Consider the following 922,746-nt stretch of genomic DNA (forward strand, 5'->3'; position numbering starts at 1 on the left):
TTTTGAGATTATTCAGGTCAAAATTTGATGATTATGTTTGTTAGTTTGGATGAAAATAAAAAATATGTGCCTATTCTTTACTGTTATTCAACTGAATCTAAAAATTGATTTGTTTCCATTATACTAGTTAGGATTTTTATTGTTGAATATTGCCCTAAATTGGCCATTGAATACTACCAAAAATCTTGAAGTATTCTGCTCCTAATTCTTTTTCGACAGAGTAAACAAAGGCAATATTGCCAAAAAGCCAGTCCTTAAAGTTTCGATTTGTAATATTGGATTTTTGCATATGATTCTCAACTCCATTTTTAATACAGTGATGCAAATGGTGTTCTATATCCTTTTTCTTTTTCCTGGGAATTGTAACTTTTTTATTGTTTACTGAGAGGCCCGTTACAAAGAATAGACTTCCTCTTTTAAGGATTTTGGTTTTTCCCATATTTACAAATAATTTTTCGTCCTTTATTATCTTATAAATTGTTTTCTTTACAGAAATTAAAGTTTCATAATCTCCAGAAAAGGTTAGATCATCGGCATAACGGGTATAGCTCAAATTATTTTTGGATGCCAGTAATGTTAAACGATGATCGAGGCTTAGACAGAAAAGATTTGAAAGCTTTGGGCTTGTCGGGGCTCCTTGAGGCAATATGCCACCATCATGTTCTAAAACAACTTTTTTGAGATGCTTTTCATTTTTTTTAAAAGATTTAAAAAACATTTTGTCGGGAACAACCGAGCAGATTTTCGCTAAAGCGAAAGCAACATTTCCATGATAACCCATACCTTTAAATATGCGGTAAATCTGTTTTTCGTTTATAGAATCAAAGAATCTCAGAAAATCAATTTTTAAGATAGCTTCTTTATTCAAGTGACTCTCAGCATTGTTTTTTATGCTGGCTTTTAAATCGAACCCTTTGCAGCACTCGTGTGAAGGCCGGTTTTCAAGGATGTTTTTTAAAATCCATCGCTGTAAATATTTCAGTTCACTGCTGGGAGTCTGAATAACTCGGTAACCTCCTTTTTTTTTCTTCATCTTAAATCTTTTATAAAAACCGTCTCTCGGCATATTGCACAAGTGTATCATGTTATTTATATTAAACTTTGAGATGAGCCCCAAATGATGTACTGAATAAATTACAGGTAGCCCCTGATCAATCAGATGGGCCCGATATTGTGCGATGTCATTAAGGAATTCCGGAGAAGGAGGTGCCGGTATTTCTTTTGGGATGGAATTTTTAATTATTGATGGAATAGTCATAAAGGCAACTCTTTTATTTATTCGGCGTGAGCATTACTGCACAAACCGGAACGTAGTGAGGATATTGTGCAGTAAAGTTTGAAAAGTTACTTCACTAAATTCTTGGATAACTATCCAGGAAATCAAGATTTAAACTTATTTAAATGACTTGAAATTGCTTGCCATTTATGACCTTCCATTAAATTTTTTTGGTATGTAATCAATAACTTTTATTTCAAAATTAATCTTTTCATCCAAATATAGCATTTTTTTATTGCGTTCAATGCATTTTTTAGCGTCCATGTAAAGGCTTAGTCCAAAAGAAGTTAATTTACCGTTAGGTTCAAAAATACCCTTTTCACGCCCGTTTAAAATGTACTGATCATAATCTTTTTGCATAATTCCAAGTTTGTGACAGATGTTGGCAGTAAGGAAACCTTGTCTGGAAAGCTTTATGATACTGTAAATTGAAAAATCAGTACTTGATACAGAAGAAAATTCTTTTTTTCCTTTTTTTATCTTGAAAGAAAAAAAGTTATCCTTAAGATTTTGGGTTCCAAATTCTTTTAAAATAGATAGTTCGTAAGATATATTCTTGCGTAGTTCACGAGAAGTATGCATTTTATCAGGAGAAAATCTTGGAATTAATGGAATCCATCCTGTAGTACTTGCCCAGATAATGGGTAAGGTGTTATTTGGGCTTCCGTAGGCAAATGATACAAGGGCTTGGGAATTGTCATAACCAAGTGCATTGATAAATTTCTCTTTCTTGCCCACTTTGCTTTTTTTCTGACTCAGGGATTTACCATACTTAAATGCCATGTCCCGATAAGGTACGTGTTTGCGATATCCAAAATAACTTGCATCGGGAGCAAAGGCTTTTTTGAAAATATTAGAAGGAGGTATTACGACTTTTGTAAATAGTCCTTTTAAGTTCTTTATCCCATTTCGCATACCTGCGATACCTATAAAGTAAATATTTGCAAAAGCCGTCATATATTCACGGCTTACATAAAAATAATCCTTAACAGAGTCTCCAGTTCCTACAAAATCGTCCAGCATAATCAACGAATAAATGCTGAAATTGTCATACGAAATATCTTTGAGGTTGTTTACGAGTTTTATGGATTTGGCATTTTTTTTATAAAAGGAGGTTTTTTGAAAAAAATAAGCAATCATACTTCCGCTTTTACCAAATTCTCCCACATCATTGACGATCAGCTGATGTCCATCGGGTACATTTTTAGGAAATAAATTCACAAAAGCATCATTTAATATACTTTCAATCTCATATGTTGTATAAACAGTTAAATTGGAAAGTATTTTTTTTGCAAGATCTATTTCATGCTCTTCGAAGTTTCCTAACCATTTTACAATATCAAGAGGACTGACGACATGCTTAAGCCTTCCAGACAAAATTTCTAGTTCTGTATTATCTATGTTAATGTTAAATGACATTATCTCAAAAGAATTTAATTATAAATTATATTAAGGATCATCCTAAAAGGCAGGCAGAGATATTAAAGAGTAGAATGAAAAGTCATAAATATAATTTAGAGCGAGGCTTAAATTTTGCAATTAGAAAATTGCCAATTATAGCCGGATGATCTTTTCTTGCAGCAACAACTGTAGCGGTATCAAATTCACCTAACTCATTACCACTGCCATCCCAATATCTGGCATTGCGACGGATTCCATATAGAATAAATCCGAGCTCAAGTATTTTTTTGATTTCCTGATTCAGATGAATTTCATATTTAGCGGTTTCGGAATACCCCATGTCCGAAAGGATATCGCCATTGTCTTGCAGGTCTTCAAAAAAACTTCCGATAAGTTCTGCTTCATCTTCTGTAAATAAATCGTCATGGTTAAAATCGAAAACATGAGCTCCACGTACTAATTCAAAAAGATGCCTTCCGGAATTTATTCTTTCTAAACTTTTTATATTTAGCCTGTCATTAGCAAATGCTGAGGGATTTTGTTCTAACGTTGTCTTGATCCAGGCTTCATGATTTGACTTTAAAAGCCTTAATTTACTAGTAGGATAGTTTTCTACAAGCCCATCAATTTTTTTGTGATCATTTGGACATAAGAGAATTAAATTTTCATATCCGTCATAATCACCGTTATATTTTTGATCGCTTCTTGGTCCATTTCTTTTTGAAATTATATGGCATTCCATTCCTATAACCAATTTTTCAGAAGTGTTCTCAACATCCTGCACAAGTTCTATTCGACAGAGTGCGCAAAGATTTCCAGATTTTGACCATAAAATTTTCCGTGTTCTATCGCTAATCATAATTGTTACTAATGGATTTCAATTCAATAAGTAAGTTAAGCAATTATAAGAAATTTTAGGGTAATAATCAAGATGTTAAAAGTATAAACAATTTTTATTTTGATAGCACAAAACAATTCGATAAAAACTTCTTTACTTCATCTTCATTTTTACCGCATTTACGCGTTATATGCTAGATGATTATTAGATTTTAATTAATTTATTTAATATTTTTTTTGTTAATTTTTTTTAATTAAATTTCACAAAAAATGAGATTGTACCGATAATTAGAAATAATTATTAATTTCAAAGATCACCAAATTAATGAGTAGAAAATTTCAGGACCAAACCGCCGCAGATAAAAAGGAAATTGGATTTCATTATCAGCATTATTATGCTCTTCTACAATTATTAAAGTTAAATCCTGATGAATCTTTAAGCGTTGAGGAAAAGGACGATATCGTTATAACCAGCAGTAGTGGATTAAAATTACTTCAACTAAAACATACGCTTCAAACTAAAATTGATGGTTCTACTAAAAATTTGACCTCAAAAGATTATTCGCTTTGGCACACTATAGACAACTGGCTGAAATTAATTTGTGACCCTGAAGATGGAAGGGAAGATGACTCAGCCCAGATTGCTTTTATCGCGAGTACATACTTTGGATTGATTACGAACAAGTCTAAAAGCGATGAAAATGTGTTTTTAAACAATCTAGAGGAACTAAAAAAAGCTGCTATTAATATTGAACAATTTAAAGAAAATTTAAGCAATTTAACGGAGCCTAAAAAAAACTCAAAAAGTAAAAAAGTAAAAGATCAATCAATAGAAGAGCCTATTATGAACCAGGTCATAATTGATTTTTTAGAGTTTAAGTATTTAGAACAATTACTTAGCAGAATTGATATTACTGTAAATGAAGACAATCTAATTTGCCAAATTAAAGAATATCTAAGAATAAATTTAGCTGTAGACAATTATGAAGATGCCTTTTTTGAAATTGAAGGTAGATTGAGAACTATTAATTATCTCACAATTAAAGATAATGAGAAAGTGGTTTACAGTAAGGCTGATTTTTCAAAAAAAATTCTGCAGCCGGTACTGGATAAGGTCCGAAATTCGAAATTTTACAAAACTACTGAAGCATATATTGAGAATCCAAAACTGGAAGATAGGATATTTGCAAAACAATTGCTTGACCTAGATATAGATTTGGAGGATATTATTGAGTATAATCATTATATGCAGATATGTCTAGCCAACTTAAAAAAATGGGAAGAGCGAGATAATATTATTTTACCTGAGGAAAGAGAACTTTACTTTAAGCAAGCAGTTAAAACTTGGAAACATCGACATCAGATACGCCATAGGCAAGCTAATAGTGAAGAAAATAACTCGCTTGACTGTTATGATGATTGTATGCTGGAAGTTCTTAAATTAAGCTCAATAGAAATGGATCCAGATATTTCAAATGGAACATTTATCTATTTAAGTGATGAGTTAAGAATAGGTTGGCTAAAAAAATGGAAGGACAAATATGGCAACAAATAAATTTTTATATAATAACGAAGGAATTGCCTTGGTGGCAATCTTAAGTGTAATGTCAAAAATGAAAAGTCTCGAATATTCGAAAGTTTTTTTGATACTTCCATTTTTGTTAAACGATAATCTAACAATATTTCTTAAAAACAAGAATTCAAAGGTAATCGGAATCCAAGATTTGGTTTCACGCAGGATTGGCAGTTTTTTGAATTTCAACGGTTCATTCAAGAATTTTTATGCGTTAACTTTCAATGCGATCTGTATAGCTGAGGAACTAAAATTTATTAAAGTGGAATCGAATTCGATCATCTATCTCGAAAATAATTTCGATTTACAATCCGGCTCTTTAGGATCAAGGGCTAAGAATATAGTGGCAGCTTCTGAAAAATTACAAGCTATTTTAGAGATTGACACCATTGAACTTTATTCATCATTAAAAATACATTTATGAATTTTTACATAAAACAGATCAAATTGTGGTTTAATAACGGTAGCACAAGAGAACTTGATTTACTTCCTAATAAAATAAATGTCATTACAGGAGACAGTACTACTGGGAAATCTTCAATAATCCGAATAATTGATTACTGCTTTTTAGCAAGTTCCACCGATATTTCACCTAAATTCATAGGTGAAAATGTAAAATGGTACGGAATTAATTTTATAATTAACAGTAAAGAATTTACTATTGCTAGAGGTTCCATAAGTAGTTCGGAAACGTCTAATCAATATTATTTTTCAGATATTGGTATTATGCCCGAAACACCTTCCTCCAATATAACAGAAGGGGAGTTAAAGAAAATCCTGAGTAAAGAATTTGGAATTGATGCTGAAACTAATTTTGTAGGATCAAGCAGTGTAAAAGCCAACACTAAGATTTCTTTCAGATATTTTTTATGGCTATTCTGTATACAAAGGCAGGAAACCCTACCAAGTGGGCACTATTTATTTGATAAGCATGAAGAAAGCAGATATAAAGATGCTCTTTCGGTTATGAAGCTCTTAGACTGGGTAATTGGAGCACAGACACCAAAGAATATTTTGCTGCATAGTGAAATTAAAAAAATTGAAGTTGATCTCGCGAAACTTGAAAAACGACAGTCGATAGAGATTTCAAATAAACTAAAATTTAAGGAAATTCTTGGCGGTCTGTATACGAAAACAAAAGAGTTAAATTTAATAAACCACAACATTTATGATGATGGTGAGCTTATAGCAAAATTGAAAAGTCTTATTCATAATGGCATCGGCGACATTGATCCAACACCATCTGAAGTCATCAAATTAAAGAATCAAAAAACAGAAATTCTACTTAAAATTAGAAACCTTACTGGATACGAAAAGCAGAATAAAAAGTATCAGGATTATCTGAAATCAGATATTGACAGTCTAGCACCAATTAGGTATCTAAAAGATAACTTCAGTGATTTTCTAACAACCAAAACGGTTGTGAACCTTATTGATAATTTAGATAATGAGTTCCGCAGCCTGCAGTTGCTGACTAAAAAAATGATAGTCAAAGATTCATTAACCTTGGATGTCAGTTCAGAAATAAAAAAATTAAAATCAGAATTAGACGAAATCAACTCGAAAATACATGAGCATCCAGAATCTCACAGTATTCAAGCAACGGAAAGGGAAAAGTATATCCATCTTGGTTATGTCAAAAGCAAATTAGAAGATTACGAAAATGATTCCAAAACTGAAGATTATAAAAACAAGAAAAAAGAATTAGAAGATAAAATAATTGAAAAATCAGAACAATTAGATGAAGATCCAGAATTAAAAAGAATCGTTTTAAATTTTTTAGGAGAAAGCATAGATGAATCATTAAAAGAGCTTCAAATAGAAAATTATTCTGATTATAAAGCCTTTTACAATGAGTCATCAAATAGATTAGATTTAATTAATTTAAAAACAAATGAAAGAATCAAATGGCAGCAATTGGGAAGTGCGTCAATTTACCTGTATCTGCATTTAGCATTTTTTGGAGGAACGCATAATTACATTAATAGAGATGAGGAAAATATTTATATACCTACATTCTTAATGTTGGATCAGGTAAGTACACCGTATTATGATCAAACAAGAAAAGATAAAAAAATCGAAAAAACAGATAATGTTGACATTAAAGATTTATCGGAAACCGATAGAGAGAAATTAAACAAGGCGCTTAAATACATGAATAATTTTATTAATGGTTTCAAAAAGAAAAAGAAACAATTTCAGATTATTCTATTAGAGCATATTCCAGAAAATGTTTGGGTCGAAGAGAAACTTGAAAATTTCCATCTAGTTGATAAAGAATTTAAAAACGGAAACAAACTTGTAAATCCTGAGAATATCAATTAATATGCTATATGCTGCTTAGCATAAAATTAAAAAACGCATTAGATTATTTAGTATGCTTGTATATTGACAGTTATTTAACGTACATAATTTAATTGTCAGAGTTTGAGGAATTCTAAATCGTGATAAGCAATTATTATGATTTAGAATTTTTTAAAACATCTTGCAGTTGTGTTAGATCTACTGAAGAGAAATCCACATAAAGCATACCCCAAAATTCAGGTAATGTGATATTAAATTTTGAATTTATTAAGCTGCCAATAATATCAAAAATTAAATTTTTTGAATTTTCCAGGCTCATGGGTGAGCTTGGAGGCTGATGACCGGTCCTTCCGTGCCTAGCATAAAAACCAAGAACTTCGTAGTTGTTGGCGGTATGTGTAAAGTCATTTAGAGGAGTTTTATAAGGAGTCAAAAAAGTTTTATCATCAATTGTTTTTAAATAATACCTGATATCATCATAAATTATATAAAGCATTCTATAATCAACTTTATTTGAAAGAAGGAAAAAAAGATTAGTTAGAAAGGGATTTTTGCATATTTGCTCGAATAGAATATAAATCGGATTACTTGGTTTATTTTCATCTGAGTCAACGATCACAGAAAAATCAACATCAATTTTATAAATTTCTGTACTTTGTACTTTTTCAAGAAATCGCTTTGAATCAATATCATAGATATTTCGTATTGTAAAATAATTACTGCCATTCCTATTACGATCTAGTAAAGTATAGATGCCTTGAAAAATTGCAATAATTTGAGAAGCTGTGTATATTATTTCGGTTGACGAAGTCATATCAGAAATCAATGATGATGTAAAAAAAAATTGCCTCCCTCCGTGATCATGATCTTCCATCCAAAAAAAGGAATGGTTGGTATTATTGTTATTTCCTAAAAAATTTTCAATGTGAAATTTAGAATCGACCTCTATGCTGTAACGTATATTTTTTTCCATTTTTCCATTTTTTTTAATTAATGATCGCATCAGATAAATTGATCTTATAACCTTTTTTGGTGATAGGAGGTAAAAATAGAAGTATTGATGAAATTAAAATAACGTATTTATACCCGTATTTTTAAAAGAGAAATAAAGCATTTTTTAATCACTGTTGAGTAACAATTAAGAATCACACATATTTGCGGGGAAGATTTAAGTAATGATGAAATTAAACATCATTTTCTAAATTTGATAGCTTTATTGTGATGAAGAATTTTCTTCATTTTCGTTTAAAAACTTTTTTACTATTGCGTTTGCAATGAATTTTAGAAAATTCAAAATTTCTGTAGCTTCTTCCAAAGTAACATTCATTCCTTCACCATTAAGTATTTTTAGAGCCTCGTGGGGTGTAATTTTTCCTTTAACCTTTTCTTCTTCAGATTCCATAAACTTAAATTATTGTTAATATAAAGATACGGAATTTCTGTAAGTGTAATATTTACAGGGTTTTGAAACGGTTTGAATCAAGTAGGGTTAAATCTACAGATTTACAAACCGCGTACTTTTTCGATGTAAAATATGGTTAAATAGAACCGAAGAGACCAAAAAAAAAGCTAAAACTTTCGTTTTAACTTTTTTTAAGAGTGACCCTTACTGAACAATTTACAAACCATTTTATGAATGATTTGAAGAAATTAGCCTATTTTTCTATTGATTTCTAAGATAATTATTTAAGTTTTTTAATTAGAAGCGGTTTGTATGTTAAGTAAGGGTAAAAACTTAAAATTTGTTAATTCTTGTGATTAAGAACTTTTAGTTGAAGATTTACATCTAAAAATTAATTGTATCTCAAGAAATTTTGAGTGCTAAATTTAATTTGTTTTTATCATATTATTCTAATCAAAATTTAGTGTCAACAATATAATTAATAAATCAAATCTATATTAGACTTCATCATGATCATTTTTGAAACATAATAAAATAAATGTAGATTAGCATTCGATTTGAAACAGATTTTTTTCAATACAGAAATTATTGCAAATGAAATGGATTACCAGAGAAAGACCTAAGATAGACCGAATCGCATGTCCGTGGCTGATTAAGAGATTTGTGGATAAGGATGCAGAATTTATTTATGTTCCGTATAATATTGTTTTGGCGAAAGCCAAAGAACTGAGTGCTATTCCGTTTGATATTCCCGATGTTGAATATACACATTACAATGAGCAATGTACTTTTGATTTTATTATAAAAAAACATAAGATTAACGATCCTGCTATTTCAATTATAGCAGATATTGTTCGTGGGGCTGATACAGACAGACATGATATTGCTAAAGAAGCGGCGGGGCTTTGGGCTGTTTCTGCTGGACTTTCTTATAATATTCAGGATGATCATAAATTATTGGAATCAGGAATGGTAATTTATGACGCTTTATACAGTTGGGCAACGCATTTGTATAAGCAGAATCATCTGCAAAACAGTCCTTTTGAGAATTTACTGCATGAAGTTTATAATAAGTTTTTAAAAGAAAAAAAATCTGCCAATAAAACACCATCCTGGGTTAAGGATTTAAAAGAAATTATTCAGGATCAAATTGACGCTCAGTTTGCTTTTGATTTAAAGAAAATTTCAAACGACCTTGATTTGAATCCGTCTTATCTGTCAAGAGAATTCTCCAAATATTTTGAAGATTTGAATTTTGGAGAATATGTTAGAAAACTCCGTATTGAAAAAGCGATAAATCTGATTGAAAATTCGACTTATTCATTAACAGAAATCGCGTATATGACTGGTTTCTCAGATCAAAGTCATTTTACTAGAATTTTCAAGCTTCATACGGGCAAAAATCCATCCTCTTATCGAAAAAAAATACAGAAAAGTAATTCAGATACAAAAGGTAAATAAGGTTCTATTTTTTGAGAATCAATACTTTTAGTTTTGTTTTTAATTCTAAAAAAAACAAAAAAATGTATTTCAAATTTACTCTTTTATGTGCCTTATTTACATCTGTTTCAGCTGCTTTTTCACAAACTACATATCCGAAAATAACAGGTTATTTTGGTGTAATGCATCCTATAGTTACAATTAGTGGTGATGAAACCAATGTAAATTTCAGAGATTATTATGCCGTTGGATTTCCAACAGGAATCAACATTTGGAAAAGTGAAAAGATCGGATTTTCTTTAGAAATAGTTCCCAATATAAAAGATGATAACGGATCAAGTAAGGTAACAAATCTGACCTTCCATCCAGGAGTTCTGGTGGCTTTGGGTAAAGGATATTCCTTTGCTGGCCGCGTCGCTTTTGAATCGGGTGGAAGATATGGCTTTACACCTGTATTTAACAAAACCATAATCAAAAATAAAACATGCAGCTATTATGCAGCTGTACCGCTTCCGGTTCGATTCGGCAATGATCATACAGCTACTTTTACAGTAGGCTTTCAATTTGGAATAGCTTTTTAAGATGCAAACGAATCCAGTATACAGCTTAAAGCAAATAACCCTATATTTTCTTAAACTTGGTACGACAGGTTTTGGCGGCCCTGTTGCATTAGTAGGTTATATGTATAAAGATTTGGTCGAAAACCGTAAATGGGTTTCAGAAGAAGAATACAAGCAGGGTTTGGCTTTAGCCCAGTTAGCACCCGGTCCGCTCGCAGCGCAATTAGGAATTTATTTGGGTTTTGTTCATTATGGATTTTTAGGCGCAACCTTAGTTGGTTTTGCTTTTATACTTCCATCGTTTATAATGGTAATCTTGTTAGGAATTATTTATAAAATATTTGGAGGTTTATCATGGATACAAGCCGTTTTTTATGGTGTTGGCGCCACAGTTGTTGGTATTATTGCGCTCAGTTCGTATAAGCTTACATTAAAATCGGTAGGTGAGTTCAGCTTTAATTCTCTTAAATCAAAATGGCTGTTGTGGCTATTTTTTATTCTGGCGGTTACAGTAACATTCATAACAGAAAAAGAACATGTACTACTCTTTATCGCTGCCGGACTTTTGTATATGATTATAAAAGCTCCTCCTAATTGGTGGAATTCAAAGACAACAAATTTTATTATAATTTTTCAGATGGTCGTATGGGATTTTGAAGAATCTAATTTATTAAAATTGGGTATTTTCTTTGCCAAAGCAGGGACATTTGTTTTTGGCAGCGGACTGGCAATTGTTCCTTTTCTGCATTCCGGAGTTGTATTGGAAAATCAATGGCTAACCGAGCAACAGTTTTTAGATTCAGTTGCAGTCGCTATGATCACACCGGGGCCAGTTGTAATAACAGTTGGGTTTATTGGATATTTAGTTGATGGTTTTCTAGGAGCAGTTGTTGCGGCTTTAGCAACATTTTTACCTTGCTATTTGTTTACGATTCTTTTGGCACCATATTTTAAAAAAATTGCAGAAAATAAATCAGTCAAGGCATTTGTCGAAGGAATTACTGCTGTAGTTGTGGGTGCATTGGTCGGTTCTGTAATTATTATAGCAAAAAGAAGTATTATAGATGTCCCTTCATCACTAATTGCTGCAATAACTATTTTAGTTTTACTTTTTTACAAAAAAGTCAAGGAGCCTTACCTTATTTTAGCAGCTGGCATTGTGGGGGTAATCATCAAGCTAATATAGGATGCATTTCGACATTAAGCATTTTTTAAACTTTCTTTATGATAATTTCTCCCTTCCACTTATTTTTTAGATAAACTAAAATTATTGTTAATATAAAATAAGATTTTTTTTAATCTTAATGTTTATAGTACTTTAGAACGGTTTGTATCCTGTAGAGTTAACTCTACAAATTTACAAACCGCTTAATTTTTCGATGTAAAATATGGTTAAATAGTACCAAAATGGCCAAAAAAAAAAGCTAAAACTCTCGTTTTAACTTTTTTTAAGAGTGACCCTTACTGAACAATTTACAAACCATTTTATGAATGATTTAAAGAAATTAGCCTATTTTCAAGTTAATTTGTAAGATAATTATTTTGAATTTTTAATCGAGAGCGGTTTGTATGTATCGCAGCGGTTAAATGTTAAAACATGTTAAACAATAAGAATGTTTTAATTTAAAAAATAAATTATACGATAATTAAGTCAGAACAGATAACTTGATATTTAAACGAAGTATCCAACTCAGTTTTTAGTATACTTAAATAATAGCTCTGGGATTATTCATATAAAATACAGAGCTTATAAATTAATGCGGAGCTTTTGCCAATTAATGATTAAATCTAGAATTCATATTTAATGTTGTTATGCTAAAATGAAGTTTGAATTCTCACCGAAAAAATCCTCACACCTTTTTTTTGTCATTCGATAGCTGCGGTCTCCGAAATAGTAGTATTTTAAGCAATCTATCATAGTACTGGAGCCTAGCTTATCATATTCTTTAATCGATCTAGAACGAGTTAAATCTATATTTTGGGATCTCGATGCAGGGCTTCCACCTTTATGTAAAGGTGTAGATTTGTGTACCAGCTCGAAATGGCCAAATTTACCGGTCGGAGGGTGAATAAGGTATTCCACTTCGTATTCTTCATGACTTTCCTTAGGAATTTTAATATTTTTTATCCTTTCATAAATGTATTGAGCTTCCTGTTTAAGAGGTGGCGTTTTAAAAATATTTTTTTCAAAAGACCAAATGAAATAATCCAAATCAGAGAATACAATCTGAGGTAGTGTTTTGCCTGAGTACTTTCCAATATTTGATGAAGTAAATACCATAACCATTTATCTATTTAGAATTTAATTTGTGAATATCATTGGTAAACGAAAATTAATCAACAGGTCTGGATTTCTAACTAGCTTATATTTTGTTTGTCATGAGCGTGTTGGCGAATCTAGAAAAGTTGCTGTTTCATATGCAACGTATTCTACCGTAAATATACTTTTATAAATCAATTACTAATACTTTTTTCATCATTATATCCTTCTGTACCTAGTCATACAATCTAAAAATGTACTTTTAACTTCTACAAAATTAAAATACTTACTCATATTGTCTTCTGTATTTATTCCCTGTCGAAAAGGTTTTCATTGGAGAAATATTTCTTTGCAGTTCAAGCTTTCTAAAACTTGAATACCTTTTTTTTAGAATTTTAAATATGTAATCATGCATTTGCATACTTTTCCAATTCATAAATTTCTGCAGAAACGCTATCTAAAATTATCTTCTTTTTTTGTTCAAAATCACTCGAACTTATGAATGTTCTTCTCAAATAGATTCTTACCATTACGACATTCATATTCATGAACGAAAACTCTTTATTGACATTTTCCCATTTCGATTTAAAATCATATTTGCCGCTACTTTTTTGTGCTATCAAAATACATTTTAGATCCGAATCCTTAAAAGTCTTGTTTTGATAAATATCTGTTGTTGCATATATCTTGTTGGAAACCAGTTGAGTTAGTTTTTTATTAATATTTTCCTTTAAACTTTTTATTTTATCAAAGTCACCGAACTTATCTTTAGTGAGTATGATTTTTACCTGATAGACCCTTTTGAATAATTTTCTCTTCAATAAATCTTCTAAAACTTCTTTTTCGACTTCTTCTACGCTTACCTCTTTTTTAACAGTGTAATTTAAAAAAACTTCATCACTGTTTCTAATATAAAAATCCATTAAAGACTGTATTGTTTTCTTTTTGTCCAAGAGTTTTGTTCCCCTTTTTTTGCTCGAGGTACTTGCATAGGCCAGCATTGAATTAGCTGATCTATTTGTCTTATGAAAATACACCTGATTGTATAAATGAGATCTGGATTGGATAAATCTCAGCATTGAGTCCAATCCACTTTCTTTATAAGCTAAACATACATTTTTGTCAGAATCGATAGTTGCCATGAAGGAGGCGAAAATCCTATTGATATCATAAATACCGTAGGTTACTCCTGAAAAATAACTATCCCTTAAAAGGTAATCCATTCTATCAGCATCAATTGGAAAAGATGTGATTATCCGGGAAAAGAAAGAGGTATAATTATTATCTTTTGAATCTGTAAGCTCTAGTAGATTTTCAAAATCAGGCTCAATCAGTTTTACTATCCTTTCAGCCTTTAAATTCTCAATGATAACCTTAGCTGAAGGTGAAAATTTATCTACATCATTTATGTTTTCATTTTTTAATTCATCAATCAAAATAAAGACAAATGCACATGATATAATTTCATGTTCCACTTTATTATTGTTGGCTATAATAAGCTTTTCGAATCCAATGTAGTAGTTTTGAAGCACTGAAGAGAGATTTACAATCTTTAAAAAAGCATCCTTACTTATTGCAAATTCATCAAAAAGATGGGATAAAGGGCCATGGCCGATATCGTGAAGAAGTGCAGCCAGCCTTAGTTCTTGATAATAGATTTCTTCTCGTTCATCTAAATTATTTAGATTAAAGAAACTAGTTTCGCCTTTTATGGAATATTTTTCTTTTTTCTTCTGTCCCGTGGCAAAATTTTCCTTACAGGAATCAAATATTTTTCCTGCTAAATGCATTACTCCTATGGAGTGTTCAAATCTTGTATGGTTTGCAGAAGGAAATACATAATACAAAAATGTGTTTTGTTTTACTCTTCTTAACCGCGTAAAAATAGGCTGTTTTATTATCCATTTTTCGATTTCTGATAATTTAATATCACCATGCAATGGATCTAGGATGCTTCCGTAATAATTATCTCTGTAATTGTCAATCATAATATTCTTTTTGACTTATAAAACTCAATTATCTAAAAAACTCTACCAAATATACTTTGCATCATTTTTTTGGACTTTCTAGGGTAAAAATATAAACTTTTTTAGGGATGAGAGAGGGGGTTTATACTTGATTTTATATTATTAAAAAAGAAAATGCTAATTCTTATGCGAACCCAACACGGGTTTTAATTTTTTGGCTAGTTCAATTTCAAGAATGCCAATTAGAGTCTTCATTTCTTCTTCGAGAACTATGTAGTTTAATTTTAGATTGCCATACAGTAAGGGGTTGTACCAATATGTCAGCTGTAGGCTTCCAGTCTTGCCATTTACAGAATGCCCTAAATGATTGATAAATCTGTAATGGAATTTATCTTTCACTTTACCCACATAAAGCGTTCCGCTGGATTTTCTTTGAATTTTCGGTATTTCCGCAATTTTTCTTTCTCCAGTATGTCCGCTAATGCTTTCTAGTGCCTGCTGCAATGTGTAATCATTCAATTTTTCCCTTTCGAAGCTGAACCAATATAAGACAGGTTTGTTTTTTGGCAGGCTGTTATATAGGCTTTTTAATTCCGTGCATTTTGAAAACGTCTGGGTCTGCCTGTAGTTTTCAGCAAGGTAAGTGCTATCTATATCGATCGATTTGACCTCCAGGCCATTTTTTTCGATAGCATCAAGATAAGTGCTCAATTTATTAATTTGGTCGCCAATGATCTCTTGTATGGTTTCTTTCATGCTTTTCTTTATGTATTGTTGCTGTATGCTGTTTCCAAAAAAGTATCTAATTTCCTAATGCTATTTTTAATTTTACCCTTTTCCTTGAGTTTCATTTGTAGCTTGTACTATATCGATAAGATGCCTTTTAGAGGGTCTTGTCAAAATTTGAGTAAATCCAAAACCCATTGTACCTTGAATGGACCTTGTCCAGCCTCTTACGAAAATGTCTTCAATTCCATCATCATTGGAAATCAGCTCTAAATTGTTCCAATAATGAGGTATCAAAGCCTTTTATTTTGGACTTTAAATTGCAAGTGTCAGAAGATGTTTAAATAATTCATTTAATTTATAATACTTCCTGCCTTTAAATAATATGAAAGCTATTTTGACTGTTTTGTAAGTTTATAGTGCTCTTTTAACTTAAAAATTCTCTCCAGTAAACTGGCAGCAGATTGGAGCGAAAGTGTCTTGATGATAAATATCCAAGGTAGCTGAAATGGCCGGCAAAGATCGAAAAGTCTTTTTCTTCCCATAATAATGTCTTTTCTTCCAGCATCTCCTCTCGGTATTTTTCAAAATCATCATATAGTTCAATGGAACACTTAGCATGTCCGCTTTTTCGGCTCATATTGTCTGTGAATAGAAAATCTTCTGAAGTGGATTCGGGAAACCAGATCTGCAGATTAATATTTGGATAATTTTCAGTTATTAGTTTTTTTACCAATTCATAAAGTTCAGGCTCTTTTAATATTACTGACCATTCCGCCAGCAGGGGAAGAAGCATTGACGAATTCGCTTCGGATCTGCTATTTCCCAAATGGATGTCTGCCAGTTCTTCGTAATCGGTCCTAAACAATGGAACAAATCCTTTCAGCCTGTAGCTGTCATTAAGTCCAATAACCAGAGTGGCTATCCAATTTTTTGCAAATTCCAGTTCATTTGCCTTTCCAAGGAGTATCAAAGCTAAAGAGATCTCTATCAGATGTTCGTCATATTCCGGGTATTTTGCAGGCGGATTATTAGCAATTAAAGATTTCAATCCTATTGCATATTCATTCACATTTGACTGGCAAACTTTGGCATAGTCTGTATTTTTGATGATCGCATGCATCCGTGCTTCTGTAATTTCCGTCAAAGCAATCGTGCAGAGTATGCCAATCTGTTCCCAAACGGTCAATGAATATTCGAGCTGATTCCTGGAGTATCTGAACAGGGAATGTTTGACATACAAATGTTCCCTGGTCTTAATAAAATACTCGCGTCCGATATTTATTTTTATGGTGTGGATGTTATAAAATTCATCCAAAACATAATCATTTTCCAATAGATCATTTTTACGGATCCAATTCCAGCTCAACAATAAAGTCCTCTCGGAAGCGATAACCGCCTGTTTTAAATTTCCGGCATCTTTTGACCATTTAAAGACCATGCTGAAGCATACCCGTGCAATTCTCAGAACCTTAAGAACATTTTTTTTCTTATCGGCCTTGCTTTCAAACAGTTTTTCCAGTAAGGTGTAGTAATGATGGCAATCATAGTCTGCCAAATCGATGAAGGCAAGAGTCTTGCGCAGCAGTATCTTGAATTCGCTTGGGAAAAGCTGCTCGGCTAGCAGCTGTCCGTCAATATGCGATGCAATAGTATCAATGCCCCAAAAATCAAATTCAATTTTATCTGGCTGCGCGTACTCATCAATATAGCTGTTCCAGTTTAATTGAATCGTCTGTTCCAGTACTCCGTTGGTGGCTACGATAATTTTTTTCGGCAGTGCCCTTTGGCCTTTAGTCAGTATTTTGGGAATGTATACGTCAAGGACCTCATTTAAGGTCTGCCTTATGGAATTCGGGTTGCTGTCCCAAACGTTTCTTGTAATATTGCCTTGTTTGACGGCAAATAAAAATACTTTTTTGATTCCATCGCTATCTAAGCCCATAGCAGAAATATCGACCCCGTACTGCCTTCCCTTCTGCGGTTTGGAAATGGGAACGATATTCATGCTGAAAAGCAGGTCAGATAGCAATGAATCCAATTCCCCGTCTTCCTTCAGAAGCTCCAAATATTCTTTTAGAATGAATTTCATATTTCCCTTTTATAATTTCTGTAAATAGTCCTGATTTTTTCCTGGCCGATTGCATCTATATATTCCCCTCTCGGAAATTCTGCATTGTATTGGAATTTTGCCATTTCTGTTTTTCCCGTGTATTGTCCCCGATATTTGGAAAACATTCCTTTTCCGGTCCTAAGCTGTATGGTTGTGCACATGCTTAGGAAAGAGTTTTTGCCTTCGGACACAGACTTATGTTTGCTTTGGAATTCCTTGTGGTATAAACTGTTATATAGCTTAAGCCTTTTTTCGGACGGATTGAATTCATTTATAAAATCCAGCTGATTTATTTTTTCAAAATAGTTTTTATTGGGTTCTATAATCTCATCTATTGCCTTCTGTACTTTCTTGGAAGAGCTTTTTCTTTCTTCCTCAAGATATTCTACAGTGGAGGGATAGTTGAATAGCACATAGTCGTTGAAAATATGCTTTATAAAAGCAACACATTGATCATCATCTATTCTAGCTTTCAGAATGGAGAAAACCGATGAGCGTATCAGTTCTTTAAAGTATAGGTAACCGACAATTTTCATGACGATAAATTGAATGTCCAGACAACTCAGCTGTGCAAGATAACTTTCGTCCAATTCCATATTTTCAAATTGGTAGTGCGGCAGTTCCATCAGCATTTTGCTGACAGCAGCATGCAATGCCGTTTCATTGCTGTTTAGCCACATGGTAATCATCTTTCGGAAATAGGCCTCATTTTCTTCGTGTAGCTGTTCGATGGTATCGTTAAAACTGATGATCTGCGCATCCCGGCCGCTATCAGCCAGCAGCCATTCTCTCAGGAATTTTTCAATAGCCTCAGGATTGGCCGCAATAAGTTTCGGAAGAACAGAATAGTTTAACTGGTTTATAACTGCATGCTGAGCAGGGGGAACTGATATGAGATTGGATAGGATATCTGCAAATAGGCCAGATTCCGTCTGGTAGTCCAATTCGTAGCTGAGAAGCCGCGTTATCTCAAATCTAACATCCTCTGACTCTGATTTTGACAATAAAATGAAATAGTCCCTTGCCTCAGGTATTATGTCGATAAGTTTCCCCAAGGCCATAACAATATGCAAATGGATTGGCGCTTTATTACTTTCAATATCTGATTTGACCAGACTGATGATGAAGTTCCTAAAATTGCCGCTTTGCTTTATCTCGTCTTTTGTAAGGGTGGACAGAAAAGCATATCCCTGGCTTTTTAGAGGCTGTGAATCGTTCTTTAGCAGAAATTCCGTTTCCCTAAATTTATCGAACGCTATCCCTGACCTGCTTATTCCGGTTAAAGCTGACGGAATCAACTTCTGCAATTGCGGATTTTCATGAATCTTAAGCTTACTGTAAAATTCCAAACCTTTATCTGGCAGAAATTCACAAAGCCTGTTTACCGCATCAAAGATTTGGTAGGACATGGCATTTTTTTCAATTTGTCTAAATATGTCTGGCAGGAGGACTATAAAATGATCCACATCAATATCTTCCTGATGCAGATTACTGCATAACGATCTGTATTCATTCCTAAACCCATTTGTGTTTAATGAGTTTTCCAGACTGGATAATATTTTACTCATAATTTCTTCGTGCTGAATTTAAGTTTTAATGCATTTTGATAAAAATAGTTTTCGATGATAGTTTAGACAGTAAGCTATCACTCGGCATTCGGTTTTTTTAGCCTAGTCGTCTAGCGGTTTATATTCATAATCCCAATCATCAAAATCATCTACGTTTATTTTAAGTAGGGTAGGCCTAAACGAATTCTCGTTTAAATAGTGGTAAAACAGTTTCATAAAAGCGGAATTGCTTTTGATTTTGTCTAACTCAATAATGTTGATGACTGGTTTGGTCATACGTGCGATAAATGGCAAAACGGCGCTTAATGAGCTTAAATTGTCATAATCAAGATTTACAAATTGCAATGCTCTGATATTGTAGGATTGCGTCTGGCCGTCGATTTCAAATTCATATGCATTCAGGTCCTCAGAACCTAGAAGCTCCATGCGAAATTTTGTGTTTCTGAAATTAAGATCGTTTTCATATTTCTCAATGCGTTCCCAAAATTTGGGTGAATTATTTTGAAGTTCTTTGACCAGGCTGCTGCATTTAGAAAGAAAAACTACCTCGCCTGAAATGATTTGAAAACCCGGTCCCTCGGATCCGTCAGAAAATTGGGTATAAGTCTTTGAAAAATAAATCAGACTGCTGAACTTCTTATAAACTGTTTCTTTGAATGTCTCATATAAAGCTATCTTCAACATGGTTTGGATCAGCAATTTCTGAAGATCGTCGGGTAATATTGGAAATAGAACTTCACAGTGCGGTATATTGCGAAACTGTTTTTTAACTGGAAGATTTACAATATTATTTTTCAAGATCATTTTCTCCAGTTTTTCGATTTTTTCAAACAATTGGATATCTCTTTTTTTTGCCGGCTGCAAATGGGGTAAATACCTGTTCCTTACTGAAGGGCAGTACGGCAGCTGATTTTGAATGTCATCCCATGAAAATAATGTCACGTTTATTCCATCAGTTAAGCTGGCATTAATGCATGCCTGCTGCAATGTTATATCTTTTTTCAAGGTTGTTGCAAAAAACAGCTGTTCAATTGGAAATGGAAAATCCTTTATTTGTTCTAAAGTTTCCGCAAGTTCATTTAAGAGCTCATTTACAACGGTCTTTTTATTTCGGTTGATATCTTTTTTTTTGGCCTGGATTCCGATCTTAAGCTTTGGGCTATAAATATCTATGCCATCCTGTTTATTGCCTTTTGAGCCATACTCCTCAAAAGTTTCTGTCGAATAGACTGCGTTAAACAGATCTTTAAGGAATGTTTGGAAGCCGATTTCGTCTCCTATAGGTTCGTATTGAAATTTCATTTTTGCTTTTTTAGTGTTATGGCCTCACATGTTTTCTGAAAGACCGGACAATCTCAAATATTCCTATGCTGATAAATATTCTGGAAAGGAAATCAAACAGCGCTGTCCATTTGCCCAGAGCACTTACTTCAGACATAAAATCAATCCTGTGCAGCGGATTGATAAACTGGGGAAAGAAAGGAAGCAATTCTTTGCAGAAATAGCCCAAGCCATTTAGGCTTGCATCCGCAACTGTCTCTTTAAGGCTAGCTGTAAAAAAAATAAAAAATAGGAAAGCAATGCCTGTGGTTGCCATACAAGCCCTTATCCAATCAGTACCATGGCCGCTGTAAAGCTGCGATACCGCAATTGCAGCACGCGATCCGATGTCGCCATCATTTACTTTTGATGATTGCTTTAGATACTTAGAAAGATAATTCTGCGCGATTTTATAATAATATGTCTTATCCTTGCTGTTGTTCTGGCGTAGTGCGGCCGCATACAAATCATTATAGACGTTGTAATAATTCAGGTAATCGCCCTTCGCCTTAACATCAGGCATTTTTGCATGAAGGAGCTTGACGGCCGAAAGGTCAGAATTTATGATTTCAATCTGGTACTGGTCAAATAGTATGGATTTAAGCTCCAATATTCCAGGCGATGAGTTAAGTATTTGGAACTTTGTCTCAAATGTATCCAAATAAATAAGAAAGTCGGTGCAGTCACGCCTTTCCATAAATTTACGGAAACCGTATAGAGGAAAATTGCCGGTAAGCAGCTGCAAGGCTCCCATTTGAAAAGCCATCTGAGAAATGAACTGCAGCTCGCGCGCATCAGGCTGGGGGGAATTTCGGTATGCCTCGATGTGTGGAGACAGCGAGTTTTCCTTAAAACCTTGGACTCCGACAGGCATTATATTTGAAAAGTATATTTTGCCGCTATTGTTCAATTCGTAGATCGCTATCTTTTTATTTTTGATTCGGGTAAAATCTAATCTGGACGTTAGGTTCAGGTATCCCGTCAAATTGATAATGTTGATGCTGCAACTTTTGGCAAACGTGGTTATTCCGGATTGTGAAATAACGGACAGCGTATGAATAAGAAGAAACATGCCAGTAAAAGAAAAACTTGTTTTTTCGTTTATGGGCTTAATGTCGAGAAGTCTTATCTGTCCGCCTTCAATCATAATTCCATTAATGGCTTCGATTCTATGGAAAATAAGATAATCTATAACGCAGTATTGAATAATATAGGCTTTTTCAAACTGGCAGTTTTCCAAGTTGAAATTGCGGGATTTTATGAAAATGATCCTAAAGTCTTTTGCGAAAGTGCATTGCTTGAATTCAACGGAATCTTCGAAACTCGTTCGGTCTATAATGATATCTTCAAATGTGCAATTTAGGAATGTGACGGTTTCCTTTACATTTATATCAAGTATAATTAAAGTGCCTATTATGTTTTTATGGTCGATCAGCTTTGTCCCATAGACGGTCGTCGAGGAAATTTTCTTCGTATCACTGAGTAATTCTATAATTTCTAAAGCACTAATATTTTCCATTGGCCCCATCTGCTTGTTCTTTTTAAACATTCATTTTGAAACTTATCATAACTTTAATTAATATTTCAAGGCAATTATTTACGATTTTAAAATCACAAAAACTTAATTGAAAAGCTGATTCTTAAATTCTTTTGCAAAGTTTGCGCTGAAAAATATTAACGACTTATTTTCCGTATATAACTTGCATAATCATTTCAGTTTATCATACCACAATTTATGATCTGATGCCGGTACAGCCATTTTTAAAAGAATCTGCGGTCTTGACAAGCCTACATAAACGATTCTAAGCTCCTCAAGATCTTTTGGCTTTAAAATCTTTGGATTCGATTTTATGATAGTGTCATAATTTTTGCCAGCCCTTTTTGCTAACAGCAGCAAAACAGCTTGAAAAGTTTTGCCTTTCACTGAGTGTACGGTGCCAAAATAGAATGGATAAAGCTGATCGCTATTTAAATCTTCACCAAAATAATCGTCAATATTTACATTTCCAAATTGTGCTTCAATTTCAAATTCAATATTAATTGAAGACTTTTTCAACGCATCATTCGCTTCTTTAATCCATAAAGCTATCGTTTTATCCTTTGTTTCTGGAAGAGCGTTTATAAATTTAAAAACTTCATTCCTATGATTTTTAATGCCTGCCACTGAAATTACGTCTGCTAAAAACTGCGAGCTGCAGTAGAAGCGGTTATCATGGGGACGATTAAGTGCCTCGAAATACCCTTTTTCCATCAGTTTATATCCTTTGCTGAATGAGGCGTTTTCGTACATATGTTTTCCTTTAAGTATGTTTTTCACATGATAGTGGTTCATAACCCAAGGCAATGTTGCAAAATCATGAATATCCGAAGTAAGACCCAGATATTTTGAACTAGCAGTTCCTCTGTACAGAACGGCCGTATTTTCTTTGTCAATCGAGATATTATTTGCCTCACATTCCCGAAGGAAGTTTTTTAAAATTTCCTTGAAACTTTCCGCACTTTCCTGAAAAGTAATAATTGTTTTGTCTTTTGCTGTTTTTTTCTTTGGCAAAATATAAATTTCAATGGATGGTTTCAGCACAGAATCTTTGACTTTATCATTTACCGCTTTTATATCTTCGAAAGTAGATAGATTCTTTATGAAATTGCAGATCAGCTGCGAGCTTCTGCGGTTTTCATCCAAAAGTATTTTATCCCATAAGGAATATTTCAAATCAAATAAATCTGGATGGGCATGGTTCCACTCAAATATGGACTGGTCGCGATCTCCGACAAGCATAATATTTCCAGCTCCATTTTGATTTAGCAAATCAATGATTTTCATCTGAACATCATTTGTATCCTGACATTCGTCAATAAGAAAGTGTGAAAATTTTTCAGCAAGATTCTGCGCAATTGCGGGATATTTTTGAAGCACCTTTAGGGAAATGTAATTGGCATCAGATTGGTTGGCATACCCTTTTTTGAATAATGCATTTTTAGACCTTATAATCCCCAAGATGTTTCCGTTTACATTTCCATCCTTTCTGAAATAGCTCCAGATAAAATTAAACGCCTGATGGGGAGCAATCGGAGTAAGCAGATCGTTGGAGTCAAAAGTGGTCTTGTCAAAATACTGGTCGTAATCTCTTTCACCCCTTCTGACACTCCACGCGCCATGAGGTTCGCCAACTAGTTCCGGCCTTGAGTCACAGCCCATAATGAGATGCCCGAATGGCAGAAATATAAAGGTATTTATAAAACTGTCAATTGTACCAAGAAAATGCGGATGTTTTAATGGCACTGGGGTAAAAAAGACCTTAGACAGCTTGTCTTCAATTTCCTGACAGGCAATGTTGGTGAAAGATATGATGCAGAGTCCTCTTTTGTCTTTGCCATTTTCCTTAAGGAGCCGCGATATGCGCGCTGCAATTGAAAATGTTTTTCCGCTTCCTGGGCACGCTTTTACTACTACAGTTCCTTCACCATAATTTAATATCTTTTTCTGCCCTTCAGATAAATTGCTGTACATAATTAAATTTTTTGGTCAATTACCCATCTAACGGCATTTTGGAGATAATTGGGAACGGAAAAATTCCTGCGAGTTGCTGGATCTTCATCTAAGGTGTATGAAAGATTTTCGGCAAGCTCAGACTTATCCTTATTGGATTTAAGCTTTTTAAGAATATCGGCAGCCAACAAAAATTTATCGGATTTTGCATCAACATAATTTGCAGAATGCATGCCATTATAAATAGCAGCAATAAGCGAAGCATTAAAATCAGACTCGGTTATAAGTTCATATTCAAAAGTGTGTTCCGCCAGTTCCACATGAAGATTTTTGCCAGCCAGTTTTTGGGCTTTTAATGCCCGGTCAGAGAATTTGTTGAATTTAGCGGCTAGAACACTTTTTATAAAGGCTTCTTTAGACTCATAACCTGCAATTTTTAAGGAGTCAGCGGGATTATAATTCAAAACTCTATTATTTTGATCTACCAAATTTAGAGTTTTCAGCTCATTTAAAATTGTTTGAGCCTGTGCCTTTGCAATAGTTTCAGCTTTGCTAATGAAATCTCCTGCTTTTATGATGCTTCTGTCATCGTCAGTTATGATAGCGCAGTAAGTGGCCAATCTCTCAATTTCTTTTGTGCTGTTGAAAAGATTTGCAAAAGGTTCAAATGCAACGCCGTTAATGTTGACAATTTCAATACCGTTTTTGTCCAAATCATAATCCGGTCCCATCATTGACGCAAAAACAGGAAGCAGCAGCGCTTCAGAGATTCCTTCGACCAAAATGCAGCCGCTCGCGAAGAAGAGCTGTGATTTGGTTACGTCCAAAAATTTTCTCAGGTACGCCTTATTTGGTTTGGTGAGTTTGGAGTTTTTCGTGCTGAAGAACTCAGTATTATTGGATGTGTTTTTTTGGAGGATCAGTAGATTGTCCAGATCTGATTTAGCCGCTATTGTTGGGGAGTGTGAAGTAATAAATATCTGCACTCCGAGATCTTGAAGCGTATTCAGATAATTGAAAAATGTATTTTGCCTTTGCGGATGCAGATGCGCTTCAGGTTCTTCAATAAGAAGGGCGTAATAATGCTCAATTTTTTGATCTCTACGGCTCTTAAGATCACCCAATACGGCAGAAGCCAGAATGATATTATTGTCTCCCAAACCATTTTGGCTGATATCAAAATATTTCTGAAGATGGATATCCTTTCCAAGTACCGTATCCGAATATACAGGTTTGCGGGTAAGAAATCCCTTTACTATGTTATCATATTTGTACTCTAATAGTTTTAAATGTATTTTCGAACTTTTCTTCTTGATATCGGCTTTGTCCAAATGCTCATTTATAAACTGCTGCCCGGTGTTTATCAACCCTGTCCAGTCATCGTTTTTAAGTACGCTCTCAAGTGCCTGCGAAAGCTCGTTCTTTTTAACTTCGGTTAGCGGAATTTTTTTTGTACCGGCGGGATCAGGTTTATCATAAGAGGTCAAATCTCTGAAAAGCGATGTTACCTTGTTGTTCGCCGCGTAAGGGCGTAACTCCTGTTCCGCATTTCTTAGGGGCTCGAGATAAGAATAATAGATCTGCTGGAGTTCAGATATTTCAACGGTTGCATTGTCGCCGCCAACAACTTTCCATTTCAGTTTATTGTTCCCTAAAGCATCTTTTTCGATTTCGTATCGAAAATGGATTCTTAACTTAATGTCGCTTGCATTTTTAGGATTTTGCCAGAGCAGCGAATGAAATAAAATTCTGTCCTGGGCATCTTCAATTTTAAAATCCATTAAAAACTCGATCGGTTCCAGGACATCAGAAATAATTTTTTTATTGATATAGAAATCCTCGGGGTTTTTTATGCCAATGTCTCTCCATTGCCTGCCCAAGCTTAAACAAATCCGAACAGCATCCATTACAGTGCTCTTGCCTGCATTATTTTCCCCAATAATAATATTTATTCCTTTATTAAATTCAAGATCCAAATGTTCAATAGACCTGAATTTTGTGATTGATAGTCTTTCAATATACATGGTTAGGTGGTTAGTTTTAGGCCTTAAATATATCGAATATTGTTTTTAAGTTGTTACGGTTTTCCGTAAAGTCAATTTTTAATCCACAGCATTCTACATTTTAGATTCTGCCTAGTTCATTATGTTTTTATAAATGATGACAATTAAAATTTGCAAGTAAGTGCTGTTTTCACTTGAAACAGATAAAAATGGTTGAAAGGATAGTGCCAGCCATCTTCTGCATGCGCATAACTGACTCCTTTATCCTTCCAGCATCCCTTCAGAATTTAACGAGATTTTCAAGATGTAAAATAATCAGTAAATGCAGCATTGTAAATGATTGATCATTTTTGCTATAGATGTTTTTCTTTTTTTCACATTTCCCTAAGAATTGGTGAGAATCTGACTTAAGCTTTTAAAGCCAATCTTCAAACTCGGCATTGTTATAGTTATGGTGACTTTAGAACTATAGATTTAAAAATAGAATTAATGTTTGTTACGCTTGCCTAAGTTTAGAAAATAAAATCCATAAACAAAATGCTATTTTTTTAGAAAAATATGCTATTGAATTTAAAGGTGTTGTATATTTTTTTTATTGTTTATGGCGTTTTATTTTATACAACTATTAATAAGCACATATATTAAAAGCATTCAACAGTAAATCAAATAAATACAATAAATTACTATGAAGGCAGCCTATTTATACGTTCGTGTAAGTACGGACGAACAAAAAAGAAAAGGTTACTCTTTGCCGGAGCAGGAGGACAGGTTATTGAAATATTGCAAATATTATGATATCGAGGTCAAAGGAATTTATCGCGAAGATTACTCTGCAAAGAATTTCAATAGACCGGAATGGAATCGATTGTTTTCAGAAATCAAAAAGAAATCCTCAGGAGAAGACAAAAATATATTATTTATCAAATGGGATCGATTCAGTCGTAATGTTGAGTATGCGTACGAAATGATTGGAAAGCTCCGGAAATATAACACAACAGCAAAGGCTATTGATCAGCCAATTGATTTCTCTGTGCCGGAAAGTACAGTTATGCTGGCAGTATATTTAGCTGTTCCTGAAGCAGAAAATACGCGGAGAGCCCAAAACACAGCAAATGGTATGCGACGGGCAAAGCTGATGGGCAGACATCCCAGTAAGGCACCATTAGGATTTATTAATTTGACATTAATAGATGGCAAAAAAGGTATCGCTCCCAAAGAGCCTGAAGCCGAAATTATAAAATGGGCTTTTAATCAAGTTGCCAAGAACGATCATAAAATATCCGAAATAATTAAAATAGTTAATGATAAAGGATTAGTATGCTCAAGGTCACACTTCTTTAGGATTTTACATAATCCTGTATATTGTGGGCTTATACCAGTCACATTAGATTCTGGTGAAGAGCATATGGTGAAAGCATTGCACGAACCATTGATATCTGAGTCTTTGTTTAATCAGATTCAGTCCGTTATTAATACAAGAAGAAAAACTACTTCAAAAAGAGATGATTTACAATCAATGTTTTTTCTTAGAGGTTTTTTAACCTGCCCAGGTTGTAATCGAAAACTTAGCGGAAGTGTGTCACAAGGAAGATCAAAAACGTATCCGTATTATCATTGTCATAGTGGTTGTAAAACAAGGATAAATGCGTTCGTCCTTAATGATTGTTATCAAAATAAGCTTCAACAATTGATACTTTCAAGTAGTGCAATTAAATTATTTAAGGACATTTTAGAAGACCGGAATATAAGGACACAGAAAGCAAGTTATTTATACTCACAAAAAGTATTAGAGCGGAAAATAAATGAGGAGGAGCTGACCCTTTCTCGAGGCAGAAAATTATTTATAGCTGGAATATTAAAAATTGATGACTATAACGAATTAAAAAAAGAGAATCAAGTCAGTACCAAAAATCTTAAGAAGGAAGCACGTGACATTACTGTTAAATTAAAAGCTATTGATAGAAAAAATCAGATAGAAGAAAGAGCATTAGTTGAAATCTTTCAAAGATTTTCTGAATTTGAGACTTCAGATAAAAGACATCTTGTAAATCTTATTCCGCCGACCGATATTGATTTTAAAACAGGAGATCTATCTTTGGATTTAAATCAAGCATTTTTAAAAATACTATCAAAAAAAAAGAAAAAGAAAAACTAATAGGAAAAATGAATTTCATTGAGAAGAATGTTTCAGTAGAAAAAGCCGTTATTACTCTTTCTAAAAACGGTATTCAGGTAGATGAGAAGGAAGCTAAAATTATTTTGGAATTACTATATTTAGTATCAAAAAATCACGAAAAACCAAAAGAAAAAAAAATCCTATATCCTTAACGGGATTTCGAACCATCGTCTAGCTTCGATTAAATCTCTAATAAAGACACTTTAAGCCTGTTTATTTCAAACAGGCTAAGAATTCCTTGTGAAAAATCGAACCACAAATGTTAGGCTGTAAAGGCTTGAAAAGTCTACATGTTTGTGCATAAAAAAAGAGACAACTATATGATAGTTGTCTCCTTAAGTGACCTTACTGAACAATTTACAAACCATTTTATGAATGATTTAAAGAAATTGGCTTACTTTCAAGTGAATTTGTAAGATAATTATTTTGATTTTTTATTTGGAAGCGGTTTGTATGTATTGTAAGGGTTAAAAGTTAAAAAATGTTAAAACATCTATATATTTATATTTATTAAGATATAAAGGTTTAGAAAAAATTTTTGACAATAAAATTTATTACTTCCTGAAGAAAGTGAGCCAGTTTTTAGTAAAATTATATAATAATTCGTAGATTATTCAAATTAAAATTTGGTAAGGATACTAGTGTTTTCATATTGCTTTAATCCAATCAGAAAGTAATTGAATTGGACATTTAATTTGCCTATTTTCTGGACGATAAAAAATATTTAATTAACTCATTAAATGTCGTTCGATTGAGGTTAAAAATTGATTTATTTCTATAAAATACTATACAATTCTACAACTATTATCGAGGATTTTGAAAGAATGTTTTAAGTTAAGGTAAAATTGTCTTTCTATGGCTCTATAAATTACAATCTTGTATTTAAATAAATCTTTTTCATTTTTTTATGGTTTGATAAGTCTTCCCGATATTTTGTGTACATATGTGTAGTTGAATGGTTTGCTGAACTTATTTAATATTCTCATTAACATTTTGTGGCATGATAGTACCAAGTCCAGAGCAAAAATTGCCATGACTTGACATAAGCAAAAACGATACTTGGACGAGAAGCTCTAGTTAATGTTGTTGATTTTTATACTTGTGCATAAAAGTTAATGTATTTTAAAAAAAATATTGTAGCTTTAAACTGTATAATAATTTGAAATTGTTTATTTTTTAGTAGATTATGTAAGGTTTCGGCAATTTCAGATTTTAAGCACGCTAATATTCAGGAACAGATTTTGTATCAACGAGGAATAGAATCTGCCATTTGGTGCATGCTGGCAGTACATTTTCAACTAGCGGTTGATGCTTTTGCTAAAATCAACTGCACCTGAATCCGGCGAATCAAATTGAATTCCAACGGACCCTAAAGGGAAATTTAAAATTTTAGCCCGCTTTTAAGGCCCAACTCCAAAGCTGTATGATCAGAGGTGGAAACTAAATGACGTAGAAAAAATTAAATAAGCTATAGTTATTTTTTAAATTTTAAAAGATGAAAAACAAATTGATTTTAATCATTGTACTTCTTGCAATGACAGCGTGCAATCAGAATAAAAGTGATAAAAATGGAACATTATCTTCTGCAGAAACTGATGCTGATGTTTCAGGCAAATTTTCGGATTCAGTACCGAATGGCCCCGATGTAAATGTAAAGATTACAGAATCTTATGCAAGACAGGTCGCAAGAGATGCCTATTTCTGGGCTTGGCCAATGGAAAACATTTACAACAGACGTCTTGCGTTCAAGCAGTCACCAAAAGTAGGTCTTATGAATGGCGTACTGCCATTTGCGCCATTAAATTCTTTGGCAATGTTGCATGATTATATTAAGCCTGAACAGCGCTGGGTTGCCTGTCCAAATCAGGATGTGGTTTACGGAGCTGCTATTGCCGCTCTTGATGAGACTCCCGTCGTGATACAGGTTCCGGATTTTGGCAAGCGTTTCTGGGTATATCAGGTGGTGGATCTTCGCACAGATGCTTTTGCCCAGCTTGGGAAGATGTATGGTACAAAACCAGGGTTTTACATGCTGGCGGGGCCTAACTGGAAAGGAGAGGTGCCTAAAGGAATCACTAAAGTATTTTACAGCAAAACAGGCACAGCCTTTATTGTACCTAGAGTTTTTCAGGATGATACGCCCTCAGATAAAAATGCAGTCCAGGCCATAATTAATTCTATTGATGTCTATGCTCTGGATAAATTTGACGGAAAAATGAAACAGCAGGACTGGAGTAGGCTTCCATCCTTAGGTTCGCCGACAAAAGATGGCGGATCTGAAGAAACGAAATGGGTCTTTCCAGATACCTTTTTCGATCAGCTTCCTATTGTATTGAAAGATGCTCCTCCATTGCCCGGCGAGGAAGCTCGTTACGCACAGGTACTGTCGGTGATCGAAGCAGCAAAGAAAGATCCTGCATTGAAAAAAGCGATGATTGATGAAGCCCATAAAGCGGACAAAGAACTGGTTGATCCATTACTGCAATTTCGCAACTGGGGAATACCTCTTCCAGGGAACTGGACTACTGCCGATAACTGTGCTGCCTTTGGAACGGATTATTTCACCCGTACAGCCATAGCAAAATCCAATATACTGGTGAATGCAGGTAAAGAAACAAAGTATTTTTATCAGGATCTCGATTCAAAAGGATCTCGACTGAATGGTTCTAAACAGTATACCCTGACATTTGCAAAAGGTAACCTTCCGCCTGTAGACGGCTTCTGGTCTCTTACACTTTATGACGAGCATCACTTTTTCTATCCCAATGTCATAAAACGCTATTCGGTTGGAACCAAAAACCGGGATTTAAAGTACAATGTCGATGGTTCCCTTACATTGTATGTGCAGCATGCGGAGCCGGAAGGGGACAAAAAAGCCAATTGGCTGCCAAGCCCTGCAGATGATTTCTGTTTATATTTCAGATGCTACGGCCCAAAGCAGTCCGTAATTAAAAATCAATGGACGCCTCCGTCTGTAGTAAAAATTTAATTTCAGTCAAAAAGAGAAAGTAAAGGAAAAAATTATTTTAAGTTGATTATATAGTAAAAATAAATAAAAAATGGCGCCAATTGTCTTCAATTGGCGCCATTTGGCGTTGTGACCTCGACAGGACAAATTACAACATCATTTCTGGATGATTTAAAGAAATTAGCTTACTACATGTAGTGCCTGTCTTTCATTGGCTTTATAAATTTGGTTTGGATGTTCTGTTAGGATTGATGTAAAAATTATAGAAACTAAATTGGTTTATGGCAGTAAACTAATATACAATTCTACAAATATTATGTAGGATTCGAGAAGATTATTGTCATTAAGCCAGAATTGTCTTTATTTGGCTCTATTATCGAACAGGACTATCGTTTTGTCAAATAGCTGATAAAAAACGAATTAGGTTTTAAAAGTTTTTAATCTGCAAAAAGAACTCTAAACGGAATTGAAGTTGTGCATATGCTTCGGAAGAATCAGTTGATTAGACCGGGATCTCTATATTTAAAGCATTCTGTACGCTGGCGGGTTAACTTTTATATCCCCTAAATTCTTAGATTTGATTTTGACAGATACGACAGAACCTAAAAGTGTCATTTTAATTGATTTTGTTGCATTTGAAAATGAAATTTTAAAAATCATTAAAAACTGAATACTAATCTCGCTTTATGCCTCAATTTTATTTTTAAAACACCTTGCTATGATTATTATAAGAAAATTACTAGAGTCTTAAATGCTTTGAAGCTTAAAGCATTAGTTTTTTTTTATTGCTAAGCAGTTATGTTAAATATTGTTTCATTTTATAATTTGCAACATGAAATTGTTGTTGCAACAGTTTTTTTTTTATCTATTTGTTTACTTTTGTAAGAAATAACGTTATTGTATAAAAAAAATTTAATAATTGCTTACTTACTTTAATTGTAGCCTTAACTATGTATGATAATGCAAGATATTCCCTAGATGTACTGCCACGTTCTTTAATTCAAAAAATTGCAGCACTGTCATTTAGAAAATTGATTGCGTCGTCTTACATCATATTCTATCTTCTTTCCGCCATCTGAATTTATTCCTATTCGCACTTTTTATTTGCCCGTACTATTAATATGTGCTTTACATGATCTAAGGCTTTATTTTTTTGCAGTTGTGGTACTTATTTTAATGCTATATAATGAATAACTGCCAAGGAAAATGTCTAGTTAAATTTTCATTGCCCAAGCCAGATTCCAAATAATAAAATTAAACAGTGATAAATATAAAGTTTGTCGCAAAATTTAGAGTATTGGAAGGTAAGATATTGCTGATCAGCTAAAAATTTGAATCAGGTTAGATAAGCAGTCTGCTTTTGAAATAGATGATTGCTTTTAAGTCTTCAATGATATTTTGGTAGATTTTTCTTCGCAGTTAGTTGATAATAGCTAGCAAGGAGTGATCAAGTCTGCCCAATATCTGCTTAAAGGATATCCTGATTGCTTGAGTGGTAAAGTTTATAATTTAATATAAAAATAGTTATGAAATCGAAATTTACATTAACTCTAATTTTAATTTTTTTTCTAAGTATTTTTTCCTCTGCACAAACCGTATCGGGCACTCCAGGTACAACCGGCTGTCTGGGCGGAGGTACTATCACGGCCAGTAACAATGCAGGATGGACTTCTCCCCAGTATCAATTGCTTAAAAATAATGTTGTGATTGCACCAATTCCAAATGATCCTGCTCAATTTACGACTAACCCTCTTTTTGAGGCTCTTTCCACCGGAACTTACACGCTTAAAGGGCGCAATACAAGTACAGGAACAATTTTTACCAGCGCAAATATAGCAGTTTCAGACGGTTATACGCCGATGAGCATTGCGACGCCAACTAAAGTTGCCAGCTGTTCTGGAGGATCTGCAGTTTTAACAACTACGGTTACAGGCGGTAAATTACCGATAACCTACAAGATAGCACTGCAGTCTTCTCCTGGTTCAATAATTCAGGATAGCGGTGCCGTAAGCGCTTCTAATTTTGCTTTTAATGCACAGCCTGCAGGCAGTTACATTGTAAGTGCTACAGATGCCTGCGGACAAACTGTCACTGGATCAACAGCTGTCACCAATCCTACCGTAACTGTAAACGATTTTAAACTAGGAATAGGCTATGCGTATCCTAAACACCAGACTTCTGCCTGTTCATCACCGATAATCATAATGGTGGAAGCTGGTTTTCAATATATTTCGAACAGTACTGTTATCTCTGCTGCTGATGCAGCATTGTTTAGCTGGAAAATAAAATTTCAGGGCCAGTTATATGGAATTGGTACAGACGGAAATGCTACCGTAGGAGCGGATGGTATTTCACCGCAGACTATAAGTTTTAAAATGCCGCTCGCAGCTACCCGTGAAGACATATACGCAGACATTAATAATATGAGGGTAGTACTGATGGATCAGTGCGGCAACACAAAAGAATTTCCAATCAGGCACGTATATAATGGAGGAACCATAACTACATCTAATTGTGGAGGAACTGGCTTACTGAGCGTTAGAGCCAATTTGCTGACCTGCCTTCCGATGGATATGGTTTTTACCAATACTGCCGATCCTTCCGATGTAATTACACAGACATTGTCAAGTATTCCTGCGACCTTAAGCGGTTTTACTGCAGGAGCCACTTATAATTTTACCTACATTGATGCAGCGGGAAATACAACCGGAAATTTTTTAGGTAATCCCTCATCTCAAATTAATATTCCCGCTGAGCCTTCATTTACACCTTCACAATTTTTGTCAGCTGTACAGCCTAATTTGAATGTGCTGGGATATGGCTTGCTGATCCTTTCCAATACTCCCTATCAAATAGGGGATGTACTGACTTATACTGTAACAGCATCCAACAATCCTTTGGTGCCATTGGGAACAACTGGCAGCGTGACATTAAATTCGACAGGCAATGCGACACTTCCAAGAGTAAATCCGACAGATCCAGCTGGATATTGGCCAAAAGGAAATTATACGCTGAGTATAACAGGCCCCTGCGGTACAAAATCCATGAATGCTGTTGTACAGGGGTATGTTGCCACTCTTTCAGCCGGCACGATGACACCAGTCTGCGGAGGCTTTAATTATACAATGAAAGGTAATTTTGATGTAGCTAGTGCTTATCAGGTCATTATCGTTTCAGGGCCATCAAATGTGGGGCAGGTAAGAGATTTAGCCAGTACAACAGCATCACTCCCGTTTAATGGCTTGAATTATGGCACCTACGTTTTCGGGCTGCGCATTAAGGGAGGCAATACCAATGTACTGACTGAAACAATTACCTATGACGCAAGCAATACTGTCAAGGTAGACAGAAGCAGTACTGGAGGTTTTGTCTGCAGTGACGGCGCTGCTGACGGAATACTTACAATTACTGCCACTAGTATTTCACCAGTTCCCAATAATGCATTGTCATATGCTTTAAGCAAAGACGGAGGGACGACATATGGAGTTTTTCAAAGCTCAAATCAGTTTACAGCACTAAGCAAAGGAACTTATTATTTCAAAGTACAGGATGGATGCGGAAATGTTGTAACACAGTCAGCACAAATTGGTGTGGCAAGTGCACCGACAGCCTCTGCAAATGGTTTGAACAATCCAAAATTATGCAAATTAAATTCAGGCACCATTCAACTAGATGTTGATATATCTGGCGCAGCTTCCTATTTATGGACTGGTCCAGGTATCAATTCAGGAAATCAAAATTTAAAAAGTCCGGCTGTCAGCTACACTGATCTTAGTGCAGGAGTAAATAATTATACTTGTGCAGTGACTGTTGGAGCGCCTTGCAATACTACCAACACCGCCGGCTTAGTTATAACTTTAAATCCCCTGCCAACACTTGTTATTAATAATCCTGCTGCAGTATGTTCGCCTAGTACAGTAAATCTTACAGATGCAGCTGTAACGGCAGGGAGCACAGCAGGTGTTACATTTACTTATTTTACTGATGCAGCCGGCACAGCCGCTCTTGCCAATTCTGTGGCAGTTGCTGCCAGTGGCACTTATTACATTAAAGCTACGACTGCGGCAGGATGTTCCGCAATCCAGCCTGTAACGGTAACAGTCAATCCGGTGCCAACAGTGGTCACAGCGGCCCCGCCTAAAGTATGTTCTGGAACACCAGTCGACCTGACTGCACCATCAGTAACCGCTGGAAGTACAGCTGGCCTTACCTATACTTATTTTACTGATGCAGCAGGAACATCAGTTCTTGATACGCCAAGTGCAGTAACAGCAGGGGGGACTTATTATATAAAAGGAACAACTGCATCTGGATGTTCGGCAATTAAGGCTGTATTGGTTTCATTTAATCCGAGCCCTACAGTGGTAACAGCGGCTCCGCCAGCAGTGTGTTCAGGTACATCAGTTAACCTTACTGCACCATCAGTAACTGCTGGAAGTACTGCAAATCTAACGTTTACTTACTTTACAGATGCGGCTGCTACAGCAGTTCTCGCTTCGCCAAGCGCAGTGACGGCAAGCGGAACTTATTACATTAAAGGAACAACTGCAGCTGGGTGTTCGGCAATACAGGGTGTGGCTGTAACAATTAACCCGACTCCGACATTAGTTACCAATGCTCCTGCGGCAGTATGTTCGGGGACCTCAGTTGATTTGACTGCTCCGGCAGTAACTGCTGGAAGTACTCCAAACCTGACGTTTGCTTATTTCACAGATGCTGCAGGGACAATTGCACTTGGTGCGCCTGGTGCAGTTACAGCTGGCGGAACCTATTACATAAAAGGAACAACTGCGGCAGGATGTTCCGCAATCAAGGCTGTGACTGTATCTGTTAATCCCATTCCAGTATTAGCAATCACTGACCCTGATCCCGTCTGCGCAGGAACTGCTGTAGATCTTACCTTGCCTGCAGTAACCGCTGGCAGCTCGGCAAATTTGACTTTTACCTATTTTACAGATGCCGCAGGTGCTAACGCATTGGCCAATCCCGCTGCAGTCACAATTCCAGGCACGTATTATATAAAAGGAACAGATACTGTTACAGGATGCGATTCAGCCATAAAAGCGGTGGCAGTAAGCAACTTGGCGCCGGCAGATACAAGTCTGACATATCCTGGCGGTCCCTTCTGCGGATCTGGAACAGTATTGCCAGATCTGATAGTCACATGGTCAGCCCCTCCAGATCCCGTATTGCGCCGCCACAGGCTGACAGGATCCAATCTTCTCGGCGCATCACATGCATTCACATTCACCTCAACAGCCGGTCTGGTTATAAATCCCAATAGCGGTGAGATTGATTTGGCGGTAAGTACTCCAGGTACATATACTGTAAATGTTGTTGCCTCATATTCATTTGCACCGTGTCCGTCTAGCGCTGCAGCAACAATAACTATAAACCCGTTGCCAACTGTTGCAATTACCAATCCGGCACCAGTGTGCTCACCAGGAGCCGTAGATCTTACATCAGCAGCTGTGACTTCAGGAAGCACACCAAGTTTAACTTATTCCTATTTTAGCGATGCAGCAGGGACGCAGCCTTTGGCTGATGCAACTGCAATCACAGCAGGCGGTACTTATTATATCAGGGGAACTGATCCTGCGACGGGCTGTTCTTCAATCAGCCCAGTAGCTGTAGAAGTCAACCTGCAGCCTGATGCTTCATTTACCTATGATGCAATCAATAACATAAATGACGAGTATACCTTTACACCAATCTCTACCGCCGCAGATGTTACTTATAGCTGGGATTTCGGAGACGGAGGAACTTCTTCTGCAGCTGTTCCAACACATCAGTATGATTTACTGGGCACCTATACTATAACGCTTACCGCTGCCAATCTCAATGGCTGCACTGACGTCACAGCTCAAACTATTTCCATAAGCAAAAATCCGAATGTGACAGCAGACATTTCGGTGTTTCCTGCCAATGAGTGCCTTATTGGAAATGCGTTTGAATTTACAAGTGCCTCTATCATAGCATCGGGCTATTCGCTAACAGGTCTCATTTGGGATTTTGGCGATGGCGCACCAGTAAGTACTGCATTGAATCCAATTCATAATTATGCGGCAGCAGGTACTTATGTTGTAAATCTCCAGGCTACGGTCAGTAATGGCGTAAATACTTTTACCGATAATGCCACGAGTTCTGTTCTAGTAATCGCAACACCTGCAGTAACCATTACCAATCCGGCGGCAGTATGTTCAGGCTCTCCTATTGATTTGACAGCACCGGCAATAACCTCGGGAAGCACATCAAACCTTACCTTTGCTTATTTTACAGATGCCACAGGAACGGTGGCCCTCGCCAATCCAGATGCAGTAACAGCAGGAGGTACTTATTATATTCAGGGAACAACTCCCGAGGGATGTTTTGCGATAAGTCCGGTGCAGGTAACTATCAATCCGCTGCCTGTTGTAACAGTTAACAATCCGCCAGCAGTATGCGAGGGCACTACAGTAGATATTACAGCAGCAGCAGTAACTTCTGGTAGTACCGCTAATTTGGCATATAGCTATTTTATTGATCAGGATGGGACGCAAACTTTGGATGGGGCAGATGCCATAACAACAAGCGGCATTTATTACATTAAGGGAACAACGCCTGAGGGATGTTCGTCGATAAGTCCCGTGAAGGTAACCGTAACCCCAACACCGTTTGTAGTTGTCAACAATCCATCGGCAGCCTGTGCGGGTACAGCAGTTGATCTGACAGCGCCGGATATAACAGCAGGCAGCACAGCGGGGCTGTCGTTTGCTTATTTCAGTGATGCGGCTGCCACGCAGCCTTTAGCCAATGCAAACGCTGTGACATCAAGCGGCACTTATTATATTCGTGGAACAACGCCGGGAGGATGCTCTGCGATTACTCCGGTACTGGTAACGATCAACCCAGCGCCGTCTTTAGTGATTGACAACCCGCCAGCGGTTTGTTCGGGCACAGTTGATTTGACGGCTCTGTCCGTCACAGCTGGAAGCACAGCCAATCTGACCTTTACTTATTTTACAGATTCCGCAGGCACAATAGTCCTTGACGATGCAGATGCAGTAATGGCAAGTGGCATTTATTATATAAAAGCGACTACATCAGAAGGATGCTCAGCAATAGAGCCTGTCACTGTAACAATTGATCCGACTCCCACAGTAACAACAACGCCACCGCCAGCAGTATGTTCAGGTGTTTCGGTGGACTTGACTGCAGCGGCAGTAACGGCAGGAAGCACATCGAACCTGACGTTTGCTTATTTTACAGATGCAGCCGGCACTGCAGCTTTTGCTAATGCAGATGCAGTAACAGCTGGCGGCACCTATTACATAAAAGGAACAACACCAGAGGGATGTTCTGCAATCAGTCCTGTTCAGGTAACTATTAACCCAATACCGGTTGTAAGTGTGACTGATCCTGCACCAGTATGCGAGGGCACTATCGTAAATATTACTGCGGCAGAAGTAACTGCAGGAAGCACACCTAATCTGAACTTTACATATTTTACAGATGCCGCAGGCACTGTAGTACTTGACAGTGCAGAAGGAGTAACGACAAGCGGCATTTATTACATAAAAGGAACAACACCAGAAGGATGCTCATCAATCCAGCCTGTAACGGTAACGGTTTATCCGACTCCTATAGTGGTAACATCCGATCCATCAGCAGTATGTTCAGGAACAACAGTAGATTTGACCGCGCCCTCAATAACTGCTGGAAGCACCGCAAATATGACTTTCACTTATTTTACAGACGCTGAAGCTGCAACGGTCCTTGCCAACCCCGAGGCAGTAGCAGAAGGCGGCACTTATTATATAAAAGGGACAACACTAGAAGGATGTTCAGCAATGCAATATGTAGTGGTAACTATTAATCCTATACCGGCTGTAAACATTACTAATCCGCCAGCAGTATGTTCAGGTATTTCAGTTGACTTGACAGAACCGACAGTTACAACGGGAAGTGCATCAAATCTGACCTTTACTTATTTCATTGATGCTGCAGGCAGTATTTTACTTTCTAATCCAGCTTCAGTCACAACAGGGGGTACTTATTATATCAAAGGAACTACACCAGAGGGCTGTTATGCGATCAGTCCGGTGCATATAACCGTCAATCCAATACCTACAGTAGCTGTTACCAACCCGCCAGCAGTATGTTCAGGGACATCGGTTGACCTTACTGCCGCGTCCGTAACAGCGGGAAGCACATCCGGGCTGGCCTTCGCTTATTTTACCGATTCGGCAGCCACCACCTTGCTGTCCAATCCGTCTTCAGTAACCGCAGGAGGCACCTATTACATAAAAGGAACCACTCCGCAGGGATGTTCTGTAATCCAGAACGTAGCGGTGACGGTTAACCCAACACCTGTTGTAGCGGTCACCAACCCGGCAGCAGTTTGTTCAGGAAGATCGGTTGACCTCACATCAGCAGCCGTAACAGCAGGAAGCACATCCGGGCTGGCCTTCAAGTATTTTACCGATCCGGCAGCCACCACTGTGTTGTCCAATCCTTCTTTGGTAACCGCAGGGGGAACCTATTACATAGAAGGAACAACAGCAGAGGGATGTTCGGATACCAAACCAGTGCAGGTAACCATCAATCCAGCACCGGTTTTAGCAATCACCAGCCCTGCAGCAGTGTGTTCTGGCACCTCGGTTGATCTGACCGTACCGGCAATAACCTCTGGAAGCACAGCAAATCTGGTATATTCTTATTTCAGCGATGCGGCAGGTACCCAGCCTCTGGCCAATGCCAATGCCATCACAGCGGCTGGCACTTACTATATAAAGGGAACAACAGCAGAGGGATGTTCAGATGCCAAACCAGTGCAGGTAACCATCAATCCAGCACCGATTGTATCGATCACCAGCCCTGCAGCAGTATGTTCTGGCACCTCGGTTGACCTGACCTTGCCGGCAATAACCTCTGGAAGCACAGCAAATCTGACGTATTCCTATTTCAGCGATGCGGCAGGTACCCAGCCTTTGGCCAATGCTGATGCCATCACAGCAAGTGATACTTATTATATTCAGGGGACTGACCCTGCCACAGGATGTTCTTCAATCAGCTCGGTAAACGTCGTTGTCAATCCCCAGCCGGATGCGTCATTTACCTATGATGCGATCAATAACGCAAATGACCAGTATGTCTTTACACCAATCTCTGCGGTAGCAGGTTTGAGCTATAGCTGGGATTTCGGCGATGGAGGCACTTCTTCAGCAGCTATTCCAACGCACCAGTATGATGTTGAGGGCAGCTATACAGTAGCCCTGACAGTCACTAACGGCTATGGCTGTACGGCAGCCGCAAGTGAGGCCATTTCGATAACCAAAAATCCGAATGTGGCGGCTGACATTTCGGTGTATCCTGCCAATGAGTGCCTTGTAGGAAATGCGTTTGAATTTACCAGCGCCTCTACTATAGCAGCAGGCTATTCCTTGACAGGCCTGATTTGGGATTTCGGTGATGGAACCACGGCAAGCACTGATCTGGCCCCTACACATAGTTATGCGGCGGCAGGCACTTATGTTGTCAGCCTGCAGGCTACCGTGAGCAATGGAGTCAATACTTTTTCTGATAATGCGACAAGCTCTGTTATTGTAACCCCAACACCCGCAGTAGTGATTACCAGCCCGGCGGCAGTATGCTCAGGTACGACAGTAGATCTTACCGCGGCGGCAGTAACCGCTGGAAGCAAGGCAAACCTGAATTTTGCTTATTTTACGGATGCGGCGGGCACTATTGCTCTTGCCAATGCAGATGCAGTAACAACAGGGGGCACATATTACATAAAAGGAACAACTGCAGCGGGATGTTCAGATACCAAGCCAGTGCAGGTAACCATCGACCCAGCACCGGTTGTAGCGGTCACTAACCCTGCAGCAGTATGTTCTGGCACCTCGGTGAACCTGACTCTGCCTGCAGTAACCTCTGGAAGCACAGCAAATCTGGTATATTCTTATTTCAGCGATGCTGCAGGTACCCAGCCTCTGGCCAATGCCAATGCCATCACAGCGCCTGGCACTTATTATATTAAGGGAACAACAGCAGAGGGATGTTCGGATACCAAACCAGTGCAGGTAACCATCAATCCAGCACCGGTTTTAGCAATCACCAACCCTGCAGCAGTGTGTTCTGGCACCTCGGTTGATCTGACCGTGCCAGCAATAACCTCTGGAAGCACAGCAAATCTGGTATATTCTTATTTCAGCGATGCTGCAGGTACCCAGCCTCTGGCCAATGCCAATGCCATCACAGCGGCTGGCACTTACTATATAAAGGGAACAACAGCAGAGGGATGTTCAGATGCCAAACCAGTTCAGGTAACCATCAATCCAGCACCGATTGTATCGATCACCAGCCCTGCAGCAGTATGTTCTGGCACCTCGGTTGACCTGACCTTGCCGGCAATAACCTCTGGAAGCACAGCAAATCTGGTATATTCCTATTTCAGCGATGCGGCAGGTACCCAGCCTTTGGCCAATGCTGATGCCATCACAGCAAGTGATACTTATTATATTCAGGGGACTGACCCTGCCACAGGATGTTCTTCAATCAGCTCGGTAAACGTCGTTGTCAATCCCCAGCCGGATGCGTCATTTACCTATGATGCGATCAATAACGCAAATGACCAGTATGTCTTTACACCAATCTCTGCGGTAGCAGGTTTGAGCTATAGCTGGGATTTCGGCGATGGAGGCACTTCTTCAGCAGCTATTCCAACGCACCAGTATGATGTTGCGGGCAGCTATACAGTAGCTCTGACAGTCACTAACGGCTATGGCTGTACGGCAGCCGCAAGTGAGGCCATTTCGATAACCAAAAATCCGAATGTGGCGGCTGACATTTCGGTGTATCCTGCCAATGAGTGCCTTGTAGGAAATGCGTTTGAATTTACCAGCGCCTCTACTATAGCAGCAGGCTATTCCTTGACAGGCCTGATTTGGGATTTCGGTGATGGAACCACGGCAAGCACTGATCTGGCCCCTACACATAGTTATGCGGCGGCAGGCACTTATGTTGTCAGCCTGCAGGCTACCGTGAGCAATGGAGTCAATACTTTTTCTGATAATGCGACAAGCTCTGTTATTGTAACCCCAACACCCGCAGTAGTGATTACCAGCCCGGCGGCAGTATGCTCAGGTACGACAGTAGATCTTACCGCGGCGGCAGTAACCGCTGGAAGCACGGCAAACCTGAGTTTTGCTTATTTTACGGATGCGGCGGGCACTATTGCTCTTGCCAATGCAGATGCAGTAACAACAGGGGGCACATATTACATAAAAGGAACAACTGCAGCGGGATGTTCAGATACCAAGCCAGTGCAGGTAACCATCGACCCAGCACCGGTTGTAGCGGTCACCAACCCTGCAGCAGTATGTTCTGGCACCTCGGTGAACCTGACTCTGCCTGCAGTAACCTCTGGAAGCACAGCAGATCTGACGTATTCCTATTTCAGCGATGCGGCAGGTACCCAGCCTCTGGCCAATGCCAATGCCATCACAGCGGCTGGCACTTACTATATCAAGGGAACAACAGCAGAGGGATGTTGGGATACCAAACCAGTGCAGGTAAATATCAATCCAGCACCGGTTTTAGCAATCACCAGCCCTGCAGCAGTATGTTCTGGCACCTCGGTTGACCTGACCTTGCCAGCTGTAACCACTGGTAGTACAGCAGGGCTGGCCTTTAGTTATTTCACGGATGCTGCAGCTGCAACAGTTCTTGCCAACGCAAATGCAGTAACCAGCAGCGGCATTTACTATATAAAGGGAACAACAGCAGAGGGATGTTCAGCAGTCAAGGCTGTAGTTGTAACCATAAACGCATTACCAAAAGATCCAATTATCAGCTTATCAGGACAAGCGTCAATATGTGCAGGCAACAGTGCAACAATCAGCGCAGCAGGCACAGGAATTTTTCAGTGGTATAAAGATGGCAGTGCAATCACTGGAGCTGTAAGTTCCTCTTATGTGATAGCAGAGGCATCAGCTTCTGATGCGGGAACTTACAGCGCTGTGGTAAGTAATGGAATATGCACTTCAATGCAAAGCAATTTAATTACATTGAATGTAGATAATTGTCCTGCTGTATTTACCTTAGTGAAAACAGTACTTGATTCAGATCGAGACGGCAAAGCGCAGGCCAATGAAGAGTTAACCTATAGGCTTACCGTTAAAAATACAGGAAGTGCCAAAATCGACGCTGTAACAATTAGAGATGCTGTACCGGCAAATACAACTTATGTAAGCGGGGGGACACTTACAGACGGAATAGTCATTTTTACGGCTACCAATTTGGGAGTTGGCATGATCCAGAGCTTCAGCTTCAAAGTTAAGACAGCGTCCGATCTTAAAGGTATAACAACAATTGCAAACCTTGCCACAGCATCAGCAAATGGGGGGCCGGAGGTGCCTTCTAAACCGGAAGATCCTAATAATCCTGGGAATCCAGATCCTTCATGTACCAATCCTGCAGGCTGTTCGACCGATTTGCCGACAGACAATATCGCTGGCATTTCACTTGCCAAACACGGAACCTATGTGGATGGGAACGGTGACGGAAAAATTGATATCGGCGACAGAATAGAATATTCTTTTACAGTGATAAATATTGGAAGCACAATATTGACCAACATTATCATACTTGATGATAATGCCGCTGTAGCAGGAGGACCTTTGTCTTCATTAGCCCCAGGTGCGGCAGATACCTCGGCATTTACAGCCGTTCATATGGTAACGCAGGCTGATCTTGATAGAGCAGTAGTCTACAACCTTGCAAAAGCAATAGGTAAAGATCCTAAAGGAAATGATGTAACTGCAATATCAACTGATCCGCTGCCATGTACCGCATGTCCGGCAGATCCCCTCTGTCCAACCTGCACCATTACCCCATTGGCCGCAGAATCAGGCATCGCGGTAATCAAGAAAGCTGTTGTAATAGATGAGAACAGCAACGGATTTGCCGAAGAAGGAGAGACAATCAGGTATAATTTTGAGGTTAAAAACACGGGGAATACAACCTTGACAAATGTATTGATAACGGATAATCTGCCTGCAATAGTGCTGTCCGGCAGCCCGATCACTTTAGCGCCGCAAGAGATTAATGCAACAAATTTCAGCGCCGTGTATGTAATTACGCGCGCTGATATCGATGCAGGATCAGTCACTAATCAGGCCTTGGCAGAAGGGACGTCGCCTTCGGGAGCAAAAGTAAATGCCCTTTCTGACGATGAAAATTTTTTAGGTGATAATCCAACAGTGGTTGATGTTGTTAACTGTGTCATAGAAGTGTTTAATGCTGTCTCTCCAAATGGAGACGGAATTAATGACGAATTCCATATACAGGGATTGGAGTGCTATCCAAATAATAGTGTTGAGATTTATAACCGCTGGGGAGTAAAAGTCTTCGAGACCTCGGGTTATGGGTCAAACAGAAACATATTCCAGGGATATTCAGACGGAAGGACAACAATCTCAAGAGGTGACCGCCTGCCGGATGGAACCTATTTCTATACCTTGAAATATCAGAATGAAACGTCAAATAGGACGCAGGAGAAATCGGGTTATTTGTATATAAAAAATTAAATTCCTTACAGGGAGCTTTTATCCCTTTTATAATCTAAAGACATATGAAAACAAAGTTTTTTTCGTTCGTTTTGATTTTGACGGCAATTGCAGGATACTGCCAGCAGGATTCCCAATTTACGCAGTATATGTACAATACGATCAATATCAATCCAGCGTATGCGGGATCACGAGGCGCTTTAAGTATTTTTGGATTATACCGCACCCAGTGGGTTGGCTTAGATGGAGCGCCCCAGACAAGCAGCTTCTCGATCAATACGCCAATCAACAACAGCAATCTAGGGGTAGGGCTGTCGCTTGTAAACGACAAAATCGGACCGACCAACCAGAACGATATATCGGCAGACATATCCTATACTGTTCGGACTTCAGCTGATTTCAAGCTCTCTTTTGGGATAAAAGGAACTGCCAATATATTCAATCTGGATATCAATAAACTAAATCCCGCCGATCAGGGAGACCCGCAGTTTCAAGACCTTCAGAACAAGTTTTCTCCCAATGTGGGAGCAGGGGTTTACTGGCATTCTGACAAGGCTTATATAGGGCTTTCGGTTCCTAATTTTATCGAAACCAACAGGTACGATGATAATGATGTTGCCATTTATAAGGACAAAATCAATTATTATTTAATGGGGGGCTATGTCCTTAATCTTGATAAGTACCAGTATTATAAATTCAAACCTGCTATACTGGCCAAAATGGTAGAAGGAGCGCCGCTTCAGGTTGATATTTCTGCCAATTTTATGTTTATTGACAGATTTGTAGTCGGAGCTGCCTACAGATGGAGCGCCTCATTAAGCGCAATGGCTGGATTTCAGATCACTGACGGATTGTATGTAGGTTATGGATATGATCGTGAAACCACAAAACTGAACAATTATAATTCAGGATCGCACGAGATATTCCTACGTTATGAATTCTTTAAAAATCATGGCAAAATGACAACTCCCCGTTTCTTCTAAAAAAAACAAATGATTATGAAAAATTATATACTTTTCGCCTTAACGATAATCTGTTTTTCATTTGACAGCTATGCCCAGGATTCCAAATTGAAATCGGGGGATAAAAAATACGATGGCTATGCCTATATCGATGCCATAAAAACCTATGAAAGAGTAGCCGACAAGGGATACAAGTCTGAAGATCTGTTTAAGAGGCTCGGAAATTCCTATTATTTCAATTCTGAGTTTGAGGGAGCAGCCAAATGGTACGGAGAGTTATTCGCATTAAACGCTTCGCCCGAGGCCGAATATTATTACAGATACGCACAGTCTTTAAAAGCAGAAGGGCAGGTGGATAAAGCCACTAAAATCATGAATGAATTCAGCGCAAGATACAAAAACGATTCCAGAGCAGGGCGCTATAATGATGATGCCCATTATCTGGATGAAATAAGAGCCAATTCAGGCCGCTACAAGATTGAAGATGCCGGCATCAATTCGAAATATTCGGATTACGGAAGTTTTGTCTACGATAGTAAAATATACTTTGCCTCGGCCAGAGATACAGGGAATTTCTCGCAGCGAAAGCACAAATGGACCGGAGAATACTTCACCAATATCTACAGTGCCGATCTTGATGACCAAAGCGGCGGCGCGTTAAAAGTGAATAAAATCAAATCGGAGATCAACAGTCGTTTTCACGAATCATCTCCTGTTTTTACCAAAGACGGAAAAACGGTTTATTTTACCCGAAACAATTATGCCAACGGCAAAAAAGGCAAAGACGCTGGTAAAATTACGCTGGTAAGGATTTACCAGGCCAGACTTGAAAACGGAAAATGGATAAAAGTAACAGCGCTTCCCTTTACAAGCGATAATTACAGCACGGCACATCCTTCGCTGAGCCCGGATGAAAAAACGCTGTATTTTGCATCCGATATGCCGGGTACTTTTGGGCAGTCGGATATTTACAAAGTCAGCATTAACGGAAACGGCAGTTTTGGGACGCCTATTAATCTAGGGAAAGGCATCAATACTGAAGGAAAAGAAACCTTTCCGTATATAACCAGCGAAAACGAAATCTATTTTGCCTCAGACGGCTATCCCGGACTGGGTGGACTCGATGTATTTGTGGGACAGATTGAAGACAACGGAACCATAAGCGGTATTCGGAACCTTGGCAATGATATCAATTCACCTAAAGATGATTTCGCTTATATCATTGATCCCGTTTCCAGAAAAGGGTATTTCAGTTCCAATAAAGACGGTGGGCAAGGTTCTGATGATATCTATAAATTTCTGGAAACAAGAAGGTTAAAATGCCTGCAGGAATTATATGGCGCCATAACAGATTCAGAAAACGGTGCTGTGCTTCCAGAAACAAAAGTGACTTTATACGAAAATCAAAAAATTATAAACTCAACGGTTTCCAATACATCGGGGCAGTACAGTTTTTCTGCAGAATGCGGCAAAACCTATAATGTAAGAGCCGAAAAACCGGATTACGCAACAAAAGAGTTAAATATAACTATTGGAAAAGCTGCCGGAAAAACCAATCTGCCAATCGCATTAGATAAATCGCTATGCAAAGTTGCAGTAGGGGACGACTTGGGAAAATGTTTTGGAATCAAAATGATTTACTTCGATCTCGATAAGTCTGATATCCGTTCTGATGCATTATTCGATCTTGAAAAAATTCTGGATGTCTTGAATCAGCATCCAACAATGAAACTCGATATTCGCTCCCATACCGACAGCAGGGCGACGGGGTCATATAACTACTCTCTGTCTGACCGAAGAGTGAAATCAACTATAAACTGGCTCATTAAAAATGGAGTGGACAAAAATCGTTTAACAGGAAAAGGATATGGAGAGACCCAGCTTGTCAATAAGTGTGCAGATGGGGTGATATGCGGTGAAGAGGAACATCAGAAAAACAGAAGAAGCCAATTTATAGTAACCGCTCTGTAAACAGCAAAACCAATATGCTTCGACTGGTCAGAAGAAAACAGAAAACACCTATTTTTAAAAAAAATATGATCCCGGCAGAAAGCATCTGGTCCAATTTTCAATGGTTTTGTTGAATTGAAACATTGCGGCATTTTTTAGATTTTCTTTGCGTATGACTAATTGCAAGAGCAAAGCAGGATATGAACTTTACACCTGAAATCGCTGTCGATGATACTTCTACTTATGTATTAAAACCTGCGTTCCGATTCTGAGGAATAAACCTTTTTTTGTCTCAGCAGCACATCAAATTGGACAGTAATATTCTGCAGTTCCGTTCAATTTAATAAGGCAGATAAAAAAATAAAAGGAAAAATAAAAGTTGTAGGAATTTTGTTTATTTTTATGTAATTATTTGATATGTAGTGTTATATGTTATGCATTTAAAGAATTCATAAAGCTTAATATTTTAATTGCCACATCAGAGGGATTTTTTTTAATGGCACTACAAATTATTTAATAGTTTCCTTTTTTATATGAAGGATGTATAACTAAGGAAGAAGATATATAACTGCTAAAATTCGATATATTATGAAAAAAAGTCTTTTTGTCTTTTCATTTGTCCTGCTATTGACGTCATGCAACCAAACACCATCAGCAAATTCCGGTGAGAAAGCCGATATTGAGGGTGCTGTTTCGGCAGAATTCAAACCTGCCAGCATCAAGGAACAGATTGTTTACCAGCGCGCAATCGAAGCTTTAGTATGGGGCATGCCTGCCGTTAATTATGACCTTATGCTTCAGGCAATGCTGGGCAGCACCAAAGGGAAGCAAAATGAGATCATATTTTGGTCAAAACCCGTAGACTGGCATAATCAGACATTAACGCCAAATCCCGACGCGATTTACTTTATGTTTTTTTTCAACACAAAGGATGCCGGACCAATAGTTATAGATGTTCCTGCGGCAAAAAATGGCTCCTTTGCCGCCAATATTGACAATATATGGCAGATGCCCCTTGAAGATGCAGGACCTTACGGAGCCGATAAAGGCGCTGGCGGCAAATATCTGATACTGCCGCCTGACTATAAGGAAAATATTCCTAAAGGATACATTGTACTGAAAGCCGATACCTATGAGGGTTATGGATTATTCCGCTCCAACCTGCCCAGCCACAGTGATGCCGATATAGTGACTGCCGTCAATTACGGCAAACAGCTAAAACTATATCCGCTTGCTAAAGCCAATAATCCCGGCGAAACAAAATATACAGACGTGAAGGATGTGCTTTACAATTCCGTCATCCCCTACAACAGCCGGTTTTTCATCTCTCTTAACCGCATTGTGCAAAGCCAGCCTATGCTGGTGCGCGACAAGGCGATGATTGATAAACTAAAAAGCATAGGCATTGAAAAAGGGAAACCCTATAACCCTGATGCACGAACCACCGAGATTCTGAATGCAGCGGCAAAAGGTGCGCATGACTATTTGGAAGCAATGCTTGAAAAGGGCTTCCCTCCGATAAATCCTGATGCGAAGTGGGCTGTTCCCGCAATGCCGGAACTGGTCAAGGCGGGATCTTCGGGATATGCGGAATCTGATATTTATCCTACAGATGCCCGAGCACTGACCTATTCAATCGGTTATGTAGGCATAAAACGCCTGGGTACAGCGCAAATATATCTTATTGCAGGAAAAGACAAGGAAGGCCGCGCGCTTGATGGCGATAAAACCTATATGCTCCACGTGCCTGCAAATGTACCCACCAAGCAATATTGGTCGGCAACAGTCTACGACCGCACAACACATTGCCTTATCAAAAATCTGCCGCATTCAAGCAGAGCATCGAATGCGACAGAGATCCAAAAGAACACAGATGGCTCGGTCGATATTTTCTTCGGCCCAAAATCTCCTGCAGGCAAGGAATCAAATTGGATCCCAACGGACCCTAAAGGAAAATTTGAAGTATTATTCAGGATTTATGGCCCGGAAAAGCCCTTTTTTGACAGGGTATGGAAACTTGGAGATATAGAAGAGGTTAAATAATCAATTGCTAAACTTATGGAAAAGAAACTCATCTGCGTGATTTTGATTGCAGCCTTGACGGCATGCAGCCAAAATAAAAACAGTGATGCGGAAGCATCAAATTCTAAAGGGATTGACAGCCTAGCGCCAGCCCAGGCAGCACGCGAGCTGCCAACGGGTCCCGACACCAATGTAAAAATTACTCAAGAGTATGCCTCTCTGGCGGCTAAAGAGGCCTATTTTTGGGCATGGCCGTTAGTAAATATGTACAACCGCCGAATGGCTTTCAAGGATGTAAAAGAGCTGGCCCTGTCCGGACCTCTGCTTATGGCTCCGCTGAATCAGTTTACCATGCTTACCGATTATGTGATACCTACGGAACGTGCCATAGCCTGCCCGAACCAGGATGTGGTTTACGGTATTGGATGCCTTGCTTTGGACCAATCGCCCGTTGTGGTGCAAGTGCCTGATTTTGGCAAACGTTTCTGGGTCTACCAGATAGTTGATCTGCGCACCGAAAGTTTCGCAAAATTGGGAAAGATGTACGACAATAAGCCGGGATTTTATTTATTGGCCGGACCGGACTGGAAAGGAGAGGTGCCTAAGGGAATAATAAAAGTTTTCCGCTCGTCAACCAATACTGGACTTGTGGGGCCCCGTGTTTTTCTGGATGACACAAAAGAAGACCGAAAAGCAATTCAGGAGGTACTCAAATCAGTGGTTATGTACCCCTTGTCTGATTATGACGGCAAAATGAAAACCATCGATTGGGCCAATATCAAAAAACTTCCCGGAGGCGAAGGAGGAAAAGAAGAAGCGGTATGGGTGAACCCGCAGACATTCTTTGACGAGCTGCCTGTTGTGCTGGCAGATGCAAAGCCACTGCCGGGCGAAGAGGCGAAATACAAGCAGATACTTGCTGTAGTGGAAGCCGCCAAGAAAGACCCAAAACTGAAACAGGCGATGATCGACGCAGCCGTTGAGACAGAGCGTCAGGTAATAAAACCTTTAATGGAATTCCGCAGCTGGGGGATCCAATTGCCTTTTCACTGGTCAGGGGTAACGAACGGCGCATCTTGGGGCACAGATTATTTTACGCGCACTGCGGTAGCCAAATCCAATATCCTGGTCAATGCCCCTAATGAAACACGCTACTTTTATCAGGATCTGGATTCAGAAGGAGGCCGATTGAACAGCTCGAACAAATATAAAATTACTTTTGCCAAAGGACAGCTGCCTCCTGTTAATGGATTTTGGTCGCTTACGTTATATAACGAGCATCACTTTTTTGAAATCAACAAGCTCAACAGATATTCATTGGGGACAAAGAACAAGACAATGGCATATAATCCGGACGGTTCGCTGACCATTTATATTCAATTAGTTCCGACTGATGCGAAAACCCAAAACAATTGGCTTCCGGCCGTTGAAAAGGGGGATTTTTCGCTTTATCTTCGCACTTACTGGCCAAAAGAGGAAGTAGTAAATGGAAAATGGACTCCGCCGGCAGTAATAAAAGTTGAATGATGCTTTGAGATTGTAGCTTTAAAAGCAGTTTGGGTTTGATATTATATTTATGAATTAAACTTGCCCTGGCTCTTTTTTCTACGTTTTTGTTTTAAGAACAGCATACGCCAACTACTTGCCGCAAATTTAAAACAGATGAAAAATCTGCTGTATGGGTCTTGCAAGGTTTTCACTTTACGGACTCCCATTTTTTTGACGCATCAGCAGATCTGCGTACAATCAAAATCACTAAATTTGAATAGAATATGACATAAAAACCAACAGATCTTTCACAATGGAAAAAGCGATACAACTACAGGTGAGAAAAGATTTGGATGCCCGCCAGCAGCATACGATTCTCAGACTCAAAGGAAGCCTGATTTCAAAAGGATATACCGAGATCATCCATATCCTGGACCAGGACGAGGAGTTCCATATCAATACCTTTGAAACGGCCACCGATAAACGAAATGAAGTCCAGCAGTATATTGCGGCTTTCATAGATCAGGAAAACCTGGTGGATACCATCAGCATCAAATAATAATGGCATCTTGACAATACAGAGCCCGCCGGCAGTCAGGCCGGCGGGCTTTTGAGCATTGTTTTGCTGCATAAAAAAAGCCGATATTTATCGGCTTTGGTCTTTAAGGGACTATTTTCTTCTTCTTTTGCAGGCGCTCCTTAATCCTGTAAAGGTTTTGGGAAAGCAGGCTCAGGATCTGTTTGTGGTGTTTGGACGGCTTGTTCTTGAATCCCCTGCACTGCAGGATTTCCATACGGCTGAGAGAGATTTCTATGGTTTCCACGGACTGCTCTGCAACCTTAGCCGATAAGATAAGCGAATCTTTTTTCTCGTAGTATTCGTTCGTGAAGACACAATGCCCCAAATCGTCGCCCTCCTGCATAAAATCCCGAACGTTTTCAATTACGGAGATACATAGTTCATCCTTTTGAAAAATGAGCCCGAAAAAGCGTTTTTTGTCGCTTGCGTACCTTTTCTGCGCTTTTTCGATTTCAAGGCGCAGGTCTTGGAGCTTTTTCTTTCTGAGCAGTTCCCTTTTCTTTTTCACGAAATGGTCGTGCGCTTCGCCCAAATTAACAGGACATACGTATAGGGCGCAGGAAAGGTCTTTTTTGAAATAGCGGAGCAGTTCCAAATAATCCTCCCATATGGGGACATCGGCAATTTTGTAGCTGTTTCTGATGACGGTCTTGACAGCCTGCCAGTTTCGGCGGATGTTCTGCCGTGATGCGCAGAGATAATACTGCAAAAGGTTCAGCTGACGGGATTTCAAAAGGGTCTCGGCGATGGGGTCGGACAGCATCGATGAAAACAATAGGTGGGGTGCGATATCGTAGACCGAAGTTTTGAAGCCGTTGCGTTTGAGAATCGGAAGGGTTTTCATCTGCGGATAGACCCTGTAGGGATTGATATAGTATTTGGCATTGCGGATGAAATCCTTTGGCTTTATTTCGAGCGGGGAATAGAATTTCCATGCATCGAGGGTAGAGGAAAATACGTTGGTGCTGAGCGCAAGGGTGCGCACCTCGCCTTTGGGACTTATCCAATGCTGCATGACCTCTTTGTGGAAATAAGTCGGGATGAAATTCTTTTTCATGTGCTTGTGGGCACTGACCAAACGCACCACCTGAAACCCTGCATAGGTATCCACCACGGCAAAGTATTCGGTTTCCTTGAAATGCACCTGATTATAGGCCTGCATTTTGAGCTTTCCTGCGCAGGCAGGACAAGTGGTAAACTTGTCGCAGGTGTTCGGGCAGGACGGCTTCCAAACGTGGGCGCATTCCAAGCAGTAAAATTTGGAGCGTGAGAGCACGCTCCATTTGAGAAAGATGTTCCGCTCCGCCCAGTTGAAAACCTCGGGTCTTATGGGTGCAAGCGAGGCGCTGAACGAAGTTAATTGCTTTTCGATGATGGTTTTGGGTATCATAGGTCAAAAAGGGTGAGAGCGGTCTGCACCGCAGGTTTTACGTCTTTTTTTACTGTTGGAACAGGTTCGGTTCTCATGGGCACGGCAGGAATTGCAGGCTGTGAGAACAGGTCGGCGGGTGCAGGGGTCTGCACCACGGCCCTGCACGCAACAGGTGCGGGCGTGCCGATGGAATCATCGGTGTAGTATGTGACTGCCATGTCAAAGATTTCCTGATTGTCAAAGGCGCAGAAACCTGTTTTTTTGACCTCGCCGAAAATGTAGTTCAGACAGCTCTCCAGATTCTTGGAAGCTTTGGCGTAGTGTGGCGCAAAGGCTGTATCGCCCTGCGCCAAAGTGCTTAGATAATTCTCTATGGCTTTTCTAAAATTTTCAGAAGCTTTCATAATGAAGAGATTTAAGATTGAAAATTTTCACTCAAAGAGCCTTGAATAGAGGTCATAGCAGTATTCCTCAAAGCAGAGCCAGCACACAAAAGTGTAGTGCAGGGTCTGAAAACGGTTCTCAATCGGCTCGCCGATGGCTTCCTCCAGTTCGGTACGGATATTTTCAAGGTCATCAATATGTTCGATGTAAAATTCCTTGCAGTCATCGTGATAGATAAATTCGGATATCATCCCGCTGATGCACCCTCCCGTCTGCAGGTCAAGAAAAAAGGATTTCAGCTGTTCTCTGCGCTTGCCGTCATAGGAAGTGATGCTTCGCAGAATGATTTGGTTAAAGGCACCGCTTACACGGTACCCGCAATAAGAAGATTTTTGTAAGGCTTTCATACTATTTCATTTAGGCGTGTATAAAAATTAAAGGGAGATAGGATTTAGAAAGGCAGGTCGTCGGGATCATCCGATTCCTTCTGCTGTTTGGGTGCAGGAACGGCTTTTGGGTTTTCCGCCTGCGCAAATACAAGGATTTTAATATCCGAGGTATGAAAGGTCAGAGAGCCGTGCGCACGGGCGTCATTTCCGATATAGACATTCAGCCCAATGCGCCCGAAGAGCTGTACGAGCGTTCCTTTACGGAGCCACTGCGCCAGTCCTGCGCTGAGCCAATACGAGCAGTCGATATAGGTTACAATCTTTTTGGTTTCTGTGCTTCCTTTGGGCTTGTAGCTGTCGTTGACCGCTATGGAGAAGTTTACCACCTCACGGTTTTCCTTTACTTTAAAAACTGAGGCATCTTTTACAATTCGTCCTGTGATTTCCATGGCATAAAATTTTTAGTGAATACTGGTTTAACCTTTTCTTTCCCCGTAACCCGCAAATGCAATTTTTCAAAAGAAAAAACGGGAAAAAAGAAAGCAAAGAACCAGTGGGCGCAAGGAGCCGGAGTGCTATAAGTCCCGAAGGGCGGCGGGGAGCCGTTATGCGCATGCAGGTGAGGGCGGGCACTACTTTGGCTGCCCTTTTAACCCGTTTGAAATTGGGAAACAGACTTAAAAAAACCGCTGCAGCAGCTGAAAAGAAGCCATAAAAGGAAGGAGCAGGAGAAACTATAGTAATCGAGGCCCTTAAAGTACGAGACAGTCCTGCTGGAGGCAAAGGACCAAAACCGGCAAAGACCTAAAAAAAAACACCATCCTGATCAAAACAAAGAAGCCCGAAACGCGGAGCATTTCGGGCATCAGTGCAAAAAAAAATACGAATAGTAAAATGAAGTGGTATAAAAAGAAATGACTTATAATCAGGTATTGTCAGATCCGAATGGAAAAACCAGCCGCCGCAAATTTCTGCGAACCGCCATGCATAAGGCCTGTTCCTGCAGTAATGTCCAGCTGCACATCGGGGCTTAAAAGAAACAGCAGCGCCGCATCAGCCGTATTCTGGGCATGATGATGGGAAAGGACGGTGCCATAGGCCTCCACAACGAGTTTTATCCTTTTTGTAAGGGCATGATCTGCCGATAAAGTATAAATATACTCAGGCTGCAGGTTTTCGGATACCCACTGCACCCCGGCGTTATAGCCCAGATGCGCCTTGGAGGAGATTTCATGCTGTACCAGCAGACGCACCTCCGGACTGTAATGGTCTTCCTTAAAAGCCTTATCGGCCATCCACGGGATATAAAGACGGCTGAGAACCGCCAGGTCCGGCAAGACGCCTTTATGGTCAAGGACATGATATTTAATCCCTACTGCCGAGGGCTGGATCCCCATCTGCGGCTGTCCGTCCTCCCTTGTGAACTGGAAGGCGGTTTCAAAGCGCAGTTCGGCATTGCGAAAAAGCCCATAACGCATTACAGCCTGCGGCGATTCGACCGTCTGTATGCCATCCTCTTTTTCATAATGGAAACCGCTTTCCAGCTGCAGGTGCCTGTCAGGCACGACAGCGGGGCTTTCGGTCTCATTGGGACGGTCGGTCTGGATCTGCTGCGCTTTCAGGCAGACAGGAAAAACACCAAAAAATATCACTATGGCTAAAAGGAAATATCGTTTCATATGCTGTGACAGTTATTGCTTAATGAGACGCTAAAATAAGACCGCCACGACAAAGAAATTTACATCCAAACAGGGCTGCTGTTACAACATCTTCATGCACGTCCAGACCGCTAAAAAACAGCTGCCTATAAAGCTGTAAGATTGAAAGCGTTTTATGTAAGGCTACAGCCGGATTGACTGCTACCTTTGATAAATAACTTAAAATCAATTATTATGAAAACTGCTGATAAGAAAACGACCACTGCCAAGAAAACTACAGTGGCAAGCAAGACTGCATCCAAAACCGCAACAGCGAAAAACGGAGCCGTTAAGGCAAAGGCATCGGCAGCCGAAGGACTCAGAGAACTGTTTGTCGATTCGCTTAAAGATATCTACTGGGCAGAGAAAGCCCTTACCAAAGCGCTTCCCAAAATGGCCAAGAATGCCACTTCGGAGAACCTTATCAAAGCGATCAACGACCATTTGGCCGTAACGCAGGAACAGACCGCCAGACTGGAGAAGGTCTTTTCGCTTGTCGGGGAGAAGGCGGCCGCCAAAAAGTGCGATGCCATGGAAGGGCTGATCAAGGAAGGGGAGAGCATTATGGAAGAAACCGAAAAAGGGCCGGTGAGGGATGCCGGGATCATTGCCGCCTCGCAGAAAATCGAGCATTATGAAATCGCAACCTACGGCACGATTGCCGCTTTTGCGACCACTTTGGGAGAGGACGATGCGGTACTGCTTTTGGAGAAAACACTAGCAGAGGAAAAAGAAGCGGACACCCTGCTTACGGAAGCTGCCTACAACACCATCAATTTTGATGCGGCAGCGGAAGATCAGGAGTAATCCACATCATAAAAAAGAAAAACCTGTATCTCAGACGATACAGGTTTTTTTTATGTTACTGATAAGCGGAAAGCCTTCAAAGTGATGTCCGTGCGCTGGATGCCACGTTTTTATTGTTTTGTGCTATCATGTCCTTTGGTTTTTTGAAGTGCCTGTCCGCGTAACTGCAGCATCTGAACCAGGATTTGCCAAGATTCAGCACTAAACTTCTGCCAGCCCTGTTCAAAAAAGACTGAAAACCCTTGACTTTACTCATCTGCACTTTCATGTGTCTGCAGCCTATCTGTAATTTCAATCAGCTGTTTGTGGCTGCGCTTCCGGTGCTTCCTGCACCGCCTGAATTATTGTTGCCGCCTTCGTAGCGGTCAGGATCTGTTCCTGCATCATCCCTCTGGTCGTCCCAATCCCCAGTGTTGGCATCCTGCTCTTGAGAAGTGTTATTTTCATCGGCATCGCTGCTTTGTCTTTCGGCCTGCAGCTGTGCATGGTATGGGCATTTTCCATAATCCACGCTGTTGGTGTCTTTATTTTCCATGATTTTATCGCATTTTGATTAGAATGATAAAATTACGGGCAGAGTGCCTGGTTTATTTTACACAAAGAAGCGCCATTCTTATTAAATTTTCATGCGCTCAAAATGGTAAAATATGAAGTAAAGAACGATCCAAAAGATAACCTGAAAAAATAACCCAAAGAAAAACTGAAGAATAAAAGAATAAAAGAATAAAAGAATAAAAGAATAAAAGAATTAAACGAAATTAAGCGTCGTCCCTTTTGCCGTATGCCCGAAGGAATAGGATATTCTGCTTTACGGAGGGATTTTGAGATTCCATGCTATAATTAGTATCTTAGCGGAAAGTAAATAGATAAGTACAGACAGCATACAGCCCAAAAAAAAGTATGGGACCGGAACAGTATATCAGACTCTCACAGCTCAACGACCAGATCCAAGATACGATCAATGCCCGCTTCAAGGGGCAGACGTACTGGGTAGTGGCTGATATCACCAACCATTCATTCAAGGCCGACAAAAAGATCCATTACTTTGAGCTGGTGGAGAAATCAACCAGCAGCAGTGCCATTACAGCCAAGATACTGGGCAAGAGCTGGGGAGCCGGAGCGCTTAAGATCCTTGATTTTGAAATCACAACCGGACAGCGCTTTACCAACAACCTGCATGTGCTGGTGCAGGTGAGTGTGGACTATCATCCCTTGTACGGACTATCGGTAAACCTTCTGGATATCGACAGCAATTTCATGCTCGGCATTCTGGAACAGCAGCGCAATGCCAAGCTGGCAAGACTTGTAAGGGATAATGATTTCATATACAAAGAGGGAGAATTGTATTCCACGCTGAACAGCCGTCTGAAACTTCCTGCTGTGATCCAGAGGGTTGCGGTAATTTCTTCAAGCAGTTCGGCTGGAAACGAGGATTTCCGCCATACGATGCAGCATAACGATTTTAGATATGTATTCCAGATTGATGACTATCATACCGTCGTGCAGGGCGATAATAACGCCAAACTGTTCCTAAACAAGCTTATCGAGGTCTACAACACGGGAATTCCCTACGATGCCGTTGTCATTGCAAGGGGAGGCGGATCGCAGTCGGATTTCCTTATTTTTGACAACTACAATATCGGAAGGGCGGTCGCCAAGTTCCCCATTCCCGTAATCACGGGGATTGGGCACCAGAAAAACGTCAGCATCACCGATCTGATGGCGCATACCCATACCAAAACCCCTACGAAGGCGGCGGAGTTCATCATAGCGCACAACCGCAGTTTTGAGCAGCATATCCTTTCCCTGCAAAGAACCATAGCCATGAAATCGCAGCAGCTTTTCCTCGGATATTACAAAGAGCTCAGCGGACTTAAAAGCATAATCAGCCATAATGCAAGGGAACTGATTGCCGGGCAGAAAGAAGAGCTGCTATTGCAAAAGCAGCATATTTCGCAGGCAAGCCGAAACATGCTGGCAAAAGAAAAGCAAAACCTGCTGCTGAGTGCCCAGAAAACACTGCAGAGGCCGCAGAGCATCATCCAGCAGCAAAAAAGCGACCTGGAATATTTAAAAGGCAGCCTGAAGATCTTTACCAGCCAGTACCTGCGCAGCCGCAGACTGCAATTGGAGGACCACCAGAAAACCATAAAGCTGCTGTCCCCGCAAAATGTACTGAAAAGGGGGTATGCCGTTATACGGAAAAACAGCAAAATTGTGAACGGGGCGGAGAACATACAAGAAGGAGAGGAAATAGAAATATTAGTGAAGGATGCCATACTGAAAAGTACGGTCAATGAAAAAATACAATATGATGGAAAACACACTGACTTATGAGGCTGCGGCCAAGGAACTGGCTTTGATTGCAAAAGAAATGGAAGATGAGAGCATCTCTGTGGACGAGCTGGCGGCCAAAGTGAAAAGGGCATCAGAGCTCATCGAGTTCTGCCAGGCAAAACTAAAATCCACGGAGGCGGAAGTGGCCAAGATCATCAGCGGGATGGAGAACCCAAAGGAGTAAAAACGGCGCTCTGCATACTAAAAAGGCATTTTTCGGCGTTATAGTATAGATATAAGCCGATCAAGCGCCTGCATGAATACCAGACTGCAGGACCGATATAAGCCGAAAAACGTACAAAAGCCCAGTCGCTGATAACAGCACTGGGCTTTTGCATTGATAATGATCAAACAAAAAAAATAAACTAAAAAGCTAAAAATAAACAGAGAAGCTAAAAGATAAACAAAGAAGCTAAAAATAAATAAAAGCCAATCTTAAGGTTTCTTAAAGCTTCCACCACTTTTTTGCATCCTTCTTGTCTTTTTGAGTATTTTCATCCGACTCCGCAATAAAAACAGTATCAGGTGAAAATTCCGGATTGTCCTTCGTTTCCACTGCAGGTTAAAAAGGGTCAGGAGCTGTTTTCAGATGCTCGGCAAGTTCCAGAAGTTCCTTCGACCCTTCAGAATCACCGCTGTCCTCGGAAAAGGTGGTCAGATGCCTGAAGCCGAAATCGATGGGCTTTATTTTTCCAATATCGAAAAAATCCACCAGATATTCCTTTTTCTCCAGATTCACCGTCTGTATTCTTCCCTTGTTCCAGACCGGATGTAGGACCATATCGCCTTCACTGAAGGTGGTGTTTTCCAAAGGCCTTGCAGCGCCAAGACTGTTTTTGCTGTTTTCTATGATCTGCTGGGAAAGCACTCCTTTTCGGACATAGAATTCCTCCTTGATTTCAAAAAGGAACCTTGAAGGGTATTTGTTGAGTCCAGTGGTAAAATTAAAGCCTTCCGAATCGGTCATATAGAATCGTTTTTCAGCGCGGGTGACAGCCACATACATGAGCCTTCTTTCTTCCTCAATGGCGCGTGCTCTTCTTTCCTTGACAGACAGTGCGCTTGGCAGCACGCCTTCGGTGAAGCCGCATAGGAATACATATGGAAATTCAAGTCCTTTGGAAATGTGGATGGTCATCAGTTTGACCTTGTCCTGATTGTCGGTATCGGCATCCAGATCGGTATACAGCGATACTTCCTGCAGGTATTCGATAATGTCCACCGGAGCATTGTTTTCCTTTTCGAGCAGCAGCATTGAATTTACAAGCTCCTTTATGTTCTCCAGCCTGTCCTCGTCGCCGTCTTTGCGGTAGAGTTCGGAAAGCCCGCTTTTGTCGAGTATGATTTTGACCAGGTCCGATATGGATTTTGTCTTGGCTGTCTCACACAGCCCTTCAATCAGCTCCAGAAATTCAACAGCGCCTTTTTTTGCCAGTTCCTTGTCTGTGATATTGTTTTGCAGTGCCTGCAGGAGCGATAGGTTCTGTTCACCTGCCAGAAGGCTGAGCCTTTCAAGGAATTTTTTACCCAAACCCCGTGAAGGATGGTTGTGCATGCGCAGGAAAGAGAAATTGTCCCCCTGAACAATCAGCCTCAAAAGGGAGAGCACGTCCTTGATCTCTTTTCTTTCAAAGAAACGGATGCCCCCAAAAATGGAGTAGGGAATATTGTCCTTGATCAGCGCCTGCTCAATGTTTCTGGAAAGGTGGTTGGAGCGGTACAGTATGGTGATGTCCGAGTACGAAGCCTGCTCGGCCTGCAGTATCTCTTTGATTTCAGCGGCTATCCACCGGCTTTCCTCAAAGTCATTCTTTCCGTGAAAATGCACCACTTCAAAGCCTTCAGGCTTGTCGGTAACCATGTCCTTGTCCACCCTTACCGTATTGTTCTTGATGATGTGGTTTCCTATCTTCAGGATATTGGGCGTGGAGCGGTAATTGCGGTTCATGATGATGGTCCGGATGTCGGGGAACATGGTGTCAAATTCTACCAGATATTCGGGTTTGGCACCGCGCCACTCGTAGATGGTCTGGTCGGGATCCCCGACAAGGAAAAGGTTCTGGTGCAGACGCGAGAGCATTTCCACCAGATGGAACTGGTTCTCTGAGCTGTCCTGCGCCTCATCCACCTGAATGTAATGCAGGTTTTCCTGCCAATTCAAAAGCACATCGGGATTGCTGTCCAGAATAAAAGCCGTGAAATGGATCAGGTCGTCAAAATCCAGGGCATAATTGCGTTTGATCTTGTCCAGATAAATCTGGAAGATGCGGCTGGAGAGCGAATCGCTTTCATCGGGTTCAAAGCCTTTGTTTTCAAGGATGTAGCCCAGATAATTTGAAGTGCTTTTCTGCTTGGATATAAAACGAAGCACCTGTTTGAAGGTCAGGTGTTTGGAATTGATCTGAAGCTCGCTGAAAATATCGCGCAGTATGCTTTTCTGGTCTTCGGCGTCCAGTATGATAAAGTTCTTCGGATAATGTATTTTGTTGATCTCCTCGCGCAGGAACCTTACGCAGAAGCCATGATAGGTGGTGATGAAAGCCAGGTCATAGGTATCGCCTATGAGTGCCTTGACACGTCTTTTCATTTCCTGGGCGGCCTTGTTGGTAAAGGTAACGCAGAGTATGTTGGATGAGTTTATCCCAAGCCTGTCCACAATATAGGCGAAGCGGGAGGTAAGGGCTTTTGTTTTTCCTGATCCCGCACCCGCAATAACACGCACGTATCCTTCTGTGGTCTTCACGGCCTGAAGCTGGCTGGGATTAAGGTTTTTTAGAATCGGGTCGTTCATTTTCTGCAGCAATAATTTTTTTGGTCTTGTTGATTTTAAAACAGGCAGACCAATACCTGTTATGCAAATTTAGGCAATTATTTCCAAGCCGTACCGAAGGCTTAAATAGAATTATGTTTTTGCATAAAACCGACTTATACTCTAATGTAAAATATTTATATAAAGGGTTTTATGCTGTTTTATCTAAACTGTCTGTTTATTATATAATACACAGCAGAATACAGAAAGCGGAATAGAAAAAGGTGAGGCAAAATAAAAATCCTGAAGGGAACCTGCAGCCGATAAGGCCACTAAATTCTCTTCAAGATCTTATTTCACGCTTAAGATTTCCAATCGGTATGATCCTGTTTTCTTAAGCCATTTCCATGCGATTTGCGCTGATTATTTATGATAAGTCTCATTCCTGTTCAAAAAACAGTTTTATATCAGTCACAGGGCGTAAAAGCCCCTTTAGCCTAAACAGCAGTCAAAACTCAAGGAATCAATTATCCTCGTCATCGTCATCCTCAACGGCTTTTTCTTCGTCAAGGGTTCTTCTGTCAGCATCTGGATCACGCTCATCCGGACGTGGATTGGCGTGTTCTGAGGCATCGCTGTGAATTCCGGCGGTATCATTTTCGTGCTGGTTGATGGCCGGATCTTTTTTCTCCAAAAGTTCTGAATTTATGGAATCATCTGCTGCGTGATAGGTACGTTCATCCTGATCGTAGCCATCCTGATTTTCTCTAGACATAATCTTCTTTTTTTTTGTGTTATATAAAAATTTATAAAGTATTCAATGGTTTGACTTGTAATGTTTTAATATATAATTATTCGTTTAAAGCTTTAATGTCGATAATTAAAGAAAAAATGAAACTATAAATCATTGAATACTGCTTTTAAAATTTAAAGCTTTGATAATTTTGAAGGGTCAGTTGCCTCTTCAATGCTTTTCCCTTCGGGATTATAATGGGCATCATCATGCCACGGGCCGTCTTTCATACGTACCGATTCCGATGCGCTTTCCCTTGAAGGGGGATTCTCGCTGATATGTTCCACAACTTCCTCTACCGTTGTGCCGGCAGCCCTTACGGCATCTTTTAAGATCTCTTCAGGCACATTGAGTTTTTCTGCCCATTGCTGTATTTCGTTTTGATCGGAGATATCAATATGGGCATTATCCTCTTGTCCTGTTCTGTTTATATTTTCCATGATTCTTAATTTTAATGGTTTATCCAAAGTTACTGTGGGCAGCCCCAATGCTGTTATATTATAAAACAGGATTATTATAGGATTGCTATGGTTTTCAATGAATTATAATCGTTATATAAACCAATGGATCAATGGCTGTAAAAATGGAAAAATAAGATCGCTGATACATAAAATAATAAAAAAACGTTAGACTTACCTGACCTGACGGAAGGTAAGGTTGATCCTTGGCAGGACAGGGCGGGCGGTCTTGGGCACCTGATGCTCCCAATAGGTATTGGTATGGCCTGCCATGAGCAGAAAGGTCCCGTGGTGCAGCGGGATTTCTATCGGCGCAATATGTTTGAGCGTTTTATGGCGCAGGCGGAACAGGCGCGTCTCCCCGAAAGTCACAGAAGCGATGTTCATGTCCTTGTTGCTCGATGAAGTCTTGTCGCTGTGCCATCCCACGCCGTCAGTGCCGTCCCTGTAGAGGTTCAGCAGCACGGCGTTAAAGTTTATGCGGGTTTCCATTTCCACACGCTCCCTGATCTGGAGCAGCTCAAGGGGCCAGTCGGGATTCGATCTGCGCTCAGGCCTGTTAGTGTCCCCGTACCATGAGATCATGCGCGGAGCCGTGACCACCTTGTCATACATCGGCATTTCATATTCCCTCCACTGGGTGCCATGATACAAAACATTGTAATAATGATCGGATTCGGCCTTGCTGAAAAAATTATCAATCAGCAGCAGGTCGGCATCGGGGACGTCAAATATTCTTCTGCCGCCATTGCCCGATGAAAAAATTTCGGTATCATCAAAAAGCATCATCTTCTTTATTTTTTTTAGTTCATACTAAGGCCGCCGTAAAGCTGGAAGAAGCCTGTTAATTGCCCATTTTGAGCCTTGGAATATTGATTTCATGTTCCTGCGGATACGGCGCACGGTGGGTCATGCTCACATCTTCGCGTATTTTCTGCTGCGTCCTGTATTTCCAGTCGTTCTCATGCTCGTAGCGCGGGTCCGGTATAAAGGGCATCTTGGCCATCTTTGTGACCGTTATGGTCGGAAAATGGTAATCCACCTCAACACTGCCCAGCAGCAGGTAGCATCCGCCTCCCTGAAAAGGGTACGAAGCCAGGCTGTCGGTAAAATGAGCCGTATCAAAAAGCTGCCCTTCAGCATCTATCCAGGTCCCGAAATACATGGCGCCCATCTTTGTGGGCACATGCTTGCGCGAGATCAGATAGGCCAGCATGCGCACCTGTTTTTTATGATGGTCCAATAGGTCATTTGCCATCACATTGCCCCTGAAAGAGGTCTGAAGCAGGTCAAAAGGGGAGCAGGAGACAGGAAAGCCCAGCAGCTCGATCTCATCAAAGGCATCTTCAAAAGCGGAGCGTTCCAGCTCGGGCAATACAAATTCCTTTACAGGCTCCTGAAGCAGCATAGGGGTGCGGTTCTCGGGCTTGAAGTTCACCAGGATCAGACGGGCAATGACCAGCAGCTGGTTTTTTGTTTTTCCCGTGAATCGGAATGCTCCGATGAAAATCAGGATCTGTATGGCCTCAATGCCGATGGGGATGCGGTTGATGAAATCCTCCAGTGACCTGTAAAGCCCGTTTCTTTCCCTTTCCTGCTGGATCAGGAGGGCTGTTTTGGATTCAAGGCTCTGCAGGTGCATGAACCCCAGATATACATCAGACCCGTACAGCGTGGTTTCAAATTCGCTTCTGTTCACGCAGGGATTGTGGATCACGGCACCTGACATTCTGGCCTCATGCACATACACTTCGGTGCGGTAGAAACCGCCCTGATTGTTGATCACCGCCACCATAAATTCGATGGGATAATGCACTTTCAGGTACAGGCTCTGATAGCTTTCCACGGCATAGGAGGCAGAGTGCGCCTTGCAGAAGGAATAGCCGGCAAAGGACTCGATCTGGCGGTATATTTCCTGGCTCAGCGCCATGGGATGCCCCTGGGCCGCACAGGACGCAAAGAAGTTGTCCTTAACCTTCTGCAGTGCCGCTTTGGAACGCCCTTTTCCCGACATGGCACGGCGCAGGATGTCCCCGTCGGCGGCCGGAAGCCCGCCGTAATGCAGGGCAATTTTGATGACATCTTCCTGATATACCATAATGCCGTAGGTTTCCCCGAGCTGCTCTTCGAATACCGGATGGAAATATTCAAACCTGTCGGGATGATTGTGCCTGAAGATGTATTCCTTCATCATTCCCGACTGCGCCACTCCGGGCCGTATGATGGAGGAGGCGGCCACAAGGGTTTTGTAGTTGTCGCATTTCAGGCGTCGCAGCAGCCCGCGCATGGCTGGGCTTTCGATATAAAAACAGCCTATGGTCCTGCCCATTGACAGATAGCTGTTGCAGCTTTTCTCGTCCTTCGAAATCGTGGTGTCACGGATATTGAGCCGTATTCCCTGGTTTTTCTCAATCAGCCTTACGCTGTCGTCGATATGTCCGATTCCGCGCTGGCTCAGGATATCAAACTTTTCAAGCCCGATATCTTCCGCCGTATGCATATCAAAAAGCACTATGGGAAAACCTTTTGGAGGCATCTCCAGCACGGAATAGTTGGTGATGGGCTCCTCGGAAATCAGGATGCCGCAGGAATGCATGCTTCTCTGATTCGGGTATTTCTCGAGCATCATGCCGTACTGCTGCACTTCACGGACCACTTCATTTGCAGGATGCAGTGTCATCGGGTTTTTGGCCAGCGCATCGAGCTCTTCCTTTGGAAGCCCGAAAACCTTGCCCACCTCACGGAATATGGAGCGGTATTTGAATTCCACATTGGTGCCGCAGAAAGCCACATGCTCGCAGCCATAGCGGGAAAAGATATATTCCAGAATCACGTCGCGTTCCTTCCAGCTCCAGTCGATGTCAAAATCGGGAGGGCTTTTGCGGTTCAGATTCAGGAAGCGTTCAAAATACAGATCCAGCTCCAAGGGACAGATATCGGTGATGCCAAGGCAGTAGGCGATAATGCTGTTGGCGCCGCTTCCGCGTCCTATATGCAGAAACCCCTGGGAATTGCTGAAACGTATGATATCCCATGTGATGAGGAAATAGCCGCTGAATTCCAGCTGGTCAATTACCTTGAGCTCCCGGAACATCCTTGATTTTGCTTCTGCGTTGTTTTTTCCATAGCGCCATTCCAGCCCCTGCTGGGCAAGGGTCGTGAGAAGCTGCAAGTCGTCCTTTTTATTGTTGGTATAGTATTTCTTGTTTTTCGGCGTTTTGAAATCAAACTCAAAATTGCACTGCCCAATAATCATTTCCGTATTGGAAATGATCTGAGGATAGTCTTCATAACATTTTAGGATCCTCTCGATATCCACCATAACCTCTGTCTGCCTGCAGTGATCTGATGCAGAAAGGCGTGAAAGGATTACGTTCAGGTCGACAGCCCGCAGTATCTTATGCAGTTTGTATTCCGTTTTGGTGCGGAATGTCACAGGCTGGAGCACCACCATCTTGTCTATTCTGGTCTTCCAGCCGCCAAGCACCAGCGCCTGTCGCTGTTCGGGGCGCAGGCCGATGAATTCATGTTCTTTTAGAACTGCGGGCACATTCTCCAAAGGATAGATTACAAAAACATTCTCAAATTCGGGAGCAGACAAAGGAAGCGGGGCATTCTCAAAATTATGGCGGGTCAGAAAACGGTTCATCTCGGCAAGTCCTGCCGCATTTTTCGCCAGTCCGATAAAGCGCAGCTTATGATCCGAGCGGAATTCCATCCCTACAACAGGCTTGATGCCCGCAGCCTGGCATCCCTTTATGAAATCATAGATCCCTGTCACTGTATTGATATCAGTGAGTGCCATAGCCTTGACTCCCAAAGCAGATGCCTTGGATATCAGGTCCTCAAGCGGTATGGTGCCATAACGCAGGGAGTGGAAGGAATGGCAGTTGAGATACATGATTTATTTTTTGCGTTTTAAGATTTCGTCTTTGTTATTGGGCTTAAAGGAAGCCCCGGCGCACCGCATCACCGCATCAAAGCCGTAGCGGTTTTTCATCCGGTCCATAGCCTGATAGAGCGCCAGCATTTCTTCGGTATCATTGAACAGGTCGATCTGGTAGGTTCCGCGCACCAGTCCGCTGAAACGCACCCCGATAAGGCGCAGCCTCATGCGGCGCTGGTAGAGCTTGTCAAAAAGATCCATTGCGGTTTGTGTCAATATGTGGTCGGCAGAGGTATACTGGACCCTGCACTGCTTGGTTTCGGTATCAAAATTGGCATACCTGATCTTGACCGTTACGGTCGAGGTCAGCCACTGCTCAGAGCGCAGCTGATAGGAAAGCTTCTCGACCATCCCAAGGATAACCCTTCCCAGTTTGTCTATATCAATGGTGTCCTGGGAGAAAGTATGTTCGGTGGAGATCGACTTTCTTTCCGTGTAGGGCTCCACGGGACTGCTGTCGATGCCGTTGGCTTTTTTCCAGAGTTCGATCCCGTTCTGTCCGATCATGCGCTGCAGGGCTTCGGCCGGCATTTCAGAAAGGGTTTTGATGGTGCGTATCCCGATGCGGGATAACAGCTGGAAAGTCTTGTCGCCGACCATCGGTATTTTACGAACCGAGAGCGGGTTCAAAAAAGACTGCACCAGATGCTCGGGGATCTCCAGGTTCTGCTTCTGTTTTCCTTCACCGGTTCCGATCTTGGATACCGTTTTATTGATCGAAAGGGCAAAGGTGAGGGGCAGTCCCGTTTCCTTTGTGATGCGGCGGGCCAGCTCATCGGTCCATTTGTAGCTTCCGTAGAATTTGTCCATTCCGGTAATGTCCAGATAGAACTCATCAATGGAGGCTTTTTCCACCACCGGGGCTTTTTCCTGAATAATTTCGGTAACGTCATGGGAAAGCCTTGAATAGAGTTCCATATCGCCTTTCATGACTTTTGCCTGCGGGCACAGTCGGAGCGCCATCTGGATGGGCATGGCCGAGCGCACCCCGAAACGGCGCGCCTCATAGGAGCAGGATGCCACAACGCCCCTTTCGCCTCCGCCGATAATCAGCGGAATGCCGTTAAGCTCAGAATTGGTAAGCCTTTCGCACGAGACGAAAAAGGTATTCATGTCGATGTGTACAATTGCCCGGTTCATAATCTGATCATTTTATACTCATCAAAATTAGCACAGGTAATAACAATTTTTATAAATTATATGTTCTAAATAATAACAAAATTCAAAAACCCTTATTTTTCAGGGCATACAAAAAACAGCTTTTTGATGCCTAAACCGCTTTATTCAGAATTTTCAGAGTAGGGGATAATCAAAGAATAGCTTGTGCTTATTTGAAGATTATTGCGTGCTAGTTTTGATTCTTATTCAATGGAATCGGCAAATCGTTAAAAAGCTCAGTAATTAGGCATGCAATCGTGTTTTGTTTGAATAAAATTCGTACATTTACAAGCTGTCAACCGCTCCACGGATATAATTCAATCGTTTATTGATTTACAAAGACTTATATTTTTGTATAGACTTTTGCAGATTCTTAGATTCTTGTCTTCTGTACTGCAAAAAAATATAGACCATGTCCAAACTCCATGATCCCCATAAAGTCATATTGATAGCTGATGACGATGAAGACGACAGAATGCTGTTTTTAGATGCTGTCGAGGATTTGAATCTGCCGGCTGCCGTAAAGGCCGCGAGTGACGGGCAGGAACTGCTCCATACACTTGATAAGGATAGAGACCGCCTGCCTGATATGATTTTTCTGGATATCAATATGCCCATCAAAAACGGATTTGACTGTCTTGCGGAAATCCGCAGCAGGGAAGATGCCCTGAAAGAAGTGAAGATCATTATGCTCTCCACCAGCAAGAATGCTGACAATATAGAACTCTGCTATAAACTCGGCGCTGATTTGTACGCTGTGAAACCCAGTAGTTTTCAGGGGCTGAAGGACCTGCTCCAAAAAGTATTTGAAATTGACTGGAGCAGCATCCAAAAAAGCAGCAACAGATTCCTGCTTGCCTAAGCAGTAAATCCGCATTATACTTAGAAAACAAAAACTTTATCATTCGGAAAATCAAAGATCAATCTGAGAATCCAATGCATCAGAAGTTTTTAACCTATTCCGTACTCTTTTTTGATTCAACCAACCGAAACAAAGAAAATAGAGAATTCAAACTTCTCATTAAATTCTGCGATCAGAAAATCATAAGCTCTCCTTAAATGAAATTCGAATTATGATAAATGGAAAGGCAAACCTGTAAATGCTTCTCTGCCTTGCGTAATAATTTTGCGCTTATTCAAATAATTTAAAATATCATATTATGAAAACGCACGAAAAGAAAAGAACAAGTGAAATAGAGAAAGCGCAGGATTCAGTAAAAAGAAAAAGCATGATCATCAATGCAATGGTTTTTTCAATACTTTCTTTTATAGCAGTCCTGCTGATTACACAAATCGTCTAAAGCATTTAACTGACGCTCACAAAACTAAAAAAACAAACTTTATACTTCCGTCTTCTGTTCTTCCGGAGCAGTGCGCTTGATAAGGAGATAAAAATCTTTAAGATGCCACCAGGCGGGGCACATTTCCAAAGGGCCGTTAAAAGTCCTGATCCCTGTATAGCAGCTTTTCAAAAATAGCTGGGAATCGGTAATCTTTGCCCAAGGCTTCCAATCCACCTGTAAAGGAGGCGGCGTATTGTCAAAATATCGTTTAATTTCTTCGGGATTCATGACGCAAAATTAGCCAAAAAGCAGAAGTCTGTCAAGATGTAGACCCTATTATGACTGTAATATCTTTAAAGTTTCAGCGACGATTTTCTACAGCAGACTGAGCGCCACAGAATTGCCGCCATTGAGATAAATGAACTTTTTGAAATTCCACGCAAGATAATTTAAAATGGAGTAAATCATGTCTGAGTTTTTTGTTTTTTTATTATCAGGTGGACTAGAGAGGGATTATGAAACATACGCTGAAGTTCTGAATCTATAAGTTCTGAGATGTCCTGTTTTACCTGAAGGTAATTACGCTCTACCATTGTCCTGTTGATGGTTCTTACAGGAGTGATATCTTCAAAAGAATCCTGTTCTTTTTTAAGCGCTTCATGGTCATTTATGATATCGCAATGAAACGCTTTGAGATCTATCCTGCAGTCCGGATCATCTGCAACAATGCCCACAAATTCTCCAGAGCTTAATGTGGAAATGGTAGAAGCGGGAACTGCGGATTCCAGCTGTTTGGACCTGCTGATGGAAGTATCAGAGCTGTTGATGGAAAGGCTTTCACGATCCTGCATTATTTTGCCAAATCGCTCCGACAGCTGTTTTGCAGTATCACCAGTGACCTGTCCGCTTATGATATTTCCTGTAATGTTCAGTATTACATCTGCCTGCTCTCGCCCGTAATCCTTACGCAGCTGGCTGAAGTCCTGAATGCCCAGGCAAGTGCTTACTTTATTGCTCCTGGCGGTGGCAATAAGACTGTCCATATTATTGAGGTAAATAGTCGGGAATTCGTCGAAAACCAAACTGCTTTTCAATTTTCCTTTCTGGTTAACCTGTTTGATAAGCCTGCTGACAAACAAAGAAAGAACTGCTCCATAGGTCTGTACTTTCTGTGGATTGTTTCCCATGCATACTATTTTGGGTTCCAAAGGATTATTGATATCCAATGTGAAATCATTTCCAGATAGCACATAATACAACTGGGCGGAGGAGAGCCTTGCCATTGAAATCTTTGCAGAAGCTATTTGTCCTTCAAGCTGCTCCATCACATCATTGAGATAGGCGCTGACAAATGGATTGATGAGCACTTCAATTTCCTTTTCAGTACGCAGCAGGGTAAAAAGGCTGTCATAATCCGCCTGCATGAGTTCAATTACATGCGGGAGTGTACAGAATTCACCATCATTATATCTTCGCAGGTACCAGATAACAGCACTAAGGAAATTAATGGGAGATTCCACAAAAAAATCACCCTGCTTTTTGATCCATTCCCTGTTCAGCCCCAATAGAATGGTACGTGCTGATTCGGCGGCATCGGTGATATCGTTCATAGATTTCGGATCAAGGGGATTGCAGCGGTGCGAGCGGCTCAGATCATCAAAATTAATAATGTAGAATTTTGGCTCAATATCATAAAGATGTTTGAATTTCTTCCAGGTATTCCATGCAATAATGGTTAGGTCATCAAACTTAAAATCATACACGAACATACTGAACTTTTTCCTGATATGCTGGGTGATGATATGGCGGATTACAAAGTAGGATTTGCCAGAACCGGGCGTACCCGCAACCAGTATGCTTCTAAAAGGGTTTATTATATTAATCCAGCTTTTGCGAAGCTTGTTCTTCAGATAATATTGGGCAGGAAGATTGATGGAGTATTCATTTTCCAGCAGCCGTTCTTCCTGCGGGAAAGTCTCATTCTCCTTATTAAAAATATCTTTGGAATTGAGCTTTCTCTGTATCAGACGTGATAGGAGCGTGCCGCCTGATAAGATCAGGAGAAATCCTGCTGAAGTGATAATGATATACCAGACAAAATCAGTAAATGCAATTAATATGAAGTAACTGCTAAAGTATAACAGCAAGCCTAAAGCAAGATAGTAAACTGCGCCTCTAAAGGTCAGCTTTTCATTTTTTCTGCCCTTTGCACCTAAAAGCGAGATGAAGAGAAAAATAAGGGAAAGCAGTTTTGAGGTATGAAAGCTGTCAAATAATCCAGTATGAAACACATTTCCCAGCAGTTTGTCGCTGAAGGTAAATGCAAGGTTCCATTCTTTAAAAATGGCATATCCATAATAATAGAAGTGCAGACCTAAAAGCACAATAGCCATAAGTCTTGTCATATCCAGAATCTTTCTCAGCGCCTGTTCATTCTCTCCCGTCTGCATGCTTTCCCACTTTAGAATTATTTAGAAAAACTAAATTAGAAAAGAGCAATAGGGAATCCTAACCTCGTTAAATTTTGAATAGGAACCGCTATCCGATCAATCTGCCGGAACAAAACGCTGCATCCTGAAATTGCTTGGCCTTTGACTGTGATTGCCATTACCATTTCAGGTTCTGCGCCCAGTCATCATCTTCGGATATTTTCTTTTCGGCGCAGCATCTGCAATTGTACCGAATCAGGAAATCTTGTATGGGAAGATTCTCCTCGGAGGCATAATTGAAATAATTCCGCAGTTTTGAAAAGCGTCTAATAAATGTCCGGCATTGTCTGCACAGATTAGCATTATACTGTTCACCAGTAAGACCGCTGATATATTCATCTATGTTTACACCCCTTTCTTTGGCGAATGCAATTTCCCTGGGGGTGAATTTCTCCGGGCCAAATAGGAATTTATCCGCTCCATCCTTCATCAGGGCAACTTTGACTTGGTTATAGCATTTCCAGCATTTTCCGTTGATGATAGACATAATATATTTCTGCTGAAAATTATCGCATACGCTGCATTTTGGATTCAGACAGAATTTTACCAGATGGGGTTCAGACAGCTTTTGCTCAATCTTGTAGATGTCATCATCGGATGTAAGATTGATTTGAATCAAAATTATTTTGTTTTGGATATAATAGTTTAATGCCTGATCATTTGGCTTATGCGATACAACAATCTCGACAGCTGCAAAAATATCATCGTTTTCATCCAAGAGGGCAATGTCGGGCCTGCAATATTTTAAATCATATTCAATCCTTACCGATTTTAGTTTCTTAATGTAATTTCCTTTATGCACTTCTGAGCAATATTCACAAGTCCAATAAAAATTAAATTCGGCACCAGCCTGCAAAAATTGGTTTAATTTTTCTGCCGCTAAGGTTTTAAATCCGTAGTGCAGGGCTGTTTCGGGCTGGCAATTGCGAGTTAGAGATTTATGCGCAAAATGGGGGCGTTTTGTGCGCGGTCCAACTCTGCCGCTTTTTTTGAGGATTAAAATATTATCGCAGTTCACACAATAGTATATTTTCCCCTTTGATGCGGATAATGCTGTGAAAAAGTTTCCTTCTGAGTCTTTTGCAATTGTATATAAAATCTCATCCATTGTAAATGTGTTAAAGGCTTTACCGTTTAAACTTTTTATTTTAAAGCCTTTTCGGGAACATGAAATAATATTCCTATGACAAATTACATTTTATTTATTATAAAATTTATCTTTTTTTTGGAAAATTAAATTATTTGATTCGTATAATGTAATTGAAATAGAGATAGTTGCGCAATGATGTCAGTTAACTTGAATCATTGGAGATTACAAAAATTCATTCATTTAAATGTACTATATCCTTTTTCTATTTCGTCTTTTCTTTTTAAACTGCTTGGGCAAATAATCAATGGCCATTTCAGGTTTTAGTAGTGAGTCTAATAAGTTTATAATGGCAATGGAATCGAAAGTTTTTTTAGACGCGTTTTCAAAAGAGAATGTTTCCAACCGTTTGTTAATCAACTCGCTTTTATCCAGATTGGGTTTATTTTCGAACCGTTCAATAATTCCTTTTGCACTGTATTCTTTGCCTAAACTTGAACCATTAAAAACATTTTTTGTTGTATGGTCAACGTAGGTAATGCCATAAATTAATCCTTCATTGCTTTTTCGAAGAATGATATTTATTCCTTCTTTCTCCAATATTAACGAAATCTGATTTAAATGAGTTATGTTTTCCCTTAAAAAGGCCATGTCAATTACATTTTTCAGTCTTGCTTTATCGGATTCTTTTCTGGGTTTATTGCTTATAAATTTAGACTCCAAAAATTTTAATGTAGGCTTAAAATAAAAATCGCTGGCTTTGATGGGAACACCAGCCGGAATTCCTTTTTCATCTAGTATGCGGTACACTATTCCCTTATTCAAAAACACTTTTGAATTCTCACTGCCACGATCGGCCAATACATTATAAGATTGCAATACAGCATTAAGTTCGGCAAGACTTGAATATCTATAACTGTATAAGACTTGATTGAGAACTGCTGCAAGAGCTTTTTTTGATTCAATTTTTCCATAACAGACTTTTCCCATTGAGATAGGCAGTAAGTTAAACTGTTTATTTTTATTGAGACTTTCAGCTTTAATAAGTCTGAAAGTTTCCTCAATTTCTTTTCTTGCCGGTTCAGATTTTCTTATCCCTAAATGGTGCAGGTCAATCCTTTTTCCGTCCCTTTCAATATTAATGGTTATTACATGGATGTGCGGATGCCCTGCGTCAAAATGCTGATAGACAAGGTAGGGCTGTTTCCCAAAACCTATCTTGTACATGTAGGTATTTGCAATTGCCATCAGTTTTTCTTTTGAATGATTTTCTGATGGGTCAAAATTCAGAGAAATATGTACGCTGTTGCGCTTGGTATTATCATTTAATTGAATCCTTTCAGTAAAGCGGCTCAGCTTCATTGCATCGCTCATTTGAGATATGTCTAAAAGAAAATTTGCTGCCCCGATGCATTCAGCCTTGCCAGTTTTAACTTTGTTTTCATTGTAGTTAAAAATACTTCTTATAGAATTACCTGTTTTGATTATTGAAACCATTGTTCGGAGATTTTTTGAATATGATTATGAATCTCATTTATCTTTTCAAAGAGCTTTCTCTGCTTTAATTCAAAGCCAATTGTCCATTCTTTTGCATCGTAAATCTGACTTAATGTGTGAAGTTTTCTGGTGGTCTGATTTAGGTTGTTTCCTATAGCATTAAGCTCATTTCTAAGGACGATTAGCTCTTCAACAAAATCATCTAATGACCTGTTTCGGTAAGTACTAATAATTGCTTTCCCAAACAATTGTTTGCGCATATATTCACTTAATTTCCGGCAGGTTGTCGTCTTAAATTTTGACTCTAATACTGTATATTCCGAGGGTGTCAAACGAATAGTGATTTTTCGTGTTTTGTTTGAATTTTCTCTTTCCATTCTCGCTGTCATAATTATTCATCAATCTCATTTTCTAATAAGAAATCTGCTGTATTTTTTTTTGTATATGGATTTCATTTTTAAACTTCCAGCAGCTTTCATGTATCTCTGATCCCGAGTTCCGAGGATAGATCAGCCAGATCCGGTTGTCCGACAATCGTTCATCTGGCCGATTGCAGGAACGTGGCAATCCTGAACCCTTTTTAAGAAAAACTAAATTAGAAAAGGCTTTAGCAATAAGCAATCCCCGCTAAATTATGACTGGGCTTAATTCTTTAAAGCTTTTTACATTTACTATTTCTAATTATTAATTAAAAACGTGGAAGTTATGATTACAAAAAATGAAGTGTCCAAGGTTTATGATACGGTATTGAGTATCCCTGGAATGAATGAAATGGTGAAGATTGATTTGAGGATTTCACGAAAAAATGTTTTACTGTTGTGCCGTCTTATAGAGCAAGGACTCTTGGCTGAAAAAGATGCCGCGAGTCTGATAGGTATTCTTTCGAATGAAAGTGTCAATGAGCTTAGAAATTTTTCAGACGACTGCCTGCAGAAATCTGGTCTTGTCGAGCTGAACCAAAAGCTTTTGGAATTAAGTGCCGGCCTCAAAGATTGATTTTAAAAAATAATTTTTTGTGCTTTACAGATCTGCAAGATTTGTAAAGCACATTTTTTTTGCAGGAAATTGGCTTGATTTTGAAAACTTTTGGCTTGATTTTGTCAACAGTTTTTTTTAGTGAACGATTTAAATTTGTGTAAGCATTTTCAGTAAATGAATTACTATACAAAATTTCAATTATGAAACTACAGGAAAATTATAAGAAGCTGATTATTGAATTGATATGTTTTCTATATGCACTTTTGTTTGTCTATGCCGCGGCGAGTAAACTTGTTGATTTTGAAAGGTTTCAGGTACAGTTGGCACAGTCTCCCGTACTTAGTATTTATGCTGAATGGATTTCCTATTTTGTAATTGGTTTTGAGCTGATTATTTCGGGGATGCTTTTATTTTCGGCTACCAGAATCATAGGTTTGTATTTTGCATTTGTTTTAATGAGCATGTTTACCAGTTATATTTTTATAGTGCTTCATTATAGTTCTTTTATACCCTGTTCATGTGGAGGTATCCTGGAGAAAATGAGCTGGAAAACACATTTGATATTTAACTCGCTTTTTGTCATGATGGCAGCTGTTGCAATTATAATTCTTAAAAATAAGCGTCAAGATGATTTTTCAATAACAAAAAACAGCAGTAAAATCTGGACTCTATTGGCTTGTGCTATAATGGCTACAACAGCTGTTGTTATCTTATTCCTTTCCTCAGAGCAGGCTATTCATCATAAAAATCCCTTTGTCAGAAGATATCCAAAAAAAGCAATCGAACTTTATAAGACTATTGATCTAAGATGGAATTCCTATTATTTTGCAGGTTATGAAAAAAATATCCTTTATCTGGCAAATTATACAGATCCCCTGCATCTTCTTTCCATTGATAGCGATGGAAAACAAAAGAGGATAAAACTGTATTTAGATTATCGTAACCAATCTTTTAAATCAATAAAAATTGTAGTTCAAGACGGCTGGTTCTACTTGTTTGATGGTACACTGCCGCGCATATACAGAGGAAATACCAAAGATTGGAAATTAACGGCAGAATTGAAAAGAACCCCAAAATTTAGCCTGGCGCAGCCCATGGACAGCGTTACTATTGCATTTCGGAATAACACTGGTAATGACAGAGCGAATGTAATAGGAATTTTTAGTGCAGAAAAAGATACCGTTTTGTATTCGCAAAACCTTCTTACAAGGCAGATTGACGGAATATTTGATACAGACGGCATACTGCTCTACAACCAGAACAGGAAGCAGATCCATTACATTTATTATTATCGCAATGAGTTTATCACAGCTGACCGAAATGGGGAGCTTATGAGAAGAAGCAATACTATTGATACCAATAAACAGGCTAAAATTAAAGTAGCATATCTCAAAAATAATACAGAAAGGCAGATGGCAGCTCCTCCCTTAAAAGTGAACTCGATCAGTGCAGTTAGAAATAATCTTTTGTTCATCAATTCGAAAGTGCCCGGAAGATTTGAAGACGAGAAATTTTGGAAAAAATCTTCAGTAGTAGATGTTTATAATTTGGATAACAATAGTTATGTCCTTAGTTTTTATGTCCAGGAAATTCCAAACCAGAAAATCCAGAACATTTTTGTAACCGATGATCATCTTTATGTTACAGCAGGTACAAATCTGATGGTTTTTAATCTCGGATATTTGTTAAAAAGTGAAATGAAACGCGAATCAGAGCTTAAAACTGACCGCTGAAAAATATATTGGCCGATATCAGGAATTAGATCGAAAACCTGTAGAAAAAAGTAGATCACGTTTAATTTAAATTTATAGTTATGAATACGATATTTTTAAAAAAAATGATGCCATTTGCCATAGTAATGGTGACTGGTACAGCTGGGGCTTTTTTAACCACTTCCATGCAGAAAACTGCCGGTAGTGCTGCTCCTGAAATTGGATATGTTACAGACGATAACAACATCCCTTGTAACAAAGAAGTGGATTGCAGCACAGACTTTAATTTACAGCTCTGTCGTGTAAGCTATGCCCCTCCAGGACAACAAGCAAAAGGCAAGGATAATAATTGTGATGAAACGCTTTATCGTCCTTCCAATTGAATCATGTTTAACCAGAAAAGCAATGCAGTTCTTGGAACTGCATTGTTTTTTTGAGATATCAATTTTTATCAATCCATTGCTCGGGTGTTTCATCTTTAAGATAAAACCCAAACCACTGTATTATTTTGCGTGTTAAGTCTCTTTGATTTATGGGATTTGTAATAGTGTGTCCTTCATTTGGAAACAACAGCATTGTGTTTTTTTTGCCAAGTCTGCGAATTGCCATATGAAATTCTACTGTCTGATGCCAGTCAACATGATTATCTTCCTTTCCTGCATAGGATAGTAGAGGAGTCGTTATATTTTTAACAAATTCAATAGGAGAATTTAGATTATAAATTTCGGGATTTTCAGATGGAGGCTGTATCATTTTCAACTGCCCGTGTATGAAATAATTCATAGTAGGACGGCCGGTGTCCCAGTCTACTGTATGGTAGTAACTTTTAATGTTTGTAATTGCCGCACCTGCTACCGCCGCCGCAAAAATTTTTGTCTGTGTTATGATATAACAAACCTCAAAACCTCCGAAAGAATGCCCCATCAAAGCAATTTTGTCCGGCTTAACAAGTCCTCTGGCGATGATTTCTTTTGTGGCTGAAATTGTATACTTTAAAGCGGAAGGGCCTTCATTCTGTTTTTCGGATATTATATCGGGACAAAGCACAAAATATCCCTGACTGGTTAATACCACAGGATTGAAGCCTGCTTCATTTTCTAAATCCGGTAAAGAGTATTTGTAAAGATTTTGAGTCTGATTTTCATAGATATTTACAATCATAGGGTATTTTTTATCGGGATTATATGATGCAGGATAGTAAAGCAATGCGCTCATTTTTATTCCATTCTCGTTTTGGAATTGAATTAGTGAGGCGCTTCCCCAATCGTAATCTGCCTGATGCGGACTGCTTTGAAATACAGTACGGGTAACTTTATCCTTTTGGAATATAATTTTTGGAGGTTTGTCAAATCTTTGCTGCTGATAAAACAGTACTTTTCCTTGGTCTGTACTGTGGAGTTTGTCAATATAACAGCTGTCATAGACAAGGGGTATTTCTCCAGTAATTTTTTTCCATTTAAAAAATCCTGTTCTGCCATCCTCGCCAGTAGCTGTAAGCAAAATTGGATTGGAAAAATTAATTGATTTATATCTATAGCCATCATAGCTTTTCTCAATTTCCGAAAATTTCCCCGGTGCATATATTCTGAATTGGATCTGTTTTTCCCTTCCTCTGGTAAGTCTTTTTAGAGTAAAATTCTCAGGTGAAATTGTCCATATATCATAATTATCATATACTACGAGCTTATTGTCGTTTGCAGTCCATCCAACTGGAGTCAGTATAAAGTTTCTGCTGTTTTTTTGATTGGTCAGCGAAAGGTATTGCGAAATAATTCGGCGGGTAATGTTTGTGTATGTTTTTGAAGCTGTATTATAAATCCAGCAGCTATCATTAAGTATGTAATTTATATATTTACCTTCAGGGGAAGAGATAGGAAGTGGTTCAGATGGACTTATTTTTTTATTTTGAAGCAAGAGTTTTTTTTCCCCTGTCAGCAGATTTAAAATATAAAAATCGCGGGGGGCATCATATTCAAACTGAGGCTCATACTTTTTTGGATCAGAAAGGACTGCATATTTTTCATTGCCGCAAAGCATTACTTTGGATAATTCATCAGAGGTGATTTCGGAAAACTTTCCAGTTAGAGGGTACCATAAAGCAAGACTATTTTGCTTTTTAAAACGTAAACTTTTCTGCATAAAAGGGTAGATGTATGTATCGCTGCTTTTCCAAATTTCTGCTTTGGATACGGCATCTTCTGTACTGTTAAAATAATTCTCTTTTTTATGGCTTATTGAAAAAAATACCCGTTGAAGATCATTGCTAATAGTTATAGCATATTCTGCACTTTCATTAATAACTGCTTGAGATGGAAAATTATCTTTCGTCTTTGGATCAAGGACGTAAAGGCTTTTATTCTCCAGTATATAATAATAAAGTTTTTTGTTTTCTGTGCCAGAATTGGGTTCCGTCAAAAAAGATACTGCCCTTTCTTTCTTATCCCATGTCAGCATCTTAAAATTCACAGGTTTTTTCTCATGAATCCATGTGGTTTTAGTTTTTTGCCCTAATTCTAAGACGCCAATCGAACTTAAATTTTGATCTGCAATGGAAAAGAGAATTTTTTTATTGGCAGGCCCCATTCTCATGCTGGTAACGTTTTCAATTGTCGATAAAATCTTTCCATTTTGATCAAACACACTAATGGACTGCTTTTTTGTGAGTTGAGATTTTGTCATTACTACTAATCTCTCAGAGTCTGGCGAAGAAAAATAACCAGTGACATTGGCTATTGTTTTTTTGTTGCCATTCTGAAGATTTAGAATATGAATTCCCTCAGTATCCTGATAAACAAAACTATTATCTCCCAGAAAATCAGGTTTAGTGCCAAGCGGAAAGGAGTACAGTTTATTTTTTAATGTATTTTTTACGTATAAGGTATCTTTTCCGTTTTTATAGAACATTGAAAAACCGACCCAGTTTCCATTGCGCGAAGGTTTATGGAATAGAAAATTACCAAATGAATCATAATCTGATGCTGTAAGGCTTTTTTTTTGCAATGCCTGCCCCCGTAGGGGACAGACTACTAATAGCAAAATAAAAAATAAAAATAAAACTGCAGCAGGTACAGCGGTAAAGCCGCCCCTGTTTTTTAGATATGAAATATTCATGTGATGTATCTTTTAATAGCCTTCATTCTGCGGCAGAAGATTTGGATTGAGTTCCAATTCGGTCTGAGGCAGTGGAAATAAGATGTCGGTTGTGTTCCATCCCGGCTTTTGAGCTGATAGAATGGTGTTTATATCTCCTGAACGTTTAAGGTCAAAAAAGCGATGGGCGTATTCGGTAAAAAGCTCATGTCTGCGCTCTTCGGCTACAGCCTGAAGCAGTTCTTCTTTTGTGGAAATATACGTACTTGTAAGGCCTGCACGATTTCGTATTTTGTTAAGATCTTCTCTGGCACCGATAATATCGCCCTGCTTTGCACGTGCTTCTGCACGGATGAGATATTGTTCAGCCAGACGCATCACAATTGAATACTCGACAGAAGACGCAGTAGTGCTGTTTTTCTTGTACTTATACGCAAAGTACCACTTAGAGGCACCGCTGGAAACTGAACCCATCCAGTGCTTTTTTCGCAGATCATCCGAAGAAAAGGAATTTACCAGAATGTTGTTCAGACAAACTGTTCTTGGAGGACCGCTGGCAAAAATAAATGCCACCGCTTCATCCGTATTTTTTCCTGAAGCTGAAGGCTGCAGCTGCCAGATTGTTTCTTTTGACTCCTTTAAAAATGCACTATCAATATTTTCAAGTGAAAAAGTTCCAGATTCATTGAGCACGGCAGATGCGCTGTCGGCAGCCTCTGCCCATAAACCAGAACAAAGATATACCCGTGAAAGCAAAGCTCTTACAGTAAACTTAGATGGACGTACCCTTGTACTGCTTAATTCAGCTGTATTTAAATTTACAGCAGCGAGCTGAAGATCAGTCTGAATCAATTGGTAAATTTCTTTAACAGGAAGTTTGCTGACAACAGTATTGATTTTATATTCTGTTGTGGTGACGTATGGGATATCCCCATACAGATTGACCAGATAAAAATGCAGCAGTGCCCTAATAAAAAGAGCTTCCCCTTCAAGCTTTTGTTTATTTGCTGTTGACAGGGATACAGAACTCCTGCTGCCTTCAAGCACGGCATTTGCTGCATATATATTGCTATAGGCTGCTTTCCAGTAATCGTTCACAGAGGAAGTGGAAGGCAGCAGATTATTGGTATAAAAATTTTCAGTAGTACTGAGCGGGTTTCCAAACCATGTCAGTTCATCTCCATAACAGCCTAGCTGGAAAGAGATTCCCACTCCAGAACCGGTCAGTATTCCGGTATCCCTCATTTTTGAGTAAATACTGGTCAAAGCGGCATCTGCGGTCTGATTATCTTCAAAAACACTTTCTTTGGTCAGCTGGTTCTCCGGCAAATCAATATCTAAAAAAGAATCGCAGGAAACAATTAGAAATGCCAATGACAGTACCAATTTATTCATGGATATTCTAGAGTCCCTTGTGAATGAGTTTGTGACTATTTTTTTCATGGTCTATTTTTTAAAAAGTTAGCTGTATGCCAAAAGTCATTATTTTTAATGGCGGAAGAAATCCTGTGCTTATGAATTCGGGATCTCCATCTTTGTATTTGGTAAAGGTGAGCAGGTTCTGGCCCTGGGCAAACAGTCTGCACTGAGTCTTAAATCCTGTCAGCGGAAGATCATAGGATAATGAAATATTTTTAAGCCTTATGAAGGAGGCATCACTTACTGCTGCCGTGCTTTCACTAAATCGTGATCCTGCAGTTACCGCGGCTGCGTTATATCCGGCAGTAAAAATCTGGTAAGAAGCTGTATCTCCGGGATTCTGCCAGCTGTCTTTCAGTTTCTCTGGCTGGTTATACATCTGTCCTGCAGGACCTACCGGATAATTGTAGTTTTTCTGGCTAGCAAATTGAAACAAAAAATCAAGTTTTATGCCTTTATAGCTCAGCTGATTCTGAAGCCCGCCGAAATATTCCGGATTCAGGTCACAGATGATTTGTTTGTCACCAGCGGCTGTTATTTTACCGTCGTTATTCAGATCATTGAACTGATAGATGCCCGTCAGGGGATCAATGGCTTTATAGTCGTATAAAAGAACAATGTTCAATGGTTTATTAATGCGGTATCTCTGGCTGTAGGTTGACCCTTCAAGTCCCGGAAAACTAAGCAGTTTGTTTTTTGAAAAGCTGATATTCAGATTTGAAATCCATTGAAAAGCTCCCTTGTTTAGATTTACAGTACGGAGCGTAAATTCTAAACCGGAATTTTCCACTTCGGCATCAAGGTTTGACTGAAGGCTCTGAAAGCCTGTAGTTGAAGCCATTGGTATACCTACCAGCTGATTAGAAGATCGATTTCTGTACCAAGCAGCCGTCAAAAAAAGCTTATCCTGTAGAAAACCAGTTTCAATTGCTGCTTCCAGTTTTCTATTGGTTTCCCATGCAAAATTCGGGTTATAGAGGCTCGTTGGCTGTAAACCTACATTTCCATTGTATAATACTCCTGATACAGAATAAGTATCAAGGAATTTGTAATCACCGATTTGATCGCTGCCGGTTGTTCCGTAGCTGGCTCTTAATTTACCAAATGAGAGCCAATGGAGACCTTTGGCAAAGTTCTCTTTTGAAAAAAGCCAAGCAGCTCCTGCGGCTCCAAAAAAGGCAAACTGATTTCCTGGACCAAAACGGCTGGAACCATCGCGGCGTGCCGTAAGGTTTAAAATATAACGTTCTTTATAGTTATAATTGGCTCTTCCAAAGAATGCCTGATATTTGTAGAGGGTCTCGGTGTCTGCAACTGCACGTACTGTGGTAGCAGAAGAGAGGTTATAAATTAGGCTATTGGATGGGAATCCTGTCCCGGACTGTACAAGCTGATCGGTTGACTGGTCCTGAAAAGTAGCCCCAAGAAGAAGTTCCAGTTTTCCTGCACTGAGATTTGAGTTCCAAGCGACCTGCGGTTCCACAATCCATGAATTCCGGCTGGTATTGTTCAGAAATAGTGTAGAGTACGAACTGTTGTAATTAAGTTTAGGGTCATATATTGTAGAAGGCGAAATCCTGGTTTCGGTATGACGCAGATCGCTGTACCCAAAACTGCTTTTTATTAGAAGCTTCTCTGTTATTTCATAAGTCAGTACCGTATTGGCAAGGAAATCATAGCTTTTGGATTCGAATTTTGCCGGTAGATTAGCGAGCGGGTTCTGCCATGTACTGCCTTCCCAATTGAGGCTTCCATCCTTATTGTACAAAGCAGGAGCGTTTGGAGCCAATGTCTGTGCTACAATAGTAAGATCCGAGGACGGCTGGTCATTATCCTGAACTGTATATCCTGTTGAGAATTGTATTTTGAATTTCTGATTTTCTGACCGGTGGTTCAGACTAAACTGTGAACCGCCTTTTTTATACAGGAAATTACCGGGATAAACGGTAGTTTCAGTATGATAGTTTCCGCTGAGAAGAAAATTGGTATTTTGTGATCCTCCAGAAACTGTACCCTGCAGATCTGTAAAAACAGAAGTGCCTCCAAGGAGCTCTTTCTGCCAGTCCGTATATCGGTTCTGATCCCATTTTCCATTGACATCATAGGCTGAAGCAGGATAGGTGGTTACACCGTCATTGGCATAAGCCTGGCGACGCATTGCTAAATACTGGGAAGTATCCATTAGTTTTATAAATTTGGTAACACTCCCGGCTCCTGTGGTCGCATTTACTGTGAATGTCGTTTTTCCGCTTCTTCCTTTTTTTGTAGTAATCAGCACCACACCATTCGCACCACGTGAACCGTAAATAGAGGTTGCATCGGCATCTTTAAGCACTTCAATGCTCTCGACCTGGTCAGGATTGATTCCGTTAAGAGGGCTGGTCAATGTTGGGAAAAGAGTCGCGGTCTGCCCATGGCCGACAGTGTCAGAGGAATAAGGTACGCCGTCTATAACATACAAGGGGGCATTTCCTTCAGCCCGCAGACTGTTCTGTCCCCTTATCTTAATGTCAAAACCTCCGCCGGGCACTCCTGTAGTCTGGATGATCGAAACTCCCGCCATCCTTCCCTGCATTGTGGCAAGGACATTGGTCACAGGCTGTGTTTCAATATCCTTAGAGGTTATGCGGGCAATGCTTCCCGTACGTTCGCTTTCCTTCACTGAATAATAGCCGGCATTGACACGCACTTCCTGCAGGGTCGTGGTATCATACTCCAATTTAATGTCAATCTTGCTATTGCCTCTCACAGGAACAAGTTTTGTCTTAAAACCGAGAAATGAAACCAAGAGCGTATCGTTGGGCGATACATTTATGGAATACTGCCCGTTGTAATCGGTGATCGCAGCATTATTTCCCCGTCCCTTTACGGCAACGGTGACACCGGGCAGGGGAGCTGTTCCATCGCTGACGGTTCCACGAACCTGATGCTGCTGATAAGAAAAAGTGTAATGCCGTTTCGAATTTCCGGCAATTGATGATGAAAAAGACAGCAATATGCCAGTAAAAAAAAGGCAATAAAGCGCTTTCCCATCTTTGTAAAATGAAAAATAATTCATAATATTGGGATTGGTTAGTTAAATATGATTTGATTAGCTACAGGCTCTCTATGTTAGTTTGGCGACGAGATAGAGGGCTATTTTTATGTGTTAATTATGGTTGCTTACGGACCCATGAAAGAATTAATTCATATTAAAATTTTTAAGATTAAAAATTTTATAAATGAAAACTTAAATAACCTGAAGAATTTTATTGCTGAGAATATTTAAGGAGAGTTTTATCCATAAAAAAGCGTGGAACTCAGCTTAGACGTTTTCAAGGTACTGGTATACCACCGCACGAATAAGTGAGCCCACGCCATAAGACGTGAGCATCTTACTTATCATCTCGTGCGTTTAAAAATTACCAGTTTTTGAAAACGAGATTCAAAGCGAATGCTTCATTATATTTTATTGAAGTTTCGCAAATATAAATATTTCAATACAAATATAATGAAAAATAACAAATATGGACTATAGTCCATTGAAATTTAACAAAAAAAATTGCCCCTTTGTGTAACATGAACAACAACTTATCTGAAATAGAAAATTACATAATTCAACGCGTTAGAACTATTCGTAAAGAAAAAGGTCTAACACAAGAACAATTGTCTCTCAGATTAGATAAGGGCGTTGGTTTTATTGGTGATATAGAATCATCAAAAAAAGCTAAATATAACCTTAAACACTTAAATGATATTGCAAAAATATTTGAGTGCTCTCCTAAGGATTTTTGGCCAGATAAAGCGTTATAAGAACTCAAAAAAATTAATTTGTTCCAATAATGCACATATAAAAAATCTAATTTTTTTAAAATACAAAAAGCGAGAAAATTAACTTTGATAAGTATTTTAAAACAAATTAATAAATAATGTTACACCATATTTATTTTGTTTAAATTGATGGAATAAACTGTATTTTCTTTGAATTACTCTTTTTTGTTAATTTAAAATCGATTGGACTCCACTTTTGAACTGTCGGTTGTAGAAGTTCTTTACTAAAAAATAAGATCTCCTGTCCAATTTTGCTAGAGTGAGCAGAATGGTTAAAAGTATACTCTTTTTTTGCAAAAGGTGAATATAGTTCTCGTATGATAGGATGATTATCATATGAAACAATCCAGTTTATTTTATTTATTTTTTTTATTTTGTTGGCGACTTCTTCGTGATCATTTTTTTGATAATAATTCATATATAAAGATGAAGCTTTAAGATAATAAGGAGGGTCAAAGTAAAAGATTGTATTGGCATTGTTTGATTCTTGCTCCATTTTATCGATAAGATCCAAGGCATCTAAGCAATATAAGGTTATATTACTCTTGCGCGAGGCAATCAACCTTATCTTTCGGATAATTTCGGATTTATTAAAACGACAATCAAGTTTATATGCACCATTTTGATCATTTCCGCCTATCACACCACCTTTTATAATACCATCTCTATTTGTTCTATTAAGAAATAAAGTTGAAAAACCTAACTCTAATAAAGTTGAATTTTCTTTATTGTTTTGAATTCTTTTTAATCTGTTACGATTTTCGATGTTTATCTCAGTCTTTTCAATTAATTCGCAAAGATTGTCTGTTTCAAACAATACGGAATACCAGAAAGCATAAATTGATTGGTCTTTGTCGTTAATTGTTATATTGTCAACAAAGCCTTCAAATAATAAAAATAAAGCCACCGAAGCACCACCGGCGTATGGTTCAACATAGTGTCCACTGATGCCATTATCAATACAAATTTTTGCTACAAATGCAGCTAATTTATTTTTGCCACCTGGATATCGTAGAGGGGAGTAAAACATAATACATTAATATATCGAACAAATCTATTTAATTTTTATTAATATCTTCCCATAAAGTCTTTATAAATGGCTCTAATAAATCCCATTTCGTTTTCAATTCACTACTAGAAGGCTCCAAGGTACTCGAGTGGACATATTGATGAAACTTTTCAATTGATAAATAAGAATGTTGCATTTTTGAAGAACCTACTACAGAAATATTAGCAAATATCTTTTTTGCATGTCCAGCTTCAGTCATTTTATTTACAACCCATATGATTTTTCCAGATATCGTATCATCTTTTTTGAAAAAATGTCCATGTTTCTTTTCCGCGTAATAATCTAGAGATACTTCTATAAAGACTCTAAATAAGACACCGACAGAATTCGGAACTGACTTTATTGAATCATCAAGAATCAGATCGTCTCTTAGTTCTCGATAGATATTATTAATTTTATTTTGATTAATTGTCAGTTTACAATCCTTTGGAATTAGCCTTTTTCGGGCAGTCGACTTTCCTTTTACTTTATTCGATCTTTCAGGGATAATTGCAGCACTCGAACCTTTCGAAGCATCTTTTATGACAGGTGATTCAGGTAATTTTTCAATACTTTTCTCTTCCTTATCGTTTCCTATTTTGTCATCATTTATATATGGATGAAAATCTTCAACATCTACTTTAGTTTCGGAATCTACCGTCGCTTTCTCCTCTTTTATAACAGATGTAAAATTAGTATTTATTGTAATAGATCTTAGATATTCGTCTATACTTTCCGTATCTAATCGTGAGAAAATTTTGCCATTAAACGTCTTTTTTAAAAGTATATCGTATATTATAATTTCAAGTTTATCTAAAAATTGATTGTCTTCAGAAATCAAATTATTATCGTCATCAAATACAAGGTTAAAGTACTTGGCAGAAGTTACTGTATTTAAAATTCTAAATAACGTCGTTACAAAACCTTTTCCTAATATTTTATCTTTATCATCACCTGGGATATTCAGATTTCTAATAATTACTGATAAGTTGCTTTTAAAAATATCAATTTTGTCAGGATTATCAAGCCAACGAACTTTCGCATTGGAATTTTCCATAGATCCCCATGCTACCTCATTATTATTATTAAGATGTTTTCTATTTACATATCTTAAAATTTCTCTTTTATCACTTGAAACTACGCAATCAATTTTAAAGTTCTCATCAATATTTATAGACCTTTTAAGCTGTGCAAAATAACTTCTAATATCTTCATTACTAGTTAAGTTTGGATCTAATAAAAGTTTATATACAGTTAACCTCCTATTTCCTTCGTATACAATATTTTGACCTTCGCCATTAAATATTGCAAGTTTTTCAAATATAGGCATATCGAAGTCTTCAACAACTTCTTTGGCAAATGTCTTAATTTTGTAATAAGGGACCGAAACGATATAATCAATTAACTCATTTTCATTTTTGTGGAAATACTCTTTTGGAAATCTTGGATTATCTGACCAAAGTTTAAGATTTTTTAATGGAATTTTTACTTCTGTGAATCCTAATGTTTCTGCCATAATTTTTAAAGTTGATTTGATAAATTCTTCAGTATTTTGAGTAACTGCAAGCTTAACAAAAATAGCAGATTTTTCGTCTTTTTTTTAAATTTATTTTTTTTAAAATTATTACGCAGATATAAACGTAAAACTTTTTCGATTTTTCTTAAGAGTAAGTTTAATAATTTAATTAGGAATGTTAAAAATAAGTATATTAGTGTTTTTTAATGACTTTCTGAAAATATGATTGTAAACAAGATTGCTATAGAGAAATTTCGTGGTTTTACCAGTGCCGAATTTGAATTAGGAACTAATATAACTGTTATTGCTGGACAAAACGGAACCCAAAAAACAACAGTGTTAGGACTTTTAAGCCAACCATTTACTATAACAGATAAGGAAAATCCCATTTATAAAGAGAAGCCTCTATGTGGAGGAAATTATAAGTCATCTTTTTCTGATAAATTTAAGTTATCTAGTAAATTTGACTTAGCAAAAAATCATACTTGGACCTTAAGTACTATCGATAAAGATAATCCTGAGTTTACTGTAGAAAGCATTCCCCGCGATCATGAAAATGTCAGATTTTGGAAAAAAGGGGATAAATCGAAAGGTTCAGGTTATTTACAGTACCCTGTTATTTATTTAAGTTTACAAAGACTTATGCCACTTGGAGAGGACGCTAATTTGAGTTCTTCAAATGAAATCGAACTAGACAAAGAAGAGCAAATCTTTCTTCAAAAGTTCCACAAACAAATATTAATAATTCCTGACTTAGAAATAAGTAGTATTGACTATTTATCAAGTAAAACCAAAAATACTTTAGGAATCAGTACAGATTTCTATGATTGGAAAATGAACTCTTCAGGGCAAGATAACTTGGGGAAAATTTTGCTTGCAGTACTATCATTTAGAAGATTAAAATTGAAGTACAAAGATTATTATACACATGGTTTATTAGTAATTGATGAAATTGATACCACTTTATATCCGGCATCGCAAATAAGACTTTTTGAAGCCCTACGCAAGTTTTCTTCTCAATTTAATCTCCAAATAATTTTTACTACTCATTCTTTAACCCTTTTGGAAGAAGCATGTAAAATTCAAGACAGTAACAACCTAAAAAATCAAGTAAAAGTTGTTTACTTGCAAAAAGTTGATAGAGAAATAAAGGTAAATCAAAATGTTAAGTATAGTTATATTCAAGATAAATTAAACGTAACATTGTCTGGATTAACTCCTCAAAAAAAAATCACCACTTTTAGTGAAGATAAAGAAACCGAAATTTTTTTAAAAGGACTTTTAAAGACAAAAGCAAGTAGTTTAAAGTTTTTGCAATGCACTTTAGGTTGCAATAATTATATAGCGCTTGTCAAAAAGAAAATAAAGGGTTTTACATTTCCTGAAAGTATTATTTGCTTAGATGGTGATGTTATATTAGATAAAACAATAATGAAGGAGATAGCAAAACAGAAAAACTTTTTAATATTGCCAGGAGGCGATTCACCTGAAAGATTACTAGCAACATATTTGTTTCAGGAACCTGAGTCTTCGGAAATATGGGATACTTTATTTTTGAATTACTCAAAACAGTTTTGCTTTAGCATCTATTCCTATAATGAAATTTTAGATGACCGCAATAAAGCTAAATCATGGTTTAAAAGCCAAGAACAATATTGGGGTAGATCGTGTACCAAAATAATAAACTTATGGGCAAAACAAAATAATTCAATTGTTGATGATTTTATAAAACAATTTGAGTCGTTAATGGCCAAATTTCGCTTACAACAATAAAGTTAGATTACTGTTAAAAAATCAAATAAACTATTTAAGTTGAAAATGCTTTAAATACGACTTACTTGCCATTATTTCAATTTAAAGCATCTTCGTACAATTTAAATGCTTTCAAACTTTACTCTCTAATTTTTAGATCTTTTATTGATTTCCTCTATAAAAAAATTAACTGGCATTTCAGTTCTACTTTTAAAAGCATTTACAAACTGTTGCGTACTATTAAATCCAGCCTCCAAAGCGAGAGCTGTATTAGTATAATTTCGAGCCATTTTATTTTCCTTCAATAACGTAATTATAAAATCAATCTTTAAATCATTGATGTATTCAACAAACCGTTTATTTTTATGATGCGATATAATTTTATACAAATATTTTGAATTCGTATGAAGCATACCAGCTACTGTTGTCAAACGAACATCTTTGGTTAGAAATTTCTTTTCTGATTCAAATTTTTGAAGTTCTTTCAATACAAAGGCAATTGTTTCTTCCGGGATGTCCAAAACTTCTGCTTTTTCTTTTTTTAGTTTGGAGTTTGGTTTATCTAATGAAATAGGACTTAACATTACTTCGTCGAACTTCTTTTTATAAAACTTTTTGTTTTTATGATAACGATAGGTCAGAAACACCGAAAATGTAAAAAGTATTAGAATGATTACGATTAAAATAACATCATAATATTTTTCCTTTTTAAGCTGTTTATGAATTTTTTCCCTCTCAACAAGCAGCTCTTTGGTATCGTATTGTTTATGAATTTTTGTGATTAGATATTTGTTGGTTTCATTTAGTAAAGAGTCTGCTTTTAATAACTGGTCAATATACAAAAGCTGGCTTTTCTGATCATTTTTACTTTTGTAATAATTAATGAGTAGTTCATAAACTTCACGAAGATCAGGACGCATATAATTCTTTTCTATAAAAGTTCTGTCAACTTTTAAAAAATAGGGAAGGGCTTTCTCTTTTTTATTGAGAGCCCAATAACTTTTGCCAATATAGAAATTCCCCACGGCCTCATTTGCAAAATCCTTGTTTTCCCTAATACTGTCAAGAGAAGATTCTATGTTAACTATTGCAGAACCATAATTTTTTTTAAAATATAAATTGATCCCTTCTGAGTGCTTGAAATAAGGAATCATTTCCGAATTTTTTAGTCTTTCGCTCTCAGAAATTCCCTTCTTGTTAATTTCTGAGCATAATCCATAATTTCCAATTTTGTTATTAAGGACGCCTAGTGAATGAAGGCAATTCAAATAGGCTCTTGTATCATCTTTTTTATAATATTCTAAACAATCCTGAAATAGTGAAATTGCCTCATCATAAAAGCCTAGTAAATATTTGACCTGAGCCATATGGTATTTCACCTTATTATGCTGGTATTTATCATCAGTTAGGGAGATGTAACTATTTGCTGTAATGTAATTATCAAAAGCACTTTCATATTTTTTTTGGCCATAAAACACAATCCCTTTTGAAAGGTACGCAGAACCTATTAAAGCATTATCTGTACTTTTTTTTGCTGCGTAAACCATACTATCTGCATAAAAAATTCTGATTTTTTCAGGAGATTGGTGCAAAATGTTCTGGTATGCATAAACGACCTCTTCCCAGTTTTTTTCGTTTAAGGCCTTGTTGAGATAAGTGTTAAGGTATGGTGCTGCCTTGGAGCTGTCTTTTCTAAAGCTGTACATCTTATCATCGAGATAAGTATAACTTTTATTTTTAAGAGAGTCAGGAACTTTGCTGCTGTTTTTCTGACTGAACATACAATTAGAAATGCACAGTAATGACAAGAGGACTAATAATTGTTTCATAGATTAAATATGTAATATGTAGGGGAGACATTTCTTTCTATAAAATTGATCTTGAAAATTAGTGGACGATTCAGGATAATGTCATAAAAAGCAAACTTCAAATATAAACTAAATAATTGAATTGTAGGTAATTATGCACGTTTAAAAGTGGTATGGAATTCATGGAATTCCATACTATAAATTCATGGAAACCCATAGTTGTTGCCTTGTGTGAGGATTTTTATCGAAATAGATTTGCTTCGAATTCACGGGCAAAAATGTTTAGCAGGGTGCTGGATAAAAGTTCTGCCAATCCGGATGAAATGAACTGAGAAACTATTCTCATTTACTTTCAAAACTATTTAATCATGAAAAGTTTATTATTATGCATTGCAATTTCACTTTCAATGTTTTCTTGTACAAATGATCAAGAATCATTACCAAAATTATCCAAAGATTTTAAAGATGAATCTAGTTCTAAAGTAACAGATGCAACAAATCCAAACAACCCATTTGATCAAATTGGATTGGATTATTATAATCATTTTAAAAATTTTGAATTGGAAAACGGGCCCGTAAAAAACCAAGCCCAACTTATTGAACAATTACTTTATTTGAATGATAAAGGAGATATAAAGGGTAAAACAAATAAAAGTGTTATTACGATCACACCTGAAATGATAGCAGTAATACTCGCTGACCCTGAAAACAAGCTAATTGAGCTTATCAATGATGCGTCTTTAAGTATCTCAGTTAAAAACAATTTGACTTATTTCGTTAGTGAGTTAGTCGATAAACAGGATGATGATTACGATGATGTCCATAACTACATTCTAGATTATGAAGGCGGCGTAATTGCAGATTCTGTCCTAATACAGGAAGAAAAAGACACTATTTTAAAGGTTTCTGCCATATCAAGGTATTCGCTGTATGCAGAAGCACGTAAGCGGGACAGAGACTGGGAAACTTCTGTAACCAATAAGCCGTCAAAAGGAATTGATCTTAAAGGAAATGAGATTACAATGGTTAAACTAGCCGTTGTTTTCAATAATCTGTATTAAAGAATTATGCTAAGATCTCTTAATATGAAACTGCAGCTTTTTTTATATTCATGTCTGATCTTAATTAATCTGGCAAGCCTCTATTTCATCATTGATCTTTTTTGGTATGATGAAATAGAAAGCCTGCTTCGATCTGGACAGGAGGGCGCAATTTCTGTCCGCATCCTGGCTTACCTGTTTTTCATTACCTGTCTGCTTAATCTCTATTTACTGTCTTATCTCATGATTAGGATAAGATTTAAGGATTAACGAAAAAGCATCAAACACCTATTAAGATGATAAAAGATCTCATTAATACTGACCTAAAAAAACTTCCTATAGAAGGGCTGGATATCCATATTATTAAAAAGTACGAAAGAATAACTTTAAACGATGAATTGTTTAAAACTGAAAATTTATCAATTTTATTAATTCGATCGGGTAGTTTAAAAATTAAACTTCAGGAAATAACACAAGATTTAATATCTCATGAACTTATTGTAATCCCTAAAGATTCTTACTGCACTTTTTTAGAAGTTCGTGACAACCTACAGCTATATGTAATATTGTTTTCTTCGGATTTTGTACATAAGAACTGCCTTAAAAAAGATTTAGTAGAATCTTTGTACTTTTTTATAACTAAAGAACCTCTCAAGATTGCCTTGGAAGAAAAGGAATATCAGGTTTTGTCACTCATTTACAAGCTTATTTATTTTGTAAATCTAGATGCTACGCGAAATGGGAACGATAGCGATCTGCCTCGGATAAGTTTAAGTTTATTTCTTTACGAACTCAAACTAATTTATTCGAAACATTCAGCAAATTCAATAATCAGTTTTAATAGAAAGGAAAACCTTGTGATGCAGTTTTTAACTATTTTGTCAATACATTATAAAAAACAGCACTATGTAAAGTTTTATGCTGGTGCATTATTTGTTACTGCTGGATATTTAGATAAAGTAGTAAAAGAAATTACCGGAAAAAGCCCTAAAAGTTTAATAATTGATTCCTTAATTAGTGAATCTAAAATCCTGCTGGATGATCCTCATTATACTATTGCTGAAATAACACAGGAAATGGAGTTTAGCAGTATTTCAGTATTTAGTAATTTTTTTAAAAAACATACCTCGACCTCCCCATCTATTTACCGCTCGAAATCTACAGAAGGATTTACTGCTCTATAGTTTTCGTTGTCTGGCCTACATTAAACAAGTGTACTATGAATACTATATATCCTTTAGAATGGTTAGATTATGTTATACTGCAAATACTAAATCCAAATAAATCGAATGTTACCATTTTAACTAAAACAGAAGTAACATTAATTACAGAAAATATTGTAAAAGAAGCGAATCATATTCAGGTTCGCATGAAGAATGAAATTTTTTCATTAGTTAAAAAGAGGCAGATACGATTACAGGTACGTAAGTACCATTCTAATTTAATATATCTTCTTGATAGTGCAGTTGAGAATCAGCAATGCAAGGAACTAAAGAAAAAAGACTTGGCAAAAGTTATAGAACTAACTATAAGCACGCTTGATGAGCTTCTTTCTTTTGTGGAAAATAGATTTTCTAATTTTCTGAGTCTTGATGAAAGAGTACCGATAACTTACCTTGCAGTAACGAGAAAAGAGTTAATTCATAAAATTGCGATGTTAGAAAAGAGGCCATTTGAAACGGAAAAGGAAAGAAGTACAATTGATATTATTAAAGATGCTTTATCTGAATCTGTTCAAATTTCACACAATAAAGCTTCTTTTAGACAAATTTTGTATGAGCGCCAGCTTATGAATCGTCTATTGGAAACATCATATCTAAATCAATCCTTATCTATATTTTCAGCATTAGATAAAATCTTAATTGAAACTAATTTCAACAGCAAGAGATATATTGATTTCCTTATCGACAATTTATCTGAAAATACTAGTCTTATAGAAGATGCAAATGAAAGGCTGAATTTTCTTATGTGTAATTCAAAAGAGTTAAATCAGCTGTATTCTAATGAAAATGTAACTTTTAATCCTGCTACAAAAAACATTAAAAGTATTCTACTGGACTGGTTTAGTTATGAGGCTGCGTATCTTGAGAGTCAGATTAATGCAGAACATTTGGTTTCAGAACAATTAGGCAAATCAAATGATAAAGTTGAATGCATTCTGTCAACTGATCAAATGGCTTTGATTTTACGAGCAAGTGATGAATCCCGGGTTTTAAAAGCAAGATCAATGAACTTGGTTTTTAAAACTATTGTACCTTTTTTATCTACGCCTTTCAAAAAAGATCTTTCGTATCAATCTGTTCGAAGTAAATCTTATAATGCTGAGGACAGGGATAAGGAGATTGCTATCCAAACACTTAAAAAAATTATTGAAAAGATCAAAACATACTGAATAATCAATCTGCGTAACAAAACTGAATATTCACGACAAACTACTAAACATTCTAGATTATGACATTAATAGCAATATTTTTCCCTTCACTTTCCTTTTTCTTAAGGGGTAAGATTTTTACAGCAATCATTTGTCTCATTCTGCAGATTACTCTGATTGGCTGGATACCAGCGGCAATCTGGGCGGTTTTATCGCTTCAGAATTCACGTGCTGATAGACGTAATGCGAAATTATTTAAAGCGATGCGTTCAAAATAAAACGACTAATATCATTTGAAAGGCTTCTGTGGTTATTCTAACTGCAGAAGCCTTTTTTATTTATCAGTGTGAATATATACATATTATCTTCTGGTGACCAACAAACTCAAGGGGTACAAAAGGGTACAAGAAAAGTTGTACTTGTAGAAGCCTGATTCTAGTTGTTCCTTTGACATGTAAAATAAATCATATCTCCTCTAAAGATTTTGATTTGGATAGATAAATGTTGAATGATAAATGAAGAAGACTATGTTTGCAAATGTTTCATGGGGCAGCTACCTAACTGTCATAGGTGTAATCTTAGTGGTATGGTATCTAATAGTACTGCTTAAATTCTATAAAGACGATTTAAAGGAATTTTTCTCCAGCGAAAAAAGAAATGGCCCGTTTAAAAAATCTACAAATTCTACATCTTTGCTGCAAAGAAAAACACATACGGATTTGTCATCATCTTTTTCAGAATCTTTTGACACTTTAGATGATGCAGAAGAACTTTCCGCCAGAATACTCCAAGCTGTAAAGGAAAGTGCCGAGAAAAACTTGTTTAAAGAACAATTCCAAAATTACCTGCGAATGGTTCTTGAAGAATATCCTTATGTGAAGATTTCTTCACTGCGTGAAGATGTAAATCATTTAATAGTCTCCGAAAGCGAAAAGCACCCTCAGTTTTCTTTAACGTTTGCCGAAGCGGATCAACTGTGGGAGGAGACTATTTCTTAAAACTCAGCGGAGGAATAACCCCTGTTCTCTCTGGTGCGGTATGGCTTTGTGTGACAAGATGATAGAGCTGTAACGGCGGTGTTCCTCTGCTTTTTAACTATAAATAATCTTTAAAATGATGTGTGATGAAAAAATGTTGGTGGAAGTTAAAGGAAGTAAATGAAGATAAAGTATTGTCATATGGCATCTTGTTATTATTGTTAGTGTATGAAACTAAAATTTATGCGCAAGACGGTGTAGCTGGAATTAACGAAGCAAATCAGAAAGTAAGAAGCTACTTCGATGCCGGTACGGAACTGATGTATGCAGTAGGCGCAATCCTAGGCCTTATCGGAGCTGTGAAAGTTTACCAAAAGTGGAATGCCGGTGATCCTGATACCGGAAAAGTAGCTGCCGCCTGGTTTGGCAGCTGTGTATTTCTTGTTGTGGTGGCTACTGTTATCAAATCTTTTTTCGGAGTCTAATGAACAGTGTGTATCAGATTAATAAGGGAATCAATCAAAGTATTGAATTTAAGGGGCTCAAAGCGCAATACATCTGGTACCTAGGTGGTGGAGTCGTATGTCTTATGATACTGTTTGCAATTCTCTATATCGTAGGTGTTCCTTCTTTGATATGTGTAGGTATTATTGGAACGGCAGGTGGATTTTTGGTTTTTAAAATCTACAGGATGAGCAATCAATACGGCGAATATGGAATGATGAAAGCTTTCGCAAAAAAACAGATTCCAAAATTTATAAATGTAAAAAGCAGGGAAGTTTTTATAAAGATATAGCTGTAAAACGTTAAACAAAAAAAGGAGAGAGATGGAGAAGAGGATGGAAGATATATTGCCAATTATGGCAGTAGAACATGATTGCATATTATCAAAACAAGGTGATGTAACTGTAGTATTCAAGGCGGAGCTTCCCGAAATTTTTACGCTCTCGGACCAAGAGTATGAAGCCTTTCACCAGTCTTGGATAAAGGCATTGAAATTGCTGCCTAAACACTGCATTTTTCACAAACAGGACTGGTTTCTTGAAAAGAAACATGTGGCGGACTTTTCAAGCGATGACAGCAGTTTTTTGACAAGGAGCAGTGAGCGTTTCTTTAATGAAAGACCTTTTCTAGATCATACCTGTTATATTATGCTGACTAAGAAACCGGCAGGGAGGAGAAATTCCAGTTCTTTATTTTCCAGTCTTTTGAGGAATACATTGGTGCCTCAAGAAACGTTGAACCCTCAAATACTGCAGGATTTCATTGACAGTACGGGACAGTTTCGCAGGGTTATGGAAGACAGCGGATTTATAAAGCTTGAGCGCCTCAAAAATAATTCTCTTAAAAGTGAAAGCAGGAAGATTGGTATTATTGAACGGTATAGTCTTTTATCAGAGAGAGAAGATTCTTTTGTTTTTAACGACATAGTTTTTGATGAAGGGCTGAAGGTTGGCGATAAATACTGCCAGCTGTTTACTTTAGGTGATGCAGCAGATCTGCCTGGTTTATGCGGATCGAGGATTAATTTCGACCGTTATTCGACCGATAAAACAAAATTCAGCATTGGTTTTGCATCTACGCTGGGTCAGCTATTGTCCTGCAATCATATTTATAATCAGTATCTGTTTATTGAGGATGCGCAGAAAACAATCCAGAAACTCGAGAGTAAAAGATTGAGGCTTCAGTCGCTGTCTGCCTACAGCAGGGAGAACGTGATTGCCAGAGATGCAACTAATGATTTTCTTAATGAAGCTATATCCCAGCAGAGACTCCCTGTAAAAGCACATTTTAATGTCCTTGCCTGGAGTGCGGATAAAGAAGAACTAAAAGATATTAAAAACAAGGTTTCATCAGCACTGGCGCAGATGGATTCGGCTGCAAAACAGGAGACTGTAGGTGCACCGCAGATTTATTGGGCAGGAATGCCAGGGAATGCGGCAGATTTCCCGATGAATGATACTTTCGACAGTTTTACAGAGCAGGCGGTATGCTTCCTCAATATGGAAACTGGCTACAGATCGTCTCTTAGCCCTTGCGGTATAAGGCTCGGAGACAGGCTGACGGGAAAACCGGTTCATGTAGATATAAGCGACGAGCCTGTAAAAATGGGAATCTGCACCAATCGGAACAAATTCATTTTAGGACCTTCAGGAAGCGGTAAATCTTTTTTCACCAACCATATGGTAAGAAGTTATTACGAGCAGGGCACACATATTGTTCTGGTAGATGTCGGGCATAGTTATAAGGGGCTTTGCGATATGGTTGGCGGCTATTATTTCACCTACGATGAAAAGAATCCGATTCGTTTTAATCCATTTTACATATCAGAGGGAGATAATCTCGATACTGAAAAAAAAGAAAGCATTAAAACACTGCTGCTGGCTCTTTGGAAGAAAGATGATGAAACTTTTAACCGCAGTGAGTATGTAGCACTTTCTAACGCCCTTCAGCTGTATTATGAGAAGTTAGAAATCAATTCGGATGTTTTTCCGTGCTTTAATAGTTTTTATGAATTCTTAAAAGATGATTTTGTTCCCATTCTGGAAAGCGACAAGGTTAAAGAAAAGGATTTTGATGTCAATAATTTTCTTTACGTACTGCGTCCCTATTATAAAGGAGGTGAGTTTGATTATCTGTTAAATGCCACGGAAAATCTGGAACTTTTAAAAGAGAGGTTTATTGTGTTCGAGCTAGATAACATTAAGGATCATCCAATTTTATTTCCGGTGGTTACCATCATTATTATGGAGGTCTTTATCAGCAAGATGAGAAAGCTGAAAGGGGTGCGTAAAATGATCCTGATTGAGGAAGCCTGGAAAGCTATTGCGAAGGAAGGAATGGCCGAATACATAAAGTATCTTTTCAAGACTGTCCGTAAATTTTTTGGTGAAGCTATAGTAGTCACTCAGGAAGTTGAAGATATAATTTCATCACCTGTAGTAAAACAGGCTATAATCAACAACAGTGACTGTAAAATCCTGTTAGACCAAAGCAAATACCAGAATAAATTTGATCAGATTCAGGAGCTGTTAGGACTGACTGAAAAAGAGAAAGCGCTTGTTCTCTCGGTCAACAAGGCAAACGATCCCAGCAAGAAATATAAGGAAGTGTTTATCTCACTGGGCGGAATGCTGTCAAAAGTGTATAGGACAGAAGTTTCTTTAGAGGAATACTTAGCATATACAACAGAGGAAAGCGAAAAAGTGAAAATGAATGCCTACGCCAAAAAATTCGGCGGGGACATTAAAAAAGGAATTGCCGCAATGGCTCAGGAACTTCGAAGTGGAAATTAAATGAAAAGAGAAAATGAAAACGAAATTAGCGGGTTGTTTTATTTGTCTTCTGCTGGTTGCAACTCCAGTCAGACCAGCTGAAAAAACAGCAGCACTGCCAATACTGGAAATCGTTAAAGCAGTGACAAAGAAAGTAATCAAAGCTATTGATCTTCGGATCCAAAAACTGCAGAACAAAACGATTTGGCTTCAAAATGCCCAAAAGCAGGTCGAAAATGTGCTCTCTAAACTTAAACTCGACGAAATCTCAGAATGGACACAAAAGCAGAAAGACCTTTATAAAGGCTATTATGAAGAGCTCGCGAAAGTGAAATCCATTATCACTTATTATCAGAGGATAAAAGAAATTACTGCGAAGCAGACAAAGCTGGTTCAGGAATACGAAAGAGCATGGAATCTGTTTAGACAGGATAAGCACTTTAAAGAAAGTGAGATTCGGTACATGGAGAAGGTCTATACCGGTATTTTAGAAGAAAGCATGAAGAATATCGATCAGATATTTTTGATACTGGATTCGTTCACTACCCAGATGAGTGATTTGAAAAGACTGGAAATCATTAATAAGGCTGCTGACCAGATTGATGCTAATTATGATGATCTTACTATGTTCAATCAGCAGAATGTTTTAATGAGTCTGCAGAGGGCAAAAACAGAAGCAGATGTAAATCTTGTCAAAGAATTTTACGGAATACCATAATTCAGATAAAAATCATGAAAAAATTATTAATACCCTTGTTTCTAATACTTGTATTTCAGCAGGGACTACAAGCGCAAGCCAAGCAGCGCAAGGAACTGCTTCTGCAGATTGCAGCACTTCATGTGTATATTGATTATGCGAAAAAAAGTTATTCTGCCGTTTCAAAAGGACTCAATTTTATAGGGGATGCCAAAAGAGGGGAAGTAAACCTTCATGGTGATTATTTTGCATCTCTGGCAAAAGTTAATCCAAAAGTCAGAACCTACTACAAAGCAGCAGAAATTATTTCGCTGCAGTTTCAGATATTGAAAATCTGTAAAGAGACTTTAGTCAGTTTAAAAACGCACGATTTATTTCATGGGAGTGAGCTTGACTATGTGGAACGTTCTTTTGTAAGACTGCTTCAAAGCTGCAACGACACACTAGAACAGCTTTTAGTCCTCACAACTGATTCGAAACTGGAGCTAAAAGATGACCAGAGAATTGAACGGATTGATATGCTGCACAAAAAAATGACAGATGATTACAATTTCTGTACTTCATTCAGCAATGATGCAAAACTGCTTTCTCTTTCTAAGAGAGCAGATCTAAATGATTCTAAAAGTATAAGAGCTTCATATGGATTAAATTAAAACTCATGAAAAAGATATTAAAGCTAGGAGTAATCATCATCTTTTTATTTGTACCGGACAAATCAAATGCACAGTCAGCAGAAATCCAGCAGCTGATATTGAATATTGAAAAACTATCACAGTTCAAAAAGATACTAAGCGATATGAAAAAGGGTTACGAACTTCTGTCTAATGGATACAAGACGGTTAAAGATATGTCCGAGGGAAACTTCAGTCTTCATAAGGCTTTTCTAGATGCCCTGATGCAGGTAAGTCCAATGGTAAAGAATTACAAAAGGGTGGGAGATATTGTCAATTACCAGATTTTGCTGGTAAAAGAAAGCAGGAACGCACTGGGCAGATTAACAAAAAGTGAGAATTTTAGCGAGAAGGAAATAATATATTTTGATCAAGTTTATGCCAACCTCCTGAGTGAAAGCCTCACGAATCTTGATGAGCTCACAATGGTTATTACCGCCGATAAGTTGAGAATGTCGGACGACGAGAGATTGGAAGCTATTGATACTATTTATCTGCAGATGCAGGATAAGCTGTTTTTCATGCGAGATTTCAGTTCATCTGCAAACGTATTGCTTCTCCAGAGAGCAAAAGAGAAAAAAGATGTTTATGCCTCCAAAGCAATACAGGAACTTAAAAACTAAGGGTATGAAACTGTCAATTCGAAATAAAATCTTTTCTGTAATTCTGGTGATGATCCCTCTTTTTAGTTCTGCTCAGGGATTGGGAGATGAAATGCAGAGTCTTCATTCCGTTTTAGATAGGCTTTATGATGAAATGATGCCCTTGTGCTCAAATCTTATCGGTGTGGGGCAGGGAATTGCGGGTTTTGGAACCATCTGGTACATAGCTTCAAGGGTTTGGCGACATATCGCCAATGCCGAACCAATAGATTTTTACCCACTGTTCCGACCTTTTGTGATAGGGTTCTGCATTATGATTTTTCCATCTGTACTGGCACTCATCAATGGCGTTATGAAACCGACCGTAACTGCAACGGCTGCCATGGCTGCGGGATCGAATAATGCAATTGCTGTTCTTTTAAAGGAAAAGGAAAAAGCAATTAAAGAATCTGACACATGGAAAATGTATGTCGGCGGGACTGGCAGCGGTGATAGGGACAGATGGTACAAATATACCCACGATGGCGCTGATCCTTCAGATGAGGGTATGCTTGCAGGAATTGGCAACGATGTGAAGTTTGCAATGGAAAAAGCATCTTATGGTTTTAGGAATTCAGTAAAAGAATGGATGAGTGAGGTGCTAAGAGTATTGTTCGAAGCTGCTGCGCTATGTATAGATACCCTAAGAACATTTCAACTGGTAGTTCTTTCAATCTTGGGACCGCTTGTTTTTGGAATAGCAGTCTTTGATGGATTTCAGCACACCCTCACAGTATGGCTGGCAAGATATATCAATATCTACTTATGGCTTCCTGTCGCCAATATTTTTGGAAGTATCATCGGAAAAATACAGGAATTAATGCTGAAACTAGATCTTTCACAGGTACAAGCAACTGGAGATACTTTTTTTAGCAGAACAGATATTGCATACCTGATATTTTTGATAATAGGTATTATTGGCTATTTCACTGTACCCTCAGTGGCTAATTATATAGTGCATGCAGGAGGCGGGGGAGCACTGGCGCAAAAGACCACTAGCTTATTTGGCGGTTCAACCAGTTCGGTTATTTCCAAAGCATCACAAGGAACCGCGATGGTTATGGACAGCATGGGAAATGCGGCAGGGAAGATGTCACAGAGTATGTCCACATCTTCAGCTTCCTCTCCCTATTTTCAAGAGAAGGGAAATTACATGGGTGACAAGCTCAAAGGAAATTCATAATAAACTTAAAAAAACAGATCATGTTTACTAAAATGAAGAATATTGATTCAGCTTTTAAATATGTAAGAAGCTTTACAATGATTGTGATTGCAGGCTGTGTTGTTATCTGTTGTTTTGCACTTTATAAAAGTTTCCAGACTGTAGCCAGAATGCAAGACAAGGTTTACATACTGGCAGCGGGCAAAGCACTCGAAGCGTATGCTTCTGATAGGAAGGATAATATACCAGTGGAAGCCAGAGATCATGTCAAAACATTTCACAAATTTTTCTTTACCCTTGACCCTGATGACAAGGTAATTAAAACAAATGTGACTAAGGCTTTATATCTGGCTGATGAAAGTGCAAAAAGAATTTACGACGACCTTAGGGAAAATGGATTCTATTCAGGGGTCATATCAGGAAATATCAGCCAGACTGTACAAATAGACAGCATAAACATCGACATAAAAGATTATCCATATCGATTTAAATGTTTTGCCAGACAGAACATAATTCGAACTACAAGTATTTTAAAAAGAAGTCTAATCACCGAAGGAAGCCTTCGAAATGTATCAAGAAGTGATAATAATCCTCACGGCTTTTTAATCGAACGTTTCAATACTATTGAAAATAAAGACCTCGGTGTAGAAAACAGAAAGTAGATGAAATCGCTATTTAAAAAAAGAGAAACGCCATTTGTATACAACAGATACTATCTGTTTCTACAGGAAAAATGGGTGCGAAAGATGGAGTTTCTTACGCAAGGATTCTCCAAAAAGCAACTGATTCTTTTCCTGGTATTATTTATTGCATTTAGTTCTGCTTATTTTCTATTTATAGTTTATGAGGCTTTAAACTGAGATATTTTTCAGTCGAGAAAAAGTATGGTAAATACTTCAACTATTCAACAAGAATTGAATTCATTTTAAAAAGTAAAGACATGGAACGAAAAACTATTTCTATAAAAGAAGATAAAAAAAGAAAAATGCTTTTAATGCTGCCTTTGATAATTCTTCCCTTCATATCTATTTTGTTTTACACCTTAGGTGGAGGAAAGATGAGTACAAATACGGCAGGAAATAAAATTAAAAAAGGTTTCAATTTTAGTCTGCCTATTCCAAAGTTTAAGGAAGATTCATCTTTAAATAAAATGAGCTATTATGACAAGGCAGCGGTAGACTCCATTAAACTGCAGGAACAAATTAAAAAAGATCCGAATTACTCTAATAATAAGCTGCTTGAGCAATCTCATAGTCCATTTGCTGAATCGGACATGAGGTTAAAAGATTTCTTAAGTAACGGTCGAGGGCTAAATTCAGAGCCGCTGCAGAACAGGAATGAAAAAAAGATATATGAAAAACTGCATTTGTTGCAGAAAGCGATCAGTCAGCCATCTACAGTAGACAAGTATGGACAGGACATGAGCGAGTTTGAGAAATATGGTTCATCCAACGAAGTTTCTACTCAAATCAAGGACTTAGAAAAAATGATGTCTACTATGGGGGAATCTCAACCAGATCCCGAACTGCAGCAATTGAGCGGTATGCTTGAGAATATACTCGATATCCAACATCCTTCAAGAGTTGCGGAAAAGCTGCTTGAAAATTCAAAAAGCAAGAAAGGAAAAGTTTATAACGTAGATAGCAAAAAAGCGTCAGTTAATATTACTTCACTTCAGGAAAATAAAGCAGAAAACAATTCTCAACAGAGTGCTTTTTATACAGTAGAAGAGGCATCAAATGAAGATTCTCCTCAAAATGCACTGGAAGCATTTGTGCATGAAACCCAAACTATTGTCAACGGATCAGTTATAAAATTAAGACTAGGTGGTGATGCGGCAATTCAGGGTACAGTAATTCCAAAAAATACTTTCCTATATGGTGTTGCCGCTTTGAAAGGGGAAAGACTTGAAATAAAGATAGAAAATCTGCAATACCGAAGCTCAATATTCCCAGTTCAGCTTGCTGTTTATGATATTGATGGAATTGAAGGGATAAATATTCCAGGTGCAATCGGCAGGGATGTAGCGAAGGCTTCTGCAGACCGTTCAATACAGACTTTAGGGTTGACCGGTGTTACAGATTCATGGGGAGCTCAGGCAGCAGGAATGGGTATAGAGGCGGCAAAAAGTCTTTTAAGTAAGAAAGTAAAACTCATCAAAGTAATAGTTAAAGCAGGATATCAGGTACTTCTGTATGATGAAAAACGAAAGAATCTAAAACCTTAAAGTGAAAAAAATGAAAAGAATTAATCATTTATTTAAAATGAGTTTATTGCTGTTTTCTGTTTTAGCCTATCCTCAGTTGAGTGTAAAAGAGATGATAGCCAACGAAGACCAATACAAAAGCGTTCAGATCGGATACTCCAAAACAACAAGTATTGTTTTTTCTTATCCAATCAAGAGCATTGATAAAGGAAGTGATGAGGTACTGGTACAGAAAGCCAAAGGTGTGGAGAACATATTGCTTATTAAGGCGGCTAAACGGCATTTCATTCAGACCAACCTGACTGTTGTCACTTCTGACGCGAGATTATACGTGTTTGTACTGAATTATGATGATGACTGTCCGGATTTGAATGTCAAAGCCGTGAATTCCATTGCTGCCAGTAAAGATGTTTTATTTTCACTTGAGAACGAAAACCAGAAAAAAATAGAACAATGTGCCTCCCTTGCATTATTCAAAAAGAATAAAATCGGCGGTTATAACAAATCTAAGTATCAGATAAGACTGGAGCTAAACGGTATTTTTATTTATCAGGATGTTTTGTATTTGAGGATAGTATTTGAAAATAAGTCAAAGATTAACTATGACATTGATCAGTTCCGATTTTTTATCAGGGATCAAAAAAAATCAAAACGTACTGCATCGCAGGAAATAGAAATTGAGCCGCTTTATCAAACTACGTCATCCGCTGTGATCCCCTATAAGTCTGAAGTAATAAAAGTTTATGCACTAGAAAAGTTTACTATTCCTGAAAACAAATATCTCACACTTCAGCTAATTGAAAAAAGTGGTGGAAGACATCTGGAACTTGATATCAGCAGTGACCTAACTGATAAAGTATTTCCAATCGAGGCATTTAACATGGATAAATTTTAAACTAGATATATCATGACAATAAATGTAGCAGATGCTGAAACGCTGTTATCAAATGCGGAAGAGATGGTTTCTTACGGTTATCAATTTGCAGCATATCCTTTGAAATTAATTACTGACAGTGATACAATTCAGTTTTTTAGAACATCGATGGCTGCAGAGGATTATTGCCTTGTGGGCCCTAATGATGTTGATTATTTTAAAAATATTCCAATAACATCTCTCATCAGTGATTTAAACATAATTCTACAGAGCGGTATTGATACTTCTCGAATAGAGACTGTTAATGTAAATGATTTTATGCGTCTGTATAAAAAGAGAAATGAATTGAATGAAAATAACTTAAATGCAAATACAATGAACGAGAAAAATTTAGAATATCTAAAGGACCAGTTAAAATACACTGGAATGGGGGAAACGTTTGAAACAGAACTTAAAGAGAATATGCAGAAAGGTGATAAGGATTTTAAAATCATCCATAGCGGGATTATGAATAATGGAGTGCCAAACAATGATACTTTGACAGTTGAATTGAATTTCAAGAAATCAGATCAGAGTGACATTTACTTTTTTAATTCTTATCATGTGAATCTGCAGAAAGAAGAGAACAAGCCTGGACTGGAGCAAACATTTTATATAAATAATGATGGCACGAGCATAACTCTTAAGGAGGCTTACAATTTGATGGAAGGCCGTTCTGTGAACAAAGATCTTAAAACCAAGGAAGGGGAATCATACAACGCATGGTTAAAAATGGATTTTAAGGAATCAGAGAGCAATGGCAATTTTAAAATAAACCATTTTCATCAAAATTATGGCTATGACTTAGAGGCCAGTCTCGAAAAACATTCTATCAAAGAGCTTCAGACTCCAAACTACAAAGAAAATCTAATGGGCTCACTTAAGAAAGGAAATCTACAGTCTGTAACTTTTGTTGTCAATGATGTGGAAACTAAAATGTTTGTGGAGGCCAATCCTCAGTTTAAAACATTAAATGTCTATGACGGAAGTCTGCAGAGAATCAATCATAGAGAAAGCAAACAGCAAAAACAGTCGGAATCTAAGGATAAAAATGTCAGCAAGGATAGTGATGGTGAACCAGCACAGAAAGAGCAGAACTCAACAGCTCGCAAAAGAAAAGCGGGTAAATCTGTGTAGGATTAATAATCAAAAGTAAAAATGATGGGTAATCAGTTTCTTACCAATAGACTTGCAATTGAAATAAACGATTGGAATAGTAAAGAGGAAAACCTTAAAAAACTTTTCCGTTCCAGTTCTTCAATTGAAACTTCTCTTTTACAGGAGAAGTTAAAATGGTATGAAAGCGTGCTGGTTAGATATCGTAAGACGAATAGTGTTTATGAAAACCTTACTCTTCAAGTTGTGAAAAGCGAGCACGATAATCTGGTAAACCAGTTATACCCAGAAAAGCTAAGAAGGTTTATTTATAAAAACATAATTCTAAAGATGACTATCAGATTAAAATCTGCTATTTACAGCAAAACTGAAGCGAAATCTAACAATGAGCTTAAGGAAAAATTGGAAAGAACAGGTTTTAAAGATGCTTTTAAAAAAGTCGAGCGATACATGAATCTGGGAGAAACGAAATTTATTGTGCCTGTTTCTTACTATTTAAATGAAAAAGAGAGACTAGATCATTCTCTTAATTTTAAAAAAGATGAGTCCGGCCAATATCAATTCGAAGGATTTAAAACCAGTCTTTATTCACAATCCAAAAATGAAGATAATAGACAGCACTTTTTCGAAGGGGAAGATTTTAATGCAAGACAGTCTTATGAATTACTTTCAGGTCGGGCGGTTTTGATCGATGGAATCTGGAAGCAATTGGATTTAAATGATAAAGATGTATCTGGCAGTTATAGAGTAAAAGAATTTCCTCAAGAGTACGGCTATGATTTAAAGAAGGCTTTGGAAGAATTGCCTATAAATTCTTTGGATCAATTACAGGTTGGGGAAATCTTGAGATCTTTAAAAAATGGAGGCAGAGAGCTGGTTAAATTAGAAAGAAATGGCAGTTCTCAAAATTTTTATGTAGAAGCTAATCCACAAAACAGAGGGCTTTTGATCCACAATGAAGATTTAAAAAAAGTATTGCTTTCGGATCTTTTAAATCAAAATTCCAAAACTTCAAATAAGCAAGCAAAGTATGTAGCGATACAGTCTTCTCAAAGACAACATAGAACAGCTAAAAGTAAAAGTTTATAAATTATTCAAAATGGAAAATTTAAAACCGCTATCGGACTTTTTTACAGCAATTGAAAATGATTTTCGAATAAGCTCGACACATATTGCTATTTACATGTCTCTGCTTCAGTACAGGACGCAGAATCAGTTTGTAAACCCAATACAGGTGTATAGACATGATATAACACCAATAGCAAAGATTTCCTCTCCGCATACTTACCACAGATGCATCCAGGAATTGAGTGATTATGGATATCTTAAATACGAGCCTTCGTTTAAGAAAACACAAGGAAGCAAGATTTACTTTTACGATTGAGCATAGATAAATAACCATGAAAGCCCGTAAAGGGCTTTTATTATTTAATCAAATGATGATGGAAAATGAAGAAGAAAAAATGAGAGGAAAAATAACTCCAGAGAAAGCTATGAAAATGTTAAACTCTGAGGGTATGAATGTTACAATTGAAGAAGCAACTGAAATTTTGCTATTTTTACGAAAATTGGCCCATGCGGTCGTTTCAAAATTTTTAGAATCATGAGTATTATTGCAGATTTATACATTCGTGTAAGCACAGACGAGCAGGCTGAGAAGGGATATTCACAAAGAAATCAGGAAGAAGTCCTACGTAAGTATTGTTCTATAAATTATATTGAAGTTCGTAATGTTATTTATGAAGATCATTCAGCCAAAACCTTTAATAGACCACAATGGAATAAATTACTTCTTAATCTTAAAAGAGAAAAAAACAAATGCGACTTTGTCTTATTTACAAAATGGGACAGGTTTAGTAGAAATGCTGGTGACGCATACCAAATGATAAGTGTTCTACGAAAACTTGGAGTGGAGCCACAAGCAATCGAACAGCCTCTTGATTTATCTATTCCTGAAAATAAGATGATGCTTGCTTTTTATCTCGCTGCCCCAGAAGTGGAGAACGACAGACGGGCTTTGAATACTTTCCATGGAATGCGAAGAGCTAAAAAAGAAGGAAGATATATGGGAACTGCTCCCTTTGGTTATGCAAATAAATCAAAAGAGGACGGAACTAAATATATTGCTCTTGTAGAGCCCGCTGCGTCAGTAATGAGATGGATATTCGAAGAAATTGCAAGAGGAGTGTTTAACACTGAACAAGTTTACCATCTTGCATGCAGAAGAGGTTTTACAAGAACCAAAAGCAATATGTGGGGTTTAATTCGAAATCCAATTTACTATGGTAAAATTTTTGTTCCCCAATATAAAGATGAAGAAAGCATGTTAGTTACAGGACAGCATGAGCCTTTAATCTCGGAAGGTCTTTTTTATAATGTTCAGGATATTTTAGATGGAAAATCACGTATTTACAGACCTAAAATTAAAACAGTTGTAGAATTTCCCCTCAGAGGGTTCTTTAATTGTCCAAAGTGTCAAAAAAAGCTTCAGGGAAGCAAGTGTAAAGGCAGACATAAACATTACTATTATTATCATTGTGAAGCCCAGTGTAAATTTAGAATCAATTCAGAAATAGCCAACAAACTATTTACTGAAAATCTAAAAAAATATCAGCCAATACCGGAAGTTAAAAAATTATACACTTCGGTTATATTTGAAACCCATCGAGAATTGGCTAACAATGCTGGTGAACAGAAAAGAAGACTTTTAGAGCAGATTAAAGATTACGAACTTCGATTAAGTAATGCAAGAGATCTTCTTTTAACATCGAAAATAGATTCCGATGATTATAAATTAATGAAAGATGACTACACTATACGAATTACAAACCTTGAAAGGGAATTATCATCCATAGCAAAAGATAGACACAGCATCGAATCCCTTTTAAATAAAGGTATAGAGAATTTAATTAAAATGAATGAAGCTTACGTAGATATGGATTTATCAGAAGCTCGGAGCCTCATAGGTTTAGTTTACCCTGAAAATTTTACGATTCGTGAAAATAAAATACAAACCGCTAGAGTGAATAAAATTGTAGAGAGTATATATTTGATAAACAAGGAGTTACGGGATAAAAAAAATGGGGCAAAAGATGATTTTTATCTTTTGTCCCATAGAGTGACCTCGACTGGATTCAAACCAGTAACCTTCTGAGCCGTAATCAGATGCGCTATTCAGTTGCGCCACGAGGCCTTTTTGTTATCAATTAGCTAATTTTTTGTAGCTTTGTTGATTGCTTATTGCGGGTGCAAAGATAGGCATAAATGTGAGATAAACAAGCAAAAAATAACAGAAAAATAAAAAAAAATGAAGATTGAAAATTATGTGCGTGATATTCAGGGGTTTCCTAAAGAAGGAATTTTATTTAAAGACATCACTCCGTTACTAATTAACCCCGAAGCGCGAACAAATTGCCTGCAAATCTTGGTTGATTCTTTAAAAGGACAAAAAATTGACAAGGTCGTGGGAGCAGAGTCCCGTGGCTTTTTCTTCGGAATGTTGCTCGCGCAGGAATTAAATGCCGGATTTGTGCCTCTTAGAAAACCTAAAAAACTTCCTTTTGAAACAATTTCAGCTTCTTACGAGCTAGAATATGGTTCTGATAGTTTAGAAATGCATACTGATGCTATTCAAAAAGGAGATCGTGTTTTAATTCACGATGATGTGCTTGCTACAGGCGGTACTGCAAAAGCAGTTTGTGAATTGGTTGAAAAACTAGGTGGAGAAATTGTACAGTGCAATTTTCTAATGGAACTTTCTTTTCTCAATGGAAGAGAAAAAATAAAGAACAATCCTATATTTGCAGCAATAACCTATTAGCCTTTTCGTAAATGAAATTATTTTACTATTTGGTTTTACTTGTTTTATTGTCTTCTTGTAATAACAATGAAGGAACAAAAAAAATACCGCTTAAAACTCCGGCAACAGATAGAATAATTGAAAATAATGTTGTAAAGTCTTCTAATAAAAAATTCAAAAGTAGTCTAAGACCCAGTCAAGATTTAGAATTGCATAAAGTATATATTGATACCGTTCAGTTTATTGAATATAATACCGACTTTGATTATTTTTTTATTGAAGTAAAAAAAGGAAATGATATCGCTGGCTTGAATACCAACAGTGACAACATAAATTTTAATCGAGGAGATATATTAGAAGTAAAATGGAAGATAGATAGTATATTTATTGCTGGAGATGGTGAAACTTTGGATTTTTCGGAGTGGCTTGTCAATGCAAAGAAAATCAAAGATGGTGACTTAAGTTTGTTTAAAAAGAAGTATAAGAAAAAAATAAAGTTTTACACAGACAAAGAGAATATGTCTGATTGGTATAAAGATTTATTGTATAAAAACGTTGAATATTATCTGGCAAACTCTAAAAAAGAACTTGTAAAATTACACATTCAAAATACTTCGCCAGACGAGCAATTGAGTTATTCTATAGAAGATCAGGAACGTGACGGAAAATTGTATACGGTATTAGGATTAGCAAACGATTTTGAAAACCGTACGAGTATAATTCAATGGTTATATTTTGATCAGCAAAGTAAAAAACTTTATGAGTACGATCTGGCAAATGACAAACTAATTGAGTTTCCTTAAAGTTAGTTTACAGATTACACAAAAACAATTTTATGCTTAATGGCATAAAGTACAAGTCCGATTCGGGTTTTTATTTCAAGTTTATCAAAGAGTATTTCTCGGTAACCGTCAATAGTTTTTGGACTCAAACACATCTGTGACGCAATTTCCTTATAAGTCATTTCGGTGCAGGCATGTTTGATAAAGACAATCTCTTTTTCTTTTAAATTGATTTTTCTATTGTCGCTATTGACTTTATTAATAAGCATTCCTGAAACTAATTCTGTGAAATAAAAGCCCTTTTCGACTACACATTCTATTGCTTCCCTAAATATTTCTGGCGAAGTATCTTTTAGTAGATAACCTTTGGCACCATTTGTAATCATTTTGATGATGATTTCCTCGTCGTCATTAACAGATAAAGCAATTACTTTGAGATCTGGTCTATTGTCTTTTAACCATTTCATAGTACTTAATCCATCGAGAACGGGCATATTGACATCGAGCAAAATAAGGTCGATTGCCGCCGAAGTATTCTCTTCAAGATAATCAATAAATACTTTTCCGTTTTCAAAACGGTGAATAACATCATAATCACCAAAACTTTTAATTAACAATTCTAGGGACTGCGAAAAAAGCAGATGATCGTCTACAATTATGATTTTATTTTTTGGGTTAGTTTTCATGGTCTTGCGTTAAAGGATATTCGATAGTTACACTTGTTCCAGTTTTATCAGAATTTATAATTAATACAGCACCAATTAATTTGGCTCTCAATCTCATATTATTAAGACCTAATCCTGAATTTGATTTTTTATTGTCGTATCCAATTCCGAAATCTTTTAATTGTAATTTAAAAACGGAATCAGTAGTTTCGATGTTCACATCAAATAAATCACTTCGAGAGTGTTTTAAACTATTGTGAAGAGCCTCTTGGAAAATTCTGTAAATGATTAATTCATGTTCCTCATTTATGGTCGGAATTGCTCCTATTTGATTAAAATTGTATTTGATTTTTTTAAGTTTCTTAATTCTTTCCAAATCCTGCTGAATAGCTTCAAGAAAGTTGTTCTGAAGCAGATTGTCTTTATTGATAATTCTTGAAAGAATTCTCAGTTCGTCCAAGGCTTTAGCCAAAACAGCTTTCATGTCTTTAAGTTCACTAATCTGAACATTTTTATTGCTGATTGAAATATTAAGCTGCATAATAGCGACAGATATAATCTGGCCGATATTGTCGTGAAGTTCTTTACTAATTTCAGACAAAGTCTGATCTTTTATTTCAATTCTGGTTTTAACCAGCTCTGATTGGAAATACAAGTCGGCCTCCATTTTCTCCACCACAAAGTTGTTTTTCTTCTTTAAAAAATAAAAGAAAATTATAAGTATAACGATAAGAAGGGTAAAGAAAACGATACCCAGAGAAATGACTAATAATTGTATTTCTTTTCGCTCCATATAAAACCTATTATAAAACAACTGTGAGCCAGAAAATTTAAGATAAACAGTACTAAGCTAAATATTGATTCGTCTTGTTTAATTAAGAACCAATTGATAGCCAGCATAAAAGGTGTGAAAGGAACGTGAAACACAAGTATTCCGAAAATATACCAGAAAAAAACAGACTTTTTAAAGTTTAATATTTTTTCTGAATTAAAAATCTCTATTAAATATAAACATGACAATATCAGTACTAATAAAACACCTATCGCAAAACTATATGTAAATGAACGGTTCAGGTCTTCTTTAAAAAATAAAAGATTTAAAAAAAAAGAAACGATAAATAAGACAAGAAATATAGCTGCGCAAACCCGATGATTGATTTTATTTAATAAGGCTCTTAGAAGTAAGATATAGGCAGAAAAACTGGCGAACATGTAAAAATTGTAAACGTAAAAATTCAGCAAACCCGTCCATTGGGTAAAATAATAGCCTACAATTTCGGTTACAATTGAAAACCAGATTAAAAGTACTAAAAATTTAGCTTTATTACCAGGAAGTTTTGGCAGGGAAAACAAGCCGACTATTCCTGATAATAAAGCTAGATAAATGATATAAGATCTTAAAAATTCAAACATAGTTTTAGTATAATAAACTTGGTGGTCTTCCGATGTTTCCGTAATTCATTGGGTCAAGACTTTGAATATCAGAAGAAGAAGCTTCTTGCACTAAAGCAAAACTTTGAATTTTTGCTGTGTTGTTCTCTATCTTCTTTCCTGTGGGAACTAAAAATAAAGTTGTCAGCCCAGCTTTTTCTCCGTGTTTTTCGTCATCTGGATAAATTCCAAAATAAAAGCGGATTCCGTCTACGTTGTAACCATCTTTTGCTCCATTAGTTTTGATGTAGTGAATGTAGTTTTCTAATTCTTCCAAAGAATACCAAATGGCATTTGCATCTTCTTTCTGCGCTTTTTTTGCTGTAAGCGAAGCTCTTTTGTTGTTGTAATTCACATTTAATTGTCTAGCAAATTCTTTTGTAATTAACTGACTTGGTTTTGCAGGAGGATTTTTCATGATTTTTATTGATTATTGGTTAAGGGTTTAGTTAACAGGATTTTGAAGTTCTGCTGGTGACAAAATTATTTGAAACCTAAAAAATGAACAAGGGGAAATACACCCTTTTTTCTACAGGTAAATTTATTCAAAAAAATGGGTTAAAGTACTGTTATGTAATATTTTATAAAAATAGAATTTTACACTATCAGTTTTTCTTTAAAAGCCCAGAAGAAAGACAGAAAGCATCGTAATAATTAACTTTTTAAAATGCTTCAAATGAATTAATAATAACCATTACCATAAATAAAAAATCATGAGAACTATAAAAGCAGGAGCAAAGTCTGCAGAAGTTTATTACTTAAATGAGCTTTTGGCAAAATTAAAATACAGTGTAATTGTTTCCGATTATTTCGGAACAGCAACCGATAAGGCAGTTAAAGATTTTCAATCCAATAATAATTTAGTTGTTGACGGCGTAGTAGGATTAAAAACCTGGTCGGCACTTTTAGAGAAAAGTAAAAATAGTTTTTCGTCTAACAGCAAACTGCTTTCAGAACAAAATTTAATCGATTTTTCAAATCAGTTTAATCTTGAACTGGCAGTTGTAAAAGCGGTAAATGAAGTAGAAAGCAACGGAAAAGGTTTTTTAATTGACGGACGTCCGAAGATTTTGTTTGAAGGCCATATTTTTTGGCGTGAATTAGAGAAAAGAGGAATTAATCCGAGATCTTATTTGAATTCAAATAATCAGGATATTCTATTTGAAAACTACACTAAAAAATATTATGTAGGAGGAACAGCGGAATATACGCGTCTGGAAAAAGCGAGAAACTTGGGTCAAGACAAAAAAATTAAAGATGCAGCCAACAGTTCAGCTTCGTGGGGATTATTTCAGATAATGGGTTTTAATGCGCTATCAATTGGATATAAAAGCGTAGATGAATTTGTAGAAAAAATGAACCAAAACGAAGGCGAGCATTTAAAAGCTTTCGGATTATTCCTCGAAAAAAACAATTTGATATCTCTTCTCAGAAATAAAAATTGGGCGTCTTTCGCTCTAAAATACAATGGACCAGCCTATAAAACCAACAAATATGATGAGAAGTTAATGAGAGCTTATCAGAAATACTTATGAGAATTAAAAATTTAGAATTAGAATTTAGAATTTAGAAATTAAAAATTTAGAATTAAAAATTAAAAATTAGCTCTAAATAAGCCTTTGTGGATCTTAGCGAAAGTTCTTAGCGGTATAATCTATGTTCAAAAACCTGAAACTTGAAACTTGAAACTTGAAACAAAAAAACAAAACCCGACAAGATCTTTAAAATCAGTCGGGTCTTTTATTTTATAATAACAGGAAACTTATCTCAAACTTGCTCCAAGTTCAGTTTCGAACGTTTGTTGTAATTTAGACATGATTTTATCAATCTGAGCATCCGTTAACGTTTTGCTGTTATCTTGAATAGTAAAACTCAAAGCATATGATTTTTTGCCTTCTGGTAATTTATCACCTTGGTAAACATCAAATAAATTAATGTCTTTTAAAAGCGCTTTTTCAGTTTGCTTAGCCAAATTAAAAATGCTTTCGTAAGAAGTATTTTGATCAATTAATAAAGCTAAATCCCTGCGAACTTCGGGATATTTAGGGATTTCACTATACTTAATTTTTCCAGTAATGATTTTTAAAACCAAATCCCAGTTAAAATCAGCATAATAAACATCTTGTTTGATTCCGAAGTGCTTCAAAATAGGTTTTTTAACAACACCCATTTCAACCAAAATATCATTATTATAAGTAATTGCAGTTCCTTCCGAATAAATATCAGATTGAACCGGCGTATTTGAAATCTTTTCAATTCCTAAACGAGATAAAATTGCTTTTACGTATCCTTTCAATAAGAAGAAATCTGTTGTTTTCTGCGGACTTGTCCAGCTTTCTTTGTTTCTGTTTCCAGAAATTAATAAAGAAAGATGTTTATGCTCTTCATATCCGTTTAAATATTTATGATATGTTTTACCGAATTCGAATAATTTTAAATCCGAATTTTTTCTGTTGATATTATAAGAAACCGCTTCTAATCCAGAAAACAATAATGACTGACGAAGTGTTGCTAAATCGCTGCTCAAAGGATTCAGCATCGAAACATTGTGTTCTTCTTTTAAAGAAGTCGATAATTTTGCATAAGCAGCAGTTGTCAATGAATTCGCCATCATTTCATGGAAACCTTGAGAATTCAATTGAGAAGCAATTACGTTTTGTACTTTATAATCTTCAGTTCTTGGTGAATTCGCTACTGTCGCATTAAATTTCTTAGAGAAATTAATGTTATTGTATCCATAAACTCTGAGAATTTCTTCGATTACGTCAATTTCACGCTGAACATCAACGCGGTATGCTGGAATAGTTAAACCTAAACCAGAATCTGAAACGCTGTTTACTTTAATATCTAGAGAAACTAAAATCTTTTTGATAGTATCTTTAGAAATTTCTTGTCCAATAATTTTAGATACATGGCTGAAATTCAATAAAACAGAAAAATCTTCTACTTTTTTAGGATATACTTCTACCACATCAGAAGTGATTTTTCCGCCCGCAACTTCCTGAATCAAAAGTGCAGCACGTTTTAAAGCATATTCTGTAATTGTTGGGTCGATTCCTCTTTCAAATCTAAAAGAAGCATCTGTACTTAATTGATGTCTTTTTGCAGTTTTACGAATACTAACAGGATCAAAATAAGCACTTTCTAAGAAAATAGTTGTTGTTCCTTCAGAAACTCCAGATTTTTTTCCGCCAAAAACACCAGCAATACAAAGAGGTCCTTTTTCGTCACAAATCATTAAATCTTCTTTGTGTAATGTTCTTTCAACATCATCAAGAGTGACAAACTTAGTTCCTTCTTCAACAGTTTTTACAATGATTTTTCCGTTAATTTTCGCAGCGTCAAAAGCATGTAAAGGCTGTCCTAGTTCATGTAGAACATAATTGGTAACGTCAACAATATTATTTTTTGGAGTTAATCCAATAGCTTTTAAACGATCTTGTAACCAGCTTGGAGATTCGTGAACAGAAATTCCAGAAATAGTTACACCACAATATCTCGGTGCTAAATGATTGTCCTCAACATTTACATCAATTTTAAGCGTACGCATGTCAACTCTAAAATTGCTTACAGAAGGTGTAATCAATTCGACGTTTACGCCGCGTTGCAGCATTCCAGCTCTTAAATCACGAGCCGTTCCATAATGACTCATCGCATCAGCACGGTTTGGTGTCAATCCGATTTCAAAAACTTCATCATTTGTAACTTGAAAAACTTCAGATGCAGGAGTTCCTGGAACAAGATCATCAGCAAGAACCATAATTCCATCATGGCTGTTTCCTAAACCTAATTCATCCTCAGCACAAATCATTCCGTGGCTTTCCTGACCTCGGATTTTTCCTTTTTTGATGGTAAATTCTCCACCATCTTTATCGTATAAAATAGTTCCGATTGTAGCAACTGGTACTTTTTGTCCTGCAGCCACGTTCGCAGCACCGCATACAATTTGTATAGGAGCTTCTAAACCAACATTGACTGTAGTAACTTTCAATCTATCTGCATCAGGATGTTTCTCGCAAGTTAGAACATGTCCAACAACAACTCCTTCTAATCCTCCTTTAATTGATTGGTATTTTTCGACAACTTCAACCTCTAAACCTAAATCTGTTAGTAATTCAGAAGTCTGCTCAGATGTCCAATCTGTTTTAATAAATTGTTTTAACCAGTTGTAAGATATTTTCATTTTAGTTCTTTAATTCTTTGTATGAGGTTACAAATATAAGGATTGCGCGTTGCAGTAGGAAAAAATTAAGTAGTTTTTTCGAGTTGTTTTTAAATGAATGAAAAATGCTGGCTAGTAATTATTTATTGTTTGGTGTAAAGAAATTTTGATAAAGAAATTTTATACACAAACTAAAATAAATGAATGTGTAATTTATAATGCAACATGAGTAAAAAGTGCTATTTTGTTTTTTACTAACTTAATTTGAAATAAAAAACAAAAAAAAATAGTGCCATAACCGAGTTGAAAAACTCTGAATTGATGCCAATTACAGCACTCTCTTGTTGCTTTTTTAAATCAGCTCCTCCACGTGTTTTTTAATGTTTTCTGATATTTTTTTGGTCGGAAGATCATTTTCATCATCTCCAAACGGATCTTCAATTTCTTCTGCAATTAGCTCCAAACTAGCTAATACATAAAATATAAAAACAACAACAGGCGCAACCAGGTAGCCTAAACTCACAGAATATCCAAACGGAAGCGTCATCGTATAAAAGAAGATGAATTTTTTTATAAAAGCACTGTAAGAGTAGGGAATAGGTGTATTTTTGATTCTTTCGCAAGCCCCGCATATATCTGTAAAAGCAACCAATTCGTCATTCAAAGTAATAAGCTGATCTCCGGTAATCTTTTTTGCTTCATACAAATCATTGATTTTATGATAAATAATTTTCTTTAATTGATTGGGTTTGTGTTTATGATGATCAATTTCTAAGTCTACATCTTCAAAAAGCTGTTTGCTGGTGTCTTCATCTTTTAAATGTTTGTGTAGAATATCAGCATACATGGGAATATATTTTCTAAAAAATTTCTTGTCGTTTTCGTCTTTTAAAATTGCAGATAGTTTTATGGAAAAGTTACGACTGTTATTTACAAGCTGGCCCCAAAGTTTGCGACCTTCCCACCAGCGGTCATAAGCTGTGTTTGTTCTAAAAACAAGTAAAAGTGAAATTACAAAGCCCAGCATTCCATGCATAATAGGAATGTTGTGGATGTAATCGTTTTTAGAAACTTTGAAATATTCGACTTCTAGATAGCCTATTATAGCAGCATATATTCCAATGGCAATCATAATGGGCAACAGTTTTCGAACCGTATCAGATTTATGAAAATGAAAAATAAAAGTAAACCAGTCCTTGGTATTGTAAGTGATCATTTAAGTTTGTTTTGAAACAAATTTAAATTAAAAATTAACCTGTTTTGACATAATTTTAAAAAAAATATTCTATGAGAAAAAGGCATGATTTAGTTACTATAGTAAGCATTTCACTCCAAAAAAACGCGCCTAATTATGCAGCTTTTTAGAATGAAACGCCCTTTTTAAGTTCTACAAACCTAGGTTTTTTATCTATTGAAATTAATCACAATAAGTTAAAAAGTGATATTTCCTGCTAATTCTTTTAAGGCAATTTCAGATAATTTTGCTTCATATTGTGCGTTGCTGTAGCGCACTTTTGCGTTCACATAATTAAGCTGCGCTGTTCTAAAATCTATTGTTGTAATAGTTCCAATTTTAAACTTATCAAGTGTAATGTCTAAATTTTGTTTCGCGATAGCTTCATTATCTTCTTCTAGCTCAATTAACTCAAGATTGGTCATATAAGTTTGAAAAGCAGTACTCAACTGTGTGTTTAAGATCATGCCTTGCTGTTCGATAGCAATCTGGGTGTTTTCAATCTGCATTTTCGCCACTTTTTCGTTACGATGCTGATTGAAGCCATCAAAAATATTCATCGAAGCATTAAAACCATAATTTAAACCTCTTGAAGAATTCTCGCTGGTAAATCCTAAACTGGACTCGCTTTCAGCGAAATTATAACCTGTTGTTAAACGTAAGACAGGATATCGATCTGCTCTTACTTGTTTGAGCTGCAGTTCGGCAATACGTTTGTTAATTACTTGGGCTTCAAGTGCTGGGTTTTGCTTTTGGGCTAGTTCCATTAAATCGACCAAAACTAATTTATTATCAACGACAACTTCATTTGTCACTTTGAAATCAATTTGTGGATCGCGGGCTAAGTATTGGTTCAACAAGATTTTAGCATTAGCATAAGATTCTTTTTGTCTCAATAAAGCAACTTGATCAGAATTTAAATCAACTTGAGCATTTAAAACTTCTAATTTAGAAGCTTTTCCGATACTGAATCTGTTTTGAGCTAAAGTCAGTCTTTGCTTTGAAATTACAATTGTAGTATCTAAAGCAGCTAATTGGTGCTGCTGCTGTACTAAATCATAATAAGCAGAATTTACCTGACCGATTTTTACTAAAATAGTTCTTTTAAGTTCGGCATCGCCAAGTTTTTGAAGTTCTTTTAACTGATCGTATCTGGCAAACATTTTCATTCCGTCAAATACGGTCCAGCCTAAACTTACTCCATAATTTAAGCTGTTGTTTTTAGCGTTGTCTAAAGTAGTCGATGTACCATCTTGACGTACTTGTGTAGAATTTGTAATATTGTTATTATCAACTATAGAGGCGGTTGCAGTTGGCAGCATTCCTGCATTTCCAACCGTTACGTTAGTTTCGCCAATTTTGGAATTATTTTTTGCAATTTTAATTTCAAAATTATTTTCCAGTGCTATAGTCATAGCCTGTTCAATAGTTAGAACTTCCTGGGCATTCGCCTGAATCACGCACGCGAAAAGAATTAGTAAAGTGCAGTATATATTTTTGATATTCATTTTTTTATTTCTTTTACCGGACAATCAGGAATTTAGGATTGTAAAATTCGTAATTTTTTGGATTCTATTTTATACTTTCTCTTTCGTATTCATCAATATGATCAAACTCCGGATAGTGTTTTCTGGCTCTAGACCACATTAAATAGATCGCAGGAATAACAAAAAGCGTTAAAGCCAATGAAAATATTGTACCTCCTACAATTACAACTCCCATACCAATTCTACTGGTTGACGCAGCACCAAGTGACATTGCAATTGGAAGTGCTCCTAAAGCAATAGCTAAACTGGTCATTAAAATTGGACGTAAACGTGCTTCTGAAGCTTCTAAAATTGCTTCTAATTTCGGTTTTCCTTGTTCTCTTAACTGATTGGCAAATTCGACAATCAAAATACCATTTTTAGTTACCAGACCAATTAACATTACGGTACCAATCTGACTGAAGATATTCCAAGTTTGATTAAATAACCAAAGAGAAAATAAAGCCCCGGCAACTGCCATTGGAACGGTTAAAATGATAATGAATGGATCTATAAAACTTTCAAACTGCGCTGCGAGGATCAAGAAAATTAATAATAATGCTAATCCGAAGGCGAAAGAAGTATTCGAGCTGCTTTCTACGAAATCTCGTGATTCACCGCTTAGATCGGTTGTAAAACTTTCGTCTAAAACTTTAGCTTTAATTCTGTCCATTTCTTGGATACCATCACTAATACTTTTTCCAGGTGCCAGTCCAGCCGATACAGTTGCCGACATATAACGATTGTTATGATACAATTGAGGTGGATTACTTTGTTCGTAAACTTTTACAACGTTATCCATTTGAATTAATTCGCCATTTCGGTTTTTCACAAATATCGAAGTTAAGTCTAAAGGTTTCGATCTGTCTTTTTGATCAAATTGTCCAATTACTTGATATTGTTTTCCGTTTTTGATGAAATATCCAAAACGCTGTCCGCTTAAAGAAAGTTGTAAAGTCTGTGCGATGTCAAGAATCGAAATTCCTAAACTTTCGGCTTTGGCACGGTCAATTGTTACGTTTAGTTCTGGTTTATTGAATTTTAGATTAACATCGGTAGTAGAAAACACATCGCTTTTTCCAACTTCATTCATAAAAACAGGAATTTTTTCTCTTAATTTATCAAATGTTGGAGCTTGAATGATGTACTGAATTGGTAGTCCGCCACGTCTGTTTACCGCAATTGTAGGCTGTTGAATTACAGATGTTTTTGCATCTGGATATTTTTTAGTCCATTTTGACAATTTATCGGCAATTTCTTTTTGAGATCTTTCACGCTCTTCTGGATTCTTTAAAGAAAGTCTGATAAAACCAGAGTTTGCTGCAGAACCTCCTGAACCAGGAGCGGTTATTACAAGACTGACTTTCTTTTCTGGAATTGAATCGTCAACCAATTGAGAGATTTCCTGCATGAATCGATTAGTATATTCATAAGAAGAACCTTCTGGAGTTGTCATACGCATGGTTACAGAACTACGATCATCATAAGGAGCTGTTTCTTTAGGCAGAATAGTGAAAAACAAATAGATAATTCCAAAACAAACAATCAAAATAGGAAAACTAATCCATTTTTTAGCCATAAATTTTGAAAGAGCTTCTGCATAACTGCTATTCATTTTTTCAAAAAACGGTTCTGTTTTAATGTAGAATTTTGATTTTTTCTGTTCGCCGCCTTTCATTAAATAAGCATTCAGCATTGGCGTTAAAGTCAATGACACAAAGGCAGAAATTAATACCGCGGCACCAATTACAACACCAAATTCCCTAAAGAGTCGTCCTACGAAACCTTCTAAGAAAATCACGGGTAAAAATACCGAAGCGAGTGTTACGGAAATAGAGATAACAGCGTAGAAAATTTCGTTTGAACCTTTAATTGCCGCTTCAATAGGCGACATTCCTTCTTCAACTTTTTTAAAGATATTTTCGGTAACAACGATTCCGTCATCAACAACTAAACCTGTTGCCAGAACAATTGCTAAAAGCGTTAATACATTTATAGAAAATCCTAAAAGCCACATTACGAAAAATGTAGCAATTAACGATACGGGAATATCAATTAAAGGCCTGAATGCGATTGCCCAGTCCCTAAAAAACAAATAGATAATTATAATTACTAAAAGTATTGAAATCCCTAAAGTTTCGACAACCTCAAGCACCGATTTTTTTACAAACTGCGTATTGTCCAAAGCAATATTCAGCTTAATATCTTTAGGAAGATCATTTTTTAAAGCTTCGTATTTTTTATAGAATTCAGATGAAATATCTAAGTAATTAGCCCCAGGCATTGGCACAATTGCTAGTCCAATCATTGGCATTCCAGAAGATGTTAATCCAGTCTCGATATTTTCTGGACCTAATTCTGCACCGCCTATATCACTTAAACGAACAATTTTATCGCCGTCTGTACGAATGATGATATTATTAAATTCTTCTGGTCTGGATAAATTTCCAATTGTTTTTACGGTTAATTCAGTATTGTTTCCGGTTAATTTTCCAGAAGGTAATTCTACATTTTGAGCGTTTAAAGCGGTTCGGACTTCTGCCACTGTACAGCCATAAGCGGCAAGTTTTGCAGGATCGATCCATAAACGCATTGCATAACGCTTTTGACCCCAAATTTGAACCGCACTTACTCCAGGAATAGTTTCTAAACGCTGAGAAATCACATTTTCGGCATAATCACTCAGTTCTAAGGAACTTCGAGTATCACTCTGGACAGTCATAGAAATGATAGATTCACTATCGGCATCTGCCTTAGAAACAACTGGTGGTGCATCAATATCCTGTGGTAGATTTCTAATGGCCTGCGAAACTTTATCACGAACGTCGTTCGCAGCTTCTTCTAAATCTTTGTCAAGGTTAAACTCGATCGTGATGTTACTGCTTCCTTGGTTGCTGGAAGAAGTAATGTTTCGAATTCCGTCAATTGCATTTACTGCTTTTTCAAGAGGTTCCGTAATTTGTGATTCAATAATGTCAGAATTGGCACCTGTATAATTGGTACGAATAGAAACCTGTGCAGGGTCGATAGAGGGAAATTCCCTGACTCCTAAAAATGTATAACCAATAAAACCGAATAGTATAATTAATAAATTCAGTACAATGGTTAAAACAGGCCTTTTTATACTTGTAGTTGATAAACTCATTTGTAATTTTAGATTTTAGTCCCGATCCCGAAATCTCGGGACAGGATAGATTTTAGATTTGTTGAGGATTTTAAACTCATAACTTATAATCCAAACCTTATAACTTAAATGTTATTTTTGTACTTTAACTTTAATTGGAGCTTCGTCTTTTAATGACATAACACCGCTTGTTATTAAAGTATCACCAGCTTTTAATCCTGATAAAATCAAAATTGACGAATCAGTTCTTGTCGTGGCATCAACCATAACTTCCTTAGCTTGTCCGTTATTAGCAATAAAGACTTTTTTACCATCTTGAATTGGAATAATAGCTTGTGAAGGAACTACAATTGCATCTTTAATTGTGTTTAAAGGTAATTTTACATCAGCAAAAGTTCCCGGGAAGAGTTTTCCATCTGTGTTGTCTGCTATAGCACGAATTTGAAGTGTACGTGTTGCAACTGCAACTTCAGGTTCGATGGCATAAATTTTAGCATTGTATGTTTTACGTGATCCAGAAACGGTAAAATCAATTACAGAACCTGATCTTACTTCTGATGCATATTTTTCTGGTATCGAGAATGTAATTTTTAATTTTCCTGTGTTTACAAGCTTTGCAACTAAAACTGTTGGAGTAATATATGTTCCTGGGGAAATATTTCGTAAACCGATTTTTCCAGAGAACGGAGCTCTTACAGAAGTTTTCGAAATTTGTGCTCTTATTAACTGGCTCTGCGCTTGTGCTGAGGCAAGGTCGGCCTTAGCAATATCTGCTTCTTCTTGACTGATTGCTTCTTTTTGAAGTAAGAGTTTTGCTCTTCTTTCGTTTTCTGCCGCCAAACCTTCTTTGGTTACTGCTTGTCTTAACTGCGCTTTTAATTCAATATCATTTACTTTAAAAAGTACTTGACCTTTGCTTACAAAACTTCCTTCTGTAAAAAATATTCCTTCTACGATTCCTGAAACCTCACTATGAATTTCAACCTGTTCATTTGCATCAATTGATCCTGAAAGTGATAAATTATTATCAAAAGTGACGGTTTTTATTACAATTCCTTTAACAGTTGTTGGAGAATTTTTGTCATTGGTTTTTTTAGAGTCGTCGTTTTTACTTTTGTTAGATAACACTCTATAGGTTATGAAGCCTCCTATGGCAACTATTAAAATGGTGTAAATGAGGTGTTTTACTTTCATAAAAATTGAAGTGAATATGGTTTTAGGTCTGTGTTTTTAGTAAGTAGCAAATTTAACTTTTTGTTGTGAAATCGGAAGCTGTTAGCTTTTATTTAACACTTGTATGGACAAGGGTTTGCATTTAGACTGCAAGGGGATCAAAAGGTTTAATAAAAGAATAATATTTTTTAAAGCGATTATGAAGATTTGAAAAAATCTAGTAAGGCAAGCGAGCTAAGAATAAAATACTGCTTAAGTCAGATTTTATATAGGTTTATATGAAATTGATGTTTTTTGTCTGATTTTTTTTGCAGTTTAACGATTTTATTTGTAACATTGGTATGTTAAACAAAATGACAGTCTTGTACAGTAATGATACTGTTTAATATGGTTGTTTATGTTAAAATGTATTTGTTTAAAGTTGTTTTTTATGTTTTTTTCAGCTTAAGGCTGAAAATTATATTAACAAATGTTTATTGTTTTGCTGATTTAATTAATATCATATAACATTCATCTATGAAGAAAAAATTACTTCTAACTTTATGGTTTACATTTTTACTTCTTTCAGCAGGTTATCTGTTTTGGCAGAATGAGTTTAAGTACAATCTTCCTACGCCATTACCACAAAATTATAATATGATTGCAATGGGTTCTAAAATTAAACTTGGAGCATGCTGTGCATTCGATAACAAACCTGTTTTTATACATTTCTTTAATCCCGACTGTCCATGTTCACGGTTCAATGTACCGCATGTTAGTGAATTAATTAAAAAATATGGAGATAAGGTGAATTTTAAAATTGTAGTGTTAAACAAAAAAAAGAGTTTTACAATTGATGAAATTCAAAAGAAGTTTGACGCGGCAGTACCTGTCTATTTTGATCATGCAATTGCTGAAAAATGTGGTGTTTTTTCAACTCCGCAAGCAGTGTTACTAGATGCTTCTCACAATTTATATTACAGAGGAAATTACAATAAAACGAGATATTGTACAGATGCTAAAACTAATTACGCACAAATGGCAATTGATTCTCTGCTAAGTAAAAATCATAATCCCGCTTTTGATGCTTTTGCCCTAAGAGCATACGGATGTTCGTTACCAAATTGTACTAAATAAATCTCACCTAAATCAAAAAATTAAACCTATGAAAACAAAAGCTAGTTTAAATGAACAAGATTATCTGCACAGTTTTATGTCAACAATGACACAGAAATCTGATACGATTATTAATTATGTGCTTGCCGTTTATTTTCTTCTCGGAATAGGCTTATCCTTTAAATACGACACTTTCGAAATTGGAGTTGGAGTAGGGACCATCAATCTTTTAGCTTATTATTCGGCTAAGTTTTTTATGAAGAATTCTAAGTTTTACCAGTATGTTTTGTCAGTTGTTCTTGCCATTTTTATGGCTCAATACATTTATCAGATGCATGGGATGTTCGAAATGCATTTTACAGTATTTATTGCCAGCACGATTTTAATCATTTATCAGAATTGGAAACTTCAAATTCCGTTGACGCTTTTGGTGGTGCTTCATCACGCGGGTCTGGCTTACTTGCAGAATTTCATTTATAATGATGCAAACGGACTTCAAGTTTATTTTTCGCAAGTAAATTTTGATTTAGAAACACTTCTTATTCACACTATTCTTGCCGCTGTTGTATTTTTTATGAACGGTTATTGGGCATATTATTTTAAAGAACACAGTGAAAATCATATCTCTAAAATTTCAGATGAATATGAGTTGGAAAATATGAAACTGGCTTCTGCAAAATACAGTTCGATGTCGGCTACAAAAGATTATAATGATTTTATTCACAGGACAACATTAGATTTAAAGCTGCCTGTAAACTCAGTTTTAAAATTAATTGATGTTTCAAAAGGACATACCGATAATGATAAATTGCTTACTTACCTTGAAATGATGAGAGAAAGCGCCAAGAAAATTGATGATTTAGTTAATGATATTCATGTAAAATCTACAAGCAGCAGGAGTTAGAATTCTTAAGAACCAACTTCCAAATATTAATTTTTAAACCTGTTGTAATGTTTAAGCATGATTTGCCAACTGCGGTTCCAACACTGCATAATTTGAAAAAGACTATAGATCATTTTTTGAGTGATAGTATTACACTAAATTCAATCGATAAGATTGGCGCTGCATCTGAATTTGAAGCAGAAGTTAAAGAGATTTTAAAAGGATATAGAAATAATTCTCAAGTTTATAATCTTGATTTTCAATACAAAAAACTAATTCAGATTATTACAGATATTCACAATCTTAATCTGGCGGTGAATAATGAGATTCCAGAGTGGCTTGAAAGCGAATTGGGAGTGGTTTTTCATAAAATCAGAAATATACTGCTTGTTTTGGAAATCGAATTAAATTAAAAATTTTAAAGATTCATTTTAAGAGCTGTTGAATTGTAAATTAATTTAAATGTAAAATTTATGGATACCAGATTTAATCGCCCAACTCCTTCAGATCGAGAAGTAGATTGGAATAAGAATAAAGTACTGCTCAGTAAAACCGACAAAAAGGGAACCATTTTATATGCCAATGAAGACTTTATAGATGTTTCTGGTTATGATGAATTTGAGCTTGTTGGCCAGCCTCATAATATAATCCGCCATCCAGATATGCCAAAAGTGATTTTTAAATTCTTATGGGATAGTATTAAATCGAGCGAAAATATTCATGTTATTATAAAAAACATGGCAAAAACGGGTCGCTATTATTGGGTTGTAACCGATTTTAAAATTATTGCAGATACCGACGGAGAAATTGTAGGTTTCTTTGGAACAAGAAAATCAGTTCCAAATGAAATTATTGTCAAGTTTATTGAGCCTTTATACAAAAAACTATTGCAGATTGAAGAAACCAGCGGTTTACAAGCATCTGAAGAATATTTAGTTGGTTTTCTGGAAGAAAGAAAAAAAACGTATATGGAATATATTGATCATTTAATTGCCACTGGAAAAGATGATAAAAATAAAATAAGCAAAGGTTTATTCAGCGGATTATTTGATAAAAGTCCAAAGAAATAATTACAAAACATAAATATGCTTCATTGTATCAATTTGAATATTCGTTAAAGATTTTTCCCCCAACAAATCCAAATCACCTGAATATTGAAACTTAAAATTTAAGACTGGTACAGTGAAGTATTTTTTTTAAAGGTTCTAAGGTACTGAGGGGCTAAGGGGCTAAGGTTTTTTATATTGTAAGATCTTAGGTTTTTTATTAGTCCTCGACCTCGCTCAGAATGACAATCAAGTAATAAGTTATAGTATAATACCTCAGTATCTCAGTACCTTAGAAACTCAGTCTAGTTCCTAAGGAAATATAATTCCAAATATTTTTCTTTTACGGTTCTAAGGGGTTAAGGTTTTTTTATTAGTCTTCGACTTCGCTCAGAATGACAATGAAGTAATAAGTTATAGTATAATACCTCAGAATCTTAGCACCTCATTACCTCAGTACCTTAGAAGCTTAGTCCCTACGAAATATAATTCCAAATGTTTTTCTTTTTAGTCAATTCTATGAAAATTGCTTTTAGTACAGCATGTTCTGGTTTTTGTAGTGCAGAATCTTCTTTTAAGATTTTCATGGCATAATTTCGAGCCAGAGATAAAATATCTCTATCTTTCACAATATCTGCAATTTGAAGATTTAAAACACCACTTTGCTGTGTTCCCATTAAATCGCCGGGACCGCGAAGTTTAAGGTCAACTTCGGCGATTTCAAAACCATCATTGGTCTGTACCATAGTTTCCATTCTTGTTTTACTGTCAGAACTTAGTTTATGTCCTGTCATTAAAATGCAATAACTTTGTTCTGCGCCTCGACCAACACGCCCGCGGAGCTGGTGCAGCTGCGAAAGCCCAAATCGTTCAGCACTTTCGATAATCATTACACTGGCATTTGGCACATTTACACCAACCTCAATTACCGTTGTAGCCACCATAATATTCGTTTTTCCTTCTGAAAAACGCTTCATTTCAGAATCTTTATCGGCAGGTTTCATTTTTCCGTGTAAAATGGAAATAGAATACTGCGGAAGCGGAAAGTCACGCGAAATACTTTCATAACCGTCCATTAAATCCTTATAATCCATTTTTTCAGATTCTTGAATAAGCGGATAAACAATATAAATTTGTCTTCCCTTTGCGATTTCGTCCCGAAGAAATTTCCACACTTTCAAACGATTGGTATCAAAACGATGTACAGTTTGAATTGGTTTTCTTCCTGGCGGTAATTCGTCGATTACAGAAATATCCAAATCCCCGTATAAACTCATTGCCAAAGTTCTCGGAATAGGCGTTGCAGTCATTACTAAAACGTGCGGCGGAATATTATTTTTCTTCCACAATTTGGAACGCTGTTCCACACCAAAACGATGCTGTTCATCAATTACAGCCAAACCTAAATTTTGGAATTTTACTTTATCTTCTAATAAAGCATGCGTTCCAATTAAAATTTTAAGGCTTCCGTTTTCGAGTTCTTCATGAATAATTTTTCTTTCAGAAGTTTTGGTCGAACCCGTTAAAATCCTGATATTGATGTTTAAAGTATTTGCAAATTCAGACAAACCAATAAAATGCTGATTGGCTAAAATCTCAGTTGGCGCCATTAAGCAGGCTTGAAAACCATTATCAATAGCAAGAAGCATACTCATAAAAGCCACAATTGTTTTTCCAGAACCAACATCACCTTGAAGCAGACGATTCATTTGGGCATTGCTTCCCATGTCTGTCCGGATTTCTTTTATAACTCTTTTTTGAGCGTTTGTCAAATCAAAAGGAAGATGATTTTTATAAAAATCATTAAATAATTCTCCAACTTTATCAAATGGATGTCCTTTTATTTTATGCTTCCGAATAAGATTTTTGGTAATTAATTGAAGCTGTATAAAGAATAATTCCTCAAATTTCAATCTGAATTGCGCTTTCGCTAAAATGTCTGAACTTTTAGGAAAATGAATATTGAATAAGGCTGCTCTTTTCGGAATCAGTTTTAATTCCTCAATCAAATAAGGCGGAAAAGTTTCTGTAAAAAGCGCTTGAGTTTCTAGAAACAATTGCTCCATCAGCTTATTTATCGTACGGTTTGAAATGCCTTTATTGGTTAAAGCTTCCGTAGAAGGATAAACAGGCTGCATGGCAGAGCGTAAACTCCTTTCATGCTCAGTTAGTAATTCAATTTCAGGATGCGCCATACTAAACTGGCTTCCATATAAAGAACATTTTCCAAAAATAACAAGCGGTTCATTCAGCTTTAAAGTTTCGCGAATCCATTTATGACCCTGAAACCAATTTAGGTCAATCTGACCGGTTTCATCAACAAAACTAGCTACGAGACGTTTTTTGTTCTTAGCAAATTCAACTGTTTTTATATTAATTATTTTTCCAATAATCTGAACTTCAGAACCTGTATTTTGTAATTCGTTAATTTTATAATAACGCGTTCTGTCAATATATCGATTTGGAAAAAAATTGACTAAATCTCCATATTTATGAATACCCAATTCCTTACGAAGTAATTGACCGCGGCTTGGACCAACACCTTTCAAGTATTCAATTGGAGTATCTAGGAGATTATTAGACATTAATGTATTTTAGATGGTTGATTTTAAATTAAAAAAAATGGTATTTGTGATTTTCTGATTGGAATTTAATTTGAAAGCGAAGATAAATCTTAATTAGGAAATTTGAAAATGAATTATAGTTTTCAAGTCCAATGTTAACTTATCATTAAATTGCTTAAAGCAAACGCAACCATAGTTATAAAGTAATATCTTATTAATAATTAAACTTTAAAAACTGTAAAATGAAAAAAATTGGACTTTTAATTTTAGTACTTATTTCTCTGGTTTCTTGCTCAAGTGACGAACGTTCTGATGAAAACACAAGATATACTGGAACTGATTATTATGGAAAGTGGATTAATATTGAAAATAATACGCAAGGCTGGAGCGATCACTATGTTTTCAATAGAGATAATACTTTTACAAGAGTGAAAACTGTTAATGGAGTAACTGCAAATCTATCAGGAACTTTTGAAGTAATTATTCGTGAAGAAAAGCCTAATTTTCAATTAACGTATTCTGAACCTTCAAATTTGATCTACAATTGTTCTAATGGCTTCGGAGGAAAGAGCGAGCTTTTGTACATTTTTGATGGTTATTTAGAAAATGCTGCGAGAATGTGTGATTATCAATTAACCTATAGAAAAGACAAATAAAAAACGTAAGTTTGTTTATATATTTAAGAGTATTCAAGCTAGAATTGGATACTTTTTCTTTTTAAATAAATAAAGAATGACTACACATTTAGCTCTTTTACGCGGCATTAATGTTTCAGGACACAACATGATGAAGATGGATGCTTTGAAAACAATGTTGGAAAATATTGGTTTTCAAAATGTCCGCACATATTTACAATCTGGAAATGTTTTTATTGATAGTGAAGAAGATGCATCAAAAGTAGGTTTCATGATTAAACAGGAAATCTTTAAAGTTTTCGGTCATGAAGTTCCAGTTGTTGTAATTTCAAAAGATGATCTTGAATCTTGTTTTTCTAATAATCCGTTTTTAAAAGAGAAAGATGCTGATATCAAAAAGCTGTATGTTGCATTTGTTTCGACAGCTTTAAAAAAAGAAAATATAAATGATTTGAAAATCAGTCAGTTTAAACCGGATGAAGCAAGCATTGATGAAAATAGAATTTTTATAAAATATGCTGTTGGAGCAGGGAAAACTCGTTTTGATCAAAAATATATAGAGAAGAAATTAAACGTAACGGCAACAATAAGAAATTGGAACACAGTTACTAACCTTTTAAATATGTATTCAGAATAATGAAAAAAGTACTAATTATTTTTTGTGTTTTTCTTTTAAGTAATTCATTAACAGCTCAAAAAAAAGCGGTCGTAAAAGAAGAGATTTTCAGCTCCTTTTTAAAGAAATTTAAAGAAAATGAAGAATTTCAATTAAGCAGGGTTAATTTTCCCCTCACAGTTAAAGTGAATAATGATGATTTTGAACTGGTTGATTATGTAATTGCAAAGAAGGATTATAAAATGGTCAAACTAAATGATAAAGGAAGTCAATATCAGCAAAATGAGAATCCTAAAAACAACACCATTATTATCAAGCAGCGCGGCAAGGATAACGGAATTTTTATAGATTATGTTTTTATGAATAAAAAAGGTTTATGGTATTTAAAAACCTGGGTTGACATGTCTACCTAAAGAGATTCCTTACTTTTTAATTAAGTCACAATACCAAAATCCAAAATCAAAAGCTGTTTCATCGTTCGTATCGCAAGCATCATTTGATGAATTCTGATTTGCTGGCTTTTCATATTTTCGGTAAACAATTTCTCCAATTTCAAAATTAATTGGTTGAGAAAATATTGGTCCGTCAAAAGTAAAGGTGTGAAATTCACCATTTTCACCGCATACGTCAACATTCTCAGGAAGATCATTTATGAAATCCTGATCGATAATTCGGCCCACAAAACTTTTGTCTAGATATTTTTCATTCACGCAAACCACAATTGTTTTAAACCCAAGCGATATAAATTCTTGAATCAATTCTGGAGTTGGAATTTTCCAAATTGGAAAAATTCCGGTAAAACCAATTCTGGCCAATTGATTTTCGCGATATTGACGTAAATCTTCCAAAAAAATATCTCCAAAAACAGAATGAGTAATGCCTTTGTTTTTTAATTCTGTTAAAGTCTTATTCATGACATTTTCATAAACTTCCATCGTTGGCATTTCTGGAATTTCCATTATTTTCAAAGGAATACCAATGCTTTCAGCTTGAGCCTGCAATAATTCCACACGAACGCCGTGCATAGAAATGCGCTGATATTGTTTGTTTACGCTTGTTAATAAACATTCAATTTTAAAATCAGGATTTTGAAGAATTTTATACAATGCAAGAGCAGAATCTTTTCCGCTGCTCCAATTAAATAAGGCTTTTTGAGGTACAGACACAATTTGGTATTTTATACTGTAAACTTACAAATTTCATTCTATTTGTTTGTGAAAGGTTTGTAACTTTGGATTTTTACATGCCAAAATGAAAATATTATATAAAGAGGAATTAAAAACTGATTCTAATAGATTGAAAGACTGGGATTATTCAAGTGAAGCAGTTTATTTTATTACTATAGTTACAAAAAATAGAGAATGTATTTTTGGAACTGTTGAAAATGAAAAAATGATTTTGAATGAAAATGGAAAGATAATTGAGAATGAACTTTTTAGATCAATAAATATTCGTAAAAATTGGTTTTTCCATAATTGGATTATTATGCCTAATCATATTCATTTATTAATAGAGATACAAACAAGCAATGTTTCTTCTGTAGAGACGCACAGCAGTGCGTCTACGTCTAGCATATCGAAAACAGATTACAAAATATCTTTGGCGACAAACGTTGCGGAGACGCACTGCAGTGCGCCTCTACAGTACAAATCTGAATCTGAATTAGATTATAAATATGAATCTAATTCTGTAATTTTATCGAATACGCATATCGTAGAGACGCACAGCAGTGCGTCTACGTCCAGCATATCGAAAACAGATTACAACATATCTTTGGCGACAAACTTTGCGGAGACGCACTGCAGTGCGCCTCTACAAAACCAAACTGAACCTAAATTGTCCCGAAAATCAAATTCAATTTCATCTTTTGTCGGGATATTTAAATCAATTACGACAAAACAAATAAATGGTATTGATTCAATTTGGCAAGCAAATTATCACGATCATATTGTTAGGAATTACAAGACTTTCGAAAAGATTTACGATTACATAAAACATAATCCAAGATCTTGGGAGACAGATTCTTTAAAATAAATTTTTCAATGAAATACATTTTTTTATTATTTACTGGTTTTATATTCTCACAGCAAACTCAAAACTTTGATTTTAAATCTGTTTCGGGACAATTGTTGTTGAATTCAAAAGAAAAAATAGTTTCTGGTGCTGTCGATTTCCAGTTTGAGGTCTTGAAAGATTGTGATACTATTTCGCTTGACGCTAAAAACATGGAATTTTCAAATGTGAAAATCAATGATAAAGAAGTCGTTTTCATAAATACTACTAAGCAGTTAAAAATTGTTTTTCCTTTTACAAAAAGTCAGAATCACTTAACTTTTAACTATACGGTAAAACCAAAACAAGCCTTGTATTTTGTTGATACAGAAAACGATGAAGTACAGATCTGGACGCAGGGGCAGGGCAGATACACCAGTAATTGGTTTCCGAGTTTTGACGATGTGAATGAGAAACTAATTTTTAATTTAGGAATTTCTTATGATGCATCCTATCAGGTTGTTTCGAATGGAGTTATAAAACAAAAAACACCAAACGGAAATTTAATTCACTGGCAGTATCAAATGGAAAAACCAATGAGTTCTTACTTATTAATGCTGGCGGTTGGAAAATTTGATAAGAAAGAATTTAAATCTAAAAGTAAAATTCCGTTAGAGTATTATTATGAGCCGAAAGATGCCGATCGTATTGAGCCGACGTATCGCTATTCGCAACGAATTTTTGATTTTCTGGAGAAGGAAATAGGTGTGAAATATCCTTGGCAGATTAACAGACAAATTCCAGTTCGAGATTTCCTGTATGCGGGAATGGAAAATACAACAACGACTTTATTTGCAACTCGTTATGTGGTAGATTCAATTGGTTTTTGCGATCGAAATTACACCAATGTTGACGCTCATGAATTGGCACATCATTGGTTTGGAGATTTAATTACAGCCGAAAGCAGTACACATCATTGGCTTCAAGAAGGATTTGCAACGTATTTTGCTCTTCTGGCAGAAAAAGATATTTATGGAGAAGACTATTTTTATTCAAAATTATACGATACCGCACAGCAGATAAAATTTGCTTCAAGAACAGATACAATTCCGGTTTTAAATGCCAAAGCTAGTTCGCTCACATTTTACGAAAAAGGAGCCTGGACATTATTTGTGCTCCACGAATCGATTGGTGATAAAGCTTTCAAAAAAGCTATAAAAAGTTATCTGAATAAATATGCTTATCAGACTGTAAACACGCAGAACTTCTTTGACGAGATTAAGAAAGTTTCAAATTTCGATCTGGAAAAATTCCAGAAAACTTGGTTAGAATCGACTGCTTTTGATACACCTACTGCAAATGCTTTGTTGAGTAAAAATAAAACGATTCAGAAACGATTGGAAATTGATAAGTTAAAGAAAACACCTTTAGCAGAAAAAATAGATATTTTTAAAAGTACTTTAGAATCAAATGTTTATCATTCGGTAAAAGGAGCAGTTGTTGATCAGTTAGAAAATGAAAAGTATGAGTCTAAAAAACCGCTTTTGCTTTTGGCATTGCAGACCAATAATACTGAAATTCGTCAAAATGTTGCACAAACGCTGACCAAAATTCCTGAAGATTTTAGACTGAATTATGAAACTTTGCTTGATGATAAATCTTATCAAACACAAGAAATAGCACTGTATTGGCTATGGAGAAATTTCCCAGACCATAGAGTAAAATATTTAGATAAATCTAAAAACTGGATTGGTTTTAACGATTATAATCTGCGTACTTTATGGCTTTCGCTAGTATTGTCTACGCCAAATTACAGCAATGATCAAGAATCTCTGATTAATGAACTCATTTCATTTTCATCAACAAAATATGAAGCTACTACACGACAAAATGCTCTAGAAAAACTGCTTGCTTTTAAAATTATTAACGATCAGGTTTTGAGTAATTTAGTTGGGGCAACTACACATCATATGTGGCAATTTTCTAAGTTTGGCAGAGATAATATTCGTATTCTTTTAAAAAATCCAGAAATGCGTGCTTCATTTAATAGAATTTTACCTAATTTGACCCCCGATGAACAGTTTCAATTGAATCGTTTATTGATTGAAAAAAGTTAAAGGTTTTATGTTATAGGTTATGCGTTTTGAAAACCAAAATTTAAGGTGTAAATCATTGATTTATTAGAATATACAATAGAGTAATGAGGTTTAAAGTTGAGAAACTTTTAAATTCCATAACTCATAACACATAACTTTAAAACGCACATGAGAGCATTGGTTATTTCTGGCGGAGGCAGTAAAGGCGCATTTGCCGGCGGTGTTGCCCAGTATTTAATAGAAGAAAAAAGACACGAATACGATTTGTTTTTAGGAACTTCAACAGGAAGTTTGTTAATTCCGCATTTAGCTCTCGGCCACATTAAAAAAATTCACTCAGTTTATACTAATGTGACTATGGCAAGTATTTTTAATATTTGTCCGTTTGTTGTTAAAAATAAAGATGGTGTTGATATTGTGACCATTAATCACTTTAATGTAATACGTCAGTTTTTTAAGGGAAAACGAACTTTTGGCGAAAGTAAAGGTTTGAAAAAATATATTAAGAATAACTTTTCATTGTCCGACTTCAATAATCTTAAAAAACTAAAGACCGATGTTATAGTTACGGTGACCAATTTTACAACAAACGAATCAGAATATAAATCTGTAAAAGATTGTACGTACGAAGAGTTTTGTGAATGGTCTTGGATTTCGAGCAACTATGTTCCGTTTATGAGTTTAGTTGAGAAAAACAATTTTGAATACGGCGATGGCGGATTTTCAAGCTTGGTGCCAATTCGTGAAGCAATTAACAGAGGCGCCACAGAAATAGATGTAATTGTTTTAGAAACCGAGGTCAATACAACTAAAACAGTGATTGGTAAAAATCCTTTTTCTTTAATGATTGATTTGTTCCGAATTGCTCTAGATCAAGTAGAAAAACACGATATTGCTATAGGAAAACTTATGGCAAATAATAAAAATGTAAAACTTAATTTATATTACACCCCAATTAAACTTACGGACAATGCATTGATTTTCAATAAAGATGTGATGAAAGATTGGTGGGAGCAAGGTTACGAATATGCTCAGAATAAGTCTGAGGTTATGAGTGACAATAAATAATTTTAGAATTCAGATTTTAGATTTTAGATTGAGTTTTTCTTTTGTCTAAAATCTGAATTCTAAAATATTTTTACCAAAGATCAGCTACTTCATTTTTAATATAACCCAACGCAGCATTACTTGGCGATTGTTTTTCTAGTAAATCATTCAAAATTACTTCGCGTAATTTATCCGCGTTTTCTACTTTATCTCTCATTGCTGCTTTGCGAATCATTTGAATGGTTGCATTTTTTGCAGTCGTAATGATCGTCCAGCACTCGTCTGACATGTAAATCTGCTGTGTTAGATTATGTTCAAATTCCTGTTCGATTTGTTCGATTACAAAATTTTCATAATCATGTTTATCTTGAGAAATCGGAGAAATCCTGATTAATAATTTATTCAGATTAATGCGTTCTAAAAATAAAGTCATACGCTCATAAGCCTGTAAACGTATTGGCAGAGATTGTTTTTGATATTCTTTATTTAATAAAAAAGCACGCTTTCTATCATTGTTTTTAATGTGCAGTTCAAAAAAACGATAAGCTACAACTCCTGTAACTAATGCCGGCAGAGTATAACTCGCAAGTTCTATAATTTTATTAAAATCCATTTGAATAATTTTTAAGCAAAAATATACTTTTTGAGGAAAAATCCACTTTAAATTTTTGGTAATAAACAAAAAGGAAGCTGTACTTTTGAAACTTGTTTTTTAATTTATCTGAAATATAATTTTTAATGGATTCCTATATCATATTTTTTCTTTGTTTAGCAGCTTTTGCAGCGGGATTTATTGATGCGATTGTTGGCGGCGGCGGATTGATACAAACTCCAATGGGATTAATTTTATTACCCAATTTACCAGTTTCTACAGTTGTAGGTACATTAAAAATCCCAGCTTTCAGCGGAACCGCTTTTGCTGCTTTTCAGTATTTAAAAAAGGTTGTTATTCAATGGAAATTGCTGCTCATTATGATGTGCTTGGCGGTTCCTTCGGCGTTTTTAGGTTCTACGATTTTGACGATGGTGAGCAACGATTTTATGAAACCGCTTTTACTGGTGGTTTTATCTTTACTTTTTATATATACCTACGCAAAGAAAAATTTCGGACAACATGCAGCGAAAGATCATTCTGCTGCAACTCAAATAATTTATGCGGTTGTTATTAGCATAATCGTTGGTTTCTACGACGGATTTATCGGCCCTGGAACAGGAAGTTTCTTTGTGGTAGCATTTATAGCGCTTTTAGGTTTCGATTTTCTTCACGCTTCCGCGAATGCAAAAATGGTCAACTTGGCGACGAATTTTGGTTCGATCTGCTTATTTATGATTAAAGGAAAAATTATCTGGACAATTGCAATTCCGATGGCAGTAAGCAACGGACTTGGAGGCTGGCTGGGTGCAAAACTGGCAATTAATAAAGGAAACGGTTTTATTCGGATTTTCTTTTTAATTGTGGTTGTTGGAACTTTGATTCGCTTTGCTTATGATGTGTTTTTTAAGTAAGTTTTTTTGAGATTCTAAGGTTCTGAGATTCTAAGGTACTGAGGCTTTTAATATTTACTTCTTAATTAATTAAAGGAAAATAAACTTAGCGTCTTAGAATCTTAGCAGCTCAGAACCTTTAGAAAATATTGTTTGAATCTAGCCCCGATTGAGGCGTTATCCTCGTAATGAAATGAAGAGATAAAGCCGAAAGCGGGAAACCATGCCGGAAAATATGCCTTTTGTTTGGCTTCAAAAAAAACTTAGAACCTTAGTATCTCAACATCTTAGAACCTTTGCGCAGCTTCTTAGGAACTTTCTTTTTAAATTCTTAATTTTGCCTAAAAGGAGAAAATTACATGCAGAAATATATTGACCAGCTCAACGAAGCGCAAAGACAGCCCGTTCTTAAAAAAGATGGGCCAATGATTATTATTGCTGGTGCAGGTTCGGGAAAAACCCGAGTTCTAACAATTAGAATTGCTTATTTGATGGCTCAAGGCGTTGATGCCTTCAATATCTTATCGCTGACTTTTACCAATAAAGCGGCCCGAGAAATGAAACACAGGATTTCGGATATTGTTGGGGCGAGCGAGGCAAAGAACCTTTGGATGGGAACGTTTCACTCTATTTTTGCGCGTATCCTGCGTGCAGAATCTGATCATTTAGGTTATCCTTCCAATTTTACCATATATGATTCTCAGGATTCGGCTAGATTAATTTCCTCGATTATTAAAGAAATGCAGCTGGATCGAGATATTTACAAACCAAAACAAATTTTGGGGCGTATATCTAGTTACAAAAATAGCTTGATTACGGTAAAAGCCTATTTTAATAATCCCGAATTGGTTGAAGCAGATGCAATGGCAAAAAGACCAAGATTGGGAGAAATATATCAGCAGTATGTGGAGCGCTGTTTTAAAGCCGGAGCAATGGATTTTGATGATTTATTGTTGAAAACCAATGAATTGCTAACTCGTTTTCCAGAAGTTCTGGCTAAATATCAAGATCGTTTTCGTTATATTTTGGTTGATGAGTACCAAGATACAAATCACTCTCAGTATTTGATTGTTAGGGCTTTGTCTGATAGATTTCAGAATATTTGTGTGGTTGGAGATGATGCGCAGAGTATTTATGCTTTCCGTGGTGCGAATATTAATAACATTTTGAATTTCCAGAAGGATTATGAAGGTGTAGTAATGTTTCGTTTAGAGCAGAATTACCGTTCGACAAGAAATATTGTTGAAGCGGCAAATACTGTAATGGAACATAATAAGACCAAGTTGGATAAAGTAGTTTGGACTGCAAACGAATTTGGTCCTAAAATTAAAGTTCACAGAAGTTTGACAGATGCTGAAGAAGGGCGTTTTGTAGCCAGTACAATTTTTGAGCAGAAAATGCAGAATCAGCTTCATAATGGTGCTTTTGCAATTTTGTATCGTACGAATGCTCAGTCACGTGCGATGGAGGATGCTTTGAGAAAACGTGATATTCCGTATAGAATTTACGGCGGATTGTCGTTCTACCAACGTAAGGAAATTAAGGATGTTTTATGTTATTTACGCTTGGTTCTGAATCCGAAAGATGAAGAGGCTTTGATTCGTGTAATTAATTATCCTGCACGTGGAATTGGAGATACAACGGTAGAAAAATTGACAATTGCAGCCAATCATTACAAACGATCGATTTGGGAAGTAATGGTTAATATTGACAAGATCGATTTAAAACTGAATGCTGGCACAAAAAATAAACTGAAAGATTTTGTAACGATGATTCAGAGTTTTCAGGTTATAGATCAGAATCAAGATGCTTTTTATATTACAGACCACGTTGCAAAGAAAACTGGTTTGGTTCAGGAATTGAAGAAAGATGCTACACCGGAAGGAATGGCGAAAATTCAGAATATAGAAGAGCTTTTAAACGGTATTAAAGATTTTACCGAAGGGCAGAGAGAAATTGATGGAGCAAGAGGCGCGCTTTCTGAATTTATGGAAGATGTGGCTTTGGCAACAGATTTAGATAAAGATACCAACGATGAAGATCGTGTAGCTTTAATGACGATTCACTTAGCAAAAGGACTTGAATTCCCACACGTTTTTGTGGTGGGTATGGAAGAGGATTTGTTCCCGAGTGCTATGAGTATGAGTACGAGAAGTGAATTGGAAGAAGAACGTCGTTTGTTTTACGTAGCTTTAACTCGTGCAGAACATCAGGCGTATTTGACTTATGCGCAATCTCGTTACCGCTGGGGAAAATTGACCGATAGTGAACCATCTCGTTTTATTGAAGAAATTGACGGGCAGTTTTTAGAATATCTAACCCCTGCAGAAACAAATTACCGCTATAAATCACCAATTGATGGAGATATTTTTGGTGACGTTGATAAATCTAAACTTAGATTAGCAAAACCAGTTGGAGGAACGCCTCCAAAACATGTTACAGATAATAATCCGAAACCGGATCTGAATATTAGAAAGTTAAAACCAGTCGGAACCAATCCGAATTCAAGTGCACCCAATTTGTTTGACAGTAAACTGACTGTTGGAAATGTAGTAATGCACGAACGTTTCGGAAAAGGAGAAGTGATTAATTTAGAAGGAGTTGGAGCTGATAAAAAAGCAGAAATCAAATTTGAAGTAGGAGGAATTAAGAAACTCTTGCTAAGATTTGCTAAATTAGATGTGGTTGGATAGTGTGAAAATCTTATTACGTAGTTTTGTCTTTTTGATTTCTTTAAATGTTCTTGGGCAATCTGAAAAATTGGAAAGAAAAAATGATAAAAAGTTAGTCGGATATTGGAAAGGTGCTGAATATGATAAAATCACACTTGTCCCTAAAATATATTGGACTATAAATAGAGATGAGACTGGAAAATACTTTATTGTTTTTACTTCGACAAAAGATTGTGAAGTAAGAGTTTGGAACGAAAGAGGAAGATGGTGGATTGATAAAGGTAAATTTTATAAATTAAATTCACGAACAGGCGATTTGACTGTAATAAATTATAGTTTTACTGGAGTAAATGAGATCTTTTTTTCTGAAAAACCATCTGACGCAAAAATTGAAGAGAACGATGTATTCTATTTTGAAAATTTAATAGATTATTGAAGACTTAATTAGGTAGCATTAAAATTAGGTTTTAAAACAAAACTTGAAACAACTAAAAACTTGAAACAAAAAAATAATGGCTGAGTTCATAAAAATATATTCAGATAAACCTAGTGAAGCTGCAATTGCAAAAGTTGTAAAAGTACTTCAGAATGGTGGATTGGTGATTTATCCAACAGATACTGTTTACGGTTTAGGGTGTGATATAACCAATTCTAGAGCATTAGAGAAAATTGCTAAAATTAAAGGAGTCAAATTGGAGAAAGCTAATTTCTCATTCATTTGCCACGATTTGAGCAATCTGTCAGATTACGTGCGTCAGATTGATACTTCTACTTTTAAAATTTTAAAAAGAGCTTTGCCAGGACCATATACTTTTATTTTACCTGGAAATAATAATCTTCCAAAAGAATTTAAAAAGAAAACTACAGTTGGTATTCGTGTTCCTGACAACAATATTATATTAGAAATTGTACGTCAGTTAGGAAATCCAGTAGTCTCAACTTCTATTCGTGATGAAGATGATGTAATTGAATATACAACAGATCCAGAATTGATTTTTGAGAAATGGCAGAATCTTGTAGACTTAGTTATTGATGGAGGATATGGAGATAATGTTGGTTCAACTATTATAGATTTATCTGAACATGAACCAGTTATTGTAAGAGAAGGAAAAGGCGATATTGATATTTTGTAAATAAATACTTTAATTGTATAAAAGTTTAAAAATAATACCTAACTTTATTAAAGTTAAAATTTAGTTAGTTATTTAAAAATAATGCTATTCTTAATCAGCCAAAATTAAGAATACAAAAAAGCAGGTCAATCGACCTGCTTTTTCTGTTTTTATAGAATGTAAAACAAGAATTATTTAGCTTGTTTTTTCATTTCTTTTTCAATCATATCATAGAATTGATCGATTTTTGGCATAACTACGATACGAGTTCTTCTGTTACGTGCTTTGTTTTCAGCAGAATCATTAGCAACTAATGGTACGTAAGAACTTCTACCTGCAGCAATTAATTTAGCTGGGTTAACACCTAGATCGTTTGTTAATACACGAACGATAGAAGTAGAACGTTTCACACTTAAATCCCAGTTGTCTAAGATAATTCCGTTGCTTTTGTAAGGAACGTTATCTGTGTGTCCTTCAACCATACATTCGAAATCTGGTTTGTCGTTAACTACTTTTGCAACTTTAGCTAATACACCTTTTGCAGCGTCAGTTACTTCATAGCTACCGCTTTTGAATAATAATTTATCAGCGATAGAGATAAATACAACTCCTTTTTCAACATTGATTTCGATATCTGGATCGTTGATTCCAACTGCACCTTTTAAACTTGTAACTAATGCTAAAGTAACACTGTCTTTTTTAGTTAAGGCATCTTGAAGTCTAGAAATTTTTAAATCTTTTTCTTTTAAGCTTTCAAGAGATTTTTCAAGATTTTCAGCACCTTTAGTTGTTAAGATAGTTAAATCTTTAGAGCTGTTGATTAAATCTTGATTATGTTGTTTGTAGCTTTCAGCTGTAGCAGCTAATCCAGCTTTTTCTTCTAAGCACGTATTTAATTTTACAGTACATGAGTTTAACAAATCTTGAGTCTCTTTGTTTTTAGCTTCCAACTCAGCGTATTTCTTTTTAGAAACACATGATGTTAGTGCCATTAATACTGATAGTGCGATAACTATTTTTCTCATAAATTTAATTTTAATTAGACTTGATTACAAATTTAGTTTTTAATATTTTGAATACTGTTAAAGATTTCTTTAAATAGAGTCAGTTTCCTGATATAATAAAGGAAAACGATGCTTTTAACCATATAGTATTGCTGTATCTGAAAATCTTTTCTTTTTCCGATATATTTTAAAGATAAGCAATAAAATGAAAAATGTGCCTTTAAAATCGCAAAAGTATGTCCTACTTTACCTTGTGTAAGAAAACGGATACCTGCAATACCATCTAAAATCATACGAAAGAAAATCACAAAAAATAATCTTCTTCTCGGCAGATTTTTGACCATCATTAATAATGAATTTCTAAAATTCAAATAGGTCTTTTTTGGGTTTCCTTGTTGTAATGTTGCTCCTCCAACATGGTAAACCACTGATTTACAATTGTATTTTATAATATGCCCTTCGTTAGAAGCACGCCAGCATAAATCTATTTCTTCTTGATGCGCAAAAAAGCTTTCATCAAATCCGCCTAATTCCTGAAAAACTTTTTTTCTGATAAAAAAGCAAGCTCCTGATGCCCAGAATATTTCAATATTATCATCAAATTGTCCGTTGTCTTTTTCTATTGTTTCGAAGATTCTGCCACGACAAAAAGGATAACCAAATTTATCGATAAAACCACCCGCTGCTCCCGCATACTCAAAATATTCTTTATTTTTAAAATCCAGAATTTTAGGCTGAATGATAGCGGTTTGATTTTCAGTATCAAAAGTTTCAATAATAGGCTTCAGCCAGTTTTCGGTAACTTCAATATCGGAATTTACCAATGCAAAAATTTCGGCGTCAATATGTTTTAACGCATCGTTATAACCTTTTGCAAAGCCATGATTTTCTGAGTTTTTGACAATCTTTACGGTAGGGAAATTTTCTGTAACAAAGTCAACAGAATTATCTGTAGAGTCGTTATCAGCAACATATATAGATGCTCCTTCTGAAAACTGAATAACAGATGGTAAAAACTGCTCCAGCAATTTTACCCCGTTCCAATTTAAAATGACAACTGCTATTTTATCCAAAAGTATTTTAATTATTTATTTTTAATGGTTTTCTTTATAATCAGGCAGGTTTCTTAAAAACTCATATTTTTCGTTTTCAAAATCCATCTGACAATAAAAATGGTTTAGTCCGTTTGTGACATTCAAAAACCGTGCCTGCATCGTCATATTATAACGGGCAATTTGGTCAAAAGTTGCCTGAGAGATTTTAACTTCTGGTGCTTTACATTCTACTAATATATGTATAGTACCATCTGAGTTGAAAACTACAACATCGTAACGTTTTCGTAATCCGTTGACCGTTAAAACCTTCTCTACATTTATTAGTGATTTGGGATACTTTTTCTCGTACATTAAAAAATGAACAACGTGCTGGCGAACCCATTCTTCTGGCGTGAGAATTATAAATTTTTTCCTGATCTCATCAAAAATAGACACTTTATTTTCGCTATTTTTGAATCGGAAAGTGTAAGCAGGGAAATTAAGTTTTAACATAAAGCAAATATAATTTGAAAATTAATCAATTTGAAAATTAGTTAATTATTTATTTTTGAAACTGAAAACTGAGCCTGAACACTGAAAATTTAATTTAATGGACGAAGTAGTAAAAATTGTTAACGATATAAAAGCCGGAAATATTAAGCCAATTTATTTTTTAATGGGTGAAGAACCTTATTATATAGATAAATTGTCTGAATATATTGAGCAGAATGTTTTGGCTGAAGAAGAAAAAGGCTTTAATCAGACAGTTTTGTACGGAAGAGATGTTTCTATTGATGATATTGTTTCAACAGCAAAACGCTATCCTATGATGGCTGATCGTCAAGTTGTTATTGTGAAAGAAGCTCAGGATTTGTCCCGAACAATTGATAAAATAGAATCTTACGTAGATAATCCGATGGAAACTACAGTGCTGGTTTTTTGTTATAAATATAAAACACTCGATAAACGTAAAAAGGTCACTAAACTTTTAGCACAAAAAGGTGTCGTTTACGAAAGCAAAAAGTTATACGAAAATCAAGTTGGCGATTGGATTAAGCGTGTTTTGGCTGGTAAAAAATATACTATTGATCCTAAGGCTAATGCTATGCTTGTAGAATTTTTAGGTACAGATTTAAGTAAAATTAATAATGAACTTGAAAAACTCCAGATCATTTTACCACAGGGAACTATGATTATGCCCGAGCATATTGAAGAAAATATTGGTTTTAGCAAAGATTATAATGTTTTCGAACTTCGAAAAGCAATTGGTGAACGTAATCAGTTGAAGGCTTATAAAATAGCGGAAAATTTTGCTCATAATCCAAAAGAATATCCTCTAGTAATGACAACAGGATTAGTATTCGGATTTTTTGTGCAGCTTCTAAAATATCACGGTTTAAAAGATAAAAATCCAAAGAATGTTGCTGTAGCAATTGGGGTAAATCCATATTTTTTGAAAGAATATGATTTGGCTGTAAAAAATTATCCAATGCGAAAGGTTAGCCAGATAGTTGGCGCTTTAAGAGATATTGATATTAAAAGTAAAGGTGTGGGGGCCAATGCTTTACCACAATCTGATTTGCTGAAAGAAATGCTGTATAAAATATTTAATTAAGCCAGTAAAATTCACGATATTTGCGTTTCTAAAAATTTTGATACTTAAAAAATAATTACACAATTATGGGAATGAATAAAAATACCGTTTTAGGATGGGGTACTTTTATAATGGTACTTATGGGATTGTTACTTATAGGTCTTGGTATTTTTAGATACAGTGAAGTATCAGGCTGGGGATTTGCTGCAGTGGGAGTTGGATTTTTAGCTAATGCCTGGGTTTTTAATGCTTTAAAAGGCAGGGTTTAAAACCGAATGTAAGTCACAATATCAAAATTATCGAAAAAAATAAATAAAAATTAAAAATAAAATAGAATGTCAGACGATAAGAAAGTAATTTTCTCAATGCAGAAATTGAGTAAAACCTATCAGGGAGCAGACAAACCTGTTCTTAAAAATATTTACTTGAGTTTCTTTTACGGAGCAAAAATTGGTATTTTAGGACTTAACGGTTCTGGGAAATCTTCACTTTTAAAGATTATTGCTGGAGTAGATAAGAACTATCAAGGAGATGTGGTTTTTCAGCCAGGTTATACTGTTGGGTATTTAGAACAAGAACCAATTCTTGATGATTCTAAAACAGTTATCGAAATTGTTCGCGAAGGAGCAGCTGAAACTATGGCAGTTTTAGAAGAGTACAATCAGATAAACGATTTATTCGGTCTTGAAGAGAATTATTCAGATCCAGATAAAATGGATAAATTGATGGACCGTCAAGCAGCATTACAAGATAAAATTGATGCTCTTGGTGCTTGGGAAATCGATACAAAATTAGAAATTGCAATGGATGCATTGCGTACTCCAGAAGGAGATACGCCTATTAAAAACCTTTCAGGAGGTGAGCGCCGTCGTGTGGCTTTATGCCGTTTGTTATTACAGCAGCCAGATGTATTGTTATTAGATGAGCCTACCAACCACCTTGATGCTGAGTCAGTTTTGTGGTTAGAACAACATTTAGCACAATATGCAGGAACTGTTATTGCGGTAACGCACGATAGATATTTCCTTGATAATGTTGCCGGTTGGATTTTAGAGTTGGATAGAGGAGAAGGTATTCCGTGGAAAGGAAATTATTCTTCTTGGTTAGACCAAAAATCAAACCGTATGGCTCAGGAAGAAAAAGTGGCTTCTAAACGTAGAAAAACTTTAGAGCGTGAGTTGGAGTGGGTTCGCCAAGGAGCAAAAGGTCGTCAGACAAAACAAAAAGCTCGTTTACAGAACTACGACAAATTATTAAACGAAGATCAAAAACAACTAGATGAAAATCTAGAAATTTATATCCCGAACGGTCCGCGTTTAGGTACAAATGTTATTGAAGCTAAAAATGTTGCCAAAGCTTTTGGCGATAAATTATTGTATGATAACTTGAACTTTACGCTGCCACAAGCAGGAATTGTTGGTATTATCGGACCAAACGGTGCTGGTAAATCTACAATTTTCAAAATGATTATGGGAGAACAAGCTACGGACAGTGGAGAATTTTCGGTTGGTGAAACTGTAAAAATTGCTTATGTAGATCAGTCTCACTCCAATATCGATCCGAACAAATCGATCTGGGAAAATTTTGCCGATGGTCAGGAATTAGTGATGATGGGAGGAAAGCAGGTTAACTCAAGAGCTTATTTATCTCGTTTCAACTTTGGTGGAGGCGAGCAAAATAAAAAAGTTTCAATGCTTTCAGGTGGAGAGCGTAATCGTTTGCACTTGGCAATGACATTGAAAGAAGAAGGAAACGTACTTTTACTGGATGAGCCTACGAATGACCTAGATGTAAATACGCTTCGAGCACTAGAAGAAGGTTTGGAGAATTTTGCGGGTTGTGCCGTAATTATTTCGCACGACAGATGGTTCTTAGATAGAATTTGTACGCACATCTTAGCTTTCGAAGGAGATTCTGAAGTTTATTTCTTCGAAGGAAGTTTTTCAGATTATGAAGAAAACAAAAAGAAACGTCTTGGTGGTGACTTAACTCCAAAACGTTTGAAATATAGAAAGTTAATTAGATAATTTTTCTAATAAATTCAATAGAAAATCCCAAATTCCAATAATAGTGAATTTGGGATTTTTCTATTTTGTATGTTTTTGCGTTAAGTTTGTTATTTTCGATCCCGAGGCTTGGGGAGAGAGATCTTCGCGAGAAACTCGACAAAGATTGGGTTCTCGTTATAAAATTGGAATTTGCAATTTTTCTATTAGATTTTCTTCTTAAAGAAATTTCGATTTCAGTTCCGGTGTAGGAATCATGCAGCTTTCTTTTTTGCCATACCAATTGTATCGGTTTTTGGCAACATAATCGTAAATGAAATCGCTGATGAAAATTGGAACAATTCTAAAAATTGGAATTAATTTCCAAAAACCTCCAAAGTTTTTTCCTATCTCAATTGCTGCTGAAGATTTATAAAAATAAGCTGTTCCCGGATCGTATAAAATAATACTGTCCATTTTTGAAAAACTAATTCCCAGATGTTTGCAAATCGAAATACCTAATTCTGACTGCAATGCGACAAATCTAAAAATATCTTTTTTGTCTTTTTTTATAATAAATTGTACAGCAGAGTTGCAGAGATTGCAAACTCCGTCAAAAAGGATTATTTTTTTATTCTTTGGAATATCTTCCATTATTGTAAGGTCAAGTTTTTCTACTATTCTAAAACGCATTTTTAAAATTGTAAATTTATGAGTTAATTAGATAATATTTTTAAAATTTATCTATTTTTAAATTTTAATAAATTTTATTTATCAAAAATGGCTTTAATATTTACTTTTAAATTAATTTAAAAAATAAATCAACCTCTTTTGTTGTGTTTTAAAAGATCGTTTGTTAAATAGCTTTATTTTAATTTTACTTAATTTTTAGCATATTTTAAAAACTGAAAACCGCCACTGAGACTGAAAACTATTTTTTCACAGCTTCAACTAACTCCAATTCGTCTAAGCTTACTTTCGATGTAAAAATTCCATAATTTACTGTTGCTTTATTTTTTTCTATTGAATCGATACTTCCAATAGATCTTCCGTCCATCATTCTTACTCGGTCGCCCACTTTTAAAATTGGTCTTGGTTTTTCTATAACAGGTTTTAATTTTTTCTCTTTTTTCTCTTTTCGAATTTCCTCAACTTTTACCTGAACTTCAGCAATAATTTCTTTTTGTTTTTCAACTTTTGCTTTGGTTTCTTTTGGAGTTGCTTTTTTTCGTTTTGAATTTTCAATTTCAACTATTTTTAAAAATTCACCTATTAGTTCTTTTTTATTTTTGTTGTTGAAATATTTTTCGGCGATGTCATCAATTTTTTGTCCAATGTAAATAATCTTTTGGTTACTGTCATATAGTTCTTGATAGCTTTCCAATTTTTGCTGGATTCTAGTATTGATGTTTTCCATCTTTTTACTTTCTTCACGTGCACGAGTTTCTTCTTCTTTTAAATTCAAAGAAGTTTTTTCAAGCTTTGACCTTTCTTTTTGAAGAGTCGCAATGGTTTTATCAAAACGAACTTTTCCAACTTCGATTTTCTTTTTCGCACGATTAATCAATCCAAACGGAATTCCATTTTTTTGGGCAACTTCAAATGTAAACGAACTTCCTGCCTGACCCAACGCCAATTTGTACATTGGTTCTAGAGACTTTTCGTCGAACATCATATTGGCATTTGTGGCATATGGTAATTCGTTTGCCAAAATTTTTAAATTGGAATAGTGCGTTGTTATAATTCCGAAAGCTTCACGATGATAAAATTCTTCTAAAAAAATCTCAGCCAAAGCACCTCCCAATTCAGGATCAGAACCTGTACCAAATTCGTCAATTAAAAACATGGTTTTCTTGTTGCATTTCTTCAAGAAATAATTCATATTTTTTAATCTGTAACTATAAGTACTTAAATGATTTTCAATAGATTGGTTGTCTCCAATGTCAGTTAAGATTCTATCAAATAAGAAAGTTTCGCTTCTTTCGTGTACCGGAATTAAAATTCCAGACTGCAGCATCAATTGTAATAAACCAACGGTTTTTAGAGAAATAGTTTTCCCGCCGGCGTTTGGTCCAGAAATTACGATAATTCTATTTTCCTGTTTTAGCTCAATGGTCTGCGGATGTGTAACTTCATTTTTTTGTTTGTTGTTCAAATACAAAATCGGATGATAGGCTTCTCTAAAAAATAATCTTCTTTCTTCTGTAATTTCGGGCAAGATTCCGTTAATGCGATTGGCGTATTTTGCTTTTCCCGCAACAACATCAATATCACTTAAAAAGTCCTGATATTCAATTAATAAAGGTAAGTAAGGACGAATTACGTTTGACAGATTTTTTAAAATTCTCGTAATTTCTTCCTTCTCTTCATATTCTAAATTTGCTAACTCTCTTGAATATTTTAGAGTAGCTTCTGGTTCAATGTAAGCAATGCTTCCTGTTTTGGAACTTCCTAAAATAGAACCTTTTACTTTACGGCGATACATTGCTAGCACTGCTAAAACCCTGCGGTTTTGTACAAAGCTTTCTTTAATATCATCCAAATATCCTAAACCATTATATTGTGTAAGCGCAACGCCAAAACTTTGATTTACTTTTCCACGTACCAAATTCATATTCTGGCGAATACTTAATAAAGCTGGCGAAGCATTATCCTTAATTTCTCCATATTTATCGACAATTGCATCAATTGCCGTAATAATGTCTTTTGTCAATTCTACCCGAGAAGCTCTTGCATTGAGATTAGGATAATAGTCGTCAAATTTTTTGAGGAAACTCAGTAAGACATTTGTAGTTGCAGAAAGATTGGCAATTTTTCTAAAACTGCCTACTTCCAAGAAACTGTCTTCGATTGCTAAAAATTTAATTTCATGAGTTATAGCATCGAATCCATGATTAGGAATCGCGTTATTATTTTGAAAAGAAGAAACATATTCTGATGTCTGCATTAATGACTGCATCAATTCTTCTTTATCTCTAAATGGTTTTATTTGTAAAGCCTTTTCTTTTCCAATATCGGTGTTGCATCCATCTGAAATGGTTTCGAGTACTGTTGGAAATTGTAAGTCTTGTAATGTTTTTTCGGTAATACTGATCATTTAATCTCTTTATGAAAGTAAAAGCAAAAGTACGAAAACAATAATGAATTGTGAATTATGAATTATGAATTATGAGCTTTTCTTGGCTGTTGGTTTTCAATTTTTTACATTTTTCTTTTTAGTAAATATGATTTTAAGTAATTATTTCTGAAATTCGCATAAAAAAAGTTATGGACGTAAAAATGCATTCTTCTTGGAAACCAGTTTTGAATGAAGAATTCGAAAAACCATATTTCAAAGAATTAATTGAATTCGTAAAATCAGAATATACTACTAAAGTTTGTTATCCAAAAGGCAGTCAGATTTTTTCAGCTTTTGACCATTGTCATTTTGATGAAGTGAAAGTTGTTATAATTGGACAGGATCCTTATCACGGTCCAAACCAAGCAAATGGTTTATGTTTTTCTGTAAATGATGGGATTCCGTTTCCACCATCACTTCAAAATATATTCAAAGAAATTCAAACTGATTTCAATATACCTTTACCTAATACTGGAAATTTGGAGCGCTGGGCAGATCAAGGTGTTTTTCTTTTAAATGCCACATTAACAGTGAGACAATCTGAAGCAGGAAGTCATCAAGGAAAAGGATGGGAAAAATTTACAGATGCTGTAATCAAACAAATTTCTGCAGAAAGAGAAAATGTAGTATTCTTGCTTTGGGGCGGTTATGCTCAGAAGAAAGCTGCATTGATTGACGCTTCCAAACATCATATTTTAAAATCCGGACATCCTTCGCCTTTAAGTGCAAACAGAGGATTTTGGTTTGGAAATAAACATTTTAGCCAGACAAATGATTTTTTGAAATCGAAAGGATTGAAAGAAATCGAGTGGTAGTTAAACACTGATTCCACTAATTATCACTAATTTAAAATATTGTCATTTCGACTGAAAGTAGAAATCACACTAATTAATTCCGCATAGAATATCTTTAATCTTTGTAGAGTTTCTTGTGTGATTTCTCCTTTCAGTCGAAATGACAAATCAGTTCTTAATATTATTTTTTGATGATTTCTTCTAAAACAGCTTTGTTTTCGTAGTTTGTAACTTTTAGAATAATTTCTTGGTTTTTAACTGTTTTTCCTTCAATGATATAAAGTTTACCTTTATTGAACGGAACATTACTTTTGTCGAAATCAACATCTCCGTAAGTCAATGTATTTTTAATGTCTGCAGTGTCAACCCATTTTTCATTTAAAGTCTGAATTGCTTTATCTGAATATTGAAAAGGTTTTGTTCGAAGATTATTAAGAACTCGGGCATTTGGAAAGTAGTTGCAGCGAGTATCTTTTCCACTAAAAACAAGAGCTACAAAAAAACATCCCATAATTAGGCCTATTAGATAATATGCAAAACGGTGTACGAACTTCATGAAATAAAATTTTTGCAAAGGTACATTAAAGTTACCTTAAAATACAAGTAAATTGATATCGTTATCTGGCAAATCAAACCAGTCGCCAATAGCTTTGTTTGTTAGGATTCCGTGATAAAGATAAATACCATTTTTAAGACCTTTATTGCATCTAATAGCACTTTCTATTCCACCATCTTCGGCTATCTGATGTAGGTAAGGTGTTAGAATGTTACTAATTGATAATGAGGCGGTTTTGGAATATCTAGAAGGGATGTTTGGTACACAATAGTGTAAAACATTACTCTTTATAAAGGTTGGTTTTTCGTGGGTAGTAACTTCTGATGTTTCGAAGCAGCCTCCAGTGTCAATGCTTACATCAACAATTACAGCGCCTTTTTTCATGTGTTCTACCATAGTTTCTGTAACCACAATTGGACAGCGTTCTTTTCCGCGCATCGCGCCAATAGCGACATCACAGCGTCTTAATGCTTTTAATAAACCTTTTTGTTGTATAGTAGAAGTGAAAATTCTTTGATTTAAATTGTTTTGTAAACGGCGTAGTTTTGTAATTGAATTGTCAAAAACTTTTACGTTTGCCCCTAATCCAATTGCGGTTTTGGCTGCAAATTCGCCCACGGTCCCAGCTCCAAGAATAACAACTTCGGTAGGAGGGACGCCGGTAATATTTCCAAATAGAAGACCTTTTCCAAATTCATCGGTAATCATTAATTCTGCTGCAATAAGAATTGAAGCTGTTCCTGCAATTTCACTTAAAGATTTTACTGCTGGATACGAGCCGTCCTCATCTTTAATATATTCAAAAGCTAAGGCGGTGATTTTCTTTTGAGCTAAGGCTTCAAAGTATTCTTTCTTTTTGGTTTTGAGTTGAATAGCCGAAATGATTACCGTTTCTGGATTTATCATTTGTATTTCGGCCAAAGTCGGCGGTTCTACTTTTAGTAAAAACGGACAGCCAAAAACTCTTTTGGTATCTTTTGTTATTTCTGCGCCCGCATCGGCATATTCTTTGTCTGTATAACTCGAACTTTCCCCGGCTCCAGATTCAATCATAACACGGTGGCCCGCGTAAGTTAAGGAATTGACGGCATCGGGAGTAAGGCATATACGACGTTCCTGATAGCTTGTTTCCTTAGGAATTCCTATAAAAAGTTCTCTTTTAAAACGACCAACCTCAAGTTTTTCTTCTTGCGGTATTAATTGTTGTTTTGTAAATGGAGTTAACGTGATTGACATGGGTGGTGCAAAAAATTAAGAGTACAAATTACGTAAAAAGATTTAAAATTAGTGCAAAAATTCTGCTAATACTATAAGGTCCGAATGTTAAGAAATTTTTCTTCTAATTTTTTCATTCTATTTAGTAGTTTAAGAATTTCTGTATTATTTTTTTTTGCAAAGGCTTAAAAAGTTTTAAACTAATTTCAGTTCTCTTTTTCCGTCTGAAAGTAATTCAATTGTAATAGTTGAAGTTTCTTCTGGAAGAAGATTTTCAATTTTTTCAGACCATTCAATAAAACACCAATTTCCAGAGTACAAATAATCATCTACCCCCATATCTAGCGCTTCGGTTTCTTTATTTAATCTGTAAAAATCAAAATGATAAACGATCTCATTATTAGCAGTATTATATTCGTTAACTAAAGAAAAGGTTGGACTGCTCGTAGCATCTTCAACACCTAAACTTTTGCATAATTGCTTTATTAAAGTGGTTTTTCCAACCCCCATTTCTCCATTAAAAAGAATGATTTTTTTAGGGTTTGATGCTAAAATCTGCTCTGCGGCTTCTTGAATTTGATCTAATGAAAAAACGATATTCATTGTTATGTCTATTTATTTGGTCTCAGTCTCAGTTCAAAGTCTCAGTTAGAAACTGAAAACTGAGACTGCGACTGAAAACTTTTTTATTTCGGGTTAAATACCAAAAACGGAATAATCATTTCTTCTAAGGAAATTCCGCCGTGCTGATATGTATTTTTGTAATAACTCACATAATGATTGTAGTTGTTTACATAAGCCAAAAAGAAATCATTTTTGGCAAAAATAAACGAACTGCTCATGTTTATAGCTGGTAAACCAATTGTTTTTGGTTCTTTAACTACATAAACATCTTTTTGTTCATAGGTTAAACTACGACCGGTTTTGTAACGCAAATTTAGACTTGTATTTTTATCTCCCACAACTTTAGACGGATTTTTTACATTAATTGTTCCGTGATCTGTGGTTAAAATTAATTTGAATCCTAAAAGCTGTGCCTGCTGAATGATTTCTAATAAAGGAGAATTTTTAAACCAACTTAGTGTTAATGAGCGATATGCCTTATCATCAGAAGCTAATTCTTTTACAACTTCCATTTCTGTTTTAGCATGCGAAAGCATATCTACAAAATTGTAAACAACAGTAACTAAGTCATTACCTTTTAAAGCTTTGAAGTTTTCTGCAAGCTTTTTACCGCCGGCATAATTTGTAATTTTGAAATAATCTTCCTTAATATTTAAGCCTAATCTTTTCAATTGAGCCGATAGAAACTCAGCTTCGTAAAGATTTTTTCCGCCATCTTCAACGTCGTTTTTCCAATATTCAGGAAATTGTTTTTCCATATCCACAGGCATTAAGCCAGAGAAAATAGCATTTCTAGCATATTGAGTGGCTGTTGGAAGAATAGAATAATAAGGAACTTCTTTTTCTAATTTGTAATAATTGGCTATTACAGTTTCAAAAGATTTCCATTGGTCGTAACGAAGGTTGTCGATTACAACAAATAAAACAGGTTTGTCTTTCTTTTTTAACTCTGGAACAACTAATTCTTTAAATAAAGTATGAGATTGTATCGGTTTATCTGCTTTTGGTGCAAACCAATCTTCATAATTTCGTTCAATATATTTTCCAAATTGTGAATTGGCTTCAACTTTTTGAGATTCTAAAATTTCGATCATCGCCTGATCGTTGATGTTTTCAAGCTCTAATTCCCAGAAAAGTAATTTTTTATACAATTCCACCCAGTCTTCATACGAATTCACCATTGCCAATTCCATTGCAATTTTTCTGAATTCCTTTTGGTAATCTAAAGTTGTCTTTTCAGAAATCAATCGAGAATGGTCCAGATTTTTTTTCAAACTCAATAAAATCTGATTCGGATTTACAGGTTTTATCAAGTAATCGGCGATTTTAGAACCTATGGCTTCTTCCATAATGTATTCTTCCTCGCTTTTTGTAATCATAATCATAGGTATAGCTGATTTTTTCTCTTTCATTTCAGAAAGGGTTTCTAAACCGCTCATTCCAGGCATATTTTCATCCAAAAAAACAATATCAAAATTGTCTTCTTCAAACAATGCGATAGCATCAAGTCCGTTATTACAAGTCGTAACTTCGTAATTTTTTTTCTCTAGAAATAATATATGGGGCTTTAAAAGATCGATTTCATCATCGACCCAAAGTATTTTTATCTTATCCATAAACAAATTTTATTTTTACTGCAATTTAAAGTTATAGAACTTAAAAAGTATTAAAAATAGTATAAAATTATCAAAGATAAAAAATGATTTTATGTTGATTTTTTACAATTTTAAATATAGTTATCTGACCATCATTCTAATTTTAATATTTATTTTTAAATAAAAAACTCCAAACTCTTTATTCTTATTTACTTATATTTGTTGACCAAAAAAATAACCCGATTGTGACTCAGATCAACAAATTAAAAATATTCAACGATCCTATTTATGGCTTTATTACGATTCCGAACGAGCTGATTTATGATTTAATCCAACATCCCTATTTTCAGCGCCTTCGCCGTATCTCTCAAATGGGATTGTCGTATTTAGTTTATCCAGGCGCAAATCACACTCGTTTTCATCATGCTTTAGGATGCATGCATTTAATGCAGAAAGCAATTGATACGCTTCGTTTTAAAGATGTTGTGATATCTGCAGAAGAAGAAAATGCATTATTAATTGCTATTTTACTGCATGATATCGGACATGGGCCATTTTCTCACGCAATGGAAAGAAGTATTGTTGAAGATGTGCATCATGAAGCTATTTCATTATTATTTATGAATCAGCTAAATGAGGAGTTTGGCGGGAGATTGAGTTTGGCAATTCAGGTATTTAAAGGAGAATATCATAGGAAATTCATGCTGCAATTGATTTCAAGTCAGTTGGATATGGATCGAATGGATTATCTAAAACGTGACAGTTTTTATACTGGCGTTGCAGAAGGAAATGTCAATTCTGAACGATTGATTCAGATGATGAATGTTGAAAATGATGTTTTGGTTATTGAAGAAAAAGGAATTTATTCTGTAGAGAAGTTCTTGCTTTCCAGAAGGTTAATGTATTGGCAGGCTTATCTGCATAAAACCAGTTTGGTAGCCGAATTAATTTTAATGAAAACATTAAAGAGGGCTAAAGAGTTGACATTGAAAGGAATTAACCTACCTTGCAGTGAACCGCTTTCATATTTCATGCACAACAAAGTTACTTTGGATGATTTTGATGCTGAAAAGTTAGATTTGTTTTCGCAGCTTGATGATTTTGATATTATTAGTGCTTTGAAAGCTTGGCAGAGACAAGATGATTTTGTTTTAAGTACATTAAGCAAGATGATCATTAATAGAGATTTATTAAAAATAAAGTTAAGTGCAGAAAAAATTTCAATGGAAGAATCCCAATCATTGAAAGAACAATTTGCCAATTTGCATCATATTAGCCAATTAGAGGCTGGTTATTTTATTTTTAGAGGAAAAATTAAAAACCAAGCCTACAGTAAAGAAGCCGAACCTATTAGAATTTTGAAAAAAGATAAAACAATTGAAGATGTTGTTGAAGCTTCTGATCAGCTGAATTTGAAATCGTTATCTAAATTGGTAACAAAATATTATATCTGTTTCCCAAAACAACTTATCTAAAATTAACATTTAAAATCTATTTTTTATATTTTTGTCGCGATGAAATTTACAGCAGAACAAATAGCAGGAATTTTAGAAGGAGAAGTTGTTGGGAATCCCAATGCAGAAGTTTCTAAACTTTCTAAAATCGAAGAAGGCGAAGAAGGATCGCTTACTTTTTTGGCTAATCCAAAGTATATCAATTATATATATACAACAAAAGCGACTGTTACAATTGTTAATGACACTTTTGTTCCGGAGCAGGAAATTACGACTACACTAATAAAGGTAGAAGATGCTTATGCGGCATTTTCTAAGCTTTTGCATTTCTATAATCAAGTAAAATTAAATAAAACAGGTATAGAACCTCAGTCATTTATGTCTGAAGGAACTAAATATGGTGAAAATTTATATTTAGGAAGCTTCAGTTATGTAGGGCAAAATGTGGTTTTAGGGAATAATGTAAAAATTTATCCCAACAGTTTTATTGGTGATAACGTTGTTATTGGTGACAATGTATTCATTTTCGCTGGAGCAAAAATTTATTCAGAAACTGTAATTGGTAATAATTGTACCATTCATTCTGGAACTATTATAGGTGCAGATGGTTTTGGTTTTGTTCCAAATGAGGAAGGTATCTATAGTAAAGTACCTCAGATCGGAAACGTTATTATTGAAGATAATGTGGATATTGGCGCCAATACTACGATAGACAGAGCAACTCTTGGTTCTACAATAATTAGAAAAGGAGTTAAATTAGACAATCAGATCCAGATCGCCCATAATGTGGAAATCGGTAAGAACACTGTAATTGCTGCTCAAAGCGGCGTTGCGGGCTCTACTAAAATTGGAGAAAACTGTATGATTGGAGGGCAGGTAGGTATTGCGGGCCACTTAATTATAGGTAATAATGTAAGACTTCAGGCTCAGTCTGGAGTTGCAAGAAACATTAAAGATGATGAAATTCTGCAAGGAACACCATCTCTTGGATACACAGATTTTAATAAATCATATGTTCACTTTAAGAATCTGCCTAAAATTGTGTCCGAAGTTGAAGAATTAAAGAAACAAATAATAAACCCAAAAAATGGAAATAATGGTTAAACAGAAGACCATCAAGAATGAAATTTCGCTAACAGGAGTTGGATTACATACTGGAAAAGAAGTTACAATGACTTTTAAACCTGCTCCCGTTAATAATGGTTTCACTTTTGTAAGAGTAGATTTGCAAGGTCAGCCAGTTATTGAGGCTGATGCAAATTATGTTGTTAACACTCAAAGAGGTACAAATCTAGAGAAACTTGGAGTAAAAATTCAAACACCTGAGCACGTTTTAGCGGCAGTTGTTGGATGCGATTTGGATAATATTATTATTGAATTGAATGCCTCTGAACTTCCAATTATGGATGGTTCATCAAAATATTTTGTTGAAGCAATAGAGAAAGCAGGAATTGAAGAACAAGATGCAAGCCGTAATGTTTATGTTGTAAAAGAGGTGATCTCATTTACAGATGAAGCAACAGGAAGCGAAATTCTTGTTATGCCGAGCGATGAATATCAAGTAACTACAATGGTAGATTTTGGTACAAAAGTTTTAGGTACTCAAAATGCTACACTTAAAAGTCTTTCAGATTTTAAACAAGAAATTGCAAGCTCAAGAACTTTTAGTTTTTTACATGAATTAGAATCATTGTTAGAAAACGGACTTATAAAAGGCGGCGATTTAAATAACGCAATTGTTTATGTAGATAAAGAGATTTCTGAGTCTACAATGGAAAATTTAAAGAAAGCATTTGGTAAGGATGAAATATCTGTAAAACCAAATGGAGTTCTAGATAATCTTACACTGCATTACCCAAATGAAGCAGCAAGACATAAATTGCTTGATGTTATAGGAGATTTGTCTCTTATTGGTGTTCGAATTCAAGGAAAAATTATTGCTAATAAACCGGGTCACTTTGTAAATACTCAATTTGCTAAAAAGCTGGCTAAGATTATTAAAATAGAACAGAGAAATCATGTTCCTACTTATGATTTGCATCAAGAACCATTGATGGATATTCATAAAATTATGGCAATGCTTCCTCACAGACCTCCATTTTTGTTAATTGATAGAATTATCGAAATGTCTGACCGTCACGTGGTTGGATTGAAAAATGTTACTATGAACGAAAATTTCTTCGTAGGGCATTTTCCAGAAGCACCAGTAATGCCAGGGGTTTTAATTGTTGAAGCAATGGCGCAGACAGGGGGTATTTTGGTATTGAGTACAGTTCCAGATCCTGAGAATTATTTAACGTATTTCATGAAAATTGATAATGTTAAATTTAAACACAAAGTGTTGCCGGGAGATACTTTAATTTTTAAATGTGAGTTAATTTCTCCTATCAGAAGAGGGATTTGTCATATGCAGGCAAACGCCTATGCAAATGGTAAATTAGTTACTGAGGCAGAATTAATGGCACAAATAGCAAGAAAACAATAATAAATTATCAAATTTATTGTTTAGGTTTGTTGCCTGAAATTAGAATATTTTAATTAAAAATATAAAACATACAGATGAATCAACCATTAGCATATGTTCATCCTGGCGCGAAAATCGCTAAAAACGTTGTAATAGAGCCATTTACAACAATTCACAATAATGTTGTTATTGGTGATGGTACTTGGATTGGTTCAAATGTGACCATTATGGAAGGAGCTCGAATTGGTAAAAATTGCAATATTTTTCCAGGGGCTGTAATTTCTGCTGTGCCACAAGATTTAAAATTTGGAGGAGAAGATTCTCTTGCCATTATTGGAGATAATTGTACAATTAGAGAATGCGTAACTATAAATAGAGGAACAATTGCATCTGGCCAAACAGTAATTGGAAACAATTGTTTAGTAATGGCTTACGCGCATATTGCCCACGACTGCGAAATTGGAAACAATGCAATTATTGTGAACGGTGTTGCTTTGGCAGGTCACGTAGTGGTTGGTAATCATGCTGTTATTGGAGGTCTAGCGGCAATTCATCAGTTTATTCATATTGGAGATCACGCTATGATTTCTGGAGGATCATTGGTTAGAAAAGATGTTCCGCCGTTTACAAAAGCTGCAAAAGAGCCTTTGTCGTATGTTGGAATTAACTCAGTTGGTTTAAGAAGAAGAGGTTTCAGTACTGAAAAAATTAGAGAAATTCAGGAAATCTATAGAATTTTATACCAAAAGAATTATAATACAACTCAAGCTTTAAGTATTATTGAAGCAGAAATGGAAGCTACTCCCGAAAGAGATGAAATTCTTGATTTTATTAGAAATTCTTCTCGAGGAATTATGAAAGGTTATTCAGGAAACTATTAATTTTAGTTCCGATGGCTATAGGAATAGATTTCTGATTTTAGATTTCTAAACCGTACATTAAAATTGAAAACAGAATTATTACAAATAAATGAATGGAGAATTTATTCTCGATGAGAATCTAAAATCTACATTCTAAAATCTAAAATAAAACAAATGGCGTCTACATCAGATATTAGAAACGGATTGTGTATTAAATTTAATCACGATATCTATAAAATTATTGAATTTCTTCACGTAAAACCTGGGAAAGGTCCAGCTTTCGTAAGAACAAAACTTAAAAGTTTAACAACAGGAAAAGTATTAGATAATACATTTTCTGCTGGACATAAAATAGAAGATGTTCGTGTTGAGACACATACTTTTCAGTTTTTATATGCTGAAGGAGATGAATTCCATTTCATGAATGCTGAAACTTTTGAACAGATTTCATTGAACAAGAATATTTTAGATGCTCCAGCATTGTTGAAAGAAGGAACAAATGTAATGGTTCAGATTAATACTGAAACTGATTTACCTTTGTCTGTTGATATGCCAACATCTGTAATTCTAGAAGTTACTTATGCTGAACCAGGTGTAAAAGGTAACACAGCAACAAATGCAACAAAATCTGCTACAGTAGAAACAGGTGCAAGCATCAACGTTCCTTTGTTTATCAATGAAGGAGATAAAATTAAAATCGATACAGCTTCAGGTTCTTACATGGAGCGTGTAAAAGAGTAGTTTTTTAATTAAGATAATTTGACAATGAGTCAATTAGAAAATTTATGAATCGACATATTTTTTGTATATTCATATTCTAATTGACTCATTTTCTAATTGACAAATTTTCTAATTATAATATATGAAATTTCCAAAGAGTCATTCTTTACAAGAAATTGCAAATTTGCTTAACTGCAAATTTATTGGTGACAAAGACTTTCAAGTTTTAGGCATGAACGAAATACATGTTGTGGAACCTGGTGATATAGTTTTTGTTGACCATCCAAAATATTACGACAAAGCGCTGCAGTCGGCGGCTACTATTGTTTTGATAAACAAAGAAGTAGAATGCCCAGAAGGCAAAGCACTTTTGATTTCTGATGATCCATTTAGAGATTTCAATATTTTAACCAAACACTTTAAACCTTTCCAATTTGCAAATGTTGCGATAGCAGCTTCAGCAGTAATAGGAGAGGGGACTATAATTCAGCCTAATAGTTTTGTTGGTAACCATGTTAAAATTGGTAAAAACTGCCTAATTCATTCTAATGTTTCTATCTACGATCACACTATTATTGGTGATAACGTGATTATTCATGCAGGAACTATTTTAGGTGCTGATGCTTTTTATTACAAAAAACGTCCAGAAGGCTTTGATCAATTAGTTTCTGGCGGAAGAGTAGTTATTGAAGATAATGTTGGTATTGGTGCGCTTTGTACAATCGACAAAGGAGTTACAGGTGACACAACAATTGGTGCTGGAACAAAGCTGGATAATCAAGTACATGTTGGGCATGATACGGTTATCGGAAAAAAATGTCTGATCGCTTCACAAACTGGTATTGCCGGTTGTGTTATTATTGAAGACGAAGTAACACTTTGGGGGCAGGTTGGAACAACAAGCGGTATTACAATTGGTACAAAAGCTGTTGTTATGGGACAGACAGGTGTTACAAAATCAGTTGAAGGCGGAAAATCATATTTTGGTACTCCAATTGAAGAATCGAGAGAAAAATTGAAACAATTAGCCAATATTAAGAAGATTCCTGAAATTTTAAGTAAATTGAAGTAATATGTCTATTAAAGAATTTGTTCAGAAATTTTATAAGTCAGATGCCTTAATTGATAGCGAAATCTTAAAATCATATCTGCATCCCGAGGTTGTATTGGAATGGAACAGCAGTAAAGGTTTTATTCAAATGGATTATGATGAGATACTCGAAATGGCCAATGAGCTAAGTCGCGCGTATGTAAGATCTAAAGTTAGGATTAGTCATATAATTAGCGAAGATGACTTAGTATCAGTGCGTTATTCTCATTTTGTAAAAACAATTGAGAATCCTAGAGAAGAAATGTTATTAGCGCATTTTTCAACAATCTGGCAGATCAAAGATGATAAACTGTATAGAGGTTATCAAATGAGTCAATTTTCTTAATATTTTTTTGACAATAAAAGAGGCAAAATACATTACAAAACCTTATTTTTGCAACACAAATTTAAAAACTACATAAAATATATATCATGAGTGTTTTAGTTAATAAAGATTCCAAAATAATTGTTCAGGGATTTACAGGAAGCGAAGGAACTTTCCACGCTTCTCAAATGATTGAGTATGGTACTAATGTTGTTGGAGGTGTAACTCCAGGAAAAGGTGGTACCAGCCATTTAGAGCGTCCGGTTTTTAATACAGTAAAAGATGCTGTTGATCAAGCTGGTGCTGATACTTCTATCATTTTTGTTCCGCCAGCTTTTGCTGCTGATGCAATTATGGAAGCTGCTGATGCTGGAATTAAAGTAATTATTGCTATTACAGAAGGAATTCCTGTAGCAGATATGATTAAAGCAAATAATTATGTTAAAGAAAGAAATTCTAGATTAATTGGTCCAAACTGTCCAGGTGTAATTACTCCAGGTGAAGCTAAAGTTGGTATTATGCCAGGTTTCGTTTTCAAAAAAGGTACAGTTGGTATTGTATCTAAATCTGGAACTTTAACTTACGAAGCTGCTGACCAAGTTGTAAAACAAGGTTTAGGAATCACTACAGCTATTGGTATTGGTGGAGATCCAATTATTGGAACTACAACTAAAGAAGCTGTAGAATTATTAATGAACGATCCTGAAACTGAAGCAATCATTATGATTGGTGAAATTGGAGGTCAATTAGAAGCTGATGCTGCTAGATGGGTAAAAGCTGATGGTAACCGTAAACCAGTTATTGGTTTTATCGCTGGAGAAACTGCTCCTGCTGGTAGAACAATGGGTCACGCAGGTGCTATTGTTGGTGGTTCTGATGACACTGCTGCTGCTAAAAAACAAATTATGAGAGACAACGGAATTCACGTTGTTGATTCACCAGCTGAAATTGGTAAAAAAGTAAAAGAAGTACTTGGATAATATCCAGTCCCGATCCCGAAATTTTGGGACGTGATAAAATAATAAATTCCAAAAAAGTCTCAATATTTTGTTGAGACTTTTTTACATTTTTAAAATGATTGGAATATAATTTAAAACGCAGCAACTTAGAGACTTAGTTTCTTAGAAGCTTAAAATTAAAAAGATGAGTAAAGGATTAGAAAAATTTAAAGTAAGTAATAGTTTTACTTTTACTGTAAATGATAGTTTAGAAGAAGTTTGCAATGCTCCAGAAGGAAGTGCAGGAATTTTTATCGTTTATGGCGTTGCAGCAGATGAAAAAGAACTAATTATGGTTGGTTCTACTGGAACTGTACAAAATGACGGAACTTTAAAAAGCAAAAATGGCGGACTTTATGATAAAATCGTAAACGGACACCAATTTGCAAAAACAGGAAGAAAATATTCTTGGCCGGCGCAAATGAAATTGGAGAATATAGAATCTCTAGAAGTAGTTTGGTATGAAACATTTAATGCAGATGTAAAAGCAATTCCAACAGCTGTTGAAGGAGAGGTTTTGCAGAACTTTCTAGATCAAAGTGGTAAACTGCCTAGATGGAATGTAGCATTCTAAATCTATTCACAATAAAATAATCAAAGCCTTACTTTAATTTAGTAAGGCTTTTTTTTTGAGATAAATTAAAATCTATAGGAATTAAGATCATATTGAAAAACCAATCGTTAAGCTTTAAGATTAAAGAAAATTCTAAGCCAATTTTTGTATTACAAATTTTATTAAACGCCCAAATACTCTATATTTGTATTTCAAAAAATAAAAACGAATACCTTAATATGAAATTACTAGAAGGAAAAGTTGCAATAATTACTGGTGCAAGCCGTGGAATCGGAAAAGGAATTGCTGAAGTTTTTGCTAAACATGGAGCAAACGTTGCTTTTACATACAGTTCATCTGCAGCTTCTGCAGAAGCTTTAGAAGCTGAACTAAATGGTTTAGGAGTAAAAGCAAAAGGTTACCAATCTAATGCAGCAGATTTTAACGAAGCTCAAACTTTTGTTGATGCTGTTTTAGCAGATTTTGGAACTGTAGATATCTTAATCAACAATGCCGGAATCACAAAAGACAATTTGCTAATGCGTATGTCTGAAGCAGATTTTGACCAAGTAATTGATGTAAACTTGAAATCGGTTTTTAATATGACAAAAGCGATTCAAAAAACTTTCTTGAAACAAAGAGCAGGTTCAATTATCAATATCAGTTCTGTAGTTGGAGTTTCTGGAAACGCTGGACAAACAAACTATGCAGCTTCTAAAGCGGGAGCAATTGGTTTTACTAAATCTGTAGCTCTAGAATTAGGTTCTCGTAACATTCGCTGCAACGCAATCGCTCCTGGTTTTATTGAAACTGAAATGACTGCAAAATTATCTGAAGATGTGGTTAAAGGATGGAGAGAAGGTATTCCGTTGAAACGTGGAGGAACTACAGAAGATGTAGCAAACGCTTGTCTTTTCTTAGCTTCAGACATGAGCGGTTATATCACAGGCCAAGTTCTTAATGTTTGCGGAGGAATGTTAACCTAAGGTACTGAGGTGACAAGTTGCAAAGGTTCAAAGGTTTTAGTATTCAGTTATTCTGATTCTAGATAGGTGAACACTTTAGTCAAACAATTGACTTTTTTAAATCTGACAACCGTAAACTGATACTGAATACTAAATAATTATGACGACAAACACGATTCTTTTATTATTGCTTTCTTTAGTAATCGCTGGTGGTTTATCGTACTTTCAATATTTTTATAAAGCCAAAAGTAAATCCAATGTGGTTATACTTTTGGCTTTTTTACGTTTTTTGGCTATTTTCGGATTATTGGTTTTGCTTATAAATCCGATAATTTCTAAGAGTTCGCTGGAAATAACAAAAACACCTTTGGCAATTGTTGTAGATAATTCTAGTTCTATTGCAGCTTTAAAATCAGATAAAAAAGCGGTTGAACTTTATCAAAAACTTATTTCAAATCCTGCTTTAAAAGAAAAGTTCGAAATTCAATCCTATCAATTTGATAACGATTTTAAAACTTCAGATAAATTTGATTTTAAAGGAAATCAAACCAATTTAGACGAAGCGGCAAAGAACTTAAAAAGCATCAATAAAAATCTGATTTTTCCAACAGTTATAATTACCGACGGAAATCAAACTACAGGAAACGACTACGTTTATAGATTTGATCCTGTCAATAAAGTTTATCCTTTGGTTGTGGGAGATACAACTACATTTTTTGATTTAAAAATCAATCAGCTTAACGTAAACAAATACGCTTTTCATAAAAATAAATTTCCTGTTGAAGTTTTTCTGCAATATGCAGGCACGAAAGCTGTAAATGCAGAATTTGCTATTTCACAAGGAAATACTATTATAGCAAAAGAGAAACTTTCATTTTCTCCCTCAAAAAAAACAGCTTCCTTAAATTTGCTTTTACCAGCAGATAAAGTGGGATTACAGATTTATAAAGCCAGCATTCAATCTTCTGTTAAAGAAAAAAACAGCTATAACAATATTAAAAATTTTGCAGTCGAAATAATAGATCAAAAGTCGACTATTGCGATTGTTTCTGGCATAAATCATCCAGATATTGCAGCTTTAAAACGCTCGATTGAGGTTAATGCACAGCGTAAAGTAATATTGGTTAAGCCAAATCAAATTAATGATTTACAAGATATTTCTGTGTTGGTTTTGTACCAGCCAACTACAGCTTTTAAATCAATTTTTGATAATAAAAAGTTAGCGTCGACAAATACCTTTATTATAACAGGAAACAATACAGATTTTAATTTCTTAAACCAGCAGCAGAACAATCTAATTTTTAAAATGAGTAACCAAAGAGAAGATTTTCTCTGCGAATTCAAATCAGACTTTAACTTATTTGCAATCGATAATATTGGTTTTGAAAATTTCCCGCCTTTACAGAATTTATTCGGAAATATTAGCACAAACGGAAACGTGTCTGTTTTGCTTTCATCAAAAATTAGAAACGTTTCTACAGATGCTCCATTATTGGCTTTTGCCGAAAATCAAGGAAAAAGAACCGCTTTTCTTTTAGGAGAAAACAGCTGGAAATGGCGTTTGCAAAGTCATATTGACAATCAGTCTTTTGAAAAATATGATGTTTTTATTGATAAAATAATTCAATATTTAGCCTCAACAACTTCCAAGAAATCTTTGGTTGTAACGCATGAAAGTTTTTACAATTCTGGAGAAGAGATTATTATAAATGCGCAATATTTCAATAAAAATTATGAGTTTGATGAAAAAGCCAGGCTTACCATTAGTGTTCTAAATGCCGCGACAAAACAAACCAAAAATTATGATTTACTAAAAGGAAGTAATTCTTTTTCAGCTAATTTAGAAGGACTTCCAGCAGGAAAATATAATTTTACGGTAAAAGAATTAAATTCAAATACTTCATACGCAAGTCATTTTGAAATTTTAGACTTTGATATTGAAAAACAATTTGTAAATCCAGATGTTTTGAAATTACAGCAATTAGCACAGCAAACCGGCGGAAAAGCCTTTTTTGAAAATCAAGCTGATAATTTGATTAATACACTTTTGGAAAATAACGAGTATAAATCAATTGAAAAAAAGATTTCTACTAAGACTCCCATTATTGACTGGGTTTGGCTGTTGATTTTGATCGCCGTTTTATTGACTACTGAATGGTTTGTAAGGAAGTATAATGGATTGCTTTAAAATTAAATTGATCGTGTCCTTTAAAAAAGTTTTAATTTTCTTTAGTCTGTTTTTTTGTACTATTTTTTCTTTGATTTATATAAATGCTAGAAAAGAAAATAGAAATGACTATCAATTTGTGATCACTAAAATTAATGAAAATGCAAAAGGTTACATTATTGCAAATGGTGTGAAAAAGAAATTCAAATTTGCTAATTTTAATTCTTACAAAATCGATATTAAAAAAGATGATAGTTTAGTTAAAAAAGCATTTTCAAAAAAAGTTTATATTTATAGAAAAGATAAAAAATTAGATAAATATAATTTAGTTTTATTATTAAACGAATCTGGAACATTTCCAATAGATTGGCAATAATTATTTATCTTTAATTTTTTTGAAATGGACTTCAGGCTAAAAGTTTTCTACACCGTTGCGCTCCGCCTTAATTTTACTAAAGCGGCAACAGAATTGTATATTACACAGCCAGCAGTTTCTAAACATATTCAAGAACTTGAAGAAACTTACAAAACCAAACTTTTCGAACGAAACGGTTCTAAAATAGCCTTAACAGCAGCTGGTAAAATTCTACTAAAATATACTAAAAGTATTTTTGATATATACCGAGAAATAGACTTTGAGATGAGTTCTTTCAATAAAGAACGTCAAGGTTTGTTAAGATTAGGCGCCAGTACAACAATTTCACAATATATCATTTCTCCAGTTTTAGCTCATTTTCATCAAAAGCAAAAAGATATAAAAGTCAATTTGTTAAACGGAAATACGGAACAAATCGAAAACGCCTTAATCAACAAAGAAATTGAAGTTGGAATTGTTGAAGGACAGTCTAAAAATCAATCCATAAAATACATTCCGTTTTTAAAAGACGAATTGGTTTTGGTTTGTAATAGTAAAAATCCGCTGGTAAAACAAAACGAGATTTCTGTAAGCGATTTAAAATCAATGAAATTCATAACGCGTGAACGCGGATCTGGAACACTTGAAGTTATAGAATTTGCCTTAAAAAAAGCAGGTTTGAAATTTTCTGATTTACAAATAGAAATGCAGTTAGGAAGTACAGAAAGTATAAAATCTTATCTTTTAAATTCTGATTGTTTTGCTTTTATGTCTATTCATGCTGTTAGTAAAGAATTGAAAAATAAAGAATTAATTGTTCTAGATGTGGAGAATTTATCAATAGAAAGATTTTTTTACATCATTACTTTGATAGGGAAATCAGATTCGTTATCAGAACTATTCATTCAAAATCTGGCTTCTCATTATAACTTGAAGTTATAGTCGATTGCAAATTACGATTGGTATTTATGGTTTAAAGAACGGAACTTTGCCATATAAATATCAATCACATTATTTTGAAAACACAGCATACAACTTCACAATTATTTAGAATTAATCATTTGTTACAGCAATTACTTTTTGCTGCAGTGATATTGTTGTGTTTATTTTCCATAATTTCTCCGCCAATAGCACTTTTATTAGGAGTTTTAACCGTTAATATTTTTGGAAATCCATTTGTGGAATTTAATCAAAAAGCTATTGCTTTTTTATTGCAGTTTTCGGTCGTTGGCTTAGGCTTCGGAATGAATGCTTATAGTGCGGTATCTGCTGGAAAAGAAGGATTTCTTCTTACTGTATTCTCAATTTTTAGCACTTTGGTTTTTGGTTTTTTAATTGGTAAGTGGCTTAAGACAGAGAAGAAAACATCGCATTTAATTTCTTGCGGAACAGCAATTTGCGGCGGGAGTGCAATTGCTGCTATCGCGCCAGTACTAAAATCAGACGAAAATCAGACTTCAATTGCTTTGGGAGTTATTTTTATTCTAAACTCTATTGCATTGTTTGTTTTTCCGTTTATTGGACATCAGTTGGATTTATCCCAAAAAGATTTCGGACTTTGGTGTGCGATTGCTATTCATGATACCAGTTCGGTTGTTGGCGCTGCAAATAAATATGGAGCAGAAGCTTTACAGGTTGCCACGACGGTGAAATTAGCGAGAGCATTATGGATTATTCCGATATCTATTTTGACCGCTTTTATTTTTAAAAAGCAATCCAGAAGCTTCGGTACAAAAATCAAAATCCCGTATTTTATTGGACTCTTTGTTGTCGCGATGCTTCTGAATACTTATCTTCCAGCTATAAATATTTTTGCATCACAAATTGTTGGAATTGCTAAAGTTGGTCTGACAATTACTTTGTTTTTAATTGGAGCAACTTTAAATTTTACCACATTAAAAACAGTAGGAGTAAGGCCATTGTTCCAAGGAGTTCTTCTTTGGATTTTTATTGCTGTTCTAGCTTTATTATCAATTCTTTACCTAGTTTAGATCTTTATTTTACATTAGAGAATTTCACAGTCGATTTACCAATCATCTTATAAAATTTCCCCTTAAATGAAAAATGTCTTTCGATCTCAAAATCAAATTGATTTTTAGTTTTCGCCATTTCTGCTATTTCTTCAGGCAGGGCCGCTTCAAATTCATCTTCTGCTTTTGCTTCTTTATTATAAGATCCGTTAGTTGTAATAATAAAATCTCTGAAGTGTTTTTTAGCCGAATCCTCTACAACTTTATAAGATCCAGACCATTTTATACTCGCAACATTGGTTAGGTGGTAATTGGGCACTTCCATAATAGGCTGATATTTGCCATCAAAACCAGCCACAAGATAAAGGAAACCTTCATAAGGACCGCCTGCACCGCCATTTATATGAGACAAAGTAAGAGCAAACTGGTCTTCTCCAATCTGAACCAATTTTGGAGTAGGACATTGGGCAAAAGCACCGAAAGCTGCAACTGCCGGCTGAAAAGATTTCATTTCCCAAACCTTACCATTTTTAGCAAATTTGGCTAAACCTAGTAATCCGCCAGAAAATCTTCCTGTCTGCAAGCCGTCTTCATCATGAACAGAATGATTAAAAGCCATTATTTTAAACTTATTTCCCTTTGAATCTTCATAATCAATATTGGCAAGAAGCCTGGTTGCTACACCTTTTTCGTAAGGAAATAATTGATCACCTTCAACGCCATTTACATCCTCAAAAGGAGCAGGTTTGCAGGTTTTACAAATCCAGCTTACAAATGTATTTTTATCTGAAAGATGGTATAATTTCCCAAGAAACAATTTTTGCATAATTCTTTCGCCATTGAAAGGGTCAGAAAATCGGATTGTTCTGGTAGAATTTAAAATAGTGTCGCTTACATTTTTTGGTTTTATTTCGTTCTCCTGCGCCAGGCAAATGGTCGATAAAAAGAAGATTAGATATAGTAAAGTAAAACGCATGTTTTTAAGGTTTAGTCCGTTAACAAATTTACGAAACAAAATCTTTTTTACATGAACTTATGTTAGTTATATGGTGTAAAAATTTCAAAAAATTAAATTTAGATAATCTTAGATAGTTATACTTTGAATTATCCATAAATAAGGTAAATTTGCACCTCTAAATACAAAAACAAAAATGAAAAACTTTAAATCTAAACCAAGATTAATTGCTTTCTGTGCTTTAATTATTGGTTTTTTTACTTTATCCTGGGGAATTGTAGGTCACGAAAGAATCAACAAAGCTGCTGTAATGGCACTACCGCATCCACTTCAGGTTTTCTTTTACAATCACATTGATTTTATTACACAAGAAGCTTCTGTTCCAGACATTCGTAAATATGCATTAAGTTATAAAGATGAAGGTCCAAGACATTATTTCGATATGGAAAACTTTGGTCCAGCTGATAGTTATCCGCAAACTTTAGAAGAAGCAAAGAAAAAATATGATGCTAAATTTTTAAGTGATAACGGAATTTTACCTTGGTATATTGAAGATATGATGGCAAAATTGACTAAAGCTTTTAAAGATAAAAATAGAGCAGAGATTTTGTTTTTGGCGGCAGATTTAGGGCATTACATTGGAGATGCGCACATGCCATTGCATACTTCTGCAAATCACGACGGGCAGTTAAGCGATCAAAAAGGTATTCATTCTCTTTGGGAGAGCAGACTTCCAGAGTTATTTGCGAAGAATTACAAATTAAATGTTCCTTATGCTCATCATTATGATGATGTTCACAAAGCAATTTGGGATATGATAAATGATACACACAGTTTAGCACAGCCTTTATTGGATATCGATAAAAAATTAAGAACAGCTACTCCAGAAAACCAAGTTTTTAAAATGGATGCTGACGGAAAAGTTTTGAAAAGCAAATACAATACAGCTGTTTTCTCTGATGAATATGCTAAAAAACTACACGAGGAATTAAACGGAATGGTTGAAAGCCAGATGAAAAAAGCAATTACTGCAACTGCAAGTTTTTGGTATACTGCCTGGGTAAATGCTGGAAAACCAGACCTTAGTGATCTAGATTCACAAGAAGTGACAAAGAGAAATAGTAAAGCTTTAAAAGAAGATTGGGAACTTTACCAAAAAGGAGATTTATTCGGAATGAGAAATCAAAATGACTAAATTTTTGTTTCAAGTTTAAAGTTCAGTTTGAAACGAAACAAAAAGCCTCAAGTTTTATAACTTGAGGCTTTTTTTATCAGTAAATTTTTGTGTATAATTTAGCGGTCTTCGTGTTAAAGTTCAAAAAGATAATCTGAAAGGAATTGGAATTGCCAAAGAAGATTTAGATTCCATTTTAAATCCGTTTTTTAGATCAGATTCTTTAAATCATGCTGAAATTAAAGGAACTGGTTTAGGTTTATTTATTGTAAAAAGAATGACCAATCAGCTTCAAATTAAATTTAAAATAGAAAGCGAAATCGGCAAAGGAACCACGGTTTTATTGAGTTTTGATGCATATGAAGATTCGTTAAAGTAATTTTAAATTTATTATTTATAAAGCTGTCTAAAACATTTTTTAACAATAAACTGTCGTTACGTTAAAATAAAAATTGCTTTTTAATTAATTTATCTATTATATTTGCAAACGAATCAAAGAAGTAAAACACAAAACAAATCATGATTTCAATTCAATTACATCATCATCATTTACATTATTGCTCTCAAGCGATGTGTTAATGGTATGCATGTAAATCATCATATTTTAAAACCCGTTTGAGTACATCAAACGGGTTTTTTATTTCTAACTCTTTGTACTCAAACTATAAATCAACAAACAACTAAAAAATGAGTACTTTAAAAATTGCAATTCAAAAATCGGGTCGTTTAAACGAAGACAGCATTCAGATTTTAAAAGACTGCGGTATTTCTATCAACAACGGAATAGACCAGTTAAAGGCCGAAGCTTCAAATTTTCCTCTTGAAGTTTTATATCTAAGGAATTCTGATATTCCACAATATCTAATTGATGGAGTAGTAGATCTAGCGATCGTTGGCGACAATCTTCTGGTCGAAAAAGGAAAAGGAATTGAGGTCGTTCAAAAATTAGGATTTTCAAAATGCAAAGTTTCTGTTGCAGTTCCTAAAACCTTAGAATACAATTCTATTCAAGATTTAGCAGGTTTAAGAATTGCTACTTCTTATCCTAATACGGTAAACGAATATTTCAACTCTTTTGGTTTAAGCGTAGATATTCACCAAATTTCCGGTTCTGTTGAAATTGCACCAAACATTGGTCTTGCCGATGCTATTGTAGATATTGTTTCAAGCGGCAGTACTTTATTCAAAAATAACTTAAAAGAAGTTGAAGTTATTTTGAAAAGTGAAGCAGTTTTAGCTGTTTCTCCAAAAGTTTCTCCAGAAATTCAAAAACACATTGATACTTTAAAATTCAGAATTCAAGCGGTTTTAAGAGCTAGAAATTCTAAATATATTTTAATGAACGTTCCAAACGACAAAATTGAAGCTGTTGGAAAGATCCTTCCAGTTCTTAGAAGTTTAACCGTTTTGCCATTGGCGCAGGAAGGCTGGAGCAGTGTCCACTCCGTAATAGATAAAGATACTTTTTGGGATGTAATTGACCAATTAAAGGAAGTGGGAGCGGAAGGAATTCTAGTTTGCCCAATTGAAAAGATGGTTCTTTAATGCGCTTTGCGCGCTTTAGGCAATAAGCTTTAAGCTATACGCCAAGAAAAAACACAAAGTTAATAAAGCCTAAAGCCTATGGCCTAAAGCTTAAAGCATAAAAAAATGAATAAAATAAACAATCCAAAGCCAGAAAGCTGGTCTGAAATATTAAAAAGACCAACGCAGACTATAGATGATATTGAAGTTACTGTGAAAGAAATCTTTAAAGAAGTGCAGAAAAAAGGAGATGAAGCAGTTGCGAAATATACTTCAATTTTCGACGGAATTTCTTTAGATAATTATGAAGTTGATGCGGAAGAAATTACGGAAGCAATTAATTTGATTCCCAGCGAATTAAAAGAAGCTACTAAATTAGCAAAAGACAATATTTATAAATTTCACAAGGCACAAAAAACAAATAGAATTGAACTTGAGACTATCGAAGGCGTAAACTGCTGGCAGGAAAAGAGACCAATTCAGAAAATTGGTTTATACATTCCAGGCGGAACAGCTCCTTTATTTTCGACGGTTTTAATGCTGGCTGTTCCTGCTGAAATTGCGGGCTGTAAAGAAATTGTATTGTGTTCTCCGCCAGATAAAGCAGGAAAAATTAATCCAGCAATTTTATATGCTGCAAATTTATGCGGCGTCACTAAAATTTTAAAAGTCGGCGGTATTCAGGCGATCGCCGGAATGACATTTGGAACACAGTCAATTCCAAAAGTTTATAAAATTTTCGGGCCTGGAAATCAGTTTGTAACCGTAGCTAAACAATTGGCAACTCAATTCGGTGTTGCAATTGACATGCCTGCTGGACCTTCAGAATTATTAATCGTAGCCGATGATACTGCGGTTCCTGCATTTGTAGCATCAGATTTGTTATCTCAGGCAGAACACGGAACTGATAGTCAGGTAATTTTGGTTTCAACTTCAAAGAAATTAATTGATGAAGTAGAAAAGGAAATCCAATCTCAAATAGAAGTTCTTCCAAGAAAAGCAATTGCAGAAAAAGCGATCGAAAATTCGAAATTGATTTATGTAGAAAATGATCAGATTGCTTTAGAATTAATCAACGAATACGGACCGGAGCACTTTATCATCTGCTCTCAATATGATGATTTTTACTGCAACGGAATCATAAATGCAGGTTCTGTTTTTATTGGAAATTATACGCCGGAAAGCGCAGGAGATTATGCTTCAGGAACCAATCATACTTTGCCGACAAATGGATATGCTAAAAATTACAGCGGTGTAAATTTGGATAGTTTTATGAAATCGATGACCTTCCAAAAGATTTCTGAAAAAGGGATTCAAAATATTGGAAAAGCAATTGAGCTTATGGCCGGAGCGGAAGGTTTGCAGGCGCATAAGAATGCTGTTACCCTAAGATTGAAGAGTTTAGAATAAAAAATAGAAGACAGCAGGAAGAAGCAAGAAGCAAGAAAATAGGAAAAGATGTCTTGTATCTTGGCTCTTGATTCTTTCGGCTTTGCCTCTTAAAAAGTGAAACAATGAGTACTTTCGATATAAATACAATTACACGTGAAAACGTAAAATCTTTAAAACCATATTCTTCGGCGAGAGATGAGTTTGAAGATTTTGATACTGCCGATATGATTTTTTTGGATGCAAATGAAAACCCGTTTCAAAATGGAGTAAATCGTTATCCAGATCCACAGCAGAATTCGGTTAAAGCAATTTTAGCCAAAAATAACAATACAAAACAGAGTCAGATTTTGTTAGGAAATGGAAGTGACGAAGTTTTGGATTTGATTTTTAGAGCTTTCTGTGAACCAAAAACAGATAATATTATTACGTTGCCGCCTACATATGGTATGTACAGCGTTCTGGCGAATATAAACGCAGTAGAAAACAGGGAAATTCTGCTTACAAATGATTTTCAGCCTCAAGTAGAAAAAATTTTAGAAGCGGTTGATGACAATACTAAAATCATCTTTTTATGTTCGCCCAATAACCCCACTGGAAATTCTTTTTCAGATGAAAGTATTGTAAAATTACTTCAAAACTTTAAAGGATTAGTTGTAATTGATGAAGCATATATTGACTTTTCAGAAAAAGAAAGCTGGCTTGTGGAAATTGATGAATATCCAAATTTGGTAATTACTCAGACGCTTTCAAAAGCCTATGGTTTAGCTGGAATTCGTTTAGGAATTTGTTATGCATCAGAATCTGTTATTTCAGTTTTAAATAAAATAAAACCGCCTTATAATGTGAACGAATTGACACAGCAAAGAGCTATAGAGCGTTTAAAGGATTATGAAAAGATAAAACAAGAAATAGCTTCTATTATAAAGCAAAGAGAAGAATTACTTAAAGCTTTACTTGAAATAGATTTTGTGGAAAAAATTTATCCTACAGAAGCTAATTTTGTTTTGGTAAAAGTAGATGATGCTAACAAAAGATACGATCAATTAATTGAAAAAGGAATTGTAATTCGTAACAGAACCACTCAGCCTTTATGCGAAAACTGTCTTCGTTTTACTATTGGAACAGAAGAGGAAAATGCAGTTTTAATTAAAGAATTGAAGTTGTTGAGTTAATTTTTGCACAGTTTTTCTCAATCTTGTCATTTCGACGAAGGAGAAATCTTCGCAAGAAATTCCGCAACGGGAGGCACAGCAAACGGAGATTTCTCCTTCGTCGAAATGACAAATAGAAGTCTTAAGCAAAAATAAATGGCTATATCAGCCAAAAAACATAAAACATGAAAAAAGTACTTTTTATCGATCGTGATGGAACGATTGTTTTAGAACCTGAAAATTACCAATTAGACAGCTTAGATAAACTGGAATTTTATCCAAAAGCTTTTCAATATCTAGCAAAAATTTCCAGCGAATTAGATTACGAATTAGCAATGGTAACCAATCAGGACGGATTAGGAACGGATAGTTTTCCTGAGGATACCTTTTGGCCAACACAAAATTTCATTCTAAAAACTTTTGAAAACGAAGGAGTTGTTTTTAATGAAATTTTTGTGGACAGATCTTTTCCAGAAGAAAATGCGCCAACACGCAAGCCAAGAACAGGAATGTTGACAAAATACTTGAATAATCCAGAATATGATTTAGAAAATTCTTTTGTTTTAGGAGATCGTTTAACAGATGTTGAATTGGCTAAAAATCTGGGAGCAAAAGCGATCTACATGAATGATATCGATGGAATTGGCAGTAACGAAATTTCATCAAAACGCGAAGAATTAGACGAAACAATCGTTTTGCAAACCATGGATTGGAAAAAAATCTATGAGTTTTTAAAGTTAGAGGCACGTTCTGCGTCAATAACTCGTAAAACCAATGAAACTGATATTTATATCAATTTAAACTTGGATGGAACCGGAAAAAGTAAAATTGATACTGGAATTGCTTTTTTTGATCACATGTTAGACCAGATTTCGCGTCACGGTCAAATGGATTTAGAAATTCTTGTAAAAGGTGATTTAGAAGTCGATGAACATCACACAATTGAAGATACGGCAATTGCTTTAGGAGAAGTTTTCGCAAAAGCATTGGGAAATAAACTAGGAATCGAGCGTTACGGATTCTGTTTGCCAATGGACGATTGTTTAGCGCAGGCAGCAATTGATTTCGGCGGTAGAAACTGGCTGATTTGGGAAACCGAATTCAAACGTGAAATGGTCGGTAAAATGCCAACAGAAATGTTTTATCATTTCTTCAAATCGTTTACAGACGGCGCAAAAGCCAATTTAAATATCAAAGCAGAAGGAATCAACGAACATCATAAAATCGAAGCAATTTTTAAAGCTTTCGCGAAAGCAATAAAAGTAGCAGTGAAAAGAGATACAGAAAAAATGATTTTGCCTTCGACGAAAGGAATGTTGTAAAACGCTATAAGCAATAGGCTGTAGGCATTAGGCCTATTGCTTATGGCTTAAAGCTTAAAGCTTTTTTAATGAAAATAGTAATCATAAATTACGGAGCAGGAAATATTCAGAGCATTATGTTTGCTATTGAAAGATTGGGATTTAAAGCTGTTTTGAGTAACAATCCTAATGAAATTAAGTCGGCAGATAAAGTGATTTTTCCTGGTGTGGGCGAGGCTAGTTCGGCGATGTTTAAACTTCGCGAAAGCGGTTTGGATAGTTTGATTCCGCAATTGAAGCAACCCGTTTTAGGCATTTGTTTGGGAATGCAGTTAATGTGTAATTCGTCTGAAGAGGGAAATACAAAAGGTTTAGGTATTTTTGATATTGATGTTGTAAAATTCTCAAACAGCGTTAAAGTCCCGCAAATGGGATGGAATCAGATTTATGACTTAAAATCGGATTTATTTAAGGGAATTTCGGAAAATGAGTTCATGTATTTAGTTCATAGTTTTTACGCGCCAAATTGCGATGAAGCCATTGCCACAACGAATTACGATCTGGAATATGCATCGGCTTTGCAAAAAGATAATTTTTACGGAACTCAATTTCATCCAGAGAAAAGCGGGGATGTAGGAGAGAGAATTTTAGAGAATTTTTTGAAGTTAGATTCCAAAGAATAAATCCCAAATTCCAATATCAAAATCAATTTTAATCAAAACATCAATTTTAGAAATTAGTAATTCAGTAATCTTTTTTGAATAATCTAAATTCTAAAATCAACAATCTAAAATAGAAAAATGAGAATAATACCAGCCATAGATATCATTGACGGAAAATGTGTTCGTTTGTCCAAAGGTGATTATGATACCAAGATAATTTACAACGAGAATCCGCTTGAAGTAGCGAAATCATTTGAAGCACACGGAATTGAATACTTGCATTTAGTAGATCTTGATGGCGCAAAATCGAGTAAAATTGTCAATTATAAAATCTTAGAACAAATTGCGACGCAAACAAGTTTAAAGATCGATTTTGGAGGCGGATTAAAATCGGATGACGATTTGAGAATTGCTTTTGAAAGCGGTGCAAATCAAATTACCGGCGGCAGTATTGCGGTGAAAAACAGAGCGATTTTCGAAAAATGGATTTCAGAATACGGTTCAGAAAAAATTATTTTAGGTGCTGATGCTAAAGATGAAAAAATCGCGGTTTCTGGTTGGTTAGAGGAATCAAATGAAGATTTAGTGCCGTTTATTCAGGATTATCAATCAAAAGGAATTCAATATGTTATCTGTACCGATATTGCGAAAGACGGAATGCTTGAAGGTCCAAGTTTTGATTTATACAGCAAAATTTTAGGAGAAGCAAAAGAAATAAAATTAATCGCTTCCGGCGGAATTTCAACCTTCGATGAATTACCCAGATTAGCGGAATTAGGCTGCGAAGGAACGATTATAGGAAAAGCGATTTACGAAGGGAGAATCACTTTGAAACAGTTAGAGGATTTTATAATTAGAAAATGAGAAAATTTGATAATTAGATAATTTATGCGTGACGAAAATAATTATCTAATTGACTAATTTTCTAATTAACACATTAAAGAAATGTTAGCAAAAAGAATAATAACCTGCTTAGATATAAAAAACGGAAGAACCGTAAAAGGTGTTAATTTCGTTGACTTGCGCGATGCTGGCGATCCTGTAGAATTGGCTGAAATTTATTCGAGAGAAGGTGCAGACGAACTAGTTTTTTTGGATATTTCGGCGACAGAAGAAAGACGCAAAACGCTGGTAAATATGGTACGAAGCGTGGCGGAAAAAATCAATATTCCGTTTACCGTTGGCGGCGGGATTTCGTCTGTTGAAGATGTTGAAATTCTGTTGAATAATGGCGCAGATAAAGTTTCGATTAATTCATCGGCAGTAAAAAATCCGCAGTTAATAAATGATTTGGCACAGAAATTTGGAAGTCAATGCGTTGTCGTTGCAATCGACGCCAAACAAATTGACGGACAGTGGATTGTGCATTTAGTGGGTGGAAAAGTGCCAACTGAACTGAATTTATTCGACTGGGCTGTAGAAGTAGCAGAACGTGGCGCCGGCGAAATTTTATTCACTTCGATGGACAATGATGGGACTAAAAATGGGTTTGCAAATGAGGCTTTGGCGAAACTATCAGAATTAGTTAATATTCCGATTATTGCTTCTGGAGGAGCTGGAAACATTCAACATTTCGTTGATTCGTTTAAAGAAGGAAAAGCAGATGCGGCTTTGGCAGCAAGCGTTTTTCACTTTAAAGAAATCGAAATCAAAGCTTTGAAAGAAGAACTAAAGAATAATGGAGTGGAAGTTAGACTTTAAAGAGAATCAAGAAACAAGAAGAAAGATTAGATTTAATCTAAAATAACAAGAATTCAGAGAATCTAAAATCTGAAATCTAAAATCTAAAATTAAAATGGACATCGATATCAAAAGCGCACACGGATTAATTCCGGCTATAATCCAAGATTCAGAAACAAAAAATGTTTTGATGCTGGGTTATATGAACGAAGAATCGCTTCAAAAAACAATAGAAACTCAAAAAGTAACTTTTTTCAGCCGTTCAAAACAAAGACTTTGGACAAAAGGCGAGGAGAGTGGTAACTTTTTGAACTTGGTAAGTATTAAAAATGACTGTGATGGCGATACGCTTTTAATTCAGGCAAAACCTGTCGGGCCAACTTGTCATACAGGAGCTGACACTTGCTGGCAGGAACCAAATGAGGCGAATTACGGCTTCATTTCGCAATTAGAAAGCACAATCAAAACTCGTAGAGAAAATGCCGATTCTGAGAAAAGTTATGTGGCCTCTTTATTTGAAAAAGGAATCAATAAAATGGCTCAAAAAGTGGGTGAAGAAGCTGTAGAAGTTGTTATTGAAGCAAAAGATAATAACGATGATTTATTTCTTAGCGAAAGCGCTGATTTACTTTTTCATTATTTAATCTTATTGCAGGCGAAAGGTTTTCAACTGAATGATGTTGTGGATGTTTTGAAGAAACGTCAGAAGTAAAGTTTTGTTTCAGGTTTCAGGTTTCAAGTTTAGGGTTCTTTGCGATAACTTGAAATCTGAAACCTGAAACAAATAAAACTAATTACTCCACAAACTCAAAAACCGCAAATTCTGCTGGCTGATGAAAACCAAATTTTAAACTCTTATAAGGTTGTAATGCAAGATATTCAATCGCGTTACCGTAATCAATCCTAAAAGTATTTGCTTTCCATTTTGTACCAATTTTCGGTTCTAAAAAATTGCCGTTTTTTATCTTTGTAAGACTTGAAAATGGAATTTTAATTTCCACATTATAGCCATCAGGATTTATTTTGCTGACAGATTCCAATCCAGTAATATTAAAATTCATTGTCGTTTTCCATCCACCGCATTCAGGAGAAATACATTTTAAAAGCAGATCATAATTTGTTGAAAATGCGTTGACTCCAATTTCTACATAATTTGTTCCATCTCCATCAGGATCAAGGAAAATTTCAACCAAATCATCTGTATAAAAAATCTGCGAATCTTTCTTTTGTGCTCTTCCAATGATGTTCGAATCATTGCATTTGTAAGCTATATAAAGATTTTCTTCATTCCACGAAAGTGAAATAAAAGTTTCCTGAGAAGCTTTTTCTCCAGAATTATGAATTAAAAAAGGACCTAAAAATTGGTTTTTCCAATCTGACAAATCTCCATCAATAGTTATTTTTGCAGTAGTTTTATAAATCGGAATGGTCTGAGAATAACCTCCAGCGACATATATAAGAAAAAAGAATATGAGGAAAGTGTAGAATTTCATAAAATGAGCTCTGATTTTATAGTGCTAAAATAGAGAAGAATTATGATTTTCGATATATCATCATTCGAATAGAAATCATAAAATTTTAAAAAACTTAATTCGAATGTTTACATTTGTTGCAGATTAAGTCCCGAAGCTTTGGGATAAATACTTATTATTTTATATTTCTAACTAATGAAAAAATACTTTGGAAGCATTTTAACTGCTTTTTTAATTGGTTTCAGCGCTAATGCTCAAGGACTTTTAAATAAGTCGGAAACAGTTTTTACACATCAAGACACTTTGCGCGGGAGCATTACAAAAGAAAGAGCTTGGTGGGATTTGAAATACTATCATTTGAATGTAAAGGTAAATCCTTCAGAAAAATCAATTTCAGGTTCCAATACTGTTCGCTATAAGGTTTTAACAGAAAACAATCGAATGCAGATTGATTTGCAGGAGCCAATGAATATTACAAAGGTGACTCAAAACGGTAAGGATTTAAAGTTTGAAAGAGATGGAAATGCATTCTTTATTACTTTAACTGAAAAGCAAAAAGTTGGAGACACAAAAGAAATTGTAGTTTCATTTAGTGGAAAACCAAAAGAAGCGGTTAGAGCGCCATGGGATGGCGGTTTTTCTTGGAAAAAAGATAAAAACGGAAAAGATTTTATCGCAACTTCTTGTCAGGGCTTAGGCGCGAGTGTTTGGTGGCCTTGTAAAGACCATATGTATGATGAAGTAGAAAATATGTTAATCAGCGTAAATGTTCCTGGAGATTTAACCGAAGTCTCAAATGGAAGATTGCAAAGTGTTAAAAAAGAGAAGGATGGAACAAAAACATTTAATTGGTATGTTTCAAACCCTATAAACAATTACGGAGTAAATATTAATATTGGTGATTACGTTAATTTTTCTGAAGTATTCAAAGGAGAGAAAGGTGATTTAGATTGTAATTATTATGTTTTAAAAGATAATTTAGCTTTGGCTAAAGAGCATTTTAAAGATGCTCCAAAAATGCTTAAAGCTTTTGAAAGCTGGTTTGGACCTTATCCTTTTTATGAAGACAGTTACAAATTAGTTGAAGTTCCTTATTTAGGAATGGAGCATCAAAGTTCTGTAACTTATGGAAATCAATACAAACAAGGTTATTTAGGACGCGATTTAAGCGGAACGGGCTGGGGATTAAAATTCGATTTTATTATAATTCACGAATCGGGTCACGAATGGTTTGCTAATAATATTACTTACAAGGATATTGCTGACATGTGGATTCATGAAAGTTTTACTAATTATTCGGAAAGTATTTTTATTGAATATTACTATGGAAAAGAAGCTGCGGCAGAATATGTAATTGGGTGCAGAAAAAACATTCAGAATGATACTCCAATTATTGGGCATTATGATGTAAATAATGAAGGATCTGGTGATATGTATCCGAAAGGAGCGAATATGCTTCATACAATGCGTCAAATTATTAATGATGATGCTAAATGGAAATCGATTTTAAGAGGTTTAAATAAGACTTTTTACCATCAAACGGTTACTTCAAAACAGATTCAAGATTATATTAATGAGCAGTCGGGAATTAATTTCAACCGCGTCTTTGCACAATATTTAACGACAACTCAAATTCCTGTTTTGGAATATATGTTTAAAAACGGAACACTGGGCTACCACTGGACAAATTGTGTCTCAAAATTTGATATGCCTGTAAAGGTTAAAATTAATGGAGTGGAAACTTTGTTAAAACCAACCACAGAATGGCAGTCGGTAAAAACAACAAATGAAGACAGAAAGCTTGAAGTAGATAAAAATTTCTATGTAACGACTTCAAATATTGTTGAATAAAGTTTTTTAAAATTTCAAAATAAAAAATCCCAAATTCCAATTAATTGGCGTTTGGGATTTTTTATTTAAGTTTTTTAAATTAAACCCCACAGGTTTTTAAAACCTGTCAGGTTATTGTTTTCGTAACATTTTGTGATTTCTCCCCTCGTTCGAAATGACAAAAAAGGGCTAAAAAAAATCTTGTTTTTCAGCCCTTTTTTTATTGGAATTTGGATTTTTTTTATTGGAATTTAAAAGATTATCTATTATTCAATTTCGCTTTTTCCTTTATGATATCAGCAATTTTTCTGTTTTCAATTTTACTTTCAAGCCAAGAAATAATATCAAGATATAAGAAAGCCCTTTTTTCATAAGTGTTCTTTTCAAGTTCCACAAAACGAGCGTGCATTTTTTTGAATTCCTTCTTAATATCGGCTGGATAAAAGTTATTTAAATTTCTAAGGAATTTGATGATCTCTTTTTGAACTTCATGTAAATCATTCATTTTCAATAAAAACTTATATGTACTCTTAAGGTGATTTTCTAAATAATAATCCTTTCCAAGTTCATAATGCGCAATCAGAGATAATAATCTCGCAAAGCACATTAAATCTTCGCGCATGGTTAAGTTCTTGTTGTTGATTATTTTATCTAAATAATTAATGCATTCATTGTATTTTTCAACACCAAAATAAATAGAAGCAATTTTATAGAAAAACAACATCTCGTGGTGCTCATCAAGATGCTCGCTATGTACTTTAAGTCTGCTTAAAATTTCTGGAATTAAATATTCGCTTTCCGCAAAAGTTCCTTCTAAGATGTGCAGATTCAGTTTGTTATTGTACACATATAAAAATGAAAGCGATGCAATATTGTCATTTACAGGGAATTTGGGATCTGCAATAGTTTCTTCTAAGAGATTCAAGTATTTTTTGAAATTAGATTTGTACTTCAACATATACAGCGATTCCAAGAAATAATGATTTCCCTTTAAGAAAAATACTGGATTAAGATAAATCATATTCGGATTATCGTAGAAAAGCTGTACCCATTTATAGGCATATTTATAGCTGGCCAGAAAATCCTGAACTAGAAAGCTTCGCCACAAGTTAGCATTGTAAAACCAGTATTTTTCGCGAAATCCGAATTTGCTTTCATCCAATTTTGCAATATGCCTATTGAAATAGTCATCTATATATTTGTATTCCGCATCACTTTTTACGTATCCCGTTTTTAGCATGATTCCGTATAACTGAAGCGATAAATTCGATAATTTGCTTGAAATCGTATTGCGGTAGTTTAATTCTTTGGCTTGAACAACCAATTCGTCGGCGCGTCCCTGAATACTTCGGGTAATATATTGGGATTCAATTAGTTTTTCAAATTCAACAATTTCATACGCCATATATTTTTCATCATTCTCCAGCGCTTGTTGTTTGGTCTTATCTAAAATTTTCAAACTCTGTTTATACAATCCTTTATTATAAAGAATTACGGCAAAATCCATTTGTTCGCGCAGCTGGTAACGAATATTTTGGCTGGGAATATTCAATCTTATACTTACTAAGATTTGTTTGTACAAGTATGATTTTAAGTTAGATAGCTGTACTTTTTGGATAATACCACTTTTAAGAATGAGTTTTTCATCATAAACTTCCGATTTATCGAGAATGTTGAATAATTCAATAAATTTTGTATTTGAACTCGTTTCTAATCGGCTTGCAAAAATTTTAAACTGTCTTTTTTCTGATTTCGAAAGTGATTTGATTAAAACAAATAAGAAATCTTTTTGATGGTTAGCCATTGTAAAAAATAATAATGTAACTTATTGATAATAAATTAGTTAATAGGGTATAAATCGTTTTATGAACAGTATAATTTCATTAAAATGAATTTCGTACTGCGATAGTACGATATATATTTGTTATCAAGATGTGAAATTACATTAAATAAATGAATATGAATAGAGAGAAAGTTCAAATTTTTGACACCACTTTGCGAGATGGTGAACAAGTTCCAGGATGTAAGTTAGATACTAAACAAAAATTAGTTATCGCAGAAAGACTTGACAAAATGGGAGTTGATATCATCGAAGCAGGCTTTCCTGTATCAAGTCCAGGCGATTTTTTATCCGTCTCTGAGATTTGTAAAATTGTAGAAAATGCAACTGTCTGCGGACTAACAAGAGCTGTAAAAAACGACATTGATGTTGCGGCAGCTGCTTTGAAGCACGCTAAGAAACCAAGAATCCATACTGGAATCGGAACTTCACAATCTCACATACTCCACAAATTAAATACTACGCCAGAAGATATTATTGCAAGAGCAAAATATGCTGTAGCACACGCAAAATCGTATGTAGAAGATGTTGAATTCTACGCAGAAGATGCAGGTAGAACAGACAACGCTTTCTTGGCTAAAGTTTGTGAGGAAGTTATTAAATCTGGAGCAACAGTACTGAATATTCCTGATACTACTGGATATTGTCTTCCAGAAGAATACGGAGCAAAAATTAAATACTTAAAGGAAAACGTAAAAGGAATCGAAAACGTAATCCTTTCATGTCACTGTCATAATGATTTAGGAATGGCAACTGCAAACTCAATTGCAGGGGCTATAAATGGAGCAAGACAAATAGAATGTACTATTAATGGTATTGGTGAAAGAGCTGGAAATACTGCACTTGAAGAAGTGGTAATGATTTTCAAACAACACCCGTATTTAAATTTAGATACAAACATTAATACTAGAGAATTAAACGAAATGAGCCGTTTGGTTTCTGAAAGTATGGGAATGATTGTACAGCCAAATAAAGCGATTGTAGGAGCAAATGCTTTTGCACACAGTTCTGGTATTCACCAAGATGGTGTAATTAAAAACAGAGCAACTTACGAGATCATGGATCCGCTTGATGTTGGTGTAAACGAATCTTCGATTATTTTAACTGCAAGAAGCGGAAGAGCTGCTTTGGCTTATAGAGCTAAAAAAGTGGGTTACGAGCTTACAAAAACACAATTAGACACTGTTTATGTTGAGTTTTTGAAATTTGCTGATATCAAAAAAGAAGTTTTAGATGCTGATATTCATCAAATCATCGAGGCTTCTAAAATTGAAGGTGAATTAATTAGAAGCTAGTTAAGAAGAGAATAGAAAATAGAGCACAGAAGAAAGAGAAAAATAATATAAGGATTTAAATACATAAAGAACGAGACGTTATGAATTTGAAAATTGCAGTTTTGCCAGGAGATGGAATTGGACCTGAGGTTATTTTACAAGCCAAAAAAGCATTGTATGCTATTGCTGAAGTTTATAATCATGAATTTGTTTTTGAAGATGCGCTCATGGGAGCAGTTGCAATTGATAAAACAGGAAGCCCTTTGCCGGAACAAACACTAAATCTATGTTTAAATACAGATGCAGTTTTGCTTGGTGCAATCGGAGATCCTAAATATGATAATAATCCGAATGCAAAAGTTCGACCTGAACAAGGTTTATTGAAACTTCGTAAAGAATTAGGTTTGTTTGCGAATATTCGTCCGATAAAACCTTACAAAGCGTTAATTGAAGCTTCTCCTTTAAAGAGAGAAATTATTGAAGGAGCTGATTTTACAATTTTCAGAGAATTAACAGGCGGTGCTTATTTCGGAGCTAAAACACTCAATGAAGAAGGAACGCATGCCTCAGATTTATGTGAATATTCAGAAGAAGAAATCACCAGAATTGCACATTTAGCTTTTAAATCGGCACAAAAACGACGCAAAAAGTTAACAATGGTAGACAAAGCTAATGTTTTGGAAACTTCAAGATTGTGGAGAAAAGTAGTTCAGAAAGTGAGCGAAAATTATCCAGATGTTAAGCTTGACTTTTTATTTGTTGACAATGCGGCAATGCAGTTGATTTTAAATCCGAAACAATTTGATGTGATTTTGACTGAGAACTTATTCGGAGATATTTTATCTGATGAAGCCAGCGTAATTACAGGTTCTATTGGTTTACTGCCATCGGTATCTTTAGGAGAAAAAAATGCTTTGTTTGAACCTATTCATGGATCATATCCGCAGGCAAAAGGAAAAAACATTGCCAATCCGATTGCTTCGATTTTAGCCGCAGCGCTTTTGTTAGAGCATTTTGGATTAACTAAAGAAGCCCATGTAGTTTATAAAGCGGTGGAAAAAGCAATTGAATATAAAGTAGTTACAGTTGATTTAAAACCAGATTCAAAATTCGGAACAAATGAAGTAGGGGAGTTCATTTCTAATTTTATTTTCAGTAAAGATGATTTACTGTATTTTAATAATGACAATGTTAGTATTGGACAATCGACGATTGTTTAATATTTTTTGTTAAAAAGTGAATATAATAACAAGAAGTCTTTGAAATGTTGAGATTTTATTTTTTTACTTCCAGAAGTTTACTTACTTTTGTAACACTAAAAAATAAATGATGCAAATCTCAATTATTATTACTTCTGTCGTTGTTGTCAATGTGATTCACACATCTGCATCGGGAATGTTATAAATATAATTGAAAAACTATATTACAAACCTTCCAAATACTGGAAGGTTTTTTTTTGGAATAAAAATTAAAAATAAAATAAAACAATAATGGAATTAAATAAGTACAGCAAGACCATCACTCAAGATCAAACACAGCCTGCGGCGCAAGCAATGTTGTACGGAATTGGTTTAACTGAAGAAGATTTAAAAAAAGCACAAGTTGGAATTGTGAGCATGGGTTACGATGGTAACACTTGTAATATGCACTTGAACGATTTAGCAAAAGATGTTAAAAAAGGTGTTTGGGATGCAGATCTTGTCGGACTTATTTTTAATACCATTGGTGTCAGTGACGGAATTTCTAACGGAACGGAAGGAATGCGTTATTCATTGGTTTCTCGTGATGTAATTGCAGATTCTATAGAAACAGTTGTTGGAGCGCAATGGTACGATGGTGTAATTGCAATTCCAGGCTGTGATAAAAATATGCCGGGAGCTTTAATCGCAATGGGACGTTTAAACCGTCCAGCAATGATGGTTTACGGAGGATCTATTCACTCAGGAAAATGGAAAGGTGAATCTCTTAATATTGTATCAGCTTTTGAAGCTTTAGGTAAAAAAGTTAAAAACGAAATTACTCCAGAAGATTTCAAAGGAGTTATTCAAAATGCTTGTCCAGGTGCTGGTGCGTGCGGAGGGATGTATACAGCAAACACAATGTCTTCGGCAATTGAAGCATTAGGAATGAGCTTACCATACAGTTCATCAAACCCTGCTTTAAGTCAGGAAAAAAGAGACGAATGTGTTGCTGCAGGAGCTGCAATCAAAATTTTATTAGAAAAAGATATTAAGCCAAGGGATATTATGACCCGTAAGGCTTTTGAAAACGCTATTACAATTGTAGCGGTTTTAGGAGGTTCTACAAATGCAGTTATGCACTTAATTGCAATGGCTCACTCTGTTGATATCAAAATTACTTTGGATGATTTTCAAGCAATTAATGACAGAACGCCAGTTCTTGCTGATATGAAGCCAAGTGGTAAATACATGATGGAAGATATTCATGAAGTGGGAGGAATTCCAGCAGTAATGAAATATTTATTGAAAGCAGGACTTATTCACGGAGATTGTTTAACCGTAACAGGAAAAACAGTTGCCGAAAATTTAGCTTCTACTCCAGATTTACAAGACGGACAACAAGTAATTCATGAAATTCAAAAAGCGTTAAAACCAACTGGAAATATTCAGGTTTTATATGGAAATCTTGCTTCTGAAGGTGCTGTAGCAAAAATCAGCGGAAAAGAAGGAGAATATTTTGAAGGTCCAGCTGTAGTATTTGAAGGTGAATTTGAAGTAATTCCAGGTCTTCAAGCCGGAAAAATTAAACCAGGTAATGTAGTCGTCATCAGGTATTGCGGGCCAAAAGGTGGTCCAGGGATGCCTGAAATGCTGAAACCTACATCTGCTATTATTGGTGCTGGATTAGGAAGCAGCTGTGCTCTTATTACAGACGGAAGGTTCTCTGGAGGTTCGCATGGATTCGTGGTAGGACACGTTACACCAGAAGCTTATGATGGTGGTGGTATTGCTCTAGTAAAAGATGGCGATTTAATTGCGATCGATGCCGTGAAAAATACTATTGACCTGAAAATTTCCGACGAAGAATTTGCAGCTAGAAAAGCGGCTTGGGTACAGCCGCCGTTAAAAGTTACAAAAGGAGTTTTACTTAAATACGCAAGATCGGTCTCTAGTGCATCAACAGGCTGTGTTACCGATAATTAATTAATAAAATAACAATATCAAAAATCAATATCAATTACAATTACAATATCAAAAATTAAACAGCAATAAAATAAAAAGATCAACTTAAAATTTATAATTGAGATTGATTTTTGCCATTGAATTTTGAAATTGAAATTGATTTTTGAAAACAAAATATACTATGAAAATATCAGGGGCAGAAGCCGTTATAAGATGTTTATTAGCAGAAGGTGTAGACTTGGTTTATGGTTATCCGGGAGGAGCAATCATGCCGGTTTATGATGAATTATATAAATTTCAAGATCAGTTACACCATGTATTAGTACGCCACGAACAAGGCGCAACACATGCGGCTCAAGGGTATGCAAGAGCTACAGGAAAAGTAGGAGTGGCAATCGCAACATCAGGACCAGGTGCAACAAACCTTGTAACAGGAATTGCAGATGCTCAAATCGATTCAACTCCGTTAGTTTGTATTACAGGACAAGTTGGAAGACATTTATTAGGATCCGATGCTTTTCAGGAAACAGATATTATCGGAATTTCAACTCCGGTTACAAAATGGAATTTTCAGGTAACTGAAGCTTCTCAAATTCCAGAAATTATTGCAAAAGCATTTTATATTGCTCGTTCTGGACGTCCAGGACCTGTATTAATTGATATTACTAAAAATGCTCAATTTGATGAGTTTGATTTTAGTTATGAAAAATGTACTGGAATAAGAAGTTATGTTCCCGTTCCGAAATTAAAATTAGATAAAGTTGCCGAAGCTGCAGCTTTAATTAATAGTGCGCAAAAACCACTTATTGTTTTTGGTCAGGGAATTATTTTAGGTCAAGCCGAAGCTGAATTTAAAGCTTTTGTAGAAAAATCTGGAATTCCTGCAGCTTGGACAATTTTAGGATTATCGGCATTGCCAACAGATCATCCTTTGAATGTGGGAATGCTGGGAATGCACGGGAATTACGCACCAAATTTGCTTACAAACGAATGTGACGTTTTAATTGCATTAGGAATGCGTTTTGATGACCGTGTTACTGGAAATTTAAAAACGTACGCTAAACAAGCAAAAGTAATTCACTTTGAAATTGATCCAGCAGAGGTTGATAAAAATGTAAAAACAGAAGTTGCAGTTTTAGGAGATGTAAAAGAATCTTTAGCAGCTTTACTTCCTTTAATTGATGCAAAATCTCACGACTTGTGGTTCAACCAATTTAGAGAATTAAGAAATATTGAATTTGAATCTGTAATTAAAGAAGAATTAAATCCAACGAATGGCAAAGGAATTTCAATGGGAGAAACTATTGAAATGATCAATAAACATTCAAATGGAGATGCAATTATCGTTTCAGATGTTGGTCAGCACCAGATGTTTGCTTGCCGTTATGCCAAATTTAATTCGACTAAAAGTAATATTACTTCAGGAGGTTTAGGAACTATGGGATTTGCTCTGCCTGCTGCGATTGGGGCAAAAATGGGAAAACCAGAACGTGAAGTAGTTGCGATTATTGGTGATGGAGGCTTCCAGATGACAATTCAAGAGCTTGGAACAATTTTTCAAACCAAAGTTCCTGTGAAAATTGTGATTTTAAACAATGAATTCTTAGGAATGGTACGTCAATGGCAGGAATTGTTCTTTGATAACAGATATGCTTCAACAAAAATGATTAATCCAAATTTCATTGCAATTGCCGAAGGATATTATATCAAATCTAAAAAAGTTACGCAAAGAGAAGATTTAGATGCAGCGGTCGCTGAGATGCTGGCCTCAAAAGATTCTTACTTCTTGGAAGTTATGGTGGAAAAAGAAAATAACGTTTTTCCTATGATTCCAACAGGAGCTTGTGTTTCAGAAATTAGATTAAGTTAAGAAAAGGTTTCAAGTTTTAAGTTTCAAGTTTCACTCCCGATAGCTATCGGGGTTGAAACCTGAAACCTGAAACAAAATAAACTAAAAAACAAATGGAAGATAAAACATTTACCATATCGGTATACTCAGAAAATAACGTGGGTTTATTAAATAGAATATCTGGAATATTCTTAAAGCGTCACATTAATATATTAAGTCTAAATGTTTCTGAATCAGAAATAGAGAATGTTTCGAGATTTATCATTGTAGTAAACACTACAGAAAAATGGGTTCAGAATATTGTTGGACAAATCGAAAAACAAATTGAAGTTATAAAAGCATTCTATCACACAGATGAAGAGACAATTTATCTTGAGAATGCACTGTTCAAAATCGCTTCAAATTTATTGTTTGATGAAAAACAAATTCAAAATATAATCAAAGACAGCCAGTCTACGATTGTTACAGTTTCAAGAGATTTCTTTGTGATTTCAAAATCAGGAAGACGTTCAGAAATTGAAGAATTGTACGAAAAATTCAAACCGTACGGAATTATGCAGTTTGTACGTTCAGGAAGAATTTCGGTTTCTAAAGAAAAAATGGAAATCTCTTCATTATTAGAATCTTATAAATAAAAAACAATTTAGTTACTATAACATTATCATTAAACATTAAAACAAAAATGGCAAATTATTTCAATACATTACCACTGAGATTACAATTAGAACAATTAGGAGTTTGTGAATTTATGGAGCAGTCTGAGTTTGCAGACGGGATTGCAGCATTAGCAGGGAAAAAAGTTGTAATTGTAGGCTGTGGAGCACAAGGTTTGAATCAAGGATTAAATATGAGAGATTCTGGCTTAGATATTTCTTATGCATTACGTGCAGATGCAATAGCTGAAAAAAGAGCTTCTTATAAAAATGCAACTGAAAACGGTTTCACTGTAGGAACTTATGAAGAATTGATTCCAACTGCAGATTTAGTTTGTAACCTTACACCAGACAAACAACATACAGCGGTGGTAAATGCTATTATGCCATTAATGAAAAAAGACTCTACATTGGCTTATTCTCACGGATTCAATATTGTAGAAGAAGGAATGCAGATTCGTGAAGATATCACTGTAATTATGTGTGCTCCAAAATGTCCTGGTTCTGAAGTTCGTGAAGAATACAAAAGAGGTTTTGGTGTTCCAACACTTATCGCAGTTCACCCAGAAAACGATCCAAACGGTCTTGGTTTAGATCAGGCAAAAGCTTACGCTGTAGCAACTGGAGGACACAGAGCTGGAGTTTTAAGATCATCATTCGTTGCTGAAGTAAAATCAGATTTAATGGGTGAGCAGACAATTCTTTGCGGTTTATTGCAAACTGGATCTATTTTATGTTTTGATAAAATGGTTGAAAAAGGAATCGATGCTGCATATGCTTCTAAATTAATTCAATACGGATGGGAAACTATCACCGAAGCTTTGAAGCACGGTGGTATTACAAATATGATGGATCGTTTGTCAAATCCTGCAAAAATTGAAGCATATGAATTGGCTGAAGAATTAAAAGACATTATGCGTCCATTATTCCAAAAGCACCAAGACGATATTATTTCTGGAGAATTCTCAAGAACTATGATGGCTGACTGGGCTAATGATGATGTGAACTTATTAAAATGGAGAGCAGCAACGGGAGAAACTAACTTCGAAAAAACAGCGCCGCAAGAAGCTCCAATTGCTGAGCAGGAATATTTTGATAATGGAGTATTAATGATTGCAATGGTAAAAGCTGGTGTTGAATTAGCTTTTGAAACTATGACTGAAGCAGGAATCATCGAAGAATCTGCTTATTATGAGTCATTACACGAATTACCATTAATTGCAAACACTATCGCAAGAAAGAAATTATTCGAAATGAACCGTGTAATTTCTGATACTGCAGAATACGGTTGTTATTTATTTGATCATGCATGTAAGCCTTTATTGACTGAATTCATGAAAAAAGTGGAAACTAATATTATAGGTAAGCCATTTTCAACTTCAAATGCAGTAGACAACGCAGTACTAATCGCTGTAAATAAAGAAATCCGCCAGCACCCGATCGAAGAAGTAGGAGCATGGTTGAGAGAGTCTATGACAGCAATGAAAAAAATTGGATAATTAAAAAATTGGGAATTCCCGCAAAATTGGATTTTGCGGGATTTGCACTGTATCAATGATTTGTAATATTTTGAATTAGTAAGCACTTATTAAGAAAATAGATATAGATGCATATTGCATTCACTTAACTTTAACGAGATTAAGTTAAGTGAGGCTGATCCCTTATAATGGGGTATATTTTGATAAAATATACTTGTTGAAATTTCTGTTTTAATTAATAAAGATGCTGCTATTTTCAAAATAGAGAAAAGTATTGTAAAGCAGTTTTAAAAAATTAATTGTTATTGAAATTTGTTAAATTAAAAAAGGCATAATATCTATATTATGCCTTTTTTGCCCTTTCTAAATAGGTTTAAAAAGTAAAATTTTAAACCATATGCAAATAATTATCATATTTTATTAAAGAAATGTTTTTTTTTGATAAAATTTATGAATTAAATTGTTTCTAGAATACATTCAGATTTAATACATTTATAAAAAAATTCAACAAACGATGAGCTATTACAAAATTGAAAATTTAGAACAATATTTCAAACATTACAATAAGTCAATAAGGGAGCCAAGAAAATTTTGGGGAAAAATAGCTGAGGAGAATTTCACATGGTACCAACAATGGGAAAAAGTAGTTGATTTTAATATGGCTGAAGCTGAAGTAAAATGGTTTACAGATGCTAAAGTTAACATTACAAAGAATTGCATTGATAGACATTTAAGCAAAAGAGGAGAGAAGACGGCGATTATTTTTGAACCGAACGATCCTTCTGAAGATGCATTACATATAACGTATAACGAATTATACGAGACAGTTTCAAAAATGGCAAACGTTCTGCGTGAACAAGGTGTTCGCAAAGGAGATAGAGTTTGCATTTATTTACCAATGATTCCAGAATTAGCCGTTTCTGTATTAGCTTGTGCTAGAATTGGAGCTATACATTCTGTTGTTTTTGCTGGATTTTCTGCTTCTGCAGTTTCAGCAAGAATTAATGACTGTGAATCTAAAATGGTTATTACATCTGATGGTGGTTACAGAGGCAACAAAACAATTGACTTAAAAGGAATTGTTGATGAAGCTTTAGAAACATGCCCATCTGTAGAAAGAGTTTTAGTAGCAAAAAGAACTAAAACTGATGTAAAAATGAAAGAAGGCCGTGATATTTGGTTAGAGCCCTTATTAGAAGCAGCTTTAGACAATAGCGTTGCCGAAATTATGGATGCCGAAGATCCTTTATTTATTTTATATACTTCAGGATCAACTGGTAAACCAAAAGGTATGGTTCATACTACTGCAGGTTACATGGTTTATACAGCGTATACTTTTAAAAATGTTTTCAGCCACGAAGAAAATGATATTTTCTGGTGTACTGCAGATATCGGATGGATTACAGGACATTCTTATATTCTATACGGACCTTTGTTGAATGGCGGAACAACAGTTATTTTTGAAGGTGTACCTTCGTATCCAGATTTCAGCCGTTTTTGGGAAATTATCGAAAAACATAAAATTACACAATTTTATACAGCACCAACAGCTATTCGTTCGCTTGCAAAAGAAAGCTTAGATTATATTCAAAAATATCCTTTAAAATCTCTTAAAGTTATTGGTTCTGTTGGAGAGCCAATTAACGAAGAAGCTTGGCACTGGTTTAATGACCACGTTGGAGATAAGAGATGTCCGGTTGTAGATACATGGTGGCAGACAGAAACTGGTGGAATCATGATTTCTCCAATCGCTTTTGTTACACCAACTAAACCAACTTATGCTACTTTGCCATTACCAGGAATTCAGCCGGTTTTAATGGATGAAAAACGTAATGAAATTGAAGGAAACCAAGTTGTAGGAAGTTTATGTATTAAATTTCCTTGGCCGGGAATTGCCAGAACAATCTGGAACAATCACGAACGTTACAAAGAAACTTATTTCTCTTCTTTCCCTGGAAAATATTTTACAGGAGACGGAGCATTAAGAGACGAAGTTGGATATTACAGAATTACCGGTAGAGTAGATGATGTCGTAATTGTTTCTGGTCATAATTTAGGTACAGCGCCAATTGAGGATGCAATCAACGAACATCCTGCAGTTGCAGAGTCTGCTATTGTTGGAGTTCCTCATGACATCAAAGGAAATGCTTTGTATGGTTATGTTATTTTAAAAGAAACGGGAGAAGTTCGTAATAAAGAGAATTTGTCTAAAGAGATCAATCAATATATTGCAGACCACATTGGGCCAATTGCCAAATTAGACAAAATTCAGTTTGTTTCTGGATTACCAAAAACACGCTCTGGAAAAATTATGCGTAGAATTTTACGTAAAATAGCTGAAGGAGATTTTTCTAATTTTGGAGATACTTCAACTTTATTAAATCCAGAAGTTGTAGAACAAATTATGAAAGAAAGAATTTCTTAAGTAAAACTATAGAACAATAAAAAATGCCTCTTATAAATTTAAGAGGCATTTTTTTATGTTTAATCTAAAAGAAAAACGGCTTAACAATTTGTCAGACTGAGCGAAGTCGAAGTCCCACAAAGTGATTCTGCAAACTGACTTCGACTTCGCTCACTGTGACAATCGATAATTTTCTTTTATAGAAATTTTAAAAAAGAATTTCACTTTTATTTAATTCCTAAACGAGATTTCAACTTCAAAAATAATAGACCGATTCTGTAAGCATCTTCAGAAGAAGAATTTCGATCACTTTTTGGAATTTTATAAATTTCGCATAAATCATCAAGCGAAAACTGTTTGTCATTTATATCAGTAAGTTTTCTGTACATCACGTCAACATCAAGAGCCTCATTTTTTAATCGGCCGCAATCAAGACGCTCCAAAGCAGCATTAAGCATTTCAACATCAAAATTAATATGGTGTCCAACCAAAACTGAATTCCCGATAAAATTCACCAGAGCTTCAAGTGCATCTGGTTCAGGCATTTTCATCATTTTGCTTTCAATGATAAATTCATTTGAAAGACCATTATCCTGAAGATATTTGTATTGAAGCAAAACAGTTTCAAAACTTTCTTTAATAACAATACTATTATCAATAACTGAGAATGCACCAAGAGACAATATTACATCCTTATCCGGATTTAACCCTGATGTTTCTGTTGATAAAACAACAAATTTATTAGGTTTAGTTTCGAATTTAGTTAAATAATCTTTCCAGAATTCTGGATAATCTTTATTAATATTTTTCAGCCAGTCTAGCATATTTATGAGAATTGTGTCAATTGAAATTTACTCTTAATCAGTTCCTCAAGGTCTTTCATTGGGGTTAAAGCATTTTTTAATTTCTCCTTGTCAGTTTTTGACATTTCTCTCAAATTAATATATTGGCCAGAGTCGTCATTTTTTAATCCTTCAACAGTTCTAAACTTCGAAAGTGTTAAGAAAGCATCTGCACAGCTTAAATAAATTTCGGCATTTTTAGAATCTGTGATTGCTAATTGCTTGAATCTTAGGTAAGTATTTTGGATTCCTTTTATGTTGGCATTTAATATCAGCAAACGTGCACCATCAATTAATGGCATTAGAGCACGAGTTTTTATGTCAAATTTTCCTTTGTGCGGACCTTCTTCTTCAATGATGAATTTTTTGAAGAAGCTTAGAGGAGAATTTCTTTTTAAAGCATCATTTCCTAAAAAGTCAAAAAACAGAGTATTGTTGACCGCATTTTTGAAAATAACATTTTCGATGGCTTCTTCAATTTTTGGTTCACCAAAAACAATTTCGTAATCAAAGAAAATACTACTCAAGTCATTACTGTTTTCACCTGGAGTATTCATCCAGCTGTTGTATTGTTTTGTCCAGTCGCTCAATGACTTACACCAAAGCATATTGCTTCCCATGTGTCCATTAGGGCAATATTCGTAACCTACTTTTTCAAGTATAGAAGTTGTTCTTTTAGCTAATCTCAAGAAATAATCTTTTACTTCTCTGTATTTTTCAGGTGTAACATCTTCAAAAATTAAAATACTGTCTTGGTCTGTAAGTAATAGTTGTTCCTTACGGCCTTGACTTCCAATACTTAACCAAGCAAAACGTGCAGGAGGGGAGCCTAAATCTAAAATAGAAAGCTCAACAGCGCGTTTAATGATTGCCAGATTAATTTCGCTCGCAATATTACTTACATGCGAGATTGGAATATTTTTTTGAATTGAATTTTGAATCAAATCTGATAAACGATCACGAATTTGTTTTAAATCTTTTGGAAGTTGTGAACGTTTAATCTCTTTGATTAAAACACCAGGGTTACTAGCTTGAGCCACAATAAGATCGTGTTCAGAAATAATTCCTTTTACGACAGATTTGCTTGTTCCGTCTTTTGTAACGCATAGGTGTGTCACATTATGTTTCAGCATTAACAATTGCGCCTCTGCCAATGAAACATTTTCTAAAACCGTAACAACCGGCGATGACATAATTTTGTCAATAGTTTCAGTAATAGGATAACGCCCTGTTGCAATCTTCGAAGATAAATCGGCATTGGTAACAATACCAATAGGGTGATTTTTTTCGCAGATTATAATATTATCGACCATCGAATCGGTCATTAAAATCGCAACATCTTTAATAATATGATTGGATTGCGTTGTTAATGGCGAATTATTATAGTTAAGTGACTGAATATATTGCATTTCAGTCTGCTGATCTAAGAAATCAGTATCAGAAATCAATTTGCCATTTGAGCTGACGCTGTCTTTTGTATGTCTTGAATTTACAGCAAAACTCTCTAGCAAAAAGTTTAAAACATCTGAATTATTGGCAACAAAAGGTCTAAACACAGCAATTGGAATAGCATAAATAATACTTTCTTCACGTGCTTTAGCGGTCATCATATAATTATTTTTGGCAAAAAACGGACGTAAACCAAAAATATCACCTTCATGACATTTGTTTATGATCGTTTCTTCAGCATCTGCAATAGTCGTAAGGTTAATTACGCCAGAAGCTACAACATAAAAACTATCATGAAGCGGATCATTATTTTGAAACAATACCGCATGTTTTTCTAAATTGATGACACGAATATTCGTGGCAATATCTGATAATTCCTGAAAAGTTAAATTATCAAATGGTTTGTATTCTTTTAAAAAATCTGCAATATGCTCAGCGACTGTATTCATAATGTTTGATAATTTATTTTTAAAGTATCGAATGTAAAAATAATAAAATAAAGTCTTACAATGAAAGCATCTTGATCAGAATATAATCAATATTAAGGAAATGTTAAACATTACTGATATAAAGGCTTAAAAATGTTTTTTAAATCTTAAATTTTAATCTTTTTGAATTTTTAAAGTGAGATTTAAATTTTTACAAGGAACTAAAAATAAACCAATTGAATATTGACAAAGAGGAGAATACCAGAAAGAAGGCATCGCTAAAATAAAAAGATTAAAATTGTATTATAAGGGGGTTTCTCGAATATTCTATTTTACATAATATAAATTATAGTTCAAATTGAAATGGCTCTGAGAGAAGAGCTATTCATATAATTTATTCAAAATAATTTCTTTAGGAACCAAATCTCCGCCGCCACGTTTTGTGAATTGTAAAACTCCTTCATTTGTTATTAGAACTGCGCTCGAAGAAATTCCGTCTTTATCTTTAAGTTTGATTACAGCTCTGTCGCCAAGCGGATACACATGTCCGGAAACTTCTAAGATTCCAGAATTTAATTCTTTATGTTCGCTTGTAACTTCTGCAGTTCCATAAATTGCATAATTCGACTGTGCAATTGTAATTGTGAAAATATATTCTTTTTTGCAGTTTTTACAATTTTCATTACTCCAGGTTCCAGAAAATCTATTGTGCTGTGAATATGACTTTAGAGAAATTAAAATTGCCAGAAAAAGAAATTTTTTCATTGTAGATTGTTTTATTGAAAATTTGAGCCAAATATAAAACAAAAAAAGCATCATAAATTATGATGCTTTTTATAAGTTATTTTAAAATTATAATTTTTTCAAATAAACTGATTTTCCATTTAGTGAAACTTCAATTTGATTTGTTTTTTCATTGAAAGTTGTTCGCAAAGCATTTCCGTTAAAAATTGTAACGTCGCCGTATACATGACCGGCTTCAGTTGAAACATAATCAAAAACTACTTTTTTATTCCCAGGTTCAATTCCTAGTTTGTAGCTTGAAAATTTTGTTCCTCTCAAATCAAAATCCTGCTGTGTATCAATAACATTTCCATCTGCATAAAAATTTGTTACAGATTTACTTAAGGTAATATCAGGATAATACTGATTCACTTTTTTCAAGAGTTCATATTGAGCTGGACTGGCTTCTTCTTGTTTTGATGTAATAGTTTGAGCAAAAGAAAGAGATGTAAATAAAATGGTTAATAGTAAAATGTACTTTTTCATATTTTTTAAATTAAAGATTAATAAATAGTTACGCCAAAATATTTTGGCAATAACTTTAATTTATTGTTATAAACTCCTTGAAGTTATACTACAAGGTATGAAATCTTTACCTTTGCACGAAATTAAAAGCCTTTTTTTAAGAAAATGACAACAAAAAAATATATTAAGCTGATCCTTATCTTAGGCTCATTAACAGCCTTAGGTCCCTTTTCTATTGATATGTATCTGCCTGGTTTCTCTGGAATTGCAAAAGATTTAAATACAACCGTGGCTAAAGTTTCGATGAGTTTATCCAGTTATTTCATCGGAATATCTGCCGGACAATTACTTTACGGACCTTTATTGGATCGTTTTGGACGAAAAAAACCGCTCCTTATCGGTTTACTTGTTTATATACTGGCTTCTTTAGGCTGTATTTATGTTGCTGATATTGATTCTTTTATTTTACTTCGTTTTGTGCAGGCAGTTGGAAGCTGCGCTGCAACGGTAGCTTCTGTTGCAATGGTTCGTGATTTGTTTCCTGTAAAAGATATTCCTAAAGTATTTTCACTTCTAATGCTTGTGGTAGGACTTTCGCCAATGCTTGCGCCTACAATTGGCGGTTATGTTACAGAAGATTTGGGCTGGCACGCTGTATTTTTTATATTAATGTGTATGGGAATTGTAATTTTAGCAGCGTCTCAAATTGGACTTCCAAATACTTATAAACCAGATACTTCAATTTCATTAAAACCAAAACCGATCATAACTAATTTCTTGGCCGTTTTAAAAGAACCTCAATTTTATACATATGCTTTTACTGGAGCAATAGCTTTCTCTGGATTATTTTCGTATGTAGCCGCGTCTCCTATTGTATTTATGGATATATATAAGGTTGATGCCAAAACTTACGGCTGGATTTTTGCTTTAATGTCTGTGAGTTTTATTGGTTCTAGTCAGTTGAATTCTATGTTGTTAAAGAGATTTTCGAGTGAACAAATGATTTTTGGAGCTTTAATTTCGCAATCAGTAATCAGTATTGTATTCTTGATTTTGGCTCTAAATGATCTTTTAGGGTTATATGAAACGATCGGAATGTTATTTTTATTTTTGGCGTGCTTAGGAATTTCTAATCCAAACACTGCAGGATTAACGCTTGCTCCTTTTGCGAAAAATACAGGAAGTGCATCTGCTTTAATGGGAGCTATTCAGTTGGGAATAGGTGCATTAGCTTCATTTGCAATTGGTGTTTTTGTAAAAGATTCTGTAGCTCCAATGGTGGCGATTATGACAACTACAACGATAACTGCTTTTGTTATTTTAAATATAGGTAAAAGATTTATAAAAAATAAAGTAGAACTTTCTGAGAGTGATGATGTCATGATTGCTCATTAAACTTTTAAAATTCCAATTTTTAAAATTCCAAATTCCAAAAAAAAAATAGGAATCAAAAAAAAGCAGAATCTATATTTTAGATTCTGCTTTTTTTATAAGTTGGAATTTGGAATTTAAATTTTTGGAATTTATAAACTCTAACTTTGTTGTCTTTTTTCTGGTCGAATAATCATTCTAAGTGATTGATCTTTTGCAAAATAAGCCACCATCCAGTTCCAGAATGTATTTAATCTGTTTCTATATGTTATTAAAGAAATCAAGTGGATAAATAACCAGATAACCCAAGCAAAGAATCCTTTAAAATGCCATTTTGGACTTGGTAAATCTACTACAGCTTTATTTTTTCCAATAATAGCCATAGATCCTTTGTCTTTATACATAAAAGGTGTCAATGGTTTATTGTTAGCCAGCGCTTTAAAGTTTTTAGCAAGGTTAAGTCCTTGTTGAATAGCAACTTGTGCAACTTGCGGGTGTCCGTCAGGGAAATTTTTATCTCCGGCCGTAATTGCCGTATCCCCAATAGCATAAATGTTTACTAAACCGTTTACTTTATTGTATTGATCAGTTGCCATACGTCTTCCTCGGCCATAACTTTCTTTCGGAATCCCGTCGAAAATTTTAGCAGAAACTCCAGCCGCCCAGATTAAGTTCTTGGTTTTAATCGTTTCTCCGCCTTCAAAAAACACTGTATCATCTACATAATCAACGACTTTTGTGTTTAGTTTTACTACAACACCTAATTTAGTCAACGCTTCTAAGGTGTCTTTTTGAGATTCTTTACTCATTGGAGACAGCAAAGCATCACCTCCATCAACTAAATAGACATTACTTGCGGATGTATCTAATTCTGGATATTCTTTTAATAGAATATTTTTTCGCATTTCTGCAAACATTCCAGAAACCTCTACTCCTGTTGGTCCTCCTCCAGCAACTACAATTGTCAATAATTTACGTCTTTTACGCATATCTTTACAAATAGCAGCTTTTTCCAGATTTTTTAGTAATGTATTACGCATTTCGATGGCGTCATTTAATGTCTTCATCGGAATGGCATTTTTCATTACGTTTTCCATGCCAAAGTAACTTGTTTCGGCTCCAGTTGCAAAAACCAAATGATCATATGATAATTCTCCATTGTTCAGTACAATTTTCTTTTCGGCCGGAACAACAGATAATAATTCACCTAAACGGAACTGCAGGTTTTTTTTACCTGCAAAAAATTTTCTAAAAGGATAACTAATACTTGAAGGCTCCAAAAAAGCCGTAGCAACTTGATATATAAGTGGTGGGAAAAAGTTATAATTATTCTTGTCTACAAGTGTTACTTGTATTTGAGGATGGTCTACAAGTTCTTTTGCCAGATTGATTCCTGCAAATCCACCTCCAATAATGACTATTTTCATATATGTTGTTAATTTAAGTAGGATTATAAAATAATTCCTTATAAATGTACAACTTTAATATACAATGACAAAAGTCATAATTATTACTTTTTGAATTTTTTAACAGGTTTTTCAACTATATCGATTTTGTTCTGCAAAATATAATTCGCCATCAATTTTTCGATTAGTTCTTCCTTTGCTAAATGATGAAAAACCGTTTTTACTTTTGTTTTTAATGCAGCCGCAATTTCATGATTTGGTTTTGTCTTGAAGATTTGTTTCGCCCACAAAAGCATATTATTTTCTTCGAGACTTGCTGCAGACGGTTTTTTAAATTCTAAAAATTTAATTCCCAATTCTCTTTCAAAATCGGCAATTTCAGCAGTTTCTTCTTGCTGCAAAACTGTTAGAGATAGTCCCTTTGCTCCTGCCCTTGCGGTTCTTCCACTTCTGTGAACATAGTTTTCGTATGTGTCAGGAAGGTGGTAATTAACCACATAAGAAATTTCTTTTACATCTATTCCTCTCGCAGCCAAATCGGTAGCGACTAAAATATTGATATGTCCTTCACGGAATTGCTCCATAATCCTGTCACGAATTCCCTGGCTCAAACTTCCATGAAGTGCTCCAGATGAGAACTTATTTATAGCCAAATTTTTAGCCAGTTTATTAACAGCAGCTTTTGTTTTGCAGAAAATAATACCGCGCTCTCCGTCTTTTGAATTCAAGAAATGCATTAAAACTTCCAATTTTTCGATCGGATCAACCACAATATATTCGTGATCAATTCCTTCGTTTCCAACAGTTTCCATATTGGCACTTACTTGAACTACATTTTTGTTCAAATAATTCTGAATCAGTTGTTTTATTGTTCCAGGAAGCGTTGCGGAAAATAATAATGTGCGATGTTTTTTAGGTAACTCAACGACAATTTCGTCAAGACTTTCTTTAAGAATAGCCACCATTTCATCTGCTTCATCTAGAACTAAATATTCTGTCTGTTTCAGATCGATTGCTTTACGCTGAATCAAATCGATTAGACGTCCGGGAGTTGCTACTACAATTTGTGCACCTTCTTTAAGTCTTTCAATTTGTGGTTTTATCGGAGTTCCTCCGCAGATTGAAGCAATAGATATATTAGGAATATATTTTGAAAAACCTTCTAAGTTTCTAAAAATCTGCTGTCCCAATTCTCTAGTAGGCACTAAAATCACAGCTTGAACCGCAGTTGATTCTGAATTGACCAATTGTAATATTGGTAAACCAAAAGCAGCTGTTTTTCCTGTTCCGGTTTTTGCTAAACCCACAACGTCATGGATTTCAGACAATAAAAGCGGAATTGTTTTTTGTTGAATTTCAGTAGGTTCAACAATGTTTAATTCGCCTAAAGCTTTTAAAATTGGCGCTGAAAGTCCTAATGTTGAGAATTGTTTAGACATAGTTATTTAGTTTTTGTTTCAAGTTTCATGTTTCAAGTTACACAGAAACTTATTAAGTTGTAAAGGAGAAATCACATTTGCTCTGAAATGCTATTTCTCCTTTTGTAAATATATTAATGTTTTAGATTTCAATAACTTGAAACATGAAACCTGAAACAAATAAAACTTAAAAATTATCAATCCGGCTCGTTCATGATTTTCTCACGATATTTTTTACCGATCAATAATGTTAATCTTTGTTTATAATCGTCGACAAGCCATTCGCGGTAGTTTTTACTGCACTGGCTCAAACATTTAGAATAACGCTTGATACGATCTTCGATATCATCATCAAGTTCTTTTGCTAATGATTTTGCTTCCTGTAAAGTTTCTGTATTGTCTACACACATTCCAGCATGCTGCTCAAGTGATTTGTCTAAAACTACTTTTGAACGAAGATTTTGTTTGATAATTAATTTATGTTCTTCATCAACATCAAAAGTAACATCGGCAGTTTTACTGAATTTAGCTCGTAATTCTGGCGGCATACTGTATTTGAAAAATAACTCAATTTCATGATCGTCACGCAGATTTTCCAAATAAAATTCAGGCGATTTAAAAATGTGCTGCCAGTTTACAGGATCACTCCATAAACCAAAACGTGCGGCATTATTTCCTAAATCAATAACTGTAAATTCGTCTTTTCCAGGTAACTTACGAGAACCACGGCCAATCATCTGAAAATAAAGCGTCAGAGATTTTGTTGCTCTATTCAAAATAATAGTTTCTACAGTCGGCTCATCAAAACCAGTTGTCAAAATTCCCACAGAAGTCAAAATCGCATCCGGAGTCTTTTTAAACCATTGCAAAATGTCTTTTCGTTCTTCAGAACTACTTGTATTATCAAGGTGTCTAATATCGTAACCTGCTTCTCTAAATGTTTCGTACACGTATAAAGAAGTATGAATACCGTTATTGAAAATCAATGTTTTCTTGCCTAAAGAACGTTCTGTGTACGCATGAAGCAATTTTTCCTGCATCAAAGTATTCGTATACAAATCATCAGATGATTTTACTGTATAATCACCATTGATACCTACTTTTAATGACGTTAAACCAACATCATAACTATAAGTAGTTGCCCTAGCCAAAAATCCTTTGTCAATTAATGAACCAATTGTATCACCAACAATAAGCTCGTGGTAACTTTGGTGCATTGGTAATTTAATATTAGAACTCAAAGGAGTTGCTGTTACTCCAAGAATAAAAGCATTTTTAAATGAGTTTAATAATTTACGAAATGAATTGTAATGTGCCTCATCAATAATAACCAAACCAATATTATCCAGATGAAGTTTTTCATCATTAATACGGTTTTTTAAAGTTTCAACCATCGCCACAAAACACGAAAAATCATTTTGGTCCGGCAGTTCTTTTACCTTACTATTGATAATTTTATTTGTAACACCAAAACCTGTCAACATCTTTGAAGTTTGTTTACAAAGTTCGATACGGTGCGTTAAAACAACCACCTTTTTATCATTATTAGATAAATAGCGGCGAACGATTTCAGAAAATATTACTGTTTTTCCTCCTCCTGTTGGAAGCTGGTACAGTAAGTGGTGTTTTGGAGGAGCATTGTCTAAACGGTCAAAAATGGCATCAATATCCCCTTTTTGATATGCATACAGTTCTTTTTTCTCTTCTCTTTCTATTTCTAAAGTGTTTTGAGACATTGTTTATTTTTGGATTTTTGCAAAAATACACCGAAAAAACAGTTATTCATCTTATTTTAACCTAAAATAAATGTTTTTTTTAAACTAAGATTTTTTATGAGAGAGGCATTTAATAGTCGATTTTCTCCAAAATGGCTTCAAAATCGTACTTATTTTTCCATTTTTGGTCTAAAGTTTCTTGCTGAATTGCATTAATTCGCAATTTATATTCGTTAAAAATGCCATTTGAAACAATAAAATTGACAGCCTGCTCAAAAGAATTAAAAATACTTTTGTAAAATAATTCTTGTTTTATCAAATTTTGAGAAGAATATGTCTGTGCAATTTCAATATTGTACAACATTATATCTGCAATAACGAACGCATCAACGCCAAGCATAATAAAATGTTTGATAAGCTTTTGAGCAACAGATCTACGCATTTTGGCTCTCGGACGCCATTTGGCACCTGGTTTTTTAATCGGAAAATATTCGTGCGAGATTTTAACTTTGGCATCCTGCAGTAATTTGTCTTCTTTCGGATTAAAAACAAAGTCATAATATACTTTTACGGGACTGAATTTTTCATACAATTCGATCAATTGTTCTTCCAGCTGTTCCTTATTTAATTCGGATAAATATTTTTTTAAATCGCGTTTGCTCATTATCAAAGTTTAAGAATACAAAAGTAAATTACTTTCTTGATACATAACTTAAAAACCAACCATAATACTTAATTTTGCTGCTATAATTTAAAAAATAGTATCAATGCTCAAGATTTTTAAAGTTACAGCCATCCTGGAAGGAATTTCTTATTTAGTTTTATTCGCTAATATGCTTATTATCAAAACGAATAATCCTGAACTTTATCATACCTTATTACGTCCGTTAGGAATGACACATGGTGTTTTATTTATCGGATATATTATTTTGGCTTTTTTATTGAAAAAATCTCAAAATTGGGATTTAAAAACTTTCGGAATCATCCTTATTGCATCTCTTATTCCATTTGGAACTTTCTACGTTGAGAAAAAATACCTAGAAAATGCATAAGCTTTTGGATAAAGTATTCAATTTTTTATATCCTGTTTTTAGAGATTGGGGAATGAGCCGCAACTTTGCGTCTTATATCAGTTTGATCTTTAATATTGTTATTTTAATAGCATTGGCATACGTTATTTACTATGCTGCCAAATTTATTTTAGTGACCCTGACTGCAGTTTTTGCACAGCGTACTAAAACAAAATTTGACGACTATTTAATCCAAAACAAAACCACTAGATATACCGCTTATTTAATTCCGTTTTTCTTTATTTATAAAGCAGTTCCAATTATTTTAGACAAGTACGATTATTGGGAATTATTGTTCGGGAAAATAGTTGGTATTTATATCGTCTTACTTGGCTTATGGATCGTTAGAACCGTTTTTAACAGCTTACGAGATTATTTAAAGCAAAAGCCAGAATACAGCGACAAACCGATCGATAGTTTCGTTCAGGTAATTATGATTGTCCTTTGGATTTTTGGAGTTGCACTTATTATTTCAACTTTATTCGGAATCAAAAAAGGGGAACTTTTAACCATTCTGGGAACGCTTTCGGCAATTATTATCTTGATTTTCAGAGATACCATTCTTGGATTTGTTTCCAGTGTTCAGGTTGCAATCAACGATATGGTTCGTATTGGCGACTGGATTACAATGGATAAATTTGGTGCCGATGGAGATGTTATCGAAATCAATTTAACAACGGTTAAAGTTCGAAACTTCGATAATACCATTACCACAATTCCGACTTATGCCTTAAGTTCAGATTCTTTTCAGAACTGGCGCGGTATGCAGAAATCTGAAGGAAGACGTATTAAAAGACATGTTTTAATAAAAAGCAGTAAGATTCGTTTTCTAAATGACGAAGATTTACAGCAAATGCGGAAGATTCAGCTTGTAACAGCTTATATTGACAGCAGGCAAGCCGAGATTGAAAAATACAACGATTTGAGAGGTGTTGACAAAACGCTTTCGCTAAATGGACGTAATATGACCAATTTAGGTTTGTTCCGAAAATACATCATGCAATATTTGATGGATCATCCAGGATTGAATAAAAACATGCATATTATGTGCAGACAGCTTCAGTCAACCGCGCAGGGAGTTCCATTGGAAATTTATGTTTTTTCAAGTGATAAACGCTGGGCAAACTACGAATATATTATGTCAGATATTTTCGACCACGTTATGGCTTCTGTAGGTTATTTTGATTTGGAAATATTTGAACTTCCTTCTCAGATTGGAAAATTAGAATAGTTTTTTTGTTTCAAGTTTCAGGTTTCAAGTTATCGCAAAGAACCTGAAACCTGAAACCTGAAACCTGAAACAAATCCCCTACTCCTCTATTCTCTCAAAAATAAACTCGGCATTATTGTACTCAATCGGAACTTCGGGTACAAAACAGGGAAGATTGAAGTAGGTTCCGATAACACCTTTCCCTAAGTAAAGTTTGTTATCCTTCTTTAAAAGTGCCAGCGGAACTCTTTTCCAGCTTCCGCCAAAAGAAATGTAATGATAATCGCCGCGGAGGGTATCTCCTTTCAGATCGCCTCTTACATCTCCAGAATCTTTTCCATATCCGTAACGAGAAATTTCATATTGGCCATAAAAACGTTTGTCGTTCATATGAATATCTAAAACCGCAGTATCTTTATTGTTTACAGCACGATAAATGACCTGATTGTATTTGTCTTTATCTTCTTTTGAATTACAGGAAATTACAAGTAGGCTGAGAAATATAAATAATCGCATATTTTTATTTTATAAAAAACAAAAATAGGTTTTTACTGTGGGATTATTTATTTAACTTTAAAGAAAAAACATGGCAGATAGAGACACTTTTTTAAAAGAATTCAGAGGCGAAACTTTAGGAACTATAAGTGCTCAATCTTCTCCAGATGAGATCTTTCAAAATCAAACCATTCGACCTATTTTAAAGCTTCAAAACGACTTATTTGTAGCGGTTTTTATAAATTATGTAAATAAAAACAAACCCGATTTTTATTCGTATTCTGTTGAAAGGAAACTGCAGACAATTGAAAATTCGATTCAAAAAGATATTAAGTTCAGAAATTCTTTAAAAGGGATTGTAATGGCGCTTTTTACCATTCAAGAGTATGATACTTATATTCAGAACTCTTCAAGTTTAAACAAACGAATGATGAATTTGTTGATAGATCGTTTGAAAAATCAAGTGCAGTTGTTTGAGGTGGAAGCTAAATAAAGGTACTAAGAGTCTAAGATTCTAAGTTTTTTTAACTCAGAATCTTAGTGTCTCACTTTATTAATATCTCAAAAGCTCAAGCAAAACTTCTTCAAAACGATTTCTCGGCAAAAACTGATCTTCAAGAGCTTTTGTAAAAGGAATTGGAGAATCTAAACTGGCAACTCTTTTTACGGGAGCATCCAGATATTCGAAACAATTTTCCATAATCAAAGCAGAGATATCACTTGCAATTCCACCAAACATAGTGTCTTCTTGGTAAATTATCGCTTTTCCTGTCTTTTTTACTGATGCAAAAATTGTTTCGGTGTCTAAAGGCTGTAAAGTTCTTAAATCAATTAAATCGGCATCAATTTCTGGGTTTTGTGCTAAAGTTTCTAAAGCCCAGTGTACTGGTGCACCAAAAGTAATTATCGTAACTGCATTTCCTTCTTTTAATACAGCTGCTTTTCCAAACGGAATCGTGTAGTAATCTTTAGGAACATCTTGATAAATACTTCGGTACAATAATTTATGTTCAAAAAACAATACTGGATTCGGATCATTAATAGCTGTGTTTAAAAGTCCTTTTGCATCGTATGGAAATGCTGGATAAACTACCTTTAAACCAGGAGTTTTGGTAAACCACGCTTCATTGGTCTGCGAATGGAAAGGTCCTGCCTGAGTTCCGCCTCCGCAAGGCATACGAACAACAACATCTGCTTTTTCGCCCCAGCGGTAATGTGATTTTGCCAATAAATTCACAATCGGATTAAACCCTGTCGAAACAAAATCGGCAAACTGCATTTCTACAATCGCTTTATAATTATTGATTGATAACCCCATTGCTGTAGACACAACCGCGCTTTCGCAGATTGGTGTATTACGAACGCGGTCTTTTCCAAAAAACTCCACAAAGCCGTCTGTTATTTTAAAAGCACCGCCATATTCTGCAATATCCTGCCCCATAATAACCAGATTTCTATGACGCTGCATAGATTCGTTTAATCCGTTTCGAATGGCGTCAATAAAACGAATATTTTCGTTTTCTGCTTCTGTGCTAACTTCTTCAAATTGATAAGGTTTATAAACATCATCTAATTCTCCGCTGTAAGTTGCTTCGATTTCAGGTTCAGCATTTGCCATTGCCCAATTCTCGTCAATTTCTTGCTTGATTTCGGCGTGAAATTGCTCGTCTAATTCTGAAGTTAGAATACCATTTTCAGTCAAATATTTTCTGTAATTGGTAACTGGATCTCTTTGTTCCCATTGATCCATTAATTCCTGAGGAACATATTTTGTACCACTCGCCTCCTCGTGTCCGCGCATCCTGAAAGTTTTAAATTCTAATAAAACCGGACGCGGATTTTCCTGCATTTCTTTTTTAAGCTGAGACAATTTGTTATAAACTTCAACAATATTATTTCCGTCAATAATCCAGCTTTCGATTCCGTAGCCAATTCCTTTGTCAGCAAGGTTTTCGCAGGCATATTGTTCATTGGTCGGCGTTGAAAGTCCGTAGCCGTTATTTTCAATTATAAACATTACTGGAAGCTTCCAAACGGCAGCAATATTCAAAGCCTCATGAAAATCTCCCTCACTTGTTGCGCCTTCGCCTGTAAAAACGGCTGTAATTTTTTTATTGTTTTGAAGTTTATCCGCTAAAGCGATTCCGTCAGCAATTCCTAACTGCGGGCCGAGATGCGAAATCATTCCAATAATATTATATTCCTGTGTTCCAAAGTGAAAACTTCTATCACGGCCTTTTGTAAAACCGTTTGCTTTTCCCTGCCATTGCGAAAATAAACGATGAAGCGGAATTTCTCTTGTGGTAAAAACACCTAAATTTCGGTGCATTGGAAGTATATATTCTGACTGATCTAAAACAGCCGTAACACCAACAGCAATAGCTTCTTGCCCGATTCCGGAGAACCATTTAGAAACTTTTCCCTGACGAATCAAGATCAGCATCTTTTCTTCGATTAGTCGGGGTTTTAATATTTTTTTATAGAGGTCTAATAATTGAGCGTCAGTAAGGTTTTGTCGGTAAAAAATCATCTAATTTTTTGTTTTTAGGTGTTTCAAATATAACAATTTGCGTTAATTTTATTCAATTCTGAAATATTTTTTTAATCAGGAATCTGCTTTTAATGTCTGAGCTTAAGATTATTTTCTAAAATATTCTATACCTTTGTTAGCGAAAGGTGCTTATGACACCTTTTGTTCTTAAATATAAAATGTAAAGTATGCAAAACATTCCTAGTGTAGACTTACGTGATTTCCTTTCGGACGACCCGAAACGTAAACAAAAATTTGTAAATGAAATCGGCAGTGCATTTGAAAACATTGGCTTCGTAGCCTTAAAAGGTCATTTTCTTGATGATCAATTGGTGAACGAACTTTATGGTGAAATTAGAAACTTTTTCGCCTTGCCAATAGAAACTAAGCATAAATATGAAATTCCTGGAATCGGCGGACAAAGAGGTTATGTTTCTTTTGGAAAAGAACATGCTAAAGGCCGCAAAGAAGGAGATTTAAAAGAATTTTGGCATTTTGGTCAATACGTTGACGCAGATTCAAGATGGGCTTCGGAATATCCAGATAATGTTGAAGTTACTGAATTACCTCGATTTAACGCGGTTGGTAAAGAAGCGTATCAAAAATTAGAAAAGACAGGTGTTTATGTTTTAAGAGCTTTGGCTTTGCATTTAGGTCTTGACGAATTCTATTTTGATAACTATGCAAAAGAAGGAAACTCAATTTTAAGACCAATCCACTACCCTCCAATTACATCTGAGCCAGAAAACGCTATTCGTGCAGCGGCTCACGGTGATATCAATCTTATTACTCTATTAATGGGAGCTCAAGGTAAAGGATTACAAGTTCAAAATCATAACGGTGAATGGATTGATGCAATTGCTGAGGATGACGAATTGGTAATTAATGTTGGTGATATGTTGTCAAGACACACAAACAATAAATTAAAATCTACAATTCACCAAGTGGTAAATCCGCCGAGAGAATTATGGGGAACTTCACGTTATTCAATTCCGTTCTTTATGCATCCTGTAAGCGATATGCGTTTAGATTGTCTTGAAAACTGTATTGATGAAGAAAACCCAAAGAAATTTGAAGATATTTCTGCGGGAGAGTTTTTACACGAACGTTTAGTAGAGTTAGGTTTAATTAAAAAATAAACTTAAATAAATTCCAATATAAAATTCCAAATTCCAATCTTCTGTTGGAGTTTGGAATTTAATTTTTATGAACTATATTTATTGAGATTTATTTTTAGAATAAAAAACTTATGGACTTTAAAGATCAATTAAAGAATTTATTTCCAGATCATGTAGAATCAAATGAACCAGAGCAAGTTGAAGAACAAGAACACGTTCTCTATGTTCAAAAAGAACCTATGATCTGTAAGTTTGAAAAAAGAAAAGGAAAACCAACAACCATTATTGAAGGTTATGAAGGCTCTGACGAAGATTTTAAAATCTTAGCCAAAGAAATCAAAACCAAATTAAGCGTTGGCGGAACTTTTAAAGATGATTCCATTATTATTCAAGGCGATTACCGTGATAAAATTATGGCAATCTTAAAAGAAAAAGGATTTAAAACCAAACGTGTAGGTGGCTAAAAAGTTTCAAGTTTCAGGTTCCAAGTTCTTCAAGGCAACCTGAAACCTGAAACTTGAAACTTGAAACAAAAAAAAACTTAGTACCTCAGAACCTTAGCAACTTAAAAAAAAATGATCCAATCATCAGAATTAATACTAAATCCAGACGGAAGTGTTTATCATTTAAACCTTCGTCCTGAACATATTGCACACGACATTATTTTTGTCGGTGACCAAAATAGAGTTGAAAAAATCACTCAGTTTTTCGATTCAATCGAATATTCCACTCAAAAAAGAGAATTTAAAACCCAAACTGGAATTTACAAAGGAAAAAGAATCTCTGTAATTTCTACCGGTATTGGTCCAGATAATATCGATATCGTCTTAAATGAACTAGATGCCCTAGTTAATATCGATTTAAAGACGCGTGAGCCAAAAGAAACGTTAACTTCACTAAATATTATCAGAATCGGAACTTCTGGTTCTCTTCAGGCAGATATTCCTGTAGACAGCTTTGTAATGTCAAAATTTGGATTAGGTTTAGATAATATGCTCCGCTCCTATTTAATTGACGACGTGTCGATTACCGAAATAGAAGATGCTTTCGTAAAACATACCAATTGGGATCCTAGAAAAGGAAAACCGTATGTAACAAATTGTTCTGAAAAATTAGAAAAATTAATAGAATCTAATAGAATATTTAAAGGAATTACAGCAACTGCAGGAGGATTTTACGGTCCGCAGGGACGAGTTTTACGATTAAATATTCAAGACGAAGAATTAAATAATAAAATGGATAATTTTAGTTTTAATGAAACTAAAATCACTAATTTAGAGATGGAAACAGCAGCAATCTACGGACTTTCTGCGCTTCTTGGGCACAATGCTTTGTCGCTTAATGCTATTATCGCCAATCGTGCTTCGGGAACTTTTAGTGAAGATCCATATAAAGCTGTAGATGAATTAATTGGTTATACATTGAATAAGCTCGCTGGTAACTAATTGGATAATTCGTTAAATTAGGAAATGAGATAATTATAAAAATCCTGAATTATGTTTTTGAGAGTGGCAAGACACACCAATAATCTAGAAAAGATCGAAGATTTTTATGTCAATATTCTTGGTTTCGAACGGTTAGGCGGTTTTGAAAAACATAATAATTATGATGGAATTTTTATAGGAAAACCAGGTTTAGACTGGCATTTTGAATTTACAAAATCTGAATTAGAAGCCAAGCATACTTTTGATGAAGATGATATTATTGTACTTTATCCTAAAACAATGTCAAATTATAACGAGTTAATACATAGCCTTACACGCAGCAATATCGAAGTGATACAAGCGCTTAATCCGTATTGGAATGAAAATGGAAAAATGATTCAGGATCCAGATGGTTATCGCATAGTGGTATCCTCATTAAAAGCCATAATAAACGAAATAGAATAATGTCAGAAACTCATAAAAAAATACTATTTAAATATTACAGCGATTATCTGGACGAAGTAGTTTCTGAAACCATGTGGGCAGAAATCATTGATCTGGAAAAAGGTCTTTTTAAATTGGATAATATTCCTTTTTTTGGACCATTAATTGCAACAGATGATATATTTTATGCAGAGTTTGATGAAACCGAAGAACGTTTCATGCATAGAAAAACAATACAAAACTCAGGAAACTCGATTGTACAGATCGCTATTTTAGAAAAAGGTTTTGATAAAGAAATCATCCGCGAAAAATTAAAGGCAATAAATTGTTTGTCGGAAGGATTGAACGAAACTTTTTTTGCAGCAGAAATTGCGAAAGATGTAGATTATACATTGGTAAGAAGCCTTTTGACTGATTACGAGTCAAAAGAAATTATCGAATATGCAGAACCTTGTCTTTCAGAAAAACACAGAGCAGATTTATTAAAAAACTAAAAAACAAACTTAAGATTACGCATACCAAGCAACTTAACTTAACTTAAACTTAAAATAAATGAAAACTGTCAAAATTGCGGGTGTTCCGGAACACTTCAATTTGCCATGGCATCTATGCATAGAAAATGGCGAATTTGAAGAAGAGAACATCGATTTACAATGGACCAATGTTCCCGAAGGAACTGGGAAAATGTGTCAAATGCTCCGTGATGGAGAAACAGATTTAGCTGTTATTTTGACCGAAGGAATTCTAAAAGATATTGCAGCTGGAAATCCGAGTAAAATTATTCAGGTTTATGTGCAGTCACCTTTAATCTGGGGAATTCACGTTGATGCCAAATCTGATTTTCAAACCCTTAAAGATCTTAAAAACAAAAAAGCGGCCATTTCTAGAATTGGTTCTGGATCGCAGTTAATGGCCTATGTAAATGCAAATGAGCAAGGCTGGCAGGCAGATGATTTGGAATTTGAAATTGTAAACACTATTGACGGTGCTGTTGATGCTTTAACCAGCAAAAAAGCAGATTACTTTATGTGGGAGCGTTTTATGACAAAACCTCTTGTAGACCAAGGTATTTTTAGACGTATTGACGACTGCCCTACTCCTTGGCCTTCATTTATTATTGCGGTACGCGATGAATTCTTAAAAAAGAATCCTAAAATAGTGGAAAAAATTCTTGAAATCATCAATAGAACAACTGTTGATTTTAAAGAAATTCCCGAAATAGACGAGAAATTATCTAAACTTTTTAACCAAAAAGCTGAGGATATTAAAGAGTGGCTGAAACTAACACAGTGGTCACAAAAAAACTTAACAGAAAAGTCTTTTAATAAAATTCAAAATCAGTTATTTGATCTGGGAATTATTGATAAAAAAAGTATTTTTGTAGAAACCGTAAAAGCACTGTAATACTGCTTTTTTGATTCGTATGATGAAATTCCCTAAAATCGACTTTCCGCAGTTAAAATCCAAGTTACAGGTGAAATCACCCTGGGACAGGATTATTATTTCGCTATTGAGTCTTTTAATTACGATTCCGATTTTCATCATACTGCATCAAAATTTAATCGATTTAGAATGGTCATTCAATCTAGACCGTGTATTTATCTTTATTTTTGTTTTCGCAGCCATATTTTTTCTGCTGATGTATCTCAGAACAATAATTATTTTGTGCATTGCAGTTTATTTACTGATGCTGTTTTATGGAACTGTAATTGGAAATTATGGTTTCAGTGAAATCTCAGAAGATTATAATTCAATGATTTACACCATGTCTGATAATCCTTACCCACAGGATATCATTGTGGCAAAACTGCTACCTTTTCCAAACAAAACAAAAATTATCAATGCAATAGAATATCAAAATCCGAGAGTGCGAAATTTTGCTATTATGGCAACAACGAAGCATTTTAAAGGAATTAGAGGTTATTCAGATTATCGTACAATTATTCAATGTTTTGCTGTTTTTAAAGAAATAAACGGCCGATGGAACTATGTTAACGATCCCAAAGAAGGTGATTATATTGCAACCGCCAGCGAATCTTTAGATTATTTCTCTGGCGACTGCGATGATCATTCTATTTTAATGGCGGCTGCTATTCGATCTATTGGCGGAACTCCGAGACTTATACATACCAAGGGACATATTTATCCAGAGATTTTAATTGGTTCAACAATTGATTTGGAAAAAGTTAACTACTTAATTAAAAATGTACTTTTTACTAAAGAAAGCTATGGCAAAAAGCTGCATTATCACATAGACGAACGCGGTCAAGTCTGGATGAACCTTGACTATACGGCAACTTATCCCGGAGGTCCGTTTATGTACGAAGAAATTTTAGGAGCACTGACTCTTAACTAAAACTGCATTTTTTTCCTTCGTTTCTGCAACAGTGTAAAAAATCATTTTTTTATTAGTGAAAAAAAATATTTATAAATATTTGATTACTAATAATTTAATGTTGTTTTTTTTTGTAACTTTTTCCTGTTTAACTTTTAACCTCATAATTATGAAAAACTCTAAATTATTTACCCTCGTAATTGCAATTTCTGTTGTATTAATGGTTTCATGTCATAATAAAAGAGATAAACTGGTGAATTCATGGAAAGTAAGTGCTGTAGAGGCAAAAATCCCTATGACCGATTCTACCAAAAATGCAATTTTAACTAACGGAACACTTACTTTTACAGAAGATGGACACGTTACAGGATATTTACTTCGAGAAATAACAGACGGAACTTATGCCTTAACCAAAAAAGGTACAAGTCTTGTTATTAAAGATGAAGTTGGTACTCCTTATCCTTGTGTAAGTACCATTACAGAGGATAAATTAATTTTAGATGCCAAAGAGGCTAAAATTACACTCGACAAAATTTAGTAAACTTAAAAGTTTTAAAACCTAGATATAAGCCATTCTTTAAACGTAAAGAATGGTTTTTTTATTTTTAAACTAAAATAAATATCTTTGTACCACTTTCAATAAATATAATGATATGTGAAAAATAATTTCTTTCGGAAAATTTAGTGAGTAACTGCAGTCTCTGTGGTACTTGATTTTTTATCTCTAAAAGAAAGGAATTATGCTTATTCTTCAAAATATCTCTTACCAGCATGAGAATAAAGACATGCTGTTTCAAAACATTAGTTTAACTCTAAATAGCCACGATAAAACCGCTTTGGTCGGAAATAATGGCGTTGGAAAATCTACATTATTAAAAATCATCGCTGGTCAGTGGCAGGCATTGTCAGGACAGCTTAATGTTAGTTCTATACCTTATTTTGTGCCGCAGTTATTCGGGCAGTTTAATGATTTAACAATTGCTGAGGCGCTAAAAATCAATGATAAAATAAATTCACTTAAAGAAATACTTAAAGGTAATGTAACCGAAGAAAATTTATTGCTTTTAGATGATGATTGGACCATTGAAGAACGATGCCAAGAAGCTTTTTCGTATTGGAAACTTCAAAATTTAGATTTAAACCAGCAAATGAAAGCTTTAAGCGGCGGACAAAAAACAAAAGTTTTTCTGGCCGGAATTATGATACACGAACCCGATTTGGTTTTGTTAGACGAACCTAGTAATCATCTGGATTTCTTGGGAAGAAACCTGCTTTACGACTTTATTAAATCGACTTCAAGTTCTTTATTAATTGTAAGTCATGACAGAACACTGCTTAATATTCTAAATAAAACTTTAGAAATGAGTAAAAATGGAATTTCGATTTATGGCGGGAATTATGATTTTTACAGCGAACAGAAGAAGATTGAAAATAATGCTTTGGAACAAGATGTTCAAAGCAAAGAAAAAGCTTTACGAAAAGCAAAAGAAAAAGAACGCGAAACAATCGAACGACAGAATAAATTAGATTCAAGAGGAAAAAAGAAGCAGGAAAAGTCGGGTGTTGCGAGGATTATGATGAATACGCTCCGCAATAAAGCCGAAAACAGCAGTTCGAAAATAAAAGATGTCCACGCTGAAAAAATCGGTAGTATTGCTGATGATCTGCGACAGCTGCGCTCTGCACTTCCTGCTATTGACCAGATGAAATTTGGTTTTAACAACACTGCTTTTCATAAAGGAAAAACACTTTTTAAAGCGCATGAAATTAATTACAGTTTTGAAAATGAATTCCTTTGGAAAGAAAATCTAAACTTTGAAATACTTTCTGGAGATCGTTTAGTGTTGAAAGGTTCAAATGGTTCAGGAAAAACTACTTTAATCAAGATTATGTTGGGCGAACTGTCTCCTAAAGTGGGAAATATTACTTTATTAAACAGAAAAGCAATTTACATTGATCAGGATTATTCGCTGCTTGACAGCAGTTTGAATATTTATCAGCAAACACAAACTTTTAACGATTCCAGTCTAGAGGAGCACGAAATTAAAATGAGGCTGAATCGATTTTTATTCGCGCAAAATGATTGGGACAAACCTTGTAAGGCCCTAAGTGGCGGCGAGAGAATGCGCTTAATGCTGTGCTGTCTTACAATTAGTAACGAATCGCCTGAGATTATTATTTTGGATGAACCAACAAATAACTTAGATATTCAAAATATTGAAATTTTAACAGCAGCAATTAATGAATATGAAGGAACGCTGATTGTAGTTTCTCATGACCAGCAATTTTTGGAGCAAATCAATATGGAAAAAGAAATTGTGCTGTAAAATAGTTTTTTGAACCTAATAAATTATTTTTTAAAACTTTTACATTTTGTATTTAACTGATTAGTAATTTATTATATCAAATTTGTAAATTGCAGAGAAAGATTTTCTTTACAAGAAACAGTTCTAAATCTCAAACTTCCTATATATAAATCAAGTTTAATAAAATTGTAAAATCATGAAATCACGAAACAGAATTTGGGCACTTTTACTTGCTTTTTGTTTTATTAGCGAAACTGTAATTCCTTGTACAAGAGTTGTGTACGAAGGTTTAAATGGCACAGTGATAACTGCAAGGTCAATGGATTGGAAAGGAGAAATTCCAGCTAATTTATGGATTTTTCCACGTGGTATTGAGCGATCTGGAGAAGCAGGCACAAACTCTATTAAATGGAAGTCAAAATATGGAAGTGTTATTACAAGTTCTTGGGATATTGCATCTTCTGATGGAATGAATGAAAAAGGGCTTGTAGGAAATCTTTTGTGGCTGGTCGAATCTCAATATCCAAAATTTGAAAAAAATGGAAAGATAAAAGGTCTCGCCGTTTCGTTATGGCTCCAATATGTTTTGGATAATTTCTCGACTGTTTCTGAAGCTGTAAATGCATTGGCAAAAAATGAATTTGTAATTGCCTCATCGCATATTCCTGGAACCGACATTTTTGCTACAGTTCATTTGTCAATTTCTGATTCTAGCGGTGATAATGCTATTTTTGAATATATAAATGGTAAACTGGTGATTCATCATGATAGAAAGTATGTTACAATGACCAACTCGCCTATTTTTGATGAACAATTGGCTATTAATACTTATTGGAAAAGTATTCCAGGGACTATTATGCTTCCTGGTACTAATAGAGCTGCAGATCGTTTTGTGAGAGCTTCTTATTATATTGATGCAATTCCGAAAACGGATGATACAAGAAGAGCATTGGCAAGTGTATTTGGTGTAATTAGAAATTGTTCTGTTCCTTTAGGAATTGCTTCAGAAACCGAACCTAACATCTCCTCTACCCGCTGGAGAACTGTTGCAGATCAAAAAAATCTTGTTTATTATTTTGATAATGTTTTAAATCCGAATGTGATTTGGGTGGAGTTTAGTAAAATCGATTTTAGTGAAAAGGGAAAGATTAAAAAACTGACTTTAGCTAATAATGAAAATTATTCTGGTGAATCACTGTTGAATTTCAAAGAATCTAAGCCTTTTCAATTTGCCGGATTAGATTAATAAAATTCAAAATATGTAAAGCCTTCAAATTTAAATCTTTGAAGGCTTTTAAATTTTAAAAAAAATAATAAATGTTATTGTGCAGTCAAATGACTTCATTATATTTGCAGTCAAATAACTGCATAATGGAAATTAGAAGAGATGTTTTTCAAGCAATAGCCGACCCTACACGAAGAGCTATTTTAGGTTTAGTAGCCATACAAGCAATGACTCCTGGAGCAATTGCGGATAATTTTGATTCGTCTAGACAGACTATTTCAAAACATATCAAGATATTGAATGAATGTGAGTTACTGCATCAAGTACAAAACGGACGAGAAATTTATTATCATTTAAATCCTCAAAAAATGAAAGAGATTGACAACTTTATCGAGCCTTTCAGGCAAATGTGGGATGATCGTTTCAACAAATTAGAATCAATCATGAAAAATCATAAGAAATAAAAAGTCATGGAAAGAAAGACAAAAATAACTGCAGAAGATGGTAAACAAGATCTCATTATTACCAGAGAATTTGATCTGCCTTTAGAATTGTTGTTTAAAGCGCATGTCGATCCAGAAATTGTGGCGCAATGGATGGGAACTAAAGTTTTAAAACTGGAAAACAAAAAACATGGCGGATGGCATTTTGAAACCAGCGATCCTAATGGAAATGTGGTGTTTAACGCCAATGGTGTAATTCACGATTTTGTTTTAAATGAAAAAATTACAAGAACTTTTGAAATGGATAATGTAAACTTTGCACCTCAGTTAGAGTTTTTAGAATTTGAAAAACTAACAAATGAGACTAGTAAATTAACGATGCAGATTATTTACAAATCTATTGAACATAGAGAACAACAGTTAAAATTACCTTTCGCGCAAGGCTTAAATATGGCGCATAACAGATTGGAAGAAATTGTAACTAAACTGTAATACATTATGAGTAAACGAAATAAATTTATTTATTGGATTGCTACGCTTTGGCTGGCATTAGGAATGGCTTCTACTGGAATCGTACAAATCATTCCGTTGAAGGAAGAAACCGAAATGATGAGACATTTGGGATATCCGCTTTATTTTTTAACGCTTTTAGGAGTATGGAAATTATTAGGTGTTGTTGCCATACTTATTCCTAAATTTGGTTTATTGAAAGAATGGGCTTATGCGGGCTTCTTCTTTGCAATGTCTGGTGCGGTAGTTTCGCATTTAGCATGCGGAGATGGTGCAAAAGAACTTTTTGGACCGGTATTGTTAATTGTTTTGACTACTTTTTCGTGGTATTTTAGACCTGCGGAAAGAAAATGTTGTGTAAATTAAAAAGTAAATCAGATGAAAAAAGTATTGACAACCAACGAACAGGATGAGATTTTAAGTACGCTTGAAAAACGTTTTGAGAAAAACAAAAACCGTCATAAAGATTTAGATTGGGCAAAAATTGAAGCCAAACTAAAAGCTAATCCTGAAAAATTATGGTCGCTGGAAGAAATGGAAAAAACGGAGGGCGAACCAGACGTTATTGGTTATGATAAAAAAACAGACCAATATCTTTTTGCTGACTGCTCTGCAGAAAGTCCAAAAGGACGCAGAAGTATTTGTTACGATCATGAAGCACTTGAAAAAAGAAAAGAAAATAAACCACTAAACAGTGCTGTAAACATGGCTGAAGAAATGGGAATTGAGATTTTAAACGAAGAACAATACAAGGAATTACAAAAACTGGAAAAGTTTGACACTAAAACTTCAAGCTGGATTTTGACTCCGCCGGAAATAAGAAAATTAGGAGGTGCTATTTTCTCTGATTTTAGATACAATACCGTTTTTGTATATCATAACGGCGCAGAATCTTACTATGCTGCGCGAGGTTTCCGCGGTTTATTAAGAGTTTAAAAATGCTAAAACCTTCAAAAGATTAATTTTGGAGGTTTTATTTTACTCTCGTAGAATCTTTTCCATCTTTTTTCCTTTTGCCAGTTCGTCTATCAATTTATCCAGATAACGGATTTTCTGCATCAGCGGATCTTCGATTTCTTCGACACGGTATCCGCAGATTACACCGGTAATTTTGGAGACATTGGGATTCAATTTTGGTGCTTCTGCAAAGAAGGTTTCAAAGTCTGCCTTTTTTTCAATTTGTGCTTTAAGTTGTTCATCGCTATATCCTGTCAGCCATTTGATTACAATATCTACCTCTTCTTTCGTTCTTCCCTTTTTTTCTGCCTTTTGAATGTATAAAGGGTAAACACTCGAAAATAGTATTTTATATACTCTATCGTTTTTCATTACGGTCTTTTTTAGATTAGTTAGGTTTACTGTAAATATAATTCAAAACTTAAAAAAATCAAATGCACTAAATTATTTTATACCTTAGATTTAGTTTAAACAACGTCAATTTCAGCAAACTAAAAAACTATTTATATGGAAAACCAAAACCATTCAAACGACAACACGCCAAAAGTGACTGGAATTGGCGGTATTTTCTTTTTTCTAGATAATCCAAAGGAAACTAAAGATTGGTACGCCAAAAACTTAGGATTAGAAATTAATGATTGGGGTTCAGCAAGTTTTGAATCGAGAAATCTTGATAATCCAGAGCAAATCGAATCGACTCAATGGTGCCCTTTTAAAAAAGGAGATGAATATTTTTCTCCATCTAAAAAAGACTTTATGGTTAATTACCGTGTTCAAAATATCGAAGGACTTTTAGAAAAACTCAAACAAAACGGCGTAACTGTCCTAGACGATATTGAAACGTACGATTACGGGAAATTTGTACATATAATGGATACCGAAGGCAATAAAATAGAGCTTTGGGAACCGAATTAATGGTTGATTGTTAATGGTTGATGGTTAAAGGTTGATGGTTAAAGGTTGATGGTTAACGGTTGATTGTTGAAGTTGGTTTTGAAATAAAAAAAGCTCCATTATTTTTAATGGAGCTTGTGTATTTAGTTTTTTTTAATTCCAAATTTCATTCATTTCGGTCAAAATGATTGGTTTGCCTTCTGTCACTACAATTGTATGTTCGTGCTGTGCCATAAAGCCGCCTTTATTTCCTACCATTGTCCAGCCGTCCTGCAAAGTCTCCGCATAAGTTGAAGTTGTTGAAATAAACGTTTCTATGGCAACTACCGAGTTCTTTTTAAATCTTGTCACATTAAAACGATCTCTATAATTGGCTATTTCATGTGGTGCTTCATGCAGGCTTCGCCCTACTCCATGTCCAGTAAGGTTTTTTATGACTTTATAACCTCTTTTTTTAGCTTCGGTTTCGATTAAAAAACCAATATCAGAAATACGAACGCCGCCTTTTATTTTATTAATGGCTTTTTGCAGGATTTGTCTCGAAGCTTCAACCAGTTTTTGATGTTCGTTAACATCAGAACCAATTACAAAAGAGCCTCCGTTATCTGACCAAAAACCGTCTAATTCTGCAGAAACATCAATATTAATTAAATCGCCTTCTTTCAATATTCTAGTTTCTGATGGAATGCCGTGACAAAACTCATTATCAACACTAATGCAAGTCCATCCCGGAAAACCGTAGGTCAAATACGGTGCAGATTTAGCGCCGAGATCATTTAAAATTTTTCCGCCATAATCATCCAATTCTTTCGTTGACATGCCGGGTTTGGCAAATTTTCTCATTTCTTTTAAAGTGAGTGCAACTGCTTCACTTGCTTTTTTCATTCCTGCTAATTCTGCTTCTGTTGTAATTGACATAATTTGTTTTCTTTAGAATTAAATCTGAACCAAAATTACCACTTTTTCTTTTTTTAAAGATCATTATAAAACTAAAACCTCCAAAATCAGCAGACTTTAGAGGTTTTTATTGTCGTTTATTTTACCATGGACTTTCTTCACTTTCTTCTTCAATATCATTACTGAAGAATTTTCCAGTTGGTCCGTTTTCATCTGTCAGCGTATGTTTTATAATAAAACTAGCGGCACTTTCTACACTTCCAGGTCCGCTGTGATGATTAAAATCCGTAGCAGTATAACCTGGGTCAATTGAATTTACTTTTACATTTAAATCCTTTAATTCATGAGCTAAAGTAACTGTAAAGGCATTTAAAGCCGTTTTAGACGACACATAAGAAACCGCTTTTACAGAATAATATTTCCAGCTTGGATCGCTGTGTAAAGTGAGCGAGCCCAAACCAGAAGTGATGTTGCTAATTCTAGGATTTTTTGATTTTTTAAGTAATTCCAAAAAAGTCTGGGTAACTCTGATAACTCCAAAAAAGTTCGTATCAAATGTCTGCTGGATTCTTTCGACAGAAGTTGTTGAAGAATCCTGCGGTACATCTCCTAAAACTCCAGCATTATTAATTAGAATATCTAATTTTCCCTGCTCTTTCTCGATAATTTCTTTTGCACGTAAAACACTATCAGCGTTTGTTACATCAATCTGAATTGCTTTAATATTATTAAAACCTTCTTGAGTTAGTTTGTTTACTACTTCCTCTCCTTTTTGAAGATCGCGGCTTCCTAAATAAACAAACAATCCTTTTTGTGAAAGTTGTTTTGCCGTTTCTAAACCAATGCTTCTATTTGCGCCTGTAATTAATACTGAATCCATTTTTTATATTTTTAAATTATTGATTACAAAGTTGCATCGATAAAAAACAAAAACATTTGCCATTTGGCAAAAAGCAATTTAACGGATATTTTTTCTAATTCTGCTCAAAGAAGATTGCGTTATGCCTAAATAAGAAGCTAAATAAGAAAGCGGAACACGATTAATAACTTGTGGAAACATTTCCATAAAAGATAAATAACGTGTTGTAGCATCTTCTGAAACCAGCGGACTTCTTCTGGCAACTTTCTGAATCAAAGCTTTATTGATGATTTTATGAACTATTTTGTCCCAGCCAATAATTGTATTTAATAGTTCTTCCCAATCTTTTTTAGAAAAAACAATCATTTTACAATCGGTAACAGCTTGAACGTAGGCAGAAGAACAAATGCTGTTTTCGAAACTTTCTAAATCGACCACAAGATTATTTTCATCTATAAAATATTTAGTAATTTCTTCGCCTTTATTATTGTAGTAACAGACTCTCATTATTCCGTCTACGATAAAACCAACTTCCACGGAAATTTTACCAGCTTCAGAAAAATAATTGTCTTTGCTAATTTCTTTTTCTTGCGCCTTACTTAAAATTAAATCAATCTGCTGCTGATTTAAACTGCCAAACTGCAATATATATTCTACTAATTCTTTCATGCACGAAAGTTAGTTATAAGTTTTTAATCGAAATTTGTCATATGGCAAAAAAAATAGTTGGATAAAATTTATTAGGCGCACCTTTATTCTTACTTTGCATTAGAATCTTTTGTGTATAGAAAATGAAAATAATAAAAAGCAGTTTTTTCAGTCCAAAGAAATGTGAGTATGGTAATTTTGAAATAATACCTGATGAGGGCTGGGAATTTTTGCAGACATTCATAGATTACGAATCTAAACTCTTAATAGTATCTCTCAGCATTAAAGACAAAACCAAATGGGAAAATCATGGTTATAATGGTACTATCATTCCAACTAAAGAGTATAAAGTCGACTTAGAAACCTTACGTATTTTAGAATTCGAAGATTGGAAGCATTATTTCAATTACAATAAAATTGAAATAATAAGCGAAGATGGAAAATACAAATTGATTACTCAAAGAGTTTTTAAACCTGAAAACAATAATGATTCAATCATTGAAGAGTTATATGATAATATTTCTGGCAATCTAATAAGTTCGAGCCGTTCGATCGCTTTTAGTAAAGATAAAAATGAAAATTTATTAGAAAGTAAATACCGTTCTGAGAGAGAATTAGAAGATCGAATAAGAATATATAATGCTAAACCAAATTTAGCTGAATTCTATACGATTCAAATTAATCAGTTAAAAGATCAGGATGTTATAATTTACTATTATGATGCTTTTGACACATTCAAACTTACTTTCGTAAATGATACTTTTGTTTTGTTTAATGGAGATGTATTTCCTTCAAAACAAGAAGATTGGCAGTTATTACAATATAATGAGATCACTGTTTATTCTAATATAGAAGAATTTTGGAACGATTTTATTAAAGAGGAAAAATGGTATTTAAAATATAATATTCATTATGGTTTTGACCACAAAATATTGATTTTGGCAAAACATATAACAGAGTATTTGAATGAATTGCGCAGGGAACAAAAATCTTCATTTAAAGAATATGAAAAAATTAATGAGTGGCAGGGAAGCGTTTGGAGTGATGAGTATAAAAAGAAAGAAGTAAAACAATGGTGTGCCAATTGTTCTAAGTCAGTGAGTTATTATGGACGCTATCCTAAGTATATTTGTCAAGAATGTGCTTCTAAAGACATATACGACAAAGACGGAAATATACTTGAGTTTTCTAACCTCGGATTCTCAGGCGGTTTTAAAGCTATTACAAAAAATAAGCAAGGAGAAATTATAAAAGAAAATCGTACCGATCAATTTTGTGATTGTATAATTGATGGAAAATTATTTTTTGCCCAAGAGGCAAGATTTGGAGGAATTGTAATTCAGCTCAAAGAATAGTTATAATTGGTAAGATTACATTCCCGGCCAATACAAAAAATTGAATTTATGTCAGTCACGATCAGCAAATCCGAAAGTATAGCCCTCTTGAAAATTTTCTGCTTCTGAAAATATAGTTCCGACGATTTCTTCACTTTATCGTAACAAAGGTCTACTTCTTCCCTGCTTACATTACTTCTTTTAAAAAAAGTCGTACTATATTCTTTTTAAAAATGCGTTCGACTTTTTTTAATCGGTCGCGTAGGACTAGTTTCTTTTTCAAATTTGTATCGAAATAAATTTCTAACACAAAAAACGATACTATGACAACTTCAGTAAAATTTTTAGCAGTACTTTTAATAATAAATAACATTTCTTTTGGACAAGATTTTACCAAAAAAATTGATTCTATAATAAAGGATAATTATCAAAAAAATCCAAACGTGGGAATTAGTGTTGGTTTTATCAAAGACAACAAAGAATTCTATACTTCCTACGGTAATTTAAATGCAGAAACTCAAACTAAAATAGATAAAAACTCTGTATTTGAAATTGCATCGATCACTAAAATTTTGACTTCTAATTTAATTGCGCAGGCAGTAAATGAGAATAAAATTAAAACAGATGATTATATAGACAATTTTCTTCCTAAAGAATATGTTTTACATCCAAATCTTAAAAATAAAATCAAAATTTCAGATCTCGCATCTCATCAATCTGGTTTAACTGACATAGATTTTGGAAAGCTGATAGAGCTTAATCCACAACAGCCAGTAAGCAGCGTGACACAAGAAACTCTGACTTCTTTGATTAATAATTGTACCGAACTTACAGATTATGGAAAGTATCGCTATTCTACGATCGGCTATACACTGCTTGGTCAAATATTAGAAAAAATTTATAATAAAAGCTATGATGAAATTATCAGAGAAAAAATAATTATGCCCTTGAAGCTGAAAAATACTTTTACGACAGATTTTAATGTAAAGAACATTACAACAAGTCATAATTCTGAAGGAGGTATTCAAGAATTTTTTAAATGGAATATTACAGCACCTGCAGGATTAGTAAAATCATGTACTTCTGATATGATCGCATATTTAAAGGCCGTTTTATATAAAGAAAACAAAGTTGGAAAAGCAGCTTTAATTACAGAAAAAATCTTTTATAAAGACGAAAGAAGAGAAATGGGATTAGGCTTAAATATTATGACAGATGACAAAAATACGATTTATTCTAAATCTGGAGATTCTATGGGACAGTCATCTATTATCTGTTACAACAGAAATCAAAATTGGGGAATTATTATACTTCTGGATCACAGAAAGTCAAAAATGAGACAAGAATTACTGAATCAGATTTATGATACTGTCTTGAAATAGTTTATAAAAAAACAACCTCCAAGTGACTTCATTTTGGAGGTTGTTTTTTTTAGTTAGAAGAACTTAAGAAACGATAATACTCTTTGATTTTAATTTTTAATCTTTCAGCTAAATATTCGTTACCATCTTTTAATTCATCGTGTATAATTTCAGCCTCTTCGATATATCTTAATTTTTTTTCATCATTCCAATAATATGGAGGCTCATACAAATTCGATATTCTATCCGCCATTTTAACGGCCCAGACTTCTATAGGCTGCTGTTTAATTCTGCTCAAACTATCACGCATTTTTTCAAATGAATCTTGAATGTTTTCATTTTTGGTTAATGCCAGAACTCCAGATGCAACTTGGTTTCCAAATAAATCACTTACTTTTTCATAATCAAGTTCGGTATCTTCTATTGTGTCATGCAGCATAGCACATTTCACTGCTAAATCAGAATTCATATTTTCTGTTAGTCGAACAGCATTTAGAACTTCAAAAACAACACTTCCAATATGGTTGATATACTCTACCCTTTCCCCTTCATTAACTCCGCCGTATTTTTGCCCTTCATGAAGTTTTGAAACCAATTGCCAAACATTCTGAATATCGTCTATTGACCAGTCGCTTTGTTGTACCATATTTATTAATGAATTTTTATATCATGTAATTTATTGCTTTTTTTGAAAATTTGCAATAGTTAGACGTGGTTTTAATTCATCGGACTTTAAAGCGTTATTAATTACTTCTTCTATTCTGCTTTATTTCTATCAATAAGATTTACCATATTAGAATTGAATGATGATAAATTTTCATCTAATGAGGCAAAGAAATCGATGTCTGCATTTTCTACGTCAATAATAGCTTTCTGCAAAACAGTTTCTCCCGAATTCGTTAATCGAATTGTTTTTGCTCTTGTATCAGTTTCATGTTCATGTCTTGTAATAAAACCTTTTTCTTGCAGCGTTCGCAATACTTTAGAAACCATCATTCTGTCGGCATTACTTTGATTGGCAATATCAACTTGTGTTACAGAATCGCTTTTTTTTGAAAGCCAGCCTAAAGCTGCTAACAATACAAATTGCGTCTGCGTTAAATCTAACGGATCTAAAACCTTTTTTAGTTTGCGCTGCCAAAGCATTGTAAGCTGTCCAAGCAGATAACCCGGACTGTCTTTTGGACTTTTAAAATGAAAATTAATTTCTTTAGACATAATGATAGTGAAGCAATTGTTTTATTCCAGAATTTATTTCTAAAATTAATAAATATTACTTTTATTTTGTCTCCAAAAAAGTAAGTTTATAACCGTCCAGATCTTTTACATGAAAAGCTCTTCCAAAAGGAGTTTCTATTATCGGCCCAGCAGTAGTTACTTCATTGGCGATGAATTTTTCTTTCAATTCGTCAACATTTTCATTTACTGCAAACCAAAGCGCTACTCCTGTTCCTAATTCTTTTCCTTCAATTGGTTCTAATGGTGTACGAATGGCAAAACTCGCTTTTCCTTCATTGTATTTAAAAATACAAGCCTGCGGATTAGTATCACCGATTTCAAATCCTAGTTTTTTCTCATAGAAGTCTTTAGAAGCTTCTAAATTTTTTACCTGTAACGATGCAAAAGTTAATTCTCTCATTTTTATAATATTTAAATTGTTGTCACAAATATAGTATACGTGACAACAATATCAAAATGAATTTAATTTTTTTTTTTTTTGAGTTGTTATTTTTCTAAAAGAATTTAAAAATAACCATCTTTTTCGCATAAGAAAGATTATAAATCGCAGTAAAACATTTCTTATATTCGCTTGAAGAAGTTAATAAATTGTTGCAGTACAATAAAAATGAAAAAAAATATATTAATATTGATTTTATTAGCTCCTCTACTTTTTTCGTGTAGACAAGGGAAAGAATCCCTGAAAGATAAAGCTGAGGCAGAACCGTTTCATTTGGTAAAAAATGACCCTATTAAAAACGGTTTGAGTACCATTAGTAAAAAAGACATTTATACTAAATATGAGTATAATGATTCCAAAGGCGCAAGCCTAATAATACAAAATAGCCTCCCAAGGGGTGGAATGAAATATAGCGGTCCTAATAACGAAGTCTATAATTATGCTGTTTTTTGGACTAGAATAATAAACGAAACGGATAATATTCTGGAATTGAAAATTGACTTTCCTATAAATTCATATGAAATACCTTCTTTACCAGGTAAATACTTTAAAATATTAATGCCTCCTGATACAATGGTTCCTGAGAAGGCGCCCTTATTTAATTATGGCTTAACAAATTTAGAATCTTTTTTAGATAAGAATATTTATAAAGCAGCTTCCTTAAAAAGAACTATCAACTCGAAAGAATCAACTGGTTTTTATGTTGTGATGCTCTGCGTGATTGAAGGTGCTAAAGGAACTTTACGAACAGGTCTCAGTCTAAACGAAAAAAATCTTACTTATACAATTAATGGTAAAGAAATAAAGTGTGGAAGTATAATCATAAAAAAAACTCCTTAATTTCTTAAGGAGTTTCTCGGTGGGCGATGAGGGGTTCGAACCCCCGACCCCCTCGGTGTAAACGAGGTGCTCTGAACCAGCTGAGCTAATCGCCCTATTTTACTAGGCTGCTATCGTTTGTGATTGCGATTGCAAATATACAGCTAGATTTTGTATTTGCAAGCATAATTAGAAAAAAAATGAAATTATTTTTCATCTTTTTATTTAGCAATCTATATTTCAGCTTATTAAAAAACAAAGTTTTTTTTCTGTTTTCTTATAATTAAGTTAAAAATCAGATTCTGGATCTGTAATTCTTAATATTGCTTTGTATTCATTCGCTATAGTCATACATTTGCATACCTAAAAATAGTATATTCTAATGGCACGATTTAAAGAAAATGATTTACCTAAATCAAAAATAACTGCTACTTCACTCTCCAAAGCAAAAACAATTTTTACATACGCAGGAAATCACAAATGGAAATTCTTCATCGGATTGATTTTTCTGCTTTTAACAGGAGCTACTGCCCTAGCCTTTCCAAAATTAATGGGAATGCTGGTAGACTGTGTAAAAAACAAAGACAATGACCAAGCTAATACAATTGCACTAGGACTAATTGCGATCTTGTTTTTACAATCGTTTTTCTCATTCTTCAGATTATCATTATTTGTCAATTTTACCGAAAATACATTGGCTAATCTGCGTTTGGCTTTATATACTAATTTGGTAAAACTGCCAATGACTTTCTTTTCTCAAAAAAGGGTTGGCGAATTAAACAGCCGTATCAGCGCCGATATTACGCAGATTCAAGATACTTTGACTACCACAATAGCAGAATTTTTACGTCAGTTTATTTTGATTATTGGAGGTGTCATTTTACTGGCAACCGAAAGTTTAAAATTAACTTTATTAATGCTTTCAGTTGTTCCGTTGGTTGCTATTGCTGCAGTAGTCTTTGGAAGATTTATTAGAAAATATTCTAAAAAAGTACAAGATCAGGTTGCAGAAAGTCAGGTTATAGTTGAAGAAACCATGCAGGGAATCAGCATTGTGAAGGCTTTTGCAAATGAATGGTATGAAATTACACGTTATAAAGGCAAAATTAGTGACGTTGTAAAACTGGCTATTAAAGGTGGTAAATATCGCGGTTATTTTGCTTCTTTTATTATCTTCTGTTTATTTGGTGCTATTGTAGCTGTAGTTTGGTTTGGCGTTCGTTTGAGTATTGCCGGAGAAATGAGCGTAGGACAATTAATATCATTTGTTTTATATTCAACTTTTGTGGGAGCTTCATTTGGTGGAATCGCTGAATTATATGCACAGATTCAAAAAGCAATTGGCGCAACAGAAAGAGTTTTCGAATTATTAGATGAAAATCCAGAAAAAATCAATTCTGATTCTAATAAAAATAAAGAAAAAATAAAGGGAGATGTAACTTTCAATAACGTAGCTTTCAGTTACCCGACACGTCAGGAAATCCAGGTGTTGAAAAATGTAAATTTCAAAGCCGAATTTGGACAGAAAATTGCAATTGTTGGACCAAGCGGTGCTGGAAAATCGACTATTTCTTCTCTTCTTCTAAGATTTTATGATATTACTTCTGGAGAAATTACTGTAGATGGAAAAAACATCTACGATTATGATTTAGAAGACCTTCGTGGGAATATGAGTATTGTACCGCAAGATGTTATTTTATTTGGAGGAACAATTAGAGAAAATATTGCCTACGGAAAACCCGACGCTTCTGATGAAGAAATTGTTGTAGCCGCAAAACAAGCAAATGCTTTTAATTTTATTGAAGGTTTTCCAGAAAAATTTGAAACGTTAGTTGGAGAACGCGGTGTTAAATTATCAGGCGGACAACGCCAGCGTATTGCAATTGCAAGAGCACTGCTTAAAAACCCGAGTATTTTAATATTAGATGAAGCAACTTCATCTTTAGACAGCGAAAGTGAGAAACTAGTTCAGGAAGCTCTAGAAGTTTTAATGGAAGGAAGAACAAGTATCATAATTGCTCACAGACTTTCAACGATTAGAAATGCAGATAAAATTCTAGTTTTAGATAATGGAAAAATTTCCGAAGAAGGAACACATCAGGAATTGATTAATTTAGAAAACGGAATTTACAAGAACTTAAGTAATTTACAGTTTAGTAACTCTTAAAACAAAATTTCAATTTAGAAATTCCAAATCCCAATACAAAAAAAAATCCATTTGCAAAGCAAATGGATTTTTTAGTTAAAATCTAAAATCTATCCCGAGGCTTCGGGACTAAAATCTAAAATCTAAAATCGCACTTCTATAGCAAACCCGACACATTTTAAAAACCTGTCGGGTTTAATACTAACGAAAAAGGTTCCAATTGAAAGTGGAACCTTTTCATATGTAAACTGTAAACCGAGACTGAAAAACTGAAAATTATTTCCCTTTTCTACGTTTACGTTCTGCTTTAATCATAGATAACTCACGGCTTGTTTGTCCAGCAACTGAAGTATTTTCTTCTGCACGACGTATCAAGTACGGCATAACATCTTTAACAGGTCCAAAAGGCAGATATTTAGCCACATTGTAACCATTTTCAGCTAAGTTATAACTGATATTATCGCTCATCCCGTATAATTGACCAAACCAGATTCTATTATCGTTTTTAGCAATTCCCTTTTGAGCCATCATTTCCATTAACTTGTACGAACTCAATTCATTATGAGTTCCTGCAAAAATAGCCATAGTATCCAAATGATCTAACATGTAATTTACAGCAGCATCATAATTATCATCTGTAGCTTGTTTAGAAACACAAATTGGAGAAACATATCCTTTTTCTTCGGCACGTTTGTTTTCTTTTTCCATGTAAGCCCCACGAACTAATTTCATTCCGATGTAGAAACCTTCCGCTTTTGCTATATCATGGAGTTTTTTCAAGTAATCTAAACGATCCCAGCGATACATCTGCAAAGTATTAAATACAATAGCTTTTTCTTTATTGTATTTACGCATCATATCTGTAACTAAGTCATCGGCAGCATCCTGCATCCAGCTTTCCTCACCATCAATCAATAGTGCTACATCTTTTTTGTGAGCTTCAGCACAAACTTTGTCAAAACGAGAAACTACTCTGTTCCATTCTTCTTGCTCTGCTGGAGTTAAAGTTTGTTTTTCGCCCAATTTCTCATACAATTCAAAACGTCCTAAACCAGTTGGTTTAAATACTGCAAAAGGAATCGCTAAACGTTCTTTTGCAAATTCAATAGTTTTTAAGGTCATTTCCAAAGCGGCATCAAACTGCTCTTCTTCTTCTTTTCCTTCAACAGAGTAATCTAATACTGAAGAAACACCTTTAGTAAACATCTTATCAACTACAGTTAAGCAGTCATTTTCATTTACACCACCACAAAAATGATCAAAAACAGTTGCACGGATAAGTCCTTCAACAGGAAGATGTGCTTTTATTGCAAAATTGGTTACAGCAGTTCCAATACGTACCAAAGGTTCGCTGTCAATCATTTTAAAAAGAAAATAAGCCCTATCAAGTTCGGTATCACTTTTAAGTGAAAAAGCAACTTGAGTGTTATCGAATATTTTTTCCATTAAGTTTAGTTTTTGTGCAAAGATATAGAGTGTTTTGAATATTATTTACAAAATGGTCTCATATTTTTCAATTTTCTCAATATCAGTAAAGATTGAATTGACTTAAAAAAATCTATTAAAGATATTTTAGTTGCAAAAGTAAGAATTTACTTTATTTTTATAGTTTTGCAAAAAAAAAGAATGTTTTGAATTCACATGCGATTGATAAAATAATTAACGAAACCAAAAGAAGCCAAACAATTTCCAATTTTACAGTTTTGGCATTTATAATTTCATTACTTGTAATTGATTTTTTACCCTACTTTAAAAGTTTGGAAATCATCAATCCGCAATTTCTGTATCTTTCTGCAATTAATTTTGTTTTAGGTACGTACTTTTATTTTAATTCAGATATTACATCTAGTACAATTTTTCCGTTATTAAAACGAAGCTCTATTTTTAGAATTTATCTGGCTTTTATACTCCTTTGCGGAATATCTTTTTTTGCAGCTAGAAATATATCGCTGGTCGCAACAAAATTTACTGAAATAGCAATTATATTTTGTCTGTTCGTAAACCTCACTATACTTCTTAAGGATAAATTACACCTGCTTTATAAGATTATTTTAATTGTGGGAATCAGTGCTTTTCTACAGGCCTGGCAGCAATTATGCAATTTTATAATTATTCCTAAACAAGCCTCTATAATTGATCTTTTGACTGCTATGAAAGGGAATACAGGAAACATTAATATACTTGCGGCAAGTCTTACCATTAAAGTTCCCTTTTTAATGCTAGGAATAACACATTATGCTGGCTATAAAAAATATTTTCTTCTTACAGCATTATTTTCAGTAACTGCAGTTATTTTTCTTACTGGTGCCCGCGCACCTTTAATTAATCTCTTTTTGATCTATTTTTTTTATATTATTTATCTCTTAAAAGAAACTTTTAGCAGATTGAGTTTTATCAAAATAATACATTTAATAGTTCCCATTTTAATAGCAGTATTATTTGCAAATTCAATTTTTGAAAAATCGAAAGCTAAAGGACGTTATGTATCACTAGAAAATAGAGTTAGTGAAATTAACACAAAAGATGCTTCATCCCAGGCAAGATTGGCTTATTGGAAAAATGCATTGAAGATAGCGGAAAAAAATCCGATTTTCGGAATAGGATTAGGGAACTATCAAGTAGAATCTATTCCTTACGAAAGAACTATTTCTGACGATTCTATCGTTTCGTTACATGCTCACAATGACTTTCTTGAAATTTTATCAGAAACTGGAATCTTAAATGGATTAGTTTATTTTTCCCTGTTTGTTTTACTTTTCTTCATTAATTTGAAAAATGTAATAAAATCAACGAATCCTTTACTAAAGTTATTTGCAATTTTGACTTTAATGCTCGTTATAGTTTACGGCGTCGATTCGTTTTTCAACTTTCCTATTTACAGGCCAACGATGGCAATATTCTTTAGCTTATTGCTTGCGTTTACGGTATTAAGTAACTCATATAATATTGATTATAGAAGCAATAGCAAAACAGTTAAAATTATATCTGGAATTTTAGTTTTAGCATCAGCAGCAACGACATATTCTTCATATATAATATACAAGGCTTCAAATCTCGAATATTTAATTACTGGAGATGATATCAATAATAATTCAAAAGGAAAGTTGACTGGAGATGAAGTAATTAGTAGAATGTCTATTTATCCAAATACATTTAGCAGCTCAGAATCATTTTACGAATACGCAGGAATTTATTACATCCGTGAAAAAAAATATGATAAAGCTTTAAAATGCTTTTCTAAAGCAGGTAAGATAAATGGCTACACTGGTCGTATTGAATTCTATAAGCAGGTTATTTCTAGACAAAAAGGTAATACTGATAGTGCTTATGTTTATTCTAAACAAGCTTTTTATTTGCGCCCAAGAAATTATGCCATATATAAGTCTGCATTGAATTTTGCAATATCAAAAAAAGATACTTTAGAAATACTAAGAGAGCATCAAATATTTTCAAAGTACAGGCCAACGTCCGAAACTTGGAATCTTGCGGTTAAAGGACTTAATTATAGCGGTTACAGTTATAAAAATTTAATTGGCTTTATAGCTGAAGGATTAAAAAAATACCCTAAAGATAGTCTTTTGTTAAAGCAAAAAAATCAACTTTTATTGGGCAGCTATCTTTCAGGAGGTCAGAATTTTGAAAATCGTTCCCAATTAAAACAAGCTTTAAAATCTTATGAGCAAGCTTTAAAAATCGATTCTAAAAATATTTATGCTTCACAAAATATTGGTTTTTATTATTTAAAACAAAACCAAAATGAAAAAGCTATAACCCATTTGTTAAATGCTTTAAAACATTCAGGTCTAAATGATGGAAAAACAGAATTTTATCTTGGTATCGCCTATTTAAAATTAAACAACAAAACGAATGCACTGAAGTACTTTACTATATCAAGAGCTAAAAATTATCCGTTGGCCAAATCTGTAATTTCAAATTTTAAAAATACCAGCCTCATTGATAAAAAAATTCTAATTAAAAGAAAAAATGACCTTTTGATTGCAAACTATATTACCGAGGGGCAGAATTTTGAAGAACAGAAAAAAATGGATCAAGCACTTGAATCCTATAAAAAAGCTTTAGAAATAGATTCTAAAAATATTTATGCATTCCAAAATATTGGTTTTTATTACTTAAAATTAGGACAAACTAAAACGGCAATAAATTACCTTTTAAATGCTTTAAAATATCCTGGTTTAAGAGATGGTAAAACAGAATATTTCTTAGCTATCTGCTATTTGAGAGAAGATGATAAAACGAACGCATGTAAATATTTGAATATATCAAAAAGTAAAAGCTATACTGCAGCCCAGCAAATAATCGAAAAGATTTGTAAATAGTTTGTGTTTTAGACTTACAAATTAATTTAGAATGATTAATTATAAAACAAATTAGAGCAAAAGTATGAATATTATTTAGCTAAAAATGCCTTATTTTGCGGTTTAAATTAACCATGGAATTATGCAATCTATTCAAGCCAATAATTATCTCGTACATTTTAACCAGAATGCATACGAAGCTTTAAATAAACATTTAAAAGAAAATAAATATTCTAATATATTTATAATTGTTGACGATCAAACCAACGAATACTGTTTACCGAAATTTATTCCGCTTTTAGAAACAGATCTAACAATTGAAATTATCGAGTTTGAAGCCGGCGAAGCCAATAAAAACATCGAAACCTGTATTGAAATCTGGAATATTCTAACCGAACTTGGAGGTGATAGAAAATCACTTGTTATAAATCTTGGCGGCGGTGTAGTTACCGATCTAGGAGGTTTTGTTGCTTCTACTTTTAAAAGAGGTGTAGATTTTATTAATATTCCTACCACTTTATTATCTATGGTTGATGCTTCTGTTGGAGGAAAAACAGGAGTTGACTTAGGAAATCTTAAAAATCAAATCGGTGTAATTAATGTGCCGCAGATGGTTTTAATTGACACACAATATCTTGAAACTTTATCGCAAAGCGAAATGCGTTCTGGTCTGGCTGAAATGCTTAAACATGGCTTGATTTTCGACGCACCATATTGGAGACAATTCTCGGACTTAAAATCTATTATTTTTGATGATTTGGATGAATTAATTTATCGTTCAGTAGAAATCAAAAATGAAATCGTAATTCAGGATCCAACGGAGAAAAACATTCGTAAAGCCTTAAATTTCGGGCATACCTTAGGACACGCGATAGAAAGCTATTTTCTAGAAAGCGATACTAAAACTACTTTACTGCACGGAGAAGCTATAGCTGTTGGAATGATTTTGGAAAGTTATATTTCACTGCATAAAAATTTAATTTCAGAAGAAGAATACAGAGAAATCAAAACGGTAATTAAAGGTATTTATGATGATGTGATTTTTGAAGAAAATGACATCGATCCTATCTTAGAATTACTGATTCATGACAAAAAAAATGAATACGGTTCTATTCAATTTGCGTTGATTGAAGGAATCGGAAAAATAAAAATTAACCAATCCGTTGAAAATAAATTAATTCTAGACGCGTTTCAAGATTATAAATCTTAAACTTTTTTTAATCAAAAGCATTGCGTTAGGTATATATTATTTTTTACATTTGCCACGATGAAAACAAACAGTAAACAAAGACAATTCAGTTCTTATAGAAACCGTCTCAACAGTTCTTTACTTAGAATGTTGAACCGTTTTTATAATAGTAAAAGCCCGCTTTGTTTTGATGTTTTCCAATGTTCAAAAGCTGAGCACGAAAAACTGCCTATTATATTTGCCAATATTAGAGTTTGAATTTAAGATTTAGTTCTAAAATTATCTAAATTAAAAACAAAAATTACACTCTCTAAAACATTGACATATAAATGAATACAAAATATTCTGATCTAATAAATCAAACATACTACTTCCCACAAGCGGAATTTAAACTAAACAAAGACAACCTTTTATTTCACAATATCGATTTGATGAAATTGGTTGAGCAATATGGCACGCCATTAAAGTTTACTTACCTGCCTCAGATTTCTGAAAATATCAATAAGGCAAAAGCCTGGTTCAGAAAATCTATGGAAAAAAATAAGTACGAAGCAAAATATTACTACTGTTATTGCACAAAAAGTTCTCATTTTGAATACATTATGAATGAAGCTTTTAAGAATAACATTCACATCGAAACATCATCAGCATTTGATGTTAATATTGTGGAGAATTTATTAGAAAACGGAAAAATCAACAAAAGTACTTATGTAATTTGTAATGGTTTTAAGAGAGACGAATACATTTCTAACATTGCGAGATTAATCAATAACGGACATAAAAATACTATTCCGATTATCGATAACTACGAAGAATTAGATTTACTTCAAGCAGAAATTAAAGGAAAATTCAAAATTGGAATTCGTATCGCTGCTGAAGAAGAACCTAAATTTGAGTTTTATACTTCAAGATTAGGAATTGGTTACAAAAACATAGTTTCGTTTTATAAAAAACAAATTCAGGAGAATGATAAATTAGAGCTTAAAATGCTGCATTTTTTCATTAATACTGGAATTAACGATACATCATATTATTGGAATGAGCTTGTAAAATGTATCAAAGTATACATTGCTCTTAAAAAGGAATGCCCTACTCTAGATGGATTAAACATTGGAGGTGGTTTCCCTATCAAGAATTCGCTTGCTTTTGAATATGATTATCAATATATGATTGATGAAATTATCAATCAAATTAAAATTGCTTGTGATGAAGCTGAAGTTGATGTTCCAAATATATTTACGGAATTTGGATCATTCACTGTAGGCGAAAGCGGTGGTGCAATCTATCAGATTTTATATCAAAAACAACAAAATGATAGAGAAAAATGGAATATGATCGACTCATCTTTCATTACCACTTTACCAGATACTTGGGCTATAAACAAACGTTTTATCATGCTGGCTGTAAACCGCTGGAATGATACTTACGAGCGGGTTCTGTTAGGAGGTCTGACTTGTGATAGTGACGACTATTATAATTCTGAACAAAACATGAACGCAATTTATCTTCCTAAGTATAATAAAGAAAAGCCTTTATATATTGGTTTCTTTAATACTGGCGCTTATCAAGAAACAATTGGAGGATACGGTGGTCTTCACCACTGTTTGATTCCGCAGCCAAAACATATTTTAATAGATCGTGATGAAAACGGTATTCTGGCAACAGAAGTTTTTTCAGAACAACAGACTTCAGACGATGTATTGAAGATCTTAGGCTACAAAAAAAAGTTATAAAAAACGTCAGATTAAGTAAGAGAAATATTTAGAAAATTCTTAATTTGCATTAACATCCAAAAAGGTTAAACTTTTTAATTCAAAAAAAAACAAAAAAAAATGAAAGGACCAATCAGTCAGTTTATTGAAAAACATTATTTGCATTTTAATTCTGCTTCATTAGTAGATGCTGCAAAAGCATACGAACAGCAGTTAGCAGATGGTGCAAAAATGCTTGTGAGTATGGCTGGCGCAATGAGTACAGCAGAAATTGGTAAAATTTTTGCAGAAGTAATCAGACAAGACAAAGTACATATTATTTCATGTACAGGTGCAAATCTTGAAGAAGATATCATGAATTTAGTTGCTCATTCTCATTATGAAAGAGTACCAAATTACCGTGATCTTACACCAGAAGACGAATGGGCTTTGCTAGAAAGAGGATTAAATCGTGTTACAGACACTTGTATTCCTGAGCATGAAGCTTTCCGTCGTTTACAAAAACATATTTATAAAATTTGGAAGGATGCAGATGATAAAGGAGAACGTTATTTTCCGCACGAATTCATGTATAAAATGTTGTTATCTGGCGTTTTAGAAGAATATTATGAAATTGATTTAAAAGATAGCTGGATGTATGCGGCAGCAGAGAAAAATTTACCTATTATCGTACCAGGATGGGAAGATAGTACAATGGGTAACATCTTTGCGTCATACGTAATTAAAGGAGATTTGAAAGCATCTACGATGAAATCTGGAATTGAATACATGACTTTCTTAGCAGATTGGTATTCTAAAAACAGCTCTAACGGTATCGGATTCTTCCAAATTGGTGGTGGTATTGCTGGTGACTTCCCTATTTGTGTGGTGCCAATGCTTTATCAAGATATGGAAATGCATGATGTTCCATTCTGGAGCTATTTCTGCCAAATTTCAGATTCAACAACTAGTTATGGTTCTTATTCTGGAGCGGTTCCAAATGAAAAAATCACTTGGGGTAAATTAGATATCAAAACCCCTAAATTTATTATTGAATCGGATGCTACAATTGTTGCTCCGTTAATTTTCGCATATTTATTAGATTTATAAAATAATTTATGAAAAGAGTTATAGTAGACTACGCTAAACTTACCAATGAAATTTTAAACCTTTTGGTTGAGAAATTTCCTGATGGTTATGATGATTCGGATGTAATCCGTTTTAGAAATGCTAAAAACGAATTGGTTGAAGCTGTTGAAGTTCGTACAGAAGACACCATTTATTTAGTAAAAATTAGTACTAAACTTGCTGATAGAATTGAAAACTACGATGAAGATGATGATATTGATGTTGATGTAGATACAATCGTTCCAGTTAAAGGAATGGACCTTGATGATGATATTGACGATGATGATGAAGATGATAATCAAGACAAACCTGATGTAGACGGCGGGGACGACGACGATGAGGATGATGACGACAAAGCAGATACTGATTATGACGAAGATGAAGAAGAAGATGAAGATTAATTCATTTCTTTAAAATAAATAAGAGGAACTCTATTTGAGTTCCTTTTTTTATAAGTACACACGATTAGACAAAATTTATATTTTTGATTTTTGTAAGATTATTTTTATTTTTAATCTTTTATTTAAAAGATTATACGCCCTATGACTTCAGAAATATTACATACCGCATTAAAAGAGAATTTTGGTTTTGAAAAATTCAGGCCCAATCAAGAAACTATTATAAATACCATTTTATCTGGACAAGATGCTTTGGCTATTATGCCCACTGGAGGCGGTAAATCAATATGTTTTCAGCTTCCAGCTTTAATTTTACCTGGAATTACAATTGTAATTTCTCCTCTAATTGCATTAATGAAAGATCAGGTTGATAGTTTGAAAACAAACGGAATTTCAGCCTGTTATATAAATAGTTCTCAATCTGCACAAGAGCAGCAATATTTTATAGACAATTTAAAATCTAATACATTTAAGTTAGTTTACATAGCTCCAGAAAGTCTTTCTTATTTAGAGGTCGCTTTCAATGAGTTAACTATTAGTTTGATAGCCATAGATGAAGCACATTGTATTTCGTCCTGGGGTCATGATTTTAGACCAGCTTACACAAATTTAGGATATTTAAAAAGCCGCTTCCCTTCTACTCCAGTTTTAGCACTGACTGCTACGGCAGATAAAGCAACTCGTACAGATATTACAAAGCAGTTAAATTTAATAAAACCAAAAACTTTTATAGCTTCTTTTGATCGTAAAAATTTGAGTTTAGAAGTTCGTCCCGCGTTAGATCGTGTTAAACAGATTATTGATTTCATTGAAAACAAGCCCAATGAATCTGGAATTATTTATTGCTTAAGCCGTAAGACCACCGAAGAATTAGCAGAAAAATTAAAGAAAAGCGGTATTACAGCAAAAGCATATCATGCTGGTTTGGATAATGAAACTAGAGCCAAAACGCAAGATCAGTTTATAAACGACGATTGTCAGGTAGTGTGTGCGACTATTGCATTCGGGATGGGAATTGATAAATCGAATGTTCGCTGGGTAATTCATTACAATCTCCCAAAAAACATTGAAGGTTATTATCAGGAAATTGGACGTGCGGGCCGTGATGGTCTTCCGGCTGAAACTATCTTATTTGAAAGTTATGCAGATGTAATTCAGCTTCAAAAATTTGCTTCAGACGGACTAAACGCTGATATTCAGCTGGCTAAATTAGATCGTATGAAACAATATGCTGATGCTGTAAGCTGCCGACGAAAAATACTGCTTTCCTATTTTGGAGAATTAGTAACTGAAAATTGCGGCAATTGCGATATCTGTAAAAACCCGCCAACTTTCTTTGATGGAACCGTTTTAGCACAAAAAGCTCTATCAGCAATTACCCGTTTGAAGGAATCTGAGCCTTTAGCCGTAATTGTAGATTTTTTGCGCGGCTCGAGAAACGCGTATATCTACGAAAAAAATTATCAAACGCTTAAAACGTACGGAATTGGCGATGACATTTCTTGGTACGACTGGAATCAGTATTTAATACAGCTTATTAATTTGGGATATTGCGAAATTGCTTTTCATCAACACAATAAAATACTCCTCACCCCTTTTGCAAAGAAAGTTTTGTTTGAAGGCGAAAAAGTAAAATTGACGACTGTTGTTAAAAAAGTTATCGATAAATCTGAAATTAAAGAGACAAAGGTTAAGACAGCTAAAAATTCTCTTTTTGAAACACTTCGAAAATTACGCTACGAAATTGCGCAGGAAGAAGAAGTTCCAGCATATGTCATTTTTAGTGATGCTTCTTTAAGGCAGATGGAAATTTTAAGACCCATGACCGACGAAGACTTTCTTGCTGTTGAAGGTGTCGGTAAAGCTAAACTTGAAAAATATGGTTCAGAATTTATTAAGACTATAATTGAATTTTATAAGAATAAATCTGTTGTCAAAAAAGATAAAAAAGAAAGCACTTATGCTAAAACATTAGAATTATTTCAAAATGGACTTTCTGTCGAAGAAGTTGCAGGGCAACGAAATTTAGGAGAAACTACTATAATTTCTCATTTAGCTAAACTGTATGTTGATGGGAATGACATAGATTTGAGTCAATTCGTTTCAGAAGACGAAATCTTAAAAATTGAAAAAGCTCAGATTGAATTAGAAAAACCTGACACATTAAGACCTTATTACGAATATTTTGAAGAAAAAATGTCTTATGATAAAATTCGTTTTGGATTGGCTTTTTTAGAAAGAAAACAAAATAATCAGATTAGAGATAAATCATATTCCGTTGATGAAATACGCTTAACTCATACTGAAGCTTATAAAAAATGGGATTCTGAAGAAGACTTAAAACTTACAAAATTTTTTAATGAAGGAAAAAAAGTTAGTGAAATAGCAGAGTTGCTAGGAAGAAATACTGGTGCAATTACTTCGAGATTAAAAAAATTAGAATTAAAATAATTCTTAAAATCTCTAAAATTCAAAATAATAAACCCGACAGGTTTTAAAAACTTGTCGGGTTTGCTTTTTAAAAATTATTTAAGGGTTTACAAATACCTTTCTTCAAAAACTTTTTGATGATGTTTTTGATGTCCTATCATTACAAAACCTAATGCACGAACTGAAATTTGATTTCCAGAAGCCGTACCAATTCTTTTAAGTTGTTCTTCAGATAAACTTTTGTAAAACAATAAAGTTGAATGTCTTAGAGCAGAAAATTCTGTTAATAAATCTTGAATGCTTCTACTATTCGAATTGGTATTATTTGCATAATCATCCTCTTCAAAACTAGGCAGAGGCGTTTTATCATTTCTTGAAAATCGCAAAGCGCGATAAGCAAAAATGCGCTCAGTATCCATAACATGCTGAATAATATCTTTTATCGTCCATTTGCCTGGAGCGTAACGATAATCAAATTTATCCATCGGAATATTTTGAACAAATCTGATAAATTCGTGTAGAGAAATTTCTAACTCTTCTATCAATATTCCATCGCCGGCTTGTTTGATATAAGTACCAAAATGTCCTGAATACTCATTTTCTAATATATCGCTTACTTTCATTTTTTTAAAATTATATAAGAAACTCAGTTTTAAGCTGAGTTTCTACTGGCATTAGTGTTTCCAAAAAGAGATCTTGTTACCACTTTTTCGTAAACTTTAATTAACTCTTCATTTGGTGAATCTTCTTTGTTTAACTCATTGATTCTAAGTAAAGCATATTGTTGAATTGTCAATAATGGCAGTACAATACGCTCTCTTATTTGAATTGAAGCAATACCGTCAGGATAATTTTCCATTAAAGTTTTATGATCAGCAATTTTCAATAAAAGTCTTTTCGTTTCCGAGAATTCATCGTAAATAATCTGCCAGAATTCACCAAACTCAGGATCTTTTCTCATATAGGCTGTTAATGGTAAAAATGACTTTGCCAATGACATCATACTATTTTCAAGTAAAGTTTTGAAAAACAATGAATTGTGATACAAATCACTTACTTTATCCCACTGTCCGCTCTCTTCAAAATGTTTTAAAGCTGAACCTACTCCAAAAAATCCAGGAACGTTTTGTTTCAATTGACTCCAAGATCCCACGAACGGAATTGCTCTTAAATCAGCAAAATCTAAAGATTCTGATTTGCTTCTTTTAGATGGACGACTTCCAATATTAGTTTTAGAATAATATTTCAACGTACTCATTTTTTCCAAATATGGAATAAATTTTGGATGATTCTTAAAACTTAAATATTTATGATAACCTAAATTAGCTAACTGCGTCAAAATTTCAGTTTCATCTGCAGTAAGTTCGTTTTTTCCTTTACTAAAAACCTGATTTGTAACACCGGCACTTAATAAGTTCTCAATATTATAACGGCAAGAATCAAGAGTTCCGAAATTAGAGCTAATTGTTTGACCTTGAACTGTAATTTGAATTTCGTTATTTTCAATTTTTGGTCCTAAAGAAGCGTAGAATTTATGCGTTTTTCCACCGCCACGCGCTGGAGGTCCGCCGCGTCCATCAAAGAAAATAACTTTAATACCGTATTTTCTAGAAATTTCAGTCAGCGAAATTTTAGCTTGGTAAATACTCCAGTTAGCCATTAAATAACCACCATCTTTAGTTCCGTCAGAGAAACCAAGCATAATAGTTTGTTTATTTCCTCTAGATTTTAAATGTTTAGAGTATTCAGGATTCGTATATAACTGCTCCATTATAGAATGCGCGTTCTGTAAATCATCAACAGACTCAAAAAGCGGAATAATATCCACCGTTGGATTTTCCCAATTATTCAAACGAATCATTGCGAAAGTTTCCATTACGTTTAATGCGCTTTCGTTGTTACTAATAATGTAGCGATTTGCTCCTTCTTCACCATTTTTTGCTTGAATAGTTTTAATGGCTTGAACAGATTCTAAAGTAGATCTTGTAATTTCATCTTCAAAATCAGCAGGATTTAAATCTCCTTTGATTTTAGATAAAACATCAATTTTTTGCGCTTCTGTTAATTCAAAATAATCCTTAGGAAAAATAGCAGAACCCGAATTCAAATAGTAATTCACAACATCTTTGAATACTACGTTATGAATTTTACTATTCTGACGAATGTCTAAAGTTGCAAAATGGAAACCAAATAAATTGATTTTAACCAAAAATGCTTCTAACTCATCTAAATATAAAGATTGATGATTTTCAATAATTATAGTTCTGATTGTATTTAACTGCGTCAATAATTCGTCTAAAGTAATAAAGATATCGCCTTTAGAATAGAACACAGAACGGTAAAGTTTATCTTCAAGTTCAGCTACCAAAGTATCTACTCCTGAGAAAGTTAACTTGCGTTTTAGATTTCTCATTTCAACGTAATAGCACTTTAGAATTGATGTACGTAAACGATCTGCAACCTTAAGTGTGATTTCTGTTGTGACAAAAGGATTTCCGTCACGATCACCTCCCGGCCAGAAACCAAGTTTGATTAATTGATTGTGAATTGGCTCTCCTTCTTTAATGTTTTTTTGAAGATAGTGCACAATTTCACCAGCTGTAGCATAAAACACATTTTCTAAATACCAGATCAAACTTACTGCTTCGTCATACGGATTTGGTTTTTCATTCTGGATAAAAGGAGTTTTACCTAATTGCGCCAACAATTGTTTAATTTGCAACAAGTCGTTTTGACGAATAGCTTCAGTCAAATCATTTATAATTCCTAGAACCGGCCCTGGATAAAATTGCGTTGGATGCGCCGTTAAAACAGTTCGAACATTAAAGCTTTCGAGAAACTCAATTAATTCATCATCCTTTTCTTTTGCATCTGATTTTTCTTTGATATCACGCAAAGACCCGCGTCCTTCCATATTATTAACTTCTGGAAAAGCAGCGTCTTCAATAGCATCAAATAATACAATTTGGCGTTCGATATATTGAATAAATCGAAACATTAAATCGATTTTCTCAGTCTCTGAAGCATTGTTCAGAAATTTACTAGAGAAAAAGTCAAAGATTTCTTTTGGTGTTTCTTGTTTTTTAAATCCCGTTTCGCAAGTCTCTGTAAATAAAGGAAGTAAAACCCCTGTATTATCTATAGAATCAAATGGTAATGTTATAAAAACACTATTATAGATGTGGTATTTTGAGAGAACGTCTTGATTAAAACGTTCAATTTTTGGCAACGTATACATAATCGTGTTATAGTTGGTTGGTTAATTAGTCATAAAAAAACCCCAAGAATAAACTTGAGGTTATATTTTAATATAGCATTCAAGAAAAGTTCTTACATATTTTTGAAAATAGTATGCATCAAACGCTTCTTATCGTTTATACTTTCTTCTAATGAAATCATTGTTTCTGTTCTGTAAACACCTTCAATATCGTCAATCATAAAGATAACTTCTTTTGCGTGCTTAGTATCTTTTGCTCTAATTTTGCAAAAAATATTAAATTTTCCAGTTGTTACAGAAGCTACGGTAACGAATGGAATTTGATTAATTCGCTCTAATACAAATTTTGTTTGAGACGTATTATTCAGAAATACACCAACATAAGCAATAAATGAATACCCTAATTTATCGTAATCTAAGGCTAAAGAAGACCCCATTATTATACCTGCGTCTTCCATCTTTTTTACTCTAACATGTACTGTTCCAGCAGATATCAATAATTTTTTTGCAATGTCAGTAAACGGAACTCTCGTATTGTCTATTAACATATCTAAAATCTGGTGATCTACTTCATCTAAACGAAATTTACTCATAATTGTTTAATTAATATTACTAATTGCTATTACAAAGTATAAAATTATATATAAAAAACAACAAATTCACATAAAAATTAACTTTTTATTAATCCGTTAACAAATTTAACATTTTTATTTAAATAAAAATTTGCTTCCTGACCCGTTTTTGGAAAATTTGTGAAATCATCCGAATATTCCTGCCCTTTTGCATCATATTCATAATGTCCATAATAATTTTCCAATTCACCTACTTCAACTATGTAAGCGTTAAAATGAATCTTATTTTCGATTAATTCTTCTTTGTATTGTGCGACAAAATTCGTAATAATTTCGATACCATCATAATTTATTTTGACATTTTTATACATAAAATCATAAAAAACCACATTATTTTGTGAAATATTCAAATATTCACCAAATCGATTATCTACTAAATCGTTTTCGGAAATCAACTTGAAGCTCAAAATTAACGAGAAAAATATGTATTTACGTGTAATTTCTCTTTCATAATCGCCCGGATAATGCCCTGCTTCAAATAAAATAGTTGGAACCCCTAAAAACTGAAAAGTGTCTCCAATACAATTAATATTAAACGAATCATCGAAGCGGCCGACTTGTCCCGGTATATATTTTTGAAGTTCTTTATTGATTCCTGCAATAATGTTTATTGCTTTAAGTCTATTCTCATTAACTTCTCTTTCTTCATTATATGATGGTGCCAAAAAAGAAACCGTAGCTGGTTTTCCTGTAGTTCCTGCCCCAAAAATAGTTCGCTGGTCATGAAGGTTAAAGCAATAATGAGGTTTAAAGCTCTCAAAAAACTTTCTCAAAACATTACTTTCCGGCTGTGTTAGGTTTTGAGAATCACGATTAAGGTCAATTTCATTAGCGTTTGCTCTTGTATATAATCTTGCACCGTCTGGATTCAAAATAGGAATACAATAAAAAGTAAAAGTTTCAAGCATTCTTTTTGCAAAATCTGTTTCGTCGTTCAGTAGATTAATGAAATCAAATAATGCTTTTGTTGTAGTGCTTTCGTTTCCGTGCATTTGCGACCATAAATAAACACGAGTAGGTCCAGTACCAATTTGGTAACTATATATAAATTCACCTAAAACAGATTGGCCAATAATTTGTACCTGATTGTTTGTATTTAATTTATCTAAAAGTGGTTTAATATGATCTAAAGTCAAATATCTTCCAGATATAGATTGTTCTTTGTATTGAGTAAAAAGTGCTTCTAAATTCATTGTGTTTTGATTAGTTTACAAAAGTAAACATCTTTATTTTTACAATTGTAAACTATTTAAATAGGCTAAAATTTATAAATGTAAACAGATTTTTGAACTATTTAACCAGCTCTTTTAGATAAAGCGCTGCTACATGCTACAATTCTAAATTTAAAATTGTAACTACTTATTAATTAATAATTTAATTCTAATTATATGAAGTTTTATTTTAATACATTTACAACTAAATATAAGATTTATAGCTGTAAAATTGTTATAGTTATTCTTTTTGTTTACATTTGTAAATAAGCAATTTTAAAATAATAATTTACAATGGTAAACATAGATGATTTCGTAAAAAGGCTTGAGATTGTATTAGATTATTATGGCTTGAATGCCTCTGCATTTGCAGATAAAATTGGTGTGCAGCGTTCCAGTATGTCGCATCTTTTATCTGGCAGAAATAAACCAAGTCTGGATTTTGTAATGAAAATTTTAGAAGTTTTTCCAGATGTTAATTTATATTGGATATTGATCGGGAGGGGAAGTTTTCCTAAAAATGATGAAGTAGTAATTTCTGAAACCAAAGTCCCCTCTCCTATTTTAAATGAAAATTTGGCGCAAGATTTATTTTCAGAAATAAAATTTGACGAAAATGAAAAAGCTAAAACAAAAGTTATTGCAGAATCTAAAACTTCAAATTTTAATTTGGAAGATAACGAAATTGAAAAAATCGTATTTTTTTATAAAAACGGAACTTTTAAAACCTATTCGGCTTAATTTAAAAATTAGCGCATATTTGAACATTGGCACAAATAATTTTCATTTACGCGATTCTCACGCGTTTGGGGAAATTATTTAAAATTTTAAAATTGAACGCCATTTTCAGGAATTTTTCCCAAAACACCTTTATAGTGTTTTTTCAAAATTTCAAAATCAGCTTCGTAATTCCCTGTCGGAAAAAACGGCTTGCCAAAACTCACTTCTTTTTTACCCCAATCAAAAGCTACAGGTACAATTGGCACATTCGCTTTAAGCGCGATATAATAAAAACCAGTTTTAATTTCGTTTACTCCTTTTCGTGTTCCTTCTGGTGCAACTGCCAAACGAAAGATTTCTTTTCTTTCAAAAATTGCAGCAATTGAATCAACTTTATTTAATCCGCCTGTGCGGTCTAAAGGTTCTCCTCCAACATTTCTAAAATAATATCCAAACGGAAATTTAAATAATTCCTTCTTTCCTACCCAATTCATCTGCAGTCCAGATATGCCTCTGGTAAAAATTCCTATATAAAAATCATGATTGCTAGTGTGAGGCATTACCATTAGTACACATTTTTTCACTTCAGCATTTTCCATTCCCACTATTTTCCAGCCCATTAGCTTAAAAAATATGAATTTGTACAATAGTTTTTTCATTAATGACTTATTATTTAGTGCAAAATAAAAGATTTAATACTAAATTTGAGTAAAAGCATTTAAAAATGATTCGAAAAATTTTCAGTTATATAATTCCTATAAAAATCTTTAAAAAGAAATCTGCCAGAAGTAAAATTATTGAAGTTACTTGGGCAAATGGCGAATTAGTACTGGATTCTGAAAACACCAATTATTCGTATGGAAGTCTGCAGCGCATATTACGATACGGACTTAGAAATATTGGCTACGATACGATTCTAAAAATGGATCACATTTTACTGCTTGGAGTTGCGGGCGGAAGTGTCGTAAAAACTTTGGTAGACGAAATTGAATATAAAGACCGAATAACTGGAGTTGAAATAGATCCAGATATGATTCAAGTTGCGAATGAATATTTTAACCTGAATCAAATCAAACAATTGGAACTGGTAATTGATGATGCTTTTGAATTTGTTTTAAAAACAAAAGACAAATATGATCTTATAATTATAGACATTTTTGAAGATACTCACATGCCCAACTTTTTGTTTGAGAAGTTTTTTGTTGACAGAATTTGTACTCTTTTAAATGATGACGGTTATGTTTTGTTTAATACTATGATTCTTGATGAAGCGCACAATGTTCGAAACAGAAAATATATCTCAGAAGTAAATCCAAAATTGTTTATGACTAAAATGCTGCCCCGCATAGAAGTACACAATGAATTAATAATTATAAAAAAAGTTGCTTAATTTTATGAAACCCCTTGCCTCCATTTTAAACGCTTTACCACCTACTAAAGTTATTGACGAATCAATTAAGATTTCAGAGTACACGCCATTGAATTTATCGGTTTCTAATCAAGAATTAGCTGCCGAAAAACTGGATACATCTGAAGATTTTGAAAAATACATTTTAAATTATCTTAAAGAAAATAAAGCTAAAGTAGCATTTGGCGGTTATATTGAAGGACGCTTTTTATATCAGCGAAGCTCAATTTTTTTGAACGAATCTAAGCCGGAACGAAATATACATATCGGTCTGGATTTGTGGGCAGAAGCCGGAACCGCTGTTCTTGCTGCTTTGGACGGAAAAGTTCATAGTTTTAAAAATAATATTGGTTTAGGCGATTACGGACCTACAATCATTTTAGAGCATCAAATAGAAAATGAAAAATTTTATACTTTATATGGACATTTATCGTTAGAAAGTATAGAAAAATTAAATATCGGAGACCAATTTAAAAAAGGTCAAAAGATTGCAGCTTTAGGAAATGCCTCAGTAAATGGTGATTATGCACCACATGTCCATTTTCAAATCATCCATAATATTGAAAATTACTGGGGAGATTATCCTGGTGTATGCAACACAAAAGACCTAAACTTTTATATAGAAAATTGTCCCGATCCTAACTTATTATTAAAAATTACTTAAATAGTTATGAAGAAAGCAGGATTGATTATATGTTTGTTATTATTAATTGGATGTAAATCTAAAACAGCAACAGTTAGCAGGGATACAGAAGATTTAAAAATAAAAAAAGTTTCTGGAGCAGAAGTAAACGCCAATCAGCAGCAAAAAGCTTATGATTTAGGAAAAAGAGTTTTAGAAACTTGTAACACTTCAAAATTTAAACCCTTTAATGAAACCGAAGTAACTAAATCGGTTATGGAAAATACGACAGAAGATCGTTTAACCAAAACCTGTCAGAGATTTAGACAATATTACGGAAGCTTTATTGATTTAAAATTAGATGGAGTTTACAAAACTAAAAATGAAGTTATTTACCGCTACCATGCTTTGTACAGCAAAAAAATTGCCAACAAGGAACTACGAGTTTTTGTAAATGACGAGAATCTTGTTTCAGCTATAAAATCAATGGATTGGGATGAAAAATTTGACGCCAAATTAGCCGATCAATAAACACATAAATTATGAATTTTAAATTACCGTTTTTTCTATTACTATTTGTTTCAACCTTTGCCATCGCACAGCAGAGTATTAGTGTAAAAGGCTCAGCTCCTTTTCCTGCCACACAGGATTATACTTTTATCTGCGAAAAATATGCTTACACGGGCGAAGTAAATATTCAAATAGCAAAAACAGACAAAGGAGGTGTTTTAAAAATTACAGTTGCGACGGCAAATGACAAAGCAAGAATTGCCGGCGGACTTTATGTCGATTTGGCAAACGCTGATGTCATAGCCTGCACAGACAAAAATGTAAAAGAATCTGCGGACGGTAAGACAACTTCGTATTATTATTTTACTCCTGCGGAATGGATAAAACTTAAAAAAAATGACATTTATGCTGTAAGGTTTATTATTTCCGGCGGTCCAACGACTTTTGGAAATCAAACTGGATATTTTACGGCTTATAATAAAATGAATTATTTTTCGACGGCGTTTGACAAATCAAAAAAATCGTACGATACTGCGAAAGAAATTAGCGTTTTATAATGATTTTTTAATCGAATAAATCTTATATTTAACATTAAAAAATCTATCATGAATGCAAATGAAGCCTTAATCACAAAATTCTATACCGCTTTTGCAAATGCAGATGCTAAAACAATGAGTGAATGCTATCATCCAAAAGTACACTTTATTGATCCCGCATTTGGTTTATTAAAAGAAGAACAGGTTTCTAAGATGTGGGAAATGTTACTTTTAAAAAGCAAAGGGAATTTAAAAATTGAGTTCTCAAATGTAAAAGCAGATGATTCAACTGGTTCTGCCAACTGGACTGCAGCATACAATTTCAGTAAGACAAATAGAAAAGTAATTAATAAAATTACAGCCGAATTTGTTTTTAAAGACGGGTTGATCATTAAGCATACCGATAATTTTGATGTCTGGAAATGGTCCAAACAAGCTTTTGGTCCAACAGGTTATTTATTAGGATGGACAGGTTTTTTTCAAAAGAAAATACAGCAGCAGGCTCTATTATCATTACAAAAATTTCAAGGCGTACAATAGTTATTGAAATCAAGAATTCAATCTTCGCTTACAACTGATTATAATTTATTTGTTACTAATTGCTTTGTATTAAAAGTGTTAATTCTAAATACTAATGAAAGAAATCGTACACAAAAAATTAAATCAATTACAGGCAACAGCAATCTGCGGCAATGATATTAGTTCTTCCTGTCTGTACGTTTCAGCTTTAACTATTTTATATGCGGGGCAATATGCATGGATTTCACTTTTAATTGTTGGTGTTGTATTATTTCTATTCCGAAAAATTTACGGAGAAGTCGTTGGAGCAATTCCTTTAAACGGAGGAGCGTATAATGTTTTACTAAACACTTCAACCAAACGTTTAGCATCATTGGCTGCTACTTTAACGGTTTTGTCATACATGGCAACCGCTGTAATTTCTGCATCTGAAGGAATGCACTACTTGCACGGAATCTTTGAAGGCTTGAATGTTACAATTGCAACTGTCATAGTTTTAGTTCTCTTTACGGGATTAGCCATTTTAGGAATTGGAGAATCTGCATTCGTAGCTGTTATCATTTTTATAACTCATATTGCTACTTTAACTTTATTGGTTTTAGCTTCTGTTTGGTTTGTACTAACAAACGGCCTAGAAACCTTTCATGTCAATTGGCAGGCTCCTATTGCATACGACAATATTAAAACAGCACTTTTTCTAGGTTTTTCGGCGGCCATGCTGGGAATTTCTGGTTTCGAAAGTTCTGCCAACTTTGTCGAAGAGCAAGAACACGGAGTTTTTCCAAAGACACTCCGAAACATGTGGGCAATTGTGACCTTCTTCAATCCAGTTATTGCCATATTACTCGTATGTGTAATTCCGTTAACTCAGGTTGGAGAAAATAAAGAATCCCTTTTGGCCCATTTAGGACAAACAACCGGCGGATCGTGGCTGGCATGGTTAATTTCAATCGATGCTGTTATGGTACTTTGCGGCGCTGTTCTAACTTCTTTTGTTGGTGTTTCAGGACTTTTAAACCGAATGACATTAGATAGAATTTTACCTAACTATTTTCTAAAACAAAACAACAGAGGATCACATTACAGAATTGTTATCAGCTTTTTAATTCTTTGTATTTCAGTACTTTTTGCTACAAGTGGACATTTAGAATCACTGGCAGGAGTTTATACATTCTCATTTTTAGCCGTAATGGGTCTGTTCGGAATAGGAAATTTGCTTTTAAAATATAAAAGAAAAAAACTACCAAGACCAGAACGCGCCCGCGGTATTGCAGTCGTCACGGCGGTAACTTTTATTATTGCTGCCTTTCTAGGAAATATGCGCCTCAATATTAATTCGTTTTACACATTTCTGCAATATATGATTCCATCTCTCCTATTTATTGGAATCATGCTTAACCGTGTTAATTTAATTCGGTTATTGATCGAAGCGTTAGAATATTTTTATCAGCCGTTACGAAAAATGGTTGTAGTAAGTAATCGTTATTTACAAAATTTAAGCATAAAAATCAATTCTCAGGAGTTTGTATTTTTTACGAAAGGAGACGATATTACGATTCTAAACAAAGTCCTGCAATATGTAGAAGACAATGAAACCACCAAAAAATTAAAAATCGTTTATGTCAAAAATGACATTTCTAATAACGAGGAATTAAAAAAAGACCTAGAAGTTTTAGACCGTGCCTACGACGGACTTGATATTGAATATATTGAAATTCAAGGCGTTTTCGGTCCCGAAATAATTGACGAGCTTTCTCAAAAATGGAAAATTCCTAAAAACTTTATGTTTATTGGTTCACCAGGTAATAAATTCTCCTACCGAGTTTCAGATCTAGGAGGCGTAAGACTGATTATGTAATTTATTAGGAGCAGAAATATCATTTTTTTCAAGGCCTAAAGTCCCGCTATTCGTTTCAACCTTTTGTGCTTTCCGAAGCCTCGAAACAGCACAAAAGGATTTCCACTTCTATCGGGGCTAACTCAGAAATATCATTTTCACAAGAAAAAATAAACCCGACAAATTTTAAAAACTTGTCGGGTAAAATTATATTAAATGTTTATCTAGACTTAAGATTTAAACCAGCTTGCAACCAATTCATCTTCAAAAGAAGTGGCGTTTTTATGAATAAACTCATTTTTGTCTTTATCATAAGAATAATCCAAAGCCCAAGTTTTATGATTTGCCGCCATTTCTTTTATACTTTGGCATACAAAAGCGATTTCTTCATCGGTAGTAGTTGGGTGAATAGACATTCTGATCCATCCTGGTTTTTTAATTAAATCACCAATTGTAATTTCGTTTACTAATTTGTTAGAAGTTTCCTGATCAACGTGCAGTAAATAGTGACCGTAAGTTCCCGCACAGCTGCATCCGCCTCTAGTTTGAATTCCGAAACGATCATTAAGGATTTTTACTCCTAAATTAAAATGAAGATCATCTATAAAAAATGAAACTACACCAAGACGTTCCTTATGCTGTCCCGCTAAAATTTTTATATTAGAAATTGGTTCCAATTCGCTAAAAACATAATCAACAATTTCATGTTCACGCTGCATGATATTTTCAATACCCATTTCCTCTTTCAGCTCGATTGCAAGAGCTGTTTTTATAACTTGAAGAAAACCTGGAGTTCCACCATCTTCACGATCTTCAATATTATCAATATATTTATGTTCTCCCCAAGGATTTGTCCAGCTTACCGTTCCTCCTCCCGGACAATCAGGAATCATGTTTTTGTATAATTTTTTATTGAAAATTAAAACACCAGAAGTTCCAGGCCCGCCCAAAAATTTGTGAGGTGACATAAAAACAGCATCTAAATATGCTTCTGGATCAGCTGGATGCATATCCACTTCAACATAAGGACCCGAACAAGCAAAATCAACAAAACAAACACCATTATACTGATGCATCAATTTTGCTGCTTCATGAAACGGAGTTCTCAAACCTGTAACATTTGAACAAGCCGTGATAGAAGCAATTTTTATGGTTCTGTCGTTATATTTTTGCAATAAAATTTCTAGGTTCTCTAAATTGAAAAGTCCTTTTTCGCAAGAAGGAATAATCTCAACATCGGCAATAGTTTCCAGCCAAGAAGTTTGATTGGAATGGTGTTCCATATGCGAAATAAAAACTATAGGTTTCTGATCTGCAGGAACGTTAGTGAAACTTTTCAAATTTTCAGGAATTTTCAACCCTAAAATACGTTGAAATTTATTGATAACTCCTGTCATTCCAGTTCCATCGGTTATTAAAACATCATCTGTACTGGCATTGGCATGACGTTTAATAATATGTCTTGCATGATGATATGCTTTTGTCATAGCCGTTCCAGATACAGTAGTTTCAGTATGAGTGTTGGCTACAAAAGGTCCAAAATCGTTTAATAATTTTTCCTCAATTGGGCGGTACAATCTTCCGCTGGCAGTCCAATCCGTATAAATGATCGATTTTCTGCCATAAGGTGACGTAAATTCTTGGTTGATACCGACAATATTTTTTCTAAAATCCTGAAAATAAGTTTCTAGAGTGATGGTACTATTTTTGCTATCCATTAGTTGTGCCTTGTGTTTGACTGCAAATATATCGTTTTTTTACAAAATTGCGAATTTATCAATAGCAAACTTCAAACATTACATTCCTGTTGGATATCTTTAGTCAAAAGATCTTTTTTTTAATAAATTATCACAATATCCTATCGAATTAATAGGCATTCAGCTAATAGAAAGTATTATTTATGGAAAACATATCAATAGCTACCTTTGGAGGCGGTTGTTTTTGGTGTATCGAAGCAGTAATTCAGCGTTTAAAAGGTGTAGAATCAATAAAATCCGGTTTCTCAGGCGGCTTTATCAAAAATCCACCTTATCGAGAAGTTTGTACAGGAAGAACTGGGCATGCGGAAGTTATTCAAGTAACCTTTAATCCTGACATAATTTCATATCATGACTTAATTTATATTTTTATGACAAGTCATGATCCAACAACTTTAAACCGTCAGGGCGGTGACAGCGGTACGCAATATCGATCGATCATCTTGTATCATGATGACGAGCAGAAAGAAACGGCCGAAAAAATATTTAAAGAATTGCAGCCATCTTATCCTGATCCGATTGTTACGCAGTTGGAACCTTTTGAAGTTTTTTATAAAGCGGAAGAGGAGCATCAAAACTATTATAATGAAAATCAAGACGCAAGATACTGTCAAGTAGTGATTGATCCGAAAATTCAAAGACTGCAAAAAATATATGCCAATAAATTAATTGGTTAAATTTTAAAGTTTGCCACAGATTTAAACAAAAAATAAGTATATTAAAAAATCCTTATAATCTGTCTAATCTTTGGCAAAATAAATAAGAAAGAAAATGAAAAATCTAAAAATAAACAATCGATTTACTGCAGAACTGCCAGCAGATCCAGATTTGACAAATGAAATTCGTCAGGTAAAAAACACGCTGTTTTCTTATGTAAACCCGACAAAACCCTCAAATCCAAAATTAATCCACGCATCTGAAGAAGTTGCAGAATTAGTTGGAATTTCTAAGGATGAAATCCAATCAGAAGAATTTTTAAACACTTTTTCTGGAAAAGATATTCTTCCTGGTACGCAGCCATACGCCATGTGTTATGCTGGACATCAATTTGGAAATTGGGCTGGACAATTGGGCGACGGACGTGCAATTAATTTAACTGAAGTCGAAAACAACAATCAATTTTATACGCTGCAATTAAAAGGTGCAGGAAAAACGCCTTATTCCAGAACCGCAGATGGACTAGCTGTGTTGCGTTCGTCCATAAGAGAATATTTATGTGCGGAAGCAATGCATTATTTAGGAGTTCCCTCTACCCGATCGCTTTCGTTGATTCTTTCAGGCGATCAGGTTTTACGAGATATTTTATACAACGGAAATCCTGCTTATGAAAAAGGCGCGGTGGTCTGCCGTGTTGCGCCGTCATTTATTCGTTTTGGAAGTTTTGAAATGCTTACGGCCAGAAATGAACTTAAAAATTTAAAACAGTTTGTTGAGTTTACCATCAAACATTATTTTCCAGAAATTACTGGAGAACCAAAAGAGCAATATTTAAAGTTCTTTAAAAAGGTAGCAGATACGACTCGAGAAATGATTCTGCACTGGCAGCGTGTCGGATTTGTTCACGGTGTTATGAATACCGATAATATGTCTATTCACGGAATTACGATCGATTATGGACCATATGGGTGGTTAGAAAACTATGATCCTAATTGGACTCCAAATACTACAGACAGTCAAAATAGAAGATATCGTTTTGGAAATCAGCCTCAAGTTGCACAGTGGAATTTATACCAATTGGCAAATGCGCTTTATCCGTTAATTAATGAAGCGGAGCCATTAGAAAAAATCCTTGATTCGTTTTTTACTGATTTTGAAAAGGATTATAAAAATATGTTTTTAAACAAATTAGGGGTATTTACTTCAAGTGAAACTGATGATAAAATTATTCAAGGAATTGAAGAAATTTTACAATTGTCAGAAACTGATATGACAATCTTTTTTAGAAATTTAAGTCAAATTAAAAAAGATGATTCTGTAGAACTGGCATTTGAAAAAATTGAATATGCATTTTATCTTCCAGAAGAAATTAAGAGCGAAGTTCTTGATGCGTGGCAAAAATGGCTTTCGGTTTATCTTAAAAGATTAAAAATGGAAGATCTCGCTGACGAAGAGCGTGCTTCAAAAATGAATCTCATAAATCCAAAATATGTATTGCGTAATTATATGGCGCAACTCGCTATTGACGAAGCAGATAAGGGTGATTATTCATTGGTGAATGAATTATTTCAACTTCTAAAAAATCCGTACGACGAACAGCCAGAATCTGAAAAATGGTTCGCAAAACGTCCAGATTGGGCAAGGTCAAAAGTAGGATGTTCAATGTTATCTTGTAGTTCTTAATTTATTTGTGCCTCAGATTAAAAGATTAATACATAAAATCCTTTAATCTGAGGCACAAAATTATTTCGATGTTATATAATCCACAATCATTGTCGCATGTACTCTCGAGTTTTCTATAAACCATTTATGCGTCTGCATTCCGCCGCAAACAACGCCTGCTAGAAATAATCCTTCAACATTCGTTTCCATCGTTTCAGGATTATATACAGGAATTTTTAATTCATCATTAGAAAGCTGAATTCCCATTTTTTCTAAAAAATTAAGATCTGGTTTATATCCTGTTAAAGCCAGGACAAAATCGTTTTCAATTGTAACCTTTCCATTTGGAGTTTCAATTTCAACTTCATTTTCTCTGATTTCTGTAATATTAGATTCGAAATAAGCTTTGATACTTCCCTCTTCAATTCGATTTTCAATATCGGGCTTGACCCAATATTTAACTCGATTATTGATTTCGTTTTTACGGATAACCATTGTAACTTCAGCACCTTTTCGCCAGCATTCTAGAGCGGCATCTACAGAAGAATTATTGGCTCCAACGACCAAAATCTTTCTAAAAGCATATTCGTGCGCTTCTTTATAATAATGACGAACTTTTGGCAGATTTTCTCCAGAAATATTCATCTCGATCGGAATGTCATAAAAACCAGTTGCGATTACCACATTTCGTGCTTCATAGTTTTGTTTATCAGTATTAATTAAAAAAATCCCGCTGCTTTGTTTTTGAACTTCATTTACTCTTTCAAATAAATTAATATTGAATTTAAAGTAACGATGTATATTTCTGTAATATTCTAAAGCTTCCTGTCGTCCAGGTTTTGGCGCTAAGCAATTAAACGGAATATCTCCGATTTCTAATCTTTCTGCAGTAGAAAAAAAAGTCATATAAAGAGGATAATTGAAAATACTATTTACAATTGCTCCTTTTTCTATAATCACATATTTTAGCTTTTTCTTTTCTGCTTCAATTGCACAGGCAAGACCAATTGGCCCTCCTCCTACTATTATAACGTCGTATATGGAATCTGTCATTTTATTTTTGCCAGTCTTTAAAAGGATTTTTACTCAAATAGGCGTTATAGTATCTTTCGTCGTTTGTAACTTCTTCACCAAGCCAATCTGGTTTCTCAAAAACTTCCGTTTCAGAATTTAGTTCAATTTCTGCCATTACTAATCCTTCATTTTCTCCGTAAAACTCATCAACTTCATATATATGAATACCAGATTTGATTTCAAACCGAGTCTTTTCGATTTTACCTTTCTCGCATAATTTTAAAAGTTCAATCGCTTCATCCAGCGGGATTTCATTTTCCCATTCAAAACGAGACATACCACTGCTTTGACTTATTCCCTTTATCGTTATAAACCCTTTGTTTCCTTTAATCCTCACTCGGACAGTTCTTTCAGGAACAGAACTTAAGTAACCTTGGGCAATTTTATTTTGAGTAAAAGCCTGTTTCTTGAAATCATCAGATTTTACAAGAAATTTTCTTTCTATTTCGATCATTTTTAATGTGCATTATTTTTAATGCAAGTTACTCATTTTAATTATGCTGTTGAAAATATAGAAAAGTAATAAAATGTTAATTCTATTTTCTTACGCAAAATTGAAATGGCCAAAATATCTGATTATTAATACATTACGTGTTATTTTTTTCGTTAAATTTGATAGAATCTAAACTTATCATCTATGTCTAAAAAAGCACTTTATCTATTAGGCATTGCAATAACCATTATTTTAGGAACATATTTGTACCTGAAATTTTGCTGCAACTGCTCAGACAAAATACAAACGGATGATACTCCTAAAACCGCTGCAACTGCTGTTCAGGAGCCTAACATTGTTCCGTTCGTATTAAATGGTTCCGGAATTGAATATCGCACAAATGATAATTTCAAGTTCCTTAAAAACAGCGCAATTTTAATAATGCCTGTGAGTGATTCGCTTATAGCTGGAATTCAAAAATTGAAAACATTTTTGACATCAAATCCAAAGCAGCAAATAACGATTACTGGTTACGCTTTATCGGATGAAAAAAACACTACAACTTTTGAGAATCTTGGTCTGGCAAGAGCAAATGATGTAAAAAATTATTTTGTTTCGGAAGGATTATCTGAAAAACAATTTATTACTAAAGGAGAAATAATTGAACAATGGAAAATGAGCGCAGATACGCTTTTAGGACCAGCAGATTATATTTTTAATGCTATTGATTCAACTTCAACAGCAGTGCCAGATGATGAATGGAGCGCTTTAAAAGATAAAATAAACGCAGATCCATTGATCCTTCATTTTAATACAAATCAGTCAAGCCAAACTTTAAGCAGTCTTGAAAAACAAAAAATAACTGATATTATCAAATATCTCGAGCATGTAAAAGATGCCTCTGTATTAGCTGTTGGACATTCTGATAACGTTGGAAATCGTGATTCTAATATTGCTTTAGGACAAAAAAGAGCAGACTTTTCTAAAAGCTATTTGTCTAAAAATGGAATCGATCAGGCTAGGATTGAAACGCAGTCTAAAGGCCCCGACGAACCCATTGGAGACAATAATACTTCAGAAGGAAAAGCTTCGAATAGAAGAACAGTAATTACAATTAAATAATTAATCAAAACATATGATCATGAATATACCTTGTATCTTAATACCTGTGCTAGTGGGATTAATCTGTGGGATTTTAGGTTACCTGCTTGGGAAAATGAACTCAAAAAATGATGATTCTCTAACTTCATCACTTCAAGCTGATTTGGATGCCTGCCAAGCTAATACTAAAAATTTGAATGCACGTATTGCAATACTAGAAGCTGATTTAGAGGCAAAATCTAAAATAACACCTCAGTCATTTACAACAACGGCTTCTTCTTCTATTGCTTTTGATAGTGCGGGAGCAGCAAATTTCCTTGGCAGGAAAATAAAAGAAAACGATTTAAAAATCGTCGAGGGAATTGGTCCTAAAATAGAGGCTTTGTTAAATAATTCCGGAATAAATTCTTGGTATGATTTATCTGAGGCATCAATAGAAAAATTAAAATCTATTTTAGATGCCGGAGGAGAAAATTATGCCATACACAATCCGAGCACTTGGCCAAAGCAGGCGTTATTGGCTTATCAAGGAAAATGGCAAGAATTGAAAGACTGGCAGCAGAATCTTTTAGGCGGGAAAGAGTGAAATTAGGTTTAAAGGTTCAGAGTTACAAAGGTACAAAGGTTTATTTCTTTGTGCCTTTTAACTTTTTTCTATAAAGAAAGAGTGAAATTAGGCTCAAAGGAACAAAGTTGCAAAGGTACAGAGGATGAAAACTTTCCAACTTTGCCGCTTTGAACCTTTCTAAAGATTTTCTAAAAAAGAAGATTGCCATTCTTTAGTGGTATTGTACCACAACTGACCGTTTTTAACTTCAAGCGGACAATCTATATTATTAGTATATAATGCTCCTGTTCCTAAACCTTGCGGCATTTTTGAATTCTGAGTAAATGTCCATTGTGCAATGGCATTAAGTCCAATATTGCTTTCTAACGCCGAAGTAATCCACCAGCCGATATTATATTTATCTGCCAATGAAATCCATTCTTGCGTACCTTTAAATCCGCCGATAAAACTTGGTTTTAAAATAATGTACTGAGGTTTGATTTCTTGCAGTAATTTTTCTTTTTCTTCAAATGAAAATATACCAATAAGTTCCTCATCTAAAGCTATGGGAAACGGCGTTTCTTTGCAGAGCTTTTTCATTTCGACAATGTTACCTTTTTTAATTGGCTGCTCAATACTATGAAGCTGAAATTTTTTTAATTGATTGAGTTTATCTAAAGCTTCTATAGAACTAAAAGCTCCGTTAGCATCAACGCGAATTTCAATTTCTTCAGGAGAAAAATGACTTCTAATAAATTGCAATAATTCTAATTCTTTTTCAAAATCAATTGCTCCTATTTTTAATTTAATGCAATTAAAACCATCGGCTAATTTTTCTTCAATTTGCTGCTTCATAAAAGAAGATTCTCCCATCCAGACTAATCCGTTTATTGTAATAGAACTTTTGTTACGCGTAAAATCTGATGGAAATAAAATGTATGGATTTTCACTTTTTAAGGATTGAAATGCCATTTCTATTCCGAATTGGATAGATGGAAATTCTAGCAATGCTTCCCAAAGTTTATTCTCTCCTAAATGAATATTTTCGCATGCCCATTTCAGTTTTTCTTCATAATCATCACGATCATCAGCACTCAAGCCTCGAAGAATTCCGCACTCACCTATTCCTTTTTTTCCATTTTCTTCCAAAATTATAAACCAGGTTTCTTTTTCGGTCATAATACCTCTCGAAGTTCCTGAAGGTCTTTTAAAATCTAATAAATATTTGTGGTAAGAAGCTTTCAAATGAATTGTATTTATCTTAATTATAAAGTTTTAGCACTTTTTCAAAATCCTTAGACGGCAGTCCGGCTTTTTCAAAAGCAGCAAAATCGAGCTTAGTTTTGGCAACCCAGCTAAGGCTGTCAGTTACATTTTGAGTTTGGTATTTTTTATAAATAGCTTTTGCCTCACTATATTCATTTGTAATTAAGTAAGTGTGTGCCAAGTTTAATTTTACCAATAGTTCTGTGTCGTCCAGCTTTTCACCTTCCTGAAGTGCTTTTAAAGCTTTTGCATATTGTTTGGTCAAAATATAGCAGTAACCTAAAGAACTGTAATCTAATGCAGTTGCCTTTCCTTCGCTGATTATTGTATTTAATTTCGGAATTGCTTCATTATATTTTTGCAGTTTTATTAACGAAGACGCTTGTATTCTTAAATCGTTAAAGACATTTTTAGAAATATCTGCATCTTTATAACATGCACTTCCAAAATCTTTATAAACCTTTGTTTTTTCAACTGCCAATAACTTCTGAAATTCATCATAGCGATATTGTTTCATGATTTTATTCAAAATGCAAACACAAAAATCATCTGAGTTGGCCATTTTTTGCGCTATCGTAGAAGTTTTACACAAACTGATGATTTCGTTTTTATTGTCTTGATTCCAGCCGCGGTTTAATTTGGTATCAACCCAAGGCACAACTTCTAAAACCACTTTCTGACTTAAGATCCAATTTTTGCTTTCGAAACCAAAAAAAATTGCACCTGTATTTTGTTTTAAGCAAGAAGATTTATCTAAAGAAAGTCTTTTGGCATCTTTACTGACTGGCTCTGCTTGAGAATAACACGCTTTGTCTATTTTACCATCGGCAACATATTTTTTTGCGTTTTCATTTGAAGTGAAAATCGAATAAGTACATTCATCATCTCCTGAAATTTTCGACATCAAAAAAACTGCTCCTGCAGATCCTTGGCTTACACCTGTTGGATCTGGAATAGCTTTCAGTAATGAAACTAAGCTATTGGCCATTTCTTGATTTTTGTCTAAAAGTGTAATTCGGTAAACGATTTCTGTGGTTCCAACTGGTAAATCTTCTGTCGCAATAGAAATTCTATCGCGCGCAGGAACCATAATTTCTTTTGTAGTTGCTCGCTCTTTGTCCCAATAGCCTTCTTTCTGAGCGAAAGAATTAAAGGAAACTAGAATGAAAAGCGATAGAATTATTTTTTTGAAAGTTGTATTGCATGATGCTTTAATTGCCACAGATTTCACAGATTAAAATGATTTTTACTTTAAAAAACTTCTCAATATAAATAACATAGATTATGCCAAATAACTTTTTTATGGAAATGAGTGACTTAGCCCTGATATAAGAACTATTTTTTGAGGGTTCCAATTAGTATTAGAACCCTCAAAAGATATAGTGAATTATTATAATTCTATAGATTCACCAATTTGTAAAAGCATTAAATCCTTGCCTTTATCAAAAAACTTGCGAATAGATTCTTCGTGATTGATTTCGATATAACCAAAAGTATCAAAATGATAACCTAAAATTTTATCGCATTCTACAAAATCTGAAGCAATAATCGCATCTTCTACGTCCATTGTAAAGTTGTTTCCGATTGGAAGAATTGCCAAATCTAATTTTGTGCGAAGCGGAATTAATTTCATATCGTAAGTTAATGCAGTATCTCCAGCGATATAAATGTTTTTATGTTCGCCTTCGATAACAAATCCTCCAGGATTTCCTCCGTAAGACCCGTCAGGAAAACTGCTGGAGTGAATAGCGTTTACATATTTCACTTTACCAAAATCGAATTTCCAGTTTCCGCCATGATTCATTGGGTGCGAATTAAAGCCTTTTTTGGCATAATAGCTGGTAATTTCAGCATTTGAAACAATTACTGCATTTGTATTTTTTGCAATAGCTTCTACGTCTAAAACGTGGTCGCCGTGTGCGTGTGTCAGCAAGATATAATCTGCTTTAAGCGTTTTGATATCAATTGCTGCTGCCTGCGGATTTCCTGTAATAAACGGATCCACAATAATATGTTTTCCACCCACTTCTATACCTAAAGAAGCGTGTCCGTAAAATGTAATTTTCATTTTGTTAAGTTTTAAGTTTAACGATTGTTTTTTATCTACCTCCTAGAAACAAGTTTACAATAATGTCTGAGATCAACGAAATCATACAAACTGTAAGCAAAATAGAAAGTAAAAATGTACTTAATGCCAGTTTTTTCAATTCTGGATCTAATAACTTAGGATCTTGATTTTTATAAACTGTAATTAAATGTTTAGTTAATGGAATATATGCCAATAGAAATAAATATTGATCAAAATTGTAACTACTCAAAACAGCAAAAATAACTACTGCAAGCATGGCTGTAATAATCAAAGTATAATGGTAAACTTTTGCCTTTGCAGGTCCCATTTGTACTACAATTGTATTTTTACCAACTTTTTTGTCTGATTCTTGATCACGCATATTATTAAGGTTTAAAACCCCTACGCTCAATAAACCAATTGCTACGGCAGGAAGAATTAAAAGTGGATCGACTTCTTTTGCATACAAAAAGTTTACGCCTAAAGTACTTACCAATCCGAAGAAAATAAATACAAATAGATCTCCAAAACCTCTATATCCGTAAGCAGAATTACCCACAGTGTAGCGAATTGCAGAAGCTATCGCAGCAATACCTAATAATAGAAAGAAAATCGAATATCCAAAATTATCACTTCCGAAAGCGAAATAAATCAATATCACTGCTGATAATAAAGTCAGTAATGATGTAATAATAATGGCTTTTTTCATCGCTTGAGGGGTAATTACACCACTCTGAATAGCGCGCTTCGGTCCAATTCGATCCTCATTATCAGTGCCTTTTACTCCATCACCATAATCATTTGCAAAATTTGATAAAACCTGCAATCCTAGAGTTGTCAAAAGAGCAAAACCGAATACTTTCCAGCTAAAAACTTCTGTTGGAGTATTAATAGTTTCTGTTGGATTTGATAAAGCATAAATACTTCCAACTATTATTCCGGAAACTGATAAAGGTAAGGTGCGCAGTCTTGCGGCTTCAATCCAATGTTTCATTTATTCTTTTAGTTTTATTTTGTTTCACGTTTGAAGTTTCAAGTTATCCACAGAACGTGCATCATGAAACTTGAAACCTTAAACTATTTATTAATTTTATGGTAACCACTTATTTTCACCAAAATTTGGTTTTCTTTTTTCTAAGAATGCATTTCTTCCTTCTTTGGCCTCTTCTGTCATATATGCTAAACGAGTTGCTTCTCCTGCAAAGACTTGCTGTCCGACCATTCCGTCATCAGTTAAGTTCATTGCAAATTTCAGCATTTTAATAGAAGTTGGTGATTTTTGAAGAATTTCCTGAGCCCATTCGTATGCAGTAGCTTCAAGTTCGTCATGCGGAATTACGGCATTAACCATTCCCATTTCAAAAGCTTCTTGAGCAGAGTAATTTCTACCTAAAAAGAAAATTTCACGCGCTTTTTTCTGACCAACCATTTTAGCCAGATATGCTGATCCGTAACCTCCGTCAAAGCTCGTTACGTCTGCATCTGTTTGTTTAAAAATGGCATGTTCTTTACTCGCAAGAGTCATATCGCACACTACGTGCAAACTATGTCCGCCGCCTACAGCCCATCCTGGAACAACAGCAATAACAACTTTTGGCATAAAACGAATTAAACGCTGTACTTCAAGAATATTTAAACGATGCTGGCCGTCTTCTCCCACATATCCTTGGTGTCCGCGCGCATTTTGGTCACCTCCGCTGCAGAAAGAATAAATTCCGTCTTTTGTAGATGGTCCTTCAGCAGAAAGTAAAACAACTCCAATTGAAGTATCTTCCTGTGCATCATAAAAAGCTTGGTATAATTCTGAAGTAGTTTTAGGACGGAAAGCATTTCGAACATTTGGTCTGTTAAAAGCAATCCTCGCTACTCCATTACATTTTTTATAGGTTATATCTTCAAATTCTCTGGCTGTAATCCAATCCATTTTGATTTATTTTATTTAAACAATTATAGGGTAAAAATAAGGCATTTTTACATTTTTACCTACTCAATTCTCTTTAAGTCTTTAACGAAAAACTACTCGGAATGTTAACAATTAGCCTGAGCTTCCAAAAAATAACATTTTTTAACATTAGTTTAGAAAAATAATAATTAATTTTACACCCTAGAAATCAACGAGATACATTTTCTTTCATTGATTTCAGATTGATTTTCTTTCACTGATTTATTAACCTAAAAAATGATTTTTTTGAGAAAATTTAAAAAATTTGTCGCTCATTTTTTTACGGTTTTTAGTAACAGATCCCGAATTAATGAGCAAATGATTTATGTGTTTGTCGAAACTTCAAAAAGAAAAAAGTAACACCTAAGGTTAAATGTTAGAATTGTATCTATAATTAGTATATGAATGATAACGAAAAAGAAGAAAAAAGTACTAATTCACACTTTCTAAAAGTTATTTATAAACCAATGGACTAAGCCGTGAAATTATCTTTTTGCTTTTAAGATTTTTGCATTGATTGTTTAAAAGACATACCATCAATGGGGTAATTTCTAAAATTTTTAAAGCTATTATTCTGAGATGGATTCGAATTATTTTATTTCTGTTTTTTTTTAATTACAATTTTTTTTAAAACGAGAATAAAAAGCGAAAGGCTGCTTGTAATGAGCAGCCTTTCGTGTTATAATAACATTACTTCGTAAATTCCAAAAATAAAAAATTCCAAATTCCAATCTAGTAGATAGATTGGAATTTGGAATTTTAAAATATTGTTTTTTTTTAATAAATTTTAGTTTATCAAGTATATACCGTCTTCTTTAATTTCTATTAATTTCTCTTTGTATAAAGATCCAATGGCTTTTTTAAATGACTTTTTACTCATTTTCAAAACCGTTTTAATGTCTTCTGGGTGAGAATTATCATTTAAGCGAAGGAAACCTCTGCTGGCTCTTAATTCACTTAAAACCTTCTCTGCATTAGGTTCAATACTCTCAACTCCTTGTACTTGAAGCGCCACATCAATTTTATTATCAGGACGAATATTTTTGATATAACCGCGCATTCTATCGCCGGTTCTAATTGAGTCGTCATAAACTTCGTCTTTGTACAAAAGACCTTTATGCTGTTCGTTAATGATTACATTAATTCCCATATCTGTTATGTGAGAAACAATTAAATCAACCTCTTCTCCTTTTTCAACCGTTAATTGGTCATTATTTAAGAATTGATTGGTTTTACTAGATGCCACCAAACGATTGGTTTGTTTGTCCATATATAAATAAACCAAATAACGTTTTCCTTTTTCCATAGGACGGGCTTGTTCTTTAAACGGAACAAGAATATCTTTTTCCATTCCCCAATCCATAAATGCGCCCACATTATTGATATAATTTACTCTCAAAAGCGCAAATTCATTCAATAAAATATAAGGAACTAAAGTTGTTGCGACAGGTCGCTGTTCGTGATCCAAGTAAACAAAAACGATTAATTCTTCCCCAATTTCAAACTCTTTGGGAACATATTTATTTGGAAGTAAAACATCGTGAATTCCTTCTGGATCATTTTCAGGATCACCTAAAAACAAACCAACTTTGGTATCACGTAATATAGTAAGTGTATTGTATTTTCCTATTTCAAGCATTTTTTTAACGTTCTAAGTTGATAAGCAACTAAGTTTATGAGCTGCAAAGGTACGAAGTTTGAAAATGGTAAATAGAAAAATGTTTTGGTTAAGTAGTAAAAACAAAAAGCGCCATATTAATGACGCTTTAATTTATTCCAGAATACTATTTATAAACACTTTCTTTTTTGAAGTGCACCGTTAATAGATAGTAAACAACTGCTCTGTATTTGTGTTTGTTAGACTTACCGTATTTTTCTAATACAGCTTGAATTGCTTCCATTAATTCTGGCCCGTCTTTTAAACCTAATTTTTTAATTAAAAAGTTGTTTTTAACTGTGTCCAATTCAGATTGCTGACTTGCGGCTACTGTTGATGAATCACTATTATAAATAGATGGTCCACATCCAATAGTAACTTTTGTTAGTAAATCCATATTTGGAGTTACGCCGCATTTTTCTTTTAAATCTGAAGCATACTTCACAATTAGTTCTTCTCTTTTGCTCATAATATTATGTATTGGTTATTATTTCTAAAGCCAAAACTAAAAATTATCACCAATAAAAACTAATTTTTAACAAAAATTAACTTACAAAAAATTAGATTAGATTTTTGAAATATTGTTTAAGAATAATATCATTTGCTGTTGTCGGCGTAAAAATCTCTAAAATTGCAGGCGCATCACTTGCCTCATAGAACAACTTTAAACTACTATTCAATGATGTTAAATCACTAGCTGTAAAGTAATTACATTGATACATCTTAGCTAAATGTTCTGCTGTTAATTGATGAGAAGTTTCAAAATAAGTATTAAAAACAGGTTTTTCTTGGTGTCCTGGCAGAATTCTGAAAATTCCTCCTCCTCCATTGTTTACTAGTATTATTTTAAAGTTTTTTGGTATGTAAGAATTCCACAGTGCATTGCTGTCGTATAGAAAACTAATATCTCCAGTAATAAATACTGTTTGCTTAGAATTTCCTACTGATGCTCCAACCGCAGTTGATGTACTGCCGTCGATTCCGCTGGTTCCTCGATTGCAGAAAACTTCTATAGAATCATCAATATCAACTAATTGGGCATAACGAATTGCCGAACTATTACTAATTTGAAGAATACTATTTTTAGGAAGTGTTTCAACAACCTTCTCAAAAACTTTGAAATCTGAAAAATCAATTTGGTTAAGATACTCTTTTCTTTTAACTAGCCGCGTTTTATAAACATCCTCAATATTTTTAAAATAATCACTTTCTACAAAAGATGTTTTTGAAAGTAAATCTTTAAAAAAATCATTTGGCAGCATTTCAAAATGTTTGGTCAATGCACCAAATGTATCGTAAGCACGCAAAGTATCAATGTGCCAGTGATGCTCAGGTTTGTATTTTCGCAAAAATCCTTTGATTCTTTTGGAAACCACCATTCCGCCAAAAGTAACTAAAACTTCCGGGTTAAATTCTTTAAAATCAGAATCATCAAAAGGTGTAATTAAAGTATCAATGCTATTAATAAAACTTGGATCGTGAAGATTCGAAGTTGTTTCTGTTAAAACAACAATCGAAGGATCTGAAGCTAAATTTTCTATTATTTCCTTATCAATAACATTCGCTTCATTTACTCCGACTAAGATTAATTTTCGTTTTGCATTATTCCAAATAGAAACAAATTCATCACTATTTTTTATCGTTTTTGAAGAATTGTCAGACTCAAGATTTGTAATTTTTGGCTGCACTAAAAGTTCTTCAGTAGTTTCATATAAAGGTTCTTCAAAAGGCGCATTGATGTGAACTGGTCCTTTTTGCTGAATTGCCGTTTCTACTGCCAGATTGATTTTTAAATCATTTTCTTCTGATGCGTCTTCGGTCAAATTTGCATTGAAAACAGAATGATTTAGAAACACATTTTCTTGTCGAATAGTTTGTCCGTCTCCAATATCAATTTTATTCTGAGGACGATCTGCAGATATTACAATTAACGGAATCTGGCTGTAGAACGCTTCCGCGAAAGCCGGATAATAGTTTAATAAAGCCGATCCAGAAGTGCAGACCACTGCAGTTGGCTGTTTGGTCTGCTGCGCAATTCCTAAAGCAAAAAAAGCAGCGCAGCGCTCGTCTGCAATACTATAACATTTAAAATTAGGGTTTTGAGCAAATCCAATGGTTAATGGTGCGTTTCTAGATCCTGGAGAAATAATAATATTAATGATGCCTTTGGCAGATAAAATTTCGATAATGCTTTGTGCAAGCGCTATTTTGGGGTAAATCATTCTGATCGCGTATTACTTTTTTTTAAAGAAAATCCTCGATTTGATTTTCTTAATCTTGTTTACAAAGTTACAAACTTCGCACTTGATTTAAATTATAATTAGGAATATATTAAGTCTCTTTCTCGAAAAAGGAAATATATTTGTAAAATCGAATTATTAATATAAGCCAGACCATCTATGCGTTTTCTATATGTACTATTTTTAGCTGTAACTTTTCAAACCGCAATTTCTCAAAATAAATTTGTTCCTGTTGATACTCCTTATAAAACAGCACTGGAAAATGCTAAAAAAGAAGGAAAACCTCTTTTTGTAATGCTTTATGCAGATTGGTGTCCGCACTGTAATTTAATGAAAAGTGAAGTTTTAAGCGATCCGGCAGTTATGGATTTTTTGAATAAAAATTTTGTATGTACGTATAAAAACATTGAAAAAGAAGAAGGAATTGCTTTAAAAAATAAATTCAATACAAAATCTCTTCCTACTTTTTTATTTTTGAATGCTAATGAAACATTGACCTATGCTTTAAAAGGTGAAATGAAAAAGGCGGAATTTCTCAACGAATTGCATTACGCTTTAAATCCGAAAATGCTATTGCCTTATTTAGAAAAGGAATTTCTGGCAGATCCGAGTAATTCAGATAAATATTTTACTTATTTAAATACTTTAAAAAAAGGAAAAGACAGAACTGAGTTATCTCCCGCAACGCATAAATACCTAAGCACACAGTCTGATGCACAATTAATTAGTGAATTGAATTGGAGAGTTATTGCAAACGGCGTTACAGATATCAAATCAAGAGAATTTCAATACGTTTTAAATCATCAAAAAGAATTTGCTGCTGTGGCTTCGCAAAATAGAATTGATCGCAAAATTGAAAGTATTGTAAACGAATTGCTTCGTCCATTAGTAGATAATTTAGACACTATAAACTATCATAAACAGAGAGAAGTTGCCAAATCGATTCGATTACAAAAAACAGATTCTCTGGTTTTTAAATATGATTTAACTTTGGCCGAAAGAACTGAAAAATGGGATTTTTATAAAAACGTTACAATTGAAGACACTCAAAAATTAGTTTGGAATGATGCCAGTTTTTTAAAAGAAATTGGAAATACTTATCTGAAACATATTGATGATGCTGAAAGCTTGAAAAAGGCAATTTTCTGGGTAAATCATTCTTTAGAATTAAATGATTCTTATGATGGTAACTTGCTTCAAGCCAGACTTTATAATAAAATAAAAGATAAAAAGAAAGCTTTAGAATATGCTAAAGAAGCTAAATCTATTTCAAAAGAAATGGGCTGGGATTCTAAGGATACAGACGCTTTGCTAGCAGAACTAAACAAAAAATAAAATAAACATGAACATCGTTTTAAGACCAGCAGCTACAGATGATTTACAAAAGATATTAGAAATTGTAAATCATTCTATTTTACATACAACGGCCAATTACAGCTATGAAATTCAAACTTTAGAAGCTCAAAAGAAATGGTTTGACGATAAAACGGCTAAAAATCTTCCGGTTATTGTAGCCGATTTAGATGGTGAAGTGGTTGGTTTTGGAAGCTACGGACAGTTTCGTGAAAAAATTGGATATCAATTTACCGTCGAGCATTCTGTTTACGTAGTAGATAATGTAATTGGAAAAGGAATTGGTTCTAAACTTTTGACAGAATTAATTCGCTTGGCAAAAGAACAAGGTTATCACGTTATGATTGGCGCAATCGATGCTGATAATGCCGGAAGTATTGCCTTTCATGAAAGATTCGGTTTTGTTGCAACAGGTACAATTCGCGAAGTGGGTTACAAATTTGATCACTGGCTGGATTTGGTTTTTATGCAGTTAATTTTAAAATAATACTATTTGTTGTCAGAACTGAGCGAAGTCGAAGTACAGAAAAGTGATTCAGCAAAGAGGACTTCGACTTCGCTCATTCTGACAAACAAACAAAAATCCGTAAATCTTAAAATTTAAGATTTACGGATTTTTTTTATCACTTTATTTATTAACCTTTTATCCAATTAATAACTTCTGGATCAGTTGGTAAAGTTCTTGGTTTAATTACTTTAACCAATTCTCCTTTTTCATTAATTAAGTATTTTTGGAAATTCCATTCTACTTCAGAATCCTGTAAACCATTTTTAGATTTCTGAGTCAGAAATTTATAAATATCAGCCATATCATTTCCTTTTACTGAAATTTTGTTCATCATTGGGAAAGTTACGCCATAATTCTGCTGGCAGAAAGACTCAATTTCTTTTGCTGTTCCAGGTTCCTGCGAAGCGAAGTTATTTGCTGGAAAACCTACAATTACAAAACCTTTATCTTTATATTCTTTGTAAATTGCCTCTAAATCTTTGTATTGAGGAGTCAAACCGCATTTTGATGCTGTATTGACAATCATGATTTTTTTACCTTTTAAAGATGCAAAGTCAAAAGTATCTCCTGATAAATCTTCAACTTTAAATTGATAAATGTTTTCTTTTGCCATAATTTCTGTTTTAGGTTTATGGCTCGTTTGAGCCTGAACTTGCGATGCAATCATAAATAGTGCACTGCAAACTAAAATTGCTATATTTTTCATCGTATAATTTTTTATAAAATTAGCTAAAATCCGCTTTACTAAAACCCTTTTGTTACATTAAATTGTATTAATCAAAAGTTAAATAAAAAAATGAAGCCTAACGTTAATCAGACGTTAGGCTTCCCCCCATACAAACAAATCAAACCATGAATTAATTATTATGCAATCTTTTATATCGAATATCTTTTATTAAAATTATAGTTGATGACTCGGTTATAGTGAAAATCTTCTTAACCCCCACTGTCAAAACAATCTTTCAAATTTTTAATGGCTTGTATGTTTTAAAACTTAACTTCTTATATAATTTATTTTGACAATTAAAAAAATCTTCGGTTTGGAAGTCCGAGTGCATCAACTATACTATATTTTTAGTTTCTTATTTTTTAGGAATTTAAAAGAACGTCATTCACTTTCCTATTCTTTATAAAGCTTTACAAACACGCAAATAAAAACTACCAGAATAACTATTTTTATAAAATTCATATTCGTTAGTTTTTTAATTTATAATATTGAACAGCTTGTTTTCTAAAATCACTCTTATTAATAACAGTCAATGCTAAAACAGTTGTCAATCCTACTATTAGTATATTTATCATATTTCTGGTTTTCATACTCTAAGTTTTAGAATCTCTTTCATTTTAATATGATCTTTTTCCTACTTCTAAAGTTATTTACGTAAGCAGATTGTTTTTGGTTTTAAAAAAAAGTAAAAAAAATCACTTTTTTTTCTAAACCCTTTATTTTCCTAGGGATCGGAGTACAAAAAAAAATAAAAAAAATCACAAAAAAATAAATTATCTTTATAACTGGTTACCATCAGCTGTCTAACTTTTTATGTTTAAACTTAAAAATCCAAATCTATGAGTCAAGAAGAATTGTTAGTTTTAATTTACAAAAAGGACGAAAAAGCTTTTACACATTTATACGATATGTATTCTAAAAGTTTATTTTCTGTCATTCATGTCCTAATCAAAAATCGCGAAGAAGCAGAAGATGTTTTGCAAGACGTCTTTGTCAAAATCTGGAAGAACATCGATTCTTATAATGAAAGCAAAGGACGATTTTATACTTGGATTCTTAATATTGCCCGCAATACTTCGATCGACAAGCTTCGTTCTAAAAATTATAATAACAGCCAAAAAAACCTTTCTTCAGATAATTTCGTAAATCTGTTAGATGACAGTAATAAATTAGCTAATAAACTTGATGCAATTGGAATTCAGGAGTTCGTAAAGAAGCTTAAACCAAAATGTATCGAAATCATCAATTTGTTGTTCTTTAAAGGATACACGCAGCAAGAAGCTTCGGAAGAATTAGCATTGCCGCTTGGTACCATAAAAACACAAAACAGAAACTGTATTAACGATTTACGTAATTACCTAAAAATATAATGGAAGCACAAGAATATATAGAATCAGGAATTCTAGAGTTGTACGTATATGGCTTATTAAGCGAAAAGGAAAACCTAGAAATAGCTGAACTGGCAAAAAAAAATCCTGAAGTTGATCAGGAAATTATTTCGATAGAAAAGGCAATAATTGCTTTGTCGTCGAGCTTCTCACCTTTCCATTCTGTAGAGAATTTTGAGAAAATAAAAGCCCGTTTAGAGCTTAAACACGGCAAAGTAGTCGACATGAAACCGGCGTCAAACTGGTCGCAGTATGTTGGCTGGGCGGCTGCAGTCTTGTTACTACTCGGGTTAGGGTATCAAACCTTAGAATTAACAAAAACTCAGGAAGCTATTTCAACTGTTGGAAATGAGAAAAATAAGATCCAAAGAGAATATGCTTACTTAAATCAGCAGAATAAAGAGACGGAGAAAAACTTGAGTATTGTTAGAGATATTAAAAATACGGGTGTTACTCTTGGAGGTCAAGCCGTTTCTCCTACATCTTTTGCAAAAGTATATTGGAACAAAGAAACAAAAACAACTTATATTGATGCTGCTGGTCTGCCAGATCCTCCAAAAGGAATGGTTTACCAAGTTTGGTCTTTAAAATTAAGTCCGGTTCTTACGCCTACAAGTATTGGTTTACTGGATAATTTTGAAGGAAATTCACAAAAAATATTTGCTGTAAGCCAAACCGATTCGGCAGAAGCTTTCGGAATTACATTGGAACCTGCGGGCGGAAGTTTAACTCCAACAATGGAACAACTGTATACTTTAGGAAAAGTTTAAAGCTTAGGACTTCATCAAACGAAAAACGCATATTCATTAATATGCGTTTTTTTTGTATTTTTAATCAGATGTAAAACAGTAATTTATAAATATAAATCGCAGTAAATGGAAATTGTATGTAAAAACTGCCATCAGGTTTTTAGTGGTAATTACTGTAATAATTGCGGACAATCTGCAGAAACACATAAAATAAACGGCCATTTTTTATGGCATGATATACAGCATGGGTTATTGCATTTTGACGAAGGAATTCTTTTTTCTTTAAGAGAACTTTTTACAAGACCAGGGCATTCTGTGCGTGAATTTATTGAGGGAAAACGAGTAAGACATTTCAAACCTTTATCATTACTTGTTCTTCTTGCAACTTTTTATGGTTTTCTCTATCATTACTTTAACATTCATTACTTTACCGGCAAATCTTCAGATAATATTGATTACGAAAGTTTAACAGAATGGATTACAACACATTTTTCTTGGGTAACAATTGCGACAATACCTTTTTATACAATTGGAACTTTTATTGTTTTTAGAAATCAAGGTTATAATTTTGTTGAATTTTTTGTACTGAATACTTTTAAAGCTTCACAAAGAATTTCTGTTCAAATTTTGACATTTCCTATCTTGTTTTATTTTAACCAAAAACATGATTTACAGCAGTTTTCACTTGCAACTTACTTAATTGGAACTCTGCTCATTTTTTGGACGAATATTCAGTTTTTTAATAAAATTTCAAAAACGAAAGCATTCTTTTTATCCATTTTAAGTCATCTCATTTTTTTATTCACCTTTTTAATTGCGGTGAGTATAGTCCTCTTGGTTACAGGAAATTTTTAAATAGTTTACAAAATAAAAAAGCTCAGTATAAACTGAGCTTTTCTAAATGAATCAATAATTAATGTAATTATCTATTTTTTTACTTTTTTGCTTTTATAGTATTTTCTATATTTTGGATAAGTAACAGCTCCAATAACACTAATAGAAATCAAAGTGTAATAAACCCAGCTTAATGAATGCGCTTCTCCGCTTGCGTAAGAATGCAAACCAACTAAGTGGAAATTTACTCCGTAATAAGTAAATAGAATTGAAACAAATGCAAACATACTCATTAAGTTGAAAAACCATTTTCCTCTTAAAGCAGGAACAAAACGGGCGTGAATTACAAATGCATAAATCATAATCGAGATTAAAGCCCAAGTTTCTTTTGGATCCCAGCCCCAGTAACGTCCCCAGCTTTCGTTTGCCCATTGTCCGCCTAAGAAGTTTCCAATAGTCAGCATGATCAAACCAATTGTTAAAGCCATTTCGTTGATATATGTAATCTCTTTTAAATTAAGTTCCATTTTGGCTTTATTTTTCTCCGTTGTAAAGAAAATTAACAGTAGTGCAACAAAACCTAGAATAAATCCTAATGCAGTTGGACCATAACTACCTACAATAACTGCAACGTGAATCATTAACCAATACGAGTTTAAAACTGGCTGTAAGTTTGCAATTTCAGGGTCGATCCAGTTCATGTAAGCCGCCATTAAAATCATAGCAGTAACAAAAGCAGATGACGCCACTGTTAATTTTGATTTTCTGTCAAAAGCCAATCCGAAGAACATTGTCGACCAAGCTACGTAAACGATTGATTCGTAAGCATTACTCCACGGTGCGTGGCCAGAAATATACCAGCGTGCAATTAATCCTAATGTATGAATTGCAAATAATAATCCAACTAAAACATGAAAACCATTTATGGTAATACGAAGCCATTTTTTCTCAAAGAAAATGTTCACAATAATAAAAATGAACATAAAACTTGCTACTGTAATATACCAATACGGTAATTTTTGAAAAACGTCGTATTTATTGTAAGCTATCTCAGCGTCAATTTTCTCTTCACTTGGTCTTACTTTAGCGCCAAACTTCTTTTGAAAACCATTAATACTTTCAACTAAATTATCTGCAGTATCAAAGTTTTTGGCAATAGATCCATTGTTTAACGCACTAAAATACAATGGCAGAATTTGATTTACATAAGTAGAATCCATTCCTTTAAAGCCATTATTATTGCGTTCTAAATAAGAAACCCATTTATGATTTGGATCGTTCGGAACTGGAAATATTCTCAATATACTACCGCTTAAAGCAGATTCCATTAAGTTTACTTTTTTATCTGTTTCGATATAATCTTTCTCAAACTGGTTTGGATTTGCAGCTTTGTATGCAGCATCTAAATAAGGAGATAATTTATAATTTCCCTGCTCATCAAAGAATTTTACAAATGGCGCATATTTATCTTTAGAATCAATTCCAATAATTTTTCGGATACTATCATTTCCAGATTTAATATAAATCAAAGGAATTTGAATCCAAACCTGAGCATACTGTGTCATAGACAAGAAAACTTGATCAGAATTCATTCCATTGTATTTGTCATCGTGGCTTACTTTACGAAGTAATTCAGAAGAAAATGTATTGATCGGTTTCATTCTACCGCCGGCATCTTGAATAATCAAACGGCCAAATTTTGCTGCATGTGCTTCTGGAGCTTTATAGATATTTAATAAAGAATCCAATTGTTTTTTGCTTGGCGGTGCAGTAACGTGATTCGCGTGATCATTTGGATCTGCAGTATGTGCGTGATCGTGATCATGAGAATGAACATGCGGAGACTGCTGCGCAAAACCGCTCAAACTCAACATTAAAACTAAAATTGTAATTAGCTTTTCTTTTTTCTTTTTAACCGATTCTAGTTTACGTTTCAAATCACCAAAACGAGAATGTTTTGTAAACATAATTGCCATAAGTCCTATATAAAGTAAAAAATACCCCAAATAAGTAATGTTAGTTCCCCAAAAATCATGGTTTACAGATAAAACAGTTCCTTTTTCATCTGGATCAAATGAAGACTGGAAGAAACGGTATCCTTTGTAATCTAAAACGTGATTCATAAAAATGTCATAATTGAAAGTTTCTGTAGAATCTTGAACAGTAACTTTACTTTTATAAGAAGAATAACTTTTTTCGGTACCAGGATATTTTTCTGCTATAAAATCATTCAATTTTATTTTAAAAGGTAAAATGTAGGCTTTACTTCCATAAAATAAAGAATATTCAATATTACCAATTTTAACCGTTTTAGCTTCACCAATCTGGCCTTTAGAGCCCATCAGCATTACTTCTTTTTCTTGTCCTTCGGCTTTAACTTTTACTACCAAAGCATCTGTATGAGATTTAGCTTTAAAATCATTATTAGATTCATAATCGACTTTTCCTTTCATTGGCGGATCTGGGAACACAATACGAATATCACCGATACTATATAATGAACGCATCATTAAAGGCTGTACATTATCTTTAGTAACTTTTCCTTTAAACTGATCTGCCATTCGCATAAATTCCCCTTCAAAAGGCGTTTGAATGGTGTATTCTTTACCAGTCGTATTAATATTAATTGCTCCGTCAGTTGGTTTATTTAAAGCAAATAAAACATTATGAATGTTCTGAACTTCACCTTCTTTAAGATAATGTTCTTCACGCCCTCCAGAACCAGCTTCGACTAATTTAAGATATAAAGTACCACTTGGATCCGGTTTAACCACTTCCTTGGCTCCCATTATATAATTAGAGTAAGTAACTTCAAACGGAGTTTCATCAAATTTCCCAGAAACACTGAAATCATTATTGGTAACAGGAGATAATAAAAGATTCTTTTCAAAAACCCTTCTTTTCATTTCTCCTTTATATTCACCATCCACAAAAATGGTCAAGAAAGTTTTATCAGAGTAAATTTGATTTTCTGCAGCGCCTTCGCGAATAGGCATCATTCCTTCATAACTAATGTAACGTGTAATAAAAGCTCCTAAAATGATGAAAATAAAAGAAATATGCAGTAAGAAGGTTGCCCACTTTTCTTTTTTAAGCAGTTGATAACGTTTAATGTTTCCGAAGAAATTGATCACAAAAACCAGCATTATCGCCTCAAACCACCAAGTATTGTAAATAAGTATTCTGGCTGTATCGGTATTGTATTTACTTTCGATAAAAGTTCCAACACCCATTGCAATTGCGAATGTTAAAAAAAGAACAGCCATTAATCGTGTAGAAAACAAAAAAGAGAATATTTTTTTATCCATTTTTAAGGAATTACATTGTATAAAAGTGGCACAAAAGTACTTAAAAATGTTGATTTGCAGTATGTGATATTTGTTAATAAAAACCAAATATATGTAATGAAAATTAATCAAATTCTCAATTTTGTACGTTTATTTCTACAATGATAAGCATTAGATTCTCATTGTTTTTTTAAATTTTCATCGGATAGAAATCTTAATTGTAATACTATCAGACTTTAGCTTTGGCTTTTAGAAAATAAAACTATAGTAAAAATGATTTTATTAGATATAATCTAGCGCAAAACTTTTCGTTACAAATTATCTTTATAAAAAATAATACTAATTTTGCTCTTATGATTCAGATAACAATTATTGGTTCGGGAAATGTTGCGCAACATTTGATAAAAGCTTTTGATGCTAGCAAAACTGTAGAAATTAAACAGGTTTTTTCAAGAAATAAAGAAGCTTTAAGTCATTTGGTGGCTTATGAAAAGATTGTTTCTGATTACAGTGAATTACAGACTGCTGACCTGCACATAATTGCAGTTTCAGACAATGCTATTTCTGAAGTCTCAGAACAGCTTCCTTTTAACAATCAATTTGTTGTACATACTTCTGGAACATCTCCAATTGATGTTTTGGATGAAAAAAATCGTCGTGGTGTTTTTTATCCGCTTCAGACTTTTTCTAAAAGTAAAAACGTAGATTATTCTGTTATTCCTTTTTGTCTGGAAGCAGAAAATACAGTCGATTTTAAGCTTTTGGAATCTGTCGCTAAAAGTATTTCCACAGCTGTTTACTTGATAAACTCTGAACAGCGAAAAGCACTTCATGTGGCAGCTGTTTTTGTAAATAATTTTACGAATCATCTTTATCAGATTGGTCAGGAAATTTGCGAAGAAAATCAAGTTCCTTTTGCAATTTTGAGGCCTTTGATTCAGGAAACAGCTGATAAAATTAATACACTAGATCCTAATGAAGCCCAGACAGGTCCTGCAAAACGCGAAGATTCGAATACAATCAATGCGCATTTGGCTTTTTTAGAAGATGAAAACAAAAAAAATATCTATAAAATTCTAACACAATCTATACAAGATAATGGCAAAAAGTTATAAAGAAATAATGAATGACATCACAACTTTTGTTTTTGATGTTGACGGCGTACTTACAGACAGTTCAGTATTTGTAACCAACGAAGGTGAAATGCTGAGAACAATGAATATTCGTGATGGTTTTGCTATGAAAGCAGCAATCGAAAGCGGTTTCAAAGTATGCGTTATTTCTGGCGGAAGCAATGAAGGTGTCCGTATTCGTCTTCAAAATTTAGGTATTACTGATATCCATTTAGGATCTCCTGATAAAGTAAAAACTTTTCAAGAATACACTGAGGCTTATAATATTAAACAGGAAAATGTGTTGTATATGGGAGATGATATTCCTGACTTTCATGTTATGAAATTAGTTGGGCTTCCTACCTGTCCCCAAGATGCAGCTCCAGAAATTAAAAATATCAGCCGTTATATTTCACACGTAAAAGGCGGACGCGGCGCTGTAAGAGATGTTATCGAACAGGTTATGAAAGTGCAGGGAAAATGGATGGAATATTTTAATGGAAAACACGATTAGTTCACAGTCACAGTCGCAGTTTTCAGTTAAAAAAACCTTTGAACCTTTGTTCCTCAGAACCTTTGCAACTTAAAAAAATGAAATACCTAAAACTTATTCGTTATCAAAACTTATTAATGCTTGCTTTTATGCAGCTTATATTTCGTTATGCCTTTTTAAAACAGCAGAATATTCCATTAGCTTTATCAGACTGGCAATACGGATTATTGGTTTTGAGTACTGTTTTACTGGCAGCAGCGGGTTATGTCATTAACAATATTTATGATGTTGGAACAGACAGTATCAATAAACCTAATAATGTTGTGGTTGGCAGAGGAATAACAGAAACAGCTGCTTATAATATTTACATTGGTTTAAATATTTCTGGTGTTGCCATTGGTTTTCTGTTATCGAATATTATTTTGAGGCCGACATTTGCGTCGCTTTTTATACTAATTGCTTCTCTGTTGTATTTTTACGCAACAACTTTAAAACAAATCATGATTCTGGGCAATTTTGTAGTTGCGCTGCTTCTTGCTGTAAGTGTTTTAATGATTGGTGTTTTCGATCTTTTTCCAGCGACTACCAGCGAAAATCAAGCTCAAATGGCGAGTCTTTTTTCCATTTTGACGGATTATGCCCTATTTGCTTTTATGGTTAATTTTATTCGTGAAATTGTTAAAGATATTGAAGATGTAAATGGCGATTACAATCAAGGATTGAATACATTACCTATTGCTATTGGAATTAACAGGGCTGCAAAAATTGCTTTAGGGTTTGCAGTTATTACCTTTATATTGTCAGCACTTTATTGCAATACCTATTTTATGGAAAACAAGCTTTATATTGCTGTTTTGTATTGGTTTGCTGCCGTTTTGGCTCCTTTATTATATTTCATTGTAAAAATATTTACGGCCAAATCTCAAAAAGATTTTCACCATTTGAGTACCATTCTAAAACTTATCTTATTCTTCGGAATTTTATCTATATTGGTTATTGCCTTAAACATCAAATACAATGCTTAGAGAAAAACTAAAAAAATATAAAATCATTTTAGCATCTGGTTCTCCACGTAGACAGCAGTTTTTTAAAGATTTAGATCTTGACTTTGAAATTCGCTTAAAAGATGTTGAAGAAATTTATCCGCCCGAATTAAAAGCTGTTGAAATAACCGATTATCTGGCTGAACTAAAAGCCAAAGCTTTTGAAGGTGAATTGAAAGAAAATGAAATTCTAGTAACCAGCGATACGATTGTCTGGCATCAGAATAAAGCATTAGGGAAACCAAAAAATGCAGAGGAAGCTTTTGCTATGATCAAATCGATGTCAAATACAACGCATGATGTGATTACTTCTGTTTGTTTTAAAACAACTGAATCTTCTACCCTATTACATGATGTTACAAAAGTTACTTTTAATGATTTATCAGATGAAGCAATTTTATATTACATCGAAAATTATAAACCTTACGATAAAGCTGGAGCTTATGGAATTCAGGAATGGTTTGGTTTTATGGCAGTTGCAAAAGTTGAAGGTTCTTACACCAATGTTATGGGACTTCCAACAGCAAAAGTTTACGAATTTTTGACTACATTAGTTTAAAAAAATTATTTATGTTTTCCTTTAAAGAGTATAGCCGCGAAATATTTGTTACCATAATTCTTGTTTTAGTACTAATTGTACTTCGAGTTTTAATTGCCAATTTAATAAGACGTTTTGCTGCTACAAGTCATTTGTTTGAAAACCGCACCAACTTAGTTATTAAGTATATCAATATCTTGATGAATATCTTAATTACAACTAGTTTGATTGTTGTCTGGGGTGTAGAAACGCAGGATATTTTTATTACCATTTCATCAATTGCCACTGTAATTGGAGTTGCCATGTTTGCCCAATGGTCTATTTTAAGCAATGTAACTTCTGGAATGATTTTATTTTTCTCTTTTCCTTTTAGAATTGGAGACACCATAAAAATCCATGATAAAGATTTTCCCATCGAAGCAGAAATCGAAGATATTAATACTTTTCACGTTAGTTTAAAAACCAAGGAAGGAGAAAAGATTATCTTTCCAAATAATTTATTGCTGCAAAAGGGAATTTCAATAATTCCTGCAAAATACGAAGAAAGAGAATTCTTTGATTAAAAGTTCTAATGGGAATTGTATAACGCCGAGAAGAAAAGCTAGAACAGAATAGAGCAAATAAAGTGTAATATTTGTTTTATAAATTCAGCAAAATCTTCAAAAAATGAATCGGCCAATTACTTTACCTTTTTATGCAAAACTTTCCTTTATACTTGTTATTTTAATCTGTTTTGCGTTTATCTTTTGTACCGGAAAAGATATAATTACTCCAGTTTTAATGGCATTTTTATTTGCCGTTTTACTGCTTCCCATTTTTACATTTTTAAATACAAAATTTAAATTTCCAAGACACCTTGCGGCCATAGTCTGCCTTTTGATTTTTTTATCTTTTATTGTCGGAATTTTGGTTTTCATTTCCTATCAGGTCACTTATATGGCCAATGATTTTGGAACAATCAAGAAAAATGCTAATTCTTTTATCATTGAAATTCATAAGTTTATTAGAGAAAATTTTCAAGTAAGTATTGGCGAGCAAAAAAAATATTTGGACACCGTTACCAAAGATTCTGTTAAAAATGGCCAGGCTACGATAATCTCTTCGATAATATCTATCAGCGATGTTCTTTTGGATAGTACTATTATCGTAATTTATACGTTTCTGTTTCTAATATATAAAGAACATTTTAAATTGTTTTTAGCAAAGTTGATAAGTCCGCAGAATCATACTGTTTTAAAAGATATTCTTTCGCAGATAAAAGTTTCTGTAAACAACTATATTGTTAGTTTGATTATTGAAATGCTTGTTGTTTCTGTACTTACAGGTCTAGGTTTATGGATTATAGGCATTAAATATTTTATACTGCTTGGACTGATAACGGGTATTTTAAATCTAATTCCCTACATAGGGATTTTAATTGCCGGAGTTATTACCGTTTTAGCTTCTTTAACCGGTTCAGCAGATACGTCTGTGATTTTAGGAATTCTAATCGTGAATATAATTGTTCAGTTTATTGACAATAACTTACTTGTGCCGTTAATTATTAATTCTAAAGTAGAAATCAATGCATTTGTTTCTATTATGGGAATTATTGTTGGAGGCGCTGCAGCTGGAATCGCGGGCATGTTTTTAGCCATTCCGCTTTTAGCTATTTTAAAAATTATATTTGATCGAATTGAATCCCTTTCGCCTTGGGGTTATTTAATGGGAAATCATGTACCGCGGAAATTTAGATGGAGAACCAGAAAAGCAGCAGTTAATAATTAAATAGAAAATCTATTTATTCCTTATATTCTTAAACACTCAAACTATTAGACGAAAATTACCGAATGTCTTTAAATAAAAAAATACTATTTTTTCTTTTGTTATGCTTTTGCTTGCAAGGCGTAAACGCGCAAGTAGACAATACTCAGAAAGAGAAAAAAAAGGATAAAGACAGCACGGAAATTTATACCAAAATCCGAAATTATTCTAAGAAAAATAAGTTTACGCAGACTATGCATAAAATATTTTTTAGGTCTAAAAAATCAAAGAAAAAGGAAGAACTTTTGGTAAAAATAGATTCAACAAATTATGAGGGAAAAATTATTCGCAGAATAAATATCATCACATTAGATCCTTTTGGATATTCTGTTGCTGACACAGCCCAAATGCCAAAAAACTGGGGAGAAAGAACCGGAAATAGACTTCATTTAAAAACAAAAAAAATAGCAATTTACAACTTATTGCTTTTTAAAAGAAACACACCTTATAATACCTACAAAGTCCTAGAATCTGAGCGTTTGATCCGTGCGCAGCGATATGTAACCGCGGTTCGTATCTCTAATCAAACTGTAGGACAAGCATCAGATTCTGTCGATGTAACTATTCGTGTTTTGGATTCTTGGAGTACTATTCCCCGATTTTCTATTTCGAGTAACCAAGTTTCGCTCGGGTTTAAGGAGAAAGACTTTTTTGGCTCTGGACAACAGCTGGAATATCGTTTTTCCAATCGTTTTGACGATGGACGAAATGGTAATGAGGCAACTTATACAGTTCCAAATATCAAAAACACTTACATCAGCACTATTCTTCATTATAAAATGGATTTAGATAACAATTACATCAAGAGTATTGATGTAGAGCGTGATTTCTATTCTCCTTTGACAAAATGGGCTGGAGGTATTTATGTTGACGAATATTACCGAAGGGATACATTACAAGCTCCTGATCTTTCTTTTGCCTATCAGCCCGTGAAATATAAATCTCAAGATCTTTGGGCTGGACGCGCTTTTAAACTATTTAAAGATAACCACGACGCAGTAACCAACCTTATTACAACAGCAAGATTCCTTAATGTCAATTATACTGAATCTCCAACAGAAGTTTATGATCCTGATAATTTTTATTCGAGTGAAAAATTCATTCTCAGTGGTATTGGTATGAATACGCGAAAATTTATTCAGGACCGCTATATTTTGAGGAATGGACAAACAGAAGACGTCGCTACGGGGAGAATTTATGGCTTAACATTTGGTTATCAATACAAAAATGCCATGTGGAGGCCCTATGTCGGAGCACAATTCTCTTTTGGTAATTATTATCGGTTAGGTTTTTTGAGTATGAATTTTGAAGCGGGAACTTTTTTTCATGATTCTAAAACCTATCGCACTGCTTTCTTATTTGAATCGAATTATTTTACAAAATTGTACAGTATTGGAAACTGGAAATTAAGACAGTTCGTAAATCCGAAATTGGTAATTGGAATAAATCGTGATGATGTTATTGGTGATCAGCTTAATATTAATGAACAAAATGGTGTAGCAGGATTTAATACTGCATTATACGGAACAAGTAAAGCTATATTATCACTGCAGACACAAACATATTCACCGCATGCTTTATGGGGATTTCGTTTAAATCCATTCTTTAATTATTCCATTGCTGTTTTAGGCAGTCCTGAAGTTGCGATGACTAAAAGTAAGGCATATTCAAAAGTTACCTTAGGCTTATTAATAAGTAACGATTATTTGGTTTTTAGTTCATTTCAGCTTTCCCTCTCCTATTATCCAAGTATTCCGCCGCAGGGAGAAAACATAATTAAAACCAATACATTCGAAACTACAGATTATAGAATGCAGAATTTTGAACTGGCAAAACCAAGAGTCGTCGACTATAGATAATTTTTTTTTTACTTTTTTACAAAATTTTAAAAGCACCCAAAATAATTAATTATCAATATTTTAAGCGTGAAAAGCTTGCAGAATCATTCGTTGAAATGCATTTTTATCCGACAAAATACATCCGCTTTATTTTTTTGGCACAATATGTGAATATCCGTAAACAAGATTAACATTTTAAAAATAAAACAAGATGAAAACGATAAAATTAGCAATCGCCGGATTATTTCTACTGGTTGCAAACGCCACGCAAGCCCAAGTTTCAATAAACGTTAATATCGGAAATCCACCAGCTTGGGGACCTGCAGGATACAGCGAAATGGAATATTATTATCTTCCAGACATTGAAGCTTATTATGATGTACGTGCTGCACAATTTATCTATTTCGGAAGAGGTAAATGGGTAAGAACAACTTATTTACCAAGACAATATAGAAACTATGATTTGTACGGAGGTTACAAAGTAGTTCTAACAGATTACCATGGTAGAACACCTTACACTTACTTTGACCGCCATAAAGTAAAATATTACAGAGGATATCACGGAGCGCCTCAAAGACCTTACAAACCAAGACCAGTATACGGTTACAATGATCGTCGCAATGATCGTAGAGATTACAAACATTATGACAAACACGACAAACATCACAATAAACATGACAGACACGATAGACACGATGATCGTCATGATGACCGTGATCACGGACGTGGAAGAAGATAAATGCCAAATATCTAATTTTCAGCACAAGAGAGTATCAAATAATATGATACTCTCTTTTTTTTGCTAATTTAACTTGTATCTTTTGTTAAAATATTGTAATTTGAATATAAATCACTGAAAAACAATAAGTTTTAAAAAATTAACGCTTGTTTAATGTGAATCTGATATATATTTGCAGCGAATTTTAAAAATCCAAAAAGAAATTTTATGAAAAAGAATGTTTATTTGCTTTCATTTTTAGCAATATCTCTATTTATTGCTTGTGACAATAATGATGATAACAAAAACGACAACCAATCGTTGAATAACATTACTATTAATTCGGATCAAAACTCTTTAAGTCAAAGACTTGATTACACCAATTCTGGAGTTATTTCAGTTGAGAATAGTTCGGTAACAGGGAAATCTGCAGAAAGCACTATTACAACTTTTCCTTTAGTTCAAATTGCTGAAGTAAAACCACCAGTAGATGCCAACGGAAGAACTCTTCAAGCAAGTCACGTGAGTGTGAACGGAAATTATGCTTATGTTTCTTATATCACAAGAGGAGATGTGTATTCTGGAGCAATTGATGTGATTGATGTTTCTGACCCTTATAAACCAAAATTGGTAACTTCTGCTTTAATTCCAAATACAGACATTACTTCTATTACTTATGCTAACGGAAACTTGATTATTGGAGCAGCAAAAGATATCGATAAAGATCCTTTACTTGCTAATAATCCTGCGGTAGTTTTTAATATGCCTTTAAGTTCAGGGCTTCTTACTGATAAAGTGACGACTAATTATTTAGAAAGCAGAGTTACAACAGACGTAGCGGCTAATTCTTCTAATTATTTTGCTGTAACTGGTGATAACGGAAGCTTGTTTAAAATGAGCACATCTACAAAAGCAATTACTGGAAAAGCTGCTATGGCAGATTTACGTTCTATTGCTTTAACTTCTGATAAAGTTGTGACTTTGAGCGGCAGCAAAGGTGTAAACATTTACAACCAGTCTACTCTAGCATTACAAAAATCTTTTACAACATCTACAGATATAAGCGGTGCTAAAAGAACAATGGATATCGACGGAACAAAACTTTTGGTTTCTGAAGGTCCAAATGGTCTTGGAGTATATGACATCAACAGCGGTTCTAAATTACAAACTATTGGAATCACTGCAGTTGGTGAAGATAATGTTACCAACGCTGTTTCTGTAAACGACGGCTATGCATTTCTTGCAAATGGCGCTTTAGGACTTAATGTTTATCAATCTGGAACTCAATTAAGTTTATTAGGTTCTGTAGGAATTGCAGGTTCTTCGAACTACGTAAAATCAAGCGGAAACTATATTTATGTTGCCAGCGGAACAGGAGGTTTGAAAATCATTAAAATGGAAAAACCAAATACAACATTTGCAAGTTGTTTATCTTATGGTTTATACAATCAAGGAAGAGATTTAATTTTAAATTCAAATGAAATTAAATCATACCAAGGAGCAACAGCAATTAATTCGGCAATTGTAAATTCTGGTGCTGTACTAACACATTGCGGTGCAATATCTGTTTTAAGTAACTTAACGTTAAATAGCAACGGTACTTTTAATATGAGAGGAAGTTTATCTCAAGGTAAATTTTTACAGTCAACAGAACTTATTATAAATAATAATGCTTTATTACAAATTGAAGGTTCGGTTGTGATCTGGGGAGATTTAAGATTAAACAGCGGTGCTAAAATTAATTTCATCGGAAACGATTCTTCTATTACAATCTACGGAAAAGTTACAAAAGGAAGTAATGTTACCATTACAGGAACTTACAAAGACACAGAAAACAAGTTGAAATAAACAATAGTTAAATTTCAAAACCTAAATATTTAGAAAGCTGTCAGAACTAATCTGGCAGCTTTTTTTGTTTTAACTGCTTTAATTAAGGTACAATTATTGTGCGTTAACATTTCATTTAAATAATCTTCCATAAAATAATTAGTATTTTTGGGACAATTTCAGAAAAACAACTAACTCCGTACCATGCGAAAAATACAGATTCAAGTCTTTCTTCTATTTTTTATAGGTTTTCAAACTTCATTTGCACAACAGCCTCAAAAACCAAATTCGGTTGAAATTTACAATCAAATTAAAAAATTAAACTTTTTAGGTTCTGTTTTATATGTTGCTGCACATCCTGATGACGAAAATACCCGAATGATTTCGTATTTAGCGAATGATATGAATGCCAGAACTGGTTATTTGTCTTTAACCCGCGGTGATGGAGGACAAAACTTAATTGGACCACAATTACGTGAATTATTAGGTGTTATAAGAACCCAAGAATTAATTGAAGCCAGAAAAATAGATGGCGGAGAACAGTTTTTTTCCCGTGCAAATGACTTTGGATTTTCTAAAAATCCAGACGAAACTTTGGATATCTGGGATAAAAACAAAGTACTCGCCGATGTAGTTTGGACAATCAGAAAATTTCAGCCGGATATTATTATCAATAGATTCGATCATCGCTCACCTGGTACGACGCACGGGCATCATACATCTTCAGCAATGTTGAGCGCTGAAAGTTTTAAATTAACGAATGATCCAAAAGTATATCCAGAACAAATGCAATATGTAAAACCTTGGCAGGTTAAAAGACAATTTTTTAATCCGTCCTGGTGGTTTTACGGAAGTCAGGAAAAATTTGACGCCGCTAATAAGTCTAAATTTACCAAATTAGAAACTGGGGTTTATTACACTGGTATTGGAAAATCAAATCAAGAAATTGCAGCTTTAAGCAGAAGCCGCCACCAATCTCAAGGTTTTGGAAGCACAGGAGTTCGTGGTGAAGAAACTGAATATTTGGAACTTATTAATGGTGAAAATCCAAAAGACAGAGATAATTTGTTTGATGGAATTGATACAACTTGGAACCGAGTTAAAAACGGAAAACCAATTGGTGATTTAATTACTTCAATTATTTCGAAATATGATTTTAGTAATCCATCTGCAAGTATACCAGATTTAGTAAAAGCCTATTCTATGATAGAGGCTCTGGAAGATACACATTGGAAAACTATTAAATCTGCTGCTGTAAAAAATATCATTGCATCTTGTTCAGGTTTATATCTTGAAGCGGTTTCAAATGAGCAGGAAGCAACTCCAGGAAGCACAATTAGATTGAGTCTTGAAGCTATTAACAGATGTAGTGTTGATATGCAATTGGCAAGCGTAACAACATTGCCAGACAATAAAACTACAGTTCAAAACAGTATTTTAAAAAACAATAACGATCAGAGAATCAATCTTCAATTACAACTTCCAAAGGCTATTGAATATACACAGCCTTATTGGCTAAAAGAAAAAGCAACAGTTGGAATGTACACAGTTTCTAATCAAGAAAATATTGGAATTCCGGATATTATCAGAAATGTAAAGGTTGTTTTTAATGTAAAAATAAACGGCGTAGAAATTCCGTTTGAACGAACTGTTGTTTACAAATATAATGATGGTGTAAAAGGAGAAATGTATAACTTCCTTGATATAGTGCCAGACGTTACGACATCAGTTTTAGAAAAAGTTTTGATTTTTAGAGACACTAAAAGCAAAATGATTCCTGTAAAAGTGCGTTCAGGAAAAGACGATGTAAAAGGAAATTTACAATTAGAATTGCCAAAAAGCTGGAATGTTTCTCCAAAAGAAATTCCATTTGTACTAGATAAAAAAGGAACGGAACAAATATTTTATTTTGAAGTAACTCCTCCCGTTAATCCAGAAGAAGTTATAGTAAAAAGTATTGCAGTTGTAGACAATAGGCGCTTTGACAAAGATCAAACGATTATAGATTTCAGCCATATTACGAAACAAATGGTTTTAAAGCCAGCCGAATCAAAATGCATTCGAATCGATTTAAAAACTTCTGGAGATGCAATTGCTTACATTATGGGGGCAGGCGACGAAGTTCCAGAAAGTTTAACTCAAATGGGATATAAAGTTTCGATCTTAAAACCAGAAGAAATTACACCAGAAAAGTTAGATTCATTTAGCACCGTTATTACAGGAATTCGCGCTTATAATACAGTAAGTGCATTGGCTAACAAACAAAATATCCTTTTTAATTTTGTAAAAAGCGGTAAAAACATGATTGTTCAATATAATACTAATGGAAAATTAGTAACCGATAAAATCTCTCCTTATCCGTTAAAATTATCAAATGACCGCGTGACTGAAGAAAATGCAAAAATTACTTTTCTTGCACCGAATCATCCTGTTTTAAATACGCCAAATAAAATATCATCAAAAGATTTTGAAGGCTGGACACAAGAGCAGGGTTTATATTATCCAAATGAATATGATGAAGCCTTCACTCCTATTATTTCCTCGCATGACAAAGGCGAATCTGCTAAAAATGGTGCCTTATTAGTCGCTCCCTACGGAAAAGGATATTATATTTACACTGGTTTGAGTTTCTTTAGGGAATTACCAGAAGGTGTTTCTGGAGCTTATCGTTTATTATCGAATATTATTTCTCTAAAACAGCCAATTGAAGCTCCTAAACAAGACATAAAACAATAATTATGGAAGCGAAGAAAACAAAAAAATGGAAAAAAAGCTACACCTATGTTTTGGTCGCTAATGCAATTTATATTGCTATTTTTTTCTTAATCATGCAATTATACTCATAACCTATGCAGCTATTTGACTGGATCGTACTTATTGTAACCTTATTATTTATTGTTGGATATGGTTCGTGGAAAACCAAAGGCAGTAAAAATGTCGAGGATTTCATTTTAGGAAATAACGAAACACCTTGGTATACTGTCGGACTTTCTGTTATGGCAACACAGGCAAGTGCCATTACGTTTTTATCTACTCCGGGACAAGCGTATCACGACGGAATGGGTTTTGTGCAGTTTTATTTTGGTCTGCCAATTGCTATGATTGTCATTTGTTTGACTTTTATTCCCCTTTATCATAAAAGCAAAGTTTACACTGCTTACGAATTTTTAGAAAGAAGATTTGATGTAAAAACCCGTTCACTTGCTGCTATATTATTTTTAGTTCAAAGAGGTCTAGGAACTGGTTTAACAATATACGCACCCGCAATTATTTTATCAGCACTTTTAGGATGGAACTTAACCGTAATGAACATCATTATTGGAGTTCTAGTAATAATATATACATTTTCGGGTGGTACAAAAGCGGTAAACGTTACGCAAAAACAACAGATGTTTGTAATCATGTCTGGAATGTTTATTACATTTTTCTTGATTCTGCATTATCTTCCAAACGATATGACTTTTACCAGCGCGCTTCACATTGCGGGCGCAAATGATAAAATGAATATTGTTGATTTTTCTTTTAATCCAGAAGAAAAATATACTTTTTGGAGCGGTATTACCGGCGGTTTCTTTTTAGCACTCGCCTATTTTGGTACAGATCAATCTCAGGTTGGACGTTATTTATCGGGAAAATCAGTTCGTGAAAGTCAGATGGGATTAATTATGAACGGACTTTTAAAAGTTCCTATGCAGTTTTTTATTCTTTTAACTGGAGTAATGGTTTTTGTGTTTTTTCAGTTCAATCCAGTGCCATTAAACTTTAATCCAAATAACAAAATTGCTATCGAAAAGTCGGCATTTAAAGGAGAATATCAGGCTTTAGAAAAAAAACTAGAAAAACTTTCTGAAGATAAAAAGGTAATCAACTTATTGTATATCGATCAGTTAAACCAAGATTATGACAATCCGATCTTGCGCAAAGAATTAGTCGCTTTATCTAATAAAGAAAAAGATCTTCGCGATAAAGCAAAAGAAATTATTTCGAGAGCCGACAGCAATTCTGAAACCAACGATAAGGATTATGTGTTCTTTCACTTCATCCTGCATTATTTACCAAAAGGACTTATCGGATTGTTATTGGCCGTTATTCTTTCGGCAGCAATGTCGTCTACGGCTTCTGGACTAACAGCATTGGCCTCTACAACAGCAATTGATATCTATAAGCGAAACGTCAGTGAGAAATCGGAAAAACATTATCTGAATGCTACAAAGTTTTTTACACTTTTCTGGGGAGTTGTTGCCATACTTTTCGCCTGTGTTGGAACTTTGTTTGAAAATTTAATTCAGCTCGTAAATATTATCGGATCCATTTTTTACGGAACGGTTTTAGGTATATTCTTAGTCGGTTTCTATTTACGAAAAGTTCAAGCAAAACCAATGTTTATCAGTGCGATTATCAGCCAGCTTACGATTTTTGTAATTTATTATTTTATGATTTACAGTCAGGAAAAACTAGGTTATTTATGGCTTAACTTTATAGGAGCAATTTTGACAATTGTATTAGCATTATTATTGCAGTTTTTGTTTTTTAAAGGGAAAATAGATTCAGAAATATTAGAAAGTTAATTTTTTAATTTATTTTTTATGACAAAGCACGAATTTTTATTTCATTTAAATGGAGCTAGTTTTGTTGCTTTTAAATTTGCTGAAAAGTTTGTCAAAAATAAATTAGTAACTGATTTTAAGTATAATTTAATACTTACAGTGGCAAGTAACATTGATGGCTCAAATAAATTCGACATATTTCCTGAAGATAATGACATAATAAAGTTAGATTTAACTGATAATGAGGTTGTCGATATATTATATAGAAACAACAAAATTCCAGTTTGGATTGACATTAGTGTTTTAAAATCTAGTAGAAAAACCACAACTTTTAATTTATTATGTTCAGGCAAATACACTGATGACAAGAATGAATACTATTATAATGATAATGGCTCTGGTCCATTTGGAGTTAAAGGTCCTAAATTTCCAATAAATTATAAAGAAGGAAAAAAATTTAGATTGTAAAAATTAATCAATCTGCCTAAAAATAATCCTACTGCCTTAACCCTGATGGAAGCGGCATCCTTTTGTGCCGGTCCCTAAGCTTCGGGAAGCAGGAAACAGTTTCTAAATGTTATACTTCACATTCCGTAAATTAGAAAAAACAATTCTTCTATTTTGTAAGTAAAAAGTACTATTTTAGTCCTTTAAAAAATAATCTAATCAAGATTAACCAAAAACGATCTTAAACCAAACCAAAGTTGTAAATGAAAATTTCAGACGATTTAGAAAAGCTATTACCATTTGGTTATCTTTTCCTCATTTTAATGGGAATACTAAAAGATAGTATTTATTATTATCAATTTGGAATTAATATTTTAAGATACTCCACGATTATGGATGTTTTAATTAGTCCGATAGCTGAGTTTACTTCAAATCCAATTATTTTAAGCGCAATTATAATATTATTTATTCTGCATTTTTATCTGCCGTCATTCTTAGCAAAAAATAAAAACGTACCATCTGTAAAAAAGGCTTTTGAATTGAAGTCAACAGATGAATTATCTCCAGAGGAAACTAAAAACTATTACAATGGAATTGCCATAAAATCTCTGGTAATCTTTTTGTTATCATTTTTTGTAGGCTACGGATTTGCCGGAGGTTTTTTCACTAAGAAAAGACTACATGACAACAAGTTAGAATATAAGTACAAGTTAGATTTTAATGAAGATGAATCTAAAGAAATATATTTATTAGGAAATAATAGTCTATACTACTTTTATTTCATTAAAGGAGATAAGAAAGTAAAAATCACACCACTAGCGTCAATAAAAAACTTAGAATTAACTGAAAACAAAATGATTCCTTAAGTACTTAATTTTCAAATAACATCATTATGAAAGACTTAAAAAAATACAGCAATAAAACCAAAGCTGCTTTTGTTCTATTAATAGTGATGCTGATCATTTTATTAGGAAACTTTAATACGCTACGAAATTCTAAAAACGTAAACGATAATATCAATGCGATTTACAAAGACCGACTGGTTGTGGCGCATTATATTTTTCAGTATTCTAAACAGCTTCATTTTATAAAAGCAGAAGCTGAAAAACTAGATCTGAGCGATAATACTAAAAAAAATGAAATCATACATACTTTAGACATCGTACATAACATCGATGATTTGTATGCCAAAACGGTTTTAACCAATAAGGAAAAACAACACTTTGATGCTTTTTTAAGTTCTTGTAAGGAAATTAATAATCAGGTTGAGAATAAAAACTGGGGGAAAATTGCCAATTCTTGTTCCGAAGCATTAAAAACTTTAGAATCTTTATCTCAAATTCAAATTGAAGAAGGAAAATCTAAACTCGCAGCTGCTAATGCGATGTATGGTAAAAATAATAGTTTGGGACAATTACAAATTGCTCTTCTTATCATTTTGGGCGGTATTACTTTTTATCTTCTAATCAAGAAAATAAAGAAAACCATTAAAATTCCAGAACCGCCGAGTATGAATTAATTTAAATTCCTTTTTTTATCCCGAAACTTCGGAACCAATTCCAAAAAAACTGTCTTTTAATGCAATCTTCATAATTAACCGGAAATTTTGCAAGGTTTTGGGCAGACAAAGTTTTAAAAAAAAGAAGCTGTGAATAAACTTTGCGTAAATCTATGTGTGCTTTGCGGCTAAAAACAAAGCAAAAAAAATTCCAAAACCCGAAAGCTTTGGAATTTAGAATTTTATAATTGAGATTTATAATTTGTGAAAATTATTATCTGCTCCACTCAGCGATACTGTCTTTATTTAATTTTACGTAATCGGCATTGTTTGCTGCTTCTGCAGATGCCAAAGAAGCTTTTGCTGTTTCGATAGCTCCTTTTTTATCACCTTGTTTTGCTTGAATCTGCGATTTTAATCTCGTTACATAATATGGTTTTTCTGTACTCAAATCAAGCGCCTTGTCTACATAAGTTCTTGCTGTTTCGACATTTCCGTTTGATTGAAACAAATATTGCGCTGCACCATAATAATCGTTCCAGCTTGGGCCTGCTAAAGTTTTTTCTATACTTGCGATAGCTGTTTTAGCGGTTGGAACTTCAAATTTTAAAGCTACATGAGAATTTTCCCAAGCCATTTCTAAATAACCAAAATTAGGGTCCAATCCATTAATTCCAATTGTAAATGTCTCAACAGGAGTTGGTAAAGCATCTTCTTTTACAGTAGTTTTTAAAGCGACATAAGCCTCACTCCAGCTTTCTGGTAATCCCCAATTATCTGTAGAGAGATAAAAAATAACGTCCCAGCTTTCAATTCTTGGAACTGTATAAATTGCATATTTTCCTTTCTTAAGCGTTTTTCCATCGATAATTACATCGTCGCTGAAGTTAATGATCGTATTTTCGTTTGCACCAGTTCTCCATAGTTTTCCAAATGGAACCAAATTCCCGAAAACTGCTCTCCCTCTTGCCCCTGGTCTTGAATACGTCACTTCAACATCTGTCAAACCAACAGTTTGTTTGATATATCCTTTTGGACTTGCTTGCGGCGTTTTTACTTGTGCTTCTGATGCTAACGGCGCTAAGATCAGGGCTAATGCAATAAGTAGTTTTTTCATTCTTGTGATTTTTTTTGTTTTGTTCAAATTTACAAATTCAATAAGCGAACAAATGTTAAATTTTATATAATTCAGGGTTTTAGCTGTGATATTTTTTCAGAATTTAATTCGTTAAAATGATCTATGACCAAATCTGCTTCTTTTAAATCCTGCAGCTTAGAATGCTCGCTTTTGAATCCTACACAAAATATTCCAGCCGCTTTAGCAGCTTTTACGCCGTTTGTGCTGTCTTCAATTATAATACATTCTTCTTTTGGTGCAATCGAAAGTGAAGCAGCATGAATAAATATCGCTGGATTCGGTTTTGACTGCGGAAAATCTTCACCGCTCACAAGATGTGTAAAATACTGATGCAGGTTGAATCTCGTAAAAACACGATCGATAGTAACTTTTGAAGCCGAAGAAGCTAAAATTAATTGCATTCCGTTATTGTACAAATCTTTAATTAGATCTTCAACTCCATCCAAAAGGTAAAGATCTTCTTTAGTATCAAAAGCATCATTAAAAATATTGCGTTTTCTCTGAATCAAATCTTCCACTTCCTGCTCTACAGATGGAAAATAACTTTTTAAAGTTTGAAATGTATTTCTTGTCGAAAATCCTGTAAATGATGTGTACATCTCCTCAGGCACTTCGATATTTAACTCCGAAAATTGTAGATAATATGCGTAACGGTGAACTGGCTCTGTATCTACAATTACGCCATCCATATCAAAAATTACTGTTTTAATCATTTTTTTTTAAGGTACTAAGGTTCTAAGGAACAAAAGGTTCAAAGGTTTTTGCTTTCATACTGAAAACTGCGACTGCGACTGATTACTTCTTAAGCAAATGTCTAATCACTGTCTCAGCAGCATGTAAACCAAATAACCCTGGCATATAGCTGTTTGTTCCGTAAAAAGACTTTTTAAAGTTTTTTCCGTCGGTTAATTTTAAGCTTCTTTCGTCTTGAATTTCCGAAGAGAAAACTACTTTCAATTTATTGATTTTTGCTTCTTTCAAACGCTTACGAATTGTTTTAGAAAAGTAGCAGTTTATAGTTTTAGAAATATCAGTTACTTTAACCTTAGAAGCCAGCATTTTACCGCCAGCACCCATACTGCTGATGATTTTTACTCTTTTTCTTTTAGCAGCAATAATCAAATTTAATTTTGGAGTAATACTGTCAATGCAGTCCAAAACATAATCAAATTCTGGAGAAACAATTTCAAAAGCACGTTCTGGAGAAAGAAATTCCTGTACACGCGTCAAATTTAGTTCTGGGTTGATATCCATCAATCGATCGCCGACAATTTTAATCTTTGGCTGCCCAACTGTTGAATGCAAAGCCGGTAACTGACGATTGATATTTGTAATATCCACAACATCACCATCTACAATAGTCATGTTTCCTACGCCCGCTCTTGCTAAAAACTCAGCTGCAAAGGATCCAACACCGCCTAATCCTACTACTAATACATTTGAATTCTGTAAATTATTTAATCCTTCTTTTGTAAATAAAAGCTCAGCTCTTTCTGTCCACTCTGCCATATACTCTATTATTGTTATTTTTATGATGTTTGTTTTATTTTGTTTCAGGTTTCAGGTTTCAGGTTTCAGGTTTCAGGTTTCGTGTTTCAAGTCTGTCAGGCTGAGCGAAGTCGAGGCCCAATTTCTTATTGGTATGAACTTAAACTTTTCTCACGGTGAAAAATCACATTTAACTTTTCACATTAACTTTTTACCACTTAGAATTCCCTATCCAAAAACACTTTTATAATTACTTGAAATAATACTTTGTAATTCTTTTAAATTTAAACTTTTATACTCAGAAGCCAATTCATAAACCATTTGAATCGATTCTTCCATTGTATCTGTTTCTAAAAAGAAACGCTCATTTGGAACATTTTGAAAAACAGTTTTTAAATCTGGATTTTTCAATAAATATTTTCCAAAAGAAAGATAAAATCCTGCAGCAATCAATTGGTCAGCAACCTGTTTATTTTTCGAAAATCCGTGAATAATCATTGGAACCGTGATTTTCAACCTTTTCTTAATTTCAACTACTTCCTGAAAAGCTGCGACGCAATGTATTACAACTGGTTTTCTGAATTTTTCTGCTAATTTTAATTGTTTTTCAAAAACTGAAATTTGTAAATCGAGCGGAATATCAATCTTCTTATCTAAGCCGCACTCTCCTACTGCCAGACAATTTTCAGTTTGCAATTTTTCTTCTATAATTGTCAAATCAAAATCTATACGATTTTCTTCAATATACCAAGGATGAATTCCGATAGAATAAAATGCAATTGAAGCATCAAACTCTTTCGGATATTGATTAACCAATTCTAAAACATTGGATTGATTGGTAAATTGATGGGTATGACAATTAAAATATTCCATTAATGAAAGGCTTTCACACCAGCTTTAATTTCAATTTTTAAATCATTTTCTAAAGGTACAAGCGGGCAGGAATATTTGTAATTATATGCGCAATACGGATTATACGCCTGATTAAAATCTATTGCAATTGTGTTTCCTTTTGGAATTTCTAAATCGATGTAACGACCGCCAATGTAGCTTTGCTTACCACTTGTTAAATCCGAAAAAGGTAAAAAAAGATGGTTTTTATATTTTTCCTGTACTATAAGCTCTAAACTTTGATAAACAGCAAGCTGAAAGGCTTTGCCATTTATTTTAAAATGTAAAGTGCCGTATTTAGTATATTTTGGGGTACGAGTTCCAGAGGTTTTCATTTCAAAAACTTTTCCTCCCTTAGCTTTTACTAAAGTCGCATTGACAAAGTAAGTTTCAGAAATTGGAAAAAAATCTAATCTTTTAAATGTTTTTAAATCTTCTGGCAGTAACGGACTTGTCTTAGGATCAGCATATTCTGAATTAATTTTCTTTTGAAATTTTTCAGCATCACTTTTACTAAACTTTTTTTGACCAAAGCCAAAATTAAATACCAACAATAAAGCTAGGACGTTTATAGTTTTCATCTTTGAAATTTTATGCAAAAATAGTTCAAAAGTAACAAAACAACAACCACTTAAAGAGACAAAGTTTCCTAACTTTGTGACGATAATTTATCACACAAAATGCTTAAAACCGCTTTTACCCATTACATCAATAATTTTAGAGGATTTACTAGAGAAATTTGGATTCTTGCCATTATCACTTTTATCAATCGTGCTGGAACAATGGTACTTCCTTTTTTATCTAAATATTTAAAAGAAGATCTTCAATTTACCTACAATCAAGTCGGGTGGATTATGGTGGCGTTTGGTTTTGGTTCCATGCTGGGTTCTTGGCTTGGAGGTAAACTTTCGGATAAAATAGGCTTTTATAAAATCATGATTTTCAGTTTATTTACGAGCGGTGTTTCCCTTTTCTTTGTTCAATATATCACTACTTTTTGGGCGCTCTGCGTTGCCATGTTTTTATTAATGACCATTGCCGATATGTTTAGACCAGCGATGTTTGTTTCTTTAGGAGCTTATGCAAAACCAGAAAATAGAACACGTGCATTAACCTTGGTTCGTCTTGCCGTTAATTTAGGATTTGCTGCGGGACCTGCTCTTGGTGGCTTAATTATTATGGGAATGGGCTATTCTGGCCTTTTTTGGGTCGACGGTGCTTCTTGTATTATTTCGATTTCGATTTTCGCTTTATTAGTTAAAGAAAAGAAAAAAGCCGTTCACGATGATAAAACCGAAAGTGCTTCTGACGTAAAATCTGTTTTTCATGATAAAATTTTCTGGGTTTTCTTGTTTGTAAGTTTCATTACTGCAATGATCTTTTTTCAGCTTTTTACCACTTTACCTTTATATCATAATGAAAAATTTGGACTAAGCGAATTACAAACTGGATTATTAATGACGCTCAACGGACTTTTAATTTTCTCTTTAGAAATGCCTACAGTTGGATTTTTAGAACGAAAAGCTTTTCCTAAAATCAGAATTATCATTGTTGGTTCTTTTATAATGGCTTTGAGTTTCTTCATACTTCTTATTAATTTCTGGGCGGGGATATTGGTCGTGAGTATGGTTTGTATTTCTATAGGAGAAGTTTTGACATTTCCTTTTTCGAATGCCTTCGCTTTGAGCAGGGCACCACGCGGACAAGAAGGACGTTATATGGCACTTTATACCATGAGTTTTAGTCTAGCTCATATCATCAGTTCGAAAGTTGGCTTTGAAATTATCACAAGACTGGGTTATCAAATCAACTGGCTGTTTATGGCTTGTATAGGCGTAATCGCAACTGGATGTTGCATTTGGATTAAAAATGCTTTAATTACCGAGAAAACTTCTTAAAAAATTTAAACACCTTAATTTACTATAATTCAATTAATTAACATTAAATTTGAATTACATTTCTGCGCTCAAAACTCAATTCAAACGTGATTTTTAGTTAAATAACTATTTTTATAGTTGCGTAACTAGAAAAATAGTTGTAAGTTTGAATTAAAATTAGAGATGATGCAGAAGTTAACAAACAAAGAAGAAGAAATTATGATGATTTTATGGAAGCTTAAAAAAGCTTTTGTAAAAGAAATTCAAGCAGAAATTACTGAGGACCAGCCCCACTATAATACTTTATCTACAATTGTTCGCAATCTAGAAGAGAAAGGATATGTTGGGCACAATGCCTTTGGAAATACGCATCAATACTTTCCTGTCGTTGCAATAGAAGATTATAGAAAAGGATTTATGAAAACGGCGATTGATAATTACTTTAATAGCTCTTATAAAAGTATGGTTTCCTTTTTTGCTAAAGAAGAAAAAATTTCAGCAGATGAATTGCGTGAAATTTTATCGATGATTGAAAATAAAAACGAAGAAAAATAATCTTGCTTATGGAAGCTCTTCTTATCTATATAGCCAAATCATGCAGCTTAATGTTGTTCTTTTATTGCGTTTATTATTTTTTATTGCGTAAAGAGACATTCTTCAATAATAATAGATGGTTTTTACTATTCGGTTTAATTGTCTCAGCTGTTTTGCCTTTGTTAAATTATACAAGAGTTATATGGATAGATGCGCCAGCTTTAGGAAATTCTATTCAGTCGTCATTAATGGAAATTCCAGAAAAAGAAGTCTCAACTTTTAATTGGAGTCATACGATACTCCTTTTATATGGAATCGGTTTTTTGGCTTTTATCATAAAATTTGCGATAGATTTTTATAGCCTGAATTCTATTATTAAAGGAAAAAAAATACAACAGCAGGCCGATTTTAAATTTATAGATGTCAGCGAAAATATAGCACCCTTCTCCTACTTCGAATATATTGTTTACAACTCATCATTGTATACCAGTTCTGAATTGGAGAACATTATAGAGCATGAAAAAGTACACAGTGACCAAAATCATACTGTAGATGTATTGATTTCTAGATTATTCAGTATTATTTTCTGGTTTAATCCAATTATCTGGCTGTATAAAAAGGCAATCACGCAAAACCTTGAATTTATTGCAGACAGCGAGGCGGCTAAAAAATTACAAGACAAAAAATCCTATCAATACACACTTTTAAAAATAACAACACACGAAAATTGTGTTGCAATCACCAATCATTTTTATCAATCATTAATCAAAAAACGAATTGTCATGTTAAACAAAAATCAATCAAAAAAGAAAAATTCTTGGAAGTATTACACTGTAATACCAGCTCTTGCAGCATTTGTTTTATTATTTCAAATTGAAGTAATTGCAAAAGAAAAACCTCAGACAATAAAAGAAACTACTGGAGAAACAAAAGCTGTAGATATCTACAAAATCCACAAAGGCTCTACAGATGCAGAATTATCAGAAATTAAAAATAAATTAAAAGAAATTCACAGTGTTAATTTCGAGGTTAGCGATATAAAAAGAGACGCTAAAAACAACCTAACTTCAATAAAAGTTGACGTTACAAGAGGTAAACAGCAAGCTCAATCTATTCAAACTGGAGATCAAACTATAAAAGATTTTGGAGTACTTATTATAACAGATCAAAAAGGAAACAAAACAATTGGGATTCAAACTTTTGAAGATTCAAAAAGTTCTAAAGCAAAAACTGGAGTAAGTAATAACATAACAACTCTAACTTCTGACGATGACTCTAAAAAATCAACAGATTCAAAAATCATAATAACCAACAACAACCAAAACACTAAAATAGAAACCAATGTTAACAGTAATTCTAATACTAGTACAAAAACTAACAGTAATACTAATTCAACTATTAGCACTATTGTAACCACAGACGACAATGACGCAGTTACTAAAATAACTACTTCTAACGGAAAAACAAATGTTGCTTTCTCAAACGGTTCTTCAAAGTTTAGTAACACACAAGAATCTCCGCTTATAATTGTTGACGGTAAAGAAATGCCAAGCACTTTTGACCTTGAAGACTTGAAAGCTCAAGATATTAAATCTATGTCAGTATTTAAAGGAATAAACGCCGTTTCAAAATATGGCGAAAAAGGATCAAACGGTGTAATTGAAATCGAAACCCGCAAATAAACTTTGTAATGCAAAAACTAACCAATAAAGAAGAAGAAATCATGCATATTTTATGGAAGCTGAAAAAAGCTTTTGTAAAAGAAATCCAAGCAGAGATTTTAGAAGATCAGCCGCATTACAACACTTTATCTACCATTGTTCGTAATCTGGAAGAGAAAGGTTATGTTGCACACAATGCTTTTGGAAATACGCATCAATATTACCCAATTGTAAGTATCGAAGATTATCGAAAGGGTTTTATGAGTACTGCAATAGACAATTATTTCAACAGTTCATATAAAAGCATGGTTTCTTTTTTTGCTAAAGAAGAAAAAATTTCTGCAGATGAATTACGAGAAATATTAGACATGATCGAAAATCCAAAAGGAGGTAAATAATCAAATACTATGGAAGCACTTTTCATTTTTATCCTAAAATCGAGCGGGTTACTGGCAATGTTTTATTTTGCTTACATTTTATTACTTCGCAAAGAAACTTTTTTTAACAGCAGCCGCTTTTTTCTAATCGCGGGATTAATAACTTCTGTAATTCTGCCTTTTGTAGTTTACACTAAAGTCATCTGGGTTGAAAAACCGGCAGCCCCGATAGTTTCAGAAAAAGTTATTGAGCATCTTTCTCCTGCTGAGAATAATTACACTGCTGTTTCTTACGAGCCTCAATATACTCCCGCAGCCAAGGCTGAATCAGAGCCGATCGAAGTTAATTGGGATTTAGTTTTAATTGCGGTTTACAGTATCGGATTTGCCATTTTTATAATCAAATTTGGACTTGATTTTTACAGCCTGAACACAGTTTTGAAAGGAAAAGAAATTCAACAGCAGGAAGATTTTAAATTTGTTGATATAAATGAAAATATCGCTCCCTTTTCTTACTTCGATTATATTGTGTATAACTCATCACTATACACTCCAACAGAATTAGAAAGTATTTTAGAACATGAAAAAGTACACAGTGATCAAAATCATACCGTAGATGTTTTGATTTCGAGAATCTTCTGTATTCTATTCTGGTTCAACCCAATAGTGTGGCTCTACAAAAAAGCTATTTTGCAAAATCTTGAATTTATTGCTGACCGCGAAGCTTCAAAAAAAATAAGCGACAAAAAAGCGTATCAATACACACTTTTAAAAATCACAACGCATGAAAACTGTGTTGCAATCACCAATCATTTTTATCAATCATTAATCAAAAAACGAATTGTCATGTTAAACAAAAATCAATCAAACAAAACCAATTATTGGAAGTATTACGCAGTAATTCCTGCTCTTGGTGCTTTTGTTCTTTTATTTCAAATAGAAACAATTGCACAGGAAAAGCAGCAAAATGGAGCTCCAGCCATTGCAAAGGATTCAGTAAGAACAACTGAGGAAACATTTAAAATTACTAAAAATACCAGCGATCAAGAATTAAAAGAATTGCCAGGAAAATTAAAAGCGAGTCATAATCTTGATATTGAAATTTCTAACGTAAAGAGAAATTCTCAAAAAGAATTAACTTCGATACAAATCAAAGTAAAATCAGAATCTGGTAAAAAACAAGCTATTGTTATTGACGGGGATGAAGCAATAAAGGACTGTGAATTTGCAATTGGAGCTGATGAAAACGGACAAAAATCAATTAATATTATTACAGATGGAAGTTTTTCTGTGCCTGTCATGATTAAAAATGAAAAAGTTATCGTTCGCCACAACGGTGACTCAGACATCATTCCTCCTACACCACCTGTACCGCCAGTTTTCCCATCTGGAGCCATGCCACCAGCACCAGCGTTTGATATGTCAAAAATGCCAAAACCTCCTGTTGCTCCAAAAAACATGAACGATAAAGCAGCTGTAAGTAAGTTCGAAAAAGAAATGGAAGCTTTTGAAAAGCAAATGGAAGTTATTCAACCACAATTAGAAGCTTACCAAAGACAAATTGAAATGGTAATGTCTCAAAGAGAAGCCGTTTATGAGAAAGAAATGGCTAAGTATGAAATAGCAATGGAAAAATTCAGCGCTGATATGGAAAAATTTAATTACAACTTTAAGTTTAAATTTGGAAATGATGCAGATTATGGCAATAGTAAAGAATATGAGCAAGACATGAAACAGCTGGAGCTTGATATGAAGCAGCATGAAAAAGATATGAAACAACATGCAAAAGATATGAAGCAACATGAAAAAGATATGAAGCAGCATGAAAGAGATATGAAAGCTTGGGAAAAAGAAAATAAAAAAGCTTAATTAATAAAATTTACAGATTTACATAATTTACACCTCAAAAGACTTTGCTTCAAACCCAAAGTCTTTTTTTATATCTTTGAAAAAACAAATCTACTATGTATAAATTCTTAGCCAAACTCAATAAGATATTACTGCCAAGTTTTACCAAACAAGGCTTAGATATTGCAAAAGCAAAAAAATGGCAAATGGCTATTATTGGTTATCGTGCATATGTAACAAAACGTGCATTGGAGAATTAATATTAGACACCCCTTGTCTATAACACAGAAAAAATACTTTTTTCTGCCTTATCATTTATGAAAAATAAAGAAATAAACCTTCCTCCTGTCCCGGCAGTATTACTAGCAATTATTAGTGTGCAGTGCGGAGCAGCAATTGCAAAAACACTCTTTCCTGCAATTGGCGCGGCAGGTACCGCATCTATACGTATTGGTGTTTCGGCATTAATTTTATTATTAGCCTATCGGCCAAATTTAAGAGCAATTACCTCAGATCAATGGAAAATTGTGGTTCCTTATGGTTTATCTCTAGGAGCCATGAATTTAATCTTTTATTTCGCCATTGAAAGAATTCCCATCGGACTAGCCGTAACTTTAGAATTTGTTGGACCGCTTTTGCTTGCGATAGCAGGCTCAAAACGCTGGGTAGATTATTGCTGGGTCCTGCTTGCTGCAATCGGAATTTTACTGATTGCACCTTGGACAAATGACCGCCTTGACCCTATTGGTATTTTATGCGCACTTTTGGCTGGAGCATTTTGGACAGCATATATTGTATTAGGAGGAAAAATTTCAAAAATAATGAACGGAGGCCAAGCCGTTTCAACAGGAATGCTGTTTGCGGCAATTTTAATTTTACCATTCGGTTTTATAGAAAACGGATTAGCAAATCTAACCCCAAAACTTTTCGGAATGGGGATTGCTCTTGCTCTTTTATCGAGTGCAATTCCGTTTACATTAGAAATGAAAGCTTTGGGTCAGCTTCCTCCGCGTACATTCAGTATTTTAATGAGTTTAGAACCAGCAGCAGCTTCTATTTGTGCTTTTATATTTTTACAGGAAAATTTAAGTTTTTATGAAATTCTTGCAGTGGTTTGTGTTGTAATCGCTTCTGCTGGAAGTACTTTGACTGCTAAAAAATAATTTCAAAAAATCTCAAAAATTAAAAATTCCAAATCCCATTTAAAACTTGGAATTTGGAATTTTAGCAATTAAGAATTTAAATTATATTATTTCTTCGGCAATAATACTGCATCAACTACGTGAATAACACCATTCGACTGATTAACATCAGCAATTGTAACTTTCGACTTATTACCATTCTCATCTGTAATATATAAATCTTTACCTTTCATCCAAGCAGTAAGTGAACCACCGCTAACTGTTTTTAAAGTTGCTTTTCCTTTACCAGCTTTAATTGCTTCCGCAATATCAGATGAATTCATTTTTCCAGATACAACATGATAGGTCAAGATCGTTTGGAGCATTTTTTTATTTTCCGGTTTCAACAATGACTCTACAGTACCTTTTGGCAATTTATCAAAAGCAGCATTTGTTGGGGCAAAAACTGTAAATGGACCTGCACCTTTTAAAGTTTCTACTAAATCAGCAGCTTTAACCGCAGCTACAAGAGTAGTATGATCTTTTGAGTTAACTGCATTCTCGATAATATTTTTGTTAGGATACATTGCTGCCCCGCCAACCATTACTGATTTTTGAGCGAAAGAAGTAAATCCGAATGCTAATGCTAAAATTGCTGTGGCTAAAAATTTTCTAGTTTTCATAATTAATTTTTTTAAGTTATAATCTCATTTACGGGGATATATTTCTTTTGGTTTTACGAAAAATGAAAATAATTCAAAACAACATTGATTTATTCTCAAAATACATTGTAAAACAAGCAATTGATGATAAAAAAATATTTTAATTTTTTTAGTAAACACAGAAGTTCGAATCCTTTTTATTCTTAAATTTAGATTCAAAACCTCTTTTTTATGAAAAATCTACCTCAAAAAGTAAGAAGTAAAAAGCTAAATTCAAGAGTCGATTTAACTGCAATGGTAAGTGTTTCCTTTTTGCTGATTATATTTTTTATGGTAACAATTGAGTTGGCGAAGCCTAAAGTTTTAGAATATGGAATGGCGGGTTGTGATGATTGCGATGAATATTTGGGATGTAGTCATGTAGACGAAAACCGTATATTGACAATATTACTAGATGATCATGACGAAATAATAACTTATTCAGGACTAATAAATTTTCCAATTGCAGCCCCAAAAAAAATCAATTATGGTAAAAAAGGAATTCGAAAAGAATTAATAACAAAAAATATAAGCATACTTGAATATTCTAAAAATTTAGGGAAACCTAAAAATGGATTAATTGTAATTATTAAACCAAGTAAGAAATCAAATTACGGAAATTTAGTTGATGTTTTAGATGAAATGACAATAGCAAAAATTGATACTTATGCCATAGTGAACGATTTTACTCCAGAAGAATCCAAATTATTAGCTGCTAATTAATAAAGTAAAATTTATGAAAAATCTACCCAAAAAAATCAGAAGTAAAAAGCTAAATTCAAGAGTTGATTTAACCGCAATGGTTAGTGTTTCCTTTTTGTTGATTATATTTTTTATGTTGGTTGGTGAATTATCCAAACCAAAAGTTTTAGATTTAAGTGCAGGCAATGAGTGTTGCGACTGTCCAGTTCCTCATTATGGAGAGAACAGAACATTTACAATCATATTAGGGCCAAATGATAAATTGATTTATTACGCAGGAATTTTGGCAATCCCAAAAATAGAACCACAGATAACCCAATATGGAAAAGAAGGCATTCGTAAAAAAATAGAAACTTATAACAATGCCGCTTTAAAATATGCTGAACAACTAGGTAAGACTGGTAGAAGTATTTCAGTTATTATAAAGCCAGCAAAAAAATCCAATTACGGAAATCTTGTAGATATTCTTAATGAGTTAAAAAGGGCTAATATTGATTCCTATGCAATTGTTCCTCAATTTACTCCAGAAGAAACAAAATTGTTAGCTGCCAAATAAATATCTTTTGAAACTATTACATTAGCCCTGATTGAGGTGGAAATCCTTTTTATTTTTTTTAAAATAAAAAGATTGAAGCGGAAAGCAGGAAGTAGCTCCTAAATAAAATACAATTTAAAAATTCCAATAGAAATGCGCTTCTGCCGAACTATCGGCATCACTCAGCGTGACAACCTGAAACCTGAAACCTGAAACAATCAAAACCTGAAACAAAATATAAGCATAAAAAAAAGTCCCACATTGCTGTGGGACTTTCTATTTAGAGGAAACTAAGAATTATTTTTTCTCAGTTTTTTCCATTTTAGCTTTTAAAGCAGCTAATACATCATTGTTATCTCCTAAAGTTGCAGCTGGTGCATTAGTAGTAGAGTTAGATGAAGTATTTTCAGTTGCAGCTTTCACATTTTTCTCTTCTTCTTCGCGGAAGATAGCAGTGTGAGAAGCAACTACTCTTTTGAATTCTTTGTTGAATTCAATTACTTTGAAATCAGCTGTATCACCTTTTTTCAATTTCTTTCCGTCTTCTTTTTCAAGGTGACGAGTTGGAATGAAAGCAACGATATCATCTCCGAATTCTACAGTAGCTCCTTTGTCAACGATTTCAGAAATTTCACCATTGTGGATAGTTCCTACAGCGAAAGAATCTTCGTATTGATCCCAAGGATTAGCAGTAGTTTGTTTGTGACCTAAAGATAATTTACGTCCTTCAACATCTAATTCTAATACAACTACATCAAGTTTTTCACCAACGTTTACAAATTCAGATGGGTGTTTGATTTTCTTAGTCCAAGAAAGGTCAGAAATGTAGATTAATCCATCAATTCCTTCTTCTAATTCTACGAAAATACCAAAGTTTGTAAAGTTTCTAACGATACCTGTATGTTTAGAACCTACTGGGTATTTAGAAGTGATATCAGTCCATGGATCTTGAGTTAATTGTTTGATACCTAATGACATCTTACGATCATCTCTGTCTAAAGTTAAGATAACAGCTTCAACAACATCTCCAACTTTTACGAAATCTTGAGCAGAACGTAAATGAGTTGACCATGACATTTCAGAAACGTGGATTAAACCTTCAACACCTTCAGCAACTTCGATGAAAGCACCGTAATCAGCGATTACAACTACTTTACCTTTAACTTTATCACCAACAGTTAAGTTAGCATCTAAAGCATCCCATGGGTGAGCGTTTAATTGTTTCAATCCTAATTGAATTCTTGTTTTCTCATCATCGAAATCAAGGATTACAACGTTTAATTTCTGGTCTAATTCAAGAACTTCACTTGGGTGGTTGATTCTACTCCAAGAAAGGTCAGTAATGTGAATTAATCCGTCAACACCACCTAAGTCAATGAACACACCATAAGAAGTAATGTTTTTAACAACACCTTCTAATACTTGTCCTTTTTGTAATTGACCGATGATTTCTTTTTTCTGTACTTCAATATCAGCCTCGATAAGAGCTTTATGAGATACAACTACGTTTTTGAATTCGTGGTTGATTTTTACCACTTTGAATTCCATCATTTTGTTTACATATACATCGTAGTCTCTAATTGGCTTAACGTCAATTTGAGATCCTGGTAAGAACGCCTCGATACCGAATACGTCAACAATCATACCTCCTTTAGTTCTACATTTAACAAAACCGTTAACGATTTCTCCAGTTTCATTAGCTGCAATAACTCTATCCCAAGATTTGATAGTACGTGCTTTTCTGTGAGATAATACTAATTGACCTGTTTTATCCTCACGGATGTCAATTAATACTTCTACTTTGTCACCTACTTTTAAATTAGGGTTGTAACGAAATTCGTTTAAAGAAATAACACCTTCAGATTTAGCATTGATATCAACGATAACGTCTCTATCTGTAATTCTAACAACAACTCCTTCAACTACTTCTTCTTGATCTGTAGCGATGAAAGTTTTTGATACTAGTTCTTCAAACTCTTGTAAGTTTTTCTCATCTACTGCATCAATTCCTTCTTGGAAGTTATGCCAGTTAAAATTTGCTAAAAACTCTTCTTGTGATTTTGTTTGTTCAGACATGCTGATAAAAAAATTTGTATTCTGTTTTTCTCGAGTTTCTCTATGCGATAGAAAATACAGAAGTTGTTTTACATAAATGGTTGATTCCTAATAGAAACTCTTCTCTGCCAAAAGGACTGCAAAATTAATACATTTTTCTGAATTAACAAAATAAATCCGATTGATTGTTAGGCAATTATTCAAGAGCAGAAAATTTTGTTTTTTTTCCAGACTTCACACGTTTTTAACCTTAAGAAAATAAATACCAATTATATAAAAGTTCCTTAAGCGTATCAAATACTTCTTTCATGGTGTAAAGAAAATAGATACTTCCTAAAATTAAAAATGGAAGGCGTTTGTTTTTATCTTTTAGTGCAAAAGAAAGAGTGATTGGTACAATTGACCAAAATAACAAACTAGGATAATTAATTGACTTGTAAAACTTATAAAAAACTTCTGAATTAATAAACTCTGCGACAACTTTATATATTAATACATTGATCAATGTAGAAATTAATACGAGCTGAATTATATAATCTGCATTTGAACAATCCTCATCTTTAGATTCAAATTTTGGATTTTCACCGTATTCATTTTTTTGCGAATCACCATTTAAAATCAATAAAATAAATAACCAAATTCCGCCAAAAAAAGGAATTAAACACAATAAAATCATCCAGCCGCTTTTGCCAACATCGTGAAGCCGTCTAACAGTTACAGCAATACTTGGGACAAATGAAGTGACAGCATATAATATGCAAAACCACCCGAAAGGAAAGAAATTTAAACTTAAACGAAAAATCGCATCTATTATAAATAGTATTGTTGCAAAACTAAAATTATAAAGCGAAAACATCCAATATTCACTTCTTCGTGCTCTGCCTTCAATATTGAAGTAGTCCCTAAAAACTTTTAAATACCAGTTCATATAATCTATCTATAAAAATGCAAATATATAGTATTTTTCTTATATTTTTAAATGATTAATATTTAGTAGAAGTAAAAAAAGAACTTAACAAATGGAGAATGATGAATTAAAATAAAATAGCCTATAGTTTTACAATTTATCTATTTACTTGCGCGAAAAAATTATTCCAAAAATTATCAAAAAACAAATTAAAGAAAACAAAACCACCAACAAAGTAGAATAAAAGAAAAGAAGCCTTCTTTTACCATACTGAATCACAAAAGTTTCAGGATCGATAAAATGCTTTATGAAAACAGTAGGAGAAATTTTTAACTCAGGTTTGAAATGTTTAACACCTAGCAGAAAAGTCCGAATTAATTGTATTCTATTATAATAGAATGCATAAAAAATATGATTTCCCTGAAAAATTTCTTTAATCATTACTTCCTCTTTATTAAATAAAATATAGAAACAGAAATATGCACGAATCCCTCTAAGTGGATACTCTATCGTAATGTCATATAGATCATTTCCAAAGCCAGGTGTGTGTGTTTTCTTTTTTACAAAGTTTTTCCAAGCTATAGTTTTAACAACTTTCTTATTAAATTTATTATAATAGTGAATACCTTTTTCATCAATACTTATGGTTGTATATATCCTCTTCCAAACATCAACTGCATGAACTATAATAAAAATAGTAGTTACTAAAAGCAGTATCGTAATACATACTGCTGCTAAAACATTATTCTCATTTAAAAAAATAGATGCAGATGCGACAAGCAACACAAGAGGCAATATAAATAATCCTCCAAAACTATAATTTATTAATGTTAGCGGAATCGATGTTATCGGCTCAAAAGGAGGCAGCTGACATTTCTTATTTTTTTTCATATTATAAGAACAGAAAATTAAGAAGCAAATAGTATTATAAAAAACAAAGCCATTGCTAATATTATCATAATCAGACAAGCCAATACTGCGGCGTCAGTTCTTCTACCATAATCAATTTCAAAAGTTTTTGGATTAATATAATGCAATCCATATGCTAAAGGATGAATTCTAAGATCTGGTCTAAAATGTCTAATTCCTAATAATAAACTTCGAACTAAATCTAATCGATTGGTATAAAAAAAACTAAAAATATGTTTTCCGTGAAATGTTTCTTTGTGAAGTGATACCATTCCATTTTTTCGCACAAACCAGTAAAATAATACTTTGCCTCTGTTTGCCACTTGCGAAGCAACATCATAGTTAAAATAACACGAATCTGTTCTTCGGTTTAAAAAATATGTAGATCCTTCGAATTTATTAATTGATTCAAAATCTTCCCACAATATTTCATTAACCATCTTTTCTTTAAATTTATTGAAGTATTTAATACCTTTAGAATCTATAATTATTGTTGTATAACTTAAGGTATTTTTAATATAGTAGAAGCTTATTAAAAATAAAGGAATACCAATAAAAATATAACCAAAAAGTATTTCTTCATTGATACGAATAAAAAAGATTGGAACAAAAAGTCCTACAGATATAATTAAACCAAATATCATCGTCAAGCCATAACCAAAACTCGTAATTTTTGATGTGACGGAAGTGATGGATTCAAAAGGCGGTAGATATTGCTGCTTTTCCATAAATTAAAATTGTACGAAAATACCTTAGTTTAGTGATTTTCCAAAAAAAAATCCCGTTTTATTTTTATAAAAACGGGACTTAAACTATTTATAGGAATCATTAATGACTCAAATTCTCAATCTCTTTTGGATCGTGTTTATGTTTAAATAAAACAGCAAATGCAATTGCAATTACCAAAGCATAAATTGCAAAGGATAACCAGATTGTATGCCAGTCTTTCATTAAAACTGGATTTGTAAAAGCACCATCGGCAGAAATAGTGTTTCCTTGGCTTTTTACAAATTCAGCCATTTTTTCATTAGCCGGATCAGTTTGTAAAAATCCTGCTAATTCGATTGTACTATTAAATGATTTTGTAAAGAAACGATCGATTGCCCAGCCAGAAGTTAAACTTCCTAAAACAGCTCCTACTCCATTGGTCATCATCATAAATAAACCTTGAGCAGACGAACGAATTTTAGAATCAGTATTGCTTTCTACGAATAACGAACCTGAAATATTAAAGAAATCAAATGCCATTCCGTAAACGATACAAGAAAGAATAATCATCCATAAACCTTGCACAGGATCTCCAAAAGCGAATAATCCGAAACGCAAAACCCATGCCAGCATACTAATAAGCATAACTTGTTTGATTCCGAAACGTCTTAAGAAAAATGGAATTGCTAAGATAAATAGCGTCTCAGATACCTGAGAAATCGACATAATGATCGTTGAATACTGTATTACGAATGAATCTGCATATTTTGGAAAATGTTTAAATTCATCTAAAAACACATCTCCATAAGCATTTGTCAATTGAAGCGCTCCTCCTAAAAACATAGAAAAAACAAAAAACAAAGCCATTTTATAGTTTCCAAATAATTTAAAAGATTCCAAACCAAGAGTCTCAATCCAAGTTGCGTTTTCTTTAATTAAGCGCTGTGGTTCACATTTTGGAAGTGTAAAAGAATAAAAGCCTAAAATCAAAGCCCCGATTCCAGCAATATAAAACTGATATTCAGTTGCTTTGCTTCCGCTTAAATTTGTAATCCACATGGCTACAATAAAACCAATTGTTCCCCAAACACGAATGGGCGGAAAATCTTTTACTATATTTTTATTGTTAAGTTTTAAAGAAGTATATGAAATTGAATTACTTAAAGCGATTGTTGGCATATAGCAGCACATTGCCAAAAGCATTACAGCAATAAAAGTATCTGGAGTAGTTACCTGCGCTATTGCGAATAAAACAACAGCATAAAGAATATGCAGGCCGCCGTATAATTTTTCGGCATTTACCCATCTGTCAGCAATAATACCAGTCAGCGTAGGCATAAAAAGAGATGCAATTCCCATGGTTCCAAAAACTAGCCCAAATTGAGTTCCTTCCCAATTTTTTGTACCAAACCAATAATTTCCAATTGTAATAAGCCAAGCTCCCCAAACAAAAAACTGAAGAAAGCTCATTACGATTAACCTGTTTTTAATTCCCATATACGAAATTGTCTTTAGTAAAAATGAAGCGGTAAAACTACCATTAAAAATAATATCTACAAAAAATTATATCGTTTTAACAACATCATTTACTAATTCTAAAACTGCCGCAAACTGTTCTTCTTTATTTAAGTAAGAATTATCTATTTCTATTGCATCATCTGCAATTACCAAAGGAGAATCTTCACGATGTGTATCAATATGATCTCTTTCGATCACATTCTTTAAAACATCTTCATAAGAGACATTATCACCTTTTTGCTGTAATTCATCAAAACGTCTTTGCGCTCTGGTTTCGGCGCTTGCAGTCATAAATATCTTAAGCTCTGCATTAGGAAAAACAACTGTTCCTATATCTCTTCCATCCATTACAATAGCTTTGTTTGTTCCCATTTCCTTCTGTTGTTCCACCAATTTAGAGCGAACTTCAGAAACTTCGGCTACTTTGCTGACAAAACTTGAAACCTCAATTGTTCTAATTGGTTTTTCAACATTTTCACCATTCAAATACATTTCGGCAAAACCCATTTCTGCATTAAACCTAAATTCTAACTGAATATTTGGCAAAGCATCAATTAAAGCTTTCTTATCAAAAAAATCAGACCCAATCATATTATGCTGCATTGCAAAATAAGCAACAGCACGGTACATAGCACCAGTGTCTACATATACATATTCCAGTTCTTTTGCTAATTGTTTTGCTAAGGTGCTTTTACCTGTAGATGAAAATCCATCGATAGCGATAGTAATTTTTTTCAATTTTTTAATTTTAAATTTTTATTCAATTAAGGGCTAAACATTAGTAATAAATACTCATCAAAATATCCGATTCAGAACTATCAATTATTTTGGCAATTCTTTCAAAATATTTTTTATTTACCATTGGACAGCCATAACTATTGCAAATGTAGCCATCTTTCTCTTGATATGGAACATCATAATAGTAATGAAAAACAATATCTCTTTTAAATGCATTATTATTAGTTGTATCTAATCCGTACAATTTATAAGCTTTTCCAAACTTTCCTATATAATTACTCCCAATTGAATATTTTCCTAATGAAGTTTTTAGTGAATTAGGAACGTTACCAAATCGAAGTTTGCCTTTTATTCCCGTTTCAGAACCAGAACCGTGAGCAACCAATCCCTTATCTATAATTTTATTCGATTTTAAATCATAAACAAAAAAGCGATTTTTACCCGACGGGATTTTCATATCAATAAAAAACGCAATTCTATTGTTATATCTAGAATTCGTTTTTATAAACTTTTTAATTTCTAAAACTTGAGATTCTATTCTTTTTTTATCTAAAGAAGTTAAATTCTCATTTCTTTTATTAGATGCTAAGTAGTATGCGGCAAAAGCCAGAATAATAAAAATGCAGACAAAAATTATTTTTTTTATCATTAAATCTCGCAAAAAAAACTTTTTACTATCGAAAACCATTCGGGTTTTGATAATAAAAAGCTGTATTAAATTGATATCAAAAAGTTTGAGTTAGTAGTAAATATCCATTAAAATATTCGACTTAGAACCATCGATTATTTTTTCTATTCGTTTAAAGAATTGCTCGTTAACCATCGGACATCCGTGGCTGTTGCTAATATAATAATCCTGTTCTTCTAACGGAACTGCAGAATAATGATGAAGTACAATTGCTCTTTTAAAAGCATTGTTATTGGTTTCTTCCAAACCAGCCAATCGATATGCTTTTCCAAAAATACCTCGGTAAGTTTTACCGACTGCATATCTTCCTAATGCGGTACAATTAGAATTTGGCATATTGCTAAACTTAAGCATTCCTTTTATTCCAGTTTCAGATCCAGAACCGTGAGCTACTAAACCTTGATCTATAATTACGTTTTTTTCTAAATCATAAACAAAGAATCGATTTTTTCCTGAAGGGACTTTCATGTCAATTAAAAAAGCGATTTTCTGATTGTAGTTATGATCAACATTAATCATATTTTTTAAATCAATAATTCTGCTGTTAATTCTCTCCATTTCTATAGTAGAAATAGCACTTTCTTCTTTAAAAGACAATTTTGAACCCGTAAAAAAACTTACAGTTACGAACAAAAACAAATAGAATATTTTCATATACCTATTGAAAATTAAGAATTAGACCAAAAAGACTTGTATTAGCTGCCAATGTATATCTCGAATAGGAATAATTAAATTTTAACCTATTCATTTTTAAACCAAAACCTAAAGAAACACCCGAAAAATTACGTTGTTCATCTACTCTTAATTCTTCCCCTCTTCTAAAATTATATCCAACACGAAGATTGAATGCTCGTTTAGGAAAAAGTTCTACACCAAAAGTCACGTGTCTCAGCGCATTATTAAAAAACGAAACTTTCTCCTGACTTGTTGATCCGTCAATATTAGTTTCTCCCCTATTTGGATTTGAAAAAGAAATATTCCACTGCTGTAAATTCTCCAAAGTAAGATGCCAGCGAATGGGTACGTGTTCTAATTCCTGAGAAACTCCTGCTACGATTTCAAAAGGCAGATTTTCTTTTATTCCTGAATATGTGGTAAACTGCGTTCCTAGGTTGCGAAATACCAAGGCAAAATTCAGATCGTTTTTTTCGTCTAAATATAAAAGCCCCAAATCAATCGCACCACCTATAGAATTGTAACTTTCCAGAGAAGAAGTTATTAGTTTCGCATTTGTACCAACATAAAAATTAGTGTAAGGTACGTTGTACGAATATCCCACGGTAAGTGCTCCTTCGCTTCCTGTAAAATTTGATGTTGCCTGTCCATTCTCATCATATCCTTCAAATGATCCGTAGTTTACATAACTCACACCAGCATAAAAAGTCTGCAGATGCCTGTCGTAAGTATAAGCATAGGAAGCCGTGCCGTAAGACGCTTCTCCGTAATAACTTCCGTAGTTCATTGCCAGATGATTGTCCATATCAGCGTTTATAAGTGCTGGATTAGACATGGCTTGATTAACATCTTCATCATATATGGTAATAATATCTCCTCCTAACGCTGCCTGCCTTGGCGAAGTAGTTAAATTTAAAAACTGATAGGTGTAACGCCCTCCAACTTGTCCGAACGAAGCCGAGCAAATCAGTATCATCAAAAATAAAACGATCTGTTTTAACATGTTTTTGGAAACGTTCCTATATGGGAATAACGTAAAGGCAAAGATAAAATTATATAACAGGAAAAATAAAATTAATACGTAAATATATTTTTTAAAAAGAAATTCTAATCTTTAAAATTCCAAATTCCAATTGATGAAGAAATTAATATCTTTAGAAATTCCAATCTTTAAATTCCAAATTCCAATTGATGGAGAAATTCATATCTTTAGAAATTCCAATGTTTTAAATTCCAATCTTTTAAATTCCAAATTCCAATAAATAGGGAGATTTGAAAAATTTAATTCCAAATTTCAATCAAAAATAAGTTATAACTGAATTGATCTCAAAAAAAAATCCAAATTCCAATCTTTAAGTAAAGTTTGGAATTTGGATTTTAAAATATTGAAATTTAATTAAATATCTTATTTGAATGTTTTAGCGTTTTTTACATTTTGATCTGTCAAAGCTAAAGCTAAAACTTCGCTCATTTCTTTTACATAATGAAAAGTAAGTCCTTCTAAATATTCTGCTTTAATTTCATCAATATCACTTTTATTTTCATGACACAGAATTATTTCTTTAATGCCTGCTCTTTTAGCCGCTAAGATTTTTTCTTTAATCCCGCCTACAGGTAGAACTTTTCCACGTAAAGTGATTTCTCCCGTCATAGCAAGGCTTTTCTTTACTTTCTTTTGCGTTAACAAAGAAACTAAAGAAGTTAACATTGCAATACCTGCGCTTGGTCCGTCTTTTGGAGTTGCTCCTTCTGGGACGTGTAGGTGAATATTATATTTTTGAAATAACTCGATTCCTAAACCAAGTTTTTTCGCATTTGCCTTAATATATTCTAGAGCAATAGTTGCAGATTCTTTCATTACAGTTCCTAAATTTCCTGTAATAGTTAACGAACCTTTTCCTTCAGAAATCAAAGATTCGATAAATAAAATATCCCCTCCAACACTTGTCCAAGCCAAACCTGTAACTACTCCGGCAACATCATTATTTTCATATTTATCACGTTCTAATCTTGGAACTCCCAAAATAGAAATAATATCTTCATCAGTAACTTTCTTGTTGTATTCTTCTTCCATCGCTACAGATTTTGCAGCATTTCTGATAACCTGTGCAATTTTAGTTTCTAAATTACGAACTCCAGACTCTCTCGTGTATCCTTCAACAATTTTTTCTAATTGTTTTTTACCAATAGTCAAATCCTTTGCCGTTAAACCATGTGCTTCTAACTGCTTTGGAAAAAGATGTCTTTTCGCTATTTCTACCTTTTCTTCAATGGTATAACCCGACATTTTTATTACTTCCATTCTGTCGCGAAGTGCTGGCTGAATTGCGGCCATATTGTTTGATGTCGCGATGAACATTACTTTAGATAAATCATAACCCATTTCTAGGAAATTATCATAAAAAGCACTGTTTTGCTCTGGATCAAGTACTTCTAATAAAGCAGAAGAAGGATCACCGCTGTTGCCACTTGATAATTTATCAATTTCATCCAAAATAAATACAGGATTAGAAGTTCCTGCTTTTTTCAAGCTTTGAATAATTCTACCTGGCATTGCACCAATATAGGTTTTTCTGTGTCCGCGAATTTCTGCTTCATCACGCAGACCGCCTAATGAAATACGCACGTATTCACGTCCTAAAGCTTCTGCAACCGAACGACCAATTGAAGTTTTACCTACTCCTGGAGGCCCTGTTAAACATATAATTGGAGATTTCATGTCATTTCGCAATTTTAAAACTGCTAAATGCTCAATCATTCTTTTCTTAACTTCTTCTAATCCAAAATGATCTTTATCTAAAACTTTTTGGGCAAATTTCAAATCGAATTTATCCTTAGAATATTCTCCCCAAGGCAGTTCTAAAAACAATTCTAGATAATTTCTTTGAATTCCAAAATCCGGCGACTGCGGGTTCATACGACGCATTTTAGACAATTCTTTTTCGAAATGTTTCTGCGTTTTTTCGTCCCATTTTTTGGTTTTAGCCTTCAACCCCATTTCGTCCATTTCTTCTTCCTGCGAAACGCCTCCCAATTCTTCCTGAATGGTTTTCATCTGCTGGTGAAGAAAATATTCTCTTTGCTGCTGATCTAAATCAAAACGAACTTTTGACTGAATGTCATTCTTCAATTCTAATTTTTGAAGTTCAACATTCATGTATCGTAAAGTTTCTAAAGCACGTTCTTTCAATCCATTTATCGATAAAAGACCTTGTTTTTCTTTTACAGATAAATTCATATTAGAAGAAACAAAATTGATTAAAAACGACTGGCTTTCAATGTTTTTAATAGCAAAAGTAGCTTCAGAAGGAATATTTGGACTTTCCTTAATAATTTGAATTGCTAATTCTTTTACAGAATCTAAAATGGCTGTAAACTCAGAATCATTTTCTTCAGGACGCTCTTCCACAACTTCTTTAATGGTTGCGGTCATGTATGGTTCTTCTAAAACAACTTCGTCAATTTCGAAACGTTTTTTTCCTTGAAGAATAACTGTTACGTTTCCGTCAGGCATTTTTAAAACACGTAAAATACGCGCTACAGTTCCTATTTTATGAATATCGTCTTTTGACGGATCTTCGTCTTCTTCATTAATTTGAGACACAACTCCAATGATTTTGCCGCCGGCATTGGCATCGTTAATCAATTTAATAGATTTGTCTCTACCCGCAGAAATCGGAATTACAACTCCTGGAAACAAAACTGTATTTCGTAAAGGTAAAATTGGCAGAGAAACAGGCAGTTCCTCATTGTTCATTTCCTCTTCGTCCTCTGGAGTTAATAATGGAATTAATTCTGCTTCTGAATCAAATTCTTGAAGTGACAGATTGTCAATAGTAAGTATTTTATGATTTGACATAATAATATATAAGTCGTTTTGTCATTAAAAGTTAAAAACCATCTGTAATTCCTTCCTTAAAAACACTTGTTTCTGCTAAGGGTTTAATTTACAAGACAGGCCATAAAAATAGACAATCATTATGCCAAATGCAAAATAAGTCAGCTTTAAAATAAGTTTTGAATTTTCATTTCATCAAATTTTAAAAAAAATAAAATTAATTTTATCAAAAGTGTAACAATCCAAAAAAAGCACCGTCCTTATTAAAAACCAAAAGCCACGACTTGAGTCAGAACAACCAAAATATCGAAGAATTAATTGCGCTTTGTAAAAACAATAATCAGAAAGCGCAGTTTGAAATCTACAACCGCTATTGCAAGGCGATGTATAATGTGGCTTATCGCATTGTAAAAGACGAACATTTTGCACAAGACGTCATGCAGGAAGGTTTTTTAAAGGCTTTTACAAAAATTAACGACTACAAACAAGAAGTGGCTTTTGGTGCGTGGTTAAAAAAAATAATCATTAATTATAGTATCGATTTTTATAAAAAGAATAATGCTTTTCAAGTAGAAGATTTAAGCAAGCAATTATATAAAGTCGAAGAAAATGATGGAATAATTTCTGAAAATATTGATTTAGACAATCTTAAAGTGAAACAGGTTCTAGATGCTATTTTACAGCTGAAGGATAATTATAGAATGGTTTTAACGCTTTTTTACATTGAAGGTTATGATCAAGAGGAAATCTGCGAAATTTTGAATATTACCTATGCAAATTGCAGAACGACCTTGAGCAGAGCCAAAGATAGTTTAAGAAGAAAATTGGAAGAAATATAAAATGAATTGGAATATGAAAAATGAAAAAGACAGTTTAGACAAATTATTCAGCAGATTGGAAAACCAATGGGATGTTCAGGAATTAAACTCCGATCATCAAGTTGATTTTATGCAAAAATTAAATAAAAAAGAACCAAAGAAAAAATACTGGTTTATGACAGCTATTGCCGCTTCGATTGTATTAATGCTCGGAATTTCTATTTTTTATAAAAATGAAAAACCAAAAGAATTCAAATTTGCCTCTAAAGAAACTAAACGAACCGATTCAATTTTCAATATTCTGATCGATAATGAACTGGTTAAATTAAAGGAAAAAAGTTCGCCTGAAAATGAGCAGATTATTAATGATGCTTTAAAACAAATGAAAACTTTTGATGCAGATTATCAAAAGATCATTAACGAACTGCAAAAAAATGGAGAAAACAAGCAGATTATTTATGCTATGATCAGTAATCTGCAAACGCGTATTTCTTTTTTACAAACCGTTTTACAAAGAATTGAAGACAACGAAAAATTTAAAAACACCTCTAATGAAAAAACACTATAACTTACTAATCTTGTTTATTTTGATTCCTTTTTTAGGATTCTCAAATGATGACGCTTTTATAACAAAACAAAAAAACATTAAAAAAACATACATTGTCAATTCAAACGCTGGGATTGATATTGATAATAAATATGGAAATATTACTGTCTCTACTTGGAATGAAGACAAAATAGATCTTGATATTACAATCAAAGTAAATGGACCAAATGAAAACTGGGTTAATGAACGTTTAAATAGTATTGACGTTGATATTACAGCATTAAAAGGAATGGTGACTGCAATAACAAATCTTGGAAATTCTTCTCTTAAAAGTAAAGGAAGCAATAACAGCTTTGAAATCAATTATGTAATTAAAATTCCTAAAAATGGTTCTGTCAAACTAGTAAACAAATATGGCAATATTTCTACTTTAAGCTTAGAGGCAAATACTGATATCAATTGTAAATATGGCAAGGTTACCTTAGGCAAACTAAATGGATCCAATAATCAAATTGAAATTGCATATTGTCAAAATTCAAGTATAGATTATATCAAAACAGGATCTATTGATGCAAAATATTCTGGTTTAAAAATAAACGATTCTGGCAACTTAAATCTAAGTGCAAATTATACCGATGTGACTCTTAACGAAGCTCAAAACATTAAATATCAATGTAATTATGGTACTTTTAAGTTTCAAAAAATCAACTCTTTAAATGGTTCAGGAAATTATTTAACGATTAATGTGGGAGAAGTTTCAAGCAGTTTCAGCTTCGATACTAATTATAGTAAGATTAATATCGGTACTATGAATGAAAAAGCTGGAAATGTTAGTATTAATTCCGGTTACACCGATATTTCACTTGGCTACGCACCTAATTATGCATTCGATTTTGATGTATCTGCACGATATTCCAACATCAAACATGATAATACTTTAGACATTTCAGTTTCTGAAACTAAAAGTAATAGCAAAAGAATAAGCGGTTTTTATAGAAAAAAAGGCCAAAACAAGGTTAATATTAATTCCAACTACGGAAATATTTCACTTATAAAAAATTAATCATCTAAAATCTAAACAATGAAAAAATCAATTTTACTTTTACTTTTAGCAGTTTTTCTAGTAAACAGCAATGCTAAAGCACAATGGTCTAACAATAAAGTAAATGGAAACGGTAAGATAGTAACCCAAACAAGAACAACTGGAGATTATGACGGAATCAAAATCGCAGGCTCTTTTGATGTTGATTTAGTTGCTGGAAAAGAAGGAAAAATTACAATTAAAGGAGAAGAAAATCTACTGGCAGTAATTAAGGTTGAAGTTGAAGGAAATGAGTTAAAAATTTATGTTGAAAAAGGAACTCAAATTCGCACAAGTACAGGAAAGAAAATTGAAGTTATAGTTCCTTTTGATAAAATTTCGGCTGTTACTTTATCAGGTTCTGGAGATATTAGAACAAAAAATAAAATTTCGAGCGACAACTTATCTGCCAAATTATCTGGATCAGGAAACTTTAATTTAGAAATTGACACCAAAAATCTTGATTTAGCCTTAAGCGGTTCTGGTGACGTGGCTTTAAAAGGCAGAGCCGATTCTTTTACCAGCAAAATATCGGGTTCTGGAAATGTAAATGCTGCTAATTTAAAATCTAAAAATGTAGAAGCTAATGTTTCTGGATCTGGAAACAGCGTTGTAAACTGCGAATCAAGCCTAACTGGGAAAGTTTCAGGATCTGGAAATATTAAATATTTAGGAAATCCTGAGAAAAGAGATGTAAAAGTTTCGGGTTCAGGAAGTATTTCGAAAGGTTAATTATTAAAAAATATCACGAATTACAAAACTATCATCAATCAATAATAATGCAATTCGTGATGTAATATTAGTAAAGACGTTTCATTAATTTGAAACGTCTTTTTTATGTACTCTTCTTAAAAGAAAAATTGCTGTCACAAAGAATATTCCTAGAATTACAATCGCAGCACGAGGACTTCCGGTAATTTGATCTATAATTCCGTAAACGCACATTCCAATTACAATTCCAATTTTTTCTGCCACATCGTAAAAACTAAAAAATGAGGCGGTATCTTCCGTTTCTGGTAATAATTTAGAATATGTTGATCGAGACAAAGCTTGAATTCCTCCCATGACAAAACCTGCAACTGTTGCCATAACATAAAAATGCATGGGTAATGTTATAAAAAACGCAAGTGCACAAAATACCGCCCAGATAATATTAATTACGATTAAAGTTGGAATATTTCCAAACTTAGCAGAAGCTCTGGAAGTTAAAACAGCACCAACAACGGCTACGAGTTGAATTATTAATATACAAATGATAAGCCCAATAGTACTTTCCTCTTTGGATGACCACTGGATTTCCTGCGCTCCAAAATAAGTTGCTACAAGCATAACCGTTTGAACAGCCATACTCGAAACAAAGAAACCTCCCAGATAACGTTTTAGCGGAATGTTTTCCTGCAATAAAGCCCAAACTTTCTTTAATTCTTTAAATCCGTTAAATATTACAGATTTCGTTAATTTCTGACCCGTTTCTTTACTTCCTTTCGGTAAATAGTAATAGGTATATTGACTGAACAAAATCCACCAAACCCCTACCATTATAAACGAATAGCGCATAGCTTTCATTGCTGCTTCTCCATCTGTACCAGTAATTCCGAATAATTTTGGTTTCATAATCATGGCTAAATTGACAATCAGCAAAATGACACTCCCAATGTATCCTAATGAATATCCTTTAGCACTGATTCTATCCTGCTGCTCTTCAAAAGCAATATCTGGAAGATAAGAATTGTAGAAAACTAAACTTCCCCAGTATCCTAATAATCCAAGGAAATAAAATAACAATCCGACATAAATATTGTCCAGATCAAACCAATACAATCCCATACAAGATAATGCTCCTAAATAGCAGAAAAATTTCATGAAAGATTTCTTATTTCCCACATAATCGGCAATTCCTGATAATAATGGAGAAATAAATGAAACTACTAAAAATGCAAAAGCGGTAATAAAACTGATTAACGCTGAATTTTTTAAATGAAGTCCAAAAACATCTATATAATGATCTCTGTCGCTAAATAGTGCTTCGTAAAAAATTGGAAATACAGCAGAGGCAATTGTTAATGTATATACTGAATTAGCCCAATCATAAAATGCCCAGGCATTTAAAAGTTTCTTATCTCCTTTTTGTAGGTTTTTCATAGAAATGGTTTTGTTAATCAGCTACGAATTTATCTATTTTTTATTATAATCAAATAGAAATTATTCAATTCGTTCATTATTAAATCATCAACTTTCCTAAAAACAAAAAAGCTATTCGAAAATGAATAGCTTTTAAAATTATATCTTGGAGAATATAAACTTATTTTATAGTTCCAACTTTAAGCGCAGTTGCTTTAGCTTCTGGAATTAATGATTTAATATTAGCAATCCTCGTAGCATCAGACGGGTGCGTACTCATAAATTCTGGTGTTCCAGCTCCTCCAGATTTTGCAGACATTCTAGTCCAGAATGCAATGGCATCATCTGGATTATAACCAGCAATTGCCATAAGAGTCAAACCGATTTTATCAGCTTCACTTTCATTACTTCTGCTAAATGGCAGCATAACTCCCACTTCCGAACCAAGCCCGTAAGCCTGTGAAAATATTTGTCTTGTAGACTCTGATTTACCGCTTGTTGCGGCATCTAGGGCCACACCTCCAATTTGCTGTAATTGTGCAGCAGACATTCTTTGCGCACCATGATTGGCAAGTGCATGCGAAACTTCGTGCCCCATTACAGTTGCTAAACCAGCTTCGTTTTGGGTTATTGGCAAAATACCAGAATAAACAACGATTTTTCCACCTGGCATACACCATGCGTTAACTTCTTTGTTATCGACTAATTTGTATTCCCAGCGATAATCTTTTAGATATTGAGATTGCCCTAAATACGTTAAATATTTTTCAGCTGCAAGCTTAATTTTATAGCCGACAGTTTCGACAAGTTTAGCATCTGCAGTTCCAGTAACTACTTTATTTTCAGATAAAAACTGACTATATTGCTGGAATGAAGATGGAAACAATTCACTATTAGAAACAAAATTTAAGTTTTGTTTACCAGTAATTGGATTTGTTGCACAAGCCATTGCAAGTGCTCCAAAAATTCCTAAAAAGAAATATTTTTTCATAATTCTACCTAATTTTCTTCCAAAAATACAATTAAAAAAAATATTTTATTTTATACAATTAAGCAAAAAAATATCAGAATTTAACTATTCGCCTACGATATGTAACTCATTAAACTCTTTATCAACAATTAAGAAATTATTTTGTTCGAAATTAATTTTATCAAACTCAATTTTTTCATTGTCAATTTCTATTTCAGAAACTTTAAAAGGCAGACCAATTAAATTGATTTTATACTTGCTATAAGGAGTATCGTATTTACCTTCTTTATGAAGCTGAATAATTAATTCTTTTTCTTTTCCAATAGTTCTTAAAGATAAAAAGCTGTAACGACCTTTTTTGTAATCATATCCATCTTGTGCATCTTCGTACACAACAGATTTCTCTTTTCCATTTTTAAAATAAACATCAAGCGTCAATTCATCAAACTCCAATTCTCCAACATATTGCTGCACCGGATATTTTGGAATAATGGCACCTGCTTTTACAAAAACTGGAATTTCATCAAATTTAATATCAATCCAGATCTCTCTTCCTCCAATAAAAAGTTCATTTGTCCAATAGTTATACCACTCACCTCTTGGAATATACATACGGCGGCCTACAGCATTAGGTTCAAGGATTGGACATACTAAAATTTGATTTCCAAAGATGAATTCATCATTGCGGTAATGTGTCTGCGTGTCATCTTGATCGTAGTAAACCAAAGGTTTTAACATCGGAAGTCCTTCCTCAATGTACTGCCAAAACATCGTATATAAATAAGGTAATAATTGATAACGAAGACTAACAAATTTTCTCGTAATATTAATTACTTCTTCATCAAATGCCCAAGGTTCCTGGTTTCCATGATCTCCAGAAGAGTGTGTTCTACAAAACGGATGAAAAACACCTAATTGAATCCAACGAGCATATAATTCGCCTGTTGGCTGTTCTGCAAAACCTCCAATGTCTGAACCTGTGAATCCCATTCCTGAAATTGACATTCTTTGTACCTGAATATTTGCGATCCATAAATGTTCCCAAGTCGCCACATTATCTCCTGTCCAAGAAGATGTATAACGCTGCGCACCAGAATATGCCGATCTTGTAATAACAAAAGGACGTTTTGGATATGTAAATCTTTTCACGCCATGATAGGTTGCCCTCGCCATCTGCGTTCCATAAATATTATGGGCTTTTCTATGGCTGCACGGATTTCCATCGTAAAAGTGACGCACATCCATTGGAAATGTTTTATTTGGAACCTCCATTACTGCAGGTTCGTTCATATCATTCCAAACTCCTTTTACTCCTATTTCTGAAACTAATTCTTTAAATAACCCAGCCCACCATTCTCTAACTGCGGGATTTGTGTAATCTGGAAAATTACATTCACCAGGCCAGACTTTTCCTTTCATATAAGGCCCATCGGCTCTTTTGCAGAAATAATCTTTTTCTAAGGCTTCTTGATAAACCCAATAATCTTTATCGATTTTGATTCCAGGATCTATAATGACAACCGTTTTAAAACCATCTTCTGCTAATTCAGCGACCATTTTTTTTGGATCTGGAAAATAATTTTTATTCCACGTAAAACATCGAAATCCTTCCATGTAATCAATATCCAGATAAATGGCGTCACAAGGAATTTGAAGTTCCCTAAATTTTGAAGTAATTTCTTTTACTTTACTTTCTGGATAGTAACTCCATTTACACTGATGATATCCCAAAACCCATAATGGTGGTAATTCTGGCTTTCCAGTTAAGTCGGTATAAGATGTTACAACATCCTGCATTTGCGGACCGTAAAAGAAATAATAGTTCATTTCTCCACCCTCTGCCCAGAAACTCGTAACATTTCTCCTTTCTTGACAGAAATCAAAAAAAGTTCTAAAAGTATTATCAAAGAAAATACCGTAAGATTGTTTATTATGAAGTCCTATATAAAATGGAACTACCTTATATAAAGGCTCTTGATCTTTTTGATACGCATATTGGTCTGTGGCAAAATTTTCGACTCTTTTACCTTTAAGGTTCATTTGAGTTGCCTTATCACCAAGACCATAATAACATTCGCCATCTTTAGAAAACTTACTCATTTTTACGATATTACCCCCGTATTCGTAGCTTTCTTCCCAATGAAAACCAAGTTCATCTTCAAGAATCAAAAAGTCATTAAGATCGTAAATAGCCAAACGAAGATCTGCTTTCTGAATTTTACATTTCACTTTGCTGGTTCTTATCTGAAAGAAAGTTTCTTCTTCTGTAAGTTCTAGGAAATTGTAACCGTGAAGCTGTGTTTTATCAATCGCATATGAAAAGTCATTACTAAAATAACCTTTTGTAGTAAAGCGAAATCGAATCAAACTGTCTCTAAGAATAGTGACTTTTAAAATTACTTTATTATCCGTATTGAAAAAAATAGAATCTCCTTCATGCTCGTAAGAAACAATTTTTGATGGATATAAATCGCCTTTGTATTCTAATGATGTGTTTGTAATCATATCGCTAATGAATTAATTATAAAACGCTAATCTCTATTTCAAACATACAAAAAAAGTTAGTAAAGCCCTATGAATAAAAGGTTTATTCACGAAAACGTTTTTTCTGATTAAGTATTGAATTACAGCTCAAAAAATCGAAAAATCGATAATTTACAAAGGATAAAATGATAAAAAAATACTTAAAGAAATGAATGTAAGATTTTGTTTAAACGAAAGAATATACGGTTACACTTAAAGGCGGTAAAATTAATTCAACAGAAAAATCCCTGCCATCATAAGAAATAGATTCTGTCTTTAGTGATTTCCTATTTCCAACACCGCCGCCGCCATAAATTAAAGCATCGCTATTAAAAATCTCCTCTAATTTTCCTTTCTTAGGAATTCCTATTCTGTAATTTTCTCGTATTACTTCTGTAAAATTGCAGACCACAATTACATTTTCATCTGGATTATTCCCTTTTCGAATATACGATAGAACCGCATTTTGATGATCGGAATAATTAATCCATTCAAAACCATCTCCTGTAAATTGCTTTTCATACAATGCAGGATGTGATTTATAAAGCTGATTTAAATCTGTAATTAATCTCTTTATTCCCGAATGAAAATCATACTGCAGCAAATGCCAGTCTAAACTTTGCTCAAAATTCCATTCGCTTGTCTGGCCAAATTCAGCTCCCATAAACAATAATTTAGTTCCTGGATGAGTGAACATATAACCGTACAATAATCTCAAATTGGCAAATCGCTGCCATTCATCGCCCGGCATTTTATAATTAAGAGATTTCTTCCCGTAAACTACTTCATCATGAGAAAAAGGAAGCATGAAATTTTCGGTAAACGCATAGGTCATCGAGAAAGTCAGATCATTTTGATGATATTTTCGATAAACAGTTTCTTTTTGAAAATATTTTAAGGTATCATGCATCCAGCCCATCATCCATTTCATCCCGAAACCTAATCCCCCTGTAAATGTCGGTCTTGATACCATCGGAAAAGAAGTGCTTTCTTCTGCAATAGTTTGAACTCCATTAAAATTAGCATATATTACTTCATTAAATTCTTTAAGAAAACTTATGCTGTCTAAATTTTCTCTTCCTCCAAAAATATTAGCTTCCCACTCGCCTTCTTTTCTAGAATAATCGAGATATAACATAGATGCTACAGCATCAACTCTTAATCCGTCAACATGATAATTTTGAAGCCAAAAAACAGCATTACTGATTAAAAAGGCACGGACTTCATTTCTTCCATAATTAAAAACCAGACTTTTCCAATCAGGATGATATCCTTTTCTTCGATCTGGATGTTCGTATAAATGCGATCCGTCAAAATAACCTAAACCGTGAGCATCATCTGGAAAATGCGATGGAACCCAGTCTAAAATTACACCAATTCCTTCCTGATGCAGTTTATCAACCAAAACCATAAAATCTTGAGGCTTCCCGAAACGTGAAGTTGGCGCAAAATATCCCGTTAGCTGATAACCCCACGAAGGGTCATAAGGATATTCCATAATCGGCATAAATTCTACATGCGTAAAACCGGTTTCTTTTACATATTTAACTAAATCATCTGCAAGTTCTAAATAACTTAAAAAACGATTATGCTCTGCTCTTTTCCAAGAACCTAGATGAACTTCATAAACTGAGTACGGTTTGTCTAAAGCATTAAATTGCTGCCTATTCTGCATCCAGTTTTCATCTTTCCAGCTATAATCTAAATCCCAGACTACAGACGCAGTATGAGGCGGTTTTTCGCAATACAAAGCAAAAGGATCTGCTTTTTCGGTTACAATTCCTCCAATATTCGACTGAATTTTATACTTATAAAGTGCTCCTTTTGAAATATCTGGAATAAATCCTTCCCAAATTCCCGATGAATCCCATCGAACATTCAAATTATGTTCTCCTTGAGTCCAATAATTAAAGTCGCCTACAACTGAAACAGAATGTGCTGTAGGTGCCCAGACTGCAAAGTAAACCCCTTTAACTCCATTGACTTCAATTAAATGCGCTCCTAATTTTTCATATAATTTGAAGTGTTTGCCAGCTTTGAACAAATCAATATCAAAATCTGTAAATAAAGAATGTGTGATTACTTTAGTCATATTTATTTTTTAAGGCAACGATTGAAAATTGGAATTTGATCGTGAAGTTTCGGGATAAAAATTGGAATTTTTAAAATTTATTCAATTCTAAAGTTATCAGATAGAGTAACTCCTTTTTTAATCACAACAATTCCGTCTTTTATGCTGTATAATTCATTAGTAAAATTATCCAAATGTTTTCCGCCGCTTATGTGAACATTATTTCCAATACGCACATTTTTATCGATTAAAGCATTTTTGATAAAACAATTTTCACCAATACCCACATGAATTTTATTGATACCGCTTTCGTAATTTAGTTCATCAAGATCCTGATAGAAATCGTTACCCATTACATAGCAGTTTTCTAAAACAGTACCCTCTTCAATTCTAGAACGAATACCAATTACAGAACTTTTTATTTCTTTTGCATTAATAATACAGCCTTCTGAAATTAAAGATTGATTGATAATGGAATTTCTAAATTTAGAAGGTGGCAGTAATCTTGGTCTAGTGAAGATTTTATTCTCGTTATCGAATAAATTAAATTCTGGAATATCTGCTGTCAAACCAATATTGGCTTCAAAAAACGATTCAATATTTCCAATATCTGTCCAATATCCTTCATATTGATAACTTAATATTTTATGTTTTCCAACGGCCTGCGGAATAATTTCTTTCCCAAAATCTTTAGTTTCCTGATCCCCCATTAACTCCACTAACAATGATTTATTGAAAATATAAATCCCCATTGAAGCTAAATATTTTTTACCTTTTTCCTGCATATGTTCACTCACTTCAGATTCCCATTCAGGCAGCAATGAAGCGTGCGGTTTTTCTATAAAGGCATGAATATTATTCTCATGATCAGTTTTAAGAATTCCAAATTCTGGTGCATCTTTTGCATTTACCGGTAAAGTGGCAATGGAAATTTCAGCATCGGCAGCAATATGTGCTTCCAGCATTTCGTTAAAATCCATTTGATATAATTGATCACCAGAAAGAATCAAAGCATGATCAAAATCGTGTTTTAAAAAATGTGACATACACTGTCTCACAGCATCTGCAGTTCCCTGAAACCAAGTTGGATTATCTGGAGTTTGTTCTGCGGCCAAAATATCTACAAAAGACTGACTGAAAATACTAAAATTAAAAGTGTTTTTAATATGTGCATTTAAAGATGCGGAGTTAAACTGTGTCAAAACAAATATTTTAAAAATATCAGAATTGATACAATTAGAAATTGGAATATCTACCAAACGATATTTTCCTCCAATTGGAACAGCTGGTTTTGATCTCGTTTCTGTCAATGGAAACAAACGTGATCCCTGTCCTCCTCCTAAAATAATAGCAACTACATTTTTCTTTTTAAATTTCATTTTTCTCAATTATTAGGTTGTATATCTCGATGTAATCATGGCAAACACTTTCCCAGGAATGATCTGCTTCCATTCCTCTTTTTAAAACTTTATTGAAACTAATTTTATCATCGTATAATTTCACAGCACGATTTATGGAATAACAAATATCTCCAACCGAAGCCTGATCGTGGCAGATTCCATTACCGTTATCACCAAAATCAATTACAGTATCTCTCAATCCTCCCGTTCTCCTCACAATCGGAATTGTTCCATAACGCATGGCGTACATTTGGTTTAAACCACAAGGTTCAACTCTCGAAGGCATTAAAATATAGTCAGATCCTGCATAAATCAAATGCGCTAATTCTTCATTATAACCAATAAAAACATTGTAATTTCCTTTATAATCATTACGCAATTGGGTTAACTGCGATTCAATTTCTGAATTTCCTGAACCCAGAATTAAAATATTAATATTTTCAAAATTTTCAGATAATGCTAGTGCGGAAGCCTGAGGTAATAAGTCTCCACCTTTCTCTTCAAACAAACGCCCTATAAAACTAAATAAAGGTTTTGACGGATCAAGTTCGAATTGATCACACAATTTTTCTTTATTTTTCTGTTTTCCAATTTCAAAATTCTCTATCGAATAGTTCTCCGAAATCATTTCATCTTTTAGAGGATTCCAGACTTCAATGTCAATCCCGTTTAAAATTCCTTTAGATTTATTTCTAACAGAATTAAATAAACTTTCCAAACCATTTGCTGCGTAATTAATTTCGTCTAAATAACTTGGAGAAACTGTAGTAACAGCTTGAGCACATTTTACTGCAACTGCCAGTGAATTTATTGAATTGTTCCATTCTAAAAATCCAACATGTTTCAAATCAAACTCTGGCAGATAATGTAGTTTATCAAAACCAAACCATCCTTGATACAAACCATTATGAATCGTTATCACCGTTTTTAAATCCTTTAATTTTTCATATTTATAAGCAAACTGAGTTAAAAACGGAATTAGACCTGTATGATGATCATGGCAGTTAATTACATCTGGAACTTCATTTCGAGCAATTATCCAATCTAAAGCAGCAATCTGAAAAGATAAAAACCGTTCGATATCATCCTCATAACCATATACATTTGGACGATCGAATAATTCATTTATTTCTATTAGATATAATTCATAACCTAATATATCAGTACTTTCTTTAAGAACATTAAAAGGAAAATTAAAGCTTCCGAGTTTAACAGATCCCCAATGAACGTAGTCGAATTGATTTTCTTTTTTAAATTTTGTGTCATAAGCAGGAACAACAACTCGTACATTATGACCAGCATTATTTTGATATTTAGGAAGTGCACCAACCACATCGGCCAAACCCCCAACCTTTGCCATTGGATAACATTCTGCACTAATATGAAATATTTCCATTTAGAAATTAATTTGCGATTATTATTTAAGAACAATCAGTAATATGCTACTTTTATGTTTTCTAAATTTAGCAAAAAATAAGCAAAGTTCCACTTCCAAAAAAGTTTTATTGAAATGGCAAAAAAGGCAATCAATCCCACTAAATCATTAAAAATTCCTCAGATAATTATAATATCTGCCAAAATTTGCGCTTTGATCTCCACAAAATTAGTTGCCAAATTTGCTGCAAGAATATTTACAACTCCAATAAAACATAAAGTTCCAAAAAGAGAATTTGAAATGGATCATAAAAGCATTCAACAAACAATTTATATCCCTGCAATCGATAAGAGCGTTGTTACCTATGAATATGGAAATAGTAATCGTAAAATATTATTAGTTCACGGTTGGTCTGGCCGCGGAACACAATTGTTTAAAATCGCAGAGGAACTTTTACAAAATGGTTATTCAACCATTAGTTTTGACGCCCCAGCACATGGAAAATCTAAAGGCAAAACCACAATAATGTCTGAATTTATAGCTGCTATTCTTGAAATTGAAAAGCAATTTGGTCCTTTTGAAATTGCAATTGGACATTCACTTGGAGGAATGTCTGTCTTAAATGCGATTAAAGACGGTCTAAAAGTAAATAAAGCTGTAATAATTGGAAGCGGTGATATTGTACAGGATATTTTAGATGAGTTTATTTTTAAATTAGGATTGAAGAAAGGAATTGGTGATAATTTAAGAGATTTATTTGAAGAGAAATATCAAGTAAAAATGGATGATTTTTCAGCTTATCGCGCAGCTCAGAAAATTAAAATTCCAGTTTTAGTAATACATGATAATGATGATCCAGAAGTTCCAATTAAAGCAGGAATTCACATCCATCAAAATCTTGAACAAGGAAGCCTTTATCTAACAGACGGACTTGGTCACAGAAAAATATTAGGTAATCATAATGTGATAAAAAAAACTTTAGAATTCATTAAAATAAATTAACTTTATATAAGTAACTACTTCTATATCAATTTTTAAAAAACATTACAAATGGATTTATTTGGAGAATCATTAAATTGGGAAACTAAATTAAAACCCATTTTAAAGAAATATAAGGATAAGAAACATCCTTTAGAATACAAAAATACATACCAGCTTTTGATAATAGTTGTCCTGTCTGCACAAGATTCCGATGCTAATATCAATAATGTTGCTCCAGCTTTATTCGAAAAATTTCCAACATTAAATAGTTTATCAAAAACTGATTTAGATACTTTTTTACCTTATATTACTAAAGTTCGAAACCACGGAACAAAAGCAAATTGGCTTTTGGAAATTGCGAAAACAATTAAAAACGATAAAGATATTCCATTAACAATGTCAGGCTTAACCGCTTTAAAAGGTGTTGGGAGGAAGTCGGCCAATGTTATTTTAAGAGAAACTCATCAACCAGCAGAAGGCATCATTGCTGATTTACACGTAATCCGAGTTGCGCCCAGAATTGGAATTGTAAAAGAATCTAAAGACGGAAATAAAATAGAAAAAGACCTGATGCAGGTTTTACCAAAAAATGTCTGGTCAGAAATTGGAATGGCAATTTCCTTTTTAGGAAGAGAAATATGCAGGCCTAAACCAAAATGCGAAGAATGTCTACTAACAGATATCTGTTTGTATTATAATACCAAAGTACTTCATAATTAACTACTTTCTTCTAGTATCAATCAAATAAATGATTTTCCAAATATCTTTTTCTTTAAATAAAGTAAAAGTATTTACACCTGTGTGGCTTAATTTATCATTGATGTAAAACTCATAAGGAGCCCAAACATGAGCCATTGTACCGTCAATTTGGATATTAGAATTTAAAATTTTCTCTTGAAATTTTACATTTAAAGGAATAGAAACGATGGATTTGTAAAATTCCTTAGTAGTTTCATCTGATAATTTATTTCCTTTTGAAAAACTTTCACTAATCGATTGTAAAATCATTTTATCTGCACAAACCGATTTTATTTTAATTGAATCTCTTTCATGAAAGCCCTCAAAAAATATATCGACACTCTTTTGAACTTCTTGTTTTTGTGCATTTGAATAAATACAAAGAAAAAGAAAAAATAGAATAAACTATGTCCTCATATCAAACAGATTAAATTAAACTTCAAACTATATAATTTATGATTTAATTGTTTAGCTAAATATGCCATTATACTTCACTAAAAATAAGAATGTAAAAATATGAAATATTAAGGTGACTGAATTTATAATTTTTGCCATAAAACAAAAAAACTTCAATTAGCAAAGCCAATTGAAGTTTTTAGTACTCAGAGCGGGACTTGAACCCGCACGAACATTGCTGTTCACTGGATTTTAAGTCCAGCGTGTCTACCAATTTCACCATCCGAGCAATTATGTGGTACCTCCAGGGATCGAACCAGGGACACATGGATTTTCAGTCCATTGCTCTACCATCTGAGCTAAGGTACCGTATTTACTTATTAAGTAAATTTTGAATAAAAAACCTCGTTCGTAGAACGAGGTTTTCAAAGAAAGGCGACGACATACTCTCCCACAATACTGCAGTACCATCTGCGCAGGCGGGCTTAACTACTCTGTTCGGGATGGGAAGAGGTGAGCCCCGCCGCAATAACCACCTTAAGGTTTTTAGTAATTAGTGCTTAGTGTATAGTAATTAGTCCTTAGACTCTTTACCAGTTACTTTCACTAATTACTGCTCTGCGTCGAGCAAATATTTTAACATACTGAGATAAAGAAAAGTAAATATATTTTAGAAAGTTTCCTCCTCCCGTCTTTCGGCGGGAGGAAAAGGGTGTACATAAGCTTACGGATTATTAGTACTACTCGACTATGACATTACTGCCTTTACATCTATAGCCTATCAACGTGGTCATCTTCCACGATCCTTAAAAGAAATCTCATCTTGTGGTGGGTTTCGCGCTTATATGCTTTCAGCGCTTATCCCTTCCAAACGTAGCTACTCTGCGGTGCCCCTGGCGGGACAACAGATACACTAGAGGTTTGTCCAATTCGGTCCTCTCGTACTAGAATCAGATCCACTCAAATTTCTAACGCCCGCAGTAGATAGAGACCGAACTGTCTCACGACGTTCTGAACCCAGCTCGCGTGCCACTTTAATGGGCGAACAGCCCAACCCTTGGGACCTTCTCCAGCCCCAGGATGTGACGAGCCGACATCGAGGTGCCAAACCCCCCCGTCGATATGAGCTCTTGGGGGAGATCAGCCTGTTATCCCCGGCGTACCTTTTATCCTTTGAGCGATGGCCCTTCCATGCGGAACCACCGGATCACTATGCTCTACTTTCGTACCTGATCGACCTGTATGTCTCTCAGTCAAGCTCCCTTATGCCATTGCACTCTACGCACGGTTACCAAGCGTACTGAGGGAACCTTTAGAAGCCTCCGTTACTCTTTTGGAGGCGACCACCCCAGTCAAACTACCCACCAAGCAATGTCCCCCGCAAAACGGGGTTAGGCCTCAGATAAACAAAGGGTTGTATTTCAACAATGACTCCACAACGCCTGGCGACGCCGCTTCATAGTCTCCAACCTATCCTACACATCATTTATCCAAGGTCAATACTAAGCTATAGTAAAGGTGCACAGGGTCTTTTCGTCCCACTGCGGGTAAACGGCATCTTCACCGTTACTACAATTTCACCGAGCTCATGGCTGAGACAGTGTCCAGATCGTTACACCATTCGTGCAGGTCGGAACTTACCCGACAAGGAATTTCGCTACCTTAGGACCGTTATAGTTACGGCCGCCGTTTACTGGGGCTTCAATTCAATGCTTCTCCGAAGATAACATCTCCTCTTAACCTTCCAGCACCGGGCAGGTGTCAGGCCCTATACTTCATCTTACGATTTTGCAGAGCCCTGTGTTTTTGATAAACAGTCGCCTGGACCTCTTCACTGCGGCCCCGATTGCTCGGGGCGACCTTTCTCCCGAAGTTACAGGTCTATTTTGCCTAATTCCTTAGCCATGAATCTCTCGAGCACCTTAGGATTCTCTCCTCAACTACCTGTGTCGGTTTACGGTACTGGTTCTTACTGCCTGAAGTTTAGAGGTTTTTCTTGGAAGCCCTTAGGCGCACTATCTCTTTGTCCGAAGACTCCGAGTACTATCGTATTTCACCAAGCTCTACGGATTTGCCTATAGAGCCTATAGCTAGGTACTTTAACGAACTATTCCGTCAGTTCGCGGCGCTTTCATCACTCCGTCACCCCATCACAGCAATAAGAAGTACGGGAATATTAACCCGTTAGCCATCGACTGTCCCTTTCGGGTTCGCCTTAGGACCAGACTAACCCACAGCTGATTAGCATAGCTGTGGAAACCTTAGTTTTTCGGTGTGCGGGTTTCTCGCCCGCATTATCGTTACTTATGCCTACATTTTCTTTTCTGACCGGTCCAGCATACCTTACGATACACCTTCTGCCCTGTCAGAATGCTCCCCTACCACTTACAGTAAACTGTAAATCCATAGCTTCGGTAATATGCTTATGCCCGATTATTATCCATGCTCGTCCGCTCGACTAGTGAGCTGTTACGCACTCTTTAAATGAATGGCTGCTTCCAAGCCAACATCCTAGCTGTCTGGGCAGACAAACCTCGTTCTTTCAACTTAGCATATATTTGGGGACCTTAGCTGATGGTCTGGGTTCTTTCCCTCTCGGACTTGGACCTTAGCACCCAAGCCCTCACTGTTAGTGAACATTATACAGCATTCGGAGTTTGTCAGGAATTGGTAGGCGGTGAAGCCCCCGCATCCAATCAGTAGCTCTACCTCTGTATAACTTTATAACTAACGCTGCACCTAAATGCATTTCGGGGAGTACGAGCTATTTCCGAGTTTGATTGGCCTTTCACCCCTACCCACAGGTCATCCGAAGACTTTTCAACGTCAACCGGTTCGGTCCTCCACTGTGTGTTACCACAGCTTCAACCTGCCCATGGGTAGATCACACGGTTTCGCGTCTAACACTACTGACTAAAGCGCCCTATTCAGACTCGCTTTCGCTGCGGATCCATGTCTTAAACACTTATCCTTGCCAGCAACGTTAACTCGTAGGCTCATTATGCAAAAGGCACGCCGTCACCCCACGAAAGGGCTCCGACCGCTTGTAAGCGTATGGTTTCAGGATCTATTTCACTCCGTTATTCACGGTTCTTTTCACCTTTCCCTCACGGTACTGGTTCACTATCGGTCTCTCAGGAGTATTTAGCCTTAGCGGATGGTCCCGCCAAATTCAGACAGGGTTTCACGTGCCCCGCCCTACTCAGGATACCACTATCTATTATACTTGTTACCCATACGGGGCTCTCACCCTCTATGGCGTTACTTTCCAGCAACTTCCGGTTCCTTGTACATAAAATGTCGTGGTCCTACAACCCCAGCACTGCCGTAACAGCACTGGTTTGGGCTAATCCGCGTTCGCTCGCCACTACTTACGGAATCACTTTTGTTTTCTTCTCCTCCGCCTACTTAGATGTTTCAGTTCAGCGGGTTTGCCCACCTATCGGTGTGTTATGCCTTCAGCATAACGGGTTGCCCCATTCAGGTATCTGCGGATCAATCGGTGTGTGCCCGTCCCCGCAGCTTTTCGCAGCTTATCACGCCTTTCATCGCCTCTGAGAGCCTAGGCATCCCCCATACGCCCTTATTTTGCTTATTGTACCAATCTTGTTTCTTAAAACAAGACCGTTTTTTTTGTTCTTTGTTATTGCTAACAAAAAACGCTTTCTACTTTCTTATTATTTTCTTATCTCAATATGTCAATGAACTTTGTTTCGCTTTAAGCCATAGGCTGTAAGCTGTAAGCTTTCGCTTTTGTGGAGAATAACGGAGTCGAACCGTTGACCTCCTGCGTGCAAGGCAGGCGCTCTAGCCAGCTGAGCTAATCCCCCATTTTAAATCTTAGATTTTAGAATTCAGATTTTAGATTTCTTAATTCTTCTCTAATTTCCTTTGGTGAATCCCAGCTTCCAGAATTTCCTTTAATCAAGCTTACAGTCTTTTTTTTCTGCTTTTGTAATTTACAATTCATAATTTACAAGCATCATTTTAAAAAGTAGTCCCGGGCAGACTCGAACTGCCGACCCCTACATTATCAGTGTAGTACTCTAACCAGCTGAGCTACGAGACTCTGTTTTACTTAATTTTCATTTCTTTTAAATTAACAGCAAGAGTAATACAATCTCCAATTCAGATTCCTTTAAATAAAAACCTTTTTTCCTAAGCGTGTGCAGGCACTAACACTCAGGCTCTAGAAAGGAGGTGTTCCAGCCGCACCTTCCGGTACGGCTACCTTGTTACGACTTAGCCCTAGTTACCAGTTTTACCCTAGGCAGCTCCTTGCGGTCACCGACTTCAGGCACCCCCAGCTTCCATGGCTTGACGGGCGGTGTGTACAAGGCCCGGGAACGTATTCACCGGATCATGGCTGATATCCGATTACTAGCGATTCCAGCTTCACGGAGTCGAGTTGCAGACTCCGATCCGAACTGTGACCGGCTTTGTAGATTCGCTCCTGGTCACCCAGTGGCTGCTCTCTGTACCGGCCATTGTAGCACGTGTGTAGCCCAAGGCGTAAGGGCCGTGATGATTTGACGTCATCCCCACCTTCCTCACAGTTTGCACTGGCAGTCTTGTTAGAGTTCCCGACTTGACTCGCTGGCAACTAACAACAGGGGTTGCGCTCGTTATAGGACTTAACCTGACACCTCACGGCACGAGCTGACGACAACCATGCAGCACCTTGTAAATTGTCTTGCGAAAGTTCTGTTTCCAAAACGGTCAATCTACATTTAAGCCTTGGTAAGGTTCCTCGCGTATCATCGAATTAAACCACATGCTCCACCGCTTGTGCGGGCCCCCGTCAATTCCTTTGAGTTTCATTCTTGCGAACGTACTCCCCAGGTGGGATACTTATCACTTTCGCTTAGCCACTGAGATTGCTCCCAACAGCTAGTATCCATCGTTTACGGCGTGGACTACCAGGGTATCTAATCCTGTTCGCTACCCACGCTTTCGTCCATCAGCGTCAATCCATTAGTAGTAACCTGCCTTCGCAATTGGTATTCCATGTAATCTCTAAGCATTTCACCGCTACACTACATATTCTAGTTACTTCCTAATAATTCAAGTTCAGCAGTATCAATGGCCGTTCCACCGTTGAGCGATGGGCTTTCACCACTGACTTACTAAACCGCCTACGGACCCTTTAAACCCAATGATTCCGGATAACGCTTGGATCCTCCGTATTACCGCGGCTGCTGGCACGGAGTTAGCCGATCCTTATTCTTACGATACCGTCAAGCTCCTATACATAGGAGTGTTTCTTCTCGTACAAAAGCAGTTTACAATCCATAGGACCGTCATCCTGCACGCGGCATGGCTGGATCAGGCTTGCGCCCATTGTCCAATATTCCTCACTGCTGCCTCCCGTAGGAGTCTGGTCCGTGTCTCAGTACCAGTGTGGGGGATCTCCCTCTCAGGACCCCTACCCATCGTTGCCTTGGTAAGCCGTTACCTTACCAACAAGCTAATGGGACGCATGCTCATCTTTCACCGTTGTGACTTTAATTATAACTCGATGCCGAGTCATAATACTATGAGGTATTAATCCAAATTTCTCTGGGCTATCCCTCTGTGAAAGGCAGATTGCATACGCGTTACGCACCCGTGCGCCGGTCTCTATCTCCGAAGAAATATACCCCTCGACTTGCATGTGTTAAGCCTGCCGCTAGCGTTCATCCTGAGCCAGGATCAAACTCTTCATCGTATATTGTAATATTATATATCGGTGAATATCTATCGGTTCTTTTCGAATCTTGCAATTCTATTACTCTTATTCTTTTGTCCTAACATCTCTGTTAAAACGGCTGTCAATTCAATATGTCTACGAACGTGTCTTCTTTTCTCTTTTCGCTTGTTTCTCAAAGCGGGTGCAAAACTAAAAATTATTTTTGTTTCCTGCAAGAAAAAATTAAAAAAATTTGAAACTTTTTTTTCGTCTCTTTTTCTTCATTTTCTCTCTCAGTATCTCAAGGAACATTCCGTGTTTTGCGGGGTGCAAATGTAATATCCGTTTTCCATTCTCACAAGCTTTTTCTAATCTTTTTTGAAAATTTCTTTTCAGCTTTGATTACTTTTCTTGTCAGTCTTTCAGGGAACGTTTATCGCTTCTGCGGGTGCAAAAGTACCACCTTTATTTACATCTGCAAGACTTTCTTTTATATTTTTTCCATCTTTTTAAATGCTTTTTTCTTAACAGACTGATAACTGATTCTTTACGCATGAAAGTTTTTTTGGGTAATGTGAGGTTTTTCCTCTTTCAACTGCTGTTTCCTCAGTTTAGACCAGCTTTCTTCTTTCAATTTTGCAGAGTTTTTAGTTTTCGGCACCCTTTTTTAATGCTTTTATTCAAATGTACTATTGAGAACTACTGCCTCTGCCGCGACAGCAGTGTAAACAGCTTCTTATTTATAACAGAATCCCAATTCTTAAATTCCAAATTTACTGTACAGGGCTTCGACTCCGCTCAGCCTGACAGATGTTTTGCGACCTTTATATTATAGTATAATTTCTCCCTTATATATATGTGTAGAAAAAAACAAACCCGATGGGTTTTAGAAACCTGTCGGATTTTAGTGGAGTATTATTATATAGGTACTATTTATTTTTTAGCTCTTTCGCTCTTTCCTGCCATTTAACAGAAAGGTCGTCGTAGTTTACGGGATTGGCTGATTTTTGATTCACTAATCTGCCTGACTCAAATGCTCGAACTAGGATTGTTTCTATTAAATAATCTTCGTTTACGTCGTACGGTTTATATTCAGTCTTTAAACTAATGTCAAATAAATTTGCTGTTGTATTTGACACAAATGCTTTGAAACCACTTTTTAAGGTCTTAATCAGTTCATAGGTTGTGATTCCGGTTTGGCGATGAATTAGTTTTACAAGAATTTGCCCTTGCTTTCTAGAAAGCTTTTTTAGTCTTTCTTCGAATTCATTATTCAAATAATCTTCAACAATTTTAAAGTACTTTTTCTTTTCACGATTTGTTTTTAAACGAGCCATTCCGCTGTTTAATGCTGTTAATCGTTCTGAAGCCAATTTTGCATAAGGGTAAACCTTATATACTCTGTTCTGCAGGATTTGAAATTGCTTCAATTCTTCTGGATTCATTTTTTCACCTTTAGAAATAATGATCTCAGGTAATTGAATGGTATCATTTAAAATAGAATCTTGCTCTGTTAGTATATATCCCATTTGTTCGTTCTCTTTGGGAGTAACTTGGGCACTAGCTGAAAAGGAAACAAATAGTATAAACAAAATAAAACTGGTAAATCTCATTGAATCATAATTTAAATGTAAAATTATATATTTATACACAACTCTAATACCAAATTTATATTTTAGCGGAAAATTTTTTTTATGAGTACAAATTCTATCTTACAAGATACTTCTATAGCTTTCTTAGAAAGCTACTTAAATAACGCTTCTCCGACTGGTTACGAAAGTCAAGGTCAAAAGCTTTGGATGAATTATTTAAAACCTTACGTTGATACTTTTATTACAGATACTTATGGAACTGCAGTTGGAGTAATTAATCCTGATGCTCCATATAAGGTTGTTATTGAGGGTCATGCTGATGAAATTTCGTGGTATGTAAACTATATAACTGAGGATGGACTATTGTACGTTGTTAGAAATGGAGGTTCAGATCATCAGATTGCTCCTTCCAAGCGCGTTCATATTCATACTAAAAAAGGAATTGTAAATGGTGTTTTCGGTTGGCCGGCGATTCACACTAGATTACGTGATAAGGAAGAAGTTCCTAAAACAAGTAATATTTTTATTGATTTGGGATGTGAAAATAAAGAGCAGGTTGAAGCTCTTGGCGTTCATGTTGGGTGCGTGATCACTTATCCTGATGAATTTATGATTTTGAATGAAAATAAGTTTGTCTGTCGCGCTATCGACAATAGATTGGGAGGTTTTATGATTGCTGAAGTGGCTCGTTTACTTCATGAAAATAACAAGAAACTTCCGTTTGGACTTTATATTGTAAATTCTGTTCAAGAGGAAATTGGTCTTCGAGGTGCAGAAATGATTGCCCACAGAATAAAACCTAATGTTGCTATCGTGACTGACGTCTGCCACGATACAACAACGCCAATGATTGACAAAAAGGTTGAAGGCGATTTGAAAATGGGCAGAGGTCCTGTTATTGCCTACTCGCCTGCTGTACAAAATAATTTACGTGATTTAATTGTCGAAACGGCTCAAGAAAATAAAATTCCATTTCAACGTCACGCTACTTCGAGATCAACAGGCACTGATACTGACGCATTTGCTTACAGCAACGGAGGTGTTCCGTCTGCGTTGATTTCACTTCCTTTGCGCTATATGCATACAACTGTAGAAATGGTTCATAGAGATGATGTAGAAAATGTAATTCAGTTAATCTATGAGTCTCTTTTGAAAATCGAGAACAATGAAACTTTTTCTTATTTTAAATAAGATGTATCTTTAATGTAAATCCGGTGTATTTTTTTTGACCGGGTTTACAAATAATAAATCACATGAAAATATTACTACTCGAAGACGACTTTACTTTATCAAAAGAAATCTCAGCATTCTTTACTTCAAAGGATTTCGAGTGTTTTGCCTTTTATGATGGATCATTATTGTTGAAAAAATACTTTCCGTACGAATATGATCTGATTATTCTTGATATTAATGTTCCTGGTGTAAACGGAATCGACGTTTGTAAAGGTATTCGAGAAGTCGATAAAAAGACACCTATTATTATGCTGACTGCTTTTAGCGAAATTGAAGATAAATTATCCTCTTTTGATAATGGCGCGGATGATTATTTGGTAAAACCTTTTCATTTTGATGAATTATATGCCAGAGTGCAGTCGTTATTAAGACGTAAAGATGTTCCGCAGCAAGTAGAAAACAAATTACATCTTAAAGATCTTGAGATTTTTGAAGATGATATGAAGGTTTTTAGATCTGGTGAAGAAATAAAACTTACTCCAAAGGAGTTTAAATTAATTTTGATTCTGGCTCATGCAAAAGGAAAAGTACTTTCTAAACAATTTATTGCAGATAAACTTTGGGATTATCATATAGAGACCAATCAGAATACTATTGAGGTTTATATTAATTTTTTGAGAAAGAAAATAGATAAAGATCATGATGTAAAACTAATTAGAACCAAAGTTGGATACGGATATTATCTAAGCGATCAAGAATGACATTAAAAAATAGGATATCACTTTTAGTTAGTTTACTGTTTACCATTCTTTTTGGATTGGCATCTACGGTGATATTCATTTTATATTCCAATTATAGAAAAGAGGAATTTCGCGAGCGACTGGAAATTAAAGCTTTATCTAATATAAAGTTATTAGTTAATGTTAAGCAAGTCGATAATCAGCTTTTAAAAATAATTGATCAAAATTCTATTAATAAACTGTATGATGAAAAAACATTAGTTTTTGATTCTAACTATAAATTAATATACAGCAGTATAGATGATGCCAAAATCAATTGGTCTGTTGACGACTTAAAGTATTTAAAAAAGAACAAAACCTTTTTTAAAAAGCAGGGAGATTATGAGGTATACGGTGTATTTTACGACACTAATGACAAAGATTTCTACGCATTAATCTCTGCAACTGATGATTACGGAAACAGAAAACTGCTTTTCTTACGCTATACTTTGGTTATTTCGTACATCTTTTTTACCACTATCTGCTGGCTTCTGACTTCTTTTATGGTTAGGAAAGCTATGAATCCTTTAAATGCTTTTCATCAAAAAATAAAAAATATAAACGAAAACAACCTAGATACTAGAATTGAATCCAAAAGCAGTAAAGATGAAATTGATCTTATTGCTGATGAATTTAATTTTATGATGGATCGTATTGAAATTTCCTATCAAAGACAAAAAGAGTTTACTGCAAATGCTTCGCACGAATTAAGAACACCGCTTTCCAGAATGACATCTCAGATTGAGAATGCCGTTTCCGATCCTGATATTAGGCCTAAAAGTAAATCTTTCTTAAATGCATTATTGACTGATGTTAATCATTTAAGTGAATTGATTAACTCCTTATTAATTCTTTCGAAAATTGACAACAGTGAAGCAGACAACCATGAAGTTCAACGATTGGATGAAATTTTATTTTCGTCTATTGAAAAAATAAACAAGACTTTTCCCGATTTCGTTATTCTTTTTGAAATGGAAGAAAGCGATAATCTTGATACGGCTTTAGAAATCAATGGAAACAAAAATCTACTTGAAATTGCTATTACCAATGTTTTAAAAAACGCTTATATTTATTCGGATAATAAACAAGCTCAAGTTAAAATTAGTACTGAGGATAATCTGCTCCTTTTATCTATTTCAAATTCAGGACGTACCTTAAGCGACTTTGAGCAGCAAAATCTTTTTCAGCCTTTTATGCGCGGCGAAAATGCCAAAGGAATAACTGGTTTTGGACTTGGACTTCGTATTGTAAATAGAATCCTTAGCCTTCATAATTCTAATATAACGTACAGTATTCCAAGTGACAGCGTGAATTTATTCCGCATTACTTTTCATAACTAATTTTTTTTTAAGGTTTTTTTAAGGTAGATTTTAAGGTGTCTTAAAGTCCGCAGATAGCATATTTGTATTAAATAAATTTGATACAATGAAAAAATTATATGCATTCTTACTATTTGCATTCCTTAATCAGGTAGTCATGGCTCAAAAAACAGTTACTCTTCAAGACTGTGAAAGCCAATTCTTAAAAAAGAATCTTTTTTTACTGGCATCGCAATACAACATCGATGCCTCAAAAGCATTAACTATTCAGGCTCGTATCTGGGATAATCCCACAATTTCAGCAGAATTAAATGCCTATAATCCTGAAAGAGATAAGTATTTTGATATTGGTAAAGATGGACAGAAAGTCTTTGCAATCGAACAGCTGATTTATCTTGGAGGTAAAAAAAGAAATGAAGTAAAACTAGCTCAAGCAAATGAAAAGCTGGCAGAACTTCAATTCAATGATTTACTACGCAATTTAAAATTACAGCTTCGCAAAAGTTTTTTTACAGTGTATTACAATACCAAAAATCTCCAAAACACTGATAAGCAAATTGGGCATATCGAAAACTTAATTAATTCGTACTCTGCTCAGGCTCAAAAGGGAAACATTCCATTAAAAGATGTTGTTCGACTGCAATCGTTATATCTTAATTTTAAGAATGAACGAATGGAAGTTGTTAGTGCGAATATCGAAGAGCAGGCCAACTTAAAACTGCTTTTAAATGAAACTGAAAATGTTATTCCAATAGTAAGCAAAGACGATTCTGATAAATATTTAAAAACAATTGAATTCGATCTTAAAGGTTTTGAAGATGAAGCAATAGCTAATCGCCCTGATTATTTAGCTAAGCAAAAAGAAATTGATGCTAATGAACTGAATGTAAGATGGCAAAAATCGCTTTCTGTTCCAGATATTACTTTGGGAGCAAACTATGATCAGCGAAGTGGTGCATTTAATAGAGAAGCCAATGTAAGCGTTGGAATTCCTCTGCCTCTTTGGAATAAAAATAAAGGAAACATTAAGTATGCAGAAACAATTTTGGAGCAATCAAAAATTGAAAAACAAAATTTTGAACTGCAGTTACAAACCGAGATTACTGCTGCTTGGACTAAATGGGATGAATCCAGACAAAATTATATCGTGATAAAACCTACTGTAAATTCTGATTTTGAGGCAGTTTATAACGGTATGCTGACGAACTTTCAAAAACGAAATGTAAGTCTGTTAGAATTTACCGATTTCATGGAAAGCTACAATCAAGCTATTATTCAACTTAACGAATTGAAGAAAAAAGTAGTGATAGCTGGTGAAGAATTAAATAGCACGATCAATAAAGATTTATTTTAAAAATTAAAGAAATGAAACATACATTATTTATAGGAATCGCAATTGTAAGTCTGTCGCTTGCAAGCTGCAAAAAAGAAGTTGAGAACCCAGAAACAAATACCTCATTTGTTTTAAGCAACGACATGCTGAAAACAACTACAACTGCCACTGCCGAAATTCAACCATTAAAAAACGAGCTTAGTTTTTACGGAAAAATTACTGCTGACAATAATAAAATGATAGATGTTTATCCGTTAGTTGGAGGAAACGTTATGAAAGTAAACGTTGAACTTGGTGATTATGTAAAGAAAGGACAAGTGCTTGCAACTATCAAAAGTACTGATGTTGCAGATTTTGAAAAGCAGTCTATAGATGCAAAAAGTGATTTGCTGGTTGCGAAAAACAATTTAAAAGTTGCCCAAGAATTATTTGACGGAAAATTAAATTCTGAAAGTGATGTGCTTCAAGCTAAATCTGAAGTAAATAAAGCACAATCTCAATTGAGCAAAGTTCAGGAAACTTATAAAATTTATAATATAAAACCAGGATCTATTTACGAAGTAACAGCTCCAATAAGTGGTTTTATTATTCAAAAAAGTATAAATCAGGATATGCTTTTACGTAATGACCGTTCTGAAAATATATTTGATATAGCAGAAATTAGTGAAGTTTGGGCCATGGCCAATATCAACGAAATTGATATTAACAAAGTAAAACTGGGAACAAATGCAGCAGTTACTACTTTGAGTTATCCTGATAAAACATTTCAAGGAAAAGTAGATAAAATTTACAATGTTATCGATCCTGAAACCAAAGCAATGCAGGCAAGAATTAAACTAAAAAATACAGATTATCTGCTTAAACCAGATATGAATGCAAACATAAAATTGTCTTTTAACGAAAACCAATCTATGATCGCCGTTCCAAGCAATGCCATTGTATTTGATAAAAGTAAAAACTTTGTTGTGGTATTTAAAGACCGTAACAACATAGAAACAAGACAAGTAGAAGTATATCGAGTTGTTGGAGATACAACTTATATCTCAAGTGGTTTAAAAGAGAACGAAAAAGTAATCACAAACAATCAGCTGTTTATTTATGGTGCTTTAAACAATTAAGACATGAACAAATTCATTAAAAATATTATTGCTTTTTCATTAAAGAATAAAGCATTTACCTTCTTTTGGGTTGGATTATTGGCTGTTGCTGGGTTTATTTCATTTAAAAATATGCCTATTGATGCTTTTCCAGATGTTACCAATACGCAGATTATTATAATTACACAGTGGAATGGAAAAAGTGCTGAAGAAGTAGAGCGCTTTGTTACTTCTCCTATAGAAATTTCAATGAACTCTGTTCAGAAAAAAACGAGTGTTAGAAGTATTACGATGTTTGGATTGTCTGTTATCAAAATTATTTTTGATGATGGCGTAGATGATACTTTTGCTCGTTTTCAAGTAAATAATTTACTTAAGAATGTTTCGCTTCCAGACGATGTAGAGCCAGATGTACAGCCACCTTATGGACCAACAGGGGAAATTTTCAGATATATTGTAAAAAGCGACAGCAGAGATAGTAGAGAATTATTAACCTACCAAAACTGGGTAATAGACAAGCAACTTCGTGCTCTTCCTGGTGTTGCCGATCTAAACGTATTTGGAGGTCAAACTAAAACTTATGAAATTGGTGTAGATCCTATTAAACTTGCTAAATACAATATTACTCCATTACAGGTTTACAATGCTGTTAACTCTGGAAACATCAATGTTGGCGGTGATGTGATTGAAAAAAATGGACAAGCTTTTGTTGTTCGAGGTGTTGGTTTATTAAAATCTAGAGCTGATATTGGAAATATTATCGTAGATGACGCGGCCGGAAATCCGATTTTAGTTAAAAACGTTGCTGATGTATACGAAAGTTCAATGCCAAGAGTAGGACAAACTGGAATTGGAAATAATGATGATGCAGTTGAAGGAATCGTTGTAATGCGAAAAGGAGAAAATCCGCAGGAAACACTGGCCTTGATAAAAGCAAAAATCAAAGATTTAAATGATAATGTTCTTCCAAAAGACATTAAAATTGAGACTTTTTACGATCGTGATAATTTAATGAATTTTACGACCGAAACTGTAATGCACAATTTATTCGAAGGAATTGTACTTGTTACCTGTGTAGTCTTTCTTTTTATGGCCGACTGGCGAACTACTTTTACAGTTTCTATCGTAATTCCGCTTTCCTTATTATTTGCATTTTTATGTCTTAAAATGATGGGAATGAGTGCTAACTTATTGAGTTTAGGTGCAGTCGATTTCGGAATTATCATTGACGGCGCCGTCGTAATGGTCGAAGGATTATTTGTGGTTTTAGACCAACGAGCGCATCAATTGGGAATGGAAAAATTTAATAAAATTGCAAAAGGAAGCTTAATCAAAAAAACAGGAACAGAAATGGGTAAAGCCATTTTCTTCTCCAAATTGATTATTATTACAGCTTTACTTCCAATTTTCTCTTTCCAGAAAGTAGAAGGGAAAATGTTCTCTCCCCTAGCCTTTACTTTAGGTTTTGCATTATTAGGAGCGCTTATTTTCACTTTAACTTTAGTTCCTGTCCTTTCACATATTTTATTAAACAAAAATGTAAAAGAAAAACATAATCCGTTTGTGAATTTTTGGGACAGAATCGTTTCTAAAGGTTTTGCGTGGACATTTAAGCATAAAGTACAAACTCTAATAGCTTCTATTGGGCTATTAGCAGCAGTATTTTTCTCTGCAGGTTTCTTAGGAACAGAATTTTTGCCACAATTAAATGAAGGAGCATTATGGGTTACGGCAGAATTACCAATGAGTACGTCGCTGCCAGAGAGTGTCAAAACAGCTGCAATGATTAGAAAAGACTTAGAAAGTTTTCCAGAAGTCAAAAATGTTTTATCGCAAACAGGACGAAGCAATGACGGTACGGACCCAAATGGTTTTGGATTTATTCAGCTTCAAGTTGATTTGAAACCAAAAGCAGAATGGACTCGAAAAATTTCCATGGATGATCTGATCAACGAAATGGATAATAAATTAAAAGTCCACCAAGGAATTACGTATAATTATTCGCAGCCGGTAATTGATAACGTTGCCGAGTCTGTTGCAGGATTTAAAGCTTCAAACGCGGTTAAAATTTACGGAGATGATTTGAATAAATTAGACCAGCTTGCCAATGAAGTTCTAGCACAAATTAAAGATATTCCAGGTATAAAAGATGCGGGAATTCTACGAAATGTGGGACAGCCTGAAATAAGCGTAATTCTAGATCGTGAAAAAATGGCGGCTTACGGCGTAACATTAAGCGATGCGCAAGCAGTATTGGAGCTAGCTTTTGGAGGAAAAACAGCAACTGAAAAATATGAAGACGAAAAGAAATTTGATGTTCGTGTTCGTTTTTCTAAAGAATATAGAAAAGATGAAAAAGATTTGGAAGAAATTAAAGTTCCAACAATCAGCGGTATCAAAATTCCTTTAAAAGAAATCTGCGATATTAAAACTATAACCGGCCCTGCTTTTATTTATAGAGATAATACAAAACGTTTTATCGGCGTTAAATTCTCTGTTCGTGATCGAGATTTGGGTAGTACAATTGCAGAAGCACAGGCAAAGGTTAATAAATTAAAATTACCTGCAGGTTACACAACTGGATGGACTGGAGAATTTGAAAATCAGGTTCGTGCGAGTGCGCGTCTGGCTCAAGTAGTACCAATCAGTTTAATTGGAATTTTTGTATTACTTTTTATTTTGTTCGGAAACTTTAAAGATTCTCTTCTGGTTTTAGCCAATGTTCCATTTGCCATAATTGGTGGAATTATCGCACTGCACATGACGGGAATGAATTTTGGAATATCAGCTGGAGTTGGTTTTATTGCTCTTTTAGGTATTTGTATTCAAAATGGAGTTATTCTAATATCTGAATTCCATCATAATTTAAAAGCCAAATTTAGTCTGGAAGAATCCATTTTTATGGGAGTTAAAGCCAGAACAAGAGCTGTAGTAATGACTGCATTGATGGCATCTATAGGATTGCTGCCGGCAGCAATTTCTACTGGAATTGGTTCAGAATCGCAAAAACCTCTTGCAATTGTAATTATCGGCGGACTTATGACTGCAACTGTTTTAACTTTATTAGTGTTTCCAATTTTATTCTGGATATTCAACAGAAAAAAACATGTACCCATTGAATAATAATTTTAATAATAGTTTTTTAGTTAAATCAATTTGTTGGATTTAAAAGGGAAAGCACCATTCTTGTAATGGTGCTTTTCTGTTTTATAAAACTAAAGACAAAAAAAATGACCTTTTGCTCAGAAAGGTCATTTTATACTAACTCAAAACTTTAAAAATCTTATTTCAAATCTTTCAGAATTGCGATTGATTCTGCAGCATTTGATAATTGCGCATATTTTAATGCAGTATATCCTTTTTCATTTTTTTCACTAGGACGTGCACCGCTAGCTAATAAAAGTTTTACAATTTCATGTTTATTGTAACGTGCTGCGATCATCAATGGTGTAAGATCGTCATCAGACATTTCATTTACGTCTGCACCGTATTCGATAAACTTTTTAACAGTTTCAATGTCTCCTTTGCTTATTGCAACATTTAATGGGTTTGCTGCATAGCTTCCTAACTCAACTTGATTTTTTACAAATGAAACTCCATTTGAAGCCATAGCTTCATTTCCAAATGTCACTAGGGCTAATCCTAAATAAATAACTGATTTTTTCATAATAATTGATTGTTTGTTAAATTGATTGATGATGATTATAATTTCTATACAAATGTAATTTATTTAATTGTATTATGTATTACAAAGTACTATGTTTTAACCAATTCTTAACATTTACTTAATAAAACCATAATTTAAAGACTCGAACATTAATAAATTCGTGTTTTCATTATAATAGACTACAAAAAACATAAAATGTTACAATAAATCTGAAAAAAAATAATTTTAAATCTCATTCATTTGATTCATAGAGTAAAAGCTGATCAAGTTTTTTACATTTATTTTTAATCAGACAAAAGTCAAATGGGCATCAGTGGTATTATTCCATACCCTGCAAAAATTATGCTTTCGATGATGAGAATGGATCAATGAAAGGTAACGATCTAAAAAAAGGTCTTGAAAATTTGAAACAAAAAATGGAGTAAAATTTCACAGAATTATAAAAATAAATGCCTCGTTTTTGTCAATAAAAACGAGGCATTTTTGAGTTATAAAATTCTTGGGGAAATAAATTAATTTACCTCCCTAAATTATTATTTAGAAGATAAATATTCTAATACGTTTTTATTAATACGCTGATCAATATTATCAATATCAGCCTTTACAAATTTTTCGCCTAAAATATTCTCATACAATTCGATATATCTTTCAGAAACAGATTCGATATATTCATCAGACATATCTGGAATCTGTTGTCCTTCCTGCCCTTGAAAACCATTTTCGATCAACCAGCGGCGAACAAATTCTTTAGACAATTGTTTTTGCTCCTCCCCTTTTTCTTGTCTATCTGCATATCCGTCAGCATAGAAATAACGAGATGAATCTGGTGTATGAATTTCATCAATTAAAACAATAACACCATCTTTTGTTTTTCCGAATTCGTATTTGGTATCCACTAAAATTAATCCACGTGAAGCCGCAATTTCAGTTCCTCTTTGAAATAAAGCACGGGTATATTTTTCTAAAACCAAATAATCTTCTTCAGAAACAATTCCTTTAGCTAAAATATCTTCACGAGAAATATCTTCGTCATGAGAACCATTATCTGCTTTTGTAGTTGGAGTAATAATTGGCTCAGGAAATTTATCATTTTCTTTTAAATCTTCAGCCATAGCAACACCGCAGATTTGTTTTCTTCCTGCTGCATATTCACGAGCGGCATGCCCTGATAAATAACCGCGAATTACCATTTCTACTTTAAAAGGCTCACATAAATGTCCAACAGCAACGTTTGGATCTGGAGTTGCAATTAACCAATTTGGAACAATATCTTGAGTCAATTCCATAAACTTAGTAGCAATCTGATTTAAGATTTGTCCTTTGTATGGAATTCCTTTTGGCAAAACTACATCAAAAGCAGAAAGTCTGTCGGTTGCTACCATTACCAAAAGTTCGTCGTTAATATTATAAACTTCTCTAACTTTTCCGCGGTAAACTGATTTCTGATTCGGGAAATTAAAATTTGTAGTTGTGATTGTATTGCTCATTTTTTGTTGTGTTGTTTTTTTTTATGATTGCAAATTTAAAACTATTTAAAAGAGCAAGCAAGAAATATTCAGTTTTCAGTCACAGATTTCAGTTTTAATACTATCACTGAAAACTATTGTTTTAGAAGTGTCTCATTAAATAAATTTAAGATTCTGCTGTATTCATCTATCCATGAATAAGTTTCTTTAAAACCGTGGGCTTCAACAGGAAACGAAGCGAGAGTCCAATTCTTTTTTTGAAGCTCAATGAAACGCTGTGACAAACGCACAATATCTTTATATTCAACATTATCATCTACCATTCCGTGAAGCATAACAAGATTTCCTTTCAAATTATCGGCATAATAAATGGGTGAACTTTTTTTATAGGCTTCTGGATCAGTTTCAGGGAAGTTCAAAATATTGCCTGTATATCCGTGATTGTAATGCGCCCAGTCAGTTACAGAACGTAAAGCTGCACCCGATTTAAATTCGCCTGGAGTTGTCAGCATTCCCATTAAAGTAATAAAACCTCCGTAAGAGCCGCCATAAATTCCAACTCTGCTAGGATCAATACCGTATTTTTCTACCAAATATTTTTTACCATCTAGATGATCAGATAGATCTTTTCCTCCCATAAAACGATAAATTCCAGTTCTAAAATCACGTCCATAACCATCACTGCCTCGATAATCAATATCCAAAACCGTATATCCTAAATCGGTCAGCAAATTATGAAACATATATTCTCTATAGTAATTACTCCAAAAGTTATGTGCGTTTTGAAGATAGCCCGCGCCGTGCACAAAAATTATTGCCGCCTTATTAGCAATTTCTGTTTTTGGAGTATATAATCTTGCATTTACAGGCGTTCCGTCCTGCGCCTTAAAAGTGATAACTTCAGGTTCTCTCCATTTGTATTTTTTAAAATCTTCTGAAACTGAAGAAGAAATCTGCTGTAAAACGGTATTCTTTTTATTATCACCTATGTAAAAATCCCAAGGAATATTTTTAAACGAATAACGAACCAAAAGCGATTTTTCGTCTGGAGATAAAATTACTTCGTGTGCGCCATTTTTAGTTAAAATTGGCTGTAACGTTCCATCTCCAACAGTAAGTTTATAGAACTCTCTGTTTCCTGCATGTGTGGTATTTGTTGTTAAATAAAAAGTCTTTCTATCTTTAGACAAAATGAGATCACGTACTTCCCAATTTCCTTTTGTAAGCTGTGTTTTCTTTTTAGTTTTTACATTCAGAGTATATAAATGTGAATAACCCGTGGCTTCAGATTGAAAATAAATAGTTTCATTATCAGCTAAAAAACCTAAATTTCCTGAAGAAAAGGAATAAGATGGGATGCCAGGTCCAGCAATCCAAGCTTCATCATGCTGATGTTCAATTTCTTCAAAAATGCCTTTTTCGAGATTTAAACTTACGAGCCATCGGTCTTTATTATCCTGACTTCTGATTTCTACAATTGCAAGTGAACCATCTTCATTATAAATTGGCGCCTGAGGAATTACCAATTTATCTTCTTTAGGTTTGCTCTTTAAATTATTATATAACTCATAATATTTTGGTGTATTTTGAATATGACTTAAAGTCGAAAAATTCACATAATAAACTGAATCTTTTGCCACTGAATAAATTCCGAATTTTGTCTTTACAAAATTCTTAGTCGAAACTTTTTCTTTCGTTTCAGGACTTTGATTATAACCATCAGCCGTTATAAAAACTTCCATTTTTTCTCTTTTGATTTCTGGTTCTTCGACCAAAATAAAAGTGGCAAAATTACCATTAGGATTTACCTGAAGTCCCGCAAATTGATCGTTTCCATAGAAATACTGCCTCGCAAAATCAGATTTTACTGCTTTGCTTTTTTCAAGATTCCACTGTTTTTTCGCCTCTTTATCTCTTATAAACTGAAATAATTCTTTTTGCTGCACAGCTAGAAAAGATTCCGTATCTTCTTTTACCTCTCTTTTTATTCCTTTGCTGAAATTGGTGATTTGTAAAATAGTACCAGCCTTAGTATCATATTTAAAAATATTGTCATTTTGCTCATAAAATAATACTCCAGCTTGCACCTAATTGTAAATTAGATAATTTTGAAGATTGCTGAATTAATTTTTTTATTGTTTTGGATTGAATTGAGTACGAAAACAAACTTCCGTTATCCAAATAATAAACTAAATCTGATCCTGATTTGGTTTTAAAATCGAGTCGAGAAAAAACAGCCTCTTTTGGAGATGCTTTTTCTGGTGTAGACATTCCTTTCTGCCAGTAAAATGTACTTGCTCCTAATTCATCTTTTGGATTCCACTCAAAATACACTTTTTTACCATCTAAAGACCAGCGTCCGTTTGTTGGCTGATTTCCAATAAAAGATTCACCTTTCATTATTTCTTCCAGTTTCAAATTTTGAGAATTTCCAAAATGAGAAAGAAATAGAAAAGTAAGGATAAAGATGTTTTTTGTCATAGTAGATGTTTTTTGAGAAAACAAAAATACACTCTGAAATCTTCTAAAAAAATGTTTTGGTTATTTCCTTGCGAAATTCTTTATATTAAATTTAAGTAATAAAAAAATCCCTGAAGAAAGTCTTCAAGGATTGTGTTTTCTTATTGAAAAGTCTAACTATTTTAAAAAATTAAATTTTCATTTATTATGATTTTAACTTGCCGCAAATTCCTTATCTAATATTTTTGAAGCGATATATTTTGCTACACCATCTTCTGCATTGGTTTTAATAACTTCTAAATCGGGTAAAGTTTCTTTTAAAACTGCTGGAGCATTCCCCATAATTAAACCTTTTCCAGATGCCGATAACATTTGCACATCATTAAATCCGTCTCCAAAAGAAACTGCCTGGTCTAAAGTGTAACCTTCTTTTTCCAAAACTTGCTCAATTGCAACTGCTTTATCTATAGACTTATCCATAAATTCCAAACAGGTTGGCAAACTAAAAGCGTGGTGTAAATGTTCTGAAGAATTGGCCAAAACATCATCTTTTAATTTTACTAATTTTTCATGATCGTCGCATGAAAAGAAAATTTTAATCGCGCCAAAATCTTCAAGATTCTTATAATCCACTAATTCTGGGCGGTATTTTAATTCAGCTTGAAAAGAATTAAGTCTTTCATTCCATTTGTTGGTCTGCCAAACATTTTCTTTAAATAAAACTACTGTAATTGCAGGGTCGATTTCCACATTTAAAGCCGCTTTAACCACGTCGCTGTCTAGGTTAAAAGCAAAAAGTTCTTCTTTATTAGGCGAATGAATTCTAGCTCCGTTTGAACTCACTAAATAAACTGGAACATCAAGTGTTTCAATAATAGCCATTGCATCAAGGTGATGACGGCCAGTTGCTACAACTATAAGGTAATTTTGATTGTGAAGTTCTTGAAAAATAGATTTAGTATAATCTGAAATTCTGTGTTGAGGGTTGAGTAAAGTTCCGTCGAGGTCACTTACTACAACTTTTATATTTTTAAGTTTTGTCATATTATTATCAAATACTGATGTTATGCAAATTTACGTCTTTAAGCTCGGAAGACCAAAGTTTGAAAGTTCTTACGACATCAAATAAGGTAAGTTTATTAATTATTTAACAAATCATTTGATAAACTAAAGAAATATTATAAAATAAAGGTTGCAAATAATACTTTAATCGCGATGGGACAAGGAAGATTATTTACGAATAGTTACGCAAGCGTGAAATAAAGTATTCTAAAAAAAAATATTCGTTTTGTACCTTCGAGATGAAACGTACAAAACGAATATCAATAAATGTTAAACCACAATTCACGATTTACATTTAACATTTTACTAAAATTAAAAATTAGTCGTGATTCTCTATTTGCTTGTAGGCGTCAATTACCTTTTTAACCAATCTATGGCGAACAATATCTTTATCATCAAGATAAATAATTCCGATTCCGTCAATATCTTTTAGAACCAAAATTGCTTCTTTCAGACCAGAAATAGTTCTTCGTGGTAAATCGACCTGACCAGGATCGCCCGTAATCATAAATTTGGCGTTTTTACCCATACGGGTCAAAAACATTTTCATTTGCGAGTGGGTTGTATTCTGGGCTTCATCTAGGATTACAAAGGCATTGTCCAGCGTTCGGCCACGCATAAATGCAAGCGGTGCAATCTGAATAATTCCTTTTAAAATGTAATCTTCGAGTTTTTCGTTGGGAAGCATGTCACGCAGCGCATCGTAAAGCGGCTGCATGTAGGGATCAAGTTTTTCTTTCATATCCCCAGGCAGAAATCCGAGATTTTCACCGGCTTCGACTGCAGGACGAGTCAAAATAATCCTTTTTACTTCTTTATCTTTTAACATTTTAACCGCCATAGCGACACCGGTATACGTTTTTCCAGTTCCAGCAGGACCAATAGCAAAGACCATATCATTTTTCTTAATGGTATCAACCAGCAACTGCTGATTCGGCGTCATCGCTTTGATAATCTTACCGCCAACACCATGAACTAAGATTTTGTCATGATCGTAAGTTCTTTTATCTTCTTGACCATCACTCATGATTACACGTTCAATTACATTATCATCAATATTATTGTATCGTGTGAAATGAAGCATTAATCTTTGAAATCTTTTTTCAAATTCATCTAAAACTTCTTTTTCGCCAAATGCTTTTAAAGTTGTCCCTCGCGCTACGATTTTAAGCTTTGGGTAATACTTTTTAATAATTTCTAGATGGCTGTCCTGTGCGCCCCAAAATTCTTTTGGAGCAATATCTACTAGCTCGATTATTCTTTCGTTCAAATGAAGTAGTTTTAAATTAAAATTCCTTTTTATTATTTCGAGGTTGTCGGGTCTTTTTTATTAGTCTCAGTTTCCAGCTGCTGTTTTCAGTTTTTGTTTTTTAGAAACTTAGACCTGCATTCCTAACAGAGGCTTCTCTAACAGCAAGTTAATTTTTAAAATCACAATTTGTCTTTTCTTTCTTTCAATTTGTGTTTACTATTATTAGCTTTGCATTTCTCAAATTTAATGAAAATTAGATTTAAATACTATCAATAGTTATAAACAAAATGATGTCAATAATTACCCTTACTACAGACTACGGCTTAAAAGATCACTTTGTGGGGTCGCTGAAGGGTAAAATACTTTCTGAAAATCCAGAGGTTCAAATAATTGACATTTCTCACGACATTGATCCCTTTAATACTGCAGAAGCCAGTTATGTAATTGGTGCCTCTTATTTAAGCTTCCCAAAAGGAACTGTACACCTTATTGGGGTCGATATTGAACGGAATAAAGAGAATCAGCATATCGCCATGCAGTGGAATGACCACTATTTTATTTGTGCCGATAATGGAATTCTGAGCATGCTTACGCAGAAGATCGTACCGCAAAAGATTGTTGCGATCAATATTCATGATCGTTTCCCTATAGAATCAACAGATATGGATATTTTTATTCAGGTGGCTTCTCACTTATCAAAAGGCGGTTTATTGAATGTAATTGGCAAAGAAATCACTTCAATAAAAGAAGCAACTGAACTTCAAGCAATTATTGCCGACGACGGAAATTCTATAAAAGGCTATATAATTTATATTGATCATTTCGGAAACGTGGTCACTAATATTTCAAAGAAACAATTCTTGGAAGTTTCACGCGGACGCCAGTATGAAATTGTAATGAAACCTAAAAATATCAAAACGATTTTACCTAATTATTCGGCTATTGCAACTTCTGATAAATATCCGATTAAAACGTATGAAGGAGAAAAACTGGCTATTTTTAATGAAGCTGGTTTTCTTGAAATCGCTATTTTTAGAAGTAATCCATCTAAAGTAGGTTCTGCCAGTAGCTTGTTAGGATTGAATTATCGTGATGTGATTACAATTAAGTTTTCGTAAATAAATTTAGATAGATTTTAGATTAAAGAAACTCTAAAGTTTGGAATTTGGAATTTCTCTTTTGGAATTTTATTTTTTTATAAAAACAACAATCAAATTTGGTACTTTTGCGCACCTGTAAGACTTTAGACAATTTAAAAAATCTATCCCGAGGCTTCGGGACTGAATTATCAATCTAAAATAGCAACATGTTTGTCAGAATAGTAAAAATGAGTTTTCATGAAGAAAAAGTTCCTGATTTTCTGGAGAATTTTGAATCCGTGAAAGAAAAAATAAGAAATGCTGAGGGAAATCGTTTTTTAGAATTGTATCAGGATAAAAATGACAAATGCATCTTTTTTACTTACAGCTATTGGGAAACTGAAGCTGATTTGGAAAATTATAGAAATTCTGAGCTTTTTAATACGGTTTGGAATTTTACAAAAAAGTTATTCAATGCAAAGCCAGAAGCGTGGAGCGTGGATAAATTGGTTAGTTTAAAATAGCTTAAAGTTTCAAGTTAAGCAGACAACTTGAAACCTTAAACATGAAACAATAAAAAACAAAACACGAATGAAATCAATCATTTTAAGAGAAATAAAATCCTTTTTTGGCTCTCCTATCGGCTATTTGGTCATTGCGATTTTTTTAATCAGCAACGGACTATTTTTATGGGTATTTGAAGGAGATTACAATATCCTGAATACAGGTTATGCCGATTTAACTCCGTTTTTCACTTTAGCACCTTGGATTTTAATCTTCTTAATTCCAGCCGTAACTATGAGAAGTTTCTCTGACGAAAAGAAACAAGGTACTTTAGAATTGTTACTGACAAAACCTTTATCCATTTGGGAAATTGTAAACGGAAAATTTTTCGGATCTTTTCTATTAATTATTTTGGCAATTATTCCAACCCTAATTTATGTAAAAGTAATTTCAGATTTAGGTTTTCCAGAAGGGAACATTGATATGGGAAGCACGATTGGTTCTTACTTCGGATTGTTATTTTTAATCGCTTCTTATTCAGCAATCGGGATCTTCACTTCTACCCTTTCAGAAAATCAGATTGTCGCTTTTATTATTGCTGTTTTCTTATGCTTTTTCTTGTATTTTGGTTTTGAAGGTCTAAGTTCTTTAATTCCTGGTTCAAACAATTTTGTTTCAGTTTTAGGAATGCAGAATCATTTTAAAAGCATGAGCCGTGGTGTAATTGATACACGCGATGTTATTTATTTTTTAAGCATTACAATCGCTTTTCTATGTTTTACTGTTTACCAATTAAAATCTTATAAAGCGTAATGAAAGCATCTACAAAGCAAAATTTAAAAACATTAGGCATTACTATATTCGTTTTAGTTGTTTTAAATGTACTTGGAACACTATTTTTCCAGCGTTTTGATTTAACTAAAGACAAACGTTATACGCTGTCTTCAACTTCATTAGGAATTGTAAAACAAGTTGAGAATCCGCTTTCTATAAAAATTTACATGGCTGGCGATCTTCCAGCAGATTTTAAACGTTTGCAGCAGGAAACCAAACAACTACTAGAAGAGTTTCAAGCATATAATAAAAATATCGTTTTCGAATTTGTCGATCCTTTAGAAAATGAAGAAGAAAGCGACGAACTTACAAAATCACTTTTCAAAAAAGGATTAACGCCAGTAAACATAACTGTTGACGATAAAGGAAAACAATCTCAAGCAATGGTTTTTCCTTGGGCAATTGCGGTTTATAACGGAAAAGAAGTTAATATTCCATTATTGAAAAATATAATGGGTGCTTCGACTACGCAAAAAGTAATGGGATCGATTCAGCACTTAGAGTATTCTATTGCAGATGCCATCAATAAAATTACTAAAAACAAGCAGAAAAAAGTTGCAATTATAAGAGGTAACGGCGAATTGAAAGAAATTCATGTCGCTAAAATGCTGCTGCAGATTAGAGAAAGTTATTTCATTGGACCTTTTACATTAGATTCTGTTGCAAAAGATCCAAATGGAACTTTAAATGCATTGAAAAAATATGATTTAGCCATTATCTCAAAACCAACAGAAAAATTTACTGACGAAGAAAAAGAAGTTCTGGATCAGTTTATCATGAACGGCGGAAAAACAATTTGGTTAATTGACCAAGTTGCCGCCGATATGGATAGTTTGTATAATGATATGGGCGCAACTCTGGCATATCCCAGAGATTTAAATCTGAACGATATGTTCTTTAAATACGGGTTCAGAATTAATCCTGATTTGATAAAAGACGAACAAGGAAGTCCAATAAAACTGGCAACCGGCGAACAAGGAAGCGCAACACAATATCAGGATTTTGTATGGAAATTTGCGCCTCAGGTTTACCCAGCAAGCCAGCACCCGATCGTTAAAAATCTTGGAGGTATTAAATTCGATTTTGCAAGTCCGATTGATACTTTAAAAAATGGAATTAAAAAGACCGTTTTACTGCAATCTTCCCAATATTCTAAAACTATCGGTTCGCCTGTAGAAATCAACCTGAATATGGTAACCGAAAAATCTACTCCAGAAGAGTATTTGAATAAAGGAAATTTACCGCTTGCCGTATTATTAGAAGGATCTTTCCATTCTGCTTTTGAAAATAGAGTTTTACCTTTTAAAGACAATTATTTTACCGCAAAAGGAAAACCAAATAAAATGATTGTTATTGCTGATGGAGATTTAGCAAGAAATCAATTAGACAAAAACAGAATGCCTGTCGAATTAGGTTATGATCAAAGAACTGGAAATCTTTACGACAATAAAGACTTTATCATGAATTGCATCAATTATCTGCTGGATGATACTGGACTTATTAACATTAGAAGTAAAGATGTGGAGCTGCCTTTATTGGATAAGGAAAAAGTTTACGAAAGCTACACTATGACGCAATTTATAACTATCGGAGTTCCAATTCTAATTTTATTAGTTTTCGGACTTGTCTTTACATTTATCAGAAAAAGAAGGTACAGTAAGTAGATGTTAATAAAAAAATGTAATACTTTAGATAGTTTAAGATATATTTGTAATCCGTATATTTAGCCCTTTATTTGCTAAATCATCCATCAAAAAATAAAATAAAACAGATGAAATTTATAGTATCGAGTTCGTACTTATTAAAACAATTACAAGTTTTAGGTAGTGTAATCAATAGCAACAATACGTTGCCAATTTTAGACAACTTTTTATTTGAACTAAACAATAATGAGTTAACAGTTTCGGCTTCAGATCTTGAAACGACAATGTCGGCTACATTATCGATCGATTCTACAAGTAAAGGAAGCGTAGCTGTACCAGCTAAACTTTTACTTGAAATTTTAAAAACTTTCCCAGAGCAGCCATTAACTTTTACTGTTGAGGATAACAATACAGTAGAAATTAGTTCAAATTCTGGTAAATATGCATTGGCTTACGCTGCTGGAGAAGAATTTCCTAAAGCGGTAAGTCTAGAAGATCCGTCTGTAACACTTGTTCCTGCAGAAGTTTTGGCAACTGCGGTAAGTAAAACTATTTTTGCTGCTGGAAACGACGATTTACGTCCGGTAATGTCTGGAGTTTTCTTCCAGTTTTCGCCGGAAGGATTAATTTTCGTAGCAACTGATGCGCACAAACTAGTAAAATATGCTCGTACAGATGTAAAAGCGTCTCAAGTAGCAGATTTTATTATGCCAAAGAAACCTTTGAATATCTTAAAAAGTATTTTAGGAACTTCTGATGCTGAAGTAAAAATCGAATACAACGATTCAAATGCGACTTTCTCATTTGACAATTATATCTTAATGTGTCGTTTAATCGACGGAAAATATCCAAACTACGAAGCAGTTATTCCAAAAGAGAATCCAAACAAATTAATGATTGACCGTTCTTTATTTTTAAGTTCAGTTAAGCGTGTTGCGATTTTCTCTAATAAAACTACACACCAAATTCGTTTAAAAATTGCTGGAGCTGAATTGAATGTTTCTGCAGAAGATATTGATTACTCAAACAAAGCAGAAGAAAGATTGACTTGTGATTATCAAGGAGATGATTTACAAATTGGTTTCAACTCTCGTTTTTTAACTGAGATGTTGACAAACCTGCAATCTGACATGATTATGCTTGAAATGTCATTACCAAATAGAGCAGGTATTTTAACACCTGTAGATGGTTTAGAAGAGGGAGAAACAGTTACTATGCTTGTAATGCCTGTAATGTTAAATAGTTAACATTAAAGTTTCTTTCTGTTACAGGGATATTTTTTAGTTTAAGATTAAACATCTATCATTGTAAAAAAAAAAGATATCGCTATTAACCAACCATTTTTTATACCTAGAAACCGCAATTCCTATAAAGAGTTGCGGTTTTTTATTTTAAGGTTTGGTTGGTGTTGTTTCAGGTTTCAGGTTTTAGGTTTCATGTTGATATTCTGTATGTTTTTTTAACCGCAAAGTTCGCTAAGTTTTTTTTCTAAGCTTTATTTCTACAAGCGCAAAAAGTTCGCAAAGCTTTATGATAACTTTGCGACCTTTGCGAAAACCTCTGCGCCCTCTGCGGTTAAACTTTAAACCTGAAACGTGAAACTTGAAAACCTGAAACAAAATTTTTATGTAACTTTGTAAGATGAAAATAGAAATTTGGTCGGACATCATGTGTCCGTTTTGTTATATCGGAAAAAGACAGTTGGAAACAGCGCTTGCTGTGTTCCCAAATAATGATTTTGAAATTGAATGGAAAAGCTTTCAATTAGATCCAACAATTACTTCTCAGCCAGATACGGATGTTTATACATTTCTAGCCGAAAGAAAAGGGATGTCAATCGAACAATCTAAAGAAATGCACAAAGGAGTCGTTGAACGCGCTAAAAGTGTTGGTTTAGAATATAATTTTGACAAAGCCGTTATCTCAAATTCTTTAAACGCACATAGAATCATTCAATTGGCTAAAACTAAAAATATTGGCGATCGTATGGAGGAAATTTTCTTCAAAGCTTATTTCACTGATGGAAAAGATTTAAACAACGGTCCTGCTTTAATTCAATTAGGAATTGAAGCAGGTTTGGAAGAGAATGAAATTAGAGAAGTTTTAGAAAGTGATGATTTATTTCTAAAAGAAGTACAATCAGATATTAAAGAAGCTGGAGAACTTGGGGTTCAAGGAGTTCCGTTTTTTGTCTTCGATCGCAAATATGCTGTCTCTGGAGCACAGCCTGTAGAAACATTTGTAAAAACTATTGAAGAAATTTTAAAATAAAACATAACACTCAAAAAACTTAAAAGCGTGCTGTCTACATTTAAACAGCACGCTTTTATTATTTAGCTTTATCTCAAACTAAAATTAATGACCAGCTCTACCTTTAGAATCTGTTGATTTTGTTGTAGTGCTTTTTCCTCTAGAACCAGTTGTTGATTTTTGAGTTTTTCCAGAATCTTTCATTCCAGATTTCGAATCTTTTCTTGAAGTTTCCATGATATATAATTTTTTAAATTATTGATATACAAAGTTGCAAAACAGGCTATTGATTTTTTTACAGAATTAAATTCTAATCTTATAAAATAAAAAGCAGACAATCATGTAAGATTAAAATTAAATCCTATAATCTTTTTAAACATCTAATTTTCAAATTTGTATACATGTATAAAGTTGAAAATTTATTAATTTAAAATAACAGCTATGAAAACAAATGCCGACAATAGATTCGCTGCAAAAAATCACTTCATATGCAGTAGACCAGATCATGTTGATACCGCTCATGAAAATGAAGCAATGGATGAAGAATTCACAACTGGTCAAAATCAAGATACAACCTATAAAAATTACTGCGATCAGTTTGATGAAGATACTGAGGACACTTATGAAATTATAGAAAGCGGACTAAATCTAGCTGAAGATAATACTCCATTTTCAACATATGATTACTCCAATCCTTACGACAGTTATAATTTGGATCATGAAGATGAAAAATATAATTGTCCTCCTTATAAAAATTATGAAAATTAAAAACTCTTAACACACTATGTCGCCAAAAAACGATCAAGAAATTATGAATGAATACTTGTCTAACGAAAGAACTTTGTTAGCGTGGCTTCGTACTGGAATTGGAATAATGGTTTTTGGTTTTGTAGCAGTAAAATTTTCTCTGTTTTTAAGACAGCTTCCCCCTAAATATCTAGCAGAAACTGTGGCCCCCAACAGTAATTTTACTATCTATTTGGGAATTGGATTATTAATTGCCGGCGCTTTAACGATTCTTCTGTCTTATTTGCGATATACCAAAACTGTTAAATTATTGAAACAGGGAAAATACCAATATTCAACCGCAATGCTGACGTTTATAACAATGATGCTTTTTGTTTTGAGTATTTCTCTTATCGCCTACCTTATTATCGCTGCAAGTGCATAAATTGTAATTTTCTAATTCTCAAATTATCTAATTATAAAAATTATAAAGATGAATCCACCATTATTACAATTTAACGATAAAGGCATTTACTGTCAGCAGGCAGATGTTTATCTTGACCCTTGGCGCCCAGTTAAAAATGCTATTATCACACACGGTCACTCAGATCACTCAAGGTGGGGACATCAAAATTATATAACTCATTATACCAATGTACCGATAATAAAACATCGTCTTGGCGATATTAATGTAACCGGCAAAGACTGGAACGAAACTTTTACTATAAACGGTGTAAAATTCTCTTTTCATCCTGCGGGTCATATCATTGGTTCCGCCCAAATAAGAGTGGAATACAAAGGTGAAATTTGGGTATTTACAGGTGATTACAAAACGGAGGATGACGGAATTTCTGTCCCGTATGAAGTTGTAAAATGCCATTCCTTTATAACCGAATGTACATTTGGACTTCCCGCATTTAAATGGGAACCACAGGCAGATGTAATGACCGATATTAATAATTGGTGGGCCGAAAACCGTGCTGAAGGAAAAACCTCTGTCCTATTTGGTTATTCGTTAGGAAAAGCACAGCGTTTATTAAAAAATCTAGATCCAAATATTGGAAGAATTTACACTCACGGCGCAATCGAGAATATGACCGAAGTTGTTCGTCCGTTAATTGATTTACCTGCAACAATACGAGTAACGCCCGAAACTAAAAAAGAAGATTTATTGGGAAGTATCGTTATCGCACCACCAAGCGCACACGGAAGTACATGGATTAGAAGGATGACTCCATTTGTAACAGGTTCCGCAAGCGGCTGGATGGCATTTCGAGGCGCAAGACGAAGAAGAGCCGTTGACCGCGGATTTGTCTTAAGCGATCATTGCGACTGGACCGGATTATTAGAAAGCATTCAAGCGACAGGCGCAGAAAAGGTAATCTGCACCCACGGATATTCGGATATCTTTTCAAAATATTTAAGAGAATTGGGTTACGACGCCAGAACCGCCCACACACAATACGAAGGAGAAACGAATGACTCTGAAGAAAACTGAAAGGAGTTGTGAATTGTGAGTTGTGAATTGAGAGTTGGGAGTTGTCAATTTATTCAAGATCACACCCTAAACATCAATCACCAATACAGAGCATTAATTAAACATCAATAAACTATAAACTATAAACTATAAACAATAAACAATAAACCATCAACCATCAACTAAAAAACTATGAAAAACTTTGCCGAGCTTATAAAAACCCTGGATAGTTCTAATAAAACATCGGTAAAAGTTGATGCTTTAACGAATTACTTTCAAAAAGCTAGTGATGAAGACAAAGTCTGGACAATAGCTATTCTTTCGCACCGTCGCCCTCCCCGACCTGTTAATACAACTTTATTACGATTGTGGGCAAACGAACTGGCGAATATTCCGCTTTGGTTGTTTGAAGAAAGTTATCATATTGTTGGTGATTTGGCTGAAACTATTGCATTGGTGATTCCGACTACAAAAGAACATTCTGATAAAAGTCTGACGGAATTTCTACAAGAAATTATCGCTTTAAAAAAGAAAACCGATATTGAAAAAAAAGAATATTTACAGATCAATTGGCTTAATTTAAATTATTACGAAAGGTTCGTTTTCACAAAGTTAATTACAGGCAGTTTTAGAATTGGTTTAAGTCAGAAATTAATGACTCGAGCACTTTCTAAATCTGAGAATATTGACGAAGATACTCTTGCATACAAATTAATGGGAGATTGGAATCCGAACACGATTACTTTTCAAGAATTAATTTTAGACGAAAGAAGCAGCGATTATTTATCAAAACCATATCCGTTCTATTTAGCTTATCCAGTTGAAGGAGAACTTTCAAATCTTGGAAATCCAGAAGATTGGAGCGCCGAACATAAATGGGACGGAATTCGATCTCAAACTATTATTAGAGATAATGAAATTTACATTTGGAGCCGAGGCGAAGAATTGGTAACCGATAAATATCCTGAGTTCAATTCGTTCATCGTAAATATTCCAAATGGAACTGTAATTGATGGCGAGATTCTTCCTTTCATAGATAATCAAATTGGAACTTTTAATGATCTGCAGACGAGAATTGGACGAAAAAATGTATCAGCTTCTGTTTTAAAAAATACTCCCGTTATCATCAAAGCTTATGATTTACTAGAATGGCAGGGAAATGATATTCGAAATCTGTCTTATGAAGAACGCCGTACATTATTAGAAGAATTATTTACGACTTTAATCGGAAAAGATATTCCGCTTCAATTATCAGAAAGACTTAATTTTTCAACTTGGGAACAAATAACAGCTGAAAGACTAAAATCGCGCGAAATGCGTAGTGAAGGTTTAATGCTGAAGCGGAAAGATTCTCCCTATTTAGTGGGAAGAAAAAAAGGCGATTGGTGGAAATGGAAAATTGAACCTTTAACAATAGACGCGGTTCTCACCTACGCCATGCGTGGCCACGGCCGAAGATCTAATTTGTTTACCGATTATACTTTTGCCTTATGGCATGAAAATGAAAATAATGAACGTGAACTCGTCACTTTCGCGAAAGCGTATTCTGGTTTAACTGACGCCGAATTTAGAATGGTAGACGATTTTATCAAAAAAAATACTTTAGAAAGATTCGGGCCTGTAAGAAGCGTAACACCAAAATTAGTATTTGAAATTGGTTTTGAAGGAATTGCACTTTCCAAAAGACATAAAAGCGGCGTTGCAACCCGTTTTCCCAGAATTTTAAGATGGCGTCAGGATAAAAAAATCGATGAAGCCAATTCTATAGATGATTTAAAAAATATGATTTCATAAATGAATAGAGAGCAGTTATTTACGATCGCAAGTGATTGGTTTGAAAATCAGGGATGGAAACCTTTTCCGTTTCAGACTCAGACTTGGACTGCTTTTTTGCAGGGAAAAAATGGCTTGCTAAATGCGCCAACTGGAAGCGGAAAAACGTATGCGCTCTGGCTTCCAATTATTTTAAATTATATTAAAGAAAATCCAAACTATAAAACAAAACAAACACCTGGCTTAAAAGCTATTTGGATTACGCCCCTGCGCTCTTTATCAGTCGAAATCAAACAAGCGGCAGAAAGAGTTATAAATGATTTAGATATTAAAATGACGGTTGGAATTCGTTCTGGAGACACTTCTGCAGCGGAACGAGCCAAGCAAAAAGGAAGAATGCCCGATTTATTAATTACAACTCCAGAAAGTCTTCAATTGCTTTTAGCTTCAAAGGGATACGAATCTACTTTTAAAAACTGCAGCTCAATTGTAATTGATGAATGGCACGAATTGCTGGGAACAAAACGCGGTGTACAAGTAGAATTAGGTTTATCTAGACTAAAAACAATCGCTAAAAACATTCGAATTTGGGGAATTTCAGCAACAATTGGCAACCTGCAGCAGGCTCAGGAAGTTTTACTTGGTGTCGATTCTGAGGCTTATCATAATTCTGTTTTAATTAAAGCTGTCATTAATAAAAAAATAAAAGTTGTCTCGATAATTCCAGAGAAAATGGATACTTATCCTTGGCGCGGACACATGGGCTTACATTTAATTGATGAAGCAGCAAAAATTGTAAAAGCCAGTAAAACAACACTTATTTTTACCAATGTTCGTTCGGCATGCGAAATTTGGTACCAGAGATTACTTGAAAAATATCCAGAATTTGCTGGCGAAATGGCAATGCATCACGGAAGCATTGACAGAGAAACCAGACTTTGGGTTGAAAATGCCATTCGAAATGAAGAATTAAAAGTCGTTGTCTGCACTTCTAGTTTAGATTTGGGAGTTGACTTTGCTCCAGTCGAATCTATTATTCAGGTTGGCGGTCCAAAAGGTGTTGCACGATTTATGCAGAGAGCAGGACGAAGCGGTCATCAGCCGGGAAAAGAAAGCGTCATCTATTTTCTTGCCACTCATGCTATTGAACTTATAGAAGCTTCTGCTTTAAAAAAAGCCGTAGAAAACAGCGTAATCGAAGATCGTGTTCCATATTTAAACAGCTGGGATGTTTTGGTTCAGTATCTCAATACTTTAGCGGTTTCTGACGGTTTCTTTCCAGATGAAATTTTTAAAGAAATACAGGGAACATTCAGCTACCAGACCATTACAAAAGAGAATTGGAACTGGATCCTGAATTTCATTACCAACGGAAGTCAGAGCCTTCATGCTTACGACGAATTCAAAAAGGTAGAAATTGAAGAAGACGGCCGTTATAAAATTAACAACCGAATGATTGCAATGCATCATAGAATGCAGATTGGAACAATAGTAGGCGATGCTGTTTTGAATGTAAAATACATGAGCGGCGGCTATATTGGAACTATTGAAGAATGGTTTATTTCGAAATTGAAACCCGGCGATACTTTTATTTTTGCAGGAAAAAAACTGGAATTATTCCGAATTCGAAATATGCAGGTTTTGGTCAAAAAAGCCAGTCCGAAAAAAGAATCGAAAATTGCGAGCTGGATGGGCGGACGCATGGCATTATCAGCACAAATGAGTGAATTGCTTCGTCAGGAACTATATCGAGCTAATACTGATAATCTTTCACCCGAATTAAAAGCGCTTCACCCATTGTTTATTAGACAGCGAAAAGAATCTATTGTTCCTGATAACAATGAATTTTTGATTGAAACTTTTAAAAGCCGGGAAGGTTATCACGCGATATTTTATCCGTTTGAAGGACGTTTTGTACACGAAGCTCTCGCAAGTTTATTGGCTTACAGAATTAGCTTGCTGCAATCGATCAGTTTTTCTCTGGCTTATAATGATTACGGATTTGAATTGCTTTCTGATCAGGAAATTGATATTGAAGCGGTATTGGATAACAATCTATTATCTACAGAATATGTACATCATGATTTGCAGAAAAGTTTGAATTCGACAGAAATGGCAAGGCGAAAATTTCGCGATATTGCAGTAATTGCAGGACTGGTTTTTACAGGTTTTCCTGGGAAAATGGTCAAAACAAAACATTTACAAAGCGGGTCTCAATTGTTATTTGAAGTATTCAGGGATTTTGAGCCTGATAACTTATTATTGCACCAAGCCTACCGTGAAACCTTTGAACATCAGCTGGAAGAAGGACGTTTGATTTTGGCTTTGGAACGAATTGCAAATCAAAAAATAATTTGGAAACAATGTCTTAAACCTACTCCGTTTAGTTTTCCTATAATTTCGGATCGTTTAAGAGAAAAACTTTCAAGTGAAACATTAGCGGAGAGAATTCAGAAAATGACCGCTTCTTACATGAAATAATACTTTATGAAAATTAAAATCAATAACGAAACATTTATACTGCATTGCAGTGGAGCGGTTTTTTGGGAAGAAAAAAATACAATAATTATTTCCGATGTTCATTTGGGAAAAGTGACTCATTTTCGAAAACACGGAATCGCTATTCCGCAAAGTGCAATTTCAGAGAATTTTAGAAAGATTACAGAAGTTTTAGATTATTTTACTCCAGAGAAAATTATCTTTTTAGGCGATTTATTCCACAGCACCAAAAATGCCGAATGGAATTTATTCGAAAACTGGGTTCTAGATAACAATTATGAAACGTATTTGATTACTGGAAACCACGATATCATAGATGAAAATCATTATAAAAATATTGGTGTAATTGTGGTTGAGATATTAGAAATTGATGATTTTTTCTTTACACATCATCCAACTGAAAAAGAAAATTCATTTAATTTCTCTGGGCATATTCATCCTGGAATAATTTTGAGAGGCTTAGGACTTCAAAGTCTAAAATTGCGCTGTTTTTTCAGCAAAAGCAATCAAATGATTTTACCTGCATTTGGTGAATTCACAGGAAAGTATTTAGTAAAGCCAAATTTAGATCATATTATATATGCAATTGCTGGAAATGAAGTTCTACTGATTAATAAAAAATAGGCTATCAATTAAAACAATAAAATGATATTAATTAATTTTATTACAGAACATTATTTGATGTTATTTAAAGTTTTAAATTAAAAAATTAATTTAAAATTTTATTCATTTAGTTACCACATTTACATGAATAATTAATGGATCAAAAAGATAAAATTAAACAGACCTCGTAAAGAAATTGCCACTTTTAAACTATTATCAGTATAATCTTCAAAACATTAACAATTTCAAAACAAATATATTCTTGACATAAATAAATCATATTATTTTTAACTATAAAAAATAATTTTATAGTTTATTAGCATTTTAATAAATCTTTTCCTAAAGTATATTTAATTGTCATATATTTGTTAGAGAAAATCCAAATTTTACAGCAAATGCAAAACAATATCCTAGGTGTCTTAAAGGAGCACGAAAACAAATTATTAACGTTATGGTCACAAATTCTTTCAGAGAGCGGAGCTAGTGATGGCGCGATGGAAGAAGAAGAGTCAAAAGAATTTGCTTCTGTCTTTTTAGCCGCAATATCAAATGAAGATTCTCGCGAGTTAGAAAAAGTAGAAGATCTTATAATTGGAATTTCAACTTCAAGAGGAAAACGTGGTTACTCTCCAAGAGAAAATGCTCAATACTTAACTTCATTAAAAGAAGCTTCTTCTAAAATTCTTTCAGAAGTAATAACAGACCCTTCACAACTTTACCAAGCTAATTTAAAATTGAATTCAGTTTTAGATAATTTAACGATTCTAACTTTCGAAGCTTTTATGCGAGGAAGAGAAGATGTTATCTCTAGACAAGTTGACGAGATAAGTGAAATTTCTACTCCAGTTATTACTGTTTGGGAAGGTATTGTTGCGTTGCCAATTATTGGAACATTAGACAGTTCAAGAACTCAAGTGGTTATGGAAAACCTTTTACAGCAGATTGTAGATACAGGAAGTTCTATTGCAATTCTTGATATTTCAGGTGTTCCTGCGGTAGATTCTCTTGTTGCGCAGCATCTTATAAAAACAGTTAGTGCAACACGTTTAATGGGAGCAGAATGCATCATTAGCGGAATTCGCCCAGAAATAGCTCAAACTGTAGTTCACTTAGGAATTGATCTTACCGGAATCATTACAAAAGCTTCTCTGGCTAGTGCCCTTAAAACAGCATTTGACATGTTACAGCTTTCTGTTGTTAAAAGAAATAAATTGTAGATAAGATTTTATTATTGATATGGAAAGAATTCCTATACTAAAAATGGGGGATTTTTTGCTTGTGACCATACAAGTAGACTTGTACGACCAGCTGGCAGAAAACCTCGAATCAGATTTAATTAATACAATAAGCAAACATAGTTCTAAAGGTGTATTAATTGATATATCTGCAGTTTCTATCATTGACTCATTTATGGGCCGAATTTTAGGAAATATAGCAGTAATGTCTAAAATAATGGATGCACAAACAGTAGTTGTAGGAATGCAGCCTGCCGTTGCCATTACACTTGTTGAATTAGGATTATCTTTAAACGGAGTCATAAGCGCCCTGAACGTTGAAAAAGGGATGGATCTATTACGCTCAAAAATGCAAACCAGCGAAAATGAAGAGCACTTAGATGACAACGATAACGAATAGTAAAGAAGAATCTCTTATTATAAGGGAGCAGGATGTGGTACCATTGCGCAATCGTGTGAAGGAATATGGCGTAAAGATTGGTATGAGCATTTTAAATCAAACTAAATTAATTACTGCCACAAGTGAACTTGTCCGTAATCTGCTAAAATATGGCGGCGGCGGCAAAGTCATCATAGAATCTGTCAGCAATGGCCGTGATCATGGTGTACGTGTAACTTTTATTGACCAAGGACCGGGTATAGCCGATATAGAAATGGCTATGAGAGATGGATACAGCACTGGAAAAAGCCTTGGCTTGGGACTGCCTGGAACTAAAAGACTTGTTAATGAATTTGAAATTAAATCAGAACTGGGAAACGGAACTACCGTTACTATAACAAAATGGAAAAATGGATAATACGTTTTCCACTTATAAAATAGACGATCGAAGTCTTATTGCTTTTATTAAAAGAGAAATACATAATCTGGCCCTTCAATTGGGCTTTACACCCCACCGAGCAGCTGAAACAGATATTATTGTTGCAGAATTAACTTCAAATCTTATCAAATACGCTAACGGAGGGGAATTACTTTACAGATCACATCTAGATAACGGATACAATGAAATTGAAATCTACTGCCTGGATAAAGGCGTTGGATTTGAAAATGTCAGCAAAATAATGAATGACGGATATTCTACTTCTAACACGCTTGGACACGGATTAGGCTCAATTAAAAGATTGAGTAACGAATTTCAAATTTACTCCATGAAAAACTGGGGTTGTGTCCAATATGTAAGAATCTGCGAAAAATCCGAGATAGAATTACCGCCAGTAAAATCTGGTATTAATTATGATGCTATCGCAGTCAATTATCCTGGTGAAAAAGCTTGCGGCGACGGATATCATATAAAACATTCAAACAGAGGTTTTCAAATATTTGTTGGCGACGGATTAGGTCATGGAGAAAGCGCTGCCGAAGCTGTACAAAATGCTATAAAAATCTTTAAACAGTCTGTAGAAACTGAACCTGCTGAAATAATTCGAGATATTCATTCTAGAGTAAAAAAAACCAGAGGACTTGTTGGCACAATAGCTTCTGTAGATTATAAATCAGAAACTTGGAATATCTGCGGCGTGGGCAATATCAACACAAGAATTTATAATGGACTGGAAAATAAGACCTATACACCTTACAACGGAATTATAGGACATAATATTCCGCGTACTTTAAACAGTACAATTGTTCCTTATAGAAAGCATCAAATTATTATTATGCACAGCGATGGATTGCGTACAAGATGGAATCTTAATGATATGAATTCTATTCTTAAACAAAGTTCTTCCATTATTGCATCTGCCATTTACAAAGAAAATGTGAGAGGAACAGACGACGCTACAATACTCGTAGGCAAAATAAATTAAGTACCATGAAAGAGATCATAAAAATCAATCTTGATAATGAAATGGACTTAATATTAGCCCATAAGCGATGCATGAAAATTGCAGAAATGTGCGGTATGGCATCTTCTTTTCAAACAAGATTTGCAACCGCTGTTTCTGAGATTGCCAGATGTTCTATTGCTAAGGGAAAGAACTCTGTGCTCGTTTTAGGCGTGAATATTATCAAAAGCACCCAAAAGGAAGTAGCGGCAATTATTACCGATTCTGTAGATTTAAAAAACTGCAATCCAGAGGCTTTTATTTATGCTTCTAAAATTTCTAACAACATGGAATACAGCTATTCTAATAATCAATCGATTACTAGGATAAGTCAGCCTATTGCCTCTCCTGGACTGCTTTCAGAAACCAAAATAAAAAGTCTTATTGACTATTTTAAATTCGAACCGCCGCTTTCACCTTACGACGAGATTCGAAAGAAGAATATAGAACTTATTGCGCTTTCAGAAAAGCTGACCGAAAGTGAAAATAAGTACAAACAATTAGCTAATACACTCCCAATTCTGATTTGTATTATTAATGAGCGTAATAATGTTTTATTAGTAAATGAATCTTTGGAAAATTTTCTGGCGAAACCACTTCTTAATTTCGATCGAAAATCGCTTCATAGTTTTATTCATCCCGATGATATTGATGTTATTTTAGACGGATGGAGCAAAGCAAAAAGAAATCATACCGTATTTTTTGGCGAAACCAGAATTAAAAATGCATCAGACTATACATGGCATTTGGTTTCAATAACACCAAATAAAGCAGAAGATGGAACTTTTAACAGCTGGCTGGTTTATTTTGTTGATATCAGCGCTCAAAAAATGGTTGTTGAAACGCTTAAAAACAATAGTGAGTTAAAAATGATTCAGCATGAATTGGAAAGTGCAAACTCTAAATTACGTTTCAAAAATAAAGAATTGGAACAGTTTGCCTATATAGCCAGTCATGACCTACAAGAACCCTTGCGTAAAATCATGATTATGCTCTCCCGCGCTGGAGAACATCTTAGTGAAGATCAGAGAAAACAATATTATTTTGATAGAATTACGCTTGCAGCAGGAAGATTATCCAATTTAATTGCTGATGTCCTTAATTACTCGCGAATAGAAAATAAAGAACAATATTTTGAAGAAGTAGATCTTAATAATGTTCTGCTTCAAGTTCAGAGTGATTTAAGCATGGTTATTGAAGAAAAAAATGCGATTATAAATGTTGACCCGCTTCCAAAAGTTTTGGGTCTGGATACACAGTTAGGGCAGTTATTTTACAACTTAATTAATAATGCACTTAAATTTAATAGTACACAGCCTACTGTAACCATTTCTTACGGAGATATCCCAAAAGATGAAACGCTGGTTGTTAATCCCGAGAATTACGAGGTGATTTCTATTGCCGATAACGGAATTGGTATGGATAATAAATATTCTGCCCGTATTTTTGATATGTTTCAACGTTTACATGAGCGCGATCAATATGGCGGTAACGGCATCGGTTTAGCACTCTGCAGAAGAATTATCGAAAACCATAACGGTCTTATAAACTTTAACAGTACACCTGATGAAGGAACTATCTTTTGGATTTATCTTCCAAAAAATAAAGTTTCATCTCCAAAAATTTTAAATTAAAAAAGGCATTTCAACTGTCTTTTTTAGTTTTGAATGAAAGTTACTTAAGACAAACCTTCCAATTGCTGAAACACAGGAATCAGAGCTTTTCCTTTCTCTGTCAAGTCATATTCAATGTGCAAAGGTTTCAACTTTATGGTAGTTTTTTCCAAAAGTCCTTCTTCTTCCAATTCTCTTAAAGCTGTAGCCAAAGATTGTTTGTTTGAACCCTGAATTTGCCGCAATAAAGTATTAAATCGTAACGGCGATTCAACCGCTAGGCGAAAAATCTCAGCTTTCCATTTACCAGATAAAATTTTCAAAAGTCTTTGTGCTGGACAAGTTTCTATTTCTTCCATAATGTATTGGGTAGTCAATAAAATTTGACTTATTGTTTTAGAATAATTTTTAGTCAAAATTTGTGAAAATTTCTACCGTAAAAATATAAAATGAAACTAAAGAAACCTAGCGAAATGACTATCGAAGAGCTAATTAATAAGCAGAAAACTATTCAGTTAGCCATTAACATTCTGCTAATTGTAACCGCATTCCTGCTTTTGATAATTGTTTTTTTATTTTAAGGATATTTTTAAAGACAAAGGTCTCTCCTTTTCAGCTTCGATAGTTAATTTTGAAACTATTTTCAAGATTAAATTTCTGCCATAAAGCCATTTGAAAGCCTCATAATTGCAATCCAAAGATAAAATGCAGGTGAATGTCTAATTTAATTTTTTCTTCACGAAAAGTTTTGCAAAAAAAATTAAATTTGATCTCCCTAAATAAGCCATTCACATTATGATTTTTCAAAAGAAGCCTTTTTATTTTTTCGCTCTATTTTTCTTTTTTGCATTCTCGATGCAAAGTTATTCGCAGGAGCAAAAACCTGTAAAAAAAGAAAGCTCATCTCGATTATTTAACGACACTACAGCCACGGACAGCGATTACTTAATGGCAATAGAAAAAGCTGGAGAAGTATTAGAATCTGCCTACAATGATATTGATTTTGGAGGTGATACATATCATCTTTTCGGCGATATGAACCGTACCGAAAGTAAACTGAACCTTATTTTAGCCAGTCTAAAAGGTGCAAATCCCAATGTGCGTAACCAGCAGATGTACCGCATTGTACTGCAAGAAATTGAGCAGGAATTAGAAGAACAAAATAAAGCTATAAACTCCAGAAACCTTAATCTGGAAAAGATTAAAAACCGTGTAATTGATCTTCGTAAAGACAAAACTTTAATTACATTACTGAGAGATACTATAAAACGTAAGCAATTCAAAAAAGAATTTGCCGACCTTAAAAAAAGATATATTGGTACAGATAGTCTTATGACTGCCAACCAAACTACTTTAAACAATAAAAAAAGATTAACCGTACAACGAAAGATTGCTGTTTCGAGCGCTTTATTAACTGTTGAAAATAAACTCGAAAAATCTGGGATTAGTATTTTTAATAAAGAATACCCTTCCTTATGGCAGATTAGCGATTCTGCCGCTTCTAAAAAAGTAACGCATAATATTAAAGCCAAAATTATAATAGAAGAAAATGTAGCGGCGTATTACTTAAGTTACAAAGCCGGCGGACTTATTACTTTATGTTTCTTCATGGGACTTTTGTTCTGGTATATTTCGCGAAACATCAAATACCTAAAAGCAAATGGCTATTCTGAAAGTCTCTCTCTTTTAAATTTTAAATATTTAAATCGCGGTGTTTTACTACCGGTTTTAGTAATTGCTTTAAACATTGCAGTTGTTAGTAATTTATATGCGCCGGCATTATTTTTAGAAATATTGCAGCTTCTTCTGCTTGGAGTTTTAACGGTTCTTTTTAAGAATCAATGGTCGGGAGTTGCTATGCGAAACTGGCTTTTCCTATTAGGATTATTCTTTGCACTTTGCTTTCTTGATCTATTTATCACGATCGGATTATTGCAGCGTTTCGCTTTTGTGGCCATCAATATTTTAGGAATTCGTTATGGTTTAGTTCAAATTAAAACACTTAAAGAAGAACTTTACATAAAAGGCTTTTTTAAATGGGCAAGTATCATCTTCATCGGATTAAATATCTTGTCAATTCTTTATAATTTATTTGGAAGAGTTTCACTTTCTAATATGTTAAGTCTTACGGCATTTATTTCACTTACTCAAATCGTTGCTTTAAGTGTACTACTAAAGATTATTCTGGAGATTATTTTACTGCAGATCTACACCACTAGAGTAAAAAGAGGAATCGAAAAAATGTTTGATTACGAAAATTTGTCGGATACTTTAAAGAAACCTTTTATAATCGTTATTAGTTATATGTGGCTGGTGGTTATTGCTTCAAATCTTAATATTTGGGAATCGCTTCGAGCTTCTTTTCAAAAGATTTTAAGCCATCCAAACACAATCGGAAGTATCACATTTACACTTGGTAACATTGTTTTATTCTTTATCATTATCTGGGTTGCGCATTTATTGCAAAATTATGTTGCTTATTTCTTTGGTGAAATTGATGACGAAAACGAAGAAAACATCAACAAAAGACAGCATTCAAAATTACTAATTACACGATTAGTAGTTTTAATAAGCGGCTATCTGCTGGCGGTTGCTGCTTCAGGAATGCCTTTAGATAAATTAAGTATTCTTTTAGGGGCATTAGGTGTCGGTGTCGGACTTGGACTTCAAAACATTGTAAACAATTTTGTTTCGGGTATTATCTTGATTTTCGATAAACCAATTCAAATTGGTGATGTTGTAGAAATTAGTTCAGAATCGGGCCGAGTTAAATCTATGGGACTTAGAACTACCAAAATCAATGCGCCAAATGGTGCCGAAATCATTATTCCGAATGGTAATTTATTATCGCAAAATATTACCAACTGGACCTATACCGATAACTTTAAACTAGTTGAAGTTACTTTTGAAATCGTAGGCGAAACCGTTCCTGAAGAAATCAATTTAGTAGTAAACGAAACACTTGCTAATCTGCCAATGGTCAATAATACAAAACCATCGCAAATTTATTACAGTGCAATTTCTGACGGAAAATACAAGCTCCTTATCAAATTCTGGTGCAGTATTTACAGAACCGAAGAAACTATAAGTTTAGCAAGACAAGAATTATATAATAGTTTTAAAAATAAGGGATTAAATTTTTCTAGTTAACTAGAATCAAAATCTTCCTTTTATAAAAAAAAGCTGTAGCTATAAATGCTGCAGCTTTTTTTTTGCTTTGATAAATTCCAAAAATCATAAATCTCCTCCGCTGCAAAAAATAATAAAATAAACATCTAACAATATGATTAGAATCATGTTTTAAAAGAAATGATGATAATACATTTACCTATTCCAATTATATGCTTAAAAGCTTCCAAAATAACTTGGATTAAATTTTAATTAAAGAAGAAAGTTCTGCTCATAGGAATGTCGGCATAGATACCAATAATTTGGATTGTCTCACCGGATACTGCTCTGGTTGGAGTCTGTGTGTGCTTTAAACGAATGATTTAATAGCGTACGCGGCCGTGTCGAGAGCAGAACTCCTTCTCTTTTTAAAAAATCTTTAAAACAAATAGTAGAGTTGTTAGGACTTTTACGAAGTGAATGAAACGTTCCTACACAAAAATATTGAACAGCCTGATTCATAATCCATTAATTGGATTTTGCAGCGTTAAATTATAAAGTCTTCCTCATACCTTTAAAAAGATAACGCGGTCAGGCTTATTTTCTGACTTTGAAAAACGTCTAAAACGTTAATTGAGTTGAATTTATCCATCTCAAAAAAAAAGTTGTTTTAGAAAGTAACAATTTTAAAATGAATAAATTATGACATTGCATCATTTTATATTAATAATTCATCTATTGGCGGCAACAGTTTGGGTTGGCGGTCATTTACTTTTAGCGATCTGCTATCTGCCAACAGCATTAAAGAAAAAAGATCCACACATCATTTTAAATTTTGAAAGGAAATTTGAAGCGCTCGGCATGTCTTCCCTAGCTTTATTAATTGTAACCGGAATCTGGATGGCGTATGATTTTGGCGTTACAGCCGAGACTTGGTTTCATTTTTCAAGCGGATTTGAAAAAGTAGTTTCTATAAAACTGATTTTACTTTTCTGTACTTTTATCTGCGCTGTTATTGCTCAATTTTACGTTATTCCAAATCTTAACGAAAAGAATATAAATAGAATTGCCATAATTATTTTAAGTGTTACTTCAATAGGCATTGCGATGTTGATTTTGGGATCAACGCTTCGTTATGGCGGGCTTTGATTTATATTTTTTACTTTTTATTAAATATTCATCTGCCATTGCTCGTGTTTTTTGATCTAAAAATTTCTCATTAATAGTTAGAATATCATAAACATCAAATGAAGCTCTTTTATAATTATACTTGTTTGACATGATCAATGCATAATAGAGAATTCCTGTCATTTTCTGTTCTCCAATGTAATGTATGCCTTTTAATTCATTGTAAGCCAAAGTGTCACCTTTACTCAGAACAAGATAATTCAAACTATCCATAAGTTTTTTATCATCCAATTTCCTTCTGAAATAACTTGCTGAATTATCTGAGGTTACAATTTTGTCGCTCTCTTTCTTATTACAAGAAATTATCATAAAAATTAAAATAATAAGTTTCCATTTCATAGATCAATATTTTAAAATCTTTCTAAAACTTAATTCTTAAAAGACTCATGTAAAAACTATTTAAACTTCTTATAGTGTCAATTGATAAAAAAACTGAACAACTCTGATTTTTAAGATTGTGCAGCTTTCATATCTATCATCCAAGTTATACCGTCATCTTCATGAAACATTGGACAAAGAATTATTTTTCTCTCGCCTTTCTCATTGATAAGATACCAATCTGTAGTATTAATTAAATCCAGAAATTCTCTTTCTTCTATTTCGGCGCTCTCGGCATTTTCTTCTTCATCTCCTTCTTCTATAAGAATGCTAGACCGTATGGAATGCTTGATAAAATCTGCTAGATGCTTATTTTCAGAAGGTTCTGCTAAATAATCGAACTTATAAGAAATTATTCCAAAATCTCTCATATCAAAATAGGTTTTTACAATAGAACCTATATTTAGGTCTCTCCAGTACAATTCGAATTTATTCATTTATTGAATTGGTTATAATTGGTGATATCATTATTATTTATAGTGAGTGACGTTTATCACTGCGCCAGTTTTAGCATCGAGTATTATTTCAAAACAGCCACCAAATTTTGGAATAAAAGAATATAAAATAGTTTCAAATAAGTTATTATTTATGCTTCCTTCTATGATCCACTTTTTATTATCCACTAATTTAATATTATAAGGTCTTTCTTCAATGATTTTTGATTCTCCATAAATTTTAAACAAAATATCTTCTGCTTTGTTAATTGCTTCTAATTCGGTTTTTATCAAGCAACCATTGCAATTGGTAACAACTTGATTTTTTCCATTATATCTACTATTACCAAAAAGAAAATATAATATGATTAAAACTAAGAATACAAAAATTAAAATCTTTGAAAATCTGTTCATAAACTAGACCTTAGCACTAAATAAAAAAAAACATTGTTAATTCAGATATAAAGCAAATGTAAATAAAACAGTCTTAAAAAAGCATAGTTTTATAAGACAGATTTCTTCCGTCTTTAAAAGAAAATTAAGAAACATACTTTACACTTTTCTAAGTGATTATTCTCTTTCTAATTAAAAATATCAAAAATATTTGCATATATGACCAATCGGTCATATATTTGCATCATCAAATACAACTGCCATGACAAAAGGGGAAGAAACCAAACAATTTATTATAGAAAAAGCTGCTCCTATTTTTAATACAAAGGGAATTGCAGCAACTTCTATGAGCGATATTATGGAGGCGACAAAATTGTCTAAAGGAAGTATGTATGTTCATTTTGAAAATAAAGACGTTTTGGCCTGCGCTGCCGTGGACCACAACATGAAAATATTAAGCACTAAACTTCAGGCGCAATTAAGCCAGGGAAAAAGTGCAAAAGAACAGCTTTTGGCCTATATCGATTTTTTCAGTAATCCGCTTAATCCACCTGTTAGCGGCGGTTGTCCACTATTAAATTTTGGAACAGAAGCTGACGATACTAATCCGATTGTAAAAGAAAAAGTCAATACAGCAATAAAACGAGGACAGCAGCTTTTATCTGCTATTATAGAAAAAGGAATTGCTGACGGCGAATTTAGTCCGAAATGGAATGGATCAGAGTTTGCCACTGTTCTTTTTGCCATGCTTGAGGGCGGTCATTTAATGTCACGTATGTCTGGCAATAATGACAATATGAAAACAATAGAAGAAACACTTAAAAAAATTATATCTGAGAACTCGATATAATTTTTTTTATCATAAAAATGACCGATCAGTCATATTTTTAAATTAATTATAAAAAACAATAACCATGTCAAAAACAATTTTAATTACTGGGGCTTCAAAAGGATTTGGAAGAACTTGGACAGAAGCTTTTTTAGCTAAAGGATACAACGTAGCAGCAACTGCGAGAAATCTAGATACTTTAAACGATTTAAAAGAAAAATACGGGAATGCAGTTCTGCCGTTACAGCTGGATGTAAATAAAAGGGAAGAATCTCTAGAAGTCGTAAAGAAGGTACAACAGCATTTTGGAACAATTGATGTTTTAATTAACAATGCAGGTTACGCACTTACCGGCGCTGTTGAAGAAGCGAGTGAAAAAGAAGCGAGAGAACAATTTGAAACTAACTTTTTTGGAACATTATGGTTAAGTCAAGCCGTTTTACCAATTATGAGAGAGCAAAAAAGCGGTCATATTATTCAGGTTTCCTCTATTTTAGGATTAGCAACATTACCAGCTTCAATGGGACTTTACAGTGCTTCAAAATTTGCTGTTGAAGGATTAAGTGAATCTTTAGCTTCAGAAGTCAAACAATTCGGAATTAATGTAACTATATTAGAACCCAACGGATATGCGTCTAATATCTGGCACACAGGAATTAACAGCGAAAGTTTACCTGTTTATGATGAAATTAAAAAAGCTATGGCGGCAGCAGAAAACATCTTCGGAAAAGTTGAAGCAACAGCTCCCATAATTGTAAAATTAGTTGAAAACGAAAATCCTCCTTTACGATTATTACTTGGAAAAGTGGCACTGCCATTTGTAAAACAGAGCTACGAACAAAGATTGGAAAATTGGGAAAAATGGAACGATGTTTCTGTTGAAGCCCACGGTTAAAAAAAAAAGTTTATAACAAGAAAGACAGTTCGTTTGAACTGTCTTTCTTGTTATATTTCTCTTTTAAATTATGAACTTTACGACATAACGGCTACGGTCTTAATACACTTATGGTATTAGCCAAGTCTTCTTTCATAATAAAATCCTGAATGAATTCCTGCACTTCTCCCCTTGCCTCCATTTTTGTCTCAAATGAATTAATATGAAATTCATCATCCTGATCACTGATATGTATAATTTCAGTGTATCCTTTAGAGATTAAACTCCCTTTTAATTTAATAATATTGAACTGTTGTCTTCCATTCAGCTCTTTACGCACCTGTAATTGTATAGCTTTTCCCATATCTAAAAATTTTCACAGTAATTAGCTGTCATTCAATTATAAATTTATAATAATTAATGAATGGAAATAATATTTTAACACAGTTCACAACCTATTATTTATCAACAGTTTATGAACATGTTTTTTTTAACATTTAAATTTAAATTATTTCATTTTAATTTTATTTTCAAACAGCTGCAATCATTATAATGTTATTCAAAGGGTGCTTTGGTTTGCACAAGCCGTTAATCTTTCTTATTTTTATAAAAATCGGGCAAAATCCAAGTCCAATAATTTACAAAAACAAAATTATAATGATTAACAACAAAAAACTTAAAGCTGTTGCTTTCGGAGAAGTATTGTGGGATATTTTTGGAAATGAAAAAAAAATTGGCGGCGCTCCGCTGAATGTAGCACTTCGCATGAAGGCTCTTGGCGCCGATGTAAATATGATAAGCTGCGTGGGTAACGATCTAGATGGCGAAGAAATTATTGCTGAAGTAAAACGCTTAGGCTTAGAAACAGAAACTATTTTAAAATCAGACGATTTCCCTACAGGATTGGTTAACGTAACTTTAGACGAAAGCAAATCTGCAACTTACGAAATCCTTTATCCATCTGCCTGGGACAAAATTATTCCAAATGAAATTGCTAGAAAAGAAGTTTTAAATGCAGACGTTTTAATTTACGGAAGTTTGGTCTGCAGAGATGAAGTTTCGAGACAAGCCCTCCAAGAATTATTGCACACAAATGCTTATAAAGTTTTTGATGTTAATTTGAGAAAACCACATTACACTTATGAAATTCTGCAGGAATTAATGCAGTCTGCAGATTTCATCAAATTCAATGATGATGAAATAACAGAAATCAGCCAGGCCTTTGATTCTCCTTTTACCACTATCGAAGAAAATATGAATTTTATCTGTTCTTTGACTAATGCAAAAGCTATTTGTGTCACAAAAGGTAAATACGGTGCATTATTACTTTGGGATAAAAATCTTTATTCTAATTCGGGTTATACTGTAAAAGTTGAAGATACTGTAGGCGCTGGAGATTCATTTTTAGGGGCGTTAGTCACATTTCTTTTAACTGGAGAAGATCCACAAAAAGCTTTAAACTTTGCCTGTGCCACTGGTGCATTGGTTGCAGGATCTGCTGGAGCAAATCCGCAGATTGAACTGACAGAAATTGATGAGTTAATAAATAGAAATTAGAAATAATTCGAAGAGCCTGATTAAAAATTGTCAGGCTTTTTTTATAGTTATAACATGAGTAGTTTACATTTATACATGGGAACTATGTAAATAAAAACTGTAATTATTTCTTCCAAATCAATAAGGGCGCAGTAACTTGGGCCCTCAAACAATATTGAAGAATGATGAAAAAATTACGAATTTCACTTATAAACATTCACGGACTTTTAAAAGGTTCTGGTCTTGAGATAGGAAGAGATGCTGATAACGGAGGCCAGACAAAATATATTTACGAATTAGCAGAATTTTTATCACAGCATGAAGATGTAGAACATGTTCATCTTTTTACCCGATTAATAGATGATCCTTCTCTTTCACCAGAATATGCAGTGCCGGTTGAAATTATAAATGATAAATTAGATATTAGACGAATTCCTTTTTTAGGAAAAAAATACAAAGCAAAAGAACAGCTTTGGGAAGGTCTTGATACGTTTGTCAATGGTGTTGTACAACATATTAAGCAGCATAATATTTTTCCAGACTGGATTCATTCTCATTATGCCGATGCTGGGTACGCTGCTGCCGAATTATCAGCAATTTTAAATATTCCTTTCGCCCATACCGGACATTCTTTGGGTTATTATAAAAAGAAAAAGTTACTAGAAAGCGGACAGACTGAAGAAGACTTGGAGAAAAAATTCAAGTTTAAAGCAAGAACTGCTGCAGAAGAAAGAACATTAGAACTTTCTGAATTTATTGTTACTTCTACCGAACAGGAAATCGAAACTTATAAAGTTTACAAAAATTTTGAGCTAGGAAAATACCACGCGATTTCACCTGGAATTGATACTAGAAAATTTATGCCTTACTATTTTCAGGAAACTGATCCTGAAAAAAATATGGAAGAAGTACAAAGAAAATATTGGGTTTCAGAAACCATTTCAAAATTCTTAACCAATCCGCATAAGCCTATTATTCTGGCACTTTCAAGACCTGATCGACACAAAAACTTGAATACCCTAATTGAAGTCTATGGTAAAGATAAAGAACTTCAAAGCATCGCCAATTTAGTAATTTTTGCAGGTATTCGTAAAGACATTGCCAAGATGCCTGAATCTGAAAAAAATGTTCTGACAGATTTATTGCTGCTGATGGACAAATATGATTTGTACGGAAAAATGGCAATTCCTAAAAAGCATGATGTGGAGAATGAGGTTTCAATCATTTATCGATATGCTGCCGAAAAAAGGGGTGTTTTTGTAAATCTGGCTCTGCATGAAAACTTCGGCTTGACCGTTATTGAATCTGCAAGTTCTGGACTTCCGGTGGTTGTTACCAAAAACGGAGGGCCTTCAGAAATTATTCCGGTCTGCCAAAACGGAGAATTAGTAGATCCGCAGGAAGAAAGTCAAATTAAAAAAGCGCTTCGAAATATTTTAACCGATGAAAATCAATGGAAATATTATTCTAATAACGGAGCAATCAATATTCAGAAACATTACAGCTGGGTAAGCCACGTTAATCAATATGTTGAATTGATTAATGAAAATTTATCGCTTTCGTCTGGCGCTGGAATTAAAAAACAACATTATCCAAATATCAATATCAGCCGTTTAAAAAGAAAAATCGATCACTTGTTAGTTTCAGATATCGACGGAACTCTTATTGAACCTAAACTTTCCAATCCTGGTTTAAAAGAATTAAAAGCACATCTTGTCAATCGTACCGAGAAAATGGCTTTTGCAATGGCTTCGGGGCGAAATTTAGATTTGGTCAAAAAAGTAATTGACGAAGAAGAATTTCCGCTGCCAGATTTCATCATCTGCTCTGTTGGAACAGAAATTTATTACACCAACGGCACAGATTATATTCTAGACAAAGGCTGGGCAAAATTTTTATCAGGAAGATGGAAAAGAGACGACATTGTAAGCAGATTGAGTTCTGTTAAATGGATCAAATTACAGGAAGAAAATGCTCAAAACCCATTTAAAATCTCTTATTACTACGAAAAGGAAGACTATGATCACGAAGAATTAATCAGAGTTTTGGGAACAGGCTGGTACAAAGTGAATATAATTCCGAGTCATGGCCAGTTTTTAGATTTTATTCCGAAGAGAGCTTCTAAAGGAAATGCAATCAAATTTTTATGCCGAAAATGGTCTATTCCATTATCCAATGTTATTGCCGCTGGAGACTCTGGAAATGATGTCGATATGTTTAGAGGTCCTGTAAAAGGAATTATTGTTGGTAACAGAAGTGCCGAACTGGCAGATTATGAGACAACAAAAAGCATCTATGTTGCTAAAACCGCTGCATCAGAAGGAATTCTAGAAGGTTTAAAACATTATAAAATCATTAAATAACAAGTTGGTTTTAATTCAAGTAAACATACAGATATGTTTCTGCATGTTTTTAAAAAGTAAACTAACCCATTAAATAAGTAATAAAATGTATTCAGGTTCAGGATTTAGTAATTGGGAAATTGGAGATGTTGATGTATTTATAGATGAAAAAGGAATTCATCATTTATTTCATTTGATAATCCCCAATCACGATTATATTGCGCATGCAGTGTCAAAAGATGGTCTTTCGTGGAAGAGAGTTAAAAATGCCTTATTTGTTGGCGATCCAGGAGAATGGGATGATGATATGTTATGGACAATGCATGTCAGCAAAAAATCGGAAGGCGAAGGTTATGAAATGTACTATACCGGACTTAAACGCCAGGATAAAGGAATCGAACAAAAAGTTGGCCGAGCAGTTTCAGCCGATTTGATTACTTGGAAAAAAGAAAATTTATACGGACTTCCATTTAAAAGTGAAGCACCGCACTATGAAGGAAAAAACAACAATCCTCGAGAATGGATTAGTTTTCGAGATCCTTTTAAATACAAATATAAAGGCGAAGATTATTTATTAATCTGTGCTAGAAGTGCTTCTGGTCCAATATATCGTCGAGGATGCATAGGTGTCGCAAAAAGGGAAAAAGAAGGATATGTGCTGCAAAAACCGCTTCATATTCCTTACGTTTATGATGATGTTGAATGTCCCTGCGTTTTTGAAATCAAAGGAATGCATTACCTTTTAGGATCGATTAGAGAAGATATTAAAGTCCGCTACTGGTCTGCCAATGAATTTAGAGGCGAATATTTTGCCTTTCATAATAATGTACTGCTACCGCAGGGAAATTACGCAGCCAGAGTTGTAAAAGAAGGAAAACACTATTTGGTATACAATTTTTACTTTGCTGATGGAAATGTGAACACGCATCGAGTTATTCCACCGCCAAAAGAACTGGATACAGATAAAAGCGGCAGACTTCTGCTGAAAAGCTATTATTACTGGGAAAAACTTTATCAGAAAACAATTCATCAAAAAGATCTTCCTCATCCCTTACCTATTTTAGGAAATCCAACCGCCGAATTTGTTTCGGAAAATGAAAACAAATGGCGTTTTGGCTGTCGCAGCGGATATGAAATTTATGGTTTCGAAAAACCATCAAGCGATTTTGTCTGGGAGGGAACTCTTTCTGTAGAAGGCATGGGAAAAACCGGATTTGTAATTGAATGTGACAAAGAAGGAACGGGATACTATATTTCGATTGACTTTATGAATGGTTTTGTCCAATTTAGAGCTTGGGGATTTAATGAAAAAGACGTAAAGAACAATTTTATCTTCGAGAATATTCAAACCAATCAATTTGAAATTGGAGAAGAAAAACAAATTTCTTTTAAGATTATTCGTTACGGAAATTATTACGAACTATCAATCAACGACATAGTAAAACTGACATTATTGGATTTTAAATACAACGAAGGAAAAGTAGGTATTTATGTCTGCTCGGCAGTTATTTCTATAAGTGATTCAAAAATTCATGTTATTCCAGAGCCTGAAAATGAATACGCAGCTTCGGATCCTGAAAAGTATAATGAGGATTATAATAGAATTATGCAGTTAGATACACGTACAAATACTAATTAAAATTTTCAGTTATGAATATTCGAATTAATAAAATTATAACGGGCTTACTTTTCTGTCTGGCTTTTAATTTGTTACAAGCACAGCAAAACAATGACAGCCAAAAATGTCGTTATACTAAAACCAATTATGGCTATTTAATGGTCCTTCGCGAAGGCGATAATGTTTTAGCCGAAATTGAAAAACTGGCGAGAGAACAAAAAATTCCATCGGCAAATTTTACAGGAATTGGTTTTGCGCAAGATGCTACTTTTGGTTTTTATGATTTTGGAGAAAAGAAATTTCATCCCAAAACCTTCAATAAAGTAGAAATGGGAAGTATTACAGGTTCAATAGCTTGGAGCGAAAACAAACCGTCGATACACATGCACGGCGTAGCAACCGATGATAAATTTGATGCTTATGGCGGTCATATTTTAGCGCTTAAAGTTGGAACAGGCTCTATGGAAATCTATATTACCGTAAATAAAGACAAACTAGAAAGAAAAATAGAACAGCCGTTAAATGCTAATGTTTTACAACTCCCTTGTTTGAAATAAAAAAAAACAAAATTTGCAATACATAAATTTCAAAAAAAGCGTAAAGTTGTTCACTTTACGCTTTTTTACTTTTTAATTCAATCGTTCCGTACTTTCTATTCTCAAACAGTATTCTGTTCCTAAATAAAGTGGATCTCCGTGTTTTTCTGACCAAAATCCGTCCAGTACATCTTTACTGATACAGCGATAAACAGCAACTCCTTTGTAAGTTTCTTTATCGTCACCTTTATAATTGAAATTAATAACTAAAATATTGTCTTTAAAAAAACCTTTACCTTTTTGTGCTTGAGTATTGTTGATAAGCCAATGTGCATTTATTCGGTTATTCTCATCTACTTTTAAAGTTAGAATACCTTTGTAAGTTATCTCATTAGTTTCATCTTGATTACTTCCAGAGATGGAAAATGTGCCGGCTAAATCTTTTACAGTCATTATTTGATGCGGAAATTAATATTACATGAAGGCTTTCGCCTTTAACGCTGCAAATTAACGCAAAAAAATACGTCCTAAAACAAAATGAATCTGTGATTTTATTTGTTTTTAGGACGTATTATATGTTGAATAAATTTTATGCCTAGTAGTAAACGTTAAGCATGATTTTAGAATTTGAACTTTCAATATATTTTTCAAGTCTTTTAAAAAACACATCACTTACCATTGGGCAGCCGTGGCTGTTGATAATGTAATATTCTTTTTCTTCGTCAGGAACTTCTTTGTAACGGTGCAGAACGATTGCTCTTTTCATTGCATTACTGTTAGTTTCGTCAAGTCCGTTCAGTCTGAAAGCTTTTCCAAAAACTCCATTATAAGACTTTTCTATAGAATAACGACCTAGTGAAGAACAGTTTGAATTTGGTGTATTGCTAAATTGCAGAATATCACCTTTAATTCCTGTTTCAGATCCAGAACCATGTGCAACAAGACCTTGATCTAAAATTTTGTTATTCTCAAGATCATAAACAAAAAATCGATTCTTTCCTGATTTAATTTTCATGTCAACTAGAAAAGCAATTTTACTGTTGTAACCTCGGTTTGAAGTAGTAAAAGTTTTGATCTCGCTTACATGATCTGTAAGTCTTGCAAATTCTACCTCGGTTAATATTTCTTTTTTATCCGTTACATTGTAGGTGGTAAAGGAAGTTAAAGAAAAAAGCAGTGCCATAAAAAATATTCTCATAAGCAGGGCATAATTAAGTTTAAACAGAAGATTTGGGTTTGATCAAAAAAGATGATTCAGCTTTTTGATGTTGCAAAATTATGTACATTTTTTACACAATTCCCATGTTTGACGTGTTAAATATATTATAAATATTTGACATTACGCTATTTATGCAGGTTTTTTTTATTCTGAAGCCGAAAAAATACACTTTTTTGGCAGATTAAAATTGAAATTCGCCTCATTTTAGCTAATGCTTTGAAGATATGCATGTTAATTTGACAACAAAACAACTTATTCTTGTAAAGAAAAACCTGAGACTATAATCTAATTTTAGAATATTAAAAATCAAAAAAAAATATAGTCATGGAAAATACAAATTATAACACCGAAGATCTTCAAAAATGTCCTTATCACGCACAATTGCAAGATAAGGCAGATGACAACAATCCAAAAGAGCACGTAAATACAGGAGATTGGGAAGATGAGCGTGATGAAGATGGCACAGATCCAAATCGTTACGAAGAAGAGGATGGAAATAACAATTCTGGCGGAGCAGGAAGCACAGGAAGCGCCGCTACAAATAGTTAATATTAAAACTTAAATTAAAGCACTATGATCACAGACAACAATAGAAATTATGATCTGAATGAAAATAATTTCCCTCAAGACAATCAAAACGAAGCAAATCAATATTATAAAGAACAAATTGGAGATGAACAAGAGCAGCAGGAACAATTTTTAGATTCTAGCGAAGATCCGTCTGACAATAATTACTTAGATAACGAATTCTCTAATGCATTAGAAAGAGATGATCAGGAAGATTTAGAAGAGGATTTAGACGAAGGTGATCTAGAAGAAGACGACTGGGATGAAGAAGATGAAGAAGATGAGGAACTTGATCCAGACGATCTAGACGATGATCTTGTTGAAGATTATGATGAAAACGATCGCGAAGTTGAGCCTGAAACTTTTACAGACGACGGCTATAAAGTAGACTAAACATTATGAAGCAAAAATATCCCATTTAACGATGGGATTTTTTTTGAACTTTAGTTGTAAATATTAAAATTAAACAATAGTTGTAGAGAATTATATAAAATCTCCCGTTACAATTAATGTACTTTTAAATGTGCCTAAAATGATAAAAATGGGTCATAAAAAATCTATTAATTAAAATTGAATTATATGAAATCCGAAAACTACTTCTACACTAGTGATGAATCTTCAGGAGACATGACATCTTACGAAGAACAACTTCTTTTAAATTATGATGATTATCTAGAAAGCGGTCTTTCAAACTCATTAAAAGCGCAAAATCACTATAATCTGGAACTTGGTGAACTTGAAGAAGATCTTGAAGAAGATTTAGAATCGGAGTATGATGAAAATGACTGGGAAGAAGAAGAGGATGAAAAGGTTGACGAACCAGGAACTTTCCTAATGTAATCTAATTATAAAAGTAAATTGGCTGCTGAACAATCGACAAGTATTTGATAATGAGAAGATGTTTTTTAGTAAATTTGATACTGATCGCATTTACTGATTTTTATGTCTAAACTCTAACAAAATCCTATGAAGATTCTGCCTCTCAACTCAACTTTGCTGGTTATAGACATTCAGGAAAAATTACTTCCTAAAATTTATGATGGAGAAAATGTTCTAAAAGATGTTATATGGTCAGTTGATTTAGCCAAAACTATTGGAATATCAATGATTTTAACGGAGCATTGTCCCGACAAAATTGGAACAACACCTGCAGTATTAAGAGAAAAATTCGATGAAAGCGATATTATTTCGAAATCTTACTTTTCTGCTGTCAGTCAAGGAAATCTGCTAAATTGTATACAGAAGGAAAGAAAACAAATTATTGTAGTGGGAACTGAAGCCCATATCTGCGTACAGCAAACCGTCTTGGATCTATTACAAATTGATTATGAAGTGTTTATTCTTGAGTCCGCCATTGGCACTCGAAATCCTGATGATAAAATGAGGGCAATTGATAGAATGAAGCAAAACGGAGCCGAGATCATTACAAAAGATATGCTGGCCTTTGAGTGGCTGGAAAAAGCAGATACAGCGCTTTTTAAAACTATCCTAAATAATTTCATTAAATAAAAATATACTCTAATAAAAGTAAATAAACCGCAGGGTAAACTTTCTCAAGTGCCCTGCGGTTTTATTTTAAATGCTTTATAAATTCTCTTTTATGATTTTATAAACGCTAAAATATCTGCATTAACAGTATCTGCGTCTGTAGTTGGTATTCCATGACATAAGCCTGGATAAGTAATTAACTTTCCATTTTTCAAAAGTTTAATAGCTCTTAACGCTGTAGGCACATGCGGCACAATTTGATCATCTTCTCCATGTAATATAAGAACTGGAAAATCAACACTTTTCAAATCTTCGGTAAAATCAGTCTCAGAAAATGCTTTTATACAATCATAATGCGCTTTAATTCCGCCCATCATTCCCTGACGCCACCAATTGTCCTGAATCCCTTTTTTAATATTTGCCCCTTCCCTGTTGTATCCATAAAACGGAAATGTTATGTCTTGATAAAACTGCTGTCTATTGTTGGCCGTATTAAATCGAATATCATCAAAAACCGCTAATGGAACACCATCTGGATTATTTTCGTCTACTATCATATATGGTGTTACCGCACTTATAAGCACTACTTTTGCTACTCTGCCTTTTCCATGCTGTGCAGCATATCTTATCGCTTCTCCTCCTCCTGTCGAATGTCCAATATGAACTGCATCTTTTAAATCTAAAAATGAGGTCAGTTCTGCTACATCGGCAGCATACGTATTCATTTCATTTCCTTTATAAGTTTGTGTCGATCTTCCGTGCCCGCGTCTGTCGTATGCAATAACTCTAAAACCCTTCTCTAGAAAAAAATGCATTTGCGTATCCCAGTCATCTGCAGAAAGCGGCCAGCCATGATGAAAGAAAATCGGTTGTCCCGTTCCCCAATCTTTGTAGTAAATCTCAGTTCCGTCTTTTAATGTAATTGTGCTCATTGAAGTTTTTTTTAAATGATTATTAATGATTTCAATTAAAAGTTTACCGCACACTTGCTAACAAGTCTAGCAGTTTTACTATTTTTTTGTAATACTTTATAAATTCTCGTACCAGTCTAAAATATAATCGGCTACACTTTCCCAGCCGTTTTCTCCACAAATAAAATGGCTTTTACCTGGAAAAATTTTCAAATCGACCCTGCTGCCGCTGTCTTTGTATTTGCGGGCCAAAGTCGTTGTAAGTTCGGGCGGAAAAATAGCATCACTGCCGCCGCCAATAAACAAAATGGGCTGATGAGGCTTTTTAAAATCGATGTTAGAAAAAGAATTTAAAACTAATTCACGGCTTACCTTAAAGCTTTCCGGTACTGCGACAGACGCAAAGGCGTTTGCACGTTCACTCAATGGAAGGGTGTTGAAAAAACATTTGTCATACCATTCCCTACTTCCCATGAAATATTTTTTACCAGAAAAGAAACCAAACGCAGGCAGTACCGATTTTAAAGTTTGTATTGGAGGAAAAACATTTTTGGGCGGCGCACCGTCAATACTAACTGCTGCAGAAGCCTTTCCTAGTTCAAGCAGTTTCATTGCTGCCATTCCAGCCATAGAATGTCCAATAATTAAAGGCTTTTCAGGAAGACTGTCAATTAGTTTCACAATGTTATTAACGACATCTATAAATCCAGTTTTCACAAGATCAGGATGGACTCTATTTCTTAAATCGGCAGGATTTCCTTCATGACCTGGATTAGCCGGAGTGTACACGGTATAGCCTTTTTTTTCATAATGGTCTTTCCACTTTGTCCAGCTTAAGTCGTTTACAAAGTTTCCATGTATAAGAATTATGGATTTGGATTTTGTCATAATATTAATATTTAGTGAGTATTTAAATTTTTAAATAATTCATAAACGCTTATTATATTTTGTGCTAAAAACATTGTTGCGGCATAGATCAATTTCAGACTTTAATTTTTAGAACAAATCAAGAATAACTGAGATTATCACTTTAAAATAATCCAGCATATTGGGAAAGACAAGAACTATGCTAAAATAGTAAATTATTGTATATCAAATAAATACACGATAAAATACTTTTATTGTTAGTGATATTTCGCAAATAAGTTGTATACTAGTGATATATAAAAGAAAGACTAATGCGAAGATTTTACAGATAAATTAATAATGAATTATAAAAAAAGGATTTTTATAAAAAGAAAAACTTTGATTCTAAACAGAACGCTGTTTAAAATCAAAGTTTTTAATACTCTCAAATTAGAGATTTTTAAATATTACAAGAAGGTTCCAAACCTTTCAAAATGGCATGTATATCCATTTGGATTCTTTACAAGATAATCTTGGTGACTCTCTTCAGCCGGCCAGAATTTAGTAAACGGTTCAAGTGTAGTAACAACTTTACCATTCCATCTTTCTGAATCGTTTACAATATTAATTACCTGTTCAGCAATATCTTGTTCTTTTTTATCTTGTATAAAGATTGTCGATCTATAACTTGATCCAAGATCATTTCCCTGTCTGTCCAGAGTTGTTGGATCATGCACTCTAAAAAAATAATCCAGCAGTTCCTTGTAAGATGTCTCATTCGAATCATAGGTTATTTCAATTCCTTCTGCATGTCCCGGATGATTTTGATATGTAGGATTATCGTTTTGTCCACCAATATATCCAACTTCAGTGTCCCTAACCCCTTGGCGGACACGAAAGAGATCTTCCATACCCCAAAAACAACCACCAGCTATATAAGCCTTTTTTAAGTCTTCCATAATTTTTATAATTTTAATATTCTAACAGCAAAAATAATACCTTATCATTTTAACTGCCACTAAATAAACAATTCATAAACAACTGATTATACAGACTTTACATATTTTATGTAACTTTACCTAATGTCAGTATAAAAGCCGTAATCTTTCTATCTAAAAAAATGACTGCAGCTTCATTTTCTAAAATTTCAACAAATTTCATCATAATATAACGATATATCGAAAGTTTCTCAGTTCAATAAAATCATAATAAACTGAAAATCATTATTTTAAATACGAGGCAGGTTTTTTGTAAATAACATTTAAGTTACTGTTTTTAAAATTAATAAAAAACTTTTTAAACAGTATTTCGGGAATTTAAAATGGTAACATAATTATTTCAATCAAATACTTTTAAATATGCAAAACGACATTTACCAAATTAAAAGGTTATTAACCTCAAAAAACAGAACCTTTTCGTATTACAGTCTTACCGAGATGGAAAATCAGGGGTTTAATATCAAACAAATGCCTTTCTCGATTCGTATTCTGTTAGAAAATGTACTCCGCAATTATGATGATTTCGCTATTACAAAAGAAAATATTGAAACGGTTCTTAATTGGAAACCCGAAGCCTCGGATAAAGATATTCCTTTTAAGCCGGCACGTGTCTTAATGCAGGATTTTACAGGAGTTCCAGCTGTAGTAGACATTGCGTCACTAAGGGCTGAAGCTGCCAAAAAAGGAAAAAATCCAGATATGATTAATCCTTTGATTCCAGTTGACTTGGTAATCGATCATTCTGTGCAAGTCGATTACTTCGGAACTGAATATTCTTATCTGCGAAATATGGAGGAAGAATACAACCGAAATACAGAACGTTACGAGTTTTTAAAATGGGCACAGCAGTCATTCAGTAACTTCAGCGTTGTTCCTCCGGGAATGGGAATCTGCCATCAAGTTAACTTAGAATATTTATCGAAAGGTGTAATTGAAAGAAACGGAGAAATTTTCCCTGACACGTTGGTAGGTACAGATAGTCACACTCCAATGGTTAACGGAATTGGCGTTATCGCATGGGGTGTGGGCGGAATTGAAGCAGAAGCCGCAATTCTAGGGCAGCCTATTTATTTTATTATGCCAGAAGTGATCGGACTCAGGTTATCTGGTGAAATTCCACTGGGATCAACAGGAACTGATATGGTGCTTACTATTGCCGAACTTCTTAGAAAATATGGCGTTGTGGGTAAATTTGTCGAAGTATTTGGTCCTGGTTTAGACAGTTTAAGCGTGCCCGACCGCGCAACCATCGGAAATATGTCACCTGAGTTTGGCTGTACTGTTACCTACTTCCCTATTGATGAAAAAACCTTAGAATATATGCGTCTAAGTAACCGTTCTGAAGAACAAATTGATCTGGTAGAACAATACTGCAAAGCTAATTTATTATGGCGAACCGGAGATGAAAACATTACTTACACCGATATTCTTGAACTTGATCTTTCTACTATAGAGCCTACAATAGCAGGACCAAAAAGACCACAGGATAAAATTCTGCTAAAGAATTTACAGCCAAAACTTATTGATCTTCTTGACAAAACTTTCGGACGAAAAAATTTTCCGCCAAAACAAGTTTCACGCTGGTCTGGAGAAGGAGGTTCGCAGCCTATACAAGGTGAAGCCGCAGTTCCTGAAAATGCAAAAATTGAAGAAAAAATAGAAAATGGAATTAAAACCGTTGCCGTAACACTTGGTAATGAGCAATTCATGCTTTCAGATGGTGCAGTTGCCATAGCTGCTATTACATCGTGCACCAATACTTCTAATCCTTTTGTAATGATTGGCGCTGGACTTGTTGCCAAAAAAGCCCGAGAACGAGGACTGAATGTAAAACCGTGGGTTAAAACTTCACTTGCACCAGGCTCTAAAGTAGTTACCGATTATTTAGCAAAAGCTGATCTCCTTGGCGATCTTGAGTCTTTAAAATTTCACGTTGTAGGTTACGGCTGTACATCCTGCATAGGTAATTCTGGTCCTCTTCCTGCACATATTGCCAAAGCTGTTGAAGAACATGATTTGGTTTTGGCATCTGTTTTATCTGGAAATAGAAATTTTGAAGCCAGAATTCATCCACAAATTAAAATGAATTTCCTGATGTCGCCTATGCTTGTTGTTGTATTTGCAATTGCCGGACGTGTAGATATAGATTTATTAAATGAACCAATAAGTTATGATTCTAATCAGCTTCCTGTTTATTTAAAAGATGTCTGGCCCTCAAATGATGAAATTAATGAAGTACTCAGCAATGTTTTATCACCTAAACAATTTTCTAAAAGTTACGAAACAATTTTTGATGGAAATGAAACATGGCAGAAACTAAAAATACCAGAGGAAAAAATTTATGCTTGGGATGATAATTCTACATACATAAAAGAAGCGCCATTTTTTAAAGATCTTCCAGAAAATCCAAAACCTTTGCAGGATATTGAAAACGCTCGTACTTTATTAATGCTTGGAGATAGTATTACAACCGATCATATTTCGCCTGCGGGATCTTTCAATGAAAATTCAGCAGCGGGAAAATATTTAGTAAGCCGAGGCGTAGAGAAAGCGGATTTTAACTCTTATGGTTCGCGACGCGGTCATGATGAAGTTATGATACGAGGAACTTTTGCCAATGTCCGTATAAAAAATGCTTTATCTGAAAAGGAAGGCGGTTACACAAAATATCTGCCAACCGGCGAAGAAATGAGTGTATATGATGCTTCGGTACAATATAAAAGTAATGAAACTCCGCTGATCATTCTTGCTGGAAAAGAATACGGCAGCGGTTCTTCAAGAGACTGGGCAGCAAAAGGAACTTTTTTATTGGGAGTGAAAGCTGTTCTTGCAGAAAGTTATGAGCGCATTCATAGAAGCAATTTAGTGGGTATGGGTGTTCTTCCGTTACAATATAAGGAGGGAGAAAATGCGCTAAGTCTTGGTTTAGACGGAAAAGAAACATTTTCAATCACAGGAATAGCTCAAGATATTAAGCCTCTAAAAGAACTGCAGGTAACGGCAGTAAAAGAAAATGGTGATCATTTAAGTTTTACTGTTATTGCCAGACTGGATTCAAAAATTGAAATTGAATATTACAGGAACGACGGAATTTTACAGTATGTTTTAAGACAATTTCTACAAAAAGATTAAAGCACTGTAAATTTTTGTACAGGAATATAAACATGAAAAGCAGATCCTTTACCTGGTTCTGATTCTGCAAACAGGAATCCCTGATGGTTGGCTACAATTCTACGGCATAATGCTAGTCCAATTCCCGAACCCTCATAGGATTCTTGTCCATGCAGCCTTTTAAATATTTCAAAAATCTGGTCTGAATGCTGTGTATCAAAACCGATTCCGTTATCTTTAAAAATAATATGATAGTATTTTTCAAAAGTCATTAGCTGTCCTGTGTGACTGGCAGCTTCAAGACCATCCGCCATTTCCCAATCAATACTTATATGAGGTTTCACACCTTCTGAGGTAAACTTTAATGAATTACTGATCAGATTATAAAAAAGCTGATTGATCTGAATACTAACCGCATGAATTTCTGGCAGCTGACTTATAGAAGCCGTGGCTCCTTTTTCTTCGACAACCAGCTCAAAATCATTCCATACAGAATTGGCAACTGTATTTAGATTTACGGGCTGCATTACAGCTTCTTGCTGCAGCAAACGCGAAAAGTCAAGAAGGTCTGCAATAAGCTGACTCATTCTTTCTGCAGCAAAACTGATTCGGTCAACAGAGCGATTGTAGCTTTCGGAATCTCTTTTTCCATCTTTTAAAAGGCTCGAGAAAAGACGAATTTTTCGTAAAGGCTCCTGAAGATCATGGCTGGCAACATAGGCATATTGCGCAAGTTCTTCGTTAGATCTCGTTAATGCTTTATTAGCATCTTCAAGCTTATTGTTTAATCTCTTAAGTTCTTCTGCTGTGTCTTGCAGCTGTAAGGTACGCACTGCAACTTCGTTTTCCAGTGCAGACTGCAGTTCTCGCTCTATCGTAATATCTCTCGCTGTACCACTTATATTTGTTGGTTTTCCATCTTTGTCAAAATAAGCCTGTCCCTGCGCATGAATAACCTGTCTTCTTCCTGTCGAAGCATTGATGATTCGGTATTCTGCTTCATATTTTCCGTCAGAACCTGGTTTTAGTGCTTTATTAAACAAATCTAGGACGCGTTCAAAATCATCTGTTTCAACAACACTCATCGCATCGTTGCTGCTTAGAACGTGGCGGTGAAATCCAAACATTTCAGCATGACGTTGGGAAAAAACTGTCTCGCCGGTTAAAACATCTAAATTCCATGTTCCAAGTTCAGCAAGCTCCACAGCTCCTCTAAAAATCTGCTCTGCTTCCTCGATTTTTTTTCTCGAAACTACTTCTTCAGTAACATCTGTACTTACACTTAATATAGAATGCACATTTCCTTCGCTGTCAAATAAAGGTGTCAAACTTATATTAAAAAAACCTGGCACTTCTTTATTCTCTACATACGCAACTCCTTGTACGGCATTCGCAGTAAATTCGGTACCGGTATAATATACTTTTTTAAGCGTTTGAATAACCAAATCATTCTCCGCGCTGCCCAGTACAGAAACCAAAGGCTTACCAGCAATAGATTCCCCTTTTCCTAAGAGCGTTATAAAATTGTCATTTGGGTTTTCTATAATAAAATCTTCTCCCACAAAAAGACTTATACCTACTGGTGCCGCTTGGATAACCGCCTTAAGAAGCATTTCGCTTTCTCTCAATGCAAGTTCTACCTGTTTACTTCTTGTTACATCTGTAGCGTGAACTATAATCCCTACTACATTTCCTTCTCTGTCTTTGTGAGGAGTATATATAATATCAAGCCATCTAGGACTTCCCATTTTTGAGGGAGCGTACATTTCGTAACGCTCCTGCATTCCTGAGTATGCAATATCCAGATGAGGTTTTGTTTTTTGATGTGCAATATCGCCCAAAAATTCTTTTACTGATTTCCCTAATGCTTCCGTACTATTCACACCAAACCATTGACAAAACATCTGATTATAGGATTGATAGCGTTGTTCAGAATCCAAATAAAATATCATTGCCGGAACAGTATCGCGAAGCAGCTGAAGTTCTACTGCACTATCGGATTGTAAATTTTGAAACTCTTTGCCTGCAAAATTAGAATAAACCACAGGTGAATTTTGAATACAAGTTCCCAACACGCCGCACACATTTCCTTCTTCACCATAAACAGCACTGTAATTGGCTTCTGGCATTTTTCGAAGTTTTCCTTCAGCATTCACTGGCAGCATTACAAAATGTTCGTCGTCGGGCTCGCTTCCATTTTTAAAGCTCTCAATCAACGGTCGCAATAGATTCCATTCGTCAGCCCATAGCTGAGCTGCTGGTTTTCCTAATGCATCAATTCTTTCTTGTAAATTTTCAAAAATACAAGCGTAACGATCATTAAAAAAACAAAGATTCTCTTCGGTCCAGAAAAGTATCATTGCGACTCTAGAGTTAAGCAGTATACCAATTGAAGTTTTAAGACTCTGAGGCCAATATTCAGGAGTGCCGAGTTTTGTCACAGACCAGTCAAAGTTACGAATATGGCTTCCCATTTCTCCGCCTCCCTTTAAAAAATTAATCTCTCGTTGTTTTGTATCGTCTGCCACTCTTTGATTTCTGAATTTTGAGTCTAATTTAAACTATTTTATTAAAACTGACAATAAGACACATTCGAAAGCTTGTTTCCACAAATATTACCAGTTTGTCTAATTGACTTTGAATCAGTTAAATTAAAGCAGTAAACAAACTTAGAAGAAGACGCAAAAAAAAAGACGCCTAGTAAAGGCGTCTTATAAATTATTAAATACTAAACTTAATAATTAAACTAAACCAAGTCAAATCTATCCAAGTTCATTACTTTATTCCAAACTGTTACAAAATCGCTCACAAACTTATCCTGTGCATCTGTACTTGCATATACTTCTGCAATTGCTCTCAATTCTGAATTTGAACCAAAAACTAGATCTGCACGAGTTCCTATCCATTTTGGCTGGCCTGTAGTACGATCATTTCCAGCATATAATTCTTTATCGTTTGATACAGACTGCCATTGCGTATTCATATCAAGCAGATTTATAAAAAAGTCATTGGTAAGTTTTCCCGGACGATGTGTAAAAACACCATTTTTTGTACCGTCAGCATTGATATCCAATACACGTAAACCGCCTAAAAGAACCGTTAGTTCAGGAGCTGTCAGCGTTAATAAATTAGCTTTATCAATAAGAAGTTCTTCTGTTGAAACATGTGATTTTGTTTTTCTATAATTTCTGAAACCATCTGCTTTTGGTTCCAAGTATTCAAATGATTCAACATCAGTCTGCTCTGCAGATGCGTCCATACGTCCAGGTGTAAATGGAACTGTTACGGCGCTTCCAGCCTCTCTAGCAGCTTTTTCAATTCCTGCGCATCCTGCTAAAACTATTAAGTCGGCTAGTGAAACTTTTTTTCCTTCGTTTTGTGCAGTATCAAAATCTGTACGGATAGTTTCCAGTTTGTCTAAAACCTGTTTAAGCTGTGCTGGATTATTTACCTCCCAATCCTTTTGTGGTGCCAGTTTTATACGCGCGCCATTTGCTCCGCCTCGTTTATCAGATCCTCTAAAAGTAGAAGCTGATGCCCAAGCTGTGGCAACTAATTGAGAAGTGCTCAACCCTGAGTTGATTATTTTTTCTTTTAGTTGAGATACATCGTTCTCTTCTATTAATTTATGGTTTACCTCTGGAATAGGATCCTGCCATAATAGTTCTTCCTGAGGAACTTCTGGCCCTAGATATCTGGCACGCGGTCCCATATCACGATGTGTTAACTTAAACCAAGCTCTTGCAAAAGCATCTGCAAACTGATCTGGATTTTCCAAGAAACGACGTGAAATTTTTTCATATTCTGGATCTAATCTTAAAGATAAATCGGTAGTAAGCATTGTAGGCAGATGTTTTTTACTAGCATCAAAAGCATCTGGAATAATTGCATCTGCATTTTTAGCCACCCATTGATGCGCACCAGCAGGGCTTTTAGTAAGTTCCCATTCAAAGGCAAATAAATTTTCGAAGAAGTTATTACTCCATTGTGTCGGCGTTTTTGTCCATGTTACTTCAAGTCCGCTTGTAATAGCATCTGCGCCTTTACCAGATCCAAAACTATTTTTCCACCCAAAACCTTGAAGTCCCAAATCTGCTGCTTCAGGTTCTTCCGCCACATGATCAGAAGAAGCTGCGCCATGCGTTTTTCCAAAGGTATGTCCACCCGCAATTAATGCTACTGTTTCTTCATCATCCATTGCCATTCGTCCAAAAGTATCTCTAATGTCTCTGGCCGCCGCAATTGGATCAGGATTTCCGTCAGGACCTTCAGGATTTACATATATAAGTCCCATTTGTACTGCTGCAAGTGGTTTTTCCAGATTTCTGCTATGAATTTGACCATCTGCATCATCATCAGAAGATACCACCCCGTGATCTTTTGGCACACCTTCCGAACCATCATTATAACGTTCATCCCCGCCAAGCCAAGTAGTTTCAGAACCCCAGTATACAGATTCGTCTGGTTCCCAAACATCTGCTCTTCCTCCGGCAAAACCAAAGGTTTTAAAACCCATCGATTCTAAAGCAACATTTCCAGTTAAAATCATTAAATCTGCCCAAGAAATTTTTTGACCATATTTTTGTTTGATAGGCCATAAAAGCCTTCTCGCTTTATCAAGACTCACATTATCCGGCCAGCTGTTAAGTGGTGCAAAACGCTGCTGTCCTGCTCCTGCTCCGCCGCGTCCGTCATGTACACGATATGTACCTGCACTATGCCACGCCATTCTGATAAAAAGACCACCATAGTGTCCAAAATCTGCAGGCCACCAATCTTGTGAATCAGTCATAAGTTCATGTAAATCCTTTTTTACCGCTTCAAGGTCAAGCGTTTTAAAAGCTTCTGCATAATTAAAATTCTTATCCAACGGATTTGATAATGATGAATTTTGTCTCAGGATATTCACCTTTAACTGCTTTGGCCACCAGTCACGATTTTTTGTGCCTGTTGCTGCTTCATTATCCCTGCTTCCATTATGAAAAGGGCATTTGCTAATGTCATTAGATTGATTGTCCATAATTGAAATTTTATTTTTAAACTAATTTACAAAGTAAATTAAGAGAAAGCTATTGTGATAAATAATAAATAATTCTTACGTGATAAGAAAAATTTATTATAAAACATTTAATCTACCTCAATTTTTCATTTCTCAGTTAAACCCAATAATAAATTTACGAAATATCGTAAACTAAAAAATTCTCCTTAAAACCTAAAGTCCTTAGTTTAAAGGGATTTTTAGTTGAGGCATATTATTTGGCTATTGTTTGGCATCTAAATAGTAAAGATCTAAAAAATGAAACAGCACTTCAAAATAAAAATCAGATATTTTGTTCGCAGACCGCATTTTTAAAGAAGAAAATACGATAGTTTTTTTTCTTAATCTAGGTTAATCGACAGACTTTCGCACTTGCTCTAAGTTTGTAAAACAAAATAACAACAACTATTCATTTCTAAATTTAATAATCTAAAACCATAAAAAAATGAGCACATTTAAAACACAAGACGGAACAGAAATTTTCTACAAAGATTTTGGGACAGGACAACCAATAGTTTTTCACCACGGATGGCCGTTATCTAGTGATGACTGGGATGCACAAATGATGTTTTTCCTAAAACAAGGATACAGAGTTATTGCACACGACAGACGCGGTCACGGTCGCTCTAGCCAAACTTCAGAAGGAAATAATATGGAAACATATGCATCTGATATTGCTGAATTGACAGCAGCGCTTGATTTAAAAAATGCTATTCACGTAGGGCATTCAACTGGAGGAGGCGAAGTAATTCGCTATGCTGCAAAATACGGTAAAGAAAGAGTTGCAAAAGCAGTTATTATCAGCGCTGTTACACCAATAATGATTCAAAACGAATCAAATCCAGAAGGTGTGCCTTTAGCTGTTTTTGATGAAATCAGACAAGGAACTGGATTTAATAGAGCGCAATACTTTTATGATTTTCCTATCGCATTTTACGGATGGAACCGCGAAGGTCAAACTGTAAAAGAAGGAATTAAACACAATTGGTGGCGTCAGGGAATGGTGGGTTCTGTTTTGGCTCATTATGAAGGAATAAAAGCGTTCTCTGAATCAGATTTTACTGAAGATCTTAAAAGCTTAGATATTCCAGTTTTGGTTTTGCATGGAGAAGATGATCAAATCGTTCCTTACGGTCAGGCGCCTAGAGCGGCAAAACTTTTGAAAAACGGAAAATTAATTTCTTATCCTGGTTTTCCTCATGGTATGCCGACTACAGAGGCAGAAACGATCAATAAAGACATTTTAGAATTTATTAAATCGTAAGCAGATAGTTCTAAAAAGTAATTCAAACAACTGCCTGCAAAATTTTACAGGCAGTTCATTCACTCCCAATTATGAGTTCAATTCAACAACCCGCTTTTGATACGGTGACCGAAGCTTTACAATGGCTTACGCAGCAAGGTTTTACTGAAAATTTTAATCTTGACGAAAATTGTATTCGTTACAATAATAACACTCAGACGATGTCTCCAGAAGAATTCAAAATTGAATATATATTTCGTTTTGAAGGAGATACAGATCCGGGAGATGAAGATATCGTTTACGGAATTATCTCTGAAATCTATAATATAAAAGGAGTTTTAACCAGCGCGTTCGGAATCTACGCTGACTCTGTTTCAACAGAAATGATAAAAAAACTCTCCACTCATTCCCTATAAATTCATAACACGATAATAAAATCACGAAATATCGTAAAACAAATTTATCTTCTCAAAACATAAAAACCAACAAATCAATACATTAAAAATTTGGCATTTTGTTGGCATAACTAAAACTATTAAAAATAAATATCTATGAAACCATCAGCAAACTTATTATCACCAGATAATCACGCATTAGTATTAATTGATTTTGAAGGACAAATGGCATTTGCTACATCAAGCATTGCATTAAGTGAATTGCGTAATAATGTTGCCATTATCTGTGGTGCGTCAAAAATTTTCAATGTTCCAACAATTGTAACAACTGTATTTGAAGAAAGCTTTGCGGGACCTGTTTTCCCAGAAATCGAAGAATTTTATCCAATTGCAACATCTGGATATATCGATCGTACAACAATGAATACTTGGGAAGATGAAAACGCTTATAAAGCTATTACAGGTACAAAAAAACAAAAAATAGTTCTTGCTGGATTATGGACTGGAGTTTGCATCGTTGGACCAGCGCTTTCTGCAATTGAAGAAGGTTACGAAGTGTATATTATCACAGATGCCTGCGGTGACGTTAGCAATGAAGCCCACGAACGTTCTGTCCAAAGAATGATTCAAGCTGGCGCGATACCAGTAACTTCAATTCAATATATACTTGAACTTCAAAGAGACTGGGCACGTCAGGAAACATATGTTCCTGTAACGAATTTAATGAAAAAATATGGTGGATCTTACGGCTTGGGTATTCACTATGCACACAACATGCTGAAACATTAATTCATTTCAACTTGATCCCGAAGCTTCGGGACTGAAACCTTAAACAAATAAAAACCTCTTATGCTTCATTATGTTGGAATCATTAAAATCCATATCGAAAAACAGGTTACTCTTGATGCTTATATTTTCTATTGTTTTTATAGGAAACAACGTATCGGCTCAAAGTTTTAAGCTCTTACGTTACGACGAAAATTATGAGTTTTTAAAAGATTCCAATCGAAACTTTTATGAAAAATTAAAATTCGTTCCCTTAAATCAAAAGAAAGATATTTATATATCGCTTGGCGGCGAAGCTCGATATGAATATGTTGATTTCAACAATGAAGACTGGGGAAGATTAAATATTGGCCACAACAACTTTTTACTACAGCGTTATGATCTCGGTGCCGATATCCATTTAGGAAAAAACTTTAGGATATTTGCTCAATTGAGAAGTGCCCTGCAGGACGGACGAATCAACGGTCCGCGTGGCATTGATGAAGATCAGTTGAATGTTCAGAATCTTTTTTTAGATGTCAATTTATATCAAAAAGAAGATAAAAAATTGACTATTCGTGCCGGAAGACAAGAATTGGATTATGGCTCCGGAAGATTAATTTCGGTTAGAGAAGGTCCAAATGCGAGACTTTATTTTACAGGAGGAAAAATAATATATACTTCTTCCCGATTCTCCATTGACGGATTTGCAATGATGGCTGACACTATTTATACAGGAGCTTTTGATAACAAAATGTCGAAACAGCTGAATCTTTGGGGAGCATATTCTAAAATTATATTTCCAAAAGCAGGAAATCTGGATTTATATTATCTCGGAATCAGGAGAGACGAATCACTTTTTGAAGAAGGAATTGCACCGGAAAGAAGACACACCGTTGGAACAAGACTTTGGAAATACGGCGGTGGATTTATCTACAATTTGGAAGCGGCCTATCAATTTGGAAGTTTTGGATCTGGAAACATAAATGCCTGGACGGGATCAATAGACATTGGCTATTCTTTTGAAAATGTGAAATTTAAGCCCACAATCAACCTTCGAAATGATTATATTTCAGGTGATAAAAAAGAAGGCGACGGAAGTCTGCAAACCTTTAATCCGCTATATCCCAAAGGTGGCTATTTTGGTTTCAGTCCGCAGGTTGGTCCGGTAAACCTTATCGACATTCACCCTTATGCCACAATGGATTTATTGCCACAGCTAAAGATGCAGGTCGATGTGGTTTTTAACTGGAGATATTCGCTGCAGGACGGCGTTTACAGACCAAGCGGTACATTGAATCTTAAAGGAAGTTCATCAGAAGAGCGATATATCGGGACTGCTTATCTTGCCAATTTTACTTACAGCGTAAACAAATATATTTCAGTCGTAAGCGGTATCCAATATTTCAAAACCGGTGCTTTTATAAACGACATCATTCCAAATTCTAAAGACGGCGTTTTCTTTAATGCCAGACTCGGATTTAAATTTTAACAACACAATTAAATTTTAACAACACAATTAAATTTAAACACATACAAACATAGGTGCTACACTCGTAAAAAGGCGTTTCACTAACATTAATAAACATAGCTTTTTTGACGATATATTTTTTGTTCTCGCAGATTTGGCATTTTTTAATCTTTTAATCTTTTAATCTTTTAATCTGTAGCTATAAATTTTAACTCAAAGCTTCTATGTGTGAGAAACTAGTTTCTTTTATATTCTTTTTTATTCATAACAGCATATAAAAACCTATGTCCCTATGTGTTTAAATATTTTTCACAATTAAAACAAAAGCCATGAAAAACATATCCATTTTTTCCAAATACAGACTTAGAAATTCTACTCTAACTCTCTTTATCACAATATTATTTGCAGGTTCACTTGCTAATGCTGCTTTTGCTCAAACCGCTTCACTGGGCTCGACTACAACTTGGGGGAAAGTAGACGGAGTTGCCGTAAACGGATTGGTTCAGGGACCATCTGCAGCGGAAGCAGAATTACAAGTTGCCTGCGTTTTTGAATATACCGAAGGCGACATTTTTAACCCTCCTGCCCTTCCTGCCAACCTAAACGGAATGGTACATTTAGATGATGCCTTAAAAGGGATTATTACAGAATTACGCAAAAGCGGAAAATTTACAGGTCATTCTCTAGAAACTTTATTGATTACGCCTCCAAAAGGCACTTTAGCTTCCAAACAATTATTGCTGATTGGTCTTGGTGATCGTAATAAATTTACACCAGATTTAATGATCAGCGTGGGAAGCACTGCAATGCGTGAAGCTTTACGTTTAGGCGTTTCTAATTATTCTTTTGCTAGTGATATTAAAGATGCCGGAATTGATTCACCAACGGCTTTAGTGGCTGCAAATGTAGTTTTAGGTTCTTTTGAAGCTTACAGAACACAGACCTATTTAAAAGAGAAAAAATTAGCCGATTACAAACCTCTAACGAAAATCATTCTGCTAGCCGGACCTGCTTTTTATACTGTTGCAGGTGAAGGAATTAAAGACGCAATTGCTAAACTTAACGCCAAATAATTATGAAAGCAGATCTAATATTATTCAACGGTAAAATTCATAGTTTCAATGCCGAAACGCCAAATATTACGGCTGTAGCAATCAAAGATGGAAAATTTATTGGAGTTGGAAATGACAGCGACGTAATGGAATTTGCATCTGCAGAAACCAAAATAATTGACCTTCACAATAAAAGAGTGGTTCCTGGAATTAACGATTCTCACATACATCTTATTCGAGGCGGTTTAAATTATAATTTAGAATTGCGCTGGGATGGTGTTCCTTCTTTGGCTGATGCACTTAGAATGCTGAAAGAACAAGTGGATCGTACGCCAAATCCGCAATGGGTTCGTGTGGTTGGAGGCTGGTCTGAGTTTCAATTTGCAGAACGCAGAATGCCGACGTTAGAAGAAATCAATGCGATTGCTCCAGAAACTCCAGTTTTTATTCTGCATTTGTACGACAGAGCAATTATGAACAGAGCGGCATTAAAGGCAGTTGGTTATACCAAAAATACACCCGCGCCTCCCGGAGGACAAATTGAAAGGGATTCTAAAGGCGAACCAACCGGACTTATAATTGCCACGCCTAACGCGATGATTTTGTATTCGACTTTAGCAAAAGGACCAACGCTTTCGTATGAGCATCAAATCAATTCGACGCGTCACTTCATGAAAGAGTTGAACCGTTTTGGGATCACCAGTGTCATCGATGCGGGAGGCGGATTTCAAAATTTTCCAGACGATTATAAAGTCGTTAATGAATTGAATGAGAAAAAACAATTAACGGTTAGAATTGCCTACAATCTTTTTACCCAAAAACCAAAACACGAATTTGAAGACTTTGAAGATTGGATTGATACCGTAAAATTATATCAGGGAGACGATATGTACCGTCATAACGGTGCGGGTGAAATGTTAGTTTTTTCTGCAGCGGATTTTGAAGATTTCCTGCAGCCAAGACCAGATCTTCCTGAAAACATGGAAGCAGAACTGGAAAAAGTTGTCCGACTTTTAGTAGAAAATCGCTGGCCTTTTCGACTTCACGCGACTTATAACGAAAGCATTACAAGATTTTTAAATGTTTTTGAGAAAATCAATCAGGAAATTCCGTTTAACGGACTGCCGTGGATATTTGACCATGCCGAAACGATTGACGAACGCAATATCGAACGCGTAAAAAATTTAGGCGGAGGAATTGCAGTACAAAGCAGAATGGCGTATCAAGGTGAATATTTCACAGATCGATACGGCGCAAAAGCGGCCGAAAGTACACCGCCAATTAAAAAGATGCTCGAGATGGAAGTTCCAGTAGGCGGAGGTTCTGATGCAACCCGAGTAAGCAGTTATAATCCGTGGGTTTCCATGTATTGGATGACAGTTGGAAAAACCGTTGGCGGTCTGCAATTATATAATGAAAGCAGATTAAGCAGAGAAACCGCTTTGGAATTATATACCAGAGGAAGCGCTTGGTTTTCTCAGGAACAAGCTAAAAAAGGAGATATCAGAAAAGGAATGTTTGCTGATTTAGTTGTGCTCGACAGTGATTATTTTACTGTTGCTGATGAAGATATTAAAAAAATCGAAGCTGATTTGACGATTGTCGACGGAAAAATTGTGTACGCAAATGGTGATTTTTCATCCTTTTCTCCGCCGCATATTCCGATTTTACCGGATTGGTCGCCAACGAATATTTACAACGGTTATCCAAGTAAAAGCAATTTCCAGAGTGTGATTGAAAAAAATGCAAAAGCAGATGCAAAACCAAGCCTGACTTCGCAGATACACAGGTGCAGCGGCAGTTGTGATGTTCACGCTCACAGTCACGATATTGCCAGAATGAGCAATGTGCCGGTAAATAATTATAACGCATTTTGGGGCGCTCTTGGGTGTTCTTGCTTTGCTTTTTAAATTTAAAAAAATGATAGAAATTATAAAACAAATCCTTTATTCTGATTTAGGTTCCACTTTCAATAATGCAGCATTTTTAGTATTTAGAGTATTACTTGCGGTAGAGCTTTTTAGAGTTCACGGAATGAAGAAATTCAGAGTTGAGAATGGACAAAGAGAACACGTTCCGAATCCGCTTCATCTGCCGGAAAAATTAAACGAATTAGTGGCCACTTTTTCTGATACTGTAGTTCCTTTTCTTATTATTTTGGGTATCGGAACCCGACTTGTTGTACTGCCTACAATTGGCGTTACAGCCGTAGGATATTTTGTGGTACATAGAAAAGATTCACTAGAAGTACGCGATGTTCCTTATATGTATACTTTATCACTATTATTAATTCTTGCGCTGGGAGCAGGAACATACTCACTTGATTATTATTTATTAACCATTATAAACAATTAATTTAAACACATAGAGACATAGATTTTTAAACGTTTAAAAGGCGTTTCACTTTGTTTAAATAAACATAGATCTATGTGTGAGAAACTAGTTTTCTTCTTGTATCCTTTTTCAAAAGGAAAGAAAATCTATGTTTCTATGTGTTTGATTTATCTATAATTATCACTAACAATTATTTATTAAACCTAATTTAAAATGAAAGCAAACATCGGAATTAAACAAGAAAGCATCTCAAAAGTAGTTGAGGTTTTAACTAAAGTTCTGGCTGACGAATTTGTACTTTATACCAAAACAAAAAAAGCACACTGGAATGTAGAAGGTCCGGATTTTTACAACAAACACCTTTTCTTCGAAAAGCAATACGAAGCGCTTGACGAAATTGTAGATGAAGTTGCAGAAAGAATCAGAACGTTAGGTCATTATGCACCGGGAACTTTAAAAGAGTATTTAGCGCTGACACATCTTACAGAAGAATCAAGAGAGAAAAATGACAGCACAGGATATATAAAAGAATTGCTTTTGGATCATGAAAGCATCTTGATACACTTACGTGAAAACATCAACAATTTTGCTGCAGAACTTCATGATGCTGGAACAAGCGATTATATTACAGGACTTTTAGAAAATCACGAAAAAATGGCGTGGATGCTTCGCGCTCACTTAAAATAAAATTATGGAAATACAAAAAAACATTTGGTACGTTACCCTGCTTCTCACCATAATAGCAGGGTATTGCGATACCGTAACTTTTGTCGCAGCAGATTCTATATTTTCAGCACACGTTACGGGTAACTTTATTGTCTTTGCTTATCAAATCATCAAAGGCTCAGACTTACATGCTTGGGTAAAACTATTGACTTTTCCTGTTTTTATTTTCGCCGTTATTGTTGGGGGAAGAATTGCTCTAAGAGTTACCAATCGGTATACTATTTTATTTTGGGAAGGTATAATATTGCTTTTGAGCGGTATTGCTTCTTACGTTTTTGGCTATTTAGAAATCTTTTCAGAATGGACAATGTACACCGTGGCGATGACAACCGTTTTTGCAATGGGACTTCAAAATGCTTTTGGAAAATTGTATGCCAAAGAAACACACGGGCCGACAACGATGATGACAGGAAATGTAACTCAGGCCTCTCTTGACTTAGGAAGTTTATTAAAAAACGGTTTAAAAGATGTTGAAGCACTGTTAAGTTTTAAAAAACAATTGGTTACTATAATCGGGTTTCTTGTGGGATGTTTTTTAGGAGCCGTTGCCGGAAAATTTTTCGGATTAGGCACTTTAATTTTACCTGGAATTGCCATGATCATATGCTATCTCTATCACCGTGAATAGTTAACAAAACAGATTGTGAAGTTGCGGATTTCTGATAATATATTATCTTTAAAAAATGAATTTTATCCCTTTTATTTCTTCCAAATACCGCCTGTGCACCTTGTGTACAGCGTTATTATTTTTATTGGCGCCCATTCTTGGAAATGCACAATCAAAAGAAAATCCTGATCAATTAAAAAAGAAAATTGCTTCGGCTGAAAATGACAGCAAAAAAGCCGAATTACTTTTGGCTTTAAGCTATTACTATCTGACGAAACAAGGAGAATTTAAAGAAGATCTTGAAACCGCAGACAGTATTAATTTAGAAGCGAAGAAGTTAAGCAGTACTTTAGGATATAAACTTGGAAAAGGAAAAGCATTACTTTTAGAAGCACAGATTTACAGAGAAAAAGGAGATGAAAAAAATGGATTAAAAAAAACGCACGAGGCACTCTCCTATTTTCAAAAAAATAACATGATCACACAGCAGGGAGAAAGCTATAACGAACTTGCTATTTATGAAAAGGATCTGGAGAAAAAAGCAAATCTTAAAGAAACTGCGATACAGCTCTTTAAGAAATCTGGCGCAAAAGAAAAACAGGCAACTTCATTAAAAGAACTTGGTGAATTGTACAGCACCAGTGAAAATCCTGATAAGGCAGATCCTCTTTTACAAGAAGCACTGGCAATTTATAAAAGTATACATTTCAAAGAATTACAAGGCGTTTATAATATACTCTCAGAAGTAAATACTCAAAAAGGAAACTTTTCTGAAGCCTTAAAGTACTCACTCTTGGCAGAAAAAACAGCTTTGGCAATGCATGACAATTCGCTTCAGCTGAGTTCTATTTACAATCATGCCGCGTTAGTTTATTACTATCTGCGTCAAAATGAAAAAACCGAGGAATATTGGAACAAAGCCTTAGAAATTGCGCGATATTACAAAGATACCGAATACGTAAGGACTATTGCAGACAACCTTTCCTCTTTATACATTCGTGAGAAAAAAGAGGATAAAGCTTTAAAACTAATTAAAGAAATGCAGGATCATTACCCCACCTCAAATATTGAGCGAATAATGACCGAAAATTATCTTTTATTTAATATCTACCGAATCAAAAAAAACAATGCTAAAGCCAGAATATATTATAAAATAATGGCTGCTCATTACGGAGAAAACGCAGAGAGAAATGGAAACACATTTGCGGTTCTAAGAAGTTTTTCGGCCTTTCATTATCAGGTTAAAAACTATGAAGCTTTTTATCGAACCATAAAAAAATTAGATTCAGCTGCTATTTCAATGGGGAATAATAATATTCGCTCAGAAAGCCATCTGATATGGTTTAGGGCAGATTCGTCTAGAGGAGATTATCTCAGTGCGATAAAACATTATCAGCTGTATAAAAGCCTTTCAGATTCGGTTTTTAAAGGCGAAAAAAGCAAACAGATCAGCAGTCTCCAAGTAGAATTTGAAAGCGAAAAAAAGGATAAAGATATTGATTTGCTTAGACAGGAAGCAAAATTGCAAAAAATTCAGATTCAAAAAGATAATGTAATTAAATACGTTTTTATAGGAAGTGTCTTGGTTTTAATTCTTATTCTGGCACTTTTATACAATGGTTTTAGAATAAAAAAGAAAAAGAATAAACAACTCGAAATCAAGCGTCAGCAGATTAATGAGCAGAATGAACTGAACAAAAAAATGCTGCTTGAAAAAGAATGGCTTTTAAAGGAAATTCATCATCGTGTAAAAAATAATCTACAGATTGTCATTAGTTTATTAAATACACAATCGGCTTATTTGGATAATGAAGATGCTTTAATGGCGATACAAAACAGCCAGCACAGAATGCATGCCATGTCGCTGATTCATCAAAAATTATATCAGTCTGATAATCTGGCCAATATTGATATGTCGTGGTACATTTATGAGCTCATTAGTTATATGAGAGAATGTTTTGATACCGATAATAAAATCAATTTTGTTCTGGACACAGAAAAAGTGTATCTTGATGTAGCGCAAGCAGTTCCTCTTGGATTAATTATAAATGAAGCCATTAACAATGCCATAAAATATGCATTTCCACTTGACAAAAAAGGAGATGTGCATATTGAACTTAAAAATATCGGAGAAAACAATTATCAATTGGTTATTTCCGACAACGGAGTTGGTCTTCCGGAAAATTTTGAAGATACAGAAAGAAATTCGCTGGGAATGAATTTAATGATGGGATTAACCGATCAGATTGATGGAACTTTTGATATGAAAAACGATAACGGTTTGAGTATCAAAATTACATTTACAAGAAGTACAGAATTTGAAGGATCAACTGAAAATCCTGAAATAATATAACTTATGGTGATGAAGGAGAAAATTCTAATTGTTGAAGATGAATTTATAGTAGCAAATGATCTAAAAATCATGTTGGTAAAGGCTGGTTATGAAATAACCGGAATTGCTTCTTCTGTGGTTCAGGCCCGTAAATTAATCGAGACAAAAAGGCCCGACTGGGTTTTGCTGGATATTATGCTAAAAGGCGATCTTACGGGAATTGACCTCGCGTGGGAACTTCGTGAAATGCAATTGCCGTTTCTCTATATTTCTGCCAATACCAACCAATCGACCTTAGAAGCTGTAAAAGCGACTCATCCTTACGGCTTTATGGTAAAACCGTTTCGAGAGAGAGATTTAATTGTGATGTTGGATATTGCCAAATACAGATTTGGTCAGGAAAACGGAACTTTAGCAGAAACTCCAAATGAAGTTCAAAACCAAGAAATTGATGGAATTATTGGAAAAAGCATTCTTTTACAAGAAGTAATTGAGAAAATAAAAATTGTTGCTCCAGCCGAAACTTCGGTTTTGATTCTCGGCGAAAGCGGTACCGGAAAAGAAAGAGTGGCACATTCTATACACGATCTTTCTACGCACAAAACAAATGCAATTGTAATTGTCAATTGTGCTGCGCTGCCACATTCTTTAATCGAATCAGAATTGTTTGGACATGAAAAAGGTGCTTTTACAGGAGCCAATTCTCAAAGAATCGGAAAGTTTGAGCAGGCCAATGACGGCACTATTTTTCTGGATGAAATTGGAGAACTTCCACTTGATTCTCAAGTGAAATTGTTGCGTGTATTACAGGAAAAAGAAATCCAAAGACTTGGCGGCAATAAAACCATAAAAATCAATGTTCGAATTGTAGCCGCAACCAATAGATCATTGGAAAAAGAAGTTGCAGAAGGCCGTTTTAGATTGGATTTGTATTATCGTTTAAATGTTTTTCCGATTCAGCTTCCAACACTAAAAGAGCGTAAGGAAGATATTGAAGACCTTGCCAATTTCTTTTTAAAAAAATATGCCGCAAGTTCCCGCAAAAATGTCAGCAGTATTAGTAAGTCTGCTTTACAACAATTAATGCAATACGACTGGCCTGGAAATATTCGCGAATTAGAACATTTAATCGAAAGAAATGTACTGTTGGCCAAAACAAACGAAATCGAAAAATTTGATCTTCCAGTAAATAATGCTCCAACTTTGGAAATAAACAGCGGGAAAATGAAATCGATGGAAGAAATGGAAAAAGAGCATATTATGAATGCGCTTCAAATTTGTGACGGAAAAGTTTCTGGTCCGGGCGGCGCGGCAGAACTGCTAAAAATACAGCCACAGACTTTGTATTCAAAAATGAAAAAACTAGGTATAAAACAAGGATATAATTAAAAGATATGGAAACAATAAAATTAGAATTAGACGAAAAAAAACACGGCGCTTTTAATCTTTATGTTGATGATAAAAAGCTTGGCGAAATGACAGTGAGCATAAAAGACGATGTTCTAACTGTTTACCACACAGGAGTTGAACCAGAAGCGGAAGGAAAAGGCTACGCCAAAAAACTTCTCGAAGAAATGGTTTCGTATGTTCGTGCTAATAATATGATGGTTATAGCGCTTTGCCCTTACGTTCACGCGCAGTTCAAAAGACATCCGGATGAATATCAGGATATTTGGAAGAGATAAATTATTCTTTATAAAGTTGGGATTCAAAATTGTCGTCAAAGTTTGTCGTCATAATTTGTCGTCAAAGTTTGTCATTTCGACCGAAGGGAGAAATCACACACGTAGCTCGACAAAGATTAGCGATTTAAATTGCGGAGTTTCTTGTGTCATTTCGACCGAAGGCAAACTCGAGCGATAGCGACTGGCGATGCAAATCACACACGTAGCTCAACAAAGATTGGCGATTTGGATTGCGGAGTTTCGCGTGTGATTTCTCCCTTCGGTCGAAATGACAAGATTGTGGAAATACTTTATTTGACTCCACGAATCACTATAATAACGAACTAAAAAAATCTTCAAAATATCCAAAATCTGCATAAAAAAACAACTACACAACAATTAAAAACATACTTATGAACACAGAAATTATAACAGACGGTATCCCCTTAAATCAAGCCAAAAAAGCCCTAATTATGATTCACGGCCGCGGTGCAGGCGCTCATGATATTCTATCCGTTGCGAAACATCTAAATGTGCAAGATTTTGCATTGGTTGCGCCTCAGGCAGAAAACAGAACTTGGTATCCGTATTCGTTTTTAGTACCGCTTGAAGAGAATGAGCCTTCTTTTTCAAAATCGTTAGAAGCAATTCATCAGGTTGTTGTTGCTATTCAGCAAAACGGAATCGAAAAAGAGAATATTTATTTTCTTGGGTTTTCACAAGGGGCTTGTCTTGCCTTAGAATTTACTGCGAGAAACGCTGCAAAATACGGAGGTGTGGTAGCTTTTACCGGCGGACTTATTGGCGATAAAGTTTACGAAGAACATTACACAGGAAACTTCGAAGGCACTCCAATTTTCATCGGCACAAGCGATCCTGATTTTCATGTTCCTGTTGAAAGGGTAAATGAATCGGAAGCACTTCTTAAAAAATTAGGCGCCAATGTTACCAAAAAAATCTACGAAAATATGGGACATACCATAAGTCAGGACGAAGTAGATTTAGCAAACGAACTTGTTTTTACGAAGAAATAATGATTCGCATTACTAGAGTTTACAGCGATACAAATGGAGAAAGTCATTTTGAAGACTTTGAAGTTCCATTGAAAAACAACGGCGATATCGGATTTCTATCTGATGATGAACCTGTAAAATCAATTGTTTTTAGAGAAGTCTTACCTTCTTACGATTATGATTTTCATAATGCCCCAGACCGACAATATATTGTTTTACTGGAAGGCGGTGTAGAAATCGAAACTTCTTTAGGAGAAAAAAGAAACTTTGAAACTGGATCAATTTTGTTAGTTGAAGACACTACAGGAAAAGGACATAAAACAAAGAATTTGGAGCCGAAACTTCGAAAATCACTATTTATAAAATTATAATTGCATACCGATATAACCGCAAAGCACGCAAAGGTTTTTCTTATTAACCGTTAAGTTTGTCATTTCGACGAAGGAGAAATCACACTTGAGACTCTGCAAAGTATTTCTCCAATCTTTGTCGATTTCCGTATGTGATTTCTCCTTCGTCGAAATGACATAAATAAGAATAGATATAAAAATCCTTGCGCACTTAGCGGTTAAAATAAAAAAAATAAAATGGAAAAAGAAACCGTAAGAATAGAGAATTTCAGTGATGCCGTATTTGCGATTGCAATTACGCTTTTGGTTCTGGATCTTCATGCTCCGAGTGCTGCTACTGTAAAAAACGGAACTGAACTACTATCTTTTCTAAAAGGTGAATGGACAACGTATCTTGCCTTTACGCTTTCGTTTTTCAGCATTTTTATCATGTGGGTGAATCATCACAAGATTTTCAAGCAGATTTACAGCCGTAATACAGCTATAATGTTTGCAAACGGATTGATTCTTTTTCTGGTAACGGCAGTTTCATATCCTACGGCTTTATTAGCTCGTTTTTTTGACGGAGACGCGTCGAATATTGCTGTGGCGATTTATACAGGAATATTTGTGCTAATTAATCTTTCGTATAATTTATTATGGTTTATTGCAAGCCACAACAAAAAACTTTTACGTCCTGAAATCACTAATTCGGCAATAATTAAAATCCGAAATAATTATTTATATGGATTGCCGACTTACTTAATTGCGTTCGGAATTTCATTTCAATTTCCGACAATTGCTTTGGCGATCAGTATGCTTTTATTGGTTTTCTGGGCAGTTTCTTCTGGAAAAATAAAAATGATACACGAGTAAATCAATCTAAAAATGTTTTTTTTTGATCCCTAATTTCTGCATTTTAGAAATTAGTGTGGTTCCGGGTAAGTCCAATAAAACTGCAGCACCTTGCGGACCCGAAATTCTTCCGTTGCATTTTTTAACGACTTTTAAAATGTGCTCCTTCTCTATTTCCTGTAAAGTTTTAATGTAAAATTCATTTTCAGAAGCTGTAGATTCGGTTTTAAAAATCACAGGAAAACTCATTTCTTTGATCGTTTCGTCTTTTGCAAACAAAATACTTCGTTCAACCATATTTTCCAGCTCGCGAACATTTCCCGGCCATGCATTTGCAGTCATGCTGTTCAATACTTTTTTAGAAAAACCTTTTATATTTTTATTGATTTTATTCGAATGTTTTTCCAGGAAAAAATTCCCTAAAACTTCAATATCTTCTGCGCGTTCACGCAAAGGCGGAAGCGGAATCGGAAAAACATTCAATCGGTAATACAAATCACTTCTAAATCGGCCTTCGGCAACTTCTTTTTCTAGTAATCTGTTGGTTGCCGCAATTACTCGAACATTTACTTTTATCGTGTTTTTGCTGCCAATTCTTTCTATTTCTTTTTCTTGGAGCACACGCAGCAATTTTCCCTGCAGTTCTAAGGGCATCTCTCCTATTTCATCTAAAAAAATAGTGCTGTTTTCGGCTTGTTCAAATTTTCCAATTCTGGTTTCTAAGGCGCCGGTAAAAGCTCCTTTTTCATGTCCGAACAATTCACTTTCAATCAGATTCTCCGGAATCGAAGCACAGTTTACTTTTATCATTTTTTTATTCGAAACCAATGATAAATTATGAATGGCACTGGCTACGAGTTCTTTTCCCGTTCCTGTTTCTCCCGAAATCAAAACAGTAGATTGCGAAGAAGCAACCTGCGAGATCAATTCGTAAACATTCCGCATGGCATCGCTGTTTCCCACAATTCCATGAAAACCTTCGTTCTTAATTTTAGGTGCTTCATTTTCTTCTGGTGTATTCATTTTCGATTTTGAAAGTACATCAATTTTACTTTCATATTCCTGAGTCAAAATAATATTTCTCACAGTAATAGAAAGCTGCATCGCAATTCCTCTAATAATTCGGTTAGATTCCCTGCTGAAAGTTTTAGCATTTTTGAAGAAAAGAAAAAGTACATTTCTGTTTCCTTTAATATAAGGAAGACAAATTCCGATTCCGTTTTTAAAACCTTTATTATTTGGTAAAGTAATGGGATCTGGAATTTTTTTTCCGTTTAAAGTATTGAGATCAAAAACAACCGTATCAGCCGAATCCATACATAAATCAAAAAAACCATCATTAATGATTAATCCTTTTAACTTGGAATTTTTCTGCAAAAATTGATAGAAAATATGATATTCGGTTTCATTCTCATCGGTGGAAGCCAGAATAAAATCATCAAAAGAAAATTCGTCTTTTAAAACGCCGCTAACTATATAATCAAATTCTTCTTTTGTTAAAGCCTGAGAGAGAGCGGAGCAGATTGACATAATCAGCAGTTGTTCTCGTTCTCTTTCCTGCAGTCGTTTCATTAAAACTGCAGTTTGATCTATCGGCTTTTCCATAAAAAATAATTCGTGTGGTATTCGGTATCTGGGTAAATTTAAGAAATAGCCCTAACTAAATTGCTATCGATTTTCTAAATAAAACAGGTTGGGATAATAAAATTACGATATATCGTAGTCACAAAGACAAAACTTTAGCATTAAATCATTAACTTACAATACTTTAAGTTAAATGGAATATTATTTGGTTATTGTTTGACTGATAAAAATTTAACGGCTTTTTATTTCTTAATCTAGGTTAATCGACGCAGGACTATAACAGGCGTAAATTTGTAAAAGAAAATCAATAACAATTTAATACATATAAAAACCATGGAAAATAAAATTTTAGGCTTACACCATATTACTGCAATTGCAGGTGACGCTAAACGTAATTTCAACTTTTACTCAAACATATTAGGATTAAGATTCATCAAAAAAACAGTGAATTTTGACGATCCGGGAACGTACCATTTTTACTTTGGAGATGAAGTAGGAAGCGCAGGAACTATCTTAACTTTTTTCCCTTGGGGAGAAGGAATTCAGCAAGGAAGAAAAGGTTCTGGAATGGCAACTGAGATTGGATATTCTGTTCCAAAAGGAAGTTTGGATTTCTGGCAGAAACGTTTCGAACAGTATAATGTAATTTACAATAAACCGGCTGAAAAATTCGGAGAAAAATATTTGACTTTCTTAGATCCAGACGGATTAAAATTAGAGTTAATCGAATCTAAAACAGACGATAACAGAAAACCTTGGGAAACGGATGAAGTAAAAGCAGATGTGGCAACAAGAGGTTTCCATAACATTACTTTGACTTTAAACAGCATAAAAGCAACTGCTGCAATCTTAACCGAAATATTTGGTTATAAATTGATTGACCAAGACGTAAACCGTTATCGTTATGCAACAGATGCTGTAGAAAATGCTGCCATTGTGGACTTAGTAGAATTGGCTGACGAAAAACGCGGTCATGTAGCAAACGGATCTGTTCACCACGTAGCTTTCCGTGTTCAAAATGATGAAATTTTAATGCACTTCCGTGAAAAAATCGAAGCTTACGGATTGTCTATTACGCCTCAGATTGACAGAAATTATTTCCATTCTCTTTATTTCAGAGAACCAGGCGGCGTTTTATTTGAAATCGCTACAGAAAACCCTGGTTTTACAGTTGATGAAAGTTTAGAAGAATTAGGACAAAACCTAAAACTTCCTGCACAATATGAGTCAGACAGAGCTGCGATCGAAGCCCATTTGGTAAAAATCAATTAATACTAATACTAAAATACATAGTCTCGACAGCGATCGGGATTATGTATTTTAAATATAATAATCTAACGTTTTAATATTAATATAAATTATTATGGCAAAAATAGCATTATACGGATTTGGCCGAATTGGGAGACAGTTCCTTCGAGTGGCTTTAAAAAATGATCTTTTTATTCCCGAAGTTATTGCAGATATTCAGGATATAGAATTGTTAGGCGCGCTTTTTAGTGTTGATTCCAATTACGGAAGATGGCACGAAGAAGTAAAAACAGCTGATGAAAACTTTATTATTGGCGACAGAAAAATTCCATACAAAAACTCAAGTAAAGAAATTCCAGACTGGAAATCGCTTGGTGTTGATTTGGTTGTGGATTGTACAGGACGTGCGACTACAAGAGACAATGCTCAGAAACATATTGACAACGGAGCCAAATACGTTTTGGTAAGTGCGCCAAGTAAATCGCTGGCAGACTGCGACGCAGTTCTTTTAAAAGGAATTAATCTCGATGAATTTGATGCTGAAAACCATAAAATTATAAGTATGGGAAGCTGTACCACGAATGCTTTGGCGGCGGTGGTAAAAGTAATTAAAGAAAATTTTGGAATTGAATACGGCCTTTTTTCAACAGTTCACTCTTATACTAATACGCAGTCGTTGACAGATCAGCCAATGAAAGATCGTCGTGATTCCTGGGCTGCCGCTGAAAATATTATTCCGTCTTCATCTGGAGCAGCAAAAGCTTTACAGTTTATCTGGAGTGATTTGAAAATTACAGGAAAAGCATACAGAGTTCCGACCAAAACAGGAAGTATTGCAGAATTAAACTTGGTTACAACCAAAGATTGCTCTGTAGAAGAAGTTAATGATGCTTTTAGAAAAGCTTCAAAAGAAGGCCAGCTTAAAGGTGTTCTGGATGTTTTGGAAGAACAATGGAGTTCTGCCAGAATTGTTGCAGATCCGCATTCTTCTATAATCGATTTGCCACTTACAACAAAACAAGGTAATCTGCTTTCTGTAGCTGCTTGGTATGATAATGAGTGGGGATTTGCGAACAGACTTGCAGAAGTTGCTCAATACTTATCTCAAAAGATTTAAGCTGTAATTGAGATATAATAGATACAAAAGGGACATTAAAATTGTCCCTTTTGTATTTTATGGAGTATTGTTTTAAATTTAAATTCTACAAAAATCGAAGTGCTGTTATATAACATCAAATCTTTGTAGAAAAACTAAATTTGAGAGAATTACAAAATATACTATTATGAAATTTATTATAACTCTCTTTTTATCACTATTTCTTTTTTCATGCCAGCAAAAAGAAAATAAAGAAACACCGCAAACTTCTGTTGATAATGCTGAACCCGTTTTAGCTCCGGAAAACAAAAACGAAGAAGAAACGAAAGAAAACAAACAAATAGAAGATACTATTGTGATGAGTTTTAAGAATGAAAAAGGTTTATATGCAGCAGAAGGCTCTATAGATTCTATCCATTCAAAAGTGTATGTCAAATTTAAAAATGAAGATTTAGGTAAATTGACAGCAAAAATAATTACTACAACCGGCAAAGGAAACATCCGTTTCAATCAAGTTATTTATCCTGATAAATCTTCCGACGGACCATTTGGAATGGATTTAAAAATCGACCTCAACCAAAAAGGAAATCACATACTAGTAATTGGGCATTCCTTAATGGCTGACAATCCTTATTGGGGAAAATTTAAGGTAGAGCTTGAGAATAAATAATTTCTTTTATCGCTTTATTTTCTGAAATTTTTCTAAAATCCCGTTATTTTACCAAACGAATCCCCATAAACTGCCATTGATGGCGGGGATGAAAAAAATTGCGATAGGTTGCACGGCTATGTCCTTTTGGTGTTGCAACAGATGCCCCGCGTAAAACCATTTGGCTGACCATAAATTTACCGTTATATTCTCCAATTGCGCCTGGCGCTTTTTGAAATCCAGGATAAGGCAAATATGCACTGTCTGTCCATTCCCAGCGCTGTCCCCAGTTTAATTGTGGCGAAGCTGTTTCCCATTCTGCTTCGGTTGGCAGACGCATTCCTTTCCAAGATGCAAATGCAGATGCTTCATAAAAATTAACGTGGCAGACTGGTTCATTAAGTTCTATTTCCTTTAAACCTCCTAAAGTATAATTCATCCACTTGTCATCGATATAATGCCAATATAAGGGCGATTTTGCAGCATTTTCTTTTACCCAATCCCAGCCCTCGGAATGCCAGTACTTAAAGTTTGTATAACCTCCGTCTGCAATAAATTCTAGATACTGCGCATTTGTAACAGGGTTTTTAGCTATTTTAAAAGTATCCAGATAAACTTTGTGTCGTCCGAGTTCATTGTCAAAACAAAAATCTTCTCCTCCATATCCAATTTCATAAATACCAGATTCTATTTTTACAAATTTATTGCTTTGAGCTGAATTTTGGTCAAAAATTATATCTGAACTATAAACTGGAAAAAGCGGATTATGACCAAGAATATATTTTATATCACTATATAACAATTCCTGATGCTGCTGTTCATGATTAAGTCCGAGTTCCATTATTGCTGCTAAATCAGGAGAAAGTATTTTATTTTGAAGAAAAGCTTCCATCTGCTCATCAACATACGCACGATATTGATACACATCTGTAACGGAAGGGCGGCTTAAATTACCACGATCTGTGCGTACTACTCTTGCGCCCAAACTTTCGTAATAACTGTTAAACACAAAATCGTACTGATCATTAAATACTTTATAATCCTTGCTATAAGGTTTTAAAATAAAAGTTTCAAAAAACCAAGTGGTATGTCCGAGATGCCATTTGGGCGGACTAACATCTACCACGGGCTGTACCACATAATCTTCTATTTCGAGTGGTTTGCATATATTTTCAGAATGCGATCTTACGCTATTATATTTTTCTATTAAACGCTCTTGATTTATCAGTGTTTGTTTTTCGTACATCTTATTATCTTTTTAATTAAACAACCTGCCACAAGGCATCTACAAACCAAGATTTTGAATCCATAATATGATCTATAGTTTTAAAACCAGATTTAGCAGCCAAATCATCACTTTCTTCCAATGAATATTTTTGTGAAAGTTCCATGTAAACCAATTCATCTTTTTCAAAATTTATTGGCTTCCCGTCTATCGTAATGGTTTGATTTTCTAAACTGATTAGATAACTTCTGCAGGCTCCAGTAATTGGATCGTACGTTTGGTAGTGTTCGAATTTTTCCAGAATAAAATCAGCATTTAATTCGGTATTGATGCGATTGAGCAGATTAAGATTAAATGCTGCCGTAATTCCCGCTTTATCATTATAGGCATCGAGTATAATTTGTGGATTTTTTTTGAGGTCAAATCCCATTAAAACAATATCTCCTTTGGAAAGATAACTATTAAGAGTCTGGCAGAACGCCAAAGCTTCTTCCTTTTCCATATTACCAATGTTGCTGCCTAGAAATAGCACAACTTTTCTTCTTGAAGATAAATGAGCCGCTTTTTCCAGCATCTTAAAATATTCTCCTTCCAGAGAAATAATAGTTAGTTCAGGAAGATCTGTTTTAAGTTTACCTTCCAAAACAGTTAATATATTTGGAGAAATATCAATTGGCATATAATTAAAATCTGCTTTTTGATTTAAAAGATGTTGAAGCAAAAAAGCTGATTTAGTTCCGTCTCCTGCGCCAAGTTCAATCAAATCAAATGGTGTATCATTTTTCAGTATTGTTTTGGCTAGATCTGACGTTTTGTTCTGAAAGATATCCATTTCACAATTGGTCAGATAATATTCCGGCATGGCCATAATCTGCTGGAAAAGACGATCTCCTATTTTATCATAAAAATATTTAGAATGCAGTTTTTTGGGTTTGCTTCCCAGACCTTCAAGCACATCGAACCGAAATTGATCTCCAGTCTTTTCTTTAGTTTGATTGGTCTTATATGTGGTTTTGTAAGATTGCAATATCATAAGATTTTAGTTTTTTAGAAATTCCTTTTTAGGCAGCATAACTATTTTCCGCCGGAATTGTTTTGCATAAAATGATGCGCTTCTGTGGTATCATCTATATTAAAGGTACGTTTTATCGCTGATTTATCATACTATTTTCAATATCCTTAACACATTTTAAAAACATTTTTTTTGAATTAACGTGACATAATGTTCGTGTTGATTAATAATGATTAGAGATTTTGATTATTAAGTGCAAAAAAGGAAAATGTAAGTGACAATTTAACCGTTGGAATATCAAAAAATAAAAATACTCCATAGAAGAGTGGGAAAATTTTCATAATTTAAACCTTTTAAACTTTTTTAATAATTAAATACATAGCAAATGAAAAAATTAAGCGTACTTACATTGGCCGCGATTACTTTATTTTTAACGTCATGCGGCAAAAAAGCTAATGAGACCACTACAACTGAAGAGCAGCAGGTAGCAGAAAAAACGGGTAATGTAGTACCTGTAAATTTAGAAACATCTAAAGTAGACTGGAAAGCTTTTCATAAAGGAGGTTTTGCACCACGCTGGGGAACTCTTTCTCTTGTATCTGGTGAAGTATCAATTGAAGGCGAAGAACTTACATCTGGTGATTTTGTAATCGATATGAAATCTATTAAAGTAGATCCTGCATCGGTAACTGAAAAAGATAAAAAATACTCAGAGTTAGAAGCTCACTTAAAAAGTGCAGACTTTTTTGATGTGGAGAAAAATCCAACTGCAGATTTTAAAATTACAAAAGTTGCCGCATTTGATGCTGCCACTGCTAAAGGAGCAATTGAAGGCGCAAATAAAACTATCAGCGGTAATCTTACCTTAAAAGGAAAAGCACTTAATGTTACTTTCCCTGCAAAAGTTACTATCGCAGATGGAAATGCTTCTATCCAAGCTAAATTTACTGTTAACCGTACAGACTGGGATATTAAATTTGGAACTACTGAAACAGATCCAGCAGAATGGATGATTAGTAAAGATATTGAAATTGGTATTGATGTGAATACTGCTAAAAAGTAATATACTTATTCAAACTAAAAAGCTCCTCTTATTACTAAGCAGGAGCTTTTTTTATGAATTGATTATTTTGTAAAATTAACGCCAGCCTAACTCTGGAGCTACATGTTGTAGAATTGAAGACAGTATGTGTATATTGTAATCAACTCCCAATGTGTTGGGTATTGTGAGTAATACAGTATCGGCTTCTTGGATAGCTTCATCTTGGGCAAGTTCTGCAATGAGTTTATCCGGTTCTGCAGCATAACTCTTTCCAAAAATGGCACGTTTATCTCTTTCAATATTACCAAAACTATCAGAGCCTTTACCTTGATTTCCAAAGTAATATTTATCTTGATCATTGACCAATGCAAAAATAGAACGGCTTACTGAAACTCTTGGTTCATGCTGATGTCCGGCTTTTTTCCAAGCTTCTTTATACAACCTGATTTGTTCGGCCTGCTGAATATGGAAAGGTTTACCATTTTCATCATACTTTAGAGTAGAACTCTGCAGATGCATTCCGTTTTCGGCTGCCCATACAGCAGTAGCGTTAGAAGCTGCTCCCCACCAGATTCGATTTCTTAATCCTTCTGAATGTGGTTCAATACGAAGTAACCCAGGCGGATTTGGAAACATTGGAAACGGGTTTGGCTCTGCAAATCCTTCTCCATTCAGTTTGTCTAAAAATTCTAAAGCTTTATTACGTCCCATATCGGCATCTGTTTCGCCATCTTTCGGTTCGTAGCCAAAATAACGCCAGCCGTCGATAACCTGCTCCGGCGAGCCTCTGCTGATTCCTAATTGTAAACGTCCTCCTGAAATTAAGTCAGCAGCACTGGCATCTTCAACCATATACAACGGATTCTCATACCTCATATCAATCACACCCGTACCAATTTCTATTTGGTTTGTTTTAGCACCAATGGCTGAAAGTAAAGGAAAGGGTGATGCCAGCTGTGCGGCAAAATGATGCACGCGGAAATAAGCACCATCCAAACCAATTTCTTCTGCCGCAATGGCTAAATCGATTGACTGGATAAGTGTATCAGCAGCTGTACGAGTTTGATAGGAAGGATGATTGGCCCAGTGCCCAAACGATAAAAATCCTATTTTCTTCATCGATAGTTTTATTGTAATTTATATTCCCAAATATACGCATCATTTACCGAAGTATAATCTTTATATATTTCCTAATATCTTTTGTCTGCTTAAATTTCTTTTGAAATTTTATAAGATGTGTTCTATCTCTTTTCTTTAAATTTGAGTAAATATTACTACAGCTCTCAATTTTTAAGAATTTAAGCCCGACATAAATGGATGAAACGAAAACACAAAGTCTTGAGGTAACCAAGAAAGTATTACCAATTATTCTGGCAACTTCTATTTTTATGCAGATGCTGGATTCTACTATCCTCAATACTTCTATAACTGCTATTGCCAAGGATTTGCACGAATCGCCTCTGGAAATGCAGAATGCCATTATAAGTTATGTATTGACATTGGCGCTTTTCATGCCGGTCAGCGGTTTTCTTTCGGATAAATTTGGCACAAGAAAGGTTTTTATTGCCGCTTTAGTGTTGTTTAGTCTGGGTTCACTTTTCTGCGCGCTTTCGCAATCTTTAACCCACTTGGTTTTTGCAAGGGTAATCCAAGGTATTGGCGGCAGTTTGATGACACCTGTTGGCAAACTTGCATTGATTAAAACGTTTCCGAAAAGAGAATTATTAAAGGCGATGAATTTTGCCATTATTCCAGCATTAATCGGTCCGGTTTTGGGTCCGTTGGTCGGCGGTTATATGGTAGATTATCTTTCTTGGCACTGGATCTTTTTGATCAATATTCCGTTTGGGATTATTGGTATTGTTTTAAGTTTAAAATACATGCCGGATTATAAATCTCCCATAATTGATTTTGATTTAAAAGGTTTCCTAATTTTTGCAGCAGCATCTCTCCTATTGTCTATTTCATTAGAATTATTTGGAACTACTGTCCGTTTAACTCCTGTGCTGATGCTATTAATGTCAGGATTGCTAATGCTTTATCTGTACTATCGTCATGCCATATCTGATAACAATCCTATATTTCCTTTAAATTTATTTCAGGTTCGAACTTTCCGTGTGGGCATAATTGGTAATCTGGCAACACGTCTGGGTTACAGTTCTATTCCGCTTTTGCTTCCAATGATGATTCAAATTGCTTACGGAAAATCTGCGGTGGTCTCAGGATGGATTGTTGCTCCAATGGCACTTACTGCTATTTTTGGAAAATCTGCTGTTATCAAAATATTAAACACTTTTGGATACCGAAAAACCTTAATGGTAAACACTTTTATAATTGGAATAGTAATTTGTGCACTTGCCATACCTACAATTCATACTTCTATATACTGGTACATACCTATAATTTGTGTTCTCGGTTTCTTTAACTCGATACAATTTACTTCCATGAATTCTATCTCTATTGCAGATTTGAGAAATTATCATACCAGCAGTGGCAATTCGTTAGTTTCTGTAAATCAGCAACTAGCAATTGGTTTTGGAATTGCTTTGGGATTATTAGTGCTTAAAATTTTTCAGGGTGATGTAAAACTTATCCATAACGAAATTCATAATGCTTTTCGCTATACATTTTTGATCGTAGGTTCCTTAACAATCCTTTCTGGTCTGGTTTTTAGAAGACTGCATTTAAAAGACGGAGACAATTTAAAATCTTCTGATTAATCAATTTCAAAATAGGTTTTAGATAGGTATAGGTTCTGTCTCTACTCTTCCAAGTGGTCTTCGCCAAAGTTTAAACAGTAAGATTATTAAAATAGGAAAAAAACAAACTGCCGACATTACAAGGTAAATATCTTTGTAAGCTAATAACATAGCTGCCTGCGCACTTTTGTTGGTAAGACTTTTTTCTGCCATTTTTTGTGCCTGTGCTTCGGACATTCCTTTATACAAAAAGTTTCTCTTAGCGCCTGCTATTTGCTTTTGTGCGTCTTGGTTTACTGCCGAAAACTGCTGTGTAATTCCCATTTTGTGCTGTATGTTTAAACCTGAAACAAACGTTCCTAAAACGGCACTTCCTAATAAACCTGCAAAAACTGCCTGAGCAATAATGCCGCTCATCATTCTGGATGTACTGAGTCTAGGCGGTACTTTCTCTGAAATATACAGCAGCGAAACAGGAAAAAGAAACCCCATTCCCAGTCCTTTAAAAATCAGCGGAAGAAAAAAATCTACGGTATCTATACCTGGATAAAACCTAAAGAAAAGTATGACATGATAAAATCCGTAGCAGGCAAAACCCATTATCCAGATAGTAGCCAGATAAGTTCTTTTGAATAAAAGATAAGTGCACAGGGGTATTGAAACAAACAAACCAATTAACAAAGCGAGATGAGTCTCTGCACCTGTAACCGAATCAAAACCTAAAACATTGGTCATATAACCCGTAACAACACTTCCTGTGCCATTGATGATGCCAATATAAAACATTATAAATGTTCCTATAACTACATTTTTATAACGATAAACATCTGGGTCAATTATAGGATCTGTTGTAAAACGTGTATGCAATACATAAATTCCAAAAAGTATTAATAATATAGCTGATGCGAGTGAGATTTTAGGATCATTAAACCAGTTTCTGCTTTGCCCTTCAGCGCTGAGAAATAAAATAACCATAAAAAATAAAATCATGATCAGCCAGCCTCTCCAGTCAAATTGAAATTTAGTTTTCATGGGCGCTGCATCAACTTTATAAAAATACCAGGCTAAGATAATACAGATTAAAAAATTGATATTCAAAAAATAAATTCCAAATTTCCAATCGTAAATACTGGTAAAATGAGCTCCAAGATACTGGTATAAATGCTGGCTTCCTTTTTGAATAAACTGAAGAATTCCGTACAGCAAAGCCATATTAAAACCGGGATTGTATTTCAATATAATAGGCACCATAGAGGCAAAAATTCCAATTACGGAAACTATTCCTAAGAGTGAACGCCAAAACGTAAACCACTCTATACTATTTGCATACAAAGAAGCTGTATTAAATAAAATAGATAAAAAACTAGCAGACAATATCATCGTTTTTACTTTTATCTGCTTTCCTAATTTTAATCCCAAAGGCATAAAAGCCAGCATCACAAAAATTGGAATATAAATAGAATATGTAAAAACAGTTGTCGATGCGCCAAAATGACCTAGAATTTGAGAATTATCATAAGTCGTAACATTGAGTCCGTTAAAGAAAGGAATAGTCAGAATGTATAATCCGATCAGCGTAAAAAAACTTGCTTTCTTGCCTGCAAACATATTTTATTTTTTTACTTCAACAGTTACATTCATTCCTGGTTTTACTTCGGCTAAATCTGCTGCGGCAGTTTCAAATTCTATTTTAACTGGAATCCTTTGTGTTATTTTTACAAAGTTTCCCGTTGAGTTATCAGGTTCAACCATAGAAAATTTAGCGCCAGTTGCGGGAGAGAAACCTGTAACTTTCCCTTTAAACTGTTTTCCGTCAAGAGCATCAATCGTTATTAAGACCTGCTGGCCTGTTTTAATTTTTCTAATTTGAGTTTCTTTAAAATTAGCAGAAACCCATAATTTTTGATTTAGTACAATCGTAGCAATAACCTGATTAGCATTTATTAATTCACCAATTGATAAATTACGTTCACCAGCAATGCCGTCTGCGGGGGCCGTTATGTGCGTGTACGATAACTGCAGTTTTGCAGCTTCAAGGTCAGCCTCTTTACGCGCAACAGAAGCTCTTGCTGCTTCGAGATTTATACCACTTTGTTTGGTAACAGAATTACCTGCTTCTAAGCTTTTGCTTCCTGCTTTAAAATATGCTTCTTCTGATCTCAGTTTTGATGCCGCCTGATCGTATTGATTTCGGGTCACGGCAGAATCTGCAAACATATTCTTGAATCTCTGATAATCTTTTTGTGCCTTTTCCAGACTCGCCAGATCTCCTGCTAATTTTTCTTTAGCTGCAGATTGATTGGATGATGAAGTAACTATTGTCTGCTGGAGCGAATGCAAATTTCCTTTGGCTATAGCCAGATCAGCTTCAGCCTGCCTTACTTTTATAAGATATTCAGAATCATCCAAAATCACAATCGTATCTCCTTTGTGCAGGAGCTGATTGGTTTCGAAACGAATTTCTTTAATATGTCCCGATGCCCTTGCAGAAACATTATTAATATAAGCTTCGACCTGAGCATTATTCGTGGTTTCATAATTACTGAAGTCAAAAAACAAACTCAAAATCCAAAATCCTCCCGCGGCCAGAAAAATGAATGAAATAATAGTTAGGATCGTATTTCTCTTTTTATCCTTTTGAACTGTTTCAGCGGGTTTATTTTCTTCGCTCATACTATTAGTTTTAAAGTTTACCCATTGCAAACTGCAGGGAATAATACTGAATGATTAAATCTAAATTGGCATTTACAAGTGAAATTTTAGAGTTATTCAACTGCAGTTCAGCATCGACCATATCACTTATTAAGGCAAAATCGTTATCGTATCTGCTTTTTACAATTTTATAATTGCTAAATGAAAGCTCAACATCTTTTTTATAGGTGGTGATATTTCTTTTGCTTTCTTCATATTTGATAAATGCCGTTTTAACCTCGCTTTCGATTTGATTTTTTACCTCATCGAGTGCGACGGTGCTTTTATCAATTTGTAATTTGTCAGCCCTAATACGATGTTTGATTCCGTAAAAACTGGAAACATCCCAGTTTAAAGAAAGACCAGCTGCCCAATAGTTAATAATATTTACATAATTTGGCCACTGCGCGGGATATTCTGTATTCAATATAAGATTGGTATTGATACTCGGAAAAAAACCACTTTTAGAGATATTCAAATTTGATTCTGATAATTCTATTCCTATTGCCGCGCGCTTGATCTCTTCTCTGTAAAGAAACGCCTCCGACAGACTGTATTGAAGTTTTACCTCTTCTAATGGAATCGTATTTTCTTCTACCACAGGTTTTAAAATCGTATTGGTCGGAAGACCGATTAGTATATCTAAATAAGTGCTGACCAACTCGATATCGTTTGTGTTTTTAAAAACTGAAACCTTAAAGTTAGACTGCTGTAATTCTGTCCTAAGCAGATCGCTTTTTAAATTCTGTCCGTTATCAACACGCGATTTTAATTGTTTTAGTCTTAAATCTGTATTTACAATATTCTGTTTTGTAACTTCAATTTGCCTGTATAATTTTTCGAGAGTAAAATAATAAGTTGTAATTGCATTTTTGATTTCTGCCTGGGTCATTCTCACTGCCGATTCTTCCATCTTACTAAGAAGTTTCTGCTGTTCAATTTTCCCTTCGATTATGCCGCCACTGTATAATGGCATAGAAGACACGATATTGGCAAACGCCTGATGATTAAAATAATCTACCGTTATACTGTTTTCGTAAAAACCTTCGTATAATTTTGGGTTTCCTATATACGTGTAACCACCGTTTATTCCAATACGGGGTACTTTCGCCATCTTTGCCTGACTGACATTTTCGTTTGCAATTTTAGCAGCAGTAACAGCCATTTTAAGCTGGCGGTTATTTTCTAAACCCAATAAAAGAGCTTCTTCAAGCCTTATCACTTTTGCGCCGTTAATGCTGTCTTTTTGAGGAAAAGCCTGAAGCGGATTAATGCATAACAAAAACAAATAAAAAAATGCTTTTTTGTTCAACATACAGGTCGTTTATTTTTTAGTTTAACACACTAATTATCAAAAAACTGACTCAATTTTAAAAAATATTCTCGAGAGAAAATAAATGCTTTAGGCGTGGATGGGCTGAATTTAAAGGATTAACATAAAATTTTGTTAAAATATTCTTTTATAAATGTAGTAAATATTTCGATATATTAAAATAAATCACTAATATTGAATAACTTAAAACCTAAAAAATATGTTTATAGAACTTGCTCTAACCGGAAAATTCATTATAGATATTGTTAAAAGATTGAGAAATGACAAGACATTTCGAACTTTAGGATTTTTACTTTTTGTTTTAATTTTAGTCGGGACAATGTTTTTCTGGCTTGTTGAAGATCTTCCATTTCTAAAAGCACTCTCGTACTCTGTAGGCACCCTCTCTATGAACAGTCCTTATGACCGCAGTTTTACATTTTCGACAATTGGTGTTATCTTTAATATTATATACATTTTTATAGGCGTAGGCGTATATTTAATATTTGTCATTGAAGCTGGAAGAACTATTATTGCTGCGCATGAGGAATTTGAACGAAAACAAGCAGAAAAAAAGGCACTTAAAAAAGCGAAAAAAGAAGCTGGAATATAAGTGCAATAAAAATTTATTTTTGTTTTTGAATAGTTATCCAGAACATAAATTCAAATAGTATATTTATGAATGCAGGCTTTTTAGATCAGACTGAGGCATGGGTTATTGCCCTGCTGCTATTTATATTAATGATTGTTTCAAGTTTTATTGGAAAAATTACAGGAAACCATATTCGTAAAAAAACTGATACAGAAGAAAAATTACCAGAAACTTCGGCTTTAATTGCTCTTCTTTTTTTCTTACTTGCATTTACATTCGGCATGAGCGGAGAACGTTATGACTCGCGAAGAAAAGTTGTCGTTGAAGAAGCAAACATCATTGGCACTGCTATACTAAGAAGTGATTTGTATCCTGATTCTACAAGAGCTTTATTTCGAAAGGATTTTAAAGACTATGTAGAAACAAGAATAGCATACTACAAAGTCGGCCCAAATGCACAAGGAATTTTAAAAGCCGACAGTTTGTCCCAGATTATTTCTGCTAAATTATGGAAAAGGGCAGCTTCCCTTTCTAAAGATCCCGTTAATTTGGCCGCTACCCAGCAGATGATTCCTGCCCTTAATGATATGATTGATGTAACCACCAGCCGGCTTACAGGCGAAAAAGCAAAAGTTCCGCCTAGCATTTTAGTGATGTTATTTTTTCTAGCAACGATCATTGCTTTCTATGGCGGTTATTCTGAAGGCCGTAAAGGTAAAGTTGACTGGCTGGTTCAGGTAGGATTCTGTCTTTTAGTTTCTTTGGTGCTTTTGTTTACTCTAGATCTGGATAGACCCCGCAGAGGTTTTGTCAATTTAGACATTCCAAATCAAACCATAATAGATCTACGGAAGAATTTCCAGTAATAACTTATTCAAATTTTATCCTAACTAATCCTGCAAAAGATCCTGAACAATTTGAAGAGAAGCAGCTTCACAAAAATCTAACCCTGAATAATCTGGATTTAAGCCGCCAATGTATGGCACTGCCATAATATAAAGATTTTTATTAAAGGCTCCATATTGGTCAATAACCTGAAAATTGTCATTAATGGCTATACCGGAAACATTCATAAAATATTCGCCAGCTTCATCTTTTTGTACAGTGTCTTTATTTTGCATAAAGGCGGTGTGACCTGCTTCATTAGATTTAAATTTTAAGCGTGCCGGGCTGATCGCTTTTTGATTCACCAGGCTCTTAAAAGGGAAATCATTGTATTGCAGATGCGGCTGTCCGATACAATCTATAAATGTTTTATAATAGACAGACTGTTTTTTATCGCTCTCATCGGTGAAGTGATATAAAATACCTCCCTCAGTCTGAGGTTCAACAGAACTGTCATCGCCTACAGGAATAAGATCCAAAACGCCCGCTTGATGGAGCGCAAGAAGTTCTTCGCATGATTTCTGAGGAACATAAGCAATTACAATCGAAATAAGCGGCTTAAGAACCTTTTGAAGTCGCTGCATATCTTCTGCCGAAAGGTATTTCGCTGGATGATTCATCGCAAAACTTAATACGCCAAGCATTTCTTTCCAATAAATCGATTCTTGTCTTTTGATAGATTTTTCCGCTTGGACATATTCGGCTCTTAGAAGCTGGAACGGATCTAAACGTTCGCGAAGTTCCATCATTTCGTCCACAAATTCTTCTATTGATAAATCTCTTATTTGCTCGTAAAATTTAGAATCCCTTTCGCGGAAAATCTCTTTAAAATTCTTTTCAAAAATAAAATCAAGCGATAAAAAGCCATTGTTATTTTTTCGGTGTTCATCTATCTCTTCTTTCGTAAGCAGGGAATCATTTGATAGATGAGAATCTTCTAAATGAAATCGTACAGCTGGAAGCATGCCGCTTCTGGAATGCATCATAATTTTAAACTCACTGCTTTCAGGAAGTACTTTAAAATGTAAGCCTCCGTTTTCATCAAATTCAAAAGATCCGTTATGTCTCGCCATAGTTCGAACAGCATCTATAGCGGTTAATGAAGAGCCTTTAACTGCTACAGCATGATTAAGGCGCTGAATTAATTTTTGAGGAGGATATGGCGCATCATAATAACCTGGAATTTTTCCTTCATGCGATTTAGGCCAGTTGTGTCCTGTGCAGATAATAGCAAAATCAAACTCTTTGATTTGCCCATCGGTAGTTTCAACCTCAACAGTATTGGATTTCAAATCATATTTAATATCAGCCACTATAGTTTGAAAATGTATTTGCGTATTAATTCCTGCTTTAGAAGCCGTTTTGCAGAGCATATCAAATTGTGCTGCGAGATATTCACCAAAAAGTAATCTTGGAAATACTTTGTAATCATTAAATTTATTGGGATCAATATTGAATCTTTTCAGCAATTCTTCGGGTGCGTGATGTATCCATTCTGACATTGGCGTAACAATATCTGGGACTTCATTTCCAGAAACATTTGTAATATGTTCGTTATTTGCTCCTTCCGTGCTGTAAGGCATTCCAGACCCAAGCTGGGCTTTTCGTTCAAATATTTCTACATCAAAATCGTTCTTCCCTGATTCCACCAGACGCTTGTACATAAAAAGCCCGCTTGGACCACCGCCTAAAATTGCAATTCTCTTTTTACTGTTATTATCCATTACATTCTCTTATTAAGGAATTCAAATATTTATGTTCAAATAAAAACGCCTCAAATTTAGATTGAGACGTCTTTATGCTTTTTTAGTTTTCGGATTGTTAATTCTATTAACTGTGATGCATAAAACATCCATTATTTAAGTTTTAACGATGCCATTTTTAAACAGTTAAATTTAAATCAATTTCCAATTGTGCATTTACATAATTCTGATTAAAAAATTATATGATATCACTTTTCATTGTTAACGCTTTTTCTTTGATCCAGTTAGATTAAATCAACCCTAACTATTAGATTATCAATAAGTCTACTGGGAATTGTGTAACATACTCTTGAAATTAAATACATTGTAAAGTAATCTCATTTGTACCTTTAATAGTAATTTAAAACTATTTTATAATCAAAAAATAATACGTTATGGCAGAAATAAAAATTGAGAAAAAGAAACCAATATGGCCTTGGATTGTAGCACTTTTGATAATCGGAGCGCTTGTATACTATGTGTTCCTGAAAGATCATGAAACTCAAAGTGAAAGTACTATAGAAATTGAAAATACTAGTGCTCAATAATACTTACTACACTGTGAAAACCTCTCATCCATTTTGATGTGATTTTCCAGCAGTTAGAAAGAAAATAATATTTATTAAAAAAAAGAATTTATGGAAAATAAACATAAAAATTTATACAGATTGGATGAACTTTCTGATTATAAGATAGCTTCAAATTATTCAGACGTTAGAGGATGGAAAATAGTAGATGCGGATAACCGCACTATAGGCACAATTGATAACCTATGGGTTAATAAAGATATGCAGCGCGTTGTTTACCTAGATGTAAAAATAGATAAATCACTAGTTGATGATACCCGTAATGAGGTTCATGATGTTTTAGCAAGTGATAATGGAAAGGAATTTATCTATCAGGATGGAGACAGCCACATTATTGTACCAATTGGAACTGTTAGCATAAATAAAGACACCAAAATTGTAATGGCTAATACGATCGGCTATGAAACTTTTAGAAATACAAGCAGATACAGCAGACAGCATAATTTTGATAGAAACTATGAAAGAAGTGTAATGAAATCTTACTACCCTGAAGAAGATTCAACTTTTCTATCAGATAGTGACGATGACACTTTTTACAACCGCAGAGAATTTGACAATAGATAATTATTTACCTATAAGGAATCAAATCATAAAATACACTAAAGGCCAAACGTTTAAATATGTTTGGCCTTTTTTATTGCTGTTAAACAGTAATGATTTTCTCTCTATTAGAATAAAAAAAAACCGCACTAAATAGAAGTGCAGGTTTTATAAAAGTTATCGCTAAAGAAGCTCCGATTATTTTTCATCGGCTGCGTTAGCATCAAAGTTGATTGTGTTGTAAGCTGCTTCTGTAAGCAGTGTATCAGCTTCTTTTTCTTCAGCTAATGTTTTTTCTAACAGTAATACTGCATCATCTTCTCCAAGAGTAGAAGCGAACGCTGCAAGTGTTCCGTAAGTAGCAATTTCGTAATGCTCTATTTTTTGTGAAGCGGCGATAATTCCTGCATCACGTACTGGTCCTTTTTCAGTTTCTTCCATGATACTTTCGCCTTCTTTGATAAGACCTTCCATAGCATCACATTTTTTAGCCGCAGCTTTCTCTCCTACCGACTTAAAAACTTGTTCCAATCTTGTAACTTGTTTTTCTGTAACCGCAAGGTGATCGTTAATAGCTGCAATCAAATTTTCTGATGTTGCATTTTTAGCCATCTTAGGAAGTGCTTTTACTAATGCTTTTTCAGCCCAGTAAATATCTTTCAATGAGTCGTTAAATAATTCTCTCAATCCATCAGCTGCTGACGGTTTTGCTTTTACCGCACCTTTAGAAGCCGCTGTGGTTTTAGCTGCTGTAGTTTTTGATTTCGCTGCTGGAGATGCTCCAGTACTTTTTTTTGCCGTAGCTGTATTTTTTTCTGCAGTTTTCATAATTTTTAATTTTTAGATTATTGTCAAATTTACAATGCTGTTGCTTAATGATTTTACAGCTTTCTTTTAGTTCTTTACAGTATTCAAATCTTTTTAAAATCCTCAAATACTTACAATTAGCAAATTGCTTATAAGTTTAGGATGATTGTTTTTCATCAGCATCAAAAAGCTGCGATTCCATAAATTTTCCTGTCATAATATTTCCCTGTTCATCTTCCCATTGTGTCACAATATTTTCAATTAACTCGGGTTCAAAATCAATAATTTTCATTACCTGGCTGCCAAATTCTTGACGTACCTCCTGTCCTACTTTAAACATGATCTTAGTTTTTTATGATTATAAAATAAGTCGCTGCCGCAACAATTACTTTTAAAATATTTCTTGTATGCATTTAATGATATGCAGGTTAAAATTACTCAGATTCTTTTCTGTGCTCTTATATTATTATAATGCTTTATTATATTTTCTTTAGTTTCCCAAAAAAATGAAAGACTTTGAATTACAAAAGCTTATCTAAGTGAATGGGCAGATCATTTATACGTTTACCTGTGGCATGAAATATAGCATTTGCTATAGCTGGAGGCATTCCAACAACACCAATTTCTCCTACTCCTTTTACACCTAAATCATTCACAAATTGATCTTCTTCCTCCACAAAAATCACGTCGAGATCATGGATATCCGCATGAACAGGGATGTGATATTCTGCTAAATTGGCATTCATATATTTTCCAAATTGATGGTCCAGAATAGTTTCCTCATGGAGCGTTTTGCTGATTCCCCAGATCATGCCGCCCAGAATCTGGCTCTCTGCGGTTTTGGGATTAATAATTTTTCCAGCCGCTACAGCTGTTACTGCTCTTTTTACTTCTATTACTCCTAATTCTTCATCTACTTCAACCTCTACAAAAACAGCACTGTGAACCGCTTTCGCTTTTTTTCCATAAGTAAGCGGATTGGGCATTGAAGTGGAGGTTGTTTGTATTGGTTTTCCTTCATTGTAATTGAAAATTTCATTGATGTTAAATTTCACTTCAGGATTATTTTTTGCTATAATGAATCCGTTACTAAAAGTTACATCTTCAAACTTCACTTCACTCAAAACCGAATTCTCTAAATATTTAGCTTTTTCAAATAATTTCTTATTAAGTGACTTGCAGGCTGCTTTAACAGCTGGGCCTACAGTCGCGGTAGTAAAGGAACCTCCTTGTATTGGCGCAAATGGCATCTTACTATCTGCATATGAAAAAGTAATACCTTCTAAAGGAAGGCCCAATTCATCTGCTGCAATTTGAGTCATAATGGTCATTGTGCCTGTTCCAATATCGGTTACAGCGCTTTTAATTTCAACTTTTCCGTCTTTATTCATTATTGCCTGTACTCTGGCTAGAAGTCTGTTAGAATCCCAAATTCCTGTAGCCATTCCATAACCAACTAATTTACTGCCCCTTTTCATGCTTCGAGGTTCAGGGTTTCTTTTATCCCATCCAAATTTTTCGGCACCTTGCAGGTAACATTTTCGGAGTTCTTTACTCGAATATTCTTTATCTGAACTTTTATCTTTTTCAGAATAATTAATAAGTCTAAATTCAACGGGATCCATGTTTAACTTATAAGCAAGATCATCCATAGTTATTTCGATGGCATGCATTCCTGTACTGCCTCCGGGCGCACGCATGTCAAGAGGAGAATAGACATCCAGCGGTACAAGCTGATGTTCCAGCAGTGTATTATCAGCAGGATACAGCATGTTCGCCCAATTGACTACTATTTCAATATAATCTTCAAACTGGGAAGTTTCTGCTATCGCTTTATGATACATTGCATTTACTCTTCCCTTCTCGTCTGCTCCAAACTTGGTCAATTGAATCGTGGGCGGTCTGTGTCCGAAAGTATACATCTGTGCTCTATCAAGCGTAACCCTTACATTTCTTTTTAGGGCAAGAGAAGCCATAACAGCCATAAACAGCTGATATTGCGGACGAAGTCCCGAACCAAAACCACCACCGACAAAAGGCGCAATAACCTGCACATTTTTCATTTTTAAACCAAAAACATTGGCTACATACATCTGCGAGTTAATCGTTCCCTGAGTTTTGTCGTATATTTTTAGTTTGTTTTTGCCTTCATAAACTACAGTTGTTGCAAACATTTCCATCGGATTATGATGTTCTGTTCCGTGCTTAAATTCTCCTGAACTTTGAACAAAAGAATTTTCATACGCTTCCTGAAAATTTCCAATTGGTTTTGGCGGAGGAGGTTTAAGCATTGAGGCAAGACCTTTCTTAGCGTCTCTCGCTTTATGTAGATTAGCTTCTAAACTTGTTTCAAATTCTTCTTCTTTATAGGCAAACTTAATTTGTGTCGCGGCATACCGTGCCATTTCAAACGTTTCGGCAACTACTAAAGCAATCGGCTGACCGTTATATTTTATTTCATCATCTTTAAATGGCTTAAAAACCGTTCCTGGAGGCGCATCCATATCTGCATATTGAAAATCAAACCATGCTGTCGAAGGCTTATTTTCATGGGTAAAAATTTCAATTACACCCTCTAAGGCTTTTGCATCTGTCGTATCAATAATTGCTATTCTTCCTTTTGTAATAGTACTGTTTACAACATAGCCGTACAATAGATCCGATGTTTCATACTCACCAGCATATTTCGCACTTCCTGTAACTTTCAAACGGCCTTCTAAACGGCTGACCGGTTTTCCTATTGAAGATGATTGTATCATTTTTTTAAATTTAAATTATAGTGATTTACAATGAAGGTTTTGCGCCAGGACGCTGTGAATCTGGCATTAACGCCATAAGGCAATTACGGACAATAGCTCTTTTAGCCAGTTCAATTTTAAAGGAATTATGTTCGTAACCTTTCGCTCCCTCCAAAATAATATGAGCTGCCTGAGAAAAGTTTTCTCTATTTGGTTCTTTATCTTTTAAAAAATCTTCAGCCTCTTTAACTCTCCAGGGTTTGTGGGCTACGCCTCCCAATGCGATTCTAGCTTCCTTAATAATCCCGTTTTGAATATCAAAACCAGACGCAACTGAAACCAGTGCGAAAGAATAGGAACTTCTATCTCTGATTTTTAAATAGGAATAGTTTTTTTCAAAACCTTTTTCTGGAAGATCAATACTTGTAATTATTTCTCCGTGCTTCAGATTATTATCAATATTAGGCGTATCTCCAGGAAGTCTATGAAATTCGGCGAAAGCCAAAACCCGTTCCCCTTCTGGACCGTTTATATTAACCTTAGCATCTAATGCCGCCAAAGCAACGCACATATCAGAAGGAAAAACAGCAATACAATTTTCGCTCTGTCCCAAAATAGCATGAATTCGATTATAACCTTTTATTGCGGAACAGCCAGAACCAGGATCGCGCTTGTTGCAGGGTGTACTGGTATCATAGAAATAATAACATCTTGTACGCTGCATCAGGTTCCCGCCATTGGTGGCCATGTTTCTAATTTGTGCAGATGCTCCAGCCAATATTGCTTTGGACAATAAAGGATAGCGCTCCTCAATTATAGGATCATAAGCTGTTGCTGCATTAGTATGTAAAGCTCCAAGCCGAACACCACCTTCTTCCAGACGAGTAATTGAATTATTTTCTATTATTGGATTGATATCAACGAGTTTATCTGCTTTAGTAATAAAGTACTTTAGCAGATCATTTATATTGGTTCCACCCGCAACAATTTTATTTCGAATATCTCCGTTGATTTCTAAAACTGCCTGATCGGCGGTAGAAACTTTTGTATAAGAAAAATTATTCATAACGCCCTCCTTCCTTCACTTCCATAATTGCATTAATAATTCCTTTACTAGCCCCACATCGGCATAGATTGCCACTCATTAATTCTTGAACTTCTTCTCTCGTTTGTGCTTTTCCTTCTTGCAGCATTCCTACAGCACTACAGATCTGACCTGGTGTACAGTAACCACATTGAAAAGCATCATGATCTATAAAAGCCTGCTGTATTGGGTGCAGCTGTTCTCCATCTGCAATTCCCTCGATTGTAGTTATATTGCTGCCATCTTTCATAACTCCTAATGTGAGGCAGCTTAATATTCTTTTGCCATCTACTAAAACAGTACAGGCGCCGCACTGACCATGGTCACATCCTTTTTTAGTTCCTGTAAGATGAATTTCTTCACGCAGAACATCCAGCAGGGAAACCCAAGGTAAAAGTTTTAAGTTATACGATATTCCATTTACAACCAGCGAGGTAGAATGTGTTTCATTTGTTTTCATAAGAAGATCATTTGAAGTGAGAAGAATTATTGAGATTAAAATTACTTCTATTACGTAACAAAGAATTATACTATTATGACGTCTTATTACAGAACTTCTACTACTTATTTATTCTCTAAATTTCCAATTCTAAAAAGTACAGCATCTTTTTAGAACATATCACAAAACATCCTCATTATAAATACCTTAACCAACATAATAATATAAATCATTATTTTAATTCTGTAATAATTTCTGATTGGCATTTATCAAATTTGTTTAAAATTAAAGTAAAGCACATGAAAAAGTTTTTACGTTATAATGGTCTTTCTATCTGCTTTTTAATCTTATTTTTAGGAGCAATGATAGGTCAGACTATATTTGGCTTTTTGGAACACAATAAGGAGTTGGCAGAATTCGGAATTCCTGCCATAAGTTTATCAGATTATCTTGTTTCAGGCCATTTCATTCAGTCTACTTTTGAAAATTGGGAAAGCGAATTTCTTCAAATGGCGCTTTTTGTTTTACTAACCATTTTTCTAATGCAGAAAGGTTCTTCTGAATCTAAAGATCTGGACAAAGAGGAAGAAGTCGATAAAGAACCTTCACCCGATCGAAAAGGCGCTCCATGGCCTGTAAAAAAAGGCGGATGGATTCTTAAAATTTACAAACATTCGCTGACGATTGCTTTATTCTTACTATTTATATTTTCGTTTGTGGCTCATTTTTATGGAAGTCTTAAAGATGAAAACGAAAAATTATCACTAAAAGGTCGTCCTCTAGAATCTGCAGCACAATATCTTGGAGACTCACGATTTTGGTTTGAATCTTTTCAAAACTGGCAGAGTGAATTTTTATCGGTTTTTGCCATTGTAATTCTTTCCGTTTACTTAAGACAGATCGGCTCTTCGCAATCCAAACCTGTAGATGCACCAAATATGCAGACAGGCGAAAGCTGAAAACTATCAAAGAAATAAAACTTTTATCAATTAAAACTTTTCGTTATGCATACAGTTACAGCATGGAGCACGACGGCTCAGGCAGATATTGAAAATAGTAAAATACTTTTAGAAAAAAATATACTTAATTATACTTATCAATTTTACAATACAGGAGATTCTCTGTGGATTGTTGCCTGTTTACCCAAAAATGGCAGAGTAGCTTTTCGTGCAGCATTTGCAATGAACAGCAGTTTTAATGTAGTAAATATCTTGGATGATCAGGATACTATAACTATTGAACTTAAATGTAAATTAGGAAGTTATGAGGTGCGGATTAATTTTCCAGAGGCATCTTCTCCAATAATGCATTACACAACCACTTTTACAGCAAATGTTCCTTTAATGATTCCGTTTTGGCCTCGAGATATTGTTCCTCTTACTCAAAATGGAAAGATTGAAAACACAAATGGAAAAATACATATGGAACAATTTGGGTCTCGATCTGGACTGCTATTTGTAAGTATTACGAAACCAAAAACAGGATCTCTATTCTATTTTCAGAATCTTACTTCGTTATCTGAATACTGTGAGGCAACTCAAACAGAGTCCAAAAATACAGTTGGGGGAAACTGGCCGGAAATTGGATTTCAATTACCAATTACGGATAAGCTCCCTCTTCCTGCTGATAAATCTTTTATCATTTCCGATGCTTATATAATACTGCAGCCTGAAATAGTTGAGAAGACAGAAGATATATGTGAGCATTATTTAGAAAATCTAGTTACAATATACAAGGTGCTTAAAGAGCCTGAAATTGAATATCATAACTGGCCAGAAATTGCCCAAAATGTTCTGCGTGATTTATATCATAACAAAGGCTCATGGACACAAACTAACGGAATGCCTTATCTCAATGCCTACTTATGCGATTATGAAACACCTGCAGAAAGTATGGTGCAGCTCGCTGTTTTATCTCCTTATAAAGAATATGAGAAATGGAACGGAGATAAACATCCGCTTTACGATGAAATAATCAAAGGACTGCCTGCTTTTTATGATCCAAAGATAAACTGTATCAATAGATGGCTTCCGGCATTGGCAGCTAAACTCGATGGATCTGAAGAGCAAAAAAAGGAAATGGTAATGGATTCCTGGTATCTGCATCATCCTTTAATGAACTTGGCGAGGCTTGCTTTGCATGGAGACACAACAGCAGCAAAACTAGTTTTGGATTCTGTTGATTATGTTATTAAAGCGGCACATCATTTTAAGTACGAATGGCCTGTATTTTATAATATGGAGACCTTTGAAATATTAAAAAAAGAAACAGATCCAGGCGCAGGCGGTGAAAAAGATGTGGCTGGTGCTTATGCGCATTTGATGTTACTTCTTTTTAAACTGACAAAGGAAAAGCGTTATTTACAGGAAGCAGAAAAGGCTGCAAAAAATCTGGAAAAATATGGTCTTAATATTCTCTATCAAGCCAATAATACAGCCTTTGCGGCCGGAGCATTATTGGAATTATACAAAATAACCAAGAAGAAAATCTACCTCAATTTAAGTTATACCTGCCTTACAGGATTATTTAAAAACGTACAGCTTTACGACTGCAGATATGGATTTGGAAAAAATTATACCAATTTCTTCTCCATATTTCCACTTAATGATGCACCATATACCGCAGCTTATGAAGAATTAGAGGTTTATGCTGCTTTATCAGAATATTTTATTCAGGCAAAGGATGTTGATATTCTTCCATCTTTAAAAATACTGCTTCCGGAATTTATTAAATATGCTGTCAATAGAATTGCATATTATTATCCTCCTAAGCTTCCTAAAGAAATGCTTTCGGAAGAAGTCAAAACGGGTGAATTACAGTCGGATTTATGGGTTCCCTTGGAAGATTTATATAATGGATGGGAAAAAAGCGGACAAGTTGGACAGGAAGTTTACGGAGCTGGAATGGCTTTTGGCATTGTACCCAGACAGTACATTAAAATCGACGAAGAATTCTTAATTTTTATTGACTATCCAAATCAATTTACTAAAAGAAGAAAATCTGTGATCCTACAGCTTAATGGAGATAAAGCAATGACCTGTAATTTGAAAATTATCAAAATAAAAACCAAAAAGATTCAAATGAACGTCGAACAGGAAAGTCAAATTCTGAAACCACATCAAAAAAATGCCAACATGCACGAATACAAAGTTTCTGGACAAGGCGCTGTTAAAATTTCTTGGTAATAATAGAAATGACGATATGTCTATTTTGTTTTTCAAATTTTAGAAATTGATCATCAAAAAAGATGTCTATTTTTCCGTCAGTTTATTAATCATTCCGTTGAAAATAAATCCGTGAAAAGGCAGTACAGAATACCAGTATAGTTTACCTAGAATTCCTTTGGGTCTGAAAGTAGCTGCCTGATATAAAGTATTATGTATAATTTTAAACTCCAGCCAAGCCTCTCCTGGAAGTTTCATTTCGGCATACAGCACCAATTTTCCTTCTTTCTTATTGGCATAAACTACCCGCCAAAAATCTAATGCATCACCAGCGTGAATCTCCTTTTTATTTGTTCTTCCTCTTCTGGTGCCTACACCGCCAAAAATTTTGTCAATAAAACCACGCAGATCCCAAAGCCAGTCTGCGTAATACCAGCCTGTTTCTCCGCCTATAGACCAGATTCTAGCAATGGTATATTCTCTATCTTTAATCTCTCTTTTTCGTCGGTCAATAAAACAATTTCTTTTAGGAACTTTAAGATAGCTTGCTACGTTTCCTTTAAATCGTCCGCTTATTTGAGAATCTTTCCAGCTGGAAATTATTGCATCTTCGTTAATTTTTACCAAAGCCCTTTGCAGCGCTTCTTTGTAACTGATTGGCGTAACTCCTAATAAATTATTTATTCGGTTATCATTACATATTACCTCTACTTTCATACTGCTGACCAAAGCAGAGGCAAGTTTAAAAGAAGTAGAAGTAACAAAATACAACCAATAAGAAGATAGTTTTGGAGTCATTACCGGCACCGTAAAAATGTATCTTTTGAGTTTTTTTGCTTTAGCAAATTCCAAAAGCATCTGTTTATAAGTTAATATATCCGGCCCGCCAATATCAAAACTCTTATCGTAAACTATTGGGTTTAAAAGTGATTTTAATAAAAACTCCAAAACATCACTTATTGCGATTGGCTGGCATTTGGTATTGAGCCACTTTGGAGTAATCATAACTGGAAGTTTATCTACCAAATCTCGTATAATTTCAAATGAAGCGCTTCCAGATCCAACAATAATTCCGGCTCTTAAAGTCGTGGCAGGAATAATTCCTGCTTTTAAAATATCCTCTACAGCTTTTCGTGAAGACAAATGTTTAGACAGAGATTTGTCGTTTACAATGCCGCTCAAGTAGATTATCTGCCTGCATTTGGTCTTACTTAATTTCTCAACGAAATAATTAGCGGCAATACTTTCGAGTTCATCATAATTTGCAGCCGAACCTGACATGGAATGAATAAGATAATAGGCCGCATCAATATCGGAAGGAATGTTTTCGAGTGATTTCGGGTCTAGAAAATCTACTTCAATAATCTGAAGTTTATTTTCAAATTCCTCAGGAAAATAAAACCTGTTTTTATCCCTGACACAGCATACAACATCATGTCCTTGACGGACTAGCATTGGCATTAATCTTTTACCAATATAACCTGTTGCACCTGTTAGGAGAATTTTCATGGCATCATTACTTTAGAAAATCAAATTATTTTTGAATCAAACTAATGTACTATATCAAAATGAGATTTTAAGTATTAAAATTTAAATTGCTCAAAGCGTTTTTTCAAAATTTCTTAAAAATTGACAAATATCTTTGTTAAAGATAAGTATTTGTTTAATCTTAATAAATAAACATTAAACAAAATTTTTAAATTTATAATCACTCTAAAAGCTGAAGAATTAATTCACACGATTGCGAACAGGCATAATAAATACTTTTCAACAGGGATATATAAGCAAATTATGCAACAGTTTATCTAATTAATGTAACAAAAAATGTTTAACAAAATCCTAGATTCGCAAAACAAAAAACTAAAAAAATCGCCATGTATCAAAATATGAGGCTCTTAAAAGATATTGTTGATAATACGCCACTGCCAATTGCAGTTTATTCTGGAGAAAATCTCCGAATTGAACTTGCGAATATTGCTATGACTCAAGTTTGGGGAAAAGGTAATGATGTCGTAGGAAAAAATTATCTCGATATTCTTCCCGAAATTAGCACAGATGTTTTTTTTGATCAGGCAGTCAATGTATTGAAAACTGGAATTCCCTTTCACGCCAAAGACAAAAAAGTAGACCTGATTAGTAATGGCATCACAAAATCATATTATTTCAATTACAGCTTCATTCCTCTCACTGATGAACAGGGAGAAATATATGGTGTAATGAATACTGGTGCAGACGTAACCGATCTACATTTGGCAAAACAGCAGGTTCAAAGTGCTGAAGAAAAACTTAGAATTGCCATAGAATCTTCTGGAATGGGGACTTACGAAATAGATCTCGCTACTAATGCCATCAAAACTTCTGGAAATTTTAACTCTATCTGGTCTGTTGGATCTGAAATATCCAATGAAGACCTGATTGCAAAACTGCATCCTGATGATGTAGCTGTACGAGAGAAAGCTCATAAAGAAGCTTTACTGACTGAAAAAATCAATTATGAAGCACGAATTATAAATGATGATCAGTCCTCTAAATGGACTAAAATCAATGGTCAGATTATTAAAGATGAAAATGGCACGCCAACAACTGTAATTGGCATTATTCAGGATATTAATGAGCAGCGAAAATTTGAAGAAGAACTGAAAAAACAAGTAGCACAAAGTACCGAAGAATTAAGAAGGTCTAATGACGATTTACTGCATTTTGCCAGCGTGGTCAGCCATGATTTAAGAGAACCATTAAGAAAAATTAAAATCTTTAATGCACTTTTAAGAGATGAAAAGAACACGGATTTTACTGAAAAAAGTCAAAAATATATTTCTAAAGTAGATCAATCTGCTGAAAGGATGAATAATATAATTGAAGGAATTCTTTCTTACTCTACAGTAGATAAAAACACCCAGACCAAAGAAAAAATTGACCTTAATGAGGTTATAGAAGATATAAAAACTGATCTGGAATTGGTGATAAAAGAGAAAGGCGCTATATTAAACACAGGTAATCTTCCCGTAATAGAAGGAGCTCCTATTTTAATTACACAGCTTTTTTATAACCTGATACAAAATGCCTTGAAATTTTCAAAAGCAGACAGACCACCAAGAGTTATTATTAGATGTTATGAAACAATTCTAAATAATGAAGATGCGGTAAAAATAGTTATTAAAGACAATGGTATTGGTTTAGATGCTGCTTTTGCCGAGAGGATTTTTACTGCATTCGAAAGACTAAATTCTAAAGATCAATACGAAGGAAATGGTCTCGGTCTTGCCCTTTGCAGAAAAATAGCTAAAAGACATCACGGAACTATTACTGCTACAGGTGAAAAGGACAATGGAGCTGAATTTACAGTAATTCTTCCCTTAAAACAATCTGGGGCACAATCTATTTAAAACAACAGCGTTACTAATTAAAGCTTAAGTAATTTTTAATCAAATATTAAATTAAAATGTTAATCTTAGGCACATTTATTGTTTAACTGGTAAGTAGTAATGAATTAAAAATCGAAAATTATGAAAACTTTAAAATATTTATTGATTGGATTATTGTTCTTTTCTTTTAGTCAATCTCAGGCACAAGTAAACGTAAATGTAAATATCGGAACGCCTCCTGCATGGGGTCCTGTAGGTTATACAGATGTTCGCTATTATTATCTTCCCGATCTTGAAACTTACTATGATGTTAACACATCAAATTATGTTTATTTGAATAACGGAGCATGGGTTAGAACAAGATCACTTCCTGCTGCCTATAGAAATTACGATCTTTACAATGAATACAAAGTTGTATTGACCGACTATAGAGGAGATCGTCCTTATGATAATTTTAAAACCCATAAGGTAAAATATGCAAAAGGTTACAAAGGAAAACCACAAAAAACAATAGGTCCAAAACCTGGAAAAGGTAATGGACATCACGATAATGGAAACCATAAGGGAAATGGCAAGGGAAAAGGAAATGGGAAACATTAATGCAAAAGAGGCTTTGGGGGGCCTCTTTTTTTTTGTTCTTATAAATCTACAGCATCAGCACTTCGCTGACTACTATATAAACGCAAAAAAACTCCTTAAAAACTTAAGGAGCTTTTCGGCAGCCGGCGAGTGCCTGAGGTATGCCGTAACTAACTAAATCATTGTCCAGATCCTGCAGACGATCCTCGCCGACCCCCTGTCTTTTTCTTCATTTTCCGGATAAGAATATTATTCGTTGTTAGTACTGCTATAACAAAGTTACTGCAATACAAGGAAAAATTAGTTACAAAATATCCTTACAACATTATACTTTTTAAATGTCATTACAGTAAATACTCAACAGGATTATTTAATAAAACTATTGAATATATTATTTGTATTTAATCTAAATAAATATATATTTGCGGTCAAAATAAATAACCGCCATGAAGTTTATATTCTCACTAATGCTCTTAGGCCTCTTTAATATTGGCCTCGCACAAAATGTCACAATTACCGGAAAAATCACTTCCGAAAATAATGAAGCTGTTTCTTATGCTTCTATCTCAATCAAAACCCTTAAAAAAAACACTGTTTCCGATGACAAGGGAAATTTTGAAATCACAAATCTCGCTCCTGGAAAATACACTGTTTACTTCTCGGCAATGGGATTCACAGTGGAAGAAAGAAATGTAGAACTAATTGAAAGTCAAAATCTTGATCTTTCAATTATTTTAAAGGAAAACGTTAATACTTTACAGACTGTAGAAATTACGGGACGTAAAGAGAAATCATACCGAAACACAAAATCTTTTATAGGAGCAAAAACAGAAATTGCTTTAAAAGATTTGCCGCAAGCAGTATCGTATGCTACCAAAGAATTAATAGCCGATCAGGGTTCCATCCGCGTAGGCGAAGTAGTTAAAAACTTCAGCGGGGTAAGCCAGTTTACTTTTTATGACGATATTTCGATTAGAGGTTTTAGAATAAATGGAGGCAGTAACACTCAGTTGCTGAATGGTATGCGAACCTCTACAGGATTTTGGAAACAACCGCTTGCCAATTATTTGGAACGTGTTGAGGTTCTAAAAGGACCATCTTCTGCTTTGTTTGGAAATGCTTCTCCTGGAGGAGTTATCAACAGAGTAACCAAAAAACCTTTGGATCAGGCTGCCAACAGCGTGAGTTTTTCTACAGGAAGTTTCAATACTTTGAGAGCTTTAGCCGATTTTACAGGTCCTTTAACAGAAGATAAATCACTTTTATACCGATTGAATTTAGGTTATGAAAATGCCAATTCTTTCAGGGATTTACAATTCGATAAAAATATTGTCCTTGCTCCTTCCCTGTCTTTCCTTCCAAATGACAAAACAAGTGTCAATTTTGATTTGATTTATACGAGTTCAAAAAGTATACTAGACCGCGGCCAATCGACATACGAAGACAATTTGTATTCTACTAAAATTTCAAACTCCTTAAATTCTACCAATGATTATTTAAATGAGGAAACATATATTGTAACAACTTCACTAAACCATCAATTTACAGACCGTTTGTCATTTTCTGGATCGTACATCCGTACAGGTTATACAGAAGATCTTTTAGAGCATAGAGGTGCCAATAAATACGCATCTGCCGGTGACGGAACTACAATCCCGACTTCTATAGAAATGCAGGTTTTTATGCGTAAACGTAAACGTTATATCGATAATCTTTCGGCATTCTTTAAATACGAAGCCAAAACTGGACCATTAGACCATAACTTAATCCTGGGTTACGATTATGCGCAGGAACAAGTACCTGCCGGAGGTTCTCAATTGCAGGCAACAGGATATAGAAATGCTGCTAATACAGGATCAATTGCTACCTATAACCCTGCCAATAAAGCTAATTATTTATTGGATGCTAAAGGAAACCCAGTGCCAAACGTGGCTCATTTTGACCTGACAAACCCCTCTGCATCACAGCAGTTAAAAGACATGAGCAAGTATTTTTATGCTGCACGTCCTTTTGATCCAACTTTTTATTCTTTGTATGGAGTTTATCTTCAGGATCATATTAAGTTTGGTGCTTTTCAGGCATTAATTGGAGTGCGCTACGACGAATATACCGATAAGGAAAACTATAAGAAAGCTGCAGAAAAGAAAGTAAAACAACATTCGTTTTTACCGCGTTTTGGACTGACTTATACTCTTAATCCTAACATTAATTTGTACGGAACTTACGTAAAAGGTTACAACCCGCAGACAGCTTCTTCTTTATCAAATCCAAATGCGGGCGGACCTTTTGATCCGTTAGAAAGTAATATGATTGAATTTGGTGGAAAATCTTCATGGTTCAAAGAAAAGCTTTTTGTGACTGTTGCTCTTTTCAAAATTCAACAGAAAAACACGCTTTATCCAGCAAACGATACTGCAAATCCAGATTTAATGCGAGCAATTGGAGAAGAAGAATCGAAAGGTATTGAAATTGATTTGAATGGAAATATCACACGAAACTGGAGTATTTCTGCTGCTTATTCGTATAATGAGGCTGCAATTACTGAAAGTCCGATTGAATCTGAAATTGAAAGACAAAAACCAAACACGCCACGCCAACAGGGTAATTTATGGACACGTTACAATTTTACAGACGGAGCTCTGAAAGATTTTGGACTTGCCTTTGGAACTAATTTTGCCACTACTCGTACATTAAGCCAGACCGACACTCAAACTTTGCCAGGCTACACTTTATTTAATGCGGCATTATATTACAACATTAATAAATTTAAGATTCAGGTAAATGCCAATAATATACTGAATAAAACGTATTGGGTCGGCGGTTACGATTTTATCCGTTTGTTCCCTGGTGCGCCTTCAAACTGGCTTTTAACCTTGGGGTACTCTTTTTAAAAGCTTCATTATATTTGGAAACTATTTCCTTACTCCTACATGAATAAAACATTTAAAAAAAATATTGGATTTTTACATTTATGGCTCGGACTTGCGTCCGGGCTTATTGTATTTATAGTTGCACTTACCGGAAGCATTTTAGTTTTTGAAAAAGAAATTGATGCTTTTGTCAATCCCGAATTTTACGAAGTTTCTAGTATCGGAACAACGAAATTGCCCGTTGACCTTTATGTCGCTGCCATCAGCAAAAAATATGCAATCACAGAATTAGATCGTATTCAGACTTATCAAGATCCCAAAAGAACTGTAATTATTTCTGGAACAGATGCCGATAAAAATGACCAGATTTTTTCTGTTGATCCATACAGTGGAAAAGTTTTGGGCCAAACTGCCGAAAAAAGCAGGTTTTTTTCTGTGGTATTGGATTTACATCGTCATTTAATTTTGGGTGATGCTGGAAAATTTATTACAGGCTGCAGTTGTCTTATTTTTGTTTTTCTACTCATTTCGGGTCTTATTTTATGGTGGCCGAAAAAAATGAAAAACCTAAAGCAAAGACTGACTGTAAAATGGAGCGCTTCTTTTAAAAGAGTCAATTGGGATTTTCATTCCACATTTGGATTCTACAGCTTTTTGTTTCTTCTCACAATATCACTTACTGGACTAACCTGGTCTTTTAAATGGTTTGAATGCGGTATTTATTTATTTGCGGACGGAACCACAAAAAAACCTTCGGCTAAAGTTGAAAACCCAACAAAAGTTGATCCTAAATTGGATAAAACCTATTTCTATCAAAACATATTTTCAAAAACTGACAGTATTTATAAATATACAGGAGACACTCAAATCAGAATCCCTTCTGACACAATAAACAGTATCATGGTCATTAAACTAAATCTTGAAAAATCTATACCGAACATTTCGAGTATGGCTTATTTTGATAAATATACAGGCGAACTCTTAAAAATAAAACCTTATGAAGCGTTTAGTAATGGCGATAAAGTAAGGCGTCTTATTTATCCCATTCATACAGGAAGTATCTATGGTTATCCAACAAAAATTCTAGCTTTTTTGGTCTGTCTTTTTGCGGCGACACTGCCTATTACGGGTTTGTTGATATGGCTTGGAAGGAAGAAGAAAAAGTAACCCTTTTTTTAACTGCTCACTTTTTTAACGCAAAGAACGCTAAGGTTTTTTCTAAAATATAATTAATATTTAAAGGTCGCAAAGCTTATTCAATACAAAACTTTGCGACCTTTATCATTACATAAAACTTTGCAAACCTTACGAAAAACCTTAGCGTTCTTTGCGGTAAAAAAAAACACACTTCTAGCAGTAATTATTTTTTCTGAAAGTAGAGATAATCAGTCGCAGTACCTACATCTCTTAATCGGATCTGAGAATTATTAAACTCAAATAATTTCCAGTTAAAATTCAATTTTCCAAGTAATTCACTTGTAAAATGAAGCTTCAGTTCTCGTACTCCATATTGGATAGTACTTTCCCATTGACCAGTTTCGTAAACGCCTCCTTTACTAGCCACAACAGATTTATCACTTTTAAAAATAAAAGAGTAACCAGTGTAGTTTGAGGTTTTTACGGTATCATCAAAATAATACGGAATTTCCCAAGAACCATTTGTTAGGGTTTGCTCAAAATCTAATGTTACAATATTATTGTCTGGGCAATAATCTATAGCATATTTAATAGCATTTTCGAACTCTAAATTATTGGTAATCGATTTTGTCTGACCGTTATAATCTGCTATCGTAATAGGATATCGTAAAGAAATATACTGACTCTCGTTTAAATTTTTAATAAAATTAAAAAATGCCTGATCACTTATAATCGATTGTGAACTTGCTATCTGACTAGCGCTGTTGTAAATATTAATTGTTATAGGATAATTGATTTTTAATCCATTAATTTTAGATAAAAGATCTGGATAAAGATTCCAGTAATCAATCAAAGAATCAAAATCAGTCTGATTTGGAATCAATTTTTCAATGTAATTATAGTATACCATAGTTACAGGAAAATCAATTTTTACAATATCATCATCATAATTACTGGCATTGATATTATCGACAACCTTTTGATAATCGGCAGTAGTATTAACTGCTATCTGCTCGTTGTTTACAGTAACCGTGTAAGGGAGTTTTATAGTACAATAGCTAGATCCGTCGATAACATTATCCTGAACAGTCTGCACCATTGCAACCCTCTGCAGATATGTGGTAAGCGGGGAAACATTTGTAATTGTTCCCTGTGAATTATTATTTTCTTCATCTGTTTCACTTTGACAGGAAAACAGCAGGAACAGGAAAACTGCGAATGATAAATATTTTTTCAAAAGGAACATATTTATGTTTTTACAAAGGTAATAAATTTTAAGAAACCGTTTTTTTAATAAAGCAACAACAAGAATTTCAGTATGTTCTTCTATACTAAATTATCAAAAGCCGATACCATTTTATTCTTGTATTAAACAATCGGCTTTGCTTTTACCCTACTTCAATTAAAAACAAATACTTTTGCGTCGTACAAACTGAGAACCTACATGCCAGATAAAAACCAATCCAATACTTGTGATGAAATAATTTTTTCGTCTTTCTTCAAAAGTCATATCAAAGCGCTTCGGAATTTTCTTTTATACAAATTTGGCAACGCAGAGCAAGCAGAAGATGCAGCTCAGGAAGCATTCGTAAAACTTTGGCAGAACTGTGCTTCGGTGCCGTTAGAAAAGGCAAAATCATATATTTACACGATTGCGAACAACACTACTCTAAACCAGATTGCACATCAGAAAGTTGTTTTGAAATATGAAAAAAATTTTACGGGTTTAGACAAAACAAATCAAAGTCCAGAATATCTTCTGGAAGAAAAACAGTTTCAAGCCAAACTTTTAAAAGCCATAGAAAACCTAAACGAAAAACAGCGTACTGCTTTTTTGATGCATCGAATCGACGGCAAAAAATACAGTGAAATTGCCTTAGAACTCAATATCAGCGTAAAGGCAGTAGAAAAACGCATTCATTTAGCCCTTTTAAGTTTACGTAAAGAAATTGATATCTAAAAAGTAGGGTAAATTTAGTTCTAATTGTTTTAATTAAATAATACGATAAAATGAAAAAAGATCGCTTATTAGCAAAATGGCTCAACGATGATTTATCTCCGGATGAATTGGCGGAATTTGAGGCGAGCCCTGATTTTGAAAAATACCAAAAGATAAAGAAATATACAGCTCATCTAGAGACAGATGACTTTGATGAAAATACTATGCTGTCTAACATTTTAAGCCAGAAAAAACCAGCTCCAAAAGTTGTTCCGTTATACAGAAAATGGATGTTTCGAGCTGCTGCTATATTTGTCCTCGCATTTGGAGTTACCTTTGCGATGAAAGTTTTTATGTCTGAGACAGAAACTGCAGACTTTGGAAAAAAGACCACTTTTTCACTACCCGATCATTCTGAAGTAGTGTTAAACTCCGGTTCTGAAATAAACTATAAAAAGTGGAACTGGGACAATAACAGACATCTTGAGTTAAAAGGAGAAGCGTATTTCAAGGTTGCAAAAGGAAAACGTTTTGAAGTGGAAACAAACTTGGGAAAAGTAACCGTTTTAGGAACACAGTTTAATGTTAAAAACAGAAAAAACAGGTTTGATGTGGTGTGTTATGAAGGACGTGTAAAAGTAAATTATGCTTCGACTGAAATTCTGTTAACCCACGGTCAAAGCGTGAGTTTTGAAAACGGAAAGCAGGTTAAAATGACTGTAAATTCGTCGAAACCAGAATGGATGAACAATCAAATATGCTTTTATCAGGAAAACATACAAAGCCTTTTGGAAGAGGTTGAAAGACAATACAATATTAAGATCGAGTTAAACGCCAAAGACACGATCTCTTTATTTACAGGAAAGTTACCTGCTAAAGACTTAACTACAGCTTTGCAGATTATCAGTACCACGTATCATCTAAAAGCCAAAAAAGTCTCTGAAAACAAAATAATTTTTGACGAAAAATAAATGCTCCGCCCCAGAAAATTTCATTTTTTGTTTATTCTAATACTCCTTGCCCTGAATCTTTCTGCTCAGGACAAGAGCAAATTAATGCCTTTCAAAAAAATAATTCTTGACATTGAAAAACAACATGATGTCAATTTTAATTACACGGAGGATAACATTGCAGGATTGGAAATCAATCCTCCAAAAAGATCTCTTTCGTTAGAACAAAAACTGGAATATCTGGAAAAAAAAACGGATTTATCTTTTGAAAATATTGGAAACAAATTCATCAATATTTATAAAAAAGATAACGCCCCAGAAATGATCTGCGGTTATGTTATTTCAGACGCTGATAAAAAACCTATTGCAAACGCTAATATTAGTTTGCCTGACAAAACTCAGTTTACCACCGATTCAGAAGGTTATTTTGAATTTATAAAAGAAGACAAAACTACTTTTACAATTAGTCACGTAGGTTTTATATCCAAAAGAATTACGGCCAGCAATTTGGATTCTAAAAATTGTCCACAGATATTTTTGGAACCTGAAATAACAGAACTGCACGAGATAAAAGCCAATTCAATTTTAGCATCAGGAATTTCCAAAAACAACGACGGATCGTTTATAATTAAACCTAAAAAATTTGGTATACTTCCCGGACTTATCGAACCTGATGCTTTACAGACTATGCAGCAGATTCCTGGTGTAAACAGTCTTGACGAAAGTGTTTCCAGCATTAATGTTAGAGGCGGTACACACGACCAGAATTTATTTTTATGGAATGGAATCCGAATGTTTCAAACGGGACATTTTTTTGGTTTAATATCTGTTTTCAATCCCAACTTAGCACATACAATTTCTATCTATAAAAACGGAAGTTCTGCTTTTTATGGCGAAAGTGTATCCAGTGTTGTGGCTATTTCTTCTACTGCCGAAACAGCAGAAAAAAACACCTTTAGTGCAGGAATCAATATGATTAATGCAGATGTCTATGCAAAATACAATCTTTCTAAAAAAAGTTATATTGAAATTTCTGCCCGTAAATCGATTACCGATTTTGTAGAGACTCCTACTTACAAAGAATATTTTAATAAGGTTTTTCAAAACACAACCATCACAGATTTTTCTCAAAATCAAAACGTAAATTATCAAAGCGACAAAAAATTTGGTTTTTACGATGCTACACTCAAATATGCCCAAAAAATAGGATCTAAAGATCAAATAATACTCGATTTAATTACCATAAAAGATAATCTGGAAGTTTTTCAAAGTGCCACTGTCTACAACACCAATAAATCAGAAGATAATGTGCTGCGCCAGCAGAATTATGGAGGAAATTTGTCATGGAGAAGAAACTGGAACAGCTTCAACACTACCAAAATTAATTTCTACAATTCTTCTTATGAACTTCTTGCCAATCAGAAAACGACTTTAGGAGATCAAGTTGTTATTCAGGAAAATACAGTTAACAATAACGGCATTAACTTGGAGAACAATCATATTATTAATTCTAATTTTAGTTTTAATGAGGGGTATCAGTTCAATGAAATTGGTATCACTAATTTGGAACAGGTAACGAATCCAGATTTTTATCGCAGGGTAAAAGATGTACTTCGAACTCATGCTTTAATTGTAGAAGGAAAATATAACGATACCATTTCCAAAATCTATTTTAAAGCTGGAATGCGCCTTAATTATATTGAAAAATTTAAAAAATACATTGCAGAACCTAGAATACAATTGGCATACGGCATCAGTAAAAATCTAAATCTGGAACTTCTGGGTGAGATTAAAAGTCAAAACTCACAGCAGATTATTGATTTACAGAAAGATTATTTTGGAATTGAAAAACGACGCTGGATCATTTCAAACAATACTACAATTCCCATTCAAAAAAGCAGGCAGTTATCTTTAAATTTATTCTATAAAAAGAATGACTGGCTTCTTGACATTGAAAATTTTTATAAAAAAGTAATCGGAATTACCACTTCCAGCCAGGGTTTTCAGAACCAGTTAGAATTTGTTCGAACTACAGGCAATTATGAAGTTTGGGGAACAGAAATGCTTATTCAAAAAAAAATAAATCAGTTTCTAACTTGGTTTAGCTATACGTACAATGAAAACAATTATCATTTCCCCAATTACGAATATCCTACTTTTCCAAATAACTTTGAGCTGACCCATACTTTATCGTGGGCGGGGATTTATGAGAAAAACAATTTCAAAATTGCTTTGGGAACAAAATGGTCTTCGGGCCGTCCAAAAACCTCTCCAGATTTTGCACAAATAGATCCTTCCGATCCTGTTTTGTTTTATAACAGACCCAATAATACCAATCTGCATATTTTCTCGCAAGTTAATATTTCTTCGACTTACAAGTGGGAAACATCAAATGGAATTCAGTACAAAATTGGAATCTCCATCTTAAATATTCTGAACCGTAAAAACGAAATCAGCGAATATTATAGAATAAGTTCCCTAACAAATTCTATAGAAGAAGTTGATACTTTTTCGCTGCAGCGAACTCCAAATGTAAGCTTTAGAGTTTCTTTTTAAATCTCTTTTCCTAAGAGTTTTGAAAACTCTTATTCTTCTTTTTTATTTTTTTTCAAAAAACAACGATTCTTTGGTAGGGTAATTTTTATCAAGGCTGTTTTACTATTAAATCTTATCAAAATAATAAAAAATGAAAAGAAGAAAAACAGCAATAGTAACTGCCGTATTACTAATAATGATTTCAGCAGGTATCTACTTTTACTACGGATTCCTATTTAAAGAAGCCCGGAATATCGAATCAGAAACTCCTGATTACACTATAACTGCCGTAAAACTACTGGAAGATTATAACACGAATCCCAAAAAAGCCGATTCTTTATACCTCAACAAGACTATTGAAATTATAGGCAGAGTAACCAAAGAAACAGATTCTGTGATCACTCTTGAAAATACAGTTTTCTGTCTCTTCAATCAAAAACTAAAAAATAAATCTGCAAATACTATTACTAGAGTTAAAGGTAAATGTATCGGATACGATGAACTTTTTCAAGAAGTCAAATTAGACCAATGCACATTATTAAACAAACAAATCAATTAATCAATTTTATGAAGAAATTTTTAGTTCCAATCTGCTTTTTTCTGACGGCCATGGCATATTCACAAGATGACTTGCTGCAGGGTCTTGATTCTACTCAGGTAGAAGAAAATTACTCAACCGCAACTTTTAAAGCTTTACAGCTGGTAACGCTGCAAACCACAAAAATGCCGGCAAAAAAAGAGTTTTATTTTGTGGTATCACATCGTTTTGGTACCGTTAAAGATGGTTTCGACAGCTTTTTTGGTCTTGATAATGCCACTACAAAACTAGGCGGTATATATGGCGTAACCGACTGGTTATCGGTAAGTCTTTCCAGACATACCTTAAACAAAATGTACGAAACGGGATTAAAATACAGAGTTGCGAGACAAAACGATAATTTTCCTTTGGACATTGTTGGTTACAGTGTTGCAGATATAAACACTTTCTTAGAAAAAGATCAATATCCGGGTTTAGAGTTTAAACATCGCCTTACGTATGTGCAGCAGGTTTTAATATCGAGAAAGGTGAGCGAAAAACTGTCAGTGGAATTAGTCCCATCATTTATCCACAAAAACCTTTACAATCCTGATATCGAAAGAGATAATCAGTTTTCTTTTGGTGGCGGCGGACGCTATAAAATCACCAAAAGATTATCTGTCAATTTAGAATACATGCACAATTTTGACAAACCAGACTTTTACAACAATCCATTGTCTGTAGGTCTTGACGTAGAAACCGGCGGACACGTATTCCAGTTAATCTTTACCAATTCCCAATCTATGAGCGAGAGTGGATACCTCACGAATGCATCTGGAGACTGGGGTAAAGGAGACTTCTTCTTTGGCTTTAACTTATACCGAGTATTTTAATAACTATAAATCAATAAAATCATGAAAAAAACAATCCTACTTACCATTTTACTAGCGGCATTTGCAAGCTGTAGTGACTCAGATACGGTTCAAGAGATCGAAACGCCAACAACTCCGACCACACCGACAAATCCAACAAACCCGACCAATCCAACGAATCCAACAACTTCAATTACTTACAGTAAAGATGTAAAATCTATTATTGATGCCAATTGTATCAGCTGTCATGCTAGTGGAAGATCTGCAGCGTTTAGACCTTTAACTACTTATGCCCAAGTTAAAGCTGCTGTTGAAAATTCTGGTTTATTAAACCGAATTCAATTGCAAAGCGGCCAGCAGGGACTTATGCCTCAAGGTGGAAGAATGGCGCAGGCTAACATTGACTTAATCGTAAAATGGAACACGGACGGATTAAAAGAAAATTAATCATTATGAAAAAATCATTGCTAAATTCCTTCGTTTTGCTGTTGATTTTTGCCGCAGTTACAAATGCTTCTGCACAAAAATTAATTACAAAAACAGGAAACATCAAATTTCAAGCTTCGATGCCTTCTTATGAAGAAGTTGCAGCCGAAAACAAATCTGTGTCTGCAGTTCTCGATCAGTCAACTGGTGATTTTGCTTCTTTAGTTTTAATAAAAGGATTCCGATTTAAAGTTGCTTTAATGGAAGAGCATTTTAATGAAAATTACATGGAATCTGAGAAATTCTCGAAAGCAACTTTCAAAGGAAAAATAGAAGATTTTGATATTTCGAAGATTACCAGCACTCCCAAAAATTTTACTTTAAAGGGCGATCTTACCATTCACGGCAAAACAAAACCTGTCACGGTAATCATAAAAATTTCTAAAGCGGTCAGCGGAGTTAATGCAATTGGTGCTTTTGAAGTAAAACCAGAAGATTTTGATATCGAAATACCAAGTCTTGTGAGAAAGAAAGTTGCCGATAAAATAAAAATCAATTACAATTTTTTATTAGTTAAGTAATCTTTCAAAAGGTGCTTTTTAGTAAAAAAACCACACTTCAAAGATCTGGATCGAATTATTGATTTAGAACCTCATTAAACATGACTAATGTTCTGGGGTCAGTTTTTATATAAGCTGGCCTCTTTTTTTTAACCTCAATCCAAATTAGATGATCTGCAAAAACTACGTTGTTACCGGAGAAGATGTAAATGATTTTATGGTTATGGAAAGTACTTCATACATTTCATACACAGTACGATTATTGTATCATTTTTTATTTTATAATGGATTTTCAAAAGAGAAACTTAACACTCTGAATCTTGATCTGCACGAAGGAAATCATGAATTGATTTGTTATAAAGATCTTATGTTTACCGAGCATTTTTTTGTGGAACTCACACATTTTTATATCGATGATAAAATTAATATTAAAAGCTGTTTTTTCAATTACAAAAATGAATGCTGTGCCGAAGTCACTAAAGAAATCGAATGGTTTGACCCGCTCCGCAGTGAGATTATTGCCACACCAAAACAAATTTTAAAACATTTTAGCACTGGTTATCAAGCTTAAGACTAATATTATACTTCAATTTCTTACCTATTTTTTTTATATTTAGATTATTTCTCTGTCACTTCCAGATGATTTTCATTACATCATAAAAAAGATAAAACCAATGAACCAAAAAAAGAACTCTGATTTATTAAAAGTCATAGGTACTCCGATGGAATATTCAGACGACAAATATCTGGTTTATGTTGAACTTTATAAGACAACAAAGACTCTTAAAAAAATAATTTCAAAGCATTGCGAAATTACATCGGAGATGGAGTTTGGTTACATTTGTGAAGTAACCATGCAGGGGATTCCAGAAATCGTACGTTCATTAGCATTAAAAAATCATGCTGTTTATCAAATCGTCCGACTTAGTAAAGTCTTATAGTAGTGTTAGTAACTCTCAGTTGCTGCAAACTGAAAAAAAGTTTAGCCGCTAGAAGAATCATACAGCAATAAATTCTTAAGCTGCATAATTCTTCTAATTGCTGTTAACTTAATTTCTGATTTTATTTTTTAATGAATTTCTAATGAATTAATGAGTTTGCCCTCAAACTCTAAATTATAGGTAAGAACTAAAGGACTTCCTGGAAAAGTTCCAGATACTTCAGCTTTTAATACGCCTTTTTCAGCATCTCTTTCAAACGTCAAAGGTTTCATTACTGCATTATACTCCTTAGCGCTTTTTGCTATCCAGTTTTTTATTTCTGTTCTACCGCTATAATTTTTCCCTTCATCCACTACTTCTGCTGTTTCTGAAAAACAATTGGCAAAAGCAGCACTGTCAAAATTGTTTTGTGCATTTACTAAATCTTGTATTACTTCTGGTAAGTTCATAATTTATTTATTTAATTGTTACTAATTCTTCTTTGTTGTTAAAAAATGTCAGACGTTCAAAAATCGCTTCGAATCTCTCCTTTTGATTCATTTTTAAATTAAATGGTTGGAATAGTACCGCCATCTATTACATACTCTGTTCCTGTTAGGTAGCTGGCTCTGGGCGAAGCAAGAAAACCAACGAGTTCTGCTACTTCCTCTGGCTTTGCGGGTCTTCCAAAAGGTATGCCTCCCAACGCATCCATTACACTTTTTTCGGCCTCTTCGACAGAGATATTATTACTTTCTGAGATGCGCTCCATCATTCGTATAGATGCCTCAGTCATAATCCATCCTGGCGAAACAGTCAGTACACGGACTCCTTTCGCAGATACCTCTTTAGACAAACCTTTGCTGTAATTAATAAGTCCCGCTTTTGCAGCAGCGTATGGCAGTGTGGAATCGTACAAAGGCAGTTTGCCCTGAATAGAGGCTATGTGAATAATAACACCACTTTTGTTCTCAATCATTTGAGGAAGAAAAGCTCGATCCAGCCGAACCGGAGCTAACAAATTTCCTTGTATCGCATCTTCCCAGTCTTGATTGGTTAATGCTGCAAATCCGCCGCCTGGAGTATCAGAACCTCCAAGATTGTTCACAAGAATATCCAGTTTACCGAATTTCTCCAATACTTCCTTAGCTGCTTTAATCGATCCTTCAGGTTTACTTAAATCTGCCGCAATAAAATGCAAAGCTTCATCTGGTGCTTCCGGCTGGTTTCTTGCAATGATAATTACTTGAGCGCCTGCATTTTTTAGTCGTTCTGCAATGGCTCTTCCTGCTCCTTTTGTTCCTCCTGTAACCAAGGCTGTTTTACCTGATAATTCATTTTGATAATCTATTCTCTGTTCCATATCTATTTGTTTTGTACAAATTTCATAAGTATGCAACTTTCTCACAAGTACGGGGTTACGATTCAGATACGGATAAATTTATCCCCTATTGCACAAATCAGAGCATACTCTTACTTTTACAATATGTACGAAAGAAAAACAATACCAAACTTAAACTGCGGACTTGACCTGATTGGTGAAGTGTTATATGGTAAGTGGAAGATCCGACTGCTGTGGTTTATTAATGAAGGCCACAAGAGACCGAGTGAATTACAGCGTAAGATCCCAGATGCCTCTCGCAGGGTTTTGAATGTCCAACTGAATGAATTAGAAGAACATGAACTCGTTGTTCGGAAAATATATCCTGTTGTTCCTCCTAAGGTGGAATACAGCCTAACCGAATTCGGCCAAAGCCTGATTCCTGTAATAGGTGCATTAGGCCAATGGGGAGATCAAAACCAAGAAAAACTCAGAAAATTAATTATCAAAAGATTTCCAGCTGCTGAGACTGAAGAAAACAAAAACTAAAAAAATGAAAAAAAGCAGATTAATTATCTATACTTATGTATATATCTTCTTGTCGGCAATAATTACTAATGCACAGCAAATCCAAGATCCAAAACTGAGCGAATTGACAATGCGTACTCAGACTTCGCCCGAAAGTATTTTCAAAAAGTTTCAGGACGCAGGAATGAATCCTGTAGATCATAAATTAACCAACATAGAAAAACAGAAACTAAACAATGCATTTTCTATACTTCCTCCTTTGCATCAAAAAATTCTAAAAAAGCATCTTCACAGTATTAGTTTTATGGACAATATGCCGAATACTGCCCTAACTTCGCCCGTTGAAACTGCTGATTCGATAAAAATGTTTAATATAACTTTTCGGGCTGAAATTCTAAACCAGACTATATCTGAATGGACAGCATGGAAAGAAAATACCTGCTATACAAAATCAGACAGCGATACCTACAAAGTTCTCATAGAAGCGGGTAACCTAGATGCCATTATATATGTACTGCTGCATGAAGCAACTCACGTTGTAGATGCTGTTTTAAACCTGACACCTCATCTGGATGAAAAAGAGAATTGGACTGGATCAACAACATTTACACAAAATGTGTGGGATAAATTCAATAAATCTGCTGAGAAAATTACTAGTCCTTTACTGGAGACTATTCTTTATAGAAGTGGAAAACCTATTGCTGTATCATCTGCGCCAGCTGTATATAAAGCACTTCAGCAAACACCCTTTGTTTCGTTATACAGTACAGCTTCTTGGTTTGAAGATCTCGCAGAAGCACTAACTATTTATCATTTGACAGAGAAAATGAAACAGCCCTATAAAGTTATCGTTCTAGAAAATGGAATTCCTGCTTTTGTATATGAGCCAAAAAAAAATAAACAGGTTAAAAAAAGACAGAAGCAGCTTGAGATATTCTATCAATAAAATCTCAAAACAGAGAATCATAAATCCATTAAACGATGCAAGGACAGCTAATATCTTTTAAATAAGGCAATCGCACTACACTCTAAATTAAAGTTTTCTTAAACCTTACTCCTTCGCAGAATATTTTTACTAACTTAAATCAATGTTTATCAAACAAATAAGCATTGTACAATTTAAATAGTAAAAAAAATGGAAGATATCACAATACAAGAAAACAGTCTTAAAGGAAAAAATGTAGTTATAACTGGAGCAAGCAGCGGTGTCGGCAGAGCGGCTGCAGAAGCTTTTGCGAAAGAAGGATGTAATATTATTGCAGTTGCCAGAGGACAGAAAGGCATAAATGAAATTGTAGCATTTTGCCGTGAGTTGAATGTTTTGTCTATTGGTGTCATTGCTGATATGTCAATAGCTGAAGATGTGGAGAAAGTCGCAGAGAAAGCTTTGGAAATCGGCGGCAAAATTGATATATGGGTAAATAATGCCGGGGTAATGGCAAGCGGAAAATTTGAAGAAATTCCTTTAGAAATTCATCAGCAGGTCCTTAAAACCAATTTATTTGGATATATGTATGGCGCTTATAATGCTGTCAAAATTTTTAAGAAGCAGAACGAAGGAATCTTAATTAACAACATTTCGATTGGAGGTTACATGCCAGCTCCCTACAGTGCAGTGTATTCTGCTTCAAAACATGGAATTAGGGGAATGATGGAATGTCTGCAGGGCGAAATTTCCAACCGCAGGAATATCCATATCTGTAATATGTATCCGCAGTTACAAAATTCTACTGGGAACCTGCATTCAGCCAAATATTCTGGTTTCGATATGAAAATTCCGTTTATTGCATCTGATCCGCGTGAAACCGCTGCGGGAATGGTAGAGCTCGCAAAACATCCTAAAAAAGATTTATTTCCAGATTTCCGCGCGGCTGCACTAACAAACATTTACAGATTATTTCCAAAAACAGTTATTAATACAGCATCTGCAGCCGTTCGTTTTAAAATGAAACATAACGACGCGAAGGAAGATAATCCTGGAAATGTTCTGACAAACTCAAAAGAACCACTTCGAGTGTACGGAAAAATTCCATCAAAAACATCCAATAGTTTAGGTATAGCTTTCCTAGCAGGATTGGGAGTCAGCGCTGCTCTAATGCTGATGACTAGAAAGCTTTAGAAACTTATATCAATACAAGAAGAGGTTAATTTTTCAGCCTTTCTCGATATAATTCACAACGCCGTCAACTACTTAGAACACTTCTCTTTAAAAATATAACTCATTGTAAATCATTACAATCCTGTAAAAAATGTATTTTATAATATAACAAGATTGTTTTCACTGATAGTAACTTTGGATAAACTAAAAAATTTAAAAATCATGGATGATCAATCAAACATAGGAAGAGAAAATGATTCGCACATTGATATAAGTGAATCAAAAGATGTGCAATACTGGTCTGAAAAACTTAATGTGCCAGAGGAAGTATTAAAAAATGCTGTACGAGCAGCAGGCACTAGTGTGGAAGACTTTATGGAGCATCTCGAACAAAACAGATAACATTATGCCTTGGTATAATGGGGACTATCCTCCGTCTTATAAAAATCAGCCCGCTGTAGTAAGAGAAAAAGCAGTAGAAATAGCCAATGCTCTACTACAAGATGGTGCAGAAGAAAGCGCTGCAATTGCTACGGGACTTAAACAAGCTCGGGAGCTTTTGGAAAATCATAAAGAAAAAACTGAAAAACCAGAGAATCATGGAAAATAACAAGTATAAAGATGCGGACAGCAATGACGAAAATCAAAGTATGCCGAGCACTTCAAGAAGTTCCAAAAAGTCTTCTGGAGAAAGCGCATGCGAAACAGTTCATTTAAAAGAAGGTCCATGGGATGATACTAAAAATGATAAGCATCAAAACCCAGAAGGAAAAAGCATTGCAGAAGCAACCGATCCTTCAAAGCTGTCTCAATTGTAAAATTATATCACAAATCAATTAAAGTAAAAAATTATGTCTAGAGAAAATTATGATAACTACGATCAGGACGAACGTACTTATCACGCAGCCGATGATTCCATAAATTCTGAACTTATGGAGAAAAAAGACCCAGCGGTCAACCAGCATGAAAACGATTCAAGAGGAATTCACAGCGATCGGTCTGAAGAAGAAAAAACCAGCCGCCATGAAGATGATTTTGATAACGATGCCAACAGAAGAACTCTTGATGAGGAAAAAGCTGTTGAAGATGAAGATGATGAGGACTAAGTCCAAACACTTTAAAAAAGAAAAATTATAATCAAGAAAAAGTCTTGAAGAGCATTTTTAATCAAACGATAAAAAATGCTCTTCAAGATTTTATTTTTACATCAGATTTCTTTTAAATAGTAACAATTAGCTCCTATTATTCTGCCAGTCTTAAAGTGCCCCTTCAGTACTTTATTACAGCTTAAATTATTTACCTAAATTTGTTCATTGAGTTCTTTGGTTTACACAATAAGAACAAATAAGTCCATCAAAAAAATACTGCTTGAAAAATGAATGACCCTATTCTAGAAAACCTTAATCCCAGCCAGCTGCAGGCCGTAAAAACTACGGAAGGCTATGTTCGTGTAATTGCCGGCGCAGGATCTGGAAAAACGAAGGCACTAACTTCAAGATTTGCTTATATCGTAGACAGACTGGGCATTAATTCCTCTAACATACTGTGCGTGACTTTTACCAATAAAGCAGCACAGGAAATGAAGAAACGCGTTAAAGCGCTTATTGGCGACACCTATGATGTGAGTTTTATTACGACCTATCACGGTTTCTGCGTGAGATTCTTACGCGAGGAAATCAACAAAATACATTATCCTAAAAATTTTATCATTCTGGATGCCGAAGATCAGAAAAGCATATTAAGAGATGTTTTTACCGAACTTCAGATCAACTCTAAACATTTGACTTTCAAACAAGTCCTGCGTTTTATATCCAAACAGAAAAGTTCTTCCAATTACCTTTCCTATATACTGGAAAATAAAAGTTTTGAACCCGACGAGAGCGACTCTTTATCAAGCCGTGTTTTCCAAGTATACCTTGACAAACAAAAGCGTAATTATGCCCTTGATTTTGATGACCTGATTCATTTTACGGCTTTTATCTTGGACCATAATCCAGATGTGCTTTTAAAGTGGCAGGAGAACCTCCACTACATTCAAGTTGACGAAGCGCAGGACAGCTCCGAAAGCCAGTTTCATCTTGTCGAAATCCTTTCGCGAGTTCATCAAAATTTATTTTTGGTTGGAGACCCCGATCAAACTATTTATGAATGGCGTGGTGCTAAACCGGAGTATCTGGTGGAATTTGATACCATCTTTCCCGATACACAGACCATCATCATGAACCGCAATTACCGCTCTACTCCTAACATTTTAAAAGTTGGGAATCATATCATTAAAAACAATACTGTAAGGGTCGACAAGGATATGATTACCGATAAACCCGAAGGTTTTGAAGTAGTGCATTTTCATGGAAAAAATGATTATGAAGAAAGTCTTTGGATAGCATCTGAAATCAAAGAAATTCTAAAATCAGAAGATGCGGCTTATTCAGACATTACAATACTTTACCGTTCTAATCATCTTTCTAGAAATATTGAGCAGGCACTTATTAAAGAAAATATTCCCTACACTATTTTTGGCGGTATCCGATTCTTTGAAAGAAAAGAAATTAAAGATGTGCTCTCGATGCTGCGGCTAATCGTACAGGGTGATAATTTCTCCTTTTTACGTATGCACAATCAGCCGACGCGTGGTCTTGGCAAAAAATTCTTAGAAAGGCTCATCTATATTGCCCAAGAACAGAATCTCTCGCTCCTGCAGGCACTGGAAAAAAATATAGATGATAAAGAACTCGCTAAAAAAGGCGCATTAGATTTCATCAAATTAATCACTGAATTAAAGCAAGATGCTGCAGCTAAATCCATATCAGATTTGGTAAAAATTATCTTGGATAAAAGCGGACTTTCTGAACTCTACAGAAAAGACGGCGACGAAGATAGACTCGAAAATATCAAAGAACTTGTCAATTCGATGTTACTGCTGGAAAAAGAAAATAATGCTCCTGTGAATATTATGGAATACCTGCAGGAAATTGCCTTGTACACGGATTTGGATGCCGATAGTGAAAAGCAGGATAAAGTACGCCTGATGACTATTCATATCTCTAAAGGTCTTGAATTTCCTTATGTTTTTCTCTGTGGTTTTACCGAAGGTGTGCTCCCAAGTGCTCTTTCGATTAAAGAAAGAAGAAAACGTGCTATCGAGGAAGAAAGAAGACTAATGTATGTGGCAGTGACAAGAGCCGAGAAAAGATTTTATATGACCGATTCTGAAGGCTTTAATTTCACTACCGGCCTCAACAAATATCCTTCAAGATTTCTCTTTGAAATTAGTGAGGAATTTTATGTGAGGAAAGGAAAACTGTCTCCTGAAATTATTGCAAATAGTAAAACAATGATTACTCAATCTTCTGGAGATAACAGCCTTAGATTTCAGGAAGGTGATATGGTAATGCATCCTGTATGGAACAAAGGAAAAATCAAATCTGTTGAAGCAGAGAAAAATCAATACATCGTTGAGTTTTTTGAAATAGGAAAAGAAAAAACAATAGATTTTAGTTTTAAACATCTAACTAAAGCCGAAGATACTAATTTGGATAATGAAGCTGATTTAACTGCGCATGATCTTCAGAAACAGCTTGAAAGTGTACCAAATCCTTTTGAACAAGAAGAAGATATTACGAATAAAAATCTACTTGAAGATCCCCAAAAAAATATTGACCAAAGTGCCAATGACAACGGCGGATCAGATGAAAAAAAATGGTGGAAACCTTGGAATTAGCATGGAATGGTTTTAAACCCAAAATTCAGTAACTCCTGAATTCCGCATGTAAATTAACGGTAACTTAAAACCTAACATTCTACAATTGTGTAAGATACAAATATAATCCTGTAACTAAAGCGTGCAGTAACAGAAGTAAATTTGACTGGCAGATTTACAGAATTTATCTGTTCCGTCAATCAATGATCTAAAGAATTACATTATGAAAAATGCAGCTGAAAAACTAAATGAAGGAAGTATTACCTCAGGTGAAAATGTTTCCTTCTGGATTGATACTACTGAAATTGCTTCTTTTAAAACGCCCGACAGAGACATTCATACTGAAGTACTGATTATTGGAGGCGGAATAGCCGGACTCACAACAGCTTACAATCTGTTGAAAGCAGGTAAAAAAGTGGTGTTGGTGGAAGACGGCTTTATAGGCAGCGGAGAAACTGGCCGTACAACTGCACATCTTACCAGTGCGCTCGATGATCGCTATTATTTTTTGGAAGATACATTTGGTAAAGAAGCTGCAAAACTGGCTGCAGAAAGTCATACTGCCGCTATTGCAGAAATTGAGAAAAATGTCACAGACTTAAATATTGACTGTTCTTTTAAAAGAGTAAACGGCTATCTTTTCCTGCATCCAACCGATAAAGAAAAAAATCTAGAAAAGGAATTTGAGGCCGCGCAAAATGCCGGTCTTAATATTGGTCTTTTAAAAAGTACTCCTGCAATAAGTAATGGTGAACAAACTCCTTGTCTCGCTTTTTACAATCAGGCACAATTTCATATACTCCATTATCTTAATGGACTGGCTCAAGCCATCACAGCTTTAGGAGGAGAGATTTACATCGAGGCACATGCTGAAAAAATCAGTAAAAATGGCGCTATTGTCAATAATTATAATTTTACGGCAGAAAGTATTGTGGTAGCTACCAACTCCCCTATTAATGATCTGGTAACCATGCATACCAAACAGGCAGCTTACAGAAGTTATGTGATTGCTGGAAAAATTCCAAAAGGAAGCCTTCCGTACGCTCTTTGGTGGGACACTGGTGATGCTGAATCTAAATGGCCTTCGCAGCCCTACCATTACGTACGAGTTGAAAACTTCGATGACAATTACGATCTGCTGATTTCTGGAGGCGAAGATCATAAAACAGGTCAGGCAGATGAAGAAGGTATTTCCGAATTTACACGATATGAAAAACTGGAACAATGGACAAGAAGCTATTTTCCACTATTTGAAGAAACTATTTATAAATGGTCGGGTCAGGTCATGGAGCCAGTGGATTCGCTCGGTTTTATGGGCCTAAATCCAGGAGATGAAAATATTTATATCATTACCGGCGATTCTGGAAACGGAATGACACACGCCACTATAGGAGCTCGTATAATTTGTGATGCTATTACTGGTAATAAAAACAAATGGGAAGATTTGTACAGTCCGTCCCGAATCACAGTCAAAACAGGTTTTGATTTTGCCAAAGAAGCAGTTAATACCGCTGCTCAATATCTCGACTGGGTGTCGGCGTCTGATTTAGAAAATACAGCAGAATTACAAGCAGGTCAAGGAGGCATAATGACTTCGAATCTCAAAAAAGTTGCCGTATATCGCGATTTCGACAATACTCTTCGAGCATTTTCAGCCGTTTGTCCGCATTTAGGCTGTATTGTTCAGTGGAACAATGATGAAAAATCTTTTGACTGCCCGTGCCACGGATCAAGATTTGCAGCTGATGGAACTGTTATAAACGGACCTGCAGATTCAGATCTAAAGCCGCTGCCTATTAAATGATTTTCTAAATTAATTTTTATCTTCATCAGGTTTAAAACTTCCGTCATCCGGATATTTGATACTTCCCTTAAGTTCTTCAACACGTTTGGGATCAAATTCAGGAAGCTGGAGTTCATTTTTTTCTTTCCATTTCTTAACGGTTTCAAACACTGCCTCTGCTTTTTCACTAGATGATGCAGTATCCCGCGCCATGTAGAGTGTCTGAGAAGGATAAGCTAAAGAAGTACCGCTGTTTTCAATTATATCCATCATACGAAGTAATAAATCTTCCTGCACTTCTTGGGATTTTTCAAAGTTAGGAGCTTCGATGTAAGCTGTTATTTCCACTTTTAGTGCGTCAGCGGTAATACCTGTAAATCTAACCACCGGCGTTGAATTGAGAACCGAAGGGTGAGCATACAATAAAGATCGGAGTTCTACCAGCAGGTAACGCATTTGGTCTGGAGCTGTATCCATCCTGAAATTAAATATCGGATTAAAAATAAAACGGTCGCGATGGGCAAAATTTTCTATTTTACTGGCCGATAACTGCCCATTTGGAATCGTTACTATAGTTCGCGCAGAAGTTCGAAGCATGGTAGAACGCATTCCAATAGATTCTACTGTCCCCTTGATATCATCTACTCTGCAATAATCTCCCACTCGTAGGGGCTGGTCTGCAATAAGACTAACACTTCCTACAAAATTTTCTATGGTTTTTTGCGCACCCAGCGCCAGAGCGATACCTCCAATACCTAATGCGGCAAGTCCAGCTGTAACATCCACACCTATAATTCCGAGTATCGCAATTATTCCAATAAAGACAATTGCTGCTTTAGTCGTACGACTTAAAAACAATATGGCAGAAACAGCAGAAATACGCCCGCGTCTAGTCATTCTGCTTCGCGTATACATACTAACAAAATCTGTCAACCTCCAAAGCAGTATTAAAAAAGCAACAATCCCAATAGTGATGATAATAATACTGAAGCGCTGGCGGACAATGATAGAAATACCCATTCTCTGAGTTAATGCCACAAACAAAATAACGGTAAGATACATTAAAACCGGCAGTGAAAAAGCTTCTATCACAGCCTTTCCCTTTTCGGTTGCCGCTTTTTTCCATACTTTCTGAATGACATAACCAGCACCAAACAGGAGCATTCTTGAGAGCAGATAAGACACTACGGTCATTATTACTACCACTGCCCAGTGTCCTATAGGAACATTTCCAAGCTTGCGCTCTTTTAAAACAGAAGGAAGCACGCGGTCTAAAAAAGTTTTTTCTCCTGTAATATCTGCAGACAGAATAGATTCTACTGTTTCAGCAGAAAAAAGCCATAATGCCGGCTGGCTGTCATCTGATTGATTCTCTACATAAAGTTGTATGGACGTTTTGCCTGCTGCTATATTTCCAACAAGATCAACACCTGCTGCCAAATCATCGTCTATTCGACCAATTTCTTTATTACTCACAATGGATGACGGAGAAAGATTACCGCCCTGATCCAACAAAAGCTGAAAAGTCTGCGCTATTTTAATTCTTTCAGCTGTTCTGCGATAGGAACGTTTACTTAAAACAAAATACTGGCTCGCCCTTAGATAATTCTGCTCTCCAATTGCCTTAATAAATCCATTAACTGTTCCCTGCGGCGTTCTTCTCCCCAAAGAATCGTCAGGAACTTTTGCCGGCTCTTCAGCAGTGGTTTTACTTGTGCCTAATAATTGGCCCGTCATTGTATGCGGAAGCAGTAATGCAAACAACATACAAAGCAGTAAACGTCTAACATATAAAATCATAAGCTTATTTCTTTTTCAGCAGTTGATCTATTAAAAATAAGAAATAATAGAACAAAAAGAAAATCCTTTACGAAAAAGAGTAAGTTTTATAGTATTCAAAACTCCCTTTTTTTATCTGCCAATATTTTTCACTTCAAAATAAATTCACACTATCAAACAGATCCATGTGATAATTTGACAACAAAATAGATTTTTCGTGTAAGTAAAAATTGATGCAGCTGACTTAAATTTAAGTTATCACAATTTAAAATAATAAAGCGATGGAAAACTTACCTAATTATAGCAGAGAAGAACTTCAAAAATGTCCTTATCATCAACAGCTTCAAGCTTCTGAAGATAAAAATGAGCAAGTCCACGTGAATACAGGAGACTGGGGAGAAGATCCGGATGAAGATGATACAAATCCGAATAGCTACGATAATCCGCAAAAATAAATTAAACTCATCTTAAATTAAAAAATATACCTTATGGGAACTTCAACATCATTACAAAAAACAGCTTCAAAGAGCAATGTAAACGTGTCAACATTTGAGCGCATCTTAATGTCGGCTGCAGGCTCTTATCTTTTATATAAAGGTTTGTCACAGGAAAAGAAAAATATTACCCAGATTACATCTGGAGGAGCGATGCTGGCAAGGGGAATTAGTGGTTACTGTCCTGTTTACAGCGCTGTAGACCATCTAAAAAATGATAAAAGTTCCAATGTTAACATCCGAACAAGTATTACAATCAACAGGCCGATTAACGAAGTTTATGCTTTCTGGCGTAATTTAGAAAATCTGCCAAAATTCATGAATCATTTGGAATCTGTAAAAACCCTTAACAGTACACAGTCTGAATGGACTGCAAAAGGTCCTGCAGGAATTGGAACAATAAGCTGGAAAGCTGCGATTATTAAAGATCAGAAAGAAAAATTGTTAAGCTGGCAGTCTCTAGATGAAGCTCCAGTTAAAAACTTTGGAAAGGTGCTTTTTAAAGCCGTTGGAAACGCTACTGAAATTGAAGTAACAATTTCCTACCGTGCCCCTCTTGGAATTGCCGGACAAGGAGCTGCAAAACTTCTTAACCCTCTTTTTGAAAAGATAGTACACGATGATATTCAAGGACTAAAATCTTACCTAGAAACTGAAAAAGAGTAATCAAATATAATTTTAAAAAACCTTTTGGATGATATTCAAAAGGTTTTTGCATTTAGCATTTTTACTTCATCTAAGCCATACAAATGCCATTGATGAACTTGGAACAATGAAATTTTATTTCCAAAAACTAAAAAAATAATCAAGACAAAATAATACTGTCATTCCACTAAAACTCGTTTTAATTCTTGATTTTTATTTCTTAATTTTACAGAGAATCGAGACATTGACAGTATCTACGTTACTTGTCTTCTAAAAAAAACAGATTGAACAGCGTCAATACTACACAGGACTATTTTTTTCTTCAAAATGGCGGGGAAGCTGCTGAAATAATTCGAAATTTCCACTGGTCCGATACTTCTGTCGGTGCAATGGAGAATTGGCCGGAAAGTCTTAAAAATACACTGGCTACCATGCTGTCTTCCAAGTTCCCTATGTTTCTTTGGTGGGGAGAAGATCTGATTCAATTTTATAATGATTCCTATCGCCCGAGTTTAGGAAATGAAGGAAAGCATCCTAAAGCCATGGGGCAGAAAGCATCAGACTGCTGGCCTGAAATCTGGTACTTTATTTATCCGTTAATTTCAAAAGTACTCACTACGGGCGAAAGCGTTTGGTATGATGACCTGCTGCTTCCTATTTACCGAAATGGAAAGATGGAAGATGTATATTGGACTTTTAGTTACAGTCCGATACGCGATGACGAACGCCATATTAAAGGTGTTTTGGTTGTCTGTAACGAAACTACCGAAAAGGTAAGTTACAACCAAAAATTAAAAGAGAGTAAAGAAGAACTGGAATTTGCTATAAATGCAGCCGAGTTTGGAACTTTTGATCTTAATCCATTAACCAATAAATTCTCTGCGAATACAAGACTTAAAAATTGGTTTGGACTTAAAGCAGAAGATGAAATTCTGTTGGACAATGCCTTAGCTGCGATTGCAGACCCCGACAGAAAACGTGTTGTAGACGCGATAAACAGAGCGCTTCAATATGAATCGGGTGGTAAATATGATATTGAATACACTATTATAAATCCGCGAACAAAAAAACAAAGAACAGTTCATGCTTTGGGAAAGGCATGGTTTGATGAACATAAAAATGTTTACCGATTCAATGGCACGCTGCAAGATATATCGGCACACAAAAAAGCCGCTGAAGAATTACTGAAATCACGCCAGCTTACAGACCTTACTATAAAAAGTATGGGACTTGGACTTTTTAATGTTGATTTTAAAGACAACAGCATCGATTATTCACCTGAATTTTCACTACTGCTTTCTGGAAAAATAAAACATAAATTAACACGCAGGGATTTTCTAAAATATGTACATCCAGACGATCTGCACCTTCGCGCTGAAGCAATAGAAACAGGAATGGAGACCGGCACTTTTTACTATACTCCAAGAGTCATCTGGGATGATGGAAGCATACACCGAATTGCGGTCTCGGCAGCGAGAATGATTAATGCAGAAGGAAAACCCGCTGCTTTTTCGGGCACGGTTGCGGATATTACAGAACAGGAAGAAAACAGAGTGGCACTACAGCTGGCAGAGTCACGCCTCGTTCAAACGAAACTAGAGGCTGACAGATTGTTCCGTAACGTTACAGACAGTTCTCCAACAGGACTTTGGCTTTCTGATATGGAAGGAACACTGACTTACTTTAATAAAACCTTAATAGATTTTACAGGACTCAGTGAAGAAGTACTTCTAAGCGGCGGATGGTCGTCGATTATTGTTGAAGAAGATCTTAAAACTGCCATTACTTCTTATCTAGAAGCCATTGCCAGAAAAGGACATTTTGACGTTCTTTTCAGGGCAAAAAAACATACAGGAGAAACCATCTGGTGCAGAGCTGCCGGAGATCCTTTTTATGATGCCGAAGGACAATATGCAGGTTATGCAGGCTTTTGCATGGACATGGATGAAATCATTTCGGGAAGAAAAGCACTTGCAGAAAGTGAACAGCGCATCAGCTTGATGATTGAGCAGTCTCCCGTTGCCATCTGTCTTTTCACAGGCACTAATATGAAAATAGAGATTGCCAACGATATGATGATTGGTTATTGGGGAAAAGACAAATCGGTTATCGGACAGCCTATGGAAGAAGCTGTTCCAGAACTCAAAGGACAGCCTTTTATGAAAATTCTCGAACAAGTGTATCGTACGGGAGAAACCTATTACGGGCGTGCAGAACCCGCAGAGCTAAAAGTAAATGATGTTATAAGCACGTATTATTTTGACTTTACCTATAGTCCTATTCGTAATGCGAAAGGGGAAATTTACGGCATTATGGATATTGCCATTGATGTTACTGATCGCGTAATTGCTGATAAAAAACTTGAAGAGACCAGAATGGCACTTGCAGGAGCTATAGAACTCGCTGAACTAGCAACATGGAAACTAGACCTTCACGCAAATACATTTTTCTGTTCGACGAGATTTAAACACTGGCTTGGACTTGAGAATCATAGTTCGACTAAAGAAGAGCTTTTTAGTCTGATCGCAGAAAGCCACAGGCAGAAAGTCATCAGCTCTATTGAACACGCCTTAATTCCAGGAGCATCTGCTTTTTATGATTATGAATTCCCAATAAGCAGTAAGCTAACAGGGCAAGTTCGTATAATTCATGCCAATGCACAGCTGATCTACGGTAAAGACGGTCTGCCCGAATGCCTTAGCGGAACAGCGCAGGATGTAACCAAGGAAAGAGAACTTCAGGAAGAGCTTAAATTTAAAGTAAAAGAGCGTACTGCAGAACTGCATGCCGCCAATACCGAACTTGAAATTAATAATCAGGAACTGCAGCAATTTGCTTACATTGCCTCTCATGACTTGCAGGAACCTGTTAGAAAGATCAGCATTTTTACAGAAATGCTTAAGGAAAGCTTAGACAAGAATCCAGATAAAGTCAAAATGTACATTGATAAAATTATTACATCTACCAAAAGGATGAAAAACCTTATCAAAGATGTACTTGGATACTCCAGACTTTCGAGCAATTCTAAAACATTTGAACCAGTTGATCTAAACCTCATCATGCACGACATTGTAAATGACTTTGACCTGACTATTGAGCAGAAAAGCGCATTGGTCTTGTTTGAAGGGCTGCCAATCATAGAAGCCATACCTTTGCAGATGTCACAGCTATTTGGAAACTTGATTGGAAATGCATTAAAATACAGTAAAGCTGATGTAGCTCCGAATATTTCAATTAGATCAGAAGAAGTACCACTTGCGATTGTAAACGAACTTTCTTTGAATAATGCGCAGCAATATGTTAAAGTCGAAGTAATCGATAATGGAATTGGTTTTAACCAAATTCATGCTGAGCAGATTTTTAACATTTTCCAAAGACTGCATGGAAAGGATGAATTTGCGGGAACTGGAATCGGGCTGGCGATGTGCCGAAGAATACTTCAGAATCACAATGGAATTATAACAGCAAATTCTCAAGAAGGCGCTGGTACTACCTTTACCGTTATTATTCCAGTAAAACAGATTTATAACTAAAAAATCATTTAAAATTTACATTTAAAAAGTAGTACATTTGCTTAATATTCAACTTTAAATGAAAATAGTATTTTTAATAGACGACGATCCAGATGATCGCGAAATATTTGAAGAATCTTTATTATCGTTAGATGTGCCTTTAAAATTCGAAGAGGCTGCTAACGGAAAAGAAGCTGTTGAAAAATTGAGTTCTTCAGACTTTCAAAAACCTGATTTGATTTTTCTCGACATCAATATGCCTATTATGGACGGATGGCAGTTTTTAAAACATATCAAAAAGGATGAAAACTTTAATGATATTCCAGTTGTTATCTATTCTACATCTTCAAGTCAGGAAGATAAGGCATTAGCTGTAAAGCATCAGGCTTCAGAATTCATAACAAAACCGTATTCAATTTCAAGTCTTCGTCAGGAATTGAAGAAAACCATCTTTACGTTTTTATCTGCTGAATAGTCAGAAACAATAATTGTACAATAATGTGTTAATTATGAAACACATAAAGCCAATTATATAAATAACAGATGTAACTTGTAAATAAATTTACAGGTTATGTCCTATTAAATAGTTATCTAGATTTTTCACAAAGTTTAGTGCAACATTTTTAAGCATAATGATAAATTCATTTAAAACTTAAAATGCATGAACAGAACAAAGGAGATAGAAAACAAGAACACTCCGCAATCATATCCAGTTGTTGGTATTGGTACCGCAGCATCAGAAATTGAGATTTTAAAAAAGATAATTCTCGAAATTCCCGCAGTATCTGGAATGAGTTATTTGATTATCGAAAATTTGTATTTTCCACAATCTGAAAACTTAGTCGAGAAGCTTGGATCCCATGCTAAAATTCCAGTTGTTGAAATTGTAAATGATATCAATTTACAGCCCGACCATATTTATATTATTCCTGAAAACAATTTTCTAGTCTTAGAAAACGGATTACTAAAGCTAAAACCGCGTACCCGAAGCAGCCGAGTTAATAATTGCCTTGACTTATTTTTTGAATCTCTCGCTAATGTCTATAGTACTTATGCTTTTGGTGTTATACTTTCTTCCAATGCGTTAGACGGAGCTGCAGGACTTAAAAAATTAAAAGAATTTGGCGGTGCGACAATTGCTGTTTTGCCAAATAAAAACCAAAATAAGAATGCAACTGAATTTATAGATTACTTTGCCGAACCTGAAAAAATTGTTTCGCAATTACTCGAAATACAAAACAGTTATTTAGTCAATCATGCTTATTTTGAAGAAGAAATAGCAGAGAACGAACAAGAACTTTTTAAAGAAATTGTTTCAATTGTATCTCTAAAAACAGGCACCGACTTCCATCATTACAAATATCAAACCCTGCGCCGTCGTATTGCTAAAAGAATGGTAAATACAAAGCAGGACACGATCGAAAAATACTTGAATTTACTTAAAATCAATACTAAAGAACAAGATCTTTTATTTTATGATTTTCTGATTCCTGTAACATACTTTTTTAGAGATGAGTTGTATTTTGAAAATTTGTCTTCGACTGTTTTTCCTGCTCTAATTGAAAATTTAGACAGTAAAAACCTCAGAATATGGTGTGCCGGCTGTTCAACTGGTGAAGAAGCATATTCTCTTGCTATCTGCATTGACGAGTATCTTAGAAAAACAAATAATCAAGAACTAAAAATTCAAATTTTTGCTTCCGATTTGTCTGAAAAATGTATTGCAAAAGCCCGTGCAGGCGTTTATACTTTACAAGATTTAAAAAACTTAAGTGAAGAAAGAATCGAACAGTATTTTACTAAAAGGGACAGCGGTTATCATGTCAACAAAAACATACGCGATAAATGTGTTTTTGCAATACACGACCTAACCAAAGATGCGCCTTTTGCCAAAATCGATTTGGTCTCGTGCCGAAATGTATTGATATACTTTGATTCGCATTTACAAAATCAAATATTAGAAGCTTTTCATTACGCGCTTAGAGACAACGGATTTTTGTTTTTAGGCAAAACAGAATCGGCAAACAATGTCCAGAATTTGTTTACTGTAATAGAAAAACAGGAAAAAATATTTAAGCGGAAACATAATGACAGTAAACCTAAAACTTTTCGTCCTGATTTTACTATTGCAGCCAGTAAAGTAAAGAATAATATATCTTTCTCAAAAAACGAAGTAGATTTCAGAAAAATTGCTTCTGATATATTATTAGAACAGTATTCACCTGCAGCCGTAATTATTAACGAGGATTTAGAAATTGTCCATTTTCATGGCGATACCAGTCCTTTTTTACAGCCTCCTGTTGGAAAACCAAGTTTTAATATTCTAAATATGGTTTATGATGAGATTGGGTTTGAATTAAGAAATGCCATTTTAAAGGCACGAAATGAGAAAAAAAACTTTTCTGGAGAAAATATCATCGTAAAAAAACAATCTTTTTTAACGTCTTTTGAAGTTATTTTTCTCCCTTCAAACCTAGAATTGCTCTTGATAATTTTTTGCAAAAAAACTATTCTGCCACCAGAACAAAACAGCACGGGTAATAGCCGCACAGAAGAGCTTGAGAGAGAGTTACTACAGCTGCGTGGTGATTTTAAAAGAGTTACCGAAGAACAGCAAATTTATTTTGAAGAACTCCAAACCACCAATGAAGAATTATTAAGCAGTACGGATGAATTGCAGCTTATCAATGAAGAACTAGAAACTTCGGCAGAAGAACTTCAATCCAATAATAAAGAATTATCATGCATCAATAATGAACTTCAGGATGGCCGTGATGAACTCGCCTCTATGCGTAATTTCTACGAATCAATCGTTAATACCATACGAGAACCATTAATTATTATTGATAAAGATTTTATAGTCAAAAGTGCTAATCCCTCTTTTTATAGATTTTTTAAAACCCATCAGGAAAAAATAGAAGGTTTTTCAATTTTTGAAATCACTGACGGTCAATGGAATATTCCTCAATTTAAAGAAAATGTTTTAAAGAAAGTAACGCAGCGTACAGTTGTCGAAAACTTTAAAATAGAATTCCGTTCTAATACCGGCGATCCGCAGATTATGATTTTAAACGCCTCCCCTATTTCAAACTCAGTTCCAGACGGCATGATTCTTATCGCCCTTGAAGATGTTACAGAACTTGAACACAGCGGTGAAACTTTAAAAAGTAAAAATATAGAACTTTTAGAGCACAACAAACAATTGGAATCTTTTACAGAAGCGGCAAGTAATAACCTGCTCGAACCCATTCGGAAAATATATATGTTCGGAAAAAAAGTATTGGATAACGAAAACAATCTAACCGAATCCGGAAGACATAATGTAAAAAGGCTACTAAGTTCTGCTGTAAACATGAACCAGCTTATTGAAGATCTTATAGATTATTCAAAAATTAATTTTTCTAAAAAAGAATTTAAAAAAACAGACCTTAATGTACTTCTTAAAAAAATACTCAGCGACTTAAAAACGTCTATCAATGCTTATAAAGCTGTTATAACAAATGATCCTCTTCCGACCATTAAAATTATAGCGCCGCAAATACAGCTACTGCTTACGCATTTAATTGCAAATTCTATAAAATATGCCAGACAAGGCACCACGCCAGAAATTAAAATTGGAATAAGCTATCCTGAATCTGAAGCAGTTATTGAATTAGGCGCCGATGCGGAAATGAAGTACATTCAGATCTATGTAAGTGACAACGGAATTGGTTTTAATAAAAATTTTGAAAAATTAATTTTCAAGCCTTTCTACAAACTAGACAGCAACGATCTGCATTACGGCAGCGGACTTGGATTAACTCTTGTACAAAAAATTGCAGCCAATCATAAAGGTTTTATAAATGTTTCCAGCGAACCTTCTGTGGGAACTACAATAAGTGTTTATCTTCCTTTATTAGACCTTTAAATTTTTATTTGTTATACATTTTTATCAATATATTTCTTTTTATCTATCTGAAATACTGGTAATTGTAGAACTATATAGTGTAATCATATAAAAACGTCGCATTAGTATAATCTACTTTTGAATGAAAGAAAAATCACAACTTTTAACTAGCTGTTAATCTGCAGGTGAAAGTTATGATTTTTCAAAAAAATTCAAAGTATTTAACTAATAAGATATTTTATGAAAAATTTTCAAGACGAAAAACAACGCGATTTATCGATCAACAAATCAGATGGCACTAACAAATTTCTAACCACAGATCAAGGCCTTCGAATTAATGATGATAACAACTCGCTGAAAGCCGGGGAAAGAGGACCATCTCTACTCGAGGATTTCATTTTAAGGGAAAAAATAACACATTTTGACCACGAAAGAATTCCAGAAAGAATTGTTCACGCACGCGGTTCAGGGGCACATGGATTTTTTGAAGTAACCAATCCAATTCCAGAATTAACTAAAGCAGGTTTTCTTAAAGAAAAAGGCCTTAAAACTCCTGTATTTGCACGATTTTCTACAGTTGCAGGATCAAGAGGCTCGACAGATCTTGCCAGAGATGCCAGAGGATTCGCGGTTAAATTTTATACTCAAGAAGGTATTTATGATTTAGTTGCCAATAACATCCCAGTGTTCTTTATACAAGATGCTGCAAAATTTCCCGATCTTATTCACGCAGTAAAACCAGAACCTCATAATGAAATACCCCAAGCAGCATCTGCACATGATACATTTTGGGATTTCATTTCACTAATGCCAGAATCAATGCACATGATCATGTGGGTAATGTCTGATCGCGCCATTCCTAGAAGTTATAGAATGATGGAAGGTTTTGGTGTGCACACTTTCAGACTGATCAACGAACAGGAAGAATCGGTTTTTGTGAAATTTCACTGGAAACCTAAATTAGGAACCCACGCGGTTGCTTGGGACGAAGCGCAGAAAATTTCAGGAAAAAATCCAGATTTCCATAGAGAAGACCTTTGGGAAGCCATCGAAACTGGAAATTTCCCAGAATGGGAATTGGGCGTTCAGGTAATTCCTGCCGAAGATGAAAATAAATACGAATTTGATCTTCTTGACCCAACAAAACTGGTTCCAGAAGAATTAGTTCCCGTGACTATTGTCGGTCGAATGGTTCTGAATAAAAATCCAGATAATTTCTTCGCAGAAACAGAACAAATTGCTTTTCACCCAGGCCATATCGTGCCAGGAATAGATTTTAGTAATGATCCTCTTTTACAAGGAAGACTTTTTTCATATACGGATACACAACTTTCTAGATTAGGAAGTCCAAACTTTCATGAAATTCCAATTAACAGAAGCGTAGCTCCAGTTCACAATAATCAGCGTGATGGACATATGCGTCAGGAAATTAATAAAGGCCGTGTAAGTTATCATCCAAATTCACTTGGCGGAGGCTGTCCTTATCAAGCACAAATTGAACAAGGAGGTTTTTCAAGTTTTAATGAAAGAGTTGATGCACACAAAGTAAGAGAAAGAAGCGAGAGCTTTAATGATCATTTTGGACAGGCAAAATTGTTTTTTAACAGTCAGACTCCAGAAGAAAAAAGTCATATCGTAAAAGCGCTGCGTTTTGAACTTGGAAAAGTGGAAACGACAGCGATTAGAGTTAGAGTTTTAGGATTACTTTCTCAAATTGATACGACTCTTGCCGAAAAAGTAGCACTAGGACTTGGAGCTACAGTACCTCCAATTTTAGAAACGCCGATTAACAAAGGTGTATCTCCGGAAAACGAAGGCGGATCACAGGAACCGCAGACAATAGAATCAAGTGTTTCTGCTTCAGAAGCATTAAGTATGATTACTAATCCAACAAATTCACCAACAATTGCTTCAAGAAAAGTTGCTATTATTTGTTCTGATGGTGTATCTGAAGCTGCTGTGCTGAATATAAAAAGAGCACTTAAGAAAGAAGATGCCAAAGGATGCATTATTGCACCTCATCTTGGATCTATTGTAACAGATGCTGATGGCGCTGTTGCAGCCGAATTTAGTTTTTTAACTGCTTCATCTGTTTTATTTGACGCTGTTTATATTCCACACGGACTAGGATTGAATGCATTAGCAGAAAATGACGATTTATTCGAGTTCCTTAATGATGCATACAAACACTGCAAAGTTATTGGAGCAGATGGAGAAGCTTCAGAAATTCTTAGCAGTGCTCCATTTGCATCTAAAATTACAAATGACGATGAGGGAATTATTTTAACAAGCGAAGCAGCAACTGAAGGATTTGCTCAAGATTTTATCACTGCTATGACAAAACACCGTTTTTGGCAGCGTGAACCAAACTTATACAATTAATATCAAAGAAAAAACACATGAAAAACTCAGAAAAACCTATAGAAAACAAGAACGTAAAAAACGATAAAAATTTTGTTGAACCAGCCTCTGACGCTGCAACAGAATTGAAAGAACTTTTTATTGACAGTCTTAAAGACATTTACTGGGCAGAAAATGCACTAGTAGGTGCCCTGCCAAAAATGGCCGACAATGCTACTGCTCCTGGACTTGCGAGTGCTATATTAGAACATCTTGATGTAACACAAAATCAAGTAAAAAGATTAGAGCAAGTTTTTGATCTTGTAGGCGAAAAAGCCGAAGGTAAAAAATGCGAAGCAATGGCAGGACTTCTTAAGGAAGGAGACAGTATTCTTTTAGAAACTACTCCTGGAGCTGTTAGAGATGCCGGAATAATCGCCGCGTCACAAAAAATAGAACATTACGAAATTGCAACATACGGAACCTTAGTGGCTTTTGCGAAGACACTAGGAGAAAACGATGCCGCAAAATTGTTAACACAAACCCTTGCAGAAGAAAAAGAAGCAGACTGCGTATTGAATGACGTAGCTTTAAATGCAGTAAATATTGTAGCTGCCGAATAAACTTCTTCAAATATCTTAACTTCTTTTCAATTTCCCTAAAACATCTGTACAACGTGCAGATGTTTTTTTTTGGATCATCAGCAAACTAAACAGCTGACTGTGAATTATGTAACGCTAATGGTTCTGTATATAAATACGAGACATACTTCCCCAATACATTTGCTTCAATCATTTTATCTTTTATTGAAACACTAACAATTCATAAAAGAAAATAACTTACTTAATTCACCCACATGATGAGCAATTTAAAAAAAACAAAAATAAATAATGATTTAAAAATAAGTCATTTACAGCACGAAGCCCAATATTATGACATGATTGTATTTTGTCATTTAAGATGGCAGTTTGTATATCAGCGTCCGCAGCATATTATCAGCCGTATGGCCGAAACTATGAAGATCTTACTTATCGAAGAACCTCTTTATGAAGCCTCTCTTAGTCACACGGGAAATTTAATTATTGTGAATGAGATGCTGCATGTTTTACAGCCAAATGTAAAGGATATTGAGGCAATTGCAGGTATTATCCCAGTTTATGTAAAAAATAAAAATGTCGCTGCTGGATGGTTTTACTCAGCCTCTTTTTGTCCCTTGTTAGAATCTTTTGATTTTGATACTATCGTTTATGATTGTATGGATGAACTTTCTTTATTCAAAGGAGCGCCCGTCCATTTAATTGATCAGGAAAAGTATTTAATGGCCACTGCCGATATTATCTTCACTGGCGGTAAATCATTGTACGAATCAAAAAAACAATTTCACAGTAAAGTTTATTGCTTTCCAAGTTCTGTCGATGAACAGCATTTTGCGAAAGCCCTAAACGGAATTACTGTAGCTGCTGATATTTCGAATCTGCCTTCGCCAATTGTTGGCTATTATGGTGTAATTGATGAAAGAATCGATTTAGAATTACTTCATGAAACAGCTCAAAAACTGCCCAATGTTTCTTTTGTAATGATTGGACCTTTGGCTAAAATCGAAGAAGCAGATCTTCCTAAAGAAGCCAACATTCATTATTTAGGAATGAAATCTTATAATGAATTACCTCATTACCTTAAAGCATTTGATATTGCCATGATGCCATTTGCGCTAAACGATGCCACAAAATACATCAGTCCTACTAAAACTTTAGAATATATGGCTGCTGGAAAACCGATCATTTCTACTAAAATTATAGATGTCGTACGCGATTACAGCATCTGCGTAAGCTTAATAGAAACTGCAGATGAGTTTTGCGATGCTATTCAGTTTTTAATGGATAAAACTGATCGTTTTTCGATGGAATTAGAATATTTCAAAATCCTGAAAAAAACATCTTGGGATAATACCGTTGAAAAAATGAAACTAATCATTAAAACTTTTGCAAAATGAAAAACATCGACATTTTAATTATAGGCGCAGGAATTTCGGGAGCAGTATTGGCGGAACGTTATGCCTCAATCGGAAAAAAAGTTCTCATTATAGAAAAACGAAATCATATTGCGGGGAACTGCTACGATTATATTGATCAAAATCAAATATTGGTTTCTAAATACGGAGCGCATTTATTTCATACTAATGAAGAAGCAGTTTGGGAATATGTCAATCGGTTTTCGGACTGGTACTTATGGGAACACAAAGTCATCGCAAGAGTGGATGATAAAACAGTACCAATTCCAGTAAATATTACAACGGTAAACGAATTGTTCGACATCAATATTTCCACCGAAGAAGAAATGCAAATCTGGCTGGAAGAAAACCGCACACCTATTGAAAAACCAGCAAATGGCGAAGAAGCAGTTTTAAATCGCGTAGGTTCTGTTTTGTACGAAAAAATGTTTAAGCATTATACCAAAAAACAATGGGATAAATATCCTGCAGAACTCGATGCCTCCGTTTTAGAACGAATTCCAGTTCGAAATAATTACGATGACCGTTACTTTTCAGACATTCATCAGGCCTTACCAAAAGGAGGTTACACTCAATTATTTGAAAATATACTAAGTCATCCAAACATCAAAGTAGTTTTAGAAACCGATTATTTTGATGTAAAAGATGATTATAAAAATTACGAAAAACTCTTTTATACAGGACCCGTTGATCGTTTCTTTGAATTCAAACATAGTCTGCTGGAAAAGCTCGAATACCGCTCTATTAATTTTGTAAGCGAAACAATCGATGCCGAATTTTATCAGGAAAACTCAGTTGTAAATTATCCCGGAACCGAAGTTGATTTTACGCGAATAATCGAATACAAACACTTTGGAAACCAGATTTCAGAAAAAACTACAGTTGTCAAGGAATTTACGGTTGATGAAGGAGAACCTTATTACCCCGTTCCTAATCCGCGAAATCAGGAAATTTATGCCCGCTATAAAACAGAAGCAGATAAGCTGATAGACGTACATTTTGTTGGAAGACTTGCCAACTATAAATATTTCAATATGGATCAAGCCTTTAAAAATGCATTAGATCTTTTTGACAAACTTGAAAAAAACAATCAACCTCTTTATAAAACAGCTGTATAATGGATATTTTCAATACATTTTTTATGGGAGGTTTTGAATGTGCCGACCATATTAACCGCTCTGGTAAAAGAGTAAATCTTTTAAAAGAAACCCAGCATGACAGCCGCTGTTATGAAGATTATGAAGCATTAGCGGCACTTGGCATAAAAACAGTTCGGGAAGGAATCTGCTGGAGTTCTGTAGATACAAATTCTGGATTTTACAATTTTTCTAATGTTCTCACTCGAATCAGGGCAGCAGAAAAACATGGAATACAACAGATTTGGGATTTGATTCATTTTGGCTATCCGGATGATTTATCTCCCACTCACCCACTTTTTTGTTCCCGCTTTGAACAGCTTTGCCATTCTTTTGCGGTTTTTTATAAAGAAAACTCAAAACAGAAATTATTTGTTGTTCCGATAAATGAAATCAGTTTTTTGGCATGGCATTCTGGAGACGTTAGAGGAACTGTTCCATTTGCAGTAAATAGCGGCTGGGATATCAAATATCATTTATGCAAAGCGGCAATTGCGGGCATCAAAGTTCTGAAGAAAGCTGATCCTGAATGCACTATTATTCTGGTAGAACCTCTGGTAAAAATTCATGCCACAACAATTCATGAGAATGTTCAGGAACTAAATGAACCACAGTTTCAAGCTATGGATATTATTGCAGGAAGAATATGTCCTGAACTTGGAGGATCTGAGGATTTTCTTGAAATTCTGGGCTTTAATTACTACTGGAACTGTCAATGGAGTGGAAACGGAGAATCTTTTGAATGGCCAGACTATCAGCAGTTAAGAGTTCCTTTTTCGGAGCTGCTTCAAACTGCATACAATCGTTACAAAAAACCTATAATACTTACTGAAACAGGCCACTTTGGAGATCGACGTGCAGAATGGCTGGAAGAAATTACAGTACAATGCGCACTCGCCAGAAGAAACGGAGTCGATTTACGCGGAATTTGTATTTACCCTGTAACTGACCGTCCTGACTGGGATGATTTGACCAGTTATTCTCAGTGCGGCATTTTTGATTTGGATGAAAACTGTAACCGAATCCCTAATCAACATTATATAAATGCTTTGATTAAATCACAAAACAGTTTTAAAGAAAAGAAATATAGAATTCACCACTTAATGGAATTCTTTAGATAAATATTTTCAAAAATAAGAATGCTCGTATACTATTTCAGCTTTCCTTAAAAAATATCAACGTAATCAACTGTTAATTATACAATTAAAACCACTCTTACATGTAAAATTATACTATACAGCAACTGTACATTTACCATTATAACAAATTTAAATATAAATATTATGAAAAGTTCAAACACATCAAAAAGCACTAATAGTGCAAAGGCATCAGATAAAAAAACTGATACAAAAGAAAGTGCCGCTAAAAGTGATTCTAAGAAGGATTCCAAAGAGGATTCAAAAAAAACCGCAGCTGATACCAAAAAAGGAAACAGCACTAAAAAATAATTATTTATTATGAGTACAGATGAAAAAGAAAATTACGGTCAGAAAGACCAGTATTTTCAAAATGACAGTCAGCAATACGAAGATCCTGATATAGATTCACCACCGGTAGATCATTCTATAACAGAAAATGCAGAACCAGACTTCAACAACGATCTTGTTACTAATGAAGATGACCTTGAAGAGGAAGATGACGACTTAGACGATGATGATGATGATGAAGAAGACTTAGAAGATGAAGACGAAGATGAAAATTAATTTTCGTATTAAATTTCAATATAAATCCTTACAGGAAGCTTGCTTCTTTTAAGGATTTATTTTTTATAATCCATTTCTTTCTGAATATTAACTAAATAGCAAAAAAGTAAATTTGCGAATTATTAAAGGGAATTTTATATTTACTATAATTAGCTCTTTTCCTAAATACTTGAAATGAAAAATACAAATAATGCCAAGCCTCAAAAATTGACGTTCTCCTATTATCAAAATCACGATGTACTATTTTTAGCTAAAGATCTTCTAGGAAAAGTTTTATTTACACAAATTGATGGAAAACGTAGTGCCGGCATTATTGTAGAAACCGAGGCATATATGGGCGCGATCGACAAGGCATCGCACGCATATGGAGGAAGAAGAACTAATAGAACAGAAACTCTTTACAGTCACGGCGGTATTTCTTATGTGTATTTGTGTTACGGTATTCATTACTTATTTAATATTGTAACGGCTTCAGAAGGCGAGCCTCACGCGGTTTTAATTCGTGCAGTTGAACCTTATGATGGATTAGATATAATAGAAAGCAGGCGCGGTTTAAGCGCTGGCAACTCCCGTATATCATCTGGACCTGGTTCTGCAGCAAAAGCGCTTGGAATTGACAATACTTTTAACAAAAAAGATTTGGAAGGAGACGAAATCTGGGTCGAAGATCATGGAATAAGCTACCCTAATGAACAAATTGCAAGTGTGCCGCGCGTGGGAGTTTATTATGCTGGAGATCATGCCCTTTTACCTTGGCGCTTTTTTGTAAAGAACAATAAATATGTTAGTAAACCTAACAAAATATAAAGACAATTCTTGTATATAAATGTTACAAAACCGCATAAAAAAACTCTCAACAATGTCAAGAGATTTTTTTTTAAATAAGCTGTTGATTATTATTTAATAGAATCAGTTCTTACATTTTGATTCCCTTTTTGAGTAGATCCTGCGGTTCCTGAACCAGTAGTTCCTTCTCCAGTTGCACCAGTTGTTCCATTTTTACCATTTTCTTCAGAATTTAAAGTTGCCGACGAATCGATAGCCGGTCCAATTGTGTCAACAGACATATCCATTGAATCTTTTTCAGTATTTGGATCTACGGAATTATTTTCATTCTTTTTACATGAAAATACAAAGGCTGTTACTAAAAACAGCACTGCCAATTTTGTTATGATAAGCTTTTTCATAATGTTTTAATTTGAATTTATAGTATTTCAAAGTTAAAGTTATCATTACCAACATACTTACATAATTCCACCATCATTTATAGCAATCTCAATGTCTTGCATAGATGTAAAACCTGTAAATCAAATATTAAATTGTGTAAAAAAATATCAGGCAAAGTAACTCAAATTTGTTAAAAGCTTTAAAAGCAAGAAGTAGATTTTAAAGAAGAAAAATAGTAGTCTATTGGCATAAATTCTAAATCATTTTTTAAGAATTATTAATACAAAATAAGATTCATATTTTTAAGGGACAAGCTGTCAATTAAGGGAAAAATGACTGTTTTTTAAGAATTTTTAAATCGAATTTTTCAATAAGGAGCTGAAAAGTGTTAAAATAATATTTTTGTTTAATCATAAGCTTTAAAATTATAAACAAATTCTTAACTTAACCCAATAAATGATCGACAAACGGTAAAAAAGATCGATGTAATACATAAATCTAACTTATTTTTAGAACATCTTTTTTATTCTTTTGGATCAAAACAAACAATTATAAATTAAAAATCGTCATTAGGGAGAAAAAACTACTTATCACTATATTTATTGTATTTCTAGTTTCAGAATCTGTATTCTGTTCTTCTTTTCTATTGATGGTATTTTAAAAAATTTTAGAGAACCACGGTATCAGCGAATACCTCTTTATTAATATTTAAATTATCGTATTATGAAAAAACTTTTCTTAACATCTGTCCTGCTTTTTCCTATTCACTCGGTTCTTTTTTCTAATCCAATTCCTGCTCACTTCGCTGCTAATTCGGGAGTCAGTACTTATCAAGCTGTTGAAGCGACCACTCTTCCCAAGACTACAAATGCATATCAAGTGGAAAGTCACAGGGTGTGGATCAATCTAACAAATTCAAACGGTGTTTTTAAACAAATTTTAATTGCCTATATAACAGGGGCTACCAACGGATGGGATATAAATTATGATGCTGTCACAATGGATGCCAATAAGCTTGCAGATTTTTACAGTATAAATGCAGGTAAAAAACTGGTAATTCAGGGACGTGCACTGCCATTTGACCCATCAGATGTAGTTCCTCTTGGTTACAGATCAAGCTTCGATGGAAATATGACTATAGCTATTGATCACGCAGATGGTATGTTAGTGACCCAAAATATTTATTTACATGATAAAGAAACGGGAACTATTCACAATTTAAAAGACGGTGGATATACTTTTTCAACTTTATCAGGGGTTTTTAAAGATCGTTTCTCGATCACTTATGGAGGAGATAAAAAATTAGGTGTTGATGATTTTAATAATGTTCAACATAAAATCACTGTTGCATCAAAGGATAAAATCATCAGTTTAAAATCTGACCAGACAGCTTTAAAAGAGGTTTCTGTTTTCGACATTACAGGAAGACTGCTGTACAACAATCCAAAAATCGGAACATCTGAATTAGAGATTTCAAGTATTCAGTCAGGGCCTCAAATTTTATTAGTTAAAACAACATTAGATGATGGCCACATGATGACCAAGAAGGTACTTTTCTAGTTAAAAGAAATATAAACGAATAAAGCCGTGCGGTATCATTTTGATCCGCCGGCTTTTTTATTTCATAAAGGGAAATTTTAGCTTAATAATTTCAGTTTTATATCATTTTCTAAATAAAAAATGTTTAAAAAATTTTATTAAGAATAATAAATCTCTCTTTATAAAAAAATTATATTTGCACATAAACTCATATTAATCAACAAATTAACACGAACTATACAGCCGAAAATTAATTTTATTATTTAATATATTCGATCTATGAGAAAAAAACTTTTAGCAGTTCTACTTTTTATCTCATTTAATCAAGTATCGTTTTCTCAGACTAATTATGATACTTTAACAGTAGGCAAAATAAAGCAGGTTATATCTTACAACGGAAAAACCTCATCTCCTTTACTCCTTTTTTTACACGGTGGTCCAGGAAGTTCACGAATGAATCAGGCTGACAAATTTACCAATAAATTAAGGGATCATTTTTTAGTTGTTCAATGGGACCAGCGAGCAAGCGGCAGAACGCAAGCGCTGAATAAATCCGTAGATCCTATTACGTTAGAATTAATGGAAAATGACACTTATGAACTCGTAAAACTTCTTTTAAAAAAATTTCATAAAAATAAAATATACCTTGCTGGAGAATCTTGGGGAACTGTTCTTGGATTTAAAATGGCTGCAAAACATCCCGAATTACTACATGCCTATATGGCATTTAGTCCCGTTATTGACCAATCAAAAAGTGAACAGCTGCTGTTAGAAAAACTCAAAACTGATGCGAGAGAAAAAGGCAATGTTACTGCTGAAAAAGAGTTAAATACAATCAAAATTCCATTTGAAAATTCCCAGCAATTGTATTATTCGAGAAAATGGATGTTTAGTTACGACGGACAGCCCTTTGCCGATAAAGACACTACTGCAATTAAGCAGTATCTTAAATCATGGTCAGATGTCTGGCTGCCAACGTGGAATAAGGCCATTAAGCAAAACCTGTTTACAGAGCTGCCATCTTTTAATTGTCCCGTATATTTCTTTATTGGTCAAAAAGATCTACAAACTAACTTTAGTATTGCTGAAAAATATTTCAAAGAATTAAAAGCACCACGAAAAAAAATATTTCTGTTTAAAGATGCGGGACATTCCGTTTTAACTGAAAAATCAGAAGAAGTTCAAAAAATAATTATTGACGAAATCTTAAAAACCAGCTAGCCTAACGTAGTTTGATTTTGAATTTATTATCTAAAACATTTGTTTCCTTATAAACAGTAATAGACAAGAGCTTGAAGGTTATATTTTTTCTCCATTCAAATACTGATGAAAGTGTAATAACCATAAAAGGGCTGATCAAAATAAAAAATAAGATATTTTGGAATTGAATTTATTGTAAATAATGATATTGAAAGTCAGCTGTAAAAGGGCCTACTACTGATTTTCAATATCATCTTTATAAATGCAGAATTGGAATTAACAATCTCTAACCGATATCTTTTCCAGTTTTCAAACTATTTCACCAAAACACTTTTATATTTAGCTATATTCTTTAAAACAGTACCAGTACCTCTTACCACCGCTCGTAAAGGATCTTCTGCAACATACACGGGTAAATCTGTTTTCTGGGAAATTCTTTTATCAAGGCCGCGAAGCATCGCTCCTCCTCCTGCGAGATACAATCCAGTATTATAAATATCTGCGGCCAGTTCCGGTGGCGTTACCGAGAGCGTTACCATAATCGCATCTTCTATACGAAGCACCGATTTATCTAAAGCCCTTGCAATTTCCCTAGAGGTAATCTGTACCTCTTTGGGTTTGCCGGTAAGCAGATCCCTTCCTCGAACCATCATGTCTTGTGGGGCGTCTTCCAGTACTTCTATTGCGGCACCAACCTGAATTTTGATCTGTTCCGCAGTTGCTTCACCGATATATAAATTATGATGCGTTCTCATATAATATAAGATATCTCCAGTAAAAACATCTCCTGCAATTTTTATGGATTTGTCACAAATGATTCCTCCAAGAGCAATTACAGCAATTTCTGTAGTACCTCCTCCTATGTCAACAATTATATTTCCTTTTGGCTGCATTACATCCAGCCCCATTCCAATAGCCGCCGCCATTGGCTCATGAATTAAGAATACTTCTTTTCCATTTACTCTTTCACACGATTCTTTTACAGCTCTCATTTCGACTTCAGTAATACCGCTCGGAATACAAACAACCATTCGCAATGCAGGCTTAAAAAGGTTTTTCTTTATATCAGGTATATTATTTATAAACCAGCTGATCATTTTTTCCGAAGCATCAAAATCGGCAATAACGCCATCTTTAAGCGGTCTGATAGTTTTAATGTTCTCGTGTGTCTTGCCCTGCATTAAACTGGCCTCTTTACCAGCCGCTATAATTTTTCCGTTTTTAATATCCCTAGCCACGATTGAAGGACTATCCACCACAATTTTTCCATCAAAAATTATTAAAGTGTTTGCTGTTCCCAAATCCATAGCAATTTCAACTATCATAAAATCAAATAATCCCATACTAACTGTTTTATTGAAAAAACGGCATTATTGGAGTTTTATTCTATTTAATTTAAAACTAATATTACTGATTTTCATTATATTAAGTACTTTCTTATTAAATTGATTTTGATTTCTATTCAAAATAAAAGTTTATAAACTAGAGTATAAACAAAACCGTTTTTAAATAAATTGTAAAATTTAAAACGCTATACGGTTAAATCAGCTTCAACAAATGTTAAAGCTCTATAAATAGGCTGAAAAATCTAATTAAATTACCTATTTTTGTAAAAGACGCTTCTCCAATTCCAAATTTGGTTGTCGACGCTCGCAAAAACAAATGTTTTTAAATGATGCTTCAACATAAGTTGTGTCTAACAAAAATGTATAATACCTAAATAGCCCCCAAGACTATGAAAAAAATTACTCTAATGATTTGTGTCCTGCTGACAGCAGCCGGCGTAAATGCACAACAGGAAAAAGGAATTATCGGATACAATAACTGGCTGGATAATTGGACAGAGTTTAAACCTCAAAAAACTGACTCCAAGGAAGCAAATCAAATTTTAGCTGGAAATATTACTCAAAACACAAAACTGCTTAAAAGGAACGTATACATTATTCAAGGAAATGTATATGTAACTAATAATGCTGTACTTACTATTGAACCTGGTACAGTAATTATGGGCGATGCTGATTCAAAAGGAACATTGGTTATCACTAAAGGAGCACAAATTATGGCAGAAGGCCAAGTTACTGATCCTATAGTTTTTACTTCTAACCGCAGTATGAAAAAAGCTGGCGATTGGGGAGGTTTGGTAATTCTTGGTGATGCTCCAATAAACAAATTTGGAAGCGTTGGTTCTTACAATATGGATCTTGATCCAGCTCTTACCGTATACGGAGGTGAAAATGCGGCGGGCAACTCAGGAATTTTAAAATTTGTGAGAATTGAATTTGCTGGTAAAAAAGTAAAAGGAGCGGATAGTTTTAACGGACTAACTGTTGCAGGTGCTGGAAGCAAAACAGTATTAGAAAACATTATGGTGAGCTACTCAGGAGGCGATTCATTTGCCTTTTATGGTGGAGACATAAATGCTTCTCAATTAGTTTCCTATAAATCAATTAATGATGATTTTAAATTTACCCAAGGTGCTCAGTGCCGTTTGTACAATTCTTTAGCTGTTAGATCATCTTACTTATCAAGTAACAAAGACGGTTCAAGATGTTTGGAGGTAAAAGCTTATGAAAAGAAAAGTGAAACTGATTTTACTAAAAAATTCACTTACGTTTCTGCTTCAAATATTACAATGCTGAATGACAGCGAAAATATTAAAGGCGACATTGAAAAAGGTTTAATAAAAGAAGCTGTGTATGTTGCTGAAAATGCATCTTTGGAAATGAAAAGAAGTGTAGTTTCAGGATTTAATCCAGCGGTATTATTAGATAATAATACTGAAATAAACTCTGCTAATTTAAAGAAAATTAAATTTGAAGAAATGTTCTTTAATCAATGCAGCGGTAATATATTTACAGAAAACAAAACTGATAATACTGACTTAGAAAACTGGTATGGAAACAGCATCTTCTCTAATGTTTATTCACATGCGGATAATAAAGAGACATTCGTTGATGTATACAATCCAAGAAGACCTGACTTTAGACTTCAATTAGGAAATATAACTGCTTCAAGCGGTAAATAGAATGCGTTTTTTCTCGTAAAAGGCAATTAAAAAAGGAAACAAAATTATTCTCTGTTTCCTTTTTTTTATTTGTAAAATTTTCTAATAAAAAATCTCAAATCTAATCAGATTGTCAATAAAATTAATCGGGCACTTTCAATTCAAAAAAATAATTCTTGGTACTGCAAATCAGTTAAACAGTTTTGAATCTAAACAATATATGATTATTGCTTATAATTTAGCTAATAGGGCCACAATGAATGATGAAAAAGAAAAATACATTCATAACTATCAGGTTATTATGTATTAATTTCAAACCGAAAAGCGCCGATTAAAATCTTAAAAAAAGGTTTGCAACAGAAGCAAACACAGGTAAAATCTTGACTTCTGAAAAAACTATTATTTTATCTTAATAACCACTTTTCCTTTTGCTCTGCCAGTTTCTACATAAGACAACGCCTCATTTGTATTTTCGAAAGAAAAAACTTTATCGACAACGGGCTTGATTATACCTAGCTCAATAAGCTTTGTAATTTCACTCAATTGTTCCCCATCAGATCTCATAAACAAAAAAGAATAGTATATATTTTTATTCTTTGCTTTTTTACGAATACTAAAACTTAGTAATGATAATACGATTTTTACAAACCAAGAAGCTTTGATTTCCTCAGCAAAAACAGGTGTTGGCGGTCCCGAAATAGAAATTAGTTTACCCCCTGATTTTAATATTCGCATCGATTTTTCGAGTGTTTTCTGATCTTGACTATTCAATACAACATCATAATTACTCAGCATCTTTTCGAAATCGCTGTTTTTATAATCAATAACGATATCGGCCCCAAGTTTTTTTAGTAGTTCTGTACTTAGAGCACCTGCAGTAGTAGCGACTTCTGCACCTAAATATTTGGCCAGCTGAAGAGCAAAAGTTCCAACGCCTCCAGAACCCGCCTGTATAAATACTTTTTGCCCTGATTTTACTGCACCTCTTTCAACCAAAACCTGCCAGGCCGTGAGCCCTACTAGAGGAATAGATGCAGCTTCTTCCATAGAAAGATTTTTAGGTTTAAAAGCAGCATCTTTTTCGTCAACGGAAATAAACTGGGCAAACGTACCTATTCGATGATCTGATACTCTAGCATAAACTTGGTCTCCAGTTTTAAACTTCTTCACATTCTTGCCTGTTCTTACTACCACCCCGGCTGCATCATGACCTAAGATAAGCGGTAGTTTATAGGGCAAAATGAGTTTAAATTCTCCTGTTTTTATTTTCGAGTCTAAAACATTAACCCCTGCTGCATGGATTTCAACCAGTATATCATTATCTTTTATGTCTGGTAAAGAAAGTTCTACACTTTGCAGACTTTGCTTTTTACTGTATTTATTTATTACAAATGCTTTCATTTTAGATCTTTTAAAATTTAATTAGCGAATAAGGTTAGTGTAGATTTTTTTAGGATTTACCAGATTGAAAGCCAGCTTAGGGAAAAACCTGCTCACAATATATAATAATTTAGAATCACCAACACGAATAGTAAATTGATCTTTTTTTATTCCAGTAACAAGCGCATTTACTAAATGTTTTGGAGTTATTTTTTTGTCGTTTCTTTTGGCTGTCATTTCTGTAGCTACAACTGGCGGAATCAGTTCAAAAACTTTCACATTAGTATTAAGTATTTCCAAATTTTTTCTCAGTATGCGGGTGTAAAAACTTAAAGCGGTTTTAGTTGCCGAATAAGTAGGTTCTTCTAAGGCAGGCACCATACTCAAAATTGAAGTTGTATTTATAATGGCAGCCTCTTTTCTTGATTTAAGCATATTCATAAAGATGTTATTAAGTCTTATAACACCAAAATAATTGATATTCATTTCATACACCGCGTTCTTTAAAATCTGTTCATTTGCAATTCCAAGATTAAGTGCCGGACTTCCAACCCCTGCATTATTATACAAGATATCTATGCCCCCCAAGGCAGTTACTTGATCAATAAGAGATTGCGCGTCATCCTGATTTTCAACATCACTTTTAATAACTATTAGTGAAGGAAACAGTCTTTTGGCCTCATCTAATTTTGGTTGATTCCTGCCTGTAACGATAACCTTTGCCCCTTCTTCCAAAAACTTTTTTGCAGATTCTAAACCAATACCAGAAGCTCCTCCAGTAATTAATACAGCTTTACCTTTTATATTCATTTTCTTTTATTTAAAGAATTGCTTTGTGTCGCCTACTGGGACATCATACTGATTATTTTTTAGTGCCAAAAACAATTCATCGGCTACTTCTTGAGGCGGAATACCATTTGCTCCACCTATTTCTGCAGAAAATTCGGTATTAACAAGCGGCGGATAAACTTCGTATATCTGAAGGTTTTTTTCTTCTTCATATGTATTGCGGAGCGCAACTGTATAACTATGCAGAGCCGCCTTGGTTGCCCCGTAAGTTGGTAATAATTTATGACTGCCAAATACAGCAATTGACGATACATTTACAACAGCAGCTTCTGTTTTTTGAATTAGATGAGGAAGTAAAAGCTCTGTGAAATGTATTACACTTAAGTAATTTGTATTCATTTCGATAGCTGCTTTTTCGTGCGCATTTAAAGTTTCACTTAAAAGATAAGTAAAAGCTGCTCCGGCATTATTAATAATAACATTTACCTCTGGATAATCCTGTTTTAATTGCTCAGCAATTCGTATTCTATCAGTTTCTAAAGACAAATCTCCTTGTAAAGCAACTGCGTTATCTAATTGTTTTAATGCATTTTGAAGACGTTCTTCGCTCCTGCCATTGATAATAATTTTATTTCCTGCAGCGTCTAGCTTCTTTGCAATTGCTAATCCTATTCCAGCACTTCCGCCGCTTATAAATACTGTATTTCCTGTTGTTTTCATTTTATAATTATTTAAATTAAATTTTATATTTTACTACTTGTCTATTTACCAACAAATTGATTGCTTTTTCCATTAAAAATTAGACTTTTTAGTCTATTTTAAAATATACTTTTTAGTCTATTTTAAAATAAAAAAATTTAGATGATGTATTGTTCTAATTCAGACTTAAGATTTTTCACTAATCCCTGCATTGGTTTCGCGTTCTGCATCACCCTGCACATTACTATTCCTCCTTCAACTGAAGCCACCAATTTGAAAGCAAAGACTGCTGGATCAAGTTTGTGGGAAAACTCACCATTATTAATTCCCTGCTGAAGCAGAGCGGTTAATTCCTGCTGGCCGTTTCTAAATACTTTTGCGACTTTTTCTTTTATAAAAGGATAATTATCGTCTGCCTCCACAGCAGCATTAAATATCGGGCATCCGCCAGAAATATAAGTATCAATAGGATTTTTATAAAAATCCAAAAAGGCATGTATTTTGCCCTTTATGGTTTTTGAGCTGTAAACTGCAGCTCTCATTTTATCAGAAACCATTTTAAGAGATAAGTCAATTACCTGCTCCGACAAATCTTCTTTATTTTCAAAATGACCGTATAAACATCCTTTGGTAAGCTTGGTTGCCTCCAAAACATCATCAATGTTAACTCCAGAAATACCTTTTTGATTATAAAGAGGTACTGCAGTTTCTAAGATAAATTGTTTTGTTTTTTCGGCCTTTGTCAGCATTTTGAAATAAGTTTAGACTGTAAATATACTAAAAAGTATATTTTACAATCTAAAAATTATGAAAATTTTATGTATTAGACTCACAAAATGAGTATCAACTCTAAAATATAACTATCTATTATTCAGAAAAAAAAGTAGACAACTCTATATATTTGAACCCTAAAGTAAGTTGAGAAAAATATTAATATCTAGAAAAATAAGTCATCGCTTTGGCAGAACATTCGTATGTAAAAAACTACTATTTTTATTAGGATCATAAAGCATAGCAGTACACAAACAATTTTTTCTTTCTTTACTTTTTAAGATGGGACAATTGACACAAGTTTTACAATTTTCCCAAAAAACATCATCGTTTGTAAGCTCTGAGAATGTAACTGGCTCAAAACCGAGATCATGATTCATCTTCATTACAGCAAGACTAGAAGTTAAGCTAAATATGCGGGCATCGGGATATTTCTCGCGGCTCAAGTCAAAAATCTCCTTTTTAATTCTTTTTGCAAGTCCGGTGTGTCTGAATTCAGGAGCGACAATTAAACCAGAATTAGAAACATATTTTCCATCTTCCCAAGCAGAAATAAAAGAAAAACCTGCCCACCTCCCATCTGATGCAAAAGCTATTACTGCTTCTCCTTTTTTCATTTTTGCTTCCAGCATTTCTGGAGGACGTCCCGAAATACCAGTTCCCCGAGCAGCGGCGGATGATGATGTAACTTCGCAGATTTGTTTGATCCAAAAAGTATGGGCGGATCTGGCTTTCTCAATAGTAAATTCAACTGGTTCCAAAACATCTTCATCAGGTAAAGGATTTTTTTTGGTATAAAGTGAACTGGAAAATATCGAACTTTTTTTAGTAAGATGTATTTTAGGATCTATGATAGGATTTATAATTTTCATAATACAGCCTATAGGATTTGAGAGATTAGCAAAACAGTAATAAATAAAACAATACTGAACACCATTAAATTGATCACTTTGTTTTTACTTTGTACAGATTTATTTGTTATATATTGTTTTGCAATCTCCTTACTTCTCGTTTTACTTGTTTTCATATATCTAATGTTTTTATTACAACTGCAGCATAAATTTTAGAATCTACAAACTAGATGACCCTATAAAACTGGTGAAAACAGCTGTATTTGTTTCTGATAATTAAAAAACAAATGGCATGCCAAGAAAAAAAACACCTAAATACAGATTGATTATCAAATTATTACACAATAAAATTATAATTAAGATTTTTAATTATTATCAAAATGATAAGATGATACTTCCAAAATGAGAAGCACAATCTGATTTTTTTTGGTCTAAATTTTTAAATCAAAACGACAGAATCTGAAAATTTATAATTAACTAATTTGTTTTATCATTTTTATAAACGAACATCTAAAATTGGAAGTATCTGAATAATATCGCAAAAAAAAAAGGCTGTTTCATAATGTATGAAACAGCCTCTCCTATTTTGTAAAGACAACTCTAATTCACCTATTAGTATAAATAATTCAGTGCTGTAATATCGTTAGCATTGAAAGCTCCAGTCTCACTTGAACCGAAACATGCTCTCATATAAGAAGTTGCATCATATCCAGAAGGTGTTCCTGGAATAAGAATAGCTCCAACACCAGCTGTTCCTTCATTTGAATTTTGCCCACAACTTTGACGGCTGAACCAGTCTGTATGACGCAGACCAATACAGTGACCAATTTCATGCGCTGCTACGTGTGCATTTACACCAGTTGAATAACTCTCTAATCCAGAATATAATGTAACTGAATTATAAGGGTTTCCTCCAGAAGGGAAACCTGCTACTCCACCTGCAGATCCTGTTTGTCTGCGTACAACAATGTTTGCACCAGAAGTACTTGAACTAAAGGTTAGTGTAAAGTTAATAGACAATCCTAAATTATTATATCTGTTAATTGCCGCCTGCAGTCCTGCACGCATATTTGTTGTTAGGGCTGTTGTCCCAGTCCCTGATAATCCCACAACTCTAATAGTTTTTGGAGCAGAAACTAGATTAGTAGTGCGGTATTGTTCTGTGGTAATTCCGCCGTGCAGATCCATTTTGTTTAATTGATCTTCTGTAATAGCTATACATCCTTCTACCAAGAATGCATCCTCAATGGTTCCATCTGCCTTTGTGTTTTTAATCACTTGAACATCAGAAGTATTTAATGAAAGTGAACGAAGTTTATTTAACACCTCTGGTGTTACTTTTAGCGATGAATCATTTGATTGAACTGTCTCCTCTTCTTTATTACAGGAAACCAGTACTAGAGCCATAAATGATAAGGCTAGAATTGCTTTAATTTTTTTCATAATAGGTTTTGTTTGGTTGTTAAAAAATAAACTGGTAAAAAAGGGGTCTTTACAAAATATTGTAATATTTATTATCAAATTTAAATATTTTTTAATCTTAAAATACTTATAAATTTAAAATTTAACAATTTTAACACTTTTTGTTAAATATTATTTGACGGCATTTTGCAGTATTGTGGCGCTATTGCTGAGATGAGAACTAAATCAATAAGTAATTACAAATCAATAAATTAAATATAAATATTAATATTTTAAATTTATATCCTATAAAAAATGCCAAAAACACTTTGGAATTTGTAACATATTTTAATTAAAACCATTTTTATTTCTAAATAAAATTACCTGAAAGATTTTACTGATCTAGTATGAAATAAAATATCGTATTTTTCTACAAATAATTTAATAACTTTGGATTAATCCTACTAGAAAAATACTTGATAATAAGTTATCAAAAGAAGATTCATCTTTGCCTTATTCTAATGACAGTGATAAAAGCAAAGTTTTTTTTAACAGCCCTAAGATCTACAGTAAATGAAGAAACAAATTACTTTTCTTTTTTTTATGATTACTACAATCAGCCTTTCACAAGGTGCTGAAAAATGGAGCCAGTTTCTAAAGAATGAGAAAGAAGGAAAATTTGAGAAATATTATTTTACTTCTTTAGAAAATGCAAATCGATACCAATATAAGGTTGTAAAAAAATTAGACACTACTTTTTGTGTCGTTGAAATAAATAATGTGCTGTCTAAAAAATCTTCTAATAAAAACCTGCCTGTTAATAACCTATGGAAGTTACCATCTAATTTTTCAAATCATACTGATTTCAAATATTATATCATAGCAGCTGATAGTATCAAATCGTTAATTAATGACTTAGAATCAATACATATTTCTGATATCAAAATTTTGGATAATCATCTTGCAGTTATAAAAAGTAATTCTAAAAATATTATTGATGAAATTATTGAATTTAACAGTGTTTTATCTGTTTCACAAGAATCGCTGCAGCCAAAAGCAGAATCGAAGATAATAGACCAAAATCTCACTATCAATTTCGTAAATATGGCAAATATTAACTTCCCTCTCATTACTGGCGAAAATCAAATTACTGCGGTAAAAGATGATTTTTTTGATGTAAATGATGCTGATTTATTAAATAAGCATATTGTTTCAAAAAAAGAATCGGCTAACGTGTCGACGCATGCAACGGCTATGGCTACTATAATTGCTGGACTAGGAAATAGTTCTGCATTAGGAAAAGGAGTCGCTCCAAAAGCTAAAATACAATCGTCTGATTTCTTAAACATTTATCCAGATGAAATAGCATCTTTAGAAAATACAGCTGTTCAAAATCATTCTTACGGAACTGTAATTGAGAATTTTTATGGTTCACTCGCAAATGCTTACGATGTTCAATTATATGACAATCCTGATTTAACTCATTGCTTTTCATCTGGTAATAGTGGTCTTGAAGGTTATAAATCGATTACAGGCAACTTCAAACAGTCCAAAAATGGTATAGTGGTAGGATGCATTGATCAAAATGAAGTAATTATGCCATTTTCTTCAAAAGGTCCTGCCTTTGATGGTCGCATAAAGCCAGAATTAGTTGCCTTTAGTACGCAGGGAACTTCAAATTCTACAGCATTAGCTGCGGGAATAATTACCCTGATGAAGCAGCACTATAAAACTCTAAATAATAACAATTTAAATAATTCATTAACTAAAGCAATTTTGATTAACAGTGCAAAAGACCTTGGTAAAAAAGGTCCTGATTACACATACGGTTATGGCAATATTAATGCTGATAAATGCCTAAAAACGATCAGCGAAAATAGAATTATATCTGGTGAATTAACCTCTGGTCAGATAAATTCACATACCATTACTATTCCTGCGAATGCAAAAAATTTAAAAACTACATTGGTTTGGAATGATCTTCCTGCACCCATCAACAGTAATATTAGTTTGGTAAATAATTTGGACTTGGAAATTATTTCGACTGATAATACCGCTTTTTTACCGTGGGTTCTTAATCCCGAAGCTCCTGAGCAGCAAGCTGTAAGAGGAAGAGATAATATTAATACTGTAGAGCAGGTAACTATTGAAAATCCTTTACCAGGATCATATACTATTAATATCAAAGGTTCATTTGTGTCTGAGACACCTCAGGATTACAGTATAGCGTATGAATATGAACTGGCAGATCAATTTGAATGGAATTATCCCGTTTCTAAAGATAATTTTCCTTACGATGGCAGAAACATTTCACCTTTTAAATGGAATTCTTCCTTTTCCGGCAACGTGGGACAATTATCTATTACGTACAATAATGGACAAACTTGGGAAATTATCGCTGATGGTATCAATCTGGATAATGAGCAATACACTTATATACCTGCAAAAGAAAAATTTTCAAAAGCAAAATTGAAAATGACCATTGGTAAAGCAGAATATATCTCTGAAAGCTTTATGATTTCTTATGATTTAAATATCACAACGAGCTTAGTTTGCGACGGCACCACAGAGATAAATTGGAACAGACCAGAAGCTGTCACTTCATTTAATATTTATGAGCTGACAGACGATAGTTTAGAATTTAAAGAGCAAACAACTAATACCACTTATGCATATACGGATGGGAAAATTCACACTGTTGCTCCCGTATTTGACAATAGCGAAGGAATAAAAAGTGAGTCGGTATTACAACATTCCCAAAATTCAAATTGTTATTTTGAACTTGCTTTCGCAACAGTTTTTGAAGAAAACAAAGTAAAGATTGATGCGAGTCTTTTCAGCTTATACAATATCAAGAGAATTGAACTGGTTAAAATAATTAATGATACCGAAAGTGTTATTAGTACAATAAATGACATTAGTTCTAAGACGTTTTCTTTCTTTGATAATACTCCAATACAAGGAAGCAATAAATATAAAATAAATATAATTTTAGAAAACAATACAACAATAAGTTCATTAGTTTTTGATACTAATTACCTTGGTAATGAGTTGTTTTTTGTCTACCCAACATTATTAAATAAGAATGAAGAATTAAATATTGAAGCCAAAAAACAGCCAAATGCTATTTTCTATTTATACAGCATTAGCGGTCAGAATACCATTACTTTTCCATTACCTTCTACAACCAGCAGCGTAAATTTAAAAAATGCGGCTTCGGGAATTTATATCTACAAAATAATTACAAACTCTGGTGAAATACAGACAGGAAAAATTGCAGTTCTTTAGGCTTACTTCTAAAACCAAAAAACCTTGATTGAAAAGACAATCAAGGTTTATAGGACGTTAGTAACTCTAAAATACTATTTTACATCCCAGAAAATTTTAGTACTCAAATTATCATTTGCTTTAACAGCATTATAATTATCTGGATTATAAACACTTTCTGAATTTGGATATGTCCAGCGTGTAGGAGGCGTTTTTCTAATTGTGCTTGTTTCATCTTCCATGAAAATTAAAGCTGGAAGTTTTAGCCTTCTCTGCTCTGCCCACGCTTCATCTGCCTGCATAACATTATAATGAATGTATTTTTGAAATGCAATTAAAGCTAATTGGTCTGAAGCTGCAGAAGCTCCTCCAAAATTAATAGTAGTAATGTATGCATCAATTTCAGCAGCAGTTGGTTCTGTTGTTGGTTTCCAATCCAAAATATCAGCTTTATCTCCCAATCTTACATAATATTCTATCGATTGTCTGACAGCCTTTTCAAAATGAGTTTTTGCTGTAGTTGCATTTCCGTTTCTTGTGTAATATTCTGCTAAGATTAAATTTACTTCGGCAGCATTTATCAATGTCCCCGGCAGCCATTTATTTCTGCTGATAACAGATCTATTGTAAACTGCAATTTTACCGTCAACAACTAACTGGGTCTGAGCTCCCGAAGCCAGTAATGGATCAAGCCCTGTAAAAACGGACGCTGTTTGGCCTTTTTCAAACAACCATGTCAAACGAGGATCGCCATTAGCATTCATGTGGTCAATCATTAATTTAGGAGCACTATTACTAAAACCGTCTTCTTCTAATGCATCTTCAAAACCTGCGCTATCCAAATCTCCATCTTGAGTATATACTCTAAATGCGATATTTTCAGCATTTTCATCAACTAATTTCCCCTCATTAATAATCTCCGCAATTTCACTATTTGATCTTGATGCAAAAGATGGAACTGCAGAAACTCTGTTTAAAATTCTCAATCGAAGCGAGTTGCAGTAGTTTTTCCATGCCGCAAGATCTCCTTTATTGATAAGGTCTTGGTTTTTAAATTCTAAGCCCACTTTAGTTGATAAAGCAATAGAATTTAATTCTGTAGAAAAAGCTTTTAATTCATCTAACATCTGAGTATAAAGCTCAATTTGATTATCATATTTTGCAGATGCATTCGCGTAGTTCCCTCCTGTTGAGCTGATTTTTCCTGCTTGAGAGAATGGAATGTCTCCAAAATTATCAACCATTTTTTCGGTATGATCATATAAATAAATCGTCGAAGTGATAGTGTAAATTCTATTTTCTGCTTGTTCTGCTGGAGATAAAGAACCCATTACTTTTTCTAACTCTCTGTACTGAGTTATAAAATTGTAATATCTCTTCCATCTATCATTGACGGCTGCTCCTGGAATATAACGTCCTGTTGTATTTAGAAAACCGTGCGCTTGAGTATAGTTTAAAGAAGTTGTTCTTATAACTGTAAAATAATTCCAATAAGATGGAATAACATCTTCAAAGTTAATTTTCATAAAACCAGCGAACTGTTTAGGTACAGTTGTCGATGTAACCGTAGATGGATCTCTGTATGCATCTTCAAAAGCATTCTGCGTGCATGAAGCGAAAAGAATCGATGCTGCAGCCAATGATGTATATAATAATTTTCTCATGTCGTATTTTTTTAATTATAAATTATCAATTAGAAAGAAGCTCTCAACATAGCCCCAAAACTTCTAGTAGATGGAGTAAGTCCAGCATTGTTAACGTTCTGCGACCATCTTGAACCTGAAGTCGTAGCCTCGGCATCCATATCTTTAATTGTTCTGTATAGATAAAATAAATTACGTCCGAATATTGAAAAACTTAATTTAGAAACTCCAATTTTTTCAGCCCATTCAGACGGCATATTAAATCCTAATGATAATTCTCTAAGTTTTACATAGTTGTTTTTCTGAATATACAAATCATAACGTGAGCTGCTGTACTGCGGACCTCCCCAGTTGTAAGTCATATTGTAATAACCTGCTTGTGAAATAACATTTGTATTTGGAGAACCATCCGCAGTAACACCATCCATAAGCATTCCATCTCTATACAATGTTTGTCCGCCCGGTCCTGCAGTGGCACTGTTAGGTACTTGAACTCCCTTACCGTTATCCATATAATAAGTCAAACCACCGCGCTCATTGGTACTGTATTTTAAACTTTCTTCTGTAAGTCCTCTTGAATGCATCCAGTTAACACCTGTTGGCATCAAATAACCTCCGTACGAGTAATCAATATTAACATCTAATGTTACAAATTTATAAGTAAAGGTATTTAACAAACCTCCAACACCTTGAGGTGTAGCCGTTCCGTATTTTTCCCATTTATCAGCATCAATCATATAATATCCATCAGAGTCAACCATTTTGTTTCCGCTTGCGTCCGTTTTTACAGGATGTGCATAAATTCCTCCCATAGGTTGTCCCACTACAGATTTTAACTGAGCTGCAGATCCATCATAATCGGCATGCAGTAATTCTGTTGCACCATTTGCCAGTTTCACGATCTTGTTAATATTTTTTGCCCAGTTTACGGTGACATCCCATGAAAAATCTTTTGTTCTAAAAGGAGATGCAGTAAGTGCAATTTCGAATCCTTTATTGCTAAGCTCTCCCACATTAGCCAAAATAGAACTCGCTCCTGTTGTTGGTGCCAATGTTAAATCAAGAATTTGGTCTTTAATTGTAGCGTTATAATATGAAAAATCTAAACCTAATCTTCTGTCAAAGAATTTCGTTTCAAAACCAAGCTCATACTCTGTTTTCATTTCTGGTTTTATTCCTTCATTTCCATATTTTGTAGGAGAAGTCGTGATCAAAACAGGAGTTGTAGTTCCTTGATTTCCAAGAGAAGTTTGGCTAAACGCAATATTTGCTGCATAACGATCTGGATAATTACCCACAATACCCCAAGAACCACGCATTTTTGCATAGCTGATAAATTCTGGTAACTGTACTGCATCAGACAATACAAAACTTGAGTTTACAGATGGATAAGTAAACGCATTATTATTTGGATTCATGGTAGAAGTTCTATCTCTTCTGATAGTTCCCTCAGCAAATAAATAGTTTTTGTAACTTAAATTTAAAGTTCCAAAAATCGCATCTTTTACAATTTCATATTTTGAAGATTTACTTAATGGCGTATTAACAGACGAGTTCATATCGTACCATCCCTCAACGCTTAGACCGCCATTACTTAATCTAGTAAGAAGTTTGCCTGTTTCTTGTGATCCTGAATATCCAAGAACGGCACTTACATTAAAATCTTCCGTAATTTTTTTATTATAGGTCAATAACAAATCTCCGTATAAGATGTTATAATCCTGCGATTCGATTTCGTAAGATCCTGGTCCAAATCCGTAGATTATAGGTTTATCAACTGGATTTCTTGATTCTATATTAACCGATGTTAGATCTGTAGAAGCACGTCCGCGCAATGATAAATCTTTTGTAATTGTAAGCGTTTCAGTTATACTTGCCATTAACCTATTTGTAATCTCATCCTGCTGGTTAGCATTTACATTCCAGAAATAATCTCCAATATCAGCTTTAAATCCGTTACGAATAATATTTTCACTTGGAGTTAAACTTTGATTGGTTCCAGTTACATATTTATAACCTAAACTTGTCTTATATTTTTCTTTGTACCAGTCACCATTATCAAATGGGCTCAACATTCCTGTAAAATTGTTAACCAGACGATCTAGGGCAAAAGTACGATTGGCAACATCTTGATTCATGTAACTTACAATTACATCAGTCTTAGAACGCGATCCAATTTTGAATGATGTATTTAAATTAAATGTATTTTTTTTATTGGTATTTCCCATACTCAATCCTTCAGATTCTGTATGTGTATAAGAGAAACGAATGCTGGAATTATCAGTATTGTTACTAAGAGCCAAATTCGTTGTTCCGTCCCATGAATTTTGAAACAAATTTTTATATCCATTTTTTTGAGCAGAATACGGACGAATTACACCATCCCAAGACATAATAGGCTGTCCGTCAAACCATGGTCCAAAATTATTTGTACTAGCAGAAACTCCCCTTGTATCAGGCACACCATCTCCATTTGTATCATATTGTGCAAAACCATCTGGTGCTAAATATCCCGTTGAGTAATTAGCATTTGTCCATCCTGGTCCTCTTTCATATTGAAATCTAGGCAGGTATGCAATTGAATTATTAGAATAACTGGTACTAAAATCAACACCTAGTCCTTTTTTTCCTCTACCCGATTTTGAAGTAATCAACACAACTCCATTTACCGCTTCAGAGCCATATAATGCAGCAGCCGAAGCTCCTTTAAGAATAGATATATTTTCTATATCTTCTGGATTAATATCTGCTAATCCGTTAGCTTTAATTCTCTGCTGGTTCCAGTAGTCACTATTATTTACTTCTCCGTCTCGAATAGGCACCCCATCTAAAACAATTAACGGCTGATTTCTACCCGTGATAGAATTAAGTCCTCGAATTTGAATATTGATTGCTCCAGCTCCTCCAGGTGTAGACGAAATTCTAACCCCAGGCGCTTTACCATATAAAGAGTTTGCAATAGTTGGTGAAGCAGTTTTTACAATCGCATCGGCTTTAATGGTACTTGTTGCGTAGCCAATTGATTTATTTTTTTTCGATTGTCCTAATGCTGTCACCGTAAGTCCTTCAAGCTCATTAGTATCAGTTCCTAATTTTATTTTTAATCCATCTACTGCTTTTATCTCTACAGTTTTAAATCCTACTGAGCTTATAATTAATACCGCTCCTGGTTTTACTGATATTTTAAAAATACCATTTTCATCTGTAGTAACTTCTTGCTTTGTTCCCTTCTCTTTAACATTGGCATAAGGCACAGGAAGATTTGCATTATCTGTAATTACACCAGAAATAGCATCGTTTTGAGCATGCATCTCTTGAAAGCACAGCACTGCTAGAAAAACTAACAATACTTCGTATAACAGTTTTTTCATATTATTTGGTTTGTTTGTAATTGGTTTGTTTGGTTATTAATTTTTAGAACTTCTTCTGATCCCCAGAAGTATAGTCTGCAATGTCACATTACTTTTCCTGTATTTAGAATTGTAATTGTTTTGCCGTATTTAGAATTCTTTATTTTTTTTTCATAAGCAGCTATTTTTTGGTGAATAATAATTTTAAAAATTGGCATGTAAAGGCTTGCTAAAACGATTTAGTAAATCGTTTTAGTGATTGCATTAAAAAAATTTATTTAGATAGAGCCTTTAACAATAAAGTCTTTTATTTTGACTACTTTAAATTTATGATGTCGAACAACTGTTCAACTATAGTAAAAATCAAATTAAGATTAAATCCAAATCTTATCTTACTCTGAAAAATATTTTCTGCTTTTTACTGACCTAGAAAATTAATATAAACATGCGTAATTATGAAAATATATACTCAAAGTTCATCCCGTATAAATTGTTAATTTTATATTAAATTATAGCTAATTTTGTTAAACAAATATATATATTAAATCGAAGTACAAAAACGTTTTAGAATATTTTTTTACACTTAAAACCTTTATTTTTAACTTTAATATTAAATATTCCATCGCTAAACCCGATTATCATTGATATTAATTCATTTCCTAAGGAAGAAAAATTTTCATAAAAAAAGCATAAATTAACATTTTTTTACAGTAAAAGTATTTTATTAAAACCCTGTAAAAAGAGTACCTTTCAATTTCCAAATTTGACATTAAACAGAGATAAAATGTTGTTCAAAGTATTAGAATTGTCATTCATCTAAATTTTATCAATAAAAATTAAAAAACCCGTCTATTTCTGGAATTGAACTATATTAGTAGAAAAATTTTAAAATTTTCTACAGAAAACATCTTGACTTCAAAAAATACATTTTTTACTTAAATATTTTTTCATTAAAAAAGATGAAGGTGAGTTATGCATTTTGTAGTTTTAAGAATGTACAAAAAAAGCCTATAAATAGGCTTTTAAAATTCAATTTCATCAAAAAATCTTTTTTATGGATTTTTAGGTGAAGTTTTAGGACTAGTTACAGTATCCTTACGGTTTGAATTTACCGCAGGATTTGTACTCTTTGTCTTTTTACCAGCTTTATTTTTATGCTGGCTTTTTACTGTATCCGTTTTGTGTGTACTGCTTTTCTGCATAGTAGAATCTACAGTGGTTTTTGATTTTTTTGTCGGAGTCTGTTGTGCAGTTGCTGTTGCAGCAAAAACTAAGAATGCACAAGTTAAAATTAAATTTTTCATAATATTGATTTTTAAGAAGTTAAGCGAATAGTATAACTATTTACGCTTTTCAAATATCAACATTAGACATGACACAATCTTATATATTTTTAGAATTTACTTTATATTCTTCCCATATTAAAAAACTGTAAATCAACATTTTAATATTTAATTAATCTAGAAACTTTTTTATTAAAAAAAACTTTAGACAAAAAAATATCCTGATTCTTATTTTAGCTTCCATCAGCTCCTGAAAGATAATCTTAAATACTATATAAGTATCAATCACAAATGTTTAGTGTTAAGTATTATTGGAGAGGCTGTTTTTTGTTATTCTAACACTACAAAGAAGCATTTGATTACTTGACCACGAGATATGTTTAGAAAGCGTTTAAGCGATGTTAACCATTCAACAGCTTTAATCCAGAAGTCCTTTTAGTTTTAAAAATGTAAATATGATTTAATCATTATTTACTATTATCTAAAAATGTACTGTTTTTAAATCCTTCCAAACTTTTTTTACATGGGTTAAAAACTAAGATTTTGATAACGGTGCAGTTGAATTCTAAATGAAGTTTTATACATGTAAACACTTAAAACGACTAAAAACAAAAAATCCTCATCAAATAAATGATAAGGATTCTTCAAAAAAAGGCGACGACATACTCTCCCACAATACTGCAGTACCATCTGCGCAGGCGGGCTTAACTACTCTGTTCGGGATGGGAAGAGGTGAGCCCCGCCGCAATAACCACCTTAAGGTTTTTAGTAATTAGTGCTTAGTGTATAGTAATTAGTCCTTAGACTCTTTACCAGTTACTTTCACTAATTACTGCTCTGCGTCGAGCAAATATTTTAACATACTGAGATAAAGAAAAGTAAATATATTTTAGAAAGTTTCCTCCTCCCGTCTTTCGGCGGGAGGAAAAGGGTGTACATAAGCTTACGGATTATTAGTACTACTCGACTATGACATTACTGCCTTTACATCTATAGCCTATCAACGTGGTCATCTTCCACGATCCTTAAAAGAAATCTCATCTTGTGGTGGGTTTCGCGCTTATATGCTTTCAGCGCTTATCCCTTCCAAACGTAGCTACTCTGCGGTGCCCCTGGCGGGACAACAGATACACTAGAGGTTTGTCCAATTCGGTCCTCTCGTACTAGAATCAGATCCACTCAAATTTCTAACGCCCGCAGTAGATAGAGACCGAACTGTCTCACGACGTTCTGAACCCAGCTCGCGTGCCACTTTAATGGGCGAACAGCCCAACCCTTGGGACCTTCTCCAGCCCCAGGATGTGACGAGCCGACATCGAGGTGCCAAACCCCCCCGTCGATATGAGCTCTTGGGGGAGATCAGCCTGTTATCCCCGGCGTACCTTTTATCCTTTGAGCGATGGCCCTTCCATGCGGAACCACCGGATCACTATGCTCTACTTTCGTACCTGATCGACCTGTATGTCTCTCAGTCAAGCTCCCTTATGCCATTGCACTCTACGCACGGTTACCAAGCGTACTGAGGGAACCTTTAGAAGCCTCCGTTACTCTTTTGGAGGCGACCACCCCAGTCAAACTACCCACCAAGCAATGTCCCCCGCAAAACGGGGTTAGGCCTCAGATAAACAAAGGGTTGTATTTCAACAATGACTCCACAACGCCTGGCGACGCCGCTTCATAGTCTCCAACCTATCCTACACATCATTTATCCAAGGTCAATACTAAGCTATAGTAAAGGTGCACAGGGTCTTTTCGTCCCACTGCGGGTAAACGGCATCTTCACCGTTACTACAATTTCACCGAGCTCATGGCTGAGACAGTGTCCAGATCGTTACACCATTCGTGCAGGTCGGAACTTACCCGACAAGGAATTTCGCTACCTTAGGACCGTTATAGTTACGGCCGCCGTTTACTGGGGCTTCAATTCAATGCTTCTCCGAAGATAACATCTCCTCTTAACCTTCCAGCACCGGGCAGGTGTCAGGCCCTATACTTCATCTTACGATTTTGCAGAGCCCTGTGTTTTTGATAAACAGTCGCCTGGACCTCTTCACTGCGGCCCCGATTGCTCGGGGCGACCTTTCTCCCGAAGTTACAGGTCTATTTTGCCTAATTCCTTAGCCATGAATCTCTCGAGCACCTTAGGATTCTCTCCTCAACTACCTGTGTCGGTTTACGGTACTGGTTCTTACTGCCTGAAGTTTAGAGGTTTTTCTTGGAAGCCCTTAGGCGCACTATCTCTTTGTCCGAAGACTCCGAGTACTATCGTATTTCACCAAGCTCTACGGATTTGCCTATAGAGCCTATAGCTAGGTACTTTAACGAACTATTCCGTCAGTTCGCGGCGCTTTCATCACTCCGTCACCCCATCACAGCAATAAGAAGTACGGGAATATTAACCCGTTAGCCATCGACTGTCCCTTTCGGGTTCGCCTTAGGACCAGACTAACCCACAGCTGATTAGCATAGCTGTGGAAACCTTAGTTTTTCGGTGTGCGGGTTTCTCGCCCGCATTATCGTTACTTATGCCTACATTTTCTTTTCTGACCGGTCCAGCATACCTTACGATACACCTTCTGCCCTGTCAGAATGCTCCCCTACCACTTACAGTAAACTGTAAATCCATAGCTTCGGTAATATGCTTATGCCCGATTATTATCCATGCTCGTCCGCTCGACTAGTGAGCTGTTACGCACTCTTTAAATGAATGGCTGCTTCCAAGCCAACATCCTAGCTGTCTGGGCAGACAAACCTCGTTCTTTCAACTTAGCATATATTTGGGGACCTTAGCTGATGGTCTGGGTTCTTTCCCTCTCGGACTTGGACCTTAGCACCCAAGCCCTCACTGTTAGTGAACATTATACAGCATTCGGAGTTTGTCAGGAATTGGTAGGCGGTGAAGCCCCCGCATCCAATCAGTAGCTCTACCTCTGTATAACTTTATAACTAACGCTGCACCTAAATGCATTTCGGGGAGTACGAGCTATTTCCGAGTTTGATTGGCCTTTCACCCCTACCCACAGGTCATCCGAAGACTTTTCAACGTCAACCGGTTCGGTCCTCCACTGTGTGTTACCACAGCTTCAACCTGCCCATGGGTAGATCACACGGTTTCGCGTCTAACACTACTGACTAAAGCGCCCTATTCAGACTCGCTTTCGCTGCGGATCCATGTCTTAAACACTTATCCTTGCCAGCAACGTTAACTCGTAGGCTCATTATGCAAAAGGCACGCCGTCACCCCACGAAAGGGCTCCGACCGCTTGTAAGCGTATGGTTTCAGGATCTATTTCACTCCGTTATTCACGGTTCTTTTCACCTTTCCCTCACGGTACTGGTTCACTATCGGTCTCTCAGGAGTATTTAGCCTTAGCGGATGGTCCCGCCAAATTCAGACAGGGTTTCACGTGCCCCGCCCTACTCAGGATACCACTATCTATTATACTTGTTACCCATACGGGGCTCTCACCCTCTATGGCGTTACTTTCCAGCAACTTCCGGTTCCTTGTACATAAAATGTCGTGGTCCTACAACCCCAGCACTGCCGTAACAGCACTGGTTTGGGCTAATCCGCGTTCGCTCGCCACTACTTACGGAATCACTTTTGTTTTCTTCTCCTCCGCCTACTTAGATGTTTCAGTTCAGCGGGTTTGCCCACCTATCGGTGTGTTATGCCTTCAGCATAACGGGTTGCCCCATTCAGGTATCTGCGGATCAATCGGTGTGTGCCCGTCCCCGCAGCTTTTCGCAGCTTATCACGCCTTTCATCGCCTCTGAGAGCCTAGGCATCCCCCATACGCCCTTATTTTGCTTATTGTACCAATCTTGTTTCTTAAAACAAGACCGTTTTTTTTGTTCTTTGTTATTGCTAACAAAAAACGCTTTCTACTTTCTTATTATTTTCTTATCTCAATATGTCAATGAACTTTGTTTCGCTTTAAGCCATAGGCTGTAAGCTGTAAGCTTTCGCTTTTGTGGAGAATAACGGAGTCGAACCGTTGACCTCCTGCGTGCAAGGCAGGCGCTCTAGCCAGCTGAGCTAATCCCCCATTTTAAATCTTAGATTTTAGAATTCAGATTTTAGATTTCTTAATTCTTCTCTAATTTCCTTTGGTGAATCCCAGCTTCCAGAATTTCCTTTAATCAAGCTTACAGTCTTTTTTTTCTGCTTTTGTAATTTACAATTCATAATTTACAAGCATCATTTTAAAAAGTAGTCCCGGGCAGACTCGAACTGCCGACCCCTACATTATCAGTGTAGTACTCTAACCAGCTGAGCTACGAGACTCTGTTTTACTTAATTTTCATTTCTTTTAAATTAACAGCAAGAGTAATACAATCTCCAATTCAGATTCCTTTAAATAAAAACCTTTTTTCCTAAGCGTGTGCAGGCACTAACACTCAGGCTCTAGAAAGGAGGTGTTCCAGCCGCACCTTCCGGTACGGCTACCTTGTTACGACTTAGCCCTAGTTACCAGTTTTACCCTAGGCAGCTCCTTGCGGTCACCGACTTCAGGCACCCCCAGCTTCCATGGCTTGACGGGCGGTGTGTACAAGGCCCGGGAACGTATTCACCGGATCATGGCTGATATCCGATTACTAGCGATTCCAGCTTCACGGAGTCGAGTTGCAGACTCCGATCCGAACTGTGACCGGCTTTGTAGATTCGCTCCTGGTCACCCAGTGGCTGCTCTCTGTACCGGCCATTGTAGCACGTGTGTAGCCCAAGGCGTAAGGGCCGTGATGATTTGACGTCATCCCCACCTTCCTCACAGTTTGCACTGGCAGTCTTGTTAGAGTTCCCGACTTGACTCGCTGGCAACTAACAACAGGGGTTGCGCTCGTTATAGGACTTAACCTGACACCTCACGGCACGAGCTGACGACAACCATGCAGCACCTTGTAAATTGTCTTGCGAAAGTTCTGTTTCCAAAACGGTCAATCTACATTTAAGCCTTGGTAAGGTTCCTCGCGTATCATCGAATTAAACCACATGCTCCACCGCTTGTGCGGGCCCCCGTCAATTCCTTTGAGTTTCATTCTTGCGAACGTACTCCCCAGGTGGGATACTTATCACTTTCGCTTAGCCACTGAAATTGCTCCCAACAGCTAGTATCCATCGTTTACGGCGTGGACTACCAGGGTATCTAATCCTGTTCGCTACCCACGCTTTCGTCCATCAGCGTCAATCCATTAGTAGTAACCTGCCTTCGCAATTGGTATTCCATGTAATCTCTAAGCATTTCACCGCTACACTACATATTCTAGTTACTTCCTAATAATTCAAGTTCAGCAGTATCAATGGCCGTTCCACCGTTGAGCGATGGGCTTTCACCACTGACTTACTAAACCGCCTACGGACCCTTTAAACCCAATGATTCCGGATAACGCTTGGATCCTCCGTATTACCGCGGCTGCTGGCACGGAGTTAGCCGATCCTTATTCTTACGATACCGTCAAGCTCCTATACATAGGAGTGTTTCTTCTCGTACAAAAGCAGTTTACAATCCATAGGACCGTCATCCTGCACGCGGCATGGCTGGATCAGGCTTGCGCCCATTGTCCAATATTCCTCACTGCTGCCTCCCGTAGGAGTCTGGTCCGTGTCTCAGTACCAGTGTGGGGGATCTCCCTCTCAGGACCCCTACCCATCGTTGCCTTGGTAAGCCGTTACCTTACCAACCAGCTAATGGGACGCATGCTCATCTTTCACCGTTGTGACTTTAATAATTAAACCATGCGGTTTGATTATACTATGAGGTATTAATCCAAATTTCTCTGGGCTATCCCTCTGTGAAAGGCAGATTGCATACGCGTTACGCACCCGTGCGCCGGTCTCTATCTCCGAAGAAATATACCCCTCGACTTGCATGTGTTAAGCCTGCCGCTAGCGTTCATCCTGAGCCAGGATCAAACTCTTCATCGTATATTTTAATATTATATATCGGTGAATATCTATCGGTTCTTTTCGAATCTTGCAATTCTATTACTCTTATTCTTCTGTTCTAACATCTCTGTTAAAACGGCTGTCAATTCAATATGTCTACGAACGTGTCTTCTTTTCTATTCCGCTTGTTTCTCAAAGCGGGTGCAAAAGTAGTTACTTTACCAGCATTTACAATACTTTTTGATGATATTTTTTCATCTTTTTTTTAAATTTTTTCTTAACTTTCTGATAACATTAAAGTTAAGATATAAAATCTTTAAGGTTTTACGTACTACTTTTCTTTCAAATAGGTTTTTAAGCAAAAAAAATAGAAGAGTTTTATTGAATTCTCACGGGCATATTAAAAGTAACACTAAAATTTTAAGACAAATTACCAGAGAAATTCTACATCTGACAAACCTTATAGTAAACAAACATCCTATATAAATAACTTCAAAAAATACTCACGAGACAGTTCTGCAAAAGCGATTGCTCAATTTTAATAAAGACATAATTCGAACAGAGAATATTAATTTGTGATAAACTTAATGATTGCACTATTAGAAATTGCTCCATTTAATATCAGCATACAGTTATTCTCGGATTATTAATTAGATGATACTGAATCCTAAATCCTTTATTTAAAATAATATAGAAAAGCCACTAGTATATTTTGTAAATAAATCTACTGCAATTAGGATTATTAAAACAAATAGAAGAACTAATAAATAGGTAATTATTTGCGCTTTTTTATTGAATTCGAAAGTGTCGGGATTTATAAAATAGTCAGCATACACCGCCTGAGAAATTTTAATTTGCGGGCAAAACAGCGTAACGCCATTCAGAAAATGACCAATTAAATCGTATTTGTTTTTTGGGATATAAGTCATCCCATTATCTGCTTTAGAAAAATGAATAGGAATTTGTTTACCATCTTTAAAACCGAAAATATATCCCGGAGAATATTTTGTTCCGATTTTCCTATCGATATCACTTACATAATGCTCCGTACTATGTTCGAGCTCTTTATACAAAATACTATTGATAATGCCGTCGTACTGGTGATAATGTATACCATACTGATCGACAGAAATAAGGATTATCTTTTTTAGCTTTTGACGATTGTAACTCTTATAAAGAGCCCAAAGACCCCAAAGTAAAATTGGGAAATATATTAGGTTGAAGATCATTTCACCATTAGATATAATGCTATTATGCTCCATCTGAATACTTAAAGGAATTCCAATAAATAATGCTAGCATTGCAAAAAACAAAATTCCAAACATCGTGAAAACTAATACCGTTGCCGCTAGATTGCGTTCAGAAGATATTTTGGGGAAATTTTCTTTGCTATAAGACATTACTAAAAAAAATCATTAAAATTGAAATCAGGATTAGGGTTAAGATTTACGATCTTGCATATCTTATAACAATATTCGTCGGAATATCAAATTAAAACAGAATAAATTAAAAAATGAAATTATTGTGCAAATTTTCTAACCTGTGAGAAAAAAGTTCAATCTTAAAATAACTAAATTGAATTATAATCTTCAACTAAACAATTTAGAAACTAAACTTTTCCTCAGGCTTTTCAGATATGATTATATTTTGCAGCGACTTAAAAAGTTTTCTAAAATTTGTACGTTTCTTCAAAAACTGCACTCCATTAAATTTGGTCATTGCTTCCTCTATCATAAGTCCTGAATCTCTGGAATAAAGCACAACTGGAATTCTTTTTAGACCTTTAATATCTCTAAGTAATTTAAGAAATCCGCTGCCATCGAGATATGGCATGTTGTAATCTAAAAAAATGATATCTGGCGCCAGTTTTGAATCCTGAAGCTTTTTTAGCGCTTCAAGTGCACTGCTTTCTACTGATGATCGAATTTTGTCACTAATTGCATTCAAGACTAATACAAAAATCTCTGCATCATCATTTGTATCGTTGACTAGTAATATATTTCTGTATTTCATTTCCCCATTATTTTTTTTTAGCAAAAAAGTGCTGCAGTAAGGACTTATTGCCTTTAAATTCAATACAATTTTATAACAAATTAAAACTACATCAAAGTTGATAATAGTAATTTGTAATAACTAGGAAAAACTTTGTAATAACTTACAATCGATACTTTAATTGAAAAATGAAAGACGCTTATTTTGTTCTAGCGATGTCAGTTATAAAGCAGTATTTTTTATTTTTATAGTCTGTGATAATATTAAATCATTTAATTCTCATTTAAAATGACAAAAATCAAAACTACTATCAAACCTTTTCTTACTGTAAACAATGCAATAAAAGCAGTTGATTTTTACGTCAATGCCTTTGGAGCTGTTGAATCAAAAAGATATTTGCTTGAAAACAATAAAACCTCATCAGTAATAACAATTGAAGATGCTGAATTTTATCTCAGCGACGAAGAACCATGTGATGGAACTCAAACTGCCAGCCAGACATCCAATAATCCAATTAGAATAATTTTAGAGACTAAAAATGCAGATAAAATATTTGAAAGTGCACTAAAATTTGGGGCATCAGAAATTTGTCCCATAACAACCGAAGAAGACTGGAGAATAGGTAAACTAAAAGATCCTTTTGGGCATATTTGGGAAATTGGATATCCTTTTTAAATAACTACAGAAAACATATAATATACAAAACCTAAAAACTTAAAAAATACAGCTAAGTATCTGATTATAGATTAAAACGGCTCGAATAATTCTAAATTATATAACACTGCAGCAAAATTGTATAATTTAAAACGTGGAACCAAGCGCTACTTTTGGTTCAAGAAAAAAGAAATAAGTTTATACAAATACACGTTAATTAAATTATGAAATTAGCAGCAATCAATAGTCCAGTTTTCAAATCAGCTAAAAAAAATAAAATTGAATCTGGCACCAATTTCGCAGATGGAGCATTTCATCTTCAAACGCAAAATGAAAATCTTTTAACAGACCTATATAGTAAATCTGATGATGAACCAGACTTTGACTGTGAGTTTTTGGATACAGCCTATAACTGTAGTGAAAACGAAAGTTTAATTGATTTGGATTCTGAAGATGATCTTACAGATCAATTTAATGACAACCAATGGGATGCCGATATCTATGATCCATATTTAGAATCTACTTATTACTAAACAGGAAATTTTTAGCTAAGCTTTCTTGCTTTAATCGCAAGATCGATCTACCAGTTTAGAAGCTTCAATAATGGTTCTCAGACGAGCATCAGGTTGCTCAAAAGTTTTACGACTTTTAATATCTTTCGAAGGCATTAAAAAATGCGCCCATTGTCTCCAATTGGCGCATTTTAATTTAAAAACTACTGAAGTAATCTTTTTAGCTTCGCTAATGTATCAGTGTTATTATCTACTTTAGTCCAATCTGTTTTTTGTGTTGGGTCGATACCGTTAAAATACTTTTCAATATTAGTGTAACCGTCATTATTCAAATCTTTGTTCGCATCAGAAGCGTCCTTGTGATTTAGACCATATTTTATTTCCCAAGCATCAGAAATTCCATCATTATCCGAATCTTTGTATGCTTTACCTTTGTAGTGAGGGTAACCTCCTACTTGATCTGGACTAGTTATAATTCCTTTTTTATATGAGTCGGCTGGAAGTCTTCTTTTTATAAATTCTGCACCGATTGCATTTTCCAAACCGTCTTTAGCATCAATTTTTCCGGTGCGGACTTGATTGATAACGCGTTCATCAACGGCATCTCTCTTAGGCAGTGTTGCTCCCACATTATTTAATACAAATTCATATGCTTGTTCAGCCGTCATAATTGTAACATGAGGCATTGAAAATGGTCTACTCTGTTTAATGTAATCTAAGTCATCTTTAGATTCTTCTAATGAAAGTTCTTCCAATTGAACTCCCCCATTCCAGTTATCAGCAGTCACTTCTGGGGCTCCCACTATATAATTTCCATCAACATACGCTCTGCCAAAAGTTTTAGGTTCCATATAGCGCGATTCTGGTTTTAAGATCCTATATCGAATCGGCTGATCTGTTGGAGTGATTGGTCCCGGTTTAAAATAATTATTAATAATATTGAATAATGAGCGATGGTCTCCGCCATCCAGAGATCGATTCCACCAATTGAACACCACATTATTTACAAAATTAAAGTCGCCATACATCCCGATTGAAGCATTTCTCGAAATATTGTCCGCCCATAAATTTCTTAAAAAAGTACTGTTTAATCCTCCAATTGTACTTCCGAAAGCATGATTGTAAACATCTAATCCCTCAGCTGAAATTGTATTCTGAATAGTGACATTACAGGCTGGCAGTTTTTCTGCTGCGGCTTTTTTATTAAGCTGAAAAAGGTGTCTGTAAAGCGAAATATTTTCATCTAGTCCCCAGCTTACCGAGCAGTGGTCTATAATAACATTTCCTATAACATTGCCGCCAAGAGCATCATCTCTTCGAGTAACGTCTGTAGCTCCACGTCTAAAACGCATGTGCCTGATGATGACATCATGAGTATTTATTTCTAAAGTCTCTCCCGCTATGCAGATGCCGTCACCCGGAGCTGTCTGCCCGGCAATGGTTACGTAAGGTGCACGCATACTGATAGGCTTTTTTAATTTAATGATTCCCGAAACATTAAATACAATGGTTCTTGCTCCCACTGCTTCACAGGCCTCTCTAAAAGTCCCTTTTCCGCTATCTTCTAAACTATTCACTATAAATATTTTACCGCCTCTGCCCCCTTGGGTAAAAGCACCTCCGCCTTCGGCACCTGGAAAAGCTGGAATGTCTGCCTGCACCAGATCTTTAGGATAGGAAGCCCAAGGAACGTAAGGACGTCCTTGTTTCGCTTGTTCTTTTATAATGTGGTAATTAGTATTCCATATTTCGTCCAATCTTTTTTCTTCGCTTGCTAAAACAGCATCTGTTTTATCTTGAAGCGGTTTCGGAATTTCAGGATACTGCGCATACGCTGATGAAAAAACACAAAAGCAAGCCGCAAGAATGGTGCGCTTAAAAATAATTTTTTCTAAAATATTCTGCATAATTTTTCTTAAAGTTTATCGATTACCAATTAAGGCAATACCTAATTTTTTCTTTCTATTTTTAGTATTGAACGTTTTTCAATTCATTTACGCCATTTGGCAAATGTTTGTTACATTCGAATTATTGTGTAGATGGTTTGGATTTAATGAGAGCAGTAAATTTTTGGATTATGGCATTTTTTTTATAATTACATGACCAATATGGCTCAAAGGAATCGTTTTGTGAGATAAAAAAAGTAAACATAAACCCACATACATCAACGTGTGAGTATATGGGCATTATGCAACAAAAATTAACTAACCTAACTATTTTAATACGCAGGGTTTTGCGCATACTCTCCAGAATCCAATGATATAGCTGACAATGGAATTGGACGTAAAATTTTATAATTTCCTCCATTTCCTAAAAATGGATCAATACCGCTGTCAAAAAGTGCCTTAATGTCTGGATTTCTTACTTTCGTATACTCCATAAGTTTTCCAGTGCGTTTCAAATCAAGCCATCTAAAACCTTCACCAGCCAATTCTCTGGCTCTTTCCTCTAAAATAAAATCTAAGTCCACGTCTGCCTTTAGAGAAGCACCCGCTCGCTGGCGTACCACATTAACACGCGACAGGGCGCTCGCTGTATTTCCTGATTTAAAATAGGCTTCAGCAGCAATTAAGTAAGTTTCTCCTAATCTTGCCAAATACAAATCATGAGTGTATTGAATAGAAGGAGTCGATGTTTGTACCCGATCATATTTTTTGAGTGCAGGATAATCTGTAGTATTCAAACGATCCCACCAATGGTCTGAAATTGGCGATATTATAGTTTTCGCACGGTTGATAGGATCTGCTGCTCTCCAAACCGGCACATCAGCAATTTGGGCTGCTGTCCTAGGGTAATAGTAAGCAACAGGAGTATTTGCCGGGTTTAATCTCCAGCCCGAATAAGGTGTAGTTTTAATATTTAAAAATGTTCCTTCAAATCTAGTATCCTCATCTTCAAACAATGTCAATAAATACTGGGTTGGATGGAGCGTGCTTTTCTTTACAACTCCATCGTTCGCTCCCTGCACTAATGGTCCCCATGGATAATCCCAATTATGAGACAGTCCTCCGCTTTGGGTAGATTCCGGCGAATACTGAATTGACCATAAAACCTCTTCGTTTTTATCTTTGTTATATTCGAATAATTTTTCAAATGTTAAATTTAGTCCTTGACTTCCTATTGCAGCATCTGCAAGCACTGCAGCATCAGTAAAGTCCGAAGCTGCCGCAAACGGCTCGTATCCACGAGTCAAATATACTTTAGCCAGTATATGCTGCGCGGCACGCTGCGTTACTCGTCCAAAATCAGATTGAGTTGCAGGTAAATCGACTATAGCTTGTTTTAATTCATCAATAATAAACTGATAAACATCTTTTGCAGGAGTTCTTTCAAAGTGGGTTATTGGTTCACTTATCAGGTCTTTTACCAAAGTTACATCTCCGAAATTTTGAACTAACAGAAAATAATAATAGGCTCTAATTGTTTTTAACTCCGCAATTCTAGATTTTAAGGCACTAAAATCTTCTGTCCTTTCAGCATAAGCCAATCCCATATTGGTTTTTTGGATACTCTGGTACAAAGAGCTAAAAAACACATCTACTTCTGTTGTTCCCGGTGTCAAGTTCTGATAAGAAGCCAGTCCTGCCGGAACCTCTTCATGAGCATTAAAAAATAGATCTGTCCCTGCACAAAATATATATGGAGTGGGCTGATATATTTTACGTAACGACGCATAAGCTGCGTTAACCAATCCTTCATATCCTTCTTCTGTGGTATAATAATTTTCCGCAGTAGTATTACCAAGGTTATCTTCTTCTAAATAATCTGAACAACCTGTACATATGAGCGTTAAAAGAAGTATTGCTATTTTTATATTTTTCATCTTATTAAAATTTAAGGTTAACACCAAGCTGATAGATTACATAAGCAGTATTTGTGGCATCTACACCAGACATTTCTGCACCAGCCCACTCAGGATCAAATCCATCATATTTAGTAAATGTGAAAGGATTTAAAACATTCGCATATACTCTCATGGATGACAACCCCATTTTAGACAAGACATTAGTACTAAAATTATATCCTAATGTAATATTCTGAATTCGAACAAACGATACGTCTTTATTAAATCCTGGGTAGCCATATGCTTCGGCACTTTCACCCCAATACTGCCCAGTAAAGGTAGCTTGAGGATATGTATTGGAGCTTCTGGCAGGTGTTATAGGATTTTCTCTCACATAATAAGGCACATCCAAAATGACTTTACTGTTAAAATCTGTAAACTCTTTATGGAAAGGACTAAATACATAGGAACCTTGTTTGGTAAATACGACACCAGTTAGATCCCAGTTCTTATAGGTAAAAGTGGTAGAAAAAGTCCCAATCCAGTCAGGCGTAGGAGATCCTAAAACTTTCATATCATGATCAATATCAATTTTACCATCGCCATTTAAATCTTTTACTTTTGCTGTTCCTTCCAAAGCTCGCTGATCTGCCGGCGCCAGCTCATCTTTTTGCCAAATACCATCAAAAACCATTGCGTAAACGACATTTACAGGCTGGCCAATAAACCATCTGTTAGCAACATCGTCTTTTTTGGCGCCATAAAGTTCAACAATCTTGTTTTTATTGCTGGAAAATATAAAACTCGTTTCCCATTTAAAATCAGCATTATCTATATTTATTGTTTTAAGCTGAATTTCAACTCCTCGATTGCTTACAGAACCTACATTGTCAATCATATTTGCCCAGCCTGTTGGTGTAGCCAGCTTGCGGTTCATTAATAAATCTTCTGAAAGACGGTCATAATAATTAATCTCCCCTGTAATTCGATTTCCAAAGAAACCAAAATCAGTTCCGAAATTCCATTCTCTTGTGCGTTCCCAAGTTAATTTAGAATTCGAAAGTGTAGCCGGCAGAAAACCATTAGCTGATGTGCCGTCCCAATCGTAATAAGTTTGCGAGTTTAAGGCTGACTGTGAAGAATATGGAGCAATATTATTATTGCCGGTATAACCAAAACTTACACGTAATTTCAAATTATCTATTTGAGAAACATCTTTTAGAAATGATTCCTCTTTTAATTTCCATGCTACAGCTCCTGAGGGAAATGAAGCCCATTTGTTGCCAGGAGAAAGTTTAGAAGAACCATCCCATCTAATGGTGGCTGTAACCAAATATTTATCATTGAATGAATAATTGAATCTATTGGTAAAGGAAAGCAAGGTACTTTTGCTAAATCCAGAAGTGGCATCTCTTTGCGGTGCACTCTGCACATTATACCAAAGTGATTGAAAAGGAACATCCCTGCCAAATACATAAGTTGACTCTAAACGGTCGAATTGAGATGATTGTATAAAATCGTATGAAATAGAGTGTCTGCCTATTTCTTTATTAATATTCAACTGATTATCCCATACATAGGAAAGTCTGTTATCGTTCCACATTCTGGCTACTGATATAGAGCGTGATGCGAATCTGTCTAAATACTCTCCTGTTCTTGAAAAAACAGCACTAGGTGAAAAAGTAGATTTTAAACTAATCCATTTAGCGGGTTTATATCCTAAGTAAAAATTAGATAAAATATTAAATTGTTCCACATTATATTTAGAATTTGATTCTAGAAAAGCATACGGATTCACATTACTCGAAATTCCAATCATAGGAGATTGAACGGTGTTACCTGCAGCATCTTTTGCGGGCGCATAAGACGGCATTCTAAATAACTGCTGTGTATATCCTTGTCTGGAAACAAGTTCACGATCTGAATAAGCTAAATTAATATTAGCTCCAATTGAAAATTTATCACCAGGGCTGGCATCTATGCTAGCTTTAAAGTTATACTTTTCATACGATTGTCCTTCAGCATTTCCATTATCGCCTTGATATCCAAATCCAATTACATAACTTGTGGTTTCATTACTTCCATTGGCAGATATAAAATGATTTTGCTGTATGCTCGATTTAAGGAAGTCGCCAAGCCAGTCTGTTCCTCTTCTATTCTCTAAGGCTTCCTCCCAATAATTTGTACCATCTTCATTGATGACAGTCGGAAATCCGTATGTAGGTGAATCTATAATAGGATTTGCCTGCACTAAATCCCTCGCTACTTGCCTGTCTCTTGTCCATGCAACACTTTCATCATAACTATTAAGAAAGTCTGGCATGTTAGTGATAGCACGAACCCCCACATAACCTGAATACGTAATACTTGACTTTTTACTTTTCATGCCTTCTCCTGAATATGTTGTCACTATTACAACCCCATTAGAACCACGGGAACCATATATAGCTGTTGAAGATGCATCTTTAAGAATATCTATTCGCTGAATATCGTTGGGATTTAAGAAATTGATATTATCCGTCATTACTCCGTCAACCACATAAAGCGGTGTCCCGCCCGTTAGTGAATTAGCTCCACGAATCTGAATATTAAAGTCACTTCCTACCGAACCTGATTTTTGAGAGATATTTACCCCAGCGGCATTGGTTTGCAATGCCTGCATAGGACTTGTGGCACCCACTCGATTTAACTCCTTATTGCCTATAGTCGCCACAGCTCCAGTGACATCTTTCTTTTTAACAGAACCATATCCTACTAAAACTACTTCGTTTAGCTGAGCAACATCTTCTAATAATGTAACATTGATTGTTGTCGTATTTTTCACTGCTGCTTCTTGAGTAATAAAGCCCAGATAAGAAAATACTAAAATGCTGTTTTCTTCAACTCCTTTAATAGTAAATTTACCATCCATATCGGTCTGAGTACCATTTGTTGTTCCTTTAACAACGACATTTACCCCTGGAAGCGGTACCTTATTTTGGTCTGAGACAATTCCGCTTATCTCTAAAATCTGGTCCGGTTTTACGATTACGGCTTTGGATTCTTTATTTACAGCAGAAACTTTCGGTTTGACCGTTAATAAAATCTGACGGTCGTTAATTTTATATACTACATCGGTACCATTAAATAGTATTTGTAAAACTTCGGAAATATTTTTTTTATTTACATCTAAAGTAATCTTTCGATTTACATCTATTTTACCACTTTCGAATAAAAATCTAAATTCGGAAATAGTTTCTATCTTATTAAAAATCTGTCCAATAGCAGCTTCTTTCACATGTAATGTAATCTTAGTGTTTTGAGAGTAAGTATGGGCTTGAATTTTAAATAAAGAAACAAATAATAAGATGGTCGAGAGTTTCATTTTTAAACTAATTTTAGGAAAATATGGGCATGCAAATTTCTTCAGAATTATTTTTTTCATAATTTTGTTAAAGTTGTTTTGAATGATTAATTTCTATACGTCGTTTGATTCACTTATAAATCGGGAAATACTGAACCTATTTTCCGGTTTTTTTTTGAAGTGTCATCAGTTATCATTTACTTATTTCATAGGCTGTTTTTTAGTAATTATTATTGATTTGTCTTCATTTATTTTATAATTAAAAGAACGAACCGTACTAAGTGAGTTCATTACCGCATTGATATTTTCTATGTTTTTGTTAAAAGAGGCATTAATTTCAATCTCATTTAATTCTTCGTCATAATTTTTAATCGTTACATTATAGGTACGCTCCAATTTTTTTATAATAGCCGCAAAAGCTGTGTTTTTAAAGACTAATTCACCTTTCATCCAGTTCGTATACAGTCTTGTGTCTACTTTTTCTAATAAAATCTTATCGCTGTTTTTAGTCCAGGCACCTTTGTAACCCGGAATAAGAATTGTTTTTTCGTCTGGCTTTGCATCATTATTCAAACTCACTGACCCCTCTACTAATACTGTACTTACGTGTTTGTCTTCTGCATAAGAAGAAACATTAAATTTCGTTCCTAAAACTTTCACATTAATTGCATTAGCATTAACAATAAAGGGATGCATTTTGTCTTTGCTTACCTCAAAAAAGGCTTCTCCTTCTAGGTAAACTTCTCTTTTCATGCCTTTAATAAAATTTACAGGAAATCGCAGCGTACTTCCTGAATTAAGATAAACATGGGTTCCATCAGACAAGGTTAAATTAAATGTCTTTCCATTAGGAATCCTGATCTGATTATATACTGTCTTTTGGATACCATTAGCAGACTTGTACTTTAATTCGCTTCCTTTTTGAGTACCTAAGACCTGACCGCTATTCGACACAATTTCGCCCGAACCATCCTCATTAAGAATTTGAATGTCTCCATTTTCTAAAACTAATTGTACCTGATCTTCTGCTAATTTAACTTGAGGATTATTTACACTACTGCGCTGCACTATAAAAAAAATCCCAGTAAGAATAATAAAAACGGCAGCATACTTTAAGGCTTTTTTCCATAATGGTATAACTGGTGCAGGGCTTTGCTGTTTTAGTACGGCTTGTAATTCCTCCCAATTTTGATCTACATCCATTGAATCGATAAATTTCAAAGCCTCATCAATCAATCCATCTTCATATAGTTTATTAATAAGTTCCTGTTCTTCGGGGCTTAATTCCTTGAACTTTTCAATATTTAAACTTCCATCAGAATTTATCTTTCGAAGAATTGTAATTACGTTTGATGAAATCCCCATATTCTTTTTATGTTTTTTGATAATTATTCAATTGTTATAGTTATGTTATCAAAAACAAAGTTTAGGGTGACAGTATTTTAAAATATTTTTTTTAGATAGTGTTTTTTTTTAATCTATTTTTTACTAACTATGCAATAAAATAGTAGCTTTAATAAAAATATAAGAAATTTGTCTGTGAGACAATTAGAAGAAATAGAGACTTTATACAAAGAAAATTTTGCTTTTTTATGCTTGGTTTCTTTCCAGATTACAAAGGATAGAGAAGCTGCCAAGGATATTGTTCAGGATTTTTTTATTTACTTTTGGAATAAGCATCAGAGTACAAACATTAACTTATCCTTTAAGGCTTATGGGGCTAAGGCTGTCAAAAATTTAAGTCTTCAATATGTAGAAAAAATAAAAAGAATGGATGTGGAAAAAAACCACTTATCCATCCCTGAATATGAAGAAATTATAAATCTTGAAAAAAAGGACGACAGCAAAATTGCGGCAGTACTTAAGCTGTTGGAGTCACTTCCTGAAGCGCGAAGAAATATTTTTATTTCTCACGTCGTGAACGATCTCAGCTATTCTGAAATTGCAGAAACATATAATATATCAATAAATACCGTAAAAACTCAAATGAAAAGGTCTTATGCTTTTATACGCGAAAAAACCAACGGTAATATTTTACTGCTGCTAATTATAATGTTATTTAATAAGAGTTAGCAAAATTAACTAAAATACCTATTTACTAATTTGATTCGATTACATTCTGTTTTTCTTTTGCCTTAAAAACCCAATATTTAATCAGTGGATAATTAAATCCATAGGAAACAAAACTGTCCGTGATTAATCTTCCAATTCTATAATCGATTTGAAATACTTTTTGCAGAATAAGGGTACCAAAAGATTTTAAAGATATACTTCCCAATACTACCAACGCAAATTTAAAAAGCTGATTATTAATAGGACTGCTATAACCACATTGATTTTTAAAAACCCAAAATCTATTGATACTGAAATTGATAATAGCTCCAACAGTTCCAGAGATTAGAATAGAAAAAGTAAAATGAAGTTTATATACTTCTGTTAATAAAATCATTAACCCATAATCGGTAATGCCGCCTAAAAATGCCGCAACTTGTGCTTGTAGAAAAATAAAAATAGATTTTTTCTTGAACATATCAGACTTGGTTTTTATCCTTTAAATCACCGAGTTTTAAAAGTTTTATGCTATCAACAATATTAATTAAAAGCAATACTGTAGTGATCAAACCAGCCAAGTACGTAATTGATCCCTGAAATAACACTTCTATAAGTAAAATAAAGGCAATAATAAATCGAAGTTCTGTGGGACCGACAAAGCCGGAATCTATACTATATTCATTTGTGATTTTGTAGCGCAACTGGCTGATTATGATTGACCAGCCATACAAAGCCACAAAAGCAAAGGCTACTATTTGTGTGCCATTTTTAGCATAAATATAGTAGCCAAAGCCTATAAGTACAATGCCAATCCAATCGGCAATAATATCAAGTGCAAAACCATACCAGCGGCGTGGAGTATTTCTGTAGTAAGCCAATCTTCCATCTAAAGAATCACCTAACCAATTTATTACTAAACCAATAATTCCAAAAAGCAAATACCACTTTGCTAAATAAGTACCTAAAAGAAAAGCTAAAAAAACGAACCCAGAACCAATTGAACCAATTAAAGTGAGTGCATTGGGCGAAATGAATTTTGGCACTTTTGGAAGCAAAAATACAATTGTTGACTGCTCTGCTCTTTTTAAAATATTAGTTCGTTTGCGGTCTGAAAATGTTCGTTCCGCGATTGTGGTATAATCTTCACCATCTTTTTCTTTTCCCATTAATAGCTAATATTTATAAGCCTGATACTAAACCAATTCTAGTCTTATGATTTTTAGTTTTATTTTTCTACGCGTATTTTTAAAAAAATCAGTGGTTCTTTTTAGTTTACCTGATCTAACCAGATAACTAAATGCGATAATAAACAGCATACTACTTAACAATTCCCGCAAAACGTTGATAGAAAACCGTTGGGCTGTTCTCATTTTTAGGAGCATATTTTCCTGCAATAATTGGAATGTAAATAACCCTTCTTCTGCTTTCTTCGCCACGAATAGATGATTCTGCAACTCTATGCCATAAACGACCATCATGAATCGTTAAATCTCCAGCTTCTGGATTGATAGAAACTTCCTGTGGATCAGGTTTGTTATCTAAAAAGTATTTTTTACGAAAAAGCATTTGATAAATACTTTGCTTGTGAGTCCCCGGAATGATTTTAAGACCACCGTTTTCGGGTTTTAAAGTGCTTAAGTGAATCCCCACATTCAACATGGGGTTTAATTTTCCTCCATAGAAAATATCTCTCAAACCATCTGTATGCCAACCCATTTTAGTAAATTTACTTTCTGGCCCGTTGATATAATGATTGAAAACCATTCCGTCTTTTTCTTCAGTTCCTAATCTTGCACCATCTCCTGCCAATGGCAGTAAACCATTAAATCTTGGATCCAGTAAAAGACCGCTTAGGGCTTGATGATGTTGATTGATAAAAGCAAAACGCTGAACAATTGGAGAACCATCTAAATCTTTTCCATATTTAATAGGAACACCGTTTACTTTTTCAAGGTCGTTTTCAATCCATTTTTGCTCCACTTGTTTGGAGGCATCAATAATTGATGAAACCGTTTCAGGATTTATAAATTTTTTGAAATGGATGAAGCCATGTTCATTAAAAAAAGCAATTTGCTCGTTAGTTAATTGATTAGTAAGTGTAAAGGTTTTATATGAAGATACCATGATAATATAGATTTAATAAATGAAATAATAATGTTTGTAATTTATCTAAAAGTTTAACAGCAGCAACAACAGCACATTCGCATGTTTGCTTGCATTCGACCTTTAAAAAAATTAAACATATTTCTTTTATTAGACATACTCTATGGAATTAGTAGATATTTATACAAATGTAATATAATTTCTTATTTGCCAAGATTTTTTTTGATTTTTTTTTCGAAAAAATTAAATTTTGTAAATTCCCGCGGCCGTTTTTTCTATAAAAGCCTTTGGCAGTATACGGTTAGCATAAACCGAAATGATATTTGTAAGACCCGGAATAACTTCTGATTTTTTACTGAACATCGCTTTTACTGCCATTTTTGCCACTTCATTAGGCTGCATATTAAACTTTTCAGCCATCTTATTTAGAGCGGTTAAACCAGCTCTTGCAGCAAAACCAGTATCAACCGGACCTGGACTAAAACAAGTTACTGAAATTGAAGTTTGTGAAAGTTCGAAACGCAAGGCACGTGTAAAAGATAAAACGAAAGCCTTTGCAGCCGAATAAACAGCCAGCGTTGGTACGGCCTGATAAGCAGCCGTACTAGATATATTTAGAATGTAGGCTTGTTTTTCTTGTGACAGTATGGGTATTAATAAATGTGAAAGTTCTACAACGACATTCATGTTAAGCTGCATCATGCCAAGCTGATCTGTTAAAGAAGATCGACTAAAATCGCCCCACACACCATAACCTGCATTATTAATCAAAATACCGACTGGATAATTATTCACTTTTATCCAATCACTTACTCTTTGTGATGCATCATTAATGGAAAGATCAATCGCTAAAATAGCTGTACTAATAGCGTATTCAGTTTGAAGATCATCAGATAATGCTTTTAATTCCTCCTCACTTCTTGCAATAAGCAGCAGTGGATAACCTTGTTTGGCCAATTCATAAGCGATAGATTTTCCTATTCCTTTACTTGCTCCGGTTATTAAGGTATACGGTTTAGTTTTTTCGCTCATTTTCTTAATTTATTATCAAATATAAAAAAAATTATGAACCTGCCCTTTAGTATTATACAGTCAGCAATTATTTAAGCATCCAGTTTCATGCTACAAGATTTCATCATTATTTTGGTTCATATCTCGAAATTCGAGGAACAAATGATGTACTAATATGAAAGAATATTACTAAATACTTTAAAAAACAATTCAACAAAAAAAGAGCTAAAATGTTAATTACAACATTCTAACTCTTTTTATTATTTTTGTTCTGTACTGCTTAGGTGATCTACTTCCCGATGCAAAAGTTGGCAAAAATATTCCCTAGCAATTCATCATTTGAGACTTGACCTGTAATCAGTCCGAATTGATATAAAGCTTCGCGAATATCAAGTGCCATAAGGTCACTTGAAAGACCTGATTCTAATCCGAATTTTACTTTTTGAATTTCATCTAAAGCCTTTAACAATGAATCATAATGTCTTGTATTGGTCACAATTGTTTCGTTATTTCGAAGCGCGCCTGTATTTACAAAAGACAATAACTCATTCTTTAAATCCTCTACCCCTATTTTTTCTTTAGCTGAAATCTTCAAGAGTTTCAAGTTTAAAGTTTCAAGTTTACTATCAATGTTATGCTCCTCTTCTTTAGACAATAAATCAACTTTATTAACTACAACAATGATGGGTTTTAAAGGATATTTGTTTTTAACTTTTTCAATTTCATTAATATAGTCCAAACCTGAAACCTGAAACCTGAAACCGTCAAACAAAAATACCACAACTTGTGCCTGCTCTATTTTCTCGAAAGTTTTTTTAATTCCGATGCTTTCTACAATATCTTTTGTGTCGCGTATTCCAGCAGTATCAATAAATCTAAATCCAATACCGCCAATTACCAGTTCATCCTCAATAGTGTCACGAGTTGTTCCTGCAATGTCCGAAACAATTGCTCTTTCCTCATTCAATAAAGCATTCAATAAAGTCGATTTTCCAACATTTGGTTCGCCGACAATAGCAACTGGAATTCCGTTTTTAATTACGTTACCAACTGCAAACGAATCAATTAGGCGTTTTAAAACAAATTCAATTCTGTTTAGTAATTCATGAAACTGCGTTCGGTCAGCAAATTCCACATCTTCTTCTGCAAAATCTAATTCTAATTCAATTAAAGAAGCAAAATTCAAAAGTTCTTCACGAAGTTTTGCAATTTCATTACTAAATCCGCCTCGCATTTGCTGCATAGCAATTTGGTGAGAAGCTTCATTATCAGACGAAATCAAATCGGCAACAGCTTCTGCTTGTGACAAATCCAGTTTTCCGTTTAAAAAAGCACGAAGCGTAAATTCTCCTGCATCGGCCATTCTACAGCCATTTCGAAGTAACAACTGGATAATCTGCTGTTGAATATAAGTTGAGCCGTGGCAGGAAATCTCAATTGTATCTTCTCCCGTATAGGAATTCGGACCTTTAAATACCGAAACTAAAACTTCATCAAGAGTTTTGTTTCCATCTACAATATGTCCTAAATGAAGTGTATGTGTTTTTTGTTTGGTTAAATCTTTGTTTTTAATCGATTTAAAAACTGAATTCCCTATCGTAATAGCCTCAGCTCCCGAAATTCGAATTATGGCGATAGCCCCAGCTCCAGAAGGTGTAGCCAAAGCAACTATAGAATCTTGATTTATCATGCTGCAAAGGTATAAAAAAAGGCAGAATTTATATTAATTACAAATTCAACCTTAAATCATTAAATTAAGATTTATTAACAAATCATTAAGTGTTAAAATACTGATAATTATCAGGTTGTTTTCTTTCGAGAATGAGTAAATTTGAGAGACAAACCATAATCCTAATAAAATGAAAAAGATACTATTCCCTACCGATTTCTCTGATGCAGCCACAAATGCATTTGTACATGCTTTAGAATTTGCTAAAATTGTAAAAGCCGAATTAATCTTGCTTCATACTTTTGAAATTCCAGTTTACGACAGCCAATTTTTTCCAGAGAATTACGCTTCTATATACAGTTCGATCGAGTTAGCCAAATTTGAAATGTTTAAAGATGAAATTCCAAAATTAAGAGCTATTGCCGCCGAGCGTAAATTAGATGATATAGTTATAAAACACCGTTTGATGGACGGCGATCTTATTTACAATCTTAAAAATGCTGTCGAAGAAGATCAAATTGATTTTGTCATTATGGGAACCAACAGTGTTTCTGACTGGACTAAATTCTTTACAGGATCTAATACCGAATCTGTGATTTCAGGAGTTGAAGTTCCTGTATTGTGTGTTCCTGTTGAGGCAAAATTCAAGAAAATAAAAACTATCGGTTTTACAACGCGTTACCGTGAAAAAGACAAAAAAGAACTTAAAAAAATCTTGAAAATAGCGAAGAAAACAGATGCTAAAGTGAAAAGTTTATATGTAAAAACTTCCGATTCTGATGTTAATGAATTAGTTATAAAAGAATGGCAAAGAGAATTTGCAGAAGAAAATGTTGAGTTTTTAGTACTGCCGAGTGATGAAGTTAAAGAAACAATTCTTGATTTTATTCTTTACAAAGACATTGATATCCTAACCACGATTACGCATAAAAGATCTTTCTTTGAAAGTATTTTTGATTCTAGTTTTACAAAAAAGATTTCTAAAGAAGTTCCGATTCCTGTATTAGTTATGCACGAAGATTAATTCTAATATTTAATGATTTTGCCACTTAAAAGTTATATTTGTATTTCAGTAAATTATTCTAATGAAATCATATCAGGACAAAGTCAGCACTTATTCAGAACTATATAATAAAACCAACAAAAAATATAACAGCATAAGCCTTTTGAGGTTATTGAGTATTTTTCTTTTACTGTTTTTTATGTTTTACTACATCAAAACAAACGAAATACTTTATGTCATTTTTGCTGTTCTGTCTTTTGCTGGTTTTATCTTTTTAATGAGAATACACTCCCGTCTATCTTTTCAAAAACTTCTGGCAGAAACACTGCTTAAAATCAATCAAAACGAAATTTCTTTTTTAAAAAGAGAAAAAACACCTTTTGAAAATGGCGTTGAATTTATCGATTTTCATCATCCGTATGCGTATGATTTAGATATTTTTGGAGAACATTCTTTGTTTCAAAGTCTAAACAGAACGGCATCATATATCGGAAAAAAAACACTTGCTGATTTATTACTTCATAACCTTTCAGAAGCTGCAATTTTAGAAAACCAAGAAGCTGTTAACGAACTAAAAAACAAAGTAGACTGGAGACAAGAGTTTCAGGCTTTAGCCATTATTAGTGAAGATTCTAAAACATCTTATGAAGCTATAAAACATTGGACTGCTTTTAAAAATAATGCTTTACCTAAAGTTTTAATAGCACTTTCAATTATCCTTCCAACACTATTCTTTGGAGTTTTAGCAGCCTATTTTATCACTTCAAAAACTATTTTACTTTCTTATCTAACTTATATTTTTATTGCCAATTTAATTGTTTTGGGAAGATCAATAAAAAGAATCCAATCGGAAATAGCAAAGGCAGATAATATCGATAAAATCATAAAACAGTATAGTTTATTGCTGGAGAAAATCGAAAAAGAATCTTTTCAATCTAAAAAACTAATTCATTTGCAGGAACAGCTTGTTTTTAAAAATGCCAAAGCAAGTGTGCATTTGAAACAGCTTTCAGAATTGTTTTCGCGAATGGACACCATTAGTAATTTTGTTACTGCCACTTTATTTAACGGAACATTTTTATTTAACCTTCATGTTTTAAGAGCTCTTTTAAAATGGAAAGAAAATTATGCTTCTGAAATCGATAATTGGATTTCTATCATTGGTGAAATTGAAGCTTTAAACAGTCTTGCGAATTTAGCTTTCAACAATTCTGATTTTGTTTTCCCTGAAATTAATTCTGAATACAAAATTGAATTCAAAAATCTAAGTCATCCTCTATTAAATCCTGCAACGAGAATTGGAAACGACACTAATTTTCACCCGTTATCTTTCGTGATTTTGACTGGTTCTAATATGTCGGGAAAAAGTACCTTTTTAAGAAGCTTAGGAATTAATATGGTACTTGGCGGAATTGGCTCAGTTGTTTGTGCTTCAGAAGCTAAAATACATCCACTTCCAGTATTAGTTTCAATGCGATTATCTGATTCTTTGTCGGACAGCGAATCTTACTTTTTTGCTGAAATTAAACGTTTAAAACAGATCATGGATGCTCTTGAAAATCAGCCTGCTTTCGTTTTATTAGATGAGATTTTAAGAGGCACGAATTCGGATGACAAAAGAAACGGGACAATTGAAGTCGTAAAGAAGATAATTTCTAAAAAAGCCGTTGGCGCAATCGCTACACACGATATTGAAGTCTGCTTAACAACAAACGAATATCCCGAAATTTTAACCAATCAATGCTTCGAAGTTGAAATACAAAATAACGAACTGCATTTCGATTATAAACTTAGAAATGGTATCTGCAAAAATAAAAGCGCTACCTTTTTAATGCAGAAGATGGGGGTTATTTAATGGTGAGTTGTGAATTGTGAGTTGTTAATTGTGAGTTTGAAATGTGAATGAGCTTTATGTGAAGAAAAATTCTTAATTCACAATCAAGCATTAACTATTACAATCAACAATCAACAATCAACCATTAACCATTAACCATTAACATTTCACAACTCACATTTCACAATTCACAATTCACAATTAATAATCAATTTTCCTCATACATTTCCATCCACAAGCGGGTTTCTTCTAAATCAAGTTCTTTTTCAATTTTGCGGAAAATCTCTTCGTTTACTGATCCTTTTTTGTGCATGCTTTCGAGTTTATTACGCTCAACGTTTACTAGGTCAATTTGAACTTTGGTAAACTCATTAAAAATTTGTCCTCCCAGTACTTTTCCATTTCCGAAAAAATTAGCAGGAAGTTCTGTTTTTTGAAGGCGGTTAAATTTTACTTCGTATTTACTTTTAATGTTGTGGAGTAATTCATCGTCTAGTAAAGAAAAATTATCTTCGATATGAGTTATAGTTTCAGAAACTATTTTATTTCGAATATCATATTCTTCTGCCAAAATAGAATAACGCTCGATTTTTAGTTTTTTAATCAACCAAGGAAGTGTAAGTCCCTGAATAACCAAAGTGGAGAGTATTACACAAAAAACCAAGTAAATAATCAAATTACGAAGCGGGAATGCTTCTGTTTTGTTCAGCATTAATGGAAGTGCCAAAGCTGCGGCCATAGAAACTACACCGCGCATTCCAGACCAGCCGAAAATGATCATATTTCGGTAATCAAATTCTTCTTTTAAACGGATTTTTTTACTCAGCATTCTTGGTATTAATGTCGCTGGAACAACCCACAAAAACCGAACTAAAATTACGACAATACTAATTACAGCACCCCATATAAATAAAGACGTTCCCGAATAATTACTGATTCCGTCAATAATTTGTCTTAACTGTAATCCGATTAAAATAAAAATCAGGCCGTTAAGAATATTACTTAAAACATCCCATATCGTGTTGGTCATAATTCGGCTCTCATGCGAAAAAATACTGCCTGATCTTGCTGCCAAAAAAAGCCCTGTGGTTACAACCGCCAAAACTCCCGAGCCATGAAAATGCTCAGCAATAAGGTAGGATGAAAACGGTGTCAATAAGGTAAGTGTTACTTCGATAATGTCGTCACAAACAAATCTTTTATGAATGTAATTCATTATAAATCCAACGGCAAGACCAATTGCGATTCCCAAAGCCGACATTAAAACAAAATTCAGCCCTGCCTGCCACAAAACAAAATTTCCTGCTGTAATAGCTGTTAAAGCATATTTATACGCCACAAGACCACTGGCATCATTGACTAAACTTTCTCCTTCAAGAATTGCAATTAATCTCGGGTGAAGGCCTAAACCTTTCGTGATAGCCGTTGCAGAAACCGCATCTGGAGGCGATACAATTGCACCAAGTAAAAAAGCCAACGGCCAAGAGATATCATCTATAAGCTCATGTGCGACAACAGCAACCAATACCGTAGTAAAAAAAACGAGACCAACAGCTGCTAATGTTATCGGGCGGATGGTTTGTTTAAAATCTGACCAGCTGGTGTGCCATGCGGCGTGATACAAAAGAGGCGGCAGGAAGATGATAAACACAACTTCAGGACTTAATGCAATAACCGGAAGTCCAGGCACAACACTGATAATTACTCCGCAAAGAACCAATACAATAGGAATTGGAAAATTATATCTTTTACTTATTAAACTAAGAAAGGCTACGCCAAAGAGTAACATAATAATTACTGTGATATTTTCCATTATTTACTGCGGGTATTTATTGGTTTGGGATTATAATTTGGGCACTAAATTAATATATTATGATAATTAAATTAAAATAACACTAAAAAAGAATCGTCCATTTATTGATTTACATCAAAACTTTTCATTGCACATCTGCATGATCCACTAAGAAAACTTTGAGTAGATTAAAATGTGAGGTTTAATTTTTTTTTAAACAAAGACACATAGTTTAAAACTCTCAAAATAACTGTTTCACTTGTATTAACAAACATAGTGGACTATGTGTGAAAGCATGCCTTTTTTTTCAATTCTTTACCAGCAAAATTAAAAAGTTTCTATGTGTTTAAAAAATAACTGCGAAATTACTTGTAGAGATGACTTCTTCGTCGACATGACAAACAAGCCAGAAATAAATATATTAAGTCGGCATGAAACTTCTATACAACAATAAAAAAGCCGAATCTAAAATAAGATTCGGCCTTGTTTTTTTATGATTCACAACTGCTGCACGAAACAAGACTTGTTACTAATTCTTTAGAAACACTCTGACTTCTTTGGTAGTATAAACTTTTAACTCCTTGCTGCCAAGCTTCGATCATTAAACGGTTCACATCTTTAATTGCCAATTCTGCTGGAATATTAAGATTCAAACTTTGTCCTTGATCCACAAATTTCTGACGAATTCCTGCTTGCTGCACAATTTCTAACTGGCTGATTTCTTTGAATGTTTTAAAAACATCTTTTTCCTGCTGAGTCAATTGTTCCATATGCTGAACACTTCCTCCGTTTAGCATAATTCCTCTCCAAACTTCTTCATTATCTAAACCTTTTTCTTCCAACAGTTTTTTAAGATATTTATTTTTACGCATGAAATTACCTTTACTTAATCCTGCTTTATAATAGTTACTGCTAAAAGGCTCAATTCCTGGTGAAGTTTGCCCTAAAATTGCAGAAGATGAAGTAGTTGGTGCAATTGCCATTGTGGTTGTATTACGTCTTCCGTAACCTTTTAACAATTCTGGTTCACCGTAAATTCTAGCCAATTCTTGACTTGCTTTGTCGGCTTTATCGCTAATATGTTTGAAAATCTCGGTTGTTTTCATTTTTGCTTCCATTCCTTCAAACGGAATCATGTTTTTTTGAAGGTAAGAATGCCATCCTAAAACGCCTAAACCTAAAGCACGGTGTCTTTTAGCAAATTTATTAGCTGCAGAAAGATAATAGTTTCCTTCAGTTTTTTCGATGAATTCCTGTAAAACAGCATCTAAGAAAAATATTGCCAGTTTTACAGCCTCAGTATCTTTCCATTCTTCATAAAGTTCCAAGTTCATTGAAGATAAACAGCAGATAAATGATTCGTCTTGAGTTGACGGAAGCATAATCTCACTGCACAAATTGCTGGCATTGATTCTTAAATTTTGGTCTTTATAAACTTGCGGTTTGTTTTTATTTACGTTGTCACTAAAGAAGATATACGGTAATCCTTTTTGCTGACGGCTTTCTAATACTTTTGCCCAAATTTGTCTTTTATCGGCATCTCCATCAATCATTTCCTGCATCCAATAATCTGGTACACAGATTCCTGTAAACAAATTCTGAATTGGGTTTCCGATACTCTTAATTTTCAGGAATTCTTCGATATCCGGATGATCCACATCCAAATAAGCTGCAAATGCACCACGACGCACTCCGCCTTGCGAAATCGTATCCATAGCTGTATCAAAAAGTTTCATAAAGCTTACCGCTCCACTACTCTTTCCGTTATCTGTTACGGCACTTCCGCGTTCGCGTAATTCTCCAAAATAACCAGAAGTCCCGCCTCCAATTTTTGTCTGCATAATTACTTCGCCCAATTTATGCGTGATTCCTTCAATTTTATCTGGAACGTGCACATTAAAACAAGAAATTGGCAAACCTCTTTCTGTTCCCATATTTGCCCAAACTGGCGAACTGATACTCATCCAGCCTCTTTCGATCATTTCAACAAAAGATTCTTTTAATTCTGGTTTGTAAAGTCTTTTCGCGGCAGCGGTACAAATTCTATCAATCGCACCTTCAACCGTTTCACCTTTCAAAAGGTAGCCTCGATTTAAAATTTGCTCACTTTCAGAGTTCTTCCACCACATTTTGCTGCCACTCTGTGATTCAAAATTATTTACGGGGTTTGTGTCTATCGTATTCATAAGTATTATGGGCTTGTATTAGAAAAGATCGTTTGCGGTAATGCTTTTATCGTGTTTGGTATATTCAACTGGGCGTTTGGCAAAGAAATCGTCTAAACTGTTTGCAAAAACTTCTTCTTCAAACCAAGTCATTTTTGAATATTCGTCTGGAGAAACATTAAAGATCGTTTCGATATTGATTTGTTTTAAACTTTCATCAATTCTAAATTTCATGAAGTTTACTAAGTCTTCTTTATTAATAGTTTCGATTGCTCCGTCTTCAAAAATCCAATCTAAAATATCGGCTTCAACAGTAATAGATTCTTTAACTGTTTCTCTGATCAATTCTAAAGTTTCAGGATTAAAATATTCTGGAAACTCTTCACGGATTTTATTAATGATGTAAATTCCGCCGTTCGCATGAATTTGTTCGTCGATAGAAGTCCACGCAATAATGTTACTCACATTTTTCATATATCCTTTGAATCTTGTGAAAGACAATAAAATCGCAAACTGACTGAACAAAGAAACATTTTCGATCAAAATACTGAATAAAATCAGCGAAACCATGTATTTTCGATTGTCCTGCGATTTGGTATCCTTCAATACATTTGAAAGATAATCTACACGTCTGCGAACTACAGGAACATCTAAAAGTTTTTCGAATTCATCATTATATCCTAAAACTTCCAACAAACGAGAATACGCTTCAGAATGCCTGAACTCACATTCTGCAAAAGTAGTTCCCAATCCGTTGAATTCCGGTTTTGGAAAATGCTCGTATATATTTCCCCAAAAACTTTTTACTGCAACCTCGATCTGCGCAATAGCCAGCAAACTATTTTTAATTGCTGTTTTTTCAGCAGTATTTAAATGAGCGTGAAAATCTTGTGTATCGGCAGTAAAATCTACTTCGGTGTGTACCCAGTAGGCCTTATTAATTGCTTCAGTAAATTGGAGAACCTCAGGATATTCAAAAGGTTTATAATTGATTCTTTTATCGAAAATTGACATATATATAGAATTTTAAGTGACTAATTTGAAATAAAAAATCGAGCGCTCATTTGCAGGTGGTATTGGCGTGATTTTCTATTATTACAAATTTAGCCCACAGTTATCCTTTTGTCCAGTTTTAGATGTTAAAAATCTCTCCAATTATCAACAGTTTAAAAACTTTAAAAATTGGTCTGTTTTCAAATTTTATCAACAGCAAAATGATGTCTTGTAATTCACAATGAACTAGCTGTTTCAGTAAAATTAATGTTAAGTTATCAACATGAAAAAATGATCTTTTTTTAGGTCAAACTCAAAACAGTTATCAACAGCTGAGTTCAAAAAAAGCAAATTTGCACTCGATCTTCTTCCTAAAAAAACGCTAGTTATTAATAATTATTCTAAATAGTAAAACTGATATTTAAACAAACAAAATCTTGTAACATTTTTATTGACAATTATTTACAATTAAACTAATAATTTATCTCGGATTCAAACTCATTTAAAAAAAAGAAAAAGTGCATAATTTTAAGATGAAGGACTCTTAATTTCATCATTCCTACCAAAATGTCTTAAAATGAAAAATTGATAGGAAGATTTGAATCATAATGCATCATTTAAACTAAGAAAAAACGAATCGAGAAACAACTGCATTTTACTCCAAAAAAAACACATTTAAAAACAATAAATCTTTTCAATTTTTGATTATTTTTTAAAATCTAGAGCTACAATAATCAGGTATAAATACCTGAAAAATTATTACTCAAATAATTTATCTTGCGTGCAAAAAAAATCAAAATCAAAACATTTTTTTCTGAATTTGATACCAAAATAAAGAACAGACGAGATGATTTTTCTTTTAAAGAAATAAAAACCAACACATTAAAGAAAGAATTCACTTATAACAATTATATTTTTTATTACCTTTATATTACAAATTAATATGCCTAAAGAAATTTAATGTCTGCCAAAAACAAACTATATTATATTGTTTTATTCTTTTACGCATTACTTACCAATGCACAAAAACTGCAGATTCCATCCTCAACAAATCACATAAAAGATGTCGAATTTATTCTCGATCAAGAAAAATCCTTTGGCAGGGACACTACGGCTTTAAAAAAATTTCTTCAACCGCTGCAAAACATTTCTAATTATAAGGTTCTTTATGACGGCTTACTTGCGAACGGGTATAGTGACTTTTATGATTCAGTTAATAAAAACTCCAACAAATATTATTTAAGGTCCATTAAAAAAGCAAAAAACTCCAAAAATAGTTCTTTACAAATCTGGGCACAGCTTAATTACATTAGCTATTTATATCATTACAGAGATTATATTAATCTGACTCCCATACTTCTTGAAGTAATTGCGGCAATTGAAACTTTACCAAAAAATCAAATTATCGCAGCAGATGAATCCTTCAAAAAAATTGGATGGATTATGCATACCTATGGCGATTACAATACATCCATACGATATTTAGAAGCCGCGGAAAAAACGGCCGATAAAAATACTTCTGAATATGCGGCCATAATTAATGCGATAGGATTAAATTATTTTTACTTAGGAAATGACAAACGAGCCGCAATATACTTAAACAAGACAGCAGAATTAGCCGCCAAAATTCATGATGAAGTTCGATATGCCAAAGCACTTGGGGATTTAGCTCTGATCAGCAGAAAAAAAGGTGACTTAAAAACGGCATCAGAATTTTTAGAAAAAGACATTCAGATTTCTGAAAAAAATAAAAGCGACCAAAATACTATGTACGCTTCAATATTGCTTGCAGAAGTATTTTTGGAAAATAAAAATATTCAAGGCGCAAAAGAGGCCTTAAATAAAGCAGAAAAAATTGCTGTCGCCAAAACATTTTTCAAAAAAAATGAACTTCAAATTATTAAGCTTAGACTGGAAATTCTGGAGCTAGAACATTCCACAGAAAATGAACTAATTTTGAGAAGAAGAATGAACGAACTTGAAAATTCATTGAAGGACAAAGATGGCGAAATGGCTGTAAACAAAGTAAATTGGCTTATAGAAAAAGCAAAATATGAACAGCATCTTGACAAAGCCAAAGAACAAATTGAATATGAGTCTACTCTAAAAAACTTCTACATTATTATCTTTACTATGATCTCATGCATAGCTTTGTTGGTTTTTATCTACTTCAAAAAAAGATATATCAATAGATATTTAAGATACGAACAGCAAGTAGCACTTTTAGAATCAGAGAAACTAAAAGCGGAACAAAAATTAAGCGAGGTTCAAGACAATCTGGATTCTCAAATTGATTATTTGAAAGAAAAAAAGAAACAAATACAGAACTTAAAAATTTCGATTGAAAGTATAAAACAATCTTCGTCTTATTATATTGAAAAAGAAAAGGGCAAACTTAATGCCTTGCTGCAATCACAGTTAATGACCGAAAAGAACTGGAATGCTTTTAAAAAAGAATTTCAAAAAGAATATCCGGAGTTTTATTTGCTTTTACAGCAAGATTTTCCAGAAATTTCAGATTCAAACAAAAAAATTCTACTGCTGCAGAAACTTAATTTCACCAATAATGAAACTGCCGAATTATTAGGAATTACAAGTGATGATGTAAAAAAATCAAAACTGGAACTTAAGAAAAAACTGGGTGAAAAATATAACCTTCTCTTTGACCGCTTTACTGCGTAGATCATTTTCAAGACGAATCTCAAGATTAAATAAAAATTAAAATCAGCTTAAGCGATTCTTAAATTTCAAATAAACTGTCTAAAAAGTACCTTTTAACATCAAATTAGTATTGATTTAAAAATATTAATCTTTACATTTGCTTTATTTTTATTTATTCTAAATAGACAAAATAAATATCCCAAAGTAAATTTAATCTTGAATAATTCTATAACCAAAAATTATCGAAACATGAAAAAGAACCTTTTCGCTTCTTTTGCATTTGCCGTAACACTTTTTGCAAGTGCTCAGCAAAAAAATACACTTTTAGAACAATCTTTTTGGAAAACTTCTCCCGATATCGAAACTGTTAAGGCTGAAATAGCAAAAGGGAATAGTCCTTCAGAGGCAAATGCTAATGCGTTTGATGTTGCGACTTTGGCAATTAATAATGATGCGCCTGTTGCAACTATCAAATTTTTAATCGAGCAGCCAGGAAATTCAGTTACAAAATTAACGCACGATAATCGTATTTATTTACACTGGGCTGCTTATAGAGGAAATACAGAATTAGTACAATATTTAATTACGAAAGGTTCTGATGTTAATTTTGAAGACAGCCACGGAACTGCTCCTGCAGATTTCGCAGCATCAAACGGTCAGTCGAGCCCTGCGATGTACGATGCGTTTTTTAAAGCCGGTGTAAATCCGACTAAAAAATATGCCAATGGAGCAAACCTTTTACTTCTGGCAATTGCATCGGATAAAGATTTAAAAGCTGCAGAATATTTCGCAACTAAAGGAATGTCTCTTAAAGATGTTGATAATGACGGAAATACTGCTTTTACGTATGCGGCAAGATCTGGAAATATTCCACTATTGAAAAAACTTTTAGAAAAAGGAATTAAACCAACAGAAACTGCGCTTTTAATTGCTGCACAGGGAAGCAGAAGAGAAACTAATACAATAGAAACATATAAATATTTGGTTGAAGAAGTAAAAATAAATGCAGCAGCCCAAAACAAAGCGGGACAAAACGTACTGCATATTTTAGCTGGAAAACCCAATCAAACTGAAATTATCAAGTACTTTTTAGGAAAAGGTGTTGATGTTAACAAAGCTGATAAAGAAGGAAATACGCCAGTTATGGCTGCTGCATCTGCAAGAGAAACTGCTGCTTTAGAACTTTTTCTTCCTAATGCAAAAAATATCAATGCTCAAAATTTAAAAGGAGAATCTGCTTTGACATATGCCGTAAGATCTGGAACTCCAGAAGCTGTGAGTCTGCTTTTAGTGAAAGGTGCTGATGTTAATGTAAAAGACAAAGACGGAAATAATTTAGGAGTTTATTTAGTACAGTCTTATCGCCCAGCTGGAAGAGATAAAGATGCTGCTAAACAAGATCCTTTTGATGCAAAAGCAAAATTACTACAAGATAAAGGATTAAATTTGGCTGCAGCGCAAAAAGACGGAAACACTTTGTATCATTTGGCAATTACTAAAAATGATGTTTCTCTTCTTAAGAAAATAACTGATTTAAAAGTAGATGTAAATGCTAAAAATAAAGATGGTTTAACGGCACTGCACAGAGCGGCTATGACTTCTAAAGATGATTCAATTTTAAAATATCTTGTTTCTGCCGGCGCTAAAAAAGATATAAATACAGAATTTGACGAAACAGCTTACGCTTTAGCTAAAGAAAATGATCTGCTTACAAAAAATAATATTTCGGTTGAATTTTTAAAATAAATAGTTTCAAATCTCAAAAATAAAATTCCAAATTACAATTAAAAAAATATGAAATCTATATTTAAAATTGCTCTTACAAGCGCATTTGTTTTTTTTCTTTCTCTTCAATCTAATGCACAGTCAAGCAAATACAAATGCATGCTTCAGATGAATAATTATATGGGAGAAGGTGCATATATCGTAGTTTCACTCGTTAATGGAAACGGTGAATACGAAAAAACGCTTTACGTAATGGGCGATGATAAAAAATGGTACAAATCATTAAAAGAATGGAACAAATTCCATACTCAAAAAAATGATGATATAAGCGCAAAAACAGGCGCTTCTGTTACCGGCGGAGATCGCAGTGTGACAACAATAGAAATTGAAAATTCTAAAATTAACAAAGGCTACAAATTACGTTTTGAAACAGCTGTTGAAGACCAAAAGTATTATGTAAGCGATCTTGAAATTCCGCTTACTACAGATGGTCTTGCTGCTAAAACAGATGGAAAAGGCTATATTAAATATGTAAGGTTAAACAAAATTTAATATACAGCATATTATTTTTTAACCTGTATAAGCATGAATTCTATTTTTTTTCTGCTTAAAATTGAAATCTGAGCTTTGTCAACGTTTTTAACTTTGACAAAGCTTTAAACATTTATTACTTTTAATATATTCAATGACTCTTTCTTTCTGGCGTTATGCACACTTGGCCCTGGCCTTATTTTCTTCTATATTTTTGATTTTGGCTTCGGTAACCGGAATTATTCTGGCGGTCGACGCAGTGCAGGAAAAAACTCTTCCGTACAAAACTGAAAATTTTAACGAAATAACTTTAGGAGAAACTCTTCCTATTCTTAAAAAGGCTTACCCAGAAATTACAGAATTAAGTGTCGATTATAATCAGTTTGTAACGCTTCAGGCAATTGATCAAGACGGAAATGATATTAATGCTTATGTTGATCCCAAAACTGGAAAAGTTTTAGGAACTCCTGTAAAGAAAAGCGAATTTATTCAATGGATTACAAGCTTTCATCGTTCTTTGTTTCTTCATGAAGCAGGACGTTTTTTTGTCGGCATAATTTCTTTTTGTCTGCTGCTGATTTCGCTTTCGGGTTTTGTATTGGTTTTAAAGAGACAACGCGGTATTCGTAATTTCTTCTCCAAAGTAATCAAGGAATATTTTGCCCAGTATTATCATGTTGTTTTGGGACGATTAGCTTTAATTCCGATTTTAATTATTGCAGTAACGGGAACTTATTTATCGCTGGAAAGATTTAATTTTTTTATGGGTGAAGAAAAAGCGAAACCTGTAAAATCTGAACTTTCAGAAAAAGACAAAACAACTTCTATATTTAAAACAACTTTACTTTCTGATGTAAAGAAAATTGAGTTTCCTTTTACAGATGATCCTGAGGAATATTATATCATTGAATTAAAAGACCGCGAGATAGAAGTTAATCAGGTTTCTGGAACTGTTATTTCAGAAAAACTTTCGCCGGTAACCCAGCAATTTGCGACTTTGAGCCTTGATCTTCATACTGGAAGAATTAACGGAATCTGGGCTGTAATCTTAGCCATTGCCTGCATCAATATTTTATTCTTTATTTATTCTGGTTTTGCGATTACTTTAAAAAGAAGGTCAAGCCGAATTAAAAACAAATTCAAAGCGCAAGAAAGTACTTTTATTCTTTTAGTTGGTTCTGAAAACGGAAGTTCTTTTCGATTTGCTAATGCGATTCTGAAACAATTAATTGATCAAGGTTACAAGGCTTATATTACTGAATTAAATCGTTTTTCGGCATATCCAAAAGCAGAGCATATTTTGGTGTTTTCATCTACGCACGGTTTAGGTGACGCCCCTTCTAACGGAAAAAAATTTAAGGCTGTATTAGAAAAACAAAATCAGGATCAGAAAATTAATTTTTCTGTCGTTGGTTTTGGTTCGAAAGCTTATCCAGATTTCTGCCAGTTTGCGGTTGAAATCGATCAGCTTTTAGCCAATCAAAATTGGGCAGATCGTTATTTAGATTTACAAACCGTTAACGACAAATCGGCTGTTGAATTTGTAAACTGGATAAAATTATGGAGTGCTAAAACGGGAATTCCTTTGGCGACAACTCCTTCATTGTACAATCATGTGCCGAAAGGACTGCAGAAATTAATGGTTTTAGATAAGACGCCGATTTCTGATACCGAACATACTTTTATACTTACATTACGCGCCAATTCTAGGGCTAAATTTGTTTCTGGTGATTTACTGGCAATTTACCCTGCAAATGATTCTAGAGAACGCCTCTACTCTATTGGAAATCATTCTGGAAATATACAATTGGTTGTAAAACTGCATGAAAACGGATTGGGTTCTGGCTTTTTGAATAACTTAGAACCTGGAAATACCATAAAAGCTAGAATTCTTAAAAACCCAACTTTTCATCTTCCAAAGAAAGCACCAAAAGTGGCACTAATCTCTAACGGAACTGGAATTGCTCCTTTTCTGGGAATGATTGAACAGAATAAAGCTAAGAAAGAAATACATTTGTACAGCGGTTTTAGAATGGTAACTCCAACTCTTTTGGCTTATAAAAAGTTTGCAAAAGTGATGATTCAAAAACAGCATTTGGATCGTTTTCACGTCGCTTTATCTCGAGAAGGAGCTAATATTTATGTGATGGATTTAATCCAAAAAGATGCTTCTTTTTTCATGAATTTATTGAAAGAAGGCGGTGTAATCATGATCTGCGGTTCGCTTGCGATGCAAAAAGATGTTGAAGCTATTTTGAATGAGCTATGTCTCGAAAATGGGATTAAAAGTCTTTCTGAATACAAAGAAAATGGTCAATTATTAACGGATTGCTATTAGGATTTTAGATTGTAGATTGCAGAATTTAGATCGTAATTATAAATGAATCCCCAGAGGGATGACATATTTATAGATTCTATGTGGTTCACACAAAGTTAAAGCTCCAGTGGAGCGGCATATATAAACTACATATCGCTCCGCTTGAGCTTTAATTTGAAACGTTTAAATTATAACTATAAATATTTCGCTCCGCTGGAGCTCTAAAAAATGATTTTTTATGCAAAAATCAATTATAAATAAACTTTTAATTCTTTTCGTAACACTTCAATGCTCTACAGGCTATTCGCAAATATTACGAAAAAGAACAACGCTTTTAATGGGCGGGCGTTTTGATATTACTATTGTCGATAAAGATTCGCTTTCGGCTGAAAAAAATATCGATCTTGTAATTGCTGAAATTACCCGCATAGAAAATCTAATTTCGGATTGGAAGGCCGATTCTCAAATTTCTAAAGTTAATCAGAATGCGGGAATTCAACCTGTAAAAGTAGATCGAGAAGTTTTTGAACTTGCGCAAAGAGCTGTTAAACTTTCTGAAATAACAAATGGCGGATTTGACGTCAGCTTTGCTGCAATGGACAGAATCTGGAAATTTGACGGTTCGATGACGGAAATGCCTTCGGCGGAAGCCATAAAAAAATCGGTAGAAAAAGTGGGCTACAAGAATATTATTTTGGACAGCACAGAATCGACTATTTTCCTAAAATTAAAAGGAATGAAAATCGGATTTGGTGCTCTAGGCGAAGGTTATGCCACTGATAAATGCCGTGCCATGATGGTTGAAAAAGATATTAAAGCTGGAATTATCAACGGTTCGGGCGACATGAGCACATGGGGAAAACAACCCAACGGAAACGATTGGAAAATCGCAATCACGAATCCGTTTAAACCTGAAAAAAATTTAGCTGTTGTTCCTTTAAAAGAAGGTGCTGTCACTACTTCTGGCAGTTATGAAAAGTTTGTTGTTTTTAATGGAAGACGCTATTCTCATATTATAAATCCTGCAACTGGTTATCCCGCAACTGGCTTATGCAGCGTAACCGTCTTTGGCCCAAACGCCGAAACCGCAAACGGATTAAGTACTTCTATGATGGTTTTAGGTCAAAAAGAAGGCTTATTATTACTTCAAAAATTCCCAGAATACAGTTGTGTATTGATTACTGATAAAGGGAAAGTGGTTAAGTCTAAGAATTTCGCTTATAAAGTGTGAATTGGTTGATGGTTGATTGTTAATGGTTAATGGTTAATGGTTGATTGTTAATGGTTAATGTTAATTCTTAATTCTTAATTCTTAATTCTTAATTCTTAATTCTTAATTCTTAATCTTTAATTGTAATTTAATTGACCAACTGAACTGTTTTTAATAATCATTTAATCGCACTATTTGTCATTTCGACGAAGGAGAAATCTCCGTGCGTAATTCCATAACGAGAAGCAAATCTTTGTAGAGTTTCTTGCGGAGATTTCTCCTTCGTCGAAATGACATAAAATGAGAGAAAATGGATTAAAAATTAAGAATTAACATTAACTATTAACTACTACTATAAACCATAAACAACCAACAATCAACAATCAACAACCAACAATCAACAACCAACAATCAACCATTAACCATTAACCATCAACCATTAACCATCAACCATTAACCATTAACCATCAACCATCAACCATCAACCATCAACCATTAACCATTAACAATCAACTATCAACAATCCACAAACCATCAACAATCAACAATCAACAATCAACCATTAACAATTAACAATCAACAACTTACCAATATTAAAACTTCTAATGTAAATCTAATAATCTTCTAATAGCTTTATTTAGATTAAATATAAATTATCATATAAGTTTGCACCACTTTTATATGCAGACTCAAATATGAGAACAACTTTACTTTTATTTTTATTTACTATTACAGCTTGGTCACAAACCGGAAATCTTACAGGAAAAGTGACTTTTGGAACCGACGAACTGGCTTATGGTTCTACAGTAATCATCAAAGGAACTCAGAAATACGCTGTTGTAAATGATTTCGGGCGATATGAATTTAAAGGGTTAAAGTACGGTGAATATATCTTGGAGACTTCGTCAATGGAAGGACAAACGAGAACTACAAAAATAAACATCAATAAACCAAATACAGAATTTAATATTTCACTAGATCGTAATGGGCCAAAAGATTTACAAGAAGTTGTAATCAAAAAAGCCTCAATTCGAAAAGAAATAATGGATAAGGGCTTTGCTGTTAATATTATTGAAACAGAAGAAGCTGCAAAGAGAAACCTGCAAACTAATGATTTATTAGATCGTTCTGGCGGCGTAAGAGTGAGACAAAATGGTGGCTTAGGCTCGGCTGTTAATTATAATATTAACGGAATGTCTGGAAATGCCATACGAATTTTTATTGATGGAGTTCCTATTAGTACATATGGTGCTTCTTTTAGTTTAAACAGTATTCCTCCTGCCTTGATTGAAAGAATAGAAGTTTTTAAAGGTGTTGTTCCTTCTTATTTAGCAGACGATGCTCTTGGCGGTGCAATTAATGTAGTATTAAAGAAAGGAGCTAAAAACAGTTTAAATGCATCTGTTTCTTACGGATCATTCAATACGGTACAATCTAACTTTAATGCCGCGATTAGAGACAAAAATGGTTTTACTGTTAAAGCGAATGCTTTTCAAAACTACTCTGATAATGACTATGAAATTTGGGGAAAATGGGTTTATAATATTCTGCCAAATGGCCGTTACGACTACATCAGAGCTAAAAGATTTGAAAGCATGTACAGATCATTTGGAGGAAGACTCGAAGCGGGTTTTACCAATGTTGACTGGGCAGACACTTTTCTTATAGGCTACAATGGTTCTCAGGATTTCAATCAGATTCAACATGGACAATATATGACAAAGCCTTATAAAGGTCGTTTTAATGAAAATACTGCCAATGTTTTCAGTATAACTTATGCAAAAAAAGATTTCTTAATTAAAAAACTGGATTTCTCTGCGGTATCAGTTTATAGTCATCGAAATGAATTTGTAAGTGATACCGTAAAATGGAATTACGATTGGAATGGAAACAAAGCTTTAGGCTTATATGGCACTCCTATTCTGTCCAACACGGGCGCACAACAGGGTGCGGCAACACTAAACTACAGAACTGCAAATATATTTAACACACGTGCAGGATTAACGTATTCTATTAATGACAACCATAAAATTGTTGCCAATGTAATGACTTATGTTTTTGACCAAAATGAACTTGACAGAATGAAACCAGAATTGGTTAGAAATTTCGAAGTTACTCGAGATTATGTAAAAACAGTTTCGTCGTTTAGTTATGAAATGACGGCATTTGAATCTCGTCTGAGAGTTAACCCTTTTGTTAAAAATTATTATTTAAAGAACGAGGAAATAAAACCTGTTATCATAAATCAAAATGGTCAAAACTCTATTGGTACAGAAGTGAACTCAAAAAAAACTGATTTTACAGGATACGGAATTGCAACTTCTTATGCCATTCTTCCAAAAGTTATGATTATGTTTTCTGCAGAAAAAGCGATACGACTTCCTACAGAAGATGAATTATTTGGACGTCCGGGAGAGAATATTATTAGTAATACAAGTCTTGGACCTGAGCAAAGCAACAATTTTAATGCTGGTTTCCGCTTGGGGCCGTATGATATAAGCCATCATAAAATTACACTTTCTGCAAATGGTTTCACAAGAAATACAAAAGATAAAATTGTTCGTAAAATAAGTGATCGTTTAAATGAAGCTGTACAATCTACACCTTTTGTAAACTTAGGTAAAGCGCAAGCGATAGGCTTTGAAGCTTCTTTTCAATACTCTTACAACAATCGTTTTTTTGCCGGAATGAACATTTCAAAATTTAATTCTTTATTCAAAGATAAATACGATTCTAATGGAAATATTATAATTCATTACAATAAACAATTGCCAAACGAACCTTATTTCACAATAAATGGAAATATGCAGTACAACTTTAAAAATTTAATTCAAGACAAATCAGAACTTAATCTTTACTACTACTGTGCTTATGTAGACCCTTTTTACACTTCTTGGCAAATTGACAGAACTACTGCACAGTTCCCGCAAGATTTAGGTTTAAGCTACACGTTTCCAAGTAAACAAATTATTGTCAGTTTTGATGCCAGAAATATTTTTGATGCACAAGTGTACGACAATTTCGCCGCTCAAAAACCAGGAAGAGCTTTTTATATTAAGCTCAACTACAATATCACAAAATTCTAATCATTGTAAATAACTAATTTTTTAAATCCATAAATATGAAAAAGAACACATTCAAACTATTTACATCTGGCTTATTGCTAGGTGCATTAGCGCTGACTACTTCTTGCAGCAGTGACGATAATAACAATAACAATCCTGATCCTGTAAATCCAGTAACAGATGGCCGCTGGATTACAGTTGCAGGTGCCTTAATGCAGACAGATCCAGGAGACGGAAATGGAGGAACAAGAGTTTATTCTATCAGTAAAGAAAATGCTATTGATCCTAATTTTTCTGTAAATGTTTATGATAATGGTGCTCCTGTTCAATCTAGCAGAACAGCTCGTCTTCAGTCTTCTGTTGATGGAAGCACGCTTTTCAACATTACGTACACTGGTGCAAATGGCGGTGAGTTTATGACATACAAAGTAAACGGCGGAAGTAATTTTTTAGAATCTCAGGCAAAAGTTAATATTTCTCAATATGCTGGAACTTCTCCAAGATGGGTAAAACTTTTTGATGGTGATAAAACAGGAGTTGCGGTAAACGTAACTGCTCCAGTTATTAGCACAAATGAAGATAAAACATATAAAAATACAAGAGGAATTGCTACTGTATTATCTTTAGATATGCAGCAAACTTTAATCTCTGCTTATAAACAATATCCTATTCCGTTAACTGCTGAGGAAGAAGCTCAAGGACACCATATTTTCCGTTTAGATGCTCCTACATTAAATAAAGCAGGAAACAAATTAATCATCGGAACTTGGATGCGTAAAACTGATCCTGCAACAGGACAAAATGCTGCAAGCTTTACACGTCTAGGTTCTAAATCTGTTGTAGTTGATTATCCTTCATTAGAAAATCCAAAAGTAATTACTTCTACAGTTGGTTTTGGAGATACAAGCGGTTACAGAAGTTTTAACAGCTTCGTGGCAACTGACGGGAACATTTATCAGGCTACGCAGAGAGATACTCAAAAAGGTTCTTATATCTTAAAAATTGACCAAAGCAACGAATATGACAATTCTTATGTATTTAGTTTAGATACAGCATTAGGAGTTAAAGGAACTTATATCGACGCTTGGAGATATGCTGGAAACGGAATTGCTTATGCTGTTTACACTTACGAAGGTGCAAATGATCAAGGATACCTTGCAAGATTGGATCTAAACGCAAAAACTGCTCAAAAAGTAGAAGGTATTGCTTATGATGCTGACTTAAATTTCGGTCAATACCAAGGTTTTGTAGTTGACGGAAATAATTTTTATATTGCTGTTACTCCAGTTGGAAAAGATGGTAACATTTATGTAATTGATATTCCTTCTGGAAAAGTTACTAAAGGTGCTAAATTGGTTAACAAACCAGGAAACCACTACATCGGAGTATTCTAAAAATTACAGTTGGGTATTTACTGTAAATAATTCATTACTTGAGTTTTTTTTTAATTGAACATTCCGCTTCTATTGATAGTAAGCGGAATGTTTTTTTTTGATTAAAATTTTGAAGCAAACTCTTTTGCAAAATCTTCTAACTTGATTTTCCCTTGAACTTTTCCATCGTTTTTTAGAAAATCTGCTGCAATGGTTTCGTTACGAAGTCCGCTTCCCATTTCGGTATATAGACCAGCCATTTCCTCTGGAACTCCAGCTTGAGTCATACCTCCTAAATATTGTTCATCAGTAAATTCAACCCAAGGAAGTTCTGGTTTTCCAATTGCCGTGCCGAATGTTTTTGCAATTTCTGAAGGCGTGCGAACATCACTAATAATATAGCGCACATTTTTTCCTTCTGGTAATTTTTGCAATTCTTCTGCAGCAGCCCATGCAATGTCTTCTGGATGCACTAACGGAATACGATTTCCTGCTGGAATATTTGCGCCCATAATTCCTGCCCCTTTTATCATCGGAATATCGTTGAAGAAATTAATGTAAAAATATCCAGCTCTCAAAAATGTAATTGAAGTATTTAGTTTCTCATAAATCTTCTCAATATTGTACAAACCTGCAATTGGTCCGTTTCCTGATGGTAAATCAGCTCCTATACTGCTTAACATTACTACTCTTTTAATGTTGGCATTCTGAATAGCTTTCGCGAAAGCGGTACCAGCATCTGTAGTATTTTGAATAATATTTACACCGCCCATATTTGGAGGCGTCATGGCGAAAAGGGCATCTGCACCTTTAAAAGTTTCTGATAGAAAATCGGCATCGCTAACCGATCCTATTACTGCTTTTGCACCAAGATTTTCAATGGCAGATTTTCGATCTGCATTACTGCTGACAACAGTTACATCGTGACCTGATTGTACTAATTGAGCCGTTAAAGGCTTTCCGATATTTCCTAACGAACCTGAAATTATAATTTTCATCTTTAAAAGTTTTTTTATTTAACAAGACAAAGGTATCTTTGTACTTACTTTTATACAAGTACTTACCCTAAAGTATGTATCATGACAGCAATTAAAGAATCGTCTACTATTCAGGAAAACAAGCAGTATGCGTTGGAAAAATGCCCTGTAACTTTTGTAATGGAAAAAATTGGAGGCTTCTGGAAACCCATTATTTTATATCATTTATCGACTGGAGATAAACGTTACAGCGAATTGAAAAGAGCAATACCGGCTGTAACAGAAAAAATGCTGATTCAGCATTTGAAACAATTAGAAGCAGATGGTTTGGTCATCCGCGAGGCAAAACCAGTTGTACCGCCTTTTGTGACTTATAAATTAAGTGATGCTGGAAAAGGATTGTTGCCCGTTATTGATGCAATGGCTGCATGGGCTTTTAAAGTAAAAGACGGCATCTATAGCGTTTAATAGAAGTCGTTATTTTTTCATAAAAACCCACTAACTTTTAAATAGTCTATCCGTTTAAATAAATGCCCAAACCCGATTTTACCGTCACTGACCAAAATCTTAATTAGAAAACATTTTTAGAAAGAAAAGATTATCAATATTTGCATCTAAATAATATCAAACTCCAACCAGAATTTGGATAACCAGCCAGATTAACATAATACAATCAAAAAAAACAAATAAAATAGGATGGGCAGAAACACCGACTTTTTCATATTGCACAAAGAAATAGCCAGAGCAGAACTTTATCCCGTTATCTCTTCAGATCGATTCGCAGAATCCTTCAAAGAATTCCTTATCAGAAGAAAAAAGATTTGCGATGATGACTATGATGTACATTATGAAAGCATCAGCCAAAAAGTAAGTACGGACATTAACAATATACTCCCTAGCGAACTCTTTGAACTTATCTATTGGCTTGGAGAAATAGGATATAATTATGAAGGCAAAGGCATCGAGGAGCTTTTTAATCTTCATGGTACGACAGCATATAGCTTTATGTTCCAATACGGGAATTTCACCGACTATTATCCGCTGGATGCACTATCTGAAGCCTGGAGTGGGGAAAGGATACATCCAAAAGACTTCATGCGTTTTTTGGACTATATGATTCTGCTGATGGGAAGGGTTTCGGCCTCACAGATTGCAGGTCCGGAATATAGTCTCTCGGATGCTGAAAAAGAATATATAGATGCACTACAGGAAACCTATAAAGATGAAAAGTTACTATGGGAAATAATAGATGCGGAATTTGAATACCTAAAAAGAGAATTAGTTACTTATATCGAAAGCGGTTCCAAGTCAAAAGTAAGTCCTGAGGTGAATTGCGTTTACTGGTCCTCAGGCTTTCTAGACAGTTGCATTGAAATGAAATCCAGAATTGCTGAAACTGGCACGATGGTTTTTATTGTCGATTCCCTATAAAAAACTGCTCTAAATGTAGTCCTACATTAGCAAACTCTTGGCTTTTAAAGTAAAAGACGGCATCTATAGCGTTTAATAGACACCGCCTTTTCAAACAACAAAAAAACTAATTAACTTATTTTTAATTGCTTTGTTTAATTCTGTTTCATAAAAAACAAAGCTTCTTTGTAATTGGCAATTTCTGTTAAGGCATTATAAATATATTTTGAAACCAAAGCTCCCCCATCAGAATTAATGAGGTCGATATCATCTTCTGGTGTGTGATACTGCGGATGTCCGCCGGTATGAAAACCAACAGCCGAAATAGATTCTTTATAAAAAGAAACATGATCAGAACCGCCAACATCTCCTGCGTGAATAACTGGATTTAATCCTGAATTTTGCTGCAGTTTTTGCATCAGTTCTACTCCATTTGGAAAAGTTCCAGCACCGCCCATATAAAGCTCTTTTTTTTCATTTAATCTTCCAACCATATCCATATTCAGCATAACTTTTACGGATTCTTTTGGAACTGGAAGATGGGTTACGAAGTATTTAGAGCCTAATAATCCTTCTTCTTCTCCGCTGAACGAAATAAAAATGATGCTTCTTTTGGGTTTGCTTTTTTGTTTTGAAATTTCTTCTAAAATGCAAAGCAGTGCCGAGACACCAGAAGCATTATCATCTGCACCGTTATGAATGGCAAACGCTTCTTTCTTTTTACTTCCAGAACCTGGTCCGCCCCAGCCCCAATGATCGTAATGTGCTCCTATTACAATATATTCGTTTTTTAAAACCGGATCAGATCCTTCGATAAAACCCAAAACATTTTGAGTTGCAGCACTATCTGATTTCATCTTATTGATGCCTCCTTTTACAAAAACTTTAAAAGGCTGATAATAAGAATTATTGAATTCTTGTAAACCATATTTTTTAAAATACTTCTGAATATAAGCTGCTGCTTTGTTATTTCCTTCTGTACCCGGAAAACGGCCTTCCAATTTATCTGATGACAAATATTTATCATGCTTATAAAAAGTTGCAGCGTTTTGAGCATTAAGATGTAAATAGAAAAATAATATTCCTATTTTTAAGAAATTGTATTTTGAAGTTCTTACTGATTTCATATTGTATTACAAGCTAAATTTTACTGCAGATTAAAAGAGGTGTGTTTAATATACTTTCTGTCGTACGTATACAAAACGTGAACTTTTTTATCTGTGGTTTGAATGATTGCCGGATAACTAAATTCTCCTTTTTGCTGATTTTCCAAATCAAATAACTTTCTCCAGTTCAAACCATCTGTAGAATATTCAACGTCTAAAATATTGCGGCCGTTAAACCAGTCTTTTCCCTGTGGCAGTGGATTATTCACCAATAAAAAAAGATTTTTATTTACGGTTAAAGCATCTATTCCCGAATTTGAATTCACCACATTAATCGTATTGGTTCTTATCCAGCTTTTTCCGTTATCTCCAGACCAGCTCGCAACTACTCTATTGTGTTTGCTGCGGGACAACATCCCAATATCACTTTCACTATGAATTAAAAATGTAGGCTGAATGACATTTAATTGTTTATTATTTTCAACTTCAATTTTTTTCCAAGAATCGTCAGCTTCTGAGTAGGTTTCTACATGAATTCTCCATTCGTCTTTATCAACACTTTCTGTACTGCTGCCACAGAGAATTAAGCCCGGCGTAGTTTCGATTGGTTTGTTTCGAATTGGTCCGTAAAATCCTTCTGGAAGATATTTTGGTTCGCCCCACGTTGTTCCATTATCTTTTGAAACAATCATAGCGCCAAACCATTCTCTTGGATTTTTTCCGACTTTGTAAAACAAATACAAATTCTGGCTTTTGCTTTTAAACAACACCGGATTCCAACAAGCAAGCGTATCTCCGTTTTTGATTAATGGCTGAATAAGCTCTTTTGGCGTTGACCATTTTTTATCTTTATAATCAGAAATATAAATTCCGACATCTTTTGCGCCTTCGTATTTGCCTCCAAACCAAGCTGCCATAATCTCATTTGGTTTATATTCAACCAATGTCGATGCGTGGCTGTTGGCTGTAACAGGCGGATCTGCAATATAACTGCTTTCAATATTCACAGCTTTAATTTGTGCTTTTACTGAATTGGAAAAAACACTTACCATCAATAATGCAGCTGTAATATATTTCTTTTTTAAAATCATTGTATTCTTTTTTTTGCTTAAATTTAAAATGTGATTTGTAAAATAAAACATCCAAAATTCATATTTACTAATCACTATTTAATACCCCATGAACTATAACTGTACACTAAGCACTAACAACTAAGTACAAACTAACTCTTCTTCAACCCCACTTTATGTCCTGAAATCGCGTAGTAAAGGATAATAATATAACAAGGAAGTAAAATCCAGTATCCTTTTGTTGAGGCTGCTGCTGTTGCATTTACTTCGCTAATTCCCTGTGCGATCAGATCGGCTTTTGTTCCGTCTACGAATTTCCCATATAGAGGCGGAATAACTGCTCCTCCAGAAATTGCCATTACTAATAATGCTGCTCCAGTTTTCGTGAATTTGCCTAAACCGTTAAGTGTAAGCGGCCAGACTGCAGGCCAGACCAAAGCATTTGCAATTCCTAATCCAGCAACGAATAAAACAGAAGTAAATCCGCTAGAAAACACAATGCAGAATGACAATATAATTCCTAAAACCGCACTCACTTTTAGAGCCAAAGCCTGCGTAATATATTTCGGAATCAAAAATGCTCCCAAAGCATAAGTAGCAACCATTGCTAATAAAGTAAATGTTGTAAAGAATTTGGCATCGTCTGCAGGAAATCCTAACGCGATTCCGTATGCTATAATCGTATCACCGGCTATAACTTCTACTCCAACGTACATAAATAAAGTTAATACGCCCAGCCAAAGATGCGGAAACTGAAAAATACTTGTTTTTGCTGTTTCTCCCTCTTTTGTTTCTTCAATTGGCGTGGCTTCAACATTTGGAAGCGGTGCTTTAAGAATCAGCAGTCCCAAAATAAACAAAACCACTGCCATAGAAATGTAAGGAACTACAACACTGTCTGCCATATTATTTAGTAATGTATTCTTTTCAGAAACGCTTACTACAGCCAGTTTTTCCTGAATTTCATCAATGCCTGATAATAAAATAGATCCAAAAATAAGAGAGCCTAAAGCTCCAGCAATTTTATTACAAATTCCCATAATAGAAATTCTTTTTGCCGCGCTTTCAATTGGTCCTAAAATAGTAATATAAGGGTTTGATGCTGTTTGCAATAAAGTCATTCCAGCTCCCTGAATAAAAATTCCTGTAAGGAACATCCAATACGTTCTCGCTTCGGCTGCAGGAATAAAAATTAAGGCTCCGAAACCCATAATGAATAATCCCAAAGACATTCCTCTTTTATAGCCGATTTTAGTTAAGATATAAGAGGCAGGAAGCGCCATTACAACAAACGAAATATAAGATGCCGACGCCACTAATAATGACTGCGCTGATGTTAATTCGTTAATTGTTTTCATAAACGGGATCAAAGCGCCGTTGATCCAGGTAACAAATCCAAAAATAAAAAACAGACTTGCTATTATTAAAATTGGAACTAATGTGGTTGGTTTGGTTTGTGAGGAGTTAGTGGTATTTTTATCAACCATTTTTATTTATGTTTTTGTGGTTTGATGATTTGTTAAATTGGAGAAATCATCTGTAGTTAAGAGAAAATTGAGTATATCAAAATTACTGACATACGTATAAAACAAAAGGAGAGTTACCTCTCCTTTTGAATTTTAAGTAAGGATTGTGTCGATCATTACTCACCAAATTAATTATTTTGTGTCCCACCAAAGTCTAGTTCCACCTGAATCTGCACCGCCTAATTTTACGATACCGTCATCAACTGCTTCTTTGTTAGAAGAGTACTCATTTGTAGTGTAAATGATTCTCTTCATTAGAGACTTACCAACACCTGCATCAGGGTTGTCTGTATTTAAAACTGGATAGATTACTTTAGCATCGCTTCTACGTAAATCTGCCCAAGCTTCCCAAGATTCTGGGAAAATAGCTAAGTATTTTTGAACTGCAATCTGTGTACGCTGATCCGCAGTAGATGCAGACCAAGCTACAGGCAATTTAACTGGAATATCTTGTAAATCTAAAGTAGGATAAAGAGTCAAGATATTTGGTAATGTTGGCAATGATGAACCATTGATGTATGCATTTACTGCAGCAGCATCTGTAATTCCCCATTGTGCTAGAGATAATCTAATACCTGTTTCGTACAAAGTTTTAGCGTCTCCGCCCATGTTCCATCCATTTAATGCACCTTCAGCTCTGCTTAAATAGTTTTCAGAAGCCATGAAAATTTCGATGTTTTTAGATTCACTAAGGTTATTAGCAGCACCATTACCCATCACGTCATTATTAAAAGCAGAGAATTTAGTAGTTCCAAATTGGTCTTCTAATCCACCAACAGGATTTCCTCTATAAACTCCAGTATCGATTGGGGCAAACCATTTTGATAAACGTGGATCATTGTATCCTACTAAGATACTTTCCATAGAAGCGGTCATTACATACCCCCAGCTATTTACGATCATGTTTAAATTGTTTGGAGTTATATTACTTGCTTTGAAAAATGCACTTTGATCATTTGTCTGCATAACACCTGCAGCTACCGCAGCTTCAGCTTGTGTTTTAGCTTTTGCACCATCTTTATCAGAAATTCTTAAAGCCAAACGCAATCTCATACTGTTTCCAAAAACTCTCCATTTGTCTACGCTTCCAGAATAAACTCTATCATTTGGAGCAAGAGACGCAACAGTTGCTGTTGAAGGAGAAGACAATACTGCGTTTGCTTCGTCTAATAATTTAAAGAAATCATCGTAGATAAATTCAACGCTGTCATAAGGAACTTTTTCTTTACCATTTCCTGCCTCAGTGTAAGGAATTGGTCCGTAAGCATCAACCATTTGGTTGTACATGAAAACTTTCCAGATTTTAAGAACTGCCAATGCTTCAGCATTTCCTTCAGATGCTTTAACAGCATTGTTTAAAGCAGGAACAGCAACTGTGTAAAATCTTGTCCATCCTCTTCCTTCGTATCCGTTAACGAAAGCATTTCTTTCAGTACCATATCCACAGTTTAAATAGTGGATAAAAGTAGAAGATAAAATACCTGTTGCAATACCCCAAGTACCTTGGTCATCTACACCTGGAGAAGAGTAAGATCCGTTGTGTATACCTGCATATAATGCAGATGCAAATGCAGGACCTGCTAATGTAGCATCTAACTGATCTTCAGTCAATGAATTAGGATCTTTGTTTATTTCATCAAAGTCGCCAGCACAACTTGACAAAATCGAAACTGCCATTAATGCAACTCCTAATGTTTTTATTTTAAAACTATATTTCATAATGTCCCTTATTTAATTAAAATCCAAATTTAACATTAACTCCATAATCTCTAGTTGAAGGAATGTTGAAAGATTCTATCCCTTGTAAGTTTCCTGTTCCTGCTCCTGCTTCTGGATCAAAATGTTCTGCTTTGTTTAAGAAGAAGAACAAGTTTCTACCTACTAAAGAGAAATCGATACTTGAGAATCCTGAATTACCTAATACACGTTTTGGTAATGAATAACCAAAAACAAGTTCTCTCAATCTGATGTTTGTAGCATCATAAATAAATGGTTCTGCAATTGGAGTTCTTTGTCCGATAGCTGTCCAATATTGTTCTGCTGTAATACTTGTAGTATTTGGAGTGTAAGTTCCGTTACCAGCTGCAACAACACCATCAACTACAATTCCGCCTTCTCTTCCTGCTAAAGTAATATCACTTACCCCTAAACCAGCTTGTCTAGCCTGAGTGTATGAAATAACTTCACCACCAATTCTGAAATCAATAAGGAAGCTTAAAGAGAAATCTTTGTATTTGAAATTATTTTTGAAACCTGCTGTCCAGTCTGGGTTAAAGTTACCAGCACGAACATCAAATCCATTTGTTGCCAAAGGAATACCTGCACTGTTTACAATAATATTTCCGTTTGGATCTCTTTGGAAACCTTTAATATATAAATCTCCATATTCTCCGCCTTCAACAACTTTACTTCTTACTAAACGTCCTTCTCCAAGAACTAACTCATCTCTTCCTTCAAAGATAGATTTTACTTTTGATTTATAAGAAGCATAGTTTGCTGTAATATCCCAAGTAAAGTTTTCTGTTTGAATTGGAGTTGCAGTAAGCGTTAACTCGATACCTTTATTTTCAATATCTCCACCATTTACGATAGCTCTAGAATATCCAGAAGATTCAGGAGTGTTGATGTAGAAAATTTGGTTGTTTGTTAATGATGTAAAGTATGTAAAATCTAAACCTAAACGGTTATTGAAGAATCTTACATCTGCACCAAATTCTGTAGAAGAAGATATCTCTGGTTTTAAATTTGGATTAGCTTTTGTGTTTTGTCCGTATAACATACCACCATTTCCACCAATGTATGAGAATCTTTGTTGTGTTTGATAAGGATCTGTATCGTTACCAACTTGTGCGTAAGAACCTCTAACTTTTGCAAAACTGATTACTTCTGGTAATGTAAACATATCAGAAAGAACAGCAGAAAGACCAAAAGATGGGTAGAAATAATCATTAGGAATTGTAGAAGACCAGTCATTTCTAGCTGTAACATCTAAGAATAAGTAGTTTCTAAATCCAAGTTGACCAAATGCATAAAGTGAATTGATTCTTTTTTCTGAAGCTGTAGATGTAGATTGAACAGTTTGAACGTTACTTAGGGCAAAGAAATTTCTTTTACTCAATACACCGCCAGAATTTAAAGCTGAACTATTTTGCTGCAATACGTTTGCTCCACCATTAAGTCCAACTGAAAAATCTCCAAATTTTTCATTGTAAGAAAGCAAAGCATCTACGTTTAACTCACTAACTGTTTCATAAGATTCACTGTATGAACCCATGTTACTGTTAAATGCGTTTGTTGCATATCTGTTTCTTACGTTTTTGTTTGTCATTTGGTCTAAACCAGCTCTACCTTGTAAGCTTAAAGTTTTTGTAAACTCATACTTAAGCGAAGCTAAACCAATAAATCTGTTTCTTTTATCTGTACGAGCATCATCTCTTAAAGCAGACCAAAATGGGTTTCCGCCTGGAGCTCCTGTCTCGTCAAGGAAATAGTTTACTTGTCTTTGTCCTGCTGCATCAATATATTCGAAGTTTTTGTAATCGTTATAAGCGATACTACGAGGTAATAAATAAGCAGATGTTCCAATAGACTCTTCTCCAGTTCTCAATAAATTGTCGATATCCTGAACGATGTAGTTTGTTTTTACGTCTAAAGTTAATTTATCAGAGATTTTACTAGTCAATCTTAAGTTAAGATTGTGTCTGTCCATTTGGTTTCCTCCAACAATACCTTCAGCACGTGTGTTAGTATAAGAGAAATAACCTTGAGCTTTTTCGTTACCAGATGTAACTGTTAATGTATTTGCTAAGTTGTAACCAGTTTTGTAAAAATCAATTACGTTATTAGGCTGTGGAGAATAGCTTTGTGTAGCTGGCCCAGCATAATTTGGGTTACGAACTAACTGCCAGTTTGAAACTTGGCTTCCGTCTAATCTGCCTCCCCAGCTTGAAGAAGAGTTTGCAACGTAAGCTCCGTTTGTACCTTGACCGTACTCGTTTTGTAAATTCATCAAATTATAAGCAGAAGAAGCCATAAAGTTAGATGATAAAGATACAGATGTTTTTCCTGCTTTTCCAGATTTTGTAGTAATTACAATTACACCATTTGATGCTCTAGATCCGTAAAGTGCTGCCGCAGATGGTCCTTTAAGAACAGTCATCGAAGCAATATCTTCTGGGTTAATGTTAGAAATACCATCTGGCTGTGTAGTTCCTCCTGTATCAATATCAGGATTAGAATTTGTTGTTCCGTTACTAATTGGCACACCATCTACAACATAAAGAGGCTGGTTGTTTCCGTTAAGAGATCTGTTACCTCTTAAAGTAATTCTAGAAGAAGAACCAACACCATTTGAAGTAGTAGAGAAGTTAAGACCTGCTACTTTACCAGAAAGAGAGTTGGCAACGTTTAATGATCTTGCCTCAGAGATTTCATCTACTGAAACGTTTTGTGCAGAATACGTAATGGCTTTTTTCTCTCTCTTAATACCAAGAGCGGTTACCACTACTTCTCCTAACTGCTGTGTGTCTGCACCCAAAGCTACATTAATTGTAGTTTGTGTTCCAACAGCCACTTCTTTTGTAGCAGATCCTACATAAGTAAAAACTAAAACTGTTGATTGATTTGGAACGTTAATGCTGTATTTACCATCAAAATCTGATGAAGCACTCGTTTTAGTTCCTTTAACAATAATATTTGCCCCTGGAATCGGAATTCCGCTAGAAGCATCTGTTATCGTTCCTTTTACTGTAGTCTGCGCTTCTAGGCTTTGGAATCCGAAAAGGCATATGACCAACAGTAATTTTAGTACGTTTTTAATCATATTAGTTGTTTTTTTAGAGTTAATAACATGTTAAATTTAAGAATACGTTTTGTTAACAATACATAATTTCGACAAATGACAATTTTGAAAAGGTGTTGGTGAAAGTTTGGTCAAATATTGAAAGAAAACGTTTTCATTTGTAATCCAACTCTTCCTTATTTTAAAGGCCAAAATCTATTAATCTAATAGATTTTGGCCTTTTTTAATTGTATTCTTTTTTTTATCTAAAAAACGTTTAAAATTATTCTGCGTTTAAGCGATTTTAGTTCGAAACCTTAAATTTAGTTTTGAGTAAATCTGTCGAATTTCCGCCAACCATAACTTCGAAATCTCCAGGCTCTACAACGCTCTTCATTTCTCTGTTCCAGATAGATAACTCATCTGGTGTAAGTGTAAATTCAACATTTTTTATTTCTCCTTTTTTAATATTCAATCTTTTGAATCCTTTTAGCGTTTTTTCAGGAGTGGTAACAGAGCTGTAAACATCATTAATATATAATTGTACCACTTCATCTCCATCTCTATCTCCAGTGTTTTTAACATCAACAGAAACTTTCAATTCTCCGTTTGGTTTAATTTCAGCTGCGCTGATTTTAAGATTTGAATATTCAAACTTCGTATAACTCAATCCAAAACCGAATGAATATAAAGGATGTTCGCTTTCTGCTACATATTTATGTATCGCAGATGGTTTTTGGTTATAATATATAGGTAACTGCCCAACCGACTTTGGAACTGTTATTGGCAATCTTCCAGCTGGATTGTAATCTCCAAATAAAACATCTGCTACAGCTCTTCCTCCAAACTCTCCTGGGAACCATCCTTCAATAACTGCTGGAATATTTTCTGCAATCCAATTTGTAGAAAGCGGACGACCGTTTAATAATACACAAACTACAGGTGTTCCCGTTTTTTGAATCTCTTCAATCAATTGCTGTTGGATTCCAAATAAGTCTAAAGAAGCAACGTCTCTGTTTTCTTCTACTAACTCGTTTGATTCTCCTAAAACTACAATAGCAACATCTGCTTTTTTAGCAGCTTCGATTGCCGGCTGTAAGTTTACTTTTTCTAAATTCCAACGGAAATGCGCTCTGGCACCCCAGCCACCTTCCCACATTTCAATGCGGACTTTGTATTTTTTACCTTTTTCTATATTTTTTGGAACCGTCACCATGCTTGTTGCCCCTTTTGACCAGTTGTCAATTACCAATTGGTCATCGATATACATTCTAATTCCGTCATCAGAACTTAAACCTAACCATCCGTCAAGTGCTTGATCTGATTTTAAGAATCCTGTCCATCTGATAGAAAAATCATCCACATTAACACCGTCTCCAGGCGCCCAAGGCCAGTCAAACTCTAATTGACTGTCGATACGAGTCAATGCTGGAGCTCCTTCTAGATTTCTGTTATTGAAATATTCTCCTTTTAATCCGTTTTGAGCCTCATCTGGAGTAAACAAATATTTAGATGGAATAATTTGTCCTTTTACAATTAAAGGAACACCTTCTTCGTAAACTACATTGGCAGTTTTTCCAACAATTTGCTGTATACCTTCAAAAACTGTTGTTCCAACACTATTTTTAGGAGCATAACCTCCCATTCTTGAAGCGTTTGCATTTGGTCCTATAACGGCAATGTTTTTAATACTTTTACTCAACGGCAAAATATTATTATCATTTTTCAGCAAAATCATTGATTTTTGAGCAGCTTCCAAAGCAACAGCTTGATTTTCTTTAGTATGAAAACGCTCTTTAATCAGATTTTTATCTGTGTACGGATTTTCAAATAATCCCAATAAAAATTTCAAACGTAAAACTCCTCCCGCAGCACGGTCGATATTTTCCATTGTCAATTTCTTTTCATTTACCAATTCAATAATGGTATTCTGCCAAAATTCATTACTAAAATCATAAAACTGCATATCAACACCAGATGAAACCGCTTCTCTAATAGCATCTTTTGGAGAATCAGCAACTTTGTGAGTCGTTTGGATATATTTAATGGCTCCTAAATCTGAAACAACAATTCCTTTAAATCCCCATTCTTTTCTTAAAACATCTGTCAATAACCAATGATTTGCGGCACAAGGAATTCCGTCTAATTCAGAATACGCACACATAGTTCCTAACGCACCGCCTTTTGTAAATGCTTTTTGAAAAGATGGTAAATGGTCTTCACGAGCTGAACGTTCTCCAACTAAAATTGGCGAAGAATTTCCTCCCGCCTGCGGAATACCATGAACCGCAAAGTGTTTAGGCTCTGCAATAATAGAACGATCTGATTTTAAATCGTCTCCCTGTAAACCTTTTATGAATGCCAAACCAATTTCACTGTTCAAGAACGCATCTTCTCCAAAAGTTTCAGCAACACGTCCCCATCTTGGTTCGCGTCCTAAATCTAAGTTTGGACCAAAACCAAAATGAACTCCATGCGCTCTGGCTTCCATACCAATTACTTTTCCAACTTTATCCATAACATTAACATCCCAAGTCGCTCCAAGTCCTATGTTCATTGGGAAAGCCGTACTTCCTTCATCTAAGTAACCATGAAGCATTTCGCACATAATCAGCGCAGGAATTCCCCAACGGTTTCCTTTGATTACATTGGTTTGCAAATCATTGATCATTTTCGCCGAACGCGGATAAAGATCATGAATAGCTCCAATTCCTAATTTTCCAATTTTTTCTGCCGATTTAGATTTTGCGAAATCTTCTTTATCTTTAAAATAATCTCCTCTATACATATCCATCTGACGTACTTTTTCTTCAAGTGTCATACGGCTTAACAAGTCTTGTACTCTGTCTTCAACAGGTGTTTGGGCATTTTGGTAAGGATACTTTTTCTGGGCATGGGTTTGGTTAAAAAAACCCACAGCCATTACAAAAATAATGGCTGTCCTTTTCATTCTTAATTGTAACATAGTTGTGTGTGTTTAGTTTTGAATCACTTTAAGCTTTGTTCCATTCACAAAATCATCGTGCGAAATAAAAAAGCTGTTAAGTGTTTTTCCGTTTAGCTCAATCGAATTGATTTTTCCATCATTATTGATTTGTCTTTCAATTACAATGCTTTCTTTTTTATAATATCTTGGATCTAATTTTATCGTCACTCTATGAAACATTGGCGCGGTAATGGTGTAAATTGGATCTCCCGGCGATATTGGATAAATTCCCATCATCGAATAAACCAGCCAAGCCGACATGGTTCCGGTATCGTCATTTCCTGGTAATCCTTTTGGTTCATTTTTGAAATATTCGCGAACCAATTTCTTTACCATTTCCTGAGCTTTATACTCCTCACCTTTCACATAATTAAACAAATACGGATTGGCAATATCTGGTTCGTTTGCCATATCAAATTGTTTGATATCAAAGATTTTCTGTAATTGCGCCGAAAAAGCTTGATCGCCTCCCATTAATTTCTTTAATCCATTAATATCGTGGGGAACCATAAATGCATATTGCCAAGCGTTTCCTTCGATAAAGCCAACATTTTCTTCAAAATTAGCTCCAGAAGCAGGATCAAATGGTTCATACCATTTTCCGTCAGCAGTTCTTGGTCGAAGCAGATTTAAGTTTTTATCAAATAATTTTCTATAGGATAATGAACGCTCTTTAAAACGTTTTACATTGTCTTTGTCTCCGAATTCGTTGGCCATAAGCGAAATAGAATAATCTGAAATATTGTATTCCTGAGTTGTAGAAACTGGACCTTTATTGTCGGTTGTTAAATAGCCTTTTTTGATATAATCTTTCAATCCAGGTCGAAGCGGATTATTTTCAATATTATTTGCGCCTTTCAACATCGCATAATAGGCTTTATTAATATCATAATCGCGAATTCCTCTCAGGTAAGTATCGGTAATGACAATACTTGCTGGATCTCCAACCATGGTAAAAGTTTCGGTGGAATTCAATTCCCACTTGGGTAACCAGCCGTTTTCATCAAACATGCTCAACATGCTTTTTACCATATCAGATTGCTGTTTTGGATAAACCAAAGACATCAACTGATGTACATTTCTGTAGGTATCCCACAATGAAAATGTAGTATAACGAGTACCATCGGTTTTACCAATTTTAGTTCTTTTGATTACTGGATATTCTCCGTTAATATCATTTAAAATATTGGGATGAATTAAAGTGTGGTACAAAGCCGTGTAGAAAATCGTATTATCATCTTTTGAACCGCCTTCAACTAAAATTTTAGAAAGTTCTTCATTCCATTCGTTGTAGGTTTCTTTGTAAATTGCGTCAAAAGATCTGTTACCTACTTCTTTTGCTAAGTTTTCACGGGCATTTTCGATACTTACGTACGAAATTCCGATCTTCACTTCAACTGTTTCTTCTTTTTCGAATTTATAAGTAAAATAACTTCCAATACTATCACCCACAACGGTTTTGATTGTATTCTCCATTATTCTAGCTTTTCCATTGTAACCCATCCATTGTGCTTCAACACCGTTGTATTTGGCAGGTTTTTTCCAAACGCCAAATTTATCGGCTGGCTTAGAAAATTGAGCTACGAAATAAACTGGATAGGCTTCTTCTGGACTGTTGTAACAAAAGGATCCAACAGATCGCATTCCTTCAATTTCTGTCGAAGAAACTACTTTTACCATTGCACCTTCTTCGTTTGTTAATCCCAATCCAAGATTTAATAAAATATTAGATTGCCCTTTCGGGAAAGTGAATCTGCTTACTCCCACTCGTTTTGAAGCTGTAAACTCTCCTTTTACTTTATACTTGTCGATGTTTACGCTGTAATATGCTGCTTTTGCCACTTCATTAGAATAAGTCGAACCGTATTTTAAATGATCGATTTCTACTGCTCCAGTCGTTGGCATCAATAAAATAACGCCCAATTCTGGACAGCCAACACCGCTTAAATTCACTTGACTAAATCCTGTCAAAAAGGTATTCTCGTTCACATACGGATTCGAAAGCCATTGACTGTCTTTTTCCATCGGTGTACCTTTTACTCCCGCCACATTAAACGGACTAATACTGGCCATGCCGCGTGGTGCAATTGGTCCTGGAAATGCTGCTCCAAAATTTGAAGTTCCAATAAATGGATTTACAAAATCGGCAGGCTCTTGTGCAAAAATGGTTATGCTAAAAAACAGCATGTAAAAAATACATGCTGTCTTAATTTTATTTCTGTTATTTAAAAGCATAGGCTTATTTCTTATCGATTAATAGCTTCGATTTTTAAAGTCCAAGCTTCTTTTGCTGGAAGGTTATTTCTTAAACTTTCTGGAATAATTACCTTAAATCCGTTTCCTTCTTTTGTCCATTTTAAAGAAGTTTTAGAACCTAACATGGTAATTTTTGTTCCTTTTTTAGGACTGATAGATTTTACTGTCACTGCTGCTGGAATTTTGTCTTCTCCGTCTTTAGCTAAATAAAATGCGAATACATTACCCGCTTTATTTTGTGTAAAACAGATGTTTTCTTCTTTGTAAGGCTCGATTGGTTTTGTATTGTAAATCGCTGTACTGTTTACTTTCATCCAATCACCGTAAGCCTGCAATAAATCGTACGCCCCTTTATCCCATTCTCCTTCTGGACTTGGCGCAATGTTTAATAATAAGTTTCCGCCTTTTGCTACAATGTCAACTAACATGTGAATACCTTGTCTTCCAGTCATGTAAGTAGCACCTGGAGAATAAGACCATCCACCGCCTGCAGGAATACAAGATTCCCAAGGATAAGGCAAAGTCTTAGCAGGAACACGTCCTTCTGGAGTTAAGTAGTTTTGGTTTTTACCATGAACCGCTCTATCTACAACGATCAAACCTGGTTGTTTCTGACGTGCTTTTACAACCAATTCGTCCATTTTTGGATCTTGATCTACCACTCTGTGTTTGATGAAACCGTTTTTAGATTCGTTTTCTGTAAACTTTTCATCGTAGTTTTCTTTGATGTTAACTTGGTCTCTTTTACGAACCCATCCTCCATCTAACCAAAGAATATCAACTTTACCATAATTAGTCAAAATTTCTAAAATCTGGTTATGTGTAAAGTCAACATATTTCTGCCATTTTTCTGGGTATAAAGACGGATCGTAGTTTACGTTTCTGTCGAATGGCGGAAAATAAGGATCCCAGTAGTTTTCATTATGCCAATCTGGCTTTGAGAAATAAGCTCCTGTAGAAATACCTTCGCCTCTAAATGAGTTGAAAATCTCTTTTAAAACATCTGCTTTTGGATTTGTATGGAAAGGAACATCTTTACTAGTTATCTTATAATCAGAATATTTAGTATCATACATATTAAATCCGTCATGGTGTTTTGTAGTGAATACCATGTATTTCATCCCAGCATATTTCGCTGCTTTTGCCCATTTTTCTGGATCGAATTTTACTGGATTAAATGTTTTTCTCAACCCTTCGTAATCTTTTATATAATCATTATAATTAGATGGATTACTTCCTTTTTTACGTTCACACCATCCGTAATCTTCAGGACAAATAGACCAAGATTCTACAATACCCCATTGGCTGTAAGTTCCCCAGTGCATTAGCAGACCAAATTTTTTGCCTTGCCATTCGTCTAAGTTTTTTAATACTGCCGGATCTGTTTCTGGTACGTATCTTTCATCTTCATATATCGCCTGCGCGAATATCTGAGCTGAAAATAAAAGGGCGATAATGAATATTCCTCTTTTCATCTTTAATCTAATTTATAATTTATTATTCTTTGTTTTTAGTTTAATAGGTAATTCTAATTTAATTTTTCAAGTATAGGCTGATCTGTAAAAGTCAATTCTGTTTTACTGTTTTCGTTAAGCTGCTCCAATACAACAATCTTATTCTCGCCTGCTTTCAACCAACAACCTGGTACATAAAGCGTTTGCTGTGGTCCAACTTTCCAGTAACGTCCAAGATTGTGTCCGTTAACAAATACAATTCCTTTTCCCCAACCTGTCATATCCAGAAAAGTATCGGCAGGTTTGTCTATGTTTACAATAGATTCATATAAAACTGGGCGCCCTGGTTTTACCGTTTCGTTTTTAACAGCTGGAACTTCATTCATTGGCATTTTATACATTTCCCATCCGCCGCTAATTTCAAATTCATTTAAAAATACTGGAGTAATAATTCCTTTAGTATTATGTACGATTTCGGCGCCGTAGTTAATGCGACCCATATTTTCAACTAGAATTTCTAAAATACCGTTAAAAGGAATGGTAACTGTCAACTCGTAGTTTTTGAAAACTCTATTCAACTCACCTGCTTTAACACCGTTTACATAAACTGTAGCAAAGTCTCTCAATCCTTCAATTTTTAATTTACCAGAAATGGGCTGCGTAAATCTTTTTCGATACAAAACATATCCATGTCCTTGACCTAATTTTTCAAATGTTAAAGGCTGGTCATTTACAACTGGTTTTTCTTTTTTTATCCAACTTAAAACATCCATGCTTGATTTGATAGCCTGATTAGGATATTTTGCAACGGGTATTTTGGCTGGAATTGAGGCTAATTTTGTTTTAGAATACTTTTGCATTACTTCACGTATAGCCATATATTTTGGTGTTGCCCAACCTGCTTCGCTAATAGGAGCATCATAATCATAGCTTGTAATATCTGGCTGAATATCCATTTCTTCATTATAATTTGCCCCAGAGGTAAATCCAAAATTAGTACCGCCGTGTACCATATAATAATTAAAAGAAACACCTGCATCAAGGTACTTTTTAGTTTGACTTGCAATCTCCTCAGATCCAATTTTAATAAATGGTTCTGCCCAATGATCCAACCAGCCAGAATAAAACTCTGCGACCATGTAAGGCCCTTGTCCGTTATGGTATTTATCAACCTGTTTTTTTAAATTATCTATATTTGATTCCCCATTTGCAGTCGGTAACGCGCCCTCTACCATACCACCTTCAAACAACCAAGCACCGTCAGAAGTAAAAAAAGGCTCTGGGAATCCTGTTTGTTTAAGTATATTGTAAATTGCAGTTTTGTAGGCTTTATGATCATCAGCACTAATATCGGTTCTTTGAGAAACATAAGACCCAAATTCATTTTCGGCCTGAACCATAATAATGGGTCCTCCTTGATTAGCAAAATGTCCTTTCACCTCTCCATACAAATGTTCTATATACGTTTTACAAGCGTTTAAAAATGCTTTGTTATTGGTACGAATTACTAAATCTGGATTATTTTGCAGCCACCAAGGGTATCCTCCAAATTCCCATTCGCCACATGCATACGGACCTGGTCTAAGAATTACATATAATCCTTCACTTTTAGCAATACGTAAAAATTCTGACAGATCTCTATTTCCTGTTTTAAAATCCCATATACCTGGTGCTACTTCGTGATAATTCCAAAATACATAAGTAGCCACGGTATTCATTCCCATAGCTTTAAGCATTTGCAATCTATGTCTCCAATACTCTTTAGGAATACGTGCATAGTGCATTTCTCCCGAATGTATTTTAATTATTTTCCCGTCCTGCTGAAATTCTCCCTTAGATATAGAAAATCCTTTGGTTTGTGCCTTAGTAAAAAACGGCATCAAGCAAATCAATAATATCCCGATCTTAAATAGTACCTTCTTCATTTTTTTAATATTTAATCAATTAAAATTTCATCGACAAACAACCAAGAGCTTTCTCCTTTTGGACTTTTCTTTAAGTTGCCTGCAATAACTTTCACAAAACGTGCATTTTGTTTTTGGAAATTGATTTGGAAATCTTTCAATTCTGGAACAGCATTTACCGCATAAGGACGCATAATTTTCCCTACCTGAGTGTATTTAACTCCATCTGTAGAAATCAACACTTTCACTTGAATTGGGAAATTAACTCCTGCTCCTTGACTTTCTAAAGCGCCAACTTTTACTTGCTCGATACTTTCTACTTTTTCTAAGTCGATAACCAATTCCATATCGTTAACTAACCAAGCCTGCCATTGTCCGTCATGGAAATTTTTACTTCCTCTGATCGTGTTTACCATTGTATTGGCATCGCCTTTATAATTCGAATTGTAAGGGGTCAAGTATTTCACTTTTTTCGAAAATGCTTTATGGAAAACAATCGTATCTGTATATGTTTTTCCAACTGGCTTTTCATCTTGGAATAAAGAAGCTTTTAAAACCGTTGTTTCTTTTATTGCAATTGGGCTTGTATATTTTATAGCATGGTGATCAATGGTCTGGTTTCCTAAAACATAACGAATGTCTGGATTAGGAAACTCGTTTTTTAATTCAACTTTGATTTGTTTATTAGCTAAATCTGCTGTAGAAGAAGCCGTTACCAAATAAGCACTTTTCGCATAATTAATTCCTAAATAATCGTAACGTTTTAATAAAGAGAATAATCTCGTTGTAAAATCATTCCAATTGCGTTTCTCTTTCGGGCTCCATAAAGTTTCTGATAACGCCGCTAATCTTGGGAAAATCATGTATTCGGAATCTTTTGGCAGCGCTAAATGTTCTGCCCACAAATTTGCTTGTCCTCCTAAAACATGTGCTGCTTCCTGAGGTGTCATTGTTGAAACTACAGGATCAAATTTGTACACTTCACTTAACGGATTATAAGCGTCAAAAGCTAAAGGTTCTTCGTTTTGCGGACCTTGATAAAAGTTGAAATAACAAGGAGATTCTGGTGTCATAATTACGTCATGACCTTGATCTGCCGCTTCGATTCCGCCTTTCATTCCTCTCCAGCTCATTACCGTTGCATCTGGAGCCAAACCGCCTTCTAAAATTTCATCCCATCCGATAACTCTTTTACCTTTTGAGTTGATGTATTTTTCCATACGTTTTACAAAGTAGCTTTGTAATTCGTTGACATCTTTTAATTTCTCGTCTTTGATTCTTTTTTGGCAATGCGGACATTTAGCCCAATTGGTTTTCGTCGCCTCATCGCCACCAATGTGAATATATTTTGAAGGGAAAATCGTGATTACTTCATCAATTACATTTTGCAAAAATTCAAATGTAGTTTCTTTTCCTGCACAATAGATATCAGTCAAAGGCCAAACTCCGCCTGACGGAACACCAATTCTCTGATTAAAGCAAGCCAATTCAGGATAAGCTGCAATGGCACTGCTTACGTGCGCCGGCATTTCGATTTCAGGAATAATTTCAATTCCTTTTGTCGAAGCATATTTTACAATTTCTCTTAATTCATCTTGTGTAAAGAAGCCTCCGTACGTTCCTTTCTCGTCAGGATTTGTTGTTAATCTCGCATTCCAGCTAGTGTTTTCTTGATCAACTCTCCAAGCTCCAACTTCAGTTAGTTTTGGATATTTTTTAATTTCAATTCTCCAGCCTTGATCATCAACCAAATGCAAATGTAAAACGTTCATTTTGTGCATCGCCAAACGATCGATTGTTGCCAAAATGTAATTTTTATCGAAGAAATGACGTGATAAATCCAACATTAAACCTCTCCATTTAAAACGTGGTTCGTCGTTAATCGTTAAGCTTGGAATCTGCCACTTTGCAGAAGTGATTGCATATTTGCTTTCAATCGCTTCAGGAAGTAATTGTCTAACACTTTCTAATCCATATAGAAAACCAACATTTCCTTTTGCAGAAATAACAATACTCGTCGGATTTACATCTAAAACGTATGCTTCATTTTTTAAATTAGGATCTACTTTAAACTGCACAAAATTGCTTACCGGAGCTTTAGTTGTCGTTTCTGGTTTCCATCCCGCAGCCACTTCAAATTTAGAAGCTAAAGCATTTGCTGCATCTCTTTGGAAATCGCCGTTTACTACAAACTTGGTATCTTTTGTAAATTCAAAAACACCAGTTTTAATAAGAGTCTGACTCGGTTTCGGAATAATGTTAATATCACTTTCTGTATAAACTTTCTGCGCATGAGCCGAGAAAATTGAAGTGATTAGGGTTAATAGGAATAATAATTTTTTCATTCTTTGTTTTTTGGTTTCTCTACTTAATTTCCTATTGAAACAAGAAGAGAGATAGTTTTTTTAGTTTAGTTTGTCATTTCGACTGAAAGGAGAAATCACACTAGAAACTCCTCACAGAATGTCGCCAATCTTTGTCGAATCCCAAGTGCGATTCCTCGTTCCTCGGAATGACAAACTGTTGTGTAAAATTTTGTCAAAGTTTGAAACTTTGACTAAGTTCTAAACTTGACAATTATTTATCCCAAGACATTTTAAATTTCGCATCTTCCATTCTGTGACCTTTTACATCATCAGAAACGGCGAAATTAAATCCAGATCTTAGACTATAACCCGCATATTCTCCGTTTTTATTCAAAGCAATAAAACCAACTTGCAGGTATTCCATGTCTTTGTGGTTTTTATGTTTGTTGTAAATACGTTCTGTAATTTCTTTACAAGCATCGTAAGGCGATTTTCCCTGGCGCATTAGTTCTACAACCATTGCACTTCCTGCAGTTCTAATTACGGCTTCGCCTAAACCAGTTGCTGCTGCCGCTCCTACTTCGTTATCCAAGAAAAGACCCGCGCCGATTATTGGGGAGTCACCGACGCGTCCGTGCATTTTCCAAGCTGCACCGCTCGTGGTACATCCGCCAGAAAGATTGCCTTCTTGGTCTAACATTAGCATACTGATGGTATCGTGATTTTCTATATTAATAACTGGTTTGTATTTAGAATCTTCCAGCCATTTTTTCCAGTCTTTCTCAGATTCTGGAGTCAATAAATTTTCTTCTTTAAAACCTTCAGACAAGGCAAATTGCAATGCTCCCTGCCCCGCCAACATTACGTGAGGCGTATTTTGCAATACTCTTTTCGCAACAGAAATGGGGTGTTTGATTCCTTGCAGAAAGCAAACAGAACCGCAGTTGCTGTTATGATCCATGATACAGGCATCAAGAGTAACTTTTCCTTCGCGGTCTGGATATCCTCCATAACCCACACTGCGAACAGTCGGATCGGCTTCAGGTATTTTCATTCCGGCTTCGATGGCATCTAAAGCTGATTTTCCTTCTTTTAGGTTTTTCCAAGATTCTTTATTAGCAGGCAGACCATGATTCCATGTCGAGATGATGATCGGTTTAGTCTGTTTTTTTTCTTTTAATTCAGCTTCTGGTTCATTTTCGTGATTTGCAGCAAATCCGCTTACGCCCAAAACAGAACTTATGGCTAAAGTGCCTAACGTTGTTTTCTTGATAAAATCTCTTCTATTTGACATGTGGTTTATTTTTGGTTCAACATTCAGAAATAAAATTGTTCTTCCTGCTGCAATTTACTTCGTAAAAAATTTTAATCCGAGTAAAATCGACTATAAGCTTGCTTTTACTGCTTTTATCGTCTTTAAATTACTGTCTGATAAAGCATTTCCGTCAAAAAATGAAACTCCTGCAGCACCATTTTTCTTCGCTTGAAGAATCGCTTCTTTCAATTCGGCATCCGATTTTAATCCTGGAATGTAGATTCCTGTATTTACTTTAGTCGATTTTCCATCTAAATCTGCTACGCCTTGTTTGGTTGCGTAACCTACCCAGTCAATTTCTTCATCGTAAAAACTATGATAAATCATTGGATACACTTCGTCAATATTCCATTTATCCCAACGCTGGCGCACCATATGATCTGCCATTTCTGGATAAGGGAACACTGCTGCTGTTAATTTTTTATTGTGTTTGTGAACAATTTTATATGCATCATCGACAACAGCTTTTACAGCATTTAATCTGAAGTTTTTCCACTCCATATCGATAGAAGTGTTATGGCTGTTTTTTGGATTTTTATGATGTTCTTTTTCGAATTTGCTTACGCAGGCATCACAATAACAGAAATCGAATTGTGGTAATTCTGTATCTTGAACCAAGTTGTATTTTGGTAATAAACTGATTGGCAAAAAGATATCTGGGAAACGAATGTAATCTAAATGTACACTTTCGATTCCTTCTACTTTTGCCAAACCTTCAACCAAGCCTAAAACGTGGTTTCTAGATTCTTCTTTAGTCGGACAAAGCCATTGGTAATAATCTACATACGGACGATTATCAAAACAAGATTTTCCTTCTTTGCTAACTTGGTACCAATCTGGGTGTTGTAACGCTACAGAATCATTCGGGCGGTTCATTGCCATGATCCAAGCGTGCACTTTTAGACCTTCTTTTTTAGCTAATGGAACTAATCTTCCTAAAAGTTTTGGATCTGTATTCGTATTAATTAAAACTTCATCGATTCCGCCGTCTTTGTATTTTTTGAATTCTTTAGAATAATCTACATCCGATTTTTTAGCGTCAGCAGTTGTCCAAACTCCAAAAATGAATTTTCCGTTTTCGACGTCTTTATTCTGTTTTTGTCCGCAAGAGAATAAACTCAGCGAAAGCGCTAATACTAAAATTTTTGATAGTTTTTGAATGCTATTCGTTCGTAATAATTTTACCATCTTCTTTAATTATTAAGGTTTTGTTTGAAAAAGGACTCTTTACCAAGATATTAAATCCTGATGAATGATTTTCTAAAACTGGTTTTAAGGTCTTTCCGTCAACAACAATATTTTTTTTACTGATATTCTGAAGGGATTTTGCCCAGGTTTTATTCTTTTCAAAATATCTTTTTTGAGCTCTGTATAAAGTATACAATTCCCATTTTACTTTTTCTTGCTGCGGAATTACAAATTTATCCTCGCTTTCTCTTGAAGAAAAGTATACATAAGCCCATTTTTCGGGCTCATGCATATTGATGACTCCCATAGGCGACCAAACCCAATTGTATTCTGGGAGAAACTTTCCTTCTGTATCTTTTTTTCGTTCGTACTTTCCGTCAACAACAGAATGCTGCCAATTTACTCTTGAGAAATTAACTTTCCAAAATTTATCTTTCGGAACTATATTCTCATGATAAGATGTTTTATAAACCGACCATGGAATGGCAATTTCTAATGTCCAGCCTTTATCAATATCTGATGCATTGTTTAAAGTTCCGTCTACTTTTACAGCCGATTTTAAACCATCGATATTCCAGTCGTTTAAAACCGTATTTTTTTCGCGGTAGGGTTTATTGATAAATAAATCCCAAGCGGTGTTTAATGCATTTATTTCTAATTCATAATAATTGTGAGTATCATTATCTGGATCAATAAAAACCTCAAAATCATTATTATAGAAAATAATAGTATCCCGTTGTCTAAGATTTGCCCAAACATGAGGCTCTTCCATCTTAGCCAGAATATAGTAGTAATTATCGTCCCAGAGCATTTTAACCTGAGTTTTGTATTTTGGAGTTTCAACACCTTCTATGTCGACAAAAGGTGTTGTCCAAGATGTTTTTTCCCAAGCTTTGTCTGCTCCATCGCCGTCGATAGTAATTTCGCTTGAAGTTTTATACGCAATATAACTTTTTGGTGTAACCTCTTTTTCAGATTGTGCATAACCCATCAGCGAAAAAAAAGTAACGGCTAGGGACAATAATTTACCTCTACTATGCATCATTATATTATAAACTATTATCTTTTGTAAATTGAATTACTTCACTTAATTTTCCGAAAGCGATAGCTACGTGAGTATCTGCAGCACCGTAATAAACTGCTAATTTATCTTCTTCAAAATCGTGTAAAGCAGCACATGGGAAAACTACATTTGGTACATCTCCAACCATTTCATACGTTTCTGCAGGTCCTAATAAATACGGCTGCGTTCTGTACTTTACTTGATCTGGCGCGTCTGTTTCTAATAATGCTGAACCCATTGCATAACGGAAACCGTTGCAGGTATTGATAACTCCGTGGTAGATCATTAACCATCCTTCGTTAGTTAAAATCGGGATTGGTCCTGCACCTACTTTTGTACACTGCCAAGCGCTTTTTTCAAACTGACTTGGTTTCATCACCAATCTGTGCTCTCCCCAATATTTCATATCTGGACTGTAGCTGATCCAGATATCTCCAAAAGGCGTATGTCCATTATCACTTGGACGGCTTAACATGGCGTATTTACCGTTGATTTTTTGAGGGAATAAAACTCCGTTTCTGTTGAATGGTAAAAAGGCATTTTCGCATTGGAAAAATTCTTTAAAGTCAAAAGTATAACCAATACCAATTGTTGGTCCGTTATAACCATTACACCACGTAATCCAGTAACGATCTTCGATCCAAACCACACGAGGATCGTATTTATAAGAAGATTCGATCATTTCTGTATTACCAGATTTCATTTCAATTGGTTCGTGGTTGATGTCCCAATTGATACCATCTTTACTGAAACCAGCAAAAATATTCATCTGAACTGCTTTATTATCACATCTAAAAACCCCAGCATATCCGTCTCCAAAAGGTACAACTGCACTATTGAATATACTGTTTGAAGAAGGAATCGAATATCTGTCGATAATTGGATTCTCAGAATATCTCCACATTACATCTTTACTGTTTTCGGGTCTGTCTTGCCAAGGAATAGTACTCATTTTTTTTGTTTTTTTTATTTATTAGTTTTTTTTATTCTTTACTTAAACACATAGAATCATAGCTTTTTGGAGCGTACAAAAGGCGTTTCGCTTGTTTTAATAAACATAGCTTCGCGGACATTCTTGCGTTTCCGTAGTTGACACTACGGACTATGTTCAAAGCTATGTGTTAGAAACTAGTTTCTTTATACGCTCTTTTCAAAGTCAAAAAAATCTATGTTTCTATGTGTTTAAATTTTTATAGAAGCAAAATAATTTCCTCTAAAATATTGATTCTATACTCTTTATTTTATTTTCTCTACTCTTCAATCTTCCTAACTCGGTCTAACCAAGTAAACTTCAATACTGTAGTTGTAACTAAAAAGACAACTAAGGCCACCGCAGCTTTTGGATAATCTCTGATGATGAAATAAATCGGAAGCAGAATCATGCTTGACTGCCATACAATTCCGATTACACAATTCATCATATCTAGATAGAAATCATTATTTTTTTGGAAAGATTGATCTTCCGCTTTTAACTGTTTGTAAACTGGATTCCAGAATCCCCAAGGTCTAACATTACTATAGAAAGATTTCAGCACTTCCATATCTGTTGGTTTGCTTAAATATGTTCCTAAAAGACAGCCTAAAATTGACATTCCGAAAATTAATGGGAATAAATAAATAGATGGCACTTGCGAAAGATCATGCAAGAATGTTCCCGCTGTTAAATTTCCTTTGTTTTGATCTAAAACGAATTGTAGAGAAGCAGCGATCAATCCACCGACCATTCCCCAGAAATAACCCCATCCGTTGAAACGCCACCAAATCCATTTTAAGAAGTTCGCCGCAACGTAACCTCCGTACAAGGCACTTGTAATCCAAAGCGTTAAAGAGTTGATCGAATCTGCAAAGAATCCCATGAAAACTCCAAGTCCAACTACCATAAATGATGAAATCTGACTTACTTTAATATAATGTGCATTTGATGCAACTGGTTTGAAGTATTTTTTATAAATATCATTTACAATATAGGCAGGACCTGCATTTACGAAAGCTGAGAATCCAGACATAAAAGCGGCTAATAAACCTGCTAAAAGAATCCCTTTAATTCCAACTGGGATATAAAGATTCACCACTTTTGGCATTAATAATTCTAAATCTGCACCTGTAAGATTAACGTTTGCGTTTAATTCTGGCGCAAGATTTACCAAAGCAATAACCACAATTCCAGTGATTAATAAATATCTCGGAATAAATAAAATCAAGTTGGTAAAACCACTCATGTAAGCTGCTTCTTTTACTGATTTAGTAGAAAGAACACGCTGTAAATCGTAACTTGGAGTTGGACCTGCGACACTCGCAAAAAATCCTTTAAAAAGTGTCATTCCGATAAATGCACCAAACATTTTGTAACCTTCTGTATCAATTAATCTATTGAAAGTTTCGAATTTATCGCCCCATTGAGTTTCAAATTCCCACCCGAAGAAAACATTTTTCCATTCTGGAGTAATTACGGAATTGATTTGAATATCAGTATAATTAATGAATGCGTAACCAGCGATTAGAACACCTGCCACAATCATAATAATGTACTGTACGACTTCTGTTGCCACTACTGAAAACATACCGCCTTTTACGGTATAAATGGTAGTTAAGAAAATGATTAACAAAGCATAAGCCTGTTCTGATGTTAAGAAAACACCACCGTTCATATGAACTGTCAAATCCCAAGGAAGAATAATGGTTACAAACTTTCCGATTCCAACGAAGAAATAAGCGATGAAACCGATCGTAGAAATAATAGCAAAAATGGCCACAATAATATGAGAAGCTTTTCCTGCTTTATCGCTTCCAAAACGAGTTAAAATCCATTCAGAACCCGTCATTACTTTTGATCTTCTAATCCAGACTGCGAGGAACATCATGACGAAAATCTGATTCCAAATCGGCCAAAGCCACATAAACATGAAACTTTTTACGCCGTATAAAAATAAAACTCCAATCATCCAGGAAGTTCCTGAAACATCAAACATTCCTGAGCCATTGCTCAATCCTAAAAAATACCATTTGATTGATTTCCCGCCAAGGAAATAATCATCAAGCCCTTTTGATGCTTTTCTTGAAATCCAGATTCCTATACCGACCGACATTACGATATAGATTAAAATGATTGATACGTCTATAATGTTCATTAAATATTTATTTTGAATTAGTTAGTCAGACCCCAGTTTTTGTTTGGCTGTGCTCCCATTACAAAATGAAGTACGCCGCCTTTTAGCATTTCTTGGTGAGAAATCGCTGTTTGATTAAATGCTTTTCCGTTTAAAGTAGCCGATTGGATATAAAAGTTTTTGTTGGAAACATTCTCTGCTTCAATTACAAAAGTTTTTCCGTTTGGAAGATTTAATGTAGATTTCTCGAAAATCGGACTTCCAATTTCGTATTCACCAGAAGCTGGATTCATTGGATATAATCCCATTGAGCTGAATACATACCAAGCCGACATTTGGCCGCAGTCTTCGTTTCCGCTTAGACCATTTGCAGTCGTATTATATTGTGTGTCCAAAATATGACGCACCCAATATTGCGTTCTCCAAGGCTGACCAGCGTGATTAAACATATAAGCGATGTGGTGGCTTGGCTCATTTCCGTGCGCATACTGCCCGATCAAACCAGAAATATCAGCAGAAACATTGTTTCCTGTAATCTCAGAACTTTCTGTAAACAGCTGTTCTAGACGTTTTGTAAATACAGCATTTCCTCCGTGAAGTTTAATAAAATTGTCAACATTATGAGGCACAAACCAGCTGTGCTGCCAAGCATTTCCTTCGGTATAATCTGTATGTTCCCTGTGATTGGAATGTTTTGGGTCGAAAGGCTCGTTCCAAGATTTTCCATCTTCCGATTTCCCTCTCATGAAACCAGATTTAGCATCAAATAAATATTCGTAAGCTTTTGCACGTTTAGAGAAAAACTCATAATCAGCTGTTTTTCCTAAAGCTTTCGCCATTTGAGCTACGCACCAATCGTCGTAAGCATATTCTAAAGTAATGGTAACCGATTCGTCTAATAAATTATAAGGAATGTATCCGTATTTTTTGTAGAAGTTTAAGCCGCGTTCTTCCTGCATCATTGTGGCTTTCATGGCTTCAAAAGCTTTTTCAGCATCAAAACCTTTAATACCTTTTAAGTAAGCATCTGCAATAACTGGAATAGAATGATATCCTGTCATTGTATTGGTTTCATTAGCATACAAAGTCCAAACTGGCGATATTTTTTTGGTTTCGTAATACGCTAACATTGAGTTAACCATATCAGAAACTCTGTTCGGATCTAAAATAGTAAGGAGCGGATTTTCAGCTCTAAACGTATCCCAAAGTGATAAAGTAGAATAAGCGGTATAATTTTTTGAAGTTACAATTTTGTCATCTTCAGTTCTAAACTGTCCGTTTTTATCGCTGTACGTAACTGGCGCAACTTGAGCGTGATATAAAGCGCTGTAGAAAATAGTTTTTAAAGAATCAATTGGAGTTTCTACAGAAATTTTGCTTAAAGCTTTGTTCCAAACTGCAGAAGCATCTGTTTTTACTTTTTCAAATTCCTGATCTTTATCCAAATTGTCTTTCGCATTAGCAATACTAACTGAAGAAAGTGCCACTTTTACTCCTAATTCTTTAGAATTTTTAGGATCGAAGAATAATTGCAGCGCAGTATTTTCTCCTTCAGCATTTTTAGCATTAACAACTTTTTTATCAGCCGTAATAATAGATTCGGTGATTGGTTTTGAAAATTTAGCCACAAAAAATACTTTCTGATTTTTTGCCCAGCCTGTACTGTAGCGGAAACCGCTGATGGTATTGGCATCTTCAATTGTAATAGAAGTTTTTATCGCTTTGTCCCAATTAATAGCGAAACCAAGATCTACAATAACTGATTGTGTGTTGGTATCACTAAAAGTATATTTATGGTATGCGGTTCTTTGTGTAGACGTTAATTCTACATTGATTTTAGGATCTTCAAGAAAAACTTGGTAATAACCCGGTACTGCTTTTTCGTTAACATGATTATATTTTGATTTATACGGAAGGAAATCGCGTGAAGCGGCTTTGGCGGTTAAGTCTAACTTTTTGTTTGTCGGCATAAATAAAATATCTGCCAAATCACCGATTCCTGTTCCGCTTAAATGTAAGTGACTAAATCCAGAAACTATAGAGTCAGAATAATGATAGCCAGAACACCAGTCCCAGCTTGAAATTCCATTATCTGGACTCACTTGTAACATCCCAAAAGGAACCGTTGCGCCTGGGTACGTATGTCCGTGACCTCCAGTACCTATAAAAGGATCTACATAATTTGCTGCAAAACTTTGCTGATGTTTATTTTTATCTACATTTATTTTGCAACTTGCAATAAAAATTACCGTCAGAGAAAGCAGAGTAATTTTCCTCATATCAAAACAATATTAATTTAACTTTAAATTTAGATAAATTCAACTTTTACCAAAATAAATTTAGACGGACGACATTTAAACAGCTCTAAACATCAAAAAAAAGCAACAAACGACATTTTAAATTACCACTATGATTTTCAACTCAAGCAAGCTTTACACTTTACCTATACGCTATCATGTTTACTTTTGGCTCACGTATTTTTTATTCAATACACTGCGCTGGGGAAGCTATTTTAACGATTACGTATATTCTTTAAAAACTACTTTACTTGGTTTTCCTATTCACATGGCATTATGTTATCTGAATATTTTGGTTTTGATGCCTCATTTGGTCTATCGCAAAAAATATGTCCTATATATTATAACAGTACTTTCGGCGATATTTGTCATGGTTGTTCTAAAATTTAATTTGACTTATTTGTTGATTACACACGATGTATGGCCAGAAGGACCTCAAACCATAAACAATCTGACGCTAAATTATACAATTGATATGATGATGGGCGAATTATATGTGATGACTTTTGTAACGGCAATTAAAATTACCCTTGATTTATTACAAGAACAGAAACGTGTAACCGATCTCGAGAAATCGCAGCTGGAAACAGAATTACTATTTTTAAAATCTCAGATTTCACCGCACTTTTTCTTTAACACCTTAAATAATATCTATTCCCTTTCTGTAGAAAAATCTAATAAAACGCCTAAAATAGTTTTAAAACTATCTGAATTAATGCGTTATATGTTGTATGAAACAAAAGAAAAGAAACAGTCTTTGGAAAATGAAATTCTATGCATTCAGAATTATCTTGATTTAGAGAGAATTAGAAACGGAGATCGTTTAGAAGTTAATATGTACATTTCTGGAGATATTCACGACAAAGAAATTTCGCCCGTTTTATTATTGACTTTTGTGGAAAATGCTTTTAAGCACGGCGTTAATAAAAATACTGGAAATGTGGTTATAGACATTAATTTTAAGGTAAAAGGCGATTTCCTTTATTTTATTATTTCAAACCCAATGCCCGAAATTACCGTACATAAAGATAATTTTAACAAGGCAAGTGGTATAGGTATTGAAAACGTAAAAAAAAGACTTGAGTTAGGATATAATAAAAGTGACTATAAGCTTTCATTTAAAAATAAAAAGAATATTTTTGTCGTTAAACTAGTCATAAAAGTCACGTAGCCTCGCTTTTAGCTATTTCAAAAACTATACCTACAAATAAAACCATATCGGCCTAAAATAATATTTACAAATGAAAATAAAGTGTTTAATTATCGATGATGAGCCATTGGCAATAAACGTTATTAAAAGTTATATTGAACAGATTGAAGATTTAGAACTCATTAACACCTTTAGTAATTCTATTGAAGGGTTAAATTTCCTAAAAAACAATACTATCGATGTAATTTTTCTTGACATTAATATGCCAGTTTTAGACGGTATAAATTTTATCAAAAGTTTAGAAAACCCGCCTTTGCTTATTATCACGAGCGCTTACGATCAATTTGCAATTGAAACCTATGAGCTGGATGTTTTAGATTATCTGGTAAAACCAATTGAGTTTCCTAGATTAATGAAAGCGGTTAATAAAATCAACAAACGCCTCAACAATACCACTAAAACTCCGCAGGAAAACAGCAAAGAAAATCCTTTTATTTTTGTAAAAATCGACAAGAAAAAAATGAAGAAAATTTTCTTGAATGAAATTTTAGTCATCGAAAGCTTAAAAGATTATTTAAAAATAAGCACTACTTCTGGTAAATTCATTATTCACAGCACTCTATCAGATTTTACGAGTTTATTACCCGAAAGAGATTTCATCAGAATCCACAGATCTTACACGATCGCAATTGATAAAATTGATGCCGTAGAAGGAAATAGTATTGAAATTGAAGGACTTAGATACGTTATCGGAAGATCTTATATAGACGAAGTCAAACAGAAAATTTTGAATTCTTCGATTTAGGATTTTACCGCAACGGCGCAAAGATTTACGCAAAGTTCGCTAAGTTTATGAATAAACTTAGCGAACTTTTTTTATTCTCATCTTTTATACAGCATAAAAATAAACCTTAGCGACCTTTGCGTAACCTTTGCGTAACCTTTGCGTACTTTGCGGTTAAAAAAGACTCTGCAGTAAAAAACACAAAACAATAAAAAACGAAAATGCGGCCAACCACGACCGCATTTTCTCTCAATTATAGGTAACTAACCAAAATAAACCATGAAATAGTCTATTATCTTTATTGCTGGAAAAATCCTTAGAAATGATAACGTTTAAACGCTTCGATAGCCGAATAATCTGCTAATCCTAAGTTGTGATATTTTTCTGCAGTCAATCTATTTCTGTCTTCAACTCGCACCCAAAACTCCCTGCTGTCATCACCTTGAAACATAACCCCGTCTTTTTGAGATTGGTGATAAAAAATGGCATGTCGTTTCTTTAAAACCTGGTCAGGACTCATTGGTACTGCCATGTCAATTTGGTACGATTCCCATTCATGCCACGCGCCTCTGTAAAGCCAAACCCAGCAATCGTCCATAAAGCTTTTGTGTTTTAATCTTTTTAAAGCTTCAAACAAACTGTCTAAACAAACTTTATGAGTTCCGTGCGGATCTGCCAAATCTCCGGCGGCATAAATTTGATGCGGTTTTATTCTTTCAATAATATCACACATAATGTCGATATCTGCATCCGAAAGATTATTCTTTTTTACTGTTCCTGTTTCGTAAAAAGGAAGATCTAAAAAGTTAACATTTGAATCTGGCAAACCAATGTAACGAGTTGCTCCAAAAGATTCGCTTCTTCTAATTAATCCTTTTAATTTTCTAACCTCAGGAGAATCAATTTCATTTCCAGTTCTATTTTGAAGGAAATCAACAATTTCATCCGAAACAGCAGAATCTGGATTTAATGCTTTTGAAATTTCTGCAAATTTTAAAGCTTCTTCATTCGAAACCGCGATATTTCCAGAAGTCTGATATGCAATATGAACTTCATGCCCCTGCTCTACCAAACGGTCAAATGTTCCTCCCATCGAAATCACATCATCATCTGGATGCGGACTAAAAATAATTACTCTTTTCTTTTCAGGAGTTGAACGTTCTGGTCTGTACGTATCATCTGCATTTGGTTTTCCTCCCGGCCATCCTGTAATGGTTTGCTGCATTTTATTAAACATCTTAATGTTCAAATCGTATGCAGTTCCTTCTTCCGTCAAAAGACTCGACATTCCGTTGTCGTTATAGTCTTTATCAGTTAGTTTTAGGAAAGGTTTCTTCGTCAACTCACTTAACCAAGCCACCGCTTTTAATTTTAATTCATCTGTCCAAACACAAGACTTAACCAGCCAAGGCGTTTTTACCCTTGTAAGTTCAGATGAAGCTTCTGTATCTAGAACAAATGTTGTGTTGTTATGCTCTTGTAAATACGTAGCCGGCACTTGCGAAGAAACCTCGCCTTCAATTGTATTTTTTATAATTCCTGCCTTACTGATTCCCCATCCTAGTAAAACGATTCTTTTTGCATTTCTAACGGTTCCAATTCCCATTGTAATGGCTTTTCTAGGAACATTGTCAATTCCTAAAAAAGAAGAAGCTGCATCGACACGTGTCAAATGATCCAAAGTAATACTTCTGGTTCCAGAGTTTACATGCGAACCTGGTTCATTAAACCCGATATGTCCTGTTCTGCCAATTCCTAAAAGCTGAAAATCCAACCCGCCGTACGATTTAATTTTCATCTCATAATCAATACAATATTGCTGTAATTCCTCAGCACTAACCTGTCCGTCTGGAATATTGATATTTTCTGGAAGAATATTAACGTGATGGAATAAATGCTCATGCATAAAATGATAATAACTCTGAATATCATTTTTATCCATCGGATAATATTCATCTAAATTGAAGGTCACTACGTTTGCAAAACTCAGTCCTTCTTCTTTATGTTTTCTTACAAGTTCTTCGTAAACTTTTATTGGAGAAGATCCTGTAGCTAAACCTAAAACACAAGGTTCGTTCAGCTCATTTTTTCTCTGAATTAAATTGGCAATTTCCTGCGCGACCAATAAAGAAGCTTCCTGCGACGATTCGAAAATAACATTATGAATTTTCTCAAAACGAGTTTCTTCAAATTTTCCTGCTTCCGTAAAACCAATATCTTCTTTAATCATATCGCTGTCGCTCATTTAATTAATGTAAGATAAAAGTAGAATTAAATTGTCCTTTAGAACTAAAATTTCGACTAATAACGACTATCGTTCGGCAGAAAACAAAATAGCAAACTTCAAATAGTTTTTAACGAGCAAAAAAAGCTTTTATTCGATGATGCTTATTTCGGCAATCGAAACACTTTGCCCTTTTCCTATGCCAGCTGTCGCCACAAATCTTAAAAATCTTGCTTTAACTGCAGCAAAACTCTTAAATTGTTCAATTGGGTTGTGTTTAATATTTGAAAATTCTCCTTCCGATTGTTTGGTCCATGTAATATTGTCTTCGCTGGTATAAAATTCATAATTCGAAATTAAATTCAAATTATTTCCAACCTGCTGTGGTATATACGTAAAGCCTTTTATTTCCATTAATTCACCCATGTCGATAATTACAGATTGAGGCAGTTTATTTTCGTCATTTCCAAAACCCCAGTCAGTACTGGCGTCGCCGTCAATAATTTTTTCAACAGTTTTAGTGTCACCGCTTGAAACCGAAATCACTTTCCATTTTTCTTTAGAAACTCCGTACTTAGCCATTTTAACAGCACTATTAATTTTTTCTTTCGTATTTCTGGAAATGGCTTTAATTGTTACTGCTTTATTATAAGTAAAAGGAGTTTTGTACAAAATGCTTTTCTCTGAAGGATTTTTTCCGTCTAAAGTGTAATAAACGGCATTTCCATCTTCCGATTTAATTGTCACCAAGCCATTTTTATCACGAAGAATCTGCGGTTCTTTTACAAAAGTTGGAGCATTATATGCTTGAATTGTACTGATTACAAATCCTGCTTTAGCATCCAAAATATTAACTCTAATTGCCGAAGCTGTAACACGGTCTAAACGAAGAATTCTTTTGTAACCAATTGTAGTTTCATTGGCAATCGTTTTCCATTGTCCGTTTACATTGGCTTCAACAGAAAATGCTTTTACGCGCTGTCCCAATTTTATATATTCCTGAAGTAAAATTCTATTAATTGCTGTTGGCTTTTTAAACGTAAATTCGATTGCAGCTTGCTTAACTTTATCGTCGGTTGCCCAATACGTATTTTTATTTCCGTCAACAACATTTTGAGGTCCGAAATTAGAATCGACTGCTCTTGTATTTGAAGCTTGAACTTTTGCTCCTGCTAATAATTCTGTTTTGAAATCGGCTTTGATTGTAGCAACCAATTCTTTTAATCTTGCTTCATCATTTTCATGAACCAAACCGCGTCTGTCAACTGGAAGATTTAATAATAAAGTAGCATTTCTTCCTATTGATTCATAATAAATATCAACCATTTCATCAAGCGAACGTACTTTATCGTCTTCAACTGCATGATAAAACCATCCTGGTCTGATCGAAACATCGGCTTCACCAGGAACCCATTTTTCGCCGTCTTCGTGTCCAGACATGAATTCGCTGTAATGCACTTTTCCAGCCAACTCATCTTTCTGACGTAATAACGACCAATTGGTTTTTCCTGCGCGCCCCTCTTCATTCCCAATCCATCTCGCTTCTGATGGTCCAACTCCCCAAACCAAAGTTTTTGGAGCGATATCGTAAATCATTTTATAAGTTTCATCCCAATTATAGTAGGTAAGCGAATTAATTTTTCTAGTTTCATTTGCACCTCCGTAATAACCATCACCGCCATTTGCACCGTCAAACCACATTTCGAAAACATCTCCGTAGTTCGTCAATAATTCTTTTAACTGATTTCTGAAATACGTTATATATTCAGGTTTTCCGTATTGCGGATGATTTCTGTCCCAAGGCGAAAGATATAATCCTAATTTCAAATCGTATTCTTTACAGGCTTCAGCCAATTCTTTTACCAAATCTCCTTTTCCGTTTTCCCAAGGAGAATTCTTAACTGAGCGCTCTGTATATGCTGATGGCCATAAACAAAAACCGTCATGATGTTTAGCTACCAAAATAATTCCTTTCATTCCTGCCTCTTTCACCACGCGCGCCCACTGGCGAACGTCTAATTGTGAAGGATTAAAAAGTTCTGGCGACTCGTCTCCGTAACCCCATTCTTTATTCGTAAAAGTATTTAATGAAAAGTGTACAAAAGCATAAAATTCCATTTCCTGCCAGTCGATTTGTTTTTGCGTTGGAAGCGGTCCGAAAGGCTTTGGAGCATTGGCGAATTCCTGACTCGAAACATTAGAAATTACACCCAAAAGACATAAGGAAAGGAATATTTTTTTCATTGCTGATTTGCTTTAAAATAGTCTATAAAGCATAAATGTAGTATAAATTGATTTTCTGATGTACAGAATTTCGACCAACAGCATTTTTTAAAGCATCTTGGTTCAAAGTACATTTGACTCAATATGTCCAATCCGGAATTAGGTATAACTTTTAGTCTTTATTCTAAAAATAGAAATCAGAATAATAGATAAAATTACAAAGGACAATAAAACAAAAAATCCGTTTATAATAGCTATTTCAAAACCTAATTGAGTTGCATCTATAAAAGGATACGGATAAAATTCGGTTGCAAGTCCGTGAAACAAAGTATAAATGATATAAATGATTGGGTAAATCAACCAATATGAAATAACCTTAAAGGAAATCTTTTCTGGACTTACAAAAAACAGCCAGAAAAAGAAAAATAGAATAGGCACAACCGTATGGAAAATTTCGCTTACAATAAGATGATGTCCTTGCAAATCTAAAACCGGACGAAGAAGCAAATTAAAAACAATTCCGACAATCAAAATATAAGCTGTAATTGCCGTAATAGTAGTGCACTTTCTAAAGAAAGCATTTGCCTTACTTCTTCCACCAAATAATAGCAAAGCACTGCAAATAAAAACAATAGTATTTGTTGTAATGGTAAAGAAACTCAAAAAGCGGACTGCTGCACTGAAAAAAGTAAATTCAGGATTTTTTAACAGCAAATAAAACTGCACAGGCAAGGCATATAACTCTAAAGCAAAAATAATACCCAGCAAAATCTCCCCTTTTATTTTTGTGGTATTTTCTTTTTCCATATTTCACCAAAAGTCAGATCACTAAAATAAGGATTTTATTCGAAATACTTACATCACTCTTTTCTGTTTTTCGCTCTCAGCAATAGTTTTTTCAAGCCTTGACAGTTGCGTTTTTTCCTGCTTGGCACTCATAATCCAATGGATCATTACTTTTTTGTATGAAGGCGCTTGTTTCTCGAAAAATTCCCAAGCTATTTTATTGCTTTTAAACTGTTTTTCGTAAACTTCTAAAAGTGGAACTGGTTCTTTTTCGTGAGAATATATTTTGGATTTATTTTCAGTTCTAAAACTAAAAGCTTTTAAACCAGCATCTGTCATAAGTCCTGCTTGGGTTAAATCTTCCATCTTTTGAATATTTATCGCACTCCAAATACTAGAAGGCTTTCTAGGAGTAAAACGAATGGTATAACTATCTTGATCTATAGATTTCCGAACGCCATCAATCCAGCCAAAACAAAGTGCCTGTTCAACAGATTCTGACCAGCTCATAGAAGGCTTTTTGCTTGTAACCTTATAAAAACCAACTAAAAGCTCTTTTTCTTTCTGATGGTTTTTCTCAAGCCATTTTCTAAAGTCTTTTTGTTCTGCGAAAAAAGTGGGTGTCATTTTTTCAAATTTTAAATAAATCTCGCAAAGTCGCGAAGGCGCAAAGTTTAAAATTAAAAAAATTAAACCATATAAGTCAAATAAGTTTAATTAAGCCAAAACTTAAAATCACTTATATAACTTATATGGTTAAAAAAACTTTGCGTCTTAGCGACTTCCGCAGCAATAAACCTACTCTACTTTTACTTCAACAACTGAAGTTTGTAAATTTCCAGCCGTTGCTTTCAACTGAATATTTTCTTTTTTCCCATTTGATTGAATAATTGCAACACATTTACCATTAAACAACTTACACGAATTCGCTTTAAAAGAATCCAAATTAGCCTGATAACCATTATCAACGCCAACTAATTTTCCTCCACCAGTCACTTCAAAATTGATTAAATCCATGGCATTTGGCAATAAGTTTCCATCTTTATCTATTATAGAAACCGTTACATAAACCAAATCGTAAGTATCGTTTTTGATTGTAGTTTTTTCTGCTTTTAAATTAATTTTTGAAGGTTCTCCTGCTGTGTGAATTTCTTTTTCTAAAACTACTTTTCCGTTCTTTCTGGAAATCGCTTTTATTGTTCCCGGTTCAAATTTCACTTTCCATGAAATATGGAGATCATCATTTTGTTTTGATTTTGTTCCGAGAGATTTTCCGTTTAAGAATAATTCTACTTCATCGGCATTATTATAATACGCCCAAACTTCTACTTCCTGATCTTTTTTCCAATTCCAATGCGGAAAAATATACAGCATTGTTTTGTTCGACCATTCACTTTGGTACATATAATACACATCTTTTGGAAGTCCTGCCAAATCAACAATTCCGAAATAAGAACTTCTCGCTGGATACGGATACGGATCAGGTTCTCCGATATAATCAAAACCGGTCCAGATAAAAGTTCCCGCCATGAAATCCTGACTTTTAATCGTTTTCCAGTTTTCTTCGTGCGTTGCGCCCCAGTACGATTTCACCTGATCGTAAGCCGAAACCGTCCAGTCTGCATTCCCGTCAAACGGAGCACCGTGTTTGGTTGGCCACGCTTTAATTCCGTCTGGAAAATCATAATGACCGCGTGTTTCCAAAGCCGAAACACTCTCTGAAGCTAATATTTTTTGTCCTTTAAAACGAGTTGGAAAATCTTTATAATCTTCGTGTTTGTAATTGAAACCCAAAAGATCCAAAGCACCCGATTGGTAAATAAAATTCTTCTCAATAACATTTTCGGTCAAAGCCGAAGTTACTGGACGTGTTGTATCTAGCGATTTTACGATTTTCGCCAATTCTCTGGTAATGGCAATTCCTGTCGAATCAAATTGTTCTCTAATTTCATTCCCAATACTCCACATTATAACCGATGGATGATTTCGATCTCTTTTAATAAAATCTTCTAAATCCTGTGTATGCCACGCATCCCAATCTTTGTGGTAATCGTTGGTCACTTTTTTCTTCTTCCAAACGTCAAAAGCTTCGTCCTGAACAATGAAACCCATTTCGTTGCACAATTGCATCATTTCTAACGAATGCGGATTATGAGACATTCTAATGGCGTTTGCGCCCATTTCTTTCATCAAAGTCAGTTTTCTTCTTACCGCATGAATATTTTCGACAGCACCCAAAGCGCCGTTATCATGATGCAGGCAGACTCCCAAAATCTTCGTTGGTTTTCCGTTTAAAGAAAATCCTTTCTCTGAATCAAAACTAAAGAAACGGAAACCAAGAGGCGTTTCGTAATTGTCAACTAATTTTGATTTTTCGTAAATTTTAGTAACCACTTTATACAGATACGGATTTTCAGTATCCCACAATTTTGGCTGATTTATAGCCAAATCGTGAATCTTTTTCTCTGAAGTTTTAGCCGATATTTTTTCTGTTGAAGTTAAATTAGCTACTTCTTTATTGTCAGCATTTAAAACTGAAGTAACGAGTTTAAATTCTTTCGAAGTTTCGTTGTCATTATCAATCGTAACTTCTAAATGAATCTTAGATTTTGCTGCAGAAACTTCAGGCGTGGTTACAAAAGTTCCCCACTTTCCAACGTGCAATTTTTCACTGGCAACCAAACGCACATTTCTGTAAATTCCAGATCCTGTGTACCATCTTGAATTCGGCTGTGCATCGTTATCGACTTTTACCGCAATTACATTCTCTTTTCCAAAATTTACATATTTAGATAAATCATAACCAAATGAAATATACCCATTTGGACGCATTCCCAATGATTTTCCATTTATGAAAACCTCACTGTTCTTAAAAACGCCATCAAATTCTATTGAAACTGTTTTGTTTTTCCAGTTCGCAGGAATAGAAAAAACTTTGCGATACCAGCCTTTTCCAGCAGGCAAAAATCCCTGCGCTTGTTTGGTTTTAGCATCTTTATCAAAAGCGCCTTCAATACTCCAATCATGCGGTAATTGCAATGCTCTCCAGTCTTTCACATCGAAATTTGCTTGAATTGCATCTGGATAATCTCCTAATTTAAAGTTCCAGTTTTTATTGAAATCTTCGACAATTCTGGTTTGTTTTTGCGCAAAAATGGATACTGAAAACAGTATTGTTAAAGTAATTATTATCTTTTTTAAAATCATAATATATTTAAATAATCATTTTTAAAAATTAGCATTTCTCCAATCTTGTCATTTCGACGAAGGAGAAATCTTCGCTAGTAACTCCACAACGTGAATTACCAATCTTTGTCGAGCTTCTTGCGAAGATTTCTCCTTCGTCGAAATGACAAACTGGACGTTATAATATTGATTCTGTTTATTTGCGTGGGCTTCGACTCCGCTCAGCCTGACAATTGGAACGTAGACGCACTGCAGTGCGTCTCTACGATGAAAACCTTTGAACCTCTGCACCTTTGCCTCTTTGAACCTCAAAAAAAACCTATTGAAATTCGAAATTGTCCAACATTAATCCCTTCAAATCATCGCCTTCCAAAGTAATTTTATACGTTCCCGCATTAATATAACCACCGGAAGTTGTATTTAAAATCTTCCATTTTTCTGGTGCTGTAAAAAATTCAATGGTGTCATTTCGCATTAAAATTCCGTATGCATCTTCCATTTTAAATTTGACTTTTAAAGGCGTTTCATTTCTGTTCATGAATTTAAAACGCATTAAATAAATTCCCGCAACGCCAGGTTTTACTTCAAACTGAATGCTGTTTGCTGTTTTTTTGGTAAACTCAATATAATCGGCTTTTTTGAAATTTCCTTTTTCGATTCCTGTCCCTGTGGATTTGGCATTTTCAGCTTCGATGATTACAACAGGTCTTGAATCGTCTTTTTCGCCCATATCATAAACTGGAACAACTGCAATTGTGCTTATCGATTCAGCGTTATCAAAAAGAACTTTTTCTCCTTTTTTTACTTTCTTATTGAAGATCGTAAACGAAGCTACATTGCTGTTTTTTGCGTTTTCCTCTATTTTTTTATAATCAGAAAACGAAGCCGATTCTTTGATTTTACTATCAACTAAAACATAAATATTCGAATCTTCTTTGGCAGTAAACGACCCTTTATTTTTAGATGAAACTGAAAACTGCACATAATCTGCACCAAATAATTCAGAAGGCAATTCGGTAAAAACAATATCAGAATCTGAAAATTGTTTTGAATTGATATCCATCCACGAAGCTATTCTGTTGTTTTTATCATAAGAATCCAGAACCAAATTCTCAATATTTTTTGGCGAAGCATCTGCAGGTCTCAGTTTTCGATCTTTAGTTCCGATAGCAATTGCCGAAATAATGGCCTGCCCTGCTTTTACATTCGGAAAGGAAATCACAATTTTTCCGTCTTTACTTTTTACGACAAAAGTTTTCTTCAAAGCTTGATCGTGTCCCGCTTCTGCCCAAATATCAAAATCTTTTAAAACGACATTTTCGTTGATGGCAACATCAAACAAACGCCAGCCTTTGCAGTCCATTCCACCTCCAGTTCCGTACCACGGTTCTGTGAAATATAATTCTACTAAATATTCTCCGTCGGGAACAGGAAACTCGTAACGCAATTTGTCAACGCCATATCTAAAACTCTGGAATAATTCGGAATCTTTTGTACCATTTATTGGGTCAAAAGTCGTTCTCTGACTCGCAAAGAAATCCGGAAGTTTTTCAAAATTATCTGTCCATGATGACGAACCCCATGTATATTTTCCGCTTTTGTGCGTATCTGTAAACCAAGTATTTCCTGAACTATCTGTAAATTCAGATCCACCGCAATTTACTCTGTAGATGTAATTATAGCCTTTTTTATCTTTTAATAAATCTGTTTTTTCAGGAGTTAAATCGGCTAAATTTGGCGCTTTCGGCAGTGTATTCAAAACGACATAATCTTTAGCAACCGCTTTTCCGTTTACATATCCAACTGCGTATAAAACATTGTATTGAATATTGACATTGTTAAACTGAAAATGCTGTCCGATTCCAGGATTTTTTAATTTCCCTAAAGAAGACTTATTCACGTCATTAAACAATTCAACTTCATCACAATTTGAATAAATATCGATTCCGTTTTTGATACCAGGTTTATCCCAACGGCTTGGCCAAGTGTGGGAAACGATATACATCATCGGATTGGTTTTGTTCGAAACGTAATTGGCTCTGTACATATAAAACGCATCTAAAGGTTCACCCCAAATCGTGAAAAGTCCTTTATAATTAACAGGCCCTACTTTGTCAATATCTCGAAATCCTTCTCCGTTTTGTACTCTCCCTGGATTTTCATGTGAAGCAAAAAGCCAGTTGAACTGCCCCGCAATTTTATCTTTAACCGATTCGGCTTCGAGGACTTTAATTTCCATTAATTGAGAAAAACGGTTTTCGCTCAAAGTTCCTTTTTGGTCAAACTCGCCTTCGGTATGTAAATCAGCTGAACGCCACGCGCCATATTCGCCGTTTAATAACTGCGTGCTCATTTCCAAATGATATTTTAAGGGATCTCCGCCATACGTTCCTGACCAGTTTTGAACGACATTCCAGTCTGTTCCTTCTCCTCCGTTACAAGTCGTCACGATTCGTTGAGAAGCGGATAACGGATCCATTTCACGAATAATTTGTGTGCATTCTTCTGCAAATTCTTTTGGAATAGTACTTTCGTTCTGCAAGCCCCACATCACCACCGACGGACTGTTTCTGCGTTCTTTAATCCATTCGCGTAACAAGGTTTTAAAATTCTCTTTAAATTCAGGCGTGTCGTACCAAATATGTGCCGAAAACTGACTCCAAAATAAAATTCCGTTTTCGTCTAATTCTTTTTGGTACAATAAATTATGAGGCTGATGCGCTTCTCTAAAAGCGTTAAATCCGCCCGCTTTGATCTGTTCGATTCTGGAATGAATCATTTCGTCTGAAAACGAATGACTGTTTCCAATTAAATGTTCGTATTCGCAAGTTCCGTTGATAAATAAAGGTTCGCCATTGATAAAAAAACGATTGTCTTTTCCGTCACGGCTGACCGGCCAGCTTACCCAGCGGATTCCGTAAGGCGTTGTTAACTGATCAATTATTTTTCCGTTTTCATAAATAGAAGTCACCAATTTGTACAAATACGGATTCGACGGCGACCATAATTTCGGATTTATAATCTCTGGAAGTGTTTGTGTTATTTCTTTTGTTTCTCCTGAAACGTATTTGACATCACTTTTTGTAATAACAGTTTTCTTTCCTGAAGCATCAAAAAGGATGTTTTCAATTGTTAAATTTCGGTTTGAAGGACCGTAATTCTTGATTTCTGTCGTCGTATGAAGAATGGCTTTTCGTTTAGAAACCGATTTGTCATTCCAAATATGAACACCAAAAGGTTCTATTCTGACGTCGTTTGTAACAACTAACGTAACAGGTCTAAAAATTCCCATTGGCTGAGAACCTTCAGAGAATCCCCATTCTCCCGAACATCCTCCACAAACCCAAGGAAGATCGGCAATAAAAGATGGATGCGCTGCTTTAACTAAAATCTGGTTTTCTTTATCGAAAGAAACGGCTTTTGTTATGTCTAATGTAAAAGTGGTTCTGCCGCCTTTGTGTTCGCCGACTTTTTTGCCGTTTACCCAAACGGTCGCATACGAACTGACGCCTTCAAAATATAGAAAAAGCTTTTTAGAAAGGTCTTTTTTATCCAGTTTTAAAGATCTTTTGTACCAAGCTGTACCATGTAAATTTCCATGCTTTGTTCTTCTAAAACCATAATACTGATCCCAATTGTGAGGCACACTAACCTGCTGCCAATTGGAATCAGTTTTTGGATGGTCTACAAACCTCTCTTCCTTCACAGGAAGATTTTCCAAGATTATGGTTTCCCAAGACGAATTCAGCGTAATTTCTTTACGAAATTTACCTGAATCTTTGCTCTGACTCCAAACAAAGCAAAGACTTGAAAAAAAACAAAAAATAAAAAAAACTATTCTTTTCATATTTTTAAAACCATATAAGTGATTATAAGGTTATTTAAGTTTAATATACGGCTTTTTGTCATTTCCATCCCGAGGCTTCGGGATCGGGATGACAAGATTGTGTTTATACTTTGCGTGTAAACCTGAGGGGTTTAAAAACCCCTCAGGTTTAACATCCATAATTATTTCGCTCGTTTTGTCATTTCGACGAAGGAGAAATCTTCGCAAGTAGCTCCGTATAGAAATGTCGCCAATCTTTTTAGAGCCACTTGCTAAGATCCCTCGTTCCTCGGGATGACAAGATTGTGTTTATAACTCTAAATTATATTAATAAAACAACCAGTCAATAGCTGCTTTCTCTCCTGCATCAATATATCCAACATCGCGCGGTGTGATGTTTTGATCTGCGTCTATAAAGCCTAAAATCAATACTTTTCCTTTTCCTAAATCTAATTTATTTTCGCCCGGTTGAAAAGTATACGTATGAATGTTTACACGCGGTAAATCTTTTAAATTCATGGCGCTTGCTAAAATAACTTCGGCCTGACCGTGCGCATTTCCTGCTGCATCCGTTTCTAAACTTGGCGGTAACAAAAATCTCTTTTGATCTGAATTGAAATAACCAACCACTAATTTAACCGCTTTTGTGTTTCTAAACTTCAAATGTGTTCCTTTTTCGTTTTGGTCGTTTTCTACAAACGTAAATCCTCTTAAGTTTTGAAGTTCAGGAGCGATTTTGGTTAATTCAGAAATATCGGTTCCGTAAACTTTTGTTCCGGTTTTAACTAAATACGTTCCCGGTTTTTCATCGATGAAAGTAACTTCTGCCGTTTTCCAAGGTTTTCCTTCTTTGGTTTCAATTTTACCGTCTTTTGAAGCTTTTAATTTCTCTAGATTTCTTTTGAAATTCGCCAATTCACGCTCGTAATGAGGCAATAATTCAGCCCAAGTTTTGTTATTTCCGTCATCGCCTCCAATCGGAATTCGGCGTTGAGCGGTTTGCATACTGTTGGCATAATAGTAAGTATCTTTTGTCAGGTTTACCAATAACTCATAGTATTCGATGCTTTTCTCTAAATGAGGCATTGCTTTGTCTAAATCATTGATATCATTTGAATAACTGTATCTTAAAACCAATAAAGCTGCTTTTACTTTCTCTGAGAAGAAATCAGCGAAAGCTTTGTAAGCATGCATATCGTTTTTAAGACGTGCAAATTCTTCTTTGTCTTTGGTTACGCTTGCTTCGGCTTTGTCGATGGCTTCAACTGCTAATCTTCCGTGTTCTGTGATTTCGGCAATAATCTGAGTTGGAAGTTCGCCAGAATGTGGTTCTTTATTCCATTCCTTTTTAGCATATTCTAAAAGCAATTCGCCTGCTGGTCCACAAGATTCGTGGAATCCAGGATACACACGCCATTTCGACGGATTTACCAACTGGCTTTCGAACATTCCTAATAATAAGGTTTGACGGTTTCCTTCGGTAATTCCGAAACGTCTTAATGTTTTTGGAGCGATTTCTCCTGTTTCTTCGTATGCTTTTAAGATGTTATTGGCAGCTTCCTGACTAGTTCCAAATTTGGTAGCTAAATCATTATCCCAGAATTTCACCTCTTCATTTCGGTCTCTTTTGCTATCCCAAGCATATCTTGCCCATGCTTTGTACCAAATCCAGTCACGATCCATTTCTAGTAAACGCTCACCTGATTTAGTTTTATCTGCCGAATACGGCCAATCCCAATACGATGCCTGCGGATACAAGTGTAATGCATTGGCTCCGTGAACGCTGTGCATCGCTTTTACTGTTTTCTGTATAAAATCCGGCGAACCGTATCTGAAAGGTTCTAAGTTGGCCAAAATATGCACATTTTCAATATGAATCGATTTTAAAGCGCTCAATTGTTTATGCGTTTCGCCCCAAGGTCCGCCCGGCGTATAAGTCGTTAAAGATTCTCCTGTATATTTACTTTCTGTATATAAGTTTTTGTATAACGGAAGTGATTTTTCCATTACCAAAGGCCCATCTGTATCATGAGAACGCAGAATAATTGGCGGTTCCTCTGTTTTTCCTAATGCTTGTAAACCATCACGAACGCCTGGAATAATTGTTTTTGTGAACCATTCCACATCGTCATCAACCGTATTAATTGCTTCTCCCAAACAAACCATTAATCCAACATTTGGATATTTTTCGATAAAAGCAGCGATAGATTTTCTGGTATAATCTGAAAGCAAAGGCGTAATCGGACGCGAACGATCTTGTGTTTTAATGTTGTAATGTTCTGCAAAAGGCTTAGAAACAATAATATTATAAAACATCTGAATTACCCAGATTCCTCTTTTGTTGGCTTCTACCGTTAAGAATTTATATATTTCTTCGTTCTTTTTGAAATCTTCATCACTTACTTCTACAGCAAACGGATACTCTTTTAATTTCACTAAGGAAGCAAACGGATGTCCGTTCCATAAATACAAAGAATTCATGCGGTTTTCAACCAGCATATCTAGATATTTTATCCATAAAGCTTTATCATAAAACCAAGGAAAAGTTTCTGGTGTATACGGATATTCGTAAACATCACGGCCCGGAAGATAAACGGGTTTCTGCATTCCGATGCAAGCTCCTCTTAAAACCATTTCCGGACTGTCATCCAAATTAATTTCTGACGGAAGTTTTCCTGAACTTTTAATACGGTCTGCTAATTCTAAAGCGCCATACAAAGCTCCAGAAGCATCTGTTCCTAGAATATAAATAATATTATTTTGAGTACGAATCTGAAAACCTTCTTTTTTAGTCAGTTTACTATCATCGATTTTGGCACTTTTTGCATTTTTTTTCCAGAAATCAGTTCCTTTTTCACCGATAACAATTACTTTATCTTTTGATTTTTTGAATTTATCAGAAGAAGTTACGCTGAAACCTTTTGCTGTAAGTATTTCAGATAATTTCTCTGCGCCAAATTTTGCTCTCGGCGAGCTCGGATCACTCACGACTGTGATGTTCTGCGCTGTCGCGAAAGAGACATAAAAACATAAAAAAAGTAATTGTAAATATTTCATGGTATTATAATTTATTCTTTCCATTTTACTCGGTCTGGTTTGTCATTTCGACGAAGGAGAAATCTCCACAAGTAACTCCGTAAAGTGAGTTACCAATCTTTGTCGAGCTTCTAACGGAGATTTCTCCTTCGTCGAAATGACAAAAAATGAGAGATAACTATATTTTAATTCTGGAAAATCTTTTTCAAATAAGCTACGTTGGCTCCGTAATTGGCTTTTACATTGTGCACTTGTGTCACGTCACGAGAACGTTCTACAATCAGCCATCCGCTCCATTTCATTTCGTCTAATGTCTGTTTGATTTTCGGCATATCGATCGCTTTATCGTTTTCTAACCAAAACTGATCGGTGTTTGATGCATGAATCTGTGCTAAATATTTCTTTCCTAAGATTTTTAATTCTGATGAAATATCTCTGCCATTGTCAACTGCATTGGCAAAATTGAAAGAGCTTTTAATATATTTTGAACCGACTTCGTCTAAAAGTTTTTTCTCTTCTGTAGCACTCAAAGAAGTTTCAATAGCGATAACTCCACCAATTTTCCCCACTTCTTTTCCTGCCCACTGCAATCTCTTGATCACTTCTGGACGTAATTCTGGATTCTTAACCAAATCAGTTTGAGTTCCTAACGGAAGATAGGCCACTTTAACTTTCATATTTTTCATAGCTTGAATACAATCCGTAATCATTGGCGTGATTTCTCTTGTGGCAAATGACTGCGCATAAAATCCAGACATCGCAATAGAACTGATTCCAACTCCAGTTTCTTTCGATTTATCTAAGAATTTTTGTCTCTCAACTGGATCGCCTAATTTGCTGTCAAAAGTTGGTCGGTTTCCTAAACCTCCCATATCCAGTTCGATTCCGTCTGCTTTTATTTCAGCCGCCAAACCAAAAGCGCCTAGTTTTTGTCTTTTTAAAATCATCCAGTCGCAAACTGCTACTTTGTATTTTTGTTTTTTATTGGAAGACTGAGCTGTTGCACAACTGTTGAATGTTGTTGACAGAACAACAAGGAAGGCAATTAATAAATGTTTTTTTAATTTCATGTCTATATTTTTTTGCCACAAATTGCACTAATTTTCACGAATTACTATTTTTAAAAAATTCGTGAAAATTAGTGAAATTCGTGGCGAACTTTTTTTTACTCTTCTTCAGCCTTAACAGCCGTTACCACTTTTCCTTCTTCGCCTGGCCAAATTCCGTTTTTGATTGGAAGTGCTTTTAACTTCGTTGGATCGATTTTTACATATTTCAGTTTTTCTCTTCTCCAAGTGTATACGATATGCACCATTCCATCAGAACTTTGGATCATAGAAGGATACGAATACTGGCTGATTTTTGAATCTTCTAAAACCAAAGCAGCTTTCCAGTTAATTCCGTCATCCGAAATCGAAACATTTAAAGGCGTTCTTGGGCCTTTTGCTTCTTTCCCTGGAGGAAGAACATGATTGTAAACTAGTAAATGTTTACCGTTTTTTAGAGTTACGGCATCTGTTCCTGAGTTGTTATTTGGAAGTCCGATTAACTCAATATCAGACCAAGTTTTTCCGTTGTCTTTTGAGAAAGTGCTGAAAATAGCTCTGTTTCTGGTTCTTCCGATGGCCTGAATACCTCCGTCTTTATGAAATAAAATACTGGGCTGAATCGCATTGATTTTTTGTTTTCCTCTTGGAAGCGTATCGCCCATTACCCAAGTTTTTCCGAAATCAGGAGTTGATTCCATACGCAATCTCCAGCCGTCGCCTTCGATACTTGACGGACATAATAAAGTTCCGTTGCTCAATAAAACCGGTTTATTTTTGATTGGCCCTAAGAAACCATCAGGCATTTTTTTTGCCTCAGACCATGTTTTTCCGCCGTCAGATGAAGTTCTGATTACGCCCCACCATTCTGATGGCTTTGGTCCGATTTTGTAGAAAAGCATTAAATCACCACCTGGAATTTGATATAAAACCGGATTCCATGTTGGTAATCTCGGACCTTCTTTCATTACTCCATCTGCAACTTTTACGCCTTCATTCCAAGTATCGCTTCCTTTAGGTTTAATCGCGACATAAATACAAACATCAGGATGTCTTTCGTGAGTTCCACCGAACCAAGAAGCAACTAAATCACCATTTGTAGCTTCGACAATTGTAACAGCGTGGCAAGACGGATAAGGCGCTTTATCGTAAATAAACTGATCTACTAAAATTCCTTCTTTCCAAGTCTTTTTCTCTAAAGCCGATTTACAGCTTCCTAAAAGGAAAAGTCCAAACAAGACAAATGCTAATTTTGTTATCTTCATTCTTAATTAAATTATGAATTATTTTTTTTGACTATAAATACATACCTAACATTTTTTTAGGTAAAAATATTTAATAAGTGTAAAAATAACACCAAAAAATTAACAATGTATCCTGTACTGTCCCGAATTATTAAAAATGCAGATTATTTAACGTTTATCGCAAAATTTCCTGACGAAAGTGTGACAATTATTTGATTTTTTTCTATTGAAAAAGCATGAGAAGTCTTATCCAGCTTCTGTTTATTGATGAAAACAGCCGAAATATCTGTTGTTGGAAGATACAAAACAGCCGAAGTATTTTCGGGAATGGTAACGTTCCAAACCAAAGCTTTTTTATCTTTTTTCCAGTTACTTTTAATTAAACCGTAAATCGATTCGTAAGAAGCATTTACATAAGTCAATCCCGCATTAAAATCTGGTTTCATAATAATTTGTTTGAAACCCGGAGTTTCAGGATTACTTTTGATTCCCGCCATATTTTCGTAATACCAAATCAATAAATCGCCCAAAAGCATTACGTGATTTTGCGAATTCATAGCAGGATCTGCAGTGTTGCCGTTCCAAAGTTCCCAAATGGTTGTTGCACCGTTTTCAACCATATAACCCCAGCTTGGATAGGTTTTGTTAGACGCTAATTTGAAAGCCAAATCACCTCGCCCAAAGTTAGTTAATGTTCGCATTAAAAACTGCGTTCCGATAACTCCTGTACTTACATGACCGTTTTTAGTTACTTCAACCTCGTGCACCAGATTTTCAAATACTTTTTGCTGTAATTCTTCTGGAACCATTCCGAAAGTCAACGGCAAAAGATTGGCTGTTACAGTATTGTTGGCGTAATTATTTTTTGATGTATTAAAATATTTCGCATTAAATGCTTTTTTAATTCTTGAAGCCAGATCTTCGTAATGTGCAATGTCTTTTTCAGCATTAGCAATTACAGCAAACTTTTTCATTGTATTTAAAAGCTGATAGAAAAAGGCACTTGAGATCAATTCTCCATCTGTTAAACGAGCAGGATCTTTAGAACGAATTAACTCCAAAGATTCCGGAGGAACGCACCAATCTCCATATTTATCTTTGGTCATGATATCATCTACCAAATAATTTTCTTCCATATAATCCATCCATTTTTTCATAGACGGATATTGTTTTTCGATTACTTTTTTGTCTCCAAACTGCTGATACAGCATATCAGCAACCGTAATATAGGTTCCCGGCCAAGTTACATTATCACCGTAATAACGCCAGAATGCAGGTGCAACATCCGGAATTCCGCCGTCAATAGTTTGTGCGTTTTTAATATCGTCGAGCCATTTTGCATATAATGTTTGGTTATCAAATAAGAAACTTTCACCGTAAGCCCCTGTTGTTCTGTCTCCCAACCACGGCTGACGCTCGTTTCGTTGCGGACAATCGATTGGCATTCCTTTATAATTTCCGCTGATCCCCCACCACGCATTCTTAAAAATCTGATTCATTATCGGGTTTGAAGAATCGAAAGTTCCTGTTGTAGCGATATCATCATAAACGACTTTTCCAACAAAATTTTCTAAAGTCGGTTTGGTTTTAAAGCCCGAAATTTCAACAAATCGAAATCCGTGAAAAATAAAACGAGGTTCCCAAACTTCTTCTCCTTCGCCTTTTAAAGTATAAATATCCGTCGTTTTAGCATCGCGAAGATTGGCAATATATAACGAACCATCCGGCTGTAAAGATTCTGCAAACTTCATCGTGATTTTGTCGCCCGCATTTCCTTTCACTTTCAATTGCAACCAGCCTACCATGTTCTGTCCCATATCTAAGATATAAGTTCCTTTTGGTGTCTGTTTGATTGAAATAGGCTTTACTTCGCGTTTAATTTTCATATTCGCCGACATCTGCCCTTCATAGAATCCGCCTGGTTCCTGAACATATTCTGCCGAAAGCCATTTTTTATCATTAAAATTAATGGTATTCCAGCCTTTCATTTCTTTACGTGCATCGTATTCTTCTCCGTCGTATTCGTTGTTCGACAAGATTGGTCCGTCAGTTGTTATTTTCCAGGTATCGTCTGTGCGAATAACGTCTTTGCTTCCATCCGTATATTCTACAAACAACTGCAAAGCCATTTTCGGATATCCAAAAGTTTTGATTTTATAAGGTTTATAATCCTGACGCATCGTAAAAAAACGTCCGTTTCCTAAAATCGTTCCCAATGCATTTTTGCCTTCTTTTAGTTGCGAAGTCACATCAAAAACATTGTATTTCACATTCTTCGTATAATCCGTAGGAACGGGAGCCAAAACCTGATCGCCAATTTTATTTCCGTTAATGTACAGCTCATACAAGCCCATTCCCATGATATAAACTTTGGCATTTTTGACTTTCTTTTTTAAGTCAATTTCTTTTCTTAAATATCTGGCTGATAATCGAGAATACTGCGAAATACTATCGCCCGGAGAAGTTTTTTCATACCCAATCCAACGCGTCGATTTCCAGTCGGCGTAAGTCAAAATTCCGATGCTGAAATGTGCCGTTTCTGCTGATTTTACTTCGCCTTTATTGGTAGAAATAATTACTTTCCAGTAAACATCTTGTCTGTCTTTTAGCTTTTTTCCGTTGTAAATTACGTTTACAGATTCATCGCTTTGTACTTTTCCACTATCCCATAAATCACCGTTTTCTGCGTTTAGCTTTTCTAAAGTTGAAGCAGCTAAAATTTGATAATGGGTTTGTTTGACATCATTTACGTTTGCTTTTATTTTCCAGCTCAATCTTGGCTGTAAAACGTCAATTCCTTCCGGATTGGTCAGCATTTCGCACTTTAAATCCACAACACTCATTTTATTTTGGGCTTTCACCGAAAGTGTAAAAAGTGAGAGGATTATGGTAAGATGTAAAAAAAACTTTTTCATGGTGTTATTTTTAAGCTTTGGCTTTATTTTTTTTGTCTCTCGCAGATTTGGCAGATTGAGCAGATTATTTTTTACTTTAACTTAAAATCTCCTAAATCTGCCAAATCTGCGAGAGCAATTTTATGTTTACTTTTTGTCATTTCGACGTAGGAGAAATCTCCGCAAGTAACTCCGCAACAGTATCCAATCTTTGTCGAGCTTCTCGTGGAGATTTCTCCTTCGTCGAAATGACATACTATACGCAAAAATGAGCAATAAATCTGCTCAATCTGCGAGAGAAAAAATCAACATACTACTCAGAAATCAACTTCTCCAATCTCTCAGAAAAAGCAATTTCTTTTCCGTTTTTAAAGATCCTGAAACCCTTTCCTTTTTTATATTTTTCTCCGGTTTTATCCCAAAGAATCGTAATAATATTGCCGTGATACAAAACATTATCCAGACAAAACCAATCCCATTTTTCCTGCGGAATCAACGGATTCACTTCAATCTTTTCATCGACTCTTGGACGCAAACCAACCAATCCTGTAATCATCAAATCGTTAAAAGTCGAGTGATTATAATAACGGCTTCTCTCTCTGTCGCCCATTAGCCAATATCCTGTTGTTTCATCCAAATACTCGCCAAGATAAGGTTTCCCTCTGTAATATTGTGACTGCACGTACAAATCCATTTGTTTGAAATAATCCGTCTTAGCCACAAAATTTTGATCATAATTGTTCAAAACATTTGCTAGAGCCGTCAAAGTCTGCGAACTTGCAAAAGGCCATATCGCTCCGTCCCACTCGCAGGTTCCGGTTCCGTGAGTTCTAAAACGCGGACTTCTTCTTTCGGCTGTTGTCAAACCAAACGGTGCCGAAAATCCTTTTTCATCCTTAATTTGTTCCCATGCTTTTTCAAAACCTTTTCCTTTTTCAGGAAGATTAAAATACCACGGAATAAATCCGATAGCTTCTCTAACCTGCGCTAATGTATCTTTTTCTGTTAAAGTTTCAAAAAACTCGCTTTTAGCATTCCATAATTTGGTTTCGACTAAATGCTGTAAAACATCCGCTTTAGCTTTAAATTTTGCTTCCGCTTCCTTATCGCCTTTCATAGCAGCCATTTTAGAAATCGCCATAGCGTTCCCAAACATATAACTGTTAATCGTCGGTCTTGCATTTTGCACTTTACGCCCGCCACTTAAAGATTCTTCCATCCCATCTTTTACATCATGCTGCCAAAACAAACCATCCTTGCGCTGACGGTCTTTTTCCCAAACAGCATAGTCGGTAACCATGTCTGGATACAGATCCAATAAGAATTTTTCATCCTTATTCACCAAATAACGATTGTACAAAGCATCAGCTGTCCAACTGCTGAATTTATACAATTTGTTCATCGGTTTTCCATCATTTCCACGGTACCAAATTTTAACATCCTGCTCAATATACTGCGGATCATGAACCCAACGAAATTCATTAATATGATGCCCTAAAGCACAGCTAATCATATTGTATTTATCTGCATACGAACGGTCTACCAAAAACTCGGTAATCGCAAATCCCTGTGGTGTTTTCTTAATATGCTTTCTCGCACTCCACCAACGGAAATAATAAATCTCCTCAAAATTCTGCTGCGGACATTCAAACAACGGAATATTCTTTTCCATCCAAGTCCACGCACTGTCATTCGGAATCGCAAATTTCAAATTTTCATCTTCCATCGTGTTGAAATAATCAACATAATGTTTGAAGTTTTTTTCTTTTAAAATAACCGCTTTTCCTTTTTGAGAATGCCCTGCACCCGATTTACAGCTTATGTTCAAAGTTGAAACCAAGATTAATAAAGCAATTATTTTGTATTTAAAATGATGTAACATATTTAAAATCTAATTATAAAATTCATTATTTGGGCGTGTCCCTCCGGGCAGTCTAAATTCTTTTTTTACACAATATTGTCATTTCGACGAAGGAGAAATCTCCACAAGTAACTCCGTAAAGTGAGTTAACAATCTTTGTCGAGCTTCTAACGGAGATTTCTCCTTCGTCGAAATGACAAACTATACTTATAATGTATTAATTCCCCGTAAAAGTATACGTCTGCCCAGCTTTCATATTCACATCGTAAATATTATAATTTGGCAGTTTTACTTTTTCCAGTTTCGCCTGATTAGAAATAATCGGTTTCTTTACTTCCACATCATAAAACAACGGATTTGGATTTTTGCCTTTTGCTTTTTTAAGTGAATTTCCTTTTAAAGTATTTTCTACTTTCAATCTACAGTTTCCTCCTATTTTGGAGTAGATTTTCAACTCCGAAACTTTATTGTTTTTCCACGTCATATCAATTACAAATCCGCCTCTGGCCACCAAACCTTTTATGCTTCCATCTTTCCACACGCTTGGTAAAGCCGGCAATAAATGTATTGCATCTTCCTGACTCTGCATTAACATTTCAGCAAAACCAGCTGTGCATCCAAAGTTACCGTCAATTTGAAATGGCTGATGTGCATCTAACATATTTGGATACGTTCCTCCGCCTTTTCTTTGGTCAGCTGTTACCAAATGCAATTGATCCTGAATTAATTTATAAGCGTGATTTCCGTCTAAAAGTCTGGCCCATAAATTCACTTTCCATCCCATCGACCAGCCTGTAGATTCGTCTGTTCTGTAAATCAAAGATTGCTTGGCTGCTTCAAATAATTCGGGCGTTTTAATTGCCGAAATCTGATTACTCGGATACAATCCGTATAAATGCGAAACGTGTCTGTGATTGTCTTTTGGATTATCCCAATCATCCTGCCATTCTTGTAACTGACTGTGTTTTCCAATTTTCATTGGAGGCATTTTAGCCAAAGCATCACTTACTTTTTTCACATAAGCTGCATCCGGAGAAACCAAAGCCGAAGCCTCAATAACATGTGTAAACAAATCAAAAATCAGTTGATTGTCCATTGTAGTTCCAGAGGCAATTGTCGCTTTTCCAGTTCCGCCCGCATGTGTGTTTTCTGGTGAACTTGAAGGAACAACCACCAAATATTTCGTATTCGGATCGATCACCATAAAATCAAGAAAGAAATCAGCAGCTCCTTTCATAATTGGATAAATTTCTGCCAGATATTTTTTATCACCTGTATACAAATATCTTTCCCATAAATCCTGACAAACCCACGCACCGCCTGTCGGCCACATTCCTGATGCTGCAGAATCTACCGGAGCCGTTACACGCCAGATATCGGTATTGTGGTGCAAAACCCAACCGCTGGCATTGTACATCATTTTCGCAGTTTCTGCGCCTGTAACACTTAACTCTTTTGCCATTTGTACAAAAGGCTCGTGCATTTCCTGAAGATTGGTTATCTGCGCAGGCCAATAATTCATTTCAGCATTGATGTTTGTTGTGTATTTACTGTCCCAAGGCGGAGTTACCATATCGTTCCAAATTCCCTGCAAATTCGCTGGCTGTCCGCCTGGCTGTGAACTCGAAATTAAAAGATAACGTCCAAACTGAAAATACAAAGCTGCCAATTGCGGATCAAATTGTTTCGAGAAATCACGGATTCTTTCGTTGGTTGGCTGCTTCACTAAATCATTAGAACCTAAATTTAAAGCCACTCTGTTGAAGAATTTTTGGTAAAAATCAACGTGGGCTTTCTTTATCGTTTCAAAATCTTTTACTTCGGCTTTAGCCAAATAGTCTTTGCTTTTTGCAATTTCATCGCCCGATATATCCTGATAATTTTTAAAATTAGTTGCAATCGAAATATACAAAGTCACTTCATCGGCTTTGTTAATGCTTAAGATTCCGTTGCTGGCGTTAATTTCGCCGCCTTTATTTTTAGCGGTTAATCTTCCCTGAAATTTTACTTTTCCTTTTACACCTTCAAAATTAGTCCCTAAACCCGAAAGTATAATTTGGTTTCCTTCTGTTGAAGCCACCGTTTTATCAATCGGACTGTTCATGAAAACATTGCACGTAATCTGTCCCGGCTGACTCGCCGAAAGCTTCACCACAATAACCTGATCTGAAAATGCAGTTAGAATTTCTCTTGTAAATTCGATACCATTTACCTTGTATTTTACTTTTGCAGTTGCGTTGCTGATATCTAAATCACGATAATAATCGGTATATTTTTGATGTCCTGCGAAGGAAATATAAACGCTTCCAAAAGTTTGGTACGGCATTCCGTCATTGGTTTGCGACATGATATCTTTGGTTGCCAAATCCTGTGCTTCATCAAATTTGCCATCAAAAATAAGCTGTCTTACTTTTGGCAAAGCCTCGATTGATTTGGAATGTGCATTGCTGTTTGGAGAGCCTGCCCAAATGGTTTCTTCATTTAATTGCAAACGTTCTACAGCAGGATCGCCAAAAACCATCGCCCCCAAGCGTCCGTTACCTAATGGCAAAGCTTCGTTCCAGATTGCAGCTGGTTTATCGTACCATAATTTGAGATCGCTTTGTGCTGTTGCTGTAAGCGAAAAAATCCCAAAACAAATCACCGTAATTTTACTTTTTAACTTCATAGTATATTTTTTTCGCCACGAATTCACGAATTAACTCTAATCATTCTTTGTGTTTAATTTCTCAAATCTATTTCCAATAATTAAAAAATCTGCTAAATCTGCTAAATCTGCGTGAAAAAAAATTACTCTCGCAGATTTAGCAGATTATGGAGATTAATAATTCGTGAATTCGTGGCTATTTTTTAACCTCGTAAACTTTCAGATTTTTTTCTCCGAACATTTCATATAATTTGTTGATGTCTTTCAAAGCATTTTTAGGCAGATTTTCGCCTTTATCTCCAAAAACAAACAGTTTTTCTTTTGGCTCAATCACGCAAGTCGATTCGTCGATTTCGCCTTTATCATTCTTCACTTTATTCAAATCTAAATTTAAATATTTCGTCATAAACGGATACAAAGCCATACGTTTTGAAACTCCAAAATCATGTCCTTCTTTTGCAAAATGAGCATTTTCGACTAAATCTTTCTTTCCGTACAATTCATACGTTCTCTGGATAAAAGGAAATTCCAATTCCGGAACTGCCAAGGTCCAGTCTTTCCCATCAGAAACAATTAATTGCGGTTTTGGCGCCATCATCGCTGAGATTTCTGCATTGTTTGTTCCGTTGCCGCATAAGTGAACGCCGCGACCGCTTTCGCACGGACAACCTCCAGAAAAGTGAGATGAAACCATTACAACCGGAGCTGAAACTTTTACCCTGTCATCAATTGCTGCTAAAAACATCGTATGCGAACCTCCGCCAGATCCACCAGTAACGCCAACTCTAGACATATCAGCATTTTTTACCGTTGCCAAATAATCCAGAAAACGTATTCCGGTTAAAACCTGAACTGTCGATGCGATACTATTTCTGTGCGTTTCTTCAGGAAACTGCAATAATGATTCTCCCCATGCAAATAAATCATAAGATACAACAATAGCGCCCATTTTAGCCATTATAGCACAACGGTACTGTTCATCTTTTCTATATCTTCCGTCGCCAAAATGTCCGTCAGGAGTTAAAATAACTGCTGCTTTTTTATTTAACGGATACGGTTTGTAAATCGATCCAGTTGCATAAACGCCCGGCAAGATTTCCAAAGCGATATTTTCTACGCTGTAATCTTTATAAATTCTCTTTGGAGTTAAAAGTGGTTTAGATTTTGGCATTGGGGGAGCCTTTTCTAATCCAAATGAGGTTATCATACAAGCTTTTAACTCCGTTTTACGTTTTTCCCATTCTTCTTTAGTCGAATAAAGGCTTTCTAAGTAGAACAAACGTTCCTTTCCTTTATCAACTGAAACTTTATGGTTTTCATATTTACGAATAATGTAGGTTCCATCCGGCTGTTTGAAATACATCAATTCAAACGGAGCCAGAATGTTAGTTAATGAAATAGCCAGATTTCCGGGTTCAATTCTCCAGTCGGCATAATCGAGTTCTTTTCCTTTTAGTAAACCTCGGTCGTCGTTAATCGTGACATTAAAAACAGTTTCGATTTTCTTTAAAGTTTCTGAAACCGGTTTTCTAAAATTAGTATCAGAAGTGCTTTGCGCATTGGCAAATGTCAAAGCAAAAACGGAAACTGCAATTGTAATTATGTATTTGATATTCTTCATTTATTGTTGAGATTTTAGACGCTGATGAAACGGATTTACTTCGTAAAAACGCGGATTAAACGGATTTTTTTAATGTATCATCTGATAAAGCAAATAAAAAATCCGTGTAAATCCGTGTCTTCGCGATAGCGAACCCGTGTCATCCGTGTTCTATATTCGTTCTATAATTTGCATTCGATTGTATATTTTCCTGAACCTAATTCTAAAGTTGGTTTCGTTCCATCAAAACCTGTCCTAACTTTTTTATTATCAATTTTTATTTCCGAACTTTTAGAAATAGGTAATTTTATTGTTGCCGTTGTATTCACCGGAATTTCCACATTCAGAATAAATTTGCCGTCTTTCTTTTCCCAAGACGAAACAATTTTTCCGTAAACCGATTGATAATCCGCTTTCGCGAAAGTCATATCACCCACTACTTCCGGCTGAATAAAGAAATGTTTGAAGGCCGGTTTTTCTGGATCGGCCATAATTCCGGCTAAACTTTGATAAAACCATTCTTCAATCTGACCCAGCATAAAATGATTCCACGAATTTCCTTTTCTCGGATCCCATTGTTCCGTTAAAGTCGTTAAACCAAATTTAATCTGAAAACCATAACCCGGCGCATCGTAATGATTGTGCATTTTGTACATGGTTTCGTTCTCGCCATTTCTTGCCAAAGTTTGGAATAAATAACGATTTCCAACATCTCCAGTTGTTAAACGATCGTCTTTTTCTTTGATGTCAGCGAGTAAATTCTGCATTACAGCCTCTTTATACTGCGGTTCTACGATATTCATAAAAATCGGAACTGCATTGCTAAACTGACTGTTTGTCCCGTATTGTTTGGTTTCCGGATTGAAAAATTTTGCGTTAAAAGCCGTTTTAATTTCAGAAGCCAAAGTTGCGTATTTCTCGATATCTTCCGTTTTTCCCAACATTTTAGCCGCTTTTGCCACTAAATAAGCACCATAATAATAATGTGAAGTAGCAGAAAGTGCAATCGGACTGTTTTTTGAATAACCTGCTGCATGCGTTCCATAATCGTACCAATCGCCTAATCCGTGCGATACTATATGATTTTCAGCTTTTGTGCCTAAATAATCTACATACTTTTTCATTACAGGAAAATATTTTTCCAGTAAAGAAGCATCGCCATAATATTCATAATACATCCAAGGCAGAATTACGCCTGTTACACCCCATTCTGGGGAATCGGTAAAGTCACCTCCAAAAATTACATATTCAGGAACGATGGTTGGAATTAATCCGTTATCGCGTTGTGAATCAGAAATATTCTGCATCGTTGCAGGAATAAAAGTCTGTAAATTATAATTGAACATTAAACCCGGACCATTCAAATGAATTTCTTCCAGCCAGCCTAATTTTTCACGCTGCGGACAATCGGTAAAAACACTTTGGAAATTACTTTTTATCGAATTATTAATCAGCTCGTGTGTTTTATTGAAAATCTCATTCGAACAGGCAAAACTTCCTGCTTCTCCTGCCGAATTATAAATGAAATTCGATTTTAAATCAACCAAAGTTGGAAGTTCCTTATTCTTATCTTCTTTATAATTAATGTTTTCAATTTGAACATATTGATAACCGTAGAAACTGAATTTTGGCGTCCATTCTTCGACGTCTTTTCCCTTTAAAGTGTAATCGTAATAATATGGTTTTCCAGATCTTCCCTGAGCAATTGTTCCTTCTTCATTTAAACCTTCAGCTACCCAAACCCGAATCGTCTGTCCTTTTTTTCCTTTTACTTTAATAGTTGGAAATCCAGAAAGATTCTGTCCCATATCAAAAACATAGAAATTTGGTTTTAATTCTTTTACGGTTTTTACTTCGTATTGCTTCTGAATTGTAACCGGCGGTGCAGTCTGCGGTCTTAAAACTCCTTTTGGCGCTTCCTGAATTACAACTTTTTTCCAGTCAGCATCTTTGAAACCTTTTCTGTTCCAGCCTTTTTGTTCTAAATTGGCGTTGTAATCTTCTCCTCCAAAAATACTGTTGTAGGTAATCGGACTTTTACTGTATTTCCAGCTTTCATCCGATTTTATAATTTCTTCTGAACCGTCTTTATAACTAATTTTCATTTTGAAGAATAAAGTCGGCGGGCCAAAACTCACGAAGAATTTGGTATATCTTTCAGCAAGCGTATTATACATTCCGTTTCCTAAAAGAACACCAATTACATTTTCGCCTTTTTCTAATTGTTTCGCGTTTAACTCGTAAATATTGTAATTAACCGTTTTATCGTAATCTGTCCATAAAGGTGCAAATTGGCTGTTTCCAACTTTTTTACCATTGATAGTCAATTCATAATGTCCTAAACCTGAAATATAAACAACTGCTTCTTTGATTTCTTTTTTTACCTCGAAAGGTTTACGAAGCATAATACTTCTGCGTGACAGCGAATCTGAAGCGTTGATAAACGAGTTCTTTTTTTCTCTGTTGAAAGTTGCTGTGTGGTAATTTCTACCTTCCGGCAGATGACTGTCAGCTTTGGTAATCGCACCAATCCAAATCGGATTCAATTCTGATTCTAATGAAGCCGTTCTAAAAGAAGCTGTTTTACTCCATTTAGAAATTTTTCCAACCTGATTCCAGACTTTCACTTTCCAGAAATATTTGGTTTCGCTTTTTAATGGCTTTCCATTATAAACGATATGCAGATTTTTATCTGTATTTACCCTTCCAGAATTCCAGATATCTCCATCGTCATTATTTAATTTTTCTTCCGAAGAAGCAACTAAAATCAAATAAGCAATTTGTGATGCATCAGATTCTTTTGAAACCAGCTTCCAGCTCAGCCTCGGTTGATTTTGAACCACTGCTAATGGATTGTCAGCCATTTCTGTTGTTAAATGTACAGGCAAAATTTGTCCTTTAGAAACTAAGGTTACTAAAAGACAAATTGCTAATACTATGTTTTTGAAATTCTTCATTTCGTATTGTTGAGATTTTGAACGCTGATGAAACGGATTTACTTCGTAAAGACGCGGATAAAAACGGATTTTTTCATTGTAGTATTTAAAAAAATCCGCGTCAATCTGCGTCTTCGCTTTAGCGAATCTGTGTCATCCGCGTTCTATAATTTTTTCGTTATCAACGATTCAATATTAAAAACTGCTTCAGGGATTAATTTCCCCGTTTGAGGCAGATCGTCGTAGTCATCTGTGTCTGGCGCTGTGTCCGGATTTGGCGTATATCTTTGTTCGCCTGTGCGGAACATAATTCGCTCAAAGCCATCAACCGGAGCATAAAAAATTCTCGTTGATTCTTTTTCGTCGTTTACTTTTACAGTGTACGAACGGGTTTTAACGTTTAATTTTACCGTTACTTTATACTCTTTTCCTGCTTCGTATTTGGCAATCGTATTGAAACGGGCTCCCGTTTTTGTTTTCAATTGCCCATCCGAATCAAAAGTTAATCGTACCGCTGGCAATCCTTGTTTATTCTGAAATTCAACTTGTAATAAACCGTGATTATTTTGTTCTGGTTTAACCGTAAAAGTTACTTCCATTTTTTCTGCAAACGGAATAACACGTTCTGCGCGTGCATAATCAAAATAATCCTGATCTCTTAAAGTCAGCCATTTTTTGCCGTCTTTCTTTTCTATTTTGATTGAAGCCCAAGATAAATCATAGGTATTCCATAACTTTAATTCTTGTCCGTCAGGAAGATTACTGAAAACATCATTTGCGTTTTCTGTCACAACCGAAGTAACCGGAACCGGAATCGATGCTACCCAAATATCTTCTTTGTTTACGCTGTAGCTTACCCAGAGTTTTCCGTCAGGCGGAGTTCCGTCACCTTCTGAAATTCCGCGAACGTATTGAGGACCTGCCGATTTGTAGTTACCGCCATAACGCATTGGACTGATTTCGCCGTGAACTAATAGTAAATCTTTATAATTTAATCCGTCATCACTTGTTGAAATTGCCAAAGGCCAGCGGTATTCTGATGGATTGTAAACGGTCGCATAACGATTATCAGACGTTTTTTGTCCCCAGATTTTAGCATTGCTGTTTACAAAACCGGGAGCACGAACGGGAGTGTATTCCCATGTTTTTCCACCGTCTTTACTAATCGAAGTCAAAGCGTGTTTCCATAAACCTACAACATCACCATTTGGTAAATGATAAGAACTTAATGCTTTGTAAGGTTTCTTTAGCGGAATCAATTCGTCGTCACGATCTGCTTCTTCCACCCATTGCTGTAAAACCAACGGATCAGATAAAATTTCTTCGCAGGCTTTTTTCAAACCTTTGTCTTTTGCCTGCGTATAAAATGGAAAAGCCGATTTAGACTTGTCCCAGGATTTATTGTATCTGATGAAATAAATTTCGCCAAAACTTCCGTCTTTTTTGATTTCACGAATTACTCGTCCAATTCCTTTTCCGTCGTTTGGATCGTCTTTTTCATCCATCGCAATTCCGTAATACGCCAAAGCAAAAAGTCGTTTGTCTTTTGAAGTGTAAAAGCCCATTCTCTGGTGCATAATCGCGTCCAGATTTTTAGCAACACCTTCTACGCCTTCTTTTTTCCATCCGTCCGGAATATGATAAATTGGGAAAATTACTTTTGGCATTTTCCAGCTTACGCCGTCTTTTGAAGTCATAATCAGCGTCTGGCTTGGCGGAATATGCTCGCCCGCAGGATCGCTTAAATACTGTAAATAAAAAGTATCGTTCCAGTACGCCATTGTAGGCTGATGGTTGTATGTCCAGCCAAAACCATCGGCTTTTTCCGGATGTTCTCTGCTCGCACGCATAATCTGCGTAGCGTGAACTCCAACTGCCGGACTTAACTGCCCGTGATGATAATCGACATTTGAAAGTGTTTTACCAACGTAACGAACGGTGTCATTCTGGGCATTTACAGCTGTACCAATCAATAAAATTGTGGCTGTGGTTAAGAGGTTGGTTTTTATTTTTTGGAAAGTAATCATTAGTATTTTATTTTTTGCCACAGATTGCACAGATTAAAATGATTTTTATTTTTTTTCTGCTTAATCTGCAAAATCTGCGAGAGTAAAATTTTTTCCCGCAGATTTTGCAGATCAAGCAGATTTATTTTTTTTAATTATTAAATACTATAAAAAAATCATTTTAATCAGTGTAATCTGTGGCTATATAATTTATTTTTTATCAATTAATCCTTTTAAAACTTCTTCAGAGATTGTTGTGATCGTTCCGTGTTTGTGTCCTTCCGGAAGGCTTATTTTTGACGAAACATCTTCAAAATGAACAAAATCTGAAGTGCTTAAAGCTTTATAATTTTTTGAACCGTAATTATCATAATACAACAGCCATTTTTTACCGACTTTCACTACCGTTGGTCCTTCTGATAAATATTCTGTCAAAGGTTCCGAACTTTTGCTAAATGGCCCTAAAGGCGATTTTCCGAACGCTACTTTTATGTTTCGCATGGGTCTGGTGTTGTCTTTTAGAACCAAAACATAGTCTTTTTTGCCTTTCTTTACAATCACGCAGTCAATTACGCTGAAACCTGGTTCGTAATACAATTTTGTATCCGAAAAAGTTTTAAAATCTTTTGTCGTTACATAATACATTCTGTGATTGTTTTTTTCTTCTTCCACACCTTTTTCAAATCGGAACGGAATTGTCGATGCCCAAATAATGATGTATTCTTTTTTGACATCATCATAAAAAATTTCCGGCGCCCAAACGTTTACCACTTCTGGTTCGTTTTTCATTACCGGAATATATTCTTGTTTTGACCAATGAATTAAATCTTTAGAACTTGCATATCCAAAACCGTTTCCGCCTTTCCAGTCGGTTGTCCAAACCATGTGATAGGTTCCATCTGCTCCTTTTGTGATGGACGGATCACGCATGATTTTGCTTGCGCCGATTTCAGGTTTTAAGAATGAACCTTCCAAACCTTTCCAGTTGTAACCGTCCTCGCTGTAAGCCAGATATAAACCTTCCGTTGCTGGTTCACGAAATGACGTAAAAAGGTATAAATCTTTCTTTTTCTGCGAATAACTAATCGCAAAAAGGAAAAAGGTTACTATGATTACTATTTTTTTCATGTTGTCCAATTAAACACCAATTTCACTAATTAACACGAATTAAATTGGTGTAAATCCGTAAAATCTATGTTATATTATTTTGAATTTTCTATTCTGTAATTGCTTTTTTATCTAAATCTTTTCCTTTTTTAACTGACGTTGTTACATTGTTAAAAACATTATTTTTTAGGAAAACATTTTTTGTATCTTTTCCGTTTGCTTCAATGAAAACATCTGTCGCATTAAATGGAAAATTATTATTAATCAACACATTAGAAACATTATCTAATTTAATAACCGGAACATTTTTAATTGGTGTTGAAGATCCAACATTGTCTAAAATAACATTTTTTGAATCTGATATTTTGAAAGAAGAACCAATCGTTGCATTTACTTTTACATCGTGAAATTCAACATCTGTTGCTGTGTTTACTGTAAAACCTTCTTTTCCATCCATATTGATGTTGGAGAAAGTGATATTCTGAATTGGCATTTCGGTAATTCCTAAAATTTGACCTGCTTTGTTCACGTTTGAAGCCGTAATATTGCTCATGTGAATGTTTCTGAAAATCGGTGTTTTCTCGGTTACAGGTTCTACTTTGGTATCTTTATCGTAAAAAAGGCTTAGTACAATTGCTTCTTCTTTGATGTTTTTCATTACGATGTTATCGACGCGAATATCTTCTACAACACCGCCTCGTCCGCGTGCTGCTTTGATGCGGATTCCGCGATCTGTTCCGTCGAAAACACAGTTCGAGATTGTAATTTTTTTGATTCCGCCCGACATTTCGCTTCCAATAACAACGCCTCCATGACCGCTTAGCATTGTACAATTGGTAATCGTAACATTTTCAGTTGCTTTTCCGTATTTACGTCCGTCGCCGTCTCTTCCAGATTTAATCGTAATACAGTCGTCTCCCACGCTGATATGACAATTTGAAATATGAACATTCGTGCAAGACGAAGGATTTATGCCATCTGTATTTGGCGAATGCGGATTAAAAATAGAAATTCCGGTTACCGTTACATTATCACAGAACTCAGGGTTGATGGTCCAAAAAGGTGAATTTTGAAACGTAACGCCTTCTATTAAAATGTTTTTACAGTTGTAAGCCTGAAAAAAAGAAGGTCTGAAGAATTTTTTATCAACTGTTCTTTTGTAATAGGGCTCGGTGTAAAGGCCTTTGTTTTGCTCTTCCCACATGGTTTGGTATTTGGTTGGAGGAAGCGGTTCTTTGGCTGTTTCAATTCGGTACACTTCATTCCACCACGCTTTTCCTTGTCCGTCGATTACGCCTCTTCCTTTGATGGTTATATTTTCTACATCTTTAGCATAAAATAAAGGCTGGAAACTTTTCATTACAATTCCTTCGTAACGCATTTCTACATAAGGCAGATAATCATCAAAGTTTTCAGAAAACTTTAAAAGCGCGCCTGAATCTAAGTGAATCGTGATGTTGCTTTTTAGAGTTAATGCTCCCGTAAGATATTCCCCGGCAGGGAAAAAGATCGTTCCTCCGCCATTTTTAGAAGCTTTTTCAATGGCGTTTTGAATGGCTTGGGTGCATTTTATTCCTTTGTTGTTTCCTCCTTCATTTAGAATGTTTAACCAGCCGTCGTTTGCGAAAGCGGTGTTTAGTCCGGTTATGAAGAAGAGAATTATTAGTATATTTTTGATTTTCATAGTTGTGCTGTTTTCTCATTTTTTGTCATTTCGACGAAGGAGAAATCTTCGCAAGAAACTCTACAAAGTTGCTCAATCATACGGAGCTACTAACGAAGATTTCTCCTTCGTCGAAATGACAAGATTGTGGTTATTTACTTTGTCGCCAATCTTTGTCGATTCTCGAGTGTGATTCCTCGTTCCTCGGAATGACAATATTGTGGATAATCTGTGATTACTTATTTCAAGAATTGCATTTCACTAATTACTTTTTACTTTTCACTAATTACTAAATAGAATGTAAAATCAAAACCCAGTCATTACCGTCTTCTTTTTTTCCTGTTGGCTGAAAATTTTGAGTTCCTTTATTCTCAAATGTTCCGATTTTAGTTTTCTTTCCATTTCTTGGATTGTACCAAGCTGCTTCGAATTTATCCCCGGAAATTTTTCCTAGTTTAGCTTCAATTATTCTTCCGTTGTAAGTGTAAAACAAAGCGTATTTTTCTCCTCTTATAGCAGGAATGTAATCGTATTTTTCTCCTTGGTTAACTACTAATGAAACATCTGGAGTTCCTTCTAAAAATGGAAATTCTTCCATCAGTTTTTTAATATAAACCATCTGTTTTGCTCCTGGTGCATTAATGGCCGATGTCCATAATTCTTTGTTTCCGTATGCTGGTTTGTCGCCTTTTCTGAACATTTGCATTACAGCGTTGTGTCCGTACGTATAACCTGCTGCGCCTGATAGAACTGACCAATATCCGTAACGGCGAACATCATTTGCTGTCCATTTTGGCTGTAAAGTGTCGTGTAAACCGTGTGGAATTGCTTCATATGATGGTTCTCCGTCAAGCGTAGGTTTTGTTGGTTTTAATTCAAAATCTCTAAGCACAAATTTGTAATTGTCTTCTTTAAAATTCGTTTTTATTGAATCCTGATCGTATCTTCTATGTCCTGATTGGAACATATTGAAATCCAGCCATTTTGCGTTGTGAAAATTCTCGGATGAATCGGTTCTTCCAAACGGGTGAAAAGTCACTAATTGGTTTGGATTATTTGTTTTTAAAGTATTTCCGATTGCGTTCCAAATATCTTGAAATTCATTTCCGTACGTGTCTCCTCCGTTTAACCAAATTACGTTGGTTTTGTTTTTATATCTATTTGCTAAAAACGTTGCATATTCTATTGCTTGTTCTTTGCTCACTTTATTTCCTTTAGAAACGTTTGTTCCCCAAACCGGAACCATTGCTAAATAAATTCCGTTTTTTCGAGCGACTTCTAATGTATAATCTACATGATCCCAGTAATCGTATTGTTTTGCATCTTTAAAATCATTCCCTGCTGTAAGCAATGGTTTTGATACGTCTTCGTTGATTAAAGCTGCATCGCCATACACATTCACGGCATTGATGTTGTGCAAAACCATCACCTGAACAACGTTAAATCCTTTTTCTTTTCTGTCTTTAAAATATTTGTCTACTCCTGCTCTGTCTAATTTTCCGAATGCCAGCCAGCCTGTGTCGCCAAGCCAGAAAAATGGTTTTTCATCTCCGGTAACAAAATAATGCTGATTTTTAGAAATTTTGATTTCTGGCAGTGCGTCTCTTGTTTTGGAAGCTTGCGAAAATCCGCTTTGTGCTGTCAATAAAAAGCTTGCACTTAGGGCGTATAAATATTTAATTTTCAGATTCATTTTGGTTGTATTTTGAATTTATGTTTTTTTGGTGTTTGTTCGCCACGAATTCACGAATTATTTTTTATAATCTTTATGTTTTTATTTCACGCAGATTTAATTCTTTCCAAATCAATTCGTGAATTCGTGGCTAATAACTTTTACTTTCTTACAACAAAAAGTACTTTTTCTTTTATTTCTGCTTGTGGAATTGCTATTTGTTTTCCTCCGCTTATATTGGCTTTTTTGTTGAAAGTTCCTGTTGCTGCGTTTATTGCGTATACTTCAAAAGTTCCTTTTTCGTTTGATAAATCGATTGTGATATCCTGATCGGTTTTAAAATAAAAAAGATAGCTTTTTCCTTTGTTTTCTAATTTCCAGAGATTGTCTGAAAACGTGTTTTCGTCTACTAATTTCATTTCTCTTAAAGCGGTATAAAACTCAGGAAGCTCGATTTTCGGAATATTTGCCAATGAAGCGCCCGCCATTAAAGCTGGCCATCCAAATCTTGGTGAACCGTCGGTTGAATATAAAATTACCTTTTCAGGATATTTTTCTCGATACTCACGAACGGCACGATACACCTGATTATCCGTTTCTTTTCCGGTTTTTAATTTTCTGGCGTGTTGTCTTGGTGCTAAATTTTTACCGCCTTCTGGTGCATAAGCCGATCCGTCTTCTTTGTAATACCAATAACGAATGTCAATTGCATCTACTGTCTTGGCTCTTTGGGCATCATTTAAAATAGCATCCTGAACGTCTTTTGTAGCACTTAAACCAATGATTGCTTTTTTACCTGTTTCGTCTTTCCATTTTTGAACTTCGTCCAGCCAAAACTCCATAAAGTGCAGCGGACCTGTATATTCAGCACTTGTTAACTGAATTACGTTGCTGTTTTCTGCAAAATTGTCCAACGATTTTCTGATGAAACCCTGGTGTAATTTTCTTCTCGCAGGATTCGTAACATCATAAAACTGCTCTGCCATAAAAATGCGTTTGTCTCCTGCATAAGGCGGCGGCTCTGGAAAACCGGTGCTGTTTATATTGTTTGCCGAACGCCACGGTGAGCTTGACCAGTGTGCTCCAGCTTCAATAATATTGTGCTGAAAATATTGCTGATTGACTAACAATTGTCCATTCGCTTCTGCGACATTAGCAAAAAGCGACAAACGATCCCAGTACCAATCATTAAATTTTGTTAAATCGTATTTGCTTAATTGATCCCAAGCCAAATCCTGACCGCTTCTGGCAAATGGCTGTTCGTAAAACGGCGGCCAAACATCGGCATCAAAACGGCGAACTCTTTCGTGATCGTCCATTCTTCTTTCGTACCATAAACCATAATTGTGCTCTAAGGCAACCATATTATTGGTGCTTAAATAATCTGATACTTCATTAATATTATCCGTAAATCCGGTTCCGGTTCTTCCCGGAACGAATCTTGTAACATCCGGAACTGATTTAGAAATATCACTGTCTCTCAGACTTCCACGCCACCACGGCACGCTTAATCTGTTTCCGGCGATTACTTTATTATTATAAGTAAGCCATCCATTTTTTGTGGTTACTTTTTTATCTGAAACTGTATTTTGCGCTGCATTTATTTTTAAATCATTCGCATTTTTAAGTCCTGAATTGTTTGTATTGATTGGATTTGCTTTTGAAACTTCTGCAATCCATTCTACTAAACTTTGTTTTGGAGCGACAGAATTTTTAGTTAATTCGGCGGCAACTTCCATTGTAGGACTTGAAGAAGGTTCTGAACCTAAATCATAAATGTGCGGATTGACAGGAAGTTTTTCCATTCTGTTTTCTAGTTGTGCATAAAATAAACTTCTAGGAGAAATATGGTTGTTTACGTCTTTCCAATGCCCGTCTCCAGCCATAATGCCTCCCCAAGTTCCAAAAGCCCAGTTTTGCGCTGTTGGCGGATTGTAGCATTCTATTTTTGATGCTGATGTTTCCCAAATAACGCTATTGGCAGCTGTCCATCCTGCTCCTCTTCCGTTTTGTTCTCTGTTATTGTAGCTTAAAGCGTGGCCGTCTACATAAGAAATCTCAAATAATACACCTGTTGCCCAGCTTCCGATAGCGCCGCTGTTATTGAATGGTAAAAATGATTCGCATTGAATAAATACATTTGGTCCTGTTGTTCCAAATCCGCCAACTGCAAAATCGTGGTAACCGTACTCTGAATAACAACGTTGAAATAAGGTCTGCTGGCCTTCTGTATAAAAAGTATGACGTCTAAAACCTGCAATTTCAGAAACGGGTTCGGTAGCAATACAGTCTTCAACTGTAATTTGCTGTGCCGATTTTAATACCGAAACAGCTCCACCAGCAAAATGCTTAAAACTAACTTGTTTTACCCAAGCATTTCTTGCGTTTTCAATGCTGATTCCGAACCATCTGTGTTCTTCGTCTTTTGGTTTTGAAGTATCATAAGCTGATTTCAATAAAATATTTTCGATTCCGATTTGCTCAATTCTTCCCGACCAAGAATATATGTTTACTTTTGCAGTTCCGTAAACATCATCTAAAGCCATTGTCAATGGAGCGTTTAATGTCACTTCATTGCGGTTGATTTTGGTTACGACTCTGTTCCAAGTAATATCCCAGTCATTTTTTTTCCAGCCAACCCAGCCTGTTTCTGCACCAAAATCATCCATTTTCAACTCTTTAATCCAATTATCGGTCAAAGGTTTTGTGATGATAATTTCATCTGATGGCTTTAATTTTGAGGCATTTTTTAATTGGATTATTTTAGTTCCAAGCGGTGTATAATTGGTATTGAATTCAAAAGTTTCACCGATTTTTTTATCGTCAATTCCTAAAATTCTAATTACGGCTTCTCTTTTTAATCCGGTTCCTAAAAGAATAGTTCCGTTTTCATTATTGCCGCTTCCGCGTAAAATAACACCTGATTTTTTAATAAATAAAGTTCCGCTGATTTTAAAAGTTCCTTTATCTAAAAGAACTGCTCCGCGAAAACCTGATTTATTTGGTTTTAAATTACTTACATAATCAATCGCAGCCTGAATTCTTTGAGTTGCATCTTCTTCTTGTTTTGGAACAAAAATTTTATTCTCGACATTCGGAATTGCTTTTTCTGATGCCATATATCCTGCATAAGAAAAATCAGGAATTTGGTTTCCTTTATTATCTGTTGTGAAAGAAAGTTTTCCTTCTTTGGTTTTGATAATATCAGGAAAATTGGTTTGTGCTGTGATTTTTGCATTAAAAAACAAAGCGGTACACATTAGAAATAATGTGTTCTTAGAAGAAGGAATTATATTTTTTAATTGGATAAAATTCAACTCAATATTATTTTAAAATTTACATTTTCCACAATCTTGTCATTTCGACGGAGGAGAAATCTTCACGAGTAACTCCGTAATGATAATCAATCTTTGTCGAGCTTCTTGCGAAGATTTCTCCTCCGTCGAAATGACAAACTGGATGGTTATCTATTTCTTAAGAATAATCTAGTGACTAAATTTAAGACTTTATTGTAACAATCCCTTTAATTTAGCCAATGTATCCGTGTTATTTTCGGTTTTAGTCCAGTCAATTTTACTGTTTGGATCGATTCCGTTGAAATATTTTTCGATGTTAGTATATCCGTCTCCGTTTGAATCTTTGACCGCATCTGAAGCATCATTCGGGTTTAACCCAAATTTTTTCTCCCATGCATCTGGAATTCCGTCATTATCAGAATCTTTATATGCTTTTCCTTTATACGTTGGATAACCTCCCACTTGGTCAGGATGTGTTATAATACCTTTTTTATAAGAATCTGCAGGTAATCTTCTTTTAACAAATTCTTTTCCAATTGCATTTTCTAAACCGTCTTTTACTTCAATTTTTCCAGTGCGGACTTGTTTGATGATTCTTTCGTCAACTGCATCTCTTTTTGGAATTGTCGCTCCAACATTCGTCAAAACAAAATCATATGCTTCCTCAGCCGACATAATATTAAATTTTGGCATTGAGAAAGGTTTTGGCTGTTTGATTGCTGCTAAAAACTCTTTTGTTTGAGCTTCCGGAAGATCTTCTAATTGTACACCGCCATTCCAGTTATCTGCTGTAACTTCTGGAGAACCTACGATAAAGTTACCTGATACATAGGCTCTTCCGTATTGTTTTGGTTCAATATAACCAGATTCAGGTTTTACGATTCTGTGTGCAATTGGCTGATCTGCTGGTGTTATTGGTCCTGGTTTGAAATAGTTATTGATGATATTCAGCATCGAACGATAATCACCTCCATCCAGTGTACGATTCCACCAATTGAATACTACGTTATTCACAAAATTAAAGTCGCCATACATTCCGATAGAAGCATTTCTTGAAATGTTATCTGCCCATAAATTGCGCATAAACGTACTATTTAATCCGCCGATTGTACTTCCAAAAGCATGATTATAAGTATCTAAACCTTCTGATGAAATAGTGTTTTGAATGGTTATGTTACAAGCTGGTAATTTCTCCAGTTTTGATTTTGCATTAGCTGCGAATTGATGTCTGTACAAAGAAATATTTTCGTCTAATCCCCAGCTTACTGAACAGTGGTCTACGATAATATTTCCCATCGGATTTCCGCCCAATGCATCGTCTCTTCTTGTTACTTCGGTTGCACCTCGTCTAAAACGCATGTGTCTGATAATAACGTCATGCGTATCAATTTCTAAAGTTTCTCCAGCGATGCAAATTCCGTCACCCGGAGCAGTCTGTCCAGCAATGGTTACGTAAGGCGCACGCATGCTGATTCTTTTTTTCAATTGAATAATTCCCGAAACGTTAAAAACAATTGTTCTTGCTCCAACTGCTTCGCAGGCTTCACGAAAAGTTCCTTTTCCGCTGTCTTCTAAACTGGTAACTACAAATATTTTTCCGCCACGTCCGCCTTGTGTGTATGCTCCACCGCCTTCGGCACCTGGAAAGGCAGGAATATCTGCCAAAACAAAATCTTTAGGATATGATGCCCAAGGTAAATAAGGTTTTCCTTGTTTTGCTTCTTCTTTGATGATGTGAAGATTAGCATTCCAGATTTCGCTCAGTCTTTTTTCTTCGTCAGCTAAAATAGCATCTGCTTTTTCCTGAACGGGTTTTGGAATTACTGGATATTGGGCATAAGCAGATGACACAAGAGAACAAAATGACAACGCCATAAATGTTCTTTTTAAAGTACGGTTAGGGAAAATATTATGCATTAGTTTAGTTAATAGTTGTTAGTAGTTAGTCCTTATTTTTTAGTGATTAGTCACTAGTAATTAGTCCTTAGCTTTTTTGTTGTGTGTTGGATATTGGGTCTTAGCAATTAGCATTTTTAGTACGGTATTATTCTCATTATCAAATAACTAATCAATAGTTAATAAAGACTAAGAACTAACGACTAATCACTAATTACTAATGACTACTTTTTAGCTTTTTCTCTTTGCTCAACACGTTCGTGCCAATCTTTACTCTCTTTGTTTAGATCGTAACCTTGTTTTGATAAATAGTTGTTTATTCTTCCTTTGTATTTACCAAACCAGCCGTGTTTTTCTTTAGATGAACCCGCGTCCATTGCATGTTCTCTGGCTTCAACTAAAGCTTTGTAGATGTAGTCTTTTTGTTCTGCTGTTAAATTTGGTAACATGTCATTGTAACCTGCAACGGTTATAGGAAGCACGCCGTAAGTCATTCCGTCTTTAACTTCAGTGATTTTATCTTCTGATAATTCTTTACCTAATTTTTTGATGTACGATTTGTGCAGTTTTGCAATTGATTCATCTGCTTTTGATTTCAGTTTATCAATTTTCTCATTTTGTTTTTCTTTGGCTAAAGCAGTATCTTCTTTTACTTTTTTAATTTCAGCATCTCTTCCATCCTGAATTTCAGTAAGATCTCTAAACTGCTGTGCAATGATGTTTGAAACTGCTTTTTCTTTTGCCTCGTTTTTTAAATCTAATTTGGTAACTATTTTTGCAGCTCTTTCGTTAGTAACCTTTACATATTCAGGATCTAAATGCTGTTGCGCATTTAAAGTTGAAAAGGCAAAAACAAGCGATAATAAACCGACATTTATTTTATTTAGTGTCATGACTTTTATTTTTTAGTTATTTAAAAACATTCTTGTTCATTACTAAACAAGAATGTTTTCAAAAATTGTTCCTTATTTTAAATCTAATAAAGGTCTAACCAAAGTTTCTTTGTTATTAGCCAGATCTTTCCAGTTTACTTTTATTGCTGGATTTACTCCGTTGATGTAGTCTTCGATATTAGAATATCCATCTCCGTTTAAATCACCTTTTGCATCAGATGGATCATTCGGATTTAAACCGTATTTTTTCTCCCACGCATCTGGCATACCATCTTTATCAGTATCTACATAAGGTTTTCCTTTGTATTCTGGATATCCGCCAACTTGAGAAATGTCGGTAATAATTCCTTTTTTATAAGAATCCATAGGTAAACGTCTGTGTTCGAATTGATAGAATTCTTTTTTCTCTAATCCTTTTGCATATTCTGGAACTCCAGTTTTTACAGTTCTTACGATTCTTTCGTCTACCTTATCTCTAATTGGAAGAGTTGCTCCAACATTTTTAAGAACGAATTCATAAGATTCTTCAGCAGTCATGAATTTATTAAACCAAGGCATTGGGAAAGGTTTGTCTGTTTTCATTTTAGCAAAATATTCTTTTGCTTCATCGTAAGTCATTAATTCCCCTTTTTTATTCTCTAGCTGAATGCCGCCGTCCCAGTTGTCTTTGGTAACTTTTTCGTTTCCATTAACCACGTTTCCATTAACATAAGCTCTTCCGAAAACTAAATAAGGCAATTTACTTCTTCCTGATTCTGGTTTTAATATTCTGTAGCTGATTGGCTGTGTTAAATCGGTTACAGGACCTGGTTTGTAGAAGTTGTTGATGATGTTGTAATTTGCTGTATAATCGCCGCCGTCTGTTGATCTGTTGTACCAGTTGAAAACTACGTTATTCACAAAATTGAAAATTCCGTTCCAACCGATAGAAGGGTTTCTTCCTGCATTGTTAGCCCACATATTTCTCATGAAAGAACAGTTCTCTCCACCTAAAGTACTTCCGAAAGCATGATTGTAAGTATCTAATGCTTCTCCGAATAAACTGTTTTGAATCGTAATATTTACAGTTCCAACTTTAATGTCTGGGTAACCTGGTCCTGGATTGTACATGTGTCTGTAGATTGACATATTTTCGTCTAATCCCCAAGTTGCAGAAACGTGGTCGATCATGATGTTTCCAACAGGATTTCCTCCAATAGCATCATCACGACGGCCTACAAAAGTTTCTCCACGACGGAAACGCACGTGTCTGATAATCACGTCATGCGTATCAATCCAAGTAGATTCTCCAGCGATACAAATACCATCTCCTGGAGCTGTCTGCCCTGCAATTGTAATGTAAGGTGCGCGAATAATCAACGGACTTTTAAGTCTGATAATTCCGGCAACGTTAAATACCACTATTCTTGCTCCTCCTTTTTCGCAGGCTTCACGCAGGGTACCTGGTCCACGGTCTTCTAAACTTGTTACCGTATAGACATTTCCGCCGCGTCCTCCGAATGTGTACATTCCACCTCCTTCAGCACCTGGGAAAGCAGGAATTTCTGCCTGAGGTAAATCTGTTGGTCTAGCTGCCCACGGAATATAAGGTTTTCCATGTTTTGCTTCTTCTTCAATAACAACTAAAGCTTTTGTCCAAGCTTCATCAGAAAGTCTCTGAGCTTCTTCCTTAATTGCTTTTTCCTGCGCCTGAACTTCTGGACTTATCTTCGGATATTGAGCAAAACACTTTGCGCTTCCCAAAAAAAGCAGAGCTGTGATAAATAATGCGGAATTTTTCATGTTAATTTTCAATTTGGTAATTCTTTTTAAACAAATCACCTGTATCTTTTGACGAATACAGGTGAAAAGTTTTATATGATAATTCTTTTTTTGATATTATAATTTATTCTTGGTAATTGTAACTTCCTGCTGCGCCATTACCATCTTTCCAACCGATAGTCTGCGTTAACCAAGGATTATTAACCAATGCACTCTGATTAAGTCCCATAATGTAATAATTTGATCGCCAAGAAATTGGAGTAGCAACATTACTAACATTATCCATAGGTGTTGGAGGAGAACGTAATTCAAAATTATTAGTATAAAAAGTTGCTAAAGCAGTGATTTGAGCCTGAAAGTTTGCTGCATCTGGATCCACAGAAATAGAAGCACGAGCAGCAGCTAAAGGATCTGTTCCTGCAGGACTAGTTCCGTTTTTGTAATGTAAATAATTTCCAATACGCTGAGTTCCGTTTAATTGCGGAATACCAAGTTTAGTATTTGTTTGGTCGTTAATTGCAGAATCATCACTGTATAGCATCCATCTTTGAACGTCCCAAAAACGTTTTCCTTCATAAGCTAACTCCACTCTACGCTCATATAAACATGCTTCAAGAGCTGCATATTTATCTGCCAATAAACCAATTCCGTAATTATCTGCTGCTGGAATTCCAACACGTTTACGAATTTGTCCTAAGTAGTTAATCGTATTACCAACATCTCCTTTAGCAGCATAACATTCTGCAATGTTCAATAATAACTCCGCGTAACGATATTCCATAATATCTGTTCCTGAAATTTGAAAGTTTGATGCATTACTTACTGTAGGACTAGACATTTTACGAATAAAAGCAGGGCTTGATACATCATTACCTGTACTAAAGGCTACACCCGTAGTAGCATTCGTTGACCAGCGATATGCCCAAACAGTAGGTGCTGCAGCTGAAGTTAAACTATTATTGTAAGGCCAGTAGCTTCCTGAGAAACCAAATGTTCTGTAAAAACGTGGATCACGATCTCTAAAAAATAAGAATGAATTGTAATTATTTGCAGCTGTAGGTCGTTTTCCATTAGCCATAGGAAATAAGTCAATCATACTTTTAGGAGCTTTAACTCCGCCACTTCCTTGTCCGCCTTGGCTTGCCAAACGAATTGATCTTTCCCAAGAACTATTTGACTGTAAAGAAGTTGCAACTGTAGTGCTGCTTGCTAAAAGTTTAATCGCGATTGCTTCTGGATTGAATGCATTATCATTTACATAAAACATTCTTTCCCAATCTCTTGCTGTAGCTCCATACAAACCATGTCCTGCCGAAGTTAATTCTGCTTCAGCTGCTAATCCTGCTGCTAAAGCGGCATCCCAACGCGCAGTTGATGAATCCCAGCCTTTATTAAATAATGGACTTGCGTAGGTTAATAAAACACGTGATTTTTGAGCTAATGCTGCGCCTTTCGTAAAACGACCATAATCTGTTGCCGGCCATCTACTTGGTAATAAACTTGCTGCTAAATCAAAATCAGCAGTAATTTGAGTAACTAACTCCGTTACTGTTGCTCTTGGTATTTTAATTGCTGGATCATCCTTAGAAGGAGTCTGAACAGTTGTAACAATTGGAACACCACCATAAGTACGCATTAAATCGAAATATTGAAGAGCGCGTAAATAATACATCTGCCCTTTAATTTGATCACGAAATGTCTGGCTTAAATTAGATCCATCTACATCAATTCTTTCCAACATCACATTAATATCTCTAATTCTGTTATATGGATCATTTGAAGGGTTTTCAACTAATGTTTTTCCAAAGTAACCTGATCCATCCACCGCGTTCTCCAAAGTGATATTTGGATTAATCATAGCAGAAATACCACCTATTTCTTCTGTGTAAGAAGTTTGAGTAGTTGTATAAGAACCAACAACTACTGCAGTAGGTGTTTTATAGGCATCAAAAAAATCATAATATAGATTGTTTACGTACCAATTAACTCGTTCCTCACTTTTAAAGAATTCTTCATCGTAATATTTATATTGCTTTTTGTCTTCCAAAAAGTCATCACTGCATGAAACTCCTAATACCATTAAAAGAGCCATTGTTATATATGTACAAAATTTTGCTTTCATAATTGTTTTTAATTAAAATTAGAATGATACATTCAAATTAATTGACCAAGTTCTAAGAGTTGGATATCTAGAAGCTGAATCATCATACATATTTCTATAATGATCTGGATAAGGGTTATATAAATCCCAAAGGTTATTACCTGTGATACCTAAAGTAGCTTTTTGGATATTCAGCTGTTTCATTGGCTCTTTTGGAAGTTCAAATCCGAAAGTCATATTTCTAATTACACATCTAAATGTATTCATTTGCCAGAAATCAGATGGAGCAAAAATATAATCCTGCTGTCCCATATTAGGATATTTACCGTTAGGATTATCAGTAGCATCATACATATCTGTCCAGAAAGACTCATGAGCCCAATCATTATGAGCAGATGCTGTACCTTGTTTTACTAAATCAAGAGCATTGTAACCTCCCCATGAAGTTTGAATCTGCGTTTTGAAATAAACTGATTTATATTTGAAACCCATGTTAGTTGTAAACCCATAAGTTCTATTGTTGTTAGCCATTTTAACATAATCCTCATTTCTCATAATTCTACCATCAGCCCCTGCTTGAGTTCCTGTTGATGCATTATAAACACCTCCCGTATCTTCGTAAGCCAGCATACCTTTACGCATAGCTGTTACGTTATTGATACCCATATAAGAAGGAACACCTCCTGCAGCTGTAGCTCTTTCTGTTAAATAGTTCCAGTAATTCGCTACGTCTTCGTCTGTTCTTAAAATACCGTCGCCAGTTGAAGTTTGTTTCCATGTATTAAATCCCCATACTGGAAAAAATGTAGAAGCACCAACTTGTGTTATATTTGTATTTGCATCTGTTCTGGCAAGCTCAGGGTATTTTTTAACTTCATTATTTGAAAATCCGAAGTTGACCCCTACATTGTAGCTAAAATTTTCTTTTATTTTATCATTCCAATTTAAGCTAAATTCAGTTCCCCAAGCATCAATAGCTGCATAGTTCACCTCTGCAAAACCACCTCCCACTGTAATTGGTGTACCAGCTTCACCAGCTAATCCAATTAACATTTCTGTAGATTTATCGTAATAGAAATCAGCAGTAAGCTGTAATCTGTTTTTTAGAACCCCAATATCTATACCAACGTTATTTTTGATAGTAGTATCCCAATGTACATTTTCATTTGGATTTGGACGCGGCGTAATTCCACCACCTAAAAGACCTCCATTTGATCCAAATTGAGCTCCTTTGTCTGGCAATGGCTCATAAAACTGAAGCCATCTCCAGTAATCAATATTATCCTTACCAGTTTTACCAATTGAGTAACGTAATTTCAAATTATTGATCCAAGAAACATTTTCAGTAAACCAATCTTCTTTTGTTACAACCCAACCCAATTGAGCGCCTGGGAAAAAGCCCCAGTAGTTTTGTGGTGCAAATTTAGTAGAAGCATCACTTCTAAAAATAAACTCAACAAGATACTTATCTTTAAAGCTGTAGTTTACACGTCCTAAGTAAGACTGTGTTCCTGACTCTACTTTTACTGCCTGCGAATTTGTGCTTATTGGTCCAGCAGTAGTACTATTTCCTAGATAATCTTTTGAAGTTCCTTCGTAAGCTAAACGAACATTTTTGTTCCATGCTTCTGACTGCTCATAACCAAACATAGCAGATACGTTATGATTTCCAAACGTTCTAGCATATGTTGCAAAAAAGTTAGCCTGAATTAATTTATCCATATCTGTAGTGTAATAAACTCTAGAACCACGGATATTAGTATCGATAGCATATACTGAATTAGGATTTTCTAAGTGATTATCAGCTAAATGATGGTTAGTTATTCTAGCTAAATCATATGGTAATTGATACTGCTCTGTATAACTGCTAGACTGGCTTCTTGCGAAACTTCCTTTTACGCTTAAACCTTTTACAAATGGTAATTTATATTCTAGAGACAAATTCACATTATATGAAAATTGTTCTTCTATTTGTTTTCCAGCATCTAAACCTGCGAAATAGTTCCATCCTGCAATAGTCGTATTAGAGTTTGCACTTCCTAAATTACGATCTGTACGTGGAAAAGGAGACATCCAATAGTTTTTTCCATTTACAGTAGTCTGCCAAGGAATATATTTTGGCATGTGTAATAAATAAGCATAATCTGCTTGCTCCCCACCAGCTAATGAACCAAAACTACTATCGTTTAAGTTTGCCGAAGCTTTAGAAAATGATTTATTTACATCAGTTGTAATAGCAGAAACGGAAGCAGAAAATTCTAAATCCTGAGAGATTTTAATATTTGTTCCTGTTCTGAAATTCCATTTTTTATAATCTTGTTCTCCTAAGTTAGGTCCTTGATCAAAATAAGTAATACCTGCAAAATAAGTTGCTTTTTCAGTTCCTCCACTTGCAGAAAGAGACTGTCTTTGCTGCGTAGCAGGTTTCCAAGCTTCTTTAAGCCAGTCATAATTCAAACCTTTCATTTGTTCAAGCTCTGCAGCAGAAAAATATTTAGATTGGTCAGCCTCTAAGTTTGAATTCAAAAATCTGTTTTTCCAAATTCCATGCTCATAAGCACTCATTGTTTTACTATGGCTTACCGCATCATTAACTGAAAATTGACTATAGTAGGTAAACTTTGGTTTTCCAGATTTTCCTCTTTTAGTTTTTACTATAATAGCACCTTGTGAAGCTCTTGATCCGTAAATTGCTGCAGAACCATCTTTTAAAACAGTCATACTTTCAATTTCTGATGGATCTAATTGGTTAAATGTCTCCAATGTAGGTTTTCCGTTTTGAGGATCAACCTGCACCATATCATCAATAACTACTAATGGAATATTAGAGTTACCATCTTTTGAAAATCCAAAAGTCTGACGTATTTGAAGAGTTGCTGCATCACCTGGACGGCCTGCACCTCCCGATACACTTACACCCGGAGTCAAACCTCTTAATGCTTCAGATAAATTTGAGACTGGTAAATCTTGAAAATCATCTGGTTTTAATGTAACAATAGCTCCGGTAACGTTATTCTTTTTCTGAGTACCGTATGCTACAACTACAATATCATCCAGTACATTAGAATCTTCTGATAATTTTGCATCAACAGTAGCACGTCCATTAACAGGAATTTCTAATTTCTTCATTCCTATAAAAGAAAACACCAAAGTAGCACCTTGTTTTACTTTGATTTCATACTTACCATTAAAATCTGTTATAACTGTATTCTTTGTAGATTTCTCAGTTACATTCACACCAGGCAGAAGACCTGATACATTATCGGTAACAGTTCCTGTTACGGTAACTTGAGTAGAGTTTTGAGCATAACTCATTACACTCATCAGCGTAAACAAAAGAAAACTACATCTTTTTATAAGTGCTTGTTTCATAAATGTTTTTTTTGGTTAGGTTATTAATGTTAGTTAGTCATGTTTTAAACATGTCTTAATTTTAATAAAATTTTATTTAAATAATTCTTAAACCATTTTATTAAATGTTTAAAACACATTTATTTTTTGTATTCCAAAAATATAACGATGACACATTACAACCGTCCTGCTCTATCCTGTTTTAATCGTATATTCTCAAAAAAAAAGACACAAAAAAAACAATATTAATAAAAAATGAAAGAAAAAAATATAAGTACCTAAATAATTAAGACAAATGTTTGCTTAAAATAAAATTTACAATCCCATTTTTACTAAAAAACGAGAAGATGTTTATCAAAAATAAATATCTATTATTTATTCTGCAAAACTAATTACTATGGTATCTGATAAAGAAGTTTTTATAAAATCTAAAAATTAACGAAAACGATAGCGTAATTTTCTAAATCTAAAGACTATTCATAATAAAAAACTTACAAAATAAAAGCAGGATAGTTTTTAAAAAGAGTGAAATATTTTTTTTGAAAAAAAAATATTTTTAAACGTAAATTCTGATTAACATCTATTCCCTGACTCTTTTTGATTCTAATATAAAAAATTTAAAAGTAGAAAAAGCCCGCTATTAGTACCGTAAAGGAGTACTTCGCGAGCTTTTTTTTTAAGATTGTGTATTATTTTGTTTAAGCTTATAAATTTTTCATCGCATTAAACACTAGTCTTGCAACTTCGATTCCGCCATCCTTCTGAAAATGTGTATTATCCTTTTGCCCTTCCGGATAAGCAGGAAACTTTCCGGCTTCAAAATTCATAAAATAGTTTGTGGTTACATAGTCTTGTCCTTTTGAAGAAAAGAAATTCATCGAAAGCTCATTCAAATCAATATACTTTACATTTAATTCTTTTGCCACTGCAATTGCAGCCTGAGGATATTCACCATGAACATTAGTCAATTTACCATCTTTCCAAGGATAATTTCTGGCAACCGGAGTAATTACAATTGGCGTTGCGCCTTTTTCTTTGGTTTGATTAATGAAAAGACGCAGAAACTCTTTGTAACCTTCAATATTGACATAACGTTCTGTTTTTTCGACCGATGCATCATTGTGTCCAAACTGCATCATAACCACATCTCCTTTTTGAAGTGACTTGTAAACCGAAGCCCAGCGTCCTTCCTGAAAAAATGTTCTGGTGCTTCTACCGCCCTTTGCCCGATCGTCAATTTTTACTTCTTTAACATTGCCTAAAATATTTTTGACCAGTTTTAAACTATCCTTCTGGAAAAAAGGCTGAAAAACCTGCCCCCAGCCCACTTGCGGAAATTTCTTGGTTTGATAATTTTCTTCTAATGAATAATCGGCAACTGTAGAATCTCCAATTAAGTAAATCGTTGTTACTTTTTGTTTATAATTAAAAGCGCCCAGCACCAGCAAAGAGCACAGTCCGATTAATAAAATTCTAACGTTTTTCATCAATTTACTTATTTGGATTCCATCCGTTTAAAACTAAATCTTTACTATATTTTTTGAGATCTTCTTTATTTAATTGATGCGACCATGACACTCTTTGAGAAATCTCTTTAGCGCTCACACCTTTGCTTCCAAATTCTGCATAGTAAGCCGTTTTGTCTTTATCAGGAAACCTTGTATCAATCCATGCATTCCAACCCTCTGGAATAATATGCGAACCTAAGTCTGTATTAATTAAAACAGTTTGAGCATAGGGTCTCCAAGGTCTTCCCAAAAATACTTTATCGACGGATTTGTCTTTGGCTGTAAGTTTACAATCAACGAAAACAAATCCATAAGCCTGTCCTTGCGGAGTTGAAGCTGCAGTGATATAAGAATTCGTTAAACTTTCGATCGTACATTTATAAAAATAAGTTGTTGCAGCACCAAAAATAAAATCAGTTGTACCGTTGATGAAACACTTCTCAAAATAGATACGAGTTTTTTCTTCTGATAAATAAAGTGTATCCTGATTGCCTAAAAGATTGCAATTCTTTACGATAACCCGATCACTTTTAATATGAAGCGCCACCGCCTGCCCTACTCTTCCTGCCGTATTTTCTACAGTTAGATTTTCTAACGTACAGTCATTTCCTTTAATTAAAAATGAATACGAAGTTCCCGTTCCAAAAGCGGTCTTTCCTGATGGATCTTTTTCTCGAAGCGGTTTTCCCGAATAATCATCAAATGAAATAATCGTTTTACTTCGATCAGTTCCTTTTAAAGTGATGAACGTTTTAGAAACTGGTATTTCCAATTTCTCTTTATAAACTCCTGGCTTTATAGTTATTACAACGCGTTTCTCTGAATTGTCTTTTACATTGTTAACCGCTTCCTGAATGGTTTTAAAATCTCCCGAACCGTCTTGCGCAACGGTTAAAGCTAATTTGTTATCAAGCGTTTGGGCTGAAATTGAAAGTGTTGTTAGTAAAAATAATGCTAGAATATATTTCATATATTTTTATTTAGTTTTAGTATTTTTGTCATCTTGACGAAGGAAAGATCACACTCGAAATTCCGCATTCTTGATACCCAATCTTTGTCGATTTACGCGTGTGATTCCTCGTTCCTCGGAATGACAAACTGTAAGGTTAAAATCCGTTTATAATCCGCGTCTTTACGAAGTAAATCCGTTTCATCCGTGTCCAAACTTAATGCGACATCCAAACCGTCATTTCCCCTTTTCCTTTATTTCCCCATGCAAAATAAGGAATCAATTTTACTGGTACAGCAGTTGCATCTTTGGAATTAAGCGGTTTGTACAAAGTTTTATTCCAAGAATTATCCGATTTTATGACCGCTTCTGCCTCAATGCTTACTAAGTTTCTATTATTGAGTATGAAGTCGTTAGTCGTAAATTTCGAATTCACATTTAAAGCAATATCATTTACACTTGTTTTGGCAGGAAGCTGATCTGATTCTAAACAATAAACCAGCGGTCCTCTTTTTACAGCGATTTGATTTTTAACTTCTTCCACCAAAGGATTGGCTTCCATCAATTCAACTGGCATTGGAAGATTTAATTCGATCACATCTCCTTTTTTCCATTTTTGATTTAATTTTAAATAAGTGCCAGAAACGATTTTGTCATTACTCTTTGCGTTATTAACTGCAACCGAAGCATTCTGACTCCAGCCCGGAATTCTCAAGAAGAAATTTTGCAGATCTTTTGGCGCTTTTACAATTTTCAACGTTATTTTTCCGTCCCACGGATAATTCGTCTGCTGCTCAATTTCGATTTCTTCTCCGTTTAGCGATTTTGTTTTCAAAGAATTACTTCCGTATAAATTTACATACAAACCTTCTTTTGAAAGATTGTAAGCATAATTTCCAACTTCCGCAACTGTTCTGGTTACGTTTGGCGCACAACAGTTTGATAAGGCGATATAACCTTCGCGTTCATTTCCCCATCTTTGGTGAAACGGCAGGTCATTAGACACATTCAGCGGATTATTATAAAGGAATTTTTCTCCTTCCAAATCCATTCCAGAAAGCACACTATTATAAAGTGCTAATTCCACAATATCAGCATATTTAGCATCTCCGGTAATTTGCAGCATTCTCCAGTTCCATAAAACATTTCCAATATTGGCGCAGGTTTCGGTATGAGCCGTTGCATTTGGCAATTGGAAAGGTCTTCCGTACGCCTGGTGAATTTTCTGCACTACCGTTGGATCATAAGAAGTTCCGTCTGGTGAAACGCCGTCGTATAAAGAACCGCAAGCTCCAGTAATGTACATTTTACGATACGTTACATCATCCCAAATCGATTCCAGATTGTCTAACAATTTCTTTTCTCCTGTCTCCGCATACAAATCAGCTACTCCTGCATACAGGTAATTCGCTCTTACGGCGTGCCCCATGGCAGTAGTCTGCTGTCTAAACGGAATGCGATCCTGATTGTCGTCGGTTCCATCATTTGTAGTTCCTCTAATGTCAATCAAATTATTGGCAAGTTCCAGGTATTTCGGATTTTTAGTCGTTCTGTACATTTCGACAATTCCCATATAATGTGATGGACAAATCGCATTTCGAGCCAGTTCCGGTGATGCTTTTTTGTAGAAGTCATATAAGAAATCGGCAACGCCTTTTGCAATATTTAAGAAGTTAGTTTTTCCTGTAGCACGATAATGAATGCAGGCAGCAGTCATTAAATGTCCCATATTGTATTTCTCAAAACCCAACTGTTTTTTTACTTCTTCCGGTCCTAAAGTTCCCCAGCGCTCATCGATTAAAACAGGTGTATGAATGTAGCCGTCTTTGCGCTGTACTTTTGCGAAAAGCGCAATCGCTTTGTCCATTTCCTGATCGAGTTTTTTGTCTTTTGTAACGGCATAAGTTGCTGCCATTCCTTCAAAAATTTTGTAGAAATCACCATCATGAAACGAAGGACCTTTAAACGTTCCTTTGCTTACGCCTGCTGCAATTTCGAAGTTTTTGTAAGCATGCGAAATCTCATCGTTATGATACAAATCCCACATATAAGGCAGGGTGTTTTTGGTTTCTACATCAAATTGTTCTTTCCAGAAACCATTTGTCCATTTTACATCTTGTAAACCAATGCTTTGCAGTTTTGAATACGGACTTTCTGAATTCGCAACCAAACCTTTGTTCTGCGACAGTAATCCAGAACTAACAAAAAACAAACTAAGGGAAACATTTAAAAAATTTTTCATTTTATAATGATTTTTAACCATATAAGAAATATAAGCTCATTTAAAATAAACTTTCTTAAACTTGAACTGCATAAGATTAAGTCTATCTTATAATTTCTTATATCACTTATATGGTTTACTATTTATTTTACAAAGAAATTAATTGTTCTGCTCATTGAATCTCCGTCTGCGTCTTTTACGGTTAGTACGAAAGAAGCGAATCCTTTTTCAACGGTTGTAAACTGAATTTCTTTTCCTTTTAAAACTACTTTTCCATTTTTAAGATCAGAGAAAGTGTAAACAGGTTTGTTTTCATAACCTTTGAAAAAATCTCCGGCATTTAAAACTTTCTTTTCACCTGAATTCACAAAATAATGCGGTGTTGACAGCCAATCCAGATAATTGTCTAATTGCGTATATCCGTCTTTGTCATTATCCTGATTTGCATCTGAAAAATCTCCAGCTTTTGAGTTTTCGTTTAAACCAAAAGCTTTTTCCCACCAGTTTGGCAATCCGTCATGATCGGTATCCCAATCTGAAGGACGCGTTTCTGAAGGAAAATTTGGCCATCCTCCAGCATCTTGTTCGTTATCAATCATGCCGCCCAGACCGCTTTTGCTTCCTTTATAAGTGAAAGTTCCTTTTAAAGTTTCGCCAATAATTCGGGTATCGTGTTTATCAAAAAACGGCTGAGTCGCCCCAACATCTGAAAGTACGTTTTTATAAGCCGCTTTAGCCGACTGCGTTTCTACATATGAAGGAAAAAATGGTTTATCTACAAAAGTTTCATATTCAACTTTCTCATTATTTGTTGTCGTAAATTTTCTTCCTTTATCTTGAGATTTCTCATTAAAATAACCCGGCATCACATTTCCGTCAAAATAATAACGCTGCATTCCTTTTCCAACCCCTTCGTGCTGTGCATTTAATGCCACAAAAATTGCTGTTGAAGCACCCGGCTTATAATAATTATTGACAAAATTTACCTCGTTTGCACCACCGTCTGTTGCTCTTTTTCCCCAATTATAAACCACATTATTAGTGATATCCAATCTTCCTGTGTAAAATCCGTCACCACTTAAACCACCTCCAATACTCCAGTTGCGTCCGTAGTTATGAGCCAATAAGTTATGGTGAAAACTTCCGATGTCTCCGCCAATTGTAGCCGCATAACCGTGCATTTTTCCAGCTTCATATTTGCCATGTCCCGCCACATTCAATGCTTCTGAAATTAAAGTTCGCTGCAATGTAATATGATGCGCTCCGCGTGAACTAAACGATTCATCAATTGTCCAGCTAATCGAACAGTGATCAATAATGCTATAATCTGCACCTGTTAACCCCATTCCGTCAAAAGTTCTTCCACCTCCAATTCTCACTTTTAAAAAGCGAACAACACCATCATTTCCAGTTAATCCAATTGGTGCTCTGGTAATGGTAATTCCTTCGCCCGGCGCTGTCTGCCCCGCAATTGTAATATAAGGTTGATTTGCTACTAATCTCGATTCCAGTTTTATATTTCCCGAAACAGTAAAAACAATCGTTCTCGGCCCGATTTCCTGATTGATGGCATCACGTAAACTTCCAGGTCCGTCATCATTTAAATTGGTTACTTCGATTACTTTTCCACCACGTCCTCCAACAGCATAACGGCCGTAGCCTTCTGCTCCCGGAAATGCCAATTGTGCCGGCTTGAACGACCACACATTTCCTAAAGTTACTTCGCCATTTGGATCCACTTCATCCACTCTCCAGTAATACGTTGTTCCTGAATATAAATCAGAAACCGTAAAATTTTTATCTGCCAATTTTCCTTTGAATTCTTTTGAAGATTCTGTCGCATTTTCTACCGCATTTTTATCTTCACCAAAATACAACTTGTGAGCTGCTACATTTTTTACAGCATCCCATTTTAAAGTTAGAGTTTTACCCACTTCAACATGTTCATCACGGTTTCTTGGTTCAGGAGTACGCGCCTGATTCATTAGGTTTGGCGTATCAATTTCAAATCCATTGATTACGATTTGTTTTACTACATCAGGATATGAAGTCGGATCGATTTCAAAACGAACAATTACATCTTTGCCCTTTTCTGCATTAAAAGTGATATACGCCATCGATGCATCAATTTTAGCATTGGCTCTCTGACTTGCATGTACCGTTTGTTGCAGTTTTCCGTTGACGAATATTTTTATCGGAGAAAAAGTTTTCCCTGTAATGACATCAAAAGCATTATGAAAAGTTAAAAGCGTGTGTTTTCCTGCTTTCAATCCGCTGATTTTCAATTCTAAATTTTCAGAAGTTACTAAACCGTCGCTTCCTAATTTGTTGTAATGCGGTGCGCTCATTCCAACTTTGTACCATTTAGAAGTAAAATTTCCTTTTAGTTTAAATGATACATTATTAAATGATTTTTCAGCTTCTTTTCCTTCATTGATAACCCAAGAATCATAACTCGGATCATGAACTTCTTCTAGTCTTCTTTGAAAAAAATCAAAGTCGACTTTTACAATTTGTTTGTCCGTATTCTGAGCTGATTGTGCTTGTCCGTTTGTGGTCAAAATCAAGGACAGAAAAGCAGCGCTTATTAATTTCTTTATCATTTTTGTTTGGTAATAGTTAGTTTAATTTTGTTTTTGCTGCTTCAGATTTTCCAAGCAGATTTATAATATCTTTTTTTCTTTCTTCCGGAATAACTTTTAAAACCTTCAATTCTCCATTCAGGAGTTCGGCTTCAACCGTTGTATTTTGTTTCGCATGCAATTTAAAATGAACGTTCCAATCCTTTGGCCAGGCTGGGAAAAGATAAATTTTTCCGTCAGTTTCCTGCAAAAGCATTTCCTGCATGCCTATCATTCCTGAACCGCCCCAATTATGATCTGGAACCCAGTCAAATCCTGGTCCCCAAAAAGCAGGGAAACGTCTTTCTGAATTGGCCATTTTTAAGGTATTGTATTTCGCAGCTTCTTCTGTTAATCCCAAACGTGCTGCAAAAATATTGTCTTGTTTCCACCCAATATGGCTTCTAAATTTCAGAGCATCAGAATCGTACTTCCATGTATTTAAAGCCGTTTCCAAATCAGGTTTTCCAATGCCAAAAATTCCCCACGGATAAACGGGATACAATTGCGGTACTTCCGAATTATTCACTCTTTCCCAAGATTTTGCAGGAAGTAAAACTTTGTGATTTTCAATCTGACCGAAATTTAAAGGCGGAATTCTATTTTGAAATCCTTTTAAATATTCGGCATCTTCTTTGGACAATTCTTTTGCAGAAAGGTTTAAAATATTGGCTGTAATAACTTGTAAAGCCGAAATGGTACTATTGGCATTATTTGCCATTTTATATGTTTCTGCTCCCGAGCCTGGAAAAAGAACCAGTTTACCGTTTCCGTCCAAAGCTTTTCTTCCTCTTTGTTTCGCCAAATATTGATAATGCTCATCAAAAAAACGAATACAACTAATTATGAAAGCATTGTATTTCTGAGTATCTTCTCCAGCATATTCTTTTTGTTGCAACATCATTTGGCAAAATTCAAAAACCGTATCCCATTCATATTCCAGCCACGCATTATATTCCATTCCCGGATCGTAATCTGTGGGACGTTTCCATTCGTATTCTGCGGGATTTGGTAAACCGAAATTTTCCAATTGTTCTGTAAATGATGCACCGTTATGATTCCAATAAACTTTGCTTCTTAATTCGGCATTTTTCTGTAAACTCAAATAATAATCCAACTGTGATTTCATCATATCAAAATCACCGCTTTTTACCATCGGAAAATAAACCAAACGCTGATTTTGAGCCGTCATGGTTCCTCCACCCCAATTCCTGAAATCGGGCGTAAAATCTAAATCAGGATTCGTAAAAACGGGATCAACGGTAAACAATCCGCCGTTGAATTTTGTTGGATATTTTCCGTAAGCATTACAGCCGAGCATATATCGAAACAACTGATAATTTTGTCCGATTTGATAAACCGAATCTTTGGTATTCGATTGCTTTTTCTGAGTAAAAATAAAACTGCGGTTCCAGAAAGTATTCCACCATTTAATCGTGTTTTTTTCTGCTTGTTTTGCTGTGTTCTTGTTTACAGAAATCAGACTTTTCAATCCATTATTCCAAGTCGGAAAATCAGATTGATTGGTATTTAAATAAATTTCTAATGTATGTTTTTTGGATGGTTTTATACTGGATAAATTAAAACCTTTAAAATCTGTCGATTGGTATTTTCCTAAATACGTTCCTTCAGGTTTTAGATTATCGCCCGTCATAAAGCCACCGAAAGTTAAATGCTTAAGCGGATTCAGCATTTGGTCTTTAACCGATTCCATTTTCTGCTGTTTTACAGCCACATCAAAAACGGTATTTTCCCTGTTTCTGTGGTAGAATTTTATGCCGTTATTTTCAAATGAAATCGAATCTTTATAGGTAATAATATCTCCTTGAGGTGCCCATTTATAAGAATTGGCATTATTGGCTTTTCCTTTTGAATCTCGGTTTTTATAACGCCAGCTTTCATAAGAAGCCGTCATTTTAAGAGGATTTTTACTTTCTAAATCAACGTGAATTATCGGCTTAAAAACATCTACCCAAAGTTTGATTTTAGTATCATTCTGCCCAACTAAAACATATCCTTCTTTTAGTTTCAATTCCTGATAAAAACCTGCTGCTCCCTCAAAAGGATTCGGTGTTAACGTCACTTTTACCCTTCCTAATTTCAATAAAGTATTGTGTTCGTCAAAAGTCCCGCTTCGCGAAAAATAAAAATACAAATCGCCTTTTTCTACCCACACATTCATTCCGATATCACCACCTCCCAAAGGCATTGATTCTGATGAATTATTGCTCTGAGTATTCCAAACCTGATTGTAATTATCGAGCACAGGGACTTGCGCTTTAAGGCAAAGCGTAGTGAAGAGAAGTATGTATTTTATGTATTTCATTTATTTTTCAATTCTTGTTGTCATTCCGAGGAACGAGGAATCTCACTAGTAACCATAAAGATTTTCAATTCTGTTGCGGAATCTCTTGTGTGATTTCTCCTTCGTCGAAATGACAAACTAGCGTCACAATTCACAATTCACAATTATAAATTACCATTCATCCGTTCTAAACGAAGAAACCGGCAAACCGCCTGCACTAAACAATTCCGCTTTTGCAAAATCCTTCCATAAATAACGGATAGCAAATGGTTTCTTTACTTTATCCGAAGTTAAAACAACTGATTTTCTTCTCACTACCGTTTTTGCCGGATAGAAAACTTTGTCTTCTCCCGCTATTTCAAAACCAGTTACTTCTTTATCATAAGAGGTAATTCCGTTGGCAACATCATCAAAAGAAACCGTAACCGCTCCGTCTTTTATTTCCATCAATTTGTATTTCGGACTTTCAAATTCGAAACCTTCAATTCCGTAGGTTTTTGCCAAAGCCTGAAATGCCAGTCGGTTTCCTCCTTTTTCTTTGTCCATTGGGTGAATGTTATTTTCTTCTCCAACATCCATCAAAACTGCCATTCCTGAATTCGGAATTTCCTTTGAAGCTTTAAACTGCGCCTCTCTCAAATAAGCCGAATTGTATTTCTCCAAATAATCTTTTGGATGGAAAGAGGCATAATTAAACGGCGCTATCTGAGCGTAGTAAAAAGGGAAATCTCCTTGTTTCCACAAAGCTCTCCAGCTTGAAACCATTTTTTTCATTAAAGCGGTGTATTCAGATGCTCTTTCGTAATTCGATTCTCCCTGATACCAGATACAGCCTTTTATTCCGTAACCAATTACAGGCGAAAGCATTCCGTTAAATAAAGTTGTAGGCACACGGTTTGGATCTTTTGCCAACTCTTCTTTTGTAGTCGGAATTTTAGCGCTGGCGAAATCTTTAAGCATTTCCTGATTCATCCACGCTTCCATGCTTGAACCTCCGTAAGAAACATGAATCAAACCAACCGGAACGTCTAAAACTTCTTGTAAAAGAGAACCAAAATACCAAGCCGTAGCGCTAAAATTTGAAGTTGATTTTGGAGAAGCTACTTCCCATTTTCCTTCAAAATCCTGCAAAGGTTCTAAAACAGTCGCACGCGGAATGGTGATTAACCGAATATTTTTATTGGTTGATCTTACAATGATTTCGTTTCCGTTTTTTACGGGCTGTCCCTGAAAACCTTTCAAAGGCATTTCCATATTGGATTGTCCGGAACACAACCAAACTTCTCCGATTAACACATTTTTTATGATCACCTTTTCGCTTCCTTCCGAAACTTCAATTGTAAACGGACCGCCAAATGACGGAGTTTGCAAAGCTGTATTCCATTTACCGGAGTTGTCTGTTTTTACCTTGTAGGTTTTAGAATCCCACGAAGTTTTTACTGTAACATTAGCGTTCTTTTCTGACCAGCCCCAAATTGGCGCATTTGACTTTTGCTGCAGCATCATGTTATCAGTAAACAAAGCTGGTAATTTGATTTTGGCATTGATTTGAAGGGTTGCTAAAATCGTTAATAATGCAATAATTGATTTTTTCATTTATTTTTATTTTTATTGCCACAGATTAAAAGATTAGAAAGGATTATTAATCTGTGTAAATCCTTTAATCTGTGGCTAAAATTTATTTTTCTTTTACAATACTTACTGGACCCAATAATCCTGCTTTTAACAACGGTTCTCCTTCTAAACGAAATGGCGCTGTTGTCCATGTCAATCTCTCTTCTTTTGGCAATTTGTGATCGCCAATTAATCTATTTGCCCAAGTATTTGTGATTTTAATTTCTATTGTATTTTTTCCTTTTTGTAAAGCTTTTGAAATATCAGTTTTGAAAGGGAAAGTCCATAATGTTCCACAATCTTTTCCGTTGATTGAAATCTCGGCGATATTAGAAATTTCACCTAAATCCAACCAGATTTTATCTGATGCTTTTCCTTTCCAAATAAAATCTTTTTTATAGCTGACAGTTCCCGAATAATATTTAATTTGTTCATTTTCAGAAGTACTCCAGTCAAAAAGCTTATCGATTTTGATTGTTTCTTTAGGGCCTTTAAATGCTGGATCAAATTGCAGATTCCAGCTTTCATCTAAAGTCTGAACTTTTTCAAATTCAGAAAATTTTGTTTGAGCTAAAACTTCTTTCGTTTCTTCTTTAAAAATTACAAAACCAGATTCGTTAGCCTCTAAAATTATTGAAACAATTGTTCTGCCATTTTCGATTTTCCAATTGGTTAATTCCGAAGTTTTATCAGTAACAGGATTGTACCATTGCGGAACTTTTCCAGCTATTCTAAAAGAAGCATCAAATGTTCTTTTTTCTCCTTTTTGATTGGAAATGAAATAAATATCTTCAGTATCTGATTTGCGATGTGCCCATGCAATTGTTTCAGAATCTGCTCTGTTTAAATTTGGAAAATAGATATCCTGTGTGATTCCGATTGAAGCGAAATCATTTCCTAAATAAGGCAATTTGATAATCGTTCCTTTTCCAATTTTCCATGTTGATGAATTAGCATTATTCCAGATTTCATCAATAACATTATGCCATTTCTTTTGATCTATTTCTGATTGAATTCCTGGTAGAATATTTGGTTTTTCATCTACAAAAATTGTAGCTCCGTCTTTTATCAATTGCAATATTTTTTCGGCGGAAGCCAATGACAAAATTTTATTCGGTGCCATTTTGTGACTTCCTGGAAAGAATAAAGCTCCGTATTCAATTCCGCCACCAAATGAGATTTTTCCATTTACCACTTTCGCACGATTAATTAAAACATCGGCATTGAAAGAATCATATTGATATCCATTTAACGGATTAATCCATTGTGATAAATCGGTTATGTTTTTAGAATAGGTAACCTCTTTTGGCATTTTTGCCGTTGGCTGACCCTCATTTTCTAAACGGATTTTCTCGCTTTCTAATCTTGCTTTACCGAATACATTTGGAATAAATGGCAATAATCGATCTGGCACAAAAGAACGTGAAGGAAAATCTTCGCCAATAAAAACTGCAAGATCAATCACAGGTTTTCCTTTCTGCAACTGAAACTGCACTCTTTGACAATACTCAAACCAAGCCTTTCCTGGTTTCCACCAAGTTTGATCTCTTTGAAAATAAGTCCCAATGTCATCTAATGTTATTCCCGGTTTTCTGTCTGTCCACGGATTATGAACAAAAACGTGATAAAACAAACGGTTGATTCCTAAAGCATAGTTACGGTCTGCAGTTGTTTTCAGATTTCCCGGATGTTCGTCCCAATCCATTCGCAAAGCTGTAAAAGATTCTGCCTGAATAATATCTTTTCCGTAAATATGTCCGCCCGAAATGGCATCTACCATATCAAAAGGTTTATCATGAGTTGGGCTTCTCAGCCAAAATTCACCTCCGGGATAATCCACATATTTATAATGCAGCAAAGCATCACTCATCATGGTTGGCGCAACGTTTTCTGAACTTAATTTAACGTTATATTCTTTTGCAATCTGAGCGACAGTTCCGTAGAAATTATCGGCTACTAAATCGGCAATGGTTTTTCTAACATCGTATAAAACTTTCTCTGAAAAATCAGCACTTTCTATCGGGATTCCTGCCATAACTGGAAGATATTCTACAAGATCGTAACCACGTCTCTTTTTAAACTCAGCCTGAAAAACAGAAGACCAGTTTTGGCTTCCACATTCCCAGCTGTCAAAATGAAGGATTTCCAGAACTTTTGAAGCCAGTTCAGGACCAGCCGAACGAACAGCTTCACCAAACCAATGATCTAGCTGAAAACGAATTAATTCCGGATTAAATTTATCTACTTCCAATCCTTTTCCTGCGCCACCTGTGGCATTTTCATGTCCGGTCGAAGTATGTCCCATTCGGATAATTTTCCATTTTCCCTTTGGTGCTTTCCAGTTCATATTTCCATCAGCATCAACAAATTTGGAAATATTAATGATTTCTGATTTTTTAAATGACTCCGAATTCGGAATCTGTTTTTCTGTAGTCTGTGGAGTCAAACGCCAAATTGCGCCTGATTTTCCTTCGTAATTATTTATTAATGACTGATTCGAAAGTGTAATTTTACTCACTTTCAGGTTTTGTTTCCATTTAGCAAAATCCAAATCTTCTGCTCCCGGCTCTGTTCCAGTTGGATCATAAACAAATCTGAAATATTTTGCCGTAACAGGCGTAATAGTATGAGTATTTGGGAAATCCATATCCTGCCAGCCGTGACGCGGTGCGATCATTCTTTCGTGAAATCTAAAATTAATGCCATCATCACTCACTTCTACAATCAGACGCTGTGCCTGAAAATCTCTTCCTTTGGTTTCTATGACAATAGATTTACAGGTAAAAGGCTTTGCAAATTCGTATTGAATCCATCCTTTTTCTGCAAATTTGAAATTTTCATCTTTTTTAGGATCAGCCAAAAACGAAGCATCGGTACTGTTTGATGTTGTTACTTTTGGCAGTTGCGTCTGCGAAGTAATTTGATATTCTTTAATCGGAAGGGCAAAAACTGCAATGTCTTTATAATAGTCTTTGTAATGTTCTGGAACTGGGAGTTTTGAAGCCACCTTTTTACCTCCTAAAATTTCTGTAGTTGACCATACTACTTTCTGCATCGACATTTCTGGTGTAATCCATGGCCCGCCTGCAACGGCAAATCCGTCTGCTCCGTGAAAAGCCAATTTCAAACCTAAACGATCTGCTTCTTTAAAAGCCCAATGAATCATATCCCAAAATTCAGGACTAAGCTGTAAAACCGGCGGATCTATCAATGGCGGATTTACTGGCCCTTTAATAGTCATTAAATAAGCCCCCGCAATTCCCGCTTGTTTCATAGCTTCTAAGTCTGCCGTGATTCCTGCTTTAAAATAAGCCGATTTCATCCAATACCAATATACCCAAGGTTTTGAGGATTCGATTGTTGGCTGAAAAAAGTTATTTTCTTTTTTATTGATTTCCTGTGCTGGGACGAAGCTCGCCAAAAGGAGGATAAAAAAGAGGTGTTTTTTTTGAAACATTTTTATTGTTTTAATTCTGTTGGCAAACCCGACAGGTTTTAAAAACTTGTCGGGTTTAATATATCGCATTTTTTTGTCATTTCGACGAAGGAGAAATCACACTAGAAAATCCACAAAGTTACATCTCCAATCTTTGTCGATGTACGTGTGTGATTTCTCGTTCCTCGAAATGACAAACTATACTTAAAACCTACTTTATCTATAATACAAAATACCTAACAGGTTTTGGAAACCTGTTAGGATACATCAATACTTAAACTTCTTCAAACTATTTTCTAATTCATTTTTTGAACCGCTGAAAGGCGTCAAATAAAAACTATATTGATAATCTCCTGATTTAATTTGGTATTGTTCTATTGGCTGTGCAACCAATGTCCAACTGTCATTTCCTCCAACTCCCATCTGCATTAAATCGATATTTAGTGTTAAAAATCCTGGATCTTTCAAATCGTACGTATGACCTGCAGAACTAACATTTTCCTGCGTATACGGCCATGCGCTCATGCTTAAAACTTTGGTGTCGTTTACCACTAGAAATCCGTTGTTTTTCTGCGGAGTTGTCAAGGCCATCCATCTTACATCGCATCGGTTTCCGTTTTCCTGCGGTTTTGGGTAATGCTCGATAAAATCATTTATTGGCAATGAATATTTCCCAACAAATGAACCAAAACTTCTGTCGCTGTAATTTTCCAATTCTCCTTTTCCGTACCACGAAATCTGATCGAATTTTCTTTGAACTCCCATCTGCATTCCGATTTTTGGAATATTTGGCAGTTTGTTCGATGCTTTTAAACTGTAATCTACTTTTATCAATCCGTTTGGTAAAATATTGTAGACCACATTTACGCTTGCGCTGTCTTTTATAATTTCGTAATCACTTGTAATTTTAATTTCTGAAACCGATTTGTCGATTGTAATATTTACCAATTTTGGTTTTGCTTTGTACCATTGTTTCAACAGCTTTTGTGATTTCCAACCTCTTTTATCATTGTCTGTAAGCGGTCTTACGAAATTAGGAAGCAATGGAGCAAAAACCTGTTCTTCACCGTTGAAAATATACGAACTCAAAGCTCCGTTTCCTTTGTTGATGTTAATGTCGAAATTTTTTCCTTTGATTTTAAAATCAGAATCAGATTCAGAAACGTTTAAAGCCTCTTTTTTAGATTCAGGTGAAACTGTTTCTTTCTTTTGCAGCACAAATTGATCTTCCGCGACAGCGTAACCTTTTGAAGCCCAAAGTTCCTCTTTTGAAAGCTGGAATTCTATATTTAAAATATACTCCGCATCGACTTTCATTTTTGGCAGATACTGACTTACATTTAAAGTTGCGGATTGCCCAGCTTCTACTTTAAATGGTTTTAATATTTGTGTTTTGATTACATTTCCGTTTTCTAAAACTTTTAGAACCGGAATATAATCTTCTAAAGATTTAACGGCCTGACGATTTTTAATTTCTAACTGATTTCCGTTTAAAGTGGAAACCGCTGGCTGATAGATCCATTTATTCTCAAAAATCGATCCTTTTGGTTTTCCGTTAGAATCTACAATTCCTTTGGTATTGAAATTTCCGTCATGGTATTTTTCGCCAAAATCTCCTCCATGGGCAAAATAATTCTGACCTGATCTAGAATCAAATTTCACCAATCCCTGATCTTTAAATTCCCAGATGCAACCGCCGATAACTCTTGGAAGCGAACGGAATTCATCCCATAATTCTTTTAAATTTCCAACCGAATTTCCCATTGCATGAGAATATTCAACGAAAATAATTGGTCGAGTATCTTTCTTTTGATCAACTAAAAATTTCGGAGTGAAAACGCCCGGATAAAAACGGCTGACCATATCCACATACGAATCATCCTGTGGATTTTCGAATCGGTAAGCGTGATCGATTGTTTTAGGATATCCCGGATCCAGCGGATCGATGTAACCGTCTAATTTTGCATTTCCCTGCGCTGGTTCGTAATGTACGGGACGCGTAATGTCGAAATCGTGAACCCAGCCCGACATAGCAGCATGATTTGGTCCTTTACCGCCTTCGTTACCTAAACTCCACATCACAACTGACGGATGGTTTTTATCTCTTTCGACCATTCGGATCATACGTTCCATATAAGCATTTGTCCAAAGCGGATCGTTGCTTAATTTACCGCCAATCCCATGTGTTTCCTGATTGGCTTCGTCCATGACCATGATTCCATATTGATCACATAATTCATAAAAATAAGGATCGTTTGGATAATGACTTGTACGTATAAAATTGAAATTGAACTTTTTAATAGTGGTAATATCCTGTTTGATATCTTCTCTCGTAACAGCTTTTCCTCTTGTTGGATGATGATCGTGACGGTTTACGCCATACACATAAGTTTCTTTTCCGTTGATGAGCATTTTACCGTTCTCCTTGGAGAATTCAATCGAACGGAAACCAACTTTACAGCTTTTGGCTTCGGTAATAGTGCCGTTTTTATCTTTGATGGAAATGACCATCGTATATAAATTCGGTTCTTCTGAACTCCATTTCTTCGGATTTTTGATGGTTTCCTGAAAGAATCCAAAACGCACATTATCCAGACGAGGATAACTTTCGTTGATTAAATCGATTACGGGTCTTTGAAGCGGTTCTTTGAAAATGGGCTGATTATTAGCATCGTACAATTGAACATTCATCGTATAATCTTTGACTTTTTCTCCTGTAAGATTCTCTACTTTCGGACGCAGTTTGAAAATAGCATCAGTATATTGTTTGTCTAATTTTGTTTGAACAAAGAAATCCTGAATGCGTAATTTCGGCTCTGCCATAATGAAAACTTCACGCTGGATTCCGCTCATGCGCCAGTGATCCTGATCTTCCAGATAAGAACCATCTGACCAGCGAATTACCTGAACCGAAACGACATTTTCTCCCTCTTTTAAATAAGGCGTAATATCAAATTCTGATGGAAGAAAACTATCTTCTCCATAACCTAAAAATTCTCCGTTTAACCAAACCTGAAAACCTGAACTTACGGCTCCAAAATGCAGTGTAACCATCATGTCTTTCCAGTTTGCTGGAACGGTAAAACTGCGTTGATAAGAACCAATTCCGTTATAATCTTTAGGAATATAAGGCGGATTTATTGGTCGAAACGGATAAACGGCACTTTTGTAAATTGGATTGTCGTAGCCTTTCATTTCCCAATTAGATGGCACTTCGATTTTATCCCAGCCCGAAACGGTACTTTTATAGAAATCTTTTGACGCTTCTTTAAGGTTTACGGCATATTTAAAATCCCAATCGCCGTTCAGCATCTGGATTCGGCTTTTGGTTCTGTCGCCTTTTAGAGCGTCTTCAATAGAGGTATACGAATAAGCAGTTGCTCTCGAAGGCTGTCTGTTGATGCTCGTAACCGTTGGATCTTCCCAAGGTGCAAATTGGTATTTTTTATGCAGTTCTGGAACTCCTGCCGGCTCTCCTGTAACGGATTGGGCGTAAGTTGTGTAAGATGTTAGAAGTAAGATTATAGTCAAAAAGTCGAAAGTCGAAAGTCGAAAGTTGAAAAATTGCTGAATATAATTTGATTTAAACATTGTTTTATTTTTAGTTTTTTTGTCATTTCGACGAAGGAGGAATCGCACTAGAAATTCCGCAACTATAATCGACAACCTTTGTGGTTACGAGTGTGATTTCTCCTTCGTCGAAATGACAAACTGGATCTTAATACTTAATACTCTGTACTTAATTCTTCTTCTTTTTCTCCGGCGGTGCCACAAAATTCAATTTGCTTTTTCCTAAATCTTTAGAAGTTGCTATTGCAATTCCTCTTTGTTCTGCTTTGTTAACTGCACAGTAAAAATGATACACAACGCCATCATGTTTTACCACAAATGATTTATGCGCAAACAAATCGTCATAAGGTTCAGAAGATTTAACCAAATCATCCCCTTTCCAGTCGGTCCAGTTTACTAAATCATTTGAAACTGCAAAACGGTTAAATGCACCTTGGTTCCAACCCGTCCAAAAAGCTCCAAAATAGAACATCACCCAAGTATCATTAATTCGCTGAATATAAGCATCTCCTGAAATTCCTTTATGATGATTGATCAATGGTTTATCGCCATAACGCTCCCAATGTTTCATGTCGTTTGATACAGCCATGGCAATACGTTCTGCACCTTTAGCAGGATTTATACTGTCGCCACGGGCATTATAATACATGATAAAATTGTGTCCTGTCAGTTTATCTTTATCACGAATCACACTGTTTTTGTACATGGTGCTATTATCCCACCATTTTGCATCTTTATCTTTTGGCGTTAAAACCGGATTTTCTAATCTTTGAAATTCGTGTGGTTTTGTCGGCGCTTCTTTCGTATACGCCATTCCGATTGATAAAACGCCTGCTTCATACCCTTTGCTGTCTCCGCCAAAATAACTCATCCAGTATTTGTCATCGTATTTTTCCCATTCATAACTTCCACCCCACGTTGGATCTTGTAATGAAATATATCCTGCTTTTTGGTTGACATCCCAATGTTTTTCGTTTTCTGAGAAAGACATTACTTTTCCTAAATATTTCCAGTCCAAAAGATTATCACTTTCTGCAAGCCAGGTTTCGTAACCTCTTCCATCGTAAATTAAATACGTCATATACCATTTTCCGTCTTTTCTGAATACACTCGGGCAATCCATTTTATAAGAGTTGTCTGTTGGAACCATTACCAAACCGTATTTATAAGGCGTTTTGATTTCTTCGTAAATCTCCTGCATTACGGTTTCTGTAATTTCTCTTTTCTTGTACTTGGTTGCACAGCTGGTTATGGCAAGTGCTGAAATAGTTAGAATTAGGTATTTAAGTTTCATTTTTGGTTATGTTTTTTTGCCACGAAGGCGCTAAGGCTCTAAGTTTTATATTTATTCTGTGGACAATTTAATCTCGCAAAGTCGCAGAGTCGCAAAGTTTCTATATTCTTTATTCTATATTCTTTATTCTATATTCTTTACTCTATTTCTATGTTCTAAAATCTTGCTTCTTGCCTCTTGCATCTTCCCACTCTCTCTTCTATTTCTTCAATTCTTTTAATTTAGACTCCATTACATCTTTATTCAATTTTACTTTGACCATTCCTGTTGGATGAAATCTTCTCTTTAAATCGATTGCATTGTACACTATTGTATAAACATCATTTCCTTCTGGGATTAAACATAAAGGCGTTCTCATAATATCCCACCATTTATTGACTTTGGTTTCTATCGGAAAATAATGTGCCTCTGCCCAATTTATTCCGTCTGCCGATAATGAATACGCAATCATATTAGGTAAATGATGTCCCCAGCCGTCTGGGCCTCCATCGAAAATAGCGATGTACAGACCGTTTGGTAGCTGACTTACGATTGGATTTTCAACAAATTGCGGATGCATGGTTTTAATAGGTTCCAAACCTTTGTTCATTCTTGTCCAAGGTCCTTCTAAACTTTTAGATTCGGCTAAAGCCACAAACCAGCCTTTTCCGGATTTCTTCGGATAATCTGCCCAAGAGTTAAACGGATACGCCCCGCTGTAAAAACCGAAATATTTATCGCCGACTTTATACGGAAAAAACGAAGCAACTCCCTGACGGCCTTCCCATGGCTGAGAATCCAGACCTGGTTCCATAATAATTCCCATATCTTTATAAGGGCCACCAATTCCGTTGATTCCGTCAACCGTTGATTCGCATCTCCAAATTCTTCCAAATGAATGATTTGGTTCTATTTCTTTACTTACGGTATACGCCAAATAATAGCCGTACCATTTGTTTGCTTTTTCGTTAAAAACAGGCATGTACGACCAAATTGCTGCACGACGGTCGTTCATCGGGTTATCATCTTCGGTTACGGCGTAAGTTCCGCTTGCCTGATAGATTGTTGATTCTCTTTTCCAAGTAATTGCATCTTTACTTGTCCAATGCCCTATTCTGGTTTTTACACGATCATAATAATAATCAACACCTTTTTCTCCCGCTCTTTCGGTTGGAAACATATGATAGGTATCTCCGACTTTCACCACGCGTCCGCCTTCAAATCCACCCTGAATTCCTTCTGTTCCAGACATTCCTTCATCAATAACGGGTTTATTTTCTCCGCCTATAATTTCGAATAGCGGTTTTTCATCTGAAAATCCTTCGACAATGAAAGTTGGATTCCACAATTTTCCGTCGGGTAATTTGGCATCTTTTAGTTCTAGATTTTCAGTACTTTTTATGACTCCCAAGAACACAAATAATCCTTTGCTTTTTAAATTATATGATCCTTTTAAAAAGGACATTGCATAAACATCTACTGGAGGAAGACCTGTTATAGTCACACCATTTTTAATAATTAACTTGGCATCTTTGTTATCTTTAAATTGAAAATATTGCTCATTATCATCTTCCTGAAATACACCAACCAAAACAGTTACTGGTTCTTTAAACTTTAATTGTAATGGAGAATTGGTTCCGTTTTTATATTTTTCTAAAGGAAGTTCAACGCCTGTTAATCCTTGTAATTCTGGTGCTAAACGAACAATATTATGCTTGCTTCCTGAAAATACGTGCGCGTATTGGATGGTTTTGAAAGTTTTGTAGTTTGATTTTACAATTTCAAATGAAGCAGGTTTCCATGCGGTGTTTTGTGCTGTGGTTTGAATGCAGAAAGTTAACAGCATTAGAAAAGCTGTTTTTAATTTGAAATTGTATTTTGTATTTTTTGAAAACATTGGTTTTTTATTTTTTTAAGGCTTTTATTCTTTGAATGCATTTCCCCAATCTTGTCATTTCGACAAAGGAGAAATCTTCGTAAGTAGCTCGACAATCTAAGTCAAACTTTGTGTAGTTTCTCGCGAGGATTTCTCCTCCGTCGAAATGACAAAACTGGCGTTACAATCTTTGTGGTTACGAGTGTGATTCCTCTCTTCGGTCGGAATGACAAACTAGACGTTTACAAACTAAGGACTAAGGACTAGGCACTAAGAACTAATTACTAATTACTAATTCACTAAGAACTTAAATAGCCCTATAACTCACTTTATACTCCACATTCGGTTTTACAATCAACTGATATTTATTTTTCGATAATTCTGTAATTGTTCCTGAATTTGTTTTGGGTTTGCTGGCACTTTCAAAAATTAATTTTCCTTCTCCTTCGCCTGCTTTCACTTTAATTTCTTTGGTACTGCAATAGATGGCAACTTCTGCGTTTGGTGTTGGAACTTTTCCTTCCATCCATTTTAAACCTCCGAGATTTGGTTTGATTTCATATTCAGCATAACCCGGTTTTAAAGGTTTTACACCCAAATAATATTTCCCTAATAAATAAATCGGACTTGCTCCCCAAGCATGACAAAGGCTTTTTCCGTAAGGACGACCGTACATCGTTAAATGCTCTGTGCCTTTTTTGTTTGGATTGTATTCTTCCCAGAAAGATGTCGCGCCCTCATTCAGCATTCCGCCCCAATAATCTTTCATTTCTTTTAAAACATAATCCTGCTCGCCCATTGCGCACAATGCTTCCAACTCGTAAAAACGCATGTATGGAGTTGTAATTTGAAGAACATCTTTATTAAGCAACACCTTATTTTTTACGCTTTGTTTTTGTTCTTTATTAAAATAATTGAAAAAAATACCGAACATATTAGCATATCTGGTTACAATATTTTGGATTTTACCATCGATACGCTGGTGTTTCATCACGTTTTCTTTTTTATCCCAAAACACATCAAATAATTTGGTTTTCAAATCATCTCCTAATTTTTGATATTGTTTTTGGTCTTCACTTTTACCAGCAATTTCAGCACTTACCGCCATGGCTTCAAGACTTCTAGCCAAAAGCATTTGCTCAAAACTAACCTCGCCCGTTTTTGGCAATCCGTCTGCCCAATCAATAAAAACCCAATCGCCTTCTAATGGTTCAAGGAATCCATTTTTATTTCTTCTTTCCAAACAGAAATCCATAAGTGATTTCATTCTTGGATAAAAAGTTTTGATAAATTTCGTATCGCCTGTATGTAAGTAGTAATCGTAAACACCCACAAACCAATACAGCGAATAATCCATTATGATATTTACGTGAGCCGTTACAGGATCTTTTCCACGAAGTGCTAAGAGCGTTCGTTCTACAGAAGCCGAATCAAAGAATAAATAGTAATTCATTAAATAACTTTGATAAGCGTCGCCAGACCAAACCCAACGATCACGTTTAATTCCGTCGATAAAAAATTCACGAGAGGTTAAATGCATCGTATAAGCCGACACATCCCAAATTTTATTCAGTTGTTCATCCGATGATTTGAATGCACCACGATAGTCTAATGGCAAATATTCATAAAGCATCGAAATCGAATCGTATTTTATACCTGCATCTGCTTGAACCTGAACATAGCGGAATGCTTTCGATCCGTCATGTGTGTAGGTTTCAGGCTGTTTTCCATCAAAAGACAAATGATCTAAAGTTTCACATTTAGCAGAATCCAGCGCTTCTTCGCGAGATTCTCCATAATACAATGCTACTTTACCTTTTCCTTTTAAGCCATGAATTTTAATGTAACCAAAAGTTTCTTTACCAAAATCGACCAACTGCCCAGCTCCTATTTTTTCTGTTTTCTTTGCGCTTAAAGGTTTAGTCGTCAGTTTAAACTCAGAAGGTTTATTTTCTGGCGAATTAAAATTCCAAGACCCAACAGGTACCCAAGGTGTTCCCGATTGCTGTGCTTTTCCAGTTTCGTCAATCCAAAGTTTATCTTCATTGGTTACTTTCCAAGAAGCGTCGGATTTAACATATTTACCATTAATATAAATAGCTGGCAACACTTCCTGATTGTAAACTTTAAAAGAAATTTTGTGTTTTCCCGCAGGAATTTTTATTGATTTTGGCTGTCCGTAAATCTGTAAACCATCTAAAAGTAATTGAAAAGGTCCTTCCGAAAAGATTTTTGCTTCGTCTGGTTCCGGAATATGTACTTCTGTTTGAAAAGTCACCAAGGCATACGGGCTGTAATATTGCCAAAGCGGTGGAAAAACTGCTTCGCGTTCTGTACGTCTTACCTGCATTTTATTGCTTAACCAAACTTCGAAATCGCCTGGATACCAGATCCATGTCGCTTCTTTTGATTTTTCTTGTGCTAATATGAAAGTCGAAGGAAATAAAATCACACAGAAAAACAAAAATCTAAAAATGGAAAATCGGCTTTGCATATATCTTTTTTTTGGAGCTAAAGATAAGTGTTATTTTTACATTTCACAACCTGTAGTGTCCTGTTATTTCATAAAATATTGCAATCTTCAATATTATTTAAGGGAAAAATTACGAGTTATAACTTTTTTAGTACTAAAAAAAACGATGTTAGTATTTTATAGGACACTGATGAAACGGATTTACTTCGTAAAAACGCGGATTTACACAGATTTTAAATTATTCGTGTGTCTTTGTCATTTCGACGAAGGAGAAATCACACACGTAGCTCTACAAAGATTGGCGATCTAGATTGCGGAATTTTCTAGTGTGATTTCTCCTTCGTCGAAATGACAATGATTGTGGTTATTTTGTATAAAAAACTAACCTAAGCAATCATCCTATCAGATTCATTTTCATCTTCTAAAATATAATTAGAAGGCGTTTTGCCCAAATGCTTTTTAAACATATAAATAAAAGCGCTGGTAGTTTCATACCCCAAATTGAAGGCAATTTCTTTTATAGATTGTTTTTCGCCCAAACGTTTTATGGCTTCCAGTAATTTTAAACGCGTGCGCCAATCGCTGAAATTCATTCCCAATTCTTTAATAAATAGTCGGGATAAAGTTCTGGTGCTCATAAAGGAAAGTTCGGCGTAATGCTCTATCGTATTTTTACTGGCTATATCATCCATTAAAAGTTCGACTACTTTTTGCAATCTTTCGTGATTCGTTGTTGGCAGAAAGGTTGCACTTGGCTCAATTAAAGCCAATTCATCCAAGAAAACAGAAATGATTCTTTTTTGTGGCGGAGTGAGATTTCCTTCTATTCCAAAAGAAATGATTTTAAAAACCAACTGTTTTAAAAACATCGGAATATCAAAAGAGAAACTATTTGTTGGCAATCCTTCCATTGCAGACGGATCGATAAAAACGCTGTAATAATTAACGTCTTTCTGAAAAGTAACCTGATGCTCTACTCCGCCCGGAAGCCACAAGCCCTGCAACGGATTTACCACCCAAATGTGATTGCCCACGACAACGTTCATTACGCCACGCGTGGCATAGATCAACTGTCCTCTTGGGTGCGAGTGCGATATACACATTTCGTTGGTTACCATTTCGGTATAGCCAATAACAGGAATCAATGGATCAATTCTGTATCCATGCTCCTGTGCCATTCGATATGTCCGAATCTGGTTATTCATTGTCCAAATATAGCAATTCTGACATTACTATTCTTTTGATCTTTGTAAAAAATAATACAGCTGTTGTTTTTAAACCTAATTTAAGAATCAAAAATTACCAAATGGACACTATTAAAGCAAACCCCGAAATAGTTAAAAAAACCACCTACTCGATCTTATTTATTATAAGTTTTTCGCATCTGATCAATGATCTTTTACAGGCTGTAGTGCCTTCGATTTATCCGCTTTTAAAAGACAATTTTAGTTTAAATTTTACTCAAATTGGTATTATTACTTTGACTTACCAAATGGTAGCGTCTATTTTACAGCCGTTTGTGGGAATGTATACCGATAAAAACTCAAAACCTTATTCGCTGATTGTTGGAATGTGTTTTACCATGGTTGGACTTTTCTTTGTTTCGATCGCTTCGAGTTTTATCAACTTATTATTATCAGTAAGTTTAATCGGAATTGGATCTTCAATTTTCCATCCTGAATCTTCACGTGTGGCGCATTTGGCTTCGGGTGGCAAAAGAGGTTTAGCGCAGTCTATTTTTCAATTGGGAGGAAATGCAGGAAGTGCTATCGGACCTTTATTAGCCGCTTTTATTGTTATTCCGCACGGACAATCTTATATCGCGTGGTTTTGTATTATTGCTTTAGTTGGAATTTTTGCTTTGTATAAAATTGCGATTTGGTACACGGCACATTTATCTGAAAGAATGGCTAATAAATCGGCACATCAAATCGAAACGCATCATTTATCTAAAAACAGAGTAATTGCTTCACTGATTATTTTATTGGTTTTGATTTTTTCTAAGTATTTCTACATGAGTAGTATTACGAGTTATTATACTTTCTTCTTGATAGATAAATTTCACATAACAATTCAGCAGTCACAAGTATATTTATTCTTATTCTCGGGCGCTGTTGCTGCAGGAACTTTAATCGGCGGACCAATTGGAGACCGATACGGGAGAAAATACGTAATTTGGGTTTCTATTTTGGGTGTTGCTCCTTTTACCTTGATGTTACCTTATGTTTCTTTATTTTGGGTAGGAACTTTATCTGTAATCATCGGATTAATTCTTTCTTCTGCATTCTCTGCAATTTTAGTTTATGCAACTGAATTACTGCCCGGAAAAGTCGGACTTGTTGCGGGTCTTTTCTTCGGATTTGCTTTTGGAATGGGCGGTTTAGGTTCTGCTATTTTAGGAAAAATTGCCGATGCTACAAGTATTGAATATGTATTTAAAATTTGTGCGTTCCTGCCTTTGATTGGGGTTATTACTGGATTTTTGCCTAATTTGGAGAAGAGAAAGAAGGTTGAGTAATTTTTTTATGCCACAAAGTCGCTAAGACCCAAAGTTTTATTTAAAAAAATAAGTTTTAATTGCGTCCAGCTTTAGCTGGATGAACAAATTAATTAGGAAGCTCAAAAGGCTTTAGCCAAAATATCTACAATTGGCTAAAGCCTTTTCTACTTACTACCTAAATTCCTCCAGTTAAAACTGGAGGCAACTCATAAAATAACCTTGCTTTATTTGCAATCTTTTTCAAAACATAGCAAGTGGTTTCAACCACGGGAAACGTATTTGATAAACGGAATATTATATATTGCGTCCACGTGGTTGAAACCACGGGCTATGTTTAAATAGATGATTTTTATTTCGTTTCAATTTCATTATTGGTTGTAATAATGATTTTATTTTGCTGATGTTCAATCGTTACGAAATTCCCGTAGTTAAAACCGATTTTCTGAAGCCATTTTCCGCAAAGGCGTATTTCAGGAAATATGACATAACGATTATATGATCTTGCGATATGTTTTGGCTGGATTTTTAATCTTCTTTTCGCTGATTGTTTCATTTTATTTTTATTTCATGAAACAAAAATAGTAAAAATTATACTACAAATAATATTTTTGCAACAATAAATTGTTGTTTTAGGGCAATTTTGAGTATTTAAAATATTCTTTTTCTTATATTTAAATTATAAGATATTTGCATGAAATATCAATAAATCAACATTGTGTCGAAACTTAAATTAAATAGAATAAAAGTTGTTTTAGTTGAAAACAATCGAACTAGCAAGGAGTTAGCTAATCATTTAGGTAAAACGGTATCGACTGTTTCCCGTTGGTGTACAAATGAAGCTCAACCTTCTATTGAAACACTTTATGAGATTGCTAAATATTTGAAGGTTGATATTCGGGAGTTGTTGGTTTCTACTGCTACTAAATAATAAAAAAACGCTTTCTTATTAGGAAAGCGTTTTTTTATTATTTATTTAAAAGTCATTCAAATCATCGTTTTGCTTATTTTGATCTTCAATGCTCTTATACTTTGTATCTATTAAAATTTTTAACTCTTCAGGAACTCGATTATTAAAATTTTCTATTTCGTTGTTAATTTCAATAGTAGCCTCACGAATTTGATAGTGTACCGAAATAATCCAGTTTTTAACTTCGTTTTTTACTTCCTCAGATAATATCTCATTTCCAAATAAAGTTTGATAATGAATATGCATTTTATTTGATTCAAACGTAAGATCAGTTTCAATTCTACGAATAAAATTATTAGAAGGAAGACATCCCATTAATTGAGAATTACTTGGAATATTATAACTATATGTAACTAGTGCGCATGGATACTTTTTTCCAGGATGCACATGATAAGTTCGAGGGAAATGTTCAGCAGGTATTTCTCTCAAGACCACTTTAGTTGTTCTTTCCTCTAAATTTACTTCTAGTGTTCCAACTTTAGTTGATTCCACAAGTTGCTTTAACAAATCTTCCTTTGAAGTTCTTTTTAATTCAAATTCATTTTTATATTTAATATCTCGTTTTGTTTGGTCTAATTTTTCTGAAAGATATTTACTTAAATATTGTTCTCCGAAAAGCTTCATAATAACATTTTTAATTGGTTAGGTTAATTACACAAATCTATCAATTATTTCTTACATATTAAATACGATTTATGAACAACTAATTATGAATACAATGCAGGATTCGTCAATATATTGGCAATAATATTTGTTGCTACGTCTCCTCCAAATTTCTTTAGAGTTTCTACGATTTTATTCTTTTTAGTTTCTGGTTCAATTTGTTCATCATCAATTATAGTTTGAATTTCTTTTAATTCACTACCTTTTAATTCTTCTTGAATAGAATCTATGAGAAAACCCAAACTAATTTTTGTTTCTTGATTTTGTTGCTGATTTTGAGTAATATTTATATGGAAACTTTTGCCTTCTTCTTTTGCTTTTATTTCAGGCAAACCAAATCTTTCAATTTCTTTTATTTGACTTTCAATTAGTGCAACAGCTTGTTGACGCCTATGTCTTATATTATTTTCGCCTCCACGCGAAAATGCTGGCTGATATCTTAACTCATCAATTTGATTTTGCAAAGCACTTTCTTTACCATAAATTCTTATCATCAAATTTGTAGCTTTATTTTTCCAATCTGTTAATGAATAATTATCATTAATATTGGCAGTATCATTTTTTAATTCATTTAATGCTTCTAATACAATTTCAGTTCTCATTATTCGTCTTTAGAGGTTAATAAAAGGTAATTTTATCAAAATCGATTTTCTAAAATTTAATTAAAAAAAAATAAGTTTTAAAAAATTCCATGTAACCAAATATAGGAGATTAAAGGCACTTTTTTATACTAATTATTTTCAAATCATTCAAAATAAAAACTCTTTCTTATTAAAGAAAGAGTATTATTAATTATATTTAATTCCCATTAAAAACCAAATACAAAACCAAAATCACCAATCCCAACAAACCAAACAAAAGCTTTACCTTTTTACTAGTTTTAGGAATATCCGTTTCATTTGAAACATTAACTTCAGGATTTTTATCGGTTAAAGAAATAATCACTGCTGTAATTAAAAGCACAGCAAAAATGTAAAACGAAATCAATAAAAAGTGAGGCCAGGCTGGATATTTATCGGCAGGAAAAATCCATAAGTATAAAACCCCAACAAATAAACTAAAGGCAGAACCCCAAGAAAGTGTTGCATTTACGGCTTTTTTTGTAGTGCGTTTCCAGAAAACACTCAGCAAAAACACAACCGATAAAGATGGCGCCAAGAAACCTAGAACCGCCTGAAAAATATTGAATAAATTTTGTCCTTTGATATTGTCAATCGCAACAGCAATCACAATCGCAAAAACACAACCAGCTGCAATCGTTAAACGTCCAATTTTAATTTGATCTTTGATAGTCGCCGTTGGGTTGATTTTTTTCACATAAATGTCATTCGTAAAAACGGTACTCAAAGCGTTTAGCGAAGAACCTATTGTTCCTACCAAAACCGCAATCATTACACAGATTACCAAACCGTTCATTCCGCTTGGAAAGAGATTCGTAACCATTGTCATATAGGCCAAATCGGAATTGCTTCCTAACTCTGGATATAAAGCATAACACAAAATTCCGGGAAGAATAAACAACGGCAGTGCCATTACTTTTAACCAGCCAATAAAGTTTACGCCCAATTGCCCCTGCTCTAAGTTTTTAGCTCCCAAAACACTCTGTACCATCGATTGATCGGTACAGAAAAAAGCAACTGCAGCAACAGGATAACCTAATAAAATAGCCGGCCATGGATAATGCGCATCATCTGAAGGTCGGATTAAATTCCAGAAATTAGAAGGTGTTTTTGCAATTAAAACATCGATTCCTCCTAGTTTTTGCAGACCTAAATAAGAAAGTGTCAGCGAAACTACAATCAACAGAATCATCTGAAAGACGTTGACTTTAGCAATTGCTTTTAATCCTCCGGCAAACGTAAATATTCCAGAGAAAATCACTAAAACCGTAACACTCTGCCACATCGGAATCCCTAAAATCTGACGCACTAAAACGCCTCCGCTGAATAATCCTAAAGACAGCCAGCTTACTAATATTTTTACTAAAGCGTACCAAGCTAGAATATTCTGCGTACTGTCGCCGTAACGTTTTCCCATATATTCGGGCATGGTGCTCACTTTACTCGCAATATATCTTGGCGCAAAAACCATCGCCAAAAGCAGTAAAAACACAAAAGCATACCATTCAAAATTTCCAGCCACAATTCCCGTAGCGTAACCAATACTTGCAAAAGCCAATAAGGACGAAGGCCCAACATTGGTTCCCCACATATTAAACCCGATGCTGTACCAGTTTAATGAATTGGATGCCAAAAAAAGTGTTTCGTTTTTCTTGCTCTGCTTCACGCTTACCACATAACCAATGACTAATAAAGTCACCAAATAAACGGCTACAATTATAAAATCGAGCGTTGTTAATTTATCGTAGATACTGTTCATAGTCCGTATTCGTTAAGAATATCGGCAATTTTAACCGGCATTCCAGTTTGCAGAGATTTGTCCATTGCCTGCAATAAAGCCACAGTTCCAATTCCTTCTTCCATATTTGGATAAGCTTCAAAACCCTGCTCGATGCTGTCCACAAAATATTCTAAATAATTCTGATATTCACCGCCGTGATGACTTTGTCCTTCAAAACGGAAATAATATTTTATCGTGCTGTCACCCCAGGTAATTACTTTTTCTTCTCCCGTTTTGTCAGTAACGGCATAACGCAATTCGTGATAATCGGCCTGACTTGCTCCTTCTGTTGCTCTTAAAACCGTACTCATTCCGCTGTCGCGTTGCGCTGGCTGAGTTGGCGAAGTGTAAACGCCACTTACTCGGGCAATTCTTCCATCGGTTGCCTTGAAGATAAAGTGCATCGTGTCTTCATTTTTCAATCCTGCTGATTGTCCGTTACTACTGATCATTCCGTAACCCATTACTTCCTGAATGTTTGGCAGATACCATCTGATGAAATCTACAGGATGGCTCAAACCTCCGTACAGCCATTTAAACGATTGTAAAAGCGACCATTCTTTCTTTAAAAACCATCTGTGATCAGCATGATATTGGGCTTCAATGGTAATTAAATCTCCTATTAAACCCGCTTCGTAATCGGCTCTTTGTCTTTTGGCTGGTTCAAAGAAACGAGAACTTTGACCAATGAAAACTTTTTTTCCGGTTTTTTCGCTTAATTCTAATAGCTCTTTAGCATCCGAAAGATCATCGATAAAAGGTTTTGTACAAACAACATGTTTTCCGTGTAACAAAGCTTGTTTTACGTGTTGTGCATGCAAATGATCCGGAGTGTAAATCGCAATTATATCAATTGAAGCATCGTTTAATAAATCTTCGTAATTGGTGGTGTACGAATGAAAATCGAATTCTTTTGCGCGCTGCTTGCACAAGTCTTCGTTTCTGTCGCATATTTTCACAAGCTCTAATTTTGAACTTTCTATAGCGGCCGACATGGTGCTTCGTCCTTCTCCAAGTCCTAGAATGGCTATTTTTAACATGGGTGTGGTTATTTTAGATTGTTGATGTTAGTTTTTTATCGCCACGAATTCACGAATTATTTCTTCAAATCTTTGCTATTATTTTTTCAAATTAATTCGAATAATATCAGATAAAGTATTTCAAAAAATAATTCGTGAATTCGTGGCTAATAATATTTATTTCGTTTCTACTTTGCTTAAGAAAATCCAGGTTTCATCTGGTTTTACGCCTTCAATTCCCGATTGGTATTTCTTCATTAAAGCGTTCCATTCGTCTACACGGGGATTATTTTGAGTTGTTTTCGGATTTAGTTTGTCCAGATTTTCTCCCTTCGGAATACTGATTACCAAGATCAATTGTCTGTCTTTTTTGAAAACTTGTAACTGTTGAAAATCGGCGTTGCAGAAACCTTTTGCTACTTCCGGCCATTTTTCAAATTGCGTTTTGTGGTACTCAACATATTCTTTCTGCAGTTTTTCATCGGCAGGAAGATTCGCTGTCAATACAATATTTTCCCAATCCGATGCCGGTTTCGAATCTTTACATCTTTCGAAGTTTTGAAAATCATAAACCAAATCGTCATAGATTTTAATTTCTAAAGAAGGAAAAGCACCCGCCAGTTTACGCTTCGTTCTTTCTGGCTGATTCATTTTTCCGTAAATCACCAAATGATTTTTCCATTGGTACAATTCCTGCCCCACAATTCTAAAACCAACTAATGTCGATTTGATTTTTTCGATGTCAAAATCATTACCTATCAATTCGATTGCATACGGTTTTGGCATTTCCTGCAATCCCCATTTTTCATCAATGACAACTTCTTTTTCTAAATCTTTATAAGGCGCTCTAATTCCGGCTGCCTCTTTAATTTTTGTACTTACATACGGATCGTTATGTTCCCAGATATTTCCTTTGGGACCATTATGGTTTTTTAGGATTTTCTTTTCGGCAATCCAGTTGTTTTTAATCGTAAATCCCTCAGAACCTTCATCAGTATACAAATACAGCCATAAAAACGGATCGTGCGCATACGGACTGTTGTACACTTTGTCGATATAATTTTCTTCAATTCGGCTGTTGGGTTGTGCCGAAAGCGTATAAATTCCAGCTACATCATGCAAATGTTTGGCATAATGATGAATTTTATTCGCCAGAATTTTATTATTATGCATTACGTTTGGCGTATGCGTCCATCCCCAGCCCATTGCCATTCCGGAATACGATACGTCTGAAATTTCGTTGTGTTCAATAGTAATATTTCTAACAAAACCAGCACTAATCCCCAAAGTTCCCCAATCTTCATTGGTTACGTTGGTGATTAGATTGTCCGATATCACTTCATCAGAACACATTTCTCTTTCGTCTTTTATAATTAAAGGCAAATGAGCTTCAAAAGCTTCTTCAGAGAAAATGCCGACATTTATGGCACTTCCGCCTATATCCTTAAATAAATTTCCTTTTACGGTATTGTGATTCGTTCCTTTATTTAAATCCAAACCAGTCGAAGACAAATGCTCAAAACGACAAGATTCAAATTGAATATTATTGGAATAATTAACTTCAACCGCAGCACGAGGTCTTCCTACCCACGCCTGATTTTCTAAATTCGCCTGATTTGGCGTTCCCGGCTGTTTCAATTTATAAGCATCTAACAAATACAAACCAGATTGCAATGGCACATGACCTTGCTGTGAAGGACGAAGCCAGTTGCTGTACTGAAACGAAATTCCTTTAAATCTAAAATGACTTACAGGCGAATCAATTGTTCCTTTAACTTCAACCAGATTTTCTAAAACAGGCGCCGTTACAACTGCCGAATTAATATCTTCTCCAGCTCTTGGAATATAATAGATTTTAGCATTTTTCTTGTCCAAATACCATTCTCCAGGCTCATTTAAAAGTGAAAAAGCATTGTTTAAAAAGTAAGCCGAATTCCCGTTGTTTTTAGAAATCCACGGTGCAGGCCACGGGTGTTCGCTTTGAATACGGCTTTCTGGCTCTTCAAACGAAAGTTTGGCGCTGTCTTTCTGTACTTCAATATTTTTGATTCGGAGATTTGCAATTGACCACCATTGTACGATAAACATTTCCATTCCAGGTTCAAACTTAACCGATTTATCTTTAAACGGAATCCAGCAAGTTTGTTCTTGATGATTCCAAGATAAAATTCGTTCCATTGTAGTTCCCGTTGTATTTTTGGCTCTTACTGCTTTTTTTCCATTGACCCATAATTGGCGGTAATCTATCAGGCTTCCTGCTTTTTTTGGAGCATCAGCCACCCAAACAGCACCTTTTTTTAATCCGTTGATAACGGTTATAGATTTTGTCCAGTTTTTAATTTCGATTCCTCCGCTAATAATTGGCTTTGCATTTGTGTCTGCTTCAATTGTTGTTGGACTTTCTGGAGTTCCCGAATCTTCTGGTCTTACAAACAAAGGTTCGTTTAAATAATACATTCCGTTCATTACTATAATTCGGATTCCGTCTTTTATAGATGGATCTTTTAGTCGGCGCAGTTCTCTGGCTTTTCGTATTGCCATGTGAACCGTTGCCAGCGGATTTGATTTTGTTCCGATGTTGGAATCATTTCCCGATGGCGACACCCAAATTTCAGCAGCATTCGCCGAAAAAAAAGTGAATACCATTAAAAAAACGATCAGTAATTTGTTGAAAGGAAGTAAGCGCATTATTTATAGTATTGATTTTTTTCTTAGGATAAAATTATCAGGCATTAATTTAAAGCACTAATAATTTTACAAATAAATGTATTTTTAACACTTTTACCAAATAATTCGTCCAATTTACTTGAACATAAAGTTATATGTATCCTGTACCCTCCTGTTTAAGCTTTTTTCGAAATAAAATTGCCCTAATTTTTATTCGCCACAGATTAAAAGGATTTTACAAATTTTTTAATTGAAGTTATCTATTACTTTTAAACATACGCTTAGAAAAACTAGTTGAATTAGGGAAGTTTATGGCAAAACATCATAGGCAAAAAAAATCAATCTAATCCTTTTAATCTGTGGCAAACAATTTTAAGCCATGAAATTTCTTTTCTAAACTTTTTTTAATAGATTTGTGTAATCGATTACATTTAACTATTATTATTTATTTGAGAAGTAATTTTTCACATAAATAAAAATAACACCAAAAATTTACTAACAATGAAAACCAACCGACTAAATCTTTTTTCTCTTGCAATGGCAATTATGCTTTGTCTGGGGTCGAAAAATGTAAATGCTCAAAGCACCTCTTACGATACTTATGCTAATGTTGAATTCAAAATGCCAAAAGTAAACGAACCAGTTATTCCAAATAATGTTGTGAACTTAAAGGATTTTGGAGCAGTCAACGGCGGTTATGTATTGAATACGAAAGCTTTTGAAGATGCTATTAATGCGCTTTCTAAAAAAGGCGGCGGCAAATTAGTTATTCCGCCTGGAATCTGGTTAACGGGACCAATCATTTTAAAAAGCAATATTGAATTGCATGCTCAAACTGGAGCTTTAATTAAATTCTCTACAGACAAATCTTTATATCCAATTATCGAAACTAGCTTTGAAGGCTTAAATACTTGGCGTTGTATCTCTCCTATTTATGGAAAAAATCTAGAAAATATTGCTTTTACCGGAAATGGAGTTTGGGATGGTTCTGGCGAAGCTTGGAGACAAGTGAAAAAGAGCAAACTGACAGAGGAACAATGGAAAAAATTTGTAGCTTCTGGCGGAGTCCTAAATGAAAAGAAAGACAGCTGGTATCCATCTGAGCAATATTTAAAAGGTGCTAAAGGTGCAGATCAGAACGTTCGCCCTGATTTAAAAACTAAAGAAGATTTTGAAGCTATTCATGATTTCCTGCGTCCGGTTTTGGTAAGTATTCAAAACAGCAAAAGAGTTTTGTTTGACGGACCAGTTTTCCAAAATTCACCTGCATGGAATATTCACCCTTTGATGATTGAAGATTTAATTGTTCGAAATATAACCGTTAGAAATCCATGGTTTTCACAAAACGGCGACGGACTTGATGTTGAATCATGTAAAAATGTAATCATCGAAAACTCTAGTTTTGACGTTGGTGACGATGCTATCTGCATTAAATCGGGTAAAGATAAAGACGGACGTGACAGAGGTATTCCTTGCGAAAATATCATTGTAAAAAACAATATTGTCTATCACGGCCACGGCGGTGTTACGGTTGGAAGTGAGATGTCTGGCGGTGTAAAAAACCTGCATGTTTCAAATTGCACTTTTATGGGAACTGATGTTGGACTTCGTTTTAAAAGTACACGCGGACGAGGCGGTATAGTTGAAAACATTTATATCTCAGATGTTTTTATGACTGATATTCCTTCTCAGGCGATTTCTTTTGATTTGTATTACGGAGGAAAATCGATAGCTGAAACTTTAGCGGAAGGTGGGAATACCGTTAGCACTAAAGCTATTCCAGTAAATGAAGAAACGCCTCAGTTTAAAAATATTGTAATCAAAAATATTACGATTAAAGGTGCTCAACAGGCAGTATTTCTACAAGGTCTTCCTGAAATGAATTTAGAAAATATTGAAATTTCAAACTTAATTGCCAAAGCTCAAAAAGGATTTTCTATTATTGATGCAAACGGAATTAAAATCACTAACGCTCAATTGGATATCGAGGCGAAAAATGCTTTTGAAATTTACAATACGCAAAACCTTTCCTTGAAAAACATCGAGTTTAATTCTGGTTCTTCTAATACGATTACAATCAACGGTCAAGCGAGTAAAAATATTGATTTGAGTGGTTCTAATTTATCGAAAACTACTACTATTGGAAAGGATGTTCCTAAGAAAGCGGTTAAGTTTTAATTTTTTGTAAAAGGTTAAATGTAAAATGTTAAATGTAAAAGGTTAGCTATTTTATAAAGTAGAAAAGAGGATGTTCAACATGAACATCCTCTTTTTTTTGCGTCTTATTTGTCATTTCGACGAAGGAGAAATCTCCGCAAGAAACTCCGCAAAGATTTACTTTGATTGTCGAGCTACTTACGAAGATTTCTCCTTCGTCGAAATGACAAACAATGAGTGAAGTATTGTAACTTTGATTGCACTCATAACTCATAAAACCCATTCGCATTCTCAAACCAAACTTTATTCTGGTCTTCAATTGAAAATCCTGAAATATAATCTTCCAAAATTTTTACCACTTCATTATAATCTGAAGCTACATTTAAAACCGGCCAATCTGATCCGTACATTAACTTATCGATTGAAAAGTTTTCAAAAATAACATCCAAATACGGTTTTAGATCTTCTGGTTTCCAATTTTTCCAGTCGGCTTCTGTAACCATTCCTGAGATTTTACACCAGACATTGTCGAACTTTGCTATTTCTTCAATGCCGCTTTTCCAAGAATAAATAGTTTCTGATTTGATGTTGGGCTTTGCTATATGATCGATTACAAACTTTTGGTTTGGAAAATCTTTCACCAAACTTATAGCTGCCGGCAATTGACGTTCAAAAATCAATATATCGTACGTATAATTGAATGGTTTTAAAGCTGCGATTCCTCTTCTAAAAGCTTCTCCATACATAAAATCATCAGGTTCGCCTTGAACAACATGTCTAAAACCTTTCAGTTTTTTTTGGTCTGAAAAGAAGTCTAAACGTTCTTCGATATTTTCATTTCGTAAATCTACCCAGCCGACAACACCTTTTATGAAATCATTTTTTGAAGCCAAATCCAATAAAAAATGAGTTTCTTCTTCAGACTGACTGGCTTGAACAGCTACACAGCCTTCAAACTGATTAGCTTTTAATAGTGGCTGTAAATCTTCTGGAAGAAAATCTCTCTGAATATTTTGCATTGTTTCGTCAATCCAGCTGTCTCGAACGGGATCAAACTTCCAAAAATGCTGATGGGAATCTATTCTTTTACTCATATCTTTTTAATTAACGTCTCTGATTAAAGCGCGGTCTAAATGTACGTAACCTCCATCCACAAAAACAAATTGTCCTGTGGTATGTGATGATTTTTCTGAAATGATAAAAAGTGCCGTATCTGCAATTTCTTCTGTTTTGGTCATTCGGCTTTCTAACGGAATACTTTTATTGATTTTATTCAAAACTGTTTCGCCATCTGGCAATGTTTTAATCCAATCTTCGTAAGCCGGCGTATAACTTTCCGCAATAATAATCGCATTCGAACGGATTCCAAACTGAATCAAATCTACTGCCCATTCTCTGGTAAGTCCCAAAACTCCGCCTTTCGCAGCAGCGTAACCTGAAGTTCCGCCCTGCCCTGTCAAAGCTACTTTTGAACCAATATTTAAGATATTTCCTTTTGATTCTTTCAAATATGGAAGTGCATATTTAGCCAGTAGAAAGTAACTTACTACATTCAATTTCAATGAATTCATGAAATCCTCGTAGCTAGAATCTAATCCTGCACCGTCATTTACACCCACATTATTAATAATCGCATCGATTCTGCCGTATTTTGCTGCGATTACTTTTACAGCATTTTCTATTGCCACAGGATCGGTTACGTCAGTCTGCACAAATAAAGAATTAACGCCTCTTTTTTGAAGTCTTTCTACGTATTCGAAACCTCTTGCATTTCTGTCAACCAAAACCGGAATTGCGCCTTCATCAGCCAGTCTGTTAACGATCGTTTCTCCGATACTTCCTTCTTTTCCAGCTGAACCAGAAACAACAACTATTTTATTTTTTAAGTTTAAATCCATTTTTGTGGTTATTTAAAGTTATATTTTTCCTCATTTTTGTCATTTCGACGAAGGAGAAATCTTCGCAAGAAACTCAACAAAGATTGGCGAATTTCTTGGTGGAGCTATTCGTGGAGATTTCTCCTTCGTCGAAATGACAAACAGTAGTTTATAATATACTTTTAGTCTATTTCAATTAAGGCCTTAATCACATTATTCTTCGGATCAATAAGATTTCCAAAATCAGTAATCATTTCAGAAAAACTTGTCCTGTGTGTAATGTATTTTTTCGGATCGATTTTGCCTTCTTTCAAGCATTTCATTACATATTCAAAATCTTCAATTGTAGCATTTCTACTGCTCATTAAAGTTGATTCTCTTTTGTGAAAATCAGGATGACTGAAACTCAATTCTCCTTTTTGAAGTCCAACCAAAACAAATCTTCCGCCATGTGAAATATAGTTGAAAGCGCTGTTCATTACTTTCTGATTTCCAGTTGCATCGATCACCACATTTGCCATGTCGCCATTGGTCAATTCAGCTAATTTTTGCGCAACATCATCGTTAAACGGATTAATCGTTTCATCTGCATTTAGTTCTGTTTTACAGAAATTTAATCTGTAATCGTTGATATCCATGACAATTACTTTTGCTCCAGCAATTTTAGCAAATTGAATCAAACCAATTCCGATAGGTCCGGCGCCCATAACCAAAACTGTATCTGTTGACTTAACAGCCGCTCTTCTTACTCCGTGTGCTGCAATTGCCAAAGGTTCAACCAAAGCCAATTCATCATAATCTAAACCTTGGCCGTGCAGTAAATATTGTTCCGGAATTGAAACATATTCGGCCATTCCGCCATCAATATGAACACCAAAAACTTTAATATTTACGCAACAGTTTGTCAATCCGTTTCTACACGCCACACATTTTCCGCAGTTGAAATACGGAATAAAAGTAACTTTATCCCCAGGTTTAAAACCTGCTGCATTTCCTTTTACATATTCTGCCGCCAATTCGTGTCCCAAAATTCTTGGATATTCAAAGTAAGGCTGAGTTCCTCCAAAAGCATGAATATCAGTTCCGCAGATACCAATTCTTTTTATTTTTAATAAAACTTCGCCTTCTTTTGGTTCTGGAATACTGGTTTCTTTTAAAAGAAATTCCTGCGGTTTTTCGCAAACAATATATTTCATTTTATACTTTCTTAATTTTTATTTTTGATATGCTACAGCTTTTTGCTTACTAGTTCCTAAACCTTCAATTCCCAATTCTACAACATCTCCTGCTTTAAGATAAATTGGATCTGGTTTGATTCCTAAACCAACTCCCGGAGGCGTTCCTGTACTGATAATATCTCCAGGAAGCAAAGTCATGAACTGGCTTAAATAATGTAATAGATAAGAAATTTTGAAAACTAAATTCAAGGTATTGCTGTCTTGGTATTTTTTGCCATTTACCGTCAGCCACATCTTTAAATTGTCAACATCTGCAATTTCGTCTTTGGTTGCCAAAAATGGTCCAAGAGGCGCAAAAGTGTCACTTCCTTTTCCTTTTGCCCATTGCCCGCCACGCTCCAATTGAAAAGCTCTTTCGCTGTAATCATTCAACAAAGCATAACCCGCAACGTAATCCAAAGCTTCCGCTTCTTCTACATAACTTGCTTTTTTGCCTACAACAAATGCCAATTCTACTTCCCAGTCTGTCTTCTCGCTGTTTTTTGGAATAATCAAATCATCATCTGGTCCGCATAAAGAAGTAGTCGATTTGAAGAAAATAATAGGTTCAGTCGGAATTGGCGCATTTGTTTCTTTGCAGTGATCAATATAATTCAAACCAATACAAATAATTTTAGAAGGTCTTGCAACTGGCGATCCCAAACGTACCGAAGCATCCACTTCTGGCAAATTCGGATTGCTTTCTAATGCCTTTTGTAATTTTTCTAATCCGTTTTCTTCAAAGAAACTTTCGTTAAAATCGGTTACAATTGAAGAAACATCATATCTCCTTTCTCCAATTAAAACTCCTGGTTTCTCTTTTCCGATTTCTCCAAAACGTATTAATTTCATAATCGTATAATTTTAATTGTTAGTTTATTTTTTTCTGATGAATGAACTTCATCAAGCGCTTTTATTATTGACAAGTCTTCCATTTATCAATTACAATTTGATAAAAAAGGCTTACCAAAAATAATAAATGTAAATTTTACAATTACAAAAGTAATTTTAAAAATTAATATTCGAGATATATTTTATTTTCCATTACTTAAAATGACTAAAGTTTAAATTTTTATAACATTTTTTAGATGGTTTGTAAAAATTATATCACTAAACATCTATTTATACAAAAAAAGATCTGCAATAAACATAGGATTTCTTGTTCATTTAAATCTTATTTCTACTTTTGTAATTGTATTTTTTACATTTATTATTTCAAACGATTTCACTACTCAAAATTCCTATATAAAATGATAAAATTAAAAGGCATAACTTGGAACCATACAAGAGGTCTGCTTCCTATGGTTGCCACATCGCAGCGTTTTACTGAACTACATCCAGAAGTTGAAATTTCATGGGAAAAGAGAAGTTTACAAGAATTCGCAGATGCTTCTATTGAAGACTTAGCCAAAAGATTTGATTTATTAGTAATCGATCATCCTTGGACTGGTTTTGGAGCGCAGACCAAAGCAATTCTTCCATTATCTGATTATTTATCAAACGAATATATTAAAGATCAAGAAATTAACACTGTCGGGAAATCATACGGAAGTTATGTTTTTCATGATAAATTATGGGCGCTTCCTATAGATGCTGCAACTCCGGTTGCTTCTGCCCGCTTGGATCTTTTAGAAAAAAATAATTTAGAAGTGCCTAAAACGTACGACGATTTATTGGCATTGGCTAAAAAAGGCTTAGTGGCTTTTGCTGGAATTCCAGTAGATGTTTTAATGAGTTTTTATATGTTTTGCTGCAGTTTAGGCGAAGCTCCTTTTCTTTCTGAAGAAAAAGTAATTTCTGAAACAACAGGAATCAAAGCGCTTCAAATGTTTAGGGAATTGGCACAATTGATTGATCCAGCTAACTTTAATCGAAACCCAATTCAGGTTTATGAAGCAATGGTCAATTCAGATGAAATTGCTTATTGCCCATTTGCTTATGGCTATTCTAATTATTCGCGCATTGGCTACAGCCGTCAACTTTTACATTTTTACGATTTAGTAAAATTGAATGATAATCCGATGATTTCGTCTTTAGGCGGAACAGGATTAGCGGTTTCATCTTTCAGCCAGCATATTGATGAAGCGGTTAAATATGCCGAATTTACAGGTTCATCTCAAGTACAGCAAAATATTTATACGGATAATGGCGGTCAGCCAGGACATTTGCAGGCTTGGAAAAGTGAGCGAATTAATGGTGTGACACATGATTATTTCAAAAATACTTTACCCGCTTTAGAACGCGCATTCCTTCGTCCAAGATATTACGGACATATGTATTTCCAAGATCACGCAGGCGATGTAGTTCGCAATTATTTGATGAAAGGCGGAGACGAACTAAAAGTATTGGAAGAAATGAATTCGCTTTACGCGGAATCTCTAAAAATTCAGACAATATGAAGCCTTTAGAAGGATTAATTGTTTTAGAATTCTGTCAGTTTCTGGCAGGACCTTCTGCTGGTTTAAAACTAGCCGATCTGGGTGCACGCGTCATCAAAATCGAACGTCCTGTAAAAGGTGAAGCCTGCAGACAATTGAGTATCAAAGATTTATTTGTAGACGACAGCAGTTTGCTTTTTCATACCATAAACCGAAATAAAGAATCTTTTGCAGCCGATTTAAAAAATCCTGACGATTTAGTTTTAATCAAAAAACTGATTGAAAAGGCTGATATTATGACACATAATTTCAGACCTGGTGTGATGGAGAAAATCGGTTTAGATTTTGAAAATACACTTTCTATAAATCCACAGATTATTTATGGAACCATTACAGGTTACGGAAATGAAGGTCCGTGGGCAAAAAAACCAGGGCAGGATTTATTACTACAATCACTTTCTGGATTAAGCTGGCTGAGCGGACGCAAAAGTCAAGGTCCAGTTCCTTTCGGTTTGGCGGTTGCCGATTTAATGTGCGGTAATCATTTTGTACAGGGAATTTTGGCAGCGCTTTTAAAAAGAGTCAAAACTAAAAAAGGTGTTTTGGTTGAAGTCAGTTTATTAGAATCGATTCTCGATGTGCAGTTCGAAGCCATTACTTCTTTTTTAAATGACGGTGGTCAATTGCCTGAAAGAGGTGATATTAAAGGAAGCGCACATGCTTTTTTAAGTGCTCCATATGGTGTTTACCAAACGCAAGACGGTTATTTATCGCTTGCAATGGGCGATTTACTTTTCATTGGAAAAGTATTAGGTTTAGATTTAAGTGAATTTACAGATAAACATCTTTGGTTTGAAAAACGAGATGAAATCAGAACGATTTTAAGCGAGAGAATTCAAACGCAAACTTCTGATTATTGGATAGAAATCCTTCAAAAAGAAGGAATCTGGTGCGGTAAAGTTTTCAATTACGAAGAACTGGATAATCAGCCTTTTGTAAATGAATTACAGCTGAAACAAACCGTAAAAAATGCTGAAGGCGAAACTTTGGTTACAACCAGAAGTCCGATTCAATTGGATGGAGAAATTCTGCTAAGCGAAAAAGCAGCGCCAAAAGTAGGTCAGGATAATTTAAGGATACACGAACAATTTTTAAACGATTTGAAATGAAGCCATTAGAAGATTATTTAATTGTAGATTTCAGTCAGTTCCTTTCGGGTCCGTCGGCGAGTTTACGTCTGGCAGACTTGGGAGCGCGTGTGATCAAAATAGAAAAGCCGGGAACGGGAGATATCTGCCGTACTTTATATACTTCTGATTTGATTATGAACGGCGAATCGTCTGTTTTTCATACTATCAACAGAAACAAAGAATCATTTGCAATTGATTTTAAACAGCCTGAGGAACTTCAAAAATTAAAAAAATTATTAGCGAAAGCTGATGTTGTCATGCATAATTTCAGACCTGGAGTTATGGAACGTATTGGTTTAAGTTATGATGAAGTAAAAAACATTAATCCAAATGTGATTTATGCTTCTATTTCAGGTTTTGGAGAACATCCTGATTTAAAAGATTTGCCAGGTCAAGATTTGCTTTTGCAATCTTTAACGGCTTTGACTTGGTTGAGCGGTAATCAGGAAGACGGTCCCGTACCAATGGGATTATCGATTGTTGATATGCTTGCAGGAGCGCATTTGGCGCAGGGAATCTTGGCTGCTTTATTTAGAAAAGCAACGCATAATATTGGAGCGCAGGTTCAAGTAAGCATGCTGGAATCGGCATTTGATTTTCAGTTTGAGACGATTACGACTTATTTTAATGACGGAGGCGAATTGCCTGTTCGAACCAAAACCAATAATGCACACGCTTATTTGGGCGCACCATACGGAATTTACAAAACCAAAAACGGTTATTTAGCATTGGCAATGGGATCAATTCCTGTTTTAGCTTCTCTGCTGCAATGCAATGCTTTATTGCAATTTCCTGAAAATAAATTCACATTAAGAGACGAAATTAAAAATATTCTTGCGGATCATTTGCAAACGCAGGAAACACAGTTCTGGCTGGACATTTTAGAACCTGCCGACATTTGGTGTGCAGGAGTTTTAAATTATCAGCAGCTATTTGCTGAAGATGGATTTAAGGTGTTGAATTTTACGCAGCAAGTCGAAATGCTTGACGGCTACAATTATAAAACTACACGCTGTCCGATAAAAATAGACGGCGAATATCTGACTTCTGGAAAAGGTTCGCCGAAACTGGGTCAGGATAACGAAAAAATTATTAAAGAATTTATAGACTGCTGATGGAAAAAATTAGAATCGCCGTTCGAAAATTCGATCCGTTCGAAAGTACACTTCAAAAATTATGGGATGCTTTCTGCCTTCAAAACAATATAAAAATGGAAGCAGAAATGATTGCCTTAGAACTTCATGACTTGTATGAAACCACAATTTCAGAAAAAGGTTTAAAAGAAGGAAAATGGGATATTGCCCATATCAATACCGATTGGATTTTTGATGCTGTAAACGAAAATGCGGTTCTTAATTTGTTTTCTCTAATTGGAGAAAATCCGCCCGAAAATTATCCTTTTGGATGGCATAAATCGCTTTTGCATTTACAAAAACTAAGTAATGGCATTTTCGGACTTCCCTTTCACGATGGACCAGAATGTCTGATCTACCGAAAAGATTTATTCGAAAACGAAACGGAAAAACAGAATTTTAAAAAGCAGTTTGGTTACGAACTTTCTACACCAAAAACGTGGAAGGAATTCGCAGAAATTGCGACATTCTTTAATCGTCCCGAACAAAATTTATACGGTTCTGTTTTTGCCAATTATCCAGACGGACATAATATGGTTTTTGACTTTTGTCTTCAATTATGGACAAGAGGCGGTTCTTTATTAAACAAAAAAAATCAAATTGACATTCATAATGAAGCAGCCATAAAAGCATTGGATTTCTATCGAAAAATGGTCACCGATAAAAATGCTGTTCATCCAAAATCGAGAGAATTTGGTTCGGTTGAAGCAGGTTTGGCTTTCGCCGAAGGACAAGCTGCAATGGCAATCAACTGGTTTGGATTTGCTTCTATGGCAGAAGTAATTGAAGATTCGAAAGTAAAAGGAAAAATCGATATCACTTCCCTTCCATCCGATCCGGGTTATAAAACAGCTTCTTTGAATGTATATTGGTTGTATACCATTGGATCTGGAAGCAAACACAAAAAACTGGCATACGATTTTTTACGTTTTGCCACAACGCCAGAAAGCGACAAATTATTAACGACTGAAGGCGGTATCGGATGCAGGAAATCAACTTGGAAAGATGAAGAAATTAATACTTTAATCCCATTTTACCATAAACTGGAAATGCTTCATGAAAATGCATTGACATTGCCTCAAACGCCAATCTGGCCAAAAGTAGCAGAACTGATTGACAGCACTGTTTTGAAAGCCATTGAAACCGATATTTCGTCTGAAATATTGTTAGAGGAAACTCAGAAAAAAATTAGAGAATTAAGTCAAGGAACAACATTACACAGCTCTGTCAAAAATTAAACTTGGCAGGCTCAAATTCAAAATATAGAACAAATGAATATTCCCTATAAACCTTTACTGCCCGAAACAGAACAGCCAATTATCATTATCGGGGCGAGCGGAATCGTAAAAGATGCGCATCTTCCTGCTTACGAAATGGCTGGTTTTAAAGTTTTTGGTATTACAAACAGAACAATTTCTAAAGCATACGATTTACAAAAACAATTCAAAATTGATCATGTTTTTGAAAGTGTGGCGGATGCAGTTAAAAATGCGCCGTCAAATGCTGTTTACGATATTACCGTTTTACCTGACCAATACATTGAAATTTTAGAACAGCTTCCTGATGGAGCTGCAGTTTTGATTCAGAAACCAATGGGAAATGATCTGGCTCAGGCACGGGAAATTGTGGCGGTTTGCGAAAGAAAAAATCTGGTTGCTGCAATCAACTTCCAGCTTCGATTTGCTTCATTTGTCAGCGCTGCCCGTTATTTAATTAATGAAGGAATTATTGGCCAATTATACGATTTAGAGTTTAAAGTTACGGTAAATACGCCTTGGGAATTATTTCCTTTAATTAAAGAACATCCGAGATTGGAAATTCTTTTTCACAGTGTGCATTATATTGATTGTATTCGATCTTTCTTGGGAAATCCGAAAGGAATTATGGCTAAAACGGTTAAACATCCGCTTAAGAAATTATCTTCAAGCAGATCGACTATTATTTTAGATTATGCCGAAGATATGCATGTGGTCATTAATACGAATCATGATCATCACTTTGGTCCAAAACATGAGGAAAGTTACATCAAATGGGAAGGAACAAAAGGTGCTATTAGAGCAAAAATGGGCTTGTTGATGAATTATCCTGACGGTCTTCCAGACGTTTTTGAGTACGCTCTAGCTAAAAAAGATAACGAAAAAGAATACGAATGGACCGAAGTTAAACTGGAAGGATCTTGGTTTCCAGAAGCATTTATTGGAGCAATGTCTAATCTGATGCGCTACAAGGAAGGTTCTGATAAAATATTATCTGCCAGCGTTCAAGATGTTTTAGGCACAATGAAAGTTGTCGAAGCCTGTTATATCAGCAGTAAAAATGGCGGTATTTCTTTTGATGAAGTGTAATTAAAACACTATATTTCAAAACCAAAAAACAAAATTTAAGTCCTCTTACAAAAAAACGTGATTTTGACATTTATTTGAAAGAGTATGACGAATAAAAAGTAATTAGATTATGTATTTTAAATCCACTTTTTTCGAAGATTATCAAATCGACGACAAACGAGTAACTTTAGGCAGAACCATCACAGAAACTGACTTTGTGGTTCATGCCGGACATACGGGTGATTTCTTTCCGCACCATATGGATGAAGAATGGTGTAAAACACAACCCTTCGGACAAAGAATTGCACACGGAACTATGGTTTTCAGCATCGGAATCGGCTTAACGGCATCCGAAATTAATCCAGAAGCTTTTTCGAGAGGCTATGACAAAATGCGCTTTGTAAAACCTGTTCATATTGGCGACACTATTCACTCAGAAATTACGATTTCTGAAAAAGGCGAAGCTAAAAATCCTGAAATGGGAACCGTAACCGAACATGTAGAAATTATCAACCAGCGCGGTGAAGTCGTTTTGGTTTGTGATCATCTATTGCTTGTGAAGAAAAGGTCCTAAGATTCTAAGATACTAAGGTTCTAGGATTTTAAAAACTTTGCGTCTTAGGGACTCTGCCAGATTATTTGCAAAACATTTTTTTATTTTCGAAAAGAAAAAAACTTAGAATCTCAGCACCTCAGAACCTTAGCAACTATAAAAAAAACTAAAAAACTATCTAAAAATGCAAATTACAAACCAAGCCGGCGATCAACATCAAGTGCCGACAGAAGGCGGAAATCAAAAACAATATCTTCTTCCTTTTATTTTAGTTACATGCCTATTTTTTCTTTGGGGAATGGCCCATAATTTAGATTCTGTTTTAATTCCGCACCTAAAAAAGGCTTGTGAATTAAACAACCGCCAATCTACTTTAATTGATACCTCTGTTTTCTTTGCTTATTTTATTATGGCGATTCCTGCCGGAATGCTGATTAAAAGATTTGGTTATAAAAACAGTATTATAACAGGATTGCTGGTTTTTGCTGTTGGAGCATTTCTATTTGTACCTGCAGCCAATACTAGAACTTACGAATTATTTCTATTCGCCTTATTTGTAATTGGATGTGGTTTGACCATTTTAGAAACAAGTGCAAATCCGTATGCTGCAATATTAGGACCTGCCGAATCTTCTTCTAAACGATTGAATTTAGCGGCTTCTTTCAACGGTTTGGCAGCAATGGTTGCTCCAATTGTAGGGTCATTATTTATTCTTTCTGGAACAAATCATACGCCAGAACAAATGGCTGCGATGCCAGAAGCCGAAAAAGCGGCCTATTTATTAGGAGAAGCTGCTTCTGTAAAAATGCCATATATCGTATTAGGAAGTATTTTGGTTTTGGTTGCCATTATTTTCTACTTCGTACAATTGCCGTCAATGAAAGTAACGCATACCGAAGCTGAAATTAAACCGGGATTTTTCTCTGTTTTAAAATTTAGACATTTAAGCTGGGGAGTTGCTGCTCAATTTTTCTATGTTGGTGCACAAGTTTGTATTACAAGTTTCTTTATCAGAATTGCACAGCAAGGTGCTGGATTAGACGAAAAAACGGCCGGATATTATTTAGGAATCTACGGTTTCCTTTTTATGGCAGGACGATTTATTGGGACATTCTTTTTGCGTTATGTAAAAGATTATGTTTTACTGTCAATCTACTGCGTAATGAGCGTTTTATTATGTCTAGTTGCTATTTATGGCTCTGGAATTGTAGTTATTTATGCTCTTGGAGGAATTGGATTTTTCATGTCAATTATGTTCCCAACTATTTTCTCATTAGGAATTAAAGGATTAAAATCGAATACTGAAACGGGTTCTTCTTGGTTGGTAATGTCAATCGTCGGAGGTGCAATTATTCCGTACGGAATGGGGACTTTAATCGATATGAACCATGATGACATTCAATCGGGATATATTATTCCGTTAGTTTGCTTTTTGATTATTCTTTCTTTTGGGGTTTTTGGTCATAAAGTAAAAACGGTTTCTGAATAATTTTAGATATATAATAAGATCAAAAAACGCCTCCAATTGGAGGCGTTTTCCTTTAGTCATGTTTAAGAACTAACGACGATTGCCGTTAGAATGATCGTGGTCTTTGTTTGACTGTTGTTTGGAGTTTTTATCGTATTTATAATCTTTCTTCTTGTCGCTATTGTCCTGCTTTTTCTGCCCTTTTGGTTTAGCGTTTTTTACTGGTTTTTCTCCTCTGTTTTTTTGAGGTTTTCCATGATAACCTTTTGGATAACTAGCTCTGTGTTTGGTGTGATAAGAATATGGAGAATCTCCTCTATAATCGCTCAAAACTACTTTATAACCTGAATACAAATCATAGTTTCTATATCTCGATGGCAATCTTTTTTCACGTATCCATTTTCCGCCGTTATCGTAGATAAATACGCTTTGATTTACATCATAATACACATCGATATCTGGCAGGTAATAATATCTGCTGTCATCATAACCTTGTGGACCCCAGCTTGGCGGTGTTCCAATATTTACATTTATGGATACTTGCGCTTGGGCGAAAAATACACTCATAAAGAGCACTGAGGCGAATACTAACTTTTTCATGTTTTTAGATTTTAAAATGTTAATCTTGGTAGATAATAATCTAAAGTAATGCCAATAATTATGGTTCTTGCATTGATTATACAGAAGGGCAATATTAATCGACGAATAGTAATTTTAAACCGATATACAATTAAAAAAAAACGCCTCATTTCTGAGGCGTTTGGAGTCATGTTTTTATTAAATAAGCGATCGTACGAATTATGATCTCAGTGGAACTTAATATGTTTTATTTTTTTAACCGATTCAAAGGTATACGCAATTCTTTAATGTTAATTATTAATTAGACGAAAGGTATAATTATTCCGACAAACGGTTATTTTTTCTAAATCAAAACCATTTTTATTTCCATCCTCCACCTAAAGCTCTGTACAAATTAACAACAGCCTGTAATTTTTGAAGGTTGTCGTTGATGCCGCTTAACTGCGCTGCTAACAAATTTTGTTCTGAAGTTAATACATCTGTATAATTGGTTGCAGAACTATATTCTAACAGCTGTTGTGTATAATCTACAGCTTTTTCTAGAGCTTCAATTTGTTTCTTTCTGGAATCTTCTTTAGCAGAGGCCATTTCATACGAATACAAAGCATTTGAAACTTCTTGACCTGCTATTAAAAGACTTTGCTGAAAATTGTTGTAAGCTTGTAATTGTTGAGATTGAGCCGTTGTTAATCTCATTTTATTCAATCCTTGATTAAAAATTGGCTGCGTTAAACCTCCAATGATGGAATAAAAAATAGAATTAGTAAAGAAATCTTTCAGTTCTAAATTCGAAAATCCACCGCTTGCTGTAAGCGTTAAACTTGGATAGAAATAAGTCTTAGCCAGATTTGTTGATTCAAATGCAACTCTGAAATTAAATTCCGCTTGACGGACATCTGGACGATTTTGTAATAACTGAGAAGGTACTCCAACAGCAAGATTTTCTGGAATAATCTGTGCTTCCATTTCTCCTCTGTCAATTGCTCCCGGCGCTTGTCCTAATAAGATATTCAAAGCATTTTCTGTTTCACGAATACTTTGCTTCAAATCTGGAATTAAAACTTCAGCTGCATGCTGGTTGGCTTCACTTTGCACAACCGCCGCGCCTGTTACAATTGCTCCCTCTTTTAATGCTTTAATTGTTTCAACATTTTTGATACGGCTCTCTAATGTTTCCTCTGTAATCTTCAATGATTTATCGTAAGACAACAATAAAAAGTAGTTATTGGCAATATCTGCAATTAACTGTGTTTGAACGGCCTGCTTTGCAGCATCTGTTGCTAAATATGATGCTAAAGCTGCCCTTTTAGAACTGCTTAGTTTTCCCCATATATCAGCTTCCCAAGAAGTGCTTAAACCTAGTTTGTAAGTTGTTGTTAACGTATTAATATTAATTCCAGGAGGAAAGTTTAGTCCTGCCTGAGATTGTTTATTTCTAGTTACGTTTGCATCAAAATTCAAGGTAGGATAATAAGCAAGCTTGCTTTGGCGTAACGAAGCCTGAGCTTGTATAATATTCTCAATAGCATTCTTCAAATTAAGGTTATTATCTAATCCTTTTTGAATTAATGCGTTTAATTTTTCATCTTTAAAAACACTCTGCCATGGCATATCGGCAATTGTAGTTGTATCGGCAGCAACTTCATCGCGGTAAAGTTTATCTGTCGAGAGTGTAGTTGGTCGTTCGTACTTTTTGGTAATCGAGCACGCACTTAAAAGTGCGGCTGCAATTACCATAAGAATATATTTATTTGAACTCTTAGTCATCTCTGTTTTAATTAAATTTTACTCTTTGTGAGCTTCTAATAAATGAATTTCCTCCTCATCATCGTCATCGTCATCATAACCATCTTTTGCCGGACCGCTTATTCTTTCCTGCAGACCTTGGAAAATGATAAATAGGACCGGAATAACAAATACTCCTAAAATGGTTCCGATTAACATACCTCCAACAGCTCCTGTACCAATCGATTTGTTACCAACAGCTCCTGCTCCAGAAGCAAACATCAACGGAACAAGTCCTAAAATAAAGGCGAAAGAAGTCATTAAAATTGGTCTTAAACGTGCTACAGCTCCTTCAATTGCTGCTTGTACAATTGGCAGACCTTTACGTCTTCTGTCTAAGGCAAATTCGACAATCAAAATACCATTCTTCGCCAGAAGTCCAATCAACATGATTAAGGAAATCTGCAGGTAAATGTTACTATTCAATTTGAAAATAATCGAGAACAAGTAAGCTCCTGCCAATCCAAACGGAATAGAGAATAATACCGCAAACGGAAGAATATAACTTTCGTACTGCGCACTCAACAAGAAATAAACGAAAACCAAACATAGAATGAAGATGAAAATCGTTTCACTTCCAGAAGCTAATTCTTCACGTGTTAAACCAGAAAATTCATAACCATAACCAGCCGGAAGATTTTCTGCTGCTACTTCCTGAATGGCTTTAATTGCATCTCCAGAACTGTAACCTGGTTTTGGTGCTCCCGTAATCGCAATAGAAGTAAACAAGTTAAATCTCGAAATAGATTCTGGTCCAAAAACCCTTGTCATTTTTACAAACTCAGTAATTGGTGCCATATTTCCTGCACTATTACGAACAAAGATTTTATTTAATCCTTGTGTATTTGTTCTAAACTCTGGAGCAGCTTGAATCATTACACGGTATTGTTTACCGAATTTATTAAAATTCGAAGCATACAAACCACCATAATACCCCTGCATGGTTGACAGGATCGTGTTTACAGACACTCCGGCATCTTTCGCTTTCGCTAAATTAATATCCATCATATATTGAGGGAAACCAGGATTAAAAGGCGTTGTCGCGTATTGTATTTCTGGACGTTCTGCAAGTTTAGCAAGGAATTCATTATTTACTTTAAAGAATTCAGAAGTCGTGTGACCACCTTTATCCTGTAATTGGAATTCGAATCCACCACTTTGACCGAAACCTTGAATGGTTGGCGGCGAAATAAAGAATATACTTGCCTCACGAATACCGCTTGTTTTAGCAAAAAGCTGTCCAATTACATCATCAACACTTAGATCTCGCTGATCCCAAGGATACAACTTTACAATAACCATACTGTAGGCACTACCCGCTCCTGCAGTAAAGTTCTGCCCTACAATTCGAAGTGTATTTCTAACTCCCGGGATAGTCTTGGCAATACTGTCTACTTTTTTAGCCATTATATCAGAACGCTCCATAGAAGCAGATGGCGGTAAACTAATATTCGCAAAAACAGTTCCTTGATCTTCCGAAGGAACGAAAGCAGACGGAGTAGTTTTCATCATATAAAATAAGGCAAGACCAGCTATCAAAATTGAAGCTAATACAATCCATTTTTTTACAGAAAGAAAACTTACTGAACGCTTATATCTTTCGGTTACATTATCAAATGCAACGTTAAATGAAGTGTAAAAACGCTGTAAATAACTTTTATGTTTATGATCGTCAGCATGTGGTTTTAGTAAAAGCGCACACAAAGCCGGGCTCAAGGTCAAGGCATTTACTGCCGAAAGAATAATCGCTACAGCCAGTGTAATACCAAATTGTTTGTAGAAAACCCCTGTTGATCCTGTAATAAATGTTACCGGAATAAATACCGCAGCCATTACTAAAGTAATCGAAATAATCGCTCCCGAAATTTCGTCCATTGCATGAATGGTCGCTTTTTTAGCCGATTTATATCCAGTATCTAGTTTCGCGTGAACGGCCTCGACGACGACAATCGCGTCATCGACCACGATACCAATGGCAAGGACCATCGCAAAAAGCGTTAATAAGTTAATCGTAAATCCGAATAAATTCAGGAAGAAGAATGTTCCCACAATCGCAACCGGAACCGCTATTGCTGGAATTAATGTCGATCTAAAATCCTGAAGGAAAATAAATACTACGATGAAAACCAATATAAAGGCTTCGATCAAAGTATGAATTACTTTTTCAATTGAGGCATCCAAATTTTCGTTGACATCCACCATAATGGTATATTTCATTCCTTTTGGAAAACTCTTCGCTGCTTCTTCAATTAATTTTTTAGAATTGATAATTACGTCACGCGCATTAGATCCAGGAGTCTGGCTGATTGCCATTGCCGCCGATTCTACACCGTTTGTTTTAATTGTTGACGAATAACTTAAAGATCCTAATTCAACTTTAGCAACATCTTTAAGACGAAGCATTTGTCCGTTTCCAACAGATTTGATAACAATATCCTCAAATTCCTGAGCACTTGTTAAACGTCCTTTGTATTTAATTACATATTGAAAAGCTTGATTTCCGTTTTCACCAAATTTACCTGGCGCTGCCTCGATATTCTGCTCTGCCAAAGCTGCTGAAATATCACTCGGAATCAATTTATATTGCTGCATTACATCTGGTTTAAGCCAGATTCTCATCGAGTAATCTTTTGCACCAAAAACGGTTACATCTCCTACCCCAACGACACGCTGAATCTGCGGTACAAGGTTGATCTTCGCATAATTTTGAAGAAATGTTTGATCATAAGCTTTATCATCACTATATAAAGAGAAAATCAATAAGTTACTACTCTGGCTTTTAGTTACCGTAACCCCAGCCTGAGTTACCTCTACAGGAAGTAAACTTGTTGCTCTAGAAACCCTGTTTTGCACGTTTACCGCTGCTAAATCTGGATTTGTTCCAACTTTAAAGAAAATTTTAATAGAAGCATTACCGTCGTTAGTTGCTGTAGAAGTCATGTAGGTCATGTTCTCTACACCATTAATCTGCTCCTCCAACGGAATAACGATACTTTTAAGTACAACGTCGGCATTGGCACCAGTATAACTTGCCGCTACGTTTACCGTAGGCGGTGCGATATCCGGATATTGGGAAATCGGTAACTCAATTAGGCCTAAAACACCTAAGATGACAATAATAACAGATATTACCGTCGAGAGTACGGGTCTTTGTATAAATTTTTTAAACATTCTTTTTTATTTTAAGTCAGCATAAACCGTTTCTGGTTTTTGATTTTGAGCTTTAATTTCAGTTCCTTCTTTTAAAGAAGCTACTCCTTCTAATACAATTTCGTCTCCTGCTTTTAAGCCTTCTGTTACTACATAATAATTTCCTGCTGCATTGTCAAGGATCGTAATATTAGCATTTCTAGTCTTTCCGTCTTTTCCTAAAACAACTGCGAAAATTTTATCCTGAAGTTCAAAAGTGGCACTTTGCGGTACAATTATAGCATCTTTCACATCAGTTGGAATTCTTACTGTAGTACTGCTTCCGCTTCTAATAATTCCTTTTGGATTAGGAAAACGAGCTCTAATATTTACCGAACCAGTTTCTGTATTAATCAATCCGTTTACGGTTTCAATATGTCCTTTTTCATCGTAAGCAGAACCATCTGAAAGCAGTAAAGAAACTGCCGGCATACTTTTGATTTTTTGAGCTAAGGAAGCTCCTGTACTATTGTTTTGAGTGAAATTTAAAAGCATTTTTTCGTTCATTGCAAAATAAGCATAAACATTACCAATGCTTGAAACCGTTGTTAAAGGTTCTGTAGTATTTGAACTTACCAAACTTCCTAAACGAAACGGGATAGAACCTACAACTCCATTTACGGGACTTGTAACTGTTGTATATCCTAAATTGGTTTTTGCATTTACTAAAGCAGCATTAGCTTGTGCTAAATTTGCCTGAGCCGACTCATAAGTATATTGTGCCGATTCTAAATCGTACTTACTAATGATTCCTTTTTCAACCAATGGCTTTACTTTATTTACAGCCAGTTTAGCTGCACTTAAATCTGCCTGCGCACTTTTAATACTTGCAGTTGCCGTACGAACCTGCTGCTCATATTCTGGTGCACTGATTTTGAACAAAGGCTGTCCAGCTTTTACAACTGCTCCTTCATCAACAAAGATTTTATCAATGTATCCTTCAACTCTTGGTCGAATTTCTATATTTTGCTGCCCTTGAATACTAGCAGGAAAGTCGCTGTTTAATGTAGCAGATTCCGGCTGTAATGTCACAGTCTTATACTCTTTTATCTGCGGTGCGCCCCCAGCCTGAGCCGATTTATCATTTTTACCGCAAGAAGCGATAACAATTGATGCTGCGAGAATACTTAAAAATGATTGCTTATTCATTGTGAAAAATGTGTAATTATCGATTATATGGATACAAAATAACTAAAATATTACAAGCGAAAATTTTCAAATAGACGAAGAGTAAGAAAGAATCGATAAAGGTAAGCTGACGACCGATGGAATTTTTTAAAATATTAAACAAGTGTTTAATTTTTATCTTATCGGCTCTAAAATGCTTTTTAGAGACTCTCAATCCGTCTCGGACGATTGCTCAAATTTTATGTCTAAATAAAATGTAATATTGCCTTTAAAATCACAAATTACAATGGCAACCAACTTTTTCAAACCCTATTTATTCACCGGTTTACACATTCTTGGATGGTGTTTATTAGGATATATTATGCTGTTCTACATTCCCTTAACTTGGAATGTTGTGCTTCCGTCAGCATTTTGGCTTTGGCAGAGTATTATTCTTTTTTTATTGATTGTTGTTTTTTATTCGACAGCAAAAATCATCGTTCCAAAAACAATTTTTAAAGACAATACTTCTCCATTTTTACTTTGGGCATTTATGGCGATTTTCAGCATGCAGCTGATTGCTTTTTTTTATACTTCTCAAACAGATCTTCACAATCAAATCAGCAAAGCTATTGGTTTTACAAAATACAGAAACCCTTATTTTGACAATTACGTCTTTACGCTTACGCTATTGGTTTTAGGAATAAGTACCAGCTGGGCAATGTTACAATACTGGCAGAAAGCCGCACAGCACAAACAGAAATTAGAACAGGATAAAACAGTTGCTGAATTGGCAATGCTGAAGGCACAAATCAATCCGCATTTTTTCTTTAATTCATTAAACAGCATTTATTCACTAACCTATACAAATATCGAAGATTCGAGAAATGCACTTCATACTTTAAGCCGTATGATGCGCTATTTATTGTACAGCACCGAAGGCGAACGAACAACTTTATTGAAAGAGGTTGAGTTTCTAAAGGATTTTATTGCTTTAATGAAACTTCGTGCCAACAGCAAATTGACTATCACCACGGAAATTCCCGAAAAATTACACGATTACCCAATTGTTCCGATGTTATTATTACCTTTAGTAGAAAATGCTTTTAAACACGGCGTTCATGCTACAGACAAAAGCGAAATACACATTAAACTTTCACAAAATGATACTGATTTGGAATTTGAAGTAGAAAATACTTTTTTCGAAAAAACAAAAGTTTCTGATGAGGGCGGAATTGGTTTAACAAATACCAAACGAAGATTACATCTGATTTATCCCAATCAACATTTTATCACTTTTGGAGTTACCGATCACGGAACATATAAAATTAAATTGAAAATAACTTTAGAGCAATGACCGTACTAAAATGCATAGCAGTAGATGATGAACCTTTGGCTTTAAAACTAGTAGAAACGTTTATACAGCAGACTCCCTTTTTAGAATTAATTTCAACCTGCGACAATGCTGTTGAAGCCATGGGATTGATTCGGGAAACAAAACCTGATGTCGTTTTCTTAGATATCAACATGCCCAACTTAACTGGAATGGAACTGGCAAGGCTTATTCAAGATCAGCCTGGCCCACTTCCCAAAATTATTTTTACTACCGCTTACAATCATTATGCGATTGAAGGATATAAAGTAAATGCTGTAGATTATCTTTTAAAACCTTTTAGCTACGAAGAGTTTCTTCGCGCTTCTACCAAGGTTTTACAATTATCTGAAGAAGCAAACAATCATTTTCAAAATATTGCAGCAGATGATGAATTTATCTTTTTAAAAGTAGAATATCAATGGGTTAGAATCTCATTAAAAGATATTTGTTATATAGAAAGTTTAAAGGACTACGTAAAAGTACATCTTGAAGATTCTCAAAAAGCTTTATTATCACTTATTTCACTTAAGGCTTTAGAAGAGAAACTTCCTTCATCAAAATTCATGCGTGTTCACCGCTCTTTTATCGTTTCTCTTGATAAAATTAGTGCCATCAGTAAGAACTCGATTTTTATAGACAAAATAGAAATTACGGTTGGTGAACAGTATAAAGAAGCTTTTAAAATAGTAGTCGATAAATGGCTGAAATAAATTAGAATTATAAAAATTATGGAAAAAAGATCAAATAAATATTACCTGACTTTAAGTCTTAAAGAATATGCAAATGGTGAAACAGAACCAGCAAAAGAGCTTGGGATCGAGTTTGACAATCACGATGAAATTTTCGGAATCATTGAAAAAATCAAAGAAAAAAACATTTTTGCAGACCAATCAGAAGCTGTTCAATTTGCTTTGGGATTAAAATTATTTAGTGAAATCAAATTAAAAAATCGCAAAAATCCTCTTTTTGACGAATTAAATGAAGTTTTTCCTATTTTTATGAAAAAACTCAAAAGCCTTTAAAAACTCCTTTAAAAACAAGGCTTTAGACTCATTTTACTTTTAAATGAGAATGTTAAATTTCTATTGAGATCAGATTTATCTAATTCTTCACGGCAATATTTTGAAGGGATTTTCCGTTAAAAATAATGCATGTCCCACTAGATGCTTTTCCAAAAGAAATTTAATTTTTTATTAGAAATTATTTTTCTTCAATATTACGGCTAAGTATTTAGGCAGATCTAAATTGAAGATATTACGGAGAATTTCATTTGAAACTGACCATTTCATTTTATGAATCTCTACAAAAGAACATTCTTTTTCGATTGTTGGATAATGCAAAAATTTATTTTTTAACCATTAAAATGAAAGCATTATGATAATTCAAAAAAGTATTTTTCTTCTTGCTGGAGTCTTAGCCTTAAGCAGCTGCTCCAACAATGACAATGACGACACCAATGTAGGACCAACTGGACCGCCTGTAGAAACTGGTACAGCAAATACAACTTACACTCCCGCATTTTCTGGACAAACTCGTGCAGGAAGTATTCAAACCACCACAGAAATCGAATCTAAAGTTATCACCAACGGTTTAAGCGCTCCTTGGGGAGTTGCGTATCTCCCTGACGGACGTCTTTTAGTAACAGAAAAAGCAGGTAACATAAAAATTGTCACACAAGCCGGAGTAATTAGTAATGCACTAACAGGAGTACCAGCGGTAAATCCAGCAGATCAAGGTGGTTTACTGGGTATCTGCCTCGATCCAGCTTTTGAAACAAACCGAATGATTTATTGGACATTTTCTGAAGCTGTTGCTGGCGGTAATATTACCGCAGTCGCTAAAGGAAGACTGGCAAATAACGATGCGGCAGTTGAAAATGTAACCGTGATCTATCGCTCTAACACACCAAACAGCAGTACACTTCACTACGGAAGCCGTGTTGTATTTGACAAAAGTGGAAATTTATTTGTAAGTATTGGGGAAAGATCTGTTTTACAAACACGTCCGCTTGCGCAAGCTGTAAACAGCAGTTTGGGTAAAATTGTACGTATTACAACGGGTGGTCAAGCAGCTTCTGGAAATCCAGCCTTTACACAAACTGGTGCTTTACCAGAATTATACACTATTGGACATAGAAATCCACAGGGATTGGCCATTCATCCTACAACTGGAGAATTATGGCAGAGTGAACACGGGCCAAGAGGCGGTGACGAACTTAATAGAATTACTGCTGGAGCAAACTACGGATGGCCGACTATTACTTACGGAATTGAATATGGAGGAGCCAAAATTGGCGATGGTATTACACAGCAGACTGGAATGGAACAGCCGGTTTATTACTGGGATCCAGTTGTTTCGCCAAGCGGTATGACTTTTTACTCAGGAAACCGTGTACCTGAATGGCAGAATAATCTTTTTATTGGTTCTTTAAGCGGGTCGCACATTGTTCGTTTAGCAATTAAAGACAATAAAGTAGCTGGAGAAGAAAGATTATTGGCCGGTGAAGGACAAAGATTTAGAGATATTACACAAGGAAAAGATGAAGCATTATACGCCGTTACTGATCAAGGAAGACTTTACAAAATTGATAAAAAACAGAAGTAAACTAAACTTGTTCATTTATATTAGCCAAAAACGCCCCAATTATGGGGCGTTTCGTATTTTATAGCGTATTAGTAATTAAGCTTTTGCTTTTCTTTTTACCGTACATCCAATTTCTTTAGTCTGAGTAACCGCTGGTTTTTGACCGCTTTTTAAAGATGCAATAACATCTTCGGCATATTTTACTTTATCAGCTTTATTTCCTTCTGGATCATTGTCGATTGCTCCAACATATTCTACAATATTTCCTTTTGAAGTTTTAGAAACGATGAAAATATGCGGTGTACGTTTTGCTCCGTACTGGTCAGTAATTTTTTGTCCTGGATCAAATAAATATGGGAAAGGATATTTTTTATCTTTTGCCAAATCCTGCATTTTTGCAAAAGTATCTGCTGTAGAAGCTTCTGGATCGTTTGGATTAATTGCAATTACAGGATATCCTTGTGGTCTGAATTTTTTATCTAAATCGATAATTCTCTGCTCATAACCAATCGCATAAGGACAGGTATTACAAGTAAAAACTACAATGTAACCTTTCGCATCTTTAAAAGTTCCAAATGAAACTTCTTTATTGTCTACATTTTTTAATTTGAAATCTGGTGCAGCATCTCCAGCTTTAAGAGTTGCTCCTGTCTGCGCCTGCGAAAGAAAAGCAGAAAACGCTAATGCCAATACTAGAATTATTTTTTTCATGGTTTACGGATTTTATAGTTTTTTATATTCAGTTAATAATTGTTCATAGGTAAATTCACTCTCGACAAATTTTCGCTTATCATTTTTTATAAAGAGAGTTGCAGGAATACTTCCTGACCAGCTTGGATCGATTCGGTCAATAAATTCCTGCGGACTGCTTTCGTTTAAAAGAAAAACTTCATTCTTCAAATTTTTTCTTTTTACAAAGGGAATTACGTTTGAAGTCAGTTTTGATTTAAAATCAAGGCTAACTAATAAAACAGCCAGTTTATCTGATTTGTATTCTGCTTTTAATTTTTCGAAATGCGGTAATTCTTTTATGCAGGGTGCGCACCACGTTGCCCAAAAATTGACTACAAAAGTACTGTCTTTTCCGTTTTTAATTCTTTCATTTAGTTGATCAATATTCAACAACTTCACATTTTGACTATAAGCCGAAACTGAAAAAAAACTAATTAGAAATATATAGTAAAAAGACTTGATTTTCATAAGAATAGAATGCTTTAGGATTAATTTGTACCTTACAAATATAAAGCAATGAAATCTTACTTTTTGTTAATAAAAATTTAATGGCTTCAAATACACATAACTGAAATTAATATACTGTGATTTTAATTTAGAGTTTGGTTCGTTTTCCTATATAGTAACTGTATTCTTTATCGAATGCATAGCCTCTTTCATCTATAACTTTAAAATGAAATTCATTCAAACTTTTGCTTTTAATTATTTTTACCTCACTGCTGATGGTTCTCACAAAGTAAGCAAGTTTATCATCTTTAGCAAAAAAGGCATTATCACATTCCAAATAATAAGTTCCATCCAAGCATCCTTCTAATATTTTAAATGTTTTGGGATTTGCGTCAGGAATTATTTTTCCTTTAAAGAACACGTGATTTTTATCCATTCCTAGATTTCCAATAAGTTCTGGATGAGGAATAGTAAATGAATCGATATCTACATTCTCAACCAAATTTATATCTCCAAAATATAATTTATGATCAACCTCAGCGTAATAATCATTTAAATATTTTGCTTTACTCCAATCAAAGGGCATTTGATCATTATGGCGGTAATAATTTCCATTTGAAAAACTATAACCCTTATCGATATCAATCACTTTAAAATCTTTTGGATCTGCATTTTCCAAAACGCAAAAACTACAAAACGCACTCTGTATGTAAATATGATTTTTATCTGCGAAATATACCGTAGATGCATAATCATCTGATGTTGCGGCGTTATTTGCAATAATCTTGAAGTTCTCGAAGTCAATAATTTTATAAAATTTCTTGAAGACTTCACTATCATAAAAAAGTATCAAATTATTGTCGATGATTTTATAACCATAACCTAAATCCTTAACCATACCATTTTTTTTTATTTGAAGCTTTTAATTTTTATCTAATGTAAAAATACGCAATTGATTGTAAGAGTGCAATTACTTTGCAACTCAATTTCTATGTTTTTATAAAGTTATAATTCGCTAAAGTTTCAATTATCATCTAGTCATGTTTTCTTGACTAATTGACTCGTGACATATTTCGGAGGAAATTTGTGAGAAATCTAAAAGTTCGAGAGTACACTTAATTTCTATGAAAATACTGTCGTTGTTGCTAATCTTGATTTACGGTACGAACTGTCAATCGCAAACGAATTTAAAAATGAGTGAAAATAAATCAAATCCTTTATTGTGCGATCCAATAACTGGAGTGTGTGAGATGCCTTTAAACGAAAAATCTCCTGAAACGACTTCTATACTAACTGAAAATAAACCTATAAAAATAATTTATTACACAGATCCTATTTGTTCTTCGTGCTGGGGAATAGAACCTCAACTTAGAAAACTAAAACTGGAATACGGCGATTATTTTGATATTGAATACAAAATGGGCGGTCTTCTTCCTGATTGGAGTTATAATAGCGGAGGCATAAGTAAGCCTTCGGATGTTGCTCAACATTGGGATGATGCTAGTTTACACTACGAAATGCCAATTGATGGAGATGTTTGGCTTGAAGATCCTTTAGACTCTTCTTATCCTTCATGTATTGCCATGAAAGCTGCACAGATGCAGAGTACAGAAAAAGCAATAAAATTTATGAGAATCCTACGGGAGAAATTATATCTCGAAAAGAAAAACATAGCAAAATGGGAAAACATTGCAGAAGCTGCAAAAATCGCCGATCTTAATATCGAAAAACTGAAAACAGATTACAATGGTGCTGCTGAAAAACTTTTTCAAGAAGATTTATATTTTGGAAAAACTCTCGGAGTCAGAGGTTTTCCCACTTTCTTTTTTGCTGATGAAAGCAATAATAAATTAACCGTTTACGGTTCTAAACCTTACACCACTTATGAAAATGCTTTACTGGCTTTATTTCCTGAAGCAAAAAAGAAAGCAATTGTAAAAGAAAACTCTTTATCTATTTTCGAAATATATCCTACGTTAGCACCAAAAGAATACGCAGTACTTCAGGACATTTCCCTTAACGAAGCAAAAATTATATTAGAGGAATTATATGAAAAAGGAAAGTTAGATAGAGTGTCTATAAAAAATGGTTCGCTTTATAGTAAGAAGTAATTTTAAAATATCCAAAAAGACAAAAACCAATAGATCTCACAGAAGCATTAAAATATCACTTTAAGCTAAATCATTATACACAAAAAGCCACAAGATAAACTTGTAGCTTTTTGTAAATTATTATCTAGTTACATTCAGATTTCCTCTAGAATTAATTCTGCAACGGCATCAATTGCTTGATTAATTATACTCTCTTGATCTCCGTCAAATACGAAACGTCTCGCTATTTCTTTGTCTGAAAACATAATATGAATAAAAATAGTTCCTACAGGTTTTTCATCGGTTTCGCTTCCGCCTGGTGTTGGAAGTCCGGTTAAGCCAACACAAATATCTGAATTTATATAGCGATAAAAATTCTGAGCCATAAGCGCAGTAACTTCTGCAGATTCAGCACTGAATTTTTCTATCGTTCCCCACGGAATATGAAGTAAGTCCTCCTTCATAGAAGAATGATAGCAGACCATCCCTCCTATTAAAATTCGTCCCGAATTAAAAACAGTCGAAAACTCATAAGACATTTTTCCAGCAGAAGCACTTTCTGCAAATGAAATCGTCAAGTTTTTATCTATTAAAGCCTCACAGCAGGCCGTAACTTTTTCAGATGCCATATCATTTCGATTTTAATTAAACCTTTATAAATCATATTACACCAAAAATAAATTGTTTACCTACTGCTGATCTTACATAATTTCTTACAATCATTATATTATAAGTAACTGTTAATTATGCAGCTATAAATAATTTTCTTGTAAGGACTTCCTTGTATGTCATTGCTAAATTTGTAAAACACGATATTTTTTACAAGCCTTTACAATTTCATTATAAGCCATTAAAATAAAATAGAACAATACGAACTAGTTATAAAAGAGGAAAGCCAAAGGAGAAATTATCCATTGAAATTCCTTGAGTAAAACAATAACCTTAAAAAACAGTATTATGGAAAAGCAGAACAACGATAATTATGGTCAATTCGATCCAGATTATATAGATCAAAATACTCTTGTAGATGGAACTTATTCTGTTGAAGATGAATACAAACAAGAGCTGAAAAAAAATGACGAAAGGGAATTCGGCGAAAGCGATCCTGATATTATTGATCAAAATACTTTGATTGATAACGATAATTATGCAAGAGATGAAGATCCTTATCAATATCAAGAAGAATTTGTGGAAGATTTATCTCATCCAGAGCAAGATTTTGAAAAAAATACCAATGTAAGATCGGAGAATATTCCAAATCAGGAACGTATTATCAATGAAGATGATGCTATTACAAATGATGATACAGAAGATGATCTAAATGACGAATATGATCCTGAACTAGATTTGGATCATGATGTGGAAAAAGGTGGTGATTTAGACAATGACGAAGAACTGGACGATTTTGACGCGGAACATTATCCGGAAAATCATCCTAGAGAATAAAAGACTTATATTTAAGGGTTTATAAAAGAATCGTCTATGACTATAGCAACTCAAATTGTATGGCTTTTTGTTTTAGCAATTCCAATTGCCTGCATAAGCTGGACTGTAACGCACGAAGAGATTTTTAGAGAACCACACGAATGGTGTGTCAATCGTTCTAAAAATGACAGGTTTTTAGTGTCAAGAAAATTTTTCTATCTGTTTACGTGCGAGTATTGTTTTAGCCATTATGTCACAATTGCATTTTTGATTCTTTGCGATTATAAACTTTTGTTAAATGATTGGCGAGGCTATATTTTGGCAGGGTTTTCTCTGGTTTTTATGGCAAATGCCTATATGAGTCTTTTTGCATTACTGCGTCAGGCAATCAAAAAAGAAAAGGTCGAAATCGAAAAAATTGAAAATGAAACCGATATTGACAAACAATAAGATTAAAAAAGTATAACTAAACAATTATTTTATCATGGAGAATTTAAATTTCATAGATCCATTATTACACGGAATTACACCAGAGAACAAATCGCTTAATCTTTCTGTAAAACAAATGGTGTGCGCTGGAGTTGGTGCTCTTATAGCTTCGGCAGTTTTGAAAAAAACAGGTCATACAAAAGCTAGTGCTGTTGTAGGAAGTATTGCATTGCCAATTTTAGCTTCAGCTTGTTATAAAAAATACAGCCAAGTAACTAAAGAAAAAATCGATGCTAAAACTAGCAGCGGTATTGAATACAATCACTAATTGTGAAAGTATAACTCATAAAAAAAGAGCACTAAATTAGTGCTCTTTTTTTATACCAAACTTTTAGATTAAAAAGGTAAAAACTTAAGAAATATTACCTTCTACCCAATTAAGGGCTTTGTTAAATTCAATTTTTTTGTAACCACGAAACTCTCCTGGAACAACATAACTAAATCCATTTGTAAAAGATATAATTTCATCTGTATCTGTAACTATAGCTGCGCGATTCCATTTTCCAAGATGTTTAAGTCCTAAAAGTGCATCTTGAAGCCAAGCTCCTGCAGTAAAGTTTTTAATATCTGTATCTAAAACTAACAAAAAATTAATTTCGTTTGTCTGTTTCACTAAATGTTCAACAGCGGGAATAACTGCTGTTAAGAAATCGTCTTTTGTTACTTCTGCCAATGCTCTAAAGGCAACAACGTTATCTGTAGTGTCAATTTGATGTATCATAATGCTTGTACTTTGAGTTATTTAAATAATTGAATTTAGAACTTAATTTTACTGCATTATTAGCTTCAAAATGTCTAAATCCAACTCAAATATACTGATTTAATGCATGTTAAAAGTTATATTTTTTCATTTGTTTCTTATATTTTAAGGATTAAATTTCTAAAAAAATATCGATTTAGATGGATAAAAATCCGCAGATTAAAATGGAATTAAGAGTGAGGATTTTGATTATAAGTACTCTTATTTTAATGTGCTTTATTATTAATTTTTCCTGTCAATAAATCAACTGTAAAATGATCCGCCGGAACTTCGTGCATAAATTTATTAAAGATGGTAAAAAACAATTTCATTTGCTTATTTAAAGGTTTTGAAACCTCATCTTTAGAATCTAGAAACAATTTTGATAAAACTTTATATGTCTTAATCCTTTTTTCTGCAACATCGGCAAAAGCCAGTTCGTCAGCACTTCTAAAACGGTAAAAATCAATTAGCAGGTCATTTCCTTTCCAGTTAAAATCTTTTTGGTTTAGATTATCTTGCTTTAAAATAAGTGCTGTTTTGCTTTCAGCTTCTTTCCATTCTTTCTCAAACTGGATTTTATTTTTGAGGATAACATCAAAATCCTGATTAGAATTCATGCTGGCTAGAACCAATAAATCCTGACCTGAAACATTCAAAATAAAATCCTTAAAAGCGGCAGGCCAATCGTCTTTTAGAAAACGCAGACGAACCAGTTCTTTCAAATGTAAATCGGTAAAATCGTGGTAATTTTTAGTTTTTAAAATATCAATATTCCAAATATCTTTTGAATTCTGACTTTCTAAAAATTGATATTCCATTTTATACAAATCAAATAGCTCGTTGTATCTCGGAACTTCATCAATTGTAATGGTTTGAATATCGACAATGTTATCTTTCTTAAAAGTCAATAATTTATAAGCCGGAATATAAGCCGCCAGAGATGGCGTTTGAACATTTACCAAAGTATTTCCTTTCTCCGTCGTTCGTACTCCCGTATCGTTAATATGCATATGTCCGCCAAAATGAAGCTGCAATCCTGCATCTGCAAAAACCTGTGCCACTTCTTCTACTGGCACTCTATTTAACTGCCATTTATTTGGTCCTAATAATTCTTTAATTTCTGCGGAAGCGTCATCATTAAAATCAATCATCGGAAAATGGCTGAAAGCAACCAAGGTTTTTCTTTGTTTTTCAGCTGCAGCTGCAATCTCTTCGACCCATTTTATTAAATGCTTTTTGTTCGAAAGTACATTATTATACCCCGTACTAGCTTCAGAATAACTTTTAGAATCCTTTGGATCGCTATCACTTTTCTTCGGAATATAAACATTCCCATCAATTGCCATCAACCAAAGTCCTTCAATGGGTTCTACAACATAACTTACGTCTGGAACTTCGTAACCTTTCGCTACTTCATAAACTCTATTCGATAATAAAGCACTTTCTGATGCTTTTGCAAAAGTGTAATTCTCGCTTGTGTATTTTGAAAAGGGAGTCGCCCAGAATTTATTTTTCTTATTCGGATAAAAACCAAAATCTTTCAAATTATCTGTAATTCCTAAATAACCCATTTTAGCAATATCGGCTGTAACAACAACAGGCTGTTCGATGTTTAAATTGGGCTTATAAATGCCTTCTTTGCTATAAATGGGCTGACTTTTACCTTCTTTACCTAAAAAATCTTCTTTCCCAGATTCCTGTGCAAACGGTCCAACTGGATCATGATTTCCTGTAGTAATAAAAAATTCTATTCCGTACTTTTTAGAATATTGTTCTAATATTTTGGCTAATCCGCGAACGTGAATCGGCTGTCCGTCGTCTGTGTAATCGCCTGGAAGCGCAACGTATTTTATCTTTCGTTTGGCGATATCTTCTAAAGCTGCCAAAAAAGCAAAGTAGTTTTCATTAAAAATTCGGGTAGAATGCAGCTGCGATGACATTGTTCGCACTAACGTATATTGTCCAGTCTTCGGATTTAGAACGCCTCGATAATCTGAATCTGAAAATCCGCCGAATAAATCCTGCAGATGCACATCAGATAAAAAGGCAATTTGCGTTCCGTTTAAATTTTGTTTCTTTTGCGCATGTAAAGAAACAACAGAAAGAAGTATAAATATTTTTATTAAGGAAGAAACTCGTAGGTGCATAGATTTGGTATCAAATAGGCGGTTTATAAAATTTACATTTTTTTTAAAAGAAATGCAATTTTATAGATTCTAATACTAAATCTGTTTATGCTATTGTTATCGAAAGATAATATTTTGGGTTTCTACAAATCAAGAAGTGTGCTCAACTCGTCGTAAGTATAAAAAAGCAGTGCGCCTTCTTCTTCTAAATCTGAATTATTATAACCGTTGGCAAGACCAAATACTCGAAATCCGCCATCTATTCCGGCTTTCACGCCTGCTTTACTGTCTTCCAGAACTATACAGTCACTTACCTCAAAACCCATTTCATTTGCGGCATACAAAAATATTCCAGGATCTGGTTTCCAGCTGTTAATTTGATAGGAACTAAAAATCTTATTTTCAAACTTATCCAATAAACCAGATGCTTCCAGATTAAGCCTGATTTTTTCAACAGGTCCGCTTGACGCCACGCAATACGCAATATTAAGTTTTTCGATAAATGAAATTACGCCTTCCATTGGTTTCACTTCTGTTTTAAAAGCTTTGAAACTTTTTTCGCGATATTCTGCTTCAAAAGATTCCGGCAGTTTTGCTCCAATTGCATCTTCGATATGACTAAAACAATCTTTTAAATTTCGACCATTAAAGTTGCGGTATGCATCTTCAATTTCCATTTCAAAACCATATTCAGATGCCATTTCAAGCAGTATTCCATTCCCAATTTTTTCTGTATCAACCAAAACTCCATCGCAGTCGAAAATAATACACTTCACTTCCATATTCTTATTTGCATTTAATTAATCTGATAAATGATTCAGATGATAAGAATGTAAATTACAAAAATTATCTCATTAAGAAAACAAAGAAATTAAAGTGAAGCCGAAATTTTAGAAATCATTTGAACAATAAAATCGGCTTGAGCAGGATTTATTTTTTTTAAGGCATCGTGCGTTTGAAACCATTCTCCTCTGTCGACTTCAGGGAAATTGGATAATTTTCCAGATTTTGGAGGCCATTCCATTACAAAATCATTGCTTTTTAGCAGCGTTTCATCAATTTCAAATTCAACCGCCCACGCATGAACAACTTTTCCAGATTTCAATTTTACATATTCTAGTTTTATGAAATCGCCATCGACCTCAAAACCAGTTTCTTCTTTAAATTCTCTAATTGCAGCATCAAGCGGATCTTCGTCATCGTCAAATTCTCCTTTGGGAATCGACCAAGATTCTAAATCCTTGTTTTTCCAAAATGGCCCGCCTGGATGAACTAAAAAGAAAAATACCGTCTTATCGATGAATTTATAGGCTAATATACCCGCGCTTTGTTTCATTGTATCATGATTTTAATATTTAAAGATAAGTTTAAATTATCAACTATTATGTTACTTATTCTCATTATCAACAAATTGTACATATTTACTCCCATTGCGTATTTCTGTTTACTTTTTGATTTGTATTTTTATGAAATAAAAAGCAGCAACAAAATGAAAAAACATCTTTTATTTACCGCAATTCTCGCAGCAAACTTTACAGTTCAGTCTCAAAACAAAACAATTACGGTCATTAATAATTTACCAGTATCCAGAGAATTTGAAACAGTTGAACTAACTAAAAAAACGCTCGGATTAAAAGCAGATGCCAAACTTGAAAATTATGTTGTAAAAGAAATCAGCAGTAATTCATTTCTTGAAACCCAGACTGTAGACAATGATGGTGACGGAATTATGGATTTACTTTTGTTTCAGCCCAAAATAAAAGCTTCTTCAAAGCAAGATTTTGAGATTTTAGTTGGTACGAATTCTTCTGCGTCCAAAGTCGCTAGCTGTTATTCACGCTTTGTTCCAGAAAGAACAGATGATTACGCTTGGGAAAACAACAAAGTCGCTTTTAGAACTTACGGTCCTGTGGCTCAAAAAATGGTGGAAGACAATATTCCAGGCGGAACATTAACCAGTGGAATCGATGCTTGGTTAAAAAGAGTAGAATATCCAATTATTAATAAATGGTATGAAAAAACCACAAACGGAACTGGAACGTATCATAAAGATACTGGAGAAGGTCTAGATAATTTTCAGGTTGGTCCGAGCCGAGGTATTGGCGGAATTGCTGTAAATGTGGGTGGTCAATATTATTTTTCTAAAAATTTTATCAGCTGGAAAACTATTACCAATGGTCCGATCCGAACGAGCTTTATTTTAACCTATGCTGATTGGGATGCGAAAGGCAATAAAATAACTGAATCGAAATTGATCAGTTTGGATTATGGAAGCCAGCTTTCTCGCTTCGAAGTCAATGTTACTGGAACTAAAACTATTGCTGCTGGACTGACACTTCATGATAAAAAAGGAACTACAGGAACAAATTTAGAAAAAGGCTGGCTGAGTTATTGGGAGCCTATTGATGATTCTGAAATTGGAATGGGTTTAGTAGCGCCAAAAGGTTCTTTAATTAGCTTTGATAATCATGTTAGCGATGAAAAAGATCTAAGTAATCTATATGGAAATATCTCTATAAAAAATAACAAAGCAATTTATTATGCTGGTTTTGGATGGAAAAAAGGAAGTCCGTTTCAAACTAAACAAGAATGGGAAACTTATTTGAGTGCTTTTGCTGAGAAGATTAATAATCCTTTGGTGGTGAAGGTTAAAAAATAGATTTCATTCTCATTTTTGTCATTTCGATCCCGAGGCTTCGGTGGAGAAATCTTCACAAGCGACTCTACGAAGTTTGGTGACTTTCTTTGTGGAGCTTCTTACGGAGATTTCTCTCCCGAAGCCTCGGGATCGAAATGACAAAATAGCGAATCACGCGTATTTAAATCATTTCCTAACAGGAAAATAATTCTCTTTCAAAATAATTTCTAAGGGAATATAATGTGTACGTTCAACATCTTCCTGAAGAACTAGTTTTTTATACAAATAATTAATCCCCATATAACCTTGGTCTTCTGGTCTTTGGTTGATTAAAAAATCGATTATTCCTTTGTTTAAATATTCGATATTTTCTTTCAACAAATCAAAACCAATAATGCGGACACCTTTTATATTATTTTTTTCTAAAAATCCAGCTACAATATAAGCTCTGGAATTTGGTACAAAAATGCTGCTTACACCAGAAAACATTTCCAAACTCAACTGATCTATTTTGGAATCTTTTAAAGTGACTTCTGAAAATTTAAAATTCGTCAATTCGTTATGATCTTTAAAATAAGAATAAAATCCATCGATGCGTTGTAAGTATACCGAAGTACTTTCAATTTCTCTCGTAATTTTAAAAATCAAAACCTGTCTCTCATTTTTCACTGCAAAACTGATTAATCTTCCCGCTAAATAACCGCTCTGAAAAGCATCTTGCCCTACGTACGCATGTTCATTTCCTTCAGAAATATTAGAATCAATCATTACAACTGGAATATTCTTCTTTTGATATTCTTTTAAAAACTGAACAGAATCTTCATAAAATATGGGCGCAAATAATAAACCGTCACAATCAAACTGCATTACTTTTTGAACAGTTTCTTGAAATGAGATCAGATTATAATCGTAGAAAAAATAATCCAATACAATTCCGAATTTGCTAAACTCTAAAGCCGCTTTTTCAATTCCCTCAACCTGACTTTTCCAATATTCCAAGGTTTCAGACTTTGGAAGAAAAACTGCAAAATGAAATTTTTTGTTTAAAGCCAAGTTACTTGCCAGTATATTTCTTTTATAACCAAATTCCTCAATTATAGCATTAACCTTATCCACAGTTTCCTGCGCCACTTGTCCGCGATTGTGTATAATTCTGTCGACTGTTCCCGGCGAAACATTCGCTAATTCCGCAATTTTCTTAATTGTTATGATATTGATTCTTTTTAAGTTAAAAAAATAAAAGCAGTGCAGTAAATTTAATTTATTTTATTAAAAATAAGTTGTTTTACACTTCATTTTACATACATTTGTAAAATACCGTGTACGCACACGCAAATATACACATAACATTAAAAAAACAATTCTTTTTTCTGTTAATCAACTAAAATACACGATTAAAAACTAAATAATATCTAACCAAATGATAGTAGATTCACTACATAACGCAGCAAAATATTACGGCCTGCATGCCAATTTTAAAAAAGCCTTTGATTATGTAAATCAAAATGATATTTCCAATTTGCAAGAGGGCGCTTTTGAAATTAGCGAAGGTTTAAAACTAATTGTAATTGTCGGACAAGGAAATACGAAAGAAGAAGCCGTGAAAGGTTTTGAATGCCACGACAAAAACATAGACATTCAGATTTCAATAAAAGGGCCAGAAACTTTTGCCTGGAAACCGAGAGAGAAATGCGTAAACCCAAATGGCGATTACAGCGACGAAAGAGATGTTCGATTTTTTCATGATGCGCCAGACACTTTCTTTCAATTGCAGGAAAAACAATTTGCCATATTATTTCCTGAAGATGTACACACTGCAATGATTGGCGAAGGTGAATTGAAAAAAATTGTAATTAAAGTAAAAATATAAGCCATGAGTACAATTCAGAATTCTATTGATGTGATTATAAAACAAGGAATGCTTCCCTTATATTTTAATGCTGATGAAAATAAAAGTATCGCTGTTTTAAAAACACTTTACAACGTGGGAATTAGAGCCGTGGAATATACAAGCAGAGGTCCTGAAGCTCTTTCTAATTTCAAGAAATTAATTGAAATTAGAAACACTGAAATGCCTGGAATGCTTTTAGGAATTGGTACAATTAAAAATTTAGAGCAGGCTGAAACCTATTTCTCGGCTGGAGCTAACTTTTTTATAAGTCCGGGTTTTGTTCCTGAAGTAGCTTCATTTTTAATTGGTAAAGAAGTCTTATACGCGCCTGGATGTATGACCCCAACTGAAATTATTGCTGCTGAAAATGCCGGAGTTCAATTCATCAAACTTTTCCCTGGAAATATTTTAGGACCAGACTTTATGAGCGGTATCAAAGATGTTTTTCCAAACTTAATTTTTATGCCGACTGGAGGTGTTGATACTACCCGTCAAAGTATTGAAACTTGGTTTAATGCCGGAGTTTCTGCTGTGGGAATGGGAAGTAAATTAATCAGTAAAAAAGTTATGGAGTACGAAGCTTACGATACAATCGAAAAAGAGACTAAAAGAGTTCTAGATCTGATTGGAACAATAAGAGGTTAAGTTTTCAAATTCCAATTTTTGAAATACCAAATTCCAATTAAGAACTTAAAAATTAAACTAAATATTAATCATACTTTATTTTTCAAATTGAAATTTGGATTTTAAAGTATTGCATTTTAAACAACTAAATAATGGATTCAATATTCAATCTAAAAGGCAAAATTGCACTTATAACAGGCGGTGCTGGAGTATTAGGAAGCAACTTTGCAAACGTATTGGCTAAACAAGGTGTTGTTGTTGGAATCGTTTCTCAATCGCTGGAAAAAGCGGAGAAAACTGTAGAAAACATAGAAGCAAATGGTGGTCAGGCATTTGCTATTCAAGCGAATGTTTTAAACAAAGAAGAATTAGAAAAGGCAAAAGATTTTATCGTAGAAAAATACGGTCGTCTGGATATTCTAATTAATGCTGCCGGAGGAAATATGCCTGGCGCGACAATTCAGCCCGACCAGGCTATTTATGATATGAAAACGGATGATTTACAAAAGGTTGTCGATTTGAATATTATTGGAACTATGCTTCCAACTCAGGTTTTTGCGGAGCTTTTTGCTAAGCAGAAATCAGGAAATATCATTAATATTTCATCGGCATCGGCACAAAGACCTTTGACTAGAGTTGTAGGTTATTCGGCTTCAAAAGCGGCAATTGATAACTTCACACAATGGATGGCAGTTGAACTGGCTCAAAAATATGGCGAAGGAATTCGTGTAAACGCTATATCTCCAGGATTTTTTATTGGAGAGCAAAACCGCGCTTTATTATTAACTCCAGAAGGAAAACTAACTCCACGCGGCGAAAAAATCATCGATCATACACCAATGGGAAGATTTGGAACACCAGAAGATATCGATGGTGCTTTATTGTTTTTATGCAGCGACATGTCAAAATTCGTAACTGGAACAATCTTAAAAGTAGACGGAGGTTTTGCTGCTACTAGTATTTAAAAAATAATTCTCAAAAATAATACATATTAAAATGGAACAAACATTAAGATGGTTCGGACCAAATGACCCTGTTTCTTTACAAGATATTGCACAAACGGGAGCAACCGGAATCGTAACTGCATTACACCATATTCCAAATGGAGAAGTTTGGAGCATCGAAGAAATCATTAAAAGAAAAGTCGAAATTGAACACGAAAACGGCGACCCTAAAAAAGGTGCTTCTGGTTTAACTTGGTCGGTTGTGGAGAGTATTCCGGTTCATGAAGACATTAAAAAACAAACTGGAAATTACCTTCAATACATTGAAAATTATAAAGAAAGCATTCGAAATCTGGCTTTATGCGGCATAAAATGCATCTGCTATAATTTCATGCCGGTTTTAGACTGGTCAAGGACTGATTTATCGTACACGGTTGAAGACGGTTCAAAAGCTTTACGTTTCGATATTAATGCTTTTGCTGCTTTTGAATTGTTTATTTTAAAAAGACCAGGCGCAGAAAAAGAATATTCTGAAACTCAGATTCAAAAAGCAAAAAGCTATTTTGAAGCCATGACAGATGAAGATAAGGTAAAATTACAACGTAATATTCTAGCAGGTCTTCCAGGTGCCGAGGAAGCTTATACCGTTGAAGATTTCTTAGTTACTTTAAGTGCTTATAATCATATTGACAGACAGGCTTTAAAAGATAATTTATTTTACTTTTTACAGCAGATTATTCCAGTTGCCGAAAGCAAAGGTGTCTTAATGGCAATTCATCCAGACGATCCTCCTTACCCAATTTTAGGTTTACCAAGAGTAGTAAGTACGGAAGAAGATTTAGTCGAATTAATGGGTGCAGCTCCTTCTCCATCAAACGGATTTACAATGTGTACAGGTTCTTATGGTGTTAGAGCCGATAACGATTTACCTGGAATTGTAAGACGTCACGGCGATAAAATGAATTTTATTCACTTAAGAAGTACACAAAGAGATGAAGAAGGAAGTTTCTACGAAGCCAATCACCTTGAAGGTGATGTTGATATGTACGAAGTGGTAAAAGCAATTTTAGAAGTCGAAAAAAGAAATAACAGCAAGTTACCAATGCGTCCAGATCACGGTCACCAAATGCTGGACGATTTAAAGAAAAAAACAAATCCGGGTTATTCTGCTATTGGCCGTTTAAGAGGCTTAGCAGAATTGAGAGGACTTGAATTGGGAATTAAGCGATCTTTATAATTTGCTTGCCACGAAGGCGCTAAGACGCGATTTATTTTTAAGCCACAGATTAAAAGGATTAAAGAGATTTTTTTACGCAGATTTGGCAGATTTAAGAAGATTATTTTTGAATAAATTATCTGCTTAAATCTGCGTGAAAGAAAAAACTTCGCGCCTTCGCGCCTTCGCGGCAAGCAAAAAAAACTAACTAACCACACAACCACAAAAAACCATGATTCGTCTAGCCATAACTATCTTTTGCAGCCTTGTTGTAAATATTACAATGGCGCAGGAATTACCCAAAATTCTATCTCAAAAAACCAATTACCTTCCAGATTTTAGCTATGCAGGTTATCATCTTGGAGAAAGCAAACTTCCAGAAAATGAAGGAAAAATTATTAACGCAGTTGATTTTGGCGTAAAAGCAAATGATAATCTAGACGATTCAAAAGCATTACTCAAAGCTTTACAAGCAGCAAACGCAGTCGATGGAAATGTAATTTTACAATTACCCGCAGGCCGAATTATTCTAAGCGATATTCTCTACATCGAAAGAAGTAATTTTGTGCTTCGCGGTACAGGTTCCAACGAAAAAGGAACTGAAATCTACTGCCCAAGACCGATGATGTATCTAAAAGATCCTGAATCTCTAGCGGAACTTCGCGAATACCTAACCTCTTTTGATAAAAGACAATGCGAAACCGAAAACAATATTGACTTACCTTTTTCGCAATATGCATGGTCGGGAGGTTTTATCTGGACACAGATTCCGAATGAACGTGTGAAATCTTATTTGGATAAATATGAGCCCGAACCTAATGTGTTAGCAAAAGTCAGTTCGGGAAAAATGGGCGAATTTATCATCAATGTTTCTCAATTGAATAATTTAAAAGTCGGCGATATTGTCGAATTGCAGTTGTTCAATAAAGATGGGGAAAACGGCGAAATTATAAAAGATTTATATCAAGGCGCAAAAGTCAAACCTGGTTCGCATCATTGGAAATTTCCAAAACTTCCAATTGTCAGACAGCAAGTTGAAATCGCTAAAATATATGGTTCTAAAATTACTTTAAAAACACCTTTAACCATTTCGATAAAGCCAAGTTACCAAGCACAACTCGTCGAATGGAAACATTTAAATGAAGTCGGAATCGAACATCTTAGGTTTACTTTTCCGGATATTCCGAGAGTCGCGCATCACGTTGAACCGGGAAATAATGCCATTTTCTTAACACGCCTTTTTAACAGCTGGGTAAAAAACGTCAAAATTACCAATGCAGACAGCGGTATTCTAGCCGAAGAAGTTTCTAATGTAACCGTTCAGGATATCATTACAGATGGACCACATTTATCACATTATACCGTAACTTTGGGAGGCGTTCATAATGTTTTAGTCAAGAACTTAAAAATACACAATAAAGCAATTCACCCGTTGAGCTTCAATACTTTTTCTACCAAAAATGTGTATCAAAATTGTGAGATTTTTGAAGACGCTCTTTTAGACCAGCATTCGGGAGCAAATCATCAAAATTTGTTTGATAATATTACTGTTCATATTACTGCTGATAAAAATAACAGCTTTTATTTATTTGGCGGCGGCGGTGCTGATTACTGGAAACCATCGCACGGACCTTTCAGTACTTTTTGGAACTTAAATGTTCAAGTTTCAAACCCAGATCAGGCTAAACCTGTTTTATTGTACGGAATGAAAGACGGTGCTTTCGCCAGAATCATTGGCGTCCACGGAAATACGAAATTTGAAATCAAATACGATGTCGATCCTTATATTGAATTTTTGAATACGGAAATAGAAAAAATTCCTTCGCTATATGAATATCAATTAAAAAAGCGATTAGAATAATTTCAAAAAGTCATTAAAAAACAAGGTTTTACTTGTTCATTCTAATCATTAATTAAGAATAGTTTGTCATTTCAATCCCGAGGCTTCGGGAGAGAAATCTTCGTAAGCTGCTCCGTATAGGATGTTGCCAATCTTTGTAGAGCTACCAGTGGAGATTTCTCCTTCGTCGAAATGACATAAAATGAGAAAAACCTTTGAACCTTTGCCCCTCTGAACCTCTGAACCTTAAAAAAAAACGCTATGAAATTCAAAATAGCTCTTTTGTTTATCGTATTTATCAGCGGAAATTTGTTTTCCCAAAATAAATACCGTCTTAAAAACATTTCTACGACCGACGGGCTTTCCCAGAGTTCTGTTATTGCCATTCATCAGGATAAATTTGGGCAGATGTGGTTTGGTACGCGTGACGGATTGAATAAATACGATGGCAGCCGATTTACTATTTTTAGAAATGATACCAATGATAAATCGTCTATCAGCAACAATGATATCTTGGCAATTGAAGAAGATAACTCTGGAAAAATCTGGGTGGGAACTTACAATGGGTTAAACTGTTATGATCCTGTTTTGAATAAATTTACAAGATATCTGCATACCAAAGCCAATCACACCATAAGTAATAATGCCGTTTGGAGCATTCGGGAAATTGGCGGCGAAATGTGGTTTGGAACTTCAAAAGGATTGACGATTTACAATAAAAAATCTGGATTATTTACTTCGGTTTTCCATTCAGACGATGATGCTTCTACCCTTCCGAGCAATAATATTTTAAGTATTCTAAAAACCAAAAGAGGCCAAATTTGGATTGGAACCACAAAAGGTTTATGCCAATTAGTAAATCGAAAAAATGGTAAATTTCAATTTAAAAATTATCCGCTGAATAATTTTGATTTATTAAATGTGCAGTCGGTTATTGAAGATAAAAATGGTAATTTATGGATTGGAACAAAAACTAAAGGTCTATTAAAATTCGATCAAAAACAGAAATCTTATGTTTCTTTTTTGGATAATGAAAAGTTCAAAGAAATTAATACAGACATTCGATCTTTAGCAATTGACAATCAAGGTTCTTTATGGATTGGGGCTTATGACGGAATCTATATTTTAGGTTTGGATAAAAGTCTGCAGAAAATAAATAACAGTAATAACAGCAACGGAATCGACAAAGTAAAGTCACTTTTTAAAGACAAAAAAGGTTCTATTTGGATTGGCTGTTATTATAAAGGAGTCAATCTTTGGGACGTTTCCAATGTCAATTTCTCTAATTACAATCAGAATTCAAAAAAGATTCCGTTGAGTTTTGATGTCGTGAGTTCTATCATTGCTGACAAGAATCAGAATATTTATTTTGGGACAGAAGGCGGCGGCATTACCATCTATAATAAAAATACAGAAACCACAAGCTACATCAACAGCAAAACTGGCCAAGGCAATAAGAATGACATTAAATCGATGTGCCTTTCTGACGATCGTATTTTATGGATTGGTACTTTTTCTAAAGGATTATCTGCTTACAATACGATTACGAAAAGAATTGAAGACAATCGAATTGCTTCAGATTTAACCGATTTATTGAAAGAAACCGGCGTATATTCTCTTAAAACAGAAGGCAGTATTTTGTGGATTGGAACTTTTGGAAAGGGATTAATTCGCTATAATACAACAGATAAAACGTTTCAGCTAATTGGAAACGACAATACAAAATCTGTTTTTCTGACCAATAATATTATCCGAACTATTTTAGTCGACAAACAAAATTTTCTTTGGATTGGAACCCAAAACGGACTGAACCGCATTCCTTTACGAAATTTTAGTCCGAAGCAATATGCAATTCAGCATTTCTTCTACGATCATTCCTCTTTATCCGGCGATGATATTTTGACTTTGTTTCAGGATTCTCAAAACAAAATCTGGGTTGGAACAAAAGCAAAAGGACTTCACTATTTTGATGGAAAAAAATTCAACCGTATCAATCTCAGAATTGGAAATACTATAATAACTTCTATACATTCTATTTTAGAAGATGATGATAAAAACCTATGGATCAGCACCAATCAGGGAATTATCAAATACAATACAAATCAAAAAAACATTGTTATTTACGATCAAAAAGATGGATTGGCAAGTAATGAATTCAATGATAATTCAGCTTTAAAATTAAGTTCAAATCAATTTTATTTCGGAAGTCCGTCTGGCGCGACTTATTTTGATGCATCCAAAATTTCCTTAAATCAATATGCGCCGCAGGTTTTAATTACCGATTTAAAAATTAAAAATGAAACCATAAATCCAGGCGATTCAGCTGAAATTTTAGAGAAAAGCATTGGTTTTACCCAAACAATTACACTGGATTATGATAAGGCCAATTTCTCGATAAACTTTGCGATTCCAAATTACATTCGATCCAAAAACAATCAATACAGTTACCGTTTAACGGGTTTGGAAAACAACTGGACAATTACAAAAAATTCAGAAGCCAACTTTGCCATTCAAAATCCGGGAACTTACACTTTTGAAGTCCGCGGTGCCAATAACGACGGCATTTGGAACAAAACTCCAACAATACTTACCGTAATTGTAAATCCAGCTCCTTGGCGCAGTATTTGGGCATTTTTGGTGTACGGAATTATAATTGGTTTAGGATTATACGGTTTGATTTGGATCATGAAATCGAAAGCCAGATTGAAACAAAAACTCGAATTGGAATATCTGGAAAGCAAACGTGTAGAAGAAAACAACCGTGCAAAACTGGATTTCTTTACCAATATTTCGCACGAATTCAGAACGCCTTTAACATTGATTTTAGGTCCGTTACAGCAAATTCTGGCCGATTATAACGGAACGAACGAAATGTACAAAAAGCTTTTAGTAATTGAAGGTAGCGCGAATCATTTGCTAAGCTTAATTAACAGATTAATGGATTTTAGAAAACTCGAAAACGATCAGGCAACGCTGGAATCTGCAAACGGAAACATTGTAAAATTCACCAAAGAAATCTTTTTATCGTTTATAGAATATGCCAAAGACGGCGGTTACGAGTATACTTTTGAATCTGATGATGAAGAAATTCTGGTTTATTTTGACCGATACAAACTCGAACGTGTTTTTTATAATTTGATTTCGAATGCGTTTCGATATACACCAAAAGGCGGTTCAATCAACATTAAAATAAATCACGACCAAGATAATCTTTTTATTGCTGTGGAAGATTCTGGAGTAGGTATTTCGGAAGAACACATCGATAAAATTTTTGATTTGTTTTTTGAAATTCCGATGCACAATCAAGTTCAAAAAAACTACAATAAAGGAACTGGAATTGGACTTTCGATTGTAAAAAACATTGTAAAACTGCACAAAGGAAATATTGATGTAAAGAACAAACCAACTGGCGGTGTTATATTTAAGGTTACACTTCCGCTTGGGCGAAACCATCTTTTAGACAGCGAAATTATTCCCGATTTTAAAATCAGTGATGATATTGCACAATATACTGCACAATTAGAACCATCGGAAGTAATCGAAAACGAAGACCTAGAAGATTTAATTGTAAACGAAGAAAAACAAACGATTTTAATTGTTGAAGATCACAAGGTTTTGAGAAAATTCATGAAAAACCTGCTCAAAAAAGAATATAATATAATTGAGGCCGAAAACGGAAAAATCGCTTTTGAAAAAGCACTAAAATTTGTTCCAAATTTGATTATCAGCGACGTTATTATGCCAGAAATGGTAGGAACAGAACTTTGCTCGAAAATAAAAGAAAATCTTAAAACCAGTCATATTCCTGTTATCCTTCTGACTTCCAGATCATCATTAGTTTATAAATTTGAAGGATTGGAAAGCGGTGCAGATGATTATATCAGTAAACCATTCAATTTAATGGAATTCAGACTTCGCGTTAAAAACATTTTGAACACTACTGAACGTTTAAAAATCAAATTTTCAAGCGAAGACAATTTTATTCCGTCAGAAATCACAGTTTCTTCTTTGGATGAGGAGTTATTAAAAAAAGCATTTAAAATTGTAGAAGAAAATATTTCAAACGAACAATTTGACATTCCGTTCTTCTGTTCAGAATTAGGTGTCAGCCGTACCATGTTATTTCTCAAAATCAAAGCTTGGACCAATTGCACACCAAACGAATTCATTCACGAAATAAGATTAAAACGCGCTGCTCAATTATTAGAACAAAACAAACTAAATGTTTCAGAAGTGAGCTATAAAGTCGGATTTAATAATCCGAAATACTTCAGCAAATGCTTTCAAAAAAAATATGGAGAAACGCCGTCGCAATATGCAGATAAATTTTATAAAAAGTGTGAAATGTGAAAAGTGAAATGTCAGATGTCAGATGTGAAAATTTGAATTACTAGATGTGAACATCTTTTACTTCTTACTTTTTACTTTTTACATTTCACATTTCACATTCCCACATTTCACATTTCACATTTCACATTTTCACACCATACATAAACAATCCGCATTTTTAAAGGCTTAAAAAAGGGTATCTGTATTTTTAGATACCCTTTTTTGTATTTCTATTTCTTTTTTGGCTTCTACATTTGCCATATGAAAATCAAAAAAACAAACTTCTTATTACTGCAGATTCTGTTTGTCATTGTGATCATCGGAATGAGTTTATTGCTTTTCTACTTTATCTAACTTATTAACCTTAAAACCAAAAAATGAATGTTTACAAACCAAAAAAACAAACCGTTTAAATGGTGTTTACTGGTATCTTTTTTACTGGTAAATTTCATGATGAATGCGCAGGAAAGAAAAATTACCGGAAAAGTTACTTCGAGCGAAGATTTACTCGGACTTCCTGGGGCGAATGTCTATATTAAAAACTCATCTGTCGGTGCATCTGCAGATATGGACGGAAATTATACTGTTATTGTTTCAGAAAAAAATGCTGTTTTAGTTTTCAATTTTGTCGGATTTCAAACCGTCGAAATTCCAGTAGGAAACAAAACTGTTATCAATGTAAGCTTAAAACCAGATACAAAAGCTCTTGAAGAAGTAATTGTAGTGGGTTACGGAACACGTAAAAAAAGTGATATTACTGGTTCTGTATCTTCTGTAACAGCAAAAGAATTAACTGCATATCCACTTTTAAATGCAGAACAAGCGTTGCAGGGTCGTGCAGCGGGTGTTTCTGTAATGACTAATAATGGTGGTGAACCCGGTGCTCCAGTGAAAATCAGGGTGCGTGGCGGCACTTCTATTAATGCCAGCGGTGATGCACTTATTGTAGTTGATGGTTTTGCAGGTGTTTCGATGCCGGCGCCTCAGGATATTGCCTCTATTGAGGTTTTAAAAGATGCTTCGGCTACTGCAATTTACGGATCTCGAGGTTCAAACGGGGTTATCATGGTAACGACTAAAAAAGGAAAACCAGGAAAACCTGTTATTGAATTTAGTAATTCTACTTCGATACAATCGGTAAATAACCAGCTGCAATTATTAAACGCCGATCAGTTTGCAGCGTACAGACAAAGTTTCACCACGCATACGCAAGGTCCAGCAAATTCAAACTGGCAGGACATAATTTATCGTGACGGAATGATTTCGAATACACAATTGTCATTCTCTGGTGGTTCAGAAAACGTGAGATATTATGTTTCTGGAACTTATTTCAACCAGAATGGAGTTGTAATTAATTCAGGAATTGACAAATACACAATTGTAAGTAACCTGGAAGCTGATTTGTCTCCAAAATTAAAAGTCGGTTTAAATACTTTTACAAGTAAACAAAACAAAGAAGGAATTATCAGCCAGACAGGAGCTGGAGGAACTGGTGCAGCGGGCGTAATTGCGGCGGCGTACAGATTTATGCCCGACAAAGGAATTTACAATGCTGACGGAACTTACACGACAACAGCTCCAATTGGAGATGATATTGACAACCCTTACGCTACGGCAATGGAAAATATTCTGGAAACGGTTTCTATAGTAAACAGAAATAATTTCTTTGCACAATATCAAATTACAAAAGATCTTGACTTTAGAACTACTTTAGGTTTAACCGATAATAATTCGCAGACAGGAAGATTTATTCCTTCGACTTTAATTGCTGGAAAAAATATCAAAGGAGAAGCTTCTGTAAACAATACCAGATTTTCTTCTTTCCTAACAGAAAACTATCTGACTTTTAAACGTGAAATTATTGAAAAAGGAATTTTGACAGTTCTTGGCGGCTATTCCTACCAAAAAAATAAAAATGAAAGTTCGTATGCTGCTTCAAGAGGATTTTTAACCAATACCAATTCGTATAGAAATTTAGGCGCTGGGACTGTGTTTTTAAAACCAGATTCTAATTTATCTGAAACGGAATTAATTTCTGCTTTCGGAAGGTTGAATTTTGATTATGACGATAAGTATTTACTAACTTTTACAGCCAGACGAGACGGTTCTTCAAGCTTTAGTAAAAACTACAAATACGGAACTTTTCCTTCTGGTGCAATTGGATGGAACATAGGAAAAGAGAATTTCCTAAAAGACAGTAAAACGGTCTCTAATCTAAAATTAAGAGCGAGTTATGGAGCAACAGGAAATCCTTCAATTGGCGCCTACTCTACTTTATCGCGATTCTCTGAAATTTATGATGTGAGCGGCGACGTAATTGTAAATGCGGTACAATTGACTTCTTTGGATAATCCGAATTTGAAATGGGAAACTTCTTATCAGCAGGATTACGGAATTGATTTAGGTTTGTTTGATAACCGAATCAGTATTACGGCTGATTATTATAAAACAATTACCAAAGATCTATTGTTTAACAGACCATTACCTGGAATTTCAGGAATTGCTTCGCAGCTTCAAAACGTTGGAGAATTAGAAAATAAAGGATGGGAATTAGGAATCAACACTAAAAACTTTATTGGTGCAGATTTTACTTGGTCAACAAACTTTAATATTTCTTCCAACAAAAATAAAGTACTAAAACTAGCTGATAATAAAGACCTTTTGATCAATTCTGCTCCAGGTCACTTCCTAGCAACAGAGTCTCAAATCTTGCGAGTTGGCCAGCCGGTTGGCTCTTTCTTCGGATTTATTTATGATGGTGTAATTCAGCAGGGAGAACCAGTATTGCCAGGAAATTTTGAAACTGTGGCCGGAGGCGAAAAATTCAGAGATGTAAATGGCGACGGAAAACTGGATTCTCAAGATAAAACAATCATCGGAAATCCAAATCCAGATTTCATCTTTGGATTCAACAATGATTTCACTTATAAAAATCTGGATTTGAATATTTTCTTCCAAGGTTCTCAAGGCAATCAAATCTTAAACTATACTTTGATGGAACTGGCTTCTGGAAATAACAATGCTACAACGGAGGTTTTAGATGCTTGGACACCAACAAATACAGAAACAAATGTTCCTGCAAATGCTGCCAGAACCAAAAGAATCACTTCTAGATTTGTTTATGATGGAAGCTACATTCGTTTGAAAAACATCTCTTTAGGATACAGTTTAGATGAAAAAATTGTTTCGAAAATGGGATTAAGTAAAGTTCGTTTTTACATCAGTGCACAAAACCTTTGGACGATTACAGATTATCCCGGTTCAGATCCTGAAACGAATTACTTAAACGACACCAATTCAAGAAGTAATACCAATTTAGGATTGGATTATGGAGGATATCCCAACGTGAGAACATTTACAGCAGGATTTAATGTAAAATTTTAATCTAAAACCACTATGAAAAAATATATAGCTCTTCTTTGCTTAGGAACAATGACTTTCTTCAGTTGTTCTGATCTGGAAGAAAAACCAGTAGGAATTATTCGCCCAGATAACTTTTTTAACAATACAGACGATTTACAGGCCGCTGTAAACGGAGCCTTTGCCAATATTGCCCACAATAATTATTGGGGAAGAGAATTTACAATTGCCCTAATGCTTCGCGATGACATGGCAGATATTGGCGACAGAACCACACAGGCTGCGCGTATCGATGTAAATGATATGAGTATGAACGATACAAATGCGCTTGTGGCAAACTTTTGGCCGCAGTCGTATGTAATAATTACCGCAGCCAATCAAGCGATTGAAGGTGCTAAAAAAACACCAGGCGATCCTGCAAAAGTAAATGCTATAGTGGCTCAGGCATATTTTGCGAGAGCTTTTGCTTATTATCATTTGGTACGTCTTTTTGGAGATATTCCGTATATCGATTTTGTTGTAAATGATGTGGCGCAGGTAAATTCCCTTAGTAAAACAAAAGAAGCAGATGTTTACCCAAAAATCATTGCCGATTTAGAATTTGCAAAACAATGGCTGGAGGATAAACCAAAAGTAAAAGCAGTTCCAGGAAAAGGTACAGCAGCAGGTTATTTAGCTTCTGTATACCTGACTTTAGGCAATTATCAAAAAGCATATGAGGAAGCAAAATTTGTTATTACAAACGAAGCTAAATTTGGTTTAGGCCTTGATGCTGATTTTCAGGATTTATTTAATGCCACAAAAACAGCTTCATTAAAAGAGCCACTTTTTACAATCGATTTTAACAACTTAACCTCTGGAAATTACGGTCAGGATTATACGGCGTTTTTTACTGGTTCATTGAAAGATGACAGTTACAGCTACGGACAAGGATTCTCTGTTGCCGTTCCTTCTTTAAAAGTATTTCAAACTTGGGATCAAAGAGATTATAGAAGAGCTGTAAGTTTTGATACGATTATCAGAAAGAAAACTGGTCCAGGCGGTTCATTGCAAGTTTATCCTTCAAGCGATAACGAAAAAGCGCCGCGACCGCACATTGCCAAATATTTCCGTTTCCCAGGAAAAGCAGGTGCAAACGGAAGAACTTCGCAGCACAATTATATTACAATGCGTTTTGCAGAAGTTTTATTAACGGCTGCCGAAGCTTTAAATGAAATCAATCCTGGAACAACTGAAGCTGATGGCTATGTAAACCGTGTTCGTGCAAGGGCGAGAAACAAAGCTGGAAAACTGGTTTCATTTCCTGCAAACGTTACACCTGGATTGTCTCAGTCAGATTTCAGAAAAATGGTTATTGACGAAAGAAGATTAGAATTAGCGTTTGAGTACATCAGATGGTACGATATTAAGAGACTAAAAAATGGTCCTGAAGTATTTGGTCAAAATGGTTTAGAACCGCATGCTAATTTTGATCCAAACAGAGATTATCTATGGCCATTGCCAGGAACAGAATTGGCTATTAATCCGAATCTAAAACCAAATAATCCTGGTTATTAATATTGCACGCGGATAAAATGGATTTGCTATCGCAAAAACGCGGATAAACGGATTTTTTTATTACGTCACGCGTAATTGGTTTCCCGCAGATCTTGCAGATTTAGCAGATAAAGTAAAAAAAAAAACTGCCAAATCTGCCAAATCTGCGAGAGAATAAAATCCGTATAAATCCGCGTTTTCGCGATATCGAATCCGTCCAATCCGCGTCAAAATATCACAATATATATTATTTTAATATGAAGAATGTCAGTTTCATTTCTTTAATTCTTGGGTTTGCATCGCTTGTAACAGCGTGCAAGCCCGGAATTAATCCTCAAGTAAAAACAACCTCAGCAATTACACAAAAATTGGAAACGCGTTACAAAATGTTACTCGATTATCCAGTCGATTCGATGTCTATGCCGAGAAGTATGAATATAAAAACTCTTGAAATTCGCAAAGTGCCGTCGAAAGATTGGACAAGCGGTTTTTTTGCTGGAAATCTTTGGCAATTGTACCGACTTACAGGCGATTCAAAATATAAAGAACAAGCTCAAAAATGGACTCCTTTCAGCAAAAAGGAAAGTGTCAACAGTAATTCGCATGACGTAGGTTTTAAAGTGTTTTGCAGTTTTGGAGAAGCTCTAAAAGTGGAAAACAAGAAAGAGTACGAAGCGGTAATTATTAAAGGCGCTGAAACTTTGTGCATAAGGTTCAATCCAAAAGTGGGTTCGATTCGTTCTTGGGATTTTAACAAGGAAATTTGGGATTATCCTGTAATCATTGACAATATGATGAATCTGGAATTACTTTTTGAAGCTTCAAAGTTATCTGGAAACAATAAATACCGTGATGTAGCGATTCAGCATGCCAATACAACTTTAAAAAACCATTTTAGAAAAGATAACTCTTGTTATCATGTTATCGATTATAATCCAACAACTGGCGAAGTCAAAAAGAAAACTACGCTTCAAGGCTATAATGACGATTCGGTTTGGGCGCGCGGTCAAGGTTGGGCCGTTTACGGATTTACGATGTCCTACCGTTACACAAAAGATCCTGCCTATTTAAAACAAGCCGAAGCGACAGCAAAGTTTTTTATGACAAATAAAAACCTGCCAGAAGATGGAATTCCGTATTGGGATTTTAAAGATACGAGTATTCCAAATGCAGCTCGAGATGTTTCTGCCGCAATGGTTATGGCGTCAGCATTATATGAGCTGTATGGTTATACTAAAAATGATACTTATCTGGCTTTCGCCGATAAAATGATGGCTTCTGTACAAACCGATAAATACATTTTGGACACCACAATTAAAGCGCCTTTTCTTTTTGACCACAGTACAGGAAACTGGCCCAAACACGATGAAATTGACGAACCAATAATCTACGCCGATTATTATTTTCTAGAAGCATTAATAAAGGTGCAAAGGCTCAAAGGTTCAAAGTAACAAAGGTTTTGAATCTTTGAATCTTTGAGCCAGAAAACCTTTGAACCTTTGTAACTATGAACCTCTTTAACTATGAATAAACCGAATAAAACTTTTTCAATTTTTGCGCTTTTTGTTTTGTTTCAAATTTGTCTGAGCAGTTTTGCTCAGACAAAAAGAAACATTAATGACAACTGGCTTTATTTAGAAAACCATACTTCAAACCTCAACGAAGCCGAAAAAGCTTCAAACTGGATTTCTCTTAATTTACCACATACTTGGAACGCCGAAGATGCAACGGATTTATATCCGGGTTACAGACGCGATGCCAGTTGGTATCAGAAGAAATTAGACATTCCACAAATCGATAAAAACCGTGTTTATTCCTTATATTTTGAAGGTTCAAATGTTACCACAAAAGTATATGTAAATGGAAAAGAAGCTGGTTCGCATATTGGCGGATATATTGGCTTTTCAATAGACATTACCAACTTTATCAAAGAAGGAAATAACGATATTTTTGTACGTGTTGATAATAGCTATGATATTGAAATTATCCCGTCTCAAAAAAGTGATTTCTTTATTTATGGCGGAATCACGCGCGATGTGTGGCTGGTTTCAAAGTATAAAAATCATATTGAAAATTTAAAGATTTCAACTCCAGAGGTTTCTGCCAAAAAAGCTTCGGTGCAAATTGTTTCTACTTTTGTAAATCCAGATAATTCAAAAGATTTATCATTGACTGTAACTTTAAAAAATCCGAAAGGGAAAAAAGTGGCAAGTAAAACAGTTTTAGTTTCAGATAAAACTTCAACAATCACTTTTGAAAACATCAAAAATCCAGAACTTTGGGATACCGAAAAACCTAATTTATATAAACTAAGCGCTGTTTTATCAGAAAAAAATCAAATTAAGGACAGTGTTTCTGAAAAAGTAGGTTTTAGATGGTTTGAATTTAAAGATCATGGTCCGTTTTACCTTAACGGAAAACGTTTGCTAATTCGCGGTACACATCGTCATGAAGAACAAGCGGGAGTTGGCGCCGCTATGAGCAACGAACAGCATTGGGCAGACATGAAATCAATCAAAGAAATGGGTGCTAATTTTGTTCGCTTAGCACATTATCCGCAAGATCCTGAAATATATAAAGCTTGTGATGAACTTGGCCTTTTGATTTGGGATGAACTGCCTTGGTGCCGTGGCGGAATTGGCAACGATGTCTGGAAAACCAATACCAAAAACATGCTGGAAGAAATTATCAATCAAAATTACAATCATCCAAGTATAATTATCTGGTCTTTAGGAAACGAAATCAACTGGCTTCCAGATTTTCCTGATGGAGATAATGCAGATAAAACCAATGTTTTTTTAAATGAACTAAACGAAATTGCTCATAAACTGGATCCAACTAGAAAAACGGCTATTAGAAAATATTATGAAGGATCGCATATTGTGGATGTTTTTTCACCTTCGATTTGGTCAGGCTGGTATTCTGGAAGTTATAAAAGCTACCAAAAAGCAATTGATGTTTACAAAAAAGAATACAAGCATTTTATTCATGCCGAATATGGCGGAGACAGTCATGTTGGCCGTCATAGCGAAAATCCAATTACAGGCGAAAATGTAATAAAAGCTGAAGGATGGGAAGAAGCTATTGTACAGACTAAAATCGCCAACATTGCTCAAATTGGAGATTGGAGCGAAAATTATATAGTTGATTTGTTTGACTGGCATTTGCATATATCCGAGAATGATCCAACGTTTGTGGGAAATATTCAATGGGCATTTAAGGATTTTGCAACGCCATTACGTCCAGAAGATGATATTCCGTATATGAACCAAAAAGGATTAACAGACCGAAACGGATTTCCAAAAGATGCGTATTATGTTTTTAAAAGCTATTGGGCAAAAGAACCTTTCGCTTACATTGAATCACATACTTGGACAGAGCGTCAAGGTCCAGAAAATACGCCAAGAACCATTAGTGTTTTCAGTAATTGCGAGAAAGTAACTTTATTTCACGACGGCAAATCATTGGGAGAAAAACAGCGAAATCTTTCCCTTTATCCTGCTAATGGTTTAACTTGGGATGTTAATTTTTTAAAAGGCGAAAATACTCTTCTTGCAATTGGTAAAACCAAAGATGGCAAAACGGTTTCTGATACTATAGAAGTGAATTACCGTTTCAATAAAAATGACACGGCCTCTTCTTTGCAATTATCTTCAGAAAAACTGAAAAACGGTAATTATCTGGTAACAGCAATCGCAATTGACAATAATAATTTACGCTGTCTGGATTATGAAGCAAGTGTTTATTTTCAATGTATGAAAGGCGGTAAAACGCTAAAAAATCAAGGAACGCCAACGGGAAGTGAATCTATAAGAATGGCAAACGGAAAGGCTTCTATTGAAATTGTTCCAGACGGTTCAGGCAATCCGATTGAAATGACGGCACTAAATCAGAGTTTTAAAGGGGAATATTTGAAGATTTCTGTTGAGTAAAAAGATTCTGAGATGCTAAGGCACTAAGATTCTAAGTTTTTTTTAATCTAATTGTCATCCTGACAAAAAAACTAGTAAAAAAAACTTCGTGCCATAGCGTCTTCGTGGCAAAAACACAATTACAAAACAAATTATAATACAATGAAAAGACTATTAACCACATTACTCCTTACCTATTCCTTTCTGGGATTTGCACAAAATTTAATCTCAAACGTTCCAAATCGAAATATCACTTCATTAAACGGCGTTTGGAATTATATTATAGATCCTTATCAAACGGGATTTTACAGCTTTCACCTTGACCAGTACGACAAACAGGAAAAACCAGCAAAAGGAGCATTTTTTACGAATTACCACGCTCAAAACAAACAGGAATTGGTAGAATATGATTTTGATAAATCACCAACCATTACTATTCCAAGCGATTGGAATTCGCAGGTTACGGAACTGAAATATTATGAAGGAAATGTATGGTTTAAAAAGTCTTTCGATTATAATCTGGCAGCTAACAAACGTCTGTTTTTATATTTAGGGGCTATCAATTACAAAGCTGATGTTTATTTAAACGGAAAGAAACTAGGAACTCACGAAGGCGGTTTCACACCGTTTAATTACGAAGTGACTACAATTGTTCAGCCAAAAGACAATTATTTGGTTATAAAAGTGGATAATACGCGCCATAAAGAAGATGTTCCAACTGTAAATACCGATTGGTGGAATTATGGCGGAATTACTCGCGATGTCACTTTAATTGAAGAAGAATCTTCATTTGTAGAAGATTATAACATTCAGCTGAAAAAAGGGAATGCGAATATTATTTCAGGTTTTATTAAAATCAATAATTTAGAGGCATCAAAAAATCAGATCTCGATTTCTATTCCTGAATTAAAAATCAATTACAAAGGAAAAGCGGATAATAGCGGAATTTTAAACTTTGAAATCCCAGCCAAAAAAATCTCTTACTGGTCGCCAGAAAATCCGAAACTATACGATGTAACCGTTAATTTTAACGGACAGAAATTAAACGATAAAATTGGTTTTAGAACAATTGAAACCCAAGGAGACAAAATCTTATTAAATGGAAAACCAGTCTTTTTAAGAGGAATTTCTATTCATGAAGAAAATGCAAAAGGCGGACGCGCAAATTCTGAAGAAGATGCTTTACGTTTATTGAATTGGGCAAAAGAATTAGGCTGTAATTATGTTCGTCTGGCGCATTATCCGCATAACGAAAACATGGTTCGAGAAGCTGATAAAATGGGGCTAATGGTTTGGGAAGAAATTCCGGTTTACTGGACAGTTGAATTTACCAATAAAAATACCTACCAAAATGCCCAAGATCAATTAACGGCTGCGATTACAAGAGATAAAAACAGAGCAAGTATAGTAATTTGGTCTATGGCAAATGAAACTCCAGTTTCTGACGCGAGAAATGCTTTTATCACAAATTTGGTCAATCATACAAAATCATTGGATAATACAAGATTAATTAGTGCCGCTCTATTAACGCATAACGGAAAGATTGACGATCAAATTGGCAAATCGCTTGATATAATTGCTTTCAATCAATATTTAGGCTGGTATGGCGGTAACTTAGAAAATGCTGAAAAAACATTCTGGACTACGCCATACAACAAACCAGTTTTCGTTTCTGAGTTTGGAGGTGATGCAAAAGCGGGTTTTCATGGAGAGAAAAACGAACGCTGGACAGAGGAATATCAGGAATATTTATACATTCAGAATCTAAAAATGATTGAAAAGATTCCACACCTAAGCGGATTAAGCCCTTGGATTTTAGTTGATTTTAGATCTCCAAAACGTCTTCTTCCAGGTATTCAAGATGGATACAATCGTAAAGGTTTAATTTCGAATAATGGTGAAAAGAAAAAAGCGTTTTACATTATGCAGAAGTGGTACGCAAAAAAGAAAAGTGAATATTAAAACACAAAGTTTATTTGTAGGAACGAAAATAAAATTATATTGTAAAATCTGTTATCAATTCATTAACAAAAAACAAACTGTAATTATATGATTTTTCTTCATTATTAACTTACTTTGTAGTTATTCTAAAAATTGTAATCCTATGAAAAAATTAAGTTTATTGGCAGTTACTTTATTTGCTGCCTTTACAGTTCAAGCACAAGATGTAGTAAAATTTGCTCCGCTTGATGCAAGTCCAGTTGACATTTCTTATTTCCCAAACAAAGCGGTAAAATTCAAAAAAACAGATAATCCAAATCCAGTTGTCAAAGTTATTTACGCAAGACCTTCTGTAAAAGGACGTACAATTTTTGGAGATATTGTAAAATTTGGAGAAGTTTGGAGAGTTGGTGCTAATGAAAATACAGAAGTAAAATTCTACAAAGCAGTAACAATTGGAGGTAAAAACATTCCAGCAGGAACATACAGCTTATTTGCTATTCCTGAAAAAGATAAATGGACTATCATTATCAACAAGGAGCTTGATTTATGGGGAGGATATGCTTATGATCAAAGCAAAGATGTTGTAAGAGTTTCAGTTCCTGTTAAACCAGTATCTGATGTAATCGAAGCTTTATCAATAGCTTTTACAACTCAGGGTTCTGTTGCTAACTTAGTTATAGGATGGGATAAAACAACTGTTGAATTACCAATTACGGTAAAATAGTTTTTAATGATATATGCCGCGAAGGCACAAAGTCGCAAAGTTTTTTAAGCTTTGCGACTTTTTTTTGGGCAAAGTAACCCCATTTTTGTCATTTCGACGAAGGAGAAATCTCCACGAGAAACTCTACAAAGATTGGCTTATTATTGCGGAGCTGCTTGCGAAGATTTCTCCTTCGTCGAAATGACAAGATTGTGTGATAATCTGTCGAAAAAAACTTTACTAATCTTCTGCTTTGTAAGACTTTTTCATAACACAAAAAAGTCCCTTTAAGATTGTAATCTCAAAGGGACTTTGCAATTGTTTTTTATGCTTAAACCTTTACAGTTTCTATAATTTTATCGAGCGTTATTGGCAAATCACGGACACGTTTTCCAGTTGCGTTAAAAACGGCATTTGCAATTGCAGGTGCCATTCCAACTAAAGCCGTTTCTCCGAGACCCTTTGTTCCCATTGGATTACTGATTGGGTCCTTTTTGTTTACGAAGAAAACTTCCTGCTTTTCAATATCTGCATTTACTGGAACGTGATAATCAGCGAAATTATTATTGATTGGACGGCCAAAACGATGATCGATTTCTAATGCTTCCATCAATCCCATTCCAATTCCTCCTACTGCACCGCCGTACATTTGTCCCGCAGATGTTTTTTGATTGATAACCGTTCCGATATCGGCACAGGAAACAACATGGGCTAATCGTATTTTACCCAAATTCGGATTCACTAATACTTTTACAAAATGCACTGAAAATGAATAAATAGAATATTTCTTAGCTTCCTCTGTACCTTTCGATTGGTTTTCAACTTCTATTCCTTCTAATTTATTAGCAGTAAGTAATGAAGTTAAATCAACCTTTTTGGAACTGTCTTTTTTAGAAGAAATCACACCATTTGAAAAAGTCAAATCTGTAATCGCAATTCCTTTTAGAGATGGATTTTCACTTGCCAGCCCAAGCACCTTGCTTATTAATAAATTACAGGAATCATGAACTGCAGAACCTACAGATGAAGTTGTTGCAGAACCTCCCTGCGTTGGACCTTTTGGCAGTCCGCTTTTTCCCATTTCAATTATGACATTTTCTGCCGGTACTCCAGTAATTTCAGCGCCAATTGCAGTCATCATCGTTGCCGTTCCCGGCCCCATATCGTTTACACTGCATTGAAGTACCAAATTTCCATCAGCTAAAAATTTAGCTTTTACAGCTGTTGGATTTCTGTAACTTCCAAAAGTTCCAGTTCCCATTCCGTAGCCCACAAGCCAGTCGCCTTCTTTCACAGATCCAGGTTTGTTTTTACGGTTTTTCCAGCCAATACGTTCCATACCGCCTTCGTAACATTCTAAAAGATATTTACTGCTCCACGGTTTATTTTGTTCCAGATCTTTTTCGGCGTAATTCAGTTTTCGAAATTCAATTGGATCGAGATTTAATTTATGCGCCATTTCATCCATTGCAGATTCTAGTGCAAAAGAACCTGTTGCCTCGCCTGGACCTCGCATCCAAATTGGTGTACAAGTATCCAAAGGTACAATGCGATAACGCGTAGAAACATTCGCACAATCATAAATAAATCGGGACATGTTTACAGTTCCTTCCATAAAATCCTCATAGCTGGATGTCATCGCAACGGCTTCGTGTGTTAAGCCAGTTAGTTTTCCTTCTTTAGTTGCACCTAAGCCCATTTTTTGGATGGTATAAGGTCTGAATCCTACATTGGTAAACATCTGTTCGCGGTGCAGAACTAATTTTACCGGACGATTTAGTTTTTTTGCTCCAATTAAAGCTGCGATTTCATAAGGCCAGGTGTGTAATCCCATTCCAAATGCACCTCCAAGATATTCAGAATGCACCTCAACATCTTCAATTGGTACTCCAAAAACTCCGGCAACACTTTTACGAGTGCCTTCAACACCTTGGCTTTTAGTATACAAAATAGGTTTATTTCCATCCCATTTTGCGATAATATTGGCAAGTTCCATCGGGTTATGAACTTCGGTTGGAATGGTATATTCTGCTTCTAAAACAACCTGTCCATTTTTATATCCGTCATGTTCACCGCGATGGTAGTCATTTCCTTTATCGGTTTCAACTTTTTTCTCTTTATCTGCTGCTTTTTTAAGTTCGGTCGAATGTTCTTCTTTTAGATAATTGGCTTTAATTAAACTTGCTGCATACTGCATACGCTCAAAAGTATCAGCAATAACCAATGCAATCGGCTGATCGTAGTACAAAACCGAATCATCTTTAAAAATCTGAAGCGGCTGACCAAAATTATGTTTGTCTTTCGCTTTTTGATAGCCAACAGGTTTATCCACATTTAAATGTGTAATGACAGCCAAAACTCCAGGAGCCCATTCTGCTTTTTTAGTATCAATGGTTTTAATTCTTCCTTTTGCGATCGTACTTCCAACCAAACACGCATATACAACACCAGGCGTTTTATATTCGGCAGAATAAGTTGCAGAACCTGTTACTTTAGCAAATCCGTCAACTCTATTAATATTACTTGTCTTGCTCATAATCTAATTATTTTGATGCTGCTATTGTAAGTGCTTCTGTTATCGAATTGGCTCCGAGTGTTAATTTAAAATCATTATCACCATAACCTCGCGCGCCTCTCATTGCTAAATCTGCTGCCTGTTTAAAAATCTCTTCTGAAATTGTTTTCCCTTTCAAAAATTCCTCTGCCTCAGTTAATCTCCAAGGTTTATGTGCCACACCGCCCATAGCAAGTCTGACATCATTAATTTTATCATTCTTAAGATCTAAAGCCACAGCAACAGAAACCAATGCAAAGGCATAACTGCTTCGGTCACGTACTTTTAGATAATGTACATTTTTAGTAAAATTATTATCCGGAATTTCAACTGAAGTAATCAATTCTTTATCTTCCAAAGTATTGTCTTTTTCTGGCGTATTTCCCGGCAGACGATGAAAATCTGTGAATTTAATTTGTCTTTTCCCTTTTGGACCTTCCACCAAAACATTCGCGTCTAATGCTGCCAGCGCCACGCACATATCGCTTGGGTGGACAGCAATGCAGCTTTCTGAAGCTCCAAAAATTGCGTGCATTCTATTGACACCGCCAATAGCACCGCAGCCACTTTTAGGAACACGTTTATTACAAGGCATATCAGTGTTGTAAAAATACGAACAGCGAGTACGCTGTAACATATTACCGCCAACCGTTGCCATATGTCTTATTTGTTGTGAAGCTCCTGCTGCCAAAGCCTGAGCCAGCAAAGGATGTTTTTCTTTAATTGCTTTATCTTCGGCAACCTGACTATTTTTGGCTAAAGCTCCTATGGAAACTTTTCCTTTTAAAAATTCAATCTGTTTTAAATCTAAAGCTGTAATATCTACCAGTTTATCTGGAGCCACAACATTCTTTTTCATTAAATCAACCAAGTTTGTACCGCCGGCAATAAACATCGCCTCTTTTTCTTTCTTGATATTTGAAACAGCAGATGCTGCTGACAATGCTCTTATGATCTGAAAATTCTTCATATCTCCTTTCCTCCTTCCTTCACTTCAGTTATAGCGTCAACAATATTGTGGTAAGCACCGCATCTGCAGATATTGCCGCTCATATATTCACTGATTTCTTCCCTGCTGTTAGCATGACCTTCTTTGATACAGGCAATCCCAGACATAATTTGTCCTGGCGTGCAATAGCCGCATTGAAAACCATCATTTTTGATGAAAGCTTCCTGCATTGGATGTAGTTTTTTTCCCTTTGAAAGACCTTCGATTGTCGTAACCTGTGCATTTTGCTGCATCGAAGCCAAAGATAAACACGACAAAATTCGGGTTCCGTTTACGTGAACCGTACACGCACCGCATTGTCCGTGATCGCATCCTTTTTTAGTTCCGGTAAGCTGCAATTGTTCTCTTAACAAATCCAATAAAGTTGTTCGTGGTTCGATGTTAAGATTGTGCTTTTTGCCATTTACTTCGATAGAAAGCGGTACTGTCTCCAAATATTCCGCGATTTTTTCATCCCATTTATTCTCGGATGCCATTACCAATGAAGGCGGTGCCAAGGCGAGAGCGGTAAAAAGTCCTGATTTTTTTATAAAGTCCCGGCGGGAATTGGAGTCTTCCACACTTACTTTATTCGGATTTGTTTTTTTAGAAGCCATTCAATCTATCTTTTAAATTAGCGAAATCACTTTTGGGTATTCTAACAAATTTAACAATCTTAATTCACAAAAAATTATAAAATTCAAACATTACGCTTATTTAGAATAATTACAATTTCTCTTTAAAGTTTAACCGCAAAGAGCGCTAAGTTTTTTTTTTGATATAGATTATTTAAAAAAAGCTGAGTCCGCAAAGCTTAATCAATCTCAGCTTTGTGAACTTTGTATTTTTATAAATCCCTCTACTTATTAAACCTTTGCGGACTCTGCGTTAAAACAGACAGATAGATTTATACATTTTTTTAATTTTAGGAATTTTCAAAATTGTATTTTTACGAGAATAAGTTAAAATTATGTTTCAAAACCAAAATATTTATCTGGATAATAATGCTACAACTCGAGTTGATGAACGAGTTCTAAAAGCTATGCTTCCTTATTTTACAGATTTTTATGCCAATTCGACAAGTCAGCACATTGCGGGATTAACCGTAAAAGAAGCCGTTGAAAATGCCGCCTGGCAGACAGCAGATTTAATTAATGCAGATGCAGAAGAAATTATTTTTACTTCTGGAGCAACAGAAGCAATTAATTTAGCGATCAAAGGTCTGGCAGATCAAGATCGAAAACACATTGTTACAATTGCTACTGAACACAAAGCTGTTCTTGAAACTTGTGCCTTTATGGAAAATATAGGTTTTACAGTAACATATTTACCAACTAGCTCTGATGGTATTTTAGACATTAAACTTTTAGAAGAAATAATATCAGATAAAACACTGGTTTTCATTGGAATGTTTTCCAATAATGAAACAGGTGTCATACAAAATACAAAGGAAATTTCTAAGATTCTGAAAGCTAAAAATGTGCTGTTTTTTTGTGATGCTACTCAAGCCGTCGGAAAAATTCAGGTTGATGTTAAATCTTTGGAAATTGATCTTTTAGCATTATCAGCTCATAAGTTTTATGGTCCAAAAGGAGTTGGTGCGCTATATATTTCGGCGAAAGCCAAACTAAAATTAACTTCACAAATACTTGGCGGAGGCCAGCAGCGTAAATTACGAAGCGGCACACTAAATGTTACTGGAATTATTGGTTTAGGTAAAGCGTGTGAATTAGCTGTAAATGAATTGAAAGAAGATCAATATAGAATAGAATCATTACGAAATAAATTAGAAGCAGGATTACTTCAGTTTGAGGGTTCCTATGTAAATGGAAATACTCAAAACCGCATTTGTAATACTTCAAATATATCTTTTCCAGGTGTGAACTCAGAACAACTTATTATGGCTCTAGGTACTATTTCGGTTTCAAACGGAGCCTCTTGTTCGGCAGTGACTTCTGAGCCTTCCCATGTTTTAAAAGCAATGGGATTATCGGATGAAGAAGCTTTGAGTTCGATTCGGTTTAGTTTGGGAAGATTTACTACCGCGGAAGAAATTGATATTGTTATTGATCGTGTGCTTTTTTTGGTTCGTGAACTTTCGTCGAAAACATAAGAAGTATTTTTTTTCTCGCAGATTTTGCAGATTAAGCAGATTTTAATCTTTTAATCACTCTATAAAAAACTTTGCATCTTTGAACCTTTGAACCTCTGCAACTAAATCATCGAATCAACTTATCGTAATCTTCTTCGGTATCAATATCAATATTTCCTTTTTCGAAGATAATGGAAGCCGTATCTTCAGCATACTTTTTAATGATTTTTTTTGCGCCTTCCTGCCCTTTCAATTCCAATAATTCAGGAAAGTATTTTTTATGAAATAATACTGGCGTTCCTAAAGTTTTGGAATACGCAGAGGCTACAATCGCTTTTTGTGTTTTATGATATTCATTTATAAGATTTTCAAATATTGAAGTCGTTACAAAAGGCTGATCGCAGACTGCAAAAATGCATACTTCACAATCGGGATTTAAAAGCAGTATTTCGTTTAAACCTTTCACAATTGAAGACGACATTCCTGTTTCCCAATCTGAATTGAAACATAACGTGATTTCAGAAGAAATAAGTTCTTTTAAAACACTTTCACTGTTTGCGCCTGTTACGACTACAACAAACGAATTTTGAACTTTAGAAGCTTCTAAAATTGTATTATCTAGAAGCGTGGTCTCTTTGTACTGCAATAATTGCTTTGGGCGCCCTAATCTCGAAGAACTTCCTGCGGCTAAAATTACAATACCTATTTTATTTTGGAACTTATTTTCCATAATGAATTTCATCATGAATTTTACCTGACTTATATTTTAAAGAAGCTCCCTGTCTTTCAGTAGAAAATGCTTTAATTTCAGATACGATAGAAAGCGCAATTTCTTCTGCTGTTTCAGAACCAATATCTAGTCCAATTGGACTGTAAATTCTGTTAAGCTGTTCTTCATTTAAAAAAACACCTTCTTTTTCAAGATCATCGATCATTCGGTTCAACTTTGATTTTGGACCTAAAATACCAATGTACTGGCAGTCTGTTTCTAGTAATAATTTTAGAATTCCCAGATCATATTTGTAATTGTGCGTCATTAAAACGAAATACGTTTGATCGTCAATACTAATATGCTCTAAAAATTGGTCGGGTTTTGTAACAAAAACCTGGTCTGCTTTTGGAAAACGTTTTTGTACGGCATGAGTGGCACGGCCTTCCGCAACGGTAATTTTCCATCCTAAAATCGAAACCATTTCTACTAACGGCTGTACATCATTTCCTGCGCCTGCAATAACTAGAGAAATTGGAGGTTTTATATATTCAATTAAAGCTTCATCATCCCTTTCTTCCTGAAGTTTTTTAACTACCGAGGTTTTGTTTTCAAGAACTTCTTTTACATCCGAAATTAAATTCAAAACTTCATCATTATGATTTAAAATAGGACTGTCTTTTCTAAAAAATAATGTCGTTCCAATTTGAGAAGCATTTCTTTTTAAAGAAAAAACAGTAACAATAACAGCTTCTTTCCTTTCTAATTCTAATTGCTGTAAAAGCTGAATCGAATTATTCTGAGCCTCATCATCAATGTATTCAAAAAGAATATGTACTATTCCGTTACAACCCAGCTGTAGACCAACTTCGGCATCATTTTCATTACTGGTATTATATGTAACCAGTTTATTTTGTTTTTGATTAATCGAGAGAAGCGCTTTTCGCAAAGCATCTCCTTCCAGGCATCCGCCGCTTATTGCGCCGGTCAGCAAGCCATCTTCTGTAACTAACATTCGTGCGCCTGCCTGTCTGTATGAAGATCCTTCGACTTTAACTACAGTAGCCAGAGCTGTTTTTTTTCCTTCTGATTTTGCTTTTGAATATGCTTTTAGTATTTCGCTGATTTCTTTCATATAAATATTCGTCGACAAAATTTACGTCGACGTGTTTTGAACAAGTGATTATAAAAATACAAATTAAAAATTTAAAGCGAAATAATTCCCATAACAAAAGCCGTCTGCACCGCCTCTGCCGTATTGGTTACTTTTAGTTTTTCAATAATATTCTGTCTATGACGACGAACTGTATATACGGAGATATGCATTTCTGAAGCGATCTGCTCGCTTTTGTTTCCTTTTGCAACGCTGGTTAAAACTTCTATTTCTCTTTTTGAAAGAATGTTTTCTACCTGATTTTTATATTTCTCAGATTCTATTACTTCACCTGTTTGTATATTGATTATTTTTCCATCAATTCCTGTTCGGGGCTGTAAATCTGTTGAAGGCAAATATAAACATAGTGCCAGAGAAATACTGCCGTTGCTGAATGTTTTGAGATAAATAGTACGATGATTGATATACGAACACTTTTCTACAGAATCTCTCATTCTTAAACGACTGAAAGTACTGTAATTACTATATTCTTCCTGCGGAATTCCTTTTAAAAACTGATAAAAATTAAGTTCCAAAACATGACGTTCAACTAAATCATCTGCATTTATTTTGGTAAAAATACATTCTTCAAAAGCCGAATCAATTACCGAATCTGCGTCGGGAAGTCCAAATACAGCACCGAAACTTCCCGCATAAATATAACTGCAATCTGACTGATAATCGGATAGAACTGCCACACATTGTTCGATCTTTACATAATTGCTCACAAATTGTTTGTACATTTCAATATCATTCGATTCTGTTATATCAAATTTTTGTTCTAAAAATGTAGTCATTAATTGGTTTTCGATTGAAAGCTTCTGTGGCATTTAAAAGAGGAATTGGTTAATTTTACGTATTGCCCTTCTTGAAAAGCAATTTTAATTTTGGAAAACTAAAAATATCATTTAATATCCCAAAAAAGACCAATTATGAAAACATTTTTTTACAAGACATTAATTATTTCAAGCCTTTCTATATTTATAAGCTGTAATTCTAAAAATGAAACGGCAAAAACGGCAACAACAGAAGAAACCAAAAAAGATTCAGCATTGGTCAATGGCTCACCTTGTGATATTAAATTATCTGCCATACATTTTACAAAAGCCGTTAACGGCGCAGATACTTTAATTAAAACTGAAAAAGACGAAAAAATCATATTTAAAGCAGGCGAAAAATCAGATTACTTTTCAGATCCTGATGGAAAATTATCCAATAACACTGCTCCAATGCTTTTGTCTAAAGTCGATAATACGAAACCTTTTACACTTACAGCAAAAGTAACTCCAGAATTTACCGAAAAAGGATTATACAATGCTGGTGTTTTATACATTTATGTAAATGATAGTTTCTACCAAAAATTTTGTTTTGAACAAGACGAAAGAGGAAATCACAGAGTTGTAACGGTACGCACAATGGGTACTTCTGATGACAATAATCACGATATTGTAAAACAGCCGTTTATTTACATGAAAATTTCTTCGGATACCAAAACGGTTGCCAGCTATTATTCTCTTGATAAGAAAAACTGGCAGATGGTGCGTTTGTATAAAAATAATTACCCAAAAGAAATCTGGGCTGGAATTAGTACGCAGTGTCCTGTAGATAAAGGAACTCAAAGCATTTTTGAGGAAATTAAATTGGAAGAAAAAAGTGTATCTGACTTTCGTTTAGGAATTTAATTTCAATATTTACGACAGCTTTTTTATGGTTTTGGTAATCATTTTTTAAAATGATTGTATGATTTATAGGACTAAGTTTTGTATTTTTATGTTTATCAAAAATAAAGTATTACCTAACTTTAATAAAAAAACTACATGGGAAAATTTGTAATTACTAAAAGAACCAACGGTGAATTTCAATTTAATTTAAAGGCTGGAAACGGCCAGACAATTTTAAGCAGCGAAGGTTACTCTACTAAAGCAGGTGCTGAAAACGGAATCGAATCTGTAAAAACGAACTCGCAGGATGATTCTCGTTACAATAAAGAAGAATCGAAAAGCGGCAAACCTTATTTTACATTAAAAGCTGGAAACGGACAGATAATTGGTTCCAGCGAAATGTATGAAAGTACTTCTGCAAGAGATAATGGAATTGCATCTGTAAAATCAAATGCGCCAGACGCAGTAATTGACGACCAAACGGTATAATTACAAACTTTTTCAAACATAAAAAAAGCGAGGTATAATGCCTCGCTTTTTTTATGTTTCTATTTTTTTAATCCAGTAAAAACACAATCAACCCTCTTGCGCCATGAGCACCTAGAACCAAAGACTGCTCGATATCTGCCGTTTTTGACGGACCTGCTATAAAAGTTCCGAAACCGTATTCCATGTCTCCAATTCTCTGATACGCTTGCTGCATAGTTGGTAAAATGTCTTTTTTGTGAACCACAATTGCCAAATACTGCGCAATAAAAGGCGCCACACGTTGTCCTAAAATATCATCTGTTACCCAAAGTCCACTGTTTTCTGCTACGCCGAAATGTGCTTTTATAACTGTCAATTCAACATCCTGCAGTGAATGCGGATCTACGGTTTTCCAGTCTAAAGAAGCAATTTCAGAGAGTTCTGCAAGCGTTGTAATTAGTCTTTTTTCTAAGTTATAATTCGATTTGATGTAATTGATGATTTCATTATAATCAGCAGCTTCAACTGGGTCGCCGCCAATTCCTTTTAGGACCGTTTTATACGTTTCCAGGACGTCAAATTGTTCTGAACCTAAAAGACTTAAATCTGGCAGATCAGATACCAAATCAGGCTGATTTAGTTTTATTCTATTTAAAATTTCTGCTTTACTACTCATTGTCTTTCGCTTTAGATTCTCTTGAATTTTTCTTGTACCATTCTCTAAAAGATTCTTCTGGAACGTCTGGCATTTCGCGTTGATCGTACCATTTGTTCATCTTATTATTGACCATTCCAGGAATATTTTTCATTACAAATCTACCTGATTTTCCAGCAATATTAAAGATTGTCGGATTGGCCAAAACTTTTGCCATCGTTTTCATGGCAACGGTTTTTGCTGTTGGCGTATAACCGTCTTTTACCAAAACCTGACGCCATTTGTACAATTGATCGTGAATATCAATTTTTACTGGACAAACATTGGTGCACGAACCGCAAAGTGTACTTGCAAATGGTAAATCGGCATTTTTGCTCATGTCTAAATTTGGTGCCAAAATAGAACCAATTGGACCTGCAACTGCATTATGATAACTATGTCCGCCACTGCGTCTGTAAACTGGACAGGTATTCATACAAGCGCCGCAACGAATGCATTTTAACGAATTTCTAAAATCTTCTCTGCCCAACTGCTTGCTTCTTCCGTTATCTACAATTACAATATGCATTTCCTGACCGTCTCTTGGCTTTTTGAAATGACTAGAAAAAGTTGTAATAGGCTGACCAGTTGCGCTTCTTGCCAATAATCTTAGAAAAACACCTAAATGTTCTCTTTTCGGAACTAGTTTTTCAAATCCCATACACGCGATGTGGACGTCTGCAAGATGCGCACCCATATCGGCATTTCCTTCATTCGTGCAAACTACAAATTCGCCTGTTTCGGCAACGGCAAAATTCACTCCGGTTAAAGCTACTTTTCTAGTCAAAAAAGTATTTCTTAAACTATGACGAGCCGATTCTGTTAAGTACTGTGGATTGAAATTTCCTTTTTCTGTACCTAAATGTTTGTGAAAAGTTTCGCTTACATCTTCTTTCTTTAAGTGAATCGCCGGAAGTACAATATGACTTGGCGGTTCTTTTCGAAGCTGTACAATATATTCTCCTAAATCAGAATCGATTACTTCGATTCCTTTTTCGGCTAAATAATCATTTAAATGGCATTCTTCTGTAAGCATCGATTTGGATTTCACCATTTGCTTTACATCATGTTTTGCCATGATCGAATGCACTATTTCGTTATGCTCTCTGGCATCTGCCGCCCAATGCACAATTATTCCGTTTCGTTGAGCATTAGCTTCAAATTCAACTAAATAGTCATGAATATTGGAGAGTACATTATTTTTGATTTTGGACGCGGTTTCACGAAGCAGTTCCCAATCGGCAATTTGATGAGCAGATTTATCACGTTTCGCACGCACAAACCAAAGTGTTTCATCATGCCAATTGACACGCTCTACATCTTTGTTGAATTTGGTTGCGGCTTCGCTGTGCGGTATTATTTTTTCTGATGACATTTTTAATTATTTAAAAGTCAATTTTGAAATCTTTATTATTGGTATGTTCTATTTAACCGCAAAGTTCGCAAGGTTTTTACGCAAGGTTCGCAAAGCTGATTTTTAATCTTAGCGTGCTTTGCGTATTTTTTCTTTGCGAACTTTGCGGTTAAAAAATACACTCAACATTTATTTTAATTTTCGAGTGAATTTAATATTTCAGCAATGTGAATGGTTTTGATCCTGCTTTTTTGTCTTTTTAAAATACCTTCTAAATGCATTAAGCAAGACATATCGCCTCCGGTGATATAATCCACATCATGGCTTTCGTGATCTTTAATACGATCTTGTCCCATTTTCACAGAAACCGCTTCTTCAGTAACACAAAATGTACCTCCAAAACCACAGCATTCGTCTTTTCTAGTTAAAGCAACCAAATCAAGACCTTCAATATTGTGTAATAATTGTTCTGGTTTAGAGAAAAATGGTGCGTTTAATTCAGACATCTGCGAAAGCTTTAATCCACGCTGACCGTGACAGCTTACGTGCATTCCAACTTTATAAGGAAATCTTCCGTCGATATGGTCGATTTTTAAAATGTCGGTTATAAACTCTGTTAGTTCGTAAACCGTATTTCGAATTGCTGCTGCTTTATCTTCTTGGTTTTCGTCGTGCAAATGGTCTTTTACATGCAAAACACAACTTCCAGAAGGACAGACGATATAATCAAATCCAGAAAAATTGGCAATAAAATTGGCGTCACATCCTTTTGTTAAATGTGCATAACCACTGTTTGCCATTGGCTGTCCGCAGCAGGTCTGCCCCATTGGAAACTCGACGTCACAGCCTAATTTTTGAAGTAATTCGTAGGTTGCAATTCCTACTTTTGGATAAAATTGGTCGACATAACAAGGTATAAAAAGTCCAATTTTCATGTTGTAGTATTTAGTGTGTTGTTCATTAGGCGTATACTGTAAAAATGTAAAAAATACGTTTCTCCGCAAATTTACAACATACAGACCGTATTTACCTAATGTTTATAGAATTTCAAGTCAATTAAATCGTTCTGAATTGGTTTTGGATTCCAGTTTTGATGAATGGCCAATGCTGCGCCCAATGCACTTGCCTGCGCCATCGAAGCCGCATATACTTCTACATCTGGAAAAGCTTCTGCTAATAAATTCATATAAATAGAGTTTTTACTGAAACCTCCGTCTACAAAAATCTTTTTTACAGGGCTGTTATGAATTACTAAATTGGTAGAAAAAACCTGCTGTTCTACCAAATCCAGCATTAATTGATGATAAGCCGTTTCATAATCTTTGTAATAAGAAAGATCTCTTTTTTGAAAAGGACATTCTTTTAAGATATCAAAATCGTACTTTTTAGGATAGATAATTTGAAAGTTGAGCGAGCGTAAATTGGCTACGATTTTCTTATCAAAGTAAACTTCTTTGTACGTATCAACAGGTACATTAAAATGCTGTGCCAAACGTTTGGTCTGTACTTCGTGTTCGTTTCCTGCAAACAAACGCGCCGCTTTTACAGGCTTTTCTGTGTATTGCATATAACAAAGACAGTCGTTTTGCAATTCGTCAAAAGTCAAAGGTTTATTGTTGAACGGATTTAAGGAAATACTCCAAGTTCCTGTTGACAATAAAACAAAAGGTTCTGTAAAATTGATCGTGTACGGAATAATTGCTGATGAACTATCATGAAGACCAACACCAACAGCAAGATTATCGCTATTCATAATCACATCTTTACCGTAATGAATCGGCGGAATTTTAGATGCTATATTTTCTTGTTTCAGCCATTTGTGGTACTTCATTTTTTTAAAATTCCACAAATTGGTATGACAGCCAATACTGGTAATATCGGCGTAAGCTTCATTGGTTAAAAGAAAACTCAAAAACTGCGGCAGGTGCAGACAGTATTTTATTTTTTCAAATATTTCAGGCTTTTCTTCTTTCAATCGGTAAATCTGCATTCCCGAATTTAAACTCCCCAAAACTGGAGAAGCCGTTTTTACAGCAAACTTTTTCTCTCCTTTATATTTTTCATAGAAATCAGCTTTTAATTCCTCTGGATAATCTTTTAGATAATTATACAGAGGAGTTAAAACTTTTCCGTTTTCGTCAATATACACAAAACTAGCTCCGTAAGTACTAAAGTTGATCGCTTTCAAAACATATTCCGTCAGCTCTTTTATTTCAGATAATCGGTCTAAAATCCAATTTTTAAGTACTTCGATATCTTCACACGGAAATCCATCTTCGTCTGTGGTTTCTTCCAGATTTACTGATTTCTCCCAGACAATTTTATAATTTTCGTTAAATAAAAAAACCTTTTTGTTTGTTTTACCAATATCAAAAATCGCAACTACATTCATTTTTTTAATTGTAAATTGTTAATTATCAATTGTCAACTTATAATTAACAATTAATAATCTATAATTATAATCCAGTTGCCAATGTTTTTAAACCTCTTTCGCCAATTAGGTTTTCTCTAACCTGAAGTGAACGATATAATGCTACTGGATTTAAAGCTGCGCCAGAACGAAGACGAGCTTCTGCTACTAATGCGCGAACATCTGTACGGAATGCATTTTGAAGGATTTCCTGCGCTTTTACGACATCATTTTCTTCTTGTGCCTGCTCTAATGCTTTTCTATCTACAGAAAGTGCCTGAGCGTAAGCAATCATAATCGCTTCTACAGATTGTAATAAATCTTCTAAAGGATCTTTGATGTTGTGAGAAGCATCGATCATCCAGCCTAAATCTTTGGCGTGATTCATTCCTCTAGCATCCATTCCTTCAACTAATTCATTGAAAATCAAGAATAACTGGTATGGTTTTAATGCTCCGGCAGTTAAATCGTCATCGCCATATTTTGAATCATTAAAGTGGAATCCGCCTAATTTGTTTTCCATCAATAATAAAGAAACAATCTGCTCAATATTAGCGTTTGGAAGGTGGTGACCTAAATCGACTAAAGTCTGCGCTTTGTCGCCTAACTTTTTAACATACGAATAAGACTGCCCCCAATCTGCTACAGTCGTAGAATAAAAGTTAGGCTCTGCGCATTTGTATTCTAAAAATAATTTCCAGTTTGAAGGCAATGCATCGTAGATTTCCTCTAAACTTTCTAATGTATTTTGATATGCTTTTCTAAAGTTTAATTGTCCAGGGAAATTAGAACCGTCTGCTAGCCAAATGGTAAGCGACTCAGATCCTAATTCGATTCCGTGCTGGATAACTTCTATATTGTGAGCAATTGCCTGTTTGCGAACTGCTTTATTTACGTTTTGTAAAGAACCGTATCTATATGAATTTGAAGCATCTGCCTGATCTTGAAAAGTATTCGAGTTCATGGCATCGAATTTTAATCCGTGTTGTGCTGCAAGTGCTTTAATTGAATTGTAGTTGGTTGGGATATCCCACGGAATATGAAGTGAAATGGCTCCAGAAGCGTTGTTTAATTTATGAAGTAAACCAACATCTTCGATTTTTTCTTCGATAGAACGAGGTTCTCCGCCGCCAGCAAAACGCCCGAATCTAGTTCCTCCTGTTCCTAAAGCCCAAGATGGAATTGCAATTTGAAAGTCGATTAATTTCTGAATAATCGCTTCTGTATCATTAATTTCTGATGCTGTAAAAACTAATTTATTTTGGTGTTTTTTTAATAAATCTTCGTTATGAGATTCAATGTGGTTTGATGAGATTAACATAGTAATTTGATATTTTAATAGAGTTTACAAGATATATAATTTTATACTTTTAGTATAGTTTTTTAACACATAGAATCATAGTTTAGCTTTGCGGATAAAGGCATTTCACTTGCATCAACACACATATTAAGCGGCTTAATTCTTTACGTAAAGCTTTGGCAAAATTTAGAACTTTGACAAAGTTGCTAACATCCAGCTATGTGTTAGAAACAAGTTTCTTTCATTTTTCTTTTCTAAAACTAAAAAATCTATGTTTCTATGTGTTTAAATTTCTCCCGCAGATTGAGCAGATTTTTCCAATCATTTTAATCCTTTAATCTGTGGCTACACTAAAAAGTCAAATTAAAATCTTAACTCGGTTTTACTTCACTTTTTTTGTTTTTTTATAAGTTTAAAAGCGATGTGTCTAAAAAAATCTAACGTTCGAAAGATTCGAACGTTAGACCACAAAAAACCACTTTTGCTTAAACAAACTTATATAAAAAACCTAAACAATCTTTATCTATAAAAGCCCATTGCTACGCCACCGTCTACGTTTAATGCGTTTCCTGTAGATTTACCAAGTAAACCGCCAACAAAAGCATAACAAGCATTTGCGATATCATCAGGCAATATGATTTCATTTAATAACGTACGTTTTGCATAGTAAGCCGGAAGTTCTTCAACTGTAACTCCGTATGCTTTTGCACGACCTTCTGCCCATCCGCCAGACCAAATATTAGAGTCTGAAATTACGGCATCAGGATTTACTGTATTCACACGTATTTTGTCTGCTCCTAATTCGGCAGCCATTAAACGTGTTAGATGCGCTTGTGCTGCTTTAGCCGAACCATAACCAGGATTATTCGGACCTGCAACAACTGCATTTTTAGAAACGATATTTACAATATCTCCTCCAAAACCTTGCTTGCGCATTACTTCGATTCCGGCTTTAGAAACAATAAATTGTCCTTTTACCAAGATATCGTATAATCTGTCCCACTCTTCTAGAGTATGTTCTGCAATAGATTTAGAAATACTGATTCCAGCGTTGTTTACTACGATGTCAACACCTCCAAAAGCTAAAGAAGCTTCGTCTAATGCTTTTTCAGTACTTGTTTCATCTGTAACATTTAACAAAGTGCTAGAAACGGCATCTTTTCCAAATGCTTTAATAAACTCAGCTGCTGCCCCTTGCAAACGCTCTTCATTAATATCATTAATTACAACACAAGCACCTTCCTGAGCGAATTTTTTAGCAATAGCTTTACCTATTCCGCCCGCAGAACCTGTAATCAAAGCTACTCTTCCAGACAATGCTTTTGGTTTTGGCATACGCTGTAATTTAGCTTCTTCTAATAACCAATATTCGATATCGAAAGCTTCTTGGTGCGGTAAAGAAGTATATTCTGAAACTGCTTCTGCACCTTTCATTACGTTTACTGCATTGATATAATATTCAGATGCCAAACGCGCCATTGTTTTATCTTTAGCAAAAGTGAACATACCAACTCCAGGATATAAAATTACCACTGGGTTTGGATCACGCATTGCTGGTGAATTAGACTTTTTACAAGCATTGTAATAGTCTTTGTACATGGCACGGTAAGCTTCAAAAGCAGGTGTTAATTTTGCTTTGATCGCATCAACGTTCGATAAATCTTCGTTTGGATCTAATTCTAAAACCAATGGACTGATTTTAGTTCTCAAAAAGTGATCTGGACAAGATGTTCCTAATGGAGCTAATTTTGAAAGATCATTAGAATTAATGAATTCCAAAACTCTTGCATCATCTGTATAATGTCCAATCATCTGGCGCTCTGAAGAACAGAAACCTCTTAAAATTGGAGCAACTTTCGCTGCTTTTAATTTACGATCTGCTTCAGGAAGACTTTCAATTTTCTGACCTCCAAAAACAGGACGTTTTTTTCCGTAATTATTCTCTAAATACGAAGCACATTTCTCGATTACTTCCAGCGTATTAATATAACTATCAAACGCAGTATCTCCCCAAGTAAACAAACCATGAGAACCTAACATGATTCCGCGTAGTTTTTTACCGTTTTTTTCTGCTTCTTCTAAACAAGCTCTCAACTGAAGACCAAGATCAAATCCTGGACGCTGCCAGCCTACCCAGCCAATTTCTCCGTTAAATAATTCTTCTGTGATTTTCTTTCCATCTTTCGCTGCAGCTATAGCAATTGCCGCATCTGGATGTAAGTGATCGATATGTTTGAACGGAAGAAAACCGTGTAAAGGTGTATCGATAGAAGGTGCCTTTGAAGCTAAATCGAAAATACAGTGGTTGAATAACTCTACCATTTCATCTTCAAACTCGATTCCTTTGTACACATTTTCCAGATTACGAAGTCTGTCTAAATACAAAGCCGCACAACCTGATTTTGTTAATGTTCCAATATCTCCACCAGAACCTTTAATCCACATTACTTCAGAAGATTCTCCTGTTAAAGGGTCTTTATCTGTAATTTTTACAGAAGTGTTTCCACCACCGTAGTTGGTCAATCTTAAATCAGCTCCTAACAAGTTAGAACGATAAATAAAAAGCGCTACTTCATCTCCTGCTAATGCTGCTGCCTTAGCTTCATCCCAAAGGTAGCTTACATGCTTAAAATTCATATTAATTGTGTTTGTATTCGACATATACTATTTGTATTATTTCTTGTATTTATTTATAATGAGTTACCAATTCCTACCAAAACGATTGCAAGCATAATCAGCCCAATCCCCCAGAAAAAAGTTCTTAATGTTTTTTTAGAAACTCCTTTCCATTCTTTCAAATAAAATCCCCAAAAGTTTGCTGTTAAAATAATGGTTGCCATGTGCAGAATCCATGAGCTGGCACCATTTCCGAGTTTGCTCTCTCCCATTCCGTAAAAGAAAAACTGTAAAAACCACATGGTTCCGGCAAGAGCAGAAAACAAAACATTTTTAGTAATCGGAGTAGATTTATCTGTGTAATTTTTAATCGATTTATTTTTAAAATTCAAATAAAGACACCAGATAAAGTTGGTTGTTAATCCGCCCCAAAGCAAAACAACATAAGTCACATTATTTTGAAATAACGGATTTGAGCCAGTTATTACCGCTTGCTCTGCCATTGATTTTCCTGCTTCAATTCCGTAATTAAAAAAGGAGCTTAAAATTCCTGAAATCACAGCTACAATAAGCCCTTTTACCAAATTGAAATCTTTGTCTTTATCCTCATGCCCTGTCGCAAAGTCTTTTTCTTTAAGCATTCCTGCTTTTCCAGAAATAGCAATTCCTATAAGATATACCACCACTCCCAATAAAACGATCTGCCCGCCAGTGTTAGAAAGCATGTCAGAAAACGAAATCTTCCCTTCTGTTGGAACAAAATCATAGTAAATGGATGGTACTAAAGCTCCAAATGCAGAGCAGAATCCTAAAGTAATTGAATTCCCTAAAGACATTCCCAAGTAACGAACTCCCAAACCATAAGTCAAACCTCCAATTCCCCATATCAATCCCATTGAATAAGTAAAGGCTTTTATTGATGGAGAAGCTTCTGCAATAATTGCAGCAAAATTTGGAATCGTTAAGTAAGCTGCAATTGGCGGAACGATCAGCCAAGAGAAAAATCCTCCTACCAGCCAATAGCTTTCCCAAGCCCAGTCTTTTACTTTTTTAAAAGGCATATAAAAACTACCTGAAGAAAATCCTCCGATAGAATGAAAAATGATTCCTAATAATGATTCCATTTAATAATTTTTGGTTTAAGGTTAGTTTGATAGTAATTTGGTTTTGTAAAATAATAGAATGTCAAAAACAAAACTGTCCTGTACTATCCTTTATAGTTCTTGTGTTTTTTTGTTAAAACTAAGGATTATTAGAAATAAGGCACTGTAATTATTGGGTAAATAAATTTAAAATAGCTATTTTAGCAATCGATTTCGTAATTATTGAATCCTCATTCAGAAGAAAATTCAAGAATTATAAAAAAAGTATTACAAGCCTTAATATATTCTCTTTTTTAAAAAAGTAAAATAATTTAACCACTATAGTTATTTCACTTAAAAAAGAAGAAGAAAATTAGAATTCAAAATTGGTTTCGTTGAAAGATGAAACAAATTTCCAGACATAATCATGATTAAATTAATTAAAATAGACGAAGATTCAAGAGTACCTAAATACAAACAGATTGTTGACTCTATTCTTCAAAACATCGCCAACGGAAATTTAAAAATCAACCAAAAAATTCCCTCCATCAATAGTTTTAGCGAAGAATTTTATATGTCTCGAGACACTGTCGAAAAGGCTTATAATATTTTGAAAGAACGTAAAATTATTTCTTCGATTAGAGGAAAAGGATATTACATTACAAGAACAAAATTAGAATCGAAAGTCAATATTTTGTTTCTGACTAATAAGCTGAGTTCCTATAAAATGAAGACTTATAGTTCTTTCATCAATACTCTTGGAGCAAATGCACACGTTGACCTGCAAATTTACCATTGCGACGAAACTTTGTTTTTGAATATCTTAGATAAGTTTGAAGGCGCTTACGATTATTATGTAATTACAACCCATTTTAAAACTGACGAACTTAAGCATTTGAGTTTTACAGATGAAGTGGTAAATGCCATAAAAAATATTCCGACAGAAAAACTGGTTGTTCTGGATAATATTAAATTAGGAACCAGCGACGATGTCATTAAAATTTATCAGGATTTTGAAAATGATATTTATAATGCTTTAAAAGAAGGTCTTTCTAAAATAGCCAAATACAAACGCTTAATTTTGGTTTATCCAGACAAAGCTGTTTATCCGTATCCGAGAAGAATTTTACACGGATTTAGAAAATTCTGCGTCGAACATGAAATCAATTTTGAAATTCTAAGTGAGGTTTACGATGACATGATCCTTAAAAAAGGAGATTTATTTATCACTATTGAAGAATCTGATTTAGTGAATTTAATGAAACAAATTCGTGATGAGGAATTTGTTCTAGGAAAAGAAATTGGAGTTATTTCCTATAATGATACGCCTCTTAAAGAGCTGTTAGGAATTACCGTAATGTCAACCGATTTTAATATAATGGGCGAAACGGCCGCAAGAATGATTTTGAATAAAGAAAAAGGTCAGGTAAAAGTTCCTTTTAATTTTATTGATAGAAATTCTATTTAAAAAAGGTTCAAAGTTGCAGAGGTTCAGAGGAACAAAGGTTTGTGTTCTTTGTCTGAAACTAAATTGCCGTTTGCTCCTATCTTAAATGTATAAAAAAACCTCGCTTGATTTCTCAGCGAGGTTTTTTACTATTCTGTAAAGAAAATTATTTTTTTGATTCTTCGATAGAAACTTTTCTGAACTCTTTTAAAAGTTTTTCAATTTCTAATGTAGCTTTACGTGCTCTTGGACCTGCTGCTTTAATTCCTTTTTCAGTTAAAGATTCAGCTTCTGCTTTAAATGTGTCAATTTCGGCGTTGATTTTTACTAATAAATCTTTCATGCTTATATATTGTTAAATTAAGCCACAAAAATAAAAGTTTGTGTGATAGTTACAACAAAATTGCTGTTAAATTTAATGCAGTTTTTCATTCATTTTCTTTACAATAAATTGACCTCCCAGTTTTGCCAAAACACAGCAAACACAAACAACTAGCAATCAAATACTTATTTATCAAATAAAATAATCATGATCGTTTTGAAGCTTTGTACATTACTTTCGCCCAAGTAAAAAAATTGTATGAAATATAGCAGAGAACGCTGTGTTGTGTTAATTTAAAAGTGGAAAAAATACTCAAAAAAGGGAAATTTTACTCAATCAGCATCTTATTGATGTAGACATTTTTTAAAATGACGCCATCTATAATGCTTTTATCAAACTTAGTTTTTGCAGTTTCTATATTTAAATTTTCAAATTTAAAATTACTCAATCGAACATTTGGATCTTTTTCTACGCCGTAAAAATTACTGCATTTAAGAGTTATATTTTTCAAAGTAATATGATCGCCATAAGATAAAGGAATATCCGTACGACCTTTTAAATCATAAAATTGTCTCCAGGCAAAAATCGCTAAACCGGTTTCGGCTTCACCTTTTATATTTTCAACTAAAATATATTCATACCGCTGTGGTGTATCTGGGCGCATTTTTAGCCAAAGCAATCTTGAAGCGCCTTCAATTTTACAATTCCGAAATATAACATTTCGATTATGAATTGCTTCACTCCCATTTGTCAATGCCGAATGACAAAAACCAAAAGTACAGTCTTCAATTATAATGTTTTTGTTGGGGCCGTTGTTGTTATCTTGATCTGCGTACGGTCCTTTGCCGCCTTTTAAAGCTACCGCATCATCATTAACAGACATGTAGCAGCCCTTTATCAAAACATTTTCGCACACATCAAGATCGACGGCATCTGTACTTGGCGCTTTTATGCCAATGTGCGGTGAAAAAATATGAAGTCCGAGCAGTTTTACGTTCTCACATTTATAAAAATGATTCGTCCAAAAACCAGAATTGACCATTTTTACATCCTGAAACTGTACATTATTAGAGTTCCAAACAAAAACTAATCTTGGTCTTGAAACCTCAAGATTCGTACAATCTGGATTTTCACTGCGTCTTTTCCAGAAAGCTTCCCAAAACTTTTTTCCGTTTCCGTTTATGGTGCCTTCCCCAGAAATAGAAAAATAATCTACTCCATACGCATTAATCAAAGCCGGAAAATAATCTAAATTCTGCCCTTCCATTCGCGAAGGCATTATTGGATAATCAGTAATGACATCAGATCCTTTTAAAACTGCCCCTTTAACCAAATGTAAAACTGTTTTTGGCTTAAAAAATAAGGCCCCGCTTAAAAATACGCCTTTCGGAATCACGATTACGCCGCCGCCGTCGGCCGAAGCTTTATCAATAACAGCTTGTATGGTTTGGGTTTGAATTAAAGTACTATCCTTTTTAACTCCAAAATTGGTAATTACATATTGCTTTCCTAAATTTTCGAGCTTTAATTTTTGATGTTCTTTAAACCAGTTTCGTATTGGAGTTCCATCAGGGAAATTTTCGGTTTTCTGCTGTGAAAAAGAGAAATTAAATACTCCGATGATAATGAGGACTACTAGATTATTTCTCATTTTCAAAACATTTGTTATCAGTGAATTATTTAATTTCAACTTTTATTTTAGCCGAAAGCTGTTTCGCTAAATTGGTTACATAATTGGTAAAAAAAGCCGAATCATTAAATCCTTTATCTGCACTTAATTCCCAAGCCGCAATCGCATAATAACTAATTTCTTTATTGTTTTCAACCTTTAATTTTGCCAAGTAAGAATCTGTTAACTGACCCGTTTTAGGAGCTTCTATGTAACCTTCGTAAATGTTTTTTGGAACTAAAATAGCGGTTCCTAAAATCCATTGACGCTCGTAGGTCAAATAGTCATGCTGAATCAAACAGATCCAATCTCCAGATTCAATAACCTGCAGCGGATTTTTATTGTTTAAATTTGAAATTGCGGCAAGAAAAGTCTCTTTGCCTTTAATTCCGTTTATGGACACTGTATTTTTAAAACCGTACATTCCCGGCCAGATCGAAGTCGTTTCTTGTACTTGGTACAAATTGTCTGAAGCTTTCCAATTTTCGTACTGATAACTCAAAACAGAATTTACTGGACCTTCGCTCACTATTTTAAAAGTTGTTTTTTCGACATTATTTATAGTGTCATTTCCTAAAATCCCCAGTCTATTAATCTTGTTATCAATCAGCAAAGCATAACCTCCAAGTCCAGCTGAATTTCCAACAGGAAATATATCTCTTCCCCAATCGTACATGACGTGGTAATTATCTTCGACAGCGCCTTTACTATTTATACCCACATTTTCTGGCGTTATGCCTGGAAGTTTTTTTCCAAAAACATCTTTAGAATTTCTTCCGTCTAAATAATGCCTAAAGCCCACTTTATCATTTTCCCAAGTTGGTCCGTCTGTTTGATATTTTTGATATCCCAATTTTTTATGAACCTGATTGGCCATCAAAACCTCTTGTGTATCTGGATGTACAGGAAGATTTTTTCCTTCTCTTTTTCCAAAACGTGCACTAGTTTTTACAGTAAATTTGGGATCTGTATCAGACCATTTTAAATGGATATTTTTTTCCTCATTTGGCAAAAAATCAGCTGTAAAAAAAAGTTCGTCCCATTTTCCATCTCCATTCAGATCGTTGGTCTGGGCAGGAATTGTATCTGTTTTAAAAAGCAAAATTGGAAAAACTCCTTTAGCATCCATCTTGCCCAGCTCGCCCCTTTGTATTGAAATTGCTTTTTGAGATAACGCAGCTGAACTGCTGTTTTTTAAAACAATATCTTTTTCTGAAACATTTTGAGAAACTTTACAACTTGTAAAAAGTGCTGTAATTAAAGTAATTGGAAGATAAAATAACACTGCTTTTTTCATTCTTTCTGACTCTTTATTTTTTTTAGAACAATTTAAGTGTTTTTAATTGTTATTACAACACTTAAAATAAAAACTTTGTTTAGAAAGAATTTCAGCATACTCCAAAAAAAAATGCAGGATAAAGAACAACACTTATCCTGCATCAAAGCACAACTTTAAATCAAGTCAAAATTAAAAATGTGTGCACGAAAAAATATAAAAAAAATAAATAAATTACATTAGAAAATACATTGCTTTGTAATAATCCGAAGTTGTTGACTGCGGCATGTTTGATTCGGTTACCGGAATTTTTTCATTTTTAAAATCTAATGTCTTTTTAAAAAATGTTTTCAATTCCTTGAAAATTTCCCGGCTTGTTTTTGATTCGTCAAATAAAATCAAATTATTAATTGCTTCTAAAAATGCTAAGCTTGTATAAAATTGTTTATTAAACAAACAAACCAAAACATTTGTCCTTTTATTTTCCTGCAAAAAACCGATCAGTTCTTCTCTATTATACACCACATAGACAATACGGTCGTATGGTTTTACCTCTTCTTCACTATGATCAAAAAATGATTTTTCCGAAAATTCGAATTCATCTTTAAACTTGCGCTTAAACATTTTTAGGAAGATACCTTTGTTATCCCGCACTAGTACTCGTTCTTTTTGCATTTTATACTTTTAAGATAGGACAAAATTAGTGAGGCACTAAACTCTTAATTACCCCAATATGTCATAAAACAAACAGAATAAGTTTTTTTTTATCTTTTAGACTTTAGTAATAGACATAATATTTTTTTCTACGAAACTGAGCAGCTCTTCCATCTGCAAATGATTGTAATTTTTCTTGGAGATCGAAATAATATAAGTGTTTCTTTCCTTTATATATAGAAATAAAAAATTCTTTGTGGATATTACCTTTTCAATCTTTGTCCATTTATGATTTAATTCGCCTAAAGGAGATGTTATGCAAATGTCCGAATACGTAAACTGGAGCTTGTATTTGTTTTGAAATTTAGCAGATCCAAGCATTTTTTTGGTCAGCTTAAGAACCAGTAATGCAATCATATCCATACATGAAAAATGAATTAGCACAAAAAGCACAATTAAAATCAAACTTTTAATTAGCCACTGCAAGAAATCATTTTCGAGCATGAAATCTATAGAAATTACAAACATTAAGATAAGGAGCAGACTAACAACAATTCGCTCTTTAAATAAATGCTTGAAATACATTTTGTTGAGTTTTCTTATTTCACAAGTCTTCAATTGAAACTCTAATGAAAAATTAGCAGCTGTCATGATGTTTTTGTTTTCAGATATAGTATTCTGACAACAAAAATACAGGAGCGATTTCTCATGAAACAGGCGTAAAAGTTTTAAAAATATTAAAATAGGACTTAGTTGATAGAATTTTTTTTAAGTTAACCAGGCAATTGCAATTTTTTCTAAACAGCGGTTTTTTATAGGTAAAATTGTTTTTATAATCAGCCCTGAAAAGACAAAAAAATAACAAAATAAGACTATAAAAATATTTCATATGTAATTTATTTTCAAACACTTAACAATTAACTTTCTTTTACTAGTAAGTCAAAAATATTTATTTACTTTTGAATCCGATTTAAGACAAAATAAATATTTTCTTACAATGAATTTGAACTTAACGGAAGAAAATCTTAGAGAAAAAATTAAAGAACTTACATGTCTTTATGAAATTTCTAAGATTATTTCTAAATCTAATTCTATTCACATCCAAACGCTGTATGAAATAATTGTGAGCACAAAAAATGCCTGGTGCCATAATTCAGATGCCGTCGCAGAAATTCATATTCTGGATTATCATTTGTCAACTTCTGATCTTATCGAATCCAGTATTTTCCAGTCCAGCACTATAAAAGTCAGGGATCAAAAATCCGGTTGTATTAAGGTTCATTATCCTGCAAAAAAATATACAGAAAATGATTTTCAAGAAGATGAACAAAGACTTCTTGACACTATTGCAATTGAAGTTGGAAATTATATCGAAAAATATCAAACACTAGAAAAAAAAGCCGAATTAAGGAGAACAATTGAACGCATGGACCGTTTGACTCTTTTGGGGGAAATGACCGCAGGAATTGCACATGAACTCAACACTCCTTTAGGCAATATTCTTGGTTTTGCAGAAATAATCAAAGACCAAAATACTGATCCTGATATAGATGCAGATATTTCAATTGTAATAAATTCTGTTATTTATTGTCGCGAAATCGTCAAAAAACTCATGTTTTTTTCATGTGAAATGCCTCAAAAATTAGAATTGCAAGAGCTAAAACCCATTATTCTTTTTGCTTTATCTTTTCTGAAATCGAACTTTCAAAAGAAAGGAATAAAAAGTGAAGTAAGTTTCAAAAACGAAAAAATTACTGCCAGAATTGATTCGGTTCAAATAACACAGGTTCTATTTAATTTACTCATCAATGCCATATATGCCTCGCCAGAAAAGAGTACAATAAAAATTAAAGTTGATAACGATGACTGCTGCCTAATTCTCAAAATAGAAGATGAGGGAACTGGTGTGCCCGAAAATATAAAAGAAAAAATATTTGAACCCTTTTTTTCAACCAAACCTGTCAATTACGGCTGCGGACTAGGATTGAGTGTCGTACATGGAATAATCAAAAATCACAACGGGGAAATCAGTATACAGAACAATATTCCGAATGGAACAATTTTTACAATTAAAATACCATTATTATAAACAAAATGAATTTTAAAAGAGAAAATATACTTGTTGTAGACGACAATATGGACATGCTGGATTTGGTTCAGAGACAGTTAAAAAGTTTTAATTATCGTGCCTATAAAGCATCTTCTGTATCTGAGGCGATCGAGGTATTAAAGCAATGTGATATCGATTTATTAATCAGCGATATTAACATGCCCAATATCAATGGTATCGAATTATTAAAATACGCAGAAGAGCATTATCCTTGTATTCCTAAGCTGGTAATTTCGGGTATTCCATCTGTACACAATGTAGTAAGTGCAATAAAATCTGGTGCTTTAGAGTATCTAACCAAACCTTTCACGAGTGAAGAACTGCAGAAAGCTATCATAAGTTCGTTAGAAAAATGCAAAACTGTTTTAAAAAGGGATCATCAAATTCCTGAGCTTAAAAATGAAAATTCGTATGGAAAAATAATTGGCCATTCGAGCCACTTTAAGGCCATGGTTGAAACCATTAAGCGTGTAAAAGATACAAAGGCAAGTGTATTAATAGAAGGAGAAAGCGGTACAGGTAAAGAATTGATTGCGAGAGCTATTCATTTTACAGGAAATTTGGCAGGCAGACCTTTTATTGCAGTTAACTGCGGAGGAATTCCAGAAAACCTAATCGAATCGGAATTATTTGGTCATGTAAAAGGATCCTTTACAGGAGCATCAGAAACCCGAACTGGTTTGTTTCAGGCAGCTTCAGGAGGCACAATATTTCTAGATGAGATTGGAAATGCACCTATGATGGTACAGATAAAACTTTTAAGAGTAATTCAAGAGCGAGAAATTGTAAGAGTTGGATCTACTACTCCAGAAAAAATTGACATCAGGATAATTTCTGCAACGAATAATAATCTGCAAGATTTGATTTCCAAAGGTTTATTTAGAGATGATCTCTATTATAGAATTAATGTGGTTAATATTAAAACGACACCTTTAAGGGACCGCAAAGAAGATATGACGCTTCTAATAAATAATTTTGTAGAGAAATATAGTCAAGAATACAATAAACCCGATATTACAATAGACGAAAAAGTACTAGACGTATTAATGCGATACAATTGGCCTGGAAATATCCGAGAACTAGAAAATATTATTCATAGAATGGTCATTATGAGCGACAATGTCATAAACTTAAATCAAGTTCCAGATCATTTAAAATATCATATTCCTGTTGCAAATGATATTTTTAAGCCTTTAAAAGAATATGAAAAAGAACAGATTTTAAAAGTTTTATTATCCGTAAACAATAATAAGACAAAAGCCGCCCAAATTCTACAAATTGACCGTAAAACATTAAATCAAAAAATCCTCTAAAACGAGTGTTTTTTCCTCATCTGGTCATAAACTACCTACCTAATTAGCGTTAAAAAATACTTTGTATTTTTTAAACAACTGGCTTATAATAATATACAAAATAAGGCATGTTATTTGCCCTTAAAAGACAAAAAAGTATTAAAATAAATCAAATAATTAAAAGTAGTCCTTAAAGAAATGAAGCAACAGTAAGCTGTAAAAACTGATCAGTATTAATTTAATCTACAATTCCCAAATCGTAAAATTAAACAAACAAAAAGACCTACACTTTAAACTAAATCAATTACTTACAAACAAAAAACATTAACAGTTAAGTAAAAAAAACTTAACTTTATAATGAAAAATCCACATTTCATGAAAATAATTGAACATCATTATAGTGCAGATTTAGAATGGGTAGAAAATTATGCTTCTAAAATTGGAGGAAGAGTCGAAGGAAATTTTATAGTAGCTCTAGAACAGTCCCAATCTGGAACCAGATATTTTCTAGATTGTGGTGATGGAATAATAGCTTACTACATTAATGTGGAGTACCATAGAAATTTTCGACTGATACAAAAAAACCTGAATCCAGATTTTATTGGTTTTTATTATAACTTAACCGATGGAGCAGCAAGCGTAAGCAATGAACAATTTACGTATAACGTGGGTCGATGGCAGTATAATTTGTCCGTGATCGATGGTTCATTAGAATCACAATATAATGTTACAAAAGGGAGCAAAACTTTTGCTCTTTGCATTTTTATCAAAAAAAGCATGATCAAGGCTTATGTCAAAAAAAACAATATCAATATCAAGAATATAGATAGTATTATTGACTCCAAGGAGAATACTATTGTTCGTTTTGACCGAATGAGCAGTGAAAGTTTTCATTTACTTAACGATTTACGAAAATTAGAAGTGGGTGGTGCTTTTTTTGATTTAAGCCTAAGAGGAACAGTCCATATGCTGATTTCAAATTATTTAAGAAAAATTGCTACTAAAAGACTTATCATACAAACAGTAAATGAAAGTGATCTCGCTAACATAATTAACATTCAAATGTATCTGATTAACCATATAGAAGATCATTTTCCGAGTATTGCTTTCATGGCTGAAATGGCCAATATGTCTGAATCGAAATTTAAAAGTTTATTTAAAAAAATAACCGGGAATACAGCAAATGTTTTCTTCATGGAAAATAAGCTGCTGTTTGCCAAAGAACTTCTGGAAAAAAAACAACTGACTGTTTCACAAATATCAGATCAATTAAATTTTACCAATAATTCTTATTTCGCATCAAAATTTAAAGAATATTTTGGACTGTCTCCAAAAGCATTTTATAAACAGCTGTAATTATAATATGCGATCTAAAAATTAATAAAGTGCCTATGAGAAAAATTACACATCATTACACCTTAACACCAGAATGGCAGTTAAAGGTAGTAGAGCAATTAAATACCAAATTAATAGACAATAAACTTATTAATGTCCCAAATGATATTGGGAAAGGTTTCTTTTATTTTTCGCCAATTATGGAAGGCATCTCTGTAGTTTATGCCGATCTTACAGTAACAACCCCTTTGAAGATAACCCGGCTAAAATCGGATAATGAATTGTTTATTTTTCATTTTGATCTGAGTAAGCATACTAACATGGTCAAAATAAACCATCTTGACTATGAAATTGGTTCTTTTAATCAATTAGATTTGATTATTTTAGACAATAATATCGAGAGTTCTATTACACCTGTTTTAAATGAAAGAACAATTGCTTTACGATTACTGATCGATAAAAAACTGCTTCAGGATTTTATTCGAAAAATCAATGAAAAGGAAAACTATTTTTCCAAAAGCAAAACAAATAAAAAGGCATTTTATCACTATGGCAGTGTTGATAGTAATAGTATACTCCTAATTCAATCTATCACAAGCAAATCTGTCAATGATTTATCTTTTGACTCTTTTATAAAAGGAATTTCCTTAAAAGTATTAGGTAATTTTTTCAATAAATTTTACAGTACAGTAGATGAAGATACTCAAGTTACAGACCTCGAAAATAAATCGTTGGAAAAAACAAAGGAATACTTGCTTAACAATTTGTACGGCCCGTTTCCTTCATTAACCTTCCTGGCAGGAATGGCCGGTATGTCTGATTCAAAATATAAAAGTTTATTTAAAAAACGTTTCAGCAATACACCTAAAAATCTTTTTATTACAGAAAAAATGAATCTCGCCCAGAAGCTTCTAAAGAGCGGCGAATACAGCACGTTAACAGCAGTTATGTATGAACTTAATTATACTAAACTTAATTATTTCTGCAGTAAATATTTTGAACAATTAAAAACAAAAGCTACAGATGATTTTGTAAAGAAAAATCAGAAGGATCAAAAAAAGTAACTTTATGTTTTTTTAGATAAAAATACAGCATTAAAAAACTACATTATCTAAAATTTTCAAAGCTTAATAATAAAAAAGCTGCTGTTAATATTTCTATTATCAGCAGCTTTAAAAAAGAACATTTATTTACTAAAACTTATAATAAACTCTGAACGTCTATTTAATTCGTGTTCATTTTCAGAACATTTCACACCATTCGAACAGTGGTTTAATAAATGTGTTTCACCGAAACCTTCACCACTAATTCTTTCTTTTTCTATACCAGCTTTAATTATATAATTAACTGTAGATTTTGCTCTGTTTTGAGATAGTTTCATGTTAAATTCATCTCGACCTCTACTATCTGTATAAGAATTTACTTTTATAGAAATATTTGGTCTGTCTTTCATTAATGCTACTACTTTATCTAACTCTTTCTTAGACGATTGTCTTATGTTATAACCATTAAGGTCAAAGTAGATTGGATTTAATTTTAATTTGTCAGTCAAATCATCTCCGTCTTTAATCTTAACTGTCTCTCCATCCACAATAACTTCCACTTCTTTAGTTAACTCGAAACTAATTTCTCTTTTCTCAAGCGGTTTAAGCTGTTCTGCATTAACTGTTTTTTCAGCATACAAAGGCTTACTATAAACTACTCTGTAGTTTTGGTAAGGATCAACAAATACTTTGTAATTTCCTTGATTATCTGTTACTCCTGTTGCAATACTTGCATTATTAGAATCAAATACTTCAACTTTAAGATCTGGCAGCGGTTTCCCGTTTTCTGCAATTGTTCCAAAAATTATTGATCTGATGTCAAAGTCAAAAATTACAGGTTTATTTTCTACAAATCTGTTAATATCATCGTTACCAGTTCTATTTGAAGAAAAATAACCTTTTTTACTGTCATTTATAACGTAAGCAAAGTCATCCTCAGGTGTATTGATACCATCCCCAACATTTACAACATGATAAATTCCTGCTTGATCTTTCATAGCAGCAAATACATCTAAGCCGCCAAGTCCAGGATGACCGTCTGATGCAAAATACAAAATACCTTTTTTATCCATAAAAGGATAAGTTTCGCGGCCTGGAGTGTTGATTTCGTCACTTAGCTTAGTTACATCATTTCCAACTAAATTTCCTTTCTTTAAGCTTACGACATACAAATCTGAGTTACCAAAACTATTGTTACGATCTGATGCGAAAAACAATTGTGTTTCATCAGGACTAAGAGCTGGGTGTGCAGAAGAGAAACCATCACTATTAATTGGATAAGGTAGCTCTTTTACGTTTTTCCATTCCCCCTTTACATTTTCAGCAACATATATTTTTAAGAAATTAGTTCCATTTTTATCTGCTCCTAATTTTCCATCCATATAGTTATTTCTGGTAAAATACATGTACTTACCATCTTTAGTAATTGCAGGACTGCTTTGGTGATATTTAGTATTGATATCTCCTTTAACGGGTGCGGCATCTTCTAAATCTCCATCTGCAGTAACATTAGCTGTGTAAATTTTCATGAATGACTTTTCATTCCAGCTGTGTTTGCGTTTAATAATAACACCCGAATCTCTTGCAGATGCAAACATCACTTTATCTTTACCATCAAATGAAGTTCCAAAATCAGAAACTGGAGAATTAAGGCTTACTGGTTTGATATCGTAACGGCCAGATTGTTTTTGAATATCTGCCATTAATTTTTGCTCTTTCCAGTTTTCACTTAAATCTTTTTTACCCGTTACAGCGTAATACTTTTTCATTACAGCGTTGGCTTCATTGTATTTCTTAGAATTGTTTAAAGCCTGGGCGTAACGAAAATAAAATTCTGGGGTTACAGATTTTCCTGAATTAAAAACTTTAGCGTAAGAGTCTGCTGCTTCTGGGGACTGCCCATTAAAGTAATAGCAATTACCTAATTTTGTATAAACTTCGGTTGAAGTATCACCTTTGTCTACAAGGCTTTTATATAATTTACCTGCTTCAATAAATGCAAACTTATTGTAGACTTCATCTGCTTTTGCAGCTTTTTTATTCTGTGCATTAATTCCCTGCATTTGTACGAGACAAATGCAAAGTAAAGCTAATGCTGTTTTTATCTTTTTAGATATCATTTTTTTTATGCTAGTTTATGGTTGTTAAAAGAATCTTGGCGTAACCAATCTGTATTTAGTCCCAGAAAATAAATCGAAACGAAGGAAGATCTCATGAGAACCTGAATTATAGTTTCCTATTTTCTGTGTGTCATAATCGTAAGCATAGCCAACATTCAAACCTGACGTAACTTGGAAACCTGCCATTGCACTTACAGCGGCATCCCATCTATAAGCTGCTCCTAAAGTGAGCTTTTCGCTGATTAAGAAGTTTGCCGATAAATCAACCGCTAATGGAGCACCACTCACCATTTTAACCATTGCTGCAGGTTTAAACTTTAAATTATCGTTCAGGTCAAAAACATAACCTCCCATTGCGTAAAAGTGCATTCTTTGAGAAGCCACAGATGTTTTAACATCATCATAAAACTTGGTTTCTAAAATCATTGGTACTGATAAACCTGCGTACCATTTTGAAGAGTGAAAATAGATTCCTGCTCCAAAGTTTGGAGAATTCTTTGTTAAATTTCCAGAAAGAAAATGATCTTCAGGTCTTTCAACATTAAGCTTATTGTAATCAATCTGCATAAAATTACCACTTGCACTAATCCCTAAAGATAAATGAACATCAGCGGAAAGCTGGATTGGATAAGCATAACTTGCAGTTAAAGTAGTTTCTTGCGACGGTCCAATTTTATCGCTTATTACAGACAATCCTAAACCTTGACCGTTTGAACTTATAGGTGCTTCAATTGAAAAATTTGCTGTTTTAGGAGCTCCATCCAAACCTACCCATTGTGTTCTATACAATCCAAAAATGCTTGGTAAACCACGGGTTCCAGTATATCCTGGATTAATTGTCATCGTATTATACATATATTGTGTATATTGGGATTCCTGCTGGGCCGAAACCTCAAAAGCTCCCAAAACAAATATTGTAATTACATAAAAAATTTTCTTCATTAGTTCTAATTCTTAAGTCTTAAATTATTCCTATTATTATTGATTATTAATGTATAGATAACCCGTTTTCTCCTTGCCTTTTCCATTTACGTTGTACTTCAAAATATAGAAATAGGTACCTGTAGGAAGCTTATCTCCTCTTTTTACCGTTACACGGCCATCAGAGTATCCTCTAAACATATTGTCGCTTTCATTATAAGAAACTGTATCATACACTTTTACACCCCATCTGTTATAGATTTCTACAGTGTTATCTGGGTATTCGCTAATTCCTTTGATATGGAAGGTATCGTTCACTCCATCATCATTTGGAGATAATGCGTTGTACACCACAACATCCTCCACTGGATCTTCTGTCTTCTTCACAACAGCCATGGTAAAGATTCCGTAGCCGCTAACCTGCGCTGTTAACAATTTCTCATAAGCTTCGCCTGTTATATCTGCACTTAAAACTCCTCCTTCATTAACCCATTTATTCAAGCTTTCATCCCATCTTACTATTGCCAATTCAGTATCCGAATTTTGCTGAAAATAATCCGATGGTGTTGTGTCATGGTCTAGTGTCAGACTTAAGACAATTTTTTCACTGCCTTGGTCCTGGCTGATTTTCCAGTATTCCTTATCGTTGATTTTAAGTATGCTTTCATCCTTATTAGAATGTGGATAAGCAGGATCAGAATTTTGATAAAAATATTGTGTCGTATAAACATTTGCTGCAGATCCATTTACCGCATGATATGATGGTCTGTAAAACAACTCATTACCAACAGGAAAGTAAAATTCTGCATTTCCTCTTTTTTCTACCCTTCCGTCCACAAAACTCTGGTCGCCTGCAGCAGTATGATTTGCATTTTCCAGAAAAATCATTTTACTTTTATCGTGTAACTGATCTGTCTCTGCATAAAACGCATTGATAATTCCATTTTTGAAATCAGAATTTTTACCAACAGAAATCATGGTTTTAAGATTAAAAGGAACTAAAGCGCTCATATTGTCAAAAATTACATTTTGAAAATCTGATTGTTTTGACCCTTCAATTGACTGGCTTTGCTGCCCTGTAAAAAAGGTCTGTCCATTTCCCGCAGGGGTATAACCTACTTTTCCATCATTATTCCAGTTTTGAAAAATATAAGTCTGACCATCATTAATAAAATTGCCGGAAGTTTCATTATTGTAATCCATGTAGATTGCCATTATGGTATTATCAGCTATTTTAACTTCGCCGCTGTTTACAAATTGGGCATTCATTATATTACACGTAAACAAACCTGCAAATAGTCCCAAGGCATATGAACCTCTTTTATTTACCATTTTAAAATCTGACAATTTTACTTTATATAAATCTTTATTTTCCATAGAATTGGTATTGGTTACCACATTAAATTAAACTTTTAATTAGTTGATAAAATTAATTTATCAATCCATCCTGCTTTATCCCTAAAAGTTAATACTATATCAGAATAAGGTATTTTTCCTATAAAAACACTGAGAGCTTTTTTATTTTAGGTTTTTAATTAATGCTTTTAATTCTTCTATTTCTTTTTGCTGCATTGCCTGATTATTTTGAAGCTCTTTAATTGCAGCATTAGAAGTACTTATTTCTTTTTGCTGTTCTTTTACTGCTTCTACTAATACAGGAATAAGCATAGTATAGTTTACTGTGTAAAAACCTTGGTCATTTTTACTTACCGCTTCTGGAAGAATTTTTTCGATGTCTTGTGCAATTACTCCCAATTGGTGTTTATCATTAAAGTTCATTTCTTTAAACTCTTCTTTTCTCCAATTGTAACTTACACCCTGTACTCTTTCTACAATACTCAAAGCATCTGTAATTGGTGCAATATCTTTTTTGTAACGACGGTCTGAAGTAACATTAAATGCTGTACCGTTAGCATCAACACAACTTATTGTTCCGTATACCGTAAGTTTATCTGCTGTTGGCAGACCATCTCCAATAGAGAAATTATTAGTTGTTCCGTCAATTTGGAAAATTCTTGTAGCTACTCCTGGAGAAATAGCCAGGTTCGGATTCATATAACGCGCACGGGCAATGCTGAAATTATTACCACTTGTTCCGCCAATTGCTGTACCTAAATAATATCCTGTTGTACCCGCTTTGAATATTAATTCATTGCTGCCGTCTGTAGATGTACTATTTTCTACAACCAATTGTTTACCATCATTTCTAAAGTGCGATATACCTCCTTCTACATTAAATCTTGTATCTGGCGCAGTAGTTCCAATACCAACATTACCTACAGTATTTATAGACATGCGTTTTACATTCTCTGTCCAAAAATCTAAACCAAAACGATTTGAACCGCTTACTACTGAAGTTCTGTTAGAACTAATACCTACCTGTGATGATACACTTCCAAATACAAGACCTGAATTTGCAGGAGAAAGCGTTCCGTCAGAAATTCCGTCTGCATCAACAATTATCGCATTGGCAACATGCATTTTACCATTACCGTAAATTCGCGCTAATTCTTTTGAACCTGTTGCACCAGTTCCTGCATTAAAACTAAAACCATTTGCTGTTGTTGGAACCTGTAACCTGAATTGGGCGTTATTTACACCTAACCCATAAACCATATTGTCGTTGTTTCCATTTTGATACAATACAATCTTTCTATTTGCAAAAACATTTTCAAATTGTAATGGAGCATTTGGAAAAGCTGTACCAATACCAATATTTCCCATTTGGTAAATATTTTGAGTATTTTCTGTAGCCTGCTTATTTGTTGCTGTATTAAACCAAGGTTCTTTTACCGCTAAAGGCGCATCTACCCAAGTTGGCGTCGTACCTACAGTCTGCATGATTTGACCTGCTGTTCCTGCGGTTAAGCTAATTTCAGTGTCTTTAAATGCGTTGTTTGCACCATTAGTAACTGTAATAAGGTTGGAACTTGTTACAGAACCCGCACCAATGGTTGGCGGCGCCCCAGCTTCTCCTTTTTCACCTTGCAGACCTTGAATTCCTTGAATTCCTTGAGGTCCAGGTACTCCTTGTTCTCCCTGAATTCCTTGAGGTCCCGTTGCTCCTGTCTCTCCTTGAATTCCTTGTGGACCCGTTGCTCCTGTCTCTCCCTGAATTCCTTGAGGTCCAGCCGCTCCTGTCTCTCCTTGAATTCCTTGTGGACCCGCTGCTCCTTGTTCACCTTGAGGTCCTTGTGGTCCCACTGCTCCTTGTTCTCCTTGAGGTCCTTGAGGTCCCGCTGCTCCTTGTTCACCTTGAGGTCCTTGTGGTCCCGCTGCTCCTTGTTCTCCTTGGATTCCTTGAGGACCAGTCAATCCTGGTTCTCCCTGAATTCCTTGAGGACCAGCAACTCCTTGTTCGCCTTGAGGTCCTTGAGGACCCGCTGCTCCTTGTTCTCCTTGAAGCCCAGTTGCTCCTTGTTCTCCCTGAGGTCCTTGAGGTCCAACCGCTCCCGGAATACCTTGAATACCCTGCATTCCCTGTGGACCTGCTTGGCTTAGTAATTGTAACACGTTTGAAACTCCTTTTTCATCTATGTAGGTTAACTGATTATTAGTGTTATCATAATGTAATGTGGTTAGTGTTTCTGTAAATTGAATTGGATCATTTCCAGCAATCATTCGAGACCATTTACTTCCATCCCAGTAGTAAAATCCTGGGGTAACATCATTTACTGTCGCTGTATTATAAACCAGCAGACTTTTTGCTATAACTCCCGTAACAGGACTTTGATCTGTAGTTTTTGTTAAAGCTACTCTAGGCATAAGTACTCCTTTGTTTGAAGAAGTAATGTCTAGCTGCGCTGAATTATCTGGTGTAAGTGTACCAACTCCAACCTGAGCTTGAGCACTGTAAAACCCAAATAGTGCAAGAATTACAATTATTCCGTCTTTGAAATGTTTCATTTTATTTTAATTTTTGTTAAATTATCGATTCTGCCCTGCAAAACGCAGTTTTTTTCGGCGGGCAAATGTCCAACAGAACAGAAAGCAAAACAGCCACTAAAAGTTTTTAAATTGTCAAATTAAGACAAACCTGTAAGTAATATGCTGCGAAATACCGCAAACACAGCGGTTTGTAAAGTCGTAAATAGGTGTTGTTACTCGAGAGAATTGTGTTTTTAATAGATAATAACTTACAAATGAAGTTTTAAAAGAAAAATATCAGTAACTCATTGACAGATAATGATGTACAAGTGCTTCGGTTTTCGCGAGAAAGGCTTGACTATTCTTTGTGACGTTACTTTCGGATATTTGATTCGCGAGATGCGCTACAAAGATTTGGGGGAGTTTGTGGTTGCGTTGTGGTTACGTCGCGGAGTTACTTTACGGAGTTACTTGCGGAGATTTCTCTCCCGAAGCCTTTGGATCGAAATGACAAACTGCACGGTTACGTTGTGTTTAAAACCACGTAAACCCTCAATTTTCGCATAATTTCTCCCCATTTCTCCGCAATCCTCCGCCCAATCTTGTCATTTCGATCCCGAGGCTTCGGGAGAGAAATCTCCGCGAGATGCTCTACAAAGATTGGGGCAAACTGTGGGGTTACTTTGCGGTTACGTTGCGGAGTTACTTACGGAGATTTCTCCTTCGTCGAAATGACAAAATGTACGGTTACTTTATGTTCAAGCCTGCTTAAGGCGCCAATTTTTTTCAATCTTGTCATTTCGATCCCGAGGCTTCGGGAGAGAAATCTCCGCGAGAAGCTGTGCAAAGATTGGGGCAAACTGTGGGGTTACTTTGTGGTTACGTTGCGGAGTTACTTGTGGAGATTTCTCCTTCGTCGAAATGACAAACTGCGGGGTTCGTTGTGTTTAAACCACAATCTTGTCATTTCGATCCCGAAGCTTTGGGAGGGAAATCTCCGCGAGAAGCTCGACAAAGATTGTAACAAACGGGTAAAAAAAAGAGGAAAACTAAGTTTTCCTCTCTTTTAAATAAAAAATTATGAAAAAGTAAATAACCATTTACTACTGCACAGGCATTCTAACTTTGTCTGATTATGCAGTTCTTACTAAGGCTTTGTAATGCTGTTATGCTATTGAGATTAATTAACAGTAAAAGAAACTGTTTCTAGAAATCCTAAAATTTTATATTGATCGACTAAAGGAACTGAATTGTTGACATCATACACATCGACATTATTATTAGTACCATCGAAAACCCCTTTACCATATAAGATCACTTCTTTTGTTCCTACTGAATCAAAATAAACTAAACCAGAATCAAATGTTACATGATTGGTGGCACTTGTATTATTTTGACCTGTAAAATGAACTAAACCAGGCTCCGTAATATTTACAGCAACCTTAATATAATGAGATGAATCTAATGGACTATTTTTAACATAATTTCCGTGAATGCTGGTCGCAGAAAAAGTACATTTGGCAGTTTTATACTTTAATGGTTTTTCTTGAAAATGTACCAACACATTAAGCATGTCAGCTCTACCTTCTTCCTCTAGTTCTGTCATAATATCTACTATTGCTCGACTATCAAAAATATCTAAAATGAGAAATTCTTGTGCATCTGTTGCTAAAATATTTTTAAAAGTAATACCGCTTCCCTGCAAAAGCACTTTATGCATGCCCACTGTATGAAAAGTACCCATAGCCCTAAATTTAACAAAATTTTCTCTTTCAACAAATCTATTACGTTCGTCATCACTAGTGTTAGTAACATCTATTGACCCTAAATTATAAGTACCTGGCTTAGTAACATTTACAGTTGCCACCATATAATTACTGCCAGTTAAAGGAACACCCCAATAATATTCCCCCTGTACAGGACCTATATCTGTTATTTTATAAAGAGCTCTATCAATTGCATTAAAATTATTAAAATTTATATCCACCTGACCTATAACCTCTATAGTTGCTTTATTATCCTCTATTTGAACATTATAATTATTATAGATATAAGGGTACTGACGTTTATAGTTTGAATTATTATTTACACCAGCTACAGTCAACAGTATTTCCTGCTCTCCTGTCTCATTAAAAACACCCTGCGTATTTATCAATAAATCTTTATCGGTGTAATCGTCATACTGTACAGATTTAATAACCGGCATTCCTATATCGTATAGACCTGTTTTAGTTACATTTAGCTTTAATTTTATATAGTTATTTCTGCTGTTTACAGGAACCCCAATTGCGTAATCTCCTACTGCTTCTGCAGAAACAAATGTATATTCTGCAGGCACTTCTACAATACGTTTTGGTTTAAGTTCGTCAATATTAAAACGAGCAAGGTCTGGAAGTTCCCCATCTTTAAAAGCATAATAATCGGTAAGTATAATTTCAGTACCAGCAGTTTTAGGACTACCCCCTAAAAACAATTTTAACTCTTGCTCTCCTGTCATCTTAACATACATTGGGTTAGAAATAATCATGATATCATGTAATGCCTCAAAATCATAGGTACCAAAACATACTAATCCTGGTTTTGTTACATTAATTTTAATTTTTATAAAATTACGGCCGTCTACAGGTGTATCTTCATAAAACTCACCTTCTATCGATCCTGAAACATAGGTATATTCTGCACGGTCATTGCATTGCGACCATGTAGTCCCTAACCATGTTTTAAGGCAGTTTTGGTCTGTGTCGTAAATCACTAAACCTTTTGAGTCTTCTGTTAAACCAGACTCCATAGCTGTAATTTGGGCTGTTGTGGCTCTTGGCGGCATCATTCCTTTTGTTCCATTATTAGAGAGAATTTCTAAGGTCGCATGGTCATCGCCTTTTTGCTTCCCGCCTATTACAACTGTTCCGTTTACTTGTGCAAAAGACTGCACCATAGTAAACATCATTATTATGAAAGTAAAAAATATTTTTTTCATTGTTATTTTTTTTAGAAAAATTAAGTAAAATAATAAACCGGCCTTACTTAAAGGCCTGTTTAATTATATCATTAATTGGTTACATATTATATGTAATCACGTACCAATCAGTACCATCTGACTGCAAAGTAACTTTTGCACTTCCGGCTGTTGCTCCTTCAAAAATGCTTCCTGCTAGATATGGCAATGAAACACTATCTGAGTAAATAACACTTTTATTGAAATTTACTATTACTGGAGTTTTGCCATCTGCCAACAGTGTATTAAACTGGTTGATAACTAGTATTCTTCCTTTGTTTGCTGTAGCATCTGGAAGTGATATTGTAATATCGCCTGTTAATTTTGAAGCAATAATGGTATAATCAGCAGTGGTTACCGTATAATTGCTGCTAATTTTTTTTATTTCCATAAGATTAGATGCTGCTGCCGCTTTCCATCCTACTACTCCTGCTTCGGTAGTTGTTAAAACTTCGCCAACATTTACAGATGGTTTAATATCTACTGATGCAGCAACCAATGTTGCTCCTGTTCCGCTTACCTGTAAAACAGTGCTTGGTGTATTTGTTGTAATATCTGCTTTTGCAGTTATATCTCCTGCTCCAACTTTTTTCCATCCCACAACACCTCCTGGACCTGTTGTTAAAACTTCATCAATATTTTCTGAAGGTTTAATACCTACTGTTGCGTTAATTAATGTTGCTCCAGTTCCAGATACTGTTAAAACTGAAGGAGTAGAACTCGTAAGATCTGCTTTTGTAGTAATATCTCCAGCATCTACGGCTGGTTTTTTCCATCCTACCACACCCGTTGCGGTTGTTGTTAGTACTTCGCCCACAGTTGCAGATGGTTTGATGTTTACAGATGCAGCTGCCAATGCTGCTCCAAGTCCATTAACTTCCAAAACAGTATTTGGAGTAGTAGATGAAAGGTCGTATTTTGTGATCAGATTGGATGGTGCTATTTTACGCAGTACTCCGTTTGCATCTGTCACTACTAGATCATCTGTGCTGGTTCCTGTTTGTAAACCTAAAATGGCTAAGGTATAAGCACTCGTTGTTGTTAAAATTGAAGGTTTTGTTAAAGCTCCCCCTAACTGTATATTACCGCTGGTAATTGTTAAACCATTGTCTGCTGTGCCAGGGGCGCCAGGGTAGAAAGTTACTTTTTTCCCATTTGGAGTAACAACGGTTTCGGTCTGCGCCATCATAAATCCTGATTGGATAAATAACAACATGCATATTATTTTTTTCATATTTAGTTCTTATGAGTTTTTATAATTTACTTATTTGAAGGCCGCACACTCTTGTTATTTAGAGTGCGCAGCTTCAAAAAAAAACTGTTTTTATTTTAAATAATCAATCATTACATTATCATTAGCCATTAATACATATGAACCATTATTGGCAGGGATGTAAGTAACTGTCTTACCACTAACAGAAATAGCATCTTTATCGATACGTACCCCATTGATATACAATTTCACTTTAGAAAGTGCAGAAGGCTCTGCTGATAATTCAAAACTACTATCACCTGCGGCAGCTGTAAATTCATCTATTGCCTGTTGAGGAATAATAGCATTTACCACATATTCATCGTCATCAGTACCTGCTCCAGTAATCACAATGTTTGCACCTTGAGTTACTTTACCGCCTACTCCTTTTAAACTATCCATGAAATCTTCATATGTTTTAGTGGCATTGCCTTCCTTAGTTTTCCACTCTTCATAAGCAGATGCTCCCGTTGCTCCGGTTGCTCCTTTTAGTCCATTTAAGAATTCATCATATGATTTGCCGTCGTTGCCAGGAATTGCTATCCAGTCTTCATAAGCAGATGCTCCCGTTGCTCCGGTAGCTCCTTTTAATCCATTTAAGAATTCATCATATGATTTGCCATCGTTGCCAGGAATTGCTATCCAGTCTTCATAAGCAGATGCTCCAGTTGCTCCGGTTGCTCCTTTTAATCCATTTAAGAATTCATCATATGATTTTCCGTCGTTGCCAGGAATTGCTATCCAGTCTTCATATGCAGATGCTCCCGTTGCTCCGGTTGCTCCTTTTAATCCATTTAAGAATTCATCATATGATTTGCCATCGTTGCCAGGAATTGCTATCCAGTCTTCATATGCAGATGCTCCCGTTGCTCCGGTTGCTCCTTTTAATCCATTTAAGAATTCATCATATGATTTGCCATCGTTGCCAGGAATTGCTATCCAGTCTTCATAAGCAGATGCTCCAGTTGCTCCGGTTGCTCCTTTTAATCCATTTAAGAATTCATCATATGATTTGCCGTCGTTGCCAGGAATTGCTTTCCAGTCTTCATATGCAGATGCTCCCGTTGCTCCGGTTGCTCCTTTTAATCCATTTAAGAATTCATCATATGATTTGCCATCGTTGCCAGGAATTGCTATCCAGTCTTCATATGCAGATGCTCCCGTTGCTCCGGTTGCTCCTTTTAATCCATTTAAGAATTCATCATATGATTTGCCATCGTTGCCAGGAATTGCTTTCCAGTCTTCATAAGCAGATGCTCCAGTTGCTCCGGTTGCTCCTTTTAATCCATTTAAGAATTCATCATATGATTTGCCGTCGTTGCCAGGAATTGCTTTCCAGTCTTCATAAGCAGATGCTCCCGTTGCTCCGGTTGCTCCTTTTAATCCATTTAAGAATTCATCATATGATTTGCCGTCGTTGCCAGGAATTGCTTTCCAGTCTTCATAAGCAGATGCTCCCGTTGCTCCGGTTGCTCCTTTTAATCCATTTAAGAATTCATCATAAGATTTTCCGTCGTTGCCAGGAATTGCTATCCAGTCTTCATATGCAGATGCTCCCGTTGCTCCGGTTGCTCCTTTTAATCCATTTAAGAATTCATCATAAGATTTGCCGTCGTTGCCAGGAATTGCTTTCCAGTCTTCATATGCTGATGCTCCCGTTGCTCCGGTTGCTCCTTTTAATCCATTTAAGAATTCATCATATGATTTGCCGTCGTTGCCAGGAATTGCTATCCAGTCTTCATATGCTGATGCTCCCGTTGCTCCGGTAGCTCCTTTTAATCCATTTAAGAATTCATCATATGATTTGCCGTCGTTGCCAGGAATTGCTATCCAGTCTTCATATGCTGATGCTCCCGTTGCTCCGGTTGCTCCTTTTAATCCATTTAAGAATTCATCATAAGATTTTCCGTCGTTGCCAGGAATTGCTATCCAGTCTTCATAAGCAGATGCTCCCGTTGCTCCGGTAGCTCCTTTTAATCCATTTAAGAATTCATCATATGATTTTCCGTCGTTGCCAGGAATTGCTATCCAGTCTTCATAAGCAGATGCTCCCGTTGCTCCGGTAGCTCCTTTTAATCCATTTAAGAATTCATCATATGATTTGCCGTCGTTGCCAGGAATTGCTTTCCAGTCTTCATATGCTGATGCTCCCGTTGCTCCGGTTGCTCCTTTTAATCCATTTAGGAATTCATCATATGATTTGCCGTCGTTGCCAGGAATTGCTTTCCAGTCTTCATATGCTGATGCTCCCGTTGCTCCGGTTGCTCCTTTTAATCCATTTAGGAATTCATCATATGATTTGCCGTCGTTGCCAGGAATTGCTTTCCAGTCTTCATAAGCAGATGCTCCCGTTGCTCCCGTTGCTCCTTTTAATCCATTTAAGAATTCATCATATGATTTGCCGTCGTTGCCAGGAATTGCTATCCAGTCTTCATATGCAGATGCTCCCGTTGCTCCCGTTGCTCCTTTTAATCCATTTAGGAATTCATCATATGATTTTCCATCGTTGCCAGGAATTGCTATCCAGTCTTCATATGCTGATGCTCCCGTTGCTCCGGTAGCTCCTTTTAATCCATTTAAGAATTCATCATAAGATTTTCCGTCGTTGCCAGGAATTGCTATCCAGTCTTCATATGCTGATGCTCCCGTTGCTCCGGTTGCTCCTTTTAATCCATTTAAGAATTCATCATATGATTTGCCGTCGTTGCCAGGAATTGCTATCCAGTCTTCATATGCAGATGCTCCCGTTGCTCCGGTTGCTCCTTTTAATCCATTTAAGAATTCATCATAAGATTTTCCGTCGTTGCCAGGAATTGCTATCCAGTCTTCATATGCAGATGCTCCCGTTGCTCCGGTTGCTCCTTTTAATCCATTTAAGAATTCATCATAAGATTTGCCGTCGTTGCCAGGAATTGCTTTCCAGTCTTCATATGCTGATGCTCCCGTTGCTCCGGTAGCTCCTTTTAATCCATTTAAGAATTCATCATAAGATTTTCCGTCGTTGCCAGGAATTGCTATCCAGTCTTCATATGCAGATGCTCCCGTTGCTCCGGTTGCTCCTTTTAATCCATTTAAGAATTCATCATATGATCTGCCGTCGTTGCCAGGAAGACCCTGCCAGATTTCATATGCTGATGCTCCTGTTGCTCCGGTTGCTCCTTTTAATCCATTTAAGAATTCATCATATGATCTGCCGTCGTTGCCAGGAAGACCCTGCCAGATTTCATATGCTGATGCTCCTGTCGCTCCAGTTGCTCCTTTTAATCCATTTAAGAATTCATCATATGATCTGCCGTCGTTGCCAGGAATTGCTTTCCAGTCTTCATAAGCAGATGCTCCAGTTGCTCCGGTTGCTCCTTTTAATCCATTTAAGAATTCATCATATGATCTGCCGTCGTTGCCAGGAAGACCCTGCCAGATTTCATATGCTGATGCTCCTGTTGCTCCGGTTGCTCCTTTTAATCCATTTAAGAATTCATCATATGATCTGCCGTCGTTGCCAGGAAGACCCTGCCAGATTTCATATGCTGATGCTCCTGTCGCTCCAGTTGCTCCTTTTAATCCATTTAAGAATTCATCATATGATCTGCCGTCGTTGCCAGGAAGACCCTGCCAGATTTCATATGCTGATGCTCCTGTCGCTCCAGTTGCTCCTTTTAATCCATTTAAGAATTCATCATATGATCTGCCGTCGTTGCCAGGAAGACCCTGCCAGATTTCATATGCTGATGCTCCTGTTGCTCCAGTTGCTCCTTTTAATCCATTTAAGAATTCATCATATGATCTCCCGTCGTTGCCAGGAAGACCCTGCCAGATTTCATATGCTGATGCTCCCGTTGCTCCAGTTGCTCCTTTTAATCCATTTAAGAATTCATCATATGATCTGCCGTCGTTGCCAGGAATTGCTTTCCAGTCTTCATAAGCAGATGCTCCAGTTGCTCCAGTAGCTCCTTTTAATCCATTTAAGAATTCATCATATGATCTGCCGTCGTTGCCAGGAAGACCCTGCCAGATTTCATAAGCTGATGCTCCTGTTGCTCCAGTAGCTCCTTTTAATCCATTTAAGAATTCATCATATGATCTGCCGTCGTTGCCAGGAATTGCTTTCCAGTCTTCATATGCTGATGCTCCGGTTGCTCCGGTTGCTCCTTTTAATCCATTTAAGAATTCATCATATGATCTGCCGTCGTTGCCAGGAATTGCTTTCCAGTCTTCATATGCAGATGCTCCCGTTGCTCCGGTTGCTCCTTTTAATCCATTTAAGAATTCATCATATGATCTGCCGTCGTTGCCAGGAAGACCCTGCCAGATTTCATATGCTGATGCTCCTGTTGCTCCAGTAGCTCCTTTTAATCCATTTAAGAATTCATCATATGATCTGCCGTCGTTGCCAGGAAGACCCTGCCAGATTTCATATGCTGATGCTCCTGTTGCTCCAGTAGCTCCTTTTAATCCATTTAAGAATTCATCATATGATCTGCCGTCGTTGCCAGGAAGACCCTGCCAGATTTCATATGCAGATGCTCCTGTCGCTCCAGTTGCTCCTTTTAATCCATTTAAGAATTCATCATATGATCTGCCGTCGTTGCCAGGAAGACCCTGCCAGATTTCATATGCAGATGCTCCGGTTGCTCCAGTTGCTCCTTTTAATCCATTTAAGAATTCATCATATGATCTGCCGTCGTTGCCAGGAAGACCCTGCCAGATTTCATATGCTGATGCTCCTGTTGCTCCAGTTGCTCCTTTTAATCCATTTAAGAATTCATCATATGATCTGCCGTCGTTGCCAGGAAGACCCTGCCAGATTTCATATGCTGATGCTCCTGTCGCTCCAGTTGCTCCTTTTAATCCATTTAAGAATTCATCATATGATCTGCCGTCGTTGCCAGGAAGACCCTGCCAGATTTCATATGCTGATGCTCCTGTCGCTCCAGTTGCTCCTTTAATTCCCTCTAAGAATTCATCATATGATCTGCCGTCGTTGCCAGGAAGACCCTGCCAGATTTCATATGCTGATGCTCCTGTTGCTCCAGTTGCTCCTTTTAATCCATCTAAGAATTCATCATATGATTTGCCGTCGTTGCCAGGAAGACCCTGCCAGATTTCATATGCTGAATCTCCTTTATCTCCTTTATCTCCTTTATCTCCTTTATCTCCTTTATTACCACTTACTTTTACCCATTCTCCTGTCTCAGGATCTTTAACATAAACGTAACCAGTTTTACTATCAATCCATACCGTAGCGTTGGATGGTGGACTTACACCGTCGATTCCAGGTACACCAGGACCTCCGGCAATACCGTCTGAACCGTTAAGACCATTAATCTTAACCCAGTCAGCTGTTCTGTCTCTCCATGCATCATCTCTTCCCTTAACCGTTTTATCTGTTCCAACGTAAGCATAAATATCTCCGTTTGGTGCTTTTATGATTGCATCAAGGGTAGTGATTGAACCAGCTGTTCCAGGTGCTCCATTAGCTCCAGCTATACCATTGGCTCCATTCAATCCGTTGATTTTAACCCATTCTGCTGTTCTGTCTCTCCATGCATCATCTCTTCCCTTAACCGTTTTATCTGTTCCAACGTAAGCATAAATATCTCCGTTTGGTGCTTTTATGATTGCATCAAGGGTAGTGATTGAACCAGCTGTTCCAGGTGCTCCATTAGCTCCAGGAATACCATTTTCTCCGTTTAATCCGTTAATTTTAACCCAGTCAGATGTTCTGTCTCTCCAAGCATCATCTCTGCCCTTAACCGTTTTATCTGTTCCAACGTAGGCATAAATATCTCCTTTAGGATCTACTACAATCGCATCAAGGGTAGTAATTGAACCCGCTGTACCAGGAGAACCGTCTACACCAGGGATACCGTCATTACCTGTTACTTTTACCCATTTTCCTGTTGCAGGATCTTTAACATAAACGTAACCAGTTTTGCTATCAACCCATACTGTAGCGTTTGATGGTGCACTTACACCGTCGATTCCAGGTACTCCAGGACCTCCGGCAATACCGTCTGAACCGTCAAGACCATTAATTTTAACCCAGTCTGCTGTTCTGTCTCTCCATGCATCATCTCTTCCCTTAACCGTTTTATCTGTTCCAACGTAAGCATAAATATCTCCGTTTGGTGCTTTTATGATTGCATCAAGGGTAGTGATTGAACCAGCTGTTCCAGGTGCTCCATTAGCTCCAGGAATACCATTTTCTCCGTTTAATCCGTTGATTTTAACCCAGTCAGATGTTCTGTCTCTCCAAGCATCATCTCTGCCCTTAACCGTTTTATCTGTTCCAACGTAGGCATAAATATCTCCTTTAGGATCTACTACAATCGCATCAAGTGTAGTGATTGAACCCGCTGTACCAGGAGAACCGTCTACACCAGGAATACCGTCATTACCTGTTACTTTTACCCATTTTCCTGTTGCAGGATCTTTAACATAAACGTAACCAGTTTTGCTATCAACCCATACTGTAGCGTTTGATGGTGCACTTACACCGTCGATTCCAGGTACTCCAGGACCTCCGGCAATACCGTCTGAACCGTCAAGACCATTAATCTTAACCCAGTCAGCTGTTCTGTCTCTCCATGCATCATCTCTGCCCTTAACCGTTTTATCTGTTCCAACGTAGGCATAAATATCTCCTTTAGGATCTACTACAATCGCATCAAGGGTAGTAATTGAACCCGCTGTACCAGGAGAACCGTCTACACCAGGGATACCGTCAATTCCATCTTCACCATTTAATGGAACCCACTTGGTGTTATCCTTAGGATCTCTAACGTATACAATACCTGATGAATAATCAATATACATTTGGATTGTACCATCTAATCCTTTAGTTCCAGGCAGGCCATTTCCTCCACTGATTCCATTTCTACCGTCGATTCCGTTTTTGCCGTTAATTGCAGTCCATGTTCCATCAGGGTTTTGAACATATACGTTCCCTGTCGAATTGTCTGTGTAAAAAGTTACACCTTCACCCGGATAGCCTGGGTCTCCTTTTATACCTGGAGCACCATTGCCGCCTGCAATACCACTTGCTTCACCAGAAACCGCAAGCCTATGCCATCTGTCTACATACCAGTAGTAGTAGCCTGGCTTTATATCAGAACCTGATGTTGTATTATATAACAGTAAACTATCTATATTACCATCTGACATTGTCGTAGTGTCTGTTGAACTTGTTAAAGCAACTCTCGGAATTAATATACCTTTATTTGTCGCAAAAACTTCCAGCTGTGCTGAATAACTGGTTGGATCCTTTTTACCTACAACTACCTGAGAGTAAGCAGAGAAACTACCCAAAACAAATAGTAAAGGAAGTAATCTATTCTTCATAAGATTGAATCATTAATTTGTTATTAAATTATTTCAATTGGCAAGGCAACAAAAGTGGTAGTGAATCAATAGGGAAAAGCATATTCCTGATTTTAAAATCAGAATATATTTTTGATCTATATGATTTGTATACTGAAGTGGACAGCCATTTTTTAGTTAAATTATTAAAGAACAAATTTTCTACATTTATAATCTTTTTCTTACCACTAAAAGTTTTCATTGTTACATTTTAGGACATTTTTTTTAAATAAAAATTAACAGGAAGTATACTTGAGGAGTAATTTTGGATGAATTAAAATGCAGGCTGTGTAAGTATTGCGAGAAGTAAAAACAGTATTAAAACAAAAATCCCGGCTATATAAATAGTCGGGATTTTGTGCCGCTAAAGTAAAGCGGTCCATTACTTGTTATCTAAAAAAAATATACTTTAAATATATCTAATAAGCTTATTGGCTGCTTACGTACAGATAACCTGCTTTTTCTATTTTTCGTCCATTACTGTCGTATTCTAAAGTATAAAAATAAGTTCCTGCCGGAAGTTTGTTTCCTCTGGCAATAGTTGCGCGGCCATCTGAGAATCCCTCAAAAGGGTTTGTGACATTATCGTAACCGTTTCTTTCATAAACTATAACGCCGTATCTGTTGTAGATTTTTACAACATTCTCTGGATAACAGTCGATTCCTTTAATAACAAAGCTGTCATTTAATCCGTCTCCGTTTACGGATATGGCGTTGTATATTTCTTCAACACAAGAAACGTTTATGGTTTGTACCAATGAATTCTGGTTGCCGCACTGATCTGAGGCGGTCCAAGTCCTGATGAGTGTATATCTGCTGCTGCAATCTCCGTCGACCCGAGTTTCATCATACGATACTGCAGCGCTGCCGCAATTATCTGTTGCTGTAAAAGCTGGAGCGGCGGGTATAGTATCACAATCTGCATTTATAACTGCTGGCGGCGGTGTTTCTGTAAATACTGGCGCGGTGGTATCATGAACTTGAATTATCTGCGTACAAATAGCCGTATTTAAAATTGTGTTTTCTCCAGCATCCCGCAGACCATTTCTATTGGCATCGTCGTATTCTGTTACGGTATATGTTCTTGTTACGTTAGCGTTACAGCCTGGATCTGGACTGTTTGCTGCAGTAATTTCAATTACACCGCAATTGGTTTCAGCAATTTGGCCATCACCATTACCTAAGGCCTCAAACTGTGCTTCTGTTAAACTTACTTGTGAAGGAACCTCATCGTAACAAGAAACTGTTAAGGGCTGAAAAGTTGGACAAGTTACATTGAAACTACAGCAGTTTGGAGAAACTCCAGCTACTGTAACTGTATTACAAGCACTTGCATCTTGCAGGTTTACACTATAATTGGTGCCTGCGCTTATTAATCCAGAAGTCCAGATATTTCCTGACCATGTACCTGGTGCCCCCGTCCCTGCTGCTGTATAAGGCGCCTGGCCATTTACGGATAAAGTAATAGTATAACCTGCATTTGCTGTTGAACAAACTGCCGTTTCTGTGCCTGCCAATGCTATCTGGCTGATAATGACATTTTGGTTTGCTGTTACACTGTTTCCGTTTGCGTCACTAAATGTCCATGTTACAATTGTGGTTCCGACAGCTGTAATGGGAAAGGCAGCTGTTGTTGTTCCTGTAATTAAACCTGAACATGCATCTGTAGTTGTTGGAGCAGCAGGTGTTACGCTGCATTGCCCTGTTATATCAGCCAAAACTGGTACTGCGGGCGGTGTGTTATCATCAATTATTATATTTTGAGCAGCTGTGGCAATATTTCCGTTTCCGTCATCAAAACTCCAAGTTACAACTGTAGTTCCTTGAGTTGTAATTGGGAAAATGGTACTTGTGCTTCCTGTTATGGTTCCTGCGCAGTCATCTAATGCTGTCGGAATAGGCGGCGATACTGAGCATTCTCCTGTTACAGCTGCTAAAATAGGTGCTGTGGGAGGTGTTACATCATCAATAATTATATTTTGAACAGCTGTTGCGATATTTCCATTTCCATCATCAAATCTCCAAGTTACGACTGTTGTTCCTTGAGTGGTAATTGGAAAAATGGTGCTTGTGCTTCCTGTGATAATTCCTGCGCAGTCATCTAACGCTGTCGGAATAGTTGGCGATACTGAGCATTCTCCTGTTACAGCTGCTAAAATAGGTGCTGTGGGAGGTGTGACATCATCAATAATTACATTCTGAACAGCTGTTGCAATATTTCCATTTCCATCATCAAAACTCCAAGTTACGACTGTAGTTCCTTGAGTTGTAATTGGGAAAATGGTGCTTGTACTTCCTGTGATAACTCCTGTACAGGCATCTAATGCTGTTGGCACAGCTGGAGATACCGAGCATTCTCCTGTGACGTCGGCTAAAACGGGTACTACAGGTGGTGTTACATCATCAATAATTATATTTTGAACAGCTGTTGCAATATTTCCGTTTCCGTCATCAAAACTCCAAGTTACTGCTGTGGTTCCCTGAGTTGTAATTGGAAAAATGGTGCTTGTGCTTCCTGTGATAACTCCTGAGCATGCATTTAATGCGGTTGGCACAGCTGGCGATACTGAGCATTCTCCTGTGACGTCGGCTAAAATTGGTGCTGTCGGAGGTGTTACATCATCAATAATTACATTTTGATTAACTGTTGTAGTATTTCCTGAACTATCTGTAAAATTCCATGCAACTATAGTTGTTCCCTGAGTGGTAATAGGGAAAGAAGTGCTGGTGGTTCCTGTTATTGTTCCGCTGTCACAATTGTCAACAGTAGTTGGCGCCGTTGGTATTAGAGAACATTCTCCCGTTAGGTCTGTTAACACTGGCGCGGTCGGCGGCGTAGTATCTGTTATGATAACATTCTGATTGGCAAATGAAGTATTGCCGTTCCCATCATCAAAAGTCCACAATACAACTGTCGTACCCTTTGCTGTAATTGGAAATGGAGTTGTTGTTACTCCTGTAATTGCGCCTGCGCAGTCATCTGAAGCTATTGGTACCGTTGGAGTTGCTTCACACTGACCTGTTACATCTGCCAATATTGGCATAACTGGCGAAAATGTATCTTGGATAGTTACATTTTGAACGGCTGTCGAAATATTTCCGTTTCCGTCATCAAAACTCCAAGTTACTGCTGTGGTTCCCTGAGTTGTAATAGGAAAAGATGTACTTGTAGTTCCGGTTATTGTTCCTGAACATGCATCGACTGTTGTCGGCACAGCTGGGGTTGCAGAACATTCTCCTGTTACGTTTGCTAAAACAGGCACTGCCGGAGGTGTGACATCATCAATAATTACATTTTGATTGACTGTTGTAGTATTTCCTGAACTATCGGTAAAGTTCCATGTTACTGTAGTTGTTCCCTGAGCCGTAATTGGGAAAGAAGTGCTTGTGGTTCCGGTTATTGCTGCGCTGTCACAATTATCAACAGTAGTTGGAGCCGTTGGGGTTACAGAACATTCTCCTGTTAGATCAGTTAATACGGGCGCTGTGGGTGCAGTAGTATCTATTATAGTAACATTCTGGTTGGCAAATGAAGTATTACCGTTTCCATCATCAAAAGTCCACAATACAACTGTCGTACCCTTTGCTGTAATTGGAAATGGAGTTGTTGTTACTCCTGTGACTGCCCCCGTACATGCATCAGAAGCTATTGGTACCGTTGGAGTTGCCTCACATTGTCCTGTTACATCTGATAATATTGGCATAACGGGAGAAAACGTATCTTCAATAATTACATTTTGATTTACTGACTGTGTATACCCGTTTCCATAATCAAAAGTCCAGGTTACAACAGTTGTTCCCTGAGTTGTAATAGGAAAAACCGTCGTGGTAGCGGCCGTTATAGTTCCTGCACAAATATCTGTCAAAGTTGGCGCAGTTGGTGTTGCTTCGCATTGTGCATTGATATTGGATAAAGCAGAGGGTAATGTAACTGGATTGATTACTATTGATGTTGTTGTACTATTGGAGCAGGTACCATCACTAAAAAAGTAAGTCACGGTATGATTTCCAGCAGTAGAACCCGCTAAATCTATTGTTCCTGTTATTTCATCAATGCTTAAACCTGCATCTCCGCTATATGCTCCTCCAAGAATACCGATTTCAGTCGAAACAGCTGTTCCGGCTTGACAGTAAGGTGTGTTTGGATAACTGATTGCTGCTGTTGGAAGTGCATTGATAGTAATAACTGTAGTAGTGGTATTAGAACAACTGCCGTCATTAAAGGTATAAGTTACCGTGTGATCTCCAACAGTAGAAGCTGCTAGATCAATTTCTCCCGTCGCAGTATTAATAATTAAATCAGGATCTGAGGAATAAGTTCCTCCAGCGATGCCAATTTCTTCAACAACAGCGGTTCCTGTTTTACAATATGGTGTCGCTAAATAATTAATAGATGCGAGTGGCAAATCATTAATTGTAATTACAACTGGTGAAATTGAACTACAGCCATTTACATTTGTTCCTTTTATATAATACGTATCTGCTACGGTGATTGCAGCAGGATCGGCTACGGGTACTGTACCAATATCATCAGAAAAATAAGTGTACGTTAAACCTGCATCACTTCCGGCAGTTATGGCGGCGGAAGTAATATCTACAGAATTGGGTGCACAAACTCCCGCAGGATTTGTAATAGCAATGGTGGGAAGCGGGTTAACATTGATAGTCAAATTAGAAACTGTACTGCTGTTGCAGGGTGCTCCAAAGGTTACCGTAGCCGTTATATTGTTTGCTCCCACTAGTAAATCTGCATAATTTATAATAGGATCTTTAACATTTTGATTGCCTGCATTTATACCCGGCCCCGCCCATAAATACGAAACAGCTCCCAACACATCTACATCGAGCTGTATAGTTCCTGAACCTGCATTACAAACCGTTGCAGGTGTAGCAATACCATCTGCAGTTATAGTTGGAGCGGCAGCTACACCAATTTGTGCAGATTGGGTAATAATATTACCGCAGTCATCTTTTACTCTAAAAAAATAAGTATCATCTGTTAATCCGCTAAAGGTATTACCATTTTGATAAGGTCCGTAATTGACACCACCGTCTGTACTTAAAGCATATTGCAATACATTGCCGGGCGGAGGTGAAATAGATGTCGCTGTAATAGTTAAAACACCATTTGTGGCACCACTTGCACAGACATATCCCCCAGTATTTGTTTTATCAACTATAATGGCATTATTTGCATCATAGGTAAATGTTTGAGTCAGCAGATTGAGCGAACCGCTTTTCGTACGTAAGGCAAAAACATAGGTGCCATAACTTAATCCATTAAAAGGAAGTGAAGCTGTTGCACTAGCCAAATCTCTGGTTTGCCCCACGCTCGAAGGACCAGAAAAAATAATAACCTGATAAGCGGAAGGCACATCAAAAGTACCATTCATTACATAATTGAATCCGCCGCAAACGGATGTTATCGTATTACTTTCTGATACTGTGGCGGCATAACCAGCCACTGTAACATTTATGCTTTTTGTGCCGCAAGCAGTAGTTATATCTAAAGTGTAATTGCCTTTAGGCCAAGTGCCAGTTGGATCTGATGCATTGACTTTAGGAAAATTAGCATAACCAGCGCCATCCAGCGTAATATTTCCACTATGACCAATAGGCACAAGTGAATTGTTTGAAGCTGTTACGACATAACTTATTGCATCTCCAACCTGAAACGGACTAACATTTATAGAAAGGGTTCCATATCCTAAATAGTTTGCATTTGCTGATGATGCATACTGCGTTAAAGTAATATTTGGAGCAGCCGGAATAGTTAAGTTCTGTGAAACTGGTAATGAAAAGTCTCCCGTAGTATTTCCTCCAGCATCAATATACGTAACATGATAAGTTGCCCCAGCAGTAAAACCTGTAAAAATTCCTGAACTCGTGGTCAATGTACCTGTAATAACATCGGCAGCATTAGCCGTGTTTGTAAAAGTCATATCTATGGGAAGACAGGCTAAAGTTGACGGCCCAATACGGATGATTCCGCTTCCTCCACAATTTGTCGAGGTAATTGCATTGTAATTTAAACTTATCGGAAACTCTTTAGTATTACCGCAGTTATCAATTAATACTGCTCTCATATTGGCCAAATCTGCCTCAATACCTGCTCTGGTTGCAATTGCCGGCATACCTATACTAGATTGAGATGATGGATAACCGGCACCTCCAACATCGCTAAAACCATCTCCATCTGTATCTTTACCATACAATTGTCCTTGGTATTTAACCTTCCAAGTAAAATTGGCTGCATCAGCCGTAGAAAGGATGGTGTTAGTCGTTATATATCTAAAATTTGCTGAATTAATTATATTTAGCGGCGCCGAACAATTGTAGGCAGGCAGATAACCCGGATAAGCAATGTAACCTAACTTAATATCATTTAATGTTAAAGTCGGATTTGTAATAGCCGTGGCACCAATTACCGTCTGCCCGCAGCTGTCTGTCACGCTTACAACATAACTATTAGCTGGAAGACCGTTAAAAGTAAAGGTACTGGCTGCAATACTGCCGCTGCTTTGCAAGATGGTGCCAGGAGCGGCTTGTGTCGCAATAGTATAAGTAAATGGGGATTTTCCTGCCGTTACTGTCGCTGTTAGAACTGCATTGCCGCCAACACAGCCAGCGACTTTTGTCGGCGTTGTTACTACCATCGGTGTATAACCATCGGTAACAGCAATAGTCGTACTGCTATAAACTGTACCTCCCGTAGATGCTCTTGCATTTACAACATAGCTGCCAGTAATTAAACCTGTAAAAACAGGATCATTGGTAAATTGAGTGCCATCTCCGGGAACAGGTGCTACCACCGTTCCCGAACGTAATAATTGATACTGCGGTGTCGCTCCTAAGCCTACACTGCTTGCTGTAACTATTCCGCTATTCTGACAGCCCGTGTTGCTTGCTGCACCAGAAACGCTCTGCGCAAAAATTGAATATCCCGTAAAACTTAGGATTGGCGAAATAAGGAATAGCACTAAAAAAGTAATTTTTAATCTCATAATGGTTTATTATTTAATTAAACAGACCTAATTGTACACAATATCTTTACTTAAGAATAAAAGATATATGCTGCTATTTAAGCAGCTGCTTTGCAACTAAATCTTATACTTTATTGATTTACAACCTACTTCCTTTATAGGATGTAAAAGTGAGCTTTGTTCAATTTTTTATTCCTTAAGAAAAAAAAAAATACTTATCTCTTGGATCAATGATAAATGCAAAACAATTGAACAACACTAAAAAGTAATTAAAGACCTAATTACAGATAGTTTACATTAATTGAAAAAGTAGCAATTGAAAAATAGTAATGGCTAATAAAAAATACAGCTCTAGAAGAATGGCTTGTAAAAATGGCTGTAACAAATTGTGAATTGTTGTGTTAGATTTTAATACTCAACAAATACGTTTGAACGCCAAAATTAAGATTTTTTGAATTTCAAAAAAACAAAAGTACTGAATTTCAGCATATTAATAAAATTTTAACACTAAAAAAGATAGAAAAATTTTTAGGAAAAACATTTTAAAAATGAAACAACAAAAAAAGAGGAACCAGTCCTCTCTTTAAAATATGAAGTTTATAAAATCAAAATTATTTAATTCCAGCTTTCAACTTTTGAATTGACGCCCCCTCTAAACCTTTTATTTGATTGATGACAATTTGAGCTATGGCGGCAGCTCCTTTTAAGGAAAGATGTGTATCATCTGCCTTATCTTTATCGTAATAAGGATTTTCACCTGCTTTATAATGCAAGTGCAACTGTTTGGACTTTTCTGGACCGTAAGACTGCTCTAACAATTCGGTATAATATTCTAAGTCAATAAATGGTACTTTGTATTCCTGTGCCACTAATCGTGTTTCTAAAGGATAATCTCCATGCGTTGGAACTAATACGCCTTTATCATTAAAATTACGTCTCGCTATTGATGTTAATAATATAGGCACAGCACCTTTTTCTCTGCTTTCCTGCACAAAGCGAATTAGATTATAGCGATAACTTGTATGCGGATTGGTATAACGTGTCGAATCCTCTATTTTTTCATCATTATGTCCAAATTCTATTAGAACGTAATCGCCTTTTTTTAATTTTTTATAAATAGAATCCCAGCGCTTTTCGTTGATAAAACTTTTTGTGCTTCTTCCGTTTACGGCTTTATTTATTACAACAATATTGTCTTTGAAAAATGGCTGTAATACCTGCGCCCATCCATGTTCTGGATTTTTTTCGGGATCTTTTTTATTTGCCATTGTTGAATCACCAATGCAGTAAACAGATGTTTTTTGTGCAAAACTAATCGTGGTGATTAGGAATGTTAGTAAAATGTATTTTTTCATTTGTTGTTTTTGTTGTGATTTATTTTAACCGCAAAGAGCGCAAAGGGTTACGCAAAGAGCACGAAGTTTTTTTTTTTATTTTTTTGAGGATAATCTTTGCGTAGACGCACTGCTGTGCGTCTCTACAGAAAACCTTTGTCACTTTGCACCTTTCAAATCTTTATGGATATTCTTTGCGTAGACGCACTGCTGTGCGTCTCTACAGAAAACCTTTGTCGCTTTGAACCTTTGTTGCTTTGAACCTCTCAATTTCGATATTCTTTGCGTAGACGCACTGCTGTACGTCTCTACAGAAAAACCTTTGTCACTTTGAACCTTTGTTGCTTTGAACCTCTCAATTTCGATATTCTTTGCGAAGACGCACTGCTGTGCGTCTCTACAGAAAAACCTTTGTCGCTTTGAACCTCTGAACCTTTGAACCTTTAAAAAAAAAACTACGGTTTTGAAACCGCCGACGGCACTCCGGCTCTTTGTCCTATAAAAACATCTGTCATTACAACATTTTCTGCGTTCTCGTTTGACAATGCATTTTTTGCCGACTTGATTTCAATATTTCTTAAAGATATATTTCTAATCTTTTTATCTGCGAAACCTTGAATAACAATGCCTGATTCTGAAGCTTTTTTACAGGTAATATTGGAAAAATGTACATTTGATATATCCGATTGAAAACCTTTACCTTCTCCGTGATAATTGGCAGTCATATAAAGGCAGTCTTCTACTTCATCTAGTTTTATATTTCTAACAAAAACGTCTTTAATATAACCTCCCCTATCTGCATTGGTTTTCAAATAAATTCCTCTTTTAAGATAACCCGCCGTCTTACAATTTTCAACAAAAACATTTCGAACTCCAGCCGACATTTCACTGCCAATAACTACACCGTGTAATCCCTTGAAATTACAATTTCTAATCACAATATTTTCGCTGGGTGTTGCTGTATTGGCTCTTCCTTCATGATCTCTTCCTGCTTTTATGGCAACATTGTCATCCCCATTATCAAAGTTCACATTTTCGATCAAAACATCTTTTGCATATTCTGGATCGATTCCGTCATTATTATGGTTCAATGATTTATAACTGATTCCTCTAATTGTAATACTTTCTGATTTTAAAAGATGCAGACACCAGAATGGCGAATTTTCGATTCGAATGTTTTCTACTAAAATATTCTTGCAATTCAAAAACTGAATCATTTGTGGTCTTAAAAAATAGCCTTCTCCAAATTTCCTTTCTGAAATTGGAGTGCTGTTATGATTCATTTCACGGCTGCGGTTTTTGCCTTCACCTTCTTTTGCCTTAAATGTTTTCCACGTTTTACCGCCTTCTCCATCAATTACACCTTCTCCTGTAAGTGCAATATTGGTACAGCTTTCAGCATATATTAATGGACTGTAATTGTACAACATTGTTCCTTCCCAGCTGGTTAAAACCATTGGCAGATAGTCCTTTGGATTATCACTGAATTTAATTTTTGCGCCTTTCTCAATTTTTAAATTGACATTGCTGACAAAATGGATTGGTCCGTTGATTTTATAAATTCCTTTAGGCACAATAATAGTCCCGCCGTTATTTTTTTTACACAAAGCCATTGCTTTATCAAAAACCTTTTTGTTGTTTGTAATTGAATCGCCTTTTGCTCCCAATTTCAAAACATTTATCTGATAGGCAGGAATAACAGGCAGCTGAATTCTTTTCACTATAGAATCTACTCTCTCTGAAGGAAAATCACTGTTTTGGGAAAAAGAAACCCAGGTAAAAAATAAGAGTAATAAGTATTTAGAATTCATTTTTTTTATAGTTTTTAATAGCTGTTTTTCAGTTTGCAGTCGCAGTCGCAGTTTTCAGTCGCAGTTTTCAGACCGAGACTGAAAACTGCGACTGAAAACTGAGACTAATACTCTACCTCAAATACCAGTTCGAGATCTTGTCTTTTAGAATATTTTCTATTGTATACTGCCCCGCTTCTTTTTTAGTTAACTGATGTGACCAGCTAACTCTTTTGGAAGGTTGAAAACCTTCTCCGGTACAATTATACTCTGCATAAAAAGCTTTTTTTTCAGCTTCTGGTTTAGACCAGTTTTCCCAGCCTTCTGGTTTAATGTGCCCGCCCATTTCACAATTAATAAAAACCGTTTTGGCATAAATACGCCATGGTCTTCCCAAATAAACATCTTTGGCATCAGCATTTGCAGTAAGTTTACAATTTCTGAAAACGAAACCAAAAGCTGTTCCTTCAGGTGTTGAAGCAGCAGTTATGTACGAACTTTTAATACTGTGAATAATGCAATTTTCAAATAAAGCTGTTGCGCTTCCAAAAATAAAATCTGTTGTTCCTTCAATATAACAGTCCTTAAAATACTGTTTTGCATCTTTCCCAGAAATATATAAAGTGTCCTGATTGCCTAACAAATTACAATTGGAAATCTTTGCCCTATTTGCCACGACAGACAATGCAATAGCTTGTCCGCGTTCTCCTGAAGTATTTTTAATCGTTAAATTAGATGCCGAAAAATCATCTCCCTCTACTAAAACCGTATAAGTGTAAAAGGTGCTGTTTCTTCCTAAACCAATTTTTGAAAAGTTATCATCAAAAGTAATAATCGTATTTTCTTTGCTTTCGCCTTTTAAAATTACATTGGTGTTCCATTCTGGTATACGGACTTTTTCGTTATAAGTTCCATTTTTCACGTGGATGGTAACTTTTTCATAAGGGAAAGCTGGACACGCATATACTGCATCCTGAATTTTTGTAAAATCTCCAGAACCATCTTGCGCTACAGTAATTAAAGTGACGTTTTTCTTTTCTGAAGCCGAAACTTTTGTCCCGTTTTTTACTGCCCAATCTGGAAATCTTTTTAATACTTCTTTTGGTGCTTCTGAGTACCAAGAATAACCATTTCTTCTCTCTGCGCCAATTTGATCAATCGACTTCTTTCTAATTCCATCGCGATCACAAAAGAAAGGTTCATTGGTTTCCAAATCCATAAATCTTGCCCAGATTGGTGTCGCATTTGTCGCAGGAATCATTTTTTTGTCTACAATTTTTCCTGCATCGTTTAAGACTCTTTTTTCTTCTAAAGTGGTGATTTTAGTTTTTTCGAACCAAGCAACAGCACTTTTTACAGCGGTTACAACTTCTGGGGACGGCTTTTCTAAAGACATTAAAAGCAGTACAATTTTTGCCGATTCATAACCGCTTAAAGATGCCAATTCAAAAGCTCTTGCATTTGCCGGAGCCAGAGTAACTTCGTCATGCTGTGCACACCAAGCTGTTAAAACTCCATTTTGTTTGTATTGTGTTTTTAAGATACAGTCAATCCCTTTATCAAATGATTTTTTGCATTTTTCAACAACTTCTTTTGATGGCTTAATACTATAATAATCAGTTTGATCTGCTACCGCTCTTATCACGTTTAGAATATTAACCATCGAATCGTCGTTGTAGGTAATATGTGTATAATATCCTTTTTTTAACGGATAAAATTGAGGCCAGCCTCCGTTTGCATATTGTGCTTCAAGTAAATAATTTAATCCTTTTAAAAAAGATGCCGCGTAACGTTCGTCTTTAACCTGTGCATACATTTTTGACATAAAAAGCATTTCCTGACAGGTTGCCCCATTATCTGTTGTAGTTTCTACAGCTGTTTTTTTTAGGGCAATCAAGTCTTTTTTTTGCTTTTCGTTCAGTTCTTGCTGCATTTGAATGTTTTTTGGCCAGCCCCCAATATCTCTCTGATATAGTAAAACATTCTCTGCTATTTTTTTGGCTTCCGCCGAAGCAAACCAAGAAGCATCACTTTTGCGAATAATTTCAGACCAATTTTTATAGGTATTCTGAGCGGTCATTCCGATGCTCCAGAAAAGTATAAAAAGTAAAGATGTTTTTTTTAATAGAATCATTTTATCTGTTTTAACTTGTACTTATTTTAATCTTGAATTATGCAAAAACAAGTTTTAAAAAACATATTTTGTAAGAAAAATCATTTAAATAACTTTTAAGGCATTTTCAAACATGAAAATGTATCACAATGTCAATTTTTATTTTTCTTTTAAAATATTTAATTTATGTGCGTCGTTTTTTTTCTAAAAGACGAAAAAATTACTTTTTAATGAATTTATTTCGTAATTCTAAACCAATCTACTGCTGCATTTCCAGAATCATTTTTTACTACTTCACCTAAAGCAAAAAGACCAACCTTGGCTCCAATCCATCTTCCTTCTTTGGCCGTAAAATCTTTTCCAACAGGTTCATACTTTTTATCGTCTAAGCTGTAAAAGAAACTGCAGATTCCGCCTTTTTTAATTTTTACTCTGAGATAAATTGTATTACTTTCTATTAAAACTGGCTTGGTTTCTGTTTCTGAAACTACATTAGAAAAAGTTCCTGTTTTCTGATTCAGATATAATTTCCCATTATCATTTTTAAAACATAAATAACTGTAATCTAACCCCATAACAATTAATCCTGTTGATTCTCCATTTAACCTAGGGTTGAAAGTCACTTTTGTAGTTGCTGTAAATTCTTCGGCTGGAAATTTTTGAAGTAATAAATTAGGAGCATTAAAAATGTTTGGCGTAGTAGTATTGCAAAACAAATTCAGGTAGCCTAAACTCGTTGGAAAACCCCAGTTTATTTGTTTATTCGCCTGCCACTGCCATTGCAGTCCTAATTTTGGTTCGTTAAACTCATCTGAAGCCGCTGGAATTTCTATTGGATATTTCTTTCCAACATTTGGTTTTTTATAAGTGGTAACAGGTTCTCCAATTCCGTTTTTATCAAAATCTTCGCCCATAACCGGCCAGTCGTTTACCCACTTCATGGGTTGTAAATGAACAATTCTTCCGTAAGCACCTTTATCCTGAAAATGAAAAAACCAATCTTCACCAGTTTGTGTGGTTACCCAAGCTCCTTGATGCGGTCCATTTATAGCAGTTGATCCTTGTTCCAGAACTTTTTTCTTTTCGTAAGGTCCAAAAACATTTTTCGATCTTAAAACAGTCTGCCATCCAGTAGGAACTCCGCCTGCTGGAGCAAAAATGAAGTAATAGCCGTTTCGTTTGTAAAATTTAGGACCTTCTATTGTTCCTTCTCCATCATGTCCATCAATTACCATAACTTCATCGTTATTAACAACCGTACCTTCTGAGTTCATTGTACAAACAACGAGCAGACTTTTAATCTGCGCGCGGCTTCCCGCAAATGCGTGAACTAAATAAGCTTTCCCATCTGTATCCCAAAGTGGACTCGGATCTATTAATCCTTTTCCGGCTTTTACTAAAAGCGGTTCCGACCAAGGTCCTTCTGCTTTTTTGGCTTTAATCATATAAATTCCAAAATCTGGATCGGGGTAATAAATATAAAATTCATTATTATGATAATTAATACTCGGCGCCCAAACCCCGTTTCCGTGCTGTACTTTATCATACGTTTCAAACGGCGGCTGTTTGCTGAGTGCGTACCCAACAATTTTCCAGTTTACCAAATCTTTAGAATGTAAAATTGGTAATCCCGGATTACAATTAAAAGATGAAGCTGTCATATAATAATCATCGCCTGCGCGAACAACATCCGGATCTGAATAATCGGCATGAATAATTGGATTCGTATAAGTTCCATCTCCATTATCCGGCACCCAGACTTGTGCACTATTCTTCTGAAAAGTACAAACGGAAAGAAGAAAAAGGATGATTTTTATATTTCTCATTTTTTAAAAATATTGGCTTTTAAAGAAATCCTAACCGGTTTTAAAAACCTGTCAGGATTCTAATTTATTATTCTTAGCAGAGCTTCATGCGACCTTTCGAATTCTCTCCAGAAAACAAAAATTTCTACTCAAAGTATTCAATTAAATTAACCATTAACAATTAAAAATTAAAAATTAACAATTAAAAATCAACAATCAAGCATCAACCATCAACCATTAACAATCAACCATCAACAATTAACAAATTATCGATTCAACTCTAAAGCTGCAAGAATAAATGGTCCTGTTGCTTTAGGATCGTTGTCTTTTTTTCTTTCGTTTACATAGTATTCGTAAGATCCGTCACGGTAAGGATTCCCACCTAAACCTGCAACTTGGCAGCAGTTTGTCAAAGTGATTCCGCCATCTTCATCTACTTTTTTGATTAAAACTTTAGTTAATCCGTCAAAAGCTTTATTGGCTGATTTTTTAAATTTAGCTGGTAAATATCCTTTGTTTGCTCCTTTCGCAAAAGCATACGAAAACATAGCCGAACCAGAAGCCTCTAAATAATTTCCTTTTCCATCAACTTTGTCTGTAACTTGGTACCATAAACCTGATTTATCCTGAAATTTAAGTAAAGCCTCAGAAACATTATTTAGATATTTTACCAATTCCTTTTGTTTTGGATGATCTTTTGGCATATAATCTAAAACATCAACCAAAGCCATTACATACCATCCTAAAGATCTTGACCAAAAATTTGGAGAATTTCCTGTTTGTTTATCTGCCCAAGGCATTTGCTTGCTTTCATCCCATCCGTGGTATAATAATCCTGTTTTTGGATCTGTTGCATGAAGCTGAATTAATTCAAATTGTTTAGCGATATCATCAAAGCTTTTTCCGTTTTCAAATTTAGCTGTATATTCTGCGTAGAATGGCTCTCCCATATACAAACCATCTAACCACATTTGATTTGGATAGATTTGTTTGTGCCAGAATCCGCCGCTTTCCGTTCTTGGCTGTTCTGTAAGCTGTTTACGAATTAACTGCATCGCTTTTAAGTATTTATCTTCTTTTGAATACGCATAAACATCAAAAAGCAAACGTCCTGGCAGAACCAAATCGATATTGTATTTTTCGAATTCGTAAGTTTTAATAGTTCCATCAGCCTGAACCAATTCATCTACGTAACCTCTCACGTATGCCTTATATCTTGAATCTGGATTTTTTTTGTATAATTCTTCAATAGAATGTAAAACCAAAGCATGAACGTAATCCCATTTTGGTTTTTTAGCATCGTCCAGCATATATGCTTCTGGATGACGTTTCATTAACGTCAAAGCCATTTTATCTGACCATTTTGCATTTTTTCCTATTACAATATCCTTTTTTGCTGGTTCTTGAGAAGTTACTTTACAACTTGTAATTGTCATAACGCAGATCATTAAAACCGACATCAAATAACTTTGTTTTCTAGTATTTTTCATTTCAAAATATATTTAAATTCTTTTATTTTTCTAATTCTATTGAGGCTAATAAAAATGCCCCTATGCCTATTGCACCATTTTCTTTTGGTTTCGCCGTCAGGTAATATTGGTTCGTTCCATCTCGAAAAGGTTTTCCTCCTAAACCTACATTCGACGAAACATTCAGAATATTTACTTCACCTTTTTTATCAACTTTCACAAATTCTTTTACAAAACTGTCAAATGATTTTTTAGCTGTCGATTTATAACTGCCCGCTAAATAACCTTTATTGGCTCCCTTTGCAAAAGCGTAAATTATCATTCCCGAAGCTGATGGCTCAACGTAATTTCCAAACAGTTCTGGTTTATCTGCTACTTGATACCACAACCCAGATTTACTTTTGTACTGATTCACATTCTTTGAAATCTGATTCAAATATTCTACCAAAACTTTATATTTTGGATGTGATTTCGGGAAATAATCTAAGGTTTCAACCAATGCAACCATGTACCAGCCAATGCCGCGTCCCCAAATCGTTGGTGAAGTTCCTGTTTGTTTATCTGCCCAGGCAATTTCTTTACTTTCATCCCAAGCATGATAAACCAAACCTGTTTTTTTATCTACAATATGATTATGAACCAATTCAAATTGTCTGGCGATATCGTCTAAACTTTTTCCCTTTTCATATTTAACCGTAAACTGCGTATAAAAAGGTTCTGCCATGTACAAACCATCAATCCACATTTGATTGGGATAAATCTGCTTGTGCCAAAATCCGCCGCTCGCTGTTCGAGGCTGTGTTTCCAGCTGATTTCTTAACTTTCCTATAATTTGTAAATAGCGCGAATCTTTTGTGATTTCGTACAAATTAAAAAGTAGTTTTCCTGGATTTAAATAATCAATATTATATTCTTTGATATCGTATTTTTTAATATTTCCAGTGCTGTCAATCATTCCATCAACATACTCTTTAATATAATTCAGATATTTTTTATCGTTTGTTTTTTGATACAATTTCTCAAAACCAGACAATACAAAACCCATTTTATAATCCCATTTTGGCTTTTCGTTTCCGTCGAGCTGCCACGCCCGAGGATATTTATTTAAAATGGTTAGTGCTGCTCTCTCCGACCATTTCAAGTCAGAAGGAACAACAGTATTTTCTGAACTATTTTGATTCTGGGCTATGCCTTTACATCCTAAAAACAATAGTAAAACAATCGCAGTTTTTTTTAGATTAATCTTTCCAAAAAGAGATTTACTCATAAAATTTACATTTTACTTTTTTTGTTTAGCACTTCTAATTTTTGATCTAAATATTTAACAAATTCTTCTTTGTTTTTAATACCATTTACTTCTTGTTCCCAAGCTCCTAAAAGATAAAATGTAGTCGCTTTTGTAGTGGGTTTGAAAACTAATAGATAATCTAAATCTGTATCTGCAATATTTTCGATTGTACTAATTTCATAAAAAATTGCCATTCCTAATTTATCTGGTACTAAAGATTGCTCTCCGTAAGTAGCTAAATAAGCCCATTTTTTATTTTTACTTTCTTTTTTAAGAACTTCTGTATTTTTTTGTTTCACAATTCCGGTACAGATTCCTTTAATCTCCTTTGATGCTTTAATGGTATGTTGTGTATAAAGCTCGTTTGGTTTTATAGTCAATTCTGAGATGAAATCAATTTTATCCGAAGCTGTTTTCCATCCGTAATAATTTACTTTTACAACAGATTCATTTGCTTTGTTTGAAACCGCTGCGATTGTAGAGTCAACTTCGCGGAAATGTAATTTTTCATTGTTTAAATAACGGTCGATAGAACCAATTCCGATTCCTTTTCCAGCCTTCAAAATATCTGCTCCCCAATCGCTCATATTATGATACGAATCAAATCCATCCTGTCCCACTAACGGAAGAATATTTTCTGAAGTCTTTTTTCCAAAAATATCAATTGCATTTCTCCAGTCTAAATACAGGCGGTAACCAATTCTATTGTTTTCCCATCCCGGGCCTTCATAACGAATGTCAAATGAATGATCTGTATGTTCTGGAGCCAATTTTAATCGATCCACATTTTTAAAAACAGTACCGCCTTTGTACTTTCTTCCTTCCCATTTACCATCTGTTTTTGCAGATATTTCGGCATACGTTTTATTGGTTTTAATATCATACTTTTGAGCATTAACGGCTGTTATACCTGCTAAAAATAAAATTGCTGTGGTGATCTTTGCTTTCATTTGTATTCTAATTTATTTAAAAATTTTATCTAAAAATCGTACGGTGTACGAAACTGTTTGTCCAAACCAAGGTTCATAAAACCAAAATGAATGCGGCGAATCTGGAATTGTCTGCACTTCATTATAGATTTTATTCTCATTCAAAATTGTAATCATATCATCGCGTCCTGCATGAAATCTCGGAATACTGCTGCAGATGAATAATATTGGCGGTGTATTTTTATTGGTATGCGTTAATGCAGAAGCATTTTTCCAGTTCTCTGGAATTTCATCTGATTTTCCGCCAAGCCAAAAAGCGGCCATATCTCCTTCTGATGATTCTGGATGTTTGAATGCTAATACTCCATCTACATCGACAATCGCATTAACTTTTGATGAATGTTTACTTTTAAAAGTTGTATCTTCAAAAATCGGATTTTCATTTGTTGTTCCTATTAAAGCTGCCATTTGCCCTCCTGACGAACAGCCTAAAACAGCAATTTTATTAGGATCTACATTAAATTTCCTCGCATTGTCTTTTATAAATCTGATGGCATTTTTCACATCAATTACACCCGTTGGATATTTAGCTTCCAGCGACAATCTATATTCGATGGCAAAACAAGAATACCCTTTTGCTGCGATCTCTTTTCCTAAAAACTGCATTTGGTTTTTATTGCCAGATCTCCATCCTCCGCCATGAATCATAATTACGGCTGGATTCTTTTTCTTTTTTGTATTTACAAATGCATCAAAATGCAATGTTCTTTCTTGTTCCTTATTATAAACCAAGTCAAACATAGCTGTAACGTCTTGGTTGGTTGTAACTTCTGGAATTGTGATAAAAGGATATTTCTTAAGCAATTTAGTAAAAGTGCTTTTAATTGTATAAGACGTATCTATCTTGTACTGCTGGCTTTGAACCGCAATAACATAAAAAAATACTACTAAAATTAATCTCACTTTCTGCATTTCAATTTAATTTAAGTTAAGGAAAGAGCTTGACAATTAGTCAAACTCTTTCTTAACTACTTCAAAAAAACAATAGTCTCAAAAAACTAAAAAATTACTAATAACCAGGATTTTGAGGAAAATCTTTATTTTGGTTTAAATCTAAAACTGTTTGTGGTATAGGTCTTAAAATTTTAAGCTTGCCGTCAACACCAACAAAATTTGCTTCTTTTATTTTATAATTATGAGCTGAAGCTCTTGCTACCAATGTTCCAGTACGTTTTAAATCGAACCAGCGTTTGTATTCTCCTAATAACTCTCTTCCTCTTTCGTCTAAAATATAGTCGATATTAAATTGAGCTAAAGTAGCATTTGCAACACCTGCTCTTCTTCTTACTTCGTTTAAACGATCTAAACCGGTTGCTGGATTTCCAGCTTTTAAATAGGCTTCGGCAGCTACAAGATAAGTTTCTCCCAATCTGGAAACAATGATATCTCTTGTGCTTACAGGACCTGTACTTGAAGGTGTAGTTGGATCTGGGTCATCAAATTTCTTAACTGGAATTGTATAACAGTCTAAGTTTTTAATTAACGTATGCGCCGCAGAATATTCTCCCCAAGGATGATACACAAATGTAGATGCTAATCTAGAGGCATTGGCTGTCATCCAGGCAGTTTTATCTGCAGGCGTAAACCATTTTGGTTCGTAAAAATGTCTCACTTTTAACGAAGCTGGATTTGAACTTCTGTAGTATGGATAGTATAAAATAGTTTTTGTAACTCCGTTTGTTGTTTCAGGTCCTTCTAAAATTTCCGTCATAAAAGTAGCATTCCATCTTGCATCCCCTTTTTCATATAAACCTAAGGCATAGTCTGTTGGACATAAATTGTAACTTCTTAGCGGCGCTCCAGTTTCTGCACCTCCTAAATACGAACTGAAATAGTAAAACTGATTGTTACCTAATTTTGTAGGATCTGTACTGGTTGACGCTTTATCGTATTGTACAGAAAAAATTGTTTCAGCATTTAAATCATTTCCAGGTTTAAATAACTGATCGAATGAAATGGCTAATGTCTGACCAGCGATTGCGGCGTCAGCATAGGCTGCGGCTTTTGAAAAATCATCAGCTTTACCAAAACTTTCGTATCCTCTTGTCAGGTAAACTTTTGCCAATAAATCGTTTACGGCCCTTTTATTTACTTTTCCAGCTGTGGCATATGAAGCTGTTCCTACATTAGCCAAAGCAAAATCTAAATCGGCTATAATTTGTGTATAAACTTCTTCGGCAGTGTTTCTTGTAAAAGACAAAACTGGAGTCGTAATATTATCCAAAACAATCGGCACACCTCCATAAGTCTGCACTAGTAAAAAATAAGCATTGGCTCTTAAATAACGTGCTTCGCCAACAAGTGTATTTATATTTGGTGTCTGTTCTGTAACTGTCGAATAATATACCGTTTTGTTTACTGCCTGAATCTGCTGATAACAGGAGTTATACAAATCGGCAACATTATCTGAGGACGGGATTAAAAGTGCATACTGGCTTAATCCTGCTGGCTCTGGAGTTCTTCCCTCCGCATACATATCGGTTCCAGCTTCAAAAAGCCATGGATTTCCGCCATAAATTCCTTTTAACCAAGCATAATTAGAGTTTACTAACAGCTGAAATCCTGTTGCAGTTTTATAGGTCGCATCAGCGGGTACGTAAGAGCGGCTGTCTTCTTCAATATAATCACTGCAAGAACTTACAGATACAGCGATTAATCCTAGCATTATTATTATTTTTTTCATTTGATATCTTTCTTAAAATTTAACACTTAATCCCAATTGCGTAGTAACAGATGCTGGACGGTTTACACCAAATGGCGAACCTGCCCATTCTGGGTCGTATCCATCAAATTTTGTAAATACAAATGGATCTAAAACATTTACATACACTCTTAGATTTGAGATTTTTAACTTCTTTAATAAATCAGAATTTAATGTATAACCTAAAGATATATTTTTAATTTTCACGTAAGATGCATCTCTGTAGTAACCAAATAAAGAAGTCCAATAAGCTCCTGCTCCAGTTGCAACAGGTCCTGGTCTTGGATTTACGGTATTAGCATTTGCTTCAATACCTGTACCATTGGTTGGAATAAAATATTCCATTGCTAATTTTTGGCGTCCGCGATCACTAACGTCTGCAAAGTTTTGGTGGAATGTACTTAAAACTGTCTGCCCTTGACTTGTCAATACCGAAAAATTGAAATCAAACTGACCTACTGTTAATTTAGAATACAAACTTCCCTGCCACTCTGGATTAGGATTTCCAATAACTGTTCTGTCATCTTGATTAAAGACACCGTCTCCGTTTAAGTCTTGTGGTCTCGCTTGTCCAGGCGCCATTCCGTAAGATGCTGCCTGAGCTGCTTCGCTTTCCTGCCAAACTCCGTCATATACATAATTGTAATTTGGATTTAAAGGCGCTCCAAGTATTAATTTATTTCCAATATCGCTGACTTGATCTTGATTGTAAATTGACTCTAATTTGTTTACGTTTTTAGTAAATGTAAAAGTCGTTTCCCAGTTTACATTTTGAGATTTGATGTTTTTAGTAGTCAATAAAACTTCAATTCCTTTGTTGCTTACAGATCCAACATTTGCAAAAGTATTTTTCCATCCTGTTTCTGCCGGCAGCTGTTGTTTGTAAATTAAATCATCTGATAATCTATCATATACGTCAACACTACCTGAAATTCTATTTTTTAAGAATCCAAAATCAATTCCTAAATTGTACTCTCTGGTTTTTTCCCAGGTTAAATTTGGATTAGCCAAATTTTCTGACTGCCATCCTGGAACTACATTTGCTCCAGATGCATAAAATGTCTGCTGATTTAATAATGCTTGTGAAGTATAAGGTGCCACGTTATCATTTCCTGTGTAACCAATACTTGCACGAATTTTCAAATCTGAAACAACCGAACTGTTTTCTAAGAATGATTCTTTACTCAATTTCCATCCTAAAGCCAATGATGGAAAACTCTGCCATTTATTCCCTTCAGATAAAACAGAAGAACCGTCCCATCTAGTTGAAGCTGTTACCAGATATTTATCTTTGAATGCATAATTTAAACGAACAGCGTACGAATTTAAAGTGTTTTTTGCATAAGCAGATCTTATTACATAACTCGTTTGAACACCAGAACCCATATTGTCTGTTCCCACATCAAATGGCTGATTGTTAGAAGACATATATGAATTCTCATCAACATTTGAATACAAACTTTGCAGTAATAGTAAGCTAAAATCGTGTACTTCGTTAAAAGTATGTTTTAGATCGATTTGATTATCCCAAGTATAATTAAAGTTGTTTGCACTTTCTAAAATTGCAGAATTTTTTCCGTTTAATGTTACCCCAGCATTTGTCTGTGCCGTGTAAGCAGCAGATTCTGTCGTATCCATAATTCCTGCAGAAAAAGTAGTTTTAAAGGAAAGCCATTTAATAGGCTGATATTGGAAATAAACGTTTCCAACTGTCTGCCACGTTTTTTCTGTTTGAGAAGAATTCGCAATTTCCATTAACGGGTTTACGGTTGATGTTTTATTGATCACCCAAGAACCATTAGGATAAGTCAGTTTTCCAGGAAGGAAAAATAATGTCCCAACTTGTTCGTTACCTGCCGCGTCGATTGCCCACGGTGACATTAGCGGACTTAATCTAAAAGCATCCTGCATAGCTAAATCACTCCCAAGCTGATTGTTTAATCTTGCAATTGTAACATTTACGCCTGTAGAAAACTTGTCGTTTATTTTATGATTTAATCCTAATTTGAATGAATACTTATCTGTTGCATCATTTTCGATTAGACCGCGATCACTTTGAATACCGAATCCTAAATTATAACTCAAGCCAGAATCTGAACGGCCGGTAATATTTAGATAATTGTTTTCGGTCATACCCGTTTTTAATACTGCATCATACCAGTCAAAATTATAACCGCTGTTGGCTCTTGAAACTAATAACGGACTCTGATTTCCTGCCAAAGATGCTAATTGAGCTGGAGTCTGCGTTTGAGGTGTTGCACTCATATAAGCAACCTGATGGAATTTCCACCACTCTTCTCCTGTCATCATTTTTGGTAATCTTGCAGTAGTTTTATTTCCGTATGAAGTATCAAAAGTAACGCTGATACCTGCTTTGGCACTTGTACCGCTTTTTGTAGTAACAATAATAACTCCATTTGATCCTCTAGAACCATAAATAGCTGCTGAAGAAGCATCTTTTAAAACGTCCATTCTGGCAATATCCTGAGGGTTTAAGAAATCTATACCATCCATCGGAACTCCATCTACCACATATAATGGTGAAGATCCAACCATACTAGGATTACTAGAATCAGCAATCAAAGAGTTATTTCCTCTAATTACAACTTTGAATCCATCGCCCGCACGTCCTGAAGAAGAGGAAATCTGAACTCCCGGCGTACTTCCCTGAATAGCTTCTAAAGGATTAATTGTATTTCTTTCTGTAATAGTTGCTGCACTAATTGTACTTACAGAACCTGTTAAATCAGTCTTTTTTACAGATCCATAACCAACCACAACAACTTCATTTAATGAATTGGATTGTTCTGCAAGACTTACATTAATTTTTGATTTTCCGGCAATACTAACTTCTTGTGTCTGAAAGCCTAAATAACTAATAACCAAAGTGGCTTTTGGATTAGTTACATTGATTTTAAAACTTCCTTCAAAATCTGTTGAAGTTCCGTTTTTAGTTCCCTTTTCCTGAATGTTTACTCCAGGAAGTGATAATCCCGCGGCATCGGTAATTTTCCCTTCAATTATTCCTGACTGTGCGTTTGTGGTATTACACAGCAGTAAATTCAGGAAAAACAAAAATACAAAGCTGTATTTTTCTTTTTTCTTTGATAGTTTTTTAAAATTCATAGTCTGGTTTAAAGTTTGGTTAATTGATAGTGTTTAGTGTTTAATTGATTCTACTTTTTTCTCATTGATATAGGTATTTATAAAATTTATATTTTTTACGTTTTTTAATAAATAGACAGAATCTACTTTCTGAATTTTCACGTTTTTAAGTGTAATATTTTCCACTGGAGATGCTGCATATCCTTCTGCCCAAACGCTGTATTTACCACCGTTTTTCACATTTACATTTTCTAAACTTACATTTCTGATTGTTGGAATAAAATTCCCTGTCTGCGATCCATATACATTATAAAACATGTTTAATTTTAAAACACATTCTTTAACAGTACCTACTTCAAGATTTCTAACAAAAATATCTTCGATAACGCCGCCCCTTTTAGAGTTGGTTTTGATACGAATGGCGCGATCCAGATTGGGACTGTCCATTACACAATTTTCAACAAACACATTATTTACGCCTGCAGAAATTTCGCTCCCAATAACTACACCGCCGTGACCATCGATCATTTTGCAGTTTTGTACAATTATATTCTTACTCGGAATTGCTACTCTTCTTCCATCGGCATCGCGTCCGGATTTTATTGCAATACAATCGTCGCCAGTATTAAAAGTGCAGTTTTTAATTACAATGTTTTGAGAATATTCAGGATCGCATCCATCATTATTTGGCCCATGGCTGTTAACCGTTACACCATCAATAATCATGTTGTTTGTTTTTATTGGATGCAGAATCCAAAAAGGAGAATTTATAATGGTAACATCTTTAATTAATGCCGTATTGCATTCAAAAAATTCAATGAAATTTGGACGAAGATATCTTCCTTCACCAAAAATACGTTCTGCAACAGGAACTCCTTTTTCGGCCATATCGACTAATACTTCACGATTTGTGGGGTCGTTTTGAGATGGAATCCCTTTTTTCCAGCCGTAATTTTTTCCGCCAGACCAAATCCACCAGTTGGTACTGTCTGCCTGACCGTTTAAAGTACCTTTTCCAGTTACAGCAATATTGGTTTTATTTTTCGCATAAATGAGCGGTGAATAATTCATTACTTCTGTTCCTTCCCAAGAAGTATGAACGATTGGATAATCTTTAGGATTTAAACTAAATAGAATCTCGGCATTATCTTGTAAATGCAGATTAACATTACTTTCTAAATATATAGCGCCTGTTAAATATTTTCCGTTTGGAACCAAAACCTGCCCGCCTCCATTTGCCGCACATTGTTTTATTGCTTTTTGAAAAGCTTCTGTATTTAGCGTTTTTCCATCTGCAACAGCGCCAAAATCATTTATGTTGTACACTTTATCCTCAAAATGTGTCTGTGGAATACTTTTTAGAACCAAATCCATTTTTTTCCATGGATTAGAAGCGTTTGTAGTAATAGAAGAGGTCTTTTTTGCACAAGAAACCACTGCTATAGTTAAAGCAGTTAAAAATACAATCCAATTAAATTTGAGGTTTTTAGCAGGAATCATTTAGTCGTATTTTCTTGTTTAAAGCCGAAAACGCAAGTAATTGTGTAATCGATTACACGAAAGTAGAAAAATTGTTCTAAGACACCAAATTAATTTAGAAAAAAATTATATATTTAATTTTTATTATAAATTATAATTACATTTAATTTAAAAAAACACATAATTTATTATCATTGTAAAATATCAAACGTTTGAGTTATGATATAAGGTAATCGATAACATTTTATATTGCGTAATAAAAAAAAATGTATTTTTGTCTAAAAATAATCCGAAAAAACTTTTTTTAATGAGTGAAAAAGTAACCATTTACGATATTGCTGAAAAATTAAATATCACTGCTGCAACAGTTTCTAGAGCACTAAATAACAATCCTAAAATTAAGGAGGCAACGCGTGAGCTGGTTATTAAAACGGCGGCGGCGATGAACTATAAGCAGAACAAATTGGCGCTGGCTTTAAAAAGTGGTCGAAGTAATAATATCGGAGTTATTGTACCGCGTATTGACAGCAATTTCTTTGCCTCTGTTATCAGGGGAATTGAAGAAGAACTTTATCCTCATGGCTATCAAGTTATTATCTGTCAAACGCACGAAAGCATCAAGAGAGAGAATGAAAACCTTCATACGCTTGTAGATGCGCAGGTTGACGGAATTATGATGTCTGTAACTGGTGTTTCTGACGAAAATGACAGCGCTTTTAGAAATGTATTAGAAAAAAATGTACCGCTGATATTTTTTGATAGAAGTAAACATATTGATGGCGTAAGCTCTGTTACAATAAACGACTTTAAAGGAGGTTATTTAGCCACTAAACATTTAATTGACGAAGGCTGTAGAAATATCGCTCACTTTTCTGGAGATCAATCACTTGATATATTTAAAAACCGTTTTTTAGGGTACAAGCAAGCTTTACTGGATAATGGAATAGAGTTTAATGAAAAATATGTCATCTATACCAAAAGTGCTGTTGATGCGGGAAAAGAAGCTGTCGATAAACTTTTACAGTTAGAAACTCCTCCAGACGCTATATTTTCTTCGAGTGATTTTGCCGCATTGGGAGCCATTCAAGAATTAAAAGAGCGTAACATCAATATTCCAAATGACTTTTGTGTTGCTGGTTTTAGTAATGAGCCTTTCACAAAATTTATGGAATTATCTATCACATCTGTAGATCAGTCACCATTGGAAATGGGAAGAATGTCGGCCCGCGTTTTCTTAGAACAAGTAGATAAAACAGATACGATAAAAATCGAAAAAAAGGTAGTTCTTGCACCTGAATTACATATTCGTAAATCTTCTACCAAAACTAATTTTTAATTTTTTTCACTATATAAGTTATATAAGCTCATTTTAGAATGGGCTTTTTTTTTGCAAGCTTCAGAGAAGCGAAATATTTATAGCAAAGAATAAAGATTCACAGCATCAAGCAGAAGAGCGTTATATTTTTCTACAGCCTAGATTTATGTCGCTCCTCTGGAGTTCTCTCTAAAAAAAATAGACGCACTGCAGTGCGTCTCTACGGATAAACCTAACAAAAAAAAGACGCACTAGATTGTGCGTCTTCTATATAAACCTTTGTCACTTTGCTCCTTAGAACCTTAGTACCTAAAAATTTAAAGCGATACCCCTCTTTTCCAAGGAATAAAATCGTTCTGATTTAATATTGCAGCTTTAGTTTTAATGGTACCGCTGGCAACATCAATGATAAATTCTAACATTTCGTCAGCCATTTCATCAATTGATTTTTCTCCAGTGATAATTCCACCCGTATCAATATCGATAATATCAGACATTTTATTCGCTAACTGCGTGTTTGATGAAATTTTTACAACTGGTGCAATTGGGTTTCCTGTCGGAGTTCCTAAACCTGTTGTAAACAGTACCATATTAGCTCCAGAACCTACCATTGCAGTTGTACATTCCACATCGTTTCCAGGAGTACATAGCAATGTAAAGCCTGCTTCATTAATATATTCTCCATAATCGTATACCCCTACAATTGGTGAAGTTCCTCCTTTTTTAGCTGCACCCGCCGATTTCATTGCATCTGTAATTAAACCGTCTTTGATGTTACCTGGAGACGGATTCATGTCAAATCCTGAACCTGCATCTACAACAGTTTTTTCGTACCACTGCATTAAATCTAAGAAACGTTTTCCATCTTTATCATCTACACAACGATTTACTAATTCCTGTTCTACTCCGCATAATTCAGGAAATTCAGAAAGAATTGTAGTTCCTCCTAAAGCAACTAAATGATCGGACAACACTCCCAACGTTGGGTTTGCAGAAATTCCAGAGAATCCGTCAGATCCACCGCACTCTAAACCAATTCTTAATTTAGATAATGGAGCTGGTTGTCTCTTAATTTCATTCGCCTTTTTAATAGCTTCAAAAGTATCTTTTACCACACTGCTTAACATCGTTTCAATTGTCCCGATAGACTGCTGATCGTAAATCAAAACAGGCTTTTTACTGTTTGGATTAATAGCATCTAAAGCTTCCTTGAAAATTGAAATTTGAAGATTCTGACATCCTAAACTCAAAACAGTTGCTCCAGCCACGTTTGGATTATTTACATAACCAGCCAAAAGCTTCGCTAAACTGTGAGAATCCTGACGAATTCCACCGCACCCACCTTGATGCGTGATGAATTTCACTTCGATATTATTGAACAAGTTAGCATCGTTTGAAGCTTCTTGATTTCCTGCTCCGCCAGTTTCTGATTTCACTAAAGAACGCAATAACAATTGATAGTCGTTTTCTTTAGGTTTCATCAATTCTTTCTCAAAGATATCTTTCAAGATTTCGATGTTTCTGTTTTCACAAAAAACTAATGGAAAAAACAACCATACATTTTCTGTTCCAACCTGTCCATCTTCTCTATGATAGCCCTGCCACGTTCTGTCTTTCCATTTATCAACATTTGGTGCATTCCAGCCAATAGTTTCTGTTTTACCAGTAACTTTATCACTTTCGTGTTTTACGTTTAAGGTAGAAAGCAATCCTCCTTTTTCGATTCTTGCACTAGCTTTTCCTACCAAAACACCGTACATAATGATCCTGTCTCCTACATTAAAAGGAACCATTGCAATCTTATGTTTCATTTTTACATCAGACTCAACAGTAATTGATTCTCCTTCAAAATCAATTACTTCGCCTGCTGTAAGATTTACCAAAGCTACCGCTACGTTATCAGTAGGATGAACTTTTATTAATTTTTTCTGCGTTGCCATAATTAACCTTTGTTCTTTGTTCTTTTTGTGTGTTTTTTTATTTGATTCTTTCTTGAAACTTAGCGAAGCCAGCTTCAATACCATTTGCATCAATTTCTTCTAATGCAATTGTAATTGCTTTTGTTAATCCTGGGATTTCTGTTAAGTCTTCATCCCAGAAATTTTTATTTTGTAATGTCAAACGAGCGATTTTCTCGTAATCATCAGATTTCCAAAGTCCGTTAAAGAAAGTTGTAATATCTTCACCATCTTTAACCGGTAAACTTTGACCATTCCACGTTCCTTTGTAGAAACGAATTAAACTTGCTAATGAAAAAGTCAAATTAACAGGCAATTTTTGGTTAGCCTTATAATATCCTAATAAACTAGGCAGAACTCTAACTTTGAATTTCGATACAGAATTCAATGCAATATCAGCAAGTGCATGTTTGATAAATGGGTTTTTAAATCGGTCCATTACTTCCTCAGAATAGGCCGTAATTTCATTTTTGTCCATATCAAGAGTTTCACTAATTTCACTAATGACGCTGTTTACAAATTTTCCAGTAAAATCTCCGTTAACAGTTTCCATTACTAATTTATTACCATGCAAAAGTGAACAAGGAACCATTGCCGTGTGCGCACCGTTTAAAATACGAACTTTAATCATTTTAAAAGGACGTATATCATCAACGATTTTTACATTCAACTCTGTTTTATGAAATGGCAATTTTGCTTTTAAATCATCTCCGCCTTCAATAGCCCAAAGGAAAAAAGGTTCGGCCGCAACAATTAAATTGTCCTCATAATCTAATTTATTATTGTATTCTTCAATTTCAGCTCTTGGATATCCAGGAACGATTCTGTCAACCAAAGTACTATGATACGTACAAGCATCTGATACCCAAGTTTTAAATGCATCTTCTAATTTCCATAAATCAACATATTGTAAAATATATTTTTTCAGTGTCTCAGAGTTATAATCAATTAATTCACAAGGAATTATGGTAACTCCTTTAGATGCATCTCCATTGAAATGTTTAAATCTTTCATATAATAAAACCGTCAATTTTGCAGGAAATGACACTGGTGGCTGCATGTCTGGAGTATCACTTTCGATAAATTCAATTCCAGCTTCTGTAGTATTAGAAACAATAAACTGAAGTTCTTCTTCTTTGGCTAAAGCCAAATAATCTGCAAATTCAGTATAAGGGTTTATCGTTTTTACAATATTGGTAATTAACTCAATATCTTGTATTTTTTCACCTTTTTTAATTCCGTTCATAAATAAGGTATAAAGACCGTCCTGATCATTAATCATATTTACCATACCGTCTTTCAAAGGCTGCACTATTGCAATACCGGCATTAAAATCAACTTCTTTATTTAGTTTGTCAAAAGCATAATCAACAAAGGCTCTTAAAAAGTTACCCTCTCCAAACTGAACTACCTTAATTGGCTGTAACTTTTCTAATCCTGTATTTATTCTATTTAATTTTTTCATTTTAAATTTTCTTTAATGCGTTATAAATAACCATTTACAAACCTTATTTCTTTATTTCTGCCTTTTAAATTGTAAATGAAACATTACACCCGATTAGCAAATAAAACCTGCTGTGAGGAATGGCGGGTAAAATTTTTCAAGCGTAATGTTCAATTACAATCTCTAAAAATCTAAAAAAAACTTATAAAATAAGGAGTTCGGCATGATTACCCCTTAATCTATTTTCTAATCTCTTTTATAATGTCAAGAACTTGACTGACTTTTGCAGTCAATCCGTCAAAGTCTTTATTTTCTAATATATCTTTTGAAATTAACTGCGAACCTAAACCAACGCAGGTTGCACCTGCATTTAACCATGAACTCAGACTTTCTTTTGTAGGGTAAACACCTCCTGTAGGCATGATGTTTGTCCACGGACAAGGTCCTTTTATGGCTTTTATAAATTCTGGTCCGTAAATATCTGCTGGAAATAATTTTACGATTTCACAGCCTAATTCTTCTGCTCTCGCAATTTCTGTTAAAGTACCACAGCCTGGTGACCACAATACTTTTCTACGATTACAAGCGATAGCAATATCTTCTCTAAAAACTGGTGTTACAATAAAATTTGCTCCTAAACTCATGTACAATGAAGCAGAAGCAGCATCTGTAATTGAGCCCACTCCTAAGATCATTCCTGGAAGTTCTGCCAAAGCGTACTTGTTTAAAGCGCCAAAAACTTCGTGTGCAAAATCACCTCTGCTGGTAAATTCCATTAATCTAGAACCACCGTCGTAACATGCTTTTAAAACTTTTTTACTCAATTCGATATCAGAATGAAAAAATAACGGAACCATACCGTTTTCTTTCATTTGCGAAGCGACTTCAATTCTTGAATATTTTGCCATTTTTATTTTTTTATCTTGATACTAATGCAGAGCCATCACCATCAATCATATTTTCAACTTCTTTCAATGTAACCAAGTTGTAATCGCCTGCAATAGTATGTTTTAAACAACATGCTGCAACTGCAAAATCTAATGCTCTTTGGTTATTATTTTGGTATTCCAGCAGACCATAAATTAGTCCGCCCATAAATGCATCTCCGCTTCCTACACGGTCGACTACTGGAGTAACTTCTTTAACTGCTGCGCTGTGAATTGCTTTTCCGTCAAATAAAATTCCTCCGATTCTTTGGTGAGAAGCACTTACAGAATAACGAAGTGTTGTCGCAGCGATTTCAAGGTTCGGAATAAATTCAAACAATTTTGTATATAAATTTGGAAGCGTTTTCTCGTCTTGATAATTCGGATTTACTTTAGGAATTCCCAACATAAAATACGCCGTATCAATATCTCCTAAAATCACATTGCTATATTTTAACATTTCTGGCATTACCTCGCTTGGAGTTTTGCCATACTGCCAAAGTTTTGATCTGTAATTTAAATCGCATGAAATTTTAATTCCTAATTTATGAGCGACTTTAATTGCTTCTAAACAAGCTTCTGCTGCACTTTCTGAAATCGCTGGTGTTATACCGCTCCAGTGAAACCATTCAGCTCCTTCTAAAACTTTTTCCCAATCAACCAGTCCTTTTTGAATAGTTGACATGGCACTGTGTGCACGATCGTAAACAACATTGCTTCCGCGTGTTCCTGCTCCAGTTTCTAAGAAATAGATTCCTAAACGTTCTCCTCCGTAAACAATGTTTTTAGATTCGACATTCATTTTTCTGATTTCTCTTAATGCAGAAAAACCAATTTCATTTTCTGGCAGTCTGGTAACAAATTCAGCATTAACTCCGTAATTTGCCAAAGAAACGCATACGTTAAATTCACCGCCGCCATACGTAGCACCAAATGCTGTAGACTGCGAAAAACGTAAATGTCTTTCTGTCGATAAACGCAGCATGATTTCTCCAAATGCAACTACTCTACTCATATTATATTTTTTTTGCCACTCCCGATAGCTATCAGGATTGTGAACTTTGCGGTTAACTTTTAATTAAAATTTGAAATATTCTTTAGCGTTGTTGTATGAAATATCAGAAACTAATTTACCGATCCATTCCATATCGTTTGGAAGTTCGCCTCTTTTGATTTCGTCTCCTAAAAGATTACATAAAATACGTCTGAAATATTCGTGTCTTGGGAACGATAAGAAACTTCTTGAGTCTGTAAGCATTCCAACAAAACAGCTGATTAAGCCCATATTGGAAAGCGCATTCAATTGTTTTGTCATTCCATCTTTCTGATCTAAGAACCACCATCCAGAACCAAATTGTACTTTTCCGCGAACGCTTCCGTCATTGAAATTTCCAATCATTGTTGCCATAACTTCGTTATCAGCAGGATTCAGGTTATAAATAATCGTTTTAGTCAATTTATCTTTACTGTCTAATGCATTTAAAAAGCCAGACAATTTTTGAGCCTGAGGATAATCTCCAATAGAATCCCATCCGGTATCTGGACCTAAGATTCTGTGCATACGTGCATTGTTGTTACGCAATGCTCCTAAATGAAACTGCTGTACCCACCCAAATTCGTGGTACGTTTCGCATAAGAAAATTAAAACAGCACTTTGGAATTTCAATGCTTCTTCTGGAGACAATTCTCCGTTTTCTCTTTTCTTTTTGAAAATAGCATTGATTTCACTTTCTGTAAAGTTTTCGAAGTAAATCTGATCTAAACCATGATCACTCAACTTACATCCGTTTGCATTAAAGAATTCAATTCTTTTTCTTAATGCTGCAAGTAAATCATCATAAGTGTTAATTGCAAGTCCGGACACATCCCCTAATGTGTCCAGATATGCATTATAACCATCATTAGCAATTAAGATGGCTTTATCAGGTCTGAAAGCCGTACTCATTTTGATTCCAACTGAATTGTTTGCGAATTTTTGGTGAAATTCTAACGAATCAATTGGATCTTCTGTAGTACAAACTAATTCAGCGTTTACTTTTTTAAGAAGATTCTGTGTGCTGTACGCCTGAGAATTTATTTTTTCTGAAGTTTCGATATAAATTTTCTCAGCAGATTTTTCATTCAGCAGATCATAAATATCAAAATAACGAGCTAATTCTAAATGTGTCCAGTGGTATAAAGGGTTACGCATCGTGTACGGAACTGTTTTTGCCCAGTTTAAGAACTTATCTTTATCTGAACCATTTCCTGTTACAAACTGCTCGTTAATTCCTAACGTACGCATTGCACGCCATTTGTAATGATCGCCGTTGATCCATACATTCGTTATATTATCAAAAATCTTATCTTCTGCAATAAACTGCGGATTAAGATGATTGTGATAATCAATAATTGGCTGATTTTTAGAATAATTATGATATAACTCTTCAGCGTATTTATTTTCTAATAAAAAATTGTCATGTATGAATGTATTTGCGCTCATGTCTTTTAAAATATAATTTGAGAATTATTCTTCGTTTGAAGGTTTTCCAATTGTAGCAAGGATTCCACCGTCAACATATAAAATGTGGCCGTTTACAAAATCACTCGCTTTTGATGATAAAAATATTGCCGCTCCGGCTAAATCACTTGGGTCTCCCCATTTTGCCGCTGGAGTTCTGCTAATAATAAAATCGTTAAACGGATGTCCGTCAACTCTAATTGGTTTTGTTTGTTCCGTTGCAAAATATCCTGGACCGATCCCGTTGATCTGAACATTGTATTTTGCCCATTCTGTAGCCATGTTTTTAGTCAGCATTTTTAAACCGCCTTTTGCAGCAGCGTAAGCAGAAACTGTGCTACGACCTAATTCACTCATCATAGAGCAAATGTTGATTATTTTTCCTTGTCTTCTTTCGATCATGCCTTTTGCAACATGCTTTGAAACGATAAACGGACTTACTAAATCAATATCAACTACTTCTCTAAAATCTGAAACTTCCATGTCTAACAATGGAATTCTTTTGATGATTCCGGCATTGTTGATTAAGATATCGATTGGACCAACTTCACTTTGGATTTTTTCAACCGCAGTTTTTACTTCTTGTTCGTCTGTTACATTAAATTTATACCCCACAGCATTGATTCCTTCTTTTTGAAGTTCAGCTACGGCGTCATCAATTTTTTGCTGAGATGAATTTCCGTTCACCACAATTGTAGCACCGGCTTCTCCAAGTCCTTTTGCCATTGCCATTCCCAGTCCGTGCGTACTTCCTGTAATAAGGGCTACTTTTCCTTTTATATCAAATAAGTTTGTCATATTCTTATCTTAAATCAGTGATTTTACAAACATCCATATCTCCGTAATCTAAGTTTTCACCTGCCATTCCCCAGATAAAAGTATAATTACTGGTTCCTGAGCCTGAGTGAATTGACCACGGCGGAGAAATAACTGCCTGATGATTGTTCATCCAGATATGTCTTGTTTCCTGAGGCTGTCCCATAAAGTGACAAACAGCCTGATCTTGTGGAATATCTAAATAGAAGTAAACTTCCATTCTACGGTCGTGTACGTGAGCCGGCATTGTATTCCAAACACTTCCCGGTTTTAATTCCGTCATTCCCATTTGCAATTGGCAGGTTGTAACAACACTTCCAATAATCATTTGGTTTACGGTACGGTGGTTAGCTGTTTCCATTGTTCCCAACTGTAATTTATTAGCTTCTGCTAAACTTACTTTTTTAGTTGGATAAGCAGTATGTGCTGGTGCCGAATTCAAATAAAATTTAGCAGGATTACTGCTGTCATCACTTTTAAAAATAACTTCTTTGTTTCCTGCTCCGATATACAAAGCATCTTTAAAACCTAATTCATAAGTAGTTCCTTCTACCACAACAGAACCGCTTCCTCCTACATTAATAATTCCTAATTCTCTTCTTTCTAAAAAGTAAGGAGCTTTAAGCGGATCAATAGTTTCTAAAATCAAATCTCCTTTTACCGGCACTGCAGAACCTGCAATATATCTGTCGTAATGAGAATAAACCAATACCACTTCATCTTCCTGCATTAGGTCATCAATTAAGAATTCTTCTCTTAATTGTTGTGTATCATATTTTTTTACAGCTTCTGGGCTTGACGCGTATCTTGAACTATATTTTGTCATAATTTCTATTTAATGTAATCGATTGCACAAAATTAATTTTTTATATTGAAAAACCATAATTCAAACCAAAATTTATTTCACTGCCGATCAATTTTTCTTTACAATTCTACTTTTTTCATTCTCGGAACCAGAATATGCATAATCAGCCAAGCCAATAAATACGAAGCTCCGCAGATACAGAACATAATGAAATATCCTGTTTCGATTTTCCCCAATTTAGTATAGTACACAAACATGTTTTTCTGCACTACTAAAGTCAATAATATACCGCCAAGCGCTCCAAACATTCCTCCCATCCCTGTAACCGACGCCGTTGCTTTTTTTGGAAACATATCTGAAACAGTTGTAAAAATATTGGCGCTCCAGGCCTGATGTGCTGAAACCGCCAGACCAATAACCAATATGGCAAACCACATATTTATTGTTCCTAAATATTGTGAAAACAAAACAGGAAGAACGGCAAATGCATAAATGAGCATACTGGTTTTACGAGCTTTGTAAGCAGGCCAATTATTGTTTATTAATTTTAACGGAAGCCAGCCTCCGCCAATACTTCCAACACTTCCTATCATGTATACCAGCGCACAAGGCCAGATAATTTCTGTTGCTGTAAGTTTGTATTCTTTCATCAAAAAATCCGGAAGCCAGAAGAGATAAAACCACCAAACAGGATCTGTCAATAATTTACCAATTGCAAAAGCCCAAGTCTGGCGAAACGACAATAATTTAATCCACGAAACTTTTTCTTTTGATTCTTCTTCTACTTCTTCAATTTTATCAGAAGTAATATATTCTAATTCTGCCTGAGACAGACGTTTTTGCTTTTGCGGGACTTCATAAAATAAAAACCATAGAACCAGCCAGACAAAACCAATTATTCCAGTTAAAATAAAAGCCCACTGCCATCCATATTTTTCGGCAATAAACGGTACGGTTAAAGGTACAATTATAGCTCCAATGTTACTTCCTGAATTGAAAATCCCCGTTGCTAAAGCTCTCTCTTTCTGCGGAAACCATTCAGCTGTTGCTTTTATCGCTGCCGGAAAGTTTCCTGCCTCTGTTATTCCTAAAAAAACACGGGCAATTAAAAATCCACCTGTTCCTGTTGCCAGTGCATGTCCAATTGCCGCTAAACTCCATAATCCGGTTGCAATTGCATAACCTAACTTTGTTCCTAACTTATCAATAATTCCCCCTGCAACCAGCATTCCCAAAGCATACGCTATTTTAAAAGCCAGTTCGATATTCGAATAATCAATTACCTCCTGCTCTGGTGTCCAATGAAAAGCTTCTGCTAAAAAAGGCCGAAGGTAACTTATTACATTTCTATCCAGATAATTGACAGTTGTAGCAAAAAACACTAAACTGCAAATAGTCCAACGGTATTTTCCTATTGCTGCATTAGCTTGGTTCATGATGTGGTTTTGGTTTAGGTTGGTTAGTTAGTTTTGAGAAATCTTGGTTAGAGATTTGTAATCGGTCTGTATTTTGGAACCAATGTTTTCATTACAATCCAGCCTGTTAAATAACAAACTGCACAGATTGAGAAGATGATAAAATATCCAGCTTCAATTCCTTTAAATCCCATGAAAACCATATCTGTTTCTTTAGCATGATCAAACAAAACCCCTGATCCTTTATTAATTAATGTCGAACCAATTCCACCTGCTAAACCTCCAATTCCCGTAATGGTTGCAATTGCTTTTTTAGGAAACATATCTCCAACGGTTGTAAAAATATTTGCCGACCAAGATTGATGCGCTGCACCAGCAATACCAATAATTATAACTGGAATCCAGTAACTAATATATCCTAACGGCTGTGCAATCAATGCTAACAATGGAAAAAATGCAAAAATCAACATCGCTCTCATTCTTCCTTCGTATGGATTCATTCCTTTTTTCTCTACGAAATAAGTTGGAAGCCATCCGCCGATAATTGACAATAAAGTAATCATATATAAAACAAACAATGGTAAGGCAGCTTGTGTAGAATCCATTCCGTAAACAGAACTTAAATATGCCGGTGTCCAGAATAAAAAGAACCACCAAACACCATCTGTCATAAATTTTCCGAATGCGAATGCCCAAGTTTGCTTATATTTGAAACACTCTAATAAAGACACTTTTGTAGTCGTTTCAGGAACGTAACCCACTAATTTACTATCGGCAATATCATCTTGCTGAATATAAGCTAATTCATCTGCTGTTACTTTTGAATGTCTTTCTGGTTTATCGTACATAAACATCCAGAATCCCATCCATACAAATCCTAAAGCTCCAATAATAATAAATGACATTTCCCAGCCAAATGACTTTGCAATAAAAGGAATTGTAATTGGTGCCGCTAAAGCTCCTACAGTTGCACCAGCATTGAAAATACTTGTTGCAAAAGCTCTATCTTTTTTAGGAAAATATTCTGCTGTAGTTTTAATTGCTGCGGGAAAGTTTCCAGCTTCACCCACTGCCAAAACAAAACGGGCGAAAATAAAAAGAGCAACACTTACATTGATTACCAATGCAGTATCACTTATAGTGCTGATTATTTCTTTTGAACCATGAAACCCTACAAACCATTCGCCTGTGATAATTCCTGAAGTTGCGATACCGCAAAATGCATGAAGACAAGCCCCTACAGACCAAATCCCGATTGCCCAAAGAAATCCTTTTTTAGTATCTAACCAGTCTACAAATCTTCCTGCGAACAATAGCGAAACTGCATAAAAAATAGAAAACAACGCTGTAATATTTCCGTAATCATTATTGGTCCAATGAAATTCTGGCGCGATAAAATCGCTCCAAGTCAGCGAAAGTACTTGTCTGTCCAAATAATTAATTGTAGTTGCAAAAAACAACAATGCACAAATACTCCAACGGTATTTTCCTGTAGATTTGACATTCTCATTCACGGCAACAGTTTCGGTTTGATTCATAGTAAGTGGGTATTATAGTTTTGTAATTTTTGGTAATCTCAACCTATAGCATTTACTTCTTTTTAAAAATGTTAAAATCAATATTTTAACATTCACTGAAAGAAATAATGTAATCGATTGCACAAATATAGTTTTTAATCTCTACAATCCAAATAAATTGTATAAAAAATTATTTTAACTATTTAAATAAACATATTACATAAAAAAAAGAATACAAAATTACACATTAAACAATATATTTGTTAAAACTTAAGAGGTGAAATTCATCCTTTTTATGGGGTAAAATTGTCCTGTTGAAATGTCTTTCCAATCAATTTTATTCTAATTTTACTTTTTCGAACAAACGGTTGCATTTTTCACAACAAAAGCAAATAAGTATTTAAAAATCAAATAATTACAAAATAAATTGAAAAATAAAACAACACAACTATTAAGAGGAATTACTTTGGGTTTTCTACTGCTTTCTGGAATATTTTCCAGCAGCGCACAGAATCAGGTAATTCCGTTATGGAATAAAATTCCAGACGAAATAAAAGCAGCAGATTATAAGGAAAAAGAAAGTATTACTGACGGAAAACTGCAAAGTACAACTCAGGTTTCTATTCCAACTCTAAGTATTTTTCTTCCTAAAGATGCAAAGCCTAATCAAACTGCGGTAATCATTTGTCCCGGCGGAGGTTATATGCATTTAGCTTTTGATAAAGAAGGAACAAAAGTAGCCGAATGGTTCAACAGCTTGGGAATTGCGGCTTTTGTATTAAAATATCGTCTCCCGAACGATTTGATCATGAAGAATAAAAATGTTGGTCCATTACAAGATGCCCAAGAGGCAGTTCGTTATGTAAGACAAAATGCAGCAAAATTAAATATTGATCCGAATAAGATTGGAATTTTAGGTTTTTCTGCGGGCGGACATTTAGCTTCAACTCTATCTACTCACTATGATGATAAAGTTTATGAATCTACATATAAAGTTAGCGCACGCCCCGATTTTTCTCTTTTAATGTATCCTGTTATTTCAATGGAAAAGCAAATTACGCATAAAGGTTCGCAGACTAATTTACTTGGCAACAATCCGTCACAAGATTTAATTGATTCTTATTCAAATGAAAAGAAAGTTACGTCTCAAACGCCTCCAGCATTCTTAATTCATGCGACAGATGATACAGTTGTTATACCAGAAAACAGTATTAATTATTATTTGGCACTTAAAAAGAACGGAGTTAAAGCGGAGTTACATTTATATGAAAAAGGCGGCCACGGTTTTGGATTAGGAGTAAATGACACTAGTAAATTCTGGACAAGAGATTGTGTAGAATGGCTAAAAGCTAATGGTTATAACTAAAAAATAAAAAAGGCAAAACTTTTACAAGTTTTGCCTTTTGATCAAAAAAAAAAAAACAAAAAGGAATTTAAAAAACCATTTTTTTATTTTAAGCAGTAACTTCTTCTGCTGCGTTTCTTTTCAATTTCGGAGCAGGAATTGCTTTACTGGCTGTTTTTGGTTTCGATGCAGGTGTTTTCTTTTTGCCAAATTTTTGTTTTCCCCACCAAATAATAAATCCTGTAATAGGTAAACTGGCAGAAATTAAACTAGCGAGAAACGCAATAATTTTACCTGTCAAACCAAGAACGCTTCCTACGTGAATATCATAATTCATTCTTCGGATCTTATCTGGAATATTGGCTTCCATATATTTCCCAGAAAAAGGCGTTTTAATGGAAATCTCTTTCAAAGTCTGCTGATCAAAACTATAGCGGTCCATGTTATAAAAAGTATGTCTCTGCTTGTAAACAAATGCACCAATAGGATCTGCAGGTTTAGAAGGAATACTAATCATGATTCCCGCTGCCTGAGGGTTTTCTTTTTTAATATTCAACAATAATTTATCGGCCGTTGTAATATTAAATGCCTTAACATTAGTTGTATCCGATTTTGGTGATTCGCGATTTTCTGTCAATGGTGTTCCACCTGAAGTTACCCAGTACAATGATTTGCTCCACCAGCCAAAACTCCATACTAAACCAGTTACGGAAATAAAAAACAGAAAAATACAGCTGTAAAATCCGAACACATTGTGTAAATCGTAATTGACGCGCTTAAAACTTGCGTCCCATTTTATTTTAAAACTTTTATCTATAATTGATTTTATCCATTTTGTAGGCCACCACAAAACAATTCCAGAAATTAAAAGAAAAACAAAAATCAGAACCGCAACTCCTACAATTGGGCGTCCTATATCATACGGAAGCCATAAGGCACGATGACCGTTTAAAATCCATCTGAAAAAATCTGGCGATTCTCCTCTAGAAAAGGTTTTAACATTCAGGATTTCCCCAGTATAAGGATTCATATAAACACTTATAAAAGTCCCGCTTCTTCTTCCGCCTTTTCCTTTTTTACCTTTTTCTTTTCCTTTTTCATTCGGCTGCGCTTTTAAGTCCGACTTTGCTTTTACACTTTCATTTTTAGCAAAGTTTTTTCTCTTATCGTCTCGTTTGCGTTCACCTCTTTCTCTCCCGCTTTTGCTGCCTTCTTCTTTTTTCTCCACAAAATAACCTACAATAGCTGCTTCGTCTTTTTCTCCAAAAGTAACGCTGGCTGCATGTTTGTCTTTCATTTTCTTATCTGCAATTGTAACCAATTGAGATGGAAGCATAAATGCCTTTTCCTGTGGCTTTACAAAACGCCAGTCTTCAATAAAGTCCTTAATTTCATTTTCGAAAACATATATACAGCCCGTAAGACTGACAATCACTACAATAATTCCAGATGCCAGACCAAGCCACAAATGGAGCCATGCCATAACACGCTTAAAAAGCGATTTTTTACTTTTTTTCTTAGTATTAGGTTTTGGTTTTGAAAAAGAAAACATAATTGGATAGATAAATTGGATAAATAAAAAAACCGTAAGTCCCCATATAAGAATAAGGACTTACGGTAAAAAAAATATTAGTATTTTAATTTCTGAATTGCAGTAATTTGTCCGCCTTCCACTTTCATACCTCTTGTTGCTGCAGCTGTTGAACCATTGATAGAATAAATCCAGTTTCCGTCTGGAGTATTGATACCAACAATTGCAGAATTTCCGTCTTCAGAAGTAATATTATAACGGCTTGTAACAGACGTTAATGTTGCAGGTGCATTTGTAACCCAAGTAAATGTCTGGTTGTAAACATCGGCAATAGCCATTTTAACTGCACCATTGTTTTTTCCAACATTTCCGTACATTAACAATAAGAATTTACCTTTTGAAATGTAAGAAGTAGAAGAAATTTTATATCCTCCAGATTTTTCCTGAACATTAAAGAAGTAAGATTGATCAAACTCTGTAGTTCCTTTTTTGATTTTTACAACCGCAGAAGGTTTTGTAGAAGTCAAAACAGCATTACTTGTAGCGATAGCTCCAGAGAACCCGTAAGCATCTCCATTTTCGTCTTGGAATAATCCGTTTGTAAAATAAGCACCTAAATAACTTGTACGGTTATCTTTGATTACTTTTTCTAATTTAAGTTCTGGATAATTGTAAACCGCAACCCAAGTACTATCTGGATTTACAGTTCCGAAGTTATCTACACCGTCACCTTTAATACTCATGTATGGCATATAAACTTTATCACCTACTTGAGTTGCCCAGGTAAAGAAAGCTCTTTCGCCATTTTTAGCCAATACTTTAGTATCTTGTTGTGCCTCACCTGTAATTAATGATTTCTCTGCATCAATTTTGTACATAGAAGCAATTGAAGCACCACTTCTTGGAACCTTAATGGTTAAAATATCTTTGTTTACTGCAGCAAATACGTGAACAGTTTCGGCTTGGAAATCAGATTTCTTCACTAATTTTCCTTCTGCATTTAAGTTATAAGTTGTTACAGCTCCAGGATTTCCTTGTCCGTAAAGTAAACTAAAAAAGTTGTTTTGTGCTGTAATATAGTAACGGTACGTTCCGTCTTGTTCCAATCCGTTTCCTGTAGTTGTAATAGATCCTGTAGTTACATCGTCTGCAGTTAATAAATAATCTGCAATTCCTGCTGCTCCAGTTGTTGCAGTAATAATATATTTAGTTTTTCCAGTATCTGTTCCTCCACCTGTTGTGTCTTCTGGTTTATCTGAATCACTGCTGCAAGAAAAAGCTGTAAAAGCTAATACAGCTGATAATAACGCTAATTTGGTACTTTTTTTCATTGTAAATATGGTGTTTGTATTAAATTAATTATTTGATTTACTGAAGTAATATCTAAGTTTGATGTAAAAAGCTCTACTTGGTTTTTGCAAGGAGAAGTTGTCGTAAAGTTTATTATCCAAGAAGTTTTTACATTCAAAGGCAATGTTATACTTTCCGTTCGCAAGCGTGTACACTGCATTCAAATCGTGGCTGAACTGCTGCGGAATTTCTAATTTACTATCCTTGCTTCCCATACTTGGCCAAGACAAATAGTAAGTATGGACATAAAGTAAATTGTAGCCAACAGACAAATTATTTCCTTTTTTCCATAGATTGTTAAAGAATACTGTTGCATCGGCATTTCCAAAAAGAAATGGCATATTTGGAATTCTGTCTTTGTAAAAAGGAGAAACATAATTTTGATTTGGCTCATATTCAGTCATATTTCTAATATTCTGATACGTTGTATTGATACCAGCTGTAAAGCGGTTGCTGTATGAATATCTAATTTCCCCATCAATACCATAATTGGTTACTTTGCCTTGATTGACATTCGTAGTCATGGTTTGATTATTATTCAAGGTAGGACGAATAAAATCTGTTGCATTTCTATGTAAAAGATTCACATCAAATGACAGTGCATTTTTTACATTAAAACTCGTTTGATAACTTGCTCCAATATTAAAATTGTTACTAGTTTCTGGTTTTAAAGCCAGATTTCCTTCTAAATTATCATTTACATTTCCGAAGATTTCTTCAGGAGTCGGGAGTCTGTAACTCTTCTCAAAAGAAGCTTTTACCTGAAGATTACGTTTTATATAATAACTCGTCGCGGCACCGTAACCAGTTGTAGAAGTATTGTCAACATATTTTTGATAGGCAATATCGCCTGCATTTCCAGAAGGATTGTAACTTCTTGAATAAGTAGTTTTTAATGAATAATCTTTTAAAAATAAAGAAGTACTCCACTTTTCATTATAATCCAGTTTGTACCCTAAACCTAAAACATTTTTTTGTGTCTTTTTGGGCTGTTTGTATACCAAAGATTCAGGAACAAGTTCGTCACTTTCTTTACGGTCAAAAGTATTAAAAGTGTTATTGATCATAAATGAGTGTCTCTCATTCAGCGTGTAGGTTGCATTTGCTGTCGCTACACCATTATTATTATAAAACTTACGAAGTGTTCTGCTTCTTTCTCCGCCAGTACCTTCATACTGTTTGTAATCTCCAAACCAATTGTATCTTCTAAAAACTGTATCTACATTTTGTTCGAATCCAAAATTGTAATTACCCGTCACATTAACGTTAAGACCTTTGGTAAATAAATCTTTAACCTGATATTTCAAAGTCGGCATAACAATACTTCCTCTTCTGTAGATTTCTCCAAAAACGCTAACCATTCTTGCACCGGTCTGAATATCAGCTTTATTTTCACCTCCAGTAAAACCAATCATTAATTTATCGGCGTATTTTTTTCCTGTTACACCAATATTTACAATTACGGTTTCATTGCGGTATTTATCATGAAAACGTCTCACACGCTGATTGGGGAAATAGGCTCCCGTATTTAAGTCGGCTACATCGACGTTTACCCAATAATTATTATCTGAATAGTTTTGAAAAGCATTGATTTCTGTTGTAAATCCGCTTTTTGCGGTATAGCCCGCATTAATACTAGAGCGATGCGTATTAAAAGATCCGAAAGAATAAGAGGCATCTACAAAAGTTCTTGGCTTGCTGTTGTTAGTCACAATATTAATTGCACCTCCAAGAGCATCTCCGCCCAGCCAGATTGGCACAACTCCTTTATAAACTTCCACACGATCGGCAAGATTGATTGGAATATTATTCATTTGAAATGAAGAACCAAAATTATCCATTGGAACTCCGTCAATAAAAACTTTGATTTGATTACCCGAAAATCCGTTTATAGAAAGTTCAGATCTCGAACCAACTCCTCCTGCTTCGCGGTTACGAACTCCAGAAACACGATCTAAGGCATGAGATAAATCGAGTGTTGAATTGTGTAATTTTTTAGCATCAATTGCCGTCACGCTGTAAGCTTGTTTATTTACTTTTTCAGTTTGTGTTCGTCCAAGTACAGTTACGCTTTCTAACTCCTGTAATTCACTTTCTAACTGAACTGGAATATTTATGTTTATATCTGAAACTTCTATATTTTTTTTAAAGTTTGAAAAACCGATTGCGGAAATTTTTAAGGTATGTTTTCCAGGCTTAACATTTTTAAAAACGAAGTTTCCATTTTCATCGGAAATTATGCTTAAATCTGTTTTTTCGATAACTATTGTTGCAAACGGGACTGTCTGTCCAGATTTTTCAACGACTTGTCCACTTACCGTTACACCTTGATTTTGCTGGCAGTATGCAAAGAATGAAGAGCAGAAAAATGAAATAAAAAATAAAAATTTTTGAGTTGACATATTTTTAATTAGACTAATTATAAATAACTTTGGCGCAAAAGTACTCTCAACTGCTTTAAAAAAGTTAGGGAAAAACGGATTATTATTTTGTAAAAACGGATTAAATTTTGAAAATCACAGCCACCCTTTTAGCGCCGGAAACTCCAATAATTAAAATTCAAATTGGAGATAAATATTACCCAAAAAGTATACTGACAGAAGAAAATATCAACATAGAAAACAAAGGTTTAGAGAAAATTACAAGCAGACATCTCATTACCGAAGGCCTGGTTTTAATTGATACTCAAATGTATTATTCTAGTTCTAAAACCGTTGTTTTTGAAATTGACGAAGAATCTGTTATAATGAATTTTATTTACAACAGTAATGTAGAAACACACATCGACGAACTAGAAAGCGAAAAGTATTCTAAAGAAAATACCCACAACATTTTTTATACCCATAATTTTAACGCCACTTTTACAATTCCGGCTTTTACACCAACTAATTATTTATCAATTGTTCTCTCAAAAGATTTCTATTACAATATAATTAATGAAGACTGGCAGCTTCATGAAAAATTTTCAAAGAATATTCTCAATAAGCAATCGAGTTATTTAACTTCTAAATATCTGCCTTTTACACCTGCAATTCAATGGGTAATTCACGAAATTAAAAACTGTACACGCAAAGGCACTTTGAAGAGAATTTATATTGAAAGTAAAATTAAGGAACTTCTGATTTACCAGCTCGAAGCTATATTTCTGAATCCTTTATCTAAAAAGGAAGTCGACCACGAAGATTACAGCAAACTTTTAGAAGCAAAAAAAATACTAGAGAACGATTACAAAAACACTCCTACCCTCCCCGAACTCTCGAGACTTATTTCGCTAAACGAATTCAAACTCAAAAAAGGTTTTAAAGCTTGTTTTGGCACAACGGTAAAAAGCTATATCATCAAACTCAGGATGGAACACGCCAAAGAATTGTTTCAAAGTAAAGCAACTGTAAGCGATGTAGCTTACCAGTGCGGTTACAAAGATGTTTCGCATTTTTCCGCCGCTTTCAAAAGCTACTATGGATTTTCTCCTCAAAAATTTAAAATCAATACCGACATGATTCCGTTTTGGTTGATTGGTCTTTCACTTTTGGGTTAAAAAAAGGGTCTTAAAATTATGTCCGTCGACTTAATCTTAAAACCCTTAAAAATTTGACATTAATGTATATTCTAATTTATACAAAACCCACGATCAAATGAATCTGTCAATTAAATTCTAAAAAAACGTTTCTCCAAAAACAGTTTTCTATAGAAATTCTAAATAACATCTAAAAAGGTAAAGAGTGTCATTGTTTTCAAATTTCTATATGTCAAAATTATAATCCGCACGACAAATAACCTTACGGTTTTCCTCATATCACAGGAAATACAGCGCTTTTTTATCTATCAAAACAAAACAACAAACTGTTTATCAATAAACTAACTTTAAAACTTTAACATTACTTTTGCACATATAATAATCGATTATTTATTAAAAAGTGTAAAATTAACACTTAAACACGCTGTTCTTGTCCTAGATTAACAGCTGTTTTTTCTCCGAAACCTATCTTTGCACTATAAATTACAATTCTATTAAAAACTGAACTCAAAATGGAAAATTTTTAAAGTACAAAATGTTTCTTATTCTAGATTAAGTTGAAGCAATAGTAGAACTTTTAAATTTGCAGAGTAAATTACAAGTTCTGTTAACATTGAAATAGAAAAAAGAGAAAATATATTCGAGACTTAGAATCTTTTCTTATTCTAGATTAAGTCGAAACAAAAATGAAAGAAATAAATTTGTAAAGTAAATTAGAAGTTCTGCCAAAACTAATTTTAAGTAAAAAAACTTAAAACCTTAGCAGCATAGAACCTCAGAAACTTAGAAAAAATGAAAACACTTGAATTCTTATTACTCGGAAAAAACGAAGAAATACTGGCCATTTTACTTCGCCTTGTAAATGCATATGATGACTGGAACGCAGTCTCATTTAGCAATGAACAAGAAGCTCAGGAATATTTTCAAAATCACAAAATCGATGTTGTTCTTTTGAGTTCCGGAATCGAAGATCATGTCGAAAAACAATTTACAGCTTTCTGCATAAAAACACAGCCAGACGTAGAAGTTATCGAACATTTTGGAGGAGGCAGCGGATTACTAAAATCTGAAATTCTTCACCGTTTACACTTAAAAGGAAAAATTTAGGCGCCCATATTTATCTTTTAAAATTTACTAAAAGCTTTACGATAATACTTTAACGAATATCCAATTTTTATTGACGATATATCGCTAGGATCTCTATTGCCTTTTTTAAAAATCCTTTAAAAATCAATATCTCTAAACAAGGCATTTAATTTGAATGCAAAATACTGAAAATCAAATACAAAATATTTTAAAAAACCATTTATTCACAACAAAATCACATTATCATGAAAAAATTAATCCTTACCGCAGCTTTTTTATTCATAACATTTATCGGATTCGCACAAAAGCCAAGTCCAGCGTTATTAGATCCAACCAATCACACTTTAGTACTAATTGATTACGAAAGCCAGATGGCGTTTGCCGTGAGCAATATTCCTATAGATCAGCTTAGAAATAATACCGCTCTTGTAGCTGGCGCATCAAAAATATTTAAAGTCCCAACCATAGTAACAACAGTTGCCGAAAAATCATTCAGCGGACCTGTTTTTAGAGAAATCGAAGAATTTTATCCGCAAAAAACGTCAAATTACATTGACCGTACTACAATGAATACTTGGGAAGATGTCCCTGCACGCAAAGCTATTATTTCAACTGGTAAAAAGAAAATCGTATTTGGCGGTTTATGGACAAGCGTTTGTATCGTTGGACCTGTTTTATCTGCAATGAATGAAGGTTATGATGTTTATGTAATTACAGATGCAAGTGGTGATATCTCTAAAGAGGCTCACGAAATGGCAGTAACGCGCATGGTTCAGGCTGGTGCCCACCCAATAACTGCATTACAATATTTACTAGAATTACAACGTGACTGGGCTCGCCAGGAAACTTATGTACCTGTAACCGATTTAGTTAAAAAATACGGTGGTGCTTATGGCGTAGGCGTACAATATGCTCACGAAATGTTGAAACACTAAATTAATTTTAGAATTAAAAATTGAGAATTAAAAATTAAAAAATATTTTAATCTATAGCTTTTCACGAAGAGCAGCAGATTTTTAATTCTTAATTCTCAACTTTTAACTAAAAACCAACTCAAAACCATACAAAAATACTACCAAGCTATGCAACTCTCTTTCAAAATATCAGCATTTCTATTAATCATTTCCCTGCCTATTTTCGCTCAAGGCAAAAAGGCATCGCTAATCGTTCATCATGCTGTCATTCATACTTTAGACGAAAAAAACACAATTGTCGAAGCTATGGCTGTCGCCGATGGAAAAATCCTGAAAACGGGAAAAAACAACGAAATCTTAAAACTAAAAAACAAGAACACCACAGTAATTGATGCCAAAGGAAAAGTAATTATTCCTGGAATATTCGATTCTCACATGCACATTATCCGAGGAGGAAGATTCTATAATACCGAATTACGCTGGGACGGCGTTCGTTCTTTAAAAAGAGCTTTGGCAATGTTAAAAGAACAAGCGCAACGAACTCCAAAGGGGCAGTGGGTTCGCGTTGTTGGCGGATGGAATGCATATCAATTTGAAGAAAAAAGACTGCCGACTTTAGCCGAAATTAATGAGGCAACAGGAAATGTCCCAGCTTTTATTCTTCACTTGTACGGACACGCTTATTTGAACAAAGCGGGTTTAGAAACTTTAAAAATCGATGCCAATACTCCGAATCCAAATGCGGGATTAATTGAAAAAGACACCTACGGAAATCCAACAGGATTGTTAGTGGCAGAGCCAAATGCTTTTATCTTATACTCTACTCTTTCTAAGCTCCCAGAATTATCTGAAGAAGAAAAATTCAATTCGACAAAACAATTTATGACCGAAATGAACCGTCTGGGCGTAACTGCCATTATGGATGCAGGCGGCGGATTTCAAAACTTTCCAGACGATTATGGCGTAACAAATGGTTTATGCAAAGACAGCGATTTGACAGTGAGAATGCCTTACTATTTGTTTGCTCAAAAAGCTGGAACAGAACTTAATGATTACACCAAATGGATGCAGACAGTTGAAATTGGCGAAGGCTGTGACGACGATCACCATTCAGACAAAGTAGAATATCACGTTCAGGGTGCAGGTGAAAATTTGGTGATGAGTGCTGGAGATTTTGAAAACTTCGATAAACCAAGACCAGAATTAAGTCCGGCAATGGAAGGACAATTGAAAGAAGTGTTGTCATTACTGGTAAAAAACAGATGGCCTTTTCGAATTCATGCTACTTACAATGAAAGCATTACCAGATTTTTAAATGTTATTGAAGACGTCAACAAAGAGACTCCTCTAAATGGGCTTTTATGGTTCTTTGATCACGGTGAAACGGTTTCTATTGAAAATTTAAAACGCATAAAAGCTTTAAACGGCGGATTAGCAATTCAGCATAGAATGGCGTATCAAGGTGAAAGTTTCATTAAAAGATATGGAAAAACTGCTGCTTCTAATACTGTTCCGTTAAAGAAAATTTTAGAATTGGGAATTAAAGTTGGAATGGGAACTGACGGAACCCGCGTCGCAAGCTATAATCCGTGGGTTGGTTTGTACTGGTTAACAACTGGAAAAACTTTGGGCGGTTTAAAATACATGATTGATGAAAACATTGTAGACAGATCAACAGCATTAAAATTATTTACTTACGGAAGTGCGCAGTTAATCAATATCGAAAAAGACAGAGGAATGCTTACCGCAGATAAATTAGCCGATTTTGCTATTCTTTCTGATGATTATTTTACTACTTCCGAAGAAAACATTCTTAATATCGAAGCTAAACTGACAGTTGTAAACGGAAAAGTAGTGTACGCCGATAATGATTTTAGGAATTTTGCAGCTGAAAAACCAAAAGCAATTCCGGAGTGGAGTCCTGTAAATTACTTTGGGGGTTATCAAAAAAATTAAAAATATAAATTTTATAGGATTTTGAATGCACAATTTAAATTCTAAATTTGTGTTATTCAAAGTCCTAAAAATGGAAAAAAAATATTCGCTTGTATTTTATTCTAAGACATTAGTTGAGCCTGTCAAAAAATTGAAAGATTTTTTAAAAAGCAAAATCAACTGGTACAACAGCTGTAATTCCGAGGCACATATTACCATTTGTGAATTTACAATCGATGAATCGCAGCTTGATTCTATCAAACAAAAGCTTTTTCAAATTTCGGATACTTTTACGCCATTTCAAGTATCTTTGAACCACTTTGATTCCTATCCAAATAGCGGTGCTTTCTTCATTTCACCTAATGAAGATGCAGTAAAAAATTTGAAACCGATAATGCAAAAGATTCATCAGGTTTTGAAATCCTTAAAACTCAAAAAAAGTGAGGATCCGCACATGTCAATCGGACGAAGGTTAACTCCTGAAAATCTTAAAATTGCTTCTGAACTTTTTACGACAATTGATCTCAATTTTCTATGCAGTGAAATTGTTTTGAGAGAGTTTGATCCCATAGCAAAACAGTTTTTTGTAATTGATGCTTTTCCTTTTGGAAGTAATCCAAAACCAGAATTGATTCAAGGAAGTCTTTTTTAACCGCAAAGAGCGCAAGGACATACGCTAAGCACGCTATTTTATTCTTTGCGAACCTTGCGTAAATCTTTGCGCTCTTTGCGGTTAAAATAACGAAGTTATTTTTTCGTATATTTGAATTTTACAATTCGAAAGTATGAAATCCCTAGATTCATTTTATCAAGATATAACCGAAGGCTCAACTGTTGATCCTACTTCTCTTCTACCAAACGATATTCAAAAAGAAATTGGTCATTTTAATGTTTTTGATATTAAAGAACTTCTGGAACGCATGAAAGGAAAGCCTGGAATGCCTTATGACAGAAGGGCTTACTATAAGATAAGTTTAATTCGCGGCAAAAACAGAGCCGAATATGCGGATAAAATAATCGATATAGAAAAGCAGGGATTGTTATTTGCAACGCCAAAAATTCCGTACAACTATTTACCGCAGGACACCAACCAGTCAGGACAGTTTTGTGTTTTTACCAGTGAATTTTTATCCAAAAACAAAAGCGGAATCGATCTGGACGAGCTTCCTATTTTTGCTTCAGACGGTTATCCTATTTTTCAATTATCTGACGAAGAAGTAGAAGATGTCGCATTGATTTTCAACAAAATACAAAAAGAAATTAATTCTGATTATACCTATAAGTATGACTTAATCCGAAATTATGTTGCAGAATTAATTCATTTCGGACAAAAATTACAGCCTATAACGGCACTTTATTCTAAACATAATTCAGCTGCGCGAGTTTCTTCTTTATTTGCTGAATTGCTTGAAAGACAATTTCCTATTGAATCTCCAAATCAGCGATTAGAACTACGAACTGCTAAAGATTTTGCATCTCGATTATCGGTTCATGTCAATCACTTAAATAAGGTACTAAAAGAAAGTACCGGAAAAACTACAACCGAATTGATCAGCAATAGATTAACAAACGAAGCCAAAATTCTTTTAAAACAAACAGACTGGAATATCTCTGAAATAGCCTATTCTCTTGGTTTTGAAGAATTGGCGCATTTTTCTAATTTCTTTAAAAAACAAACATCGTTGACGCCTTTGGCTTTTAGGAGTTAGTTTTTTGTTTCAGGTTTCAGGTTTCAGGTTTGGTAGAACTTTGTAAAAGTTTGAAGCTTTGACAAAGTTTAGCGTGCCGAATGTCTTCCTGAGCGAAGTCGAAGGATCGCATGCCGCATCGAGAAAGAGTGTTTTACAATACATTTTTCGAATTCGCTCAAAAAGACATAAAATGAGAATTGGATTTTGGAATTTAAAAAATTTGAAATTTCCAGCCTCTGATTTGAATTTCGCAAACATCGGTTTGATATTTACAACTTCGCGATTCTACTTCCACCCTACCTTTGTCTTATCAATTTAAAAGATCAAAAAGATGAATTTATCAAACAATAAAATTTTAATTACAGGCGGTGCAAGCGGAATTGGACTTGGACTAACAGAACGATTTATTCAGGAAAATAATACTGTTATAATTTGCGGCAGAAGAGAATCTGTTTTAAATGAAGTAAAAGCAAAATTCCCATCGGTCATAACCAAAGTCTGCGACTTATCCTTAGAAGAAGAAAGGATCGAACTTTACAAATGGATTTCTGAGAATCATCCAGATTTAAACGTACTAATTAATAATGCTGGAATTCAAAAATGGGTTTCTGTTACAGATGCTGGTTTCTATGAAAGTATGAAAGCTGAAATCTCGACAAATATTGAAGCTCCTTTACATTTAACTTCATTATTTATAGAGCTAAAATCTTTACAAACAGTTATGAATGTAACTTCTGGATTAGCATTTTCTCCTTTTGCAAAAGTTCCTGTGTATTCTGCTACAAAGGCATTTTTCCGTTCATTTACAATTTCACTTCGTCATTTATTAAAAGCGAAAAATATCGAAGTAATCGAAATTATTCCGCCGGCACTAAATACAGATTTGGGTGGTGTTGGTCTGCATGACGCGCATCCAAGTGTAAACAGCTTTATCGAATCTATCTTTGAACAACTAAAAGAAGGCAGAACAGAACTTACCTTTGGAACAAGCGAAACCAGATTAAACGCAAGTGTTCCAGAACTAAAGGCATCATTTGAGGCTTTGCATTCTAATTTATAACTTTAAATTTTAAATTTAAACACATAGAAACATAGATATTGTAAAACGTTAAAAGGCATTTCATTTGTTTAAGTAAACATAGCAATGCAGTTAAACAGCTATGTGTTAGAAACTAGTTTCTTTTAATAATCTTTTCATCTCAAAATGAAAACTATGTTTCTATGTGTTAAAAGAATATAACAAAACGCTTTGTCCTCCCGAGCGTATTCGAAGGATATTCACACAAAGGTCTTCGACTGCGCTCAGACTGACAGCAAAACAGTAACAATAAACTATAAACAACAAACTATAAATAATAAACAACAAAAAAATGGCAGTAAATACAAAAATAGCCTTAGTTACAGGCGGAAGCAGAGGTTTAGGAAAAAATATGGCAATTGCAATTGCTAAAAAAGGGATTGATGTAATTATCACATACAACAGTAAAAAAGACGAAGCTGATTTGGTGGTAAAAGAAATCGAAAATTTGGGTCAGAGAGCCGCTTCGCTTCAATTAAACGTGGCTGAGTCAAATACTTTTGATTCTTTCTTCTCAAATGTTTCTGAAGTTTTAAAAGACACTTTTAAAACAGATAAATTCGACTTTTTGGTAAACAATGCTGGAATCGGAATTCACAATTCATTTATTGGAACAACTGAAGATGAGTTTGATCAATTGACCAATATTCAGTTTAAAGGTCCGTTTTTCTTAACTCAAAAAGGATTAAATGTAATGAATGACGGCGGCGGAATAGTAAATATTTCCACTGGTCTAGCAAGATTTTCGTTTCCAGGTTACGCAGCTTATGCAGCGATGAAAGGTGCAATTGAAACTTTAACTAAGTATCAGGCAAAAGAATTAGGCAATAGAAAAATTAAAGTAAATGTTGTTGCTCCTGGAGCAATCGAAACGGATTTTGGCGGCGGAGTGGTTCGTGATAATGAACAAATGAATCAGCAAATAGCTTCTGTAACTGCTCTAGGAAGAGTTGGTCTACCTGACGATATTGGTGGTGTCGTAGCTTTTTTATGTTCTGAAGAAGCGCGCTGGGTAAATGCACAACGCATTGAAGTTTCTGGCGGAATGATGCTTTAATGTTGATGGTGAATTGTTAATGGTGAATGGTGAATGGTTGATGGTGAATGGTTGATGGTTAATGGTTAATGGTTAATGGTTAATGGTTGATGGTTTACTTGTTGATGATTAGTGGAATTTTTAATTTTTAATTTTTAATTTTTAATTTTTAATTTTTAATTTTTAATTTTTAATTTTTAATTTTTAATTTTTTCCCCCATAAAACAAAACCCGATAAGCGTTAAAAACTTATCGGGTTTGTCATTTCAAATATATTTGAATTAGTAAAAGTTTACCTAATTTGGACTCTTTTATAAAATTCGCCATCCTCATCAAAAATAATATTATAAAATTTCGAATCTTTAATCAGGCTGGCTTCGTAACTTTTTACATTTAAATCATTTACAACAGAAAAAAACTGTCTTAACGACTTAACAGGATAATTATCTTTGAGATAAACTTGTGCTTTTTTTGGCAGTTTGGTTAGTATTATTTGTGCTTTATAAGCTTTAAAATTTCCGTTTTTATCATATCTTGCAAAAGCTGCTATTTTTGGTGTTTCATTAAATTTTGCTTCAAAAATAACATCTTCATTTTTACTACTGTATTCTACCTCCCAAATTGGTTTCTTTTTTGGATATTGCTTTTCAAAAGCTGTTCTAATATTTTCCGGCGGCAGTAAAATTCCGTTTTGAGCTATTAAAAAATTGCTGCAAACCACAAAGGCAAACAAAATAATATTTCTCATATTTAGGTTTAAATTAAAATATAAAACTAAACAAAAAATATATATTTTTCCTACAAAATTAATTTTTTTCTACTATCACATTAAAACCTCCATCTTTATCAAACTGAATATCATAGAATTTGGAATCTTTTTCTATTCCAACCTCGTAAGTCGTTATTTTTTTATAATCTACAACAACGGCAATTTCGCGAATAGCTTTAGCAGCGTAATTTTTCTTTAGATAAGCTTGTGCTTTTGGCGGCAGCTGGCTTAACGGAATCTGCAGCTCATAAGCTTTCATATTCCCTAAATTATCATAAACAGCTAATGCTTTTGTCGTATTATTTACATTGTATTTCGCCTCGTACCGAATCTCATCATTATCATCTCCAACATATTCCTCCGACCAAACAGCCGTTTTACCAGGATATTCTTTTTCAAAAGCAAGCTTCACCTTTTCTGGCGGTGTAACTACCTTTTTCATAGTATTTCCTTCCTGCGCAAGTAGAAAACTGGTGCATAAAAAAACAAAAGTCAAAAACACGTTCTTCATGGCTTCATTTTTAAATTAAACTTTAAATCACGTATTAAAAGTACTACTTTTTCTTCAAGTATGTAGTATTTGTTTTTTTTTGGTAAGCAGTCTTTTATTTATCACTAAAAAACTGAAAAACAATCACTTAAACTTCTTTAACCTATCCGTCAGCTCTCTTTTATAGGTAATTCCAATTGGAATTCTTTCATTTTTAATGATGACAAAATCTTTTTCGGTTACCTCAATTTTGTCCAAAGCAACTATATACGATTTATGAATGCGCATAAAACTCTTTTCTGGCAGACACTTCTCAAATTCAGTTGTTGTAATCGATGCCAGATAAGTTCTTTTAGTCGTGTGCAGTTTTACGTAGTTCCCAAAACTCTGCGCAAACAAAAGCTGATCCAATTCGATATTCATTAAATAGCCGTCGACTTTTACGTTAACCGAATTAATAGCTTCTTCTGCTTTTTGCTTTCCATTTTCTGTGGCAAAAAATCGATCAATTGCTTTTAAAAACCTTGGAAAATAAATCGGTTTCAGCAGATAATCAATTACGCCGTAATCGTAACTTTCTAAAGCAAATTCAGAATAAGCGGTCGTTAAAATAGTTTTTGGATGTGTTGGAAGAATCTTCAGCAGTTCCATTCCAGAAATTTCAGGCATATTAATATCCAGAAACATCAAATCAACCGTGTTTTCTCTGAGATAATTCATTGCTTCAATGCCATTATAACCTTGAAAAACCAATTCTAACTGCGGATTCTGTTTGATATAATTCGCCAAAACATAATGCGCCGCTGGTTCATCGTCTACAATAATGCATTTTTTTGCTTCTCTCATCCTACAAACTTTTTAAGTTGTATTTCCAAATCAACAATATAAGTCTGTTTGTCGTCTTGAATATCTAATTTATAGTCTTTTCCATAAATTAAATTCAAACGTTCGATTGTGTTTTTTAAGCCGATTTTAGTCGAAATCACATCATTTTTCTTCGGAATCGAATTGGTAACATGCAGATGTAATAATCCTTCTTTAACCGAAATGCTGATTTTTACATAGCAGTTTTCTATTGCACAAGTTCCGTGTTTAAAGGCATTTTCAACAAATGCAATTAAAAGCATTGGCGAAATTTTATAAGCATTTTCGTTGTCAATACTAGAATCAAATGTAATATCACATCGATAGCCAACTCGTTCTTTTTCAAGCTGTACGTAACTGTTTATAAATTCTAATTCGTCTTCCAGAGACACAAATTGCTTGCCGTTACTTTCCAGCTGATAACGCATGAGCTGTGAAACTTTCATAATCAAATCTGGTGTTCGGTCTGGAAATTGAAGACTGATTCCGTAAAGTGTATTAAAAGTATTGAACAAAAAATGCGGATTCAACTGTCCTTTCAAAGAATTTAACTGCATTTGATTGAACAATAAAGCCGCATCGGTTTGTTTTCTGTGGATACGATAAAACTTGAAAACAATTATCGGACTCAGAATACAGACTAAAGTCCCTAAAACACTAGCTAACTGATAAGCGTAACTTCTTTGATGTGAATTTTGATACAAATGACATTTGGCAAACATATCCAGCATTGTGATTTCGTACAATACGACAGAAAACACAAAAACGCCAAACAATGTCAATATGATATACGTAAAAGGTTTGTTTGCCTTGAATAAAATGGGAAGGAGAAAGAAGCGGTTAAACTGGGCATGCATGTACAAAATGCAGTAAAAAAATATACCCATTAAAATAGAAATGAAGGAACTAAATAACATCCAATCATTTTTTAAGGTATAAATTGTAAATGAAAAAAGGACAACGGCAACCTCCTGCCACCATTTGTTATCCAATATTTTATCGATTTTTTTGTTCATTCTTAATTTTGAAATAGGGTACAAAGTACGAACAAATATTTAATTAATTTTTTCAAAAAATGACAAATTCAATTCGTCATTTACTAGTGCAGTACATCACTTAACATGACTTTTATCAGCGTAAGAGAAATAAATTTGTTTCATCAAAAACATTTCATATCACACCTTGAGTTTATGTATTTCAAAAAAATTACCTTTTTATTTTTATTGATTTTTGCCTCAATCGGTTACTCTCAAACCCTTTCTTTAAAAGAAGCAGTAAAAACTGGGCTTGAAAACTACGGTTCCATCCGAGCAAAAACCAATTACACCAATGCATCAAAAGAGACTCTAAAACAATCTCGTCGTGATTATCTGCCCAACTTAAATTTGTCGGCGCAGCAAGATTACGGAACTGTAAACGGACAAAACGGACCGCTTTATGGTTTTGGCGGACTTGGAGTTGCTTCATCAGGACTTCCGTTACCTGAACAAAACTGGAACTCAGCATTTGGCGCGCTTTATCTGGTCAACATGAACTGGGATTTTTTCACTTTTGGAAAAGCCAAAGAAAAAATCAATTTGTCTAAAATTGATGTTCAGGCCAAAGAAAAAGATTTAGAGCAGGAAAAATTCCAGCAGGAAATCAAAATTTCTGCAGCTTATTTAAATTTACTGGCAAGTCAGAGATTATTGATTTCGCAGCAAAAAAATCTGGAGCGTGCAGAGGTTTTCAAAAAGACAGCCGCTGCCAGAGTTAAAAACGGATTATTGGCAGGCGTCGATTCTACATTGGCAACTGCAGAAGTTTCTAAAGCTAAAATTGCTTTAAACCTAGCTAGAAATTTCGTTAAAGAACAAAACAACAAATTAGTTGACTTGATGGGTGTTGCACCGCAGGATTTTGTTACCGATACTCTTTTTGTAACTCAGATTCCAAAAGAACTAATTAAAGGAAATGCGGCAAATGACAGTCTGCATCCGTTATTACAATTCTATAAAACGAGAATTGATTACAGCAACCAGCAGGTTAAATTATTCAAACGTTTTTATTACCCAACCATGAGTGCTTTTGGTGTTTTACAAACCAGAGCTTCAGGATTTGAAAACAGCTATGCAACCGACCAAAATGCTTTCAGCAGAAATTATTGGGACGGCGTAAATCCAGATCGTACGAATTATTTGATCGGCGTTGGAATTACGTGGAATTTAACCACTCCATTTAGATCCAGCAAACAAGTCAGCGCTCAGAAATTTGTTTCACAGGCTTTGCAGGAAGAATACAATCAGGCGGATAGAGAATTGAAATCGCAGCTGAATTTTGCCGAAGATAAGATCAGAATTACTTTAGAAAATTATGCCGAAGCACCTATTCAGGTGGATGCGGCAAAAAGAGCTTATTTGCAAAAATCGACTTTATACAAAAACGGCTTAACCGACTTAACTGATTTAACACAAACAATATATGTTTTGAATCGTGCGGAAATTGACCGTGATATTGTCAACAATAATGTATGGCAGTCGTTTTTGCTGAAAGTTGCTGCAACTGGCAATTTTGACTTATTTATAAATGAATTTTAATTAGATCCAAATGAATTTAATACGTTTTGCACTCCGCAAACCCATTTCCATATTAGTATTGGTTGCGGGTCTATTTTTCTTCGGAATTGGTGCCATCAAAGACATTAAGGTAGATATTTTACCAAAAATGAATTTGCCGGTTATCTATATTGCGCATCCTTTTGGAGGTTATACGCCAGACCAGATGGAAGCTTATTTTGCCAAGACTTACGTCAACATTCTGCCTTTTGCCAATGGTGTAAAGTCGGTAGAAACCAAAAATATTCAGGGGTTAATGATCATGAAATTAACCTATTATGAAAACACCAATATGGCGCAGGCGGCAGCTGAGTTAAGTTCACTTTCGAACAGAATTCAGGCGGCATTTCCTCCGGGAACACAACCTCCGTTTATCATTCGTTTTGATGCTTCTTCACTGCCAATCGGGCAATTGGTTTTGAGCAGTAAAATACGTTCAAACAACGAATTACAAGATTTAGCTAACGTTTATGTTCGTGCTTCGTTTACTTCGATTCCAGGATTATTGTCTCCAGCACCTTTCGGCGGAAGCCCAAGAACAATTGAGGTTAACGTTGACCCAGATTTACTGCGTTCGCACAATATGACTCCAGATCAAGTTGTAGAAGCGATTCGTGTTAACAACCAGACGGCTCCAGGCGGAAACGTGCGAATGGGCGACAAAAATTATATCACGCCAACCAATAATACAATTAAAGAAGTTAAGGATTTTGAAAACATTCCGTTATTCAAAGGAAGCGTTCAAAACTTAAAATTAGGCGATGTAGCGACTGTAAAAGATGGTGCAGATATTACTGCGGGTTATGCTTTGGTTAACGGAAAACGTTCGGTTTACATCAGTATCGCAAAAGCCGGAGATGCTTCGACTTGGGATGTGGTTCAGAAATTAAAATCAGAACTTCCTAAAATTCAGAGTACATTACCCGAAGACGTAAAATTATCATACGAATTTGACCAGTCGGTTTATGTAATCAACTCAGTTAAAAGTTTAATTACCGAAGGAATTATCGGTGCGGTCTTAACGGGTTTAATGGTTTTATTATTCTTAGGAGATAGACGTGCCGCGTTAATCGTAATTTTAACGATTCCGATTTCGATTATTTCTGGCGTTTTATTCCTGAAATTATTTGGGCAGACGATCAACTTAATGTCTTTATCAGGATTGGCTTTGGCAATTGGTATTTTGGTGGATGAAAGTACGGTTACGATCGAAAATATTCACCAGCATCTCGACATGGGAAAACCAAAAGCACTCGCCATTTGGGATGCCTGTCAGGAAATTGCTTTACCAAAATTATTGATTTTATTGTGTATTCTTGCCGTATTTGCACCAGCATTTACAATGGTTGGTATTCCGGGAGCGTTGTTTCTGCCTTTGGCTTTAGCAATCGGATTTTCTATGGTAATTTCATTTTTATTATCGCAGACTTTTGTGCCTGTAATGGCCAACTGGTTAATGAAAGCGCATCCAAAACACGATCATACGCCTGAAATTACAGATGATGAAGCTGAATTTAATGCCTGCGGCTTAACTCCGGAATCTGAAAGAGAACTTATTACGCAGAAAAAAAACTATGTAGAAAAAGAAGATACAAACAGCGATGGAAAAATAGGTGCTTTTGAGCGTTTTAGAATTCGTTTTATGAAAACTCTGGATCGATTATTCGTTCATAAAAAAGCAACCAGTATTGTGTATCTGGTTTCTGCAACGGTTTTAGCACTGGTTTTAATTACTTTCATCGGAAAAGATGTATTCCCGAAAACCAATTCAAGTCAGTTTCAGCTGCGACTTCGTGCTCCAGACGGAACGCGTTTAGAAAGAACAGAAGAACAAGCTGTAATTACGTTAAAAGAATTGAAAAAAATGGTTGGGCCAGAACATATCGGAATATCTTCTGTGTATGTTGGACAGCACCCGTCTTTATTCTCCATCAACCCGATTTACTTGTTTATGGCAGGTTCGCATGAAGCGGTATTTCAAGTAAGTTTAAAAGATTATCATGCCGATATGGATGAGTTTAAAGACGAGTTCAGGGCAAGATTGAAAAAATTACTGCCAGACACTAAAGTTTCTTTTGAACCAATTGAATTAACGGATAAGGTTTTAAGCCAAGGTTCTCCTACTCCAATCGAAATTCGAATTGCAGGAAAAGATAAAAAACGAAATGAGTTATATGCGAATCAAATTGTTGACAAACTAAAAGCAATTTCGTATTTCAGAGATGTGCAGATCGGACAACCAATTCATTATCCAGCAATGAATATTGATATTGACAGAACCCGTGCGGCAGAATTGGGCGTAGACATGAACGATATTTCGCGTTCGCTTGTCGCTTCAACCTCATCATCAAGATACACCGATAAAAATATGTGGGTCGATGAAAGAGCAGGATTATCATACAACGTTCAGGTTCAGGTTCCGTTGAACCAGATGAAAAGTAAAACTGATATTGGAGAAATTCCGTTATTGAGAAACTCGCTTCGTCCTGTTTTAAGCGACGTTGCCAAAATTACACCCGGATTTGTAAGTGGTGAAAATGACAATTTAGGGGCCATGCCGTACATTACCGTTACTGCAAACATCAACCAAACCGATTTAGGTACGGCAACAAAAGATGTAGGCAGAACAATTAGTTCTCTTGGCGAATTACCACGTGGTTTGTTTATCACGCCAATTGGACTAAGTACTGTACTGACTGAAACATTAAGCAGTTTACAATCAGGATTATTGGTTGCCGTTTTTGTAATCTTCTTAATGTTGGCCGCTAATTTCCAGTCGTTCAAAGTTTCGTTAGTAATCTTAACGACAGTTCCGGCGGTAGTTTTAGGAGCCTTATTAATGCTGACTATTACAGGTTCTACTCTAAACTTACAATCGTATATGGGAATCATTATGTCGGTTGGAGTTTCGATTGCCAATGCCGTTTTATTGGTTACGAATGCCGAACAGCTTCGAAAAATAAATGGCAACGCCTTAGAATCTGCGCGTGAAGCTGCAGCGCTGCGTTTGCGTCCAATTATCATGACATCTGTTGCGATGATTGCGGGTATGTTGCCAATGGCAATTGGCCACGGCGAAGGAGGCGATCAGGTTTCTCCGTTAGGAAGAGCGGTTATCGGCGGACTTTTATTTTCTACTTTTGCCGTACTATTAATCCTTCCGCAGATATTTGCCTGGGCACAAGAAAAAACAACGACACAATCTGTTTCTTTAGATCCTGAAGACGAAGAAAGTATCCATTATATCTCATCAATAAGTAAGTCGAAAGTTGGAAAATCATAAAGTCATAAAGTCGAAAGTCATAACTCGTTGCGTGTAATTATTTTTTTTAACACATAGAAACATAGATTTTAGTTTTAAATAAAAAAAGGTAAAAGAAAAAACTAGTTTTCACACATAGTAGCTATGTTTATTTAAAAAAGTGAAACGCCTTTTATACACAAAGAAAAACTATGTATCTATGTGTTAAAATAATTAATCCCAAAGAGTTAAAACATATTCATTATATAAAATCAAAAAATGAAAAATAAAATACAATATAGCGCGCTGTTTTTTGCAGCATTATTTTTCCTAAACAGCTGTAAAAAAGAAGAAACGATAAAAGCTGAAATCGAACCTAAAACGGAAACGTTTCTTTTAGAAAAAGAAAAACTGACTACAGAATTGCGTTTACCAGCAGAATTAACGGGTTTCCAACAAGTTGATTTATACGCCAAAGTGAGCAGTTTCGTAAAACTATTAAAAGTTGATATTGGAACGAAAGTAAAAAAAGGACAGCTTTTGATTGTGTTAGAAGCGCCGGAAATCAGTTCGCAATTGGCTGCTGCCGAGTCAAGACTGAAATCTATGGAAGCGATTTACGCTACCAGCAAAAGCACTTACAACCGTTTGTATGAAACAAGCAAAGTAGAAGGAACGATTTCTAAAAACGACTTGGAAATGGCAAGCGGTAAAAAGAATTCTGATTACGCACAATATCAGGCTGCGGTTGCGGCACACAAAGAAGTGGGCATTATGAGAGGTTATCTTGAAATTCGCGCTCCTTTTGACGGTGTTGTAGCGGCTAGAAATGTAAATTTAGGAACTTATGTTGGTCCAGCCGGAAAAGGTTCAGATCTGCCTTTATTGACGATTCAGCAGCAGGATAAATTGCGTTTAGCGGTTTCTATTCCAGAATTGTATACGGGATATTTACACAACGGCGACGAAATGAGTTTTAATGTAAAATCACTGCCGGAAACTTTTAAAGCGAAAATTACCAGAATGTCTGGCGCTTTAGATTTGAAACTGCGTTCTGAGCGTGTTGAAATGGACGTTATCAATACTAAAAAAGATCTTTTACCTGGAATGGTGGCCGAAGTTTTATTGCCGTTAAACGCAAAAGACAGCACATTTGTAGTTCCGAAATCGGCGGTGGTGAATTCTGCTGAAGGTTTATTCGTGATCAAAGTTTTGAACCACAAAGCAACAAGAGTCAACATTAAAAAAGGAAGAGAAATCGACGATAAAATCGAAATATTCGGTGATTTAAACCCGAAAGATAAACTGGTAAAAATTGCCAGCGAAGAAACTAAGGAAGGCGATACAATAAACGAATAACCTGCGTTTAGTCTTCTTTTTAGTAGATTACCAAAAACTGTACGCATTCTTAGGAATGCAAATTTTAAATTTGCTTAAGGACAGCTCCTCTTTTTTGAGGGGCTGTTTTTTTTTTAGAAGCTAAAGTAGCTCTTCAAATATTTGCGACGAATTACTCCAATTGCTTTGGCCAACCAAGTTTGTTTATTTGCTCAACAAATTCTTCTGCTTCTTTATTTGTTTCAATTACAAAATCATATAATGAAAAATCAATTGATGGTTCTTTGGCTATTGCAGCAAACTTAATATCATTGTCTGTAATTTCAATTGATAATTTATGTTTACAATCATCAGAAAAACAATCTATCTCAAAAAAACTTAAAAATTCACTTAATTCTTCATAGAAAGTTATTTTTGATTGATAAACATCATTTAAATAATTTTTAAAACTTTCTTTATTTATTTTTTTCATTTTACTAAAGTAATATAAACTACGTCAAGTCTTCAAATTTTGTGATTACGCAAAACTGTATGCATTCTTAGGAATGCAAATCTAAAAATTTGCCTAAGGACAGTTCTTCTTTTTGGAGTAGCTATTTTTTTTACTTAATAAAACGGGTAAAAATACGTAGTTGGTGAGATTTGTAAATTGATATTTTTGATAAATTAATTTCTTTCTTTAAAGAAACAATCTTTCAACATCAATTAGATGAGAATATTTCCTAGAAATTTTTATAAGTAGTACATTCATAAATTAATAGAAATAAACATATATTAGCAATCAAACTTTCCTATATGACTGACAATATTATAATGGAAGAAATTTCTAAGACATACTTAGAAACTATAGCTAACGGAAAAGGTTATTTCAATTCTGTTGCAAGAGATTATGGAACAGATATGACAATCAGACGTGCGAACTATTGCTCTACAAAAAAAAGGTATTTAACAATAGGAAAATCCGTTGATCTTCAAATTAAAGCTGTTTCTGAAAAATATGTTGAAGGAATTAATGACCCAACATCCACAACAATAAAATATGTACTTGAAGCAAAAAACTATAATGATTTAGTTACTCGTGCAAATGAAGGAGGCATATGTATGCCATTATATCTTTGTGTAGTTGTATTGCCCGATGATAAAATAAATTGGTACTCTCTAAATACTAATGAATTAATAATAAGAAAATGTGCTTTTTGGTATCAAGTTCCTGATGGAGCAAGTGAAACAACAAATTCTACAAGCGTTACAATTCACATTCCAAAATCTAATGTGATTTCGGAAAGCTTTTACGATGATATTTTTAATACTTTAAGCTAAAATTATGAATTTCAAAATAGCTTTAATATTAGATTATTTTATTTCCAAAGGTTGGAAAGTAAAAGGCAATGGACAAAATTTCACTTATTTACAACCCGCTGAAAGTCTTCATTTACCAAAAGATTTTTTATTAGAAATTCCGAACGATGATAAACTAAAAGGTTTTGATCTATATATTAATCGTCTTATCAATGATTTTACAAATATTTATCCTGAGATTAATAGTGATGAATTAAACATTCTTTTTAGTAGAAATAATTCAATAATAAAATACAGAATTTTTGATCCAGAAAATTCAGATGGTTCTATTGGAATCAATAAGTTTATTGATTCTGTAGAATCCTTTAAAAATGTACTTTATAATGCTGTAAATTTTACAGTTAATAAAAGAGCTATTTTTGGTCAAACTAAATCCGAAGCAAACGAATATTTAAAAAATTGTAGAGTATTACAATCGGAAAAAGGTAGCTACATAAATAGATTTGAAATTCCTAACAAACCTCTTCATACAACATTTGACGATATAGATACAGAAAATGTAAATAATAAATTATTTAATGTTTTAGAATTTGTAAAAGAAGAAATATTTGTTGAAACCAATAGAATAAAATTTACAGAAAATTATATTGAGGATAATAAAGAATTTTTAAATTATGAATTACTAAAATCTATTAAAAACATTTATAGCCGTTCCCATATCAGCAACGTCGAGTACACTCTATGTACTAAAGATTATACAAGAGATATTGTAACGGAAAAAGTTCAATCAAAAATAGTATATTTCAATCATTATCTAAATGAACTTAGAGATTCATTATTTGAACTTACAACATTTGAAGCGCGAGGTTATATAAAAAAATTACAATCTAATAATCCAATGTCTTCTAATTATAATGAAGTTGTATTAGATGCAAAACGTTTGGGAATTAAGTTACCTATAAAATTTCATCTTAGAATTGAAGAATATCTTGATGCCATTGAAGCACATAAAGAACATCTAGAAATTAAAGTTTCAGGAAAAGCTAAAGAATACAAAACTGTCATTCATATTACAGAACTAGAAACTTTTGAAATAATATCGGTCAAATAAAAGTTTTTATATAGATCTTAAAGGTTTTAAATAGTGATAATTTATAAAAAATTGTTTCAATGAAAGTTTTGAATTCTTTAATCAGCAATTCAATTAGCAATAAATTCTTATGATTAATATATTTAAAAATCTATGAAAGAACAAAATCCTTTTTCCCTTTATGACTTCTTTGGTTATTTGATTCCAGGAGCCCTTTGTTTAGTTATAATATATTTCATTGAACAATTACAAAATGGTTATGACCCTCAATGCATACTACTCAACATGACTTTTACACCAAGTTTAATACAGTCAATTATACTAATAATTGTTAGTTATTTTATTGGTCATATTTTAAATTTTTTATCTTCTGCAACGGTAGAAAAATACTCTTTTTGGAAATATGACTATCCTTCAAAGTATTTAATGAGTATAAATCATGGTGAAAAATATTTCAGAGGTCCATTTCATATTCAACTTTGGAGATTTATGGTTGGAATAGTACTTTTCCCAATTGTAATTGGAGATTATTTTTTTGGAAATAAACTAAAATTTAAGGATATTTATGTGAGACCATTGGATGTGTTTTTAATAGATTCAATAAAGACTAAAGCTGAGCGATTATTTCAAAAATTAAATCTAAATCGACCATTACATCAAATGCGTTCATATGATTATCATAGAATATTTGCCCACTATGTTTTGCAGAATTCAGATGCTGTTAACGGAAAAACATCAAACTATTTAGCATTATATGGATATTTAAGATGCATCAGTTTGATATTATCAATTAGCTTTTGGATAGCAATGTCAAATATGATAAAAGCAATCTGGGAGTACCACACTATCAGAGAATATATAAATGGACAAATATATGTTACTACATTTATTTTAATCAATTTTTTTATGTGCTATTTAAGCTTCATGGCTTTTATGAAATTCTACAGAAGATATTCATTAGAAAACTTAATGGCAATTATCACAATGGATATTTGAATTTGAGTTATTAATTAAAATGAAAAAACCTCGACTTTAAAAATCGAGGTTTTCCATTTTATAAACTCTAATCCTCACTCAAATAAGGATTCAAAATTTCCGCCAATTCATTGAGCCAATAATAATTGTCTTCAAAATTTAAAAGTCCAATTTGGAGGGTTTCGTGTTGTCGCGTTACGCCGAGAGCTAAAATGCAGTTTACTTGTCTTAAGATTTTAGCCATATCTTCGGGATCGATAATATGGTTAAAAAAATCAATCAGCCTTGTTTCGGCTTCTTTGGAAAGGGTGTTTGTTTTCATAAAGTGAAGAATTTAAGAAAAACCCTCGTGCCTTAGCAGTCTTACGCTTCTTCACGGCGTCAAAGTCCTTTCGGAGCTTTACTACATAGCACGAGGGCAAATTTTATGTTGTCTTAATGTGAAGATTTTAAGAACTTCAAATATAAGAAAACTTTTCAAAAAGAAAGATTTTTCTTTCAATACTATTTCAATACTTATCAACTTTACAATATACCAAATGTATAAAATTCACGATTAGAAACTGTGATTTAAAGTCTAGTTTGTCATTTCGATCGAAGGGAGAAATCACACTAGAATCTCCGCAAAGTATTTCACCAATCTTTGTCGATATGCGTGTGTGATTTCTCTCCCGAAGCCTCGGGATCGAAATGACAAACTGGACGCAATTTCTGTGATTTTGTCATTTCGACCGAAGGGAGAAATCGCACTAGAAACTCCGCAAAGTAATCCGCCAATCTTTGTCGAATGCGCGTGTGATTTCTCTCCCGAAGCCTCGGGATCGAAATGACAAAATGATAAAAAACATGTATATTCGTACAAAAAAATTAAATGTTAAATTCGCAAATTGGCTTTCATAGCTATTACGTTTATATTATCACTAATGAACATCGTACTTCTTTTTATATTGGTGTAACCAATAATTTAAAGCAGAGACTTGCAAAACACAAGGAAAACATTGACTTAAATATCAATTCTTTTGCTGCAAAATATAATATTCAATTTTTAGTTTATTATGAAAAATTCACTTGGATACAAGAAGCAATTGCGAGAGAAAAAGAATTAAAAAAATGGAGAAGAGATAAAAAAATTAATTTGATAAGAAGTTTTAATGAAAATTTTGAATTTCTTAATTATCATTTTGAATAAGAGCTTAAATTTTCATCCGTAATTGTCATTTCGACCGAAGGGAGAAATCGCACTATAAACTACGTAAAGTGAGTCGATAATCTTTGTCGATATTCGCGTGTGATTTCTCCTCCGTCGAAATGACATACTTTACATATTGACTGATAATAAAAAAAATGCAAGACCAAAATTGATCTTGCATTTTTTTAACTTCATAAATGTAAAAAACTACACTGTCTGACGCTCGTGTTTTCCTTCTTTAATTTCTTCTACCATTTTTTTATTAAAAGCAGGTAAATCATCTGGGTTTCGGCTGGTTACTAATCCATTGTCTACGACTACTTCTGAGTCTTCCCATTGTGCTCCGGCATTTTTCAAATCGTTTTTAACAGAGAAGAACGAAGTTACTTTTCGACCTTGTAAAACATCTGCATCAACCAGAATCTGAGGTCCATGACAAATAGCCGCTACTGGTTTTTTACTTTCAAAAAAAGAACGTACAAATTTTACGGCAGCCTCTTCTCTTCTTAATAAATCAGGGTTTATAACTCCACCCGGAAGAACCAAAGCATCGTAATCAGCTTCATTTGCCTGATCTAATACAACATCAACATTATATTCTTTGCCCCAGTTACCGTCTTTCCAAGATTTAATAGTTCCCGATTTCAAACTGATGATATCTGCATTCCATCCTTGCTCTTCCAGATATGCTTTAGGAGATGCTAACTCTGATTCTTCAAATCCATTTGTGGCTAATATGGCTATATTCTTTTTCATAATTTTAAATATTTAAAATGTTATTAATTTTGATTTAGATAAAATTACTTATTTCAAACAGCCAGCGAAAATGGACAATGTTAAACCTTTCTTTAATAAAAGTTAATTAATTGAAATTCAGATTTTTATTAAAAATTAAACTGAAATTATATAAAATTTATGCTATTGCACTTCACTATTTTATAGGATGATAACTTAGAGAACGATTAAAAATCATATTAAAGGAATTACCTCAAATCCTTTTTAATAACCAAATATTTCAAATCGGTAGTTCCAACATTTTTTATTCCGTGTTCCATATTTGAGGGACAGTAGAAACTCGTGTTAGGGCCGGCGGTTTTGGTTTTTCCGTCAAGGTAGAATTCGGCTGTGCCTTCGAGGATATAGAAAAATTCTTCTTCGACGTGATGATGTGGTGCATGCGTAGATTTGCCAGGTTCGACGATACTCATTTTAAGTGTGTTTTCCTGAGTGAAATTTTTATCTCCGAACCAATATTGATAACCTACTTTGGTTTTAGTGGCTTTGTCTAATTCGAAATGATTGACACAGTTTTCAATTGTGTATTGCGGCTGTGCGGTTTCTTTTTTGGTTTCCTGAGAAAAGGTCTGCTGGAAAAATAAAACAGCAATTGTGGTTTTTAGGATAGTTAGTGGTTTCATTTTTTTTTATTGTAATGTTACGAAAAAAATTGACACAGCTGGTTGTGAGCTTGTTTTTACTATTTGAAGAAGTGATTTAAATCGTCAATGATTGTCAATTTTGGTTCACGCAGATTTGGCAGATTTTTTTATTTTTAGGTTGTTTAAAAGTCCCAGTGAGACGAAATATTTATAGAAACAATTAATTACATTTTGATAGAGCCCCAGTGGGGCGAAATAATCCCTGTTGATTTCGATAGTTATTATATCGCTCCGCTGGCTTTTGTAAACCGCTATTAATAATCTACAACTATTTCATTCCTCTGGAATTTCCTTCGAGAAAATCATTGATGGTAAAATTTGACAAAGTTCTAATGAAAAAGATACGTTCTAGCCTAGCCCCGATCGAAATGGCATCCTTTTATGCCGGGGTTCGGCATAAAAGATATAATGGAGAGCGGGACAAATGGTCTTAAAAACCGAAAAATTTCTGCTTCTTTAAAAATTTACACACTAAACAATTCAATAAAATAAAGGCTTTCCGAAGTTTTTTAAATTGATCTATGACACGATAAGAAAATATTATTATAAAACATTTCATAATTAGAAAAACCGCCATACATTTGCCTAACAGTGTTAAACAATTTAATACTCGAATAAAATGGCTAGTAAAGATCGAATTTTAAGACAAAAAGAAGAGACAAGGAACAACATCCTTGGCGCTGCTTATGATATCGTGAAAGATGAAGGCTGGAATGGTTTGAGTATGCGTAAAATTGCCGACAGAATCGAATATACTGCTCCTATTATTTATGAATATTTCTCAAATAAAGAAGCAATTTTAGAAGAACTGACTGGCAAAGGTTTTATGAAACTGGCTAAAGAGTTACAAACTGCTAAAGCCAAATTTGAAAAACCCGAAGATCAATTAGAAGCCATGTGGATGACTTACTGGGACTTCGCTTTTACTAATACTGAAATGTATCAGTTAATGTTTGGTGTTCAAATGACCTGCTGCGCACAGCGATGTTCGGCTCAGGAAGCACCTTACAAATTGTTCACGGGTGTTATTGCTGAGATTATGAAAGACAGCAACCCAAGTCAGGATATCATTAAACAAAAATATTTTACTTTCTTTTCTGTTATTCATGGTTTAATCGCCATTAACATCATCAATAAAAGTGATATTTTAGAAACAATAAATGCTCAGATTTTGAAGGATGCCATTGGTGGTATCATCAAATCTATACAATAAAAAAATTTTCAATTTTACTTAACGGTGTAAAATGATTTAAACGGATAATATAAAATCCTTTTTTTTGTAACATTCGCTTAACACTGTTAGAAAATTTAATAAAGGTAATAAAAGCTCTTTTTTTAGACTTTTACTTAACATCGTTAGATAATTTAATACCGATTTAGAATAAAATTGGAAGGGCTTACTGTATAGAAATTTGCGCACTTTTACTTAACAACGTTAGATAATTTAATTCAATTAAATATGAATCCCGAGAATGCCAGAATACAAAAGAATTTAATCCGAGAAAATGTTCAACCAATTAAAACCACTATGAAAATGAAAAATGTAATTATAACCAGTTTTATTCTGGCCCTAGTACTAAGCAGCTGTGCCGATAAAAATCAGGCGCCTACTGCTCCACCGCCACCTGTTTTACCTGTGCTGGCTATCACAAGTGCAAATACAACTACTGACGCTGAATATCCTGCTGCAATACAAGGAACTGTTGATGTTGAAATTCGCCCGCAAGTAAGCGGAAACCTTGACAGAATTTTTGTTGACGAAGGTGCGTATGTAAGCAAAGGACAAACTTTATTCAAAATAAACGAACGTCCGTTTCGTGAGCAGTTAAACAATGCTTTGGCAAGTCTTCACGCTGCAGAAGCAGCTTTAATCAATGCTAATTTAGAAGTTGATAAACTGACTCCGCTGGTTCAAAATAAAGTAGTTTCTGATTATCAGTTGAAAACAGCTAAAGCTTCTCAAAAAATTGCTGCTGCGAATATCGAGCAGGCAAAAGCAATGGTTGGTTCTGCTAAAATTAATTTAGGCTATACAAATGTGACAGCTCCAGTAAGTGGTTACATCGGAAGACTGCCTAAAAAACAAGGAAGTTTAGTTTCTGCTGCTGATGTTGAGCCTTTAACGACCTTATCTGACGTTCATGAAGTTTTTGCTTATTTCTCTTTAGGCGAAACAGATTTCATCAATTTTAAATCACAATACGCCGGAAGTTCTTTAGGTGATAAAATCAAAAAACTGCCTCCGGTTACTTTGATTTTGGCTGATAATAACGCTTATCCTCAAACGGGAAAAATCGATATGGTTGACGGTCAGTTTGATAAAACTACGGGAGCGATTACCATTAGAGCAACTTTCCCCAATGCAAATGGAACGTTACGTTCTGGAAATACAGGAAGAATCCGTTTAGGATTACAACACGATGATGCGATTTTAGTACCGCAAGCTGCTACGATTGAAATGCAGGATAAAGTATTTGTGTTCACTGTCGGAAAAGACAACAAGGTAACCAAAATGCCAATTACAGTTGTGGGTAAAAACGGTACCAATTATTTAATTAAAGATGGTGTAAAAACAGGTGATCAAATCGTAATGAGCGGTATTGACAAACTTCAGGACGGACAGGCGATTCAGCCAGAGAAAGCTGCAAAAGTTGCCCAAGTAACTAATAAAAAATAATTCTAAAAGAAAATGTTCAAAATATTTATACAAAGACCTGTACTGGCAACCGTAATTTCCATTTTATTGGTAATTCTTGGGGTATTGGGTTTAACTAAACTGCCTTTACAACAGTTTCCTGATATTGCGCCTCCATCGGTTTTGGTAACGGCCGTATATCCTGGAGCTAACGCAGAAACGGTTTTACGTTCTGTGGCACCTTCTATAGAAGAATCAATAAATGGTGTAGAAAACATGACTTATATGAGTTCTACAGCCAGTAATGACGGTACTTTAGCGATTACGGTTTTCTTTAAACTTGGAACAGACGCCGATCAGGCTGCGGTAAACGTACAAAACCGTGTTGCTCAGGCAACGAGCCAGCTTCCTGCCGAGGTTGTACAGCAGGGTATTGTGACGGCGAAACAGCAAAATAGTTTCATCATGGCGATTGGTATGTACACCGAAGATGAATCGAAATACGATCAGACTTTTGTGGCCAACTATGCGCAGATCAATATTATTCCGGAACTAAAACGTATTCCGGGTGTGGGTTCTGCCAGTATTTTTGGTGGTGTAAAAGATTACTCTATGCGTGTTTGGTTGAATCCAACACAGATGTCGACTTACAAAGTTACGCCTAGCGAAGTTATGGGAGCGATTCAGGACAAGAGTTTGGAAGCGGCTCCGGGGAAATTTGGAGAGCGAAGCAAAGAGGTTTTTGAATACGTTATTAAGTACAAAGGAAAATTAACCAAACCAGAAGATTATGAAAATATTGCTATACGTTCTAATGCAGATGGCTCAGTACTTCGCTTAAAAGATGTAGCGCGAGTTGAACTTGGTGCTTACTCTTACAACAGTTTAACTCGTTTAAATGGTAAAAAAGGAATTGTAATTGGGGTTATTCAGTTAGCTGGATCAAACTCAAATGATATTCAGATTGCCATCAACAAAATGATGGAAAAAGCTTCTAAAGATTTTCCAAAAGGCATTAAACACAATATTTTCTATAGTACAAAAGTATCTCTTGACCAATCTATCGAACAGGTGGAGCATACATTACTGGAAGCTTTTATATTGGTATTTATTGTGGTATTTATCTTCTTGCAAGATTTTAGATCAACATTAATTCCGGCTATTGCTGTACCTGTAGCAATTTTAGGAACGTTCTTCTTCATGCAGTTATTCGGATTTTCGATCAACCTTTTAACGCTTTTCGCATTAATTCTGGCGATTGGTATTGTGGTCGATGATGCCATTGTGGTAGTTGAAGCGGTGCATGCGAAAATGGAGCATAAACGTTTGTCTCCAAAAATCGCCACCCATGAAGCAATGCACGAAATAACGGGTGCTATTATCTCGATTACGCTGGTAATGGCTGCTGTTTTCCTGCCGGTTGGTTTTATGGAAGGCTCAACAGGAGTTTTCTATCGTCAGTTTGCCTTTACGATGGCCATTGCAATTGTAATTTCGGCTGTTAATGCCTTAACATTGAGTCCAGCGCTTGCGGCATTATTCTTAAAAGATAATCACGGAGCACACGATCACGATGCGCCTTATCAGAAAAAAGGATTTAAGGAAAAATTCTTTACCGCTTTTAACAGCAGTTTTGAATCGTTGACAAACCGTTACGTAGGCGGATTGAAATTCTTAATCAGAAGAAAATGGTTGAGTTTAGGCGGATTAGCTTTAGTGGTTGTAGCGACTGTTGTAATGGTAAAAACAACGCCTGCCGGATTTATTCCAACAGAAGATCAAGGATTTATCGCCATTGCAGTAAATACACCATCTGGAACTTCGCTTGACGGAACTCAGAAAGTAATGACTGATGCGGAAAATACTTTAAGAGGATTAGATGCTTCTCGATTTGTAACAGCGATTTCAGGTTTCAATTTATTGACGAATTCTACAAGTCCATCTTCTGCAGTAGTTTTCGTATTGCTTAAACCAAATGAAGAACGCGGTGATGTAAAAAATATTGACGAAATCATGAATCAGGTTCGTGGCAAATTGGGCGCTATTTCCGGCGGAAGTTTCTTCGTATTCAGTTTCCCAACTGTTCCCGGATTTAGTAACGTTGAGGCTTTAGATTTAGTTTTACAAGATAAAACGGGAGGAAAACTGGATAAATTCTCTGGAATATCTCAAAACTTTATCGGCGAATTAATGAAACGTCCGGAAATTGCAGTTGCCTTTACTTCTTTCAAAGCAGATTATCCGCAATTACAATTGGAAGTTAATGACGAAAAAGCAAATCAGTTAGGCGTAAATGTAAAAGACATTTTACAAACGATGCAGGCTTATTTTGGTAGCGCACAGGCATCTGATTTCAACAGATTTGGTAAATATTACCGTGTGGTTGTTCAGGCCGATATCGAAGACCGAGCTGATCCAACAGCCATTGACAGAGTTTTTGTCAAAAACAAAACAGGCGAAATGGTGCCAATAAATACTTTAGTAAAACTAACCCGTATTTATGGTTCTGAAACCGCTTCACGATACAATTTATTTAATTCAATTTCGATTAATGCGATTCCGAAACCTGGATTTAGTTCCGGTGATGCCATTAAAGCAATTGAAGAAGTAGCAGCACAACAATTACCTGCAGGTTACGGGTTTGAATTCTCGGGCCAGACTCGTGAGGAGATTTCTTCCGGAGGGCAGTCTGCAACTATATTCTTACTGTGTTTGATATTCATTTATTTCCTACTTGCTGCACAGTATGAAAGTTACATTTTGCCTTTGGCTGTAATCTTGTCAATCCCTGCAGGTATTTTTGGAGTATTCGTAGCGATTGGTTTAACTGGAATCGAAAATAATATTTACGTACAAGTTGCGCTCGTCATGCTGATCGGACTTCTTGCTAAAAATGCCATTTTGATTGTGGAGTTTGCCGTTCAAAAACGAAAATCGGGACAAGCGTTAGTCAGAGCTTCAATCGATGCTGCAAAATTACGTCTGCGACCAATTATCATGACGTCTCTTGCCTTTATTGTTGGTTTAGTTCCAATGATGAGCGCCAAAGGACCATCAGCACAAGGTAACCACTCTATTAGTATTGGTGCCGCAGGAGGTATGATTTCAGGAGTAATTCTAGGTTTGTTTATTATTCCGGTTCTCTTTATCATCTTCCAGCATTTACAAGAAAAGGTTTCTGGAAAACCAGTTGCCGTAATTCATAATGAAGAAAAATAAAATATGGAAAACTATATAACAACAGCTTTAGTAGCCATCATAATTGGCATCGCTTATATATCGTACAGAATCTCAAAAGATCTTGAAACCAGAAAAGATACTTGTACAGAAATTTAACCCTTTGGATAAAAAATATTTTAACACATAGAGACATAGATTTCTTATTTCAAAAAAGAGAATAAAAGAAACTAGTTTCCACACATAGCTAAACTATGTGTATTTAAACTAGTGAAACGCCTTTTATAGTCTTAAAAACTATGTTCCTATGTGTTTAAAAATTACACCCAACGGATAAAAAAATCTAATAAAAAAACAATGAAAAATCATATAACCAAAATCGTGACCTTCGCCATTCTGATCACGACCTTAATATCCTGTAAAGTTTCGAAGGATATTGAAACTCCAAAAGATGCATTTCCTGAGAATTTCAGGAATGCATCGGTTTCGAGTGATACAACCAGTATTGCCGATTTGGAGTGGAAAAATTTCTTTACAGAAAAAGATATTATTAAACTAATTGATAGTGCCGTTGCGAGAAACAACGATCTGCAGATTGCCGAAAAAAACATCGAAATTGCACAATACAGATTCACACAATCTAAATGGGGAAATGTACCTCAGGTTAACTTATTTGTAAACGCAAGTACAAGCAATCCGTCTGATAATAGTTTTACTGGATTGAATTTAAACCAAGCAATAGGTGCTAAACATATTGATGATTATTCTGCCGGAGCTTCACTTTCTTGGGAAGCTGATATCTGGGGAAAGATCAGAAACCAAAAAAAAGGTGCTTATGCAGGATATCTTCAGTCTGAAGAAGTAAAAAAAGCTTTGCAGACTAATATCGTAGCAAATGTTTCAAGAGGATATTATAATCTATTGATGCTGGATGCACAATTGGAAATTGCCAGACAAAATCTTCGCTTAAATGATAGTACAACGAATATCATCAAATTAAAATACGATGCTGGTCAGGTAACTACATTGGCGATTCAGCAATCTGAAGCACAGAAATTAAACTCGGCGCAATTGATTCCGTTATTGGAACAAAATATTGCGATTCAGGAAAATACTTTGAGTGTTTTAACGGGTTCTTTTCCGAATTCTAAAGAAAGAACAATTCGTTTAAGTACTATTGATGTAAAACACAATACAGCAATCGGGATTCCGTCTGCTTTAGTAAGCAGAAGACCCGACGTAAAAAGTGCCGAACTAGCTTTGAAAGTGGCAAATGCAAACGTAGGAATCACAAAAGCCGATTTATATCCAGCTTTAAGAATAACAGCGCAAGGCGGCTTAAACTCTTTTGAAACCAGTAATTGGTTCAATATTCCGGCTTCTTTATTCGGAACTGTTGCGGGAGGTTTAACGCAGCCGCTTTTAAACAATAAAAGAGTAAGAACGCAATATAATATCGCTGTAGCGGAAAGAGAAAAAGCGGTTTTAAATTTCAGACAAGCTGTTTTGGTTGCTGTAAGCGAAGTTTCTGATGCTTTGGTTAAAGTAGAAAAATTACAACAGCAGGAAACTTTCTTAAAAGAAAAAGTAAAAACATTACAGCTGGCTATTAAAAATGCCAACCTATTATTCAAAAATGGTATGGCAGAATATCTGGAAGTTTTAACTGCTCAGGCAAACTTGTTGCAAAGCGAACTGGAACTTGCCGATATTAAAAGACAACAGCTTACAGCTAATACAGATTTGTACCGTGCACTGGGCGGAGGCTGGAAATAATACCTGTTACATTACCCGTTAATTATTTATTTTTTGAGATGAAAACGCTGTGAGACCTTTGGGTTTCATGGCGTTTTTTAGTTTTTTTAATTTGCCACGAAGGCGCTAAGGCACGAAGTTTTTTTTTAAGCCTCTCGCAGATTTTGGAGATTATGCCGCTATTTTTTGCAGAGTCGGAAAGGTTTGTTTCACGTAGATTTAAAAAGATTTAAGCCGATTTTCGAAGATTATTTATTACGACTCAAAAAATTAATCTGCTTTATCTGCAAAATCTGCGAGAGTTTTTTTATCTCATATATGTCATTTTATGTCATGCTGAGCGAAGTCGAAGCACTCGCAAAGTTATAAAGGTCTTCGACTTCGCTCAGACTGACAATCGTTCTTATTTCTCGCAAAGATTATTTTTTTACTATAAAAAAATATCCGTGCAAATCTGCTTTAATCTTTTTCATCATAATACATTTCCCGCGGTTGAAACCAGGGGCTATGTTTAAAAAAGGAAAAAAATAGCGTAAATTTGTGTAATTAGTGTCGAAAAAAATTGCGACTTAATACCTATCGGGATATACCAAAACAAAACTATGACTTTGAGCAATGAAATATACCTCAATCAATTAAAACAAACCATCGAAAGTTACTATCCTCTTTCTGAAAACTCATGGCAATTGATTGAGAACATCACCGAATTTCAAACTTTAAAAAAAGGTGAAACATTATTACAAAACGGTGAAATCGCTAAAAATCTTCATTTCATTGCGAAAGGTGTTTTACGAGCTTTTATAACAGATCAAGAGGGAAATTTCTATAATAAAAATCTTTTTCTAGAAAATTACTTTGCAGGTTCGAAGGTTTCATTAATGCTGCAATCACCCTCAAATTTTACAATTGAAGCTTTGGAAGACAGCATTATCATCAATCTTAATTACAAAAAGTATATGTCGTTAATTAATGAAAATGATGATCTCAAAAACTTTTATATCGCTCATTTAGAGAAAAACTGGATTGTCGATAAAGAGCAGAGAGAAGTCGCTTTGGTTATGCAAAACGCAACCGAAAGATATGTGAGTCTTCTACAAAAACATCCAAGTATTGCAGATCGGGTTCCGTTATTGCATATTGCCTCGCATTTAGGTATTACCCCGACACAGTTAAGCCGAATTAGAAAAAGTCTGGAAAAAGATTTGTAAATCAACATATGTAAAGGCTTTTCTAAAAGACTGGTTTTATCTTTGCTCTATAATTCAAAATTGTTATTACAATGACCAATAGAAACCTTATCAAAGACAATATTGACAATCTTACAGCGCTTTGGAGAACTGTTGCCACTCCTCTCCTTTCCTATCATAAATATGATCCTTTTGAATTTTGCCAAATAAAAAACTCAGGCTGGCCTAACCGTTTATGGTTCCGCGAAGATATTAAAGAAGAAAATCTTCCCCAGATTCTGGAAATTATGGAAAAAAATCCGGGATTAATTATTCCGTATTGGGATATTTTTGGAAGTAACTCCAATGAAATTTTTGAAAATAATGGATTTAAAATCCGAATTCAACTGATGGCTATGGCTTTGAAGCTGGATCAAAAATTCAAACTTCCAAACAATTTGAATTTTAAAAGAGTTCTAAATGAAGAAGATGCCAAAACTTGGTCTGATATCTATCCGTTATCTTTTAGTTATGTAATCAGTAAAGAAACGCTGGTGCATAATTACGAAAATGTGAAGTTTTATCTGGTTCATTTTGAAGAAAGACCAATAGGAACACTTACCCTTTTTCAAACTGGGAATGTAATGGGAATTCATGGCGTCGGAGTAATTCCAGACATGCGTAAAAAAGGTTTTGCAGAAGAAATCATGAAATTTGCCATCAACGAAGCCATAGATGCCGGCTGTGAATATGCCCAGTTACAAGCATCAGCTTTAGGAAAAGGGATTTATACGAGATTAGGTTTTGAGGATTTGTTTTTGATTACTAATTATCAACTGACGTAAATTTTAAAATTCCAAATTCCAAATTCCAAATTCCAAATTTAATTCATTGCGAGGAACGAAGCAACCACAATAACATTCGTGATGCAGGGAATGAGTTTGCTTCGTTTCTCGCAATGACAAGCATTGTGGTTAAAAATCTAAAGTCTATCCCGAGGTTTCGGGATTAAAGTCTAAAATCAGCAAATGTCCCAAATGCCCCTTAATTAGTCGTAAATGTGTATTCGTTAAAAAGAAAAACATTATTAGATTTGTAACACATTAACTAATAACCTGTTAAACGATACCGTATGAAAAAAGCAAAAATTATTTTTTGGACCACTACAATTATTATTTTTTTATTTGAAGGCGTTATGCCTGCTTTGACTTCACAATCTGAGATGGCGAAAGAAGGAATCAGGCATTTAGGTTATCCTGAATATTTTGGAAATGCATTGGTTATTTTTAAAATTTTGGGAGTTCTGGCTTTGGTAATTCCACAAGTTCCTAAAAATGTAAAAGAATGGGCTTATGCGGGATTTGGTTTTGACTTTATATTTGCTTCAATAAGTCATTTTGCGGTTGACGGAATGAATTTTCAAAGTTTCTTTCCTTTAATCTTTCTAGTGATTTTAGCGATTTCCTATATCTACTATCATAAAATCGAGCGATACAAAAATATCGCGCTGTAAATTCAAAACTTTATGATTGAAGTTTTTAAAACAAATGTTCAGGAAGAATCTCAATGCAAAGTTATTATTGAGAAACTTCTTGAGCATTATCCCAACAGCGCGATCAATTTCGATCTGGAAGACTGCGATAAAATTTTACGAGTTCATGCTGCCGGAATTTCAAACAGCATAATAATTGAGCTTCTTAATGCACATGGTTTTCATTGTGAGGTTCTTTTATAAAAACACAATTTATTGATTTACAAATAGTAAAATAAAAATCGTAATTTTAGAATACTAATTTTAAAATATCGAAAATGAATATTCCAGCAGAACATCAAACTATAATGCCTTATTTAATTTTACAAGGCGCAGCAAAATTTATCGATTTTACAAAAGTTGTTTTTGGGGCATCTGAGACTAATACAAAGTCCATTCGCGAAGATGGAAGCATCATGCATGCTGAGGTTACCCTAAACGGAAGCACCATTATGGTTACGGATGAAATTACCGATTGGGCCAAACAAACTTCACATTTATTTGTTTATGTTCCTAATGCCGATGAAACCTATCAGAAAGCTTTAGAAAACGGTGCTGTTCCGCTAATGGGATTAAGCGATCAGGATTATGGGAGAACCTGCGGTGTTACAGATCCTTTTGGAAATGTGTGGTGGATTACATCTGTAAAATAATTTTAACAAACACACAAATTACTCATTATTAGTATTTTAAAAATATTTATTGTAAATTTGAAATACTTTCATTCCCCTAATTCTATAAATTTAATTCAATAAAAATGACTGCTGTTTTTTTTAAATCACTCGGTTTACTTTTATTATTGGTCTAATTCAAATATTAAATAAGATGAAAAGCGGTGTTCAAAATACGATCCTAGAAACTTACACTAAATTGACAGATACGATCTCGCTATTTTCTGAGAATGAAATTAATAGGGTTCCATTTGAAGGCAGCTGGACTGGCGGACAAACTGTTCAACATATTATTTTGGCTTGTTCGGGTTTTCCGAGTGTTTTTGCCGGAAAAACAGAAAAGACAACTCGCGAACCTGATGAAAATGTAAGGAAGCTGGACGAAATCTTCTTAGATTTTAATACTAAAATGGAATCTCCAGAAAATATTAAACCTGCCAAAATTGATTATGATAAAGAGGCATTAATTTCTTCCATCAAAAAAATACAAACCGATTTATTTGAAGCCGCAGAAACATACGATTTAACATTAACCTGCCTCGAGTTTCAAATGCCTGGTTTTGAAAATTTCACTATTTACGAATGGATTCACTTCGCGATCATTCACACTCAGAGACATACACATCAACTACAAGTGATTTACGAAACTATCAATAAACCATAAATCAGAATTTTAACTCTAAACGTTATGAGATCAAAAGTTAAAACCATTGTTTCATCTGGTTTAGCAGCGGGAACTTTAGACATTACTGCAGCCATTTTAATTTATGCAGTGATCCTTCATAAGACAACTGCCGAAAAAATTCTGCAGTCTATTGCAAGTGGTGTTTTTAAAAAAGATGCTTATACAGCTGGAGCAGAAATGACTTTTATAGGATTAGGTTTTCATTTTTTAATAGCTTTTATCTTTGCGTGGTTTTATTTTAAGATTTTCCCTTATATCCCTTTCTTTAAAATAAACACAGTGTTATCTGGGGTTTCTTACGGATTTTTTATTTGGGTGGTTATGAATTTAATAGTTCTCCCAATTGTTTTTCCTGTTTTACCAGAAAAGAAACTAGACTTTGCGCTATTGCTCTCTATTTTAATTGTAATTTGCTGCGTGGGTATTCCTATTGCTTTTATAACGCGTAAATACTATGCGAAATGGTATTAGGGATGAAGGGATTTGTTTAAAGGTTCAAAGTTGCAAAGGCTCAAAGGTTCAAAGGTTCAAAGGTTGAACTTATTAAATATAAACTTATACAATTCTGATTTCTGTTATTTTAGTATAATTTTATTGAAAATCATATCCCTTTAAAACAAAAAAGTAATCCAAGTTTATAACCTGGATTACTTATATGTTTAAAAAAATATCTTCTTAAAGTGCTTAAACCTTTGTTCTTCCTGTAATTAGTGAAATGATAAATAACACTATAAAGATAAAGAATAAAACTTTTGCAATACCTGCAGCTCCAGCAGCAATGCCACCAAAACCAAAAATTCCAGCTATTATAGCAAGAATAATAAAAATGACTGTCCAGCGTAACATAATATTAGATTTTTTAGTTCGTAAATACGACTATTTCAATAGTCTGTTTGTTTGTTAATTCAAATGTATTTTATTCCTACAAACCTTGTTAACTCAAAACGCATTTTAAATTAACTCAATAAACTAAATAACAAGTAATTACGGCTGGTTTTCATTATTATTATTTCTTCTTACAGAATTACCATGTTTATGCTTTTGAGTTAATTTTTTAATGGATTGGATTAATTATGGCTCCTATCCCAAAGTAATTTTATCAAAAATAATAAGGGTAATGGAAGAGGCTAAAAAGCATGGTGTTATTCTAGAAAAAACAGAAAGAAATTTTGAAGAATTGGGAGTTTTAAACCCAGCTGTTTATCAAGACGGAAATACTGTACACATGTTTTACAGAGCTGCAAAAAAAGGGAATTTTTCAACTATAGGATATTGTCGGTTTGAAGGACCTACAACTTTGGTCGAAAGACGTTCAACTCCCATTTTTGTTCCAGAATATATTTATGAAATTCATGGTGTCGAAGATCCTAGAATTACGAAAATAGATGACCTGTATTATTTGACTTATGTCACTTATGATGGATTGAATGCCTGCGGTGCTTTGGCAGTTTCTAAAGATCTGGTAAAATTTAAAAAGAAAGGAATTATTACGCCAAGATTTATTTTAAATGAATTTACGAACCATATTAGAAATCATTTACAAAATCCAAGCATTGCAAAGATTCTGGCTTTTAACACAGCTAGAAATTATCCGCTGACAGAAACAATGAAGGAGCATCTTTATGTATGGGATAAAAATGTGGTTCTTTTTCCGAAGAAAATCAATGGAAAATTTGTGGCATTACACAGACTCTTTCCTTCTATTCAGATTGTTTCGTTTGAAAAAAAATCGGAACTGACAGAGGATTTTTGGAAAGATTATCTCAAAAACCTTCCAGATCATATTGTACTTGAACCGAAGTTTGATCACGAAACAAGTCATATTGGTCCTGGAGCACCGCCAATCGAAACAGCAGACGGCTGGCTTTTAATTTATCATGCTGCTGAAAAAAGGGAAAAAGGATTGGTTTATCATGCTTGTGCCGTTTTACTGGACTTAGAAAACCCATCTAAAGTTATCGGAAGACTGCCAAAACCAATTATTACACCGTCAGAATATTACGAAAGACATGGTTATGTTAATTATGTGGTTTTCCCAACAGGAACTGCAATTTTTGATGACCAACTATATATTTATTATGGTGCCGCCGATGATAAGATTGCGGTGGCCTCTTTGAACCTTAACGAGTTATTAACCGAATTAAAAATGTATTCTCATGAAAGCAATATCAAATAAATCAAAAATAGTTTTTCTATCTACTTTTCCGCCAACACAATGCGGTATAGCAACTTACACTCAAGACACAATTAAAGGAATTACCGATGTATATGGTAAATCTATTACATGTGAAATCTGTGAACTTGTAGATGCACCAAAGGAAAAACCAACTCAAGCCTTTACTTTAAACACTAAAAATAGAGAAGAATATACTACTGTTGCAGAAGAAATCAATAATGATGAAGCTGTAAAACTGGTACATATTCAACATGAATTTGGTTTGTTTTCAGGAAATTACGGAGATTATCTTTTAGATTTTTTAAATGTCATTAAAAAGCCTGTTACCTATACTTTTCACAGTGTAATTCCAAATCCTAATAACGAATTAAAAACATTTGTGAAACTGTTATTGAGCTATAGCAATTCGGTTTTTGTAATGACTAACAGATCAAAAGAAATACTAATTAAAGATTATGGCATCAATGAAGAAATAATTACTTGCGTACCTCATGGAACCCACATCGTAGTATATGAAGCTCCACAAAATGCAAAGGAAAAATTAAACATTGGAGACAGAATAGTATTATCTACTTTCGGACTTTTAGGCGAAGGAAAAAATATTGAAACAGGATTGCAGGCACTTCCTAAAATTGTCGAGAAAGCGCCAAACGCCTTATACTTAATTATTGGAAAAACACATCCAAATTTAATTAAAGACGGTGTTGACACTTATAGAACTAAATTGGAATCTATTGTAGAAGAATTAAACCTTCAAAACAATGTACGTTTTATCAACGAATATTTGGATACAGACCAGCTTTTAGAATACTTAAAAGCAACTGATATTTATATGTTTACATCTAAAGATCCAAATCAGGCTGTGAGCGGTACTTTTGCTTACGCAATGAGCTGTGCATGTCCGATCGTAGCATCAAAAATCCCTCATACTAGAGAGGTATTAACTCCAGATTCTGGAATTTTAGTAGATATCGGAGATGTTGATCAATTTGCAGATGCTGCAATTAAATTAATTGCCGATGAAAACTTAAGAAACGAAATGGGTATCAATTCATTTACAAAAATGCGCGCTTCTTCTTGGGAAAATGCAGCAATTACACATATGAATGCCTATAAAAACTTAATTGAAAATCCATCGGAAATTAAATACAGTTATCCTACCATTCAATTAAGACATATTAAAAGATTAACTACTGAACTTGGAATTATTCAGTTTAGTAAAATTTCTATTCCAGATTTAGATTCTGGTTACACTCTAGATGATAATGCAAGAGCGCTTATTGCTTTCTGTATGCATTACAAACTAACGCAGGACAAAGATGATTTAGCGTATATTTTAATCTATTTAGATTTTATTCAACGCTGTCAAAAACCAAAAGGAAACTTCATCAATTATGTAGATCAGGAAAATCGTGAACATATTGAGCAAAATGCCGAAGTTAATTTGGAAGATTCAAACGCAAGAGCAATTTGGGCATTAGGAACTGTAGTTTCAATTTCAGATATTCTTCCAGAAGCAATTACTAAAAAAGCAACAAGATGTTTATTGAATTCACTAAAATGGACAGAAACTATTCAATCGCCTCGTTCTATTGGATTTGCAACTAAAGGTTTATACTTGTACCATTCAACAATTCCAAACTTATACGTAGCAGCAATTATCAATAAATTGAATGCAAAACTGCTTGCTAATTATGAAGACACAGCTACAGAAGACTGGCAGTGGTTTGAAAATTATTTAACATACGGTAATGGTGTTCTTCCAGAATCTATGCTTTATGCTTACTTAATTACAAACAAACCTGTTTACAAAAAAGTCGCTTTGGACTCTTTAGATTTCTTGATCTCTAAAACATTTATAGACGGAAACTTTAAAGCTATTTCAAATCAAAGCTGGCATCATAAAGGTGCAGAGCCGCAACAATACGGAGAACAGCCAATTGATGTTACCTACACTATTCAGACTTTAAATTCTTTCTACGAAGCATTTAAAACTCCAGAATACAAAAAGAAAATGAAAGCTGCTTTTAATTGGTTCTTAGGTAAAAACCATTTGAATCAGATTATGTACAATCCAGTAAGCGGCGGTGGTTATGACGGACTTGAAAAAGAAAATGTAAACTTAAATCAAGGCGCAGAATCTACAGTATGCTTTTTAACAGCAAGATTATTAATGGAAAAACTAGCACAATCACAGTCTAAAGTTATTCCCTTAATGAAATCTCGCACTGGAATAGCAATTAACTCATAAAAATATAAGGGCGAAGCTAACCAAATACTTCTCTTTTAAAACCCGGAAAATCCCTTTCTTAATGAAAGGGATTTTTTGTTTTTAATATAGGTGGTACTTTTAATGATTACTTACTATTTCAAACACAATAATCATTGCAATTATATGAGTAATTATAAAATAAATCTGTGCCCAATCACCTTTTATCAATTTAACTAAATTGTAAATTAATAATATTACACTTAATAGAGCTAAACCAAACATTATAAAAACTGCTTCGCTTGGACCTCCAGCAGCTGGAAATGATTTAAATGCATAAATGATTATAAAATAAATAACTACATAATAGACTGTTGTTATTAATATCCCTCTTAATATATTTCTCATAATTCTAATTCTTCCACATTCTAACAACAGTTTTTTCTAACGGAATTTCATCTCCTTCGCATTTAACTGTAAAAGTTGTGGTTTTGTACATAAAAGCAACTTTTGCTTCTATCTCGATATTTTTGTCGGGATGATTTTTACTTATTTTTTTGAAAGCATTTAATACTTCTTCGTCATCGAACTCTGCTTCGGCATTATACTGGCAGAACCAAAATCTGCAATAAGAAGGCAAAGCTTTATTTTGATAGTTATTTAAATCTTCTATCCTTATTATTTCTTTTTCACCATTTACATATTCTGATTCCCTTTCAAAACTTTCTTTGTCTGCTTTATAAAAATGAATATTAAAGCGATAATTGTATTTTGTTCTAAACTCTTTCCATAAGTTTACAGGAACTCCATTCTTTTTGATGTATTCTTGAGTTTCTTTAGATATATAAGCATTATAGAAATAATCGTAAAATTCTTGTTGCGTATCTTCATCTGGATTTCTGTAAAATTCATTAACACTTACGAAAGATTCCATTGCTTGAAAATTTGCGATCTCAGTTCTTTTATTTTGTCCTGTAAGCCACACAATAACTGTCCCTCCTGGTGCTACACCAACCGTAATTTTTTTATAGGTAATATGGGAGGGCTCTCTATTACGGCTTTTGTTGATATAGCCTTCATTGAATAATTTTTGTATTTTATTCTGAGTAGCTTCGTCTATTGCAGTTTCAATCTTCCAAAACTTTTTTTCAGCATAACTTATCCAAGTTAGGGATAAGAAAGTCGGCATCTCTTTTCCACCTGAAAGTACATCTCCGTCATAATTCCATCCATCCTCTGTAAGACCAGTATTCATAAATGCAGCTATCATTTTTTTATCATTACCTAAATATCCTTTATGTATTTCTATAGGATAATTAAATGGAGCTGTAACTGTAACTGCCCACTTAAAATTTTCTTTGCTTTTCTTTGTATTTGAGTTGTTGCAGGAAATAAAAAAAAGCAAACTAGCGAGACTTATAATTAAGTAGTGTTTCATAATTCTAATTCTTCCACATTCTAACAACAGTTTTTTCTAACGGAATTTCATCTCCTTCGCATTTAACTGTAAAAGTTGTGGTTTTGTACATAAAAGCAACTTTTGCTTCTATCTCGATATTTTTGTCGGGATGATTTTTACTTATTTTTTTGAAAGCATTTAATACTTCTTCGTCATCGAACTCTGCTTCGGCATTATACTGGCAGAACCAAAATCTGCAATAAGAAGGCAAAGCTTTATTTTGATAGTTATTTAAATCTTCTATCCTTATTATTTCTTTTTCACCATTTACATATTCTGATTCCCTTTCAAAACTTTCTTTGTCTGCTTTATAAAAATGAATATTAAAGCGATAATTGTATCTTGTTCTAAACTCTTTCCATAAGTTTACAGGAACTCCTTTCTTTTTGATATATTCTTGAGTTTCTTGTGCCAAATAATCATCAAAACGATCTTTGTAAAATTCTTCTTGAGTGAATTCATCAGGATTTCTACAAAATTCGTTAACACTTACGAAAGTTTCAACAGCTTGATAGTGTGCTATTTAGATACTACGATTTTTTCCTGTAAGCCATATTACAACAAATCCTCCGGGAGCTAGGCCTACCGTAATATCATTATAAGTTATTTGAGACCTATCTTTATCCTTATAACCTTCCTTAAACAAGGCTAATATTTTATCTTTAGGTAATACTGCCTCTATTTTATAAAATTTTTTATCTGCATAACTTATCCATATAAGTGATAATTTTGTGGGAATTGTTTTTCCTCCGGCATAAGCATTATTTCCAAATCCCCAATCGCCTGTACTTATTCCTGTATTAATATAAGCGGTGATCATTTTCTTATCATTAGCCAGATACCCTCTATGAATTTCAATAGGGTACTTATGCGGTGCTGTTATAGTAGATCCCCAGCTAAAACTATCTTTATTTTCTATTTTTTTTGTATTTGAATTGTTACAGGAAATAAAAAAGAGCAAACTAGCGAAACTTATGATTAAGTACTGTTTCATAATTCTAATTCTTCCACATTCTAACAACAGTTTTTTCTAACGGGATTTCATCTCCTTCGCATTTAACTGTAAAAGTTGTGGTTTTGTACATAAAAGCAACTTTTGCTTCTATCTCGATATTTTTGTCGGGATGATTTTTACTTATTTTTTTGAAAGCATTTAATACTTCTTCGCCATCGAACTCTGCTTCGGCATTATACTGGCTGAACCAAAATCTGCAATAAGAAGGCAAAGCTTTATTTTGATAGGTATTTAAATCTTCTGCCCTTATTATTTCTTTTTCGCCATTTACATATTCTGATTCCCTTTCAGAACTTTCTTTATCTGCTTTATAAAAATGAATATTAAAGCGATAATTGTATTTTGTTCTAAACTCTTTCCATAAGTTTACAGGAACTCCATTCTTTTTGATATATTCTTGAGTTTGCTTCGGTAAAGATGCTTCATAGTAATAATCATAAAACTCCTGTTGAGTATGTTCACGAGGATTTCTATAAAATTCATTAACGTCGACAAAAGTTTCTACAGCCTGATAATGCGCTATTTCGATACTACGATTTTTTCCTGTAAGCCATATTACAACAAATCCTCCGGGAGCTAGACCTACTGTAATATCATTATAAGTTATATGAGAACTATCTTTATCCTTATAACCTTCCTTAAACAAGGCTAATATTTTATCTTTAGGTAATACTGCCTCTATTTTATAAAATTTTTTATCTGCATAACTTATCCATATAAGTGATAATTTTGTCGGAATTGTTTTTCCTCCGGCATAAGCATTATTTCCAAATCCCCAATCGCCTGTACTTATTCCTGTATTAATATAAGCGGTGATCATTTGCCTATCATTAGCCAGATATCCTTTATGAATTTCAATAGGATATTTATGCGGTGCTGTTATAGTAGATCCCCAGCTAAAACTATCTTTATTTTCCATTTTTTTTGTATTTGAGTTGTTGCAGGATAGTAATACTATTATTCCTAATCCTAATAGTTGATGTATTATTTTCATTTCATTTACCCATTGACTTTTCTTTTTCGTTTACCCTCTTCAAAGTTGGGCTTATTGGCTTGCACTAAAGTATTTATTATTCCCTCTCCATAAACTGCGTTCCAATGCAGGTACTCATGACGCAACTTTTTTAATTCACCATTATAACTGTCCTCTTCTTTTTTTCTTCTCTCTTCTTCAATAGCAAGAGCGGTATGATCATCTGTACCGTCAACTATAGTTTGCATTGGCATATTTTCATATACAAAGGGCTGACCATCATGAAAAGCATATTCTTCTAATCGGGCTTTTACTTTTTCTAAAAAAGAAATATTTGAGAATTTTGTATTCTTAAAGGCGTACGCATCTGTTATTCCTTTCAAGTAAATTGGCACATCGTTATCTAAACAAAATTTAACCATTAAATGCAATGGGATGTAACTGTATTGATTGCTTATAGCTTCTCTGTTTGAAGATAGTACGCGGGCTACTCCATTTATAATGGTACGCTGTGGATTGTCCCAATGAATAGTTAGTTCTTTTGGTTTAAACCATCCTTCGGTAATAAGGCGTTCCTTTTCTTTTTCAAGATCTATTCCAGATAGCAATGGGCTTACCATTATTCGACCGTTTACCTCACTTCTTCCTTCAACATAACTTCCCCCTACATCGCAGTGTACTCCTGGTAAATAAAGTTCTATTCCTCTATCAGTTTTTCCGCCTCCTTTTTTTCCTGTAATACATGAAATATCAACTAAATCAAAATTAGCGCGATGTTCATCTGCTGCAACCATGTGCACAGTATATTTTGCTTTGCTAATAGAATTAAGTCCTAAATCCTTCACATCATTCCATTGTACAAAACCATGATGCGGTACCGTGTCATATAATCCTGCAAAGCGAATTATTAGCCGATCGAAAGTTATTGGATTCTTTGTTTCTGTCAAGTAATACCCTAATCTTCCGTTACTTGGTAGTTTTTTATCGCTGTATTTATTCCTTACTTCATGACCATTTGCGTCTCTATAATACCTCGTACCTTTATAATTTGTTCCAGTTGCCATATAGGGTTGTCTTGTGATCTCATGAACAAAACAACGGGCTGACGCAGCACCGCGGCTAAAACCAAAAACATCAACTGTAATGGTGCCTACCTCAGTTTGGCCTATTGCGACAATTTTATCTGCCATCAATTTTACAGCTCTTTCTACTCGGTCTAATATTCCTGCTTTTCCTTGTCCAAATCCTGGACCTTCCATCAAATCATCTTTTTCATAATTTTCAAGAGGCAAAACTCCAGTATCAGCATTATGATCATCATCATTTAGGGTATTTGTCCCCATTCCTTCTGTGTAAATTTTATAAACTGGATGTGTTTTATTTGTAGAATCATCTAAATAATTTTTAAATATAATCGCAGGATTACTTAAATCGTTTTCAAAACTATTTTCTTCTTTATACTTGTATTTACTTTCGCTTTCTTTTCCTATCTGGTCCTGACTTGATGCTGCAACCTTTAAATGTTCTTCAGGATTTTCCGCATACTTTTGCTTATCTTCATTAGAGAGTTCAGGGTGTTTTTTCCTGATCTGATCTTCTTCCCAAGTTTTTCTGGCAATAGTGTTATACATATTGTTCAAAGTTCCATCAATAAAAACCCCAAACGTAAAATCAATTTTCTTTTGATCTTCGGGTGCGCCTGTTTTTTCATCTTCACCCAACACCAAAGGATTATTACCTGTTAATTCGCCTTGCATCAGGATTCCATTACGCGAAACTTTAAGTACACAATCGTCTAAATCTATTTTTTGATCCTCAATTTTACTATGGTATACAATAGGGTTGATCGATAATTTACTTCCACTATCAAATGGTCCTGCTCCCTGAAACTGCCACGCATGTTCTATAAAAACAGGAAAAAAACATTTTTGAACATTAGAAACTGGAAATTGTTTCTTTCCCTTCTCCGTTATCATGCCATTAGTTATTGAACCCGCAGGTGGTTTTGTAACAGCATTGTATTGATGTGTTTTAACTGAGCGTGTAAATCTGGTTAAGGGTTTTGCAGAAAGTTTTTGTATGGGATCTCCGTCTTTATCACTTGGTGTAGGTGTTAAATCACCATTTACAAGTTTTGTATCTCGAAGCTGAATTTCTATATTCTGCCCATACAGTGCTTCAGTATAAATGTGCAGATAAACTGTAGAACCAAATGCAATTTCTTCTGTAATAAGGCGGCCAGTATAATCACGCCATTCAGCAGCGATAATTTTAGGAGATCCAATCGCACTTACAAACATTCCATGAGGGAGTTGTCCTGTTGCAGGATCGTTTTCTGTAAAAACTTCTAACCAGGCTGGAGCACCGCCTTCTAATAACTTAGGAAAATTTATTTTTTTGCATAAATCAAACGGCAGCCCTTTTGTAAATGAATTATTATGTTTTATGGTTTTTCCATCCATTCCTTTACCAACAGCTTCCCAGCACCAGTTTAATTTTTTTAATTCATTATCAATGTTTTTATTGAATGTTTCCTTTTCTTTATTATATTTTTCTTCCTCTTTATCTCTTTCCTTATGAGACTCGACCACTCTAAATCTAGTACTATAGTCTTTTATTTTCCAAACTTCTTCTTGGGTTAATCGATTAAACGGAGGTAACTTCTTCGGAGCATTTTTATGCAGTTCATCGGTTTTTATAATTTCTACGGTAAATGTTCCTGCTTTAGAAAGTACTAAATGCCCCTTTTTCGCATTCCATTTTTGCCCCTGAGCTAAAGGCTCTTTTGGTACAGCATGCAATTTTTTACTCATCTTGTGTATTATTAATCATTAAAGCTTCATCTTCTAAATCACTAAAATTTACTCCTGGTAATATTTCAGCCAGTATCTGAGGTGAACTGTTTTTAATGTTTTTATCTGTCAACTCTGCTGTCTGCCCATGGTTTTTAATCGAAATACAATCTTGCGCTCCCTTTGGACAGGCTGCTTTGCTATCCTCAAGTAAAGCTTTCCCATTGTTGGAATAAGTTACTTTTTCGTTAACACCAGACCATTTGGTTATACTTATCATGCAGGGCAGATAATCATTGCCTGAAGGCTGCTTTTTGCATTTACCAAAAGTATTATTCTGCATTGTTTGTCCAATTTCTTTATCCGTTGCAATCAGTTTTTCTTTTCCTGAACTGTCATTCGCATAATGCTTTGAGTGTGTGTTTACAAGTAACATATCTGTTTGTGGTGCGACACTAAATTGACACTGACAAGTTGCTCCCTGAACAACAAAATGTTTTTTGCCCATAATTCTATTTTATTAGTAAGACTTAGTATTAATTCTTTTTATTGAAAATTGATTTTATCCAATCCCAAAAAGTAGGATCTGCTTTGACATTAGGTCCAACATCAACAAATAGTTCAATTTTTTCATGAGAAAGATTGGGTGTTTTTGTCTTCGAGGTGCTTAGCGCCTGCCATTTTGGTTTAGAAATATCAATTATATCTTCATCTGCTACAGTTTGCCAAGATTGAAACCTTTCAAAAAATGCTTTACTTTTTAAATCACTTATTGGCCTGTAAGACGAATTTTCAGTTAAATGATAAATTTCAACGTGGATTTTTTGCTGTGTATTTTGATCTATTTTTGTTTCAAACGCTGCTTGTACCGAATAAATACTTCTATCTTCTTTATAAAGTTTATAATCAGCATTCATTTTAGATTCTATAGAATTTGTTGCTGAATTCGAAAAAGTAGATAGTGGAAAATGATATCCTGAAATAATTTCATCTATCGTTCTTTCATCAATGGCCACTCCAGCAGCATTAATATTTATTTTATCATCTTCAGAATAATTTTCCTCGACAGTTTGTACGACATCAAATTCTATAAATTGAGTTCCAAATACGGGAAATTTCCATATGTATTGAGTTTTTAGTTTTTCAGAATAAGATGTGTATAGAGGTCTGAAAAAAAGACAGAAAAACCAATTTTGCGCAAGAGATTGTAACAAAAGCTTACTATCAGAGAATAAGACATCTATTTTAGAAATAATTTTTGCTGCTTTTTCTCCTTGATAATATTCTAAGAGCGTTTTTCTTTCAATTGTCCATCGTTTTACAATCTCATTTTGATTAAGAATCTGATCTATTTCGCCATTTGGTTTTAGTTTAATTAGAAGGGGAAAAAGAGCCGTAGAAATTTTAATGGCGATTTCTTCAATTTTTGAATACGATACTCGATTGTTGATATAGATTTGTTTCCTATTAATTTCCAAAGTATAATTACCTCCTAAATATTTTATATCAATTTCTACTTCATAAAACAATTGTATTTTTAAAAGATTCTTTTCCAAAATTTCATAAATAAATCCATAAGCCATTTTTTGATCTGTTGCACCAAAGTCTAAACTAAAATTTGATTCGAATTTTACTTTTTTATCATTCATACTGTACTTATTCAAATATAAAAAAACAAGATTTTTACTACTTAAAATGCTAATGTACAAATACAAATAAATAATATATGTAAAAATCTTACAAAATTTTAAATTTTATTTTTAGAGTTTAAAATAAAAGCACCGCCTAACGATAATTTATTTTAAATATTGTGATTATGAAAATTATATAAAGCTGAAAAAAAGTTGTGTAATATTTTTTAACAAGTATTGGGCTAACTTTCCTATATAATTTAATCAGTAGAAAAAAACTGTTAAATAACTGACTATCAATTATCATTCACATTAAAAACAAAAACATTTTGATTCTCAACCTAAAAAATACATTTACCGAAATAGGAGAAACAGCTTTGTTCGCCAAGAAGTTTTTTAAGGAGGTTTTTATTCCGCCTTACGAGACGAAAGAGTTTTTAAAGCAATGTTATGTTATCGGTTATAAATCTCTGCCTTTGGTAATGATTACAGGTTTTATTATGGGTTTAGTACTTACGCTTCAATCCAGACCAACTCTGGTAAAGTTTGGAGCCGAAAGCTGGCTGCCGGGAATGGTAGCTCTTTCGTTAATTCGAGAAATCGCCCCTGTTATTACAGCATTGATCTGTGCCGGAAAGATTTCATCTGGAATTGGTGCCGAATTAGGGTCTATGAAAGTAACAGAACAAATAGACGCCATGGAAGTTTCAGCGGTAAATCCGTATAACTATTTGGTTGTAACTCGAGTTTTGGCTTGTACACTAATGGTTCCAATTTTAGTTTTTTTTGCTGATGCAATAGGAATTTTCGGGGGTTATGTAGGAATTAATATTCACGGCGATGTCAATTTCTATCGCTACTTAACCCAAATTATTCAATCACTAGAATTTTTAGACGTGTTTCCCGCAACCATTAAAACATTCTTTTTTGGATTTTTTATCGGAATGATTGGATGTTTTAAAGGATTTAATGCATCAAACGGAACAGAAAGTGTGGGTCAGGCAGCGAATTCAGCAGTTGTAACAGCATCATTAAGCATTTTTATAATTGATATGGTGGCAGTTCAAATAACCGATTTATTCTTTTAAAAATGACCAAAGAAAAACTACATAAAGAACCTAAAACAAAAGAAAAAGATCAAACTCCGATTATAGAGATTAAAGATCTGCATAAAACTTTTGGAAAAGATAACAAGGTGTTACAAGGCGTAAATCTCACATTGAATAAAGGTGAAGATTTAGTAGTCTTAGGACGTTCTGGATCAGGAAAATCAGTTACGATAAAATGCATCGTCGGATTAATAGAACCTGACAAAGGAGAAATTAAAGTCTTTGACGAAAATGTGCTTCACATTCCTAAGAATGAACTGAATGCCATTCGCGTAAGAATCGGTTTTTTGTTTCAAAGCGGGGCACTTTACGATTCGATGTCGGTTCGAGAAAATCTGGCTTTTACACTTACCAAACATCAACGTGATTTAAGTGCTGAAGAAATTGAAAGTCAAGTAATGGAAGCCCTTGAAAGTGTTGGCTTAGGCGATGCAGTTGACAAAATGCCTTCTGAACTTTCGGGCGGTATGAAAAAAAGAATTGGTTTGGCACGTACTTTAATTTTAAAACCTGAAATTATTTTATACGATGAACCTACAACTGGTCTAGACACCATAACATCGAGAGAAATTAGTGAATTGATTTTGGATATCAAACACAAACAAAAAACTTCATCGATCATTATAACACACGATATGGCATGTGCTAAGCTTACTGCCGATCGAATTATTGTTTTGAAAGACGGTGTAATTCACGCCGAAGGAACCTACGAAGAATTAGAGAAAGACGAAGACGAATGGGTACGCTCATTTTTTGAATAAAGCAAAATAAACAATAGAAATCATGGAAAAGCAATCGGGATATACTTGGAAATTAGGAATGTTTGTAACAATAGGTTTACTGCTTTTTGTAATGGCCATATATTTTATCGGAAAACAGAAAAACTTATTTGGCTCTACCTTTCATATTACCTCTCAGTTTAAAACTGTAAGTGGTTTGGAAGTTGGAAATAATGTTCGTTTTTCAGGAATTAATGTTGGAACTGTAGAACAGATTCAATTAAAAAACGACTCAACAGTAATAGTTGTTTTAGTAATGAAAGAAGATGTTCGAAAATTTATTAAAACAGATGCTACGGCAAGCATTGGTTCTGACGGATTAATGGGCGATAAAGTTTTAACTATTTCTCCTGGTGCAAAATCTCAAAAAATTATTGAAGATAATGGGCAGCTTGCGTCTGTTGACGGAATTGAAATGCATGATATTATGAAAAGCGTTAAGAAAAGCGTCGATAATATTGGCGTGATTTCAGATGAAATAGCCATTTTCAGTCATAGCATGAACAACGGAAACGGAGCTTTAGCCAGATTGGTTAAAGATGATAAAATGGCCAATAGTGTATCGAACACTCTTTCTAACCTTGAATCTGGAACAAAAGGTTTCAGTGATAATATGGAGGCTGCAAAAAGTAATTTCCTATTAAGAGGTTATTACAAGAAAAAAGAGAAAGAAAAAGTTAAAAAACAAGAAGAAATAAAAGAGAAAAAAGAAGAACAACAAGAGAAAGCTCAAAAAGAAAAAGAGAAAAAAGAAAAGGAACTACAAGAGCAAAAAGAAAAAGAGGAAAAACAAAAGCAGGAAGAAGCTAAAAAAGCGGAAGCTGAGAAGAAGAAATAAACTTCAAAATTCCAAATTCCGAACTTTTTGTTTTTCATAACTTATTACTATAACTAATAACTTATAACACATCATCATAATTTGAAACTCTTTTTACTTCTAAATTTAACTGCTGTCTTTTAGACAGCAAAAACTTATAGTATATGCCTGCTTCAATTAAACATACCGCCATAAAAGTCTTAAAAATTACCGGAATTACGATTTCGGTTATTTTGTTTTTGTTATTTATAATTCCGCTGCTATTTCCTGGAAAAATTGCTTCGGAAGTAAAGAAAATTGCCAACGAACGTTTAGACACAAAACTTGATTTTACCAAGTCTAAACTTTCCTTTTTTACCCATTTTCCTTCGCTAACAGTTTCATTGGATGATTTATCCCTAACGGGTTCAAAACCATTTAGCAATGATACTTTATTAAAAGCCGAAGAAGTTGCTTTCGGAATTAATTTAAAACGTCTGATTTTTGATAATGAAGTCAAAATCAACAAGCTTTATGTTTCCGATGCTCTGATTAATGTTATGGTTAATGAAAAAGGTCAGGCGAACTATAATATATACATCGCTCCAGAAAACAGGGACGATAAAAAAGATCCCAATAAACCAGAAGAAGGAACAGCAATTCGATTAGAACGCATTGATTTAAAAAATTGTCATGTAAAATATAATGACCGTTCGGCAAAGATTTTGGTTGATGCAAAAGGTTTTAATTATGTTGGAAAAGGAAATTTAAGTGAAGATATTTTTGATCTTGCAACCGATGCCAAAATCGATGAACTTGATTTCTTTTACGATAGAACGGGTTATATCAGAAAAAAAGAAGTTCGAGCCGATTTAATTACCAGAATCAATACAAATGCCCTTTCTTTTATTCTTCAAAAAAATGAATTAAGAATCAATAAACTTCCTTTAAAATTCTCAGGGCTGTTTACCATTCTACGAGACGGATATAAAATTAACATCAAGGCAGCTTCAGAAAATACAACTGTAAAAGATCTCCTTTCTGTTATGCCTCCAGAATATTTAACCTGGCTTGAAAAAACAGAAATCTCTGGAAAAAGTGATTTGCTTCTAACTTTTAAAGGAGATTATAATGTCCAAAAAAAACAAAAACCAAATTTAGCTTTCAATTTAAAAATTAATGAAGGTTCTGTAAATTATCAAGACGCACCTGTTCCACTAACCGATTTCCAAATGGATTTGAATGCAATGCTTCCGTCATTAGATACAGAGCAGTTATTGGTGAATCTACGAACATTTAAATTTAAAGTTGGCGAAAAAGATTATTTCAACGCTTATCTTCACAGTAAAGGATTAAGCGAAATGAATATCAATGCGAGTGTAAAAGGCGCATTAGATCTAGCTGTTGTAGATGCTGCATTAGGTCTAAGCAGTATTGATTTAAAGGGAATTTTGAAAACAGATATACAGGCACGCGGAACTTTCAGCACATCTAAAAAACTGTTCCCTAAAACTAAAGGCGGTATTTCACTTCGAAATGGATGGCTTAAAACGGAATATTATCCTAATCCAATTACCAATATTACTTTTATTGCTAATATGCTGAATAAAGCGGGAACTTTTCAGGATTTAATTGTTGCCGTTGCTCCTGCTTCTTTTGTTTTTGAAGGAAATCCAGTTTATGTAAATGCAGCACTTTCTGATTTTAGCGACTTAGCGTATAATGCCAAAATAAAAGGAGAATTGAATGTCGGCAGAATCTATCAGGTTTTTTCTCAAAAAGGACTTGATTTAACGGGTTATGCAAAAGCAGATCTTTCGCTGAAAGGCAAACAAAGTTATGCTACAACCGGACAGTACGATAAACTGGATAATAGAGGGACTTTAATCCTAAAAAACATAAAAGCAACTTCTGAATTATTTCCGAAAGCGTTTTTTATCAAACAAGGAAATTTCCGTTTTCAAAACGAAAAAATGTGGTTTGAGAAATTTAATGCTTCTTACGGAAAATCGGATTTTGACATTAACGGATATCTTTTAAATACAATCAATTATTTCTTAGAATCTAACGGAACTCTAAGCGGTAACTTCAACTTAAAATCGAAATTGATTAATGTTGATGAATTTATGGCGCTTGAAAATGGAGAAAATAATGATCGAAAAATTGAAGTAGAATACGCCAAAGAAGATCATCCGAAAATGAGCGGCGTCGTTATGATTCCGAAAAACTTAAATGTCAGCTTAAACGCAAATGCAGACAAGGTAGAATACAACGGACTAGTATTCAATAAACTTAACGGAAAAACTGGTGTTACAAAAGGAGGATTTTACCTAGAAAATGCTACCTTTAACATCATTGACTGCATTTTAGGAATTGATGCGTCATACAAAGATGAGTCACCTACGTCTGCGCATTTTGACGCTCATTTCCGTGCGAAAGACTTTGATGTACAGAGAGCTTACAAAGAAATTCCGATGTTTCATGATATGGTCACTGCGGCTGAAAAAGCCCACGGAATCATTTCTGTTGATTATAAAATTAAAGGTGATTTGGATGGAAATATGAGCCCAATTTACGAATCTCTTCAAGGGGGCGGTACGCTGAATTTAAGAGATGTGAAAATTCAAGGTCTAAAATTATTTGACGGAATAAGCTCTAAAACAGGGCAAAACGGTTTAAATAATCCTGATATGAAGGGAATCGAAGTCAAATCTACAATTGATAAAAACCTTATAAGAATTGAACCATTTACCTTTACTGTTGCTGTTTTTAAACCAACAGTAAAAGGGACTACAAGCTTTGACGGACTTTTGGATCTTAGAATGCGTTTAGGCCTTCCTCTTTTCGGAATTATTGGTTTTCCAATTGTAATTACAGGAACTCACGACGCACCAAAAATCAAAATATTTAGTAAAACTGGGCAGGAAATTAATCCAGCTGTTTATGACGAGAAAAATAATAAAGTTATTCGAAAAGAAAAAGTCAGCAAATCAAAAACAAAAAAATCATAATAAATTATAAATCTGCACATAGCTAGAGTGCATTTTAACCCAACTACTAAAAAAAACGAGCAAAACTGCTCTCAAGAAATACAACCAAAAACAACACTAAAAACGCAACCAAAAAATGAAATTGAGCTCTACAAAAACGTATTGGCCACTAAAAAATGCCATGAAACAGAGTTATCCTTCAATTGATTCTGATACCGATACCGATATTTTAATTATCGGCGGCGGTATTACAGGAGCGCTAATGGCATACAAACTAATTAATGAAGGAAAAAAAATTGTATTAATAGACCGCCGCGACGTCTGCGGAGGCAGTACATCCGGCAGTACAGCATTATTGCAATATGAAATAGATGTGCCGCTGCATCAGCTCATTAAAATGCGAGGTGTAAAATGTGCTGTCGAAAGCTACCAGAATGGTAAAAAAGCCATTTTTGATCTTCGCCACATTATTGATACCGTCGGCAGTAATTGTGATTTTGAATTTAAAAAAAGTATCTATTTTACAACTTTAAAAAAAGATGTTCCTTTTCTAAAAAATGAGTATAAAGTCCGTAAACAGCACGGTTTTGAAATCAGCTGGCTCAATAGATCAGATTTACAGAAAATGGGTTTAAAAGCCATTGCAGCTATTGAATCTAAAACTGCGGCGGTTATGGATCCTTTTAAATTAGCAAGCGATTTACTATTTCATTGTCATGAAAAAGGCATGCAGATTTTTGATCGAACAAATGTTAGTTCTATTCAGCATCAAAAAGGAAAAATTATCGCCGTAACCGATTCAAAACATACTATAACAGCTTCGCACATTATTCACTGCACAGGCTATGAAAGTACAGAAACCTTAACAGAAAAAGTTGTTGACTTAAAAAGTACATATGTAATTGCTTCTGAAAGTCAGCCTGATCTTCCAGAAAGCTTTAAACACGCTATATTCTGGGATACAGCTTCACCTTATCATTACATAAGAAGTACGGAAGATAATCGTATCATAATGGGCGGCGGAGACGAAGATTTTAAAGATGCTGCAAAACGAGATAAATTACTTCCAAAAAAAGAGCAATATCTATTAAAACATTTTTTTAAAAGATTCCCAGATTTAGATTTTAAACTTGATTATTCCTGGGCAGGAACTTTTGGCGAAACTAAAGACGGCCTTCCTTATTTCGGGAAGCCAAATCCAAGAAAAAATGAGCATTATGTTTTAGGTTTTGGAGGAAACGGAATAACCTTCAGCGTAATAGGTATGAATTCAATACTGGATTCTCTTCGCAATAAAAAAAATACAGATTTGGAATATTATCGATTTGGAAGGTGACTTTTAAAAGTTGCAAAGGATCAAAGGTCTTAAGTTACAAAGGTTTTTAATCTTTGTCCGTTTTAGAACTTTGATCCTTTGCATCTACAAAAACCTCTGTTCCTTTGAGCCTTTGAGCCTTTGTGACTATTAAAGAATTAACTCCATCTGAATATTGCATCTTTTATAAGGTGTCGAAATTCCGAAAACTTTTTCAAAACCTAATTTGTAATACAAATTTATTGCAGGTTTTAAGATAGTGTTGCTTTCTAAGTATATCTTTTTCGCCCCAAGATCTTTAGCTTTATTTACAATTGCTTTTCCTAAAAGCCATCCAATATTTTTGCCTTGCGCTTTTGGTGAAACTGCCATTTTAGCCATTTCAAAATCATATTCACTATTTTGCATTTTTATAAGCGCGCATACACCAACTGGTTCATTTTGATACAAAGCAACTAAAATTTTTCCGCCTTTATCCAAAATATAACTTTCGGGATTATCCAATGCTTTATAATCAGCTTCTTCCATTTCGAAATACGTCGAAATCCACTCAACATTCAAGGACTTGAATGCTTCTTTATATTCGGGTTTATATTCCACGATTTCAACATCTTTACTTTCGCGAATTTTCTTCTGGTCGCTTACTCTTTTAAATAAAGACTTTTGCTGTAATAAAAATTCCCATTCTTCAATTGCTGCCCAAAGATTGTGTTTTGCCTCAGAAATTAAACCTTCAACAGCCACATCAATATCTAATAATTGATTTTTAATTTTATTGGAAATCAAAATTCCTTTCTCTGTCAAAACAACATTATTCTTGCGTTTATCATCAGTTTTGGCTCCTTCTTCAAGGATTCCAACTCCAATCATTTCCTGAATAATTTTGCTTACAGATGGCTGAGAATGTCCAATTTCATTTGCAATTTCTGTAATCGTCATTTCTCGAACTTCTGCAATGGTGTAAAATACAGGAAACCATTTCGGATTAAAATCTATTCCGTATAATTCATAAATTTTAGAAGCATCATCTGTAAAACTTGCCGTCATTAAGCGTAAACGGCTTCCCAACGCCACTTTACCAACTTTATTAAAAAATTCCATAATAACAATAATTAATTATATAACTAGTTATGCAAATGTATAAAAAAAAACTTCATACAAAGTTTTTTTTTTTAGTTACTAAGAAGCTAAGGTTCTAAGATGCTGAGTTTTATTAAAAACTTCGAATCTTAGAACCTTAACTGTATATATATCTTGCTTTAAAGCTAACGACATTACTAATATTTGATTCCAAAGCTTATAATCTTAGGATCTTAGAACCTTAGAATCTTTCAATTAAGCTGTAATTGCCAAAGAATTCAAATTAAATTTATATTCTTTTGGACTGCAGTTGAATTTTTGCTTGAAGATTTTTGAGAAATAACTTCTGCTGGTAAAACCAATGCAATACACTATCTCTGAAATATTTAGATCTGATGTTCTTATCAAAATTTCTGCTTTTAATACGCGCATGTGTGTGATATAGTCGTTGACAGTGCGATTGTGAATCATTTTAAAACCTTCTTGAAGTTTGTTTGGTGATAAACCTGATTTTTTACTCAAAGATTTGATAGAAAATGCTTCTTCTGGGCTTGCTTTAATAAATTCTGAAAGTTCTTTAATTTCTTCCATTTCTCTTAAAGTCAATCCATTTGATTCATTTGCAAAAGCATGTAAATCGTCAGAATGCTGCTGAATTTCCATTGCAAGAATAATTCTCATAATGCCCTCTTTCAATAAATTACGAACAATTCCAGTTTGTGTAATAGAATTAAGCTGCTCGATTTTTTCGGCGATTTGTAAATTATAAGAACCTATATAAAAGAAATCCTGAACTAGGTTATTTTCAAAAAAAGTATCTTTAACTCTTTGGTTTAAAGAATGTAATTGAGTTTTAGCATCAACTTGAGTTCCCACAATAATTAAAGTCAGTTTAGTTTTTTTTCCTTTTTCAAAAAATAAAACATTATCCTGATTTTGTTTTGAAGTTACAATGGCAGTTTGAAAAGTTTTAAGTTTTCGCTCTTCCCCATTCAATCCAAAACTATGCGATAAACTTCCTTTAGAACAATAAGCAAAATAAATAGGTGACGATTTTACGTTTAGAATATCTAATCTGACATCGCTTGAAAACGTCATATCAAACTGAACATACGAAATATTATCATTAAAAGAAGCTCCGATAATTGAACCTTCTGCAAAGCTGTTTTCTACTTCAAGAGTATATTCGTCTAAGTCAAAAGTCACTTTTCCACCAAAGTTAGTATGAAGTTCATCAAATATATTTTGAGTTTTTTCTGTATTTATAGTAACAATTTTCATGGTGACTGGATTTAAATTCTAATAATTTGCTAAATAGATCTTGCTAAAAATCTGAAGTCAAAGTTCGTCTAAACCCCCATGAACCGTGTTATATAATTTTCTCGTTTTGTTTTATAATTCCTTATAAATGATTATTTTAACAGATACAAAATTCGAACCTCAAACATGAAAAGTTTTTCCTTTCCTCCTATTAGTTCTCAAGATTCTAAAATCCTGATTTTAGGCACAATGCCTGGAACAAAATCTTTAGAACTCAATCAGTATTATGGTCATAAACAGAATAACTTTTGGAAATTTTTGTTCACTATAATGGGAGAAGAATTTTCAATGGATTACCAAACACGCAAAAACTTATTGATAAAAAACAAGATTGCGCTTTGGGATGTCTTACAATTTTGCGACCGTATTGGAAGTCTCGACAGCGCGATAAAAAATGAAATTGCAAACGATTTTGAAAGTTTTCTGAACACACATCCGCAAATAGAATACATTTTTTTTAATGGCCAAAAGGCTGCAGCATTTTTTAAAAAATATGTTCACTTAGAAAAAGAGTATAAAAGTTTCACGCTTCCATCAACCAGTCCCGCCAACGCCAGCAAGACTTTCCAAGATAAATTAAAGGAGTGGGACATTATTAAAACCTTATTATAGGAATAGCAGTTTTATAGAATTAAAATGCAAATATTGGAATCATGTAACTTTTTCCTTTTAAAATATAACAAATTATAGCCGCTCAAAATCTAATTTTACATCGTAGAAAACAAAGAAAAATAAGCCCTGTTGAAAATTTGATTAACGAAAAGGAAAGGCTTTATTCTTATTAAAATTACTTAACAAACTTTAACGAGTTTAGATTATAAAGAGAACATTGGTTATGTTAGTTTATTTTTGGGAAAAAGCTGCTCTATAATTTTATAGAGCAGCTTTGTTTTTATAAGACACTTAAAACAAAAAAAACATGAAAATTCAGACCTATTACAATCATATACGATTTTATACACCGCACCACTTTATATATTATCCTATTCTAATTCTGTTTTTAATCGCAAGCATTTATTTGGCTGCAACCACAGAAGATTATCTTATCTGGGGATTCATAAGCGTGATTTTAATCTTTTTGTTCGCTTTAGCATTTATGCTGCGCCAGCACTATGCACTTACGTTACAAAACAGAATCGTGCGTTTAGAGATGCGTTACCGCTATTTCTCATTAACTGGCAAAAGATTTGAAGAATTTGAATACAAACTTACAGACGATCAAATATTTGCATTACGTTTTGCACCAGACAACGAATTGATTCCGCTTGTAGATGATGTTTTAAAAAATAACTTAAGCGGAGACGCTATCAAAAAAGCGATTGTCCACTGGAAAGCCGATTATCATAGGGTTTAGCAATAACAATTCAATAACAAGTACAATATCAAAAATCAATGGCAATTACAATTTAGAATTGATATTATTCTACTTTTATTGTTATTGATTTTTAATATTGATTTTTAATATTGATTTGATATTGAATCTATTTTTTCTTCTTATTAAAAGCTGCATAAAACAGCGACAATACTATCCAAACCGATACGATTACAATAAAATAGATTCCGATAATGTTTGGATGCAGATAATTCGGTTCGTAAAAAAGCTTATTTAAAGTGGCAAATTTTTCTGTCAAAGCTTTTCTTTCAAAATTATTTCTAATTCCGTTCAACGGTTCATTCTGGTTATCTCTATAACGAAACACATCTTGAGTCAGTTGTTTTGGAACTAGATTCGTTTCTACATTGTATTTTCTTAAAAGTGTATCCAATTTTTTAAACTCATATGTCAAAGAATCTTTCTTGGATTTGTAGAGTAATTTATAACGGTCTACAGCAGATTGATATTGCTGTTTATAGACAGAATCACCTTTTACTGGATTAAATAAAGATTTGTTTTGTAAAAAGATGCAGATTTCTTCATCATGATCAGGATGTACCGGAAGTCCTTTAAAAATAATCTCTGTACTATCATTCATAACCTTTTTTGAAATAATTCTTTTATAGAACACTTCTTTATCTAGACCAATAATATCCAAAATACTGTCTGCTTTATTTGTGGTTTTATCAAAAGTACTTGTAAGCGCTTTTATGGTATCAATACTATAATAATTAGTTTCAGTTATCGGGTATTCGCCAGCACTAATAGTATCTTCCTGCTTTATTACAGGATAGGGTTTGGGATATAAAATATTCTCATAATTAAACAGTTTCTCTGAGCTGTATGACGTGTAACCATATAAAAACGGATTCAGGACATTGAGCAACTTTTTGTCTTTATTAAAATTATTTTCAGATAATTCTGTTTTTAGTTTAGCATTCATTCCGAAGCTATAGCTAATGAAAAACGAAAAAGTTAAAAACGAAACGATTAATAAACAGCCAGCTATTTTAAGTAAACCCACTCCTTTGTAATTCTCCCTGGAATGATTTCTAAGTAGAAAAATTAGAAAGAAAAGCAAAAACAAACCGCTTACGAAAAAATGCGATATAGAAACATCATCGTAAAACTTAAAACGATAAAACTCAGTATAAATATTAATTTTCCCTATTCCTTTAAAAGTAAAATAACCATATAAAAAATAAGCTAAATGAATTAAGGCCAAGACAATTACTGATTTTACGAAATAACGTTTTAGATTTTTGTTCATAGAATTTAAGTATTTACTCTCAAATATAAGTTATTTATCAAAAGTAACAATGGCTTATTATTGAAGGTTTCAGGCATTTTCTTACTATTATAGAAAATAAAAGAGAAACATAAATACCATATTTAACTGATAACCAAACACTTCAATTTAACATTTTGATCTGAAAAACAAAAATGAACGATTATTTTTACTAACTTTAATGTTAAATATTACCTAATCAAAATCTAAACACTAATCTGATGAAAAAATTATTTGTTTTTTTGGTAATGACGCTCTTATGGATTCCGCTAAAAGCTCAAACTATTGCAGAAAATAATTCGAGTGAAAGTGTAACAACTTTTAAAACTGAGAATGAAGATTTTCAGGACAGTTATTCAGACGATCTTCCGTGGCATGCGAGAAGATTTAAGGTAACGGCGGGTGCTTTTTTTCCTGTAAATAATACGGAAGTTGAAGTAGGAAGTAATAATGGAAACTTTGGCAATTTAATTGATTTTGAGAAAGATCTCGGATTTAATAAAAGTTCTGTTTCTTTTATGGGAACGTTTGAATGGCGAATCTCAAGAAGATCAAGACTTGGAGCAGAATATTACTATTTGAGTAGAAGTGCCACGAAGACACTTCAGAGGGAAATTGAATTTGGTGACCACATTTATCCGGTAGATGCTACTGTTTCTGCTTTTATGGATAATCATATTGCTAGAATTACCTATAGCTATGCTTTTATATCAAAACCAAAATACGAAATTGGAGCTCTTATTGGAGCGCACGTTTTGTTTGGAGATGTAGGTATGAGATTAGAGGGAGCAACAATAGACGCAGAATATAAAGATAATTTTGACTTTACTGCTCCGCTTCCTGATATTGGAATTTGGGGCGAATTTGTATTGGGGAGAAAAGTTGGACTTTATGCTAATATCAATTATTTTGCTATTAAAATTAATGACTTTGACGGGCGTTTGTTAAGTTACAATTTATCTGTTTTATATAATGTTTATCAAAATTTCAGTTTAACGGCTGGATATACTGGTCTTAATATCAGAGTAGATGTTGAAAAAGAAAGGTTAAATGGATTTTTTAAATGGGGATATAATGGTCCGACTATAACCGCAACTTATAGCTTTGGAAATCATGTTAAGCTTTATAAACATTAATTTTGAAGGTACTAAGGTTCTGAGGGTGCTAAGGTTCTAAGTTTTTTTTAACCGCAAAGGCGCTAATATTTACGCAAAGTTCGCAAAGTTTTTTTCTCAAAGCTTTGCGAACTTTTTCCGTTTTTTCAAAACCTCGCTTGTTAAAAAACTTAGCGTGCTTTGCGGTAAAATTATACTCAAAGCGAAGAAAACCTGAAACCTGAAACCTGAAACTTGAAACCTGAAACAAAAAAACAAACCCGATAACTCTCCAGCTATCGGGTTTGCATTACTAAACTTAAACTTAATTAACTCAAAATAAACTCAACTAATTTATTTCCATTTATTTCTCTATTGGAGTAAATTTTACTGCTGTTCCTCCTCCAGCTGCTAATTTGATATTTAAAACAGTTTTGCTGTTGACTTTTTGTTTAGAGATTGAAACTGGATACGGATTGGTTTTGTAATTTGCCCCAGTTCCGTCTGCGTAAATTTCGGCTTCGTATTCTTTGTCTTTATCCAAAAATGAAAGTCCGACTTTTAAATCACGTGCATTTCTATTCGTGATTGAACCTAAGTACCAGTTTTTCTCCTCCCAGTCTTTACGGGCAATTGTCGTGTATTCACCAATTTTAGAATCTAAAACTTTAGTATCAGACCAAGTGCAAGGAACGTCTTTTACAAATTGAAATTCTGGTTTGCCTTCATAATTTTCAGGAAGATCTGAAGCCATTTGCAACGGACTGAAAATAATGACATACAATGCCAATTGGTTGGCTAAAGTAGTCTGAACTTTTGCCCCAGAAGGCGTTTTATAATCAAAATTGAAATTCCCCGGCGTGTAATCAAAAGGTCCAGAAAGCATTCTGGTAAAAGGAAGCGTGGTTAAATGCTCTGGCGTATTTCCTCCATCTACAGACCATGCATTATACTCTTGTCCACGTCCGCCTTCCTGCGACATAAAATTGGGATAAGTACGCTGTAATCCTGTTCCTTTCATTGGTTCGTGGTTATCGATCATGATATGATATTTGGCCGCAGTCTCAATTACTTTTCTGTAATGACGTGCTCCGTACTGGCTGTCGTGCCATTCTTTTTTATCCAAGAATTTGTTTACGTAACCCGTTTTAACCGAATTCACGCCCATTTTTTGATACAATTTGAATGCTTCTTCCAGTTGATTTTCATAGTTTTTGGTTGCTCCTGCAGTTTCGTGATGTCCTATTAAACGAACATTTTTCATTGCGGCATATTTTGTAATTTCTTCCAAATTAAAATCTGGATAGGCTTTTACAAAACTAAATGCAGAACCATCGGCTGTCCAATCGCCGTCCCAGCCTTCATTCCAGCCTTCAACCAAAACGCCATCGAAACCATTTTTTGCAGCAAAATCAATGTACTCTTTTGTGTTTTTTGTTGTTGCTCCATGTTTTGGTCCCTTTCCCCAAGTAAATTTTTCTAAGTGCATTCCCCACCAGATTCCAATATATTTTGAAGGTGTGATCCAAGATAAATCTTCAATTTTAGATGGTTCATTTAAATTCAGCATAATGGTCGAAGTGGCTACTTCTCCCGGATTCTTACCTACAACAATGGTTCTCCACGGTGTTTTAAAAGGCGTTTCTGCATATACTTTTACACCATCTGCCCACGGCACCAAATCACTTTTGTATTGTTTGTCTGTAGTTTTTAGAAGCGTCATTGAAGCAAAATCCGTAAGATTGGCTTCGTGAATGGCTACATACATTTTATCTTTGGTTTCAAAAGTTGCCGGCGTATTAATGGTATCTGTTTTACTCATCAACGTTTTGCGGTACTCGCTTTCGTAATAACTATTTTCTCGATGAACTGGAATCCACCACACCTCATTATTGTCTTTAAAAGTAAACTGTGTTATTTCATTAGAAATTTTGACTTTTCCTAAATGAGGCTGTTTTGGAAACTCATAGCGAAATCCTACTCCATCATCAAAAACCCTAAAAATAATATCCACCAAACGCTCCTCGCCTTTTGCTTCTTTTAAGTGTACAATTAATTCGTTATGATGATCTCTTACTTTTTTGAATTCTCCCCAAGGCTGTTCCCAAGTTTCGTCAGCCGATTTTTCTTCTGTTGAAACGACTTCAAAACCTTCCGTCATTTTAGGAAGACCTTGAAATTCGAAACCAAGAAGAGAAGGTTCAATAACCGATTTTCCGTGAGAAGAAAAACTGTATTGCGGCTGTCCCGCAGCTGTTAATTCAAAAGTTAATTCGGAGATTTTTTCAGGAGAACTGATTTTATACGTTTTTTTAGTACTGCAGGCAAAAATCAGCATTGATGCGAGCGCCATTAAACAGTATCTATATTTTTTGTTTTTCATTATTTAATTGTATTAATTACAGCTCTATTTAATTTCGCTCATTATTTGTTTTGCTTTTGCTGACTGCATGGAAACAAAATAATTAAACGCTTGGTCGAGTTTTTTCTGGGCTTCAACATTTCCTTTTTTCTGCACGCGTAAATCATACAATCTGCTGATTTCTGGAAAAACATTTTCTGTATTTTTTACTCCCGAAAAAGTTTTGATCTTTTCAATAAAAGAATAACCAAATTCAACTGTAGGTTCAAACATTGTTCCTTCTCCGAAATCATTCCAAGTAATCAGCTGCAAATAATCAACAACAGCATTCTGAGCTATAGCCAACGTTGCGTCCAGCGTCGCTCCGTTATTGTGCTCTATTGTCCAGCCAATTGCTGCACCGCCCCCGCCTTCTGCATAAAAATCTTTAAAGCCTGGATAAGCACTTCCCATAGCAACGCCCAATTTTGGTTTGGTATTCGTGTAGAAATTAGTTAGAAAACTGTTGTCCTTGTATACCCATGCATACTCGCCAGAGGCATTTTCACCCGCTTTTACAGAATGATCCCAAAGTGTCAAAAAAGTTGGTTTTGTGGTTAAAGTATTAAATACATTAGTCCATTCAGCAGGAGTCTGCAGGACAATTGGTCCAAAATTCATCAACAGAGGTTTGCCATTAATTTTGATATAATTAGCATCAGTAAAATAATTATTTTGCACATAAGCTAAATCTGTTTTTGCAGCGCTGGTTACCGAGATTGCTTTGCCGGCATTGACAACGTTGGTTAAAAATCGATCTTCATAGACAATAGCATATTCTAAACCTACTTTTTCGAGCATGTCAATTAATTGTTCTGTATTCTCTTTGACCATTCTATAATCATTTACATCGTAGGTGCCGTACCAATCGATCAGGATTCCATCAATTCCTGAATATTTCATCAGTAATAAATGATTTTCAATCACATTTTTATCGCCTGAGTGATAAGGCCCGATCAGCGGATAATAATACGATGCGATTTCTCTTCGTCCGTTTGCCCCTACGTTGTTCGGATTTTTGTTGGCCATTGTCCAATGATATCCCCATTTTTTATCGGAGGTGCTTTCGTTGGTCTCAAACCAGGGCATGTAATGCATATAAATTTTGGTGCTGTTGGTTTTCTCTATCGCAACAGGTTTTACTACTTCTGATTCTATTGGTTTCTCTGGACTTTTGTCATCGCTGCTGCAGCCAGCAACCATCACAATGTTCATTAAACCAAAAACCAGCGATGTGATATATCTTTTCATACTGATGTATTATTTATTATTTTATATTTTTTGCCACAGATTAAAAGATTAAAAGGATTTTTTTTTGTTTTGCATTTGTTAATTATAATCTGCGAGAATCTCTTAATCTGTGGCTAAAATAAAGCCCGTCAGATATTCATTCTTAAAAACATATCAGCCTTCCACGACTAACCAACATGGAAGACTGACAGTTTAGAAACCTAATTCAAAGGATACCCAGGATTTTGTTTTAGGTTTTTATTGGTAGTTAAAACAGTACTCGGAATTGGAAAAATTGCTCTGTATTTTTCTGTAGCTCCTTTTTCCCACCAAGGAAGGAAAAATGTTCCAAAACGAATATTATCTGTTCTTCTTCGTCCTTCAAAAGTAAATTCTTTAAGAAGCTCTTGATCTATAAAAGAAAGGTCTATTACTGCCGGCATTTCTTCTCCAGCTCTTGCAGTTACCTGCTGCAAAAATGGTCTTGCTAAATCTGGCGAGCCCAAACGCACGTAACATTCTGCCTGCATCATCAAGATTTCAGAATAACGGATTAATACAAAATCATGATCGCGCTCCCATTGTTCTCCCGCTTTCATTTCGTATTTCGCTAAACGAACTCCTTCGTTTTCTTTGGCGTCGGTTAAACTTGTCAAGTTTTCTGTATAAGTCAACGGTTCTCCATTGTCCATCATAATTACAGAACCAGTGGCAAGATTAATTTGATCTCCTGCCAGCATACATTTTTTTCTTTTGTCTGTATCTTCAAAAGCTGAATATACTCCTGGCTGAGCGCACATTCCATTAGCGCTCCAAGGATAATTTCCTATTGGCGAAATCGCTAATTTTTGATTGTAATGTGCAGACATTGAATTCATGTAATTTCCAACAGTTCCCGCTTTTGAATCGTAAGGAATTGCAAAAATAATTTCGCTTGAAGTTTGATTTTCTGTAGCGAAATTGGCAAAGAAATCTGGTGTTAAACTGTAACCTGTTACTTTCTGACATGCATCTAAGCAATCCTGCCAGCGTGCCACACCAATAAATGCTTCTGAATTTAGATACAATCTTGCTAAAATAGAATACGCCACATTTTTAGTCAATTTAGAGTACACCACATTTCCATTTAAAATCGGAATTGCATCTGTCAATTCTTTTTCAACAAAATCGTAAACTTCTTTTCTAGTTGAATTTGTTGGAAGATCTGTGTCCTCAAAATTGGTTACAATTGGAACATTTCCAAATAAATCCAAAAGATTGTAGTAATAATAAGCTCTAAGCGCTTTTAATTCTGCAAAAATGGGTTCTTTTGCTTTTTCAGTCAAAGATGATTTATTGATTTGATAAATGATTGCGTTGATCTTAGCAATTCCAGTGTAATTGTAACGCCAAGCCGAAAGAATCATTCTATTATCAGCTTTCCAAGTATGTTTTTGCGCATCTTGATATTGTCCGCCGTCGTACCAGTTTGTTCCTCTTGTTGGAATTGTGGCTTCGTCTGAAACTACTTCATTCAAAAAGAAAACATATTCGCAAGTTGGAAAATTATTTGATATTGCATCAGAGAATCCTCTTAAAGAAGAATAAGCTCCACCAACCAGCGCATCAATTTCTTTAGTTGTATTTCCAAAATTTCCATCTTCTACCTGATCATATAACTGTTCGTCCAAATCAGTACATGATACCGTAAAAAGCATGCTTAAAAGTATCGCTGCTGTTATTTTGATTTTCATTTTTAATATTTTATGGTTATCAATTCGCTTAATTATTCAGCGTAAAATTTAGTCCAACAGAAATTGTAGTTGGTCGAGGATAATTATTGTACCTGTCAATTCCAGGAGCGGCTAATCCCGTTTGATCCATTACTCCCGTTTGATTAATACCGTCTTGAGCATTTAGACCAATCTCTGGATCTACACCTTTGTAGCCTGTAATTACAAATAGGTTTTCTCCCATGACATAGAATCTAACTTTAGATTTTTTATACTTCAATGGTAAAGTATAACCCAATGATAAGGTTTGAAGTCTAAAGAATGAGGCATCTTCAATCCAATAATCAGAGTACTTTGGTGCCGATGTTATACCGCTGTTTAAAAAGTCATCAGGCACATTAAAAGCTGGCAACCTGTTTGGATCGTTTAACATCATATTGGTTGCATTTAATGCTTTTTGCCCAAACATTCCGTAGCCTGAAATTCCAAGATCAAAATTTTCATAAGTAAAATTCATTCCGATACCTAAAGTTAAATCTGGCTGGATATTTCCTAAATCTCTTTTGTCTGCATCAACCAATGCACTTTCTGCCACAACTTCATTCGCAGCGTTGTAATATTGAATTTTTCCATCAGCATCTAAACCAGCATTTTTAAATCCCCAGAAAGTTCCAACTGGATATCCTTCGGCAATAATTTGAGAATATTGTCCAGACATTCCTGCTAAACCGTGCAGAGATCCGCTGTAGATAACATCTGTTTTATACGTTGGGTTTGAAAGTTTTTCGATTTTTTGAACATTATGACCAAGTGTCAAATTCGCATTCCAATTGAACTTATCTACTTTTACAATATCTGCATTCAAAGTAAGTTCAACTCCTTTGTTTGACATTTCACCAACGTTAGCCAGCATAGTTCCTACTAAATAAGGAGGCTGAGGCACTTCGTAAGTGTATAATAAATCTTTTGTTGTTTTAGAATACCATTCGAATGATCCTGTAATTCTATTGAAAAGACCGAAATCAAAACCAACGTTTATCTGCTCTGTTGATTCCCATTTCAAATCAGGATTCGGATTTTGTTTTGGGGAGTAAGCCAAACTCCAAGTTTTAGTAATTGGATCGTAGTAACTGTCATTTCCAACTCCCAAAATAGAAAGCGATTTGTATTCGCCAATTCCATCTTGATTTCCTGTAACTCCGTAACCAACCCTAACTTTTAAATTGTCTAACCATCCTTTTGAAGATTCCATAAATGCCTCGTTAGAAATTCTCCAGGCTGCAGATGCAGAAGGAAAAGTTCCCCATTTATTATTTTCTCCAAAACGGCTTGATCCGTCACGTCTTACAGTGGCAGTCAATAAATATTTACCGTCGTAACCGTAGTTGGCGCGGGCATAAAACGAAACTAAATTTGATTTCCCTTTGTATGAATAAACATCACCCAAACGATAATTGTAACCAGCCCCTAAATTGTTATAACTGAAAGCATCTGTTACAAAACCGCCTCTTTGTGCTCCAAAACCTTCGTAAATATTTTGCAGGTAAGAATATCCAGCCAAAGCACTTACGTTATGTTTGTCGAAGGTTTTATTGTAGTTGACATAAAGTTCTCCTTGTGCATTTGTATATTCGCCATAACTTCTCTGCGCAAAACCGCCTTCTGTCTGCCCTTCCATAACGGCATACGATGGTTTGTAGGAACCTCCTTTTACGGCATTATGTTCTAATGAAATATTAGCTGTAGCGGTAAAATCGTTTAAGAATTTGACATCTGTTTTAAAATAACCTAATAATCTGTGTCTCTCGTTATCAATTGTTCTGTTGGTTAAAATCTCAACTGGATTTTGATAAATATTTCCAGTTACTTCAGAAAACTCACCATCAGAATTGTAAACTGGAATTGTTGGATTTAAGTTGTAAGCTCTTTCAAAAATTCTATAATCGATAGGATGCCATTTATCGATATTTGCAAATAAACCCATATCAAATTTTACATCGTTATTATCTCCTAGAAATTGGTAAGCTGTTACGTTTCCGCTGATTCTTTCCAAACCAGATCTTTTAATAAGACCTTCATTGTTTAGATAAGAAAGCGAAGTTCTAAAACCGCTGTCTGCTTTACCAGAATTAATACTTAAAGTATGTGACTGCGAAACTGCGGTCTGCTCAATTGCTTTCTGCCAATTTGTGTTTCCGCCATAATCTACAGCATCTGCTAATCCATTTTCACGCACATAACCTCTCCATTGATTGGCTGATAAGAGATCTAAATTATTGGCAGCGTAACCAAAACTTGATAAGCCGCTGTAGGTTACAGAAACTCCTTTAGTTCCAGATTTAGTCGTAATTATGATTACACCATTTGCACCTCTAGAACCATAAATAGCTGTTGCAGAAGCATCTTTAAGAACATCAACCGATTTAATGTCTGCCGGCTGTACGACATTAATATCCACACCTGCAATACCATCCACCACAATTAACGGACTGTTGCTTGCTGTTAAAGAAGTTCCCCCACGTAGTCGTATTGTAGAACCCGCGGAAGGATCTCCAGAAGGACGAATAATATTTAATCCTGCTACTTTTCCTTGTAAAACTTGTTCGGTTGATGAAATGGTTCCTTTTACTAAATCATCGGCTCCAACAGTTGAAATAGCTCCCGTTAAATCTGATTTTTTTACTTTACCATAACCTACAGAAACCACTTGTACTTCTGCCAATGTATAACCATCATTTTGCAGACGTACTTCAAGATTAGAAGTTGTTCCAGTAATCTGAACTCTTTGGGTTGTTGAACCGATAAAGGATACTTCAATTGCACTTCCTACGGCTACCTGAAGACTAAATTTACCGTCAAAATCTGTTGTAGTTCCGTTTTTTGTTCCTACTTCAATGATAGAAGCTCCCGGCAGCACAGTACCAGTATTGTCATAAACGGTTCCAGATATTTGTTTTTTCGCCTGCGCAAAAATCCCCGCAGAGAGAAAAAGCATAAATATCATCAATACCGCCGATTTAGCAGTCCACATTTGATGCAGGACGCTTTTTTTATTTTTACTATTCATTAGAATTGGTGTTTTAATTTAATAGTGAATTATTTATCTAAGGTTTTCAGCGGCATAGTGGTGTCTGAAATCGTTTTGTCTTTGTTATCTTTTACCAAAACATGAATTTCATTCAAATTCGAAATTCCGTTTAGTTCAGAAACTAAATTGACAAAACCTTTTATTTCTGCAGTTCCTCCAGAAAACTCACCCGAGAATGTTTTTGGGCCGGCTGTAATAGTGTAGATTAATTTGTTTACACCTGGTTCATTATTCTTTCTAGACATTCCCAGAAAATCCTTTTGACTGATTTGTAATGGGAAAAAACTAAAACTCGGCGGTGGCGGCGGAATAAATTCTCCGGCATAAATAATCTGGTCGCCAGAATTTGTTGTCCAGTCTTTTGCGACCATAAGGAACGTAATGTTTTCCATAACAAAACCTGCCGGCGGATTGTAATATTGCTGCGGAATTAAATCCATTCTGTAAAAACCATTTCCAAGATCTTTTAATTTTGTTTTTTCAGATACATCTGGAAGCCATGCTTGATATTCTTGTAAAACTGCCCAATTGTTTAATCCGCTATGAAAATGAACACTTTCAACGCCTGCAAAACCATCTTTCAAATTAGAGTTGAATAAAATACTAACTGGTTTATCGATTAAAGGTTTTGTCGGGTACGATCTGATTACCTCGCTTGCAGTATAAAATGAAGAGAAATCAGTGTACGACATATTCGCCACATCACTTTGCTTAGATCCGTTTTTGTTTTTTAAACGAAACCAAAAACCAGCGCTTGCTGCAATTTCTGCCGAAGTCTTAGAAAAATAAACTGTTGGAGTTAAAGTAAAACTCCAGATTTTATTTCCTTCGTACTTAAGTTTGGCAAATTCAGAAGAGTTTTCCCAATTTCCAGCATCTGGTTCAGATGGCGACCAAATCCAGATGTATAAATTTTCGTTTTCAGCAAATGTGGTTGCCGAAAGATCAAAATACCAAGTAACTTGTTCATCGTATTTGTATACAACAGGATAAGATGACATTGGCCCCACAGCTCCAGCGGCCTCTTGTGCCTGAATAAAATTAGGAGCCATCAACAAGGCAAGTAAAATTGTATATATAAACTTTTTCATATTACTTTTTAATTAATAGCATTTAATTTAAATACATAAGACACAAAATCTACTCCGTCTGAAGAATGCGTGAGTTGAAGCTGCATTTCATCGTTTTTTCCTGGAACGGACATCAATCGAAGCTCATCTGTTTTTTGAGTTTTTTGCGCATCGCTGTACAAGTAGATTTTTGTTGCGCCGGAATTAGTCGGCTGAAAAGCTGCGCTTAACGACCAGTAACCCTTTGGAGCAAATAATGGAGGGACATTTCCAGTTACTTCATAAGTTGTTGGCTGTTTTTTTTCGTCTACGCTGAAGTTTATTTTAAAATCTTCGTAGTTGAAATAGGTACTCAAGTTTTCTTCATTTGGTTCGATCTTATTTGCTTTCGCAACTTCATCAACCATTTTCAGATTTGCTAATTGCCAATTCCCATTTACTTTCTCATAAATGGTAATCGGATCTACGTAGCTTCCATCTTCTGTGTTGTCGCAGCTAAGCGCAAAAAAACACATAATAAAAGCTAACCAATAAAGACTTTTACATTTCATAAATTTTGGTTTTTGTTAGTTTGTTACCCCCTTCAAAAGGATAGAGCGAAGCTAGAAGTTAAATAAATCTTAAAAAAAATATCTGAGAAAAATCAAGATTAAAATCACAGATATTTAAACATAAATAATTATAAATCAAATGTTTATATTTATTTTAAAACCAAAAAATCAAGATGGTGTTTAGATCAAAATTGGCAGTTTTTTAATGGTTAAAATGACAATATGTAAAATAATGAGTATATTTTTTTCACTATACATATATATAAGATCATTTTATTGTATAATTGCAAATAAATTATCCATTTTTAACATTTACAGCTTATTTTTATCTCAAAACCACCTTCTAAAGCGGTGTTGTTAAACAATTTAATAGATTCTAAAAATTAGCTTTCGTAAAATTTCAAACTTATTTTTAATTTTAAAATACGATTCACTAACTATATCAAACAATCATTTTTACCCTAAACCAAAATCAAATCATGCAAAGAATATTGATACTGTTTTTCTTCATTGGAAGCTTTTCTTTAATTGCGCAAGAAAAAAATCCATACTTAGAAGAATTAGATCAGGTACTCTTGAAGAAAGATGTTTACCTGAAACAGAAATATCGAAAAATTGAAGCTTTAAAGAAAAATATTTCCAAATTCACGCTCAATCAAAACAACGAGGAGCTTTACAATTGTTATATATCACTATTTGACGAATATAAATCTTTCAAATACGACTCTGCTTATTATTATTTAGAACAATCTAAGATCAAAGCAAAAGTTCTAAAAGATCCTAAATTTTTGTCTAAAAGCCGCATCAAGGAAGGTTTTGTTCTCCTTTCTTCAGGGCTTTTTAAAGAAGCAATTGATACCTTGAATGTAATCGACGATAGCAAACTGGATCTTCGAAATAAATTTGAATACTATAATATAAAAGCCCGAGCGTATTATGATTTAGCCGATTACAATCGTGATCAGCGTTTTAACATTCATTATGTACAGCAGGGAAATCATTTCTTAAAAAAGGCATTGGAATTAATCGGAACTAACACAAACGAATATTGGGCAGCAGAAAGCTTGAAACGTTTGAAACAGCAAGACTGGCGCGGTGCTGAATTCGCTTTTAGTTATTGGATAAACAACTACAATCTGCCTGCGGAATATTACGGAATTGCGACTTCGAGTCTTGGATATATTTATTCAGAACGAGGTTATACTAAAAAAGCCATTCAATATCTCGCACTTGCAGCTATTGCAGATGTCAAAAATGCGACAAAAGAAACTGTTGCGCTTCGAAATTTGGCGAATGAACTTTTTAAAATGGGTTATTTGGACAAAGCCAATGAATACATCAATATCGCGATGGACGACGCTACTTTTTATAATGCCAGACATCGAAAAATTGAAATTTCAACCATTCTGCCAATTATAGAAAAAGCACAATTGAACAACGTAAAAGACAAAAATGACAAACTGGAAAAAATTATTATTCTCTTGACGATTCTTACGGTTATTATTTTTCTGTTTTTGGGAATTATTTTTAAACAATTGAAGGAGAAGAATAAAGCAAGAAAAATTATGGCATCTTCTTATCTGCAATTACAGGAAATGAATGTGAGTTTAAGTGAAGCCAATGCTATAAAAGAAGAATATATTACGTATTTTATTAAGGCGACTTCGGCTTTCATTAATAAAATAGATCATATTCAAAAAAGCACGCTTCATAAAATTATCACCAAAAAAACAGATGAAGTTATTGCTAGTTTGAAGCGTTACAATGTAAAGGAAGAAAGAGAAAATCTGTTCCATCAGTTTGATGAGATTTTCTTGAGATTGTTTCCCACTTTTGTCACGGAATTCAACAAACTTTTTCCGCCCGATCATAAATGCGTTGTAAAGAAAGGCGAACTTTTAAACACCGAACTACGAATTTTTGCTTTATACCGATTGGGAATTCAAGACAGTAATCAAATGGCAGAATTCTTAGAACTTTCTGTGGCTACAATTTATACCTACAAAACCAGAATCAAGAGTAAATCTGATTTTAAAGATACTTTTGAACAGAAGATTATGGAGATTAAAACTATTTAAAGATGCTAAGGTTCTAAGTTTTTTTAGCCGCGAATTCACGAATTTTTATTTCAAAATGATACGTGAAATTTGTGCACGGTAAAATTACACGAATAGAAATTAAAAAATAATTCGTGAATTCGTGGCTGAAAAAATTTATTCTGCTGGCTCCAACTGCAAAATGGTATTCTGATAAATCTTACTCAATGAAAACAATTGCTCTACAAAAATCATGAATGCAATTGGAACAAAGAAAAACACAATTAAGTCTTCTTCGTATAAAAAATAAGTTGAAATCATTGCGAGTCGCGTATATTCCAGATAGTACATCCATTTTCGCTGTTCTAATAAAGCACCACAGTTAATTAAAGTAATGGTAATAAAAGAAAGAACAAACAGTTTATCGTATATTTCTAAATAATCAAAATAATAGGTAAAAACGGTTAATACCAAAGTACAGATTCCCAATTGTATATAGAGGTAATTTTTAAATCGGAGTCTTTGATGCGGATTACTTTTATCTTGAAGAAAACGCTTTTCCAGAATTGGACGAATATCCTGATCCATATGGGCCGGACTTCCAAAAACGGCTTTCCATCGAGCTTTAAATCCGTTCGAGCGTTTCCATAATTCGTAAATTTCAAAATAATAATGAAAATGCTGCCACAAGAAACTATAGCTTTTCAGCGGATGTGTTAATCCGTATTTTGGTTTTTCTTCTTCGGTTTGAAAAGTTCCGAAAATCCTATCCCAAAACGTAAACATATCTCCGTAATTTTTGTCCAGATACTTTTCGTCGGATGCGTGATGAACTCCGTGAACAGAAGGTGTTACAAAAACATATTCGAGCCATTTTATTTTACCGATAAGCTGTGTGTGGGTAAAAAAAGAATATGCTCCGTGCACAATCAGCATCGTAATTACCATCGTGGGATGAAACCCAGCAAAGGGAAGCACACACCAAAATCCCGTCCGAATTATTGCCTGAAAAGTTGTAATTCTGGCCGCAGCGGTAAAATTAAATTCTTCACTGTGATGATGCACAATATGCGCCGCCCAGAAAAAATTTACTTCATGCCCTAATCGGTGGTACCAATACCAGACAAAATCGGTAGCAAGAATGAGGGCAAACCAAACAAAAACATTACTAGGAATATCAAATATTCTATAATCATCATAAATTAAATAATACAGCTGATAAAAACTAGCTGCAATAAATAAGTTAATTAAACGCTCTGCAATACCAATACTGATATTAGAAACTGAACTTTCGTAGTTAAAAATTTCAGGCCTTTTTCTGCGCTGAGCAAGTTTATATTCCAAAAACAAAAAAAGAAAAAAGGCCGGCATGGCAAATGCCAGAAAATTAATATTTTTCATTTGTATAACACTTTCGATTCAAAATTCTCATTAAACACATCAAACAAAAAGACACTTCCATTAATTGCGCTTTTAGGGAAACAAAAAACGTAATTAACGAAAATGATCTTTTCAAGGTAAACCTGATTAATTCTGCTTAAACTGCGGTGCTTCAACAGCAATCTCTTTTATAGATTGTGTTTCGGCTACTTTTTTCAAAGCAATAATATAAGCGGCAATACGAGGTGTTACATCGTGTTTTACTGCAACTCTAAAAACAGTATCAAAACCTTTTTCTAAAATATCCTCCAAACGTGTATTGATCTGGTGGATTCTCCAAGACTCCAAAAGTGAATTTTGAAGCCATTCGAAATAAGAAACGGTAACACCGCCGGCATTGGCTAAAATATCAGGAACAACTAATATATTTTTATCATGCAGAATCTGATCTGCATCTGAAGAAACGGGTCCATTGGCACCTTCAACAATAATTCTTGCCTGCACATCACCAGCATTTTTATGCGTAATAACATCTTCTTTTGCAGCCGGAATCAGTACATCAACATCTAAAAGCAATAAATCTTCGTGTTTTATGGCAACTGAGTTTGGATAACCTTTTATCGTTTTATTATTCAAATTATAATACAAAATCAGTTCTGGAATATTAATTCCGTCTGGATTATGCAAAGCCTCTGAAACATCACTAACAGCAACAATTTTTATTCCTTTTTCATATAAAAATAAAGCCGAATGCAGTCCGACATTTCCAAAACCTTGAATAGCTGCAGTAGCTCTTGCAGGTCTGATTTTCAATTTTTGAAGAGCCAGCAGACTTATAATACTTACGCCTCTTCCAGTCGCTTCTACCCTGCCTAAAGATCCTCCAGAATGAAGATGTTTTCCTGTAACCACAGCATGAATGGGTCTCCCGTGTACTATTGAAAATTCATCCATCAGCCAGCCCATTTCGTCTGGTCCTGTTCCCATGTCTGGAGCTGGAACATCTTTTTCTGGTCCAAAAATATCCGCTAGAGCTTTTGTGTAAGCTCTTGTAATTTTTTCTAATTCTGCTTTAGAATGCTTTTTAGGATCGCAGATAATGCCGCCTTTAGCACCGCCAAACGGAATTCCGGTTACAGCAGATTTCCAGGTCATCCAGGCGGCAAGTGCTTTTACTTCATCCAGATTAACAGCGGTATCATATCGAATGCCTCCTTTTGAAGGGCCTAAAGCTGTATTGTGAATTACTCGATAACCTTCAAAATTTTGAACGTCTCCATTATCTAAAGTAATAGAAAAGTTTACAGTAATTTGTTTTTCTGGCCGCTGCAGTTTTTGTCTAATAGAATCATCTAGTTTCAAAATATCTGCAGCAATATTAAAGCGGTCAATCATCGATTGAAACGGATTATGTTTTATAATTTCTGAACTCATAATATATAGTTTTTAGTTTTGGGTTACTTTTTAAGTTTATATCTCTTTATGAAGATTTTTATCTGCTTTATTCCTTTGCTACATGCAACACGGAATCTTTATTAAACAGCAGCGCATCAAAATATTTATATTTCTATTGGTTCTCATATCTTCATTTTTAAATAATTCAAAAAAAAGCCTTTCATGGTGCAATGAAAGGCTAAAAAAAAAAATAACTAACAAGTACTTTCTCTATTAACGCCATTTCAAAACGCGGTTCATCATGCAGCACATCGCAAAGCTGCATGGAAAAAACGTTTTCATATTTCGGCTATAGTTTTTCATTGTTGAGGCAAATCTACAAATTATATTTATAAATTCTATAGAATTAGTCGAGTTTATTTTCAGTCAATTAAAAACATAACATTAAATCAACTGTAAATTAACGGATTAAAGCCTGAAAAAAATTACTGCAATTGTGAAATAAAGATAAAAATGATAGCAATTAAAGCCAGAAACAAACCAAAAATATTGGTTTTAGAAAGTTTTTCTTTAAAGAAATATGCTCCAATTATAGTTCCAAGAATGATAACCCCCATATTCATTCCTGCAAAAACTGTCGATGGATTTTCGGCAAATGCTTTGTGGGCTTTTAAGTAGAATAATATATTTCCGAAGTTGAAAACTCCAACCAGCATTCCGAAAGGAATATTTTTAACTTCTAATTTTTCTTTTGGAATAATTACTTTATAAAGCACGATAAACACAGAAACAGCAAACGAAATTAGAAAAACCAAAAACAAAGATGTTGTATAAGGAACTGCGGTATACAAAGCGATTTTCTTAAAAAGTATGTCTACAAGTCCAAAACCGAATAATACCAGTGCAGGATAAATCCATTTGTTGTCTTTATTATCCGATTGTTTTCTAAGAATGAATAAAAGTGCCGCAAAACCAATTAAAACACCAATAACTTTATAGGTATTGAACGACTCATTAAACAAAAGCCAGGCCGCTAGAATGGGAATAAAAAGCGACAATCGCTGCGCGGCATCTGTTTTTGCAATTCCCATAAATCGTATGGAAAGCGCCAAAAATAAAAATACAATTGGAAGCAAAATTCCAACTGCTGTATAAATTCCGAAAGGCGCATTATTATCTAATGTTTGAAGATCTGGGCCAAAAGTAAAATAGCAGAGTGTAATGGCTGTTATATAATTAAAAGAAATGATTTGAGAAGGATTTGCATTGTATTTTCTTGAAATCTTAAATACAACACCCACAATAACACTGCATAAAATGCTTAGAATAAGGAATAACATATATTTATATTTGGATTGTAAAAGTAATCTATTCCCAAATAAAAAGGTCCAACCGGTTTTAAAAAACCGGTTAGACCAGATAAAATTTCAAGTAAAATTCGTTTAAAATTTGCTGATATAACTTCCGTAAATATCTCTAAACTGATTTCCTTTTGCAAATCTGTCTTTGCTTAATTTTTTATATTCAACCAATCCCCACAAAACAAATTCTTTCATAAAGTATTGATCTTCTTTTGCCAGTTGAGGCTGGTATTTTTTTAATAATTCATCTAATGGAGTAACTTCATCTAGAATGCTTTTATATTCCGCATCTGAAGCATCGTCTAGTAATTCAAAACCGCTTTCGGCAAAAAACCATTCTACAACATCAGAATACGGCGTTTTTTCGTCTGGTTTTTCTAATTTTTCGATTTTAGGAAAATATTCTGGAAACAAAGTTCTGATCGCTGAACCAATAAGACTTTCGGCTACAACATCTGCTCCCTCCTGCTCTCCTTCATAAACCAATTCTACTTTTCCTGTAATCGCTGGAATGATTCCTATAAAATCAGATAAACGCAGTGTTGTTTTATCAACTCCTGAAATCAATGCACGACGTTCTGCGGTGCTTATTAAATTTTCAAAAGCCGTAATGCTCATTCTGGCACTTACTCCGCTTTTATTATCGATGTATTCGCTTTCGCGGGCTTCAAAACTAATTTGTTCTAAAATATCTCTGGCTAAACTCGGCACATAAACAATATCCGTTTGGTTTTGATCTAATTTAGATTCCTGCTCTGTAATTGTTCTTGCAATAGCAATATTCTCAGGATAATGCGTTAAAATTTGAGACCCAATTCTATCTTTTAAAGGTGTAACAATGCTTCCTCTATTAGTATAATCTTCTGGATTTGCCGTGAAAACAAACTGCATATCTAGAGGCATTCTAACTTTAAAACCTCTAATTTGTATGTCGCCTTCCTGAAGAATATTGAATAAAGCAACTTGAATTCTTGCCTGTAAATCGGGTAATTCGTTGATTACAAAAATACAGCGATTCGCTCTAGGTATCATTCCGAAGTGAATTACGCGGTCGTCTGCATAAGACAATTTTAAATTAGCCGCTTTTATTGGGTCTACGTCTCCAATTAAATCGGCAACTGTTACGTCTGGAGTTGCTAACTTTTCGAAGAAACGATCACTTCTATGCAGCCAAGAAATTGGTGTTTCTTCTCCCTTTTCTTCAATTAGATCTTTGGCAAAACGAGAAATCGGATTTAACGGATCGTCATTAATTTCTGAACCTGATACAAACGGAATATATTCATCTAATAATTCGATCATTTTACGCGCCAAACGAGTTTTTGCCTGTCCGCGAAGTCCGAGTAAATTAATATTATGACGTGATAAAATTGCGCGCTCCAATTCTGGAATTACAGTATTTTCAAAACCATGAACGCCTTCAAAAACAGGTTTTCCTGATTTTATTTTTTCACGAAGATTATTTCGCAATTCATCTTTAATGCTTGTACTTTTATATCCAGCGGCTTTTAATTGACCTAAAGTCTTTATATTATTTATTTCCATTTTATTGAAATATAGATTGTTTATATTGATTTGGTGAGCGTTATATTTTTTTGTCAAAGAAACCTTTGAACCTTTGCTTCTATGAACCTTTGAACCTAAATAGACGCACTGCAGTGCGTCTCTACAGAAAAAAACTTTGAACCTTTGTTCCTCTGAACCTTTGCCCCTTTATTTAATCCTTTTCTTCCTATTCGTTTCATAATCTTCAAAAATCATTTCACCCAAACCTTTCAGCCCAGTATAAAATGCTTTTCCTTGATTTGCTTCTGTAAACTGATTTACAAAACGCTGTAAATACGGATCTCTGGCAATCATAAAAGTTGTGATTGGAATATGCAGTTTTCTTGCCTGCTGTGCCTGCGTGTAACATTTATCCACAATATATTCGTCAAGACCATTACTATTCATATAGTACGAACCATCACGTTCGCGAACGCAGCTTGGTTTCCCATCGGTAATCATGAAAATCTGCTTGTTTGTATTTCGTTTTCTGCGAAGGATATCCATTGCCAGCTGTAAACCTGCAACTGTATTGGTATGATAAGGCCCAACTTGTAAATACGGTAAATCTTTAATTGGAATCGTCCAAGCGTCATTTCCAAAAACTAAAATATCAAGTGTATCTTTAGGATATCGTGTTGTAATCAATTCAGCAAGAGCCATTGCCACTTTTTTTGCAGGTGTAATTCGGTCTTCGCCGTATAAAATCATGCTGTGACTGATATCGATCATCAAAACCGTACTCATCTGTGCTTTGTACTGCGTTTCTTCGACAACCAAATCATTTTCGGTGAGCATAAAACTTTCTACACCATTATTGATCTGTGCATTTCGAAGGCTTTCGGTCAAAGAAATTCTTTCTAAACCATCTCCAAAATTAAACTCACGGAATTCCCCCGTGTGTTCATCTCCATTTCCGGCATGTTTCGTTTTATGATTACCGCTTCCTGAACGCTTCAGATTTCCAAAAATCTGATCTAAAGCCTGTTGTCTTATTGCTCTTTCAGTTTTTGCAGTTATTCCTAATCCAGGACTTCCATCGTCTTTAACTTCATCTCTGATGTATCCTTTTTTCTTAAGATCCTCAATAAAATCGTCGATGGTATAATTTTCGTCGGTAAGTTTATATTCGATGTCCAGTTCCCGAAGCCAGCTGATAGCTTCGTCAAAATCGCCCGAAGTATGGGTGATCAACTCTTTAAAAATAGTAAAAAGTTTGTCAAACGGAGACTGAAAAGGAGCTTCGTAAGTCTTAAAGTAAAAGCCTTTTTTAAATTCGTTTTTCATAAATCTAAAATTACGTCTTTTTAGAATTATGAAAAACGAATCGTTTATTAATTTTTAGTTAAAATATTTAAGCAAAACCTATAATTAACAATGTTAGATCTGTTAATTATTCAAATTTTCCGTCCACATAGTACCATGATCCATTTTCAAACTTAAAAGTGGAAAACTCATAATGTACTTGGGGTATATTATTTGAATCTAAAAAGTGTGCTTTAAATTCTACTGTGTTTTCTGTAAAACTCAATATTTCAAGTTTCTGCCATTTATTAGCCACTGCCCATCTCAAAATTTCTGGTTTTGAATAATATTTTCTTTCTGAAATATAAGTTGTTTCTAAAAGATAATCTGCATTATGAGAAGCATAAGCCGAATATCTCGAACGCATTAAAGCTAGTGCAGATGGAACTTTTTGATTATTATTCAAATACAATCCGCAGCAGTTTTCGAACAGTAAACCGGTATCGCAGAAGCATATTTTATTCTCCATCGACTGGTTCTTCTCCATTAATTTTCACATGAAGCTGGTTCAACAAAACCTGATAACGAGTGATTTCTCTCACTTCTTCATCTTCTTCAGCAAAATCAATCATTTCGTCTAATGTTTCGCTTACTTCCAATAATTTATTGTTTGCTTCTCTGTCATTTTTTGCAGCGATCAAATCGATAATTTCTTGTACGCTTGCTTTTAAGGTTTCGAATTTACTATTCATATATTTTCTTGTTTTTATTTTGTTTCAAGTTTCAGGTTTCATGTTTCATGTTCCAAACGTTAACTTGAAACATGAAACCTGAAACTTAAAAACTTATTTACTCTTCGTTTTTACTTTCGTTAAATTTCTTTACAATTTCCTTTAGCTTTTCTTTACGGGCTATTTCGGCTTGCTTTGCTTTTGCTTGGGCTTTGTGCAATTTATCATTGTGTTTCTTGATATTGCGTTCGTTATTACGTCCCATATATTTCTCTTTTAATTTGTTCTAACGTTTTTTCGGTAAAAATCAATTCTGTTATAATCTGCTTTCGCAATTCATCAATATCATCATAATTAAAATGCCTTGCCCACGAAGTTAATTGCTGCAAATTTCTTATTTGTTTCAATCTTTTAGTAGTTTCAAAACTTGTTCGAAGCACAGGTTTCCCATCATATTCTGGGTTGTTTTTGTGCTCATAATTGGCAAGATTTTTTTCGAAATCGGCTTTTATGTAGTATAGTTTTTCTTCGGCATTGTCTGGATAAAATTCTTCCCATTTGGCAAAACCAATTTTAGTTTTCGATTCTGTTTCAGGATCTTTAGCTATTAAACGCCATTTACTGTTTGCCAATCTTCCCCAATGATTGGAAACACGGTACATTCCTGCTTCTGTATAATAATAGGAACTTCCTGCTTTACTTTCAAACTGCTTTTTTAAACCTTCAATTTCATTTGGAAGCACTTCCTTAAAGGCACAAAATGTATTTTTAAAAGAATTAGGATGTGGCTTAAAGTTTTTCTGCATGCTGCAAATATACTCAGATTGTGCGGAACTCCCTAAAACAAACATTAATTGCTTACCTTTGCTTTGTAATTTCAAAATAAAAGAAGATGTCTAAAGATTTAGAACAAAAAATGCCGCAAAAAGGAGTTTTTACAGGTATTATAGAAAAAGATGAAAACAATAATTATTTCTGTGGCGAATATCTTTTAGATTATAAAATGGTTCAATCTAACTTTAATGTAGGCGATTGGATTACTATAAAATCGATTATCGAAAACCCAAGCGATATCAGCTATAATAAATATCCAAAGAAATCAAGAAACTTCGATAAGGCTAATCATAAACCAGAATAGTTCTTTTGTTTCAGGTTTCAGGTTTCAGGTTGGAACTTTTAATTTTTTAACGCAGAGAACGCAAAGTTTTTTTATCTAAATGATGTTTAAAATACAGAGTTCGCGAAGCTTTATCAATACAAAGCTTTGCGAACTCTGTGTTTTTGTTTTACTTAGAATCTTATAAAACTCTTTGTGCGCTTTGTGGTTAAAAAAACGATCAGGATATCAAATTTCCATTAACTCTTAACGATTCCGTAACGAATATTTTTTCGATCAAAACTAAAAAGTTAAAAAAAAGTGTACCTTTGCAAAAAATTTGTCGATTTGAACTAATTAATATCGATTTCAAACTAATAGACAAGTAGTTACCTTTTATTTATGAAAAAAATAGTTGAATACCGCAAGTTACTAAACGTAGAAAAAACTGCAGAGTTAAAAGAGTTAAAAACAATTTATCGTAATGCAATGAAAGAAGCGCATCCTGATAAATTTCAAGGAGATGACGCTGGTCTAAAAGCTGCTGAAGAAAAAAGTAAAACTATCATCGAAGCTTACCACTTTTTAGTAAGCATTCACCCTGATACTATTAAACTTAATTTACCTGAGTACACAGAAACAATTTCAACTTGTACAATTACAGATTATAAATTTGTTGAAGGTCGTTTAATCATTGACTTTTCTAACGGAAGTGTATACGAATACATTAGTGTTCCTAAAGCAACTTACGTTAAGATGGTAAATGCTGATTCTCCTGGAAGATTTGCAAAAAGACATATCTTAAACTCTTTTACTTGGAGAAAGAAAACAAATCAAGAATAGTTTTAAAACACTATATTCATAAAAAAGCGCTCTATTAAACGAGCGCTTTTTTTATGCAAAAAAAATAAAATTTTGAATAGACTGATTTAAAATACGTTTCTAATTAAAAACTTTCAATCAAAAAACAACAATGAACATACTGATTTAATGAGTTTTAGATCAAAAAAAACTATAACAAAATTTTAGGTTCCAAAATTCTGTATGTTTTATAATTTTAGATACTTTTGTTGCACAAATCAATTAACTAATTAATTTTTTATAATGAAAAAAATACTTTTTGTACTTACAGCTTCTGCAGCTATCATTTCTTGCAGCAAAGTTAAAGATGGAGAATACCTAATTACGGGTACAGCTACAGGAATTGAAAACGGAAAAACTATTATTTTACAAGGTGCAGATCCTGCTACAAGAATGCCTGTTTCTCTTGATACAGTAAAAGTTGAAAACGGAAAATTTGAAATAAAAGGAAAAGTAACTGAACCAGCTTTCCATACTTTGATTTTACAAGGAGCAAATGGTCCTATTCCATTAATTCTTGAAACAGGAGAAATTAAAGTTACAATTGACAAAGACAGCATCCAAAAATCTAAAGTTTCTGGAACTTACAATAATGACGAGTATGTATCTTTCATTGAAGATATTACAAAAACTCAAAAAAGCTTAATTGATTTTCAGAAAAAGAATAATCAAAAAATGCAGCAAGCACAACAAGCTCAAGATACAGCAGTTATCAACAGTTTGATGAAACAATACATGGAAATCCAAAAAGAAGTTGGAGAAAACAGCAAAAAGAAATATTATACTTATGCTGAAAGCCATCCAAAATCTTACATTACAGTTGTACTTATTCAAAATTTATTGAATGATCCAGCAGCTGATACTAAAAAATTAGAAAGCCTTTACAACTCTTTAGATGAGTCTTTGAAAACAACTACTCCTGGAAAAGAAATTAAAACGAGATTTGGCCAAGCAAAAATGCCATCTGTTGGAGCTACAGCTGCACCAGTAGGCAGTGCTAAATGAAGAGCAGATTTTTCGGCTCCGAATCCAGAAGGAAAGGTAGTTTCGCTAAAACAAAGTTTAGGTAAAGTAACAATCGTAGATTTCTGGGCTTCATGGTGCGGACCATGCAGACAAGAAAATCCTAACGTTGTAGCTATTTACAAAGAACTGCATTCAAAAGGCTTAAATATCATTGGAGTGTCTTTAGATAAAGATGCTGCAAAATGGAAAGAAGCAATTGCTAAAGATGGTTTAACTTGGACACACGTTTCAAACTTAAAATTTTGGGACGAGCCAATTGCCAAGCAATATAATGTTGAATCGATTCCTGCAACTTTTATTCTTGATGCATCTGGAAAAGTGGTTGCTCAAGACTTAAGAGGTCCAGAATTGAAAGCAAAAATAGTAGAGCTTTTAGCTAAATAATACCATTTTCAGAATAAATAAAAAATCTCCCTAGTGGAGATTTTTTTTTGTTTTATATATGAATAATAAATTTAAAATAACAGCAGTTCTAATTATCTTAATTAAAGTCCGTTTAAATTCATTTATAGCGAACGAAATTCAGTACATTTTTTCTTAGAGAAAGCAAAAGAACGCTTAAAAAAGACCTATAAAACGATCTTCAGCTTAAGATTGTTTCCGTAATTTTTTAAAACCACTAATAAAAATATAAAACAGAATTTTTGATCAACTTACTCGTGATTTTTGAGGAAAATCAATTATTTTGAAGTTAAATCTACCGTGTAAAAAACAAAAAACCAACAATTATACATTAAGAATAATCCTATTTTATTAAATAAATTAAAAAAAAGTGCTGATTAGCCTTTTTTTATTTTATTCAATTCCAATGAATTAAAAAATAACTTTAAAATAACTTAAAATTAAGTGCTTTTTTTGTTTGCAAATGTAGAAAACGTTGCTATCTTTGCAACCGCTTAGAACAACAAAGCGCAACAATACAAAGCTGAGGGGAGATACTCAAGCGGCCAACGAGGGCAGACTGTAAATCTGCTGTGTGAACTTCGCAGGTTCGAATCCTGCTCTCCCCACCAAAAGGTCGAAAAGCCGGAAAACTTAAAGTTTTCAATCTTTTCGAAAAGCCTTAAAAAATGTCTTAAAGCCAGTAAATCCGATGATTTACTGGCTTTTTTGCTTTATGGGCAGTTTTCAATATTTATAAATGCTCACAAAATAAAAGGTGCAGAATCGGTGCACTTTCCGGCGTGGAGTTGATACCTTTTTTGCGACTAAAAGCTTAGGCAGTGTTTATCTGAAGCAGTAAAAAATCAGGGGATACTAAAGTAAATATAATACTAGAGAGAAAGCAAAAAAATCTATAACTGATTATATAGAAAACTTTTACAACACCTGCAGAAGACATTCTGCTCTCGAAAACTTAACGATAGAAGAGTTTCACAATCAGCAGCCAATTAAGCAATAGCTTTACATATGATGCTGGCCTTAAAGTAGATGCACAATCGATGCATTTAGATTTAACAAGAACTTATAGTTACTCTATGAAACAATTTAAAGGCTCAAGTTCGAAACATTACTATTTCAATTTCTTATTTGCTGTTGTAAAGAAGCCTGTAATTGATAAATGTCTTTAGTTTAATCATGATAATTGTAGATCTATAGAAAAAGCATAAAAATCGGTCATGAATGATATTAAAAATTTCCATAACACCTGCAGAGGAGACTCTGCTTAAATCCACCACCCTAATATCATATAGACCGACTTGACTACATTATTTCCCAATTTGACTACATCGAAAAAAACACAACATGCGAATTTTGCAGTTCATCATAAAAAAAATAAAAAATGACTGCGATTGAAAAAAAACTAAGTGGGAAAATTGTTGTAATTACTGGAGCAAGTAGCGGAATTGGAAAAGCAATTGCACTAAAACTTGCCGAACACGGCGCTAAGGTTGTACTGGGTGCCCGCACACAAGAAAAACTTGCCCTGCTGGCTGAACAAATAAAAAAAACAGGCGGAGAGGCAGAGTATCGGGTTACCGATGTTAAGAAAAAAGAAGACTTGCATGCTCTAATTCAGAGAGCACTTAGCATGTACGATAGAATTGATGTGCTTATAAATAATGCCGGCATTAGCGAACTAAGCAGAATTGATGATTTGGATATTGAGGGCTGGGAAGAAATGATTGATGTGAATATTAAAGGGGTGCTTTATGGAATGGCCGCTGCAATTCCTGCTTTTAAACAGCAAAAATCCGGACACATTATCAATATCATTTCAACTTCTGGAATAAAAATTGTACCAATGCAAGGTGTTTATGCCGGCACAAAAAATGCAGTACGCACCATATCCGAAGCATTTAGACAAGAGTCGAACGGCGAAATACGCATTACAGGAATCTCTCCGGGAGTGGTTAAAACTGATTTTGTAAATAACATTAAGAATGACTCGATGAAATTTCTAATTAAAGAAAATATGGAAAAAATGGCTATTAGTCCAAATGCAATTGCAAATGCAGTATTGTATGCCATCGAACAGCCTTCAGACGTTGAGATAGGCGACATTGTCATTCGTCCTGCTGTACAGAATTAACTCTGCCTGGCACATCTAAAATTATTTTGTACATTTATGATAAAATGAAACCAGATAACTCAAATATTAAGACCTTTTCAAGCATTTCTCAATTGATGCAGCACCTTGGACAGCCCTCACCATTACATCCTCTTATTGCCTTGGTGAACTATGATAAGACATCATTTACTGCATTTGAAAAGAACCAGAAAATCTGCATCGATTTTTATAAAATTTCATTTAAAACCAATTTTAAAGGACGTGTAAAATATGGACAAGGCTATTACGATTTTGAGGAAGGAGGTTTGGCCTTTTTAAAACCTAAACAAATCATAACTTCACCAGATAATGAAGACAGCTATGAAGGGTACGCATTGTACTTTCATCCCGACTTTATACGAAGTTATCCACTAGGCAGTTCTATAAACCAATATGGCTTTTTTTCCTACGCTGTTTCTGAAGGCTTATTCGTATCTGTCAAAGAAAATATAATTATAAGTAATTTATTCAAGGCGATGTTCATTGAATTAAAAAACAATATGGACCATTTTAGCCAGGATGTTTTGGTTTCTCAAATTGAATTACTATTGAATTACAGCAATCGTTTTTACAATCGCCAATTCATTACACGACGAAATATAAATCATGACATCATAACTGCGTTGGATAATTTATTAGATGAATACTTTATAAAAGATATCAGTTTAGAAAATGGTTTTCCATCTGTCGATTATGTGAGTACTAAATTGAATTTATCTCCTCGTTATCTAAGTGATCTTCTTGGTTCAATTACAGGAGAAAATACACAACAATATATTCAGAACAAACTAATTGAGCATTCTAAAAACTTACTCAGCTCAACATCGCTGTCGGTATCAGAGATTGCTTTTAAGCTGGGTTTTGAACATCCTCAATCCTTCAGTAAGCTTTTTAAAATTAAAACACATCAGTCACCTGTAAAATTTAGAGCGTCATTCAACTAAACTGGAACTGTAATAATCCAAGATAATCTGGCTAGATAAGGAATTCTTCCCGCTGCTAAAAGAAGTTTTAGAAAGTAATTTTTACTAGAGGGAAGAGGACTCGAGCCAATACGCTGCAAATCTTATTAAATCATCAGTAATTAAGCAATACTAAGATATCCTTTCAGTCCAATCAACCACCCTTCCCCTGCAACGCTCCAGTCACCGGCCAAAACCACAATAGAAAAATCTTCGACAATAAAAACAATCTGCAATAAAGGAAGAAAACAACTAACTAACTAACTAACTAACTAACTAACTAACTAACTAACTAACTAACTAACTAACTAACTAACTAACTAACTTAAAGATAATTCACAATTCTAAGTTTTACGGCAGAATCGCTGCGCAGGATGTTTTTAAAATTAGAAACTTCGAAAAATAAATCTTAAGAAGTTTAGGTTCGAAACATTACTAACATTGTGTCCTTAAAAACGGTTACAATATTCCTTTATTCAGTTATGTGTTTATTGTGTTTGATACTGAACTTTGTCCCAACAAAACAATAGTAATAATTTATGAATATAGTGATGACAGGTTCTTTAGGGAACATTGGAAAACCGCTGGTAATTGAACTGGTGCAGAAAGGACATTCGGTAACAGTTATATCGAGCAAAGCCGAAAGACAAATAGAAATTGAAACATTGGGCGCTAAAGCGGCAATCGGTAAAATGCAGGACGCTGACTTTTTAACCCATACATTTAAGGAAGCAGATGTTGTCTATCTTATGGAAGCATGGGAAGGCATCGGCAGTATTTTTGACAAAGATGTTGACTTTGTAGCTGCTTTTAAAAGAATTGGCAGCAATTACAAACAAGCCGTCCTGCGCTCAGGAGTAACCCGCATTATACATCTAAGCAGTATTGGGGCACACACAGACCAGGGAACAGGCAGCCTTTATCTTCATAACACCGTAGAGAACATTCTTAAAGAACTTCCGGATGCTGTTTCTATTAAATTTATGAGGCCTGTAGGTTTTTACAATAATATATTTCGATACATGCAGACGATAAAAACACAGGGCAAAATAATACAAAGTTACGGAGGAGATAAAAAAGAACCCTGGGTCTCCCCTTTGGACATTGCAGCGGCTATTGTCGAAGAAATCGAAAATCCATTTAAGGGAAGAACTGTACGCTACCTGGCCAGTGATGAAATCTCGCCGAATGAAACGGCCAGAATAATAGGTGCGGCAATTGGAAAACCGGATTTGGAATGGTCTGTAATTTCAGATGAAGAAATGCTTTCCGGCATGCTGTCAGCTGGAGTGAATGAATGGATTGCCAACGGTTTTGTAAAAATGCAGGCGGCACAGCGGGACGGCAGTTTATACACCGATTTTTATCTTAATAAGCCTGTATTGGGTAAAGTGAAACTAACTGACTTTGCTAAAGAATTTGCAAAAACCTACAACCAGTCAAATTAAAGCTGATGAAAAAGATATTAATAACCGGCGCTAATAAAAGTATTGGTTTCGAAACAGCACGTCAGCTGCTAAAAGAAGGATATTTCGTTTACATCGGAAGCCGTTCGCTTGAAAATGGTATAGCGGCTGTAGAAAGACTAAAGGCAGAAGGATTGGAAAATGCCGAGGCCGTACAATTAGATGTCACAGATGCACAATCTGTAAAAGAAGCACGAAACCAAATAGGGAGCAAAACGGATTCACTTGATGCCCTGATCAATAATGCCGGAATTAACGGAGGCTGGCCGCAATCAGCACTTCAAGCAGGTATCGACCAGTTTCAAGACGTTTTTGAAACCAATCTTTACGGTGTGGTGAGAGTGACGCAGGCCTTTATAGATTTACTTAAAAAATCTTCCCAGCCGTGTATTGTAAATGTGTCTTCCAGCGGCTGTTCCCTGACACTGCACAGCGATCCCAGCTGGAAATATTATACTCACAAAGCAGCTGTTTACCCGGCGTCGAAAGCGGCCCTGAACATGTATACAATAGATCTGGCATACGAATTAAGAGAGACCAATTTTAAAGTAAATGCCGTCTGTCCCGGTTTTGTTGCAACCGATTTTAACAACTATCGAGGAACTGGAACGGTTCAGCAAGCTGGAACACGCATTGCCAAATATGCAATGCTTGATGCCGGGGGACCTACGGGGAAATTTATAAGCGAGGAATACAATCCGGAAACGGGAGAAACTCCATGGTAAAAACTAACGAAGGAATTCTATAAATTTGCGATATGAAAAAAGAAGAAAATAGTTTGTATAAATTTGAATCTCTATCTGACTTCCATGAGGTGTTTGGTCTTAAAAAGCCCTTACATCCTATGATTAGTTTTATAGACATCAAAGAAATGAAATTTGACGCACACGGACTGCCGAGGTCTATAGTTTTAAATTTTTATAAAATTGCTTACAAAACCCTTCTTTGCGGCAAGGCTAAATACGGACAAAACTATTATGATTTTGGCGAGGGAGGTCTTGTGTTTACGGCACCCGGACAGCTATTCGAGTCTCCATCCGAGCAGGCAAATTCGGGTTTCCTGTTGCTTGTCCATCCTGATTTTTTTCTGTCTTACCCCCTTGCGAAAAAAATCAGGGAATATGGCTTCTTTTCTTATGCTGCAAACGAAGCGCTTCATTTATCAGAGAAGGAAAAAACAACAATCATGTCAATTTTGGCCATTCTGGACGAAGAGTTAAACAGCAGGATAGATGATTTTAGCCAGGATGTTATTGTTTCGCAGATCGAACTACTGCTGAATTACAGCAACCGCTTTTATAAAAGACAGTTTATCACGCGTAAATCTGCCAATAATACCCTGCTTGAAAAACTCGAAGAAATTTTAGACAACCACTTCAATAATGAAAAAGCGGCGTCAGCAGGAATCCCTACTGTCCAGAGTCTTGCTGAAAAGCTGAATATCTCAGCCAGTTATTTAAGTGACATGCTTCGGTCCTTTACCGGGGAAAGTGCACAGCATCATATCCATCAGAAAATTCTTGAAAAGGCAAAAGAAAAATTATCGACTACTGATTTATCCATAGCTGAAATTGCTTACGGATTAGGGTTTGAACATCCACAGTCTTTCAGCCGCCTTTTTAAAATAAAAACCAATCTTTCTCCCCTTGAATTCAGACAATCTTTTAATTAAATGCTGTCTGCCAAACTAAAATTGACATCCAAAAAAAAGCAATAATTTAAAAAAACGAACTAATAGTAAAAATCTTATCTGCGCAGTTTTTTATTTGTAGATATGTTTGTCATCTTTTTAAATGGTGTTATAAATTTACACAATACTGCCTTAGGTGCTTCGCCTAAGATTTTTTATAACCTATGCGTAACTTAGTTACTTCTAAGTTACAGTTACTTTTTGTTACAAAGTAACCATAATAAACTTCAATCTTTTAATTTTGCAGTATAATCTATTAAAACACATGGAATGAATTTCTCAAACAAAAATGTTCTTATAACTGGGGGCACTACAGGTATAGGCTTTGCGGCTGCAAGCGAGTTTATCAAGGCAGATGCAAATGTATGGATCACAGGACGCACCGCTTCAAATCTAGAAAAAGCAGCTGCTGAGATCCGCAGTTCTAAACTAAAAACAATAGTATGCGATACTTCTAAGCTTTCGGAATTATCTCTTTTAGAAGAATCTTTTTCTAAAAACAAAGACAAAATAGATGTTTTGTTCCTTAATGCAGGGATAGGCGTATTTGCTCCCATCGGCCTGATTACTGAAGAAGATTTTGACGCCCAGTTCAACACAAACGTCAAAGGACATTTCTTCACACTGCAAAAATTACTGCCTCATTTGGCTGACGGTGCATCGGTCATATTCACTTCATCAACAGTTGCAACAGCATCCAATATCGCAACAGCGGTGTACTCTGCTACTAAAGCAGCTTTGAGTAAAATTGCCCAGATAGCGGCAAATGAACTCGCCGGCCGCAAGATCCGTGTCAACATTATCAGTCCTGGTCCTATTGCGACCCCGGGACTTGACAGCGTATTGAGTACAGATGCCAAAGAAATTATGGCAAATGCTGTTGCACTGCAGCGGTTAGGTAATCCAGATGAAATTGCAAAAACAGTGTTATTTCTGGCATCCGATGGAGCAAGTTTTATTACAGGAACAGAGATAATCGCTGACGGCGGTTACCTTAACTACTCTTTAAGGTAAAACTCCATTCAATTAAGTGCACTGCTATTGCAATAAAGCAGTATCAACATGAATCATTATAAAACTCCGCATGCAAAGCGGAGTTTAATTTTTTCATTCGATTTAACTTTTAATTAAAAAAAACAGCTCAATAAACCGCTATGCCGCACTGCTTAAAAACATCCAGCATCTTGTGATCCGGGTCAGCATCAGTTATAATTGCGTTCAGGCTGTTAACAGGACAAATAAAATAGGCCTCGGCAGTATGAAGTTTATCAAGGGTTGACAAGGCGACATTCTGTTTTGCCATTTCCATCATTGTGCGTTTTACTGCGGCCTCCTCACGGCTTACCGTTGTCAGGCCTAAATCGGTATTTATACTGCAGATACCGTTAAAACATATGTCTGCACGGAAGTTTTTAAAAAATTGAATTGTTTCATGTCCCATCACAGCACAGGTCTGTTTATCGAATCTGCCGGCAGCAAAAAGAATCTCAATATTGGGATGGTTTTCAAGCACACTGACAACTGGGAAACTGTGTGTTATTACTGTTAGTCTTCGCTCAAGAGGAATCAATTCCGCTAGGATCTGAACCGAGGATCCTGCATCCAGAAATACCACCTGCCCATCCTGCAGCAATTCAACGGCCTTGGATGCGGCTATCTTCTTTTGTTCCATAATATGCTTCTCTCTATCACGAAACTGATGCGGTATGGGCGCATGTGAAACCGCACCTCCTCTTACCGCCGACAGCAGCCCCTTATCTGAGAGTATTTTAATATCCCGGCGTATCGTATCTTCATGCACATTTAGTATCTCACTAAGCTCACTATGGGATACTGTCCTGTTTTTGGTTACCAATTCCAATATGGTATCGAGTCTTCCTTTTTTAATCATAACAACTGCTTTATGCAAATCTACACATAAAAATATCGTAAAACATTGCAATATTATGCGATATTTTACTTTAATTTGTATAATAAATTTTATTAGACATGAAAAAAACGATTGCAATAGATATGGACGGCGTGCTTGCCGATATAGAATCGCACTTTTTGCGAAGGTATCTTACGGAAACCGGAATTACGCTTACCAGAAGCGATATCATCGAACCAAAAGGTGCTCAAACACTAGAGAGTAGAACTACAGCGTACTTAAATGAACCAGGATTTTTTAGAAGCATTCCCGTGATGCAAGGTGCTGTAGAGGCTGTAAAGAAGTTAATGGAAGATTTTGATGTATATATTGTATCGGCAGCTATGGAATTCCCTCTTTCCTTATTTGAAAAACAGCAGTGGCTTGCCGAACATTTTCCGTTTATAAAATGGAACAACATTGTATTGTGCGGGGATAAAAACATCATCAAGACAGATTACCTGATTGACGACCACTGCAAAAATCTAGATTACTGTCATGGTAAAGCAATAATGTTTGATGCATATCATAACTTGGACAAGCATCAGCACCAAAGGGTAAAAAGCTGGACTGAAGTGCTGATGATAATGCGCGGGGAAAGATAATCCAGCATTACACTGCCCAGGCCTATCGAAAAAGCCTTCAAAATCTAATGACTTTGAAGGCTGTGTTTTACTTCATTCTTAATAAATCGGCGTGGAAACATGCCGGATATAAATGCGTTTATTATCTATAATGAAGTCTTATTTTCTTTACCGTACTTGCCAAAAGGAACGTAAATAGACGGCTCACGCAGCACATCCATGTCTAAGAGCAGCTGGTCCCATTCTTGTGCATACGGTTTTTTTAGATGCACGTTTAGAAAATGTTCAACGGTATCATTCCAGATTTCATAAACCAGAAACTCTTCCGGTTTTTGGATATTCTGATGAATGACCGCACTAACTAGATTTTCCTCTTCGTTGATTATATCGAAAAGTTTGATAAGCTCTTGTTTGAATTGCTCCTGATTTTCCTTTTTAGCGGTAAATTTAACCGTCAGTGTAAACTGTTCCATTTTTTAGTTTTTTAACTGAAGGAATAAAATTGCAATTTATTCCTGTTCAGCATGATTAAAATTCTCTTATTAATTTACAAAAGTATTTCTCTTTTGTATACTTTTGTAACAAAGTTTAAAAAAGTAATTGTAACCTTTAGTAAACCAAGTAACGTATGGGGAATGAAAAAAATGAAAATAATGACTGTAATGCTCATGTCAGAGCTGTAAATGATGCAATGTATGTCTTAAGCGGCAAATGGAAGATATCAGTACTGGCCTCACTTTGTTACAACGGCCAGAGAAGATTTTCAGATTTACTGGGTGATGTAACAGGCATCTCTAACAAAATGCTGAGCAAGGAACTCAAGGAGTTGGAAATCAATAAATTGGTAAGCAGAAAAATTATAGATTCCCATCCAATTGCGATTAATTATGAACTTACTGATCATGGTAAAAAATTAACTTCTGTCATACGCAGCCTATCGGAATGGGGAACCGAACATCGCAGGCAAATTATCCGCAACAGCTATGAATCGATGAACGATAATGCATAAAAACCAATCCAGAAATGCATTGGTTTCAATATGATTGAATTGCAAGAAGTAAAATTATTTAACTGCCGCCGCCTCAAGCTGGACTTTTACGTTTTCAAAAAGACTTTTTAGCTCCGTTAATGTTTTACCTTTCAATATTTTTTTTCAGCAATCAATTGCTGAATAATCTAAAAATAAGCCCAAAGCTCCTCACCCCTGTTATTAGTACTGACAAGTTTGCAACTCAAAAAACAAGTTCAAGCAACAAGAAAGGGACGTGACTTGAATTTGGTCCAGTAAACTCTACTGGTGCTAAATTTTCTGCATTTGAACACCTTAGTTCTAATTCAGGGGCTCTTATTTTCCTGTTATAACCTTTCTGTGCTTCTCTCCCCATTGATCCAATTCACATATTACATTTTTTAAGGTCATACAGTACTCTGTCGCCTCGTAAATAATAGTAACCGGAGTCGTTGGAAAAACGTTTCGTTTTATAAAATTATTTAATTCCAAATGCTTTAGTTCATTCGCTAAAACCTTAGGGGATATGGGCACCTCGCTTTGTATTTCAGAAAAACGCTTTGCGGATTGAGAAATACAGAGGATCAGTGCCAGTTTCCATTTTCCATTCAAAACAAACATAGCATCAATTACATTCCTAAGTGATTGGGCACATTGTACGGGGTCTTGAGTTATTTTTTCTTCTGTCGTTTTCATTTTCGAAAGGTAATAAACTTTCCTAAAAGGAAGCGCTTTCCTTTGGGAAACTACTATCAAATGGTAAGCTCTATGCCCTAACTTTGCCATCTGAAAGAAGATTATTAAAATAAATATCACATCAAATGAAAGAAACAATTTTAACTACAAAAGAAGTTGCCGGCAGATTTATAGAACTGGTTCGTCAGGATAAATTTTATGAAACACAAACACAATTATATGCCGATCACTGCGTAAGCGTAGAAGCTAATGATTTCCTGCTGCCAAAAACGGTAGAAGGACTGCCGCAAATTTTGAAAAAATCAGAATTATTTGAATCTTTAGTTGAGCAGGTTCATGGGCGTGTTATTTCAGACCCGGTTATTGCAGGGGATTACTTTACAGTTTCCTGGTCAGCTGATATGTCTTTTAAAGGCAGAGACCGATTCACAATGGATGAAATATGCGTGTATAAGGTGCAGGAAGGCAAAATAGTTTTTGAACAATTTTTTTACTAACTGCTGATCTTCATAAGAGTTATCATTGGGGACAAAAGAGCTTATCTTTTGTCCCTTTTTTGCAAAAACACCTCCTGTGTCATTCATCAGATAGGAAATCAATTCCTGTATCGTTCCTGATAATAAAAAAACTCTTACCTCAAATTCCTTCCCTGCCATTACAACCAAACACCTGCTTATGAATTATCATTGCCCCTTATCTGTCTTATGAAAACAATCTTAAAAAAGTCCCTAGCTGCTGTATCCAAAGGGAACCCTTTAAAAAAAAAGCATTATCTGCTGCTGCTCGTATGCACTTTTAGTAAAACACAAGCCCAGGCAACTGATGGATTGGATAAAAAAATCCGGACTGCCATTGCCGCACGATTTCCCCAGCGCAGAAATTTTGATTTTCAGTTTGAGCAGTTCTCCACCGCCAATTATAAATCAGAGCTGTTTGATAATGACTTCGAAAGAGGAACTGTGAGCAGTCAGCGGCGTCTGAAACTTGCCGTGAGCCTGCCAATAATCAAAGGCAAAAACTAGAACCTGTAGGGCAGCGGACGCTTTTGACGATCCTACGCATTTTGGTCACTTCTTTAAGAAACAAACTGGACCTCCCCCATTAGCAGATCGAATATAAATTATTCTGGAAATAGATAATAGTGTAAGTAATCTTTGCATGGAATTGAGATCTTTTGCTACCTGAAATTAAGACCGTCTAAAGATTCCTAGTTTATATTTGTGGCAGGATCGTGGCACTTGGCATTTTGGAAAATTAAAAACTTAGCAAAATCAACATCTAACAAGCTTAGGTTCGAAACTGTATTACGATAAGAAATTTCCCAGCGGTTATTCACTCTTTGTTCCAAACAGTGTCTTTCTAAACAATGCAAATCCATTTGTTATCCTGTGCTTTTTTGTAACGATGGGAATACTTAAAATGATTAATAAGGAAATGCATGCAGAGGTACCCAGCGCTCCTCCAAAGCCATGAAAAAAACGGCTTGTATTGAGAAAGATGATACAGAAAATCACGCCTGCAGCTCCGATAGTACAATAATTTGAAATCAATCGGCTGGAAACCATCCCGATGAAAGATGAACCGATAAATACCAAAGGTATATTCTGGAGCAAATAGGGTGCAAGATTCAGAACATTTGAACGTATAACCAGTGTCACAGCAAATGACAGCAGTGCCGATGCACGAACAGGCCCCTGTCTTATGCCTTCATTTACATAGAATGTAATGACCGCACCGCTGAAACCTATTAAAATTAGTATGAATTCATTAAGCATAACATGAAATAAGGTAATAAATAAATGAAGTGATTACAACACCTGTGAATGCCAAGGTACCAAGCTTCCCACCGACTCCCGAAAAAAGGCTTTTAGAAACCAGGATCAGTACAGCGGTAAAAAAACTTGCTGCAAGAATAAAAAAGATATCCGGTGCCACGCGAGTGCTTGACATTCCAATGAATGCACCGCAGTATATAACTGCCGGCACCTGTTTTAGATAATGTGACTGCCTTTTAATTTCAGGAATGAAAGACCCCGCTGCCCCAATTGCAGATGCTGACATTACAGGACCCAATTCCAAATAATGATTTAGATAAAATGAAGACACTGCACCTGCAGGAATCCACAAAACAACCAGTATATGTTCGTACTGGTGATCATAATGATGGATCTGTCCCCTCAGATAGGCCACCAGGATCAAGGGACAGATAACCATGAAAGAAATTGATATCCAGAGCGATTGTTCATTCTCCTTAAAGATAGCGAACAAAAAAATGAACTGAATAATCAAAAGAAAAAGAATGCATGCCTTTCTGATAAATATTCTCTTTTTGGAGCGCTGCATATCCTCCGTTAGTCCCCCCATTAATAAAATTTGAAAGTTAAACAGTTATTTGTTGATTTTGTCATTCCAAAACTTACCTAACAGCCAGTCTAAGTTGAAGAAATGACCAAAAATGGCAGGATAATTTATTCTATCAGACTGCTGACTATCATTTTAGACTTCTCTATCAATTCATTAGACTTGAACATCTGAGTTTCTATTATAGAACTTTCAAACAGCATGTATACATGATCCGATACACTATTATCTTTTATCAAATCGGAAAAAAAATTGCGAAGGTCTTTCTTATGTTCCTGGATTACAGTAAGTATTTTGATATTGTCAACAGGAATTTCGGATAAAATATTCAAGAAGCTGCACCCCCTGAAATTCTCCTTAGAGTTCATATGAATTAAAAAATCAAATGATGACAATACCTTTGATTTTACACCTTTCTTGTCGTTTATAAAACTATTGAGCTCACCGAACCAGTATGTATGTCTTGCGTTTAAGAACGCAACACACAAATCCTCTTTGGATTTAAAATGCTGGTAGAAACTGGCCTTAGCTACTTTAGCTTCGGAAATAATCTGATTAATACCAGTCGAATTATAACCCTGATTAGCGAACAGACCAAAGGTTACATCCATAATTCTTTCTTTTGGAGATATCATAAGCTGATTTATTTTAAACAAATATACAACTAATTTTAACACATACAAACTTGTCTGTCTATTTATTACCGTATGGTCTGGTGATTTTATTGATTGAAATCCTGCTGAAAAAAGTCCTTCATTCAGCATAGCAAAAAACATCTCCAGCTGCAATAAAAAAAACCCCGCTTATCCTGCGTACACTAAAGATTATAGTTATTTCAGCTTACGCTGTTCTTCTGTGATTGACAGATCATTGATGCTGGCATACCTCTTGGCCATCAGCCCATTCTCATCAAATTCCCAATTTTCATTGCCGTAAGCCCTAAACCAATTGCCTTTCTCATCCATATATTCGTATTCGAATCTTACAGCGATACGGTTGTCTGTATGAGCCCAGTATTCCTTTTTCAGCTTATAATTTCGCTCTTTTTTCCATTTACCTGCAAGAAAGTTTACAATTTCCTCTCTCCCGTTGACAAATTTATCCCTGTTTCTCCACTCGCTGTCAATCGTATATGCTTTAGAGATTTTTTCAGGATCCTGTGAATTCCAAGCATCCTCAGCAAGCTGCACTTTCTGTAGTGCCGTTTCCAAGGTAAAGGGCGGCAGCGGGTATTTTTTCTCCACTTTTAAATTTTGTTTTTCTACAGGAGCATCCGCTTGAACTGTTGATTCTGCTGAAGGACCTGGCGTAATCACTTTGCGGGTCAAGCTATTTTGTGCGCTTAACACCCCTGCCGTCAAAACTCCAACTGTTAAAATAAGCTGTCTAAATATTTTCATAACTTGTTTTCTTTAAATTTTTAATTCTTTTCTCTTACTGCCTATAAATAAACCCCAGCGTTTTTTTGCTGTTCAGCATATTTAAAAGTGGAATTAGCAGACGCAGTAAATCCCAATAACTAATTCCACTTTCCAAGTATATTTCAATTACTTAAACTTTCTGTCTTCTTCCTTGATCGCTAAATCGTTGATGCAGGCATATCTTTTTGCCATCAAGCCATTCTCGTCAAATTCCCAGTTTTCATTTCCGTATGCTCTGAACCAATTGCCTTCTGAATTCATAAACTCATATTCAAATCTTACTGCGATACGGTTATCGGTATGAGCCCAATATTCCTTTTTAAGCGTGTAGTGAAGTTCTTTTGTCCATTTGTCGGCAAGAAATTCAACAATTTCGTCTCTCCCGTTTACAAACTTATCTCTATTTCTCCATTCGCTGTCGATAGTGTAAGCTTTAGAAATTTTTACAGGGTCTTGAGAATTCCATGCATCTTCTGCAAATTGGATTTTCTGTAGTGCTGATTCAAATGTAAACGGCGGTAGTGGATGTTTCTGTTCCATGATTTTAATAAATTAAATGTTATTATTTTTTGAGTCCTTTATTTCGATTAATACATTTTGTGTTATTCGACAGGACAAACTTATAACAAAAAAACAATATAGACAAACTTGTCTGTCTGTTTTTTTTTTAATTGAAATTAAATTCACTTCAAATGTTTCAATTATTTGAATCAAACAATTGACAATCATATACTTATTGTATTCAAAATTTTAAACTCAATACAACTACAAAACAGAAATTCATTTCTCTTTTATAAATTTACTCACATAAGTAGTGGTTTAAACCTGCTTAGTTCTTCTAATTCATTGAACAAAATGCTCTCAAAGTCATCAAAAATTTTAGGATAAACGTGGAAGATTGTCAGCAATAAAATCATTGTACATTTATCTTATCATGTAAAGTGCAAATACATAGCAGTGCCTGACGCTTACTATTTCCAGCCCGACTCTTGGAATGCCGGCAGGGAATTAAATTATTTTCTATATTTGAAAAAGTCAGTAGTTAAAAAAAACAAAGGTTTAAAGGAATTACTAAGTTGAAGCACTACTAAATACGAAAGCTGAAAATATAACGAGCAAAAAAAGATTTATATCATTAAGGATGGAAAATAATAAACTTGTATTTGAATCAAAATACAAAAAGTTAGGCTGTAATACTTTTAACGATCAGGATTTGGAATTAATTAATAATAATTTTTACCGTCCGTTCATTAAAGTTTTGTTAGTGCCTGCCCATTACATTATCAGTGTCGATTTTAAAATATACGATTTGGATAAACCGGCTGTATTTTTTGTAAACAGCAATCAGTTCCTTACCATAGTTAAAGCCACAAATACACCTGCTCACTTAATCTTTTATAATAGGGATTTTTATTGTGTTCAGATCCATGACTCTGAAGTTGCCTGTGATGGATTATTGTTCAATAATCTTTTCGAAATTCCGAAAGTAGCTTTTGATGAATCAGAAACGGTAATTGTGCAGCAATTATTCTCTCAAATTAAAGAAGAGATTGAGCTGAAAGATTCTTCATCAGAAGAACTGATCCGCGTCTACTTAAAACAGGTCATTTTAAAGGCAACAAGAGAATGGAAAAAACAAAATCTGGAAAATCACCAAATTATGCTTCAGACCTCAGAGCACGATTTTTTCAGAAACTTCAGCCGCCTGGTCGAAATTCATTTTCGCGAAAAACATGCTGTTGCCGATTATGCTGACCTAATGAACCTGGCTCCTAAAACTTTATCCCATAAATTTAAAAAACTGAATCTGGAGAATCCAAACGAAATAATTAAAAACAGGATTATACTTGAAACCAAACGGCTTCTATATTATACAGATTTAAGCATTAAGGAAATCGCTTATCAGCTTGGATATGAAGATCCGGGTTATTTCAACAGAATGTTCGCGCAAAAGCTTGGAAATACACCAGCCAATTTCAGAAAAGAATTCAAAAAACAATAAAATACACCTTTAAAGGAAAAAAGTACAATTTTAATCCACTTTTTAATCTATACAGAGCTATTGTTGCGACATACCTTTGTCTCATCAAAAAATAGCAATTTAAATATAGATTATGAAAAATTCATTCTTTAAAGGCATAGCCTTATCAGCACTAGCATTGATGCTTAACACGGCAGCAGCACAGCAAAAAACACCGGCAGCACAAGACCCCAACATATCAAAAGATATTCGTGCGTTTTTAAAAGTTTTAAACAGTGGTAATGGAAAACCGTTAGAACAAATGACTCCAGAAGAAGCAAGACTCGTTTTGGTAGGGGCTCAAAATTCTGTAACTTACGATTACTCCGATATCGAAGAAACTG

General features: G+C 34.8%; 736 protein-coding genes, 9 tRNA genes, 6 rRNA genes and 2 pseudogenes (1 of these 753 running past the window's edge). 385 read left to right on the forward strand and 368 right to left on the reverse strand.

All coding sequences use genetic code 11. From position 1 onward, the window contains the following. Window positions 1-154 precede the first annotated feature (154 nt). The 3 genes from HYN86_RS14175 to HYN86_RS14185 form a co-directional block, all read right to left on the reverse strand. On the reverse strand, window positions 155-1,258 hold the full coding sequence (locus tag HYN86_RS14175) for a reverse transcriptase family protein (RefSeq protein ID WP_113678626.1): 1,104 nt from the start codon (window positions 1,256-1,258) through the stop codon (window positions 155-157). 165 nt (window positions 1,259-1,423) lie between these two features. Beyond that, the gene (locus HYN86_RS14180) at window positions 1,424-2,695 is read right to left on the reverse strand and encodes a phosphoribosyltransferase-like protein (protein ID WP_113678627.1); all 1,272 of its coding nucleotides are present in this window, start codon (window positions 2,693-2,695) and stop codon (window positions 1,424-1,426) included. 82 nt (window positions 2,696-2,777) lie between these two features. Then, a complete protein-coding gene (locus tag HYN86_RS14185) occupies window positions 2,778-3,536 on the reverse strand; it encodes an HNH endonuclease (RefSeq protein ID WP_162789381.1) in 759 nt (252 codons plus the stop codon). Between the two features lie 303 nt (window positions 3,537-3,839). On the opposite strand from HYN86_RS14185, the gene HYN86_RS14190 reads away from it, so the two are divergent. Genes HYN86_RS14190 through HYN86_RS14200 form a run of 3 tightly spaced genes read left to right on the forward strand, consistent with a single transcriptional unit; the run spans window position 3,840 to window position 7,412 of the window. After that, a complete protein-coding gene (locus HYN86_RS14190) occupies window positions 3,840-5,069 on the forward strand; it encodes a dsDNA nuclease domain-containing protein (protein ID WP_113678629.1) in 1,230 nt (409 codons plus the stop codon). Beyond that, window positions 5,056-5,511 carry a three component ABC system middle component gene (locus HYN86_RS14195; protein WP_113678630.1) on the forward strand — a complete coding sequence of 152 codons (456 nt, stop codon included), beginning with the start codon at window positions 5,056-5,058 and terminating at the stop codon, window positions 5,509-5,511. Before HYN86_RS14190 ends, HYN86_RS14195 begins: the two co-directional genes overlap by 14 nt. Then, window positions 5,508-7,412, forward strand: coding sequence for a DUF3732 domain-containing protein (locus HYN86_RS14200; protein ID WP_113678631.1), 1,905 nt, complete (start codon window positions 5,508-5,510; stop codon window positions 7,410-7,412). The genes HYN86_RS14195 and HYN86_RS14200 overlap by 4 nt, the downstream gene beginning before the upstream one ends. Before the next feature lie 133 nt (window positions 7,413-7,545). On the opposite strand, the gene HYN86_RS14205 is transcribed toward HYN86_RS14200, so the two are convergent. Together HYN86_RS14205 and HYN86_RS14210 are read right to left on the reverse strand one after the other, a co-directional pair. Next, window positions 7,546-8,364 carry a hypothetical protein gene (locus HYN86_RS14205; RefSeq protein WP_162789382.1) on the reverse strand — a complete coding sequence of 273 codons (819 nt, stop codon included), beginning with the start codon at window positions 8,362-8,364 and terminating at the stop codon, window positions 7,546-7,548. 240 nt (window positions 8,365-8,604) lie between these two features. Then, the gene (locus tag HYN86_RS14210; RefSeq protein ID WP_113678633.1) at window positions 8,605-8,793 is read right to left on the reverse strand and encodes a hypothetical protein; all 189 of its coding nucleotides are present in this window, start codon (window positions 8,791-8,793) and stop codon (window positions 8,605-8,607) included. 594 nt (window positions 8,794-9,387) lie between these two features. Here HYN86_RS14210 and HYN86_RS14215 point away from each other — a divergent pair. From HYN86_RS14215 to HYN86_RS14225, 3 genes are all read left to right on the forward strand, one after another. After that, a complete protein-coding gene (locus tag HYN86_RS14215) occupies window positions 9,388-10,254 on the forward strand; it encodes a chromate resistance protein ChrB domain-containing protein (protein WP_071637746.1) in 867 nt (288 codons plus the stop codon). Between the two features lie 62 nt (window positions 10,255-10,316). Next, the gene (locus HYN86_RS14220; protein WP_071637747.1) at window positions 10,317-10,814 is read left to right on the forward strand and encodes a hypothetical protein; all 498 of its coding nucleotides are present in this window, start codon (window positions 10,317-10,319) and stop codon (window positions 10,812-10,814) included. A gap of 1 nt (window position 10,815) precedes the next feature. Next, the gene (locus tag HYN86_RS14225) at window positions 10,816-11,979 is read left to right on the forward strand and encodes a chromate transporter (RefSeq protein WP_113678634.1); all 1,164 of its coding nucleotides are present in this window, start codon (window positions 10,816-10,818) and stop codon (window positions 11,977-11,979) included. 624 nt (window positions 11,980-12,603) lie between these two features. On the opposite strand, the gene HYN86_RS14230 is transcribed toward HYN86_RS14225, so the two are convergent. From HYN86_RS14230 to HYN86_RS14275, 10 genes are all read right to left on the reverse strand, one after another. Then, window positions 12,604-13,074, reverse strand: a complete 471-nt coding sequence (locus HYN86_RS14230; RefSeq protein ID WP_113679952.1) for a hypothetical protein — start codon at window positions 13,072-13,074, stop codon at window positions 12,604-12,606. Window positions 13,075-13,460: 386 nt separating this feature from the next. Next, a complete protein-coding gene (locus HYN86_RS14235) occupies window positions 13,461-15,041 on the reverse strand; it encodes an HD domain-containing protein (RefSeq protein WP_113678635.1) in 1,581 nt (526 codons plus the stop codon). 156 nt (window positions 15,042-15,197) lie between these two features. Next, complete coding sequence (locus HYN86_RS14240) at window positions 15,198-15,776, reverse strand: hypothetical protein (RefSeq protein ID WP_113678636.1); 579 nt, start codon at window positions 15,774-15,776, stop codon at window positions 15,198-15,200. A gap of 72 nt (window positions 15,777-15,848) precedes the next feature. Then, window positions 15,849-16,043 (reverse strand): hypothetical protein, encoded by a 195-nt coding sequence (locus tag HYN86_RS14245; protein WP_113678637.1) that lies wholly within the window; start codon window positions 16,041-16,043, stop codon window positions 15,849-15,851. Between the two features lie 130 nt (window positions 16,044-16,173). Beyond that, on the reverse strand, window positions 16,174-17,838 hold the full coding sequence (locus HYN86_RS14250; RefSeq protein WP_113678638.1) for a hypothetical protein: 1,665 nt from the start codon (window positions 17,836-17,838) through the stop codon (window positions 16,174-16,176). Next, window positions 17,835-19,427, reverse strand: a complete 1,593-nt coding sequence (locus HYN86_RS14255; RefSeq protein ID WP_113678639.1) for a hypothetical protein — start codon at window positions 19,425-19,427, stop codon at window positions 17,835-17,837. Before HYN86_RS14255 ends, HYN86_RS14250 begins: the two co-directional genes overlap by 4 nt. A 102-nt stretch (window positions 19,428-19,529) precedes the next feature. Continuing rightward, the gene (locus tag HYN86_RS14260; RefSeq protein ID WP_113678640.1) at window positions 19,530-20,729 is read right to left on the reverse strand and encodes a hypothetical protein; all 1,200 of its coding nucleotides are present in this window, start codon (window positions 20,727-20,729) and stop codon (window positions 19,530-19,532) included. 16 nt (window positions 20,730-20,745) lie between these two features. Then, window positions 20,746-22,296: a hypothetical protein gene (locus HYN86_RS14265; RefSeq protein WP_113678641.1), complete on the reverse strand. Its 1,551-nt coding sequence runs from the start codon at window positions 22,294-22,296 to the stop codon at window positions 20,746-20,748. Between the two features lie 159 nt (window positions 22,297-22,455). Beyond that, window positions 22,456-24,258: a UvrD-helicase domain-containing protein gene (locus tag HYN86_RS14270; RefSeq protein ID WP_113678642.1), complete on the reverse strand. Its 1,803-nt coding sequence runs from the start codon at window positions 24,256-24,258 to the stop codon at window positions 22,456-22,458. Window positions 24,259-24,260: 2 nt separating this feature from the next. Beyond that, window positions 24,261-26,261: an ATP-dependent nuclease gene (locus HYN86_RS14275; RefSeq protein WP_113678643.1), complete on the reverse strand. Its 2,001-nt coding sequence runs from the start codon at window positions 26,259-26,261 to the stop codon at window positions 24,261-24,263. 664 nt (window positions 26,262-26,925) lie between these two features. On the opposite strand from HYN86_RS14275, the gene HYN86_RS14280 reads away from it, so the two are divergent. The 9 genes from HYN86_RS14280 to HYN86_RS14320 all read left to right on the forward strand — a co-directional run bounded on the left by HYN86_RS14280 (window position 26,926) and on the right by HYN86_RS14320 (window position 51,915). Then, complete coding sequence (locus HYN86_RS14280; RefSeq protein WP_113678644.1) at window positions 26,926-28,395, forward strand: recombinase family protein; 1,470 nt, start codon at window positions 26,926-26,928, stop codon at window positions 28,393-28,395. Window positions 28,396-28,403: 8 nt separating this feature from the next. Beyond that, entirely contained in the window at window positions 28,404-28,568 is a 165-nt protein-coding gene (locus HYN86_RS14285) for a PTS sugar transporter subunit IIBC (protein ID WP_113678645.1), read from the forward strand. Between the two features lie 1,343 nt (window positions 28,569-29,911). Next, on the forward strand, window positions 29,912-31,405 hold the full coding sequence (locus tag HYN86_RS14290; protein WP_113678646.1) for a DUF1254 domain-containing protein: 1,494 nt from the start codon (window positions 29,912-29,914) through the stop codon (window positions 31,403-31,405). A gap of 1,505 nt (window positions 31,406-32,910) precedes the next feature. Then, window positions 32,911-44,955 (forward strand): Ig-like domain-containing protein, encoded by a 12,045-nt coding sequence (locus HYN86_RS21280; protein WP_113678647.1) that lies wholly within the window; start codon window positions 32,911-32,913, stop codon window positions 44,953-44,955. A gap of 44 nt (window positions 44,956-44,999) precedes the next feature. Further along, window positions 45,000-45,917, forward strand: a complete 918-nt coding sequence (locus tag HYN86_RS14300; RefSeq protein ID WP_113678648.1) for a PorP/SprF family type IX secretion system membrane protein — start codon at window positions 45,000-45,002, stop codon at window positions 45,915-45,917. 15 nt (window positions 45,918-45,932) lie between these two features. Next, complete coding sequence (locus tag HYN86_RS14305) at window positions 45,933-47,867, forward strand: OmpA family protein (protein WP_113678649.1); 1,935 nt, start codon at window positions 45,933-45,935, stop codon at window positions 47,865-47,867. A gap of 567 nt (window positions 47,868-48,434) precedes the next feature. Next, a complete protein-coding gene (locus HYN86_RS14310) occupies window positions 48,435-49,889 on the forward strand; it encodes a DUF1254 domain-containing protein (protein WP_113678650.1) in 1,455 nt (484 codons plus the stop codon). A 15-nt stretch (window positions 49,890-49,904) separates the two neighbouring features. Then, window positions 49,905-51,395 carry a DUF1254 domain-containing protein gene (locus tag HYN86_RS14315; protein WP_113678651.1) on the forward strand — a complete coding sequence of 497 codons (1,491 nt, stop codon included), beginning with the start codon at window positions 49,905-49,907 and terminating at the stop codon, window positions 51,393-51,395. A gap of 274 nt (window positions 51,396-51,669) precedes the next feature. Continuing rightward, window positions 51,670-51,915, forward strand: a complete 246-nt coding sequence (locus HYN86_RS14320; protein WP_113678652.1) for a hypothetical protein — start codon at window positions 51,670-51,672, stop codon at window positions 51,913-51,915. A gap of 103 nt (window positions 51,916-52,018) precedes the next feature. Here the strand turns inward: HYN86_RS14320 and HYN86_RS14325 are convergent, their stop codons facing one another. From HYN86_RS14325 to HYN86_RS14350, 5 genes are all read right to left on the reverse strand, one after another. After that, window positions 52,019-53,326: a PcfJ domain-containing protein gene (locus tag HYN86_RS14325; RefSeq protein ID WP_113678653.1), complete on the reverse strand. Its 1,308-nt coding sequence runs from the start codon at window positions 53,324-53,326 to the stop codon at window positions 52,019-52,021. Then, on the reverse strand, window positions 53,323-53,712 hold the full coding sequence (locus HYN86_RS14330; protein ID WP_113678654.1) for a PcfK-like family protein: 390 nt from the start codon (window positions 53,710-53,712) through the stop codon (window positions 53,323-53,325). Before HYN86_RS14330 ends, HYN86_RS14325 begins: the two co-directional genes overlap by 4 nt. 27 nt (window positions 53,713-53,739) lie before the next feature. Further along, window positions 53,740-54,099, reverse strand: coding sequence for a DUF7222 domain-containing protein (locus HYN86_RS14335; RefSeq protein ID WP_113678655.1), 360 nt, complete (start codon window positions 54,097-54,099; stop codon window positions 53,740-53,742). Window positions 54,100-54,143: 44 nt separating this feature from the next. Then, window positions 54,144-54,530 (reverse strand): single-stranded DNA-binding protein, encoded by a 387-nt coding sequence (locus HYN86_RS14340; RefSeq protein ID WP_113678656.1) that lies wholly within the window; start codon window positions 54,528-54,530, stop codon window positions 54,144-54,146. A 486-nt stretch (window positions 54,531-55,016) separates the two neighbouring features. After that, the gene (locus tag HYN86_RS14350; protein WP_113678658.1) at window positions 55,017-55,760 is read right to left on the reverse strand and encodes a transporter; all 744 of its coding nucleotides are present in this window, start codon (window positions 55,758-55,760) and stop codon (window positions 55,017-55,019) included. Between the two features lie 213 nt (window positions 55,761-55,973). Between HYN86_RS14350 and HYN86_RS14355 the strand changes: the two genes are divergently transcribed. Further along, window positions 55,974-56,585 (forward strand): YciE/YciF ferroxidase family protein, encoded by a 612-nt coding sequence (locus HYN86_RS14355; protein ID WP_113678659.1) that lies wholly within the window; start codon window positions 55,974-55,976, stop codon window positions 56,583-56,585. 295 nt (window positions 56,586-56,880) lie between these two features. On the opposite strand, the gene HYN86_RS14360 is transcribed toward HYN86_RS14355, so the two are convergent. Continuing rightward, window positions 56,881-57,096, reverse strand: a complete 216-nt coding sequence (locus tag HYN86_RS14360) for a hypothetical protein (protein ID WP_162789384.1) — start codon at window positions 57,094-57,096, stop codon at window positions 56,881-56,883. Between the two features lie 389 nt (window positions 57,097-57,485). Between HYN86_RS14360 and xseA the strand changes: the two genes are divergently transcribed. Both xseA and xseB read left to right on the forward strand, forming a co-directional pair. Further along, window positions 57,486-58,922 (forward strand): exodeoxyribonuclease VII large subunit, encoded by a 1,437-nt coding sequence (xseA, locus tag HYN86_RS14370; protein WP_113678661.1) that lies wholly within the window; start codon window positions 57,486-57,488, stop codon window positions 58,920-58,922. Further along, window positions 58,882-59,106, forward strand: coding sequence for an exodeoxyribonuclease VII small subunit (gene xseB, locus HYN86_RS14375; RefSeq protein WP_230406371.1), 225 nt, complete (start codon window positions 58,882-58,884; stop codon window positions 59,104-59,106). Before xseA ends, xseB begins: the two co-directional genes overlap by 41 nt. 378 nt (window positions 59,107-59,484) lie before the next feature. Here the strand turns inward: xseB and HYN86_RS14380 are convergent, their stop codons facing one another. The 6 genes from HYN86_RS14380 to dinB all read right to left on the reverse strand — a co-directional run bounded on the left by HYN86_RS14380 (window position 59,485) and on the right by dinB (window position 68,008). Beyond that, window positions 59,485-61,713 (reverse strand): ATP-dependent helicase, encoded by a 2,229-nt coding sequence (locus tag HYN86_RS14380; RefSeq protein WP_113678662.1) that lies wholly within the window; start codon window positions 61,711-61,713, stop codon window positions 59,485-59,487. Window positions 61,714-62,194: 481 nt separating this feature from the next. After that, entirely contained in the window at window positions 62,195-62,446 is a 252-nt protein-coding gene (locus HYN86_RS14385) for a hypothetical protein (RefSeq protein WP_113678663.1), read from the reverse strand. 152 nt (window positions 62,447-62,598) lie between these two features. Next, entirely contained in the window at window positions 62,599-62,904 is a 306-nt protein-coding gene (locus HYN86_RS14390; protein WP_113678664.1) for a DUF3606 domain-containing protein, read from the reverse strand. A 192-nt stretch (window positions 62,905-63,096) separates the two neighbouring features. Continuing rightward, window positions 63,097-63,711: an alpha-ketoglutarate-dependent dioxygenase AlkB family protein gene (locus tag HYN86_RS14395; RefSeq protein WP_113678665.1), complete on the reverse strand. Its 615-nt coding sequence runs from the start codon at window positions 63,709-63,711 to the stop codon at window positions 63,097-63,099. Between the two features lie 55 nt (window positions 63,712-63,766). Then, window positions 63,767-66,823, reverse strand: coding sequence for a DNA polymerase III subunit alpha (locus HYN86_RS14400; RefSeq protein ID WP_113678666.1), 3,057 nt, complete (start codon window positions 66,821-66,823; stop codon window positions 63,767-63,769). A gap of 3 nt (window positions 66,824-66,826) precedes the next feature. After that, window positions 66,827-68,008: a DNA polymerase IV gene (gene dinB, locus HYN86_RS14405; protein ID WP_113678667.1), complete on the reverse strand. Its 1,182-nt coding sequence runs from the start codon at window positions 68,006-68,008 to the stop codon at window positions 66,827-66,829. Window positions 68,009-68,438: 430 nt separating this feature from the next. Here dinB and HYN86_RS14410 point away from each other — a divergent pair, with 430 nt between their 5' ends. Both HYN86_RS14410 and HYN86_RS21000 read left to right on the forward strand, forming a co-directional pair. Then, window positions 68,439-68,888 carry a response regulator gene (locus tag HYN86_RS14410; protein ID WP_113678668.1) on the forward strand — a complete coding sequence of 150 codons (450 nt, stop codon included), beginning with the start codon at window positions 68,439-68,441 and terminating at the stop codon, window positions 68,886-68,888. A 298-nt stretch (window positions 68,889-69,186) separates the two neighbouring features. Next, window positions 69,187-69,327, forward strand: coding sequence for a hypothetical protein (locus HYN86_RS21000; protein WP_162789385.1), 141 nt, complete (start codon window positions 69,187-69,189; stop codon window positions 69,325-69,327). Window positions 69,328-69,366: 39 nt separating this feature from the next. Here HYN86_RS21000 and HYN86_RS14415 read toward each other — a convergent pair whose 3' ends face one another. The 5 genes from HYN86_RS14415 to HYN86_RS14435 all read right to left on the reverse strand — a co-directional run bounded on the left by HYN86_RS14415 (window position 69,367) and on the right by HYN86_RS14435 (window position 74,759). Continuing rightward, the gene (locus HYN86_RS14415; protein WP_113678669.1) at window positions 69,367-69,597 is read right to left on the reverse strand and encodes a DUF6965 family protein; all 231 of its coding nucleotides are present in this window, start codon (window positions 69,595-69,597) and stop codon (window positions 69,367-69,369) included. A 176-nt stretch (window positions 69,598-69,773) separates the two neighbouring features. Beyond that, on the reverse strand, window positions 69,774-71,759 hold the full coding sequence (gene mobC, locus HYN86_RS14420) for a conjugal transfer protein MobC (RefSeq protein ID WP_113678670.1): 1,986 nt from the start codon (window positions 71,757-71,759) through the stop codon (window positions 69,774-69,776). Between the two features lie 157 nt (window positions 71,760-71,916). Then, on the reverse strand, window positions 71,917-72,906 hold the full coding sequence (locus HYN86_RS14425; RefSeq protein WP_113678671.1) for a competence protein CoiA family protein: 990 nt from the start codon (window positions 72,904-72,906) through the stop codon (window positions 71,917-71,919). A 231-nt stretch (window positions 72,907-73,137) separates the two neighbouring features. Beyond that, window positions 73,138-74,382: a relaxase/mobilization nuclease domain-containing protein gene (locus tag HYN86_RS14430; protein WP_113678672.1), complete on the reverse strand. Its 1,245-nt coding sequence runs from the start codon at window positions 74,380-74,382 to the stop codon at window positions 73,138-73,140. Then, window positions 74,370-74,759 carry a plasmid mobilization protein gene (locus HYN86_RS14435; RefSeq protein ID WP_113679954.1) on the reverse strand — a complete coding sequence of 130 codons (390 nt, stop codon included), beginning with the start codon at window positions 74,757-74,759 and terminating at the stop codon, window positions 74,370-74,372. Before HYN86_RS14435 ends, HYN86_RS14430 begins: the two co-directional genes overlap by 13 nt. A gap of 328 nt (window positions 74,760-75,087) precedes the next feature. Here HYN86_RS14435 and HYN86_RS14440 point away from each other — a divergent pair, with 328 nt between their 5' ends. The 3 genes from HYN86_RS14440 (at window position 75,088) to HYN86_RS14455 (ending at window position 77,455) form a co-directional block, all read left to right on the forward strand. Beyond that, window positions 75,088-75,378, forward strand: coding sequence for a hypothetical protein (locus HYN86_RS14440; protein ID WP_113678673.1), 291 nt, complete (start codon window positions 75,088-75,090; stop codon window positions 75,376-75,378). Between the two features lie 182 nt (window positions 75,379-75,560). Beyond that, the gene (locus HYN86_RS14450; RefSeq protein ID WP_113678675.1) at window positions 75,561-77,093 is read left to right on the forward strand and encodes a MauE/DoxX family redox-associated membrane protein; all 1,533 of its coding nucleotides are present in this window, start codon (window positions 75,561-75,563) and stop codon (window positions 77,091-77,093) included. A gap of 80 nt (window positions 77,094-77,173) precedes the next feature. Next, window positions 77,174-77,455, forward strand: coding sequence for a hypothetical protein (locus tag HYN86_RS14455; protein ID WP_113678676.1), 282 nt, complete (start codon window positions 77,174-77,176; stop codon window positions 77,453-77,455). Window positions 77,456-77,513: 58 nt separating this feature from the next. Here the strand turns inward: HYN86_RS14455 and HYN86_RS14460 are convergent, their stop codons facing one another. Genes HYN86_RS14460 through HYN86_RS14470 form a run of 3 tightly spaced genes read right to left on the reverse strand, consistent with a single transcriptional unit; the run spans window position 77,514 to window position 84,639 of the window. Further along, a complete protein-coding gene (locus HYN86_RS14460; RefSeq protein ID WP_113678677.1) occupies window positions 77,514-80,183 on the reverse strand; it encodes an alpha/beta hydrolase family protein in 2,670 nt (889 codons plus the stop codon). A gap of 12 nt (window positions 80,184-80,195) precedes the next feature. After that, window positions 80,196-81,605, reverse strand: a complete 1,410-nt coding sequence (locus HYN86_RS14465; RefSeq protein WP_230406372.1) for a RagB/SusD family nutrient uptake outer membrane protein — start codon at window positions 81,603-81,605, stop codon at window positions 80,196-80,198. 10 nt (window positions 81,606-81,615) lie between these two features. Continuing rightward, window positions 81,616-84,639, reverse strand: a complete 3,024-nt coding sequence (locus tag HYN86_RS14470) for a SusC/RagA family TonB-linked outer membrane protein (protein ID WP_113678679.1) — start codon at window positions 84,637-84,639, stop codon at window positions 81,616-81,618. Between the two features lie 500 nt (window positions 84,640-85,139). Here HYN86_RS14470 and HYN86_RS14475 point away from each other — a divergent pair, with 500 nt between their 5' ends. Continuing rightward, window positions 85,140-85,373 carry a helix-turn-helix domain-containing protein gene (locus HYN86_RS14475; RefSeq protein ID WP_113678680.1) on the forward strand — a complete coding sequence of 78 codons (234 nt, stop codon included), beginning with the start codon at window positions 85,140-85,142 and terminating at the stop codon, window positions 85,371-85,373. Between the two features lie 139 nt (window positions 85,374-85,512). Here the strand turns inward: HYN86_RS14475 and HYN86_RS14480 are convergent, their stop codons facing one another. Together HYN86_RS14480 and HYN86_RS14485 are read right to left on the reverse strand one after the other, a co-directional pair. Further along, a complete protein-coding gene (locus HYN86_RS14480) occupies window positions 85,513-86,421 on the reverse strand; it encodes a DNA adenine methylase (RefSeq protein WP_113678681.1) in 909 nt (302 codons plus the stop codon). 28 nt (window positions 86,422-86,449) lie between these two features. Further along, on the reverse strand, window positions 86,450-87,955 hold the full coding sequence (locus HYN86_RS14485; RefSeq protein WP_113678682.1) for a hypothetical protein: 1,506 nt from the start codon (window positions 87,953-87,955) through the stop codon (window positions 86,450-86,452). Window positions 87,956-88,177: 222 nt separating this feature from the next. Between HYN86_RS14485 and HYN86_RS14490 the strand changes: the two genes are divergently transcribed. After that, complete coding sequence (locus HYN86_RS14490) at window positions 88,178-89,728, forward strand: AAA family ATPase (protein WP_113678683.1); 1,551 nt, start codon at window positions 88,178-88,180, stop codon at window positions 89,726-89,728. A gap of 125 nt (window positions 89,729-89,853) precedes the next feature. On the opposite strand, the gene HYN86_RS14495 is transcribed toward HYN86_RS14490, so the two are convergent. Then, window positions 89,854-91,536, reverse strand: a complete 1,683-nt coding sequence (locus HYN86_RS14495) for an AraC family transcriptional regulator (RefSeq protein ID WP_113678684.1) — start codon at window positions 91,534-91,536, stop codon at window positions 89,854-89,856. Between the two features lie 347 nt (window positions 91,537-91,883). Here HYN86_RS14495 and HYN86_RS14500 point away from each other — a divergent pair, with 347 nt between their 5' ends. From HYN86_RS14500 to HYN86_RS14600, 19 genes are all read left to right on the forward strand, one after another. Next, window positions 91,884-92,576 carry a hypothetical protein gene (locus HYN86_RS14500; RefSeq protein WP_113678685.1) on the forward strand — a complete coding sequence of 231 codons (693 nt, stop codon included), beginning with the start codon at window positions 91,884-91,886 and terminating at the stop codon, window positions 92,574-92,576. Window positions 92,577-92,851: 275 nt separating this feature from the next. Then, window positions 92,852-93,739, forward strand: coding sequence for a helix-turn-helix transcriptional regulator (locus HYN86_RS14505; protein ID WP_113678686.1), 888 nt, complete (start codon window positions 92,852-92,854; stop codon window positions 93,737-93,739). A 35-nt stretch (window positions 93,740-93,774) separates the two neighbouring features. Further along, complete coding sequence (locus tag HYN86_RS14510) at window positions 93,775-94,947, forward strand: hypothetical protein (protein ID WP_113678687.1); 1,173 nt, start codon at window positions 93,775-93,777, stop codon at window positions 94,945-94,947. Window positions 94,948-95,006: 59 nt separating this feature from the next. Then, a complete protein-coding gene (locus HYN86_RS14515) occupies window positions 95,007-95,204 on the forward strand; it encodes a YqaE/Pmp3 family membrane protein (RefSeq protein ID WP_113678688.1) in 198 nt (65 codons plus the stop codon). Window positions 95,205-95,441: 237 nt separating this feature from the next. Continuing rightward, window positions 95,442-95,924 (forward strand): hypothetical protein, encoded by a 483-nt coding sequence (locus HYN86_RS14520; protein WP_162789386.1) that lies wholly within the window; start codon window positions 95,442-95,444, stop codon window positions 95,922-95,924. Window positions 95,925-96,049: 125 nt separating this feature from the next. Then, complete coding sequence (locus HYN86_RS14525; RefSeq protein ID WP_113678690.1) at window positions 96,050-96,388, forward strand: DUF4134 domain-containing protein; 339 nt, start codon at window positions 96,050-96,052, stop codon at window positions 96,386-96,388. Next, complete coding sequence (locus tag HYN86_RS14530; RefSeq protein WP_113678691.1) at window positions 96,388-96,699, forward strand: DUF4133 domain-containing protein; 312 nt, start codon at window positions 96,388-96,390, stop codon at window positions 96,697-96,699. The genes HYN86_RS14525 and HYN86_RS14530 overlap by 1 nt, the downstream gene beginning before the upstream one ends. A 31-nt stretch (window positions 96,700-96,730) precedes the next feature. Beyond that, entirely contained in the window at window positions 96,731-99,199 is a 2,469-nt protein-coding gene (locus HYN86_RS14535) for a TraG family conjugative transposon ATPase (RefSeq protein WP_113678692.1), read from the forward strand. A gap of 13 nt (window positions 99,200-99,212) precedes the next feature. Then, the gene (locus HYN86_RS14540) at window positions 99,213-99,896 is read left to right on the forward strand and encodes a conjugal transfer protein TraI (RefSeq protein WP_113678693.1); all 684 of its coding nucleotides are present in this window, start codon (window positions 99,213-99,215) and stop codon (window positions 99,894-99,896) included. A 14-nt stretch (window positions 99,897-99,910) separates the two neighbouring features. Then, the gene (locus HYN86_RS14545; protein ID WP_113678694.1) at window positions 99,911-100,528 is read left to right on the forward strand and encodes a hypothetical protein; all 618 of its coding nucleotides are present in this window, start codon (window positions 99,911-99,913) and stop codon (window positions 100,526-100,528) included. 5 nt (window positions 100,529-100,533) lie between these two features. Next, on the forward strand, window positions 100,534-101,169 hold the full coding sequence (locus HYN86_RS14550) for a TerB family tellurite resistance protein (RefSeq protein ID WP_113678695.1): 636 nt from the start codon (window positions 100,534-100,536) through the stop codon (window positions 101,167-101,169). A gap of 49 nt (window positions 101,170-101,218) precedes the next feature. Further along, window positions 101,219-102,370 (forward strand): conjugative transposon protein TraJ, encoded by a 1,152-nt coding sequence (gene traJ, locus HYN86_RS14555; RefSeq protein WP_394336096.1) that lies wholly within the window; start codon window positions 101,219-101,221, stop codon window positions 102,368-102,370. 20 nt (window positions 102,371-102,390) lie between these two features. Further along, the gene (gene traK / locus HYN86_RS14560) at window positions 102,391-103,011 is read left to right on the forward strand and encodes a conjugative transposon protein TraK (RefSeq protein ID WP_113678696.1); all 621 of its coding nucleotides are present in this window, start codon (window positions 102,391-102,393) and stop codon (window positions 103,009-103,011) included. Between the two features lie 278 nt (window positions 103,012-103,289). Beyond that, window positions 103,290-104,576: a conjugative transposon protein TraM gene (gene traM, locus HYN86_RS14570; RefSeq protein WP_113678698.1), complete on the forward strand. Its 1,287-nt coding sequence runs from the start codon at window positions 103,290-103,292 to the stop codon at window positions 104,574-104,576. A 10-nt stretch (window positions 104,577-104,586) separates the two neighbouring features. After that, entirely contained in the window at window positions 104,587-105,450 is an 864-nt protein-coding gene (gene traN, locus HYN86_RS14575) for a conjugative transposon protein TraN (RefSeq protein WP_113679956.1), read from the forward strand. Window positions 105,451-105,462: 12 nt separating this feature from the next. Next, entirely contained in the window at window positions 105,463-106,605 is a 1,143-nt protein-coding gene (locus HYN86_RS14580; RefSeq protein ID WP_113678699.1) for a hypothetical protein, read from the forward strand. A gap of 24 nt (window positions 106,606-106,629) precedes the next feature. Beyond that, on the forward strand, window positions 106,630-107,673 hold the full coding sequence (locus tag HYN86_RS14585; RefSeq protein ID WP_113678700.1) for a hypothetical protein: 1,044 nt from the start codon (window positions 106,630-106,632) through the stop codon (window positions 107,671-107,673). Between the two features lie 311 nt (window positions 107,674-107,984). Beyond that, the gene (locus HYN86_RS14595) at window positions 107,985-108,191 is read left to right on the forward strand and encodes a hypothetical protein (protein WP_113678701.1); all 207 of its coding nucleotides are present in this window, start codon (window positions 107,985-107,987) and stop codon (window positions 108,189-108,191) included. Then, window positions 108,188-109,738, forward strand: a complete 1,551-nt coding sequence (locus HYN86_RS14600) for a recombinase family protein (protein WP_113678702.1) — start codon at window positions 108,188-108,190, stop codon at window positions 109,736-109,738. Before HYN86_RS14595 ends, HYN86_RS14600 begins: the two co-directional genes overlap by 4 nt. On the opposite strand, the gene HYN86_RS14605 is transcribed toward HYN86_RS14600, so the two are convergent. Further along, window positions 109,704-109,777: transfer RNA gene (locus tag HYN86_RS14605), tRNA-Arg, on the reverse strand. The two genes, HYN86_RS14600 and HYN86_RS14605, sit on opposite strands and share 35 nt — an antisense overlap. A 114-nt stretch (window positions 109,778-109,891) precedes the next feature. Between HYN86_RS14605 and HYN86_RS14610 the strand changes: the two genes are divergently transcribed. Continuing rightward, entirely contained in the window at window positions 109,892-110,404 is a 513-nt protein-coding gene (locus HYN86_RS14610) for an adenine phosphoribosyltransferase (RefSeq protein WP_113678703.1), read from the forward strand. 11 nt (window positions 110,405-110,415) lie between these two features. Next, on the forward strand, window positions 110,416-111,186 hold the full coding sequence (locus HYN86_RS14615) for a hypothetical protein (protein WP_113678704.1): 771 nt from the start codon (window positions 110,416-110,418) through the stop codon (window positions 111,184-111,186). A 14-nt stretch (window positions 111,187-111,200) separates the two neighbouring features. Here HYN86_RS14615 and HYN86_RS14620 read toward each other — a convergent pair whose 3' ends face one another. The 4 genes from HYN86_RS14620 to HYN86_RS14635 are packed head-to-tail and all read right to left on the reverse strand — an operon-like array spanning window position 111,201 to window position 113,679. Then, the gene (locus HYN86_RS14620) at window positions 111,201-111,851 is read right to left on the reverse strand and encodes a response regulator transcription factor (protein WP_113678705.1); all 651 of its coding nucleotides are present in this window, start codon (window positions 111,849-111,851) and stop codon (window positions 111,201-111,203) included. Further along, a complete protein-coding gene (locus HYN86_RS14625; protein ID WP_113678706.1) occupies window positions 111,841-112,623 on the reverse strand; it encodes a sensor histidine kinase in 783 nt (260 codons plus the stop codon). The genes HYN86_RS14620 and HYN86_RS14625 overlap by 11 nt, the downstream gene beginning before the upstream one ends. Continuing rightward, window positions 112,596-113,243, reverse strand: coding sequence for a hypothetical protein (locus HYN86_RS14630; protein ID WP_113678707.1), 648 nt, complete (start codon window positions 113,241-113,243; stop codon window positions 112,596-112,598). Before HYN86_RS14630 ends, HYN86_RS14625 begins: the two co-directional genes overlap by 28 nt. A gap of 4 nt (window positions 113,244-113,247) precedes the next feature. Next, the gene (locus tag HYN86_RS14635; RefSeq protein ID WP_113678708.1) at window positions 113,248-113,679 is read right to left on the reverse strand and encodes a hypothetical protein; all 432 of its coding nucleotides are present in this window, start codon (window positions 113,677-113,679) and stop codon (window positions 113,248-113,250) included. 295 nt (window positions 113,680-113,974) lie between these two features. Between HYN86_RS14635 and HYN86_RS14640 the strand changes: the two genes are divergently transcribed. Then, a complete protein-coding gene (locus HYN86_RS14640; protein ID WP_113678709.1) occupies window positions 113,975-114,796 on the forward strand; it encodes an N-acetylmuramidase domain-containing protein in 822 nt (273 codons plus the stop codon). 227 nt (window positions 114,797-115,023) lie between these two features. On the opposite strand, the gene pheT is transcribed toward HYN86_RS14640, so the two are convergent. From pheT to HYN86_RS14665, 5 genes are all read right to left on the reverse strand, one after another. After that, on the reverse strand, window positions 115,024-117,444 hold the full coding sequence (pheT, locus tag HYN86_RS14645; protein ID WP_113678710.1) for a phenylalanine--tRNA ligase subunit beta: 2,421 nt from the start codon (window positions 117,442-117,444) through the stop codon (window positions 115,024-115,026). 331 nt (window positions 117,445-117,775) lie between these two features. Further along, window positions 117,776-118,639: a bestrophin family protein gene (locus HYN86_RS14650; protein ID WP_113678711.1), complete on the reverse strand. Its 864-nt coding sequence runs from the start codon at window positions 118,637-118,639 to the stop codon at window positions 117,776-117,778. 215 nt (window positions 118,640-118,854) lie between these two features. After that, window positions 118,855-120,165 (reverse strand): TolC family protein, encoded by a 1,311-nt coding sequence (locus HYN86_RS14655; RefSeq protein ID WP_113679957.1) that lies wholly within the window; start codon window positions 120,163-120,165, stop codon window positions 118,855-118,857. A 64-nt stretch (window positions 120,166-120,229) separates the two neighbouring features. Next, on the reverse strand, window positions 120,230-123,328 hold the full coding sequence (locus tag HYN86_RS14660) for an efflux RND transporter permease subunit (RefSeq protein WP_113678712.1): 3,099 nt from the start codon (window positions 123,326-123,328) through the stop codon (window positions 120,230-120,232). Window positions 123,329-123,439: 111 nt separating this feature from the next. Next, complete coding sequence (locus HYN86_RS14665; protein ID WP_113678713.1) at window positions 123,440-124,501, reverse strand: efflux RND transporter periplasmic adaptor subunit; 1,062 nt, start codon at window positions 124,499-124,501, stop codon at window positions 123,440-123,442. Between the two features lie 495 nt (window positions 124,502-124,996). On the opposite strand from HYN86_RS14665, the gene HYN86_RS14670 reads away from it, so the two are divergent. The 4 genes from HYN86_RS14670 to HYN86_RS14685 are packed head-to-tail and all read left to right on the forward strand — an operon-like array spanning window position 124,997 to window position 127,528. Beyond that, window positions 124,997-125,596: a TlpA family protein disulfide reductase gene (locus HYN86_RS14670; protein ID WP_113678714.1), complete on the forward strand. Its 600-nt coding sequence runs from the start codon at window positions 124,997-124,999 to the stop codon at window positions 125,594-125,596. A 28-nt stretch (window positions 125,597-125,624) separates the two neighbouring features. After that, window positions 125,625-126,479 carry a hypothetical protein gene (locus HYN86_RS14675; RefSeq protein WP_113678715.1) on the forward strand — a complete coding sequence of 285 codons (855 nt, stop codon included), beginning with the start codon at window positions 125,625-125,627 and terminating at the stop codon, window positions 126,477-126,479. Between the two features lie 47 nt (window positions 126,480-126,526). Next, on the forward strand, window positions 126,527-126,871 hold the full coding sequence (locus tag HYN86_RS14680; protein ID WP_113678716.1) for a hypothetical protein: 345 nt from the start codon (window positions 126,527-126,529) through the stop codon (window positions 126,869-126,871). A 60-nt stretch (window positions 126,872-126,931) separates the two neighbouring features. Further along, window positions 126,932-127,528, forward strand: coding sequence for a PAS domain-containing protein (locus HYN86_RS14685; RefSeq protein ID WP_113678717.1), 597 nt, complete (start codon window positions 126,932-126,934; stop codon window positions 127,526-127,528). Between the two features lie 452 nt (window positions 127,529-127,980). Here HYN86_RS14685 and recG read toward each other — a convergent pair whose 3' ends face one another. Beyond that, the gene (gene recG / locus HYN86_RS14690) at window positions 127,981-130,089 is read right to left on the reverse strand and encodes an ATP-dependent DNA helicase RecG (protein WP_113678718.1); all 2,109 of its coding nucleotides are present in this window, start codon (window positions 130,087-130,089) and stop codon (window positions 127,981-127,983) included. Between the two features lie 221 nt (window positions 130,090-130,310). Here recG and HYN86_RS14695 point away from each other — a divergent pair, with 221 nt between their 5' ends. From HYN86_RS14695 to HYN86_RS14705, 3 genes are all read left to right on the forward strand, one after another. After that, window positions 130,311-130,724, forward strand: a complete 414-nt coding sequence (locus tag HYN86_RS14695) for a hypothetical protein (RefSeq protein ID WP_113678719.1) — start codon at window positions 130,311-130,313, stop codon at window positions 130,722-130,724. A 76-nt stretch (window positions 130,725-130,800) separates the two neighbouring features. Beyond that, a complete protein-coding gene (locus HYN86_RS14700) occupies window positions 130,801-131,340 on the forward strand; it encodes a DUF1697 domain-containing protein (RefSeq protein WP_113678720.1) in 540 nt (179 codons plus the stop codon). Beyond that, complete coding sequence (locus HYN86_RS14705; RefSeq protein WP_113678721.1) at window positions 131,340-131,732, forward strand: DUF4348 domain-containing protein; 393 nt, start codon at window positions 131,340-131,342, stop codon at window positions 131,730-131,732. Before HYN86_RS14700 ends, HYN86_RS14705 begins: the two co-directional genes overlap by 1 nt. Before the next feature lie 9 nt (window positions 131,733-131,741). Here the strand turns inward: HYN86_RS14705 and HYN86_RS14710 are convergent, their stop codons facing one another. Then, a complete protein-coding gene (locus HYN86_RS14710; RefSeq protein ID WP_113678722.1) occupies window positions 131,742-132,485 on the reverse strand; it encodes a Dph6-related ATP pyrophosphatase in 744 nt (247 codons plus the stop codon). Window positions 132,486-132,570: 85 nt separating this feature from the next. On the opposite strand from HYN86_RS14710, the gene HYN86_RS14715 reads away from it, so the two are divergent. The 3 genes from HYN86_RS14715 (at window position 132,571) to HYN86_RS14725 (ending at window position 136,475) form a co-directional block, all read left to right on the forward strand. Further along, window positions 132,571-133,353 carry a transposase gene (locus tag HYN86_RS14715; RefSeq protein WP_113678723.1) on the forward strand — a complete coding sequence of 261 codons (783 nt, stop codon included), beginning with the start codon at window positions 132,571-132,573 and terminating at the stop codon, window positions 133,351-133,353. An 8-nt stretch (window positions 133,354-133,361) separates the two neighbouring features. After that, a complete protein-coding gene (locus tag HYN86_RS14720; protein ID WP_113679958.1) occupies window positions 133,362-135,428 on the forward strand; it encodes a M1 family metallopeptidase in 2,067 nt (688 codons plus the stop codon). Window positions 135,429-135,575: 147 nt separating this feature from the next. Then, a complete protein-coding gene (locus HYN86_RS14725; protein ID WP_113678724.1) occupies window positions 135,576-136,475 on the forward strand; it encodes a patatin-like phospholipase family protein in 900 nt (299 codons plus the stop codon). Window positions 136,476-136,545: 70 nt separating this feature from the next. Here the strand turns inward: HYN86_RS14725 and HYN86_RS14730 are convergent, their stop codons facing one another. After that, entirely contained in the window at window positions 136,546-137,067 is a 522-nt protein-coding gene (locus HYN86_RS14730) for a DUF7935 family protein (RefSeq protein WP_113678725.1), read from the reverse strand. A gap of 125 nt (window positions 137,068-137,192) precedes the next feature. Between HYN86_RS14730 and HYN86_RS14735 the strand changes: the two genes are divergently transcribed. The 4 genes from HYN86_RS14735 (at window position 137,193) to HYN86_RS14750 (ending at window position 141,744) form a co-directional block, all read left to right on the forward strand. Further along, entirely contained in the window at window positions 137,193-137,960 is a 768-nt protein-coding gene (locus HYN86_RS14735) for a sulfite exporter TauE/SafE family protein (protein ID WP_113678726.1), read from the forward strand. 338 nt (window positions 137,961-138,298) lie between these two features. Further along, complete coding sequence (locus HYN86_RS14740; RefSeq protein ID WP_113678727.1) at window positions 138,299-140,632, forward strand: ATP-dependent helicase; 2,334 nt, start codon at window positions 138,299-138,301, stop codon at window positions 140,630-140,632. Next, entirely contained in the window at window positions 140,625-141,047 is a 423-nt protein-coding gene (locus HYN86_RS14745; RefSeq protein WP_162789387.1) for a hypothetical protein, read from the forward strand. Before HYN86_RS14740 ends, HYN86_RS14745 begins: the two co-directional genes overlap by 8 nt. Window positions 141,048-141,123: 76 nt before the next feature. Then, on the forward strand, window positions 141,124-141,744 hold the full coding sequence (locus HYN86_RS14750; RefSeq protein WP_113678729.1) for an L-threonylcarbamoyladenylate synthase: 621 nt from the start codon (window positions 141,124-141,126) through the stop codon (window positions 141,742-141,744). A gap of 170 nt (window positions 141,745-141,914) precedes the next feature. Here HYN86_RS14750 and HYN86_RS14755 read toward each other — a convergent pair whose 3' ends face one another. The 3 genes from HYN86_RS14755 to HYN86_RS14765 are packed head-to-tail and all read right to left on the reverse strand — an operon-like array spanning window position 141,915 to window position 144,274. Next, window positions 141,915-142,748 carry an OmpA/MotB family protein gene (locus HYN86_RS14755; RefSeq protein WP_113678730.1) on the reverse strand — a complete coding sequence of 278 codons (834 nt, stop codon included), beginning with the start codon at window positions 142,746-142,748 and terminating at the stop codon, window positions 141,915-141,917. Window positions 142,749-142,780: 32 nt separating this feature from the next. Then, a complete protein-coding gene (locus HYN86_RS14760; protein ID WP_113678731.1) occupies window positions 142,781-143,800 on the reverse strand; it encodes a glycosyltransferase family 2 protein in 1,020 nt (339 codons plus the stop codon). Between the two features lie 21 nt (window positions 143,801-143,821). Further along, window positions 143,822-144,274, reverse strand: coding sequence for a type I restriction enzyme HsdR N-terminal domain-containing protein (locus tag HYN86_RS14765; protein ID WP_057118044.1), 453 nt, complete (start codon window positions 144,272-144,274; stop codon window positions 143,822-143,824). 97 nt (window positions 144,275-144,371) lie between these two features. Here HYN86_RS14765 and holA point away from each other — a divergent pair, with 97 nt between their 5' ends. The 3 genes from holA (at window position 144,372) to ettA (ending at window position 147,382) form a co-directional block, all read left to right on the forward strand. Further along, a complete protein-coding gene (holA, locus tag HYN86_RS14770; protein WP_113678732.1) occupies window positions 144,372-145,376 on the forward strand; it encodes a DNA polymerase III subunit delta in 1,005 nt (334 codons plus the stop codon). A gap of 71 nt (window positions 145,377-145,447) precedes the next feature. Next, on the forward strand, window positions 145,448-145,624 hold the full coding sequence (locus tag HYN86_RS14775; RefSeq protein ID WP_205334605.1) for a CAL67264 family membrane protein: 177 nt from the start codon (window positions 145,448-145,450) through the stop codon (window positions 145,622-145,624). Between the two features lie 66 nt (window positions 145,625-145,690). Continuing rightward, complete coding sequence (gene ettA, locus HYN86_RS14780) at window positions 145,691-147,382, forward strand: energy-dependent translational throttle protein EttA (protein WP_113678734.1); 1,692 nt, start codon at window positions 145,691-145,693, stop codon at window positions 147,380-147,382. 198 nt (window positions 147,383-147,580) lie between these two features. Here ettA and HYN86_RS14785 read toward each other — a convergent pair whose 3' ends face one another. Beyond that, a complete protein-coding gene (locus HYN86_RS14785; protein WP_113679959.1) occupies window positions 147,581-147,994 on the reverse strand; it encodes a thiol-disulfide oxidoreductase DCC family protein in 414 nt (137 codons plus the stop codon). Window positions 147,995-148,271: 277 nt separating this feature from the next. Further along, complete coding sequence (locus HYN86_RS14790; RefSeq protein WP_113678735.1) at window positions 148,272-150,437, reverse strand: endonuclease MutS2; 2,166 nt, start codon at window positions 150,435-150,437, stop codon at window positions 148,272-148,274. Window positions 150,438-150,607: 170 nt separating this feature from the next. Between HYN86_RS14790 and HYN86_RS14795 the strand changes: the two genes are divergently transcribed. Continuing rightward, complete coding sequence (locus tag HYN86_RS14795; protein ID WP_113678736.1) at window positions 150,608-151,273, forward strand: uracil-DNA glycosylase; 666 nt, start codon at window positions 150,608-150,610, stop codon at window positions 151,271-151,273. A 160-nt stretch (window positions 151,274-151,433) separates the two neighbouring features. On the opposite strand, the gene HYN86_RS14800 is transcribed toward HYN86_RS14795, so the two are convergent. The 4 genes from HYN86_RS14800 to porX all read right to left on the reverse strand — a co-directional run bounded on the left by HYN86_RS14800 (window position 151,434) and on the right by porX (window position 155,263). Further along, on the reverse strand, window positions 151,434-151,808 hold the full coding sequence (locus HYN86_RS14800; RefSeq protein ID WP_113678737.1) for a DUF4258 domain-containing protein: 375 nt from the start codon (window positions 151,806-151,808) through the stop codon (window positions 151,434-151,436). Between the two features lie 36 nt (window positions 151,809-151,844). Continuing rightward, the gene (locus HYN86_RS14805) at window positions 151,845-153,044 is read right to left on the reverse strand and encodes an alanine dehydrogenase (RefSeq protein ID WP_057118036.1); all 1,200 of its coding nucleotides are present in this window, start codon (window positions 153,042-153,044) and stop codon (window positions 151,845-151,847) included. 174 nt (window positions 153,045-153,218) lie between these two features. Further along, window positions 153,219-153,626, reverse strand: coding sequence for a tRNA (adenosine(37)-N6)-threonylcarbamoyltransferase complex ATPase subunit type 1 TsaE (gene tsaE / locus HYN86_RS14810; protein WP_113678738.1), 408 nt, complete (start codon window positions 153,624-153,626; stop codon window positions 153,219-153,221). An 83-nt stretch (window positions 153,627-153,709) separates the two neighbouring features. Then, a complete protein-coding gene (gene porX / locus HYN86_RS14815) occupies window positions 153,710-155,263 on the reverse strand; it encodes a T9SS response regulator signal transducer PorX (protein WP_113678739.1) in 1,554 nt (517 codons plus the stop codon). 224 nt (window positions 155,264-155,487) lie between these two features. Here porX and HYN86_RS14820 point away from each other — a divergent pair, with 224 nt between their 5' ends. From HYN86_RS14820 to HYN86_RS14885, 14 genes are all read left to right on the forward strand, one after another. Then, the gene (locus HYN86_RS14820; RefSeq protein WP_113678740.1) at window positions 155,488-156,717 is read left to right on the forward strand and encodes an HD domain-containing protein; all 1,230 of its coding nucleotides are present in this window, start codon (window positions 155,488-155,490) and stop codon (window positions 156,715-156,717) included. Between the two features lie 39 nt (window positions 156,718-156,756). Beyond that, window positions 156,757-157,800, forward strand: a complete 1,044-nt coding sequence (gene lpxD, locus HYN86_RS14825) for a UDP-3-O-(3-hydroxymyristoyl)glucosamine N-acyltransferase (RefSeq protein ID WP_113678741.1) — start codon at window positions 156,757-156,759, stop codon at window positions 157,798-157,800. After that, the gene (locus tag HYN86_RS14830; RefSeq protein ID WP_113679960.1) at window positions 157,793-159,181 is read left to right on the forward strand and encodes a bifunctional UDP-3-O-[3-hydroxymyristoyl] N-acetylglucosamine deacetylase/3-hydroxyacyl-ACP dehydratase; all 1,389 of its coding nucleotides are present in this window, start codon (window positions 157,793-157,795) and stop codon (window positions 159,179-159,181) included. Before lpxD ends, HYN86_RS14830 begins: the two co-directional genes overlap by 8 nt. Before the next feature lie 74 nt (window positions 159,182-159,255). Further along, window positions 159,256-160,041 (forward strand): acyl-ACP--UDP-N-acetylglucosamine O-acyltransferase, encoded by a 786-nt coding sequence (gene lpxA, locus HYN86_RS14835; RefSeq protein ID WP_095951251.1) that lies wholly within the window; start codon window positions 159,256-159,258, stop codon window positions 160,039-160,041. Between the two features lie 153 nt (window positions 160,042-160,194). After that, on the forward strand, window positions 160,195-160,761 hold the full coding sequence (efp, locus tag HYN86_RS14840; RefSeq protein WP_113678742.1) for an elongation factor P: 567 nt from the start codon (window positions 160,195-160,197) through the stop codon (window positions 160,759-160,761). 121 nt (window positions 160,762-160,882) lie between these two features. Further along, window positions 160,883-161,812 (forward strand): UDP-3-O-(3-hydroxymyristoyl)glucosamine N-acyltransferase, encoded by a 930-nt coding sequence (locus HYN86_RS14845; protein WP_113678743.1) that lies wholly within the window; start codon window positions 160,883-160,885, stop codon window positions 161,810-161,812. Between the two features lies 1 nt (window position 161,813). After that, a complete protein-coding gene (locus tag HYN86_RS14850) occupies window positions 161,814-162,176 on the forward strand; it encodes a nuclear transport factor 2 family protein (protein ID WP_113678744.1) in 363 nt (120 codons plus the stop codon). A gap of 86 nt (window positions 162,177-162,262) precedes the next feature. Beyond that, the gene (gene sucD, locus HYN86_RS14855) at window positions 162,263-163,135 is read left to right on the forward strand and encodes a succinate--CoA ligase subunit alpha (RefSeq protein WP_113678745.1); all 873 of its coding nucleotides are present in this window, start codon (window positions 162,263-162,265) and stop codon (window positions 163,133-163,135) included. Between the two features lie 163 nt (window positions 163,136-163,298). Then, window positions 163,299-163,727 carry a hypothetical protein gene (locus tag HYN86_RS14860; RefSeq protein ID WP_113678746.1) on the forward strand — a complete coding sequence of 143 codons (429 nt, stop codon included), beginning with the start codon at window positions 163,299-163,301 and terminating at the stop codon, window positions 163,725-163,727. Between the two features lie 218 nt (window positions 163,728-163,945). Continuing rightward, window positions 163,946-164,692, forward strand: a complete 747-nt coding sequence (fabG, locus tag HYN86_RS14865; RefSeq protein ID WP_113678747.1) for a 3-oxoacyl-[acyl-carrier-protein] reductase — start codon at window positions 163,946-163,948, stop codon at window positions 164,690-164,692. A gap of 139 nt (window positions 164,693-164,831) precedes the next feature. After that, entirely contained in the window at window positions 164,832-166,859 is a 2,028-nt protein-coding gene (locus HYN86_RS14870; protein ID WP_113678748.1) for a hypothetical protein, read from the forward strand. Window positions 166,860-166,929: 70 nt separating this feature from the next. Next, window positions 166,930-167,214, forward strand: a complete 285-nt coding sequence (locus HYN86_RS21005; protein WP_205334606.1) for a hypothetical protein — start codon at window positions 166,930-166,932, stop codon at window positions 167,212-167,214. Between the two features lie 24 nt (window positions 167,215-167,238). Next, window positions 167,239-168,135: a LysR family transcriptional regulator gene (locus HYN86_RS14880; protein ID WP_113678750.1), complete on the forward strand. Its 897-nt coding sequence runs from the start codon at window positions 167,239-167,241 to the stop codon at window positions 168,133-168,135. A gap of 74 nt (window positions 168,136-168,209) precedes the next feature. Beyond that, window positions 168,210-169,184, forward strand: coding sequence for a YeiH family protein (locus HYN86_RS14885; RefSeq protein WP_113678751.1), 975 nt, complete (start codon window positions 168,210-168,212; stop codon window positions 169,182-169,184). 4 nt (window positions 169,185-169,188) lie between these two features. On the opposite strand, the gene HYN86_RS14890 is transcribed toward HYN86_RS14885, so the two are convergent. After that, entirely contained in the window at window positions 169,189-170,139 is a 951-nt protein-coding gene (locus tag HYN86_RS14890) for a hypothetical protein (protein WP_113678752.1), read from the reverse strand. Between the two features lie 175 nt (window positions 170,140-170,314). Between HYN86_RS14890 and HYN86_RS14895 the strand changes: the two genes are divergently transcribed. The 10 genes from HYN86_RS14895 to hisIE all read left to right on the forward strand — a co-directional run bounded on the left by HYN86_RS14895 (window position 170,315) and on the right by hisIE (window position 179,714). Continuing rightward, window positions 170,315-171,313 (forward strand): zinc dependent phospholipase C family protein, encoded by a 999-nt coding sequence (locus tag HYN86_RS14895; protein WP_113678753.1) that lies wholly within the window; start codon window positions 170,315-170,317, stop codon window positions 171,311-171,313. Window positions 171,314-171,461: 148 nt separating this feature from the next. Next, complete coding sequence (locus tag HYN86_RS14900; RefSeq protein WP_394336097.1) at window positions 171,462-171,671, forward strand: sensor histidine kinase; 210 nt, start codon at window positions 171,462-171,464, stop codon at window positions 171,669-171,671. A gap of 308 nt (window positions 171,672-171,979) precedes the next feature. Continuing rightward, window positions 171,980-172,837: an ATP phosphoribosyltransferase gene (hisG, locus tag HYN86_RS14905; protein ID WP_113678754.1), complete on the forward strand. Its 858-nt coding sequence runs from the start codon at window positions 171,980-171,982 to the stop codon at window positions 172,835-172,837. Between the two features lie 105 nt (window positions 172,838-172,942). Further along, a complete protein-coding gene (gene hisD / locus HYN86_RS14910) occupies window positions 172,943-174,226 on the forward strand; it encodes a histidinol dehydrogenase (RefSeq protein WP_113678755.1) in 1,284 nt (427 codons plus the stop codon). Window positions 174,227-174,330: 104 nt separating this feature from the next. Continuing rightward, entirely contained in the window at window positions 174,331-175,380 is a 1,050-nt protein-coding gene (gene hisC / locus HYN86_RS14915) for a histidinol-phosphate transaminase (protein WP_113678756.1), read from the forward strand. A 164-nt stretch (window positions 175,381-175,544) separates the two neighbouring features. Then, complete coding sequence (gene hisB, locus HYN86_RS14920) at window positions 175,545-176,681, forward strand: bifunctional histidinol-phosphatase/imidazoleglycerol-phosphate dehydratase HisB (protein ID WP_113678757.1); 1,137 nt, start codon at window positions 175,545-175,547, stop codon at window positions 176,679-176,681. Between the two features lie 68 nt (window positions 176,682-176,749). Continuing rightward, a complete protein-coding gene (gene hisH / locus HYN86_RS14925; RefSeq protein WP_113678758.1) occupies window positions 176,750-177,343 on the forward strand; it encodes an imidazole glycerol phosphate synthase subunit HisH in 594 nt (197 codons plus the stop codon). A gap of 117 nt (window positions 177,344-177,460) precedes the next feature. Then, window positions 177,461-178,186 (forward strand): 1-(5-phosphoribosyl)-5-[(5-phosphoribosylamino)methylideneamino]imidazole-4-carboxamide isomerase, encoded by a 726-nt coding sequence (gene hisA / locus HYN86_RS14930; protein WP_113678759.1) that lies wholly within the window; start codon window positions 177,461-177,463, stop codon window positions 178,184-178,186. An 81-nt stretch (window positions 178,187-178,267) separates the two neighbouring features. Beyond that, the gene (gene hisF, locus HYN86_RS14935) at window positions 178,268-179,023 is read left to right on the forward strand and encodes an imidazole glycerol phosphate synthase subunit HisF (protein WP_113678760.1); all 756 of its coding nucleotides are present in this window, start codon (window positions 178,268-178,270) and stop codon (window positions 179,021-179,023) included. Window positions 179,024-179,111: 88 nt separating this feature from the next. Beyond that, the gene (gene hisIE / locus HYN86_RS14940) at window positions 179,112-179,714 is read left to right on the forward strand and encodes a bifunctional phosphoribosyl-AMP cyclohydrolase/phosphoribosyl-ATP diphosphatase HisIE (RefSeq protein WP_394336098.1); all 603 of its coding nucleotides are present in this window, start codon (window positions 179,112-179,114) and stop codon (window positions 179,712-179,714) included. Window positions 179,715-179,796: 82 nt separating this feature from the next. Here hisIE and HYN86_RS14945 read toward each other — a convergent pair whose 3' ends face one another. Then, a complete protein-coding gene (locus HYN86_RS14945) occupies window positions 179,797-180,495 on the reverse strand; it encodes a carbohydrate-binding family 9-like protein (RefSeq protein ID WP_113678762.1) in 699 nt (232 codons plus the stop codon). 174 nt (window positions 180,496-180,669) lie between these two features. Between HYN86_RS14945 and HYN86_RS14950 the strand changes: the two genes are divergently transcribed. Continuing rightward, window positions 180,670-182,325, forward strand: a complete 1,656-nt coding sequence (locus tag HYN86_RS14950; RefSeq protein ID WP_113678763.1) for a M1 family metallopeptidase — start codon at window positions 180,670-180,672, stop codon at window positions 182,323-182,325. 238 nt (window positions 182,326-182,563) lie between these two features. On the opposite strand, the gene HYN86_RS14955 is transcribed toward HYN86_RS14950, so the two are convergent. After that, window positions 182,564-184,108, reverse strand: coding sequence for a hypothetical protein (locus HYN86_RS14955; RefSeq protein ID WP_113678764.1), 1,545 nt, complete (start codon window positions 184,106-184,108; stop codon window positions 182,564-182,566). A gap of 155 nt (window positions 184,109-184,263) precedes the next feature. On the opposite strand from HYN86_RS14955, the gene HYN86_RS14960 reads away from it, so the two are divergent. From HYN86_RS14960 to acs, 7 genes are all read left to right on the forward strand, one after another. Further along, window positions 184,264-185,439: a 2-isopropylmalate synthase gene (locus HYN86_RS14960; protein WP_113679961.1), complete on the forward strand. Its 1,176-nt coding sequence runs from the start codon at window positions 184,264-184,266 to the stop codon at window positions 185,437-185,439. Window positions 185,440-185,519: 80 nt separating this feature from the next. Continuing rightward, window positions 185,520-186,638, forward strand: coding sequence for a 3-isopropylmalate dehydrogenase (leuB, locus tag HYN86_RS14965; RefSeq protein WP_113678765.1), 1,119 nt, complete (start codon window positions 185,520-185,522; stop codon window positions 186,636-186,638). 270 nt (window positions 186,639-186,908) lie between these two features. Continuing rightward, window positions 186,909-188,582 (forward strand): dihydroxy-acid dehydratase, encoded by a 1,674-nt coding sequence (gene ilvD, locus HYN86_RS14970; RefSeq protein ID WP_113678766.1) that lies wholly within the window; start codon window positions 186,909-186,911, stop codon window positions 188,580-188,582. 160 nt (window positions 188,583-188,742) lie between these two features. Beyond that, window positions 188,743-190,431 carry a biosynthetic-type acetolactate synthase large subunit gene (gene ilvB / locus HYN86_RS14975; protein WP_113678767.1) on the forward strand — a complete coding sequence of 563 codons (1,689 nt, stop codon included), beginning with the start codon at window positions 188,743-188,745 and terminating at the stop codon, window positions 190,429-190,431. 92 nt (window positions 190,432-190,523) lie between these two features. Next, window positions 190,524-191,045 (forward strand): acetolactate synthase small subunit, encoded by a 522-nt coding sequence (ilvN, locus tag HYN86_RS14980; protein WP_057117994.1) that lies wholly within the window; start codon window positions 190,524-190,526, stop codon window positions 191,043-191,045. Window positions 191,046-191,092: 47 nt separating this feature from the next. After that, window positions 191,093-192,562, forward strand: coding sequence for a ketol-acid reductoisomerase (ilvC, locus tag HYN86_RS14985; protein WP_113678768.1), 1,470 nt, complete (start codon window positions 191,093-191,095; stop codon window positions 192,560-192,562). A 493-nt stretch (window positions 192,563-193,055) separates the two neighbouring features. Continuing rightward, window positions 193,056-194,966 carry an acetate--CoA ligase gene (acs, locus tag HYN86_RS14990; protein WP_113678769.1) on the forward strand — a complete coding sequence of 637 codons (1,911 nt, stop codon included), beginning with the start codon at window positions 193,056-193,058 and terminating at the stop codon, window positions 194,964-194,966. A gap of 206 nt (window positions 194,967-195,172) precedes the next feature. Here acs and HYN86_RS14995 read toward each other — a convergent pair whose 3' ends face one another. The 4 genes from HYN86_RS14995 to HYN86_RS15010 form a co-directional block, all read right to left on the reverse strand. Beyond that, window positions 195,173-195,769, reverse strand: a complete 597-nt coding sequence (locus HYN86_RS14995; RefSeq protein ID WP_113678770.1) for a 3'-5' exonuclease — start codon at window positions 195,767-195,769, stop codon at window positions 195,173-195,175. Between the two features lie 2 nt (window positions 195,770-195,771). Further along, on the reverse strand, window positions 195,772-197,685 hold the full coding sequence (locus tag HYN86_RS15000; protein WP_113678771.1) for a DUF294 nucleotidyltransferase-like domain-containing protein: 1,914 nt from the start codon (window positions 197,683-197,685) through the stop codon (window positions 195,772-195,774). 360 nt (window positions 197,686-198,045) lie between these two features. Further along, window positions 198,046-198,429, reverse strand: a complete 384-nt coding sequence (locus HYN86_RS15005; protein ID WP_113679962.1) for a hypothetical protein — start codon at window positions 198,427-198,429, stop codon at window positions 198,046-198,048. A gap of 87 nt (window positions 198,430-198,516) precedes the next feature. Beyond that, window positions 198,517-198,933, reverse strand: coding sequence for a hypothetical protein (locus tag HYN86_RS15010; RefSeq protein WP_113678772.1), 417 nt, complete (start codon window positions 198,931-198,933; stop codon window positions 198,517-198,519). Between the two features lie 144 nt (window positions 198,934-199,077). On the opposite strand from HYN86_RS15010, the gene HYN86_RS15015 reads away from it, so the two are divergent. Beyond that, window positions 199,078-200,307: a multidrug effflux MFS transporter gene (locus tag HYN86_RS15015; RefSeq protein ID WP_113678773.1), complete on the forward strand. Its 1,230-nt coding sequence runs from the start codon at window positions 199,078-199,080 to the stop codon at window positions 200,305-200,307. A 137-nt stretch (window positions 200,308-200,444) separates the two neighbouring features. Here HYN86_RS15015 and HYN86_RS15020 read toward each other — a convergent pair whose 3' ends face one another. From HYN86_RS15020 to HYN86_RS15035, 4 genes are all read right to left on the reverse strand, one after another. After that, window positions 200,445-201,710 (reverse strand): NAD(P)/FAD-dependent oxidoreductase, encoded by a 1,266-nt coding sequence (locus tag HYN86_RS15020; RefSeq protein ID WP_113678774.1) that lies wholly within the window; start codon window positions 201,708-201,710, stop codon window positions 200,445-200,447. A gap of 83 nt (window positions 201,711-201,793) precedes the next feature. Then, complete coding sequence (locus tag HYN86_RS15025; RefSeq protein ID WP_113678775.1) at window positions 201,794-203,128, reverse strand: DEAD/DEAH box helicase; 1,335 nt, start codon at window positions 203,126-203,128, stop codon at window positions 201,794-201,796. Between the two features lie 176 nt (window positions 203,129-203,304). Then, window positions 203,305-204,843 carry a DEAD/DEAH box helicase gene (locus HYN86_RS15030; protein WP_113678776.1) on the reverse strand — a complete coding sequence of 513 codons (1,539 nt, stop codon included), beginning with the start codon at window positions 204,841-204,843 and terminating at the stop codon, window positions 203,305-203,307. Between the two features lie 109 nt (window positions 204,844-204,952). Then, window positions 204,953-205,486 carry a DUF6155 family protein gene (locus tag HYN86_RS15035; RefSeq protein WP_113678777.1) on the reverse strand — a complete coding sequence of 178 codons (534 nt, stop codon included), beginning with the start codon at window positions 205,484-205,486 and terminating at the stop codon, window positions 204,953-204,955. 103 nt (window positions 205,487-205,589) lie between these two features. On the opposite strand from HYN86_RS15035, the gene HYN86_RS15040 reads away from it, so the two are divergent. After that, on the forward strand, window positions 205,590-205,874 hold the full coding sequence (locus HYN86_RS15040) for a DUF3817 domain-containing protein (protein WP_113678778.1): 285 nt from the start codon (window positions 205,590-205,592) through the stop codon (window positions 205,872-205,874). Next, window positions 205,867-207,123 carry a mechanosensitive ion channel family protein gene (locus tag HYN86_RS15045; protein WP_113678779.1) on the forward strand — a complete coding sequence of 419 codons (1,257 nt, stop codon included), beginning with the start codon at window positions 205,867-205,869 and terminating at the stop codon, window positions 207,121-207,123. The genes HYN86_RS15040 and HYN86_RS15045 overlap by 8 nt, the downstream gene beginning before the upstream one ends. 78 nt (window positions 207,124-207,201) lie before the next feature. Here the strand turns inward: HYN86_RS15045 and HYN86_RS15050 are convergent, their stop codons facing one another. Continuing rightward, entirely contained in the window at window positions 207,202-207,618 is a 417-nt protein-coding gene (locus HYN86_RS15050; RefSeq protein WP_113678780.1) for a hypothetical protein, read from the reverse strand. Window positions 207,619-207,688: 70 nt separating this feature from the next. On the opposite strand from HYN86_RS15050, the gene HYN86_RS15055 reads away from it, so the two are divergent. Further along, window positions 207,689-208,090, forward strand: coding sequence for a glyoxalase (locus HYN86_RS15055; protein WP_113678781.1), 402 nt, complete (start codon window positions 207,689-207,691; stop codon window positions 208,088-208,090). A gap of 60 nt (window positions 208,091-208,150) precedes the next feature. On the opposite strand, the gene HYN86_RS15060 is transcribed toward HYN86_RS15055, so the two are convergent. Next, window positions 208,151-210,127, reverse strand: a complete 1,977-nt coding sequence (locus HYN86_RS15060; protein ID WP_113678782.1) for an alpha-ketoacid dehydrogenase subunit alpha/beta — start codon at window positions 210,125-210,127, stop codon at window positions 208,151-208,153. Between the two features lie 188 nt (window positions 210,128-210,315). On the opposite strand from HYN86_RS15060, the gene HYN86_RS15065 reads away from it, so the two are divergent. From HYN86_RS15065 to HYN86_RS15130, 14 genes are all read left to right on the forward strand, one after another. After that, a complete protein-coding gene (locus tag HYN86_RS15065) occupies window positions 210,316-211,266 on the forward strand; it encodes an isopenicillin N synthase family dioxygenase (protein ID WP_113678783.1) in 951 nt (316 codons plus the stop codon). Between the two features lie 110 nt (window positions 211,267-211,376). After that, a complete protein-coding gene (locus HYN86_RS15070) occupies window positions 211,377-211,709 on the forward strand; it encodes a translation initiation factor (RefSeq protein WP_057117964.1) in 333 nt (110 codons plus the stop codon). A 111-nt stretch (window positions 211,710-211,820) separates the two neighbouring features. Next, complete coding sequence (locus tag HYN86_RS15075) at window positions 211,821-212,690, forward strand: nucleoside phosphorylase (protein ID WP_113678784.1); 870 nt, start codon at window positions 211,821-211,823, stop codon at window positions 212,688-212,690. A gap of 51 nt (window positions 212,691-212,741) precedes the next feature. Further along, a complete protein-coding gene (locus HYN86_RS15080) occupies window positions 212,742-213,134 on the forward strand; it encodes a VOC family protein (protein ID WP_113678785.1) in 393 nt (130 codons plus the stop codon). Then, window positions 213,134-213,607 carry a DUF4265 domain-containing protein gene (locus HYN86_RS15085; RefSeq protein WP_113678786.1) on the forward strand — a complete coding sequence of 158 codons (474 nt, stop codon included), beginning with the start codon at window positions 213,134-213,136 and terminating at the stop codon, window positions 213,605-213,607. Before HYN86_RS15080 ends, HYN86_RS15085 begins: the two co-directional genes overlap by 1 nt. Before the next feature lie 58 nt (window positions 213,608-213,665). After that, a complete protein-coding gene (locus HYN86_RS15090; protein WP_113678787.1) occupies window positions 213,666-214,517 on the forward strand; it encodes a substrate-binding domain-containing protein in 852 nt (283 codons plus the stop codon). A gap of 19 nt (window positions 214,518-214,536) precedes the next feature. Next, window positions 214,537-215,469, forward strand: coding sequence for a transglutaminase (locus HYN86_RS15095; protein ID WP_113678788.1), 933 nt, complete (start codon window positions 214,537-214,539; stop codon window positions 215,467-215,469). A gap of 148 nt (window positions 215,470-215,617) precedes the next feature. Then, window positions 215,618-215,986 carry a hypothetical protein gene (locus HYN86_RS15100; RefSeq protein ID WP_230406373.1) on the forward strand — a complete coding sequence of 123 codons (369 nt, stop codon included), beginning with the start codon at window positions 215,618-215,620 and terminating at the stop codon, window positions 215,984-215,986. 202 nt (window positions 215,987-216,188) lie between these two features. Then, complete coding sequence (locus HYN86_RS15105) at window positions 216,189-217,775, forward strand: ABC-F family ATP-binding cassette domain-containing protein (protein ID WP_113678789.1); 1,587 nt, start codon at window positions 216,189-216,191, stop codon at window positions 217,773-217,775. A gap of 175 nt (window positions 217,776-217,950) precedes the next feature. Beyond that, the gene (locus HYN86_RS15110) at window positions 217,951-219,000 is read left to right on the forward strand and encodes a linear amide C-N hydrolase (protein WP_113678790.1); all 1,050 of its coding nucleotides are present in this window, start codon (window positions 217,951-217,953) and stop codon (window positions 218,998-219,000) included. Window positions 219,001-219,125: 125 nt separating this feature from the next. Continuing rightward, window positions 219,126-219,443: an ArsR/SmtB family transcription factor gene (locus HYN86_RS15115; RefSeq protein WP_057117955.1), complete on the forward strand. Its 318-nt coding sequence runs from the start codon at window positions 219,126-219,128 to the stop codon at window positions 219,441-219,443. Between the two features lie 6 nt (window positions 219,444-219,449). Next, the gene (locus tag HYN86_RS15120) at window positions 219,450-219,914 is read left to right on the forward strand and encodes an SRPBCC domain-containing protein (RefSeq protein ID WP_113678791.1); all 465 of its coding nucleotides are present in this window, start codon (window positions 219,450-219,452) and stop codon (window positions 219,912-219,914) included. Window positions 219,915-219,920: 6 nt separating this feature from the next. After that, window positions 219,921-220,298: a DoxX family protein gene (locus HYN86_RS15125; protein WP_113678792.1), complete on the forward strand. Its 378-nt coding sequence runs from the start codon at window positions 219,921-219,923 to the stop codon at window positions 220,296-220,298. A 12-nt stretch (window positions 220,299-220,310) separates the two neighbouring features. Next, window positions 220,311-220,868 carry a DUF4256 domain-containing protein gene (locus HYN86_RS15130; protein WP_113678793.1) on the forward strand — a complete coding sequence of 186 codons (558 nt, stop codon included), beginning with the start codon at window positions 220,311-220,313 and terminating at the stop codon, window positions 220,866-220,868. Between the two features lie 42 nt (window positions 220,869-220,910). Here the strand turns inward: HYN86_RS15130 and HYN86_RS15135 are convergent, their stop codons facing one another. Further along, window positions 220,911-221,261 (reverse strand): DUF2200 domain-containing protein, encoded by a 351-nt coding sequence (locus tag HYN86_RS15135; RefSeq protein ID WP_113678794.1) that lies wholly within the window; start codon window positions 221,259-221,261, stop codon window positions 220,911-220,913. A 135-nt stretch (window positions 221,262-221,396) separates the two neighbouring features. On the opposite strand from HYN86_RS15135, the gene HYN86_RS15140 reads away from it, so the two are divergent. After that, on the forward strand, window positions 221,397-221,804 hold the full coding sequence (locus HYN86_RS15140; RefSeq protein ID WP_113678795.1) for a VOC family protein: 408 nt from the start codon (window positions 221,397-221,399) through the stop codon (window positions 221,802-221,804). A 132-nt stretch (window positions 221,805-221,936) separates the two neighbouring features. Here HYN86_RS15140 and map read toward each other — a convergent pair whose 3' ends face one another. The 3 genes from map to HYN86_RS15155 form a co-directional block, all read right to left on the reverse strand. Beyond that, window positions 221,937-222,701 carry a type I methionyl aminopeptidase gene (gene map / locus HYN86_RS15145; RefSeq protein ID WP_113678796.1) on the reverse strand — a complete coding sequence of 255 codons (765 nt, stop codon included), beginning with the start codon at window positions 222,699-222,701 and terminating at the stop codon, window positions 221,937-221,939. A 121-nt stretch (window positions 222,702-222,822) separates the two neighbouring features. Then, a complete protein-coding gene (locus HYN86_RS15150; RefSeq protein WP_113678797.1) occupies window positions 222,823-223,560 on the reverse strand; it encodes an SDR family oxidoreductase in 738 nt (245 codons plus the stop codon). Window positions 223,561-223,638: 78 nt separating this feature from the next. Continuing rightward, entirely contained in the window at window positions 223,639-224,208 is a 570-nt protein-coding gene (locus HYN86_RS15155) for a Crp/Fnr family transcriptional regulator (protein WP_113678798.1), read from the reverse strand. 122 nt (window positions 224,209-224,330) lie between these two features. Between HYN86_RS15155 and HYN86_RS15160 the strand changes: the two genes are divergently transcribed. Next, on the forward strand, window positions 224,331-225,542 hold the full coding sequence (locus tag HYN86_RS15160) for a hypothetical protein (RefSeq protein ID WP_113678799.1): 1,212 nt from the start codon (window positions 224,331-224,333) through the stop codon (window positions 225,540-225,542). 302 nt (window positions 225,543-225,844) lie between these two features. Beyond that, window positions 225,845-226,903 carry a serine hydrolase domain-containing protein gene (locus tag HYN86_RS15170; RefSeq protein ID WP_113678800.1) on the forward strand — a complete coding sequence of 353 codons (1,059 nt, stop codon included), beginning with the start codon at window positions 225,845-225,847 and terminating at the stop codon, window positions 226,901-226,903. Window positions 226,904-226,952: 49 nt separating this feature from the next. Here HYN86_RS15170 and HYN86_RS15175 read toward each other — a convergent pair whose 3' ends face one another. The 3 genes from HYN86_RS15175 to HYN86_RS15185 form a co-directional block, all read right to left on the reverse strand. Then, the gene (locus HYN86_RS15175; protein WP_113678801.1) at window positions 226,953-227,528 is read right to left on the reverse strand and encodes an HD domain-containing protein; all 576 of its coding nucleotides are present in this window, start codon (window positions 227,526-227,528) and stop codon (window positions 226,953-226,955) included. Between the two features lie 110 nt (window positions 227,529-227,638). Beyond that, complete coding sequence (locus HYN86_RS15180; protein ID WP_113678802.1) at window positions 227,639-228,100, reverse strand: MarR family winged helix-turn-helix transcriptional regulator; 462 nt, start codon at window positions 228,098-228,100, stop codon at window positions 227,639-227,641. 61 nt (window positions 228,101-228,161) lie between these two features. Then, window positions 228,162-228,521: a VOC family protein gene (locus HYN86_RS15185; RefSeq protein WP_113678803.1), complete on the reverse strand. Its 360-nt coding sequence runs from the start codon at window positions 228,519-228,521 to the stop codon at window positions 228,162-228,164. A gap of 207 nt (window positions 228,522-228,728) precedes the next feature. Here HYN86_RS15185 and HYN86_RS15190 point away from each other — a divergent pair, with 207 nt between their 5' ends. Continuing rightward, entirely contained in the window at window positions 228,729-229,400 is a 672-nt protein-coding gene (locus tag HYN86_RS15190) for a hypothetical protein (RefSeq protein ID WP_113678804.1), read from the forward strand. A 20-nt stretch (window positions 229,401-229,420) separates the two neighbouring features. Here HYN86_RS15190 and HYN86_RS15195 read toward each other — a convergent pair. Continuing rightward, window positions 229,421-229,495, reverse strand: a tRNA-Val gene (locus HYN86_RS15195). 266 nt (window positions 229,496-229,761) lie between these two features. Here HYN86_RS15195 and HYN86_RS15200 point away from each other — a divergent pair. Next, the gene (locus tag HYN86_RS15200; RefSeq protein ID WP_113678805.1) at window positions 229,762-231,546 is read left to right on the forward strand and encodes an ABC transporter ATP-binding protein; all 1,785 of its coding nucleotides are present in this window, start codon (window positions 229,762-229,764) and stop codon (window positions 231,544-231,546) included. A 255-nt stretch (window positions 231,547-231,801) separates the two neighbouring features. Here HYN86_RS15200 and HYN86_RS15205 read toward each other — a convergent pair whose 3' ends face one another. Then, window positions 231,802-232,971 (reverse strand): proline dehydrogenase family protein, encoded by a 1,170-nt coding sequence (locus tag HYN86_RS15205; protein ID WP_113678806.1) that lies wholly within the window; start codon window positions 232,969-232,971, stop codon window positions 231,802-231,804. 611 nt (window positions 232,972-233,582) lie between these two features. Between HYN86_RS15205 and HYN86_RS15210 the strand changes: the two genes are divergently transcribed. The 6 genes from HYN86_RS15210 (at window position 233,583) to recQ (ending at window position 242,698) form a co-directional block, all read left to right on the forward strand. After that, window positions 233,583-235,862, forward strand: coding sequence for an O-antigen ligase family protein (locus tag HYN86_RS15210; protein ID WP_162789389.1), 2,280 nt, complete (start codon window positions 233,583-233,585; stop codon window positions 235,860-235,862). A 121-nt stretch (window positions 235,863-235,983) separates the two neighbouring features. Further along, complete coding sequence (gene aroB / locus HYN86_RS15215) at window positions 235,984-237,051, forward strand: 3-dehydroquinate synthase (RefSeq protein ID WP_113678808.1); 1,068 nt, start codon at window positions 235,984-235,986, stop codon at window positions 237,049-237,051. A gap of 308 nt (window positions 237,052-237,359) precedes the next feature. Further along, window positions 237,360-238,763, forward strand: coding sequence for a type III PLP-dependent enzyme domain-containing protein (locus HYN86_RS15225; RefSeq protein WP_113678809.1), 1,404 nt, complete (start codon window positions 237,360-237,362; stop codon window positions 238,761-238,763). Between the two features lie 99 nt (window positions 238,764-238,862). Then, window positions 238,863-239,831, forward strand: a complete 969-nt coding sequence (locus HYN86_RS15230) for a deoxyhypusine synthase family protein (RefSeq protein WP_057117936.1) — start codon at window positions 238,863-238,865, stop codon at window positions 239,829-239,831. Between the two features lie 8 nt (window positions 239,832-239,839). Further along, window positions 239,840-240,250 carry a DNA primase gene (locus HYN86_RS15235; protein ID WP_113678810.1) on the forward strand — a complete coding sequence of 137 codons (411 nt, stop codon included), beginning with the start codon at window positions 239,840-239,842 and terminating at the stop codon, window positions 240,248-240,250. 141 nt (window positions 240,251-240,391) lie between these two features. Continuing rightward, entirely contained in the window at window positions 240,392-242,698 is a 2,307-nt protein-coding gene (gene recQ, locus HYN86_RS15240; protein ID WP_113678811.1) for a DNA helicase RecQ, read from the forward strand. Between the two features lie 86 nt (window positions 242,699-242,784). Here the strand turns inward: recQ and HYN86_RS15245 are convergent, their stop codons facing one another. From HYN86_RS15245 to HYN86_RS15260, 4 genes are all read right to left on the reverse strand, one after another. Continuing rightward, window positions 242,785-243,300: a DinB family protein gene (locus HYN86_RS15245; protein WP_113678812.1), complete on the reverse strand. Its 516-nt coding sequence runs from the start codon at window positions 243,298-243,300 to the stop codon at window positions 242,785-242,787. Window positions 243,301-243,329: 29 nt separating this feature from the next. Next, window positions 243,330-245,915, reverse strand: coding sequence for a phosphoenolpyruvate carboxylase (locus HYN86_RS15250; protein WP_113678813.1), 2,586 nt, complete (start codon window positions 245,913-245,915; stop codon window positions 243,330-243,332). Between the two features lie 92 nt (window positions 245,916-246,007). Beyond that, a complete protein-coding gene (locus HYN86_RS15255; RefSeq protein WP_007805990.1) occupies window positions 246,008-246,487 on the reverse strand; it encodes an Lrp/AsnC family transcriptional regulator in 480 nt (159 codons plus the stop codon). Window positions 246,488-246,564: 77 nt separating this feature from the next. After that, on the reverse strand, window positions 246,565-247,719 hold the full coding sequence (locus HYN86_RS15260) for a M14 family metallopeptidase (RefSeq protein WP_113678814.1): 1,155 nt from the start codon (window positions 247,717-247,719) through the stop codon (window positions 246,565-246,567). A gap of 312 nt (window positions 247,720-248,031) precedes the next feature. On the opposite strand from HYN86_RS15260, the gene HYN86_RS15265 reads away from it, so the two are divergent. Further along, window positions 248,032-248,478 (forward strand): helix-turn-helix domain-containing protein, encoded by a 447-nt coding sequence (locus HYN86_RS15265; protein ID WP_113678815.1) that lies wholly within the window; start codon window positions 248,032-248,034, stop codon window positions 248,476-248,478. Between the two features lie 86 nt (window positions 248,479-248,564). Here HYN86_RS15265 and HYN86_RS15270 read toward each other — a convergent pair whose 3' ends face one another. Continuing rightward, the gene (locus HYN86_RS15270; RefSeq protein WP_113678816.1) at window positions 248,565-249,116 is read right to left on the reverse strand and encodes a 1-acyl-sn-glycerol-3-phosphate acyltransferase; all 552 of its coding nucleotides are present in this window, start codon (window positions 249,114-249,116) and stop codon (window positions 248,565-248,567) included. Window positions 249,117-249,181: 65 nt separating this feature from the next. On the opposite strand from HYN86_RS15270, the gene HYN86_RS15275 reads away from it, so the two are divergent. From HYN86_RS15275 to HYN86_RS15300, 6 genes are all read left to right on the forward strand, one after another. Next, window positions 249,182-249,847, forward strand: a complete 666-nt coding sequence (locus HYN86_RS15275; protein WP_113678817.1) for a spermidine synthase — start codon at window positions 249,182-249,184, stop codon at window positions 249,845-249,847. Between the two features lie 4 nt (window positions 249,848-249,851). After that, complete coding sequence (locus HYN86_RS15280; RefSeq protein ID WP_113678818.1) at window positions 249,852-250,529, forward strand: peptidoglycan DD-metalloendopeptidase family protein; 678 nt, start codon at window positions 249,852-249,854, stop codon at window positions 250,527-250,529. 6 nt (window positions 250,530-250,535) lie between these two features. Next, window positions 250,536-251,018 carry a hypothetical protein gene (locus HYN86_RS15285; RefSeq protein ID WP_113678819.1) on the forward strand — a complete coding sequence of 161 codons (483 nt, stop codon included), beginning with the start codon at window positions 250,536-250,538 and terminating at the stop codon, window positions 251,016-251,018. A gap of 11 nt (window positions 251,019-251,029) precedes the next feature. Beyond that, complete coding sequence (locus HYN86_RS15290; protein ID WP_113678820.1) at window positions 251,030-251,554, forward strand: hypothetical protein; 525 nt, start codon at window positions 251,030-251,032, stop codon at window positions 251,552-251,554. Between the two features lie 48 nt (window positions 251,555-251,602). Further along, entirely contained in the window at window positions 251,603-252,073 is a 471-nt protein-coding gene (locus HYN86_RS15295; protein WP_113678821.1) for a nuclear transport factor 2 family protein, read from the forward strand. A gap of 94 nt (window positions 252,074-252,167) precedes the next feature. Continuing rightward, on the forward strand, window positions 252,168-253,910 hold the full coding sequence (locus HYN86_RS15300; protein ID WP_113678822.1) for an APC family permease: 1,743 nt from the start codon (window positions 252,168-252,170) through the stop codon (window positions 253,908-253,910). A 209-nt stretch (window positions 253,911-254,119) separates the two neighbouring features. On the opposite strand, the gene HYN86_RS15305 is transcribed toward HYN86_RS15300, so the two are convergent. Further along, entirely contained in the window at window positions 254,120-255,607 is a 1,488-nt protein-coding gene (locus tag HYN86_RS15305) for an aminotransferase class V-fold PLP-dependent enzyme (protein ID WP_113678823.1), read from the reverse strand. Window positions 255,608-255,789: 182 nt separating this feature from the next. Between HYN86_RS15305 and msrA (HYN86_RS15310) the strand changes: the two genes are divergently transcribed. Both msrA (HYN86_RS15310) and HYN86_RS15315 read left to right on the forward strand, forming a co-directional pair. After that, window positions 255,790-256,323, forward strand: a complete 534-nt coding sequence (gene msrA, locus HYN86_RS15310; protein ID WP_113678824.1) for a peptide-methionine (S)-S-oxide reductase MsrA — start codon at window positions 255,790-255,792, stop codon at window positions 256,321-256,323. Window positions 256,324-256,417: 94 nt separating this feature from the next. After that, a complete protein-coding gene (locus HYN86_RS15315; protein ID WP_113678825.1) occupies window positions 256,418-257,986 on the forward strand; it encodes a protein adenylyltransferase SelO in 1,569 nt (522 codons plus the stop codon). A gap of 60 nt (window positions 257,987-258,046) precedes the next feature. Here the strand turns inward: HYN86_RS15315 and HYN86_RS15320 are convergent, their stop codons facing one another. Together HYN86_RS15320 and HYN86_RS15325 are read right to left on the reverse strand one after the other, a co-directional pair. After that, entirely contained in the window at window positions 258,047-259,018 is a 972-nt protein-coding gene (locus HYN86_RS15320; protein ID WP_113678826.1) for a YpdA family putative bacillithiol disulfide reductase, read from the reverse strand. Window position 259,019: 1 nt separating this feature from the next. Further along, window positions 259,020-259,493 (reverse strand): CYTH domain-containing protein, encoded by a 474-nt coding sequence (locus HYN86_RS15325; protein WP_113678827.1) that lies wholly within the window; start codon window positions 259,491-259,493, stop codon window positions 259,020-259,022. A 183-nt stretch (window positions 259,494-259,676) separates the two neighbouring features. On the opposite strand from HYN86_RS15325, the gene HYN86_RS15330 reads away from it, so the two are divergent. Further along, window positions 259,677-260,594 carry an OmpA family protein gene (locus HYN86_RS15330; RefSeq protein ID WP_113678828.1) on the forward strand — a complete coding sequence of 306 codons (918 nt, stop codon included), beginning with the start codon at window positions 259,677-259,679 and terminating at the stop codon, window positions 260,592-260,594. 19 nt (window positions 260,595-260,613) lie between these two features. Next, window positions 260,614-261,159 carry a hypothetical protein gene (locus tag HYN86_RS15335; protein WP_113678829.1) on the forward strand — a complete coding sequence of 182 codons (546 nt, stop codon included), beginning with the start codon at window positions 260,614-260,616 and terminating at the stop codon, window positions 261,157-261,159. 159 nt (window positions 261,160-261,318) lie between these two features. Here HYN86_RS15335 and HYN86_RS15340 read toward each other — a convergent pair whose 3' ends face one another. The 8 genes from HYN86_RS15340 to menD form a co-directional block, all read right to left on the reverse strand. Beyond that, window positions 261,319-262,365, reverse strand: coding sequence for an o-succinylbenzoate synthase (locus tag HYN86_RS15340; RefSeq protein ID WP_113678830.1), 1,047 nt, complete (start codon window positions 262,363-262,365; stop codon window positions 261,319-261,321). A gap of 16 nt (window positions 262,366-262,381) precedes the next feature. Next, a complete protein-coding gene (locus HYN86_RS15345) occupies window positions 262,382-263,617 on the reverse strand; it encodes a tetratricopeptide repeat protein (RefSeq protein WP_113678831.1) in 1,236 nt (411 codons plus the stop codon). Between the two features lie 159 nt (window positions 263,618-263,776). Then, window positions 263,777-264,454 carry a metal-dependent hydrolase gene (locus tag HYN86_RS15350; RefSeq protein ID WP_113678832.1) on the reverse strand — a complete coding sequence of 226 codons (678 nt, stop codon included), beginning with the start codon at window positions 264,452-264,454 and terminating at the stop codon, window positions 263,777-263,779. Between the two features lie 31 nt (window positions 264,455-264,485). Further along, window positions 264,486-265,448 (reverse strand): 1,4-dihydroxy-2-naphthoate octaprenyltransferase, encoded by a 963-nt coding sequence (menA, locus tag HYN86_RS15355; protein ID WP_113678833.1) that lies wholly within the window; start codon window positions 265,446-265,448, stop codon window positions 264,486-264,488. A gap of 96 nt (window positions 265,449-265,544) precedes the next feature. Then, window positions 265,545-266,378 carry a 1,4-dihydroxy-2-naphthoyl-CoA synthase gene (locus tag HYN86_RS15360; protein WP_091498989.1) on the reverse strand — a complete coding sequence of 278 codons (834 nt, stop codon included), beginning with the start codon at window positions 266,376-266,378 and terminating at the stop codon, window positions 265,545-265,547. An 805-nt stretch (window positions 266,379-267,183) separates the two neighbouring features. Beyond that, entirely contained in the window at window positions 267,184-268,035 is an 852-nt protein-coding gene (locus HYN86_RS15365) for a CvfB family protein (protein ID WP_057117910.1), read from the reverse strand. 145 nt (window positions 268,036-268,180) lie between these two features. Continuing rightward, window positions 268,181-268,522, reverse strand: a complete 342-nt coding sequence (locus HYN86_RS15370; RefSeq protein ID WP_113678834.1) for a DUF2853 family protein — start codon at window positions 268,520-268,522, stop codon at window positions 268,181-268,183. Window positions 268,523-268,613: 91 nt separating this feature from the next. Next, complete coding sequence (gene menD / locus HYN86_RS15375; RefSeq protein WP_113678835.1) at window positions 268,614-270,275, reverse strand: 2-succinyl-5-enolpyruvyl-6-hydroxy-3-cyclohexene-1-carboxylic-acid synthase; 1,662 nt, start codon at window positions 270,273-270,275, stop codon at window positions 268,614-268,616. A gap of 177 nt (window positions 270,276-270,452) precedes the next feature. Between menD and HYN86_RS15380 the strand changes: the two genes are divergently transcribed. Further along, complete coding sequence (locus HYN86_RS15380; RefSeq protein ID WP_113678836.1) at window positions 270,453-271,628, forward strand: thioredoxin family protein; 1,176 nt, start codon at window positions 270,453-270,455, stop codon at window positions 271,626-271,628. Between the two features lie 7 nt (window positions 271,629-271,635). After that, complete coding sequence (locus HYN86_RS15385) at window positions 271,636-272,133, forward strand: GNAT family N-acetyltransferase (protein WP_113678837.1); 498 nt, start codon at window positions 271,636-271,638, stop codon at window positions 272,131-272,133. Window positions 272,134-272,281: 148 nt separating this feature from the next. Here HYN86_RS15385 and HYN86_RS15390 read toward each other — a convergent pair whose 3' ends face one another. Further along, window positions 272,282-272,860 carry a glutathione peroxidase gene (locus tag HYN86_RS15390; RefSeq protein ID WP_113678838.1) on the reverse strand — a complete coding sequence of 193 codons (579 nt, stop codon included), beginning with the start codon at window positions 272,858-272,860 and terminating at the stop codon, window positions 272,282-272,284. An 860-nt stretch (window positions 272,861-273,720) separates the two neighbouring features. Here HYN86_RS15390 and HYN86_RS15395 point away from each other — a divergent pair. The 3 genes from HYN86_RS15395 to HYN86_RS15405 all read left to right on the forward strand — a co-directional run bounded on the left by HYN86_RS15395 (window position 273,721) and on the right by HYN86_RS15405 (window position 275,873). Then, window positions 273,721-274,251 carry an RNA polymerase sigma factor gene (locus HYN86_RS15395; RefSeq protein ID WP_113678839.1) on the forward strand — a complete coding sequence of 177 codons (531 nt, stop codon included), beginning with the start codon at window positions 273,721-273,723 and terminating at the stop codon, window positions 274,249-274,251. After that, window positions 274,251-275,039 (forward strand): anti-sigma factor, encoded by a 789-nt coding sequence (locus HYN86_RS15400; RefSeq protein WP_113678840.1) that lies wholly within the window; start codon window positions 274,251-274,253, stop codon window positions 275,037-275,039. The genes HYN86_RS15395 and HYN86_RS15400 overlap by 1 nt, the downstream gene beginning before the upstream one ends. A 105-nt stretch (window positions 275,040-275,144) precedes the next feature. Beyond that, window positions 275,145-275,873, forward strand: a complete 729-nt coding sequence (locus tag HYN86_RS15405; protein WP_113678841.1) for a DUF3667 domain-containing protein — start codon at window positions 275,145-275,147, stop codon at window positions 275,871-275,873. A 71-nt stretch (window positions 275,874-275,944) separates the two neighbouring features. Here HYN86_RS15405 and ccsA read toward each other — a convergent pair whose 3' ends face one another. After that, window positions 275,945-279,160, reverse strand: a complete 3,216-nt coding sequence (gene ccsA, locus HYN86_RS15410; RefSeq protein ID WP_113678842.1) for a cytochrome c biogenesis protein CcsA — start codon at window positions 279,158-279,160, stop codon at window positions 275,945-275,947. Window positions 279,161-279,492: 332 nt separating this feature from the next. On the opposite strand from ccsA, the gene HYN86_RS15415 reads away from it, so the two are divergent. From HYN86_RS15415 to HYN86_RS15480, 14 genes are all read left to right on the forward strand, one after another. Next, window positions 279,493-280,254 carry a Rossmann-like and DUF2520 domain-containing protein gene (locus HYN86_RS15415; protein WP_113678843.1) on the forward strand — a complete coding sequence of 254 codons (762 nt, stop codon included), beginning with the start codon at window positions 279,493-279,495 and terminating at the stop codon, window positions 280,252-280,254. Beyond that, the gene (locus HYN86_RS15420; RefSeq protein ID WP_113678844.1) at window positions 280,238-280,765 is read left to right on the forward strand and encodes a KdsC family phosphatase; all 528 of its coding nucleotides are present in this window, start codon (window positions 280,238-280,240) and stop codon (window positions 280,763-280,765) included. Before HYN86_RS15415 ends, HYN86_RS15420 begins: the two co-directional genes overlap by 17 nt. Before the next feature lie 77 nt (window positions 280,766-280,842). Further along, entirely contained in the window at window positions 280,843-281,769 is a 927-nt protein-coding gene (locus tag HYN86_RS15425; RefSeq protein WP_113678845.1) for a geranylgeranylglycerol-phosphate geranylgeranyltransferase, read from the forward strand. Further along, window positions 281,762-282,346, forward strand: a complete 585-nt coding sequence (locus HYN86_RS15430; RefSeq protein WP_113678846.1) for a Maf-like protein — start codon at window positions 281,762-281,764, stop codon at window positions 282,344-282,346. The genes HYN86_RS15425 and HYN86_RS15430 overlap by 8 nt, the downstream gene beginning before the upstream one ends. Window positions 282,347-282,357: 11 nt before the next feature. Beyond that, on the forward strand, window positions 282,358-282,888 hold the full coding sequence (locus HYN86_RS15435; protein WP_113678847.1) for a mechanosensitive ion channel domain-containing protein: 531 nt from the start codon (window positions 282,358-282,360) through the stop codon (window positions 282,886-282,888). A 103-nt stretch (window positions 282,889-282,991) separates the two neighbouring features. Next, the gene (locus tag HYN86_RS15440; RefSeq protein WP_113678848.1) at window positions 282,992-284,092 is read left to right on the forward strand and encodes an AI-2E family transporter; all 1,101 of its coding nucleotides are present in this window, start codon (window positions 282,992-282,994) and stop codon (window positions 284,090-284,092) included. Window positions 284,093-284,154: 62 nt separating this feature from the next. Continuing rightward, a complete protein-coding gene (locus HYN86_RS15445; RefSeq protein WP_113678849.1) occupies window positions 284,155-285,987 on the forward strand; it encodes a BamA/TamA family outer membrane protein in 1,833 nt (610 codons plus the stop codon). A 190-nt stretch (window positions 285,988-286,177) separates the two neighbouring features. Further along, the gene (locus HYN86_RS15450; protein ID WP_113678850.1) at window positions 286,178-286,705 is read left to right on the forward strand and encodes a hypothetical protein; all 528 of its coding nucleotides are present in this window, start codon (window positions 286,178-286,180) and stop codon (window positions 286,703-286,705) included. A 207-nt stretch (window positions 286,706-286,912) separates the two neighbouring features. Further along, window positions 286,913-288,532, forward strand: coding sequence for an LVIVD repeat-containing protein (locus tag HYN86_RS15455; RefSeq protein WP_113678851.1), 1,620 nt, complete (start codon window positions 286,913-286,915; stop codon window positions 288,530-288,532). A 183-nt stretch (window positions 288,533-288,715) separates the two neighbouring features. After that, entirely contained in the window at window positions 288,716-291,247 is a 2,532-nt protein-coding gene (locus tag HYN86_RS15460) for a PIG-L family deacetylase (protein ID WP_113678852.1), read from the forward strand. Window positions 291,248-291,360: 113 nt separating this feature from the next. Beyond that, complete coding sequence (locus HYN86_RS15465) at window positions 291,361-293,079, forward strand: sodium:solute symporter (protein WP_113678853.1); 1,719 nt, start codon at window positions 291,361-291,363, stop codon at window positions 293,077-293,079. A gap of 18 nt (window positions 293,080-293,097) precedes the next feature. Beyond that, window positions 293,098-293,526, forward strand: coding sequence for a hypothetical protein (locus tag HYN86_RS15470; RefSeq protein ID WP_113678854.1), 429 nt, complete (start codon window positions 293,098-293,100; stop codon window positions 293,524-293,526). 242 nt (window positions 293,527-293,768) lie between these two features. Further along, a complete protein-coding gene (locus tag HYN86_RS15475; protein WP_113678855.1) occupies window positions 293,769-294,371 on the forward strand; it encodes a hypothetical protein in 603 nt (200 codons plus the stop codon). A gap of 26 nt (window positions 294,372-294,397) precedes the next feature. Further along, a complete protein-coding gene (locus HYN86_RS15480; RefSeq protein WP_113678856.1) occupies window positions 294,398-295,024 on the forward strand; it encodes an MCP four helix bundle domain-containing protein in 627 nt (208 codons plus the stop codon). A gap of 253 nt (window positions 295,025-295,277) precedes the next feature. Here HYN86_RS15480 and HYN86_RS15485 read toward each other — a convergent pair whose 3' ends face one another. The 5 genes from HYN86_RS15485 to HYN86_RS15505 form a co-directional block, all read right to left on the reverse strand. Then, complete coding sequence (locus tag HYN86_RS15485; RefSeq protein ID WP_113678857.1) at window positions 295,278-296,120, reverse strand: DUF2911 domain-containing protein; 843 nt, start codon at window positions 296,118-296,120, stop codon at window positions 295,278-295,280. Between the two features lie 71 nt (window positions 296,121-296,191). Then, entirely contained in the window at window positions 296,192-296,854 is a 663-nt protein-coding gene (locus HYN86_RS15490) for an HAD family hydrolase (protein ID WP_113678858.1), read from the reverse strand. An 82-nt stretch (window positions 296,855-296,936) separates the two neighbouring features. Continuing rightward, window positions 296,937-297,650, reverse strand: a complete 714-nt coding sequence (locus HYN86_RS15495; RefSeq protein ID WP_113678859.1) for a tRNA threonylcarbamoyladenosine dehydratase — start codon at window positions 297,648-297,650, stop codon at window positions 296,937-296,939. Between the two features lie 207 nt (window positions 297,651-297,857). Continuing rightward, the gene (locus HYN86_RS15500) at window positions 297,858-298,502 is read right to left on the reverse strand and encodes a TatD family hydrolase (protein ID WP_113678860.1); all 645 of its coding nucleotides are present in this window, start codon (window positions 298,500-298,502) and stop codon (window positions 297,858-297,860) included. After that, complete coding sequence (locus HYN86_RS15505; protein WP_113678861.1) at window positions 298,502-299,101, reverse strand: DUF1684 domain-containing protein; 600 nt, start codon at window positions 299,099-299,101, stop codon at window positions 298,502-298,504. The genes HYN86_RS15500 and HYN86_RS15505 overlap by 1 nt, the downstream gene beginning before the upstream one ends. Before the next feature lie 99 nt (window positions 299,102-299,200). On the opposite strand from HYN86_RS15505, the gene HYN86_RS15510 reads away from it, so the two are divergent. The 7 genes from HYN86_RS15510 to HYN86_RS15540 all read left to right on the forward strand — a co-directional run bounded on the left by HYN86_RS15510 (window position 299,201) and on the right by HYN86_RS15540 (window position 305,980). Beyond that, complete coding sequence (locus HYN86_RS15510) at window positions 299,201-300,418, forward strand: MDR family MFS transporter (protein WP_113678862.1); 1,218 nt, start codon at window positions 299,201-299,203, stop codon at window positions 300,416-300,418. Between the two features lie 165 nt (window positions 300,419-300,583). After that, window positions 300,584-300,952: a BlaI/MecI/CopY family transcriptional regulator gene (locus tag HYN86_RS15515; RefSeq protein WP_111284008.1), complete on the forward strand. Its 369-nt coding sequence runs from the start codon at window positions 300,584-300,586 to the stop codon at window positions 300,950-300,952. A gap of 8 nt (window positions 300,953-300,960) precedes the next feature. Further along, window positions 300,961-302,613, forward strand: coding sequence for a M56 family metallopeptidase (locus HYN86_RS15520; RefSeq protein WP_113678863.1), 1,653 nt, complete (start codon window positions 300,961-300,963; stop codon window positions 302,611-302,613). An 8-nt stretch (window positions 302,614-302,621) separates the two neighbouring features. Next, on the forward strand, window positions 302,622-302,990 hold the full coding sequence (locus HYN86_RS15525) for a BlaI/MecI/CopY family transcriptional regulator (protein WP_113678864.1): 369 nt from the start codon (window positions 302,622-302,624) through the stop codon (window positions 302,988-302,990). Window positions 302,991-302,999: 9 nt separating this feature from the next. Then, a complete protein-coding gene (locus tag HYN86_RS15530; protein WP_113678865.1) occupies window positions 303,000-304,838 on the forward strand; it encodes a M56 family metallopeptidase in 1,839 nt (612 codons plus the stop codon). A 95-nt stretch (window positions 304,839-304,933) separates the two neighbouring features. Beyond that, window positions 304,934-305,077 carry an SsrA-binding protein gene (locus tag HYN86_RS15535; protein ID WP_113678866.1) on the forward strand — a complete coding sequence of 48 codons (144 nt, stop codon included), beginning with the start codon at window positions 304,934-304,936 and terminating at the stop codon, window positions 305,075-305,077. Window positions 305,078-305,134: 57 nt separating this feature from the next. Further along, window positions 305,135-305,980, forward strand: coding sequence for an EamA family transporter (locus HYN86_RS15540; RefSeq protein ID WP_113678867.1), 846 nt, complete (start codon window positions 305,135-305,137; stop codon window positions 305,978-305,980). Between the two features lie 86 nt (window positions 305,981-306,066). On the opposite strand, the gene HYN86_RS15545 is transcribed toward HYN86_RS15540, so the two are convergent. Beyond that, window positions 306,067-306,621: a fasciclin domain-containing protein gene (locus HYN86_RS15545; RefSeq protein WP_113678868.1), complete on the reverse strand. Its 555-nt coding sequence runs from the start codon at window positions 306,619-306,621 to the stop codon at window positions 306,067-306,069. A gap of 210 nt (window positions 306,622-306,831) precedes the next feature. Here HYN86_RS15545 and HYN86_RS15550 point away from each other — a divergent pair, with 210 nt between their 5' ends. Continuing rightward, window positions 306,832-307,362, forward strand: coding sequence for an ExbD/TolR family protein (locus HYN86_RS15550; protein ID WP_113678869.1), 531 nt, complete (start codon window positions 306,832-306,834; stop codon window positions 307,360-307,362). A gap of 13 nt (window positions 307,363-307,375) precedes the next feature. Further along, the gene (locus tag HYN86_RS15555; protein WP_113678870.1) at window positions 307,376-307,897 is read left to right on the forward strand and encodes an ExbD/TolR family protein; all 522 of its coding nucleotides are present in this window, start codon (window positions 307,376-307,378) and stop codon (window positions 307,895-307,897) included. A gap of 276 nt (window positions 307,898-308,173) precedes the next feature. On the opposite strand, the gene rpsA is transcribed toward HYN86_RS15555, so the two are convergent. The 10 genes from rpsA to lon form a co-directional block, all read right to left on the reverse strand. Beyond that, complete coding sequence (gene rpsA / locus HYN86_RS15560; protein ID WP_057117869.1) at window positions 308,174-309,952, reverse strand: 30S ribosomal protein S1; 1,779 nt, start codon at window positions 309,950-309,952, stop codon at window positions 308,174-308,176. Window positions 309,953-310,181: 229 nt separating this feature from the next. Then, window positions 310,182-310,859 carry a DUF805 domain-containing protein gene (locus HYN86_RS15565; protein WP_113678871.1) on the reverse strand — a complete coding sequence of 226 codons (678 nt, stop codon included), beginning with the start codon at window positions 310,857-310,859 and terminating at the stop codon, window positions 310,182-310,184. Between the two features lie 144 nt (window positions 310,860-311,003). Next, window positions 311,004-311,729: a hypothetical protein gene (locus HYN86_RS15570; protein ID WP_113678872.1), complete on the reverse strand. Its 726-nt coding sequence runs from the start codon at window positions 311,727-311,729 to the stop codon at window positions 311,004-311,006. Between the two features lie 17 nt (window positions 311,730-311,746). Beyond that, a complete protein-coding gene (locus tag HYN86_RS15575; RefSeq protein ID WP_113678873.1) occupies window positions 311,747-312,475 on the reverse strand; it encodes a hypothetical protein in 729 nt (242 codons plus the stop codon). 100 nt (window positions 312,476-312,575) lie between these two features. Continuing rightward, window positions 312,576-313,952: a nucleoside permease gene (locus HYN86_RS15580; protein ID WP_113678874.1), complete on the reverse strand. Its 1,377-nt coding sequence runs from the start codon at window positions 313,950-313,952 to the stop codon at window positions 312,576-312,578. A gap of 66 nt (window positions 313,953-314,018) precedes the next feature. After that, on the reverse strand, window positions 314,019-314,711 hold the full coding sequence (cmk, locus tag HYN86_RS15585) for a (d)CMP kinase (RefSeq protein ID WP_113678875.1): 693 nt from the start codon (window positions 314,709-314,711) through the stop codon (window positions 314,019-314,021). Window positions 314,712-314,751: 40 nt separating this feature from the next. Next, window positions 314,752-315,360 (reverse strand): murein L,D-transpeptidase catalytic domain-containing protein, encoded by a 609-nt coding sequence (locus tag HYN86_RS15590; RefSeq protein ID WP_113679964.1) that lies wholly within the window; start codon window positions 315,358-315,360, stop codon window positions 314,752-314,754. Window positions 315,361-315,450: 90 nt separating this feature from the next. After that, window positions 315,451-316,053 (reverse strand): murein L,D-transpeptidase catalytic domain-containing protein, encoded by a 603-nt coding sequence (locus tag HYN86_RS15595; RefSeq protein ID WP_113678876.1) that lies wholly within the window; start codon window positions 316,051-316,053, stop codon window positions 315,451-315,453. Window positions 316,054-316,057: 4 nt separating this feature from the next. Further along, window positions 316,058-317,077: a type IX secretion system protein PorQ gene (gene porQ / locus HYN86_RS15600; protein WP_113678877.1), complete on the reverse strand. Its 1,020-nt coding sequence runs from the start codon at window positions 317,075-317,077 to the stop codon at window positions 316,058-316,060. A gap of 402 nt (window positions 317,078-317,479) precedes the next feature. Beyond that, the gene (gene lon, locus HYN86_RS15605) at window positions 317,480-319,933 is read right to left on the reverse strand and encodes an endopeptidase La (protein WP_113678878.1); all 2,454 of its coding nucleotides are present in this window, start codon (window positions 319,931-319,933) and stop codon (window positions 317,480-317,482) included. Window positions 319,934-320,196: 263 nt separating this feature from the next. Here lon and HYN86_RS15610 point away from each other — a divergent pair, with 263 nt between their 5' ends. The 4 genes from HYN86_RS15610 to HYN86_RS15625 are packed head-to-tail and all read left to right on the forward strand — an operon-like array spanning window position 320,197 to window position 323,090. Beyond that, entirely contained in the window at window positions 320,197-320,751 is a 555-nt protein-coding gene (locus HYN86_RS15610) for an RNA polymerase sigma factor (protein WP_113678879.1), read from the forward strand. 13 nt (window positions 320,752-320,764) lie between these two features. Further along, window positions 320,765-321,298 (forward strand): anti-sigma factor, encoded by a 534-nt coding sequence (locus HYN86_RS15615; RefSeq protein ID WP_113679965.1) that lies wholly within the window; start codon window positions 320,765-320,767, stop codon window positions 321,296-321,298. After that, complete coding sequence (locus HYN86_RS15620) at window positions 321,282-322,340, forward strand: DUF4097 family beta strand repeat-containing protein (protein ID WP_113678880.1); 1,059 nt, start codon at window positions 321,282-321,284, stop codon at window positions 322,338-322,340. The genes HYN86_RS15615 and HYN86_RS15620 overlap by 17 nt, the downstream gene beginning before the upstream one ends. An 18-nt stretch (window positions 322,341-322,358) precedes the next feature. Next, window positions 322,359-323,090 (forward strand): head GIN domain-containing protein, encoded by a 732-nt coding sequence (locus HYN86_RS15625; RefSeq protein ID WP_113678881.1) that lies wholly within the window; start codon window positions 322,359-322,361, stop codon window positions 323,088-323,090. A gap of 84 nt (window positions 323,091-323,174) precedes the next feature. On the opposite strand, the gene HYN86_RS15630 is transcribed toward HYN86_RS15625, so the two are convergent. The 6 genes from HYN86_RS15630 to HYN86_RS15655 all read right to left on the reverse strand — a co-directional run bounded on the left by HYN86_RS15630 (window position 323,175) and on the right by HYN86_RS15655 (window position 332,839). After that, window positions 323,175-324,500: an MFS transporter gene (locus HYN86_RS15630; protein WP_113678882.1), complete on the reverse strand. Its 1,326-nt coding sequence runs from the start codon at window positions 324,498-324,500 to the stop codon at window positions 323,175-323,177. Between the two features lie 160 nt (window positions 324,501-324,660). After that, a complete protein-coding gene (locus HYN86_RS15635; protein ID WP_113678883.1) occupies window positions 324,661-325,470 on the reverse strand; it encodes a M48 family metallopeptidase in 810 nt (269 codons plus the stop codon). An 84-nt stretch (window positions 325,471-325,554) separates the two neighbouring features. Further along, window positions 325,555-327,954, reverse strand: coding sequence for a glycoside hydrolase family 31 protein (locus HYN86_RS15640; RefSeq protein ID WP_113678884.1), 2,400 nt, complete (start codon window positions 327,952-327,954; stop codon window positions 325,555-325,557). Window positions 327,955-328,159: 205 nt separating this feature from the next. After that, window positions 328,160-330,064: a 1,4-alpha-glucan branching protein GlgB gene (gene glgB / locus HYN86_RS15645; RefSeq protein ID WP_113678885.1), complete on the reverse strand. Its 1,905-nt coding sequence runs from the start codon at window positions 330,062-330,064 to the stop codon at window positions 328,160-328,162. A gap of 77 nt (window positions 330,065-330,141) precedes the next feature. Beyond that, entirely contained in the window at window positions 330,142-331,422 is a 1,281-nt protein-coding gene (locus HYN86_RS15650) for a glucose-1-phosphate adenylyltransferase (RefSeq protein ID WP_113679966.1), read from the reverse strand. Further along, a complete protein-coding gene (locus tag HYN86_RS15655; protein ID WP_113678886.1) occupies window positions 331,412-332,839 on the reverse strand; it encodes a glycogen synthase in 1,428 nt (475 codons plus the stop codon). Before HYN86_RS15655 ends, HYN86_RS15650 begins: the two co-directional genes overlap by 11 nt. Before the next feature lie 114 nt (window positions 332,840-332,953). Between HYN86_RS15655 and HYN86_RS15660 the strand changes: the two genes are divergently transcribed. Continuing rightward, complete coding sequence (locus tag HYN86_RS15660) at window positions 332,954-333,820, forward strand: alpha/beta fold hydrolase (RefSeq protein WP_113678887.1); 867 nt, start codon at window positions 332,954-332,956, stop codon at window positions 333,818-333,820. A gap of 48 nt (window positions 333,821-333,868) precedes the next feature. Continuing rightward, window positions 333,869-334,519 carry an endonuclease III domain-containing protein gene (locus tag HYN86_RS15665; protein ID WP_113678888.1) on the forward strand — a complete coding sequence of 217 codons (651 nt, stop codon included), beginning with the start codon at window positions 333,869-333,871 and terminating at the stop codon, window positions 334,517-334,519. Here HYN86_RS15665 and HYN86_RS15670 read toward each other — a convergent pair whose 3' ends face one another. From HYN86_RS15670 to HYN86_RS15710, 10 genes are all read right to left on the reverse strand, one after another. Then, the gene (locus HYN86_RS15670) at window positions 334,520-334,807 is read right to left on the reverse strand and encodes a hypothetical protein (RefSeq protein WP_230406374.1); all 288 of its coding nucleotides are present in this window, start codon (window positions 334,805-334,807) and stop codon (window positions 334,520-334,522) included. It abuts the gene before it with no gap. A 329-nt stretch (window positions 334,808-335,136) separates the two neighbouring features. Beyond that, window positions 335,137-335,222: transfer RNA gene (locus HYN86_RS15675), tRNA-Leu, on the reverse strand. Between the two features lie 7 nt (window positions 335,223-335,229). Then, window positions 335,230-335,302, reverse strand: a tRNA-Phe gene (locus HYN86_RS15680). A gap of 61 nt (window positions 335,303-335,363) precedes the next feature. After that, window positions 335,364-335,473 (reverse strand): 5S ribosomal RNA (gene rrf, locus HYN86_RS15685). A 174-nt stretch (window positions 335,474-335,647) separates the two neighbouring features. Next, window positions 335,648-338,531, reverse strand: a 23S ribosomal RNA gene (locus HYN86_RS15690). Window positions 338,532-338,689: 158 nt separating this feature from the next. Continuing rightward, a tRNA-Ala gene (locus tag HYN86_RS15695) sits at window positions 338,690-338,763 on the reverse strand. Between the two features lie 17 nt (window positions 338,764-338,780). Next, window positions 338,781-338,903 carry a hypothetical protein gene (locus HYN86_RS21225; protein WP_262512120.1) on the reverse strand — a complete coding sequence of 41 codons (123 nt, stop codon included), beginning with the start codon at window positions 338,901-338,903 and terminating at the stop codon, window positions 338,781-338,783. Window positions 338,904-338,928: 25 nt separating this feature from the next. Beyond that, window positions 338,929-339,002: transfer RNA gene (locus HYN86_RS15700), tRNA-Ile, on the reverse strand. A 124-nt stretch (window positions 339,003-339,126) separates the two neighbouring features. Further along, a 16S ribosomal RNA gene (locus tag HYN86_RS15705) occupies window positions 339,127-340,640 on the reverse strand. The 16S, 23S and 5S rRNA genes sit together here with 4 tRNA genes alongside, the layout of an rRNA operon. An 890-nt stretch (window positions 340,641-341,530) precedes the next feature. Further along, window positions 341,531-342,214: a DUF4294 domain-containing protein gene (locus HYN86_RS15710; protein ID WP_113678889.1), complete on the reverse strand. Its 684-nt coding sequence runs from the start codon at window positions 342,212-342,214 to the stop codon at window positions 341,531-341,533. Window positions 342,215-342,295: 81 nt separating this feature from the next. Between HYN86_RS15710 and HYN86_RS15715 the strand changes: the two genes are divergently transcribed. The 6 genes from HYN86_RS15715 (at window position 342,296) to HYN86_RS15740 (ending at window position 351,017) form a co-directional block, all read left to right on the forward strand. Further along, window positions 342,296-343,384 carry a M42 family metallopeptidase gene (locus tag HYN86_RS15715; RefSeq protein ID WP_113678890.1) on the forward strand — a complete coding sequence of 363 codons (1,089 nt, stop codon included), beginning with the start codon at window positions 342,296-342,298 and terminating at the stop codon, window positions 343,382-343,384. Window positions 343,385-343,446: 62 nt separating this feature from the next. Further along, on the forward strand, window positions 343,447-344,127 hold the full coding sequence (locus HYN86_RS15720) for a response regulator transcription factor (protein WP_113678891.1): 681 nt from the start codon (window positions 343,447-343,449) through the stop codon (window positions 344,125-344,127). Continuing rightward, entirely contained in the window at window positions 344,124-345,485 is a 1,362-nt protein-coding gene (locus HYN86_RS15725) for a HAMP domain-containing sensor histidine kinase (protein ID WP_113678892.1), read from the forward strand. Before HYN86_RS15720 ends, HYN86_RS15725 begins: the two co-directional genes overlap by 4 nt. A gap of 85 nt (window positions 345,486-345,570) precedes the next feature. Further along, window positions 345,571-346,818: a TolC family protein gene (locus HYN86_RS15730; RefSeq protein ID WP_113678893.1), complete on the forward strand. Its 1,248-nt coding sequence runs from the start codon at window positions 345,571-345,573 to the stop codon at window positions 346,816-346,818. Window positions 346,819-346,829: 11 nt separating this feature from the next. Next, window positions 346,830-347,915 carry an efflux RND transporter periplasmic adaptor subunit gene (locus HYN86_RS15735; protein WP_113678894.1) on the forward strand — a complete coding sequence of 362 codons (1,086 nt, stop codon included), beginning with the start codon at window positions 346,830-346,832 and terminating at the stop codon, window positions 347,913-347,915. 3 nt (window positions 347,916-347,918) lie between these two features. Beyond that, the gene (locus tag HYN86_RS15740; RefSeq protein ID WP_113678895.1) at window positions 347,919-351,017 is read left to right on the forward strand and encodes an efflux RND transporter permease subunit; all 3,099 of its coding nucleotides are present in this window, start codon (window positions 347,919-347,921) and stop codon (window positions 351,015-351,017) included. A gap of 160 nt (window positions 351,018-351,177) precedes the next feature. On the opposite strand, the gene HYN86_RS15745 is transcribed toward HYN86_RS15740, so the two are convergent. The 6 genes from HYN86_RS15745 to HYN86_RS15770 all read right to left on the reverse strand — a co-directional run bounded on the left by HYN86_RS15745 (window position 351,178) and on the right by HYN86_RS15770 (window position 357,819). Further along, window positions 351,178-351,561, reverse strand: a complete 384-nt coding sequence (locus HYN86_RS15745) for an ankyrin repeat domain-containing protein (protein ID WP_113678896.1) — start codon at window positions 351,559-351,561, stop codon at window positions 351,178-351,180. A 533-nt stretch (window positions 351,562-352,094) separates the two neighbouring features. Beyond that, window positions 352,095-353,048: a phosphoribosylaminoimidazolesuccinocarboxamide synthase gene (locus HYN86_RS15755; RefSeq protein WP_113678897.1), complete on the reverse strand. Its 954-nt coding sequence runs from the start codon at window positions 353,046-353,048 to the stop codon at window positions 352,095-352,097. Between the two features lie 113 nt (window positions 353,049-353,161). Beyond that, the gene (locus HYN86_RS15760) at window positions 353,162-355,114 is read right to left on the reverse strand and encodes a S9 family peptidase (RefSeq protein ID WP_230406375.1); all 1,953 of its coding nucleotides are present in this window, start codon (window positions 355,112-355,114) and stop codon (window positions 353,162-353,164) included. Next, window positions 355,089-355,508, reverse strand: coding sequence for a hypothetical protein (locus HYN86_RS21185; protein WP_230406376.1), 420 nt, complete (start codon window positions 355,506-355,508; stop codon window positions 355,089-355,091). Before HYN86_RS21185 ends, HYN86_RS15760 begins: the two co-directional genes overlap by 26 nt. A gap of 192 nt (window positions 355,509-355,700) precedes the next feature. Further along, window positions 355,701-356,531: a Cof-type HAD-IIB family hydrolase gene (locus tag HYN86_RS15765; protein ID WP_113678898.1), complete on the reverse strand. Its 831-nt coding sequence runs from the start codon at window positions 356,529-356,531 to the stop codon at window positions 355,701-355,703. A 337-nt stretch (window positions 356,532-356,868) separates the two neighbouring features. Beyond that, the gene (locus HYN86_RS15770; protein WP_113678899.1) at window positions 356,869-357,819 is read right to left on the reverse strand and encodes a PhoH family protein; all 951 of its coding nucleotides are present in this window, start codon (window positions 357,817-357,819) and stop codon (window positions 356,869-356,871) included. Window positions 357,820-358,091: 272 nt separating this feature from the next. Between HYN86_RS15770 and HYN86_RS15775 the strand changes: the two genes are divergently transcribed. From HYN86_RS15775 to HYN86_RS15805, 6 genes are all read left to right on the forward strand, one after another. Beyond that, window positions 358,092-358,919, forward strand: a complete 828-nt coding sequence (locus HYN86_RS15775) for an SAM hydrolase/SAM-dependent halogenase family protein (RefSeq protein WP_113678900.1) — start codon at window positions 358,092-358,094, stop codon at window positions 358,917-358,919. Between the two features lie 188 nt (window positions 358,920-359,107). Continuing rightward, entirely contained in the window at window positions 359,108-359,404 is a 297-nt protein-coding gene (locus HYN86_RS15780; RefSeq protein WP_113678901.1) for a putative quinol monooxygenase, read from the forward strand. A gap of 67 nt (window positions 359,405-359,471) precedes the next feature. Then, window positions 359,472-360,197, forward strand: coding sequence for a gliding motility-associated ABC transporter permease subunit GldF (gene gldF, locus HYN86_RS15785; RefSeq protein WP_113678902.1), 726 nt, complete (start codon window positions 359,472-359,474; stop codon window positions 360,195-360,197). Continuing rightward, window positions 360,197-361,882, forward strand: coding sequence for a gliding motility-associated ABC transporter substrate-binding protein GldG (gene gldG, locus HYN86_RS15790; protein WP_113678903.1), 1,686 nt, complete (start codon window positions 360,197-360,199; stop codon window positions 361,880-361,882). The genes gldF and gldG overlap by 1 nt, the downstream gene beginning before the upstream one ends. Window positions 361,883-361,989: 107 nt before the next feature. Further along, window positions 361,990-363,108, forward strand: a complete 1,119-nt coding sequence (dnaN, locus tag HYN86_RS15795; RefSeq protein WP_008469033.1) for a DNA polymerase III subunit beta — start codon at window positions 361,990-361,992, stop codon at window positions 363,106-363,108. Between the two features lie 394 nt (window positions 363,109-363,502). Beyond that, complete coding sequence (locus HYN86_RS15805) at window positions 363,503-364,132, forward strand: DsbA family oxidoreductase (protein ID WP_113678905.1); 630 nt, start codon at window positions 363,503-363,505, stop codon at window positions 364,130-364,132. 84 nt (window positions 364,133-364,216) lie between these two features. Here the strand turns inward: HYN86_RS15805 and HYN86_RS21230 are convergent, their stop codons facing one another. Further along, on the reverse strand, window positions 364,217-364,348 hold the full coding sequence (locus HYN86_RS21230; RefSeq protein WP_262512121.1) for a hypothetical protein: 132 nt from the start codon (window positions 364,346-364,348) through the stop codon (window positions 364,217-364,219). A 204-nt stretch (window positions 364,349-364,552) separates the two neighbouring features. On the opposite strand from HYN86_RS21230, the gene HYN86_RS15810 reads away from it, so the two are divergent. The 11 genes from HYN86_RS15810 (at window position 364,553) to HYN86_RS15860 (ending at window position 375,879) form a co-directional block, all read left to right on the forward strand. Further along, on the forward strand, window positions 364,553-364,879 hold the full coding sequence (locus tag HYN86_RS15810; protein ID WP_113678906.1) for a hypothetical protein: 327 nt from the start codon (window positions 364,553-364,555) through the stop codon (window positions 364,877-364,879). 16 nt (window positions 364,880-364,895) lie between these two features. Then, on the forward strand, window positions 364,896-365,282 hold the full coding sequence (locus HYN86_RS15815) for a YidH family protein (RefSeq protein ID WP_113678907.1): 387 nt from the start codon (window positions 364,896-364,898) through the stop codon (window positions 365,280-365,282). 48 nt (window positions 365,283-365,330) lie between these two features. Beyond that, window positions 365,331-366,335, forward strand: coding sequence for a ligase-associated DNA damage response exonuclease (locus HYN86_RS15820; RefSeq protein ID WP_113678908.1), 1,005 nt, complete (start codon window positions 365,331-365,333; stop codon window positions 366,333-366,335). Between the two features lie 171 nt (window positions 366,336-366,506). After that, window positions 366,507-368,108 (forward strand): ATP-dependent DNA ligase, encoded by a 1,602-nt coding sequence (locus HYN86_RS15825; RefSeq protein ID WP_113678909.1) that lies wholly within the window; start codon window positions 366,507-366,509, stop codon window positions 368,106-368,108. Further along, window positions 368,109-370,568, forward strand: a complete 2,460-nt coding sequence (locus tag HYN86_RS15830; RefSeq protein ID WP_113678910.1) for a ligase-associated DNA damage response DEXH box helicase — start codon at window positions 368,109-368,111, stop codon at window positions 370,566-370,568. Window positions 370,569-370,574: 6 nt separating this feature from the next. Continuing rightward, complete coding sequence (pdeM, locus tag HYN86_RS15835) at window positions 370,575-371,210, forward strand: ligase-associated DNA damage response endonuclease PdeM (protein WP_113678911.1); 636 nt, start codon at window positions 370,575-370,577, stop codon at window positions 371,208-371,210. A 374-nt stretch (window positions 371,211-371,584) separates the two neighbouring features. Then, window positions 371,585-372,406 carry an STAS domain-containing protein gene (locus HYN86_RS15840; protein ID WP_113678912.1) on the forward strand — a complete coding sequence of 274 codons (822 nt, stop codon included), beginning with the start codon at window positions 371,585-371,587 and terminating at the stop codon, window positions 372,404-372,406. 43 nt (window positions 372,407-372,449) lie between these two features. Next, window positions 372,450-372,824, forward strand: coding sequence for an STAS domain-containing protein (locus HYN86_RS15845; protein WP_230406377.1), 375 nt, complete (start codon window positions 372,450-372,452; stop codon window positions 372,822-372,824). Next, complete coding sequence (locus HYN86_RS15850) at window positions 372,805-373,221, forward strand: anti-sigma regulatory factor (protein WP_113678914.1); 417 nt, start codon at window positions 372,805-372,807, stop codon at window positions 373,219-373,221. Before HYN86_RS15845 ends, HYN86_RS15850 begins: the two co-directional genes overlap by 20 nt. Continuing rightward, window positions 373,214-374,227: a SpoIIE family protein phosphatase gene (locus HYN86_RS15855; RefSeq protein ID WP_113678915.1), complete on the forward strand. Its 1,014-nt coding sequence runs from the start codon at window positions 373,214-373,216 to the stop codon at window positions 374,225-374,227. The genes HYN86_RS15850 and HYN86_RS15855 overlap by 8 nt, the downstream gene beginning before the upstream one ends. A gap of 5 nt (window positions 374,228-374,232) precedes the next feature. Further along, on the forward strand, window positions 374,233-375,879 hold the full coding sequence (locus tag HYN86_RS15860; RefSeq protein ID WP_113678916.1) for a sensor histidine kinase: 1,647 nt from the start codon (window positions 374,233-374,235) through the stop codon (window positions 375,877-375,879). A gap of 44 nt (window positions 375,880-375,923) precedes the next feature. On the opposite strand, the gene HYN86_RS15865 is transcribed toward HYN86_RS15860, so the two are convergent. Continuing rightward, entirely contained in the window at window positions 375,924-376,217 is a 294-nt protein-coding gene (locus HYN86_RS15865) for a winged helix-turn-helix transcriptional regulator (RefSeq protein WP_113678917.1), read from the reverse strand. A 436-nt stretch (window positions 376,218-376,653) separates the two neighbouring features. Here HYN86_RS15865 and HYN86_RS15870 point away from each other — a divergent pair, with 436 nt between their 5' ends. After that, window positions 376,654-379,008, forward strand: coding sequence for a mechanosensitive ion channel family protein (locus tag HYN86_RS15870; RefSeq protein ID WP_113678918.1), 2,355 nt, complete (start codon window positions 376,654-376,656; stop codon window positions 379,006-379,008). 660 nt (window positions 379,009-379,668) lie between these two features. Further along, window positions 379,669-380,115, forward strand: a complete 447-nt coding sequence (locus tag HYN86_RS15875) for a CopD family protein (RefSeq protein WP_113678919.1) — start codon at window positions 379,669-379,671, stop codon at window positions 380,113-380,115. Here the strand turns inward: HYN86_RS15875 and HYN86_RS15880 are convergent. From HYN86_RS15880 to HYN86_RS15890, 3 genes are all read right to left on the reverse strand, one after another. Continuing rightward, the gene (locus HYN86_RS15880; protein WP_113678920.1) at window positions 380,089-380,493 is read right to left on the reverse strand and encodes a hypothetical protein; all 405 of its coding nucleotides are present in this window, start codon (window positions 380,491-380,493) and stop codon (window positions 380,089-380,091) included. The two genes, HYN86_RS15875 and HYN86_RS15880, sit on opposite strands and share 27 nt — an antisense overlap. Before the next feature lie 110 nt (window positions 380,494-380,603). Beyond that, window positions 380,604-380,969, reverse strand: a complete 366-nt coding sequence (locus HYN86_RS15885) for a hypothetical protein (protein ID WP_113678921.1) — start codon at window positions 380,967-380,969, stop codon at window positions 380,604-380,606. Window positions 380,970-381,002: 33 nt separating this feature from the next. Further along, window positions 381,003-381,380 (reverse strand): NTF2 fold immunity protein, encoded by a 378-nt coding sequence (locus tag HYN86_RS15890; RefSeq protein WP_113678922.1) that lies wholly within the window; start codon window positions 381,378-381,380, stop codon window positions 381,003-381,005. Between the two features lie 241 nt (window positions 381,381-381,621). On the opposite strand from HYN86_RS15890, the gene HYN86_RS15895 reads away from it, so the two are divergent. Continuing rightward, on the forward strand, window positions 381,622-382,209 hold the full coding sequence (locus tag HYN86_RS15895; RefSeq protein WP_113678923.1) for a TetR/AcrR family transcriptional regulator: 588 nt from the start codon (window positions 381,622-381,624) through the stop codon (window positions 382,207-382,209). Window positions 382,210-382,273: 64 nt separating this feature from the next. Further along, the gene (locus tag HYN86_RS15900) at window positions 382,274-383,083 is read left to right on the forward strand and encodes an SDR family NAD(P)-dependent oxidoreductase (RefSeq protein WP_113678924.1); all 810 of its coding nucleotides are present in this window, start codon (window positions 382,274-382,276) and stop codon (window positions 383,081-383,083) included. A gap of 91 nt (window positions 383,084-383,174) precedes the next feature. Here the strand turns inward: HYN86_RS15900 and HYN86_RS15905 are convergent, their stop codons facing one another. Beyond that, complete coding sequence (locus HYN86_RS15905; protein ID WP_113678925.1) at window positions 383,175-383,426, reverse strand: hypothetical protein; 252 nt, start codon at window positions 383,424-383,426, stop codon at window positions 383,175-383,177. 293 nt (window positions 383,427-383,719) lie between these two features. Here HYN86_RS15905 and HYN86_RS15910 point away from each other — a divergent pair, with 293 nt between their 5' ends. The 4 genes from HYN86_RS15910 (at window position 383,720) to HYN86_RS15925 (ending at window position 389,115) form a co-directional block, all read left to right on the forward strand. Beyond that, entirely contained in the window at window positions 383,720-384,619 is a 900-nt protein-coding gene (locus HYN86_RS15910; RefSeq protein WP_113679967.1) for a carbohydrate kinase family protein, read from the forward strand. 161 nt (window positions 384,620-384,780) lie between these two features. Further along, window positions 384,781-386,961, forward strand: a complete 2,181-nt coding sequence (locus tag HYN86_RS15915) for an HAD-IIB family hydrolase (protein ID WP_113678926.1) — start codon at window positions 384,781-384,783, stop codon at window positions 386,959-386,961. Window positions 386,962-387,046: 85 nt separating this feature from the next. Then, complete coding sequence (locus HYN86_RS15920) at window positions 387,047-388,579, forward strand: glycoside hydrolase family protein (protein ID WP_113678927.1); 1,533 nt, start codon at window positions 387,047-387,049, stop codon at window positions 388,577-388,579. An 11-nt stretch (window positions 388,580-388,590) separates the two neighbouring features. Next, on the forward strand, window positions 388,591-389,115 hold the full coding sequence (locus HYN86_RS15925) for a PPC domain-containing DNA-binding protein (RefSeq protein WP_113678928.1): 525 nt from the start codon (window positions 388,591-388,593) through the stop codon (window positions 389,113-389,115). A gap of 72 nt (window positions 389,116-389,187) precedes the next feature. Here HYN86_RS15925 and HYN86_RS15930 read toward each other — a convergent pair whose 3' ends face one another. Then, on the reverse strand, window positions 389,188-389,547 hold the full coding sequence (locus HYN86_RS15930; RefSeq protein WP_113678929.1) for a hypothetical protein: 360 nt from the start codon (window positions 389,545-389,547) through the stop codon (window positions 389,188-389,190). A gap of 142 nt (window positions 389,548-389,689) precedes the next feature. Then, window positions 389,690-390,292: a murein L,D-transpeptidase catalytic domain-containing protein gene (locus HYN86_RS15935; RefSeq protein WP_113678930.1), complete on the reverse strand. Its 603-nt coding sequence runs from the start codon at window positions 390,290-390,292 to the stop codon at window positions 389,690-389,692. 345 nt (window positions 390,293-390,637) lie between these two features. Here HYN86_RS15935 and HYN86_RS15940 point away from each other — a divergent pair, with 345 nt between their 5' ends. From HYN86_RS15940 to HYN86_RS15955, 4 genes are all read left to right on the forward strand, one after another. After that, window positions 390,638-390,862: a hypothetical protein gene (locus tag HYN86_RS15940; protein WP_113678931.1), complete on the forward strand. Its 225-nt coding sequence runs from the start codon at window positions 390,638-390,640 to the stop codon at window positions 390,860-390,862. A gap of 24 nt (window positions 390,863-390,886) precedes the next feature. Then, window positions 390,887-391,273 (forward strand): hypothetical protein, encoded by a 387-nt coding sequence (locus HYN86_RS15945; RefSeq protein ID WP_113678932.1) that lies wholly within the window; start codon window positions 390,887-390,889, stop codon window positions 391,271-391,273. A 186-nt stretch (window positions 391,274-391,459) separates the two neighbouring features. Next, window positions 391,460-391,720: a hypothetical protein gene (locus HYN86_RS15950; RefSeq protein WP_113678933.1), complete on the forward strand. Its 261-nt coding sequence runs from the start codon at window positions 391,460-391,462 to the stop codon at window positions 391,718-391,720. Window positions 391,721-391,846: 126 nt separating this feature from the next. Continuing rightward, on the forward strand, window positions 391,847-392,389 hold the full coding sequence (locus HYN86_RS15955; RefSeq protein ID WP_113678934.1) for an isochorismatase family protein: 543 nt from the start codon (window positions 391,847-391,849) through the stop codon (window positions 392,387-392,389). A gap of 89 nt (window positions 392,390-392,478) precedes the next feature. On the opposite strand, the gene HYN86_RS15960 is transcribed toward HYN86_RS15955, so the two are convergent. The 3 genes from HYN86_RS15960 to msrA (HYN86_RS15970) form a co-directional block, all read right to left on the reverse strand. Next, the gene (locus HYN86_RS15960) at window positions 392,479-393,300 is read right to left on the reverse strand and encodes an alpha/beta fold hydrolase (protein ID WP_113679968.1); all 822 of its coding nucleotides are present in this window, start codon (window positions 393,298-393,300) and stop codon (window positions 392,479-392,481) included. A gap of 96 nt (window positions 393,301-393,396) precedes the next feature. Beyond that, entirely contained in the window at window positions 393,397-394,167 is a 771-nt protein-coding gene (locus tag HYN86_RS15965; protein WP_113678935.1) for an alpha/beta hydrolase, read from the reverse strand. Window positions 394,168-394,592: 425 nt separating this feature from the next. After that, window positions 394,593-395,084: a peptide-methionine (S)-S-oxide reductase MsrA gene (gene msrA / locus HYN86_RS15970; protein ID WP_113678936.1), complete on the reverse strand. Its 492-nt coding sequence runs from the start codon at window positions 395,082-395,084 to the stop codon at window positions 394,593-394,595. Window positions 395,085-395,483: 399 nt separating this feature from the next. On the opposite strand from msrA (HYN86_RS15970), the gene acnA reads away from it, so the two are divergent. Further along, window positions 395,484-398,255 (forward strand): aconitate hydratase AcnA, encoded by a 2,772-nt coding sequence (gene acnA, locus HYN86_RS15975; RefSeq protein ID WP_113678937.1) that lies wholly within the window; start codon window positions 395,484-395,486, stop codon window positions 398,253-398,255. On the opposite strand, the gene HYN86_RS15980 is transcribed toward acnA, so the two are convergent. Both HYN86_RS15980 and katG read right to left on the reverse strand, forming a co-directional pair. Beyond that, entirely contained in the window at window positions 398,252-400,762 is a 2,511-nt protein-coding gene (locus tag HYN86_RS15980; protein WP_113678938.1) for a PAS domain-containing sensor histidine kinase, read from the reverse strand. The genes acnA and HYN86_RS15980 overlap by 4 nt on opposite strands. Window positions 400,763-400,980: 218 nt before the next feature. After that, a complete protein-coding gene (gene katG / locus HYN86_RS15985) occupies window positions 400,981-403,254 on the reverse strand; it encodes a catalase/peroxidase HPI (protein WP_113678939.1) in 2,274 nt (757 codons plus the stop codon). Between the two features lie 463 nt (window positions 403,255-403,717). Here katG and HYN86_RS15990 point away from each other — a divergent pair, with 463 nt between their 5' ends. From HYN86_RS15990 to HYN86_RS16060, 15 genes are all read left to right on the forward strand, one after another. Next, window positions 403,718-404,536 (forward strand): alpha/beta fold hydrolase, encoded by an 819-nt coding sequence (locus tag HYN86_RS15990; RefSeq protein WP_113678940.1) that lies wholly within the window; start codon window positions 403,718-403,720, stop codon window positions 404,534-404,536. A 71-nt stretch (window positions 404,537-404,607) separates the two neighbouring features. Further along, the gene (locus HYN86_RS15995; protein WP_113678941.1) at window positions 404,608-404,931 is read left to right on the forward strand and encodes a phosphoribosylpyrophosphate synthetase; all 324 of its coding nucleotides are present in this window, start codon (window positions 404,608-404,610) and stop codon (window positions 404,929-404,931) included. Between the two features lie 135 nt (window positions 404,932-405,066). Further along, window positions 405,067-405,699: a hydrolase gene (locus HYN86_RS16000; RefSeq protein ID WP_113678942.1), complete on the forward strand. Its 633-nt coding sequence runs from the start codon at window positions 405,067-405,069 to the stop codon at window positions 405,697-405,699. Between the two features lie 115 nt (window positions 405,700-405,814). Then, window positions 405,815-407,167: an alginate export family protein gene (locus HYN86_RS16005; protein ID WP_205334607.1), complete on the forward strand. Its 1,353-nt coding sequence runs from the start codon at window positions 405,815-405,817 to the stop codon at window positions 407,165-407,167. 308 nt (window positions 407,168-407,475) lie between these two features. Further along, complete coding sequence (locus tag HYN86_RS16010) at window positions 407,476-408,219, forward strand: M17 family peptidase N-terminal domain-containing protein (RefSeq protein WP_113678944.1); 744 nt, start codon at window positions 407,476-407,478, stop codon at window positions 408,217-408,219. A 2-nt stretch (window positions 408,220-408,221) separates the two neighbouring features. Beyond that, on the forward strand, window positions 408,222-410,108 hold the full coding sequence (locus HYN86_RS16015) for an amidohydrolase (RefSeq protein WP_113678945.1): 1,887 nt from the start codon (window positions 408,222-408,224) through the stop codon (window positions 410,106-410,108). A 10-nt stretch (window positions 410,109-410,118) separates the two neighbouring features. Continuing rightward, window positions 410,119-410,553 carry a DoxX family protein gene (locus HYN86_RS16020; RefSeq protein WP_113678946.1) on the forward strand — a complete coding sequence of 145 codons (435 nt, stop codon included), beginning with the start codon at window positions 410,119-410,121 and terminating at the stop codon, window positions 410,551-410,553. Window positions 410,554-410,745: 192 nt separating this feature from the next. Then, a complete protein-coding gene (locus HYN86_RS16025; protein WP_113678947.1) occupies window positions 410,746-411,219 on the forward strand; it encodes a Dps family protein in 474 nt (157 codons plus the stop codon). A 4-nt stretch (window positions 411,220-411,223) separates the two neighbouring features. After that, window positions 411,224-411,886, forward strand: coding sequence for a YoaK family protein (locus tag HYN86_RS16030; protein WP_113678948.1), 663 nt, complete (start codon window positions 411,224-411,226; stop codon window positions 411,884-411,886). Between the two features lie 55 nt (window positions 411,887-411,941). Beyond that, entirely contained in the window at window positions 411,942-414,218 is a 2,277-nt protein-coding gene (locus HYN86_RS16035; RefSeq protein WP_113678949.1) for a tetratricopeptide repeat-containing sensor histidine kinase, read from the forward strand. Window positions 414,219-414,227: 9 nt separating this feature from the next. Next, on the forward strand, window positions 414,228-415,586 hold the full coding sequence (locus tag HYN86_RS16040; protein WP_113679969.1) for a sigma-54-dependent transcriptional regulator: 1,359 nt from the start codon (window positions 414,228-414,230) through the stop codon (window positions 415,584-415,586). 5 nt (window positions 415,587-415,591) lie between these two features. Further along, a complete protein-coding gene (locus HYN86_RS16045; RefSeq protein ID WP_113678950.1) occupies window positions 415,592-415,882 on the forward strand; it encodes a GNAT family N-acetyltransferase in 291 nt (96 codons plus the stop codon). Window positions 415,883-416,274: 392 nt separating this feature from the next. Further along, window positions 416,275-416,895: an alpha/beta hydrolase gene (locus HYN86_RS16050; RefSeq protein ID WP_113678951.1), complete on the forward strand. Its 621-nt coding sequence runs from the start codon at window positions 416,275-416,277 to the stop codon at window positions 416,893-416,895. Then, complete coding sequence (locus HYN86_RS16055) at window positions 416,895-417,245, forward strand: cupin domain-containing protein (protein WP_113678952.1); 351 nt, start codon at window positions 416,895-416,897, stop codon at window positions 417,243-417,245. Before HYN86_RS16050 ends, HYN86_RS16055 begins: the two co-directional genes overlap by 1 nt. Window positions 417,246-417,461: 216 nt before the next feature. After that, complete coding sequence (locus tag HYN86_RS16060) at window positions 417,462-418,079, forward strand: TMEM175 family protein (RefSeq protein ID WP_113678953.1); 618 nt, start codon at window positions 417,462-417,464, stop codon at window positions 418,077-418,079. A gap of 6 nt (window positions 418,080-418,085) precedes the next feature. On the opposite strand, the gene HYN86_RS16065 is transcribed toward HYN86_RS16060, so the two are convergent. Continuing rightward, window positions 418,086-419,663, reverse strand: a complete 1,578-nt coding sequence (locus tag HYN86_RS16065; RefSeq protein WP_205334608.1) for a sigma-54 interaction domain-containing protein — start codon at window positions 419,661-419,663, stop codon at window positions 418,086-418,088. 312 nt (window positions 419,664-419,975) lie between these two features. On the opposite strand from HYN86_RS16065, the gene HYN86_RS16070 reads away from it, so the two are divergent. The 3 genes from HYN86_RS16070 to HYN86_RS16080 all read left to right on the forward strand — a co-directional run bounded on the left by HYN86_RS16070 (window position 419,976) and on the right by HYN86_RS16080 (window position 422,656). Continuing rightward, complete coding sequence (locus HYN86_RS16070; protein ID WP_113678954.1) at window positions 419,976-420,914, forward strand: ring-cleaving dioxygenase; 939 nt, start codon at window positions 419,976-419,978, stop codon at window positions 420,912-420,914. Between the two features lie 91 nt (window positions 420,915-421,005). After that, window positions 421,006-422,007 carry a type I glyceraldehyde-3-phosphate dehydrogenase gene (locus HYN86_RS16075; RefSeq protein WP_113678955.1) on the forward strand — a complete coding sequence of 334 codons (1,002 nt, stop codon included), beginning with the start codon at window positions 421,006-421,008 and terminating at the stop codon, window positions 422,005-422,007. 166 nt (window positions 422,008-422,173) lie between these two features. Further along, the gene (locus HYN86_RS16080) at window positions 422,174-422,656 is read left to right on the forward strand and encodes a hypothetical protein (RefSeq protein ID WP_113678956.1); all 483 of its coding nucleotides are present in this window, start codon (window positions 422,174-422,176) and stop codon (window positions 422,654-422,656) included. 43 nt (window positions 422,657-422,699) lie between these two features. Here HYN86_RS16080 and egtB read toward each other — a convergent pair whose 3' ends face one another. Both egtB and HYN86_RS16090 read right to left on the reverse strand, forming a co-directional pair. Further along, window positions 422,700-423,881 carry an ergothioneine biosynthesis protein EgtB gene (gene egtB, locus HYN86_RS16085; RefSeq protein ID WP_113678957.1) on the reverse strand — a complete coding sequence of 394 codons (1,182 nt, stop codon included), beginning with the start codon at window positions 423,879-423,881 and terminating at the stop codon, window positions 422,700-422,702. A gap of 16 nt (window positions 423,882-423,897) precedes the next feature. Then, window positions 423,898-424,893, reverse strand: a complete 996-nt coding sequence (locus HYN86_RS16090) for an L-histidine N(alpha)-methyltransferase (protein ID WP_113678958.1) — start codon at window positions 424,891-424,893, stop codon at window positions 423,898-423,900. Window positions 424,894-425,257: 364 nt separating this feature from the next. Between HYN86_RS16090 and HYN86_RS16095 the strand changes: the two genes are divergently transcribed. Continuing rightward, complete coding sequence (locus HYN86_RS16095) at window positions 425,258-425,935, forward strand: YceI family protein (RefSeq protein WP_113678959.1); 678 nt, start codon at window positions 425,258-425,260, stop codon at window positions 425,933-425,935. A gap of 75 nt (window positions 425,936-426,010) precedes the next feature. Here HYN86_RS16095 and HYN86_RS16100 read toward each other — a convergent pair whose 3' ends face one another. Further along, on the reverse strand, window positions 426,011-427,033 hold the full coding sequence (locus HYN86_RS16100; protein WP_113678960.1) for an LLM class flavin-dependent oxidoreductase: 1,023 nt from the start codon (window positions 427,031-427,033) through the stop codon (window positions 426,011-426,013). A gap of 194 nt (window positions 427,034-427,227) precedes the next feature. Between HYN86_RS16100 and HYN86_RS16105 the strand changes: the two genes are divergently transcribed. Then, window positions 427,228-428,634 carry an MFS transporter gene (locus tag HYN86_RS16105; protein WP_113678961.1) on the forward strand — a complete coding sequence of 469 codons (1,407 nt, stop codon included), beginning with the start codon at window positions 427,228-427,230 and terminating at the stop codon, window positions 428,632-428,634. Between the two features lie 18 nt (window positions 428,635-428,652). On the opposite strand, the gene HYN86_RS16110 is transcribed toward HYN86_RS16105, so the two are convergent. Genes HYN86_RS16110 through HYN86_RS16120 form a run of 3 tightly spaced genes read right to left on the reverse strand, consistent with a single transcriptional unit; the run spans window position 428,653 to window position 432,619 of the window. Continuing rightward, window positions 428,653-430,221: an MFS transporter gene (locus tag HYN86_RS16110; protein ID WP_113678962.1), complete on the reverse strand. Its 1,569-nt coding sequence runs from the start codon at window positions 430,219-430,221 to the stop codon at window positions 428,653-428,655. Between the two features lie 3 nt (window positions 430,222-430,224). Continuing rightward, complete coding sequence (locus HYN86_RS16115; protein ID WP_113678963.1) at window positions 430,225-431,286, reverse strand: HlyD family secretion protein; 1,062 nt, start codon at window positions 431,284-431,286, stop codon at window positions 430,225-430,227. 10 nt (window positions 431,287-431,296) lie between these two features. Continuing rightward, a complete protein-coding gene (locus HYN86_RS16120; protein ID WP_113678964.1) occupies window positions 431,297-432,619 on the reverse strand; it encodes a TolC family protein in 1,323 nt (440 codons plus the stop codon). Between the two features lie 217 nt (window positions 432,620-432,836). On the opposite strand from HYN86_RS16120, the gene HYN86_RS16125 reads away from it, so the two are divergent. Then, window positions 432,837-433,229 carry a hypothetical protein gene (locus HYN86_RS16125; protein ID WP_113678965.1) on the forward strand — a complete coding sequence of 131 codons (393 nt, stop codon included), beginning with the start codon at window positions 432,837-432,839 and terminating at the stop codon, window positions 433,227-433,229. Between the two features lie 65 nt (window positions 433,230-433,294). Then, the gene (locus HYN86_RS16130; protein WP_113678966.1) at window positions 433,295-434,074 is read left to right on the forward strand and encodes a bestrophin-like domain; all 780 of its coding nucleotides are present in this window, start codon (window positions 433,295-433,297) and stop codon (window positions 434,072-434,074) included. A gap of 24 nt (window positions 434,075-434,098) precedes the next feature. Here HYN86_RS16130 and HYN86_RS16135 read toward each other — a convergent pair whose 3' ends face one another. Next, entirely contained in the window at window positions 434,099-435,817 is a 1,719-nt protein-coding gene (locus tag HYN86_RS16135; protein ID WP_113678967.1) for an FAD/NAD(P)-binding protein, read from the reverse strand. Window positions 435,818-436,230: 413 nt separating this feature from the next. Between HYN86_RS16135 and HYN86_RS21080 the strand changes: the two genes are divergently transcribed. Both HYN86_RS21080 and HYN86_RS16140 read left to right on the forward strand, forming a co-directional pair. Continuing rightward, window positions 436,231-436,383, forward strand: a complete 153-nt coding sequence (locus HYN86_RS21080; protein ID WP_205334609.1) for a hypothetical protein — start codon at window positions 436,231-436,233, stop codon at window positions 436,381-436,383. Window positions 436,384-436,473: 90 nt separating this feature from the next. Continuing rightward, the gene (locus HYN86_RS16140; RefSeq protein ID WP_113678968.1) at window positions 436,474-436,986 is read left to right on the forward strand and encodes a PRC-barrel domain-containing protein; all 513 of its coding nucleotides are present in this window, start codon (window positions 436,474-436,476) and stop codon (window positions 436,984-436,986) included. A 174-nt stretch (window positions 436,987-437,160) separates the two neighbouring features. On the opposite strand, the gene HYN86_RS16145 is transcribed toward HYN86_RS16140, so the two are convergent. From HYN86_RS16145 to HYN86_RS16165, 5 genes are all read right to left on the reverse strand, one after another. After that, complete coding sequence (locus HYN86_RS16145; protein WP_113678969.1) at window positions 437,161-437,790, reverse strand: YciE/YciF ferroxidase family protein; 630 nt, start codon at window positions 437,788-437,790, stop codon at window positions 437,161-437,163. Between the two features lie 136 nt (window positions 437,791-437,926). Then, window positions 437,927-438,109 carry a hypothetical protein gene (locus HYN86_RS16150; RefSeq protein ID WP_113678970.1) on the reverse strand — a complete coding sequence of 61 codons (183 nt, stop codon included), beginning with the start codon at window positions 438,107-438,109 and terminating at the stop codon, window positions 437,927-437,929. Between the two features lie 181 nt (window positions 438,110-438,290). After that, a complete protein-coding gene (locus HYN86_RS16155; RefSeq protein WP_113678971.1) occupies window positions 438,291-440,528 on the reverse strand; it encodes a xanthine dehydrogenase family protein molybdopterin-binding subunit in 2,238 nt (745 codons plus the stop codon). A gap of 25 nt (window positions 440,529-440,553) precedes the next feature. Continuing rightward, window positions 440,554-441,573 carry an FAD binding domain-containing protein gene (locus HYN86_RS16160; RefSeq protein WP_113678972.1) on the reverse strand — a complete coding sequence of 340 codons (1,020 nt, stop codon included), beginning with the start codon at window positions 441,571-441,573 and terminating at the stop codon, window positions 440,554-440,556. Next, the gene (locus tag HYN86_RS16165; protein ID WP_113678973.1) at window positions 441,566-442,051 is read right to left on the reverse strand and encodes a (2Fe-2S)-binding protein; all 486 of its coding nucleotides are present in this window, start codon (window positions 442,049-442,051) and stop codon (window positions 441,566-441,568) included. Before HYN86_RS16165 ends, HYN86_RS16160 begins: the two co-directional genes overlap by 8 nt. Window positions 442,052-442,329: 278 nt before the next feature. Here HYN86_RS16165 and HYN86_RS16170 point away from each other — a divergent pair, with 278 nt between their 5' ends. Further along, window positions 442,330-442,989: a DUF6766 family protein gene (locus HYN86_RS16170; protein WP_113678974.1), complete on the forward strand. Its 660-nt coding sequence runs from the start codon at window positions 442,330-442,332 to the stop codon at window positions 442,987-442,989. Window positions 442,990-443,034: 45 nt separating this feature from the next. Beyond that, window positions 443,035-445,215: a hypothetical protein gene (locus tag HYN86_RS16175; RefSeq protein ID WP_113678975.1), complete on the forward strand. Its 2,181-nt coding sequence runs from the start codon at window positions 443,035-443,037 to the stop codon at window positions 445,213-445,215. A 66-nt stretch (window positions 445,216-445,281) separates the two neighbouring features. Here the strand turns inward: HYN86_RS16175 and HYN86_RS16180 are convergent, their stop codons facing one another. Further along, complete coding sequence (locus tag HYN86_RS16180) at window positions 445,282-446,703, reverse strand: SDR family oxidoreductase (protein WP_113678976.1); 1,422 nt, start codon at window positions 446,701-446,703, stop codon at window positions 445,282-445,284. Window positions 446,704-447,068: 365 nt separating this feature from the next. Here HYN86_RS16180 and HYN86_RS16185 point away from each other — a divergent pair, with 365 nt between their 5' ends. The 4 genes from HYN86_RS16185 (at window position 447,069) to HYN86_RS16200 (ending at window position 453,175) form a co-directional block, all read left to right on the forward strand. Continuing rightward, complete coding sequence (locus tag HYN86_RS16185) at window positions 447,069-448,580, forward strand: PAS domain-containing sensor histidine kinase (protein ID WP_113678977.1); 1,512 nt, start codon at window positions 447,069-447,071, stop codon at window positions 448,578-448,580. 120 nt (window positions 448,581-448,700) lie between these two features. Next, window positions 448,701-449,159 carry a hypothetical protein gene (locus HYN86_RS16190; protein WP_113678978.1) on the forward strand — a complete coding sequence of 153 codons (459 nt, stop codon included), beginning with the start codon at window positions 448,701-448,703 and terminating at the stop codon, window positions 449,157-449,159. 425 nt (window positions 449,160-449,584) lie between these two features. Continuing rightward, window positions 449,585-452,029, forward strand: a complete 2,445-nt coding sequence (locus tag HYN86_RS16195; protein ID WP_113678979.1) for a TonB-dependent receptor — start codon at window positions 449,585-449,587, stop codon at window positions 452,027-452,029. A 39-nt stretch (window positions 452,030-452,068) separates the two neighbouring features. Next, window positions 452,069-453,175 carry a PepSY-associated TM helix domain-containing protein gene (locus HYN86_RS16200; RefSeq protein ID WP_113678980.1) on the forward strand — a complete coding sequence of 369 codons (1,107 nt, stop codon included), beginning with the start codon at window positions 452,069-452,071 and terminating at the stop codon, window positions 453,173-453,175. A gap of 193 nt (window positions 453,176-453,368) precedes the next feature. Here the strand turns inward: HYN86_RS16200 and HYN86_RS16205 are convergent, their stop codons facing one another. Next, on the reverse strand, window positions 453,369-454,391 hold the full coding sequence (locus HYN86_RS16205; protein WP_113678981.1) for a hypothetical protein: 1,023 nt from the start codon (window positions 454,389-454,391) through the stop codon (window positions 453,369-453,371). Between the two features lie 198 nt (window positions 454,392-454,589). Between HYN86_RS16205 and HYN86_RS16210 the strand changes: the two genes are divergently transcribed. From HYN86_RS16210 to HYN86_RS16250, 9 genes are all read left to right on the forward strand, one after another. After that, complete coding sequence (locus tag HYN86_RS16210) at window positions 454,590-455,105, forward strand: RNA polymerase sigma factor (protein WP_113678982.1); 516 nt, start codon at window positions 454,590-454,592, stop codon at window positions 455,103-455,105. Window positions 455,106-455,155: 50 nt separating this feature from the next. Then, on the forward strand, window positions 455,156-456,055 hold the full coding sequence (locus HYN86_RS16215) for a FecR family protein (protein WP_113678983.1): 900 nt from the start codon (window positions 455,156-455,158) through the stop codon (window positions 456,053-456,055). An 84-nt stretch (window positions 456,056-456,139) separates the two neighbouring features. Next, window positions 456,140-458,590 carry a TonB-dependent receptor gene (locus HYN86_RS16220; protein ID WP_230406379.1) on the forward strand — a complete coding sequence of 817 codons (2,451 nt, stop codon included), beginning with the start codon at window positions 456,140-456,142 and terminating at the stop codon, window positions 458,588-458,590. Window positions 458,591-458,720: 130 nt separating this feature from the next. Beyond that, the gene (locus HYN86_RS16225; RefSeq protein ID WP_113678985.1) at window positions 458,721-459,128 is read left to right on the forward strand and encodes an OB-fold protein; all 408 of its coding nucleotides are present in this window, start codon (window positions 458,721-458,723) and stop codon (window positions 459,126-459,128) included. 8 nt (window positions 459,129-459,136) lie between these two features. Further along, complete coding sequence (locus HYN86_RS16230; protein ID WP_113679971.1) at window positions 459,137-459,979, forward strand: DUF5777 family beta-barrel protein; 843 nt, start codon at window positions 459,137-459,139, stop codon at window positions 459,977-459,979. A gap of 21 nt (window positions 459,980-460,000) precedes the next feature. Further along, on the forward strand, window positions 460,001-460,405 hold the full coding sequence (locus HYN86_RS16235; RefSeq protein ID WP_113678986.1) for a cytochrome c: 405 nt from the start codon (window positions 460,001-460,003) through the stop codon (window positions 460,403-460,405). A gap of 5 nt (window positions 460,406-460,410) precedes the next feature. Next, entirely contained in the window at window positions 460,411-460,965 is a 555-nt protein-coding gene (locus tag HYN86_RS16240; RefSeq protein WP_230406380.1) for a YceI family protein, read from the forward strand. A gap of 148 nt (window positions 460,966-461,113) precedes the next feature. After that, window positions 461,114-461,515, forward strand: coding sequence for a hypothetical protein (locus HYN86_RS16245; RefSeq protein ID WP_113678988.1), 402 nt, complete (start codon window positions 461,114-461,116; stop codon window positions 461,513-461,515). Between the two features lie 103 nt (window positions 461,516-461,618). Continuing rightward, window positions 461,619-461,885 (forward strand): hypothetical protein, encoded by a 267-nt coding sequence (locus tag HYN86_RS16250; protein WP_113678989.1) that lies wholly within the window; start codon window positions 461,619-461,621, stop codon window positions 461,883-461,885. Between the two features lie 128 nt (window positions 461,886-462,013). Here HYN86_RS16250 and HYN86_RS16255 read toward each other — a convergent pair whose 3' ends face one another. Together HYN86_RS16255 and HYN86_RS16260 are read right to left on the reverse strand one after the other, a co-directional pair. Beyond that, a complete protein-coding gene (locus HYN86_RS16255) occupies window positions 462,014-462,334 on the reverse strand; it encodes a nuclear transport factor 2-like protein (RefSeq protein WP_113678990.1) in 321 nt (106 codons plus the stop codon). 98 nt (window positions 462,335-462,432) lie between these two features. Further along, complete coding sequence (locus HYN86_RS16260) at window positions 462,433-463,227, reverse strand: SDR family oxidoreductase (RefSeq protein ID WP_230406381.1); 795 nt, start codon at window positions 463,225-463,227, stop codon at window positions 462,433-462,435. A 123-nt stretch (window positions 463,228-463,350) separates the two neighbouring features. Here HYN86_RS16260 and HYN86_RS16265 point away from each other — a divergent pair, with 123 nt between their 5' ends. The 9 genes from HYN86_RS16265 to HYN86_RS16305 all read left to right on the forward strand — a co-directional run bounded on the left by HYN86_RS16265 (window position 463,351) and on the right by HYN86_RS16305 (window position 471,315). After that, the gene (locus HYN86_RS16265) at window positions 463,351-463,734 is read left to right on the forward strand and encodes a winged helix-turn-helix transcriptional regulator (protein ID WP_113679973.1); all 384 of its coding nucleotides are present in this window, start codon (window positions 463,351-463,353) and stop codon (window positions 463,732-463,734) included. Window positions 463,735-463,738: 4 nt separating this feature from the next. After that, the gene (locus HYN86_RS16270) at window positions 463,739-464,659 is read left to right on the forward strand and encodes a hypothetical protein (protein ID WP_205334610.1); all 921 of its coding nucleotides are present in this window, start codon (window positions 463,739-463,741) and stop codon (window positions 464,657-464,659) included. A 189-nt stretch (window positions 464,660-464,848) separates the two neighbouring features. Further along, a complete protein-coding gene (locus HYN86_RS16275) occupies window positions 464,849-465,832 on the forward strand; it encodes an SDR family NAD(P)-dependent oxidoreductase (RefSeq protein ID WP_113678991.1) in 984 nt (327 codons plus the stop codon). Window positions 465,833-466,033: 201 nt separating this feature from the next. Then, window positions 466,034-466,213 carry a DUF3606 domain-containing protein gene (locus HYN86_RS16280; RefSeq protein WP_113678992.1) on the forward strand — a complete coding sequence of 60 codons (180 nt, stop codon included), beginning with the start codon at window positions 466,034-466,036 and terminating at the stop codon, window positions 466,211-466,213. A gap of 4 nt (window positions 466,214-466,217) precedes the next feature. Beyond that, window positions 466,218-466,421, forward strand: coding sequence for a DUF2188 domain-containing protein (locus HYN86_RS16285; protein ID WP_113678993.1), 204 nt, complete (start codon window positions 466,218-466,220; stop codon window positions 466,419-466,421). Continuing rightward, complete coding sequence (locus HYN86_RS16290; protein WP_113678994.1) at window positions 466,411-466,629, forward strand: hypothetical protein; 219 nt, start codon at window positions 466,411-466,413, stop codon at window positions 466,627-466,629. The genes HYN86_RS16285 and HYN86_RS16290 overlap by 11 nt, the downstream gene beginning before the upstream one ends. A 33-nt stretch (window positions 466,630-466,662) precedes the next feature. Continuing rightward, window positions 466,663-466,917, forward strand: coding sequence for a hypothetical protein (locus HYN86_RS16295; protein WP_113678995.1), 255 nt, complete (start codon window positions 466,663-466,665; stop codon window positions 466,915-466,917). A 269-nt stretch (window positions 466,918-467,186) separates the two neighbouring features. Further along, on the forward strand, window positions 467,187-469,532 hold the full coding sequence (locus HYN86_RS16300; RefSeq protein WP_113678996.1) for an ATP-dependent helicase: 2,346 nt from the start codon (window positions 467,187-467,189) through the stop codon (window positions 469,530-469,532). A 202-nt stretch (window positions 469,533-469,734) separates the two neighbouring features. Beyond that, window positions 469,735-471,315, forward strand: a complete 1,581-nt coding sequence (locus tag HYN86_RS16305) for an FAD-dependent oxidoreductase (protein ID WP_113678997.1) — start codon at window positions 469,735-469,737, stop codon at window positions 471,313-471,315. Between the two features lie 9 nt (window positions 471,316-471,324). Here HYN86_RS16305 and HYN86_RS16310 read toward each other — a convergent pair whose 3' ends face one another. Next, complete coding sequence (locus tag HYN86_RS16310) at window positions 471,325-473,094, reverse strand: mechanosensitive ion channel family protein (RefSeq protein ID WP_113678998.1); 1,770 nt, start codon at window positions 473,092-473,094, stop codon at window positions 471,325-471,327. A 260-nt stretch (window positions 473,095-473,354) separates the two neighbouring features. Here HYN86_RS16310 and HYN86_RS21010 point away from each other — a divergent pair, with 260 nt between their 5' ends. From HYN86_RS21010 to HYN86_RS16365, 13 genes are all read left to right on the forward strand, one after another. Further along, window positions 473,355-473,528 carry a hypothetical protein gene (locus HYN86_RS21010; protein ID WP_162789390.1) on the forward strand — a complete coding sequence of 58 codons (174 nt, stop codon included), beginning with the start codon at window positions 473,355-473,357 and terminating at the stop codon, window positions 473,526-473,528. Window positions 473,529-473,561: 33 nt separating this feature from the next. Next, the gene (locus tag HYN86_RS16315; protein ID WP_113678999.1) at window positions 473,562-474,233 is read left to right on the forward strand and encodes an SRPBCC family protein; all 672 of its coding nucleotides are present in this window, start codon (window positions 473,562-473,564) and stop codon (window positions 474,231-474,233) included. Between the two features lie 263 nt (window positions 474,234-474,496). Beyond that, a complete protein-coding gene (locus HYN86_RS16320) occupies window positions 474,497-477,745 on the forward strand; it encodes a PAS domain S-box protein (RefSeq protein WP_162789391.1) in 3,249 nt (1,082 codons plus the stop codon). Between the two features lie 58 nt (window positions 477,746-477,803). Further along, window positions 477,804-478,199, forward strand: a complete 396-nt coding sequence (locus HYN86_RS16325) for a response regulator (RefSeq protein ID WP_113679001.1) — start codon at window positions 477,804-477,806, stop codon at window positions 478,197-478,199. Between the two features lie 186 nt (window positions 478,200-478,385). After that, on the forward strand, window positions 478,386-481,631 hold the full coding sequence (locus tag HYN86_RS16330; protein ID WP_113679002.1) for a CheR family methyltransferase: 3,246 nt from the start codon (window positions 478,386-478,388) through the stop codon (window positions 481,629-481,631). Window positions 481,632-481,850: 219 nt separating this feature from the next. Beyond that, window positions 481,851-483,992 carry a catalase gene (locus tag HYN86_RS16335; protein WP_113679003.1) on the forward strand — a complete coding sequence of 714 codons (2,142 nt, stop codon included), beginning with the start codon at window positions 481,851-481,853 and terminating at the stop codon, window positions 483,990-483,992. Window positions 483,993-484,009: 17 nt separating this feature from the next. Then, window positions 484,010-484,573 (forward strand): YciE/YciF ferroxidase family protein, encoded by a 564-nt coding sequence (locus tag HYN86_RS16340; RefSeq protein ID WP_113679004.1) that lies wholly within the window; start codon window positions 484,010-484,012, stop codon window positions 484,571-484,573. Between the two features lie 236 nt (window positions 484,574-484,809). Next, on the forward strand, window positions 484,810-485,943 hold the full coding sequence (locus HYN86_RS16345) for a glycosyltransferase (protein WP_230406382.1): 1,134 nt from the start codon (window positions 484,810-484,812) through the stop codon (window positions 485,941-485,943). Then, on the forward strand, window positions 485,940-487,079 hold the full coding sequence (gene glf, locus HYN86_RS16350) for a UDP-galactopyranose mutase (RefSeq protein WP_113679006.1): 1,140 nt from the start codon (window positions 485,940-485,942) through the stop codon (window positions 487,077-487,079). The genes HYN86_RS16345 and glf overlap by 4 nt, the downstream gene beginning before the upstream one ends. Further along, a complete protein-coding gene (locus HYN86_RS16355) occupies window positions 487,079-488,218 on the forward strand; it encodes a glycoside hydrolase family protein (RefSeq protein WP_113679007.1) in 1,140 nt (379 codons plus the stop codon). The genes glf and HYN86_RS16355 overlap by 1 nt, the downstream gene beginning before the upstream one ends. A gap of 162 nt (window positions 488,219-488,380) precedes the next feature. Then, window positions 488,381-488,545, forward strand: a complete 165-nt coding sequence (locus HYN86_RS21015; RefSeq protein WP_162789392.1) for a hypothetical protein — start codon at window positions 488,381-488,383, stop codon at window positions 488,543-488,545. A 9-nt stretch (window positions 488,546-488,554) separates the two neighbouring features. Beyond that, entirely contained in the window at window positions 488,555-488,800 is a 246-nt protein-coding gene (locus tag HYN86_RS16360; protein ID WP_113679008.1) for a hypothetical protein, read from the forward strand. Between the two features lie 174 nt (window positions 488,801-488,974). Continuing rightward, on the forward strand, window positions 488,975-489,607 hold the full coding sequence (locus tag HYN86_RS16365) for a DNA-3-methyladenine glycosylase (RefSeq protein ID WP_113679009.1): 633 nt from the start codon (window positions 488,975-488,977) through the stop codon (window positions 489,605-489,607). Between the two features lie 89 nt (window positions 489,608-489,696). Here the strand turns inward: HYN86_RS16365 and HYN86_RS16370 are convergent, their stop codons facing one another. Continuing rightward, window positions 489,697-489,987, reverse strand: coding sequence for a hypothetical protein (locus HYN86_RS16370; protein ID WP_113679010.1), 291 nt, complete (start codon window positions 489,985-489,987; stop codon window positions 489,697-489,699). Window positions 489,988-490,690: 703 nt separating this feature from the next. On the opposite strand from HYN86_RS16370, the gene HYN86_RS16375 reads away from it, so the two are divergent. Continuing rightward, the gene (locus HYN86_RS16375; RefSeq protein WP_113679011.1) at window positions 490,691-491,527 is read left to right on the forward strand and encodes a T9SS sorting signal type C domain-containing protein; all 837 of its coding nucleotides are present in this window, start codon (window positions 490,691-490,693) and stop codon (window positions 491,525-491,527) included. Between the two features lie 258 nt (window positions 491,528-491,785). Then, window positions 491,786-492,727, forward strand: a complete 942-nt coding sequence (locus HYN86_RS16380) for an alpha/beta fold hydrolase (RefSeq protein WP_113679012.1) — start codon at window positions 491,786-491,788, stop codon at window positions 492,725-492,727. A gap of 293 nt (window positions 492,728-493,020) precedes the next feature. Here HYN86_RS16380 and HYN86_RS16385 read toward each other — a convergent pair whose 3' ends face one another. Further along, the gene (locus HYN86_RS16385; protein WP_113679013.1) at window positions 493,021-494,049 is read right to left on the reverse strand and encodes a rod shape-determining protein; all 1,029 of its coding nucleotides are present in this window, start codon (window positions 494,047-494,049) and stop codon (window positions 493,021-493,023) included. 392 nt (window positions 494,050-494,441) lie between these two features. Here HYN86_RS16385 and HYN86_RS16390 point away from each other — a divergent pair, with 392 nt between their 5' ends. Next, entirely contained in the window at window positions 494,442-495,731 is a 1,290-nt protein-coding gene (locus tag HYN86_RS16390) for a hypothetical protein (protein WP_113679014.1), read from the forward strand. Between the two features lie 109 nt (window positions 495,732-495,840). Further along, the gene (locus HYN86_RS16395) at window positions 495,841-496,020 is read left to right on the forward strand and encodes a hypothetical protein (RefSeq protein ID WP_113679015.1); all 180 of its coding nucleotides are present in this window, start codon (window positions 495,841-495,843) and stop codon (window positions 496,018-496,020) included. Between the two features lie 89 nt (window positions 496,021-496,109). On the opposite strand, the gene HYN86_RS16400 is transcribed toward HYN86_RS16395, so the two are convergent. The 6 genes from HYN86_RS16400 to HYN86_RS16425 form a co-directional block, all read right to left on the reverse strand. After that, complete coding sequence (locus tag HYN86_RS16400; RefSeq protein ID WP_113679016.1) at window positions 496,110-497,111, reverse strand: NADP-dependent oxidoreductase; 1,002 nt, start codon at window positions 497,109-497,111, stop codon at window positions 496,110-496,112. A gap of 21 nt (window positions 497,112-497,132) precedes the next feature. Then, window positions 497,133-497,900, reverse strand: coding sequence for an SDR family oxidoreductase (locus HYN86_RS16405; protein ID WP_113679017.1), 768 nt, complete (start codon window positions 497,898-497,900; stop codon window positions 497,133-497,135). Between the two features lie 6 nt (window positions 497,901-497,906). Further along, complete coding sequence (locus HYN86_RS16410; protein WP_113679018.1) at window positions 497,907-498,599, reverse strand: SDR family oxidoreductase; 693 nt, start codon at window positions 498,597-498,599, stop codon at window positions 497,907-497,909. A 137-nt stretch (window positions 498,600-498,736) separates the two neighbouring features. Then, window positions 498,737-499,327, reverse strand: a complete 591-nt coding sequence (locus HYN86_RS16415; protein ID WP_113679019.1) for a TetR/AcrR family transcriptional regulator — start codon at window positions 499,325-499,327, stop codon at window positions 498,737-498,739. Window positions 499,328-499,528: 201 nt separating this feature from the next. After that, on the reverse strand, window positions 499,529-500,221 hold the full coding sequence (locus tag HYN86_RS16420) for a GNAT family N-acetyltransferase (RefSeq protein WP_113679020.1): 693 nt from the start codon (window positions 500,219-500,221) through the stop codon (window positions 499,529-499,531). A gap of 591 nt (window positions 500,222-500,812) precedes the next feature. Continuing rightward, window positions 500,813-501,643, reverse strand: a complete 831-nt coding sequence (locus HYN86_RS16425) for a M57 family metalloprotease (protein ID WP_113679021.1) — start codon at window positions 501,641-501,643, stop codon at window positions 500,813-500,815. Window positions 501,644-502,174: 531 nt separating this feature from the next. Here HYN86_RS16425 and HYN86_RS16430 point away from each other — a divergent pair. Next, complete coding sequence (locus HYN86_RS16430) at window positions 502,175-504,889, forward strand: S8 family serine peptidase (protein WP_113679022.1); 2,715 nt, start codon at window positions 502,175-502,177, stop codon at window positions 504,887-504,889. Between the two features lie 74 nt (window positions 504,890-504,963). Here the strand turns inward: HYN86_RS16430 and HYN86_RS16435 are convergent, their stop codons facing one another. From HYN86_RS16435 to HYN86_RS16480, 11 genes are all read right to left on the reverse strand, one after another. Further along, complete coding sequence (locus HYN86_RS16435) at window positions 504,964-506,532, reverse strand: SusD/RagB family nutrient-binding outer membrane lipoprotein (protein WP_113679023.1); 1,569 nt, start codon at window positions 506,530-506,532, stop codon at window positions 504,964-504,966. 29 nt (window positions 506,533-506,561) lie between these two features. Next, window positions 506,562-509,882 (reverse strand): SusC/RagA family TonB-linked outer membrane protein, encoded by a 3,321-nt coding sequence (locus tag HYN86_RS16440; RefSeq protein ID WP_113679024.1) that lies wholly within the window; start codon window positions 509,880-509,882, stop codon window positions 506,562-506,564. 1,031 nt (window positions 509,883-510,913) lie between these two features. Beyond that, window positions 510,914-511,165, reverse strand: coding sequence for a hypothetical protein (locus HYN86_RS16445; RefSeq protein WP_113679025.1), 252 nt, complete (start codon window positions 511,163-511,165; stop codon window positions 510,914-510,916). 628 nt (window positions 511,166-511,793) lie between these two features. Next, a 5S ribosomal RNA gene (gene rrf / locus HYN86_RS16450) occupies window positions 511,794-511,903 on the reverse strand. Window positions 511,904-512,077: 174 nt separating this feature from the next. Then, window positions 512,078-514,961, reverse strand: a 23S ribosomal RNA gene (locus HYN86_RS16455). Window positions 514,962-515,119: 158 nt separating this feature from the next. Next, window positions 515,120-515,193, reverse strand: a tRNA-Ala gene (locus tag HYN86_RS16460). Between the two features lie 17 nt (window positions 515,194-515,210). Then, on the reverse strand, window positions 515,211-515,333 hold the full coding sequence (locus HYN86_RS21235) for a hypothetical protein (protein WP_262512120.1): 123 nt from the start codon (window positions 515,331-515,333) through the stop codon (window positions 515,211-515,213). 25 nt (window positions 515,334-515,358) lie between these two features. Further along, window positions 515,359-515,432: transfer RNA gene (locus HYN86_RS16465), tRNA-Ile, on the reverse strand. 124 nt (window positions 515,433-515,556) lie between these two features. After that, window positions 515,557-517,070: ribosomal RNA gene (locus HYN86_RS16470) — 16S ribosomal RNA — on the reverse strand. Window positions 517,071-517,711: 641 nt separating this feature from the next. After that, on the reverse strand, window positions 517,712-518,431 hold the full coding sequence (locus tag HYN86_RS16475) for a hypothetical protein (protein ID WP_113679026.1): 720 nt from the start codon (window positions 518,429-518,431) through the stop codon (window positions 517,712-517,714). A gap of 202 nt (window positions 518,432-518,633) precedes the next feature. Further along, window positions 518,634-519,044, reverse strand: a complete 411-nt coding sequence (locus HYN86_RS16480; RefSeq protein ID WP_113679027.1) for a response regulator — start codon at window positions 519,042-519,044, stop codon at window positions 518,634-518,636. A gap of 267 nt (window positions 519,045-519,311) precedes the next feature. Between HYN86_RS16480 and HYN86_RS16485 the strand changes: the two genes are divergently transcribed. Continuing rightward, on the forward strand, window positions 519,312-519,698 hold the full coding sequence (locus HYN86_RS16485; protein WP_113679028.1) for a VOC family protein: 387 nt from the start codon (window positions 519,312-519,314) through the stop codon (window positions 519,696-519,698). Between the two features lie 203 nt (window positions 519,699-519,901). Further along, window positions 519,902-520,210, forward strand: a complete 309-nt coding sequence (locus HYN86_RS16490) for a hypothetical protein (protein ID WP_113679029.1) — start codon at window positions 519,902-519,904, stop codon at window positions 520,208-520,210. 182 nt (window positions 520,211-520,392) lie between these two features. Here HYN86_RS16490 and HYN86_RS16495 read toward each other — a convergent pair whose 3' ends face one another. From HYN86_RS16495 to HYN86_RS16510, 4 genes are all read right to left on the reverse strand, one after another. Then, window positions 520,393-522,096: a pectate lyase family protein gene (locus HYN86_RS16495; RefSeq protein ID WP_113679030.1), complete on the reverse strand. Its 1,704-nt coding sequence runs from the start codon at window positions 522,094-522,096 to the stop codon at window positions 520,393-520,395. Window positions 522,097-522,407: 311 nt separating this feature from the next. Continuing rightward, entirely contained in the window at window positions 522,408-524,012 is a 1,605-nt protein-coding gene (locus tag HYN86_RS16500) for a RagB/SusD family nutrient uptake outer membrane protein (protein WP_113679031.1), read from the reverse strand. Between the two features lie 4 nt (window positions 524,013-524,016). Next, window positions 524,017-527,397, reverse strand: coding sequence for a TonB-dependent receptor (locus HYN86_RS16505; RefSeq protein ID WP_113679032.1), 3,381 nt, complete (start codon window positions 527,395-527,397; stop codon window positions 524,017-524,019). 120 nt (window positions 527,398-527,517) lie between these two features. After that, window positions 527,518-528,681, reverse strand: a complete 1,164-nt coding sequence (locus HYN86_RS16510) for a FecR family protein (protein WP_113679033.1) — start codon at window positions 528,679-528,681, stop codon at window positions 527,518-527,520. Between the two features lie 174 nt (window positions 528,682-528,855). On the opposite strand from HYN86_RS16510, the gene HYN86_RS16515 reads away from it, so the two are divergent. Continuing rightward, on the forward strand, window positions 528,856-529,389 hold the full coding sequence (locus tag HYN86_RS16515) for a sigma-70 family RNA polymerase sigma factor (RefSeq protein ID WP_162789394.1): 534 nt from the start codon (window positions 528,856-528,858) through the stop codon (window positions 529,387-529,389). A gap of 25 nt (window positions 529,390-529,414) precedes the next feature. On the opposite strand, the gene HYN86_RS16520 is transcribed toward HYN86_RS16515, so the two are convergent. The 5 genes from HYN86_RS16520 to mnmE all read right to left on the reverse strand — a co-directional run bounded on the left by HYN86_RS16520 (window position 529,415) and on the right by mnmE (window position 534,172). Beyond that, window positions 529,415-529,846: a GtrA family protein gene (locus HYN86_RS16520; protein WP_113679035.1), complete on the reverse strand. Its 432-nt coding sequence runs from the start codon at window positions 529,844-529,846 to the stop codon at window positions 529,415-529,417. Between the two features lies 1 nt (window position 529,847). Then, window positions 529,848-530,534 carry a CDP-alcohol phosphatidyltransferase family protein gene (locus HYN86_RS16525; RefSeq protein ID WP_113679036.1) on the reverse strand — a complete coding sequence of 229 codons (687 nt, stop codon included), beginning with the start codon at window positions 530,532-530,534 and terminating at the stop codon, window positions 529,848-529,850. A gap of 151 nt (window positions 530,535-530,685) precedes the next feature. Next, window positions 530,686-531,492, reverse strand: coding sequence for a phytanoyl-CoA dioxygenase family protein (locus tag HYN86_RS16530; RefSeq protein ID WP_113679037.1), 807 nt, complete (start codon window positions 531,490-531,492; stop codon window positions 530,686-530,688). Window positions 531,493-531,714: 222 nt separating this feature from the next. Next, entirely contained in the window at window positions 531,715-532,503 is a 789-nt protein-coding gene (locus HYN86_RS16535) for an SDR family NAD(P)-dependent oxidoreductase (RefSeq protein WP_113679038.1), read from the reverse strand. 268 nt (window positions 532,504-532,771) lie between these two features. Next, a complete protein-coding gene (gene mnmE / locus HYN86_RS16540) occupies window positions 532,772-534,172 on the reverse strand; it encodes a tRNA uridine-5-carboxymethylaminomethyl(34) synthesis GTPase MnmE (protein WP_113679039.1) in 1,401 nt (466 codons plus the stop codon). 169 nt (window positions 534,173-534,341) lie between these two features. Between mnmE and HYN86_RS16545 the strand changes: the two genes are divergently transcribed. Further along, complete coding sequence (locus HYN86_RS16545; RefSeq protein WP_113679040.1) at window positions 534,342-535,175, forward strand: universal stress protein; 834 nt, start codon at window positions 534,342-534,344, stop codon at window positions 535,173-535,175. A gap of 61 nt (window positions 535,176-535,236) precedes the next feature. Then, on the forward strand, window positions 535,237-537,009 hold the full coding sequence (locus HYN86_RS16550) for a MutS-related protein (RefSeq protein WP_113679041.1): 1,773 nt from the start codon (window positions 535,237-535,239) through the stop codon (window positions 537,007-537,009). Window positions 537,010-537,196: 187 nt separating this feature from the next. Here HYN86_RS16550 and HYN86_RS16555 read toward each other — a convergent pair whose 3' ends face one another. From HYN86_RS16555 to HYN86_RS16565, 3 genes are all read right to left on the reverse strand, one after another. Further along, window positions 537,197-538,801 (reverse strand): Na+/H+ antiporter, encoded by a 1,605-nt coding sequence (locus HYN86_RS16555; RefSeq protein ID WP_113679042.1) that lies wholly within the window; start codon window positions 538,799-538,801, stop codon window positions 537,197-537,199. 470 nt (window positions 538,802-539,271) lie between these two features. After that, window positions 539,272-540,966, reverse strand: coding sequence for a ribonucleoside-diphosphate reductase subunit alpha (locus tag HYN86_RS16560; RefSeq protein ID WP_113679043.1), 1,695 nt, complete (start codon window positions 540,964-540,966; stop codon window positions 539,272-539,274). A gap of 18 nt (window positions 540,967-540,984) precedes the next feature. Continuing rightward, a complete protein-coding gene (locus HYN86_RS16565; RefSeq protein WP_113679044.1) occupies window positions 540,985-541,959 on the reverse strand; it encodes a ribonucleotide-diphosphate reductase subunit beta in 975 nt (324 codons plus the stop codon). Window positions 541,960-542,898: 939 nt separating this feature from the next. On the opposite strand from HYN86_RS16565, the gene HYN86_RS16570 reads away from it, so the two are divergent. The 7 genes from HYN86_RS16570 (at window position 542,899) to HYN86_RS16600 (ending at window position 554,841) form a co-directional block, all read left to right on the forward strand. Further along, a complete protein-coding gene (locus HYN86_RS16570; RefSeq protein WP_113679045.1) occupies window positions 542,899-544,620 on the forward strand; it encodes a tetratricopeptide repeat protein in 1,722 nt (573 codons plus the stop codon). Between the two features lie 228 nt (window positions 544,621-544,848). After that, window positions 544,849-546,345 (forward strand): ankyrin repeat domain-containing protein, encoded by a 1,497-nt coding sequence (locus tag HYN86_RS16575; RefSeq protein ID WP_113679046.1) that lies wholly within the window; start codon window positions 544,849-544,851, stop codon window positions 546,343-546,345. 48 nt (window positions 546,346-546,393) lie between these two features. Continuing rightward, complete coding sequence (locus tag HYN86_RS16580) at window positions 546,394-546,876, forward strand: DUF2271 domain-containing protein (RefSeq protein ID WP_113679047.1); 483 nt, start codon at window positions 546,394-546,396, stop codon at window positions 546,874-546,876. Window positions 546,877-547,009: 133 nt separating this feature from the next. Next, on the forward strand, window positions 547,010-549,193 hold the full coding sequence (locus HYN86_RS16585; RefSeq protein ID WP_113679048.1) for a PepSY domain-containing protein: 2,184 nt from the start codon (window positions 547,010-547,012) through the stop codon (window positions 549,191-549,193). Window positions 549,194-549,410: 217 nt separating this feature from the next. Beyond that, window positions 549,411-550,403: an FAD:protein FMN transferase gene (locus HYN86_RS16590; protein WP_113679049.1), complete on the forward strand. Its 993-nt coding sequence runs from the start codon at window positions 549,411-549,413 to the stop codon at window positions 550,401-550,403. Between the two features lie 674 nt (window positions 550,404-551,077). After that, window positions 551,078-553,468: a TonB-dependent receptor gene (locus HYN86_RS16595; protein ID WP_113679050.1), complete on the forward strand. Its 2,391-nt coding sequence runs from the start codon at window positions 551,078-551,080 to the stop codon at window positions 553,466-553,468. 35 nt (window positions 553,469-553,503) lie between these two features. Then, window positions 553,504-554,841: a hypothetical protein gene (locus tag HYN86_RS16600; protein WP_113679051.1), complete on the forward strand. Its 1,338-nt coding sequence runs from the start codon at window positions 553,504-553,506 to the stop codon at window positions 554,839-554,841. Window positions 554,842-554,942: 101 nt separating this feature from the next. On the opposite strand, the gene HYN86_RS16605 is transcribed toward HYN86_RS16600, so the two are convergent. Next, window positions 554,943-555,818: an NmrA family NAD(P)-binding protein gene (locus HYN86_RS16605; RefSeq protein WP_113679052.1), complete on the reverse strand. Its 876-nt coding sequence runs from the start codon at window positions 555,816-555,818 to the stop codon at window positions 554,943-554,945. An 81-nt stretch (window positions 555,819-555,899) separates the two neighbouring features. On the opposite strand from HYN86_RS16605, the gene HYN86_RS16610 reads away from it, so the two are divergent. Both HYN86_RS16610 and HYN86_RS16615 read left to right on the forward strand, forming a co-directional pair. Then, on the forward strand, window positions 555,900-556,265 hold the full coding sequence (locus HYN86_RS16610) for a winged helix-turn-helix transcriptional regulator (protein WP_113679053.1): 366 nt from the start codon (window positions 555,900-555,902) through the stop codon (window positions 556,263-556,265). A gap of 228 nt (window positions 556,266-556,493) precedes the next feature. Continuing rightward, window positions 556,494-557,228, forward strand: a complete 735-nt coding sequence (locus HYN86_RS16615) for a hypothetical protein (protein WP_113679054.1) — start codon at window positions 556,494-556,496, stop codon at window positions 557,226-557,228. A gap of 134 nt (window positions 557,229-557,362) precedes the next feature. On the opposite strand, the gene HYN86_RS16620 is transcribed toward HYN86_RS16615, so the two are convergent. The 16 genes from HYN86_RS16620 to HYN86_RS16695 form a co-directional block, all read right to left on the reverse strand. Further along, a complete protein-coding gene (locus HYN86_RS16620; protein ID WP_230406383.1) occupies window positions 557,363-558,334 on the reverse strand; it encodes a M20/M25/M40 family metallo-hydrolase in 972 nt (323 codons plus the stop codon). A gap of 20 nt (window positions 558,335-558,354) precedes the next feature. After that, window positions 558,355-559,404, reverse strand: a complete 1,050-nt coding sequence (locus HYN86_RS16625) for a sialidase family protein (protein WP_113679976.1) — start codon at window positions 559,402-559,404, stop codon at window positions 558,355-558,357. Window positions 559,405-559,535: 131 nt separating this feature from the next. Next, window positions 559,536-560,870: a sugar MFS transporter gene (locus tag HYN86_RS16630; RefSeq protein WP_113679055.1), complete on the reverse strand. Its 1,335-nt coding sequence runs from the start codon at window positions 560,868-560,870 to the stop codon at window positions 559,536-559,538. Window positions 560,871-561,041: 171 nt separating this feature from the next. Then, window positions 561,042-562,628: a SusD/RagB family nutrient-binding outer membrane lipoprotein gene (locus tag HYN86_RS16635; protein ID WP_113679056.1), complete on the reverse strand. Its 1,587-nt coding sequence runs from the start codon at window positions 562,626-562,628 to the stop codon at window positions 561,042-561,044. A 16-nt stretch (window positions 562,629-562,644) separates the two neighbouring features. Continuing rightward, window positions 562,645-565,731: a SusC/RagA family TonB-linked outer membrane protein gene (locus HYN86_RS16640; RefSeq protein WP_113679057.1), complete on the reverse strand. Its 3,087-nt coding sequence runs from the start codon at window positions 565,729-565,731 to the stop codon at window positions 562,645-562,647. A 262-nt stretch (window positions 565,732-565,993) separates the two neighbouring features. Continuing rightward, window positions 565,994-568,654, reverse strand: a complete 2,661-nt coding sequence (locus HYN86_RS16645; protein WP_113679058.1) for a glycoside hydrolase family 3 protein — start codon at window positions 568,652-568,654, stop codon at window positions 565,994-565,996. Between the two features lie 12 nt (window positions 568,655-568,666). Then, window positions 568,667-570,910 (reverse strand): GH92 family glycosyl hydrolase, encoded by a 2,244-nt coding sequence (locus HYN86_RS16650; protein ID WP_113679059.1) that lies wholly within the window; start codon window positions 570,908-570,910, stop codon window positions 568,667-568,669. Between the two features lie 11 nt (window positions 570,911-570,921). Next, complete coding sequence (locus HYN86_RS16655; RefSeq protein ID WP_113679060.1) at window positions 570,922-572,406, reverse strand: alpha-L-fucosidase; 1,485 nt, start codon at window positions 572,404-572,406, stop codon at window positions 570,922-570,924. Window positions 572,407-572,459: 53 nt separating this feature from the next. Then, the gene (locus HYN86_RS16660) at window positions 572,460-574,310 is read right to left on the reverse strand and encodes a glycoside hydrolase family 35 protein (protein WP_113679061.1); all 1,851 of its coding nucleotides are present in this window, start codon (window positions 574,308-574,310) and stop codon (window positions 572,460-572,462) included. Window positions 574,311-574,321: 11 nt separating this feature from the next. Further along, on the reverse strand, window positions 574,322-576,634 hold the full coding sequence (locus tag HYN86_RS16665) for a beta-N-acetylhexosaminidase (RefSeq protein ID WP_113679062.1): 2,313 nt from the start codon (window positions 576,632-576,634) through the stop codon (window positions 574,322-574,324). Window positions 576,635-576,866: 232 nt separating this feature from the next. Further along, on the reverse strand, window positions 576,867-577,889 hold the full coding sequence (locus HYN86_RS16670; RefSeq protein ID WP_113679063.1) for an isoaspartyl peptidase/L-asparaginase family protein: 1,023 nt from the start codon (window positions 577,887-577,889) through the stop codon (window positions 576,867-576,869). Between the two features lie 90 nt (window positions 577,890-577,979). Further along, the gene (locus HYN86_RS16675; protein WP_113679064.1) at window positions 577,980-579,098 is read right to left on the reverse strand and encodes a putative glycoside hydrolase; all 1,119 of its coding nucleotides are present in this window, start codon (window positions 579,096-579,098) and stop codon (window positions 577,980-577,982) included. Further along, window positions 579,073-580,140, reverse strand: a complete 1,068-nt coding sequence (locus tag HYN86_RS16680) for a carbohydrate-binding family 9-like protein (protein WP_113679977.1) — start codon at window positions 580,138-580,140, stop codon at window positions 579,073-579,075. Before HYN86_RS16680 ends, HYN86_RS16675 begins: the two co-directional genes overlap by 26 nt. A 7-nt stretch (window positions 580,141-580,147) precedes the next feature. Next, window positions 580,148-581,113 carry a glycoside hydrolase family 130 protein gene (locus HYN86_RS16685; RefSeq protein WP_113679065.1) on the reverse strand — a complete coding sequence of 322 codons (966 nt, stop codon included), beginning with the start codon at window positions 581,111-581,113 and terminating at the stop codon, window positions 580,148-580,150. Window positions 581,114-581,411: 298 nt separating this feature from the next. After that, window positions 581,412-583,289: a sodium:solute symporter family protein gene (locus HYN86_RS16690; protein ID WP_113679066.1), complete on the reverse strand. Its 1,878-nt coding sequence runs from the start codon at window positions 583,287-583,289 to the stop codon at window positions 581,412-581,414. 17 nt (window positions 583,290-583,306) lie between these two features. After that, window positions 583,307-585,547: a GH92 family glycosyl hydrolase gene (locus HYN86_RS16695; protein ID WP_113679067.1), complete on the reverse strand. Its 2,241-nt coding sequence runs from the start codon at window positions 585,545-585,547 to the stop codon at window positions 583,307-583,309. Between the two features lie 130 nt (window positions 585,548-585,677). Between HYN86_RS16695 and HYN86_RS16700 the strand changes: the two genes are divergently transcribed. Both HYN86_RS16700 and HYN86_RS16705 read left to right on the forward strand, forming a co-directional pair. Beyond that, the gene (locus HYN86_RS16700) at window positions 585,678-586,736 is read left to right on the forward strand and encodes a sensor histidine kinase (RefSeq protein WP_113679068.1); all 1,059 of its coding nucleotides are present in this window, start codon (window positions 585,678-585,680) and stop codon (window positions 586,734-586,736) included. A gap of 70 nt (window positions 586,737-586,806) precedes the next feature. Further along, window positions 586,807-587,520, forward strand: coding sequence for a LytR/AlgR family response regulator transcription factor (locus HYN86_RS16705; protein ID WP_113679069.1), 714 nt, complete (start codon window positions 586,807-586,809; stop codon window positions 587,518-587,520). A gap of 295 nt (window positions 587,521-587,815) precedes the next feature. Here the strand turns inward: HYN86_RS16705 and nagB are convergent, their stop codons facing one another. The 36 genes from nagB to HYN86_RS16885 form a co-directional block, all read right to left on the reverse strand. Further along, complete coding sequence (gene nagB, locus HYN86_RS16710; RefSeq protein WP_057116065.1) at window positions 587,816-589,744, reverse strand: glucosamine-6-phosphate deaminase; 1,929 nt, start codon at window positions 589,742-589,744, stop codon at window positions 587,816-587,818. A 129-nt stretch (window positions 589,745-589,873) separates the two neighbouring features. Beyond that, complete coding sequence (locus tag HYN86_RS16715) at window positions 589,874-591,967, reverse strand: alpha-L-fucosidase (protein WP_113679070.1); 2,094 nt, start codon at window positions 591,965-591,967, stop codon at window positions 589,874-589,876. A gap of 138 nt (window positions 591,968-592,105) precedes the next feature. Continuing rightward, window positions 592,106-592,753, reverse strand: a complete 648-nt coding sequence (locus HYN86_RS16720) for a Pr6Pr family membrane protein (protein WP_113679071.1) — start codon at window positions 592,751-592,753, stop codon at window positions 592,106-592,108. Between the two features lie 48 nt (window positions 592,754-592,801). After that, window positions 592,802-593,359 carry a YdeI/OmpD-associated family protein gene (locus tag HYN86_RS16725; protein ID WP_113679072.1) on the reverse strand — a complete coding sequence of 186 codons (558 nt, stop codon included), beginning with the start codon at window positions 593,357-593,359 and terminating at the stop codon, window positions 592,802-592,804. Between the two features lie 171 nt (window positions 593,360-593,530). Beyond that, window positions 593,531-595,939 carry a sugar-binding domain-containing protein gene (locus tag HYN86_RS16730; RefSeq protein ID WP_113679073.1) on the reverse strand — a complete coding sequence of 803 codons (2,409 nt, stop codon included), beginning with the start codon at window positions 595,937-595,939 and terminating at the stop codon, window positions 593,531-593,533. A 298-nt stretch (window positions 595,940-596,237) separates the two neighbouring features. Continuing rightward, the gene (locus HYN86_RS16735; RefSeq protein WP_113679074.1) at window positions 596,238-599,765 is read right to left on the reverse strand and encodes a malectin domain-containing carbohydrate-binding protein; all 3,528 of its coding nucleotides are present in this window, start codon (window positions 599,763-599,765) and stop codon (window positions 596,238-596,240) included. A gap of 306 nt (window positions 599,766-600,071) precedes the next feature. Further along, on the reverse strand, window positions 600,072-602,825 hold the full coding sequence (locus HYN86_RS16740) for an alpha-d-galacturonidase (protein WP_230406384.1): 2,754 nt from the start codon (window positions 602,823-602,825) through the stop codon (window positions 600,072-600,074). A 140-nt stretch (window positions 602,826-602,965) separates the two neighbouring features. After that, window positions 602,966-603,850 carry a sugar phosphate isomerase/epimerase family protein gene (locus HYN86_RS16745; RefSeq protein ID WP_113679075.1) on the reverse strand — a complete coding sequence of 295 codons (885 nt, stop codon included), beginning with the start codon at window positions 603,848-603,850 and terminating at the stop codon, window positions 602,966-602,968. 95 nt (window positions 603,851-603,945) lie between these two features. Beyond that, window positions 603,946-605,091, reverse strand: coding sequence for a sialidase family protein (locus HYN86_RS16750; protein WP_113679076.1), 1,146 nt, complete (start codon window positions 605,089-605,091; stop codon window positions 603,946-603,948). Window positions 605,092-605,234: 143 nt separating this feature from the next. Then, window positions 605,235-607,985 (reverse strand): glycoside hydrolase family 78 protein, encoded by a 2,751-nt coding sequence (locus HYN86_RS16755; RefSeq protein ID WP_113679077.1) that lies wholly within the window; start codon window positions 607,983-607,985, stop codon window positions 605,235-605,237. Between the two features lie 292 nt (window positions 607,986-608,277). Next, entirely contained in the window at window positions 608,278-609,846 is a 1,569-nt protein-coding gene (locus tag HYN86_RS16760) for an MGH1-like glycoside hydrolase domain-containing protein (RefSeq protein WP_113679078.1), read from the reverse strand. Window positions 609,847-610,042: 196 nt separating this feature from the next. Next, window positions 610,043-612,493: a glycoside hydrolase family 95 protein gene (locus tag HYN86_RS16765; protein ID WP_113679079.1), complete on the reverse strand. Its 2,451-nt coding sequence runs from the start codon at window positions 612,491-612,493 to the stop codon at window positions 610,043-610,045. A gap of 175 nt (window positions 612,494-612,668) precedes the next feature. Beyond that, on the reverse strand, window positions 612,669-614,093 hold the full coding sequence (locus tag HYN86_RS16770; protein WP_113679080.1) for an acetylxylan esterase: 1,425 nt from the start codon (window positions 614,091-614,093) through the stop codon (window positions 612,669-612,671). A gap of 161 nt (window positions 614,094-614,254) precedes the next feature. Next, on the reverse strand, window positions 614,255-617,029 hold the full coding sequence (locus HYN86_RS16775; protein ID WP_113679081.1) for a glycoside hydrolase family 78 protein: 2,775 nt from the start codon (window positions 617,027-617,029) through the stop codon (window positions 614,255-614,257). A gap of 143 nt (window positions 617,030-617,172) precedes the next feature. Beyond that, a complete protein-coding gene (locus HYN86_RS16780; RefSeq protein WP_113679082.1) occupies window positions 617,173-619,035 on the reverse strand; it encodes a sialidase/neuraminidase family protein in 1,863 nt (620 codons plus the stop codon). Window positions 619,036-619,224: 189 nt separating this feature from the next. Then, complete coding sequence (locus HYN86_RS16785) at window positions 619,225-620,142, reverse strand: glycoside hydrolase family 43 protein (protein WP_113679083.1); 918 nt, start codon at window positions 620,140-620,142, stop codon at window positions 619,225-619,227. Window positions 620,143-620,230: 88 nt separating this feature from the next. Further along, on the reverse strand, window positions 620,231-621,805 hold the full coding sequence (locus HYN86_RS16790) for a glycoside hydrolase family 28 protein (RefSeq protein WP_113679084.1): 1,575 nt from the start codon (window positions 621,803-621,805) through the stop codon (window positions 620,231-620,233). 268 nt (window positions 621,806-622,073) lie between these two features. Then, window positions 622,074-623,477, reverse strand: coding sequence for a glycoside hydrolase family 140 protein (locus HYN86_RS16795; protein ID WP_113679085.1), 1,404 nt, complete (start codon window positions 623,475-623,477; stop codon window positions 622,074-622,076). Between the two features lie 140 nt (window positions 623,478-623,617). Beyond that, window positions 623,618-626,773, reverse strand: coding sequence for a DUF6298 domain-containing protein (locus tag HYN86_RS16800; protein WP_113679086.1), 3,156 nt, complete (start codon window positions 626,771-626,773; stop codon window positions 623,618-623,620). Window positions 626,774-626,962: 189 nt separating this feature from the next. Then, window positions 626,963-628,669 (reverse strand): polysaccharide lyase, encoded by a 1,707-nt coding sequence (locus tag HYN86_RS16805; RefSeq protein ID WP_113679087.1) that lies wholly within the window; start codon window positions 628,667-628,669, stop codon window positions 626,963-626,965. A 203-nt stretch (window positions 628,670-628,872) separates the two neighbouring features. Further along, window positions 628,873-629,541 carry a DUF3826 domain-containing protein gene (locus HYN86_RS16810; protein ID WP_113679088.1) on the reverse strand — a complete coding sequence of 223 codons (669 nt, stop codon included), beginning with the start codon at window positions 629,539-629,541 and terminating at the stop codon, window positions 628,873-628,875. A gap of 72 nt (window positions 629,542-629,613) precedes the next feature. Next, window positions 629,614-631,323 (reverse strand): polysaccharide lyase, encoded by a 1,710-nt coding sequence (locus HYN86_RS16815; RefSeq protein ID WP_113679089.1) that lies wholly within the window; start codon window positions 631,321-631,323, stop codon window positions 629,614-629,616. A gap of 103 nt (window positions 631,324-631,426) precedes the next feature. Continuing rightward, on the reverse strand, window positions 631,427-633,424 hold the full coding sequence (locus HYN86_RS16820; RefSeq protein WP_113679090.1) for a RagB/SusD family nutrient uptake outer membrane protein: 1,998 nt from the start codon (window positions 633,422-633,424) through the stop codon (window positions 631,427-631,429). Window positions 633,425-633,442: 18 nt separating this feature from the next. Next, window positions 633,443-636,775: a SusC/RagA family TonB-linked outer membrane protein gene (locus HYN86_RS16825; protein WP_113679091.1), complete on the reverse strand. Its 3,333-nt coding sequence runs from the start codon at window positions 636,773-636,775 to the stop codon at window positions 633,443-633,445. Window positions 636,776-637,458: 683 nt separating this feature from the next. Further along, window positions 637,459-638,241 carry a rhamnogalacturonan acetylesterase gene (locus tag HYN86_RS16830; protein WP_113679092.1) on the reverse strand — a complete coding sequence of 261 codons (783 nt, stop codon included), beginning with the start codon at window positions 638,239-638,241 and terminating at the stop codon, window positions 637,459-637,461. A gap of 4 nt (window positions 638,242-638,245) precedes the next feature. After that, a complete protein-coding gene (locus tag HYN86_RS16835; protein WP_113679093.1) occupies window positions 638,246-639,232 on the reverse strand; it encodes a pectinesterase family protein in 987 nt (328 codons plus the stop codon). Window positions 639,233-639,428: 196 nt separating this feature from the next. Continuing rightward, complete coding sequence (locus HYN86_RS16840) at window positions 639,429-641,453, reverse strand: aceric acid hydrolase (protein ID WP_113679980.1); 2,025 nt, start codon at window positions 641,451-641,453, stop codon at window positions 639,429-639,431. A gap of 122 nt (window positions 641,454-641,575) precedes the next feature. Further along, entirely contained in the window at window positions 641,576-644,035 is a 2,460-nt protein-coding gene (locus HYN86_RS16845) for a pectate lyase family protein (RefSeq protein ID WP_113679094.1), read from the reverse strand. Window positions 644,036-644,051: 16 nt separating this feature from the next. Next, window positions 644,052-646,379 (reverse strand): DUF5703 domain-containing protein, encoded by a 2,328-nt coding sequence (locus HYN86_RS16850; protein WP_113679095.1) that lies wholly within the window; start codon window positions 646,377-646,379, stop codon window positions 644,052-644,054. A 150-nt stretch (window positions 646,380-646,529) separates the two neighbouring features. Beyond that, a complete protein-coding gene (locus tag HYN86_RS16855) occupies window positions 646,530-647,954 on the reverse strand; it encodes a sialate O-acetylesterase (RefSeq protein ID WP_113679096.1) in 1,425 nt (474 codons plus the stop codon). 82 nt (window positions 647,955-648,036) lie between these two features. After that, window positions 648,037-651,429, reverse strand: coding sequence for a glycosyl hydrolase (locus HYN86_RS16860; RefSeq protein ID WP_113679097.1), 3,393 nt, complete (start codon window positions 651,427-651,429; stop codon window positions 648,037-648,039). 246 nt (window positions 651,430-651,675) lie between these two features. Beyond that, window positions 651,676-654,999, reverse strand: a complete 3,324-nt coding sequence (locus HYN86_RS16865) for a glycoside hydrolase family 2 TIM barrel-domain containing protein (RefSeq protein WP_230406385.1) — start codon at window positions 654,997-654,999, stop codon at window positions 651,676-651,678. Between the two features lie 148 nt (window positions 655,000-655,147). Beyond that, window positions 655,148-656,272 carry a glycoside hydrolase family protein gene (locus tag HYN86_RS16870; protein WP_113679098.1) on the reverse strand — a complete coding sequence of 375 codons (1,125 nt, stop codon included), beginning with the start codon at window positions 656,270-656,272 and terminating at the stop codon, window positions 655,148-655,150. Window positions 656,273-656,471: 199 nt separating this feature from the next. After that, window positions 656,472-658,148 carry a glycoside hydrolase family protein gene (locus HYN86_RS16875; protein WP_113679099.1) on the reverse strand — a complete coding sequence of 559 codons (1,677 nt, stop codon included), beginning with the start codon at window positions 658,146-658,148 and terminating at the stop codon, window positions 656,472-656,474. 286 nt (window positions 658,149-658,434) lie between these two features. Continuing rightward, window positions 658,435-660,621, reverse strand: coding sequence for an alpha-L-rhamnosidase-related protein (locus tag HYN86_RS16880; RefSeq protein WP_113679100.1), 2,187 nt, complete (start codon window positions 660,619-660,621; stop codon window positions 658,435-658,437). A gap of 365 nt (window positions 660,622-660,986) precedes the next feature. Next, window positions 660,987-661,778 (reverse strand): AraC family transcriptional regulator, encoded by a 792-nt coding sequence (locus HYN86_RS16885; protein WP_082586763.1) that lies wholly within the window; start codon window positions 661,776-661,778, stop codon window positions 660,987-660,989. Window positions 661,779-661,906: 128 nt separating this feature from the next. Between HYN86_RS16885 and HYN86_RS16890 the strand changes: the two genes are divergently transcribed. Next, a complete protein-coding gene (locus HYN86_RS16890) occupies window positions 661,907-663,118 on the forward strand; it encodes an MFS transporter (protein ID WP_113679982.1) in 1,212 nt (403 codons plus the stop codon). A 331-nt stretch (window positions 663,119-663,449) separates the two neighbouring features. On the opposite strand, the gene HYN86_RS16895 is transcribed toward HYN86_RS16890, so the two are convergent. Next, window positions 663,450-663,653 carry a SymE family type I addiction module toxin gene (locus HYN86_RS16895; protein WP_113679101.1) on the reverse strand — a complete coding sequence of 68 codons (204 nt, stop codon included), beginning with the start codon at window positions 663,651-663,653 and terminating at the stop codon, window positions 663,450-663,452. Between the two features lie 162 nt (window positions 663,654-663,815). Between HYN86_RS16895 and HYN86_RS16900 the strand changes: the two genes are divergently transcribed. Continuing rightward, window positions 663,816-664,028 carry a helix-turn-helix transcriptional regulator gene (locus tag HYN86_RS16900; protein WP_113679102.1) on the forward strand — a complete coding sequence of 71 codons (213 nt, stop codon included), beginning with the start codon at window positions 663,816-663,818 and terminating at the stop codon, window positions 664,026-664,028. 45 nt (window positions 664,029-664,073) lie between these two features. On the opposite strand, the gene HYN86_RS16905 is transcribed toward HYN86_RS16900, so the two are convergent. From HYN86_RS16905 to HYN86_RS16925, 5 genes are all read right to left on the reverse strand, one after another. Beyond that, a complete protein-coding gene (locus tag HYN86_RS16905; RefSeq protein ID WP_113679103.1) occupies window positions 664,074-664,691 on the reverse strand; it encodes a hypothetical protein in 618 nt (205 codons plus the stop codon). A gap of 83 nt (window positions 664,692-664,774) precedes the next feature. Further along, window positions 664,775-665,332, reverse strand: a complete 558-nt coding sequence (locus tag HYN86_RS16910) for a hypothetical protein (RefSeq protein WP_113679104.1) — start codon at window positions 665,330-665,332, stop codon at window positions 664,775-664,777. A 196-nt stretch (window positions 665,333-665,528) separates the two neighbouring features. Then, window positions 665,529-667,109, reverse strand: coding sequence for a sodium:solute symporter (locus HYN86_RS16915; protein ID WP_113679105.1), 1,581 nt, complete (start codon window positions 667,107-667,109; stop codon window positions 665,529-665,531). Then, window positions 667,106-668,170, reverse strand: coding sequence for a Gfo/Idh/MocA family protein (locus HYN86_RS16920; RefSeq protein WP_113679106.1), 1,065 nt, complete (start codon window positions 668,168-668,170; stop codon window positions 667,106-667,108). Before HYN86_RS16920 ends, HYN86_RS16915 begins: the two co-directional genes overlap by 4 nt. A gap of 156 nt (window positions 668,171-668,326) precedes the next feature. Continuing rightward, window positions 668,327-670,795, reverse strand: coding sequence for an L-rhamnose mutarotase (locus tag HYN86_RS16925; RefSeq protein WP_230406386.1), 2,469 nt, complete (start codon window positions 670,793-670,795; stop codon window positions 668,327-668,329). Between the two features lie 522 nt (window positions 670,796-671,317). Between HYN86_RS16925 and HYN86_RS16930 the strand changes: the two genes are divergently transcribed. Continuing rightward, window positions 671,318-672,994 carry a glycoside hydrolase family 28 protein gene (locus HYN86_RS16930; protein WP_113679108.1) on the forward strand — a complete coding sequence of 559 codons (1,677 nt, stop codon included), beginning with the start codon at window positions 671,318-671,320 and terminating at the stop codon, window positions 672,992-672,994. Between the two features lie 242 nt (window positions 672,995-673,236). Here HYN86_RS16930 and HYN86_RS16940 read toward each other — a convergent pair whose 3' ends face one another. The 4 genes from HYN86_RS16940 to HYN86_RS16955 form a co-directional block, all read right to left on the reverse strand. Further along, window positions 673,237-674,067 carry an amidohydrolase family protein gene (locus HYN86_RS16940; RefSeq protein ID WP_113679110.1) on the reverse strand — a complete coding sequence of 277 codons (831 nt, stop codon included), beginning with the start codon at window positions 674,065-674,067 and terminating at the stop codon, window positions 673,237-673,239. 6 nt (window positions 674,068-674,073) lie between these two features. Next, window positions 674,074-674,871, reverse strand: a complete 798-nt coding sequence (locus HYN86_RS16945) for an SDR family oxidoreductase (RefSeq protein ID WP_113679111.1) — start codon at window positions 674,869-674,871, stop codon at window positions 674,074-674,076. 161 nt (window positions 674,872-675,032) lie between these two features. Beyond that, on the reverse strand, window positions 675,033-676,046 hold the full coding sequence (locus HYN86_RS16950) for a zinc-binding alcohol dehydrogenase family protein (RefSeq protein WP_113679112.1): 1,014 nt from the start codon (window positions 676,044-676,046) through the stop codon (window positions 675,033-675,035). Window positions 676,047-676,064: 18 nt separating this feature from the next. Beyond that, the gene (locus HYN86_RS16955; RefSeq protein ID WP_113679113.1) at window positions 676,065-676,919 is read right to left on the reverse strand and encodes a fumarylacetoacetate hydrolase family protein; all 855 of its coding nucleotides are present in this window, start codon (window positions 676,917-676,919) and stop codon (window positions 676,065-676,067) included. 398 nt (window positions 676,920-677,317) lie between these two features. Between HYN86_RS16955 and HYN86_RS16960 the strand changes: the two genes are divergently transcribed. The 7 genes from HYN86_RS16960 (at window position 677,318) to fucP (ending at window position 685,134) form a co-directional block, all read left to right on the forward strand. After that, entirely contained in the window at window positions 677,318-678,466 is a 1,149-nt protein-coding gene (locus HYN86_RS16960; protein WP_113679114.1) for an ABC transporter substrate-binding protein, read from the forward strand. After that, window positions 678,463-679,614: a CaiB/BaiF CoA transferase family protein gene (locus tag HYN86_RS16965; protein WP_113679115.1), complete on the forward strand. Its 1,152-nt coding sequence runs from the start codon at window positions 678,463-678,465 to the stop codon at window positions 679,612-679,614. The genes HYN86_RS16960 and HYN86_RS16965 overlap by 4 nt, the downstream gene beginning before the upstream one ends. Further along, window positions 679,611-680,750: a CaiB/BaiF CoA transferase family protein gene (locus HYN86_RS16970; RefSeq protein ID WP_113679116.1), complete on the forward strand. Its 1,140-nt coding sequence runs from the start codon at window positions 679,611-679,613 to the stop codon at window positions 680,748-680,750. The genes HYN86_RS16965 and HYN86_RS16970 overlap by 4 nt, the downstream gene beginning before the upstream one ends. Beyond that, entirely contained in the window at window positions 680,750-682,006 is a 1,257-nt protein-coding gene (locus tag HYN86_RS16975) for an extracellular solute-binding protein (protein WP_113679117.1), read from the forward strand. The genes HYN86_RS16970 and HYN86_RS16975 overlap by 1 nt, the downstream gene beginning before the upstream one ends. 33 nt (window positions 682,007-682,039) lie before the next feature. Further along, window positions 682,040-683,113, forward strand: a complete 1,074-nt coding sequence (locus HYN86_RS16980; protein WP_113679118.1) for a Gfo/Idh/MocA family protein — start codon at window positions 682,040-682,042, stop codon at window positions 683,111-683,113. 109 nt (window positions 683,114-683,222) lie between these two features. After that, window positions 683,223-683,666 carry a MaoC/PaaZ C-terminal domain-containing protein gene (locus tag HYN86_RS16985; RefSeq protein ID WP_057116114.1) on the forward strand — a complete coding sequence of 148 codons (444 nt, stop codon included), beginning with the start codon at window positions 683,223-683,225 and terminating at the stop codon, window positions 683,664-683,666. A gap of 163 nt (window positions 683,667-683,829) precedes the next feature. Then, on the forward strand, window positions 683,830-685,134 hold the full coding sequence (fucP, locus tag HYN86_RS16990; RefSeq protein WP_113679119.1) for an L-fucose:H+ symporter permease: 1,305 nt from the start codon (window positions 683,830-683,832) through the stop codon (window positions 685,132-685,134). Window positions 685,135-685,203: 69 nt separating this feature from the next. On the opposite strand, the gene HYN86_RS16995 is transcribed toward fucP, so the two are convergent. The 4 genes from HYN86_RS16995 to HYN86_RS17010 form a co-directional block, all read right to left on the reverse strand. Beyond that, window positions 685,204-685,713 (reverse strand): hypothetical protein, encoded by a 510-nt coding sequence (locus tag HYN86_RS16995; protein WP_113679120.1) that lies wholly within the window; start codon window positions 685,711-685,713, stop codon window positions 685,204-685,206. Window positions 685,714-686,052: 339 nt separating this feature from the next. After that, window positions 686,053-687,459: an efflux transporter outer membrane subunit gene (locus HYN86_RS17000; protein ID WP_113679121.1), complete on the reverse strand. Its 1,407-nt coding sequence runs from the start codon at window positions 687,457-687,459 to the stop codon at window positions 686,053-686,055. A gap of 18 nt (window positions 687,460-687,477) precedes the next feature. Beyond that, on the reverse strand, window positions 687,478-690,648 hold the full coding sequence (locus HYN86_RS17005; protein WP_113679122.1) for an efflux RND transporter permease subunit: 3,171 nt from the start codon (window positions 690,646-690,648) through the stop codon (window positions 687,478-687,480). 6 nt (window positions 690,649-690,654) lie between these two features. After that, window positions 690,655-691,815 carry an efflux RND transporter periplasmic adaptor subunit gene (locus HYN86_RS17010; RefSeq protein WP_113679123.1) on the reverse strand — a complete coding sequence of 387 codons (1,161 nt, stop codon included), beginning with the start codon at window positions 691,813-691,815 and terminating at the stop codon, window positions 690,655-690,657. Between the two features lie 265 nt (window positions 691,816-692,080). Between HYN86_RS17010 and HYN86_RS17015 the strand changes: the two genes are divergently transcribed. The 4 genes from HYN86_RS17015 to HYN86_RS17030 all read left to right on the forward strand — a co-directional run bounded on the left by HYN86_RS17015 (window position 692,081) and on the right by HYN86_RS17030 (window position 695,752). Continuing rightward, entirely contained in the window at window positions 692,081-693,130 is a 1,050-nt protein-coding gene (locus tag HYN86_RS17015; RefSeq protein WP_113679124.1) for a sensor histidine kinase, read from the forward strand. After that, window positions 693,127-693,858: a LytR/AlgR family response regulator transcription factor gene (locus HYN86_RS17020; protein WP_113679125.1), complete on the forward strand. Its 732-nt coding sequence runs from the start codon at window positions 693,127-693,129 to the stop codon at window positions 693,856-693,858. The genes HYN86_RS17015 and HYN86_RS17020 overlap by 4 nt, the downstream gene beginning before the upstream one ends. 18 nt (window positions 693,859-693,876) lie before the next feature. Next, a complete protein-coding gene (locus tag HYN86_RS17025; RefSeq protein ID WP_113679126.1) occupies window positions 693,877-694,170 on the forward strand; it encodes a DUF3861 domain-containing protein in 294 nt (97 codons plus the stop codon). Window positions 694,171-694,522: 352 nt separating this feature from the next. After that, window positions 694,523-695,752, forward strand: a complete 1,230-nt coding sequence (locus HYN86_RS17030; protein WP_113679127.1) for a PQQ-dependent sugar dehydrogenase — start codon at window positions 694,523-694,525, stop codon at window positions 695,750-695,752. 75 nt (window positions 695,753-695,827) lie between these two features. On the opposite strand, the gene HYN86_RS17035 is transcribed toward HYN86_RS17030, so the two are convergent. From HYN86_RS17035 to HYN86_RS17045, 3 genes are all read right to left on the reverse strand, one after another. Next, on the reverse strand, window positions 695,828-696,442 hold the full coding sequence (locus HYN86_RS17035; protein WP_113679128.1) for a thioredoxin family protein: 615 nt from the start codon (window positions 696,440-696,442) through the stop codon (window positions 695,828-695,830). Window positions 696,443-696,454: 12 nt separating this feature from the next. Then, window positions 696,455-696,862: a TlpA family protein disulfide reductase gene (locus HYN86_RS17040; RefSeq protein ID WP_230406467.1), complete on the reverse strand. Its 408-nt coding sequence runs from the start codon at window positions 696,860-696,862 to the stop codon at window positions 696,455-696,457. Window positions 696,863-697,058: 196 nt separating this feature from the next. Continuing rightward, entirely contained in the window at window positions 697,059-697,808 is a 750-nt protein-coding gene (locus tag HYN86_RS17045) for a DKNYY domain-containing protein (protein ID WP_113679130.1), read from the reverse strand. 295 nt (window positions 697,809-698,103) lie between these two features. Here HYN86_RS17045 and HYN86_RS17050 point away from each other — a divergent pair, with 295 nt between their 5' ends. Beyond that, the gene (locus HYN86_RS17050; protein ID WP_113679131.1) at window positions 698,104-699,021 is read left to right on the forward strand and encodes a DsbA family protein; all 918 of its coding nucleotides are present in this window, start codon (window positions 698,104-698,106) and stop codon (window positions 699,019-699,021) included. A 134-nt stretch (window positions 699,022-699,155) separates the two neighbouring features. Here HYN86_RS17050 and HYN86_RS17055 read toward each other — a convergent pair whose 3' ends face one another. After that, window positions 699,156-699,629, reverse strand: a complete 474-nt coding sequence (locus HYN86_RS17055) for a CinA family protein (protein WP_113679132.1) — start codon at window positions 699,627-699,629, stop codon at window positions 699,156-699,158. 328 nt (window positions 699,630-699,957) lie between these two features. On the opposite strand from HYN86_RS17055, the gene HYN86_RS17060 reads away from it, so the two are divergent. Genes HYN86_RS17060 through HYN86_RS17070 form a run of 3 tightly spaced genes read left to right on the forward strand, consistent with a single transcriptional unit; the run spans window position 699,958 to window position 701,182 of the window. Further along, window positions 699,958-700,446 carry a hypothetical protein gene (locus HYN86_RS17060; RefSeq protein ID WP_113679133.1) on the forward strand — a complete coding sequence of 163 codons (489 nt, stop codon included), beginning with the start codon at window positions 699,958-699,960 and terminating at the stop codon, window positions 700,444-700,446. A 36-nt stretch (window positions 700,447-700,482) separates the two neighbouring features. Next, window positions 700,483-700,875 (forward strand): hypothetical protein, encoded by a 393-nt coding sequence (locus HYN86_RS17065; RefSeq protein ID WP_113679134.1) that lies wholly within the window; start codon window positions 700,483-700,485, stop codon window positions 700,873-700,875. Window positions 700,876-700,909: 34 nt separating this feature from the next. Beyond that, the gene (locus tag HYN86_RS17070; protein WP_113679135.1) at window positions 700,910-701,182 is read left to right on the forward strand and encodes a PrgI family protein; all 273 of its coding nucleotides are present in this window, start codon (window positions 700,910-700,912) and stop codon (window positions 701,180-701,182) included. Between the two features lie 84 nt (window positions 701,183-701,266). Here HYN86_RS17070 and HYN86_RS17075 read toward each other — a convergent pair whose 3' ends face one another. From HYN86_RS17075 to HYN86_RS17090, 4 genes are all read right to left on the reverse strand, one after another. Then, on the reverse strand, window positions 701,267-701,635 hold the full coding sequence (locus HYN86_RS17075) for a SpoIIAA family protein (RefSeq protein WP_113679136.1): 369 nt from the start codon (window positions 701,633-701,635) through the stop codon (window positions 701,267-701,269). 245 nt (window positions 701,636-701,880) lie between these two features. Next, window positions 701,881-703,803, reverse strand: coding sequence for a metallophosphoesterase family protein (locus HYN86_RS17080; RefSeq protein WP_113679137.1), 1,923 nt, complete (start codon window positions 703,801-703,803; stop codon window positions 701,881-701,883). Between the two features lie 122 nt (window positions 703,804-703,925). Continuing rightward, complete coding sequence (locus tag HYN86_RS17085) at window positions 703,926-704,564, reverse strand: HAD family hydrolase (protein WP_113679138.1); 639 nt, start codon at window positions 704,562-704,564, stop codon at window positions 703,926-703,928. 89 nt (window positions 704,565-704,653) lie between these two features. Next, the gene (locus HYN86_RS17090) at window positions 704,654-705,118 is read right to left on the reverse strand and encodes an NUDIX hydrolase (protein WP_113679139.1); all 465 of its coding nucleotides are present in this window, start codon (window positions 705,116-705,118) and stop codon (window positions 704,654-704,656) included. Between the two features lie 153 nt (window positions 705,119-705,271). On the opposite strand from HYN86_RS17090, the gene HYN86_RS17095 reads away from it, so the two are divergent. Continuing rightward, window positions 705,272-706,441 carry a DUF4861 family protein gene (locus HYN86_RS17095; RefSeq protein ID WP_113679140.1) on the forward strand — a complete coding sequence of 390 codons (1,170 nt, stop codon included), beginning with the start codon at window positions 705,272-705,274 and terminating at the stop codon, window positions 706,439-706,441. A 165-nt stretch (window positions 706,442-706,606) separates the two neighbouring features. Here HYN86_RS17095 and HYN86_RS17100 read toward each other — a convergent pair whose 3' ends face one another. After that, a complete protein-coding gene (locus HYN86_RS17100) occupies window positions 706,607-707,671 on the reverse strand; it encodes a substrate-binding domain-containing protein (RefSeq protein ID WP_394336099.1) in 1,065 nt (354 codons plus the stop codon). Window positions 707,672-707,840: 169 nt separating this feature from the next. Here HYN86_RS17100 and HYN86_RS17105 point away from each other — a divergent pair, with 169 nt between their 5' ends. The 12 genes from HYN86_RS17105 to HYN86_RS17160 all read left to right on the forward strand — a co-directional run bounded on the left by HYN86_RS17105 (window position 707,841) and on the right by HYN86_RS17160 (window position 728,739). Next, window positions 707,841-708,290 carry a YhcH/YjgK/YiaL family protein gene (locus HYN86_RS17105; RefSeq protein WP_113679142.1) on the forward strand — a complete coding sequence of 150 codons (450 nt, stop codon included), beginning with the start codon at window positions 707,841-707,843 and terminating at the stop codon, window positions 708,288-708,290. Between the two features lie 3 nt (window positions 708,291-708,293). Next, on the forward strand, window positions 708,294-708,956 hold the full coding sequence (locus tag HYN86_RS17110; RefSeq protein ID WP_113679143.1) for a bifunctional 4-hydroxy-2-oxoglutarate aldolase/2-dehydro-3-deoxy-phosphogluconate aldolase: 663 nt from the start codon (window positions 708,294-708,296) through the stop codon (window positions 708,954-708,956). A 131-nt stretch (window positions 708,957-709,087) separates the two neighbouring features. Beyond that, window positions 709,088-709,900 carry an SDR family oxidoreductase gene (locus HYN86_RS17115; protein ID WP_113679144.1) on the forward strand — a complete coding sequence of 271 codons (813 nt, stop codon included), beginning with the start codon at window positions 709,088-709,090 and terminating at the stop codon, window positions 709,898-709,900. A 31-nt stretch (window positions 709,901-709,931) separates the two neighbouring features. Next, entirely contained in the window at window positions 709,932-711,116 is a 1,185-nt protein-coding gene (gene uxuA / locus HYN86_RS17120; protein ID WP_113679145.1) for a mannonate dehydratase, read from the forward strand. A 211-nt stretch (window positions 711,117-711,327) separates the two neighbouring features. Next, window positions 711,328-712,956 carry a DUF4955 domain-containing protein gene (locus HYN86_RS17125; RefSeq protein ID WP_113679146.1) on the forward strand — a complete coding sequence of 543 codons (1,629 nt, stop codon included), beginning with the start codon at window positions 711,328-711,330 and terminating at the stop codon, window positions 712,954-712,956. Window positions 712,957-713,196: 240 nt separating this feature from the next. Beyond that, the gene (locus HYN86_RS17130; RefSeq protein ID WP_113679147.1) at window positions 713,197-717,285 is read left to right on the forward strand and encodes a two-component regulator propeller domain-containing protein; all 4,089 of its coding nucleotides are present in this window, start codon (window positions 713,197-713,199) and stop codon (window positions 717,283-717,285) included. A gap of 360 nt (window positions 717,286-717,645) precedes the next feature. After that, window positions 717,646-720,648, forward strand: a complete 3,003-nt coding sequence (locus HYN86_RS17135; protein ID WP_113679148.1) for a SusC/RagA family TonB-linked outer membrane protein — start codon at window positions 717,646-717,648, stop codon at window positions 720,646-720,648. Window positions 720,649-720,660: 12 nt separating this feature from the next. Next, window positions 720,661-722,181 carry a RagB/SusD family nutrient uptake outer membrane protein gene (locus tag HYN86_RS17140; protein ID WP_113679149.1) on the forward strand — a complete coding sequence of 507 codons (1,521 nt, stop codon included), beginning with the start codon at window positions 720,661-720,663 and terminating at the stop codon, window positions 722,179-722,181. A gap of 236 nt (window positions 722,182-722,417) precedes the next feature. Next, the gene (locus HYN86_RS17145; protein ID WP_113679150.1) at window positions 722,418-723,611 is read left to right on the forward strand and encodes a glycoside hydrolase family 88 protein; all 1,194 of its coding nucleotides are present in this window, start codon (window positions 722,418-722,420) and stop codon (window positions 723,609-723,611) included. A gap of 72 nt (window positions 723,612-723,683) precedes the next feature. Beyond that, the gene (locus HYN86_RS17150) at window positions 723,684-726,092 is read left to right on the forward strand and encodes a glycoside hydrolase family 2 protein (RefSeq protein ID WP_113679151.1); all 2,409 of its coding nucleotides are present in this window, start codon (window positions 723,684-723,686) and stop codon (window positions 726,090-726,092) included. Window positions 726,093-726,233: 141 nt separating this feature from the next. After that, window positions 726,234-728,033: a glycoside hydrolase family 2 protein gene (locus HYN86_RS17155; protein ID WP_113679152.1), complete on the forward strand. Its 1,800-nt coding sequence runs from the start codon at window positions 726,234-726,236 to the stop codon at window positions 728,031-728,033. Between the two features lie 142 nt (window positions 728,034-728,175). Further along, complete coding sequence (locus HYN86_RS17160; protein ID WP_113679153.1) at window positions 728,176-728,739, forward strand: DUF2911 domain-containing protein; 564 nt, start codon at window positions 728,176-728,178, stop codon at window positions 728,737-728,739. Between the two features lie 310 nt (window positions 728,740-729,049). Here the strand turns inward: HYN86_RS17160 and HYN86_RS17165 are convergent, their stop codons facing one another. The 3 genes from HYN86_RS17165 to HYN86_RS17175 are packed head-to-tail and all read right to left on the reverse strand — an operon-like array spanning window position 729,050 to window position 732,877. After that, the gene (locus HYN86_RS17165; RefSeq protein ID WP_113679154.1) at window positions 729,050-731,254 is read right to left on the reverse strand and encodes a xanthine dehydrogenase family protein molybdopterin-binding subunit; all 2,205 of its coding nucleotides are present in this window, start codon (window positions 731,252-731,254) and stop codon (window positions 729,050-729,052) included. 7 nt (window positions 731,255-731,261) lie between these two features. Next, on the reverse strand, window positions 731,262-732,242 hold the full coding sequence (locus HYN86_RS17170) for an FAD binding domain-containing protein (protein ID WP_113679155.1): 981 nt from the start codon (window positions 732,240-732,242) through the stop codon (window positions 731,262-731,264). Further along, window positions 732,239-732,877 carry a 2Fe-2S iron-sulfur cluster-binding protein gene (locus HYN86_RS17175; protein WP_113679156.1) on the reverse strand — a complete coding sequence of 213 codons (639 nt, stop codon included), beginning with the start codon at window positions 732,875-732,877 and terminating at the stop codon, window positions 732,239-732,241. The genes HYN86_RS17170 and HYN86_RS17175 overlap by 4 nt, the downstream gene beginning before the upstream one ends. 353 nt (window positions 732,878-733,230) lie before the next feature. Here HYN86_RS17175 and HYN86_RS17180 point away from each other — a divergent pair, with 353 nt between their 5' ends. Beyond that, on the forward strand, window positions 733,231-734,373 hold the full coding sequence (locus HYN86_RS17180) for a cysteine desulfurase family protein (protein ID WP_113679157.1): 1,143 nt from the start codon (window positions 733,231-733,233) through the stop codon (window positions 734,371-734,373). A 106-nt stretch (window positions 734,374-734,479) separates the two neighbouring features. Here HYN86_RS17180 and HYN86_RS17185 read toward each other — a convergent pair whose 3' ends face one another. The 3 genes from HYN86_RS17185 to HYN86_RS17195 form a co-directional block, all read right to left on the reverse strand. Next, complete coding sequence (locus HYN86_RS17185) at window positions 734,480-735,097, reverse strand: nucleotidyltransferase family protein (protein ID WP_230406387.1); 618 nt, start codon at window positions 735,095-735,097, stop codon at window positions 734,480-734,482. Then, window positions 735,072-736,196, reverse strand: coding sequence for an XdhC family protein (locus HYN86_RS17190; RefSeq protein ID WP_113679159.1), 1,125 nt, complete (start codon window positions 736,194-736,196; stop codon window positions 735,072-735,074). The genes HYN86_RS17185 and HYN86_RS17190 overlap by 26 nt, the downstream gene beginning before the upstream one ends. A gap of 71 nt (window positions 736,197-736,267) precedes the next feature. After that, window positions 736,268-737,044 carry a response regulator transcription factor gene (locus HYN86_RS17195; RefSeq protein ID WP_113679160.1) on the reverse strand — a complete coding sequence of 259 codons (777 nt, stop codon included), beginning with the start codon at window positions 737,042-737,044 and terminating at the stop codon, window positions 736,268-736,270. Between the two features lie 102 nt (window positions 737,045-737,146). On the opposite strand from HYN86_RS17195, the gene HYN86_RS17200 reads away from it, so the two are divergent. Together HYN86_RS17200 and HYN86_RS17205 are read left to right on the forward strand one after the other, a co-directional pair. Next, on the forward strand, window positions 737,147-737,896 hold the full coding sequence (locus HYN86_RS17200) for a DUF1349 domain-containing protein (RefSeq protein WP_113679161.1): 750 nt from the start codon (window positions 737,147-737,149) through the stop codon (window positions 737,894-737,896). 135 nt (window positions 737,897-738,031) lie between these two features. Then, window positions 738,032-738,364: a YegP family protein gene (locus HYN86_RS17205; RefSeq protein WP_057116163.1), complete on the forward strand. Its 333-nt coding sequence runs from the start codon at window positions 738,032-738,034 to the stop codon at window positions 738,362-738,364. Window positions 738,365-738,431: 67 nt separating this feature from the next. Here the strand turns inward: HYN86_RS17205 and HYN86_RS17210 are convergent, their stop codons facing one another. The 7 genes from HYN86_RS17210 to rhaT form a co-directional block, all read right to left on the reverse strand. After that, window positions 738,432-739,019, reverse strand: coding sequence for a LutC/YkgG family protein (locus tag HYN86_RS17210; protein ID WP_113679162.1), 588 nt, complete (start codon window positions 739,017-739,019; stop codon window positions 738,432-738,434). After that, a complete protein-coding gene (locus tag HYN86_RS17215; protein WP_113679163.1) occupies window positions 739,012-740,412 on the reverse strand; it encodes a lactate utilization protein B in 1,401 nt (466 codons plus the stop codon). The genes HYN86_RS17210 and HYN86_RS17215 overlap by 8 nt, the downstream gene beginning before the upstream one ends. 173 nt (window positions 740,413-740,585) lie before the next feature. After that, the gene (locus HYN86_RS17220) at window positions 740,586-741,326 is read right to left on the reverse strand and encodes a (Fe-S)-binding protein (RefSeq protein WP_113679164.1); all 741 of its coding nucleotides are present in this window, start codon (window positions 741,324-741,326) and stop codon (window positions 740,586-740,588) included. A 95-nt stretch (window positions 741,327-741,421) separates the two neighbouring features. Beyond that, window positions 741,422-742,783 carry an FGGY-family carbohydrate kinase gene (locus HYN86_RS17225; RefSeq protein ID WP_113679165.1) on the reverse strand — a complete coding sequence of 454 codons (1,362 nt, stop codon included), beginning with the start codon at window positions 742,781-742,783 and terminating at the stop codon, window positions 741,422-741,424. Between the two features lie 64 nt (window positions 742,784-742,847). Then, a complete protein-coding gene (locus tag HYN86_RS17230) occupies window positions 742,848-744,122 on the reverse strand; it encodes a TIM barrel protein (RefSeq protein WP_057116168.1) in 1,275 nt (424 codons plus the stop codon). A gap of 498 nt (window positions 744,123-744,620) precedes the next feature. Beyond that, on the reverse strand, window positions 744,621-746,762 hold the full coding sequence (locus HYN86_RS17235) for a bifunctional aldolase/short-chain dehydrogenase (protein ID WP_113679166.1): 2,142 nt from the start codon (window positions 746,760-746,762) through the stop codon (window positions 744,621-744,623). A 29-nt stretch (window positions 746,763-746,791) separates the two neighbouring features. Continuing rightward, window positions 746,792-747,841, reverse strand: a complete 1,050-nt coding sequence (gene rhaT, locus HYN86_RS17240) for an L-rhamnose/proton symporter RhaT (protein WP_113679167.1) — start codon at window positions 747,839-747,841, stop codon at window positions 746,792-746,794. 385 nt (window positions 747,842-748,226) lie between these two features. Between rhaT and HYN86_RS17245 the strand changes: the two genes are divergently transcribed. After that, window positions 748,227-749,267: a GntR family transcriptional regulator gene (locus tag HYN86_RS17245; protein ID WP_113679168.1), complete on the forward strand. Its 1,041-nt coding sequence runs from the start codon at window positions 748,227-748,229 to the stop codon at window positions 749,265-749,267. Between the two features lie 145 nt (window positions 749,268-749,412). On the opposite strand, the gene HYN86_RS17250 is transcribed toward HYN86_RS17245, so the two are convergent. From HYN86_RS17250 to HYN86_RS17270, 5 genes are all read right to left on the reverse strand, one after another. Beyond that, entirely contained in the window at window positions 749,413-749,589 is a 177-nt protein-coding gene (locus HYN86_RS17250; protein ID WP_026729959.1) for a histone H1, read from the reverse strand. A gap of 307 nt (window positions 749,590-749,896) precedes the next feature. Further along, window positions 749,897-751,219 carry a rhamnogalacturonidase gene (locus HYN86_RS17255; protein WP_113679983.1) on the reverse strand — a complete coding sequence of 441 codons (1,323 nt, stop codon included), beginning with the start codon at window positions 751,217-751,219 and terminating at the stop codon, window positions 749,897-749,899. Window positions 751,220-751,244: 25 nt separating this feature from the next. Beyond that, on the reverse strand, window positions 751,245-752,534 hold the full coding sequence (locus HYN86_RS17260) for a DUF4861 domain-containing protein (RefSeq protein WP_113679169.1): 1,290 nt from the start codon (window positions 752,532-752,534) through the stop codon (window positions 751,245-751,247). Between the two features lie 213 nt (window positions 752,535-752,747). Next, a complete protein-coding gene (locus HYN86_RS17265) occupies window positions 752,748-753,137 on the reverse strand; it encodes a hypothetical protein (protein ID WP_162789395.1) in 390 nt (129 codons plus the stop codon). A gap of 147 nt (window positions 753,138-753,284) precedes the next feature. Continuing rightward, complete coding sequence (locus HYN86_RS17270; protein ID WP_113679171.1) at window positions 753,285-753,818, reverse strand: YcxB family protein; 534 nt, start codon at window positions 753,816-753,818, stop codon at window positions 753,285-753,287. Between the two features lie 346 nt (window positions 753,819-754,164). Here HYN86_RS17270 and HYN86_RS17275 point away from each other — a divergent pair, with 346 nt between their 5' ends. The 4 genes from HYN86_RS17275 (at window position 754,165) to HYN86_RS17290 (ending at window position 758,968) form a co-directional block, all read left to right on the forward strand. Continuing rightward, complete coding sequence (locus HYN86_RS17275; protein ID WP_113679172.1) at window positions 754,165-755,256, forward strand: sensor histidine kinase; 1,092 nt, start codon at window positions 754,165-754,167, stop codon at window positions 755,254-755,256. Between the two features lie 5 nt (window positions 755,257-755,261). Next, window positions 755,262-756,590: a sigma-54-dependent transcriptional regulator gene (locus HYN86_RS17280; protein ID WP_113679173.1), complete on the forward strand. Its 1,329-nt coding sequence runs from the start codon at window positions 755,262-755,264 to the stop codon at window positions 756,588-756,590. Window positions 756,591-756,944: 354 nt separating this feature from the next. Next, window positions 756,945-757,925: a helix-turn-helix domain-containing protein gene (locus HYN86_RS17285; protein WP_162789396.1), complete on the forward strand. Its 981-nt coding sequence runs from the start codon at window positions 756,945-756,947 to the stop codon at window positions 757,923-757,925. 35 nt (window positions 757,926-757,960) lie between these two features. Next, window positions 757,961-758,968, forward strand: a complete 1,008-nt coding sequence (locus tag HYN86_RS17290) for a helix-turn-helix domain-containing protein (protein ID WP_113679175.1) — start codon at window positions 757,961-757,963, stop codon at window positions 758,966-758,968. A gap of 122 nt (window positions 758,969-759,090) precedes the next feature. Here HYN86_RS17290 and HYN86_RS17295 read toward each other — a convergent pair whose 3' ends face one another. From HYN86_RS17295 to HYN86_RS17385, 19 genes are all read right to left on the reverse strand, one after another. Then, the gene (locus HYN86_RS17295; RefSeq protein WP_113679176.1) at window positions 759,091-761,067 is read right to left on the reverse strand and encodes an OmpA family protein; all 1,977 of its coding nucleotides are present in this window, start codon (window positions 761,065-761,067) and stop codon (window positions 759,091-759,093) included. A gap of 24 nt (window positions 761,068-761,091) precedes the next feature. Further along, window positions 761,092-762,009, reverse strand: coding sequence for a PorP/SprF family type IX secretion system membrane protein (locus HYN86_RS17300; RefSeq protein ID WP_113679177.1), 918 nt, complete (start codon window positions 762,007-762,009; stop codon window positions 761,092-761,094). Between the two features lie 36 nt (window positions 762,010-762,045). Then, complete coding sequence (locus HYN86_RS17305) at window positions 762,046-763,365, reverse strand: gliding motility-associated C-terminal domain-containing protein (protein WP_113679178.1); 1,320 nt, start codon at window positions 763,363-763,365, stop codon at window positions 762,046-762,048. Window positions 763,366-763,506: 141 nt separating this feature from the next. After that, complete coding sequence (locus HYN86_RS21240) at window positions 763,507-765,894, reverse strand: tail fiber domain-containing protein (RefSeq protein ID WP_113679179.1); 2,388 nt, start codon at window positions 765,892-765,894, stop codon at window positions 763,507-763,509. A 1,141-nt stretch (window positions 765,895-767,035) separates the two neighbouring features. Beyond that, the gene (locus HYN86_RS17315; RefSeq protein WP_162789397.1) at window positions 767,036-768,802 is read right to left on the reverse strand and encodes a hypothetical protein; all 1,767 of its coding nucleotides are present in this window, start codon (window positions 768,800-768,802) and stop codon (window positions 767,036-767,038) included. 109 nt (window positions 768,803-768,911) lie between these two features. Continuing rightward, window positions 768,912-770,084, reverse strand: a complete 1,173-nt coding sequence (locus HYN86_RS17320) for a hypothetical protein (protein ID WP_162789398.1) — start codon at window positions 770,082-770,084, stop codon at window positions 768,912-768,914. Between the two features lie 90 nt (window positions 770,085-770,174). Further along, window positions 770,175-777,443: a hypothetical protein gene (locus tag HYN86_RS17325; RefSeq protein WP_113679182.1), complete on the reverse strand. Its 7,269-nt coding sequence runs from the start codon at window positions 777,441-777,443 to the stop codon at window positions 770,175-770,177. Window positions 777,444-777,889: 446 nt separating this feature from the next. Then, window positions 777,890-784,465, reverse strand: coding sequence for a gliding motility-associated C-terminal domain-containing protein (locus tag HYN86_RS17330; RefSeq protein ID WP_113679183.1), 6,576 nt, complete (start codon window positions 784,463-784,465; stop codon window positions 777,890-777,892). Between the two features lie 590 nt (window positions 784,466-785,055). Next, window positions 785,056-785,799, reverse strand: coding sequence for a rhamnogalacturonan acetylesterase (locus HYN86_RS17335; RefSeq protein ID WP_113679184.1), 744 nt, complete (start codon window positions 785,797-785,799; stop codon window positions 785,056-785,058). Between the two features lie 434 nt (window positions 785,800-786,233). Then, entirely contained in the window at window positions 786,234-787,589 is a 1,356-nt protein-coding gene (locus tag HYN86_RS17340; RefSeq protein ID WP_113679185.1) for a glycoside hydrolase family 28 protein, read from the reverse strand. Window positions 787,590-787,701: 112 nt separating this feature from the next. Continuing rightward, complete coding sequence (gene pelA / locus HYN86_RS17345; protein ID WP_113679186.1) at window positions 787,702-789,702, reverse strand: pectate lyase; 2,001 nt, start codon at window positions 789,700-789,702, stop codon at window positions 787,702-787,704. A 215-nt stretch (window positions 789,703-789,917) separates the two neighbouring features. Then, a complete protein-coding gene (locus HYN86_RS17350) occupies window positions 789,918-791,507 on the reverse strand; it encodes a glycoside hydrolase family 43 protein (protein WP_113679187.1) in 1,590 nt (529 codons plus the stop codon). A gap of 245 nt (window positions 791,508-791,752) precedes the next feature. After that, window positions 791,753-792,976 (reverse strand): glycoside hydrolase family 88/105 protein, encoded by a 1,224-nt coding sequence (locus tag HYN86_RS17355; protein WP_113679188.1) that lies wholly within the window; start codon window positions 792,974-792,976, stop codon window positions 791,753-791,755. Between the two features lie 22 nt (window positions 792,977-792,998). Further along, entirely contained in the window at window positions 792,999-794,222 is a 1,224-nt protein-coding gene (locus tag HYN86_RS17360; RefSeq protein ID WP_113679189.1) for a glycoside hydrolase family 88/105 protein, read from the reverse strand. A gap of 5 nt (window positions 794,223-794,227) precedes the next feature. Next, a complete protein-coding gene (locus HYN86_RS17365) occupies window positions 794,228-795,193 on the reverse strand; it encodes a DUF4861 family protein (RefSeq protein WP_113679190.1) in 966 nt (321 codons plus the stop codon). A 12-nt stretch (window positions 795,194-795,205) separates the two neighbouring features. Then, the gene (locus tag HYN86_RS17370) at window positions 795,206-796,144 is read right to left on the reverse strand and encodes an alpha/beta hydrolase (RefSeq protein WP_113679191.1); all 939 of its coding nucleotides are present in this window, start codon (window positions 796,142-796,144) and stop codon (window positions 795,206-795,208) included. 97 nt (window positions 796,145-796,241) lie between these two features. Then, entirely contained in the window at window positions 796,242-797,915 is a 1,674-nt protein-coding gene (locus HYN86_RS17375; protein ID WP_113679192.1) for a RagB/SusD family nutrient uptake outer membrane protein, read from the reverse strand. A gap of 12 nt (window positions 797,916-797,927) precedes the next feature. Continuing rightward, entirely contained in the window at window positions 797,928-801,059 is a 3,132-nt protein-coding gene (locus HYN86_RS17380) for a SusC/RagA family TonB-linked outer membrane protein (protein ID WP_113679193.1), read from the reverse strand. Window positions 801,060-801,092: 33 nt separating this feature from the next. Beyond that, on the reverse strand, window positions 801,093-802,538 hold the full coding sequence (locus tag HYN86_RS17385) for a glycoside hydrolase family 28 protein (RefSeq protein ID WP_113679194.1): 1,446 nt from the start codon (window positions 802,536-802,538) through the stop codon (window positions 801,093-801,095). A gap of 286 nt (window positions 802,539-802,824) precedes the next feature. Here HYN86_RS17385 and HYN86_RS17390 point away from each other — a divergent pair, with 286 nt between their 5' ends. After that, window positions 802,825-803,853: a LacI family DNA-binding transcriptional regulator gene (locus HYN86_RS17390; RefSeq protein ID WP_057116185.1), complete on the forward strand. Its 1,029-nt coding sequence runs from the start codon at window positions 802,825-802,827 to the stop codon at window positions 803,851-803,853. 296 nt (window positions 803,854-804,149) lie between these two features. Here the strand turns inward: HYN86_RS17390 and HYN86_RS17395 are convergent, their stop codons facing one another. The 9 genes from HYN86_RS17395 to HYN86_RS17435 all read right to left on the reverse strand — a co-directional run bounded on the left by HYN86_RS17395 (window position 804,150) and on the right by HYN86_RS17435 (window position 815,234). After that, window positions 804,150-805,772: a UxaA family hydrolase gene (locus HYN86_RS17395; protein WP_113679984.1), complete on the reverse strand. Its 1,623-nt coding sequence runs from the start codon at window positions 805,770-805,772 to the stop codon at window positions 804,150-804,152. Window positions 805,773-805,809: 37 nt separating this feature from the next. After that, window positions 805,810-807,255: a tagaturonate reductase gene (locus tag HYN86_RS17400; RefSeq protein ID WP_113679195.1), complete on the reverse strand. Its 1,446-nt coding sequence runs from the start codon at window positions 807,253-807,255 to the stop codon at window positions 805,810-805,812. Window positions 807,256-807,473: 218 nt separating this feature from the next. After that, window positions 807,474-808,142 (reverse strand): bifunctional 4-hydroxy-2-oxoglutarate aldolase/2-dehydro-3-deoxy-phosphogluconate aldolase, encoded by a 669-nt coding sequence (locus tag HYN86_RS17405; protein WP_057116188.1) that lies wholly within the window; start codon window positions 808,140-808,142, stop codon window positions 807,474-807,476. Between the two features lie 10 nt (window positions 808,143-808,152). Then, entirely contained in the window at window positions 808,153-809,175 is a 1,023-nt protein-coding gene (locus tag HYN86_RS17410; protein ID WP_113679196.1) for a sugar kinase, read from the reverse strand. Window positions 809,176-809,238: 63 nt separating this feature from the next. Further along, entirely contained in the window at window positions 809,239-810,642 is a 1,404-nt protein-coding gene (gene uxaC, locus HYN86_RS17415) for a glucuronate isomerase (protein ID WP_113679197.1), read from the reverse strand. A gap of 24 nt (window positions 810,643-810,666) precedes the next feature. Beyond that, a complete protein-coding gene (locus tag HYN86_RS17420) occupies window positions 810,667-811,458 on the reverse strand; it encodes a gluconate 5-dehydrogenase (protein ID WP_113679198.1) in 792 nt (263 codons plus the stop codon). A gap of 4 nt (window positions 811,459-811,462) precedes the next feature. Continuing rightward, on the reverse strand, window positions 811,463-812,302 hold the full coding sequence (gene kduI, locus HYN86_RS17425; protein ID WP_113679199.1) for a 5-dehydro-4-deoxy-D-glucuronate isomerase: 840 nt from the start codon (window positions 812,300-812,302) through the stop codon (window positions 811,463-811,465). Window positions 812,303-812,400: 98 nt separating this feature from the next. After that, window positions 812,401-813,717, reverse strand: a complete 1,317-nt coding sequence (locus HYN86_RS17430) for an MFS transporter (protein ID WP_113679200.1) — start codon at window positions 813,715-813,717, stop codon at window positions 812,401-812,403. Window positions 813,718-813,764: 47 nt separating this feature from the next. After that, a complete protein-coding gene (locus HYN86_RS17435; RefSeq protein WP_113679201.1) occupies window positions 813,765-815,234 on the reverse strand; it encodes an MFS transporter in 1,470 nt (489 codons plus the stop codon). 406 nt (window positions 815,235-815,640) lie between these two features. Between HYN86_RS17435 and HYN86_RS17440 the strand changes: the two genes are divergently transcribed. Then, window positions 815,641-816,579 carry an alpha/beta hydrolase gene (locus tag HYN86_RS17440; protein WP_113679202.1) on the forward strand — a complete coding sequence of 313 codons (939 nt, stop codon included), beginning with the start codon at window positions 815,641-815,643 and terminating at the stop codon, window positions 816,577-816,579. A gap of 88 nt (window positions 816,580-816,667) precedes the next feature. Here HYN86_RS17440 and HYN86_RS17445 read toward each other — a convergent pair whose 3' ends face one another. The 3 genes from HYN86_RS17445 to HYN86_RS17455 form a co-directional block, all read right to left on the reverse strand. Then, window positions 816,668-818,110 (reverse strand): PepSY-associated TM helix domain-containing protein, encoded by a 1,443-nt coding sequence (locus HYN86_RS17445; protein WP_113679203.1) that lies wholly within the window; start codon window positions 818,108-818,110, stop codon window positions 816,668-816,670. Window positions 818,111-818,187: 77 nt separating this feature from the next. After that, a complete protein-coding gene (locus tag HYN86_RS17450; protein WP_113679204.1) occupies window positions 818,188-819,420 on the reverse strand; it encodes a DUF4374 domain-containing protein in 1,233 nt (410 codons plus the stop codon). Window positions 819,421-819,444: 24 nt separating this feature from the next. Beyond that, on the reverse strand, window positions 819,445-821,841 hold the full coding sequence (locus HYN86_RS17455) for a TonB-dependent receptor (protein WP_113679205.1): 2,397 nt from the start codon (window positions 821,839-821,841) through the stop codon (window positions 819,445-819,447). Between the two features lie 107 nt (window positions 821,842-821,948). Between HYN86_RS17455 and HYN86_RS17460 the strand changes: the two genes are divergently transcribed. The 8 genes from HYN86_RS17460 to HYN86_RS17495 all read left to right on the forward strand — a co-directional run bounded on the left by HYN86_RS17460 (window position 821,949) and on the right by HYN86_RS17495 (window position 830,717). Further along, complete coding sequence (locus HYN86_RS17460) at window positions 821,949-822,977, forward strand: AraC family transcriptional regulator (protein ID WP_113679206.1); 1,029 nt, start codon at window positions 821,949-821,951, stop codon at window positions 822,975-822,977. A gap of 771 nt (window positions 822,978-823,748) precedes the next feature. Further along, complete coding sequence (locus HYN86_RS17465) at window positions 823,749-824,063, forward strand: hypothetical protein (protein ID WP_113679207.1); 315 nt, start codon at window positions 823,749-823,751, stop codon at window positions 824,061-824,063. A gap of 224 nt (window positions 824,064-824,287) precedes the next feature. Further along, window positions 824,288-824,977, forward strand: a complete 690-nt coding sequence (locus tag HYN86_RS17470) for a hydrolase (protein ID WP_113679208.1) — start codon at window positions 824,288-824,290, stop codon at window positions 824,975-824,977. Window positions 824,978-825,124: 147 nt separating this feature from the next. Beyond that, entirely contained in the window at window positions 825,125-826,912 is a 1,788-nt protein-coding gene (locus HYN86_RS17475; protein WP_113679209.1) for an amidohydrolase, read from the forward strand. Between the two features lie 70 nt (window positions 826,913-826,982). Beyond that, window positions 826,983-827,543, forward strand: a complete 561-nt coding sequence (locus HYN86_RS17480) for a 2'-5' RNA ligase family protein (RefSeq protein WP_113679210.1) — start codon at window positions 826,983-826,985, stop codon at window positions 827,541-827,543. 133 nt (window positions 827,544-827,676) lie between these two features. Then, complete coding sequence (locus HYN86_RS17485; protein ID WP_113679211.1) at window positions 827,677-828,600, forward strand: helix-turn-helix domain-containing protein; 924 nt, start codon at window positions 827,677-827,679, stop codon at window positions 828,598-828,600. Between the two features lie 313 nt (window positions 828,601-828,913). Then, window positions 828,914-829,642 (forward strand): SDR family oxidoreductase, encoded by a 729-nt coding sequence (locus tag HYN86_RS17490; RefSeq protein ID WP_113679212.1) that lies wholly within the window; start codon window positions 828,914-828,916, stop codon window positions 829,640-829,642. Between the two features lie 310 nt (window positions 829,643-829,952). Then, complete coding sequence (locus HYN86_RS17495) at window positions 829,953-830,717, forward strand: SDR family oxidoreductase (RefSeq protein WP_113679213.1); 765 nt, start codon at window positions 829,953-829,955, stop codon at window positions 830,715-830,717. A gap of 271 nt (window positions 830,718-830,988) precedes the next feature. On the opposite strand, the gene HYN86_RS17500 is transcribed toward HYN86_RS17495, so the two are convergent. From HYN86_RS17500 to HYN86_RS17515, 4 genes are all read right to left on the reverse strand, one after another. After that, on the reverse strand, window positions 830,989-831,444 hold the full coding sequence (locus tag HYN86_RS17500; protein WP_113679214.1) for a hypothetical protein: 456 nt from the start codon (window positions 831,442-831,444) through the stop codon (window positions 830,989-830,991). 58 nt (window positions 831,445-831,502) lie between these two features. After that, window positions 831,503-831,976 (reverse strand): PepSY-like domain-containing protein, encoded by a 474-nt coding sequence (locus HYN86_RS17505; RefSeq protein ID WP_113679215.1) that lies wholly within the window; start codon window positions 831,974-831,976, stop codon window positions 831,503-831,505. Window positions 831,977-832,099: 123 nt separating this feature from the next. Continuing rightward, window positions 832,100-832,801 carry a LytR/AlgR family response regulator transcription factor gene (locus tag HYN86_RS17510; protein ID WP_113679216.1) on the reverse strand — a complete coding sequence of 234 codons (702 nt, stop codon included), beginning with the start codon at window positions 832,799-832,801 and terminating at the stop codon, window positions 832,100-832,102. After that, complete coding sequence (locus tag HYN86_RS17515; protein ID WP_113679217.1) at window positions 832,798-833,835, reverse strand: sensor histidine kinase; 1,038 nt, start codon at window positions 833,833-833,835, stop codon at window positions 832,798-832,800. The genes HYN86_RS17510 and HYN86_RS17515 overlap by 4 nt, the downstream gene beginning before the upstream one ends. 174 nt (window positions 833,836-834,009) lie before the next feature. On the opposite strand from HYN86_RS17515, the gene HYN86_RS17520 reads away from it, so the two are divergent. The 3 genes from HYN86_RS17520 to HYN86_RS17530 all read left to right on the forward strand — a co-directional run bounded on the left by HYN86_RS17520 (window position 834,010) and on the right by HYN86_RS17530 (window position 840,013). Next, on the forward strand, window positions 834,010-835,395 hold the full coding sequence (locus HYN86_RS17520) for a TolC family protein (RefSeq protein WP_113679218.1): 1,386 nt from the start codon (window positions 834,010-834,012) through the stop codon (window positions 835,393-835,395). A gap of 10 nt (window positions 835,396-835,405) precedes the next feature. Then, window positions 835,406-838,696, forward strand: a complete 3,291-nt coding sequence (locus HYN86_RS17525) for an efflux RND transporter permease subunit (RefSeq protein ID WP_113679219.1) — start codon at window positions 835,406-835,408, stop codon at window positions 838,694-838,696. Window positions 838,697-838,933: 237 nt separating this feature from the next. Beyond that, the gene (locus HYN86_RS17530) at window positions 838,934-840,013 is read left to right on the forward strand and encodes an efflux RND transporter periplasmic adaptor subunit (protein ID WP_113679220.1); all 1,080 of its coding nucleotides are present in this window, start codon (window positions 838,934-838,936) and stop codon (window positions 840,011-840,013) included. A 151-nt stretch (window positions 840,014-840,164) separates the two neighbouring features. Here the strand turns inward: HYN86_RS17530 and HYN86_RS17535 are convergent, their stop codons facing one another. Continuing rightward, window positions 840,165-840,464 carry a hypothetical protein gene (locus tag HYN86_RS17535; protein WP_113679221.1) on the reverse strand — a complete coding sequence of 100 codons (300 nt, stop codon included), beginning with the start codon at window positions 840,462-840,464 and terminating at the stop codon, window positions 840,165-840,167. A gap of 323 nt (window positions 840,465-840,787) precedes the next feature. On the opposite strand from HYN86_RS17535, the gene HYN86_RS17540 reads away from it, so the two are divergent. From HYN86_RS17540 to HYN86_RS17550, 3 genes are all read left to right on the forward strand, one after another. Then, window positions 840,788-841,312 carry a DUF4365 domain-containing protein gene (locus HYN86_RS17540; RefSeq protein ID WP_113679222.1) on the forward strand — a complete coding sequence of 175 codons (525 nt, stop codon included), beginning with the start codon at window positions 840,788-840,790 and terminating at the stop codon, window positions 841,310-841,312. A gap of 4 nt (window positions 841,313-841,316) precedes the next feature. Beyond that, window positions 841,317-842,402 carry a hypothetical protein gene (locus HYN86_RS17545; protein ID WP_113679223.1) on the forward strand — a complete coding sequence of 362 codons (1,086 nt, stop codon included), beginning with the start codon at window positions 841,317-841,319 and terminating at the stop codon, window positions 842,400-842,402. Window positions 842,403-842,534: 132 nt separating this feature from the next. After that, window positions 842,535-843,377 carry a hypothetical protein gene (locus tag HYN86_RS17550; RefSeq protein WP_113679224.1) on the forward strand — a complete coding sequence of 281 codons (843 nt, stop codon included), beginning with the start codon at window positions 842,535-842,537 and terminating at the stop codon, window positions 843,375-843,377. A gap of 67 nt (window positions 843,378-843,444) precedes the next feature. On the opposite strand, the gene HYN86_RS17555 is transcribed toward HYN86_RS17550, so the two are convergent. Further along, the gene (locus HYN86_RS17555; RefSeq protein ID WP_113679225.1) at window positions 843,445-843,678 is read right to left on the reverse strand and encodes a hypothetical protein; all 234 of its coding nucleotides are present in this window, start codon (window positions 843,676-843,678) and stop codon (window positions 843,445-843,447) included. 549 nt (window positions 843,679-844,227) lie between these two features. Here HYN86_RS17555 and HYN86_RS17560 point away from each other — a divergent pair. Beyond that, window positions 844,228-844,545 carry a GIY-YIG nuclease family protein gene (locus HYN86_RS17560; RefSeq protein ID WP_113679226.1) on the forward strand — a complete coding sequence of 106 codons (318 nt, stop codon included), beginning with the start codon at window positions 844,228-844,230 and terminating at the stop codon, window positions 844,543-844,545. Window positions 844,546-844,752: 207 nt separating this feature from the next. Here HYN86_RS17560 and HYN86_RS17565 read toward each other — a convergent pair whose 3' ends face one another. Together HYN86_RS17565 and HYN86_RS17570 are read right to left on the reverse strand one after the other, a co-directional pair. Continuing rightward, window positions 844,753-845,301, reverse strand: coding sequence for a type 1 glutamine amidotransferase domain-containing protein (locus HYN86_RS17565; RefSeq protein WP_113679227.1), 549 nt, complete (start codon window positions 845,299-845,301; stop codon window positions 844,753-844,755). Between the two features lie 227 nt (window positions 845,302-845,528). Beyond that, window positions 845,529-845,963 carry a cupin domain-containing protein gene (locus HYN86_RS17570; RefSeq protein WP_113679228.1) on the reverse strand — a complete coding sequence of 145 codons (435 nt, stop codon included), beginning with the start codon at window positions 845,961-845,963 and terminating at the stop codon, window positions 845,529-845,531. A 640-nt stretch (window positions 845,964-846,603) separates the two neighbouring features. Between HYN86_RS17570 and HYN86_RS17575 the strand changes: the two genes are divergently transcribed. The 11 genes from HYN86_RS17575 to HYN86_RS17625 all read left to right on the forward strand — a co-directional run bounded on the left by HYN86_RS17575 (window position 846,604) and on the right by HYN86_RS17625 (window position 858,075). Next, on the forward strand, window positions 846,604-847,197 hold the full coding sequence (locus HYN86_RS17575; RefSeq protein WP_113679229.1) for a TetR/AcrR family transcriptional regulator: 594 nt from the start codon (window positions 846,604-846,606) through the stop codon (window positions 847,195-847,197). 246 nt (window positions 847,198-847,443) lie between these two features. Continuing rightward, the gene (locus tag HYN86_RS17580; protein WP_113679230.1) at window positions 847,444-848,661 is read left to right on the forward strand and encodes an efflux RND transporter periplasmic adaptor subunit; all 1,218 of its coding nucleotides are present in this window, start codon (window positions 847,444-847,446) and stop codon (window positions 848,659-848,661) included. 12 nt (window positions 848,662-848,673) lie between these two features. Further along, entirely contained in the window at window positions 848,674-851,838 is a 3,165-nt protein-coding gene (locus tag HYN86_RS17585) for an efflux RND transporter permease subunit (protein ID WP_113679231.1), read from the forward strand. Between the two features lie 315 nt (window positions 851,839-852,153). Beyond that, a complete protein-coding gene (locus tag HYN86_RS17590; RefSeq protein ID WP_113679232.1) occupies window positions 852,154-853,572 on the forward strand; it encodes a TolC family protein in 1,419 nt (472 codons plus the stop codon). A gap of 581 nt (window positions 853,573-854,153) precedes the next feature. Further along, window positions 854,154-854,759, forward strand: a complete 606-nt coding sequence (locus HYN86_RS17595) for a Crp/Fnr family transcriptional regulator (protein ID WP_113679233.1) — start codon at window positions 854,154-854,156, stop codon at window positions 854,757-854,759. A 71-nt stretch (window positions 854,760-854,830) separates the two neighbouring features. Further along, the gene (locus HYN86_RS17600) at window positions 854,831-855,562 is read left to right on the forward strand and encodes a GNAT family N-acetyltransferase (RefSeq protein WP_113679234.1); all 732 of its coding nucleotides are present in this window, start codon (window positions 854,831-854,833) and stop codon (window positions 855,560-855,562) included. Window positions 855,563-855,849: 287 nt separating this feature from the next. Further along, window positions 855,850-856,230 carry a DoxX family protein gene (locus HYN86_RS17605; RefSeq protein ID WP_113679235.1) on the forward strand — a complete coding sequence of 127 codons (381 nt, stop codon included), beginning with the start codon at window positions 855,850-855,852 and terminating at the stop codon, window positions 856,228-856,230. A 12-nt stretch (window positions 856,231-856,242) separates the two neighbouring features. Then, window positions 856,243-856,452 carry a hypothetical protein gene (locus HYN86_RS17610; RefSeq protein WP_113679236.1) on the forward strand — a complete coding sequence of 70 codons (210 nt, stop codon included), beginning with the start codon at window positions 856,243-856,245 and terminating at the stop codon, window positions 856,450-856,452. Window positions 856,453-856,526: 74 nt separating this feature from the next. Then, window positions 856,527-856,901, forward strand: coding sequence for a VOC family protein (locus HYN86_RS17615; protein ID WP_113679237.1), 375 nt, complete (start codon window positions 856,527-856,529; stop codon window positions 856,899-856,901). Between the two features lie 172 nt (window positions 856,902-857,073). Beyond that, window positions 857,074-857,583, forward strand: a complete 510-nt coding sequence (locus HYN86_RS17620; protein WP_113679238.1) for a DinB family protein — start codon at window positions 857,074-857,076, stop codon at window positions 857,581-857,583. Between the two features lie 24 nt (window positions 857,584-857,607). Then, entirely contained in the window at window positions 857,608-858,075 is a 468-nt protein-coding gene (locus tag HYN86_RS17625; protein ID WP_113679239.1) for a DUF1440 domain-containing protein, read from the forward strand. Between the two features lie 213 nt (window positions 858,076-858,288). Here HYN86_RS17625 and HYN86_RS17630 read toward each other — a convergent pair whose 3' ends face one another. Continuing rightward, window positions 858,289-858,450: a DUF1328 family protein gene (locus tag HYN86_RS17630; protein WP_082586767.1), complete on the reverse strand. Its 162-nt coding sequence runs from the start codon at window positions 858,448-858,450 to the stop codon at window positions 858,289-858,291. A gap of 271 nt (window positions 858,451-858,721) precedes the next feature. Between HYN86_RS17630 and HYN86_RS17635 the strand changes: the two genes are divergently transcribed. Further along, window positions 858,722-859,780, forward strand: a complete 1,059-nt coding sequence (locus HYN86_RS17635) for a glycoside hydrolase family 130 protein (protein WP_113679985.1) — start codon at window positions 858,722-858,724, stop codon at window positions 859,778-859,780. Continuing rightward, window positions 859,761-862,031 carry a glycosyltransferase gene (locus HYN86_RS17640; protein ID WP_113679240.1) on the forward strand — a complete coding sequence of 757 codons (2,271 nt, stop codon included), beginning with the start codon at window positions 859,761-859,763 and terminating at the stop codon, window positions 862,029-862,031. Before HYN86_RS17635 ends, HYN86_RS17640 begins: the two co-directional genes overlap by 20 nt. A 99-nt stretch (window positions 862,032-862,130) precedes the next feature. On the opposite strand, the gene HYN86_RS17645 is transcribed toward HYN86_RS17640, so the two are convergent. The 8 genes from HYN86_RS17645 to HYN86_RS17680 all read right to left on the reverse strand — a co-directional run bounded on the left by HYN86_RS17645 (window position 862,131) and on the right by HYN86_RS17680 (window position 869,877). After that, on the reverse strand, window positions 862,131-862,397 hold the full coding sequence (locus HYN86_RS17645) for a hypothetical protein (protein ID WP_113679241.1): 267 nt from the start codon (window positions 862,395-862,397) through the stop codon (window positions 862,131-862,133). 4 nt (window positions 862,398-862,401) lie between these two features. Then, window positions 862,402-863,427: a DUF2931 family protein gene (locus HYN86_RS17650; RefSeq protein WP_113679242.1), complete on the reverse strand. Its 1,026-nt coding sequence runs from the start codon at window positions 863,425-863,427 to the stop codon at window positions 862,402-862,404. Window positions 863,428-863,431: 4 nt separating this feature from the next. Continuing rightward, window positions 863,432-863,863, reverse strand: a complete 432-nt coding sequence (locus HYN86_RS17655) for a hypothetical protein (RefSeq protein WP_113679243.1) — start codon at window positions 863,861-863,863, stop codon at window positions 863,432-863,434. Between the two features lie 108 nt (window positions 863,864-863,971). After that, window positions 863,972-864,442 carry a DUF2931 family protein gene (locus HYN86_RS17660; protein ID WP_113679244.1) on the reverse strand — a complete coding sequence of 157 codons (471 nt, stop codon included), beginning with the start codon at window positions 864,440-864,442 and terminating at the stop codon, window positions 863,972-863,974. 4 nt (window positions 864,443-864,446) lie between these two features. After that, the gene (locus HYN86_RS17665; protein ID WP_230406388.1) at window positions 864,447-865,382 is read right to left on the reverse strand and encodes a DUF2931 family protein; all 936 of its coding nucleotides are present in this window, start codon (window positions 865,380-865,382) and stop codon (window positions 864,447-864,449) included. Between the two features lie 80 nt (window positions 865,383-865,462). Continuing rightward, on the reverse strand, window positions 865,463-868,249 hold the full coding sequence (locus tag HYN86_RS17670) for a T6SS phospholipase effector Tle1-like catalytic domain-containing protein (RefSeq protein WP_113679246.1): 2,787 nt from the start codon (window positions 868,247-868,249) through the stop codon (window positions 865,463-865,465). Beyond that, window positions 868,242-868,736: a DUF4280 domain-containing protein gene (locus tag HYN86_RS17675; RefSeq protein WP_113679247.1), complete on the reverse strand. Its 495-nt coding sequence runs from the start codon at window positions 868,734-868,736 to the stop codon at window positions 868,242-868,244. The genes HYN86_RS17670 and HYN86_RS17675 overlap by 8 nt, the downstream gene beginning before the upstream one ends. A gap of 28 nt (window positions 868,737-868,764) precedes the next feature. Further along, window positions 868,765-869,877 (reverse strand): hypothetical protein, encoded by a 1,113-nt coding sequence (locus tag HYN86_RS17680; RefSeq protein WP_113679248.1) that lies wholly within the window; start codon window positions 869,875-869,877, stop codon window positions 868,765-868,767. A gap of 311 nt (window positions 869,878-870,188) precedes the next feature. Here HYN86_RS17680 and HYN86_RS17685 point away from each other — a divergent pair, with 311 nt between their 5' ends. The 5 genes from HYN86_RS17685 to HYN86_RS17705 all read left to right on the forward strand — a co-directional run bounded on the left by HYN86_RS17685 (window position 870,189) and on the right by HYN86_RS17705 (window position 876,869). Beyond that, the gene (locus tag HYN86_RS17685) at window positions 870,189-870,947 is read left to right on the forward strand and encodes an MlaE family ABC transporter permease (protein ID WP_113679249.1); all 759 of its coding nucleotides are present in this window, start codon (window positions 870,189-870,191) and stop codon (window positions 870,945-870,947) included. Between the two features lie 2 nt (window positions 870,948-870,949). Beyond that, complete coding sequence (locus HYN86_RS17690) at window positions 870,950-871,729, forward strand: ABC transporter ATP-binding protein (RefSeq protein ID WP_113679250.1); 780 nt, start codon at window positions 870,950-870,952, stop codon at window positions 871,727-871,729. Window positions 871,730-871,751: 22 nt separating this feature from the next. After that, the gene (locus HYN86_RS17695; protein ID WP_113679251.1) at window positions 871,752-872,585 is read left to right on the forward strand and encodes an MlaD family protein; all 834 of its coding nucleotides are present in this window, start codon (window positions 871,752-871,754) and stop codon (window positions 872,583-872,585) included. A 143-nt stretch (window positions 872,586-872,728) separates the two neighbouring features. Next, the gene (locus HYN86_RS17700) at window positions 872,729-875,554 is read left to right on the forward strand and encodes an AsmA family protein (protein ID WP_113679252.1); all 2,826 of its coding nucleotides are present in this window, start codon (window positions 872,729-872,731) and stop codon (window positions 875,552-875,554) included. Window positions 875,555-875,714: 160 nt separating this feature from the next. Next, the gene (locus tag HYN86_RS17705) at window positions 875,715-876,869 is read left to right on the forward strand and encodes an NAD(P)/FAD-dependent oxidoreductase (protein WP_230406389.1); all 1,155 of its coding nucleotides are present in this window, start codon (window positions 875,715-875,717) and stop codon (window positions 876,867-876,869) included. A 129-nt stretch (window positions 876,870-876,998) separates the two neighbouring features. On the opposite strand, the gene HYN86_RS17710 is transcribed toward HYN86_RS17705, so the two are convergent. Beyond that, window positions 876,999-877,949: a bifunctional helix-turn-helix transcriptional regulator/GNAT family N-acetyltransferase gene (locus tag HYN86_RS17710; RefSeq protein WP_113679254.1), complete on the reverse strand. Its 951-nt coding sequence runs from the start codon at window positions 877,947-877,949 to the stop codon at window positions 876,999-877,001. Window positions 877,950-878,183: 234 nt separating this feature from the next. Next, on the reverse strand, window positions 878,184-879,209 hold the full coding sequence (locus tag HYN86_RS17715) for a helix-turn-helix domain-containing protein (protein ID WP_113679255.1): 1,026 nt from the start codon (window positions 879,207-879,209) through the stop codon (window positions 878,184-878,186). Window positions 879,210-879,374: 165 nt separating this feature from the next. Here HYN86_RS17715 and HYN86_RS17720 point away from each other — a divergent pair, with 165 nt between their 5' ends. Continuing rightward, complete coding sequence (locus HYN86_RS17720) at window positions 879,375-879,860, forward strand: DNA-deoxyinosine glycosylase (protein WP_113679256.1); 486 nt, start codon at window positions 879,375-879,377, stop codon at window positions 879,858-879,860. 307 nt (window positions 879,861-880,167) lie between these two features. After that, window positions 880,168-880,602, forward strand: a complete 435-nt coding sequence (locus tag HYN86_RS17725; RefSeq protein WP_113679257.1) for a DUF6526 family protein — start codon at window positions 880,168-880,170, stop codon at window positions 880,600-880,602. A gap of 127 nt (window positions 880,603-880,729) precedes the next feature. Here the strand turns inward: HYN86_RS17725 and HYN86_RS17730 are convergent, their stop codons facing one another. Next, a complete protein-coding gene (locus HYN86_RS17730; protein ID WP_113679258.1) occupies window positions 880,730-881,893 on the reverse strand; it encodes a hypothetical protein in 1,164 nt (387 codons plus the stop codon). Window positions 881,894-882,132: 239 nt separating this feature from the next. Here HYN86_RS17730 and HYN86_RS17735 point away from each other — a divergent pair, with 239 nt between their 5' ends. After that, the gene (locus HYN86_RS17735) at window positions 882,133-883,047 is read left to right on the forward strand and encodes a hypothetical protein (protein WP_113679259.1); all 915 of its coding nucleotides are present in this window, start codon (window positions 882,133-882,135) and stop codon (window positions 883,045-883,047) included. Between the two features lie 322 nt (window positions 883,048-883,369). On the opposite strand, the gene HYN86_RS17745 is transcribed toward HYN86_RS17735, so the two are convergent. The 6 genes from HYN86_RS17745 to HYN86_RS17770 form a co-directional block, all read right to left on the reverse strand. Continuing rightward, complete coding sequence (locus HYN86_RS17745) at window positions 883,370-885,388, reverse strand: glycoside hydrolase family 97 protein (protein ID WP_113679261.1); 2,019 nt, start codon at window positions 885,386-885,388, stop codon at window positions 883,370-883,372. Between the two features lie 24 nt (window positions 885,389-885,412). Next, complete coding sequence (locus HYN86_RS17750) at window positions 885,413-886,657, reverse strand: glycoside hydrolase family 71/99-like protein (RefSeq protein ID WP_113679262.1); 1,245 nt, start codon at window positions 886,655-886,657, stop codon at window positions 885,413-885,415. 200 nt (window positions 886,658-886,857) lie between these two features. Further along, window positions 886,858-888,369, reverse strand: coding sequence for a RagB/SusD family nutrient uptake outer membrane protein (locus HYN86_RS17755; RefSeq protein ID WP_113679263.1), 1,512 nt, complete (start codon window positions 888,367-888,369; stop codon window positions 886,858-886,860). Between the two features lie 28 nt (window positions 888,370-888,397). Next, the gene (locus HYN86_RS17760) at window positions 888,398-891,415 is read right to left on the reverse strand and encodes a SusC/RagA family TonB-linked outer membrane protein (protein ID WP_230406390.1); all 3,018 of its coding nucleotides are present in this window, start codon (window positions 891,413-891,415) and stop codon (window positions 888,398-888,400) included. 29 nt (window positions 891,416-891,444) lie between these two features. After that, entirely contained in the window at window positions 891,445-892,527 is a 1,083-nt protein-coding gene (locus HYN86_RS17765; RefSeq protein ID WP_113679265.1) for a hypothetical protein, read from the reverse strand. Between the two features lie 8 nt (window positions 892,528-892,535). Further along, on the reverse strand, window positions 892,536-893,057 hold the full coding sequence (locus tag HYN86_RS17770; protein WP_113679266.1) for a DUF5004 domain-containing protein: 522 nt from the start codon (window positions 893,055-893,057) through the stop codon (window positions 892,536-892,538). A gap of 479 nt (window positions 893,058-893,536) precedes the next feature. Between HYN86_RS17770 and HYN86_RS17775 the strand changes: the two genes are divergently transcribed. Further along, entirely contained in the window at window positions 893,537-895,135 is a 1,599-nt protein-coding gene (locus tag HYN86_RS17775) for a DUF6377 domain-containing protein (RefSeq protein ID WP_113679267.1), read from the forward strand. Window positions 895,136-895,270: 135 nt separating this feature from the next. Here the strand turns inward: HYN86_RS17775 and HYN86_RS17780 are convergent, their stop codons facing one another. The 9 genes from HYN86_RS17780 to HYN86_RS17815 form a co-directional block, all read right to left on the reverse strand. Continuing rightward, window positions 895,271-896,494, reverse strand: a complete 1,224-nt coding sequence (locus HYN86_RS17780; RefSeq protein WP_113679268.1) for a sterol desaturase family protein — start codon at window positions 896,492-896,494, stop codon at window positions 895,271-895,273. A 126-nt stretch (window positions 896,495-896,620) separates the two neighbouring features. Next, on the reverse strand, window positions 896,621-897,907 hold the full coding sequence (locus tag HYN86_RS17785) for a Glu/Leu/Phe/Val family dehydrogenase (protein ID WP_205334611.1): 1,287 nt from the start codon (window positions 897,905-897,907) through the stop codon (window positions 896,621-896,623). A 446-nt stretch (window positions 897,908-898,353) separates the two neighbouring features. Then, window positions 898,354-899,208, reverse strand: a complete 855-nt coding sequence (locus HYN86_RS17790; protein WP_113679269.1) for an EamA family transporter — start codon at window positions 899,206-899,208, stop codon at window positions 898,354-898,356. Between the two features lie 102 nt (window positions 899,209-899,310). Then, on the reverse strand, window positions 899,311-900,774 hold the full coding sequence (locus tag HYN86_RS17795) for an AAA family ATPase (RefSeq protein ID WP_113679270.1): 1,464 nt from the start codon (window positions 900,772-900,774) through the stop codon (window positions 899,311-899,313). Between the two features lie 168 nt (window positions 900,775-900,942). Next, complete coding sequence (locus HYN86_RS17800) at window positions 900,943-902,061, reverse strand: vWA domain-containing protein (RefSeq protein WP_113679271.1); 1,119 nt, start codon at window positions 902,059-902,061, stop codon at window positions 900,943-900,945. A gap of 106 nt (window positions 902,062-902,167) precedes the next feature. Continuing rightward, window positions 902,168-902,566, reverse strand: a complete 399-nt coding sequence (locus tag HYN86_RS17805; RefSeq protein WP_230406391.1) for a YchJ family protein — start codon at window positions 902,564-902,566, stop codon at window positions 902,168-902,170. Then, window positions 902,538-902,771, reverse strand: a complete 234-nt coding sequence (locus HYN86_RS17810; protein ID WP_057116258.1) for a hypothetical protein — start codon at window positions 902,769-902,771, stop codon at window positions 902,538-902,540. The genes HYN86_RS17805 and HYN86_RS17810 overlap by 29 nt, the downstream gene beginning before the upstream one ends. 97 nt (window positions 902,772-902,868) lie before the next feature. Next, window positions 902,869-903,015: a hypothetical protein gene (locus HYN86_RS21085; protein WP_095931643.1), complete on the reverse strand. Its 147-nt coding sequence runs from the start codon at window positions 903,013-903,015 to the stop codon at window positions 902,869-902,871. Then, window positions 903,005-903,556: a hypothetical protein gene (locus HYN86_RS17815; protein ID WP_113679273.1), complete on the reverse strand. Its 552-nt coding sequence runs from the start codon at window positions 903,554-903,556 to the stop codon at window positions 903,005-903,007. The genes HYN86_RS21085 and HYN86_RS17815 overlap by 11 nt, the downstream gene beginning before the upstream one ends. 86 nt (window positions 903,557-903,642) lie before the next feature. Here HYN86_RS17815 and HYN86_RS17820 point away from each other — a divergent pair, with 86 nt between their 5' ends. The 12 genes and pseudogenes from HYN86_RS17820 (at window position 903,643) to HYN86_RS17875 (ending at window position 913,416) form a co-directional block, all read left to right on the forward strand. Then, the gene (locus HYN86_RS17820; RefSeq protein WP_113679274.1) at window positions 903,643-903,888 is read left to right on the forward strand and encodes a hypothetical protein; all 246 of its coding nucleotides are present in this window, start codon (window positions 903,643-903,645) and stop codon (window positions 903,886-903,888) included. A gap of 360 nt (window positions 903,889-904,248) precedes the next feature. After that, window positions 904,249-904,689 carry a KTSC domain-containing protein gene (locus HYN86_RS17825; protein WP_057116261.1) on the forward strand — a complete coding sequence of 147 codons (441 nt, stop codon included), beginning with the start codon at window positions 904,249-904,251 and terminating at the stop codon, window positions 904,687-904,689. A gap of 261 nt (window positions 904,690-904,950) precedes the next feature. Then, window positions 904,951-905,712 (forward strand): DUF4369 domain-containing protein, encoded by a 762-nt coding sequence (locus HYN86_RS17830; RefSeq protein WP_113679275.1) that lies wholly within the window; start codon window positions 904,951-904,953, stop codon window positions 905,710-905,712. Between the two features lie 18 nt (window positions 905,713-905,730). Next, window positions 905,731-906,117 (forward strand): annotated as a pseudogene (locus HYN86_RS21020) (peroxiredoxin family protein); the annotation flags it as partial. A 545-nt stretch (window positions 906,118-906,662) separates the two neighbouring features. Next, window positions 906,663-906,746, forward strand: a tRNA-Tyr gene (locus tag HYN86_RS17840). Between the two features lie 263 nt (window positions 906,747-907,009). Beyond that, window positions 907,010-907,135: pseudogene (locus tag HYN86_RS21300) on the forward strand (IS3 family transposase); the annotation flags it as partial. Window positions 907,136-907,516: 381 nt separating this feature from the next. After that, window positions 907,517-908,266, forward strand: a complete 750-nt coding sequence (locus HYN86_RS17850) for an SDR family oxidoreductase (RefSeq protein WP_113679277.1) — start codon at window positions 907,517-907,519, stop codon at window positions 908,264-908,266. 44 nt (window positions 908,267-908,310) lie between these two features. Next, entirely contained in the window at window positions 908,311-909,228 is a 918-nt protein-coding gene (locus HYN86_RS17855) for a helix-turn-helix domain-containing protein (protein WP_113679278.1), read from the forward strand. Window positions 909,229-909,785: 557 nt separating this feature from the next. Further along, window positions 909,786-910,694 (forward strand): NmrA family NAD(P)-binding protein, encoded by a 909-nt coding sequence (locus HYN86_RS17860; protein WP_113679279.1) that lies wholly within the window; start codon window positions 909,786-909,788, stop codon window positions 910,692-910,694. 5 nt (window positions 910,695-910,699) lie between these two features. Further along, window positions 910,700-911,437 (forward strand): SDR family oxidoreductase, encoded by a 738-nt coding sequence (locus HYN86_RS17865; protein ID WP_113679280.1) that lies wholly within the window; start codon window positions 910,700-910,702, stop codon window positions 911,435-911,437. Between the two features lie 32 nt (window positions 911,438-911,469). Beyond that, on the forward strand, window positions 911,470-912,384 hold the full coding sequence (locus HYN86_RS17870) for a helix-turn-helix domain-containing protein (RefSeq protein WP_113679281.1): 915 nt from the start codon (window positions 911,470-911,472) through the stop codon (window positions 912,382-912,384). Between the two features lie 288 nt (window positions 912,385-912,672). Further along, window positions 912,673-913,416, forward strand: a complete 744-nt coding sequence (locus tag HYN86_RS17875; protein ID WP_113679282.1) for an SDR family oxidoreductase — start codon at window positions 912,673-912,675, stop codon at window positions 913,414-913,416. Between the two features lie 127 nt (window positions 913,417-913,543). Here the strand turns inward: HYN86_RS17875 and HYN86_RS17880 are convergent, their stop codons facing one another. Next, complete coding sequence (locus HYN86_RS17880; protein ID WP_113679283.1) at window positions 913,544-914,293, reverse strand: DeoR/GlpR family DNA-binding transcription regulator; 750 nt, start codon at window positions 914,291-914,293, stop codon at window positions 913,544-913,546. Window positions 914,294-914,391: 98 nt separating this feature from the next. Here HYN86_RS17880 and HYN86_RS17885 point away from each other — a divergent pair, with 98 nt between their 5' ends. Further along, window positions 914,392-914,916: a 5' nucleotidase, NT5C type gene (locus HYN86_RS17885; RefSeq protein ID WP_113679284.1), complete on the forward strand. Its 525-nt coding sequence runs from the start codon at window positions 914,392-914,394 to the stop codon at window positions 914,914-914,916. A gap of 125 nt (window positions 914,917-915,041) precedes the next feature. Here HYN86_RS17885 and HYN86_RS17890 read toward each other — a convergent pair whose 3' ends face one another. Continuing rightward, the gene (locus tag HYN86_RS17890) at window positions 915,042-915,368 is read right to left on the reverse strand and encodes a putative quinol monooxygenase (protein ID WP_113679285.1); all 327 of its coding nucleotides are present in this window, start codon (window positions 915,366-915,368) and stop codon (window positions 915,042-915,044) included. Between the two features lie 155 nt (window positions 915,369-915,523). On the opposite strand from HYN86_RS17890, the gene HYN86_RS17895 reads away from it, so the two are divergent. Continuing rightward, window positions 915,524-915,904, forward strand: a complete 381-nt coding sequence (locus HYN86_RS17895; RefSeq protein ID WP_113679286.1) for a winged helix-turn-helix transcriptional regulator — start codon at window positions 915,524-915,526, stop codon at window positions 915,902-915,904. A 336-nt stretch (window positions 915,905-916,240) separates the two neighbouring features. Here the strand turns inward: HYN86_RS17895 and HYN86_RS17900 are convergent, their stop codons facing one another. Continuing rightward, window positions 916,241-916,600 carry a winged helix-turn-helix transcriptional regulator gene (locus tag HYN86_RS17900; RefSeq protein ID WP_113679988.1) on the reverse strand — a complete coding sequence of 120 codons (360 nt, stop codon included), beginning with the start codon at window positions 916,598-916,600 and terminating at the stop codon, window positions 916,241-916,243. A gap of 125 nt (window positions 916,601-916,725) precedes the next feature. Here HYN86_RS17900 and HYN86_RS17905 point away from each other — a divergent pair, with 125 nt between their 5' ends. Continuing rightward, the gene (locus tag HYN86_RS17905; RefSeq protein ID WP_113679287.1) at window positions 916,726-917,097 is read left to right on the forward strand and encodes a SnoaL-like domain-containing protein; all 372 of its coding nucleotides are present in this window, start codon (window positions 916,726-916,728) and stop codon (window positions 917,095-917,097) included. 207 nt (window positions 917,098-917,304) lie between these two features. Next, window positions 917,305-917,622 (forward strand): hypothetical protein, encoded by a 318-nt coding sequence (locus HYN86_RS17910; protein WP_113679288.1) that lies wholly within the window; start codon window positions 917,305-917,307, stop codon window positions 917,620-917,622. A gap of 306 nt (window positions 917,623-917,928) precedes the next feature. On the opposite strand, the gene HYN86_RS17915 is transcribed toward HYN86_RS17910, so the two are convergent. The 5 genes from HYN86_RS17915 to HYN86_RS17935 all read right to left on the reverse strand — a co-directional run bounded on the left by HYN86_RS17915 (window position 917,929) and on the right by HYN86_RS17935 (window position 920,922). Further along, window positions 917,929-918,375, reverse strand: coding sequence for a hypothetical protein (locus HYN86_RS17915; protein ID WP_205334612.1), 447 nt, complete (start codon window positions 918,373-918,375; stop codon window positions 917,929-917,931). After that, on the reverse strand, window positions 918,368-918,964 hold the full coding sequence (locus tag HYN86_RS17920; RefSeq protein WP_205334613.1) for a hypothetical protein: 597 nt from the start codon (window positions 918,962-918,964) through the stop codon (window positions 918,368-918,370). The genes HYN86_RS17915 and HYN86_RS17920 overlap by 8 nt, the downstream gene beginning before the upstream one ends. Window positions 918,965-919,068: 104 nt before the next feature. Further along, window positions 919,069-919,596: a TetR/AcrR family transcriptional regulator gene (locus HYN86_RS17925; protein ID WP_113679991.1), complete on the reverse strand. Its 528-nt coding sequence runs from the start codon at window positions 919,594-919,596 to the stop codon at window positions 919,069-919,071. A 195-nt stretch (window positions 919,597-919,791) separates the two neighbouring features. Further along, window positions 919,792-920,205 carry a nuclear transport factor 2 family protein gene (locus tag HYN86_RS17930; RefSeq protein ID WP_113679992.1) on the reverse strand — a complete coding sequence of 138 codons (414 nt, stop codon included), beginning with the start codon at window positions 920,203-920,205 and terminating at the stop codon, window positions 919,792-919,794. A gap of 303 nt (window positions 920,206-920,508) precedes the next feature. Beyond that, window positions 920,509-920,922, reverse strand: coding sequence for a nuclear transport factor 2 family protein (locus HYN86_RS17935; protein WP_205334614.1), 414 nt, complete (start codon window positions 920,920-920,922; stop codon window positions 920,509-920,511). 601 nt (window positions 920,923-921,523) lie between these two features. Between HYN86_RS17935 and HYN86_RS17940 the strand changes: the two genes are divergently transcribed. Continuing rightward, window positions 921,524-922,384, forward strand: a complete 861-nt coding sequence (locus HYN86_RS17940) for a helix-turn-helix domain-containing protein (RefSeq protein ID WP_113679290.1) — start codon at window positions 921,524-921,526, stop codon at window positions 922,382-922,384. Between the two features lie 112 nt (window positions 922,385-922,496). Then, window positions 922,497-922,746 carry the beginning of an alpha/beta hydrolase gene (locus tag HYN86_RS17945; RefSeq protein ID WP_205334615.1) on the forward strand. 797 nt of this gene lie beyond the right edge of the window, so the window shows 250 of its 1,047 coding nt (coding positions 1-250); its start codon is at window positions 922,497-922,499; its stop codon lies beyond the right edge, outside the window.

It is taken from the genome of Flavobacterium fluviale (assembly GCF_003312915.1).
Lineage (GTDB): Bacteria > Bacteroidota > Bacteroidia > Flavobacteriales > Flavobacteriaceae > Flavobacterium > Flavobacterium fluviale.

Coding starts and splice junctions, on each gene's coding strand:
- HYN86_RS21240 (WP_113679179.1), bottom strand. CDS start 765,894: ATGAAACATTTCAAAGACGGAATAATTGTAATTCTTGCACTATTTGGG.
- HYN86_RS17290 (WP_113679175.1), top strand. CDS start 757,961: ATGAGAAAAATTACACATCATTACACCTTAACACCAGAATGGCAGTTA.
- HYN86_RS17870 (WP_113679281.1), top strand. CDS start 911,470: ATGAAAAAAGAAGAAAATAGTTTGTATAAATTTGAATCTCTATCTGAC.
- HYN86_RS14190 (WP_113678629.1), top strand. CDS start 3,840: ATGAGTAGAAAATTTCAGGACCAAACCGCCGCAGATAAAAAGGAAATT.
- HYN86_RS15035 (WP_113678777.1), bottom strand. CDS start 205,486: ATGAGCAAACGCGATTTAAAAAAATATTTATCCGAATTAAATAAGGAA.
- HYN86_RS16200 (WP_113678980.1), top strand. CDS start 452,069: ATGAATAAAACATTTAAAAAAAATATTGGATTTTTACATTTATGGCTC.
- HYN86_RS17570 (WP_113679228.1), bottom strand. CDS start 845,963: ATGAAACCACTAACTATCCTAAAAACCACAATTGCTGTTTTATTTTTC.
- HYN86_RS16075 (WP_113678955.1), top strand. CDS start 421,006: ATGGCAAAAATAGCATTATACGGATTTGGCCGAATTGGGAGACAGTTC.
- HYN86_RS16245 (WP_113678988.1), top strand. CDS start 461,114: ATGATCTGCAAAAACTACGTTGTTACCGGAGAAGATGTAAATGATTTT.
- HYN86_RS14515 (WP_113678688.1), top strand. CDS start 95,007: ATGACATTAATAGCAATATTTTTCCCTTCACTTTCCTTTTTCTTAAGG.
- HYN86_RS15550 (WP_113678869.1), top strand. CDS start 306,832: ATGAAAAATCTACCTCAAAAAGTAAGAAGTAAAAAGCTAAATTCAAGA.
- HYN86_RS16080 (WP_113678956.1), top strand. CDS start 422,174: ATGAAATTTATTATAACTCTCTTTTTATCACTATTTCTTTTTTCATGC.
- rpsA (WP_057117869.1), bottom strand. CDS start 309,952: ATGTCTGAACAAACAAAATCACAAGAAGAGTTTTTAGCAAATTTTAAC.
- HYN86_RS17550 (WP_113679224.1), top strand. CDS start 842,535: ATGAAAGAACAAAATCCTTTTTCCCTTTATGACTTCTTTGGTTATTTG.
- HYN86_RS16180 (WP_113678976.1), bottom strand. CDS start 446,703: ATGAAAATTCTCCTAACAGGTGCAACAGGTTATATTGGTAAAAGATTA.
- HYN86_RS17365 (WP_113679190.1), bottom strand. CDS start 795,193: ATGAAAGCAAAGATCACCACAGCAATTTTATTTTTAGCAGGTATAACA.
- HYN86_RS15075 (WP_113678784.1), top strand. CDS start 211,821: ATGATCCAATCATCAGAATTAATACTAAATCCAGACGGAAGTGTTTAT.
- HYN86_RS17480 (WP_113679210.1), top strand. CDS start 826,983: ATGGAAAAAAAATATTCGCTTGTATTTTATTCTAAGACATTAGTTGAG.
- HYN86_RS16195 (WP_113678979.1), top strand. CDS start 449,585: ATGAAGTTTATATTCTCACTAATGCTCTTAGGCCTCTTTAATATTGGC.
- HYN86_RS14790 (WP_113678735.1), bottom strand. CDS start 150,437: ATGATCAGTATTACCGAAAAAACATTACAAGACTTACAATTTCCAACA.
- HYN86_RS17180 (WP_113679157.1), top strand. CDS start 733,231: ATGTTTCAAAACCAAAATATTTATCTGGATAATAATGCTACAACTCGA.
- fucP (WP_113679119.1), top strand. CDS start 683,830: ATGCAAATTACAAACCAAGCCGGCGATCAACATCAAGTGCCGACAGAA.
- HYN86_RS14395 (WP_113678665.1), bottom strand. CDS start 63,711: ATGATGCTTTTTGATGATACCGAAATTTTTTCATCGGGCAATGGCGGC.
- HYN86_RS14500 (WP_113678685.1), top strand. CDS start 91,884: ATGAAAAGTTTATTATTATGCATTGCAATTTCACTTTCAATGTTTTCT.
- HYN86_RS14950 (WP_113678763.1), top strand. CDS start 180,670: ATGAAAAAATACTTTGGAAGCATTTTAACTGCTTTTTTAATTGGTTTC.
- HYN86_RS16140 (WP_113678968.1), top strand. CDS start 436,474: ATGGAAAATAAACATAAAAATTTATACAGATTGGATGAACTTTCTGAT.
- HYN86_RS14695 (WP_113678719.1), top strand. CDS start 130,311: ATGAAAAAAATTGGACTTTTAATTTTAGTACTTATTTCTCTGGTTTCT.
- HYN86_RS14200 (WP_113678631.1), top strand. CDS start 5,508: ATGAATTTTTACATAAAACAGATCAAATTGTGGTTTAATAACGGTAGC.
- HYN86_RS16950 (WP_113679112.1), bottom strand. CDS start 676,046: ATGAAATATATTGTTTGCGAAAAACCGCAGGAATTTCTTTTAAAAGAA.
- HYN86_RS16720 (WP_113679071.1), bottom strand. CDS start 592,753: ATGGAAAAAGAAAATACCACAAAAATAAAAGGGGAGATTTTGCTGGGT.
- HYN86_RS14830 (WP_113679960.1), top strand. CDS start 157,793: ATGGTTAAACAGAAGACCATCAAGAATGAAATTTCGCTAACAGGAGTT.
- HYN86_RS16860 (WP_113679097.1), bottom strand. CDS start 651,429: ATGTTTCAAAAAAAACACCTCTTTTTTATCCTCCTTTTGGCGAGCTTC.
- HYN86_RS16765 (WP_113679079.1), bottom strand. CDS start 612,493: ATGAAGTTAAAAAGTAAAATTACGGTGATTTGTTTTGGGATTTTTTCG.
- HYN86_RS16005 (WP_205334607.1), top strand. CDS start 405,815: ATGCTTATATTTTCTATTGTTTTTATAGGAAACAACGTATCGGCTCAA.
- HYN86_RS15500 (WP_113678860.1), bottom strand. CDS start 298,502: ATGGAATATTTTAATTGTCATACCCATCAATTTACCAATCAATCCAAT.
- HYN86_RS16865 (WP_230406385.1), bottom strand. CDS start 654,999: ATGTTTAAATCAAATTATATTCAGCAATTTTTCAACTTTCGACTTTCG.
- HYN86_RS16015 (WP_113678945.1), top strand. CDS start 408,222: ATGAAAGCAGATCTAATATTATTCAACGGTAAAATTCATAGTTTCAAT.
- HYN86_RS16170 (WP_113678974.1), top strand. CDS start 442,330: ATGAAAAAGTTTTTACGTTATAATGGTCTTTCTATCTGCTTTTTAATC.
- HYN86_RS16750 (WP_113679076.1), bottom strand. CDS start 605,091: ATGAAGATAACAAAATTAGCATTTGTCTTGTTTGGACTTTTCCTTTTA.
- HYN86_RS15245 (WP_113678812.1), bottom strand. CDS start 243,300: ATGAAAGTAAGCGATATATTAGAAAATGAGTATTCAGGACATTTTGGT.
- HYN86_RS16960 (WP_113679114.1), top strand. CDS start 677,318: ATGATAAAATTAAAAGGCATAACTTGGAACCATACAAGAGGTCTGCTT.
- HYN86_RS14650 (WP_113678711.1), bottom strand. CDS start 118,639: ATGATCACTTACAATACCAAGGACTGGTTTACTTTTATTTTTCATTTT.
- HYN86_RS17520 (WP_113679218.1), top strand. CDS start 834,010: ATGTATTTCAAAAAAATTACCTTTTTATTTTTATTGATTTTTGCCTCA.
- HYN86_RS17600 (WP_113679234.1), top strand. CDS start 854,831: ATGACCAATAGAAACCTTATCAAAGACAATATTGACAATCTTACAGCG.
- HYN86_RS14720 (WP_113679958.1), top strand. CDS start 133,362: ATGAAATACATTTTTTTATTATTTACTGGTTTTATATTCTCACAGCAA.
- HYN86_RS17205 (WP_057116163.1), top strand. CDS start 738,032: ATGGGAAAATTTGTAATTACTAAAAGAACCAACGGTGAATTTCAATTT.
- HYN86_RS16475 (WP_113679026.1), bottom strand. CDS start 518,431: ATGTCTTATAGCAAAGAAAATTTCCCCAAAATATCTTCTGAACGCAAT.
- HYN86_RS21230 (WP_262512121.1), bottom strand. CDS start 364,348: ATGGAAACTTCAAGAAAAGATTCGAAATCTGGAATGAAAGATTCTGGA.
- HYN86_RS17800 (WP_113679271.1), bottom strand. CDS start 902,061: ATGAAAAACGAATTTAAAAAAGGCTTTTACTTTAAGACTTACGAAGCT.
- HYN86_RS17280 (WP_113679173.1), top strand. CDS start 755,262: ATGAATTTTAAAAGAGAAAATATACTTGTTGTAGACGACAATATGGAC.
- HYN86_RS16585 (WP_113679048.1), top strand. CDS start 547,010: ATGACTCTTTCTTTCTGGCGTTATGCACACTTGGCCCTGGCCTTATTT.
- HYN86_RS15595 (WP_113678876.1), bottom strand. CDS start 316,053: ATGAAAATATTCTATTTGTTTTTGTTCGTAACTGTAAGTTTTTTTACG.
- HYN86_RS17450 (WP_113679204.1), bottom strand. CDS start 819,420: ATGAAAAAAAGTACCAAATTAGCGTTATTATCAGCTGTATTAGCTTTT.
- HYN86_RS17340 (WP_113679185.1), bottom strand. CDS start 787,589: ATGAATTCTAAATACTTATTACTCTTATTTTTTACCTGGGTTTCTTTT.
- HYN86_RS14765 (WP_057118044.1), bottom strand. CDS start 144,274: ATGTTAAAACTTAATTTCCCTGCTTACACTTTCCGATTCAAAAATAGC.
- HYN86_RS17385 (WP_113679194.1), bottom strand. CDS start 802,538: ATGATTCCTGCTAAAAACCTCAAATTTAATTGGATTGTATTTTTAACT.
- HYN86_RS14615 (WP_113678704.1), top strand. CDS start 110,416: ATGAAATTATTTTACTATTTGGTTTTACTTGTTTTATTGTCTTCTTGT.
- HYN86_RS15405 (WP_113678841.1), top strand. CDS start 275,145: ATGGAAATTGTATGTAAAAACTGCCATCAGGTTTTTAGTGGTAATTAC.
- HYN86_RS16235 (WP_113678986.1), top strand. CDS start 460,001: ATGAAAAAAACAATCCTACTTACCATTTTACTAGCGGCATTTGCAAGC.
- HYN86_RS14335 (WP_113678655.1), bottom strand. CDS start 54,099: ATGAAAGCCTTACAAAAATCTTCTTATTGCGGGTACCGTGTAAGCGGT.
- HYN86_RS17225 (WP_113679165.1), bottom strand. CDS start 742,783: ATGAATGTAGTTGCGATTTTTGATATTGGTAAAACAAACAAAAAGGTT.
- HYN86_RS15965 (WP_113678935.1), bottom strand. CDS start 394,167: ATGACAAAATCCAAATCCATAATTCTTATACATGGAAACTTTGTAAAC.
- HYN86_RS14430 (WP_113678672.1), bottom strand. CDS start 74,382: ATGGTTTCAATAATCAAAACAGGTAATTCTATAAGAAGTATTTTTAAC.
- HYN86_RS14535 (WP_113678692.1), top strand. CDS start 96,731: ATGGAGAAGAGGATGGAAGATATATTGCCAATTATGGCAGTAGAACAT.
- HYN86_RS15660 (WP_113678887.1), top strand. CDS start 332,954: ATGGCAAAAAAGGCAATCAATCCCACTAAATCATTAAAAATTCCTCAG.
- HYN86_RS15305 (WP_113678823.1), bottom strand. CDS start 255,607: ATGGATAGCAAAAATAGTACCATCACTCTAGAAACTTATTTTCAGGAT.
- HYN86_RS17710 (WP_113679254.1), bottom strand. CDS start 877,949: ATGGAATTTTTTAATAAAGTTGGTAAAGTGGCGTTGGGAAGCCGTTTA.
- HYN86_RS16105 (WP_113678961.1), top strand. CDS start 427,228: ATGGATGAAACGAAAACACAAAGTCTTGAGGTAACCAAGAAAGTATTA.
- HYN86_RS16165 (WP_113678973.1), bottom strand. CDS start 442,051: ATGAAAACAAATGAAACACATTCTACCTCGCTGGTTGTAAATGGAATA.
- HYN86_RS15625 (WP_113678881.1), top strand. CDS start 322,359: ATGAAAAAATCAATTTTACTTTTACTTTTAGCAGTTTTTCTAGTAAAC.
- HYN86_RS17875 (WP_113679282.1), top strand. CDS start 912,673: ATGAATTTCTCAAACAAAAATGTTCTTATAACTGGGGGCACTACAGGT.
- HYN86_RS15440 (WP_113678848.1), top strand. CDS start 282,992: ATGAATCGGCCAATTACTTTACCTTTTTATGCAAAACTTTCCTTTATA.
- HYN86_RS14480 (WP_113678681.1), bottom strand. CDS start 86,421: ATGTTTTACTCCCCTCTACGATATCCAGGTGGCAAAAATAAATTAGCT.
- HYN86_RS15095 (WP_113678788.1), top strand. CDS start 214,537: ATGATGAAATTCCCTAAAATCGACTTTCCGCAGTTAAAATCCAAGTTA.
- HYN86_RS17625 (WP_113679239.1), top strand. CDS start 857,608: ATGAGATCAAAAGTTAAAACCATTGTTTCATCTGGTTTAGCAGCGGGA.
- HYN86_RS17510 (WP_113679216.1), bottom strand. CDS start 832,801: ATGAGAGAAGCAAAAAAATGCATTATTGTAGACGATGAACCAGCGGCG.
- HYN86_RS16930 (WP_113679108.1), top strand. CDS start 671,318: ATGAAAACCAACCGACTAAATCTTTTTTCTCTTGCAATGGCAATTATG.
- HYN86_RS16580 (WP_113679047.1), top strand. CDS start 546,394: ATGAAATCTATATTTAAAATTGCTCTTACAAGCGCATTTGTTTTTTTT.
- HYN86_RS14455 (WP_113678676.1), top strand. CDS start 77,174: ATGAATACGATATTTTTAAAAAAAATGATGCCATTTGCCATAGTAATG.
- HYN86_RS15425 (WP_113678845.1), top strand. CDS start 280,843: ATGAAATACCTAAAACTTATTCGTTATCAAAACTTATTAATGCTTGCT.
- HYN86_RS16340 (WP_113679004.1), top strand. CDS start 484,010: ATGAAAAACTCAGAAAAACCTATAGAAAACAAGAACGTAAAAAACGAT.
- HYN86_RS14730 (WP_113678725.1), bottom strand. CDS start 137,067: ATGGATTTTAATAAAATTATAGAACTTGCGAGTTATACTCTGCCGGCA.
- HYN86_RS16480 (WP_113679027.1), bottom strand. CDS start 519,044: ATGAAATACAGAAATATATTACTAGTCAACGATACAAATGATGATGCA.
- HYN86_RS16955 (WP_113679113.1), bottom strand. CDS start 676,919: ATGAAATTAATACGTTTTGGAGAAATCGGAAAAGAGAAACCAGGAGTT.
- HYN86_RS17900 (WP_113679988.1), bottom strand. CDS start 916,600: ATGAAAACGACAGAAGAAAAAATAACTCAAGACCCCGTACAATGTGCC.
- ettA (WP_113678734.1), top strand. CDS start 145,691: ATGTCAGACGATAAGAAAGTAATTTTCTCAATGCAGAAATTGAGTAAA.
- HYN86_RS16985 (WP_057116114.1), top strand. CDS start 683,223: ATGTATTTTAAATCCACTTTTTTCGAAGATTATCAAATCGACGACAAA.
- HYN86_RS15205 (WP_113678806.1), bottom strand. CDS start 232,971: ATGGAAAAAATATTCGATAACACTCAAGTTGCTTTTTCACTTAAAAGT.
- HYN86_RS16530 (WP_113679037.1), bottom strand. CDS start 531,492: ATGGTATCTTCATATAAAACCTTTACACTTACTAATCAATTAACTAAC.
- HYN86_RS14250 (WP_113678638.1), bottom strand. CDS start 17,838: ATGAAATTCATTCTAAAAGAATATTTGGAGCTTCTGAAGGAAGACGGG.
- HYN86_RS17420 (WP_113679198.1), bottom strand. CDS start 811,458: ATGACAAACTTATTTGATATAAAAGGAAAAGTAGCCCTTATTACAGGA.
- HYN86_RS17920 (WP_205334613.1), bottom strand. CDS start 918,964: ATGGGGGGACTAACGGAGGATATGCAGCGCTCCAAAAAGAGAATATTT.
- xseB (WP_230406371.1), top strand. CDS start 58,882: ATGAAAAAATACAATATGATGGAAAACACACTGACTTATGAGGCTGCG.
- HYN86_RS16380 (WP_113679012.1), top strand. CDS start 491,786: ATGAGAAAAAAACTTTTAGCAGTTCTACTTTTTATCTCATTTAATCAA.
- HYN86_RS14545 (WP_113678694.1), top strand. CDS start 99,911: ATGAAAAAATTATTAATACCCTTGTTTCTAATACTTGTATTTCAGCAG.
- HYN86_RS16575 (WP_113679046.1), top strand. CDS start 544,849: ATGAAAAAGAACCTTTTCGCTTCTTTTGCATTTGCCGTAACACTTTTT.
- HYN86_RS17670 (WP_113679246.1), bottom strand. CDS start 868,249: ATGAGTAAAAAATTGCATGCTGTACCAAAAGAGCCTTTAGCTCAGGGG.
- HYN86_RS15070 (WP_057117964.1), top strand. CDS start 211,377: ATGGACTTTAAAGATCAATTAAAGAATTTATTTCCAGATCATGTAGAA.
- HYN86_RS17445 (WP_113679203.1), bottom strand. CDS start 818,110: ATGTTTTCTTTTTCAAAACCAAAACCTAATACTAAGAAAAAAAGTAAA.
- HYN86_RS17910 (WP_113679288.1), top strand. CDS start 917,305: ATGAAAACAATCTTAAAAAAGTCCCTAGCTGCTGTATCCAAAGGGAAC.
- HYN86_RS17235 (WP_113679166.1), bottom strand. CDS start 746,762: ATGTCGAATACAAACACAATTAATATGAATTTTAAGCATGTAAGCTAC.
- HYN86_RS16730 (WP_113679073.1), bottom strand. CDS start 595,939: ATGATTTTAAAAAAGATAATAATTACTTTAACAATACTGTTTTCAGTA.
- HYN86_RS15450 (WP_113678850.1), top strand. CDS start 286,178: ATGAAAACGATAAAATTAGCAATCGCCGGATTATTTCTACTGGTTGCA.
- HYN86_RS16600 (WP_113679051.1), top strand. CDS start 553,504: ATGAAAAAGAACACATTCAAACTATTTACATCTGGCTTATTGCTAGGT.
- HYN86_RS16325 (WP_113679001.1), top strand. CDS start 477,804: ATGAAAATAGTATTTTTAATAGACGACGATCCAGATGATCGCGAAATA.
- HYN86_RS14305 (WP_113678649.1), top strand. CDS start 45,933: ATGAAAAATTATATACTTTTCGCCTTAACGATAATCTGTTTTTCATTT.
- uxuA (WP_113679145.1), top strand. CDS start 709,932: ATGGAACAAACATTAAGATGGTTCGGACCAAATGACCCTGTTTCTTTA.
- HYN86_RS17335 (WP_113679184.1), bottom strand. CDS start 785,799: ATGAAAAAATACATTTTACTAACATTCCTAATCACCACGATTAGTTTT.
- HYN86_RS15720 (WP_113678891.1), top strand. CDS start 343,447: ATGAAAATATTACTACTCGAAGACGACTTTACTTTATCAAAAGAAATC.
- HYN86_RS16700 (WP_113679068.1), top strand. CDS start 585,678: ATGATTTTCAACTCAAGCAAGCTTTACACTTTACCTATACGCTATCAT.
- HYN86_RS17615 (WP_113679237.1), top strand. CDS start 856,527: ATGAATATTCCAGCAGAACATCAAACTATAATGCCTTATTTAATTTTA.
- HYN86_RS16625 (WP_113679976.1), bottom strand. CDS start 559,404: ATGATTTTAAAAAAGAAATATATTACAGCTGCATTATTGATGGTAAGT.
- HYN86_RS17765 (WP_113679265.1), bottom strand. CDS start 892,527: ATGAAAAAGTTTATATATACAATTTTACTTGCCTTGTTGATGGCTCCT.
- HYN86_RS14625 (WP_113678706.1), bottom strand. CDS start 112,623: ATGGAGCGAAAAGAAATACAATTATTAGTCATTTCTCTGGGTATCGTT.
- HYN86_RS15910 (WP_113679967.1), top strand. CDS start 383,720: ATGATTAACAACAAAAAACTTAAAGCTGTTGCTTTCGGAGAAGTATTG.
- HYN86_RS16030 (WP_113678948.1), top strand. CDS start 411,224: ATGGAAATACAAAAAAACATTTGGTACGTTACCCTGCTTCTCACCATA.
- HYN86_RS14870 (WP_113678748.1), top strand. CDS start 164,832: ATGACGACAAACACGATTCTTTTATTATTGCTTTCTTTAGTAATCGCT.
- HYN86_RS17080 (WP_113679137.1), bottom strand. CDS start 703,803: ATGCACCTACGAGTTTCTTCCTTAATAAAAATATTTATACTTCTTTCT.
- HYN86_RS17630 (WP_082586767.1), bottom strand. CDS start 858,450: ATGTTACGCTGGACAGTCATTTTTATTATTCTTGCTATAATAGCTGGA.
- HYN86_RS15890 (WP_113678922.1), bottom strand. CDS start 381,380: ATGAACAGATTTTCAAAGATTTTAATTTTTGTATTCTTAGTTTTAATC.
- hisC (WP_113678756.1), top strand. CDS start 174,331: ATGAGTACTTTCGATATAAATACAATTACACGTGAAAACGTAAAATCT.
- HYN86_RS14235 (WP_113678635.1), bottom strand. CDS start 15,041: ATGATTGACAATTACAGAGATAATTATTACGGAAGCATCCTAGATCCA.
- HYN86_RS17315 (WP_162789397.1), bottom strand. CDS start 768,802: ATGATGTTTACTATGGTGCAGTCTTTTGCACAAGTAAACGGAACAGTT.
- HYN86_RS16850 (WP_113679095.1), bottom strand. CDS start 646,379: ATGAAATACATAAAATACATACTTCTCTTCACTACGCTTTGCCTTAAA.
- HYN86_RS15395 (WP_113678839.1), top strand. CDS start 273,721: ATGAGTCAAGAAGAATTGTTAGTTTTAATTTACAAAAAGGACGAAAAA.
- HYN86_RS17370 (WP_113679191.1), bottom strand. CDS start 796,144: ATGCAGAAAGTGAGATTAATTTTAGTAGTATTTTTTTATGTTATTGCG.
- HYN86_RS14315 (WP_113678651.1), top strand. CDS start 49,905: ATGGAAAAGAAACTCATCTGCGTGATTTTGATTGCAGCCTTGACGGCA.
- HYN86_RS16595 (WP_113679050.1), top strand. CDS start 551,078: ATGAGAACAACTTTACTTTTATTTTTATTTACTATTACAGCTTGGTCA.
- HYN86_RS17850 (WP_113679277.1), top strand. CDS start 907,517: ATGACTGCGATTGAAAAAAAACTAAGTGGGAAAATTGTTGTAATTACT.
- HYN86_RS17525 (WP_113679219.1), top strand. CDS start 835,406: ATGAATTTAATACGTTTTGCACTCCGCAAACCCATTTCCATATTAGTA.
- HYN86_RS17465 (WP_113679207.1), top strand. CDS start 823,749: ATGAAAACACTTGAATTCTTATTACTCGGAAAAAACGAAGAAATACTG.
- HYN86_RS16980 (WP_113679118.1), top strand. CDS start 682,040: ATGAATATTCCCTATAAACCTTTACTGCCCGAAACAGAACAGCCAATT.
- HYN86_RS15510 (WP_113678862.1), top strand. CDS start 299,201: ATGCTTAAAACCGCTTTTACCCATTACATCAATAATTTTAGAGGATTT.
- HYN86_RS15820 (WP_113678908.1), top strand. CDS start 365,331: ATGAATCCACCATTATTACAATTTAACGATAAAGGCATTTACTGTCAG.
- HYN86_RS16160 (WP_113678972.1), bottom strand. CDS start 441,573: ATGAATAATTTTTCTTATACAAAAGTTTCTACCGCCGATCAGGCAGTT.
- HYN86_RS14540 (WP_113678693.1), top strand. CDS start 99,213: ATGAAAACGAAATTAGCGGGTTGTTTTATTTGTCTTCTGCTGGTTGCA.
- HYN86_RS17905 (WP_113679287.1), top strand. CDS start 916,726: ATGAAAGAAACAATTTTAACTACAAAAGAAGTTGCCGGCAGATTTATA.
- HYN86_RS16525 (WP_113679036.1), bottom strand. CDS start 530,534: ATGGGAAAAGAAAAAGATGGTGAAGATTATACCACAATCGCGGAACGA.
- HYN86_RS17020 (WP_113679125.1), top strand. CDS start 693,127: ATGACCGTACTAAAATGCATAGCAGTAGATGATGAACCTTTGGCTTTA.
- HYN86_RS17070 (WP_113679135.1), top strand. CDS start 700,910: ATGGAGAATTTAAATTTCATAGATCCATTATTACACGGAATTACACCA.
- HYN86_RS17135 (WP_113679148.1), top strand. CDS start 717,646: ATGTTTACAAACCAAAAAAACAAACCGTTTAAATGGTGTTTACTGGTA.
- HYN86_RS16060 (WP_113678953.1), top strand. CDS start 417,462: ATGGAAAAAGAAACCGTAAGAATAGAGAATTTCAGTGATGCCGTATTT.
- HYN86_RS16295 (WP_113678995.1), top strand. CDS start 466,663: ATGTCTAGAGAAAATTATGATAACTACGATCAGGACGAACGTACTTAT.
- HYN86_RS16185 (WP_113678977.1), top strand. CDS start 447,069: ATGTATCAAAATATGAGGCTCTTAAAAGATATTGTTGATAATACGCCA.
- HYN86_RS15015 (WP_113678773.1), top strand. CDS start 199,078: ATGACAACAAAAAAATATATTAAGCTGATCCTTATCTTAGGCTCATTA.
- HYN86_RS15865 (WP_113678917.1), bottom strand. CDS start 376,217: ATGGAAGAAATAGAAACTTGTCCAGCACAAAGACTTTTGAAAATTTTA.
- HYN86_RS16675 (WP_113679064.1), bottom strand. CDS start 579,098: ATGGTAAAATTATTACGAACGAATAGCATTCAAAAACTATCAAAAATT.
- HYN86_RS15225 (WP_113678809.1), top strand. CDS start 237,360: ATGAATACAAAATATTCTGATCTAATAAATCAAACATACTACTTCCCA.
- HYN86_RS16550 (WP_113679041.1), top strand. CDS start 535,237: ATGAAATCATATCAGGACAAAGTCAGCACTTATTCAGAACTATATAAT.
- HYN86_RS17115 (WP_113679144.1), top strand. CDS start 709,088: ATGGATTCAATATTCAATCTAAAAGGCAAAATTGCACTTATAACAGGC.
- HYN86_RS17060 (WP_113679133.1), top strand. CDS start 699,958: ATGGAAAAGCAGAACAACGATAATTATGGTCAATTCGATCCAGATTAT.
- HYN86_RS14670 (WP_113678714.1), top strand. CDS start 124,997: ATGAAGAAAAAATTACTTCTAACTTTATGGTTTACATTTTTACTTCTT.
- HYN86_RS14600 (WP_113678702.1), top strand. CDS start 108,188: ATGAGTATTATTGCAGATTTATACATTCGTGTAAGCACAGACGAGCAG.
- HYN86_RS16090 (WP_113678958.1), bottom strand. CDS start 424,893: ATGATATTGCAATCTTACAAAACCACATATAAGACCAATCAAACTAAA.
- HYN86_RS15825 (WP_113678909.1), top strand. CDS start 366,507: ATGAAAAACTTTGCCGAGCTTATAAAAACCCTGGATAGTTCTAATAAA.
- HYN86_RS15370 (WP_113678834.1), bottom strand. CDS start 268,522: ATGAGCAAAAGAGAAGAACTAATTGTGAAGTATGCTTCAGATTTAAAA.
- HYN86_RS15155 (WP_113678798.1), bottom strand. CDS start 224,208: ATGAAAGAATTAGTAGAATATATATTGCAGTTTGGCAGTTTAAATCAG.
- HYN86_RS16405 (WP_113679017.1), bottom strand. CDS start 497,900: ATGAATATAAAAGGTAAAGCTGTATTAATTACTGGAGGAGCTTCTGGT.
- HYN86_RS15110 (WP_113678790.1), top strand. CDS start 217,951: ATGAAATCACGAAACAGAATTTGGGCACTTTTACTTGCTTTTTGTTTT.
- HYN86_RS17880 (WP_113679283.1), bottom strand. CDS start 914,293: ATGATTAAAAAAGGAAGACTCGATACCATATTGGAATTGGTAACCAAA.
- HYN86_RS15570 (WP_113678872.1), bottom strand. CDS start 311,729: ATGAAAAAAAATAAGAAATGTCAGCTGCCTCCTTTTGAGCCGATAACA.
- HYN86_RS16820 (WP_113679090.1), bottom strand. CDS start 633,424: ATGAAAGCAAAATTTTGTACATATATAACAATGGCTCTTTTAATGGTA.
- HYN86_RS17160 (WP_113679153.1), top strand. CDS start 728,176: ATGAAAAAATTAAGTTTATTGGCAGTTACTTTATTTGCTGCCTTTACA.
- HYN86_RS17695 (WP_113679251.1), top strand. CDS start 871,752: ATGGAAAAGCAATCGGGATATACTTGGAAATTAGGAATGTTTGTAACA.
- HYN86_RS14290 (WP_113678646.1), top strand. CDS start 29,912: ATGAAAAACAAATTGATTTTAATCATTGTACTTCTTGCAATGACAGCG.
- HYN86_RS17825 (WP_057116261.1), top strand. CDS start 904,249: ATGAAAAAAATAGTTGAATACCGCAAGTTACTAAACGTAGAAAAAACT.
- HYN86_RS16390 (WP_113679014.1), top strand. CDS start 494,442: ATGAAAAAAATTACTCTAATGATTTGTGTCCTGCTGACAGCAGCCGGC.
- HYN86_RS16690 (WP_113679066.1), bottom strand. CDS start 583,289: ATGAACATTATAGACGTATCAATCATTTTAATCTATATCGTAATGTCG.
- HYN86_RS15740 (WP_113678895.1), top strand. CDS start 347,919: ATGAACAAATTCATTAAAAATATTATTGCTTTTTCATTAAAGAATAAA.
- HYN86_RS15475 (WP_113678855.1), top strand. CDS start 293,769: ATGAAAATTTCAGACGATTTAGAAAAGCTATTACCATTTGGTTATCTT.
- HYN86_RS15190 (WP_113678804.1), top strand. CDS start 228,729: ATGAAAAAAAATATATTAATATTGATTTTATTAGCTCCTCTACTTTTT.
- HYN86_RS16230 (WP_113679971.1), top strand. CDS start 459,137: ATGAAGAAATTTTTAGTTCCAATCTGCTTTTTTCTGACGGCCATGGCA.
- HYN86_RS15445 (WP_113678849.1), top strand. CDS start 284,155: ATGTCTTTAAATAAAAAAATACTATTTTTTCTTTTGTTATGCTTTTGC.
- HYN86_RS14680 (WP_113678716.1), top strand. CDS start 126,527: ATGTTTAAGCATGATTTGCCAACTGCGGTTCCAACACTGCATAATTTG.
- HYN86_RS14460 (WP_113678677.1), bottom strand. CDS start 80,183: ATGAATATTTCATATCTAAAAAACAGGGGCGGCTTTACCGCTGTACCT.
- HYN86_RS15180 (WP_113678802.1), bottom strand. CDS start 228,100: ATGTCTAAAGAAATTAATTTTCATTTTAAAAGTCCAAAAGACAGTCCG.
- HYN86_RS14880 (WP_113678750.1), top strand. CDS start 167,239: ATGGACTTCAGGCTAAAAGTTTTCTACACCGTTGCGCTCCGCCTTAAT.
- HYN86_RS16685 (WP_113679065.1), bottom strand. CDS start 581,113: ATGAGTACTATTCCTTGGCAAGACAGACCCGAAAACAGTAAAGATGTA.
- HYN86_RS16910 (WP_113679104.1), bottom strand. CDS start 665,332: ATGAGAACTGAAATTGTATTAGAAGCATTAAATGAATTAAAAAATGAT.
- HYN86_RS15295 (WP_113678821.1), top strand. CDS start 251,603: ATGAATGCAAATGAAGCCTTAATCACAAAATTCTATACCGCTTTTGCA.
- HYN86_RS16630 (WP_113679055.1), bottom strand. CDS start 560,870: ATGGTTGATAAAAATACCACTAACTCCTCACAAACCAAACCAACCACA.
- HYN86_RS17220 (WP_113679164.1), bottom strand. CDS start 741,326: ATGAAAATTGGACTTTTTATACCTTGTTATGTCGACCAATTTTATCCA.
- HYN86_RS15275 (WP_113678817.1), top strand. CDS start 249,182: ATGATTCGAAAAATTTTCAGTTATATAATTCCTATAAAAATCTTTAAA.
- HYN86_RS15105 (WP_113678789.1), top strand. CDS start 216,189: ATGCTTATTCTTCAAAATATCTCTTACCAGCATGAGAATAAAGACATG.
- HYN86_RS17295 (WP_113679176.1), bottom strand. CDS start 761,067: ATGATATCTAAAAAGATAAAAACAGCATTAGCTTTACTTTGCATTTGT.
- HYN86_RS15960 (WP_113679968.1), bottom strand. CDS start 393,300: ATGAGCACAATTACATTAAAAGACGGAACTGAGATTTACTACAAAGAT.
- HYN86_RS17085 (WP_113679138.1), bottom strand. CDS start 704,564: ATGGAAGTGAAGTGTATTATTTTCGACTGCGATGGAGTTTTGGTTGAT.
- HYN86_RS16035 (WP_113678949.1), top strand. CDS start 411,942: ATGAATTTTATCCCTTTTATTTCTTCCAAATACCGCCTGTGCACCTTG.
- HYN86_RS16435 (WP_113679023.1), bottom strand. CDS start 506,532: ATGAGAAAATTATTATATACATCATTGGCTGCAGCATCGATTCTTTTC.
- menD (WP_113678835.1), bottom strand. CDS start 270,275: ATGATTTACCCCAAAATAGCGCTTGCACAAAGCATTATCGAAATTTTA.
- HYN86_RS15360 (WP_091498989.1), bottom strand. CDS start 266,378: ATGGATTGGATTACAGCCAGAGAATTTGAAGATATAACCTATAAAAAA.
- HYN86_RS15020 (WP_113678774.1), bottom strand. CDS start 201,710: ATGAAAATAGTCATTATTGGAGGTGGATTTGCAGGAATCAATCTGGCA.
- HYN86_RS16315 (WP_113678999.1), top strand. CDS start 473,562: ATGGGAACTTCAACATCATTACAAAAAACAGCTTCAAAGAGCAATGTA.
- HYN86_RS16740 (WP_230406384.1), bottom strand. CDS start 602,825: ATGGAAAGAATAAATTATAATACCATGAAATATTTACAATTACTTTTT.
- HYN86_RS16655 (WP_113679060.1), bottom strand. CDS start 572,406: ATGAAAAGAGGAATATTCATTATCGCCCTTTTATTTTCAGCTCAGATA.
- HYN86_RS15485 (WP_113678857.1), bottom strand. CDS start 296,120: ATGAAAAAACTACTTATTGCATTAGCCCTGATCTTAGCGCCGTTAGCA.
- HYN86_RS15350 (WP_113678832.1), bottom strand. CDS start 264,454: ATGAAAATTACATTTTACGGACACGCTTCTTTAGGTATAGAAGTGGGT.
- HYN86_RS15860 (WP_113678916.1), top strand. CDS start 374,233: ATGAAAGAGATCATAAAAATCAATCTTGATAATGAAATGGACTTAATA.
- HYN86_RS17000 (WP_113679121.1), bottom strand. CDS start 687,459: ATGACTAAGAGTTCAAATAAATATATTCTTATGGTAATTGCAGCCGCA.
- HYN86_RS15055 (WP_113678781.1), top strand. CDS start 207,689: ATGGCAGATAGAGACACTTTTTTAAAAGAATTCAGAGGCGAAACTTTA.
- porQ (WP_113678877.1), bottom strand. CDS start 317,077: ATGTTAAAACAGATCGTTTTATTTTTGATGATACTGATTTGCTCGGCT.
- HYN86_RS17275 (WP_113679172.1), top strand. CDS start 754,165: ATGAATTTGAACTTAACGGAAGAAAATCTTAGAGAAAAAATTAAAGAA.
- HYN86_RS15735 (WP_113678894.1), top strand. CDS start 346,830: ATGAAACATACATTATTTATAGGAATCGCAATTGTAAGTCTGTCGCTT.
- ilvD (WP_113678766.1), top strand. CDS start 186,909: ATGGAATTAAATAAGTACAGCAAGACCATCACTCAAGATCAAACACAG.
- HYN86_RS16000 (WP_113678942.1), top strand. CDS start 405,067: ATGAAACCATCAGCAAACTTATTATCACCAGATAATCACGCATTAGTA.
- HYN86_RS15255 (WP_007805990.1), bottom strand. CDS start 246,487: ATGAGTAAATTTCGTTTAGATGAAGTAGATCACCAGATTTTAGATATG.
- HYN86_RS17680 (WP_113679248.1), bottom strand. CDS start 869,877: ATGAATGATAAAAAAGTAAAATTCGAATCAAATTTTAGTTTAGACTTT.
- HYN86_RS17860 (WP_113679279.1), top strand. CDS start 909,786: ATGAATATAGTGATGACAGGTTCTTTAGGGAACATTGGAAAACCGCTG.
- ccsA (WP_113678842.1), bottom strand. CDS start 279,160: ATGGATAAAAAAATATTCTCTTTTTTGTTTTCTACACGATTAATGGCT.
- HYN86_RS17610 (WP_113679236.1), top strand. CDS start 856,243: ATGATTGAAGTTTTTAAAACAAATGTTCAGGAAGAATCTCAATGCAAA.
- ilvN (WP_057117994.1), top strand. CDS start 190,524: ATGGAAGATAAAACATTTACCATATCGGTATACTCAGAAAATAACGTG.
- HYN86_RS15715 (WP_113678890.1), top strand. CDS start 342,296: ATGAGTACAAATTCTATCTTACAAGATACTTCTATAGCTTTCTTAGAA.
- HYN86_RS17885 (WP_113679284.1), top strand. CDS start 914,392: ATGAAAAAAACGATTGCAATAGATATGGACGGCGTGCTTGCCGATATA.
- HYN86_RS14775 (WP_205334605.1), top strand. CDS start 145,448: ATGAATAAAAATACCGTTTTAGGATGGGGTACTTTTATAATGGTACTT.
- HYN86_RS14955 (WP_113678764.1), bottom strand. CDS start 184,108: ATGGCTAACCATCAAAAAGATTTCTTATTTGTTTTAATCAAATCACTT.
- HYN86_RS16025 (WP_113678947.1), top strand. CDS start 410,746: ATGAAAGCAAACATCGGAATTAAACAAGAAAGCATCTCAAAAGTAGTT.
- HYN86_RS17580 (WP_113679230.1), top strand. CDS start 847,444: ATGAATCCCGAGAATGCCAGAATACAAAAGAATTTAATCCGAGAAAAT.
- HYN86_RS16755 (WP_113679077.1), bottom strand. CDS start 607,985: ATGAAAAAGTTTTTTTTACATCTTACCATAATCCTCTCACTTTTTACA.
- HYN86_RS15920 (WP_113678927.1), top strand. CDS start 387,047: ATGTATTCAGGTTCAGGATTTAGTAATTGGGAAATTGGAGATGTTGAT.
- nagB (WP_057116065.1), bottom strand. CDS start 589,744: ATGAGCGACAGCGATATGATTAAAGAAGATATTGGTTTTACGGAAGCA.
- HYN86_RS15330 (WP_113678828.1), top strand. CDS start 259,677: ATGTCTAAAAAAGCACTTTATCTATTAGGCATTGCAATAACCATTATT.
- katG (WP_113678939.1), bottom strand. CDS start 403,254: ATGGACAATCAATCTAATGACATTAGCAAATGCCCTTTTCATAATGGA.
- HYN86_RS17090 (WP_113679139.1), bottom strand. CDS start 705,118: ATGAAACAAAGCGCGGGTATATTAGCCTATAAATTCATCGATAAGACG.
- HYN86_RS17855 (WP_113679278.1), top strand. CDS start 908,311: ATGAAACCAGATAACTCAAATATTAAGACCTTTTCAAGCATTTCTCAA.
- HYN86_RS16780 (WP_113679082.1), bottom strand. CDS start 619,035: ATGATTACTTTCCAAAAAATAAAAACCAACCTCTTAACCACAGCCACA.
- HYN86_RS17820 (WP_113679274.1), top strand. CDS start 903,643: ATGTCTAAAGATTTAGAACAAAAAATGCCGCAAAAAGGAGTTTTTACA.
- HYN86_RS17545 (WP_113679223.1), top strand. CDS start 841,317: ATGAATTTCAAAATAGCTTTAATATTAGATTATTTTATTTCCAAAGGT.
- recG (WP_113678718.1), bottom strand. CDS start 130,089: ATGTCTAATAATCTCCTAGATACTCCAATTGAATACTTGAAAGGTGTT.
- HYN86_RS16175 (WP_113678975.1), top strand. CDS start 443,035: ATGCATACAGTTACAGCATGGAGCACGACGGCTCAGGCAGATATTGAA.
- HYN86_RS17770 (WP_113679266.1), bottom strand. CDS start 893,057: ATGAAATGTAAAAGTCTTTATTGGTTAGCTTTTATTATGTGTTTTTTT.
- HYN86_RS16735 (WP_113679074.1), bottom strand. CDS start 599,765: ATGAAAAGAATAGTTTTTTTTATTTTTTGTTTTTTTTCAAGTCTTTGC.
- HYN86_RS17575 (WP_113679229.1), top strand. CDS start 846,604: ATGGCTAGTAAAGATCGAATTTTAAGACAAAAAGAAGAGACAAGGAAC.
- HYN86_RS16135 (WP_113678967.1), bottom strand. CDS start 435,817: ATGGATAATAACAGTAAAAAGAGAATTGCAATTTTAGGCGGTGGTCCA.
- HYN86_RS17490 (WP_113679212.1), top strand. CDS start 828,914: ATGAATTTATCAAACAATAAAATTTTAATTACAGGCGGTGCAAGCGGA.
- HYN86_RS17475 (WP_113679209.1), top strand. CDS start 825,125: ATGCAACTCTCTTTCAAAATATCAGCATTTCTATTAATCATTTCCCTG.
- HYN86_RS16210 (WP_113678982.1), top strand. CDS start 454,590: ATGCCAGATAAAAACCAATCCAATACTTGTGATGAAATAATTTTTTCG.
- HYN86_RS16495 (WP_113679030.1), bottom strand. CDS start 522,096: ATGCAGAATATTTTAGAAAAAATTATTTTTAAGCGCACCATTCTTGCG.
- gldG (WP_113678903.1), top strand. CDS start 360,197: ATGAAAGCATCTACAAAGCAAAATTTAAAAACATTAGGCATTACTATA.
- HYN86_RS14220 (WP_071637747.1), top strand. CDS start 10,317: ATGTATTTCAAATTTACTCTTTTATGTGCCTTATTTACATCTGTTTCA.
- HYN86_RS14300 (WP_113678648.1), top strand. CDS start 45,000: ATGAAAACAAAGTTTTTTTCGTTCGTTTTGATTTTGACGGCAATTGCA.
- HYN86_RS15365 (WP_057117910.1), bottom strand. CDS start 268,035: ATGCTTGAAATAGGAAAATACAATACACTTACTATATTACGTGATACC.
- HYN86_RS14510 (WP_113678687.1), top strand. CDS start 93,775: ATGAATACTATATATCCTTTAGAATGGTTAGATTATGTTATACTGCAA.
- HYN86_RS15170 (WP_113678800.1), top strand. CDS start 225,845: ATGACAACTTCAGTAAAATTTTTAGCAGTACTTTTAATAATAAATAAC.
- HYN86_RS15850 (WP_113678914.1), top strand. CDS start 372,805: ATGACAACGATAACGAATAGTAAAGAAGAATCTCTTATTATAAGGGAG.
- msrA (WP_113678936.1), bottom strand. CDS start 395,084: ATGGAAGACTTAAAAAAGGCTTATATAGCTGGTGGTTGTTTTTGGGGT.
- HYN86_RS15250 (WP_113678813.1), bottom strand. CDS start 245,915: ATGTATACGTTGCCAAAAATTGAACGTTTTAATCAAGACGTTCTCTCA.
- HYN86_RS14795 (WP_113678736.1), top strand. CDS start 150,608: ATGGACGTAAAAATGCATTCTTCTTGGAAACCAGTTTTGAATGAAGAA.
- HYN86_RS16810 (WP_113679088.1), bottom strand. CDS start 629,541: ATGACACTAAATAAAATAAATGTCGGTTTATTATCGCTTGTTTTTGCC.
- HYN86_RS15130 (WP_113678793.1), top strand. CDS start 220,311: ATGAAAAAAGTATTGACAACCAACGAACAGGATGAGATTTTAAGTACG.
- HYN86_RS14845 (WP_113678743.1), top strand. CDS start 160,883: ATGAAATTTCCAAAGAGTCATTCTTTACAAGAAATTGCAAATTTGCTT.
- HYN86_RS17605 (WP_113679235.1), top strand. CDS start 855,850: ATGAAAAAAGCAAAAATTATTTTTTGGACCACTACAATTATTATTTTT.
- HYN86_RS16660 (WP_113679061.1), bottom strand. CDS start 574,310: ATGAAGAAGGTACTATTTAAGATCGGGATATTATTGATTTGCTTGATG.
- HYN86_RS14390 (WP_113678664.1), bottom strand. CDS start 62,904: ATGGAAAATATAAACAGAACAGGACAAGAGGATAATGCCCATATTGAT.
- HYN86_RS14230 (WP_113679952.1), bottom strand. CDS start 13,074: ATGGTATTTACTTCATCAAATATTGGAAAGTACTCAGGCAAAACACTA.
- HYN86_RS17745 (WP_113679261.1), bottom strand. CDS start 885,388: ATGAAAAACAAAAAATATAGATACTGTTTAATGGCGCTCGCATCAATG.
- HYN86_RS16300 (WP_113678996.1), top strand. CDS start 467,187: ATGAATGACCCTATTCTAGAAAACCTTAATCCCAGCCAGCTGCAGGCC.
- HYN86_RS14265 (WP_113678641.1), bottom strand. CDS start 22,296: ATGTTTAAAAAGAACAAGCAGATGGGGCCAATGGAAAATATTAGTGCT.
- HYN86_RS16365 (WP_113679009.1), top strand. CDS start 488,975: ATGAAAAATACAAATAATGCCAAGCCTCAAAAATTGACGTTCTCCTAT.
- HYN86_RS16620 (WP_230406383.1), bottom strand. CDS start 558,334: ATGAAATCAGTAAGAACTTCAAAATACAATTTCTTAAAAATAGGAATA.
- HYN86_RS15525 (WP_113678864.1), top strand. CDS start 302,622: ATGCAAAAACTAACCAATAAAGAAGAAGAAATCATGCATATTTTATGG.
- HYN86_RS17805 (WP_230406391.1), bottom strand. CDS start 902,566: ATGGAGAAGAACCAGTCGATGGAGAATAAAATATGCTTCTGCGATACC.
- HYN86_RS17360 (WP_113679189.1), bottom strand. CDS start 794,222: ATGAGTAAATCTCTTTTTGGAAAGATTAATCTAAAAAAAACTGCGATT.
- HYN86_RS16790 (WP_113679084.1), bottom strand. CDS start 621,805: ATGAAAATCAAAAATATACTAATAATTCTCTTCTTCATAACCGGACTA.
- HYN86_RS14205 (WP_162789382.1), bottom strand. CDS start 8,364: ATGGAAAAAAATATACGTTACAGCATAGAGGTCGATTCTAAATTTCAC.
- HYN86_RS17005 (WP_113679122.1), bottom strand. CDS start 690,648: ATGTTTAAAAAATTTATACAAAGACCCGTACTCTCGACGGTAATATCT.
- hisD (WP_113678755.1), top strand. CDS start 172,943: ATGAATAAAATAAACAATCCAAAGCCAGAAAGCTGGTCTGAAATATTA.
- HYN86_RS14705 (WP_113678721.1), top strand. CDS start 131,340: ATGAAAAAAGTACTAATTATTTTTTGTGTTTTTCTTTTAAGTAATTCA.
- HYN86_RS14665 (WP_113678713.1), bottom strand. CDS start 124,501: ATGAAAGTAAAACACCTCATTTACACCATTTTAATAGTTGCCATAGGA.
- HYN86_RS16895 (WP_113679101.1), bottom strand. CDS start 663,653: ATGAAACAATCAGCGAAAAGAAGATTAAAAATCCAGCCAAAACATATC.
- HYN86_RS15420 (WP_113678844.1), top strand. CDS start 280,238: ATGGCAAAAAGTTATAAAGAAATAATGAATGACATCACAACTTTTGTT.
- HYN86_RS15480 (WP_113678856.1), top strand. CDS start 294,398: ATGAAAGACTTAAAAAAATACAGCAATAAAACCAAAGCTGCTTTTGTT.
- HYN86_RS15745 (WP_113678896.1), bottom strand. CDS start 351,561: ATGAAAAAATCAGTTATTTATTTAGGATTAGCCCTAGTGACATTTGGA.
- HYN86_RS17195 (WP_113679160.1), bottom strand. CDS start 737,044: ATGCCACAGAAGCTTTCAATCGAAAACCAATTAATGACTACATTTTTA.
- HYN86_RS17140 (WP_113679149.1), top strand. CDS start 720,661: ATGAAAAAATATATAGCTCTTCTTTGCTTAGGAACAATGACTTTCTTC.
- HYN86_RS16255 (WP_113678990.1), bottom strand. CDS start 462,334: ATGAACTTACCAGAAGTAATACAAGATTTAGTAAATGCACAAAACAAT.
- HYN86_RS15710 (WP_113678889.1), bottom strand. CDS start 342,214: ATGAGATTTACCAGTTTTATTTTGTTTATACTATTTGTTTCCTTTTCA.
- HYN86_RS15880 (WP_113678920.1), bottom strand. CDS start 380,493: ATGAAATGGAAACTTATTATTTTAATTTTTATGATAATTTCTTGTAAT.
- HYN86_RS16410 (WP_113679018.1), bottom strand. CDS start 498,599: ATGAAAACAACAGGAAATACAGTATTTATAAGCGGCGGAAGTGCTGGA.
- HYN86_RS15915 (WP_113678926.1), top strand. CDS start 384,781: ATGATGAAAAAATTACGAATTTCACTTATAAACATTCACGGACTTTTA.
- HYN86_RS14225 (WP_113678634.1), top strand. CDS start 10,816: ATGCAAACGAATCCAGTATACAGCTTAAAGCAAATAACCCTATATTTT.
- HYN86_RS15895 (WP_113678923.1), top strand. CDS start 381,622: ATGACAAAAGGGGAAGAAACCAAACAATTTATTATAGAAAAAGCTGCT.
- HYN86_RS16940 (WP_113679110.1), bottom strand. CDS start 674,067: ATGAGTAAAAGAATAGATTCCCATCAGCATTTTTGGAAGTTTGATCCC.
- HYN86_RS16775 (WP_113679081.1), bottom strand. CDS start 617,029: ATGAAGAATTTCAAAAACATAGTATTAGCAATTTGTCTTTTAGTAACC.
- HYN86_RS16050 (WP_113678951.1), top strand. CDS start 416,275: ATGAACACAGAAATTATAACAGACGGTATCCCCTTAAATCAAGCCAAA.
- HYN86_RS14655 (WP_113679957.1), bottom strand. CDS start 120,165: ATGAATATCAAAAATATATACTGCACTTTACTAATTCTTTTCGCGTGC.
- HYN86_RS15555 (WP_113678870.1), top strand. CDS start 307,376: ATGAAAAATCTACCCAAAAAAATCAGAAGTAAAAAGCTAAATTCAAGA.
- HYN86_RS15010 (WP_113678772.1), bottom strand. CDS start 198,933: ATGAAAAAGTACATTTTACTATTAACCATTTTATTTACATCTCTTTCT.
- HYN86_RS14755 (WP_113678730.1), bottom strand. CDS start 142,748: ATGAGAAAAATAGTTATCGCACTATCAGTATTAATGGCACTAACATCA.
- HYN86_RS14185 (WP_162789381.1), bottom strand. CDS start 3,536: ATGATTAGCGATAGAACACGGAAAATTTTATGGTCAAAATCTGGAAAT.
- HYN86_RS16095 (WP_113678959.1), top strand. CDS start 425,258: ATGAAAAAATTAAGCGTACTTACATTGGCCGCGATTACTTTATTTTTA.
- HYN86_RS15005 (WP_113679962.1), bottom strand. CDS start 198,429: ATGAAAAAATTTCTTTTTCTGGCAATTTTAATTTCTCTAAAGTCATAT.
- HYN86_RS21185 (WP_230406376.1), bottom strand. CDS start 355,508: ATGACAAAAAACATCTTTATCCTTACTTTTCTATTTCTTTCTCATTTT.
- HYN86_RS15185 (WP_113678803.1), bottom strand. CDS start 228,521: ATGAGAGAATTAACTTTTGCATCGTTACAGGTAAAAAATTTAGAAGCT.
- HYN86_RS16020 (WP_113678946.1), top strand. CDS start 410,119: ATGATAGAAATTATAAAACAAATCCTTTATTCTGATTTAGGTTCCACT.
- HYN86_RS15830 (WP_113678910.1), top strand. CDS start 368,109: ATGAATAGAGAGCAGTTATTTACGATCGCAAGTGATTGGTTTGAAAAT.
- HYN86_RS16545 (WP_113679040.1), top strand. CDS start 534,342: ATGAAAAAGATACTATTCCCTACCGATTTCTCTGATGCAGCCACAAAT.
- HYN86_RS14580 (WP_113678699.1), top strand. CDS start 105,463: ATGACAATAAATGTAGCAGATGCTGAAACGCTGTTATCAAATGCGGAA.
- HYN86_RS17865 (WP_113679280.1), top strand. CDS start 910,700: ATGAAAAAGATATTAATAACCGGCGCTAATAAAAGTATTGGTTTCGAA.
- HYN86_RS17720 (WP_113679256.1), top strand. CDS start 879,375: ATGAAAAGTTTTTCCTTTCCTCCTATTAGTTCTCAAGATTCTAAAATC.
- HYN86_RS15635 (WP_113678883.1), bottom strand. CDS start 325,470: ATGAAAAAATATTTCTTTTTAGGAATTTTTGGAGCACTTGCAATGGCT.
- HYN86_RS14595 (WP_113678701.1), top strand. CDS start 107,985: ATGAAAGCCCGTAAAGGGCTTTTATTATTTAATCAAATGATGATGGAA.
- HYN86_RS16370 (WP_113679010.1), bottom strand. CDS start 489,987: ATGAAAAAGCTTATCATAACAAAATTGGCAGTGCTGTTTTTAGTAACA.
- HYN86_RS14280 (WP_113678644.1), top strand. CDS start 26,926: ATGAAGGCAGCCTATTTATACGTTCGTGTAAGTACGGACGAACAAAAA.
- HYN86_RS17270 (WP_113679171.1), bottom strand. CDS start 753,818: ATGACAGCTGCTAATTTTTCATTAGAGTTTCAATTGAAGACTTGTGAA.
- HYN86_RS17300 (WP_113679177.1), bottom strand. CDS start 762,009: ATGAAGAAAATTTTTTATGTAATTACAATATTTGTTTTGGGAGCTTTT.
- HYN86_RS16905 (WP_113679103.1), bottom strand. CDS start 664,691: ATGAAGCTTTTCGGAGAACAATATTTAAGTAAATATCTTTCAGAAAAA.
- HYN86_RS15415 (WP_113678843.1), top strand. CDS start 279,493: ATGATTCAGATAACAATTATTGGTTCGGGAAATGTTGCGCAACATTTG.
- HYN86_RS16565 (WP_113679044.1), bottom strand. CDS start 541,959: ATGTCAATTTTCGATAAAAGAATCAATTATAAACCTTTTGAATATCCT.
- HYN86_RS16120 (WP_113678964.1), bottom strand. CDS start 432,619: ATGTTGAACAAAAAAGCATTTTTTTATTTGTTTTTGTTATGCATTAAT.
- HYN86_RS16285 (WP_113678993.1), top strand. CDS start 466,218: ATGCCTTGGTATAATGGGGACTATCCTCCGTCTTATAAAAATCAGCCC.
- HYN86_RS17325 (WP_113679182.1), bottom strand. CDS start 777,443: ATGAAGAATAGATTACTTCCTTTACTATTTGTTTTGGGTAGTTTCTCT.
- HYN86_RS17125 (WP_113679146.1), top strand. CDS start 711,328: ATGATTCGTCTAGCCATAACTATCTTTTGCAGCCTTGTTGTAAATATT.
- HYN86_RS17155 (WP_113679152.1), top strand. CDS start 726,234: ATGAAAAGACTATTAACCACATTACTCCTTACCTATTCCTTTCTGGGA.
- HYN86_RS16645 (WP_113679058.1), bottom strand. CDS start 568,654: ATGTTACAATTAAGAATGAAAAGGACAGCCATTATTTTTGTAATGGCT.
- uxaC (WP_113679197.1), bottom strand. CDS start 810,642: ATGAGCGCAAATACATTCATACATGACAATTTTTTATTAGAAAATAAA.
- HYN86_RS15755 (WP_113678897.1), bottom strand. CDS start 353,048: ATGAGCAATACAATCACAACTACAAATTTTAATTTCCCGAATCAGAAA.
- HYN86_RS17375 (WP_113679192.1), bottom strand. CDS start 797,915: ATGAAAAAAATAATAATAATGCTAGGATTAATCGCTGTATCTGTAAGT.
- HYN86_RS17760 (WP_230406390.1), bottom strand. CDS start 891,415: ATGAATAGTAAAAATAAAAAAAGCGTCCTGCATCAAATGTGGACTGCT.
- HYN86_RS14800 (WP_113678737.1), bottom strand. CDS start 151,808: ATGAAGTTCGTACACCGTTTTGCATATTATCTAATAGGCCTAATTATG.
- HYN86_RS16490 (WP_113679029.1), top strand. CDS start 519,902: ATGAAATTAGCAGCAATCAATAGTCCAGTTTTCAAATCAGCTAAAAAA.
- HYN86_RS16875 (WP_113679099.1), bottom strand. CDS start 658,148: ATGTTTTCAAAAAATACAAAATACAATTTCAAATTAAAAACAGCTTTT.
- HYN86_RS17400 (WP_113679195.1), bottom strand. CDS start 807,255: ATGAAAAAATTAAATAGAATAAATACAGGATTAGAAAAGTTACAGCCA.
- HYN86_RS17430 (WP_113679200.1), bottom strand. CDS start 813,717: ATGAACCAAGCTAATGCAGCAATAGGAAAATACCGTTGGACTATTTGC.
- HYN86_RS17540 (WP_113679222.1), top strand. CDS start 840,788: ATGACTGACAATATTATAATGGAAGAAATTTCTAAGACATACTTAGAA.
- HYN86_RS17505 (WP_113679215.1), bottom strand. CDS start 831,976: ATGAAGAACGTGTTTTTGACTTTTGTTTTTTTATGCACCAGTTTTCTA.
- HYN86_RS15390 (WP_113678838.1), bottom strand. CDS start 272,860: ATGAAAAATATAGCAATTTTAGTTTGCAGTGCACTATTTATGATTGCA.
- HYN86_RS17050 (WP_113679131.1), top strand. CDS start 698,104: ATGAGTGAAAATAAATCAAATCCTTTATTGTGCGATCCAATAACTGGA.
- hisA (WP_113678759.1), top strand. CDS start 177,461: ATGAGAATAATACCAGCCATAGATATCATTGACGGAAAATGTGTTCGT.
- HYN86_RS16130 (WP_113678966.1), top strand. CDS start 433,295: ATGAATGCAGGCTTTTTAGATCAGACTGAGGCATGGGTTATTGCCCTG.
- HYN86_RS15235 (WP_113678810.1), top strand. CDS start 239,840: ATGAAAAGAGTTATAGTAGACTACGCTAAACTTACCAATGAAATTTTA.
- HYN86_RS15065 (WP_113678783.1), top strand. CDS start 210,316: ATGCAAAACATTCCTAGTGTAGACTTACGTGATTTCCTTTCGGACGAC.
- HYN86_RS17200 (WP_113679161.1), top strand. CDS start 737,147: ATGAAAACATTTTTTTACAAGACATTAATTATTTCAAGCCTTTCTATA.
- HYN86_RS16290 (WP_113678994.1), top strand. CDS start 466,411: ATGGAAAATAACAAGTATAAAGATGCGGACAGCAATGACGAAAATCAA.
- HYN86_RS15775 (WP_113678900.1), top strand. CDS start 358,092: ATGTCAATAATTACCCTTACTACAGACTACGGCTTAAAAGATCACTTT.
- HYN86_RS16840 (WP_113679980.1), bottom strand. CDS start 641,453: ATGAAAAATTTTTTAAATGTTTCCCTTAGTTTGTTTTTTGTTAGTTCT.
- lpxD (WP_113678741.1), top strand. CDS start 156,757: ATGAAATTTACAGCAGAACAAATAGCAGGAATTTTAGAAGGAGAAGTT.
- HYN86_RS15815 (WP_113678907.1), top strand. CDS start 364,896: ATGTCGCCAAAAAACGATCAAGAAATTATGAATGAATACTTGTCTAAC.
- HYN86_RS14435 (WP_113679954.1), bottom strand. CDS start 74,759: ATGGAAAGAGAAAATTCAAACAAAACACGAAAAATCACTATTCGTTTG.
- HYN86_RS16115 (WP_113678963.1), bottom strand. CDS start 431,286: ATGAGCGAAGAAAATAAACCCGCTGAAACAGTTCAAAAGGATAAAAAG.
- HYN86_RS14785 (WP_113679959.1), bottom strand. CDS start 147,994: ATGGAAGATATTCCAAAGAATAAAAAAATAATCCTTTTTGACGGAGTT.
- HYN86_RS14675 (WP_113678715.1), top strand. CDS start 125,625: ATGAAAACAAAAGCTAGTTTAAATGAACAAGATTATCTGCACAGTTTT.
- HYN86_RS16220 (WP_230406379.1), top strand. CDS start 456,140: ATGCCTTTCAAAAAAATAATTCTTGACATTGAAAAACAACATGATGTC.
- HYN86_RS16440 (WP_113679024.1), bottom strand. CDS start 509,882: ATGAAAAAACTGTTATACGAAGTATTGTTAGTTTTTCTAGCAGTGCTG.
- HYN86_RS14895 (WP_113678753.1), top strand. CDS start 170,315: ATGAAAAACTTTAAATCTAAACCAAGATTAATTGCTTTCTGTGCTTTA.
- HYN86_RS14945 (WP_113678762.1), bottom strand. CDS start 180,495: ATGAAATTCTACACTTTCCTCATATTCTTTTTTCTTATATATGTCGCT.
- HYN86_RS17245 (WP_113679168.1), top strand. CDS start 748,227: ATGATTAAATTAATTAAAATAGACGAAGATTCAAGAGTACCTAAATAC.
- HYN86_RS16855 (WP_113679096.1), bottom strand. CDS start 647,954: ATGAAAAAATCAATTATTGCATTATTAACGATTTTAGCAACCCTTCAA.
- HYN86_RS15135 (WP_113678794.1), bottom strand. CDS start 221,261: ATGAAAAACGATAGAGTATATAAAATACTATTTTCGAGTGTTTACCCT.
- hisG (WP_113678754.1), top strand. CDS start 171,980: ATGAGTACTTTAAAAATTGCAATTCAAAAATCGGGTCGTTTAAACGAA.
- HYN86_RS17665 (WP_230406388.1), bottom strand. CDS start 865,382: ATGGAAAATAAAGATAGTTTTAGCTGGGGATCTACTATAACAGCACCG.
- HYN86_RS15925 (WP_113678928.1), top strand. CDS start 388,591: ATGAATATTCGAATTAATAAAATTATAACGGGCTTACTTTTCTGTCTG.
- HYN86_RS15380 (WP_113678836.1), top strand. CDS start 270,453: ATGCGTTTTCTATATGTACTATTTTTAGCTGTAACTTTTCAAACCGCA.
- ilvB (WP_113678767.1), top strand. CDS start 188,743: ATGAAAATATCAGGGGCAGAAGCCGTTATAAGATGTTTATTAGCAGAA.
- HYN86_RS15995 (WP_113678941.1), top strand. CDS start 404,608: ATGAGTTCAATTCAACAACCCGCTTTTGATACGGTGACCGAAGCTTTA.
- recQ (WP_113678811.1), top strand. CDS start 240,392: ATGACTTCAGAAATATTACATACCGCATTAAAAGAGAATTTTGGTTTT.
- HYN86_RS17250 (WP_026729959.1), bottom strand. CDS start 749,589: ATGAAAGATTTATTAGTAAAAATCAACGCCGAAATTGACACATTTAAA.
- dinB (WP_113678667.1), bottom strand. CDS start 68,008: ATGAACCGGGCAATTGTACACATCGACATGAATACCTTTTTCGTCTCG.
- HYN86_RS15455 (WP_113678851.1), top strand. CDS start 286,913: ATGAAAAAGAATGTTTATTTGCTTTCATTTTTAGCAATATCTCTATTT.
- HYN86_RS15520 (WP_113678863.1), top strand. CDS start 300,961: ATGGAAGCTCTTCTTATCTATATAGCCAAATCATGCAGCTTAATGTTG.
- HYN86_RS14740 (WP_113678727.1), top strand. CDS start 138,299: ATGCAGAAATATATTGACCAGCTCAACGAAGCGCAAAGACAGCCCGTT.
- pheT (WP_113678710.1), bottom strand. CDS start 117,444: ATGAAAATATCTTACAACTGGTTAAAACAATTTATTAAAACAGATTGG.
- HYN86_RS15050 (WP_113678780.1), bottom strand. CDS start 207,618: ATGCGATTATTTATATTTCTCAGCCTACTTGTAATTTCCTGTAATTCA.
- HYN86_RS14450 (WP_113678675.1), top strand. CDS start 75,561: ATGAAACTACAGGAAAATTATAAGAAGCTGATTATTGAATTGATATGT.
- HYN86_RS15580 (WP_113678874.1), bottom strand. CDS start 313,952: ATGGGAATTAAAAACAGGTTAATCGTAATGAGCTTTCTTCAGTTTTTT.
- HYN86_RS17715 (WP_113679255.1), bottom strand. CDS start 879,209: ATGAAAATTGTTACTATAAATACAGAAAAAACTCAAAATATATTTGAT.
- HYN86_RS14425 (WP_113678671.1), bottom strand. CDS start 72,906: ATGGATGAGATTTTATATACAATTGCAAAAGACTCAGAAGGAAACTTT.
- HYN86_RS21015 (WP_162789392.1), top strand. CDS start 488,381: ATGAAAAGTTCAAACACATCAAAAAGCACTAATAGTGCAAAGGCATCA.
- hisF (WP_113678760.1), top strand. CDS start 178,268: ATGTTAGCAAAAAGAATAATAACCTGCTTAGATATAAAAAACGGAAGA.
- HYN86_RS16415 (WP_113679019.1), bottom strand. CDS start 499,327: ATGCTGACAAAGGCCGAAAAAACAAAACAATTTATCTTAGAAACTGCA.
- HYN86_RS17595 (WP_113679233.1), top strand. CDS start 854,154: ATGACTTTGAGCAATGAAATATACCTCAATCAATTAAAACAAACCATC.
- HYN86_RS16725 (WP_113679072.1), bottom strand. CDS start 593,359: ATGACACCCACTTTTTTCGCAGAACAAAAAGACTTTAGAAAATGGCTT.
- HYN86_RS15990 (WP_113678940.1), top strand. CDS start 403,718: ATGAGCACATTTAAAACACAAGACGGAACAGAAATTTTCTACAAAGAT.
- HYN86_RS17030 (WP_113679127.1), top strand. CDS start 694,523: ATGATAATTCAAAAAAGTATTTTTCTTCTTGCTGGAGTCTTAGCCTTA.
- HYN86_RS14320 (WP_113678652.1), top strand. CDS start 51,670: ATGGAAAAAGCGATACAACTACAGGTGAGAAAAGATTTGGATGCCCGC.
- HYN86_RS16680 (WP_113679977.1), bottom strand. CDS start 580,140: ATGCATAGTAGAGGTAAATTATTGTCCCTAGCCGTTACTTTTTTTTCG.
- HYN86_RS17330 (WP_113679183.1), bottom strand. CDS start 784,465: ATGAGATTAAAAATTACTTTTTTAGTGCTATTCCTTATTTCGCCAATC.
- HYN86_RS15140 (WP_113678795.1), top strand. CDS start 221,397: ATGGAAAACCAAAACCATTCAAACGACAACACGCCAAAAGTGACTGGA.
- lpxA (WP_095951251.1), top strand. CDS start 159,256: ATGAATCAACCATTAGCATATGTTCATCCTGGCGCGAAAATCGCTAAA.
- HYN86_RS21225 (WP_262512120.1), bottom strand. CDS start 338,903: ATGAATTGTAAATTACAAAAGCAGAAAAAAAAGACTGTAAGCTTGATT.
- HYN86_RS16225 (WP_113678985.1), top strand. CDS start 458,721: ATGAAAAGAAGAAAAACAGCAATAGTAACTGCCGTATTACTAATAATG.
- HYN86_RS15100 (WP_230406373.1), top strand. CDS start 215,618: ATGAAAAACTCTAAATTATTTACCCTCGTAATTGCAATTTCTGTTGTA.
- HYN86_RS14350 (WP_113678658.1), bottom strand. CDS start 55,760: ATGAAACGATATTTCCTTTTAGCCATAGTGATATTTTTTGGTGTTTTT.
- HYN86_RS15930 (WP_113678929.1), bottom strand. CDS start 389,547: ATGACTGTAAAAGATTTAGCCGGCACATTTTCCATCTCTGGAAGTAAT.
- HYN86_RS17560 (WP_113679226.1), top strand. CDS start 844,228: ATGTTAAATTCGCAAATTGGCTTTCATAGCTATTACGTTTATATTATC.
- HYN86_RS16265 (WP_113679973.1), top strand. CDS start 463,351: ATGTACGAAAGAAAAACAATACCAAACTTAAACTGCGGACTTGACCTG.
- HYN86_RS16925 (WP_230406386.1), bottom strand. CDS start 670,795: ATGGTATTCACTTTTTTTTCGGCGAATGCTGCTGAAATTTGGGTGTCG.
- HYN86_RS14385 (WP_113678663.1), bottom strand. CDS start 62,446: ATGTCTAGAGAAAATCAGGATGGCTACGATCAGGATGAACGTACCTAT.
- HYN86_RS15670 (WP_230406374.1), bottom strand. CDS start 334,807: ATGATTTTACAATCGATTAGTGAAAGTTTTTCAAAAGGAAATAAATTA.
- HYN86_RS17485 (WP_113679211.1), top strand. CDS start 827,677: ATGAAATCCCTAGATTCATTTTATCAAGATATAACCGAAGGCTCAACT.
- HYN86_RS16310 (WP_113678998.1), bottom strand. CDS start 473,094: ATGATTTTATATGTTAGACGTTTACTGCTTTGTATGTTGTTTGCATTA.
- HYN86_RS16830 (WP_113679092.1), bottom strand. CDS start 638,241: ATGAAAAACGTTAGAATTTTATTAATCGGACTGTGCTCTTTGCTGGTG.
- HYN86_RS14310 (WP_113678650.1), top strand. CDS start 48,435: ATGAAAAAAAGTCTTTTTGTCTTTTCATTTGTCCTGCTATTGACGTCA.
- HYN86_RS15945 (WP_113678932.1), top strand. CDS start 390,887: ATGATCACAGACAACAATAGAAATTATGATCTGAATGAAAATAATTTC.
- HYN86_RS16430 (WP_113679022.1), top strand. CDS start 502,175: ATGAAGAAACAAATTACTTTTCTTTTTTTTATGATTACTACAATCAGC.
- HYN86_RS16835 (WP_113679093.1), bottom strand. CDS start 639,232: ATGAAATATATTCTAGCATTATTTTTACTAACAACACTTTCAATTTCA.
- HYN86_RS17755 (WP_113679263.1), bottom strand. CDS start 888,369: ATGAAAATCAAAATAACAGCAGCGATACTTTTAAGCATGCTTTTTACG.
- HYN86_RS15260 (WP_113678814.1), bottom strand. CDS start 247,719: ATGAATTTAGAAGCACTTTTTACTCAATACAAAGAACAATCTATATCT.
- mnmE (WP_113679039.1), bottom strand. CDS start 534,172: ATGATAAATCAAGATTCTATAGTTGCTTTGGCTACACCTTCTGGAGCT.
- HYN86_RS15650 (WP_113679966.1), bottom strand. CDS start 331,422: ATGAAATTTAAAAAGAAAAATGTAGTTGCTATTATTTTAGGAGGAGGA.
- HYN86_RS14630 (WP_113678707.1), bottom strand. CDS start 113,243: ATGTTTGAATTTTTAAGATCTTATATCATTTATCTAGCTTTATTATCA.
- HYN86_RS16570 (WP_113679045.1), top strand. CDS start 542,899: ATGTCTGCCAAAAACAAACTATATTATATTGTTTTATTCTTTTACGCA.
- HYN86_RS17395 (WP_113679984.1), bottom strand. CDS start 805,772: ATGGCAACGCAGAAAAAATTAATAAAAGTTCATCCTACTGATAACGTA.
- HYN86_RS14215 (WP_071637746.1), top strand. CDS start 9,388: ATGAAATGGATTACCAGAGAAAGACCTAAGATAGACCGAATCGCATGT.
- HYN86_RS14805 (WP_057118036.1), bottom strand. CDS start 153,044: ATGTCAATCACGTTAACTCCATTTACAAAACAACAATTAATACCGCAA.
- HYN86_RS17130 (WP_113679147.1), top strand. CDS start 713,197: ATGAAATTCAAAATAGCTCTTTTGTTTATCGTATTTATCAGCGGAAAT.
- HYN86_RS15335 (WP_113678829.1), top strand. CDS start 260,614: ATGAATATACCTTGTATCTTAATACCTGTGCTAGTGGGATTAATCTGT.
- HYN86_RS15315 (WP_113678825.1), top strand. CDS start 256,418: ATGAAAAATCTAAAAATAAACAATCGATTTACTGCAGAACTGCCAGCA.
- HYN86_RS16920 (WP_113679106.1), bottom strand. CDS start 668,170: ATGTTAAAAATAGCCATTCTAGGACTTGGAGAAGGACGAAGCACCATG.
- HYN86_RS14240 (WP_113678636.1), bottom strand. CDS start 15,776: ATGAAAGAAACCATACAAGAGATCATTGGCGACCAAATTAATAAATTG.
- HYN86_RS14475 (WP_113678680.1), top strand. CDS start 85,140: ATGAACAACAACTTATCTGAAATAGAAAATTACATAATTCAACGCGTT.
- HYN86_RS16145 (WP_113678969.1), bottom strand. CDS start 437,790: ATGAAAACTGCAGAAAAAAATACAGCTACGGCAAAAAAAAGTACTGGA.
- HYN86_RS21280 (WP_113678647.1), top strand. CDS start 32,911: ATGAAATCGAAATTTACATTAACTCTAATTTTAATTTTTTTTCTAAGT.
- HYN86_RS16975 (WP_113679117.1), top strand. CDS start 680,750: ATGGAAAAAATTAGAATCGCCGTTCGAAAATTCGATCCGTTCGAAAGT.
- hisB (WP_113678757.1), top strand. CDS start 175,545: ATGAAAAAAGTACTTTTTATCGATCGTGATGGAACGATTGTTTTAGAA.
- HYN86_RS15080 (WP_113678785.1), top strand. CDS start 212,742: ATGTTTTTGAGAGTGGCAAGACACACCAATAATCTAGAAAAGATCGAA.
- HYN86_RS14550 (WP_113678695.1), top strand. CDS start 100,534: ATGAAAAAGATATTAAAGCTAGGAGTAATCATCATCTTTTTATTTGTA.
- HYN86_RS17705 (WP_230406389.1), top strand. CDS start 875,715: ATGAAACAGAGTTATCCTTCAATTGATTCTGATACCGATACCGATATT.
- HYN86_RS17435 (WP_113679201.1), bottom strand. CDS start 815,234: ATGAATCAAACCGAAACTGTTGCCGTGAATGAGAATGTCAAATCTACA.
- HYN86_RS15870 (WP_113678918.1), top strand. CDS start 376,654: ATGATTTTTCAAAAGAAGCCTTTTTATTTTTTCGCTCTATTTTTCTTT.
- HYN86_RS17635 (WP_113679985.1), top strand. CDS start 858,722: ATGGAAGAGGCTAAAAAGCATGGTGTTATTCTAGAAAAAACAGAAAGA.
- holA (WP_113678732.1), top strand. CDS start 144,372: ATGGACGAAGTAGTAAAAATTGTTAACGATATAAAAGCCGGAAATATT.
- fabG (WP_113678747.1), top strand. CDS start 163,946: ATGAAATTACTAGAAGGAAAAGTTGCAATAATTACTGGTGCAAGCCGT.
- msrA (WP_113678824.1), top strand. CDS start 255,790: ATGGAAAACATATCAATAGCTACCTTTGGAGGCGGTTGTTTTTGGTGT.
- HYN86_RS14195 (WP_113678630.1), top strand. CDS start 5,056: ATGGCAACAAATAAATTTTTATATAATAACGAAGGAATTGCCTTGGTG.
- HYN86_RS17940 (WP_113679290.1), top strand. CDS start 921,524: ATGGAAAATAATAAACTTGTATTTGAATCAAAATACAAAAAGTTAGGC.
- HYN86_RS15655 (WP_113678886.1), bottom strand. CDS start 332,839: ATGGAAATATTTCATATTAGTGCAGAATGTTATCCAATGGCAAAGGTT.
- HYN86_RS14175 (WP_113678626.1), bottom strand. CDS start 1,258: ATGACTATTCCATCAATAATTAAAAATTCCATCCCAAAAGAAATACCG.
- HYN86_RS17810 (WP_057116258.1), bottom strand. CDS start 902,771: ATGAATAGTAAATTCGAAACCTTAAAAGCAAGCGTACAAGAAATTATC.
- HYN86_RS17265 (WP_162789395.1), bottom strand. CDS start 753,137: ATGTTTAAGCGCAAGTTTAAAGATGAATTCGAATTTTCGGAAAAATCA.
- HYN86_RS17725 (WP_113679257.1), top strand. CDS start 880,168: ATGAAAATTCAGACCTATTACAATCATATACGATTTTATACACCGCAC.
- HYN86_RS16420 (WP_113679020.1), bottom strand. CDS start 500,221: ATGAAAATTATAAATCCTATCATAGATCCTAAAATACATCTTACTAAA.
- HYN86_RS14725 (WP_113678724.1), top strand. CDS start 135,576: ATGAGAGCATTGGTTATTTCTGGCGGAGGCAGTAAAGGCGCATTTGCC.
- HYN86_RS17775 (WP_113679267.1), top strand. CDS start 893,537: ATGCAAAGAATATTGATACTGTTTTTCTTCATTGGAAGCTTTTCTTTA.
- HYN86_RS17025 (WP_113679126.1), top strand. CDS start 693,877: ATGGAAAAAAGATCAAATAAATATTACCTGACTTTAAGTCTTAAAGAA.
- HYN86_RS14255 (WP_113678639.1), bottom strand. CDS start 19,427: ATGAGTAAAATATTATCCAGTCTGGAAAACTCATTAAACACAAATGGG.
- HYN86_RS15230 (WP_057117936.1), top strand. CDS start 238,863: ATGAAAGGACCAATCAGTCAGTTTATTGAAAAACATTATTTGCATTTT.
- HYN86_RS14400 (WP_113678666.1), bottom strand. CDS start 66,823: ATGTATCTCAACTGCCATTCCTTCCACTCCCTGCGTTATGGCACCATA.
- HYN86_RS15730 (WP_113678893.1), top strand. CDS start 345,571: ATGAAAAAATTATATGCATTCTTACTATTTGCATTCCTTAATCAGGTA.
- HYN86_RS17305 (WP_113679178.1), bottom strand. CDS start 763,365: ATGGAAAATAAAGATTTATATAAAGTAAAATTGTCAGATTTTAAAATG.
- HYN86_RS15620 (WP_113678880.1), top strand. CDS start 321,282: ATGAAAAAACACTATAACTTACTAATCTTGTTTATTTTGATTCCTTTT.
- HYN86_RS17585 (WP_113679231.1), top strand. CDS start 848,674: ATGTTCAAAATATTTATACAAAGACCTGTACTGGCAACCGTAATTTCC.
- HYN86_RS16695 (WP_113679067.1), bottom strand. CDS start 585,547: ATGAGGAAAATTACTCTGCTTTCTCTGACGGTAATTTTTATTGCAAGT.
- ilvC (WP_113678768.1), top strand. CDS start 191,093: ATGGCAAATTATTTCAATACATTACCACTGAGATTACAATTAGAACAA.
- HYN86_RS15125 (WP_113678792.1), top strand. CDS start 219,921: ATGAGTAAACGAAATAAATTTATTTATTGGATTGCTACGCTTTGGCTG.
- HYN86_RS15200 (WP_113678805.1), top strand. CDS start 229,762: ATGGCACGATTTAAAGAAAATGATTTACCTAAATCAAAAATAACTGCT.
- HYN86_RS17925 (WP_113679991.1), bottom strand. CDS start 919,596: ATGATATCTCCAAAAGAAAGAATTATGGATGTAACCTTTGGTCTGTTC.
- HYN86_RS15270 (WP_113678816.1), bottom strand. CDS start 249,116: ATGAAAAAACTATTGTACAAATTCATATTTTTTAAGCTAATGGGCTGG.
- HYN86_RS15885 (WP_113678921.1), bottom strand. CDS start 380,969: ATGAATAAATTCGAATTGTACTGGAGAGACCTAAATATAGGTTCTATT.
- egtB (WP_113678957.1), bottom strand. CDS start 423,881: ATGTACGAAAAACAAACACTGATAAATCAAGAGCGTTTAATAGAAAAA.
- glgB (WP_113678885.1), bottom strand. CDS start 330,064: ATGACTAAAGTAATCACACATTCTTTATTTACAGATTTTGATATTGAT.
- HYN86_RS15840 (WP_113678912.1), top strand. CDS start 371,585: ATGCAAAACAATATCCTAGGTGTCTTAAAGGAGCACGAAAACAAATTA.
- HYN86_RS21000 (WP_162789385.1), top strand. CDS start 69,187: ATGAAAACGCACGAAAAGAAAAGAACAAGTGAAATAGAGAAAGCGCAG.
- HYN86_RS14495 (WP_113678684.1), bottom strand. CDS start 91,536: ATGAAACAATTATTAGTCCTCTTGTCATTACTGTGCATTTCTAATTGT.
- acs (WP_113678769.1), top strand. CDS start 193,056: ATGAGCTATTACAAAATTGAAAATTTAGAACAATATTTCAAACATTAC.
- HYN86_RS17035 (WP_113679128.1), bottom strand. CDS start 696,442: ATGAAAAAAATAATTCTAGTATTGGCATTAGCGTTTTCTGCTTTTCTT.
- HYN86_RS15590 (WP_113679964.1), bottom strand. CDS start 315,360: ATGATAAAAAAAATAATTTTTGTCTGCATTTTTATTATTCTGGCTTTT.
- HYN86_RS15285 (WP_113678819.1), top strand. CDS start 250,536: ATGAAGAAAGCAGGATTGATTATATGTTTGTTATTATTAATTGGATGT.
- HYN86_RS16425 (WP_113679021.1), bottom strand. CDS start 501,643: ATGAAAAAAATTAAAGCAATTCTAGCCTTATCATTTATGGCTCTAGTA.
- HYN86_RS15030 (WP_113678776.1), bottom strand. CDS start 204,843: ATGTCTCAAAACACTTTAGAAATAGAAAGAGAAGAGAAAAAAGAACTG.
- aroB (WP_113678808.1), top strand. CDS start 235,984: ATGCAATCTATTCAAGCCAATAATTATCTCGTACATTTTAACCAGAAT.
- HYN86_RS15725 (WP_113678892.1), top strand. CDS start 344,124: ATGACATTAAAAAATAGGATATCACTTTTAGTTAGTTTACTGTTTACC.
- HYN86_RS16270 (WP_205334610.1), top strand. CDS start 463,739: ATGAAAAAAAGCAGATTAATTATCTATACTTATGTATATATCTTCTTG.
- HYN86_RS16385 (WP_113679013.1), bottom strand. CDS start 494,049: ATGGGATTATTTGATTTTATGATAGTTGAAATTGCTATGGATTTGGGA.
- HYN86_RS17730 (WP_113679258.1), bottom strand. CDS start 881,893: ATGAACAAAAATCTAAAACGTTATTTCGTAAAATCAGTAATTGTCTTG.
- HYN86_RS14270 (WP_113678642.1), bottom strand. CDS start 24,258: ATGTACAGCAATTTATCTGAAGGGCAGAAAAAGATATTAAATTATGGT.
- HYN86_RS15575 (WP_113678873.1), bottom strand. CDS start 312,475: ATGGAAAAGCAGCAATATCTACCGCCTTTTGAATCCATCACTTCCGTC.
- HYN86_RS15810 (WP_113678906.1), top strand. CDS start 364,553: ATGAAAACAAATGCCGACAATAGATTCGCTGCAAAAAATCACTTCATA.
- HYN86_RS15435 (WP_113678847.1), top strand. CDS start 282,358: ATGTTTTCCTTTAAAGAGTATAGCCGCGAAATATTTGTTACCATAATT.
- HYN86_RS17260 (WP_113679169.1), bottom strand. CDS start 752,534: ATGAAAAAAGCAGTGTTATTTTATCTTCCAATTACTTTAATTACAGCA.
- HYN86_RS16560 (WP_113679043.1), bottom strand. CDS start 540,966: ATGAATACGATAGACACAAACCCCGTAAATAATTTTGAATCACAGAGT.
- acnA (WP_113678937.1), top strand. CDS start 395,484: ATGCAAAACGACATTTACCAAATTAAAAGGTTATTAACCTCAAAAAAC.
- HYN86_RS15120 (WP_113678791.1), top strand. CDS start 219,450: ATGGAAAGAAAGACAAAAATAACTGCAGAAGATGGTAAACAAGATCTC.
- HYN86_RS17095 (WP_113679140.1), top strand. CDS start 705,272: ATGAAAAAACATCTTTTATTTACCGCAATTCTCGCAGCAAACTTTACA.
- HYN86_RS16785 (WP_113679083.1), bottom strand. CDS start 620,142: ATGAAAAAAATAGTAATCATAGTAACCTTTTTCCTTTTTGCGATTAGT.
- HYN86_RS17935 (WP_205334614.1), bottom strand. CDS start 920,922: ATGGAACAGAAACATCCACTACCGCCGTTTACATTTGAATCAGCACTA.
- HYN86_RS16445 (WP_113679025.1), bottom strand. CDS start 511,165: ATGAAAAATTTAATTTTAACTTGTGCATTCTTAGTTTTTGCTGCAACA.
- HYN86_RS15085 (WP_113678786.1), top strand. CDS start 213,134: ATGTCAGAAACTCATAAAAAAATACTATTTAAATATTACAGCGATTAT.
- HYN86_RS15325 (WP_113678827.1), bottom strand. CDS start 259,493: ATGATCGAAATAGAAAGAAAATTTCTTGTAAAATCTGATGATTTCAAG.
- HYN86_RS16945 (WP_113679111.1), bottom strand. CDS start 674,871: ATGGATTTAAACTTAAAAAATAAAATAGTTGTTGTTTCTGGTTCAGCT.
- HYN86_RS17350 (WP_113679187.1), bottom strand. CDS start 791,507: ATGAGAAATATAAAAATCATCCTTTTTCTTCTTTCCGTTTGTACTTTT.
- HYN86_RS15060 (WP_113678782.1), bottom strand. CDS start 210,127: ATGATTTTTTACCGACAAAACCTTACTGACGCTCAATTATTAGACCTC.
- HYN86_RS16615 (WP_113679054.1), top strand. CDS start 556,494: ATGGGCAGAAACACCGACTTTTTCATATTGCACAAAGAAATAGCCAGA.
- HYN86_RS16965 (WP_113679115.1), top strand. CDS start 678,463: ATGAAGCCTTTAGAAGGATTAATTGTTTTAGAATTCTGTCAGTTTCTG.
- HYN86_RS15280 (WP_113678818.1), top strand. CDS start 249,852: ATGAAACCCCTTGCCTCCATTTTAAACGCTTTACCACCTACTAAAGTT.
- HYN86_RS15290 (WP_113678820.1), top strand. CDS start 251,030: ATGAATTTTAAATTACCGTTTTTTCTATTACTATTTGTTTCAACCTTT.
- HYN86_RS15905 (WP_113678925.1), bottom strand. CDS start 383,426: ATGGGAAAAGCTATACAATTACAGGTGCGTAAAGAGCTGAATGGAAGA.
- HYN86_RS17015 (WP_113679124.1), top strand. CDS start 692,081: ATGGCAACCAACTTTTTCAAACCCTATTTATTCACCGGTTTACACATT.
- HYN86_RS15935 (WP_113678930.1), bottom strand. CDS start 390,292: ATGAGAATATTTTTTATGGCACTGCTTTTTTCTTTAACTTCCTTTACC.
- HYN86_RS17815 (WP_113679273.1), bottom strand. CDS start 903,556: ATGCAGAAAAACTTTAAGCCACATCCTAATTCTTTTAAAAATACATTT.
- HYN86_RS16520 (WP_113679035.1), bottom strand. CDS start 529,846: ATGTTCAAGAAAAAATCTATTTTTATTTTTCTACAAGCACAAGTTGCG.
- HYN86_RS15940 (WP_113678931.1), top strand. CDS start 390,638: ATGGAAAATACAAATTATAACACCGAAGATCTTCAAAAATGTCCTTAT.
- HYN86_RS15025 (WP_113678775.1), bottom strand. CDS start 203,128: ATGTCTAAACAATTCTCAACATTAGGACTTTCAGCGCCAATTTTAAAA.
- HYN86_RS17210 (WP_113679162.1), bottom strand. CDS start 739,019: ATGAGTAGTAAAGCAGAAATTTTAAATAGAATAAAACTAAATCAGCCT.
- HYN86_RS14685 (WP_113678717.1), top strand. CDS start 126,932: ATGGATACCAGATTTAATCGCCCAACTCCTTCAGATCGAGAAGTAGAT.
- HYN86_RS16555 (WP_113679042.1), bottom strand. CDS start 538,801: ATGGAAAATATCACAGTAATTATTATGTTACTCTTTGGCGTAGCCTTT.
- HYN86_RS17110 (WP_113679143.1), top strand. CDS start 708,294: ATGAGTACAATTCAGAATTCTATTGATGTGATTATAAAACAAGGAATG.
- HYN86_RS14275 (WP_113678643.1), bottom strand. CDS start 26,261: ATGTATATTGAAAGACTATCAATCACAAAATTCAGGTCTATTGAACAT.
- lon (WP_113678878.1), bottom strand. CDS start 319,933: ATGTCAAATCATAAAATACTTACTATTGACAATCTGTCACTTCAAGAA.
- HYN86_RS21085 (WP_095931643.1), bottom strand. CDS start 903,015: ATGGGACGTAATAACGAACGCAATATCAAGAAACACAATGATAAATTG.
- HYN86_RS15300 (WP_113678822.1), top strand. CDS start 252,168: ATGAAAGAAATCGTACACAAAAAATTAAATCAATTACAGGCAACAGCA.
- HYN86_RS16805 (WP_113679087.1), bottom strand. CDS start 628,669: ATGCATAATATTTTCCCTAACCGTACTTTAAAAAGAACATTTATGGCG.
- HYN86_RS16605 (WP_113679052.1), bottom strand. CDS start 555,818: ATGAAAATTATAATTTCAGGTTCGTTAGGAAATATCGGAAAGCCTTTA.
- HYN86_RS14960 (WP_113679961.1), top strand. CDS start 184,264: ATGAATAGAGAGAAAGTTCAAATTTTTGACACCACTTTGCGAGATGGT.
- HYN86_RS16670 (WP_113679063.1), bottom strand. CDS start 577,889: ATGTCAAATAGAAGAGATTTTATCAAGAAAACAACGTTAGGCACTTTA.
- porX (WP_113678739.1), bottom strand. CDS start 155,263: ATGGATAAGATAAAAATACTTTGGGTCGATGATGAAATCGATCTTTTA.
- HYN86_RS14735 (WP_113678726.1), top strand. CDS start 137,193: ATGGATTCCTATATCATATTTTTTCTTTGTTTAGCAGCTTTTGCAGCG.
- HYN86_RS17075 (WP_113679136.1), bottom strand. CDS start 701,635: ATGATACATCAAATTGACACTACAGATAACGTTGTTGCCTTTAGAGCA.
- HYN86_RS17735 (WP_113679259.1), top strand. CDS start 882,133: ATGAAAAAATTATTTGTTTTTTTGGTAATGACGCTCTTATGGATTCCG.
- HYN86_RS17495 (WP_113679213.1), top strand. CDS start 829,953: ATGGCAGTAAATACAAAAATAGCCTTAGTTACAGGCGGAAGCAGAGGT.
- HYN86_RS15115 (WP_057117955.1), top strand. CDS start 219,126: ATGGAAATTAGAAGAGATGTTTTTCAAGCAATAGCCGACCCTACACGA.
- HYN86_RS16505 (WP_113679032.1), bottom strand. CDS start 527,397: ATGAAAAAAATAATTCTGAAGAAATTTGCATGCCCATATTTTCCTAAA.
- HYN86_RS15805 (WP_113678905.1), top strand. CDS start 363,503: ATGAAAATAGAAATTTGGTCGGACATCATGTGTCCGTTTTGTTATATC.
- HYN86_RS15465 (WP_113678853.1), top strand. CDS start 291,361: ATGCAGCTATTTGACTGGATCGTACTTATTGTAACCTTATTATTTATT.
- HYN86_RS16970 (WP_113679116.1), top strand. CDS start 679,611: ATGAAGCCATTAGAAGATTATTTAATTGTAGATTTCAGTCAGTTCCTT.
- HYN86_RS14505 (WP_113678686.1), top strand. CDS start 92,852: ATGATAAAAGATCTCATTAATACTGACCTAAAAAAACTTCCTATAGAA.
- HYN86_RS17660 (WP_113679244.1), bottom strand. CDS start 864,442: ATGAAACAGTACTTAATCATAAGTTTCGCTAGTTTGCTCTTTTTTATT.
- HYN86_RS16205 (WP_113678981.1), bottom strand. CDS start 454,391: ATGTTCCTTTTGAAAAAATATTTATCATTCGCAGTTTTCCTGTTCCTG.
- hisH (WP_113678758.1), top strand. CDS start 176,750: ATGAAAATAGTAATCATAAATTACGGAGCAGGAAATATTCAGAGCATT.
- HYN86_RS15855 (WP_113678915.1), top strand. CDS start 373,214: ATGGATAATACGTTTTCCACTTATAAAATAGACGATCGAAGTCTTATT.
- HYN86_RS14520 (WP_162789386.1), top strand. CDS start 95,442: ATGAAGAAGACTATGTTTGCAAATGTTTCATGGGGCAGCTACCTAACT.
- HYN86_RS14465 (WP_230406372.1), bottom strand. CDS start 81,605: ATGAAAAAAATAGTCACAAACTCATTCACAAGGGACTCTAGAATATCC.
- HYN86_RS15265 (WP_113678815.1), top strand. CDS start 248,032: ATGGTAAACATAGATGATTTCGTAAAAAGGCTTGAGATTGTATTAGAT.
- traK (WP_113678696.1), top strand. CDS start 102,391: ATGTTTACTAAAATGAAGAATATTGATTCAGCTTTTAAATATGTAAGA.
- glf (WP_113679006.1), top strand. CDS start 485,940: ATGAAAAACATCGACATTTTAATTATAGGCGCAGGAATTTCGGGAGCA.
- HYN86_RS15615 (WP_113679965.1), top strand. CDS start 320,765: ATGAAAAATGAAAAAGACAGTTTAGACAAATTATTCAGCAGATTGGAA.
- pelA (WP_113679186.1), bottom strand. CDS start 789,702: ATGATTCTATTAAAAAAAACATCTTTACTTTTTATACTTTTCTGGAGC.
- HYN86_RS17890 (WP_113679285.1), bottom strand. CDS start 915,368: ATGGAACAGTTTACACTGACGGTTAAATTTACCGCTAAAAAGGAAAAT.
- HYN86_RS16040 (WP_113679969.1), top strand. CDS start 414,228: ATGAAGGAGAAAATTCTAATTGTTGAAGATGAATTTATAGTAGCAAAT.
- HYN86_RS16150 (WP_113678970.1), bottom strand. CDS start 438,109: ATGTTTAAAGTAGGACAGGAGGTACGTCAAGAATTTGGCAGCCAGGTA.
- HYN86_RS14610 (WP_113678703.1), top strand. CDS start 109,892: ATGAAGATTGAAAATTATGTGCGTGATATTCAGGGGTTTCCTAAAGAA.
- HYN86_RS17895 (WP_113679286.1), top strand. CDS start 915,524: ATGGGGAATGAAAAAAATGAAAATAATGACTGTAATGCTCATGTCAGA.
- pdeM (WP_113678911.1), top strand. CDS start 370,575: ATGAAAATTAAAATCAATAACGAAACATTTATACTGCATTGCAGTGGA.
- HYN86_RS17355 (WP_113679188.1), bottom strand. CDS start 792,976: ATGAAAAATACTAGAAAACAAAGTTATTTGATGTCGGTTTTAATGATC.
- HYN86_RS14490 (WP_113678683.1), top strand. CDS start 88,178: ATGATTGTAAACAAGATTGCTATAGAGAAATTTCGTGGTTTTACCAGT.
- HYN86_RS16305 (WP_113678997.1), top strand. CDS start 469,735: ATGAAAAATGCAGCTGAAAAACTAAATGAAGGAAGTATTACCTCAGGT.
- HYN86_RS14440 (WP_113678673.1), top strand. CDS start 75,088: ATGATTACAAAAAATGAAGTGTCCAAGGTTTATGATACGGTATTGAGT.
- HYN86_RS14585 (WP_113678700.1), top strand. CDS start 106,630: ATGGGTAATCAGTTTCTTACCAATAGACTTGCAATTGAAATAAACGAT.
- HYN86_RS14700 (WP_113678720.1), top strand. CDS start 130,801: ATGACTACACATTTAGCTCTTTTACGCGGCATTAATGTTTCAGGACAC.
- HYN86_RS17555 (WP_113679225.1), bottom strand. CDS start 843,678: ATGAAAACAAACACCCTTTCCAAAGAAGCCGAAACAAGGCTGATTGAT.
- HYN86_RS14470 (WP_113678679.1), bottom strand. CDS start 84,639: ATGAATTATTTTTCATTTTACAAAGATGGGAAAGCGCTTTATTGCCTT.
- HYN86_RS17590 (WP_113679232.1), top strand. CDS start 852,154: ATGAAAAATCATATAACCAAAATCGTGACCTTCGCCATTCTGATCACG.
- dnaN (WP_008469033.1), top strand. CDS start 361,990: ATGAAATTTATAGTATCGAGTTCGTACTTATTAAAACAATTACAAGTT.
- HYN86_RS14415 (WP_113678669.1), bottom strand. CDS start 69,597: ATGAATCCCGAAGAAATTAAACGATATTTTGACAATACGCCGCCTCCT.
- HYN86_RS15470 (WP_113678854.1), top strand. CDS start 293,098: ATGACAAAGCACGAATTTTTATTTCATTTAAATGGAGCTAGTTTTGTT.
- HYN86_RS16215 (WP_113678983.1), top strand. CDS start 455,156: ATGAAAAAAGATCGCTTATTAGCAAAATGGCTCAACGATGATTTATCT.
- HYN86_RS17145 (WP_113679150.1), top strand. CDS start 722,418: ATGAAGAATGTCAGTTTCATTTCTTTAATTCTTGGGTTTGCATCGCTT.
- HYN86_RS17170 (WP_113679155.1), bottom strand. CDS start 732,242: ATGAAGAATTTTCAGATCATAAGAGCATTGTCAGCAGCATCTGCTGTT.
- mobC (WP_113678670.1), bottom strand. CDS start 71,759: ATGCAGACGGGAGAGAATGAACAGGCGCTGAGAAAGATTCTGGATATG.
- HYN86_RS17650 (WP_113679242.1), bottom strand. CDS start 863,427: ATGAAACACTACTTAATTATAAGTCTCGCTAGTTTGCTTTTTTTTATT.
- HYN86_RS16890 (WP_113679982.1), top strand. CDS start 661,907: ATGGACACTATTAAAGCAAACCCCGAAATAGTTAAAAAAACCACCTAC.
- HYN86_RS17455 (WP_113679205.1), bottom strand. CDS start 821,841: ATGTCAACTCAAAAATTTTTATTTTTTATTTCATTTTTCTGCTCTTCA.
- HYN86_RS17165 (WP_113679154.1), bottom strand. CDS start 731,254: ATGAGCAAGACAAGTAATATTAATAGAGTTGACGGATTTGCTAAAGTA.
- HYN86_RS16510 (WP_113679033.1), bottom strand. CDS start 528,681: ATGGGGATTTCATCAAACGTAATTACAATTCTTCGAAAGATAAATTCT.
- tsaE (WP_113678738.1), bottom strand. CDS start 153,626: ATGAATATCGTTTTTTCATTAGATCAAATTCAAGAAGCCGCAGAGCAG.
- HYN86_RS14525 (WP_113678690.1), top strand. CDS start 96,050: ATGAAAAAATGTTGGTGGAAGTTAAAGGAAGTAAATGAAGATAAAGTA.
- HYN86_RS16345 (WP_230406382.1), top strand. CDS start 484,810: ATGAGCAATTTAAAAAAAACAAAAATAAATAATGATTTAAAAATAAGT.
- HYN86_RS17915 (WP_205334612.1), bottom strand. CDS start 918,375: ATGCTTAATGAATTCATACTAATTTTAATAGGTTTCAGCGGTGCGGTC.
- HYN86_RS17405 (WP_057116188.1), bottom strand. CDS start 808,142: ATGGCAAAATATTCAAGAATTGAAGTCGCTTCGCAAATGAAAGAAAAC.
- traN (WP_113679956.1), top strand. CDS start 104,587: ATGAAAAGAATTAATCATTTATTTAAAATGAGTTTATTGCTGTTTTCT.
- HYN86_RS14620 (WP_113678705.1), bottom strand. CDS start 111,851: ATGAAAACTAACCCAAAAAATAAAATCATAATTGTAGACGATCATCTG.
- HYN86_RS15900 (WP_113678924.1), top strand. CDS start 382,274: ATGTCAAAAACAATTTTAATTACTGGGGCTTCAAAAGGATTTGGAAGA.
- HYN86_RS17185 (WP_230406387.1), bottom strand. CDS start 735,097: ATGATGAAATTCATTATGGAAAATAAGTTCCAAAATAAAATAGGTATT.
- HYN86_RS16155 (WP_113678971.1), bottom strand. CDS start 440,528: ATGATACAATCATCTTCAATAGGAAAACCGGTCAGCCGTTTAGAAGGC.
- HYN86_RS17640 (WP_113679240.1), top strand. CDS start 859,761: ATGAAAGCAATATCAAATAAATCAAAAATAGTTTTTCTATCTACTTTT.
- HYN86_RS17470 (WP_113679208.1), top strand. CDS start 824,288: ATGAAAAAATTAATCCTTACCGCAGCTTTTTTATTCATAACATTTATC.
- HYN86_RS16360 (WP_113679008.1), top strand. CDS start 488,555: ATGAGTACAGATGAAAAAGAAAATTACGGTCAGAAAGACCAGTATTTT.
- HYN86_RS21010 (WP_162789390.1), top strand. CDS start 473,355: ATGGAAAACTTACCTAATTATAGCAGAGAAGAACTTCAAAAATGTCCT.
- leuB (WP_113678765.1), top strand. CDS start 185,520: ATGAATTTGAAAATTGCAGTTTTGCCAGGAGATGGAATTGGACCTGAG.
- HYN86_RS16400 (WP_113679016.1), bottom strand. CDS start 497,111: ATGAAAGCATTTGTAATAAATAAATACAGTAAAAAGCAAAGTCTGCAA.
- HYN86_RS16110 (WP_113678962.1), bottom strand. CDS start 430,221: ATGTTTGCAGGCAAGAAAGCAAGTTTTTTTACGCTGATCGGATTATAC.
- HYN86_RS17700 (WP_113679252.1), top strand. CDS start 872,729: ATGCCTGCTTCAATTAAACATACCGCCATAAAAGTCTTAAAAATTACC.
- HYN86_RS16590 (WP_113679049.1), top strand. CDS start 549,411: ATGCAAAAATCAATTATAAATAAACTTTTAATTCTTTTCGTAACACTT.
- HYN86_RS15515 (WP_111284008.1), top strand. CDS start 300,584: ATGCAGAAGTTAACAAACAAAGAAGAAGAAATTATGATGATTTTATGG.
- HYN86_RS15545 (WP_113678868.1), bottom strand. CDS start 306,621: ATGAAAACTAGAAAATTTTTAGCCACAGCAATTTTAGCATTAGCATTC.
- HYN86_RS16795 (WP_113679085.1), bottom strand. CDS start 623,477: ATGAATCTGAAAATTAAATATTTATACGCCCTAAGTGCAAGCTTTTTA.
- HYN86_RS16100 (WP_113678960.1), bottom strand. CDS start 427,033: ATGAAGAAAATAGGATTTTTATCGTTTGGGCACTGGGCCAATCATCCT.
- HYN86_RS16870 (WP_113679098.1), bottom strand. CDS start 656,272: ATGAAACTTAAATACCTAATTCTAACTATTTCAGCACTTGCCATAACC.
- HYN86_RS15400 (WP_113678840.1), top strand. CDS start 274,251: ATGGAAGCACAAGAATATATAGAATCAGGAATTCTAGAGTTGTACGTA.
- HYN86_RS16335 (WP_113679003.1), top strand. CDS start 481,851: ATGAAAAATTTTCAAGACGAAAAACAACGCGATTTATCGATCAACAAA.
- HYN86_RS14715 (WP_113678723.1), top strand. CDS start 132,571: ATGAAAATATTATATAAAGAGGAATTAAAAACTGATTCTAATAGATTG.
- HYN86_RS15845 (WP_230406377.1), top strand. CDS start 372,450: ATGGGGGATTTTTTGCTTGTGACCATACAAGTAGACTTGTACGACCAG.
- HYN86_RS14330 (WP_113678654.1), bottom strand. CDS start 53,712: ATGAAAGCTTCTGAAAATTTTAGAAAAGCCATAGAGAATTATCTAAGC.
- HYN86_RS16760 (WP_113679078.1), bottom strand. CDS start 609,846: ATGTTACATCATTTTAAATACAAAATAATTGCTTTATTAATCTTGGTT.
- HYN86_RS15490 (WP_113678858.1), bottom strand. CDS start 296,854: ATGATTAAAACAGTAATTTTTGATATGGATGGCGTAATTGTAGATACA.
- HYN86_RS17515 (WP_113679217.1), bottom strand. CDS start 833,835: ATGAACAAAAAAATCGATAAAATATTGGATAACAAATGGTGGCAGGAG.
- HYN86_RS14890 (WP_113678752.1), bottom strand. CDS start 170,139: ATGCGTTTTACTTTACTATATCTAATCTTCTTTTTATCGACCATTTGC.
- HYN86_RS17065 (WP_113679134.1), top strand. CDS start 700,483: ATGACTATAGCAACTCAAATTGTATGGCTTTTTGTTTTAGCAATTCCA.
- HYN86_RS15175 (WP_113678801.1), bottom strand. CDS start 227,528: ATGGTACAACAAAGCGACTGGTCAATAGACGATATTCAGAATGTTTGG.
- HYN86_RS15955 (WP_113678934.1), top strand. CDS start 391,847: ATGAAGATTCTGCCTCTCAACTCAACTTTGCTGGTTATAGACATTCAG.
- HYN86_RS17045 (WP_113679130.1), bottom strand. CDS start 697,808: ATGGTTAAGGATTTAGGTTATGGTTATAAAATCATCGACAATAATTTG.
- HYN86_RS14325 (WP_113678653.1), bottom strand. CDS start 53,326: ATGATACCCAAAACCATCATCGAAAAGCAATTAACTTCGTTCAGCGCC.
- HYN86_RS16190 (WP_113678978.1), top strand. CDS start 448,701: ATGAAAACTTTAAAATATTTATTGATTGGATTATTGTTCTTTTCTTTT.
- HYN86_RS14410 (WP_113678668.1), top strand. CDS start 68,439: ATGTCCAAACTCCATGATCCCCATAAAGTCATATTGATAGCTGATGAC.
- HYN86_RS16650 (WP_113679059.1), bottom strand. CDS start 570,910: ATGCTTTTAAATAACAGAAATAAAATTAAGACAGCATGTATTTTTTAC.
- HYN86_RS15430 (WP_113678846.1), top strand. CDS start 281,762: ATGCTTAGAGAAAAACTAAAAAAATATAAAATCATTTTAGCATCTGGT.
- HYN86_RS14180 (WP_113678627.1), bottom strand. CDS start 2,695: ATGTCATTTAACATTAACATAGATAATACAGAACTAGAAATTTTGTCT.
- HYN86_RS14380 (WP_113678662.1), bottom strand. CDS start 61,713: ATGAACGACCCGATTCTAAAAAACCTTAATCCCAGCCAGCTTCAGGCC.
- HYN86_RS17750 (WP_113679262.1), bottom strand. CDS start 886,657: ATGAAAAGATATATCACATCGCTGGTTTTTGGTTTAATGAACATTGTG.
- HYN86_RS17620 (WP_113679238.1), top strand. CDS start 857,074: ATGAAAAGCGGTGTTCAAAATACGATCCTAGAAACTTACACTAAATTG.
- HYN86_RS16915 (WP_113679105.1), bottom strand. CDS start 667,109: ATGAACAGTATCTACGATAAATTAACAACGCTCGATTTTATAATTGTA.
- HYN86_RS17530 (WP_113679220.1), top strand. CDS start 838,934: ATGAAAAATAAAATACAATATAGCGCGCTGTTTTTTGCAGCATTATTT.
- HYN86_RS17795 (WP_113679270.1), bottom strand. CDS start 900,774: ATGGAAATAAATAATATAAAGACTTTAGGTCAATTAAAAGCCGCTGGA.
- HYN86_RS15950 (WP_113678933.1), top strand. CDS start 391,460: ATGAAATCCGAAAACTACTTCTACACTAGTGATGAATCTTCAGGAGAC.
- HYN86_RS16240 (WP_230406380.1), top strand. CDS start 460,411: ATGAAAAAATCATTGCTAAATTCCTTCGTTTTGCTGTTGATTTTTGCC.
- HYN86_RS15000 (WP_113678771.1), bottom strand. CDS start 197,685: ATGAATACAGTCGCTGAGCATATTGCAGATTTTTTAAAAGAATACAAA.
- HYN86_RS16770 (WP_113679080.1), bottom strand. CDS start 614,093: ATGAAGAATATCAAATACATAATTACAATTGCAGTTTCCGTTTTTGCT.
- HYN86_RS16880 (WP_113679100.1), bottom strand. CDS start 660,621: ATGCAAAGCCGATTTTCCATTTTTAGATTTTTGTTTTTCTGTGTGATT.
- HYN86_RS16535 (WP_113679038.1), bottom strand. CDS start 532,503: ATGAGCGAAAAAACTAAACCGTATACCTTAATAACCGGAGCAAGTAAA.
- HYN86_RS17320 (WP_162789398.1), bottom strand. CDS start 770,084: ATGAAAAAAATAATATGCATGTTGTTATTTATCCAATCAGGATTTATG.
- HYN86_RS16125 (WP_113678965.1), top strand. CDS start 432,837: ATGTTTATAGAACTTGCTCTAACCGGAAAATTCATTATAGATATTGTT.
- HYN86_RS15320 (WP_113678826.1), bottom strand. CDS start 259,018: ATGACAGATTCCATATACGACGTTATAATAGTAGGAGGAGGGCCAATT.
- HYN86_RS17790 (WP_113679269.1), bottom strand. CDS start 899,208: ATGTTATTCCTTATTCTAAGCATTTTATGCAGTGTTATTGTGGGTGTT.
- HYN86_RS15875 (WP_113678919.1), top strand. CDS start 379,669: ATGACATTGCATCATTTTATATTAATAATTCATCTATTGGCGGCAACA.
- HYN86_RS15045 (WP_113678779.1), top strand. CDS start 205,867: ATGCATAAGCTTTTGGATAAAGTATTCAATTTTTTATATCCTGTTTTT.
- HYN86_RS16250 (WP_113678989.1), top strand. CDS start 461,619: ATGAACCAAAAAAAGAACTCTGATTTATTAAAAGTCATAGGTACTCCG.
- HYN86_RS16065 (WP_205334608.1), bottom strand. CDS start 419,663: ATGGAAAAGCCGATAGATCAAACTGCAGTTTTAATGAAACGACTGCAG.
- HYN86_RS17830 (WP_113679275.1), top strand. CDS start 904,951: ATGAAAAAAATACTTTTTGTACTTACAGCTTCTGCAGCTATCATTTCT.
- HYN86_RS17780 (WP_113679268.1), bottom strand. CDS start 896,494: ATGAAAAATATTAATTTTCTGGCATTTGCCATGCCGGCCTTTTTTCTT.
- HYN86_RS16995 (WP_113679120.1), bottom strand. CDS start 685,713: ATGAAAAAGTTAGTATTCGCCTCAGTGCTCTTTATGAGTGTATTTTTC.
- HYN86_RS15630 (WP_113678882.1), bottom strand. CDS start 324,500: ATGAAAAACCTACAAAAAGGAGATAAGAAACTTTTAAATGCCTGGGCA.
- HYN86_RS15505 (WP_113678861.1), bottom strand. CDS start 299,101: ATGAAAACTATAAACGTCCTAGCTTTATTGTTGGTATTTAATTTTGGC.
- HYN86_RS16885 (WP_082586763.1), bottom strand. CDS start 661,778: ATGGCACAGGAGCATGGATACAGAATTGATCCATTGATTCCTGTTATT.
- HYN86_RS16640 (WP_113679057.1), bottom strand. CDS start 565,731: ATGATTAAAAACGTACTAAAATTACTGTTGGTCATATGCCTTTTCGGA.
- HYN86_RS15530 (WP_113678865.1), top strand. CDS start 303,000: ATGGAAGCACTTTTCATTTTTATCCTAAAATCGAGCGGGTTACTGGCA.
- HYN86_RS14850 (WP_113678744.1), top strand. CDS start 161,814: ATGTCTATTAAAGAATTTGTTCAGAAATTTTATAAGTCAGATGCCTTA.
- HYN86_RS17410 (WP_113679196.1), bottom strand. CDS start 809,175: ATGAGTAGAGTAGTTGCATTTGGAGAAATCATGCTGCGTTTATCGACA.
- rhaT (WP_113679167.1), bottom strand. CDS start 747,841: ATGGAATCATTATTAGGAATCATTTTTCATTCTATCGGAGGATTTTCT.
- HYN86_RS17190 (WP_113679159.1), bottom strand. CDS start 736,196: ATGAAAGAAATCAGCGAAATACTAAAAGCATATTCAAAAGCAAAATCA.
- kduI (WP_113679199.1), bottom strand. CDS start 812,302: ATGACAAAATATAGTTCAAGATACGCGTCAAGCCCAGAAGCTGTAAAA.
- HYN86_RS16635 (WP_113679056.1), bottom strand. CDS start 562,628: ATGAAATATAGTTTTAAAATAAAAACATTAGGAGTTGCATTAATGGCA.
- sucD (WP_113678745.1), top strand. CDS start 162,263: ATGAGTGTTTTAGTTAATAAAGATTCCAAAATAATTGTTCAGGGATTT.
- HYN86_RS17010 (WP_113679123.1), bottom strand. CDS start 691,815: ATGAATAAGCAATCATTTTTAAGTATTCTCGCAGCATCAATTGTTATC.
- HYN86_RS17175 (WP_113679156.1), bottom strand. CDS start 732,877: ATGGCTTCTAAAAAAACAAATCCGAATAAAGTAAGTGTGGAAGACTCC.
- HYN86_RS16825 (WP_113679091.1), bottom strand. CDS start 636,775: ATGAAACAAGCACTTATAAAAAGATGTAGTTTTCTTTTGTTTACGCTG.
- traJ (WP_394336096.1), top strand. CDS start 101,219: ATGATCCCTCTTTTTAGTTCTGCTCAGGGATTGGGAGATGAAATGCAG.
- HYN86_RS15160 (WP_113678799.1), top strand. CDS start 224,331: ATGAAAATAATAAAAAGCAGTTTTTTCAGTCCAAAGAAATGTGAGTAT.
- HYN86_RS21080 (WP_205334609.1), top strand. CDS start 436,231: ATGGCAGAAATAAAAATTGAGAAAAAGAAACCAATATGGCCTTGGATT.
- HYN86_RS17565 (WP_113679227.1), bottom strand. CDS start 845,301: ATGAAAAAGAATATAGCCATATTAGCCACAAATGGATTTGAAGAATCA.
- HYN86_RS14530 (WP_113678691.1), top strand. CDS start 96,388: ATGAACAGTGTGTATCAGATTAATAAGGGAATCAATCAAAGTATTGAA.
- HYN86_RS16070 (WP_113678954.1), top strand. CDS start 419,976: ATGGAAAATAAAATTTTAGGCTTACACCATATTACTGCAATTGCAGGT.
- HYN86_RS15540 (WP_113678867.1), top strand. CDS start 305,135: ATGAAAAATAAAGAAATAAACCTTCCTCCTGTCCCGGCAGTATTACTA.
- HYN86_RS16055 (WP_113678952.1), top strand. CDS start 416,895: ATGATTCGCATTACTAGAGTTTACAGCGATACAAATGGAGAAAGTCAT.
- HYN86_RS15665 (WP_113678888.1), top strand. CDS start 333,869: ATGGATTTATTTGGAGAATCATTAAATTGGGAAACTAAATTAAAACCC.
- efp (WP_113678742.1), top strand. CDS start 160,195: ATGGCGTCTACATCAGATATTAGAAACGGATTGTGTATTAAATTTAAT.
- HYN86_RS14485 (WP_113678682.1), bottom strand. CDS start 87,955: ATGGCAGAAACATTAGGATTCACAGAAGTAAAAATTCCATTAAAAAAT.
- HYN86_RS15150 (WP_113678797.1), bottom strand. CDS start 223,560: ATGGATTCAGTATTAATTACAGGCGCAAATAGAAGCATTGGTTTAGAA.
- HYN86_RS15385 (WP_113678837.1), top strand. CDS start 271,636: ATGAACATCGTTTTAAGACCAGCAGCTACAGATGATTTACAAAAGATA.
- HYN86_RS16665 (WP_113679062.1), bottom strand. CDS start 576,634: ATGAAAAAATTATTATTCCTATTAACCCTAATCACTTCAATTTTCTCG.
- HYN86_RS14660 (WP_113678712.1), bottom strand. CDS start 123,328: ATGAGTTTATCAACTACAAGTATAAAAAGGCCTGTTTTAACCATTGTA.
- HYN86_RS16375 (WP_113679011.1), top strand. CDS start 490,691: ATGAAAAAACTTTTCTTAACATCTGTCCTGCTTTTTCCTATTCACTCG.
- HYN86_RS14640 (WP_113678709.1), top strand. CDS start 113,975: ATGAGAACTATAAAAGCAGGAGCAAAGTCTGCAGAAGTTTATTACTTA.
- HYN86_RS16045 (WP_113678950.1), top strand. CDS start 415,592: ATGGAAACAATAAAATTAGAATTAGACGAAAAAAAACACGGCGCTTTT.
- HYN86_RS17055 (WP_113679132.1), bottom strand. CDS start 699,629: ATGGCATCTGAAAAAGTTACGGCCTGCTGTGAGGCTTTAATAGATAAA.
- HYN86_RS14860 (WP_113678746.1), top strand. CDS start 163,299: ATGAGTAAAGGATTAGAAAAATTTAAAGTAAGTAATAGTTTTACTTTT.
- HYN86_RS15640 (WP_113678884.1), bottom strand. CDS start 327,954: ATGATTACAAACACATCATTAGAATACAAAGGCGATTTATATCCATCA.
- HYN86_RS17690 (WP_113679250.1), top strand. CDS start 870,950: ATGACCAAAGAAAAACTACATAAAGAACCTAAAACAAAAGAAAAAGAT.
- gldF (WP_113678902.1), top strand. CDS start 359,472: ATGAAATCAATCATTTTAAGAGAAATAAAATCCTTTTTTGGCTCTCCT.
- HYN86_RS14260 (WP_113678640.1), bottom strand. CDS start 20,729: ATGAAATTTCAATACGAACCTATAGGAGACGAAATCGGCTTCCAAACA.
- HYN86_RS17390 (WP_057116185.1), top strand. CDS start 802,825: ATGAGTGAAAAAGTAACCATTTACGATATTGCTGAAAAATTAAATATC.
- HYN86_RS17645 (WP_113679241.1), bottom strand. CDS start 862,397: ATGAGAAATATATTAAGAGGGATATTAATAACAACAGTCTATTATGTA.
- HYN86_RS14210 (WP_113678633.1), bottom strand. CDS start 8,793: ATGGAATCTGAAGAAGAAAAGGTTAAAGGAAAAATTACACCCCACGAG.
- HYN86_RS21235 (WP_262512120.1), bottom strand. CDS start 515,333: ATGAATTGTAAATTACAAAAGCAGAAAAAAAAGACTGTAAGCTTGATT.
- HYN86_RS14750 (WP_113678729.1), top strand. CDS start 141,124: ATGGCTGAGTTCATAAAAATATATTCAGATAAACCTAGTGAAGCTGCA.
- HYN86_RS15780 (WP_113678901.1), top strand. CDS start 359,108: ATGTTTGTCAGAATAGTAAAAATGAGTTTTCATGAAGAAAAAGTTCCT.
- HYN86_RS15495 (WP_113678859.1), bottom strand. CDS start 297,650: ATGGCAGAGTGGACAGAAAGAGCTGAGCTTTTATTTACAAAAGAAGGA.
- HYN86_RS17105 (WP_113679142.1), top strand. CDS start 707,841: ATGATAGTAGATTCACTACATAACGCAGCAAAATATTACGGCCTGCAT.
- HYN86_RS16275 (WP_113678991.1), top strand. CDS start 464,849: ATGGAAGATATCACAATACAAGAAAACAGTCTTAAAGGAAAAAATGTA.
- HYN86_RS16010 (WP_113678944.1), top strand. CDS start 407,476: ATGAAAAACATATCCATTTTTTCCAAATACAGACTTAGAAATTCTACT.
- HYN86_RS17785 (WP_205334611.1), bottom strand. CDS start 897,907: ATGAGTTCAGAAATTATAAAACATAATCCGTTTCAATCGATGATTGAC.
- HYN86_RS16845 (WP_113679094.1), bottom strand. CDS start 644,035: ATGATAAAGAAATTAATAAGCGCTGCTTTTCTGTCCTTGATTTTGACC.
- map (WP_113678796.1), bottom strand. CDS start 222,701: ATGTCAATTACAACAGAAGCAGAATTAGCAGGAATGAAAAAAGCAAGT.
- HYN86_RS14995 (WP_113678770.1), bottom strand. CDS start 195,769: ATGCTAGACTGGCTGAAAAATATTAATAAAGATTATCCAGAATTCTGG.
- HYN86_RS17285 (WP_162789396.1), top strand. CDS start 756,945: ATGAAAATAATTGAACATCATTATAGTGCAGATTTAGAATGGGTAGAA.
- HYN86_RS14340 (WP_113678656.1), bottom strand. CDS start 54,530: ATGGAAATCACAGGACGAATTGTAAAAGATGCCTCAGTTTTTAAAGTA.
- HYN86_RS17380 (WP_113679193.1), bottom strand. CDS start 801,059: ATGAATTTTAAAAAACTATCAAAGAAAAAAGAAAAATACAGCTTTGTA.
- HYN86_RS16500 (WP_113679031.1), bottom strand. CDS start 524,012: ATGAAAAATATAAAAATAGCAATACTTCTTTTAACGCTCATATGTACA.
- HYN86_RS15535 (WP_113678866.1), top strand. CDS start 304,934: ATGTATAAATTCTTAGCCAAACTCAATAAGATATTACTGCCAAGTTTT.
- HYN86_RS15765 (WP_113678898.1), bottom strand. CDS start 356,531: ATGACAAAACTTAAAAATATAAAAGTTGTAGTAAGTGACCTCGACGGA.
- HYN86_RS17255 (WP_113679983.1), bottom strand. CDS start 751,219: ATGAGAAATAATCTAGTAGTCCTCATTATCATCGGAGTATTTAATTTC.
- HYN86_RS17675 (WP_113679247.1), bottom strand. CDS start 868,736: ATGGGCAAAAAACATTTTGTTGTTCAGGGAGCAACTTGTCAGTGTCAA.
- traM (WP_113678698.1), top strand. CDS start 103,290: ATGGAACGAAAAACTATTTCTATAAAAGAAGATAAAAAAAGAAAAATG.
- HYN86_RS17215 (WP_113679163.1), bottom strand. CDS start 740,412: ATGTCATCAGAAAAAATAATACCGCACAGCGAAGCCGCAACCAAATTC.
- HYN86_RS14355 (WP_113678659.1), top strand. CDS start 55,974: ATGAAAACTGCTGATAAGAAAACGACCACTGCCAAGAAAACTACAGTG.
- HYN86_RS15565 (WP_113678871.1), bottom strand. CDS start 310,859: ATGAACTGGTATTTAAAAGTTTTTAGGGACTACTTCAATATTGAAGGC.
- HYN86_RS16485 (WP_113679028.1), top strand. CDS start 519,312: ATGACAAAAATCAAAACTACTATCAAACCTTTTCTTACTGTAAACAAT.
- HYN86_RS16330 (WP_113679002.1), top strand. CDS start 478,386: ATGAACAGAACAAAGGAGATAGAAAACAAGAACACTCCGCAATCATAT.
- HYN86_RS16260 (WP_230406381.1), bottom strand. CDS start 463,227: ATGGAACAGAGAATAGATTATCAAAATGAATTATCAGGTAAAACAGCC.
- HYN86_RS15090 (WP_113678787.1), top strand. CDS start 213,666: ATGAAAACTGTCAAAATTGCGGGTGTTCCGGAACACTTCAATTTGCCA.
- HYN86_RS15040 (WP_113678778.1), top strand. CDS start 205,590: ATGCTCAAGATTTTTAAAGTTACAGCCATCCTGGAAGGAATTTCTTAT.
- menA (WP_113678833.1), bottom strand. CDS start 265,448: ATGAAACATTGGATTGAAGCCGCAAGACTGCGCACCTTACCTTTATCA.
- HYN86_RS16280 (WP_113678992.1), top strand. CDS start 466,034: ATGGATGATCAATCAAACATAGGAAGAGAAAATGATTCGCACATTGAT.
- HYN86_RS17500 (WP_113679214.1), bottom strand. CDS start 831,444: ATGAGAAATATTATTTTGTTTGCCTTTGTGGTTTGCAGCAATTTTTTA.
- xseA (WP_113678661.1), top strand. CDS start 57,486: ATGGGACCGGAACAGTATATCAGACTCTCACAGCTCAACGACCAGATC.
- HYN86_RS17535 (WP_113679221.1), bottom strand. CDS start 840,464: ATGAAAAAAATAAATAAAGAAAGTTTTAAAAATTATTTAAATGATGTT.
- HYN86_RS16815 (WP_113679089.1), bottom strand. CDS start 631,323: ATGAAAAATTCCGCATTATTTATCACAGCTCTGCTTTTTTTGGGAAGC.
- HYN86_RS16705 (WP_113679069.1), top strand. CDS start 586,807: ATGAAAATAAAGTGTTTAATTATCGATGATGAGCCATTGGCAATAAAC.
- HYN86_RS14635 (WP_113678708.1), bottom strand. CDS start 113,679: ATGAAAAATCCTCCTGCAAAACCAAGTCAGTTAATTACAAAAGAATTT.
- HYN86_RS17150 (WP_113679151.1), top strand. CDS start 723,684: ATGAATAAACCGAATAAAACTTTTTCAATTTTTGCGCTTTTTGTTTTG.
- HYN86_RS16355 (WP_113679007.1), top strand. CDS start 487,079: ATGGATATTTTCAATACATTTTTTATGGGAGGTTTTGAATGTGCCGAC.
- HYN86_RS16610 (WP_113679053.1), top strand. CDS start 555,900: ATGACAGCAATTAAAGAATCGTCTACTATTCAGGAAAACAAGCAGTAT.
- HYN86_RS16715 (WP_113679070.1), bottom strand. CDS start 591,967: ATGAAAAAAATATTCCTTTCCTTATGTCTTTTGGGTGTAATTTCTAAT.
- HYN86_RS14285 (WP_113678645.1), top strand. CDS start 28,404: ATGAATTTCATTGAGAAGAATGTTTCAGTAGAAAAAGCCGTTATTACT.
- HYN86_RS17230 (WP_057116168.1), bottom strand. CDS start 744,122: ATGTTAATCTCATCAAACCACATTGAATCTCATAACGAAGATTTATTA.
- HYN86_RS15460 (WP_113678852.1), top strand. CDS start 288,716: ATGCGAAAAATACAGATTCAAGTCTTTCTTCTATTTTTTATAGGTTTT.
- HYN86_RS16745 (WP_113679075.1), bottom strand. CDS start 603,850: ATGAAATTAAAAAAACATTTATTAATTGCCTTCCTTGTTGTTCTGTCA.